Source organism: Stenotrophomonas sp. Iso1, from assembly GCF_027497995.1.
GTDB lineage: Bacteria > Pseudomonadota > Gammaproteobacteria > Xanthomonadales > Xanthomonadaceae > Stenotrophomonas.
In genome coordinates, this window is the sequence record NZ_JAODBT010000001.1 from 862,803 (window position 1) to 1,763,681 (window position 900,879).

Consider the following 900,879-nt stretch of genomic DNA (forward strand, 5'->3'; position numbering starts at 1 on the left):
GCATGAGCAATCTGACCAAGAACGCTGCGCCGCGCCCGGTGATGATCATGGCCGGCGGTACCGGTGGCCATATCTTCCCGGGTCTGGCAGTGGCCAAGGTGTTGCGTGAGCGCGGTGTACCGGTGGTGTGGCTGGGCGCCGACGGCGCCATGGAAACCCGTTTGGTACCGCAGCATGGAATTCAGATCGACACGCTGGCCATTTCCGGCCTGCGTGGCAAGGGCAAGCTGGCGTTGCTGGGCGCACCGGTGCGTGTGCTGCGCGCCATTCGTGACGCTGGCTACGTGCTGCGTGATCGCAATCCGCGCGCGGTGGTGGCTTTCGGTGGCTTTGCCTCCGGGCCGGGTGGAATGGCGGCGCGACTGCATGGTTTGCCGTTGCTGGTGCACGAACAGAACCGTGCGCCGGGCTTGACCAATCGCATCCTGTCGCGCTTCGCACGTCGCCTGCTGACCGGCTTCCCAGGCAGTTTTTCCGGTAACAAGGAAGAAGTGGTGGGCAATCCGGTGCGTGCCGAGATTGCCGCCTTGCCGACGCCGGAACAACGTCTCGTCGGCCGCGCTGGCCCCATGCGCCTGCTGGTGCTGGGTGGTAGCCAGGGCGCGCGTGCATTGAACAATGCCGTGCCCAAGGCGCTGGCCGCACTGGGCGACAGTGTTTCCATCGACGTCTGGCACCAGTGCGGTGAGAAGCTGCACGAAGAAGCCTTGCAGGCTTATCGCGATGCCGGTGTATCCGGTCGTGTTGATGCCTTCATTGGTGACATGGCCGCTGCCTATGACTGGGCAGACGTGGTGGTATGCCGCGCAGGCGCATCCACGCTGGCTGAGTTGTGCGCAGTGGGCATTGGCAGCGTGCTGGTGCCGTTTGCCGCTGCGGTCGATGACCACCAGACCCGCAATGCCGAATATCTGGTCGAGCGCGGTGCCGCTGAACTGCTCAAGCAGGACGACGCACTGGCAGCCAATCTGGAAGGCGTGCTGCGCACGCTCGTCAACAATCCCGCTGGTCGCATGCAGATGGCGCATGCCGCGCGTGCACTGGCCAAGGTCGATGCGGCCGAACGCATCGCAGACATCATTCTTGAGGAAGCAGCATGAATACGGCATCGCGCACTCGCGCCCGCCACATGGGAGGCGCGCAATGACCCGCCGCCTCCACGACACCACCGACCTGGTTCGCGCCTTCCCGCGCGTGCATTTTGTTGGCATCGGCGGCACCGGCATGAGCGGCATCGCCGAAGTGATGCTGACGCTGGGCTACGAAGTGTCCGGCTCGGACAACTCCGATAACGCGGCCACGCGTCGTCTGTCGCGTCTGGGTGCGCGAGTGATGCGCGGCCACTCTGCGGCCAATGTGCTGGGCACTGATTGTGTGGTGGTCTCCAGTGCCATCCGCGATGACAACCCTGAGCTGATGGAAGCGCGCAGCCAGCGCATTCCGATCATGCCGCGTGCGGCGATGCTGGCCGAGTTGATGCGCTTCCGTCGCGGCATTGCCGTCGCCGGCACGCACGGCAAGACCACCACTACCTCGCTGACCGCAGCGGTGCTGAGCGAAGGTGGGCTGGACCCGACCTTCGTCATCGGCGGCCAGCTGTTGGCGGCCGGTGCCAACGCCAAACTCGGCGGTGGCCAGTGGCTGGTGGCCGAGGCCGATGAGAGCGATGGCAGCTTCCTGCGCCTGAATCCTTTGGTGGCAGTGATCACCAACATCGACTCTGACCATCTCGAGAACTACGGCAACGACTTCGCCCGCGTGCAGGAAGCCTTTGCTGAATTCCTGCAGCGCCTGCCGTTCTATGGCCTGGCCGTGTTGTGCATCGATGACCCGGAAGTGGCTGCACTTGCCGCCAAGACGCCGCGTCATGTGATGAGTTACGGCATGAGCAGCAATGCCGACGTGCGCGCCGAAGACGTAGTGCAGGACGGTCCGCGCATGCGTTTCACCCTGCGTTTGCCGGAAGGCAGCAGCGTGCCGGTGACGTTGGCATTGCCGGGCAAGCACAACGTGCTCAATGCGCTGGCTGCGGCCGCAGTTGCCTGGCAGCTGGGCGTAGCCCCGGAAGCCATCGCGTCGGCGCTGGAGAAGTTTGAAGGCGTTGGTCGCCGCTTCAACGATCTGGGCGTGGTCACCACGCACAAGGGCGCCAAGGTCCGCGTTATCGACGACTACGGTCATCATCCGCGCGAACTGGAAGCCGTGTTCGCAGCTGCGCGTGGCGGTTGGCCGTCGCAGCGTCTGGTGGTGGCTTTCCAGCCGCACCGCTACAGCCGTACGCGCGATCAGTTTGATGCGTTCGCAGCAGTGTTGTCGGAAGTCGACGCATTGGTGCTGAGCGAGGTCTACCCGGCCGGCGAAGCGCCGATTCCGGGTGCCGATTCCAAGTCGCTGGCGCGTGCCATTCGTGCGCGCGGTCGCAGTGAGCCGGTGGTGGTGGGCAATGCCGCCGACCTGGTGTCGGTGCTGCCCGACGTGCTGCAGGACGGTGATCTGCTGCTGATGATGGGCGCGGGCGACATCGGTCACGTGGCTCAGATCGTGGCAACCGAAGGCTTCAAGGAGTCCGTGGGCGAATGAACCATCACGCATTCCCGTCGTTGCATGCCGGCACCACCGCTCTGCGGTTGGTGCGTCGTGCGTGCGCGTGGAATGCAGGGGAGGGCGCGCGATGAACGCCATGCTGCGCATCCTCGCCTGGTTGTTGGCTATCGCGTTGGTGGCGCTGCCGGTCGTGGCCGTGCTTAACGGTTGGGTGGGCGCCGAACGTTGGCCGCTGGCCAAGCTGCGTGTGCACGGTGAGTTCGAGCGCGTGCCGGCGGAAGATCTGCAGAAGGCATTGCTGCCGTACGCGCAGGCGGGCTACTTCGCGGTGAAGCTGCAGGACGCGCAGCACGCAGTGGAAAAACTGCCCTGGGTGGAAAGCGCACGCGTGCGCAAGCAATGGCCGGACGTGCTGGAAGTTTCCATCGTCGAGCACAAGCCGTTCGCACGCTGGGGCAAGGATCGACTGCTGTCCGAGCAGGGCCGTTTGTTTGCTGTGCCGCATGGCCTTGAAAACGCGCCGCTGCCGCAGCTGGACGGCCCGGATGCCAAGACTGCGGAAGTGGTCGAGCTGTACAACGATTCCCGTGCACTATTCGCGCCCGCTGGCGTGGACGTGCGCCAGGTTGCCATGGACGCGCGCGGCAGCTGGTCGCTGGCGTTGAACAACGGCACCGAGATCATCGTCGGCCGCAATGACGCGCGTTCGCGCCTGTCGCGTTTTGTACGGGTGCTTCCTCAGCTCCTCCGCACGCAGGTGCCGATCGAGCACGCCGACCTCCGCTATACCAACGGTTTCACGCTGAGCTGGGGAACCCCACCGCCGGCAACAAAGCAGACGCAGGACAGAACATGAATCGCAAGGGTGATAAATCGCTGATCGTCGGACTCGATATCGGTACTTCCAAGGTGGTGGCACTGGTGGGTGAGTATTCGCCCGGCAGCCCCATCGAGGTCATCGGTATCGGTTCGCATGAATCGCGCGGTCTCAAGCGCGGTGTGGTGGTGGACATCGAATCGACGGTGCAGTCCATCCAGCGCGCCATCGAAGAGGCCGAGTTGATGGCCGGTTGCGAGATCCGTTCGGTCTACGCTTCCATCTCCGGCAACCACGTGCAATGCCGCAACTCGCAGGGCATCACTCCGATTCGCGAAGGTGAAGTCAGCTGGGGTGATCTGGACCGCGTGCTCGAAGCTGCCAAGGCCGTGGCTATTCCCGCCGACCAGAAGATCCTGCATGCGATTCCGCGCGAGTACGTGCTGGACGATTCGCAGGAAGGTATCCGCAATCCGGTCGGCATGACCGGTGTGCGTCTGGAAGTGCACGCGCACTTGGTGGTGTGCGCGCAGTCGGCTGCGGCCAATATCAGCAAGTGCGTTCAGCGCTGCGGCCTGCAGGTGGACGATCTGGTGCTGTCTTCACTGGCCTCCAGCGTGGCCGTGCTGACCGCCGACGAGCGTGAGCTGGGTGTGGTGATGGTGGATATCGGAGCTGGCACCACCGATATCGCAGTGTTCGTGCAGGGCGCGATCTGTCACACCGCCTCGTTGCCGATTGCCGGCGACCACGTCACCAATGACATCGCGCACATGCTGCGCACGCCAACCCCGGAAGCCGAGCAGATCAAGGTGCGTTACGCCTGTGCATTGGCGCAGTTGGCTACGGCCGAGGAAAGCATCCAGGTGCCGTCGGTCGGCGACCGCCCGCCGCGTCGCATGCCACGCCATTCGCTGGCGCAGGCCGTGCAGGGCCGCTACGAAGAAATCTTTGAAATGGTGCAGGCCGAACTGCGTCGCTCCGGTTTCGAGGAAATGGTGCGTGCCGGCATGGTGCTCACCGGTGGCGCGTCGAAGATGGAAGGCGTGGTTGAACTGGCCGAAGAAATGCTGCAGATGCCGGTGCGCGTGGGCATTCCGCAGCACGTCACCGGGCTGGGTGAAGTGGTTGGCAACCCGGTGCACGCCACCGGCGTGGGCCTGCTGCTGATGGGCAGCCAGATCGAACATCCCCGTCGTCCGTCGCTGCCCACCGGGCGCGCCGGCAGCATGTTCAACAAGTTGAAAAACTGGTTCCGCGGCGAGTTCTGAGCGCGGTGCCGGGTAGTAGGCAGTGAAGCAGGCAGTAAGGCAAGGCGAAGTGCAGTAACGCAGTCATTGATACAGGCAACAACCACCGCGACGGGGCAACCCCAAGTGGTAAACCAACAACAACTCGCCGGTGCGGGCGGGCGCAGAAGGAGAAGGATTCTTCCCGGATGCTCGACCCAATCACGGCAATAGAGAGGACATGGACATGGCGCATTTCGAACTGATTGAAAAGATGGCACCGAACGCGGTGATCAAGGTGGTGGGTGTTGGCGGTGGCGGCGGCAATGCCGTGGCACACATGGTCAACAGCGCCGTCGATGGCGTGGAATTCATCACGGCCAATACCGATTCGCAGGCCATCAAGAACTGCGGCGCCAAGCTGCAGCTGCAGCTGGGTACCAACGTAACCAAGGGTCTTGGCGCTGGCGCCAACCCGGAAGTCGGCCGTCAGGCCGCACTGGAAGACCGCGAACGCATCATGGACGCGCTGCAGGGTGCGGACATGGTGTTCATCACTGCCGGCATGGGCGGTGGCACCGGTACCGGCGCTGCGCCGGTAGTGGCACAACTGGCCAAGGAAATGGGCATCCTGACCGTGGCCGTGGTCACCAAGCCGTTCCCGTTTGAAGGCCGTCGCCGCATGCAGGTTGCGCTGAAGGGTATCGAGGAGCTGAGCCAGCACGTCGATTCGCTGATCACCATCCCGAACGAAAAGCTGATCACCGTGCTCGGCCGCAATGCCACCATGGTGCAGGCGTTCCGTGCCGCCAACGACGTGCTGCAGGGCGCCGTGCAGGGCATCGCCGATCTGATCGTGCGCCCGGGCCTGATCAACGTCGATTTCGCCGACGTGCGCACCGTGATGTCGGAAATGGGCCTGGCCATGATGGGTACCGGCACCGCACGTGGCGATGACCGCGCTCAGGCTGCTGCCGAAGCCGCCATCCAGAACCCGCTGCTGGACGATGTGAACCTGGCCGGTGCCAACGGCATCCTGGTCAACATCACTGCCGGACCGGACTTCACCATGAGCGAGTTCGATGAAATCGGCCGCACCATTGAAGGCTTCTCCTCGGAAGACGCCACGGTCGTGGTCGGCACCGTGCTGGACCCGGACATGCAGGACGAAGTGCGCGTGACCGTCGTGGCCACCGGCCTGAACCGTGCAACCGCCAAGAATGCACAGCGTCCTGGCGAGCGTGCACCGATCAAGCTGGTGCGCAACGCCACCACCGGTCAGCCGGAGTTCGGCGAGTACGAAAGCCCGGCCGATGCCGTGGCCAAGGCCGTGGGCAACTCCTTGGGCATGGGCCTGCGTCGTCCGAGCGCCGATACCGCGGCAGCGTCTTCCGCTTCGGTGTCTTCGCCGGCCGCAGCGGAGCTGCCGAACGACTACCTGGATATTCCGGCGTTCCTGCGCCGCCAGGCAGACTGATCGGAGGCTGATCTGGCGCCACTGAGTGGACCGGGTCGGGTCACGCGCCTGTCGGCAATGGCAGCGCGGGTCGGGCCGGTTCGCCCCGGTGGGGCGGAGTAGCCGTCGCAGTACTACACGTCAGGGCTGTCCACCCTGGCGGGCAATACCATGTCCTTTGTCGCCGGGCCAGGATCGGCCCGGTGGCATTTTCGGTCCCTCCCCACACGCGCTGCCGTTGTCAGGCGTTTCTGGGGTGGTTGTGAACGCGTGTTATTCTTGTTTGTCCCCCAGCCGCGCATGCGCGGCTTATCCGGTTCCGCATCCATGATCCAGCAACGCACACTCAAGAATACGATCCGCGCCACCGGCGTCGGCCTGCACAGTGGTGACAAGGTCTATATGACGTTGCGCCCTGCGCCGGTGAACCATGGCGTCGTGTTCCGTCGCGTCGATCTGGACCCCGTGGTGGTGGTGCCGGCTCGCGCCGACCTGGTCACCGAAGTCACCCTGTGCACCGGGCTCACCAGCGAAGGCGCCAAGATCCAGACCGTCGAACACCTCATGTCCGCTCTGGCCGGTCTTGGTGTGGACAACGTAATCGTGGAATTGTCTTCGGCCGAGCTGCCGATCATGGACGGCTCCTCCGGTCCGTTCGTGTTCCTGCTGCAATCGGCAGGCGTTGTCGAACAAGACGCGCCCAAGCGTTTCCTGCGCATCCTCAAGACGGTTGAAGTGCGTGATGGCGACAAGGTCGCCCGCTTCGATCCCTACGAGGGTTACAAGCTGGGCTTCACCATCCAGTTTGACCACCCAATGATTCCGGCCAAGCAGTCGCGCGCGGAGATCGAGTTCTCCACCGCTGCTTACGTCAAGGAAATCTCCCGCGCCCGCACGTTTGGCTTCATGCGCGACTTGGAGTACATGCGTGAGCGCAATCTTGGTCTGGGCGGTTCGATGGACAACGCCATCGTGCTGGACGAGTTCCGCGTATTGAACGAAGACGGACTGCGTTACGTCGACGAGTTCGTGCGCCACAAAATCCTCGACGCCATCGGCGACCTCTACCTGGCCGGCGGGCAGGTGCTGGGTTCCTACGATGGCTTCAAATCCGGCCACGCGCTCAACAACAAGCTGGTGCGCGCTTTGTTGGCCGATGAAACCGCCTGGGAATGGGCCAGCTACGACTCACCGGTCGCTGCCGATCCGGTGGTCTACGGGCTGCCTGCCTACGCCTGAGGCGAGGCCATCAAACTGCTGAAACGGCCGGTTCAACCGGCCGTTCTGCTGTCTGGCTGCCGGGCACGTTGAGTGGCAATGTCAGCTAAACAGGCAGAGCGAGCGTCGACCCACACCTGGGGTGGAGCGCAGCCATGCTCGGCCTGAAAACTGCCGTGCAGGCGTGGCTCGGCACGATGGGCCGAGTTGTTGAAAAGCCGCTTGGCTGGTTGCCGAGGCTCCTTCCCGAACTTCTCATCTGGGCCGGGCGGACGGCAGGCGACTTTTGCGCAGGAACGCTGGCAAATTCCTAGGACAGAAAGTAGCCATGTCATGGATTTGTGAACCCAGTAAGGGTTCGAGCCTGAATTTAGCGAAAAATTAACAAAAGACTAACTCCCGGGGGCCGATCCACCGCTAGGATTCCTCCGGCTTCCTGCTTCGACCCTCTGGGTGAGCGGCGGGAGCCGGGGGCCGGTAGGGCTCCCGGATTTCAGGATCGCGAGGATTTCACATCCTGGAGGGCAGCAAGGGCGTCACGCAGACCTTTATGCGTGGCTTCCGATACTGCGTTACTGCGCTGGTCATTACGCACTGGGGAGTGCGGGGGCGCAGTGGCAGTCTTGACGGTCACTCGCGTGGCCTTCAGCCCGATGGATCGGGCCGCGTCGATCAGCTGGTCCTCGGCAAGCCGTACCTTGGCATGCCACACCGGCGATTCGACGAGAAAAATGAGGTGTTCGCCGTCCACATTGGCCAACCGGCAACGGTTTGCCAGCGCCGGCGGCAAATGGGGGCGCAATTGCCGGTCCAACGCATCGAGCCACAGAGCTCGTCGCAACGGGTTTCCAGCTTTGTCCGCCATCGCCGCTTCCAGCGCCTGTTTGGGCGCGGAACGGGAACGAACGCTGGATTTCGGCTCAGACATAAGAATTCTTCAATGACATTTAAAAAGATCGTAATCAAAACGCGTGAACGGCAGGCCAAGACGTCGCTCGCACGTATGCAGATATATTTCGAGGATCGCCCCAAGGCGTTGCTGGGCAGCGTACTCGGGTTGGGTTGCCTGATGGGTCTGGCGTTGAGCCTGACACTCGGCATGGTGGGGGATTCGGCCCTGCAGACCAAGGTCGACCGGCAGGAGCAGGAACTGGTCAAGGTGCGCGCCGACGCGCAGACGCAGGTCAATGCACTTGCGGCCCGCTTGGGCGAGCTACAGGCCCAGGCCACGCGCCTCAACGCGCTGGGCGAGCGCTTGACCCAGATGGGCAAGCTGCAGGACGGCGAGTTCGACTTCAATGAAACGCCCGGTATGGGTGAAGGTGATCCGGGCCCGACCCAGGACATCCCGGCCAACGCCGTTGTCACCGACTTACAGGTGCTGGAGCAGCGTTTCGCTGCTTCAGGCAAACAGTTATCGGTACTGGAATCGCTGCTGTTCGACCACCAGCTCGAGCAGAACGCGGTGCCGTCGCGCATGCCGATCAGCAATACCTACATCACCTCCAGCTTCGGTACCCGCGCTGACCCGTTTGGTCGTGGTGCTGGCAACCACAAGGGCATGGACTTCCACGCGCGCGTTGGTGACCCGGTGATGGCCGTGGCCGACGGTGTGGTCAGCTATTCCGGGGTCAAGGGCGGCTACGGCAATGTGGTCGAGATCGACCATGGCAATGGCTACAAGACCCTGTACGCGCACAACTCGCGCCTCACCGTGCGTGAGGGCAGCTTGGTCCGTGTCGGGCAGGAAGTGGCCAAGGCCGGTTCCACGGGCCGTTCCACCGGTGCCCACGTGCATTTCGAGGTCTGGCAGAACGGCCAGGTGATGAACCCACGCAAGTTCCTGGGCGAAGGTGGCAATACGCCTGTGGGGCGTCTCAGCCGCGGCTGACAAAAGCGGGGGTGGGAGCTTGAATCGCCAAGCCCCCGCCCCAAGCTACAATAGGCGTTGCCATCGACAGGGCGCATTGCGCCCTGTTTCGTTTGTGAGGGCGGTCCCAGGGGGCCTGCCTGTCATACGGCATTTCATTCAAACCGGTTCCTTCAATGATCAACAGCCTGCTTACCCGCGTTTTTGGCAGTCGTAATGAACGCCAGTTGCGTCAGCTCAACCGTATCGTCGCCAAGATCAATGCCTTGGAGCCGGAGATCCAGAAGCTCTCCGATGACCAGTTGAAGGCCAAGACGCCCGAGTTCCGGGAGCGCATCGCCGCTGGCGAGGCACTGGACAAGGTCTTGCCGGAGGCCTTCGCGGTCTGCCGTGAAGCGTCCCAGCGCGTACTGGGCATGCGCCATTACGACGTGCAGCTGATCGGCGGCATGGTGTTGCACCTGGGCAAGATTGCTGAAATGCGCACCGGTGAAGGCAAGACGCTGGTGGCAACGCTGCCGGTCTACCTCAATGCGTTGGAAGGCAAGGGCGTCCACGTGGTCACGGTCAATGACTACCTGGCTCGACGCGACGCCGCGCAGATGGGCAAGCTGTACAACTGGCTGGGCCTGAGCGTGGGCGTGGTCTACCCCGGCATGCCGCACGGTGACAAGCGCGAGGCCTATGGCAGCGACATCACCTACGGCACCAACAACGAATTCGGTTTCGATTACCTGCGCGACAACATGGCGCTGACCAAAGCCGACCGTTACCAGCGTGGTCTGCATTACGCCATCGTCGATGAAGTCGACTCGATCCTGATCGATGAAGCGCGTACCCCGCTGATCATTTCCGGCCCGGCCGATGATTCCCCGGAGCTGTACATCCGCGTCAACCGCATCGTTCCGCACCTGATCAAGCAGGAGCTGGAAGACGGCGAGGGCGATTTCTGGGTAGATGAAAAGGGCAAGCAGGTGCACCTGTCCGAAGCGGGCATGGAGCACGCCGAAGAGCTGTTGCGCGAAGCCGGCATCATCGGCCAAGACAACGACAACGGCCTGTACGCCGCGCAGAACCTGACCGTCGTCCACCATCTGAACGCAGCACTGCGCGCGCACGCCATTTATCAGCGTGACGTGGACTACATCGTGCGCGATGGCGAAGTGGTGATCGTCGATGAATTCACCGGCCGTACGCTGGCCGGCCGTCGCTGGTCCGATGGCCTGCACCAGGCGGTGGAAGCGAAGGAAGGCGTGCCGGTACAGCGTGAGAACCAGACGCTGGCCAGCATCACGTTCCAGAACCTGTTCCGCATGTACAAGAAGCTGTCCGGCATGACCGGTACGGCCGATACGGAAGCCTTCGAGTTCCAGAGCATCTACGGCCTGGAAGTGGTGGTGATTCCGACCAACAAGCCGACCGTGCGCAAGGACTACCCGGACCAGGTGTTCCTCAACCGTCAGGGCAAGTTCAACGCGGTGCTGGCTGATATCGAGGAATGTGCCAAGCGCGGTCAGCCGGTGCTGGTGGGTACCACCTCGATTGAAACCTCGGAAATGCTGTCCGAGCACCTGCGCAAGGCCGGCGTGCAGCACGAAGTGCTCAACGCCAAGCAGCATGATCGCGAAGCGACCATCGTCGCCAACGCCGGTCGTCCGGGCTCGGTGACTATCGCCACCAACATGGCTGGCCGCGGTACCGACATCGTGCTCGGCGGCTCGCTGGAAACCGAGCTGCACGAGCTGGGCGAAGACATCAGCGACGAGCAGAAGGCTGCGGTGAAGGCTGCCTGGCAGGAACGCCATGAAGCAGTGAAGGCGGCTGGCGGCCTGCATATCGTGGGTACCGAGCGCCATGAATCGCGCCGTATCGACAACCAGCTGCGTGGCCGTTCCGGCCGTCAGGGTGACCCGGGTTCGTCCCGCTTCTACCTGTCGCTGGAAGACAACCTGATGCGCATCTTTGCCTCTGACTGGGTGCAGAAGGCGATGCGCATGATGGGTATGAAGGAAGACGACGTCATCGAAGACCGCATGGTCAGCCGTCAGATCGAGAAGGCGCAGCGTAAGGTTGAGGCGCACAACTTCGACATCCGTAAAAACCTGCTGGACTTCGACGACGTCAACAACGACCAGCGCAAGGTGATTTATTCCCAGCGCGATGAGCTGCTGGACGCCGACTCGGTGAAGGAAAACATCGACGGTATCCGTGGCGATGTGATCTACGATCTGGTTGCCCGTTTCGTGCCGCCGAACTCGGTGGACGAGCAGTGGGACCTGCCGGGCCTGCAGGCCACGTTGGACACCGAGCTGGGTGTGCAGATGGACGTGGTGGGCCTGGTCCACCAGCACGAAGAACTGGACGCCGATGCCATCGCGCAGAAGGTGGTTGACCGGATGGAAGAGCACTTCGCACAGAAGGAAGCTTCCGTCGGTGGTGACACCATGCGCGCGCTGGAGAAGCACGTGATGCTGACGGTGCTCGACCAGAGCTGGAAGGAGCATCTGGCGCGCATGGATTACCTGCGCCAGGGCATCTACCTGCGTGGTTACGCGCAGAAGCAGCCGAAGCAGGAGTACAAGAAGGAAGCCTTCGAGCTGTTCTCGCAGATGCTGGAAGACGTCAAGAGCGAAGTGATCAACCTGCTGTCGCGCGTGCGCGTGCGCAGCGAGGAAGAAGTCGCCGCGATGGAAGCCATGGAACGCCAGCAGGCCGAAGCACGGCTGCAGATGTCGCAGTTCCAGCACCAGGACAACGGCAGCTACAGCGCAGACGAAGAGGCCGCGCAGGTGGAGGCCGGTGTCGCACAGGTCACCCGCGAAGAGCCCAAGGTCGGCCGCAACGATCCGTGCCCTTGCGGTAGCGGCAAGAAGTTCAAACACTGCCATGGGCAGCTGAGCTGATTGATGAAAAGCCCCGCGAAAGCGGGGTTTTTCGTATGCAAGCCTGTCTGGCTTAGGGGCGCTATAGCGCGCAGTCGTGCGCCGTTGGCGCCATGCCGCGAGATCCCGGCCGAGCCTGGCCCGGCCCTACCTTTTTGTTCTGACCGCACATGCCCGTTGCGTGTCCGGCCGGGTTTTCGGCATTCTCAGCCAATGAATTCACCCCTGCGCTCGATCCATGTCGTGGCCGCCGTCATCACTGACGCGCGCGGCCGCATCCTGCTCAACCGCCGCACCGGCAACAGCGACATGGCGGGGCTGTGGGAATTCCCTGGCGGAAAGCGCGAGCCCGGCGAAACCTCAGAACAGGCGCTGGTGCGTGAGCTGCACGAAGAACTCGGCATCGACGCACAGATCGGCGAATGGCTGATGGAAGTGCCGCAGCTCTACCCGGACAAGCGCCTGCGCCTGGAAGTGCGCATGGTGCGCGACTGGAAGGGCACGGCGCGTGGCCGGGAAGGCCAGGCGATCACCTGGGTGACGCCGGACAAACTGTCGCGCTACTCGATGCCGCCGGCCGATCTGCCGGTGGTGGCTGCCCTTCGCCAGCCCGACCGGTACCTGGTTACGCCCGAACCTCTGCAGGGAGCGGAAGCGTGGTTGGGCGGGATTGGCGCGGCCATTGAAGGCGGCATCCGCCGCATTCACCTGCGCACACCGCAGGCCGACGAGCGTGCGGCATTGGCGCGCCATGTCGCCGAGCGCTTCGCCTCGCAGGTGGATGTGCTGCTCAACCGCGACATCGCGCTGGCACGCGAGCTTGGCGTGGGCGTGCATCTGGGCGGCGAGCAGTTGCTGTCGCTGTCAGCGCGGCCGTTGCCGGAGTCGTTGCCGGTTGCCGCGTCCTGTCACGATCTGGCGCAGCTGCAGGCCGCACAGCGGCTGGGCTGCGACTTCGTGGTGCTGGGGCCAGTGCAGCCCACCGCGACGCATCCGGGCGCCGCTCCGTTGGGCTGGGAGGCCTTCGAGCAGTTGCGCGAGCAGGTGTCGTTGCCGATCTATGCGATCGGCGGCATGGCCGCGGCCGATATCGAGACCGCGCGCCGGCATGGTGCGCTGGGCGTGGCAGCGATCCGTTCGCTGTGGCCTGCGCCTACAGCGTGATCCAGAAGCAGTTGTACTGGCGTCGCAGCCGAAACACGGTGCGCGTCGGCGTGCTGCTGCGGGGCAGTGTCTGTTCCAGCCGCAGGGCAACCGGGCGGCGTGGCGGTACGGCGGCGTTACTGGTGACCGGGGCCGTCGCGGACTGCGCCGGATCTACCGGGGTGCCGTCGGTATAGGTGAAGGGTTCGGTAGGTGCCGGTTCGTAGGCGGGTGCTTCGGGAAACACCGGTGCGATGTCCAGCAGCGGACGCTGCACGATTTCATGCAGGCGATCCATAACCTGGGTGGCGGCGGCAGTGGACAGCCCGTTCCACAGATAGATGCTGGACAGGCGGTTGGCGTCCTGGGCCTGCGCGGCGGATTGAATCTGCCCTACCAATTCACTGAGACGACGTGCGCAGCTGTCGCGATAGAGCCCGCTGCTACCGGCTGGGCGTGGCTGCAGCAGCCGCGCGCGGGCGCCCATGACCTCGCAGGGTTTGTCGCCGTAAACCGTCTGCCCCTGCGCGTTGGTGCAGCGATTGACCTGCTGTGCATGCGCGTTGAACGCCAACAGGGCAAGGCAGCAGGACAACAACAGCAGCAACGCGGTTCGCATCGCGCAAGCGTAGCGGCTGTGCCGGTTTGCAGGAAGTGACGGCGGTGGCGTTGTTGATCAGGCGCTGCGCAGACGTTGCAGTACTGCGTGGGTGGGCTTGGCCAGATTCAGCGTATAGAAGTGCAGCGACGGCGCGCCGCCACTGATCAGGCGCTCGCACAGCGTTGCGACTACGTCGGCGCCAAAGCTGCGTACGGATTCGGCGTCATCGCCAAAGGCCTGCATGCGCTTGCTGATCCAGCGGGGTATCTCGGCACCGCATTGTTCGGAGAAGCGCCGCAATTGGCTGAAATTGGAGATGGGCATCACGCCAGGAATGATGGGCACGTCTACCCCAATTTTGCGTGCCGCATCGACGAAGTGGAAGTACGCATCGGCGTTGTAGAAATACTGGGTGATGGCCGCATCGGCACCGGCGTCGATCTTGGTCTTGAAGTGGCGCAGATCGGCTAATGCATCGCTGGCCTGCGGGTGGGTCTCCGGGTAGGCCCCGACTTCGATGCGAAAGGCATCGCCATGCTCGGCACGGATGAAGGCGATCAGTTCAGAGGCATAGCGCAGGTCACCGGGAAACCCCATGCCTGAGGGCAGGTCACCACGCAGGGCGACCAGGCGCTTCACGCCGATGGCGCGGTACAGCTTGAGCAGCTCGCGGATCTCCTCGCGGGTGCCGCCCACGCAGGACAGATGTGGCGCTGCCTGCAGACCGTGGTGCTGGTTGAGGTGGCGCACGGTTTCGGAGGTATAGCTCAGGGTTGAACCGCCCGCGCCAAACGTGCAGGACACGTACTCGGGGGCATGCACCTTGAGCTTGGCGGCAGTGCGGTCCAGCTGGGCACGCTGGTCGTCGGTCTTGGGCGGGTAGAACTCGAAGCTGATCGCGGTCATGAGAATGGGCCGGGCATAGCAGGATGCTCGGCATTATATCTCTCCATCAAGATGGATGTGCAATGGTTTCAGGCGAGACCGCGATCCTGCAGCGCGTGGGCCTCAGTGCGCTCGCTCGGCTGGCCGTTGCGGCAACCATGCAACGCAAGCGGCAATGGCCAGCAGCAACACGCAGGTGCCGGCATAGCGGCTCATTGCCAGGCCGCCGTGGTTGATGGGTTTGTCGAGAAAGTCGCCGATCACGGCGCCAAGCGGCCGGGTAAGCACGAACGCTGACCAGAACAGCAGCGTGCGCGAAGTCCGGGTTGTGGCGTACACCAGCACGATAAGGGCGAGCAGGCTGGTAAATAGCGCGATGCCGCCGCGGTAGCCCAGCCCTTGTGTGTCAGCGGCCCAATCGCCCAGCGCGGTGCCCAGCGTCTGCGAGAACGTGATGGTCACCCAGTAGAAAACTTCGCTATGCGGCGTATTGATGCGGGAGACGGATACCGAGCCCGTCGCCTGCTTCCACAGCCACAACGAGACCAGCAACAGCGATAGCAGCAATGCGGTGCCGGCGCTGTAGCCAACGCCAAGCGAGCGGTTTACATAGTCGGCCAGAGTAGTGCCGACGGTGGTGCTGGCGATGATGGCGTACCAGTACAGCCAGGGTTGAAAGGCGCGCGCATGGATCTGCGCGGCAACCGCCATGGCAAACACCCCGGCAAACAACGCCGTGCTCAGAAGATAGCCAAGATTCATCGACATGCTCACGGCATCGCCACCGACTTCGCCCAGCGTCGTGGCCAGTATCTTGATGACCCAGAAGCCGAGGGTGATGGCTGGCATTTTGATTGCATCATGGGAATCAATGTGGCGCATGACACTGCTCCGTGGGGACAATGAGCACTGTCGGCGCAGGAACGTCGGTGCTTTGTCGTACTCGCGTGGCCACGGCACCAGCGCTCACCGGCTGTTCAATGCGTCGCTACTGCCATCGCGCGCGTCGATCACCGACAATGTGTGCAGCCTCCGAAAGACGTCGCCATGTCCATTCATCTCACTTCGTTTGCCCGCACTCGTTTGTTCCCGCGTACGCCGCGTCCCAATACCATCCAGAATTGCAGTGCCGACCAGTTCGAGCAGCACTTGAATGCGCATGCGCCGGACAAGGTGATTGATGGCTATGCGCCGTTCTGCAAGTTGTTTGTCTATCGCAACTGGACCAGCACCCGCTGTCTGACGGTTCCCATCACCGACGACAACCGCCATCTGCTGCGCTCGGCGTATGAGGCGCGCACGCGCGACGAGCTGCCGGTGCTGGTGCGGTGGTTTGAAGGTGTGGAGTCGCCGGTTGCCGACTATTTGGTGGTCATCATGTACAGCCGCGAGCAACTGGAAAAGGAGGGCTCGGTTATTGATGCGCAGTGGGGTGTGGTTGGGTGCCTCTACACCGCTGCTCCGGAAGAGATTCCGATGGCGCCGATCACCATGATGCGCAATGCACTCGGGGTGGAAGAAGGCGGCTCCGGCGTGCCAATGGATCGCGGGGCTTACCGCGATGCGGTGGCGTTCTGGGAAAACAACGCCAACTGGCGATGAGGTCGGACATGTCGGTTCTGCATCAACGGCTGTCGCTGCGTTTCAGTTGGCCGCACGCTGTGCTGGCGATGGTGGTGTTCGTGATGGAGGTGGCCATCGCCACACAGTTGCCGCACGTCTCGTGGATACGTGCGTATCTGGGCGACGTACTGGTGGTGGTATTGATCTACGCCGCTGCGAGAAGTGTGCTGCGGGTCAATGACCATATGCTGTTGCTTGCGGTATTCGTGTTCGCTTGCTGCATTGAATTCGCGCAGTACTTTCGGCTTGCGGAAATGTTGGGATTCGTGCGTGGCGACGTGATGTACACGGTGATCGGCAACACTTTCTCCTGGGGCGATATCGGCTGTTACGCGGTGGGGTGCGTGGCGACGGCGCTCGTTGTTTTTTACAGAAATACGCTTGTTTCAAGGCAATTCAAGCAAGCGCGTTGAATGCATTCGCACGCGCGGATGAATGCGTGCATGGCCTGATCTTTAGATTGTCTTAACACCTGCCCGCGTAAAGTAAGCGGGCTCGGTACCTCACGCGCTTCGCGCAGGGCATTCACGCCTGGGTATCTGGACAGCCGGCATTTGGCCTTTCCAGGCTTGTTCCTGGTCCTTTCTGTCCCCGACCGTTCCTGCAGCGTCGCTGCGGGTCATTCATTCGTGCGCATTACGGCCTGCGCTGGATTCATTGTGTCCAGGCCATTGCACGCATCCTACTCACTCATGGGAGGACTGGTCCTGCATGTCTACAGGTGAACCCGCTATTCGTAATGAACCGCTGCAGATCGACGACATCACCGTCATCGACAAGGGCAGAGTCAAAAAAGCCGTCACCGCCGCTGCGCTTGGCAACGCAATGGAATGGTTCGATTTCGGTGTCTACGGCTTTGTTGCCTATGCCCTTGGCAAAGTGTTCTTCCCCGATGCATCGCCCAGTGTTCAGACCATCGCCGCGCTGGGTACCTTCTCGGTGCCATTCCTGGTGCGTCCCTTGGGGGGCGTGTTCTTTGGCGTGATGGGCGACAAGTTCGGCAGGCAGAAAGTGTTGTCGGCCACCATCATCTTGATGGCGATCAGCACGTTCTGCATCGGCTTGATTCCGTCGTATGAAAGCATCGGCATCCTCGCACCGGTTCTGTTGCTGTTGTGCAAATTGGTGCAGGGTTTCTCGGTGGGTGGCGAGTACACCGGCGCGGCTGTGTTCGTGGCGGAGTTCGCGCCCGACCGAAAACGCGGTTTCCTGAGCAGCTGGCTGGATTTCGGCTCCATTGCCGGCTTTGTGCTCGGTGCCGGCGTGGTCGTGGTGCTGAGCAGCATCCTCGGTGAAGTGCGGTTTCTGGAGTGGGGCTGGCGCGTACCGTTCTTCCTGGCTGCACCTCTGGGTTTGATCGGCCTGTATCTACGCAATGCTGCAGAAGAAACACCGGCCTTCACCGAGCAGTTGGAACGCATGGAGAAGGAAGACCAGGATGCGGTGGGTAGCGCGCCGCGCATCTCTTTCCGGGAGATCACCACCAAGTATTGGCGCTCGTTGCTGGCCTGCGTGGGCATCGTGCTGGTCACCAACGTGACCTACTACATGCTGTTGACGTACATGCCGACGTATCTGTCACACAACCTGCATTACTCCGAAGACCACGGCGTGCTCATCATCATCGTGGTGATGATCGGCATGTTGTTCGTGCAGCCACTGGTGGGTTGGGCCAGCGATCGCATCGGTCGCAGGCCGTTCATTGCTGCCGGTAGCATCGGTTTGTTGTTTGCAGCAATTCCTGCATTTCACCTGATCAACAGCGGCAATATTGGCTGGATCTTTGTCGGCCTGCTGTCGTTGGCGGTGTTGTTGAACTGCCTGATCGGTGTGATGGCTTCAACGCTGCCGGCCATGTTCCCCACGCGTGTGCGTTACAGCGCGCTGGCTACGGCGTTCAATATTTCGGTGATTGTCTGCGGCCTGACGCCGACGGCCGCTGCATGGTTGGTGGAGGCGACGGGCGATCTGATGATGCCGGCGTACTACTTGATGGTGGTCGCCGTGGTGGGGTTGGCAACGGCCTTTTTGATGCGCGAAACCGCCAATCGTCCGCTGCATGGCGATACGCCCAATGCGTCCAGCAGACACGAGGCGCGCGAGTTGCTGCAGGAGGCCTACGACCACATCGAAGCGAGCGTGGATGATCTGGATGTACAGATCGACGGCTTGCAGACCCGAATCAGCGATCTGCAGCAACGCAAGCAGGCCTTGGTCGACCGGCATCCTGATCTGGTGTGAGGGGTTGAGCGCGGATGACAGCTTGTCTCCGCGCATTGCTGCGATACCTGCTTACCCGAGGCTAGGTCGGGGTAGTTGAAATACGTCGCGAATCAGGTCGCCGGCGACAATGCCGGCAGGTCGGCTGCAATCAACCCATCGAAGTAATCGCGGGTCAGCCGCAACTGTGCATCGGCGCTTTCAGCGGCGTTGACCACGGCACGGAAGGCGGCATTTTCGGGGCGATCCTTGGCGTACCAACCCAGGTGCTTGCGCGCGATGCGCACGCCTTGCGGTTCACCGTAAAAGGCATGCAGGTCGATGAGGTGGGCGATCAGGATGTCGCGGACTTCCTGCAGCGATGGCGGCGGCAGTTCTTCGCCGGTTGCCAGGTAGTGGCCGATCTCGCGGAAGATCCACGGCCGGCCTTGTGCGGCACGGCCAACCATCACCGCATCGGCACCGGTGTGCTTGAGCACCTGCTCGGCTTTCTGGGGGGAATCGATGTCACCGTTGGCGAGCACCGGGATGCGCAGCATCGCCTTGATACCGGCGATGGTGTCGTACTCGGCCACGCCGGTGTAGTGCTGGTCGCGGGTACGGCCATGCACGGCCAATGCGGCGATGCCGCTGTCTTCGGCGATGCGTGCAATGCGGGGTGCGTTGCGTACGTCGGCACACCAGCCGGTGCGGATCTTCAAGGTGACCGGCACCGGCACCGCATTGACCACCGCTTCAAGAATACGAGCCACCAGCGCTTCATCCCGCATCAACGCGGAGCCGGCCCAGGCATTGCACACCTTCTTCGCCGGGCAGCCCATGTTGATGTCGATGATCTGCGCACCGTGGTCAACGTTGTAGCGCGCCGCTTCGGCCAGCTGCTGAGGCTCGGTGCCGGCGATCTGCACACTGATCGGCGCCGGTTCACCGGCATGGTCCATACGGTGGATGGATTTGCGGGTATTCCAGAAGCGCGGATCGCTGATGGTCATTTCCGACGCAGCCAAGCCTGCGCCCAGCTGCTTGCACAGCTGCCGGAAGGGCTTGTCGGTGACGCCCGCCATGGGAGCGAGCACCACGTTCGGGGCGATGGTGTAGGGGCCGATCTGCATGCTGCGTATTGTAGTTGCCGGACGAGAGCGTGGGGCCTGAACGGCATGACGGCCCGTTTCCGGGCCGTCATGGAATCAAACGATGTAGATGGACTCAGGCGTCGGCCGGCGTCATCCGCGGCATCGACACCGCTGCGCCTTCCTGCTCGGTGGAGCGTGCGGCGTACTGATTGGCAAAGCGCACGTGCTTGATGAACGACGCTTCCGGTGCATATGCCAGCGAGGCGGCCAGCGCGCCGTTGAAAGCGTCGCCGGCGCCGGTGGTGTCCACCACCTGCACCGACTCGGCGGCCACGCGGTAGTACGGCTGGCTGTCGCCACGCAGCTTGTCTTCGTCATGGGAGACGAACACACCCACTGCGCCCAGCGTCACCACCACGGTGCTGCCCGACAACTTGCGGCACAGCGCGTGCAGGCTGGCACCGTCGAGCGCGGCAACGTCATCGGCTTCCAGGCGCTCGCCGACATGGCGGCCGAGCAGGGCGGCGAACTCGGTCTCGTTCGGGGTGAGCACATCGGCCAGCTTGAGCAGGCTGATGGTGGACGGAGCGTTGGCCGGTGCGGCATTGAGCATGGTCAGCACGCCGGCTTCACGGGCCAGGGCCAGCACCGCTTCGATGGTTTCCACTGGCGATTCCAGCTGCGCCAGCAGCACTTTGGCGTTGCCGATCAGGTCCGCGTTGGCGGCCATGAACTCCGTGCTCAGCGAGGCATTGGCGCCGGCGCCGATCACGATGGAGTTGCGACCACGGCCATCGACGTAGATACCGGCGGTGCCGGTCGGCTCGCTGCTGGCCTCGGCCACCAGGACGATGCCGTCAGCGGCTGCCAACTGGCGTGCCAGCGTGCCGCCCGCGTCGTCGCCCAGGGCGCAGACGAAGCTGGCCTCGGCGCCGGCACGGCGGGCCGCCACGGCCTGGTTGAAGCCCTTGCCGCCCGGGCCGGTGCTGTAGCGCCCGGCAATGGTCGCCCCTGGCGCGGGCAGGGCATCGCAGCGCCAGACATGGTCGACATTGAAAGAACCGGCAACGACAACAGAACTCATGGAATCTACGTCTCTAAGGTGGCTGATGAATCAGCCGAAATGGGTCAACACGCCGGCGATGGTGGCGGTCATCAAGGTGGCAACGGTGCCGCCTAGTACCGCACGCAGGCCGAACTTGGCCAGGTCCTGGCGACGATCCGGTGCCAGGCCGCCAATGCCACCAATCTGGATGGCGATGGAGCTGAAGTTGGCGAAACCACACAGTGCATACGTGGCGATCAGGCGGCCTTCTTCACTCAGGGTGACGCCCGGGACGTTGCCCTTGATGATTTCCGACAGGTCCATGTAAGCCACGAACTCGTTGATCACGACCTTCTGGCCGATCAGCGAGCCCACGGTGGTGGCATCGGCCCACGGTGTACCGATGACCCAGGCAATCGGGGCCAGCACATAGCCGAAGATGGTGGCCAGGTTGGTCGGCTTGCCAATGGCCTGGGACAGGCCGGTGATGTCACCGATCCAGGTCAGCGGTGCATTGAGCAGGGCGATCAGGGCGATGAAGGCCAGCAGCATCGCACCGATGTTCAGTGCCAGACGCAGGCCATCAGCGGCGCCGCCGGCAGCCGCGTCAATGATGTTGGAAGAGGTTCTCTCTACTTCCATCTTCACCGTGCCACGGGTCAGCGGGGTACCGGTTTCCGGTACCAGCAGCTTGGCGATCACCAGCGTGGCCGGCGCGGCCATGATTGAAGCGGCCAGCAGATGCTTGGCGTAGAACGCCTGTGCGGCGGGATCGCCGCCGCCCAGCATGCCCACGTAAGCAGCCAGAACGCCGCCAGCAATGTGCGCCATGCCGCCGATCATCATCGTGATCAGCTCGGACTGGGTCATTTTGGAAATGTACGGGCGCACGGTCAGCGGCGCCTCGGTCTGGCCGATGAAGACGCTGGCGCAGACGCTGGTGGTTTCAGCACCGGACACGCGCATCACCTTGGTGATGGCCGCCGCCATGACTCGCACGATGGCCTGCATCACGCCCAGGTGGTACATCACGCCCATCAGCGCCGAGAAGAAGATGATGGTCGGCAGTACCTGGAAGGCAAAGATGAAGCCGTACTTGGGGATGTCCATCAGGCTGCCGAAAATGAAGTTGGAACCTTCATTGACGAAGCTCAGGATCTTGACGAAGCCCTTGCCCAGCCAGTCGAACACGTCGCGGCCGCCGGGAACCAGCAGCACCAGCGCGGCAAAAGCGATCTGTAGCGTGATGCCGGTGGCAACCAGCTTCCAGTCCACTGCCTTCTTGTTGTTCGAGAACAGCCAGGTGATGCCAAGAAGCACCGCCAGGCCGAAGAGGCCGAAGCCGATCCTGCCCAAACCTTCGACCATGATGAATCCCCGGGCGAGCCCGCAAAAGACGCAAGCCTAGAGCAGCGGCTTATGCCCGGCAAGAATCTTCTGGGCATATGCAGTCAACTGCCCGGATTGCGCCGGTATCGGCAAGGTCTGAGGGCTGAACGGACGGGCCGGACAGTTACACTGGCGGCCCTTCCGCGCCGATGACGCGGTCTGAAATTCTGGAGTGAGCCATGCAATACCGTCGTCTCGGGTCGTCCGGCCTGCAGCTTTCCGCCCTGTCTTTTGGCGCTTGGGTGACCTTTGGCAGCCAGATCGGGCGCGATGAGTCCCGCAACCTGGTCGCTGCGGCCTGGGACAACGGGGTCAACTTCTTCGATAACGCCGAGGGCTATGCCAAGGGCCGCGCCGAGCAGGTGATGGGCGATGTGATCGCCGACCTGCGCCTGCCGCGCGACGGCTTTGTGGTGTCCAGCAAGGTGTTCTTTGGCTCGGCCGAAGACCCCGCACCCACCCAGCGCGGGCTGTCGCGCAAGCATGTCACCGACGCCTGCCACGCCGCGCTCAAGCGCCTGCGGGTGGACTATCTGGACCTGTACTACTGCCATCGCCCGGATCCGGAAACGCCGATCAGCGAGACCGTGCTGGCCATGGACACCCTGGTCCGCCAGGGCAAGGTGTTGTACTGGGGGACCTCGGAGTGGTCCGGCGCGCAGATCGCCGAAGCGGTGGCCTTTGCCCGTGCCAACCATCTATATGCGCCGACCATGGAGCAGCCGCAGTACAACCTGCTGCACCGCCAGCGCGTGGAGCAGGAGTACGCGCCGCTGTACGCCGATGCCGGGCTGGGCACCACCATCTGGTCGCCGCTCGCTTCGGGCCTGTTGACCGGCAAGTACAACGACGGCATCGCCGCCGATTCGCGGCTGGGCCAGCCCTCGTTGGAGTGGCTGCAGACCTCGGTGCTGGGCGAGCCGGCCGATGACCGTCTGGGCAAAGTGCGCAGGTTCAGCGCGCTGGCAGCGGAGTTGGGTGAATCGCCGGCGCAGTTGGCCATCGCCTGGTGCCTGCGCAACCCCAACGTGTCCAGCGTGATCCTGGGCGCCAGCCGCGTATCGCAGCTGGAGGAAAACCTGCGTGCGCTCGATGTACTGGAGCGCGTGGATGCGCAGGGTTGGCAGCGGATTGAAGCCATTTTTGGCTGATAGCTGCTGGCTCTGGCAGCGATGGCATGATCCAGAACGGCCCGGCCTCGCACCGGGCCGTTCTGCTGTGCGGGCCTCGGCGTACAAACATTGCCCCGGGTAAGTGCGGCGCAGCCGGGCGTTGTGCCGGAAGTGCAGTGATGCAATGGGACGGGCAGGAAACCTCGCGGAACGCTTGCTCAGCCAGCGAATAAGGCGCCTTCCGGGTGGGCTGCGTTTACCCGGCTGCAAAGAGGTGTTCACCGTGCACGGTTGCCGCCGATCCCCATTCCTGCCTCTCCACTGGCCTCGGCGGGTGCCAGGGCAACCTTGTTGACGATCAGGGTCAGATCTTTTTGCGAATGGGTCTTGCATTGGTATTGAGAATCATTATCATCAACTCCGTCCCCAGCACGGAATCACCTCGATGTCCGCTCAGCCCATCCTGCTTCGTCCTCGTACCCTCCACCTGCCGCAGCGCCCGGTCCAGTTGATGTCGGCTGACGGCGTTGTCGACAGCGGCGCCCTGCTCAAGGGGCAGCGTGAAATCGTCATCCAGCATGGCGACAAGTTCTATCGCTTGCGTCATACCAGCAACGACAAGTTGATCCTGACCAAGTAACTGCAGGCCGCATTCCCTGTGGGCCGGCGCCGCAGCGCGCTTTGCCCGTCTGATGCGCAGCTCTCTCCCCCCCTTGGCCGCGGCTGGGTTGTCCTCCAGGCAGCCCAGTCGCTCCGCCAAGGGTTCTGCATCCCAACGGATTCCAGACTTCCATGATTCGTCCAACTGTTCTGAGTGCCGCACTGTGGGCGGTGCTTTCTCCCGTGCATGCCGAAAACTCGGCATCGCCGGACACACGTGATTTTGATCGTGTGCAAGTCACCGCCACCCGTACCGAGCGTGCCGTCAGCGATGTCGCCGCAACGGTGGACGTCATCGACCGCGAGCAGTTGGACAACCAACTCGTGCACGACATCGCCGACCTGGTCCGCTACGAGCCGGGCATCTCTGTCACCCGGAACGCCACGCGCTTTGGCCTGGGGGGGTTCCGCATCCGTGGCTTGGACAGCAACCGGGTGTTGATCCAGACCGACGGCATTGCCATGCCGAAGAGTTTCGACATCGGCAGCTTCGCCAACGCCAACCGCAATTTCACTGATCTGGAAACGCTCAAGCGCGTGGAAATCGTGCGCGGCCCGGCCAGTTCGTTGTACGGCTCCGATGCGTTGGGTGGCGTGGTGGCTTTCGTCACCAAAGACCCGGCCGATTACCTGAAAGACGGCAAGGACAGCTATGTCGGCCTCAAATTTGGCTATGACGGTGACTGGCAGGGATTGCTGGGTAGCGTTACTACCGCATTTGGCGGCGAGCGTTGGAGCGGCATGGTCAACGTCAACCATCGCCAGGGCCAGGAAACCGGCAACAAGGGCGATGTCCGCAGCCACGACTACACCCGCACTGCGTCCAATCCACAGGAGCGCGACGGCCGCAGCGTGTTGTCCAAACTGGTTTATGCGCCGGACGAGAGCCAGCGTTTCCGTCTGACCGTGGAAGGCAACGAAGACATCACCGATACCGACGTGTATTCGTCAATCAACGACAAGCATCCGACGCCTTCCGCACGCACCACCACCGCTATGACCGCGCATGACAAGCAGACGCGCGCGCGCGTTTCGTTTGCGCATGAAATGGATGCGTTGAACGCGTCATTCGCCGACAGTCTGCGCTGGCAGGTGTACCGTCAGGACAGCGAGACCACGCAGGTCACCAACGAAGGCCGCACCAACGGCAGCCGCCGCCATCGCGAGTTCAACTTCGACCAGCGGGTGTATGGCGCGCAGGCGCAGTTCAACAAGGGCCTGCAGACCGGCAATGTCGAACATGCGCTGACCTGGGGCTTTGATGGCGCATGGACCGAAGTTCACCAGAAGCGTGATGGCTTCCAGGTGTTGGCCAACGGCACTACCAGCACCACCATCCTTCCTGATGCCTTCCCGGTGCGTGACTTCCCGATCAGCAAGACCACCGAGCTGGGCCTGTATGTGCAGGATGAAATGCGCATGGCCGGTGGCCGGTTGTCGTTGGTGCCGGGCCTGCGCGTGGATCACTACCGTCTCTCACCGGAACTGGACGGCATTTTTCGTGAGGACAATCCGGACATGCCAGTCGCTTCGCTGAGCAAGACCAGTGTGTCGCCGAAGCTGGGCATGGTGTGGCGTTTTGATGATGCGTGGTCGTTGTTTGCCGGTTATTCGCACGGCTTCCGCTCGCCGCCGTACAACGACGTGAACCTGGGCTTCACCAACGTCATGTTCGGTTACACCGCCATTCCCAATCCGGATTTGAAGCCGGAAACCAGCAATGGTGTTGAGCTGGGCATGCGCTATCTCACCCCGGCCGCTTACGTCAGCGTCAGCGGCTACTGGAACGACTACAAGGATTTCATCGAGTCGCAGCGCAACGTTGGTCGCAACGCGCAGGGCTTGTTGGTGTTCCAGTCGCAGAACATTTCCGAAGCCCGCATCTATGGCGCGGAATTGAAGGCGGGTGTGGATTTCGGCCAGCTCAACGCCGCGCTGGAAGGTTGGTCGTTGCGCAGCGCGCTGGCGTGGTCGCATGGCCAGAATCGCACCGAGGATGTGCCGCTGGATTCGGTGGACCCACTGCGTGGCACAGTCGGCCTGATGTATGACCGCGATGCGTGGGGCGTGGAACTGGCCGGCACCTTTGCCAAGCGCAAGACCCGCATCGCCGATGCGGACGCTTACCGCCCGGCGGGCTACGGCGTGCTCGACTTGATGGGCCATTGGGAGTTCGCGCCGGGTGCCAAGTTCAACGTCGGCGTGTTCAACCTGGCAGACCGCAACTACATCGACTGGTCGAGCATCACCTCGACGCTGGGCTCTGGCAGCACAGTCATCGACCGCTACAGCAATCCGGGGCGCACGGTGTCGGCCAGCGTCGCGGTGTCGTGGTAATCCAAAGCCTTCTCTCTCTGGTTCCGCAAGGGCCGGCTCCGAAGGATCTGCTGCGGCCACGGATGGCCATTCCCTCTTCGCAACGCACAAAGGAACGCTCAATGAAGCTCCCTCACGCCAGCCTGTTGTTGCTCGTCACCGCCTGCGGTGCCGCCAGTGCAGCACCTGCCAGCACCGCCCGTGATCACGATTCCATCCTCGCCATGCAGGGCGAGTACACCGTAGATTTCGCCTTTGACGAAACCGTCCTGCTCAAGCCCGGCTATGAGCGCGCGGCGGCCATGCGCAGCGGCGGTAATGAAGTGGTGATCGTGATCGAAGACACGCCACAGCGCATCGTGTTGCAGCATCTGCTGGTGGATGAGAAGAGCGGCCATGTCACCAAGCATTGGCGTCAGGACTGGGTATATGAAGCCCCCAACCGTTTCGAGTTCAGCGTCGAGCAGACGTGGCAGGTGCGGAGCATTCCCGCAGCGGTGAACCAGGGCGCCTGGACCCAATGCGTGTATGAAGTCAGTGATGCCCCACGATACTGTGGGACGGGTAAGTGGAGTTATGACAACAACGTGCCGACCTGGACCAGCGATCTCAGCTGGCGCCCGTTGCCGCGTCGCGAATACACCAAGCGCAGTGATTACAACGCGTTGTCGGTAGTGAATCGCCATACACTCACGCCCAATGGTTGGACGCACGAGCAGTTCAACACCAAGGTGCAGCGCAACGCCGACGGCAGCCAAGTGGAAATCGCCCGCGAGTTCGGTTTCAACGATTACCTCAAAACCACCGAGGTGGATTTCGCGCCAGCGTATTCCTACTGGAAAGGGACGTCCGGTTTCTGGGCGCAAGTGCGGCAGCGCTGGGAGGGCTTCCTCGGCAAGGCGCCGGGTGTGCACCTGAAGACCAAGCTGGACGGCATGGCGATGATCATTCCGCTGTTCGAGCAGGCCGAGGCCATCAAGGAGGGCGCGGCGGTGGATACCGCGAAGATTGATGCGGTGTTCACGCAATACGTTGAACCGGCGGAAATCCGATAAGCCAGAGGCCCCGCATTGCGGGGCCTCCTTGTTTGCGCGGCATGAGCGGGATGAAGCAGGCCGCAACCGTTTGCTACTCCCCTTATTCCTTGAACATCAGCAACGCCGCCACCACGATCAGCGCGAACGCGGCCCAATGGTTCCATTTCAAGGGTTGATCCAGATAGGTCGCAGAGAAGACCGCGAACACCAGCAAGGTGATCACTTCCTGCATGCCTTTGAGCTGTGGTGCCGAGTACACCGCGCTGCCCAAACGGTTGCCAGGTACCTGCAGGCAGTACTCGAAAAAGGCAATGCCCCAGCTGACCAGAATGACGGTCATCAGCGGCGCCGATTTGTACTTGAGGTGGCCATACCAGGCCACGGTCATGAATACGTTGCTGGCGATCAGCAGCAATACCGGATACAGGTAGGCGGTGAAGGGCGGGGCGGGCATGAGGGGTTCGCCGGGACGGGCCGATAGCATATGCCTGTGATGTCATGAGTTCTCAAACAGGGGCATGGGGGCTTGAGCTGCTGCCTTGCGGCGCGCAGGCTGGCCCGGGCCGGAATGCTTTCGGCGGCCCTCCTGTTGCTGCATTCGGTTACGTGCAAAACAAATTTCTAACGGAAGCCTTCACATGGCTTCTACTAGCCATCCGGCATCTTTCACAAAGCTGAAGACTGAGGAGGCTCCATGCGACAGACCAAGGAATCATCCGGGCTCGTGTTGGTTGTCGAAGACAACCGCAACATCTCCGAGATGATTGGCGAGTACCTGGAAGGCAAGGGCTTTGAAGTGGACTACGCAGTCGATGGCCTTGATGGCTACCGGCTGGCAGCCGAGAACAGTTACGACGTAGTGGTGCTGGACCTGATGTTGCCGCGCCTGGATGGCATCGAAGTCTGCCGCCGCCTGCGAAACGAGGCACGCAAGTCGACGCCGGTGCTGATGCTGACCGCGCGTGACACCCTCGACGACAAACTCACCGGCCTGGGTTACGGCGCCGATGACTACCTGACCAAACCATTCGCGATCCAGGAGCTGGAAGCGCGCCTGCGTGCCCTGATCCGCCGCGAGCGCAGGCAGGTGGGTGCCGAGGTGCTGAAGGTCGCTGACCTGGTGCTGGACCCGGTCAGCATGCGTGCCACCCGTGCCGGCAGCGAACTGCAACTCTCGCCGATTGGCCTGCGCCTGCTGACTATTTTGATGCGCGAATCACCCCGGGTGGTCACCCGCCAGGAGATCGAGCGGGAAATCTGGGGTAACGGTCTGCCCGACTCGGATACCCTGCGCAGCCACCTGTACAACCTGCGCAAAATCATCGACAAGCCGTTCGACCGCCCGTTGCTGCACACGGTGCAAAGCGCCGGCTACCGCATCGCCGATATCGGCCAGCCCATGGGCTGAGTCGCGGCGGGGCGCAACCGCCGCCGAGGGTGAGAGCGGCGGTTGCGTGGGTAGGGCGTCGGTGGCAGGCGGTCAGTCCCTATAATCACGGCGGTTCAGGGGGACTGACGCAATGCCGTATGGCTTGCCGCACAAGATCAGAGTTGCGTTCATTCTGCAGGCGCTGCTGGCAAGCCTGGGTGTGTTGCTGGGCGGCTATCTGGTGTCGCTGCTGATCCAGCACGGGCTGGTGAAAGTGGTGTTGAATGACGAGGCGCAGCACTACTGGTCATTGCACGCAAAGTCGGCGGACGCACCCTTGCCCAATACCCGCTACATCCGCGGCTACCTGTTGGCTGACGGCCAGCCTGCCGAGCCCGTTCCGGCAGATCTCCGTCCGCTGTCGCCCGGGTTTCATGAGTTGGAGGCAGCCAACCAGCTCGTGCTGGTGGATCAAAAGCCCGAAGGCCGGCTTTATCTGGTGTTCCCGCAATCACAGGCGCGTCGCGCCGTGTTCTGGCTGGGTGTGGTGCCGGTGACGTTGGTGCTGCTGGCGATCTACGCACTGTCATGGCTGACCTACCGGGCTTCATGGCGGGCGGTATCGCCCGTGAACTGGCTGGCGCGGCGGGTGGCGCGCTGGGATCCGCGTTACCCCGATGCCAGTGCGCTGGCGCCGGAACAGTTGCCGGCCGAAGTGCAGGGCGAGGCAAGGCAGCTGGCACTTGCGCTGCACGGTATGGCAGGCCGGGTCAGCGAGCACGTCGCGCGCGAGCGCAACTTCACCCGCGATGCCAGCCATGAGCTGCGGACGCCCTTGACGGTGATCCGCATGGCCAGCGACATGGCGCTGGCCGACCCCGGGCTTACCCCGCGCCTGCAGCGAAGCCTGCAGCGCATTCAGCGCTCAGGCCGTGACATGGAGGCCATCGTCGATGCGTTCCTGCTGCTTGCCCGCGAAGCGAATGTGGAACCATTGTCCGAGGCATTCGATGTGGGCGAGGTGGTGCGCCACGAAGTGGATGCGGTCGCCGAACTGCTGGTCGGCAAGCCGGTTGAGCTGCGCCTGCGGATTGAGGGCCCACAACCGATGGTGGCGCCCCCACGGGTGATGCATGTCGTGGTGGGAAATCTACTGCGCAATGCCTGCCAATACACCGATGCCGGCGAGATCGAGGTGCAGGTGGGCGAGGGCAGGGTTGTGGTGCGTGATACCGGCATTGGCATGAGCAGCGATGCGTTGTCGCGGGTGTTCGAGCCCTTTTTCAGGGCCGAGGAGGGCCGGCCGCAAGGGGCTGGGCTGGGTTTGCCCATCGTGCGTCGGCTGTGCGAGCGCTGTGGCTGGCGCATCACGCTGGAGAGCACCGAAGGCATGGGTACCACGGCCACCTTGTATTACCGCTGAGACGCGTTGGGAGCGGGCTTAGGGTGCGCTGCGGACAGATGTGGCAAAATTGCCGATTGTTTTCCACCCTCCCGGTATCTCCTGCATGGCAGCCATCCTGTTCCGGCAATTCTGTTGTGACCGTCACGTGGCTGCTGGACAGGTGTGCCGTGGCTGATCAAACCGGGCATATGCCACGCGGGCCGGCCCGCATCTTCAAGGCTGCGCTGTGGTCCTGGCAGGGCTTGAAGGCCGCTTGGCTGCATGAATCCTCGTTCCGGCTGGAGGTCTGCCTGTTCGTGGTGCTGGCCCCGCTGGCGCTGTGGCTTGGTCAGGGGCCTGTCGAACAAGTGCTGTTGATCGGCTCCATGCTGCTGGTGCTGGCGATGGAGCTTGCCAATTCGGCCATCGAGGCGGTTATCGAGCGCTATGGCCCGGAGTACCACGTACTGGCGGGACGCGCCAAGGACATGGGCTCGGCGGCGGTGTTCGTGCTGATGATGAATGTTCTGCTGTGCTGGGGCTTGATCCTGGCACCGCGGATTCTCTGAGAAACCACCTGCCGGGCGGCGGTGGTAGTGACGTTTTTGTTTAAGGATTGCCTGCATGTCTTTTGAGATTCTTGCCGACCCCAATGTGTGGTTGACCCTGTTCATGTTGAGCGCGCTGGAAATCGTGCTCGGTATCGACAACCTGGTGTTCATCTCCATCGCCGTGGGGCGTTTGCCGGCGCATCAGCGCCCGGTGGCACGCCGCGTCGGCATCGCGGTGGCATGCATCACCCGCATCCTGTTGCTGGTGTCGCTGGCTTACCTGGCGCACATGGAGAGCAACCTGTTCAATGTGTTCGGCATGGGTATCTCCATCCGCGACCTGGTACTGGTGCTGGGCGGTCTATTCCTGCTCTACAAGGGCATCAAGGAAATCCGGGAGCTGGTCAGCGGCGGCGAAGATGCCGACCCGACCACCACTAAGGCCACGGCATCGTTTGGCATGGTGATCGCGCAGATCGCCGTGATCGATATCGTGTTCTCGCTGGACTCGGTGATCACCGCCGTCGGCATCGCCGACCATGTGCCGGTGATGGTCTGCGCGGTGCTGTTGTCGGTGGCGGTGATGCTGCTGGCAGCCAATCCGCTGGGCCGTTTCATCGATGCCAACCCCACGGTGAAGTTGTTGGCGCTGGCCTTCATCCTGCTGGTCGGTGCGGTGCTGGTGCTCGATGGTCTGGACGTGCACGTGCCCAAGCCCTACATCTACGCCGCCATGGGCTTCTCGGTGATGGTGGAGTGGTTGAACCTGCTGATGCGTCGCAACGCCAAGGCCCATCACGTGCCGGGTGCGGACAACTGGTAAGTGCGTGATCTGGCCGGCCATCACGCCGGTCAGGTTCACCCCGCAACAACGGAAGGGCCGGCATTGCCGGCCCTTCTTGCATGCACACGCTGCACACGGGCCGTGGCATGCTCGGCGCTTCTGTCCCCAAGGGTCCGACCATGCGCCAGTTCCTCCGCCTGATGTTGCTTGTCGTCGCGGCAATCTCGATTTCCGGGTGTGGTTACAACGCCATCCAGCAGAAGGACGAAGCGGTCAAAGCCGGTTGGTCCGAGGTGCTGAACCAATACAAGCGCCGCGCCGATCTGATCCCCAACCTGGTCAATACCGTGCAGGGCTATGCCCAGCAGGAACGGCAGGTACTGACCGAGGTCACCAACGCCCGTGCCAAAGTCGGGCAGATCCAGGTCAATGCCGATGACGCGGCCTCGCTGCAGCAGTTCCAGCAGGCGCAGGGTGAACTGGGCAGTGCGCTGTCGCGGTTGCTGGTGGTCAGCGAGAACTACCCGACGCTGAAGTCGGACCAGAATTTCCGCGACCTGCAGGCGCAGCTGGAAGGTACCGAGAACCGCATCACCGTGGCGCGTGGCCGCTACATCCAGATGGTGCAGGACTACAACACCTACATCCGCTCGTTCCCGCAGGTAATCACCGCCAAGATGTTCGGCTATGCGGCCAAGCCCAATTTCACCGTCGAGAACGAGGCGCAGATTTCGCAGCCGCCGGAAGTGAAGTTCGGCAACCCGCAGCCGGCTGCGCAGCCGCAGCAGAGCCCGCCGCCCGCGCCGGCCCCGGCGCAGTGAGTCGGCATCGGTGAGGGGCCTATTGCCACGGCTGTGGTTGCTGGTCTGTCTGCTGGGTTGCGGATGGGCAGGTGTGGCCGGTGCGCAGCAGCTGGCACCGATTCCACCGTTGGATTCGCCGGTGGTCGACACCACCGGCACGCTGGATGCCGCGCAGAAGCAGGCGCTGGAACAGCAGGCGTTGGCATTGCAGCAGCGTAAGGGTAGCCAACTGCAGGTGTTGATCGTCCCCACTACCGAGCCGGAAGAGATTTCCCAGTACGCCACGCGGGTCATCGAACAGTGGGCCATCGGTCGCAAGGGTGTGGACGATGGTGTGTTGCTGGTGGTGGCCAAGAACGACCGGCGGGTGCGGATCGAACCGGGTTATGGGTTGGAAGGCGCCATTCCCGATGCCATCGCCAACCGGGTGATTCAGGAATACCTGGTGCCGCATTTCCGGCAAGACGACTACGCCGGTGGTATCACCGCCGCGACGGCGGTGCTGGTCAACCTGATTGACGGTGAAGAACTGCCGCCGCCGGTGAGCAGTAACCGCGAGCCGGGCGGTGGCGGTGAGTCGCCGTTCCTGTTTGCGATCGTCATCGGCGTGGTGGCCTCCACCTTCATGCGCGTGCTGCTGTCACGGCTGCCGCGCGTGGTGCGAGGGTTGGTGGCCGGCGTGGTCGCCGGTGGGGCCGGCCTGCTGCTGTTGTCGATGGTGGGCGGCGGTATCGCAGCGCTGGTGGCGTTCCTGCTCTCGTTCGGCAACGCCTCCCGCGGCGGTTTCGCGCGGGGTGGTGGTTGGGGTGGGGGTGGATTTGGTGGCGGTGGCTTCGGAGGGGGCGGCGGTTGGGGCGGCGGCGGTGGTCGTTCAGGAGGCGGTGGCGCCTCGGGGAGCTGGTGATGCGTTGGTGGCGACATCTGTTTGCACCTTCCGCGCAGGCGGCGTTTCCAGAGCCGAGCCTGGATCGCATCGCCCATGCGATTGCTGACGGTGAACGCATGCACGACGGGCAGGTGATGTTCGCGGTCGAGTCCGATCTGCCGCTGTCGGCGCTGTGGCAGGGCACCAGCCCACGACAACGCGCTGACCACGCCTTCGCGGTACTGCGCACCTGGGATACCCGCGCAAACAATGGCGTGTTGATCTATCTGCTGTTGGCCGACCACGCCATCGAGATCGTGGCCGACCGCGGCCTGCGCGAGGTGGTGGACGCGGCACGTTGGCAGCAAGTGTGCGACCACCTGCGTGAGCAACTGCAGCAGGGTGACCGGCAAGCGGCGGTGCTGGCGGCGGTTACCGAGGTCTCGGAGCTGCTGGCGTTGCACTTCCCTGCGGACCCTTCGCGCCCGTCAGACAACGAGTTGCCGGACCGACCCCACCTGTTGGGCTGAACCCGCAACGGATTGACCTGACGGCATGGGTTGAGCCCGGGGGAGGCTGCCCTGAGAATAGGCAATCGTTTCGCTGGATAGCACCTGCATGATCTATCTCCATGACATAGACCCCATTGCCTTCTCACTGGGGCCGATTCAGGTGCACTGGTACGGCGTCATGTATCTGTTGGGCTTTGCTGCTGCCTGGTGGCTGGGGCGCAAACGGATCGCCGCCGGGCGCTTGCCCGGGGTGGATGCCAATGGGTTCTCCGACCTGCTGTTCTACGCGATGCTCGGCGTGGTGCTGGGCGGACGCATCGGCTACATGTTGTTTTATGCCACCTCCGATTTCCTGCACAACCCGCTGATTCTGTTGCGGGTGTGGGAGGGCGGCATGAGTTTCCACGGTGGCCTGCTCGGTGTGATGGCGGCCGGTTGGTGGTGGACGCGCAAGCACAAGCTGCATTTCTTCGACACGATTGATTTCGTCGCACCGCTGGTGCCGCTAGGCCTGGGTTTCGGCCGCTTGGGTAACTTCATCGGCGGCGAGCTGTACGGCAAATTCACCAATGCCGGGTGGGGTGTGATCTTCCCGCACGCACCGTTGAAGGACATCCCAGCGGGTCTGCCGACCATGCAGCAGCTGATGTCGACTGCGCAGATCCAGCAGGACTATGCCGCTGGCGTGCTCAACCAGTTCGCACGTCATCCCTCGCAGTTGTATGAAGCACTGCTGGAAGGCCTGGTGATGTTTGTGGTGCTGTGGGCGTTCTCGATGAAGCCCCGCGCGCGTTATTCGGTGTCCGGCCTGTTCGCACTGATGTACGGCAGCTTCCGTTTCCTGGTCGAGTTTGTGCGCATGCCTGACAACGGCGTCTATGTTGCCTTTGATTGGTTGACCCGCGGGCAGATCCTGAGCCTGCCGTTGATCGCGCTGGGCGTGGTTCTGTTGCTGATGTCGCGCCGCGCACCGGTACTACAGCCCGTCGTGCCCACTGGAGAAAAGGCGTGAAGCAATATCTGGATCTGCTGCAGCACGTACTGGAGCATGGCAGTGAGAAGTCTGATCGCACCGGCACCGGCACGCGCAGCGTGTTCGGTTGGCAGATGCGCTTCGATCTCAACCAGGGTTTCCCGCTGGTCACCACCAAGAAACTGCACCTGCGCTCGATCATCCATGAGCTGCTGTGGTTCCTGAAGGGCGACACCAACATCGGCTATCTCAAGGACAACAAGGTCAACATCTGGGACGAATGGGCCGATGCCAACGGCGACCTCGGCCCGGTGTATGGCAAGCAATGGCGCAGCTGGGCCACTGCCGATGGCGGCAGCATCGATCAGATGCAGTGGCTGGTGGAGGAGATCAGGCGCAACCCGGATTCGCGCCGGCTGGTGGTCAGCGCCTGGAACGTGGGCGAGTTGTCGCAGATGGCGCTGATGCCGTGCCACAACCTGTTCCAGTTCTACGTGCTGGATGGAAAGCTCAGCTGCCAGTTGTACCAGCGCAGCGGCGACATCTTCCTCGGTGTGCCGTTCAACATCGCCAGCTACGCGCTGCTGACGCACATGGTGGCGCAGGCAACGGGCCTGGGTGTTGGCGATTTTGTGCACACGCTGGGCGACGCGCATCTGTACTCCAACCATTACGAACAGGCGCGTGAACAGTTGTCGCGCGAACCGCGCGCGCTGCCGAAACTGTGGTTGAACCCGGAAGTGATCGATCTGTTCGGTTTCAGCTTCGACGACATCCGCATCGATGGTTATGACCCGCATCCGGCGATCAAGGCGCCGGTGGCGATATGAGTCAAAAGCAGGGAGCCGGGAGTGAGGGTGTGGGAATGGCAGACGCCGAGATTTCAGCGCCGCGCCGCGCTCCGGTTTTGCGACTGTCATTGATTGCCGCATTGGATCGCAATCGCGGCATTGGCCGTGACAACACGATGCCATGGCATCTGCCGGATGACTTCAAACACTTCAAGGCGCTTACTCTCGGCAAGCCGATCCTGATGGGCCGCAAGACCGCCGAGTCACTGGGGCGTGCGCTGCCCGGCCGCACCAATCTGGTGTTGACCCGTAGCGGCCAGGTGCCATTTGCAGGCATGCGCGCAGTGGCATCACTGGAGCAGGCGCAGGCCATCGTGGCGGAAGAAGGTGCCAGCGAGTTGTGTGTGATCGGTGGTGGCGAAATTTACCGCCTCCTGCTGGAGCAGGCCACCGATCTCTACCTCACCTGGGTGGAAACGGAAGTGCAGGCGGATACGTATTTCCCGGAAGTCGATCTGGCGCATTGGCAGGAAGTGGATAGCCAGTCGCACGCGGCCGATGAGCGTCATGCGTTCGCGTTCCGCTTCGTGCATTACAGGCGGCGTTAGGAGCGGCCTGCGAGGAGTTGTTGCAGGGACCGGCCACTGAAGGTTCACTCCCCAATCCTCGCCTTGGCCTGGCAGTCGGATAGTTCAAGCGCTCCCCACTTTCGCCGCAGCTGAAGGGAAGGGCGTTTCCCGCGCAGCGTTCCAACAAACAACCGTCAGGCCGGCGGCCGGTAATGCCCGATGATCGTGTGGCGGAACAACAGATCTTCCTCCTGCGTGCCGCGGGCGATGTTGTGCAGGATCAGTGGCGTGCCGTCAGACAGACGCCGGTCGGAAACGATGCCGACGTGCAGCAGCCCATTGCCGTTAAGCTTCCACGCCACGATATCGCCGGGGTTGTAATCGACGGCTTGATCACTGCCTGGGTGTTCCCAGCCTTGCCGCTGAAACCAGCGCATCTGGTTGGGGACGCGGCGGTGGTCGATGTTCGGATCAGGCCGCGACAGGCCCCATAACGCGGGGTATTCGCGGAAGTGCGCACGCATGTCGTCATGGATGCGAGCCTGTAGATCAATGCCCTGTTCGCGCAGGGCGCGGATCACCACATCGGTGCAGACGCCGCGATCTGCTGGAACATCACCCTGCGGATAGGGCAGCGAAAAATAGGCGGGGTCGTAGAGGACGGTGACGCCGATCTGCGCGCGTGCCGCAGCAACCAACGGCGGTGATGGTGCGGCAGGTGCAAGGGCAGGTTGCGGTGACGTGCGCGCGCTGTTGTCTGTGTGATCCGGGTTTTGTCGACAGGCACCAAGCAACACGATGGCCATCAGCAGTAATGCTGCTGGCCAATACTTCATTCGGTTGGAGCCGGCTTGTTCTGATTGCTGCCCGGGGTGCCGTTCCCATTGCCGTTGCCGCGAGGGCGATGGCGACGCGGACGCCGACGTTGTTCGCCGCGTTCGTTGGTGCCGCCTTCAGTGCGCGGCTCGGCACGACGTTCTGGTTGTGGCTGTGCGTGCGGTTTGCGTGGTGGCTGTGCGCCCGGTACGGGTGCCGGCACATCGCGGCCGGGGACCTGCACTATGCGCAGGTCTTCACTATCGAGCTGCAGGGCGGTGAGCTTCCCCCCCCACACCGCGCCGGTATCGATGGCATGCACGCCCTGCGTGATGGTCAGGCCCAGGGCCGACCAATGGCCACAAACCATCTTCAACTCCCGTTCCACCCGGCCCGGTACTTCAAACCACGGGTACATGCCCTGTGCCTGGGTACCGGGGGTGCCCTTGTCGTCCATGCTGATGCGCCCGCTCGGGGTGCAATAACGCATGCGGGTGAACATGTTGATGATGGCGCGCGAACGGTCGTAACCACTCAGGGCCGGTGACCAGGCCGGCTTGTCGCCGTACATGTTGCGGAACAGTTTGCGATAGCCGTTGCCATGCAACTGCTGCTCGACTTCGCGCGCGTGCTTTTCGGCCAGGCTTACGGTCCATTTCGGCGCCAGGCCAGCATGGAACATCATCCAGCCCAGCTCGCGGTCCACATGCACCAGCTTCTGCAGGCGCAGCCAATCCAGCAGGACGTTGCGGTCCTCGGCCAGCACGATGCGCTGCAGGTCCTGATTGACCTTGCGTTGCTCCTCGTCGCTGCGCGCGCCGATAGCCAGCAGCGACAGGTCGTGATTGCCCAACACCACGACCGACTGGTCGCGCAGCGAATGCACCAGCCGCAACGTCTCCAGCGATTGTCCACCGCGGTTGACCAGGTCACCGCAGAACCAAAGCTTGTCGACGGCCGGGTCGAAGTTGATCTTTTCCAGCAGGCGCTGGGTAACGTCGTAGCAGCCTTGCAGGTCGCCGATTGCCCAGGTCGCCATCAGTGCAGCGTCCTGGGGATGGTCAGTACAAACGGTGCGATGGGCGCAGCGAACTCGGTGCCGTCATCGGCGACCATGTCGTAGTGGCCCTGCATGGTGCCGCGCTCGGTGCCGAGCATGACGCCGGAGGTGTAGCGGAACTCCTCGCCCGGGCGCAGCCGCGGTTGTTCGCCGACCACACCATCGCCGTCGACGTGCTCGACCCGGCCTTCGCCGTCGGTGATGCGCCAATGACGGCTGATCAGCCGTGCCGGCATGGTGCCGCTGTTGTGGATGCGGATCGTGTAGGCGAACGCAAAGCGCCCGTCTTCAGGGGCCGACTGTTCGTCGATGAAGCGAGGGGAGACCTCGATCTCGATCGCGTAGTGGCGGGAATCTTCCATGCGGGGAGTGTAAGCAAAAGCAGGTGATCGGAATGCGTAGCTGCTGCGTTCAAGCGTGCGGCAGATTGGCAAGGCGGATGAAATCGGCAACTTCCAGTTGTTCTGCACGCGCGTCACTGCGCACGTCGGCGGCCTCGAACTGGGCCGCATCGATCACGCCATTGAGCGCATTGCGCAGAGTTTTGCGGCGTTGGCCGAAGGCGGCCCGGACCACATCGGCAAAGCGCTTGCGGTCGTTGATACCCACGCTGGCGGGATCGCGCGGCACCATGCGTACAACGGCTGAATCCACTTTCGGCGGCGGCCGGAACGCACCCGGCGGCACCACGAACAGCGCCTCGACTTCGCACCAGGCCTGCAGCATCACGCTCAAACGCCCGTAGACCTTGCTGCCGGGGCCGGCAGCCATGCGGTCGACCACTTCCTTCTGCAGCATGAAGGTCATGTCCGAAATCGCGGCGGCGTGCTCCAGTGCGTGGAACAAAATCGGCGAGGAGATGTTGTAGGGCAGGTTGCCAACCAGACGGATCTGCCCGCCGGCGGCCAGCTCGGTGAAATTCACCTGCAGCACGTCACGGTGGACGATGGTCAGTTCACCCAGCGGCGCGGCTGCTTCGGTGAGTGGCGTGATCAGGTCGCGGTCGAACTCGATGACCGTCAACTTCGGGTGGCGACGCAGCAGCGGGAAGGTGATGGCGCCTTGGCCGGGGCCAATTTCGACCAGCCGGTCGTCGCCCTTCGGGTCAACCGCCATCACGATTTTTTCGACGTAGTACTTGTCAGCCAGGAAGTGCTGGCCCAACTGCTTCTTCGCCGGAGCGGTGAAGCCGCTGCCCGTGCGCGGGGAATGTGAGGAATTCATTGGGGGATTTTACGTTGTGCAGCCAGCCTGGCGCACAAAACGGTGGCAGCAAGCAGGCTGGAGGGGTTGGCAACGCCCTTTCCGGCCAGATCCAGCGCGGTGCCGTGGTCCACCGCCACGCGCGGGTAGGGCAGGCCGAGGGTGATGTTGGTGGCCTGTTCAAAGCCGCTGTACTTGAGTACTGGCAGGCCCTGGTCGTGGTACATGGCCAGCACGGTGTCGAAGCCGGTCAGCTTGGCCGGCAGGAACGCGGTGTCGGCCGGCAGCGGGCCAATAAGGTCCAGGCCTTCGCTGCGTAGTTGCTCCAGCAGCGGGATCATCACGTCCAGTTCCTCGCGCCCCAGATGTCCGTCTTCGCCGGCATGCGGGTTCAGGCCGAGTACGGCGATACGCGGTTGCTGCAGGCCGAAATCGCGGTGCAGTGCGGCATGCGTGGTGCAGATGACCTTGCGCAGACCAGCGGCAGTGATGGCATCGGCCACTTCCCGCAACGGCAAGTGCGTGGTGGCAAGGGCGACACGCACGATGTCGTTGGCCAGCATCATCACCACTTCCACGCCGGCCTGACTGGCCAGGAGTTCGGTGGTGCCGCTATAGGCGATACCACCATCGTTGATCACCGCCTTGTGCACCGGGCCGGTGATCACGCCGTCCAGGCTGCCGTCCAGGCAGGCCTGTCCGGCGCCGAGCAGGGCGTCGATCACCGCACGAGCGTTGCGCGGGTCAGGCGTGCCGAAACAACTAGGGACGGCATTGGGCACCGCGCGCAGTCGCAGATCGCCCGGCGCGCGCGCAGGCGCATCTTCGGGCAGCAATTGCAGCGGCAGGGCCAGCGCGGCGGCTGCCGCGCGCAGGGTATCGGGGTCCGCAAACGCCAACAGCCGGCAATCACTGCGCGGCTGTTGGGCAAGTCGGATACAGAGTTCCGGGCCAATCCCGGAAGGCTCGCCCGGGACCAGAGCGAGCTGGGGAATCATCGATCAGGGCTTGGCGGGTTCAGCCGTGCCTTCGGCACGGTCACCACTGCGGAAGCTGACGTAGGCTTCGCCACGCAGTTCCTGCAGGAAGCGGTTGTACTCGTCGTCCAGCTTGCGGCGACCGATCTGCTCACGCACCTGTGCACGCTTGTTGTCGTCGGTCACGTCGGTCTGACGCGTAGCCACGCGCTGGACGATATGCCAGCCGGCATCGGTGCGGAACGCGGGGGTCACGCCACCATCGCTCACGCCTTCCACCTGCTTGCCGAAGTCCGGGCCGAATGCATCGGCCGGGAACCAGCCCAGATCACCGCCCTGGCCGCGGCTGTTGGTATCGTCCGAGGATTCCTTGGCCACGGCCTGGAAGTCGGCCCCGCCAGCGATCTGCGCCCGAAGCGTTTCGATCTTGGCTTTGGCAGCAGCGTCGCTGACCTGGTCGGTTACGCGGATCAGGATGTGGCGGGCGTGGAACTCGGTGACCTTGCGGGCATCGCCGCTGGCACTGCCGTCACGCACTTCCACCAGCTTCAGCAGCTGGAAGCCGCTGGGGCCGCGGATCGGGCCAAGCACGTCGCCCGACTTCATGTTCTTGATCTGGTTGGAGAAGGCACTGGGAATTTCATCCAGGCTGCGCCAGCCCAGGTCACCACTTTCCAGAGCGTTGGGGCTGTCGGAATAACGCACAGCCGCTGCGGCGAAATCCAGTTCGCCCTTGTCCAGCAGGTTCTTGATGCCGTCGACCTTGCTCTGGCCGGTGGCGATCTGCTCGGCGTTGGCGCCTTCGGGCACTGCCACCAGGATGTGGGCGAGGTGGTACTGCGCACCACCCGCGTTCTGCTGGGCCAGGGCGGCATCAACCTCGCCCTCGCTCACGCTGATGCGGCTCTGCGCAAAACTCTGGCGCAAACGCTGAGTAATGATTTCCTCGCGCACCGAGTTGCGGAAATCGGAGAAACCGATGCCGTCCTGAGCCAGACGCTGACGCAGGCTGTCGACATCGCTGCCGTTCTGCTGGGCGATGCTGGCGACGGCCTGATTCAGTTCTTCATCGCTGACACGGATACCGCTGCCATCGGCACGCGCCACCTGCAGCTTGACCAGCACCAGGCGCTCCAGCACCTGTCGCTCCAGCACGCTGTCCGGCGGCAACTGCGCCTCACGGCCAGCGTATTGGCCCTTGATGTTGTTGACCGCGCGCTGCAATTCGCTCTGCAGAATCACGTTTTCGTCAACGATGGCGGCGATGCGATCCAGCGGCTGGTTCTGCTGCTGGGCGGCTGCCGGAGCAGTCACACCGGAAAACGCCAGCAAAGTGGCGAGGACTACGGGAAGGGTTTTGGTCATGGAATCAGATTCGGATCGTAGTCGTCCTCGATCGCCTGGATGTTGCTGGGCGGTACGAGGTACAGGTCGTCTCGGTTGTAGCCGAGAATAGCACGGCGCAAGGTGCGGTCCGTGTCTTGTCCAACCGAGCTCAGGCCCTTGAGCACGAACTCGATCTGGAAGGAGTTGTTGAGGTCGCCCTCGCGGTTCTTGACGTAGCGCCGCGCCAGCGCGCGCACGGCCAGGCAGCAGCTGTCCCACTGCACGCCGCCGATGATTTCCAGCGGTTTTTTGTCGGCTTCAAGCAGCGAGTAGTAGTAGCGGCCGACGATGCTCCAGCGCGGGTTGATCGGGTACAGGAAAGAGAAATCCACTTGCTTGAGCTGGTCACTGCCGTCGGCGGGGTTGCGGCGGTAGCGGTAGTTCAGGTTGACGATGCCGTCGTTCGGGAACAGGTAGCGGGCGCGCACGCTGGCCAAGTCTTCCTTACGGTACTTCGGGCTCCACTGGTAGGTGCTGCCCAGGGTCCACCGATCGGTGATCGCCCAGTTGACGTCAGCCACCCATGCGGACTTACCGTCGCGGTTCACCGGTTCGGCCGGATTGAGGGTGACTTCCGAGTCTTCAAAGTAGGTGATCTGGCCGATGCTGGCCGACAGCTTTTCGCGGCCATCTTCCTGTCGGATCAGGCGCGTGGTCAGTGCGGTGGTCAGCTGGTTCGCATCGTTCTGGCGATCGGCGCCGGTGAAGCGCGAGTCGCGGAACAACTGGCCCCAGCTGAAGGTGAAGGCGCGAGTGTCGAACAGCGGCATGTCGTTCTGGTCGCGGTACGGCGTGTTCAGGTAAAACAGCCGGGGCTCCAGGGTGTTGAGGTAGGACTTGCCCCCGATGCTGGTTTCCCGGTCGAAGAACAGGCCCATGTCGATGCTGCCGATCGGCACGCTGCGGCTGGGCGAGGTGTTGCCACGTAACTGCTCGGGCGTGGCCGTATTGGGATTGATCCCTGCGGCCTGCAGATTCTGCCGGCGGATATTGTCGGCCAGCCCACGCTCCAGGTCATAGGCGGTGTAGCGCCAGGCCAAGGTCGGGGTGATGTACCACGATGCGCCGGCCAGCGGCATCGAGATATAGGGTTTGATGTCCAAGCGAGAGCCGCCAGGGCGAGGGGTCACCGTGCCGGTCCGGACATACTCGCCGTCGGCATCGATCCTTTTCTGATGGATGTCGTCATGCGTGAAGCGCACCGCTTCTGCGTAAACCCCGGTTTCGAACCAGTTGCCGTAGCTCTCCTCCCAGGTGCCAAACAGGCGCGGCTGGCGGCTGTAGGGCAGCGACTGTTCGGTCAACGTGTAGTCGGTGAGCTGCCAATGGTCGGCCATCAAGCCGGCGGTCCAGCTCCGGCCTGAGCCATATAGGCCAGCAGTGCTCAGTAGGTTGGAGGCGGTCACGCCGAGCAGGCGATTGGCAAAATCTTCCATGTAGCGCTCATCGCTGACCCAGGCCATGTTGGCGCGGGCCTGCCAGTGGCTGTCGATGTTGTGATAGCCGCTGTACTGGACTTTGCCGCGATCCTTGTCGCGCAACGAATCGTTGGGTAGGTAAGCCGTGTCGAGCTGGCCCCTGCCGCCGGAATAGAGGTAGCGGAACTCGTTGTTCAGCATCAGCCCACGCTTGCTCATGTAGCGCGGGGTGAGGGTGTCGTCGTAGTTCGGTGCCAGGTTGAAATAGATTGGTTGCGCATAGTCGAAGCCATTTCGGCCGGACATGCTGAGTTTGGGGAACAACAGGCCGGTCTGGCGCCGGTCGTCGATCGGGAACTTGAACCAGGGCGCGTAAAACACCGGCACGTTGCCAATGCGCAGCACCGCGTTGCGGGCGGTACCGAAGCCGGCCTCGTTGTCCACTTCGATCTGCGGAGCGACCAGTTTCCACACCGGCTGCGAAGGATCGCAGGTGGTGTAGGTGGAATGGTGCATCTGTCCAACCGAGCCCTGCAGGTCGATTGATTCGGCGCCGCCATTGCCGCGCCGGGAGACCAGCTGGTACTGGATGTTGCTGATCTTGTGGCTGTCCGTTTCCTGATTACCCTCGGCGCGCTCGGCCATCATCCGGATCGAGCTGTCCGAGTAGCGGACATTGCCTTCTGCGATGTAGTTGCCGCTTTCGGTGTCCAGGCGCAGGTTGTCCGTGCCCATGAACTGGTCACCGCGCTTGAGCACCACGTTGCCCTGGTATTGGGGAATGGTGCTGGTGCCGCTCAGCTCGTTGCCTTCGATGTCGGTGGGCTGCTGCTCACGCGTGGCCGCAGCGGCCGGATCGGCCTTGGGCGCTTCGCTGAAGGCAGGCAGGACTTCCGTGGCTGGGCAAAGGCCCCAGTTCAGCGGTTTATCATCGGCCATCGCGGGCAGGCAGATGGCAATTCCCAAGGGTAACGGAAGCAGGCGGAAGGCTCGGCGCACGCGGTTCGGGTTCGGGGGAAAACGGCCGCTAGCTTGCCCCATCGCCTGCATGGGGGCAATGAAGGCCGCTGTAGGGAGCCGGTTCGGGTTCATTGACCTCGATAGCGGCGGCGCACGCGTTGCCCGGCGAAGACCGGTGCGCATGATTGAGGCGTGCCAGTCGAGCGTTCATTGGACGGTGAGGCGGTGTCAGGTGTCCAGCAGTGTCTGGACGTGCGCCACGCTGCATTCGCGCAAAGCCTGCAGGTCGTAGCCGCCTTCCAGCATCGACACCACCCGGCCGTTGCCGTGGCGATCAGCGATACCAGCCAGTTCGGCGGTCAACCAGGCGAAATCCTCGGTTTCCACCATCAAGTCGGCCTGTGGATCGCGCATATGTGCGTCGAAACCGGCAGAAATGAGCAATAGCTGCGGCCGGAACGCCTCGATCTGCGGCAGCATGTCGTCGGCCCAGGTATTGCGGAAACGGAAGCCGCCACTGCCCGGTGGCAACAGGATGTTGCAGACGTTGCCCACGCCACGCTCGCGCATGCTGCCCGAATAGGGGAACAGCCCGGACTGATGGGTGCTGTAGTAGGCGACCTTGGGGTCGGTCTCGAAGATCGCCTGGGTGCCGTTGCCGTGGTGTACGTCGAAATCGACGATGCCGATGCGCTCCAGCCCGTACTTGTCGCGTGCATAGGCAGCAGCGATGGCCACGTTGTTGAACAGGCAGAAGCCCATCGCGGTGTCGTCGGTGGCGTGGTGGCCGGGAGGGCGTACCGCGCAGAACGCGCGCCGGCCGCCATCGTCCAGCATCACCGCATCGATGGCTGCCACGCCGGCACCGGCAGCATGCAGGGCGGCACTGGCCGAGCCAGGCGAGGTGAAGGTGTCCAGGTCGATGCGCCGCAGCGGCTGGATCTGCGCCTGCAGAACATCGTCGATCAGCTCGCGGCAATGCACCCGTGCCAGTTCGCCCAGTTTGGCCGGCGGCGCTTCGCGCCATTGCAGTTGATCGGGAAATTCGCCACGCAACGCCGCAATCACCTCGCGCAGGCGTTCTGGGGATTCGGGATGGTCGGGGCCCGGGTCGTGGCCCAGGCAGGCAGGATGGGTGAATACGAGCATGGCCGAACTGTAACTGGCCGCGCAGGCCTTTGCGCGGCGGTTGCTACCAAAGCATCAGGTGTGGCCATCCGTGCTGGCGGCCTGCCGTGACGATCAGCCGCGGCGGCGTTCGTGATTCCACAGCACTTCGCCGTGACCATCGGCGCGGGCCAGTACACGGGCCAGTACGAACAGCAGGTCGGACAGGCGGTTGAGGTAACGCACCGCTTCGCCGCGAACCTCCTCCACACGTGCCAGCGCTACCGTTTCACGCTCGGCGCGACGGACGATGGTGCGGGCCAGGTGGCAGCGCGATGCCCCTTCACCGCCTGCGGGCAGGATGAAATCCTTCAGCGGCGGCAGGTCGTCGTTGTAACGGTCCAGGTGGCGTTCCAGTGCGTCGATGTCCTCGGCCTGGATCGCCGCGTGCCCGGGAATGCACAGTTCGCCGCCCAGATCGAACATCTGGTGCTGGACGGTGGTCAGCAGCGTGCGGACATCTTCCGGCAGGTTCACTGCCAGCAGGACGCCGATGGCCGAATTGGCTTCATCGACGGTGCCGTAAGCATTAACCCGGGCCGAATCCTTACCGGTACGGCTGCCATCACCGAGGCCGGTGCTGCCATCGTCACCGGTGCGGGTGTAGATCTTTGAAAGGCGGTTACCCATTGCGCAGCGCCGCCCTTAGTGAGCGATGCGGTCGGTGGTCGGCTGCTTGCCGGCCACTTCGACAACCACCTGCACCAGTGCAGCGGCGCTGGTGTACAGCGCTGCGGTGCGCAGGTACGGCAGCAGCCAATCCGCATAGTTCTTGGCCCAGCCGGCAAAGGTCGGCTCGGCGACCGACGCGCTGATCCAGTAGAAGCTGCCCTGGGCGATCAGGTGGCACAGCGCCACCGAGCCAATCAGGGTGCCTGCCAACAGGCCCAGCGACTGCCAGCTGGCGGCTTTGTAATGACGACGCAACAGCATGCCGCCGGCCCACATGGCGAAATACGCCGGAATCAGCATCCAGTAGGCGGCCGAGACGCAGTAATGCTGCCAGAAGCTCATGCCCTGGCTGCTGATCACCGCCCAATCCACGGCCACGGCCAGCGCCATCAGCAGCGGGAAGGCCCAGCGGGTCCAGTTGCGCAGGTAGAAGCCGCCGATGAAGAAGACCGCCCAGGACGCATCCGGAATGGGCGCGAAGTGGTTGATGCGGGTGCCAGCCATCAGCAGCACGAGCAGGGACAGGACGAAAGCACGTTGGGCGTTGGCGGTCATGACAGTGATCGGTTCGGCGGAATCAGGCGGCCATTCTAGCCGCAGTGGGAGTGAACCTGCGGTTGCAGCGCCGCATGAGCAGGGCCGACGCGGGCGGGCGAACCTTTATCATGCCCACATGAGTGCGAACCATGACGTAGTGATCGTAGGCGGCGGGCTGGTCGGAGCCAGTCTGGCCATTGCCCTGGACCGGATGGGGCTGGACGTGGGATTGGTGGAAGCCACCCCCGGCGGCGCGTTGCCGGCGGTGTTTGACCAGCGCAACCTCAGCTTCGCCGCTGCCACGGTCAACGCGCTGACCGCCTTGGGCGTGATGCAGCGCCTGACCAATCCCGGCGGCCCGATCCGCCGCATCCATGTCAGCCGCGCCGGTGATTTCGGCCGGGTGGTGATGCGGGCCGAGGATTACGGCCGTGATGCCTTCGGTCAGGTGGTGGTGGCGCGCGATTTTGGTGAGGCGCTCGAAGCCCGCCTGGGCGAACTGAAGCAGCTGACCCGCTACCGCCCGGCGAAGTTTGTGGCGCTGGGCGCGAGCACTGACGGTCGACGCGAAGTGGTCATCACTGGCGGGGCTGGCGAGCACCGTCTGCAGGCGCGCTTGGTGGTGGGCGCCGATGGCACACGCAGCGCCGTGCGGCAGGCATTGGGTATCGACGTGACCGAGCACGATTACCAGCAGACCTTGTTTGTGGCGCGGGTGCGTCCGGCAAAGGTGCCTGATGGCAGTGCTTACGAGCGTTTCACCGACACCGGCCCGACCGCGCTGCTGCCACGCGGCGACCGCCATTACGGCGTGGTGCATGGTGTCGCCCGTGATCAGGCGGACGCGGTGATGGCACTGGACGACACCGCCTGGTTGGCGCGACTGCAGCATGCAGTGGGCTGGCGCGCCGGGCGTCTGCTGGAAAGCGGCCCGCGCAGCGCCTATCCGCTGATCCAGGTGCTGGCGCAGAAACTGGTTGGCGAACGCGCGCTGCTGCTGGGCAATGCCGCGCAGACCATTCATCCGGTGGGTGCGCAGGGTTTCAATCTGGGCCTGCGGGATGCGCTGACCCTGGCCGAGTTGATTGGCGATGCGGCGATGGACCCGGGGTCCGATGACGTGTTGCAGGCCTACGTGCAGCGACGCGGTCCGGATCGCGAACAGACGTTGGCGTTCTCCGATGGCTTGGCGCGACTGACCAGCAATGTGTCACCGCTGATGCGGCCGCTGCGCAGTCTGGGGCTGGTTGCCGCCGCGCAGGCCACTCCGGTGCAGTCCTTCCTTGTGGGGGGGGCGATGGGTTTCCGTGGGCAGGTGCCCGAGCTGTGCAGGAGCGAAGTGCGATGAGCCGTCGCGGGCAATGGGATGCGGTGATTGTTGGCGGCGGCGTGGTCGGCGGTGCCTGTGCGTTGGCGTTGGCCAAAGAGGGTTTGCAGGTGGCCTTGGTAGAAGGCCGCGAGCCGCCGCAATGGTCGTCGCAACGGCCGGATCTGCGCGTGTTCGCTTTTGCCGCCGACAACGCGGGGCTGTTGGAATCGCTCGGTGTGTGGTCGCAGGTGGAACGCGGGCATGCACGTGCTTATCGACGGATGCGGGTGTGGGATGCCGCTGGCGGTGGCGACCTGACATTCGATGCCGACACACTGGGCCGGCGCGAACTGGGCTGGATCGTCGAGAACGGTTTGCTGGTGGATCGGCTCTGGGCGGCGTTGCCGGCGGCGGGCGTGCAGCTGTATTGCCCGGCGCGGGTTGAATCAATGGAACAGGATGCGCAGGGCGTGCGCCTGCGGCTGGATGATGGGCGTCGTGTGGAGGCGTCCATCGCCATCGCCGCTGATGGGGCCGAATCCACGCTGCGGACGCTGGCGGGGCTGGATGTGTCTTGGCATGACTACGGCCAGCGCGGTGTGGTTGCCTACGTCGATAGCGATCTGCCGAATGAAGACACCGCCTGGCAGCGCTTCCTCGATACCGGCCCGCTGGCGGTGCTGCCGTATGACAAACGCCGCAGCTCCATCGTATGGACATTGCCCGACGCCGAAGCCGAGCGCGTACTGGCGTTGGACGATGACCGTTTCAATCGCGAGCTGACCAACGCCTTTGCTGGCCGTCTGGGTCAAATGCGTGTGGTATCGCCGCGTGCGGCATTCCCGCTGCGCCGGCAGTTGGCAAAAAACTATGTTGCCGGCCGCGTAATAACCCTGGGGGATGCCGCGCATGTCGTGCATCCACTGGCAGGACAGGGCGTGAATCTGGGCTTGCGTGATGTGGCGGGTCTGCGCGACTTGGTGCGAACCGCCCTGCAACGGCGTCAGGACTGGAGTGCGCCGCACCGTCTGCAGCGCTGGGCGCGAACGCGCCGCAGTGAGAACACGGTTGCCGCTTACAGCTTCGATGCGATCAACAAAGTGTTCTCCAACGATGAGATGCACCTGACTTTGGCGCGCGGCGCATTGCTGGGATTGGCCGGGCGCATGCCGCCGTTGCTGTCGCTGTTCTGGAAGCGCGCGTCGGGGTTGTAACCGACGGTCTGCACCAGGTTGCTCCCGTAGAAGTGTCCTATGGGAGCAGCCAACCGGCCAGCTGCTCGCGTGCCAATTTGCCGCGACGTGGGGTGTCGAGGGCATTGAATTCGTCGGCCAGCGCGGGGTTGACCTGCGCTTCTTCGCGGCTGATGAAGCCGTCGCCGTTGACATCCAACGCGGCGAAATCGATGCGGTAGTTGCCGACCACATTGTCCGCCTGCACCGAGCGCACGGTCACCTGAGCCTGCCCGGGAGGCGATTGAATCTGCACCGAGTGAGTGACTTTGCCCGTGGACAATGGTTGCTCACGCACGCTGACCGGTGTGTCGAGCAATGGTGAACTGATTGCAGGGGTGGGACGTTGAATGCTCTGCGCTGTTGCCGCCGTAGGCAGCAGGGCGACGATGGCAAGCGGCAGGAAAAAGCGAAGTGCGGTGGCTGTCATGGTCGTTTCTATCAGGTCTCGGCTGGTGGCGCTTGACGGTGAACCGCGCGGCGCCTGGGAGCAGCCTGGATGGTAACCGGACGTGTATGAAGGCGCGGTTCTCAGCCGGGTATGAAGGGGAATACCAGCTTCAGCAGGCCTTTCAGGCCACCTTCGGCGGTCGAACTGATCGCCTTCGCGCCGAGGCTGTTTAACGCGCGCCGCAGATCATCCCAACGCAGCTGTTTGATGTCCTTCTTCAGCAGGTCGGCGACTTCTTCCGAGGCAGGTGCGAGCTTCCTGAGTGCGTCGAGCGTGGTCTGCGGATCCGGCTGCAGATAGTTCCAGCGTTCGGCGATGGCGAGCAGGGTGTCAAAGCGCACGGCCACGACCTCGCGGTTGCGCTCGTAGACCGGGATGGCGCCCACGTCGAGGATGGCCTGTTCGAAACGCTGTGCGTCGTCCGGGTGTTCGATGCGGATGGCAAGGAAGCCTTCCTTGCGGCTGCGTTCGGTGACGTGTTTGGTACCCGAGCGCAGGTTGGCATCGGTCAGCGCGGTGGCGACGATACGCTGCAGGGCGTTGTCGCCATCCTCCGGTACCAGGGCGCGCCAACGGGCATAACCATTGCGTCGCAGGCCTTTGACCTTGGCCGGCGTGACCCGCAGCTGCAATGCCACAGCTGCGTTGGAGGCGCCGCGGTCGATGGCGCCATCGCGCTCCAGCAGTATGAAAATCAGCAGTTCCAGGTCGCGCTTGGTCAGCGACTGGAAGCCTTGCAGCAGGGTCAGCCGCAGGAATTCATCGCCGAATGCGGCCGGGTCCTTCAGTTCGATTGCGTGCATCGTGTTCTCCCATGAATGCACAGGATGCCCGATCCCGGTGGCACGGATTGAGACGGGCGGCCAGCTCAGCGATGGCTGGCGTGCTGTAACCCGTATTCACGGCCGGGGCGGTCGGCCTGGAAGGTTTCCACCGCGCCACGGTCCTGCAGCGTCACGAAAACCTGCCTGCCGTCAGCGCCACCGAAGGCGACATTGGTCGGCTTGCGGCCTTTCAGCGGTACCTCGCGCAGCAGTTCACCCTGGGGGGAAACCACGGCCACTACGCCGGCGTCGTAACGGGCGATGTAGAGATTCCCGTCTGCGTCGCTGCGCATGCCGTCCATGCCGTGATCGTCGAAGCGAATCAGCAGGCGCTTGTTGGAAAGCGTTCCCTCCGCGTCGAGGTCATATGCCCACACGTTGCGCTGCACGCTTTCGTTGACATAAAGGTGGCGTCCATCGGGGCTGACTTCGATGCCGTTGGTGGTGCCCATGCCGCTTTCGAGCAGGTGCACGCTGCCATCGCGGTCAATACGCCAGAGCTGGCCGTTGTCGGGCTTGGCCCAATCCGGGTCGCTGGCGTAGAGCGTGCCATTGGGCGCCAAAGCGATGTCGTTGGGTTGGTGCGCACCGGGCAGGTGCGCGAACACGCTGACGACGCGGGTTACAGGATCAACTTTCAAAATGTTGTGGCGCGGGTAGTCGGCGATGAACATCGAGCCGTCCGCGCCGAAGCGGATGCCGTTGCCGATGCTGCCTTCGGGGAGGGTGAGGAACGTTTCTGCCTTGCCGCTGTTGTCGACGCGGCCGATGGTGCCGTCCTTGCCGAGATTGACGACATACAGCGCGCCGTCGGCACCGGTGGCTGGGCCTTCGATGCCTGTAGTGAACACGCCATCGTCGACATGGTCACGCGCTACGAAAGGTGTGGCTGCACAGGCGCTACCGGCAGCGCTCAGGCACAGGGCAACAATCGTTTGTTTCAACGAGACAGGGCAGGCAATCACGGCATTCTCCGCTTCAAGACCCGGGCGAGTGTGCCAGAGCCCTGCACCGAAGCGGGCAGTGGTTGCGAAGGCAACCGCGTGGGTTGATGCAGCGGCTCAGCGTTTGTCGCTGGGCAGTGTCTGCACCGGCAGGCGTCGAGAATCCGTCCCCTCCCGCTTGGCTGCGCATTGGCCTTCGACGCAGCTGCAGCCGCTGATTTCCGCAAAGCCGCAGACGCTCATCATGCCCTTGGCCTGGCAGCTGGCCTGCACGCCAGCGGGGTCGGTGCGGCTGGCGACATTGACGCAGGCCGGGTAGTAACCGCAGCAGTTGCCAACGTTTTTGACCGTGCAGTCGGCATCGGTACGGCAACGCTGGTCGACGACCACGGGCGTTGCGGCAGGCGGCGTCGGCGTGGTTTCCACGGCGGGCGGCGAGGTGGCTGCAGGAACGCTGCAGGCACTGGTGATCAGCAACAGCGTGAGCAACAGGAACGAGCGCAACATGGCGGCTTCCGGTTCGGGGCACGCTGCGATGGTGAACCCGGACGGGTGTAGATCATGTCGCGATGGAACGCGGGGCCGAAAAGGCCCCGCTGTCGTCAGCGGCGCGTCGGGGTGACGAAGACCGTGATTTCTTCGCGGTCGTGGTACAGCTGCTTGGCGCGGATGGTGAGTGATTTGTCGGCCTGGTCAGCGAACAGATCCAGGCACAGCTTGGTTTCATCCCAGCGCTTCTTCATCGGCAGCTTGAGGTTGAAAATAGCGTGCTTGCACCAGCCTTCGCGCAGCCAGGTGGCCATGCGTTCGGCCACGCGACGGGGCTGTTCGACCATGTCGCAGACCATCCAGTCCAGCGGTACTTCCGGCTGCCAATGGAAGCCATCGGCGCGCAGGTGTTCCACCAAGCCGGTGTCGATGACGTGCTGGCGCAACGGGCCGTTGTCGATGCTGCTGACGCGCAAGTGCTGGCGAGTCAGCACCCAGGTCCAGCCACCCGGTGCAGCGCCTAGATCCGCTGCGCGCATGCCGGGCACCATCAGTGCTTCGCGTTCTTCCGGTGTAAGCAGGGCCAGCAGCGCTTCTTCCAGCTTCAAGGCCGAACGCGACGGCGCGTCGGAGAGCAGTTTCAGGCGTGGGATGCCCAGCGGCCACGGCGCACTGTCGCGGGTATCGGCGACGCAAACGAAAGCATGGGTACCATCGATAAACACGATATGCAGACGCGGCAGCTTCGTATTGGCCTTGTCGGTGAGCAGGCCGGCCTTGCGCAGCGCGGGGCGCAAGGCATTGCCGAAACTGCGCGCCAGACCAGCCAGCGGCTTGCCGACATCCGAATCCGGATGCTCTACCCACAGGTCGCCAAAACGTTGCTGGCCTTCCAGCGCGGCGACGATCGGGGTGATGCGGTCGGTCGCATCCAACTGCGGCAGTTCGACCAGTACCTGCAGCTTCTGGCGAGCGAAAATCAGCTCGCGCCAGGGCAGGCGTTGATCCAGTGCAGCGGCTTCGTCGGTGACGAATACGACATAGCCGTCATTGCGCTGCGTGCGCGCATAACCGGCGATGCCGGCAGCGCCGGCACGTTCGTTGAGTTCGCCGGCCAGCTCCGGTTCAAAGCCTTGGCGGCAGTAGCACAACAGGCCAGTCATGGTGTTCCTTGGGTACGTGCAGGGGTTGCAGAAGCGAGGTGAATCGCGATGAGTTGATTGCGCGTCGCGACTCAAGCCGCTCCTGCAGGAGAGCGTGGATCAGTAGCGCGCGCCGTCGTTGCGGCCATAGTTGCCGAGCACGATGCGTGCTTCGTCACGCAGCAGGCCCTGCACGACTTCGATGCCACGCTTGTTCAGTTCGCCCACCCAGTCTGCCGGCAGCGGGCCTTCATCGAACGGGGTGAGTTCTTCCACGTCGGCGGAGTTGGCGCCGATCAGCAGACGGTCGATGCCGGCCCACACGGTGGCGCCATAGCACTGGCAGCACGGCTGCGACGAGGTGGCCAAGGTAATGGGCGAAAGCTCCGCGTTCAGGCGCGGCGTATTGAGCTTCTGCTGGGCCAGCATGTAGGCCATGTTTTCGGCATGGGCCAGCGAGGTGGCATGTGGCACGACACGGTTCACGGCGGCGGCAATGACCCGGTGATCCGGGCCGAACACCACCGCGCCGAACGGGCCGCCGGTGTCGTGTTCGACGTTCAGCCGCGACAGTTCAATCGCCAGAGCCACCTTTTCCGCATCGCTGGTATAGGCATGCTGGCTGTCGACCGCATCGTGGATCCAGACGGGGAGCGTGAGATGAACCTGCGCGTGAAGCATGACGATGACCGACCTTTGGACAAAAACGGCGGCCAGTGTATCGGACTGAGGCGGCAGCCTCACTGGAGGGGTGGGGTTTGTTCAGCTGTGGCGGTGATGGGAGAGGGGAATTCCTGCGGATGTGGGTCTCACGTCTCGTCAAAGGCGGCCTGGCCCCGATCCTCCTCCCATTTACGGGAGAAGGTGCCCCGAAGGGACGGATGAGGGCGCTGTTGCTGCTTTCTGGAATCACATCTACGTCGGCCCACCCTGCGCCCGATGTATTTAGCTCGATTTCGATTTCGATGTCCGATGACCCCAACCCCTCTCCCGCTCGCAGGAGAGGGGTTTCAAGCAGTTTCCAGTGATGCCTGTCCTCAGAACCCTGCGCTGAGGGTGATGAACGTCTGGCGTGGGGCGCTGGCGTGGATGGCGTAGCGGGTGCCGTTGGGATCGGCGGGGGCGAATGAGCTGAGCTGGCCGGCATAGCGCTTGTCGGTCAGGTTGGTGACGTTCATTGATACCTTCAGGTCCTGCAGGCCCAGACCGGGACCGAACGTGTAGCCGAAACCGGCGTCGAAGGTGGTCACACCCGGTACCGACTGGTCATTGGTGTAGGTGTAGTAACGCTTGCCGGTGTACTTGCCGCGCAGGCTGGCGAACCAACCCTCGTGGTTCCAGCTCAGTTCGCTGGAGGCCATGCGTTGCGGTGTATCCACGGTGATCTTGCCGGCCACCGGCACCAGCGCACCGCCGGAGAGGTAATCGTCTTCGTAGGTGGATTTGTTCCAGGACAGCGCGTTGTACCACTGCAGTCCCTGCATCGGCTTGAGGATGAAGGTGAGCTCGGCGCCACGGCTCTTCACCGAGCCGACGTTGATGAAGCGGGTGATGCATTCCGGACGCGTACCCACCTCGATGCTCGTGCAGGGATTGAGCGAGAGCAGGCGGTTGTCGAAGGTGACGTCATAGGCGGCGATGGAGGCCTGGTAATTCTTGCCGAAGGTACGGAAACCGGCTTCGAAGGTTTTCGACTTTTCTGGCTCCAGTCCGGCGCTGGCAGCGAATGATTCCGGTGTGACCTGCAACGGGCCGCCACTACCGCCACCGACGAAGGCAGCGATGTTTTCCGAGTAGGACGCAAACAGCTCGTTGTTGCCGTTGAGTTTGAAGCCGATGCTGGCCTGCGGCAGTACCGACTCCTTCGCGGTCAGTGTGCCGGACGCGTAGCTCGCCTCGGTGCCCGGTTTGGCATTGGCGCGCATGCGCGTGTTGGGGCTCTTGATGCCCACATCGACGGTCAGGCGGTCGTCCATGAAACGCATGCGGTCCTGCACGTAGAACTGACGCGTGCGGATGTCGAAGTCCTGGTCGAACAAGCGCCGGTCTGGCTGGCTGAGATAGGTGTCGTCCAGGAACGGGCCATCGATGTAGTAGAAATTGCGCTCGACGTGATGATCGTTCTGCTCCCACCACAGTCCCGCTTCCAGTTCGTGGATGCCAAGCGTCCATGACAGCGCGGCGGTCAGGCCCTGACGGTTGATGGTGTAGTTGCTGCTGCGGATGGAGATTGGCAGCATCTTGTCGGTGCCGGGGTATGACGGCTGGCCGGGCGCCCACCAGTGGCCCTGGCCACGGTTTTCATGGTGATACGCGAGCAGTTTCAAGCGGCCTTGTTCGCCCACGTGCAGGTCCGCGTCAAGCGCGTACAGGTTGTCGTCACGCAACGCACGGCTCTGGTAGTACGCATCGTCGATGCTGGTGACGCCGCCACTGAAGACGCAGCGTTCTGCGTTGTAGGTGGCGGGTGCGCAGTACGCGGCGGCGACAGCGCGGTCCCAGTCCGGCGCATAGATGTTCCAGTCCCAGCCCAGTCCGCGCTCCAGCATGCTCTTGGACAGATAGGCGTAGTTGGCCTGGCTGGTGCGCGAGGTAGCGACGAATGCGCCGAAGCGGTTGTCGCCAACGTTCCATACCGCTTTGGCATTGAACTGGCGGCTGGTCTGGTTCTGATACGGGGCGGCCCACATGTCCGCATCCTGGTGGACACCGGAGAGGTAGGCAGCAAAACCGTTGTGCTCGCCGGTATCCACGCGCAGGTAGCCGCGACGTTGGTTGTCATCGCCCATGGTGACGCTGGCGCGCCCACCGAACACGGAGGACGGATCGCTGGAGAAGTATTGAATGGTGCCGCCCAGGTTGCTGGTGGATGCCACACCCAATGAGCCGACGCCCTGCGCCAGTTCGGCGCCCGCCAGGTTCTCGGCGATGAGCGCGCGCGAAATGCTCAGGCCGTTGTAGTTGCCATAGCTGTTGTCACCCAGCGGAATGCCATCCAACGTGTAGCCCAGACGGCTTTTGTCGAAGCCGCGCAGGCTGATGGTCTGTGATTCCTCGTTGGCACCGAACGCATCGTTGGACTGAACCGATACACCGGGCAAGCGGTCGAGAATCTTCTGGCCACTGGTGCCGGGCGGCAGTACTTGCTTGTCGACTTCGCCGATGCGCTGCACCTGGCGGGTTTCGCCCTGGCCAATCACGGAGATTGTATCCAGCGTCTGTGCGCTGCTTGCAGTGAGTGCGGCCGTTGTGTCGATGTTCGCGTCGCCCTGCGCGGGTATGGCGGCATACAGCGGTGCGGAGGCGAGAGCGCTGAGTACGGCGAGGGTCAGAAGTCGGGGTTGCATGTTGATCCGGGGCATAAGGGGGAGACGCGTGAAACACGCGTGACTCCACTATGCGAAGCCAACATGAAAGACTTTTGACGGTGGCGAGACAGTCGCGCGCTGCTGTCGTGACCGGTAGCAATGCGCTGGCAAAAAAAAAGCCGCGATGCAGGACATCGCGGCGTCGCCTTGAGGAGGCGATGAAACCTGGGGTCAACCCATGTATAAGCCGCCGTTGACCGCATAGTCGGCGCCGGTGACGTAGGCGGCTTCGTCCGAAGCCATCCATGCGCACAACGCGGCCACTTCCTCCGGTGTGCCCAAGCGGCGGATCGGCACCGAGGCAGCCAGCCGATCCAACACATCCGGCGGAAAGCTGCTGATCGACTGGCTGGCGATGTAACCCGGCGAAATGGTGTTCACAGTGACGTTGCGCGCCGCCACCTCATTGGCCAATGCACGGCTGAAACCATGCATCGCCGCCTTGGCGGTGGCGTAGTTGACCTGGCCGATCTGGCCCTTGTGCGCGCTGACCGAGCCGATATTGATGACGCGGCCCCAGCCACGGCTGGCCATGCCATCCACCACTTGCTTGGTGAGGTTGAACAACGAGTTGAGGTTGGAGGCAATTACCGCGTTCCAGTCGTCAACGGTCATCTGCCGGAACAACATGTCGCGGCTGCCGCCGGAGTTGTTGACCAATACGTCGACCTCACCCACTTCAGCCCGCACCTTGGCGAAGGCGATGCTGGTCGAGTTCCAGTCGGTGGCATTGCCTTCGGAGGCAATGAAGTCGAAGCCGAGTTCGCGCTGCTCACGCAACCAGTTGGCCTTGCGTGGTGAGTTGGGTGCGCAGCCGGCAACTACGGTATGGCCGCTGCGGGACAGCGTCTGGCAGATGGCAGTACCCACGCTGCCCATGCCGCTGGTGACGTATGCGATGCGAAGAGTCATGTGAGGCTCCAGTTCGAGGCAGGGCCGCTCAGGCGGCCAGCGGGTACAAGGCACACAGCAGGCTGCCAGCCATCAGCAGCAGCGAAATCGCTACCGCCCACTTGAGGGTGAACTTCTGGTGATCGGCGAAATCGACCTTGGCCAAGCCGACCAACAGATAGGTGGAAGGAACCAATGGGCTGAGCAGATGCACTGGCTGTCCGGCGAGTGAGGCACGTGCCATTTCCACCGGAGTGATGCCGTAGTGACCGGCAGCCTCGGACAGGATCGGCAACACGCCGAAATAGAACGCATCGTTGGACATGAAGAAGGTGAACGGCATCGACGCCAGTGCGGTGATCACCGCCAGGTGCGGTCCCCATGCATCCGGAATCACCGCCAGGAAGCCGCGTGACATGGCATCGACCATGCCGGTGTTGGACAAGATGCCGGTGAAGATGCCCGCCGCGAAGATCAGCGACACCACCGACAACACATTGCCCGCATGGTTGACCACACGGCGGCGTTGCTCGGCCAGGTTCGGGTAGTTGATCACCAGCGCGACGGCGAAGCCGACCATGAACAGCACCGGCATCGGCAGCAGGCCAATCACCAACGCCGTCATCAGCGCCAGCGTCAATACCAGATTCACCCACAGCAGTTTGGGACGCTTGGTGTCTTCGGCATCTTCCACGGTGGGCAGCGCGTCGCCGTCATCGGAGACGCTGGCATCCATCCACGAGCCGCCTTGCGGCAAGGCGACCACGCCCAGACGACGACGCTCTTTCATGCCCAAGTACCAGGCCAGCAGCAGGATGCCAGCGCAGGCCAGCACCATGGCCGGGATCAACGGGATGAAGACGTCGGCCGGGTCCACATGCAGCGCGGTGGCAGCGCGTGCGGTTGGGCCGCCCCATGGCGTGAGGTTCATCACGCCGCCGGCGAGGATGGTCACGCAGGTCATGTTCAAGGCGTTCATGCCCAGCCGCCGGTACAGCGGCAACATCGCCGAGACGGTGATCATGTAGGTGGTCGAGCCATCGCCATCGAGCGAGATCAGCATCGCCAGCACCGCCGTGCCCATCACGATCTTGAGCGGATCGCCCTTGACGATGCGCAGGATGATGCGCACGAGGGGATCGAATAGTCCTGCGTCGATCATCACGCCGAAGTAGAGAATGGCGAACATCAACATCACGCCGGTGGGCGCGATCTTCTTGATGCCGTCGAGCATCATTTCGTCCAGGCCGGCGCCGAAGCCACCGAGCAGAGCAAAGATGATGGGTACAGTGATCAGGGCGACCAGCGGTGACAGGCGTTTGCTCATGATGAGATACATGAACGTCAGCACCATGCCGAAGCCGAGGATGGTCAGCATCATCTGCAGACTCCTTGTGGGAAGGGGGAGTGGGAGGGGCTTAGAAGTCGAACTGCAGGCGGCCGGTGACGGCGCGGGTGCGGTCGACGGTGACGTCGGCAAGACGGTCGCGGTTGCGGCTTTCAATCACGTTGAGCATGAAGCGCAGGTTGTCGCGCAGGTACCAATTGCCGCCCAGCGTCCATGCTTCGGTGCTGCCGCGACGCAGATCGGGCAAGCCATCGAGATGCTGCGCACCGCGCATCTGGTCGTAGCGCAGCGCCAGTTCAAAGGCGCCGGCTTTGTGGCGGATGTCCTTGATGCGGGCGAAGCGGCCGGTCTTGCGGTCGTAGCTGCGTGATTCGCCGGTGACAAACCAGCTGAGCATGCCGTAGCCGGCCATCACCTCGCCACGCTGCGCGCCGTCGTCGAAGGTGGCGCCGCTGAATTCGCCCTGCCAGGACAGTGGCCCGTGTACCTGCGCGTATTCCAGCGACCACTTGTTGACGTCGGTGTCGCGGCCGGCCGAAAAATCCACCAACGTCAGCCGGCTTTCATCGGAAAGGTGGCCCGCAGGACGCGGGCGGATGCGCAGCGCCGGCATGCCATTGGCGCCGGGGTTGTCATAGGACTCGCGCGCCAGTGACAGGCCCAGGTGCAGCACGTCCCCCGCACTCGGACGGGGTGCCCAGGTGACGCGGCCACCCGCCGCGCGGCCCTTTACCTGCCAGGCATCGATGCTCTCCAGGCTGTAGACGCTGGCCGCCCAGGTGAAGTCACCCGGATTGGCTTGCCATGAGGCACCTAGCCGGTACAGCGGTGCCAGCGTAGTGCCCGCATTGCCGCGCTCAAGGAAACTGCCGTAGTTGGAGCCGGTGCGGTCATCCAGCGAGAAGTACTGTTTGAACTGGCCGACCGTCAGCCGGCCAGCATCGCCGAAGCCCCGGCTGACGTAGACATCCTTGGCCTCGACGCGGTCACCGGAGAAATCGGCCTCCAGCTTGTAGTCCACCGCGAAGAACTTGCCGGACACATCCAGCCAGGCGCGGCGCACTTCGGTGTCGTCCTTGTTCGGCGTACCGCGCCCGTCGTTGTCAAACGTGGCGAAGTCCAGGTGCAGCCGGCCACCGACGGTCGCTGTGACGGGGCGCTCGTCATCGGCGGCGAGCGCCGGTACGGCCACTGCCATCAACGTCAGGGCAGCGCCGGTGCGCCAGCATGCAATGTGGTTGCTCATGAACCCTCCGTGGTGCGCATCGGGCGCTTGGGGCGAGGCACCGGGCGGTGCGTGGGCGCAGTCTGGAGGCGGCAAGCTGTCATCCGCCTGTCAGCGACTTGTGCGCTGCAGCGAAAGAGCCGCTGCCTCGGCGCTGGGGGCGCCAGCGCGTTAGCATTCGCCTCTCCCCACGCTCCCCTTGCCTCATGCGCTTGCTGCTGGTTGAAGACAACCCGGATCTGGCCGACGCGATCATCCGTCGCATGCGTCGTAGTGGCCATGCCGTGGATTGGCAGGCCGACGGCCTGGCGGCGGCGAGCGTGCTGCGGTATCAGAATTTCGATCTGGTCGTGCTGGACATCGGCCTGCCAAAACTCGACGGCCTGCGCGTGTTGGCTGGCATGCGCGAGCGCGGTGACAGCACGCCGGTATTGATGTTGACCGCGCGCGATGGCATCGAAGACCGCGTGCAGGCGCTGGATGTCGGTGCCGACGATTACCTCGGCAAGCCCTTTGATTTCCGCGAATTTGAAGCGCGCTGCCGCGTGCTGCTGCGGCGCACACGCGGGCAGGCAAGTGAAGTAGTGCAGGTAGGAGGTTTCCAGTTCGACAACGCCGCGCATCGGGTAAGCCTGGACGGCGAGCAGATCGAGTTGCCTAATCGTGAGTACCGCCTGCTGGAAATTTTGGTCGGCCGGCTGGGGCAGGTTGTTGGCAAGGATGAGATCGGCAACGGGCTGTTTGGTTTCGACGACGAAGCCGGACCCAATGCCATCGAGTTGTATGTCGGGCGTCTGCGTAAAAAACTTGCAGCCGCACCGTTGCGCATCACCACCGTGCGTGGCGTGGGCTACATGCTGGAACCCAGCGACGGTACCGCTGATGGAACGGCCTGAAGTGCGCGCGCCCGCATCACTGCGGCGCACGCTGATGCTGTATCTCGGTGCGCTGTTGGCGGTGTTCGCGGTGGCGTTGTTGTTCGCTGCGCGCGAGTACGGACAACGTGCAGCCAACCGTTCCTTCGATCACTTGCTGGTGTCCTCGGCGCTTTCCATTGCTGACTCGGTGGCGCTGGTGGAAGGGCAGTGGCAGGTGGATCTTCCCTACGCCGCGCTGGACCTGCTGTCGATGGCGGAAGAAGACCGGGTGTTCTACCGCGTGGCCGACAGCCAGGGGCGCTTGATCACCGGGTACGGCGATCTGCCTGCACCGCCACGTAAATCCGGTACGCGCCCGCAGTTGTTTGATGCGCAATACAGCGGAGAGACCGTGCGTTTTGTGGTGGCCACGCGCAGCTTTGCCGCCGCTTCGGCGCAGGGTGAGGTACAGGTGCAAGTGGGGCAAACCCGTCGCGCCCGCGAGGTGTTGGCGCAGGAAATGGTGAACCGCGCGTTGTTGGCCATCGGCGTGCTGTCGGGTCTTTTGCTGGCATTGGTCGCCTTTGCGGTGCACCAGGTTTTTCGGCCTTTGGTGCGGGTGGAGCGCGAGTTGTCGCGGCGCGAACCTTCTGATCTCAAACCGCTGGATGCGCGCGTGCCGCGTGAAATGGACCAGATGGTGGCAGCCTTGAATCGCTTCATGGAACGCCTGTCCAGCAGCAACGAAACCCTACGTGCATTCATGGCCGAGGCAGCACATCAGATGCGCACGCCATTGGCGGCATTGCGCGCGCAGGCACAGTTGGCGCTGGACGAAGACGATCCACGGGACATGCGCCACAGCCTGCAGGCCATTGAGCGCAACGCCACGCATATGAGCCGCCTGCTCAATCAATTGCTCAGCGATGCCAGCGTGATCCATCGCTCCAACCTGCAGCGCTTCCAACCGGTTGATCTGGCTGAGACCGTACACCAAGCCTTGCATGACGCCCTGCCGCAGGCAGGCCCGGCGCCGCGCGTGCAGCTGGCGATGACCAATGCGGTGGTGCAGGTCAATGGCGACGCGTTGTTGCTGCGCGAAGCGATCAAAAACCTGGTCGATAACGCACTCAAATATGGTGGCGAAGGCGCGTTGCAAATCGCGTTGACGGTAGATGAAACGCACGCGGTGCTGACCATTGCCGATCACGGTCCGGGCATCACCGCCGCCGATGCGGAGCGTGTGTTCGAGCGGTTTGGTCGGGGCGAAGATGCTCCTGCAGGTGGCGCCGGGCTGGGCCTGGCCATCGTCAAGCGTGTTGTCGACAGCCACGGCGGCAGCATTGACCTGGCCAATCGGCCACAAGGTGGCTTGGTGGCCACCATTCGTCTGCCCCGGAGTGCCGCATGAAACGTTTCTTGCTGGGAATCGTGTTGATGCTGTTCGCATCGCCAGTGTTTGCTGCGCCGGGTGATGTGCAGCGCTTCCCCGCACGTGGCATGTTCACCGAACAACTGCGCATCCACGGCACCACCGACAGCGAAGTATTTGCCGTGGTCATCGCCGACTATCAAAACCAGCACCCCGGTACCGAGGTGATCTACGAGGACATCGTTGCGCAGGATTTGTACACCCGTTATCTGCATGATCGGCAAGCGACGACATCGCCGGATCTGTTGATTTCCAGCGGCATGGATCTGCAGGCAAAGCTGGTCAATGACGGTCATGCGTTGCCGCATCGCTCGCCGCAGACTGAGGCGGTGCCAGCCTGGGCGAAATGGCGCGACGAGGCGTTCGGCATCAGCTACGAGCCGGTGACGGTTGTCTACAACACCCGCACGTTGCCGGCAGCAAAAGTGCCGCATACGCGGCGCCAGCTGTTGGATTTATTGCGAGCGGAGGGCGCACCGCTGCGCGGCAAGGTGGGCACGTATGACATTGAGCGCAGCAGCGTGGGGTATCTGTTGGCGACGCAGGACGCACAGCGCGGCAGCATTGCCGGTGCATTGTTGGGTGCATTGGGCGACAACGGCGTGGTACGCGAAGAACGCACCGGCGTGTTGCTGGACAAGGTAAGCAAGGGTGAGCTGTCGCTGGTCTACAACGTGCTGGGTTCGTATGCACAGGCGCGCATCGATGCCGGTGCGCCGCTGGGCATTATCGAACTGGAGGATTACACGCTGGTGGTATTGCGCACGGCGGTGATCCCGCGCACCAGTACGCATCCAGTCGAGGCCAAGCGCTTTTTGGATTACCTGTTGTCGCCGCGTGGGCAACAGGTGCTATCGCGCGAAGCGCGGTTGATGCCAATCATTCGGGGTGATGGCCGCGACAGCGATCCCGCGCGAAACCTGCGGCCGATCCAACTGGGCCCGGGCTTGCTGGTGTACCTGGATGCATTGAAGCGGAGGCAGTTCCTGGAGGTCTGGCGTAGCAGCGTGGTCGAGCCGGGGAAAAAATAGGCTCTCAGGCAAGGTGCGCAGGCTGCACCGTAGAGCGCAGCCATGCTGCGCTCGGAGCATTGCGGGGAAAGCCGTGGCCGAGCATGGCTCGGCTCTATACGGCCTGCTTTTACCTCAGGCAGTCCAGGTGTCGCGCAACGTCACGCTGCGGTTGAATACCGGCTTGGCAGCGCTGTGATCGCGGCGATCCGCAACGAAGTAGCCGGTGCGCTCGAACTGGAAGGACTGCTCGGGCGCGGCGATGGCGGCAGCCGGTTCGATGTAGCCGGTGACAACCTTGCGCGACGCCGGGTTCAGATAATCGCGATAGGTCTTGCCTTCGGATTCATCATCCGGGTTCTGCACCGAGAACAGGCGGTCGTAGAGGCGGACTTCCGCTTCCACTGCGTGCTGGGCGCTGACCCAATGAATGGTGCCCTTGACCTTGCGGTTGGCGCCTTCCATGCCCGGGCGCGATTCCGGATCCAGCCAGCCGCGCAGCTCGACGATCTGCCCGGCATCGTTCTTGATCACGTCATCGACGCGAGCAATGCCGGCACCGCGCAGGCGAACTTCGCCGCCTGGCACCAGACGCTTCCAGCCTTTCGGCGGTACTTCGGCAAAGTCTTCGCGCTCGATCCACAGCTCGCGTGCGAAGGGCACCTCGCGGGTACCGAAGCTTTCGTCCTTGGGGTGATTGCTGAAGGTCAAGGTTTCTTCGTGGCCTTCCGGCAGGTTGCTCAGCACCAGCTTGATCGGATCAATCACCGCCATGCGGCGTGCAGCGGCGCTGTCCAGATCTTCACGCAACGCGCCTTCCAACACGCTGAAATCGATCAGCGAGTTCTGCTTGGAGATGCCCACGCGCTCGGCGAACAGACGCATCGCTGCCGGGGTGTAACCCCGGCGACGCAGGCCCTGCAAGGTCGGCATGCGCGGGTCGTCCCAGCCGTCGACCAGCTGTTCGGTGACCAGCGCCATCAGCTTGCGCTTGCTCATCACCGTGTAGTTGATGTTCAAACGCGAGAATTCGATCTGACGCGGCTTGGCCGCTTCACGCGGCAGGCCCTTGTCGACCAGCGGCTGGGTCAGCTCCGGGCTGTGCGCGTAGTCGACGTTGTCCACGCACCAGTCGTACAACGGGCGGTGATCTTCGAACTCCAGCGTGCACAGCGAGTGGGTGATGCCTTCGATGGAATCGCCCAAGGCATGCGCGAAGTCGTACATCGGGTAGATTGGCCACGCGTTGCCGGTGTTCTGGTGCTCGACGTGCTTGATGCGATAGATCGCCGGGTCGCGCAGGTTGATGTTGCCGCTGGCCATGTCGATCTTGGCGCGCACGGTGCGGGCGCCATCGGGGAACTCACCGGCACGCATGCGGGTGAACAGGTCGAGGTTCTCCTCGACGCTGCGGTCGCGGTACGGCGACGGGCGGCCCGGTTCGGTCAGGGTGCCGCGATAGGCGCGCACTTCCTCGGCCGACAGGTCGCAGACATAGGCCTTGCCGTCGCGGATCAGCTTCTGTGCGGCCAGGTAATAAGCGTCGAAGTAATCCGAGGCGTGGCGCAGCTCGTTCCACTCAAAGCCCAGCCAGCGCACATCGTCCTGGATCGCGGTCACGTACTCCGGGTCTTCCTTGGCCGGGTTGGTGTCGTCGAAGCGCAGGTTGCACACGCCGCTGAACTCACCGGCGATGCCGAAGTTCAAACAGATCGACTTGGCGTGGCCAATGTGCAGGTAGCCGTTGGGCTCGGGCGGGAAGCGGGTCTTGATGGCCGTGTGCTTGCCGCTGGCCAGGTCCTCGCGGACGATCTGGCGGATGAAATCGCGCTTCTCGGCGGGGGTGTTCTCCGGGGAGGCGTCGGCGGCAGGCGTGTTCTCGGACATGGGGAGCGCGGCATTCGTTTCAGATAGTAGGGCGAAAGTTTAGCTGAGCCGGGCCCGACGTGCCTTGGATGGGCCTATGCTGGAAGGCCATCCAGCCCTCAGATGCCCATGAATCGGCCTGTTCTGGTAATCGGCAACAAGAATTACTCCTCCTGGTCGCTGCGGTCCTGGCTGCTTTTGCGGCACTTTGGCGTGGATTTCGATGAAGTGCGGTTGGCGCTGGATACCCCGGAATTCGTCGCCGAGATCGGCCGGTATTCCCCTAGCGGCAAGGTGCCGGCGCTGCACGACGGCGAGGTGCAGGTGTGGGATTCGCTGGCCATCTGCGAGTACGCCAATGAGCGCTGGCTCGACGGCCGTGGCTGGCCGCTGGACTCGCGACAGCGGGCGCTGGCCCGCGCGGCGGCGGCGGAGATGCATTCGGGCTTTGTCGCGCTGCGTTCGCAGTTGCCGATGAACAGCCGGCGCACGCCTGACGCCTACGACTGGGACGCGGCCGCGCAGCGCGATATCGACCGCATCCAGGCGTTGTGGCGTGAGCTGCGCCGGAGCGAAGGCGCAGGCGGGGAGTTCCTGTTCGGTGACTTCGGCATTGTTGATGCCATGTTCGCGCCGGTTGCGGTGCGCTTTGATGGCTACGGCGTGTCACTGGACGGCGAAGCCGGCGCGTATCAGCGGGCGTTGCTGGCCTTGCCAGCCATGCGTGAATGGCGGCAAGCGGGCGCGCAGGAAGTTGAGCGCGTGGCGGCAACCGACGGGCTGATCCGGCCGTTCTGAATTCGCCCAGGGAGATCCCGATGCAACTGGTTTACCAGACAAACAATCTGTTCGATGCGCACTTGGTCAAGCATGCGCTGGAGGACGCAGGCATCCCGGCGTTCGTGTTCGGCGAATCCCTGCTGGGCGCCGGCGGCGAACTGCCGTTGTTCGGCATGTTGCGTGTCTGCGTGCCCGACATGGCCAAGCCCGAAGCCGATGAAATCGTCGCCGAGCTGGCCTTGGACGCGGGGCCTGCTGACCCCATTTCAGATGACGATGAAGCGCCGGGTTTTCTGCCGGCCTGACCACGTGCTCTTGCCCTGTCACGGGTATGGGGTAGGGCGGCATCGCATATACGTTCTTTGAGGAGTTGATCATGTTGGGAATCAGCCAAGGGCTGTTGGGAATTGGTGCGTTCAAGCAGCGCCTGCCACGCCCGGAAGAAGCATTGCCGGGGCGCGATGCGCCATTGCCGCTGCACAACATGCATTTCGTCAACGGCCAGCCATTGCAAGGTGATTTCACCGGACTGCAGGTGCTGGACGTTGGCATGGGATGTTTCTGGGGGGCTGAGCGCAAGTTTTGGCAGCTGCCAGGCGTGGTGACCACGGCGGTGGGCTATCAGGGCGGCGTCACACCCAACCCGAGTTACGAGGAAGTCTGTTCCGGGCTTACCGGGCATACCGAAGTGGTGCGGGTGGTGTTCGACCCGGCACAGGTAACGCAGGAGACGGTGCTGCGGACTTTCTGGGAGAACCATGATCCCACCCAGGGCATGCGTCAGGGCAACGACACCGGCACCCAATACCGTTCGGCTGTTTATTGCCACACGCAGGCGCAGTGGGAAGCCGTGCTGGCCAGCCGCGATGCCTATCAACAGCAGCTGCATGCGGCCGGTTATGGGGACATCACCACGGAAATTGCATTCCCGGCACCGCCGTTCTACTACGCCGAGGATCAGCACCAGCAGTACTTGGCCAAGAATCCCAACGGCTATTGCGGCATGGGTGGCACCGGTGTGAGCTGCCCGATCGGCCTGGACGTTTGAGGTGATGGCTGCCGCACCACGCCGGTTGCTGGTGGTATGGCACAGTTTCACCGGCGCCACGCGCACGATGGCTGAAACACTGGCAGCGTCGGCCCGCGAGGTAGGCGGTGAGGCATTGCAGGTGAGCTTGCTGCATGCCGCCGATGCGGGCGCCGAAGACGTGCTGGCGGCTGATGCGGTGGTGTTTGCCACGCCTGAGACCTTGGCCTCGATCAGTGGCGCGATGAAGGACTTCTTCGACCGGAGCTACTACCCGCTATTGGGACGGTGCGACGGCAAGCCCTATGCGTTGGTGGTGTGTGCGGGTTCGGATGGTCACCCGACCATTGCGCAGTTGCAGCGCATCGCGACAGGGTTGCGTTTACGCGAAGTGGCCGAACCGGTATTGGTTTGCACGCATGCGCAGACGCCGGAGGCGATTGCAGCGGAGAAGCAGGTGCCGGAAGCAGAGTTGGAGCGCGCACGGGAACTGGGTGCATTGCTCGCAGCAGGGCTGGAGCTGGGGATTTTTTAGCTTTGCTTTGGCTCTGCTCAAAGCTTTTGCTCAAAGCTTTTGCTCAAAGCCTTTGCTCAAAGCCCCTCTCCTGTTTACGGGAGAGGGGTTGGGGTGAGGGCGCTCTAAAAGCGCGTAGAGCTAAAGAGCCCCCTCATCCGCCCCTTCAGGGCACCTGCATTCGGCACATCCCTGTGGCTCACCCTTCGGGCGGCTTTGCCGTGCAGTTCGGCTTCCTGCCGAACTGTCTCCCGCACGCGGGAGAAGGGAGTTGATCAGGCATTGCGCGTGCGGTTACTTGCTCAACTCATCCGCAATCCGCTGACGCAGGGTCTGCAGATCCTTGGCGAACGCATCAATGCCGGTGGCCAGCTTCTCGGTTGCCATCGGATCGGCAGCAAGGTCCGCTTCAAACTGGGCTTCATCAATGGCCACGACGTTCACCGCTTCTGCAGCGCCCGCCACCAGCGTGCGTGGCAGCTCACCGGTATCGGCATCCAGCTTTTCCAGCAGGTCCGGCGAGATGGTCAAACGGTCACAACCGGCCAGCGCTTCAATCTGCGCGGTCGAACGGAACGAGGCGCCCATCACCACGGTCGGCGAACCGCGACGCTTGAATTCGGCATACACGCCGCGCACGAACTGCACGCCCGGGTCTTCGTCGATGGTGGTCGGGGTCTGGCCGTTGGCCACGTACCAATCCAGAATGCGGCCGACGAACGGCGAGATCAGGAAGGCACCGGCTTCCGAACAGGCCAGGGCCTGGGTCGGGTTGAAGATCAGCGTCAGGTTGCAATCGATGCCTTCGGCCTGCAGCACGCGGGCGGCTTCGACACCCGCCCAGGTAGCGGCGATTTTGATCAGCACCTTGCTGCGTGGCACGCCGGCCGCTTCATACATGGCGATGAACTCGCGCGCTTTGGCGATGGTGGCGTCGGTGTTGTGCGCCTGGTCGGCGTCCACTTCGGTGGAGACGCGGCCGGGCACCAGCTCGGCCAACATGGTGCCCACGCCCACGGTCAGGCGATCCACCACGGCTTTCGCGATGTCCTGCGTTTCACCAGCCTGGGCACGGCCCCACTGCAACTCGCGCTCGATCAGACCGGCGTACACCGGCAGGTCGAGGGCTTTCTTCACCAACGTCGGGTTGGTGGTGCAATCCACCGGGCGCAGGCGCTTGATGGCGTCGTAGTCACCGGTGTCGGCGACGACGACGGACAGTTCGCGCAGCTGGGCGAGTTTGGAGGGGGCCTGGGTCATTGCGTGTTCCTGTGGAGCAGGGCCGGCGCGGTGCGCTCAGCGGTTGATATCGCCAGCGGCTTCGGGCTGGTAATGGACGGCGGTTACGCACAGGCGCAGCTGACGACCACCGGGGGCAGTCCAGTCGATGGTCTGGCCAACCGACAGGCCGAGCAGGGCGCTGCCAACGGGTGCCAGGATCGATACGTGGCCCTTGTCGAAATCCGCTTCGTGCGGATAGACGAGGGTCAGGGAATGCTTTTCGTCGTGCAGTTCGTCAATGCAATCCACACGCGAATGCATGGTGACGATGCCTGCGGGGATTTCTTCCGGCGGCAGCACTTGCGCGCGCTCCAGCTCCAGGGACAGGGCGACGGCGGCGGGGTGCCGGCTCAGGGCCGGGGAGTCGAGCATGGCTTCAAGGCGGGCCAGGTCGCGGCTGGAAACGATGATGGATGGCGGCAGACCGCTTTGGCTGGTCATTGGATGTTCCTTATCAGTAAAAAAATCTATTGAAAAAGCAAGCAAAAGGCGACGCCTTGACGGCGCCGCCTGATCACTATTGTGCTGGTAACACGGGCCGGTTGCGACCCTGTACCGATCATGGGGCCGGTCAGGGCCGGATGCAATGTGGAGGTAGGGGGTGTTCAGGTTTGTGGGTTCCCGAAAAACGCCCTTTCCCTTCCTTTTGGTGCATGACACTGGGGCGGTTTCGCAGGATTTGTCCGATTGCGGTAAAGCCCTGCTTCTGCTCCATCGGCAGAGTGAGACTCAGTCCGACGCCCGGACCGGCTCTTGGGAGAACTCAAGCAAGCCCGCGGGCAGTTGCCGGAACAACTGCGCCAGCTGTTCCAAAAATGCACCCATCGCCGAACTGCGGCGCCAGATCATGGCGATACGGCGATTGGGCACCGGTTGGCCCTTGAATGGAATCAGGTGGATGTTTTCCGAACGCGCCACCGGTGGTTTCACCGCCAGCATCGGCAGCAGGGTCACGCCGACGTTGGCTGCGACCATCTGACGCAGGGTCTCCAGGCTGGTGGCCTGGAATTCGGACTTCTCCAGCGCGCCAGCCAAGTGACAGACATCCAGTGCTTGGTCGCGCAGGCAGTGGCCGTCCTGCAGCAGCAACAGGCGCTGGTTGGACAGATCGTCCAGGCTCAGCGACGAATGCGCGGTCAACGGATGACCTTCTGGTGCGGCCAGTACGAAGGGTTCCTCGAACAGGGATTCGATGTGCAGTTGTTCGTCGTTGATCGGCAATGCCAATACCGCGGCGTCGAGTTGGCCGTTGCGTAATTGCGCCATCAGTACATCGCTCTTTTCCTCGACCAACAGCATTTCCAATTGCGGGAAGCGCTGGCGGATCGCCGGTACGACATGTGGCAACAGATAGGGGCCAAGCGTGGGGAAGATGCCCAGGCGCACGGTGCCAGCTTCCGGATCGCGGCTGCGGCGCGCGGCTTCCTTCATCTGCTCGACTTCGGCCACGATGTTGCGCGCGCGTGCGGCCGCTTCGCGCCCGGCAGGGGTCAGCATCACCTTGCGTGGCGCACGCTCGACCAGCGGCACGCCCAGCTCTTCCTCCAGCTTCTTGATCTGGGTGGAGAGCGTGGGCTGGCTGACAAAACAGGATGCAGCGGCGCGACCGAAGTGCTTGTGTTCGGCCAGCGCTACCAGGTATTTCAAGTCACGCAGGTTCATGTCGAACTCCGGTCATGTCGCAGGAACGGCGAAAAGAGTGAGAGGCCGCCGATGCTTCCTCTCACTCTTTGCTCCTCTTGACGGATGGTTGTGGATCAGGCCGTTTCGGCAACTGCCGCAACCGGTGCCGGTGCCGAACTGCGGATCAGATGATCGAACGCACTGAGTGCGGCGGTCGAGCCGGCGCCCATGGCGATGATGATCTGCTTGTACGGCACCGTGGTGCAGTCACCGGCAGCGAACACGCCCGGCACGTTGGTCTGGCCACGGTCGTCGATGATGATTTCGCCACGGCCGCTCAGCTCCACCGAGCCACGCAACCACTCGGTGTTCGGCAGCAAACCGATCTGCACGAAGATGCCTTCCAACTCCACGCGGTGCGAATCGCCACCGACGCGGTCGGTGTAGACCACACCGGTGACCTTCTGGCCGTCGCCCAGCACTTCGGTGGTCTGTGCGTTGAGCACCACCTTCACGTTGGGCAGGCTGTTGAGCTTGGCCTGCAACACCTGGTCGGCGCGCAGCTTGCTGTCGAACTCGAGCACGGTGACGTGGCTGACGATGCCGGCCAGGTCAATGGCGGCCTCGATGCCCGAGTTGCCACCACCCACCACCGCCACGCGCTTGCCCTTGAACAGCGGGCCGTCGCAGTGCGGGCAGTAAGCCACGCCCTTGTTGCGGTACTCGTTCTCGCCCGGCACATTCATCTGCCTCCAGCGTGCGCCGGTGGACAGGATCACGGTTTTGGACTTCAGCGAAGCGCCGTTTTCCAGCTGTATTTCGACCAGGCCATCGGCACCGGCCGGCACCAGCTTGGTGGCGTGCTGCAGGTTCATGATGTCCACCTCGTACTCACGTACATGGGCTTCCAGTGCACTGGCCAGCTTCGGGCCTTCGGTGTGCTGCACCGAGATGAAGTTCTCGATGGCCATGGTGTCCAGCACCTGGCCACCGAAACGCTCGGCGGCAACGCCGGTACGGATGCCCTTGCGTGCGGCGTAGATCGCCGCCGCTGCGCCGGCCGGGCCACCGCCCACCACCAGTACGTCGAATGTCTCCTTGGCCTTGATCTTTTCGGCTTCGCGGGCAATGGCGCCGGTGTCGAGCTTGGCCACGATCTGCTCCAGGCTCATGCGGCCGGAGTCGAACATTTCACCGCCCTGGAACACCATCGGCACGGCCATCACCTGGCGCTGCTCCACTTCCTGCTGGAAGGTGCCGCCCTCGATCACCGTGGTGCTGATCTTCGGATTCAAAATCGCCATCAGTGCCAGCGCCTGCACCACGTCCGGGCAGTTGTGGCAGGTCAGCGACATATAGACGTCGAAGGTGAACTCACCGTCGATGGCCTTGATGCTGTCGATCACGTCCTGCGCCACCTTCGGCGGATGGCCACCGGTCCACAGCAGGGCCAGCACCAGCGATTCAAACTCGTGGCCCAGGGGCAGGCCGGCGAAACGCACGCCGTGGCTCTGGCCTTCACGGGCGATAACGAACGAGGGCTTGCGTGCATCGTTGCCGGAGGCATCCAACGTGATCTTGCCGCCGCCGGCAGCGACGATGTCGTCAAGCAGGCCGCGCATGTCCTGGCTGGCGGCGCTGTCATCGAGAGAGGCAATCAGGCGCAGCGGTTGGCGCAACAGGCCCATGTACTGCTGCAACTGGGTCTTGAGGCTGTCGTCGAGCATGAGCAACTCCTTCGTTGAGGCAAAGCGGGGGTGTGACGCCGCTGCGGTAAGGCCGGGCGCCAATAGAAATAGGGGTGAACCGCAGCGCGCTGCTGAGCTTGCGGGCGTGGTGCTGGCTGGCATCAACACGCTGCGGTTCACCCCCACGCCCGCCGTGAGGGCGGGGTGGGAGTGCGGTACGACTTAGATCTTGCCGACCAGGTCCAGCGACGGGGTCAGGGTCTTTTCGCCTTCCTTCCACTTGGCCGGGCACACTTCGTTCGGGTGTGCGGCGGTGAACTGAGCGGCCTTCAGCTTGCGCAGGGTCTCGGACACGTCACGGGCGATCTCGTTGGAGTGGATCTCCGAGGTCTTGATCACGCCTTCCGGGTTGATCACGAAGGTGCCACGCAGCGCCAGGCCTTCTTCGGCAATGTGCACGCCGAACGCATTGGTCAGCTGATGGGTCGGGTCGCCGACCAGCGGGAACTTCGCCTTGCCCACGGCCGGCGAGGTTTCGTGCCACACCTTGTGCGAGAAGTGGGTGTCGGTGGTCACGATGTAGACCTCGGCACCGGCCTTCTGGAACTCGGCATAGTTGTCAGCGGCGTCTTCAATCTCGGTCGGGCAGTTGAAGGTGAATGCAGCCGGCATGAAGATCAGCACAGACCACTTGCCCTTCAGCGAGGCGTCGGTGACTTCAATGAACTTGCCGTTGTGGAACGCATTGACCTTGAACGGCTGAACCTGGGTGTTGATAAGGGACATGTTGCTTCCTCTTGGGTGAAGGGGCGGGGTGAATCGTTGGAGCAAAGACTAATAGGCTGTGCCTAATAAGACAAATGAATTGGATGCATCGAATCAATAGGTATTGACTATCAATAAGGGCGGTCAAAGCATCGTATTCCCCAATATCGGGGGCTTTGACGGGTTTCCAAGCCGTGTTGTCGCGAAGCTGAACGGTTTGGCATAGGCGGGATGTATCCGAACGCTGTCCGGGCGGTAGGCAGGGCGGGGCGCGGTGACTATCCTCGCCGTCCAGGAATTTCCCGCGAAGGGGTAGTGAAGTGTCCACGGTGAAGATTGCCGAGCTGTTGCGGGAAGCGGCTGCCCGTTTGCCGGGCGAAGATGCCCGTCACGAGGCCGAGCAGTTGCTGCTCCACACCCTGGGTGTCGAGCGCGCCTGGTTGTTCGCCCATGCCACCGATGAGGTGGCTCCAGCCGATCAAGAGCGCTTCGAGCTGCTGCTGCAGCGCCGTGTGGAAGGCCATCCGCTGGCCTATCTGGTCGGCCGCCGTGGGTTCTGGACGCTGGATCTCGAGGTCAATGTCGCGACCCTGATTCCCCGCCCGGAGACCGAATTGCTGGTCGAGCAGGCATTGGCGCGCCTGCCGGCCGACGACATGGTGCGGGTGGCCGACATGGGCACGGGCAGCGGTGCAATTGCGCTGTCCATCGCCAGCGAGCGCCCGTTGGCGACGGTGATGGCGACCGATGTGCTGGGGCCAACGCTCGCTGTGGCAGTGAAGAACGCACAGGCGCATGGACTGGAAAACGTCTGGTTCCGTCGTGGGCACTGGTACACGGCATTGGGCGCGGACCGTTTCGACATGATCGTCAGCAACCCGCCTTACATCGCGGCCGGCGACCCGCACCTGCAACAGGGTGATCTGCGCTTCGAACCGCCGCCGGCGCTGGCTTCCGGTGCTGACGGGCTGGATGCGATCCGCGAAATCATCAGCGGCGCGCATGAACACCTGGTCCCGGGCGGCTGGCTGCTGCTGGAGCACGGTTGGGATCAAGGCCCGGCGATCCGCGAGTTGTTGGAGCAGGCTGGCTTTGTAGGGGCGCAGACCGTGCAGGATATGGAGCAGCGAGATCGGGTCACACTGGGACGTCTGGCTGTCTGATTTCCTGTGGCACGACGTCATGCAATGGCGTGTCGCAGAGAGGGCGGCGCTTCCATGGAATGCCTGCGGACAGTGAGTGGCGAAGCAGTGCGCCAATGTGCAGGACATCGTAATTGAAGCCGATAAAAGCCTCTTTTTTGCCGTGACAGCGGGGCGGCGGCGCACCTAGGATCGGGACGCAAACTTCCACCCTGGATGCCCGATGAAACGATTGCCGCGTGTTGTTTCCCTGCTGGTGTTGTTGCTGGTCTGCCTGCCCGTTGTGACCTGCGCAGCCGATGCGCCGCTACATCCGTTGCGTGCGGCTATTGCTGAGCAGGATGACTTTGCCGACTTGGCACCGTTGGGCGAGGCCATTGGCGACAAGCGCATCGTGATGCTGGACGAACTCACCCATGGCGAAGGCAACATCTATGCCTACAAAGCCCGCGTGGTGCGTTACCTGCATGCACAAAAGGACTTTGATGTGCTGGTGCTGGAAAGTGGCCTGTTCGACGTAGCGCGCTTGTGGCAGTTGCGCCAGCCGGTGCGCCCGCTGGCACCGGGCAACATTTTCTACATGTATGCCAACAGCGCCGAAGTCTTGCCGTTGTTCGACTACCTGGATGCGCAACGCAGCAGCGCACGTCCGCTGGAACTGGCGGGTTTGGACGGACGCCTGAGCGGCGGTCTGTCGAAGACGGTGCTTGTGCCGCAGTTGCATGCGCATCTTTCGCGGCAACCGTTGGATGCTTCGCAGACGCTCCGGCTGGCGCGCCATCTGGAACAGCTGCAGCGTCTGCTCAATGGCCAGTTGGCCATGGCAGACGCGGCAACGCAGGTGCAGTTCCTGCAAGACGGGCAATGGCTGGACACCTTGCTGCCCGCGCCCGATAGCGACCACGGCACGGATGTATTCAACAGCGACGGCTTCTGGCGGCGTGTCAACGTCAGCCTGCAGCGCATGGCTGAAGTGGCATGGGAGCGCAGGCCGTTCGACGAACATGACCCGGTGATGGCCGGCAACCTGCAATGGCTAATGGAGCAGGCCTACCCGGGGCGCAAAATGGTGGTGTGGGGGCACTACGCGCATCTCAATCGCCTTGGCGGTTATCGCGAAGGACATGCTGGCGGATTGCCGCCGGTGGACAACGTTACCCGCGCGCTGTCTGCAGCGTTGCAGGCGCAGACATACGTGCTGCATTTTGCTGGTGCGCGGGGGCGCTATCTCGACTATGTCGATCAGCGTGTGATTGATGTGCCGATCAAGCCGGGTCTGCTGGAACCTGCATTGACTGCGGCATCACCGAGCGGTGCGCTGTTCGTCGATCTGCAGGCGGGCGCATTGCCGGGCGAGAGTGATCCGACGGCGCGGTTGTGGAGCATGGATTACCAGGAGACTTTGTCGTTGCCCGAAGCACGGAAACGGTTCGATGGCCTGCTGTTGCTGGACCGGATCACGCCGTCGACCTATCAGCCGCGTTGAATCGTGCAACGAAAGCCCTCCTCCCGCAGGAGAGGGGTTGGGGCAGGCCGCCAAGCTCAGCAACCCCGTACAAACACTTCGCAAACATCGCGAAAACAGGCCTGCGCTAAACTAGCGAATCCGTTTCCCGCGAGGTCGCCATGCGCACGCTCTACCCCGAAATCACCCCTTACGAAACCGGCACGCTGCAGGTCGATGGCCGCCACACGCTGTATTTCGAGCAGTGCGGCAACCCGGATGGCAAGCCGGTGGTGATGCTGCATGGTGGTCCCGGCGGCGGTTGCTCGGACAACATGCGTCGTTTCCACGATCCGGCCAAGTACCGCATCATCCTGTTCGACCAACGTGGCGCCGGCCGCTCCACCCCGCACGCTGATCTGGTGGACAACACCACCTGGGATCTTGTTGCCGATATCGAAAAGCTGCGCGAGAAGCTGGGCGTCACACAGTGGCAGGTGTTCGGCGGCAGCTGGGGTTCCACCCTGGCGCTGGCCTATGCCGAGACCCACCCGCAGCGCGTGACCGAACTCGTGCTGCGCGGCATCTTCATGCTGCGCCGCTGGGAACTGGAATGGTTCTATCAGGAAGGCGCCAATCGCTTGTTCCCGGATGCGTGGGAGCACTACCTCAAGCCGATCCCGGCGGTGGAACGTCACGACCTGATCTCCGCCTTCCATCGCCGCCTGACCAGCGACGACGAAGCCACGCGTCTGGCAGCGGCCAGGGCATGGAGTGTGTGGGAAGGCGCGACCAGTTTCCTGCATGTGGATGACGACTTCATCAACAGCCACGAAGACCCGCAGTTCGCGCTGGCGTTTGCGCGCATCGAGAACCACTACTTCGTCAACGGTGGCTTCTTTGAAGTGGAAGATCAGCTGCTGCGCGACGCGCACAAGATCGCGCATATCCCGGGCGTGATCGTGCACGGCCGCTACGACGTGGTATGCCCGCTGGCCAACGCCTGGGAACTGCACAAGGCTTGGCCGAAGGCGGAGCTGCAGATTTCACCGGCCTCGGGTCACTCGGCATTTGAGGCTGAGAACGTGGATGCGCTGGTGCGCGCTACCGATTCCTTCGCCGGCTAAAACGGAACAGGGCTCTGCCGGTTTTTCCGGGAGAGCCCCTGCGAAGTGGAGTTAGGTTCCGCTCAGGCCATTTCACGAGTGTTGGGAGTGCCTTTGCTGAGCGCGGCTCGGCACTACCGTTGCAGCAAGCTGGTCTGCAGAGTGCGGAAGAGGCGCTCCAGGCGTTCGGCCCAGGCCTGTTGCCCAGCAGCGTCGGCAATCAGGTCCTGGCGGATCTCCAGCTCCACGTGCACCAGGCCGCGTGCTTCGCCGTGGACCGGGACGGCGTAGTCGCTGTGGGTGTTCACCGAATACGGCTGGTTGTCGCCGACCACCAGATCGCCTTCGTCACGCAGTGCCTGCAGCAACGCATGGGCAAAGCGCGTGTCCTGGTGATAGAGCACCCCGGCATGCCACGGGCGCTGGAAGCCGTTCATTGCCGGTGTGAAGCTGTGCATCATCACCAACAACGTGGGAATACTCGCATCGCGGCGGCGATCCAGCTCGGCGTTGATATGGGCGTGGTACGGCGCGTGGATCGCAGCGATGCGTTGCTCGCGCTGCGCATCACTCAAGCCGATGTTGCCGGGAATGGCCGTGCCGTCGCTCACTTCGGGAATCAACGTCGGCGAAACCAGCGGCCGGTTGCAATCGATCAGCAGCCGCGAGTAGGTCTGTTCAATGGCCCAGGCGTCCAATCGCTGTGCCAACGCGCGGGTGGTGCCGGCAATGCCGATATCCCAGCCGATGTGACGATCCAGCTCGGTCTGCGCCAAGCCCAGTTCGTTCAGTGCCGCCGGCACGCGTTGGCCGGCATGGTCGGCCAACAGCACGAACGGTGAAGTGCCGTGCGGGTTGTGCACGGTGAACACCGCCGGGTCGTCAACGCCGAGTAGCGGCAGGGAGGTTTGCAGGCCGGAATCAGCCACGCGGCCTCCCATCGAGGTGGTGCTCGATCATCCACAGGCCGGCCCACAGCTTGGCGTCCAGTTCGTAACCTTCGCCCATTTTTTCCACCAACCACGCTGCGGCGCGGCTGCGCGCAATGGTGTGCACCGTGATGTCCTCGCTGGCATCGCCACCGCCGTTGCCAACCTTGCGCAGGCCAGTGGCACGTACGAAGGCGATCTTCTCGCTGCTGGCGCCGGACGAAGTGGGGCCGATCATCAGTACCTCGGCGTGGCTGGCGGTCCAGCCGGTTTCTTCTTCCAGCTCGCGTACGGCCGAATCCTCGATGGATTCGCCCGCGGTGATGTCACCCACCAGCCCGGCCGGCATTTCGATGGTGCGTGCCTGCAGCGGTACGCGGAACTGTTCGACGAACAGCACCTCGTCGTTCGGTGTCACCGCGATGATGATCGCGGCCAGCCCACCGGCGTGTGTGCGCTCGCTGTATTCCCAGGTGCCGCGCACGACCATGCGTTGATACTTGCCTTCGTAGACGACGCGGGGCGCTTCGGTTTTCTGGCTCATGCGAACTCGTTTGCGGGAGAAGAGGGGGATTCAATGCCCGCCGCTGCCAGTAGCCGGCGCCGGGTCAGCGGGCCAAAGCGCAGCGCTTCGCATAGACCGCCGAGCATGTCGGCATCGGCAGGGCTGCGCACGAACGCGGGCTGTGCATTGGCCAACGGTGCTTGGATGGCAATGGTGGTCAGCTGACGGAACAACAACACCTGCTCGCGTTGTTCGCGCAGGCGTACGGCCATGGTGGCGGCACCGCGCAGGCGCAGGAACGGCACTTCGTCGATGCGCTCCAACAGTGCGTCCAGGCTGCCGAAATGGGCCAGCAGTACCGCTGCCGATTTGGTGCCGATGCCGGACACGCCAGGGATGTTGTCCACCGCGTCGCCACACAGCGCCAGGTAGTCGGCCATCTGGTGTGCATGCACGCTGTGGCGCGCCTTCACACCGGCAGCGCCCCAGCGTTGGTTGCGGGCGTAGTCCCATTGTTCGTCGTGTTCGAGCAGCAGCTGCGACAGGTCTTTGTCGGCCGAGACGATCACGCCGCGCAGGGTGTGTTGGTGGCCGGCCTGCAGCGCGCTGCCAATCAGGTCGTCGGCCTCGTATTCGCGGTCGGCCAACACATCCAGGCCCAATGCCGCGCACAGCGCCTTGCAGTGAGCGAACTGGCGGCGCAGTTCATCCGGTGCCGGGTCGCGGTTGGCCTTGTAAGCCGGGTAAAGCGCGTGCCGGAAGCAGCTGTCCAGCGCTTCGTCGAAGGCCACGGCGATGTGGCGGGGACGCTCGCGCTCCAGCAGGTCCAGCAGGAAGCGTGCAAAGCCGTGCACGGCGTTGACCGGCCAGCCCTGGCTGTCCTGGAACTCATTGGGCATCGAGTGCCAAGCGCGGAAGACGTAGAGGCTGGCGTCGATCAGATAGAGCGGCTGCCGCGCTTGCACGGCACTCACGGCTGCCAGTCCTGCAGCAGCGTTGCCGGATCGGGGCGGTCGCGATCGGGGATGACCAGCTTTGGCGTGCCGATATGGATGAAACCGATGATGCGTTCGTTCTCGACCAGACCCAGATGACGGCTGACCTCAGCGTCGTAGGCCATCCATGCGGTCAGCCACTGTGCACCGAAGCCTGCGCCCTGTGCTGCCTGCAGCAGCGCAAAGCACACACAGCCGGCGGTCAACAGCTGTTCCTGCGCCGGCACCTTGTGCTCCGGCTGCAGGCGGGCGATGACCGTAACGATCAGCGGCGCATGCGAAAACCGCAGGCGGTCTTTTTCGACCACCGCCTCGGCAGCCTGCGGATCACGCTGGCGGCTGCGCTGGGCCAGAAATTCGCCCAGAGCGTGACGCGCATCGCCGCGCAATTGCAGGAAACGGTACGGCACCAGCTTGCCGTGGTCGGGTACGCGCACTGCGGACTGGAGCATGCGCAGTAGGGTGTCCGCGTCCGGGGCAGGCTCGCTCAGTTGCCTGGATGGGACCGAAAGGCGTTGGTCCAGCGCTTGCATGAAGCAGTTGTCGGGCATGACTCACCGGTGGGGAAACACGGCCATGGATTATAGACGGCGGTGCCATAACGGCCCGTTGGCGGTTGCGGCCGGCAATTCTGTGCACTCCGTCGGGCGGCTGAATACCGCAGGATTCGCCAATATCCCGCAGCACGCTTAGCATGTCGGCTTATGCCGGCACGCCGGCCATGAGGTATGAAGTGCGCACTGCATCACTGACCCTGTTCAGCTTCTCCGCCTACCATGCGCACGCGGGTTCAGGGGCCGCGTCTGCAATCAACCATCCGTTTTCCAGAATGCCAGCGCCTTACAGGGTGTGGAGCCTTTGCGCATGATCTCCAATCCGCATCCCGCCGGTCAGCCCGGCCGTAACCCGAACCTGCTGGTGCTTTCGCGCGAGGCGGCTTTGCCGATGCTGTCGCAAGCCTTCGGCAAGGTGCTGGCCGGCTTTGACGACGTATTGTTCGACCGCGCCGAAACTGCCGGTCCGTCGCAGCTGGCCTTCCTGGACGGCATGCGCGAGCTGCGCCGGCGCCGGGAAGAAATCGCCCAGCGTTTCGGTACCCATCTGCAGCAGGCCTGGTCGGCGCTCGAAGCTGGCACTCCGCTGTCGGCTGACAGCGTGTTGGCCGGGCAGAGCGACGGTGGCCTGAGCCTGGTGCCCGAGCACGTTCTTGAATCGCGTCTGGCGGTGCGTAATTTCGCCACCGTTCTGCTGCGCGACTGGAAGCAGGTGCTGGCGCGGCTGGATCACCGCCTGGCGTGGATCAGCGGCGTGCCTGCGCTGGACGCGGATACCAACCCCATCGGCCCCGAGCACATCGGTGTGGCCGTGCATGAAGCGTTCTATACCTGCGAACTGGCGCCGGAAGTGCGGCTGGTGCTGTTCAAACTGTGCGAACGCGAGTTCGCCGTGGGTATCGGCAAGCTGTACGAATCGGTGGACGAACGCCTGGCCCAGGCCGGCGCCGCGCCAGAAGTGCCGGCACCGCGCCGTGCCGCGCCTGCGCGCCCAGCGGCAGCGCAACCGCAGCAGGACGAAGATGACAGCCAGGACGCCGGTCATGCGCCCATGTGGGCGCAGCGTTTCTCCGAACGTTGGAGCCAGCGCCGTAGCAGCATGTCCGGCGCTGCCGGCCACGACGCTGGTGGCGCAGCGGCAGGCGGCGGTTTTGATGAGGACGGCGGCTTTGGCAACCACCAGAGTGTGGTGCTGGAGGCGCTGCATGAACTGTTGGCGCAGACCCGCCAGACCCGCGAGGGCGTGAGCGCCGCAGGCGCTGCGCTGAACAACGCCAACGCTCAGCAACGTTCACTCAACCAGCGCGAAATGATGTCGGTGCTGTCGCTGCTGCAAGCCACGCCCAGCGCCACGCTGCGCGCAGCGGTCGGCGAAGACGGCGAATCACTGGCGCAGCGGCTCAAGAGCGAAGTGCTGTCCGGTGCTACCCGTCTGGGTGTCGATCCGGCGCAGGCGCACTTGGACCCGCAGGACGAAGACGCCATCGACCTGGTGGGCATGCTGTTCGACGTGATGCTGGACGAGCGTGATCTGGAGGGCCGTTCGCGTGAGCTGATCGGCCGCCTGGTGGTGCCCTTCGTCAAGGTCGCCATGCTGGACCGGCGCATGTTCGTGCAGAAAACCCATCCCGCGCGCAAGTTGCTCAACTCGCTGGCAGAAGCCTGCGAAGGCAATGCCGGCGAAAGCCAGGCTGAGCGCGCGCTGATGGGCAAGGTCGAAGAAATCATTGAAAGGTTGACCGCCGAGTTCAACGAGAACCTGGCGATCTTCCTGACCCTGGAAGAAGAGTTCCGCGAGTTCCTCTCCCAGCACCGTCGCCGCATCGAGATTGCCGAGCGCCGCGCCGCTGAAACCCAGCGCGGCCAAGAGAAGCTGGAAATGGCGCGCAGCCGTGCCGGTACCGAACTGGACAAGCGTGTGGAAGGCACCGCGCTGCCGAAGGCGATCAACGACTTCCTGCGCCAGCCGTGGAGCCATCATTTGACGATGACGCTGCTGCGCGAAGGTGACGAGGGCGAGGGCGTGGCCGAGGCCTTGAAGCTGGCCGACGACATGCTGGAAGAGGTGGGGCAGGCGCGCCGGCACATTGTCGGCAAGCCGTGGCTGCAAGCCTGCCAGCCGGCCTTGCGCAAGGTATTTTCCAGCGTAGGCCTGCATGGTGACGGCGGCAGCAGTGCAATCGATGCCCTGCATGACACATTGCAAGCCATCGCCGAGGCCCGTCCCGAACTGGAACGCGCGCTGCCCGAGCTGCCGCAGGTGGCTTTGCCGAGCCCGCCGGTACAGGAAGCGCCTGCCATCGAGTTTGGCAACAGCGCCAAGGCCGAGGATTTCGATGACGCCGACGCCGAACGTTTCCGCCGCATGGAAATCGGCACCTGGCTGGACTTCATCGACAAGGACGGCAAGATGCAGGCCGGCAAGCTGTCCTGGGTGAGCCCGATCTCCTCGCGCCTGCTGTTCGTCAGCCGCCGTGGCATCCGTTTCTGCGTGGCCTCGCCCGAAGAACTGGCGGTGATGGTGCGGCTGGGCCGTTTGCGCCCGCATGTGGACGACGGTGCCTTCGACAGTGCCATGCAGGGCGTGCTCGACCGACTGGAGCCGCAGGCCACCCCGGCCAACTGACCCGCGTGCGGCAGGCAATCTGCCGCAGTGCTTCGGCTTTGCTACGATCCGGGTGTTTATCCACTGCGCATCGGGTACCGGAATGGCCGTTGATGTACGGGTGTTGAAGGAAGCTGCAAGCGGCGAGCGGCGCGTTGCCGCCACGCCGGAGACAGTGAAGAAGTTGCTGGCCGCTGGCGCACGGGTGCATGTGCAACCCGGCGCGGGCCAGTCCGCAGGTTTCACCGACCAGTCCTACCTGGACGCTGGGGCACAGATTGACGATGCACTGGAGCAGGGTGAACTGGTGCTGTGCGTACAGACGCCGCCGCCAACGGTGATCGCGCGCCTCAAACAAGGCGCCACGCTGGTCGGCATGCTGCATCCACAGGCCGACAGCGAACGCAGCAGCGCCCTGCAGTCACGCCAGCTGCAGACCTTCCCGTTGGAACGTCTACCGCGCACCACGCGCGCGCAGGCGATGGACGTACTCAGTTCGCAGGCCGGTATGGCTGGCTACAAAGCGACCTTGATCGCCGCGCAGCTCGCACCGCGGTTTTTCCCGATGCTGACCACGGCTGCCGGCACCATCCGCCCGTCCAAGGTATTGATCGTCGGTGCGGGTGTGGCCGGTTTGCAGGCCGTGGCCACGGCCAAGCGGTTGGGCGCGCAGGTGGAAGGTTTCGATGTCCGCCCGGAAACCCGCGAGCAGATTGAATCATTGGGTGGCAAGTTCCTGGACCTGGGCGTCAGTGCCGCAGGTGAGGGTGGTTATGCCCGCCAGCTGACCGACGACGAGCGTGCCGAGCAGCAGCGCCGTCTGGCCGAACACCTGAAAGGTGTGGACGTGGTGGTCTGCACCGCCGCGGTGCCGGGGCGTCCGGCACCGAAGATCATCACTGCGGCGATGGTGGACGGCATGCGCCCAGGCAGTGTGATTGTCGATCTGGCCGCGGAAACTGGTGGCAACTGCGAGGCAACCCGGCCAGGTGAAACCGTGGAGGTTGGCGGTGTGACCGTGTCAGGGCCACTGGACCTGGCCAGCATGGGCGCTGTGCATGCCAGCGAGATGTACGCGCGCAACGTCTACAACTTCGTCGCGCTGTTCCTGAAGGACGGCGCGTTGCAGTTCGATTGGAACGACGAGTTGCTGGCAAAGACGGTATGGCCCGCGCGGCCGGCCGGTGGAGAGATTCCGCCGGTTTGAGGCGGGCGCTGGTGGGGTGGGACAAGCGCGCCAGGGCAAGCGCCAAGAGCGCCCTCATCCGGTGCTTCGCACCCCCTTCTCCCGCAGGCGGGAGAAGGGATGTGGTTCCGCTTGAGGCGAAACGTTCGCAGCCCGGAACAGTCAGGTAACACCGAGCGACTCCGCTCTCTTCTCCCGCAAGCGGGAGAAGGGAGGGGGTTCTGCTTGAGGCGAAACGTTCGCAGCCCGGAACAGTCAGGTAACACCGAGCGACTCCGCTCTCTTCTCCCGCAAGCGGGAGAAGAGATGGGGTTCTGCTTGAGGCGAAACGTTCGCGGCCCAGAACAGTCAGGTAACACCGGGCGATGTGGCTCCCTTCTCCCGCTTGCGGGAGAAGGGGGTGCGAAGCACCGGATGAGGGGAGCCTTTGACGTTCCGCTTCCGCGTAGAAAATCGTCAAACCAGCGAAGGTTTCATCGCAGCTGACGGGCCCCTCTACGAGGGATTCCTTTCCTCAGCGCTGCGACCGCGCCGGTGGCGGATTTGCTTCCACCCACTGCCGGCGCTGCTCTGGCGTCATCTTCTGCCATTGGTCGTGCAGCTGCTGGCGTTGCTCTTTACCCATGCCACGCATTCTGGCGAACAACGCCTGCGCCTCACGGCGCTGCTGCGGTGCCATATGCTCGAAGCGATGCATGCCTCGACGGGCTTGTTCGCGTTGTTCCGGCGTCATCTGCTGCCAGCTGCGCGCATGGTCGTAAACGCGCTGGCGGCGCTCGGGCGACGCATTCCAGCGGTCGCGCATGGGGGCGACCAAGGTTTCGCGCTGGGCAGGACTGAGCTGGTCCCATTCCGGTAGCGGCTGCTGCGCCATGGCGGGCGCGCTGGCCAAGGCCATCAACAAGGGCAGAAGCAGACGGGATGTCAGGGTCTTCATGGTCTTCATTCCATTGCCAAGGCGCCGTCCGAGCCCAGCCAGAGGTACAGCTCCGGGCTTTCGTCGAATAGCAGGGTGTCATCGGAGGTGTCGTCGCTGGTTACCGCTGCGGTGCTGGCGGGCAGGACCGGCGGTGCGGTGTTGTTGAAGCGCGCCGCCACGGTTACGGCCAGTACCGCCGAGCAGGCGGTGGCCAGCCACCAGCCACGGCGGCGCCAGGGCGATGCGGCGGCATCGGCCGAGGTGGCGTGCTGACGTGCCTGCCGCAGCCGCGACAGCGTGACCGGCGAGAGTGCACCTTCAGCATGTTGCTGCAGCTGCCGCAGCGATTGGTCGAAATCGTCGTGCGGGGGTGTGGGCATGCGATTCACCGCGAGGCCTCCAGTTGTTTCTGCAAAGCGTCGCGCGCGCGCGACAGGTGGGTTTTGACCGAGCCTTCCGAACAGCCCATGGCTTTGGCCGTGGTGGCGACATCCAGCTCCTGCAGCACGCGTAGTCCGAAAGCTTCGCGCTGGCGTGCCGGTAGCTGGCGTAGTGCCTGCACCAGCCGCGCATAGTCCTGCTGCTGCTCGTGCTGTTGCGCCGGGCCGGCGGTTTCGTCTGCCCAGTCGATGGCGCTGTCCTGGTCCTGCTCTTCCTGCGGTGCCCAGAACTTCAGGCGGAAACTGCGGCGGCGCTGCAGGTCGATGATGCGGCGGCGCAGGATGCTCCAGAACAGCGGTGTCCATTCTTCGGACGGATGCTCGCGGTAACCGAGCATGCGCTCCATTGCGTCCTGCACCGCGTCTAGCGCATCGTCACGCTGGCGCAGTCCGGCCTCGGCGAAGCGGAACGCACGCGGGCCGATGCCCGCCAGGAAGGCATCCAGCGAGGCGGGCGGGGCGATGGACGTCAGGGGCGGGCTGGTCACCAGCACAGGGTAGCGTTCCGGTCGGTACTGGGGGTGTTAACGCCCGAGAGCCGGATTGGTTGACACCGCAACGGTCGCATCGCCTTGACCAGCATGGTTATGATGCCGGGCAGGCCGTTCCAGCCTCGGAGAGAGCAGCAATGAGCGATGGGTTCGTGGCGTTGTATATCTTCATGCTGGCAGCCATTGCCGGCCATGTGATCATTTCGCGGGTGCCGGTGATCCTGCATACCCCGTTGATGTCCGGTTCCAACTTCATCCACGGCATCGTGTTGATTGGCGCGATGGTGGTGCTGGGCCATGCCGACACCACGCTGGAGAAAGCCATCGGCTTCATTGCCGTGGCGCTGGGCGCAGGCAATGCCGCCGGTGGTTATGTGGTTACCGAGCGCATGCTGGAAATGTTCAAAAGCTCCAAGAAGCCGGACGGGAAGGGACAATGAGCGCGATGGCGTCTGCCCCGACCGCGCACCGCTGGGATGCGCGGCAGGTTTTCCAGTGGCTCAGTTATCTGCAGTACCCCGCATTGCTGGTGGCCCTGGCGTATGCGGCGCGGCCGCTCTTCAACGGCATGCAAGGCATGCTCGATGCCTACAACAGCGCCTTGCTGTATGCCGGCGTGGGCATTGGCATGGCGTCGCTGCAGGACCCCACCAAGACGCAGAACAAGGTTTCCCGGAAGGTATGGGAGGACCCGCGCAAGGGTCGCTTCATGCTCTGGCTGATCGCACTGCAGACGCTGGTGCCGACCGTGCTGGGCCTGCTGGGTGCGGCTTTGGCCGATTCCACGGCGTTGAGCCAGCTTTCGTTGGGTCTGGTGGCTTTCGGCCTGGGCATGATCGGCCTGCTGAAAACAGCCATCGAGATGCGTGAACACCATCGCCTGGACAAACAGGTTGGCAAGCAAGAACGCAGTATTTCGGAGGCGGGTGCATGAGCATGCAGGTGCTGGTAAATACGAGTTATCTGGTGGCCGCGACGTTGTTCCTGTTGGGCCTGCAGCGCATGGCATCGCCCAAAACCGCACGCAGCGGCATCCACTGGGCGGGGCTGGGCATGTTGATTGCCACCGTTGCCACGTTCTTCCTGCCGGGCCTGCAGAACATCGCGTTGATCATGGTGGCGTTGCTGCTGGGCACCGGGTTGGCGTGGGTGTCGGCCAAGAAGGTGGCCATCACCGACATGCCGCAGATGGTGGCGCTGTACAACGGCATGGGCGGTGGTTCGGCCGCGGCCATCGGTGCGGTGGAACTGCTGCGTTTTTCGGATGTGGCCAATCGCGATACCAGTCATTGGAGCGCGCAGGCCATCGCTGATCTGGCCGCACGACAACCGTCAGCCACGGTGCTCGCACTGGCGGTGATTGGCTCGGCGATTGGTGCGGTGTCGCTGTCCGGTTCGATCATCGCGTGGGCCAAGCTCGACGGTCGTTTGGATAAGCGCGTTACCTTCCCGGGGCAGCAGGTGTTCAATCTGCTGGTGGCCGTGGCGATGGTGGTGCTGGGCGTGTGGGCAGCGGTCAGCCTGCAGCCGGTAGCGATCATCAGCTTCTTCGTGGTGGCGCTTGCGTTGGGCGTGTTGATGACACTGCCTATTGGCGGTGCCGACATGCCGGTGGTGATTTCGCTGTACAACGCGTTCACCGGTCTGGCGGTGGCGTTTGAAGGTTATGTGCTCGGCAACGAGGCGTTGATCATCGCCGGCATGATGGTCGGTGCCGCCGGCATCTTGCTGACGCGATTGATGGCCAAGGCCATGAACCGGCCGATCAGCGGTGTGCTGTTTTCCAACTTCGGTGGAGGCGGCCAGGGCGCGGAAATCAGCGGTAGTCAGAAGCCGATTGAAGCAGCTGATGTGGCAGCGATGATGGCCTTTGCCGAGCGCGTGGTGATCGTGCCGGGTTACGGCATGGCGGTGGCCCAGGCACAGCACAAGATCTGGGAACTGGCGCAGCGTTTGATCGAGCGCGGGGTGAAGGTAAAGTTCGCCATCCACCCGGTGGCCGGGCGCATGCCCGGGCATATGAACGTGCTGCTGGCCGAGGCCGGTGTGCCGTACGACCTGATCACCGATATGGATGACATCAATCCCGAGTTCGCGGTCACCGATGTGTCGCTGGTGATCGGCGCCAACGACGTGGTCAACCCGGTCGCCAAGACGGACCCGACCAGCCCGATCTACGGCATGCCGATTCTTGACGTGGTCAATTCCAAGAACACCATCGTCATCAAGCGCGGCAAGGGGACGGGCTTTGCCGGCATCGAGAATGCGCTGTTCTACGCCGACAACACCCGCATGCTGTACGGCGACGGCGCAGAAGCGGCCAGTTCATTGGTCAGCGAATTGAAGGCGCTGGACGGCGGGCATTGAGCTCAGGCTCAGTGCGCCAGCGTCGCTTCGCCGGTGCGGAGTTGTAACGCATCGTCGGTGGTCAGGCCGAGGTGCCCGTGCACTGAAATCATTGCACGGGCGCCACGTCGCGCTTCGCTGGTGGTGCAGCCGAATGCATGTTTGAACGCACGGCAGAAGGCGCTTTCGCTTTCAAAGCCGAGTGCGTCGGCAATCTCGCAGACCGACATGTCGGTGGAACGCACCAACTCCCACGCGCGCTGATGGCGCAGGCGGGTGGCGTATTCGCAAGGTGTCTCACCGAATACTTCGCGGTACACGCGGATCAAATGGGTGGGGGAATAGTTCGCGATGGCGGCAAGCCGGGTCAGGTCGATGCGGTCATCGACATTGCAGCGGATCAGGTGCTGCACGCGGAGCAGGCGCAACAAGGTCTGGTGCCGGCGTAATGCGGTGCGTCCGCTGCAGCGATCCATCTGTTGGTGCTGCGCATCCTGGTGTTCGACGATGGCATCGCGCAGCCAGACCATGTTGTCGACCACTTCCCCCCCGTCGCTGTTTTTCTTGTACCAGTGCGTACGCGCGATATGTACCAAGGGCCGGGCAAGTTGCGTGGGGCAGTGGGTTTCCACGGGGATCAGGCTGGTATCGCAAGGAGTACTGTGCGGCAGTTCGCGCCACAGTTGCGCTGGTGCCGCCACGCACAGCCACCAGCAAGGCGTGCGGCTCACATGGCGCACGCCACCGTCCAACCATAACTGTTGATGGTGAGAGGTCAGTTGCCAAGGGGTATCACCATTGCTCAGTTCCAACACGCCGCGCAACACCAGAGTGATGCTGATCCACCCAGTCGGAATAGACAGGCGCGATCCGCGACCGTTGCCGACAATGGCATGCACCTTCGCATGTTGCTGCGCGTGCAGATCCAATGACTGGGCGCCGTGCAAAAGGTGATGCTCGATTCTCACAGTTTTTCCATGGCTGGCGTGGCGGGAAGCCGGCGGTGCGGTGGAATGGCGGGAAGGCGAAGCAGTGCGAATGCAGTCAGACGAGGGACAATAGGCGACCAATGCTTGGAGCAAGGCGCAGGCAAAATCACCGTACGCATGTTCGCGGAATCACATGTGAAAAAGTGATGAAAAAAAGAAGCCCGGACAGACCGGGCAGTTCCGGAATGTCCTTGCTTGCCCCGGTACGTTGAAGGGCTGAGAAAGGCCGCGCCTGGGAGAGAGTTGCCAGGTTTCCGGACAGCTCTATGCTGATCACACACGGGTGTGATGGACGTACCTGAACTTGCATTCCGATAGTCCGTTGTTGCGATTTCGCGGTGATTATTTCTTCTGTAACTGAAGAGGGCATGGCAGTGACTCAGGTTCAACTTGATCAGGCGCTGGAACTGCTCCAACGCGGGCAAGCCAAAGAAGCGGAAGCGTTGATCAAGCGTGTAATGGCGGTTACGCCAGATGACGTTGCAGCGATCCAGTTGTTGGCACTGGCCTTGGCGCAACAAGGAAAAACGGAACCGGCTCGCGCATTGTTCGACATCGCCGCGCAGCGGCAGCCGCAAGCTCCCGAGGCGTGGATCAATCTGGGCAATGCTTGTCTGGAGTGTGGCGATCCTGCCGGCGCCGACCACGCTTTTCAGCATGCACGCAGCTTGGCAGGTGAGGATGTTGCCGCGCTGCTGGGGCAGGGGCTTGCGTGGCTGGGACTGCGGCGTTTTGTGGATGCGCATACCGTGTTGGCGAAAGCATTCGCGCGCGAACCGGAAGCGGCTGATGTGCGACTGGCGTATGCGCAGTCGCTGTCGGAGTTGGAGCGGTTCGATGAATTGGCGCAGTGTCTTGTGGGCGTCGATGCGGCCGCTTTGAATATTGACCAGCAGCGCGCGTTGGCTTGGCTATGGGCACAGGCGGGCAGCGATGAGCATGCGCTTGTGCTCTATCAGCGGCTGCTGGCAGCGATGCCTGCGGACGATGAATCCCGCGTGCGTCTTGCATTGTTGCTTGAGCGGCTCAATCGCATCGATGACGCCGCCAACGTACTGCGCATGGTCACTTCCGATACGGGTGGCATGGGGGCGCTGGCCTCCGCGCGGGTGCTGCGTCGACAAGGACAGGTGGAGCAGGCACTGGCGCATCTGCTGCCGGCTTTATCACCGCCCATGCCATTGGCGATGCAGGCACAGCTGCGGTTCGAACAGGCCAAATGCCACGACGCATGTGGTGCAGCCGATGAGGCGATGGCGGCGTTGGCACTCGCGCATGGCGCATCAGGCAAGGCGTTCCTGGAGCGCATGCCCGACAACGAGCCACCCGCAGTCCTCGGTTGGTTGCAGCAACGCATGCAGGCCCGGGCACCCGAGGCATGGAACGTCCCAGTTGAGGATGTGCAGCCCGTAGATCCCATCTTTCTGGTGGGCTTTCCACGCTCAGGTACGACGCTGCTGGAACGCATGCTTGACGGTCATCGTCAGTTGGATGTGCTGGATGAACGGCCAGCGCTGGAAGTTGCCATCGAATTCCTGCGTGGCTTGCCCCGGTGGAACGACGGGGACTTGGACGAATCGCTGGCAATGCTGACGCCAGCGCAGATCACCCACGCTCGGGATGTTTATTGGCGACAGGTGCGGCGCTACCTGCAGCCGAACGGTCGCTTGGTCGACAAGTATCCGCTGACGATGACGCGGCTGCCTTACGTGGCGCGGCTGTTTCCGCAGGCGCAATGGGTACTGCTGCTGCGTCATCCCTGCGACTGCGTGTTGAGTTGCCATATGCAGGCGTTCGGCATGAATGGCGGCGCGCTCGCATTTGCATCACTGGACTCCACCGCCCATACCTACGCGGCGGTGATGTCCTGGTGGGACACGCAGCGCATGCATGTGCCAGCACGGGTGCATGTGCTGCGCTACGAGGATCTGGTGCAGGCGCCGGTAGCGGAGCTGGAAGCCCTGATGGCGTTTCTATCCTTGTCCGTGGAGCAGGCGCAGCTGGCGTCGCATCATGCTTCGGCGGCACGCATGCGGCGCATCAATACACCCAGTTACGCGCAGGTGATTCAACCGATCAATGCCGGCGCAGTTGATCGCTGGAAGCGCTATCGCGCGCACTTCAACGACGAAACGCTGGCCACGCTGGCACCGTGGCTGCAGCGCTACGGCTACGGAGTGGAGTGACGCTGAGGGAAGCGTAGATACGTGGACAGGATGTACTTGTCCTGGCGGGGCGATGGCTGTCCCTGGTGTGCGTACATCCAATACGGCGGAAACATCAGCAGTCGCCCGGCACGCGGCGCAACGCCGGTCTGCAAACCCGGAAACCAGGTTTGCCCGCCGTCATCGACATCGTTCAAGTACCAGAGAAACACCAGGTAACGATCACAGACTTCGTTGATCGCGTCGAAGTGCGTCTGGAATTTTTCCTCATCACCCGCGCGGTAGCGCTTGAGGATCAACGGACTCAGCAGCGGGCTGTCAGGTACCGCGATGGGCAGGCCGACATCGGTGTTGTAACGCTGCAGTGACTGGCTGATCAGCTGCCGGAAGAAAGCTAGAAAACCAGCGTCGGAGAGTTTGCTGACATCCAACTCGGTCCAGGCGCTGTCTTCCAGTCCGGCACGTACGCCGCGCCCATTGCGTTGCTGGAAGCGCTCAAGCGTATCGAAGGATCCGATCAGTTTGCTGCACAGGTCGGGTGGCAGGCTGTCGTCGTAGGTGCGGATGTAGTGGCGCAGGTCATTGCCCTGAACATCCGCCGCGGCAGGTGCCGCGACGGATGCAGTTGGTGCTGACTCAAGTTCAGAAGCGGGCAGTCCAGCGCATCCAGTAGTAACGGCCGATTGCATCGTAGGTCCGCATGTCCGTCGAGGCGTTGAAGCCAGAATAGATCAACGGCGGCTGGCGGTCAGTAAGGTTGCGCACGCCGATCTGGATGGAGCTGTTCTTCAGATCCTCGAAGCGGTAGCCGATCTGGAAATCGGTTTGGGTGAAGGAGGGCACCCGACGCTTGGCTACATAGCCCGGGTCGGTCACGTCGGCCACGTCCGGCGCTTCGTACACATGGTGCACGTAGCGCGTGGTCAGGCTGGCGCTGAGGTTGCCACGCGACCAGCTCAGGTCGTTGAGCGCACGCCAGCGGGCCATGTTGCCGAAGCCCGAAGAGGCATTGTCGACGAACGTGCCGGCCAGTCCGGTGCTCTCCGGTATGCCGGGGAACGCGCCGACATTGCTGCTGGGGTCGCCCGCCAGCAACTGCACGTCGTACTGCGCCAGGTAGGTGGTGTCCAGGTTCCAGCTGAACTTGCCCCATGCGTTTTCCGGGAACATGTAGCGGAAGCCCAGATCCATGCCGGAGGTTTCCAACGTGCCGAAGTTGCCGGTGATGTTGGTCATCTGTGCGACATCACCCGCGTCGTCACGAACAAAGGTGTCGCAGAAGCGGCCGAAGTTGAAGCACTGGTTGAGCAACACGTTCTCCGGCAGATTGGTGATGAACTTCTCCAGCTTCACGCGCCAATAGTCGGCGGTGACGCTGAAGCCTTCCAACCAGCTGGGGCTGTAGACGAAGCCGTAGGTCAGTACGTCACCCTCTTCTGGTACCAGTGCGGAATTGGCGACCTGGAACGACGTCACCTGGTTGTTGCTCTGGCGGAACGAGCCGTCGGTTGGTACGCCAGCGCAGGCGGTCGGATTGCCGCCGGTATAGCCATTGCAGGGATCGGTATAGGTGCTGGCACTGGGGACCGTGGGCGAGTACAAGTCGCCGATGGTCGGCGCGCGGAACACGTCGGCGTAGGTGGCGCGTACCAATAGGTCGGAGAATGGCTTCCATTCCACGCCGATCTTGGAATTGGTGGTACCACCGAAGTTGGAGTAGTCCGAATAACGCGTGCCCAGCGAAACGTTGAGTTTCTCGGCAAACGGCATGTCGGCCAACAAGGGGATCAATGCTTCGGCATAGATTTCATTGACGTCGAATTTGCCGGAGATATCACCGAACGTACAGGCTTCCTGGGTGATCAGGCAGACCGTTTCACCCGGCGGGATGATGGTCAGGAAATCACTGCTGGAGCTGGCTGATTCCACCCGGCGTTCCACGCCGACGGCCAACGAGACTGCGCCGGCCGGCAGGCTGAACAAGTCGCCGGTGACGTTGGCATTGAAGACCTTCAGGTCATTCTCGTTGCTGCTGTGAATGGTCGGGTTGATCAACTCCAGCGCGGCCAGCTGTGCCTGCCCGGCCGGGGTGCTTGCATCCGGCGCCGGCCCGAGGAAGTTGACCGGCAAGCAGCCGGCGATGGCGGTTGCCGCGTTGCCCGGGGTGCGTACGCAGATGGGGTTGCCGGTAGCCGGGTCGATCATTGACGGCCCGAGTGCATCGGTCAGGCCCGGGCTGTACAGGTACCCGCGGACTGCCGAGGACTGCGGCGTGCGGCCGTAGCCATACGAGGCGTCCCAACTCCAGCTGCTGTCACCGAACACACCGCGGAGCCCGCCGGTGATCTGGTAGGTCTCGGTTTCAAAGCGGGTGGTGCGGGTGGGGATGAAATCACGCAGACGCAAACGCGCGTCGGTGATGTCCACGCCGAACGGGTTGTAAATGCTGTCCTTGCTGATTGGCACGTTGTCCACCGCTGCGCGACCGTCGAACGGCAATGGCGCGATGAAGAACGAAGACTCAGTGCGCAGCCACGAACCGAGCATGAAGGCTTCGATGTTGTCGGTGAGCTGGTAATTGCCACTCAGGAACAACGCGGTGCGTTCCTGCGGCGTCAGGTTGAGGTTGCCGTCGGCCTGGAAGTTGTAGGTGTCGGTGTTTGCATTGAAACAACGGAAGTCGGATTGCGAGCTACCTGGACGGCCATCAATACGCGTGAGCGTTACATTCGCGCCGTTGCCGCAGTTGGGGTCGGTCAGGTCAACGCCGGTGGCTGATGCGCGCGGCACCACGTAGCGGCCGGTCAGGATGCGGCTGGTACCACCGATGCCGTGTTCGCCGGCATACAGCTGGTAGGGCTGGCTGGAATAGCTGCGATCAGCGGCGCTGACCGAATCTTCCTTGTCGTAGCTGGCGCCGAGCATCATCCGGCCGCGGTCACCGATCATGCCGAAAGTGGCATCAAAGCGTTGCGTGGATGCATCGCCGCGCGAGGAGGTGCCGTAGAAAGCACTGGCCTCAAGACCCTCGAAATCCTTGCGCAGGATGAAGTTGACCACGCCGCCGATGGCATCGGAGCCGTAGATGGCCGAAGCGCCGTCCTTCAGCACTTCAACACGTTCAATCAGCGCCATCGGGATGGAGTTCACGTCCACTGCACCGTTGGCGTTGGAGATGGTGCCGATCCAGCGCTTGCCATCCACCAGTACCAGCGAGCGGTTTACACCCAGGCCGCGCAGATCGACCGTGGCCGCGCCTGCGCCGCCGCCATTGTTGACCTGTGGGTTGGTGGCCGCACCGGCGATGGCCGGAGTGCGTTGCAGGAATTCGCCGACCGTGGCGGCACCGGAGCTTTCAATGTTCTGACGGTCGATGGTGAAAACCGGGCTGGAGGTTTCCAGGTCGGCGCGCTTGATGCGCGAACCGGTGACCTGAATGCGGTCCAGATTTGTGGCCTCTTCCTTGGGCGGGGTGTCCTGAGCGAGGACGCTGCCGGCCGCTCCCAGCGCCAGCGCGGCGGTGGACATGGGTAGCAGGGCGCGGCGAATTGCGTGACTCAGAGGCTGGATACTCACATTTGACTCCGCAGTGTTGGTGCAGGGGAGCCAAGAAATTACGAATATTTAACTCTATTGAATGTGCCGTTCCGACACAGAAAAGTGTGCCGAAAATGACATTTGGTTTCACATCAGTGAAATTTTGTGTAACCAAAATTACCCTGGATGGGTTTGAGTGACATTGAACGGCCACAGGGCCGGCCAGCGCGCTCCAATCCACCGCTCACCGTAAGCGCACGCACCTGGGGCCGTTGGTGGCTTGGGCTTGGGCGCATACGCCGTGTACCAGACGCGTTGCGCTTAACTGCGCTGAAGCTGGGAGGGGTTGTTTCAACAAATCTGCGACGGGGCGCGTACGGGCAATGCGCTCTCAGCGCGCTGCGCGCCAGGCCACCAGCAGGGCGATGACCAGCCAGATACCTTCGCCCAGACCGTTGGCCAGAGACAGCAATGTCCAGGCCAGATGCGGCCCCATACGAAACGCTGATTCCCACGGAGTGAGCCCCATCGGGCCACCGATATATGCCGCGGCGATTGCCCAGTTGGCGGCAAAGGCGATCAGCAGCGTTGCCACCATGGCGACCGCGACCCGTGCCGAGCCGGCGCGGAATGTGCCAAGACGCAACATCCATGCGGCTTCCAGCGCGGCCAGTACCGCCATCCAGCCAGCTTGTGTGCCGGTGGCGAGCGCGGCCAGCAGCCACGCGACGGTGATGGTGATACTCCCCAACAGCAACAGTAATGGCCAAAGCCAGTGATGGGTGGAGCGTGCCGACGAAGAAACAGAGGACATGGGTATTCCCAAACAGGTCACGCAGCATAGCGCCTTCAGCGGGAGAGGCGCCCAGTCGGATAAAATGACGCACCTTGCGGGCAGCCCCCGCGTCCCCATATCGATCTACATGTATTCGCGTAGCAGTGAACCCGTCCATTTTGAGCGTGATTGCCCGGCCGTGATGGTGCCGCAGGGCGATAGCGTGACCCTGCCCGCTGGCAGTTACGGCTACATCACCCAGGCATTGGGCGGCAGCTATACCGTGTTCGTCGAAGGCAACCTGTTCCGTATCGCCGGGAAGGATGGCGATGCCATCGGCAAGGAGCCGCCACCCGGGCTGGAACTGCCCGAGGGCGCGGCCGACGAGGATGTCGAGAAGCTGGTCTGGCAGCAGCTGCGGACGTGTTTCGACCCCGAAATCCCGTTCAACATCGTTGACCTGGGGCTGATCTACGAAGTGGACATCAAGCACCTGGACGATGGCCAGCGCGAAGTCGACGTCAAGATGACGCTGACCGCGCCCGGCTGCGGCATGGGCGAGATTCTGGTTGACGACGTGCGCAGCAAACTGGAAATGATTCCGACGGTGGCCCAGGCCGACGTCGACCTGGTGTTCGACCCGCCGTGGGGGCGTCACATGATGTCCGAAGCGGCACGCCTGGAAACTGGCATGCTGTAACGGTTGGCTCGCGCCTGCAGTGCCGGTGTTGACTGGAAAACTGCAGGGCGCTGAAGCCGGCTCGCAATCAACCGGTGGCTATTTCGGTACCGGTGCCCATCTCGCAATCTGGAAGGAAATATCCGGTGTCCCAGTCTTCCCTCAGCTTCGATGTCACCCGTTCGGCCAACCCGCGCAGCGCCGATGAGCGCGCCAAGATTCTGGAGAAGCCGGGCTTCGGCTTGCATTTCACCGACCACATGGTGGCCGTACGCTGGGACATGGACACCGGCTGGCACGATGCGGCGGTAACGCCGTACGGCCCGATTTCGCTGGACCCGGCCGCTGCTGTGCTGCACTACGGTCAGGAAATTTTTGAAGGCATCAAGGCGTACCGCCACGCTGACGGTTCGATCTGGACCTTCCGCCCGGAAGCCAATGCCGCGCGTCTGCAGCGCTCCGCGCGCCGACTGGTGCTGCCGGAACTGCCGGCCGAGATCTTTGTAGAGTCGCTCAAGCAACTGGTTGCACTGGACAAGGACTGGGTGTCCGATGCCGACGAAGCCAGCCTGTATTTCCGTCCCTTCATGATCGGTGATGAAGCCTTCCTCGGCGTGCGCGGCGCGCACAAGGCCACGTATTACGTGATCGCCAGCCCGGCCGGCCCGTACTTCGCCAAGGGCGTGGCACCGGTTGCGATCTGGTTGTCCACTGATTACGCGCGTGCTGCCAAGGGCGGCACCGGTGCGGCCAAGTGCGGCGGCAACTACGCTGCGTCGCTGCTGCCGCAGCAGCAGGCACAGGCGCAGGGGTGCTCGCAGGTGTTGTTCCTCGACCCGATCGAGGGCAAGTACCTGGAAGAACTGGGCGGCATGAACGTGTTCCTGGTCTACGGCAAGACCAATACGCTGGTTACCCCGGCGCTGTCGGGCAGCATTCTGGAAGGCATCACCCGTGAATCGCTGCTGCAGCTTGCACGCGACCGTGGCATGACCGTGGAAGAGCGTCAGGTGACCATCGACGAGTGGAAGCAGGGCGTGACCTCCGGCGAGATCACCGAAGTGTTCGCCTGCGGCACCGCTGCGGTCATCACTCCGATTGGCCAGCTGAAGGGCGAAGATTTCTCGGTGGGCGACCTGAGCGCGCCGGCCGGTGAAGTGACCATGTCGCTGCGCAAGGAGCTGACCGATATCCAGTACGGTCGTCAGCCGGATCGCCACGGTTGGCTGGTGCGCCTGGACGGTTAAGCCGGCGCAGACAACAAAGGTTCTCAAACCCATCCTGGCGGTATGCCCGGATGGGTTTTTTTATACCTGACGATTCGTGACGCTTATCGCATTTATGTTTTGAAACAGGCACTTATGGGGATTTGGCATGAGCGAAAGTTTCCTTTGAAACGCTCTTGGCAGGGGTTTATCCGGCATTTACTCTCCGACCACGGATCGGTAACAGGGGACTGGTTCGGGTAGTTCTGCCCGGGCAATACGTGTTGCGGCTCCCGATGAACGTCCGAAGCCCGGGTGGGACCCAATGCCGCGCAATGCGGCAATCCTCCTATGCAGAAGGGCTCACCAATGTCACGCAAATCGCACCGCAGGCTTGGCCGTAGGTTCGTAGTAGTGGTTGGCACCGCTTCGCTGTCTTCATTGCTCCTGTGTATGCCGGCCCTTGCCGGTCAAGTGCATCTGGCCGGTCTGGAGTCCGCGCCCACGCATCAACGCTTCATCGTCAAATATCGGCAGGACAGCCGCCAGCTGGCTGGCGAAACCGCCCTGAAACAGAGCCTGTCCGCAGCATCGCGGGTGCTGCCGGCGCGTGCTGGCAAAGCGCTCAATGTGCAGCGACTCCGGCGCCTGGCTGTCGGCCCGGATGTAGTGAGCGTTGATGCACCCTTGGATCGTGTGGAAGCCGAGACGCTGATGCGCAAGCTGGCGGCAGATCCGAATGTCGAGTACGTCGAAGTCGATCGCCTGAACACCATCAACCTCACACCCAATGACACCCGCTACAGCGAGCAATGGGGTTACTCGGGCACATACGGCATCAAGGCCAACCAGGCGTGGGATGTGACCAATGGTGCTGGGTCGGTGGTTGCGGTGCTGGATACCGGCATCACCAATCACAGTGATCTGAACGCCAACATCCTGCCTGGTTACGACTTCATTGCTGACACGACGGTGTCCAACGATGGCAATGGCCGCGACAACGACCCCAGCGATCCGGGCGACTGGGTGACGGCAAACCAATGCGGTGGCATCCATGCAGCGCAGAGTTCGAGTTGGCACGGCACCCACGTGGCGGGAACCATCGCGGCGGTGACCAACAATGCCAAGGGCGTTGCAGGCGTGGCCTACGGTGCCAAGATCGTGCCGGTACGCGTGCTGGGTACTTGCGGCGGTTATGACTCGGATATCGCCGATGCCATCGTCTGGGCATCCGGTGGCACCGTGTCGGGTGTACCGGCCAATGCCAATCCGGCTGAAGTGATCAACCTCAGCCTTGGCGGCTCCGGTGCATGTGGCGCGACCACACAGAGCGCGATCAACGGTGCGGTCAGTCGCGGAACCACCTTGGTCATCGCTGCCGGCAACGACAACACCAATGTCTCCAATGCCTCGCCGGCCAATTGCAGCAATGTGATTGCGGTGGCTTCAACCACCAGTACGGGCGCACGTTCGAGCTTCTCCAACTACGGTGCATTGATTGATATCGCCGCTCCGGGCTCCAGCATCCTGTCCACGCTCAATACCGGCACCACCACGCCGGGCACGGAGACCTACGCGTCCTACAACGGCACCTCGATGGCGACACCGCATGTTGCCGGCGTCGTGGCCTTGATTCAGGCGCAGGCAACGACACCGAAAACGCCGGCCCAGGTGGAGGCATTGATCAAGGCAAATGTGACTGCATTTCCGTCCACGCCTTCTCAGACCATCGGTCCGGGCATCCTCAATGCGAAAGCGGTCGTTGATGCGGTCAACGGCGGCACGCCGCCGGGCCCGGGCGGTGGTCTGAACAATGGCGTGCCGGTGACCGGATTGTCCGGTGCGACGGGTAGCACGCAGTTCTTCACCGTGCAGGTGCCTGCTGGCGCGACCAATCTGGTCATTGCCAGCTCCGGTGGTACCGGTGATGCGGATCTGTATGTGCGTGCCGGCAGCCAACCCACAACCTCCACCTATGATTGCCGGCCCTACAAGAGCGGCAACGCAGAGAGCTGCAGCTTCGCTACGCCGGTTGCGGGCACGTACCACGTGATGCTGTCGGCTTACTCGGCGTTTTCCGGGGTGAGCCTGCAGGCCAGTTGGGGAGCCGGTGGCGGCGGTGGTGGTTCACAGACCTACAGCAATGCCACGGGTGTGAATATCGTGGACAACGCCACGGTCGAAAGTGCCATCGCGGTCTCAGGGCGCAGCGGAAATGCCCCGGCATCCACGCCGGTGGCGGTGGATATCAGCCACACCTGGAAGGGAGATCTGAAGGTGGATCTGGTGGCGCCTGATGGCAGCGTGTACGTGCTGAGCAACTATGCCGGCGGCAGCGCTGACAACATCAAGCAGACCTTCAACGTGAACCTGTCCAGTGAGGCGCTCAACGGCAACTGGAAGTTGCGGGTCAATGACAAGGCCAGTGGGGATACCGGCCGTATCAACAGTTGGTCGGTAACGTTCTGACGCGGTAGCAACAGCGGCGTCGTTTCGGCGCCGCTGTTGTCTTGGGAAGCGCTATTCGCTCGCAGGCTTTCTTAATCCACGACCTGATTCCCAACTCAACCTTCAAGAATGTCCGCACACCGCGCCTGCAGGAAGTGCAACGCATCGGCGGGGGCGATATCCAGCAGCAGGCCACGTTGACCGGCGTTGATGTAGACCGAGGTATGCAGCTGCACGTCATCGGCGAACAGAATGGTGGCCGGGCGCTGCTGCGCGAACGGACTGATGCCGCCCACCTTGTAGCCGCTGCGACGCTCGGCTTCGGGTATTTCCATCATCTGTGCGTGCTTACCGCTGCAACTGGCGGCAAGCTTTTTCAGGGACAGGCGCTGGTCGCTGGGGATCACCGCGATCACCGGTTGCTTGTCCACCCACGCCATCAAGGTCTTGAACATCCGTGCGGGCGCGATGCCCAGTGCCTGCGCGGCGGCCACGCCTTTGCTGTCGACATCGGCGGAATAGTCGTAAGCGTGCAGCCCGTGGGCGATCCCGGCCTTGTCCAGCGCGGCGTTGGCGCGGGTGCCCTTGGCCACTCAGACTGCCTCGAAGCGATTGGCGTCCACGTTCTTGCGTACCTGGGTTGGGTCCCAGATGCGGCCGTTCATGGCGATGAAAACGCCTGGCGGCAGCGACTGCACTGCGCCGATGGCACAGCCGATGTTGAACTCCGCATCCGAGCCACGGAAGCGGGCCGGGCTGAGCGCGCCGGTCATCACGATGGTCTTGTCCGGGATGGTCTGCAGCACTTTGCCGGTGGCGACCATCGAATCGGTGCCGTGCGTCACCAGCACGTGGCGGGTGGGCTGGGCGGCAATGGTGGCGCGGATCAGCTCACGGTCGTCGTCGCTGATGTGCAGCGAATCCTTGCGCAGGATCGGGATCACGTTGAAGCGGAAGGTGACGCCCAGTTCGCGCAGGATCATGCCGATCTGCGGGTCGCCAATCTGGTAATCGGATTTGTCGTCGAAGTAGATCTTGTCGATCGTGCCGCCGGTGGTGACGACCAGGAGTTCTTCCATCATTGCGGTAAATCCTTGCGGTGACTGCGTGCGGCGCTGTGCCGCGATGCTGCGCATGATAAAGCGGGACAGCAGGCGTGAGTGAAGAGTCGCGGTAGAACCGAGCATGGCCCGGCTCTACCGGCCAGGTTCACGGACGACGCTTGTTCGCAAACCGTGCGCGCATGCCCGGCACACTGACCAGCGCCACGATCAGCAGCGCCAGGACGATCTCGATCCCCGCATACAGCAAAGTGTCGCGATGTACCCAAGCGCTCATCACGCCGTGGCTGAACCAGAACAGGGCCAATACGCCCGCCCAGAACCGGGCTGCCGCGCGCTGTAGCGCCACGCCGGCCAGCAGGAGCAATGGCGGTGCCACGAACACCAGCAGCACCGCGGGCAGGTGGCGGTCGCTACGGAACCACCACGCGTAAAGCGCGGCAAGCAGCAGCAAGGCAAGGCCGAGCACGACGTCCCGCGCACGCGACCTCATTGCGCCAGCCGCTTGGCGATATCGGCCACACGCCGGCCCAGCACGCGGGCCAGATGGGCTTCGTCGTCGCTGGGCTGTGGGTCATCCTGGGCACCGGCCACGTGGCTGGCGCCGTAGGGCGTACCCCCGGTGGTGGTGTGGCTGAGCGCCGGCTCGGTGAACGGGATACCGACGATCAGACAACCGTGGTGCAGCAGCGGGATCTGCATCGACAGCAGGGTGGATTCCTGGCCGCCGTGCATCGATGCGGTGGAGGTGAATACCGCCGCCGGCTTGCCAGCCAGCGTGCCATTCACCCATTCGGCGCCAAGCCCATCGAGGAAGTGTTTGACCGGCGCGGCCATGTTGCCGAAGCGGGTTGGGCTGCCAAGCACGATGCCGTCGCATTCGGCCAGGTCGCTGATTTCCACATAGGGGGCGCCATCGTCTGGGACCGGCGGGGCGCTGGTCTGGGTAACGGCGGCCACCGGCGGCACCGTGCGCAGCCGCGCGCTCATGCCGGGGACCTCGCCAATGCCCCGGGCGATCTGCCGGGCCAATCGTGCCACCGAACCGCCACGGCTGTAGTACAGCACCAGGATTTCCGCCATCACACCATCCAATCATCACGCAGGAGCCGGCAGTATCGGCGATGCGGGCCGCGCTTTGCATCGGGTACCCTTGCCGCATGGAACCATTGGACTCACTCAATCTATGGATGGAACGCGTGCGCGACCGGGCGCGGAACATCAGCTTCGCGCGTTTCCTGTGGTGCCGTTTTCTTGATGACCGCCTGTTTCAGGCGGCCGGCTCATTGGCCTACACCACCGTGTTTGCACTGGTGCCGCTGGCGATCGTGGTGTTTGGCGTGCTCTCCGCGTTCCCGATGTTCGACCGCTGGAGTGAAGCACTGAGTGACTACGTGTTCTCCAACTTCGTGCCCTCGGCGGCGCGTGCGGCCGAAGGCTATCTGCGCCAATTTTCGGCCAGCGCCGGGCAACTGACCGCCGCCGGCTTCATCGCTTTGGTGGTGTCGCTGCTGATCACCCTCAACAGCGTCGAGCAGACCTTCAACCGTATCTGGCGTGTGGCCTCCGCGCGGCCCAAGCTCACCCGCTTCCTGGTCTATTGGACGGTGCTGACACTGGGCGCGTTGCTGGCCGCTGCCTCGTTGGCCGTTTCGGCCAAGGTGCTGTCGCTGCCGTTGTTCGGCACCACGGAGGGGCGCTGGTTGGCCGATCTTGGCTTGCGCCTGGCACCGGTATTGATCGAAATCGCCTGCGTGATGCTGATTTACCGCGTGGTGCCGCACCACACCGTGAAGTGGCGTCATGCCGTTCCCGGCGCGATGCTGGCAGTGCTGATGCTGGAGCTGGTGAAGTGGGGCATGGGCCTGTATCTGGGTAGCTTCCAGTCCTATCAGAAGCTGTACGGCACGGTGGCCTTCGTGCCGATCCTGTTGCTGTGGATCTACCTGGGCTGGGTGTCGGTGCTGTTGGGCGCTTCGCTGGCCTCGTCCATTGCTGCATTCCGTTACCAACCGGTGGCATTCCGCTTGCCGCAGGGCGGTGAGCTGTACGGCTTGTTGCGTCTGCTGGGGCGTTTCCGCGAAGCACGCGAGCAGGGCAGGGGCCTGGACGAAGAACAGATATTGACGCTGGAACCGATGCTCACCGATTCGCTGCTGCAGCAGTTGCTTGAGCAGATGGAAAGCATCCACGTGCTGCGCCGTGACGAGCAGGGCCACTGGCTGTTGGCACGTGATCTGGATCGCATCACCCTGCATGAGTTGTACGAAAGCTCGCAGCTGCGCATTCCCGTGGCCGAGGAATACCTGCCTTTCCGCGACGACGACCTGGGTCAGGCGGCGTGCCGTGCGCTGGACGAACTACGCGTGCCGTTGCGCGAGCTGCTCAAGCGTCGCGTGGACGACATCTACACGAACACTGGAGATTCTCGATGACCCCCAAGCTGCTCCCTTTTGCGCTGCTGGCCCTGTTGTTGGCGGGCTGCAAACCCGGGCAACAAGATGCCGCGCCGCAGACAGCGCCCACCGCCCCAGCCGAAGCCGTTGCACCGACAGCACCGGCGCAACCCGGCATGGTGCAACAGACTGCCGACGTGCCGCAGCTGCAGGTACAGACGGTGGACGGCAAGGCCTACGATCTGGCCAGCCATCGCGGGCAGTGGGTGGTGGTCAACTTCTGGGCGACCTGGTGTGCGCCGTGCCTGCAGGAAATGCCAGAGCTGTCGGCCCTGCACGCCATGCGCAGCAACGTGGAAGTGATCGGGCTGGCCTACGAAGACATCGAGCTGGACGAAATGCAGGCTTTCCTCAAGGAACACCCGGTGGCCTATCCCATTGCCATCATTGACACCTACAACCCGCCCAAGGATTTCGCCACCCCGCGCGGCTTGCCGATGACTTACCTGATCGCCCCGGACGGCAAGGTCGCCAAGCAGTTCCTGGGGCCGGTCAACGCGCATGAGATCGAGCAGGCGATTACTGCTGCTGGTGGTAAGGCGGTGTAAGCGGATCGCGGAGAATGAAGCTTGCTAAGAACTCCTTTCCCTTCTCCCGTAAACGGGAGAAGGTGCCCCGCAGGGGCGGATGAGGGGGCTTTAAAGCTTCCAAAAAGCTCCCAGAAAGCTTCCAGAAAGCTTCCCCTCACCCCAACCCCTCTCCCGTATACGGGAGAGGGGCTTCAAACGACAGCTCTCCGCCCAAACATGAAAACGCCTACGGCGCATCCATGCTTAGCGCGACCGGAGGCAGCGGCTTCACCGCGCCAAATTTCTCGTGCTTCAGCTTGCCCTTGAGCGGCGGCAACTCCACCAGCGGCTCGTCGGTATGCGTGTCCGGCAGGCGGTCGAGCAGATCACGGATCAACGTCAGCCGGCCGCGTTTCTGGTCGTTGAAATCCACCAGTGTCCACGGCGCATGCTGGGTGTGCGTGGCTTGCAGCATGGCCTCGCGTGCCTGCGTGTACTCGTCATAGGCCTGGCGTGACTTCAAGTCCACCGGCGACAGCTTCCAGCCTTTGAGCGGATCTTCGCGGCGTTCGGCAAAGCGCTTTTCCTGCTGCGCCTGGTCAACGCACAGCCAGTACTTGAACAACAGGATGCCGTCATCCACCAGCATCTTTTCGAACACCGGCGCCTGCTTGAGAAAGGCCTGGTACTGCGCATCGGTGCAGTAGCCCATCACCTTTTCCACACCGGCGCGGTTGTACCAGCTGCGATCCATCAACACGATCTCGCCTGCGGCCGGCAGGTGCGCGATATGCCGTTGGAAATACCACTGCGTATCCTCGCGGTCGGTCGGCTTGGGTAGCGCGACCACGCGGCATTGGCGGGGGTTGAGGTGCTCGGCCAGGTCCTGGATGACGCCGCCCTTGCCGGCGGTGTCGCGGCCTTCAAACAGCGCCAACACCCGCTGCCCCCGGTGCTGGGCCCAACGCGCCATATTGGCCAGCTCCAGCTGCATGGGTTTCAGCAGCTGTTCGTACTCTTTGCGCTTGAGCTTGGCCATGGCTACTCCCGGTCTGGAGTGCCGAGCCTAGCGCAGCGATGTGTCAGCTGGCGTCAGGGCCCTGCCAGCCATGTGCGCGGGCGAGTGGTTGCAGCAGCGCCGAGAAGTCCGCCGCAAAACCTGTCATGTCGAACAGCCCGGCGCCGTCGCGCGCCGTGGCAAGCTGCTGACGTAGCGCCAGCCGTGCGTCCGGGTTGTTGCCCAGGGCGATGGCCGTTTCGACGAAAGCGCGATCATCTGCCACGTTCATGTCGCCCAGCCCCAAGTGGTGATTGAGGCTGCCTGCCACGCGTGCGGCGAACGTTTCACCGGGCGTCGTCAGCACCGGGCAGCCGGCCCACAAGGCATCGGAGGCCGTGGTGTGTGCGTTGTAAGGGTGCGTGTCCAGGAACAGATCAGCGTGGCGATAACGTGCCAGGTACTGCGGGTGCGGCAGCTTCTGCATGAAGACCAACCGCGAGGGTTCCACGCCGTTCTGTCGCGCGACTTCACGCAGTCGATCGTCGGCCTTGCCGGGCCCGGACAGCAGCCACAGCACGCTGTCCGGCACGCCCTTGAGTACCTCCAGCAAGCGGCCGACGCTGCGCGGATTGAGCTTGTAACTGTTGTTGAAGCAGCAGAACACCACGCCTTGATCCGGCAGCCCGCAATCATGCCGCGAAGGCGGCTCAGCGACGACGCGCGTATTGTCCGACGGCTGGAAGGCGCGCGGCAGGCGCAGCACCTTTTCACTAAAGGCGGGTTCGCGCTGCGGCGGCAGCACGAAATCATCGGCCAGCACGTAATCCACCCACGGCGCACCCGAGGTGCCGGGGTAGGCCAGCCAGTTGATCTGCACGGGCGCTGGGCGCATTGCCAGCACTTCCGGCGTACCGCCACCGCCCCAGCCACGCAGGTCGAACAACAGGTCGATGCCGGCATCACGGATGCGGCGTGCGATGGCGACATGCGGCTGCGCGCAAACATCGTGCAGCGTGTGCGCAGCGGCCTGCAGACGCTGGCGGATGCTGCTGCCGTCATCGGCGTTCAATGCGAACAAGTGCACCTGCAACTGCGGTTGGGTGCGGAGTTGTTCAAACAGCGCCACCGTGAGCAGGCCGGTTGGATGCGCACCAAAGCCGTTGGACAGGAATCCAATCCGCAGTGGGCCATGCCTGCGCACGTGAGCGACGGGTAAGCGAGGGATGGATTGCGCCAGAACCCGCGCGCGCTGCCGGGCACAGGCGAGCTGCTCGACAGCACTGGCATCTTCGCTGAGAAAGGCGAATGGCTCCACGGCCGGATTGCCCTGAGCGACAGCGGTACGCACCTGCTGCGACAAACCATCAAGCTCGCGCCAGTCGCACAGACGACGCTGCCAGTTCAGCCGCTGCGCCGCCATGTAGGCCTCCTCCGGTGCCAACTGATGCGCGCGACGGTAGGCGTCGGCGGCGGCTTCGGGTTGATTGGCATCTTCAAGAACATGGCCCAGCCACAGCGCCATGCCGGGATGTTGTGGCGCCAACTGGCAAGCGCGTTGTAGTAGCGCCGCGGCTTCGTCGTGGCGGCCCTGCATCCAGCGGGCGCGACCGAGGCGGGCGAGGGCTTCGGGATGGTCTGCGCGCAGTTGCAGTGCACGTTGCGCGGCGGTTTCACCGGCGGTTGTGTCGCCTGCGCTGAGTTCGGCGTCGGCCAACATGACCCAGGCGATGAAGTCGCTGGGTTGGCGCGTGACGGCTGCGCGCAATTGCTCGCGTTCGCTCAGTGGGTTGGGCATGGGAATGGCTGCATTGATGCTGTGCCGCGATTTTGCCTTGTTTTGCTTTTGTTCTCGCTGTTGCCGTCAGCGTCGCAGTTGCTCAGTGCTTTGCCTTGAGCAAAGTGCAGGAGCGTTGCTCAGGCGCCGGCCTCTTTCGCCGATGCGGTTTTTCACCGGCAACCACGGAAGCAACCACCCCCGCAGATCAGGTGCCTTCGGCCAACCGCGCCAGTTCATCCACCTGATGTTCGTGCTGCAGGCGGCTCACCAACGCGTCCAGCTCGCCTTCGATGATGTTGGGCAGGTCATACAACGTCAGGCCCTCCACCCGATGGTCGGTAATGCGCCCCTGCGGGAAGTTGTAGGTACGGATGCGTTGGCTGCGATCACCGCTGCCGACCTGCAATCGCCGCGACTCCGCTTGCGCTGCCGCCAGCTTGTTGCGCTCGGCATCCAGCAACTGTGCTTTCAGCCGCTTCATCGCCTTGTCGCGGTTGGCATGCTGGCTGCGCTCGGTCTGGCATTCCACCACCACGCCACTCGGCATGTGAGTAATGCGGATTGCCGATTCGGTCTTGTTGACGTGCTGGCCACCAGCGCCAGAGGAACGATAGGTATCCACCCGCAGATCGGCCGGGTTGATGACGATCTCTTCCACATCGTCAGCTTCAGGAATGATGGCCACCGTCGCAGCGGAGGTATGGATGCGGCCCTGCGATTCGGTGGCGGGCACGCGCTGGACGCGGTGGGTGCCGGATTCGAACTTCAGTCGCGAATACGCACCGCGCCCAACCACGCGCGCCACTACTTCTTTATAGCCGCCGTGCTCGCCCGGGTTGTCCGATTCGATTTCGACTTTCCAGCCCTGGCGCTCGGCATAACGGGCGTACATGCGGAACAGGTCGCCGGCGAAAATGGCCGCTTCATCGCCGCCCGTGCCGGCGCGTACTTCCAGGAACAGGTTGCCTTCGTCGCGTGGGTCGCGTGGCACCAGCAGCAGGGCCAGTTCTTCGTCCAGCGCCTGCAGGCGGGCCTGAGCGGCGGTGATTTCTTCTTCTGCCAATTCGCGTAGTTCAGGATCGGCACGCATTGCTTCAGCCGAGGCCAGATCAGCCTTGGCGCGTGTTTCGGCAGCCAGCGCGTTGGCGACTGGCTCCAACTGAGAAAACTCGCGGGAGAAGTTGCGGAAGCGCTCGTTGTCGGCGACCACGGCAGGATCGGAGAGCAGGCGTTCCAGTTCTTCACGGCGCTCGGCCAGTGCCAGCAACTTACGGCGCAGGGTCGGCGTCATCGGTCCTCACTACAGGGTGTTGATACCCGGGTGTGGCCGGGAACAGGCGCTCGGCGGCGCGGGTAAGGTCAGTATCGCCGTCCAGCGCGGCTTGGCGCAGGGCAGCGGTTGGCGGGTGCAGCAGGCGGTTGGTCAGGCCGTGAGCGAGTTGCTCCAGCACCTCGTCGGTGTCCTTGCCGGAGGCCAGCTGCTGACGTGCCTTGGCCAGCAGTTCCGCGCGGGACGCTTCACCAAAGGCGCGTAGCTGGCGGATCGGGGTCTGCAGCTGCGCGGCGCGCAGGTTGTCCTGGTAGCGGCCAACCTGCAGGTCGATGATGGCTTCGGCCTCGGCGGCGGCTTCGCGGCGGCTGCGGCGGTTTTCTTCCACGGCCCGTTCCATGTCATCAACGCTGTACAGGTAAGCGTCGGCCAGTTTGCCCACGCCGGCCTCGATATCGCGCGGCACCGCCAGGTCAAACAACAACATTGGCTTGTGCTTGCGCGAGCGCAAGGCGTTGGTGACGTGGCTTTCCAGGATCACCGGCTCGCGGGCGGCGGTAGCTGAGAACACCACATCCGCTTCACCCAGGTGCCGTTCCAGCTCGCTCAGGGGCAGGGCGACGCCACCATGACGGGTGGCCAGGTCCTGCGCATGGGCCAGGGTGCGGTTGGCAATCAGCAACCGCTTCACCTTGGCTTCGCTCAAGTGTTTGGCGGCCAGCTCGATGGTTTCGCCGGCACCGACCAGTAGCACGGTGGATTCGTCCATCCGCGCGAACGAATCCTGCGCCAGTCGCACGGCGGTGGAAGCCACCGACACCGGATTGGCGCCCACGCGGGTATCGGTGCGCGCGCGCTTGGCGACCGAGAAGGTTTGTTGGAACAGCCGGTCGAGCTGGTGGCCGATGACGCCGCTGTCATGCGCCCGCGCCCAGGCATCCTTCACTTGGCCCAGGATCTGCGGCTCGCCCAGCACCATTGAGTCCAGCCCGGTGGCCACGCGGAACAGGTGGCGCACCGCCTCGCCTTCACTGTGCTGGTACAGATAGCCCTGCAGGTTGCCGGCATGCTGTTCCAGCCAATGGGCCAACGCCTGACTGTCCTCGGCCACCGCGTACAGCTCGGTGCGGTTGCAGGTGGACAGCAGTACCGCTTCAGTCAGTTGCGCTGCCTCGCGCAATGAATCCATCGCGCGCGGCAAAGCGTCACCGCCAAAGGCAGCACGTTCGCGCAGTTCTACCGGCGCAGTCTGGTGATTCAGTCCGAGCACCCACAAGGTCATCTGTTCAGTTGCTTGCGATAAGCTGCTGGCTGTTGAAGGCCGCCATTTTACGGCCCGGTCGCGTCAGATGCCCGTATTCCATCGCATATGCAGCGTTCTGTTGTTTTCTCTGCCGGTTTTCCCGGTGCTGGCGGCCCCTGTACGGGCCACCCAGGCTCCCGTGGCGGCTGAAGCAGCAGACCCCATGACTCCGGTGCTGGCCGGCGAGTTTTCGTTGCAGGCCGGTAAGTTGGCCGACTCGGCGCGCTGGTATCTGCTGGCTGCGCAGGAGGCGAAAGGAGATGTTGGGTTGGCCGAACGGGCTACCCGCATCGCCATGCTGGCCGGCGACGATGCCGGCGCCAGTCAGGCGCTGGCGCTATGGGCGCAGCGCGATCCGAGCGCGGTAGCCGTGCGCGCGACCCGCGCGTCGCTGGCCATGCGCAAGGGCGACGCCCGCCTGGCTCGTAAAGAGCTGCTGGCGGTACTGCATTCCTCCGAACCCCGTGCCTGGCGCTACGCGCTGCTGGCGCTGGCAACCGGTGGCCGTGACCCAGCGGTGCCGGCGCAGGTGCTGGGCGAGTTGGTCGACGCCAATGCCATCCCCGAAGATCTGGAGGCTTGGCAGGAGTTCGGCCGTCTGGCACTGCGCATGGAGCGCCCTGAGCTGGCGCGCCGCATGGTGGGTGAAGTGGTCAAACGCTTCCCGGACGAGCCGCGCGTGGCCCTGCTGCATGCCACCCAGCTCAACCAGTCCGGCAAGAAGGACGAGGCGCTGGCCCTGCTCAAGAATGTGGAGCCCAAGGCCGCGCAGGATGAAGAACTGCGCAATGCGCTGGCCATCACCTATGACATGTTTGGTGAGCCCAAGGCGGCCGAGCACGTGCTGGCGGTCGGCGAGCAGAACCTGCAGACCTGGGGCATGCGTGCCTCGTTGCTGGCCAAACAGAAAGACGACGTGGCGCTGTTGGCGCTGTATCGGGACATCTCGGCCAAGGCCAGCAAGCCGGACCCGGATCAACGCTTATTGCTGGGCAAGATTGCCGAATACCTCAAGCGCTATCAGGAGGCCGTGGACTGGTACCACAGCGTGCCGGGTGGTCCGCTGCTTGGCGAGGCGCAGTTGCGCGCCGTCAATGCGCTGTACCTGATGGGCGAAAAGGTGCAGGCCACCACCGAAGTGCATGCCATCCAGGCCGATGCGGCGGTGGATGATGACCTGCGCCGCGATGCGTATCTGCTGGAAGCCGAGCTGCAGCAGCGCGAGAACAATGCCGATGCAGAGATGGATGTGCTGGCCCGTGGCCTGGCCGCGTATCCGGACGACAGCGCGTTGTTGTACGCCCGCGCGCTGTCCTGGGAGCGCAACGACAACGTGCCGCGTGCCGAGGCGGATCTGCGCAAGATATTGGTGGCCGAACCGGAAAACGTCGCCGCGCTCAATGCGCTGGGTTACACCCTGGCCGACCGCACGCAGCGTTATCAGGAAGCATTGGAGCTGATCGACCGCGCGCGCGTGGCCGAGCCGGACAACGCCGCCATCGTCGACAGCTACGGCTGGGTGCTCTATCGGCTGGGTCGCAACGAAGAGGCGCTGGTGCATCTGCGCCGCGCCTGGGGCCTGAACAAGGATCCGGAAATCGCCACACATGTCGGCGAAGTGCTGTGGGTGATGGGTAACAAGGAAGAAGCGCGACGCTTCTTCGACGAGGCCCGCAAACTGGATCCAGACAACCGCGCGCTGCAGCGTGCGATCGAGAAATTTGGCGTATGAACACAATAATGATGTGGCGAGCGCCACTGGTATTGCTGGTGGCGGGCGCGCTGGGCGCCTGTAGTTCGGTCTCCACGCGGCAGAAAGCACCGGTGGCAGCGGAGGTGGAGCGCGTCTCCGAACAGGCCATGGCTGCCGAGCAAGTGCGACAGGCAACGCTGCGCGCGCAACCGGAGTGGTCGTTCCAGGGGCGGGTGGCGATCAGCAAAGGCCGCAATGGTGGCAACGGCCGCATCGACTGGCAGCAACAGAATGAACGCTACCGGGTCAGTCTGTCGGCGCCGGTCACCCGGCAGAGCTGGCAATTGACCGGCGGTGCCGGCGAGCAAGCGCGACTGGAGGGACTAGAGGGTGGTCCGCGTGGCGGTGATGACGCCAGCCAGGTGCTGCTGCAGGCCACCGGCTGGGAGATACCGGTCGAGCAGCTGCCCGATTGGGTGCGAGGCCTGCCGGCGCAGATGGCCGGCGCGCCAGACCACCAGGGCTTCGATGCCGACGGTCGCCCGCGCGTTCTACGCCAGCAGGGTTGGCAAGTTGATTACCTGGATTGGTACCCGGCCGAAGCCGGTCGCCCGTCGCTGCCGCGTAGGATCGAGGCCGTCAATGGCGACGCCAAAGTGCGCCTGATCGTTGATGAATGGGGCGCTGGCGGGCAATGACGGCGGTCGAAGAGGCGGGTTGGTCATATTGGCCAGCACCGGCCAAGCTGAATTTGTTTTTGCATATCACTGGCCGTCGGCCAGATGGTTATCACGAGCTGCAGACTGTATTCCGCCTGTTGGATTGGGGGGATCGCATCGGCCTGCGCCTGCGTGAAGACGGCCGTATACACCGCGATGGCCCTTCGGTGCCGGGTGTGGCGGAGTCCGATGATCTGGTTGTTCGTGCGGCGATTGCCCTGCAAAATGCCTCCAATTGCAGGCAAGGTGCGGACATCCGGGTTGAAAAGCGAATCCCTGCAGGCGGCGGGTTCGGCGGCGGATCGTCCGATGCCGCCACTGTGCTGGTGGCGCTGAACGCCCTGTGGGGCACCGGTCTGAGTGAGGATGCGCTGGCGATCATTGGCCTGCAGTTGGGTGCTGACGTGCCGGTATTTGCGCGCGGACACAGTGCCTGGGCCGAAGGCGTGGGTGAAAAACTGCAAGCAATCAACTTGCCAAAGGCTTGGTATGTGCTGGTAGATCCGGGTGTTCACGTACCCACGGCTGAACTTTTTCACTCGCCGCATTTGACGCGGGATGCTGCGCCCGTGAAAATAGCGGACTTCGCTTCCGGGACCGTCCTCGGAAATGCGTTCGAGCCGGTACTGCGGCGTCAGGAACCCGCCATCGAGGCAGTGTTCCAGACCTTGTCAGGTATCGGTCGAGCACGGCTCACAGGGTCGGGAAGCGGTTGTTTCGTCGAGTTCACCACGCGCGTTGCTGCAGAGCAGGGCCTGGCGAAATTGCCGAAGGAACTGCGGGCATGGGTAGCTGCGGGCGTTGATCGCTCGCCACTGCTTGATGTACTGGATACGACGGGAATTGTTTGATGCAGGGGCGTCGCCAAGAGGCCCAAGGCACCAGGTTTTGATCCTGGCATTCGTAGGTTCGAATCCTACCGCCCCTGCCACTCCTTTCCCCAAGGTTGTAAGCACAATGGATGTGCGCGACCCGCAATACGCGCCATCACTGCTGTAATCCCGATCCTTCCGCTACTCGCCCCCGCCCGAGAGAGCTGTCATGCAAGATTCCCCGAACCTGCTGGTCTTTTCCGGCAACGCCAACAAACACCTTGCGCAGAGCATCTGCAAGGAACTGGGGGTGAGGCCGGGCAAGGCGCTGGTTTCCAAGTTCTCCGACGGCGAAGTACAGGTCGAGATCCAGGAAAACGTGCGTAAGCAGGATGTATTCGTGGTCCAGTCCACCGGCGCCCCGAGTGCGGAAAACCTGATGGAACTGCTGGTGATCATCGACGCGCTCAAGCGCGCGAGCGCCGCTTCCGTCACTGCGGTGGTGCCGTACTTCGGTTACGCCCGTCAGGACCGTCGCATGCGTTCCTCGCGTGTGCCGATCACGGCAAAGGTTGCTGCAAAGATGTTCTCGGCCGTGAACACCGACCAGATTCTCACGGTCGATCTTCACGCCGACCAGATCCAGGGCTTTTTCGACATGCCTGTGGACAATGTTTATGCCTCGCCGCTGCTGCTCGCCGACATCTGGCGCGCCTACGGCACGGACAATCTGATCGTGGTCAGCCCGGACGTTGGTGGCGTGGTACGCGCCCGCGCCGTGGCAAAGCGCCTGGATGATGCCGACTTGGCCATCATCGACAAGCGCCGCCCGCGAGCCAACGTCGCCACCGTGATGAACATCATCGGTGATGTTGAAGGCAAGACCTGCGTGATGGTCGACGACATCGTCGACACCGCCGGCACCCTGTGTGCTGCCGCTGCTGCCCTCAAGGCGCGTGGCGCGCTGAAGGTGGCTGCGTACTGCACCCACGCCGTGCTCTCGGGCCCGGCGGTGGACAACCTGAACAACTCCCAGCTCGACGAGCTGGTGGTGACCGACACTATTCCGCTTTCCGAAGTGGCTCGCGTCTGTCCCAAGATCCGCCAGATCAGCGTGGCCGAAATGCTGGCCGAGACGATGCGCCGCATCGCCTTCGGTGAGTCGGTCAGCTCGATGTACGTGGATTGATTTTCCGGTCCCCGGCTTCGGCGGGGGGCCGCACCGGGCTCTTCTGGTCGCGGAAGAGTCTTTACGCAGCGTCGCGAGGCGTTGCATCAACCTAGAGTAGTCAACATGGCAAAGTCCCACGAAATCAAAGTCGCCCGTCGTGACATGCAAGGTCAGGGTGCGAGCCGCCGCCTGCGTCACGCCGGTGTGGTTCCGGGTATCGTTTACGGCGGTGATCGTGAGCCGGTGATGGTTCAGTTCAACCACAACGAAATCTGGCTGGCCCAGTTCAACGATTGGTTCTATTCGTCGATCATCGACCTGAACCTCGACGGCACCAACCAGAAGGTGCTGCTGCGTGACATGCAGCGTCACCCGTACAAGCAGCTCGTCATGCACCTGGATTTCCAGCGCGTGAACGAAAACGAAGTGCTGCACGCTTCGGTGCCGCTGACCTTCATCAACGAAGACACCTCGCCGGCTGGCAAGGCTGCCGACGTGCTGGTCACCCACGAGCTGAAGGAAGTGGCAATCGCCTGCTTGCCGAAGGACCTGCCGGAGTCGATCGAAGTCGATCTGGGCGAGCTGAAGGCTGGCGACGTTATCTATCTGTCGGGCCTGAAGCTGCCGGCTGGCGTGGAAATTCCGGCGCTGAAGCTGGGCAAGGGCCACGACGACGCAGTCGTCATCGCCAAGATCGCTGACGCTGAAGAAGAAGAGGCATCGGCCGAGTAATCGGCATGTTGTGCCCGTCCCCCGGGGCGGGCACAACGGATGCATCTGACAGATGACTGGCTTGCGACTGATCGTCGGTTTGGGGAACCCTGGACCCGAACACGCCCGGACCCGGCACAATGCCGGGTTTCATTTCGTTGAGGCCCTGGCAGAGCGGCAGGGTGCCCGCTGGACGCTTGAAAGCAAGCTGTTCGGAGAAGTTGCCAAAGTCGATATCGACGGACAGCCGGTGTGGCTGCTCAAGCCGGCGACCTACATGAATCTTTCCGGTAAATCCGTGACCGCTGCGCAGCGGTTCTGGAAGATCGAGCCGGAAGAGACGTTGCTTGCACACGACGAACTGGACATGCCGCCCGGCGTGGCGCGGCTCAAGTTCGACGGTGGGCACGGTGGCCAGAACGGCCTGCGTGACACCATTCGCCTGCTTGGCCACGGCAAGTTCCACCGTTTGCGTCTGGGTATCGGCCATCCGGGTCACAAGGACCGTGTGGTGGGTTGGGTGTTGAACCGTCCCTCGCCGCAGGATGCGGTGCTGATGGAGCAGGCCATTGATGCGGCCATCGACGTGATGCCACTGGCAGTGGCAGGTGATTTCAATGAGGCCATGAAGCGGTTGCATACCGCCCGGCCATGATTGCGGCTTGCGGTTTCACGGGCGAAAGCCTGGTGGAGAGCGCAAGCCGGAATCTCGAATCGTGGAGTTAGCATGGGTATCAAATGCGGCATCGTCGGCCTGCCCAACGTAGGCAAGTCGACCCTGTTCAATGCACTGACCAAGGCGGGCATCGCTGCGGCCAATTTCCCGTTCTGCACGATCGAGCCGAATGTCGGCATCGTGCCGGTTCCGGACCCGCGTCTGAACCAGCTGGCTGAAATCATCAATCCGCAGAAGGTTGTGCCGACGGCGGTTGAGTTCGTAGATATCGCCGGTCTGGTGGCGGGTGCTGCCAGCGGCGAAGGCCTGGGCAACAAGTTCCTGGCACACATCCGCGAAGTCGACGCGATCACCCACGTGGTGCGTTGCTTCGACAACGACGACGTCATCCACGTCAACAACAAGGTGGATCCGTTGTCGGACATCGACACGATCGACACCGAGTTGGCACTGGCCGATCTGGACAGCGTTGAGAAGGCATTGAACCGCGCCGAGCGCGCTGCCAAGGGGGGCGACAAGGATGCAGCGGCACGCAAGCCGGTGCTCGCCAAGTTGCAGGCCGCGTTGTCTGACGGCAAGGCCGGTCGTGCAGCAGGCCTGGACGAAGAAGAGAAGGCGCTGGTCCGCGACCTGTTCCTGCTCACCCTCAAGCCGGTGATGTACATCGCCAACGTGCTGGAGGATGGCTTCGAGAACAATCCTCACCTGGACGCCGTGCGCGCCCGCGCCGCTACCGAGGGTGCTGAAGTAGTGCCGGTGTCGGCTGCGATTGAAGAAGAGCTGTCGCAGTTGGACGACGAAGACCGTGACACCTTCCTGGCGGATCTGGGCCTGGCCGAGCCGGGTTTGAATCGCGTCATCCGCGCTGCCTATAGCCTGCTGGGCTTACAGACATACTTCACCGCGGGTGTGAAGGAAGTACGTGCCTGGACCGTCCGCAAGGGCGCTACTGCGCCGCAGGCAGCGGCAGTCATTCACACCGATTTCGAGAAGGGCTTCATCCGCGCCGAGACGATTTCCTTCGAGGATTTCATGAAGTACCGCGGCGAAGCCGGTGCCAAGGAAGCAGGTCGCCTGCGTCTGGAAGGCAAGGAATACCGCGTGCAGGAAGGCGATATCCTGCATTTCCGCTTCAACGTCTGACCTATCGCACGTTGCAGCAGACAGCAAAGCCCCGCAATGCGGGGCTTTGTTGCATCTGGTCGAAGGCATTGTCAGTGATTGCCCCGGAGTTCGGCGGCGTCCAGCTCTTCGGAGGAGCGGCTTATGCGGCGAAGCAGAGAGCTATTCCGAAACAAAAATGCTCGCAGTGTGACTTCCTTGCCGCGTCCCGCGTCCCGCGTCCCGCGTTGCGCGCTTCGCAGCATCCAGAAACACTCCCTCATTCGTGGACCTCACAAGCGGAAGTCCCCGCATGCTGAGCCTCTAGCCCCGGAAAGCGCAGGGCATGGGTGGCCCGCGCTCGGCGCGAGGTGACCTGCGGATTGAGATATCGCTTGCCCATGCTGTCGCTTCGCCCGATTGAATCTCCGAGCAGCGCTGCATCTGCTCCGGCTGCGACGTCGGACGTGTGGGAGAACAAACAGGCCCCGCATTGCGGTGCTCTGTTGCGCACGGGCCGGAGATTGCTCCACCAAACCTGCAGTTGGACGCGATGGGCGCCAATACTAGTGGCGTTGCTGGTGAAAATTTAGCCATATATCGCAAGGCATTGCTGCAATGGAAGTTTTTCGTTTTATCCACATCTTCCTCGCATCGCATTCCACACCTGCTGTGGAGAAGTCGCCAGAGGACGATCGTCAGCAGCGCGGCGGGCTAGTCGTGCGGCTGGTGAAAAATTGACCAAGGTTTGAAAAGCACTGGTGTGGCTGGGTTATGCGCGGTTATCCACATCTTTCCCGCACTCCACTCCACATGGCGTGTGGAAAACGCGACGGATGCACCGCGATTTACCGAAAGCCACGCATTGGACGAATGGTTAAAAAATGAGCATCTCCTGCAGAGCCTTGCCAGGCAAGGGTCGGCAAGGCTTATCCACATGTTTCCCTCGACAGTCTCCACATGCGCTGTGGAGAACCGTACAGGGTGACGCGGCTCAACGGAAAAGGTCGGATTCCAGGCAGAGCGCGATGAGGTCCTGGTCGCTCTGCGTACCGAGTTTGCGCATGGCGTTGACCTTCTGCGTGCTGACGGTCTTGCTGCTGCGATTCAACTGCTTGGCGATTTGGCTCACACTTTTTCCGTTGATGAACAATCGCATGACTTCCAGCTCGCGAGGGGACAATGCGGCCGGACTCATGGTTTCCAGCGCCTGCAGACGCTCCTCGGGCGATTGTTTTGCACGATAGATGCGCCGTGACTGCAGTGTGGACAAGGCTACGCGCAGCTCCAGCAGGTCACCGCTTTTGCGCACGACGCCATTGGCACCCGCACGGTACATGGCTGCGACCATCGAGGGCGTGGAGATCATTGTCAGTACCAGCACTTTGCAGCTCGGAAAATGGCGCCGCAGGTAGGAGATCAGCTTGATGCCGTCCCCCAGCGGGCCGTTCCCCGGCATGTTGTAGTCGCATATCACCAGGTCGGGTGAAAGTGCTTGCATCATCTCCACCAGCGCTGTTGGTGAGAGTGCCTGGCCAATGATGTCCAGGCCAGCTTCATCCGCAATTACGTCGCGGACGCCGGCCAATACGATGGGGTGGTCATCGGCAATGATGATCTTCATGCTTGGTGCTCTTCAGACGCGCGGCAGCGGGAAATAGGCATCGGTACGTTGCCACTCATTGGGTTCCAGCCCTGACAGCGCTGAATCCAGCGCTGTCAGAAACCGGACCGTCAACGCCAGGCAATCCTCCGGTGCGGCACCTTTGGCGATGGCGTCCTCGATCAACCAAGCCGTGTCGGCAAGATGTTGTGCCGAGACAATCATCAGTGCCCCACGAATGCGGTGCAGCATCTGCTGCATCACGTCCAGGCGCTGGAACTGTACGGCGGCCTCCAGTCGCCGTTGATCGCTGCGCATCGCAGGCAGAAAGACTTCGCGTACCGCCTCCGGCACCACCATGTGATCGCCGGGCTTGTCGGTGAAGGTCAGGTTCAATGCGCGCGCCTCCGTGTCATGGGCAGCGAGTATGCGTAACAGCGGGATGAGCACGTGGTTGAAGGGCGCCTATTGACTCGGAAACCTTGATGTCGGAGTTGTTCTGCGGGCAACTGCAGGAGTGCGGTATGGACGTGGGGGGACGATGGCGGAGGTGGCGTGGCACGGAATACAGGGCTCATGCCGATGTGCCGTTTTGCGCGTTGCCTAGCGCCTGACGCAGTGCTTCGATGCTGATGGGCTTGAGCAGGTAGTCATCCATTCCTTCGCGAAGCGCGCGTGCACGGTCTTCATCGGAGGTATCGGCGCTGGCGCCAATGATGGGAATGGTGAAGCCGCGTGCGCGTAGCTTTCGGGTCAAGGTAAGGCCATCCATTGCGGGCATGTTGAGGTCTGTCAGCACAGCATCAAACTGCCCTGTCTCGCAGTAGGCCAACGCCTCACGCCCATCACAGGCAGTGACCACGCGGCACCCCAGAATTCCCAGTTGCTCTTTGAGCAGCAGCAGGTTGATGGGGTTGTCCTCGGCTACCAGCACGCGCAGTCCCAGCGCCCTGGCAGCCTGCGACGTCGCGGGAACGCTGGGCGTTGGATGCGTTTTGTCCTGCAGGTCGGCAACGGCTTGGGCGATTGCGCGGATGCTGAACAATGTCACCGTCAGTTGGTTCGGATGTGCTGCATCTCTGCTCGGTACGTCGCCAGCTTCCGGCAAGGCGACAACGCGCGGGCCGGGCCAACCGACGGTGAGGCTGTCGCGCGGGTCGCTGTCGACCAGAATCGCGTCATCGGTGGTTGGTGCGGTGCCGACGACATAGGGAAGCGCGGTGGCGCCCCAGCGTTGTAGCCAACGACAGGCGCTTTCCACCAATTCGGGGATGGAAGCGCGGACATAGACTGGTGGGTGGCTTTGCAAGCGTGGTGTGACGTCTTCCGGGGCTGCATCGCCGCTGTCGACCAGCGGCAACGGGAGAGTCACGCTGAAGCTGCTGCCCAGACCGAGATCGCTGACCAGGCGTAGTTCGCCCTTCATCAGTCGAACCAGGTGGTCGCTGATGGACAGGCCAAGGCCGCTGCCTTCCCCGCGAGCTTGACTGTCGAGTTGTCCAAACGGTTTGAACAAACGCGCCTGCTCTGACGTCGCGATGCCCGCGCCGGTATCGGTGACCTGCCAACTGATCGAAGCGATGCCGTCCTGGCATTTCAGCAGGCGGACCCGCAGAAAGATGCGTCCGCTGTCGGTGAACTTGATGGCATTGCTGAGCAGGTTGCCCAGCACCTGGCGGATACGGTCGGCATCGCCCATCACCTGCGAGGGTAGGCGTGGGTCGGTGCAGACCAGAATCTGCAATTGCTTGCGCATCGCTGAATCTGCATAGGAACGCAGCGTGCTTTCTGCCAGGTCCAACGGAGAGAACGCGGCAGCCGTAAGTACCAGCTGGCCGGACTCGATTCTGGAGACATCCAGCGTGTCCCGTATCAGTTGCTGTAATACCGATGACGACTGCTGGATAAGCTGCAGATACTGCGCTTGCTTGGCATCCAGCGGCGTGCGCGTCAGCAGCTCCAGCGTGCCCAGCATGCCGTAGAGCGGCGTGCGGATCTCATGGCTCAGCGTGGCAACGAAACTACTTTTTGCCTGGCTGGCCATGTCAGCGGCGCTGAGAGCGGCTTCCAGTGCTGAGCGCATCTGCTGGTGCTGGCTGACGTCATTGAAGACGCACAGCGACACAACTTCATCCTGGTAACGGGTAGCCGCAAACAGCACCTGCAGCTGTCGGCCGCAGTCTGTCGTGAAATCTATCGCGTTACCGGTATGCACTGCGGACCTGCTGTCGACATGCCGCCAGAGACCATTCCAGTCGCCTTTGCTGGTATCGCAGCCCAACCAATCGCGGGCGAGCTGGTTCTCAAGCACTACCTTGGCGTCGCTGCAACGCAGGACGCACATGCCGACGGGGGCCATGTCGATCAGCGTGGCACCGAAGTCGAAACTCTCCAGTAATTGACGGTGCTGTTGATGGGCCGGTTGGATCAGTTGCCGATCAATCCGGCGCATCACTACCCACAATGCGGCGGCTGCGAGCAGGCAGAGCAGCAGCGTGGCTGCGATGTGACTGCCGATATCCCGTAGCAGCTGCAACATTGGCAGGTGGTAGACCAGCCGCCAACCGTCCTGGCCGATGCCTTTGACCAGCGCCAGGCCTCTGGGCAGACCAAGTACCCACACGACAGAGAACGCGTCCTGGCGATGTGCATCCAACCAGTTGATTGGCAGCTGGGTATCGGCGGGGTTGGAAAGTATCTGACGGTCGTGGGGATTGAGCAGCGTGACACTACCGACACGTCTGGCCTCGATGGCCCGGTTGACGGAATTTGAATCCAATACCAGAACCAGCCAGTTATCCGAACCGATGCTGTCGCCAACGCTTCGGTAGAGATAAATCGCTGCATTCTCCTGCGGCGGTGCCAGCCAGAACACCCGCGACGTGTTGCGCGCCGATAGCGCATGTTGCTGCAGCAGCGAGGGGTCCAATGCAGGCAGCAGGGACGCAGTGTGCTGATGCGGGGTATGCAGCCAGCGCATCGGGGCATTTGGGTCGGAGCTGACATGCAGCAGTTGGGCGCCCAGCGCATCAAGGGTGCTCTCGGCCTTTGTCGACAGCAATAGCTGCAGTGGCAAGCCAGTGGGCGTAGTGCCCAGCGGTACGCAGCGCAGACCTTCCATGTTGCTCACAGAACACGCTGACGAGTGCCGGGCAGGGGACGCGATGACAGCGTCAGCGAGGTACTTCAGCAACGCCTCGCGTTCATCGAAATACAGTTGTGCGCGATACGCCGCAGCGTTCATGTCGCGACGATGCAGCGAAGTGGCCTCACCCAACTGCGCGGCGAGATAGAAGCCAGCAGTGCCTAGCAAGCAGAGCAAGACGCAGGCGGACAGCCAGCGCAGCAACACAGACGCCGCTACCAAGCGGGCGTCAATACTTGGGCGCCGGGGGAGGAAGCGATGCATCAGCGCATGCTATGGAGCACATGCTGATGCGCACATCAGTTAATTCCTAATTCTCTGGTGGAGAAAGTCTTGGAGAGAACGTCTGGCTTCTCTTAATAGACAAAGCCCGCCAGGTGGCGGGCTTTGTGGGTGGAGCAGGGTGGCGATGGCTTACAGCGCGCTGCCGCCCAGCTTCCAGGTCAGCTGCACGAAGTAGCTACGGCCGATGCTGTCGAACCACGAGGTGTCGTAGTACGGGTAGTTGGACCAGGTGGCGTCCTTCGGCGGCATCTTGTCGAACAGGTTGTTGACCGACACCGAGACGCGCAGATGGTCGTTGATGTCATACCGCCCACCGGCATTGAAGCGCCAGGTGGAATCGGTCCACGCATCGTTGTCGTAGTTGGCGACGCGGCCAAGGTAATTGCCGAAGAGGCTAGCGCCCCATGCGCCCTTGTCCCAGCTCACGCCCAGGTTGCCCTTGGTGCGCGGAAGGGTGGTGGCGCTGAAGCTGACATCGAGCATGTCTTCGGACGGATCCCCCGGGAACTGCTGGCGCGTGTGGCGGTGCGTCCAGTTGTAGTTGCCGCTGAAGCTGAAGTTGCCGGCACTGGCGGTCTGCAGGCGGTAATGCGCGGCAACATCGATGCCCGACGTCTCTTCGTTGGCGATGTTGATCGGACTGAAGTGGACGCTGGTGATGTTGCCATCCGTATCGCGGATGACGCGGGCCAGGGCGTCCACGCAGGTCGGTGAATTGATGTCCACCGAAGCGCCGCTATCGGTGGCGCCGAGGCGGCAGTTGGCTTCGTCGATACGCAGTTGTTCGCGATCCTGCGTCTGCACCTGGTTCTCGATGCGGATCTTGTAGTAGTCCACCGCCAGATCGAAGTTGGCGACCGGCGACCACACGAAACCGGCGGAGAACGACTTGCTGGTTTCCACGTCCAGCTGCATGTTGCCGCTGTAGACGTCGAAGGTGCTGACGTCGTAGTTGTCAAATTCGCGGTCGTAGCATTCGCCGTCAGTCGCACCGGTGTTTTCAGAACGGCAGGTTAAGTAGTCGGTGGCGGCGCGGGTACGGTAATAGTCATTGCCTGCGAACAGGTAATGCATGTCCGGTGCGCGGAAACCGGTGCCGTAGGAACTGCGGATCAGCAGCGTGTCCACGGGACGCCATTCAAGCCCGGCGCTGTAGGTGAACTTGCCCGGGTCCTTGTTGCCGTAGCTGTAGCGGTCGTAACGGCCGGCCACACTTGCATCCAACGTGGACAACAGCGGTATGCGCAGTTCGCCAGCGGCACTCCAGTGATCACGGTCGCCGCTGCCATCGCCGTAGCGGGGACCGTAATACGCGTCTTCCGTCAGCGCGAGCGGATCGGGATTGATGCGGTAGGACTGCTTGCCGTATTCCAAGGCACCGGCGAAACCGACGTCACCGGCGGGCATCGTGAACAGCGCGGAGTTGTCCACGGTGAAGCTGAGGTTGTCGTTCTTCGCCTTGGGGCGGAAGGTAGACATCGCGGCGATGGAGGCGAACTCGGCTGTCGTCAGCGGCGTGAAGAGGCGATCCGGATCGGGGTTGTAGATGGCATAACCATTGTCGTCGTAGCCCAGCCGTTCACCTAGGAACAGTCGGTTGGCAGCCTCGGCCTTGATGCGTGGCATCTCGACGTCGGCCTTGTACTCGGAGTGGTTGTAGGCCGCTTCCCAGTTCCATGCATCGGCGAAATACCCCTTCAGGCCGGTGGTGATGGCCATCGTCTTCTGGGTGGTGGTGTTCATGCGGTTCTTCAGACCGCCCACTTCTTCGGGCGTGAACTGGCGCGACCACAATTCAAGGCGGTCGGTGCCGGCGTTGTAGAAGACCTTGTTGCGATAGTTCTCGTTCGACGCCGGGTCGTGGAACTCCCAGCCCATGTGGTCGCTGGCCACGTCGTTGCCGTTGGTGCCGGTCAGCAGGCGGACCTTCTGATGGCCGAGCTGCACGTCGGCAAACCACGACAGGTTGTCGGAGAAGCGGTACTCGAACGAACCATAGGCATTGGCGCCCTTGCGCTCGTTTTCGATGGTGCGATACGCGATGGCGCGTTCGCTGCCGCAGTACGGGCCGTAGTCGTTTTCCGCCAGCACCGTGGTGCCTTCATTGAGCCCGGACATCGCTGCGCAATCGTCGGATGGCGCGATGTTTTCGTCGGTCTCCCAGTTCATCAGCTGGGCGGTGAGTCGGGGTAGGCGACGCTCGGCGGCGGGGGAGTCGAGCGTCGAATTCTGCACGCCGCGCTCGGTGCCCCACAGCGGGCGCTTGTTCAACAGTTCCACGCCGACAATGCCGCTGAAATTTCCGTGCTCGAAGCCGGTCGTCAGTGTCAACTTGTGCGATTCACCACCGCCACGGCTGGTGTCGCCATAGCGGTAATCGATGGTGGTGCCGTCGGTGGATTTCTTCAGGATGAAGTTGATGACGCCAGCCATCGCGTCGGAGCCGTACACGGCGGATGCGCTGCCGGTCAGTATTTCGACACGATCAATCATTCCCAGTGGAATGTTGCCCACGTCGGTGAAATTGCTGCGGCCATTGAGTGGCAATGGGAAGTCGGCAATGCGACGGCCGTTGACCAGCACCAGCGTGTGATTGGGGCCAAGGCCGCGCAGGTCGACCGCTTGCGCGCCTGGTGTGGATTGCGCACCGGTAGTGTTCTGTTGACCTTGGGTGCTGCCGCCGTTCTGGCTCAACGAGCGCAGCACGTCGGGGACGGAAGTGAAGCCTGCCGATTGAATCTGCTCGGCCGTCACCACCGTGATGGGTGCCGGTCCTTCCACCTGTGCGCGTGGAATGCGCGAACCGGTGACCTGCACGGTGTCCAGTTGTTGGGGCTGGCCTCCGGATGCGGTCTGGGCCAGGACGGGGGCAGACATGGCCAGCAAGGCCATCTGGATTGAACACACCATTGCGTGTTTACGCATGCAATCAGCTCTCTGATGAAAAGTGTTCTGGAAATTCCCGATCCAGCGCCTCAGGAGGTGCCGGTTGCCCCAGTCAGAAAATGTGAATGGGTTGCCGCATCTAACACCTTTTTTACAACCTTGACCACTGCCGAAAAGTCTGGCATTAGGGCTGTAAGCGATTACAGCTGCAGGTAAAAAAGCGCAATGAAACGTAAGAGTTCCTGGCTTGGCCGATGGTTTCTTTTGGCACTATTTGGTTGCGTGACTAGTGCTGCTGTTGCACAGGATGTGCACGGGTCTTCCTCGTCCGGCTATCGCTACTACGAGATTGGTGATCTCGCCGCGCCGCGTCCGGGCAAGACCGAGGCCGCAATGATGTTGATGGGCGGTGGCGACTTCCCGCCGGATGCTTTCCATTGGTGGGTCGAGCGGGCCGGTCACGGCCGCGTGGTGGTTCTGCGTGCCTCTGGCGCTGACGAGCTGCAGAACGAGATCTACAACGATATCGGTGGTGTTACCGCCGTGCAGACGCTGGTGTTCGACAGCCGCAAGGCCGCGGATGATCCGGCTGTGTTGCGCGTGGTGCGTGGTGCCGATGCGATCTTTATTGCTGGTGGCGACCAAGCGCGCTACATCCGCTTCTGGAAAGGCACGACACTCAATACGGCATTGAATGAGCACATCCGCGCCGGCAAGCCGATTGGCGGCACCAGTGCCGGTTTGGCTATCCTCGGCGGTTACGCCTATGGCGCATTGGATGGTGGGAGTGTCGATTCGCATACCGCCATGACCGACCCGAGGGGTAGCCAAGTGACCATGGACAAGGATTTCCTGACCATGCCGTTCCTATCCAACGTGGTCACCGATACACACTTCGCCAAGCGTGATCGCCTGGGGCGTCTGATCGTATTCGTGGCCCGTGCCGCGCAGGAAAAGGGCCAAAGCGACATCGTCGGTATCGGTGTCGATGAAGACACCGCGCTGTGCGTGGAGGCTGACGGTCGTGGTCGTGTTTATTCGTTGAACGACGGTTACGCGTGGCTGGTGATGCCGCGCCATACGGCCAACCGCTTGAGTAATGGTGAGCCGCTGAATTTTGGCGCTATCCCGGTAACCGGCGTGGGAGAGGGCAGTCGCCTGCACCTGGAAGGCTTCAAAGTCGACAATGCTGCCTTCACCGCGGTGGCCAGCGTGGTGGATGGCGAATTGCAGTTGCGGCCGCACTGAGTTGCCTGCAAACAGGCATGACGAGAGGGGGCTTCGGCCCCTTTTTCATGCGCGACTGTTCAGGTCATCGAAGGGACGCCTAGAATCGGGTTCCTTTCCGGAGTGAAGAAACATGAAGCTGACTTCTGCGGTACTGCTCGGCCTGGCGTCGTTGTCTTCGGGAGCGGCGGTGGCGGCGTCCTCGCCCTTGCTGGTCATCCACGGCGGTGCCGGCGTCGAGCGCAAGGATTTCAGTCCGGAGGAGGAGCGTGCGGCACGCGCTGCACTGACCGAAGCCCTACGCAAGGGGCATGAAGCATTGATGGCGGGCAAGCCGGCGATGGATGCGGTAACAGCCGCCATCACCGTGCTGGAAGACGACCCGACCTTCAATGCGGGGCGCGGCGCGGTGTTCACCCATGACGGCAAGAATGAGTTGGATGCCTCGTTGATGGATGGCGCCACCCTGCGTGCGGGCGCAGTGGCTGGTGTGCACACGGTACGAAATCCCATTCTGCTGGCGCGTGCGGTGATGGAGCATTCCCCGCACGTGATGATGGTGGGCGAGGGCGCGGAGATGTTCGCCACTGAGCAGAAGATCCCCTTGGTCGACCCGTCCTACTTCCGCACCGAGAAGCGCTGGCAGCAGCTGCAGCGTGCGCTCAAGGAAGAGGCGAGCGGTCAGGCGCATGCTGACCTTGAAACCGCAAAGCACTTTGGTACGGTCGGTGCCGTGGCACTGGATACGGAAGGCAAGCTGGCTGCAGGCACCTCGACCGGCGGCATGACCAACAAGCGCTATGGGCGAGTGGGTGATTCACCCATCATTGGCGCCGGCACTTATGCCAACACGCGCTGTGCGGTGTCTGGCACCGGCTGGGGCGAGTTCTACATCCGCTTGGCGGTCGCGCATGAAATCTGCGCCCGCATGCAATACCTCGGCGAAAGCCCGGCACAGGCCGGTGAGGAAGTCATTGGGAAACGCATACCGGAGCTTGGTGGTGATGGTGGTGCCATCGTGCTTTCCGCTGACGGTCGTGCATCCACGCCATTCAATACGGAAGGCATGTATCGCGGCTGGATCGGTGCAGATGGTGTGCCGCACATTGCGATTTTCGACAGCGAAAAGCTGAAGATGCCTGGCGATTGATGTGTGTGCTGCGCGTGGACAGAAATATTTCATCAGATGTGAAGATTTCTGTTGACAGTATCGGCCTTCATCACCAGAATAGCGCGCTCTCCCACCCCTGACCGTTTAGGCCAAGGTCCTCAAAAAAGGGGTGGAGCGGAGGGATACCCAAGCGGCCAACGGGGGCAGACTGTAAATCTGCTGGCTTACGCCTTCGGTGGTTCGAATCCACCTCCCTCCACCAGTTTCAATGTTGTGATGTGTGTTCCCGGTGCGGGAGTAGTTCAACGGTAGAACCTCAGCCTTCCAAGCTGATGGTGCGGGTTCGATTCCCGTCTCCCGCTCCATTGAACGATCCTGAAAACATGTCATAATAGAAAACTCGCTCACGTAGCTCAGTCGGTAGAGCACCTCCTTGGTAAGGAGGAGGTCGAAGGTTCGATTCCTTTCGTGAGCACCATCTTGCCGATAGCGCCATAACCAACCTGTTACCGAGAAGAAGCAGCCATGTCCAAGGGTAAGTTCGAACGTACCAAGCCGCACGTCAACGTCGGCACCATCGGCCACGTCGATCATGGCAAGACCACGCTGACTGCCGCGCTGACCAAGATCGGTGCAGAGCGCTTCGGTGGCGAATTCAAGGATTACTCGTCCATCGACGCCGCCCCGGAAGAGAAGGCTCGTGGTATCACGATCTCGACCGCGCACGTTGAGTACGAATCCGCGAACCGTCATTACGCCCACGTCGATTGCCCGGGCCATGCTGACTACGTCAAGAACATGATCACCGGTGCCGCCCAGATGGACGGCGCGATCCTGGTGTGCTCGGCCGCTGACGGCCCGATGCCGCAGACCCGCGAGCACATCCTGCTGTCGCGTCAGGTTGGCGTGCCGTACATCGTCGTGTTCCTGAACAAGGCCGACATGGTGGACGACGCCGAGCTGCTCGAGCTGGTGGAAATGGAAGTGCGTGAGCTGCTGAGCAAGTACGACTTCCCGGGCGACGACACCCCGATCATCTCGGGTTCGGCTCGTATGGCGCTGGAAGGCGACCAGAGCGAAATCGGCGTGCCGGCCATCCTGAAGCTGGTCGATGCACTGGACAGCTGGATCCCGACGCCGGAGCGCGACGTGGACAAGCCCTTCCTGATGCCGGTGGAAGACGTGTTCTCGATCTCGGGCCGCGGTACCGTGGTGACCGGTCGTATCGAGCGTGGCGTGATCAAGGTCGGCGAAGAAATCGAAATCGTCGGTATCCGTCCGGTCCAGAAGACCACCGTCACCGGTGTGGAAATGTTCCGCAAGCTGCTGGACCAGGGTCAGGCAGGCGACAACGCCGGTCTGCTGCTGCGCGGCACCAAGCGTGACGACGTCGAGCGTGGCCAGGTTCTGGCCAAGCCGGGTTCGATCAAGCCGCACACCCAGTTCGACGCCGAAGTGTACGTGCTGTCGAAGGACGAGGGCGGCCGTCACACCCCGTTCTTCAAGGGCTACCGTCCGCAGTTCTACTTCCGTACCACCGACATCACCGGCGCTTGCGAACTGCCGGAAGGTGTTGAGATGGTGATGCCGGGTGACAACGTCAAGATGACCGTCACCCTGATCAACCCGGTGGCAATGGACGAAGGTCTGCGCTTCGCCATTCGCGAAGGCGGTCGTACCGTCGGCGCCGGCGTGGTCGCAAAGATCATCGCTTAATTTGTAATACCGGCAGTTGCATTGCGCTGCCGGTCTTGCGAACGGCGGGCCGGGAAACTCGGTCCGCCTTCGCCGTCTAAGGGAAGGCAGGTTTTTTCAGTACGCCAGTAGCTCAATTGGCAGAGCAGCGGTCTCCAAAACCGCAGGTTGGGGGTTCGAGTCCCTCCTGGCGTGCCACTTGCAACTCTCTATCCAGTGACCTTGGTCGCACTAGCAACAAGAGTCGGATGAACAGCAAGATTGACCACTCCAAGTCCGCCGCGTCTGGTGGCGATATCGTCAAGTATGTAGGTGCCGCGTTGCTGGTACTTGCAGGCCTGTTTGTGTGGTTCTGGTTCTCCGATCCGGTGCGTGCTGCCCAGTTGGGTGCATGGTCTGGCCAGTTGCGAGCCTTGGCTGTCGTGGTGGGTCTGGTTGCTGGTGGCGGTGTGTTCATGCTGAGCACCAAGGGTCGCCAGACTCTCGAATTTCTTTCCGAATCCCGTTTTGAGCTGCGCAAGGTCGTTTGGCCGACCCGCCAGGAGGCCATCCGTATGACGTGGGTGGTTGTCGTGGTGGTGATCGTGTTGAGCCTGCTCTTGGGTGGTTTCGATTTCGTGATCCAGAAGCTGACCCAGTGGTTCTTGGGTCGTTGAGGAGATATCAGTGAAGCGTTGGTACGTCGTTCACGCCTATTCAGGTTTTGAGAAGTCGGTGGCGCAGGCATTGCGTGATCGAATCGTGCGTGACGAAATGCAAGAGCTTTTCGGCGACGTGCTGGTTCCCACGGAAGAAGTGATCGAAATGCGCTCCGGCCAGAAGCGCCGTTCCGAGCGCAAGTTCTTCCCGGGCTACGTGCTGGTTCAGATCGAGACCCACGAAGAAGCGGGTATTCCGCGCATCGATAACGAGAGTTGGCACCTGGTGAAGGAAACCCCGAAGGTCATGGGTTTCATCGGCGGTACTGCTGATCGCCCGTTGCCGATTCGTGACGAAGAGGCTGCTGCCATCCTGGATCGTGTTCAGGAAGGTGTTGAGAAGCCGCGTCCGAAGGTGCTCTTCGAGCCGGGTCAGATGGTCCGTGTCACCGAAGGTCCGTTCAACGATTTCAATGGCGTTGTGGAAGAGGTCAATTACGAGAAGAGCCGTGTGCGCGTCTCGGTGTTGATTTTCGGTCGCGCCACCCCGGTCGAGCTCGAGTTCGGACAGGTCGAAAAGGCAGTCTGATGCCCTTGGCGCCTGCCTGTTCAGGCGGGCGCAAAAAAAACTGATAGAATTGCCGGCTCCCTGTAGTGGGGGTTCAATCAAAGGCTGCCGCGAGGTGGCCTTTGGTGCGATTCAAGGATTTCAAAGCGCGATGCCGGGACGCGTGATTCTCGGTCCGATGGGGAGCCTGTTGTCGTAAGGCGCTAGCACCCGGAGAGTACTCAAATGGCAAAGAAAGTTGTCGGTTACATCAAGCTGCAGGTAAAGGCCGGTCAGGCCAATCCCTCGCCGCCGGTCGGTCCTGCGCTGGGTCAGCGCGGTCTGAACATCATGGAATTCTGCAAGGCGTTCAATGCCGCCACGCAGAAGCTGGAGCCGGGTCTGCCGGTGCCGGTGATCATCACGGCCTATTCGGACCGTACCTTCACCTTCATCACCAAGAGCACCCCGGCGACCACGCTGCTGAAGAAGGCCGCAGGCATCACCTCCGGTTCCAAGCGCCCGAACACCGATAAGGTAGGCAAGGTCACTCGCAAGCAGCTTGAAGAAATCTGCAAGGCGAAGGAGCCGGATCTGACGGCTGCTGACCTGGACGCCGCCGTGCGTACGATCGCGGGCTCTGCCCGTTCCATGGGCCTGGTGGTAGAGGGATAATCTGATGGCACAGACCAAGCGTGAGAAGGCCGCAAAGGCCGCCGTTGTCCCGGGTAAGGCATATGCCTTCGAAGAGGCTATCAACATCCTGAAGACTGTCAGCAAGGCAAAGTTCGTCGAGTCGATCGACGTGGCTGTGCGCCTGGGCGTGGACGCGAAGAAGTCGGATCAGCAGGTGCGCGGTTCGACCGTGCTGCCGGCCGGTACCGGTAAGTCGGTCCGCGTGGCAGTGTTCGCCCCGGCTGGCGCCAAGGCTGATGAAGCCCTGGCCGCTGGCGCTGAAGCCGTCGGTATGGACGATCTGGCCGAGAAGATGCAGGCCGGCGATCTGAACTATGACGTCGTCATTGCTACCCCGGACGCCATGCGCGTTGTCGGTAAGCTGGGCACCCTGCTGGGCCCGCGTGGCTTGATGCCGAACCCGAAGGTCGGCACCGTTGCCGCCAATCCGGGTGAAGCTGTCAAGAATGCCAAGTCGGGCCAGGTGCGTTACCGCACCGACAAGGCTGGCATCATCCACTGCACCATCGGCAAGGCCAGCTTCGAAAACGCTGCGCTGCAGTCGAACCTGCAGGCGCTGCTGCTGGACTTGATCAAGGCCAAGCCGGCCACCTCGAAGGGCACCTACCTGCAGAAGGTTTCGGTCAGCTCGACGATGGGCCCGGGCGTGACGGTTGATCAGTCCTCGCTGACCCTGAAGTAATTGTTTCAAGCGGCCTCGGTACCTTTGGTGTCGAGGCCGTCATTTTGAAGGCATCGTGCAGGCTTGCCCGCACGATAGCCGTCAAAGACCGCAGGCGCGGTCAGCGCATACCGGCGACGGGCACGGAAGCTCGATCTGGCAAGGAGTCGCCGCCGGCATAGCGGGATCGCTTAATCGATTCTTCACGGAATCAACCTGCGTAGATGGTGATGCCCTTCTGGAGTTTTCTGGTTTAACGCACGTCTGGGATTTCCCAGGTTGGCCCACTCCAGGTCTAGAACGGCCACCACCGGAGCATCACCCGATGTTCCCGGCGTCCAGGATGGATGCCGCCATGGACCGCAAGCGGCAAGGAGCCGTAAGCGGAGTTTGTTTGAAGCGAAGATCAGCAATTCGATATTGGAGATTGGCGAAAGCGGGAAAGCCGCTTGCGTGAATCCCAGATCCCGAATTTCCAATCGCCGCTTAAACGGAGGAGTGCAATGGCTCTCAATCTGTCCCAGAAGCAAGAAGTAGTCGCCGAGCTGGCGGACATCGCAGCCAAGGCTCACTCCTTGATCGCAGCCGAATACGCTGGCACCACGGTCGCTCAAATGACCGCGATGCGTAAGCAGGCCCGCGAAACCGGCGTTTTCTTGAAAGTTGTCAAGAACACGCTGGCCGCGCGCGCCGTTGAAGGCACCGAATTCGCCGTCGCAAAAGACCAGATGGTTGGTCCGCTGCTGTATGCGTTTTCGCTTGAGGAGCCCGGCGCAGCCGGTCGCCTGATCAAGGATGCAGCCAAGGGCAACGACAAGCTGAAGGCGAAGGTCGTGGCAATCGGTGGGGAACTGTTCCCGGCCAGCCACGTCGACGTGCTGGCATCGCTGCCGACCCGTGATCAGGCCCTGGCCATGCTGGCCCGCGTCCTGACCGAGCCGGTGACCATGTTCGCTCGCGCCATCAAGGCTATCGGTGAAAAGCAGGAAGGTGGTGCAGCTGCTGAAGCTGCCGAGCCGGCCGCTGAAACCGTCTGAGTTCGATGTCTTAGTGGTTCTGCAAAGAACCTCACCCCAGAATAATTTCAAAAGGTAATCAAAATGTCCCTTACCAACGAACAGATCGTCGAAGCTATCGCCGAGAAGTCCCTGATGGAAGTGATGGAGCTGGTCAAGGCCATCGAAGAGAAGTTCGGCGTCTCGGCTGCTGCCCCGGTTGCAGTTGCTGCTGCTGGCCCGGCTGCTGTTGTCGAAGAGCAGACCGAATTCAACGTCATCCTGAAGGAAGCCGGCGCCAAGAAGGTCGAAGTGATTAAGGCCGTTCGTGCCATCACCGGCCTGGGCCTGAAGGAAGCGAAGGATCTGGCTGAAGCCGGTGGCGTCGTGAAGGAAGGCGCTTCGAAGGAAGACGCTGATAAGTTCAAGAAGGAACTGGAAGCCGCCGGCGCCACCGTCGAGCTGAAGTAATCAGTTCCTTGCGTCGCCATCGATTCACGGCGATGCAGCCAGGGCTGGGGGTGTAAACCCCCGGCCTTTGGTCGTTTCAATCCGCAATTGGATTGCGGGTGGTTCAGTCCGGGTGGCAGCCGCTGTTGATGGCGCTGGCCGGGTAAAGCCCAACTCCGTGTCCTAACGAGTTGGCAGTTGGAAGTAGCGGGAGAAGGCGTGCTGGTGCCGGCAATACCAGCGACTTCCAACTGACAATTTCAAGTTCCCTTCCAGGCTGTGGGCGCACAACCTGAACAACAAGGTGGAAGACCTCATGACGTCCTATTCGTACACCGAAAAAAAGCGCATCCGCAAAGATTTCGGCAAGCAGCGCTCGATCCTCGAGGTGCCTTTCCTGCTCGCCATCCAGGTCGACTCCTATCGTGAGTTCCTGCAGGAAAACGTTGACCCGGCCAAGCGCTCGGACCATGGCCTGCATGCTGCGCTGAAGTCGGTGTTCCCGATTTCCAGCTACAGCGGCAATGCAGCACTGGAATATGTCGGTTACAAGCTGGGCGACCCGGTGTTCGACGAGCGTGAGTGCCGCCAGCGCGGCATGAGCTACGGCGCACCGCTGCGCGTGACGGTTCGTTTGGTCATCTATGACCGCGAGTCGTCGACCAAGGCAATCAAGTATGTGAAGGAGCAGGAGGTCTATCTGGGCGAAATCCCATTGATGACCGACAACGGCACCTTCATCGTCAACGGTACCGAGCGCGTCATCGTCTCGCAGCTGCACCGTTCGCCGGGTGTGTTCTTCGACCACGACCGTGGCAAGACCCACAGCTCGGGCAAGCTGCTGTACAGCGCTCGTATCATTCCTTACCGCGGTTCCTGGTTGGACTTCGAGTTCGACCCGAAGGACGCGCTGTTCACCCGTATCGACCGTCGCCGCAAACTGCCGGTGTCGATCCTGCTGCGTGCACTGGGTTACAACAACGAAGAGATGCTGGCCGAGTTCTTCGAGGTCAACACCTTCCACATCAACCCGGACGAAGGCGTCCAGCTGGAGCTGGTGCCGGAGCGTCTGCGTGGTGAAACCCTGGGCTTCGACCTGGCTGACGGTGACAAGGTCATCGTGGAAGCGGGCAAGCGCATCACCGCACGTCACATCAAGCAGCTGCAGGCTTCGGGTATTGCCGCGCTGGCCGTGCCGGACGACTACCTGGTCAGCCGCATCCTGTCGCACGACGTGGTGGATGCAAACACCGGTGAACTGCTGGCTCAGGCCAACGACGAGATCACCGACGAGCAGCTGCAGAACTTCCGCAAGGCGGGCGTTGATGCGGTCGGCACCCTGTGGGTGAACGACCTGGATCGCGGTGCTTACCTGTCCAACACCCTGCGCATCGATCCGACCAAGACCCAGCTTGAAGCGCTGGTCGAGATCTACCGCATGATGCGTCCGGGCGAGCCGCCGACCAAGGACGCTGCACAGAACCTGTTCCACAACCTGTTCTTCACCTTCGAGCGCTACGACCTGTCCACGGTTGGCCGCATGAAGTTCAACCGCCGTGTCGGCCGCAAGGAAGTCACCGGCGAAGCCGTGCTGTACGACCGCAAGTACTTCGGCGAGCGTAACGACGAGGAATCCAAGCGCCTGGTCGCCGCGCACGGCGAAGGTTCGGACATCCTGGACGTGATCAAGGTCCTGACCGAAATCCGCAACGGCCGTGGCGTGGTTGACGATATCGACCACCTGGGCAACCGTCGCGTGCGTTCGGTCGGCGAAATGGCCGAGAACGTGTTCCGCGTGGGCCTGGTCCGCGTCGAGCGTGCGGTCAAGGAGCGTCTGTCGATGGCCGAGTCGGAAGGCTTGACCCCGCAGGAGCTGATCAACGCCAAGCCGGTTGCTGCTGCGATCAAGGAATTCTTCGGCTCCTCGCAGCTGTCGCAGTTCATGGATCAGAACAACCCGCTGTCGGAAGTGACGCACAAGCGTCGTGTCTCGGCACTGGGCCCGGGCGGTCTGACCCGCGAACGTGCAGGCTTCGAAGTGCGCGACGTGCACCCGACCCATTACGGCCGCGTCTGCACCATCGAAACGCCGGAAGGCCCGAACATCGGCCTGATCAACTCGCTGGCCGTGTTCGCACGCACCAACAAGTACGGTTTCCTGGAAACCCCGTACCGCAAGGTGTACGACGGCAAGGTCTCCGATGAGATCGAGTTCCTGTCGGCCATCGAAGAAAACGAATACGTCATTGCCCAGGCCAATGCCCTGACCGACGCCAAGAACATGCTCACCGAGCAGTTCGTGCCGTGTCGTTTCCAGGGTGAGTCGCTGCTCAAGCCGCCGGCAGAAGTCCACTTCATGGACGTCTCGCCGATGCAGACCGTGTCGGTCGCTGCGGCACTGGTTCCGTTCCTGGAGCACGATGACGCCAACCGCGCACTGATGGGCGCCAACATGCAGCGTCAGGCCGTGCCGACCCTGCGTGCGCAGAAGCCGCTGGTGGGTACCGGTATTGAGCGCGCCGTTGCGCGTGACTCGGGTGTGACCGTGAACGCCCGTCGTGGCGGTGACATCGTGCAGATTGACGCTGGCCGCATCGTGGTCAAGGTCAACGAGAGCGAGATCACCGACGCCGCGGATGCCGGCGTGGATATCTACAACCTGATCAAGTACACCCGCTCGAACCAGAACACCTGTATCAACCAGCGCCCGCTGGTGAACGTGGGTGATGTGATCGCGCGCGGCGACGTGCTGGCCGATGGCCCGTCCACCGACATCGGTGAGCTGGCGCTGGGTCAGAACATGCTGATCGCGTTCATGCCGTGGAACGGCTACAACTTCGAAGACTCCATCCTGCTTTCCGAGCGTGTGGTGGAAGAGGATCGTTACACCACGATCCACATCGAAGAACTGACCTGCGTTGCACGTGACACCAAGTTGGGGCCGGAGGAAATTTCCGCCGACATCCCGAACGTGTCCGAGCAGGCGCTGAACCGTCTGGACGAATCCGGCGTGGTGTACATCGGTGCGGAAGTCCGCTCCGGCGACATCATGGTGGGCAAGGTGACGCCGAAGGGCGAAAGCCAGCTGACCCCGGAAGAGAAGCTGTTGCGTGCCATCTTCGGTGAGAAGGCGTCCGACGTTAAGGACAGCTCGTTGCGCGTTCCGCCGGGCATGGACGGCACCGTCATCGACGTGCAGGTCTTCACCCGCGACGGCATCGAGAAGGACAAGCGCGCGCGTCAGATCGAAGAAAGCGAAATCAAGCGCGTCAAGAAGGATTTCGACGACCAGTTCCGCATTCTGGAAGGTGCCATCTACGCACGTCTGCGTTCGCAGATCGTGGGCAAGGTGGTCAATGGTGGTCCGAACCTGAAGAAGGGCGACACCGTTACCGACGCAGTGCTGGACGGCCTGAAGCGTAGCGATTGGTTCACCCTGCGCATGAAGGACGACGACGCAGCCGAAGCCATCGAACGTGCCCAGATGCAGATCCAGGCGCATGAGAAGGAATTCGAACTTCGCTTTGCCGACAAGCGCGGCAAAATCACCCAGGGCGACGATCTGGCACCGGGCGTGCTGAAGATGGTCAAGGTGTTCCTGGCCGTGAAGCGTCGCATCCAGCCGGGCGACAAGATGGCAGGCCGCCACGGCAACAAGGGTGTGGTCTCCAACGTGGTGCCGGTCGAAGACATGCCGTACATGGCCGATGGCACCACGGTGGACATCTGCTTGAATCCGCTGGGCGTGCCGTCGCGTATGAACATCGGCCAGATTCTGGAAGTGCATCTGGGCTGGGCCGCAAAGGGCCTGGGTCAGCGCATCCAGCGCATGCTGGAACAGCAGCGCGCTGTCAGCGAGCTGCGTGAGTTCCTGGGCCAGATCTACAACCACGATACGGCGCTGTCTGGCGATCGTGTGGACCTGTCCAAGTTCAGCGATGAAGAGCTGATCAACCTGGCCAAGAACCTGACCGACGGCGTGCCGATGGCTACCCCGGTGTTCGACGGCGCCCTGGAAGACGAGATCCGCGTCATGCTGAATCTCGCCTACCCGGACGGTGCCCCGGAAACCGAGGTGCTGGGCTTCAATGCCACCAAGACGCAGATGCAGCTGTATGACGGCCGCACCGGTGAGGCATTTGATCGCCTGACCACCGTCGGTTACATGCACTACCTGAAGCTGAACCACTTGGTCGACGACAAGATGCACGCTCGTTCGACCGGTCCGTACTCGCTCGTTACCCAGCAGCCGCTGGGCGGCAAGGCGCAGTTCGGCGGCCAGCGCTTCGGTGAAATGGAAGTCTGGGCGCTGGAAGCCTACGGCGCGGCCTACACCCTGCAGGAAATGCTGACGGTGAAGTCCGATGACGTGCAGGGCCGTAACCAGATGTACAAGAACATCGTCGACGGTGAGCACGAGATGGTCGCGGGCATGCCGGAATCCTTCAACGTGTTGGTGAAGGAAATCCGCTCGCTGGCCATCAACATGGAACTGGAAGACAGCTGATCGTGCAGGCGCTGGTGCAGTGATGCACCAGCGCCGCCAGCAGTAACCGACAGCCCATCGACAAAGTATTCCTCCTTTCGGAGAACACCATGAAAGACCTGCTCAACCTCTTCAACCAGCCGCGTCAGACGCTGGACTTCGACGCGATCAAGATCGCGCTGGCCTCGCCGGACCTGATTCGTTCGTGGTCTTTCGGCGAAGTGAAGAAGCCGGAAACCATCAACTATCGTACCTTCAAGCCGGAGCGTGACGGCCTGTTCTGTGCCGCCATCTTCGGACCGGTCAAGGACTACGAGTGCCTGTGCGGCAAGTACAAGCGCATGAAGCACCGCGGCGTTGTCTGCGAAAAGTGCGGCACCGAAGTGACCCTGGCCAAGGTGCGTCGTGAGCGCATGGCCCACATCGACCTGGCATCGCCGGTCGCGCACATCTGGTTCCTCAAGTCGCTGCCTTCGCGTATCGGCCTGATGCTGGACATGACGCTGCGTGACATCGAGCGCGTGCTGTACTTCGAAGCCTACGTGGTGACCGAGCCGGGCCTGACCGCCCTGGAGCGCCGTCAGCTGCTGACCGAAGAACAGTACCTGCAGGCTCGCCAGGAACACGGCGATGACTTCGACGCCGCCATGGGCGCCGAGGCCGTGTACGAACTGCTGCGCACCATCGACCTTCAGGCCGAAATGGTGAAGCTGCGCGAGGAAATTGCCTCGACCGGTTCGGAAACCAAGCTCAAGCGTCTGACCAAGCGCATCAAGCTGGTCGAAGCCTTCCTGGAATCGGGCAACCGCCCGGAGTGGATGGTGATGACCGTGCTGCCGGTGCTGCCGCCGGATCTGCGCCCGCTGGTGCCGCTGGACGGTGGCCGCTTCGCGACCTCCGATCTGAACGACCTGTATCGCCGCGTCATCAACCGCAACAACCGTCTGCGCCGCCTGCTAGAGCTCAATGCTCCGGACATCATCGTGCGCAACGAAAAGCGCATGCTGCAGGAATCGGTTGACGCCCTGTTGGACAACGGCCGTCGCGGCCGTGCCATCACCGGCACCAACAAGCGCCCGCTCAAGTCGCTGGCCGACATGATCAAGGGTAAGCAGGGTCGCTTCCGTCAGAACTTGCTCGGTAAGCGCGTGGACTACTCGGGCCGTTCGGTCATCGTGGTGGGTCCGTACCTGAAGCTGCACCAGTGCGGCCTGCCGAAGAAGATGGCGCTTGAGCTGTTCAAGCCGTTCGTGTTCGCCAAGCTGCAGCGTCGTGGCCTGGCCACCACCATCAAAGCCGCCAAGAAGCTGGTTGAGCGCGAAGAAGGCGAAGTCTGGGACGTCCTGGAAGAAGTCATCCGCGAGCATCCGGTGCTGCTGAACCGTGCGCCGACCCTGCACCGTCTGGGCATCCAGGCGTTCGAACCGCTGCTGATCGAAGGCAAGGCCATCCAGCTGCATCCGCTGGTGTGTACTGCGTTCAACGCCGACTTCGACGGTGACCAGATGGCCGTCCACGTGCCGCTCTCGCTGGAAGCCCAGCTGGAAGCGCGTGCGCTGATGATGTCCACCAACAACATCCTGTCGCCGGCCAACGGCGAGCCGATCATCGTGCCGTCGCAGGACGTGGTGTTGGGCTTGTACTACATGAGCCGCTCGCTGGTGAACAAGAAGGGCGAGGGCATGGTCTTCGCCAACACCAACGAAGTGAAGCGCGCCTACGACAACCGTCTGGTCGAGCTGCACGCGCAGGTCAAGGTGCGTATCACCCAGGTTGAGCGCGACGAAGAAGGCAACAAGGTCACCAAGACCTCGATCCAGGACACGACCATCGGCCGTGCACTGCTGAGCGAGATCATGCCCGAAGGCCTGCCGTTCGAGCTGTGCAACACCGAGATGACCAAGAAGAACATCTCGCGCCTGATCAACCAGAGCTACCGTCTGCTTGGCCTGAAGGACACCGTGGTGTTCGCCGACAAGCTGATGTACACCGGCTATGCCTACGCAACCCGCGCGGGTGTGTCGATCGGCATCGACGACATGCTGATCCCGGACGAGAAGAAGGGCATCCTCGGCGAAGCCGAAGCCGAAGTGCTGGAAATCCAGGAGCAGTACCAGAGTGGTCTGGTCACCGCCGGCGAGCGCTACAACAAGGTGGTCGACATCTGGTCGCGCACCAATGAGCGCATCGCCAAGGCGATGATGGAAACCATCGGTACTGAAAAGGTCGAAGGTTCGGACGGCAAGTTGGTCGACCAGAAGTCGATGAACTCGCTGTACATCATGGCCGACTCCGGTGCCCGTGGTAGCCAGGCACAGATCCGTCAGCTGGCCGGTATGCGTGGCCTGATGGCGCGTCCGGATGGCTCGATCATCGAGACGCCCATCAAGGCGAACTTCCGTGAAGGCCTGAACGTGCAGGAGTACTTCAACTCCACCCACGGTGCCCGTAAGGGTCTGGCCGATACCGCGTTGAAGACGGCGAACTCGGGTTACCTGACCCGTCGTCTGGTCGACGTGGCACAGGACGTGGTGATCACCGAGGTCGACTGCGGCACCAGCGAAGGCCTGACCATGATTCCGATCGTGGAAGGCGGCGACGTTGTGGAGCCGTTGAAGGACCGCGTGCTGGGTCGCGTTGTGGCCGAGGACGTGTTCCTGCCGGGCAACGACGAAGATCCGATCGTCACCCGCAACACGCTGCTCGACGAGCAGTGGGTGAACAAGCTGGAAGAAGCTGGCGTGCAGACCATCAAGGTCCGTTCGACCATCACCTGCGCCTCCTCGTTCGGCGTCTGCGGTCGCTGCTACGGCCGCGATCTGGCACGTGGCCACATCGTCAACATCGGTGAAGCAGTGGGCGTCATCGCTGCTCAGTCGATCGGTGAGCCGGGTACCCAGCTGACCATGCGTACGTTCCACATCGGTGGTGCGGCATCGCGTGCGGCTGCGGTGGACAACATCACCATCAAGACCACGGGTTCGGTGAAGTTCTCCAACCTGAAGCACGTCGACCATGCCAACGGTTCGCTGGTGGCAGTGTCGCGTTCGGGCGAAGTCTCCGTCCTGGATCCGCATGGTCGCGAGCGTGAGCGCTACAAGCTGCCCTACGGCGCCACCATCAACGTCAAGGACGCTGCTGAGGTCAAGGCTGGCCAGGCCATTGCCAACTGGGATCCGCATAACCACCCGATCGTGTCGGAAGTGGCCGGTTTCGTGCGCTTCATCGACTTCGTTGACGGCATCACCGTCATCGAGAAGACCGACGAACTGACCGGTCTGGCGTCGCGTGAAATCACCGATCCGAAGCGTCGTGGCTCGCAGGCCAAGGATCTGCGTCCGCTGGTCCGCATCATCGATGGCAAGGGCAATGACCTGACCATCCCGGGCACCGACCTGCCGGCGCAGTACCTGCTGCCGCCGCGCTCGATCGTCAACCTGCAGGATGGTGCGCCGGTTGGCGTGGGCGACGTCGTCGCCAAGATCCCGCAGGAAGCCTCCAAGACCCGCGACATCACCGGTGGTCTGCCGCGCGTTGCCGACTTGTTCGAAGCCCGCAAGCCGAAGGATCCGGCGATCCTGGCCGAGCGTTCGGGTATCGTCAGCTTCGGCAAGGACACCAAGGGCAAGCAGCGTCTGATCATCAAGGACACCGATGGTTCGGAGCACGAAGAGCTGATTCCGAAGTACCGTCAGATCATCGTGTTCGAAGGCGAGCACGTGACCCGCGGCGAAACCGTGGTGGACGGCGAGCCGAGCCCGCAGGACATCCTGCGCCTGAAGGGCGTGGAAGAGCTGGCCCGTTATCTGGTCAAGGAAATCCAGGACGTGTACCGCCTGCAGGGCGTGAAGATCAACGACAAGCACATTGAAGTGATCTCGCGTCAGATGCTCCGCAAGGTGGAAATCACCGACCAGGGCAGCAGCAAGTTCCTTAATGGTGAGCAGGCCGAGCGCCAGCGCGTCATCGAAGAGAACGCAAAGTTGCTTGCACGCAACGAGCTGCCGGCGCGTTTCGATCCAGTGCTGTTGGGTATCACCAAGGCATCGCTGGCGACCGAATCGTTCATCTCGGCGGCTTCCTTCCAGGAAACCACCCGCGTGCTGACCGAAGCTGCCGTCCGCGGCACCTCGGACAACCTGCGCGGCCTGAAGGAAAACGTGATCGTCGGCCGTCTGATTCCGGCCGGTACCGGCTTGGCGTACCATGCCCAGCGCCGTCGTAATGCCTCGGGTCTGACCGACTCGGAGCTGCAGACCCTCTCGGGTTCGGCAGCGGTGGCGACGGAAGTCGTGGCACCTGAAGCTGAACAGGCTTCGGGTGGCGAAGAGTAAGAGTGAGAGCCGCCGGCCCCTTCAAGGGCCGGCAGTTTGACCTGAACGGGGTGCATGGAGGCTCCCCTGTAACAGCTCCGGATCAGGGCTGGCCTGAAGGCCGCGCGTTTGACTGCGCTTCTGACGGGTTGCTACAATCGTCTGTCTCAGCAGGCCAAAAATTTGGCCTGCTTTACATTTTCCGCATCCTTGGCCGTTGTAAACGGCCCCAATCAGAAGAACCTACTGATGGCGACGATCAACCAGCTGGTACGCAAGCCGCGGCAAGCGACCACCTACAAGAGTGCCTCGCCGGCACTCGACAAGTGCCCGCAGCGCCGTGGCGTCTGCACGCGCGTGTACACCACCACCCCGAAGAAGCCGAACTCGGCCCTGCGTAAGGTTGCCAAAGTGCGCCTGACGAACCAAGAAGAGGTCATCAGCTACATCGGTGGCGAAGGCCATAACCTGCAGGAGCACTCCGTGGTCCTGATCCGCGGCGGTCGCGTAAAGGATCTGCCGGGTGTGCGTTACCACACCGTCCGTGGCTCGCTCGACGCCGCCGGCGTTGCCAAGCGTCGCCAGGCGCGCTCCAAGTACGGCGCCAAGCGTCCGAAGGCCTGAGGAATAAGACATGTCACGTAAAGGTAATACTCCCCAGCGTTCGGTCCTGCCCGATCCCAAGCACGGAAGCGAAACCATCGCCCGTTTCATCAACATGGTGATGCTGAGCGGCAAGAAGTCCGTTGCTGAAAAGATCGTCTATGGCGCCATGGACGTGATCAGCGAAAAGAACCCGAACGCAGTTGAACTGGTGCAGAAGGCACTGGAAAACGTTGCTCCGGGCGTCGAAGTGAAGTCGCGCCGCGTCGGCGGTGCCACGTATCAGGTGCCGGTCGAAGTGCGCGCTTCGCGCAAGATGGCTCTGGCAATGCGTTGGCTGATCGACTCGGCTCGTAAGCGTGGTGAAAACACCATGCCGCGTAAGCTTGCTGCTGAACTGCTGGATGCCTCGGAAAACCGTGGTGGCGCCATCAAGAAGCGTGAAGAAACTCACCGTATGGCGGAAGCGAACAAGGCCTTCGCTCACTACCGCTGGTGATTTCAAGGGGGCCTTGGAAACAGGGCCCCTGGCACCCATTGAAGGTGCCACTGTGGCGCTTGGAGCGCCGCGTCAATCCGAAGGCCGCCGCAAGGCGGCGTTCGGCCATCCGAATTCCAAGAAATTGAGAGGCTCCCCGTGGCCCGTACCACTCCCATCGAGCGTTACCGTAACTTCGGCATCATGGCTCACATTGATGCCGGCAAGACCACCACGTCCGAGCGCATCCTGTTCTACACCGGTAAGAGCCACAAGCTCGGTGAAGTGCATGACGGCGCCGCTACCATGGACTGGATGGAGCAGGAGCAGGAACGTGGCATCACGATCCAGTCCGCTGCGACTACTGCGTTCTGGAAGGGCATGGACAAGTCCCTGCCGGAGCACCGTTTCAACATCATCGACACCCCCGGACACGTTGACTTCACCATCGAAGTTGAGCGCTCGCTGCGCGTGCTCGACGGTGCCGTGTTCGTGCTGTGCGCCGTTGGTGGCGTGCAGCCGCAGTCGGAAACCGTGTGGCGCCAGGCCAACCGTTACAAGGTTCCGCGTATTGCGTTCGTCAACAAGATGGACCGCACCGGTGCGAACTTCTTCAAGGTCCGTGACCAGCTGAAGTCCAAGCTCGGCGCCGTCGCTGTGCCGATGCAGCTGCCGATCGGCGCTGAAGAGGGCTTCAAGGGCGTGGTCGATCTGCTCAAGATGAAGGCCATCCATTGGGATGAGGCTTCGCAGGGCATGAAGTTCGAGTACGCCGAAATTCCGGCCGACCTGGTTGAGAAGGCTGTTGAAGCCCGCGCGTTCATGGTTGAGTCGGCTGCTGAAGCCAGCGAAGAACTGATGGAAAAGTACCTGGGCGGCGAAGAGCTGTCTGAGGTCGAGATCATCGAGGCGCTGCGTATCCGTACGCTGGCCGTGGAGATCGTGCCGATGTTCTGTGGCTCGGCGTTCAAGAACAAGGGCGTGCAGGCCATGCTCGACGGCGTGATCCAGTTGCTGCCGTCACCGGTCGATGTGCCTGACGTGAATGGCACGGACGTCGACGATGACACCATCGAGATGACCCGTAAGTCGGACGACAAGGCTCCGTTCTCGTCGCTGGCGTTCAAGATCATCACCGACCCGTTCGTCGGCGCGCTGACCTTCTTCCGTGTCTATTCGGGCACGCTGAATGGCGGCGACACCGTGCTGAACTCGGTGAAGAACAAGAAGGAGCGCATCGGCCGCATCCTGCAGATGCACTCCAACAACCGCGAAGAAATCAAGGAAGTGTTGGCCGGTGACATCGCTGCTGCCGTGGGCCTGAAGGACACGACGACTGGTGACACGCTGTGCTCGATCGATCAGCCGATCGTGCTTGAGCGCATGGTGTTCCCGGAGCCGGTGATCTCGATGGCTGTCGAGCCGAAGACCAAGTCGGACCAGGAAAAGATGGGTCTGGCACTGGGCCGTCTGGCACAGGAAGATCCGTCGTTCCGCGTCAAGACCGACGAAGAATCCGGCCAGACGATCATCTCGGGCATGGGCGAGCTGCACCTGGACATCATCGTTGACCGCATGAAGCGCGAGTTCAACGTTGAAGCCAACGTCGGCAAGCCGCAGGTGGCTTACCGCGAAACCATCCAGATGACTGACGTCAAGTCGGACTACAAGCACGCCAAGCAGTCCGGTGGTAAGGGTCAGTACGGTCACGTCGTGATCGAGCTGTCGCCGATCACCGCTGAAGATCGTGCCGATCCGAAGTTGTCGGCCGCCATCAAGGATGACTTCCTGTTCATCAATGACATCACCGGCGGCGTGATCCCGAAGGAATTCATTCCTTCCGTGGAAAAGGGCCTGCGCGAAACCATCACCAGCGGTCCGCTGGCTGGCTTCCCGGTGGTGGACGTCAAGGTCAAGCTGGTGTTTGGCTCGTACCACGACGTTGACTCGTCGGAAATGGCGTTCAAGCTCGCCTCGTCGATGGCCTTCAAGCAGGGCTTCGCCAAGGCCAAGCCGGTGCTGCTGGAGCCGATCATGAAGGTCGAGATCGTGACTCCGGAGGAATACCAGGGTGACGTGATGGGCGACGTAAGCCGTCGTCGTGGCGTCCTGCAGGGTTCGGGCACCACGGGTGACGGTTCGGCCAGCATCATCAATGCGATGATCCCGCTGGGCGAAATGTTTGGTTACGCCACCGCGCTGCGTTCGCAGACCCAGGGTCGCGCAACCTTCACGATGGAGTTCGACCACTACGAGCCGGCGCCGAACAACATCGCCGAAACCGTCATCAAGAAGGCCTGAGTCATCTGACTCAGGCTCTCCAATCAAATTTCAGCTAATCAAGGAACTAAAATGTCCAAGGGTAAGTTCGAGCGTACCAAGCCGCACGTCAACGTCGGCACCATCGGCCACGTCGATCACGGTAAGACCACGCTGACCGCAGCACTGACCAAGATCGGCGCCGAGCGTTTCGGTGGCGAATTCAAGGATTACTCGTCCATCGACGCCGCCCCGGAAGAGAAGGCTCGTGGTATCACGATCTCGACCGCGCACGTTGAGTACGAATCCGCGAACCGTCATTACGCCCACGTCGATTGCCCGGGCCATGCTGACTACGTCAAGAACATGATCACCGGTGCCGCCCAGATGGACGGCGCGATCCTGGTGTGCTCGGCCGCTGACGGCCCGATGCCGCAGACCCGCGAGCACATCCTGCTGTCGCGTCAGGTTGGCGTGCCGTACATCGTCGTGTTCCTGAACAAGGCCGACATGGTGGACGACGCCGAGCTGCTCGAGCTGGTGGAAATGGAAGTGCGTGAGCTGCTGAGCAAGTACGACTTCCCGGGCGACGACACCCCGATCATCTCGGGTTCGGCTCGTATGGCGCTGGAAGGCGACCAGAGCGAAATCGGCGTGCCGGCCATCCTGAAGCTGGTCGATGCACTGGACAGCTGGATCCCGACGCCGGAGCGCGACGTGGACAAGCCCTTCCTGATGCCGGTGGAAGACGTGTTCTCGATCTCGGGCCGCGGTACCGTGGTGACCGGTCGTATCGAGCGTGGCGTGATCAAGGTCGGCGAAGAAATCGAAATCGTCGGTATCCGTCCGGTCCAGAAGACCACCGTCACCGGTGTGGAAATGTTCCGCAAGCTGCTGGACCAGGGTCAGGCAGGCGACAACGCCGGTCTGCTGCTGCGCGGCACCAAGCGTGACGACGTCGAGCGTGGCCAGGTTCTGGCCAAGCCGGGTTCGATCAAGCCGCACACCCAGTTCGACGCCGAAGTGTACGTGCTGTCGAAGGACGAGGGCGGCCGTCACACCCCGTTCTTCAAGGGCTACCGTCCGCAGTTCTACTTCCGTACCACCGACATCACCGGCGCTTGCGAACTGCCGGAAGGTGTTGAGATGGTGATGCCGGGTGACAACGTCAAGATGACCGTCACCCTGATCAACCCGGTGGCAATGGACGAAGGTCTGCGCTTCGCCATTCGCGAAGGCGGTCGTACCGTCGGCGCCGGCGTGGTCGCAAAGATCATCGCGTAATAACGCCGCGCTTCCTTTGGGAGCAACGTGTTGAAAGAAGGGCGGCCCTCGGGTCGCCCTTTTTTTATGTATTGAATTCATTTGATGCTGAGTGGTACGGATGCTCTTGGGTCACGCGCCGATGGTGCGTTGGATCCGGCGGCGCGGGAGCAGGTCTCTGGCAAGCGACGTTGTCAGGCTATTGGCTTGGGTCAGTCGTCGTTACCGGGAGCTTGCCGGATCTGTCCATTCATCTTTTGCAGTAGCGGAAAAATCACCGTGGGCTATCTTGCTTGAATGGGTGTCGTGCGCTGAAGGAGCGATGCCTGGGTGACTCATATTCGGCCGCGGCGTGAAGGTGCCAGGCAAGCAAGGGAGCGGGGAATGATTGGATTGAAGGTGTTGCGGCATTGCGCCTGCGCGGTGTTGTTGATTGCGATCGGGGCGGGCTCGCTGCAGGCGGCGGTGCCGTCACCCAAGGCGCATTTTGGTTTCGATATTGGCGATGACTACATGCTCGCCAACTACACGCAGACCGAGGCGTATTTCCGTCAGATTGCGGCCACGTCGGACCGCTTCCAGCTGGTGGAACTGGGCAAGACTTCGGAAGGGCGCGCTCAGCTTATGTTGATTGCTTCCTCGCCCGCCAATCTGGCGCGATTGGAGCAATACCGCAGCATTTCCGAGCGTCTGGCGCGTGCCCGCGATGGCGATGCAGCCGCGCGCGCGTTGGCCGAGCAGGGCAAGGCGGTGGTGTGGATTGATGGCGGCCTGCATGCCAATGAAACCGTTGGTGCACATCAGCTGATCGAAACGGTGTGGCAGCTGGCCAGTCGCGATGATGCGGAAACACGGCGCATTCTCGACGACACCATCGTCTTGCTGGTGCACGCCAATCCCGACGGCCAGGAGTTGTACTCGGATTGGTACATGCGCGAGCCAGTCCCGGCCAAGCGCGTGCTCGACAAGCCGCCGCGTCTCTATCAAAAGTACGCCGGGCACGACAACAATCGTGACTTCTACATGGCGGCGTTACAGGAAACGCGGAATCTCAATCTCGCGATGTATACCCGTTGGTATCCGCAGATTGTCTACAACCATCACCAGACTTCGCCCAAGGGCACGGTGATCGTGATTCCGCCGTATCGCGATCCGTACAACTACAACATCGACGCGATGATTCCGGTGGGATTGGAAGCGCTGGGTGCGGCGATGAATCTGCGCTACCTGCAGGAGAGTAAGCCAGGGGCGGTATCCAAGGGCGGCAGCGTGTATTCCACATGGTGGAATGGTGGGCTTCGCACCATGCCGTACTTCCACAACATGCTGGGCGTACTGACCGAGATCACCGGCAATCCAACGCCGATGCAGATTCCATTCCTGCCGGAACGTCAGTTGCCGGACAGCAATCTGCCTTCGCCGGTGGCCGCGCAGACTTGGCATTTCCGCCAGTCCATCGATTACAGCCTCACTGCGAATTGGGCGCTGCTGGATTACGCCTCGCGCAACCGTGAGCAGCTGCTGTGGAATATCTATCGCATGGGGCGCAACTCCATTGAGCGCGGTAGTCGCGACAGTTGGACGGCAAGTCCGGCGGCGTTGAGTAAGGCTGCGGAGGAGGCAAAAGTGGCGTCCGCAGGCAAGTCCAGTGAGCTGACGCACGCGCAGGTAACGGCAATGCTGCAGCGTCCGGATCAACGTGATGCGCGCGGCTACATCATCCCTGCCAATCAGGCGGATCTGCCGACTGCGGTCGCCTTCATTAATGCGCTGCAACTGGCTGGTGTCGAAGTGATGCGTGCTCGCGCGGACTTCAAGGTGGGTGCCAAGGCCTATCCCGCAGGCTCGTTTGTGGTGCGTGCGGATCAGGCATTCCGGCCGCACGTGCGTGACATGTTCGAGCCGCAGGATCACCCGCAAGATTTCGAGTACCCGGGCGGCCCGCCGATCGCACCTTATGACTCCGCGGGCTGGACGCTGGCCTTGCAGATGGGGATTGTGTTTGACCGCGTGCTGCAAGGATTTGACGGGCCGTTCGAGCCTTTGGTGGTGGGTGCGTTGTCGGTGCCTGCTGCTGTTTCATTACCTGAATCCGGCACGGGTTGGGTGCTGGATTCGCGGGTCAACAATGCAGTCATAGCCGTCAATCGGCTACTGAAAGCGGGTGTGCCCGTGCAGCGCCTGCCGACGCAGGACGGGGCGTACTTCGTCCCGGCTGGCAATCGGGATGCGCTGGTTGCTTCGCTGCATGAAACCGGCGTGGCTGCTGTGGTGGCAGGGAGGGGCGCGTCGGCCGGTGGCGTGCCGGTGCGTGCGCCGCGCATTGCTTTGTGGGATCGCTACGGCGGTTCAATGGTGTCTGGATGGACGCGCTTGGTGCTGGAGAACTTCGGCTTCGATTACCAGGCTGTGTACCCGCAGCAGATTCTCGCCGGCAAGCTGCGCGAGCGTTTTGACGTGTTGTTACTGCCCAGTGGCGCATTGCCTTTGCCGGAGGCGCTGGCGATCGAGGGTAAGGCCGGGCGCACGCCAACGTCACCAGCGGCTGAGACTGTTCCGCCGGAGTTCCATGGCCTGTTGGGTGAGCTGGAGGGTGAGGCTGCTACGCAGGTGCTGCGTGAATTCCTCCAGCAGGGCGGGCACGTGGTGGCCACCGGTTCGTCCAGTGGCCTGGCGGTTGCGCTGGGGTTGCCATTGTCCAGCCATCTGCGCAAGGCCGGGGCTGATGGCCGCTCCGAGCCGTTGAGTCAGCGCGAGTACTACATTCCGGGTAGCGTGCTGCGTGTAGCGGTGGATAAGGGGCATTCGCTGAACTGGGGGCTTCCGCCGCAGTTGGACGTCTATTTCTCGGATGGCCGCTGGGACAATGCTCCCGTATTCGATCTGCCGGCGGGCCGGGCGGATATCCGCCCCTTGCTGCACTTTGAGTCGGCCACGCCGCTGCGCAGTGGCTGGGCCTGGGGTCAGGAGCACCTGCAGGGCGGGGTATTGGCGGCCGAGGCGGATATTGGTGCGGGACGGCTGACGTTCTTCGGCACGGATATCACCTTCCGCGCGCAGACTCATGCCTCGTTCAAGTTGCTGTTCAACAGCCTGCTGCAGGCGGATAAGGCTGAAACGGCCGTGCGGGAGTAGGTTGGGGTAGATGCGGCAAGCCTTTCAGGCTTGCCGCCAGCTGAAGCATGGGTGCCCCGATCAGGGGCCGACTTGCATGCGCCAGAAAATGCTGACAGAATGCACGACCACTCGCGAAGGTCACGTTCATCGTGTGCTTCGCAACCAGCGAAAGGAGGGGCAGGACGCGCCTCGTATTCGCCAGACAAGGACAGGTCGCGTGGGTCACTCCGGTAAGCTGGGGTGATTTCTGCGCGTTTGAATGTGTCTGGGGCGGGCCGGGAAACCGGGCCGCCTTGCTGTTTTGAAGGGATTCTCGTTGACGGGAGGTGCTCACGCGCCGACCGTCGTTTTCATGGGGTCTGGCACACACAGGGGCCAGACCTGTCGCTCTTTAGACCTATAGGAACACCGTCATGGCGGACCAAAAGATCCGGATTCGGTTGAAGGCGTTCGATCATCGATTGATCGACCGTTCGGCCAGCGAGATCGTTGAAACGGCCAAGCGGACCGGCGCGCAAGTGCGTGGCCCGATCCCGCTGCCAACCAAGATCGAGCGTTACACCATTCTCGTTTCCCCGCACGTCGACAAAGACGCGCGTGACCAGTACGAGACCCGCACGCATAAGCGCGTGCTCGATATCGTCGACCCCAACGACAAGACCGTGGACGCGCTGATGAAGCTCGAACTGGCTGCCGGCGTCGACGTTCAGATCAAGCTGACCTGAGGACTACGACCATGACGAAGAAATATTCGTTGGGCTTCGTGGGCCGCAAGGCTGGCATGAGCCGCGTTTTCACTGAAGATGGCCGTTCCATCCCAGTGACCCTGATTGAAGCAACCCCGAACCGCATCGCGCAGATCAAGACCGTTGAAGTTGACGGCTACAGCGCAGTGCAGGTGACCGTCGGCGCTCGTCGCGCTGCACTGGTCAACAAGCCGGAAGCCGGCCACTTCGCCAAGGCGAAGGTGGAAGCGGGCCGTGGCTTGTGGGAATTCCGCGTTGAAGACGCACAGGTCGGCGATTTCGCCGTCGGTGGCGAAATCAAGGCAGACATCTTTGAAGTCGGCCAGACGGTAGACGTCCAGGGCGTCACCAAGGGTAAGGGCTTCCAGGGCACCATCAAGCGCTACAACTTCCGTATGGGCGATGCAACCCACGGTAACTCGCTGTCGCATCGCGCGCCGGGTTCCTTGGGCCAGCGCCAGACCCCGGGTCGCGTTTTCCCGGGCAAGAAGATGTCCGGCCACATGGGTGCTGTGCAGCAAAGCACGCAGAACCTGGAAGTGGTCAAAGTCGACGTCGAGCGTGGTCTGATTGCCATCCGCGGCGCCGTGCCTGGCGCAGCTGGTGGTGACGTGATCGTGCGTCCGGCTAGCAAGGCATAAGGAGAGATGACGATGGAACTCGTTATCACGGGTAGCAACAACAAGGTCTCGGTCTCCGAAGCCGTGTTCGGCCGCGATTTCAGCGAAGATCTGGTTCACCAGGTCGTCGTTGCCTATCGCAACGCCGCTCGCGCCGGCACCAAGGCACAGAAGACACGTTCTGAAGTGGCTGGTACCACCAAGAAGTCGAAGAAGCAGAAGGGTGGTGGCGCTCGTCACGGTGCCCTGACCGCTCCGATCTTCGTCGGCGGTGGTGTCACCTTCGCGGCCAAGCCGCGTAGCTTCGACCAGAAGGTCAACCGCAAGCAGTATCGCGCCGCCATGTGCGCCATCCTGTCCGAGCTGAACCGTCAGGGCCGTATCACCATCGTTGAGTCGTTTGATGTCGAAGCGACCAGCACCAAGGCTCTGATCGCCAAGCTGGCTGGCCTGGAAGTGGGCAAGCGCCCGCTGATCGTCACCGAAGAGGCTTCCGAGCATCTGTACCTGTCGGCCCGCAATCTGCCTTATGTGCAGGTGCGTGACGTGCAGGGCCTGGATCCGGTGTCGCTGGTCGGTGCCGACACGGTCGTCATCACCGCTGATGCGGTCAAGAAGGTCGAGGAGTGGCTGGCATGAGCAGCAACGAAAAAATCTTCAGCGTGCTGCGCGCTCCGCGAGTCTCTGAAAAGACCGCGCGCCTGCAGGAAATCTCCAACCAATACGTCTTCGAAGTTTCGAACGAAGCCACCAAAGCCGATGTAAAGGCCGCGGTTGAGCAGCTGTTCGACGTCAAGGTCGAGTCGGTCAACGTGCTGAACGTCAAGGGCAAGAACAAGTCCTTCCGTAACCGCACCGGCCGTCGCGGCGATTGGCGCAAGGCGTATGTGCGTCTCGCCGATGGCCAGTCCATCGATGTAACGGCCAAGGCCTGAGGTACATCCCATGCCATTGATGAAATTCAAACCCACTTCCCCCGGCCGTCGTTCGGCCGTGCGTGTGGTCACCCCCGATCTGCACAAAGGCGCGCCGCACGCAGCGTTGCTGGAGCCGCAGAGCAAGTCCGGTGGTCGTAACCACCACGGTCGCATTACTACCCGTCACGTGGGTGGTGGTCACAAGCAGCACTATCGCTTGATCGACTTCAAGCGCAACAAGGAAGGTATTCCGGCGCGCGTGGAACGTATCGAATACGATCCGAACCGCACCGCTCATATCGCCCTGCTGTGCTACGTCGACGGCGAGCGCCGCTACATCATCGCCCCGAAGGGCCTGAAGGCGGGTGACCAGGTCATCTCCGGTGCTCACGCTCCGATCAAGACCGGCAACACCCTCCCGCTGCGCAACATCCCGGTCGGTACCACCGTCCACGGGATCGAGCTGAAGCCGGGTAAGGGCGCTCAGATCGCTCGTGCTGCTGGTGCAGCCGTGCAGCTGGTCGCTCGTGAAGGCATCTACGCCACCCTGCGTCTGCGCTCGGGTGAAATGCGTAAGGTGCCGGTCGAATGCCGCGCCACCATTGGTGAAGTTGGCAACGACGAGCACAACCTTGAGAAGCTCGGCAAGGCCGGTGCCAAGCGCTGGCGCGGCGTCAAGCCGACCGTCCGCGGTGCGGCAATGAACCCGGTTGACCATCCGCACGGCGGTGGTGAGGCCAAGGCCGGTCAGGGTAATCCGCATCCGGTCACCCCGTGGGGTGTTCCGACCAAGGGTTACAAGACGCGCCATAACAAGCGCACTCAGCAATTCATCGTCCGCGATCGTAGGGGCTAATCGACCATGGCACGTTCACTCAAGAAGGGCCCGTTCGTCGATCACCACCTCATCAAGAAGGTGGAGGCCGCTGCGGGTAGTAAAAGGCCGGTTAAGACCTGGTCGCGTCGTTCGATGATCCTGCCTGAAATGGTTGGCATCACCATTGCCGTGCATAACGGTAAGAACCACATCCCGGTTCTCGTCAACGAGAACATGGTCGGCCACAAGCTCGGCGAATTTGCTGTCACCCGGACCTTCAAGGGTCACGGTGGCGACAAGAAGTCGGGCAAGTAAGGAGAGATGACAATGGAAGCGAAAGCAATCCTGCGCTCCGCGCGCATCTCTGCGCAGAAAGCACGCCTGGTCGCTGACCAGGTGCGCGGCCTGCCGGCCGAGCGTGCGGTCAACCTGCTGAAGTTTTCGGATAAGAAAGCCGCACTCCTGATCAAAAAGGTCGTGGAGTCGGCAATCGCAAATGCCGAAAACAATCAGGGCGCTGACGTCGACGAGCTGAAGGTCAAGACCATCATGGTAGATGAAGGTCCGACCCTGAAGCGTTTCATGGCGCGGGCGAAAGGCCGCGGTACCCGCATTCTCAAGCGCACCAGCCACATCACTGTGGTTGTGGCCGCCGGCAAGTAAGCGGAAAGGAAAAGACCATGGGTCATAAAGTTCATCCGATTGGTATCCGCCTCGGTATTTCCAAGGACTGGAACTCCAAGTGGTACGCCAACAAGGCCGAGTTTGCTGGTTATCTGGCAGCCGACCTGAAAGTTCGCGAAATGCTGCGCAAGAAGCTTGCACAGGCCGGCATCAGCAAGATCCTGATCGAGCGTCCGGCTAAGACCGCACGCGTGACGATCCACACCGCCCGTCCGGGCGTGGTGATCGGCAAGCGTGGTGAGGACATCGAGAAGCTGCGTAAGGAAGTGAGCGAGATGATGGGCGTTCCGGCGCACATCAACGTCACTGAAGTGCGCAAGCCGGAGCTGGACGCACAGCTGGTTGCCGAGTCCATCGCGCAGCAGCTGGAGCGTCGCATCATGTTCCGCCGTGCAATGAAGCGCTCGGTCGGCAACGCGATGCGTCTGGGTGCCCTGGGCATCAAGGTCAACGTGGGTGGCCGCTTGAATGGTGCAGAAATTGCCCGTTCGGAGTGGTACCGCGAAGGCCGTGTGCCGTTGCACACCCTGCGCGCCGACATCGACTACGGTTTCGCTGAAGCCAGCACCACCTACGGCATCATCGGCATCAAGGTTTGGATCTACAAGGGCGAGATCTTCGATTTCTCCCAGGTTGGCCAGGAAAAGCAGGACGACAGCCCGCGCAACGATCGTAACGATCGCGGCGACCGTGGCGACCGTCCGTCGCGTCCGGCTCGTGAAGCGAGGTAACGGCAATGTTGCAACCCAAGCGAACCAAATACCGCAAGATGTTCAAGGGTCGTAACGACGGCCTGAGCTGGAGCGCAAATGCTGTCAGCTTTGGTGAGTACGGCTTGAAGGCAACCGCTCACGGCCAGCTGACCGCGCGTCAGATCGAAGCGGCTCGCCGCTCGATCAGCCGCTACGTCAAGCGCGGCGGCAAGATGTGGATCCGCGTGTTCCCCGACAAGCCCATCACCAAGAAGCCCATCGAAGTTCGAATGGGTGCTGGTAAGGGCGGCGTGGAGTACTGGGTCGCCCAGATCCAGCCTGGCCGCATGATTTATGAAGTCGAGGGCGTTACCGAGGAAGTGGCACGCGAGGCGTTCCGCCTGGCCGCTGCCAAGCTCTCGGTGACCACCACTTTCGTAACCCGGACGGTGCGCTGATGGACATCAAACAACTCCGCGAGAAGTCGGCTGACGATCTCAAGGTCCACTTGACCGACTTGCGTAAGGAGCAGTTCTCGCTCCGTATGCAGCAGGTCACCGGCCAGCTGCCGAAGACCCACGAAACCCGCCGGGTGCGCCGCGAGATTGCTCGCGTCAAGCACCTGATCGGCAGCACGAAGTAAGGATGGCTGCTATGAGCGAAAATACTGAAGTGAAAGCGCTGCGCACGGTCGAAGGCCGTGTCGTCAGCAACAAGATGGACAAGACGGTCACCGTGTTGGTGGAGCGCCAGGTCAAGCACCCGTTGTACGGTAAGTACATCAAGCGCTCGTCCAAGCTCCACGCACACGACGCCGACAACGCCTGTAAAGAAGGTGATGTCGTGCGTGTGACTGAGATTGCTCCGATGTCCAAGACCAAGAACTGGCGCGTGGTGGAAGTCATCACGCGTGCGGCTGAATAAGGAGATCTGACTCATGATCCAGATGCAGAGCTACCTCGATGCCGCCGACAATTCCGGTGCGAAGGAACTGATGTGCATCAAGGTGCTGGGTGGTTCCAAGCGCCGTTATGCCCACATCGGCGACATCATCAAGGTCACCGTCAAGGATGCAATTCCGCGCGGCAAGGTCAAGAAGGGTGAAGTGTATGACGCCGTCGTGGTGCGTACCCGTAAGGGTGTGCGTCGCGCCGATGGCTCGCTGATCCGTTTCGACGGCAACGCCGCGGTCCTGCTCAACAACAAGCAAGAGCCGATCGGCACCCGCATCTTTGGGCCGGTGACCCGTGAACTTCGTTCTGAGAAGTTCATGAAGATCGTCTCGCTCGCTCCCGAAGTTCTGTGAGCGCCAGGAGATAATCATGGCTAACCGTATCAAGAAGGGCGACCAAGTTGTCGTCAACGCCGGCAAGGACAAGGGCAAGCAGGGCGAAATCGTCCGCGTCGACGGCGACCGTGTGGTCGTCGCCAACGTGAACATCGTCAAGCGCCACACCAAGCCGAACCCGCAGGCAGGTGTTGCCGGCGGCGTGGTCGAGCGCGAAGCTTCGATCCATATCTCCAACGTGGCAGTCCTGAACCCGGCGACGGGCAAGGGTGAGCGCGTTGGCTTCAAGGTGCTGGAGGATGGACGCAAACTGCGTGTGTTCCGCTCCAGCGGTGAGGCGCTTGACGCCTGAGGAATGAATTGATGAATTCCCGTCTCGAAAAGTTCTACAAGGACGAAGTGGTGCCGGCGCTGACCAAGCAGTTCGGCTACACCAATCCGATGCAAGTGCCGCGTCTGGTCAAGGTCACCTTGAACATGGGCGTCGGTGAAGCTGCGACCAACAAGAAGGTGCTTGAAAACGCCGTCGCCGACATGACCAAGATCACCGGCCAGAAGCCGGTGGTCACCAAGTCGCGCGTCTCGGTGGCTTCGTTCAAGATCCGTGATGGTTGGCCGATCGGCTGCAAGGTCACGCTGCGTCGTGACAACATGTTTGAGTTCCTGGATCGCCTGATCAACATCTCGCTGCCGCGCGTGCGTGACTTCCGCGGCGTGTCGGGTCGTTCGTTCGACGGTCGTGGCAACTTCAACATGGGTGTGAAGGAACAGATCATCTTCCCGGAAATCGATTTCGACGCCGTCGATGCGATCCGCGGTATGGATATCGCCATCACCACCACCGCCAAGACCGATGCGGAAGCGAAGGCGCTGCTCGCAGCGTTCAAGTTCCCGTTCCGTAACTGATTCGTCGAGGAAACCGAAATGGCAAAGACCTCAATGGTCAACCGCGACATCAAGCGGAAGAAGCTGGCAGTGAAGTACGCCGATAAGCGTGCGGCTCTGAAGAAGATCGTGTCCTCCGTGGACGCGAGCTATGAAGAGAAGGCTGACGCCGTGATCAAGTTGTCGAAGCTGCCGCGCGATTCGTCGCCGAGCCGCCATCGCAACCGTTGCGAACTGTCGGGCCGTCCGCGTGGCGTGTACAGCAAGTTCGGCCTCGGCCGTAACAAGCTGCGCGAAGCCACCATGCGTGGCGACGTTCCGGGCCTGCGCAAGGCCAGCTGGTAATAACCAGCTTCCCGTCGGGTCGAAAGGCCCGGTTGGGACACCTGAAGGGCGACCTGAAGGTGAATTTCAAAGAGTCCGACGCAAGTCGGACTCTTTGTCGTATAATTCCGCTCCTTGCCTGCCCGAAACTGGCCGGTGGAGTAGGGGGCCTGGCCCATCCCAGGACAACACAAGATTTTCGCGAAAGCGGATATCGGTGCACTCAAAGGTACTTACATGAGCATGACTGATCCCATCGCCGACCTGCTGGTACGCATCAAAAATGCGGCCGCGGTTGGCAAGCAGACGGTGAAAGCCCCGTCGTCCAAGATCAAGGTGGCAATCGCCGAGGTTTTGAAGGCAGAGGGCTACATTGCTGATCTGCGCGTCACCAACATCGAAAACAACAAGGCCGAACTTGAAATCGTCCTGAAGTATTTCGAAGGCAAGCCGGTCATCGCGACCCTGAAGCGCTTCTCGCGTTCGGGTCTGCGCCAGTACCGTGGCAAGTCTGAACTGCCGAAGGTCCTCAACGGCCTGGGTATCGCCATCATTTCCACCTCCAAAGGCATCATGACTGATGCGCAGGCGCGCCAGTTGGGCGTCGGCGGCGAAGTCCTGTGCTTCGTGGCCTAAGGGAAGGAGTCCACTATGTCCCGTGTAGCCAAGAAGCCAGTCAACCTGCCCAAGGGCGTTGAACTGAACATCCAGCCGGAATCCGTGAGCGTCAAGGGCCCGAAGGGCTCGCTGTCGCTGAAGAAGGCCGCTGGCGTTGAAATCACTGTCGACAACGGCGTCGTCTCGCTGAATCCGAAGGATATTTCCTTCGACGCGCTGACCGGTACCGTCCGTTCGATCCTGGCCAACATGGTGCAGGGCGTGTCCGAAGGCTTCGAAAAGAAGCTGGAGCTGGTGGGCGTGGGTTACCGCGCTGCCATGCAGGGCAAGGACCTGAACCTGTCGCTGGGCTTCTCGCACCCTGTCGTGTTCGTGGCGCCGGAAGGCATCACGCTGTCGACCCCGACGCAGACGGAAATCGTCGTGCAGGGTTCGGACAAGCAGGTCGTGGGCGAAGTTGCCGCCAAAATCCGCGGTTTCCGTCCGCCGGAGCCCTATAAGGGCAAGGGTGTGAAGTACGCCGGTGAAGTCATCATTCGCAAGGAAGCCAAGAAGGCCTAATTCTTAGGTTTTCAGCTTTCGAGGATAAAGAACATGAACAAGAACATTGCACGTCTGCGTCGCGCCAAGTCGACCCGTTCGCACATCCGCACCCTGGGTGTTGCGCGTCTGTCGGTCCTGCGTACCGGGCAGCACCTGTATGCACAGGTCTTCACCGCCGATGGTTCCCAGGTGCTGGCTGCTGCCAACACCGGGCAGGCTGAAGTCAAGGAAGGCCTGAAGAGCGGTAAGAACTGCGAAGCCGCCGTCAAGGTTGGCAAGCTGATCGCTGAGCGCGCCAAGGCTGCGGGTATCGAGAAGGTCGCTTTTGACCGCTCGGGCTACCGCTACCACGGTCGCATCAAGGCGCTGGCTGATGCCGCCCGTGAGGGTGGTCTGCAGTTCTAAGTCAATAAAGGGCAGGGGCCTTGCGCCCCTGTCCGTCTGCCGGCACGGATGTGCCGGGCGGCCACGGTTCTTATGCAGCCGTGGCTGATTCAACGCTTCACTTCACAACCATAAGCGGCCCCGAGCCGTACATAACTCAATCAATCAAGGAATCAACATGGCAGAAGAACGTCAGTCGCGGGGTCGCGATCGCGACCGCAACCGCGAAGAGAAAGTCGACGACGGCATGATCGAGAAGCTGGTCGCGGTCAACCGCGTCAGCAAGACCGTCAAGGGCGGTCGCCAGTTCACCTTCACCGCTCTGACCGTGGTCGGCGATGGCGAAGGCAAGGTCGGTTTTGGTTACGGCAAGGCGCGTGAAGTGCCGGTCGCCATCCAGAAGTCGATGGAGCAGGCTCGCAAGAACCAGATCAGCGTTGACCTGAACAACGGCACCCTGTGGCACACCGTCAAGGATGGTCACGGCGCAGCTCGCGTGTTCATGCAGCCGGCTTCGGAAGGTACTGGCGTCATTGCCGGTGGTGCCATGCGCGCCGTCCTGGAAGCGGTTGGCGTGAAGAACGTGCTGGCCAAGGCAGTGGGTTCGCGTAACCCGATCAACCTGGTTCGCGCAACGCTGAAGGGTCTGGCTGGCGTGCAGTCGCCAGCTCGCATCGCTGCCAAGCGCGGCAAGAAGGTGGAGGATCTCAACCATGGCTGAGTCCAAGACCGTCAAGGTGCGCCTGGTGCGCGGCCTGCGTGGTACCCAGTCGCGTCACCGCCTGTCGGTGCGTGCCCTGGGCCTGAGCAAGATTAACGATGTGCGTGAACTGAAGGACAGCCCGCAGGTTCGCGGTCTGATCAATAAGGTTCACTACCTCGTCAAGGTTGAGGAGTAATCGATCATGACTTTGCGTCTCAATGAACTGAGCCCGGCACCGGGCGCCCGCACCGAGCGCACCCGCGTCGGTCGCGGTATCGGCTCCGGCCTGGGCAAGACCTGCGGCCGCGGCCACAAGGGTTCGTTCGCTCGTAAGGGCGGCGGCAAGATCAAGGCTGGCTTCGAAGGCGGCCAGACCCCGATGCAGCGTCGTCTGCCGAAGATCGGCTTCTTCTCGCACAAGGCCAAGGACACTGCAGAAGTGCTGTCCTACCACCTTGATCGTCTGGAAGCTGGTGAGATCGACGTGGCCGCACTGCGTGCTGCCAAGCTGATCCCGTCGACTGCCAAGAAGGCCAAGGTCGTCTTGAAGGGCGAGCTGAGCAAGGCGTTCACCCTGAAGGGTGTTACGGCAACCGCCGGCGCCAAGGCTGCGATCGAAGCTGCCGGCGGCAGCGTACAGGAGTAACTGGAACATGGCGCAAGCTGGCATCGGTAACCTCGCGGGCGGGATGGGCAAGTTCACAGAACTTCGCCAGCGTCTTCTGTTCGTACTCGGGGCATTGCTCGTCTATCGCATCGGCTGCTATGTGCCGGTGCCGGGCGTCAATCCCGATGCCATGCTTGCGCTGATGCAGGCGCAGGGCGGCGGAATCGTGGACATGTTCAATATGTTCTCGGGCGGCGCCCTGCACCGTTTCAGCATTTTCGCGTTGAACGTGATGCCGTACATCTCGGCGTCCATCGTGATGCAGCTGGCAGTCCATATCTTCCCCACGCTTAAGGCGATGCAGAAGGAAGGTGAGTCGGGCCGTCGCAAGATCACCCAGTATTCGCGCATCGGCGCGGTGCTTCTGGCGGTAGTGCAGGGCGGCAGTATCGCGCTTGCACTGCAGAACCAGGTGTCGCCGGGCGGTGCAGCCGTGGTCTACAACCCCGGTATGGCATTCGTGTTCACCGCCGTGGTCGCTCTGACCGCTGGCACCATCTTCCTGATGTGGGTGGGTGAGCAGGTCACCGAGCGTGGCATCGGTAACGGTGTTTCGCTGATTATTTTCGCCGGCATCGTTGCTGGCCTGCCGTCTGCGGTGATCCATACCGTAGAGGCTTACCGTGACGGCAACATGAGCTTCATCTCGTTGCTGATCATCGTCCTGGTGGTGCTGGCTTTCACCTACTTCGTAGTGTTTGTCGAGCGCGGCCAGCGTCGTATCACGGTCAATTACGCTCGCCGTCAGGGCGGTCGTAATGCCTACATGAATCAGACCTCGTTCCTGCCGCTGAAGCTGAACATGGCGGGCGTGATCCCGGCCATCTTTGCCTCCAGCATCCTGGCCTTCCCGGCCACCCTGGCAATGTGGTCCGGCCAGGCCAGCTCGGCTACCTGGCTGCAGAAGGTTGCCAATGCGCTGGGTCCGGGCGAGCCGCTGCACATGATTGTGTTCGCTGCGTTGATCTCCGGTTTTGCGTTCTTCTACACCGCGTTGGTGTTCAACTCGCAGGAAACTGCTGACAACCTGAAGAAGTCTGGCGCGCTGATTCCGGGCATCCGTCCGGGCAAAGCGACGGCCGAGTACGTCGACGCCGTGTTGACCCGTTTGACGGCTGCTGGCTCGCTGTACCTGGTCATCGTCTGCCTGCTGCCGGAAATCATGCGCACGCAGCTCAATGCCTCGTTCTACTTCGGTGGCACGTCGCTGCTGATCGTGGTGGTAGTGGTGATGGATTTCATTGCGCAGATCCAGGCGCATCTGATGTCGCACCAGTATGAGAGCCTGCTCAAGAAGGCCAACCTGAAGGGCGGCAACCGCGGTGGTTTTGCACGCGGCTGATTCACCCGCTATACTTGGCGCTTCATTGCGCGATATGACCGCCCCGGCACCCGGGGCAGGTCTCCAAAACAGAAGGGCGGCCCCCGCAGCGGTTTCGGGTGGGGGTGCGATGTGGTTGTTCCGCGCGGGAGTAGCGCGGGCGGCAAGAGAGTCCTCTCTCGAGCCAAGCACATCCGGCGCCGGAGCATGGGCACACTCCCCACGCCGGGTCCATGGAACCTCGTGTTCCAAGGGCTTCAAAGCAAACCGAGACCTTGTTTGTATCGCTAGTTAACATTTTTGATCCATCCTGCCGGATTGGCGCGCCTATAAGGTGCGTATTCGGCCATCACTCAGCTGGAGAACCGCGTCATGGCGCGTATTGCAGGCGTCAACCTGCCAGCCCAGAAGCATGTCTGGGTCGGGTTGCAAAGCATTTACGGCATCGGCCGTACCCGTTCGAAGAAGGTCTGCGAAGTCGCAGGCGTTGCTTCGACCACCAAGATCCGCGATTTGTCGGAGCCGGAAATCGAACGCCTGCGTTTGGAAGTCGGCAAGTACATTGTCGAAGGCGATCTGCGTCGTGAAATCGGCATCGCAATCAAGCGCCTGATGGACTTGGGTTGCTACCGCGGCCTGCGTCACCGTCGTGGCTTGCCGCTGCGTGGCCAGCGTACCCGTACCAACGCCCGCACCCGTAAGGGTCCGCGCAAGGCGATCAGGAAGTAAGGGACCTAAGAAATGGCTAAGCCCGCAGCAGCAAAAACCAAGAAGAAGATCAAGCGCGTCATCACTGATGGCGTTGCTCACGTCCACGCTTCGTTCAACAACACCATCGTGACCATCACCGACCGTCAGGGCAATGCATTGTCCTGGGCGACCTCCGGTGGCGCCGGTTTCCGTGGCTCGCGTAAGTCGACTCCGTTCGCCGCTCAGGTTGCCGCCGAAAAGGCTGGCAAGGCTGCGCTGGATTACGGACTGAAGTCGCTGGAAGTCCGCATCAAGGGTCCGGGTCCGGGCCGTGAGTCGGCCGTACGTTCGTTGAACAACGTCGGCTACAAGATCACCAACATCATCGACGTGACGCCAATCCCGCACAACGGGTGCCGTCCGCCGAAGAAGCGTCGCGTCTAAAGGAGCGATAAGAAATGGCTCGTTATATCGGTCCTACCTGTAAGCTCGCCCGTCGCGAAGGCGCCGACCTCTCTCTCAAGAGCCCGGCCCGTGCGCTGGACTCCAAGTGCAAGCTGGAGCAAAAGCCCGGCCAGCACGGCGCTACCGCCCGTAAGGGCAAGCTGTCCGACTACGCTACCCAGCTGCGTGAAAAGCAGAAGGTCAAGCGTATCTACGGTCTGCTGGAGCGTCAGTTCCGCAACTACTACAAGAAGGCCTCGACCAAGAAGGGCAACACCGGCGAGAACCTGCTGCAGTTGTTGGAAACCCGTCTGGACAACGTCGTCTACCGCATGGGCTTCGCAGTGACGCGTCCGGCTGCTCGTCAGCTGGTTTCGCACCGCGGTGTCACGGTCAACGGCAAGTCGGTGAACCTGGCTTCGTTCCAGGTCAAGGCTGGCGATGCGATCGCTCTGTCGGAAAAGGCTGCCAAGCAGCTGCGCGTCCAGGAAGCCCTGGTCGTTGCCGAGCAGCACGACCTCAGCCCGTCGTGGGTCGAAGTCGATTCGAAGAAGTTCAGCGGCGTCTTCAAGGCTGTGCCGGATCGTGCGGACCTGCCTGCGGATATCAACGAAGCGCTGATCGTCGAGTTGTATTCGAAGTAATTCACAATGGAGAACCTCCGGGTTGCACCGGAGGTTCGCAGGAGACCCCGCAACATGACGGTTACCGCAAACCAGGTTCTGCGTCCTCGCGGTCCGCAGATCGAACGCCTTACCGAGACCCGCGCCAAGGTCGTGATCGAACCGCTGGAGCGTGGTTACGGGCATACGTTGGGCAACGCCCTGCGTCGCGTGCTGCTGTCGTCCATCCCGGGCTTCGCCATTACCGAAGTCGAGATCGACGGCGTGCTTCACGAATACACCACGCTTGAAGGCCTGCAGGAGGACGTGCTGGATGTCCTGCTCAACCTGAAAGACGTGGCTATCCGTATGCACACCGGCGACAGCGCCACGCTCTCCCTGTCCAAGCAGGGCCCGGGCATCGTGACTGCTGCAGACATCAAGCTGGACCACAACGTCGAAGTGATCAACGGCGACCACGTGATCTGCCATCTGACCAAGGACGCATCGATCAACATGCGTCTGAAGATCGAGCGTGGCTTCGGCTACCAGCCGGCGGCCGCGCGTCGTCGTCCGGACGAAGAAACCCGTGCGATCGGTCGTCTGGTGCTGGATGCTTCGTTCTCGCCGGTTCGCCGCGTCGCCTATTCGGTGGAAGCGGCTCGCGTTGAACAGCGCACCGATCTGGACAAGCTGGTCATTGATATCGAAACCAACGGCACGATCGATGCCGAGGAAGCTGTCCGCACCGCGGCCGACATCCTCAGCGATCAGCTGTCCGTGTTCGGTGATTTCACCCACCGCGATCGCGGTGCGGCCAAGCCGGCCAACAACGGCGTGGATCCGGTGCTGTTGCGTCCGATCGACGATCTGGAGCTGACCGTGCGTTCGGCCAATTGCCTGAAGGCCGAGAGCATTTACTACATCGGTGATCTGATCCAGAAGACCGAAGTGGAACTGCTCAAGACCCCGAACCTCGGCAAGAAGTCGCTGACCGAGATCAAGGAAGTGCTGGCCCAGCGTGGCCTGTCACTTGGCATGAAGCTGGAGAACTGGCCGCCGGCCGGTGTCGCCGCTCACGGCATGCTTGGTTAAGCAACACCTGTTCCCCCGCATGGGAATCCATGCGGGGGAATGTTGTCGCAGTACCCGCGTTGACGGCTGACAAGCCGCGGCGCCGGCCGTCCAGGAGGGGCGGTCAGGACCACCCGCAGTCCGTGCAACAACGCCAGGATGGCGACAGAGAAATCCAACGTCCTACCATTCATTTCAAGGAATTAGTCCCATGCGTCATCAGAAATCGGGCCGCAAGTTCAACCGTACCAGCGCCCACCGCGAAGCAATGTTCAAGAACATGGCTGCGTCGCTGTTCAAGCACGAGCTGATCAAGACCACCCTGCCGAAAGCCAAGGAACTGCGCCGCGTTGCCGAGCCGCTGATTACCCTGGCCAAGGTTGATTCGGTCGCCAACCGTCGTCTGGCGTTCGCCCGTCTGCGTGACAAGGAAGCCGTAGGCAACCTGTTCACCATCCTGGGCCCGCGCTACGCCACCCGTCCGGGCGGCTACCTGCGTCTGCTGAAATGCGGCTTCCGCGCTGGCGATAACGCTCCGATGGCTTACGTCGAGCTGGTTGATCGTCCGGCTGCTGTTGCGGAAGAAGTCGCTGAGTAATCGCGTACTTCCATCCTTCAGCGGATGAAGCAAAAGCCCGGCCTAGGTCGGGCTTTTTGCTTATGCAAAGTCGCCATTGCAACCGCTGCTGCCAGTCACGGGATGGGCTGGTACTCTTGCCGCACTATTGAATCGGATTGATGTGATGAATCCTTTGCGTTGGAGTTTTCGCGCCCAGTTTCTGGCGGGCTTTCTGGTCTGCGCAGGGCTGCTGGCCTTTGCGATCTACACGCAGATCCAGATGGGTCTGGTGCCGTGCCCGCTGTGCATCTACCAGCGCATCGCCTTTGCGGCGTTGGGTGTTGGCTTCTTGTTGGGTGCGCTGCATGGGCCATCCCGTCGCGCTGGGCGCGTGGCGTACGGCGTACTGACGCTGGTGCTGGCCGGCATTGGTGCCGGCATTGCCGGGCGGCATGTGTATGTGCAGTTGTTGCCGAAGGATCTGGGTAGCAGCTGTGGCCCGCCGCTCAGCTTTCTGAGTGAAACCATGGGGCCATTTGAAGTGTTTCGCACGGTGCTGACCGGTACCGGTGATTGCGGCAACATTGATTGGACCTTCCTCGGCCTGAGTATGCCGATGTGGAGCCTGGTCTGGTTTGTGGTGCTGGGTCTGGGCGGGTTGTATGCCGGCCTGCGTGCGCGCAAGTCGCGCCGACTCTGATTTCCCTTTTCCCCTGTAAAACAACGGTACTTGTATGAACCTGTCATCCCCGCTGTCCACGGCCGCCACGGATTCCAATTGGGCGCCCGACAGCTGGCGCGGCAAGCAGGCGCTGCAGATGCCGACCTACCCGGACGCACAGGCACTGGATGGAGCGCTGGCGGAGTTGCGCCGGCTGCCGCCGCTGGTGACCTCGTGGGAGATCTTCGCGCTGAAGCAGCAGTTGGCTGAAGCGCAGGAGGGCAAGCGCTTCCTGCTGCAAGGTGGCGACTGCGCAGAGAACTTTGCCGATTGCGAATCCGGCATGATCTCCAACCGGCTCAAAGTGCTGTTGCAGATGAGCCTGGTGCTGGTGCACGGCCTGCGTATGCCGGTGGTGCGCGTGGGGCGTTTCGCCGGCCAGTATGCAAAGCCGCGTTCGGCCGATACCGAAACGCGTGGCGATGTGACGTTGCCGAGTTATCGCGGCGACGTGATCAATGCACCGGAGTTCACCGAGGCGGCACGTCTGCCTGACCCGCAGCGAATGATTGCCGCGCACTCGCGTTCTGCGCTGACCATGAATTTCGTGCGTGCGTTGATCGACGGTGGTTTTGCCGATCTGCACCATCCCGAATATTGGAATCTCAGCTGGATGGGTTATTCGCCGCTGGCCGCCGAGTACCAGAAGATGGTTGCCTCGATTGGTGATGCGGTGGACTTCATGGAAACCCTCTCCGGTTCGCAGGTGCATAACCTCAATCGGGTGGATTTCTACACGTCGCATGAGGCGTTGCTGCTGCATTACGAGCAGGCGTTGACACGGCAGGTGCCGCGTCAACATGGCTGGTTCAACCTGAGCACGCATTACCCGTGGATCGGCATGCGCACGGCGGCGCTGGATGGCGCGCACGTGGAATACCTGCGCGGCGTACGCAATCCGATTGCGATCAAAGTCGGGCCGTCGGTGCAGCCAGATCAGCTGTTGCGTTTGATGGACGTGCTCAACCCGGAGGACGAGCCCGGCCGCCTCAGTTTCATTCATCGCATGGGCGCATCGCAGATCGCTGAAAAGCTGCCGCCGCTGCTGGATGCAGTGAGGCGCGACGGTCGTCGTGTGCTTTGGGTATGCGATGCAATGCATGGCAATACCGAAAGCACCAGCAACGGCTACAAGACCCGTCGCTTCGACAACATCCGCAGCGAAGTGGAGATGTCATTCGACCTGCACGCTGCTGCGGGAACGCGCTTGGGTGGCGTGCACCTTGAGCTCACTGGCGAAGACGTTACCGAATGCACGGGTGGCGCACGTGAGTTGACTGAGCGCGATCTGGAGCGCGCCTACCGTTCCAGCGTAGACCCGCGTCTGAACTACGAGCAGTCATTGGAAATCGCAATGGCGATCGTGCGCAAGCAGAGCAGCAACATCGCAGGCTGATTGCCAGGTGATGTATGGCGGAGCCGCGCTCCGCTGAGGTAAGGCTGCGAAAGTGCGATGTCGAGCTTGGCTCGGCATTGCAGAAAGGGCTTCTATGCCCGTTTAGTGCTTGCGACGCTTGCCGATGTCGCGCGCCAATACCCACACGACCAATACATTCACCGCCAACAGCAGCCATGAGGCCCAGCCCGGGTGTTTGACGATGGCGTAGATGTCCAGCGGCAGATACAGCGCGGCGGAGATGCAGCCGAGCCATGAGGCCCAAGCCTTCGCGCGCCACAGCCCCCACGCTTCGAGCGTGCGCAGTAGGCCGTACGCAACCAATACAGCGGCGCCGAGGTGAACGGTATCGGGGGTGATCATGCCCAGTAGCGACGAGAACGCGCCGTTCTCGGGGTCACCACCCATGCGGTGGATCAGGACATTGATGATATTGCGAAGCGGAGCAGGCCCGGAAATTTCCAGGCCCGCCGCAGCGAGAAAGGCCGCGATGGCCTTTCCCGCTTCCAGCAGCGCGATGGCTGCCAGACCCGGATGCGCGTGCGGATCCGGGTTGTAGGGCGTGTTGCTGGTCAATCCAATCAGCCGCGCGAAGACTTCTTGCGCTCGCTTTCGGTCAGACCCTTCTTGCGCAGACGGATTTCCTTCGGGGTGATTTCGACCAGCTCGTCGTCCTCGATGAAGTCCAGTGCCTGTTCCAGCGAGTATTTGATCGCCGGGGTCAGCTGGATCGCGTCATCCTTACCCGAAGCGCGCATGTTGGTCAGCGGCTTGGTCTTGATGGCGTTGACGGTCAGGTCGTTGTCCTTGGAGTGGATGCCGACCAGCTGGCCTTCATACACGTTGTCACCTTCGGCGGCGAACAGCTTGCCGCGTTCCTGCAACGGCCCAAGCGAGTACGCCGGGGTGGCGCCCGGAGCATTGGCAATCATCACGCCGTTCTGGCGCTTGGCGATGGCGCCCTGTTCCTTCGGGCCGTAATGGTCGAACACGTGGAACAGCAGGCCAGAACCCTGGGTCAGGGTCTTGAACTCGTTCTGGAAGCCGATCAGGCCGCGGGCCGGGATCTGGTATTCCAAACGCACACGGCCCTTGCCGTCCGATTCCATGTTCTTCAGCTGGCCCTTACGGGAGCCCAGCTTTTCCATCACGCCGCCCTGATGAATTTCTTCAATGTCCACCACCAGCTGCTCGATCGGCTCCATGGCCTGGCCGTCGATCTGCTTGATGATCACTTCCGGGCGCGACACGGCCAGCTCGTAGCCTTCACGACGCATGGTTTCGATCAGCACCGACAGGTGCAGCTCACCACGGCCGGAGACCAGGAACTTGTCGGCGTCTTCCAGCTGCTCAACCTTCAGGGCCACGTTGTGGACCTGCTCGCGGTCCAAGCGGTCCTTGAGCTGGCGGCTGGTCAGGAACTTGCCACCGGACAGGTCTTTGCTGCCGGCGAACGGCGAGTTGTTGACCTGGAAGGTCATCGAGATGGTCGGTTCGTCGACGGTCAGTGCCGGCAATGCTTCCGGGGTTTCCGGGTGGCACAGCGTGTCGGAGATGGTCAGCTCGGCAATGCCGGAGATGGCAACGATGTCGCCGGCTTCTGCGCTGTCCTGCTCGATACGCTCCAGGCCCAGGAAGCCCAGTACCTGCCCGATCTTGCCGTTACGCTTCTTGCCTTCACGGTCGATTACCGCAACCTGCATGCCCTTCTTCAGGGTGCCGCGCTGAATGCGGCCGATGCCGATCACGCCCACGAAGTTGTTGTAGTCCAGCTGGCTGATGCGCATCTGGAACGGGCCTTCCGGGTCGACTTCCGGCATCGGCGCGTGCTGCATGATGGCTTCGTACAGCGGGGTCATGTCGCCGTCACGGACGGTGTCTTCCAAGCCGGCATAGCCGTTCAGGGCCGAGGCGTAGACGATCGGGAAGTCGAGCTGCTCATTGGTGGCGCCGAGCTTGTCGAACAGGTCGAACACCTGGTCGATCACCCACTCCGGGCGCGAGCCCGGGCGGTCAACCTTGTTGACCACGACGATCGGCTTGAAGCCCATCGCGAAGGCCTTCTGGGTGACGAAGCGGGTCTGCGGCATCGGGCCGTCCATCGCGTCGACCAGGATCAGCACGGTGTCGACCATCGACAGTACGCGCTCCACCTCGCCGCCGAAGTCGGCGTGTCCCGGGGTGTCGACAATGTTGATCCGGTTCTTGATGCCGGTCTTCTTGTCTTCCCAGGTGATGGCCGTGTTCTTGGCCAGGATGGTGATGCCGCGCTCTTTTTCCTGGTCATTGCTGTCCATCACGCGCTCGGCAAGCACCGTGCGCTCGGACAGGGTGCCAGACTGCTTCAGCAGCTGATCGACGAGGGTGGTTTTGCCGTGGTCGACGTGGGCGACGATGGCGATGTTGCGAAGATTTTCGATGGACATGCGAAAGACGGCCAGCCGGTGCCGTGAATGGGGAAAAGAAGTCCAACATTATACCGGTATGTTTTGCCAACAGGAAAATTCCTTGTCCCCTGTGGTCCGCAACCCGTTCAGCTGGACCCCGCCAGAGGTGGCAAAGGGAGGGGGATTCAGTCCGGCGAGGGCGGGTGTATCCTATGCGGCTAGCGCAAGATGTCTTCTCCTACAAGGATTCCCATGTCCCTGATTGCCAATTTCGACACCTCCCGCGGCCTGATCAAGGTCGAGCTGTTCGCCGACAAGGCACCGCTGACCGTGGCCAACTTCGTCAACCTGACCAAGCACGGTTTCTATGACGGGCTGGCTTTCCACCGCGTGATTGCGGACTTCATGGTCCAGGGCGGCTGCCCGGAAGGCTCCGGCCGCGGTGGCCCGGGCTACCGCTTTGAAGATGAGACCAAGAACGGCGTGCGCCACGAGCGCGGCGTGCTGTCCATGGCCAATGCCGGCCCGAACACCAACGGCAGCCAGTTCTTCATCACCCACATCAAGACGGATTGGCTGGATGGCAAGCACACCGTGTTTGGCAAGGTGCTTGAAGGTCTGGATGTGGTTGATGCGATCAAGCAGGGCGACGCCCTGAACGCGATCACCCTGGAAGGCGACACCGACGCCGTGCTGGCCGCCAAGGCCGACCGCGTCGCCGAGTGGAACAAGATCCTCGCCGCCTGATTGTTCTCGACGGCCACCTATTCATCAAGTGGCCGTTTCTGATTCTGGCCCTGGTGCCGCTCCCACGCGGTGGCAGGGTTTCACCCCCACGACACGCTTCTTAGCAGAGGAAACCCCCATGAAAGCACCCGTACGTGTTGCCGTGACCGGCGCTGCCGGCAATATCGGTTACGCCCTGCTGTTCCGCATCGCTTCTGGCGAAATGCTCGGCAAGGACCAGCCGGTCATCCTGCAGCTGCTCGAAATCGACAACGAAAAGGCCCAGGCCGCGCTGCAGGGCGTGGTCATGGAGCTGGAAGATTGTGCATTCCCGCTGCTGGCTGGCGTGGTGACCACCGCTGATCCGCTGGTGGCCTTCAAGGACGTCGACGTGGCCCTGCTGGTCGGCGCCCGTCCGCGCGGCCCGGGCATGGAGCGTAAGGACCTGCTGCTGGAAAACGCCAAGATCTTCACCGTGCAGGGCAAGGCCCTGAACGCCGTCGCCAAGCGCGATGTGAAGGTGCTGGTGGTTGGCAACCCGGCCAACACGAACGCTTACATCGCCATGAAATCCGCGCCGGACCTGAACCCGAAGAACTTCACCGCCATGCTGCGCTTGGACCATAACCGTGCGCTGAGCCAGTTGGCTGCCAAGACCGGCAAGGCCGTGGACAGCTTTGAGAAGTTCACCGTGTGGGGCAACCACAGCCCGACCATGTACCCGGACTACCGTTTCGCCACCAGCGGCGGCGCTTCGGTGGCCGAGCTGATCAACGACCAGGAATGGAACGCCAACACCTTCATCCCGACCGTCGGTAAGCGTGGCGCGGCGATCATTGCTGCCCGTGGCCTGTCCTCGGCTGCATCGGCGGCCAATGCTGCCATCGACCACATCCATGACTGGGTGCTGGGCAGCAACGGCAAGTGGGTGACGATGGGCGTGCCGTCCGACGGCTCCTACGGCATTCCGGAAGGCGTGGTGTTCGGTTTCCCGGTGACCACCGAGAACGGCCAGTACACCATCATCAAGGACCTGCCGATCGACGACTTCTCCAAGAAGTACATCGACATCACCCTGGGTGAGCTGGAAGAAGAGCGTGCTGGCGTTGCTGATCTGCTGTAACCGCAGCGTTCTGACGTGATGCAATGAACGGGGAGGCTTCGGCTTCCCCGTTTTTATTTGACTGTTTCAGGGCGGGGCAGGGTGCCGTGGCGCTTTGCAAACAACGCCTCTACCAGGCATTGCTCGGCACTGATAGGTACTGCTTTCCTGTGATTGGCATGGACAACGAAATCGCGCTGCATTACATCGACGATGCACTGCTGGTGGCTGAAAAGCCTGCCGGCTTGTTGTCCGTGCCGGGGCGTTTGCCGGAGAACCAGGATTGTCTGGTTTCGCGATTGCAGGCCTTGTATCCGGATGTGCTGACCGTGCATCGGTTGGATCAGGTGACCTCGGGATTGATGGTCTATGCGCGCGGCAAGGCGATGCAGTCGGCGTTATCCGGGCAATTCGAGAAGCGCCTGGTCAGCAAACGCTATGAGGCGTTGCTGGAAGGATTGCTGGACGGTGACGCGGGCGAGGTCGCGTTGCCGATGATGAGAGATTGGCCGAACCGGCCCAGACAGAAAGTGGATTTTGAGCTGGGCAAGCCGGCGCTCACGCGTTGGCGGTTGCTGGGGACGGATGCGGAGGCACGGCACTCGCGCGTGGAGCTTGAGCCGGTGACCGGTCGCACGCATCAATTGCGGCTGCATATGACCAGCATTGGGCATCCGATTGTTGGCGATCTGCTCTATGGCGCATCGCCGGCGCGGCGGGTGTGTCTGCATGCGAGTCGGTTGGTGTTTGTGCATCCGGTGACGGGTGAGGTGATGGAGTTTGTTTCTGGGTGTGCTTTTTGATTTGACGGTATGTAGGAGCAGGAGCTGCCCTCACCCCAACCCCTCTCCCGTACACGGGAGAGGGGCTTTTAAAAAGCAGCGATTGCACTCACTGCATCGTCTCGCGGTGCACTAGCCCCTCTCCCGTGTACGGGAGAGGGGGTGGGGTGAGGGCAGCTCTCATCCCCAATCTTTCGTCGTAAGACCATCGTCGCAGGGAGCTCGATGTGGTGTCAGGACTATGCTCGGCCTACAACGTAGGTTCCGGAGGATGTCATGCAGTACGAGCAGATCTACCGCCGTTCCATCGAAGCGCCTGAGGCGTTCTGGGCCGAAGAAGCCAAGGCGATTTACTGGCATCGCGCTCCGCAGCAGATCCTCGACTATTCGAATCCGCCATTCCGGCGTTGGTTCGTCGGTGGCGAAACCAACCTCTGCTACAACGCGGTTGATCGCCATCTTGCCGAACGTGCAGATCAACTCGCACTCGTGGCCATTTCCACTGAAACCAACACCACCCGCGAGATCACATATCGCGATTTGTATCGCGAGGTGAATGCTTTCGCCGCCGTGCTCCAGCGGCTCGATGTTGGCCGCGGTGATCGCGTTGTGATCTACATGCCCAACATGGCCGAAGCGGTGTTCGCGATGCTGGCCTGTGCGCGTATTGGTGCAGTGCATTCGGTGGTGTTCGGTGGCTTTGCTGCGCACAACCTCGCGCTGCGTATCGACGATGCACAACCCAAATTGTTGATTGCCGCGGATGCCGGCATGCGTGCTGGCAAGGTCATCCCGTACAAGGCGATGGTCGATGCCGCGTGCGCGGAAGCGCAGAGTCCGCCACCCAAAGTGTTGATTGTCTCGCGTGGGCTGGATGCGGCGGAACCGAAACTGGCGGGGCGCGATGAGGACTACGCCATGTTGCGCGCGCAGGTTGGCGATGTGGAAGTTCCCGTGGAATGGCTGGAGTCCAACGCGCCCAGCTATCTGTTGTACACCTCCGGCACCACCGGCAAACCCAAGGGCGTGCAGCGCGATGTGGGCGGCTATGCGGTGGCGATGGCGCAGTCGATGCGCACGGTGTTTGATTGCGCACCGGGGCAGGTGATGTTTTCCACCTCGGATGTCGGCTGGGCGGTGGGCCACTCGTACAACGTATATGGGCCGTTGATTGGTGGCTGCACGTCACTGTTGTATGAAGGGTTGCCGATCAACCCCGACGCCGGCATCTGGTGGGCGCTGTGCGAGCAATATGGCGTGCGCACGATGTTCTCTTCACCCACCGCGATCCGCGTGTTGAAGAAACACGATGTCGACTTCATTGATCGCCATGATCTGTCCGAGTTGAAGTATCTGTTCCTGGCAGGCGAGCCGCTGGATCAACCCACGGCGCAATGGATCAGTGGCGCCCTGCATAAGCCGGTGATCGACAACTATTGGCAGACCGAAACCGGTTGGCCAGCACTGACGCTGCTGCCGGGTCTGGACATGAAACCGGTGAAGTTCGGCTCGCCGGGATTCCCCAACCTCGGCTACAAGATGAAGATCATTGACGAGCAGAGCGGGGCGGAAGTGGCGCCCGGGCAGAAAGGCGTATTGGTGATCCAACCGCCCTTGCCGCCGGGTTGCATGAGCACGGTGTGGAACGACGACGAGCGCTTCCTCAAGAGCTATTTCAGCCACTTCAATGAACTGCTCTACAGCTCGCTGGACTGGGCCATCCGTGATGAAGAGGGCTACACCTTCATCCTCGGTCGCACCGACGATGTGATCAACGTCGCCGGGCATCGGCTCGGTACGCGCGAGATCGAAGAAGCCATCGCCAGCCACCCGCGAGTGGCCGAGGCAGCGGTGATCGGGGTGCACGACGAGCTCAAGGGCCAGGTGCCGCTGGTGTTCGTGACCCTCAAACAGGCGGCCGCCGATGAGGAGGTGCCAGTGCTTGCTGCGGAAATGATGCAGCGCGTCACCGGTTCGCTGGGGGCGGTGGCACGTCCGGCGCACGTGCATATCGTCAACGCGCTTCCCAAGACGCGTTCGGGTAAGCTGCTGCGGCGTTCGTTGCAGGCCTTGGCGGAGCAGCGCGACCCGGGGGATCTGTCCACATTGGACGACCCGGGCGCACTGGATGAAATCCGCCGCGCGCTGGGGAAATAGCGCAGGCCACAGGCGCAGCGATCGCAAGGGGGCGGTACGTGGACAGGTAATCAGAACCGGGGCGGGGGCTCCGGGTCGATGACGCGTGCCGTGATTGCGATGCACAACTGTGGGAGGGGGAATGGCATTGATCTATGCCAAGACGGCTGCTGGCCGTCGTGAAATGGAAGACCGCGCGTTGCGTTTGGCGCCGGCACTGCGTTCGGTGCTGCTGTTGGTGGACGGGCAGCGCGATGCGCGTGAGTTGCAGCAGATGGCGCAGGGGCTGCGCGCGCCGGAAGACGTCCTGGCGCAGCTGGTGTCGATGACGCTGATTGAAGCCATCGGTGGCAGCGTCGAACGTATCCCGGACGTGCCGGTTACGGTGCAACTGGGAGACGACCCGCTGCGCTACCAGCAGCTGCGTGACTGGATGGCCGAATCGGTACGCAAACACCTGGGCCTGAAGGGCTACCTGATCCAGCTGAAGATCGAGCGCAGTCGCACGGCAGTCGGGCTGGAGCAGTTGTGGCCGGAAGTCGCCACCGCGCTCGGCAAGGCCAAGAGTCCGGCCTTTGCCAGCCGTTGGTTGGATGAGACGCGCGCGTTGGTGATGGCCTGAACTGATGAGGCCGCTGGCTGTTGGAGAGCCACTCAGCCCGCCCGTTTCAACGTTGAACGCGTTCACCGCCGTCACGGGGTGAGCCGCGCCGGGTAGTGCTGCGGCACGCGTGTGGTCAGCGCGTGCTGCAGCATTCCTTGGCCAGGCTCACGTGCCGCTGTGGCGGCCACCCGCAGCTGCCAGTGAGAACACGAACAGCGCCCCTTCGCGGCTGTCGAGCAGGTGAATCTGGCGGTGATGCAGCTGAAGGATGCGGTGCACGATCAGCAGCCCCAGTCCGCCGCTGTCCGTGCGCTGGCTGCCCAGTGCTGGCGGCGTGATGAACAGGTTGGCGCGGCGCTCCGGGGCGATGCCCGGGCCGCTGTCCAGCACGCTGACCTGCACCTCATCGGCGGCAGCACGCAAGGTGACGGTGATATGGCCGCCTTCGGGCGTGTGGCGGATGGCGTTGTCGAGCAGGTTGGTCAGTACCCGTTCGATCAACCCCAGGTCGGCTTCCACTGCGGGCACGCCCGGCGGAATGTTGGCGGTCAAGGTCTGCTGGCGCGCCTGCGCGGACAACTCCAGTTTCTGGAAAACATCCTGCACCAGATCGGGCAGCGAGAAGGCCTGCAGCTCCAGCACCACGCCGCCGTGTTCGAGCCGTGCCAGTTCAAATAGGGCCTGTGCCAACTGCCCCACCTTGCGACTCTGCGACAGCGCGATCGACAGGTAGCGCTGACGCTCGTCGGCACTGAGTGAGGCGTCTTTCAATGACAGCGTTTCCAGATAGCCATGCAGCGAGGAAAGCGGCGTACGCAGGTCGTGCGAGATGTTGGCGACCAGTTCACGCCGTTGTAGATCCTGTTGCCGCAGCTGCTGCCATTGGTCGCCGATGCGTTGCGCCATCTGCCCGAAGCTGTGCTGCAGGATGGTGAGCTCGTCGCGTTCGCCGGGACGCAGTGGAGTGGGCGGCATCGGCAACGGCGGGTTGTCGGCATCGACGTCGAAAGATTGGATGCGGCGGGTCAACCGACGCAGTGGATGTGTCACCCAGCGAAAGGCGATTGCACCGGCCAGCACTCCAATCACCGTGACAATCACCAGCGACCACAGCGCCGTGCGCAGGCTGGCATTGGCGGCGATGTTGGCGGCCAACGCCTCGCGCTGTTCGCCCAGCAGGACCACGTAGATGTAGCCAGTCTGACGGCCTTGCACCCACAGCGGTGCGGCATTGAAAACCTTGCGCGCGGTGGTGCTGCGGGGATCGTCACCGAGAATCGGCAGCGGCTCGCCACGCAGCAACGCCTGCACGGGTGCCAGATCGACGTGGTCACGCTTGAGGTGGCCATTGGGAGCGTCATGGCCAAGGATGCGGCCCTGGTCATCAAGCAGGTACACCTCGACGCTGGGATTGACGGCCATCAACTTGCCGAACAATGCGCGCACTTCGCCATCGCGCATGCCGCGGGTGTCCATCAACTCGCCGCTGCGTGCGATGTGTTCGGCCAGACCTTGCGACAGACGTTGCACGGTTTCCAGCTCATGCATGCGAGTACTGCGCATCTGTATCCATGCGAGCGCGACACAGCACACCAGCAGCAAGCCGAAGAACACAACGGTTAAGCGTTGTGACAGCGTCAAGCGGATCATGGGTCGCCCTCGCCAGCATCGACCAGTTTGTAACCGCGCCCCCAAATCGTCTGGATCAACTGCGGATTGGCGGGATCATGCTCGATCTTGTTGCGCAGCCGGTTGATGTGGGTATTGACCGTGTGCTGGTAGCCCTCGTGTTGATAGCCCCAGACCTGGTCGAGCAGGTTCATGCGTGAGTAAACCTGGTCGGGATGACGCACAAAGAAGTGCAGCAGGTCGAACTCGCGCGGGGTAAGTTCCAGTGCACGGCCCTGCACCTGCGCGGTGCGTGCGACGGGGTCGATGCGGATGCCGGCCGCTTCGATTTCGCCAGCATCGATGCGTGCGTTCTGCGCCATCGCCTCGACCCTGCGCAACAATGCTTTGACGCGCGCGACCAGTTCCAGCATTGAGAACGGTTTGGCCAGGTAGTCATCGGCGCCCAGCTCCAGGCCGAGGATGCGATGCACTTCGCTGGCCCGCGCGCTGGTGATGATGATGGGCGTGTAACGCGCCATGGCCCGCGCCCGTTTACAGATTTCCAGGCCATCCACGCCCGGGAGCATCAGGTCCAGCACCAGTGCACTCCACGGACTGGCTTCGAGCAGTCGCAGGCCTTCGTCGCCGGTGGCAGCGTGGGTGACGTCGTAGCCTTCGTCGCGCAGATGCATGCGCAGCAGATTGGCGATATGGATGTCGTCTTCGACGATCAGGACACGTTTGGCGCTGCTCATCGATGCGCGCGACCGGCGGGGGAGGTGATGGCCATTGTCGGTGGAAGCGCGCCTGCAAGGTGTAACGGAAAATTTAACTCTACGTGAGGATTCGTTGATCGGGTTGGGCGCAGCATGGCCACATCCTTCCACGGCTGGAGAACGGCCATGTCTCTCACCCGTCGCACTGTGCTTGGTATCGGCTGCATGGCGGCAGCCGCCGGTTTGTTGGGTCTGACGACGGCCTGCAGTGGTGCGGCACCCGCCGCACCGGCCCGTACGCGGTTGTTTGAAGTCATGCGCAGCGATGCCCAATGGCGTGACCAACTCAGCCCCGCGCAGTTCGCGGTGCTGCGCGGCCAATCCACCGAGCGCGCGTTCAGCAGCCCGCTCAACAGTGAGCATCGGCGTGGCACGTTCGTGTGTGCCGGTTGCGCCTTGCCGCTGTTCTCCTCTGCGACCAAGTTCGACAGCGGCACCGGTTGGCCCAGCTTCTGGGCGCCGCTGCACGATGCGGTGGGCGAAGAGCGCGACACCACCTTCGGCATGCTGCGGGTGGAAGCGCATTGCCGGCGCTGCGGCGGCCATCTGGGCCATGTGTTCAATGACGGCCCGCGCCCCACAGGGCTGCGTTACTGCATGAATGGCGTGGCCATGAATTTCGTCGCGGCCTGAGCGCCGCAGTCTCCGACTTCCAACAAGGATTCCTCCATGCTCCTGCTTGTGCTGGCCTATCTCGGCGGTGTGCTTACCCTTCTCAGTCCGTGCATCCTGCCGGTGCTGCCGTTCGTGTTCGCTCGATCGGACCGGCCGTTCCTGCGCAGCGGTTTGCCGTTGCTGATCGGCATGGCATTGATGTTTGCGGTAGTGGCCAGCCTGGCGGCGGTAAGCAGCCAATGGGTAGCGCAGGCCAACCAGATCGGGCGCTGGATCGCGCTGGTGGTGATGGCGATGTTTGCGCTGGCGCTGCTGTGGCCTGCATTCGCGAACCGGTTGTTGTCGCCGTTGCAACGGCTTGGTGTCCGCCTGAGCGCATCGGCCGACGAAGGCCCTGCGGGCGTGGGCACTTCGTTGTTGATCGGCATTGCCACGGGCTTGCTGTGGGCGCCGTGCGCTGGGCCGATCCTGGGTTTGATACTCACCGGTGCCGCGTTGCAGGGGGCCAACGTCGGTACCAGCGGCCTGTTGTTGGCTTATGCGCTGGGGGCGGCCACGTCGCTGGCGCTGGCCATCTGGATCGGCGGTCGGGTATTTGCTGCCTTGAAGCGCCATCTCGGTGCAGGTGAATGGATACGCCGTGGCCTCGGCGTTGCCGCGTTGCTGGCCGTGGTCGCGATTGCGATGGGTTGGGATACCGGCGTGCTGACGCGCCTGTCGACCGTGAGCACGGCCAAGCTTGAGCAGGGCCTGCTCGATGCGCTGCCAGGGCAGGCGCCGACGGCGGGCAGCTCGATGATGATGGCTGCGAACGACTCGGCCCTGCCTGCATTGCCGGTCGAAGGCACGCTGCCATCCCTTACCGGCGTCACCGGATGGCTCAACAGTCCGCCATTGGATGCGCAGGCATTGCGCGGCAAGGTGGTGCTGGTCGATTTCTGGACCTACTCCTGCATCAACTGTCTGCGCGCCATGCCGCATGTGCGCGAGTGGGCCGAGCGCTACCGCGATCATGGCTTGGTGGTGATCGGTGTGCATGCCCCGGAGTTCGCATTCGAACGTGATGTGCGCAACGTGCAGCGCGCGGTCACCGACCTCAAGGTCACGTATCCGGTAGCCATCGACAATGACTTCGCGATCTGGCGTGGCTTCAACAATCGTTACTGGCCGGCGCATTACTTCATTGATGCGCAGGGCCGTATTCGTGCCCATCATTTTGGTGAAGGCAACTACGCGCAGTCCGAGCAGATCATCCGCCAGCTGCTGCGCGAAGCCGGCAACACCTTGCCGGGTGATGACGTACCGGCGATGACGATGGAAGCCGCGCGTGACGGCGTTGAGCGTGAGGCGGACATGAGTAACCTCAAATCGCCGGAAACCTACATCGGCCGTGCACGTGCGGAGAACTTTGCATCACCCGGTGGACTGTACGCGGGGCGTGCGGCTGACTACCGCGTGCCGGCCACCTTGAAGCTCAATCAATGGGCATTGGACGGGCGTTGGGTGGTGGGCGAAGAAGACGCGCAGTTGCAGCAGGCCGGTGGCCGTATCGCATTCCGCTTCCATGCGCGTGACCTGCATCTGGTGTTGGCGCCGCAGGACGCCAGCAAGCCGGTGCGTTTCAAGGTGCGTATTGATGGGCAAGTGCCCGGTGCATCGGCAGGCGGTGATGTATCAGCAGACGGTAGCGGCAAGGTGGACGGTAACCGGCTGTACCAGTTGATCCGTCAGAACGGCGCGGTGCAGGAACGCACCTTCGAAATCGAGTTCCTCGATCCAGGTGTCCACGCCTATGCCTTTACGTTCGGATGAGCCCCGGAGGCCAATGATGAAACTCACCATGGACAAACTGGCTGCCGGCAGCATTGCCGCGATGATCGCTGCGTTGCTGGTGATCGGCGTACTCAATCTTGATCGCCCCGTGCATGCGTCGTCGGCGACGGTCAGTGTTCCTGCGCCCAGTGGCGCTGCGGACTTGCGCCAGCCCGGCATCAAGCGCGCGCAGGTGGTATTTGCTGGCGGCTGTTTCTGGGGCGTGCAGGGCGTGTTCCAGCACATCAAGGGCGTGGACAGTGCGGTCTCCGGTTACATCGGTGGCAGCGAGGCCAACGCCAGCTATACCCGCGTGGGCGGCGGCAGTACCGGCCATGCCGAAGCGGTGCAGGTGACCTACGATCCGGCACAGGTCAGCTACGGGCAATTGATGCAGGTGTTTTTCTCGGTGGTGCACGACCCGACGCAACTCAATCGACAAGGTCCGGACCGTGGCACGCAGTATCGGTCGGCGGTGTACGCCAATGCAGCGGATCAACGCGACGCCACCCGCGCTTACATCGCGCAACTGCAAAGGAGTGGCGTGTTCAAGGCGCCAGTGGTGACGCAGGTAGACGGCGGCAAGCTGTTCTATGCGGCGGAGGGTTATCACCAGAACTACCTCACGCTGCATCCAGAATCTTTGTACATCCGGGTCAACGACCTGCCCAAAGTGGAGGCGCTGAAACACCATTACCCCGCGCTGTATCGCGACACACCGCGCTTGCTCACCACGTTTTCGGTGCGCTGATTCACCTGTGGAAGAATGCGATACACATCGCCCTCATGGTGCTGAAACAAAACGGGCCGCCAGCGTTTGCGCCGACGGCCCGTCAACAGCGCTTTACGCGCTTGCAGGTATTACGCCAGACCTTCGGTCTTCAGCGCAGCTTGCACGGCTGGGTCGGCCTGCATGCGTTGTTCAAAACGGTCCAGTGCATCCATGCCGGCCAGGTCGATAGTCAAACCACGCGCCCAACGCAGGGTCACGTAGGTGTACGCATCGGCGATGGACGGACGCGGCGTACCGCCCAGCCATTCGACCTGCGCCAGCCGGTCATTCAGACGCTGGTACAGCGCCTTGAGCTTCTCTCGCGCGTTCTGCTGGGTGCGTGCGATGACCGCATCGTCTTCCAGATACTTGGTCGAGCCGAAGATCGGGTGGAAGGTCGGATGCACGTCGGCATTGACGAAGGACAGCCAGCGATTCACTTCGGCGCGGGTGCGCGCATCGCTGCCGCCGTCCAGACCGGAAGCCGGTGCCTTGTCGCAGATGTAATGCAGGATGGCGGCGTTCTGGGTCAGCACCCAGCCATCATCCTCAAGCACCGGCACGGCGCCGGCCGGGTTCATGGCCAGGTATTCGGGCGACTTCATGGTCGCGTAGTCCACGACCTGCACCTCGAAGGGCAGGCCGGACCAGACCAGTGCGATGTGGTCTGCCAGCGAACAGGCGCCGGGCTTGGTGTAGAGCTTCATCAGATACCTCGGGAGTGGAGACACTCTCGCATTATCGCCACAAGCACGTTGCGTGGTGTGGCGACAGGTATCTCTGGCGCGCGGCTCAGGAAGCGCGCGGCTTCAGCGATTGCACCTTGAAGAAGGTATGACCACCGATGGTTGCTACCTGGTAGGCATTGCGCCAGCTGGGGCTTGCGATGGACAGCGCGGCGAAGTGGCTGGCACCCGGCACGATTTCCTTGCGCTGCTCGACCGGCAAGGCCCAGTTGCGCTCGGCGGCGAAAGCCACGTCCACGGCTTCTGCCCAGGCATCGTTGTTGCGCAGTTGGGTGCCCGGCGAGACCAGGGTGGGGGCGAACTGCTTGCGGGCAGTCACCACCTGGCACATCGAGTTGCCCCAGAGGCCGCTGTCCAGCCGCCGCAGGGCGACTTCGGCAACTGCCTGCTGACCGCGCAGGGTCTGGTCGCGGGCTTCCAGGTAAACGGTCGTGCTCAAACACAGTGAATCGGCGGCCGGCTGCGGCAACATCTGCGACAGCCAGAGAATCCAGGCCAGTTTCATAAATCTCCTTGCTCCGTGTGGGCCGCAGCTCGCCTGTTCCTGAAAAGCATGGAACCGGTCGACTGAGACTTGGCGTTATGGGGAGGCGGCCGTGGCATCGGGGCCGCCCCGTGGTCGGCCCTCAATGAGATTGGGGAGGGCCGCACCTTGCTCACCAGAACTGGGGGGTGAGCGGAAGAGCGCGCAAGTTAGGGGGCGAACCCCAAACCCATCCTGAATGGGGCTTGTTGACATTCAGGTTGTTTGCAACCGGCGCGGTGCGAAGAGTGAGTGAGAGGAAGTGAGGAATGAGTGAGGAAAAATGCTGGGCAAGATCCGCTTGCAACAGCATCGCTGGTCATTCTGTCGTTGCATTTTCGGGCAAGCGAAAGACGCCATTGGGCGCTTGGTTCCCTCCCTTTCGTGCCGTGAAAGGGAGCGCTGAGGAGGCGTGTTTTTCGCTTTTGCAGCCACGCCCCCTCATTTCTGCTTCAGAGCGCCGCCGCCAGACGGCTGCCCTGATCAATTGCGCGCTTGGCATCCAGCTCCGCCGCCACGTCGGCGCCACCAATGATGTGGACGCTGCGGCCGGCGGCGAGTAGCGCATCGGCCAGCTCACGTCGCGGCTCCTGTCCCGCACAGACGACCACGTTGCCGACGTCCAGCAACTGCTCCTGACCATCGATGCGGATACGCAGTCCGGTGTCGTCCACGCCCAGGTACTCCACGCCGCCGAGCATCGTCACTGCCTTGGCCTTGAGCGTGGCGCGGTGGATCCAGCCAGTGGTCTTGCCCAAGCGAGCGCCGGGCTTGCCGGGGCTGCGTTGCAGCAGCCATACCTTGCGCGCGGGCGCTTCGGGTTGCGGTTTCACCAGCGCGCCGCGTTTTTCGAAACTCGGGTCCACACCCCATTCGGCCATCCAGCGTGCCGGGTCCAGCGCGGGCGAGGGGCCTTCATGCACCAGGAACTCGCCAACATCGAAACCAATGCCGCCAGCACCGATAACAGCAACCTTGTCAGCGGCCTTCACCCGGCCCAACAGCACGTCCAGATAATTCACCACCATCGGGTGATCGGCGCCGGGGAAGTCGACCTTGCGCGGCAGGATGCCGGTGGCGACCACTACTTCGTCGTAGCCGGCCAGGCTTGCCGCTTCGGCGCGCGTGTCCAGCCGCACATCCACGCCGGTATCAACGAGACGGTGCCGGAAGTAGCGCAGCGTTTCATGGAACTCTTCTTTGCCGGGGATGCGCTTGGCCACATTGAACTGGCCGCCGATCTCACTGGCCGCATCAAACAGCGTGACGTGGTGGCCGCGCTCGGCCGCCACCGTGGCGCAGGCCAAACCCGCCGGGCCGGCACCCACCACGGCCACGCGCTTGGGCGCGGTGGTTGGGCGGTAGACCAGTTCGGTTTCATGCGCAGCGCGCGGGTTGACCAGGCAGGTGGCGCGTTTGTTGACAAAGATGTGATCCAGGCAGGCTTGGTTGCAGGCGATGCAGGTGTTGATGGTTTCCGGCCTGCCGGCGCGTGCCTTCGCAGGCCATTGCGGATCGGCCAGCAGCGGGCGCGCCAGCGACACCATGTCGGCATGACCATCGGCCAGTACGCGCTCGGCCACCTCGGGCATGTTGATACGGTTCACCGCGATCACGGGCACATTCACGTGTGGGCGCAGTTTGGCGGTGACGCCGGTAAAGGCGGCACGCGGCACTGAAGTGGCAATGGTCGGCACACGCGCCTCATGCCAGCCGATGCCAGAGTTGATCAAGGTGGCGCCGGCCGCTTCGATGGCCTTGGCCTGTAGCAGCACTTCTTCCCAGTTGCTGCCGTCCTCCACCAGGTCAAGCAGTGACAGCCGGTAAATGATGATGAAGTCCGGGCCGCAGGCTTCGCGGATGCGGCGCACGATCTCCACCGCAAAACGCATGCGCTTGGCCGCGTCACCGCCCCAGGCGTCATCGCGCTTGTTGGTGCGCGGGGCGATGAATTCGTTGATCAGATAGCCTTCCGAACCCATTACTTCCACACCGTCATAGCCGGCATCACGTGCCAGCCTGGCCGCGCGGGCGTAGTCGCGGATATGTCGATCAACGCCGCGTGTCGAGAGCGCGCGCGGAGTGAACGGATTGATCGGCGCCTTCAACTTCGACGGCGCTACCTGCAACGGGTGGTAGGCATAGCGCCCGGCGTGCAGCAGCTGCATGCAGATTTTGGCGCCATGACTGTGCACGGCAGTGGTCACCTGGCGGTGACGGCCCACTTCCCATGGCCAGGACAACTTGCTGCCAAACGGCGCCAACCAACCCACCACGTTCGGGGAGAAGCCGCCGGTGACCAGCAACGCAGCGCCGCCTTCGGCGCGCTCGGCAAAGTAGGCGGCCAGTTTCGGGAAATCGCGGACGTGGTCTTCCAGCCCGGTATGCATCGACCCCATCAGGATGCGGTTGCGCAGCTGGGTGAAGCCCAGGTCCAGGGGCGCGAACAGATTCGGGAAAGCGTTGGCTGGCGTCATGGTAGATACGCTTGCGTATGGAATAGGCCCATTCTGAGGGGCAATGAGGGGATTTCTCAATCCTCAGCTTGGCGGGTGCGGTAAAGACGGGATGTGACCAGCCGATTACAATTCGCGCCGTCGCCGATCGGCGGTCTGTTGTTTTCAGGGGCGTTGTAAATGAATACTGCGATTTCGCCGGCTTATACCCAGCGAGTGTTCCCACGGCTGTGGATGCTGGTAGCGGGCATCGTGGCACTGGGGGTGGTGGCTCGCTTGTGCATGTGGGCCACCTACGCCGGCGCTTCGCGCGGCACCGAGTTGCTGTGGCCGGTGCTACTGCAGGGAGCCCGTTACGACCTGGTGGCCGGCGCGGTCTGTGCGCTGCTGGTCGGGGTGGTGGCCGTCCCGGTCTGGCTGAGCGGGCGTCGTGAGCACGCGGTGCGTGCGGTGCAGTGGTTGCTGGTGGCGCTACTGCTGCTGTTCGCACTGTTGTCGGTATGCGAACACTTCTATTACGGGTTCTACAAAACGCGTTTCGATCCCATCGTGTTCGGTATGTTCGAGGACGACACGGGCGCGATCCTGGAAACGGTATGGGACGACTACCCTGTGATTCCGGGGCTGTTGGGGCTGGCATTGGGCGGCATACTCCTCGGCTGGGGGGTGCCGCGTGTGGGCCGCTGGCTGTGCGCGCGCTGGCCGAAGGGCTCGGCACGATGGGCGCAGGTGCTGCTGCTGGTCGTGCAATGCCTGTTGCTGCTGTTGCTGGCGCGCGGCACGGTGGGAACATTCCCGCTGGTGCGGCGTGATGTGACGGTCTCTGCCGATCCGTTCGTCAATGCGCTGGTGCTCAATGCACCGTTGACGCTGTACCGCGCTGCCCGTATCCGCGCCAAGGAAACCGACATCGCCACCGATCCGCTGGTTGGCGTGCACCGTTTGGGGTTTGGCAGTTTGGCGCAGGCAGCAACGGCTGCCGGCCTGCCTTCCGGCGATCCTGGCCAGATCCGTTCGGCGCTATTCCCGGTTGCGCCGGGGCAACCGCGGACACTGGCCCAATCGCCACACGTGGTGGTGGGCCTGCTGGAATCGTTTGGCCAGGACCTGCTGTACACGGATAGCCCAGGCAATGATCTGCTGGGCCGGCTGCGCGGTGAATTGGCGCACGGTTATCAGTTCGACAACTTCATCTCCGGGCAGAACGGAACCCACCCGACACTGGAGTACCTGCTGCTCGGCACCCCGATCACGCCACTGGCCAATGGTCGCAACGCCCGCGTGGCCTTCGATACATCGGCCGCCTTGCCGTTCAAGCGGGCCGGTTATCGCACGGCCTTTCTGTATGGCGGCGGCAGCGATTGGCGCGAGCTGGGCACTGCGTTGCCGCAGCAGGGTTTCGACTACGTGTATGACGCCCGCGACATCCGCAAGCGCTTCCCCGCAGCGCATGGCACCGACTGGGGCTTGTATGACGCCTATCTGTTCCGCTTCGCCCAGGAGCTGCTGACGCAGGCTGATGCGCGTGGCGAGCGTTTGTTCCTGGTGCTGTTGACCACCACCAACCACCCGCCATTCAAGCTGGATACCCCGCATCCGGACTTGCCGCTCGATCCGAACGGGCTGGGGCCACGCGCGCTGGACGACAAGGCCGAGCTGCGCAAGATGCTGGCGACCTATCAATACCAGGCAGATGAGTTCGGCGGCTTCCTGCGACAGCTGCGGCAAGGCCCGCTGGGTGAACGCACCCTCGTTGCTGCCGCCGGTGACCACAACCTGCGCTCGCATTACCGCTATGACCTGCCTGCCGAGCAGGTGGATGTGGACCGCGTGTTTGCCTACCTTCGGGTGCCTTCCGCGTATGCCCCACCAGGCGAGGGGCCGGATGTCCGCGCCTTTGCAGGCCACGGCGACCTGATTCCGACACTGGTGTCGCTGGCCCTGCCAGGTGAACGCTACTTCGCGACCGGCAGAAATCTGTGGGAGCGGCCGCAAGATGGCGGCCAGGCGTTGGCTCAGTTCGAGCGCGTGTATACGCCGGAAGGTATGTTGTCTCCGCTGGTTGGGCCAAAACTGCATGCCTGGCGTGATCCCCGCCACATCGCAGTGGAAGGACGGGTGCCGGACGCCGCATCCGCTGCACGGGTACAGCACATTGCCGCGGGTGTCGCGCTACGTGATTGGTACATCCGCGAACAGGTACTGCGACAGCGGCGCTAGTTCTCAGCGCGCCGTTGCGATGGCGACGGCACGCCGGTCGAACAGGGGCAGGGTGATTCCGCAGAGCGGCCCGATCAATACGGCAAAGGCCAGCGTGCCGATGCCGACGTTGCCGCCGAGCCACCAGCCGATGGCCAGCGCGGTGGCTTCAATCAGCGTGCGCACCTTCCATATGGCCCAGCCGGTGCGTGCGTGCAGGCCGGTCATCAGCCCATCGCGGGGCCCCGGGCCGAAGTTCGCGCCAATGTAGAGGCCGGTGGCGATGGCCAGCAACAGCAAGCCGGTGATGAACACCAGTACCTGCCACAGCAGGCCGCTCACCGATGGCAGCATCCACAGGCCGAGCTGCGCGCTAGGGCCAATCAACAGCACATTGAGCACCGTGCCGAGCCCGGGTTTCTGCCGCAGCGGCAGCCACATCAGCAGTACCGCCACGCCGACCAGATTGGTGATGAGCCCAAAGCTCCAGCCGCTGCGCAGCGAAATGCCTTGGCTCAGCACATCCCAGGGAGCAATGCCGATACCGGCACGGATCATCAATGACGATGCGATGCCGAACAGAAATAGCCCCAGCAGCAGTTGCAGCAGGCGGGTGAGGAAAGCGGGTGTGAACATGGTGGGCACGCGAGGGCAGGGCGACGCAGGAGCGCGAGTGGACGATGAACAGCAACGCACGCGGTCATGCCGCGCGCGTTGTGTTTGCCTTGGCTGAGGAAATGCGGAGCCTCAGCCCCAGCCTTCCAACGCCAGCTTGCCGATGGTGCGGCCGGATTCCACTTGCTGGTGGGCCAGGCGCAGATTGGCGGCGGTGATCGGGCCCAATCGCTGGGTCAGCGTGGTTTGCAGCTCGCCGGCATCAATCAGGCTCGCAGTACGGGTCAAGATGCGGTGCTGCTCGATCATGTCCGTCGTGCGAAAACGCGCCCGCGCGAACATGAATTCCCAGTGGATGCCGATGCACTTGGATTTGTACGGATCGCCAATGCGCAGCTCACCAGCCGGCTCCACGATCAAGCCAACATGGCCCTGTGGTGCCAGCAACTCGCCCAACTGCTGCCAGTACAGGTCGGTATTGGCCAGGTTGAGTGCGGCATCCACCTGGTCGATGCCCACTGCCTGCAGTTGCGGAGCCAGCGGTTGGCGGTGATCGATGACATGGTCCGCGCCCAGTTGCTTGCACCACGCCACGGTTTCGGGGCGCGAAGCGGTGGCCACGACGGTGAAGCCGGCATGGCGGCCCAACTGGATGGCGATGGAGCCCACGCCGCCGGCTCCGCCGATCACCAGCAGCACCTTGCCGAGGTTGCGCTTGCCGTCCAACTGATAAGGCATGCGCTGGAACAGGAGCTCCCAAGCGGTGAGCGTTGTCAGTGGCAGTGCGGCGGCCTCGGCAAAATCCAGTGTGTTGGGCTTGCGCCCGACCAGGCGCTCGTCCACCAAATGCTGCTGGGCGTTGCAGCCGGGGCGGGTGACGTCGCCGGCGTAATACACCGCATCACCCACTTCAAAGGCGGTCACGTCCGGGCCGACGGCCAATACTGTGCCGGCTGCGTCAAAACCCAGCACCCGGGGAGGATTTTCCTGACCGGTTTTGGGGCCGCGCAGTTTGGTATCGACGGGATTGACCGAGATCGCCTGCACCTGGACAAGCAGATCCTGACCTTGCGGAGAGGTGGGAGCCGGTAGCTCGACATCCAGCAGGGAATCGGGGTCGCTGATGGGTAGGTAATGCGTCAGGCCTATCGCTTTCATGCGGAAAAGTTCCGTTTGCGGGGGAGCAGAATCATCATACTCAGCAAACGGTTCAGCTGGCGGTAACGGCGGCGGGTTGGCTGAGTTTCCCGGGGTTTTCGGACGAAACCAACCGCAATGCAGCAAATACGCTGGAAAGCCTGCCACAGCACGCTCTTGCACCCGTTGATGAAGCTGTATACGGTTCGCCCAGCCGGACAAGTAGAGGTCTGGTGGTTGCGCCATTTGTTATATGGTCGTTAACATCGTCTTCACGGGCCAGCGCATACTGTGCACCCCGATGGCGTGCGGAAACGGCCGTCTCTGAACGCGACGAACGAATATCGCTGTGCTGGACCATGCCTCTACCGGTTTCATACCCCCGAAACAAGGAGCTGTATTTCATGAACAAGAAGATCCTTACCGCCGCGCTGCTGGGTGGTCTGGCTTTTGCCCAGGCCGCTTCGGCACAGGAATTCGATGACCGCTGGTACCTGACCGGTTCGGCCGGCTTCAACTTCCAGGACGGTGATCGTGGCACCAACGATGCTCCGTTCGCCACGCTGGGTCTGGGCAAGTTCATCAGCCCGAACTGGTCGCTGGACGGTGAGCTGAACTATCAGAACCCGAACTTCGACGCCAACCAGGATCAGAACTGGTCGCAGTACGGCGTTTCGCTGGACCTGCGTCGCCACTTCATCCAGGAAGGCCGCGGCTGGAACCCCTACCTGCTGGCAGGCCTGGGTTACCAGAAGGCTGAAGAGGAATATCACCTGACCAATGGTGACCTGGCTGACCGTAAGGACGGCAACCTGGCTGCCAAGGTCGGCGTCGGTCTGCAGACCACGTTCGAAAAGCGCATTGCCGTTCGTGCTGAACTGGCCTACCGCGCTGACTTCGACGACCAGAGCGTCCGTGAGTACAGCAACGACTCCAAGAAGCAGGATTGGTTTGGCGACGTGCTGGCTTCGGTCGGCGTCGTGATTCCGCTTGGCCCGGCCCCGGTCGCTGCTGTGGCGGCTCCGGCTCCGGTTGCCCCGAGCTGCGCCGACCTGGATGACGACGGTGACGGCGTCAACAATTGCGACGACAAGTGCCCGAGCTCGCAGCCTGGCCAGACCATTGGTCCGGACGGTTGCCCGGTGCCGGTCTCGATCGATCTGAAGGGCGTGAACTTCGACTTCGACAAGGCGACCCTGCGTTCGGACGCCGTCTCGATCCTGAGCGAAGCCAGCGAGATCCTGAAGCGTTACCCGGATCTGCGCGTTGAAGTTGCCGGTCACACCGATTCGAAGGGTACCGACGCTTACAACCAGAAGCTGTCTGAGCGTCGCGCCAAGGCTGTGTACGACTACCTGACCACCAACGGTGTGTCGGCTGCTCGTCTGCAGGGCCCGATCGGCTACGGCGAGAGCCGTCCGATTGCTCCGAACACCAACGCTGATGGTTCGGACAACCCGGAAGGTCGTGCAAAGAACCGTCGCACCGAGCTGAACGTCCAGAACTAATCGGACGTTTCGGTTGCGATACAGCAAGGCCCGGCATCTGCCGGGCCTTGTTTTTTTGTGCCCGTGCGCATGGATCGCCATTGCGCGGCACGTAACGGTTGAAAGCGGTGCGAGCGCTGCCTACACTCGCCGCGTTCTCCTGTCTTAATGGAAATTCAATGCTGCGTATCGTTCTGGCTGGTCTTGTCGTGCTGGCTGCCATGCCTGCCGCCCATGCAGCAGTGGATTGTTCGGCCAGTGCCGTCCCGCCGGCTGCGCCGTTGCCGGCCACGGTGATCGCACCGGTGGCTTCTGAGTTGTATGTGCGTCCGGGTCAGCTGGGCATGCCGTCGGGCGTGTTGAGCTCCAGCCTCAGCGAGGACCAGTCACTGGACCGCGTGCTGATGCGCCTGCGCGTGGAAAGCTGCAACAACGTGGCCAGTGCAATTCCGGCTCGTGGTGCGATCAATGCCAACGATCCGGCGGCCTACAAGCCGCAGACGGAGTTCGACAACACGCCGTGGCGTTTTGACATGAGCCAGAACGGCAAGCGCATGACCGCTGAAGAGTTCGACGCCTGGATGAAGGCGCGCGGTGTGCGTGTGGTCAAGGCGCGTCCGGTTCCGGCCGAAGCGGCAGCGCCAGCGGCGCAGCCGGCTGCTGAGGTCAAATAAGGCGGCTGAGCCGCTTCAGTACGAATGGCCCTTCGCAAGCCCCCGCATCGTTCAAGCGCCCGCCCGGCCAAACCTGGCGGGCGTTTGCTTTCCCGTGCCGCCGCTGGCGATGCGCAGGTGCGTCATGGCCTGGCGCGGGTGCTGTCCAAGGCCGGTGTCTGCTCGCGCAGCGAGGCAGCGCGGCGAGTGCTGGAGGGGCGCGTCAGCGTCGATGGACGGGTGATCCGTGATCCGGAGTTCCCGATCCTGGCAGGGCGCCACAAGGTGCTGCTGGATGGACAGCCGTTGGCGGCGGCAAGGCGGCTTTATATCGCCTTGAACAAGCCGCGCGGGTTGGTGACCACGGTGCAGGACGAGCAGGGCCGCGACACGGTCTATCACTGTTTTGAGGGTGCCGGGCTGCCGTGGCTGGCGCCGGTCGGGCGATTGGACAAGGCCAGCGAAGGCTTGTTGTTTTTCAGCAACGACCCGGAATGGGCCGCGCGGCTGACCGATCCGGCCACCGGGCCACTGAAAACCTACCGCGTGCAGGTGGATGCGGTACCCGATGCTGCGCAGCTGGCGCGCATGCAGGAAGGCGTTGATGATGCGGGTGAGCATCTGGCAGCGCATTCGGTGGAAGTCCTACGCCACGGCGAGCGCACCGCTTGGTTGGAGGTGGTACTGGATGAAGGCCGCAACCGCCATATTCGCCGGCTCCTGAAAGTGCTTGGATTCGACGTGCTGCGCTTGATGCGGGTAGCGATCGGGCCGGTGCAGCTGGGCGAGCTCGGAAAGGGGCAATGGCGTGAGCTTGATAGGGCAGAGTTGGATGCTTTGGCGGGTGATGAGTAATTGGCTGAATACGCTAATTAGTTCAATTAATTCAGTGGAATAGCTGTACTTGTTCGAGTGATTGTTTAGACTGGCTCCCTGTCTTAAACGGGATCGCAGCCATGCAAGCTCTTATTCGTGTGTCAGGCATTACGCTGGTGACGCTGTCAGTTGTGGCCTTGGCGGGCTGCGCTTCATCGGGCAAGCACGCGAGCAAGGTGGACGACAAGCCTGTCACGGTCACCGTGGAAAGGCCGGTTGCCGAAAAGGACGCGCTGGGCAATTACCGCTTCCTGATGCAGCAGGGCGAGAGCCGGATGAGCGCTGACCAGTTTGATGCGTGGATGAAGGCCAACGGTATTCGTGTCGCCAAGGGCGCGCCGGTACCGGCGGCTGCACCGGCCGCCAGGGCCGCCAAGAACTGATTGCCTACAATGTCGAGCGATGCTCGGCAGTGGGCTGACCGACAAGGCTTCCTACTTTGGCGGTGTTGAAACGAAACAGGCGCCTTGTGGGCGCCTGTTTCGTTTTCTGCTCGGGCAGTGATCAGCCCTTGATCACGCCCAGCTCTTTACCGATGCGGATGAAGGCATCGATGGCGCGGTCCAGATGTGCGCGGCTGTGCGCGGCGCTGATCTGGGTGCGGATGCGGGCCTGGCCCTTGGGTACTACCGGGAAGAAGAAGCCGATCGCATAGATGCCTTCTTCCAGCAGGCGCTCGGCGAACTTCTGCGCCAGCGGTGCGTCGTACAGCATCACCGGGCTGATCGGATGCACGCCCGGCTTCACGTCGAAACCGGCGGCGGTCATCTTCTCGCGGAAGTAGGCGGTGTTCTCGGCCAGGGTGGCGCGCAGGTCGTCGGCGGCGGCGAGCATCTCGAACGCCTTGATGCCGGCGGCGACCACATGGGGCGGCAGCGAGTTGGAGAACAGGTACGGGCGCGAACGCTGACGCAGCAGTTCGATCACTTCGGCACTGGCGCAGGTGAAGCCGCCCAGTGCGCCGCCCATGGCCTTGCCCAGGGTGCCGGTGATGATGTCGATCTTCTCCAGCACGCCCTTCACTTCGGCCGAGCCACGGCCGGTCGCGCCGAGGAAGCCGGTAGCGTGGCATTCGTCGATGTGCACCAGTGCGTTGTACTTCTTCGCCAGCGCGGTGATCTCATCCAGCGGGGCGATGAAGCCGTCCATCGAGAACACACCATCGGTGGTGATCAGCTTGGTCTTGCAGCCGGCGGCGTCGGCGGCCTGCAACTGGGCTTCCAGATCGGCCATGTCGCAGTTGGCGTAGCGGAAGCGCTTGGCCTTGCACAGGCGCACGCCGTCGATGATCGAGGCGTGGTTGAGCGCGTCGGAAATGATGGCGTCGTTCTCGCCCAGCAGCGGCTCGAACAAACCGCCGTTGGCGTCGAAGCAGGCCGCGTAGAGGATGGTGTCGTCCTTGCCGAAGAACTCGGCGATCTGCTTCTCCAGCTGCTTGTGCAGGTCCTGGGTGCCGCAGATGAAACGCACCGACGCCATGCCGAAGCCATGGCTGTCCAGCGCGTCCTTGGCGGCCTGGATCAGATCCGGGTGGTCGGCCAGGCCCAGGTAGTTGTTGGCACAGAAATTCAGCACCGTGCGGCCGTCGTCCAGGGTGATTTCGGCCGACTGCGGGCTGGTGATGATGCGTTCGGACTTGAACAGCCCCTGCGCGCGGATGGCGTCCAGTTCCTCGGCGTAGTGCCGGGTGAGCGGGGAGGTGTTCGCATTGGCGGTCATGGCAGGGTCTTGCGGACAGAAAGGAACCCCGATTTTAGCCGTCCCCTGCACTTGGCGCTGGCGTCATGCGCGATGGCTATAAGCGACGCGCCCGAAGTCATTTCTCCGCCCGGGTGTGCGCCCGCAGCATCGACGCTCCACCCCGCCTTCACAGGAGCCACCGATGACCGCCAAACGTCCCCCGTTCACCCTGCCGACCAGGAAGCTGTTGTCCCTCAGCCTGGCCGGGCTGGTGTGTGGGGCGTGGTCGCCGGCACAGGCCCAGCAACTCAGCGTTGAACAGCTGCAGCAGCGTCTGGAGCGCCTGGAACGGCTTGCCGGTGTCTCTGATGGCGCGCCGATTGAAGGTGCCGGCCTGGCCGATCTGGACCAGCGTCTGCGCATCCTTGAGCGCCGCTTGGAGTTGCAGGAAGAAGAGCGTGTCGCCAGCGCCAAAGCCGCGCCCAAGATCACCGTCGACCAGAAGGGTGCCTCGTTCAAATCCGGCGACGGCAACTACGAGCTGAAACTGCGCGGTTTGTTGCAGGGCGATGCACGCGTGTTCATCGGCAACAGCAGCCAAAACGACACCTTCCTGCTGCGTACCGCACGGCCGACGCTGGAAGGCTCGCTGGGCAAGCTGGTGGCCTACCGCTTCACGCCGGAATTTGCCGGTGACAGCGCCAGCATCGTCGACGCGTACGCCGACCTGCGCTTCAACCCGGCGTATACGGTGCGCGTGGGTAAGTTCACTTCGCCAGTAGGGCTGGAGCGTTTGCAGTCGTCCGCCGCGCTGGTGGATGTGGAACGCGCGCTGGCCAGCGAACTGGCGCCCAACCGGGACCTCGGCGTGCAGCTGCAGGGTGAAGTGGCCAAGGGCAAATTCAGTTATGCACTGGGCGTGTTCAACGGTACGGTCGATGGTCGCGATGCGGTGACCAGCAATCCGGACGATGACTTCGAGTACGCCGGCCGCGTGTTCTTCGAGCCCTTCAAGGGCAAGGAAAGTGTATGGGCCGGGTTGGGTTTCGGCCTGGGTGCAAGCGCGGGTGAAAAGCACGGCAGTGGCAGCAATTTCCTGCCGCGCTACCGCACGCCGGGGCAGGCGACGTTCTTCAGTTACCGCAGCGCGGTACTCGCCGATGGCGACACGCTGCGTTGGTCACCGCAGGGTTGGTTCTACCGCAATGGCTTCGGCCTGCAGGCTGAGTACATCGTCTCGCAACAGGAAGTTGCACGTGATGCGCGTCGCAAGGAGCTGGAACACCGTGCCTGGCAGACAACGGCCAGTTATGTACTGACCGGTGAAGATGCCAGCTATCGCGGGGTGACGCCGTCACGCCCGTTCGGCATCAACGGTGGCTTGGGTGCGTTTGAACTCACCGCACGGTATGGCGAGTTGGATATCGACGATGCCGCGTTCCCGCTTTACGCCGATCCGGCGACGTCCGCCTCGCATGTTCGCTCGTGGACAGTGGGCGCGAATTGGTACCTGACGGCCAACCTCAGGCTGGCGACCAATTACCTGCAAAGCAGCTTCGATGCTGCCGCCGGTGGCGCCAGGCTGCCGGATGAAAAAGCTGTTTTCTCACGCCTGCAAGTTTCCTTCTGACGGAGAGTCTTCGTGAAACATTCCCTGATTTCCCGTACCGGCATTGCCGCGCTCGCCTTCCTGCTGACGGTGACCGCAGGCGCTGCCTTCGCGCGTGACATTCAACTGCTCAATGTGTCCTACGACCCAACCCGCGAGTTGTATCGCGACTTCAATGCCGCCTTCGCCAAGCACTGGAAGGAAACCAAGGGCGACAACGTCACCATTGAGACTTCCCACGGTGGCTCGGGCAAGCAAGCGCGCGCGGTGATTGATGGCATTGAGGCCGATGTGGTGACGCTGGCGCTGGCCTACGACGTGGACGCTATCGCCGAAAAAGCCAAGTTGCTGCCTGACAATTGGGAAAGCCGTCTGCCGGACAACAGCGCGCCGTACACCTCGACCATTGTGTTCCTGGTGCGCAAGGGCAACCCGAAGGGCATCCGTGACTGGCCGGATCTGCTACGCAGTGGCGTGTCGGTGGTGACGCCCAACCCCAAAACCTCCGGCGGTGCGCGCTGGAATTACCTCGCGGCCTGGGCCTACGCCGACCACATCTTCAAGGGTGATCGCGACAAGGTGCTGAATTACATGCGCGCGCTGTTCCGCAATGTGCCGGTGCTGGATACCGGTGCGCGTGGCGCGACGACCACCTTCGTGCAGCGTGGCATCGGTGACGTGCTGTTGGCCTGGGAGAACGAGGCGTTCCTGGCGCAGGAAGAACTGGGCCCTGACAAGTTCGAGATCGTGGTGCCGCGCCAGTCGATTCTGGCCGAGCCGTCGGTGGCCCTGGTGGATCGCAACGTGGACCGACACGGTACCCGCGAAGTCGCGCAGGCCTATCTGCAGTATCTGTATTCGCCGGAAGGGCAGCGCATCGCCGCGCGTCACTACTACCGCCCACGCAGCCCCGAATATGCCGATCGCGCCGACATCGCGCGCTTCCCGCAGATACCGCTGGTGACCATTCGCCAGGCGTTCGGCTCGTGGGAGAAAGCACAGTCCGAGCATTTCGCCGACGGCGGCCTCTTCGATCAGATCCAGGCGAGCAAGTAAGCGGTGAGTACAAGCGCTGACGTAGTACTGCCGCGTAAGCGGCGCCAACGCCGGGTTCTGCCCGGCTTTGGTCTTGGCATGGGTATCACTCTGCTCTGGTTGGGGTTGATCGTCTTGATCCCGCTGGCTGGCGTGTTCCTTAAGGCGGCTGGATTGGGCATCGGCGGCATCTGGCAGATATGGACCGAGCCGCGTGTGCTCGCTGCATTGCGGCTGAGCTTCGGTACCGCATTTGCGGCGGCTGCATTCAATACGGTGATGGGCACCTGGGTGGCCTGGGTGTTCGTGCGCTATCGGTTTCCCGGTCGGCGCTTGTTCGACGCGATGATCGACCTGCCATTCGCCTTGCCGACCGCCGTGGCCGGCATCGCGCTGACGGCGCTGTACGGTGGTCAGGGTTGGGTAGGGCGCTGGTTGGAACCGTTGGGGTTGAAGATCGCCTACACCCCGTTGGGCATCGTTGTCGCGCTGGTATTTGTGGGCCTGCCGTTCGTGGTGCGCATCGTGCAGCCCGTATTGGCTGAGGCCGAGCGCGAGTGGGAAGAAGCCTCGGCAACGCTGGGCGCCAGCCGCCTGCAGACCATCGTTCGCGTGGTCGTGCCGACATTGTGGCCGGCGATGTTGACCGGCTTTGCGTTGGCCTTTGCGCGCGGCGTTGGCGAGTACGGCTCGGTCATTTTCATTGCAGGCAATCTGCCCAACGTCACCGAGATTGCGCCACTGCTGATCACCATTCGTTTGGAAGAATTTGATTACGCGGGTGCCACGGCCATCGCCGGCGCGATGCTGCTGCTGTCGTTCGTGGTGTTGCTGCTGGTCAACAGTTTGCAGGCATGGCTGCAGCGCCGGGGCGCGCGATGAACGAACACGTTTTGGAGCTGCCGGTGTTGCCAAAGAAGAACACGGCCGTGCGCGCGCGTCAGCGTGTGACCAGTGAGCCGGGTTGGGTGCAGGTGCTATTGATTCTCGGCGCGCTGGGTTTCTTGCTGTCGTTCCTGTTGTTGCCGTTGCTGCTGGTGTTTGTTGAAGCACTGCGTGGTGGCGTACACGCGTTCTGGGTGGCGATCAGCGAACCGGATGCATTGTCGGCGGTGAAGCTGACTTTGATCGTTACCGCTGTCGTGGTGCCGTTGAACCTGGTCTTCGGCGTGGCCGCAGCATGGGTTGTCAGCAAGCACACCTTTCCCGGAAAACGCTGGCTGGTGACCTTGATCGACCTGCCGTTCTCGGTGTCGCCGGTGGTCGCTGGCCTGGTGTTCATTCTGTTGTTCGGGCGCGACGGTTGGTTCTGGCCGTTCATCGAAGACGGCCTGCGCGTGCACCTGCCGGTGCTCGGTGAAACGCTGCTGCAGTTGCCACGCATTGTGTTCGCGATACCCGGCATCGTGCTGGCCACGGTGTTTGTCACGTTCCCGTTCATCGCGCGCGAACTGATGCCGCTGATGGAGCAGCAGGGCAGTGATGAGGAACTTGCCGCGCTCACACTGGGTGCCAATGCCTGGCAGATGTTCTGGAAAGTGACTTTGCCGAATATCCGCTGGGGACTGCTCTATGGCGTGCTGCTGTGCAGCGCGCGTGCGATGGGCGAATTCGGCGCGGTGTCGGTGGTGTCCGGGCATATCCGTGGGCGTACCAATACGCTGCCGCTGCACGTGGAAATTCTCTACAACGAGTACGCCTACAGCGCGGCGTTTGCGTGCGCATCACTGCTGGCCATCACCGCGTTGCTGACGCTGGTGGTCAAAACATTCCTGGAATGGCGCCACGGTCAATCGTTGGCCGCCGCGCATCGCCATTGAGGTGAAACGATGAACATCCGCATCCAACAACTGGGCAAGCGCTTTGGCGCATTCGCCGCACTTGATGGCGTCAGCCTGGATATCCGCAGCGGTGAACTGCTCGCATTGCTGGGGCCGTCCGGTTCGGGCAAGACCACGCTGCTGCGCGCCATCGCGGGGCTGGAACAGCCCGAGCAGGGCCGCATTCTGTTTGATGGTGAAGATGCCACCGGGCTGAGCGTGCAGGCGCGGCGTGCCGGTTTCGTGTTCCAGCACTACGCCTTGTTCAAGCATCTGGACGTGCGCAGCAACATCGCTTTTGGTCTGGAAGTGCGGCGTGGTGCTGCGCGCTGGCCGAAGGCGCGCATCGATGCGCGGGTCGAGGAACTGCTGTCGCTGGTGCAGCTGGACGGGTTGGGCGGGCGCTACCCGACGCAACTGTCCGGTGGCCAGCGTCAGCGGGTGGCATTGGCGCGTGCGCTGGCCATTGAGCCGCGCGTGTTGCTGCTGGACGAGCCATTCGGTGCGCTGGACGCGCAGGTGCGTCGCGATCTGCGTCGTTGGCTGCGGGAGTTGCACGACCGCACCGGCCTGACCACCGTGTTCGTCACGCACGATCAGGAAGAGGCGCTGGAGCTGGCCGACCGCGTGGCCATCCTCAATCGCGGCCGCATCGAACAGATCGGCACGCCAGGCGAGGTGTATGACCAGCCGGCATCGCCGTTTGTCTATGGTTTCGTGGGTGAGGCCAATCGCCTGCCGGCGCGACTGCAGGGCGAAGTACTGGAGGTGGCCGGCGCGCGCTGGTCTCGCAATGCGCAGGTCTTGCCGGATGCCGATGCGCTGGAAGTGTTCGTGCGCCCCGAAGACCTGGTTGTCGCGGCGGACGGTGATTGGCCCGCCACGGTCGGCTCGGTGCAGCGCAGTGGCTCACGCCAGCGCTTGCGGGCGCGGTTGGAGGGTGTAGCTGCGGATGTGGAAGTGGAATTGCCGGTCGGTAGCCCGGCCTACGCAGGCGGCGAATCCATCCGTCTGGCAGCGCGCCGCTACGGGGTTTTCCCCGTTGCGGAGAGCTGAATACGGGGTAGGGGAATCACGAACTTGTTGCATCGCAATATCATTGCGGTTAAAAATTCGTGAATCGCGGCTGGACTGGCCCCGATACCCCCCACTTCCTGGAGATCCGCATGATGCACAGCAAGCGTCTTGTCGCCGTTGCCTGCGCCGCCCTGTTGTCTGTTCCGTTTGCCGCCTGGGCCCAGGATGAGAGTGAGGAAGCATCCTCTCCGTTCAGCGCCACCTTCGCGGTGACCACCGATTACGTGTTCCGCGGCGTGTCGCAGACCGACAACGGCCCGGCCTTCCAGGCAGGCGCCACCTACACCGCACCGTTCGGCCTGTATGCCGGCGTGTGGGGCTCCAATGTCGATTTTGGCGAGGGCGGCCCGAACTTCGAGGTCGATTACAACATCGGCTGGAGCAAGGACCTGACCGACAGCTGGAACATCGATCTGGGTGTGAACCGCTATACCTACACCAACGCCTCGTCCGGCTACGGTGACATTGACTACAACGAATACCTGGCCAAAGTCACCTGGAGCGGCCCGGTCACCGTGAGTGGCCTGCTGGGCTACGCCAACGATTACAGCAACAGCGGCGCCAAGCAGACCTACAGCGCGCTGGAAGCCAGCTACGACATCGGCGACAGCGGTTTCTCCATCGGCGCGTCGGCTGGCTACACCACGATCAAGGAAGAGGCCAACGAATGGCCGCGTCGTGCGGATTACTACGACGGCTCGGTTTCGGTGTCCAAGGCCTTCGGCCCGGCGACCGCGACGTTGGGCTACTACGACACCTTCGGTTCGGATGCCTCGGTGCTGCGCCGCGAGTCCGATACCTACAAGCCTGGCGTCGTGTTCACCGTGTCGGTGGACGTGCCCTGATTCTTGTGTGATGCCGTGTGGAAAAGGCGCCGGAAGGCGCCTTTTTCATTTCCGTTTTTTGTAAGCGTGGCGTGCGCCGCGACGCCGATGATATTTCAGCTTGCAGCGTTGTGTGCCATGCACGGATGTGGGGGATCGTGGCTTGAACCTTCCTGCATGCACCCGTGGACACAGATGCACGAAAGGCGCCTTACGGCGCCTTTCGTATGTCACCTGCTGGCAATCAGTTCCAGCTCAGCACGACCTTGCCGGCCTTGCCCTGTTCCATCAGGTCGAAACCTTCCTGGAAACGGTCCACCGGCAGCTGGTGGGTCATCACCTTGCCCAGCGGGAAACCGGACAGCACCAGCTGGGTCATCTTGTACCAGGTCTCGTACATCTTGCGGCCGTAGATGCCCTGCACGGTCAGGCCCTTGAAGATGATCTTGTCCCAGTCGCAACCGGCGCCCTTGGGCATGATGCCGAGCATGGCGATCTTGCCGCCGTGGTACATGCAGTCGAGCATGTCGTTGAACGCACGCGGGTTGCCGCTCATTTCCAGGCCCACGTCGAAGCCCTCCATGTGCAGTTCCTTCATCACGTCCTTCAGCGATTGGTTGGCGACGTTGACCACGCGGGTGGCGCCCATGTCGGCGGCCAGCTTCAGGCGGAAATCATTGACGTCGGTGACCACCACGTTGCGTGCACCAATGTGCTTGCAGATGCCGGCGGCGATGATGCCGATCGGGCCGGCGCCGGTGATCAGCACGTCTTCGCCGATCACGTCGAACTCCAGCGCGCAATGCGCGGCGTTGCCATAGGGGTCGAAGAATGCGGCCAGCTCGGACGGGATCTGGTCGGGGATCGGCCACAGGTTGCTGGCCGGCATCACCATGTACTCGGCGAACGCGCCGTTGACGTTGACGCCGATACCCACGGTGTTGGGGCACAGGTGCGGGCGGCCGCCACGGCAGTTACGGCAATGGCCGCAGACGATATGGCCTTCAGCCGACACGCGTTGGCCGATGTCATAGCCGGTTACGCCCGGTCCGATCTCTGCGATACGGCCAACGAACTCGTGGCCGATGGTCAGGCCCGGCTTGATGGTGCGCTGGCTCCACTCGTCCCACAGGTAGATGTGCAGGTCGGTGCCGCAGATGGCGGTCTTCTCGAGCTTGATGAGCACTTCGTTGGGGCCGGGCGTCGGTACCGGCACCTCTTCCATCCAGATGCCCTTGGTCGCTTCGCGCTTCACCAGCGCCTTCATCGTCTGTGCCATTGCAAGAAAACCGCAGTGTGAAAAAGAGTGCCGATTATAGGCCTGCTGCCGTAACGGCCTTGCACTGACCGATGGCAGGGGAATGCATCGGTTGCAACCGCTACAATCGGCCGTTCCAAACTTTCGGAACTGCCTCATGCGCGTGAATTTGCTTGCGTTTTCCATTGTCGCCGGGCTGGGTCTGGCCCAGGCTGCCCAGGCTGCAGAAGGCATGTGGGTGCCGCAGCAGCTGCCGGAGATCGCCGGCCCGCTGAAGCAGGCAGGTCTGAAGCTGGATCCGCAGCAGCTGGCCAACCTGACCGGCGACCCGATGGGCGCCGTGGTTGCGCTGGGCGGCTGCACCGCCAGCTTCGTGTCGCCGCAGGGCCTGGTGGTCACCAACCACCACTGTGCCTACGGCTCCATTCAGCTCAACTCCACCGCTGAGAAGAACCTGATCAAGGACGGCTTCAACGCGCCGACCACCAAGGACGAGCTGAGCGCCGGCCCGAATGCCCGCATCTACGTGCTGGACGACATCACCGACGTGACCGCACAGGCCAAGGCCGCCATTGCTGGCGCCGGCAGCGATGCGCTCAAGCGCACCGAGGCGTTGGAATCGTTGGAAAAGAAGCTGATCGCCGAGTGCGAGGTTGACGACGCCTACAGCTGCACCCTGTACAGCTTCTCCGGCGGCAACACCTACCGCCTGTTCAAGAACATGGAAATCAAGGACGTGCGCCTGGCTTACGCGCCCCCGGGCAGCGTCGGCAAGTTCGGTGGCGACATCGACAACTGGATGTGGCCGCGCCACACCGGCGACTTCTCGTTCTACCGTGCCTACGTGGGCAAGGACGGCAAGCCGGCCGCATTCGCCGCCGACAACGTGCCGTACCAGCCCAAGCATTGGCTGAAGTTGGCCAACCAGCCGCTGGGCGAGGGGGATTTCGTGATGGTGGCCGGTTACCCGGGCCGCACCGACCGTTACGCGCTGGTCAGCGAGTTCGAGAACACCGCCAACTGGAGCTACCCGACCATTGCCAAGGCCTACAAGGACCAGATCGCGCTGGTCGAAGCCGCCAGCAAGGGCAACCAGGACATCGCGGTGAAGTACGCCGCCAGCATGGCCGGCTGGAACAACACCAGCAAGAACTACGACGGTCAGTTGGACGGCTTCAAACGCAACAACGTGTTGGCCCACAAGCAGCGCGAAGAAACCGCCGTGCTGGAATGGCTGCACGCACAGGGTGCCGCCGGCAAACCGGCGTTGGATGCGCATGCGCATCTGCAGGCTCTGGGCCAACAGGCACGTGCCAACCAGGCACGTGATCTGAATCTGGGCATGCTCAACCGCACCGGCACGCTCGGCACCGCTGTACGCCTGTACCGCCTGGCCATCGAAAAAGCCAAGCCGGACGCACAGCGCGAAGAGGGTTACCAGGAACGCGATCTGCCGGCCATCGAAGGCGGCCTGAAGCAGATGGATCGCCGCTACGTGGCGGCCATGGATCGCCAGTTCCAGCAGTACTGGCTGCAGCAGTACGCGGCGCTGCCGAGTGCACAGCACCTGCCAGCGTTCGACCGCTGGCTGGGTGGCAGCGACACCGCTGCGGTGAATGCGGCGGTATCGCGTCTGGACGGTTCCAAGCTGGGTGATCTGGCCGAACGCCAGAAGTGGTTCACCGCCGACAAGGCCGCATTCGAAGCCAGCTCCGACCCGGCCATCCAGTACGCGGTGGCAGTGATGCCGGCGCTGCTGGAGCTGGAACACCAGCGCAAGGTGCGTATGGGCGAGGAACTGGTGGCGCGTCCGCTGTTCCTGCAGGCCATCGCGGATTACAAGAAGACTCAGGGTGAGTTCGTTTATCCGGACGCCAACCTGTCGCTGCGCATCACCTTCGGCAATGTGAAGGGTTACACCGGCCTGGACGGCAAGGTGCAGCCGGCCTTCACCGATCTGGAAGGCATCGTGGCCAAGGAAACTGGCGCAGATCCGTTCGATTCGCCCAAGGCACTGATCGATGCGGTCAAGGCCAAGCGTTACGGCGGTCTGGAAGATTCGCGCATTGGCAGCGTGCCGGTGAATTTCCTGTCGGACCTGGACATCACGGGCGGCAACTCCGGCTCGCCGGTGCTGGACGCGCACGGCCGCCTGGTTGGCCTGGCGTTTGACGGCATCTGGGAATCGGTCGCCAGCAACTGGGTGTTCGACCCGGTGATGACCCGCATGATCTCGGTGGACGAGCGCTACATGCGTTGGGTCATGCAGGAAGTGGCGCCGGCGCCGCAGCTGTTGAAGGAAATGGACGCCGCATCGAAGTAAGCGCGAAGCGAGCGGTTCAATCAGAAGCCCGGGCGGGAAACTGCCCGGGCTTTTTGTTTGCTGACAATCACGTTTGTCTTTACGCGCACCTTTGGCTGTTTGCTGATCACTGTCACGGCGGCATAGGAGCGGCGTCAGCCGCGAAGCTGACGGTGACGGACCTGCCGGTCATTTCATGGGTGCGAGCTTCATGGCTGAAGCGGCTGCAGTGCGCAGTTCAGTGGGGCTCAGCGGTACGGGCCGGGGCCGCGCCAGAGCAGTTCGCCATACCGGTAGACGTACATCACGATGACGAACTGTCGCGCATCGCCCATGGCCTGTAGTTCGGGCGAGTCGGCCGGCAGCATGCGGCACTTGCTGGAGCCGCGCCTGAGGGCGACTTCGGCCGGGCAGACCATCACATAAGTGGTGCCTGGCAGGGGAATCAAGAGCTCCTTCATACCCTCTTCCATCCGGGCACGCAGCCTTGTCTCGCTCAGCAGGTCGTAGATGATCTGGTAGCCACCGACTTCCATGGCCGGTTGCCCGGCGCTCCTGTCGACGCGATTGCCTTCGGAACGGTCGCCTTGGCCAGCGGAACGCCCGTCGTCGTCCGAGGTGGTGGGTTTTTCCACCCAGCCCGGTGGGCGACCGGTCCAGGTCTGGGGACGGCGCGGCACCGTTTCCGATGGCGCGGCTGCCGCCGGTGAAGCGGCTTGGGCCGGTGCCTGTGCCGGTGTTGGGTTTTCTTCCTGGTCGGGTTCGCTGGGCGGCTCGATGTAACGGGCTTCCCGCACCGGTTTGCGGTTATCGCTACGGCGGTGCGTCAGCGGCTTGCGTTGGGAGCGGGGAGTGTCGCTGGGCTTTTGCTGGGGCGGCACTTGTTGGGGCTGTGGAGACGGTGGCGCGTTGCCGACGAAATCGACCTTCACCCGACCACCGCCGGACGAGCCCTGTGGCGAGGAAACCACCGGAGGATTGGAATGCAGCAGGAGCAGCAGCATCAGCAGATGCAGCAGTGCACTGAGCAACGTCGCGGCCCAGCCATCGCGGCGTTCGTTCCAGAGCTCGGGAGTGGAGTGCTTCGGGGAGGTGGAAGGGTTGCTCATACCGCGTCGAGGGCGAGGAGGTTACTGGCCCACATGCGGAAGTCACACCGTGTCACCGATAGGGGATTGGCATGGTAACGCCTGTGCCGGGCGCGCAACCGTGCCATCGGTGCGGTTATCGGCTGCGGGTTTGATCGTGGCGGCAGGGTGAAAGTGATGTCACGTTGGAATTGGCGACCAAGCGACTTCAGAAGCGTTGATCAGACGGGAAGCAGGGATTGAAAGTTCCCTCGCTCCGGATGGGTTGCCTTCCCGTTTGCGCCCGCTCAATCCGCGTTCCCGGTTTCAGCGATGAGCGTGGGAGCCGTTCAGCCAATGAGGCGTGGGCGCTGGGAACTGTATCCGTATCGACGGTAACCGTGGACGGCCTGGCAGCATGGTCGGGCTATGATGCGCCTCCCGCCGGACTCACTTGGCGGGGCCCCACACAACAATGGAATTGCTTCATGCGCATCCTGCTTGCCCGTCACGGCGAAACGCCGTGGAACGCCGAAGGCCGCTACCAGGGCCAGATCGACATTCCTCTTTCGCCGGTGGGCGAAGCTCAGGCCAAGGCCTTGGGTGAGCGGCTGGCAGACGTGCAGATCACTCGCGCCGTTGCCTCGCCGCTGAGCCGTGCGCAGAGCACCGCCAAGGCCGCATTGGGCAGCAATCGCGATGCCATGCTGCTGACCGAGCCGGACCTGCAGGAAATCGCCCACGGCGAGTGGGAGGGCCTGCTGGCCAGCGAGATCAACGACAAGGATCCGGCCCGTCTGCGCGCCTGGCGCGAAGAGCCGGACACCGTACTGATGCCCGGCGGCGAATCGCTGCGCCAGGTGCTGGACCGCAGCTGGCGTGGGCTGGCCAAGGCCGCTGAAGGCCTGGGTGAGGAAGACACCTTGTTGGTGGTCGCACACGACGCCGTCAATCGCGTGATCCTGTGCAAAATACTCGGCCTGCCGATCTCCAAGCTGTGGACCTTCCGTCAGGCACCGACCACGCTGAACCTGCTCGAAGGCCCGGACGTGGAGCATCTGGAAGTCGTGCGCCTGAACGACTGCGCGCACCACACCCCGTTCTTTGGCGAAGCCAAGCACCGCGCGCTGTAAGCGCCGATGCTCCCGGTGGCCCTGTAGAGCGGGGCGATGCCTGCAGGGCACGACCGGCAACGCCGCTTTTAGGAGCGGCGTAAGCCGCGAAACCCGAGCGTTGCCCGCGCGGCAGAGCTTGGGATCTATTGGCAACGCGCCTGCCGAGCATGTCGCAGCGCTACACGTGGGAAAGCTTGAGGGCCGCGTGCAGCGGCCGCTGTATCATGGCCGCCTTTCCCGCGCGCAACGCGCAGCCGGTTGTGTAGCCCGGCCCATGATCCAGAGAATCGCCAGCATGTCTTCCGTCCGTCCCGCCACACTCGAACAGTGGCTCGCCCATATCGAACAACAGCACCCGCAGGCCATCGCGATGGGGCTGGACCGCGTGCGTGAAGTCGCGGCGCGCATGCAACTGGGGCGGCCGGGCGAGTACAACATCGTGGTTGGTGGCACCAACGGCAAGGGCTCGACGGTTGCCTTCATCGAATCCATCGCCCGCACTGCCGGTTGGAAGGTGGGCGCCTATACCTCGCCGCATCTGCTGGCGTACAACGAGCGCGTGCGTATCAATGGCGTCGACGCCGATGACGCCACCCTGGTAGCCGGTTTCAATGCCGTCGAAGAGGCGCGTGGCGACACGCCACTGACCTATTTTGAGTACGGCACGCTGTGCGCGCTTTGGGTGTTCCAGCAAGCAAATCTTGATCTGGCCGTGCTCGAAGTCGGGCTGGGCGGTCGCCTGGACGCGGTGAACATCATCGACGCGGATGTGTCGGTCATCACCACCGTCGACATTGACCATGCGGACTGGTTGGGTGACGACCGCGAAGCCATCGGCGCGGAGAAGGCCGGCATCATCCGCGGTTGGAAGCCGGTGATTCTGGGCGAGACCGATCCGCCGTCGAGCGTGCTGCGCCGTGCCTACGTATTGGGCGCCAACGCGATTCGTGGCGGCAGCGACTTCTTTGCCGAGTCCATCGACGCTGAGCATTGGGCCTGGCGGGACGTGTCCTACCGTATCGAACTGCTGCAGCCTGCATTGTGGGCGCCGATCCAGCGCACCAACGCCGCCACTGCCATCGCCGCCTTGCGCGCGCTGGACAAGCCGGTACCGGACGCCGCGTGGGCACAGGGCGTGGCCGAGGCACGGGTGACCGGCCGGTTGCAGTCGTTCCTGCGAGATGGTGTCGAAGTGCTGCTCGATGTCGGCCACAACCCGCAGGCTGCCGGTGCGCTGGCGACGGCGTTGAAAGCGCGTCCGGTCACGGGCCGCACGCTGGCGGTATACGCAGCACTGGCCGACAAGGACGCCCCCGGCGTGGTGCAGGCGCTGCAATCGGAGGTGGATGCCTGGTACCTGGCCGGGCTGGACGGCGCACGCGGGCAAAGCGCTCAGCAGTTGCGCGACCGTCTGCAGGACAGCGACGCCGCCAAGGCCACGCTTGCCGATACCGTCGCCGCCGCCTTGAATGCGGTGCTGGCACAGGCCATCGAGGGCGACCGGGTGTTGGTATTCGGCTCGTTCCACACCGTGGCAGAAGCATTGCCGATGCTTCGTTCAGCTGACTGAGAACGCACACCGGACGCCACGCATATAATCGCGAAGGCATTCCGCCACGCCGCTCGTACGCCATCTGTGGATACTTCTCTGAAACAGCGACTGATTGGTGCCATCGTTCTGGTGGCGCTTGCCGTGATTTTCCTTCCCATGCTGGTCAAGGGGCCTGCGCCGGACAGTGGCACGCAAGACGTGCCGTTGACTGCACCTGCCGCCCCTGGCGATGCCCAGTTTGCAACCCGCGAACTGCCGCTGGTCGCACCGTCGGCCTCCGCCGCAGGCGCGCTGGGCATGCCTGCAGCGCAGCCGGATGCACCGGCCACGGCCCCCGCGCAGTCGGGTAGCGCCTTGCCGCCAACGGCGGCTGCAGGTAACTACGCCGTCAACTTTGGCGCTTATGGCAGCGAGGCCGACGCCGATGCAGTGATCGCGCATCTGAAAAAATCCAACCTGCCGGGCTTCCGCCAGGCCGACACCATCAATGGCCGCCCGGCGTGGCGCGTGCGCATTGGCCCTTACGGGGACCGTGCGCAGGCCGAGCTGGTGCGCCTGGAAGCAGGCAAGGTACGCAACGACGTGAATGCGCAGGTGGTGGTGCTCGACGCCAGCGCCGAAACCCCGGCTGCCGCACCGACAGCGCCGGCCGCAAGCACCGCCAGTGCCGCGCCGACCACCGCGCCGGTACGCACTGAAGCATTGCCGCCGGAACCGGCCAAGCCAGTCGCAGCGGCACCCAGGCCCGAAGCGCCCAAGCCGGCACCGAAGCCCGAGGCACCCAAGCCGGTCGCCGCCACCCCGGCCAAGCCGGAAGTGCGTACGCCGGCTGCTCCGGCCGCCAGCAACGTCGGCTTTGCCGTGCAGTTGGGCGCGTTTGGCCAAGCGGCCGATGCGAACGCCTTGCGTGACCGCGCCCGGGCCGCAGGCTTCAGTGCCTTCGTCGAGCAGGTGCGTACCGACAACGGCACGCTCAACCGTGTGCGCGTCGGGCCGGTGGCCAACCGTGCCGAGGCGGAGCAGCTCAAGGCCCAGGTCGCGGCCAAGGTCGGCATCGCCGGCATGGTTCGCCCGCATCCCTGATGCAGCCTGAAACCGTGGGTGTGAATGGCATCGTGCCGGCATGCCCGCTCGGGGCGTGCCGTGGTTGATCTGGTACTGCTGGCGATCATTGGCCTGTCGGCGGTGTTTGGCCTGATCCGTGGCCTGCTGGCAACGGTGCTGGGCGTCGCCTCCTGGCTGGTGGCTGGCTGGAGTGCGTTCCACTTTGGCGAGCAGGCGGCCGTGATGCTGTCTGCGGGCATGGCGCCTTCGCCCGGTGAATACATTGGCGGTTACCTGCTGGTGTTCATTGGCGCCTTGCTGGGCATGGCGATTGTCAGTTGGATGCTGCGCGGGGTCGTGAATTCGACGGTGCTGCTGAAAGGCCCTGACCGCCTGCTGGGGCTTGGTCTGGGCATGCTGCGCGGCGTATTGCTGGCAGTGTTGGCCGCATTGCTGATGGGCTTCACCTCAATGACTGAGGAGCCGTCCTGGCGCCAGTCGGTAGTGCTGCCCTGGCTGCAGCCGTCGGTCGAATGGCTGCGGGGCAAATTGCCGCAGGCGCCGGAGTTGCCCGAGTTGCCGGGAAAGGCGCTATTGGACTTGGGTAAGTCGGTGCTCACAGGCGATAATGCCGGACCGAACGAAGCAGACGCGGGCAATAGATGGCCGCTGACGGGTGTGGATGCCGGGCCAGCCAATGGTCCGCCAACATCTCCGGATGCAGGCCCATCAGCGGACCCGATGAGGGCGTTGCCCTCCAACATCGATCCGGCGCAGGTGCGCCCGGGTCAACCCGATCCCAACCGGGTCGAGGTACGCGGCCAGGCACGGCCACCTTCACGTTAACCGGGCGCCTGCGCCCAGCGGAGATCGCGCAACATGTGTGGCATCGTCGGAATCGTCGGCAACCAGAACGTCGCCGGGCAGCTTTATGACGGCCTGACCGTCCTCCAGCATCGCGGCCAGGATGCCGCGGGCATCGCCACCGTCAACGGCACGCGTCTGCGCGTGGAAAAGGCCAGTGGCTTGGTGCGGGATGTGTTTGATGAGCGCCGCATGGCGCTGCTGCAGGGACGCATCGGCATCGCCCATGTGCGCTATCCCACCGCAGGGTCGGAAGGCACCGATGAGGCGCAGCCGTTCTACGTCAACTCGCCCTACGGCATTGCGCTGGCGCACAACGGCAACCTGATCAATACCGAAGCGCTGCGTCGGCAGGTGTTCGAGGCGGACCGCCGCAACATCAATACCGATTCAGACAGCGAAGTGCTGTTGAACGTATTCGCTTTTGAACTCGACGCGCAGGGCATGCTCACCCCGGAAGCGGCCATCCGCGCCGTGGCCGGCGTGCACCGCCGTTGCAAGGGCAGCTATGCAGTGGTCAGCGTCGTGCTCGGCTTGGGTTTGGTGGCTTTCCGCGACCCGCACGGCATCCGTCCGTTGGTACTGGGCAAGCGCAAGCATGTGGAAGGCGACGAATACATCGTGGCGTCCGAGTCGGTGGCGCTGGACGTGCTCGGTTTCGAGCGTGTGCGTGACGTTGCCCCGGGCGAGGCGGTGGTGATCACCGAGCGTGGCGAGCTGTTCACCGAGGTATGCGCCTCCAACACCCAGCAGACGCCGTGCATTTTCGAGTACGTGTACTTCGCGCGCCCGGATTCGATGATCGACAACGTGTCGGTGCACAAGGCGCGCATGCGCATGGGCCAGAAGCTGGGCGAGAAGATCCTGCGCCTGCGTCCGGACCACGACATCGACACCATCATTCCGATCCCGGACACCTCGCGCGACGCCGCGCTGGAAATGTCCAACGTGCTGGGCGTGAAATACCGCGAAGGCTTCGTCAAGAATCGCTACGTCGGCCGTACCTTCATCATGCCGGGGCAGGGCGAGCGCCAGAAATCGGTGCGTCGCAAGCTCAACCCGATCCATCTGGAATTCCGCAATCGCGTGGTGCTGCTGGTCGATGACTCGATCGTGCGTGGCACTACCAGCCAGCAGATTGTGCAGATGGCGCGCGACGCCGGTGCGCGCAAGGTGTACCTGGCCAGCGCTGCGCCGCCGGTGCGTTATCCCAACATTTACGGTATCGACATGCCGGCGCCGGAAGAACTGGTCGCACACAACCGCAGCGTCGAAGAAATTGAAAAGCACCTGGGCTGCGATTGGTTGGTTTACCAGGATCTGGAAGACCTGGAAGTCGCCGTGCGCGAAGGCAACCAGGAGTTGAAGGAGTTTGATTCGTCCTGCTTCAACGGTAAGTACGTCACGGGTATTGAACCGGGTTACTTCGAGCGGATCCTGCAACTGCGCTCGGACGAAGCCAAGACGCTGCGCCGCGCCTGAGGCGCGAACAGATCCGTACCTCAGAACCCCTCTCCCGTAAGTGAGAGAGGGGTTGGCGTGAGGGGCGAACGAAGCCGTGATGCGTGAGTGCCAATGACAACACAACAAGCACAACCGCCCGGAAGCAACGACCAGCACGCTGCGCCGGCAACCGCCTCGCAGGTGATGCAGACGTCGCTTCCCCTACCGGAAGGCACGCATTTCTCGCTGTTCGACGCTGCCTGCCTCTGCATGGCAGCGACCAATCCGCTTGAGAAAGTCGCGCTGACCCAACACTTCGCTGCGCGTTACCGTGCCGGCACTTTGAAGGTGCCGATGCAGGCACCGGACCCCGAACCCATCTGCACGCCCGGCCGCCCACCGCAGCTCGTGCTGGTACATCCGCGTGATCTGGTGCGGCGTGGTTTCGGTTCGCCGGAAGGGCGTGCTGCTTTCATTCATGCCATCGCCCACATCGAAATCAACGCCATTGATCTAGCCTGGGATGCGGTGTATCGCTTCCGTGGTTTGCCGGGCAGTTTTTATGCCGATTGGGTGAGCTGTGCTGACGATGAGTCTCGGCACTTCATGCTGTTGCGCGAACGGTTGCTGGCGCATGGCCATGACTATGCCGATTTCCCCGCGCACAATGGCTTGTGGGAAATGTGCGAGAAGACCGCACATGATGGCCTGGCACGCATGGGGCTGGTGCCGCGTGTATTGGAGGCACGCGGGCTGGATGTCACCCCGGCGATGATCACCAAGCTGCGTTCACTCGGCGATGAAACCACCGCCGATGTGCTGGAAGTGATCCTGCGAGAGGAAGTGGCGCATGTCGCCGCCGGCTCGCGTTGGTACCGCTGGTATTGCGAGCGTGCTGGTGTCGAACCACGTACCCGCTTCAAGGAACTGCTGCACGAGTACGCGCACGGTTACCTGCGTGGGCCGTTCAATGTCGAAGCGCGGCTGCTGGCTGGCTTTGATGAGGACGAGCTGGCGGATCTGGTCGAGCAGGCTGGTTGAGCGATACCGCTCACACCCACGGCAAGGGCAGGGTTGAGTGCCCGCGGCGTCTCTTCTGAGTGTTGAACAATTCTGCAGACTTCGCCCCGGTCCGATTGACGTGCCCTGCAGGGCATCCCACCATCGGCCCGACCACTACGCTGTATGTCGATGGCTTCATCCGCGCCGGGGGGAGGATGTCACTGCGGCCTGTCGCATCGCGCGTGGCGCGCGCGAGCGTTACATCGTGGTGGAGATTGCCGACCCACGGCTGTAATCGATAAAGAGCATAGGTTCACCGGCTGCAAGCGCGCCGATGGGCATAATCCACAGCGAAGCAACAAGGAGAGTTTCATGAAGAAGATGTATTTCGGGCTGGCATTGGTGATCGCATTGGCTGGTTGCAAACAGCCGGCACCGGAGTCGACAACCTCGTCCGGCGTCGACGTGCCAACCGCCGTCGCGCCAGCTGAAGACTTCCCGGCGACATTGCAGGCCTCGGGCACCGAGCCGTTCTGGGGCGTGCGTGTGGAAGGCGAAAAACTTTCGTACACCACACCGGAGACCATGGACACGCCGCGCACATTTGAAGGCAAGCGCGAGCTGCACGACGGTGCATTGATCGTGCAGGGCGGCGAGGGCGATGCCGCGTTCAACCTGACCATCAAGCGCGGCGAATGCTCGGACGGCATGTCCGACCTGCGTCATCCGTACAGTGCCGAATTCGTACTGGGCAAGGACACCTTCAAGGGTTGTGCACGTGATCCGGCGGTGCCGGTGGAAGCCCCCTGATTGAAGCCTTCTTTCATCGGGAGACGTTGCCCGAAGGGTAGATGAAGCTGAAGCAGTAACGCAGAAGGCCGGGAGAGAGTCCCGGCCTTCTGCGTTTATTGGTTAGCGCCGGGTGCGCTGCGTTTCCCCGGGCGACAACACTCTCAGCCCTGCAGCGCTTCCAGGCGGAAACCATCGGCATCCACACGCAGCACCGAGCCCTGTTCGTACCAGTCACCCAGCACGATGCGGGTGTAGGTGCGGTCGCCGGTCTGCACGGTGTGGATTGCAGGGCGGTGGGTGTGACCGTGGATCATCGTTTCCACGCCGTAACGCTGGAACGTGGAAACCACTTCGTCCGGGGCTACGTCAGTGACGGTCTCGAACTGACCGCGATCGTCCTGTTTCATTTCTGACTGACGCGCCTGGCTGGCGGCGCGTGCCTTCTGCGCGAACGCGATACGTGCTTCCAGTGGCTGTGACAGGAATTGGGCAATGAAGCCCGGGTCGCGGGTTTGTGCACGGAACGCCTGATAAGCAACATCGTCGGTGCACAACAGATCGCCGTGCTGCAGCATCACCGGCTTGCCATACAGCTCGATCACCGCCGGGTCGGGCAGGATGCGCATGCCGGCTCGTGCGGCGTAATCGTTGCCCACCAGGAAGTCGCGGTTGCCGCGGATGAAGTACACCGGCACGCCGGCGTCGTGGACTTCACGAAGGGCGTTGGCGACCGCGTCGGCGGCGCTGGAGGGGGTGTCATCACCGATCCAGGCTTCAAATAGATCGCCCAGGATATACAGCGCCTCGGCCTGCCGCGCTTCGTCGCGCAGGAAGTGGAGGAACAACGCGGTGATGGCTGGACGGCTGGGGTCCAGATGTAGGTCGGAAATGAACAACGTGGTCATGCCACGCATTGTAGAGCCAGATCAGAGAGGCCACAGCTGCAGCGAAGCGGTACCCAGCAGCAGGCCGATGCCCGTGGCCGCCAGCACGTCGCTGGGGTAGTGCAGGCCCAGCACCACCCGCGACATCGCTACGCCGGCAGTAAACGGCACCAGTAGCGGCGCCAGCCACGGGTAGTACGCCAGCGCCACCACGGTGAAGGACACCGCGTGCAACGTGTGGCCGGAGGGAAAACTGTATTCATCCAGTGGCGCTACCCAGGCCCGGATACGCAGGTCGGCAGCGAAGGGGCGCGGCCGTCGGGTCCAGCGTTTGAGCGTCTTGTACAACGTCAGTGCGACCACGCCGGTGGCGGCCATGTGCACCGACGCCTGCAGGCCGTCGAGCCCGTCAGCGAGCACCAGCGCGCCCATCAGCATGTACCAGAACACGCCGTCGCCGAGCCGGCTCAGGCTTGAGAACACGATGCGGATGCCACGGCGGCGGCCGTAGCGGTTTGCACGTCGGCACCAGCGTGCCTCGCGGGCGGCGATGCTTTCAGGCGGCAGCAATGGCATGGGGGCGTCTCCGGGTAGCCAGTTCGTCCAGCAATGCCTCGAATTCGGCAACCACCTGCTCTGGATGCAATCGCTGCATGGCCCGGCTGGCGTTGGCGCCGAGGGTGGCGCGCATTTCATCGTCTCCCGCCAGCTGCACGGCAGCGGCGATGAAATTCTCGTTGTTTTCCACGGAAACTCCGTTGTGGCCGCTGCGCAGGTGTTCGCGTGCTGCACCGTAGTTGAAGGCCACGGTTGCCAGACCGCTGGCCATGGATTCCAGGGTGACGTTGCCAAAGGTTTCGCTAAGGCTGGGGAACAGGAACAGATCACCGCTGGCGAAATGGCGGGCGAGCGCTTCGCCGCGCTGGATGCCGCAGAAGATGAAGTCCGGGTTGTCGTAGGCAAGTTTTTCGCGGAGAGGGCCATCACCCACCCAGACGAAGCGGGCTTTGGGCCGTACCTGCTGAATGCGACGGAAAGCCTTCACCGCCAGGCCAAGATTCTTTTCTGCAGCGATGCGACCGACATGCATCACCACCAGTCCTGTGCCTTCGATGCCCCATTCCGCGCGCAGGGCTGCATCGCGCCGACAGGGATCGAACTGAGTGGCATCCACCGCACGCGCCAACTGACGCGCGCGGGAAAAGCCGTTGTCCTGCAGAAACTGCCGCAGCTCGTTGGTCGGTACCAAGGTGGCATCGGCCTGGTTGTGGAAGCGCCGCATCCAGCTCAGCGCGGCGGCGCGCAACCAGGCTGCGCCGTAGTCGGGCAGGTATTCGTCAAAGCGCGTATGCAGGCCGGAGGCCACGGGAATGCCAAGCCGGCGCGCGCTGCGCATCGCCGACCAACCCAGCGGGCCCTCAGTGGCGATGTAGATGGCATCGGGGCGGCGCTGCTGCCAATGGCGCGTGAGCAGCTGCGGCGCCGGCAGGCCGAAGCGCAGGCCGGGATAGCGGGGCAGGGCGGCACCGCGGACCAGTACCTCATGTGCGGCGGCGTTGTCCGGTACCTGGCGTGGCCGCACCAGATCCACCTCATGCCCGCGTCGGCGCAATCCTTGTTCCAGGTTCTGCACGGTCAAGGCGACGCCATTGACCTCCGGTGGATAGGTCTCGGTGACGATGGCGTAGCGCATGGCGGCCTCCCGGTTTTCCGGCAGGATGCGTGCGCGTCATGGCGGCAGTGTGTCGGGAATGTTCCGGTTGCATGACAGCCCGGAAAGCCGCCTACGCCTCGCGGCCGTTCAAACTCCGTCGCCCTGGCAAGTACCGCGCGCCAAGGGCATCCATGTTTCATGCACGCAGCGGATTTGCTGCCCGACCACTGCTCCCGCCAGGTGGCAGTGGCCGCCTGACGTCAGGCCACGAACGGCCGGAAGCTGATGCCCAGGTCGGTCATGTTTTCTGCTTCGCCAACCAGGTCGGCACGCAGCAATGGGCGGGCGTCGATGAAGTCTTTGGAGAGCACCAACGACAGCGTGTTGCCATCGACGGACAGCTCCAGCGTCGGGATGGGATCTGATTCGTGCGCGCGGTGCATCAGTACGGCCAGTCGCAACAAGACCGCAGTGCGCTTGGCCGGCAGCAGCAGGCGGTCCGGCAATGCCTCGAAGGCACTCTTGGGCACGCCGCGGCGATGCGTGCGGATCAACGCGGCCAGCATCTGCTGTTCCTGTCGCGAGAAGCCGGCGATATCCGAATGCTCGATCACATAGCTGCCGTGGGTGTGATAGCCGCTGTGGGCGATCATCAGGCCCAGTTCGTGCAGGCGGGCAGCCCAGCCGAGCATGCGTGCATCGTCCGAATCCAGTTTCCAGGTGTCGGCCACCTGCTCGAACAGGCGTTGTGCGGTGGCTTCCACGCGCTCGGCCTGGGCCGCATCGATGCCGTAGCGCAGGGTGAGTGCCGCGACCGATTCGTCACGCAGATCGTTGTCGCTGGCGCGGCCCATGATGTCGTAGAGGATGCCCTCACGCATCGCCGCTTTGCTGACCAGCAGCTTCTGCAGGCCCAACGCTTGAAATGCGGCCTCCAGCACCAGCACGCCACCGGCGATGATCGGGCGGCGGTCACTGGACAGCGTGGGCAAGGTGATGTCGTCGATGTGCTTGGCGCGCAGCAGTTCTTCACGCAGCTGCGGCAGTGCCTCGGCGGTGATCGCGCCCTTGCTCAGCTTCATCGCCGCACAGATTTCGCTGATGGCTTTGTGCGTGCCGGACGAGCCCAGTGCTTCCTGCCAACCCAGTGCCTTGTACTTGTTGGCGAAAGGCTGGAACTCAGCGCCGATCTCGGTCAGTGCTTCCTTCCAGCGCTTCTTGCTCAACTTGCCGCCGGGGAAAAACCGCCGCGTGCTGGCAATGCAGCCGGCCTGCAGGCTTTCGCGTTCCAGCGTCTGCATGCCCTGGCCGATGATGAATTCTGTGGAACCGCCGCCGATGTCGATCACCAGCCGGTGTTGGCCCGGCTTGGGTGGCTGCGCGTGGGCCACACCGAGATAGATCAGACGGGCTTCTTCGCGACCGCTGACCACTTCGATAGCGTGGCCCAAGGCGGTTTCGGCCGGCATCAGGAACGACAACGGCGAGCGTAGCTGGCGCACGGTGTTGGTGGCCAATGCGCGGACGCGATAGGGCGGAATGGTGCGGATGCGCTGTCCGAAACGGGCCAGGCATTCGAGCGCGCGCTGGCGGGCTTCCGGCGACAGACCGCCCTTGCCATCCAGGCCGTCGGCCATGCGCACGGTTTCGCGCAAGCGGTCGACCACACGTAGCTGACCGAGCAGGTAGCGCGCGATGACCATGTGGAAACTATTGGAACCCAGGTCGATGGCGGCCAGCAGGTCGCCGTCCTGCAAGGGCGGTGGGGTCATTGAGGACTGGGGCATGGCGGAATGGTACTGGCAGGAGTACGTGAAGGGACAGTAGCGAGTGATGGAGGCGGGGCGAGAGAGCAGTGACAATCGCCACGGCAACCACGCCGACCTTCGCGGTCCGCCGGGGCTTTCGGCACAGCCTTGGAGCGGCCAGTCTGTGGCGTGAAGACGTTTCGATCTTCTCCCTTTGCCGCACGGAAGAGAGGGAAGGTGTCTGCCGTTGCATGCTGCGCTTCTGCTTCAGCTCCGCATTCACGCAGTGAGGGGAGAGTCGGGAAGGAGCGGGGATGCCGTGGCGATTGCCCTTGCTCACCCCTCACTCCGCTTCACTCACGCCTACCTCTCCCTCACGCCAGCTGTCACAACCCTTCGAGCAGTGTTTGCTGGGCCGAGTGCGGGGGCTGCCCCGGTGCCGGCTCGCACTGGTGGTAGCGGCCGTCGGCCTGCAGTTCCCAGGCGTTGAGGTTGTCGTCCAGGTAGTTCTGCAGCACGTCGCGGTAGATGCGCCGGGCCAGGTCGTTGTCCAGGATCGGGAAGCAGGTTTCCACCCGGCGCAGCAGGTTGCGTTCCAGCCAATCGGCGCTGGCGCAATACAGTTCCGGCGCGCCGTTGTTGCCGAACCAATAGACGCGGCTGTGCTCCAGGAAGCGGCCGACAATGGAGCGGACGCGGATGTTGTCCGACACGCCTTCCACGCCCGGGCGCAGGGTGCAGGCGCCGCGCACGATCAGGTCGATCTGTACGCCGGCCTGCGAGGCCGCATATAGCGCGCGGATCACCTGCGCCTCATTGAGGGCGTTCATCTTGGCGATGATGCGGCCCGGTTTGCCGGCGAGTGCCAGTTTGGTCTCACGCTCGATACGGTTGATCAGGCCCGGATGCAGGGTGAAAGGTGACTGCAGCAGGCACTTGAGTTTCATCTTCGGCGCCAGCCCGGACAGCTGCTGGAACAGCAGGTGCACATCGTTGCCGATGTCGGCATCAGCGGTGATCAGGCTCAGATCGGTGTACGCGCGGGCGGTGCCGCTGTGGTAATTGCCGGTGCCCAGGTGTACATAGCGACGCAGCTTGCGGCCTTCGCGACGCACAATCAGCAGCATCTTGGCGTGGGTTTTGAAACCGACCACGCCATAGACCACCTGCACGCCAGCATCCTGCAGGCGGTCAGCCAAGCCGAGGTTGGCTTCTTCATCAAAACGCGCGCGTAGCTCGACTACCACGGTCACGTCCTTGCCGTTGCGCGCGGCCAGGATCAGCGCTTCCACGATTCCGGAATCTTTGCCGGTGCGGTACAGCGTCTGCTTGATTGCCAGCACGTTCGGGTCCACCGCCGCTTCTCGGATCAGCTCCAGCACAGTGCTGAACGAGTCGAAGGGATGGTGCATCAGGATGTCGTTGCGCGCGGCCATCGCGAAGATGCCCTCGGGCGTCTTGAGTACGCGCGGTACCATCGGCGGGTACTTCAGGTCTGCCCGTTGCAGCAGATCGTAGACCTGGATCACACGGTTGAGATTGACCGGGCCGTTGATGCGATACGCAGCGTTTTCCGGCAGGCCGAAGTTCTGCAGCAGCGTCTGCATGATGGGCTTGGGGCAGTCATGCGCGATTTCCAGCCGCACCGCCGGGCGATAACCGCGGTCAACCAGCTCATCGCGTAATGCCAGCGCCAGGTTCTCGACTTCTTCTTCGTCCACCACCAGTTCGGAGTTGCGGGTGACGCGGAACTGATAGGCGCCCTGGACTTCCATGCCTGGGAACAGCTCATCGACAAAGGTCGACAACACCGCCGACAGCAGCACGAAATTTTGCGGGCCGCCGAGTGATTCGGGCAGCTGAATGATGCGTGGCAACGAGCGCGGTGCACGCACCAGCGCCAGATGGCCGGTGCGACCAAAGGCATCGGTGCCCTTGAGCACGACGACGATGTTCAGTGATTTGTTGAGGATCTTGGGGAACGGATGAGACGGGTCCAGCCCCAGCGGCGACAGCACCGGCATGATGTCGTTGCGGAAATAGGCGCGCAGCCAGCGGCGCTGGCGCGGCGTCCATGACCGCTGCGCGAGGATGCCAACGCCGGCATCGGCCAGCGCCGGACGCAGCACTTCGTTCCAGCAGCTGTACTGCTGGTCCACCAGCTCGGCGGCGCGGTCATGGATGGCGTTGAGAATTGCCTGCGGGCTCATGCCATCCGGTGCCGGCGGCAGGCCGAACTCCTGCGCGTGGCGCACGGCAGCAGCGCGGATCTCGAAGAATTCATCCAGATTGGTGCAGGAAATACACAGGAAGCGCAGGCGCTCGAGCAGCGGTACCTGTTCGTCCATCGCCTGTGCCAGCACGCGGAAGTTGAAGTCGAGCTGAGACAGCTCCCGGTTGATGTACAGCGCCGGGTCACGCAGTGGATCGGAAGCGATGACAACGGGTGCAGGGGCGGGAGGGTTCATGCCGGGAAGTCTTCCGTGGGGGCGGTCGTGGAGGTGGAGCTGCGCGGGCGTACATGCTCGGCATCAAAGTGGCAGGCGAACGTGCTGCCTTTGCCTACCTCGCTGCGGATGTCCAGCCGGGCTTGGTGCAGGCCAAGGATGTGCTTGACGATGGACAGCCCCAACCCGGTGCCGCCGCTTTCACGCGAACGGCTGCTGGACACGCGGTAGAAGCGCTCGGTCAGGCGCGGCAGGTGATTGGCCGGGATGCCGTAACCGGTATCGGTCACCGACAGCACAGCGCCTTCGCCTTCGCGGGTGAAGCTGAGTGAGATACGGCCATCGGCCGGTGTGTAACGCACGGCGTTGGTGAGCAGGTTGGAGAACGCGCTGTGCAGTTCCTTGTTGGAACCAGCGAGGTCCACGCCCGCGGTATCTTCAACCGTGATGGTATGGCGGCCTTGGCTGTGGGCCTCGGCTTCGCGTCGCAGTGATGCGAGCATCGAAGTCATTGGCACCGTTTCCAGCTCGGTGTGCTGCTGTGATTCCAGACGCGACAAAGTGAGCAGGTCTTCGACCAGTTGCGCCATGCGCTGTGATTGCTTTCGCATCTCCGACAGCATCGGGCCGGTATCGGGGAAATCCTCCGGCTCCATCATGTCCAGATAACCGTGCACCACAGTCAACGGCGTGCGCAGTTCGTGCGAGACATTGGCAACAAAGTCGCGGCGCACTTGTTCCAGGTGCAGCAGCTTGGTGACATCACGTGCCACCAGCAGCCAATGGTGATCGGAGTACGGAATCAGCCGTAGATGCAGGCGGATGCCGGGGTCAACCGGCGAGTTTGCATCAAGGATGGGTTCGGCATTGCGGCCGCCGGCCAGCCAGTGCGCAAGCGGCAGCGGCTGCAGCCGTTCGACCAGCGCAGCTTCCATGTCGACGGGGTGCTGCAGGCCGAGCAGGCTGGTGGCGGCTTCGTTGAACCACTGCACACGCTGCGTGTTGCGATCTACCACCACCACCGCATCCGGCAGCGCGGCGGCAGCGGCGCGGTAGCTGCGCAGCATGTCGATCAGGCGCCGTTTGCGCGTGCGCATTTCCTGCTGATTGCGGTACAGCAGCCGGTCCAGTTCATTCCAGACGCCAGTGCCTTCGGAGGTTTCCCAGCGTTGGCGTGCGGTAAGCCGCGACAACACCTGCCGCAAGCGCCAGTAATGCCACGTCAATACCGCCAGCGCAGCCAACGCCACGGCCAGCGCCGGGTGTCCCATCAGCAATCCCAACAGTCCGGCCAACAGCAACAGCACGGCCACGGTGGCCAGTGTCTTCAACCAGGCGGATCTGAATTGACGGGGCATTGCGCTCTCGGGGTGTTGCAGTGGAACTGGCAGGAGGAACCCGGGTTATAGCATCAAGCAGGAAGCGGAACTGGCGGGCTAGGTGGAAGCGGAGAAGCGATAGCCGGCACCACGTACGGTTTGCACCATGTCTTCAGCAGCAAAGGGTTCCAACGTTTTGCGAAGGCGACGGATGTGTACGTCGATGGTGCGTTCTTCCACATAGACACTGCCGCCCCACACGTGGTCGAGCAACTGCGAACGTGTGTAGACGCGCTCGGGATGCGTCATGAAGAAATGCAGCAGGCGGTATTCGGTCGGCCCGATCGGCACCGGCACATCACCGGCAAACACGCGGTGCGCGGCGCCATCGATACGGATGCTGCCAACGGCAACGCTGCCGTCTTCGTCATCGTCGCGGGTGCGACGCATCACGGCCCGGATGCGCGCCAGCAGTTCGCGTGCTGAGAACGGCTTGACCACGTAATCGTCGACGCCTGCTTCCAGGCCACCGACGCGGTCGTTCTCTTCGCCACGGGCGGTGAGCATGATGATCGGCACATCGCGGGTCAGTGCCTCCTTGCGCCAGCGCCGGGCCAGTTCCAGCCCACTGGTGCCGGGTAGCATCCAGTCGAGCAGGATCATGTCCGGTACGCGGTCGGCAATGGCGGTCTGGGCCTCCAGTGCGTCGCCGGCATGCACCGGCTCGTACTCGCCCTTACGCAAGGCGAAAGCGACCATGTCACGGATCGCGGGTTCGTCATCGACAATCAGGATGCGTTTCTGCACGTCGTGGCTACCGTAGAGCCCATCAAGCGGGGGAGTGCGCTCAGTAGACTACGGTTTGATGACCGGTTTGTGACATCCGGTGAACGTAGCGGTTGCCAGCCATGCAGGATGCGGTCAGTCGCGTGACATATCCGGGTCACGCTGGCCCAGGCGACGCATTTCCAGCACGGAGGGCATGATCGATTCGATCCGTGCATCCACCCGCGCGCGGCTCACGTAATCCAGCGTCGGCTGCTTGAGCAATGCCTGGAACTGGATCAAGGCTTGTTCCGGCCGCCCGTTCAGATAGGCGGCCTCGGCATAAGCCTCGCTGGCCCGGGTGGGGTCGCGGGCCAGTTCGCTGGCGCGCCCGAAGCTGCTCTGCAGTACCGGGTCGTCACTGTTCCTGGCCAGTAGCGGCCGCAGCATCGCCTGGGCGCGTTTGCCAGCTTCTTGGCCGCCTTGCTCGTTGAGGACGTTTGCGTAGGTCAATGCCACCGGCCGGCTCTGCGGCAGGCGCTTGAGCAGGGCATCGAAGCGGCGGTTGGCCTCGGCATGCTGGCCGCTGCGGGATTCGGCTTCGCCCAGCGCCAGGGCGACCCAGAGGTTGTCCGGGTACTCGGACTGCAGCTGTCGCAGTTCCTGCAGAGCCTGTGCAGTGGCCACGCCGCCGTCGCGCAGGCGTGCGATCGCCACACCATAGCGTTGCGGATCGGTCAGACCATTCTTCTGGCTGCGCTTGAGATTTTCGTATTCGCGTACCAGGTCCGACGGTGTGGGGGCGCTGAGCACGCGTAGGCGTTCGCGGGCCCAGTCGAACAGTCCGGTCACGCCGCGTGGCAAGCCGGCATCGGGCAGGGTGAGTTGCAGTCCGGCTGGCAGCAGCGGGTTGCCCTGGTTGCCGAGCGGGTCGCGGCGGGTGTCGGGCTCGGAAGGGTTGACCCGCTCCTGGCGGACGCCCGTTGGGGTCTGCGTGGTCAGCAGCACCGTGTCCTTTTTCATCTGCTCGGCACGGGCTTTGGCTTCGCTGATGCGGGTGATGTTGACCGGGTGGGTACGCAGGAAATCCGGAGTCGAGTAACCGCCTTGGTTGCCGCGCATGGCTGCGGACATACGCTCGAAGAAGCCGGCCATCGCGTCCACGTCGTAGCCGCTGCGGGCCAATGTGCGGATGCCGAGGCGGTCGGCTTCGGATTCGTTGGAGCGGGTGTAGTTGATCTGGCGTTGCTGCATCAGTCCCATGCCGGAGGTGATGGCTGCCATCGTGGCATCGCCCGACGAGTTGCCACCGGCCTGTTGCGCGGCGACTACCGCTGCCAGCATGCCCAGCAGGATCGGAATCTGGTCGCGCTGCGCGCGCTCCACGCCGCGCAGCACATGCTGTTGGGTGACGTGGGCGATTTCGTGGGACAGCACGGCCGCCACTTCGTCCTCGCGCTCGGCGGTCAGCACCAGCCCGGCGTTCATGCCGATATAGCCGCCCAGCGTGGCGAAGGCGTTGATCTGCCGGTCCTTCATCATGAAAAAGGTGTACTTCTGCTGCGGTTGGGCGCTGTTGGAGCCCAGTCGCGTACCCATGGTCCCGAGCCAGTCATTCACCAGCGGGTCGTCCAGCAGGTAACCGTAGTTGCGCAGCTCGCGCAGCATCATGCCGCCGTACTCGGCTTGGCGCGCCGGGGTCAACAGCTCGCCGGCTGACGAACCGATGTCCGGCAGCTTGGTGTCGTCGGCGAAGGACGGCGGGATGGCCACGGCCAGAGTGACGGCGGTGGCAAGCAGAAGCATGCGCAAGTGATGGCTCCGGAAAAGGCTGGGCGGAGAATGACGGGGAAGACAGTAAGCGATGTGAAGCACAGGTTAATTCGCAGTGTTCTGTTGATAGCGTCGAAAAACCAGCCGACCGCTACCATATATAGACATTGTTTCCAGTCAGGAGTTTCCTTGTGAGCAACGAGACCAATCGCGGCACTGGCGTGCCGGAGATCACCATCTACTCCACCGCAGTGTGCCCGTACTGCGTGGCGGCCAAGAACTTTCTGAAGAGCAAGGGCCAGTCATGGACCGAGGTGCGCATCGACCTGGACCCGGTTGCGCGCGAAAAGATGATGGCCAGTACCCGTCGCACCAGCGTGCCGCAGATCTTCGTGGGCGACGTCCACGTGGGTGGCTATGACGACATGATGGCGCTGCACCGCGCCGGCAAGCTGGAGCCGTTGATGGCCGGGCAGGGCGCATGAGCAGCGAGCCGACCGACAAGGACCGCCTGGCCGAATTTACTGAATTCCGCCAGCGCATGAACCAGCGCATTCTGGCCGAGCCCAATCAAGTGGTCCGGCGCTTCTTTGCGCTGGACACCCAGACCTACCAGGCTGGCGCGCTGGACGTGAAGACCAAGGAACTGCTGGGCCTGGTCGCCTCGATGGTGCTGCGTTGTGACGATTGCATCAGCTACCACGTGGCCCAGTGCAAGGACGCCGGGGTCAGTCGGGAGGAGTTTTTCGAGACCTTCTCGGTGGGCCTGGTGGTCGGTGGTTCGATCGTCATTCCGCACCTGCGTAGGGCGGTGGACTTCCTGGATCAGCTCGAAACCGGCGCGGCCGAAGCGCCGGCGGGGCACGACCACGGCTGAACCCAGACCTTGGTCCAGTTGGGGGGAGGGGGCCGGATCAGGCATAATTGACAGTTGAAACTGTTTACAACGCGCCGGTATCCGGGCACCCAGCCGGACGGGCGCTTTCCCTCCTCCCTGTTCGGAATACCAAGAAAATGACGCAGACAATCACCGTCATCCGTGGCGATGGCATCGGCCCGGAAATCATGGACGCAACCCTGTTCGTGCTCGACAAGCTCGGCACCGGGCTGCAGTACGAATTCGCAGATGCGGGCCTGGTCGCGCTGGAAAAGCACGGTGAACTGATCCCGGCGACCACGCTGGAGTCGATCAAAAAGAACAAGATTGCCCTGAAGAGCCCGCTGACCACGCCGGTCGGTGGTGGTTTCAGCTCGATCAACGTGGCCCTGCGTCGCCAGTTCGACCTGTACGCCAACGTGCGCCCGGCTATCTCGTTCCCGAACACCAAGTCGCGTTACGAGAACATCGACATGATCACGGTGCGTGAGAACACCGAAGGCGCTTACCTTGCCGAGGGCCAGGAAGTGTCGGCCGACGGCGAGACCGCGTTCTCCGGCACTCGCATCACCCGCAAGGGCTCCGAGCGCATCGTGCGTTACGCCTTCGAACTGGCCAAGAGCACCGGCCGCAAGAAGGTCACCGCCGTTCATAAGGCGAACATCATCAAGTCGACCTCGGGCCTGTTCCTGGACGTTGCCCGCGAAGTCGCCGCGCGTTACCCGGAAATCGAATTCCAGGAAATGATCGTCGACAACGCCTGCATGCAGCTGGTGATGCGCCCGGAACAGTTCGACATCCTGGTCACCACCAATTTGTTTGGCGACATCATCTCCGACCTGTGTGCGGGTCTGGTCGGCGGCCTGGGCTTGGCCCCGGGTGCCAACATCGGCGCTGAAGCAGCCATCTTCGAAGCCGTGCACGGGACCGCGCCGGATATCGCCGGCCAGGGCAAGGCCAACCCGGTTGCGTTGATGCTGGCAGCGGCACAGATGCTGGATCACGTTGAGCAGCCGCAGAACGCTGAGCGCCTGCGCAAGGCCATCGTCGCCACGATGGAAGCCAAGGATTCGCTGACCGGCGACCTCGGCGGCACCGGCACCACCATGGGCTTCGCTCAGGCAATCGCCAGCCGCGTCTGATCGCATCGCTGTCACAGCCGGAAAGCACACGAAACGGAGCGCGCAAGCGCTCCGTTTTTGTTTCAGGTCAGGTCAGGTTCGACTCTCTTTTCGCCAGCGGCAAAGGAGAGGGTTGCGCAGTAATGATTGGAGTCGGTCGTTCAGAAGCACGGGCGGAGATGAAGCCCCGGTGGTGCATGCCTCAGTTCGTCCAGATACAGGGGGGTATTACGCCGCGCTCCCTCCAGTCCTGTAGCGAGTCCGCGCGCTGCCAACAAAAAGGGCGCCTCGCGGCGCCCTTCGTGTCTTGCGTGATGCCTCTAACTCAATTGCGCGATTGCAACTTCGACAGCAGCCGCAGGAACTCGATGTACAGCCACACCAGCGTGACCATCAGACCGAATGCGCCGTACCACTCCATGTACTTCGGTGCGCCAGCCTCCACGCCACTTTCGATGAAGTCAAAATCCAGCACCAGGTTCAGCGCCGCGATTACCACCACGAACAGGCTGAAGCCAATGCCGATCAGGCCTGATTCGTGGATGAAAGGAATCTGGATGTTGAACATGCCCAGCACGATGGTGGCCAGGTACACCAGTGCGATGCCGCCGGTTGCAGCGACAACGCCCAGCTTGAAGTTCTCGGTAGCCTTGATCAGCCCGCTGCGGTAAGCGAACAACAGCGCGAACAGGGTGCCGAAGGTCAAAATCACTGCCTGGAATACGATGCCGTTGAAGCGGGCCTCGTAGATGGCTGAGATCGAGCCAAGGAAAAAGCCTTCAGCCAGCGCGTACAGCGGTGCACTGACCGGTGCCCAGGTCTTCTTGAAGATCGTCACCAGTGACAGGATGAAGCCGACGATCATGCCGCCCCACAGATACAGGCGGCCGGCAGCGGCCAACTCGCCGGTGTCGGTGAGCGTGTTGTTCCAGGCGAAAGCGGCGGTCATCACGGCAAGCAGCAGCAGAATGCTGGTCTTGCTGACGGTGCCGTTGATCGTCATCGCATCGGCGCCGCGTGCGACCACGCTGCCGGTGCCAAGATCGAGGAAAGTTGATTCGGAAAGGGCTGGATTGCCGCTGCGCATGCCGTGCTCCATGGCGGGTTGTAAGGAGGTACAGCGCAAAAGCATACCCGCATCCATCGAAGTGAAAATTGTCGTTGACAGATTCGGCCGTAGTTCCGACAATAGTCGACTTCGCGGGGCAACCCGAGAGATTCACCGCCGGGGTATAGCGCAGTCTGGTAGCGCGCCTGCTTTGGGAGCAGGATGTCGGGGGTTCGAATCCCTCTACCCCGACCATCCGATGCACTCAATGCGCGTTGGATTGCGACAATCCGGTTCAGAGCGCCCGTAGCTCAACTGGATAGAGCACCGGCCTTCTAAGCCGGCGGTTACAGGTTCGATTCCTGTCGGGCGCACCAATTGGTGCAAGCGGTAGGTAGGTTGTTTTCAGTGGTGGCTGTAGCTCAGTCGGTTAGAGTACCGGATTGTGATTCCGGTGGTCGGGGGTTCGAATCCCCTCAGCCACCCCACTGAACAAAAAGAAACAACGGTGTGAAATCCGGGGTTTCAAAAAAAAGAAGGGTGCGGTAATATTCGTCCCCTGATTTTCAGGGCTGTTAGCTCAGTTGGTAGAGCAGTTGACTCTTAATCAATAGGTCCAAGGTTCGAATCCTTGACAGCCCACCAAATCAAAAAAGCCAGCAGGGGAACCTGCTGGCTTTTTCCTTTTTATGTAAGCCCGGTGTTTTGGGCTGGTGCGGAAATCACCTTACGGTGTAGAATCCGGACCCAGAGTTTCAGGGCTGTTAGCTCAGTTGGTAGAGCAGTTGACTCTTAATCAATAGGTCCAAGGTTCGAATCCTTGACAGCCCACCAATTTGAGGCCATCGGAGCGATCCGGTGGCTTTTCTTTATCCGTCGTGTAGTTGGCTTCCGCTTTGCGGACATGCCTGCAACAATGGCGATCTGAACCGGCTTTGCGAAAGTGGCGGAATTGGTAGACGCCCTGGATTTAGGTTCCAGTGCCGCAAGGCGTGGGGGTTCGAGTCCCCCCTTTCGCACCATTGCCCGGTCTGTCTGCCCGCCCAGGGCGCTCCCTGTTGTCACTGCATGCCAGCCACTGCTGGCGGTGACGGGCGATATCGGCCAAACTAAAGGGCTGCGGCGCAGACCCGCTACTCACAACCGTTTCAACCATCACATCGTGCCGGGGTAAATGCCTCCGGTGGCAGGAGTCCACATGCAAGCTTCGATCGAATCCACCGGCAACCTGGAACGCCGCCTGAGCTTCTCGCTGCCGGAAGACCGTCTGCAGAGCCACATCAATGGCCGTCTGGGCGAAATCTCGCGTACCGCACGGATCAAGGGCTTCCGCCCGGGCAAAGTGCCGGCCAAGGTGATCGAACAGCGTTTCGGGCCGCAGGTGCGTGCCGAGGCGATGGACGGCCTGCTGCGTGAAACTTTCGATACTGCCCTGCGCGAGCACGAACTGCGCATCGCCGGCAACCCGCGTATCGACAAGGCTGGCGAGGGCGAATTCGACTTCGTGGCCACGGTCGAGCTGATCCCGGACTTCGGTGACGTCGACGTCACCAAGCTGACCGTGGTGCGCCACACCGCTGAAATCAGCGATGCCGACATCGACCAGATGATCACCAACCTGCGCCAGCAGCGTCGGACCTGGAAGCCGGTCACCCGTGGTGCCCAGGAAGGCGACCTGGTCGGCCTGGAAACCTGGTCGCAGGCTGGCGATGAGCGTCTGCCGCCGGAAGGCAGCGAGAAGGGCACCATCATCATCGGCCAGGGCATGATGTTCGAGCAGATCGAGCAGGGCCTGGTCGGTTTGGCCAAGGGCGAAGAAAAGACCCTGGACGTCGAGTTCCCGGCTGACTGGCGCGTGCCGGCACTGGCCGGCAAGACGGTCCAGGTCACGGTCAAGGCCACCGAGGTTTCCGAAGAGGAAGTCCCGGAAGTGGACACCGCCTTCATCAAGAGCTTCGGCGTCAAAAATGGTGATGTTGAGCAGTTCCGCGCCGACATCCGTTCCAACCTGGAGCGCGAGCTCAAGGGCGCGCTGATGAACCGTCTGCGCCGCGAAGTCGGCGAACAGCTCATCGCTGCATACGCCTCGGTGGAGCTGCCGCCGCGTCTGGTTGAGAACGAAGCCCGTTCGATGCTGGCCCAGCAGGTAGAAGCCATCCGCCGTCAGGGCGGCAACCCGGGTCAGGTCCCGGCCGACGCGCATGAGGGCTTCAAGGATGCGGCTGCCAAGCGCGTGCTGGTCGGCCTGCTGGTCGGCGAAGTGGCCCGCAAGAACGAGCTGCGCCTGGATCCCAAGCGTCTGAACGAAACCATGCGCCTGATTGCTTCCACCTACGAAGAGCCGGATCAGGTCATTGAGATGTACCGCAATGATCCCCAGCTTATGGCTGGCCTGCAGAACCGTGTGATGGAAGAGCAGGTCATCGACTGGATTGCCGAGCGTGCCCAGCACACCGAGCAGGCGTTGTCGTTCCAGGAAGCCATCCGCCAGTAATCGGCGGGCGTTACGTCCCCGCGCTCCGGCGCGGGGTGTGTCCTCACAAGAATGGGTGCCTCACGAAATGGACAACCGAACCAAAGCATTGAACATGGTTCCGATGGTGGTCGAGCAGACCAGCCGCGGCGAGCGCGCCTATGACATCTATTCGCGCCTGTTGAAAGAGCGCCTGATTTTCCTCGTGGGCCCGATCGATGATCACGTGGCCAACGTGGTGCTGGCGCAGTTGCTGTTCCTGGAAGCGGACAACCCGGAAAAGGACATCAGCATCTACATCAACTCGCCCGGTGGCGTGGTCACCGCCGGCATGGCGATCTACGACACCATGCAATACATCAAGCCGGACGTGAGCACCATCTGCGTTGGTCAGGCCGCCTCGATGGGTGCGCTGCTGCTGTCGGCCGGTGCGGCCGGGAAGCGTTATGCGCTGCCCAATTCGCGAGTGATGATCCACCAGCCGCTGGGCGGCTTCCAGGGTCAGGCTACCGACATCGACATTCATGCCCGTGAGATTCTGACGCTGCGTTCGCGCCTGAACGAAGTGCTGGCCAAGCACACCGGCCAGTCGCTTGAGACCATCGCGCGCGATACGGAGCGTGACAACTTCAAGAGCGCGGCGGACGCCGTGGCGTATGGTTTGGTGGATCAGGTGCTGGAGCGCCGTTCGGAAGACTCGATCCAGCCGGCCTGACGATGCAAGTGGCCGAAAACACGGCATTTTTTGCAGGGTCGGAACGAGACTGATGTCTCTCCGGCCCTGTGCTATTCTCGAATTCGAACCCCCTGATCAGAGGGGGAGCAACTGGGTAAGCGAAGCATGAGCGAAGACCGGCAAGGTCGTTCCGGGGACAGCAGCGGCAAGATTCTGTACTGCTCGTTCTGCGGCAAGAGTCAGCATGAGGTACGCAAGCTGATCGCGGGCCCGAGCGTGTTCATCTGTGATGAATGCGTGGAGCTGTGCAACGACATCATCCGTGAGGAGCTTGAGGAAAAGGCGCAGTCGGCACGCAGTTCGCTGCCCAAGCCGCGCGAGATCCTGGAGGTCCTGGACCAGTATGTGATTGGCCAAAATCGCGCCAAACGCACCCTGGCGGTTGCTGTTTACAACCATTACAAGCGTATCGAGAGCCGTCAGAAGAGCGACGACGTCGAACTTTCCAAGTCAAACATCCTGCTGGTCGGGCCGACGGGCTCGGGCAAGACGCTGCTGGCCGAGACGCTGGCGCGCCTGCTCAATGTGCCGTTCACCATGGCCGATGCCACCACGTTGACCGAAGCCGGTTACGTCGGTGAGGACGTTGAAAACATCATCCAGAAGCTGCTGCAGAAGTGCGACTACGACGTCGAAAAGGCACAGCAGGGCATCGTCTATATCGATGAAATCGACAAAATTTCGCGCAAGAGCGAGAACCCGTCGATCACCCGTGACGTGTCCGGCGAAGGTGTGCAGCAGGCACTGCTGAAGCTGATCGAAGGCACTGTCGCCAGCGTGCCGCCGCAAGGCGGTCGCAAGCATCCGCAGCAGGAATTCCTGCAGGTGGACACCAAGAACATCCTGTTCATCTGTGGCGGCGCGTTCGCTGGTTTGGACAAGGTGATTCAGCAGCGCTCTTCGGATAGCAGCAGCATCGGTTTCGGTGCCAAGGTGAAGAGTGCTGAGCGCAAGCAGGAAATCGGCAAGGTACTGGCTGAAGTTGAGCCGGAAGATCTGATCAAGTTCGGTCTGATTCCGGAGTTCGTCGGCCGTTTGCCGGTGGTGGCGACGCTGGAGGAGCTGGATGAGCCTGCGTTGATCCAGATCCTGACCGAGCCCAAGAACGCCATTACTAAACAGTTCAAGAAGCTGTTCGAGATGGAGGGCGTTGAGCTGGAATTCCGTCCGGACGCGTTGTCGGCCATTGCCAAGAAGGCGCTCAAGCGCAAGACCGGCGCCCGTGGCCTGCGCACCATCGTTGAATCGGTGTTGCTGGACACGATGTACGAACTGCCGTCTCAGGAAAATGTGAGCAAGGTGGTGGTGGACGAGTCGGTCATCGAGAACAAATCCGAGCCGTACATCATCTACGAAACACCGCCGGCACCGGCCAAGGCCGCTTCCGGCGACTGAGCCTGCAGCAGCCGGGCATGAATTGGGCTATTGCCTGTTCACGTTCAGCTTCCGGCGCCTCTTGCAACACCTCGCCGATGGCCCCATAACGGGGCCATCGGCTTTTTTATTTGGCCTTTCCTGATATCTGCGGAGCCCGCCCCCATGGCCCAGTCCCAACTCGAAGTTCTCGACCTGCCGGTCCTGCCACTACGCGACGTGGTGGTGTTCCCGCACATGGTCATCCCCTTGTTCGTGGGACGTGACAAGTCCATGCAGGCGCTGGAGCGCGCCATGGAAGCGGACAAGCGCATCCTGCTGGTGGCTCAGAAGTCCGCTGAGACCGACGACCCGACCGCGGACGATCTGTACACGGTAGGCACGCTGGCGCAGGTGCTGCAGTTGCTGAAGCTGCCCGATGGCACCATCAAGGTGCTGGTTGAAGGCCTGTCGCGTGTGAGCGTGGACAAGGTCTATGAGCAGGACGGCGCGCTGCAGGGCCACGGCACCGAAATCGAAGCCAAAGAGGCGCGTGAGTCACGCGAAATCGAGGCGATCGCTCGCTCGCTGATGTCGCTGTTCGAGCAGTACGTCAAAACCAATCGCAAGCTGCCGCCGGAGTTGCTGCAGACCTTGGCCGGCATTGAAGAGCCAGCGCGTCTGGCTGACACCATCTCCGCACATATCGGTGTGCGTCTGGCCGACAAGCAGAAGCTGCTGGAAACCCTGTTGGTCGGTGACCGACTGGAAATGCTGGTCGGCCTGGTCGATGGCGAAATCGACGTGCAGCAGCTGGAAAAGCGCATCCGCGGCCGCGTCAAATCGCAGATGGAGAAGAGCCAGCGCGAGTACTACCTCAACGAGCAGATGAAGGCCATCCAGAAAGAGCTGGGTGACCTGGACGACGCACCCGGTGAGTTGGACGAACTGGCACGCAAGATTGCTGAAGCCGGCATGCCCAAGGCAGTGGAAACCAAGGCCAAGTCTGAACTCAACAAGCTCAAGCAGATGTCGCCGATGTCCGCCGAAGCGGCCGTGGTGCGCAACTATCTGGATTGGCTGCTGGGCGTGCCATGGAAAAAGCGCACCAAGGTTCGCAAGGATCTGAAGGCCGCGCAGGACACGTTGGACGCCGACCATTACGGTTTGGACAAGGTCAAGGATCGAATCCTTGAATACCTCGCGGTGCAGTCGCGGGTGAAGCAGATGAAGGGCCCGATTCTGTGCCTGGTAGGGCCGCCGGGCGTAGGCAAGACCTCGCTCGGTCAGTCCATCGCCAAGGCCACCAACCGCAAATTCGTGCGGATGTCGCTGGGCGGTGTGCGCGACGAGGCTGAGATCCGTGGCCATCGCCGTACCTATGTCGGTTCGATGCCGGGCCGTATCGTGCAGAACCTCAACAAGGTCGGCAGCAAGAACCCGCTGTTCGTACTCGATGAAATCGACAAGATGTCGATGGATTTCCGCGGCGATCCGTCTTCGGCGCTGCTGGAAGTGCTCGATCCCGAGCAGAACAACGCATTCAATGATCACTACCTGGAAGTGGACCTGGACCTGAGCGAAGTGATGTTCGTTGCGACATCTAACTCGCTGAACATTCCTGGTCCGCTGCTGGACCGCATGGAAGTGATCCGCATTCCGGGTTACACCGAAGACGAGAAGCTCAACATCGCCACGCGTTACCTGGCGGCCAAGCAGCTCAAGGCCAACGGTTTGAAGGCTGAAGAACTGGTCATCGAGGAAGATGCCATCCGCGACATCGTGCGCTATTACACGCGCGAATCCGGTGTGCGTAACCTTGAGCGCGAAGTGGCCAAGATCTGCCGTAAGGTGGTCAAGGAACTTGCCCTGGCTGGCCCGCAGCCTGTGAAAAAGGCGGTCAAGAAGGGCGCCAAAAAGCCCAAGGCGCTGGTGGTGGTTGATGCCAAGAACCTGGACAAGTACCTGGGCGTGCGTCGCTTCGACTTTGGCCGTGCCGAGGACGAGAACGAAATCGGCCTGGTGACCGGCCTGGCCTGGACCGAAGTGGGTGGCGAACTGCTGCAGGTCGAATCGACGTTGATCCCGGGCAAGGGTGCGGTGACGTTGACCGGCCAGCTGGGCAACGTGATGAAGGAGTCGGCGACCGCTGCGTTGTCGGTGGTGCGTGCCCGCGCCGAAGCCTTGGGCATCGATGTGGACTTCCTGCAGAAGCACGACGTGCATTTGCATGTGCCCGATGGCGCTACGCCGAAGGACGGCCCGAGTGCGGGTATCGCGATGGTGACCTCGCTGGTTTCCACCTTGACCAAGGTGCCGGTGAAGGCGGAAGTGGCGATGACCGGTGAAATCACCCTGCGTGGTCGCGTCACGGCCATCGGCGGGTTGAAGGAGAAGTTGCTGGCCGCGCTGCGTGGCGGCATCCGCACCGTCATCATTCCCGACGAGAATCGTAAGGATCTGGTCGACATCCCTGCCAACGTTACTCGCGACTTGAAGATTGTGCCGGTGAAATGGATCGACGAAGTGCTGGACATCGCACTGGAGTCGCCGCTGGCACCGAAGAAAGCACGTAAGAGTGCGCAGCGTGTCACGGTGCGAGGCAAGGCCAAGGCAGCTCCTACTACGCGCGTCAAGCATTGAAGTGTGAACGCAAAATGCCTTGAAACCCGCGTCATTGCTGGCTTTTCAGCTTGCACGGGTAGGGGGGCGCTGGTATAAAAGTGCCACTCACGTGCCTACTGATTCATGGGTGACGTGTTTGCATGATCTTCCGGTCATCGTTGTCTTTCGCAAGACGTGCGGTGACCATCCAAACTATTCCGCGGATGTACCGCATAGGGAGTTTTACAGAATGAACAAGACCGAATTGATCGACGGCGTTGCCGGCGCTGCTGACCTGTCCAAGGCTGAAGCTGGCCGTGCGGTTGACGCAGTCATCGCCGAGATCACCAAGGCCCTGAAGAAGGGTGAGACGGTGACTCTGGTTGGCTTCGGTACGTTCCAGGTTCGCGAGCGCGCAGAGCGCACCGGTCGCAACCCGAAGACCGGCGAAGAGATCAAGATTGCTGCTGCAAAAAATCCTGCGTTCAAGGCTGGTAAAGCCCTTAAGGACGCTGTAAACTAAGCGGCTCACCGGGGGTGCTTAGCTCAGCGGTAGAGCGTCTCCCTTACACGGAGAGGGTCGGGGGTTCGAAACCCTCAGCACCCACCAAAGCATCACGAGTAAAAGCGTTAGAAGTGGAGCGGTAGTTCAGTTGGTTAGAATGCTGGCCTGTCACGCCGGAGGTCGCGGGTTCGAGTCCCGTCCGCTCCGCCACTTCATACACGCCCCTGAGCAATCGGGGGCGTTGTTTTCTCAAGCCCTTGGGTGAGAGAAAACAAACCAGGTTAAATGCGGAGCGGTAGTTCAGTTGGTTAGAATGCTGGCCTGTCACGCCGGAGGTCGCGGGTTCGAGTCCCGTCCGCTCCGCCATTTATCCAGCCATTCCTCGGAATGCGCATCATCGGTTCGCCGGTGGTGGACGAGTCAAAACTCGGAGCGGTAGTTCAGTTGGTTAGAATGCTGGCCTGTCACGCCGGAGGTCGCGGGTTCGAGTCCCGTCCGCTCCGCCAGTTGTCTCAAAAGCCCTCGGCGTAAGCCGGGGGCTTTTTCTTTGGGCCGTACCCGGCTGTGGCCCAGTTGGGACTCAGGCGGGAAGCGGGTTACACTGCCCGGCTCGCCAATAGGCCCTGATTTTTCCCATGCTGCAGAAACTTCGCGACAAGACCTCAGGCTGGATCGTTACGGTGATCATGGGCCTGCTGATGATTCCGTTCCTGTTCGTGATCGACAACAGCTACCTCGGTGGTGTCGGTGCGCAGAACGTGGCCAAGGTTTCGGCACCGCCGTCATGGTGGCGCTCGGCACCGTCATGGTGGCCAATGTCCTTCCTGTGGAACCATCACGAAGTAAGCGTTGATGAATTCCGCACGCGTTTTGAACAGGCGCGCATGGATGCCCGTGAACAGCAGGGCGAAAATTTCGATCCGCGCGAGTTTGAAAGCACCGAGAACAAGCGCGTCGTGCTGGACCAGCTGATCGATGAGCAGGTGGTCCGCCTGGCCGCCGAAGAGGCGCACATCGTGATTGGTGATGCCGCTGTGCGTGAGTACATCGCGGGTATTCCTGCCTTCCAGCGCGACGGCAAGTTCGACCCGGATCAATACAAGATGGCGCTGGCGCAGAGCATGCCGCCGCGCACCCCGGCGATGTTCGAGCAGTTGGTGCGTACCAGCCTGCAGCAGTCGATCATTCCGACCGCGCTGGCACAGTCGGGTTTTACCACCAAGGGTGAGGCTGAGCGTCTGTTGAAGCTGCTGGGTGAAACGCGTGATGTCGAATTCGCGCTGCTTCCGGTGGCCGAAGCCGATACCGCAGCGGTCAGCGATGCGGATATCAAGCAGTGGTATGACGCGCACCCGAAGGACTTCCTGCAGCGCGAAGCGGTGACGATTGAATACGTCGAACTCAATGCCGCGAGTATGCCTGCAGTTGCTGCGGCCAACGAGGCCACGCTACGCAGCCGTTATGAAGAAGAGAAAGCACGCTTTGTCAGCGCCGACGAGCGCTTGGCTTCGCACATCCTGATCTCTGCCGGCAGCGATGAAGCATCGCAGAAGGCAGCGGAGGCCAAGGCCAACAAGCTGGCTGCCGATGCCAAGCTGCCGGGTGCCGATTTCGCCGCGTTGGCCAAGGCCAATTCGGATGACGCCGGTTCCAAGGCGGGTGGCGGCGATCTGGGTTGGGTGCAGAAAGGCGTGATGGTCAAGCCGTTCGAGGACGCGTTGTTTGCGATGAAGGCTGGCGAGATCGTTGGCCCGGTCAAGACCGAGTTCGGCTACCACGTGCTGCAGCTGCGCGAGATCAAGGGCGGCGAAGGCCGTTCGTTCGAGGAAGTGCGTGACCAGCTGGCAGCAGAGCAGCTGCAGGCGGACACCGAGCGTGCTTTCAATGACCTGAGCGGCCGTCTGGTCGACCTGGTCTACAAGAACCCGACCGCGCTGGAGCCGGCTGCCAAGGAAGTGGGCTTGCCTGTGCAGACGCTGGGGCCGTTCACCCACGCAACCGCCAATGGCATCGCCACCAATCCGGCCGTGCTGAAGGCTGCTTTCTCCGAAACGTTGGTGGAAGACGGCACGGTGAGCGATCCGATCGAGATCGCGCCGAACCACAGTGTGATGATCCGCGTCACCTCGCATACGCCGGAGCAGGCTACGCCGCTGGCTCAGGCGCGCGAGCAGGTGATTGCTGCCGTGCGTGCCAACCGCGCCAAGGAAGCCCAGAACAAAGCGGCTGACGCGCTGCTGGCCAAGTTGAAGGAAGGCCAGACCCTGCAGGCGCTGGCGCCGGCAGAGAAGCTGCAGCTGTTGCCGGTCCCGGGCTTGCCGCGCGGTGCACCGATGCCGACCGCTGCCGCCAACCAGGCAGTGTTTGCCGCTGCGCCACCGGCTGCTGCCGACAAGCCCACCTATGGCAAGGTCGCGATGGAAGACGGGCGTTATGCGGTGTTCGCCGTAACCAAGGTGACGCCGGGCAATATCGCCGAAGTCCCAGAGCCGCAGCAGGCCATGCTCAAGCAGCAGCTCAGCCAGATTGACGGTGCCGCAGCAGCCAAGGCTTACGTTGACGGCATGCGCAAGCACTTCAAGGTGCAGGTGCAGGAATCCCAGCTCTGATCTTTGGGAGCTGATTAGAACGAAAAGCCCGGCCATTGGCCGGGTTTTTTGTTGAGTGAATATTCTGCCGGGAGCGGATACGGAGCAGGCTTCGCTGGAATTCCATCACCGCACCATCCTGCGGTAGGAGTGACCTCGACCGTGAAGCGGACGAGGTCTATGACTGCTGGTGCCGTTGGCAACTGCACGATGTGGGCGGTTTGAATTTGCGGTTCTGCGATTTACGCCACTCCTGTGCAGGCGCGGCGACCTGACGGGCCAGAAAACAGAAAGCCCGGCGCATGGCCGGGCTTTTAACGGTGCTTGCAGGCGGTAGCTATCAGCGCACGTCTTCAAACCTCAATACCATGCCTGGGCGGAGTATCGCGCTGGCTTCAAGATCATTGAATGACAGCAATGTCTTGACCGAGATGCCATAGCGACGGGCAATGGTCCAGGCCGATTCGCCGTTGCGGACGGTGTGGCGGCGGGCATTGTTGGTCGATGCAACGGTACGTGCCCGAGCAGGTGTTGCGATGGTCGGGCGCGACGCAGGAGATGCGTTGCTTTCGGCCAGGGTGACCAATGGTTCGGCTGCAGGCTCACTGCCGTCACCGATCAAGGCGGGTGCCAGCACGCGACTGCCGCCACGTGGGCTGGTCAGTGCGGGATTGAGGCGTGCGATGCGGGACGGATCCAGTGCGTTCTGTGCCGACCAGCTTGCCAGCGACGTGTTGGCCGGCAGCGTGTGGCCCTTGAGGATCGGCACCGGGCGGTTGAGCGACGCCATCAGATCTGGCTCTTTCTCTGCCTGTTCCAGGACGCAGGCCAGGGCGTGCAGCTTTTCCACATACGCATAGGTGATTGGGGATAGGCCAGGCAGCTCGGCTGCGCTCGCGTTCTGTGCGTTCATGCCGCCGCGACGCAGCGCCTGCAGGATGCGGTATTCGCCCGCGTTATAAGCCATTACCGCCAATTGCCAGTCGCCAGCGAACATGCCGTGCAGGGTCTTGAGATAACGCACGGCTGCGCGGGTGGAATCCACGGCCGAGAGGCGGCCGTCATAGCCCTTTTCCATCGGCACGCGGTGGTTGCGTGCGGTAGTGGCGATGAACTGCCACAACCCAGCGGGACCGCTGGCATTTCGTGCACCCGGGCGATAGCCGCTTTCGACGAACGGAATCAGCGCGAATTCGGTGGGCAGGTTGGCAGCGCGCAGCTCGTCGACCACATAGCCGAACAGCGGTAAGGCATCGTCTTCGACATTGCCCAAGCGGGAGGGGGCGTGCGCGAACTGTTTGCGCCAGCGGGCGCTGGTGGCGTCGGCATCGCACTGCGGCGCGGCCAGGCCGTCACGGAAGTTGGCGAAGATCTCGCGGCCATTGCGGGTGGTGGCGGGCGGCAGCGAGGCAGGATCGATCGGCAAGGCGCCGAGCGCTGCGACGTTCTGGGACAGGCCGGCGCTGGCAGGCAGCGCCTGGGCACTGGATGCGCTACTGACGCCGAGCAACATGCCCAGCGCCAGGCAGAGATTGGCCCGCCTCACGCGCGGAAACCGTCTTTCCATCGCCGCAATTCGGCGAAGACTTCCACCTCGTCGGCGGGCGCATGCCCAAGCCGCGTGGCGACCGCGTCGCGGATATGAGCATCAGCGGTACGCAGGAATGGGTTGCATTGCAGTTCACTGGCCAATACAGCGGGAACAGTGGGACGAGAACGGCTGCGCATGTCCTGAACTTCCTTCTGGCGGCGTTGCAATGCCGCGTTGGTGGGATCGACATGCCGCGCGAACACGGCATTGGCCAGCGTGTATTCGTGCCCGCAGCAGACCAATGTCTGTGGGGGCAGAGCGGCCATTCGCTTGAGCGAAGCCAGCATCTGGGCGGGCGTACCTTCAAACATGCGTCCACAGCCCAGGCTGAACAGCATGTCGCCACAGAACAAATGGTCGTGGCCAAGGTAGGCAATGTGGCTCCGGGTGTGGCCGGGAACCGCCATCACTGAAAAGTCGAAGCCGGAGGATTGTACCCGGTCGCCATCGGACACCCGTTCACAATCCAAAGCGATCCGTTCATCCACCGGTGCGAACACCCGCAGCCGTGGCCAGCGCTGACGCAGCTCGGCCACGCCGCCAATGTGGTCGTCATGGTGGTGGGTGAGTAGCACGGCGGCGGGCTGCATGCCTTGGGCAGCGGCTTCCAATACCGGCCCGGCTTGGCCCGGATCGACGAATATCGTGCGCTCATCGGGCGTTTGCAGCGCCCAGATGTAATTGTCCTGGAATGCAGGCAGGGCGGTCAGTCGCATAGAATTGGAAAATGCCTGCCGCCCCGTCCCCCCGTCAAGCGTCAGTCTCTCCATGGTTTGAGATGGTTGCTGCGCGGGCGATCCGAGATTGGGAGCACCAGTACTTGCTGGGGCGATTGCGCAGCGTGCCTGCCCAGCCTTGGCTTTGGCTGGCACCCAGCGCGGGATGGTCACCCGAGGCGCCACCGGCGGGGCGTGGCATACGCCTGCACCGGAGCGTGCAGGGAAGTGGCTGGCAGGGCGAGTTGCGTTGCGGGCTGGCACTGCCGCTGCCGGCCGAGGCGGTCAACGCCATCGTCATTCAACATGCCGCGCCCGCTGATCTGGACACGTTGCTGGCCGAGTGCGCGCGTGTGCTGATGCCGGGAGGGCGTTTGTGGATGACCGTGCTCAACCGCTACAGCCCGTACCGGGCGCATTGGCAGTGGCAGGGTGCACAGCCGGCTTCGGTGGCGCGTACCCGCGTGCTGATGAAGCGGCAGGGGCTGCGTTGCCAGTCCATTGGCCACCACGGGCCGTTATGGAGCCAGACAAGTACGGCGGTGGGGACGAGCTTGCCGGCATTGCGCGCGTTATGCGTGCTGGAAGCAGAAAAGAGAACCGAGGCGCTCATCGGGCCGATGAAAGCCAGCCAAGTGGGCTGGCGCCGGCCGATGGCGACCTGAATCAGCAAACGGAACAGCATGAAGTCAATTGAAGTACATACCGACGGCGCCTGCCTCGGCAATCCGGGGCCTGGCGGCTGGGCAGCGTTGCTGCGCTACAAAGGGCACGAGCGCGAGGTCACCGGCGGTGAAGAGCACACCACCAACAACCGCATGGAGCTGATGGCGGCCATCGCGGGCCTGGAAACGCTCAGTGAGCCGTGCGACATCGTGCTATCCACCGATTCGCAATATGTGCGTCAGGGCATCACCGAATGGATGCCGGGCTGGGTGCGACGTAACTGGAAGACGTCTGGCGGTGACCCGGTCAAGAATCGTGACCTGTGGGAGCGCCTGCATGCGGCGACCCTGCGTCATACGATCGACTGGCGCTGGGTGAAGGGCCATGCCGGCAATCCGGACAACGAGCGGGTGGACCAATTGGCCCGTGATGCAGCAATCCGCGCGCGCGAAGGCGCCGCAAGCAACTGAGGTAAGCCATGCGCCAGATCGTCCTTGATACCGAAACCACCGGGCTGGAGTGGAAGAAGGGCAACCGCGTGGTCGAAATCGGCTGCGTTGAACTGCTTGAACGTCGCCCCAGTGGCAACAATTTTCACCGCTATCTCAAGCCGGATTGCGAGTTTGAACCCGGCGCGCAGGAAGTCACCGGGCTGACCCTGGATTTCCTCGCCGACAAGCCGCGCTTTGAAGAAGTGGTCGAAGAATTCCTGGCCTATGTGGACGGCGCCGAGCTGATCATCCACAACGCCTCGTTTGACATGGGCTTCCTCGAAAACGAGATGTCGCTGCTGGGCAGGAGCCGCTTGGCCGAGCGGGTGACAGTGACCGACACCCTGGCGATGGCGCGCGAGCGTTTCCCAAGCCAGCGCAATTCACTGGATGCGTTGTGCCGGCGTCTGGGCGTGGACAACTCGCATCGGCAACTGCATGGCGGCCTGCTCGATGCGCAGATTCTGGCCGACGTCTATATCGCCTTGACCTCCGGGCAGGAGGAGATCGGCTTTGGTCAGCCAGAGTCGAACTCGACCCATGCCGCCGGTAATGCACAGGCGTTTGATGCGTCGGTGCTGTTGCCGCGGCCGCGTGTGGTGGTTACCGCATCGGAGCAGGAAGCGCATGAGGCCCGATTGGCCAAGCTGCGCAAGAAGAGCGGTCACGCTTGGTGGGACGGCGAGCGCGCACCGGAGCCGTCCGAGACGGCGTGAATGATGTTCGGTGCGCCGGTTGGCGTTGGGGCGGGCTTGGCCACGAAGCTCGTGACGGTGGGCGTGTCAGTGTTTTCGCGCCCAACGGCGCTCCTGCAATCAACGGCCATCTGCAGTGCCGTCAGTGGCAGCGGACCAGCACCACGGTGACGTTGTCGGAACCGCCGCCATCGAGCGCGGCCGCCACCAGTGCATCCACGCACTCCTGCGCGCTGCAGTCGGCATGGGCCAGCGCCTCGGAAAGACTGCTGTCGTCAACTTCTTCGGTCAGGCCGTCACTGCACAACAACAGCTGCATGCCCGGGCGTAGTTCGCCGGTCATTGTGGCCACGTTGAGGTGCGCGGGGTCGGTGACGCCTAGCGCCTGGGTGACGACATTGCGGTGCGGATGGGCGCGAGCCTGCTCGGCGGTGAGGCTGCCTTGTGCGATCAGTTCCTGCACGTAGCTGTGGTCCTGGCTGAGCTGGGCCAGCTTGCCATCGCGCCACAGGTAAGCGCGACTATCGCCAACCCATGCCACTTCAAAACGGTTGCCCTGGACGCGTGCGGCGACCACGGTGGTGCCCATTGGCAGGCTGTCGTTACGCCGGCGCGAGGTGCGGATGATTTCTTCGTCGGCGATGCGGATAGCCTGCACCAGTGCGGTGCCGTTGCGGATCTCGCGGACGATGGTTTCCCGCGCCAATGCGCTAGCAACTTCGCCGCAGGCATGTCCGCCCATGCCGTCTGCAACCAACCACAAGCCCAACTCACCGTCACCGTAGTAGGTGTCTTCATTGAGCTGGCGACGCAGGCCGACGTGGCTGAGGTGTCCGAATTCGATCATGAATGCCCAGATGGGCCAGGGTTCGGCGGGATGGCAATGCATCATCGCGTTCATGGACGTGCACGGCAAGCGCTGCTCGGGCCGCACCTGCTTCTGGAAAGGATGCACGTCAGGGCGCCGGGGAGCGTGACGGTGAAAAAGCCCTTGTCGGCATTGCCAATGCCCCTTATCATTCGCACCCCGGTTCGCCGGGACCATCTGGAGAGGTGGCAGAGCGGTTGAATGTACCTGACTCGAAATCAGGCAGGCGTTTATAGCGCCTCGGGGGTTCGAATCCCCCCCTCTCCGCCAGATTATGAAAAAGGCCGCCTTCGGGCGGCCTTTTTCATTCTGCCGTTCCAGGTGCCGATTGCCGCTTTGGCGTTGCTGCGCGGCTTTCGTTCAGGCGCTTTGCGTCGTCCCCAGCGGCTAAACTGTGCGCCACGTTACTCAGGTGCGCCCCATGTCCGAAATTCTTGTCCCCGTTTCCTTTGGCGAGCTGCTCGACAAGATCTCGATCCTGCAGATCAAATCCGAGCGCATGAGCGATGCGGCCAAGCTGGCCAACGTGCGCAACGAGCTGTCGGCGCTGGATCGCACCTGGGCTGCGCACCCGGCCGCGTTGCAGGACATCAGCACGCTGCGTGATGACCTCAAGGCGGTCAACGAGCGGTTGTGGGACATCGAGGATGACATCCGTCTGAAGGAGAAGGCGCAGGCCTTCGACGACGCTTTTGTGCAGCTGGCGCGCAGCGTCTACATCCAGAATGATGAGCGCGCGCGCATCAAGAAGGCTATCAACCTGGCGCTGGGTTCCAGCTACGTGGAAGAGAAGTCCTATCAGGACTACCGCGCCGGCTGAGTCTGAGCATGCTGGCTACGCTGCAGAAAGGCCACCCGTTGGGTGGCCTTTTGCATTGAGCTGGATGTGACTCAGCGCGGGTGATCGGCGCGATAGCGCTCGAACGCAGCGATGCCGTCGTCCACCGTGATCAACGACATCACATCGTCGAACTCGATCTTGGTACCCCATTTCAGCTGGCTGGCTGGTTTGTTTAGATAGCGGCGTGCGGCGGCGTCGTAGCGGTCCACGCAGTAGCGGCGATCCGAATACGGGCCGCTGCGCTCCGGGTTGCTGGCCGCATGCAGGCCCAGCACCTTGGTGCCCACCGCGTTGGCGATATGCATCGGCCCGGAATCGGGAGTGACCAGCAAGGCGGCGCGGGCCAGCAACGCCGGCAACTGCTTGAGCGTGTCCTTGCCGACCAAGTCGAGCACCGGGTGCTGCATCGCGGCGATGATGGCGTCGCTGGTATTGCGCTCCAGCTCGCTGCGGCCACCACACAGCACCACCTGCCAGCCTTGCGCGGCGGCGTGGTCCGCCAATGCCGCATAGCGGTCGGCATACCAGTTGCGGCGTTGGTGACTGGAGCAGGGCGAGATCATCAACACGGGCCGACCGTCATCCTGCCATTGCGCAGCGGCCCAGTCGTGGGCTTCCGGCGGCGTGGCGAGGTTCCAGCGGACCTCGGTCTGTGTCATGCCCAGCGGCTCGCAGAAGCTGCCGATGGCATCAAGCACATGGATGCCGGGCCGGTCCGGGATGCGTTCATTGATGAAGAGGCCATGCAGATCCTTCGAGCGCGCCTTGTCGTAGCCAATGCGGCGGTGAGCCGGGATGAAGGCCGACAGCACATTGGCGCGGAAGGCCACCTGCATCTGCAGCAGTGCCTCAAACGGGGCAGAGGGCAATTCGCCGCGCAGCGCGCGCATGCCGGCCAACCCGGTCTTCTTGTCGTAGATATGGAAGGTGACGCAGGGCAGGCCGTCGAGCAGTTTGTGACCGGCCTTGTCGATCACCCAATGCAGCTCAAGCCCCGGCCGAGCGTGCTGCAGGGTGTGAACCAACGGTACGACGTGGGTCACATCCCCCAGCGCCGAGAGGCGCAGAAGGCACAGCGGGGAGGACGATGCAGGCATGTGTTGTTAGACTCGCTGAGAATGGTCGCATTCGACGCCAATGAAGCTCTGACACCGTGCCGCGAAGGTCGTGGATACGGTGCCATTCTGTTCGACCGCCAGCGCTTGCGGCAAGCCGACCCGGGTCTGTTCTCGCCCGCGCAGTGGGAAGGCAAGGCGCGCCCGGTGGGTGAGGGTGGCCGTGGTGGTGCCTGGTTCGTCGACGCGCCGTTTGGCCAATGTGTGCTGCGGCAGTATCTGCGCGGCGGCGTTGCGGCCAAGCTCAGTCGCGACCGCTACCTATGGCGTGGCCCTGATCGCGCGCGCAGCTTTGCCGAGTTCCGCCTCATGCGCAAACTCATCGAGCATAAGTTGCCGGTGCCGCGTCCGTTGGCAGCGTTCTACATGCGTGATGGCATGACGTACCGCGCTGCGATCCTGATGGAGCGCCTGGAGAACGTACGTTCGCTGGCCGATCGTGCGCTGGTGACGGGCCGAGGTGCGCCGTGGGAAGAAACCGGCCGGTTGATCGCCCGCTTCCATCGCGCCGGGCTGGATCACGCCGACCTCAATGCACACAACATCCTGTTTGACGCCACCGGCCATGGCTGGTTGATCGACTTCGATCGCGGCGTGATGCGCATTCCTGCCACCCGCTGGCGTGAGAGCAACCTCAAGCGCTTATTGCGCTCGCTGCTCAAGTTGCGTGGTGAACGCAGCCGCGAGGATGTGGAGAAAGATTTCGCACGGTTGCGCCGTGCCTACGACTTGGCTTGGAACCGGGGCACGTAATGAATTGGGCGTTGCGTTTTCTGGGCGTCGGCAATGCTTCGGCGGTCGAGTTGGGGTCGCCGATGTCGGTGATCGAGCGCGATGGCCGGCCGTGGTTGACGATCGACTGCGGCGGCGAAGGGTTGACTGCCTATAGCGCCCATTACGATGCGATGCCCGATGCGTTGTTCATCACGCATGTTCACCTGGATCACGTGGCCGGCTTCGAACGTTTGTTCGTTGATGCTTATTTCAACCGGCAGCGGCGCGGCAAGGTGCGGCTGTATGTGCCAGCGCCGGTGGTACCGCTGCTGCACCGCCGTGTTGCCGATTACCCGAACGTGCTGGCCGAAGGTGGCGCCAACTTCTGGGATGCCTTCCAGTTGATCGTCGTGGGCGATGCGTTCTGGCACGAGGGCGTACGCCTGGAAGTATTCCCGGTGCGCCACCACTGGCCCGAGACCGCCTATGGGTTGCGTCTGCAGGGCGCGCTGGTCTGGAGCGGCGATACCCGGCCCATCCCGGAAATGCTGGCGCTCCATGCCAATGACAACGAACTGATCGCCCACGATTGCGGCCTGCACGGCAATCCGTCGCATACCGGTGTGGATGACCTGGAACGTGAGTACGACGCCGCTACGCAAGCGCGGATGATGCTCTACCACTACGCCAGTGCTGCCGATGGCGAAGCGTTGCGCGCACGCGGCCATCGCGTGGCGATGCCAGGTGAATGCGTGGCATTGGCTGCCCCCACCGCCGCTCAGGTGGCGCTGGAAGATCTGCCCTGATGGCGTCTGGCCCGCCAACATCCGCAGCATTGGCCGCGGAGTTGGTGGCACTGGAGCGCATGCTGCATGCACCTTCGGTTCGCGGCGATGTGCAGCGCTTGGCGAACTTGCTGGATGAGGCATTCAGTGAAATTGGCTGTTCCGGGCGTTGCTACTCACGTGCGCAAATGTTGCGGCATCTGCCGGAGGATGCGACGGACGTCAATATTGAAGCTGAGTGTTTTGTAGTGACGTTGTTGGCGGCAGGCCTGGCGTAGGTGCGCTATCGCAGTCGTTACAGGGATGCGGGGCAGGCCGGCGACTGGGCTGAACGCAGTTCGCTGTGGCGGCAACAGGCAACGGGGTGGCGCATGCTGTTTCATCAGGCAACGCCTGCGCCGTAGCAGGGCGCATCGCCGAAAAGGCGGTGGCCCCGCCGGCTGACCTCGGCGCCCGCGTCGATCGATACCGTTGCTGCCTTCCGGCCCTGGCGGGATTTTCGACCTAGCGTCGCGAGGGGCCGACGGGGCCACCATAGAGACGGTTTGGCCGCGCAATGCGCGGCCATTCGCAATCTGGGGAATCTAGGGGCGATGGGGTCATCAGCCGCCGTGGATCACAGACCGGACACAAACTGGAGCAGATCCTGTCGTGTGCGGCGATTGTAGCGTATGCGCGCGCCGTACGACCAGATCCGTGGCTTGAACTGTATGTAACCCGGCAACGGCCGCGGCAGGCCATTGGCGGCTCTATTGGCTAGAATGCCGGCCCATCGGAGGACGACCTCCCCCAGCACGGGAACGTATCCAGGACGGCCTGGCCCCCTCAAGGAGGCTTTCATGGCTTGGATTTATCTTTTGGTTGCGGGTTTGCTGGAAATCGTCTGGGCATTGGCGATGAAGCAGTCCCACGGTTTCACTCGGCTGGTTCCCAGCATCGTCACCATCGTCGGCATGATCGCCAGTTTCTGGCTGCTGGCCTTGGCCATGCGCACCCTGCCGCTGGGCACCGCGTACACCATCTGGACCGGCATCGGCGCGGTGGGCGCGTTCCTGATCGGCATCTTCTTTCTGGGCGAGCATGTCAGCGCGATGCGTATCGGCGCTGCGGTGCTGATCGTTAGTGGGCTGGTGCTGATGAAGCTGTCGAGCAGCTGAGTGCGGCGCGGTTGTCGTCCACTGACAACCACATTTCCACCGCATCCAGACCCGGGCCGTGTCCATTGGGCACGACCCGGGCCACGGCAAACCCCAGGCCTTCGTAAAAGGCCCGGGTGTGCTGGCTGGTGCTCAGCGTGATGCGTTGGATGCCGGGATGTTGAAAGGCCAGTTGCAGGCGGGCGTTGGCAAGTTGCCGGCCCAGTCCCTGGCGATGATGACTGCGCAGCACCATTCCCCAACAAAATCCGGCCACGCCAGAGTCATCGATGGAAAGACCGCCGCAGGCCAGTATCTGTCCGTGCGCTTCGATGACCAGGTACGCGCATTGCATGGCTTGGTCGCCGAGGAACCGCTGGAAGTCCGCGCGCTCACTGTTCGCAAAGTAAGCCGGCACATTGCTGTCGAACACCGACAAGCAGCCAGCAGCATTCGCGGGGCGATAAGGGCGTGGCGTCATGCGCGTGAATGTAGCGCATGACGCGGGACGCACTGAAATGCGGTGTTATCGCGACATGGAATACGGCAGCTTCGCCGCATCCGTCGCCCATTCCCGGTTGGGTTGGGCCTGCATGGTGAACTGCAGTTCGCCGCCGGCAAGAATTTCTTCGTGCGTCAGGTAGGCGCGGTCCAGCGGCTTGCCGTTGAGGGTGACGCTGCCCACATAGGCATGCGTGTCATCCAGCCCGTTCGCGACGATGCTGAAGCGCTTGCCGTTGGGCAAGTTCAGCGTGGCACGCGGTAGGAATGGGCGGCCGATGATGTATTGGTTGCTGCCCGGTGTGACCGGGTAGAAGCCCAGTGCGGTGAATACATACCAGGCTGACATCTGCCCGAGGTCATCGTTGCCCGCCAAGCCGTCGATGCGCGCGGCGTACTGCGTGTCCATGATCTGCTTCAGCCGTGCCTGCGTGCGCCACGGTTGCCCGGCGTGTGCGTACAGATAGGCGACGTGATGGCTGGGTTCGTTGCCGTGCGCGTACCAACCGATCAGGCCGGTGATGTCTTCCATGTGCGCGAAGATCGACGGATCCACGTTGGCCTCGAACACCGCATCCAGCCGCGCCATCAGCTTGTCGTTGCCACCGTGCGCTGCGGCAAGACCGGCAACATCCTGCGGCACGTACCACGAGTACTGCCACGCATTGCCTTCGGTGTAGTCACTGCCGTAGCCGCTGGCGCTGGGGTCAAAAGGTTCGCGGAAACTGCCATCGCGCTTGCGTGCACGCATGAAGCCGGTGGCCGGGTCGAACGCATGTTTCCAGTTGCCCGCGCGTTTGGTGAATTCGGTGGCGATGTCGGTTTTGCCCATCGCCTGTGCCACCTGCGCGATGGTCCAGTCGTCATAGGCGTATTCGAGCGTCTTGCTCGCCGCTTCGCCTTCTTCGTCAATGGGTACATAACCCAGCTCGCGATACTGAGCGATGCCGTCATAGGGGCCGTAGTTGGCGCTGGCCACCATCGCCTGCAGGGCCTCGTCGGTGTCGTAACCGCGAATGCCCTTCATGTAGGCATCGGCGATTACCGGCACGGCGTGGTAGCCAATCATGCACCACGTTTCCAGGCCATGAAACGACCACACCGGCAGCACGCCATGCGCGCTTTCGCGACGTGATGCGAGCAGTGAATTGACGAAATCGTTGGTGCGTTGCGGCGGCTGCACCAGCGTCGCCAACGGATGCAGGGCGCGGTAGGTGTCCCACAGCGAGAAGGTGGAATAGTTGGTCCAACCCTTTGCTTGATGCACGGCGTTGTCCGGGCCGCGATAACGGCCATCGCTGTCCATGAACAAGGTCGGCCCCAGTAGCGTGTGATACAGCGCGGTGTAGAAACTGGTGCGTTGCGCCTCGTTGCCTTGAGCATCTACTGCGCCCAGCGCCTCACTCCACTGCTGTTTCGCGGCGCTGCGCATGCCATCGAAATCCCAGTCGGGTGCTTCCGCATCCAGGTTGGCGATGGCGTTGTCTTCGCTCACCGGCGAAATGGCGACTTTCACCAGCAGCGGCTTGCCGGCAACCGGCACCACGTCGAACGCGGCGACGAGCTGACGGCCTTCGATCTGCGCGCGCTGTTCCGGGTTCTTCTCGCCGGGTGGCGGGAAGCCTTTATAAGTGATGTCCTGCTCGGTGTTGTGCAGCTGATGGCCGCTGAGCGGCTGCGAAAAGCGCATGGCGAAATACAGCTGGCGGCCGGGCGCCCAGCCGCGCGTTTCGCGGAAACCAGTGACTGTGCCATCGGCGCGCACCCGCACGCGCGACCACAGAATTTTCCCCGGGTAGTCATACATGCTGGTGCGCAGGTCCAGCACCACATGCGCGGGCTTTCCAGCGGGGAACGTATAGCGGTGCATGCCAACACGCGCACTCGCGGTGAGTTCCGCGCGCACGTTGTAGTCATCCAGCGTGACGGCGTAATAGCTCGGCTGTGCGGTCTCGCTGGCGTGGCTGAAGCGAGAGGTGTAACCGCTCAATGGCTGGTCTGGATTGCCGCGCTCCAGCTTCAGTTCACCGGTGGTCGGCATCAGCAGCAGATCGCCCAGGTCCGAATGACCGGTGCCAGAGAAATGCGTATGCGAGAAACCCACGATGGTGCTGTCGTCATGCCGATAGCCCGCCGCCCAGCCATAGCCCTCTTTGCGTGATTGGATGCGGGTATCAGGCGACAGCTGGACCATGCCGTAAGGAACGGTAGCGCCGGGATACGTGTGGCCTTCTCCACCCGTGCCGATAAAGGGATTAACGGTGGAGTAGGCGGCTTCCTTGGCGGCGGGCGAGGCCGCCATCGCTGAAGGCGGCGCCAGGGTAGAGGTTGCTACGGTTGCTGCCAGTACCAACAGGGTCGCGCCAAGTTGCTTCATCCCGCACCTTTTAGATCGGTCTAATGCGGGAAAGCTAGCACGGAGAAACGGGTGAGGTCTGAGGCGGCGAGCCAGTTCTGGCGGAATCGAATCAGCGCAGACGCTTCAGTGTCGGCAGCCGCGCGCGCAGGCCGGTCAGTTGGAGGGAACCAACAGCATTTCAAGTGCAGGAGCTGATCAAGCGCATGGATGCCGCGACAGCAATTACTTCTTCTTTGAGGCCAAGGCGGCTTTCCGTGGTGTTTCGAGGCTCGCCTTTTTCTGGGCATGCTGCGCAGCTGCTTCATCGATATGAAGGGTCATCAGCGATTGCATCAGCTGGTCATCCGAGCTGGAGCACACCCCCAGCAGTAGAACCTCTTCGCAACCTTCTGCGGCGATGTAGGCATGTCCCATGTTGGAATCGATGTACACCGCTTGGCCGGCTTCCAGGATGATCGGGTCATAGAACTCGGTATGGATTTCCGCGCGGCCTTCGAGGACGTGGATGTATTCCTCGCCTGAGTGGTGGACCAGTTCGCCGAATTCCGCGATGGTTTTGGCGCGCACACGCGTAAGCACTGGAATCATGCGCTTGTGGCGCAACTCGTGACACAGATAGAAATAGTCGTAGTTGGGCGTATTGACGCGGATCGCGTCTTCAATGCGGCCGATGCTGCGTCGCGCAGTTACCGGGGGCTCGGATGTAGTGTCCTGCTCGGCAAACAGTTCTGACATGCGTATCTGCAGCCGCTGACTGAGCTGCAGCAGCTTGTCATAGGTGAGCGTCAGCCGGTCATGTTCCACCTTGGACAGCGTGGACAGCGGAATGCCTGAGTGTTCGCTCATCTGCTTGAGCGTCCAGCCCTTGCGGGCACGGAGCGAGCGCAGCAGTTCGCCGATGGTGGGTGGGGGCGATTTCATACCTGATTACTTTCCCAGTTAAATACGTGCATCAGCCGATGATGGTCCTGATCAGGATCACTATCATCGCCTTAGCAGGGCCTTAGGGAAATAGACGTTGTTGTGACGGGGGGAGTGAATTTTGGCATGTTGACAATTCTCTAATCAGGATCAGTATGGCGTCATTGGGATTGCGTTCACTCTTTCTGCTTGGGTTCGCCTGCAGCCGGTGCCGCCTTCCGCCTCAGAAGATCATGCGATGCGCCTTATTTCGTTTTCGTTATCAGGTAGTGCGTTGGCCGCAGGGGATTGGCCGTGAGCACGCTCGCGGAAAAGACGTGGTTTGGCCAGCCGCGCGGACTGACGATCCTGTTCCTGACCAATATGTGGGAGCTGTTTTCCTACTACGGCATGCGCACTCTGCTGGTCTATTACATGACCAAGCAGCTGCTGTTCGCACAGGAAAAAGCGTCTTTCGTCTACGGCGCTTACACCGCAATGGCCTACTTCACCCCCATCCTTGGGGGCGCCATTGCCGATCGCTGGCTGGGCAAGCGCAACGCGGTGATCATCGGCGGCAGCGTGATGGCGCTGGGCCATTTCCTGATGGCGTTCGAGCCGCTGTTCTTCGTTGCGCTGGGCACCATTGCCTTGGGCAATGGCCTGTTTCTGCCCAGTCTGCCCAGCCAGATCAACGACCTTTACCGGGCTGACGATCCTCGCCGCGGGCGCGCCTATAACGTCTATTACGTCGGCTTGAACATCGGCGGATTCATGGCGCCGCTGGTCTGCGGCACGCTCGGTGAACTCTATGGCTGGCATTACGGCTTCGGCGCAGCCGGCATTGGCATGTTCGCCGGGTTGGTCATCTACGTGCTGGGCAGGAACTATCTGCCGCCGGAGATCCGTGCAAGCCGGAGTGCCGTGCCCATTGCGGGAACGCGGGTAGATGACCAGAAAACGCTCTGGCTGCTGCTACTGGGCGTCGGCCTGGCCGTAACGGTTTTCCGTGGCGCCTATGAGCAGATCGGCAACACGTTGCCGCTGTGGATCGACGCAGGTGTGGACACGAGCTGGGGCAATGCCGTCATTCCGATGACTTGGTTCCAGTCGCTGAATCCACTGTTGGTCATCAGTATGACGCCGCTGCTGCTGTTGCATTGGCGTCGCCGCGCAGATGCCGGCAACGAGACGTCGCCGGCACGCAAGATGGCGATTGGCGCGGTAATTGTTGCATTGGCGTACCTGTTGCTTGCGACGTTGCAAGGCTGGGCCGGTGGCGACCGCCTTGCCTGGCCATGGCTGCTGCTGTTCTTCGGAATACTCACGTTGGGCGAGTTGTACATTCTGCCGACCGGCTTGGGCCTGTTCGCGCGTCTCGCACCGCCGCGATTGGGGGCTACAACCGTGGCGACGTGGTTCTTGGCAGTGTTCAGCGGCAGTCTGTTGGCCGGGGCGGTGGGCATGCTCTGGTCCTACATCAGCCATTCCGCATTCTTCCTGGTGTTGTCCGGGCTGGCGGCAATGGCCGGCGCTGTTTTGTGGATGCTGGATCGCCCCGTCCGCGGGGTGGAGGCGGGGCGCTTTGCTTCGCCTGTCTCGGCGTTAACGACGGCAGGCAAAGCGGAAACAACGTCGGCCCAGACGAATGGTGAAGCCGCTGCCGGAGTACCGGTAAGCGAGAGGGGCGAGGGCCAGCAGGCAGGACGGGTGGACCATCCCTGTTGACAATTCTCTAATTGGGATCAATAGTCCTAATCAGGATGTTTTTGCGGTCTGCATGACTGCATCAGCAGCCAGTTGGACTGCCGATTCCTCCGCGGCATGGCAGGTCCAGCGTCAACTTCCTTTGCACCCACCACTGCCCGGCAGCGGCCAAGTGCTCCACCATCCAGATGAAGAAACCGCATGCCGCAGACTCGCTTACCTATCCTCTCGACATTGAAGACGCTGCCGGAACCCTATCTGTTGTTCATGGGTGACATCACCGAGCCGGGCTACGGCAAGACGGCATTTGGGTTGCGCGACTGGGCACCTGAGCGTTGCATCGGCGAGTTCGCCTGCGATGGTGCGACGGTAAGCGCTGGGCTGCCGCGGATGACGCCTGCCGAAGCGGCGGCGCGAGGTGCGCGTTCGATGGTCATCGGCGTGGCCAACGCTGGTGGTGTCGTTTCGGACGCATGGATGGCCCCGCTACTGGAGGCGATGGAAGCCGGCCTGGACATCATCAGCGGCATGCATATGCGGCTGGGGGAGATTGAGCGCCTGCGTGAGACGGCTGCCACCCTCGGGCGCAGCCTCATCGATGTACGCGAGCCGCCGCGTGGGATTCCGTTGGCAACAGGCTTGCCCCGTAGTGGCAAGCGACTGTTGACGGTCGGCACGGACTGCGCACTCGGGAAAAAATATGCAGCCCTGGCGCTTGCCAAGGCGTTCACGCAGCGCGGTGTTGATGCGGATTTTCGCGCCAGCGGGCAGACCGGCATCTTGCTTGCCGGGCGAGGTGTCCCGATGGATGCGGTGGTTTCGGATTTTGCCGCCGGTGCCGCCGAACTGCTGTCACCCGCTGCCGCCGATGACCACTGGGATGTGATTGAAGGGCAGGGCTCGTTGTCCCATCCCGCCTATGCCGCTGTGTCGCTGGCGTTGCTGCATGGCAGCCAGCCCAACGTGATTGTGGTCTGCCATCAGCCGGGGCGCGAGAAGGTGCTCGGCCACCCGACGTTCGCGCTGCCCAGCGTCGAAGAAACCATCGAGTTGAATTTGCGGATGGGACGGCGCACCCAGCCGGCGATCCGCTGTGGCGGAATCTCGTTCAATACCTCTCATATGGAAGAGGCGCAGGCACATGCGCTGATGGCCGAGGAAAGCCTGCGGCTGGGTGTGCCGGTCGCCGATCCGATTCGTGGCGGTGACGCCTTCGCGCGCTTGGTCGACAGCTGTCTCGCATGAGGTTAGCGGTCGATCCGGCAACTGTGTCTTTCAGGGGAACATGAGATGGCAAAGGTCACCGGTTGGCGACGATTCTGGCGTTGGATGAAATGGCTCTTCCTGAGCCTGCTGGCGCTGTTGATTCTGATCATTTTCGTAGGCGTTATCTACGAGCAGCACGGGCGCCGTCACGCTAAAGCGAACTACCCGCCGCGCGGTGAACTGGTCGATGTCGGCGGCCGCAGGATGCATATTGATTGTCGCGGCACCGGGTCGCCGACAGTCATCTTCGAGTCCGGACTGGGTACAGGAGGGACGATCGATTGGACGCTGGTGCACGACAAGATCGCCGGCTTCACCCGCGCCTGTGCCTATGACCGTGCGGGCATCATGTGGAGCGATCCCAAGGACACACCGCAGCACGCGGCGACGGTGGCTGATGACCTGCATGCGTTGCTTAAAGGGGCGGGAATAACCGATCCGCTGGTGCTCGTCGGGCACTCCATCGGCGGGCCGTACACGCGGACGTATGTCGGGCGCTACGGCGATCAAGTTGCGGGGCTGGTCATGGTCGATGGTTCGCATCCCGACCAGGTTGCGCGGCTTGAGAAGGTGGTGAGCATCAAAGTTCACCCGCGACGGGCATCGTTGCTGATGCACACGGCGTCGGCGCTGTCGTGGACCGGCATTGTGCGATTCCTGGCGGCGAGGTCGAACGCCGGCGACGGAAAGCTGCCGAAGGAGTCGGTCGACCAACTGTCCGGTTACATCAATGCATCGATCAAGGGCGCGACATCCGAACTCGATGGCTTCGACGCCACAATGGCTGACGCGCGCGCGGTCCACAGTTTTGGAGACCGGCCACTGATCGTGCTGACGGCGTTGAAGCCCTTCAAGCCTGAGGAACTGGCGGCGCTTGAAATGAAGCCAGAGGACGGCGCGCGGTTCAAGCAGGAGTGGCGAACGCTTCATGCCGAGCAGACCGCTTTTTCGACGCGAGGTCGTCAGCAGATCGTGCCCGACGCCGGCCACTACATCCAGATCGACCGGCCCGATATCGTGATCGCTGCGGTCCACGAAGTGGTGAACGAAGTACGCGCCGACCAGGCCAAGTAACCGCAAACATCAAACATCAAACATCAAACGTCAACGGCGCCTCGGCGCCGGCAGGGAGAAGTAGTGATGAAACGCAAAATGCTCTTTGGTGTTGTGTCGATGTTGCTTGTCGCCAACGCGGCCGCGTCCGAATACGACATCGTGATCCGCGGCGGACGTGTGCTCGATGGCGCGGGCAATCCGTGGGTCGGCGCAGACGTGGGCGTCAAGGACGGCAGGGTGGCCAAGATCGGCCGGATTCCCGAGCGTGGCACCAAGGAGATTGATGCCAGCGGTCGCTATGTGTCACCCGGTTTCATCGACATGATGGATCAGTCGGGCCGCGTCCTGCTCCAGAACGGGCAGGCCGAGAACAAGATACGGATGGGCGTGACAACCCTTATCGGTGGCGAAGGTGGCCCGCCGGTGTCGGCAGCAGCGGAAATATCGGCGTATTTCGACAAGCTTGAGACGCAGGGAATTTCGGTCAACTTCGGCACCTACTATTCCTCGACCCAAGCCCGGGTGAAGGTGATGGGCGACGGCGCCGGGTCACCAACCGATGAGCAGCTCGAAGCCATGGGGCGTGAGGTCAAAACCGCGATGGAGGCCGGCGCGTTTGGTCTCTCCAGTGCCCTGATCTACGCACCGAGCAGTTTTCAGAGTACCTCCGACCTGATCTCGCTGGCGAAGGTGGCGGGGCAGTGCAACGGCTTCTACGCAACGCATATGCGGGACGAAAGCGAAGGCCTGGTCCAGGCGATAGAAGAAGCGATCGAGATCGGCGAGAAGGGCGGCGTCAAGGTGGAGATCTTCCATCTGAAGGCCGCGTTTGCTCCCCAGTGGGGCAAGTTGATGCCGAAGGCATTGGAGCTGATCAACGCCGCGCGTGCGCGCGGCGTCGATGTGGCCGCAGATCTGTATCCCTACACGGCGGGCGGAACCGGTTTGGAAATCATCGCGCCCAGTTGGGTGTGGGCCGATGGACTGCAGAAGGGAATTGAGCGAGTTCGTGATCCTGCGATTCGCGAGCGGATGAAAAAAGAAGTCGAAGCGGGTTCGATGCCGGGCTGGTCGAATCTGGTCCATGCATCGGGCGGCTTCCAGAATGTGCGCCTCGCCAACGGCTTCAGCGAGAAGTACAAGCAATATCACGGCAAGAGTCTGGCTGAGATCGGTGTCGCGCTGAATCGTCACCCGGCAGATGCCGCTTGGGACATCGCGCTTGAAGGGTTGCCCAACCGGTCTGTCGCGCTGTACTTCATGATCAGCGAAGAGGACATCGTCAGCGCGCTGCGGCAGCCGTGGGTGAGCATCGGCAGTGACGCGGCGGCTTCGGTAAAGCTGGGGGAATTTGATGCGCTTGGCTTGCCGCATCCGCGCGCTTACGGCACCTTCCCGCGCATCATCTCCGAGTATGTAAAGAAGCGTTCCGTCCTGTCGCTGGAGGATGCGGTGCGCAAGATGACGGGTTGGCCGGCACAGCGGATGGGGCTGACCGATCGCGGTCTGATTCGCGACGGGATGCGTGCCGACATTGTCATCTTCGATCTCGACACACTCGCCGATGGCGCCACGTGGGACGCACCGACCGCGTTGCCGACCGGCATCGAAACGGTGATCGTCAACGGCGTCGTCACGCTTGAGGGTGGCGCGCATACCGGTGCAAAGGCCGGCGCGGTGCTGCGCCATGAGTGCCCCAGCCAAGGCTGATTCCACGCAGTACTCCCGCAGCGCAGAGGCGTGCATCATGATCAAACGTAATTCCGGGCTTGGCTTTGTCGCCCTGGCACTTTCGGTATCGGTACCGGCATTTGCTGCCGCACCGCCGGTGGCGAATCTCGCCGACCTCGGCACTGCGGTGTCGGCGCAGATCGCGTGTGCGGGCATCTTCGTCGCCGATCGCAACGAGGCGGATGTGTTGCGCGACGATATCCATGCGCTGGCACCGTTCACTCAAAAGGTGACGCTGACGGTTGACCGCAAGGCGCGAACGGTCCTGGCATCCGCGCCCGATGCGACACCGCGCACCGCGCTGTATCGCCCGGTTGCCGGCTGTACGCTGCTGACCGGCGATGTCTCGACCGCCACGCTCGACGCACAGGTGGAAGGGCTTGCACCGTTGCCAGCTCAATCGGCAAGGGCCTGGCCGCTGGGTGACGCTGCCGTGCCTGCACTTCAGGCAGCAGCAGAAGCAAAGCTCGACCGGGCTGCGCTCGACAAGGCGGTAGCTGCCGCATTTGATGAGCAGAACAAGGACGGCTATCCCGATACGCGTGCGATTGTCGTCGTGCAGGGCGGTGCGATCGTTGCCGAGCGTTATGCGCCGGGTTTTGACCAGAACACCGAGCTGCTCGGCTGGTCCGCTACCAAAAGCATCATGGGCACGTTGGTCGGCATCCTGGTGGACGACGGTGTGCTTGCACTTGATGCGCCCGCACCGGTCCCGCAATGGCAGGGCAAGGGCGATCCACGTGCTGCCATCACACTGCGCCAGTTGTTGACGATGACGAGCGGCTTGGCGTTCGTTGAAAAATATGAGCCTGGCAATGACTCGATCAAGATGCTGTTCGAGTCCGGTGACATGGGCGCGATGGCCGCCGAACTTCCGCTTGAGCACGCGCCCGGGACGCACTGGAGCTATTCATCGGGCACCACCAACATCCTGTCGCGGATCGCGTTTCAAGCCACGGGCGGTACCTTGCAGAGCATGGTCCGCTTTGCGCAGGAGCGGTTGTTCGAGCCGGCTGGCATGACCAGTGCACTGATCGAGCCGGATGAGGCTGGCGTCATGATGGGCAGCTCCTATGCCTACGCGACTGCACGTGACTGGGCGCGTTATGGGGTGCTGCATCTCAACCACGGCAACGCGGGAGGCAGGCAAGTGCTATCGCAGAAATGGTTGGACTTCGCGCAGACGCCAACGCCGGTAGCGCCGCAGCCTTTCTATGGCGCGCAGCTGTGGCTGAATGTTGCCGAGGCCGACGGTGAGCGTAGGAAGCTGTTCGCGGATGTGCCGGCCGATGCCGTCATGGCACGGGGCCACAACTTCCAGATTGTCGCGTCGATCCCTTCGCAGGATGCGGTGATTGTTCGTCTGGGTTGGACGCCGGAGGGGCACAAGTTCGACTGGAATAAATATGTCTCGCAGATCGCCGCCGCGCTTGCGCCCGCCACACCCACGCGTTGACACCGTGGATGAAGGACAAACCTTGATGACTACGCACACGCCTCTCTCGCTCGATCTTGCAGTCGAGCACTTTCCACTGGCCAAACCTTTCCGCATTTCCGGGCATGTCTTCACCGAAGCCCAGGTGGTCGTGGTCACGTTATCGGACGGCCTGCATGTCGGGCGTGGTGAAGCGTCCGGCGTCTATTACCTGGGCGACGATGTTGCCGCGATGACGGCTGCGATTGAAGGTGTGCGTGCTGCGGTGACGGCGGGCATCACCCGCGAAAAATTGCGAAACGTGCTGCCGGCCGGTGGCGCCCGCAATGCGATCGATGCTGCGCTGTGGGAGCTCGAAGCGCGGAGCAGCGGCGTGTCCGTTCGGCAACTGGCCGGGCTTGCTGAAGTACGCCCGTTGCTGACGACCTTCACCCTCGGAGCCGATGATCCCCAGGTGATGGCGCAGGGCGCGCGTGACTATGCACAGGCGCGCGCGCTGAAGCTGAAGCTCACTGGTGATCTCGATCTGGATATCGCCCGTGTGCAGGCGGTGCGGAAAGCGCGGCCTGACTGCTGGATCGGGGTCGATGCCAACCAAGGGTTTGTGATCGGCGACCTCGACAGGCTGGTTGCCGCGCTCGTTGCGGCCGACGTCAAACTGCTTGAGCAGCCACTGGCACGCGGCCGTGAAGCCGACCTTGCCGGTTACCAGTGCCCGATTCCGTTGGCGGCCGATGAAAGCGTGCTGGTACTGGACGACATCGATGCGCTGGTCGGGCGGTTCAACGTGGTCAACATCAAGCTCGACAAATGCGGCGGGCTGACCGAAGGGCTGGCGATGACCAAGCGCGCGCGCGAACTCGGGCTCGGGGTGATGGTCGGCAATATGGTCGGTTCCAGTTTGGCGATGGCGCCTGCTTTCATCCTTGGTCAGCTCTGCGACATCGTCGATCTCGACGGACCGATATTCCTTGCTGCCGACCGCAGTCCGTCGATCGAGTATGCCGATGGCAATGCGTGGTGCGCCGAAGCGATCTGGGGCCGTCAAAGTGATTGATTGCGGCAACAGAATCGGGAGAAACGACATGAAGACGAAAGCACTGGCCGGTTTGGTTCTGATCGCCATGGCCCAGTCGGCGGTGGCGCTGGACGAACCGGTGCCGGCGGCCACCACCTATATCTACGCCGGGCGGCTATTGGCCGATCCGGCCAGCGGCAAGGTAGAAACAAACAAGACGATTGTCGTCGAGGCTGGGAAGATTGCCGCTATCCGCGACGGCTTTGTCGGCGTTGGCAACATCGTGGATCTCCGCGACAAGTTTGTCATGCCCGGCCTCATCGACAGCCACGTCCACCTGACGTTTGAATCCGGCCCGACCAATCGCCTTGATGCGGTGACCAAATCGGCTGTCGACCAGGCCTTCGATGGCGTGGTCTTTGCCAAGCGAACGGTGCGCGCCGGATTCACCACCGTGGTCGATCTGGGCTCCGAGCCGCAAGCGATCAATGCGCTGCGCGATGCGATTGCCACGGGCAAGGTGACGGGGCCGAGGATCATTGCGGCAGGTGCCGTTGCGGCGCACGGCGGTCATGGCGATATTCACGGCTATCGGCAGGAAATTCTCGACGTGTTTCGCGCGCCAACCCTGTGCTCGGGTGCCGATGATTGCGCGCGTGCGGTACGCGTAGCGGTGCAACAAGGCGCTGACGTCATCAAGACCGCCTCCACGGGCGGGGTGTTGTCCAACACTGCGGCTGGGCTGGGCCAGCAGATGAGCGATGCGGAGCTGGTCGCGATTGTCGAGACGGCACACCGGCTCGGACGGAAAGTGGCCTCGCACGCGCATGGGACCGATGGGGTCAATGCCGCGTTGCGTGCGGGCGTCGATTCGGTCGAACACGGTACGTATCTGGATGCGGAGTCGATCCGTTTGTTCAAGCTCAAAGGAAGCTATCTGGTGCCAACGCTGCTCGCCGGTGACACCGTCACGCGGCAGGCCGTGGATGCGGCGTGGATGCCTACAGCGGTTCGTGCCAAAGCACAGGCGCTGGGTCCGTTGATGATCGATGCGCTGCAGCGTGCGCACCGTGGCGGTGTGTCCATCGCGTTCGGCACCGATTCGGCGGTGTCTGCGCACGGTGAGAATGCACGCGAATTTGCCTTGATGGTGAAGGCAGGACTCACCCCATTGGAGGCGATCAAATCGGCGACTGTTTGGGGCGCTACGCATACGGGCCTTGATGGCGAGATCGGCAGCCTTGAAGCAGGTAAGTCGGCTGACATCGTCGCGGTCGATGGCGATCCGCTGACAGATGTACGTCGTCTTGAAACCGTGGCCTTCGTCATGGCACGCGGCGTCGTGGTGAGGGCGGCCGACGAGTAAGCATCCTCCGCGTAACGCTTGGATTTCTGTCTGGGGTTCTGTGGCTTCCAGATAGATCTCATATTCAAAAACTGAAATTCATCGAATGAGAAGCAGGGGAATCGAGATGTGGGCGAAGAAGCTGTTGTTGACGTTGCTGCCGTTGGTCCTGGCGATCGGGACTGCGGCATCCGAACCGGTTGCACCGCATGAACCTGTCGTCGCGCCCGGCCCGGTACCGGGAACACCACTGGCGGAGCCGCCAGCAGAATCATTGCCGTCGTTGACAGCGCATGACGTCGATAGTTGGCTCGACGGCTTCTTGCCCTATGCGCTCGGCAAGGGCGATCTCGTCGGCGCCGTCGTGGTGGTGGTCAAGGATGGCAAGGTGCTGACCCAACGCGGTTTTGGCTATGCCGATTACGCCGCGCGCAGGCCGGTTGATCCCGACAAAACTCTTTTCCGCCCCGGTTCGGTGTCGAAGCTGATCACCTGGACGGCGGTCATGCAGCAGGTGGAAGCCGGCAAGATCGATCTTGACGCGGATATCAATGCCTATCTCGATTTCAACGTCCCGCTGAAGGACGGCAAACCGGCCACGATGCGCCAGTTGATGACGCATACGTCGGGGTTCGAGGAGCATGGTCGGGCCATCATGTTCGAGGATCCGAAGTATCACGTTCCGCTGGGTGACTATCTGAAAAACGGGGTTCCGGCGCGCATCTACGCAGCGGGAACAACACCGTCCTATTCCAACTACGCCACCGCGTTGGCTGGCTACATCGTCGAACGCGTCTCAGGCATGTCGTTCGACGACTATGTTGAACAGCGCATCTTCCAGCCGCTCGGCATGACGAGCTCGACCTTCCGCCAGCCGCTGCCTGCTGCCTTCCAGGCGGATATCGCGACGGGCTATCGCACGCTTTCGGCGGGGCCCGCGAACTTTGAAATTGTCGGCCCATCGCCGGCTGGCGGACTCTCCTCGACGGGTGCGGACATGGCCAAGTTCATGATCGCTCACCTGAACCAGGGCGCCGGTGTGCTGAAGCCCGAAACCGCGCGGGTGATGCATGACACGCCACTCACCCTGCTGCCACCGCTCAACCGGATGGAGCTCGGTTTTTTTGAAACCAACATCAACGGCCGCCAAGTAATCGGGCATCTGGGCGACACGCAACTTTTCCACACGGCGCTGCATCTGTTCGTTGACGACAATGTTGGTCTCTACCTGTCGTTCAATGCGACGGGCGAGCAGGGCGCAGCTGGCCCCTTGCGCAAGGCCGTGTTCGAACAGTTTGCCGATCGCTACCTGCCGGGCAATGCAATGCCCGATACCCGTGTCGATGCCAAGACCGCTGCTGAGCATGCGCGGATGATGGCCGGCAGCTGGATCAACAGCCGTCGCGCCGAGACCAACTTCTTCTCGATCGTGGCGTTGCTGAAGCAGGTAAAGGTCAGCGCCAATGCAAAGGGCGAGCTTATCGTGCCGGTTGCGCGTGACTTGAACGGCAAGCCGATCAAATGGGTCGAGGTCGCACCCTTTGTCTGGCACAACGTCGATGGGCATGAACGACTCGCCGCGAAGGTGGAGGGCGGCAAGGTTGTGCGATGGAGCATGGACGGGATGTCTCCCTTCATGGTCTTCGACCGCGCACCTGCCGGGAAATCCTCCGCATGGATTGTTCCCGCGTTCTTCCTGAGCGTGGCGATCCTGCTGATCACGTTGCTGCAATGGCCGGTGTCGGCAGTGATACGCCGTTACTACAAGAAGCCGTTGACGCTTGAGCGTGGTGCCTTGCGCGCCTATCGCGGTGTGCGGGTGGGTGCCGGTCTGGTGCTGGGGTTGATAGTGGCTTGGCTGGTCAGCATCGCCAAGTTCAAACCCATTCCTTCCTACGACACATGGCTGTGGATGCTGCAGATTGGCGGCTTGATCATTCTGTTGGGCGGCGTTCTGCTCGCGGCGTGGAACCTTCGCATCGTGCTGCGTGACCGTCGCGGCGGGCTGCGGTCGATCTGGGCGCTGCTGATCCTGTTCGCGATGATCATGTCGTTGTATCTGGCGTGGGCCAGTGGCCTCATCTCCATGACGATGAACTACTGATGTCGCGCCTGAAGATGAAAGTGGCGGTCGAGACGCTTCGTCTCGCCGCACCGTTCCGGATTTCGGGCCATGTATTCGACTCCCGCGATGCGATTGTCGTCACCCTCGACGACGGTGCGCATGTCGGGCGCGGAGAGGCCACCGGCGTCTATTACATAGGCGATGATCTCGATCACATGCTCGCGGCGCTTGAGCTGGCCCGCGACGCGATCCAAGCCCATCCGTCCCGCGACGAGTTGCGATCCATCATGCCTCCGGGCGGCGCGCGCAATGCGGTGGATGCCGCCTTGTGGGAACTGGAATCGAAACAGTCGGGAAAGCCGGTCTGGGCGCTGGCCGGACTCGACCCGCTGCGGCCGTTGCGAACGACGTTCACGCTTGGCGCCGACGAGCCCGTAAAGATGGCGGAGCAGGCCGTGGCCTGGCGCCAGGCGCGCTCGATCAAGGTCAAGCTCACCGGCGATCTCGATCTTGATATCGCACGGGTGAATGCAATCCGTGCGGCACGCGGCGATGTGTGGCTGGGTGTCGATGCGAATCAGGGGTTTTCGATCGGGGATATGGACGCGCTCGTTGCGGCGATGGTTGCAGCCAATGTTTCGCTGATCGAGCAACCGCTGGCACGCGGACAGGAAGCCAATCTCGACGGTTATCGCTCGCCTATTCCTCTGGCCGCCGACGAAAGTGCGCTCACGCTGAGCGATGTCGCCGGACTGCGCGGCCGCTTCGATGTGGTCAACATCAAACTCGACAAGTGCGGTGGACTGACCGAGGCGCTGATGATCGCCGCTGCGGCGAGTGAGGCCGGGCTGGGTGTAATGGTTGGTTGCATGGTGTGCAGCAGCCTGGGTGCCGCGCCAGGCTTTGTGGTCGGCCAGCTGTGTGACCTGGTCGATCTCGACGGGCCGACCTTCCTGAAGCAGGACCGGACGCCGGGTGTCATCTATCGCGATGGCACGATCTGGTGTGACGAAGCGGTGTGGGGTGCTCGCCCCGGTTCCTTGTCTGACGCCTCCCATTGAAGCCTGTGAGCGCTCGCTTGAGCGCCCTTTTACTTGTAGGCCCCCTGCACTCCGGCAGGATTGACAATTCTCTGATTAGGATTAATGTGTCCTGAACTGGATTGTTTGTCACATTTGTCACTGTTCCATCGCCGCCGTTTTCTGCTCACCCGCAACGGCCGCGCAGCGCCCCCCCACTGTATTCGGCTCTATCTCCGCGGATTTCTTCCTCTGATACCGAGACGTAACCACAATGAACAACTGCTCGCCCCGAATGTCCGTTTTGTCGCAGGCCTGCATTGCAGGCGTGCTGGCTTTGGCCTGTAGCGCAACGGCACTGGCGCAGGATGCGGCCACCGAGACCAGCCGCGAGGCGGTGCATACGCTCGATGCGGTGACCGCGACCGCGCAGAAGCGCGTGGAGGTGGTGACCGAGGTCCCGATGGCGATCAGCGTCCTCGGTGAAGAGGAACTCGACCGTCTGCAGGTCAACAACATCAACAACCTTGCCGGCCTGATTCCCGGTCTGCAGGTGTCCAGCCTCGGCTCACCGGGCCGGTCGATGATTGCGATCCGCGGCATCATGCCGATGGGAAACACCGCCTCAACCTCGATCTATGTCGATGACGTGCCGCTGACTCCGAACGGTTCGCTATCCGGTGCGACCTCGGGCATGTTCGACCTGCTCCCTTACGACGTGCAATCCGTCGAAGTGCTGCGCGGTCCACAAGGAACGCTATACGGTGCCAGTGCGTTGGGCGGCGTGGTGAAGTACGTGACCAAGCGGCCGGACCTGGAGAACTTCGAGGGCCGGGTCGGCGGCACCATCAGCGTCATCGATGATGGTGGCGGTGTGGGGCACGCCGGTCGCGCCGCGATCAATGCACCGCTGGTGGAGGGTAAGCTGGGGCTGCGGATCAGCTATGCCGAGCAGACCACGCCGGGCTGGATTGACAACGCGGTGGTGGGTCGCCGCGATACCAACGACGTGCGTCAGAACGCCGGCCGTCTTGCGCTGGCGTGGAAGCCAAGCGATACGGTCGAGGTGCTGTTGACCGCGCTGAGCCAGAAGAACAAGGGCGACAACTTCGGTGCGGTCGCGTTGGACCCGGTCACCTTCAAGCCGAAGCTGCCGGGCTATGCCAACGAATTCTTTTTGCTGCAGCCGAGCAGCATCGATTACGACGTCTACGGGTTGAGTGTGGACTGGGATCTGGGCTGGGCCGATTTCAACTCGTCCAGCAGCTGGATGAAATCCAACGCCTGGCGTTTGACGGACCTGTCGGCCGAATACATTCCGCTACTGGGACAGAAGCCCGGTGTTGGCCCGGCGATGGCCTATGCCACGCTCGACACCGACATCGAGCTGACCAAGTGGACCCAGGAATTCCGCCTGACCTCCAAGGGCGAAGGGCGCCTGCAATGGCAGCTCGGCGGCTTCTATACCGATGAAGACTCCTCCTACGTCGAGGACGGCGCCGCGCTGAACCCGGCCGGCAAGCCCTTGATGAGCCTGTTCACCGCGTCGGTGCTGAGCACTTACAAAGAGAAGGCGCTGTTCGGTAACGCCACCTGGAAGTTCACGGATAAGTTCGACCTCTCGCTGGGTGTACGCCGCGCGGAGAACGACCAGGAGTTCAAGCAGACACTTGGCGGCCCGTTGGGTGGCGATGGTGTGCAAAGGACCACCCGGTCTTCGGAAGGCGTGACCACCTGGAGTGCCAGTCCGCGCCTGTTCTTCGGCAAGGACAGCATGGCCTACCTGCGCGTGGCGACCGGCTACCGCGCAGGCGGCCCCAATCCCGTCGTACTCGGCGCGCCCGAAGTGCCGTCGCAGGTGAACTCGGACACCCTGACCAACTACGAAATCGGCCTGAAGACCCATCTTTGGGACCGCCGAGCGCTGTTGGAAATGGCGGCATTCCGGATCGACTGGGAGGACATCCGCCTGAGCCTGGTGACCGCACAGGGCATTGCCTATGGCGTCAACGGCGGCACCGCGCGCAGCGAAGGCGTGGAATTCACCGGCACGGTGATGCCAGTCGACGGCCTGCGCCTGAGCGGGAGCATGACCTACACCGATGCCAAGCTGACCTCGCCATTCCCGGGCCAGGCCGCAGCCGGCGATCCGTTGCCTCAGGTGCCGGAATGGGCCGGCAGCCTGCAGGCCAATTACCAGTTCCCGATACGCGGTGGCTGGGGCTGGAGTGTGGGCGGCGCGCTGCGTTACTACGGTGAGCGCGAGGCATCGGTCGCACCTGCATTGTCGATCGAGCTGCCCGGCTACACCTCGCTGGACCTCAATGCGGAACTGAGCAACGAGAATACGACGTTCCGTTTCTTCGTCACCAACGCCACCAACGAAGCTGTCTACGTCGCTGCGGGCCGCACCATGTATGCCTCCGCGGTGCTGACCCGCTGGAACGGTGTGATGATGCAACCGCGTACAGTCGGTGTGTCGTTCGACTACCGGTTCTGATCGGCTTCCGATCACATGTCGTAGCGCTGTTGTGCACAGAACACAGGCGCCTGCTTCGGCAGGCGGCCTGTCCGGAGTGATGGCTCTCGAAGGATTCTGATATGAAGTTGATGTTGGCGTTGTCCCCATGCGTGGGCGCTGTAATCAACGTGTGCATGGGTGTGTCATGAGCACCGCGTCCTCATGGTTTCAGCGCTATCTGCTGCCGGGTTTCGTATTCCAGGCGGCAGTGATTGCCGGTGGCTATGCCACCGGGCGCGAGTTGGTGGAGTTCTTCATGCCGGCCGGTCCTTGGGGTGGCCTGCTGGCCATGCTGGTGAGCATGCTGGTGTGGAGCGCAGTGCTGATGGTCAGCTTCGAGTTGGCGCGGTCCGCACGCGCCTACGACTACCGATCATTCTTCAAGGTGCTTCTCGGCCGCGGCTGGTTCCTGTTCGAGATCGGCTATTTCCTGCTGATCATCATCATCATGGCGGTCATGGGCGCAGCGGCGGGGGAAATCGCCCATAGTCTGTTCGGACTGCCGAAACTGGTCGGTTCGCTGGGCATGATTGCGGCCACCGGTGCGATGTTGGTTTTCAGCAGTACGGTGATCGAGAAGTTCCTCACCCTGTCGGTGGGCTACCTGTATCTGGTCTACGTCATATTCGTGGTGTGGAGCGTGATCGCGTTCGGCGACCGCATCGAGGCCAACTTCGCGACGGCGACGGGCGACGGCAGCTGGTTCAAAGCCGGCGTCAGCTATGCCGGGTACAACGTCGCCACGATCCCTGCAGTGCTGTTCTGCATCCGCCATTTAACCCAGCGTCGCGAGGCACTTGTGGCCGGGGCGCTTGCCGGTCCGTTGGGCATGTTGCCGGGCGTGGTGTTCTACATCGCGATGATGGGCTACTACCATGAGATCGGTGCCGAGGCGCTGCCTTCCGCTTTCCTGCTGGCCAAGCTGCATGCACCCTGGTTCGAATGGGCATTCCAGATTGCGGTGATGCTGACCCTGGTGGATACCGGTGTGGCGCTGCTGCACGCAATCAATGAGCGGGTGGCGAAATCCTACGAGGAGCGTCAACAGCCAATGCCGCAGGCATTGCGCCCGGCGATTGCGATAACCGTGATGCTGCTCGCGGTGTACGCCGCCACCGCCGTCGGTCTGATCGAGCTGATCGAAAAAGGGTATGGCACGCTGACTTGGTTCTTCCTGGCGATCTACGTGCTGCCGTTACTGACCTGGGGCGTCTGGCTGCTGTGGCGGCGCCGTCAGTACGTCAGCGCGGGTTCGGCGAGCGGCGCATGAGGCAGGGGCATCTTTGTGCCCTTGCTGGCAATGGTCGACGTTTGCATGGTTGGGGCGTAGATCCAGGTATCGAGGCAGGCTGACGTTCGACGTTGATCTGGAGCGAGCAAGGCTTGCCCTGCGGTGGGTCGGGCAGGAAACAAAGGGGCCGCCTCCCAGGGTGACCTCTTTGCCTGCATAGCCTGGTACATCCGGCGTAGCAGGTCTTTTCGGGAGGCTGCGCCGTCCCACCAGCTTTGCCGGCGGTCGAACCCGTTGGGGCTCTCGTCGCCCATGCTGTCCCCCGAATAAAAGAAAAGGCCACCCGATGGGCGGCCTTTTCTTTTTTATCTGGCGGAGAGAGGGGGATTCGAACCCCCGAAGCGCGGTTTAGACGCTTACACACTTTCCAGGCGTGCTCCTTCAACCACTCGGACACCTCTCCGGATCCTGCCGCTGTAACACCTCAGCAGGGGCGCAGATTCTATCGGGCTTGGTGCAATGCCACAAGCACCTCCTGCATGGGTGCTGGCGGACGGGTGGGGCATGGCACAATGGGGACTCAGATGAAGACGGTTGCCTGATGTCCTATCTCGTCCTTGCCCGCAAGTGGCGTCCGAAGCGTTTTGCCGAGCTGGTGGGCCAGGAGCACGTGGTCCGCGCGCTGAGCAATGCGCTGGACAGTGGCCGCGTCCACCATGCCTTCCTGTTTACCGGTACTCGCGGGGTCGGCAAAACCACCATTGCCCGCATCTTCGCCAAATCGCTGAACTGCGAGCAGGGCACCAGTGCCGACCCGTGCGGCCAGTGCCGGGCCTGCCTGGATATCGATGCCGGCCGCTATATCGACCTGCTGGAAATCGACGCCGCGTCCAATACCGGTGTGGATGACGTGCGCGAGGTGATCGAGAACGCCCAGTACATGCCCTCTCGCGGCAAGTACAAGGTCTACCTGATCGACGAAGTGCACATGCTCTCCAAGGCGGCGTTCAATGCGCTGCTCAAGACGCTGGAAGAACCGCCGGAGCATGTGAAGTTCCTGCTGGCCACCACTGATCCGCAGAAACTGCCGGTCACGGTGCTCAGCCGCTGCCTGCAGTTCAACCTCAAGCGGTTGGACGAGGAGCAGATCCAGGGGCAGATGAAGCGGATCATGACCGCCGAGGAAATCGAGTTCGACGACAGCGCCATCGTGCAGTTGGCACACGCGGCCGATGGCTCGCTGCGTGACGGCCTGTCGCTGCTGGACCAGTCCATCGCCTATGCCGGCGGCGCGCTGCGCGACGACGTGGTGCGCGCCATGCTGGGCACCGTGGACCGCACGCAAGTGTCGGCCATGCTCGATGCGCTGACCGATGGCGATGGCAGCCGCCTGTTGCAGGTGGTGGCGACGCTGGCCGAATTCTCACCGGATTGGAGTGGCGTGCTGGACGCGCTGGCCGAAGGCCTGCATCGCATTCAGGTGCAGCAACTGGTGCCGGGCGCCGTGGTACCGGGTGAAGGTATCGACTCGGTCGCCTTCGCACAGCGTTTGCGCCCAGAAGTGGTGCAGCTCTGGTACCAGATGGCGCTGAGTGGTCGTCGCGACCTGCACCTTGCGCCCAGCCCGCGTGCCGGTTTTGAAATGGCCGTGCTGCGCATGCTGGCGTTCCGCCCGTCCGGCGCTGTGCCTGCGGTGCCGGAAGGTTCGGGTCAGGGTGCTGGCGCCGGTGGTGTTGCGCCGGTTGCTACCGGAACAGGTGTTGCCGCCTCGGCCGCAGCCAGCCCCGCCCCGGTCACCAAGGCAATTGAACCTGCGCCCCAGCCGGTGGCTGTCGCACCCATAGTGCCTCCCGTTGAAGTGGCTGCGCCGGTGCCCGAGGTTGTGCAGAAATCGCCGACACCGACACCGACACCGACACCAGCTCCCGCCGCATCTGCCGAGAAGCCGCGTGCTGCTGCGGACGATCTGCCGCCTTGGGAGACGGACGCTGCCCAAGCCAATGCGCGGGACGAAGCCATGGCCATGGAAATGGCCGGGTCTGAAGAAGTTGAGCCTGAGCCGCTCAAGGCCGCGCCGGTACGCCCGGCGCCACCGGTCGCAACAGCGCCGGCACCTGCAGCTGCCCCTGCGCGACCGACTGGCATCGCGATCGAGCCGAGCACGCCGGTTGCTGGCCGTGCGCTGGAAAGCGCCGAGCAGTGGTTGGATCTGGTGGATGACAGTGGTCTGTCAGGTCCGTCGCGCGAGCTGGCGGCCAATTGCGCATTCGTCAATTTCCAGCACGGCGTGCTGCGTCTGGGGCTGATGCCGGGCTTTGAATATCTGCAGTCCGAACGTGCGCTGACCGCGTTGGCGCAGGCGCTCTCGCAGGCATTGGGTAGCACACCTAAAATCGTGATTGAAACCGGCAACGTCCAGGCCGAGACGTTGCATGAGCGCGCTGACCGTCAGCGCGGTGAACAACAAGTTGCGGCCGAAGCCGTTTTCATGGCCGACCCGCAGGTGCAGCAGCTGATCCAGCAGGGCGCCCGGGTTGTGGCCGATTCCATCCGTCCATTCAAAGAGTAAGCAACCATGCGCGGCAATATCGCCCAGATGATGCAGCAGGCCCAGAAAATGCAGGAAAACCTGCAAAAGGCCCAGGAAGAAATCGCCAAGTTGGAAGTCACCGGCAGCGCCGGTGGTGGCATGGTCACGGTGACCCTGAGCGGCACGAAAGAGTGCCGCAAGGTGCGTATCGATCCGTCGGTGCTGTCCGACCAGGAAATGGTGGAAGACCTGATCGCGGCCGCCTTCAATGACGCTGCCAACAAGATCGACACCGAATCGCAGAGCCGCATGGGTTCGGCTACGGCGGGCATGAAGTTGCCGCCGGGCATGAAGCTGCCATTCTGATGCAGCCGGCGCCGGCCTTGTCCGGTGTCTGTGCTACCCGCGACGCGAAGCCTTTGGGCTTCGCGCGCTTGTTTTTGATGAAGAGCCTGACGCGATGAGCCTGCCGCTGCTGGAACAACTGATCGAAGCGTTCCGTGTATTGCCGGGCGTCGGCCAGAAGACGGCGCAGCGCATGGCTTATCACGTGCTGGAACGCGCCCGCGAAGGCGGCCAGCGTTTATCCGAGGTGCTGGCCGAGGCCATTGAGAAGGTCGGCCATTGCGTGCAATGCCGGGATTTCAGCGAGACCGAGGTGTGTCCGGTGTGCGCCAGCGCGAGCCGCGAGCGGCAGATGCTGTGCGTGATTGAATCGCCGGCCGACCGCCTGGCCATTGAACATGCCACCAGCTATCGCGGCGTGTACTACGTGCTGCAGGGGCGTTTGTCGCCGCTGGACGGCATCGGCCCGCGTGAGCTTGGCTTGGACAAGCTGGAGGCGCGTTTGGCGCAGGGTGAAGTCAACGAGCTGATCATCGCCACCAATTCCACCGTTGAAGGTGAGGCCACCGCGCATTACCTGGCGCAACTGGCACGTCGCAACAAAGTGCGTCCCAGCCGCTTGGCGCAGGGGCTGCCGTTGGGTGGCGAGTTGGAATACGTGGATCGCGGCACCTTGTCGCATGCTTTTGGCAGCCGCAGCGAAATCAGCGAATAGTCGATGCGGTGGCGGTAAGCTGTAGGCCGTTTTCCCAGTGAGCCGTCGCATGACCGACACTATTTTCGGCAAGATCATCCGCCGCGAGATTCCCGCCAACATCGTCTACGAAGACGAGGACGTGTTGGGTTTCCAGGACATCGCTCCGCAGGCGCCGGTGCATGTGCTTTTCATACCGAAGAATGAAGTCATCCCCACCCTGGATGATCTGCAGCCGTCGCAGGCGCATTTGATCGGCAAGCTGGCGTTGGCTGCGGCCGAATACGCGCGACAGCAGGGGCTGGCGCAGAACGGTTACCGCATCGTCATGAACTGCCGCGAGGATGCCGGGCAGACGGTGTTCCATATCCACCTGCACCTGTTGGCCGGTGCACCGCTGGGGCATTTCGGCGCAGCGTGAGTGATTGGATGTGCAGGACAGAACGCCACCTTCGGGTGGTGTTTTTATTTGCAGGAGCGGTGTCTGCCAGTGGTGCTGGGGCCGCGTCCGTGTGGGAAATTCCCACAATCACATCGCGAGTTGCCTCGCGTGCGCCGCGTCTAGCCGTATGTCGTGGCTTCGGAAACAGACGGCTGTCACGTGCCGGGGAGACCGCATGGTTTCTGCGGCTGAAGCCATTGCCGTGATGCCGCGGGTCTTGTGCCGGCAATGAAAAACGCCGCCCGAGGGGCGGCGCTTCGTCATGCGTGTGCTGGCTTACCACCAGCCGCCGCGCCAGCCCCAACCCCAGCCCGGGCCGGGGCCCCATGCCGGGCCCCACGGGCCGTAGGGGTAGGCCGGGACTACGTCCACTTCGCGCTGCACCGGCCACAGGTAGACCACGTCGGCGGCGACCTTGGGCAGCGGGTAGTCGTATTCGCCGATCTTGGTGGTCTGGTAGCCGTCGATGCGGCCGATGAAGGTCACGTCGCGGCCGGGCTCGAACACGGCCGGGTCGTAGAAGCCGGCACGGCAGGCGATGAAGCGGCCGTCGCTGGCGTCGGAAGAGGTGCTGCTCGGGCGGCCGCTACCGTTGAGCGGGCGGGCGATCATCTGGAAGCAGGTTTCGCCCTGTGCGGGCAACGTTTCAATGATGCGGCCGCCCCAGCGTACCGGCGTGCCGGTCTGCTTCTGCGCGACCGAGTCGCGCGGCGACACCGGGCTGAACTGCCCCTGCAGCGGTTTGGGGGCGGTGGCACAGGCAGCCAGGGTCAAGGTGGCGGCAAGGGTAATGAGAATGCGGGTGTTCATGGTCGTGCTCCGGGTCTCGGGCGATGCCTGTGCAGGTCAGCCAATAATGAAACGGGGTCGAACTGAGCGCCAGCGTATCGTGCATCGGTGAAACGCTGGCTGAGTGTCAGCAGACCGCTGCCTGGGTGGCTAAGTTCCACACGTCGGGCCCAATCATTGGCCGATTCGTAGGGTTCGCGGCCCAGCCCGAGGCGGGCGTAGCGGCGATCCAGCCGGTGCCAGGCGCGCAGCAGTGGGTCGCGTTGACGCTCGCCACGTGCCAGCAGCCAGGCCATCAAGCCCAGTGCCAGCACGGCAAAGCCAGCGAACAGTGCGATCAACTGTGACGGCGTCAGTCGCTCGATGCCGAAGGGACGGAGCAACTGCTGCTGGCGGTTGGCATCGAAGGACAGGAAGGCGGTGTTCCAGCCGCGCCGCATCCAGTCGCCGAACTGCTTGAAGCTGTCCCAACGGCCGGCGAGGTCAAACCCGCCGGCATTGCCTTGGCCGAGGCGATCTTCCAGTGTGTCGTAGATGCGCTCGGGGGCCACGGCGGCGGTGGGGTCCACGCGCACCCAGCCGCGTCCGGCCAGCCAGACTTCAGCCCAGGCATGGGCGTCCATCTTGCGTACCACCCAATAGTCGCCATAGCGGTTACGCACGCCGCCGGCATAGCCGGTGACCACGCGCGCGGGGATGCCGGCGCCGCGCATGAGCACCACGAACGCGGAGCTGAAGTGTTCGCAGAACCCGGCCTTCTGGTCGAACAGGAATTCGTCGGCACCGTGGCGGCCGGCCAGTGGCGTGGACAGGGTGTAGGCGAACTCGCGATGGATCCATTCCAGGCTGCGCTGCACGATGGCGGCATCGTTCGGACCGGCTTCCGCGCGCCATTGCTTGGCCAATGCCAGCGTGCGCGGGTTGAAGCCGTCGGGGAGCTGCAGTGCCTGCTGGCGCAGCCGTTCCGGCAATTGTGATTGGAAGCGGCGTGGCGGCGCGGACTGCATCCGCCAACGGGTCAGTGCGGTCAGCGTGCGATTACTGCTGAGGCTGTAGTCGGCGTCCAGTTGGCTGTCAGCGGGTGCAGCAAGTGGCAGATCCAGTGCGACCAGTTGCCGGTTGTCGCTGGCCTCGTACTCGATCAGGTAATCCCAGCGCACGTCGGCTGCTTCGAACGCGGCCGGTGCGATGCGTTGCTGGCGGTTGGAGCGCGTCCAACTGCGGCCATCGAAGCGGGTCAGCACCGGGCCGCGCCAATAGCGTTGGTCGGCCGGGGGCACCGGGCCGAAGAACTGCGCGCGCAGGGCCGGGCTGTCATCGGCCATCAGGTCGATCCACGCGCCGGGCTCCATGCTGTCGGACAGGCCGGGGCGGCTGACCACGCGGTCGGGAATGCCCCAGAGCGGGCTGCCCAGGCGCGGCACCAGCCAGAATGCGGACAAGGCCAATGGCAGTGCCAGCAGCATCAGCTTGCCTATCGTTCGCAGCTGAGCGACGGGCGGCAAGGCGATCACGCCGGCATCGTCATCGGCCAGCCGCTGCAGTGCCAGCAATGCGCAGATGACCGCTGCCGTAGCGAGCAGTAGCGTGGTGGGGCCCTGATCCAGCAGAAAGGCGGCGAACGGCGAAAACAGGGCGAAGCCGAGCAGGCTGCGCGCGTCACGCAGGGTGCGTAGCTCGCTGGATTTGATCGCCAGCATGGCCGCCAGCAAGGCGCAGCCGGTATCGCGGCCGAGGTTGGCGCCCATCTGCCAATAGATCGTGACCAACATCGTGGCGATCAGCAGCAAGCGGAGCAGTAAAGGCACCTGGCGCCGCCATGACACGCCGGCCACGATCACGGCCGTTGCGCCGAGCACAGCGGCCAGCACACCGGGCAATTGCAGCAACAATGGCAGCAATGACAGTGCGGTAGTCAACAGCACCCAGCCGCGTGCGTGCGGGCCTAGGGGGAGCGAGGGCGAGGTGCTCATGCGGGCGGCAACAAGGCGAGTGCGCGCAGGCACAGGTGGCGATGGGCATCGCCGACGGCCGGGCCGATGGCGGGGTTGCCGGGCAGGCGCAGTTGATAGCGGCGGCCCTCGCGCTCGGCGTCGTCCACCCAGCGTGCAAGGCGGGCGATGCGGCGTTCGTAGGGCAGGGCATGCAGTTGCTGCCAGTCCAGCACAAGCTCCGAACCCACTGGGCGTTCGTACTCGCGTACCAGCAAGCCATCGCGGCGCGCGGAATGCTTCCAGGCAATCGTGCGCAACGCATCACCTTTGCGGTAGGCGCGCAGTTGCTGCAGCTCATCCCCCATCGGATGCACGCGCGTGCGCGTTGAGGTGGTGCCGGTATCGGGTAACGGTGGCGCGTTGGTTTCCGGCGCCGGGTAGACCAGCAGCGGTGCGTCCGGCCAGAACCATGACCACGCGCGCACCAGCCCCAGCGGTTGCGTGGTGGTGATGCGGATACGTGAGATATCCAGCCAGCCGCGCGAGGTGGTGGGTAAGGCGAGGTCGGCCTCGACCTGGCTGTCAGTGCTGAGATTCACCGTTGCCCGAACGTCTTCATGACTGACCTGCAGCGCACGACGCGGGCGGGTGCCGGTGCGTGCCAGAGCCAGCCGCAGCTGGATCGGTGCACCGGCGGGCACCGGCTCGGCCGAGAGTGCTTCAAGGCGAATGCCGGACAGCTGCAGGTGTGCATATACCGCACTGGCCAGCGCGGTGGCGGCCAGCGTCAGTGCCAGCAGCAGCGCTGGGTTGTTGTTGTAGTTCAGGGCGCCCAGCAACATCGTCGCCAGCAGTCCGGCGAGGAACAGCCCAAAGCCGGTCGGCAGTACGTAGATGCGGTGGCGATCCAGTTGTACCGGCAATGCTTCGGGCTGACGTGGGCGCGCCAGCCACTGCAGGGCCTGCAACCGTTGTCGTGCTCGGCCGATCACTCAATCAACCCGCACGCTGTGCAGGATGGCGCGTGCCAGCACCGGGCCGGAAGACGACTCGGCCTCGGCCATCAGGCGGTGTCCGGCCACGGCAATAAACAAGGCCTGCACGTCCTCGGGGGTGACGTGTTTTCTGCCGAGCAACAGCGCATGGGCCTTGGCCGCGCGCACCAGCGCGATGCCGGCGCGCGGCGATAAACCGACCTTCACTCCTGGGTGCTGGCGGCTGCGGATGAGCAGCGCCTGCACGTAGTCGATCAGGGCGTCGCTGGCGTGTACCTGTTCGACTGCGTCACGCAGCGCCACGAGGTCCTGGTCGGACAGGCACGGCATGGCACGGGCGATCAAATCACGACGACTGCCTCCGCTGAGCAACGCGCGCTCGGCCTCGGCATTGGGATAACCCAGCGTGAGGCGAAGCAGGAAGCGGTCCAGCTGCGAATCCGGCAGTGGGAACGTGCCGGACATATCCACCGGGTTCTGCGTGGCGATGACGAAGAACGGATCCGGCAGCGCATGCGTCACGCCGTCGAGCGTGACCTGTTGCTCGGCCATCGCTTCCAGCAGCGCGCTCTGCGTGCGCGGCGGCGCGCGGTTGATTTCATCGGCCAGCAGCACATTGCAGAACACCGGCCCCGGGTGGAACTGGAAGCTGCGGCTGTGTGCTTCATAGATCGAAATGCCCAGCACATCGGCCGGCAGCAGATCGGAGGTGAACTGCACGCGCTGGAACTGCAGGCCCAGGCTGGAAGCCATGGCGTGCGCCAGCGTGGTCTTGCCCAGGCCGGGCAGATCCTCGATCAGCAGATGTCCGCCGGACAGCAATGCGACAAACGCCAGCCGCACCTCCTGCGCCTTACCCAGCAGCAGGGAATTGACCTGTTCCTGCGCCCTCTGCAAAGACTGCAACGTGACATCGGTTAGCATTCCGGCAGGCACCACGGTCATGGTCGTCTCGTATTCCAAAGTTGAGGGGGAAGTGTAAGTGGCAATCCGGGGGGAGCAACGCGCCTACATTACGTTCCTTGTGCTGTGGGCGTTGGTTACGACGGTCAAGGTGCTGGTTGCTTCACAGTTGCCGCTGTTCGTTGACGAATCGTTCTACTGGCAGGAAGGGCAGCACCTGGCTGCTGCGTACTCCGATCTCCCGGGGTTGACGGCGTGGTTGACCCGCCTGGGCGTGGAGTTGGCCGGCGATAATCGTCTCGGTGTGCGCCTGCCGTTCCTGTTGATGGGGGCACTGTTGCCATGGCTGGTGGCGGGCATCACCGCACGCTGGTTTGGTGGCCGGGTAGGTTGGCAGGCGGGCGCGCTCACGTTGCTGATGCCGCTGTCGGCCACCTTGGGAATCCTCGCCGTGCCGGATGTACCGATGGCGCTTGCGGCGGTGCTGTGTCTGGATGCCGGTGCACGCCTGCTGCGCAGTGTGGATGCCGGTGGTGCGTTGATGCTGGCGCTGGGTTTGGCGATTGGCGCGCTCAGCCATTACCGCTTCATTGGCGTCATCGGCATGGGCTTCATTGCCTTGATGTTGTTGCCCGAAGGTCGCCGGGTATTGCGCGATCCGCGTGTGTGGATGGCGCTGGCGGTCGGTATCTTTGCCTGGTTGCCGCTGCTTGCCTGGAACCTGGACAACCAGGATGCGGGCCTGAAATTCCAGGTGATGGAACGCCATCCATGGATGTTCCATGGCGAAGGCCTGCGCTTCCTGTTGATCCAGCCGCTGATGGTCACGCCGGTATTGTTCGTGGCAATGGTGGCCGTTGCCGTCAGTGGTCTGCGCCAGGCGCGGGGTGGTTTCCATCATGTGCAGTGGCGTTACTTTGCCTTGGTGGGCGCGACGTCGACGTTGCTGATCTTCGCGTTGGGATTCTTCACCGATGTGGAGCGCATCAGCTTCCATTGGCCGCTGCCGGGCTATCTGGCGTTGCTGATCGGCGTGCCGCTGCTGCTCAATCGCTGGCCGCGCTTCTGGCGGCGTTGTGTCTGGGTGACCGTCGCCATCGGCCTGGTGTGTGCGATGGGCTACTACGTGGTGGTGTCGGTGCCGACGCTGCGCGAGCAGATGGCCGGCAGCAAGTACTATCCGCGCAACTTCGCCGGCTGGCAGCCACTTGCCGAAGCCGTGCGCGAAGAACTGGCGGATATGCCGGCCGACACCACGGTGTTGGCGGACAGTTTCAAGGTGGGCGCGGAGCTGGGTTTCCGTCTGGATGATCCATCGATCAAGGTGCTGCCGCACGCGCTCAACGATCGACACGGGCGCACCGCGCAATTGGCGTTGTGGGGGATGCTCAGCAAGGGCGAGCGCCCCGGCCCGCAATTGCTGGTGCTGGCGCCAAGCGACCCGCGTTATCGCGATCTGCTCGCGCGGTATCACCAGGTCTGCGAACTGGTCGGGCCATTGCCGCCGCCGCGTGTGGTGTCACTGGATCATGGTTTCCAGCGTTTCCTGTTGTTCCGTTTGCCCGCGCAGAAACAGTCCGGTCCATGCGTCACCCCGGCGATGGCCTGGGTGGATGTGCCGGTGGCCGGTGCGGTCGTCGCCGACAAACTGGACGTGACCGGCTGGGCCTTCAAGGACGGCGTAGGGCTTTCGCGCGTGGAACTGCTGTTGGACGGGCGCAGCGTGGGCGATGCGGTTTACGGCCGTGACTTTGATATTCGTGCTGCATGGCCGGGCACCAACGATCCCCGCCATCCGCACGTGGGATTTGATGGACAAGTGGATGTCAGCCAGGTCGCGCCGGGCAAACACTGGCTCGGGCTGCGCCTGTATGGCGCAGATGGCAGCGTTGAACAGTGGGCCGAGCAGCCGTTCATGGTTGAGCGTTAAAGCGGTTCGCGTCGTGTTTCCTGCGCGCGGTGTTGTTGAATGCGCAGGTAGTCTCGCTTCAAGGCAGCTGATAGCCCGCCTGTCGCAGTAGCACCGACAACTGGATCAACGGCAAGCCCACCAGTGCTGTTGGGTCGCTGCTGTGGATCGCCTCAAACAGGCTGATGCCCAGGCCTTCACATTTGAAGCTGCCGGCGCAGTCCAGTGGCTGCTCGGCCTCCACGTAGCGGGTGATTTCGGCGGCATCCAGCGTTCGAAATTGAACGCGAGTCAGGTCACAGGCCTGCAAGTGTCTGCTGCCATTGCTCAGGCAGATGGCCGTATGGAAGTGGATTTCCTGCCCGGACATCGCTGCCAGCTGGGCACGGGCGGCCTCGGCGGTACCGGGTTTACCCAGTGGTGCGCCGAGCACCTCAGCCACTTGGTCAGAGCCGATCACCCAGCTGCCGGGCATCTGACAGGCAACGGCCTGCGCTTTGGCCTTGGCCAGGCGCTGGGCCAAGGCGGCCGGGGTTTCGGCGGGAAGTGGGGTTTCGTCCACCAATGGCGCCACTGAACTGAACGGCAGCCGTAGCCGGGACAACATTTCAGCCCGATAACGGGAGGTGGAGGCGAGGATCAGGTCTGTCATGTGGGAAAATGCAGCGTCCGGGCGCAGCAGTCTGCTGCCGTCCGCCTCCCGAGACAACGTGGTTGGCCCATTGGGTTTGACAGCGGCGGGGGTACTCCTTAACATTCTGCAGCTTATGTCCGCGAACGTGCCCGAATTGCTGGATGCTTGGCGGATGGTCGCAGCACGCAGGTGCTTCGACGGCCAGGTGCCTTTGTCCGAATTGACCCGCCTGCAAGGCCTTGTCGCCGATACCGAAGGGCAGTGCACTTATGCGCTGGAATTCGGTCGCGACGACATCCTGCAAGTGGCCTATGTCGAATTGACCATCGAAACGGCATTGCCGTTGATCTGCCAACGCAGCATGCAGCGCTTTTTGCTGCCGGTGTCGATGAAGCAGCGGTTGGGGTTGATCCGCGACGAAGACGAGGAATCGGCGCTCCCGCCCGATTACGAAGCGCTGCTGGTGCCCGAAGACGGCAACCTGCATCCGCTGGAAATGGTCGAGGACGAATTGGTGTTGGCCGTGCCGGTAGTGGCGCTGGCACCGGGAAGCGAGGCAGTCGAACGCGACTGGCCCGCAACCGAAGAGGAACAAAGCAAAGCTAATCCGTTCGCGGCATTGGCGGCGCTGAAGAAACAATAGCGGCCGGTTATCGTCGGCGGTCGCGGCGAAAGCGAGAGTAGTGCTGGACGCTGGCGTCCCGTGCAATTAAACGACGAAGCAAACGAACCGAGTTTGGAGCAATCCCATGGCTGTGCAGAAATCCCGTGTTACCCCGTCCCGCCGCGGCATGCGCCGTGCGCACGACGCCCTGAGCGCAAAGCAGCTGTCCACTGATCCGACCACCGGTGAAGTGCATCTGCGTCACCACATCACTGCTGACGGTTTCTACCGCGGCAAGAAGGTGATCACGACCAAGTCGTCCTCGACCGTCGAAGAAGATTGATTCGTAGCGGCCGTCACGTTCGCGTGGCGGCCGCTGCACCGATTCTTCCGGGGCCGCCTTAGGGCGGCTTCGCGCAACAGGAAACAGCATGAGCAAGCGGATCTACTCGAGGATCGCGGGCACTGGTAGTTACTTGCCCGAGAAAGTGTTGACCAATGACGATCTGACCAAGATTGTCGACACGACCGATGAGTGGATTCAGTCGCGAACGGGTATCCGTGAGCGGCACATCGCTGCTGATGAACAAACCACCAGCGACCTTGGCTACCACGCTGCGGTTCGTGCGCTGGAAGCGGCTGGCATCGAGGCTTCGCAGCTGGACATGATCATCGTGGGTACCACCACGCCGGATCTGATTTTTCCGTCTACCGCCTGTTTGATCCAGGCACGCCTTGGCGTGGCCGGTTCGGCGGCGTTTGACGTCAATGCGGCATGTTCGGGCTTTATCTTTGCCCTGAGTGTGGCCGACAAATTCATCCGCAGCGGCGACGCCAAGCATGTGCTGGTGATCGGTGCGGAAACCCTGACCCGTATCGTCGATTGGACTGACCGCACCACCTGCGTGCTGTTCGGCGATGGCGCGGGCGCCGTCGTGCTCAAGGCCGACGAAGACACCGGCATCCTCAGTACTCACCTGCATGCCGATGGCAGCAAGAAGGAGTTGTTGTGGGATCCGGTCGGCGTGTCGGTGGGTTTCGACAAGCCCGGCAAGATCAACATGAAGGGCAACGACGTGTTCAAGTACGCCGTCAAGGCGCTGGACTCGGTCGTCGACGAAACCCTGCAGGCCAACGGCCTGGACAAGTCCGATCTGAATTGGCTGATTCCACATCAGGCCAATCTGCGCATCATCGAAGCGACGGCCAAGCGCCTGAACATGTCGATGGAGCAGGTGGTCGTGACGGTCGACAAGCACGGCAATACCTCGTCAGGCTCGGTGCCGCTGGCACTGGATGCGGCGATCCGCTCTGGTCGTGTCGAACGCGGTCAGTTGTTGTTGCTGGAAGCTTTCGGTGGGGGTTTCACCTGGGGCTCGGCGCTGCTGCGCTACTGAGTTCGCGGCACATACGAACACAACGCTCGGGCAGCCATTGGCTGCCCGATGTCGTTTCAGGCTCGCAGGTGCGCTGACTGGCAGGCGCGTCCGTGGGCGCGAAGCGGGTGCGCTGAACGGCGAGATGTCCTTCAAATAAGCACTGCCGCCTCTGGTTTCAGAGGCGACCGTGGCTTCACGGCTGAAACCGCTCCTGCCACGGCGCCGGTTGTCGTAAGAGCGCCCTTGAGCGGCGATGCTGGCGAGGCCGCCTGCTGTGGCGGCGTATTGCTCCGGAGCAGCGGGCCTTTCGGCCGGGTCGCGGCTGGCTGCATACGCGCCAGTACAGACGAGCGGGCGCTTTCGCGCTTATCATGCCCCGCTTCGATTCGTGCAGCAGATAACCGCGTGACTGATCCCCGACTCGCTTTTGTATTCCCCGGCCAAGGTTCCCAATCTCTGGGGATGCTGGCTGAGCTGTCCGAGCTGCATCCGCAGGTCCGTGAGACCTTCGCTGAGGCGTCGGAAGGCGCTGGCGTGGATCTCTGGGCGTTGTCGCAAGGCGGGCCGGAAGAGCAGCTCAACCGCACCGAGTTCACCCAGCCGGCTTTGCTGGCGGCGAGCATCGCGGTGTGGCGCCTGTGGAATGCACAAGGTGGCGCCAAGCCGGCCGTGCTGGCGGGCCACAGTCTTGGTGAATACACCGCGCTGGTTGCGGCCGGTGCGCTGACCCTGCGTGACGGTGCCCATCTGGTGCGCCTGCGTGGCCAATTGATGCAGGACGCAGCTCCGGCTGGCATCGGCGCGATGGCGGCGGTGCTGGGGGCGGAAGATGCGCTGGTGCTGGAAATCTGCGCCGAAGCGGCAGGCAGCCAGGTGGTGGTGCCGGCCAATTTCAATTCACCCGGTCAGATCGTCATCGGTGGCGACGCTGCTGCGGTTGACCGCGCGCTGGCGCTGCTGGCTGAGAAGGGCGTGCGCAAGGCGGTGAAACTGGCCGTCAGTGTGCCGTCGCATACGCCGCTGATGCGTGAAGCCGCCAATCGTCTGGCCGAAGTCATGGCTGGCTTGGATTGGCGCGCACCGCAATTGCCGGTGGTGCAGAACGTCGATGCCAAGGTGCACGACGGCGTGGATGCCATTCGCCAGGCGCTGGTACAGCAGCTTTACCTGCCGGTGCAGTGGACCGGCTGCGTGCAGGCGCTGGCCGAAAAGGGCGTCACCCGTGTGGCCGAGTGCGGCCCGGGCAAGGTGCTGACCGGCCTGATCAAGCGCATCGACAAGAACATTGAAGGGCGTCCGCTCGCCACCCCGGCTGATTTTGCCGGTGCACTGGAAGAGTGGGCCAAGTAATTCAACCGGCAGTGGGTGCGTTCTGTGCCCTGCCATGATCGACAGCCGCCGCATCGGCGGCCTCGCAGCACTAAGGAAACCGCATGAGCAAGCCATTGCAGGGTGAAATCGCGCTTGTCACCGGCGCCAGTCGTGGCATCGGTGCCGCCATTGCCGACGAATTGGCCGCCCAGGGCGCCACCGTCATCGGTACGGCGACCACTGAATCCGGCGCCGCGGCCATTGGCCAGCGTCTGGCCGCGCAGGGCGGCCACGGCCGCGCGCTGAACGTGACCGAGCCGGGCGCGGTGGAGGCGTTGATTGAGGCGGTGAGCAAGGAATTCGGCGCGATCAGCATTCTGGTCAACAACGCCGGCATCACCCGCGACAACCTGCTGATGCGTATGAAGGATGAGGATTGGCAGGCCATCCTCGACACCAACCTGACCAGCGTCTACCGCACCTCCAAGGCGGTGATGCGCGGCATGATGAAGGCACGCAAGGGCCGCATCATCAATATCGCTTCGGTGATCGGCGTGACCGGCAACGCCGGGCAGGCCAATTACGCCGCCGCCAAGGCTGGCATCATTGCCTTCTCCAAGTCGCTGGCCAAGGAAATCGGCAGCCGCGGTGTGACCGTGAACGTGGTCGCCCCGGGCTTCATCGACACCGACATGACCAAGGATCTGCCCGAAGACGCCAAGGCGGCGATGCTCGGCCAGGTCGCGCTGGGCCGCCTCGGCGAACCAGTGGACATCGCCCGCGCGGTGGGGTTCCTGGCCAGCCCGTTGGCCAGCTACATCACCGGCGAAACCCTTCACGTGAACGGCGGTTTGTACATGCCGTAAGCGTGTGGCGCAGGGACTGCGCCCAAGTGATTGATCGCGGTGGTTTTTTGCCAGAATGCAAGGGCGCTGCGGTTTCCACTACACTATCCCACGGCCATCACCACGTGATGGCGTCTTTTGAACCACTACTCCATCTGGAGCGATATCCAATGAGCACCATCGAAGAACGCGTCAAGAAGATTGTTGTCGAGCAGCTTGGCGTCAAGGAAGAGGAAGTCACCATCAGCGCATCGTTCGTCGATGACCTGGGTGCCGACTCGCTGGACACCGTCGAGCTGGTGATGGCGCTGGAAGAAGAGTTCGAGTGCGAAATCCCGGACGAAGAGGCCGAGAAAATTGGCACCGTCCAGGCTGCCATCGACTACGTCAAGGCACACGTCAAGGCGTAATTGCGCCTGACAGGACGCGGCCGGCGTAAACCACCAGCCGCGTTGCAAATCCATGGGGCCGCAAATGCGGCCCTGTGCTTTTCACCGCTTCAATCCCCGTGAACGGGGCCAGGAGAATCCGCAATGAGTCGTCGCGTCGTCGTTACCGGCATGGGCATGGTGTCGCCGCTGGGCAATGATCTGGCCAGCAGCTGGGAAGGCATCATCAATGGCCGCTCGGGCATTGGCCCGCTGACGAGCGTTGCAGAGAATTATCTGGAACGTTTCACCACCAAAATCGCAGGTGAGGTCAAGGATTTCGACATCACCGCCGACAACCCGTTGTTCGGCAAGTTCAGGGTCAGTGGCAAGGATGCCAAGAAGATGGACCCGTTCATTCATTACGGCCTGGGCGCCGCCTTCATGGCGTTGCACGACTCGGGCCTGGAAATCACCGAGGCCAACGCCGAGCGCATTGGCGCCATCGTTGGCGCCGGTATTGGTGGCCTGCTGGGCATCGAGGAACAGACCATCGATTTCCATGAGGGCAAGAAGATCTCGCCCTTCTACGTGCCCAAGACCATCATCAACATGCTGCCGGGCCAACTGAGCATCATTGCCGGGCTGAAGGGGCCGTCGTTCTCGGCGGTATCGGCCTGTGCCACGTCCAACCATTCCATCGGTACGGCGATGCGCATGATCCAGTACGGCGATGCCGACGTGATGGTTGCCGGTGGCGCCGAGCGCGGCTCCTCACCGACAGCGCTGGGCGGCTTCTGCGCGATGAAGGCCATGTCCACCCGCAACGACGACCCGACCAAGGCGTCGCGTCCGTGGGACAAGGGCCGTGATGGCTTCGTGCTGGGCGACGGTGCCGGCATCCTGATTCTGGAAGAGTACGAGCACGCCAAGGCACGCGGTGCGCATATCTACTGCGAGCTGGCCGGCTTTGGCGCAAGCTCCGACGCGTACCACATGACCGCCCCGAGCGAGAATGGCGAAGGCGCCGCGCGCTGCATGGTTGCAGCGATGAAGGACGCCGGCGTCACCCCGGATCAGATTGGTTACCTCAACGCACACGGCACCTCCACGCCGCTGGGCGACCTGGGCGAGACCATGGCGATGAAGACCGCTTTCGGTGATCACGCTTACAAGCTGCTGGTCAGCTCCACCAAGTCGATGACCGGCCACCTGCTCGGCGCTGCCGGCGGCGTGGAGGCAATCTTCTCGGTCAAGGCATTGGAGACGGGCATCATTCCGCCGACGATCAACCTGGAAGATCCCAGCGAAGGCTGCGACCTGGATTACGTGCCCAACGTTGCCCGCAAGGCGCAGGTGGACGTGGTGATGTCCAATGGCTTCGGCTTCGGCGGCACCAACGGCACGCTGGTGTTCAAGCGCATCTAAGTTTTGAGTCCCTCTCCCGCGTGCGGGAGAGGGGTTGGGGTGAGGGCAGAGCGAAGCGGCTTCGTCGAACCGTCCGGTTGGTGGCAACGGTTGTTCGCCAAACTGGCGCGTGACGATGCGTTCTCCAGCCTACGCCTCTGGTTGTATTGAGGCGCCCCCTCATCTGCCCCTTCGGGGCACCGCGCCCCGGCCACGCACAGCGTGCGTGGCGTTCAGCCATGCACGAGCCAGTGGCTCGTAAGCCGCATGCCTTCACCCCGCTCGCGGGAGAAGGGATGTTTGCAGCACTCCCAACTTCCTTCAGGCCGACGATGCACCTTCTCCCCCTGCACGCCGACACCGACCTGCTGGCGCTGCACCGGCTCGCGCCGCATCGCTATTCCGTTCTGCTCGAATCCACCGCTGCCGGCAAGCAAGGCCAATGGGACATGTTGTTGATGGCCGATGGTGGTCAGCTGCAGCTGGGTGCCGGCGGTACGTTGCAGCGCGAAGATGGCTCGGCGGTCGATGGCGATTTTCTTGTGGCGCTGGATCGTGACTGGCAGGCGTTGCGCTTGCCACGCAATCCTGCCGAATCCGAAATCCCGTTTCGTGGTGGCTGGGCGTTGCTGCTCGACTACGAACTGGCGGGACAGATCGAACCGATATTGAATCTGCCGCAGCGCACTGATGGCCTGCCGTCGGCCATCGCGTTGCGGTGCCCGGCAGCGGTGCTGCGTGAGCGCGACAGCGGCCGCTGTATTGCGGTCGCAGAGGATGATCACGCCGGTCTGCTCGCGCAGCTTCAGCATGATCTGAACGAAGTAGCGGCGCTGCCCGCGTTGCCGCACTGGCAGGCGCCTCGTGCGATAGACGAAGACGATGGCCAGCGCTTTACCGATGGCGTGCAGCAGGTGGTGGACTACCTGTGTGCGGGTGACGTGTTCCAGGTGAATCTGTCCCGTCGCTGGCAGGCGCAGTTCGATGCGCCGCTGGCGCCGGAAGCGCTGTATGCGCGCCTGCGTAGAGCCAATCCAGCGCCGTTTGCCGGGCTGTTCACTGCGGCGGGGCGGGCGGTGGTCAGTTCCTCGCCGGAGCGTCTGGTGTCGGTAAGCGGCGACGTGGTGCAGACCCGGCCCATCGCCGGGACGCGCCCGCGCTTTGCCGGCGACGACGATGCCGCGCGCATCCGGGAACTGGTCGGTCACCCGAAGGAGCGTGCCGAGCACGTCATGTTGATCGACCTGGAGCGCAATGACCTGGGCCGCATCGCCGCGCCGGGCAGCGTTGAGGTCGATGAGTTGATGACGGTGGAAAGCTATGCCCATGTGCACCACATCGTCAGCAACGTGCGTGCGCGTCTGCGTGCTGGCGTGACGCCCGGCGAGGTGATCGCCGCCACGTTCCCGGGCGGCACCATCACCGGTTGCCCGAAAGTACGCTGCATGGAAATCATCGCCGAGCTGGAGCAGACCGCTCGCGGCGCCTACACCGGCGCATTCGGCTGGCTGAACCGTGATGGCGACATGGACCTGAATATCCTGATCCGCACTGCCGAAGTGCAGGGCGCGACTGCGATCTTCCGTACCGGCGCTGGCATCGTGGTGGACTCCGACCCGGTCAAGGAGCTGGACGAAACCCGGGCCAAGGCGCGTGGCCTGTTGCGTGCGCTGGAGCCACAACAATGAACGGTCAGCTTGGCCTGCACTGCGGCCGGCGCGGTATCCTGCGCACCGGTTTGATCTGAACGGGGTGACCATGGCGGGTGCCAAGCGTGGATGTCTGGTGGTGCTGGCGATCCTGGTATTGCTGGTAGCGCTGGCGGGTGCAGGTGCGGCGTTGCTGTGGCAGCGGCAGAGTAGCTTTGCCGTCACGCCGGTCACGCCTACCCAGTCCAGTGTCACCGTGGTTTCGGGCGATTCTTTCACCACCGTGCTGGGCAAGCTGCGTGCGGTCGGCATCGATGAAGGCCAGGACCTGCAATGGCAGATGCTGGCAAGACAACTGGACGCGGCCGGCAAGCTGAAAGTCGGCGAGTACGCGCTGGAACCGGCACCGACACCGCGTGAGCTGCTGCGCAACATGCGCCAGGGCAAGGTGCTGCAGTACCGCGTGACCATCGTCGAAGGCTGGAATACCCGCCAACTGCGCGCCGCGCTCAATCGTGCGCAGCCGCTGCAGCACACCACCAACGACATGAGCGACACCGAGCTGATGGCGGCGCTGGGCTTTGCTGAGCAGCACCCGGAAGGGCGGTTCCTGCCGGAAACCTACATCTACCAACGTGGCGACAATGACCTTGACGTGCTCAAGCGCGCCCACGCCGCAATGGAAAAAGAACTGGCCGCTGCTTGGGCATCACGCGCGGATGATCTGCCGCTGACCTCGCCGTATGAACTGCTGATTCTTGCCTCGATCATCGAGAAGGAAACCGGCCTGGCCAGCGAGCGTCCGCAGATTGCCGGGGTGTTCATGCGTCGGCTGAAGATGGGCATGCGGCTGCAGACCGATCCCACCGTGATCTACGGCATCGGCAGCGCCTACGACGGCAACATCCGCAAGAGCCACCTCACCACCGACACGCCGTACAACACGTACACGCGCGCCGGTCTGACGCCGACACCGATCGCCATGCCCGGGCGCGATGCGCTGCAGGCGGCGGCACATCCGGCAAAGGGCGATACGCTGTATTTCGTCGCCGTCGGGGATGGTAGCGGCGCGCATGTTTTTTCGGCTTCCTACAGCGAGCACAACGCAGCCGTTGCACGTTACCTGCAGCGGCTGCGTGAGAAGAGAAGCGAGGCGGCACCGAAATGATCTATGGGATGCTTGAAACGCGCAGGATGTCGGCATGAGTGAAGCTTTCGCTCCCTGGCAGCAACGGGCCTATGACCAGACCGTGGCCGCACTTGATGCAGGCAGGTTGGGGCACGGCCTGTTGATCTGCGGGCCGGCCGGCATGGGCAAGCGTGCGGTGGCACTGAAACTGGCCGCGCATGTGCTCAATCATGGTGTGGAAGCGGCGGGGCGGCAACGCAACGCACAGTTGATCGCCGCCGGCACCCATCCCGACCTGCAGCTGACTTCGTTCATCCCCAACAAAACCGGCGACAAGCTGCGCACCGAGATCGTCATCGAGCAGGTGCGCGAGATTTCGCAGAAGCTGGCGCTCACCCCGCAGTACGGCGTGGCCCAGGTGGTGATTGTTGATCCGGCCGATGCCATCAATCGCTCCGCCTGCAACGCCTTGCTCAAGACGCTGGAAGAGCCGTCACCCGGCCGCTACCTGTGGCTGCTCAGCGCCGATCCGGCGCGGTTGCCGCAGACCATCCGTAGCCGTTGCCAGCGTCTGGAATTCCGCCTGCCGCCACGCGATGAAGCAATGGCCTGGCTGCAGACGCGTGGCTACACCGAAGGCGTGGCACGCGAGGCGCTTGACGCCGCACGCGGGCACCCGGCGCTGGCCGACAAGTGGCTGCAAGGCGACGGCATGGCGCTGCGGCGTCAGGTGGCCAGCGAGCTGGAGCAACTGGTGGCCGGCAAGCTGGGCAGCGTCGAACTGGCGCAGCGCTGGACCGGCGACGAACACGCCGACCTGCGCCTACGCCATGCCGCCGACCTGGCATTGAAGAAAGCCGCCGACGGCTTGACCGATCCGGCGCGATTGAACAAGCTGGCCGCCTGGTTTGACGCCGCCAATCGCACCCGCGATCTACTGCGCACCACCGTGCGTGCCGACCTTGCCGTGGTGGAGCTGCTACTGGCCTGGAACGCGGCCAATCCAGTGCAATCCAAGGGGACAATTCGATGAGTGCGATGAACGCCCGCCAAGGCATCCTGTCATTGGCGGTCAAGGACAAGGCAGCGCTGTTCAGCGCCTACATGCCGTTCGTGAAGAACGGTGGCGTTTTCGTGCCCACGCCCAAGCGTTATTTTCTCGGCGACGAGGTGTTCCTGCTGCTGACCTTGCCCGACTCCAGCGAGCGCCTGCCGGTGGCCGGCAAAGTGGTCTGGGTGACGCCGCTGGGCGCACAGGGCAACCGCCAGGCCGGCATCGGCGTGCAGCTTGCCGACGGTGTCGATGGCGAGGCTGTCCGCAACAAAATCGAGACCTTGTTGGCCGGCACTGCCGGCTCGGACAAGCCCACCCAGACGATGTGAAGATTTTGCGCAGAACCCGTTGACGTGCTCGCCAAGGCCCCTATAATGAGCGGCTCGCAACACGGGCGGTTAGCTCAGCGGTAGAGCATTGCCTTCACACGGCAAGGGTCGCAGGTTCGAACCCTGCACCGCCCACCATATAAATCAAAGTGTTGCAGAAAAACCGGCGAAAGCCGGTTTTTTCGTATGTGCGTTGCAGGTTGTCCTGGCGAGCGCTAGTGCCGATGTAGGAATCGAACGCACGCTCACCGCGTCCGCTTAACCCAAGCACGAATCACCAGCGCCACGAGTGCGCTGAACACCAGCCACGAGATCACATCGAAAACGCCGTCACCGATCAATGCGCTGACCAGGCCTAGCAGGCTGGCGGCGGCGATCCATGCCGGGGCGATGAAGGGGTTGCGTGGCGCGGGAGCGGGTTTATTCATGCGCTGGCTCCTGTCTGCGCGGCGCGCTCCAGTTCGGTGATGCGTGCTTCGGTGCTACCGCGTTTTACCCACAGATACAGGCCGCTGATCAGCACAGTGATGGTGAGTAGATCAAGCAGTGCCCACAGAATTTTCAGCGGCAGGTGTCCGTAGTCGCCGAAGTGCAGCGGTTGGCTGAGCAGCAGCACGCTCATGTACACGGGCAGCTGCGGTTGCGCGGTGAGGGCGCCGGTCTGTGCGTCGATCAACACCGGGCGGTACAGGCGTTCGGTGAGCGGGGTGTTGCCCTGCATGAACACGCCGTAGTGATGGTCGCCGCTGTAGCCGGTGCCGGGGAAGCTGACGAAGGCCGGGCGCATGTCCGGTGCCGCGGCGCGTGCGGTGTCCACGGCGGCCTGCAGTGAGGCGAGTTGCGTTGGGCGGGGTTGGCCGGCGTAGCGTGCGGCGAACTCGCCGAGCTGCTCGGTCTGCCAGGCCTGTTCGAGCGGCTTGGCGATGGTGTTGATGGCGCCGGTGATGCCGACCACCAAGGCCCAGCCGAGGGTGACGATGCCGAGCACGTTGTGCAGGTCCAGCCACGCCAAGCGGCGACTGCGACCGGTGCGCAGCGTGCCGAATTTCTGGCGACGCATGAAGGGCCCGTACAACACCAGCCCAGAGATGATCGCCACGGCAAACAGCAGACCCATCACGCCCATGAACAGCATGCCGGGCAGGTCCAGGAACAGGTCGGTGTGCAGGCGGTAGAGGAAATACATCACGCCTTCGTTGAACTGCGCGGCCGGCAGCACGTCACCGCTGATCGCATGCAGCAGTGCGGTGTGCATCTGTGGCGGTGGCGTATCCGGTCGCGCGCCGGTGTTGACGTACACCGTGGGTGCATCCGGATCCCAGCCAACGAACAGCGGCACGTCGCCGGGATATTCGGCCAGTGCGCTGCGTACCTGCGCGTCCAGATCGCGCGGCGTGGCATCGGGCGCAACGGCGGCGACTTCCGGCTCGCTGAGGTGGGCGATTTCTTCGCCGAACACCAGCGGCAGCCCGGTCAGACATAGCAGCAACAGGAACAAGGTGCAGACCAGGCTGGCCCACTTGTGCACGAGGAACCAGGCTTTGAGGGTCGAGCGTTGCATGAGGTTCTCTGGCGATGGCTTGAGACGATGCGATGACCGGCCCGGTCAGCGTGATGCCGACCGAGCCGGATGAAACATCAGAACCGGTAGCTGATCGTGCCGGTGACGGTGCGCGGGTTGCCGCTGAAGCAGTCGCCGAAGTTGCGGCACGGTGCGAAGTACTGCTTGTTGGACAGGTTGGTGATGTTCAACGCCATCGTCCAATCGGTGACCTGCACTTCCATCAACGCATCGACCAGCGTGTAGCTCGGTGTGCGGATGAAACCGCCGTAACCCAGCGATTGGGTGTTGCCGACATAGCGGCCACCCACGCCCAGGCGCAGGCGCGCATCGTCGTCGAGCTGGAAGCCCTTGGCGACCCACAGCGAGGACAGCTCTTGCGGCGTGTCGTTGAGGCGCTGGTTCACTTCCATGGCGAAGTTGCTCTTGGTCACTTCAGCCTTGTTGCGGGCGTACGCGGCGGTCACGGTCAGGTCGTTGGCGAAGGAAAACTGGCCTTCCAGCTCCACGCCCTTGGACTGGATTTCACCGGTCTGCACCACGTTGAGCACGTTGTCCGGATCGTTGGTCTGGCGGTTGGTTTCGGTGATGCGATAGACCGACGCGGTGACAAGCATGTTGCGCGCCGGTTGCCACTTCACGCCGCCTTCGGCCTGACGGCCCTGCATCGGCTTGAACGCGCGACCGTACAGGTCCTGGCCGGTGACCGGCAGGAACGATTCGCTGTAGCTGATGTACGGCGAGAGGCCTGCGCCGATGTCACCGATCAAACCGGCGCGATAGGTGGTGGCGTTGTCGGTCTGGCTGGGCAGGCCTTCGGTCTTGCTGCGTGCGTGGTCGCGGCGTGCGCCGAGTACCAGCGACACGCGGTCGGCCCAGCGGATTTGGTCCTGCACGTACACGCCGATCTGCGTGTTGCGCTGCGTGGGCAGGCGGTTCCAGCCATTGACGGTAACGCGGCCGGAGTCCGGCGCGTAGATGTCGATCGGCGTGGCGGTGGCATCCACGCTGGCCGATTCTTCGCGGTAGTCGTTGTAGTCCACGCCGGCCAGCAGCAGGTGCTGGAACGCGCCGGTGGCGAAGTCGAACTGCAGTGCGGTGTCGCTGGTCAGCACGCGCACGTCGGGCTTGATGCCGTAGGCATTGCGGTTGAGGACGCGGCCATCGGCATCGATGAAGGGATGGGTTGGATTGCTGTAGCTGTCCGGGAACAGTTCCTGGAAGGTGGTTTTACCATCCAGATAGCGAACCGATGCACGCAGGGAAATGCTGTCGTTGAAGGCGTGATCGAACAGTGCCGAAACGCTGTAGACGCGCGAATCGAGCTTGTCGAAATCCGGGTCGCCGAGGAAGGTTGAAGGGTCCAGGCGCGGACGCCCGGCCTGCGCGTTCAACGTGGCGGCAACCGGCAGGAACTGCTGGCTGGAGGCGGTCTGGTCGCGCTGGTAGCTGGCCAGCACGGTGAGGTTGCTGCGCTCGCCGCGCCAGCTGATCGACGGCGCGATATAGACGCGGTCATCGTCGACGGAATCGGTCTGCATGCCGGCGTTGCGGACCACGCCGACCACGCGCCCGGCAATAGTGCCGGCGTCGTTGAGGGCGCCGCCAATATCCCCCTGGAACTGCTTGCGGTCGAAGTTGCCAAGCTGCACGCCAACCTCACCACCGATGTCACCGAACGTGGGGCGCTTGGTCATCGCATTGATGATGCCGCCGGTGGCGCCGGCGCCGTACAGCACCGAGGACGGGCCGCGCAGCACTTCCACGCGCTCAAGGCCATAGACCTCGGTGCGTGCCATCGGGCTGAAACCGTAGCTGCGGCGCATGCCGTCCAGATACTGCACCGGGTCCAGGCCGCGCACGGTGCTGGCATCGCTGCGCGTGTCCAGGCCCCAGGCATCGGCGGTGACACCGGCGCTGTAGCGCAGGGTTTCCTGCAGGTTGTGCGCGCCGCGGTCGGTGAACAGGCTGTTGGTGACCACGCTGATCGCCTGCGGGGTCTGGGTCAGCGGGGTGTCGGTCTTGGTCGCGGTGCTGGCGCGCTCGGCGACGACACTGACGGCGTCCAGCGTGCGGGCTTCAGAGGCGTCTTGTGCCTGGGCGAGCGGGGCGGCCAGCGAGGTCGCAATGGCAAGAGCGAGCAGCAGCGGGCGACGGGGCGGCATTGAAACGGGCATCGGGTGGTCCAGCTTTGACAATGGCGATGGATTATCCGGATGCAGGAATACGAATACAAATGATTCTCAACTATGAATGAGGGCGTGGCGTTGTCGTGCTTTTGTGGACGAAACGGTAGGTAGCCCGTGCCCCATGCCGCAGGGACACCGCTCAATCGCGCGGTGGTTTGCACCGATGTCCGGATGAATGGCGTGCGCGGGCGGCGAAAAGACGCCGCTCAGCCCTGAACCTGGCTTCTTAAAGCAGGCCTTCGGTCACGCAGCAGATGCTCAACCAGGCACCGCCGCTGGGGGCATTTCCGGTCCGTATCCGGAACCCGTGCAGGCCTGCGATCGCTGCGACGATTGGCAAGCCCAGCCCAAAGCCCTCATCACGCCCGCGATGGTTGTTGCCGCGGAAGAAACGCTGATAGACCAACGAGCGGTCCTGTGGCGCGATGCCCGGCCCGTCATCGATGACATCAATCCGCAAGCTGCCGTTGTCATCCACCGCCCGCAGCAGAATCCGCCCTTGCTCAGGGGTGAAGCGCAATGCGTTGGACAGCAGGTTGGCCAATGCCTCGAACATCAGCTCGCGGTCACCACGCAGCATGGCAACTTGCGGTGCGATATGCAGTTCCAGTCGCTGTTGGTTTTCTTCGGCCAGAGGCAGGTAGAACGCATGAAGCTCATGCAGCAGCTCGGTGACATTGATCTCGACAAAGGCCGAGCGACGTTGCTGGTTTCCCAGCTCAGCCACCCGCAACAGCGCAGTAAAGCGCGTCATCAACGTGTCCGTCTGGGCCAGTGCCTTGTCGATCTGGATTCCGTGAATGTCGCCTTCGTGCAGGCTGGTGCGGGCTCGGTACAAATGCGTGCGCAGTCGCGTCAGCGGCGTGCGCAGATCGTGGGCGATGCTGTCGCATACGCCTTTTACCTCGCCCATCAGCTGTTCGATGCGTTCCAGCATGCCGTTGACGATGCTGGACAGCTGGTCAATCTCATCGGTGCGAGCAGAGACCGGAAGCCGTTGCCCGAGGTCGCCGGCGACGATCCGGTGGGTGGCGGCCTCGATCTCATGAATACGTTTCATGTGCCGCCGACGGAGAAAGAACCAGCCGGCCAGGCCCGGAACGATGGTCAGCCAGATACCCCAATAAATGGCATCAAGGATGATGCATTTGACCGTGACCAGCTGCCCGCGCTGACGTGCGATGACCAATATCCGATCTTTGTGGGTTTTTACTCCCACAGCGCCAAAGGAGTGCTGGAGTTTGCCTTCCACCAATGCCAAGCCCGATATCGTGCGCGGGATGCCATCAATGGGCAGGTTGTGGGGAATGGCCGTCAGTGGCCCACGAATAGGTTGCCCGGTGGGTGAGAAAAGGCCATAGACGTACGATTCATACTTGTCGTACCGGATGCTGTCTCTCAGAGCTTTGTCCAACGCCGCTCCTTCGAATCGTTCGACCAGTTGGGCGTAATCGGCCAGCCCTGCCTGGGCCATATAGTCGATGTATTGCGCGACGCGCCAGTACGCGACCCCCAGCAACGCAGTCGAGCAGGTGACAAAAAGGATGCAGTACATACCCAGCAGGCGGCTGCTGGAGGAACGCCATTCGTCAGTTGAGCGCATCAAGGACATACCCGGTTCCACGTACGGTTTTGATCGGCTGCTTGCGGCCGGGTTGTTCGATCCGTTTCCTCAGCCGTCCGATGTGGACATCGATGAGGTTTGTCCCTGGGTCGAAGTGATATCCCCAGACCTCCTGGAACAACATGCTCCGAGTGACCACCTGTCCCGCATTGCGCATCAAAAATTCCAGCAGTTTGAATTCGGTGGGTAGCAGCGGGATATCAAGCCCGGCCCGGCGTGCCGAGCGCGCCATCAGGTCGAGTTCCAGATCGCCGCCGTGCAGGACGTTGTCGACGATGCCGGCCCGGCCGTGACGACGGTGTAGGACTTCAACCCGTGCAGCCATTTCGTCCGAGGAAAATGGCTTGGTCAGGTAATCATTGCCGCCGGCACGCAGGCCGCGTACCCGCTCGTCGACATCGGACAGGGCGCTGATCATCAGCACCGGCGTGGTGATGCCCTGGCGGCGGAGGGCGGTCATCAGTGACAGCCCATCCATGCCAGGCAGCATCCGGTCCAGCGTGATCACGTCGTAACCGCCCTCCAAAGCCAACGCGAGTCCCTGGTTGCCATCGTCGGCCAGATCCACATGGAACCCACGGCTGTTCAGCTCGGTGGCGATTTCCTGGGCGGTGACGAGGTCGTCCTCGATGGTCAAGACGCGGGGCATGGCGACAAACCATCAGGAGAACTGTAACCATCGTTGCACGGGGGGGATTTCTGAGGGTGAAGGCTGTTTCATGCGGAAGTAGCGGGGGCGAACTGCCCTGTTCGGCATTGTCGGGGCGCTGCTGCCACCGCCAGCGGTCGGTTCCACATACTGTCCCCGCGCTTCATCCCCGTGCTTCGAATTCTTGTGGGGCGAGGCGTGGGGTTGCCGCCCATGGCCGGTGGCAATGACGCGCCAGGCCCAGGCTGAACACGCAGCCATGTTCGCCGCGCCGCTGTTATGGCTAACTAGCGCCCCGAACCAACGACGGAACGACGTGTGAAGAAGGCAGGACGATGGGGGCTGGCGCTGTTGATGCTCGCCGCAGCGCTGTGGGTCACCGGCATGTTGGCCTACCAGTTACCCGGGCCGGCATGGCTGAGCTGGGTCGCGATCACGGTGTGGGCCGGGTTTGCGCTGACCACGGCAGTGGCGGTGGGGCGTGCACGTGCGGGGCGTTGGCCGGGTGTGCTGTACGTGGTCGCGTTGGTTGCCACGGGAGTCTGGTGGCTGCTGTTGAGCCCCCGCCAGGACCGGGCCTGGGCCGACGATGTGGCGCAACGGCTGAAGGTGGTCGAGGTCGATGGCTCGCATGTGGTGCTGGACAACGTCCGCAACTTCAATTGGCGCACCGACAAAGACTATGACGCGCGCTGGGAGCGGCGCGAGTACGACCTGGACCAATTACGTTCGGCTGACCTGATCCTGTCCTACTGGATGGGCCCGATGATCGCGCACACGCTGATCTCGTTCGGATTCGAGGACGGCCGCCAGCTGGTGTTCTCGCTGGAAATCCGTAAAGAACGCGGCGAATCGTTCTCGGCGCTGGGGGGCTTCTTCCGCAAGTTTGAAGTGACCCTGGTGGCATCGGAGGAAACCGACATCGTGCGCGTGCGCAGCAATGTGCGCGGCGAGGACGTTTATCTGTACCGGCTCGACATGACCCGTGAGCAGCTCAAGGGATTGTTCCTTTCCTACCTGGGCGAAGCGCGCAAGCTGGATGCGCAGCCTGCGTTCTACAACACGCTGACCAGCAACTGCACCACCATTGTTTACGACCTGGCCAAGCAGATTGCACCGGGCCTGCCGCTGGATTATCGATTGCTGGTGTCCGGCTATTTCGCGGAGTACGCGCACGACCTGGGCGTACTGGCTCCGGGCGTGGATTTTGCCACGCTCAAGAAGCAAGGCCGCATTACCGAACGCGCGCGCGCTGCCGGTGAAGATCCCGCATTCTCCCGACTGATCCGCCGTGGCGTACCCGGTACCGAGCAAGGAAATCAGCAATGACGTTGTCCTTGAAAAATCTTTCGCGCCGCACGTTGCCAGTGCTTGCAATGGTGCTGTTGCTGCTGTCCAGCGGCTGCGCGATGGTGAAGATGAAGCAGGTCACCACCACCGACCATGTGATGCTCAAGCGTGGTGACATCCTCAACAGCGGCAAGTTGAGTGCGCTGTCGCAGGAGTCTTTGTCGGTGATTGGTTTGACTGCATCGGCCTGCAGTAAAGATTTGCCCGCCTGTCGCACTACCGTGGCGACGGTAGAGGGTCTGCAGAGCGAGCAGCGGCTCTCCACTCTGGCCGAGTTGTGGATGGAAGAAGCCTTGGCGCTCACGCCGAAGGCGAAGCTGGGACAGGCGACCGAATTGCCTGCACCCGCACTGGATGCGTGGTTGGAAACCGCACGCTATTCGTATGCCTACCTGTTCTTCAGTGGTCGCACGCCCGCACAGCGGGCGTTGGAAGACCGGCTGACGCAGGTGCGTGACTACTACAACTATGCCGCCGAGCAGACCGCATCGGTGGTGTTTCAACGCACCCGTGCACTGGCGATTGAAGGCCAGGATTTCACCCGGCCGATACAGGTAGACCGTTGGACGATCAGCACCAACTTCGAGCAGTTGCCGCTGGCCAGCATTCCCCAGCAATTGGTGTCGGCCTCGTCGGTAAGTTTTGCCGGGCTGCGCAGTTCCTACCGGCGAGATGGCTTTGGTGCCGAACTGGTCGTGGTGTTGGAAAAGGCAGCACTGACGGCCCCGTTGGAAGGGGCTGCCACCGGTACTGCGCCGGAATTACCAGCGTTCAGTGAGATGCCGGCGATCAACGCGACGGTGCTGCTGCATTTCAGTGGAGACACGCTGGAAGAAGTGCTGGCAACACGCGAAATACGCCTGGAGTCTTATTCGCCGGACAACACCAGCGCGGTCGTGTTGCGTGGGCAGGAGGTGCCACTGGCGGCCAACTTCACTGCAGCATATGGCGTGTGGTTGGCGCAGTCGGGCTTTGCCAGTGAGTCGTTGCGCACCTTGTTTGGCCGTGGCGAAGGCATCCGCGAGCCGCACATTTACCTCATGCAGCCATACGACCCGAACCGCCGCATCATCTTCATGCTGCATGGTTTGGCCAGCAGCCCGGAGGCATGGGTGAACCTGGCCAACGAGATCATGGGCGACCCGGAAATGCGCAAGCATTACCAGGTGTGGTCCGTGTACTACCCAACCAATGCACCGATCGCGCTGAACCGTTACACGGTAAGCAACGCCTTCAACAGCACGTTGAAGCACTTTGATCCGAGTGGTACTGCGCGGGCCACGCATGACATGGTGTTCATTGGCCACAGCATGGGGGGCGTGATCGCCCGGCTGATGCTCAGCAGTTCCGGTGAAGTGTTGTGGGACGATGCGTTGACGCGCTTCAAACTGCAGGGCGAACGCTTGAAGCGGGTGGAAACGCGATTGGGGCCCCTGCTGCATTTCACGCCGCAACCCAATGTGGAGCGCGCCATCTTCATTGCTTCGCCACACAAAGGCACCGATGCGGCGGGCAATCGCCTGGGCCGCATGATCGGCAAACTGGTGCGCTTGCCACTGACCATTCTCGGCAAGTTTGGGGATGTGTTCCTGGCCTTGCAGAATCCTGATGAAGCCGGCGACAAGCCCAAGGAGCCGCGCATCACCACCAGCATCGACAACCTGAAAGCCAGCGATCCCTTCATTGAAAAATCCGCGACGTTGCCGCTGGCACCAGGACTGAAATACCACTCAATCATCGCCAACCGAAAGGCCGATGTGCCGACGGCTGACTCCGACGATGGGCTGGTGCCTTATTGGAGTTCGCACCTGGATGGCGCGTTGTCGGAGAAGGTGGTCATCTCGGGACACAGCGTGCAGGAAACGCCGGAGGCCGTGCTCGAAGTGCGCCGGATTCTCCGCGAAGATCTGCGTGAAGTGGATGGCGTGGATTGATCCGTCGCCGCCTTCCTGCAATGCGGGAAGGCGGTATTCCACCGCGACGGCAACTGCCGGCGTATACGGGAAGGCCACCTTGCGGTGGCCTTCGTCGTTTCAGAGGGCTGCTTCGATGGCGGGCATCGCCATGCGCGAACGCGTGAGCGCCATGCCGAGGTTGGCGGTGCGACGGCAGACGAACACCATCACATAGTCCGGGTACAACTTGCCGCGCATGAAGATGTGGATCAGGTTCTCACTGTTGACGATGATTTCCTGGAAATAGTGCGCGCCTTCCTGCTCCTGCAGGCCACGCGCGCGACGGAACATCTGCTCGATGCTGCGGATGTTGGGCCCTTGGTACAGGTCGGCGGTGGCAGCGGCGACCAGATCCAGGACTTCGCGCGGATGCGAGTCCACGGTACGGACCGACAACAACATGCCGGAGCTGATGTCGACGTAGCCGGCGGCCACACATTCGGGAACGGAAGCGACTGATTGCTGCAAAGTACTGTCTAGAGACATGGGGGATCCTTGGGGGAGGCGCAAAGGCGCGCCCGCGTGGCGGGCACGGTGTGATGAAACGGGAGGAGTCAGCGGATCAGCAGGCGCGGATCAGCAGGTTTTCTTCCAACGCATGCAGCAGGGTTTCCTGCTCCTGTGATTGGACGAATCCGGGCTCGATGGTGCGCAACCGGCGCAGTGCTTCGTCGGCGCTCAGGCCTTCGCGGATCAGCCACGCGGCCAGCACCATGCCGGTGCGGCCGAGACCGGCCAGGCAATGCACAGCGACGACGTCGCCGTCGCGCAGCATCACTTCGATCTTGGCCAGCAGCAGCTTGGCCCACAGCAGTGGCGGTGCACCGCGGTCTGGAATGCCCAGGTGATAGCTGCGCAGGCCATGACGCCCCAGTAGTTCGGCGGACATGGCGGTTTCGGTGAGGTTGACCAGCACGGTGACGCCCATGCCGCGCAGCAGCGCCAGGTCATGGTCGGCGGCATACACGACACCGGGCATCGGGCAGCCGGCCAATCTGCCGGGCTGCAGCCAATGAAAGCCGTTGGGGCCACGCCGCGATGGGGTCGCGGGCAGTGCAATGTGTGACGACAGCGCCCGTGCAGGTGCAGGGGCCACCACCGTTACAGAACGTATCGTCGGAATGCTTGCGACCGGTGCGGGCGGGACGATGTTGTCAGCGAGTTCTTCGGTGCGCGCATCGGGTGCGGGCACATGGCAGCTGCCGGTGCGCAGGAACTGCGCCAACACAGGGTGCTGCATACGGTTGGCGAAGAACGCATCGGCTGGTGCGTCCACCTGCACGTAGCCACCGGCAAGCAGGATCGCCCGCGATGCGATGCGGCGCGCTTGGCCTTGGTGATGCAGGGTGACCAGGCAGGCGCGCGTGGTCGCCAGCCGTTCGATCAATGCCAGTACGGCCTCTGCGTCGTCTGGGCTCAGCTCGCTGGTGGGTTCGTCGATCAGCAGCAAGGGACTAGCACTGAACGCTGCGCGCACGATGGCCAATTGCCGTGCCAGGCCGCGTGGAAGATCGATCACCCGCTGCTGCAGCTGTGCCAGCAACGCATCAGCGCCCAGTTCGCCCAGGCGCACGCTGATCTCCTCACGGAGTTCCTGCGGGGTGCTGCTCTGGCGCTGGCGCAATGCTGCACTCAGGTTTTCCTGCACGCTGAAGCCGAGTTCGCGCGGCCGTTGATGCACCAATACCGGCGGCTGTGTAGCCACCTGCAATGGCTGGCCCTGAAAAAACATCTGGCCCCACCGCTCGCCATGCGCATTGTGTTGTCCCGACAGCGCATGCAGCAGTGAGGATTTACCGGTGCCGCCCGGGCCCATCAATACGGTGATGCCGGGGCCATCAAGGGTCAGGTCAATCGAGGCCAGGATCGTGTGACGGCCGCGGCGCATGCCCCAGTTTTCGATCTTCAGTAGTGGGAAATCATGGGAATGCGGGAGTGCTGAAGAGAACGGCATGATCTGGTTCGGCGGCTGCGGGGTGAATGCAGGGGCCTGAAATCTTTCGACGCAAGTTGGGCTGACAATTTTATCCGGTATCGGTGTCCGACCGGACATTGGTTGTCCTTTCAGTGACTGCCAGCGCACTGTTTTACGCGTGTGGCACCGCTTTCGTTGTGGGAGATGCATCGGTTGGCAATCCGAACCGATGCATCCCGCATCTGCCAAGCGGGTCAGGCACCAATGCGGCGAGTGACAACGCAGCCCAGCAAGGCCAGCAACAGCGCAATGAAGAAATTGATCAGATAGCCCGCCTGCACCGAATGGTCGAGCAACGCCGCAAACAGCGAGCCTCCCACCGCCAGCGTGGTGGCTACGGCAATGGCTTCACTCAACTGCAGTGCCGAGCTGTTGGCGCCTTGCCGCTCAGGGGGCGACAGCGACAAGGTGAGTACCGACAGGCTTGGGTAGGTCAGGCCCATGCCAAGCCCCGTGATGGTCCAACCGATCAGCACGATCCAGAGCGGCGCAGCAACCGCTACCAGAGTGGTCAAGGCCACGCCGCTGGCAATCATGATCGTACCGAGCTGCAGAATGCGTTGACGACTGATGCCTTGGCGTTGATGGCCCTGGAACCATGAGCCCGCACTCCAGCCCAACGCGCCCAGGCTCAGGATGATGCCGGCCATGAACGGCGACAGTCCGCGTTCGCGCGACAACAACAGCGGTAGGAATGCTTCGCAGCCGAAGAACGCTGCGCCAATCATGCCGCGCAGCGCGATCACGCTGGGCAGGCCACGCCGCAGGCGCAAGGTGCCGGCCGGCAACAGCTTCCAACTGCACAGAACGAGCAGTGCGATCGCTGGCAACAGCAGCGCCAGCGCCTTGATGTCGTGGTATTGGCCGCCGACGTACAACAACAGGGCGCCACTGGCCGCACCGATTGCCCACGGCACCGGGGACGCCTCCGCAATAGCGGCGTTGGCCGGTTCGATAGCGGGTGGCTTGGCAGTCGCAATACGGCGTAGGGCCGGGCGCAGCACCAAGGCGGCAGGAACGGCAAGCAGTGGCACGCCGAGAAACACCCAGCGCCAACCCATGTGTTGCACGATCAAGCCGCTCAGGGCGGGGCCGACCAGTGAAGGCACCACCCAGCCGGCGGAGAACGCCGCAAACACTTTTGGCCGCAGTGCATCGGGAAACACCCGGCCTGCCATGACATAGAGCGCGACGATCAACGCGCCCGCACCCAGGCCTTGCAAGAGCCTGCCGGCCACCAACATCGGCATGTTGATGGCAAAGCCGGCCACCAACAGGCCGATCAGAAAGCACCCCAGCCCACTCCACAGCGGCCCGGCCGGCCCGCTTCGGTCGCTCCAGCGGCCGGACAGCGGCATGCCGATCACGCTGGTGGCCAGGGTTCCGCCAAACGCCAGCGCATAGAGTTTCAGGCCATCGAGTTCTCTGGCGACGGTGGGCATTGCCGTTGCCACTGCAAGGGCCTCGAAGGCGAACAGCGCAACCAGCGCCACCATTCCCAGCGTCGTGGCGCGGTACTGCGGCGAGAGGATGGAGACGGTGCTGGGATCGATTGGGCCTGCCGTCGTAGGGGACGGGGCGGTGGAATGGGACGACATGGGACTTCCGATACAGGTGGGGTGCCGGTTGTAGTTGTTCCGGCGAAGCGGGGTAGCATGCAACCTCAACATTGGTTGAGGTCAAGTAGATGATTGCGCGTGAACTGACAGTGGGCGAGGTGGCGCAGCGTAGCGGCCTCAGTGTATCGGCGCTGCATTTCTACGAACGCAAAGGGTTGATCCACAGCCTGCGGACGCCGGGCAACCAGCGCCGTTATCACCGCGACGTGCTGCGGCGGTTGGCGGCCATCCGCATCGCGCAACGGGTGGGGATTCCCTTGGAGGCAGTGGCGACCGCGTTTTCCACGCTGCCCGATTCGCGTACGCCAACCCGCGCGGACTGGGCGCGGTTGTCGGCGTCCTGGCGTGATGAGCTTGAGCAACGGATTGTGCAGCTGCAGCGGTTGAAGGAAGCGTTCACCGACTGTATTGGCTGCGGTTGTCTATCGCTGCGACGCTGCCGCTTGAGCAACCCCGATGATGCGCTGGGCCTGCGCGGTGACGGGCCGCAACGCTGGGGCAGTGCTGGTGCCGAGTAGAACGGGTGCGCGGGACAGTGACCGTTGGCAGCTCAGAAGCCGCGTTCAAACCGCAGCGTGCCGTTGTCACCGGCTGCCGCGACCTGCACCGCAAAACGCAACATGTCGTGGTCGCTGATCTGGACGCTGCCGACGTGGTCGGTATAGGTGCCGGTTTTCACCGTGCGTAGAACGATCTGCTGCTGGCGGCCGGAAAGATCCGTCGCCATCGCGGTCACCGTGCCCTCGACGGGCTGGTCTTCGGTGTTGTTGCGCTGGCGCAGGGCAACCACCAACAAGGCGTGGTCCGCACTGCGCTGCACGCCATAGCTGCGCGCGACACTTTCGTTCATCGCCAGTGTCGGCAGCAGGTTGTAGTACACCCGCAACGTGCCGAAATCGGCCTGGCTGGCATGGCCCTGCGACGGGGTCGCCGCCCGTGGTGCCTGCTCACCGGAACACGCGCTCAATGACATCAGTACAGCGGTTAGCAACAACGGTGCGGCACGCAGCATGGGGATCTCCCGGTCAGTCGTTGGCGGCGGACAGTTCCTTGCCACGGCGCGCGGCAGCGTCGATGGCCTTGGCGGTCAGTGCTTCAAAGCCACCGGCCTGAAAGGTTTCAATTGCCGCCTGCGTGGTGCCGCCGGGCGAGGTGACGCGGCGTCGCAGCTCGGCTGGGGCTTCGCCGGTTTCAGTAAGCATGCGTGCGGCACCGAGGACAGTGTCCAGCACCAGGGTGCGCGCGGCTTCGGCGGGCAGGCCTTGTTCAAGTGCGGCCGCTTCCATCGCTTCGGCCAGCAGGAAAACATAGGCTGGGCCGCTACCGGAGACGGCGGTCACCGCGTCCATGCGCGCTTCCTCGGCAATCCACACGGTGCGGCCGGCACTGGCAAGCACCTGCTCGGCCTGAGCGCGCTGCGTTGCCGACACCTGCGCGTTGGCGAACAGGCCGGTGACACCGGCGCCGAGCAACGCCGGCGTATTGGGCATGGCACGGACAATGCTTTGGTTGCCACCCAGCCAGCGGTCCAACTGCGTGGCAGTGATGCCGGCGGCAATGGAGACCACGACGGGCTGCTGTTGCGCGGCGACTGCGGCCAACGCCGCGCAAACCTCACGCATCACCTGCGGTTTGACCGCCATCAACCACAGCCCGGCACGACCGACCGCATCGGCCGCATCGTTATGCGTCTGCACGCCGAAATCCTGCGCCAGTGCCTCACGCAGCGCCAACACCGGCTCAGCCACATGGATGCGGGACGCCGGCATGCCGCGTCGAACCAGGCCGGCGATAAGGCTGCGGGCCATGTTGCCGCCGCCAACGAAGGCGATATCGGTATCGGGAAGCGCAGTAGGAGCGGAAGCGGTCATTGATCGAACCTCGACAATCAGGGAGTAGGGCGTTGGCCGAACAGGGCAGTGCCGACACGCACCATGGTTGAACCGGCGGCAATGGCGTCGGCATAGTCGCCACTCATGCCCATGGACAGAGTATCCACGTGCGGATGGTGCGCGGTCAGGGTGGTGAACAGTTCATGCATGCGCGTGAAGGCAGTGAGCCGTTTTCCCGCCTCGGGGAACGGCGCCGGAATGGCCATCAGACCGCGCAGCCGCAGCCGTTCCTGGCCAGCAATAGCCGCGGCCAAGGTGGCGACCTCGGCCGGTTGGCAGCCGTGCTTGCTGCCTTCGTCGTCGATGTTGACCTGGATCAATACATTGAGCGGCGGCAATTCTGCAGGGCGATGGCGGGCCAAAGCGGTGACCAGCTTGTCGCGGTCCACGGTCTGCACCCAGTCGAAGATGCGCGCGGCGATATCGGCCTTGTTCGACTGCAGGTGGCCGATGAGGTGCCACTCCAGGCCGAGCGCTGCCAGCGTCTGGACCTTCTCGGCGGCTTCCTGCACATAGTTTTCACCGAATGCGCGCTGTCCTTGTGCGGCCAGCGTGGCAATGGCCGAGGCCGGTTGCAGCTTGGAGACCGCCAGCAGGCGGACCGCCCGGCCTGGGCCGGAAGCGGCGGCGATCTGGTTCTGGAGTGTGGCCAAAGACACGGTTTGCAACGGAGAAAACCTCTATGTGACATGCGTGCAGCCCGCCCCGGACAGGGCCGGCCAGCCGGGGCTGGAACGGTGGGCCACGTGCGCAAGTTCTTACGTGGGAGGGATATACTGCCCTGTAGGGGAAACACCTTCCAGATACTCGCAACAGGGGATACGCGGCGTATGGATATCGCTGAACTTTTGGCGTTCTCGGTCAAGAACAAGGCCTCGGACCTTCACCTTTCGGCCGGCTTGCCGCCGATGATCCGTGTTGACGGCGACGTCCGCCGCATCAACATTCCGGCCTTGGACCACAAACAAGTGCACGCGCTGGTGTACGACATCATGTCGGACAAGCAGCGGCGCGACTATGAAGAATTTCTCGAGGTCGATTTCTCTTTCGAGATTCCTTCGCTGGCGCGCTTTCGTGTCAATGCCTTCAATCAGAACCGGGGCGCCGGCGCGGTGTTCCGTACCATTCCCTCGGAAGTGCTGACGCTGGAAGACCTTGGCTGCCCGCCGATCTTCCGCCAGCTGATCGAGCAGCCACAGGGCCTGATTCTGGTGACCGGCCCGACCGGTTCGGGCAAGTCGACCACGCTTGCGGCGATGATCGACCACATCAACAAGAGCGAATACGGCCATATCCTCACTGTCGAGGATCCGATCGAATTCGTGCACACCTCGCAGAAGTGTCTGATCAACCAGCGCGAAGTGCATCGCGACACGCACGGCTTCAACGAGGCGTTGCGTTCGGCACTGCGTGAAGATCCGGACATCATCCTAGTCGGCGAATTGCGTGACCTTGAAACCATCCGTCTGGCGCTGACCGCTGCCGAAACCGGTCACTTGGTGTTTGGCACGCTGCACACCAGCTCGGCCGCCAAGACCATCGACCGAATCATCGACGTGTTCCCCGCCGGCGAAAAGCCGATGGTGCGCTCGATGTTGTCCGAGTCGCTGCGTGCGGTGATCTCGCAGGCGCTGCTGAAGAAAGTGGGCGGCGGCCGTATCGCCTCGCACGAAATCATGGTGGCCACCCCGGCCATCCGCAACCTGATCCGCGAGGACAAGGTGGCGCAGATGTACTCCTCGATTCAGACCGGCCAGCAAGTGGGTATGCAGACCCTGGACCAGAATCTGCAGGACCTGGTAAAGCGCAGCCTGATCACGCGCAACCAGGCCAAGGAATACGCCAAGGACAAGAAGCAGTTCGAATAAGCAGGGAAGGGGAAGCATCGCATCGGGGCGGCAAGGCCGGCCCCGGGCCTGTTTTCCAGCTCGCTTTCAACGACGTCCTGTTTTTCGCTTTCCTATTTCCTGGTTTCGAAGGAGCATTCCATGAGCAGCATCGATTTCACCTCCTTCCTCAAGTTGATGGCGCACCAGAAGGCGTCGGATCTTTTCATCACCGCCGGCATGGCGCCGTCGATGAAGGTCAACGGCAAAATTTCGCCGATCACGCAGACACCTTTGACGCCGCAACAGTCGCGCGACATGGTGCTCAACGTGATGACGCCATCGCAGCGTGAGGAATTTGAAAAAACCCACGAGTGCAACTTCGCCATCGGCCTGTCCGGCGTTGGTCGCTTCCGTGTGAGCTGTTTCTACCAGCGCAACCAGGTGGGTATGGTGCTGCGTCGCATCGAGACGCGCATTCCTACCGTGGAAGAGCTGAGCTTGCCGCCGGTGATCAAGACGCTGGCCATGACCAAGCGCGGCATCATCCTGTTTGTCGGCGCCACCGGTACCGGTAAGTCCACCTCGCTGGCAGCGATGATCGGCTATCGCAACCAGAACTCGACCGGCCACATCATCACCATCGAAGACCCGATCGAATTCGTGCACAAGCACGAAGGCTGCATCATCACCCAGCGCGAAGTGGGCATTGATACCGACAGCTGGGAAGCAGCACTGAAGAACACCCTGCGTCAGGCGCCGGACGTGATCATGATCGGCGAAATCCGTACCCGCGAAGGTATGGATCACGCGATTGCCTTCGCCGAAACCGGCCACTTGGTGCTGGCCACGCTGCACGCCAACAACGCCAACCAAGCGATGGACCGCATCATCAACTTCTTCCCGGAAGACCGTCGCGGGCAGCTGTTGATGGATCTGTCGCTGAACCTCAAGGGCGTGGTGGCGCAGCAGCTGGTGCCGGCCCCGGACGGCAAGAGCCGCCGCGCAGCGATGGAAATAATGCTGGGCACGCCGCTGATCCAGGATTACATCCGCGAAGGCGAAATCCACAAGCTCAAGGAAGTCATGAAGGATTCCGTGCAGCTGGGCATGAAAACCTTCGACCAGAGCCTGTTCGAGTTGTACCAGGCCGGCGAGATCAGCTACGACGATGCACTGCGTTACGCCGACTCGCAGAACGAAGTGCGCCTGCGCATCAAGCTCGCACAAGGTGGCGACGCCAAGACCCTGTCGCAGGGCCTGGATGGCGTGGAGATTGCAGAGGTTCGCTGACCGCGGTTTTCAACCAACATCGATGAAAGGGGCAGTTGCATATGGAAGTGCAGAATCCTTATCTCCCCCCAGTGACTCCGCCGGAGATCACGGCCGCATCTACTCGTGCTCCGGCGCCGGTCGAGCACGAGGAGGTGTATCCAGAGTTGTTTGCGCCTTCAACGGGCAAGCTGATCCTCATGAGCCTGACCACGTTCGGGCTGTACACGCTGTACTGGTTCTATCGCAATTGGCGCGCCATCGCCGAGCATGAAGGCGAGAGTCTCTGGCCGTTCTGGCGCGCGGTGTTCGCGCCTTTGTGGGTATTCAGCGGTTTCTCCCGGCTCAACGGCTATGCCTCAAGCCGGCGCCGGCAGCTGGCGTTTCCGCCGGTGATGCTGGCGCTGATTTACTTTCTGATCAATTTCGCGGGCAACCTGTCGGTGTTTTTCCCCCGCGTCGTTGGCCGGAACAGTTGGGTGATTTCGTTGCTGGTATTCCTGCCGCTGCTGCCGGTGAACTCACTGATGCGTCGTTACCGGCAGTCATTGCGCATGGGCACGGCCTATCAGGACCGGCTGACGGTCTGGCACGTGCTGGTCATCGTGTTCGGCGGGCTGCTGCTGTTGATGGCATTGGCCGGGATGTTTCTGCGCGGCTGACGGCGGGCCGCGTTCACTTCATCCATGCGGGGCCGATTTTGGCGATGCGTGCATGCACCGGGCAGCTTTCTTGGTGTGCACCGGGCAGGTAGCCCAGGCTCATCAGAAATTCGCCGGTGATCTCGCCGCCGGTGAAGCGGAAGGTCTTCTTGAACAGCTTCACCCACTCGGGTTTGCTCAGCGGATGCTGGGCATCCAGCCACGCTACGAAGCTGCCATGTGAATTGCGCAACCGCTGGATCACCTGGGCGTTGTGAATGGCGGCCAGCACCTTGAGCCGATTGCGGATGATGCTTGCATCGGCCATCAATCGGGCGATGTCGGCATCGCCATACGCAGCAACCGTATCCACGTCGAAAGCGTTGTAGGCGTTACGAAAGCCTTCACGCTTGCGCAGAATGGTCTCCCAGCTGAGCCCGGCCTGGTTGATCTCCAGCAACAGACGCTCGAACAACTCGCGCTCGTCCCGCTGCGGGAAACCGTACTCGTTGGCGTGGTAGTCGGCGTGAACGGGGTGGCCGGGAGCGATATCGCAGTAGGTGGGCATCAGAGGCGTTCGGCAGGTGGTCAGGTGTGGATTATCGCTGTCCACGACCCGGCGGCGGGTAACCGTTAGAATATGCACATGTCCGCACTTTCACCGCCTCTCGCCAATCACCTGCTGGTCGCCTTGCCGTCGCTGGCCGATTCCCTGTTCGCGCGCAGCGTTGCGCTGATCTGCCAGCACGACGACGACGGCGCCATGGGCGTGGTCGTCAACCAGGTCTCGGATTTCACGCTGGGCGATGTGTTCGAGCAGATGGAAATCGACTGCGACAACGCGGATCTGCGTGCGGTGCCGGTGCTCAATGGTGGCCCGGTACACACCGGTCGCGGCTTTGTGATCCATGACGACGCCCGCGCCTGGGATTCCAGCTTGGCGGTTGCCGAGGGTTTGTTCCTGACTACCTCACGCGACATCCTCGAAGCCATGGCCCGTGGCCAAGGCCCACGCAATGTCCTGGTCACGCTCGGTTGCGCGGGCTGGGGCGCGGGGCAACTGGAGCGGGAACTGGGCGAGGACAGCTGGTTGACCGTTCCGGCCGATGCAGCGTTGTTGTTCGCCACGCCGTTGGACGAGCGCTGGCAGCTGGCCGCCGCGCGTATCGGTGTGGATCTGTTCCGCCTGGCGGGATACAGCGGTCATGCCTGAACAGGCCCCACTTTCCACTGACAGCACCGTACTTGGCTTCGATGTCGGCTCGCGCCGCATCGGCGTGGCCATCGGTAGTTCCTTTGGCGTGGGCGCTCGCGCCATTGCCGTCATCGACGTACATGCCAACGGACCCGACTGGGCCGCGCTGGATCGCCTGCATAAAGAATGGCGGCCGCAGGGCATGATCGTCGGCGATCCGCTCACCCTCGAAGGCGACGACCAGCCCAACCGCAAGCGCGCGCATGCCTTCGCCCGGCAGTTGCAGCAGCGCTACAAGGTGCCGGTGTTGCTGGTCGATGAGCGCTCCAGCTCGGTGGAGGCCGCGCGTCGTTTTGCGGTTGAGCGTGCCGAAGGCCGCAAGCGCCGCCGTGATGCTGCCAACCTCGACGCAGTCGCCGCCGCCGTCATCATCGAGCGTTGGCTGTCCGCGCCGCACGACGCCACTCCTATTTCCTGACTCATAAAGACCCTGCCATGACTGCTTCGCAACTCGATGACCAAGGACGCCTGCGCCACCTGCTGACTCTGGAAGGGTTGCCCCGTGAAACGCTGCTGCAGTTGCTTGATCGCGCAGGGCAGATCCGCGACGCCGCCGTCGGGCGCATCAACAACAAGCGCGCCGTGCTGGCCGGTGCAGCGGTATGCACGCTGTTCTTCGAACCCTCCACCCGTACCCGCAGTTCGTTCCAGTTGGCGGCACAGCGCTTGGGTGCGGATGTACTGAACTTTGATGCCTCCACGTCTTCCGCCCGCAAAGGTGAGACCGCCTGCGATACGCTGCGCAATCTCGAAGCGATGGGCGTTCGCGGTTTTGTGGTGCGCCATCCAGACGATGGTGCGGTGGCCGCACTGGCCGCTTCCGCCGGTGAAGGCACCGCGTTGATCAATGCCGGTGACGGCCGCAGTGCGCACCCGACGCAGGGCTTGCTCGACATGCTGACCTTGCGCCAGGCCAAGGGCAGCGATTTTTCCAAGCTGAAGGTGGTGATCGTCGGCGACGTGAAGCATTCGCGTGTGGCCCGCACCGACCTGTACGCCATGCGCACGCTGGGCGTGGGTGAGATCCGCATCTGCGGCCCGCAATCGCTGCTGCCGGACGATGACATCGTCGATGGCTGCGTGGTCGGCGAGGATTTCGACGCCATGCTCGAAGGTGTCGATGCGCTGATGATGTTGCGTCTGCAGCGCGAGCGCATGGAAGAAGGCTTGGTGCCGTCGCTGGAGCAGTATCACGCGCAGTACGGTCTCACTAGCGAGCGCCTCAAGCGTGCCGGCAAGGATGCAGCGGTCCTGCACCCGGGCCCGATCAACCGCGGTGTGGAAGTCACGGACGAAGTGGCGGATGGCCCGCAATCATGGGTGCTGCGTCAGGTGGCCAACGGTGTAGCTGTACGCATGGCCGTGCTGGAAACCCTGTTGGGCTGACGGCCGCGAAGCTGGCGACTTTCACAGTCGCATCAAGCTGCTTTTGTCGCCCGGGTTGGCGCAACGCACCCAGGCATTGCACTAAATCAAATGCCGGGACGAATTCCCGGCATTTGGGAATGACTCAACCGCGTGGGGCCATCGCCAGGATCGCCAGCTGCTGTTGAGCCTCTTCATTGCCGGCTTCGGCTGCCGCTTTCATCTGTTCAAGATTGGGGTGCTGCACCACCAGCAAGGGGAACTCGCATTGCGGGCAGCTGTATTCGGTCTGCTCATCGTGCAGTTCCATCTCCATCTGCCGCGAGTTGCCTTTCCATTCGCAGGCGGGGCAGGGATGGATCTGTTCGCGCCAACCGGGTTGGTAATAGTCGTGGACGGTGGTGGTCATGGCTGTGGCACATAGAGCGGGGTAGCGGAGTGTATACGCCGCCAAGGCACCTTGCCGTGCCGGCTCAGCCTTCGCGGCCATCCTGGCGTGGCAGCAGATAGATGCGGCCAATTCGCGCGACCCACGGCGACAATGCCAACAGCCATGCGATGGCACTCACTGCCTGCCATGCACCTGCATCGGGTGCAATTTCAGCCATCACCCGCATGATCGCTACCGCCTGGATGGCGACGAAGGCGAACCAGGCAACGGCGTTCATCTGCAATGGCCGGCCGGAATGGCCTTGGGTCACGCGGGTGACCATGGCCACCAGCAGGCTGCCGAACAGGCCAATGAACAAGGCATGCGCCGGACCACGGCCGAGGATCATCTGGCCGCCCAGCAGCTCGGTCAGGCTCTGCGCCACATACAGCGCCAAACTCACCGGCAACCATGCCAGACCGATGAACAACGCACGCAGCAGGCCGGGCATCGCGCCGCGTGGCCACCAGCGCCACAAGGCCAGGCAGCTGAGCAGCAATAGCGGCAGGTCGGCCAGCCAGAGCCATGCCGATTGTTGATTCAGTTCCAACAACAGATGCAACGCAATGCAGCCCCAGAACGCTGCCAACCACCACAACGGCCGCCACGGCGTATAGCCCGCCACCGCGTTGCCGGCAAAGAAGGGAAACATGCGGTGCGCGACGGTGACGTAAATCGGCAACAACAGGCCGAACCCGCCCAGCTTGATACCGAGCAGTGCCCAAGCCGGATCGGCGCCGGCAATGAAAGCGGTGAAGGCACAAAGGCCTGCATAGCCGAACAGCAGCGCAGCCATGCAGGAGCGCGCATGCCAGGTGCGGCCGCGTTCGGCCAGCAGCAGGCGCAACAGCCGCCATAGGCCAATGCTCCAGCCCATCAGCGACAGCGCCATGCCGATTGGAATGCCGAATGGCAGGCCGGCAGCGCCGAGCAGCAGCATCAGCTGCCCACCGATCAGGCCGATGCCTACCGGCAGATAGTGGCGGCGGGAAAGTTCAGGCAGTCCCATCCAGCGTGGGAACACAGTGAGTAGAAAGCCGAAGATGAAACTCGGCAGCACCAGGTACTGCATGACAACGGCGTGCAACCAGCCGGCATAGACCGAGGTCGTCGGCATCGTCAGCAGCCCCCAGCGTGCGCTCAGCAACCACAGCGCCCACCAGGCCATTGCCAGCAACAGGTTGCTGGCACCAATGAAGAACATCAGTCGGTGCGGTGCGCGGGCAAGGTTGCCAAGCGCGGGGCCGGGGCGGGCGGTGGGTGATTGCATGGCGTGATGGTGCGTGTACGGCGCGCAATCCGCCTTGACATCCATCACGCGCCAGCGGATTCCCGCAGGGGCGGCGTGGGCTTAGTGCATCAGCACCAGCGTGGCCAGACCGAGGAAGGTGAAGAAGCCCATCGAGTCGGTCACCGCGGTCAGGAAGATGCCGCTGGCGAGCGCCGGGTCGAAGCCCAACCGTTTGAGCGTCAGCGGCACCAATACGCCGGCGGTGGCAGCCAGCAATAGGTTCATGGTCAACGCGCAGGCGATAACCAGGGACAGCGCAGGTGTCTTGAACCACATCAACACAATCAGGCCGAGTACCGTGCCCAGTACCAGGCCGTTGAGCAGGGCCACGCGCAGTTCCTTCCACAGCAAGGTGCGCGCGTTGGACGCACCCACCTGGCCCAGGGCGAGGCCGCGTACCATCAGCGCCAGCACCTGAGTGCCAGCATTACCGCCCAGGCCCGCGACGATGGGCATCAGCACCGCCAGCGCCACGAGCTTGTCGATGGTGGCCTCGAAGTGGCCCACCACACTGGAGGCCAGGAAGGCCGTGCCGAGATTGACCGACAGCCACATCAGGCGGCGGCGCATCGCGCGCCACACCGGGCTGAACAGATCTTCGTCTTCGTCCAGACCCGCCGCGCCCAGCGCCTGGTGCTCGGCCTGGCCACGGATGATGTCGACCACGTCATCGATGGTGATGCGGCCGATCAGGATGTTGTTGTCATCCACCACTGGTGCCGACACCCAGTCGTGATCGGAGAACTGACGTGCCACTTCGTCGGCGCTCTCGCCTACGTCGATGGCGGGCTGCTCATCGTCGATCAGGCGGTTGATCGGTGTGGTGTCTTCGTGGGTCACCAGTGAGGCCAGCGACAACCGGCCCAGGTACTGATGGCGACGGCTGACCACGAACAGGTGATCGGTGTGATCGGGCAGTTCGCCGCGCAGACGCAGGTAACGCAGCACCACATCGACGTTGACGTCGGCGCGCACGGTGACCACATCCGGGTTCATCAAGCGGCCGGCGGTGTCCTCCGGGTACGACAACACCTGCTCAAGCCGCTCGCGATTCTCGCGGTCCATCGACTTGAGCACTTCGTCGATGACGGTGTCTGGCAGGTCCTCGACCAGGTCGGCAAGGTCATCGATGTCCAGGTCTTCGACCGCGGCGATGATTTCGTCCGGGTCCATGTCCGCCAGCAGGCTTTCGCGCACGTCGTCGCCGACATGCACCAGCACCTCGCCGTCGTCCTCGGCATCCACCAGCCCCCACACCACTTCGCGCTTGCCCGGTGGCAGCGACTCAAGCAGATTGCCGATTTCCGCCGGCGAGAGCGTATTGACCAGGCGGCGGACCGGCCCAAGCCGGCCACTGTCGAGCGCGTCGGAAAGCAGACGCAGCTGTCGTGCCGTCTTGTCGTGGCGTACCGCTTCGGCCATGCAGAGCTCCCGGGAGTCAAAAGGCCGCTATCCGGGACAAGGATGCAGCATCGGCGGTGTTCAGCCCGTCATTATCACGTGCAATAGAGGGTGTTGCACTGGCTTTGCGACGAAAAACTCAGTCGCGGGCGGTGCTGGCGATCCAGCGTTCGATGCCGCGACGGTCACGCGCGGCCAATAGTTGCGGTGCTTGTGCCCGCAATGCAGCCAGGTCCACGTCGCGGATGGCGCGGCGCACTTCCAGCAATGTTGCCGGGTGCAAGCTGAACTCAGTCAACCCCAGTGCCAGCAACAGCGGCGTCATGCTTGCATCGCCGGCGATCTCGCCACAAACCGCAACCGGTGTTGCATGACGCTGCGCGGTTTCCATCACCTGCCACAGCAGGCGCAGCACCGCCGGATGCAATGCCGAATACAGCTCAGCCACGGCATCGTTGTTGCGGTCAGCGGCGAGCAGGTACTGCACCAGATCGTTGGTGCCGATGGAAAGGAAGTCGACTTGGTCGATGAAACATTCCAGCGCGATGGCTGCGGCCGGCACTTCGATCATCGCGCCGATCGGGATGTTCTCGGCAACTTCATGGCCATCGTTGCGCAGAATCGCAGCCAGCCGTGACAAGCGCCGCCTGACCGCGAGGATCTCTTCGCGCATGCTCACCATCGGGATCAGGATGCGCACCGGCCCGTAACCGGACGCGCGCAGGATGGCCCGCAGCTGCGTATCAGAAACCTTGGGGTGGGCCAGCGACAGACGTACGCCGCGCAGGCCCAGCGCCGGGTTCTCCTCGCTGCCAACCACCAGTCCGGTACGGTCGGCTTTGTCTGCACCCAGATCCAGCGTGCGGATGGTGACCGGCAGACCGCTCATGCCCAGCACTGTGTCGCGATAAACCCGGAACTGTTCTTCTTCGTCCGGCAGGCGATTGCCCTGCAGGAACAGGAATTCGGTGCGATACAAGCCCAGACCGCGTGCGCCCAGCGCATGTGCCTGAGCCACGTCTTCCTGTGATTCGGCATTGGCCAGCAGGATGATTTCCGCGCCATCCAGGGTGCGCGTAGGTTTGCTGCGCAGCCGTCCGAGCTGACGTTGCTCGCGTGCAAGTTCACGCTGACGGGCACGGTATTGGCGCAGGTCGGCAGGCGCAGGATCAACGACGATCTCCCCGCTACTGCCATCCAGAATCAGTACATCGCCGTCACTGACCTTGTTGAGGATGGTGCTGGCGCCGACCACCAGTGGCATATGCAGGCTGCGGGCGAGGATGGCGCTATGCGACAACACGCTGCCAGCACTGCTGATGATGCCGACCACACCCTGCGATTGCAGCTGAGCCAGTTCGGAAGGTGCAACGTTTTCGCAGACCAGGATTTCCCCAGCCATGCCTTTGGCACTTGCCGGGCGCTTGTGCAGGAACGATTGGATGCGGCCGATGACGTGATCCAGATCATCCAGGCGGCTCTTCAGATAGGCATCTTCCATGCCCTCGAACACCTGGGCCAGCCGATCGCGCTGTTTGCGCAGCGCGTACCCCGCGCTGTAACGCTTGCTGCGAACCAGCTCGTCCAGGGCAGTGAGCAGCTCCGGGTCGTCCAACAGCATCGCGTGCAGATCCAGGAATTCGCCCACCTCGGCGGGCAGCGCACCTTGCAGACGCGTGCGCAGCTCACGCATTTCCGCGCGCGCTGCATCGGTGGCTCGGTGCAGGCGTTGCAGTTCCTGGTCAACGGCTGCAGCGGCAATGCGCTTTTCACCGATGTCCTGAACATGCGGCCGGCGCACACGCGCACGGCCCAGCGCGGACCCACGTGAAGCCGCCAGCCCCTGCAACCGGGTCACGGTTGCAGACGCCTGACAGTCGTTCTACGTGGGTGCGCGCCCCGCGCCATCAGTTGTCCTCGTCGAAGCGACGTTCGAACAGCTCGGTGACGGCTTCCAGCGCGGCAGCCTCGTCCTCGCCATCCACACGGACGGTGACCGGCGTGCCTTGTGCGGCCGCCAGCAGCATCACGCCCATGATGCTCTTGGCATTGACTTCGCGGCCCTTGGCCACCAGCGTGGCATTGGCACGGAAACCGGACAGCACCTGCACCAGTTTTGCAGTGGCGCGGGCATGCAGGCCCAGTCGGTTGGAAACGGTAAGTTCTCGTTCAAGCATCGTCGATGATGACTCCATTGCGTGCGCCCGCCGCCGCAGTGGCGGGCAGTTGGTCCAATCCCTGTTCCGGGTAATTCATGACCCGCAGCAACATCGGCAGACTCAGTCCTGACACGCGCCTGGCCGGTGTCCCCAGCTTTGCCAACTGGTTGGCAAGGTTGCTGGGACTGGCGCCATACAGGTCGGTCAGGACCAATACGCCGTCCTCACCCTCCACCCGCCGCATGGCCGCGGATGCTTCAGGCAGCAATGTGTCGAAGTCAGCGTCGAACGGTACTTCAAAGGCCTCGGTCTTGAGAGGCAGTTGGCGCAGGAGCGTAGTCGCCACTTCCAGCAAGGAAGTGCCGACGCCGGGATGGGTCACAAGAAGAATGCCGCAAGTCATGCTTGAACGTTAACAGGTCAGGCTGAGTCCGCGATAGCGCCGAAATCATGTCTTCTGTGTGCCATCCGGGCGCCCCTTGAATTTCGGGGTGAATCTGGTTCCCTGCGCGGCTTATTCCTGCTCGCGATGGAAGGTGGCGACGTCCTGCCAGCCTTTTTCACGTGCGTGGCGGGCAAGACGTTCGGCCAGATACACCGAGCGATGTTTGCCGCCGGTGCAGCCGAAAGCCACGGTTACATAACTGCGGGTCTCGCTGCCGAGTTTGGGCAGCCAGGTGTCGAGCAGGTCCTGCAACTGGGAGACGTAGCGCACCACGTCCGGCTGCGCGTCCAGGTATTCACGCACTTCGCGGTCGCGGCCGGTCAGCGAGCGCAGCTCCGGGTCCCAATGGGGATTGGGCAGCACCCGGGCGTCGAACACGAAATCCGCTTCGGCCGGCACGCCGCGCTTGTAGGCGAAGGATTCGAACAGCAACGATAGATTGCTTTCCTGGCTCAGCGCGAACTCGGTGATGACCCGCCGCCGCAGCTGATGCACGTTGAGCTTGGTGGTGTCGATGACGGCATTGGCTTCGCGGCGCAGCGGTGCGGTGAGTTCGCGTTCGCGGGCGATGGCTTCGGGCAGCGACAGGCCCAGGTGGCTCAGCGGGTGGCGTCGGCGGGTGTCGGCGTAGCGGGCCAGCAGGGTGTCGTCGTCAGCTTCAAAGAACAACAGACGGGCATCAATGCTGTGGTCCAGCGCGGTTTTGCGCCAAAGCGCCAGCTGGCTGAGGTCGCTGCGGCCACGCACGTCAATGCCGACGGCCAGCCGTTTTGGCCGGTTTTCCGTGGGGCCGCCGAGGACATCACGCACGAACTCCGGCAGCAGGTTCACCGGGATGTTGTCCGAGCAGTAGTAGTCCAGATCCTCGAAGGTCTTCAACGCGACCGATTTGCCCGAGCCGGACAGGCCGCTGACGATCACCAACAGCGGGGACGGCGCGGCGTTCATGGCGTGCGTTGCTCCAGCAGGTTGCTATGGCGGGCGATGAACATCGCCGCCGGGTCGATGCCCTTGGTGCGCAGGATGTGCAGGCGCGTGGCTGCTTCGGTAAGCACGGCCAGATTGCGGCCGGGCATCACCGGCAGGGTGATCAATGGCACGTCCAGGTCCAGCACGTGACGCTTGCCGGAATCGCCGGTGAGGCGCTCATAACCGTAGGAGCTGGGCTCGGTCATCGGTTTGGTCAGGTGGACGATGAGGCGAAGGTACTTGTTCTTCTTTACAGCGGTGTCACCAAACATCTGGCGCACGTTGAGTACGCCCAGCCCGCGTACCTCCAGCAGGTCCTGCAGCAGTTCCGGGCAGGTGCCGTCGAGGACATCGGGGGCGATCTGGGTGAATTCGGGGGCATCGTCTGCCACCAGCCGGTGTCCGCGCGAGAGCAGTTCCAGCGCCAGCTCGCTCTTGCCCGAGCCTGCCTCGCCGGTGACAAGCACGCCAATGGAGTAAATCTCCATGAATACGCCGTGCAGGGTGACGCGGGGGGCGAGTGTGCGAGCCAGGTGATAACTGAGGTGGTTGAGTAGCTCGTGGCCACGCTTGGGTGAAATCCACAGTGGCGTCTGTGATTCGTCAGCGGCCGCGCGCAGGTCTTCCGGGCAACCGTGGCTCTTGGTGATGACCAGTGCCAGCGGCCGTGCCTGGATGATGCGCTCGATGACTTCCCAGCGCTGGCGCGAGTCCAATGAATCCAGCCAGGTCAGTTCCTCGGTACCGAGGATCTGCACCTTGTTGGGGTAGATGGTGTTCAGGTAGCCGGCCAGCGAAGGGCGCCGGGACACGGTGTTACCGGCTTCCAACTCGCGCTGCGCCCCTTGGCGGCCTGCGACCCAGCGCAGTTCCAGCTTTTCGCGCTGCTGGTCGAACAATTCCTGTGCCGTGATGCTGGTATTCATCCGCGGGATGCCTGCTGCGGGTCATTGATGATGTGTTGGAGCGCCTGCGCATCGGGCGCATCGCGCAGTGCCTGCCGGATGTCGGGATCGGAAAACATCTCCGCCAACTCGGACAGCAGCATCAGGTGTTGATGGGTGTAGTGCTCGGGGACCGCCATGGCGAAGACCAGATCAACGGGTTCGTCGCCGCCGAAATCCACCGGTGTGCGCAGCCTTAGCAGTGCGCCACGCGGTTGTTGCAGGGTTGGCGAGCGGCCGTGCGGGATGGCGATGCCATGGCCGATGGCAGTGCTGCCCACGCGCTCACGTTCGCGCAGGCTGAGGAATAGGCTGTCAGCCCCCGCTTCACGACAGGCGAGCAGTCGCGAAGCGGCGAGCAGGGTGGTGTCACGGTCGGCGGCCGCAAGTACCTGGGTACTCACGGCCGCCATAAGGTCGGTCAACGGCATGGTTGCTGCAGGTGATGGCGTCTAGGCGTCATTGTCGCGCAGTGCATGCGATGCGTGGGGAAGATGCTTTTCCTTGTGCTTGATGACCAGACGGTCAAGCTTGTCGGCCAGAATGTCGATGGCCGCGTACATGGTTGACGCTGCGGCGTCGGCATGGAGCGTACGCCCGGGTAGATTCACCGTGGCAACAACGAGGAAGTCAGGCTTGCGAGTGGACAGCTGCACTCGGATTTCGCAGTGCTGGTCGACATGTCGTCCTACCCGCTCCAGCTTTGTTTCCACGTACTCCTTCAGGGCAGGCGTTACTTCGATCTGCTGGCCATACGTCTCGATACGCATCGGATTCCTCCTGTGGTTCGGGGTTGCCTAATGAACCCTGTGCCAAGCCAACGAATACATCAGATGATGCGGACGCGTTCGTGGGAGGCACAGATGTTCATGGCCTCACGATACTTCGCCACGGTGCGTCGCGCCACCGGTATTCCACTGGTTTTGAGCAGCTCAGCCAGCTTGGCGTCAGAAAGCGGTTTGCGCGGGTTTTCCGCATCGATCAGGTTGCGGATCATTGACTGTATGGCGGTGCTGGAGGCCTCGCCGCCGCCGTCGGTGTCGATGCCCGAGGCAAAGAACGCGCGCAATGGCAACGTGCCACGTGGCGTGCGCACGTACTTGCGGCCGATGGCGCGCGAGATGGTGGATTCGTGAAGATCGAGTTCACCTGCGATTTCACGCAACGTCAACGGACGCAGCGCTTGTTCGCCGAATTCGAGGAAGCCGGCCTGGTGCTTCAACAGACTGTTGACCACGCGCAGCAGCGTCTCGCCGCGTGCTTCCAGGCTCTTGAGCAGCCAGCGCGCTTCCTGCAGGTGGCCACGCAGATAGCTGGCATCGGCGCCGCCGCAGCTGCGTATCAACTGCTCGTAGCCGCGATGGATGACCACCTTGGGCCCGGCATGACCCGCGAGCGCGCAGCGCCAGATACCGCGTTGGCGCCAGATCACGCAATCCGGCACGACGTAGGTGTCGGTGGCCATTTCGCCGAGTTGTTTGCCCGGCCGTGGGTCGAGGGTGCGTAGCAGCTGCACGGCTTCTTCGACATCAGCCACCGGCTGCTTCAGTTCCTGGGCGATACCGGGGATGCCTGCGCGTGGCAGACGCTCCAGTGGGCCTTGGGCGATGCTGCGAGCCAGGCTGAGGCCAGGTGTGCAGGAGGGAAGCGTGTCCAGCTGTAGCGACAGACATTCGCCCAACGAGCGCGCGCCGATACCGGCGGGGTCAAAACGCTGGATCTGTCGCAGGACGGCGAGAATCTCGTCGTCTTCGGCGATGACTTCCGGCCGCAGGGTTTCGGCGATGGACGACAACGGCTCGCGGAGATAACCGTCTTCGTCCAGTGCGTCGATCAGTGCCACGCCGATGGCGCGGTCGCGCTTGCTCAGGTGGGAAAGGTGCAACTGCCAGAGCAGGTGGTCGGCCAGCGTTTCCGGATCCGCCGCTTGTTCGCGTTCGCCGTCCTCGCCATCGTCATCAAACGAGCCGCTGCGGCCGCTGCTCCACTCCGCGTCGTCGGGTTCCCAGTCGGCGCTCTCACTGTTGATGTCGCCTTGTGCGGGATCGACCGGGCTGTCGTCGCTGCTGCTGGTGGTAGCGGGAGGGCCTTCGTCATCGCCGCTGCCATCGGTGTTGTCGGCCCATTCCAGCAGCGGATTGGTTTCCACGGCTTCGACCAGTTCAAGTTCCAGCTCGGTGCTGGACATCTGCAACAGCCGGATGGCCTGACGCAACTGCGGCGTCATGACCAAACTCTGTCCCATCGATGTTTGCAGCCGAGCTTTCATGCCTGTTTCCGTGCGTGGAAGGGCCTGACGCTGTGCCGCGACTTCAGAGGGTGAAGGCGTCTCCGAGGTAGACGCGGCGAACGTCAGTGTTGGCTAGCAGTGCTTCTGGTGCCCCCTGCGCCAGAACGCTGCCTTCGGCGAGGATATACGCCCGGTCGCAGATTCCCAAGGTCTCGCGCACGTTGTGGTCGGTGATAAGCACACCAATACCGCGTTGCTTGAGGTGGGTGACGATACGCTGGATTTCACCGACTGAAATCGGATCGACACCGGCGAACGGTTCGTCCAGCAGGATCAGGCGCGGCTTGGCTGCCAGCGCACGGGCGATTTCGCAGCGACGGCGTTCGCCACCGGAGAGGCTTGCGCCCAGCTGCTCGGCGACGTGGCCGATCTGCAGTTCGTCCAGCAACGAAGACAGCTCGCGCTCGCGACCGGCGGCATCCAGGTCGTCGCGCAGTTCCAGCACCAGACGGATGTTGTCGGCCACGCTGAGTTTGCGGAATACCGATGGCTCCTGCGGCAGGTAGCCCACGCCGAGCTTGGCGCGTGAGTACATCGGATCGGCAGTGATGTCCTGACCGTCGAGCACGATGCTGCCGGCATCGGCGGCGACCAGGCCGACGATCATGTAGAAACAGGTGGTCTTGCCGGCGCCGTTGGGGCCGAGCAGGCCAACGACTTCACCCGCATCCAGAGTGAGCCCGAAATCCTTGACGACTTCGCGGTTCTTGTAGCGCTTGCGCAGGCCTTGAGCGACGAGCATTACTTTTTGTCTCCCGCGGCGGCCGGTGCCTTGGCCTTGGGCTGGATGACGGTGCGCACGCGGGTGCCATCACCGCCGCTCTGCATGTTGCCGGTGCGGGTGTTGTAGACCATGCGCTGGCCGGCATTGGTGCCGCGCTCGGATTCAACGTTGTAGTTGCCGGTGAGGATGATCACTTCACTGTTGATGTTGTAGTCCATGTTGTCGGCACGGGCGTTCATCCAGGTGTTGTCGTCCATCTGCTGCTTCAGGCGGGCCTGCTTGCCGGTGAGCACCACGCGTTCGGTTTCGCCGTTCTTGCGAATCACATCGGCGGTGTCGGCGTGGATTTCCATCGTGCCCTGGGTGATGACCACGTTGCCACTGAACTGGCATTTGCCGTCATCGCTGAAATTGCAGTCATTGTTGTTGGAATCGATGGTCATCGGCTGGTTGCGATCCGATGCCTTCGACCACGCCAGACCGGGTGCGAGCAGGGCGGCGAGCAGCGTGATCGACGCGAGCTTAGCGGGCAGCATTGGGTTCATAGCGGGTCTTGACCTGGGAAAGGAGTGAGTACTGTTTGGTTTTCAGGTTGGTCTGGAAGCCGACGCCGCTCTGGGTGAGCCCGGGGCGGGTCACGGTGACGCGGCTGTCGGTGCGCGCGATGCTCTGGTTGGTGAGTACGTCCAGTGCATCGGTGCGGAAAGTGGTGAGCGGGGTCTTGCCGTCTTTCGGGCTGTCGCCGGCGACGTTGCCGCGCAGGCGCAGTTCTTCGCCCTTGGCGCTGATCCAGCCGGTATCGGCGCGCAGCTGCCAATGTTGGCCAGCAGCATCGGGCAACAGGAACAACGGGGTAACGATGTTGGATGTCTGGTCGAGGCGGTTGCGCTCCATCGACGGCGCGCGCAACGTCACCGACTCCTTTCCGTCCTTGTCCAGGGAGGTGATCTCGAAGTCCTTCAGGACGAAATCAGTGCTGCCTTCGTCGATTGTCTGCGGCGTTTTGCTGGCACGGTGATTCCACGCGGACCAGCCGCTGAGCAGCGCGCCGGCTAGTAGGCCAATGCCGAGTATCGAGCGCCAGCTCATGCCGAGAACCTCGCCAGTACCGCGTCGATCTTGCCCTGCGCGGCAAGCAATGCATCGCACAGCTCGCGCGCTGCGCCACGACCGCCTTGGGCGCGGGTCTGCCAATGCACGCGCTCGGCGATCCATGGATGGGCATCAGCCGGTGCGACCGCCAGACCAACGGCACACAAAGGCGCAAGATCCGGCAGGTCATCGCCCATGAAGGCGACCTGGTCCAGGCCGATGCCGTGTTGTTCGCACAACACGCGCACGCTTGCCAGCTTGTCGCCGACCGCGATTTGCGTGTCGATGCCCAGGTCCGCGCCGCGTTTCTGCGCCGACAGGCTGTTGCGGGCGGTGATCAGCACCGGGTGTATGCCGTGCTGCTGCAGCAACTTCAGGCCCAGCCCGTCCTGCACGAAGTACGCCTTGCTCTCGTTGCCGGCGTGGTCATAGAACAGGCGCCCGTCGGTCAGCGTGCCGTCCACGTCGAAGCAGGCCAGCCGGATGTTGGCGGCAACGGCATGCAGCGTGGCGGGGAAGAGGTCGAGCGGTGAATAGGGCATCTGCGGGCAGTATCCGTTGCGGCCGGGTGGGGGGCGAAAGAGTGATTGTGCGGGCTTTAGACCACTTTTGCCCGCAACAGGTCATGAATGTTCAGGGCGCCGACGGGGCGGTTGTCGCCATCGACCACGATCAGGCCGTTGATATGGTGTTTCTCCAGCAACCGTGCCGCCTCCACTGCCAATTGGTCGGCGCCGATGGTGCGCGGGTTGTGGGTCATGACTTCAGCGATACCGGCGGTGCGGACGTCCAGGTCGGTGTCGAGGGCACGGCGAAGGTCGCCATCGGTGAATAGCCCGACCAGGCGACCGTCGGCATCCACCACCGACGTCATGCCCAGCCGCTTGCGGCTCATTTCCATCAGTGCCTGGCTGAGGCTGGCATCTTCGCCCACGGTGGGCAGGTCGTCGCCGCCATGCATCACGTCGGTGATGTGCAGCAGCAAGCGGCGGCCAAGGCTGCCGGCCGGATGTGAACGGGCAAAGTCGTCGGCGGTGAAACCGCGCGCATCGAGCAAGGCCACGGCCAGCGCGTCGCCCATCGCCAGCGAGGCGGTGGTGCTGGAGGTGGGAGCCAGTGCCAGCGGGCAGGCTTCGTGGTCGACGTTCACGTCCAGGTGCACGTCGGCGGCCTTGGCCAGGCTGGATTCCGGCTTGCCGGTCATCGAGATCAGCAGGTTGCCCTGGCGCTTGAACACCGGCAGCAGCATCAGAACCTCGTCGGACTCGCCGGAATAGGACAGCGCCAAAACCACGTCGTCCTCGGTGATCATGCCCAGGTCGCCATGGCCGGCTTCACCCGGGTGCACATAGAACGACGGGGTCCCGGTGGACGCCAGGGTCGCGGCGATCTTGCGCGCCACATGGCCGGATTTGCCCATGCCGGTGGTCACCACGCGGCCGCGTGAAGCCAGCACCAGGCGGCAGGCGGCAGCGAACTCGGCGCCGATGCGGTTGCCCACCCGGTCCAGCTCGGTGGACTCGATCTGGAACACGCGACGGCCACTGGATACCAGCTCGGCATCACGCAGCGTATCCAGGGAAAGCGAAGAAGCAGCCATGCGGGCGCCACTCGGAATAGTAGAATGGGCGTTCATTTTATTAGGAAAGCGCTTTGGACGCCGAAACCATTCGAAATCTGATCGAAACCGGCCTGCCCGGTGCCCGCGCCGACGTGCAGGGTGAAGACGGTGTGCATTTCGAGGCGACGGTCGTTTGCGATGCGTTTGCCGGCAAGATGCCGTTGGCTCGCCACCGTATGGTCTATGCGACGCTGGGCGACCTGATGGGCGGCGCGATCCACGCGCTGGCGCTGAAAACCGTTACTCCGGGTGAAGCTGGCTGAGCCGGCGCACCTCATTTTCCCTTATATCCGGCCTTCATCCATGGCAAAAATTGTAGTCACCGGCGGCAAAACGCTGAACGGTGAGGTGTATATCTCCGGCGCCAAGAACGCCGTCCTGCCGATCCTGTGCGCCACCTTGCTGGCCGATGCGCCGGTGGAAATCACCAACGTGCCGCACCTGCACGACGTGATCACCACCGTGAAGCTGCTCGGTGAGCTGGGCGCCAAGGTCACCATCGACCAGGGCACCTTGTCCCGTGGCAGCGCCATCGTGGTGGACCCGCGCAGCGTCAACCAGCATGTTGCGCCGTACGAGCTGGTCAGGACCATGCGCGCTTCGATCCTGGTGCTGGGCCCGTTGCTGGCCAAGTACGGTCAGGCCGAAGTGTCGCTGCCCGGCGGTTGCGCGATCGGATCGCGCCCGGTGGACCAGCACATCAAGGGCCTGCAGGCGTTGGGTGCGCACATCAACGTCGAAAACGGCTTCATCAAGGCGCATGTCGACGGTCGTCTGAAGGGCGGTCATTTCACCTTTGACATGGTGAGCGTCACCGGCACCGAGAACGTGCTGATGGCGGCTGTATTGGCTGACGGCACCACCATCCTCGACAACGCCGCGATGGAGCCGGAAGTTTCGGACCTGGCGCATTGCCTGATCGCGCTCGGCGCCAAGATTGAAGGCATCGGTACTGCGCGTCTGGTGATCGAGGGCGTCGAGCGCTTGAGCGGTGGCCGCCACGCGGTGCTGGCTGATCGCATCGAAACCGGCACCTTCCTGGTGGCAGCGGCGATGACCGGCGGTCGCGTCGTGGCACGCAACGCACGTCCGGACACGATGGATGCGGTGCTGGCCAAGCTGGCTGAAGCCGGTGCGCTGGTTGAAACCACCGAAGACACCATCACCGTGGACATGCAGGGCAAGCGGCCCAAGGCGGTCAATCTGACCACCGCGCCATACCCGGCATTCCCCACCGACATGCAGGCGCAGTTCATGGCGTTGAATTGTGTGGCTGACGGCGTGGGCGTGATCAACGAGACCATCTTCGAGAACCGCTTCATGCATGTGCAGGAGCTGCAGCGCCTGGGCGCGGACGTGCAGATCGAAGGCCGCACGGCGATCTGCCGTGGCAGCGACCGCCTGACCGGTGCACCGGTGATGGCCACAGACCTGCGCGCTTCGGCGTCGCTGATCCTGGCCGGGCTGGTGGCTGAAGGCGACACCATCATCGACCGCATCTATCACCTTGACCGTGGCTACGAGAACATTGAAGAGAAGCTCAGTGCGCTCGGTGCCAGCATCCGGCGCGAAGCATGATTCTCAAGGGCCGTTTCACCCCGCGTCGTAAAGCGCTGCTGGTGCTGGTGTTGCTGGCCTTGGCCTGGTTGGGCTGGGGCTGGTACAGCGGCGTGGCGATCACTCACGGCGTGGAAAAAGAGCAGATGGACTGGGATGGTGACGGCCAGGTCAGTCGCGAAGAACTGTTCCAGGCGTTTTATGCGGTAAAGGTGAAGGATATCGAAGAAGGCAACCGTCAGTGCCGCAGCTTCGTCTGGCGCAGCAGCGGTGAAGAATTCCGACGCGACTGCAAGACCGTGTTCAAGAAAGAGGCCGAGGCGAAGTAATCCTTCGCTCCGAGCCCAACAAAAAGCCCGGCGATTGCCGGGCTTTTTGTTGCTGCAGAGGTTGCTTTGTAATGCTGAGCCACGCTCGGCAGGGGCTTCATCGGTAATGCATCGGCAACGCTCCAGCGCAGCATGACTGCGTTCTACAGCGTGCGCCTATTAGTTGAGCGACTTCAGGGTCAGGTCCAACGCGTCCTGGCCATTTTCACGCTGCAGCAGGCGGGCCGGAACCGGCATGCCGGGCACGATCCAGGCGATCTGTTCCTTGCTGCCGTCAACACGCGAAACCTTGGTGGCCTCTTCAGTCTTGCCGGCAACGGTGACGTTCTCTTTGCCGATTACGCGGTAGGTCATCGGCTTGATGCGGCCGTCGTCGACCATGCGATACGTCAGTGGCTTGCCAGCGGTAACGTCGCGGGCGATGGCGAGGTTAAGCAGCAGGGCATCCAGATCGCCGCTGCGCAGGCGGATCGGGCCACTGCGGTCGGCTTTTACATCGCCGGTCCAGGTGGCCTGGTTGCTGGTCCAGTCATAACGCGCGTCCACCTGCTTGCGCTTGATCAGCAGCACGGAGCGGTCATGGCTGCTGAGCGGGCGCAGCAGGCCTTCGTGCTCGTCGAACACCGTGCTCTGGCTCAGGTCAGCCATCGGGTTCTTGATCTGCATGCTATAGCGCCAACGGTCATTGCCTTCGCTGGCCAGCGTCATCACGCCATTGGCCTGCATGCCCATGTAGCTGGCCTGGTAGTTGGCGGTGAACGGTTGCAGCGCCAGTGCCGGCAGACTGGCCAGGGCCAATGCGGCGGCGGTGAAAAGGCGAAGGGGGGAGAAGAAATGTTTCATGCTCAGGCTCCTTGGTATTCCATCAGACGCAGGTCGATTTCGTCCTCGCCATCTTTGCGTTGCAGGATGCGCACCGGCGTGGGTACACCGTTTGCGATCCACAGGATCGTTTCGTCATTGCCGCCATTGACCCGGTGCACGCGCAGGGCGTTGTAACTGATATCGCCGACCTGGACGTTTTCGGTGGCATCGGCGGCGCGGTATTCGTACTGACGTACGCGGCCCACGTCCACATAACGGTAGGTCATGGACTGGCCGGGGCGGGCGTCGCGCATCAGCGACAGGTTAAGCAGCAGGGCGCTCTGGTCGCCGCGCTGCAGCGGGATGGGCTGCCGTCGTTCTTTCTTCAGGTCGCCCTGCCATTGGGCGGTGCCGGCCTGCCAGTTGTAGGTGCCGGTAACCTTCTTGCCCATGAACAGGGCTTTTTTGACCGTGCTCTGGCTCAGCGGCGTGTAAACGTTGCCTTCGTTGTTGAACACCGTGCTTTGCTCGATGTTCAGCCCCAGCACGCTGGCAAAGCCATGCTTGCCACGCACCGCCATATCCACCCGCCATTGCATCCCGTCGTTGTGGACCACGCGCATGGTGGCATCGCCGGCCAGCTTGCCCTTGTAGGAGGCCTCATAGGTGGCGACGAAGGGCTCCAGGGCGGGCGGGGTCCATTCCATTGCCGGCAAAGGAATGGGGGGCGTGGGCGCCGGTGCGACGGTTTCCTGTGCATGGGTGCCTGCCGTTGTCAGCAGGGTGGTCAGCACCAGCAATTTGAAAGGCGCGTAAGTCATGCGTGAGGGTGACTGAAGGGAAGGGGGATCATGCCAGCACGCAGGTTAGCGGCGGATGTTGGTCAGCCGCTCAGCGTTCCGGCGGAATCTAGGCGCAGCGGGCTGAGCAGGGACTGACCATCCAGCCGGATCGTGCCCTCCTGTTCAGCTACGCGCCCCGAAACCAGCAACTGCACGCTCGCCAGCAGTAACGGGTGTTCGATGCCCAGCACGCGCTGCGCCAGTGTTTCGGCGGTATCGCTTGGCAGCACGGGCACACGCGCCTGGGCGATGACCGCGCCGGCATCCAGCTCGGGCACCACGAAGTGCACGCTGGCGCCGTGTTCGGCATGGCCGGCTTCAAGGGCGCGCGCATGCGTGTGCAGGCCCTTGTGCAGCGGTAGCAGCGAGGGATGGATGTTGACCAGACGGCCGCTGAAGCGTTGGACGAAGCCGGTACCGAGGATGCGCATGTAGCCGGCGCAGATGATCCAGTCCGGCGTGCAGGCGGCCACTGCCTCGGCCAATGCCGCGTCAAAGGCATCGCGGCTGTCGAAGTCCTTGGGTGAACGTGCCCAACGCAGTGCTGTCGGTACTTTGTCCAATGCGGCTGCAGCGGGCTTGTCCGAAAACACGCCGACGATGTCGGCGTTGAGCTGGCCGCTAGTGATGCCATCCAGCAGGCATTGCAGGTTGCTGCCGCGCCCGGAGGCCAGTACCGCTATGCGTGCAGGGGCGGTCATCGTGTGGCGACCCTGCGTGCCAGTGGCCACACCAACAGGCTGCCCAGCGTGGCCAGCAGCATGTCGGCATGCGCATCCCACATATCACCCTGCTGCCCGTTGTAGGCTTCGGCCGCATCCGGCGAGAGCAGTAGCGCGATGCCCCACTCGAACCATTCGTAAACCAGGCTGGAACACATGATCACCATCACCGCCAGGATGAAGGCGTGGCCGATGCGCAGCGCCGGCCAAGTGTGTCGCGTCAGCTGGGTGAGCGCAGGGGTGAAGCAGGCGCCGTACAGGAGGTGGATCAACCGATCGAAGTGGTTGCGCTCCCAGCCGAAGGCCGCATCCGGCGACCAGCCGACGGTGGCTTGTAGCCAAGCGTCATAGGGAACATTGGAATATAGCCAGCGCGCCGCGATGCAGTGGATGGCGATAAAGCCGCAGATGGCGGCAAAGGCGCCGTTACCCAGCCGCCAGCGACGGTCCACCCACCACAGTGCGGCCAGGCCGATTACAGTCAGCGAGCTGTGCAGCGATTGTTCAAGCGGCCACAGGGGTTTGATCCATGTGGCCAGGAACACGGCAAGCACGCCGATGAAGGCGGCCTTCTTCACGGTCGACATGGGTCGGGAGCACTCAGCCGATGTGGACGCGTTCGTCACCCGCAGCCGGCACCACTTCACCGATCTGCCAATGCGCCAGCTGCAGGGCATCCAGCGCGGTGTTGATGGTGGCGACCTGGTCGGCCGGTACCAGCAGCACAAAGCCAATGCCGCAGTTGAAGGTGCGCCACATTTCGCTGTCGGCAACGCTGCCTTCGCGTTGCAACCACTGGAACACCAGCGGCAGCGTCCAGCTCTTGGCGTCGATGTTTAGACCCAGGCCGTCGGGCACCACGCGGATGATGTTCTCGGTCAAGCCACCGCCGGTGATATGGGCCATGCCGTGCACAGAGGCACCGTGTGACTTGAGCAGCGACAGGATCGGCTTGACGTACAGTCGGGTCGGCGCCATCAGCGCGTCCACCAGCTTCACGCCGTCTTCCAGCACCAGATCGACCGGGCTACCGGCGCGCTCATAGATGCGACGCACCAGCGAATAACCATTGGAATGCGGGCCGGAGGAGGCGATGCCGATCAGTACGTCGCCCTGTTGCACGGCGGAACCGTCCTTCAGCTCGCTCTTTTCCACGCCGGCAACGGTAAAGCCAGCCAGGTCGTATTCGCCCGGGGCATACATGTCGGGCATTTCGGCGGTTTCACCACCGATCAGCGCGCAACCGGCCTCGGTGCAGCCGTTGGCAATGCCACCGACCACGGCCGCAGCGGTGTCGATGTCGAGCTTGCCAGTGGCGAAATAATCCAGGAAGAACAGTGGCTCGGCGCCCTGCACCAGGACGTCGTTGACGCACATGGCGACCAGATCGATGCCGATGGTGTCGTGGCGGCCCAGCTGTTGTGCAAGCTTCAGTTTGGTGCCCACGCCATCGGTGCCAGACACCAGGACCGGCTCGCGGTACTTGTTGGAGAGGTCGAACAAAGCGCCGAAGCCACCCAGCCCGCCCATGACTTCAGGACGGAAGCTGCGCTTTACCAGCGGCTTGATACGCTCGACCAGTTCGTTGCCCGCGTCGATGTCGACACCGGCGTCACGATAGGTCAGGGGAGAGTTCGCAGAGGTCGGGGAGCTGGTCACGGGCGGCTGCACTGGCGGGGTGAACGCGGCATTTTAACAGGCCACGTTGGCGCGAAGGCCCCATTCGGGCAACAATTCCCTCTGGAACCACCGAGTAATGGAATTTTCAATGCGTCGCAGCCTGGCCACAATCCTGTTTTTGGCGCTCTGCATGCCTGTTTCTCTGGCACAGGCGCAGTCCGGCGTGCGCACCGAAGGCGATGTCGCCAGCGCCAGTGGTACCTACGAGGCGGAAGTGCCCGTCAACAGCCAGAGCGATGCCGATCGCCCCGGCGCCCTGGCGCGCGCGCTGGGTACGGTGCTGGGCAAGCTGTCCGGCGACCGCAGCGCGGTGGGCCGTCCCGGCGTGGCGCAGGCACTGCGCGGGGCCAAGGACATGGTGGCCGGCTATGACTACCGCCAGGACCAGAGCGTGGCCGCCAGTGGCGCGCCGAGCTACCGGACCGTGCTGGTCGCGCGCTTCCGCCAGGACGATGTGGATGGCCTGGCCGCCGCGCTGGGCCTGCCGGTCTGGCCGCAGCCGCGGCCCAAGCCGGTGGTGTGGTTGGCCATCGACGATGGCAGCGGCCCGCGTCTGGTCAGCGTGCAACAGTCCAATGCCGCGCGCCCCTTGCTGGACCGGGCCATCGAGCGCGGTTTCCGCCTGGGCCTGCCTTCTGGCGGTGCTGCCGAGCAGGCGATGGCCGGCGCAATCTGGCGTCTGGACACCGCCGCCGTCGCCCGCACCTCGGCCCGTTATTCGCCGCCGATGCAACTGGTCGGCAAGCTCTACCGCGGCAAGGCCGGTGGCTGGCAGGCGGATTGGGTGTTTGTCGATAATGGCCGCGAGCTGTCCAAGTGGACCACCCAGGATGGTGACGCACGCCGTGCGATGGCGGCCGGTGCCGATGGGGCTGCCGATGCGCTGGTGCGCCGTTACGCCAAGGTGCCAGTCAGCGGCGCGGCTGGCACGTATCGCATTGTGGTGAGCGGCATCAACAGTGCCGACGACTATCTGCGCCTGGCCTCGGCCCTGCAGAGCAACCCGGTGGTGAAGTCGATGGTGCCGGTGCAGGCCACGGCGGATCGCCTGGAGCTGGACGTGGAATTGATGAGCGGCCTGCCGGGCCTGAACCGCATGCTCGGCCAGAACAGCGCGCTGCAGCCGGTCGGGGCGGTCGAAGGTGACGCCACTACCGAAATAGTTGAGAGCAAGCGCGCCGAGTACCGCATCCGATGAGCGGCGTGGCTGCGGAGACGGAAATTACCCTGTTCCTGCGCCGCCTGAAATGGGTGGTGGCGGCGGCATTTGGTATGTGGGTCACATGGCTGCTGGCGCCGATCCTGACGCCGTTCGTGGTGGCGTTGATGCTGGCGTGGCTGGGCGATCCGGTGGTGGATTGGCTGGAAGCACGTGGCCGTTCGCGCAATACGGCCGTGGTGCTGGTATTTGTACTGATGTCGCTGCTGCTGACGCTGGCGCTGTTGATTCTGGTGCCGATGATCGAGCGCCAGATCACCACGCTGGTGGCCGCGCTGCCGCAGGCGCAGCAGTGGCTGCTGGACACGGCGATTCCGTGGATCGAACAGAAAAGCGGGTTTGAGTTGATGAGCTGGCTGGAGCCGGAGCGCCTGATCGATTGGGTGCGTAGCCATTGGCAGCAGGCTGGCGGCGTGGCCACCACGTTCTTCGGTTACGTGTCGCGCTCGGGCTTTGCGATGGTCGGCTGGGTGGTCAACCTGGCGCTGTTGCCGATCCTGGCGTACTACTTCCTGCGCGACTGGGACAAGCTGGTTGAGCGTGTGGCAGCGATGATTCCGCGCAACCACATCACCACCGTGTCGCGGCTGGCGCGTGAATCCAACGATGTACTCGGCGCCTTCATTCGCGGCCAGATCGTGGTGATGATCGCGCTGGGCATGGTCTACGCCGCAGGCCTGACGATGGTGGGCCTCAACCTGGGCTTGTTGATCGGTTTGATTGCCGGCCTGATCAGCTTCATTCCGTACCTGGGCGCAACTACCGGTGTGGTGTTGGCGGTGTTGGCGGCGCTGGTGCAGTCACAGGGTTTCGATCTGAAATTGCTGGTACTGGTTGGCGTGGTGTTCACCGTGGGACAGTTGCTGGAGAGCTACGTGCTCACCCCACGCATCGTCGGTGACAAAATCGGGCTGCACCCGGTAGCGGTGATCTTTGCGGTGATGGCGGGCGGCCAGTTGTTTGGTTTTCTGGGAATGTTGCTGGCATTGCCGGCAGCAGCGGTGATCAACGTGCTGCTGCGTTATGCGCACGAGCGTTATCGCCAGAGTGAGTTGTATGCGGGCCATGGGCCGACGATCGTGCTGGATGCGCGAAGCGAGCCACCCGCAAACATGGCGATTGTATTGAAGGACGTTGAACCGAAGTGAGTGTGCCGCAGTTGCCCTTGGCCTTGCGTTATCCGCCAGACCAACGATTTGAAACCTTCATCGGCGCGCCGGACGGCGCGCTGGCCCAGTTGCGCGCGCTCGCTGTTGGTAGCAGCCATGATTGGATATTCCTTGCCGGTGCTGGCGGCACCGGCAAAACACACTTGTCGCTTGCCACCTGTGCGGCTGCGTTGCAGGCCGGTCGCAGGCCGGCGTATCTGCCGCTGCAGGCCGCTGGCGCGCGTCTGAGCGAAGCGCTCGAAGCGCTGGAAGGCCATGACATGGTCGCGCTGGACGGGCTGGAATACGTCGCCGGGCGCCGCGAGCAGGAAGTCACACTGTTTGAATTCCACAACCGCGCGCGAGCGGCCGATGTGACCTTGCTTTACACCGCGCGCTGCACACCCGACGCACTCGGTCTGGTGCTGCCGGACCTGCGTTCGCGGCTATCGCAATGCGGCCGGATCATGCTGGATCCGCTCGACGATGAAGGCCGTGGCGCGGTATTGCGCGAACGCGCCGTGCGTCGTGGGCTGGTGATGGACGAGGTGACGCTGGATTGGTTGCTGACCCGTACCGGGCGCGATCTAAGTGGATTGGTAGCGTTGCTGGAACGGTTGGACCGCGAATCGCTGGCCGCCAAGCGGCGCATCACGGTGCCGTTCCTCAAGCGCGTGCTGGAAAGCGGCGAACTCGGCGGCTGAGCTACCGCGGGAGCTGCGGGTTTTTCCAGGCTGGTTCTTAAGCTGCGTGGTGGACGTGGGTCGGTATGACATCGCAGTTGCGATGAATTTCTGTGGCTGGCAATACCGGAATTGCGTTTTGCTGCCTCCCAGCCTGCGAGTACCGATCAGCTTCCCATTTCACGCAGTTGCGCATCCAACTGCTGCAACCGCTGCGGTGTGCCTACATCCGTCCAGCGCCCGGCGTGATGCTGGGCACTGACCGCATTACGCGTCATTGCTGCGCGCAGCAGCGGCGCCAGCTTGAAGCGCGGCGGCGTCTGCGCGCTGCCGTCGGCCTCGCCGATCACGGCTTGCCAGCCCTGTAACAACGCAGGGTGATAAACGCCGATGCCGGAGAACGTCAGGCGTGGGGCATCGCCGTCGTCGTGCAGCTGGCCATCACGGTCAAGAATGAAGTCGCCACGCGGATGATGTTCCGGGTTGTTCACCATCACCAGGTGCGCTTGGCCAGTAGGCAGAGCGGGGAGCTGGGCAAAATCGAAATCGCTCCAGATGTCGCCATTGACTGCGATGAATGGTGCATCGCCCAGCAGCGATAGCGCATTGAACATGCCGCCGCCAGTTTCCAGTGGTACCGGCCCTTCGTGGATGAAGTGCAGGCGCACCCCCCATCGGCTGCCATCGCTCAATTGCTGCGGAAACTGCTCGGCCAGCCAGCTGGTGTTGATCACCACCTCGCGGACGCCGTGCGCAGCCAGACGCTGCAGGTGCCATTCGATCAACGGCTTGCCTGCAACGGGCAGCAGCGGCTTGGGCGTGTGATCGGTAAGCGGCCGCATGCGCTCGCCCAGGCCTGCTGCGAAGATCAATGCTTTCATGCGGCGGCCTTCGTCGCCATCGCCGGTTTGATGCGGTGTTCAAGCAACTCAAGTAGCGGCGCCAGCTCGGGATGACGCGGCAGTACTTCATCCAGGTAGCGAATGAAGCGCGGCGCATCCGCGAAATAATGGCCCTTGCCATCGCGATCACGCAGCCGCACGAAGATGCCCAAAATCTTGAGGTGACGCTGTACGCCCATCCAGTCGGCATCGCGCAGGAACTGTGACCACGGCCGTACCGGCAAGCCAGCGGCGAGTGCCTGAGCGTGATAGCGCGCAAGCCATGCATCCACGCGTTCCAGTGGCCAACTCAGGAATGCATCCTTGAACAGGCTCACCGGGTCGTAGGCAATCGGGCCGCGCACCAGATCCTGGAAATCCAGAACGGCCGGGCCACCTTCAACCGGCATCAGATTGCGCGGCATGAAATCGCGGTGGGTGAGTACTTGCGGTTGATTGAGTGCGTTGTCCATCAGCCGCCGCTGCACCAGCTGCAAGCCTTCGACTTCGTCGCAATCCAGCGTCAAGCCAAGGTGATGCTGCAGGAACCATTCGTCGAACAAACCCGCATCGCGTTGAAGCAGTGCCTCACCAAACGCACCCATGCCCTCGGGAATTGGAATTGACTGCAGTTGGATGAGCTGCGCGAACGCTGCGTCGAACCAATCATCGGCGTTGTCATCGTTGATATGACGGGCCAGGGTAGGGCCGCCGAGGTCTTCCAACAGCAGAAACCCATTGTCGAGATCGCGCGCCAGCACCTGCGGTACGCGTACGCCATTGGGTTCAAGCAGGTCGTGCATGCGCAGCCACGGCGCCACATCCTCGAGCCCGGGCGGGGAGTCCATGACGATGTGGCTGCCGCGCGTGCTGGTGGTACGCCAGTAACTGCGGAATCCTGCGTCAATGGACGCACGATCCAGCTGGGCGGCGGCATCGCCAAGCGCGTTGCAAGCCCATTGACGGCGTTGTTCGGCGCGTAGCGGATCGGAAGCAGGATCATTCATGGACGGGTACGTCAAAACCGCGCCGCAAGGCGCACAGAAAAAAGAAGGAAGGGCTCAGCGCTTGCCGCCGCTGACCAGTCGCAGCAGGCCGAGGATGACGACCGCTCCGACGATGGAGCCAATGAAGCCTGCCGGTTCGCCTGCCGAATACCAGCCCATCTCACGCCCGAACCAGCCCGCGAACACTGCGCCGGCAACACCCAGCACGATGGTCAACAGGCAGCCCATGCGGTTGTTGCCGGGCATGAAAAACCGGCCCAGCAGGCCGACGAAGAAACCGATCAGGATGATGTACAGCCAGCTGTCGCTGCCAAACAGTCCGCTCATGTGTCCGTCCACCATAAAGAAAGACGCAGCCTAGCAAGGCCAGGCTGCGTCCGTCATCAAAGGCGCATGATCGTTGGATCGCGGTCCGCCGCAGATGGCGGCGGAATCGCGGGCCGGGCGATCAGCAGCAGCCGTGGTCACCGTGGCGGGTGCCACTGTCAGCGGCCACCGGCGAGCCGCTGGTCTCGCCGCGCAGGCTGGCGGCGTGATGGTCGAACAGCACCTTGGACACGCAAGCGGTAACGCGCTTGCCCATCGGGATGTGCAGGAACTCGTTCGGACCGTGCGCATTGGAGTGCGGGCCGAGCACGCCGGTGATCATGAACTGCGCACCCGGGAACTTCTCGCCGAGCATGCCCATGAACGGGATCGAGCCGCCTTCGCCCATGTACATGGCCGGCTTGCCGAAGAACGCCTGGCTGGCATCGTCGATGGACTGTTCCAGCCACGACGCCATGGCCGGCGCGTTCCAGCCCGTGGAAGCCTTTTCCAGATCCAGGCTGACGTGGGCGCCGTTCGGCGGATCACGCAGCAGCGCCTCTTTGAGCAGCTCGCCGCAGGCCTTGCCATTGGCGGTGGGCGGCAGGCGCAGCGATAGCTTTACTGAGGTTTCCGGGCGCAGCACATTGCCGGCCGATTCCAGCGTCGGCATGCCACCGATTCCGGTCACTGACAGCGCCGGTCGCCACGTGCGGTTGAGCACCAGTTCGGTCAGGTCTTCGTTCATCGGCTGCAGGCCGTCCACCAGCGGGAACTTGTCGAAGATGGCGGTATCGACCACTTCGGCAGCACGCTTGGCCTGGTCCAGGCGCTCGGCCGGGATTTCCACGTTCATGCCGTCGATCAGAATGCGGCCGGTGTCCTGGTCCTCGATGCGCGACAGCAGCTGGCGCAGCAAGCGGAAGCTGGACGGCACCACGCCGGAGGCATCACCGGAGTGCACGCCTTCGTTGAGCACCTTGACGGTGAAGTTGCCGCCGGTCAGGCCGCGCAGCGAGGTGGTGCACCACAGCTGGTCGTAGTTGGCGCAGCCCGAATCCAGGCACACCACCAGCGATGGCTTGCCGATGCGGTCGGCCAGGTGGTCAACGTAGGCAGGCAGATCGTAGGAGCCGGATTCTTCGCAGGCTTCGATCAGGATGACGCAGCGGGCGTGGGGCAGGCCTTGTTCCTGCAGTGCCAGCACCGCAGCCAGCGAGCCGAAGATCGCATAGCCGTCATCGGCGCCACCGCGGCCGTACAGCTTCTCGTCGCGCAGCACCGGAATCCACGGACCCAGGTCGTCGTCCCAGCCGGTCATTTCTGGTTGTTTGTCCAAGTGACCGTAGAGCAGCACGGTGTCGGAGCCGGTTTCCGGGCCGGTAGCCGGGATTTCCAGAAAAATCAGCGGAGTGCGGCCTTCCAAGCGGACCACATCAACCAGCAGGCCGGGGATGTTCTGCGCCTTAGCCCAGTTTTCCATCAGGCTGACGGCCTGATCCATATAGCCGTTTGCGACCCAGTTGGCGTCGAACATCGGCGATTTGTTGGGGATACGGATGTAATCGACCAGTTGCGGAACGATGTCCTTGTCCCACTTGTCGCTGAGAAATTGGCCGATCTTGGCGCTGTCCATCTGGATCTCCGGTAGCAATGTCAGGTGCAGCCATTCTACGCCGCTCCCCTCGGAAACGATCCTTGTAGGGATTTCCCTACAAAGGGTAGGGGTGTTTGCTGGCTGTGTGAGCGATGTGTGACGGATAGTCTGGATTCATGTGGCGCGGAACACTGGTTTGGCCAGCGAGGAAGCTGGCTCAACACAGTCCAAGTCACAAGGAAGCTAGATGAAGTTTTTCACCGTGACGCTGAAGTCATTGGTTCTGGCGTTGGTGTTGACCGTTTCGGCGTATGCCACGGACAAGGTCGATATCAACACCGCCTCTGCGGCGGATCTGGATCGGGTGATGGTGAATGTCGGACCCTCGAAGGCACAAGCAATCGTTGATCACCGACAAGCAAACGGGCCATTCAAGAGTGTCGAGGAACTGGCACTGGTGAAAGGAATCGGATTGAACACGGTCGAACGGAATCGAGACCATATCGAAGTGAGGGCAGGATCAGCCCCCGCCAAGAGCGCCGCCGGGACGGTGGCGGCCAAGCCGATCGAAAGGCGCTGAGCGGAAGGAATCGAGAATTGTGCGGCGCCAGGATGGCAGAGCACACAAGGAACCCAACAAGAGCAGGATGCTGGGGGACAGGCAGGATGCCAACAAGGAGGTACGGTCACCCGCCCGCACATTGATGTGCTGGCGGGTGATTTTTTGTCTCCCATGTGTGGGGACAGCAAAAGGCCCGGGGAAACCCGGGCCTTTTTGCGTCTGGGGCCGGCGTGGGCTTCAAGATGCAAATCTGGGAGCGGGAGCTGGATACGGATCGCGTTATGAGGGGCTCTGTCTGCGGCTGCCTTCCGTTGTATTGGCCTGAGCTGCCAAGTGACCAGGCTGGTGATAAGCCTGGGGTCAGAACACATCAGATCAGATCAGGTTGCGGTCAGATCAAGGCAGGCCAGATCAAGGCAGATCATGGGCAATGCGGGGCAATGCAGGACGGAAGCAGTCCTGACCAGCCTCGGTCCGACCAAGCCGACTTTGATCAGCCCTGATCCGCCTCAATCAGACCGGGTCAGATACGAGCCGGTCCGGCTTGGCCAGGGATCACACCAGGCCGGTTGCGTAGTACACGCCAATGATTGCGAATACTGCCAGGGTCTTGATGATGGTGATTGCGAAAATGTCCTTGTAGGACTGGCGATGGGTGAGGCCGGTGACGGCCAACACGGTAATCACCGCGCCGTTGTGCGGCAGCGTGTCCATTCCGCCTGAGGCCATCGCTGCTACGCGATGCAGCACTTCCATCGGAATACCTGCAGCCTGCGCGTTGGCGATGAAGCTGTCGGCCATCGCGGCCAGCGCGATGCTCATGCCGCCGGAAGCGGAGCCCGTGATGCCGGCCATTGCCGTGACCGATACGGCTTCGTTGACCAGCGGATTGGGGATTGAGCCCAGCGCATTGGCCACAACCAGGAAGCCGGGCAGGGCGGCGATGACCGCGCCGAAGCCGTACTCCGAAGCCGTGTTCATCGAAGCCAGCATCGCGCCGCCGATGGCCGACTTGGTGCCTTCAGCGAAAGCGCTGACCACGGGCTTCCAGGCAAACGCAATGACGCTGAGGATGCCGAGCAACAGCGCGCCCTGCACAGCCCAGATCGCGGCCATCTTGGAGACTTCCTGCACAACGGGCGCCGGGTTGCCGATGACGGCGGGTACGAAGGATTGGGTTTCCCCATAAAAACCGGGAATCCAGCGGGTCAGGAAGAAATTGGCGACGCCTACGAGCAGCAGTGGCAGGATCGCCACCAGCGGGTGGGCCAGCTTGTCGCCGTGGAAAACTTCAGGTTCGTTGCGCAGTTCCTCGCCGATACCGGCATAGCCCTCGCCCTTGGCGGCGGCCGCGCGGCGGCGCCATTCCAGATAGCTCATGCCCAGCACCAGGATCACCACCGTGCCGATCACGCCCAGCCACGGCGCAGCCCAGCCGGTGGTGCCGAAGAACGAGGACGGGATGATGTTCTGAATCTGCGGCGTGCCCGGCAGTGCGTCCATGGTGAAGGTGAAGGCGCCCAGTGCGATGGTGCCGGGAATCAGCCGCTTGGGAATGTTGCTTTGACGGAACAGCTCGGCCGCGAAGGGATAGACCGCAAACACCACCACGAACAGCGACACGCCGCCGTAGGTGAGTAGCGCGCAGACCAACACAATCGACAACATCGCGCGCTTGGCGCCGACCAGCTTGATGGTGGCGCTGACGATGGATTTTGAAAAACCCGAAATCTCGATCAGCTTGCCGAATACCGCGCCGAGCACGAACACCGGGAAATACAGCTTCAGGAAGCCGACCATCTTGTCCATGAACAAGCCGGTGAACATCGGCTGCACCAAGGTCGGGTCGGTCAACAGCACTGCGCCCAGCGCCGCTACCGGGGCGAACAGAATCACGCTGTAGCCGCGATAGGCCACGAACATCAGGAAGCACAGGGCCGCCAGCACGATCAGAAACGACATCCACGACTCCCGGCCAATACGATGCGGCGAGTATCGGGATGTTGGAGTGGATGGCCCACTGTACGAAGGGACGATACGCAGCCGGCTAACGCCTCGTTAACTTGCGCAGCATGGGCGGCATCCTTTTGCCGTCGCGTCATACCCGGGAGGAGGGAGACCAATGAAGCGCAAATATCTGAGCATGGCCATCGGTGGCATTTTGCTGGCACCGGCCGCATTCGTGCAGGCCCAGGAGCAGCAGGCAGTGCCGGCAGGCACCCAGGCCACGCAGCTGGACGAAGTCACCGTTACCGCACGCCGCCGCACTGAATCCATCATGGATGTGCCGGTGGCGGTGAGTGCCTTCGGCGAGGAGCAGATCAAGGATCTGCAGGCGTCGACCGTAGAAGGGCTGCAGGGCGCAGTGCCGAACATGAACATCGCGCAGGGCCGTGGTTCGGCCAATAGCGTCAATGTGTTCATCCGTGGCATTGGCCAGCCCGATGCATTGCAGACGTTCGACCCGGGCGTGGGTATGTACGTCGATGACGTGTACTACTCACGCATCAATGGCGCGCTGTTCTCGCTGTTCGACATTCAGCAGCTGGAAGTACTGCGCGGCCCGCAGGGCACGCTGTACGGCAAGAACTCCACTGGCGGTGCGATCAAGCTGACCACCAAGAATCCGTTCGACAACGACGGCGGCGCAGTGGAAGTCACCGCGGGCGACTACGGCCGTCTGGAAGGTCGTTTCTATGTGTCGGGCCAGTTGAGTGACACCGTTGCCGGCAGCATCGCCGGTGCGAAGATCACCAACGATGGCTACGTGAAAGACGCCGACACCGGCAAGCGTTACAACGATGACGACACCGAGGCGCTGCGTCTGAAGCTGGCGTTCAAGCCCACTGACAATTTCAGTGCGGTGTTGTCGCTCGATACCACCAAGCAGGATGCTGCTTTGACGCTTGGCCGCCCGATGGCGGATCTGCAGCAGCGTGAGTTGAACACCAATACTGTAGTTTCCATCCTTGAGCCGGGTGGAAAGGGAGAGTGGAACCGCCGCGCCCGCACGTCGTTCGACGGTGGCCAGGGCCAGTATCTGAAGCACTCCGGTGCGTCGCTGGCGATGGATTGGGACATCAATGCGCAGTGGACGCTGAAGAGCATCAGTTCCTATCGCAAGCTCAAGACCGAGTCGTACATCGATATCGATGCATCCGAGTACGAGCTGGGCGACGTGCTGGTTGCGATTGACCAGAACCAGAAGAGCCAGGAATTCCAGCTGCATTATGACAACGGCAGTAATCTGCATCTGACTTTCGGCGCGTACTACATGAGGGAGCATGTCCCCTCGTATCAGGAAGCCTATGGCGACGATATCTACCTCATCAGTGGCAAGCCAGCTGGCTTCCTGCGCACCATCGCCGACGACCTGACCACAACCAGTAAGGCCGCATTCGCGCATGCGAACTGGGAGTTTGTACCCAGCTGGACGCTGGCTGCAGGCGTACGCTGGACCAAGGATGAGAAAGACTACGAGCGCACCACCAGCACGTTCTGGACTTCCGAAGGCCTGTTCCTTGGGTTCCTTCCGGCATCGGCACTCAATAGCACGGTCCCGTTCCCGCAGACTTCCGCCTCGTGGACGGCGGTAACGCCGTCGGTCAGTGTGCAGAAGGCTTTCAGCGACAATCTGATGGCGTATGTTTCGGCCAACCGTGGTTTCAAATCCGGTGGTTTCAATGGTCGCGCTAATTCCGCTTTTGACGTGGCGAACGCCAAGTTCGATCCGGAATATGTGTGGACTTACGAGCTGGGCTTGAAGGGCAGCTCGGCCGATCGACGTTTCCGTGGCAGCGCGGCGGCGTTCTACAGCAACTACAGCGATTTCCAGGCGCGCGTGTCCCAGGACGTGGGCACCTTCCCGGTGTTGAACGCGGCCGAGTTGAACATCAAGGGCATCGAACTGGAAGGCAGTGCGATGCTGGGCGAGGCCACTACGCTGAGCGCACAGCTGGGTTGGATGGACGCCAAGTACGACAAGTTCGAGGACTTCCGTCTTGACCCGTCGTACCCGGGCTTCGACCCGAACGTGAATCACAATCACGTGCCGTTCTCGCCGGACTGGACTGCACGTGTCGCTCTGCAGCATGTGTTATCGCTCGGTGACAAGGGCAACCTGACGTTCGGTGGTGATGTTTCCTATCGTGGTGACACCTGGTTGTCGGTGGACAACCGTGACGTGCTGAGCCAGGACGCTTACACGCTGTTGGGTGCCTACGGCGTGTGGGATTCGCCGCAGCTGGTGTGGCAGGCGCGCGCGGGTGTGCGCAACCTGACCGACAAGCAGTACAAGACCGAAGGCCAGGAGTTCGCGAGTGTGGGCAACATCCAGACCGCTTACTACGGCCTGCCGCGTAACTGGTACGTGTCGCTGCGTTACAACTTCTGATCCGTGGGTTGGGGGCTGGTGACAGCCTCCGACAGCAGAACGTTGATGGAAGCCCTTTCTGCGTGATGCGGGGAGGGCTTTCTTTGTTTTGGAGCTGCCCTCACCCCAGCCCCTCTCCCGCACCCGGGAGAGGGGTTCACTGCGCTACGAGCCGACGTATTGCTAGCCCCCCTCCCGTGTACGGGAGAGGGGTTGGGGTGAGGGCAGTCCGTTGCACCAGACAGCGCTTCATCGCGCTGCACTTACTCCGTATCCTGCGGGGTAGCCCTTGGGGAACGTAACTGCATGTTGAGTCTGGTGACCGTGGCGCTGGCCGGCTTGGCCTGGTTGGCCTTGATGTTCGGTGCGGCGCTGTACGGCGAGCGCCGTCCGACGGCATTCGCACGGCATTGGCGACATGTGTACGCCCTGTCGCTGGCAGTGCACTGCACGTCGTGGACGTTCTACGGCACCGTCACTCAGGCGGCGCGCTACGGTTGGCCGCTGCCGCCGACCTTTGTCGGCGCGATCCTGTTCTACGCGCTGGCCATGGGCGTGATGGTGCGATTGGTGCGGCTGGCTCGCGAAACAAACGCGACGTCGCTGGCCGACTTGATCGCCGCTCGTCTGGGGCGCGATGCGTGGCTGGCAGCGACGGTCACATTGGTTGCTGCCTTGGGTCTGATTCCGTACATCGCGTTGCAGCTTAAAGCGGTGGCGATGAGTTTCAGCATGATCACTTCACGTGCGGTGGATGTCGGACAAGGTGGCTCGCCCTGGCACGACAGCGCGTTGTATGTGGCGCTGGCGATGGCGCTGTTTGCAATGCTGTTTGGCGCGCGTCGCGCAGATGTATCCGAACACAATCGTGGCTTGGTGTTGGCGATGGCGGTGGAGTCGGTATTCAAGCTGTGCGCGATGTTGGTACTGGGCCTGTTTGTATGGTTTGGGTTGGATGGCCTGCCTGCTGCACCTCCTGCGCCGCTGGTAGATGCACCGGCAGGTGGCTTCGTGCCGTTGGTGCTGTTGGGTGGGTTGGCGATGTTTCTGCTGCCGCACCAGTTTCACGTCGGCGTAGTGGAGTGCCGCGATCCGGCCGACGTGCGCACCGCGCGCTGGTTGTTCCCGCTGTATCTGGTGCTCATAGCGTTGCCGATCCTGCCGTTGGCGCGCGCGGGCACAGCGTTGCTCGGCAATAGCGTTCCTTCGGACATGTACACGCTGGCGTTGCCTTTTTCTGCCGGCCATGAGGGCATCGCACTGTTTGCGTTCCTCGGCGGGCTCAGTGCCGCTACCGGCATGGTGGTGGTCAGCACGCTGACTTTGAGTTTGATGATCGGCAACCATTGGTTCGCGCCGGGCCTGCTGCGCGGTGCGTGGGCGCGTGCGGGTGGCGGTGACCACCGTCGCGAACTGGTGTGGCTGCGTCGCGTAGGCATCTGCGTGATCATGCTGCTGGCGTGGGGATACAGCCGTTTGATCGGCGGTGGCAACGTGCTGGCGGATATCGGTGGCGTGTCGTTCTCGGCGCTGGCGACATTGGTGCCGGTGCTGGCGTTCGCGATATGGCGGCCGCAGACACCGCCGCGCGCGGCCATTGCCGGTGTGTTGGCCGGCTTTCTCACGTGGGCATGGGTGCTGTTGTTGCCATCGCTGCTGGAGGGCGATGGAAGTACTGCTGCATGGTTGGTGGATGGCCCGTTTGGTTGGCAGTGGCTGGCCCCGGAGGGCTTGTTTGGATTGACCGGATGGACGCCCCTTGGGCGCGCAGTGGGCGCCAGTCTGTTCGTGGGCACGGCGATGACGTTGTTGGCGATGGCGTGGCGTCGCGATACGCCCGACCGGACCAGCCGTAACCTGGACGCTGAAACACTGCGTGATGCCGGCCGTCGTTTTTTGCCGGCGGAGAAAGTGCAGCGTGTGCTGGCCGATGCGCCGCGTCACGGGCCGGTGCCGGCGTTGATCGAGGCACAGTTGGAGCGTGAGTTATCCGCCGTGTTGGGTGCGGCATCGGCACGATTGCTGTTGGATGCAGCCAGGCGCGAAGGCAGCGAACTGGCGACCGTTGCGGCAATCGTCAGTGAGGCGTCGCAGGACCTGCGCTTCAGTCAGCAGGTGCTGCAGGCGGCATTGCAGAACATGAGCCAGGGCATCAGCGTGATCGACCGCGATCAGCGTCTGGTGGCATGGAATCGCCCCTATGCGCGCATGTTTGGTTTCCCGGATGACTTGTTGCAGGTCGGTCGGCCGATCATGGACCTGACACGCTGGGCGCTGGAGGCAATGCCGCAACGTGGCGGCGGTGAGCGCGCGGTGGATCGGCGCCTGGCATTCATGCGTGCAGGGACACCGCATCTGACCGAGCGCGTATTCCCGGATGGCAGCATCGTGGAGATTCGCGGCAACCCGATGCCCGGCGGTGGTTTCGTGGCGACCTTTACCAATGTCACCGAGTTCCGTCGCAGCGAGCGCGAACTCAAACGCAGCAACGAGACGCTGGAACAGCGTGTGGGCGAGCGTACCGCGCTGTTGGAGTCGGCCAAGCGCGAGGCCGAACGGGCCAACGATGCCAAGAGCCGATTCCTTGCCGCCGTGGGGCACGATCTGTTACAGCCGCTGCACGCGGCGCACTTGTTCACCGACACACTGGCGCAGCAGGTGGAATCCACGCAGCAACAACAGTCCATCGTGCAGATACGCGGCGCGTTGGATTCAACCACCGATCTGCTGACCGGCCTGTTCGATATGTCGCGGCTGGAAGCGGGGGGCTTGGTACCGCAACTGCGCGACCTGCCACTGGCCGAAGTGCTGGATCCGCTGGCGTCAGAGTTTCGTGCATTGGCAGCGGCACGGGGGCTGGATTTTCACTACGTGCCGACCCGCATGTGGGTGAATAGTGATCCGCAGCTGTTGCGTCGCGTGCTGCAGAACTTCCTTGCCAACGCAGTGCGTTACACGGCGCGCGGTGGTGTGTTGTTCGGCGTGCGACGCGATGGCAGCAGCGTACGTATTGAGGTGCACGATACCGGTCCGGGTATCGCCAAGAGCGAGCAACGCCGGATCTTCGAGGAGTTCCGCCGTGGTGAGGACACCAGCGGTCAGGGGCTGGGTTTGGGGTTGGCCATTGCCGACCGCATCGCTGGTTTACTGCACGCGCCATTGGGGCTGCGCAGCGACAAGGGCAGGGGCACGGTGTTTTCAGTGACGGTGGCATCGGCGGTTGTGTCGGTGCCGCCGGCCGCATCTGCGATCAATGCGCCGGCCGGCACATCCGGCAACGCGGTGCCGGTGTTGGTGGTGGACAACGATCCGGCAGCATTGACTGCATTGGCTGGCTTGTTGCGGGGTTGGGGCTATGCAGTGGCGGAAGCCTCGGGTGATGCCGAGGCATTCGACGCGATGGAACGACAGCCGGCGATGCTGTGGTTGTTTGACTACAACCTTGACGAGGGCGATACCGGTACCGCGTTGCAGCTACGGTTAGGTGCGCGTTTTGGTGCGCGACCGACGTTGATTCTGAGTGCGGATGACAGCCTTGCCACGCGTCGTGAAGTGCTGGAACAGGGGCTGACCCTGTTGCAAAAACCGGTCCGGCCGTTGGCCTTGAAGTCAATCCTGGATCGTTTGCTGGCAGCGCGAACCGTGGCGCAGAAAATACAATTTTGAGCGTGCGGTTTTTGTCGCGTTGTTTGACTGGAATACAGCGCCGGGTTTGCGAGGGCCGCGGTGTCGTGATTGCAGCATTGCCTAAGGCTTGGCTTTGCTGCGCTTTGGTTTTTTCTTGCCACAATACGCGGCGTGAAGCGCATGCATCACGCCCAATGCGGGGCTGTCGGCCAGTGCGTAGAAAATGGTCTGCCCTTCACGACGGGTGCTGACCAATGCTGCTTCGCGCATCACGGCAAGGTGCTGCGACAGTGCCGACATCGACAATCCCACCTGCGCCTGCAATTCAGTTACCGAGGCTTCGCCATCCACCAGCTGGCACAACACGCGCAGGCGTGCTGGATGGGCAAGGGATTTGAGCAGCTGCGCGGCTTGTTCGGCATGGGCCTGCATCTGCGCGATATCACGAGTAGTCGCATTCATGTGCGGGCGTTGATTGGGGCTTGTGATTTGCAGGCGGTCACTATAATTTAGAAATATCTAAATTACAAAAGCGGGCCTTTTCATGAGCCAGACTTCGCTCCCCACACCACGGGTTGAGGCGTTCTTCGACAAGGACACCGGCACATTCACCTATGTGGTGTACGACCGCGTGGATGGCTCGGCAGCGATCATCGACCCCGTGCTGGACTACGAAGCGGCCGGCGCTTGCATCGCTACGACCTCTGCCGATGCAGTGCTGACCTTTGTGCGCGAGCGGCGGCTGAAAGTGGAATGGATTCTCGAAACCCACGCGCATGCCGATCACCTCAGTGCGGCCGGTTATCTGGCCGATACCCTGCATGCACCCGTGGCGATCGGGCGCGGCATCATCGAGGTGCAGCAGCGCTTCAAGGCGCTGTTTGGCCTGGGTGATGATTTCATTGCCGACGGCCGCCAGTTTGACCGTCTGTTCGTTGACGGTGACAGCTTCAACATTGGCGCGTTGCAGGCGCGGGTGATCGCGACTCCGGGGCATACCGATGACAGCCTGACGTATGTGATCGGCGATGCTGCTTTCATCGGCGATACGGTGTTCGCCGTCGATACCGGCACCGCGCGTACCGACTTCCCCGGTGGCGATGCGCATTGCCTGTATGCCTCGATCCAGAAGATTCTCGCGTTACCCGAAAGCACGCGCATTTTCCTGTGCCATGACTATCCCGGTGGCAAGCGTGAAGCACAGCCGCAGACAAGCATTGGTGAGCAGAAATTGGACAACGTGCATTTGAAGGGCGGCACCGACGAAGCCGCCTTTGTACAGATGCGCCTGCAGCGTGATGCAACGTTGCCGGTGCCACGACTGATCCTGCCGGCCCTGCAGGTCAACATCCGTGGTGGTCGTTTGCCGGAGCCGGATGCCAATGGCATCCGTTATTTCCGTTTGCCACTGGATCAGATGGGGCAGGGGCAATGAGTGGCTGGATGAGCGCGCTGGCAGGAGGTGTACTGATCGGCATGGCCGCAACGTTGTTGCTATGGCTGACCGGCCGCATCGCTGGCATCAGCGGCATTCTGGCTGGTGTGGTGATGCCGCGCAGTGGCGAGGTGGCCTGGCGCGTGGCGTTCTTGCTCGGTCTGGTCGGCGCTGGCGCAGCGTGGATGTGGTGGGTACCGGGTGCGTATGCGCCTCGGCAAGGCTTTCCGCCGTTGCTACTGGTGATTGCCGGCTTGCTCGTTGGTTTTGGTACACGCATGGGTAATGGGTGCACCAGTGGTCATGGCGTGTGCGGCCTGGGCCGGTTATCGCCGCGTTCGTTGGTAGCGGTGTTGACCTTCATGGTCACCGCCATCGTGACGACCTATCTCGTGAGGCATGTGGCATGAGCAGCGCACGCATCACACTGGCAGCAGTGTTGTCCGGTGCATTGTTCGGGCTTGGACTGGCAGTGTCGGGGATGACCAATCCGCTGCGCATCCTCGGCTTTCTTGATGTTTTTGGTGACTTTGACCCAGCGTTGTTGTTCGTACTGGGCGGTGCAGTGTTGACCACGATGGTGTTGTTCCGCTTTGTACTGCGGCGACCGACGCCCGTGTTTGCGGCGCGGTTTCAGATTTCAGATATCCGCACCATCGACCGGCCATTGCTGCTGGGCGCAGCACTGTTTGGAATTGGTTGGGGACTGGCGGGTTATTGCCCCGGCCCGGTGTTGGTCGGGCTGGGCGTGTTGTCACCCGAAACGCTGTGGTTTGTACCGGCGATGATCGGCGGCATATTGCTGCACCGGTTGTTGCGTGGGCGCTGAGTGGTGGAGCGCAGCGATGCTGCGCTGACACCTTGCCGGCAATGCCTGGCCAAGTATGGCTCGGCCTTCCATGAAACGGCTTCGGCACTTCCGGTTGTATCGCCTGGCCATCGATGGATAGCCAGGCGCGTTCTTACTTGGCGTTGAACTTGACGATGGTACTGATTGCCGTTTCGTTGGGAATGGTCTTGGTGTCAGCCCAATCGCCGCCACCCACGCCGAAATCCAAACGCTTCACCGTTGCCTTGCCGGTCAGTACCGGTTGCGCGCCCGGTGCCCAGGTGAACGTGAAGCTGACCGGCTTGCTGACACCATGCAATTCCAACGTGCCATCTGCAGCGAACTGATTGTTGCCCAGTGCACGGAAGCCACTGGCGGTGTAGCGCGCTTGTGCGAAGGAGGCGACGTTGAAGAAGTCAGCGCCCTGCAGGGTGGAATCGCGGTCGCTGTTGCCGCTCTTGGCGCCGGCCAGCGGAATGGTGACATCGAGCTTGGCCGCAGCCGGGTCAGCCGGGTCGAAGCTCAACTGGGTTTGGAAGCCAGGGAACGTGCCGGTGAATACTTCGCCGTCGTATTTGGTGGCAAACACCAGAATCGAACCGGTGCCCGGTGCCTGCACGTAGTCGGCGGCCAGCACCGGCGCGGTAGCCAGCATGCCGGCGAGCGCTGCGGCGACGGCGGCGGGGGAAGAGAGCTTGATGTTCATGCGGATTCCTTCTGGGGGGTGCTGAGCCAACCCTGCGGCAGCATGCGGGTAAGGGTGGCATCACGTTGGTGAATGTGGTGATAGAACGCCGCGCCGGCATGCGCCAGCACCATCAGGATCAGCGCCCAGAAGCCCCACTCGTGGATGGCGTGGGAGACCTGGCTGATCTGGTCGCTGGGCGCAACCAGCTTGGGCATGTCGAACAGGCCAAACAGTTTGAACGGGCGCAGGCCACTGGCCGAGTCGTACAACCAGCCGGACAGCGGGATGGCAAACATCATCACGTACAGCAGCCAGTGCGTGGCCGAGGCGATGCGCTCCTGCCAACTGGGCGTGCCCGGCACGGCGTCTGGTGCACCGGCATACAGGCGCCACAGCAAGCGTGTGACCACCAGCACCAGCACGGTAATGCCGATGGACTTGTGCATGGTGTAGACCCAGAAATACTTGGGTGTCTTGGGGAACTCACCCATGATCAGGCCGACGATGCCCAGTGCCAGGATCAGCAGGGCGATAAGCCAATGGAGTGATTTACTGACGCTGCCCCACCGCTCGTGCGTGTTCTTCAGGGTCATGGCTGATGTCCTTGTTCAAGTTTCAGGGCGGAATCGGCCGCGTCCTGGAGTGTGTCGTCAGTTGGCGCGGGAGCAGCATCGGAAGGCGTGTCAGGAGCTTCGGCGTTGCCATCGCGTACGGCTTCAGCCTCGATGCGCAGCTCGACGCGGTCACCGATGACCGACTTCCATGCGTCGATGCCGAAGTCGGCCCGGCTCAAGGTGGTGGTGGCAGAGAATCCTGCCGTGCGCCGGAACGGCGGTAGCGGGTGGCGCTTGATCGCATTGAGGGTGACGTCGAGCACCACGTCGCGAGTGACACCACGCAAGTTCAGTTGACCAAAGACGCGCGCATGTTGCGCATCAATCGGCTCGACACGGTGGGAGACAAAACGCGCCTGCGGGAAGCGGTCGCCATCGAGTAGATTGCGCGCCAGCGTGGCCTGGTTCCATTTGTCGTCACCCAGATCCAGCCGGCTGATGGGCACCACCACCTCCAGCTGTGCACTGCTCCAATCGTCCGGGTCGAACTGCAGTACGCCTTCGCTGCCCGATACGGTACCCAGTGCCTGCGAGAAGCCTGCATGTTCGATGGCAAACAGCACGCGCGTGTGCACCGGATCCAGCCGGTAGCGGTCCGGGGCAGCACTGGCCGCCAAGGGCAGCAGGCTGAAGGTCAACAGCAGGAGGAGTCGCAGCAAGGTCCGGCTCCGGTAGGGAATGAAGGGGATTCTAGGCGGATGTGGCCGTTGGTTTGTGGTGGTATTGCGCAACGGTTTGTTACGTGGTCGCTCTGCGATCGCTGGGAACTTCTTTGCCCCGCCTTGCTGTGGACGCTAAAGTCGGCCCCTTGCGAGGGGTTGCAGCGTTTTGCGCGCCGGCTCTGGTAGACCAAACGGCAGCGCAGGGAGTGCCGGACGTTGATGAAATGGATGTTGGACTGTACCCGTCTGGGTGTTGTGCTGCTGCTGGCCCTATGGCCTTGCTGGAGCATGGCCTCTGATTTGGCCGAGACGCCCCGGTTGCGCCGACTGGGGGTAGCCGAAGGCTTGCCGTCGCGGATGGTGCTGGCGTTGGCGCAGGATCGCCAGGGGTATGTCTGGGCGGCCACCGACGATGGCCTGGCACGCTATGACGGCAAGGAGCTGCGGGTATGGCGGCATGATCCACAGCGTCCGGGCTCGCTGCCTGGCAATGCGCTGGAAATCATGGTCATTGATGCCCAGGACCGCATCTGGGTGGGCGGTAATGGCGCTGGCCTGGCCATGCTGGATACCGACCGGCAGCAGTTTCAACGCTTCCCCCGCCTTGAGGAAACCTGCTCGCAACAGGTCTGGGCACTGGCAAACAGCGGAACGGATCTGCTGGTTGGCACCAGTGGCACCGGTATCTGCCGGCTGCGTGCCGATGGCAGCGTCGGCCATTACCAACATCAAGCGGATGATCCCCACAGTCTGCCTGACGACACCATTTACTCGCTGCTGGCTGGCAATGGCGGCAAGGTGGTGTGGGTGGGAACGGCATCCGGGCTGGCGCGCTGGGACGCGGCCGACGACCGCTTCACCCGGATTGCCTCCCCATTGCTGGAGGGCAAGGACGTCATCCGCCTTAGCGGCGACCGCAATGGTGGCATCTGGGCAGGCACGAACGAGGGGCTATACCGGGTAATGGACGACGGTTCGGTGCTGCCAGCGCCTTGGCCGGAAGCCGCACAGACACGCGCAGCGGTGGTGCTGCATGACCGCGATGGTGGCTATTGGATGGGCACTGCCAACGGCATGTATCGCGGCGATGCCAAAACGCTGCGGTTGCTGGACGGTGACCTGGGCAGCGGCTTCCTCACCGCGCGCAGTGGCGTACTGGATCTGCTGCAGGATCACGAGGGCGGCGTCTGGATGGCGATGCTGACCCAGGGGCTGGCCTATCTACGGCCGGACTGGACGCGCTTCTCCACCCATTACCAGCTCGACGGGCAATCGCTGGAAAGCCTGTATCTGCTCAACGCCGCCGTGGATGGTGATGGCTTCCTGATTGCCGGGGCACATGGCGTGCACCAGCTTGACCGTGATGGCCGATTGTCATTGCTGGCCGGCGAGGCGCAGTTGGGCAAAGGTAGCAACTGGTCGGTATTGCGCGGGCGAGACGGCGTGGTGTGGACCGGGCGTGCCGGCAGTGTCGGGTTGTATCGGCCTGCCGATGGGCACTTTTCGCGGGTGGACCTGGGCGTGGGCGATGACCCGCAACGCCGTGCTGACCTGATGCGGTTGGCGCCGGATGGCAGCGTGTGGCTGTCGATCATCAACCATGGTCTGCAGCATCGTGCGGCGGACGGCCACCTGCTGGCCGACTACCCGGCCGGCGTGGTACCGGGCTTGCCGGAAAAACTGGTCGAGCAGGTGCGCGTGGATGCATCCGGTCGCTTGTGGATCGCGGGCGGTGCAGGCGTGCTGCGGTTCGAGGACGGCCGCTTCGTGCCGGTGCCGGGGATTGCAGCCGGCATGGTGTACGACTTCGCTTTTGCCGCGGATGGTGGCCTGTGGGTGGGCCGTGAAGGCCTGCTGGAGTTCTACCAGCCACAGGGCAGCGGCTTCAGTCTGAAGCGCAGCTTGGGCGCTGCTGATGGCGTGCCGGCGGTATCGATGGGTGGGTTGGTGCTGGGTTGTTCGGGCCAATTGTGGGCGACCACCCCGCGCGGCCTGGTGTGGTGGCAGCCGCAGGGCGAGCGCCTGCAGGTGCTCGATGAGAGTGACGGGCTGCCGGATGTGGAGTTCACCAGTCGTCCACCGGCACACGCCGGTTGCGGCAATGCCTTGGCTGTCTCAGCCACCGGGCTGGTGGGGTTCAATCCGGATGCGGTGGTTGCTGCCAACGCGATGTCGCAATTGGTGATCGACGCGGTGCACGTGCGGCGCAATGACGCCGCGCAGGAACAGAGCCTTGCGGGTGATGTGATTCAGTTGGGGCCGGATGATCGCGACCTGCGCGTCACCGCACGGTTGCTGTCCTATGCCGAACCCAAGCGCCATCGTTTCCGCTTCCGTATCGAGGGCTACGACCAGAACTGGGTTGATCTGGGCAGCGAAGGCGAGCGCATCCTCTCGCGCCTGCCGTCGGGCAGCCATCTACTGGAAGTACAGGGGGCTGTGGCCGATGGCGCATGGACGCCGTCGCAGACGCTGACCATCGACGTAGCGCCACCTTGGTGGCGCAGCGCCTGGGCCATCGCCGCGTATGTGCTGTTGGCGCTGCTGCTGACGACGGCAGCCGTGCTCGCCTACCGCCGTCGTGTGCAGCGTCGCAGTGAATGGCAGTTGGCCATCCACAAGCACGAATTGGCCGAACAGGCATCGTTGGCCAAGACCCGCTTCCTGGCCACCTTGGGGCACGAAGTGCGCACCCCGATGACCGGCGTGCTGGGCATGAGCGAGCTGTTGCTGGATACCGAACTTGACCCACGTCAGCAGCGCTATGCCAGCGCCATTCAACAGGCGGGTACGCACCTTCTGCGGTTGGTCAACGACGCGCTGGATCTGGCCCGCATCGAGTCGGGGAAGCTCGAACTGGAGAACCACCCCTTCGATCTGGGCCGTGTGCTTGAAGATGTGATCTCGCTGATGGCGCCCATGGCCGAACGCAGGGGCCTGGTATTCGAGCGTGGCGAGCCGTTCGCAACACCGGTGCGTGTGCGCGGTGATGCGATGCGGCTGCGGCAGATCGTGATGAACCTGCTGGGCAACGCCATCAAGTTCACCGAGCAGGGCAAGGTGGGTTTGTCGGTCACGCTGCGGCCCGACAACACAGGCATCGAGCTGGTGGTGAGTGATACCGGGCCGGGCATCAACGAGGAGCAGCAGACGCGCTTGTTCCACCGTTTTGAACAGGCCGAAGGGCCGCGCACAGCATCACGCTACGGCGGCAGCGGTCTGGGTCTGGCCATCTGCCAGGAGCTGGCGATTGCGATGGGCGGTGGCATTACCCTGGAAAGTCGGCTGGGCGCGGGTGCCCGCTTCGTGGTCGCGCTGCCGTTGCCCTGGGAAAAGATTGCCGAGCAGGATGCATCGACCGAAGGTGTCGAGCCGGCGATAGGCCACGCATTGAACGTATTGCTGGTCGAAGACGATGCCACCGTAGCGCAGGTCATCAGTGGCTTGCTCAGCGTGCGCGGCCACAATGTGGTGCATGCACCGCACGGGCTGGCGGCCCTGACCGAAGTGGCGGTGCATGAATTCGATGTCGGCCTGCTCGACCTGGACCTGCCCGCGCTCGATGGCCTGGCGTTGGCCCGGCAGCTGCGCAGCCAGGGCCATGAATTCCCGTTGATTGCGGTGACAGCGCGTTCGGACGCCGAAGCCGAGCGGCTGGCGCTGGAAGCGGGCATGGATGGTTTCCTGCGCAAACCGTTGACCGGGTTGCTGTTGATGAATGCCATTGCCCACATACTTGCGCGCAATCGCAATGCCCAGACTCGGGCGGCTGCGTCCAATACCAGCGTGCACGGGAGTGAAGTTTGATCAAAGGGATTGTCGGCAGCGCATTGGCCTGCCTGCTGTTGTTTGCGCAGGGTGCCGGGGCGGAAGTGCCGGCGACACCGCAGCCGCGTCAGCTCACCGTGGCTGACGGCCTGCCGTCGAGCAACATCAATGCTTTTGCCGAAGATCACACCGGCTACCTGTGGCTGGGCAGCCGGGACGGCCTGGCACGTTATGACGGCCGTAATTTCCGCATCTGGCGTGCCGAGGATGGTCTGCGTGACAACCAGGTCTGGAGCCTGCATGTGGATGCGGCCAACCGCCTGTGGATAGGCACACAAAGCGCCGGGCTGGTGATGCTGAGCGCCGACCGTCGCAATTTCCGCTTCTACGACAAGCAGCATTTCCCGCAGATCAACAGCAATACGGTCTGGGCAATCACGTCCACACCCGATGGCAGCGTGTGGTTTGGCACCTCTACCGCTGGCCTGTATCGGCTGGACGCAGACGGGGCCATCCAACACTTCATGCCGGTTCAGGACGATCCCAACAGCCTGCCCGCCGTAGCCGTGACCTACCTGGTGACGATGGCCGATGGCAGTTTGTGGGTGGGTACCAAGGGTGGGTTGGCGCGCTGGACCGGCAACGGCTTCGAGCGCATCGGTGCGGGCGTGTTGCCCTCGGACCGCATCAACGGATTGAAGGTCGATCGCCAGGAACGATTGTGGATAGCCACCAACGCCGGGCTGGTGGTGCGCCAGCCCGATGGACGTTTCGAACGTGCGTCCTGGTCCGGTGCCGGTGCGCAGGACGTGTTCAACATGCTGGAGTTCTCGGCCGACGGCAGCTACTGGCTGGATACCGTGGACGGGCTGGGCCGTATCCGCAGCGGTGCCGTGCGCAACGTGCCGCTGTACAGCATGCAGGAGCGTGGGCTGGTCAAACCGAACTGGACCAGCGCTTACGAAGACCGCGAAGGCGGGCTGTGGTTTGCCAGTACCAATGCCGGGCTCTGGCATCTGCCGCCCAGTTGGCGCCAGTTCTCGGTGTTGTCACGGCATCAGGACGACCCCGCCTCGTTGCGTAATCCCTACGCCATGGCGCTGGCAGCATCGGCCTCCGGCGGCATCTGGGTGGTGGGTACGCGTGGCGCGCTGGATTGGTTTGATCCGGCAAACGGCGACGTGCGGCATCACCTGGAAAGGGTGAACGGCAGCAACTGGCCGCAATCCCTGGCCGAAGATCCACAGGGGCAGGTGTGGGTCGGCAGTCTGGACGAACTGGTGCGTTACAACCCGCGCGACCAGAGCGTGCGTCGTTGGCGCAGTGATGGCTCACACGATGCGGCAATGCTGGGCGATGCCGACATCATCCGCAGTTGCAACGGTGGCCACATCTGGGTGTATTCGGAAGATGGTGGCATGCAGCAGCGCGATGCCGATGGGCAGGTGCTGCTGCACGTACTGCAAGGGCAGTCGGGCTTGCCAGCCGCGCCGGTCGAGGAGATGCAGTGTGGCCCACACGACAACCTGTGGCTGGCCACCGGCTCGGGGCTGTTGGCGTGGCACCCTGAACAAGCGCGCTTTGTGCAGGTGCCGGGCGCACCGACCGGGCGGGTGTCCACCTTCAGCGTTACCGACAGCGGTGTGGCCTGGGTCGGCACGCTGGGGCGGATGGAAAGCTATCTGTGGGATGGGCAGCGCATGGTGTTGTTGGACACCGTGGGTGCCGACCGTGGCTTCCCGATGCTGGCACCCAGCGGCCTGGTGGTGGATGCGCAGGGCGTGGCCTGGGCGATCAGCCCGCGTGGCCTGATCCGTATCGACCCGGCCAGCCGTTCGGTACGTCTCTATGGTGTGCATGACGGCCTGCCCGGGCAGGAATTCCGTCGGCGCTCACTGGTGCAGGCGCGCAGCGGTCAATTGGCTGGCGGTACGCCCGACGGCGTGGTGTTGTTCGACCCGGCCTTGGTCAAGCCGTCCACCCGGCAGCCGCCTCTGGTGATCGAGCGGGTGAGCGTGCGTCGTGGCGACGGCGAGCAGGACCTCACGCATGAGCCCATGTTGCTGATCCACGAAGGCGACCGCGACCTGCGTATCGTCGCGCGGCTGCTGTCCTTTGCCGACTCGGCGACCAATACCTACCGTTTCCGTCTGACCGGTTATGACACGGACTGGGTGGAAGTAGGAGCGGCCGGCGAGCGCGTGTTTTCGCGACTGGCGCCGGGGCGTTATCAGCTGGAAGTCCAGGCGGCGACATCGGACAACGTCTGGTCGAATGCCAAGATCCTGAGCTTCCGCGTGCAGCCGCCATGGTGGCGCAGCGCGGGCGGTCTGGTGGTTTTCATCGTGTTGGGTGTGGCGCTGTTGTTGTGGGGCGCCTGGCTGTACCGGCGTCGTCTGCGTCGTCGCAGCGAATGGCAGTTGGCGCGTCACAAACACGAACTTGCCGAGCAGGCATCGCTGGCCAAAACCCGCTTCCTGGCCACGCTCGGCCATGAGGTGCGCACCCCGATGACCGGCGTGCTGGGCATGAGCGAATTGCTGCTGTCCTCAAACCTGGACGAACGCCAGCGCAGTTACACACAGGCGATCCGCCGTGCTGGCGAGCATCTGTTGCGATTGGTGAACGACGCGCTGGATCTGGCGCGTATCGAAGCGGGGCGCCTGGAGCTGCAGGTGCAGCCGTTCGACCTGCAGCAACTGCTGGACGATGTACGCGGCTTGATGGAACCGTTGGCGCAACGTCGTGGCTTGCAATTCAATCTGGAAAACACAGCGCCGCCGCGCACGCGCGTCAATGGCGATGTGCTGCGATTGCGGCAGATTCTGCTCAATCTGGTAGGCAACGCCATCAAGTTCACCAGCGAAGGCGCGGTGGGCTTGCGCGTGTTCGCTGACGAGGACGGCAATCGCATCGGCTTCGATGTCTGTGACACCGGGCCGGGCATCAGCGAGGAGCAGCGCAAACGTTTGTTCCGTCGCTTTGAACAAGCCGATGGCGCACGCACTGCGGCGCGTTACGGCGGTAGCGGGTTGGGCTTGGCTATCTGCCATGAACTGGCGGTGGCAATGGGCGGCGTTATCGACCTGGACAGCACGCCGGGCAAGGGCAGCTGCTTCAACGTCAAGCTGCCGCTGACCTGGGATGTGGCGCCGGAGTCGGGTGCCGATGGTGGTGGCGCAAATGCATGGGGCACGCTGCCGCCACAACGGGTCTTGCTGGTGGAAGACGATGCCACCATCGCTGCGGTGATCCGCGGCCTGCTCGAAGTGCATGGTCACTCGGTGGTACATGCCGCACATGGTCTGGCAGCGTTGGCCGAGGTGTCGAGCATGCCCTTCGACGTCGCGTTGTTGGACCTGGATCTGCCGGGAATCGATGGTTTCGGCGTGGCACTGCAGCTGCGCACGATGGGCTATGAGATGCCCCTGATTGCGGTGACCGCACGCTCGGACAGTGAAGCCGAGCCGCAGGCCCGCAAAGCCGGTTTCGATGATTTCCTGCGCAAGCCCGTTACCGCGCAGATGTTGCTGGAGGCCATCGCGGGCGTGCTCGATGCCCAGCGTAGGCGCCAACAAGGCCTGCCGCCGCGCACATGATTTGCCGGCGTCCCGGGCGCAGCGGGCCGAGGGGTGAGATGGTGCTGCGCCTGAAATGCGGCGTGGCTATTCCGCCACTTGTTCCACCGCGCGCGGGTGCGGGCGGCTCTCCGGCAACTGCCAGAACACCAGCGTCGAACTCAATGTGATTGCACCCACGCAGATGAAGGTCGCATGCAATGCTGCCGTCGCGCCGTGGCCCACGATATGTGTGCCGAACGTCGCCAACAGGCTGCCAGCAGTGGCGGCGCCAAAGCCGGTGGCCAACATCATCACCATGGACAACAGGCTGTTGCCGCTGCTGGCTTGTTCCATGTCCAGATCGCGCAGGGTCACGGTGTTCATCACGGTGAACTGCATGGAGTTCACTGCGCCAAAAATGGCCAGCTGCACCAACTGCAACCACAACGGGTGATGCGCGTTGATCAGCGCGAAACTGGCCATCGCCAAGCCCACGCAGACCGTGTTGATCATCAGGATGCGGCGGTATCCAAAGCGCATGACCAGCGTCACTGCGGCACGCTTGGCGGCCATGCCAGCCAGTGCTACCGGAATCATCATCATGCCGGCAGTCATCGGGCTCATGCCCATACCCACCTGCAGCAGCAGGGGAATCAACAACGGCATCGCACCGCTGCCGATGCGCGAGAACAAGTTGCCAAGAATGCCGATGCGGAAGCTGGCAATGTGGAACAGTGTCAGCGAAAACAGCGGCTCGCGGCTGTTGGCCGCATGCAGCCAATAGCCGACCAGCGCAGCGATGCCAATCACCGCGAGCAGGATCACCAATGCCTGTGCCGAACCAACGGCCGACACACCGTCCAGCGCCAGCGACAGCGCCACCATGCCGAACGCCAGCATCAGGTAGCCGGCCAGATCGAAGCGGTGTTTTCGCTGGGCGTAGTGGTCGGGCATGATCCGTAGCGCCGCGATCAGGCCGATCACACCAATGGGCAGGTTGATCAGGAAGATCCAATGCCATGACGCCACTTCCACCAACCAACCGCCGAGCGTCGGCCCCAGCAATGGGCCGATCAAAGCGGGGATTGCGATGAAACTCATCGCCGCCAGGAACTGATCGCGCGGCACCGTGCGCATCACGGCCAGGCGCCCGACCGGCAGCAGCATCGCGCCGCCAATACCCTGCAGCACACGCGACGCCACCAGCCATTGCAGCGTCGGCGACAAGGCGCAGGCCAGCGACCCAAGGGTGAACAGAATGATGGCCGCAAAGAACGTGCGGCGCGTGCCGAAGCGGTCGGCGATCCAGCCCGAGGCGGGAATGAACGTTGCCACGGCCAGTGCGTAGCTGAACACCACCGACTGCATCTGCAGCGGGCTTTCACCGAGGCTGCGCGCCATCGCGGGCAAGGCGGTATTGACGATGGTCGAATCCAGCATCTGCATGAAGATGGCCAGTGACACCAGCCATAACAGCGGCTTGTGGGTATTGCTGGCGGGCAGGGGGCTGGAAACGGAGGGGGGCATCAGGGCAGGTCACAGGATTGCAGGCCGCTATTGTCCGCCCCGCCGTGTGCAGATGTTGCGTAGATCAGTCGCCGCCACTGACCTCGTACATTGAACGTGCTGGGGAGTCCGGGTCTGCGCGCAGCCAAACGGTGTGGTTGAGCTCGCCGACGATCATCGACCAGGCTTCACCGTCGTAGGCCATGGTGCAAGTCCGCACAGCCATCGGGTTGAGCTGCAGCATGGGCTGGCAATCGCGCTCGATCACGGGCCGCAAAACGTTGAGCAACTGGGTGATGGGGGCATCCACCACAAGGCTCTGGCGGATGTGCCTTTCGCCCATGCCTTCGTGATAACCAATCACCGGTAGGCCTTGCAGCGTGGTCGCAGCGGGTTTGAACGTGGCCTGGGCTTCGTAGGACAGGTAGGTTTCGCCGTCGTCGAAGGTGGTGACCTCACAGGACTTCAACGTGAGCCGATCAATTACCGGCTGCCAACGGGGTGACAGCTCAGCCAGTTTCACCATGCGCAACTGTTCGCAGCGTTGGGGGAAATCTTCAACGTCAGGGTTGAAGATCACCAGACGCTGGATCTGTTCGTTCGTCGCCAGGGTGGGGAAATCGTTGCGCTGCAATGGCAGCGGTTTGGTCGCTGCATCGCCGGCCTGTGCCGGGGCGGCGACGGTGATCAATGCCACCAGTGATGACCGCAGGACGGTATGGATGAGCGGCATGGCTTCCCTCCTTGGAACTGCCAAAACCGGGCGAGAGTGCAGCCCTCACCCGGTAATGGGGATTCAACGGCGGCTGAGGCGGTGCACCGCGTCAACCAGCACCGCGACGTGGTCGGGGTTCATGTCTGGCGACATGCCGTGGCCCAGGTTGAATACATGGCCTTCGCGCGAGCCGCCATTGCCGGCCGCGTAGCTTTCCAGAACCTTGCCGACTTCGCGGGTGATCGCTTCGGGCGAGCCGTATAGCGTGGTCGGGTCCAGGTTGCCCTGCAGTGCGACCTTGCCCGCAGCGGCGCGGGCGGCGTCTTCCAGGCTGATGGTCCAGTCCACGCCGATGCCTTCAGCACCACTGGCGGCAAGCTCGGACACGTATTGCCCCGTACCCTTGCCGAACAGGATCAACGGCGTGCGCTCGGCACCTTCGCCACGCTTCAGTTCGGCGGCGATGCGGTTGAGATAACGCAGCGAGAATTCGCGGTACATGGCCGGGCCGAGCACGCCGCCCCAGGTGTCGAACACCTGCAGCGCCTGTGCGCCGGCCGCGCGCTGCGCGGACAAGTAAGCGATGACCGCATCGGTCACCACGCCCAGCAACTTGTGCAGGGCTTTGGGCTCGTTCAGCGCCATGGCCTTGATGCGCGCGAAGTCCTTGCTGCCGCCGCCTTCGATCATGTAGCAGGCCAGCGTCCACGGGCTGCCGGAGAAACCGATCAGCGGTACCTTGCCGTCCAGCTCGCGGCGGATCAGGCGCACGGCGTCCATCACGTAGCCCAGTTCGGTTTCCATGTCGGGCACGGCCAGCTTGTCGACGGCGGCGACGTCACGGATCGGGTGCTTGAACTTGGGGCCTTCGCCATCGACGAAGTACAGGCCCAGGCCCATCGCGTCCGGCACGGTGAGGATGTCCGAGAACAGGATGGCCGCATCCAGATCGAAGCGCTCCAGCGGCTGCAAGGTCACTTCACAGGCGACTTCCGGGTTTTTGGCCATGCCCAGAAAGCTGCCGGCACGGGCGCGAGTGGCGCGGTACTCCGGCAGATAACGGCCGGCTTGGCGCATCAGCCAGACGGGGGTGCAGTCCACGGGCTCGCGGCGCAGGGCGCGCAGGAAGCGGTCGTTGCGAAGTGGGCTGGTCACGAAAAACTCCTGGATAGGGAACGGCGCCGGCCGCGTCGTGCGGCCAGGGGAGGTGCCGATCAGGGTTGTTGCAGGCCGCTGGTGAACATCACCTGGAAGCCGCGTTTGATCTGTGCGTCCCGGCCTTTCTCGAAGGCCTGCTGAGCTTCCTGCTGCTGCAGGAACAGCTCCCGGCGCAATTGCACACGGCCGCCGATCTGCCCGCTTTCACGTTGCAGCTCCCAGCCGCCGAGCAGATCCGGCACCAGGGTGAGCTGTACATAGCGGGGGGCTTCGTTGCCGCTGGGCGGCTGTTGCAGTAGGACGCGCATGGTGGAGATTGTAGCCGTTGCGGGCAATTTGGGCCGCTTTTGGCCCGGAGCATGCAAGGCTTGCTCCTGCTTGGCCGCCCTCTGCGCCCGTGGCGGAGGGGAGGGGCGAAATGTGCCATGGCGCGGCTTTGACGCGTTTGTGCCGCCGGCGAAGACGTGGGGCGGATATGCGCTGGCTCTGCTTTAGGCTTTGCGTGTCCCTTGCTTGCGCTGCAGGCGCAGGGGAGATTTGGGACGGGGTCGTCCCTGCCATTTCACCCTAAACGCAGTACTTCCAGCACCGCGGCCTCATCCACATCCGGCACCACTTCGGCCTTGCCAATGCCGCGCCACAGGACCAGTCGCAAGCGGCCGGCGATGTTTTTCTTGTCCAGGCGCATGTGCGCTAGCAGGGCTTCCGGTTCCAGCCCCACCGGAATGGCCACCGGCAGGCCGTAGCTCAACAGCAGGTCGCGCAGCGTTTCGGTATCGGCCGCTGCGGCCATACCGAGCGCCGCCGACAACCGGGCTGCCAACACCATGCCCACCGCCACGGCCTCGCCATGGTTGAGGTTGTCGTTACCCGGCGCGCCGTAGCCCTGCGCGGTCTCGATGGCGTGGCCGAAAGTGTGGCCCAGGTTGAGCAGGGCGCGTTCGCCCTTTTCCAGTGGATCGCGTTCGACGATCTCAGCCTTGTGCTCGCAGCTGCGTGCGATGGCCTGGGCCAGGGCGGTGTCGTCACCGGCCAGCAATGTTTCGCGCTCGGCCTGCAGCCACTGGAAGAACAATGGGTCGCGGATGGCGCCGTACTTGATCACTTCGGCCAGGCCGGCGCGTAGTTCGCGGACCGGCAAGGTGCGCAACGCGCCGGTATCGGCAATCACCGCGCGCGGCGGATGGAAAGCGCCGACCAGGTTTTTGCCCTGCGGGATATCCACCGCCGTCTTGCCGCCGACTGAGGAATCGACCATCGCCAACAAGGTGGTGGGGAGCTGCACGCAGTCCACGCCGCGCATCCAGCAGGCCGCGGCAAAGCCGGCCAGGTCGCCGACCACCCCGCCGCCCAGCGCCAGCACGCAGGCATCGCGGGTAGCGCCCAGCGAGGCCAGCGCGTTGATGGCACCGCTGAAGTTGTCCAGCGTCTTGGAGGCTTCGCCGGCGGGGATGATGTACTGGCCGATCTTCAGATCCGGGCGCGCGGCCTGCAGCGCCTCACGCACGCGCGCCAGGTACAACGGCGCGACGGTGTCATCGCTGGCCAGCAGGACATGGCGGCCACGGATGGCGCGAGCCAGCAGCTCGGCTTCGGCCAGCAGGCCCGGGCCGATATGAATCTGGTAGGGGAGTTCGCCGCCAACGGCGACGGTGCGGGGGGAAGCGGTCATGCAGGGGGATTCCGAAATCTGCCATTGCGCGGCAAGCCGTACCACCAACTGGGCGGTGGCATCGGCGGGGGAGTAAAGGTCGGTGTCGATGGTCAGGTCGGCCACTTCGCGGTACAGCGGGTCACGTAGCTCGGCCATGGCGTGAAGCACCTGCTCGCGGTCCTCGCGCAGCAGCAGCGGCCGGGTCTTGTCGCGGTGCAGGCGTTGCAGCTGTGACTGCACGCTGACCCGCAGGTAGACAACAAAGCCGCGCTCGCCCAGACGCTGGCGGTTGTCAGCATCCAGTACCGAGCCACCACCAGTGGAGATCAGCTGGCCCCGTTTTGCCAGCAGCCCGGCCAGTACCCGCTTTTCATGGGCCCGGAAACCGGGCTCGCCGACGTTCTCGAAAATGGTGGGAATGCTGGAGCCGACGTCATCGACGATGGCCTGATCGGCATCAACGAAAGCCAGACTGAAGCGTTCGGCCAGGCGGCGGCCGATGCAGGTTTTGCCGGCCCCCATGGGGCCTACCAGGATGAGATTGGGGGCGGGATTCATCGTCGGATGATGCTAGCACTCGTGTCAGTGCCTTAACACGGTAGCAGCCAAGCTTGGATGCTCCACGAATGGTTCGTGGTGCAACCAAGGAGTCGGACATGTCAGTGGCTAAAATCATTGAAGTCAGCGCGTCGTCAAAGACCAGCATTGAAGATGCGGTGCGTTCCGGGATCAAAAAGGTGGGCGAAACCGTCAAGGGCATCCAGGGCGCGTGGGTCAATGAAACCAAGGCAGTCACCGACAGTGAGGGCAATGTTGTCGAGTGGCGAGTCAACCTGCGGATAACGTTCCTGGTGCAGTAACAGCACAGGCGCGCTGTAGGAGGGGCGTAAGCCGCGATGCTGCCGAAGGCAGGATGCAAGCCTGTATTTCGCAGAGGTGCGGCGGGACCGTGTCCTTCTGTGGCTTCGGGCGCGTGGATGACTTCGCCGCTTGTGCCGCTCCTACAGCGGTTTCATGCTTTGTCCAGCGGCCGCCGTTGCGCGTCCAGTGCGATGGTGCGGTCGGCGATGTCCGGCAGCGTGCGTAGCGCCTGCCGGCTGATGCGTTCGTAGAACTGCACGAAGCGCTCCACCTGTGGCCGGCTCATGCTGGTGCGCGCGGGCGACGCCTGCTGCAGTGCTTGCTCCTGCTGCCAACGCCAATGCGGTACCACCGCGAAGCCGGGCGGTTGCAGGAACCAGAGTCGGTCGAAGCGCTGCCACAGCGCCGGATAGTCATCGGCCAACGCCTGATTGCACCATCGCCGCCACGTACCTTCGGCATCGGCTTCGCGTTCCAGCGCGTTCAACGGCACCTGTAATGCGGCGTCGGATTCGGCGGGCGTGCCCAGGAACCAGCCTTCAAATACCAGCAGGTCCAGAGGGCGGTCGATCTGGCTCCATTGCAGCTCCGGCACGCGTTCGTCGGCGAGCTTGTCGAAGCGGGGAAGTGCGAAGGATTCCCCGGCCTTGGCGGCATCCAGCGTGGACAGCGCCAACGGCATGTCGTGCGTGCCCGGCGGGCCGCGCGTGGCCAGCAACGGATGGATGCGATCAGCAAGACGCTGGCGCTGTGCGCGGGTGAGGTAGGTGTCGTCGATGGACAATGCGGCGGCACAAAGGCCGCGCGAACGTGCCAACTCAACCACTTGCGCGGCCAATGTGGATTTGCCGCTGCCCTGCACGCCACTGATCGCCAATACCGGTGTGGGCGCGCTGCTTGCCAGCGCATCATCCAGCGCCTGGGTTACCAGTGCCTGCGAAAAACGGCGGGGGGAAAAACTGTGCGGAACGGGGGACATGGCGCCACAATAGCCCAATCCCATGCCGTCCGAACTGGAACCATGACCGATCTTTACGCAGAAGCGCTTTCGACTTTCGCCTCATTGTTTGAAGAGGCAAAGGCCGGTAGCGAAATCGACGCTACCGCAATGACGGTGGCTACCGTTGACCTCGATGGGCGGCCTTCGGCACGTACGGTGTTGCTCAAGGCGTTCGACGAGCGCGGTTTCGTGTTTTACACGCACCTGGACAGCCGTAAGGGCCGTGAGCTGCATGCGAACCGTCAGGTCGCGCTGTTGTTCCTGTGGCGCAGCCTGCGCGAAGCCGGCATCCAGGTGCGGGTGGAAGGTGAGGCGCAACTGGTCTCTGCAGCGGAAGCCGATGCGTACTTCGCCTCGCGTCCGCGCATGAGCCAGGTAGGCGCGTGGGCATCTGCGCAGTCGCAGCCGCTGGCATCGCGTGAAGAGTTTGCGCAGCGCCTGGCCAGTTTTGAAGCACGCTTTGAAGGCCGTGATGTGCCGCGTCCAGAAGGCTGGAGTGGCGTGCGTGTGGTGCCCCGACGCATCGAGTTCTGGTACGGCGCCAATTTCCGCCTGCACGAACGCTGGAGCTACGAGGCTGATGCCGCAGGCAGCTGGAGCAAGCAGCTGTTGTATCCATGAGTCGCCACGGTTTCTTCTTGCCGTTGGCCCGTGAGGTGCAGTGATGAAGCTGCACCCGGTCTATCGCATTACCGTGTTCGTGCCGCCGTTGCATCTGGAGGTACTCAAGCACGGCATTCTTGCGGTCGATGACCTGGCCGCCGGTGGTTACAGCCACGGCATGTGGGAGTCAGCGCCGGGGTATGAGCAGTTTCAGGTGCAGGCCGGCACGGCAAGTGTGGGCGGAACTGCAGGGGAATTGGTGTGTGAGCCCAGTGTTCGCCTGGAGTTCTGTATTCCGCGCGACCCTGTGCGGTTGCAGCGTCTGCTGGAGCAGGGCATCGCTGCCCATCACCCCTGGAATACGCCAGCGGTGTTCGTTGATAGCACGGAGTTTGCCGCACCATGATTGGCCCGCGTCGCATTGTCTGCTTGACCGAAGAACCTACCGAAACGTTGTACGCGCTGGGCGAGCAGGATCGCATCGTCGGCATCAGCGGTTTCACTGTGCGGCCGCCGCAGGCGCGACGTGACAAACCCAAGGTCAGCGCGTTCACCAGCGCCAAGGTGGGCGAGATTTTGAAATTGAAGCCGGATATTGCAATTGGCTTCTCCGATATCCAGGCCGACATCGCGGCGGAGTTGATCCGCAACGGTGTGGAAGTGTGGATCGCCAACCATCGCAGCGTGGCCGGCATTCTTGATTACATCCGCCGTTTGGGGGGCCTGGTAGGCGTGGCCGAACGTGCCAACGCCTATGCCGACGAGTTGCAGCGGGGATTGGATGCCATCGCTGCGCAGGCGGCGTTGTTGCCGCAACGGCCGCGTGTCTATGTGGAAGAGTGGGACGACCCGATCATCACCGGTATCCAGTGGGGTGCCGAGTTGGTGACGATTGCCGGCGGCGATGATGTGTTCCCCGAGCTGTCATGCGAGCCCTTGGCCAAGGCGCGCATCCTTGCCAATGGCGATCCGGTGATCGCGCGCAATCCGGACATCATCATTGGCTCGTGGTGCGGCAAGAAGTTCCGTCCCGAGCGTGTTGCTGCGCGTCCCGGTTGGGGAGCCATCAACGCGGTGCGTGATGGCGAACTGCATGAGATCAAGTCACCGCTGATCCTGCAGCCCGGTCCGGCGGCGCTGACCGATGGCGTGCAGGCGATTGCGGCGATCATCCAGGCCTGGAGCCGAAAGCAGCGGTAGAGCGCCGGCTCCTAGAGGGGCTTGCCGGGCACCACGCCGGTGTACCGCGCGCGGGGACGGATCAGCGTGCCCAGTGCTTGCTGCTCCAGTGCATGCGCCAGCCAGCCGGCGAGGCGGGCAGTGGCGAACATCACCAGTGCATGTGCGGCCGGCAGGTCGTACACGTAGCAGATGGCTGCGAGCAAGCCATCGATATTCGGATGCTGGCCGCTGTTCTCGACGGTTGCCGCAATCACCGTTTCGACGTGTTGCATACGCTCGCTATCGCCGCGTAGTTCTCGCAGCAGACGCAGCACTTCGGCACCGCGTGGATCGCCATCGGGATAGAGCAGGTGATTGAAGCCTGGCAGTTCGTCGCCGCGCCGCCAGCGTTCGGTAATGAACGCGGCTGTCGCACCGCTGGCCTGCGCATCCAGCAGCAATGCGTGTGCACGCGCGGTCGCGCCGCCGTGGCGCGGGCCAGACAACGCGGCCAGACCGGCGCTTACCGTAGCGTGCAGATGCGCGCCCGTGGAGGCGACCACACGCGCTGCAAATGCTGAGACGTTCAATTCATGATCGGCACACAGCACCAGCGCCGAGCGCACCACTTCCGAGAAACCGGCATCGCCGGGGCGCCAGGCATCAGCAAGCAGGCAATGCACCGGGCGAGCGTCTGGCTGGATGCCGACCAACAGGGCGGCGTTCTGCCGCAGCAAGGTGGCTGCGACTTCGCGGCGGACCGGTGCGGCGGCATTGAGCGATTGGCGTTGTTCCAGCGCCAGCAGCGGAATGCAGGCCATGGTGCGTTCCACCGGCGGCAGTGACATATCCAGCGCCAGCGTTGCAATGCGTTGGGGCCAGTGCGGCGGCGCCGACGCTGCGAACGGATTCTGTTCCTCGCACTCCCACAACAGGCGCGCGATGTCCTCCAGCGTGGCGCCTGCCTGCGCCGCCGCGACTGCCGAACGGCCCCGGTAGTAGGGCGCGTCGGGGCGGATCAGCGAGATGCGCGTTTCCAGCACCGGCAAACCGCGATCGAGACTTTGTGCCGCGCCACGGGCGGCGCCGCGACCGGCCTGCTTGCGCTGCGCCAGTCGCTCGACCTCGGCACGCAAGTACACCCGGCTGCGCGAATCGGCGCCGGGCCGAGAGCTCAGCTGCCCCCGGCTGACATAGGCGTACAGCGTGGCGGTGCTGATACCGAGCAGGGCACAGGCTTCGCTGGCGGGGATCAGCTCTGGATCGGGGTGATCGGACATGGCGCTCAATAGGTTGATTGGTTGAATCAAGATTGATCAATGCGTGCGATGGTGCCAGATTGTCGGCCATCGCGGAATGGCACCACCGCCGCCGCCAAGACAGGAGCCCCCTATGAGTCTCTCTTCCGCAGGTGCCGCATTCCGCGCCGCGCTGGCTGCCGAGTCGCCGCTGCAGGTGATCGGTGCGATCAATGCCAACCACGCCCTGCTGGCCAAGCGCGCCGGTTACCGTGCCATTTACCTGTCCGGCGGTGGCGTCGCGGCAGGTTCGCTGGGCTTGCCGGACCTGGGCATCAACACGTTGGAAGATGTATTGATCGACGTGCGCCGCATTTCGGACGTCTGCGATCTGCCGTTGATGGTGGACATCGACACCGGCTTCGGCCCCAGCGCATTCAACATTGCCCGCACCGTGAAGTCGCTGATCAAGGCGGGTGCCGGTGCCTGCCATATCGAAGACCAGGTCGGTGCCAAGCGTTGCGGCCACCGCCCGGGCAAGGAAATCGTGACTCAAGGCGAGATGGTTGACCGCGTGAAAGCCGCCGCCGATGCCAAGACCGATCCGGATTTTTTCCTGATCGCACGCACCGACGCCATCCAGATGGAAGGCGTGGATGCTGCCATCGAGCGCGCCATCGCCTGTGTAGAAGCTGGCGCGGACGGCATCTTCGCCGAGGCGGCTTACGACCTTGAAACCTACAAGCGCTTCGCCGATGCGGTGAAGGTGCCGTTGCTGGCCAATATCACGGAGTTCGGCGCGACGCCGCTGTTCAGCCGCGATGAACTGGCCTCGGCCGGCGTGGCGATGCAGCTGTTCCCGTTGTCGGCATTCCGAGCGGCCAACAAGGCGGCTGAAAACGTATACGAAGCCATTCGCCGTGACGGCCACCAGCGTAATGTGGTGGACACCATGCAGACCCGCGAGGAGCTGTATGACCGGATCGGTTACCACGCGTTCGAGCGCAGCCTGGACAAGACGTTTGCTGCAAAGAAGTGACCGGTCTGCGAGCGCCGGCCCTCACCCCCAACCCCTCTCCCGCAGGCGGGAAAGGGGAGTCAAATCCCGTACTGATCGAGGTTCACACCATGTCTGAATCCACCGCCGCACCGGCGTTCAAACCGAAGAAGTCCGTCGCCCTGTCCGGCACTGCCGCAGGTAATACCGCGCTATGCACTGTCGGCCGTAGCGGCAATGATCTGCACTACCGCGGTTACGACATCCTGGATCTGGCCAACACCAGCGAGTTCGAAGAAATCGCTCACCTGCTGGTACACGGCAAGCTGCCCAACAAGGCGGAGCTGCGGGCGTACAAGGCCAAGCTGAAATCGCTGCGTGGCATTCCGGCCGCAGTGAAGGCTGCGTTGGAAGAACTGCCGCCGTCGGCGCACCCGATGGACGTGATGCGTACCGGTGTGTCGGTGATGGGGTGCGTGTCGCCAGAGAAGGACGATCACAACCATCCGGGCGCGCGCGATATCGCCGACAAGCTGATGGCCTGCCTCGGTTCGATGCTGCTGTATTGGTATCACTGGAGCCACAACGGCAAGGTCATCGACGTGGAAACCGACGACGACTCCATCGGTGGCCACTTCCTGCACCTGCTGCACGGCGAGCAGCCGCGTGAGTCGTGGGTCAAGGCGATGCACACCAGCCTGATTCTGTACGCCGAGCATGAGTTCAACGCGTCGACCTTTGCCTGCCGCGTGATCGCCGGTACCGGTAGCGATATGTACAGCGCCATCACCGGCGGCATCGGTGCGTTGCGTGGCCCGAAGCATGGCGGCGCCAACGAAGTCGCCTTCGAAGTACAGAAGCGTTACGAAACGTCGGATGAAGCCGAGGCCGATATCAAGGCACGCGTGGAGCGAAAGGAAGTGGTGATCGGCTTTGGTCACCCGGTCTACACCGTGTCCGACCCACGCAACAAGGTGATCAAGGACGTCTCGCGCGAGCTGTCGGCCGAGCAGGAAAACATGAAGATGTACGACATCGCCGAGCGTCTTGAATCGGTGATGTGGGACATCAAGAAAATGTTCCCGAACCTGGATTGGTTCAGCGCCGTCAGCTATCACATGATGGGTGTGCCGACCGCCATGTTCACTCCGTTGTTCGTGATTGCCCGTACCGCCGGCTGGAGCGCGCACATCATCGAGCAGCGCATCGACGGCAAGATCATTCGCCCGAGCGCGAACTACACCGGCCCGGAAGATCAGACGTTTGTGCCGTTGGACAAGCGCGCTTAAGGCGCTAAAGCCATCTCCACCGTAAGTGAGATAAAGCCCCTCTCCCGCGTGCGGGAGAGGGGATGGGGTGAGGGGACGCTTCTGGCGCATGAAGCCGGAGTCAAAAAGCTCCCCCTATTCGCCCTTCGGGCACCTTCCCCCGCCGGCGGGAGAAGGGACTTCCCAGATTTCATGCAGCGCTGCAGCGGGCTTCGTACCCAGCATTCAGCGTTGCAATCGCAGGCTCTCCGAAGAGACCGCCTGCCCAGCAAGCCCAGACCCTTACAGGCCAGCCATGAACACCGATTACCGCAAGCATCTCCCCGGCAGCAATCTGGACTACTTCGACGCGCAGGCTGCCGTCGAAGCCATCCAGCCTGGCGCTTACGCCACGCTGCCGTACACCTCGCGCGTGCTGGCCGAAAACCTGGTGCGCCGGTGTTCACCGTCCACGCTGACCGATTCGCTCACGCAGTTGATCGAACGCAAGCGCGACCTCGATTTCCCGTGGTTCCCGGCACGTGTGGTCTGCCACGACATTCTCGGCCAGACCGCACTGGTGGATTTGGCCGGCTTGCGTGATGCCATCGCCGAAAAGGGCGGTGATCCGGCTAAGGTCAATCCGGTGGTGCCGGTGCAGTTGATCGTCGACCACTCGCTGGCCGTTGAATGCGGTGGCTATGATCCGGATGCGTTCACCAAGAACCGCGCCATCGAAGACCGCCGCAACGAAGACCGCTTCCACTTCATCGACTGGACCAAGCTGGCCTTCGAGAATGTGGATGTGATCCCGCCGGGCAACGGCATCATGCATCAGATCAATCTGGAGAAGATGTCGCCGGTGATCTATGTGCAGGACGGTGTTGCCTTCCCCGACACCTGCGTTGGCACCGACAGTCACACCCCGCATGTGGATGCACTCGGCGTCATCGCCGTGGGTGTCGGCGGGTTGGAAGCAGAAAACGTAATGCTGGGCCGCGCCTCGTGGATGCGCCTGCCCGACATCACCGGCGTCAAGCTCAGCGGCAGGCCGCAGCCGAATATCACCGCCACCGACGTGGTGCTGGCGCTCACCGAATTCCTGCGCAAGGAACGTGTGGTTGGCGCCTATCTGGAATTCTTCGGTGAAGGTGCGTCGGCACTGACCATCGGCGACCGCGCCACCATCTCCAACATGTGCCCGGAGTACGGCGCGACAGCGGCGATGTTCTACATCGACGAACAGACCATCGATTATCTGCGCCTCACCGGCCGTGAAGAATCGCAGTTGGCACTGGTCGAAAATTACGCACGCACCACCGGCCTGTGGGCCGATGCATTGGTCACCGCGCAGTACGAGCGCGTGCTGGAGTTCGATCTTTCCAACGTGGTCCGCAACATGGCCGGCCCCAGCAATCCGCACAAGCGCCTGCCGGTGTCGGATCTGGTGGAGCGGGGCATTGCCGACGAAGCCAAGCTGGAGTCGGGCCGGGCTGAAGAAGCGAAGGGCCTGATGCCCGATGGCGCGGTGATCATTGCCGCCATCACCAGCTGCACCAATACGTCCAATCCGCGTAACGTGATTGCCGCTGGCCTGCTGGCGCGCAATGCCAATGCACGCGGTTTGATCCGCAAACCGTGGGTGAAGACCTCGCTGGCACCGGGTTCCAAGGCGGTGCAGTTGTATCTGGAAGAAGCCGGCCTGCTGCCGGAGCTGGAGAAGCTGGGCTTCGGCATCGTTGGGTTTGCGTGCACCACCTGCAATGGCATGAGCGGTGCGTTGGATCCGGCGATCCAGCAGGAGATCATCGATCGCGATCTGTATTCGACCGCCGTGTTGTCGGGCAACCGCAACTTCGATGGCCGCATCCATCCGTATGCGAAGCAGGCATTCCTTGCATCGCCACCGTTGGTGATCGCTTACGCCATCGCCGGCACCATGCGCTTTGATATCGAAAAAGACGTGTTGGGCGTGGATGCCGATGGCAATGACGTGCGCCTGAAGGACATCTGGCCGAGCGACGCCGAGATCGATGAGGTGGTGAAGGCCTCGGTGAAGCCGGAGCAGTTCCGCAGCGTTTACAACCCGATGTTCAACGTACGCGTGGAGCACGGCGCGCCGGTAAGCCCGCTGTACGACTGGCGCCCGCAGAGCACCTATATCCGCCGCCCCCCGTATTGGGAGGGTGCATTGGCCGGCGAGCGCGCGCTCAAGGGTATGCGCCCGTTGGCGGTGCTGCCGGACAACATCACCACGGACCACTTGTCGCCGTCCAACGCGATCCTGCTGTCCAGTGCGGCTGGTGAGTATCTGGCGAAGATGGGCCTGCCGGAAGAAGACTTCAATTCCTATGCCACCCATCGCGGCGATCACCTCACCGCGCAGCGCGCCACGTTTGCCAACCCGAAGTTGTTCAACGAAATGGTGCGCAACGAAGATGGCAGCGTGAAGCAGGGTTCGCTGGCGCGTGTGGAGCCGGAAGGCAAGGTCATGCGCATGTGGGAGGCGATTGAAACCTACATGGAGCGCAAGCAGCCGTTGATCATCATCGCCGGTGCCGATTACGGCCAGGGTAGCTCGCGTGACTGGGCGGCCAAGGGCGTGCGTCTGGCTGGTGTGGAGGCGATTGCGGCGGAAGGCTTCGAACGTATCCACCGCACCAACCTGATCGGCATGGGCGTGCTGCCGCTGGAGTTCAAGCCGGGCACGGATCGCAACACGCTGGGCATTGATGGCACCGAAACCTTCGACGTGCAGGGCCTGCGCACGCCGCGCGCGGAGCTGTCGCTGGTGGTTAATCGCCGCGACGGCACGGTGCTGAAAGTACCGGTGACCTGCCGCCTGGACTCGGATGAAGAAGTGGCAATCTACGAAGCCGGCGGCGTGCTGCAGCGGTTTGCGCAGGATTTTCTTGATGGCTCAGTTGCCTAAGAGGCATCGTAGCGGCTCGGCTCCCACCGCGCTTGGCGCGGCGGGAGTCGAAAGGTGGCGTCATCTGGTCTGGATCCGGATATTGCCTGCAGTGCGACACATGTAACTGAGGCATAGATCCTTGGGAAGGCAGAATGAGTTTTTACGCCGTTGCCGGTGCGATCAATACAGGGTTCATCTTGCTCAGTCTGATGGGCGTAGCGGCGCAGTTGCGTCTTGTACAGCGCAGACGCCAGCGTGAAGCCGCATCCGATGCCGCAACTGCGGTGTTGTCGCTCAACCAGTTCACGGTCAGCTTTCTGGCCTATCTTTCGTTCTTCGTTTACGGGTACAGCATCACCCCGTTCAATCATTTCATCGTCTGGCCGCGACTGCTGGCGTCTGCGCTGGTGTTGATGATATTGATCGAGATATGGCGTGACCGACGCAGCAGTGCCGCTGCTGGCAGTCTGGTGGTGGCGACGGTCATGCTGGTCTGCGCGTTGGCCGGATTGTTATGGGGCGGGCGTTACGTGGACCAAGGCCGGATATTCGCCAGTGCCATGATCGTTGTGATCACCCTGTTGCTCGCACAGGGGTACACACACCAGATACTACTCATCTGGCGCATCGGGCATACCGGGGCGGTCTCGCTGCGCATGAGTCAGCTGATCCTGCTTATGGATCTGTCCACCATTGTCTTCGCGTTCGCCATGGGTCTGCGGCTGGGCTGGCCATTGTTGTTGCTGGCCATTGTCAGCGGCGCCACCAAGTTGGCCATTATCTGGCTGTTCCGTTGGCAGCATGGGGCCAAGGCCGGAGAACGCCGGCAGCGGTCCGCCATGTCGAGCTGATTTCTTTCCTCCCACATTATCGAGAACTCCACATGAGCGTTTCCCCGCAGATTCGCATCCCCGCCACCTACCTGCGTGGCGGCACTTCCAAGGGCGTGTTCTTCCGCCTGGAAGATCTACCGGCCAGCGCACAGCAGCCCGGCGTGGCGCGTGACCGCCTGTTGCAGCGGGTGATCGGTTCGCCCGATCCCTACGCCAAGCACACCGACGGCATGGGCGGTGCCACGTCCAGCACGAGCAAGTGCGTGATCATTTCGCCGAGCAGCAAGCCCGGTCACGACGTGGACTATCTCTACGGCCAGGTGTCCATCGACACCGATTTCGTGGACTGGTCCGGTAACTGCGGCAATCTGTCCACCGGCGCCGGTGCGTTCGCGCTGCATGCCGGTTATGTCGATGCTTCGCGCGTGCCGGAGAACGGCATCTGCGTGGTGCGTATTTGGCAGGCCAACATCAACAAGACCATCATCGCGCACGTGCCGGTCAGCAATGGCCAAGTGCAGGAGACCGGTGACTTCGCGCTGGATGGGGTGACCTTCCCGGCGGCCGAGATCGTGTTGGAGTTCATTGATCCAGCCGATGAGGGCGAAGGTGAGGGCGGCGGTGCGATGTTTCCCACCGGCAACCTGGTCGATGAACTGAATGTACCGGGCGTCGGTACGTTGAAGGCGACCATGATCACTGCCGGCATTCCCACCGTGTTCGTCAACGCGGCCGATATCGGCTACACCGGCACCGAGTTGCAGCCGTCCATCAACGAAGACCACGCCGCACTGCTGAAGCTCGAAGCCATCCGCGTGGCCGGTGCTTTGCGCATGGGCCTGATCAAGACGCCGGATGAAGCACTCAAGCGTCAGCACACACCGAAGGTGGTGTTCGTAGCGCCACCGCAGGAGTACGTATCCAGCGGCAACAAACAGATTGCAGCCGCAGATATCGACCTCAATGCGCGTGCCATGTCCATGGGCAAGCTGCACCACGCGATGATGGGTACCGCGTCGGTGGCGATTGCCACGGCAGCTGCGGTACCCGGCACGCTGGTGAATATCGCGGCCGGTGGCGGCCAGCGTGACGCGGTGCGTTTCGGTCATCCGTCGGGCACCTTGCGTGTGGGCGCGGCGGTGACGCTGGTCGAGGGTCAATGGACCGTGACCAAGGCGGTGATGAGCCGCAGTGCACGTATCCTGATGGAAGGCTGGGTACGCGTGCCGGGTGATGCGTTCTGAGCAATTGATGTGGCTGCTGCCGGGCCACACCCGGCAGGTGTTTCATCAATAACTCCTAAGCGTAGCGCGGCTCCGCGCTATGCCATGCAATTCAACGCGGGCGCAGCGTCAGCGTGTGCTTCGCGGTGCCGGGCAGGAAGGGGGTGGGCCTGCCTTGTGCCCAATCGTCGTGGCCCGCGCCCCAGAACGGCGATAACGGATGGCCGCTCTGGCCGCCCGGCATATGCACGATGCCGTCGGCTTCATGGCCGGGCGACACCACCATGCGCTCGGACGCACCGAATGACGGCCCCTGTACGCGCGGCACGTTGTTGTCACCGGGCAGCGGTTCGCGTGGCATGCACAGCCAGCGCTTGAACAATGCAGGCAACGCGCGCGAAACCGGATGGCAGATGGCGGCGGTATTGCGTTCGCCCCAGGTGCGTTGGCTCAGGTCCGGTTCTTGTGCGGCGAGGTCGCGTTCCAGCTGCTGCGCGCTGTCCACCAGCAAAGCGTCCCAGCTTTTGAACTGCGGCGGCAGCAGATGTGCGGGACGCTCGCTCAGCAGCGGCCATACCACGCCTTCCAGCTGCGGCAGATTCGGCGCGACATAACCTTCGCCCAGCGCCTCCTTTGCCGGCGCCAGCAGCGCGCCCTGCAATGTGTCCAACGTGATTCCACGGAAACCACGCGCCATGCGATAGCTCACCGAATCGATGCTGGCACGGCCCTGCCATTCGCGGCTGACGGCTTCCAGTCGTTTCAGTGCGGGGTCGTCACTGTGTTCCAACGTTTGCCGCATCAGCTTCCACCAACGTTCCATCAGCAATGCGCGGTCGTCGAGTTGGATCGCCAACAGGTCACGTTCGGTGAAGCGCTCACGAGCGAACAGGCCATCGCGGATCTGCTTTGCACGCGCGCCGAAGTCATAGCCGCCGTCGCCGGCAAGGGCCAGCGCTTCGCCATCGAGCACGCGGCCGTTTGCGGTCCACAGCCGGTGATCGGCGGGGTCGATCAAAGACGGTGCGTGATCGGTACGCAATGTCCATGGTGGGCAGGCGGCACTGGCGCCTTCCAACGTCGGGGCGTCAGGTGCATTGGCAATGCCGCCGACGTTGCAGTTGCCGCCGCGATCCGGGCGGGCGCCAATCAGCCGCCAGGCAATACGGCCTTTGCGGTCACCGACCAACAGGTTCTGCGCCGGAATGCCGGAGCGATCGGCAACCGCCAGCGCCGCGTCGAGGTCGGCCGCCTTGGCCATGTCGGCGAACTCCAGCTTCACCGCGCCCTGTAGTTGGCCGGCCCAGCGCAACGCGAGCAGGCTGCCGTCTGCGTTCTCGCTCGTTACCGGGCCCCAGCTGCTTTCGCGCACCACCAGGGTTTCCGGTGATTTGCCGGCCACGGCGATGGTTTCGTTGTGGCTGCTCAGCGAGGTGCCGGCAGGTAACCAAGCGTAATCGGCGGTGTCGATGTAGCTGTTGGTGAACGCCCAGGCCACGCGTGTATTGCTGCCAACGATCACCGCAGGCAGGCCGGGGAGGGTGAAGCCGGTCACGTCCACCTTGCCTTCCGGCGCGGTGGGCTCGGTGTAACGCAGGCGTGCCCGGAACCAGATATTGGGCGCGCGCAGGTTCAAGTGCATGTCGTCGGCGATGATCGCGCGGCCGTCGGCAGTGAGTGCGCCCGCCACCGCAAAGTTGTTGCTGCCCGGAAAATACTCGGCCGCCAGTGGTGGCACACCGAAGCCTCTCTCCTGCGCGGCGGGAGAGAGGGGGACCCTATGCGGCGCAGAGGGTGGAGTGAGAGCAGCAGACGTCCCATCGCTTTTCGCCTGCGCACCTTCCAGCGCCCGCAGATCCAATGTCGCAGCATCCGGTAACGTGGCATTGCCGCGCGGTTGCCCAAACAAAGGCGCATCCCACTCACTGCCGTCGTGTGCCAGCAACGCATACAGCGCAGGGGGAACCACCTCGCGGACACGCGCCAGGGCCAGTTCGCGTGTGTTGGTCGGGTCCTGTAGATCGGCATACATCGCCAGGCCGGTCAGCACGGAATCCTCCAGTTCCCACGGGCGTGGTTGCTGGCGCAGCAGCAGGTAAGGCCACGGACGGACCGGCAATGCTGCCAGCCCGGCGTTGACGCCGTCGCGATAGGCCTGCACGGCCGCACGCTTGCTGCCCAGCGCGGTGTCCAGGTTCTCGACAGTGCGCGCCCGCAGCCGGTGCAGGCGCATCCTGCGATCCAGTGGCAGGGCATCGGCGCCGAATAGTTCGGACAGCTCGCCTGCGGCCGAGCGCCGCATCAGGTCCATCTCGAAGAAGCGTTCCTGCGCGTGGACATAGCCCAGTGCGCGCGCCATGTCGGCTTCGTTGGCGGCCTCGACGGTGAGCATGCCATTGGCATCGCGATCAATGCTGACCGGCGCCGACAAGCCCGGTAATACCAACTCCCCATCCAATTGGGCCAGGCTGCCACGCAGCAGCATCCAGACGATGAGCAGCAACAACAGCAGCAGTCCCAGCAAGATCCCCAGCACACGCAGCAGCCAACGCAGCACAGGCCTACCCCCGGTAGCAGTCACTGCGGCCGATTGTAGACAGGTTGTGAAGGCGGAATGTGGCACCCGGCCGATTGGCGGGGATTGCCGCCAAGGCTGTCCCCGGCGGGAGGGCGGAAAGCGAGGGGGCCCGTTGGTGAATCTGGTATCGCAACTGAAAGTGATTCCGATTAGATCATTGCCGCGCCGGATGGGGCACCCTATGTCCATTCGAACCATCAGGAGCACCCCCATGCAGGGCAAACCCGAAGTCATTGAATGCCTGAAGGAGCTGCTGCGCGGCGAACTGGCTGCGCGTGACCAGTACTTCATCCATTCCCGTCGTTACGAAGATCAGGGCCTGCTAGCGCTGTACGAGCGCATTGGCCACGAAATGGAAGAGGAGACCGAGCACGCCGACGCGCTGCTGCGTCGCATCCTGTTCCTGGGTGGCAATCCAGACATGCGTCCGCACGGTTTCGAGCCGGGCGTGACGGTGATGGAGATGTTGGAGAAGGATCTTCAGGTGGAGTACCAGGTGCGCGCCAATCTGGCCGCTGGTGTGAAGCTGTGCGAAGCGCAGGGTGACTATGTCAGCCGCGACATCCTGATCGCGCAGCTACGTGACACCGAAGAAGACCACGCCTGGTGGCTGGAGCAGCAGCTGAGTCTGATCAAGCGCATCGGCCTTGAGCTTTACCAGGTGAGCAAGATGGACGCCAAAGGGACTGCGGCACATTGATTGAACGAAAGGGCGGCGTAAGCCGCCCTTTTTCGTTGAAGGGGTGGTCCTTCCCCAAAGCGAAGGCAGCCCTCACTCCAGCCCCTCTCCGGCAAGCGGGAGAGGGGGGGCGGCAGGCTCTTGGCACGGCGCTGTTCTCAACCGCGTCGCAATTGATACACCGAAGTCCATAACGCGCTAACACCCTGCGCGCGGAAGTCCGGTTGCTGATCGAGGATGTCGCGTCGCTCCAGTAGACCTACCTGCCACGGTGCGGCGAACAGCGCCTCTACTTCGGGTTGCTCGACCGAGAACGGCGGACCCTGTTTTTCGTCCTGCGGGTATTCCAGGGTGATCAGCACGCCTTGGCAACCCTGTGGCAGACGCGCGTACACGGTGTCGCGGTAATGCTGGCGCAGTTGCGGCGGCAGTGCGATCAACGCTGCACGGTCATAGACACCAACTACATCAGCCAGCAGTTCAGCATCCAATGCAAAGGCATCGCCGCAGATGATCTCGATGGGGCCGGCAATGTAGTGCTCGCCAAAGGCGCTGCGATGGCGCTGCGGTGTGAGGCCGGCTTCGCTGAAGAACTGTTCCACCGCCAACGACGAAAGCTCCACGCCCAGCACTCGGTGGCCCTGTGCGGCCAGCCAATGCATGTCCAGCGTTTTGCCACACAGCGGCACGAGCACGCGGCTGCCGGCAGGAAGTTCAAGCGATGGCCAGTGCTTCTGCAGCAGCGGCATCACGTCGGCTTGATGGAAGCCGATCTGGCCGTCTTGCCAGCGTTGCAACCAGAACTCGGGATGCATGGTGGTTCTCCTTCGGTAGGCGTGGCGATAGTGGGAGGGCAAAGCCGTTTGGATAGGAAAAGGCCGGGTTTGCACCCGGCCTTTTCTTCATTGCTGACGGGACTTCAAGACCTTTTCAGCCTTCGGCCGCGTCACGCACACACCCGGCAGTTGTTTTGCCAGCAGTGCCGTTGCGCGCCAGCAAGGTGAACTACTGGACTTCAAGGCCTTCCACCTTCTGCCAGCCGCGCGGCAACAAATGCCCGCGCGTGGCCCGCGTTCCCAGATACGTTTCCAGATCCTTGAACGACAGGTTCATGGTGCGTTGGCCGCTGCGCACCAGCAGGGTGTTGCCCGGGCTTACCGCGACCACTGCAACCACGCGCTCGGTGGAGAGCTTGGCCTTGGGGATTTCGATGATCTTGTTGCCCTTGCCCTTGTCCAGCTCGGGAAGATCGCTGGCCGGGATGGCAAGCATGTTGCCGGCGCTGGTGACGGCAACGATGCGGTCGGTTTCCACATTGGCAACCGTGGCCGGCGACAGAACCGCTGAACCGGTGGACAGGTTGAGCATGGCCTTGCCGGCCTTGTTGCGGCCCACCAGATTCTCGAAGCGGGTGACGAAACCGTAGCCGTGCGAAGAAGCGAGCACGAAGCGGGTGGTGTTGTCGCCGCTGGCGATGGTGACGAAAGACGTCCCCGGTGCCGGCGAGAAGCGCCCGGTCAGGGGTTCGCCATTGCCACGCGCCGAGGGCAGGGTATGCACCGGCGTGGAGTAGGCACGGCCTTCGCTGTCGAGGAAAGCAACCTGCTGCGTGCTGCGTGTGCGGGTGACCGCAAGCATGCTGTCGCCGTCGCGGTAGGAGAGGGTGGCACCGTCTACGTCGTGACCCTTGGCTGCACGTACCCAGCCCTTCTCCGACAACACCACGGTCATCGGCTCGCTGGCGACCAGCTCGGTTTCGTCGATGGCCTGTGCGGCACCACGCTGCACCAGCGGCGAGCGACGCTCGTCGCCGAACTTCTTGGCGTCGGCCTGCAGTTCGTCCCGGACCAGCTTTTTCAGCTTGGCGTTGCTCTGCAGGATGGACAGAATCTTGTCGCGCTCCTTGGCCAGCTCGTCCTGCTCGCCACGGATTTTCATCTCCTCCAGGCGGGCCAACTGCTTCAGCTTGGTCTCAAGGATGTACTCGGCCTGGTCTTCGCTCAATTCGAAGCGTGCGATCAACGCAGCCTTGGCATCGTCCTCGGTGCGGATGATGTGGATCACTTCATCCAGGTTGAGGAATGCGACCAGCAAACCTTCCAACAGGTGCAGGCGGCGCTCGACCTTCTGCAGGCGGTGGTTGAGGCGACGGGTGACCGTGTCCTGGCGGAAGCGCAGCCACTCGCTGAGCAGCATCTTCAGGTTCTTGACCTGCGGGCGCCCGTCCAGACCAATAACGTTGAGATTGACGCGGAAGCTGCGCTCCAGGTCGGTGATGGCGAACAGGTGGCCCATCAGCTGGTCCGCATCAACGCGGTTGGAGCGCGGCATCAGCACTACGCGCACCGGATTGGCGTGGTCGGACTCGTCGCGGATGTCTTCCAGCCACGGCAGCTTCTTGGCGCGCATCTGCGCGGCGATCTGCTCGATTACCTTGGACGGCGACACCTGGTGCGGCAGCGCGGTGATCACGATGTTGCTGCCTTCCTTGAGGAAGGTGGCGCGTGCGCGCACGCTGCCGTAGCCGGTCTCGTAGATGTTTCGCAGATCCGCCGCCGGGGTGATGATCTCGGCGGTGGTCGGGTAGTCGGGGCCCTTCACGTGCTCGCACAGCTCGGCGATGGTGGCGTCCGGGTCGTCGATCAGGTGCAGCAGCGCGCTGACGATCTCATTGAGGTTGTGCGGCGGGACGTCGGTGGCCATGCCCACGGCGATGCCGGTGGTGCCATTGAGCAACAGGTGCGGCAGGCGAGCCGGCAACCAGCTGGGCTCTTCCATCGTGCCGTCGAAATTGGGCGTCCAGTCCACGGTGCCCTGGCCCAGCTCGCCCAGCAGCACTTCGGCGATCGGGGTGAGCTTGGATTCGGTGTAACGCATGGCCGCGAACGACTTGGGGTCGTCGGTGGAGCCGAAGTTGCCCTGGCCCTCGATCAGCGGATAGCGGTAGGAGAACGGCTGGGCCATCAGCACCAGCGCCTCGTAGCAGGCGCTGTCACCGTGCGGGTGGTACTTGCCGATCACGTCACCGACGGTGCGTGCGGACTTCTTGGGCTTGGAGGTGGAGCTCAGGCCCAGCTCGCTCATGGAATAGATGATGCGGCGTTGCACCGGCTTGAGCCCGTCGCCGAGGAACGGCAGGGCGCGGTCCAACACCACATACATGGAATAGTCGAGATAGGCGCGTTCAGCGTACTCGCGCAGCGGCTGCTGTTCGAAGCCGTGGAAGGCTGGGCGTGCGAGGTCGGTCATTACGAGGGGTGCTACCTGTAAACGTGAAGCCGCGGCGTGGCTGCCGGCTTCCAGCCTGCCGATTATCCGGATGGCGGCGGGGATGCCAAGCCGGAGGCGAGCTGCGGATGCCGGCGGGGAGCGATTGTGTCCAGATGTGTAACACTGAATTCAGTTCTTGTTGGAAATATTTCACGGAGAATATTTCCAGTTGGAAATAAAATGACGCCCCATGAATGATCCCTTTCCCATGCCGCCGAGCTTCGGCCTGTTGCTCAGGCAGGTCCGTGATGGCCTTGTCCGGCAATTGGACATCGCCATGCGCGAGGAAGGCCTGGGTATTGGCTTCACCCACTACCTGGGCCTCAAAGCGCTGTCCTGCCGGGCGCCCTGCACCGCGGCGGAGCTGGGCAATGCCATCGACCAAGTGCCCAGTGCTGTGACCCGCCTGTTGGACCGGCTGGAAGAACTGGGTTGCGTGCGTCGCCAGCCGCACGCCCAGGACCGCCGCGCCCTGCAGATTGTGTTGACCGATGAAGGCCGAGCGCTGTGGCTACGGCTCAAGGCGCGTGGTGACCAGGTGATCGACCTGGCCATGCACGACCTGGACCGCGCCGAGCGCGACCAGTTGTTCTCCCTGCTTACCCGCGTACGCGACTCACTCTCTCCCCCATGAAAACTTCCCCCATACGTTTGTCCCGCCCGCTGCTGGTGGGTGCTTTGGCGTTGGCGCTCGCCGCCTGCGCCAGCAGCCGTGGGCTGCAACCGCAAGGACGTCTACTGGATGCAGACAGCCTGCATGCCGGCCAGACACTGGCAGGCAGCGGGCTCAGTGCCTCTGGATTCCCTGCTGCCGATTGGTGGCGCGCGCTGGGGGATGCCCAGCTCGATGCCTTGGTTGACGAAGGGCTGCGTAACAGCCCGTCGCTGGACATCGCCGACGCGCGCCTGCGGCAAGCACAGGCGCAGGTCGCCGGTGCGCACGCCGACCGCCTGCCGAGCCTGTCCGTATCGCCGGGCTACACCGGCATGCGTCTGCCGGAGTCCATGCTCGGCGACGAAGCCGGCGGCCATTACGCCGGCAGCGTGCAGACGGTGTTGAACTTCAGCTACGGCGTGGACCTGTGGGGCGGCAAACGCGCTACCTGGGAAGCCGCGGTGGACAGCAACCATGCCGCCACGGTCGATGCACAGGCCGCGCGCCTGGACCTGTCGGCCGGCATCGTCCAGGCCTATCTGGAGTTGGCTCACGCCTGGGAGCTGCAGCAGGTGGCCAATGACGAACTGGCCCGCGCCGACAAAACCCTGTCCTTGACCCGCCAGCGCCGCAGCGCCGGTATCGATAGCGAGCTGCAGGTGCGTCAGGCCGAAGCGCGTCTGCCGCTGGCCAAGCAACAGCAACTGGCTGCACAGCAGCAGATCGATGCCGCTCGCAATGCGTTGGCGGCACTGGTTGGGCAGGGCCCGGATCGCGGCCTGCAGATCACGCAGCCGCAGCCGTTGAATCCGCTGGCGCTGCAGTTGCCGGGTGTATTGCCCAGCGAACTGCTGGGGCGACGCCCTGACATCGTTGCCGCGCGGTGGCGCGTGGAGGCAGCAGGGCGCCAGATTGATGCAGCCAAGGCGCGCTTCTATCCCAGCCTCAACCTGACTGCATTGGGCGGTGTGGTGTCCAAGGATTTGGGCAGCCTGCTTGAGAGCGGCTCCACGTTCGGGATCCTGGCGCCGGCATTGAGCCTGCCAATCTTCGATGGCGGCCGCCTGCGCGCCGGTCTGGCCGGGCGCGATGCCGATTACGACCTGGCCGTCGCCAGCTACAACCACGCCGTGGTGGATGCACTGCGCGAGGTGGCCGACCAGGTCAACGCGGTGCGTTCGCTCGCCACGCAGGTGGAAGCACAGCAGCAGGCGATGGGCATCGCGCAGGCCGCATACGCGTTGGCGTCGCAGCGCTACCACGCCGGCATCGGCAACTACCTGGACGTGCTCAGCACCCAGGACGTGCTGCTGCAGGCCCAGCAACGTTTGAGCAACCTGCAGTCGCAGCGGCTGCTGTCCAGCGTGCGCCTGAGCGCGGCGCTGGGCGGTGGTTTCCAGCCTGCCGACAACGCGCTGCCGGTCGCCGTTGAATCCGATAACAAGAATTCCTGAGAACCCTCATGAGCCAGACTTCCTCTCCCGAAGCGGCCGCCGCCGCGCCCAGCCGTCGTGGCAAATTGCTGCGTGGCCTGCTGCTGATTGTGGTGATCCTTCTCGCCGCATTTGTGGCTTGGTATTACCTGCTCGGCCGTTGGGCCGAAGAAACCGATGACGCCTATGTGGTCGGCAACCAGGTGCAGATCACCCCATTGATCGCCGGTACCGTGGTCGCCATTGCTGCAGACGACGGCATGAAGGTCGAGCAGGGCCAGTTGCTGGTGCAGCTGGACCCAGCCGATACCGAAGTGGCGATGCAGCAAGCGCAGGCCAACCTGGCCGGCACCGTGCGCCAGGTGCGCGGCCTGTATCGCAGCGTTGAAGGTGCGCAGGCTGAACTGAGCGCACGTCAGATCGCCCTCAAGCGGGCCCGCGACGACTTCGCACGACGCAAGGACCTGGCCGTTACCGGTGCCATTTCTAACGAAGAACTGGCGCACGCGCGTGATGAACTTGCCGCCGCCGAAGCGGCCGTGGCCGGTTCACGCGAAACGGTGGAACGCAGCCGCGCGCTGGTCGATGACACCATCATCGCGACCCAGCCGGACGTACAAGCCGCCGCCGCGCAACTGCGCCAGGCGTACTTGAACCATGCACGCGCAGGCATTGTCGCGCCGGTGACCGGCTATGTCGCACGCCGTTCGGTGCAACTGGGTCAGCGCGTGCAGCCAGGCGCTGCCTTGATGGCGGTAGTGCCAACCGAGCAGATGTGGGTGGAAGCCAACTTCAAGGAAACCCAGCTGCGTCATATGCGCCTGGGCCAGGAAGTGGAGCTGCGTTCGGACCTGTACGGCAGCGACGTTACTTACAAAGGCCAGATCACCAGCCTCGGCCTGGGCACCGGTTCGGCGTTCTCGCTGTTGCCGGCGCAGAACGCCAGCGGCAACTGGATCAAGATCGTGCAGCGCGTGCCGGTGCGCATCGCTATCGATGCGAAGCAACTGGCCGAGCATCCGCTGCGCATTGGCCTGTCGATGAAGGCCGACGTGAATCTGCATGACCAGAAGGGCAGGGTGCTGCCGGTCGATGTGGCCAAGGGCACGGTGTACGGCACCCAGGTCTATGCCAGGCAGTTGCAGGATGCCGACGCGCTGATACACACCATCATCCAGGGCAACCTGCCGTCGTCGGCACGCGCCAGCTGAGGTCACCATGTCTGCTCAAGCTCCCGCCGCTCCCGCCGCTCCTTCGGTGGGTGCTGGGCCGGCCAATGTAGCCCTGTGCACGGCCGGCCTGGCGCTGGCCTCCTTCATGCAGGTGCTCGACACCACCATCGCCAATGTGTCGCTGCCAACCATCGCCGGCAACCTCGGTGCCAGTTCGCAGCAGGCGACGTGGGTCATCACGTCCTTCGCGGTGAGCACCGCCATCGCGCTGCCGCTGACGGGTTGGCTCAGCCGTCGCTTCGGCGAGGTCAAGTTGTTCATCTGGGCGACGATCGCTTTCTCCATCGCCTCGCTGCTGTGCGGCATAGCGCAGAGCATGGGCATGCTGGTGGTATCGCGCGCGCTGCAGGGTTTTGTTGCCGGACCGATGTACCCGATCACCCAATCGCTGCTGGTGTCGATCTACCCGCGTGAGAAACGGGGGCAGGCGCTGGCACTGCTGGCGATGATCACGGTGGTTGCACCGATCGCCGGGCCCATCCTTGGTGGCTGGATCACCGACAACTACAGCTGGGAATGGATCTTCCTGATCAACGTGCCGCTGGGCGTGATTGCTGCGGTAATCGTCGGCGGCCAGTTGCGGCACCGGGTGGAGCAGGTCGAAAAGCCGAAGATGGATTACGTCGGCCTGGTCACCCTGGTGATCGGCGTTGGCTGCCTGCAGTTGCTGTTGGATCTGGGCAATGAGGAGGACTGGTTCGCCTCGACCAAGATCGTGGTGCTGGCCTGCGTTGCGGCCGTGGCGCTGGCGGTATTCCTGATATGGGAACTGACCGACAAGGACCCCATCGTCGACCTGCGCCTGCTGCGCCATCGCAACTTCCGCGCCGGCACGCTGGCGATGATTGTTGGCTACGCCGCGTTCTTTTCGGTGGCGCTGATGATCCCGCAATGGCTGCAGCGCGACATGGGTTACACCGCAATCTGGGCGGGGTTGGCGACCGCGCCGTTGGGCTTCTTGCCGATCCTGTTGGCGCCCATGTTGGGCAAGTTCGGGCACAAGTTCGACATGCGCATGCTGGCCACCATCGCCTTCTTCGTGCTGTCGATGACCAGCTTCATGCGTTCGGGCTTCAACCTGCAGGTGAACTTCGCGCATGTGGCCGGTGTGCAGTTGCTGATGGGCATGGGCCTGGCGTTGTTCTTCATGCCGGTGCTGCAGATTCTGTTGTCGGATCTGGATGGGCGCGAAGTGGCTGCCGGCTCCGGTCTGGCCACCTTCCTGCGGACCCTCGGCGGCAGTTTTGCCGCATCGCTGACCACCTGGTTGTGGGCACGGCGGACCCAGCAGCACCACGCGGGGCTGACCGAGCACATCTCGCTCTATGACCCGGGCATGCACGCGCAGGTCACCGCGATGGGGCAGGGCGACCTGCAACGCGGTGCTGCGGTGTTGGACAACATGATCCTGCACCAGTCCTCGCAGATGGGCTTCAACGACATCTTCCTGCTGCTGGGTTGGGTGTTTCTGGCAATCATCGTGTTTGTCTGGATGGCCAAGCCGCCGTTTGGTGCAGGCGGCGGTGCGGCGGCAGGCGGCGGGCATTAAGCGGCAGGCCTAGTCGCATTGGTAGAGCGGAGCCATGCTCCGCTGCAGCCTTATTCAGTGAAGCCCCTGCCGAGCATGGCTCGGCACTACGTGGCGCGTGCATTGTGTAGAGCACAGCCACGCTGCGCTGGGGCATTACCGGTGAAGCCCCTGCCGAGCGCGGCTCGGCACTACCGAAGTGCACGTATTGCGTCGCCAATCTCCAAATCGCAGACATGAAAAAACCCGCTTTCGCGGGTTTTTTTATTCTTGAGTCATGGTGCCCAGAAGAGGACTCGAACCTCCACGAAGTTGCCCCCGCTAGCACCTGAAGCTAGTGCGTCTACCAATTCCGCCATCTGGGCGACTCAGGGGGCGAATTCTGTGTGAGAACGCGGAATGTGTCAACAGGTTTTCAGCGACAAATGCGTTGGTACGGGCAGCCGCTTCAATGCGGCGCCACCGCGCCCAGATGCAGCAGCAGGCTGCGCATCGCCGAGGACAGGGTTTTCCATTGTGCAAAACACAGGCAGAGATGGCGCCGCGCCCAGTCGTCGCGCAACGCCACCACCTGGTAGCCATGCGTGCGCCGGAAGCGCCGCGCTTGCGCCTGCGGCACCACCGCAATCCCGACGCCGTGACCCACCATCGCGCACACGCCCTCAAAGGTTTTCATGTGGACGCGCGCGGCCAATGCCCGGCCCGCATCCTGTGCCTGCAGGTTGATGTGCTCCTGCAGGGCGTTGCCGTCGGCCAGAGCAATGAAGGCTTCGCCGAGTACGTCGGCAAATACAACGGATGTGTGGCGCGCCAGGCGGTGTTTCGGCGGGACGATCAGCACCAGGTGATCCTTCGCCACCGGTTGCAGGTGCAGACCGTCGGCCGCCACCGCATCGCTGACGATGCCGGCTTCGGCCAGACCGGCGCTCACCGCGCGGACGATCTCGATGCTGGTGCGTTCCTTCAAATCCACCCGCAGCTTTGGCCGCTCGGCCAGCCACGGGGCAAGTGGCGGAGGCAGGAAGTCGGTCAGCGCGGCGGTATTGGCATACAGGTGCAGCGTGCCGCGCGCGCCTTGGGCGAAATCCTGCAGCTCATCACGCAGGCGCGAACGCTGTTGCAGGATCAATCGCGCGTGGTGGGCGAGGGCATCGCCAGCCTCGGTCGGCGTCACGCCGCGCGGGTGACGTAGCAGCAGTTCCACGCCGGCATCGGTTTCGATGGCGCGCAGCCGTTCGCTGGCCGAGGCCAGGGCTAGATTGGCGCGCGCAGCGCCTGCGGTGATGCTGCCGGCGTCCACCACACACAGGAACAGACGCAGGTCGGCAAGATCCATTCGCACGGGCATTCTCCTGTCCAGCCTTCGGATGCGCCGAAGGGTAGCGCGGAACATCCGCATTGTGGCCAGGTCCGGGCGCCGCTCCAATGCGGGCATGTCTGATTCCCTTGTTTTGACGCTACTGCTGGTCGCCACCTTCACCCTTGCCGGAACGGTGAAAGGCGTGACCGGAATGGGCCTGCCCACCGTCGCCATGGCACTGCTGGGTACATTGATGTCGCCCAGCGTCGCGGCGGCGTTGCTGGTGATCCCGTCGCTGGTGACCAATATCTGGCAGCTGTTGCATGGGCCGCATCTGCACACGGTGGTGCAACGGCTGTGGCCGATGATGTTGGCGATCATGGTCAGCACCCTGGCGGGAGCGGCATTGCTGACGAAAGTGGATGCGCGCTGGTCGGGCTTCGCACTCGGCGGCGTGTTGGTGGCCTACGTGCTGCACGGCTTGCTGGCGCCGGCATTGCAGGTGCCGGTCTGGGTGGAAAAGCGATTTTCGCCAGCGGTTGGCGTGGTGACCGGCATCGTTACCGGCGCCACCGGCGTGTCGGTGATACCGGTCGTACCGTGGCTGCAGTCGCTGGATATGGAGCGCGATGTGCTGGTGCAGGCATTCGGCTTGTCGTTCACCGTTTCCACGTTCGCGTTGGCCATGGGTTTATGGATGCAGGGCGCGTTCGCTCTGAGCACGTTGGGTTGGTCGGCGCTGTCGGTGCTCCCCGCACTTGCCGGCATGTGGCTGGGGCAGAAGATCCGCGCGCGGATCAGCCCGCGCCGCTTCCGCCAATGCCTGCTGATGTTCTTGTTGCTGCTGGGGCTGCAGTTGTTGCTGCAGCCGCTTATGTCGCCGTGAGACTGACCGAGGGGTGTTATCTGCACACGTAGGCCGGGATGAAATCCCAGCGGTTGGCGGCGCGTCGAGGGTGCTGGGATTTCATCCTCGCCTACGATGCTGCAATGGCAATGCTCAAATCGCAGGCATGAAAAAACCCGCTTTCGCGGGTTGTTTCATTCTTGAGTCATGGTGCCCAGAAGAGGACTCGAACCTCCACGAAGTTGCCCCCGCTAGCACCTGAAGCTAGTGCGTCTACCAATTCCGCCATCTGGGCGACTCAGGAGCGGGATTATGCATGGCGATCCTTGGTGCGTCAACACTTTCGTACGGATCCGGTTGCAAGGGCTGGAGTGCAGCCTCGCCGAGCCTCCCCTTACCGGCGACCAAGGACCCGTCGCTTGGCCCAGTCCGCCCCTCGGGAGGTCGAAAGAATCCATCGATCCCCACCCTGAAAGCCTTGGCGAAAATGGCGCCTCGACTCAGAACAGGTAGCTTGCCCCGACGAAGTATTCGGTCTCGTGCTTGCCGCTGACTACATCAGCAGTCACGCCCCAATGGTGGTTGAACTCGTACAGAAGTCCTGCACGTAAAAACGTCTGGTCATGAAAATGTTCGTCTTGCCAGCTGGACTGGCCGGCCATCAACCACGCTTCCAGCTGAGGTGTGAATTTCCCTTTGACTCCGGCTTCGGCTTGCATGCCGTATGACGTGTGGCCTTCGTCAATGTGTTGGGCAGCACCTCGGATCAAGAAATCCCAGCTGTCGTTCAGGGGAGTGTGGAAGCCGAGGCCACCTCGCAGGGAATTCGCGTCACCTGCCCCATGCTCCAGATCGATGAAGCTGCCGGCGCCGTACAAAAACACATGGTCTGAAACCGAAAACGATATGTTCGCCGCGAAGCCGTCGCCATTGTGCCCAGCATGCAGCCAAGACCAGCCAGCTTCGATGAAATCATAGCCCGGGCCGTGGCCTTCGCTGGCAAGACACATGGCAGGAAACCCAGCGAGCGCGATTGATGCAGCAACTAAATACTGTTTCCTCATGGGATGCCTCCATAGGGTGGCAAGTATCCGGGCACGCGATCAGGTGGTGATCGCGTGCCCCCATTGTGTTTAGAGTGCGGTGTAAATGGTCTTGCCATCCTTGATCGTTTCAACAACCTTGATGTCCTTGATTGCGTCTGGATCCACTTTCATCGGATTGTTGTCCAGGATAACCAGATCAGCTCGTTTGCCAGGCTCAAGGGAACCCTTGCTGGCTTCCTCGAAATACTCGTATGCCGCGTTGATAGTGATGGCCTTGATCGCATCAAGTGGGCTGATTCTTTCTTCCGGCCCCAGCACTTCCCCGCTGCGGAGCTTCCGATTCACGGCAGTCCACACGACCATCATCTGGTTGATCGGAACCACGCTGAAGTCAGTGTGGTTTGTCGGCTTGAGGCCCATCGTAATGGCGGTATTCATCGGGCTGATGAAGGACGCTTGTTGCATCCCTCTGTTCTTGACGTGGGCTTCGCCGAAGAAGAACGTGTGCTCGGTGTAAAACGAAGGGATCATTTTGTAGTCCAGATATTTCTGGAGTTGATCCTTGCGGACGAATTGCGAGTGAATTATCACCGTGCGACGGTCCTTCTCGGCAGCGCCCGCGATTCCGAATTCGTGGCCCTCCAGCACCGCATCGATACCCGCGTCACCGTTTGCGTGAGCGATCACCTGCAAGCCATTGTCATAGCAGGTCTTGAACATGCCATTGAGCACGTCCTGCGGGAAGGTGGGCTCACCTCTCCAGTCCTTTTCGCCGCCCGGTCCGCCGGTCAGATATGGCGTGGTGAAGAACGCAGTTTTTCCTTGGGGCGACCCGTCGGCGAGAATCTTGCATCCGCCCAGCTTGAGGTGATTGCTGTAGCTGCCAAATGTATTTGCTGGGTGAACCTGCAGGACCTTTTCGAGATCGCCGATGAACGGGTAGGAGATCACGTCGATAAAGAGCTCGCCACGTTCGGCAGCACGCTTGAGCACCTCGACTTGAGGAGCCATGGAGGCACCATCTTGCGCGGTGGTCACGCCAGCGGCGGCATACAAGTCCTGGGCGTATTTAATCTGGCCCGGCTCTTGTTCCTGAGAGGACGCCGGGAGTTGTTCGTGCAAAGGAATCCAAGCGGTTTCCATCAGAAGGCCGGTAGGTTCCTGGGTGCCGGGTTTGCGCGCGATAACGCCGCCCGCAGGTGTCTTGGTCTCCGCCGATATGCCGAACTTCTTCAGCGCAGCAGAGTTGAGAACCGCGCCATGCGTCGATACGTGCAGGACAATCACCGGGTTGTCAGGAAAAGCAGGGTCGAGATCGTCGCGAGTCAGTGGATGGTCGCCGGGCAGCATGTTGTCGTCGTACCCATAACCCAGAATGATGTCGCCGGGCTTTTTGGACTTTGCTTTCGCAAAGCGCTGCAGCTCGGTAACGATCTCCGCAGCGGTGCTGGCGGGGCCTACGGGGGGCGCGGTAACGTTTGCCTGATCCTCCATTGCCATGCCGTTGATGAAGTGGCTATGAGGATCTATGAAGCCCGGCAGCAAGGTCTTTCCTTTCAGATCGACCATTTTGGTGCTGGCACCTTTGCTGCTCGTTGTGATGTCACTCAAGCTGCCGAGGGCTACTATCTTTCCGTCCTTGATTGCGAGCGCTTCCACCGTGGGTTGAGCGTCGTTGACGGTGACAATGTCGCCACCGTAGTAGATGGAATCGGCAACGATCTGGCCGGCTGAATCGCTTGCGGGTGCACGTGCCGCGTCATCATGTCCCGCGGAGCAACCGGTTAAAGCCAAGGCGACGAAACATAATCCGACGGCGAGATGTTTCATGGTTATCTCCATGCTGGATTGAATGCGGTCAGCTACAACCCTGTCTCAGTCGGCGTATACGAACCCCGAGACCAATCCGCCATCGGAAATCTGTTGTTACAGACGCTCAGATTCTTCCGCTGCGAATAGCCGATTGCGCTGCGATGAACTTCGTCCTGCGGACACTCGCTTGATCCCCATGCGAACGTGCCCGTGGCGAGATTACTGCCTGAACATGCAAAGCGCTATCGCGCAAAGGCAGATCGGAAGTGCATCACCGGGCTGGGTGGCGGGCGGGTCTCAAGTACGCAGCGCGCCTATTTCACAGAAGGGCGCCGGCAGAGGCCGTTACGGGGGCCGAAAAACAAGAAACCCCTGATTTCTCAGGGGTTTCTTTTAAATTGGTGCCCAGAAGAGGACTCGAACCTCCACGGAGTTGCCCCCGCTAGCACCTGAAGCTAGTGCGTCTACCAATTCCGCCACCTGGGCACTTCAGGCCGGCGAGTTTGGCTAGCGCGCTGGCGTTTGTCAACGGTTTTTCACATTGACGCGGCGTGCTGGCATGCGCACTGCGTACACGGTTCAGCAGGTACCATGGCGGTCGATGAACAACAAAAAGACCAATGGGGCCGGAAAGGCCCGCAAGTCCGCCGCCGGCGCCAAGCCGGACCAGGCCCCGGGCAAAGCCCGCAAATCCGCAAAACTGCCGCCGTGGATGCCGGAGAGCCTGTCGGCTCCCGCTAAACCCGGCCGCGGCAAACCCAAAGACACCGCTTCTTCTGCACCGCAGAGCTTCGTGCGTGGCCGTCGCAAGCCCGCAGCAGGGCCGGCGGTAGCGGTTGAAGACCCCTATGCCTCCCGCGAAGCAGAACGCTACGCGCAGCCCATTGCCAGCCGTGAAGCCATCCTGCAACTGCTGGAGCGCTGCGAGGGCCCGCAGAACCTTGAGGAAATTGGCCGTCAACTTGGCCTGACCGAGCCCGACCGCGCCGATGCCCTGTCCAAGCGCCTGGGTGCAATGGTGCGCGATGGTCAGCTGGTGCAGAACCGCCGTGGTGGTTTCGCGCCGGTGCTGGCATTGAGCCTCATCCCCGGCGTGGTGATTGCCAATCCGGAAGGTTTTGGTTTCCTGCGCCCGGACGAAGGCGGCGATGACCTGTTCCTGTCGCCGTATGAAATGCGCAAGGTGATGCACGGTGACCGTGCGTTGGCCAACGTCACCGGCATTGACCGCCGAGGCCGCCGCGAAGGCAGCATCGCGCGCGTGCTGGAGCGGGGCGTCAACCGGCTGATCGGCCATTTCAGCGTGGAATTCGGCATCAATTATGTGGTGCCCGATGACAAGCGCATCCAGCGCAACATCCAGATCCCCGGTGAAGCTACCGGCGGTGCGAAGGATGGCCAACTGGTGGTGTGCGAGCTGACCCACGCGCCGGATTCGCGACGCCCTCCGATCGGCAAGATCATCGCCGTGTTGGGCGACAAGCTGACCCCGTCGCTGGTGGTGGAAACCGCGATTCACGGCCACGAGCTGCCGTATGAGTTCCCGCCGGAAGTGCTGGACGAAGCCACCGCCATCCCGATGACGGTGAAGCCGTCGATGATCGGCAAGCGCGTGGACCTGCGTTCGATGCCGCTGGTGACCATCGATGGCGAGGACGCCAAGGACTTCGACGACGCGGTGTATTGCGAAGCCAACCACGATGGCTTCCGCCTGGTGGTCGCCATTGCCGACGTGTCCAACTATGTGCGTCCCGGTACGCCGCTGGATGATGAAGCGCAGAAGCGCGCGACGTCGGTGTACTTCCCCGGTTTCGTAGTGCCGATGCTGCCGGAGACGCTGTCCAACGGCATCTGCTCGCTGCGGCCGAAGGAAGACCGCATGTGCTTCGTCTGCGACATGCAGGTGGGCCGCGATGGGCAGGTCAGCGGTTCTAAGTTCTACGAAGCGGTGATGAACTCGCACGCGCGCCTGACCTACACGCAGGTATGGAATGCGGTGGGCGAGGACGATGCAGACGCCAAGGCGTTCATCGGCCCGTTGCTGCCGCAGATCCAGAGCCTGCACCAGCTGTACCGCATTCTGGCCAAGGCACGCGACCGCCGTGGCGCCATCGAGTTTGAAACCTCGGAAGTGCGTTTCGTGCTCGACAACCGGGGCGAAGTCACCCAAGCCGGCATGATGGTGCGCAACGACGCGCACAAGCTGATCGAAGAATGCATGATCGCGGCTAACGTTGAAGCCGCGCGTTATCTGCTGTCCATGCATATCCCGGCGCCATTCCGCGTGCACGAGCGGCCGCCGGAGTCCAAGTTCGCCGACCTGCTGGAGTTCCTCAAGGAATTCAAGCTGAGCCTGCCGGCATGGAACAAGGTGCAGCCGGGCGATTACACCAAGCTGCTGAAGAAGGTGCGTGAGCGTCCGGATTCGGCCCTGCTGGAATCGGTGTTGCTGCGCAGCCAGTCGCTGGCGGTGTATTCGCCGGACAACAACGGCCACTTCGGTCTGGCGCTGGAGGCGTACGCGCACTTCACCTCGCCGATCCGTCGTTATCCAGACTTGTTGGTGCACCGTGCCATCAAGTACGCGCTGACCGGCGGGCCGAGCGAGAAATACATCTACACCCCGCGCGAGGTTGCGGCGCTGTCGTTGCAATGCTCCGAGCGTGCGCGCCGTGCCGATGAGGCCGAGCGCGAAGTTGACGAGCGTTTCCGCGCGGCCTGGATGGAAAAACACGTTGGCGGCCAGTTCGATGGCGTGATCAGTGGTGTGACCAGCTTCGGCCTGTTTGTGGAACTGGACGAGTCCAAGGTCAACGGTCTGGTCCACGTCACCCAGCTGCCGCACGACTATTACCAGTTTGATCCGATTCGCAAAACGCTCAGCGGCGACCGCCGTGGCAGTGAGTTCCGTCTCGGCGACCGGGTGCGCGTTTTGGTGCTCAAGGCCAGCATGGAAGAGCGCAAGATCGACTTCCGCTTGGTCCAGAAGGACGGCGAGGCCAGTGACGCGGCACCACTGCCCGAGCGCGGCAAGCCGGCCAAGCGCGTCAAAAAGAAGTACTGAAGGCCCGGTGTGATGAGTGGCCGAGGTGAGTGAAAAGGAGTGAGAAACGGCAGCAGCAATGGCCTGCTGCGTTTCTCCTTCAGCTTCGTCAGGGGGCGACCGGCGCGGGAAACCGAGCGGTTGCCCTTGCGCTTACTTGCCCCTCACTCCTCTTCGCGCGTTCCTCAGTAGTACCATTGCCCCCCAAATTTCCCCCCATGTGACGCCAATGAGCAAGCAGAACCAGTGGATCGTCGGCGTCAATGCCGTGGCTTCTTCGATTGAGAAGGACCCGGAGAACGTTCGTGAAGTCCTGATCGAGGCCGGTGCCAAAAACCCGCGTCTGGTCGAAATTGAAGAAGAAGCCCTGCGCAAGGGCATCGATGTGCGCAAGGTCAATGCGCAGGCGCTGGGCGGCGTGGCCGGGCAGGTCCGCCATCAGGGTGTGGTTGCGCGGTATGCCGCGCCCAAACTGTGGGACGAGAACGAACTGCAGGGCCTGATCGAAGCCGCCGAAGGCAAAGCCTTGGTGCTGGTGCTGGACGAAGTGCAGGATCCGCACAATCTGGGCGCCTGCCTGCGCAGTGCCGCTGCCGCTGGCGTTACCGCCGTGGTGATCCCCAAGGACAAGAGCGCGCCGGTCAATGCCACCGTGCGCAAGGTCAGCGCCGGCGCCGCTGACAGCATTCCCGTGGTGTCGGTGACCAACCTGGTCCGTTGCATCAAGGACATGCAGAAGCTGGGCGTGTGGGTCTACGGGTTGGCCGGTGAATCGGACACGACCATCCACAAGCTCGACCTGCGCGGCAACGTGGCGCTGGTGATGGGCGGTGAAGCCGATGGCATGCGCCGCCTCACCCGCGAAACCTGCGACCAGTTGGTGCGCATCCCGATGCCGGGTGATATCGAAAGCCTGAATGTTTCCGTCGCCACCGGCGTGGCCCTGTTCGAAGCCGTCCGCCAACGTCTGTAAAGGAATCTGCATGCTCCACGCGCCGCACCGTCTGTTTCTTCCACTGACTGCGGCGTTACTGGGGCTATGCGCCTTTGCGGCCGTCGCAAAGGAAGCCCCCCGTGCCCATGCGCGTGATCTGGGCGTCGCGCCGGGCATCTTCGCTCCTGGCAAGTACAACGCCATCACTGACGTCGCGGGCGTGCGTGTGGGCCAGGTAACCCTGGCGGAGGGCGACACGGTGCGCACCGGCATCACCGCGATCCTGCCGCATGCCGGCAATGTTTATCGCTCCCGTGTGCCAGCAGCGGTGCATGTGGGCAATGGTTTCGGCAAGTTCGTCGGCAGCACCCAGGTCAACGAACTGGGCGAGTTGGAAACCCCGATCTTGCTGACCTGCACGCTATGCGTGTGGAAGGCAGCCGATGCCATGGCTGAGTGGATGCTGGCCAAACCCGATATGCAGCAGGTGCGTTCGCTGAATGTCGTGGTCGGCGAGACCAACGACGGCGGTTTGAATGACATCCGTGCGCGGCCAATCACCGCCGATGCCGTACGTCGCGCACTGGAAACCGCGCAGAGCGGGCCGGTGCAGGAAGGCAGCGTGGGCGCTGGTACGGGCACGGTCGCATTTGGTTGGAAGGGGGGTATCGGCACCTCGTCGCGCAAGCTGCCTGACAGCCTTGGTGGCTGGACGGTGGGCGTGTTGGTGCAGGCCAATTTCGGCGGTGTGCTGCAGGTAGAGGGCGCGCCGGTCGGTCGTGAACTGGATCGCTACGCGTTCCAGAACGCGGTTGCCCAGCAGGAGAACGCGCGTGGGTTGGCGGATGATCGCGGCGATGGCTCGGTGATCATCGTCATCGCCACGGATGCGCCGCTGTCGGATCGCAACCTGCGGCGTCTGGCATCGCGCGGGATGATGGGATTGGGCCGCACCGGCAGTTCCGCGTCCAACGGCAGTGGCGATTACGTGCTGGCGTTTTCTACCGCCGAGTCGGTGCGTCGCGCCTTCGATGCGCAGCAACTGCAGACCACCGAGTTGGCCAATGAAGCGATGAGCGCGGTGTTTCAGGCCGGCGTGGATACGGTGGAAGAGTCGGTTTACAACGCTTTGTTCATGGCAACCACGACAAGCGGAAATGGCCAGACGGTGGAAGCGATTCCGTTGGATCGGGTGCGAGAGATCCTACGTGCACATGGAATAGCATCGCCGAAACCGTAAACGTAGCGGGGGTCTGGCAGGCTGCAGGAATGCGGGAGGCACTCCCTTCTTCCGCTTGCGGGATAAGGGGATGCAAAGCACCGGAAGAGTGACCTTCCGCTCTGCTTTCTTTAAGAGCCGCCCTTACGCCAACAGCCAATCCGCGTCCCGGCCCATGCGCTGGCGCAAGGGCACTCAACGGATCGCGAACTGACGGTTTGCAAGCAATCCTCTTCGCCCCGCGAGCGGGGGAGGGGCTTTGCATCGCTTGGGCTTTGTGGGGCTACTGCGCTGTTACCGCCCCACCGCCCAACGCCTTGTACAGCGTCACATCGTTGACCAGCTGGCTGCGTTTGACCTGTGCCAGCGACAACTCCGCGTTGCGGCGCGTCTGCTCTGCTTCCAGCCATGTGCGCAGGTCAGTGGCACCGGCGCGGTAACGCACTTCGTACAGGCGTGCGATCTCCACCGCCTCGTCATACGAGGCCTGCGCCGCCGCAACCTGCTCGGTCAATCGCGTGCGTGCCGACAATGCGTTGTCCACTTCCGACAGTGCGGTGTACAGCGTCTTGCGGAAATCATTGGCGGCGATTTGATACGACAGATCCGCCGAATCGATATCCAACTGCATCTGCCTGAACTTCAGAAACGGCAGGCTTAATCCGGCGCCCAGCGTTGCCACCGGATTGGTCAGTACATCGCCCAGGGAAGAACTGGAGCTGCCCACTGAACCACTCAAACTCAGGCTCGGGTAATAGCTGGTAGCGGTGACCTTGATGCTGGCCAGAGACTGGCGCAGGCGCAGTTCGGCGGCACGCAGATCCGGGCGGCGTGCCAACAGTTCGGCGGGCAGGCCTTCGGTGATCACCGGGCTATGGGCGACGTCGAGATTCTGCGGTTCATCCGCTTGCGGCCATGGCTGGCCATCCAGCAGTACGGTCAGCGCGTTGCGGGTCTCCACGCGCTGTTGTTCCAACTGCGCCTGTGTCGCGCGCTGGCTTTCGATGTTCTGGCGGGCCTGACGTACTTCCAGCCGCGACACCGCACCGGCATCGAACTGGGTATGCACCAATGAGGCGGTACGTTCGAGGCGATCCAGATTGGCCTGGCCGGTGGCGATGGATTGGTTGAGGTAGCCCAGCTGCCAATACAGCTCGCAGCTCTGGCCGATCAGACTGAGTACCGTGCTCTGCAGGTCCTGTGCGGTGGCCTGCGCTTCCCAACCGGCGATGTCGCGCTGACCACGCAGCTTGCCCCACAGGTCCAGCTCCCAACCCAGCGACACACTGGCGCTGTTGCCGCGCGACCAGTCGTCGCCGCTGTCGATGCGGCGGCTGCCATTGGCGCTCACCGAACCTGCGGCCTGCGGCCAAAGATCGGTACTGGCCAGACCGGCCTGCACGCGCGCACGTTCCAGCTTCAAGCCGGCCGAGGCCATGTCGGTGTTGCTGTCGAGCACGCGTTCGATTAGTCGATTCAGGCGCGGATCGGCGAAGCCCTGCCACCACGCATCGGCGCGTGTGTCTGTCGCTGGTGCGGTGACGTTGCGATCAATCGATTGCGCGGGCGTATTGGCGAGCGCGTCGCCACGGCCGTACTGCGCGGCAACCCGAATATCTGCGGCGGGATCGGCGCTGGGTGTCGTGGCGCAGCCGGCCAGCAACGCGGCAACTGCGGCGGAAAGCAGCAGCGGGCGATACGTCTTTTTTGCGGAATGGATCATGGTCTTCTTCATTCGCGGGCCAACGCCTCCACGGGGTCGAGCTGGGCGGCATTGCGGGCCGGCAGGAAGCCAAACGCCACGCCGATCAAGGTCGAGCAGGCGAAGGCGGCAATAATCGAGCCGGTGGAGAACAACAAGGTGAAGCTGGCGCCGAAGGTCTTGAACGCCCAGCCGATGGACAGTGCCAGCACGATGCCGAGGATGCCGCCGAGCAGACACACCAGCACCGCTTCAATCAGGAACTGCTGGCGGATATCACTTTGCCGCGCCCCCACCGCCATACGCACGCCGATCTCTCGGGTACGTTCGGTGACCGACACCAGCATGATGTTCATCACGCCGATACCGCCGACCACCAGTGCGATGGCAGCAATCGCGCCGATCAGCAAGGTCATGGTCTTGGTGGTGGACTCGATGGTCTCGCGGATTTCGGCGGTGTTGCTGAGAAAGAAATCCTCGGTGCCGTGGCGCAGCGTCAGCAGCTTGGTGATGGCCGATTGCGCCGCGTCCATCGGCGTGTCGTCCTTGACCCGCACGGTGATGCCGTTGATGTAGCTCTGCCCGAGCATGCGCGACATCACCGTGGTGTACGGCGCCCACACGCTCAGGTTGGTGCTGCCACCGAAGCCCATCGACTGGCGCTTGGCGATGCCGATAACCCGCGCCGGCACGTTGCCCAGCAGCACCACCTGGCCGAGCGGATCGTCGCTGCCGAACAACTGGGTGCGGGTGTTTTCGTCGATCACCACCACTTGTGCCAAACCTTTCACTTCGCTTTCGTCAAAGTAACGGCCCGACACCAAGGTCATGCCCTTGACCCGGAAGTACTGCTCACCGATGCCGCTGACTTGTGCGGATGCCGCCTTATTGCCCACACGTGCAGTGACCGAGCTGGACACACTGGGCGTGGCGCTATCGATGTAGCTTTGCGTGGAAAGCGCATCGGCATCGCTGCCCTTGAGCGTCTGCACGCGGCCTGAGCGCATGTCGCCAAAGCCCCGGCCCGGATACACATCGATGGTGTTGGTGCCGAGCGAGGAAATATTCTTCAGGATCTCCTGTTGCGAACCGTTGCCCATCGCTACCACCGACACCACCGAGGCAATGCCGATGATGATGCCCAGCATGGTCAGGAAGGTGCGCAGGCGGTGCGCGTTCATGGCGAGCAACGCCATCCGGAAGGCTTCAAAGAAGCGGTCACGCGCTGCCTGGAATGCACTGCCGCCGATCTTCGGTGGGGCGGGGCGATCCTGCTGGGTCAATGGCGGGACTTTGTCATTGCGACGATCCGCGATTATCTCGCCATCATGAATTTCGATGATGCGTTGCGCGTGTTCGGCCACATGCATGTCGTGGGTGACGATGATGATGGTGTGGCCTTCGCCATGCAGTTCGCCAAGGATCTTCATGACGTCCTCGCCGGAAGCACTGTCCAGCGCACCGGTGGGTTCGTCGGCGAGGATCACCTCACCGCCGTTCATCAGCGCCCGCGCGATGGATACGCGTTGTTGCTGACCACCGGACAACTGGCCGGGCGTGTGGCCCATGCGATCCGACAAACCCAGCCGCGCCAACAGTGCTTCAGCGCGAGTACGGCGCGCTTCCAAAGGCGTGCCGGCATAGATGGCCGGCACTTCCACATTGCCGCGCGCATCCAGATCACCAAGCAGGTGATACCGCTGGAAAATGAAGCCGAAATGTTCGCGGCGCAGTTCGGCCAGTTCGTCGGGTTCCATGCGACCGGTTTGGCGACCGGCCACTTTGTAAGAGCCGACCGTCGGGCGATCCAGACAGCCCAGGATGTTCATCAACGTCGACTTGCCCGAGCCGGACTGGCCGACGATGGCCACCATTTCACCGGCATGGATATCGAGATTGATGTCCTTCAGTACGGCAATGGTGTCTTCGCCGGCCGGGAACTCGCGACGTAGTTCGCGTAGTTGCAGCAACGGTTGGCTCATCGGCGTGGCCCACCCATCATCGGTGCCATCGGACTGCGCTGATTGCCGCGCGCATTGGCCTTGTCGGCCGCACTGGCCTCACCGACGACGACCTGTTCGCCTTCGCTCAGACCTTCCAGCACCTCAACGTTGGAGCCGTTGTTCAAGCCGACTTTGATGCGACGCGGCTCCGGTTGTCCCTCCTTGCCGACTACACGCACCATGTAGCTGTTGCTCTTTGCCAAGGCGGCGGCATCGGGCTGACGGCGCTGTGGGCGCTGCCCTTCCGGTCTGCTGCGTGTGGCGCGCGGTTCGCCATTGGCGCTGCCTGCGCCTGTGCGGTGGCCACCGCCTTCAGGCACCTTCGGGCCGAGTGCGACGGTGGGAATCAGCAGTGCATTCTTGGCTTGGGCCAGCATTACTGAAACCTGCGCGGTCATATCGATGCGCAGCGTGCCGTCCGGGTTTTCGACATCGAACAGCGCGTTGTAATACACCGCCGAACTGGAGCTGGACGAAGACGAACTGCTGGAACTGGCGGTGTCAGTGCTGATCGAAGCCGGCGCCGGGTTGACCGTGCGCAGCTTGGCTTCGTACCGGTGGTCGGGGTTGCCAAGGATGGTGAAGTACACCGGCATACCGGGTTTGATCTTGACCACGTCGGCTTCGGAGATTTCTGCATTTACCGTGACCAGATCCAGCCGTGCGAGCTTGACGATGGTCGGTGCGGATTGATTTGCGTTGACGGTGCGGCCTTCTTCGGCCACTACCGCCACCACCGTGCCATCAATGGGTGCGGTGATGCGGGTGTAGCCGAGGTTGGCCTGGGCGGTGCCAAGTTCGGTTTCACGCTGGCGGATCTGAGCCTCGAGGGCGCGGATCTGTGCGCGGGTGCTGGCCAGGTTGGCTTCGGCCGATTCGTACTCCGAGCGTGAGGTGGCTTCGGCGGCCAGCATTTCCTTTTGACGGGCGAAGGCCAGCTCCGACTCTTTCAACGAGGCGGTCTGTACCGCACGTTGGGCGCGGATGTTTTCGAGGGCGGCCTGCGCGTTCTTGAGGCTGTTCTCCTGGGTGACCGAATCGATCTCAGCAATCAGGTCGCCCTGTTTGACCACATCGCCCAGCTGCACCGTGAGTAGCTTGATCTGGCCCGATGCCTGCGCACCTACGCTGACAAGCTTGTAGGCATCGATCACGCCGGTGGCATCAACGGTTTGTTCCAGGTCCCCACGGGTGACCGGCGAGGTGGCCATTGAAGGTGCTGCGGGCGTGCGCATGGCCCAGGCAGTACCTCCCGCGATCAACACGACAATGGCGGTGGCAAGCAGGATGCGGTTGCGGCGGGAGGAGGGCAGCAGCTTCACGATGGTCAGGCACTCATGGCGGGCCGCAGGCCGCGGCGTCGATGCCAGTGTGGACAGCCGTGGAGGGCGGCTCAACGCTCGGCGTGTGTCGCTTTGTGTCCGGCCATCGACGAGGTGTATCGCCATGTATCACGCGTGAGGCGCGATACACAGCGATACATGCGCGATCACACATGTTCATCCGCTAGCATGGATCATTGCACCATGACGGAAGCACACACCATGCATCGCCTGTTGGTGGTAGACGACGACAGCGACATCCGCAGCCTGCTGGCCGAACAGCTAGGGCGGGCCGGCTATGCCGTGAGCACCGCCGGTGACGGCAGCCAGATGCGGCAGGTGTTGGCGCGCGAGCACATCGACCTGATCGTGCTCGACCTCAACCTGCCGCGCGAGGATGGGCTGTTGCTGTGCCGCGAAATCCGCGCGCATTCCAGCACGCCGGTGATCATGCTCACCGCACGCAGCGAACCCATCGACCGCGTGCTCGGTCTGGAAATGGGTGCCGATGACTACCTCGCCAAGCCGTTCGAGCCACGCGAACTGCTGGCGCGCATCCGCAACGTGCTGCGGCGGACTGAGGCCTTGCCGGCCAATCTGGAGCCGCTGGCGATGCGTCGTGCGGCGTTCTCCAATTGGGTATTCGATCTGGAGCACCGTCACTTGGTTGATCCGGCCGGACGCGTGGTGATGCTCTCCGGTGCCGAGTTCCGGCTGCTGCGCGTGTTCGTTGCACATGCGAACAAAGTGTTGTCGCGCGAGCAGTTGGTGGCGCTGAGCAGCGGCCGCAGTTACGAAGTGCAGGATCGCGCGATTGATCTGCAAGTGAGTCGGCTGCGACAGAAACTCAGCGATGCCGGCAGCAGCGATAGCCCAATCAAAACCGTGCGCAATGAAGGCTATGTATTCGCAAGTGCGGTGACACTGGAATGAAACGGTTGCGCCAGTTCCTGTCGTCGATGGCAGGGCGGCTGTTCGTCATCCTTCTGGTTGGCATGATGGTGGCTGCGGTAGGTGCAACGGTATTGGCCGAGTCACGCAGGCAGCAGGAATTCGAACGTCAGAACCTTGCGCGTATCGCCGACCGTTTGCAGGGCTTCGTCAACCTGATCGACGGTAATCCGGAACTGCGTACGCGTCTGCTCGCGGTGGGCGGCCCCAGCGTGCGTGAGGTCAAGGGCGAATTTCGCGTCGGCGACACCGACGAGGCCTTGATGGAAGTGTTGGCTGCGCGCGATGGCGCGGTGGCCAATGCACGGGTACGCGCGAGCAGTTTTCGCGCTTGCCTACCACCCTTGCCAGAGTTCCTGCCGCCGCGAGAGAGAGGCCCGCGTACGCGCCATGTGCGTGAACGCGATCCCTCTTTCACGCCGCCGCGTTGTCGGCTGGTGGAGTTGAATCTGAGCGACGGCACGCCATTGCGTCTGGCGCTGGAATACCCGGCAATGATGCGGCGCACGGCCTCGGCGTTCGACCCGTGGTTTCTGTCGCTGTTGGTGCTGGCAATCGGTGTGCTGGCCTATGTGGTGGCACGCATCGCGAGTTCGCCGTTGCAGCGGCTGGCCACCCACGCAACCCAGCTGGGCCAGGATCTGCAGCGCGAGCCGCTGCCAGTGACCGGCCCATTGGAAGTGCAAAGGGCAGCGCAGGCGTTCAACGCCATGCAGCAGCGCTTGCAGCGGCACTTGGGTGAACGCACGCAGATGCTTGCGGCCATCACCCATGACCTGCAGACGCCGCTCACGCGGCTGCGGTTGCGCTTGGAAAACGTGGCAGACGAGCAGCTGCGCGAGCGTTTGATCGGCGACCTGGCGGCGATGCAAGCGCTGATCCGCGAAGGGCTGGAGCTTGCCCGTAGTGCGGAGAGCGCCGAGCAACGGGCGGCGTTGGATCTGGATTCGCTGCTGGAAAGCGTGGTCGAGGACGCGGCGGAGTCCGGCCACGACGCGGTGCTGGAACAAGGCTGTGGGGCGGTGATGATGCTGCGGCCGTTGGCGATGCGTCGCTTGTTCTCCAACCTGGTCGACAATGCGGTGAAGTACGGCCGCAGTGCCCAGGTACAGGCGGTTCAACAGGGCGATGCAGTTGAGGTGGTTGTGCGTGATGCTGGGCCTGGCTTGGCCAGCGACGAACTGGAAGCGGTGTTCACCCCGTTCCTGCGGCTGGAGACATCACGTTCGCGCGAAACCGGCGGTGCCGGCCTGGGCCTGACCATCGCCCGCGCGCTGGCAGAAAAGGACGGCGCCACGCTGGTGCTGCGCAACCACCCGGATGGTGGACTGGAGGCGGTGGTGCGCTGGGATAACCCGCAATGGGCAGCCGGGCACCGCGATCGGCCTGCCTGAAACGCACAGGGAAAAACCTTTGCTAGTATCGGCGCACTTCAGGGGGCGCTGAACGATGGCAACGAGTGCGATTCCGGTATCGCGAACCGGCTTGGCTGTGACTGACGGAATGGGTTTGACGAAGGCGTGGATAGGCGCTTTATGTAGCCTGTTTTCCGCTCCGGCAATAGCCTCGCATGCGGCTTTCCCCGCGTTGATGCGTGCTCCTGGGATGCTCGGCACGCTGTGCGGAGCGATGCTGATTTTCTTGGCGGTCTGCGGTTATCAACTGCAGCGGCAGCGCCTTCGGCTGCGCACATTGCAGCGGCAGGTACAGCAGGCGGGATACAGCGCGCTGCAGCTGCAAGCGATCGAGCAGGAAAAAGCTGCACTGGAGCAACGCCTACGCGAACAGGCCGACGCCTTTGCAGAGTTGGCGCATGAAGACGAGCTCAGTGGCTTGCCCAATCGCCGTGCATTCGATGAAGCGCTGGTGCGCGAAATGGCATCGGCGCGGCGCGAGGGACGGCAGCTGAGTCTGGTGGTGATGAGCATTGATCAACTGGAACAGATCAACGACACGTGGTCGCAAGCAGTGGGTGATCTGGTGTTGTGCGAAGTGGCCGAATTGCTGCGGCGCAGCCTGCGGGCATCGGACATGGCCGCGCGCCTGGGCAAGAAGGAATTCGCAGTGCTGTTTACCAGCACCCCGCTGACCGAAGCCGAGCGTGTCTGTCAGCGTCTCCAGCGTTTGTTTGGCCAGTACGGCGAATGGGGTGGTCGCAGTGAAGGTGACATCGCGGTCACCTTCAGTGCTGGGGCGGTACAGTTGGGCGGCGACCAGGCGCCGGTGCTGTATCAGCGCGCCAAGCGGGCGCTGGCGCAGGCCAAGCAGGAAGGGCGTGCCCGTACCTGCGTGGCGTGAGCATCAAGCAAGTGGCGAAGACGGCCAAGCATTGACGATCTTGCAGAACAGGCGCGCGGTTTGTTCGGTGTCATACACCGCGCTGTGCGCCTCGCTGGCATCCCACGGGAAGCCGGCGGCCTGCACCGCCCGCGCCAGCACCGTTTGGCCGTAGGCCACACCGGCCAGCGTGACCGTATCGAACACGCTGAAAGGATGGAACGGATTGCGCTTGTGACCGCTGCGGTTCACGGTGGCGTTGACGAAATTCAGATCGAAATGCGCGTTGTGCCCCACCAGGATGGCGCGCTGGCAGTTGTACTTCTTCATTGCCGCGCGCACGGGTGCGAACACATGTTCCAGCGCCTCGCGCTCGGGTTTGGCCAGGCGGAAGGGGTGGTCCAGCACGATGCCGGTGACTTCCAGCGACTTGGGGTCGATTTCCGTGCCGTCAGCAGGGATGACATGTGCACTGGCGGTCTGGCCGGGGTAGAGCAGGCCGTTTTCGTCCATCTCCACCGGTACGGCGGCGATTTCCAGCAGCGCGTGGCGGTTGCAGTCAAAGCCACCGGTTTCCACGTCCACCACCACCGGCAAAAAGCCGCGAAAACGTTGCGCCATGGGCGTGAAAGCGGGGCGCGGGACAGGTGATTCGACGTGTTCGTTCATCGCAATAGGGTAGCAGAGCGGGTCAAGGGGCCGCGTTGGGGGGAGGGCCGGGCGAGGCTGGCAGGTTCTTTCGCCCGCTTGTAGGGGAAGTGGCTCGAAGGAGCGCATGCAGAGAGGCGAAGCCTGCGGCGTTGTTGTCGGCAGTTCGGCCTGGTTCGCTGCCCCGGCTCACCCCATGTTCCGGACCCAGGCCCTTCGGGCGGTCGCCAGGGCGTTCGAGGAGCCGCAATACGGAGGAGGTACGCAGCCTGCTTATTCAATCCGGCAGGAGCTAGGGGGCCACTTGCCCGAGACTAGTTCGCTCCCAGCAAACAGCCGCGCGCGTGCAGCTGATGCAGCATGGCCACGCCGCTTGCAATGAAATTTTCATCGGCAGCAACACCGGCTTCGGTTGCCAACGCCAGCAACTGCTGGTGTCCACTGAGTTCGGGCTCTTGCTCCAGCCGTTCCAGCAGCCGATACAGCAGCGGTGATAATTCGGAGAAGGCGATGTTGCCGTCGGTCTGTCGTCGTGCCAGCAACAGGGTGGGCTGCGCTGGCAACTGCGTCGGCTGATGCTCCGGACCGATGCGGTGCACCGGCCATTGATAGGCCAAGGCGCGGCACCATGGTGAACACACCGGTACGCCCTCAAGCAGATCGCCGCTCGGGTTATGGGTTGGCAGCGGCTCGTCGCTGACCTGTAGCGCGAGCTCGATCCATTCGTAGTGGGCCAGTTCCAGCAACCACGGCGCGCAGGCGTTGGCCGGTGCTGCGTCGAGGAAGTGGATGAACTCCTGGCCGATCTCGGTGAACAGGGGCGTATGCGCGCGGTGATCGCGACAGAACGCGCGAACGTACTCCCGCCAGTGCGTGTCGCCGAGCGTGCGTTTGATCACCGGGAAGTTGGCGGCCAACAAGCTCTGGATGTTGTTGAAGTACAACTCGCGGTAGACCTGCATTCGCGCGTCTGGGATATGCCCAGGTGCGGCGTTGTGCTGCGGGTCGCGCAGGTGTGCGGCGAAGCGTGTCTGTAACTGCTGCAGCGTTTCAGCCATGTGTGGCAACCAAGGGGGCATCGACCCTGTGCTGCCGTTGCCGGATCTCTGTGAGCTCTTCCAGCAATTCGGCCAGCGGTGGGAAGTTGAAGTCGCGCTCCAACAGGGTGGGCCGCACGCCGTGCAGCGTGTACGCGGCAGACAGTAGCGACCACACGTCGTCTTTGACCGGCATGCCATGGGTGTCGATCTTCAGGTCGTCGGCTTCATCGTGATGGCCGGCGATGTGATAGCTGGCAATGCGCGCCGATGGCAGCATCGACAGGAATTCGCGAGCGTCATAGTCGTGATTGATGGCGTTGACGTAGACGTTGTTGACGTCCAGCAGCAGGTCGCAATCGGCTTCGGCCAACACTGCGTTGATGAAGCTGGCCTCGTCCATGTCGGCGGCGGGCACGGCGTAGTAGGAGGCGTTTTCCACAGCGATGCGGCGGCCGAGGATGTCCTGCGTCTGGCGGATGCGTGCAGCGACGTAATGCACGGTTTCTTCGGTGAACGGCAATGGCAGCAGTTCGTACAGATGGCCGTCGTCGCTGCACCAGCTGAGGTGCTCGCTGTACAGGGCGACGCGGTGCTGGTCGAGGAAGTGGCGCGTGCGCTGGAGGAAACCCACATCCAGCGGTGCGGGGCCGCCCAATGAGAGCGACAGGCCGTGGCAGGTCAGTGGGTGCCGACGCGAGAGTTCGCCGAGGGCTTCGCCCAGCCTGCCGCCGACACCGAGCCAGTTGTCCGGGGCGCATTCGAGGAAATCGAATGCGCCGTCGGGCGCGGACTGCAGTGCATCCAACAACGAGCGGCGCAGACCGAGGCCTGCGCTTGCCGGTGCAGGCAGGCGCAGGTGGTTGCAGAGGAGGTCAGTGGTTGCCGCCACACTTGCCCTCGCCACACTTGCCTTCGGCACTGGATTTGGCTGCTCCGGCTGCTTCGTCGGCCGCCTTTGATGCGTCGGCTTTTGCGGGCTCGTTCTTGTGGTCGCTGCCACATTTGCCTTCGCCACATTTGCCCTCGGCCTTCTGCTTGGCATCGGCGTCGGTGGTCTGGGTGGTTTCGGTGGTGGCTTGTGCTTCAGCGGTGGTCGGCGGCGGGGTCTGGGTGCTGGCGCCCAGTGCATACCCCTGGGCAAGGTCGGTCATTGCGAAGGCCGGTGCGGCCATGCCTCCAATGAGGGCGGCGCCAATGGCAAAGGAAACGGACTTGCGGGTGCAAATGGTCATTGTGTATCTCCGGAACAGTAAGGGGCCGGGGGGAGGCTGGAGCTTAGCAAGCGAGGGTGCCGGAAAATGTATCTGCGGCAACTGGTGCTGCCGGAGTGGGTGAATGGGGATGAGAGGTGAGTGACGGCAAGGGCAGGGCTACCCAGGGTCTCGTGTGCTCGGTTTACGGGCGGCGGAAGCGAACGAAGCCACAAGCCGCCGTTCCCTTGTGGACTGCGTGGGGGCACTTTCAGCTCCACCAAAACGAAAACAGGCCCTCGCGGGCCTGTTTTTTTGCCAACTCCCGGCATGCCGGGATGTGCTGTTGCGATGAACAGGATCAGGCGTGATCCAGGCTGCTGGTTTCATCGCGTTTTTCACGCGGCGGCAGCGGCTCTTCACCCTTGACCAGGAACCACACGTTTTCGGCAATGTTGGTGGCGTGGTCGCCGATGCGTTCCAGGTTCTTGGCCATGAACAGCAGGTGCGTGCACGGGGTGATGTTGCGCGGGTCTTCCATCATGTAGGTGAGCAGCTCGCGGAACAGCGCGGTGTACTGCGCGTCCAGACGGGCGTCGTCCTGGCGCAGTTTGAGCGCGGCTTCGACGTTGTTGTCGCGATAAGCCTCCATCGCGCCACGGACCTGGATGGCTGCCAACCGGCCCAGTGCGCGTAGGCCCTGGATCTGCGGCAGCGGCGGCACCGACACCAGCGCGATGGAACGTTTGGCGACATTGGCCGCGTAGTCACCAATGCGCTCGATGTCGGAGGGGATGCGCAGGCCGGCAAGGATCTCGCGCAGGTCGCGTGCCATGGGCCCGCGCAGCGCCAGGCGCATCACGTCATGGCTGATCTGCTGTTCGAGCTGGTCGATGGCGTCGTCGTTGGCGACGATACGTTGGGCGGCCTTTTCGTCGCGGCGTTCGATCACATCCAGTGCCGCTTCCAGCTGGGCGACGGACATCTCGCCCATGCGCAGGATTTCGGCCACCAGACGCTGCTGCTCTTCGTCATAGCTCTTGACGATGTGGTCGTTGGGGAGATTCATGGAATGCTCACTGGCAGGTGTAAGGGGGACAGGGTTTGAAACAGAGCCCGAACGCGCAGCATGCGTTTGCCGCTGCGCGGCTGCACATCAACCGAAGCGACCGGTGATGTAGTCCTCGGTCTGCTGCTTGGAGGGGTTGGAGAAGATCACTTCGGTGCGGTCGTGTTCGATCAGGTCGCCCAGGTACATGAAGGCGGTGTAGTCGGACACGCGCGCCGCCTGCTGCATGTTGTGGGTGACGATGGCGATGGTGTAATCGTTCTTCAGCTCTTCGATAAGCTGCTCGATGCGGCTGGTAGAAATGGGGTCCAGCGCCGAGGTCGGTTCGTCCAGCAACAACACATCCGGGCGCAATGCCACGGCACGGGCAATACACAGGCGCTGCTGCTGGCCACCGGACAAACCCAGCGCGCTCTGGTTGAGCTTGTCCTTCACCTCGTCCCACAGTGCGCCCTGCCGCAACGCTTGTTCAACGCGGTCACGCATGTCGGCCTTGGACAACTTCTCGTGGTGACGAATGCCGTAGGCCACGTTCTCGAAAATAGTCATCGGGAACGGCACTGGCTTCTGGAACACCATGCCGACCTTGGAGCGCAGGCGGTTCATCGGATACTTCGGCGAGAGGATGTTCTCGCCATCAAGCAGTACCTCACCACGCGCTTCCAGCTTCGGGTACAGCGCGTAGATGCGGTTGAAGATGCGCAGCAGGGTGGACTTGCCGCAACCGGATGGGCCGATCAACGCGGTGACGCGCTTCTCAGGGATTTCCAGATTGATGCTCTTCAGCGCGTGGTACTTGTCGTAGTAGAAATCCAGCCCGCGTGCGGCGAGCTTGACCGGTGCCGGCGTCAGCAGTTCCCGCGCGGAAGAGGGCAGATTGATGCGCTGCATCGGCACGGCGTTGGTGAGGTCGTTCATGGCAAGGTCCATGGGATCAATCGTTTGAGATTCGGTTGCGCAGCAGCAGGCCGCGCGCGGAGAGGCTTACCAGCAGCACGAACACGGTCAGCACGAGTGCACCGGCCCAAGCCAGTACCTGCCACGATTCGTAAGGGCTGCCGGCGTACTGGTTCATCACCACCGGCACTGAGGCCATGGGCTGGAAGACGTTGCTGTTCCAGTACTGGTTGCCGAATGCGGTGAACAGCAGCGGTGCGGTCTCGCCAGAGATACGGGCCAGGGCGAGCAGGATGCCGGTGACAATGCCGGCCATCGCGCTGCGATAGAGCACCTGCATGATCACTTTCCATTGCGGCACACCCAGCGCCAGCGCCGCTTCGCGCATCTGCACCGGTACCAGCCGGAGCATTTCGTCGGTGGTGCGGATCACCACCGGCAACACGATGAAGGCCAGCGACAACGCACCAGCGAATGCGGAGAACTGGCCGCCGGTCTGCATCACATACAACGTGTAGACGAACAGGCCCAGCACGATCGACGGCGCTGACAGCAGGATGTCATTGACGAAGCGCACCACCGTACCGGCCTTGCGGGCATTGCCGTACTCGGCCAGCCAGGTGCCAGCTGCCACGCCCAGCGGCGTACCGATGCCGATCGCCAGTGCACACATCACCGCGCTGCCGAAGAACGCGTTGAGCAGGCCGCCTTCCTGCATCGGTGGCGGCGTCATCTTGGTAAACAGGTTGATGTTGATGCCCGGCAGGCCCTTGGACAGCAGCGTCCAGAGGATCCAACCAAGGAAGAACAGGCCAAACAAGGCGGTGGCGCAGGACAGGACCAGTGCCACCACGTTGCCGATGCGACGGCGCAGGTACAGCGAATCAGATGCGGTGGACATCAGTTGCCCTCCTTGCGGGATAGACGCATCAACATCAGGCGGGCGATGGCCAGCACCACGAAGGTGACGATGAACAACACGAAGCCGAGCAACAACAACGCCGAGCGGTAGGTTTCAGTGGCTTCGCCGAAGTCGTTGGCGATCAACGCGGCGATGGTGGTGCCCGGTTCCAGCAGCGATGGCGACAGGCGCACGCTGTTGCCAATCACGAAGGCGACCGCCATCGTCTCGCCCAGCGCACGGCCCAGCCCCAGAAATATGCCGCCGATGACGGCCGAGCGGGTGTAAGGCAGCACGATGTCCCAGCTCACTTCCCATTTTGTGGAGCCCAGCGCATAGGCCGACTCCTTCAGGCGCGTGGGCACGGTGAGGAACACTTCGCGCATCACCGAAGAAATGAACGGGATGACCATGATGGCCAGTACGAAACCAGCTGTGAGCATGCCGATGCCCAGCGGTGGGCCCTGGAAGAAAATACCGATCACCGGCCATTGACCGAGTGTTTCGTTGAGGAACGGTGTGACGTATTCCGTCATTACCGGCACCAATACGAACAGACCCCACATGCCGTAGATGATCGAAGGAATGCCCGCCAGCAGTTCGATGGCGGTACCCACCGGGCCACGCAGCCAACGCGGTGCAACCTCAGTGAGGAAAAAGGCGATGCCGAAACTGACCGGAACGGCGATCAGCATGGCAATGAGAGCGGTGACGATGGTGCCGTAGATCGGTGCCAGCGCACCGAACTTGTTCTCCACTGGATTCCAGTCGGAGGAGTAGAAGAAGCTCAGCCCCTGTTCTTGCAGGGCATGGCGTCCACCCCACAGCATGGATAGCGCAGCACTGGCCAAGGCGACCAGCACGAAGATCACGGTTGCGATCAGCAACCAGCGGAACAGCCGGTCGTTGCGGGCGTCGCGCAGATCACGCGAGGAGGGCGTAGAGAGAGGCGGTGCGATGGCATTCATGGCAGCGGCGTGGGCCCAAGGGGGAAGCGGTTTTTTCAGACCCAGGGCAGGCGCCTTGGGAGGAATCGACATCCCCGCGAAGGCGGGGACTTCAACCGACGAATGTCGGTCCATCGCTCTTGCTGTTGCTTGTGGCTTCAACGTCAACAGCAGGAACAAGAGAAACCGGGGAAGCAAGCCTGGTCCCCGCTTGTGCGGGGATCAGGTGGTGGCAAACGCGGGTACGCCAGCGACGCACCCGCGCCGTTGCATCACTTGAACTCAGCAGCCCAGTAGCTTTCGATCTGCGCCACCAACTCGGCCGGCAGCGGCACGTAATGCAGTTCGTTGGCCTGCGTCTGGCCGTTCTCGAAGGCCCACTTGAAGAAAGCGCGGGTGTCGGCGCTGCGCTTGGCATCCTTCGGCTGCTTGTGCATCAGCATGAAGTTGGTGGCGGTGATCGGCCACGCGTTGGCGCCCGGGGCGTTGGTGATGACGAGATTGAAGTCGCGGGCGTTTGCCCAGTCAGCGCTGGCAGCAGCGGCGGCGAACGTCTCGGCAGTCGGCTGTACCCAGGTGCCGGCGGCGTTCTGCATCGAGGCATACGGCATGTTGTTCTGCAGGGCGTAGGCCAACTCGACGTAGCCGATCGAACCCTTGATCTGCTGCACGTACGAGGCCACGCCTTCGTTGCCCTTGCCGCCCACGCCGTCCGGCCACTGCACCGAAGTGCCTTCGCCAACCTTGTCCTTCCACTCGCTGCTCACCTTGGACAGGTAATTGGAGAAGTTGAATGTGGTACCCGAACCATCAGAGCGATGCACCAGGGTGATCTTGGTGTCGGGCAGGGTCACGCCCGGGTTGGCGTCGGCGATCGCCTTGTCATTCCACAGTTTGATTTTGCCCAGGAAGATGTCTGCCAGCAGGGCGCCACTCAGGCGCAGCTGACCTGGCTGCAGGCCCTCCAGGTTCACCACGGGCACCACACCGCCGATGGCCGACGGGAACTGGCCCAGGCCAGCCTGAGCCAGCTCTTCGGAGGAAAGCGGCTTGTCCGAGGAACCGAAGTCCACGGTGCCGGCCTTGATCTGGGCGATGCCGCCACCCGAACCGATGGACTGATAGTTGATCTTGGCGCCGGTGGCGGCGTTGTAGTCAGCCGACCACTTGGACACCAGCGGGAAGATGAAGGAAGCGCCGGCCCCGGAGATTTCGGCAGTCAGCTTGTCACCGGCAGCCGGTGCGCCAGCGGCGGCATTTTCCGGGGTGGAAGCAGCTTGGTTGCCAGTGCCGCCGCAGGCCGACAGGCCCAGGGCAATGGCCAGGGAAAGGGCGGCAAGACCGGTCGTGTGCAACTTCATGGGTCACTCCATAGCGGGGAAAATGCCAGCAGGGCTAGCGGATGAGGCTATGAAATGATGTTTTTGTTACAGCCTGATTACATCGTTAAAAGAATCTGAAAAGGCTAGCAAAATCAATGGCAAAGCGGTGGCGGCAGTAATGCCGAGGTGTGCCACGTCAGGCGTTTTCCCGTAACGCTTCAGCGGATTTTGGTGCCGCTCAAAAAAATGGCGCGGATCACGTGATCCGCGCCTGAGGCGACGAGGGAGAGGGACTCGGCGTCTCTACACTCAATAAGCCAGGTTCTGCTGCCAGTAGGTTTCGATCTGGCGGACCAGCGGATCGGGCAGCGGCACGTAGTCCAGCTGACGGGCCTGTGCGTCGCCGTTGGCGTAGATCCAGCGGAAGTACTCGACTGCTGCCTTGGCGCCTTCTGCCGTCTTGGGCTGCTTGCGCATCAGGATGAAATTGGTGGCGGTGATCGGCCAGGACTGTTCGCCCGGGGCGTTGGTCATCACCAGGTAGAAGTCGCGAGCGTTGGCCCAGTCGGCACTGGCGGCAGCGGCCGAGAAGCTCTCGTCACGCGGCTGCACGAAGTTGCCGGCGGCGTTCTTCATGCGCGAGAAGGTCAGGCGGTTCTGAAGTGCATAGGAGAACTCGACGTAGCCGATCGACCCCTTGATCTGCTTGACGTAAGCGGCGACGCCTTCGTTACCCTTGCCGCCGATGCCCACCGGCCACTGGACGCTGGTGCCTTCGCCCACGCTGGTCTTCCAGTCGTTGTTGACCTTGGAGAGGTAGTTGACGAAGTTGAAGGTGGTGCCCGAACCGTCGGAGCGGTGCACGACGGTGATCTTGGTATCCGGCAGCGCCAGGCCTGCGTTGAGCGCGACGATGGCCGGGTCATTCCACTGGGTGATCTTGCCCAGGAAGATGTTGGCCAGGGTCGGGCCATCCAGCTTCATCGCACCGGCTTCGACGCCGGCAACGTTGAGCACCGGTACCACGCCGCCGATCACCGACGGGAACTGCACCAGGCCAGCAGAGGCCAGTTCTTCCGGGCGCAGCGGCGCGTCGGACGAGCCGAAGTCCACGGTGTTGGCCTTGATCTGGGCGATACCACCACCTGAACCAATGGACTGATAGTTCACTTTCTTGCCGGTAGCGGTGCTGTAGTCGGCCGACCACTTGGACATGACCGGGTAGATGAAGGACGCGCCGGCGCCAGTAACGTCATTGGCGTTGACGGCGAACACGGACGACGCAGCGAGGATGGCAACGACGGCGCGCGACTTGATGGCGTGGATCACGAAAGGCTCCTGGGAGTAGAGGTGCGGTGGTTCCGCCCAGCGCCTATTGCATAACGATTTGATGACAGCGCAGCGTCTGTCATATGACGTTGTGGTGACAGCTGCAATCCACTCAGAAGGTGGCTTCGATTGTCTTCGGTAGTGGGTAATGGCGGCCCTGCGGGCGCAGGAGGTAACGCTGCTCAGGCAGATTACGGCGGGTCTCAACGCACTCGCCGGCGGCATCCTCGCGATTTTGGATGGCGGCGCTGCGTTCCCGCACCTGCAGCTGAGCGAAGCCTTGTGCAGGGATGGGGCCGACCTCCACGGTGCGGCTTAGCTCATGGAACTCGCCTGTACAACGGGTATTCCATTCGCCGCCAAAACTTGCGACCACGATCTGCCCGGTGACCGGTTCTATCCTTTCCTCGTCCAGTACGAACAACTGCAGGCGCGTGTCGTTGAATGGGTTGGGCTGTGACGAGCCGCTACGGCCGATGCGCACGCCAAACGCGCGAACGTCGGCCGAAAGCCGGTAGCGTGCGGTGTCCAGACTCACGCTCTCGCTACGGATTGCGTCGCTGCTCATCATGCCGGGCAGGCGCAGGGTGGCACGCGGACGCAGCGTGGTGGTATCCACCACCAACAGATCCAGATCACCATCCTGGTAGGCGCCATTTTCCTCCTCAGGGCCAAGCACGGGTACGGCCATCAACGTCAATGTCGTATCCGCCGGCCATACACGGCAGGTGCCCCGCTCGGCATTGAGGCGTGTACCTGAGTGGAGGGGGAGTGCGCCCGCAGGCCGTTGCGCATAGGCCTTGCGAATGCGTTCGGCGCTATCGGCGCCGCAATCCTGAGCCAAGCTGGTGACAGGAAGGGCCAGCAACATCAACAGGGCCAGACGCATGGATCAATCCTTTGAAAAGAGGGAGATGAGGATAGCCCGCCGCTCGATCCTTCGGCTTGCATGACAAACAAAGAACGCCCCTTGCGGGGCGTTCGTGCTGTTGCATGCAGCCATTGGTTACCAGAAGAACTGCAGGCGCGCTTCCAGGATGTTCGGCTTGTCGCTGACAAAGCCGCGTGCGCTCGAGCTGTACTTCTCGCTGTCCACCATCACGTAGTTCATCGACGCCTTGAAGTTCGAACGCCAGTACCAGTTGGCGCCGACGGTCCAGATGTCCATCTTGCCGCCCAACACGCCATCAACCAGCGGCGCGCCGCCGACCACCGCCGGTGCGCGCAAGCCGCCGTCGTTCAGATCGATGTGATCAAAACGCGCAGCCAACTGCCACATGCCACGACCCGGCTCGTCCGGCAAACCCAGGCTCGGGGTACCACCCTTGTAGCCCCAGGTCTCGCCGGTGACATTCCACACGCCGCTGACGTAGAAACCATCGGTGGTGTAGTTGCTGTGGTCATAACGCTTGGCATTGGAGTTGTAGTACTCACCCTGGGCCTTGAATGGGCCGCGCACATACATGGCTTCAACGCCTACGGTGCTGAGGCGGTCGGTGTCCTTCAGGTCGCCGCTGTCGACCAGGCGCACGGTGGCCAGATCGGCGTTGGGACGTGCACGCAGGCGCAGCAGGTCGGCGTCGGTGTCATAGGCGGCGTAGCTCAGGCCGAGGTGCAGGATGTTGCCCTTCTCATTGATCGGGGCAAACGTGCCGCGCACGCCGTAGCCGCTGCCGTGGGCCAGGTCGCGGGTCAGCTCGCGGCCGAAGGCCGAGGCATTGACCGACCAGTTGCTGTCGCCGATGCCGTAGCCCACACCGAGGCGACGGGCCACCGCGTAGGTGTTGGTGACCGTGGCCTTGGAAATGAAGTCGTTGTTCTTGGTGCTGGACAGTTCTTCCAGGCTGTTGGGCTGCTTGTACTGGCCCGCCTGGAGGAAGTGGTTGGCGTTGCCACCCAGCTTGTACTTGACGTTGGTGTCCAGGAACTTGTCGGCCTTGGCGTCATAACCGACCACCCATTCCACGTTGCCCGGGCCTTTGCCCTTGAGTACCAGCTCGGCGCGGCGCAGCTCGAATTCGCTGTCCTTGCCATTTTTGCCGACGCCGTTGAGGTCGGCCTTGTCGTTGTCGAACCAGTTGCCGTCAGCCTGCACCAGGCCTTCGAAGGTGATTTCGGAACCGCCGATGACGTCGATGGCGACTTCAGCGTGGGCGGCCGGCACAAACAGCGCCGCCGCAACGGCTGCAGTAAGAAGTTGGCGATGCAGTTTCATGGGTGGATGGCCTTGCAGGCAGGTTGAGGATGCTGCGAAGGCTAGGGCGTAAAGATTGCGTAAATGTGACAGTCCGGCGACTAACTTTTTCCCGCGCCCGGCTCATGCCACTGTATTTGACAGACGGGCTGTTACCGGCAGGTGTCGCGCAGATGGCAGTTGGCGACGCTTAGGCGTCCGCCGTTTTGTCCTTGAAGTGGCACAGATCGCGGATCACGCATTGCGGGCAGTCGGGCTTGCGGGCCTTGCACACATAGCGGCCGTGCAGGATCAACCAGTGATGCGCGTCGAGCAGGAATTCCTCGGGGATGGCCTTGAGCAGGCCATCCTCAACCGCGCGTACATCCTTGCCCGGCGCCAGCCCAGTGCGGTTGCCGACGCGGAAGATATGCGTGTCCACGGCCATCGTTGGCTGGCCGAAGGCGGTGTTGAGCACGACGTTGGCGGTCTTGCGGCCGACACCGGGCAGGGCCTCCAGCGCCGCGCGCTCGGCGGGGACTTCGCCACCGTATTTTTCAACCAGGATTGCGCAGGCGGCGATCACGTTCTTGGCTTTGGCGTTGAACAAGCCAATGGTAGCGATGTAACGCTTCAGTCCTTCTTCGCCCAGGTCAAGGATGGCCTGTGCGGTATTGGCCACTGGGAACAACTTGCGGGTGGCTTTGTTGACGCCTACATCGGTTGCCTGTGCCGACAGCGCGACCGCAACCAGCAGCTCGAACGGAGAGCTGTATTCCAACTCGGTCTTGGGATGCGGGTTGAGCTCACGCAGCCGCGTGAACATCTCGCGCACTTCTTCACGGCTCATGCGCTTGCTGCTGCGCGGCGTCGCCGGCTTTTTCACGGCAGCGACGGCTTTATTTGCACTGTTTTTTTTCACTGCGACTTTCTTTGCCGCAGTTTTCTTGATGGCGGCGGCACTCATGATGACGGCTTCTCCGCGGCGCGCGCCTTGGCGCGGGCGAGGATGGCGGCCGCTGCCGAGGGCAGGGCCGGTTTGCTGTCGGCCACCGGCGGCGGTGCACGGCGTGCTTCGCGTTCGGCAGCGCGCCGCGCCAGCCGTGCATCGCGTGCGCGGTGGCGCTCGCGTGCGGCCCAGGCGGTACGCAGACGTTGTTGAACATCGAGCAACTGTTGCGACTGTTCCGGCAACAGTTCGGTTTCACCCAGCGACTCGGTGTACTCCATCAACCCGGCGCGCACGGCGGCGTCCAGGTCGTCATCAATAACGAACTGCAACAACTGTTGCGGTGAAGCGGAAACGGCGGACATCGGTCGTGGCTCAGCGGTTCTTGAATTCCGGCTTACGGCGTTCGATGAACGCATTGGTGCCTTCACGCATGTCGTCGGTGGAGAACGCCAGACCGAACTGTGCGCTTTCGTATTCCAGGCCTTCTTCAATGCCGCACTCGCCGCCGACGTTGATCGCGTCGAGGATGGCACGCAGTGCCAGCGGCGCGGCGTTGGCCAGTTGGGTGGCGACCTTGAGGGTTTCAGCTTCCAGCTCGGCGGCCGGTACGACGCGGTTGACCAGGCCCAACTGCTGGGCGCGGGTTGCGTCAATCGGTGTACCCAACAAACACAGCTCCAGAGCGGCCGCACGGCCGGCCAGACGCAGCAGACGCTGGGTACCCCCGAAGCCCGGCAGCAGGCCCAGATTGATCTCCGGCTGGCCGACTTTGGCGCTGTCAGCGGCGATGCGCAGGTGGCAGGCCATGGCCAGTTCCATGCCCCCGCCGAGCGCAAAACCATTGACCATGGCGATCACCGGCTTGTTCAGGCGCTCGATCCGGCGCATCAGGCGCTGGCCGATCAGCGAAAAGTCACGCCCCTGAACCGGGGTCAATCCGTTCATTTCGGCAATGTCGGCGCCGGCCACGAAGGCTTTGGGGCCGGCACCGGTCAGTACCACCACCCGCACGTCATCGGATCGGGCGGCGTCGGCAAAGGCTGCATCCAGCGACTCCAAAGTGTGTCGATTCAAGGCGTTGAGCTTTTCCGGGCGCTGCACCGTAAGTGTGCGAATGCCATCACGGGTGCTGATTGAAACCGGTGCCTCGGACATGCAGTGGAACTCCTGAAAAAGTTAAAAAAAAGTGATGCTGGAACTATTGCCCGGCGAACTGTGTCTGAGCTTGCGTCGTCAGTGGCGGACAGCCTTTGTGACGGCTATCCTAACCCGTCGCCTCATGCGGCATGGTTGCCCCTGAGACACCCTTCCTGGAGAACTGTTTGATGAAGTTGCGTTCTATCGCGGTCGCCGTGGCCGCTCTGGCCCTGACCGGCACCGCATTCGCCCAGGACATCTCGTCCGAGAAGGGCAAGCTGAGTTATTACTTTGGCTACGACTACGGCAACAACCTCGCCGAGCTCACCGGTCGTGGCGAACAGTTGGATATTGCTTCGGTGGTGAAGGGCCTGCAGGATGCCTACGCCAAGAAGCAGCCGGCCATCACCGCCGACCAGCTCAAGCCCGCCGTCGAAGCTTTCCAGCGCCGTGAGCAGGGCCGTGCCCAGGCTGCCAAGGCCGAGTACGACAAGGCTGCTGCTGACAACAAAACCCGTAGCGACCAGTTCCTGGCCGCCAACAAGGCCAAGCCGGGCGTGCAGAGCCTCGCCGGTGGTGTGCAGTACCGCGTGATCGAAGCCGGCAGCGGCGCCAAGCCGACTCAGGCCAGCAACGTTGCTCTGGAAGTTGCCGGTCCGTTCCCGTTCGGCCAGCGTCCGGCCGAAGCGCGTCCGGCCCAGTCGATTCCGTCGATCAAGCTCAGCGAAGTCGAAATGGCTGCCATGCGCGAAACCCTGCTGCAGATGCCGGCTGGCGCCAAGTGGGAAGTCACCCTGCCGCCGGACAAGGCCTACGGTGCCGACCCGCGTACCCCGTTCCCGCCGAACGTGGCTGTGCAGTTCGAGATCAAGCTGGTCAGCGTCAAGTAATTCACGCGCGCCAGTTGAGTTGAAGGAAAACGCCGGTGCATGCACCGGCGTTTTTTTGTGCCTCGCTTCCGAATGAAGAGCGCGGGGTGGGGCGCCGTGCCAGGCCAGATTCCGGCGGCGGGTTTCAAGCGCTGGCTCGAAAGCCGGTTCGCCACGGCAGCCACACGGTTGGTTTGCGTGCGCAAAGAATTGCCTCGAATGTTGACGCGTACGCAAGGTGTTTACTGATGGCTGGGTATACTCCGCGCCATCTGCTGGAGGACACCATGGAATACAGGAAGTCGGTGCGTATGCGGTGGGCGGCGGTCGCTTTTGCGGCGTTGGCCTTGATTGCAGGATGCAAACGGAATGAAACCGGACAGCTGCCCGGCGCCACGGGTGAGGCCATCGTGGCCAAGCAGGAAGAGGTCAAAGGCTTTGCCCTGCTGCGCGCCTGGCCAGACCAGCAGCGCGGTGATGGCTTGGCATTGGCCGTCGAATTCTCGCGGCCGCTGGTAGGCACGCAGGATTTCGACAAGCTGCTGCGCTTCGAGGAAAAGGTCGGCACCGATCAAAGCAGTTGGTCACTGTCCGACGACGGCAAAACCCTGCGCTATCCCTATGTGGAGGCGGCCAAGGAATACACGTTGATCATCTCGCCAGACCTGCTTGCCGCTGACGGCAACCGGCTGGGCACTGAGGTGCGGCAGAAGGTATTCACCGGTGAGTTGGATCCTGCGGTGGGCTTTGCCTCGCAGGGCAGCGTGCTGCCGTCCAAGGACAGCCGCGGCTTACCCGTGGTGTCGGTGAACGTACCGGAGGTGGACGTCGAGTTCCTGCGCGTGCGCGAGAAAGACCTGCCCGCGTTCTTCAGCCAGTACCAGCGCGGCGGCCGTCGTGGCAGTTGGGAGCTGGACAGCGAGTACAGCGACCGCACGCCGTTGTCCAAGCTGGCCGAGCCGGTGTACGTGAACCGCTTTGTGCTGGGTGGAAAGCAGAACGAACGTGTGCTGACCTACCTGCCGATCCAGGAAGTGAAGGAACTGCAGCAGCCTGGCCTGTATTTCGCGGTGATGAAGCGTACTGGCAGCTTTGAAGGCGAATTCGACACCGCCTTCTTCACCGTCAGTGACATCGGCCTGCACACGCGCGCCTACAAGGACACGCTGTTCGTGCACACCGCTTCGCTGGCCAATGGCGCGCCTGCGAAGAAGGTGGAGCTGAAGGTCATCGATGGCAAAGGCGAAGTGGTGCTGCGTGGGCAGACCGATGCCAATGGCAACGCACTGCTGAACTACACGCTTGATGCCGCGCATGTGCTGGTGGCGTCCAGTGGCAACGACACCACGATGCTGGCGTTCAACCAGCCGGCTCTGGACCTGAGTGAATTTGCTGTGGCCGGGCGCCAGAACGCCGGTTTCGATGTGTTCGCCTGGTCTGGTCGTGACTTGTACCGCCCGGGCGAAACCGTGCGGGTGTCAGCCGTGCTGCGCGACAACGACGGCAAGAAACTCCCCGGCCCGGCGACGGGCGGGCAGCCGGTCTTCCTGCGGCTCAAGCAGCCCGACGGCAAGACCTTCCGCGAAACGCGGTTGCAGCCGGGCGAACAGGGGTATTTCTCGTTCGAGCAGACTATTCCGGTGGAAGCACCGACCGGCCGTTGGCAGGTGGAATTCCGCACCGATCCGGGCAGCAAGGAGGCCGTGCAGGGCATGACCCTGCGCATCGAGGAGTTCCTGCCCGAACGCATGAAGCTGGACCTGGACAGCGCGCAGAAGACGATCAAGCCGGGCGAGCCGCTCAAGCTGCAGGCGGATGCGGCGTACCTGTACGGCGCGCCAGCAGACGGCAACCGCTTCACTGCGCGCTTGGCGTTGACGGTGGAACAACACCCGGTGGAATCGATGCCAGGTTGGTTCTTCGGTGACCCGACGGTGCAGCTGCCGCGCGAAGCCAATGACGTGATCGATACCAAGTTCCCAGCCGACGGAAAACTGCGTGAGGATGTTGCATTGCCGGCCGACACGGGCAAGGGCACGACGGTGTCGGCGCTGGTGTCCGGCAGCGTGTATGAAACCGGTGGGCGAACCGTCACCCGCACGCTCAAGCGCGTGGTGTGGCCGGCGCAGGCACTGGTGGCCGTACGCCCGTTGTTCAGTGATGCCGACGGTGCCGATGCCAACGCCAACGCGCGTTTTGAGCTGATGCGAGTGGATGCCGAGGGCAAGCCACAGCCGGCCAAGGGATTGAAGATCACCTTGGTACGCGAGCTGCGTGATTACCACTGGACCTACACCGATAACAGCTGGGACTACAACTTCACCCGTCGTTTCGAGAACAAGGACACCCGCACGCTCGACGCTGGCACCAGCTCGGCCAAGTTTGATTTCCCGGTCGAGTGGGGCGAGTACCGAGTGGATGTGTTCGACCCGGGCACCGGGCTGACCACGCGTTATCCGTTCCGCGCTGGTTGGAGCTGGGACGACGACAACCGTGGTCTCGATGCACGCCCGGACAAGGTCAAGGTAGCGCTGGACAAGACGGCTTACCGTGCTGGCGACACGCTCAAGGTGACGGTGACGCCGCCGCATGCCGGCCGTGGCCTGCTGATGGTGGAAAGCGACCGCATGCTCTACGTGCAGGACATCGACGCCAAACCGGGCAGCACGTTTGAAATCCCGGTCACCGCCGATTGGGAGCGGCATGACGTCTATGTCACCGCGCTGGTGTTCCGTGGCGGCAGTGCGCCGAGCAAGATCACCCCGGCACGCGCGGTAGGCGTGGTGCATGTGCCGATGGACCGCAGTGATCGTCGCATCGCGGTGGGGCTGATCGCACCCAAACAGATGCGCCCAGAGCAGCCGATGGCGGTGACGGTCAGCGCACCGGAACTGGCGGGCAAGCAGGCGCATGTCACGGTGTCAGCGGTGGACGTGGGCATCCTCAACATCACCCGTTTCGCGGTGCCGGATGCACCGGCGCACTTCTTCGCCCAGCGCCGTCTGGGAGTGGATGCGTATGACATCTATGGCCGAGTGATCGAGAGCTTCGAAGGTAACAGCGGCAAGCTGAAGTTCGGCGGCGACATGGCATTGGCGGCGCTGCCGCAGGCCAAACGTCCGACCGCGCGGGTGCAGACCGTTGACCTGTTCTCCGGGCCGGTGGCGCTGGATGCCAAGGGCAATGCGCGGGTCAATCTGCAGGTGCCTGACTTCAACGGCACGCTGCGCGTATCGGCGATGGTTTACACCGACGAGCGTTACGGTAACCGCGACGTTGAAACGCTGGTGCGCGCGCCGATCCTGGCCGAGGCCAGCATGCCGCGGGTGATGGCGCCGGGTGACCGCAGCACCGTCACCCTGGACGTTCAGAACTTCACCGGCAAACCGGGTGAGTTCACGGTACGGGTGGACGGCGAAGGCCCGCTGGGTATCGCCGAATCCGCACGCAGGGTGCAGTTGGCCGCCGATGCCAAGAGCACCTTGAGCTTTCCGCTGAGCGCGCAGGAAGGCTACAGCGTGGCCAAGGTGCGGGTGCGGGTAGACGGCAATGGCTTCAAGGTGGACCGCCGGTATGACCTGCCGGTACGTGCGGCGTGGCCGCAGGTGCTGCGTGCACAGACGCGCACGCTGGACCCGTTGGCACCGGTCACGCTGGACAGCGATTTCGCCAGTGGCTTGATGGCCGGCTCGGTCAATGCACGCATGCTGGTCAGTGCCTTGCCGCCGATTCCCTTCGCCTCGGCGCTGCAGGGTGCACTGAACTATCCCTATGGCTGCGCGGAGCAGACCACCAGCAAGGGCTATGCGGCGCTGATGCTGGACCAGGCCACCTCGACCATGCTCGGCGCTGACGGGCTGGATGCCAAGGCACGCAATGAACGCATGGAAGGCGCGTTCGGGCGACTGGCATCGATGCAGGTAGCCAACGGCAACTTCTCGATGTGGGGGGACGACGACTACATCAATCCGGCGCTGACCCCGTACATCGCCGAGTTCCTGCTGGATGCCAAGGATGCCGGCTTCGCTGTGCCGGACAACCTGCTGCAGAAGGCGTTGAATCGCATCAGCGAAGACCTGCTCAGCGGTGGTAACCAGTTCTACGGGCAGGACCGTCGTGATTCGCTGAAGTTCGCCAATCAGGCGTATTCGGGCTACGTGCTGGCGCGGGTCAACCGGGCACCGTTGGGTACGCTGCGCACGTTGTGGGACAACGAACGCAGCAAGGCGGCGACGGGCTTGTCGCTGGTGCATCTGGGCGTGGCGTTGTCGCTGCAGGGCGACAGCAAGCGTGGCCAGGCGGCAATTGCGGCCGGCTTTGCCAAGTCCGCGACGGACCGTCCCGCCTATTTCGGCGATTACGGCAGTCCGCTGCGCGACGATGCATTGATGATTGCGCTGCTGCACGAGCGTGGCCTGGCCAAGCCGGAGTACGACGCACGCGTGGTGAGCCTGGGGCGCGAAATGGATGCGCGTCGCAACAGCGGCTGGCTGTGGTTGAGCACGCAGGAGCAGGTGGCGCTGGCACGTCTGGGCAAGGCGTTGATGGCCAACCAGAAGAAGCTGGTGTCCGGCGAGTTGGCAATCGGTGAGAAGACCGAGACCATCGAGGCACGCAAGGTGTTTGCGCGTGTGTTCGATACGGCACAGCTGGCGCAGGGCGTACGTTTCTCGCCGCAGGGCGAGGCGCCGATGTTCGCCAGCCTGGAAGTGGCGGGTATTCCGCGCCAGGCGCCGGCACCGGACAACACCCACATCGGCATCGAACGCAGCTGGTATGGCACCGATGGCAAGCCGTGGTCGCCGCGCCCGTTGAAGGAGGGCGAGGCGCTGATCGTGCGCCTGAGCATCACGGCCGGTACCTCGATGCCTGATGCATTGGTCACCGACCTGCTGCCCGCCGGCCTGGAGATTGAGAACTTCAATCTGGGCGATGCCAAACAGTGGGCCGACGTGGTCGTGGATGGCGTGGAAATCAGCGACCGCTCACGCGCAGCCGACGTCAAGCATGAAGAGTTCCGTGACGACCGCTACGTGGCGGCATTGAATCTGTCGCGCGGCAACAAGGCACATGTGTTCTACCTGGTGCGCGCGGTAACGCCGGGTACCTACACCGTGCCGCCGCCGTTGGCTGAGGACATGTATCGCCCGGACCTGCGTGGCGTGGGGCGTTCCAATCCGACCACCATCACGGTGGTGCAGCCCTAATCGGCATGCGCGTCTCTGTGCGCTCTCCCTTACGTCGAAGACGTAGGGGAGGGTCGGCGATGCTGCGTAGAAGTGCCATCGGCCGCGAAGCTGACCGTGCTTCGGCAACGCGAATGCACGCATGCGTGCATCGTCGTAGCGGTGACCTCTGCCGAATTTACGACCAAGGTCGCTCCACAACCTCTGCAGATGACGATTGAAGAGCAAGCCCGAGTGAACACGCGCATCCAATGGCTGAGGAATGTTGGCATCCGCCTGCGCGCCGCTTTCACGCTTCGCTACATGCGCTGGGGAGCTGCAGTACTTCTCTCGCTGTTGCTTGTCCTTGATCTGGCTTTCCCGCCGCCACTGCCGAAGTCGCGCGATACCAGCACGTTGGTGGTGGCCAGTGATGGCACGCCGCTGCGCGCCTTCGCCGATGCCGAAGGTGTGTGGCGTTATCCGGCCGATGCCAAAACGGTGTCGCCGTTGTATTTGCAGGCGCTGCTTACCTACGAAGACCGTTGGTTCTGGCGGCATCCGGGCGTCAACCCGTGGGCGTTGCTGCGCGCGGGCAAGCAGTGGCTGCTGGAGCGGCGCATTGTCTCCGGCGGCTCCACGCTCACCATGCAGGTGGCGCGCATCCTTGATCCACACACGCGCACGCCGTGGGGAAAGCTCAAGCAGCTGTTACGTGCGGTGCAATTGGAAGTGCATCTGAGCAAGGGCGAGATTCTGGATCTGTATCTGGAACGCGCGCCCTATGGCGGCACCATCGAAGGCGTGGAAGCGGCCAGCTGGGCGTATCTGGGTAAATCCGCTGCACGTCTGTCGCAGGCGGAAGCGGCATTGCTGGCGGTACTGCCGCAGTCGCCGAGCCGCTTGCGCCCGGATCGTCATCCGGAAGCGGCGCAACGCGCCCGCGACAAAGTGCTGGTACGCATGGCTGAGCTGGGCGTGTGGTCGGCCGATGATGTCGCCGATGCGCGCATTGAACCGGTGGTGGCGCGCTCACTGAAACAGCCGCTGTACGCCGCGCTGCTGGCGCAGCGGTTGCGCAGCCAGCAACCCCGCGTGGCGCATATCCAGACCACCATCGACAGTGGCCTGCAGCGCATGCTGGAAGAGCGCGTTTCTTCATATTTTTCACAACTGCCTGAGCGTACGTCGGCCGCGCTCCTGGTGATGGACAACGCCACGCTGGAAGCGCGCGCCTACGTTGGCTCGGTCGCCTTCGGCGACAAGGCACGGCTGGGCCATGTCGACATGGTGCAGGCATGGCGGTCACCCGGTTCCACCCTCAAGCCGTTTCTGTATGGCATGGCGCTGGATGATGGACTGATTCATTCGGAAAGCCTGTTGATGGATGCGCCGCAGAGCTTCGGTGGCTATCGCCCGGGCAATTTCGACGCGGCGTTCAACGGGCCGGTGGGTGCGGCCAGTGCGCTGCGTTTGTCGTTGAACGTGCCGGTGGTGGATCTGCTGGACCGCGTCGGGCCGTCGCGCTTCACTGCGCGCCTGGCCAATGCCGGCGTCACTTTGAAATTTCCCCACGGTGCGCAACCCAATCTGGCAGTGATCCTCGGCGGCACCGGTGCGCGGCTTGAAGGGCTGGTTGGCGCGTTCGCTTCACTCAACCGTGGCGGTATCGCCGGCCGCGTGCGTTACACGCCGCAGGACCCGCGCATTGAGCGGCGCATGATGTCCGATGGCGCGGCGTGGATCGTGCGGGACATCCTGCAGTCCAATCCACGTCCCGGTTATGGCGTAGGTACGTTCGACACCGGTAGTCGTCCCCGCGTGGCCTGGAAAACCGGCACCAGCTACGGTTACCGCGATGCTTGGGCGATTGGTAGCACGCAGCACTACACGGTGGGTGTGTGGGTGGGGCGGCCGGATGGCACGCCGTTGCCGGGCCAGTACGGCGCGGTGACCGCATTGCCGTTGATGTTCGAGGTGATCGACAGCCTACCGCGACAGGGCGGCGACAACGCTGCACACGCGGTGCCGGCCAGCGTCAGCGAGGTGGATATCTGTTGGCCGCTGGGGATTGCTGCCGAGCAGACACCACCGGGCATGTGCCAGCGTCGGTTCCCGGCGATGGTGCTTGATGGTGTGATACCGCCGACCTTCCCAGAACGCGACGCGCGCCTGTGGCAGGCGGGCAGGGTGCGTTTTCAGGTCGATACAAAGAGCGGTCAGCGGATTTCGGCCAGCTGTGAAGGGCACGAGCAACGCGAAGATCGCGAGATTGCACGGTGGCCGGCGCTGGCTTCACCGTGGCTGTCGGTTGCACAACGGCAGGCGCAGCAGCTGCCCCCGTTGGCGCAGGATTGCCTGGATGATGGGCGGCAGTCCGATGGTGTGCTGCATATCGAAGGACTCAACGACAAAGCGATTCTGGCGCGCCCGCCCGGTGCAACGCACGGGCCGCGACTGCAGCTGCGCGCGCTGGGCAGTGAGGCGTCGATCGAATGGTTGCTGGACGGGCGCTGGATAGCGCAGACGCGTGGAACGCGCGTGTTCACGCGTGACTTTGAGGAAGCCGGCGAACACACACTCACCGCGCTTGCCGAAGACGGCGCATGGACACGCGTTCGCTTCCGGGTGGTGCAGTAGCAGGCGTCAGCCGGTCCCTGTCAGTGCCGGTGCGTAGCAGAGGGTGCGCGCGCGGTGGCGCGGGTGGCGCGTTCAGGCGACGTGGCAACCTGCGCGCAGCAGGCCAGGTGTTTCATTGAACAAGCGCAGGTCGATCAAACACCCGCATAGCGTGTCGAGGATGTCGAACGTGGCTTCATCCTCGATCGCAAAATCCGCGAAGGCTGCTTACCGGATGTTTCCCGGAACAGTCGCCAGCAATGCCTGTTCTTCCTGCCGCAACGTCAAGACCCGCACCCCGTCTTCGGTCACTTCCACCGTGTGCTCGCATTGCGCGGACAGCTTTCCATCGCGGGTGGTCACCGTCCAGCCGTCGTCGCTGCTGTCGATGGCCGCGCGGCCCTGATTGATCATCGGTTCGATGGTGAACGTCATGCCCGCCTGCAGCACCAGGCCTGCACCTCGCCGGCCGTAGTGCAACACCTGGGGGTCTTCGTGCATCTCGCGACCGATGCCGTGCCCACAGTATTCCTTGACCACGGAGTAGCCGCAGTCTTTTGCGTGGCGCTGGATGGCGAAACCGATGTCGCCGAGCGTTGCTCCCGGCCGTACCGTCGCGATGCCTTTCCACATGGCGTCGCGGGTGCTGTTCACCAGACGCCTGGCTTGATGGCTGACCTCGCCGATCAGGTACATCTTGCTGGAGTCGGCGATGTAGCCGTTCTTCTCCAGGGTGATGTCCAGGTTGACGATGCTGCCATTGCGCAGGATGTCCGACGCGGACGGCACGCCGTGGCAGACGACGTTGTCGATGGAGCTGTTGAGCACATATGCGAACCCGTATTGTCCCTTGCTGGCAGGGCGGGCCTTCAGCTCATGCACGATGAAGCGCTCGACCCAGTCGTTGACCTGCAGCGTGGTCATGCCTTCCAGGGACAGTTGATCCAGCGCCTCGAACACCAGGGCGAGCAAGCGACCAGATTCGGCCATGAATGCCAGTTCGTGCGGCTGTTTGATCATGATTCGGCGGCCGTCAATGCTGCCGGGCGCACGCCTGCAGCGGTGAGTTCGCGGACAACGATCTCGTGGAAGCTAAGTTGCGGATTCAGCTCGCACAGCATGCCGATCTTGATCCAGAAGCCGGCCTGGGCATTGATGGAGCGGCCAGAAACCGAGCTGGCCTTGCGGATGTTGTCGTGCAGCTCGTCGTCGATGTTTACGATGCCCATGGCTGGCCCAGATCATTGAATATACGAATCATATATCAATCGTATATTCGTCGTTGGGGGCAGGCGCTCAGGCGGGAAGTTTCCGCAACCGCTGACAACCTCAGGCGGCCCCGCCGCCTGCATGCAGCAGACCCAGGAATTCATCGAACAGACGCGGGTCGATCAAGCGCCCGCGCTGCTTGTCGAGGATGTCGAGTGTGAGGTCGCTCGACATCGGCTCGCGGTAGGGACGCAGCGAGGTCATCGCGTCGTAGCCGTCGACGATGGTGAGGATGCGTGACTCCATCGGGATCTCTTCACCCTGCAGACCATGCGGATACCCACTGCCATCCCAGGCTTCGTGATGATGGCGGATCAGCGTGGCCACCTGCTGCGCGTCCTCCCGGCCGGTGGCGCTGAACAAGGCCGCGCCGCGATCCGGGTGGGTGCGCATGATCGAGCGTTTGTCCTCATCCAGCTTTCCCGGATACAGCAGCACGTCATCGCGGATGCCGATTTTGCCGACGTCGTGAAAGCGCGCGGCAAGCACCAGATGGCCCAGGCGCGCGTCCGACAAACCACAGTGCTGGCCCATCGCGTGGGCCAACTGCGAAACGCGGTCGCAGTGGTGGTCGGTGTAGCTGTCGCGCTGGTCGAGTGCGGCGGCCAATACCGTGATGGCGCACGAGTCGTCCTGGGGAGGAATGGACAGCCCTGCGTGTACGGAGATGGATGACATGAAATGCAAAGCCTTGAAGAGGCTGGCCGATGATAGGCGAGGGCGCGCATTCTCGGCGTGCCCTCGTCTTCACGCAAACCTGCCCGGAATTCCCGTTCAGGAACTCACGGGTGCAAGGTGGTCAGGAGCGCGCGCGCTGCATTGAAACGGTCCGCGCTTTCCGGCAACGGATGCTTGATGCGCAGCTTGTCCGGGCCGTCCATCTGGTAAAGCTTGGGCTGCTTCTGGATCAACTGGATCACCGCCATCGGGTCGATGTTGGGTTTGCTCTCGAACACGATGCGGCCCCCGTTCTCGCCCAGCTCCAATTTGCGGATGCCCAGCTCGTTGGCCTGCAGCTTGAGTTCGGCGATGGCGAACAGGTGCTTCACCGGGTCCGGCAACAGGCCGAAGCGGTCGATCATTTCCACCTGCAACTCACGCAGCGCGATGTTGTCGCGGGCGCTGGAAATGCGCTTGTACAACGTCAGTCGCGTGTGCACATCAGGCAGGTAGTCGTTCGGAATCAACGCCGGCACATGCAGTTCGACTTCGGCACCGCGTGCTTCTTCGCCTGCATCCAGATCCGGCAGCCTGCCAGCCTTGATCGAACGTACCGCGCGTTCCAGCAACTCGGTGTACAGGCTGAAACCGACCTCGGCCATCTGGCCGCTTTGATCTTCGCCCAGCAGTTCGCCTGCACCACGGATTTCCAGATCATGCGTGGCCAGGGTGAAGCCGGCGCCCAGCTCGTCCATCGAAGCGATGGCCTCCAGACGTTTGTGCGCATCGGCGCTGATCGAGCGCTTGTCCGGCGGCACCACGAGGTAGGCGTAGGCACGATGGTGCGAACGACCCACGCGGCCACGCAGCTGATGCAACTGGGCCAGGCCGAACTTGTCGGCGCGGTTGATGATGATGGTGTTGGCGTTGGGAATGTCGATGCCGGATTCGATGATCGTACTGGCCAGCAGCACGTTGAAACGCTGCTTCTGGAAATCCAGCATCACCTTTTCCAGTTCACGCTCGGGCATCTGCCCGTGTGCCACGCCGATGCGTGCCTCGGGCACCAACTCGGACAGCTCGCGCTGCATGCGGCCCATGCTTTCCACATCGTTGTGCAGGAAGTACAGCTGACCACCGCGCGACAACTCGCGCTGGAACGCTTCCCGCAACTGCGCGTTGTCCCAGGCGGTGATGAAGGTTTTGACCGCCAGCCGGTTCGGTGGCGGTGTAGCGATGATCGACAGATCGCGCAGCCCGGCCATGGCCATGTTGAGCGTGCGGGGAATGGGCGTGGCGGTGAGCGTAAGCAGGTGCACATTGGCACGCATCGCTTTCAACGCTTCCTTCTGGCGCACGCCGAAACGTTGTTCTTCATCGACGATGACCAGGCCCAGATCTCGGAACTTCACGTCTGGCTGCAACAAGCGGTGCGTGCCGATGATCACGTCGATGGTGCCTTCGGCCACTTTTTCCAGTTCGGCCTTGATTTCCTTGGTGCTCTTGAAGCGCGACAGCACTTCCACCCTGAGCGGGTAATCGGCGAAACGGTCACGGAAGTTGCGGTAATGCTGTTCGGCCAACAGCGTGGTCGGTACCAGCACGGCCACCTGCTTGCCGCCGCTGGCAGCGGCGAAGGCTGCACGCACGGCGACTTCAGTTTTGCCGAAGCCAACGTCGCCGCAGACCACGCGGTCCATCGGCTGGCTGGATTGCAGGTCACGCAATGTTGCTTCGATGGCGGCCAACTGGTCGGTGGTCTCCTCGAACGGGAAACCCGCCGCAAAGGGTTCGTACATGGAGCGGTCGATATCCAGTGCCAGACCGGCGCGGGCCTGACGGCGCGCCTGGATTTCCAGCAACTCGGCCGCAACGTCGCGCACCTTTTCAGCGGCTTTGCGCTTGGCCTTGGTCCACTGCTCGCCACCCAGCGAATGCAACGGTGCAGTTTCAGGCGACGCGCCGGAGTAACGGCTGATCAGGTGGAGCTGCGCGACCGGCACATACAGGCGATCGCCCTTGGCGTATTCGATCTCAAGGAATTCGCCGGGCATGCCGCCGACGTCCATCGCGATCAGGCCACGGTAGCGGCCAACGCCGTGATCTTCGTGGACGATGGGCGCGCCTTCGGTCAGCTCGCCCAGGTCACGGATGATGGCTTCCGGCTCGCGCCCGGCCCGGCGCGTGCGCCGCGCGTGGCCGGCACGCTCAGGGAACAACTGGCGCTCGGTCAGCACCGCCATTGGCGGCTGGGTGATGGCAAAACCATCATCCAGCGGCGCAACGGTGATGGCGAATTTCTCGGCGGCATCTGCCAGGAAAGCCGGCAGGCCGGACACCACCGGTGGACGCAATTCGGCAGCCTGCAGTACTTCCAGCAGTGCCTCGCGACGGCCCGGTGAATCGGCCGCGATCAGCACCCGACCTGGGTAATGCTCCAGGAAGGATTTCAGTGCTTGCCCGGCAGGCGCGTCTTTGGCTGCGACCGGCAACGGTGGCAGCGGCTGGTCGCCCAGCGGCTGCGCTTCGTCGATGCGCGGATGATCGGCCGGCCACACTTCCACGCGCGGCTGCTTGTTGAACTGCTCGCGCAGGCTGTCCGGCGATTGGTAGATCTCATCGGGCGGCAACAGCGGCCGCTCGATGTCGTGGCGGCGTTGTTCGTAGCGGCTCGTGGTCTGCTGCCAGAACGCATCGGACGCCTCGCCCACACCGGTGCCCACCACGGTGAGGAAACCTTCAGGCAGGTAGTCGAACAGCGTGGCAGTTCGGTCGAAAAACAGCGGCAGGAAGTACTCGATGCCCGAAGGCAGTACACCGGCTTTCAGGTCCTGATAGAGCGGGCTGCGGCGCGTGTCCACATCAAACCGTTCGCGCAGCGTGGTCAATACCTTGGCCAGGCTGACCTCATCCGCCGGCACTTCGCGGCCCGGCAGCATCTTCACCGCCGACACTTTGTCCAGCGAACGCTGCGATTCGGGGTCGAACGCGCGGATGGAGTCGATATCCTCATCCAGCAACTCGATGCGCAATGGCGCGTCGGCGCCCATTGGGTAGACGTCGAGCAGGCCACCGCGCACGGCGAAGTCACCCGGGTCCAACACCTGCGCCACATTGCGGTAGCCGGCGCTTTCCAACCGCCGCTTCTCCGCGTCCATGTCCAGGCGCTGGCCGACCTTCAGATCGAAGCTGCCACCGACGATGTAACTCAGCGGCGCCAACCGCTGCAGCAGCGTTTGCACCGGCACCACCACGATGCCGCGCGTCAGCGTGGGCAGGTGGTGCAGGGCAGCCAGACGCTGCGAAATGATGTCCGGGTGCGGGCTGAATTGGTCGTAGGGCAGTGTTTCCCAATCCGGGAACGGCACCACCGGCAGCGCATTAGTGCTGGTGCCCAGCAGTGTCTGCAGATCGGCGACGGTCTGGTGCGCGCTCTGGTTATCGCGCGTGACCAACAACAGCGGCTTGCCGTGTGCCTGCGCGGCTTGCGCCACATGCCAGGCCAGCGCAGTCGTGGAAGCCGGGGCGCGCCACCAGGCGCGGAGCTGGCCCGAACGGGGCAGCGGCGGAGAGGGGTATTGGTTGGCAGACATGAGCCGCGAATTTTACCAGATGTGGCTTTTCGGGCAGGGCTGGGGGAGACGCGAGCGGACAGGAGTGAGGCGTGAGAGACGACAAGAGCAAGGGCGGGCCGCGTCCTTTCGTCATGGTGTCCGTGTCGGAGCGGGGAGCGATGGATGCGCGGAACAGCGCCGGACTCAGCGCATTCGCTCACTCATTTCCTTTCACATCTGCGCCACGGTAGGGTGCAAACGACAAGAGCAGAGGCAGGCGGCCCTGCTTCTGCTCTTGGCTGCGGCTCGTGTTTTGGAGTGGGGCAGTGACACGTGCCGGGAGCAGCGTCCAAACCGACGCTTCCTCATCACTTCTCACGCCTGCATCAGGAAGCCAGTTCCAGCACCATCCGCACCAATCCCGGCGTGCCGCTGGGATGAGGTACCTGCTTGAAGCCCAGCGAGGCAGCCAGCTGCAGCATCGGCTCGTTCTGCTCGGCAATGTCGCCGTACAGACGGTCCAGGTACTTGCCGCGCGCCCATTTCACCAGTTTGCGCATCAGTTGCCGGCCCAGGCCCTGCCCCGCAAGGAAGCGGCTGACCAGGATGGCGTATTCAGCGTCGCGGGTGCCCGGGATGATGGAGGCGCGGGCGACCGCGCCGACCACGGCTTCACCCGGCGGCAGCGGCTCGGCGGCCACCAGGGCGATCTCGGTCTTGGGATTGGGGTGGGTGAGCCGCTGTGCGGTCTCATCAGACAGTGCTTCCACCGACTGCAGGAACTTGTCACGCACCTCTTCCGGCCCGAACAGGGCGAACGCGCCCTGCAGGGGGGCGCCGTCTTCCGGGCGGATGGGGCGGATAAGCAGTTCGCGGCCGCTGGGTGCCTTGAAATGTTCATGCCAGGGCGGCATGCGATTACGGGTAGCCATGACTACGGTTCCTCCAAAGTCCCCGGATTCTGTCATCCGCCCGCCTAAATACTGTGAACGTTCTTCAACGCAGAGTCGTGGCCGCAGACAGCGGGCATTACTCGGGCATCTTCAGCCATTCCAGACGGGTGGAAGCGCCTGCTTCGCCCAGATGCTTCTTCAGGGTGGGCAGCGCCGGGGACAGAATTTTGTCGAATTGCCAGGGGGTGTTGACCAATAGCATGCCGCTGCCATTCAGGCGCAGGGGCGAGTCGTCGGGCCTGACCAGCAGTTCAGCTACCAGTACGGATTTGGCCGGCAGATGGGTGGCCTTGCGGAAGAACTGCTGCAGGCTGCGGCGCTGCTTGATCGGGTACCACACTGCGCATTGGGCCTGCGGCATGCGGGTGAGGATTTCACGCAGGGTGGAGATGATCTGCGGGTACTCGGCGTCCTGCGCCTCGTAGGGCGGGTCGATCAGCACCAGTGCCCGGCCGATCTTGTCGTTGCCGGACTTGGGCGGGAGCAGGGCACGGATGCTGTCGTAGCCATTGCCGGCAAAGACCTGCACGCGGCGGTCATGGGCGAACAGCTCCTTGAGCGCGGCCGCTTCGTCCTTCTGCAGCTCGCAGGCGGCCATGCGGTCCTGCTCGCGCAGGGCACGGGCGGCCAGCAGCGGTGAGCCGGGGTAGGACACCAGGGCGCCGACCGGATTGTCGGCCTGCACGGCACGCAGGTAGCGCTCGACCACCTCGGGCAGTGCGGGCGTGGTCATCAGCTGCAGGATGCCCAGGTTGGCCTCGGCGGTCTTGCGGCTTTCCTCGGCCGAGAGCTGGTAACGTCCGCGCCCGGCATGGGTGTCCAGGACGAAGAAGGGGGATTCTTTTTGCTTGAGCGCGTCGATCATGGCCAGCATGACGACATGCTTGAGCACGTCGGCGTGGTTGCCGGCGTGGAAGGCGTGGCGATAGTTCATCGGCGAAGTGTACGGGGGTGCCCGGGCGGCGGCTATGCTGGCGGCATGTCAGACCAGCCAGCCCGGGTACTCGTCGTCGAAGACGAGGCCGCCATTGCCGATACCCTTCTGTATGCCCTGCGCAGCGAAGGCTATGCCGCCAGCCACTGCGCACTGGGCCGCCAAGCCCTGGAGCGCCTGCGCGACGAGGGCGCCGACGTGGTGGTGCTGGATGTGGGCCTGCCCGACCTGGGCGGGTTCGAGGTGTGTAGACAACTGCGCACTTTCAGCCAGGTGCCGGTGATCTTCCTGACTGCCCGCAATGACGAGTTCGACCGGGTACTGGGGCTGGAACTGGGCGCCGACGACTATGTGACCAAGCCGTTCTCGCCGCGTGAAATGGTGGCGCGGGTACGGGCCCGGCTGCGCCGTGGGGCGGGTACGGCCGCTTCGCTGCTGGCGGCGACCGTGGCGGGCTGGCGCCAATGCGGCCGCTTCGCCATTGATGAAGACGGCAAGCGCATCCGTTACCAGGACGCGCTGCTGGACCTCACCCGTTACGAGTACGCCCTGCTGGCCGCGTTGCTGCAACGGCCCGGTGCGATCCTGAGCCGGGCGCAGCTGATGGAGCGAGGCTGGGACCACGCCAGCGACAGCACGGACCGCACCGTCGATACCCACGTCAAAACGCTGCGGGCCAAGCTGCGTGCGGCCGGTGCGCAGGATGATCCCATTCGCACCCATCGCGGCGTGGGTTACGCGCTGGAGCTGTAATGCGGCTGGGGCTGAAAATCTTCCTGGGCTTCTTCCTGATCGTCGGCATCGCCGCGTTCTTCGTGATGCGCGTGTTCGTCAACGAGGTGAAGCCCGGCGTGCGTCAGGCCATGGAATCCACCTTGGTGGATGCGGCCAACGTGCTGGCGGTGATCGCTGCACCGGATTTGAAGGCCGGGCAGATCGCCGAAGGTACCTTCGCCGCCCAGATGGCCACCGCGCAGCGGCGTGATCCCAAGGCGATGGTGTGGCGCTTCCCCAAGCGCAGCGTCGAGTATCGGGTGACCATCACCGACGCCAAGGGCATCGTGATCTACGACTCGCGTGGGCAGGACGTTGGCCGTGACAACTCGCGCTGGAACGATGTGTACAAGACCTTGCGTGGCGAGTACGGCGCACGGTCCAGTGCGGAAAAGCCCGGCGATGAAACCTCCACCGTGATGCACGTCGCCGCGCCGATCTACGACCCGGCCGACGGCCGTACCTTGATCGGCGTGCTGACCCTGTCGCAGCCCAACGACACCATTGATCCATTCATCACTGCCAGTCAGCGCGCCATCATCGCGCGCGGTGCATGGCTGATCGGTCTGTCGGCATTGATCGGATTGTTGATGACGTGGTGGTTGTCGCGCGGTATCGGCAGCCTGAGTCGCTATGCCAAGGCGGTGAGTGCGGGTGAACCCGTGCCGCCACCGCCGCGTCGCCGCGATGAAATCGGTGACCTCGGCCAGGCGCTTGAAATCATGCGTCGCAAGCTAGAAGGCAAGGCCTACGTTGAGCAGTACGTGCAGTCACTCACGCACGAAATGAAGAGCCCGCTGGCCGCGATCCGTGGGGCCGCCGAGCTGTTGCAGGAACCGCTGCCTGAGGCCGAGCGGCAACGCTTCGCCGGCAACATCGTGCAGCAGGAGCGGCGCCTGACGGAAACCATCGACCAGCTGCTGCGGCTGGCCGAAGTGGAGCAACACGGTTGGTTGCAGAAGCGTGGCGAGGTGGATCTCGTTGCGTTGTGCCGCGCGCTGGCCGATGACGCTGGCCCCAGCCTGCAGGCTGCGCAGCTGCAGTTGGATTGTCAGATGCCCGAGCGTGCATTGCTGCAGGGCGATGCGTTCCTGCTGCGGCAGGCGTTGTCGAACCTGCTGGACAACGCCATCGCGTTTTCGCCAGAAGGGGGGCGTGTCGCGTTGAACGTGCAAAAGAGCGAGGAAGGCTGGACGGCAAGTCTGCGTGATGCAGGCCCTGGTGTGCCGGAGTACGCGCAGGAGCGGGTGTTCGAGCGTTTTTATTCGTTGGCGAGGCCACGTAGCGGGCAGCGCAGCAGCGGTCTGGGCTTGCCGTTTGTGGCGGAAGTCGCGCGACTGCACGGCGGCCGCGCGCAGTTGCGCAACCACCCTGGCGGCGGCGCCGAGGCAAGCCTGGTACTGCCGCTGGTCTGACTTCACATTCGCTTCAAATTCGCCACAAACCCTGCTCACCGGGCGGGGGGAAGCTGTGCCTCGGTTACCACACGAGGACGGGACATGACTTCCCTGAAACTGCTGTTGCGCTTCGCCATTGTCGGCGGGCTGGCGTTGTTGTTGTTGATTCCCCTGCTGCTGATCCGCGGCACCATCAATGAGCGCGAGAGCTATCGCGACCAGGCCATCGAGCGGGTGGCGCAGAGCCGGGCAGGTGAGCAGACGCTGATCGGCCCGGTGCGCGTGCTGCCGTGGACGCAGAAGCGCGAGGTGGAAGTGGAAGTGGAGGGCAGCGCCCAACGCAAGACGGAACTGCGCACCGAGCACGGCTATGACCTGCAGATGCCGACGCGCTTGAACGTGCAAGGCAAGATGCGCCCGGACGAACGCCGCGTCGGCTTGTTCAAGGTGCCGGTCTACAGCTGGCAGGCCAAGTTGCAGGCAGAGTTCGCTCCGGTCAATTACACAGCGGTCGCGGGCCGTACCTACGAGCGCCCGTACCTGGCGTTGGGCGTTGCCGACGTGCGTGGTCTGGTTGGTACGCCCAACCTGCGCGTTGATGGCCGCGCGGTTCCGCTGCAGTCCGGTTCCGGCGTGCTGGAAGAAACCTCAAAGGGCCTGCATGCGCCGCTGACGGAGTTGATGGACATCACTCAGGGCGTGTTGCGTGAGGGCAGCAAGGTCGAGCTGGAGTTCGTGCTCGATGGCACCCGTTCGCTGTCGGTGGTGCCGGTGGGCGACGACACCCGCGTGTCGCTGGATTCCCCTTGGCCGCACCCCTTGTTCGGCGGCAGCTTCCTGCCCAATGAACGCACCATCGACGACAGCGGTTTCAAGGCCCAATGGGCAGTGTCCTCATTGGCCTCGGCAGCCCAGGCACAGCTGCTCAAGAACATTCGTGGTGTTGGCGGCAGTGTGGAGTCGTTGAATGTCGCGCTGGTGGATCCGGTGGACGTTTACACGCAGGCCGACCGCGCTACCAAGTACGGCATCCTGTTCGTGTTGCTGACCTTTGTCGGCTTTGCGCTGTTCGAGCTGATCAAGCAACTCAAGATTCACCCGCTGCAGTACCTGCTGGTGGGTTTGGCGCTGGCCATCTTCTTCCTGCTGCTGGTGAGCTTGTCCGAGCAGATCGCGTTCTGGCAGGCGTATCTGATATCGGCGGCGGCGTGTATTGGCCTGCAGGGCTTCTACCTGAGCGGGGTGTTGCGCAGCTGGAAGTACGGCTTGGGCTTCTCAACCATGCTGACCCTGCTGTACGGCGTGCTGTACATGCTGCTGGCTTCAGAGAACAACGCATTGCTGATGGGCTCGCTACTGCTGTTCGGCATTCTGGCCGTGATCATGTGGATCACCCGCAAGGTGGATTGGTACGAGCTGAGCAGCCGCTCTGCGGCCAAGCCGACCACACCTCCGACCTTGCTGTAATCGACGCGGGGTGGCGCAGGCCACCCCGCTGTTTCGGGAGGAACAGGTTATGAACCGGGCTTTGATCCATCGTCGCGCACAGCGCGCCTTACCTGACAGCATTGAAACCAGTGGCCTGCTGCATTTCGGTACCTCGCCAGGGCAGGTGGAAGGAGTGTTGCTGGGCAGCGTGTTCGACTGCGGCGCGCAGGGCGTAGTGGTGTTGCGATTGGCAGGGCAGACGGCCGTTGCGATCCAGCGGCAGGGATTGGCGTTCTTTGAGCAGGCCCATGTGGCGCGTGCGGGATTGCAGCAGGCTGTGCCCGCGCATTATGGGCAGTGGCAGCGGATGCTGTTGGGCGCTAAGGAAGGCATTTCGGCGGAAGCCGCGTTTTCCAGCGAGGTGATTGCAGATTGGAACGGGGCAGCCTATTTCGCGGGTTCGCTCGATAGACGCGCGTGGTTGGCGGTGCTACCGGTGGAGCGGTTGGTGGTTTACGGGTGGTTGAATTGAGACCCACTTTTCCCATTCCCAACTCTTCTCCTCCACAAACGCGGCCTGATTCACCTCAACCATGACCATTGGCCGACTCGGACAACAGCCCCCGCTGGCTAGACTCGGGCCTTTGTCGTAGTTGGCCGAGTGCCCGGGGGAATACTGGTGATCAAGCGTGGTTTGTTGGCGTTGTGCATGGGATTGGCCGTGGGCGCTCCGGCGTATGCCGCCGAGCAGGTTGATCTGGACATGGTGGGCAAGATTCGTCAGGAGGCCTTCCACCGTTCACAGGTGATGGCCACCTTCAGCCACCTCACCGAGAACATCGGCCCGCGTCTGACCAATTCCCCGGCCATGACGGAAGCTAATCGCTGGAGCCGTCAGAAGTTCAACGACTGGGGCCTGGTGAACGTGCATGACGAAGCGTTCGAGGATTTCGGCCGTGGCTGGGAATTCTCTTCGTCCAGTGTCGAAATGCTGTCCGAGCGCGTCCAACCGCTGCATGCACTGCCCAAGGCGTGGACGCCCGGTACCAACGGCCCGGTCGAAGGCGAACTGATCCAGGTCCAGATCAAGAAGCTGGCCGATATGGAACAGTACAAAGGCAAGCTGCGCGGCAAGATCCTGCTGCTGGGTGATGCGCGTGAGTACAAGCGCGGTACCGAGGCGGATTCGCACCGCCACGACGCCACCTCGCTGGAAGGCCTGCAGGAATTCACCATTCCCAAGACGGCCGCCGAGGACCGCGCAAAGCGGCTCAAGGAATTCAACGAACGCCAGGAGCTGGTCCGCGCCACCAATGCCTTCTTCATCGAGGAAGGTGCCTTGGCTGCGATCAGCATCAGTGGCTGGGACAACGGCATCATCCGCGTCGCCGGCGGTGGCTCGCGCAAGGCGGGTGAATCGGTCGGTATTCCGGAGCTGGCAATGATTGCCGAGCACTTCAACCCGCTGGTACGCGCGCTGAAGGACAAGCAGACCGTGCGCCTGCGCGTGAACGTGGATGCACGTTTTACCGACGACACCAACCAACCAGGCCACAACACGCTGGCCGAGATCCGTGGCAGCAGCAAGGCCGACGAAATCGTGATGCTGGGCGCACACATGGACTCCTGGCACACCGGTACCGGTGCGGCGGACAACGCCGCTGGTGTGGCGGTGATGATGGAAGCCATGCGCATCCTCAAGGCCGTGGGCGCCAAGCCCAAGCGCACCATCCGCGTGGCACTGTGGAGCGGCGAAGAGCAGGGCCTGATCGGCTCGCAGGCGTATGTCGCCCAGCATTTCGCCCGTTATCCGGAGCCGACCGACGCCGCCCAGAAGGCGTTGCCGGCCTCGCTGCGTGACCCGACCGGCCCGCTGCAGAAGCTGCGTGATTACGACAAGTTCCAGGTGTACTTCAACATGGACAACGGCTCGGGCCGCTTCCGTGGCATCTATGCGCAGGAAAACATGGCAGCGATGCCGATCTTCGAGGCATGGTTGAAGCCGTTCAACGACGTGGGCGCCACCACCGTGGCTACCCGTAATACCGGCAGCACCGACCACATCAGCTACGACCGTGCTGGACTGCCGGGCTTTCAGTTCATCCAGGACCGCTTGGACTATTTCAGCAACGTTCACCACAGCCACCTGGACACCTGGGACCACGCCGAGCCGGAAGACCTGAAGCAGGCAGCGGCCATCGTGGCTTCGTTCGTGTACAACGCAGCGATGCGTGAAGAGCGCTTCCCGCGCAAGCCGCTGCTGGAGAATTGAGCGGGCGTTGGGTGTGAAGGACTGAAAAGGAAGGGCCGCTTTGCGGCCCTTCTGCTTTTGGACAACGCTGCGAGGATGTGTGATATCTCGCTTCTCCCGCGTGTGAGGCGACAAAGCGGCAGCGTTGTCGAGATTGCCTGGCGCAGCCTTTCAAAGGGGGAGGCACACAGGTATGCCGAATGCAGGTGCCCGAAGGGCGGGTGAGCGGGCTTTTGCGGCTGGAACTGCGCAAAGCAGCCTTATCCCAACCCGCCCGCCGCTGATGGGGGCAGGGTTTGAAGCGGCCCAAAAGCGGTCAGCAGGGCGAAGGGGTAAAATGTCGCGATCCCCACTTCTGCGCCTGTCATGACCGTTCGCACTCGTTTTGCCCCCAGTCCCACCGGCTATCTGCACATTGGTGGTGCCCGCACCGCGCTGTATTGCTGGCTGGAGGCCCGTCACCGTGGCGGCGAGTTCGTGCTGCGAATCGAAGACACCGACCGCGAGCGCAGCACCCAGGCAGCCATCGATGCCATTCTCGAGGCGATGGAGTGGCTGGGCCTGGGCTACGACGAAGGCCCGATCTACCAGACTCACCGCGTCGCCCGTTACAAGGAAGTGGCCGAGCAGCTGATCGCCGACGGCAAGGCTTACTACGCCTACGAGACCAAGGAAGAGCTGGACGCGATGCGTGAAGCAGCCATGGCCAAGCAGGAAAAGCCGCGCTACAACGGCGCTGCCCGCGAGCTGAAGCTGGCCTACAAGGACGACCCGAACCGCGTCATTCGCTTCAAGAATCCGCTCGACGGCACGGTGGTGTTTGATGACCTGATCAAGGGCAACATCGAAATCGCCAACAGCGAGCTGGATGACATGGTCATCTTCCGTCCGGACGGCTTCCCCACCTACAACTTTGCGGTGGTGGTGGACGACTGGGATATGAAGATCAACGAGGTCATCCGTGGTGATGACCACATCAACAACACCCCGCGTCAGATCAATCTGTACGAAGCTATCGGCGCCCCGGTGCCGAAGTTCGGCCATATGCCGATGATTCTGGACGAGCAGGGCGCCAAGCTGTCCAAGCGCACCGGCGCGGCTGATGTCATGCAGTACAAGGACGCCGGCTACCTGCCCGAAGCGTTGTTGAGCTATCTGGCCCGTCTGGGCTGGTCGCACGGTGACCAGGAAATCTTTACCCGGCAGGAGCTGATCGACCTGTTCGACGTGACCAATTGCAACTCCAAGGCCGCGCGCCTGGACATGGCCAAGCTGGGCTGGGTGAACCAGCACTTCCTGAAGAGCGAAGACCCGGCCGCCATCGCTCCGCAGCTGGTCTACCAGCTGGAGAAGCTGGGCCTGGACGTGGCGGCGGGTCCGGCGCCCGTCGACGTGGTCATCGCCCTGCGCGAGCGCGTGCAGACGCTGAAGGAAATGGCCGAGAAGGCAGTGGTCTGGTACACCGCGCTGACCGAATACGACGAAGCAGCCGTGGCCAAGCACTTCAAGCCCGGCGCTGATGCACCGCTGGCCAAGGCCCGCGAGCTGCTGGCCGGGCTGTCGCAATGGAATGCGGAAAGCGTGTCGTCAGCGTTGCACGACGTTGCCGCGCAGCTGGAAATGGGCATGGGCAAGGTGGCGCAGCCGCTGCGGGTGGCCATCACCGGTACGCAGGTCAGCCCTGACATTTCCCATACCATCTATCTGGCGGGTCGCGACGAGGCCTTGAAACGCATTGACGCTGCACTCATCAAGGTTCCCAAGGCCTGAAACAGACGAGATAGAACATGACCGAATCGCACTCCTGTACCGCTCCACACCACCACGTCGACGACGCGGCGGGTTTCGTTGCGGTGGTCGAACGGGTGTGCCGTGAGCGCGGATTGCGGCTGACGCCGATCCGCGCGAACGTGCTGCGCCTCATCGCAGAGGCGGGCAAACCGGTCAAAGCCTACGAGCTGCTGGAGTGGGTGCGCGAAGGCAAGGGTGTGGGTGCCGATGCGCCACCCACGGTGTACCGCGCGCTGGATTTTTTGATGGCCAATGGCTTCGTGCACAAGCTGTCTTCGGTCAACTCGTTCGTGGCCTGTCACCATCCCAGTAGCAACCAGCATTCGGTGCCGTTCCTGATCTGCGACCGCTGCCACAGTGCAGTGGAGCTGGAAGACCGCGACATCGTCCGCCAGCTGGAAACCCGCGCCAAGGAACTGGGTTTCAAGCCGCAGGCGCAGACGCTGGAAGTGCACGGCTTGTGCGCGAGCTGCGCGGGTTGAGTGTTTGAACCGGTGCTATGAGAAGGCCGCGCATTGCGCGGCCTTTTTTGTGCTGAAGCCGGAACACGCTCCGGCCGAGCCGGGAGCCATGGCTGCCTCTGAAATCCCTCTCCCTTTATGGGGGAGGGTAGCGACGGCTGCCCACTCCCAATCCAACCGCTATCGGCCTTGCCGCGCAGCACCTTCCGCGCGATACACCACCTCGCCATCCTTGATGGTCTGCAGCACCTTGATGGTGTGCAGCTGCGGATGGGCAATGGTCAATGGGTTGTCCGACAGCACCACCAGGTCCGCACGCTTGCCCACTTCGATGGATCCCTTGTGGGCCTGTTCCGAATACTGCTCGGCCGCCCACAAGGTGATCGACTTCAATGCCTGTTCCGGTGTGACCCGCTGATCCGGGCCCAGCACGTAACCACTGCGCGTGGTGCGGTTGACGGTGGCATCCAGCACGCGCATCGCATCGGGGAACACCACCGGCGCATCGTGATGCGAGGTGAACTTCATGCCGGCATCCAGCACCCAGCGCGTGGGCGAAATATTCTCGGCGCGTTCCGGGCCCAGCACCGATTCGCGGTGCCAGTCGCCCCAGTAATACGTATGCATCGGGAACAGCGACGGGAAGATGCCGAGTTTGCGGATCTCATCTACCTGGTCCTTGCGCAAGGTTTGCCCATGAATCAACACCGGCATCAGGTGCTTGTCAGGATGCGCAGCTTCGGCAGCGGTGACCGCGCGAATGAGCTGATCGATGGCTGCATCGCCGTTGGCGTGCGCAAGCACTTGCCAACCGTTGCTCCATGCCTTGTCGATCAACGCGTTGACCTGCGCATCGGGGAAGGCCGGGTAGCCCGCATAGTCGGGTTTTTCGCCTTCGGGCACTTTGTAGTAAGGCTGGCTCAGCCAGGCGGTCTTGCCCTGTGGTGAGCCGTCCAGGCTGATCTTCACGCCGCCGATGCGGAAGTGATCGGTGTAGTTCAGGCTGTAATACGGGCCGTGCATCGCAGGATCTTTCACTGCGACCTCGATGTCCGGGTAGGCGACCACATCGATCTTCAACTTGCCGGCCTTGCCCGCCATGGGAAGCATGGCCAGCGTACCGGCGTCGGTCTTGCCATCCTGCGCCGTGGTGTAGCCGAACTTCATGTACAGCGCTTGCCCGGCTTCAAGCATCGCCATGGCTTGTTGCAGATCCAGCGGCGGCATCAGTTTGGCCAAGGCAAGGTTGTGCGCGCTTTCTTCCAGAACCCCGTCGGGAATGGCGGTGCCGGGCTCGCGACGGATCACGCCGCCTTCCGGATTGGGCGTGTCGGCGGTGATACCGGCCAGTTCCAGCGCTTTGCTGTTGTAGCTGCCCAGATGACCGGATTGATGCATCAGGATGATGGGGATGTCAGTGGCGATTGCATCCAGCTCGGTGCGTGTGGGATGACGTTTTTCCACCAACTGCGAGTCGTCGTAGCCAAAGCCGATCAACACCTTGTAGCCGCCGGGTACGGTCGAGGTGGCGCGGAACTCGCGCATGATCTTCTGCAACGCGGGGATGGAGTTACCTTCGCCGTCCGGTGCCGGCAGTAGATTGGCCGACAGCGCCTGCAGGCCCACGCCAGAGACATGCCCGTGTGCATCAATGAAGCCGGGAGTCAGCGTGTGTCCCTGCAAGTCCACTTGCTGGGCGTCGGGGCTGAAGCGCCGTGCAGCCCTTTGGCTGCCGACGAAGGCGATGGCACCGTCGCGAACCACGACGGCCTCGGCCTGTGGCTGCTTGTCGTTCATGGTGATGATGGGGCCACCGGAATACAGCGTATCGGCGTGCGCGGCTGCGTTGACCATCAGTGCGGCCAGGACCGAAACGGTCAGCTGCAGTCTCATCGGGGGTTCTCCGGAACCATAAACAGGCCGGAAGCGTAGCCTAATCGCCGCGAAGCGGACGTGGACACATCATCGCAGTCCGCCGCGTCTGCACTGGCCACCGCACAGGTAAGCGCTGCGCGCCCGGGAGCCATTGCGACGAGTAGATGGACGGCTACAACCATTCGCCACAACTGCGGTGGCGAGGTGCCCTCTTTCAGATTCCGAAGGAAGCCCCGAGTGCGCTGCGCAGACCCGGGTTCCCCAATGTCCACCGATGCAGGATCAGTTTGTGGCGGTTGGTCGTGGTTCGGCTGCGGTATCCACTTTCACCACCACCGACATGCCGGGGCGCAGACGTGCAGCCAGCGGTTGGTCCGGGTCAATGGCGATGCGGATCGGCAGGCGCTGCACCACCTTGGTGAAGTTGCCGCTGGCATTGTCGGGCCTGAGCACGGAAAACTCCGAGCCGGTGGCCGGGGCAATCTGCTGGATGTGGCCGTGCAGTTTTTTGCCCTTGAAGGCATCAACGGAGAAGGTTGCCGGTTGGCCGACGGCCATGTTCCAGGTCTGGCCTTCCTTGAAGTTGGCCACGATCCACAAGTTGTCCGGCACCAGGAACAGCAACTGGCTGCCGGCGGTGACGTATTGCCCCAGCCGTACTGACGCCTCGGAAACCTGCCCATCGCGTGGCGCCTTGATCACCGTGTTGTCCAGGTCGATCTGGGCCAGCTTCAATGCAGCCTCTGCGTTGGCGACTTTGGCTTCCAGCCCGCGTCGTGACACCTGGGTAGCGGTGAGGTTTTCCTCTGCAATTCGGATGGATGCCTGCGACTGCGCAACACTGGCATTGGACGACTGCACGCTGGCGCGCAGCTTGTCGCGATCGCTGTTGGACACCAACTGCTGTGCAGCCAGTTGTTCGTAACGACGCAGTTCGGTCTGGGTCTGTTGCTGCTGCGCACGGCCGGCGGAGAGATTGGCCTGTGCCGAGGCAATCTGCGCACGATTTTGTGCCTGGCTCTGGTCGGAATTGGCCAGTTGCGCCTGTGCATCCGCCAGCGTTGCCTCGGCCTGCTGCACACGCTGCCGGTAGATTCGCTCATCAATGTGCAGCAACGGCTGGCCTTGTTTGACGAAGTCGAAATCCTTGACGAGCACCTCGGTGACATAGCCGTTGACCTGTGGCGCCAGCACGGTGACCTGGCCGCGCACGTAGGCGTTGTCGGTGTGCATGGTGCTGCTGTTGAATGGCCACAACTGCCAGGCGCGCAGGATCAAGGCCAGCCCGATCAGCGCGATGATGATCATCACCACCACGGCAACGCGGCTAGGCCGGTTGTACTTGGACACCGGTTCCGGTGTTGTGGTGGAAGGGGTGTCGGTGCTGTTGCTCATGGGGAACCCCGGTTCGAGGATGTAGCGGCCTTCTTGCGTCGGATCACGTGTTGCACTCGCGGATCGCGCAGTGTCACTTCCAGCAGCAACCAGCTGAGGAAGGCGATGGCGATCCAACCGCTGAGTGCAAATACGTCATTGAATGCGCGGACGTTGGCCTCACGCTTGGCCACTGCGGCCAGCGCGGCGTTGCCCTGTGCCCTGAGCTGTACCGGATCGGTAATCAGGCGTGCATAGCTTTGTTGCTGTTGTTGCAGGCGTTGTGCGACCTGTGGGTCGGCTGCGTTGATATGGCTGACCAGCTCGGTCGAGTACACATGCTCACGGTGTAACTGGTAGCTGCCCAGCAGGGCGGAACCGGCGAGGCTGGCGAAGTTCTGGGTGAGGGAAAGGATCACCACGAACGACACGATGTGGTCCAGCCCACGCGCCAATGCCCGCTGTATGCCGATCAACATCAGCGGCCCCATGAACATGCCGCTGCCAACCGCTGCCAGGAATTGGCTCAGGGCGAAATCCATCGGCCTGTCCATGCTGGTGCGGTGCTGATCCAGGAACGCAGCGCTGCCAAGCAGAATGATCGACGCTGACAGCTGCGGGATCAGCGCCTTTGGCCCGAATGTCAGCGCACTGATGGCGATGCCGACCAGCACGCCGCACAGGATCACCCCAAACAACGGCGCCATCTGGTCCGGCCCCATGCCCAGCGTGCGCATCATCGTGACCATGCCGTAGTTCTGTTCATTGGTCAGGAAGCGGATCAGGAACGCGCCGATAATGAAGCGCAGCATTGTCGGCCCCAACAGCCAACGGACTTGCACCAGCGGATTGCGACGTTGTTGTTCGATGCACAACCCGGCAGCCAGCAACACCACCGCGCAAGCCAGTACCCAGCCCAGCCAGGGCGTATCAAACCACCACCGCAGAAAGCCCTGGTTGAGGACAACCACAATGAGCGCCAGGCCCGGCGCGAGCAGGGCGAAAGTGAGGAAGTCGGTGCGCTCGAACGCCTTGATCTGGACACCCGGGGGCAGTTTCAACAGCACCACGGCGGCAAATGCACAGAGCGCCAGGCCCGCCTCGAACATATACAGGTTCTGCCATTCGCCACGGTCAAGCAGGCCGGAGGAAATCAGCCAGGCGACCGGGGTGGCAAGCATCGATAGGCTCATGCCCACCACCAGCATCTGGCCTACGTATTTACGCGGCAGCGCCTGCAGCATGTACAGCACACCCAACGTGGTACACGCGGCACCGGCGAAACCACTGCCTGCCCGCACCAGCAACGTGGTGGTGAGGCTGCCGACGAACAGGTGCAGCACGGCCAGCGCCGCGTACACGCCTAATCCGATTTCAGCGAATAGCAGCAGGCCGTACTCCTGGCGGAATTTGAACACCAGCAGGTTGGCGCTGACGTTGACCATCAGATACGCCGCCACGAGCCAGCTGGCCTCGGTGGCCTGCAACCCCATTTGCCCGGTGATCAATGGCAGGTTGGCGCTGATGAGCGCATTTCCCAATCCACCGGTGAGCGCCACCAACACTGCGATCGCCGCATAGGCAGCACGCCGATGCGGTGGATGCCACGGCATGGATGCGCCGCCGGGAAGGGTGGGCTTTTCGCTGTCGTCCCAATCCGGGATGGGCTTGAGGGGTTTCATGGCCATTCCTGGGCGGCCGACTCGGCCAGCCCCGGGCGCAGCAGTTGCAATGCCCGGCGGGCGAGAACTGCACGATCGGCGCGGGTGCGCCCCCGCAATGCCGCCCCCAACATGCTGGAAATCAACGAGACATCGGCCAGCTGCATGTCCTGACGACACATGCCGGCCGCCTTGGCGCGCAACAGCGCCGGCTCCATCAGCCGGAGGATGTGCTGACGCGCGGCGCTGATGGCTGAACTGTCCTGATCCACCGCGCGCCAGTAGTCGGCCAGGGCAGGGGATTCGACGATACGCATGGCCATGCCTTCGATCACCTCAAAAAAAGCATCGTCGCGATCACCCAATTCGACCAGATGCTCCTCCAGCCGCTTGACGGTGCGCTCCAGCATGGCGCCGATCAGCGAAGCGCGATCCGGGAAATTGCGGTACAGCGTGGCGCGGCCAACACCGGCACGTTCGACCACCAGATCCAGTGGTGCGGTGATGCCGTGTTCGCCAAACACGGCATCGGCCGCGTCCAGTATCAGGGCACGGCGCGCAGCGACATCTGAGCGGATTGCGGTCATGGCGGGATAATCCGGACAAAAATGTCCGAATTCAACTGGCGCGCTATGAAACAGCCGCCGAAACTTCTGTACGGTTCAGTTGGCGAGGGCTACCGCACGCGTCACAGGTGCTTCGCGGATGGGCAGATTGACCAGTGCCGCAACAACTGCCAGCACCATGTCGCCGTACCACATCCAGCTGTAGTCGCCGCCATACTCCAGCGCCACGCCGCCCAGCCACGCACCGAAGAAACCACCGATCTGGTGCGATAGCAGGGTCAGGCCGAACAGCGTGCCCATGTGGCGAGGCCCGAACAATTTGCCGACCAGGCCAGCGGTAGGCGGTACTGTCGCCAGCCAGGTGAAACCCAGGGCCGCAGCAAATACGTAGAAGGTGGTCGGTGTTGGCGGCGAAACCAGGTGCACCGCGATCAGCACCGCGCGGCTCAGGTACATCCAGAACAGCAACCACTTCATGCGGAAGCGTTCGCCCAATGCACCGATGATCAGACTGCCGGCAACGTTGAACAGGCCAATCAACGCGATGGAAATCGAAGACACCGTCGGCGACAGACCGCACATGGCGATCTCGCTGGGCAGGTGCGTCACCAGAAAAGCGATATGCACACCGCAGGTGAAAAACCCCAGATGCAGACACCAGTAGCTGCGATCACGCAATGCCTTGCGCAATTGCAGCCCAAGGCTTTCGTCATCCACGCCGCTCTCGGCGCGCGGGGCGCGCTTGCGGAGTGGCCACGCCAGCGGCAACGACAGCAGTACGATCACCGCCAGCGCGTAGAGCGTGCGCACCCAGCCAAATGCGGTAAGCAGCAGCTGCACCAGCGGCGCGAACAGGAACTGCCCGAGCGATCCTCCGGCGTTGATGATGCCGGCTGCCATCGAACGCTTGTGCGCAGGAATGCGCCAGCTGCTGGCACCGATCAACACCGAGAAACTGCCGGCGCCGGCACCGGCAGCCATCAACAGACCGAAGCTGAGATTCAGACCCCAGGTGCTCGGCATCATCGTTGCGGCGACAAGGCCGATAACCAACAGCACGCCACCACTTACCAGGACCGGCAATGGCCCGCGTTGATCGGCCATTGCACCGAATAGAGGCTGCACGGCGCCCCACACGAACTGGCCAATCGCCAGGGAAAAACTGATCTGCGCGATGCTCAATCCGGTGGCGGAATTGATGGGGTCGATCAACAGGCCACTGGTCTGGCGCACGCCCATCGTCACCATCAGGATGGCTGACGCAGCCAGCAGCAAGCCCCACGGTGTGCGTGCCAAGGGTGTCGCGCTCATGCGCGGCCCTCCGCTTCCAGCGCGACGCTCAGTGCTTCGAGTTGCTGGTTAAGCGCTGCGACGTGTGAGCTGCCAAAGATCGCCTCGATCTCATCCTGTGCCTGTTGCCAAAGCGGTTGCGCCTTCTGTAGGCGACGCTTCCCCGTGGCGGTGATCTGCACTTGGCGCTGGCGCGGATCCTCGCCGGGCCGTGATGACAACAGGCCAGCAGCAATCAGCGGTTTCAGGTTGCGACTGAGCGTGGTGCGGTCCATGCCAAGCGCATCGGCCAGCGTACCCAGGGGGCGTGGCTCACGCGCGCGGCGCAGGATCGAATAAGCGTTGAGGCTGAGATCAGCGGCAGCCAGGTGGTGGTCATAGACCTGAGACGCCCGGCGGGAAGCGCGGCGCAACTGGAAGCAGGTGCAGGGGCTGGAGGTGTCCATCACGGCGTCCAGGAAATGGTGCCGTTGAGTTTATGTGTATATGCACGTATGTGGCGTGCTACGAATGGAACGCTCGCTGGCCATGCAAGCGTGGAATAACCAAGCCATCAAAAACAAAACCCCACCCCCGCAAGCGGGAGTGGGGTTGAGGGAGGGGGAGGGTGTCACTCAACCCACGCTAAACCCATCAGAACCAGGCACGAATACCAAACGCCACGCCGCGACCCGGCAGCGGCGAGAAATCGCGCAGCAGCGAGGTATGCGGGCGCGCCTCGCGGTTGGTCAGGTTGTTGCCGTCCAGGAACACTTCGTAGCTGTTGCTGCCACTGCGATCCCAGCGATAGGCCATGTGCGCGTCCACCAAGGTGTAGCCATCGCTGGGCGCTTCGTTCTGCGCGACATCCTTCTGGCTGCTGTAGCGCACCGCACCCACCGACGCGCGCCAGCCATCACGCGACCAGCGCAGATCCGCACCGACACGGGCCGGTGAGATACGCGGCAAGTAGCCGCCGTTGGCCAGCTCCACCGTGTAGTTGTGGTTGTGATCACCATGCGGCACCGCGATGTTGGCAGTGCGGCTGCCGCTGCCATCCAGTTCGGCCTTCACGTAGTCACCAAACACGCGCAGATCCCAGTCACCGGCAGCACCTTCAAACATGTGCACGGTGGCCTCGGCTTCGGCGCCCTTGAAGGTGGCGTCCTGCTGCGTCCACAGGCGCACCGGCAGCGACTCGACCACGCCCGTGTCCGCCAGGTAGATGAAGTCCTTGAACTTGGTCTGGTAGATCGCCGCGGTGAAGTCCAAACGGTCGCTGTGGGCGTGGATGCCCAGTTCCGCACGTTGGCCGCGCTCGGTCTTCAACCTGGAATCGCCGATCTCCAATGAGCGGGTGGCGATATGCGCACCGGCGGCGTACAGCTCTTCGTTGGTCGGTGCGCGCTCGGAGCTGTCCACGCCGAAGCGCAGGTCAATCGACTCATTGAGCTTCCAGATACCGGCGGCCGACAGGTTGGTTGCATCGAACGTGCGGCGCTGGTAGTCGCCCACCGGATCCAGCTTGATCTGCTCGTGGCGTGCGCCCAACTCCAGCTTGAGCGGTCCGAACTGCTTTTCCTGCAGCACGAACAGGCCGGCACTGCGGGTGCCGGTGTCGGGCACGAAAGCCTCTTCACCCTTTGCGCCGAAGTCGCCGTTGCTCACCTGCAGGCCGAACGCGCCATCCCAGCCGCCAATCTGCTGCTGCACTGCTTCCAGGCGGGTTTCAATGCCGCGATTGGTGAAGCGCGTGGACGGCGTGCCGCCTTCCAGTTCGGTGTGTTCGTAATCGGTGTAACCCGCGCGCAGGTTGATGTTCTTCAGGAATGAAGTCGGGTTATAGATGCCGGCCTTCATGTCGAAGCGGTTCTGCACCATGTCGATGCGGACATCGTGCTCGCCTTCTTCTTCCTCGTCGCCGTGCTCGTGATCGTGGTCATGACCATGGTCGTCATCGGCATGCACGTGGGCGCCATTTGGGATGCCGTAGTTGGTGCGATAGGTGCTGGCCGATACACCGAAATAGCCACCTTCGCCCAGCCAGGTTGCACCCAGGCCACCTGCGCGAGTGCGCACGGAGCTGTTGTCCAGTCGACCGCGACGCGGCTCGTCGGCATCAGCGTGGTCATGATCGTCATGTTCTTCCAGACCATCGATCACCGCGTAGCCGGGAATGCGGTAGTCATCGCCATTACGCACCAGGCCATCCACATGCAGCACCCAGTTTCCGTTAACGCCATCCAGGCGAAACATTCCGCTGCGCTCGTCGTTGACCGAGTTGCCGCGCAGTTCGGCGCGGCCGCTGAGCGGGCGGTCCGGTATCTCGCTGGCAATGCGGCCATCGACCACGTTCACCGCGCCGCCAATGGCGCCGCTGCCAAACAGCAGCGTTGCTGGACCCTTCAGTACTTCGATCTGGTCAGCCAGGAACGGCTCGATGCTGGTGGCGTGGTCGGCGCTGACGGTGGAGGCGTCCATGTTGCCGACGCCGTTGGACAGCACCTGAACGCGCGGGCCTTCCTGGCCTCGGATGATCGGGCGGCCGACGCCGGGACCGAAGAAGGTGCTCTGCACGCCGGGCAACTTGGCAACGGTGTCGCCGAGCGTGCCGGACTTCTGTTCGTCCAGACGCTCACCGGCCAACACATCCACCGGGCGAGCCAATGATTCGGCGGGGCCCTGTAGTGGCGAGGCGGTGACCTTGACCGCCGAGAGTTCGGTCAGATGGTGGCTCTGTCCAGCGTCATCGTTGTCCGCGGCCATGGCAATGCCGGGCAGGGCGGCGGTCAGCGCGACGAAAAGGAGATGGCGATTGAAGCGGCGGCGGTGTGCATGCATTGCGAAGTGTCCTCGTTGTTACTGTGTATCACTTGGTGGGCGTGCTGAACCAAAGGCGACGTGGGGGAGGCGGTAGTTGGTTCGGCTCGGATCGGTGATTATGTTATATTATTCCATAACGATTCGCCGACCCTGCTGAAAGTCATGCCCTTGCCGATCTCGCTACGCCAGTTCCTCGACCGCTTCGGAGCCACGGGCTCTCTGTTGTGTGCCGTGCATTGCGCGGTATTGCCGGCGTTGCTTGCCATTGCGCCGTCGCTGGGTTTGTCGTTCTGGCTGAGCGATAGCGTCGAGGCGGGTGTGGTGATCTTTGTGACATTGCTCGGTCTGGCGAGCCTGATCTGGGGTTATTACCGCCACCGCGCGCTGCTGGCGCTGGCCCTGCTGGTGCCGGGCCTGGTGCTGCTGTGGGCTGGGTTGTTGCATGCCGAGTTGCACCATTCACAGGTGCCGCACGCGGTGGTGATGACCCTGGGCGGCGTGCTGGTTGGGCTCGCGCATGTGCTGAATCTGCGTCTGAATCACCGTCACGTTCACGACGCCAGCTGCGCACATTGAGGGCACATGCTAGGCTGTACCACTTCACGCGCGGGGGCGCTCATCGCGGCCTCGCCAAACCCGTGTCAGCACGGGGCAATCTGATTTCAAACTAAGGAGTTGACGACATGGGTAAGGGTGACCGTAAGACCGCCAAGGGCAAGCGTTACAACGCCAGCTATGGCAATTCGCGTTCGCATACGGTGAGCAAGGTGGCCGTGGGCGCAGCTGCGCCGGTCGCCAAGAAGACTGTCGCCAAGGCGCCGGCCAAGAAGGCTGTAGCGAAGAAGGCAGTTGCCAAGGCCGGCTGATTCCAGCCAGGCGTGGTACGAAAAAAGCGGCGCTTGCGCCGCTTTTTTTGTGGCTGTCGTTTACGCCGGGTGGTGTTGCCCAGCCTTAACGCAGCAGTTGGATCAGGCGGCGGGCGGTGCTTCGGCGCTGAATACCTGCGCGATGACTTCGGACAGATCATCCTCGGTGAAGGGCTTGGTGATGTAGGCCTTGGCGCCTTGGCGCATGCCCCACAGACGATCGGTGTCCTGATCCTTGGTGGTCACCAGAATCACCGGGATGTGCTGCGTTGTGGCCTCGCGCTTGAGCGTGCGCGTGGCCTGAAACCCATTGAGATTGGGCATCACCACATCCATCAGGATCAGATCCGGCAGCACCGACTTGGCAGCCTCTACCCCAGAGGCGCCATCGGTGGCGGTAAATGTTTCGTGCCCCAGCTTCTCAACGATGCGAAGGATGCCCATCAATTGCGAGGGCGAGTCGTCGACGATCAGGATGCGTGCCATTTTGTTTCCCCAATATCCTGCTTTCCCCAAGATGCTGGCGAGTGTAGTGCCCGCTCGCCATGGACGTGAAGCGTTGTGCGTCACGTCCATGGCGCGACATGCGCGCCCTCAATCAACTCTTACGACGGTGCGGCCAAAGGATTTGCCGTCGAGCATGGTCTCAAACACCCCAGGCAGCTCGTCCAGGCCGACCTCACGGGTGCAGATGGTGTCCAGGTGGCGTGGCTTCCAGTCGTTGCCCAGTAGCTGCCAGACCTGTTCCCGCACATCGCGTGCAGTGCCCGCCGAGGCCACACCCAGCAGCGACACGCCGCGGATGATGAAGGGCATGACGGTCATGTCCAGTTCGGCGGTGGCGGCAAGGCCGGCTGATGCGACGTTGCCGTAAGGCGTTGTCTGCGCCAGCAGGCTGGTCAGCATCGGCCCGCCGACGTTGTCCAGCCCGCCGCCAAAACGGGCCGATTCCATCGGCCTGGTCGTGCCCAACGCATCGCGGCCCAGCACTTGGCTGGCTCCGATGGTGGTCAGGTAGTCTGCTGCCTCGGCTTTGCCGCTGATGGCGTGCACTTCAAAACCGGCGCGGCTGAAGATGTCCACCGCCAGGGAGCCGACGCCACCGGTGGCACCGGTCACCGCGAGAGGGCCGTGTGCGGGCGACTGGCGGTTCTCCTTCATACGGAACAGGGCCAGCGCGGCGGTGAAGCCGGCAGTGCCCAGGATCATGGCTTCGCGCAGGGACAGGCCGGCGGGCAGGGGGATGAGCCATTTCGATTCCAGTCGGACGTACTGGCTGTAGCCGCCGTCTCGGGTTTCACTCAGGCCGCAGCCGGTGGTCAGCACTTTGTCCCCCTCCCGGAAGGCCGGGTCGGTGGAGGCGACAACTTCACCGGCCACATCGATGCCGCCCACCAAGGGGAAGCGGCGCAGAATTTTTCCCTTGCCGGTGCCCGCCAGTGCGTCCTTGTAGTTGACCGAGGACCAGTTGGCGCGGATCACCACTTCGCCGGGGCTGAGCTGGTCGAGTGCCACCTGCTCCAGGCCGCTACGGTAGCCAGCGTCGTCACTGTGGATGCGGAAAGCGGAAAATGAGGGGGAGACGGACATGCGGTAGCCTGCATTGGAACGGGGATATCCAACGATAGCGGTTGGGAAACGACAGGTCTGCCCCTATTACTGGTATAGACAGGGCCATGATGGGCTTGTCGGGATACCGCTGGCCTGGCGCGCACCAGGCCTGCTTCCGTGGATCACACGCAGGCTTAACCGATCAGCGGGAAACTCGCCCGGATTGCGGAACCTCTGAACTTGTTCAGAGACTCCCTTGTTAGAATCGGGATTCGATTGATGGCCGGGCAGGGCGGGGAGCGACCCGCACACCGGCCCTTACAGATGGAGCATGCATGGCCTGGAATACACCCGGCGGCAATAGTGGGGACGACAATCGTGCGCCCCGCAAGCCACGCGGCGGCAATGGTGGTGGTTGGGGCGGTGGTCTGCCCGGGCCGTTGCGCGACCTGTTTGATGGCGGTATCTGGCGCTGGGTGCTGGGTGCACTGGCCCTGTTGGTGTTGTTCTCCAGCTTCCAGCTGATCGGCGAACAGCAGCGTGGCGTGGTGCTGCGCTTCGGCGAGTACTCGCGGATCCTGCAGCCGGGCCCGAACTTCAAGCTGCCATGGCCGCTGGAATCGGTGATCAAGGTCAACGCCACCCAGATCAAGACCTTCAGCAGCAACGTGCCGGTGCTGACGCGTGACGAGAACATCGTCAACGTCGCGCTCAACGTGCAGTACCGCGTGGATGATCCGCGCCTGTATCTGTTCGGTACGGTCGATGGTGACCAGATGCTGGAGCAGTCCGCGCAGAGTGCCGTGCGTGAGCAGGTGGGCCGTGCCGACCTGAATGCCGTGCTCAACAACCGTGGTCCGCTGGCCGTGGTTGCCGAGCAGCGTTTGCAGGCCTCGCTGAAGGCCTACAACACCGGCCTGAGTGTGACCGGCCTGACCCTGCCTGACGCGCGTCCGCCGGAAGAAGTGAAGCCGGCCTTCGACGAGGTCAACGGTGCCCAGCAGGTCAAGGAACGTTTGATCAACGAAGCTCAGGCATACGCTGCCAAGGTTGTGCCAGAAGCGCGCGGCCAGGCCTCGCGTGCTCGTACTACTGCTGAAGGCTACAAGCAGGCCATCGTTGCTCGTTCCGAGGGTGATGCGCGTCGCTTCAGCCTGTTGCAAGCCGAGTACAAGAACTCGCCGGAAGTCACCCGTAAGCGCCTGTGGCTGGAAACCGTGCAGCAGGTGCTGTCGGAGAACCGCAAGGTCATCGGTGGTGATGGTCGCCAGTTGATTTACGTGCCGATGCCGGCCGATGCAAAGTCCACGGGCAACGCCCCGCAGCTGACCCCGGACATGGTGGTGCCGGCATTGCCTGCAACCACGGACAGCATTCGCAACCCGGACCGTTCGGTCTCGCGTTCGGCAAATCGTGAGGAGGCGGGCCGATGAAAAATTCTCTTGGAATCGGCCTGCTGGTCGTTGTGCTGCTGGGCCTGTTGGGCTCGGTCTACATAGTGCGTGAAGACCAGACGGCGATGGTGCTGAACCTGGGCAAGGTGGTGCGCGCGGATATCAAGCCAGGCCTGCACTTCAAGGTGCCGCTGGTGGAATCGGTGCGTGTGTTCGACCGCCGTCTGCAGGTGCTGGACACTGCTCCGGCGCGTTACTTCACCGCCGAGCAGAAGGACGTCAGCGTTGACTTCTTCGCCATCGGTTATATCTCCGATGTGCGTGCATACTACCGTGCAACCGGTGGTGACAGCACGGTGGTCAATGCCCGCCTGGCGCCGATCATCACCGACTCGCTGCGTAACCAGATCAACTCGCGCACTTTGCAGGCGCTGGTGTCCGGTGACCGTGGCGAGCTGATTGCCGGGCAGCTGAAGAGCATCAACGAGGCCATCCAGACGCTGGGCATGCAGATCGTCGACCTGCGCATCAAGCAGATCGACCTGCCGACCGACAGCCAGGTGATCACCGACGTTTACGAGCGCATGCGCGCCCAGCGTAAGCAGGAGGCCGCCAAGCTGCGCGCCGAAGGCGAAGAGCAGTCGTTGACCATCCGCGCCCAGGCCGACCGCGAAAGCACCGTCATCGTCGCTGAGGCTGAGCGTGACGCCCAGCAGCTGCGTGGTGAAGGTGATGCACAGGCTGCAGCAATCTATGGCAAGGCCGGTTCGGCCGATCCGGCGTTCTACGCGTTCTACCGCAGCCTGGAGGCGTACCGAGTCTCGATGACCGACGGCAACGGCGTGATCGTGCTCGACAAGAACGACCCGTTCCTGCAGTACATGAAGAGCGATCGTTGATCGTCTGATCGTCTGATCGTCTGATCGTCAGTAGGCATTTGCTCAAAGCCCCTCTCCCGCGTGCGGGAGAGGGGTTGGGGTGAGGGGCGGTAGAGCCTTCAAGAGCACCCCCCATCCGCCCTACGGGCACCTTCCCCCGCAAGCGGGAGAAGGGATAGTCAAAAGCTAGGGCCAAAGCCCAAAGCCAAAGCTAAAGCCAAAGCCCAAAGCCCGAGGCCGAGGCCGAAGCCGAAGCCGAAGCCTCCCGCTCCAAAGCCTTACGCCATCCAATGAAAGATCTCCTCTCCGCACTCTGCCTCGTGGCTGTTCTCGAAGGCCTGTTTCTGTTTGCCACGCCACTGGCCTGGAAACGGATGGCTTCGCAGATGCTGGAACTTCCCACATCGTCGCTGCGCAAGATGGGGGCGCTGGTACTGATCGCAGGGCTGGTAGTGCTGTGGTGGTCACGCCACTGAACGCGCGGCGACCGGCTCCGACGAGCTGAACCCGAAGGGGTGGTAGCCGTCAGGCAAAACCCGGATAATCCACAAAAGCCGGTCGGGCCAGCTCCTAACAGAGCGTCCCGTTCGGCTTTTTCCGTGTATGGCCCTGGCGTTTGCCGGATGCTCCCCGATGGGGCTTCCGTGAAGGCGGACCAGGGGCAGCGCACGGTCCCGTCCGCGGCCCCGATGGCCGCAGCAAAATTCAGGAGTTACCCGTCATGGGTCAATCAGTTGTTGTTCTCGGCGCCCAGTGGGGCGATGAAGGCAAGGGCAAGATCGTCGATCTGCTGACCGAAGAAATCGGTGCAGTGGTCCGTTTCCAGGGTGGCCACAATGCGGGCCATACGCTGGTCATCAACGGCAAGAAGACCGTCCTGCACCTGATTCCGTCCGGCATTCTGCGCGATGACGCGCTGTGTCTGATCGGCAATGGCGTGGTGATTTCCCCGGCCGCCCTGTGCAAGGAAATCGAAGAGCTGGAAACGGCCGGCGTTGAAGTGCGTTCGCGCCTGAAGATCTCCCCGGCAGCGCCGCTGATCATGCCGTACCACATCGCGTTGGATCAGGCCCGTGAGAAGGCTGCCGGCGGCAAGGCCATCGGCACCACCGGCCGCGGTATTGGCCCGGCGTATGAAGACAAGGTGGCGCGTCGCGGCATCCGCGTGGCCGACCTGCATTACCCGGAACAGCTGGCTGAAAAGCTGCGCGCGGCGCTGGATTATCACAACTTCGTGCTGACCAAGTATCTGGGCGTGGAAGCGGTGGATTTCGACGCCGTTTACAAGGAAGCGCTGGCCTTCGGCGAATACGTCGAGCCGATGAAGTCCGACGTTGCCGGCATCTGCCACGACCTGCGCAAGCAGGGCAAGCGCGTGCTGTTTGAAGGTGCGCAGGGCGCGCTGCTGGACATCGACCACGGTACCTATCCTTACGTCACCAGCTCCAACACCACTGTCGGTGGTGCACTGGCCGGTGCTGGCGTTGGCGCCGATGCGATCGACTACGTGCTGGGCATCGCCAAGGCCTATGCCACCCGCGTTGGCGGTGGTCCGTTCCCGACCGAGCTGGACGACGAAGTCGGCCAGGGTATCCGTGACCGTGGCGCTGAGTACGGTGCCTCGACCGGCCGCCCGCGTCGCTGCGGCTGGATGGACATCGTCGCGCTCAAGCGTGCTGTCGCCATCAACGGTATTTCCGGTCTGTGCATCACCAAGCTCGACGTGCTCGATGGCATGGAGAAGCTCAAGATCTGCATCGCCTACGAATACCGTGGCAAGCGTACCGAGTACGCACCGCTGGATGCGCAGGGCTGGGAAGAATGCACTCCCGTCTACCTGGAGTTCCCGGGCTGGAGCGAGAACACCCACGGCGTCACCGAGTGGGACAAGCTGCCGCCGGCTGCCCGTGCTTATCTGCGCGCGCTGGAAGAACTGGCAGGTTGCCCGATCTCGATCGTGTCGACCGGTCCGGACCGCGACCACACCATGGTCCTGCAGGATCCGTGGGGCTGATCGTAGCCATCGTGACATTCTGTGATTGAAACAAAGCCCCGCTTCGGCGGGGCTTTGTTTTGGCTGGTCGACTGGCGCGCTGCAGAGTGCCAGTCACGGCCAGGGGAGAGTCCGTTGCTCGGGTTGCGCCGTGCTTGCCCGGGCTACCGATTCCGCGCGTGATTCAAGGCTGGTCGAGCGGGGTGTCGTTCAAGCGACGTTCGACGATTTCCAGAATGGTTGGCGTACTGACGCCGAACGAGCCCGCAGTGCCCTCGTCGAAGGCCTGGCGCCATTGTGCATAGCCCTTCTGGTAAGCCGGATTGGGTTCGCGCAGGCCGATGAAACGCAGCTCGCTGCGCTGCAGGGTCTGGTCGGTGACCGGGGCGTGCTCAAGATCGGTCATATAGCCGCCGGGCAAGCCAGGGTGACGGATCTTCAGCGCATCGAGGGTGACGTGGTAGATGTTGCCGCCGCCGAGCGGATGCTGGTCGATGCGATTGATCAGCAGCGTCGGTTGTTCATCGGCATGGCGGCCCTTGCAGGCCCATAGCTGGCCGACGGCGTAATGATTCGGGATAGTCATGAGCGGCTTCCGCGCGTAGTTGTTGCCGATGATGCCGACAACACCGGCGGTCGACTTGTCATGATCTGGCGGGAGCTGCCGCAGGCCCAAGACCAATGGCCGGGGCGGAGGCAACCCAGGGCTGGCTAGAATGGTCCGGCGTTTCATCCTGCCGCCAGCCTGATTGATCTGATGCGAATCGACCCTGCCGAAATCGAAGCCCTGTTCAATGCCATTCCCAGCGTGCTGTTTTTCGCCAAGGACATGCAGGGGCGCTATACGCACGTCAACCTGACGATGATGCACCGGCTGGGCGTGAAGTCGCGCGGCGAGGTCATTGGCAAGCGCGCAGATGAGTTGTACCCGGCCGGCATGAGCGAGGCTTATGTCGAGCAGGATGCGCGGGTGTTGGCAGGTGAGGTAGTCGAGAATGTCATGGAGCTGCAGCTGCTGGCCAATCAGCAGCCCGGTTGGTGCCTGACCTGCAAGCGCCCGATCATCGAGGACGGCAGCGTGGTCGGCTTGATCGGTATTTCCCGTGACCTAGGTCAGCGCGGCGGGTTGGAATCGCAGTACGAACCGTTGCGGCTGGCGCTGGACTACCTCAACACGCATTACGCCGAAAACGTGCGCATGCAGACCTTGCTGGATATCACCGGATTCTCGCTGTCCAAGCTGGAGCGTTCGTTCCGCAAGGTATTCCAGATGACGCCGCAGCAAGTGCTTACCCGGCTGCGCATCCAGATCGCATTGCACCTGCTGCATGGCGATGAAAGCGTGGCGAGCATTGGCCAGGCGTGTGGCTTCAGTGACCAGAGTGCATTCACCCGTAAGTTCAAGGCTGAAGTGGGCATGGCGCCGCGCCAGTACCGGGCGATGATCGCCGCGCGCGCCGCGCAGGGCTGAGTCTCGGGCGAGCGGTCGCAGCCGTTGCGACCGGCCTCGGCTATCCTGCGGTTCCCCGCAGACAGGAACCTCCATGGCCAAGACTCGCAGTAGCGCTTACGTCTGCACGGAATGCGGTGCCGAATACAGTAAGTGGCAGGGCCAGTGCACCGAGTGTGGCGCCTGGAACGTGCTCAGTGAAATCGTGTTGGAAAGCGCTGCCGCCGCGAAGTCGCCAGCCTCGCGTCGCAGCGGTTGGGCCGGCAAGGTCGACGCACCCAAGATCACTGCGTTGAAGGACGTGCAGCAGACCGACCACCTGCGCGTGTCTACCGGCATCGGCGAGTTCGACCGTGTGCTGGGCGGCGGCCTGGTCGAAGGCGCGGTGATCCTGGTCGGCGGCGATCCGGGCATCGGCAAGTCCACCTTGCTGCTGCAGGCGGTGGCGAAGATGGCCAGCACCTTGCCGGTGTTGTACGTGACCGGCGAAGAATCGCTGGCGCAGATCGCCGGTCGCGCGGTGCGCCTTGGCTTGCCGTTGGAAGGCATCAATGGCCTGGCCGAAACCGGCGTTGAAAACATCCTGCAGCATGCCGCCAACGCGCGCCCGAAGTTGATCGTGGCTGATTCGGTGCAGACGCTGTGGACCGAATCCGTCACCGCCGCGCCGGGCTCGGTGAGCCAGGTGCGTGAGAGCGCCGCGCGATTGGTGCGCTTCGCCAAGGAGACAGGCACCGCAGTGTTCCTGGTGGGTCACGTCACCAAGGAGGGCGGCATTGCCGGCCCGCGCGTGCTGGAACATATGGTCGATGCGGTGCTGTACTTCGAGGGCGAGAGCGGCAGCCGTTTCCGCGTGCTACGTGCATTCAAGAATCGCTTTGGTGCGGTCAACGAGCTGGGTGTATTCGCCATGGGTGAGAAGGGCCTGAAAGAAGTGCCCAACCCATCGGCGATCTTTCTGTCCGGCGGTAGCACCCGTCAGCCCGGCAGTTGCGTGATGGTCACCCGTGAAGGCACCCGCCCGCTGTTGGTGGAAGTGCAGGCGCTGGTGGATTCATCACCGTTGTCCAACCCGCGCCGTGTTGCAGTGGGCTTGGAGCAGAACCGTCTGGCGATGTTGTTGGCGGTACTGCACCGTCATGGCGGCGTGGTGGTTGGGGACCAGGACGTGTTCGTCAATGTGGTCGGCGGCATTCGTGTGCAGGAGACGGCGGTGGATCTGCCGGTGCTGCTGGCAGTGCTGTCTTCATTGCAGGACCGGCCACTGGCCGAGAAGACCATTGCCTTCGGTGAAGTGGGTTTGTCCGGTGAAATCCGTCCGGTGCCCAATGGCGAGGATCGCCTGCGCGAGGCGGCCACCCACGGTTTCAAGCGCGCCATCGTGCCCAAGGCCAACGCGCCAAAAAACGGCTCGGTTAAGGGGATGGAAGTGATCGCGGTGGAGCGGTTGTCCGAGGCGCTGGAAGCAGCTGCGGAGTAGGGCGGGAACCGCTCCCTCCCACTGTGCAGAAGGGAGGGGGTGGGCCGCGCGAACATTTCGAATTGCAAGGACTGCTTCGTCCCTTCCCTTTGTCGCAAGTAAGCAGAGGGGCTTCCCCAAGCCTCAGGCGTGGCCCAGCACCAGTTCAATCACAAACTGGCTGCCGAAGAACGCCAGCAACAACAGCGCCATTGCGCTCAGGGTCCAGTGCACCGCTTTGCTGCCACGCCAGCCATAACGGCGGCGGCCGATCAGCAGCGTGCCGAACACGATCCACGACAGCACGCTGAGTACGGTCTTGTGCACCAGCTTCTGCGCCAGCAGGTCATCGACGAACAACACGCCGGTCACCAGGGTCAGTGTCAACAGGCTGAAGCCAACGGCGATAGTGCGGAACAACAGCGTTTCCAGATCTGCCAGCGGCGGTAATGCGCGCAGCCATGGTCGGAAATCGCGGCGGCGCAATGCGCGCTCCTGTAGCCACAGCATGATCGCCAGCAATGCGGCGATGCTCAGCGTGGCGTAGGCCAGCAGTGCCAGCCAGGCGTGGGTGGCCAGCCGCCAGCCCAGCAATTTGCTCGGTTCATGGCCGTAGCCGTGATATGCCAACAGCAGGATGGCGGCCATCGGGAACACCACGACGCCCAGTGCCGCCATGCGCCCGCGCGCGCCCACCAATGCGGTCAACGCGCTCATGCCCAGGCCGACCAATGACAGCGCGGCGAAGAAGTGCATGTCCGGGCCGCCGGCGGTCTGCATCGCCACCATCAGGTGGTAGCCGCCATGCAATACCGTCGCAGTCACTGCTGGCAACAACCAGGTGCGCGGTGGCGGCGAACGGTCTGCCGTCAGGGCGCGCACCAGCAGAGCGGTGGCCAACAGATAAAGGAATGCGGCGATGAGAACGATTGTCATCGCGTGAGTTTCGCACACGGGCCAGCCGCTGGCGATGTGAACCGGCGGGCAGCAGGGCTGCCCGTTATACTTACCGTCTCTGTTTCCACGATTTCCGCAGGTCCCATCGCATGTTTGAGTCACTGACCCAGCGCCTTTCCGGCACCATCGAGCGTCTGCGTGGGCGCGGCCGCCTGACCGAGGAAAACATTCGCGAGGCCACCCGCGAAGTCCGCATCGCACTACTTGAGGCCGACGTGGCCCTGCCGGTGGTGCAGGCGCTGGTGGAGAAGATCAAGATCCGTGCTGTCGGCCAGGAAGTGCTCAAGTCGCTGACCCCGGGCCAGGCGCTGATCAAGGTCGTGCGCGATGAGCTGACTGCGGTGATGGGCGCGCAGGCCACCGACCTGAACCTCAATGTGCCGGCCCCGGCCATCATCCTGATGGCGGGCCTGCAGGGCGCGGGCAAGACGACGACCGTCGGCAAGCTGGCCAAGCACCTGAAGGAAAAGCGCAAGAAGAAAGTGATGGTGGTGTCGGCTGACGTCTACCGCCCTGCCGCCATCGAGCAGCTGAAAACGTTGGCTGATCAGGTCGGCGTGCTGTTCTTCCCGTCGACTGCCGAGCAGAAGCCGGTGGATATCGTCCGCGCCGCCATTGATGACGCGCGCAAGTCGTTCGTCGACGTGCTGCTGGTGGATACCGCAGGCCGTCTGGCCATCGACGAAGCGATGATGGCCGAGATCAAGGCCCTGCATGCAGCGGTCAACCCGGCTGAAACGCTGTTCGTGGTCGATGCGATGACCGGCCAGGATGCTGCCAACACCGCCAAGGCCTTCGGCGAAGCACTGCCGCTGACCGGCGTGGTGTTGACCAAAACCGACGGTGACGCCCGGGGCGGTGCCGCGCTGAGCGTGCGTTACATCACCGGCAAGCCGATCAAGTTCACTGGTACCGGTGAGAAGGTCGATGGGCTGGATGTGTTCCATCCCGAGCGCGTGGCCAGCCGCATCCTCGACATGGGTGACGTGCTGTCGCTGGTGGAGCAGGTTGAGCAGCAGGTCGACAAGGACAAGGCGCAGAAGCTGGCCGAGAAGGTCGCCAAGGGCAAGAAGTTCGACTTGAACGACATGCGCGACCAGCTTGAGCAGATGCAGAACATGGGCGGCATCGGTGGCCTGATGGACAAGCTGCCAGGCATGGGCCAGATCCCCGAGCATCTCAAGCAGCAGGCGTCGCAGAGCAAGGAAGTGCCGCGCATGATTGCCATCATCGGCTCGATGACCAAGAAAGAGCGCCGCAACCCGGGCCTGCTCAATGGCTCGCGTCGCGCTCGCATCGCACGCGGCTCCGGTACGCAGCCGGCTGACGTCAACAAGCTGATGAAGCAGTACATGCAGATGGAAAAGATGATGAGCAAGCTTGCCGGCGGCGGCATGAAGGGCATGATGCGCAACATGAAGGGCATGCTCGGCGCCATGGGTGGCAAGGGCGGCTTGCCGTTCCGTTGATAAGCAGGTGTTGTCAGGCGCCGCGCTCGTAATTGCGGGAGCGGCGTTGTGGTTGGAGAACACCTCCGGAGGGCGGAAAATGCGCTACGAAGCATGCTTCCAAAATCGGAGTTGGTTCTGTCCATGAATCCAATCATCAAGCAACGCGTCGACGCCTTCTGCCAACGCTTCGGCGTTGGCCTTCCGATTTTGTTGTCGCCTATGGCGGGCGCCTGCCCGGTGTCATTGTCGGCGGTGCTCGCCAATGCGGGTGGCATGGGTGCGATGGGAGCGGTGCTGTCCATGCCGGCACAGATCGGGCAGTGGATGGATGATTTCAGGGCGCAGTCGCAAGGCCCTGCACAGATCAATCTGTGGGTGCCGGATCCGGCGCCCCAGCGCGATGCGGCCGCTGAGGTGGCTACCCGCGACTTCCTGGAACAATGGGGGCCGCAGGTGCTGGCGACTGCCGGTGATGCGGAGCCTGCCGATTTCGATGCACAGTTCGATGCGTTGATCCAGGCCCGGCCCGCTGTGGCTTCGACCATCATGGGCGTGCTTTCCGAAGTGCAGGTGCGGCGATTGAAAGCCGCAGGCATTGCCTGGTTCGCCTGTGCAACCACGCTGGACGAAGCCCTGCAGGCACAAGCTGCAGGTGCCGATGCGGTGATCGCGCAGGGCATGGAGGCTGGGGGGCATCGCGGTGCGTTCGATGCGGCCAGTGCCGAGTTGCAGATGAGTGGATTGTTCGCCTTGGTGCCGCGGTTGGCCGATACGTTGCACGTGCCCGTGATCGCAGCCGGCGGCATTGCCGATGGTCGTGGCGTCGCTGCTGCGCTGTTGCTCGGGGCCAGCGCCGTGCAGGTGGGAACCGCATTTCTTGCCGCTGACGAATCCGATATTCCACAAGCGTGGCGGCAGGCATTGGCCGCTACCGAACCAGAAGGAACGCGCGCCACACGTGCTTTCAGTGGTCGTCTGGGGCGGGCGTTGAGTACCGCGTACGTGCGAGCGGCCGACGCCGCCGATGCGCCGCAACCGCAGCCTTACCCGGTGCAGCGAGGGCTTACCGCCGGCATGCGCCGCGAAGCAAATGCTGCAAATCAACTCGATGCGATGCAGGCGTGGGCGGGACAATCGGCATGGTTGGCGCGTCGCGCACCTGCCGCTGAAATACTGCAGACGATGTGGGCGCAGGCACAGGCACTGTCATGAGCCGATTGTTCTGCAACGGGCAACCGGCTGATGCCACCTTGTTGGGTGCGGTGTTGGTCAATTACGGGCATTTCACTTCCTTGCAGGTGCGCAATGGCGCGGTGCAGGGATGGTCGTTGCACCTGCGACGTTTGCAGCAGGCCACGCATGAATTGTTCGACACCCCATTGGATGTCGCGCAGCTATGCGTATGGCTGGAGGATGCGCTGGCGCAATGCGGTATGCGCGATGCCTCGGTGCGCATTACGGTTTTTTCGCGTGAGTTTGATTTCCGCCAACCGTTGCGTGTGGTGCCGGTCGATGTGTTGGTCGGCATTACCGCGCCCGTCACTATGCCCACGACTGCGCGCGCGGTGATGTCGCTGCGCTATCAGCGTGAACTGCCGCATATCAAACATGTAGGCACATTCCCGTTGTTTCATCACCGTCGCCATGCCATGCGCGAGGGGTTCGATGATGTGGTGTTCGTGGATGAGGCTGGCAAAGTGAGTGAGGGCAGCACCTGGAACCTGGCGTTCTGGGATGGCGCACAGGTGGTGTGGCCGCAGGCGGCTGCGCTGCGAGGTGTTACCGAGCAACTGCTGATGGCCGGTCTGGATCGGCTGGGGCAGAGGCAGGCCCAGCGCGCGTTGGAGCTAACGGCGCTGACCGGATTTGCCGGTGCAGTGGCCTGCAATGCCAGTGGTCTGTGGCCACTTGCGCAAATTGACGGTGTGTCGTTTGCACAGTCGGATTTGCTGCTGCAGTTATTGCGTCGGGCGTTGGGTGAGGCGCCTTGGGAGCGGCTTCAGATAGGGAGTTAGGCGCGGATTGCAGAAACAGCGTCAGCGACTGGCTCTCCCCTTACCTGTGGCAAAGCAAGGCGGCCAGTCACGCAATCTGTGGGGGTTGCAGGGGATTGCCATAACCCACTCCCGTCGTCGCAAGGGAGGCAGCGGCGCTTTGCGGGAGGCCCAAAGCCACAGCCTGCGTTCAGCTTGGCGGGCAGGGGCGGGGTTGGAATGGGCCGTTGGCGTCGCTATAATCGCCGGCTTACCGCGCCATCCTGGCGACTGGGCAATAAGGAAAAACCACCATGGTCAAGATTCGACTGACCCGCGGCGGCGCCAAGAAGCGTCCGTTCTACCACATCATCGTGACCGACGTCCGTAGCGCCCGTGACGGCCGCAACATCGAGCGCGTCGGCTACTACAACCCGGTTGCCCAGGGCGCCGAGCAGCGCATCGTGCTGGACATCGCCGCTGTCGACAAGTGGGTTGCCAACGGCGCCCAGCTGACCGACAAGGTTCGCAACCTGTACAAGGAAGCGACCAAGGCCCAGGCCGTCGCGGCCTGATCCTGACGGGCCGCGTGCAAGCGCGGCCCGACGGTTTCTGACATGAAGAAAGATTCCGAGCGCCGGATCCTGCTTGGCAGGGTTGCCGGCGCTTTTGGTGTGCGCGGCGAACTTAAGCTCGAGTCCTGGACCGAGCCGCGTTCTGCCATTTTCAAATATCAACCTTGGATTCTGCGCACTTCCGCAGGGCAGGAATCCGAGCTGTCCGGTGTGCGTGGGCGTGATTCGGGCAAGCATCTGGTGGCTACGTTCCCGGACGTGACCGACCGTGATGTGGTCGAGTCCATGCGCGACACCGAGATCTACATCGCCCGCAGCGCGCTGCCGCCGCCCAGTCCCGATGAGTATTACTGGGTTGATCTGGAAGGCCTGGACGTACAGACCGTGGACGGCGTGAAACTGGGGCAGGCCTCGCACCTGTTCAGTACCGGCTCCAACGATGTACTGGTGGTGCGTGGTGACCGTGAGCGCATGGTGCCGTTCGTGATGGGCGACTACGTCAAGTCAGTTGATTTCGACACCAACGTGATCGTGGTCGACTGGGACCCGGAGTTTTAAGTCCGGTGCGCGTCGACGTCATCAGCCTGTTTCCGGAATTCCTCGCCCAGTCCGCTGCACTGGGCGTGGTCGGCCGCGCGCAAGAGCGTGGTCTGCTGGAGCTGCATGGCTGGAACCCGCGTGACTTTGCCGCAGGCAACTACCGGCGAGTGGACGACCGTCCGTTCGGTGGTGGTCCCGGCATGGTGATGCTGATCGAGCCGCTGCGTGCTGCGCTGGCCGCTGCACGTGCAGCCGATCCGCAGCCGGCGCCGCTGATTTACCTCAGCCCGCAAGGGCGGCCGCTGACCCAGGCCAAGGTCCGGGAACTGGCTGCGTTGCCGCGGATGATCCTGCTGTGCGGTCGCTATGAGGGCGTGGACGAGCGTTTTCTGGCGTCGGAAGTGGACGAAGAGATTTCTCTCGGTGATTACGTGTTGTCCGGCGGTGAGCTGGGCGCGGCGGTGATCATCGATGCGGTTACCCGCTTGCAGGAAGGTGCCCTGAACGATGCTGAATCGGCGGTTCAGGACAGCTTTGAGGGCGATGGCCTGCTGGATTGCCCGCATTACAGCCAGCCGTCCAGCCACGAGCTGGGGGACGTGCCGGACGTGCTGCGTTCGGGGAACCACGCCGCCATCGCGCGCTGGCGCCGCCAGCAATCGTTGCTGCGCACGGCGCAGCGGCGGCCTGACTTGCTGGACGAGGCGGGGCTGGGCAAGGCCGACCGCAAGCTGCTGATGGAGGCCCGTGAGGCTCTGACGGCGGCTGATCAAGCACCTACTGGCGCCAAGGGCTAACAATAGGCTAGAATTGCGAGTTCCCGTCAGCCCTTTGTGGTTGGCGTTGGAAACAAAACAATAAACGTGCAGCGCAATTCGGTGACTGCATAAGAATCCGCTGTCGAATGACACGCCCACCCGAACAATCGGTGTAATCCAATGAGCAAGCTGAACAAGTCCATCGTCGCGGAGTTTGAATCCGCCCAGGTCACCCGCGAACTGCCGAAGTTCAGCCAGGGCGACATCATCGTGGTGAATGTGAAGGTGAAGGAAGGCACCCGCGAGCGTCTGCAGGCATATGAAGGCGTCGTGATCGGCACCAAGAATGCCGGCCTGAACTCCGCTTTCACCGTGCGCAAGATCTCGCACGGCTACGGCGTTGAGCGCGTTTTCCAGACCCACAGCGCCGTGATCGACTCGGTTGAAGTGAAGCGCCGCGGTAAGGTTCGCGCCGGTAAGCTGTACTACCTGCGTGGCCTGGAAGGCAAGGCTGCTCGCATCAAGGAAGATCTGGCCGCTGCTCAGCAGGCCAAGGCCGCTCGTCTGGCTGCCAAGGCCGCTGCGACTGCAGCAGCTGCTGCCGCCGCCGAGTAAGCCCGCCGACAGGCCTCTGCCTGTTTGCAAAGAACGGCCGCCTTCGGGCGGCCGTTTGCGTTTGGGCGATGGGAGGCTCTGGGAATTTGAGAGCTTGAAAGGCTGTCTCTGTTGGTACTTCACCGTCCTCCGTCCCGTGGGTGCACCTTCTCCCGTAAACGGGAGAAGGGATGCGAAAGCGGCTGGCTACCCGCGGAAAGATTCCTGCGCCGGGCCGCGTCATGTGTGCGGAGATGCCTGACGACTCCCTTCACCCACACGTCAGGTGAGGGCATGTGGCCTGCGAGCCACTGGTTTCTGCTTGGCTAAACGCCACGCACATTGTGCGTGGCCGGGGCGCGGAGCGAGTTGCTCCAGCAGAGCGGATAAAGGCGTGCTTCTGCCGCTTAGCGGAAATGCGCTTCAATCTGTTCCAGCGTCTTGCCCTTGGTTTCCGGCATCCAGAAGGCGGCGACCAGGAAGAACACGAAGGTACAGCCGGCCCAGAACAGGAACATGCTGGCGTAGCCGTAATGGCCAACGGTGGGCAGGAACACGGCAGCGATGGTGGTAGAGACGAACTGGTTGATCAGCAGCGCGATGCTCATGCCGTTTGAGCGGATGCGGTTGGGCATCAGCTCGGACAGGGCCAACCAGACACATACACCCGGGCCGACCGCGAAGAATGCGACGAACACCAGAATGCACGCTGCAACCGCCCAGCCATGTGCGGGCGTCGGGACCGGGCCAATCCAGGCCTGTTCGATTTTCAGTGGCGCGTTTGCTGCCACGGCTGGATCCGGGAAGGGATTCAAGTGCAGGCGGCGGAAAAAGCTACCGATGACGCTGTCGGCGCGCACGGTCGTGCCGCGTTGAATGTTCAACTGATGGTCGCTGGCGTTGTCGCTGCGCAATGAACGCACATCGCTGAAGCCACCGTAGGAATAGGAAAGTGTCAGTTGCAGCGGCTGTTGGCCGTGCATGCGTGCGCCGCCCAACTGCCGCCATTGCGCGGCGTCCAGATCCAGCTGCAGGCGGTCATCGAGCACGGCGTGTTGCAGCAGCGGCTGCACATCCGCGCGCCCTTGTTCGGCTTTGAAGAACAACATTGCCGAGGCGAGCAAGGCCAGACAGATGCCGCCGCTGCCGAGCATCAGCAGGAATTTGCGGCCCTTACGGTCCACCAGCAGTAGCGCGGCGACAGTCATCAGTGCGTTGAGCAGCTTGATGGCGACATCGGCACTGTTGGCGGCCGAGCCGGGCAGACCGGCTTGGTTGAGGATGTTGACCGCGTAAGCCAGGATCGAATTGATGCCCGTGGCCTGGGTGCAAGCCAGGATCACGCAGGCCAACAGGAACGGCACCATGTAGCGACGACTGAACAAGCGGTCACGCTTGCCATCGGCCTGCGCAACGACCGGCGCCTGGATCTGCTGCAACGTGCTTTCCACTTGCGTTGCCGGCAGCGTGCGTTGCAGGCTTTGTCGGGCGGCATCGATGCGCCCGCGCTGCACCAGCCAGCGCGGTGATTCGGACAGCCACAACACGCCCACGCAGAACATTACGCCCGGCAGCAGGCAGCTCCAGAAGATGGTGCGCCATGCGTGGTCTTTGACTGGGAACAATTCCTGCGCCTGCTGCACCAGCGGCATGTTGCGCACGGTGTCGGCGGCGGCATCCACCACATGGGCGTGGTACAGGCCGATCAGTGCGGCCAACACCAGGCCAATGGTCAGCAGCAGTTGGAACATGGCCGCGCCGCGACCACGGCGTTCGGGTGCGAGCACTTCGGCCAGATACAACGGCACCACAACGCCGATCAGGCCGCCGCTGATGCCCTGCAGCAAGCGCCCGAGCAACAGCGGCGTGTAACCGGATGCCAGCGCCATGACCGGGATGCTGGCGGTGAACAGCACGCCGGCCAGCAGCATCGCGCCACGGCGGCCGATAAGGTCGGCGATCAGGCCCGCGAACAACGACGACAACACGCTGCCCAGCAAGACCGCTGCGACCACGAAGCCGAGTTGTTGACTGCTCAACTGCCAGGCATGGCTGGCGGTGGCTTCAAGGTAGGGCAGGGCGCCGGCGATGATGCCGATATCGATGCCGTACAGCAGGCCGCCGAGGCCAGCGATGAAAAGCAGGTAGCGGACCGGCCAGCGGGGCGTGGCATCGGTGGCGGACGTGGCGAAGGCTGAGTCGGTCATCGGCTCGTTCCAGAGGGAAGCGCGGGTGCAGCGGGAAGGCGCGCGGGTGGAGCGCCGGTGTGATTAACGGTGCAGATCGACCGGGTGGCCGTTGACCCACACCTGCTGCAATTGCAGATCGGGGCTCAACACCACCATGTCCGCGCGCAGGCCGGGTGCAATGCGGCCGCGGTCTTCCAGCGCGAGGTAGTCGGCGGGGAAGGTGGAGACGCGCTGCGAGGCGTCTGCCAGCTCCAGACCGACCTCAACCAGATTGCGCAGCGCCTGGTCCATGGTCAGCGCGCTGCCGGCCAGCGAGCCGCTGGACAGGCGCACGCAGCCCAGGCATTTGTGCACGCGCTGTTCGCCCAGCGCGTACTCGCCGTCGGGCATGCCGGTGGCGGCGGTGGCATCGGTGACGGCGTAAAGACGCGGAATGGCGCGCACTGCCATCCGGATCACACCGGGGTGGACGTGTTGCAGGTCGGGAATCAGTTCGGCGTATTGCGCATGCGCCAGCGCGGCGGCCGCGATACCGGGATTGCGGTGATCAACGCCAGTCATGCCATTGAACAGATGGGTGAAGCCGGTGGCGCCAGCCTGCAGTGCGGCCACGCCGTCCTCGTAGGTGCCGGCACTGTGGCCGACCTGCACGCGGATACCCATCGCTGCCAGTGCGGGAATCAACACGGCATGCTGGCCGATTTCTGGGGCGATGGTCAGCACTTTGATCGGTGCCAGGGCGTGCAGGTGCTGTACTGATTCCAGTGTCGCTTCGAGCGTGCGTGGCGGTTGCGCGCCGAGCCGCTGCGGGCTGATGAAGGGGCCTTCCAGATGTACGCCAATGATTTGCGCAGCGTCTGCATCCGGCGTGGCGATCACCTGGGCCAGGCCGCGCAATGCGTTTTCGATGTCCTCGAACGCGGCGGTCATGGTGGTGCCGAGCAACGTGGTGGTGCCGTGGCGGGCATGGGTGCGCGCGATGGTACGGGCGACATCGCCACCCTGCATCAGATCGACGCCGGCGCCGCCGTGCACATGCAGGTCGATGAAGCCGGGCAGGATCACCGGCAGTTGCGTGGCATCGCCGGCGTGGTCTTCGATGTCCAGCGATTGAATGTGCTGGCCGAAGTGAACGTGGCCACGTCGCCATCCCAGCGGGGTGAGGATGCGGCCGTACAGGGAGCGGGTGTCGGTCATGGCGGTGGAGGCTCGGCGATGATCACCTCGATCCCCTGCTGCTGCAGTCCCTCGCGGGTGGCATCGTCGATGCCGGGGTCGGTGATGATGGCTTGGATCTGGTCCAGGCGGGCGATGCGATGCAGGCTGACGCGGCCAAATTTGGAGGCGTCGGTCAGCACCACGATGCGCCGTGCGCGCTCGACCATGCGGTGGTTGAGGCGGGCTTCGCCTTCATCGTGGGTGGTGAGGCCGAACTGAAGGTCCAAACCGTCCACGCCCAGGAACAAGGTGTCGAAGCTGTAAGAAGTGAGGCTGGCTTCGGCCTGGCTGCCCTGCAGCGACAGCGACTGCTTGCGCAGCATGCCACCGGTCAGCAGCACGTTTACGCCGGGCGCGTTGGCCAGCTCCCAGGCGATGTTGAGGCCGTTGGTCATCACCGTGACATCGCGGTGCCCGTGCAGATGACGGGCCAGGGTCATGGTGGTGGAACCGGAGTCGATGATGATGTTTTCGCCCGCATGCACCTGCAGCGCGGCACGCATGCCAATGGACTCCTTCAACGACAGATTCAGCGCATCCTTTTCATGGATGTCCTGCTCCAGCGGTGGCATCCGGACCAGGGTCGCACCGCCGTGGGTGCGAGTGGCAAGCCCCTGGATTTCAATCTGGCCCAGATCGGTGCGGATGGTCACCGCCGACACACCAAACCGTTCAACCAGCTCTGCGACCTGCACGCTGCCCTGTTCGATCAGGAGCTGCAGGATCTGCTGGCGGCGGGAGCGTGTATTGCGCATGGCCATCTGTTCTCTCTGTCTGGAATGAAAGAGGGAGATTAACCGTTCGCAAGAACGGAAGCTTGCGAGCTTTCGTTTTGTTTGCGGGCGCCGGCGAGGTTGGCGCTACAGGCCCGCGCGTACTCGCCCAGACACAGGCCAATATGGTGCTGCACCAGCGCGGCGGGCGTGTTGAGCAATTGGCCGGCGCGCACCGCGCGGAACTGCTCGGGCAGGTACTGGCTGAGCAGCACCAACGGCGGTGCGTGCTGTTCAAGATTGGCGAACAAGGTTTGCACGGCCTGCAGCAGCGCTGGCTCGCCCCAGTAGTAACGGCAGCGGTCGCTGAAGGCGTAAGCGCGCAGCAGACGCAGCGTGGCTTCGTCGCCGTGATAGTGCGCCTGCCAATATTTCGGCTGTGCGGTCATCACCTGTTCCAGTACGCGTGGCAACTGCGAGCACTGCGCGGCCGGCAACAGTTCGGCTTCAATTGAGGCCAGGGCGAACAGCGCTTCGCGGTAAGCGAAGGTCGCGGCCGGACCGACCTTGAGGATGGCGAAGTGATCGCGTACCAGTGCATGCAGGCCGGATTCGCGCTGGTAATCCGTGGAGTGCGCTTCAAACACAATGTGCGGTTGCTGCTCCAGGAAATCGGCCAGTGTGGAAGCGGCGGCGGCATCGTAGTCGTGCACGCTGCTGTGGTCGAAATCGACGCCGGGCTGCACCACCATGGCAATCACGCGCTGCCACGCATCGCGCAGTTCCGGCGTGTCGAAGGCCTGTTGATGGATGGCCAGCGTCTGCGCGGCGGCGGCCGGGGTGGTGACGGCCAGGCCGCCTTCGAGTGAGGCTTCGCCACCGGGAATCGGGACTTCGGTGCCGATCACATACAGCGGGAGCGGAAGATGGTGGGCTGCGGCCGTGCGTTCGGCGATGACGGCCAACTCGGCCGAGCGTGCGGCGACGATGGCGTCGGGCAACGGCGTGGGATCGTCGGCGCAGGACATGCTGCAGTCCAGGTGAATCTTGTTGAAGCCGGCAGCGACATAGGCTTCGATCAACACGCGTGCATTGGCCATCGCTTCGGCGGCCGGTTGCTTCTGCCAAGCATTCGGGCCGAGATGATCGCCGCCAAGGATCAGGCGTTCGTGCGGGAAGCCTTCTTCGTCGGCGAGCGCCTGCACATAGTCGCGATACTGCGGTGGGGTCATGCCGGTGTAGCCACCGAACTGATCCACCTGGTTGGAGGTAGCCTCGATCAGCAGCACCGTGCCGTAACGCGCGGCCACTTGCATGGCGGCGCGCAGCACCTGCTCATTGCTGCAGCAGACGCTGTACAGGCCGACATTCTGGCCCTGGCGATGGGCGGTGAGCAGGGTTTGCAGCGAGGACATGACGGACTCCCGGGGGGTCAGGAAAAAGCAGGTTGGCAGGCGAGCAGGGCGGCACCGCGTGCACCACCGGCATCACCGAAACGCGGTGGCACGATGGGCGGCACTTCCACGCCTGCAAAAAGATGGGCGGCGATGGCCGCCGGCAACTGTTCGTACAGCGGTGCGTATTGCGACAAACCGCCGCCGAGCACGATCACATGCGGGTCCAGTGCCAGGATCAACGCAGCGAAGCTGTGGCCGAGCAGGTCGCGGTGGATATCCAACGCCTGCTGCGCACGTGCATCGCCGGCTTCGGCCAAAGCGATGACATCGCTGGCATTGTGGGCGCCTCCGCCGAGGTGGCGTTCGATCATCGACACGCCGCTGCCAGAGACATAACGCTCCACGCAACCACGCAGGCCGCAGCCGCAGTCGAGCAGCGGCAGGCCGTGGCGTTGCAGCAGATTGGCCGGCACGCTCCAGTGGCCCCATTCGCCAGCCAAGCCGTTGAAGCCGCTGATCAGCCGGCCTTGCACGCAGTAGCCGCCGCCTGCGCCGGTGCCAAGGATGGCGCCGAACATGCTGGCGTAGCCATCGGCCGCACCGCCGTGTGCTTCGGACAAGGCAAAGCACTGCAGATCGTTGCCGAAGCGTAGTGGACGTTGCAGGCGCGCCTGCAGATCCTGCGCCACGCACTGGCCGGTGAGTGCAGGCACGTTGGCACTGAGCTGACGGCCACTGCGACGGTCGCGCACACCGGGCAGGGCGATGCCGATGGAGGCGACAGCGTTGCCCCGTTCGGCGTCGGCGCTTTCAACCAGTTCCTGCACTGCCTGCAGAAACGCGACGTAGTCGCCCTGCGGTGTGGCGATGCGCTTGCGCCACGTCACCTGCAATGCGGCATCGCAGGCCACCAGTTCAATCTTGGTGCCGCCGATGTCGATGCCGTAACAGGCGTGTGGCGTGGGCTCAGTCATGGTGGATGGTCACGCCTTTGACGACGCGGTTGACGGTGCCGTCGGGGAACGGGTTGTCAGGCGTCAGGCCCATCGAGGCCGAACGCTGCAATGCATACAGCTGCGCAAACGTCAGCCACACCGGTGCAAGCCAGCTGTCTTGGACGGCCGGCACCGGCAGCGTGTAGTCGTCATCGGCGCCAATGTCGGACTGCGGGCCAATCGACAACACGTTGCCTGCCACACCATCGCTGCGCAGTTCTTCCAACAGATCCTGTTCGTAGCGACGGGCCAGTGGCAGCGCGCTGCGGAACACGACGACCAGGGTCTGGCTGTTGAGCGTGGACTTGGGCCCGTGGCGGAAACCCAGCGGCGTGTTGGCGATGGCCAGTACGCGTCCGGCGGTGAGCTCCAGCACCTTCAGCGCGGCTTCGCGTGCGAGTGCTTCATGCGGGCCGCTGCCCAGGTAGATCACGCGGCTGAAAGGTTCGCGCGCCAGCGCCGCCACGGCGGCGTCCCACTGGTGGATACCGGCGCGCGCCAGTGCTGCAACCTGCTGCAGGCGTGCAATGCGTTCGTCCCACGGCGCGCGGTCGAACACGGCCAGTGCGGACAGCAGCATGCAGGTGAGGCTGCTGGTCATGGCGAAGGCACGGTCGCAGCTGGCCGCCGGCATCAACAGCGTGCAGGTGTCTTCGCGGCCGGCGCCACGGCGTGCAAGCTCGCCGTCGGCATTGCAGGTGATGTCGAGGAAGCGCGCGTCATCCACGTCGGCACGCACGCGCTCTACCGCTGCCACGCTTTCCGGGCTGGAGCCGCTGCGGCCAAACGACACCAGCAGGGTCGGGCGATCGCGTTGCAGGTAGAGCGCTGGATGTGTGAGCAGGCTGGTGGTGTGCACGACGCGCACCTCGGCCGGCCACTGCGCATTGATCGTGTCGGCCACCATCTCGGCGATGAAGCCGGAGCTGCCAGCACCGGTGAACAACACGCATTGCTGCGGGTCATTCAGGCGCTCGCCAAGGAAAGCCTGCACGCGTGCGCAGTCGTCGGCGAGGTTGCTGGCCAGGGTTTCCCAGAGCAGTGGCTGCTGGGCGATTTCGGTAGCGGTATCGGTGCCGCCCAGCTGCTGCCAGGTGGACAGGTCGGAAAGCAGGGTGAGATCCATTCTTGGTTCCTGTTGTGCCAGCGAACCATCTTCGTTTTCTTTCGGAATGTCAAATATCGAAAGCAAAAGAAAAGAAATAAGAGCGGGTCACTTTCACGCTGCGAACCCCGTCACGAACGAAAGGTTTCTCGTAAAACCCTTTCGTAGCAGGTGAATAGCCATATTTCGGGGTAATGGAAAGTGGTGCTCTGCAGCATCTTTCGATTGCAAGAAATTCAACTTACTTTTTACTTTCATTTTGTTGACATCTTTCGATTTGCTGCCCTAGAGTCGGCCGCAACCGCTTTCGAAATGTCCGATGAACGGGCCAGGGGACAAGGTGCATATCCATAATCGTCGCTCACCGCTGCTGCTGGCCCTGCTTTCCGCGCTGCTGCTGCCGGCCCTGCCTGCGCATGCCGAGCCGGTAGGCAATCTCCGTTCAGTGGCTGCCAGTGATGGCAAGGATGGCGTGCGCGGTTGGGAGCTGCGCACTGATGCCGGCAGCACGCTGCGCATCGACGTGCTGGCCAACGACATCGTGCATGTGCAGGCCGGCCGCAAAGGCAAGCTCACTGGCCCCGGCAACAAGGCCGCACCCATCGTGCTGCCGCAGCCGGTGCAGTCGGTGCAGGCGCAGATGGAAGAGGACGCCACCGAAATTCGCGTACGCACCCCGTCGCTGGTGCTGCATGTGCAACGGCAGCCGTTGCAGTTGCGCCTGGAGCGCTTGGACGGCGCGCAAAGTGTGCCGCTGTGGCAGGAGTTGCAGCCGTTGGATCTGGCTGCCGAACAAAGCGTGCAGGTGCTGTCTTCGCAGGCCGATGAAGCGTTTTACGGCGGTGGACAGCAGAACGGTCGCTTCCAGTTCAAGGGCCGCGAACTGGAAGTGTCCTATTCCGGTGGTTGGGAAGAAGGTGACCGCCCGAGCCCGGCGCCGATGCTGCTCAGCTCGCGCGGTTGGGGCATGTTGCGCAATACCTGGAGCGACGGCAGCTACGATCTGCGCCAGCCGGACCAGGCCACGTTGCTGCATCGCGAAGATCGCTTCGATGGCTACTATTTCGTCGGTGCCGATCTGCAGCGCTTGCTGGAGCGCTATACGCAGCTGACCGGTCGCCCGAACATGGTCGCGCGCTGGGCGCTGTCCTACGGCGATGCCGATTGCTACAACGACGGCGACAACATCAAAAAGCCCGGCACCGTGCCGGAAGGCTGGAGCGATGGCCCCACCGGCACCACGCCGGATGTGGTCAACAGTGTTGCCGCCAAGTACCGCGAGCACGATATGCCGGGCGGCTGGATCCTGCCCAACGACGGCTACGGCTGCGGCTACAAGCAGCTGCCGGAAACCGCGCAGGGTTTGGCCAAGTACGGCTTCAAGACCGGCCTGTGGACTGAGAACGGCGTCGACAAGATCGCCTGGGAAGTCGGCAAGGCCGGCAGCCGTGTGCAGAAGCTGGACGTGGCCTGGACCGGGCAGGGCTATCAGTTCGCGATGGACGCCAATCAACAGGCGTTCAACGGCATCCTCGACAACTCCGACTCGCGTCCGTTTCTGTGGACGGTGATGGGCTGGGCCGGCATCCAGCGCTATGCCGTGGCGTGGACCGGCGACCAGAGCAGCAGTTGGGATTACATCCGCTGGCACGTGCCGACCCTGGTGGGTTCCGGCCTGTCCGGCATGGCGTATGCCAGCGGCGACGTGGATGCGATCTTCGGCGGCAGCGCGGAAACCTTCACCCGCGACCTGCAGTGGAAAACGTTCACGCCGGTGCTGATGGGCATGTCCGGCTGGTCGTCGAATGCGCGCAAGCACCCGTGGTGGTTCGACGAACCCTACCGTTCGATCAACCGCGATTACCTCAAGTTGAAAATGCGCCTGACGCCGTACATGTACGGCTTGGTGCATGACGCTGCACAGAGCGGCGCGCCGCCCGTGCGCGGGCTGATGTGGGATTACCCGCAGGATCCGCATGCGCAGGATGAAACCTACAAGTACCAGTTCCTGCTTGGCCGCGACCTGCTCGTTGCGCCGGTCTACCGCAGCCAGGCGGCAAGCCGTGGCTGGCGTCGTGATATCCATCTGCCGGCCGGCGGTTGGTTCGACTATTGGGATGGCCGCCAGGTGCAGGCCCCGGCGCAGGGCCGCCAGTTGGACCGCAAGGTGGAGCTGGCCACGCTGCCGGTCTTCGTGCGTGCTGGCGCAATCGTGCCGATGTATCCGGGCATGTTGTTCGACGGCGAAAAGCCGCTGGACGAAGTGACGTTCGACCTTTATCCGCAGGGCGAATCCCGCTACACGCTGTACGAAGATGACGGCAATACGCGCCGGTATCAGCAGGGTGAATCAAGCACGCAGCAGATCCGCGTGCAGGCCCCGGCACAGGGCAGTGGTGAGGTGCAGGTGCACATTGAAGCAGTGCAGGGCCGGTACCAGGGGCAGCTGCCGCAGCGCCGCTATGGCCTGCGGGTGCTTAGCCGGCAGGCGCCACGTGCGGTGCAGGTGGACGGGCGTGCCCTGACGCAACTGGCCGACGCTGCCGCCTTGCAGGGCGCGGCGGAAGGCTGGTACTTCGATGCGAAGGAGCGTCAGGGCACGCTGCATGTGCGCACTGCCACGCAGGACATCCGCCAGCCGCTGCAATTGCAGTTGGACTTCCCGGTAGCTGCGGCACTGGCCGATGACGCGTTCCCGGCCGCACCGGAACTGGGCCGCGCGTTGCCTTCGGACAGCCTGTTGGTGGTCAACCGCCCGGCGGAAGAATCAGGCCATCCCTTGGAAAATGCGTTCGACGACGACCCGGCAACGTGGTTCCGCAGCGTGCGCAATCAAGCCATCCGCACCGGTGCCCACGAATGGGTGGTCGGTTTTGGCGAGCGCAAGCTGATCGACGGCATCGAACTGGTACCGCGCAACGACAAGAACTGGAAGCACGGCCAGGTTCGCGACTACGAAATCTACATGGGTGACAGCAATGGCGAGTGGGGCGAGCCGATTGCGCGTGGTCATCTGCAGCTGAAGGAAGGACTGCAGCGCATCGACTTCCCGGCACACGCGGGCCGCCTGCTGCGCTTCCGCGTACTCAGCGTGCAGAACCCGGACGGCGACGGCGCTGGCGCCAACGACCCGATGGTGACCGCAGCGCAGGGCAACGCCGCACGTGCGGTGGATGCATTGCAGCCGCGCGATGTCGGTCCGATTGCACTGTCCACCTTCCACATTCTTGAGCAGCAAGCGGCCGAGCGGCCGGCCCAGCAGCAGTTTCTCTCCCAACTGCCGCTACCGGCCGCGCTGGCCGTATCGGTCCACGCAGATCGTGCGTTCAGTGCCGATGTGCCGATGCGCATGAACGGCCTGCAGTTCCGTCGCGGACTGGGTGTTGGTGCGAGCAGTCGCATTGATCTGGCCATGAAGGGGAATTGGAAACTGCTGCGCGCCGATCTCGGCATCGATGACCAATGCCGTCAGGCCGGTGGCATGCAGTTCCAGGTGTGGGGCGACGACCGCCTGCTCTACGACAGTGGCCTGGTGAAAGCGCCCGGCGTGGTCAAACCGGAGCTGGATGTCCGCGGCCTCACCCATCTGAGCCTGCGCACGTTGGGTGCGCAGGGCAAGCAACCCTCCCAGGTTTGTGGCAACTGGGCCAACGCCGTGCTGATCGGCGAGGAGGGCGACAGCGCCGAAATCGTCGCCCCATGACCGCCACTTCGTAACACCGCTGCTCCCCCGCAACACACCGACTGCGCTCTCAGGGGGCGCGGGCCGGGACCGCTTTGCCCCGCCAACTGCTGTTTTTTGCGTGACCTTGCCAGGAGAGAACCCGATGTTGCCCGCCAATCGCAGTGCCAAACGCTGTTTGCCAGCCCCGCTATCGTTGGCTGTCGCCAGCGTGTTGTTCGCCGTCGCCGCACCTGCTTTCGCTCAGGACAGCAGTGAAAAGGAAAAAGACAAGGCCACCGAGCTGGCCCGCATCGAGGTCACCGGTTCCAACATCCGCCGCACCGATGTGGAAACCGCGTCGCCGGTGCAGGTCATCAGCAAGCAGGACATCGAGAACATGGGCGCGCGCACGCTGTTGCAGGTGCTCGACAACCTGCCGGCCGCGCGACCGGGGCAGGTGGATTCCAAATCGCTGTTCACCGGTTCGGACGGCGCCTCGCAGGCCAATCTGCGTGGCCTCGGCGCGCAGGGAACGCTGGTGCTGTTGAATGGTCGCCGCCTGTCTTACTACGGTGCGCCGGCGGGTTTCCAGACCCAGTTCGTCAATATTGACGCGATTCCCGCTGCCGTCATCGAGCGCATGGAAGTACTGACCGACGGTGCGTCTGCCGTGTACGGCACCGACGCGGTGGCTGGCGTCATCAACGTCATCACCAAGAGCAGCTATCAGGGGCTGGAAGTCAGCGGCACCTGGGACACTGCATCACGTTTCGATTCCTTTGGTGAGAAGCAGGCCAGCGTTACCGGCGGCTTTGGTGACATGTCCGAGGATGGTTACAACGTCTATGCCAGCGTCAACCTCTATGAGCGCGACGGCATCCCGGACCGCGAGTGGTACGACAAGAACCCTGCACAGTTCTACGTCAACAATCCGGACTACATCAAAAACATGCGGCTGGACTCCGGCAGCGCGCCGGGCGTGTTCAACCCCGGCTACTACTACGCCATCGATCCGGTGACCAAGGCGCGCGTGGATGAAGCTGCGCCGGGCTGCAACAACGTGCTGCAGGTGGCCAGCGGCACGCGTTGCGTCTGGCAGAACTGGTTGAATGGTCAGGTAAATGGCGGTGCTGACTCCAAGCGCATGACTGCTTACGTCAATGGCCATTTTCAGGTGAGCGATACCACCGAGGCATTCGCCGAACTGACCTATACCGACATCGACCTGCGCGCCAACGGCGGTACGCCGCGTGCCTACGGCACGACCACCGGCAACCCGCAGAGCTGGTTCTCGCGCAATACCGGCAACACGGTCAATCAGTTCCTGACCCCGTGGCTTGGCCCGAACAACGTGTACAACCACGCAAGCCCGGAGATGAAGGCGGTGATGGGTGGCGTGGTCGGCCTCAGCTACCTGCTGCAGGACGTGGGAGGCGGTCATTTCGGCCAGCGCAATACCGACAAGAGCTACCGCGCGGTCACCGGCCTGCGTGGCAGCGTGGGGGACTGGAACTGGGAAACCGCATTCGCCACTGCCGGCTCGCACTCGATTACCTACCAGACCACCAACGTCAACCTGAAGGGCTTCGAGAAGGCCTTTGGCCCGTACACCACCGATCCAGGTACCGGCCGCGTCATTATTTCCGACAACCCGGCCTACAAGTTCGGCGAGATCAGTGAAGCCAATGCCGCCTTGATCCGCGAGGCGTTCCCGACCTTCGACATCCAGTCGTGGACGCGCCTGCACACCTTGGACGGCAAGGTGGAAGGCCCGCTGTTCAACCTGCCGGCCGGTGAAGTGCGTGCGGCATTCGGCTTCAATGCCACCCGCGAAACCTTCTACACGCCGGGCAACCCGGACGCTGCCAACGGCCTGATCACCCAGCAGGGTGGCTCGTGGTTCGACGGTGCGCGCAACACCTACGCGCTGTTCTCCGAAGCCGTCGTCCCACTCACTGAAAAGCTGGAAATGGATGTCGCACTGCGCGTGGACAAGTACCCCAACTTCAGCGCCAACCTGGCGCCGAAGCTCGGACTCAAGTACCAGGCGTTGCCGCAGCTGATGCTGCGCGGTACCTATTCGGAGGGTTTCCGCGCACCGAGCCTGGCTGAGTCCGGTACCGGTGGCGTGTATGCGCAGATTGGTGGCTACCGCGACGAAGTACGCTGTGCCGAGACCAATGCGATCGCTGGCCTGCTGCGGCAGTCCAACCGTGGCGTCGACAAGGACCTGGGCAATGCGTTGTGGAACAGCGACTGCAGCCGCAACGTGGCGCGCATGACCCAGCCCAATCAGGACCTGAAGCCCGAGAAGGCGAAGATCGCCACCCTCGGTGTCGTGCTGGAACCGACCGATTGGCTGTCGGTGTCGGCCGACTATTGGTTCGTGTACCGCCGCAATGAGATCGTCGCGCCGGACTACAGCAAGCCGGAAGAAATCAGCGACATGTCGCGCTTCCCAATCACCGAAAGCGATCTGGCCAATCAGGCGGCACTGGCCGCCATGTGCAGCGATCCCGCCAGCGGCGTGACCTGTCCGGGCACCCTGCCGGTATACAGCACCGGTAACGTGGCCAGCGTCATCGGCCAGTACCGCAACCGTGGCCGTACGCTCATCGACGGTCTGGACGTGGACGCGCGTGGTCGTTTCGATCTCGGTGAATGGGGCCGGTTGAACGTCGGCATCGCCGCGACCATCGCCAACCGCAACATGTACAACTCTGATGACGCTGATGGCTGGTACTACGGCAATCTCGTGGGCTACTACAACAACCCGAAAGTGCGCGCGACCTTCAACACCAACTGGACCTACGGCAACTGGGATACCGGCTTCTACGTGAACTATGTCGGCGGCACCAAGTGGGCGTATGACCGCATCGATGCGGCCGACAACAACGCGCAGACCTGCACCGGCAGCTTCCTGAACCTGGCGCCCGGCCACTGCGGTGGCGCACCGGCCTGGTGGACGGCCAATCTCAGTGTGAACTGGCGTCCCATGGAGAACCTGAGCGTCGGTGTGACCGTGAAGAACCTGTTCAACCGTCTGCCGTTCTACGATCCGAACGACTGGATGAACTTCGCCGGGTACGCGAACAACTTCGGTCGCATCTACAGCGTGACCGCGACCTACAAGTTCTAAGGACGCCGGTGCACCGCTTCCCCGTTATGCATTGCATGACGGGGAAGACGGTGACACCGTCAGCACGGTCGTGGCATGCATGCCATCACCGGCACGATTTCATGAAAGAGGAGTTGCAATGAAACGTAGGGAATTCATCATGGCCAGCGCCGCCATTGGCGCCAGCGCGCTGTTGCCGTCCACTCCGCTTTGGGCACGTGGCCGAAAGGTGCGTCTGGGCGTGATTGGTACCGGTATGCGTGGTCTGGTGCTGTTGAAGGAACTGGTGCGCCGCGATGACGTGGAAGTAGTGGCGCTGTGCGACATCGAGCCGATCATGCTCAAGCGCGCTACCGACATGGTCAGCAAGGCCGGCAAGCCGGCACCTACGGTGTATGGCGATGACCGTGATGCGAATGCATGGAAGCGCCTGATCGAACAACGCGGCCTGGATGGCGTGATCATCGCCACGCCGTGGGAGTTGCACGCGCCGATGGCGATCGCTGCGATGCAGGCCAAGGTCGCCGTGGGTTGCGAGGTGGTGGCCGGCATCACCTTGCAAGACCATTGGGACGTGCTCAACACCCAGCTCAGCACCGGTACTCCGTACATGCTGCTGGAAAACGTGTGCTATCGCCGCGACGTGATGGCCGCGCTGCAGATGGTGCGTGAAGGTCTGTTCGGCGAGTTGGTGCATCTGCAGGGCGGCTACCAGCACGACCTGCGCGGCGTGAAGTTCAACGACGGCACGCCGGAGCATCCCTATGACAGCGGGGTCGAGTTCGGTGCCAAAGGCTGGTCTGAAGCGCGTTGGCGCACCGAGCATTCCGTGCAGCGCAACGGCGAGCTGTACCCCAGCCACGGTATCGGCCCGTGCGCGATGTATACCGGCATCAACCGCGGCAACCGTTTTACCCATATCAATGCATTCGCCAGCAAGGCGCGCGGCCTGCACGAGTACACCGTCGCCAAGAGCGGCGGCACCACGCACCCGAGCACCCAGGTGCAGTTCAAGCTGGGTGACATCGTCACCACCACGCTGGCCTGTGCCAACGGCGAGACCATCCTGCTACAGCACGACACTTCGCTGCCGCGCCCGTACTCGATGGGCTTCCGCGTGCAGGGCACCAAGGGCCTGTGGATGGACGTCAACCATGGCATTCATATCGAAGGCCGCAGCCCGCCGCACCAGTGGGAAGAGTTCAAGACCTACCAGGACCAATACGAGCATCCGCTGTGGAAGCAGCATGCCGACACCGCCGCCAGTGCAGGCCACGGCGGCATGGATTGGTTCGTGATTCATGCCTTTGTCGAAGCGCTGAAGGCCAAGGCGCCGATGCCCATCGACATCTACGACGCAGTGACCTGGAGTGCGATCACCCCGTTGTCCGAGCAGTCGATCAGCAACAGCTTCCAGACCCTGGAGTTCCCGGACTTCACCAAGGGCCTGTGGCAACAGCGCAAGCCGATTTTTGCGTTCGACGGAAAGTACTGAGGCTTGTCTCCCTCCCTTTGCAATGGCAGGGGGAGGGGTAAGGCGCCCGCTAACGGACTGCGGGCGTTTCAACCACGGTATCGGTATCAGCTTCCACTTCCAGGTTGGCATCAGCCACCGGCGACGGCGGCGTGGAGGGCACTTCCGCAGGCGTGGCCAGTTTGTCGGTCTCGTGCTTCTCCAGCATTTTGGCCTTGCGCCAATTGCCCCAGCGGTAATAGGCCATGACCATCAGCATCGAGCAGAACGCGCTCACCGGGAAACTCCACCAGATCGCGTCCACGCCAAACTCCGGTTGCAGCAGCTTGGCGAACGGCACACGGATGCCCCACATCGCCACGGCCAGGATCAACAGCGGCGGTACTACCGCGCCGGTCGAGCGCACCACACCGGACACCACGAAGGTCACGCCAAAGAACAGGAACGACCACACCGAGATGTGGTTGAGGTGGCGGCCGATTTCCAGCGCCGGGCTGTCGCCCGGCAGGAACAGCGCCAGCGTGCTGCGATCAAACAAAATGATCGGCGCGATCAACGCACCGGTCAGCAGAAAGTTGAACAGCACGCCGGTGCGCGCAGTGGCATGCACGCGATCCCAGCGGCCGGCACCCACGTTCTGCGCTGCCATCGATGAGCAGGCCGCGCCAATGGCCATCGCTGGCATCTGCACGTAGGTCCACAACTGCATGGCGGCACCATAGGCCGAGGCGGTCGCCACGCCGTAGCCGTTGACCATGGAGATCATCATGATCATCGCCAGCGAGATCACCACCATCTGCAGGCCCATTGGCACGCCTTTGATCACCAGTGCCTTGAGGATCACCGGGTCGATCTTCAGCAATGCGGCGTCCTTGCGCCCCAGCCATAGCATGTGGCGCTTGTTTCGCAGGTACAGCAGCATCGCCGCCAGCGCCAAACCCTGTGCGAAGAATGTCGCCCACGCCGCACCTGCCACACCCAGTTCCGGGAACGGGCCCAGCCCGAATATCAGCAAGGGATTGATGCAGATATCCAACAGCACCGACAGCAGCAGAAACCGGAACGGCGTGCGTGCATCGCCCGCGCCGCGCAATGCCGCGGTGAAGAAGGCAAACGCGTAGATCAGCGGCATGCCGAGGAAGATCACCTTCAGGTAGGCGTCGGCCATTGCCAGGGATTCGGCCGGCGTGCCCATCGCCAGCAGCAGCCGGTGCGACAGGAACCAGCCAGCCACCGCGATTACCGCCGACAGGCCAATGAAGAACGTCGCACTGGTGCCCATCACGCGGCGCGCCTGCGGCAGGTCCTTGGCGCCGATGGACTGGCCGATCAGGATGGTAGCGGCCATGCCGATGCCGAATACCGAGCCGATCAGGAAAAACATGATGTTGTTGGCGTTGGCCGTGGCGGTCAGTGCCGCCTCGCCGAGAAACTTGCCCACCCATATCGCGTTGACCGACCCATTCAGCGACTGCGCTATGTTGCCGGCGAGAATAGGCAGCGAGAACAGCAGCAGGCTGCGCCCGATTGGGCCTTCGGTGAGTGAGCGGGCTGGGCTGGCTTTCGACATTGGATGCCGCTGTTTGAAACGTGGCAGGCACACTAGCATCTTGCCAGTGACGATGCCGACCATTGGTATGCATCAAGCCGGGCCTGAGCACCCGGCGTTTTGAACGCAGACAACAGGAATACGATGAGCCAAGACGCCGTACCCGTCCCCAGCATCCGCCTCGATGTGTGGCTGTGGGCCGCACGTTTCTTCAAGACCCGTAGCCTGGCAAAACAGGCGGTGGACACCGGCAAGGTGGAAGTCGAAGGGCAGCGCCCCAAATCCTCGCGTGCCATCCGCATCGGCGATGCGATGCGCGTGCAGCGTGGCGAAGAAGTGTTTGAGCTGCGCGTCAGCGGTCTGAGCGAATTACGCGGCTCGGCACCGGCCGCGCAGGCGCTGTACGACGAAAGCGAAGCGTCGAAGAAGGCGCGAGAGGAAGTGAGACTGCGCCGTGCCGCCGAACGCACGGGTTACCGTGCTCCGGCTCACAAGCCCGACAAACGCGCGCGTCGCCTGATTCGCGCATTGGGTGATCTGGACGCGTTGTGAGGGGAGGGGTAAAAGGCGTTGAGCGTCCCTGGTGTTTGGAGCCATCAAAAGAAAACGCCACCGTAGAGGTGGCGTTTTTGTCAGGTTTGAACCCGGTAGTGCGGGAACTCAGCGCTTGCCGCTGCCCAGCAGGCCGCTGCCGAGCTTGATCAGGTCGCCGACACCGAACTGGCCGTCACCATCCTGATCCAGCACGCTGCCCAGCAGGCCGCCACCGATGCCGCCGGCCTGGGTTACCTGCTGCTTTTCCTGGCCGAGCAACTGGGCGAGGCCGCCGGCATCCGTCTGGCTGCCACCGCTGGCCATGCGCTGTGCCAGGAAGGCCATCACGATCGGGGCCAGGATCTTCAGCAGTTGACCCGAACTGCTCGGGCTCAGACCGGTGGCCTGGGCCAATCCGGTTTCAGCGCGGGTTTCATTGCCGCCAAAGATGTGGCCAAGAATGCCGGCACCGTTGGCAGCCGGGTTGCCACCGCCGCCGCCCAGTACCGAGCCCAGCACGTTGCCGATATCCAGGCCGCTGTGATTGGTCTGCAACGCACCCAGCAGGGCCTGTGCGCCCTGCGGTTGGGCTGCGTTGTTGCCCAGTGCGCCCATCAGCAAGGGCAGGGCAGCACTGATCGCGCCGGACGCCTGCTGGGGGTCGATGCCCAGTTGCTGGGAAACCTGTTGCAGGGGCGCACCTTGCAGCTGGGAGAGGAGGTCGTCGGTCAGGCTCATGTCGTAGATTCCTTGCAATGGGTTGCAGAGCGGGATGTTAACCCTGGGAAGGGGCAGTTGCGTGGGGCCTGACATCAACGCCCGGGATGCATCGCGTGCACCCCGGGCGTTGTGGGAACCAACAAGCCCCGCCTTGCGGGCAGGGCCGGTGAATCAGAGTTCGATATCCTCGGCGCCGGGCGTGGCGCTGGGGAAATCGCTACCCGGGTGCGGCGGTGGCGCGAAAGGATCGGCTGGTGCCGGCGCGGCAGCCAGCTTCTGCAGTGCGGCGGCGACGCCTGCACCATAAGCCGGATCGGCCTTGTTGCAGTTGTCCATGTGACGTTGCTTGATGAAGTCCGGCGCATCACCCAGTGCACGCGCAGTGTTGTCGAACAAACGCTGCTTCTGTTCGGCGTTGTAGCTGCGGAACAGCGCGCCCGGCTGGCTGAAATAGTCGTTGTCGTCTTCGCGGAAATTCCAGAAGTCGGCATCGCCACGGATCTTCAACGCGGGCTCGCGGAACGCCGGCTGCTCCTGCCACTGGCCGTAACTGTTGGGCTCGTAATGCGGCAGGCCGCCGTAGTTGCCGTCCACACGCATGGCGCCATCGCGGTGGTTGCTGTGTACCGGACAACGCGCCGCATTGACCGGAATTTGGTGGTGATTGACGCCCAGGCGGTAACGCTGCGCATCGGTGTAGGCGAACAGGCGCGCCTGCAGCATCTTGTCCGGCGACGGGCCGATGCCCGGCACCAGATTGCTCGGCGCGAATGCCGATTGCTCCACGTCCTGGTACCAATTGACCGGGTTGCGATTGAGCGCGAACTCGCCCACTTCGATCAGCGGGTAATCACTCTTCGGCCACACCTTGGTCAGGTCGAACGGATGGATGCGATAGGTCTCGGCGTCCAGCTCCGGCATGATCTGTACGAACAGCTTCCATTTCGGGAAATCGCCACGCTCGATGGCCTTGAACAGGTCGCGGCCATGGCTCTCGCGGTCCTTGCCAACCAGTACTTCGGCTTGTGCATCGGTCAGCGCTTCGATGCCCTGCTGGCTGTGGAAATGGAACTTCACCCAGAAGCGCTCACCGTCATGGTTGGTGAAGCTGTAAGTGTGCGAGCCGAAACCGTGCATGTGGCGGAAGCTGCGCGGAATGCCGCGGTCGCTCATCACCACGGTCACCTGCATCAGTGCTTCGGGCAGCAGCGTCCAGAAATCCCAGTTGTTGCGCGCGCTGCGCAGGTTGGTGTGCGGATCGCGCTTGACCGCCTTGTTGAGGTCACCGAACTTGCGCGGGTCACGCAGAAAGAACACCGGGGTGTTGTTGCCCACCAGGTCCCAGTTGCCTTCTTCGGTGTAGAACTTCAGCGCGAAGCCACGGATGTCGCGCTCGGCATCGGCAGCGCCACGTTCGCCGGCCACGGTGGTGAAGCGCGCAAACATCTCGGTCTGTTTGCCTACCGCCGAGAACATCTTGGCGCGGGTGTACTTGCTGATGTCGTGGGTGACGGTGAAGGTGCCGAACGCGCCGGAGCCCTTTGCGTGCATGCGACGCTCGGGAATGATCTCGCGGTTGAGGTTGGCCAGCTTCTCCAGCAGCCACACGTCTTCCATCAACAGCGGCCCGCGCGGGCCGGCGGTCTTGCTGTTCTGGTTGTCCACCACCGGCGCGCCAAAGGCGGTGGTCATCGGCGTCACCGGTGCATCGCCCTGCTTCTGCTTCGGCGTGGTGCTGGTGTCGCGTTGTGATTGGGCGGCCTGCTCGGGCGAGGGTGCGGCGTGATACGGGCAGGTAGGCTTGTCGTTGCTGCTCATGGCTGGCTCCAGCTGGCTCAGGGATCTATCTTGAACCGACTGTAGGCATGAATAGGTGAAATGCCTAATCAAATGATCTGCTCGCATCAATAGGATTTGTCTATCGACTTGCCTGGGATGAATCAGCAATGTTGCTTGTTGCGACAGCCTTGCTGTCATAAGGGCCAAACGGTGGATCCTGCGGCTTGGCCGTTATGCTGCGAGCCCCCGATCTGCGGTTCCTCAATGACACAACGTGCCACCCGCTTGCTGCATCTGCTTGATGAGCTGCGCCGCCGTCGCAAGCCGGTGCGCGGTGCACAACTGGGGGTAAGCCTGCGCACGTTGTACCGCGACATCGACGCATTGCGCGGGCAGGGTGCAGACATCGCAGGCGACCCGGGTGTCGGTTATCAACTGCGTGCGGGTTTCCTGTTGCCGCAGATGATGTTCTCGGCCGAGGAGTTGGAAGCGATCGTGCTGGGCACGCGTTGGGTGGCCTCACATGCCGACCCCGAATTAGCGGCCGCTGCCAATGCCGCACTGGAGCGCGTGACGGGCGTGCTGCCGGAGGTTCTGCGGTTACAGGTGGAAACCAGCGCATTGTTCGCGCCGAAATGGCATACGGTCGCCCCCGAACCGTGGCTGCCGGCGCTGCGCCGCGCAATCCGCGCGGGCAACACCGTGCGCATTCAGTACCGCGATGCCGCAGGACAAAGCAGCGAGCGGGTGATCTGGCCGTTCGCGATGGCATTCCTGAGCGAGGTTCGGCTGTTGGCGGCGTGGTGCGAGATGCGTGGTGACTTCCGTCACTTCCGCGCCGACCGGGTGGTGTCACTGGAAGATACCGGCACACGTTACCCAGAACAGCGACACAGCCTGCTCAAGCGTTGGAGCCGTGAGCGATTGCAGCGGCAGATTGGCTGACTGCTGACAGTGGCTGTCAGCAGCCCCTGCGCACACTGGGGGCTCACAACACCGCAGGCAATGCCATGACCGCCAAGCTGACCTTCTATACCCATCCTTATTCCCGCGCCCGTGTCGCGCGCTGGATGCTGGAGGAGACCGGGCTGCCGTACGAGGACGTGCTCCTCCACTTCGACACCACGATGAAGTCGCCGGACTATCTGGCCCTCAATCCGATGGGCAAGGTGCCGGCGCTTCGCCATGGCGAAACGGTAATCACCGAGAACGCCGCCATCTGCTTGCATCTGGCTGATCTGGTGCCGGAGAAAGCGTTGCTGCCGGCCATTGGCACGCCGGCGCGTGGTGCCTGCTACCGTTGGGTGCTGCTGGCAGCCGGCCCGCTGGAAGGCTTCATCACTGCCCGCCGCCATGGCGCCTTGGCGCCTGCACGGGAGGCGGGCTACGGCAATCCAGCCGACCTGATGCGCACACTGGAAGGTGCCGTGGCAGGAAAGAAATACCTGGTCGGTGGCACCTTCACCGTTGCTGATCTCTATCTCGCGGCGGTACTGAGTTACTACATCCAGGTGGGCGAACTGGAAGCCAGCGCCGTATTCGAGGATTACTTCACCCCGCACCTGCAACGCCCCGCGGCGGTGCGTGGCAATGCAATTGATGATGCGTTGGTGACCGCTGGCGCAGCCTGAGTCGCATCCGTCGCAGCCTTGTTCGCGAAGCGGGTGTTCTACAAGTGTGTCGTCGAATCTGCGATTGCAGGTTGTCCGAGCGCTGATTTCAGCAGTGACGGAGGCATCTTCCGCTTCGGGGCTGAAACCGCTTCTGTACGTACCGCTGGTATCTGCGGAGCAATCGCTTCGGCCGCGTAGCTGATGCGGATATGTCGAGGGCCGCTTTCGCGGCCCTCGGTATTTCGTTACAGCAGCGACTTCACCCGATACAACGCTTCCAGTGCCTGCTTCGGTGTCAGCTCATCCGGATCAATTGCCTGCAGCGCGTCCAATGCAGCCGAGCTGGGCGCGGCAAACAAACCAAACTGCTGTGGTGCATCCAGTGCCTGCGGTGCCATCAACGCGGCCTGCGTTTCACCGCCACGCTGTTCCAGCTCAGCCAGACGCCGACGTGCCTGCGCCACGGTGGAGCGCGGCAAGCCCGCCAGGGCGGCCACCTGCAAGCCGAAGCTGCGGTTGGCCGGGCCGTCCTTCACGGCATGCATGAACACCAGGCTGTCGCCATGTTCCACCGCATCCAGATGCACGTTGGCAATACCACTGGCACCGCCTTCATGGCTTTCATCGGCCAGTGCGGTCAGTTCGAAATAGTGCGTGGCAAACAGCGTGTAGCAGCGGTTCTGATATGCCAGATGGCGCGCTACCGCATCGGCCAAGGCCAGGCCGTCATAAGTGGACGTGCCGCGCCCAATCTCATCCATCAACACCAGCGAGTGCGCGGTGGCGTGGTGCAGGATGTAGCTGGTTTCGGCCATTTCCACCATGAAGGTGGATTGGCCCTTGGCGAGATCGTCACCGGCGCCAATGCGGGTCAGGATGCGATCGATCGGGCCGATCACCGCGCGGCTGGCCGGCACAAAGCTGCCGATATGCGCCAGCAGCACGATCAGTGCGTTCTGGCGCATATAGGTGGATTTACCACCCATGTTCGGGCCGGTGATGACCAGCATGCGGCGGTCTGGATGCAGGTCGATATCGTTCGGCTCGAACGGCGCATCGCGGACGGCTTCCACCACCGGATGACGGCCGCGTTCGATGCGCAGGCAGGGTTCTTCCTGCAGCTCCGGTTGTGACCAGTCCAGCGCCTGCGCGCGTTCGGCAAAGGCGGCCAATACGTCGAGTTCACTGAGGCCCGCCGCACAACGCTTGAGCGGCTCCAGGTGCTCGGCAATGATGTCGAGCAGGCCTTCGTACAAGAGTTTTTCACGGCTCAACGAACGCTCGCGCGCAGACAGCACCTTGTCCTCGAAGCTCTTCAACTCCTCGGTGATGTAGCGCTCCGCATTGGTCAACGTCTGTCGGCGGGTGTAATGCACCGGCGCCTTGTCGGCCTGGCCCTTGCTGATCTCAATGTAGTAACCGTGCACGCGGTTGTAGCCGACCTTCAGCGTCGCGATGCCGCTGGCTTCGCGCTCGCGCTGTTCCAGGTCGATCAGGAACTGGTCGGCATGCGTGGACAGCCGACGCAGTTCGTCCAGCTCGGCATCGTAGCCTTCGGCGATCACGCCGCCGTCGGACAACTTCAGGGGCGGCTGTTCGGCAATGGCGCTGGCAAGCAGATGTGCGCTGACGTCATGCGAGCCCAGTTCGGCGCGTAGCTGCTGCAGGCGCGGAGAATCCAGCGGCTGCAGCTGTTGGGTGATCGCCGGCAACAACGCCAGGCCATCACGCAGGGTGGAGAAGTCACGCGGGCGCGCCGAGCGCAACGCCATGCGGGTGAGAATGCGTTCGATATCGCCGAGCGCACGGAAGCTCTCGCGCAGATCTGCATCCGTGCCGCGATCAATCAGCGTGGCAACCGCATGGTGACGCTGCTGCAGCACATTGCGCAGGCGCAGCGGACGGTGCAGCCAGCGCCGCAGCAGGCGCCCGCCCATCGGCGAAACGGTGCTGTCGAGCACGCCGAGCAGCGTATTGCGGGTGTCGCCGTCAACGCGGGTGTCCAGCTCAAGGTGGCGTCGCGTGGCCGCATTCATCGCGATCGCCTCACCGGCGTTTTCCATCGCGATGGAGGTCAGGTGCGGCAGGCGCTGCTTCTGGGTTTCCTCGACATAGCCGAGCAGGGCGCCGGCAGCAGCCGTCGCACGCGGCTTATCGTCGAGACCAAAGCCGCTGAGGTCGTGCAGCTTGAAAAAGTTCAGCAGTTGGCGACGGCCGCTGTCGGCGTCAAACAGCCACGGCGCGCGGCGGCGTACGCCAACGCGCTGACGCAGAAATTCAGGCCATTCTTCTTCGTCGGGCATCAGCAGTTCGGCCGGTTCCAGACGGGCCAGCTCGGCTTCCAGCGCGTCATCGGTATCGACTTCGTTGACCAGGAAGCGACCACCGGCCAGATCGGCCCATGCCAGGCCATAACCGTTCTTGCTACGCGACAGGGCCATCAACAAGGTGTCGCGGCGCTCGTCCAGCAACGCCTCGTCGGTGACGGTGCCGGGTGTGACAATGCGCACCACCTTGCGTTCGACCAGGCCCTTGGCGAGCGCCGGGTCGCCGATCTGCTCGCAGATCGCCACCGATTCACCCAGCGCCACCAACCGGGCCAGATAGCCTTCATACGCGTGCACCGGCACGCCAGCCATCGGGATGGGCGCGCCACCAGAGCTGCCACGCTGGGTCAGGGTGATATCCAGCAGGCGCGCGGCCTTGCGCGCATCGTCATAAAACAGTTCGTAGAAATCGCCCATCCGGAAGAGCAGCAGCAGGTCGGGATAATCGGCCTTGGCTGCGAAAAACTGCTTCATCAACGGGGTGTGTTCGGGCTTTTTCTCGGTCACGCGGTTTCCACTTCGATTGCCGGGCAGGAGCGCTGCCGTAAAGGCGACATTGTAGGGGCTGGATGAAGGCTGGGCGACGGGCGCGCAGGCGGGGTTCAGGGCTGTGCGCTGGCAGGTGCGGCGCGTAGTACGGTTTGTATCTGTGCCTGGGGATGCAGTGGGTCTTCCCGTAGTGGCAGGTCCGGTGTCAGCCAGTACGGGGCAGTTGCACCGGACGGGCGTTGCAGCAAAAAACGTGGTGCCCACAGTGCAAGGCCAGTGTTGGGGAGGCTGATGCGTTGGATGCCGCCACTCTGGGTGCTGCGTACGCTGGCACCTTGGCCTGCAATGCGGCCGATGCCGAAGTCCTGCACTGTGTTTGCGAAAAGCACGGCCGATGAGTAGGTGGTCGGGCCGACGATTACCCAGGTCTGGCCATGGAAATGCAAGGGATCATTGCTGGCAGGTTGGCGCCAGCTGTCGATGGTTCCATGCAATACCTGGCCGCGATGCTCGCCTTGCTCTGGGTTATCGCGCAGCACCTTTTTTTCGTAGGCCGACGCCCAGCGGAAAGGCCGATCAGCCAGCCAGGGCAGCAGGTGATCCAGCCACATCGCGTCGTCGCCACCGCCGTTGTCACGGATATCGATCACAAGTGTGCGAGTGCCGGCGGTATGCATGCGGCGAAAGGCATCTTGGGTAAATGCACGGAAGCGACCATCGTCAGGCCAAGAGAACGTCCTTACTGTCATCAGGGCGGCGCCATCGGGCAACAGCGTGAACTGAAATTGCTGTTCGAAGACATCCTCACCGGCAATCATCGCTGGCAGGAATCGGCTTCCCGGTACCTCCCGTAGCGGCTGCGCGTTGCCTTCCAGCTGGAGGAAAAACTGTTCCGGTGCCCCAAGGACTTTCCAGTACAGGTACCACCAACGACGGGCGAGTAGCGCATCGCGAAAACGCGGGCTATCACCGTGGGTTCGTGCCCGCAGTTCGCTCAGTATCTGGTTGATCTCTTTCCCGTTGATACTCAGCAATCGTGTGCCAGCCAAGGGTGTTGGCTGGCCGTCGAGGGTACGCACGATGCGGAGTTGATCAGCGTCATCCAAGGCGACCTCGAAAGGAAAAAGCTGGCCGCCATCGCGTAGATGACGGCGGGTATCGGCACGCATGTCGGGATGGGCCACGAACAGATGACCATCGGCCAGCAATGGGTTCAGCGTGGCCAGTACGCGCCAGGCTTGGTCGCGGTCCATGTCGTGGTCTAACTGACCTGACAGCGTATCCAGTGCACCGGTCAGCTCGCGTGGGTCCACTGAATGGGAAAGGCGAGGATGCGTCGCCAGCAGTCCAGCCCGCAGTGTTTCAAGGTCTTCGCGGAGCTGTGCGGGAGTGAACTGGGTGGCTGGTTCCCGGGCGCTGACTGGGCTGGACAGTAGAAGGGCAAGCACGAGCAGATAGGTCAGGCGCATGAAGAGTTGCCTTCTAGGTTGTTGAAAAAATATGGCACAATTTCAACAAATGGCAAGCCCGGACGAAGTGCTGATGAAACCTACGTTGATTGATGATCCGCAGCAGATTGCGTTGCTTGCTTCCCCATTACGGCAGGAACTGGTGGATACCTTGGCGGCTTTGGGTGGTCAGGCGTCGGTGGCCACGCTGGCCGAGCAATTGGGGCGGCCGGCAGATGGCCTGTACTACCACCTGCAATTGCTGGCTGAAGGCGGGCTCGTGCAAGAGGTCGTGGGTGCGGCAGGCGAACGCAGATTTTCCCTGGTAGGCGGCCCGGGGCCGCGACGCCTGGGTTACTCGATGGAAACCCAGGCCGCAAGGGATGCGTTGCGGGTCTACGCCAAAGGTTTGCTGCAGGTGGCTGGGCAGGACTTCCAGGCCGCGTTGAATTCTGACGTCGTGGTGTCTGGAGAGCGGCGCACGTTATGGGCGGCGCGCAACAAGGGCTGGCTGAGTGCGGGCGAGTTGGTCGAAGTGAATGCGCTTTTGGAGCGGCTGTGCGAACTGACCAGTCAACCGCGCGGTGAGGAGCGCGAGCATCTGGTCAGTCTGGCGTTCGTGCTGGCGCCAACGACGCCAAAGGGCAAGCGCCGGTCCAAGCGCAGTGTCTGAGTTGGCGGGCGATTCCGTTGAGAAGAAAATTCATCGCCGGATGCTCGCCTTCAACGTTTCCCGAAGCGCTATTTATGTTCAATCGAACCATTGAGAGGTTGTCGCGGTTCCCGAAGAAGGCTGGCCACTCAGTCGTCCGCCTCGACCACACCCTCCGCCAATGGCACCCGCGAGCCATCCAGCAGGCCGCGGCTGAGCTTGCCGTCCTCGATGAACAACAACTCGCCGTTCTCACCGTTCTTGATGCTGCTGTCGATGGCGATGACGCGGTCGCCATGGAAGCTGCTCACGTGCTTCATCGAGGTATGGCCAACGACGATGCGCTGCAGGCCCAGTTGGTCCAGCACTGACTGCACGCCCGCTGTGTCCAGGCGGCCATCGAAGTAGCCGCGATACCAGATCGGGCTGGTCTTGCCGTCATACAGCGGCGCGGTGTTGGGGTCTGCTTTGACTTCGGCTTTGGGGATACCAAGTGAGGCCTGATAGGCCGCGTTGGTGGATGCAGGGTCGAGCGCCAGCTGCACCGCTTCCGGTGAAATGCCGCCATGCAGGAACAATGTATCGCCAATGCGCAACAGTACCGGGCGGGTGCGCAGCCACTGGCCGATCACCGAGTCGGCGCCGTACAACTGCGGGTAGCTGCGTCCGAGCAGCTGTGCACTGCGTAGATACTTGGGATTGACGTAGCGCAGGTCGTCGTACAGCACCATCGTCTCGTGATTGCCCAGGACGAAGTGCACGGCGCCGCCGGCTTCAGCCGCTTGTTGCTGCAGGCTGTACAGCAGCCAGAATGCCTCGGTGACCTGCGGGCCACGGTCGAACACATCGCCTGCGATCACCAGCGTGTCGCTGCCTAGCGTCCATTGGTCCTGCGCGTCGATCACCTTGTTGGCACGCAATAGGTTTCGCAGCAGCTGGTATTGGCCATGAATGTCGGACACCGCAACGATGCGTGGCACCGCCGGCAGGGTGGACACCGACACAGCGGCGGGCGGCTGCAATGCCAGAGCATGCGGGTAGCCGCATTCGGGCGGGAGCGTGGTGGGCGTGTCGAGCAGCTTGCGCGCGTAGACCTTGTCATCGCAGATCCACCGCGCCAGCAATGTATCGCCGTTGCGGAACACGTAAGGGCCATCGGCATCGACATGCTCGGCAGGTGCCGGTACTTCCTTGGTGAAAGCAGCCAGTGGCAGCAGGGCAAGCAGGAACAGAGAATGTCGAAGAGAGCGCATCAGGCAAGGGCTTCACGAAACGATGCGATATGCATCCACCTGTGCAGCCTACGCCGCCCTCATTGGGGCGGCATGTGCTATCGGTTTGCTTCTAGGTGCTTTGGTCTGCTTCAGCTGCGTTGCAGCGCTGCTCGTCCCGGAGGGCTTGGCATGGCATCAGTGCCCAGGACTACGCGGTTGCGGCCCTGCTTCTTGGCCCGGTACATGGCCGCGTCGGCACGTGCCATTACCCGCTCGTAGTCGGGATGGCCGTCGTACAGCGCCACGCCAATGCTTGCGGTGATATCCAGGCGCTGATCATCGGAGAGCAACACCGGCGTGTCATGGATACGCCGGCACAGGCCTTCGGCGATGACCCGTGCCTGCTGCTCTTGCACCGCTACCAGCACCACCACAAATTCCTCTCCACCGTAGCGAAATACATAGTCGCTACCGCGCGTGAACTGGTTGAGGATGCTGGCGACATGCTGCAGCGCACGGTCGCCGGCTTCGTGGCCGTGCGCGTCATTGATGGCCTTGAAGTGATCCAGATCCAGCAGCAGCACCGCGAAGCTGCCGTTGGATTTGTGGGCAAGCTCAATCTCACGACGGAGCACCGTTGGCAGAAAGCGGCGATTGAGCAGGTTGGTAAGTGCATCGCAGCCCGCATCCAGCTCGCCGATGCGTTCAAACAGCATGCCCAGCAGGTTGCGGATCTGGCTTACTTTCATGCGCACGTCCTGCAGTTGCAGGGCGCGACTGCTGGGTTCGCTGTCTTGTTGCAGCGTGTGCTGCAGTAGCTGATCGACGCTGTTGATCAGGGCATTGATCTGGTTGGTTTCGGGGCTTTCGCCAAAGCTGGGGATGCCTTTGTGGGTAAACCACAAGCCGAATTCGGATTGCGCCAATGGCTCGAAGGCGGCCACTTCGCCCTGGCTGGCCAGGGCGTATAGCAAAGTGTTTTCCCAATCCAGCAGCAAAGCGCGTTGGCGCTCGCGCTCGGTACTCACGTTCTGCACCAACGAGAACAGCCGGTAAGCCGCATCGGTGCGCGAGGAGCGTTCGCGTGCATTGGAGTAGGCAAGCGTCATGCCTTCCAGTGCGATATCAAACGAGGCGGTCAGGCTAGCGATGGCCGCATGCGCCGCTTCGCCGTGCCCGGCGCTTTCGGCGATCAAGGTAAACATGCGTTGCTTCAGCACACGGGTGCCACGGGTGACCAGGTCAACGGGAATACCAACGCGCGCATGCACGTCGCCCACCACGCGCTGCGCCGCGATCAAGCTTTCCACGTTGTCAGGGTTTGCGTGCAACAAGTTACTTACCCAGCGCTGCATGGCCGGTTGCAGGCGTTCGCGCACTTGATCGAGTGACAGCGAACGTGAGGCCCGCACGTCATTCATCATGACTTTGTAAAAGTGCGCTGCCAGCTCGGCGGCATGATGGTCGCCCAGATCCGCCAGTAGTTGTTTGGCCTGCGGGCCTGCAGCGGCAAGGCTGTTCTTCCAGTCGATGACGAGCGCAGCGGTTTCTGCGTCGGTGTTGTGGGAGGTTACGTTGTTCATGCGTAGGATTAGCCGGCTGCCAACGGGCAGAGGGTGATTATCGGCAAGTATCGCCGTTGTTTGAGGAGAAACCGTGCGGAACATTGTGTTGTCTGTCCCCCTGATTGCTTGCAGGGTGGTTTGTGTGGGGTGGTGGCGATGATCAGCGCTGGCCCGTTTCCGTTGATGGCCTTGGTGGCATTGCTTGCGTTGGGGCTGGGCTGGGCCTTTGCACGCGCGCTCACTCCCGCCGCTGACGGCCTGCGCAGTCGCGCCGGTGCAGTGGTGCTGGATGCCTTCCTGCTCGGCCTGCTGGGTGCGCGTTTGGCACATGTCGCGCTGCATGCGCGTGACTATCTGGCGCAGCCGTTGTCGATCATTCGCCTGGGTGATGGTGGTTATTCGATCTGGGCGGGCCTGCTGGTGGCCGCCGGCTACGCATTGTGGAAAACCCGTAAGCACGTGCCGCGCAAGCCGGTGTTGCTCGGCCTTGTCGCGGGTGCCGCGCTGTGGGCTGTGGGCGGCATGGTGTTGTTCGCGGTGCAGCGTTCCGCGATTCCGTTGCCTGATGCGGTGCTGGTGGACATGCAGGGCCAGCCGGCGCCGCTGACCGGTTTCTTGGGCAAACCGGTGGTGATCAACCTGTGGGCTACCTGGTGCGGCCCGTGTCGGCGCGAAATGCCGGTGCTGGCTGCCGCCCAGCAATCACACCCGCAAGTGCAGTTCGTGTTTGCCAATCAAGGCGAAACGCGCGAAGAAGTCGCTGCCTATCTGGCATCCGAGCAGATGCTGCTGGATAACGTATTACTGGATGACACCTCCACGGTGATGCACCAAACCGGCGCGCGAGCGCTGCCGACCACGTTGTTCTTCGGTGCCGATGGCCGTTTGCGCAACGTGCACATGGGTGAACTTTCACGCGCGACGCTGGAAACGCGTTTGCGCGAGCTGCAGTGACTCGCTTTTTCTGAAGAGGTAAACAATGATTCGATCGCATTCAATGCTGCTCCTGTTGGCGACTGTCGTACTGGCACCGACCGCCTGTGCCCGCGATGGCGAGCAGGCCAAACCGGCACCCGCTGCTGCCACAGCGGCAGCGCCCGCCGCCAAGCCCGCTGACCCCAACGAGCCGGCCGTGGTGAAGACCTTGCGGTCGCAGGGCGTGGAATTCATGGGCACTTTTGAAACGCCGGTTGGCCTGACCGGCTATGCCGGCGTGGCCGGGCAGCGACCGTTGGCGGTGTATGTCTCCAAGGACGGCCAGTACGCCGTGGTCGGCACGCTGGTCAACGCCAAGGGTGAAGACGCCAGCGCGGACAAGCTCAAAGAGCTGGTATCTGGCCCGATGGGCGCGCAGGCGTGGACCAAGGTGGAAGCCAGCCACTGGGTAGCTGACGGCAAGGCAGATGCGCCGCGCATCATCTATGCCTTCAGCGATCCGAACTGCCCGTACTGCAACCATTTCTGGGAAGCGGCACGGCCGTGGGTGGAATCGGGCAAGGTGCAGATCCGCGAAATCCTGGTGGGTGTGATCCGCGAGGACAGCGCCAACAAGGCTGCCGCGATCCTGGGCGCTGCCTCGCCGGAAGCTGCGTTGCTGGAGAACGAGCGCAACTTCGCAAAGGGCGGCATCAAGCCGCTGGCGACGGTGCCGGCCGATGTCCAGGCCAAACTGCGCAGCAACGAAATGCTGATGCTGGAGCTGGGCTTCCAGGGCACGCCAGGCATCCTGTTCAAGGACGCCGACGGCACCGTGCAGATGCGCTCAGGCATGCCCCAGGGCAACGACCTGCAGACCGTGTTGGGGCCGCGCTGAACCTAGGTCGGGCGCGTGCGGCGATGTAATAGTCTCCGCCGCACGCGCCTGACTAAGCTGGCCCCGTTTTCCGGAGCCAGACCATGAGCCACGACCACAACCATCTACCCACCGAAATCCGCCACGAGAAGCCCCTTTGGTGGGCACTGGGGCTGACCACTTCCTACCTGGTAGTGGAGGTAATCGGCGCGTTCTGGACCAACAGCCTGGCGCTGTTGTCCGATGCCGCACACATGGCTACCGACGCACTGGGCTTGATGATCGCGCTGACCGCGGTGCGTCTGAGCCGACGACCGCCCGACGCGCGTCGTACCTACGGCTACGCGCGGCTGGAAGCCTTGGGCGCAGTGACGAACGGGCTGTTGTTGTTCGGCGTTGGTATTTACATCTTGTGGGAGGCGGCGGAGCGTTTCCGCGAACCGCAGGCCATCGCTTCCACCGGCATGATGTGGGTGGCCGCATTCGGCCTCGTGGTCAACCTGATCGCCATGCGCCTGCTCAGTGCCGGCAGTGGCGAGAGCTTGAACGTCAAGGGCGCCTACCTGGAAGTGTGGAGCGACATGCTCGGCTCGGTTGCAGTGATCGTTGGCGGTTTGATCATCTACCTCACCGGTTGGACGCTGGTGGATCCGATCCTCGCGGTGCTGATCGGCCTGTGGGTGCTGCCACGCACTTGGGTGCTGCTGCGCGAGGCCATCAACGTATTGCTGGAAGGCGTGCCCAAGGGCGTGGTGCTGGCCGATATCGAGCAGGCGCTGCGGGGCCATGTCGGTGTTGCAGGCATCCATGACCTGCATGTGTGGGCACTGGCATCCAGCACGCCGGCACTGACGGTGCATGTCGTGATGAATGACGGACACGCGCCGGATGCGTTACGCCGAGAACTGGCCGACATGCTGCATGAGCGATTTGAGATAGACCATGTGACGCTGCAGGTGGAAACGGACCACTGCGGTGATGACTGCGCGAATGTGAAGTCGCACGCAGACCACGATCACGAAGGGCATTCGCACGATTCGGATCGGCAGGGACATCACGGGCATGTGCATCGCTGAGTGATGTGCTTCGTCGGCTGTCCCTCTCCCTGAATTAGAGGGTTGGGTAGGGGGAAGCGCGATGCGCTGTCCCGATCGTCATGCATCACGAATCGCACAAGGTGCAACGCGAACCCGCACCGTAAATGAGGCACAACAACCCTGTGTCTCAATGCGATGGGGCCCGCCAGGCTTCATTGCGGCCAAAAGAAAAACGGAGCCCTCAAGGCTCCGTTTTTTTTCATCAATCACTCAGTCGCTCACGCTACCGGTTCACGCAGGATCGCCATGTCCCAGCCTTGGCGAGGAGCGAAGCGATCGCCATGCCGCGCCTGCAGCGTCTTCAGCTTCTCCACCAGTGAATCAGCGCCGGTAGCGCGGATGTGCTGGATCGGGCCGCCACGGAACGGGGCAAAGCCCGTGCCGAAGATGACGCCGGCATCCAGCAGATCAGCATCGGTGACCACGCCATCGTGCAGGCAGGCCACAGCTTCGTTGAGCAGCGGCAGGATGAGGCGGTCCTCAAGGTCCGACGGCGCCTGATAATCCTTGGCAACTTCCGGCTTCACTGCGCGGCCGTTCTCCCATTTGTAGATGCCCTGGCCGTCCTTCTTGCCGCGCTTGCCCTGTTCAACGCTGGCCAGTGCGGCCGGAATCTGCAGGCCCAGGAACGGCGCAAGCTCTTTGCCCACGCCAGCCGCGACATCCAGGCCCACGGTATCGAGCAGCTCGATCGGGCCCATCGGCATACCGAACTTCACCGCGGCCCTGTCGATCACCGGGCCGGGGACGCCCTCGGCATATGCCGTTGCCGCTTCCAGCATGTACGGGAACAGTACGCGGTTGACCAGGAAGCCGGGCGTGCCGGCAACCGGCACCGGGAACTTGCCCAGGGCCTTGCAGAATGCGGCCAGACGCTTTTCGGTCTCGGGCGCCATGCCGTCGTGATGGATGATTTCCACCAGCGGCATCTGAGCTACCGGATTGAAGTAATGCAGCCCGGCAAACTGTGCCGGGCGCTGGATGTGGTCGCGCAACTCCACCAACGGAATCGATGAAGTGTTGGTGGTCAACAATGCATCGGCCTTCATCCTCGGCTCCAGCGTCTGGTACAGCGCGCGCTTGGCTTCTGGGTTCTCGATGATGGCTTCGATCACCAGATCCGCCACGGCCACGCCATCGCCGGCCAGGTCGGCCTTCAAGCGTGCAGCCACCTCGGGGCGCTTGGACGGGTCCTTCACCTTCTTGTCGAACAGTGCCTGCGCGCGGGTCATGGCCGGGTCGATGAAACGCTGCTCACGGTCCTGCAGGGTCACGTTGAAGCCCTTGTAGGCCGCCCATGCCGCGATATCACCCCCCATCACCCCGGCACCGACTACATGCACGTGCTGAATACCTGACTCCTTGCCGCCCAGGCCCTTGAGCCGCTCGGTCAGGAAGAAGATGCGGATCAGGTTGCGAGCGGTCGGGCTGCTGGCCAGTTTGACGACGGCGCGACGCTCGGCGTCCAGGCGCTTCTGGATGGGGCTGCCACCGGTGCGTTCCCAAGTGCTGATCAGCGCGTAGGGCGCCGGGTACTGATCCTTCTTGGCCTTGCGGGCCACCTGCTTGGCCATCTGCGGCGCCAGAATCTTGCGGGCCAGCCAGGTGTTGGTCGCCCACGCCGTGGCGCGCTGCTTGAATGGTCGGGTCACGCCTGACTGCAACAAAGACACCGCAGCATCCACCAGCACCGCCGGTGCGGCGACCTTGTCCACCAGCCCAATGCTGCGCGCGGCCGAGGCCGACAGGGTGCGGCCGGTCAACATCATGTCCATGGCCGCGGGGGCGCCCACCAGCTGCGGCAGTCGCGAACTGCCGCCCCAGCCCGGGAAGATACCCAACTGGGTTTCCGGCAGGCCGATGCGGGTGGAAGCGTCGTTGGATGCCACGCGGTAGCGGCAGGCCAGCGCCAGCTCGGTGCCGCCGCCGAGGCAGTGACCGTGGATGGCGGCAACGGTCGGGCAGGGCAGTTCAGCCAGCTTCTGGTAAACGTTCTGGCCACGGCGGATGGCGTCATTGACGGTGCCGCGGCGGTCGAACTCCTGAAATTCCTTCAGGTCCGCGCCCGCGATGAAGCCGGCCGGCTTGGTCGAGCACACCACCACACCCTTGGGCGGGTCGATGGCCAAGCGCTCGACGATGTCGCCCAGTTCCAGCAGCACGTCCTGCGACATCGCATTGACGGGGCTGTCCTTGCGGTCGAGGCTGAGCACGGCAATGCCGTCCTCGCGCAGTTCGGTGTGCCAATGATTGAAGCGGAGCCCGTCGAAGCCTGAGAGCATGGGACGTTCCATCCGGTTGTGTATGGAGAAGATCGCTATGATCCAGAGGTTGTTTCCCCGGCGTCAAATCCCAATGCTTTGGAATGTGATGCGTTCGCGCCGGCAATTGCTTCCTGACAGCCTAGCCGAACAGGAGTTAAAAGCCGGTGCGCCCCCCTCCGGCGAGGGGACTGAACTTTTTCCGCGAGCAGCGGTCTCATTGCCCGACGTCGGTTGGGCTGACAGGAGTGCGGCCCGTTATGGCCGAGGTTGAAACACCACAGGAGCTGGACCTGGAACTGGTCCGGCGAGTGCAGCACGGCGAGAGCGCAGCGTTCGATGTCCTGGTCCGCAAGTACCAGCACCGTGTCGTTGCCCTCATCGGGCGCTACATCGCCGACTGGAGTGAATGTCAGGACGTGGCCCAGGACACTTTCATCCGCGCTTACCGCGCGATTGGGAACTTCCGTGGCGACGCCCAGTTCTATACCTGGTTGCATCGGATCGCAGTGAACACCGCAAAGAATTATCTGGCTGCACACAACCGGCGCCCGCCGACCGACGATATCGACATCGGTGATGCCGAGCAGTTCGACAGCGGTACCCGGTTGCGCGACACCGACACGCCTGAGCGTGAGTTGATGCGCCAGGAACTGGAGCAAACCGTAATGAAGGCGGTCGATGCGTTACCCGAAGAGTTGCGTTCGGCCATCACGTTGCGAGAGGTGGAAGGCATGAGTTACGAGGAAATCGCACAAAAAATGGGTTGCCCGATCGGCACGGTACGTTCTCGGATATTCCGTGCACGCGAAGCCATCGACGTTCAACTGCGGCCCTTGTTGGATACCGCCAGTGCAACCCGTGAACGGAGCCGCACATGAACAGCACAGGTCCTACCCCGGAGATCATGAAAACCACCGCCGACAAATTTGAAGCGCACTACCGGCAGCAGTTGTCGGCGTTGGTGGATGGTGAACTGGCCGCCGACGAGGCACGCTTCATGCTGCGCCGTATCGAGCACGATGCGGATTTGTCGGCCTGCCAGGAACGCTGGCAGATGCTGGGCGATACGCTGCGCGGGCAGGCCTGCGCGCCAGCGCCCATGGATTTCACTGAAAAGGTACGAGCGGCCATCGCGGCCGACATACAGCAGAACGGCCCGGCGCAAGTAGCGCCGCAGCGCCCGACGCGTCGCGGTTGGATGCGCTGGAGTGGCGGTGCGGCGTTGGCTGCTTCGGTCGCCGCCGTCGCCTTGTTCATGGCTCGCGAACAGCTGCCGGGTGAGGTATTGCCCGATCCGGTGATCGCCACCACCGCGCAGGTTTCCGCCGCGCCCGTGCAACCCGCGCCCGGTCCGGTAGTCAGCGATGCCGCCGCGTTGGTCGCAGCAGCCCCGGCTGTTGCCGTTGCCGTGGCCCGTCGTCAGGACGCAGCGCAGCGTCGCGGCAGTGCCACCCGCACCCAGCAGGCCGCGCGTGCTTCTTCGGTTGCCCGTGTCACCGAGCCGCAACGCGCTTTGGCTGCCGCGCCCGCCTTGCCTGTCGGGCCAAGTCTGCAGCGTGATCCGTTCGCTGCCGCCGGCACCCTGCAGGCCCGGCCGTGGCCGCGTTCGACGCTGTCGCCAGCGCTTTCCCAAGGGGGCGCATTGAATGCCAGCTTCCCGGTGCGGGAGCAGGGCGGGGCGACGTTCTACCCATTCGAGCCGCGCTTGCCGGCCCATGAGGCTGATGCGGCTGATGCGGCTGATGCGGCTGATGCGGCTGAACTGCCCCGGCTGACCCCACGTCACTGAATTCTCGGTGCCGGTCGGGGGCTACTCGCCGGCATCTCCCGCTGATCCTGCCAACCCGCCATTGCCTGGCGTGGCCGCGCAGAACTTCCTTTCCGTATCCCGATTAACCGGAGGCTCGCTGCCGATGACGCACCGTATCCATTCCAAGATTTTTGGCCTGATGGCAATGACTCTGCCACTGGCGGCCTGTGCCCAGACCACGGCGCCCACGGCGCCGGCCGAGCAGGCTGCCGTTGCACGGCCTGCTGCGCCCGCGCCACAGTTGGTCAGTGGTTTGCCTGATTTCACCCAGCTCGTCGACCAGGTCGGCCCGGGCGTGGTGAACGTGGAAACCATCATCGGTGCGCGCCGTGATCCACGCATGGCCAGCAATCCGGACATGGACCAGATGCCGGAGTTCTTCCGCCGCTTCTTCGGCCCGGATTTCCCCGGGCCGGGGCAGCAGGGGCCAGGCCCGCGTGGTCAGGACAACGGTCCGCGCGGTCGTGGCATGGGCTCGGGCTTCATCATTTCCAATGACGGTTATGTGTTGACCAACCACCACGTCGTCGATGGGGCCGAGTCGGTCAAGGTCAAGCTCAGTGACCGTCGCGAGTTCACCGCCAAAGTGGTTGGTAGCGATGCTCAGTACGACGTGGCGCTGCTGAAGATCGACGGCAAGAACCTGCCGACCGTGCGCGTGGGTGACTCCAATACGCTCAAGCCGGGCCAGTGGGTGTTGGCGATCGGTTCGCCATTTGGTCTGGACCACTCGGTCACTGCCGGCATCGTCAGCGCCACGGGTCGCAGCAACCCCTATGCCGATCAGCGCTATGTGCCGTTCATCCAGACCGACGTGGCGATCAATCAGGGCAACTCCGGTGGCCCGCTCTTGAACACCCGAGGTGAGGTGGTCGGCATCAATTCGCAGATCTTCTCCGCCTCGGGCGGCTACATGGGCATCAGCTTTGCCATTCCGATCGATCTGGCGATGAATGCCGTGGAGCAGATCAAGAAGACTGGCAAGGTCAGTCGTGGACAGTTGGGTGTGATGGTCGGCGCGATCACCGCTGATGCAGCAGAGGGGCTGAAGCTACCCGACGGCCGTGGTGCGCTGGTCAACCAGATGGTTCCGGACAGTTCGGCTGCCAAGGCCGGTATCGAAGTGGGTGACGTGATCCGCTCGGTCAATGGCACCGAGATCAACTCCTCCAGCGAATTGCCGCCGCTGATCGGCGCCATGCCGCCGGGCAGCAAGGTTCGTCTTGGTATCGTGCGTGACGGAAGGGCGCGCGACATCAATGTGACCCTGAGCGAGCTGGCCGAAGATGCGCAGCGTGCAGGCAATGCCGGCGAGAGCGCCGACGAAGGCAAGCCGCAGACCGGTGCCAATGCCTTGTTGGGCCTGGAGTTGACCGACCTGACCGCTGCCGAGCGCCGTCAGCTGGGCCTCGGGGCGGGCGAGGGCGTACGTATCACTGGTGTGAACAGTCAGGCCGCACGCGAGGCACGGCTGTCGCCGGGCGTGGTGGTGATGCAGGTGGGCCGCACCCCGGTGGGCAGTGTTGCCGCGCTGAACCGCGAATTGGCCGGCGTCAAGAAGGGCGATGTGGTGATGCTGCTGGTCCGCAGCGGCGCCAACAGTGCTTTCGTGGCGCTCCGGGCGGGCGATTGATCCACTGAGAGCCAGTTGTAGCAACGGGAGCCGCCTTCGGGCGGCTCCTTTCGTTCAGCTCCGCACAACGCTTGTGCGGGCCCGTGTCCGGGCATGCGATAATGCCCCGTTATCCTGTCGACGCCGCGCCGCCGCTGCCCACCTATGCCCCACGATTCAATGCGGATGATCCGCAACTTCTCCATCATCGCCCACGTCGACCACGGCAAGTCCACACTTGCCGACCGCATCATCCAGTTATGCGGCGGTTTGAGCGCGCGCGAAATGGAAGCGCAGGTGCTCGACAACAATCCCATCGAGCGCGAACGTGGCATCACGATCAAGTCGCAGTCGGTGTCGGTGCCTTATACGGCCCGCAACGGCGAGACCTACTTCCTGAACTTCATCGACACCCCCGGGCACGTCGACTTCTCCTATGAAGTCAGCCGCTCGCTGGCGGCCTGCGAAGGTGCGTTGCTGGTGGTCGATGCTGCCCAGGGCGTAGAAGCGCAGTCGGTCGCCAACTGCTACACGGCTATCGAGCAGGGCCTTGAAGTGGTGCCGGTGCTGAACAAAATCGACCTGCCAACTGCCGATATCGACCGTGCCAAGGCCGAGATCGAAGCGGTGATCGGCATCGATGCTTCCGACGCGGTAGCGGTCAGTGCCAAGACCGGCCTGAACATGGAAGAAGTGCTGGAAGCTATCGTGCACCGCATCCCGGCGCCGGTTGACCGCGGCAGCGACAAGCTGCAGGCACTGATCATCGATTCGTGGTTCGACAACTACCTGGGCGTGGTCTCGCTGGTGCGCGTGATGCAGGGTGAGATCAAGCCCGGCGACAAGATTCAGGTCATGTCCACCGGCCGTTGGCATCTGGTCGACAAGGTCGGTGTGTTCACGCCCAAGCGCAAAGATATGCCTGCGCTGCGTGCTGGTGAAGTGGGCTGGATCAACGCCAGCATCAAGGACGTTCATGGCGCACCGGTCGGCGATACGCTGACCCTGCTGGCCGACCCGGCATCCGAGCCACTGCCGGGCTTCCAGGAAATGCAGCCGCGCGTGTTCGCCGGCCTGTTCCCGGTCGACGCCGAGGATTACCCGGATCTGCGTGAGGCGCTGGACAAGCTGCGCCTGAACGACGCGGCGCTGCGTTTCGAGCCGGAAAGCTCTGAAGCGATGGGCTTTGGTTTCCGCTGCGGCTTCCTTGGCATGTTGCACATGGAGATCGTGCAGGAGCGTCTGGAGCGTGAGTACAACCTTGACCTGATCAGCACTGCACCGACGGTGATCTACGAGGTGCTCAAGAGCGACGGCACCATCGTGATGATGGACAACCCGGCCAAGCTGCCGGCTATCAATACCATCGAAGAAATTCGTGAGCCGATCATCCGCGCCAACATCCTCACCCCCGAGGAATATATCGGCAGCATCATCAAGCTGTGCGAAGAGAAGCGTGGCAGCCAGATCGGTATCAACTACATGGGTAGCCAGGTGCAGATCAGCTATGAGCTGCCGATGGCCGAAGTGGTGTTGGATTTCTTTGACAAGCTCAAGTCGGTCAGCCGTGGCTATGCCTCGCTGGAATATCACTTCGTGCGTTTCGATGCCGGTCCGTTTGCACGTCTGGATGTGCTGATCAATGGCGACAAGGTCGATGCACTGTCCTTGATTGTCCACCGCAGCCACGCCGACCGACGTGGTCGCGAGCTGTGCGAAAAGATGAAAGAGCTGATCCCGCGACAGATGTTCGACGTGGCCATCCAGGCCGCCGTCGGAGCGCAGATCATCGCCCGGACCACGGTCAAAGCCATGCGCAAGAACGTGTTGGCCAAGTGCTATGGTGGCGACATTTCGCGCAAGAAAAAGCTGTTGGAAAAGCAGAAAGAAGGCAAGAAGCGCATGAAGCAGGTGGGCCGGGTGGAAATCCCGCAGGAAGCCTTCCTCGCCGTGCTGCAGATGGATAAATAACGGTGAGTCGGGATTCGGGATCGTGGATCCGGACGAGCTCGCTTGGGCTCCCGTCTCCTCGCCCTTGTTTCCCATTCCCATTCCAAAGGAACACGAATGAAATGGTTTGAAATCGCCCTGGTGGTACTGACGCTGGGCTCAGGTCTGGTGCTGTTGTTGGACAAGCTGTTCCTGGCCAAGCGCCGGGCCGCCAAGGCCAGCCTGCTGGACAGCGAAGAGCCGGTGATCGTGGATTACTCCCGCGCCTTCTTCCCGGTGCTGGCAGTGGTGTTGATCCTGCGCAGCTTCATCGCCGAGCCGTACAAGATTCCGTCCAGCTCGATGATGCCCAATCTGCTGATCGGCGATTTCATCCTGGTCAACAAGTTCTCTTACGGCTTCCGTCTGCCGGTCACCAATACCAAGGTGATTCCGGTGTCCGAGCCGGAACGTGGCGACGTGGTGGTGTTCCAGTTCCCGGGCCATCCGGGTCAGTCGGAAGACCCGCAGATTGGTGAGAACTTCATCAAGCGCGTGATCGGCCTGCCGGGTGACCACATCAGCTTCCATGGTGACGCGGTGTCCATCAACGGCCAGCCGGTGTCCTATGAAGTGAAGGGCGAGTATCTGTTCGATGGCAAGCAGACCGGGCAAACCTTGCTGACCGAAAACCTGCCGGGCCGTACCCACACGGTGCTGGAGCAGCTGGGCGTGGCTGACCCGCGCGGCCAGGGCGAGTGGCAAGTGCCGCAGGGCCACTATCTGGTCATGGGCGACAACCGCGACAACAGCGACGACGGCCGTTTCTGGGGCGTGCTTCCGGAGCAGAATCTGCGCGGCAAGGCCTTCCTGATCTGGCTGAACTGCAGCGGCTGGTTCTGCAAGAACAGCTTTGAGCCGTCCCGTATCGGGACGCGCATTCAGTAATCGGTATGCAGCCTGCCCAATGCCCGCGTATCAGCGGAGGGAAGCGGCGTGGAGGTTTTCGCGTCGCTACCTGCGTGCCCGGGCAGGTTTGGATCAAGCGCATGATCAGCCCGCAGGTTGACGGAATGGCGTTCGATGGTAATGCCCTGTCCATCAACGATGCACCATTGCACTACGACGATCACCGCCAGACGGCGCCCTGTCCAGGCGCCGACCAGTTGACCGAGCGACTGCCGGAGCGTACCCATACGCTGACGGAGTGCGGGGTTCGGCCGGCGCCAGCGGCCCGCAGGAACGGGGCCGCGCCGGTGGGCTGGTGCTTCGTGATGGGTGACAATCGCAGTAATGCCGAGGATTGGCGCTTCAGGTTGTCGGGCAGTTTTCTGCTCCATGAAAACCTGCAGGGCAGGGCGTTCAGGGCGCGGGGGTGTTGCTGCCGCAGCACAATGACAATACTCGAGCCGACCTTTTGGGGAGAGCAATCAATGATCAACAACGTGTATCTGGGGAGATCGCAATGAAGCACAAGCAAAATGGCATGACCTTGACCTCGTTCGTGGCCGTGCTGGCCGTGGTTGGGTTTGCGCTCTACATCGGCATGAAGCTGTTCCCGATGTACCAGGAGTTCTTTGCGGTTAAGTCATCGATGAAGGCGTTGGCCAACGAATCTGGCAGTGCTGACATGGCTCCGGCCAAGGCGCAGGAGTTGTTCTTCAAGCGTATGGACATGAATTATTCCGATAGCGTCAAGCGTGACGACATCAAGTTCGAACGCATCGATGGCGGTTGGCGCATGAACGTCAATTACGAAGTCCGTCGCCCGCTGGTCGGCAATCTCGACATCGTCGGCCGTTTTGAAAACTCCCAGGATCTGACTTCGCGCAGTGTTGAATAAGACGTTCCAACGGGGTGACCTGATAGGTCACCCATTCAAGGATCAGGATCTGCTCAAGCAGGCCCTGACCCATCGCAGTGCTGGCGCTCCGCACAACGAGCGCCTGGAATTTCTGGGCGACAGCATCGTCAACATGCTCATCGCCGAGGCGTTGTTCAGGCGCTGGCCCAAGGCCGACGAGGGCGCGTTGACCCGCGCCCGCGCCATGCTGGTTTGCGAAGGGGCGCTGGCGGTCATCGCGCGTACCCTGCAGCTGGGCGAACGGCTGACGCTGGGCCCAGGTGAAATGAAATCCGGCGGTCACCGCCGTGATTCGATCCTGGCCGACACCGTGGAAGCGGTGGTTGCAGCCATCTACTTGGACGTCGGCTTTGATGCTTGCCGCGCGGTGGTGCTGCCCTGGTTCGAGGAATCACTGGCCGCCGTGCCGGTGGGCAAGCCCGAAAAAGACCCCAAAACACGCCTGCAGGAGTGGTTGCAGGCCCGGCAGAAGGGGCTGCCGGTGTACGAGCTGGTATCGGAAACCGGCGACGATCACGCCAAGCACTTCCAAGTGTGTTGTCGTGTGGCAGACCCTGCCGTGGCTACCGAAGGCGAAGGCACTTCGCGCCGGTTGGCTGAACAACAAGCGGCTGCTGCCGCAATTGCGCTATTGGAAACCAAGTGAACGACACCTCCCCCCATCGTTGTGGCAGCGTCGCTGTCATCGGCCGCCCGAATGTCGGCAAATCGACACTGACCAATGCGTTGGTTGGTGCCAAGGTCAGCATCGTCTCCAACCGTCCGCAGACCACGCGTCACCGTCTGCTGGGCATCGCCACCTATCCGGAAGGCCAGCTGGTGCTGGTTGACACCCCCGGCCTGCATCGCCAGCAGAAAGGGGCGATGAACCGGGTGATGAACCGGGCCGCACGTGGCTCGCTGGAAGGCGTCGATGCCGGCCTGCTGGTGATTGAAGCCGGCCGCTGGGACGAAGAAGACACGCTCGCCTTCAATGTGCTGCGCGATGCCAATGTTCCGGTCGTACTGGTGGTCAACAAGATTGACCGGCTCAAGGACAAGGGTGCATTGCTGCCATTCCTGCAGGAAATCACCGCCGGCCGTGAATTCGCCGCCGTGCACCCGGTTTCTGCTCTCAAGCGCAATGGCCTGGAATCGCTGGTGCGTGACCTGATTGGTCTGGTGCCGGAAGCGCCGGCGATGTTCGGCGAAGACGAAATCACCGACCGCAGCCAACGCTTCCTCGCCGGTGAGCTGGTACGCGAGCAGTTGATGCGTCAGCTGGGTGAAGAACTCCCCTATGCCACCACCGTGGAAATCGAGCGCTTTGCCGAGGACGGCAACCTGCTGCGCATCGGCGCGGTGATCTGGGTCGAGCGCGAAGGCCAGAAGGCCATCGTGATCGGCAAGGGGGGCGCCCGTTTGAAAGACATCGGTGCCAAGGCGCGCATGCAGATGGAGCGGTTGTTTGGCGCCAAAGTCTTCCTGGAAACCTGGGTGCGGGTGCGCGAGGGTTGGTCCGACGACGAAGCCGCGCTGAAGGCGTTCGGTTACGGCGAGTAAGAGCAGGCAGCCCGCGGCGTCCGGAAGAAGGTCGTGAGAGCAGGCAGGCGTGGCCCCTTGGGTTCCGCTGTCCTGCTCCGTTTCTTGAGCGCTCGCGAAGCTTTGATACGCCTGCTCGTTCCTCCGTCCCACTGAAGAGCCATGCGCTTAGACGACCAGCCCGCCTACGTCCTGCATGCACGTCCGTGGCGTGAGACCAGCTTGCTGGTCGAAGTGATGACGCTGGAGCACGGTCGCGTTGGGTTGTTGGCGCGCGGCGTGCAGGGGCCCAAAAAGCAGGCGTTGCGTGCGGCGTTGCAGCCGCTGCAGTCCATCCATTTCGATGCGGTGATGGGCGGTGAACTGGCGCAGCTGCGGCGCGCCGAAAGCCAGGATGTTGCGCCGCGCCTGCACGGCAACGCGATGCTGGCCGGGTTCTACATGAATGAGCTGGTGATGCGGCTCGCACCCCGTAATGATCCGTCTCCGGAGCTGTTCGTCGCCTACGGCGTGTTGCGCAGCCGGCTTGAATTACCGGAGGTACTGGCGTGGTCGCTGCGCTGTTTCGAGCGCGACCTGCTTGAAGCCTTAGGCGTGGGTTTCGATTGGGCGTGTGCGGCTGATGGCGAAGCCATTGATCCTGCCGCGCGCTATCAACTGGACCCGACGCAAGGGCCGCTACGCCAGCTCAGCGAACGAAGCAGCGCTGAGCGTCGCGGACTGGCTACTGGCGCCGCCTTGTTGGCGCTGGCTGAAGACCGGCTCCCGGCTGCGTCCGATCTAGCCAGCCTGCGGCTGCAGATGCGCGCGGTGCTGCTGCACCACCTGGGCGGGCGTGGATTGAAATCCTGGGAAATGCTGGGCGACCTGAGCCGCCCGGCAGAGTGAAGCGTTGCTCAGCCGAGCAGGGCGCTTACGGCGGTGTCGAAGTGCTGCCGGGCGGTGGTTGAGCTGGGGTTGTTGTGCAGCTGACGGACCGACCGTGCCAGCTTCAATGCGCCGACAAAGCCGCAGCTGGCCTGCAACCGGTGTAGTTGGTTGCGCAGCTCGGGCTCGTCATGTCGATCCAGCGCACGGCCCACCGCATCGCGCGCGACGGGGAGTTCCGCCAGGAACAGTTCGCGTAGCGCGCGCAGATGGGCCTGTTGCCCATTCAGTGCGGTGAGCGCGACCGCCTCATCCCAATGGGGAACCTCGGTTTCATCGCGACTGTCGCTGGCTGCGGCCGATTTGGCCAAGGTGCGACGGATCGCCTTGAGCAAGGTGTCGCGGGTCATCGGCTTGATGAGCGTTTCGCTGAAGCCGGCCTGCTGCAGTGCCTGTTGGATCTCGGTGCTGGCATCGGCGGTATGCGCCAGTGCTGACACGCGCGGGTACTTGGCCCGCAGTCGTTGCAGCAGGGTGGGGCCGTCGCCGTCAGGCAGGTTCACATCGATCAACCAGAGGTCGTAATGCGACGATTCGGCGCGCTGCAGCGCACTGGCGAACGAGTCGGCGATATCCACCGTCGCTGGCAGTGATTCCAGTGCGAACTGGAAGAAACCCTGGCTGGTCATGTCGTCCTCGACCAGTAACAGGTGTGGAACGGATCCCTGTACGTGCGTATTCATCTGCTGCCTCCATGCCAGCGCGTTTTATGCATATTAGCGAGGGGGCCAGCATCTGCAAGCGGTGGGAGAGGTTCTGTCGCGCATCTGCGACAATACGCCCCCTTTTTGCCCGCAGCCTGTTGCCACGTGGCCCGAACCCGAACCCCCCGCATAGACAAGACTCCGTTCCAGACCGACATCCTCGACCTGAGCCACGATGGCCGCGGCGTTGCGCGCCGTGAAGGCGAGGGTGGCAAGGTCACTTTCATCAGTGGCGCGTTGCCGCAGGAAACGGTGATGGCCGAGCAGACCGCCAAGAGCCGCCATTTCGATCAGGCCCGCACGGTTGAAGTGGTGAAGGCATCGCCGCATCGTGTGGAAGCGCGTTGCCCGCACTTCGGCGTGTGTGCCGGCTGCGTGCTGCAGCACCTTGAGGAGTCCCAGCAGATCATCGCCAAGCAGCGCGTGCTGATGGACAACCTGGAGCGTATCGGTCATGTGAAGCCAGGCGTCGTGTTGCCGCCGCTGGCTGGCGACAGTTGGGGTTACCGTCGCAAGGGGCGTTTCTCGGTGCGTCGCGTCGAGAAGAAGGACAAAACGCTGGTCGGTTTCCGTGAGCTTGATCCGCGCTTCGTTGCGGATCTTTCGCAGTGCCTGACGGTGATTCCGGAGATCGGTACCAAGGTATCGGTGCTGTCCACGTTCATCGAATCGCTGGAAGGCAAGCGCGACATTCCGCAGATTGAATTCATTGCCGGCGACGCCGCCATCGCGCTCACCGTGCGTCACATGCAGCCGCTTTCTGCTGCCGACACGCAGGCTTGGAAGGCGTTCGGCGAGGAGCAGGGTTTCGCCATCTACCTGCAATCCGGCGGTCTGGAAACCGTGCAGCCGCTGTGGCCGGCTGAAGGCGTGGCGCTGTCGTTCGCGTTGCCGCAGTGGAACGTGGAACTGGCGTTCCGTCCGCTGGATTTCATCCAGGTCAACGCCAAGCTCAACGAGCAGATGATCGCGCACGCGCTCACGTTGCTGGATGCGCAGCCCGACGAGCGCGTGCTCGACCTGTTCTGCGGCCTGGGCAACTTCACTCTGCCGCTGGCACGCACCGTGCGCGAAGTGGTGGGTGTGGAAGGTGAGGCCGGCCTGGTTGCGCGCGCCAAGGAAAACGCCGAGCGCAATGGCTTGGACAACGCGCAGTTCTTCGCCGCCGATCTCACCCAGGATCAGCGCCATACGGCGTGGATGAAGCAGGGCTTCGACAAGCTGTTGCTGGATCCGCCGCGTTCGGGCGCCATCGATGTGCTGCAACAACTGCCGTTGAAGCAGTTCAAACGCATCGTCTATGTCAGCTGTCACCCGGGCTCGCTGGCACGTGATGCCGGTTACCTGGTCAACGAGCAGGGCTTCACCTTGGTGTCGGCCGGTGCGATGGATATGTTCCCGCACACCGCGCACGTCGAAAGCATTGCCGTGTTCGAGAAGAAGTAAGCCATGGGCATCGAGATCGAACGCAAATTTCTGGTCACCAATGACGCGTGGCGCGCTGCGGCGCATGCCGTTGTCCCGATGGCGCAGGGCTACATCAATGACATGGCGGCGATGGACAGCGGCACGCAGAAGGCCTCGGTGCGCGTGCGCATCCAAGGCCAGGACGCGTACTTGAACATCAAGTCGCGGGAACTGGGCCATACCCGTCAGGAGTTTGATTACCCGGTGCCGGTGAGCGAGGCGCGCGAGCTGCTGGCGCTGTGTGTGGGCGGCCTGATCGACAAGCGTCGGCATATGGTCAGCCACGGCGGCTTGCTGTGGGAAGTCGATGAGTTCCTCGGCGACAACGCGGGTCTTGTGGTGGCTGAGGTTGAACTGGAAAGCGCCGAGCAGCGCTTCGACACACCCGACTGGGCCGGTGCTGAAGTCACCGATGAACTGCGTTACTACAACCTGGCGCTGGCCTCGCGTCCGTACAGCACGTGGAGCGCCGAAGAGCGCGATAAGGGCAGCGACTGAGCTGGGCGAGGTTGGGATGAACTTCCAGCGCCGCTTCGGCCTGCCAGCGCGATGAATTGATAGCCCGAATAAGCAATGCGTACCGGGGTTTTACGTGTCAGTTTCCAAGCGAATCGGCACGAGACACCGCTTCGCGATTTGCCTGGGTAACCCCGCAGTGCGCTGCGCTTATCTGGGCTGCTGAGGAGCTGCTGATCGCGGCGTGGCCGCAACTCGCAAGCGCTTTCTGGAGGCGTTTCAGGCGCTGCGCGCGACAGAGTGTTCGCCGAAGGCGCTCCGTGAATGGGTCAGTTCCGAAATACACTGCGGCTCCGTTGCTGCGGACTGTCGGCTTCGCATCTGATGCGTGAGTTGGCCGCAGCGCCCCATACGAAAAAGGAGCCGTTCATGCGTATCGATATCTGGTCTGACGTGGTCTGCCCTTGGTGCTGGATTGGCAAGCACCGTTTTCAGCGTGCGCTGGAGCTGATGGGCGACAAGGCGCCCGATATGGACGTGCATTGGCACCCATTCCTGCTGGCCCCCGAGGCCGACGCCACACCGGTGCCGTTGCGTGAGGCGTACGCGGCCAAGTTTGGGGGTGTCGAGCGCACCAACCAGATGCTCGCGCAGACGCAGGCAACCGCTCAGGCCGAAGGCCTTCCGATGGATTTCGACCGGGGGCAAGTGAAGGTCACCACGTTGCCGGCGCACCGGCTGATGTGGCTGGCCGGCAGCCAAGGCGTGCAGGAACCTGTGGCTGAGGCGTTGTTCCGGGCGCATTTCGAGCACGGTCGCAATCTGGCTGACCCGCAGGTGCTGATCGAAGCGGCTGCTGCCGGCGGTATTCCCGCCGAACGCGTCACTGCGATGCTCGGTTCCGAGGAGGGTCTGGCCGAGGTTCGCGCTGGGCTGGGCCAAGCGCAGGCATTGGGAATTCAGTCGGTGCCCACCTTTGTCATCAATGGCCAGTACGCAGTGCAGGGCGCACAGCCGCCGGAAGTGATCGCCCAGGTGTTGGAAAAAGTGGCTGCTGAAGGGACGCCTGCGGCGCCTTCAAACGATGAACACGGTTGCGGCCCGGACGGCTGCAGCGTCTGACGACAAAGGCGTCATCTGCGACAATGCGGGGCTAGACCGCAGCCTGCGGTGACCTGGAGTCCATGCATGCTTTTGATCGGCGTTGCCGGCACCGAACTGACTGCCCAGGAGCAAGACTGGCTGCAGCACGATGCGGTCGCGGGCGTGGTGCTGTTCAAACGTAATTTCGCCTCCCGCGAGCAGGTGGTCGAGTTGACCTCGGCCATCCGTGCCGCCACGGCGCGGCCATTGCTGCTGGCCGTGGACCAGGAAGGCGGGCGCGTGCAACGCTTCCGTGAGGGCTATACCGAGCTGCCGCCGCTGGACGGCTTGGGCAAGCTGTATGGGACTGACCCGGACGCCGCACTGGCGCTGGCCGAACAGCACGCTTGGCTCATGGCCAGTGAAGTCCGCGCCAGTGGCCTGGACCTGAGCTTTGCCCCGGTGGTGGATGTGGGCCACGGCAACCTGGCCATCGGCAACCGCGCTTTCGGCGAAGACCCGCAGACCGTGGCCGCGCTTACCGCCGCCTATGTGCGCGGCATGCATTCGGTGGGCATGGCAGCAACGCTGAAGCATTTCCCTGGCCACGGCACCGTGCGTGAAGACACCCATGTCGACACCGCCATTGATCCGCGCTCGTTGCAGGAAATGGAAAGCCTTGATCTGGTACCGTTTCGCGCAGGCATCGCCGCTGGCGCCGATGCGGTGATGATGGCTCACGTCATCTACCCGCAGGTCGCGCCGGAGCCGGCCGGTTACTCGCCGCGCTGGATCAACCAGATCCTGCGTCAAGACATGGGCTTTCGCGGCGTGGTGTTCTCCGACGACATTGGCATGGCGGCTTCGTTCGCCGCTGGTGGCGTCAAGGCCCGGGTTGATGCTCACCTGGATGCCGGCTGCGACGTGGTGTTGGTCTGCCACCCGGAGCTGGTCGAAGAATCGCTGCAGGCTGTTGCTGGCCGCAGTCTCAATACCGCTGCGCTGCTGGGCTTGATTACCCGTGGCGCGATGGCCTGGGGCGGCCTGCTGGCCGACAGCCGTCATGGCGATACCCGCAACCGTTTGCTTGAAAACCTTGGAAGAACCGTCTGATGCCCAACCTCACTATCGAACAGGCCCTGTCCCAGGCCGACCTGCTGGTCGACCGCCCCACCATCGACAAGGCCATTGCCGGCATCGCCGACGCGATTGCACGCGATTACAAGGGTGAAGTCCCGGTCTATTTGTCGATCATGCATGGCGCGCTGCCGTTCGCTGGCCAGTTGGCGCTGGAACTGGGCGCACGCGGCCAGGACCTGCAGTTCGACTACCTGCATGCCACCCGTTACCACGGCGAGACCGGCGGCGAGCTGGTGTGGAAGCACCGCCCGGCCACCGCGCTGTTCGGCCGCCGCGTGCTGTTGGTCGATGACATCCTCGACGAAGGCTTCACCCTGCAGGGCGTGCGCCAGTGGTGCATGGAACAGGGCGCCACGGATGTACGCATTGCCGCGATGACGGTGAAGAAGCACGACCGTGCACTGCCGGACGTCAAGGCGGATTACCTCGGCGTCGAGCTGCCGGACCGTTTCGTGTTCGGCTTCGGCATGGACGTCAACGAATCGCTGCGCACGCTGCCTGCCATCTACGCGATGAAGGAATAAGCCCATGGCCAGCCGGCGATCCGTTGCAGGCTGGCTGACGGTTGTCTTCATTTTGGGCCAGTTGGCCATCCTCGGGATCAAGGAGCTGCGCGAGCAGGGCAGTCCCTTGGCGCAGCAGTACGCCTTCTTTGGCTATGCCCCCAATCTTGTGGCGGCGGCAACGCTGCCCTGGCTGGTATTGGCAGTGGCATTGAAGCGGGGCGGTCCGCTGGATGGCCCTTATGCCTGGCGGGACCTGTGGCATGAGGGGCGTGCGCTGTGTGCAGGATTGCTGTTGAGCACCGGCGGGTTGCTGGCCTGGGAGTTCATCCAGCGGTCCCGGCCCAACCGGACCTTCGACTGGCAGGACATATGGGCCACGATGGGCGGAACCGGCCTATGCATGGCTGTGATCGTATCTGCCCGCCTGTTCACCATGTGCCGGGCCAACTCCTCTTCCTCTACACGAGCATGACAAATCCATGAGTTCCATTGCCCTGGCCGTGATCGGCGGCACCGGCGTCTACACGTTGGCCGCGCTGGACGATGTCCATACCCACGAAGTGGAAACCATTTACGGCGCGCCCTCAGGCCCGGTCCGTGTCGGCCTGTTGAACGGCCAGCGCGTGGCGTTCCTGGCCCGCCACGGTGAGGGTCATTCGATTCCGCCGCACAAGATCAACTACCGCGCCAATCTGGCCGCGCTCAAGCAACTGGGCGCGACCCGGGTGCTGGCGCTGAATACCGTGGGCGGCATCACCGACAACTTCGGCCCGCGCGTGCTGGCCTGCCCGGATCAGCTGATCGACTACACCTGGGGCCGCATCTCCACGCTCAGCGAGGAAGCCGGCAGCGAGGTGCTGCACGTCGATTTTGGCCACCCTTACACGCCATCTTTCCGCGCCAAGGTGCTGGCCGCGGCCAACGCCCAAGGCGTGGTGATGCAGGACGGCGGCTGTTACGGCGCTACCCAGGGCCCGCGCCTGGAAACCAATGCCGAAATCGCGCGGATGCGCCGGGATGGCTGCGATCTGGTCGGTATGACCGGCATGCCGGAAGCCGGCTTGGCGCGCGAGCTGGGGCTGGAGTATGCCTGCCTGGCCATCGTCGCCAATTGGGCGGCTGGCTGCGGTGACGCGGGGGAGATCACCATGGCCGAGGTGCTGGCAAATGTGGAGGCGGCTTCGGCGGGTTTGCCGACTTTGGTGGGTGAACTGGCGAAGGGGTGATTGTCATCCCGGCTTAAGGTTTGCATACTCCGCCAGTGCGCTTCATTCAGCGTGCATCAATCCATTCATCGAACAAGGTCTCGCATCACCATGCCGAACGGTACCGTCAAGTGGTTCAACGACGCCAAGGGATTTGGCTTCATCTCACCGGAGGACGGCAGCGCCGATGTCTTCGCGCACTTCTCCGCGATCAACTCCAAGGGCTTCCGCAGCCTGCAGGAAGGCCAGCGCGTCAGCTATGACGTGACCGATGGCCCGAAGGGTGCGCAGGCTTCGAATATCACGCCGGCCGAGTGATTCACCCGGTTGTGCCGAAAAACCCCGCTTCGGCGGGGTTTTTTTTGGGTTGGATGATGGCTGGACGGCACAGGCTGCATTCACCCCAACCCCCTCTTTCCTGCGCGCGGGAGAAGGGTTGAGTTGCAGGTAAGAAGGAACGTAATGAGCAAACCATTGGATATCGCCATCGTTGGCTATGGCACTGCAGGGCAGGCCCTGGCGGTGCTGCTGTCGCGTGATGGCCACCGGGTGCAGGTGTTTGAACAGGCGGCTACGCCGGGGCCGGTGGGCGCAGGATTCTTGTTGCAGCCCAGCGGCCTGCAGGTGCTGTGGCAGATGCAGCTGTTGCCGCAGGTGCTGGAACACGGCGCGGTAGTGCGCCGGTTGTACGGGGAAACCCCGTGCGGGCGCGCGGTGATGGATATGCATTACGCCGGGCTGGATGCTCGCTTGTACGGCGTAGGCATGCAGCGGGGCGCTTTGTTTTCGTTGTTGGACACGGCATGGGAAGGCGCTGGCACGCTGCATGTGGACAGTCGCATCACGGCCATCGACGACAGCCTACAGCGTGTGCAGGACTGCCACGGCCGCTGGCATGGGCCGTTTGACCTGGTGATCGCTACCGACGGCTCGGCTTCAGGCCTGCGTGCCCAGGTGCAGGGCACCCAACTGGACCGGATTTACCCATGGGGCGCGCTTTGGTGCCTGTTGCCACGCGGCGATTGGGCGTTCGGTGATGAGTTGCGCCAGCGCTATGTTGCGGCGCGCAAGATGATCGGCCTGCTTCCCGTAGGCACCCGGCCCGGTGATGACGAACCACGCCTGAGTTTTTTCTGGAGCCTGCCGCGGGATGGTTTTGCGGCCTGGGAACAGAACGGGTTGCCGGCCTGGCTGGACGAGATCGAATCGTTGTGGCCCGAAGCGCGGCAGCGGCTGGAGAGTGTCGGCGTGCAGACCCAGTTGGCCCGCGCCAGTTATCGCGATGCAGTGATGGAGCACTGGTATCGCGGTCGCTTGGTATTGGCCGGTGATGCGGCGCATTCGATGAGCCCGCAGCTGGGGCAGGGCGTGAACATGGCGCTGCAGGATGCGCTGGCGCTGCGCGATGCCTTGCGTGCAGAAGGTCAGATTGACGCCGCATTGGCCCGCTACCAGGCCCAGCGCAAGGCGCATGTTTGGCTGTACCAGTTCTGGAGCCGCTGGCTGACGCCGGTGTTCCAGTCCGACCGTGATTGGGTAGCAGGCGCCCGCGACATGCTGTTCAAGCCGATGGGGCGCATGCCGGGTGGGCGTGGGCACATGTTGCGCATACTCAGTGGCACCCAGCACGGGCTGTTCGGCAAGCTGGCGTTGGAGGATGCCTTCATCGCCGCGCTGCAGGAGGAGCTGCCCAGCGGGCGATGACGGGCGCGCAACAGGGGCATGCGGCAGAATCAGCCGTGCCATCGAGGAGCCGCTGCCATGTCGCTGCAACTGCCCGCGTTTGAAACCCATGTCGTCGACAACCAGCCGCCGCCGTTTGGCGGCCGAAACCTGTGGCGCGATGACCGCGCGCTGCAGGAAGCGATAGCACGCGAGGGCGGCAAGGCGTTCGTGGCAGCGTTGTCGCATTACGGCGAGTTGGCCGGTGGTGATCTGTACCGCGCCGGCTTTGATGCCAACCGTCAGCGGCCACTGCTGCGCACGCATGATGCGCAGGGCCATCGCATCGACACCGTGGATTTCCACCCGGCGTATCACCAGCTGATGTCGACCGCCAAGACGCATGGCGTCGGCGGGCTTTCCTGGCATGCGCTGCAGCCCGGTGCGCATGTCGCGCGTGCGGCGCTGAGCTACCTGCATCATCAAGCTGAAGCAGGCACCAGTTGCCCACTGACCATGACCCACGCGGCGGTGCCGGTGTTGCGGCAGGAGCCGGCGTTGGCCGAATGGGCCAGCAAGGCGGCCATGCCGTTTTACGATCCGCGTGACCTGCCGATTGGTGACAAAGCCGGGATCACCCTGGGCATGGGCATGACGGAGAAGCAGGGTGGCTCGGATGTCCGTGCCAACACCACCACCGCAACACCGCTGGCGACGGCGGGTGAATACAGCCTGGTGGGGCATAAATGGTTTTTCTCCGCCCCCATGTCCGATGGCTGGCTGGTATTGGCCCAAGCGCCTGGTGGGTTGACGTGTCTATTGATGCCGCGTCGTCTGCCTTGTGGACGACGCAATGCATTTCACCTGATGCGGCTGAAAGACAAGCTGGGCGATTGGGCGAACGCCTCCAGCGAGGTCGAGTTCTGCGGTGCGTGGTCGCGCCGTATCGGCGAAGAAGGGCGCGGCGTGGCGACCATCATCGAGATGGTGATGCTGACGCGCTTGGACTGCATGCTCGGTGCTGCTGCGGAAATGCGCATGGCGCTGGCGCAGGCGCTCCATCACGCGCGACACCGACGCAGCTTCGGAAAATGTCTGGTTGAGCATGCGTTGATGGCCAACGTGTTGGCGGATCTGGCTATCGAATCGGAAGCCGCCACCACGTTGTCGATACGGGTCGCGCGGGCGGTGGATGCAGCGCCGCAGGAGCCGCGCGAAGCCGCATTCGCGCGTATTGCGACTGCCATTGGCAAGTTCTGGATATGCAAACGCGCGCCGGCGTTCGTCAACGAGGCACAGGAATGCCTCGGCGGTGCAGGTTATGTCGAGGAGTCGATGCTGCCACGGCTGTACCGGCAGGCGCCGCTCAATTCGATCTGGGAAGGCAGCGGCAACGTGCAATGCCTGGATGTACTGCGTGCACTGGCGCGCGAGCCTCAGGCACGCACAGCGCTGTTGGACGAGCTGCAGCAGCCCGGAGGCCGGGCGGATCTTTACGATCGCGCGCTTGCCGTCGTATCACCAGCGTTGTCGGGCGCCGTGATCGCCGAGGCCGATGCACGTACCGTGGTTTCGCGCCTGGCCGTGCTGTTGCAGGCGGCCACGTTGTTGCGAGTGGGTAGTCCGCTTGCGGCCACCTTCGTGCAGTCGCGGCTTGGTGACGCGGGCCATGTTTACGGTGTGCTGGATGCTACGACGCCTTTCACCGACATTCTGGCGCGCGCGTTGCCGGCTGATTGATCAACCGGCGCCGTCGAGGTTGGCGTCGAACGGCAGCACGCGGTTACGGCCGCTGCGTTTGGCGCGGTACAGCGCGGCATCGGCTTTGCGCAGCAAGGTGATGCCGGCCACGCCATCAATCGGGTAAGTCGCCACACCCAGCGACACCGTGATCGGGGGCAGCGTCTTGCCTGAGAACGGCACGCTCATCTGCGATAGCGCGATGCGTAGTTCCTCGGCATAGCGCAGTGCCGATGCACGATCAGATTCGGGCAGGATCACTGTGAATTCTTCGCCGCCATATCGACAGGCAATGTCTTCACCGCGCAACCGCGAGGACAGCAACTGGCCGACCGCTGCCAGCAGCGCATCGCCGCCGCCATGGCCGTGGGTATCGTTGAATTGCTTGAAATGGTCCACGTCCAGCATCAACACCGACAACGGAAAGTCCCGGCGTCCGCAGCGGGCAATCTCGCGCGCCAGCGATTCTTCCAGATAGCGGCGGTTGTACAGGCCGGTGAGCGGATCGCGGATGGATTGCAGACGCAGTGATTCGCGCAGGCGCAGGTTGCTCAGTGCCAACGACAACTGTTCGACGGCCGACTCGGCCACGGTGAGGCGCGGCAGCGGGCCGGGGCCGGCAGCGCAGAGAAACAGGAAGCCGATCTGCACGCCCTGTGCTGACATCGGAATGCAGGCTGTTGTAACGCTGAGCCCTTCCTCCGGGCTTGCGATATGCGGGCAGCCCGCATCACGGTGCAGGTCGTCGATCAGGTGCGGTTGACCACGGCGGATGGCCCAGCAGTCACTGGGTACCAGGAACGCGCTGGTTTCCACCAACGGTGTACCCCAGTTGACGATGTTCTCAGCGCGGTCGTTGGAGGCGCGCAACAGGTAAACCGAACCGGCGGCTTCGGGCAGCAGCGCCTTGAGCGTGCGCGCGGTGATGTCCAGCGCTTCTTCGGGATTGGCGCAACTCTGCAGCAGGCCGGTGTAACGACCCAGTGTCTGCAGGTCGGCACTGGAACGCTCAAGCTGCTCCAGGTTGGTGACCAGCTGCTGGCCGGCACTGGCCGCACGTTTTTCGGCCCGCGAACGTCGGCGCAATTCCGACAACAGAATGCCGTACACCGAAGCCACCACCGCCAGTCCGAACGGAATGCCCGCGAAGGCCAGGCCCAGCAGCAGGTCGGCACTGCGGCGCGAGCTGGCCGCGCGCTCTACCAGCAATGCATGTTCGGCCTGGACCATCAGCCGCACCTGTTCGCGGATGGCGCTGGTGGTGCGGAAAGCATTCTGGTTGATGGCCGCGCGTGCTGCGTCCAGACCCTGACTGTCGTAGATGCCTACAACGTGCTGGATCTGCCCCAAACGGCGGCCGACCAGTTCTTCAAGCTTGCGCGTGTTCTGGGACTGCTCGGGGTTGTCGGTAATGGAGCGGGAAAGCGTTGCCAGCACCAGCGGAAGGCGCTCCAGGCTCATCTGGTAATCGACCAGATATGCCTGGCTGCCCGTGAGTAGATAGCCGCGTTCGGCGGATTCGGCATCAAGCACCATCGACTGGATTTCATCGATACGGCCGATGACCTCATGGGTGTGCGCTACCAGACGGGCGTCGGCAATGAACCAGCGGGCGCCGACAAACACGCCAATACCGATAGCAATGAAGACCAGTGCGGAGAAGGTCAGCGCGATTTTGATGCGGGTGCGTTGTTGCATCGCCACCTTGCGTGCGTGATGGAAGAAGCGGGTGCAGTCCCGCGCCAGCCTTTCTGGCCAATCAAATTGATTTGTGGGGGCCCTTTCCCCCACGGCAACGCGCAAGCGCTGCGAGATGCACAGTCACCGCGTGTGCGGTGACTGTGCGGCAAAGTCTATCAATGCTTGGCTTGGTCCGCCTTGTCGCGCGCATCTTTGGCAACGTCATGCGCATGGTCAGCCACCTTCTGCGCGGCATCAGCGCTGGCGGCACTGGCGTCGGCGGCAGCCTGTTTGGCAGAGACCGATGCATCCTTGGCGGCTTCGCTGGTGGCGTCTACTGCCTTGTCCAGCGCCTGTTGTGACTCAGCCGCCGCATTGCGCGTGGCTTCGGCGGCCTGGCTGGCGGCGTCACGGGTGGCATCAGCAGCGGAATGGGCTGCATCCTTGGCGGCTTCGGCGGCGGTAGCGGCGTCGCGCTTGGCTTGTTCGGCAGCGTGGTCGTTGCAGCCAGCCATCGCCAAGACCAAGCTTCCTGCGAGTAGGGGTACAAACAGCTTCATTGCGCTTCTCCTTGATGGGAACCCACCCACGCAGCCTAGAGGCTGGCGTATTCACGCCGCGTCAAAGGAGCGCGCCAGCGTTGTGTTGCGTCGATGCAGACGCAGATGCTGTGGCGGGAGATAGGCAACAGGCAGGCAATAAAAAAAGCCGCTGGCGAACCAGCGGCTTTCGAGACTTGCGTCGAAGAAGAAGTTATTACTTCTTGGCTTCTTCAGCAGCGTCCTTGGCTTCGGTTGCGACGTCCTTAGCGGCTTCGGCAACGTCAGCAGCGGCGCCAGCAGCGGCGTCGGTAGCAGCGCCGGCGGTAGCAGCAGCGGCTTCGCCAGCAGCGTCAGCAGCGGTGGCGGCGGTGTCAGCAGCAGCCTGGGCAGCGTCAGCGGTAGCAGCGCCAGCGGTGGCAGCAGCGTCAGCAGCGCCCTGGGCTTCGGTAGCGGCGGCGTCGGCGGTAGCGGCGGCGTCAGCAGCCTGCTCCTGCTTGGAGCAGGCGGTCAGGGCCAGGCCCAGGGCCATCGCGATCAGCAGCTTGTTGATGCTCATTGTGTAATCCTCGTCGTGGAAATTTGGCAACGCGCCATTGCGCGCCGGGAACATGATGACAAGCCCATTTCGACTGTCAAGCGATCCCGCATTCATATTTCGAAATTTCTTAAATTTCCAAATTAAATCAATTCGATGGCGATAGCAGTTGCTTCGCCGCCACCGATACAGAGTGACGCAACACCACGCTTGAGGCCGCGTGTGCGCAATGCATTTACCAGCGTAACCACCAGTCGCGCACCCGAAGCACCGATCGGATGGCCCAGTGCGCAGGCGCCACCATTCACGTTGATTTTTTCGTGCGGGATGCCCAGTTCGCGGATCGGAGCCATCGCCACAACGGCGAATGCTTCGTTGATTTCGAACAGGTCAACGTCTTCGATTTTCCAGCCGGCCTTGTCCAACACTTTCTTCATAGCGCCGATCGGGGCCGTGGTGAACCACTCCGGTTCCTGCGAGAAGGTGGCATGGCCGGCGATACGGGCCAGCGGCTTCACACCGCGGCGTGCAGCTTCGTCGGCCGAGAGCAGCACCACCGCAGCGGCGCCGTCGGAAATACTGGAGGAACTGGCAGCAGTGACACTGCCATCCTTCTTGAATGCCGGGCGCAAGGTCGGGATCTTGGCGATGTCCGACTTGCCCGGTTGCTCGTCCTGGTTGAACTCCACTTCACCCTTGCGGGTAGCAACCTTGACCGCAACGATCTCGTCATTGAACGCACCATTGGCCTGTGCGGCCTGTGCGCGGGTGACCGACTCGATGGCGTAGGCGTCCTGTTCTTCGCGGGTGAAGCCGTACTTGGCGACGGTGCCTTCAGCGAACACACCCATCGCCTGGCCGTCGTACGGATTGGTCAGGCCGTCCCACGCCATGTGGTCCACTGCCTGAAAGTTGCCGTAGCGGTTGCCGGTGCGCGAGTTCGGGAGCATGTGCGGGGCATTGGACATGGATTCCATGCCGCCGGCGACCACGATGCTGGCCGAGCCGGCCTTGATCAGGTCATGGCCCAACATGATGGCCTTCATGCCCGAGCCACACACTTTGTTGAGCGTGGTGGCGCCGGTGCTGGTCGGCAAGCCAGCAGCCAACGACGCTTGACGCGCCGGTGCCTGGCCCAGGTTGGCCGGCAGAACGCAGCCCATGATTACTTCGGAGACGTCGGCGGCGGGAATGCCGGACTGCTCCATGGCCGCGCTGATGGCAGCTGCGCCCAAGGTCGGGGTGGGTACACCGTTGAACTGACCCAGAAAGGAGCCAATGGCGGTACGTTTGGCGGCGGCGATGACGATGTCGGACATGAGCAATCTCGGTTATACCTTGCGGCAATTATCGAACGTCGCCGGCGCGTGGCCCATTGGACCAACGGCACATCCGGCGGACTGTGGATTGTCGCTGCAGTATAGAAGGTCGGTGCCATGGAGCTGGACACCGGTAATACCTGAATTGGCAGCAGTACCTAACTAAGGAACGGAGAACGGTATGGGCAGGAACATATATGCGCATGGTGTGCTGGCCAGTTCGCTGGCGTTGGTGTTGAGCGCGTGTGGTGGTGGCGGCGGATCAAAGTCCAGCCCACCAGTGTCGCCGCCGCCCACTGCGCCGCCCGTCATACCCCCCGTCATACCACCACCCATCACGCCGCCGCCGATTCCGCAGCCGGCCTTCGACGCGCACCTGGCGCTGACCAACGCCAAGGCGGCGCAGGCGATGGGCTTGACCGGTGCTGGTTACCGCATTGGTGTGGTCGACTCGGGTGTGATGCGCAATCACCCCGCCCTGGCGGGGCGCGTGGTGGCCAATTACTTCTATCTGGATCCTGCCAGAAACAACGTCAACGTCGATGATGTGGTCGGTCACGGCACGGCGGTGGCTGAGCTGGCAGCCGGTGCGGCGGTCGGTTCGTGGCCGGGGGGTATCGCGCCGGGGGCGCAGATCGTCTCGGCACGCATCATCAGCGACACGCGGCCCACCGACGACGGTTCCGGGCAAGGCAATGAAGTAGATGGTGCGCTGGGTTTCGCGTCGATCCACGATGACCTGATCCGTGCCGGCGTGCGCATCATGAACAACTCCTGGGGCGGCCTGTATTGGAGTAAGCCCACGGCCACCGCACCCATTGCTGCCGAGTACCGCCCCTTCATCATCAACAACGATGGCCTGGTGGTGTTCGCCACCGGCAATGAATCGCGCGCCAATCCGTCGAGCATGGCGGCGCTGCCGAGCCAGCCCGGCCCCAATGGCACCATGCCAGCGGCGGATCTGGAGCGTGGCTGGCTGGCGGTAGCCGCATTGGATACTGCCAACCCCACACAGTTGGCGTCCTACTCCAATGCCTGTGGCGTGGCGAAGAACTACTGCCTGGTTGCCCCGGGCACGGCCGCTTATGTCAGCGCTCAAAGCACTGCCGGCAACCTGAGTTATCAGTACAACAGCGGCACTTCGTTCTCTGCGCCGTTGGTGTCTGGTGCTGCGGCGCTGGTGTGGCAGGCGTTCCCGTATTTCAACAATGATCTGGTGCGGCAGACGCTGCTCGGTACCGCCACGGATCTGGGTACACCGGGGCCGGATGCGCAGTTCGGCTATGGCTTGCTCAACGTCGGCAAGGCGGTGAAGGGGCCGGCGAAGTTCGACTGGGGCGATACGGTGGTCAACGTCAATCAGCTCGGGCTGGGCTCGGTGTGGAGCAATGACATCAGTGGCAGTGGTGGGCTGGTGAAACAAGGTGAAGGTGCACTGAGTCTGTCGGGGAGCAACACCTACAGCGGCGCCACCCGCATCGAGCGCGGCACCTTGGCACTGCGAGATGGCAGTTCGATCCGCTCCAACGTCACCATCACCCCGCAGTCCAATCCAACAATGGCAGCGCTGCAGTTTCTCAACGGCGATACCCGCGTGGTGGGCAATGTCGACAACGGCGGCAGTGTATTGCTGCTGGGTGCGGACAGTAGTGGAACCATCGAGGGCAATTACGTGCAGCGTGCCGGTGGGCAGCTGATGATTGCGTTGGGGGCAAAAGCGCTACAAGTAAGTGGAACAGCGACATTGGACGGCGGCGTGGTGATCAATGGCATCGTGAATGGCTACGTCCCACAGGACGGCAGGCGTCAGGATCTGATCCGTGCCGGCAGCGGTGTGAGCGGTCAATTCGCCACGCCCGCCACCGTGACCCAGAACACCGGCCTGAGCCTGCTGCAGAGCCACTACGGCTATGACCCCAACAATGCATGGTTGATGCTGGACCAGGTGAGCGTGACCAGCGCAGCGCGTTCGGCGGGGGTGGGCATCCAGGCGATGTCGGTGGCGCAGCGGGTGGAGCAGGCATTTGAGCTGCTGGACGGCGATATCGCATTGCAGGGAAGTGCGTTCGGTGCCGCAGCAGCGGCCGTGCAGCAGAGCGGGGGCGGTTTCAGTGGTTTGAGCAGCAGCCTTGAAAGCCTGTCAGGCAAGGCGCATGCAGCGGCGACGGCAATGACCTTCGACAGCGTCGACATGAACCGTCGCGCGCTTTCGACACAGTTTGCTGATGCGTCGGCCGGGCCGCTTCAGTGGCGCAGCTGGACGCGCGCGCTGGGCGGAGGGGGGCAGGGCGGCTATCTCGGCAGCGACTACAACGTGGGCGGCTGGATGATGGGCGGGGAAGCGCCCATCGCAGGCAATGGCGTGCTCGGGTTTGCGTTCGGCGAAACCCGTGCCAATGCCACGGCCGGAGTGGCGCAGGATCGTAGCCGCGACCGGCAGACGCAGTCCCAGCTGTACGCTGGTTGGCGCATGGGCGATGCCTATGTGTTGGGACAGGCGGGCTTTGGCCAATACCAACGCGAGCTGGACCGCGGCCTGCTGCTTGGCAATGAACGCGCGGGCGTGCACTCGCGTTATAGCGGCAACTTCCTGTCCGGCAGCCTGGAAAGCGGCTATCGCCTGGGGCAGGGTGCCGCCACGCTCACGCCTTACCTGGGCGCGGAGTACACCCGTATTGATAACGACGCCTTCCGCGAACAGGGCGGCTACGGTTTCGGCTTGCGTGCGGATGACTGGAGCAGCAGTCGCACGCAGGCTTTGGCTGGTCTGCGTGGTCAGTACCTGTGGAAGCGCTTTGCATTCAATGGTTATGCCGAGTGGCAGCAGACGCTGGATGGCAGTGGCCTGACCTTGGACGCTGGTTTTGTTGGCGTGGATGCGTGGGCACCGCTGTCAGGGTTGCAGCCGTCGCGGTCGGGCGGCCTGCTCGGAATGTCGGCAGACGCATGGTTGTCGCGCAAGACGCGGCTGTCGTTGGGCTACGACCAGCGTTTCGGCCCACGCGGCGATAACCGGCAGGTGTCGCTACGGTTCCAGCGGGAGCTTTGATGCGGGAGTGAGTAAACAGGAGTGAGAGAAGGGCGGTAGTGGCCTTTTCTCATTCCTGCGTGTGCTCGTTTGCTCTGCAGGCGTGAGAAACGAAAAAGTGAGGAACAAGAGAGGGCGGTTTAGCCTTTCTTTCACTCCTCACTTCTGCTTATTCGCCGCGCAGGCGATTCATGCGCGGGGTGGAACGGCCCATTGGCAATTTCAACTTGCCGATGGCTTCCAGGCGGACTTCGGCGATCCGGTCTGCCGCGCGCTGCGGGGAGATGTCATCACGCTCGGATTGATCGAAGATCTTGCCGAGGTTGTGGTAAATGCTGCGAATCAAGCGCATCGCGCGTTCGCGGTTATAGCCGTCGATTTCCAGCGACACGTTCATTACGCCGCCGGCATTGACCGCGTAATCCGGTGCCCACAGTACGCCGCGCTTGTACAGCTCATCGCCCACGGCGTGGCTGGCCAGCTGGTTGTTGGCGGTGCCGCAGATAACCTTGGCTTTGAGGCGGTCAAGCGTATCCATGCCGATGCCGCCTTCCATCGCGCAGGGCGCGAATACATCGGCAGCTACATCGTAAATTGCATCGGGCTTGACGGCTTCGCAGCCGTATTCGGTAACCGCACGTTGCACCAGCACCGGATCCAGGTCGGTCACATAGAGTTTGGCGCCGCGCTCGCGCAACAGCTTCACCAGCTCCATGCCGATGTGGCCCAGGCCTTGTACAGCGATGCTGACCTTGCCCACTTCCTCATGGCCGAATTTGCGTTTGATGGAGGCCATCAAGGCCTGCAGTGCGCCGTAGGCGGTGAACGGTGCCGGGTCGCCGGAGCCACCATGCACCTGGTGCACGCCGGTGACGTAGCCGGTTTCCAGGTAAATGTTTTCCATGTCGTTGACGTCGGTACCCACGTCTTCGGCAGTGAAATAGCGACCGCCCAGAGCCTCGACCTGACGGCCGAAGGCGCGGAACAAGACTTCGCTTTTTTCGGTTTTGGGGTCGCCGATGATGACGGCTTTGCCGCCGCCTACGTTCAGCCCTGCCAGGGCGTTCTTGTAGGTCATGGTCCGGCTCAAGCGCAGGACATCGCGCAACGCGTCATCGGTATTGGCGTAGGGGCGCATGCGCACGCCGCCCAAGGCAGGGCCCAGGGTGGTGTTGTGGATGGCGATGATCGCCTTCAGGCCTGCTTCGCGGTTCTGACAGAACACGACCTGTTCATGGCCGGAAGTCTCGAGGGTTTCGAAAAGCATGGAAGCTCCCATAGCGGCTTTTGCCACAACGTCAGTGATCTTGCTGCCAAATGGCGGCCCATAAAACAAAAATGCGACTTCGTCGTTGGGGTGACGGGTCGCGAGGGCGCCATTCTAATCCATTCCCGGTACGGGAAGTGTTCAGGCAAGCATGCCTGATACGGCTCTTCGTCAACCCTCACGGGCCTTCACGTCCATTGCCGATAGCGCAAACCCTGAAAAGGTCACGCTGCGCTGCAACCTGACCTACCGCGCGCGCGGTTCTATGATCGGTTGCAACAGAAACCGGATGTTGCACGGCCCATGAGTACCCCCGCCTCCCAGCTCCCGCAGACGCAGCCAGAAAACACTCCGCTGCGTTTTGTCACCGCCGCCAGCTTGTTTGACGGTCACGATGCGGCCATCAACATCATGCGCCGCCTGATCCAGGCGCAGGGCGCGGAGGTGATCCATCTGGGCCACAACCGCAGCGTCGAGGACGTGGTGCGGGCGGCGCTGCAGGAAGATGCTGACGCCATTGCCTTGTCGTCGTACCAGGGCGGTCATGTCGAGTACTTCAAGTACATGGTGGATATGCTGCGGGAACGCGGCGCTGGCCACATCAAGGTATTCGGCGGTGGTGGCGGCACCATCACGCCAGAGGAAATACGCGAGCTGCAGGCCTATGGCGTGGAGCGCATCTACCACCCCAATGACGGCATGAAGATGGGGCTGGTGGAGATGATCGAGGATGTGGTCCAGCGTGCTGATGGCGCGCGGGAGCAGGGAGTCGGAAATCTGGAAGGCGAGGCGTCGGGCGCGCCGGACATCAATGATGAAATCGGCATTGGTCGCGTACTGAGTGCGCTCGAAGACGGTCGCTTTACCGACACCGAACTTGAGAAGCTGCGCAAGCAATGGGCAAAGGCTGACGGACAATCCCCGTTCCCCGCTGCCCAATCCCCGCTGACTCCGGTCATCGGCATTACCGGTACCGGTGGCGCCGGCAAGTCGTCGGTGACCGACGAACTGCTTAATCGCTTCCTGGCCAATTTCCCGCAGATGCGCATCGCGGTAATTTCAGTGGACCCCACCCGCCGCCGTACCGGTGGCGCGCTGCTGGGTGACCGCATCCGCATGAACTCGTTGCGTTCCAAGCGCGTGTACATGCGCTCGATGGCGACCCGTCGCCAGCACGCGGCGATCAATACGGTGCTGCGCGATTGCATCGGCTTCCTGAAGTCGTTGCATTTCGATCTGGTGATCGTGGAGACCGCAGGTATCGGTCAAAGTGATTCGGAGATTGTCGACCTGGTCGATTTCCCGATGTACGTGATGACCAGTGATTTCGGTGCGCCGAGCCAGTTGGAAAAAATCGACATGCTCGATTACGCCGAGCTGGTGGTGCTGAACAAGTTCGACAAGCGCGGTGCCGAAGACGCGCTGCGTGATGTGCGCAAACAGTGGAAGCGCAACCGCGTTGCTTTCACGATGAAGGATGAGGATGTACCGGTTTACCCGACCATCGCCAGCCAGTTCAATGATCCCGGCATCAGCTGGATGTTCGCGAATCTGTGCCGCTTGTTGCGTGAGAAGCGGGGCACGGGGAAGGGCGAGCTGGGAGTTGAAAGTTCCGGCTGCACGCTCGTCCCGCAGATCGACACGACGTTGAAAGAGCCGCGTGCCACGGTGCTGATCCCGGGCAGTCGCGTGCGTTACCTTGCCGAGATTGCCGAGCAGGGCCGCGGCATCAATGCGCGTATTGAATCGCAGGCTGAAGTTGCCGAGCGCGCGCAGAGCGTGTGGCAGGCATTGAAGGAGCTGGGTGATGTGGCGCTGCCGGGCGCGTTGGACCTGTATGCAGCAGATGCACTGACCGGCAGTGACGTCGACAACAGCGTTCGCACCCTGCGCCAGCGATACAACGATGCGGTGCAGACCCTGGATTCCGATGCACTGCGCCTGCTGCGCGAGTGGCCGGCACGCTTGAAGTCGATCACTGATCCGGTCAACGAATATCACGTGCGTGGCAAGACCATTGCGGTGGAGAACTACCGCGAATCGCTCAGCCACCAGCAGATTCCCAAGATTGCTGCTCCCACCTATCGCAGTTGGGGTGAGTTGCTGGTGTTCCTGCAGAAAGAGAACCTGCCCGGTTCCTATCCGTATACCGGTGGTGTGTATCCGTACCGCCGTACCGGCGAAGATCCGATCCGCATGTTCGCGGGCGAGGGCACGCCGGAGCGCACCAATCGTCGCTTCCATTACCTGAGTGTTGGCCAGCCAGCCGCGCGTCTTTCTACCGCATTCGACAGCGTCACGCTGTATGGCGAAGACCCCGCGCCGCGCCCGGATATCTACGGCAAGATCGGCAACTCCGGCGTCAACATCCCTACGCTGGATGACATGAAGAAGCTGTATTCCGGCTTCGACCTGTGTGCGCCGACTACGTCGGTGTCGATGACCATCAATGGGCCTGCGCCGATGATCCTGGCGATGTTCATGAACACCGCCGTTGATCAACAGGTTGAAAAATACCTGAAGGAGGATCCCGCGCGCTGGGCCGATGCCGAGGCAAAGATTGCGAAGATCTTTGAAGGCCGGAGCCGGCCGCAGTATCACGGCGATTTGCCACCGACCAATGATGGCCTTGGTCTTGCGTTGCTGGGCGTCACCGGCGACCAGCTGGTGGACGCCGATACCTATGCGCGCATCAAGACGGAAACACTGTCCACGGTGCGCGGCACGGTGCAGGCAGACATCCTGAAGGAAGACCAGGCGCAGAACACCTGCATCTTCTCCACCGAATTCGCGTTGCGGATGATGGGGGATATTCAGCAGTACTTTGTCGACAACAAGGTGCGCAACTTCTATTCGGTGTCGATCTCCGGTTATCACATCGCAGAAGCCGGCGCGAACCCCGTCAGCCAGTTGGCTTTCACGCTGTCCAACGGCTTCACCATCGTCGAGTACTACCTGGCGCGTGGCATGAAGATCGATGACTTCGCGCCGAACCTGTCGTTCTTCTTCTCCAACGGCATGGACCCGGAGTACACGGTGATTGGCCGCGTCGCGCGACGCATCTGGGCGCGTGCCATGCGCGAGCGCTATGGCGCCAACGAGCGCAGCCAGATGATGAAGTACCACATTCAGACATCAGGCCGCTCACTGCACGCGCAGGAAATCCAGTTCAACGATATCCGCACCACGCTGCAGGCGTTGTATGCGTTGTTCGATAACTGCAACAGCCTGCATACCAATGCTTACGACGAAGCGATCACCACGCCCACTGAGGAAAGCGTGCGTCGTGCGGTGGCGATCCAGATGATCATCAACAAGGAGTTGGGGCTGAATTTCTGCGAGAACCCGTGGCAGGGCAGCTTCATTGTCGACAAGCTCACCGATATTGTTGAAGAAGCCGTGTACAAGGAGTTTGAGGCGATCAGCGAACGTGGTGGCGTGCTTGGCGCGATGGACACCATGTACCAGCGCGGCAAGATCCAGGAAGAGTCGCTGTACTACGAGCACAAGAAGCACGACGGCAGTCTGCCGCTGGTGGGCGTCAACATGTTTCTGCCGAAGGAACATGCCGGTGAAGTGGCGACCGAGATCGAATTGATCCGTTCCACGGAAGAAGAGAAGGGCCAACAGATCGAGAACGTGCACACCTGGCAGCGCAATCGCAATGCGTTGGCGCCGGCTGGCGAAACCTCGCATGCGCATGAGGTTGGAGATGGTGCTGCCAATGAAAGCGATGTGCACGACGGCCATGGCCTGGCCTATCTGCAGAAGACTGCACGTGATCGACGCAATGTATTTGAAGCATTGATCGAAGCGGTCAAGACCCACAGCCTGGGTCAGATCAGCCACGCGCTGTACGACGTGGGTGGCGAGTACCGACGCAACATGTAAGCCACTACGCTGGATTGTCCGGTCATGGAGTGGGTTGCTACTCTGGGCCGGACACTCAACAGCGGGCGGCACTATGGATAGGCGGCGTTTCATTGGCGGTACGGCATTGACGGCGGCGCTGCTGCCCGTACTGGGTATGCAAGGCGCTTTGGCGGCGCCGCGCGGACGGCTCTTGCCGGCTGCGTTGAACAAGGGCGACACCGTCGGCTTGGTCAGCCCGTCTTCGGCCAGCAGTGATCGCCTGAGCCTGCAGCTGGCGCGCGAAGCAATGGAGGCCCTGGGCCTGGTCGTGAAGACCGGCGAGCACTATGACGCTCGCTATGGTCATCTGGCCGGTACCGATGCTGAGCGCGCCGGTGACCTGAACGCGATGTTCGCCGACAAACAGGTCAAGGGCATCGTCTGCGTGCGCGGTGGGTCGGGTGCTGCACGCTTGTTGCCGCTGCTGGATTACGACCGCATTCGCGCCAATCCCAAGGTGCTGCTGGGGTACTCGGATATCACCGCGCTGCACAGCGCAATCCAAGCCAGGACGGGGTTGGTGACATTCCACGGCCAGATCGGTTCCGGCAGTTGGAATCGCTTCAATGCCGATCAGTTCGAGCGGGTGTTCTTCAAGCGCGAGCTGATGCATTACCAAAATGTGGTGGTGGATGGCGACGACGAACTGGTGCCGCGGAAGAACCGCACGCTCACCCTGCGCGGCGGCATTGCCCGTGGTGAGTTGATTGGCGGCAATCTGACCGTGCTGACGGCGCTGGCTGGCTCGCCGTATCTGCCCGATTTCACCGGCAAGATTCTGTTCCTGGAAGACGTGGAAGAGGCGCCGTACCGCATCGATCGGATGTTCACCACGTTGAAGCTGATGGGCGCGTTGGACAAGATCGCGGGTTTCATCTTCGGTGAGTGCACCGACTGCAAGCCGGGCGATGGCTACGGCTCGCTGACGTTGGACCAGATATTCGACGACTACATCCTGCCACTGAAGATTCCCGCCTATCGTGGCGCGATGATCGGCCACATCCGCGAGCAATTCATCGTGCCGGTCGGTGGCAGGGTGGAGATGGATGCCGACGCCGGCAGCTTCCGGATGTTGGAGCCGGTATTTACCGGCGCATGATCAATGCCGCAGCGTGGCCGTGATTGCCACGCTGCAGGTCATTCTTCCTCATCGCTCGAAGCTTCGTCATCGGCTTCGTCATTGATGGACATCCACCACGTGTTGCCCGCTTCGCAGGCGGGTGGTGCGCATTCGCGGGTTTCGATGGCATCGATGTGGCGGTCGGCATGCCTGCTGGCCCAGTTCTTGAGCAGCGTCTCCACCGATTTGCGACTCTGTGCGGCGATGCCGAGATTGCGCTCTGACTGCCATTCGGCGGATTCGTCCTGTTCTTCATGATGGTGCGGCGCGCCGTAGCTGCAACGTAAGCAGACGTAACGAATGCTGTCAGTCCAGTCTTCGCTCAGGCCGATGCCCGGCGCGGTGGCGTGTAGCAAGGCGTTGAGGTCGGCGCTGCTTTGGCAACGGATGAAGCATACGAAGGTCTGGAACTCCGATGCCTGTAGGCGCGCCATGGCGTTGAACACCGGTACGGCACGTTCGCCCAACATCCGTTCGCCGGTCGGCGCGCCGTCGTGCAGCACGATGTCGCCGAAGCGGTGGCCGCTTTCCGGCAGTGGCACATTGAGCAGACGTGCACGCACCGGATCGATGCGGCGCATGAACACTGTTTCCCCGCTGTGCCACGGATTCAACCGCACCACCGACATGCCGAAATCCGCTTCAATAGCGGCGCTACCTTCCGGGACGTTGATGCCGCAGGCAGACCACAGGGCGCGTACGGTGTCCCATTCGCTGAGTGCAGTAGCGGCGATAGCCGCATTCCAATGCTGGGCCTGGCTGAACTCTTCGGCCAGTTCGATGGCCTGCAGGTTGTGACGCAGCGAGGTGGGCCAGTCCAGCAGGTATTTGTGCACCAATCCCTGCATGTAGTGGTAGTACGGGTTTTCCGGCGTGTGTTGCAGCAGCGCAGCGAAGTCGCGCGCAGCGTCGGCCAGTTCGCCTTCGTCCACGGCCGCATAGGCACGTTCGTGCAGGTGTTGAAGATCTTCCGGTTGATCGGTCATTGCGGTGGCCGGCGGCAAGGGAGCGGAATCATGGCATGTCGGCTCAATGACGCGGTTCAGTGGATGGGGATGTACAGCTCCATCTGCGATGCATGGTCGAACGGATCGTCGAAACGCGCGTCGTAGCGTTCAAGATCAATGCCGTCGTTGGGTTGCAGTCCGTGCGCGCCGAGGAGGTGGTCGTGGATTGCCTGGAAGCTCGCGCCGATCTGGGCGGCGTTGCCGGTGTGGGTGAACACGGCGTAGCGCTGCGCTGGCACCTGAAAGCGGACCATGCCCTCGGGAATCACCGCGTCTTCGCCCACCTGGAAGCCGGTGATGTACTGGAGATCTCCATCAATACGCGGTACGCAGATGCCGTAGCTGACGCCAGGCTCGACCTTGCCGGTGACCTCATCCTCGCGCGGGATGAAGCGCTGCCAGAGGTCGCCGAAACCTTCGTCACCTTCGCGGAAGACAGCCTCCATGCCGATGACGACAAAGGCGGAGCGTTCGACGATATGAAGTTGCATGGCGTTGCTATCTCCAAAGAGGACAGGCACCGGAAACGCTCTGCCGGCGGCGGAAATGCCTTCAGCACTGGTGTCTGCTGGTTGGCGTATCAAGTGCCGTTCTGCGCCCGGTGGTGCGCGACCAAGGCGTTGGCATGACCGTGGCCAAGTTTGTGCTGGTCTTTGAGGAACGCCACCTGCTCCATGTGCTTCTTGTCCTTGACTGTGTCGAGCAGTTTCAGCCAATGGGTGACGGGCTTGCCGTAGGTCTTTTCGATGGACGGAAAGTACGACGCGGGGCCTTGGACTTTTTCGCTGCTGGTCATGGGTATGTCCTGAAAAGGGAGATGCCGGATCATGATGTGGAGAACAGTGTGCGATGGCGATTCAACTGTTTTCGGGTGGGAGGATTTCAGAAATACGCGCCTTCGCAAAGTGAATGAAGGCGGCCATCTGTGCAGCAGGCCAGCGTGCGGCACTATCGCTCTGGCCGAGATACACCTCGCGTGCACTGGCGACGACGGTGTGATGCTCGTCGGGCAGTCGCTGCAGCAGCCAATCGGCGGCGACATCCTTGGGGGCAATGCGGCCGGTCTGCGCGCTGTACCAGATGCGTGACAGGGTGAGTACGATGTTCGCTTCTTCGTCGCGCCAGTCGTCCGGGCCATTCCACAACGTCAGGGTGTCGGCCAGCGCCTGCAGGAAATTGCGTTGAGGCACAGGTTGCAGTAGTTCGCTTAGGGCAGGGCCGTGCAACGCGATGCTGTGTTGATGCGCCTTGGTCAACAGGATGGCGATATCCGGATCATGCGTGGGCGGCTCCAGAATTTCGGCGAGGATGTCCTGCCGTAGCCACTCGCCGAACTGCCATTCACGCCGTGCCGGGTGGCGCCAGGGAACGACGTCGCCACGCACGATGAGGGTGGCTTCCAGTGCGCGCAGCGTCCGGTGCTGGCCGGGTGGGGCGGAGATAGCCAGCAGCGTCCGCTGCAGATGACGCAACGTGGCTTGATCGGGACGTTCGGCAGCGATGACCAGCAGGTCGATATCGCTGCGGGGCTTCAGGCCGCCGTCGAGTGCGGAGCCATAGAGGTGGATGGCGAGCAGGTTCGCTGCCAGCTGCCGTCCGATCACATCGCAGGCAAGGCGGAGCTGTTCGGCAATGGCATCGGGGATGTGCGACGTCATTAGGGCTGGCATCAGTTGCGGAGGGGTGATTGTGCCGCAAACAAAACGGGCGCCTTGCGGCGCCCGTTTTGGTTTGAAAATTCCGCTGCCCTTCTCCCTCACGAGGGACAAGGTGCCCCGAAGGGGCGGATGAGGGCGCTTCCAAAGCCATAAATCTGCTTGCCAGAAGCTTCCCCTCACCCCGACCCCTCTGCCGCATGGCGGGGGAGGGGCTTGAGCAAAAGCAGATGCTTTGCCGATCAGTAGCGGTAATGTTCCGGCTTGAACGGGCCGTCCACCGGCACGCCGATGTAATCGGCCTGGTCCTTGGTCAGGGTGGTCAGCTTCACGCCGATCTTTTCCAGGTGCAGACGCGCCACTTCTTCGTCCAGCTTCTTCGGCAGCAAGTACACCTTGTTCTCGTAGCTGTCCTTGTTGGCCCACAGGTCGATCTGCGCGAGCGTCTGGTTGGCGAACGAGTTGGACATCACGAAGCTCGGGTGGCCGGTGGCGCAGCCCAGGTTGACCAGGCGGCCCTCGGCCAGCAGGAAGATCGCGTTGCCGTTCGGGAAGATGTACTTGTCCACCTGCGGCTTGATGTTGACGTGCTGCACGCCCGGGAAGCCCACCAGTGCATCGACCTGGATCTCGTTGTCGAAGTGGCCGATGTTGCAGACGATGGCCTGGTCCTTCATCGCGCTCAGGTGCTCGATGCGGATGATGTCCTTGTTGCCGGTGGTGGTGACGTACAGGTCGGCACGGCCCAGGGTGGATTCGAGGGTGTTGACCTCGAAGCCTTCCATCGCAGCCTGCAGGGCGCAGATCGGGTCGATCTCGGTGACCACGACGCGGGCGCCGTAGGCACGCAGCGACGCGGCGCAGCCCTTGCCCACGTCACCGTAGCCGCAGACCACGGCAACCTTGCCGGCCAGCATCACGTCCATCGCGCGCTTCAGGCCGTCGGCCAGCGACTCGCGGCAGCCGTACAGGTTGTCGAACTTGCTCTTGGTGACCGAGTCGTTGACGTTGATTGCCGGGATCAACAGGGTGCCGGCCTGGGCCAACTGGTACAGGCGGTGCACGCCGGTGGTGGTCTCTTCGGAGACACCCTTCCAGTCCTTGACCACGCGCGCCCAATAACCCGGACGCTCGGTGGCAACGCGCTTGAGCAGGTTCTTGATGACCTGTTCTTCGTGCGAGGCAGCCGGTTCGTTGACCCAGTTGCTGCCGTTCTCGAGCTCGTAGCCCTTGTGGATCAGCAGGGTGACGTCGCCACCGTCGTCAACCACCAGCTCCGGGCCGGTCAGGGTGCCGTCGGCCAGGGTGAAGGTCAGCGCGTCGAGCGTGCAGTCCCAATATTCTTCCAGCGACTCGCCCTTCCAGGCGAACACCGGCGTGCCGGAGGCGGCGATCGCAGCGGCGGCGTGGTCCTGGGTCGAGAAGATGTTGCACGAGGCCCAGCGCACGTCGGCGCCGATGTCCTTCAGGGTCTCGATCAGCACGGCGGTCTGGATGGTCATGTGCAGCGAGCCGGTCACGCGCACGCCCTTCAGCGGCAGGGTGGCAGCATGCTTGCGACGGATCGACATCAGGCCCGGCATCTCGTGCTCGGCGATGTCCAGTTCCTTGCGGCCCCAATCGGCCAGCGAGATATCAGCAACCTTGTAATCGCCTTCCTGCGAGAAGGTCTTGGCAGCAACGTTCATTTATAGCTCCGGTGTGGTGCGAGCAGGCTCGCGTTCGCCGGGCGCCGTTGTTGCATGAAAGCCGTCCGAGCCTGGCCGGTGTGGAGGTCCACCCAACGGTCGCAGCGCCCCTCGGAACGGGCCGGTGATTATATCGCGGCGGCAGTGCAACGCCCGCTGCCCAACCAACGGCAGGGGAGATTAGCGACAGAGATTGTTAAGTTGGTCGATTGCCCCGTTGTTGAGGATTGCCATGAACAAGTTCCCCGTCCGTCGTGCCAAGCGGGCTTCGGCCGTATTGGTGTTGTGCGCCGGCCTGCTGCTGGCGGTGCCGCCGGTGCTTGCGCTGAGCCCGGTAGCGACGCAGAAGGCGGCCCAGGGCGAAGGCTATCAGCTGCCGTCGGCAGCCTTACAGGCCGTGGTGGACGCCCCGCGCGCGCCGAGCCTGTACCTGTCCCCCAAGCGAGACCTGACAGCGCTGTTGCAGACCCCGCCGCTGCCGTCCATCGCCCAGGTGGCGGCACCGGAGCTGAAGCTCGCGGGCCTGCGCATCAACCCCAAGACCGTGTCCGACAGCCGCTTCTCGTTCGGCAACAAGCTGTGGCTGGTGTCCAACAGCGACGGCGCCGAGCGCCAGATCAGCGGTCTGCCGCAGCCGCTGTCGGTGGCATCGTTGGCGTGGTCGCCCGACCAGAAATACCTCGCGTTCAACCAGCTGAACCCGGCAACCGGCGCCAATGAGCTGTGGCTGGTGGATGTCGAATCGGGCAGCGCCCGCCGCGTGGCTGAAAACCTGAACAGCATCGTCGGCAATGGTTATGCCTGGCTGCCGGGTGGCGACGCGCTGCTGGTGCTGCAGCGTCCGGCCGGGCAGGGCGAGCCGCCGAAGGGCGACGGCATTCCGACCGGCCCAGCCGTGCAAGAAACCATCGCCGGCCAGGGCGTGCGCACGGTGCGTACCTACCAGGACCTGCTGAAAAACGAAGATGACGCGCGCCTGTTCGAGTATTACCTGAAGGCGCAGCCGGTCCGCGTTGCAATCAATGGCCAAGCCACGCCGGTTGGCGCGCCGGGTCTGTACCTGGGCCTGTCGTCCTCGCCGGACGGCAATTACCTGCTCAGCCAGCGCGTGGAGCGGCCGTTCTCCTACGCGGTGCCGGTGAGCCGCTTCCCACGTCATATCGACGTGCTGGATGCGCAAGGCAAGTTCGTGCACACGGTCGCCAAGCTGCCACTGGTGGATGGCCTGCCGACCGGCAACGACGCGGTACCCACCGGCGTGCGTTCGATTGCCTGGCGTGCTGATGCACCGGCCACATTGGTGTGGGCGGAAGCGCAGGATGGGGGCGATCCTTCCCGTGAGGCGGCCATCCGTGACGCCGTACTGCTGCAGGCAGCGCCGTTTGAGAAGCCGCCGGTCACGCTGGCGCAGTTGGGGTCGCGCTATGCCGGCATCACCTGGAGCAGCGGCGATGTCGCACTGCTGGACGAATATTGGTGGAAGACCCGCCAGGTGAAGCAGTGGAAGATCAGCCCGGACAATCTGCAGCAGGCCCCGACGCTGCTGTCCGAACGTTCCGAGGACGACCGTTACAGCGATCCGGGTGAACCGCTGTTGCAGACCGATGATGCAGGCCGCGTACGCCTGCAGCTCAGCGCCGATGGCAGCAGTTTCTATCGCATCGGCGATGGCGCGTCGGCGGAAGGTGATCGTCCATTCCTGGATCGCATCAACCTGGTCAGCGGCAAGAGTGAGCGCCTGTTCCATTCGCAGGCGCCTTACTACGAAATGCCATTGACCATCATTGAAGGTGACAACGCGCGGATCCTCACTTATCGCGAATCCAACGATGTACCGGCCAACCTGTTCGCACGCGGCCTGGCTGCCGATGCCACGCCGGTGGAGCTGACGCATTTCGCGCATCCGTTGCCGCAGCTGCGCGGAGTGAAGAAGGAGCAGGTCCGCTACAAGCGCAACGATGGCGTGGAACTCACCGCCGACCTCCTGCTGCCGCCCGGTTACGACCCGAAGAAGGACGGTCCGCGCCCGGTGCTGATGTGGGCTTACCCGGCCGAGTTCAAATCTGCCGAGGACGCCAGCCAGGTCACCGGTTCCAAGTACCGCTTCAACGCGGTCAGCTACTGGGGCCCGCAGGCGTTTCTGGCCAAGGGGTACGTGGTGCTCAACAATCCGACCATGCCGATCATCGGTGAAGGCGATGCCGAGCCGAACGACACGTATGTCCAGCAGCTGGTTGCCAGCGCAGAGGCGGCGGTGGATGAGGTGGTCAAGCGTGGTGTGGGTGACCGCGAACGCATCGCCGTGGGTGGACATTCCTACGGTGCCTTCATGACCGCCAACCTGCTCGCACACACACGCCTGTTCAAGGCGGGCATCGCGCGTTCGGGGGCGTACAACCGCACGCTCACGCCGTTCGGTTTCCAGGCTGAAGAGCGCAATTACTGGCAGGCGCAGGACGTGTATTTGAAGATGTCTCCGTTCAACTACGCAGACAAGATCAAGGATCCGATCCTGTTCATTCATGGCCAGGATGACAACAACTCCGGTACGTTCCCGGTCCAGAGCGAGCGCATGTTCGCCGCGGTGAAGGGCCTGGGTGGAACCTCGCGTCTGGTCATGTTGCCCAACGAATCGCATGGCTACCGCGCACGCGAATCGATCATGACCATGCTGGCGGAGAGTGAGTCGTGGTTGGACAAGTGGCTGGCTGCACCGAAGCCGGGTGATGCGAAGAAGCGTTGATTGAATCGGCCCCCTTTCGTGCCACGAAAGGGGGGCAGGGGCGGGGTGTTCCTCCGTTCTCGTAGACTCAATCCACGACAATGCGTGTCCACAACGGGGCGGCTTCGCCCCGTTGTGCTGTCTGCACGGACAAGCGTCGGACAATATGCAAATGCAACTATCTGCAGGTTTGATGCACTGCAAAAACCAACTGTTTTTTCGGGTAGGCTTGACGCGTTTCCGCTCTCAAGGCTTGTACGTCGTAGATGAACGAGTACCGTAGCAGCGTAGTCTTTGCCACCCCCGACCTGCCGTTGCGCGACGATGTGCGCCGCCTCGGTACTTTGGTCGGCGACCTTCTTTCCGAACAAGTTTCGCCCAGCTTCCTCGATGAAGTGGAAGACGTGCGCACCGCCGCCATTGCACGCCGCGAAAGCAATACGCCGCTGGCCACGTTGATCACGCAACTGGGCGGCCGTTCGCCGCGCGAAGCCGAAGCATTGGTGCGTGCATTCAGTACCTATTTCCAGGTAGTGAACATCGCCGAGCGCGTGCACCGCATTCGACGCCGCCGCGACTATCAACGTGCAGGCACAAAACGCCCGCAACCGGATGGCCTGCACGACGCCTTGCTCGCCCTCAAGGCGCAGGGCGTGTCGCTTGAAGAATTGGCGCAATGGTTGCCGCGCATCGACATCGAGCCGGTGTTCACCGCGCACCCCACCGAAGCCGTGCGTCGTGCATTGCTGGAAAAAGAACAGTTGATGGTGGCCTCGCTGGTCGACAACCTCGACGGCCAGCGCACGCCAGGCGAGCAGGCTACCGATGCCGCCCGTTTCCGCATGGCGCTCACTGCGTCCTGGCAGACCGCTGATTCCTCGCCGGTACGTCCCACCGTTGATGACGAACGCGAGCATGTGGGTTTCTATCTCACGCGCGTGTTGTACCGGGTGATCCCGGTGTTCTATGAATCGCTGGAGCAGGCGCTGCGCGATACGTGGGGCCGCACTCTACCGTTGCCGCGATTGGTGCGTTTCGGCACGTGGGTAGGCGGTGACATGGACGGCAATCCCAATGTGGATGCCAGCACCATCACCGCGACGTTGAACGCACAACGTGCAGCAGTGTTGGAGCTGTACATCAAAGACATGCTCGGGCTGGCCAGCCTGCTCAGCCAATCCACCGAGTTGGTGGGTGTCAGCGATGCGGTCGTGGCGCGGGTGGCCGAGTACCGTCAGCTGCTGCCGGATGTGGAATCGCGTCCGCGTCATGCCGACATGCCGTATCGGTTGCTCAATGACCGCATGCGTGCGCGCCTGCAAGCCACCTTGGCCGATGCGCCGGCGGCGTACGCGTCGCCGGAGGAATTCATTGGCGATATCCAGCTGATTCTCGACAGCCTGGAAGCAAACAAGGGCAAGCATGCCGGTTGGTTCTCCGTGCGCCGCCTGTTGTGGCGCGTGCGTACCTTCGGGTTTCATCTGGCGCGATTGGATGTACGTCAGGAGTCCAGCGTGCATTCGCGTGCGTTGGCTGAAGTGCTGGGCGGGCAGGAAGCATTCGAGGCATTGGACGATACAACGCGTGCGCAGACGCTTTCGCCGTATGCATCGGGTGAGTCATCGCTGGCACACGGGGCCGATGAAGCAGGTCAACGTCTGGATAAAGTGTTCGGTGCAATGGCCGATGCACGCCACCGTCATGGCGCCGATGCTTTGGGCAGTTACATCATTTCGATGGCGCATGATCGTGGCGACGTACTTGCCGTGTTGGCGCTGGCGCGACGTGGCGGCTTGTTGGACGCGGGCAATGCGGTACCGCTGGACATCGCGCCCCTGTTTGAAACGGTGGACGACTTGCGGCGCGGCACCGTCACGCTGCGCGACCTGCTGGCCGATCCTGTCTATCGTGCACACCTGGCCGCACGCGATGACGTGCAGATGGTGATGCTGGGTTACTCGGACAGCGGCAAGGACGGTGGTATTGCCGCATCACGCTGGGGGCTGCAGCAGGCCCAGGTGGAATTACTGGAAGTGGCCAGCGAGTTTGGTGTGCACCTGACCTTCTTCCACGGGCGGGGCGGGTCGATCAGCCGGGGCGGCACCAAGACCACCCTCGCAGTGAACGCATCGCCGCGCGGCAGCATTGACGGCCGTCTGCGCGTGACGGAGCAGGGCGAGGTGATCCACCGCAAGTACGGCATCCGTGCGTTGGCGCTGCGCTCGCTGGAGCAGTCCGCCGGCGCCGTGCTGCGCGCCAGCCTGCGCCCGCGTGAGGCTGAGCCGCGCGAGGAACAGTGGAAGCCGGTGATGGGTGTGGTGGCCGAGCAGAGTTCACGTGCGTATCGCGCGTTTGTTGGCGATGCAGAGTTCATGAGCTATTTCCGCCAGGCGACGCCGATTGATGTGATCGAGCGCATGACATTGGGCTCGCGCCCATCGCGTCGACTCGGTGAGGACGCGGCGCTGACCAACCTGCGCGCCATTCCATGGGTGTTTGCCTGGAGCCAGGCGCGTGCGGTGATCCCCGGTTGGTTCGGCGTGGGCAGTGGCCTGCAGGCGGCGGCCGATGCCGGCCATGAAGAGTTACTGCGGGAAATGGCGCACGACTGGCCGTTCTTCGAAACCTTCCTCGATGACATGTCGATGGTGCTGAGCAAGGGCGACATCCATATCGCCGAGCAGTTCTCGCGCTTGGCGGGGCCGCTGCATGAGCGGTTCTTCCCGGTAATCCGCGAAGAACTGGCGCTGACCGCGCATTGGGTGAAGCGCTTGAGTGGCCAGCAGGAGTTGCTGGAACACGACCCGCGACTGGCGCTTTCCATTCGCCTGCGCAACCCTTACATCGACCCGATCAGCACGTTGCAGGTGGATCTGCTGCAGCGCTGGCGCGCAAGTGGGCGTGAGGATGAATCGCTGCTGCGCGCGCTGGTGGCTTGCGTCAACGGCGTCTCGCAGGGCGTGCAGAACACCGGTTGATCACAGTAACCACATGAACTGCGAACGCACGCAACCCGGGTGCGCAAAACGCACCTGGGAAGTGCGTGATTCAGTCGTGTCAGCAACGTTTGTTTGGCTCGCGGATCTGGAGCCTCTCGAACGCGCCGTTATCTCCTGTACCCGGGCGTGCCGTGTTTACCCGGGTTGCAGGACTGCCGCATGCGGGTCTCAAACTTCCTGTCTTGCGCCGAAGGCGATGGGACCGCTAGGCAGGAGAGGTTTGCTGCCTCCTCGGTGTCAGCAGCTTCGCGGCTTATGCCGCATCTACGGGGAAGTCAGCCTCGCCGGACGGATTGCTCTTGAGCAGTTCCAGATGACGTTGCTCCATCTCCTGCCGCAGCTGGCGGCGTATCTGCGCGGCGGCGAAGCGGCGTTTCTCATCGCTGGTTTCCGGCAGCAACGGCGGCACCGGCGTTGGCTTGCCGTGATCATCCACCGCCACCATGGTGAAAAAGCAGCTGTTGGCGTGGCGCACGCTGGCTTTGCGGATGTCCTCGGCCACGACCTTGATGCCTACTTCCAGTGAGGAGGTGCCGGTGTAGTTCACCGAGGCCAGAAAGGTGACCAGCTCACCGACGGCGATGGGCTGGCGGAACATCACCTGGTCCACCGACAGCGTGACGACATAGTTGCCGGCGTAGCGGCTGGCGCAGGCATAGGCCACTTGGTCGAGCAGGCGCAGCACCGAGCCGCCGTGCACTTTTCCAGAGAAATTTGCCATCTCCGGCGTCATCAAAACAGTCATCGACAACTGGTGGGATTTGGATTCGGACATGATGGGCAACACCACGACAGCAGGAGCCGCAGGCTACTCCAGCGCGGGTGGTGGCGATAGTCCGATCGCAGGAATGATGCGTTCCCCTTCTCCCGTTAAGGGGCGAAGCCAGGCGGCTTGCTGGTGCATGACGGAACACCCTGCGCGCTGCGTGGTGTTCAGATGCAGATGATGGTGCGCTTGTGCAGTGGAACTCTGGGCCCGGGGAACTTCTCAGTGGGGCAGGGGATTGCCTTCACTCCAACCCCACGCCCGTGTCCGGGAAAAGGGCTTTGAGCGATTACTGGAAGTTGTAGCGCACTACATGGAAGAACACCGGCGCGGAGAACACGACCGAATCCAACCGGTCGAGAATGCCACCATGGCCTTCGATCATCTCGCCCCAATCCTTGGCGCCGAGGCTGCGCTTCACTGCAGACAGCGCCAACCCGCCGAGGAAGCCGCAGATCACGATCAGCAGTGACAACGCGGCCGACTGCAGGGGAGTGAACGGAGTGATCCAATACAGTGCAGCACCGACGCCCGTAGCGGCCAGCCCGCCGCCGACCAAGCCTTCGACCGTCTTGGAAGGGCTTACCAGTGGTGCGAGCAGATGCTTGCCGAACAATTTGCCGAACACGTACTGCAGCACGTCACTCAGCTGCACGACCAGCAGCAGGTAGAACAACAGCATCAGGTTCTGGCCTTCGTAGCCGGGAATGCGCAGCAGCATCAACGCTGGCGCGTGGCTCAAGCAGAACACGGTGAGCATTACGCCCCACTGGATCTTGGTATTTCGCTCCAGGAAATTCTCGGTGTCGCCGGACAGTGCGGAAATTGCCGGTAACGCCAGAAAGCCGTAGACCGGAATGCACATGACGAACAGGCCGTACCAATCGATGCCGATCAGCCAGTACTGCAGCGGAATGGCGACATAGAAGCACAGGCACAGCGCCAGGTGGTCGCCGCGCCGCGTTGGCGTAAGCGAAATGAACTCGCGCAGCGCGAAGAATGAAAGCAGGCCGAAGAAAACCAGCGTGGCGATCTTGCCCATCAGGAAGCAGACCAGCAGCACGCCGGCCATCACCCACCACGCGCGGATGCGGGCGTTGAGGTTGTCGACCACCGAGCCGGGTTTGATACGGCCCAGAATGAAGCCGATCACACTGGCCAGCACCAGCACGCCGATCACACCGCCGATCATCCACCAGAACTTCGGCGGCGCACGGTCAATGGCCTGGTGCAGAAAGCTGCCGAGCGGCAGATGTTGGAACACGTTGTTCATGCCAGATCCACCACGGCTTGCCGGGCGCGTTCAAGGAACTGCACCTTGTCTTCGTCGACGATGCGATTGAGCGGGGCGCCGAAACGCACCGTGCATACCAGTGGCACCGGCACCATGCTGCCCTTGGGCAGCGCGCGGCGCGCGTTGTCCAGATGTACCGCCACCAGTTCCACATGCGGGTACCGCTGCGCCAGATGGAACAAACCGGCCTTGAAGGGCAGCAGCAGTTCTTCGTGGTTGCGCGTGCCTTCGGGGAACAGGATCAGCGAATCACCGGCATCCAGTGCGTCGTACAAGGGTTGCAGAGGGTCGCCTTCGCACTTGTTGCGATCACGTTCGATCAGCACCGCATTGAAGCCCTTGTTGGCGATGACCTTGCGGATGCCCTTGCTCCAATAGTCGCGTGCAGCTACTGGACGGGTGTGCTCGCGCAGCGCAGGCGGCAATGCTGACCACAGAGCCACTGTGTCCAGATGGCTGGAATGATTGGCGAAATAGATACGTTGGATATCCGTGGGGCGGCTGCCGATCCAGCGCGGATAAGCGCCGATGAAGATCTTGACCGTCGCAACCAGCAGGCGCGACAGCATCACGAGCGCACATTGAGTTGCACGGCGATAGCGCGCATGCGGGTGATGCAGGTCAGCAGCGATCCTGCTGCGATAACGACGGCAGCCGTCGGCAGTACGTAAGCGGTGTGCGTGACCAGCACTTCGATCAAGGCCAGCAGGCAGGCTGCGGTGAGCACGGCCATTCGGTGCTGCTTGGCCATCGGCCCACGAAAATCCTGGGGCAAGCCGAGACTGGCGCCGGACAGACGCACGTAGGCGGTCAGCGCGGCGAGCAGGGCACCCAGCCAGCCCACCCATGGCAGGCCGGCGGCGTAACCCAGGGCGACGATCAACAGTGAGTCGGCGATGCGGTCGGGGTATTCGTTGTAGAGCGCGCCAGTCGGGGTTTGCTTGCCACCTTCCATCGCGACCATGCCGTCGAGCAGGTTGCAGATCAGGCGCAGCTGTATGCAGACGGCGCAGGTGATCAGGCCCGCAATGCCGGGCCAATGGAGCAGGGCAGCTGCGCCAATGGCGGCGAAGAAGATGCTCAGTACCGAGATCTGGTTCGGTGTGATGGAGGAACGCACCAGCGCGGCACTCAGGGCGCGGGCCCAGCCGGTGGAACGGGCGGCAATCGGTCTACGGTCATCCTTTCCCATGTCGGCGATGGTAGTGCATCGTCATGCTCAATGGGCGTAATCAGGAATTGGCTCAGAGTGCCTGCAGGCGTGCACGCATGCCGGCATCGGGGAAGCCGAGCGTGAGGTAGCGTGGTGGATGGATGTGCCGGGCGTCTTTCTGCAACAGGTGGCCGAGAATGGGTTGGGCTTTTTCCCAATCGACGATCAGGGTGTCCGCGTCGTCATCATGGGTGGGTATGACCAGCACGATGCGATCAGTACGCGGCAGGGAGCTGGCCACGCCTTCGGTCCAGGCGCATAAGGAATGCTGTTCTTCGTTGTGGACCATGAAGTTGGCGACGAAAACATCTTCCTCGTGCGCCTGGCACACACGGTCCAGCAGTTGCTTCTGCATCGCATAGGCACCTGCGTCCAGCTCCAGCCGTAGCTGCCGCTGCTTTTCGCGCAACGCTGCATCGGCCAGAACGTGCGCGTGCAACTGCCCTTCGTCGTAGCGCAGCACCTCCCAGGAGATGACGCGGCCGTCGGCAAAGGCCTCGCCTGCCATTTCCAACATATGGGCCTGCGCCTGCAGGTCGCGCTCACCGGTGACCAGCAGCATGTCGCGGGTGGCCAGCATGAACACCGGGAGGCCAGCAACCGGGACCCGATGCAGCAGATCCGGCAGCAGGACGCGGCTGCTGTCGTAGGCATCACCCCACGCGGCCTGGTAGACGCCCGGCGCCACTTCCACGAACGGCTCGTCCGGGCTTTGGCGCAGATTGGCACGGGCAATGGCTAGTGCCTGGTCGAAGCTGATGCCCCATTCCTCCAGCGGGCCCCGGGTGAGGGTGGCGGTGTGATCCGGGTGATCCACGGCCAGCAACTCCACGCACTCCTCGCTCAGGCGGCGGTACTGCAGTTGTTGAGGCGGCGCGCTCCAGCCGACCTGCTCGGCGTGGTGGAGGTTGATCTCCTCAAGCTGGGTGATGCTGCGGATCAGCGGGCGCAGCAGAGGCCGTGCCTGTTCCAGCGTCATCGCCTCGTCGTTGTCATGGATGCCCAGCAACTGACTGAAGGACTCCAAGGCCTTGCGTTGCTGCGCGCGAGGCGCGCCCAGATAGGCCTGGTAGGCGTTGTGCAGGTTGAAGTAGGAGCCGTTGGCGTGGCGGATACGGAAGGTGTCGGCGTCGTATTCCAGCGCGTGCGGGTAGCCCTTGGCACGCACCGCCTCCATGAACTTTTGGGCAAAGCGGTCCGGGTCGGGTTTGTCCTTGAACAGCTTGCCGATCAATGCGGAAAACATGCCAACGCTCCTTGTGTATGCACGGGCATCGTGTGCGGGCAGGGTGATGCTTGGCAAGCGCGCAGATGCAAATGAAGACGGGCCGCTTGCGCGGCCCGTCAGGGTATTGCTGGCGATGCTGGCCGAACTTACTTCAGCTTTGCAGCCTTGCGCAGGGCCTCGGCGCGGTCGGTCTTCTCCCAGGAGAAGGCGGTCGCGTTCTGGGTCTTGCCGTCGCCGTCAACGTACGAGAATTCCTTCGGCTTGCGGCCGAAGTGGCCGTAAGCAGCGGTCTGCTGGTACATCGGGTGGATCAGGTCGAGCATCTTGATGATGCCGTACGGGCGCAGGTCGAAGTGCGCGCGGATCAGCTTTTCAATCTGTGCGTCCGGGATCTTGCCGGTGCCGAAGGTGGTCACCGAGATGGAGGTCGGCTCGGCCACGCCGATGGCGTAGGAAACCTGCACTTCGCACTTGTCGGCCAAGCCGGCGGCAACCACGTTCTTGGCGACGTAACGGGCAGCGTAAGCGGCCGAGCGGTCAACCTTGGACGGATCCTTGCCCGAGAACGCACCGCCACCGTGACGGGCCATGCCGCCGTAGGTGTCGACGATGATCTTGCGACCGGTCAGGCCGCAATCGCCCACCGGGCCGCCGATCACGAAGATACCGGTCGGGTTGATGTGCACCTTGTTCTTGGACAGCTTGTCCAGCCATGCCTTCGGCAGCACCGGCTTGAGGATGTGCTCGCGCACGGCCTCGATCAGGTCTTTCTGCTTCACGCCCGGGTCGTGCTGGGTCGACAGAACCACGGCATCCAGGCCTTCGATCTTGCCGTCCTGGCCGTAGCGCAGGGTGACCTGGCTCTTGGCATCCGGACGCAGCCACGGCAGCGGCGAGTTCTTCTTCTTGCGGACCTTGGCCTGCTGCTCGACCAGACGGTGCGAGTAGTACAGCGGCGCCGGCATGAACTCCGGGGCTTCGTTGCAGGCGTAGCCGAACATCAGGCCCTGGTCGCCAGCGCCCTGTTCTTCCAGCTTCTTGGTCTTCTTGCCGCTGCCATCAACGCCGGCGGCGATGTCCACGGACTGCTTGCCGAGCATGTTGATGATGGCGCAGGTGTGGCCGTCAAAACCGACGTCGGAGTTGTCGTAGCCGATCGAATTGATGACGTTGCGGGTCAGGTCTTCGATGTCGACCCACGCCGAGGTGGTGACTTCGCCGGCCACGATGGCCGCACCGGTCTTGACCAGGGTTTCGCAGGCCACGCGGGCGCGTTTGTCCTGGGTCAGGATTGCGTCCAGCACCGCGTCGGAGATCTGGTCGGCAATCTTGTCCGGATGGCCTTCGGAGACCGATTCGGAGGTGAACAGGTAGCTGGACATCGAGGCAATATCCTTTAATTCGGATGGAAAGATGGGTGCGCATGATACACGTCATGCCCCAAGGGTGCATTGTGCGCCGAGGCATGTTGCCGCTCGTTAAGCAGAGGGTCGCCGGAGCAGGGGGCGGTGTGACTGGCTGCTAGGATCCGCGCATGGATTCCCTCAGCCAAATCGTTCTTGGTGGCGCCATTGCCGCCGCCATCGCCCCCGCTGGGCATCGCCGCGCCGCGCTGTTGGCAGGCGCCGCGTTGGGCACCGTGCCCGATCTCGATGGTTTGTTCATCGCAGCCTTCACCGACAACCCGGTGAGCCTGATGACGGTGCACCGCAGTTTCAGCCATTCGCTGTTCGTGCTGCCGCTGCTCGGTACGCTGATCTGGTGGCTGTATCGGGGCTTTGGCCATGGCCGGGTCGCCGAGGCGCCGGGCCGCTGGTGGTGGGCAATGGTGCTGGCGTTGGTTACCCATCCGTTGCTGGACGCCTTCACCGTTTATGGCACCCAACTGTGGTGGCCGCTGACGCCGCCGCCGACCATGTGGTCCAGCGTGTTCATCATCGACCCGCTGTACACGGTGTGGCTGCTGATCGGCTGTCTGGTGGCGTGGTGGGCGCGGGCACGTCCGCTCGCGCAACGGGCGTTGGTGCTTGGGTTGGTCCTCAGTACGGGCTACCTGGGCTGGTCGTTGCTGGCCAAGGCGCAGGTTGACCGTGCCGCCGACCAGGCGTTGGCCAGCATGGGCTTGGCCGATGCGCCACGCTTCTCGGTGCCGATGCCTTTCAACACCTTGTTGTGGCGCGTGGTGGCGATGACGCCACAGGGCTATGTAGTTGGTGACCGTTCGTTGTGGGCGGACCATGGGCCGATGCAGTTCCAAGGATATCCATCGAATGTGCAGGCGCTGCGCCAGGCCGGTGAGATCCCGGCCGTGCGACGCCTGCAGTGGTTCAATCACGGTTTCATGCGGGCCCAGGCGAAGGACGGCGAGCTGGTGCTCAGCGATCTGCGCATGGGGCTGGAGCCGGACTACAACTTCAACTTCGCGGTGGCGGTCGAGCACGATGGCCGGTGGGAAGCCACTGCGCCGCGACAGCAGCGGCCGTCGTATCGCGAGGCGGGCAACCAAGGCGTTCTCAAGCAGCGTCTGGCGCAGATGTGGCAGCGGATCTGGCAGGCGCCTGAGCCCACCGCCGCCGCTGCCAATACTCAGTAGACCGTGGCACTGGCCTGCACGAAGGAATAGAAGAACACCGCATTGGGGTCGTTCTGTACCTGATTGAACTCGCGGCGCATTCCCTCGACTGTGGCCGTATCCACCTTGCCGGCTTCCAGCAACTGGTCGGCGGCTGACAGCAGCAGTTCTTCCCACAGCGCGAACATCACTTTGCGCCGTGCCGGCTCGCGGTTATCCAGGTGCACGGTCTTGGTCTGTGTCTGCACGTCGCGGAAGCCGCCGGCCAGCAGCAGGTTGCCCAGCTTGGCGCCGACGAACGGGTCGCCACCGCTGTCGATCTGGAAATCGTTGAACGCCATCCAGTAGCGCCAGAGGTTGGGCGAGTACGGATCAAGCAGGAAGGAGGCATTCATCACCTCGGTCACGAACACCGGCGAGCCCGGGCTCAACACACGGCGGACCTCGGCCAGGGCGCGGGCGGGCGAGGGCACGTGTTCCAGTACCCAGCACAGAAAGGCGCCGTCGAAACTGCGCGGCTCGAACGGCAGATCGGTGGCGTCGGCGCGCTGGAATTCGCAGCGCTCACGCAACCACGGCGTCTGAGCCATGTGCTCGTTGGCGGCGGCCAGCTGCCGTTCGTTGAGGTCCACACCGGTGATGCGCAGGTCGGGAAAGCGGCGCAGCAGAATTTCGGTCTGCGCGCCCACACCGCTGCCTACTTCCAGTACGTGGCGGGCGTTGCAGAAGTCGATGTCGTGAAAGACGGCCGGTTCAAACAGGCGCGCCTGTTTGCGCAGCCGGGTCTGCTCGTTGGCGGAGAAGCCATGCAGGTAGGGGAAGTCATTGAGCGTCATGGATACGGCGTCTTGCAGGAATCCCGCAAGTATCACCAGCGTCCGTTACTGCTGCGCATGCAATGCGGGAACCCAGCATTGCAGTGTGGGTGGCAATCCTTGTGGGGCGGGGCTTTGCACCCACTGGGGACTGATAACCATCGGTTGTTTGCTTGGGACGGAAAGGAATCAGTAGCGATTGAGATTCACGGCCGCCGGGTCATACGCCGGCTGCTGTTGCGGAACTCGGCCGTTTTCGTAGCAATTCCTGACAGCACGAGGAGCGGGGTGTTTCGGGTCTCGCGGTTGAAACTGCGCTTGCAGCAGGCCCGGCGCGTTTGGTCTTGCGATTTGTTCTAAAAATGAAACTATTCATTGGAATTTGAGTAATTGTTCTAATTTTGCAAGCAAATAGAATGGCGGCCAACAAGACAGATCGGCGCTGTTGCCGGTCTACCTTCCCCAAAGGAAATGATCATGAGCAGCCAAGCCATCTCCCTGTACAAGAAGCGTCGTTCCCAGTACGCGCTCGGCAAGAACCTGCCGATCAGCCAGAACGACACCACCCACCTGATCAAGCAGGCCGTGCGCGAAGCGCCGTCGGCCTTCAACGCGCAGTCCTCGCGTGCGGTGATCCTGTTCGGCGCCGAGAACCAGAAGTTCTGGACCCGCGCCAAGGACGAACTGCGCAAGATCGTGCCGGCCGAAGCATTCGCCGGCACCGAGAAGAAGATCGACAGCTTCGCCGCCGGCGCAGGGACGGTGCTGTTCTTCATCGATACCGACGTAGTGAAGGGCCTGCAGGATCAGTTCGCCCTGTACGCCGACAATTTCCCGGTTTGGGCTGAGCAGTCCAACGGCATGGCGCAGTTTGCGGTGTGGACCGCACTGGCCGACGCGGACATCGGCGCCAGCCTGCAGCACTACAACCCGCTGGTGGACGACACCGTACGCGAAGCCTGGGGCGTGCCGGCGAGCTGGACCCTGCGTGCACAGATGCCGTTCGGTTCCAACGAAGCAGGCTTTGGTGAAAAGGCCTACGTGGAAGACGAGGCCCGTTTCAAGGTGTTTGGCTGATCGTGTCTGATTGACATGTGTCGGCGCGGTTCTCTCTCCCCCGCGCGCCGACACCAGCCACACCCGCCCGCCGGTAATGCCGGCGGGCTTTTTTATGTAGGGCGGCGCTGGTTGGGGTGCGCATGCGGAGAGCGCGCCACTCAGCCGGTAGGCAGCCGACGGAAGTACACGCGGCCGCCATCACGCTGCACCAGTAGTGCATGTACTTTGCCGCGGGTATCGCGCAGGAATTCGTAGCGGGGTTGTGAAGCATCTGCCGCGGGATTGATGAAGCGGTTTGGGGTCAATGGTTGCAGCTGACGCGTTACGTCCGCGCTGGCAAGCGCAAGGCCGGACGGGCCCAGGGTGACGCTCAGATGGTCGTGCTCGAAGTAGCCGATCATGTTGCCGCCCACTTCCCTGGGCAGGTCGGTCTGCAGCACATATTCCCCCGCGAAGTCGGCTAGGGCGGTCTCCGGCAGCGTGATGGTCCGCAGCACGGTGTTGCCACCATGGCCCAGGGCATCGGAAAGCCCGTTGCGGATCTCAGCGGCGAGGCGGCCCCCATTCGCGCCATTGGTCAGAATGACGAAGCCATCGCCGTGAGCGGGATATCCCTCAATCCACGCGCGGTAACTGTCGTTGCTGCCGCCGTGATGAAAGATGCGCGTGCTGCCTTCTCCCTCCAGTCGCGGCCCCAGCCCGTGTTGGCTGGGCGCTACTTCGCTCATCATCGCTACTGCGATGGGCTGCGGTAGAAAGTCGCTGTTGCCGGCATAGGTACTCAGCAGGGTTGCCACGAACGCACCCAGCTCATTGGCGTTGGTCCACAAGCCCGAGGCGGCCTGTTCGGGAAAGGTCTCCCAGCCGGTTGGCAGCGCCACGGCGTTGCCATTGTTGTCGTGAGCATGGGCGACATTGGTTGTCGTGGCGGGCAAGGGATTGGTGAATGTACTGCGATGCATGCCGATGGGTGCGAACACGGATTCGCGGGCGATTTTTTCAAACGACTTCCCGGCGGTGTCCTGCAAGACAAGCTGCTCTACCATCACGCCGCCACCGGAATACCGCATGCGCATGCCCGGCGCGAAATCGATGCGCACCGGTTCATTCCGTGCGGGTTTGATGCCGTCCAGCGTCTGCAGAAGCGTGGGCAGGGCTTCGCCGGGTTGGAAATCATCGAAGCCCCAGACGGTCAGCCCTGCGGTATGCGACATCAACATGCGCAGGGTGATGGTGTCCGGGTTATAGGTGCCGCTGGCCGGGATCTTCCATGACCTCAGATAGGCGTTGACGCTGTGGTCCAGCGCCAGCCTGCCAGCCGCAACTTCCCGCAGCGTAGCGGCAGCCGTCACCACCTTGCTCACCGAACCGACCGAGAAAAGTGTGTCGGCGTCGACCGCTTCGCTGCCATTGGCCTGGCGCAGGCCGTAGCCGCAGGCATAGGCCACCTTGCCATCTCGAATCACGGCGATGGCCGCGCCCGGAACCTTGTGTTCGGCCATGCGTTGCTGGATTGACCAGTATGGCAACGGGGCATTCATCGGCAGCGCCGACGGGCGCAGGGTGTTGCTCACTACGGTGTTGCACTGCACGTCGGGCGTTGCTGTCACAGGTTGTGCCGCCACACCGCCAGTGAGCAGCACGGCCAAGCCGATACAGGCGGGCAAGCGCCACCGGGGCACCAAGGTGACTAAAAGAGGAGCCGTGTTGCTCGATCGCATCTGTAACCCTGCCTGCAACGGGATTTTCGCGAGTGTATGGCAGGGAGCAGGCGTCCGCGCGCGGGCATCAAGCCTGCGGGGTGCGCCGCAGCAGCGGGGTTTTCCCCTGGGCAGGGCTGCCGCCAAGAGTGAGATGGAGTGGGAGCAACTGCTGCATCAAGTGATCAAATGCGACCAAGGTTGATGGGGCGTCATACGGGATGTCACAACCGTTGCAGAATCGGTGCAGGCATGACTTCCGGGGCTGTCGGCATGGTGATGGGGATGGGGATGATCCGAGGCTCGCGGATTGCATAACCCATCCATCTCCTCAGGAGTAACCTGATGCGTCGTTCCCTGGTAACTGCCATTGCGTTGGCATTGGCAAGCAGTGCTGTTTCGGTCCACGCACAGGTAAAGGCGGTGGTAGCACCGGCTGCAACCGAAGTGACCACGCAATTGCCGCGTACCGCGCGGCCGCTGCACTACCGCGTGGAAGTCACGCCGCATGCCGAACGGATGACGTTCGACGGCAAAGCCAGCATTGAACTGGACGTATTGTCGGCCTCCGACAGCATTGTCTTGCAGGCCGCAGCGCTGCGTTTTTCCAACAGCCAGCTGGTGACGGAGAAGGGCGCTGTGCTGCCGGCCAAGGTCAGCGTCGATGAAGCCAACCAGACGGCAACGTTCGCGTTCGACAAACCGTTGTTGCCCGGCCGCTACACGCTGAGCACCGACTACAGCGGCATTATCAATACTCAGGCCAATGGCTTGTTTGCCTTGGATTACACAACCGAAAGCGGCAAGAAGCGCGCGCTGTTCACTCAGTTCGAAAACTCCGATGCACGGCGTTTCATGCCGTCTTGGGATGAGCCTGGTTACAAAGCGACCTTTGATCTCACCCTCAATGTGCCGGCGGCGCAGATGGCAGTCAGCAACATGCCCGATGCCAGCAGCAAGGCGCTGGGCAATGGGCTCAAGCAGGTGGTGTTCCAGACCACGCCGAAGATGTCGACGTATCTGCTGTTCATGTCGGCCGGTGAGTTCGAGCGGGCGACGGTGAAGGCCGACAACGGTACCGAGATTGGTGTGATCGCGCAGACCGGCAAGGTTGAACAGGCGCGCTTCGCGCTGGAGGCCAGTCGCGATGTGATCCATGAGTACAACGATTACTTCGGCGTTGCCTATCCGCTGCCCAAGCTCGACAACGTCGCCGCGCCGGGCAGCAGCCAGTTCTTCAGTGCAATGGAAAACTGGGGCGCGATCTTTACCTTCGAGTACTCACTGTTGGTCGACCCCGCGGTATCCAGCGTGTCGGACAAGCAGGGCGTTTTCAGCATTGCCGCACATGAAATCGCGCACCAGTGGTTTGGCAATCTTGTGACGATGGCCTGGTGGGACGATCTGTGGCTCAACGAAGGCTTCGCCACCTGGATGGCAGGCCGCACTACCCAGAAGCTGCATCCGGAGTGGGACCTCAACGGCGTCAGGGCGGCGCGTGTCAGCCGTGGCGCGATGGGGCAGGACGCCTATGTCACCACCCATCCCATCGTGCAGCACGTGGCGACGGTGGAGCAGGCCAGCCAGGCATTCGACGGCATCACCTACGGCAAGGGCGCTGCGGTGATCGGCATGCTGGAGGACTACGTCGGTGCGGATGCATGGCGCAACGGCGTGCGCAGCTACATCAGCGCTCACGCTTATGGCAATGCGGTCACCGACGACCTGTGGCGCGAGATGGACAAGGCTGCCCCGGGCAAGCAGTTTCTGAACGTGGCGCATGACTTCACCCTGCAGCCGGGCATTCCGCTGATCCGTGCCGCCAGCACCTGCGTTGATGGCAAGACCCAGGTGACCCTGCAACAGGGCGAGTACACCATCGATCGCAAGGACAAGGTTCCGCTGCGTTGGCGTGTGCCGGTGACGCTGCGTGGAGCAGACGGCGGGGAGGTGCGCACACTGGTGGATGGCAGCAGCAACGTGCAGTTGCCGGGCTGCACCGGGCCGGTGCTGGTCAATGCCGGGCAGAAAGGTTACTACCGCACGTTGTATGCCCCGGAGCAGTTCAAGGCATTGAGCGGTGGCTTTGATCGCCTGCCGGTGGTCGACCAGTTGGGCGTGATGATGGATGCAAGTGCATTGGCTGCAGTCGGTCTGCAGCCGGAAGCGGACATGCTGGACCTGACCGCAAAGGTAGCCGCAGATGCACCCGCAGACCTGTGGCAGATGGTGGCGCGCACGCTGGGCGGTATCGACAGCATGTTCGATGGAGATGTGCCGCGCCAGACAGCGCTGCGAAAGTACGCACATTCGCGCTTGGCACCGGCATTGGCTTCACTGGGATGGGATGGGCGCGAGGACGAATCGGCACAGACCCGCCAGCTGCGCAGTAGTTTGATCGGCACCTTGGGTGGAATGAATGACGCGCAGGTCATCGCAGAGGCGCGTCGCCGGTTCGATACCTTCCTTGCCAATCCGGAATCGCTGTCGCCGGAGCTGCGCCGCACCGTGTTGGGCGTAGTGGCAAGCAATGCCGACGCCGCCACCTGGGGAAAGCTGCACACGCTGGCCAAGAACGAAACCTCGTCAATGGTGCGTGACCAGTACTACAGCCTGCTGGCCATGCCGAAGGACAAGGCGCTCGCACAGCGTGCATTGGAGATGGCGCTGACCGACGAACCGGGCGCCACCAATGGTGCCGGCATGATCGGTGAGGTATCGGATGAGCACGCGGACATGGCGTTTGATTTCGCGCTGGCCCATCGCGAGAAGGTGGACACGCTGGTCGATGGCAGTTCGCGTGCGGGTTATTACCCGGGGTTGGGTGCCAATGCTGACAACCTGCAGATGGTTGACAAGATCAAGGTGTATGCCGACAAGTACATCGCACCTACTTCGCGTCGTGATGCTGAAACGGTGATCGCCAACATCCAGACGCGACTGAAACTGCGTGGCGAGCGCAAGCCGCAGATTGACGCATGGTTGAAGCAGAACGGGTATTGATACGAATCCGCGAAGCCGCACTGCACTGAAAGCCCTTCTCTCGCAGGTGCAGCCTGGCATTCGCTCTGCGCTTAATGCCCCTCTCCCGCAGGCGGGAGAGGGGGTGAGGGGAGGCTTCTAGCGCGACACAAAAAGCGGCCAACCCAATGCTCCCCTTGGCTTCGCCAAAGGGAGGGGCAATAAAAAACCAGCCGGTTTTCACCGGCTGGTTTTTTTTACATCACATCACTTCACTGCAAAGGCCGATCAGGCCTCCACATCTTCCTTGTATGCATCCACCGGGATGCAGGCGCACATGATGTTCTTGTCGCCGTAGACGTTGTCCACGCGCGCCACCGGCGGCCAATACTTCTGCAGCTTCAGTGAGGGCAGCGGGAAGGCGGCCAGTTCACGCGGATACGCGTGGGCCCACTCGCTGGCAGACACTGCACCGGCCGTATGCGGGGCGTGCTTGAGCGGGTTGTCCTCGCGGTCCAGGCGACCATCTTCGATGGCCTGGATTTCTTCGCGGATCTGGATCATGGCGTCGATGAAGCGGTCCAGCTCGTGCTGCGATTCGCTTTCGGTCGGTTCCACCATCAGCGTGCCGGCGACCGGGAAGCTCAGGGTCGGGGCATGGAAACCGAAGTCGATCAGACGCTTGGCCACGTCCTCGGCGCCGATGCCAGAGGTCTTCTCCAGCGGACGCACGTCGAGGATGCACTCGTGTGCCACCAGGCCGTTGCGGCCGGTGTACAGCGTTTTGTAGTGCGGGGCCAGACGCTTGGCGACGTAGTTGGCGTTGAGCAGGGCAACCTGGGTGGCCTTGCGCAGGCCGGCGGTGCCCATCAGCGTGATGTACATCCAGCTGATCGGCAGGATCGATGCGCTGCCGAAGCTTGCTGCGCTGACCATGCCCACCGGGCCGTTGTCACCCAGCTTGCCCGGCAGGAACGGTGCCAGGTGCGACTTCACCGCGCACGGGCCAACGCCCGGGCCGCCGCCGCCGTGCGGGATGCAGAAGGTCTTGTGCAGGTTGAGGTGCGACACGTCAGAGCCCCACTTGCCGGGTTTGGCCACGCCGACAAGGGCGTTCATGTTGGCGCCGTCGGTGTACACCTGGCCGCCGTGCTGGTGGATGATTTCGCAAATCTCGACGACCTCTTCCTCGAACACGCCGTGCGTGGACGGGTAGGTCATCATGATGGCGGCCAAGCGGTTGCTGTACTTCTCGGCGTTGAGGCGGATGTCATCCACATCGACGTTGCCGTTGGCATCGGTCTTGGTGACGACGACGGTCATGCCGCACATCTGTGCCGAGGCCGGGTTGGTGCCATGCGCCGAATCGGGAATCAGGCAGATGTCGCGATGGGCTTCGCCGCGCGACTGGTGATACGCACGGATGGCCAGCAGGCCGGCGTACTCGCCCTGCGCGCCGGAGTTCGGCTGCAGGCTTACCGCGTCATAGCCGGTGCATTCGACCAGCATGGCTTCCAGGCCGTCGATCAGTTCCTTGTAGCCGGTAGCCTGGTCGGCCGGGGCCAGCGGATGGATGTTGGCGAACTCCGGCCAGGTGACCGGAATCATTTCGGCCGTGGCGTTGAGCTTCATGGTGCAACTGCCCAGCGGGATCATGGTGCGATCCATCGCCAGATCCTTGTCGGCCAGCGAACGCAGGTAGCGCAGCATTTCGTGCTCGCTGTGATGCGTGTTGAACACCGGGTGGCTCAGGAACTCGCTGGTACGCAGCAGGTTCTGCGGCAGTGCATTGGCGGTGGTCGCGTCCAGCGCTTCCACATCGACCGTAGCGCCGAACAGCTGGCCGAGCGCGACGATGTCGGCGCGGGTAGCGGTTTCGTCCAGGCTGATACCCACCGAGCCGGCGTCGATCACGCGCACGTTGTAGCCAGCGGCCACGGCCTTGGCCTGCACAGCGGTAGCATCAATGCTGGTGATGTGCAGGGTGTCGAAGAAATCATTGCCAACGCTGACACCGGCGCTGCGCAGCGCGCTGGCCAGAATGACGGCCAGGCGGTGGGTGCGGCGGGCGATGCGCTGCAAGCCCTGCGGGCCGTGGTAAACGGCGTACATCGAGGCCATCACCGCCAGCAGCACCTGCGCGGTACAGATGTTGGACGTGGCCTTCTCGCGGCGGATGTGCTGCTCGCGGGTCTGCAGGGTGAGGCGGTAGGCCGGCTTGCCTTCGGCATCAACCGACACGCCGATCAAGCGGCCCGGCATCGAACGCTTGTACGCATCACGGCAGGCCATGAATGCGGCATGCGGGCCGCCGAAGCCGAACGGCACGCCGAAACGCTGGCTGTTGCCGACCACGATGTCCGCGCCCCATTCGCCGGGTGCGGCGATCAGGGTCAATGCCAGCAGGTCGGTGGCGACCGCGACCAGGCCCTGACGGGCATGGATGGCGTCGGCCAGTGCCTTGTGGTCAGCGATATGGCCGGTAGTGTCCGGGTACTGCAACAGCACGCCGAAGACATCGGCGGTCATGGCTTCAGCCGGGGTGCCGATCTGCAGCTCGATGCCCATCGGCTCGGCGCGGGTGCGCAGCAGTTCCAGCGTCTGCGGGTGCACGGTGTTGTGCACGAAGAACACCTTGGACTTGGACTTGGCCGAGCGCTTGGCCAGGGTCATGGCTTCGGCGGCGGCGGTGGCTTCGTCCAGCAGCGAGGCGTTGGCGATTTCCATGCCGGTCAGGTCGGCGCACAGGGTCTGGAAGTTGATCAGCGCTTCCATGCGGCCCTGCGAGATCTCCGCCTGATACGGCGTGTAGGCCGTGTACCAAGCCGGGTTTTCCAGGATGTTGCGCAGGATGACGTTCGGCGTGTGGGTACCGTAGTAGCCCTGGCCGATGAAGCTGCGCAGCACTTTGTTCTTGTTGGCGATGGCGCGGATCTTGGCCAGCGCCTCCACTTCGGTAAGCGATTCAGGCAGTGCCAGCGGCGCCGGCGACTTGATCGAGCCCGGCACGATCGCGTCGGTCATCGCTTCAAGCGAATCATGTCCAACGGTGCGCAGCATCTGCGCGATTTCGGCATCGTTGGGGCCGATGTGGCGGTCAACGAACGCGGTGGAGTGTTCCAATTCGCGCAACGAAGGGGTGTTCTGGGTCATGGCTGACGTCCGGAGAAGGCGTGCGGGGCGGGTGAGCCAGGTCAGCCCCGTTGCCGTCAGGGTGCCGCGCGCACGCGACACCACAGCCGGCAAACCGGAGGCTTACCTCGCGCCCCTCTGTCCTTTTGCCTGAGAGTTTGGAAGCGACGCGACGAGGATCGTGCGCTTCGTGCACCTTCGGCGCCGGAGTAAACCGGTCTCTCCAGAGTTTTGTTACAGGTGGTATCGGGCCTGAGCGATTCACGGGCGTTTGCGCCTTCGGCAGCGGGGTGAACCGCTTCTCCCACCGTGTTGCGTACAGCGCGGCGATTATAGCCCGGGGCAGACCTGCGCACCGGCTTGGATTACCATCTGTGTCCCGGTTTGAGTGCCGCGCGTTGCACGTGGCTGGCCGGGGCGCCGGAACCGCTGGCTGAAGCGGGTGAATGTCCGGACAAATTGTCGCATCATGGCCCCGCGCCGCCGCATGTGCCCGGCCCTGTTCATTTTTGTCATTCCCCCCCGCACTGGCTTTGACGCTGGTGCTGTTGCACGTTGTTTCACAGGAACTCATGGAAGCTAACAAACAGGTTTCGCTGCGCCGCATCGCCGTGCTGGTGGGTGGATTGTCGATGTTCGGCCCCTTCGCGATTGACGCGGTGTTCCCGGCATTCCCGCAGATTGGCGCCGATATGGGCGCCGACAAGCTGGCCATGCAGCAGGTCATCAGTGTGTATCTGCTGGGCTATGCGCTGATGAGCCTGGTGCACGGTGCGCTGTCCGACGCTTTGGGCCGCAAACGGGTGATCCTTGCCGGGCTGGCGGTGTTCATCGCCGCCTCGGTTGGCTGCGCGTTGGCCACCGACATGGCGACGCTGCTGTTCTTCCGCGCGTTGCAAGGCCTGTCGGCCGGCGTGGGTTACATCATTGGCCGCGCGGTCATCCGCGACTTGTACGATGGTGACGATGCACAGCGATTGATGAGCCAGGTGTCGATGATCTTCTCCATCGCCCCGGCCATCGCACCCATCATCGGCGGCTGGTTGCTGGGCTGGAGCAACTGGCAGGGCATTTTCTGGTTCCTGATCGCCTTTTCGACCGCCTTGCTGCTGATCACCATGCTGTGGCTGCCCGAAACCCACCCGCCGCATGCGCGCTTGTCGCTGCACCCGGCGCGCCTGCTGCGGGATTACGTCAGCATCGGCAGCAATCCGCGCTTCCTGCGTCTGGCGGCGGCCGGTTCGTTCGGTTTCGGTGGCTTATTCCTCTATATTGCCTCGGCACCGGCGTTCATTCTGGACCTGCTGCATTTGAATGAGCGTCAGTTTGCGTGGCTGTTCATTCCCACCATCGGTGGCATGGCGCTGGGCGCTTACGCCTCGGGCCGTGCGGCCGGACGCATCAACGGTGCACGTGCGGTGCGTATCGGCTACGCCTGCATTGCCGTGGCCACGCTCTACAACATTGGCTACAACGCGCTGGTGCCACAAATGAGCGTGCCGTGGGCGGTGCTATCGCTGCCACTGGCCTCGTTTGGCGTGGCGTTGATCTTCCCGATCCTGAGCCTGGACATCCTCGACATGTACCCGCGGCAACGTGGCACCGCATCGTCGATGCAGGCATTCAGCACGCTGCTGACCAACTCCATCATCGCCGGCGTGCTGTCGCCGCTACTGAGCCGTAGTGGACTGTGGTTGGCAATTGGCGCCGGGCTGTTTGCCGTCGCCAGCGGCGTGGCATGGAAGTGGGAGCGCCATAGCCAGCGCTCCAAGCGCGCCGCAGCACAACCCTGAACCCACTACCGCGTCATCACCCGGATTAGTGACAATACGCAGGCCGCCATCAGCGGCGACGGTAAAAGAGCCCCCAACGATGTCGATCCAATCCAAAGGCCGCCGCGAGGCGAAGAAGAAGCTGGCCGAGCGCGAGCGCAACCAGGCCGAAGCCAATCCAGAACCGAAGGCGAAAGTGGAGCCGCATGCGGAACTGCGCGACCAGGACCGTACCTTGCTGGCTGGCATCGTCCGCCGCGAGGGTGAGTGGGTGTTGGGCATGAACGGCAAGATCGCCGGTGAAACCACCAGCGCCGCTCGCGTACTGGCGCTGATCATGCGCGCTGCCGAATTACACGAGCGCAACAACACCCCTGTGCGGCTGATGTATTCGGACGCACTCAAGGACGCTGCCCACGCCGAAGTGGCAGAGCAGGGCATCGATTTCGATACCTACAAGCGCAACCTGGCCGCAGAGCTCGGCGCCGGCGCCCGGAACACCGCCGCCACGCATTGAAGCCCGTGTGCTGGCAGTGAATGGACAAGGGCGCCGAAAGGCGCCCTTGTCGTTTGTGTTGGTGAAGTCGCCATCGCTGATGCGGCATAGCCCGTGAGAGCAGTTGAGCGGTTTTGTCCTCGTAACCCGGGTAAGCGAAGCGCACCCGGGGAACGGCTTTCCCGCGCTTATCGCCCGCGACACCAATGCGCGATGGCCGCTTCGTTCTGTCGTTCGCGAGCGAGCGTGCAGTTCTCTTTGATGGCTTTCGCATCTGCATCGTGCGGTGCCGCAGTCGGGGCATGCGGCATGGAGCTGCATGCACTCAACGCAAGCAGTCCGCACAACACCGTTGCAGCCATCGCTGCAGATTTCACCATCACGCTGCAGACCCCCCGTAGTTCCACAGTGGGCGGAACGCCGCGCGATGCAGCCAGGCCAAGGCGGCGAGATAGCAGAAGTGGAACGTTCCCCAAGGCCATTGCTGATTGAGGAACAGGTGAAAGATGAAAATGCCGGTGACCAATGGCGCCAGAATCGCGATGCCCAAGGGCGCGGTTCGACGGAAGAACAATAGGCCGCCACCGACAAGACAGACGGCTGCGATGAGCGGTTCAACGATGCCGCTTGTCGTCAATGCAGTGGTGAGTGCCTTTGCCGCCGGCGCCTCTTCATGATCGGGCCAGGAGGTGGCGAACAGTTTGTGGGAGAACCACGATGCGCCGGCATAGGCATAGAACAGCGCGTACAACCAACGAGCGACAGCGATGATCTTGTTCATGCGATCTACTCCAGTTGTTGCTGGTAAACGCAGGGATCAAGCCGAACCGCGATGCAACTATGGCTTGAGAGTGGTGTTCGGTAAAAACACTGCAGACATCGTCCCGCCAATCGTTGCGTGCAACGCAAGCTGCCTCAAGTAGCCGCCGGAAACGCTGAAGGCGATATGCGGAAGGTGCTTGATGATGCGCTTTCCCCAGCGTCGATACAGGTGCCGGGCATAGGGAAGAATCATGCTGCCGAATACAACGCTCAGCTGAGCGGAGACAAGGTAGACCAGTACATCCAGCCCCAGCGCATCCAGTACGGGGACGAACGTTGCAAGTTCAGGGTTGGAAGCAATGCAAAGAATGATGATGGCGGTAAGTACGGCGAATGCCTTGCTTCGGCCGGTTCCAGATTTGATCTTCAAGAGGTTCATGGATTCTATTGAACGTCAGGGCTGAGACTACTCGCGAAGTACTCTCGGTTTAAGTGGTTGTCGGGTTATGCCCAGCGACCCTGCAGGATAGCGAGGCACGGATACAACATCACTGTCCTGCCTCCGGGTTTCCGGTTGGCGTGCCCGGCACGCTTCTCTGCCGCGATGGCGCGTTCAAATTGTCCATGTCCGAGACTATCTGCCAAGGCCCATCGGGCGTGCGACGCAGGGTGAGCGTGAATTTCCCTGCGTCGCGGGATGTGGTGCCGAAGCTGTAGCCACCGATGATGTAGCCGGTCGTGTCTGCAGCGGCAAAGGCGAGTGCGCGCAGCCGCAATGGGCTGCCCGCACCTTGACCTTCGTAGGCCGCCTGGATCGCCGGGCGGCCACGGACTGGCGGACGATTGCTTTGCAGCACGAATCCATCCGCTGCAAAAAAAGAGGCGAGGGCTGCAGCATCACCGGCCTGCCATGCGCGCTCATAGTCGCGGAGGACACGATCCAACTCAGGCGGCAATTCAACATCGGGAAGCTCAGTGCTAGCCACTGGTGCTGCGATGTTTTGCGCAGGAAGTGAGCTCGTCATCAGCATGAAGCCAAGGGCGATGGCAGGAGTGATGAAATGACGCATACGTCCCCATCCTGTTTTCTCAAGGCGGAAAGATGGCGGTCTTAAATCCCACCGCCTTGCGGCTTCAACGTGGATGAAGGGTCGGCCCCCGTCTGCGGCTGCCCAGACATTACGCTCTCAATCCATCCGATGTAATGGCTCAAGCGGACATTGCAGGTGACCTGCCCATAGCGCCCGGGTCGGGCGGTCAGGACGTTGCCCTGGACGACTTTCCAGGAGCCCAGCCCGGCCAACGACCATTGATCATTGGTCTGGATCAGCAAAGGGCCGCCGCTGTCACCGTTCCCCAATACGCCTTCCAGCGGAAGGGCCGATGCTGGCTCGTCGAACACGTAGCAAAGCCAGCGGTCGTAGGCGCTGGTGACCTTATTGAACGCGCGGCGGAGTTCGGTCCGATTGGGGCCTCGTGGATCGTGCCCCGTGTCGCCTGTACCCGTAGCGCCTTTCCCGATGATCTTGATGATCTGGCCCGGTTCGTCGCTGCGCTCGTAGATGGTGGCAGGAGCGACATCCGTCACCGGCTGGGCCAACTTGATCAGTGCGATGTCGTCAGAAGAGGCAAGAACGACCACGATCAACATTGCTTCGCCACTGGCCGTCGCCTGATCGATCAACTCCTGCGGCAACGTCTTGTACCCGGAATGCACGACGACGCGCTCAACGTCCCTGGATACCCCGTTGATCGTCACGTGCTTGAGTTCGGCGTGCGCCGGGAGCGTATGCGCGGCAGTAATGGCCCATTGCGGAGCAATCAATACACCGTGCCCCTCACCGGGCATGTCGACGAGAGCAGGAAACTCAGAGGTGGGGATCCGATACTTCGAGTCATCAACGTCATGCCGGATGACGATGGCACTGGCCGTGGATGACATCGCGAAGAGTAGGGTGAGCAGCAGGAAGCGGGTCATGTGATGCCCTGAGGGAACGGGTGTCGGGGGCGGGTGGAGTCGCGAAACGATATCGGATTGAAGGCATCGTGTGGACTCAAGAACGAATGAGAGCGCCATGTCTCAGGTAAAGCATGCGGAACAAGCCGCCAAGCACTAACCATCCGACGTCCCCCCAAGATTGAGTAGCACATCGGTTTGGAGTCCAATCCTCAATGACAAGGAGATTGGACGTGAAGAAGCGCTTTACCGAAGAACAGATCATTGGCTTCCTGCGTGAGGCTGAAGCAGGCATGCCCATCAAGGATCTTTGCCGCCGGCACGGCTTCAGCGAGGCCTCGTACTACCTGTGGCGCAGCAAGTTCGGCGGTATGAGCGTGCCCGAAGCCAAGCGGCTGAAGGACCTGGAATCGGAGAACACGCGCCTGAAGAAGCTACTGGCTGAGCAGGTATTCGAGAACGACGTGATCAAGGACGCATTGCGAAAAAGTGGTAACCGCACCAGCGCGCAGGCTGCTGGTGCGGAGCATGGTTGAGAAGGGGTTGAGCGAGCGGCGAGCGCTGGCGGTAGCGCGCATGAGCGCCAGCGCGTTGCGATATGTGCCCAGACCCGACAACAACGCCGAGCTTCGTGAGCAGATTGCCGCTTTGGCACACCGGCACAAACGCTACGGCGTGGGCATGATCCATCTGAAGCTGCGGCAGCAAGGGCTTGTTGTGAACTACAAGCGGGTGGAGCGCCTGTACCAAGAAGCCGGTCTACAAGTCCGTCGCAGGAAGCGCAAAAAGGTGCCAGTGGGCGAGCGCCAGCCGCTGATACGGCCGTCCGCTGCAAATGAAGTGTGGTCGATGGACTTCGTATTTGATCGAACTGCTGAGGGTCGGGTGATCAAGTGTCTGACCATCGTCGATGATGCGACCCATGAGGCAGTTGCCATCGAAGTGGAGCGAGCCATATCGGGCCAAGGGGTATCCAGAGTGCTGGACAGGCTGTCAGTTCAGCGCGGTCTGCCGCGAGTCATCAGGACGGACAATGGAAAGGAATTCTGCGGAAAAGCCATGGTGACCTGGGCTCACGACAAGGAAATCGCCCTGCGCTTGATCGAGCCAGGGAAACCGAATCAGAACGCTTATGTTGAGTCGTTCAACGGCCGGCTACGCGATGAATGCCTCAACGAACACTGGTTCCCAACATTGTTCCATGCCCTTACCGGTATCGAAAGCTGGCGACGTGACTACAACGAAGAAAGGCCCAAAAGAGCACTCTATGGGGTGACACCTGCCCAGTACGCCGCGCAGTTGGCGGCGAAGACAGATAAGATCAAAACCGGACTCTAAACCCGACCATTACTCAGGTCGGGGGGACGTCGGGAAAGCAGGAGTCAGAGTCGGGTTCTTCAATAACTCAACTCTGCCCCCTGTTTTGCTCGGTTCTATAACCGAGCCCGACTCCATTCAGCCCTCGGCTACGCCACGCCTTTACAGATCGAGCAGCAATATCACCAGGTCGGGAGTGTCCCCTGACTACCTTATCCATGGAATCCGGGGTAGTTCACTCTGCCCCCTGTTTTGCCGCATGCTGGGTTGGCTCTATCAAGCTAGTATCGAAAAACAAGGAAAAATTGGGGCGTCGCCGGGCTGATGGGAAATGTGTTTAGAGATCTAGGTCTTAGGGGGTGCGTAGCAACTTCCAATTACTGTCAAAGCTTTCTTTATTGGGGGTGTCAAAGTCGATTGAGTTTCCTGACCTGATTTGTTGATAGTACCGGTTTGCAATCGACGCCCCTTCAGAATCTGAGATCGGACGCATGCCCCAAAACTGAGTTTCGAAGTAGCGAGTGTGCGATTCTCCAAATTTGTCCGCATAGCTGATGCGTGAAAATATCTTTATATCAGACGTAATTGACCGTCGTTCAGTGGTTATTGATTCTTCAAATTCCCTGGTGGCTAGATTCCATTGTGTGTGAGGCTTTCCTTGGATAATGCGTAATTGGCCTCGTGATTCAGAATTTGCTTGAATGACTGAGGAGAAGAGGTTGCGAATGGGGATGAGTGCGGATTTGAGTTGCAAAGGAGGGTTTCTGCTTTCTCCTGTGCGAATAACTTCAAGTTCCCGTGGGTGCCAGAATGGAAAAATCTCAACTTCTAAAGAAAAAAGGTCAGATCCTTCGTTTGAAATAATGAGATCATCAAATCGCGGGCCTTCTAGGTTTCTTAATGAATAACGCAATTGTATGTTTGGAAGGTGTGTTTCTATCTGTGCTAGCGCCTGGGTTCGTTGAACTTCTAGTGCGGACTTTTGAATTTCACTCTGTGTCTTGGCTATTCCTACAGCAAAGTAAGCAATGGTTCCTGTAAATAAAGCGAACACAATCTTTGAGAAAAAATCGAAGATGGGGCCGTTTTCTTTACACCATTCGCGGAAGATGCTGAGTCCTTTCATAAATGCTCCAGTTTATTCGGGTGCTTAGGCACAGTGTTTGGTGGACTATCCCGTTTTTCGCCGGGCATGTGGATTCCCATGCTTGTTTTAAAATAATAACTTGCGCCAACTCTTTGCTTGATGAAGTGTCGCCTCCCCGCATTCCGGTGGTGCTATCGGTTGCGCCTGAAAGTTTCGTGGGCTGGGTTGGTTCTATCAACCCAGCATTGTAAAAAACAAAGGCGCTGGGTTGGTGTGGCTAACCCAGCCTACGGTCCTGAGCCCTGTTTTGTCATTTGATATTGGAAGCGATAATGGGCAGTTAGCTAGATTGCTTCGTTGCAGCAACCACAGATCTCGATGCGAGTTCTATGACAGAGCGCGGCGACGAGTTGTCCCCTTCACCTCCTTGTTGCGTGTAGCCAGTTGGTTGAGGGGAAAAGACGCAGCTCGCGGCGTGAACCATGACGGCATCGCGTGCTCCGCTGTCGGTTGCGCCCTCGACGAGTGCTCGGTGCGTCATTAGCGCGTTTTGCCTGTGCTTGTTAACGACGGAGTTGTGCTTGTGACTCATGAAATTGCGCGCTGACAGGATCAGCATATATGTGATGACAAAGAACACTAGAGCTTTGCTGATCGCAAGCTGGATAGTGTCGTAAATGGTTTCTGGGCGCAGGACTGGAATGCGATGGATAAACAACGAAGCCGCGGCAAAGGCGCCGAGGAACCATGCGATGCGCACAGTGCGCTTCCTCCACTCTTCGGCCTTGTTTTCATGAGTTTCACTTTCCGCTCGAAAGTGAGCCGCTTGCTGAGTGACGCCCTCTTCTGCCGCAACCTTACGGATCTCGTCGAGAACCCGACGGGCTTCCGCTTCGTGCTCCGCCATTGTTTTTGAGAATGATGTTGACCTATCCTCAACTGACTGGAGTGTTGCTCGAGCCGTCGCATCAAGACGCTGAAAATCAGCTGCCCGATGGAGTGAGTATGAAATGTAAGGGTGAAGTCCTTGGAATATGCTTGGATAGGTGGCTATCAGAGTGTCAATGATCTGCTGGCGTTGTTGCTTAGGGTTGCCACTTTCGGGGCTGAATTCTTCAATCTGCTTGAATAGATTAAAGACGTTGTTCGCATGACTCTTGATGCTTTCGAGAACTGGATCAGGGAAGTCCTGGAGTGCTTCGACTGAAAGTCTCCGAAAAATATCAACGAGCCTCTGTGCAGGCTCAACTGCATCTCCAAAATGTAGCTGAGCGCCGAGGTCTTCAGTTCGCCTCAGTGTCTCGGATTGAAACGACTGAATGCGCTCGAGAGACTCTTTGGTTTCTTCGTATTTTTCTTTTGATCCAATAAACATCGGGGAGTCTCCTGGATTAATTTGCAGCAATGGGGTTGGGCTGAATTTCGTGAGGTGTGAAAGTGAGCCTGACCCCGTTGTTCGAACCATTCTCGGCGAGGGTGGTAAGTGAGTCTGGAGCTGTTATTTAAAGCGCATCTGCGAGTTGCCACCCGGCATGTGTAAGCTCGAACATCTCTCCTTTGTTCCCAACTGTAGACACAAGGCCGCTGGACACTAGGTCGCTCAACGCAGAATCGTACTTTGCGAAATCTCGACTACTTCCTTCCCCGAAGGTCAGGCGGCCTGCCTGAATGGTGCGTCCGCCGATGTAGCTCATCCTCATGATGCTTCCTGATTTGTCCTGCGCAGCAGCTTTCAAGATCTCTCGCCCTTGCGCCGACACGCGAGCACCATTTTCGCGATCAGTGAGGGCAACTGACATCTCTTCTCTTTCGCGACGAAGCGCATCAATTTCTTTCTTCAATTTTTCCTTGAGCTTCTCGTCCTCAATTTCAAGAACTTCCTCATCCCTTTTCGCGCGCTCGATCAATTCGGACTCTTTGCTCGCGAAGAATGCAGATCTGGATTGTTCGAGCTGAGTCTTCCTTAGTGTCTTTTTATGCTCTGAATCGAGATGAAGGTTGTCTATATACTCGAATGGGCGCCTTGATAGAAGGCCGAATCCTAGCCGAACCCAAGGGGATACAAGTGTTATAAGTCCGCCAGCAAGTAGTGGAATTGCTATTAAGCTCCATGCGCTCGTTTGTGCATCAAATGCAGCTAAGCGCTCTTGCGGACTTCCATTCGTCACCGAGAGTAGGAAGATGCCTCTCCAGTTGAGTCCTATAAACGCCAGTAGCGCGTAGCCAAAGTATGGCGCCTTGATACGGGCACTGATCGCGTCAAGTACGTCTTGCATTGTCTTCCCCCATATATCGAATACGCGCTAAATATTATTGGACCGCCCAATTGCGGCATGGCGCCGATCATGGCCGACTTTCATGGTGCTGGCAATGCAAGGGGTTTTTGTTGCTTTTCAGCTATTTGATGGGCTGCCCGGGTGTTATGCCGCAAAAGTAGGAGATAACGGTTGTGCTGCCGCTCGCTGATGCAATGAGGGTGCCACGTATATAACGCATTTGAAAAATTCAGATGAAATCACCAGAAAAAAGAAGGGCGCCATAAAGGCGCCCTTTGTCTTCAATTCACACGCAAGGTTTATTTCGCAGCGGTGGCCGGGGTTGCCGGTGCATTGGCCGCCGGCGCCTGCGCCGTCCACCCACACATCTGCCCTTCGTTTTGCTGCTTCAGCCATTCCTGCAGTGGGGCGAAGTATTCCAGCATCGGGCCGGCGTCGAGTTTCTCTTCGCCGGTCAGTTCTTTCAGCGTGGCCTGCCATGGCTGGCTGGCGCCCTTGCTCAGCATTGCCCAGAACTTCTGGCCGGCTTCCTTGTTGCCGTAGAAGCTGCACTCGTTGAGCGGGCCGGTGTAACCGGACGCGTCGCACAGGCCCTTGTAGAACTGGTACTGCAGGATGCGCGCCAGGAAGTAACGCAGGTACGGGGTGTTGCCTGGCACGTGGTACTTGGCACCAGCGTCGAAGAACTCTTCACCGCGTGCGCCGGCCGGGGCCACGCCCTGGTACTGCGCCTTCAGTTCCCACCACTTCTGGTTGTACTGGTCCGGCTTGATCGAGCCGTCGAACACGCCCCAGCGCCAGCGGTCGATCATCAGACCGAACGGCAGGAACGACACGCCCGACATCGCCATGCGCATCTGCGCGTTGATGGTGGCTTCGCGGCTTTCCTGCTGTGCGTCGACCAGGCCGATCGAGTTGAGGTACTTCGGTGTCATCGCCAGCACGATGGTGTCGCCGATGGCTTCGTGGAAGCCGTCGTTGGCACCGCCCTGGAACAACGGCGGCAGCGGGTTGTAGGCCAGGTCGTAATAGATGTGGCCCAGCTCGTGGTAGATGGTGGTGAAGTTTTCTTCGTTCGGGGTGATGCACATCTTGGTGCGCACGTCGGCGCCGATGTCCTTGCCGTCGCCGCCCATGTTCATGTCCCAGGCGCTGGCGTGGCAGACCACGTTGCGGTCCAGCGGCTTGATGAACTGGGTGTTCTGCCAGTAGCTCTCCGGCAGCTTGGGCATGCCCAGTGACACGTAGAAATCCTGCGCGCGTTCGGTCATCTGCTTGGCGGTGGCCAGTTCGGCGTCACGCTGCGCCTTGAAGCGGGCAGACACGTCGGCATTGCCGTCGATCTTGCGCAGCGAGGCGCTGAGGTTGGTCTGGTACTGCTTTTCCAGCGCGGCGGTGATGTCCAGGCTGCCTGCGTTCGGGTACGGCGCGGTCATGTCCCACAGGTTGCTCCAGTCCTGCTGCCACATGTTGCCGGTGAGATGGGCGGCGATCATGCCACCAGCCACTTCGGCCTTGTCCTTGCCGTATTCCTTGTCGAGTTTGGCGCGGGTGTAGCAATGCAGCTGTTCGTACAACGGCTTGACCTGGTCCCACAGACGATCGGTTTCCGGGCCAACCTGCTCGGCCGGCATGTCGTAGCCGCTGCGCCACATCTGGCCGGCGTCGCTGTAGCCCAGCTCGCGGGCGCCTTCGTTCACCAGCTCGACAAAGCGCTGGTAGTTGGCGCGCGATGGCACGGCGGTGGAATGCCAACCCTGCCAGGCGTCGAGCTGCTTGTTGTAGTCGCGCGAGCTGGCCAGCACGCTTTCGAGGTCGCCGAGCTGGCGGCAGTTCTGCTTGTCGCCTTCGCCCACGCAGTAGGTGCCGGCGCCGTAGTCGCCTTCCATCTTGGTGGCGATGCCGGCCAGTTCAGCCAGCTTCTGCGGGTCGCGCGGGGCGGGCATGGAGGTCATCAGTTTGAGCAGGCTGATGGCGCGCGTGGTGTCGGCGCTCATCGGCTGGCCGTCGTACTTGTTGGCCTGCTCGATCCAGCCATTGAGAACGGTCAGCCAGCGCTCGTTGGCCTTGGCGGCCACGCGTGCGGAATCGTCATTGATGTAGGTGGACGACAGCCACTGCGCCGAGGTCATTTCCGGGTACATGGCCTTGTATTCGGCATTGACGCGGGCAATGAACTGGTCGGCGCTTTCCGCCGGTGTGGCAGCGGTGGTGGCCGGCGTGCCGGCGTCCGGTGTGGCGTCCTTTTTACAGGCAGCCAGCGAAAGTACGGCCACGCCTATGGCGGCGGCCAGCAACAGATGACGATTCTTCACGTAAATCCCCGGTAATGGTTACAAGTACCGGCGAAGGCTAGAGGGGCGGCGCGGGGGCCGCAAGTGGACCAAGGCAGGGCAAGTGGCTGCAGGCCCGGAATTGAGATGATTCCGAGGCTTGGCCTACCCGCAGGAGCGGTGTGCACTGCAAAGCAGTGATGCGTTGCCGCAACCGCGCATCCCGGATGCGCGCGGCGCACCCGGGTTTACTTGCGCAGGGTGATATCGGCTGTGCGGCTGATCCTGCTCTGCCTACGTCTTGCTTCCGGGTTCACAGCCGGCGAACACATCGCGGCTGCGGTCGTAGACCGAGGTGCTTACCTGCATCAGGCCGAGTACCGACGGGAACAGGTTGTCATGGTCGGCGCGCTGCCCGGCGCGTTGACGCAGGCACTGCAGGTTCAAACCGCGGTCGCTGGCGAAGCCCGGCGAAAACCACATCACCATCGGTACGCGGGTCTGTTCTTCCGGCGCGATGGCATAGGGCATGCCGTGCAGATACAGGCCCTTTTCGCCGAGTGACTCGCCGTGGTCGGAGAGGTAGATCATTGCCGTGTCGTAATCGTCCATGCCGCGCAATGCAGCGATGGTGCGGCTGAGGAAATGGTCGGTATAGCGAATGGCGTTGTCGTAGCTGTTGACGATGTCATCGCGGCTGCATTTGCCCAGGTCCGCTGTTTCACAGGTGGGGGTGAACTGGCGGAACTGCGCCGGGTAACGCTGGAAGTAGCTGGGGCCGTGGTTGCCCAGCTGATGCAGTACCACTACGCGGTCACCGGGCTTGGCACGCACTTGTGTGGCCAGGTCGTTGAGCAGGATCTCGTCCATGCAGCGACCGTCGGCGCAGAGGCCGGGCAGCGTGGCATCGTCCAGGCGTTCGATCTGCAGGTCATCGCACACGCCCTTGCAGCCGGACTGGTTGTCGCGCCACAACGTGCTGATGCCGGCGCGTTCCAGAACGTGCAGCAGCGATTGATGGCCGCGGATTTTCTTTTCGTCATAGTCGTGGCGACCGAACGGCGAGAACATGCAGGGCAGCGAGACTTCAGTGCTGGTGCCGCACGAATGCATATCGGGGAAATTGACCGCACCGGTCTGCGACAGTTCTGGTGTGGTCTGGCGTGCATAGCCATTCAACCCCCAGTTCTGCGCGCGCACGGTTTCACCCACCACCAGTACCAACAGGCGCGGCTTGCTGTTGGCGGCGCGCGGCATTGCTTTGGCATCGGTGCCGATGGCCTGTTTGGGCTGCTTGCGAATGGGGCTGGCGCTGCTCATGTTCTGCCGCAACGCGATGAGGTAGTTGACCGGCGTTGCCAGGTAGCGCACTTCGCGGTGATTGCGCATCAATGCGGAGATGTCCTGGAACGACGCCATCGCACCCGCGCCACCCACGATCACCACGCCCAGCAGGAAGGCAATACGCCATAGCAGCGTGCGCCCTACGCTGCGCTTGCGGATGCGCACGCGCCACAGCAACAGCGTGGGCAGCACGGCGTAGCCGAACAGCGGCAAGAGCAGGGCAGGTGTCATCAACTCGCTGGATTCCTTGCGGTCGGTGGCCAGCACGTTGCGCAGCATGTCTGCATCCAGGTAGACGTTGTAGCTGTTCATGTAATGCACGGCAAAGGCCGTGGTGATGAACAACACGGTCAGCAGCACCTTGGCATTCCAGCGCCACAGCAGCAGGCCGAACAGCAGTGCGTGCACGCTCAACAGCAGGGCGAACAACGAGGTGGCAAACAGTACGCTGCCCGGATGCGTGGCCATCGCGCTGCGCCAGAACAGCGCGTTGCACGCCAAAGCAAAAAATGTACTGGCCAGCAGGATCAGCGTCTCGCTGCTGATCTCCGGACGCCAATCGCGCAGCTTGCTCCACGACATTTCCTGCAGACGAAAGCGGGGGGCGACGACGCTCATGCGGCTTCTCCCTTGTTGAGCAGGCGGGTGTATGCCTGCGGCGCCGGAGCGGTGACCGGGCCGAACATCCAGAGGGACAGCAGCGCGGCAACCGCCCAGCTGATTGCCAGCGACCACAGGTCATGCGAAAGGAAATGCGCGCCGCGCAATTGCTGCGCGATACCGAAGGCAGCGCCGACTGCCAGGGCGGCGGCCAACGCCGGCCAACGCCACTGCGGGCGTATCTGCAGCATGAAGAAGTACAGCGCCACCCAGGCATAACCGGCGCTGGCGTGGCCGGCCGGGAAGCAGGCCGCGTGGCCCAGTGATATCGGGCGCGCCTGCAACAAACCGATGAACGGACGCAGGCCGCCGTAGCGTTCCAGGTCCCACGGGCAATCCATTTGGGTCCAGCTTTTCAGCAGCGATACCACGCCGGTGGAAAGCGCCACAGCCAGCAATAAGTAGAGCAATGGTTTGCGCAGCGGGCGCCAGCGGGCATCGAAACGGGTGCGGACCAACCCCAGAATCACCAGCAATGCGGCGAAGGTACTGAGGTTCCTGCCGCCCTTGTGCAGCAGATGGCTGGTCCACCAGGCATCGCGCAGTACCCATTGGTTGCCCTGCCAACGATAGAGCTGGTCAGCAAGCCACTGGTCGCCACCACCGGCCATCAACAGCAGGCTGGCAACGCCAAGGATGGCGGCGGGGATCAGCAGCGTCCGGCTGATGAACTCCAAACGCGTGCTTGGCAAGGATGCGACGAAGAGGCGAACGGGCGTGGACTGGGGCATGGAACAGGCGTGCCATCAAGGTTGATGGCGGAATGCTGTTCCCGCATCTGTCGGAGTGCGGTCGGAGTTGTGTCGGATTTATGTTGGAGCGGGTGCTGCGGTTCAAGTCAGTGCGCGTGATGTCGATTGCCCCTCCGTTGCCTGCCGGGCAATCGACGTCCAGCGCGGCTTAGTCGTTGTTGTCCTCAACAGCGGCATTGCCACTAGGAACCACGCCGTGGGTGCGTGCGATGCAGGCCGCATCCAATGCAGTGCCCGGTAGGAGCTGCCAGTTGTTGCGGTTGGCACTGCCGATGTCGATAACCTGTGCTTTATCGACACAGGGCGACATTGCCGCGTCCAGTACGAACAACCAGCGTCGCGTCGGCGCCTGGGTAACCCAGCGGGCGGCGTCCTCCCATTGCTCACCCACCGGCCGTTTGAAGCCGAAATCCGTGGCTTGGGGATCGGTTTGCAGCAGGTTCTGTTCGCGCCAGGCCACCATGCCCAACTCCGCATCCGGACCAATGCGCGCGCGCACCTTGTCCATCACCAGCGAGGCTGAGCTGTAGGGGTCCAGCGCCGGCATGGCACCCAGCCCATACATCGACCACAGCAGCACCGTGGTCAGCACCACGGCCAAACCGACACGACGCAGCCGCAGCACGATAGCCAGTACCAGCGTTGCCGCACCAAAGCCGAGCAGCCACCAGCCCACGCGCGGCAGTACCCACAGGTCGATGGCCCGTTTGACCGCATTGCGTTGCGCCCAGCCGTCGCCGTGCACTGCGCCATAGCCGACCACCAGCGTCGCTATCGCCAGCACCAGTACGTACAGCAGCAGCACCCAGCGCACGCCGGTGCGCCGCAGCAGGCCCGGCAGCAACGGTGCAGCGGCAATGGCCAACGCGGGCAGCATCGGCAGGATGTAGACCTCGCGTTTGCCGGGGCTGGCGCTGAAGAACAGCAGCACCAGCAGCGCCCAGCCCAGCAACAGGAGGTAACGCGGGTCGGCACGGCGGCAGCGGCGCCACCACGCCGGCAGCAGCCAGGGCAGCAGCAGGCTGCCCGGCAGCCACAGGGTGACCATCACCTGCAGGTAGTACCAGGCGGGCTGCGTGTGATGCCAGGCGTTGGCGTAGCGGGTGCCGGTCTGCTTGAATAGCAGCTCATGCGCATAGGCCTGCAGCCCGGGGTCCGGATTCTTCAGCAGGGCGATGGCCAGTGGCCCCAGCCACACCGCCGTGCCGGCAATGAAGGCAGGCAAGAGTAGCCACCACGCCCAGCTGCGGCCTGGGCCCGGCGCCCGAGGATGACGCCAGCGCCAGGCAAGCCAAGGCAGCAGGATCAGCAGCGGCAGGAAGCCTACGCCCTTGGTCACGGTGCCCACGCCGGCAGCGAACGCTGCCAGTGCCAACGCGCCCCAATTTGGACCTAGCAGCAGATGGCGCAGCAAGCCCCATAGGGCCAGCGTGGTCATGCCCATCAGCACCATGTCGATCTGCGCCCGCTTGGCCATCAGCCCGAACTGGATACAGACAAACAGCCCCAGGACCGCGTAGCGCGCCACCTGCCGGTTCCACAGGCGGCGTGACATATCCCAGGTCAGCCATAGCGTCAGCAGTGCCGCCAGCAATGACGGCACCAGGAAAGATAGGTTCCAGCTGCCCAGCAGCTTGTAGGTGCCGGCTTGTATCCACATGAAGGTCGGCGGCTTTTCGGCATACAGCTCGCTGCCGCGGTGGGGCAGCAGCCATTGCCCGGTTTCGACCATGTGCCGGGCGGCCAGCACGAAGCGGGGTTCATCCGGCGGCTGCGGTGAGCGCATGCCGAGCCCAGCCAGCAGGCTGGCGATGACCAGCGCGATGACGATGGCAAACCACAGGGAGGTCGAATGGGGGCGGGGATTGGACGGGCGCACTGGGGGCTCGTTGGGTTGGACGGCGGGATGATGACGCGTCAGGCGTTGGAAGCGCGTCAGAATCGCCATCCGCCGTTTCGACGGCATTCCGACGACCCCGGCGCTAGGATGTGCAGGTTCGCCCCCAAAGTGCGGGGCTTTGAAGGTTCTGCCTGCATGCGGCTGCTGGTCATTGAAGACAATCGCAATCTGATTGCCAACCTGTTCGACTACTTCGAAGCGCGCGGTCATGTGCTCGACGTGGCCCCGGATGGTGTCACCGGCCTGCATCTGGCCGGCACTCAGAGTTACGACGCGATCCTGCTCGACTGGATGCTGCCGCGCATGGAAGGCCCGGAAGTCCTGCGCCTTCTGCGTGAAGAGCACCGTTCCGAGGTGCCCGTCATCATGCTGACCGCTCGTGATGAGTTGCCGGACAAGATCACTGGCTTTCGCGCCGGTGCCGACGACTACCTGACCAAGCCGTTCGACCTGCCCGAGCTGGAAGTCCGCCTTGAGGCAGTCATGGCCCGCATCAAGGGCCGCAATCCGCGCAAGGTGCTGGAAGTGCACGACCTCACCCTGGACATGGGCACGCTGGAAGCGCAGCGCGCTGGCCAGGTACTGCATCTTTATCCAGCCTGCCGCAAGCTGCTGGAGTTGTTGATGCGTGCCAGCCCGGCTGCAGTTACCCGCGACCAGCTCGAATTCGCGCTTTGGGGCGACGAGCCACCGGACGGCGACATGCTTCGCTCGCATATCTATGAGTTGCGCCGCGCCGTTGATGGCCCGTTCGAGCAGAAGTTGCTGCATACGTTGCCGCGTGTGGGTTACCGGTTGTCGGTACCAAGCGGGACGGACAAGGCGCCATGAAGCGGCCCACTTTGCGGCGCAAGTTGCTCGGGTGGCTGGGGGCGTATCTAGCCCTGATCACGCTGGCGGTGTTTGGTGCGGCCAACTATGTGCATGAGCACGCCGAGCACGCGGTCTGGCGTTCGTTGTTGAACACCGAGCTGGACAGCATTCTGGCGCACATGCGCGTAGATGCTGACTACCATTGGCAGGATTCGGACACGCTGTTTTTCTTCGGTGGCAACCCGTCGCAACCCTTGCCCGATTCGTTGGCTGAGTTGAGGCCCGGCCTGCACGACGGAGCACTGCTGGAAGGCCGAAAAAGTGCGGCGATGGTGCGCGACACCTCCGACTTCGGCCGCGTGGTGCTGGTGTTGGACATCACCGACTTCGCCGAGCTGGAGCATTTCGCCACCCGTTGGGCAATGCTTGCCGGTGTCGCCTTGGTGCTGGTCACGCTGTTGATGGCGTGGGTCGGCATGAATCGTTTGGTGCGGCCATTGTCGACGCTGGCGCAGGATATCGGCGCGTTGCGGCCGGAGCTGCGCGGGCAGAAGGTGGTAGTGCGTTCGGGCGGCAGTGCGGAGCTGGAGGTCATCGCCGGCGCATTGAATGATTACCTGCAGCGCAATGAGCACTTCGTCGAACGCGAGCGGGTGTTCATCAGTACCGCGAGCCATGAACTGCGCACGCCGATTGCAGTGATTGGCGGCGCGACCGAGTTGGCGCTGGAGCAACCTGAGTTGCCGGTGAAAGCACGACAGCAATTGCAGCGGATTCGCAATACCACGGCTGGCGTCGAACAGCTGATCCAACTGCTGTTGGTGTTGGTGCGCGACCCGGCCAAGCTGGCAGCGATGAGCGAGCTGGTGGCGTTGGATCAACTGTTGCCGGAGATCGTCGAGGACCATCGTCACCTGGCCAGCGGCAAAGAGTTGGACCTGGCGTTGCAGCAGCTCGACGAATGCCGCGTGTTGGCGCCGCTCGGCGTGGTGCAGGCTGCCATTGGCAACCTGTTGCGCAACGCTATCGAGAGCAGTGACCGTGGCGTGATTCGCCTGACGGTATCGCCGCAGGCCGTGGTCACCATCGAAGATCCCGGTCATGGCATGAGCCCGGAAGAAGTGGCGCAGGTGTATGCACGCATGGCCAAGGGCGAACGCAATATGCGGTTGGGAATCGGTCTGGATTTGATCGCGCGGCTATGCGATCACCTGGGCTGGAAGCTGGACATTCAATCGCAGCCCGAACGCGGCACTCGGGTCACCCTCGACATGAGTAGTTCGCTGCCGGCATGACGTATGCCTGGATGAGCCGCTGAGGCAGGTGCTCGCCAATCTGACCCGTCGCCGGAAACATCCCTGCTTCTACCGTTAAGGCAAGGGAGGGTCGGGGAGGGCTGGCTCTTGCTCGGGACAGCCAGTCCAGTAGCTCACTTTGCTCTTACGAAACCGGCAACAACTCGCGCTCGATCAACCACTGGCGTGCATCGTCAGCATCCTGCTCAAACCATGCCTGTGTTGAACCCAGACGGTAGGTGTAACCCCACGCATCCATGTCTGTCATCAGGCGCGCGCTGCCGACGCCGGGCAACTGCCCCGCCAGCACAATCTGCAGATAGCAGGTGGCGTCTTCCTCGGGTACCGAATCGGTAGCGTCGGTATGTACCTGCGCACGCCGTTCAGGCGGCAACACGATGAGATGGCAGGACTCGTGCAGCATCGAATGCACCGGCGTGTCGTCGCGCACATAGACATCGCAGGCGATGATGCCGGCCTCGGGTTCGCCCCAGTAACTGCCGGGGATTTTTTCACCGGCCGCAACGTGATTGAGGCGCAGGCCGTGGCGGCCGAGCAGGGCGGCAGCGTCGTCCCAGTGGATATCACCCACACACAGGATGTCGGCGGTGGCGTCGGGGGTGGTCAGGTCGGGCATGGGCTTCAAAACCACCGGGGCCGCTGGATTCAGCGGCCCCGGAAGGGTATTGCGGTAATCAGGCCTGGGGGCCTTCCGGTAGGGCCACGGAGATATCGAGCACGTCGTGCTCGCCATCCTTGACCAGATCCACCTTCACCGCGTCAGCATCGATGTTGACGTACTTCTTGATCACTTCCAGCAGCTCGCGCTGCAGTAGCGGCAAGTAATCGGGACCGCCGCGATGGCTGCGCTCCTGCGCAATGATGATCTGCAGGCGGTTCTTGGCGGTTTCTGCGGTGGTCTTCTTGGCCTTGAGGAAATCAAAAAGTCCCATCTTCACCCTCCGAACAGCTTGCTGAAGAAGCCCTTTTTCTCAACCGTGATGAAGCGCATCGGGCGCTCATCACCGAGAATGCGTGCGACGGCATCGTCGTAGGCTTGGCCGGCTGGCGATTCGCTGTCCAGGATCACCGGTTCGCCCTTGTTGGAGGCGTTGAGCACGTCACCGGATTCGGGCACGACACCGATGGCCTTCAGGCCCAGCACTTCTTCCACGTCGGTGATGCTCAGCATCTCACCGGTCTCAACGCGCGACGGGCTGTAGCGGGTGAGCAGCAGGTAGGCGGGTACGCTCTTGCCGGCTTCGGCATTGGCGGTCTTGGAATCGAGCAGGCCAATGATGCGGTCCGAGTCGCGTACCGAAGACACTTCCGGGTTCACCACGACAACGGCGCGATCAGCGAAGTACATCGCCAGGAACGCGCCCTTCTCGATACCCGCCGGTGAGTCGCAGATGATGAAGTCGAAGCCATCGGCGGCCAGGTCCTTGAGGACCTTCTCCACGCCTTCCTTGTTCAACGCGTCCTTGTCGCGGGTCTGCGAAGCAGCCAGCACGAACAGGTTGTCAAAACGCTTGTCCTTGATCAGCGCCTGCTTCAGCGTGGCTTCGCCATGGACGACGTTGACGAAGTCATACACCACCCGGCGCTCGCAGCCCATGATCAGGTCAAGGTTGCGCAGGCCGACGTCAAAGTCGATGACGGCAACTTTTTTGCCGCGACGAGCAAGCCCGCACGCGATGCTGGCGCTGGACGTCGTCTTGCCAACGCCACCTTTGCCGGAAGTGACTACGATGATTTCAGCCAAAGGATCTCTCCTGAATGTTTCTAGTGAGCTGCGTCAATCCAGCGCAGCGATCATGATCTGGTCCTGTTCCAGCCAGACCTGCACGGCTTTGCCGCGCAGATTGTCGGGAATATCGTCCAGTACCTTGTAACGTCCTGCAATGGCGACCAGTTCAGCGTGGAAGTCGCGGCAGAAAATCCGCGCGCCCTCATTGCCTTGTGCGCCTGCCAGTGCACGGCCCCGCAGCGTACCGTAGATGTGGATGCTGCCGTCGGCGATCACCTCGGCGCCGGCACCCACTGTTGCAAGTACGGTCAGGTCGCAGTTCTCGGCATAGAGTTGCTGACCGGAGCGGACAGTTGTGCGCTGCATGCGCCCGGGTTGCGGTGCGGCTGCTGAAGCGGCTGCCGGTGCGGGCTTGGATTTGGGTTCTGCCACACGCGGTGGCGGGGCGGTTGCCGGTGTCGGTGCCGGTTCACCTGCCGTGCGCTCGTACTGGGCGCGGAACTTGGCCAGAAGTGGCAGGCCAAGTTGTTCGGACAATTGTTCGGTTTCCTGTGTGCCGTAGGCCAGCGCCACCGGCAGTACGCCGGCCTGGCGCAGGCCGTTGAGCAAGTCCTGGGCGGTTGCCAGATCTGGGAGTTGGCTCAACCCGCCGAAGTCCAGAATCACTGCCGCCCGCCCGAACAGCTTCGGTGCGCGGGACACGCGCTCGTGCATTTCCTGAACCAGACGCGCCACATCAAGGGTGCGGATACGCAGGTTGGCAATGCCGACCTGCCCGATTTTCAGCTCACCAGCTTGTTCGTAATCCAAATTCACTGCCATCTCAGGTTCCCGTCGACCGGTGTTGCAGCGGCCGACGTGTGTTGCCCACCCAGGGAACGTCGGGAAGGTTGTCGCCGTAGGTCTCTTTCACCCATTCATAACTGCACAGTTCCTTGAGCAGCATGCTGGCGCGGACATCCACCGATGGCATGGTGTTCTGGCCCACTTCGCGGAAACCGAAGCTGCCATGGAACAGCAGTGCGGCGTCGGCGCCGTGGTCAAGGAACACTTCACAGGCCATCTGCGGGTAACGCAGCTCGGCATAACTCTGGGCATCGGCATAGAACGCACGGCCGACACCACCACCACGGCGCCGGCTGGCCACCACGATGCGGTCGATATAGAAGAAGCTGGGGTAGCGCTGCTGGAACCAGGCGAAGTTGCAGCTGTCGTGGGGGCTGTGGCTGCCGTAACCCACCAGGAACCCGGCCATGTTGCCGTCACGCTCGGCGACCCGGAAATACTCTGCGGTCTCGTAGAAGCGCCGGACTTTGGCGGCGTCGAGCGGCAGGATGGCAAGGCCCGCGTTGTTGTTCAGTGCCAGGACGGAATCGAGCTCATGCTCGCGCACGTCGCGGATGACAATCGACATTGTGACTCCGTGGGGTAAAACGGTGGACCCTGAGGCTTTGCGGGTGATTATCGCATGGGGGGGGCGAGGCGGGCGAGCGTCGGCCATGCCGGTGGGATGCATGACTTCCGTGGGAGGGCGCAAAGCCTCCGTGTTCCTTAACATGGGCGCATGTTGGGACATCTCAGTCACACCCGCGTTCTCCGCCTGGCCGGCCTGTTCACCTGGGCCTTGGTCAGCTTGCCATTGGTCTACACCCAATACGCTCCCGAAGAGGGCATGATCCAGCCCGGTGCGGGCGAGGCGACTTGGTTGTTCGCCGCATACCTGGCTTTCGGTGGCTGCTACTTCTGGCTGACCCGGGGGCTTAGCGCGGCCGGCCATACCGGTTGGTATGACCGATTGGCCTTGCTGGTGCTGACCATTTCGGCGCTGGCGGTGAGTTACATCTCCGGTACCGGCCTGGGCAGCATCCTGATGATGGTGGCGGCCGGGGTGATCCCGTGGCTGCTGAGCAAGCGGGTCGGGGTGATCTGGCTGGTGGTGAGCCAGCTGGCGGTGCTGCCGGTCTACAGCCTGATCATGGGGCTGCCGCTGTTTGAAGCACTGCTGCAGTCGCTGTTGTACGGCGGATTCTCGATGTTTGTGTTCGTGACCAGCTTGGTGGCACGCCAGCAGACTCAAGCCCGGGAAGAGCAGCGCCGGCTCAATGCCGAGTTGCGGGCAACCCGCCTGCTGCTGGCCGAAAGCGCCCGGGTAAACGAGCGCACCCGCATCTCCCGTGAGCTGCATGACCTGCTGGGTCATCACCTGACCGCGCTCAGCCTGAATCTGGAAGTTGCCGGGCATATCACCGAAGGCCAGGCCCAGGAGCATGTGCGCCAGGCCCACACGCTGGCCAAGCTACTCCTTACCGACGTGCGTGAAGCGGTCAGTCAACTGCGTGAAAGCGGCGCTATCGACCTGGTCGCCGCGTTGCGGCCCCTGACTGAACGGGTGCCGTCGCTGGATATCCACCTGCAAGTGGACGAACCGCTAAACGTCGATGACCCCGAGCGGGCTCACGTTCTGCTGCGCTGCACCCAGGAGATCATCACCAACGCAGTGCGCCATGCCGGCGCTCACAATCTGTGGATACGGGTAGAAAAAGAAGGTGACAACATCGTCATCGATGCGCGTGATGACGGCATCGGCGGCGAAGTGGATGAGATCCTGCCGGGAAATGGCCTGCGCGGCATGCGTGAACGGCTGGCCGAGTACGGCGGTGGCTTTGATGTGTCCGCGCGTCGGGGTGAGGGTTTCCGCCTTCGCGCCAGTCTGCCGGTGGCAACCAATATGATGTTGGCCTCAGGGCCCCAAGGAGTGAGTTGATGATCCGTGTCTGCCTGGTCGACGACCAAACTCTGGTACGGCAGGGCATCCGCTCCTTGCTGGCGCTGGATGACAGCATTGAAGTAGTTGCCGAGGCGACCGACGGCCGCCATGCGGTGGAAGTGATTCCTGTCGTCAAGCCGGATGTCGTGCTGATGGACATGCGCATGCCGATGATGTCCGGCCTCGAAGCGTTGCAGACCTTGAGTCGCCTGGGCCAGCTACCGCCTTCGATCATCCTGACCACCTTCGACGACGACCAGCTCGTGCTGGCTGGACTCAAGGCGGGCGCCAAGGGCTACCTGCTTAAGGACGTGACGCTGGAACAGCTGGTGGGGGCAATCCGCACGGTGGCAGGCGGTGGCTCGTTGGTTCAGCCGGCGGTGACCCAGCGGCTGTTGTCGGGCTTGGAGCACATGCGCAACGAGTTCGTCAGCCTGGATCGGCCTGACCCGCTCACCGACCGGGAGACCGAAATTCTGAGGCTGATGGCCAGCGGCTTCTCCAACAAGGAAATCGCCAATTCACTTGGGGTGGCGGAGGGCACCATCAAAAATCACGTCTCCAACATTCTTTCCAAGCTTGGCGTGCGTGACCGCACCCGGGCCGTGCTCAAGGCCTTTGAGCTGCAGTTGGTCTGAGTGACGGGATGGTTGGCCCGCTGCCAATGCGCGGCGGGCGTTCGAGCGGCGGAGGCGGCTCGGTTGGGTCGATACGAATGTGTGTCGCCATCCTTCAGTTGAGCCGGATTCTGCCGATGAGGGCTTCCACTGACACATGGCAACGGCTTGTCTTTAAAAAAACATGCATAAATGCTGGTGCTCGCCTGCGGACTGAGGTGAAAATGGACAGCAGGGGCCGCCCAACGGCCCGTGCTATCGCCAGAAGGCGCGTATCGTTGGTAATGGATGCGTTACCTTGCGCCCGAGCGATGGGATGCCGTAATCGGGCAAGGAAACCGGTACGCCATTTGTAATCAACAACGTGCGAAAAGCCTGCTAGGATGGGGGCTTCGCTTCAATCAACCCGGCCGTGGGATCGGCCACGGAGACTCTTGAATGACCCGTATTATCGAGTTCCTGATTGCCTTGGGGATCGTGGCTGGCCTGTTCGTCATCATTGGCGTGTGCTTGCCGGGCGAGCGCCATATTTCTGAAAGCATCGAAACCAACCGCAAGATGACGATCGTGTATGACACGGTCAACAGCCTGCGCCGATTCAAGGACTGGAACCCGCTGGTGCTGCGCGATAAGGGCGTGGAACTGAAGTTCAGCGGTCCGGACGCCGGCAAGGGCGCCCGCATGGATTACAGCTCCAAGGACAGCACGCTGGGCCAGGGTAGCTGGGAGATCACCGAAAGCGAGAAGAACAAGCGCGTCGTGATTGCCATCGATGACCAGACCCGTGGTCACGACAAGGTCACTGCCTTCACTCTTGAGCCGACCGGTAAGAACGACCGCAACGTCAAGATCACGCAGGAGTACAGCGTCAAGTACGGCTTCGACCTGTTCGGTCGCTATGCTGGCCTGTACGTGAGCCGCCATATTGGTGATGACGTCAAGCTGGGCCTGGGGCGTATGGCCAACATGCTGGCCTCGGTGCCGAACGTGGATTACCGCGCTCCCGATGCCCCGCTGACCGACCTGAAGGTTGTGGACGTGCCGGCAGAAGATCTGCTGGTGGTCAACGCCGGCAACATCGATCGCAACAACGACAGCATCCGCCAGTCCATCGAGGACAACCAGGAATGGATCAAGCGCACGATGGAGGCCAATGGTCTTGAAGCCGCCGGTCCGGTGCGCATCGTGACCACCGATTTCGGTGCCGAGAAGTATGCGTTCGACGTGGTGCAGCCGGTGCGCAAGCGCAGTGGTGCTGCTCCGGCCGCTGACAAGAAGGAAGGCGAGGCTGACAAGGCCGCTGCCGCTCCGGTTGCCGTGGCTGCTGTCGATGGTCAGTTGAATGTCAAGGTCCCGGCGGGCAACCCGGTCAAGTATGTGCATGCAGATGCCCGTCGCGCCGCTTTTGCTTCCTACACCGGCCACATGGCAGGTCTGGATATCGCTCGTAACGCACTGCGTGCATGGGCGACGACCACCGGTAGCGAAGTGATCGATCGTCCGTACGAGTCCTGGAAGGGTGGCGTGGCCAAGGGCTTCACCACGGAAGGCAGCTACGACATCTACTGGGCAGTCAAGTAATCGCCCGGTTGTTGACGATGAGATGATTGTCAGAAAACGCGCCGCTTCCTGCGGCGCGTTTTTTTTATGGCCATCTAAACTGGCTATCGGATGAGGGGAGTACGACATGTTTCTGCAGGAGCGGCGTAAAAATAAGCCTTCTTTCCTGGCGTTTTGTGGGGGGCTGTTGGCAGCGGCGGCGGTGGGGCTTTCAGCTTATGCCTCGCATGGCGTGACCGAGCCTTTGGCGCAGTCGCATCTGAACACTGCAGCGCTGTATGCGTTTGGGCATGGCGTGGCATTGGCGGCGCTAGGAGCGAAGTCACAGCATCCGCTCGGGCGCATTGCCCTTTGCGTGCTGCTATTGGGGACGCTGCTGTTCTCAGGCAGTCTGGCCGGCAACGTGCTGATGAAATGGCCCACCACGCTCGCGCCGTTCGGTGGCATGACTTTGATGGGCGGCTGGGTGTTGCTGGCTTTCAGTGCGTTGAAGCGCTGACGTCATGCCTCGTTATGCGCGTGGCTTTGATGTCGAGCAGGCACTGGAGCACTTGCAGCGTAAGGATAGGCGGCTGGCGACATGGATTCGCCGGCTCGGTCCGCTGCCAGCGCCCGATGGCTGGCGTAAATCGTTTGATCCGGTGGATGCGCTGGCGCGCGCCATTTTATTCCAGCAGCTCAGCGGCAAGGCGGCATCGACCATCGTCGGCCGGGTGGAGGCGGCCATCGGCAGCAAGCGTCTGCATGCCGGTACGCTGGGTGTGATCGATGACGCGGCGCTGCGCGCCTGTGGTGTCTCCGGTAACAAGGCATTGGCGCTGCGAGACCTCGCGCGTCGTGAAGCGGCGGGCGAACTGCCTTCATTGCGACAGATGGCGGTGATGGGCCATGAGGACATCATCAATGCGCTGGTGCCGGTGCGTGGCATCGGCCGTTGGACGGTGGAGATGATGCTGATGTTCCGCCTTGGCCGGCCGGACATCCTGCCCATTGATGACCTGGGCATCCGCAAAGGTGCGCAGCGTGTGGATGGCGCCGAGGCGATGCTGACGCCCAAGGCGTTGGCCGAGCGTGGTGAACGCTGGGGGCCGTACCGTACCTATGCCAGCCTTTATCTCTGGCGTATTGCTGACTTCACTGCAGACCCCAAACTCAAGACCAATCGTTCGCAGGACTGAGCACCTTGCCGTCTTCAATCAAAAGCGGTGGCTGCGGAATACCGCCTGGGTGCCGATGACCAGAAGCAACAAAAGCGCCAGTGGGGCCAGCAAGGCATAGGCAGGTAGTGGCGAAAACAGCCAGACAATGAGCAGGGCATGCAGCTCGGAATACAACAGCAGCAGGCATGCACAGATGCGGCTGCGACGGTACGTGCCATAGGCCAGTACGAAGTACGGCAGGCTGTTGCCCAGCATGATCCAGAGCGTCACGTTCTGCGAGACCGCCTCAATTCGCCATGCCCATACCGTCATGATCAATTGGGTGATGCCCAGTAGTGCGCCTGTAGTTGCCATCAAGACGATGGCTTTTGCCAGTGGTCCACGTGCTGCGACCTCGATGCTGACCGCGCTGCTGCGATAGGGGCTGTCGTCCATGACGCGTTATTCCGGTGGTAACGATGGGGCGGGTGTCGCGTCAGGATGCGCCTGCATCCGGACCACTACGGTTGAATGCGGGACTGTCTGCGAGTGATTTGCGCGGTGCAGGCGGATTGCGCTGCCACTCTTTGAGGAGCCGATGATAGCGATAGGTGGCGGTCATCGCGCGGAAATAAAACGTCGCAAACACCAGACCGAGGATCAGCCCTGTGGGGAGGCCGGTGTCGAGCATGATGAGAATTTTGGACAGCACGAAGTACACGAACATGATGGTTGCTGCGGTTCGGCTGCGTTTGTAGATGCCGAAGGCAAGCGCGGCAATCAGCGCCACGTCGACGAAATTCCACGCGCTGAACACCGGCTCACTGCTGTCGGAAACAGAGGTCATGGAAACCACCGTCAGGATCAGCGTCAATGCGCATGACACACAGGCTGTGATCCATCCATTGCGGATGGGCGAGGTGATGGTGTCGGGAATATCGGCCTCGAGCCGCTTGTGCACCTGCATCACCGGTGCAGTGGAGCTTTGATAAGGGTTGTGTCCGTCCATGGGCGCTCTCTCTTTGAAAGTCGAGTGAGGGTGATTCAGTGCGATTGAGGCCGCCGCACTTCCGTAGGAATACAGCGGTTTCAGGCAATGCCCATCCAACACCAATGCCATGGCTCGTAAATGATGCCGTGCGGGTTGTCGCGCGGGTAGCTCATATGGAAACCGTAATCAGCGGCATGCTGTTGCAGCCAGGCGAAGGCATCGCTGTGTTCGAAGGATTCTTCGGCTGGGGGTTCACCGGGCGCGCCGATGTCCAGCGCGTTGCCGCCGTGGTGCTCACTGAAGCCCGGTGCTGCGTTGACAGTGAGGATGTCGGACACACTCAACCCGCGCGCGAGTTTTCGTTCAAAGATGCCCAGCTGATAGTCATGGCTGCGATAGCCGGAAATCGCGTCCATCGCGATGCCGCTGGCGGCAGCGGCGTCATGCATGCGCTGCCAGCTGCGTGCTGCGGGGCGGGTCAGCCACAACGGGCGGCGATAACGGTCGAAGCCTGCCAGTACCAGATGCGCCGGTTCGGCGATCAGCCACAACCCGGTTTCTGCAGCGTAGTCATCGCTGTCCAGGCCCAACTGGTCAAGGCGGTGCTGGAGTTGATGCAGCGGCAGTTCGCCTTGCGGCGGCGGGATGCGTGCGGGTAGCGACAGATGCGCGTCCAGTAGTGACAGCGCGTGGTCAATGCCGGGTACTTCCGGCAGCCGGGTGATCAACGGCATCAGGCCACGCGGCAGTTGCACCGCAAGATAGCGGCCATCACATTTACGGCGCAGCACATGGCTGGCCCGCGCCAGCAGACGCGCATCGTGGTTGCTGCGCGCGCGCAGTAGGCCGCCGGGCCAGATTTCGATGTCCGGCGTGTTGAGCAGGAGATGGGGAGCGTTGCGCATGTGGCCAGCTTAGGCCCGGTTGCGACTGTCGGCCAGTTGCTTGAGTTCTTCGAGCAGAGCGCGTGGCTGCTCGGGGCTGATCAGCACACTGTTGCCATCGCGCAGGGGGATTACCAGCACGCGACTGTCATCGGTGATCAGGCAAAAGCCCTTGCCACCATCCTTCATATGAAAGTGGCCGGCACGGAACCCCGGGAACTGAAAGCCGTTGGATTTCATGCCCGGTTTGAAGTCGGGGTTTTCGGCGAAGTTGACGACGCGGGCGCGGTCCAGCCGCATCGAGCTCAGTGGCACCCGCCGGGTATACAGCGTGGCGGCAATGGTCAGTTGCTGGGGCTCCAGGCGCAGTTCACGACGAAGGTAGGCCAGAGTCAACGCGCCTCCCACCAGTGGCAGTACCAGCCAGCCGCCCCACGAGTTGATGGAGGCATCGAATGGCGGTTTGCCGGCGAACAGTTGGATCAACGGGTCGATGCTGAGCACCAGCAGCAGGGGTGCCCACAACCAGAACAGCAGCGAGCTGGTCGGGGCGGCGACCTTGAGGGGGCTCGAGGCGGTTGAGGTGTGGCGGCTGCTCATGGGCGTGCCTTGATCCACTGGGCGATGTCATCGATCAGGCCTGTATCGACATGGCCGGGTTGTTCGTACTCCGCCATCCCGCCTTTGCCATTGCTGGTGATGCCCAGATGGTTAAGGGCGGGGTAGTGATGGAAGCGATAGCGTTCGCCCTGCAGGCCCTTCTTCCACAGCTGCCATTCGGCGTCGACTACCTGAAAGTCGCGGCCGCCTTGCAGCAGTAAGACGGGCAGGCCGCTGCCGCGCACATCGGCTACTGGATCCACCTGCTCAAGCTGCTGCCAGAAGCGACCGGGCAGATTCATCAATGTCGCGTCCGGGTCGCGTCGTACCTTGGCAATGGCCGCATTCAATGCGTCGAGGTGAGCGTGCTCCTCGGCGCTGATGCTCCCGTCGAGGCTGACCAGATAGCGGTTCTGCTCGGCAAGGATGTCGAGAATGGGGCGCACCGGTGCAGCCAGCAGCACCAGGCCGGCAAGCTTGCCGTCACTGGCCTTGGCGATGCGGCCGGCCAGCATGCCGCCCTGGCTATGGCCGAGCACGTAGATGTGTTTGGCGTCGATGCCTGCCGTCGCGGTGAGCGCGGCAAGAGCGGCGACGGCATCGTCGGTGGTTTCATCATCAATGCTGAAGGCACCGCTGAAATCCTGTGGGCGCGCATGCGTGCGTTTTTCGTAGCGCAGCACGGCAATACCCTGCGCGGCGAGGCCTCGTGCGATGTCCAGGAACGGGCGGTTCGGACCGATGGTTTCATCACGGTCCTGCGGACCGGAGCCGTGCACCAGTACCACCGCCGGGAACGGCCCATTGCCCTTGGGCAGCGCCAGTGTGCCGGGCAGGCCGTTCTTTCCTTCCGGCCCAATCGGCACGATGAAAGGCTGTTCGATGAAGGCGGCATCTACCGCAGGTGCAGTGGCTGGCGGCGGTGCGGCCGGTTGCACCAGGAAGCCGACAACCTTGTCGTCCTTGTCCAGCACGATGCGTGCCTGCAACCGCCCCTTGGCGTATTCCAGTGGAATGACGACGATACGGAAGCCTTCCGCCTCACTGGTTTGCGCATCACCGCGCTTGCCGGCAGCGCCCATCTGCGCAGGCAACGATTCCCACACCGCCTGGAGTTTGTCGGCCGGCACGGCGGCCTTCATCTCCGCTGAAAACATCGCTTCAGCTGCGCTGTACTGCGCAGCATCGAGTTGATCGAGCAGCCGTGTGGCCAGTGTGGCCGGTGCGTCGGCGGCAAAACTGGTGGCCGATGTCATGAGCAGCATGGCCGAGATCCATCCGCTGAGACGCTTCATTACTGCTCCTTTTTGAAGATCAGTAGCCCGGGCGAGAGCTGACCGTAATGCACCATGTTGACCAGTTCCCAGCCCAGGTTGCCCTGTTTGGTGAGTTCGGCCTGCACCTTTTCCGGGTGTGGACCACCTTTCATCATTGAAGGAGGCATTTCGATGGTGAGGTACTGCCAGCGCTTGCTCATTGATCTTCCTCGGTATCTGACTTGGGTTGTGGAAGTCGCCCGGCCTTGCGCAGGGCGTCGCGTATCACGTACTCGATCTGCGCGTTGAGGCTGCGCAGTTCGTCGTCGGCCCAGCGCTGGGTCGCCGCCAGTACTTCAGCGTTGATTCGCAGCGGGTAGGCCTTTTTTTCGTTCACTTCCTGGGTGCCCCGTTGTTGTCGCGGCGCAGGTGCAGCACCAGCGACACTCCCAGCGCGTTGACCGCCACTACCAGTGCGATCACAACGCCGTAAGCGATGTTGCGGTTGTCGCCGGCCAAGTACACGCCAATGGCGCCGATGAAAAGACATAGCGCGATCAGCGCCCAGCGCAGGCCCATGCCGCGTGCATGCGCGGTGCCGGGGCGACCGCTCCAGGTAGCAAAGCACAGTGCGGGGATGCCAGTGGCGGCGATGATCAGGGGGGCGATTGCATTCACTTCCATTACCTCATTACGTAATCAGTACAGCGAGCCGGCATTGATGACCGGCTGGGTGCCGCGATCGGAGCACAACACCGTGAGCAGATTGCTGACCATCTGTGCCTTGCGCTCTTCGTCCAGGTGAACCACGGCGTTCTTCTGTAGTTCCAGCAGGGCCATTTCGACCATGCCCACCGCGCCGGCGACGATCTGTGTGCGCGCCGCGATCACCGCGCTGGCCTGCTGGCGCTGCAGCATGGCCTGGGCGATTTCTGGTGCGTAGGCGAGGTGGCTGATGCGTGCGTCGATCACCTGCACGCCGGCATCGGCGAGGCGTTCGGCCAGTTCGTCTTTCAGGTGCTGGGAGATTTCGGCCGCGTGGCTGCGCAGTGCCAGCTGACCATCGGTGTGCTGGTCGTACGGATAGCTGGTGGCCATTGCACGCAGTGCGGACTCGGACTGGATGTGCACGAAGCTCTCATAGTCGTCCACGTTGTAGACGGCCTCGGACGCATCAACCACCTGCCAGACGATGACGGCAGCGATTTCGATGGGCGAACCGCCCAACTCGTTGACCTTGAGCTTGCCACTTTCAAAATTGCGCACGCGCTGGCTGACTTTGCGCTTGCTGAAAAAAGGGTTGTTCCAGCGCAGGCCGTTGTCCTTGACGGTGCCAACGTACTTGCCGAACAGGCTCAGCACTGCCACTTGGTTGGGCTGAACCATGTACAGACCGCAGCTGAGGAAGATGCCGACGGTCACCAGCACGATGCCGCTGAGAACCAGCCAGCCGCCGCCGCTGACGCCATTCGTATTGAGCATCGCGGCTAGGATGATGGCGCCGGCGCCGGCCAGCATCAGGACAAGCATGCCGAGCAGGGTGGGGATGCCGGACAGGGAGCTGATGGACTTCTCTTTCATGGCGGATCTTCCGTGGTGGTTGGGTTGAAAGATATCAAATTGATATCAACTCGCAAGTGCCGGGCGGTGAGGTGAGGGGTGCCTTTCCCGAGCGGCCGGAGATCGCTCCAGTCCTTGGCCGCCGCCCTGTGCTGAGCGGCGGGAACCCAGGCCGGGTAAGCGCATCGGGTGGGGCGGGATTGGAGGGGGAATGAGCCACTCCCTCAATGGGGCGTGCTTAGGGCTGGCGACGGGCCAGCTGGGTGCCCGGCTGTAATCGCCCGAGACATCCGCCGAGTGCACGGCAGCGCAGGGCACGTCCTAGAATGTGCATCCTCTTTAGCGCCTGCCCGGAACTGCCTGATGATCACCCTCGGTACCCCGCTGTCCCTGTCCGCCACCCGCGTTCTGCTCCTCGGCTCCGGCGAACTGGGCAAGGAAGTGGCCATCGAGCTGCAGCGTTTTGGCGTGGAGGTGATCGCCGCCGACCGTTACGCCAATGCCCCGGCCATGCAGGTCGCCCACCGCAGCCATGTGCTCGACATGCTCGATCCCGCCGCATTGAAGGCGCTGATCGAGCAGGAGAAGCCGCATCTGGTGGTACCTGAAATCGAGGCCATCCATACCGAAACCCTGGTGCAGTTGGAAGCCGAACACGGCCTGCGGGTGATCCCGACCGCACGCGCGGCGCGCCTGACCATGGATCGCGAAGGCATCCGCCGTCTGGCCGCCGAAACCCTGGGCCTGCCAACCTCGGCATATCGTTTTGTCGATACCGAAGCCGAATACCGCGAGGCGGTCGCCGCTATCGGCCTGCCGTGCGTGGTCAAGCCGGTGATGTCGTCTTCCGGCAAGGGGCAAAGCACGCTTCGCAGCGATGCCGATATCGGCCCGGCGTGGGATTACGCCCAGACCGGCGGCCGTGCCGGTGCGGGCCGTTGCATCGTCGAAGGTTTCATCGACTTTGATTACGAAATCACCCTGCTGACCGTGCGCCATGCCGGCGGTACAGCGTTCTGCGATCCGGTGGGCCACCTGCAGAAGGACGGCGATTACCGCGAAAGCTGGCAGCCGCAGGCGATGTCGGCCAAGGCGCTGGAACGCGCCCAGGACGTCGCGCGCGCCATCACCGATGACCTCGGTGGCTGGGGCCTGTTTGGTGTGGAGTTGTTCGTGAAGGGCGACGAGGTGTGGTTCAGTGAAGTGTCGCCACGCCCCCATGACACCGGTCTGGTAACGCTGGTGTCGCAGGAACTGAGCGAATTCGCACTGCATGCGCGCGCCATCCTTGGCTTGCCGGTTCCGACCATCCGCCACAACGGCGCATCGGCTTCCTGCGCGATGTTGGCGCAGGGCAACGGCGTGCCGTTCTTCAGCAATGTGGCCGAAGCACTGGTGCACCCGGATTCGGCACTGCGCCTGTTCGGCAAGCCGATGGTGCAGGGCCAGCGCCGCGTGGGTGTCACCCTCGCACGCGCGGCGGATGTGGATCAGGCACGTGCGATCGCGCGTGATGCGGCGTCAGCCATTGGTATCGAGCTGCGCGCATAACCCGCAACCCCGGGCTTGGATTTGCAGATACAAAAACGCCGGCTTTCGCCGGCGTTTTCTGTGTGCAGACGGAGCCGCTTAGCGAACGTCCACCCAGACCAGATGATGGTCGCTGCCATCGGCGATCTTTGCTTCCGGGCTTTCATTCGCTGGCCAGAACACGCCGCTGCCGATGTAGCTCAAGCCGGTTGATGGCAGCACATAGTCCAGCCGCATCGTGCCCGAACGAGGGCCGAAATCGCCGGTGGCGTGCTGCGGGGCGCCGCGACGGGTGATGCCCTTTTCGGCGTAGGCCAAGCTGGTTTCCTCGGCACCTTTACTGGATGGCGTGGGGTAGCGCAGCACGCGCGGGTGTTCGAGCAGTTCCAGGATGGCATCGTGACGGCCGTCGCCATCTGCCGGGTCGTTATTGAGGTCACCAACGATCACGAAACGCGCATCCGCGGCCAAACCGCCGCAACGGCCCTGGTCATCGCACAGCCAGGGCTTGTCGCCACCGTCCAGATAGTCCTTCCACAGACGCAGTTCGTCGTGGTTGCGTGCGGCGTTGCGCTTTTCCTTGCCATCGAACACCGGCGGCGTTGGATGCGAGGCGAGTACATGCACCGTGCCAAGCGGCGTGTTTACCGGAACATCCCAATGCGACTTGGATGACAGCCGAAGCTGCGACCACACCGCATCCGGCCAGAATGATTTGCCCGTGTTCGGGTCAATTGGGCGCAGCGCGCCGGGCAGGGCGCTCCACTTCAACAACTGGAAGCTGCGCACTGCTTTTTCATCGATGGGGAACTTGGACAGCACAAGCATGCCGTACTGGCCCGGGTGCAGGCCGTAGCCCCATGCATCGTTGCCGCGCTCGCGGCCCTTGCCGCCGACAGTGCCGTTGTTGTCCAGGTCCAGGCCGCTCGGCACGCCGGTGTTGACCGGGGCCAGATAGCGGTAGGCATAGTGCAGTGCCTCGCCGCCGCCGGGCTGGGCGACTTCCAGGTAACGCTGTTGGAACAGATCCGCCGCGCGGTGGGCGTCGTCGAAGTCAAATTCGTTGAGCAGGACCAGATCAGGGCGCGTCTGCTGCAGCACGGCAGCGATCTTGCGGGCATGGGCGCTGTCGCCCTGCAGCTCGCGGATCAGGCCGCCTTCGTCATCGGAGTACAGCGATGTGTTGTAGGTGGCCAGTCGCAACTGGGCGGTGGAGGGCGTGTTGTCGGCTGCGTTCGTGGTGGTGCAGGCGGCCAGCAACAGGGTCATCGGGAGCAGGAGAGTTGGGATGCGCATGGACGCATTTTCTCATGCCTGCATGACGAGGACGAGAAACAACAACGCCCCGCAGGAGCGGGGCGTCGAGGTGGTGCAGGAGACACGTATTAGAACGTGCAGCCCATTGCGCCGAAGCTGGTCTTGGCCTGCTCCATTGCGGTCTTGCACTGCGCAGCCAGCGCGGTCTTGTCGGCGATGCCGTTCCAGGCGGACTTCGACTGCTCGATGCCCTGCTTCATCATGTCGCGCTGGGCTTCAGGCACCTTGTCGCTGATGCAGGCGTACACCTTCTCCAGGTACTGGTCGCACTCAGCAACACCGGTACCGGCTTGCACGGTGTCGGTGCTGGGGGCCGGGGTGACTTCTGCGGCCGGGGTGGCTGCGGCGGCGTCAACAGCCGGGGTTTCTGCCTTCTTGCAAGCGGCCAGTGACAGGAGGGTGATTGCAGCAACCGTCAGGATTTTAATTTTCACGTGAGATTCCAAATTGTTTGAGGGTACTTCCCTGTGCCGCCGCAGCATGCGCGACGACGGCGCGAGTCTGGGGACTCCCCATTCAAAGTGCAAGTGACGCATTGGCGGGGTCGGCCAGCAGCCAGCGCCGTCCGTCGTAATATTCCAGCGGCTGGTAGCGGCGCTTGTAGCCCATCTTGCGATGGCCGTGGATCCAGTAGCCCAGGTAAAGGTGTGGCAAACCGACGCGCTGCGCCCAGGCAATCTGCTGCAGGATGCCGAACGTACCCAGCCCGCGCTTCTCTTCCTCCGGGTCGAAGAAGGTATAGACCGCTGACAAACCCTGCTCGGTGATGTCGGTGACAGCGACGGCCAACAGGCGCCCGCCGTCCGTTGCCGGCATGCGGATTTCCATGAAGCGCCCGTGCGCCCAGCTGCCGATCAGGAACTGGTCGAATTCATGCGTGCCGTGTTCGTCCATGCCGCCTTTAGCGTGGCGGTGCTGTAGATAGCGTTGGTAAAGCGCGAACTGCTCGTCGGTGCGCTCGGCCGGCAGGATGCGGCATTCCAGATCGGTGTTGCGCGCCAGGCAGCGGCGCTGGCTGCGGTCAGGCGCAAACCGCTTCACCGGGATACGTACCGGCACGCAGGCGCGGCAGCCTTGGCAGTGCGGGCGATACACCAGGTCGCCGGAGCGGCGGAACCCCCAGCTCAGCGCCATGGGATACAGGCTGGCCAGGCGATCGTCTTGCGGGTCGAGCACGAGGTCGCGCGCCTGTCGGTCGGGCCAGTAGCCGCAGGGGTGTTCGCCAGTTTGGAACAGGCGCAGTTCTTGGTCAGGGTCGCGATGTAAAGCCATGGTCAGAGCATAGCCGCCGTGGGTCTCAAAACATGCGCCTGTCTGCGTGATGAATACGGCAGGTGGTGCGGTCAACCGTCGCACTTGCCGGGCGTTGACCGTAGTGAGGACGCAATGCTGCGTCTGTTCTTCTACCCACGGAGCCGCACAATGACCCGACGTAAACCTCTTCTTCTGCTGGCCATGCTGCTGGCGACCTCGGCGACCGGTCTGGCGATTGCTGCCGCCCCCGCCGGCCCCACACCGGCCCCGGTCCGTATGGACAGCAACGGTGATGGTGTGATCGACCGTCAGGAAGCGGCCGCACATCCACGTCTGGCCCAGCGTTTCGACGAACTGGACAAGAATAAGGATGGCAAGCTGGCGCGCGATGAAATGCCGGCGCCGCGTCATGGGATGCGCCACGACCGTCACCACGGTGGGATGCGCGGCGGTCGCGACGGTGGCTTCATGACGCGTGGCATGGATGCGGACAACGACGGGCGTATCAGTGCCGCTGAGTACCGCGCCCAATTCGATCGTCTGGACGTGAACAAAGACGGCTACATTGATCGAGCGGACCGTCAGGCCCGCGCCGAACAACGTCGTGCCGAGTGGTTTGCCAAGGCCGACACAGACAAGGACGGCAAGTTGAGCCAAGCCGAGTTGGAAGCGGCCCGCAGCAAGAATGGCCCGCGCGGTTCACATGGCCCGCGCACGCCGATGGTGCCGCTGACTCCGGCAGCGAAGTAACACCCGGAGAGGCGCCGATCGACAACAGCCCCGCTGCATGCAGTGGGGCTGTTTTGTTTTCGCATTTGCAGAGAGAGGTTGAGTAGCAGTCGGCCGGTTGTTATTCGAGCTTTCCGGATGCGCTATGGGGGCGCCGTGGCCCGCTGATGGCTGTCGTGCTACGAGAGCGGTCCTGCGGTTACCTGACCAGCATCGTGTAAAGCACCATCGCCACGGTGAATACAGTGGCGGTGACCATCGCGGCGCGCCCGAACATGCTGCGGTAGACCCAACTGGGGCCGTTGCGACCGTGCCGCGCGGCGTCGCGCGCCAGCATCGGTGCCATCACCCGCGGCAGGGTGATCAGGTACTGGTAGTTCAACACGATCATGCCGATGGCCAACACGGTCAGCCCGGTTACCACACTCAGCTTCAACGCCACCACGCCAAACATGGAGCTGCAGAACAGCACGGTGGTCACATTGTGCAGACGCAGGAATTTGCGCACCTGTACCTGCTCAACGGATGTTTCCGCATAACGCAGCAGATAGAGGCTGGCGAACCACGCCGCCAGCATGCCGATGCTGATGCCGCCGAAGATCAACCACAGGTCCGGCGGGTTGGGCATCAGCCCGTTGGCGACCGCGCCCACCGCGCCACCGGCAGCGCCACCGCCGACGGTATTTGCACCCACGCCACCAGCGCCGACTTTTCCGGCGCCGGCCATGCCAATGGCAATCGCGCTGGCAGTGCTGGGTGCGGCCAACATGACGGCAGAGCTGACCACGGCGGCAAAGGCCGACCCGGGTGCGGTACTGCGGGCAAATTCGCCAAAGCGTTTGAGCATTTCGTCGCGCACAGTGGCGCGGGCACGTGACAAGCGCTTGCGTACCGCGGCGTCACTCAGGCCGAGCAGCGTGGCCACTTGCTGCGAACTCTGGCCTTCGCGATAGAACAGCAGTAGCGCCTCACGGCTGTCCTCGGGCAGGGCGGAAATGATTTCTTCGGCAGCCAGTTCTTCCTCAACCCGCACCATTGCATCGGCGCCATCGGGTGCGGGATCAGCAGCCATACCGATTGCGATCTCCGCAGCTTCACCGCTGAGTGGCCTTTGGTGATTGGCGCGCAGCCAATCGCGGGCCAGGTTGCGGGTGATCTGCCGCAGCCACGGCAGGAAACTGACGTTGTTGTTGAGCTGGGTGAGTTGCTGCCAGGCCTTGATGAAGGCTTCCTGGGCGATGTCTTCGCTGGCCTGCACGTCGCGGGTGATGGCCAGGGCAATGGATGTCACCGTGTTCTGGCAGGCCAGCACGATGCGCCCGTATGACCGGGTGCAGCCCTTGCGGGCAGCGGGCAGTTCGTTCTGCAGCATCGATTCCAGCATCGCGCTCGTCATGGGCAGTTCCCGTAGGATATGCAGGACATGACGCGCGCGCGGGCCAAATGTGACCGGACTTACTTGGCCGGGGCCGGCGGCGCGCTGGGCTCAATGCGCACGCGGACTTCCTCGGGCTGCTCCGGCGCGGGCGCCGGTTGCACCTGTTGCGCTGGTGCGGCCACAGGTGGGGTTGGCGCACTGCGGTGACGCAGCATGATGACCAGTGCCACGCCGGCAATGACTACCAACAAGGCAATACGGATGCGCCATGCCCAGCTGCGACCACCGGCCTGCGCCGGGACATCGTCGCGGAAGGCGTACTCGGCGGTGGGGTGGTCGCGGCGGGTGGTGTCCAGCAGACGGGCATCGCGCAGGATTTCACGCGCGCGTGGCTGGTCATTGGCATGTACCACCCAGACTGCCGGTTGGTTGCCGCCGCCGCTCTTGTCCAGGTAGCTGAACTGGCCACGGCGTTTGCTCTGGTACGACCGGCCATTGGTGACGCGGACTTCGATGCCGGCGTCGCGCAGCATCTGCGCCACGCCTTCGGCATTTTCGACACGTTGGCTGCTGAAAATCTTGCGCATGGTTCAGCCCTTGCTCGTGTCGGTATCGCCCGGCGTTACCCGGATCAAGCCTTCCTGCGCGGTGCTGGCGACCAGCACGCCCTCGCGGGTGAAGAACTGGCCGCGCGCCAGCCCGCGCGAATCCTGCGCGCTTGGGCTGTCCAGCGAGTACAGCAACCAATCGTCCATGCGGAACGGGCGGTGAAACCAGATGGCGTGGTCGAGCGAAGCCATCTGTACATGCGGCTGGTAATAGCTGATGCCGTGCGGGAACGTGGCCGTGCCCAGCAGGTGGAAGTCGGAGGCATAGGCCAACAGCGCCTGATGCAGTTCGGGGGCATCACCGACCTTTTCGTTCAAACGCAGCCATACCTGGTGATAGGGCGGGCGCTTGGGCGGGTCGAGTTCGTCGCGCGGATAGACGTGGCGGAACTCAAACGGACCGCCACGCGAGAGCCAGCGTTGCACCTTTACCGGCAGGCGTTCGAGCACATCTGGTGGGAGCGGGCGGTTGGGTTCGATGTCTTCCGGCTGCGGCACTTCCGGCATCTTGAGCTGATGTTCGGCGCCGCGTTCAGCCTGCTGGAAGGAAGCTGCACAGAAAAAAATCACCTTGCCATGCTGGATAGCGGTGACCCGGCGCACGGAAAAACTGCCGCCATCGCGGGTGCGGTCAACGTCGTAGACGATCGGATGGTCGATATTGCCGGCGCGCAGGAAGTAGGCGTGCAATGAATGCACATGGCGCCCGTTCTCGACCGTGGCCTGGGCAGCGGCCAGCGCCTGGCCCAGCACCTGCCCGCCAAACACGTATTTGGTGCCGATATCGCGGCTCTGGCCACGGAACAGGTTGTCCTCCAGCCGTTCCAACGACAGCAGGTCAATCAGCTCGGGTACCACGGGTTCAGCATTGGCAGACAAGACGGCGGCCTTCGGTTCGACAGGCGGCAATTATAGGGGGCAGGAGCTTGGGAGCAGGAGCGTGGCGAACAGGAGTGTGTGAAGCGCAGAGGAGTGAGAAAGGGCGGGGAGACGTTAGCTTTGCTACCACGTGCGCCGGCCCTTGCTCGCCCCTCACTCCTGTGCGCTGTTTTTAGCTTTTGCCCAAGCGTGCGGCGAGGGCCTGCAGTGCGGTCTGCGCGTCGGTCGAGTACCAGGCGTCAACGAAGCGGTCGAGCTGAATGTGCTCCGGCTGCATGGCTTCGTGAAGATCGGCGCGGGCGATGGCGCGGGTCTGCAGCATCGGTTGCTGCGGCAGCTTGAGCTGGGCTTGCAGCCAGGTGATGGCGGTCTCCACAACAAGGGCTGCGCCATCGGCCAGTTCATCGACCAAGCCAATCTCCAGGGCGCGTTCGGCGCTGACCAGTTGGCCACCGGCCAGCAGCACACCGGCGCGGTGCGTGCCGACCACGCGACGCATCAGGCGCTGGATGCCTTCTGGTGCCACCAGCCCCACCTGCACTTCGTTCAGGCCGATCACATACGGCTTGGCTGGATCGGCGCTACGCGCCATCACCCGGTAATCGCAACACAGCGCCAGCACGCAACCACCTGCCGGGGAATGACCGGTGAGCGCAGCGACCACCGGGACGCGGCTTTCTGCCAGCGCACGGGCGGCACCGAAAAACGCCTGCCAACTGTCCAGCAGCTTGTGCTTGTCCTCGCCGTGGCGCAGCAGATATGGCACGTCCATGCCGCCGGTGAAGATGCGCTCACTGCCGGACAGCACGATGCCCCGCACGTCTTCGGTCATGGCGTGGGTCAATGCGGTGATCAAGGCACGGCACAGTTCGGTATCCAGTGCATTGACCGGCGGCCGCGCCAGGCGCAGCTCGCGGATGGGACCATGGTTGATCACTTCAATAAGCGTGGTCATGCTGCGGTTTCTCATGCGGCAGGGAGTCGTGGTTTCGATGATAACCAAACCATTCATGTGCGTAGTGTTGTGGGTGCTCTCGGCGTCTGCGTGGGCGGCTTCCCCCAGCTGTGTGGCATTGCAGAACGGTTGGATCCGGTTGCCGCCGATGGCGGCCATGCCGATGGCAGCAGGTTTCGGTGTTCTGCATAACCACTGCGCGGCGCCGATGGCGGTCGTGGCCGTCCATAGCGATCAGGTGCGCGATATCTCGCTGCACGAAACCACGTTGGTGGACGGGGTCAGCCGCATGCGCGAAGTGGAGCGTTTACCGATTGCTGCGGGTAAGACGGCAGAGCTCAAGCCCGGTGGCTTGCACTTGATGTTGATGGGCGCGTTGCAGCCGCTGCAGGAAGGCCAGCGCGTGCCGGTGACGTTCGTGTTGGCCGATGGCAGTGAGGTGCCGGCCGAGTTGGTGGTGAAGAGGCCGGGCAACTAAAGCCTCTCGTCCAAGACAGAATCAAAGCCCCTCTCCCGCGTGCAGGAGAGGGGTGGGCATCTCAGGTCGACGCGTTCCGCACGGCATCCGGCAGCGGTGCGCTCTTGCCCGTCTGCGTATCCATCCACACCACGACCACGTTGCCGTCGGAGTACAGCTTGCCGCTGTCCTTCTGGTCGACGATACGGTGGCCGATGGTCACGCTGCTGTTGCCAAGGCGCTCAACGAACAGCTCCACCACGATGTCGTTGGGCCACACAATCGGCAGGCGGTAGTTGATGTTGGTGTTGGCTACCACTGGCGCGATGCGGTCACTCATTGACACGCCTTCCACGCCCAGCATCCAACGCACGCGCGCTTCTTCCAGATAGGAGACGTACTTGGCGTTGTTGACGTGGCCCATGGAGTCCATGTCGCGCCAACGTACGCTGATCGGTACCTGCGCCAGCTGCTTGTGGTCGTTGCTCATTCGGAAGCCTTCTTCTTGCGGGTGGTGGCGGCCTTCTTGGTGGCCGTCTTCTTGGCGGGCTTTTCCTTGCGCGGCGGGCGGGCGTCGGGCTTGTTGGCCACGGCTGCCGGGCGCTCCGGGCGCGCGGTGGTGGACGGCAGCATCTTTGCCAGGAATTGGCCGGTGTACGACGCCGCGTGCGCGGCTACATCTTCGGGTGTGCCGGTCACCAGGATGGTGCCGCCGCGATGACCGCCTTCCGGACCGAGGTCGACAACCCAGTCGGCGGTTTTGATCACATCCAGGTTGTGTTCGATCACCACCACCGTATTGCCCTCGTCACGCAGCTTGTGCAGCACGCCGAGCAGCGCTTCGATGTCGTGGAAATGCAGGCCGGTGGTTGGCTCATCCAAGATGTACAACGTGCGGCCGGTATCGCGGCGCGACAGCTCTTTGGACAACTTCACACGCTGTGCTTCACCGCCAGACAGCGTGGTCGCGCTCTGGCCGAGCTTGATGTAGCTCAGGCCCACGTCGACCAGCGTTTCCAGCTTGCGTGCGATGGACGGTACCGGCTCAAACAGGCGCAACGCATCTTCGACCGTCATCTGCAGCACGTCGTTGATGTTGTAGCCCTTGTAGAGAATCTCCAGCGTCTCGCGGTTGTAGCGCTTGCCGTGACACACGTCGCAAGGCACATACACGTCCGGCAGGAAGTGCATTTCCACCTTGATCAGGCCATCGCCCTGACAGGCTTCGCAGCGGCCGCCGCGCACGTTGAAGCTGAAACGTCCCGGCGAATAACCGCGCGCCCGCGATTCCGGCACCTGCGCATACAGCTCGCGCAGCGGCGTGAACAAACCGGTATACGTGGCGGGATTTGAACGTGGCGTACGGCCAATCGGTGACTGGTCGATGTCCACCACCTTGTCGAACAGGTCCAGCCCTTCGACGGTTTTGTAGGGCGCAATTGGATGCGAGGCGCCATTGATCTCGTTGGCTGCCAGCGAGAACAACGTGTCGTTGATCAGCGTGGATTTGCCCGAGCCGGACACGCCGGTGACGCAGGTCAACAGGCCCGCCGGGATATCGAGGTCCACGCCCTTGAGGTTGTTGCCGCTGGCGCCGCGCAGGTGCAGCGTCATCTTTGGGTTGGCCTTGTGGCGGCGCGCCGGAATCTCGATGGCACGCTTGCCCGACAGGTACTGGCCGGTCAGGGAGCGCGGTGCATCCAGGATGTCCTGCAGTGTGCCTTGGCCGACGATCTCGCCGCCGTGCACACCGGCACCGGGGCCGATATCCAGCACGTAATCGGCCAGGCGGATCGCGTCTTCGTCATGCTCGACCACGATCACCGTATTGCCGAGATCGCGCAGGCGGGTGAGGGTGCCGAGCAGGCGCTCGTTGTCGCGTTGATGCAGGCCGATGGACGGCTCGTCAAGTACATACATCACCCCGACCAGGCCGGCGCCGATCTGCGAGGCCAGGCGGATGCGTTGCGCCTCGCCGCCGGACAAGGTGTCGGCCTTGCGCTCCAGCGTGAGGTAATCCAGACCGACATCCACCAGAAAGCCCAGGCGCTCGCCGATTTCCTTGACGATCTTGGTGGCGATCTCGCCACGCCAACCCGGCAGCGACAGCTCGCTGAAGAAACGCTTGGCTTCATCAATCGGCAGTACCGCAATCTCCGGCAGTGGCCGGTCGGCGACGAACACGTTGCGCGCAGCTTTATTCAGGCGCGCACCCTTGCACTCCGGACAGGGCCGCGAGCTGATGTACTTGGCCAGTTCTTCGCGCACGGCCGATGATTCGGTCTCGCGATAGCGGCGTTCAAGGTTCGGAATGATGCCCTCGAAGCGGTGCTTGCGCTGGTTGCGGCCACCGGCCTCGGTGAAATAGGTGAAGGTCACCTGGTCTTCGCCACTGCCGTACAGCACCGCCTTCTGCACATGCTCGGGTAGCGTCTGCCACGCCGCATCCACGTCGAACTTGTAGTGCTTGGCCAGCGAGGCAATCAGTTGGAAGTAGTACGCATTGCGGCGGTCCCAGCCGCGCACGGCACCGGCGGCCAGAGACAGCTCCGGATGCACCACCACGCGCGAAGGATCAAAGAATTCGGCCACGCCCAGGCCATCGCAACCCGGGCAAGCGCCCACCGGCGAATTGAACGAAAACAGGCGCGGTTCCAGCTCGGGCAGTGCGTAATCACACACCGGGCAGGAGTACTTGGAAGAGAACAGGTGCGGCTCTGCCTTGGGATCATCCAGCGGCATCACCGAGGCCATGCCATCGCCCAGTTTGAGCGCGGTTTCAAAGCTTTCGGCCAAGCGCTGCTTGATGTCGTCACGTGGGCGGAAGCGGTCGATCACCGCCTCGATGGTGTGCTTCTGGCGCAGGGTCAGCGCCGGCACCGCATCAATTTCGTACAGCTCGCCGTCCACACGCACACGCACAAAGCCCTGTGCGCGCAGTTGGTCGAACACCTGCACATGCTCGCCCTTGCGTTCGCGGATCACCGGGGCCAGCAGCATGTAGCGCTGGTCTGGATCCAGCGTCAGCACATGGTCCACCATCTGGCTGACGATCTGCGCTTCCAGCGGATAGCCATGGTCCGGGCAGCGTGGGCTGCCGACGCGGGCATACAGCAGGCGCAGGTAGTCGTAGATTTCAGTGATGGTGCCCACGGTCGAGCGTGGGTTGTGCGAGGTGGACTTCTGTTCGATCGAGATGGCCGGTGACAGGCCTTCGATGTGGTCCAGGTCCGGCTTCTCCATCACGCTCAGGAACTGCCGCGCGTAAGCCGACAGCGACTCGACGTAGCGGCGCTGGCCCTCCGCGTAAATGGTGTCGAACGCCAGCGAGGACTTGCCCGAGCCGGACAGGCCGGTGATCACGATCAATTTGTCGCGGGGCAGGTCGAGGTCGATGTTCTTGAGGTTGTGCGTCCGCGCACCGCGGATGCGGATGAAATCCATCGCCATGGGAAATCCGGTTTTGAACGCCGCCGGCGAGCCGGGGCAGATGTGGGGGGCGTAGCTGACGGCAATCAATCAGCCTAGCGGCCTTGTGATTTGGGGGCAATTGCTGCATTTGCCAGTCCGGAGGCCCCGCGCCGCCCTGTAGGCAGGTCATTGTTCAGGCTCGGGTTTTATGGCTGGGGGTGGCTTGACCCGACCTTTGGTCTGCCGTTAAAATCCCGCTCCTGTCCGCCCTCGATGGCGGCACGGCGACCACAATAACTACAGAGGAAGTCTGGTCATGTACGCAGTACTGGTAACTGGCGGTAAGCAATACCGCGTCGCGCAGGGTGAAACCCTTCGCGTTGAAAAGCTCGAAGTCGAAGCCGGCAGCGAGATTAAGTTTGACAACATCCTGATGCTCGGCGATGCCGACGGCATCAAGTTGGGTGATGCGCTGAAGGGCGCTTCGGTGACCGCTACGGTTGTGGCCCATGGCCGCGCTGACAAGGTCCGGATCATCAAGTTCCGTCGCCGTAAGCACCACATGAAGCGTCAGGGTCACCGTCAGTACTACACCGAAATTCAAATCACCGGCATTGCCGGCTAAGCACAGGAGAATCCGTCATGGCACATAAAAAGGGCGTAGGCTCCTCGCGCAACGGTCGCGATTCCAACCCGAAGTACTTGGGCGTCAAGATCTTCGGTGGCCAGGCCATCGAAGCTGGCAACATCATCGTGCGCCAGCGCGGCACCCAGTTCCACCCGGGCGCAGGCGTTGGCCTCGGCCGCGATCACACCCTGTTCGCGCTGCTCGATGGCAAGGTTGAGTTCTCGGTCAAGGGCGCCAACAAGCGTCGTACCGTGAGCGTTGTTACGGAAGCCTGATTCCGGACACGCAGGTGCCCACGCCCAGCGTGGGTAGCTGACGAAAACCCCGCTTAGGCGGGGTTTTTCGTTGGCGACAGAATCAAATCGACGGTTTTTCGTCGTCGTTTTCCCTGGCACTCCCGGGGCAGTTAGACTTTGCGGTCGGGCAGTTCGCCTGCCGCCATCAGTGGGCAACCAGAATCATGAAACTTGTAGACGAAGCGGAGATCCAGGTCACCGCTGGCAACGGCGGTAACGGCTGCATCGGCTTTCGCCGAGAGAAGTTCATCCCGCTGGGTGGCCCGGACGGCGGCGATGGCGGCGACGGCGGCAGCGTGTGGATCCGCGCCGACGCGAACCTGAATACGCTGGTCGACTTCCGCCATGACCGTATTTTCAATGCGCAGCGCGGCGAGAACGGTATGGGTCGCCAAGCCTATGGCAAGGGCGGCGAAGACCTGATCATCACTGTGCCGGTCGGCACCGTGGTGGTCAATGTCGCCACCGATGAAGTCATTGGCGACATGACGGTTCATGGCGATCGCCTGTTGGTGGCCAAGGGCGGCAAGGGCGGCCTGGGCAACATGCACTTCAAAAGCTCCACCAACCGCGCACCGCGTCAGGCGCTGCCGGGCGAGGAGGGCGAGGAGCGCTTGCTCAAGCTGGAGCTGAAGTTGCTGGCCGACGTGGGCCTGCTGGGCTTCCCGAACGCTGGCAAGAGCACCTTGATCCGCGCTGTCTCGGCGGCGACGCCGAAGGTGGCTGACTACCCGTTCACCACGTTGTACCCGAACCTGGGTGTGGTGAAGGTCGAGAATTACCGCAGCTTCGTGATCGCCGACATTCCGGGCTTGATCGAAGGTGCGGCTGACGGTGCTGGCCTGGGTGCGCAGTTCCTGCGTCACTTGCAGCGCACCCGTCTGTTGCTGCACCTCGTGGACATCTCCCCGATGGAGGGTGGCGTTGAGGGCATTTCGCCGATTGAGCAGGTGCGCGCCATCGAGCGCGAGCTGGGTAAGCATGATCCGGAGCTGCTGCAGAAGCCGCGCTGGCTGGTGCTCAACAAGGCTGACCTGATGTTCGAGGACGAGGCCAAGATTGCGGCCGAGCAGATCGTCAAGGAGCTGGGCTGGAAAGAGCCGTGGTATCTGGTGTCGGCGCTGGGTCGCGAAGGCACCTGGCCGATCATGAAGGACATCATGGCCTTCTTCGATCATCAGAAGGTGCTGGAAGCCGAAGAGCGCGAAGCACAGGGCGGCTGAGTCCATCGACAGCAGCTCGGTGATGGATAGCGAAAGCCCGGCGAAAGCCGGGTTTTCTGCTTCTGCTTCACTTAAGGTCCCTGTCTTGCAGGGCGGATAGCGGTTTGGAGTGGAGGCGCTTTTGCTTCGAGGTAATCGGCCGAAGCTGGCGGCCCGAGCTCTCTCGTCCTGCCTTCGGGCGCTTTCCCTGGCATGCAGGGAGGCAGTTGGTCTGGTGGATGGTTTTATCCGGCCCAACAAAAAACCCGACACAAGGCCGGGCTTTTTATGCCGGGAGCCTTGCGGCTCCTGGTGATCGCGCGAATCAGGCGGCCTTGATGGCCTTGATGCGAGCGGTCAGGCGGCTCTTGTGACGCGCAGCCTTGTTCTTGTGAATCAGGCCACGGGCGCTGAAACGATCGAGAATCGGCTGGGCGACGGCGAAGGCTGCCTCGGCGCCAGCGGCGTCGTTGGCATCCAGAGCCTTGATCACCTTCTTGACGGCGGTGCGCAGCATCGAACGCTGAGCCGTGTTGCGCGCGTTGCGCACAACGGTCTGCTTGGCGCGCTTCTTGGCGGACTTGATATTGGCCACAGTGGTGGTTTCCTGAAAATCGGTGTGGTGGGAACAGCAAGCACGCAAGTATGATGGCAGACCAAATGAACGTCAAGTCGAGTTGTCAAGGGGGCTGTAAGTGAGTTCACCGCGCATGCTGCGGGGGCTGCTGTCGTTTAGCAGTATGACAATGATTTCCCGGGTGTTGGGTCTGGTCCGTGACCAGGTCATCACCACCACTTTCGGCAGCAATGCGACCACGGATGCGTTCTGGGTGGCATTCCGTGTCCCCAACTTCCTGCGCCGCCTGTTCGCGGAAGGCTCGTTCGCCACCGCCTTCGTGCCGGTGTTCACGGAGGTGAAGGAGACCCGCCCGCACGCGGATCTGCGCGAGTTGATGGCGCGGATCTCCGGCACGCTGGGCGGCGTGCTGCTGCTGGTGACGGCGCTGGCGTTGATCTTTGCGCCGCAACTAGCGTCGTTGTTTGCCAGTGCGCCTGCAGCGGATCCCGCCAAGCAGGGGTTGTTGATTGATCTGTTCAGATTGACGTTCCCCTTCCTGCTGTTCGTATCGCTGACTGCACTGGCTGGCGGTGCGCTGAACAGCTTCCAGAAATTTGCCATGCCCGCGCTGACGCCGGTGATCCTCAATCTCTGCATGATTGCTGGCGCGCTGTGGCTGGCTCCGCGCCTTGGTGGGACGCCAGAGAAGCAGATCCTGGCGTTGGGCTGGGCGGTGCTGGCTGCCGGCCTCCTGCAGTTGCTGTTCCAGTTACCCGCCCTGAAGGGCATCAACCTGTTGACGCTGCCGCGCTGGGGCTGGAATCACCCGGATGTGCGCAAGGTGCTGACCTTGATGGTGCCGACCCTGTTCGGCTCATCGGTGGCGCAGATCAACTTGTTGCTGGATACGGTGATTGCCGCGCATCTCACCGATGGCTCGCAGTCCTGGTTGTCGCTGGCCGATCGGTTCCTGGAGCTGCCGCTCGGCGTGTTCGGCGTGGCGCTGGGGACGGTGATTCTGCCGGCGCTGGCGCGGCATCACGTCAAGACCGATGGCGAGGGGTTTTCAAATGCGCTGGACTGGGGGCTGCGCACGACGTTGTTGATCGCGGTGCCCGCCATGCTGGGCTTGCTGCTGTTGGCTGAGCCGTTGATCGCTACGCTGTTCCAGTACAAGAGGTTCACAGCGTTCGATACCCAGATGACCGCGCTGGCGGTCTATGGCCTGAGTTTCGGTCTCCCGGCGTTTGCGTTGTTGAAGGTGCTGTTGCCGGCGTTCTACTCGCGCCAGGACACGCGGACGCCGGTGCGTGCCGGCCTGGTCGCGCTGGTGGCCAACATGGTCTTCAACTTCGCCTTGCTAGCGGTGCTGTACCACGCGATGGTGCCGGAGACGCTCAAGGCGCAGGGTGTGATGGTGGCGCTGTCCAAGCAGCCGGGCCTGCATCTGGCGCTGGGTATTGCCAGCGCCCTTTCCAGTTATCTGAACCTGGGCTTGCTCTGGTACTGGCTGGGCAAGACCGGTGTCTACCAGCGACGACCGGGCTGGGGCGCCTATATGGTGCGGTTGATGCTGGCCTGCGTGGCGATGGTAGCCGTGCTGGCAGCGCTGCTGTATTGGCTGCCTGGCTTTACCGGCATGGACAAGTGGCACCGGATCGGCAGTCTGGCGCTGTTGGTTGGCAGTGGTGGCCTGACCTATCTGCTGGCGATGGTGGCCATGGGTTTCCGCCCGCGCGAACTGCGCGGGCACTGAGGCGGCCGTTATACTGCCCGGCTATACACGACAGAACCGGCCCGTATGGGCCGCATCCGGATGGAATGAGCAGGCTTTTTAGAGACGTCGAAGGCGGGGTGTTGTTCCCGCAAGGAAGCGTGGTCTGCATCGGTGCTTTCGACGGCCTGCACCTGGGCCACCGGGCGCTGGTGCGCCACGCGGTTGATCGCGCCCGTGCGCTTGGGGTTCCGGTCGTGGCGTTGGCGTTTGAGCCGCTGCCGCGTGAATTCTTCGCCAAGGACAACCCGCCGCCGCGGTTGATGCTGGCGCGCGACAAGGTTGCCGCCTTGCGTGAGCTGGGCGTGGACAGCGTCGGCCTGCTGCGTTTCGACGCCAAGATGGCAGCCACCACCGCCGAGGATTTCGTGCGCGACATGCTGGTCCGCCGGCTCGGTGCGCGTGAAGTCTGGATCGGCCCCAAGTTTCATTTCGGCAATCGCCGTGGTGGCGACATCGCGCTGCTGCGGGCGATGGGTGCCGAGTTGGGCTTTGTCGCCGGCGAGATCGAGCCGGTGCACCTGAACGGCGAGCGCATTTCCAGCACCCGCATCCGTGAATTGCTGCTGGAAGGCGACTTCGCCCATGCCGGTAGCCTGCTGGGGCGTCCGTACACCATCGGCGGCCGGGTAGTGCGCGGTCAGCAGTTGGGTCGCACCCTGGGTTTCCCGACCGCCAACTTGCGATTCCCGAAAACACCCGCACTTTCTGGTATCTACGCAACGTGGGTGCATGGTGTTTTCGAGCAGCCATGGCCTTCGGTATCGAGCTTCGGCACGCGACCGACGGTGCAGGGCGTGGAGCCATTGCTGGAGGCGCACCTGTTTGATTTCCAGGGCGACCTTTACGGCCGCCACATCGAAGTGGAATTCGTCGCCAAGTTGCGCGATGAAGAAAAGTTCAACGATCTGCCGGCACTGACCGAGCAGATGCACCGCGACGCCGAACAGGCGCGTCGCATCCTTTCCGAACACAGATTGCGAGCTACCGCGTGAGCCAGGATTACAAAGCCACCCTCCATCTGCCTGCAACGGAATTCCCGATGCGCGGCGACCTGCCCAAGCGTGAGCCGGGCATCCTGGCGCATTGGGAAGAGCAGGGCATTTACGCGCGGCTTCGCGAGAACGCGAAAGGCCGCCCGCTGTTCGTGCTGCACGATGGCCCACCGTATGCCAATGGCCAGATCCACCTGGGTCATGCGGTCAACAAGATCCTCAAGGACATCATCGTCAAGTCGCGCTACATCGACGGCTTCGATGCGCCCTACGTGCCGGGCTGGGATTGCCACGGCCTGCCGATCGAAATCGCGGTCGAAAAGAAGTGGGGCAAGGTTGGCGTCAAGCTGGATGCCGAACAGTTCCGCCAGAAGTGCCGCGAGTACGCTGAAGAGCAGATCGAGCTGCAGCGCCGCGACTTCAAGCGCCTTGGTGTAATCGGCGACTGGGACAACCCGTACAAGACGTTGAGCTTCGATTTCGAAGCCAATGAAATCCGCGCGTTGTCCAAGATCTTTGCCAACGGTCACATCGTGCGCGGCGCCAAGCCAGTGCATTGGTGCTTCGATTGCGGTTCGGCGCTGGCCGAGGCCGAGATCGAGTACCAGGACAAGACGTCGCCGGCCATCGACGTGGCTTACGCTGCGCGCGATTCCAAGGCGCTGGCTGCCAGCTTCGGCGTCGACCTGCCGGCCGGCGTGGAAGTGGCGGTGCCGATCTGGACCACCACGCCATGGACGCTGCCGGCTTCGCTGGCCGTGTCGCTGGGTGCGGATATCGAATACGTGCTGGCCGAAGGCCCGGCCCACAACGGCCAGCCGCGCTGGCTGGTGCTGGCTTCGTCGCTGGCCGAGCGTTCGCTGTCGCGCTATGGCGTGAGCGAGGTGGTCGTACATGGCCATGCCAAGGGTTCGGCGCTGGAGAATCAGCTGTTGGCGCACCCGTTTTACGCCAACCGCGACATCCCGCTGCTCAACGGCGACCACGTCTCTGACGAGGACGGTACCGGTGCGGTGCATACCGCGCCCGGCCACGGTCAGGAAGATTTCGTGGTCAGCCAGCAGTACGGGTTGATGGACCAGTACAACGCTGGCCAGATCAATCCGGTCGATGGCCGTGGCGTGTATCTGCCGTCGACACCGGCTGCGGGTGAGGCCGAACTGGCGGGCGTGCACCTGTGGAAGGCGCAGCCGCTGATCGTTGATGTACTGCGTGCCTCCGGTGCGCTGCTGGCGTTCGTCGAGATCCAGCACAGCTACCCGCATTGCTGGCGCCACAAGACGCCGGTGGTGTTCCGCGCCACGCCGCAGTGGTTCATGTCGATGGAAAAGGCCAACCTGCGCAGCGATGCGATGGCCGCGATCGACAGCGTGGGCTGGTTCCCGAGCTGGGGCAAAGCGCGTATCGGCAGCATGGTCGACGGTCGTCCGGACTGGTGCATCAGCCGCCAGCGCACCTGGGGCGTGCCGATCGCACTGTTCACCCATCGCGAAACCGGCGAGCCGCATCCGCGTACCGTTGAGTTGATGCAGCAGGTGGCTGACCGCGTGCAGGCCGGTGGCATCGACGTCTGGTATTCGCTGGATACGGCAGAATTGCTGGGCGATGAAGCGCCGCAGTACGAAAAGGTCACCGACATCCTGGATGTCTGGTTCGACTCGGGCGTTACGCACGAAGGCGTGTTGCTGGAGCGTGGTTTCGGCAAGCCGGCAGATCTGTATCTGGAAGGTTCGGATCAGCATCGTGGCTGGTTCCAGTCCTCATTGCTGACCGGCGTGGCGATCGACAAACACGCACCGTACAAGCAGTGCCTCACCCACGGTTTCACCGTCGATGAGCACGGCCGCAAGATGTCCAAGTCGCTGGGCAACGGCATCGAGCCGCAGGACATCATGAACAAACTGGGCGCGGATATTCTGCGCCTGTGGATCGCCTCGGCTGACTACAGCAACGAAATGTCGCTGTCGCAGGAAATCCTCAAGCGCAATGCCGACGCCTACCGCCGGCTGCGCAACACCGCGCGCTTCCTGCTGGGCAACCTGGATGGTTTCGATCCAGCCCAGCACCTGTTGCCGCTGCAGGACATGGTGGCGTTGGATGCCTGGATCGTGCATCGCGCGTTCGAACTGCAGGAAAAAATCAAGGCTGCATACGCCAACTACAACATGGCTGAGATCGTGCAGCTGCTGTTGAACTTCTGCAGCGTCGACTTGGGCTCGCTGTACCTGGACGTGACCAAGGATCGTCTGTACACGATGCGCGAAGATTCGCGCGGTCGTCGTTCGGCGCAGAGTGCGATGTTCCATATCGCCGAAGCGTTCGTGCGCTGGGTGGCGCCGATTCTGACCTTCACTGCTGAAGAGTTGTGGGGTTATCTGCCGGGCAAGCGTGCCGACAACGTGCTGTTCACCACCTGGTACGACGGCCTGGCACCGCTTCCTGCGAATGCACAGTTGACGGCGGCTGATTTCGACCAGCTGCTGGCACTGCGTGAGCAGGTGTCCAAGGTGTTGGAGCCGATGCGTGCCAATGGCGCCATTGGTGCCGCGCTGGAAGCGGAGATCACCGTCGCCGCAAGCGAAGAACAGGCCGCACGTTGGCAGCCGCTGGCGGAGGAAATGCGCTTCCTGTTCATCAGTGGCGACGTAAGTGTGCGACCGGCGACCACCGATGAGGTGTTTGTCAGCGCGCAGCCGACCGAGAAGGCCAAGTGCGTGCGCTGCTGGCATTACCGCGCCGATGTGGGCACGGTGGCAACGCATCCTGAGCTGTGCGGTCGCTGCGTGATCAACATCGAAGGTGCTGGCGAAGAGCGTCGCTGGTTCTGACGGCAGCAGTGAATGGAGAGGAGTGAGAAATGAGCAAGGGCAACCACTTCGTTCTCACTTCTCCATGGCAATTTCGCACAGGCGCATTACATGCAAGCAAAAGTAGCTAAACCCAATGCACTGATCTGGCTGTTGCTTTCGGCAGTCGTGATCGGGCTGGACCAGTGGAGCAAGGCGTGGGTGCTGTCGAGCCTGCCCGAGTTCACGCCGGTGCCGGTCATCGATGGCTTCTGGAACTGGTACCGCACCTACAACACTGGCGCGGCGTTCAGTTTTCTCAGTGATGCCGGCGGTTGGCAGTTGTGGTTCTTCACGGCGCTGGCGGTGGCCATCAGTGGCCTGATGGCCTATTGGTTGTCGCAGACGCAGCGTGCCAACTGGCGTGCCGCGTTGCCGTACGCGCTGGTGATCGGCGGGGCCATCGGCAACGTCATTGACCGGCAGATGCACGGTCACGTGGTGGACTTCATCCAGTGGTACGTGGGTGACCATTACTGGCCCTCGTTCAATCTGGCGGATTCGGCGATTGTCGTGGGTGCCATTGGCATCGCGGTGTTCGGTCTGTTCGACGGCAAGTCCGGCAAAAAGGCCGGATAATCCCTTTACCTGTTTTCTGCATGACCGGTTGCGGCCGGCTGGACTACCTGACTGATGGACGTACTGCTCGCCAATCCCCGTGGTTTCTGCGCCGGTGTCGACCGCGCGATCGAGATCGTCAAGCGCGCGATCGAGACGCTGGGCGCGCCGATCTATGTGCGTCACGAGGTGGTGCACAACCGTTTTGTGGTCGATGACCTGAAAGCGCGCGGCGCCATCTTCGTGGAGGAACTGGACGAAGTGCCGGACGGCAATACGGTTATTTTCAGTGCGCATGGTGTCTCGCAGGCAGTGCGTGTAGAGGCGGACCGTCGCGGGCTGAAAGTGTTCGACGCGACCTGCCCGCTGGTGACCAAGGTGCATCTGGAAGTGGCGCGCCATTGCCGTGCGGGGCGCGACGTGGTGCTGATCGGCCACGAAGGGCATCCGGAAGTAGAAGGCACCATGGGCCAGTGGAACCGCGAGCGTGGTACCGGCCAGATCTACCTGGTTGAAGATGTGGACGACGTGGCAACGCTGGTCATCGACCAGCCGGAGAACTTCGCTTACACCACCCAGACCACGCTGTCAGTGGACGACACGCGCAGCATCATCGAAGCCTTGCGTGCGCGCTTCCCGGCAATGCAGGGCCCGAAGAACGATGACATCTGCTACGCCACGCAGAACCGTCAGGACGCCGTGCGTGACCTGGCCAAACAATGCGATCTGGTGCTGGTGGTCGGTTCGCCGAACAGCTCCAATTCCAATCGGCTGGCCGAACTGGCGCGCCGCGAAGGCGTGGAGTCTTACCTGATTGATGGTGCGCACGAGATCGACCCGCAATGGGTGATTGGCAAGCAGCATATCGGCCTGACGGCGGGCGCATCCGCACCGCAGGTGCTGGTGGATGGCGTCATCGCGCGCCTGCGTGAACTGGGCGCGGAGGGCCTTTCGGAATTGGAAGGTGAGCCCGAATCGATGGTGTTCGCGCTGCCCAAGGAGCTGCGTCTCAGGCTTGTGGACTAAACCAGTTGATGGCTTTGAGCCAGCTGCGCTGGCCGGGGCCTGCAGTACCAGCTAGAAATCCGGGTATAGCTGCGCGCAGATACGCGCGGCGATGAAGTCGATGAACACTCGGGTGCGCGGAACCTGGCCGAACATCTGCGGCCAAACCAGCGAGATGCTGCCACGCTCCACAGCATGGCTTTCCAGCACCCGCTGCAGGCTGCCCGCTGCGATTTCGTCCTTGACCAGATAGTCGGGCGCTTGTGCAATTCCCAGCTCGGCGAGCGCGGCAACGGCGATGGCTTCTTCGTCGTTAAGAATGGTGGCCGGCAACAGTGACCTGAAAGGTGCGGCCCCCTTGAACAACCATGCGTCCACGCGACGCGTGAATGACGGCCGGTAATGGATGCAACGGTGCCTGCTGAGGTCGGTGGGTATGACGGGTAAGCCATGTTTGAGCAGGTAGTTGGGCGCAGCAAACGTGGCAAGCCGTAGCGGGCCCAGCCGCCGCGCCTGCAGGCTGGAGTCTTCCAGTTCGCCTAGCCACAGTGCGACGTCATATCCCTCTTCGACCAGATCCAGTCGACGGTCCTCCAGGTTGAGGCTGACCACCACCTCGGGAAACCGCTGCTGGAAATCGATCATGGCCGGCAATACGATCCGGCGGCCTATCACCGTAGGTAGGCTGATCTTCAATGGCCCGCGCGGCGTGCGTTCCAGTAGATGCAATTCCTGCTCTGCATCGTGCAGGTTCTCGACGATGTTCACCACATGTCGATAGAGCACTTCGCCTTCGCCGGTCAGTGATAACGCGTGCGTGGTGCGGTTGAGCAGGCGCGTTCCCAGCCGCAGTTCCAGTCGTTCTATTGCTTTGCCAACTGCCGATGCAGACAGTCCCAACTTTCTGCTTGCTGCCGAAAAACTGCGTGCTTCTACTGCAGTGGCGAATGCAACAAGCCCAGTGAGTGATTCGATGGATGTCAGGTGCTTGGACATTCTGTCGGCAATGTTGAGACTGCCAGGCGTCTTCCGTCAAACGCGCAAGTGATCAAGCATTGATCGTGGGCTTCGGACGGGTGTGTACCCGTATATCGACAAAACAGTGCGAGGCGAAAGCGGCGCATCAATGGAGGGTCGACAGATGAGTGGTCAGCAAGAATCAGGACGGTCGCGACAAATTCAGGCTTTGAAATTTGATTGCATCGTGGTTGGCGCGGGCTCTGCGGGTGCGGTGATGGCTGCGCGCTTGAGTGAAGATCTGTATCGAAGGGTGTTGCTGCTGGAGGCGGGCCCTTCCTACGCACCGGATGCTTACCCGGATGCAGTGCGCCTGCAGCACGTCATTGGCGGTGATGCCGCGCACGATTGGGGCTATGCCTCGGAGTCAAGCTGGAGCGATGTGCGCTTGGCGGTGCCACGAGGCAAGGTGCTTGGTGGTTCGTCAGCAGTCAATGCCGGCGTGTCGATGCGAGCACCGGCCGGCGATTTCGCACGGTGGACCGACGCAGGGCTTGAGCATTGGACGGCCGCCGAAGTACTGCCGTTCTTCCAGAAGAGCGAGCGTACCGTGCATGGCGATGATGCAGTCCATGGTCGTGATGGTCCTTGGCCGATTCACTATCTGCAGGATGATGAAGTCTCCGATATGCAGCGTGCCTTCATCGCTTCGGCCGTGCAGGAAGGCTTTGCGCATGTGCAGGACTTCAATGGTGCGCAGCCGTTTGGCGTGGGTGCGTATCCGATGAACAACCGCATGGGCCAGCGGCTCAATACCGGCATGACCTATCTTTCGCAGGAAGTTCGTGAGCGCCCGAATCTGACCATCCGGGCGCAGCAGTTGGTGGATCGCATCGAGATCGATCAGGGCCGGGCAGTAGCGGTGCTGCTCAGTGACGGTCAACGCATTGATGCCAAGGAGATCGTGCTGTGCGCGGGTGCGTATGGCACCCCCGCCATTCTGTTGCGTTCGGGTGTCGGCCCGGCGGAAGATCTTCGGGAACTCGGTGTGGATGTGCAGGCGGATCTGCCGGTAGGGAAGCGCCTGCAGGAGCATCCCTTCTTCTACACGACGTGGTCGGCGCGACCGACAAAGATTGGTCTGCCCTTGCCGCCTGTGGGTGCAATTTTGTGGACGCAATCCTCGCAGGCGACGCTGGGCGTGGGGGATTTTCATGTCTCGGCAGTGCACTACGGGGACCCGGCCAGTTCGCCTACCGGTGCCATTTTTACGTTGGCGCTTGCATTGACGCGGCCGCATTCGTTGGGCTCGGTAACACTGCGTTCGCGTGACCCGACCGTTGCGCCGCGTATTGCGCTGAATCTGCTTGAGGATGTGCGCGACCGCCGATTGATGGTGGAAGGGATCGAGTTGATCCGACGCATTACCCGACGTGGACCGCTGGCCGAAATCATCGTTGACGAGCTGACACCTGGCGCGTTGTCTGCCAGCTATGAAGCACTGGAAGCGGCTCTGCCGCTGGCGCTGGATGTCTACCACCACCCCACCTCCACTGCGCCGATGGGGGGAGCGGATGATCGGCATGCAGTCACTGACTATCAAGGCCGTGTGCGAGGCATCGATGGTCTGCGTGTTGCCGATGCTTCTTCCTTCCCCGATGTGCCCTGCGTGGCGACCAATCCCACGGTGATCATGTTGGCCGAGCGCATCAGCCAATGGATGCGGGGCGACTGAGATGACGTTGCTCGCGGTGCTGGGCGAGCGACTCAAGCGCACGGCGCTGGTTTGGTTGGCGGTGTATCCGAGTGCGCTGCTGGTGCTGAGTTTGGTGGGTGAGCGCTTCAGGCATTGGCCGTTGCCGATGCGGGTGCTGGCTTCGACGTTGATCATCGTGCCGGTGGTGGCAAACATCAGTTTGCCGCTGGTGCAGACAGTAGTGGCAGCGTTGGGCAGGGCGTCGCGACGGATCGACCGGCACGACGACAACCAATGATTACGGAGTTTCCATGGCTAATACTTCAACATCGTCAACCCCGCTGCCGTGTGCCTCCAATTGGATCAACGGCGTTGAACGCTTCGATGGCGTGTTCAAAGAGTCAATCAATCCAGCGACCTATGAGGTGATTGGCCGCTATCCCGATAATGGTCTTGCTGTGGCGATGGAGGCCGTTTCGGCTGCGTCGATGGCGTTCCAGCAACCGGGTTGGGCGCATGACCATGAACTGCGCGCACGCGTGCTGGAAAAATTGGCGGCGGCTTTTGAACGCAACCGCGACAGGTTGCTACAGATGCTGGCGCTGGAGAACGGCAAAGTAATGCGCGAAGCGGCGTTTGAGCTGGACATGGTGCCGAGCAAACTGCGTTACGCGGCAGCCTGCGCAATGCTTGAGGCTGGGCGCGCGCTACGTCCCAAGCCAGGCCGTATTTCGATGGTGCTGCGCCAGCCCATGGGCGTGGTAGCGGTGATTGCACCGTGGAATTCGCCGGTGGTTCTGACCATTCGTTCGTTGGCGCCGGCATTGGCCGCAGGTTGCACGGTGGTGATCAAGCTGCCGGCGCAAGTGGCGCAGATCGCCAGTCTGATGGCGCGGATCATGGCCGAAGTGGATGAGCTCCCGCGCGGGGTGATCAACCTGTTCTTCGAGACTGGCTCAGAGGGCGCAGCCTATCTGGTGGAGACACCCCGAGTGCCGGTGATCAGCTTTACCGGATCTTCCCGCACCGGCCGCGCGATTTCGGGCGTGGGTGCGCGCCACCTGAAACGTTTTGGCATGGAACTGGGCGGCAAGACGCCGATGATCGTGTTCGATGATGCCGATCTGGATACCGCCTTGCCGGTGCTGGAAAAGGCGTTGACCGTATTCGGCGGACAGTTCTGCATGACGGGCTCGCGACTGCTGGTGCAGCGGGGCATTTATGACGCGGTGCGTGAGCGCATGGCAGCACGGCTGCGCGCGGTCACGATAGGGCCGGCCGACGACCCGAACAGTGACATGGGGCCATTGATCGACCGGGCCAATGTCGAGCGGGTGGAGCAGGTGGTGGAAGCGGCGCTTGCTGCTGGTGCGCGGGCAGTGGAGCGGGGCGGGGCAGTTCGCAATGGTGTACTGGCGCGGGGTGCGTTTTTCCGACCGGCGTTGCTGGAGGTATTCGACAACACCTTGGACATCATCCAGGAAGAAACCTTTGGCCCGGTACTGACGTTGCAATCTTTCACGGATGAAGCCGAGGCGCTGCAGTTGGCGAACGACAACCCGTATGGGCTGGCGGCCAGTGTGTGGACGCGGGATCTGGATCGGGGCCTGCGTATGGCAGAGGCCATCGATGCCGGGTCGGTCTGGATCAACGATTGGGCGCAGGTATTTGATGGCACCGAAGAAGGTGGATTCAAACAATCCGGGTTGGGGCGCTTGAACGGCCTTGCCGCACTTGAAGATTTTGTGGAATACAAACACATCGCCCTGCGGCCCGGCCTTGCCTGGCACTGACGTCGGCCGTCGTTGATCGTTTGTTTGCCTTGCAGGTGGTAGCGCGGGAGCGCGCAGCTATGAATACGGATATGGCCAGCGCACTGTTCGATGCTTTGCGCGCGCTTGCGCGCGTGGGCGGTGGAGTGCGAGTCAACCATGCGCGCGGCATCTTGGTCGAAGGGCACTTTCGTGCCACCCGCACCGCCATGCGGTTTTGCCTGGCAGGAATATTTGATGGCGCCGAGCAGCGCGTGTCGGCGCGCTTCTCCAGCTCCGGCGCGGATCCGCACATCGATCAGCGCAGCCCGCTCGCCGAGCCGCGTGGTTTGGCGCTGCGGATCGGCAACAACGCGGCGCTGACGCTGGTCGGCCACTCAATCGAGGGTTTTCCAGCAGCTGATCCGGAGCGGTTTCTGGCGATGTTGATCGCGATGAATGCGAACCGGCCTGTCAACGTAGGTGCAACGACGGGGCGGGATGATTGTCCAATATCGGCACGGTTCGAGGCTTTGCGACAGCAGCCCGCAAGCAGCTTCACCACATTGGATTACCACATGCTGCATCCGTATCGATTGATTGCTGCCGATGGACATGTGCGCGTCGGCCGGCTGAGCATACGTGCGCCTCGGTCGGAAGCCGGTACAACCACTCGGGACGGCCCTGACTGCCTGGACAAGCGCCTGCGCAGCGAACTGTCCAAAGGCCCGGTGGTGCTGGCATTGCAGTTCACTCCCGTCACCGGGGGGGTGGATCCTACGGATCTGAGCGTGGCCTGGGATCCTTTACTGCCCTCTGTGACGCTGGGCCATTTGTGGCTGGAGCGCGTGGCTTTGCGACAGGGCGTACAGCGCCGGCTGGTGTTCGACCCGGCATTGCTGCCAGAGGGTATTGCCTTTGCGGGCGACCCGATGCTGTATGTGCGTCTGCGGGCTTATCGGCTGGCGGCATTGCAGCGGCGGCGGTAGCCATCCGCACCCGGGAGTGCCACCCCGGTGGCCAAAGAGGGCAGGCACGGTCAGCTGGCGGCATGGATTGACCACAGCGTTGACGTTCGCATACAATTCGCGGCTCGCCGGAATAGCTCAGTTGGTAGAGCGGCGCATTCGTAATGCGTAGGTCGTAGGTTCGATTCCTATTTCCGGCACCAGTAACAGAAAGCCGACTGCCCGCAGTCGGCTTTCTGCTTTTACGGGTGCGTCAAATGCGCGCAGGTGCGACAACGTGTCGCACGCCGAAGCCGCTGTTTACTGCGTGAAATCATTGTCAATGTCTATCTTAAGTGTTGCGTGAAGGCCTAAAATTGCGCTGCTGAGATCTGGCACTCCCCTGCACGTGTTCCCCCGGTGGCAATCTCCGGGCGGGCGTTCGCGTTAGCGCGCATGGGTTGCCGGATCAGGTACCCCCTCGCAATTGGATCGACCGATGATTCCGTTGAAAACCCTTGGGCGCATGCTGCGCCCGGGCCTCATTGTTGCTATGGCCGTCATGATGACGGGCTGCGACTGGGCCTTGTTTGATCCCAAAGGCCAGATTGCCCGGGACGAACTCACGCTGCTGATCACCTGTACGGTGCTGATGTTGCTGGTCGTCATCCCGGTGATCGTGATGACACTGGTGTTCGCGTGGAAATACCGCGCATCCAACACCAAGGCCCGTTATGAACCCAACTGGTCGCACTCCACCGCCATCGAAGTGGTGGTCTGGTCGATCCCGTGCATGATCATCCTGGTGCTGGCAGTGCTGACCTGGCGCTCCTCGCACGCGCTTGATCCGTACAAGCCGTTGGAGTCGGACACCAAGCCGGTGCTGATCGAAGCGATCTCGCTGGATTGGAAGTGGCTGTTCGTATACCCGGAAGAGAACATTGCCGTGGTCAACGAGCTGACCTTCCCGGTCAATACGCCGCTGAACTTCAAGATCACGGCCGATTCGGTGATGAATGCGTTTTTCATTCCGCATCTGGGCAGCATGATCTACTCGATGGCCGGCATGGAAACCAAGCTGCACTTGATTGCCGATGAGGCGGGCAGCTACGAAGGTCGTTCCTCGCATTACAGCGGTGCCGGCTTCAGCAAGATGCACTTCATGGCCCACGCAGTGAGCAATGAGGAATATCAGACCTGGTTGGCGAAGGTACGTGGCGACGCCAAGGTGATGGACCAGAAGTCCTTTACCGAGCTGGCCGCCGAGAAGAACCATGACTACTACCCGGTGACCTACTACGGCAGCACCGAGGCAGGTCTGTTTGGCGCGATCATGGCCAAGCACATGGGCGAGAGCCACCACTTCGGCATGAAGCATGACGGCAAGGCGATGTCGCACGAGGCCATGGGCCACGAAGCAATGCGCCATGAGTCGATGGATCACGAAGCCATGGGCCATGAGGCAATGAACCACGAGGCCATGGGCCACGAAGGTCATGACGCCGCCGCTCCTGCCGCCGCCGAGGCCGCAGGCCACGCCGGTCACAATGCAAACGAGTCCACCGAAGCCGCACCTGCCGGCAACGGTCCCTCGGGAGAATGACGATGCTTGGAAAACTCTCTCTTGATTCACTGCCGCACGATCCCATCGTGCTCACCACGCTGATCGGCGCGATGCTCGGTGGTCTGGCCGTTGTTGCGGCCATCACCAAGTTCAAACTGTGGGGCTACCTGTGGAAAGAGTGGTTCACCTCGGTGGACCACAAGAAGATCGGCGCGATGTACCTGATCGTGGCGTTCGTGATGCTGCTGCGCGGCTTCTCCGACGCGATCATGATGCGTGCCCAGCAGGCGATGGCCGCTGGCGGTGCTGAAGGCTATCTGCCGCCACACCACTACGATCAGATCTTCACCGCGCACGGCGTGATCATGATCTTCTTCGTGGCCATGCCGCTGATTACCGGTTTGATGAACCTGGTGGTGCCGCTGCAGATCGGTGCACGTGACGTTGCCTATCCGTTCCTGAACTCACTGAGCTTCTGGCTGTTCGTCGCAGGCACCGCCCTGATGATGATCTCGCTGTGGATTGGTGAATTCGCCGCGACCGGCTGGCTGGCGTTCCCGCCGTTGTCGGGGTTGGAGTACAGCCCAAGCGTCGGTATGGATTACTACATCTGGGCGCTGCAGGTTGCAGGTCTGGGTACCACGCTGAGCGGTATCAACTTCTTCATCACCATCCTCAAGATGCGTACCCCGGGTATGCCGCTGATGAAGATGCCGGTGTTCAGCTGGACCGCACTGGTCACCAACCTGTTGATCATCGCCGCCTTCCCGGTGCTGACGATCACGCTGGTGCTGCTGACCCTGGACCGTTACCTGGGCACGCATTTCTTCACCAACGATGGCGGCGGCAACGCCATGCTGTACATCAACCTGATCTGGATCTGGGGTCACCCGGAAGTCTATATCCTGGTGTTGCCGGCATTTGGCGTGTTCTCTGAAGTCATTGCCACGTTCTCGCGCAAGACGCTGTTCGGCTACAAGGGCATGGTCTATGCGACCTGTGCCATTGGTGTGTTGTCGTTCCTGGTGTGGCTGCACCACTTCTTCACCATGGGTTCGGGTGCCAACGTCAATGCCTTCTTTGGCATCACGACGATGATCATCTCCATCCCCACTGGCGTGAAGATCTTCAACTGGCTGTTCACGATGTACCGCGGTCGCGTGCACTTCACCTCCCCGGTGTTGTGGACGATTGGCTTCATGGTCACCTTCACCATCGGCGGCATGACCGGCGTGATGCTGGCGATTCCGGCCATTGACTTCGTGCTGCACAACTCGCTGTTCCTGATTGCCCACTTCCACAACGTCATCATTGGCGGCGTGGTGTTCGGCATGTTCGCGGGTATCACCTACTGGTGGCCGAAGATGTTCGGCTTCAAGCTGGATGAAACCTGGGGCAAGCGTGCGTTCTGGGGCTGGTTCATCGGCTTCTATGTGGCCTTCATGCCGCTGTACGCACTGGGCTTCATGGGCGCCACCCGTCGCCTGCAGAGCTACCCGAACATGGAGTACCAGCCGTTCTTCATCGTTGCCGCTGTCGGCGCCGCGATCATTGCCTTCGGCATCCTGTGCCAGGTGATCCAGATCGCTGTGTCCATCCGCGACCGCAAGAAGAATGCTGACCTGACCGGCGATCCGTGGGATGCCCGTACGCTGGAGTGGGAAACCGCTTCTCCGGTGCAGTTCTACAACTTCGCTGTCCTGCCGAAGGGCGAGGAACTGGACGATTTCTGGCAGCGCAAGCAGCGTGGTGAAGCCTGGGTCAAACCGGCCAAGTACAGCGACATCCACATGCCCAAGAACACCGGTACCGGTGTGGTCATCGGTGCCTTCAGCCTGGTGCTGGGCTTTGCGATGGTGTGGCACATGTGGGTGTTCGCCATCATTGGCCTGGTCGGCATGATCGGCACCTTCATCTACCGCACCTTCGACAAGGACGTGGATTACTGGGTGCCGGCCGCTGAAGTCGAACGTATCGAGAATGAACACCGCAAGCACCTGGTTGCCCAGGGCCTGGTGAAGACCGAGGTGAAGGCATGAGCCACAACGCCCACACGATGACCCACGGCTCGGCCCACGCGGCCGACCATGGGCATGACCACGAGCATCACGACGCCGGCGAGAACACCGTCTTCGGTTTCTGGGTGTACCTGATGAGCGATCTGCTCATCTTCGCCACACTGTTCGTCACCTACGTGGTGTTGTCCGGTGGCACCAACGGTGGCCCGGCCGCGAAGGACTTGTTCGACCTGTCCTTCGTCGCATGGGAAACCGCACTGCTGCTGGTTTCCTCGCTGACCTTCGGCTTGGGCATGATTGCTCTGCATCAGTCCAAGAAGGGCTTGATGTTCTTCTGGCTGGCCGTTACCTGGCTGCTGGGTGCCGGCTTCATGGGCATGGAAATCTGGGAGTTCAACCATCTGATCCATCAGGGTCACGGCCCGGACAAGAGTGCCTTCCTGTCGGCATTCTTTGCTCTGGTCGGTACCCATGGTCTGCACGTCAGTGCCGGCATGTTGTGGCTGCTGGTGATGCTGATCCAGCTCAAGAACGACGGCCTGACCCCGCGCAACAAGACCCGCATGGCGTGCCTGAGCCTGTTCTGGCACTTCCTGGATCTGGTCTGGATCGGCGTGTTCTCTGTCGTCTACCTGTCGGGAGCTATGTAATGTCCGCACATGACAATCATGCACACGGTGCCGGTGGCGAGAGCCACGGCAGCGTCAAGTCCTACCTGGTTGGCTTCCTGCTGGCAGCGGTGCTCACCATCATCCCGTTCTGGGTGGTGATGAGTGGCGGCCTGTCCTCAAGCTTTGCCACAGGTGCGGTGATCGTAGTCGCTGGCATCCTGCAGCTGCTGGTGCACCTGGTGTTCTTCCTGCACCTGGATCGCTCCTCGGCACAGCGTTGGAACGTCAGCGCTGGCCTGTTCACTCTCGTGGTGATCGGCATCATCGTGCTGGGCACGCTGTGGGTCATGTGGAACATGAACTACCACATGATGGGCTGAGCAATCAGTTCGTTCCTGCAGTAGAAAAAGGCCACCGCGAGGTGGCCTTTTTCGTGGGCGCGGGAAAACGGGGGCGCGAGAGGGGCGGGCGGAACGGCCAAGCACAACCGCCGGGTCAGCTGGCTCTCCCGCGTAAGGAGCAGCACGCGGTCAGCAAGCCGGGGCTGCTTCCGTCTTTACACACTTCTCAGGCCGCTTCACTCTCTCCCGCTCTTTGCTACCCTGTCCCTCTTTCGGACTAGTCCCCGGTATTTCTATGGTGTGGTTGCGTGTCGCTCTGGTTCTTCCGCTGGTTGCCATCAACACGGTGGTGCATTGCCTGCCGTTGTTCGTTGTCGCGCTGGTGAAGGCAGCGCTGCCGTTTCAGGCAGTGCGCCGGGCCTGCAATCCGCTGCTGACCGGTTTGGCGGAAAGCTGGATCGGCGTGAACAGCGCCTTGATCCAGTTGTTCACCCGCACGCGTTTTGAGGTCAGCGGGCTGGCCGACCTTGATCGCGATGGCCACTACCTGGTGCTGGCCAACCACCAGAGCTGGGTGGACATCCTGGTGCTGCAGAAGGTGTTCAACCGGCGCATCCCGCTGCTGCGGTTTTTCCTGAAGCGTTCGCTGTTTTGGGTGCCGATGCTGGGTCTGGCATGGTGGGCGCTGGATTTCCCGTTCATGGGTCGCTACACGCGCAAGCAGATCGTCAAGAACCCGGAACTGGGGCGCCGCGATATGGAAGTCACCCGCAAGGCCTGCGAAAAATTCAACAGCATCCCGGTGGCGGTGATGAATTTTGTCGAAGGCACGCGCTTCACCCAGGAAAAGCATGACGGGCAGGGCTCGCCCTTCAAATACCTGCTCAAGCCCAAGTCGGGTGGTGTGGCGTTTGTGCTTGATGCGATGGGCAAGGGCCTGCACGCGCTGTTGGATGTGACCATCGTTTATCCGAAGGGCATTCCGTCGATGATCGACCTGATGGCCAACCGCCTGCCCGAAGTCAGGGTGCTGGTGCGCAAGCTGCCGATCCCCGCTGAACTGGTAGGCGGCAACTACCAGGACGACCGCACCTATCGTGCGCAGTTCCAGCAATGGATGAACAGTCTGTGGGTGCAGAAGGACGCTGAGATCGCAGCGATGTTGGAGGGCAAGTCCTGACGCTTGCCGCTCGCGTAGAACGACAAAGGCCCCGACGGGGCCTTTGTGCTTTAAACGTGCGGGGGTTCAGCGGTAAACGCGCTCACAGCGTGTCTCGATGACACGCTGGCCGTTGCGCTCCTGGTTGCGGCCCTGGACGTTGCGGCCCACCAAGCCACCTGCCACCGCGCCCGCCGCAGTGGCAACCTTGCGGCCGTTGCCCTTGCCGACCTGATTGCCGAGCAGGCCGCCGACCACCGCACCGGTGGCGGTGCCGGCGACACGGTTCTGGTCGCGGGCATTGTTGGCCACTTCAACCTTGCGGCACTCCACCCGACTGCCGTCGTTGAAGCGGCGGCCTTCATCACGCGGGCCGTAGGTTTGAGCCTGGGCACTGGCGGCGAACAGCATTCCCAATCCGACAAAAGTAGTCGCAAGTTTGCTGTGGAAAGTGCGCATGATCTGCTCCTTGTGCGTGTTGGTAACGGGGACGAGTAGTCCCGTGTGTCAACCCTGCGCGCATGTGGGCGAACCGGAAGTGAAAGCCCGGCTCCCAGGTTGAAGTGGGGTTCATTCTGCATGGCTTTCGGCAACTGAACGCGGCGCGGCTTGGGTGTAGAGTTCGCGCCTGACCGCCATTTTCAACGAGGTTCCGCATGAATACTGTTACCGCTTTCTATCCCGTGGGTACGCCCGGCCAGCCTTGGGGTGCGTCGGAACGTGCGCAGTGGTTGCAACGCCAAGTGGTGCAGCGTAGCCATGCAGATGAAGTCGTGGCGAAGATCGATGCACTGCGTGAGCGTTTTGACGTGACGCAGTACGGCGAGCTGGATTACCCCAGTGGCCGCTATCCATTGTTGGCAGTGCGCAGTCGTAACTGGAACGATGCTTTGCCGGTGATGCTGGTCACTGGCGGCGTGCACGGCTATGAAACCAGCGGCGTGCAGGGCGCGCTGCAGTTCATTGATCAACATGCGGCGGACTATGCCGACAGGTGCAATCTGCTGGTCGTGCCGTGCGTTAGCCCGTGGGGCTATGAGCGTGTGCAGCGTTGGAACGCATTGGCGTTGGACCCGAACCGTTCGTTTGTGCAGAACAGCCCTGCACCGGAGTCGGCCGCGTTGATGGCACTGGTGGCGCCGTTGAAGGGCCAGATCGTGATGCATATCGATCTGCACGAAACCACCGACACCGACGAAAGCGAATTCCGCCCGGCATTGGCCGCGCGCGATGGCAAGCCGTTTGAACCGGGCGAAATTCCCGATGGTTTCTATCTGGTGGACGACAGCGAAAACCGCCAGCCGGTGTTTCAGCAGGCAGTGAATGCCGAGGTGGTCAAGGTCACCCATCTTGCGCCTGCTGATGCGCGCGGGGAAATCATTGGTTCGCCGGTTGTCGCGCTGGGGGTGATCGAGTATCCGCTCAAGGCATTGGGGCTGTGCGCCAGCGTCAGCGGCGCGCGCTACACCACCACCACCGAGGTGTATCCGGACAGCCCTAAAGCTACCCCGCAGCAGTGCAATGACGCGCAGGTGGCCGCGGTGATTGGTGCGCTGGAGTTTGCTTTGAGCAACGGTTGAGGGTGATTGTTGTTTGGTTAGGTATTGCAGAAGCGGAACGGCGGCCCTCATCCGCCCTTCGGGCACCTTCTCCCGCCAAGCGGGAGAAGGGATAGGGCAGGGCAATTGTCACAGCAAAGCCACAGCCACAGCCACAGCAAAGCCACAGCAAAGCCAAAGTTGGCCAGCGTATAGCGAGGGCTTGTACGCGAACTTTCATCGTTCGATAAAGCCAATCGCAGAGAACAGAATTGAGTACTCCCTCCTCCCGCAAGCGGAAGAAGGTGCCCGAAGGGCGGATGAGGGCATGCTTCTTCTTTTCATGAGCAACCCGAGATGGGACAACAACCCTCCCCCAACTTCACACAACCACCGCGCACCCGCATGTGAGCATCAGTACATGAGACGACGATTGATGATGTTCACGATCCTGGCCTCGGCCAGCATGAGTGCATGGGCAGGCGACGCCCCCGAGTACGACCGCCCCGGCATTGGCTTTTCCACGAGCACCGTGGGCAAGGGCGTCTTCGTCTGGGAACAGGGGTTGCCTGATGGCAGCCGCGACCGCCGCGATGGAATCACCACGACGGCCTGGACAGCTGACACCTTGCTACGGCTGGGTTTATCCGCAACCACGGAGCTACAGCTGGGTGCCGACACCTGGGGCGGCCTGCGCGTGCGTGGCGCGGGCATTCGCGAGAGCGACACCGGCGGCGGGGATGGCAGCATCGCGCTGAAATGGGCGCCGGCACTGCGCAGCGAGCAGTTCTCGCTGGCTGTCAAAGGCGGCGCGACGCTGCCGTGGGACCGCGCACCGTTGGGTGATGGCGGCCACGATTATGACCTTGGTGTCACCTTGGCTTGGGCACTGCCGGCCGATACCAGCCTGGCGTTCTATGCAGACCGGCAATGGGGTGACAACGGCGGCGGGTGGTTGTTCTCCCCAAGCTATGGCTTTCCATTGGGAGAAGACGTTTCAGGCTATGTGGAAGGGGGCTACGGCACTGGCGTGCAATACATGCGCGCGGCCGGCGCAGGCGTGACCTGGATGGCCACGCCGCGCCTGCAATTGGACGCCTCGTTTCTGCGCGGACTGGATGCTGAAACCACCGATTGGCAGGGCGGGGTGGGGCTGGCCTTGTACTTCGATTGATTCCGTTGCTCAGCGATTGACTGCAGGGCCGTACACGCCGCTGTAGCCGGCGGCACAGTTGTTGGTGCAGTCGCTGGTGAGCATGTTGCGGACGATGATGCCGCTGTTGTTCTTCGAGCGGAAATGGCCGACGCCATTGCTGGTATCGCCGCCACCAAAGTTATAAGGGCTGCCGTCGCTCCAATCCCAATCGAAGCTGTAGGCACTGCTGCCTGCACCCACATCCACCTGTGCGTAAACATTGGTGGCGCTGTTGAACAATGCTCCGTCGCCGCAGCCAGCGCTGTAGCTGGTGGTGAAGCAATGCACCTGGTCGCGGAGGCCGGCGGTGATCGTATAGAAGCGGATACCGGTATAGGTGGCCGGGAACGTACGCAGACTGCCCGAGCCGCTACCGGTCCAGCGGTTGTAGCCGTAGAAGGTCACGCCGGTACTCGGGTACAGGCCAAACGTGTAGTAGTTGTACGGGTAGACATAGGCCTCGGCGTTGCAGGTGGGTGCCAATGCCGATTGATAGCCGGTGCTGCGGCAAGTCTGCAGCCCGCGTAGGCCGCCGGCGATGTTGATGAAACGCCGGACGCTGCTTTGGTTGCCGTGGTACTTGATCGTCGCCAGCGCCATCGTCGACCCCAACGAATGAGTCACCAGATCCACTTGGCTCTTACCGGTATAGGCCTTCACCTTGTCGATGAAGGTCTTGATGACCTGGTAAGTAGCCGGCGAGTGGTAGTTGTTCTGCGGCGCGGCGCGCTCGCTGGCGCTCAGGTAAGTGATACCGAAAAGTTCGCAGTCGTTGTAACCGGCCGCCTTGAGTTCGGCATAGGTGGAGCGAGGGGGCGTGCTGTAGCCGCTGACTGCACTGGCGGGCATGTCGAAGCTGATGGCGCTGTCGCCGTTGCCTGGAATGAACACCACCGGGGTCTTGGTTGCAGTGCAATTGCCACCGCCGAAACCGCCCTGGCCGACGCCGGGATTGAAACCACCTGCGTATTGGCTAGCGGCGCCCGTGCAGGTGTAGCCGTTGTTGCTGCCGCAATCCAACGCGGCGGCATCCGTGGGAAGCAAAAGCGCGAGCGCGCCTGCAACTGGAACAGCAACGGTACCGAGAAACCATGAAGCAACAACGGGGACGGATCGGATGATCGACATGCGGCAGCTCCGGGCAGGTGAGTCCTGATGGTCCTGCCAGCATCCGGCCACGGGCGGCGGCGCGGCACTGTCCAATGGGGAAACTTGCAGTGCAGCATCGCCGTTGCATCACTTGCGGGTGCGCACCAGCATGGTTGAGGCCTGCAGGATGGCGCGGGTCAGCAGCGCCATGGTTTTCACTTCCCCCTTCCAGTGCTGCCAGTACAGCGGCACGTCTTCCCAGGCGCGGGCTTTCACGTAGACCAAGCGACCGCTTTCAAGATGGCGGCGCACCAGCGGCAACGGGTTCATGGTCCAGCCCAGGCCGCCGAGATTGGCGTGGACAAAGGCGCGGGTGGAGGGAATCCACCAGGTGGGCGCGTTCAATGGCTGGTCGATGCCGGCGATACGTCGTGCATAGCGGGCCTGCAGGTCATCCTTGCGGTTGAACACCAGTACCGGCGCCAGGGTCAACGCTTGGGCGTTCACGCCCTTGGCGAAATAGCGTGCGTGAAATTCCGGGGTGCAGGTGGCGGCGTAGCGGATGCTGCCCAGCGCGTGGATCTGGCAACCCTGTACCGGTTCGGAAAGGGTGGTGACCGCCCCCAGTACGGCGCCTTGCCGCAACAGGGCGACGGTGTGGTCCTGGTCTTCGGTATGCAGGTCCAGCGTGGTGCTGGTGGATTGCGAGAAGGTCTGCACTGCCTCGGGAAACCAGGTTTCCATGCTGTCGTGGTTGACCGCCACCGCAATGCTGGCGCGCGGCAGCTCAGCGTCGGAAATACCGATGCGCTCGAACGCATCACGCTCCAGCAGGGCGGTCTGCTCCGCCAACTGCACCAGCACCTGGCCTTCCAGTGTGGCCTCGGTGGGGATGCTGCGTTTGACCAGCAGTTTGCCGACCCGGTCCTCCAGCGCCTTGATCCTCTGGGAGATGGCCGAGGCGGTGACGTTCAGCGACAGCGCGGCGCGCTCGAAGCTGCCTTCGCGGATCACTGCCGCCAGTGCCCGTAGTTGCGAGTGGTCAATGCGCATGAATTAAGTTTTGCTAATGATGGTTAACAAAGTTTAGCTCTACTTTTCAATGTTGCGCTGCGACAATTGCCGCATCCGGTCGCTGCGGTGCTTTCTCCCGCAGGCCTTCCCCTCAAGTAAAGGCAGTTCCCCCATGTTTTCCGTTGTTTCCGCGCAGGCTGCAGGTAGTGCCTGGCTCAGTGGTGCCGGTATCGGTATTGGTCTGTTTGCCATCGTTGGCGCGCAGAGTGCGTTCATCCTGCGCCAAGGCATCATGCGCCAGCACGTGATCCCGATCATCGCCACCTGTTTTGCCATCGACGCGGTCTTCATCCTGGCCAGCGTGACTGGGTTGCGCACGCTCACCGAGCAGGTGCCGTGGCTGACCACGGTGCTGCTGTGGGGTGGCGTGGCCTTCCTGAGTTGCTATGCCGTGCTGTCGGCGCGGCGGGCGATGGTGGGCGGTGGTGGCATGCAGCTGGATGACAATGCCGAGCAATCACTGCGGACGGCATTGATGGCAGCAGCGGGCTTTTCGATCATCAACCCACATTTCTGGCTGGACATGATGGTGATCGGCTCCATCGCCGAGAATTTCGGTGAATCACGCATGGCGTTCGCGGCCGGTGTGATCACTGCCAGTGGCGTGTGGCTGACCGCGCAGGGGCTGGGCGCGCGCCTGCTGGCGCCGCTGTTCACCAAGCAGTCCACCTGGCGCGTGCTCGACGGCACCATCGCGGTGATCCTGAGTGTGCTGGCACTGACCCTGGCGCTGCGTGGGGTTGGCTGAGCGAAGCTGGCGGGCCGTTGTCGGGAAAAAGAGGGCGATCATGCAGACAGCGTGATCGCCCTTTTGCCATTCAGCGGTGCCCGTTGCAATTGAACAGGGGCCTTCAGCGGCGCCGCTGAGCGAACAGCCATTCCCAAACAGCGGGGTTGCGATAGGTCGGATCCCACGCGTTGTGCTGGGTGTCCGGGTACTCGGTATAGCGGAAGCCCGCCTGTAATTTCTGGCTGGACTGCGCGATGGCACGGTCATCGCGCGTGGGTACCAGCGTGTCGAGCGTGCCATGGAACATCCATACCGGCACGCCATGCAGGCGTGAGGCAACGGCGTCGTAGGGATCGGCGATGCCTGCCACGTGATCAACGATCAATCCCGAGCGGTCGGCGCGTGGGGCCAGCAGCGCGCCGCAGATTGGCATCACCGCGGCAAACTGCGTTGGTCGGGTCAATGCCAACTCCCAGGTGCCGTAGCCGCCCATGGAGATACCGCTGATGTAATTGCGTGCAGGGTCGGTGGAGAATTCGGCGTTCGCCGCGTCCAATGCTGCCAGCGCCATACGGGCGTTGCGGCCACGCCATTCTTCGTCATCGGGCACCTGCGGGAACACCACCAGCGCCGGGAAGCTGTCCATGTGCTGCTTGATCCACGGGCCGACGCCGGCTTGCGTGGGCTTGATGCCATCGTCGCCGCGTTCGCCCGAGCCATGCAGGAACAGCAGCACCGACAGTGGACGTGGCACATGCGTAGCGGGTACGAACACCTGGTAGCGGAACTGACGGCCTTCGACTGTCACTTCGCGTGCAACGAAATGGCCGCCCGGATCGCCGGTCATGGTGGAACTGCTGGCGCCGCCGGCCAGCACGGACAGAAGCAGCAACATCAGGGTGCGTCGCATAGCGGCCAGCCTTGGCAGGGAGGTGGCCGCAGCCTAACCCAATAGAAGCAGCGGGTAGATGGCGATATGCCAGAATTACCGGTCAACGCCTTCGCTGCCACAGCAGCACTTTCTGGAAGATGCCCGTATGAGGAAATTGCTGATCATCGCCCTGGTCATGCTGTTGGCTGCCTGCAGCCAAGGCCCGCGTGGCATTTACAGCGATTCGGCGCAGCTGCTGCGCTATACCTTCGAGGACGATGGCAAGGCTACCGTATCGGTGCTGGGCCAGACGCAGCAGGCCCAGTACGTGCGCGAAGGCGACACCGTAACGGTGCACGTACCGGGGTCGGAAGGCGTGCCGGTGGCCTTCACGGTCAATAAGGATGGCTCGCTGCAGGGGCCGATGGGCGTGCACCTGGAGCAGGTGAAGCCGTAATGCAGCGGGGGACGACCACATTGCGCCCGCCTCGGGTGGCTGAAGAACCGGCGGTGCGTGTCGATATGGAGTGCATGGGTTCGCATTGGCCTTTTCCACATTCGGCATGGTGATCTTTTCGGCAATCCTGGCGGCAGTCATCGTGGGCGGCATCGCCTGGTTCTGGCTGCGCAGTCATGTGCAGGCGCCCGCGCCGGCCAGCAGACTGCGCGAGGTGGCGCCGGTTGAAACCGATGTGCCGGTTGCCATCGCGCCGGTAGCGGCGGGGGACCTGCAGCGGCGTTTTCTTTTACATGCCCTGGCGGTTGCTGACGATGCACCTTTGCGTGTGCAGCGTGCAGTGGTCGATGACGTGGTCGCCACGCTGACGCGCGCCGATCTTTCCTCCCGCTACACGCCGCGCCGCCCGAACCTGTTGCCGCAGCTGATCCAGAGCGTCAACGACAGCGCGGCTTCTTCGCGTTCGATCGCGCGCATCATCGGCAGCGACCCTGTGCTTGCCGCGACCTTGCTGCGCATTGCCAACAGCCCGCTGTACCGGCTGCAGCGGCAGGATGTGCAGCGCATCGAGCGGGCGGTGACCTTGATCGGCAACGACGGCATCCGGCAGATCATCTCGGCTGCGTTGGTGCAGCCGGTAATGCAGGCTGCCAGTGGCGAGGATGCTTTGTTCGCGCGCCAGCTATGGGATTACACGCTGGTCCTGTCACTGGCCGCTGCTGACCATGCGCGCAGCATGGAACAGGAAGATGGCTTTGCTGCCCAGTTGGCCGGCCTGTTGCTGGGGCTGAGTGGCGCAATGGTGATGCAGGCTTGCGCCGATGTATTGGCAAGGTCGCCGCTGCGTGCGCGCGAGCCGGGTACCTTGCTGGAGGCACTGGAGCGTTGCACTGCACCCACCGCCGTGCGTATTGCCGAGCACTGGAAACTCGCTCCGTCGATCATGCAGGCACTGCGTGATGTTGATGCACAAGCGCCTGCAGGGTTGGCGCATTCACTGCAGGTGGGCCGTTTGGCGGCCAGTGCGGCCATGCTGCATGCCGGCGGGAAAATGCAGGAAGAGCAGGCGTTGGCCGCGTTGTCGAGCCAGTTGCCGCCGCATGTTGCGGTGTGGCTGTGGAAGCGGGTGAACCGACAGGCACCGGACGACCACCGCTAAGCGACGATCACGCCGCTACAGCTGCGACTCCAGCGGCAACCAGCTGATCACGCGGGTGGTAGCCCGTTGCAGCACAGTGGTGTCCGGCTCGATGCGGTAGGTGACGGGCGGCGTCGCGCTGCGGTCCAGCCAGCGCAGGTCCGAGCCCTTGCTCAGATACACCCAGTAGCTCTGTTCGGCATCTGACAGACGCAGATATTCGGTGCGCAACCGTGCGGCCAGCACCGGATCGTCGAACAGCACGCCCATCTCCGTGTTGAGGTAGGCCGAACGTGGATCCAGGTTGAACGAACCGACAAAGCCGCGGCGGTCATCCACCACGAATGCTTTGGTATGCAAGCTGGCACCGCTGCTGCCGAAGGTGGATGCGCGCTCGCCGTGGCCATGCGATTTGAGTTCGTACAACTGCACGCCACCGGCCAGCAGCGGCCTGCGGTAGTGCATGTAGCCGCTGTGCACGGCGGCCACGTCGTTGGCCGCCAGCGAGTTGGTGATGATGCCGACCTGCACGCCGCTTTTGACCTGCCCGATCAGGGCCTTGGTGCCTGCTGCACCGGGCACGAAGTACGGCGAGATCAGCAGGGATTTGTGCCGGGCGCTGCCCAGTTCCTGCGCCAGGTGCGAGACCAGCCAGTCGCTGGGGTCGGCGTCCTTGCGCTTGCTGGGTGGGTCGGAGCGGATATGTATCTGCGAGGTCCAATGCAGTGCCAGCTGGTTGCTCAGGTAGGCGTCGTCCATGCGCGCGCGCACCCGTTGCAGATAGGGTGCGGCTTCCTGCTCACGGGCCTCGACCGTGGCTTGGTCGATGAAGTTCTGCATCTGCTGCGCGGTGTTGTACTGCAGTGCGCCGATGGGCACGACCTCCTGGCTGTTCCAGAATGTGTCGAATATCCGGCTGGCATCAGCGGCCACTGGGCCGGCCAGCAGCAGGTCCAGGTCGCGGAAATTCACGTCTGGGCGTGCGTCGAAATACTCTTCGCCGATGTTGCGGCCACCAACGATGGCCACCCGGCCATCGGCGATCCACGCCTTGTTGTGCATGCGGTAGTTGATGCTGAAGGCCCGTTGCACCATTTCCAACAAACGCCACAGGCCTTCGCGATTGCGGAACGGGTTGTACAGGCGGATCTCGATATTGGGATGGGTATCCAGCGCCATCATCTGTGCATCGAGCCCGGCGGCATTCATGTCGTCCAGCAGTAGACGCACCCGCACGCCGCGTTCGGCGGCCTGGTAGACGTCGTTGGCGAGCAGGTGGCCGACCATGTCGTCGTGCCACATGTAGTACTGCAGGTCCAGGCTGCGCCCGGCCTGGCGGGTAACGATCGAGCGCGCGGCATAGGCCTCCAGCCCTTCGGACAGGTAGAACGCGCCACTTTCGCCCGGATGCGCTGCCAGCATCGGTGCCAGTGATCGATCAATCAGGGTTTGATCGGGCTGCACCGGCAAGGCATGCGATGGAGTGCCCAGCGCCTTGGGAGTGAGGTGGTCGCCCAACATCAGGCCGCTGGCGACCAGCAACAGCAGCGCGACGATGACGTAACCGAACAGACGCAGCAGCTTGTGGCCACGGGAGCGGGTGGTTTCCATGCGCGCATCCTAGCGATGTTCTGGGTTGCGGGTCAGGGTATCTGGCCGACCGTGACGTTCCGGAGGTGTCAGCGGGGGGAGAGCTGGGGGAGAATCGGGGTTTGCGTTCCCTGGGCCTTGCCAATGACCGACCGTTCAACCTCCTTCCGCGCACCGAGCCTTGTGGTGCAGATTGTCATTGGCCTGGTTGCAGGCATTGTGCTGGCGATGGCCTGGCCACAGGGGGCGACGGCGGTGGGGCTGCTCGGCACGGTGTTCATTTCCGCGCTCAAGGCAGTGGCGCCCATTTTGGTGCTGGTGCTGGTCACCGCCTCCATCGCCAACCACAAGCATGGGCAGAAGACCAATATCCGCTTCATTCTGGCGCTGTATGTCATCGGCACCCTGACTGCCGCGTTGGTGGGTGTGGCCGCCAGCTTCTTGTTCCCCAGCATGTTGAACCTGAAAGTCGCAGCCGAGGCGGGCATGACTGCGCCAGGCGGCATCGGCGAAGTACTCAAGACGCTGCTGATGCAAGTCGTCGACAACCCGGTGCATGCGCTGCTCAACGCCAACTACATCGGCCTGCTGGCCTGGGCCGTGGGTCTGGGCATGGCGTTGCGCCATGCCAGCGCCGGCACCCGCGTGCTGGTGAGTGATCTGTCCGACGCCATCACGTGGGTGGTGCGTGCGGTGATCAAGCTGGCACCGTTGGGCGTGTTCGGTATCGTTGCCTCGCTGCTGGCTGAATCGGGCCTGGGAGCGCTGAAGGGCTATCTACAGCTGTTGTACGTGCTGATCGGCGCGATGCTGTTCATGGCGTTCGTCGGCAATCCGCTGATCGTGGCGCTGGTGACGCGTCGCAATCCCTATCCGCTGGTGCTGCGTTGTCTGCGTGAAAGTGGCATCACCGCGTTCTTTACGCGTTCTTCGGCGGCCAACATTCCGGTCAATATGGAGTTGTGCCGCAAGTTGGGCCTGCATGAGGAAACCTACTCGGTAGCGATCCCGTTGGGTGCCACCATCAACATGGCCGGCGCAGCAATCACCATTTCGGTGCTGACATTGGCTGCGGTCAACACGTTGGGCATCGCCGTGGACCTGCCGACTGCGCTGCTGTTGAGCGTGCTGGCGGCGGTCGGTGCCTGCGGTGCTTCTGGTGTGCCGGGTGGTTCGTTGCTGTTGATTCCACTGGCCTGCGGTTTGTTTGGTATTTCCAATGACGTGGCGATGCAGGTGGTAGCGGTGGGCTTCATTGTGGGTGTGGTGCAGGACTCGGCCGAAACCGCGTTGAATTCCTCCACCGACGTGGTGTTTGTTGCTGCCGCCGAACAGGCGCGCGGGCGGGACTGATGCGCATGCGCGAGCGGCTCACACCCGCGGTACGCATTGGCCTGTCGATTGCGCTGGCCACCGGCTTGTATGGCATTTCCTTCGGCGCGCTGGCAGTGGCGTCGGGGTTCAGCGTCGCGCAGACGGCGGTGCTGAGTTTGTTGATGTTCACCGGTGGCTCGCAGTTCGCCTTCATCGGGGTGATTGCTGCCGGTGGTGCAGGCGGTGCGGCATTTACAGCGGCCACGCTGCTGGGTATCCGCAATGCGGTGTACGGCGCACAGATCAACCGCATGTTGGTGCCGCGCGGTTGGCTGCGGCCGCTGGCCGCGCAGATCACCATCGACGAATCCGCCGCCACCGCCGCCAGTCAGCGCGAGCCGGCCGAGCAACGGCGGGGTTTCTGGGTGGCAGGCATCGGCGTGTACCTGTTCTGGAATTTCTTCACCTTGGTGGGCGCCTTGCTGGGCGACGCCTTGGGCGACCCGCGCCGCTGGGGACTGGATGGCGCAGCGGTGGCGGCCTTTCTGGCGTTGCTGTGGCCGCGCCTGCGCTCGCGTGAGCCGGTGGCCATCGCCATTGTCTGCGCGCTGGTGACTCTGCTGGCGCTGCCGTGGTTACCGCCCGGTGTGCCGATCCTGTTGGCAGCGACGGTGGCGGCGGTCTGGGGGTGGTTCGGGCAGGGCCCCGCCGACGAAGGGCTTGAGCCGGATGTAGCGCCACCCGCCATCAAGGAGGGTTCGCGATGACGCTCTGGGGTTGGATTCTGCTGGCCTGCGTGGCCGCCTGGGGGCTCAAGTTCGTCGGCTATCTGGTGCCGCTGCGGTGGATGGAATCACCGCGCATGAGCCGTGTGGCGGGTACCTTGACCATTGGCTTGCTGGCATCGCTGACGGCAATGAATGCGTTTTCCGCCGGGCAGGGGCTGGCATTTGATGCGCGCATTGGTGCGTTACTGGTAGCAGCAGTGGCGCTGGCGTTGCGGGCACCCTTCCTGCTGGTTGTGGTGCTGGGGGCGGTGGCTGCGGCGTTGATCCGCTTGCTGTAACGCCGATCAGGCGGGGATGCGGTGCACTCCCTGCGTTTGCATCCACAGGTTGCCGACGGTGCCGCGATGCTCTGCCTGACCACGCGGGTAATACGTTTCCGCGTAGCTCAGAACTTCTGGCTGGGCATCAAAAAGCGCCACTGGCCTTCGGGCATTTTGCTCAGGCCAATGCGGCCGATACGCAGCCGGCGGATAGCCGTGGCTTGCAGGCCGACTTCCTTGCACATGAACTGCAACTGGCCTGGGCGTACATCCTTGATGGCAAAACGCAGGCGTTGCTCGCTCTGCCAGCTGACCTTGCAGCTTTGCAGACTGCGGCCTTCGTAAATCAAGCCCTGGGTCAGGCGCGACATCGCCCACGGACTGGGTTCGCCTTCCACGTCCACCATGAACTCCTGTTCCAGTGACGGGCCGGTTTCGATCAGGTGGCGGCGCACGCGCCAGTCCTGGGTCAGTACCACCAGCCCGTTTGCCGCTTCGTCCAGTGGCATGGGCACTTCCAGGCGCTGGAAATGGCGGCGCAGCAGGTGCTGCTGGCTGGAGGCATAGTCGGTGAAGTGGCTGGCTTCTTCGATCAACGCCAGCAGCCCTCCTGGGCCGACTCCGGCGGGCTTGTTCAGCAGGAACGTCGCCGGCTCGGCGCCTTCGGTATTGGCGTTGTCAGCCAAGGTCACCACTTCCTCGGTGACCATGGTCTGCGGGGTTTCCACCACCACGCCATCCACGCTCACCCAGCCGCCTTCAATGTACTGCTGGGCCTGGGCACGCGAGCATTGCAGCTGCGCGGACAGGCGCTTGTCGAGACGGATGGGCGTGGTCATGGATACGGTGTTCTACGGCGGGCGGGGAGTGTAGCGCCGATGCGTCGCGGTCGCGAACGCAGGCTCAGCGCGGTTCGTGTTCCAGCGCGGTCAAATACAGGCGCATATCGAACTCCAGTTGGTGGTAGTCCGGCTCCATGTGCAGGCACAGCTGGTAGAAGGCCTTGTTGTGGTCGGCCTCTTTGATGTGGGCCAGTTCGTGCACCACGATCATCCGCAGGAACTCGGCCGGGGCCTCGCGGAACACGCTGGCGATACGGATTTCACGGCTGGCCTTGAGTTTGCCGCCATGGTTGCGTGAGATGGCCGTATGTGTGCCCAACGCATGCTTCACCACCTGCAGCTTGCCGTCGTAGAGCACCTTGCCCAAAGGCTGTGACTGGCGCAGATGGCGGTCTTTCAGCGCCTGCACGTAGTCATAAAGCTGGCGGTCGTTGCGCACTGCGTGTGGCTGCGCATAGCGGCGGCGTACCGCTTCGCCGAGCTTGCCTTCCGCCAGCAGCTCACGGGCGCGCTGCTGCAGGGGTTCGGGATATCCGTTCAGGTACTTCAGGGTCTGCATCGTGGCTGTGCGGATTTGCGGGCGAGGTAGGGGGCCGATGGGTATCATGGCAGCCATCGGCAACAGAACACGAATACGACGATGGCAAAGGCAAATCCGCTGCAGGAACAGTTGCTCAAGGCTGGGCTGGTGAAGAAATCCCAGGTATCCCAGGTGGCCCGTGAGCAGGTCAAGGCACGCCATGGCAAGGGCCCGGCGGCGCCCACCGAAAGCCAGCGTGAGGCCGAACGTGTGCGCGCCGAGAAGGCCGACAAGGACCGCGAGCTGGCCGCCGAGCGCAATGCGCAACGCCGCGCCGAAGAACTGCGCGCGCAGGCGCGGCAGATCATCAGCGACCGCAAACTGCCACGTGGCGGCGAGCTGGAATACCGCTTCAATGATGGCGAAATCATTCGCACGCTGCTGGTCACCGAGGCGCTGCGCAAGCAGTTGGCGAACGGTGCGCTGGTGGTGGTGCGCCACGGCGACAGTTTCGAGTTGCTGGCACGGGTGGCCGCCGAGCAGGTGCGTTCGCGTGCCGCCGAGCTGATCGTGCTCGACCACGGCCAGAGCGAGGATGCCCCCGTGTCCACCGGCAACGCCGAGGATGATGCTTACTACGCCCAGTTCCAGGTGCCTGACGATCTGATGTGGTAACCCGCCGTTTCGGTAATGTTGACCTGCCACTCAGGCAACTGCGCTAGGCTGGATGCCGGTTACTACGGAGCATTCAGCCATGGCCACCGGTTGGGCAGGCGACACCGCTGTTCAGGATCAGATTGATGCCACGGTCGGGGACGCGATCAAGCGTGCGCGTAGCCGCATGCCCAGCGGTCCCAGCCTGGAACATTGCGAGGAATGTGACGCGCCCATCCCCGAGGCACGACGCAAGGCAGTGCCGGGTGTGCGCCTGTGCGTTGTCTGCCAGGAGGCGCACGATGCCGAAGATGCCAGCGCCAGCGGTTACAACCGGCGTGGCAGCAAGGACAGCCAGTTGCGTTAGTGCTTGCCGGTCTGCGGCAATAGTTCGTTGAGGTACTGCTTCTGGATTGCCGGCCGCAACAGACGCGGCCGTTCCATCAACACAAAGCGCACGCCCTTTACCGTCTGCGGCGCTGCTTTGGCAACGAAGCCGAATTTCTCGTACACCGGCACTGCCACTTCCGAGGAGTTGACCGTGTAGTCGCGGCGACCGTGGACGTGCAATGCGTGCTCCCACAGCCGGCGGGCGATGCCCTGATGCCGCGTGTTGCGGCTCACGAACAGATGGTGGATATGGCTGCCGTCACGCAGGGCGATCATGCCGCACAGCTGGCTATCGTCCTGGACGAGGTAATGCACAAACTGTGGTGATGCCAAGCGCTGGGCAAAACTGTCCGGCGTAAGTGTGGCAAGGAAGGCGTGGGCACTGGCGCCGGTAGCGGCGTCGAGCAGGTGCCGGGCCAGCGGTGTGACCAACGCGCTGAGCGCGTCAGCGTCAGCAGTGGTCGCATCGCGAAGTGTGCTGTTTGAGTCCATTGGCCGCCCCGTTGCCCTGTTCTGCGTGGAGCATAACGGGAGTGGCGGCTGCCGGGTGCGAAGGCTGCCGGGCGTCAGTGCCGCGCGGCCGATAGCTGGAAACTACCGCTCCAGCGCAGCAGCGCGAAGGTGCACCACAGCCAGCCGGCCGTAGCGATCAGCCCGCCGACCAAGCCAATGTGCTGCATGCCCAGATGCAGGCTGACCTGGCTGCCGATCAACGCACCGGCGCCGATGCCGATGTTGAAAATGCCGGAGAACAGCGCCATCGCCACGTCGGTGGCGTCGGAGGCCAGGCTGAGCACCTTGGACTGCATCGACAGTGCGAAGGAGATCATCGCCACGCCCCATACGGACACCAGCACATAGAGCATCCACGCGTTGCCCAGGCCGGTGCGCAGCAACAACAGGCAGGCGGCGAGGGTGCCGATGGCGGTCAACAGGAAGCCGCGCGGCCAGCGCAGTCCGTAACGTGAAAACAGCACGCTGCCGATGAAGCCCATGCCGCCGAACAGCAGCAGCACCAGCGTAGTGACGTGGGCATCGAAGCCGCCGATCTTCTGCACGAACGGTTCGATATAGCTGTAGCCGGTGAACTGCGCCGAGATCACCACCGCCACCAGCACATACAACGCCATCAGCGCGGGGCGTCGCAGCAGCACGGGAATGCTGCTGGCCGAGCCGCTGTTCTGGCTGGGAAGGGCCGGCAGCAGGCGTGCCAATACCAATGACACCAGCAGCGCGACGCCGCCGATGGCCATGAAGGTGACGCGCCAACCCAGCCACTCACCGACGATGCGGCCCAGCGGAATGCCCAGCACCATTGCCACCGAGGTGCCGGTAGCCAACAAACCCAAGGCCTGCGGACGCTTGCCCTCGGGGGCCATGCGCACCGCAAGCGACGCGGTGATCGACCAGAACACCGCATGCGCAAGCGCAATGCCGATGCGGCTGGCCATCAGGACCGGGTAGCTCCATGCAACGCCGGACAGCACATGGCTGGCGATGAACAACGCAAATACGCCCAGCAGCAATTTACGCCGGTCGAAATTGCGGGTGAGCAGCATGCACGGCAGTGAGGTCAGTGCGACGACCCAGGCATAAATGGTCAACATCAGCCCGACGTGCTCGATGGGCATGCCAAACGCTCCGCCGATATCGCTCAGCAGCCCCACCGGCACGAACTCGCTGGTGTTGAACACGAAGGCGGCCAGGGCCAGCGCGATGACGCTGAACCAGCGCTGGCGGTCGCTGGGCTCGGCCGGGATAACGGCAACGGGCGATGTGGTGTCTGCCGGGCAGGCAGAGCAGGGGGCGTTGGCTGAGGAGGACATCGTTTACGAAGGGTGCGGTCAGAAAGACCGGGAAATCGGTGCCGATTTTCGCATGCGGCGGCGCAACATGAGTGAAATGCTGTGGTTCAAACGGTCGCTTCGGATGCTGGCCCAGCAGGGCACGACCCGCGTGGGACCACCGTAAGCCAGCAATCAAAACCCCTCATTCGGTTTACGGGAGAGGGGTTGGGGTGAGAGCAATCCGGATCTTCGGCGCCTGCTGTCAATTGAGGCGTCGAAAGCCAAACGCTCGCCTCATCCGCTCTTGCGGGGCACCTTCTCCCCCGTGCAGGAGAGCGGGGTGCATGCGGTGCTGCTGGTTGGGTTCCCCTCAACCATCGCCCTCAATCGCTCCGTGGGCCGTGTCGCCCCCACGCCAACGGCGCAGGCCGCGCTGGAAGAACAGGCTGTTGGGGATCTGCATCAACGTGCCTTCGGCCGGGCCACCGATCTCATGCAGAGTGGTGTAGATGAGGTTGATGTCTACCACGCTGCCTTTCAGTCCCGGCTTCTCGCCGTTCTCCAGCAGTTCGATCTGGTCGCCCAGGCGGAACGGGCGGGTGGTGAAGATCAAGAACGTGCAGAAAACGTTGGACAGCACACTCCATGCCGCAAAGAACGCCACCGCACCGACGGCGGCAAAACCGGTGAAGGCGGTCCAGAGCACCGACGGCTCCACGCCAATCCGGTCGAGCACTGCCAGCGCCGTGACTGTCCAGATGATGAAACTGGACAACCGGCGTATCGCCATCTCGATGGGTTGCGGCAAGGTGTAGTGCCGGCCCAGGCGCGACAGCAGGCGGCGGAACAGCAGGCGCAGCAGCAAGGCCACCAGCAGGATCACGACGATGTGCAGACCGGTGGTCAGCGGACCGATCCAGTCATGCATCGAGGGTGGCAGGTACTGCTTCATCGTCAATCTCCTTGCTGACTGCAGGTGTCTGCAGCGCGCCGGTCTGCCGGCATGGTGGTTGTGCCGACATGCCGTGGTTCAGCCGCGCCAGGAGGCGAGCAGGGACCAGTTACATGAATCAGCAACGGTGGGGGAGGCGATTGTCGGCCATGCGGGCATAGACCGACAACGCACCGGCGTTTAAACCTTTTGCCCGGTTGCTGCATCCAATGGATATGCTCAACGCCATTGTGACCACCGCCGCCCCTTTATCGCCCGCCGTGGACGACGCAGCGCTGGCTCGAGCCGCCGCTGCCGGCGATGTGCACGCCTACGAACGTATCTACCGCCGTCACGCGCCGAAGTTGAATGCGCTGTTGTGGCGGCTGTGCGGTGGCAACGCCAGTCGTGCAGAGGACGTGCTGCAGGAAACCTTCATCCAGGCCTGGCGCAAATTGCCGCAGTTCCGCTTCGAGAGCGCGCTGGGCACTTGGTTGCATCGGTTGGCGGTGAACACGGCGCTGATGGAACTGCGCGCCAGTGCCACCTTTGAATCGCTGGAGGTTGGCGAGGACGGCATGGAAATGTTGTCGGAAATGACCGCCCCCGCGCGCTGCAATGCCACCGGGATGGATCTGGAACGCGCGCTGCAGACATTGCCACCGCGGGCTCGCGCGGTACTGGTGCTGCATGACATTGAAGGCTGGAAACACCAGGAAATCGCCACGGAGCTGCGGATGGCCGTCGGTAGTTCCAAAGCGCAGTTACACCGTGCCCGTGGCTTGCTGCGGGTACGGCTTGGAGAAGCACGATGAATCAGAACGACAACGAGCACGACAACGACGACCTGGTCCGCCAGCTGCGCGAACTGCCTGCTGAGCGCGTCCCAGCAGCGGTGGTCTGGCAACGCATTGCTGCTGAATTGCAGCAGCCCCGGCAGCCTGTATCGGTTGTGGTGATGCCTTCGATGCTGCGCCCGGTGATGCACAAAGAGCCTAGTCATTGGCCGTGGTACGCCGGTGCGGCAGCGGCGGTGTTGGCGTTGGTTGGCGCGGTGGCATTGTGGCTGCCGCAGGAACGCCCGCTGCCGGCTTCGCCCTTGCAGGCGCAGGCCAAGGCCTTGACCCATGAATACCGGCTGGCCATTGCGACGATTCCGCAGGACAGCGTACCGGCGGAATTGATGCCCGCGCTGCAGGAACTCGATGCCAGCGCCGGCGACATCCGTCAGGCCATCGACCAAAGCCCGCAGGCAAGCTTCCTGCTCGGGCAACTGCAGCGCACCTACGCGCTGCGTCTTGAACTCACCCGGCAAGGCCTTGGCGGCGCCGGACTTTCCACCTGAAGGAGCAATCCATGAAAGCCTCTCTGAGGAATGTGCTGGCCGCCACCCTGCTGCTGGCGCCCCTGTCGTCGGCCTTGGCGCAAAGCACGGTCAACCAGCGCCTGCCGCTGTCCAGCGGCGGCCGGGTTGAACTGGGCAATATTGCTGGTTCGGTCACCGTGCGCGGTTGGGACCGCAATGAAGTACAGCTCACCGGCACGCTCGGCGACGGCCAGCGCCTGGATGTGGAAAACAGCGCCAACCGCGTGCAGTTCAAGGTGGTGTATCCACAGAACAGCCGCAGCAGCGGCGCGCGGTTGGAACTGCGAGTGCCGCGCGCGGCGCAGCTGCAGACCAGTACGGTGAGTGCTGGCGTGGATGTGGCCGACGTCGATTTGCGTCGCCTGCAGACAACGACAGTCAGCGGTGCCATCACTGCCAATGGTCAGGCCGAGGAAGCTGAACTCAGTACCGTGAGTGGTTCGATCCGCACGCAGCTGCGTACCTCGCGGCTGGAGTTGCGTACGGTGAGCGGTGGCATCAACAGCGGCGGCGGAAGTGGCGGTGAAGTGACGGCCAACTCGGTGTCCGGTGGTATTGCGTTGGATCTGTCGGGCGTGCAGCGGCTCAATGCTGAAACCGTGTCGGGCAACCTGGGCGTGCGTAGTTCCGGCCTGCAGCCGGGTGGGCGCATCAACCTGCAGACGGTGAGCGCACCGGTCACGTTGACACTGCCGTCGCGCACGTCAGCGCAGTTGAAAGCCAGCACCTTCAGTGGGGATATCCGGTCCGACGTTGGTCAGGTGGAGCGTCCCCGTTACGGCCCCGGCAGCAGCCTGGATGCGCGCATCGGCAGCGGTGATGGTGATATCTCCATCAACTCGCATTCGGGCGATGTGCGGGTGAGTTTGGGCGGTCGGTGATTCAGCGTTCGATGTAACTGAGCAGCGAGAAAAATTCGAACTCCCTCCCTTCTCCCGTTTACGGGACGACAACTCGGCAGGACTGCCGAGTTGCACGGCGAAGCCGCCCAGCGGGTGAGGCGCAAGGATGTGCCGAATGCAGGTACCCCGAAGGGGCGGATGAGGGGAGCTTTTTGGCTTTGGACGGCCTTGATTGAAAGCCAACGCCGGAGATCAAAAGCGCCCTCATCCCAACCCCCGCTCCGCGCCCCGGCCCTTGCACTGGCGCAAGGGCACTCATCAGATCGCGAACCAATGGTTCGCAAACGACCCTCTTCGTCCCGCTCGCGGGAGAGGGGCTATGTTTCGCTCCGCCCGGGTGTGAGCAGGGCTGCGCCTCAACCCTGCGCAGCCGCCAAAGCCAATCCCTGCACTACGCCGAATGACGGATCACCATGCACCAGTGTCGCGCTGGGGAACGCTGACGCAGCGGTGCGCTGCACATAGCCTGCGCGTGACATGCCGCCGGTGAGGAACACCGCTGCCGGATCGTGACCGATGTCCTCACGGACCTGCTGCAACAGGTTTTCCAGCTCACTCAAATAACTGCCTGCCGCTTTCGTCAGATGCGGCGCGTCGGTTTCCACGCTCAAGCCGGGCTCGATGAAATCCAGCGCGCTGGCATGGCGCTCATTGCTGCTCAGCGCAATCTTGCAGTGCTCCACGGCGCGGTACAGGCGCGCAGTATTGCCGGTGTCCTGCAACGCTTGCAGGCGCGGGCCATACGGCGCATCCACGGCCGCATAGTCATGCTGGCGGAAATCGCGCTGGCGCGGCATGTCCTGCACCATTGCGGCTTCCACATAGTGATGCGCTGGTACGCGGGTGATGCCGCGCCCGAACAGCGGCATATAGCCGGCCAGGCTCAGGGCAAGGTCGATATCGGTGCCGCCGCGCGCGATACCCCAGGCGCGATGAATCTGCGGTGCCTGGGTGCCGCCGACGCTGGCATGGGCGATGTCGGTGGTACCGCCGCCGACGTCCACGATCACCGCTTCATGACGGCTGTCGCTGACGGCGTGGTAGTGCATGGCGGCTGCGGCGGGCTCTTCCAGAAATTCGACCTCATCGAAGCCGGCCGCCAATGCGGCGCCACGCAGGATGTCCAGCGCCTGGGCGTTGCCGGCATCGCCGATGGAACTGCGGAATTGCACTGGGCGGCCGAGCAGCGCGCTGCGCACGTTCTGGCCCAACTGCTTGGAGGCGGTCAGGCGGATGTGTTCCAGGATATGCGTGGCGATGCCGGTGATGGTTTGCTTGGCGCGCGGATGCAGGTTGTAGCCCAGCATCGATTTGGGGCTCTGCACCAGGTTGCCTTCGTTCTCTTCGAAGTAGGCTTCCAGCGCGTCGTCACCGTAGACCGCGTTCTGCAGCAGGGTGGTGGAGCTTTGCGGTTCGCGGATGCGTTCTTCCATCCATTGCCGGCGCACCACGCGCATGGAATCACTGCGCAGCTGATCGTAGCTGCGGTTGGTGCCGGTAGCACGCGAGGCGCGACGGCCGTATTCGATCAACTCTTCCAGCTGCTGTTCCAGCGCAGGAGTCAGTTCGAAATCGTTGGGGTCGCGCATCACCTCGGGGAAATACACCGTGGTGCGGAACTGCAGCGCGTCGCCGAACTGAACCGGGACCACCTTGCCGTCAACGTGGGCGGCGGCGGCGGAGTTGCTGGTGCCGAAGTCAATGCCAAGTTTCATGGAGCGGGGGTTTCTACGGCTAAAACGGCCGCGCACTTTACTACGCGGCTGGCCCAGCGGCGTGAGAGCGAGCGTGAGCGGCTACAATCGGCGGCCCCTTTCATGTTCCGGGAGCTGTCATGTCCGTTTCTTCCTGCCCGCAGTGCTCGCTGCAGAACGTCTACCCCGATGGTGCGCTGTGGATCTGTGCCGATTGTGGCCATGAATGGACGCCCGGCGAAGCGGCGGCCAACGCCTTGGTCGTGCGCGACAGCAATGGCAACGTGCTGGTTGCCGGCGACACGGTCACGGTCATCAAGGACCTGAAGGTGAAGGGCTCTTCGATCCCGCTCAAGCAGGGCACGGTGATCCGCAACATTCGTCTGGTCGAGGATGACGCCGAGAACATCGAAGGCAACTCGGAGAAGATCAAGGGCTTGGTGCTGAAGACCTGCTTCCTGCGCAAAGCCTGAGGTACAGGACACCCGCAGTGGTGAGTGAGGAGGGAGAAACCCGCAAGGGGCCTCGCATCCACGCGTCCTCTAGCGGATTTTTCGCTTTTTGTTCTCCGCTCCCAGCGTCACCTCAGTGTGCGGCATGTCGCGCCTCCAGGCGCCGGATGCCATCCAGCTTGGTCTGATAGATGGCCCGCTGCTCGTCGCTGCCTCCCAGGGCGCGAGCGCGGGCCATTTCGCGTTCGGCCAGACGGTTGTTGCCGCTGAGAAAGTAGACCCGTGCCAGTCCGAAGTGGAACTGATGGGCGCGCCCATACAGCCGCACCGCCTTGCCGTAGTAATGCACCGCCAGTGGATAGTTCGTGGCGCGCTCGGCAATCACGCCCTGCATGAACTGATAGAACGGGTCATTGCTGCGTGAGCGGTCCAACCGCGTCTGCAACTGCGCGGCACGACGTGTATCGCCCATCTGCAGATACAACTTGGAGGCGTTGTGCAGGGACGGAGCGTGGTTCTTGTTGATCGACAGCGCGGTCTCGAAATCGTGGCTGGCGGCGGTCAGATCATTGACCCGTGATTCCAGCACGCCCAGGTTGCTCCAGGCCGGCACGAAGCGCGGTTCCATCTGCAGTGACAGGTCGAAGTAGCGACGGGCGGTGACGTAATCGTGCGCGGCCAGCTGGTCGGCACCCCGGTTGTTGTAGAAATGGGCCAGTGCGCGGCGGTCGGTTATCTGCCGCGGGCCACGGCTGTCGTAGAGCACGTTGCTGTCCAGATCCATGGTGGCGGGGCGGCCATTCACGCGCAGGCCGGCGTTGACGTGCCCGGCGTTGAAGATGAGCCCTTGCTCCTGGTACCAGGTGACTACCTGGCCGACCTCCTGCACGTGCGCCTCCAGCCCGACCTCACGGGCCAGGGCAACGAACAACAACGTGAAGGAGAGGCAGTTGGCCCGGCGCTGCTGCCAGGTCTCGGCGATGGTCAAAGTTGCCTCGGTGTCGTACCGCAGGCCGAGCCCGCTCGGCTCGAATATCAACTCGACCAACCGCTGCAGGCGCTTTTCCGGGGAATTGGTGGTGTCGGTCACCCGTTCGCGCAACAGCGCCTTTATCTCGGGCGGCACGACCATGATTTGTTCCGGTGCCGGGATGTCCACGGCGACCTGCGGCGCCGGCGTCGGCGCAGGAGAGAGCGCGGTGACGGCGAGCAGGGCAAAGGCGTTCCAACCGATCATGGCGACCACCTGGAGGTTGCTGCGGCAGCCCGAGTGTATGCCTGTGAAAAGCGGGCCGGTGTGAGTGTCAGATCACGCGATGCGGGGCAGGTGGGCGTCGTTTGGCAACGGCCCCGTTGGGTGTCCTTAGAGCGTGCCTTGCCTGCATCCATCGTGCCTCCCGCAGCGGTCCCGGCCCGACACGGGCAGGGAAAGCCCGCAATCCACAGGCGGTGTGGATCAGCCCTTGGCAAACATGTGGATAACCGTCGGCAGGCCCCGCAGCGCTTGGCTCGCCGAGTGCTGGCTATATTTTGTCCAGCAGGCATCCCGGTGAGGGGTGGGGTCTGCTAGTATCCGCGGCCCCAGTCAGTATCGGCGGCCGCTACATGCAGGCCAGCCGGTGGCTTTCGACGCGAAACCATGAACAAGTTCCTTCCTTCTGACCAGGCACAGCTCTCGCTGGGTATTGGCAGTGACATCCCCACCGAGCGCCTGTTCTTTGCGGTGCTGCCGGATCCGCACACCGCTGAGCGGGTTGCCGAACTGGCCGAAGGGCTGCGGGACGAGCATGGGCTGGAAGGGCATCCGCTGGCGTGCGAGCGCCTGCATATCACTCTGCACCACGTTGGCGACTACGCCGGCCTGCCACCAAGCTTGTTGGCCAAGATGCGCCAGGCCGCCAGCCGCGTACGGATGCCGGAGTTCGAAGTTTGTTTCGACCAAGTGGGAAGCTTTGCTGGCAACCGTCAGAACCCGTTCGTGCTGCGCAGCGAGTACGGCGCTGAACTGCTTACCGGTCTGCATGAAGAACTGGCGCGTTGCCTGCAGGGTGTGGGCGGCAAGACCGACCCGCGCTTCACTCCGCATATGACCCTGCTGTACGACAAGCGCCGCATGCCGATTCAGCCGGTACAGCCGCTGCGCTGGTTCGTGCGCGAATTCGTACTGATCCGCAGCTTCCTTGGCCAGAGCCGCTACCAGCTGGAAGGCCGCTGGCAACTGGGCTGAAGGGCCGTGGCGAATAACAAGGTGTGAGAGGTGGGAGACGGCAAACGGCGGGCTCTGCTTCTGCTTTCATTGGATCCTTGGGCCTCTTCACTCACTTCTGCCGCTCAGGCAGGATGCGTGCATGGACAATCTTTCGCTGCCGCTTTCCCTTCCGCCGCAACAGCTGGCCGAACTTGAAGCGGCCTATGCGCAACCGCCGCGGGCGTATCACAACGTCGGCCACATAGAGGCGGTGCTGCATCACTACCGCGATGTCGCCGCAGGCCCGGGCTGGAAGCAGCCGCGCGAAGTGGCGCTTGCGGTGCTGTACCACGATGCAATCTACGAAGCGGGACGCAGCGACAACGAGTTGCGCTCGGCGCAGTTGGCCGTTGCAGCAATCCAGCGCTGGTTGCCGGATGCGGGCGTGGACGCTGCCCGGGTGGCAGAGTTGATCGCGTTGACGGCCCGCCACGGGCAGCTGCAGGCGGAGGAACTGGACGTGGACGCGGCGTTGTTCCTGGACAGCGACATGGCCATCCTTGGTGCCCCGCCGGAGGTGTTCGATGCGTACGACCGCAGCATCACCCAGGAATACAGCGGCAAAGTGCCCGGCTTTTTGTTCCGCATCAACCGGCGCCGCTTCCTGAAAGGCGTGCTGGCGCAGCCGCGCATCTTCTTCAGCGATTTCTTCCATGAACGCTATGACACGGCGGCTCGTGCGAATTTACGCCGCGTCACCGGCTGAGTTGGCACCGATTGGCTAAAATGCGCCGTACTGTGCTGCCGAGCCGGCCCAAGTGGCCGTTGCGATGAACCCGAATCCCGCTGTCGATCCTGATCCCCGTCCGCTGCCGCCTGAAGCTCCCGGCCCCAATGAGTGCTGCGGCAGCGGTTGTCCGCTGTGCGTGCTGGACCTGTATTCCGATGAGCTGGGTCGGTACCGGGAGGCGTTGGCCGCGTGGAAGCTGCGTCACCCCGACGTGCTGGATTGAAACGCCCGTCCTGACATTTTTTCCGCGCCAGCAGGCGTAGGCTTCAACTCCCGATCCAGAGAGCGTCTCCATGGTGCGTGCGTTGTTGGGCATGTGGGTGGCATTGGCCGTGCACGCCGTACCGGCGCTGGCCGCCGAGCAGGTCAGCCACGGCCGTTTTGAAAACGTGCCCGTGCAGTTGCCCGCGGGCTCGCCGCAGCGGGTGGTGTTGTGGTTTGCCGGTGGTGACAAACCGGCACAACGGCAGGCGCGGTTGCAGGCGTTGCGCGACGACGGTGCGATGGTGGTGGACATCGACACCGCGCACCTGCAGCAAGTGCTGGCAAAGACAACGGGACACTGTGGTTTCTCTGCGGGCGATGTCGAGAATTTCTCGCGTTACGTGCAGGCCTATTACCGCGTGCCAACGTATCGCTTGCCGATTCTGGGCGGCGATGGCGAAGGTGCGGCGTTGGCCTATGCGGTAGCGACCCAGGCTGCACCGCAGGTGTTTGCCGGCCTGCTGACCGAGGACTTTTGCCCGCAATGGCATGCCGGGCAGATGGTCTGCGGTGGTGCGATCAGCGACCGCACGCTGCAGCCGCAGCCGTTGCATTTCCCTTGGTTGTCGGCGGCGGTGGGTGCGCATCACGCATGCCCGGCGGCGAGCGTGGATGCCTTCATGGCGGCCGTGCCGATGGCGCGCCAGTTTCAGCGCACACGCAGTGGCAATGCCTTGCCGGGTGAAGTGGCAGCGGCGCGCGTGCTCGGCGCGCAGCAGGGCGTCAGTCTGCCGCCGGTGCCGCAGGAGCTGGACGGCCTGCCGCTGGTGGAAGTACCCGCAGCCGGGCAGGGCGACACGTTCGCGATCTTCGTGTCCGGCGATGGCGGTTGGGCCGGCCTGGACAAGGAGGTGGCCGACGCGCTGGCGCAGGCGGGTGTTTCTGTCGTCGGCGTGGATTCGCTGCGCTATTTCTGGAGCGAACGTACGCCTGCGGGTTTTGCCGCAGACCTGGATCGCATCGCGCGTCATTACGCACGCCAGTGGCAGCGTCCAAAGTTGGTGCTGGTTGGGTTTTCGCAGGGGGCCGATGTGTTGCCTGCCGCCATCAACAAGCTGCCGGAAAGCACGTCGTCACGGTTGCGGATGACCGCGTTGATGTCGGCCGGCACCCATGCTGATTACGAATTTCACGTCAGCAACTGGATTGGTGGCGGTGGCGATGATGGCCTGCCCATCGCGCCGGAAGTGGCGAAGTTGCCGCCGCAAACCACGCTGTGCATCTACGGCGAGAACGACGATGGCGCCCTCTGCCCGCAGCTGCCAGCGGGCAGCGCGCAGGTAGTGAAGCTGCCGGGTGACCATCACTTCCAGGGCGACTACGCCGCGCTGGCGCGGGTGATCCTGCAGCAGCTGAAGGCACCTGCAAAACCGTAGGTGCCAATGCGATTCCTGCAAATCCCAATTCCCGCTGCGTCGCTTTGTGGCCTATCGCTGCGGATGCGGGTCCAGCGAGATCAGCCGGGTGACGTCGAGCAACGCCGCTGGAAGGTGCATGCCACCGGGCGCGGCGAGGTAGCGCGGGCGCCAGTCGGGTGAGAACTTCGACTTGAAACGACGCAGGCCTCCGAACCCATAGAAACGCTCGCCATGGCGTGCGACCAGGTTGGCGAAACGGTTCCAGCGGCCGGCGAGGCGGTGTTCGGCCAGCCCGGTGAGGGGGGCCATACCCAGCGAAAAACGGGTGTATCCGTTGGCCGCACCCCACAGAAACAGCTCGATGAACAGGAAGTCCATCGTGCCCTTTGGGGCGTCGGGGAGGTGGCGCATCAGGTCCACCGACAGCTCATGCCCGGCCGGTGCCTGCCAGACGTTGGCGAAGGCGACGATGCGGCCCTCGGCTTCGACCACTGCGATCGGGAAGCGGCACAAGTAGGCATCATCGAAGCTGCCCAGCGAGAAGCCTTTCTCCTCGCCTGATTTTTCCTCCAGCCAGCTGTCGGAGATGGTTTTCAACTCCGGCAGCAGCGGTTGCACATCGGCGGCGTCCACCAGTCGAAAGCTCAGCGCCGAGCGCTTGCCGCGATTCCAGGCTTGGCGCAGGTCGGCACGGGTGCTGCCGGTGAGGCTGAAATCCTGCAGGGGCACCATGGCTTCCTCGCCCAGCTTCACCAGCGTCAGTCCCAGATCCAGGTAGGTCTGCCAGTGCCGATCACTGGTCTGGTAGAACACCGGGCGCAGGCCGAGGCGGTCGGCTTCCTCGCGGAATTTCCAGATCAACTCACGCACCACTGCCGGTGGCCCGACCGGATCGCCCATCGACACCAGTGATCCGCCGTAGCGCTGCATCATCACGAAACCATCGCCGTGCTCGCTGCGCAGGATGGCCTTGTCGCCGATCATCGACAGGCAGGCCTGGGTGTCGTGCGCCTGTGCCAGCACCGGGCGCAGCTGTTCCAGCGTTTCGCTTGCCGGCGCAGGCAACGGGCTGCGGGTACTGTGCAGCAGGCGCGCAAGCCCGAATACGATCACCACCAGGCTGATCAACAGCAGCGCACGCAACGCGCGTGGCGCGTTGCCGGACGTGGCGAACTGCCACCACAGTTCGTTCTGGTATTCGACGTGGCTGTAGACGAAAAACAGCAGCCATACCGTCGCCACCAGCACCAACGCGACATTGCGCAGCCACGGCCATGACCAGGCTTCGTCGAGCAACGCGCCTTCGCGATAGAACTCGCGCCGCGCTGCCCACAAGGCGATGGCCACCAACGGTAACGTCAGTGCCACCAGCGCGTGTCCGCCACGTAGCCAGGCGGGTACCGGTAGCCCAACGCACAGCACCAGCGCGATCAGCCATGCCACATGACTGCGCCGTTGCAGGCCCTGGCCAAGCAACAACAGCGCGACGCCGCCAAGGCTGCCGAGCAGGTGCGAGGTTTCCACCAGCGGCAATGGCGCGGGCAGGATGCGGTGACGCGGCACCGGCAGGGTGCCGTCGATCACCAGCAAGGCGCCCACGGCGAACACGGCCAGCGCGATGATCTGCGGCAGCCATGGCCGCAGTGCACCCCATGCCGCCCCGGCACCACTGCTGATGGGACGACGCATGCTGGCCACGGCGGCGAGCAGGGCGGACAGCAGCAACGGCAGCAGGTAATAGGTGACGCGGTACGCCACTGCTGCGGCGAGGATGGCTGCCGGCGCGATCTGCGGCAGCAGCTTGAGCAGGCTCCACTCGAATACCCCCAGCCCGGCCGGCACGGTGGAAATCAGGCCGGCCACCACCGCCACCAGATACAAGCCGACAAACCCGATGAAGCCCACTTCCGCCTGTGCCGGCAGCAACACGTAGAACGCGGCCGATGCCAGGCTCAGTTCAACCACGCTCAGCGCGGTGACTTCCAGCACCGTGCGCCGGTTGGGAATCCATATCTGGTGCGTGCGCCAGCCGATGCTGCGTCCGTGGGTGCCCACCAAGGCCAGCATCGCCGCGAACAACAGCAGCAAGCTGATGCCCAGCGCACGCACGACGGGGACGGTGATCGGCAAGGCGCGCGCGGCAGCGCCAGGCTCCAGCCACAGCGCCAAGCCGAGCAGCAGCCACGCACCAAACACGAAGCCCAGCGTGGACATCAGCACCACTTGGCCGATCTCGGCCAGGCTGAGCCCGGCTCGACCATAGCTGCGCAGGCGGATGGCTCCGCCGGTCAATGCAGCAAAGCCCAGCGTCTGCCCGGCGGCGTGTGCCAGGAAAGCAGTGATGCCAATGCGGCTGGCGGGTAAGCGTTGCTGCGCACGGCGCAGCCCGATGGCGTCAAAGCCGATCAGGCAGAGGTAACTGGCCATGCCCAGTAGCGTCGCAACGATCAGTTGCGTCCACGACAGCCCTTTGAGCGCAGTGCGGATGAGGTGATAACCCTGATCGTCAAATTGCCCTGCCAGTGCATGCAGGGCCATCCCCATAATTGCCAGCGTGATGGCAATGGCCGCCAGCCGACGCCAGCCCGCGGTCCTTTGGTCCAGTACGACGGGTGCAGCACTCATGCGTGGCAGTGACAGAGATGCGCCGGACGGCGCGGGTCGCCAAGACTATCGCCAGTGCGTGACGCTCACGCAAAACCGACGCGGATGCATTGTTTGTCCCTTCAGCCAACACGGGCGGCGTTGGGGCCTAAACTCGCCCCATCCCATGCTGGGTTCCGGACATCCATGCAGGCCAATCCGCATCCCGCCAAGCAACGACAACAGGCTGGCCTCGCTCTGGTCATGGTGGCGCTGTTGGTGTTCATCCTCTGCACCACTTGGCTGCAGTTCGCGCGCGCGGATCTGGATTGGGCCTGGGCGACCCTGAGTTTGTACCTGCATGGCCCGTACGGGTTGCTGCTGCGGGTGGCGTACTGCCTGCTCGCATTGGCCATCGGGCTGTTGGCATGGTTGCTGCACCTCCAGGCGAAGGGCGCATCGCGTCGCGTGCTGCCGCCGGCACTGTTCACCGCCGCCGGGCTTGGCCTTGCCACCGTGGCGATTGGCGACAGCTGGCTACCGGAGCGCGCGCCCTTGCTGGCACCGCTGGTGCATGGCCTGTCGGCTCAGGCTGCCTTCCTGTGCGTGACCGTGGCGATGCTGCTGCAGGCTTGGTGCTTCGGTCGCGACCCGCGCTGGTCCTCCCTGCATCGCTGGAGTTGGTGGTGGGCGTGGCTGGCTTTCGCTGGCCTGTGGTTGCATGTGCTGTGGCGTGCGAGCCCGCGCGGGCTTGGCCAGAAGCTGGTGATCGCGCTGGTGGTGGGCTGGCTGCTGATGGTGGCGATTGCAGCATGGCGACGCCTGCACAAAGAGCCAGCTGAAACTTTCGGTTCGGGTCACAATGGCGGCCCCATCCAACCGAGGGAAACGACCCCATGATCGAACGTTTCGATACCGGCCCGCGCATGTCGGAAATGACCATCCACCACGGCGTGGCCTATCTGGCCGGCCAGGTGCCGGAAGACACCAGCGCCGACATCGTCGGCCAGACCGAACAGGTGCTGCAGGCCATTGACGACCTGCTGCGTCTGGCGCCGACCGACAAGACCAACATCCTGCGCGCCGAGATTTTCCTCGCCGACATGGCCGATTTCGCCGGCATGAACGAAGCCTGGGACAAATGGGTGGCCAAGGATGCAGGTCCGGCGCGTGCGACCGTGGAAGCCAAGCTGGCCAACCCGGCATGGAAGATCGAGATCGTGATCACCGCAGCGGTGCCGTAAGCCGCGTTTGTGATTCGCCCCGGATGCTGCAGTGTCCGGGGCAGCCCGGCAGTGATGCCTGCGCCAGGGTGGCAGGGAAGAGAATGAAACGTTGCCCGTTGTCTGCGGTGGCCTGTGCGCTGCTGGGAATTGGGGCTGCGCTGCATGCGGCGCCGGCACAGGAGGCGCCGCCGTCGAAGTTGATCTACGAACGCGCACCGCTGGCGCGTGTCGCGCCGCAGGATTACCCACAATTCAAGTTGATCGACGCCGAGCTGCGCAATATGGTGCGGCGCCACGGTGATCGCACCGTTCCCAATACGTTTTGTGCGGTGGCGTATCGCCTGGAGGGCGGGATGCTCGAAACGGTACTGGTCTGGGACAACGCACCGTGGTTGATCCGCTGGTGGGGCGGGGATGAGCTGGCCACGTCGGAAGAACGCTACGCCGTCTCCGCATCGTTTTCGCCGGTGACCGACCTGCAACGGGATCTGGTCGAAGACACGAAATTTCCTCTGGGCACGCGCGCTGTGGTGCGCGCTGATGCGGAAGCGCTGATCGCTGATTGCCGACAGCATGGCCGCCAGTACACGGTACCGCCGTTGCCTGCGAAGAGCGAAGACGACGAATTCTGACCGTGCAGCAGAGCACGTTGCGCGATAAGGCCGCAGTTGCGCCGGGGTGCGTTAAACGCTGCGAGCCGGGAGGTGCCAACCGCGCCGATTGTGCTGTTACTGCACAGACACGGGCGACGTAGGCTCGGGCGATCGTTGTGTTTCCGGTAAGGCCGCCGCTGGAATTACAGCAATTTCAGCTCGATACAATCCACCGGACAGGGGGGGATGCACAACTCGCAACCCGTGCACAGGTCGGCCAGCACGGTGTGCATGTATTTGGCGCCACCGACGATGGCATCCACCGGGCAGGCCTGGATGCACTTGGTGCAGCCGATGCAATCGGCTTCAACGATGACGGCGACCTGCGCCGGTTTGTGCTCGCCACGGCTGCGGTCGAACGGCATGGCCGCAACGCCCAGCACCTGTGCCAGGGCGCGTGCGCCGGCATCGCCGCCGGGCGGGCAGTGATCAACGCCGGCTTCGCCGCGTGCCATCGCCTCGGCATACGGACGGCAGCCGTCGAAACCGCATTGCCCGCATTGGGTTTGCGGCAGCAGGCGGTCCAGGCGTTCGACCAGATTGTTGGATGCTTCTTGCATGCGTGGCGTCGGGCTGCGCGAAAGGTGGATCAGGAAACCAGCTTGCCGCGGTACCAGCGCTCATGCGCCAGTGCCAGCATGGGCTTGTCTTCACGGCTGTCGCCATAGGCGTGGATGCGCTGGTACTGGCTCAGGTCGAACAACGTGCGGATGCGCGCCACTTTGCGCGGGCCGCAATCATCGTCGGCATAGCGGCCGGTGAGGCGGTTGTCCTGCACTTCCAGCGAGTTGCAGATCATCTGCAGGCCCTGCGCATCGCACCAGTGCTGCAGATACAGGTCGATGGATGCAGACACCACGGCGACGGCGTGGCCCTGCGCCTTGTGCCACTGAATCTGTTCCAGCATTTCAGGGCGAACCATTTCCGGTAGGTGCTCGCGGGCGTAGTCGTGTGCCATTTGGGTGATCTCACCGGCATGGCGGCCAGTGAATACCTGCGCAGTGACACGCCGCCGGATGCGTTCGGCCGAGATCAATTTCAACCGATACGCCAGCAGCCACGGCCCAATTCGCCACCACGCCTGCGCGCGCTGCTCCGGTGTGGCCACGCGTCGCAGAAACCGGCTGTAGGTGTCACAGACGGTGATGGTGTGGTCGAAGTCGAACAGGGCGAGTTGCATGGCGTGGGGAGGTCGTGAGCGGGGAATGAGGGAATGGGCAGTGAGAGGTTTGCGCGGGTTTGAATAGGGTTGGATGACGCGCTTTCAACAACCGCTCAGTGAACCCGCACCTGCGAAACAATCACCTTCCTCGTTCCCAGCTCCTCGATCCCTGCAGCATCAACGAACCGGCATGCCCGGCAGGGCGCCGCCGTCGGCATCCAGCAGCGCGAGCGCGCCACCGTCGAAACCGGCCGACAGGATCATGCCTTCGCTCAGGCCGAAGCGCATCTTGCGCGGGGCCAGGTTGGCGATGAACACCACGTTGCGGCCGACCAGCGTTTCCGGTTCGGCGTAGCTGCCGCGAATGCCCGAGAAAATCTGGCGCTGGCCGAGGTCGCCGGCATCCAGCAGGAAGCGCAGCAGCTTGTCCGAGCCTTCCACGAAACCGCATTCCAGCACCTTGCCGATACGCAGGTCGAGCTTGGCGAAATCGTCGATGCCGATGTACGCGGCGGCTTCACCTTCGGCCTTGGTGTCCGGCTTGGCTTCTACCTTCGCAGGCTTTTCGGCCTTGGCAGGCTTGGCCTCGGCGGCAGGCTGGGCGGTGAGGGTGTCCTTGGAAGCGTCAGTCATGGCGTCAATCATTTTCGGGTCGATACGGGTGAACAGCGGCACGTACGTGGCGATGGTGTGGGCGGCGAGCGGCTTGGCGATATCACCCCAGCCGGTCATCGGTGCATTGAGGAACGCTTCGGCCTGCAGGGCGGTGGCCGGCAATACCGGCTTGAGCGCCGCCACCAGCACACGGAACAGATTCAGGCCCTGGGTGCAGACCGCCTGCAGTTCGGCATCGGCGCCTTCCTGCTTGGCGATCACCCACGGCTTGGTGTCGTCGATGTACTTGTTGGCTTCGTCAGCCAGCGCCATGGTCAGGCGGATGGCGGCGGCCGGGTCGTTGCGTTCGTATGCCTCACGCACGGGTGCCAATGCCGCCACGAAGCGGTCGTACTGGGCCGGGTCCGGCAGTACATCGGCCAGCTTGCCGTCGAAGCGTTTGGCGATGAAGCCGGCGCAACGGCTGGCGAGGTTGACGAACTTGCCGACCAGATCGGCATTCACGCGTGCGGTGAAGTCGGTCAGGTTCAGGTCAAGGTCGTCCACGCCGCCGGAGGACTTGGCCGCGAAGTAGTAGCGCAGCGCTTCCGGAGCCAAGCCTGCATCCAGATAGGTACGGGCCATGACGAAGGTGCCGCGCGACTTGCTCATCTTGGCGCCGTCCACGGTCAGGTAGCCGTTGACGTGCAGCTTGGTCGGCGCGCGCAGGCCAGTGCCGTGCAGCACCGCTGGCCAGAACAGGCCGTGGAAATTGACGATGTCCTTGCCGAGGAAGTGGTGCAGCTCCGTGTTGCTGTCGGCAGCCAGCACGGCCTCGAAATCGTCGCCGGTCTTGGCGCACAGGTTCTTGAAGCTGGACAGGTAGCCGATCGGCGCGTCCAGCCACACGTAGAAATACTTGCCCGGGGCACCGGGGATCTCGAAACCGAAGTAGGGCGCGTCACGTGAAATGTCCCACGCGCGCAGGCCGCCGTCGGCGTCGAGCCATTCAGCCAATTTGGCCTTCACACCGGGCAGGGCCACATCGCCGGCCAGCCATTCGCGCAGGAAGCCCTGGAAGCGGCCAACTTCGAAGAAATAGTGTTCTGAATCGCGGATTTCCGGGGTGGCTCCGGAGACCACCGACTTCGGGTCGATCAAGTCGGTCGGGCCATAGGTGGCTCCGCAGACTTCGCAGTTGTCGCCGTACTGGTCGGGCGACTTGCACTTGGGGCAGGTGCCCTTGATGTAGCGATCCGGCAGGAACATGCCCTTGGCCGGGTCGTAGAACTGCGCCACCGAGCGGCGGCTGATGTGGCCGGCGGCATCGAGCTTGTTGTACAGCGCCTCGGTCAGCTCGCGGTTGGCGGCCGAGTTGGTCGAGTCGTAGTGGTCGAAATCCACGCCGAACGCAGCAAAGTCGCGCTCGTGACCGGCCTGGATGTTGGCGATGAAGGTTTCCGGCGACACGCCAGCCTTTTCGGCGGCCAACATGATCGGCGTGCCATGGGTGTCATCAGCGCAGACGTACCAGACCTTCTCGCCCATCAACCTGCGCGCGCGCACCCAGATATCGGCTTGGATGTAGCCAACCAGGTGACCCAGGTGGAGCGGGCCGTTGGCATAGGGCAGGGCGTTGGTGACGAGCGCGTTACGGGTCATGGCCATCGTTTGGAGCAAGGGAACGCGGGATTATCGCATGACCGAAAACAAGCAGCCCCGGGAGGCCCGGGGCTGGATGGGGAACGAAGGGCCACTGTGCGCGGCTCCCTTCTCCCGCTTGCGGGAGAAGGTGCCCCGAAGGGGCGGATGAGAGGGCTCCCAATGCTCTGCTTGCTAGAAGCTTCCCCTCACCCCAACCCCCTCTCCCGCTTGCGGGAGAGGGGCTCAAGCGGAGCCCGCGTCTTTGTTATTGGTCGCGCAGCCAGGTCTGCGTGCGGCAAATGAAGGCGATGCAGCCAGAGACTTCCAGCTTGTTGCCGTTCTCGACCAGGGCGATCTTGGAGCTGTAGGTCTTGCCTTTTGCCGGATCCAGGATGGTGCCGTTGGCCCACTTGTTGGTGCCGTCCGGGCGCAGGTTCCAGAGGATGGTCATGCCCTCGATGGGCTTGCCCTTGTTGGCGCCGTCGCACTTGTCGCAGACCGGGTGCGGGCCCTGGGCCGACTGCAGCACCTGCAGGACCTTGCCGCTCAGGTTGCCGTTGGCGGCTTGGGCGATTTCGACGATGGACTTCACCCGCCCGGTTTCGTCATCAATGGTTTTCCAGCGGCCAGCGGCACTGTCCGAGGCGCTGGCGGAGAAGCCGGCAGCCATCAGCGGCAGGGCCAGCAACAGGGTTTTGATCGTGGTGCGCATGAATCCCCTCCCAGGGTGTGTTTTAGCAATCGGCGGCGCCGGTACGGTGCCGAATGTAACCCCATTCGACGCCGTACGGAATCCGCGGTGCAGCAGATTGAAGCGATCCTGATCTGGAGAGTGCGGCCATCCCCGAGTGCTCCCTGCTGGCATGGGCAAGAGAAGGTGCCCCGAAGGGGCGGATGAGGGAGCTTTGGGTGCTGCATCTTTGTCGCGGTCGCTGGGAAAACAGTCGCTGGAAAAACAGAAGTGCGATACAGAGCGGCCCTCACCCCAACCCCTCTCCCGCCTGCGGGAGAGGGGCTTTGAGCAAGCGCTTTCAGTAGCTTATTTGAGCAAGCGCTTTCATCCATTGCTTTGAGCAAGCGCTTCGACGGGGCTTACTGCAGCGTCACGCGCTTGCGGTTGTCAGCAGATACCCGGTCGATCAACTTGTTGTACGGGTCGAAACCCGCCTCGCTGGGAATCTGGTCGACGGTCACCGTGATGGTCGGCGAGGTTCCCGTGATGTGGTGGCGCTGCAGGTACAGCACCTTTTCATCACGTTCCTTGCCCGACGCGCCGCTGGCGAACACGCCCACTTCGATCCAGTCGTCCAGCGTGCCGGGCGTTTCCTTGCCCACGCCGTCGGCATAACGCTTGTCGGCGTGCAGTTTCAGGGTGACGTCGTAGCGCCCATCGCTGCGCTTCTTGGCTGTCGCGTCGACCACGCGGTTGTCGTAGAAGCTGATCTTCTCGAACAGGTCGGTGATCAATGCCTGCTGCTCGGGCTTGGCTTCGGCGCGAATGAATTCCAGCAGCTCAGCCGACGTGGTGTATGGCGGTTGCTGGAACGCCTTTGCCTGGATGAAACGGCTCAATGCGCGGTTCAGTGCTTCCTCGCCCATTTCCTCGCGCAGGCGGTAGAACACCACCGAACCCTTGCGGTAATGGATGTACTGCTGATTTTCGACGCGGTACAGCGGTAGCTCTTCCACGTCTTCGCCGCCGCGCCCAGACAGATAGCTGTCGAGCTCGTCCTTGAGGAACTGCCGCATGTGCGTGCGGCCATATTCCTTCTCCATCACCATCAATGCCGAGTACTGCGACAGCGATTCGGACAGCACGGTTGCACCCTGCACGTTGGCGCCGATGACTTGATGCGCCCACCATTGGTGTGCAATTTCGTGTGCGGTGACATAGAACACGTAGTCGATGTCGTTCTTGTCACGCAAGTCAGCGATGAAGCCGATCGACTCCGAGTACGGGATCGTATTGGCAAAACTCTGTGCGAATGATTGATAGCCCGGGAACTCGATGATCCGCACCTGGCGATGCTGATACGGGCTGAAGTTGGCTTCGTAGTACGCCAATGATTTCTGTACACCTTCGATCATCCGGTCCACGTTGTACGGATGCTTGGGGTCGTAATAGATCTCGATCGGGATGTCTTTGTACATGGCCTTCTTCACCTCCCAACGTGCCGATAGGTAGGCGTAGAAGTTGAGCATCGGGCGGTCCATCGCGTAGCTGAAACAGCGGCGACCGTCACGTTCAAACTCCTTCTGCAGGTAACCCGGTGCCAAGGCGATCTGGTCCGGTGCGGTGCAGATGGTGGTGCGGAAATCCAACCAGTCCGAATCGTTGGAGATGTAGGTGTTGGCGCGTGCTGCTTCGTCCTCCAGCTTGGGCATGCGTGTGGGTTCGCCGAGGTCACGTTTGCGGCGCTCGTTGCGGTCGCTGATTTCCACGCCGGTGTCATAGCCGAACGCCGGTAGCAGGCGGCTGTTGAAGAAGCTGCCGTTGTCGACGATCTGGCTTTGCGCCTGGTCGGCGGTGATGCCGTTGGGATGAACGTCCACGGTGAAGGTGATGTCGCGTTCTTCGCCGGGCTGCAACGGCTTGTCCAGCGTGTAGATGCGGTAGCCCAGTTCTTCATCGTGCGTGGTCAGCTTGGCGCCGCCCATGTCGATGGCCGTCAGCGTGGGGTCGTCGCCCATCGCCACGTGGATGGTCGGGATCGCCGTTACGTGGGTATTGCGTACGCGGTAGCGGCCATCGACGCGCACCGACTGGGTGTCCGGATGCAGGTCGACGTTGTTGTCGATGGCGACGATGCGCGGCTGCGGGAGATCCTTGTACTTGCGGTACTCGCGCTCGTAGCGGGCTTGCCGGTCGAGCATCTGATCCGGCGAGACGAACTCGTTGCGGATGTTGGTGCTCCAGTACAACCAACCAGCGCAAGCCACGAAGGCAACCAGCGAGACCGCCAATGCGGCGCCGAGTTTGCCACTCAGCCGCTGACGGGCCAGCCGCAGCCGTTGACGCCAACCCGAATCCACACCGCGCACCCACAGGGCGGCGCAGAGCAGCAGCAACACCAGCAGGAACAGCGCCCAGTAGCCCTGGAAAGCGAGTTGGCCGCTCAGGAAATGGCCATAACCATTCATGTCCGAATACGGAGCGATCGGCCAGCTGCCGAAGTTGTACAGGTTCTGGGTGTAGTCGAGCATGCCCAGCACCGATTGCCCGATCAGCATCAGGATCAGCAGCGCGTAGCCGAGGAACTTGTTGTTGCTCAGCACCTGCAGCACCAGCGCCATGCCGCCCATCAGGAGGTAGACCACCGAATCCAGTGACAGCGTTTTCAGGTACAGCAGTGGCTCGATCTGCGTATAGCCCTTGCTCAACTGGATGATGATGGCGGTTATCCCACCTACTGCCTGGAACGCACCGACCACGGCCACCAGGGTGAGGAACTTGCCTAGCAAGGGTACCCAGTTGGGTACTGGCATCGCATCACTGATGCCCGCAATGCGCGCTCCCCGTTCACGCCACACCAGCTCACCGGCGTAGAACAGCACGATGATGATCAGTAGGAAGCTGTAGCTGTTCTGCAGTGCTTCCAGCATCTGCGAGGTCACCGGCCAGCTGGGGGTGCCGTACATGGTCTTGCGGAACAGCGCACTTGGGATGAAGTTGGCCATGCCCAGCACCAACAGCACCAGGAACGGCGCACTGCGGAACACGCCCATCGCGTCGAAACCGACCTGGCGCAGCAGCTGCTTCCAGCCCGTGGCGATGTTGAAGACCGGCGTTACCTTGGGCGCTACAACGCTGGAGCGCTTGCCGTCGGTGGTGGCGACCGTGACAACCTTCTTGCCGCGCTTGCGGCCGGTGCCGCTGCGTTCGGTACGGAACAATGCGAAGGTGGCAGCGAACAATGCGCCGGTTATCGCCAGCCACAACACACGGTTTTCCAGCAGATAGCCGGTGAAGGCGGGCAGGCCCGTATTGCGTTCCTCGGCCGACCAATAACGCATCGCCTGCGACATCGCACGCATGCCGAGTGGATCCAGCAGCGAGGAAAGACGCAGATTGTCGATGTCGGCCAGGATCGCGCGGCTGACCCCATACAACACGAAGAACACGATGACGCCGATGTACACCCACAGGATGCTGCGGGTGGTCACCGCCAGCACCGCCAACAATGCGGTGGTGAACAGCACGTTCGGCAGCACCATGAACACGAATGACCACAGATACGGCTGCAGCGACACCGGGCCGAGGCGGGCGGCATCGATCCACGGCATGAACTGGGCGATGAACAGGCCGGTCGCGATGATCACGTACATCAGCAGGCTGGCGAGCAGCGCTGCACCGAGGCGGCCCAACAGATAGTCGCGGCGTTTGATCGGGCTGGAGAACACCAGCTCGGCCGTGCCCAATTCGAAATCTCGCAGCAACGCATTGCTGACGAACAGCGTCACCACCAACAGCCCGAGCAGGGTGAAGGAGGTCATGAAGGTGGCAACCACCGACGGTGCATTGCGATGCACATTGCCGATGCTGCCACCGATCTGGACGGCATCACTGGAGGCCGCACCGAAGGCGAGCAGGGCGAACAGCACCGCCAGCAGCCACAGCAGGGGAGAACGGAGCTGCTCGCGCAGCTCGAAGCGCAGGAAGGCGAAGGTCATGGGTTGTCTCCGTCAGGCCGCTTGCGCTTGCAGGCGCAGGCGCTGGAAGTAGACATCTTCCAGGCCCGGTTCCACCGGCTCGAAGCCTTGTTCCGGACACGACTGGCTGAAGACATGGATCACCGGGTGCCCGCCCATCAGGCGCGTGGACAATACGGTGAAGCGCGATTCGTATTCTGGCAGCGCGGCCTTGGTGACCTGCTTGCGCCAGACCTGGGCTTGCAATGCGGCGATGGCATCGGCCGGGCGGCCGGTCAGCAGCACCTGCCCCTTGTTCATGATGGCCATGCTTGGGCACAGGTCAGTCACGTCCTCGACGATGTGCGTGGACAGGATCACCGCCACGTTCTCACCGATTTCGGCCAGGAGGTTGAGGAAGCGGTTGCGCTCTTCCGGATCGAGGCCGGCGGTGGGTTCGTCCACGATCACCAGCTGCGGGTTGCCGAGCAGCGCCTGGGCAATGCCGAAACGCTGGCGCATGCCACCGGAATAGGTGCCGAGCTTGCGCTTGCGCGCGTCCCACAGATTCACCTGTTGCAGCAGGCCTTCGACGACTTCCTTGCGCTGCTTGCGCGCGGTCAGGCCCTTGAGCACGGCAAAATGGTCCAGCAGGTCCAGCGCGCTCACCTTCGGGTACACACCAAAATCCTGCGGTAGGTAGCCCAGCTTGCGACGCAGCGCGTCCTTGTCGCGGAGGATGTCGATGCTGGCGCCATCGGCAGTGGTCAGCACCGCACTGCCGGAATCGGCTTCCTGCAGTGTGGCCAGCGTGCGCATCAGCGATGATTTGCCGGCGCCGTTGGGGCCGAGCAGGCCAAACATGCCGCGAGGGATGTCCAGATCGACATTCTTCAGTGCGTGCACGCCATTGGCGTAGGTTTTCGACAAACCACGGATCTGCAGCATGGACAAAAATCCCCTTGGATGATGGAAGCATCATTCAGGCCGAGCCCGGGACGGGCAATGCGCCGGAAGTCACTAGGTCATAGGACGTGCGGGTGGGGAATATGTGACGGGTAGTGGGGCGGTGATTGGCTGGTACGAGGAGTACGAGGGCGGCCAAGCGCACGTGGACCAACGTACTCTCTTCTCCCGCACGGGGTGAGGGCATGCGGTTTACGAGCCACTGGCTCGTGCATGGCCGAACGCCTCGCACGCTGTGCGAGGCCGGGGCGCGGAGCGAGGTGCCCGAAGGGCGGATGAGGGGACTGTTGCTGCTTTAGCGGTTGTCTGTTGAAGAAAAAGCAGAAGCCAGTGCCAAAAGCTAAGGCTGCCCTCACCCCAACCCCTCTCCCGCAGGCGGGAGAGGGGCTAAATCAAAAGCCAAAGACCAAAGCCAAAGCCAAAGCCCAAAGCCCAAAGACCAAAGACCAAAGACCAAAGACCAAAGCCAAAGCCAAAGCCAAAGCTTCAATCGCCCTCGTACAACTCCAGCGGCAGGTCATCCGGGTCGGCGAAGAAGGTGAAACGTCGGTCCGTAAATTCATCCAAGCGAATCGGCTCGCAGTCCACGCCTTCGCGCTGCAGGTGGGCAACGACTGCGTCCAGTGAGTCCACGCGGAACGCCAGATGGCGCAGCCCGCAGGCTTCGGGTCGGCTTGGGCGCAATGGTGGGTTGGGGAAGGAAAATATTTCCAGCTGGCTGCCATCGGGCAGGCGCAGGTCCAGCTTCCACGAGTTGCGTTCGGTGCGGAAGTTCTCCGCAATCACATCCAACCCCAGGATGCGCGTATAGAAATCACGCGAGCGCGGGTAGTCAGAGACGATCACCGCGACATGATGGATGCCTGCCAACAGCTTCATTGCGCCGCGTCCAACCAGCGACGGGCGATGTCGATTGCCAGTGAATACGGTTCCGGCGCATTGCGATTGGTCAGCACGATCACCGTCAGCTTCTGCTTGGGATAACGCACGATCACGTTGCGGAAGCCAATGCTCTCCCCGCTGTGCCACAGCGCATCACCGTTGATGCGCCAACCGAAGCCGTAATGCGGCACATCCGGCTCGTTGGTTTTGGTCGCCGGGCTGAAGGCCAGTTGCAGCGAACGACGGCTCAGCAGACGTTCGTCGTATAACGCTGCATCCCACTTGGCGAGGTCGTCAATGGAGGAATAAATGCCGCCATCGCCAAGTACCGCGCTCGTGGTGCTCTGGTCGGTGCGCTGCCAGCGGCCATCGATTTCGCTGTAGCCGTAGGCACGGTTGGGCACGTCATCGATACCCTCCTGGTGCGCGTAGCTGTTGGTCATGCCCAGCGGCAGGAAGATGCGCTGGCGCAGAAAACTGGCGAAATCGCTGCCGGACGCCTTGCCCACTACCAAGGCCAGCAGCGCGTAACCGCCATTGCTGTAGCGGTAATCGCTGCCGGGAGTGAAGTAAGTGCGGTTCTCTTTTTCCAGCAGCTGCAATACGTCGATGTCATGCACCTGCCGAGTGTCGGCCGGGTTCATCAGGTCTTCGTAATCGATCAGGCCGCTGGTGTGGCTGAGCAATTGCCGCAGGGTCATGCTGTCGGCCACGGCGGGCAGGCTGGGCAGCCACTTTTTCAGTGGATCGTCGATGGAGAGTTTGCCGTCCTCGGCCAGCAGCAGAATCGCGGCGGCAGTGAACTGCTTGCTCACCGAGGCGAGCCGGAAGTTGCTGGCCGGCGTGACGGCGGTGCGGTCTTCGAATACCGCCAGCCCATAGCTGCGACGGAACGCGGGTTGACCGTCCTTGAGCACCAGCACCGAAGCGCCTGGCACTTGGCCGTCATAGCGCTGCATCAGCGCATCAATGCCCGGGTCGGGTGGCGTCACGACGGGGGCCGCCATGGCAGTGGAGAACGCGAACAGGCACAGCGGGGCGAGTCGGTACATCCACCGGTACATGGCAGCTCCAGGGTTGGTTGTCAGGATTGTTTGCTGGCGATCCAGCGGTCGATCTTGGTTTCCAGAATATCCAGCGGCATCGAGCCATCCTTCAATATCTCGTGGTGGAACTCACGCACGTCGAAGCGCTCGCCCAGTGCGGCTTTGGCCTTGTCACGCAACATCTGGATCTTGATTTCGCCGACGCGCAGGGCCAGCGTCTGACCCGGCAGCGCCATGAAACGCTCCACTTCGGAGGCGGCATCGGCGGCAGAGATGTCGGCGTTGTCGACCATGTAGTCGATGGCCTGTTGGCGGTTCCAGCCGGCGGCATTCAAGCCGGTGTCGGCGACCAGCCGCACGGTGCGCAGCAACGTGGTCTGCAGGTAGCCCAGGTGGTCGTAGGGGTCGTTGTAGAGGCCGAGTTCTTCGCCGAGTGATTCGGCATACAGGCCCCAGCCTTCGACATAGGCGACATCGCCACCGAGACGGCGGAAACGTGGCAAGCCGGCCAGTTCCTGCTGTGCGCCCAGTTGGAAGTGATGGCCGGGGATGCCTTCATGCAGGTACTGCAGCGTTACCGACCAGCGTTTGCGCGAGGGCAGGTCGCCGGTGTTGACGTACAGCACGCCCGGTTGCTGGCCGTCGCCACTGCCGGGCTGGTAGCTGGCAGCGCTGGCGGTGAGTGCGCGCTCCGGTTCCACCGGTTTGATTTCCAATGCGGCCTTCGGCCGTTGGTTGAACATGCGCGGCAATACGGCTTCCACGCGCTGGCCGGTTTCGCTGTAGCGGGCCAGCAATGCATTGGCGTCCTTGAACACGAACTGGCGATCGCTGCGCATCGCGTTGAAATTCTTCTGCATCGAGCCGCGGATCTTGGCGTCTTTCATCACGGTGGTGATGCGCGCCTGCAGGTCCTTTACCTCCTGCTCGCCGAGGGCATGGATCTCCGCCGGCGTGCGTGCCGGGGTGGTGCTGCTGGCCACGTTGTAGGCATACCAAGCCTGGCCATTGGGCAGTGCGCCCATGCCATCGGTGCGGCGTGTGGCCGGCATGTATTCGGTGGCGATGAAGCCCCGCAGCGAACGGTAGGCCGGCATGATCCGGTATTCGATCATGCGCTTGTATTCGGCGGTCAGCCGCGCCTTGTCTTCGGCGGAGAAGTCTTCGGGCAGATTGCGGATGGGGCCCCAGAACAGGCTTTCCTCGGCGGTCGGTTTGATCACCGCATCCAGCTGCGGCAGCACCTTTTCCATCAGCGTGCGCGGCTGCACTACGCCAGCGGTCATGCCTTCGCGCATGTTGACGATGGCCTGGTCGAACAGGCTCGGGATGCCAAGCGAACGCCGCGACCAGTTTTCGTAGTCCTTGACCGTGCGAAACGGCTGCGCACCCGCACCGGAGCCCAACACCGCGATGATGCTGGACAGGTTGTAGTACTGGTTGATCGGCATCATCCAGGTCGGGTATTGCTCGCCGGCCAGTGACACATGCGCATCGCGCAGGAAGATTTCGTAGCTGAGGAGGTCCTGGCCCTGCAGGCCGTCAGCGCCGAGCTTTTCCACCTTGCCCAGCCACTCCACCATGAAGTCGTGGGACTGCTGGCGCGAGGCCGGCGACAGGAAGTTCGGAAGTTGGTCATTGAAACGGGTGTCGCCCTGGAACGTGGCCTGCAGCGGGTTCAACCGCATTGAGGCATCCCAGTATTCATCGTAGATGCGGTTCAGCTGGCTGGCCTTGTCCTGACGGACCGGCAGCGGTGCCGGCGTCGCGCGGCGGGGCGCCGGGCGCGGTGCGGTGCGTGGCCTGGGTTTGGCGGCGCGGCTCTGCGACGCAGTCGGGCGCTGGCTCTTTTTCTTGGCAGCCTCGGCAGGAGCCGTGGCGGACAGAGTCATGATTGAAGCGATTGCGAGCGCAAGAAAGCGAAGCGGGCTGGAAGGCATCGGTTGTTCCGAAAACACACTGGCCCGGGAGCTTGCCCGATATCGACGGCTACGGCTATACGGCGGGAGTGAGTGAATGGGAGTGAGAGGTGCGATCGAGCGAGGCTGTTGGTTCCCCGTTTATATGCGGCAAGCCGATGTTGCCGCCTCGCATTTCTCACTCCCATTCACTCACTCGTGTCCTCAACGGTCTCCGGCGCGGGTGAACGGCACTGTTTCCGGGGCGACCGCGCCGCCGGAGATGATGAAGCTCATCGCCTGATCTACCGTCCAGTCGGTGGGGGTCAGCAGTTCCACCGGCACGATCTCCAGGTAACCGGAGGTGGGGTTGGGCGTGGTCGGCACATAGACGGCGGCCAGCTCGCGGCCAGTGCCGGTTTCGCGGATGACGCGGGTGACCAGGCCTACCGACTTCATGTCGCGGTGCGGGAAGTCAATCAGTACGACACGTTGGGTGCTGCCGGGCTGGGTCTGCAGGATGTCCAGCAGCTTCTTGGCGCTGTCGTAGATGATGCTGGCCAATGGGATGCGGCGGATTACCGCACCAAACCAGCGCAACAGACGCTGGCCGATCACCCGACGGCTGAGGATGCCAACGACCAGGATCACCAGCACGGTAGCCAGCAAGCCGGTGAGGTCCTGCATCCATTCCACCTTGATCCAGCCCAGGTAGTGCGGGAACGAGGCAGCAATGCGCTCGGACAGCGGGACCACAAGCGGGCTGCTGATGCCCGAGAGCAGTACGAACACGAATTTGACGACCACCCAGGTCAGCCAGATCGGCAGCAGCGTGAGCAGGCCGGTCAGGAAAAGACGTTGCAGGGAGGGGCGGGGGGAGGGGGGCACGGCATCGGGTGACATGCGCTGATTGTAACGGTACGGCACCGGCCGATAAGCTCGGCTCGGTTCAGGGATGAGTGCAAGGGGAGAACATTGTGTTGAACGTACTGCGCTGGAGCGTTCGGGTCTTGGCGGCGGTGGGGCTGGTGGTGGTCGGGGTTTGGCTGGTGTCGCGGCTGATGCCGATGCCCAAGGCGCAACGGGACGCCTTGGCGCTGCTGCGGCCAGTGCCTGCCGGGTTACCGTCGGGTGGCAACGCGTTCGACGGTATCTGGCTGCTCGGGTTTGACGGTGTGCCCGACGCCGAGCGCGAGGGGATCGTTGCTGAAGACGGCACGCGAATGCAGCGTCTGGCTGAACGGCCTGACGATGCGCCGATGACGCCGGTAGATATCGCCAGCGTTGCGCAGGGTCGTTACCCACAGGTGGCTGAGGTGACCTTGCCCTGCCGCTGGCGGGAGGCTGGTTGCCTGGCCCAGGTGCGCGTCGATCCTGATGCAGTAGAAGCGGCACTTGTAGCGCAACGCGGCTTGCTGAAACGGATCGACGCATTGTCTGGTGACAGCCATTACCGCAATCGTTTCAGTGCCGATGCGCGCCTGCCTATTCCGAGCTTCAATCTGCTGCAGCGCTCGCTATCGGCCCATGCGCTTGCCCATGTACAGGGTCGCAGCGATGAGGCGCTGGCAGGCATCTGCAGCGATGTACGCACCGCGAAAGTACTGATGTCGCACAGCGACGGATTGGTGCCGGCCAACATCGGTGCGGCCATGATCGGCGGGAATGTCCGCTTGCTGGCGTCAGTGCTGGCCGAATTGCCGGTGGAGCATCCGCTGCCGGCAACATGCGACGGCGTGTTCGTTGCGCCGGTACCGCAGGCACTGAGCCTGTGCCCGGCGATGCAGGGTGAGTTTGCGATGGTCAGTGGCAGCATTGAGACCACGCCGAGTGGGTTTGCCTGGCTGGCGCTGGACAAGCAGAAAACCGAAGGCCTGCTTGCACTATCGATGGCCGGCGCCTGCAGCCAGCGCACGATGGAAGCTTTGGCGGCGGATATCCCGGCGCAATGGCCGGTTGCATCAAGCAGCCCTCGGCGCTTGGAGTGTGCCGCCAATGCGCTGGGCTGCATCGTCGCACGCATCTCCGGGCCGGCATTCGATAAGCATGGTTTGTCCTTGCAGGACGCTGGCGCGCGCCTGCGACTGGCCGAAGCGTTGTTATGGTTGCGCGCGAACCCGCAGGCCGATGCAAAAGCCGGGTTGGCGCAGATGCCGGCGCGGTTGCGTGAGGGAGCGCGGCCGCTGCTGCTGAGCAGTGATGGCACCAGCCTGGAAGTCACCTCGTATTACGGCAAGGACAACGGTGTTGCCTTTGCGGTGCCTTTGCCGGGCACCGCGACCATGCATTGATCAGCCCGGGCTGCGGGCGTCGGGCTTGAGCCGCACGTACACCTGCTTGCGTACCCGTGCGACCACTTCACCTTGTGCATCGATGATGTCGTTGTCGAACCAGTGCAGGTATTTTTCGCCGCTGGCGGTGGCGGCTTTGACCTCGTCCAGGATGGCGTCGTCGAGCTTGAACTCGGTCCAGACCACGCCCCGGCCGGGCTTGAGAAATTCAATCGCGCCGGCGCGGTCCCACACGAAGTAACGGCTGCCCATGTTCTGCAGCAGGCACAGCATCCAGAACGGGTCGGTCATCGCGAACAGGCTGCCGCCAAAGTGGGTGCCCACGTAGTTCACGTTCCACGGCCGCTGGCGCAGCTCGACCCGTACATGGCGGTAATCGGCGCTGATCTGGGTGACATGGATGCCGGCGAACAGAAATGGCGGCCACAGGTTGATGCCGAAACGAAACAGGCTGGCTTTCATCGCAGGATGGGGTGGACTGAGGGTGGCCAGTCTAGCATTCGCATGCGTATGGTTTGTCGGATTCAGGCTATAGGGGGGTCGGCGCTGTAGGTGTCACGGCCAGCTTCCTTGGCGCGATACAGCGCGGCGTCGGCTGCCTCGAACAAGTGCGCGGGTGTGTTCTGCGCGGTCGGCACCACCGTATAGACACCAATGGTCAGGCTGACCTGCGCCAACTGGCCCTTGTCTACGGTGATGCCCTGCTGGCGTGTGCGTGCAAGCAGGGTTTCGATCAGCTGCACCGCACCGGCTTGCGGGGTGTCGGGCAGGATCACTGCGAATTCATCGCCGCCGAAACGTGCGGCAAGGTCGCGTGGGCGGCGAGCGAGGTCGTCGATGGTGTCGGCGACTTGCCGCAGAACGCGGTCGCCCACGTAGTGGCCGTAGGTGTCGTTGTAGGACTTGAAGTAGTCCACATCGACCAGCAGCAAGCTCAACGGACGGCCACTGCGGCGCGCGGCATCGGTTTCCAGCTGCAGTGTTTCTTCAAAACGCATGCGGTTGGCAAGGCCAGTCAGAGGGTCGCGGTTGGCTTGGTGGCGCCAATAGCGGATACGCCATAGGCCCCAGGCCAGGAGCAGAGCAATGCTGCAGGCCACCGCCGCCACGGGTGCGAACCACAGGTTGAAGGCGCGCAACAGGATGAAACTGAGCAACACCGGTGCCGGTATTGCCACTACGGCCACCAGCCACGGCGGTAGCGAACTGTTGGTGGCCAAGGCGCACAGCATCACCAGCAGGGCCACAAAGAATATCTGCGCCGGCGGCATCAACGGCAGGATGGCGTGGTGCGCGAGCAGCATGGAGGCGACATTGGCTTGGTACTCGCTGCCGCTCATCCATCGCTCATGCGAGGTAGGTGTGAGCAGGCGGGGGGCCACGCCGCTGGCGGTCATGCCCACGATCACCCGCCGCCCATGCAGCAGGCCAGGCGCGATGCGTCCTTCCAGCACATCACTGTAGGACACTTGCGGAAATGTGCCCGGTGGGCCGGCGTAACGCAGGCGAACGTAGTGGTCGCGGTGCCACTGGTAGGGCGAGAGGGCCATGTCCTGTGGGCTGGGCAACCCCGGCACCGGATCAACGTGACCGGCCAAGGCCATGCCGAGTGCTGGCCAATAGGCCGAGCCGATGCCGGCCTTGAGGTACAGGCCACGTGCGACGCCGTCGCCTTCGATCTCGATGTCGGTGTGCGCCAGCAGTGCGGCGGCTGAAGCGATCACCGGGACTGGCATCAGCTCTTCGGGAACTGCCTCGTCGCTGGGCGCGACGGCCAACACCGGCAGCAGCACGTTGCCGCTGCGCTTGATCGCGTCGGCCAGCAGCGTGTCTTGTTCGCGGTCCTTGCGGTCGGGCTCGATGAACAACAAATCCAGTGCGATACGCTCGGCGCCAGCTTGCTGCAGGCGGTCGAGCAGGCGTGCATGCGTGCTGCGCGGCCAAGGCCATTGCCCGAGTTGCTGCAGGCTGTGGTCATCAATGGCGACGATCAACAGGCTTGGATCGGCCTCGTAGTTCCAGTTGCTGACCAGGTGGTCGTAGGCAACTTCATCCTGCTGCCAGAACACGTTGGTGTGACTGATCCAGCCGGCCAACGCACCCATCAAAGCCACCAGCAGCAGTTGTTGATGCCAGCGGAGCCGCAACGTTCTCATAGGGCAAGCAACAGCAGCAAAGCACCGGCGCCTGCGCCGTAGCAGAGCTTGCACGGCAGGTGGATCTGTTGCGCCGGTGAGAACGGGCCCGCGTAGCCATCGTCATCAAGGGTTTGCACCCGCACGTACAGGTTGCCGCCACGCCAGGGTTGTTTCAGTGAGACCTCGGGGCTCTCCACTTCGCGGTCGAGCAGCGGCCGGGAGAAATCCGGGTGGCGGTCGATCTGCACGCGGTAGCGCTGGCCCTCTTGCCCCGCTTGCCAGCGAAGGGTGAATTGACCCTTCTGGCTCTTGTCCGACTGCAGCTGCGGGTCTTGTGGGGCATCGCTGATCTGCAGTGGCAGCGCTTGTCCGTAACGACCGCGCTGGCCTTGTGCATCCAGCGAGGCAACTCGCCAAAAGTAGTCGCCCGGCTCAAGCGCGGACGGCGCGCGAACGCGGTTGCCGCGCGTTTCTTGTTCCAGCACCGGCTGCAGGAACAGCGGCTCGCGGGCGATCTGCAATGAAGTGCTGGTTGCACCGGGCACCACCGCCCATTCAAAACGGGGCTGCGGCTGGTGCACGGTCTGGCCATGCAGCGGCGCTAGTGTCAGCGGCGCTGGCAGACCATCGGGGACGGTAAAGGCGTGTCCGGCGTCGAGACCTTCTACTCCCTCGGCGCTGACTGCACGCACCAGTAGCCGCAGCTGGCCTGGGGGCAGGTTGTCGATCTGCACTCTGGGTTCGGCAAGGTCGCGGGCGAACAGGAGCACTTCGGGTGCATCGGCCTGTACTACCTCGACGCGATAGCCGACGGCGCCGGCCACGGGTTGCCAGGCTGCCAGCAATGGCAGGGGCGCCAGCCGCAGCTGGGACGGCTCGATGTGCGGGGCGGGCAGCATCGCGTGTACAGGTGCCGGGGCAGCACTGCTCGAAGCGCTGATGGCGGCGTAACCAGGTTCAACCAGCCGTTGGCCTAGGTGGTTGCTCACTTGCACGCGGCCTTCCACCACCTCAGTAGAGGCCGCGGCGCCCGCGTCGCCAGCACTCACCCGGAATACCGTGCCGCGCACGCTGCTGGTCGCGGTAGGGGCCGTGATCATGTAACGCGAGGCCGGACCGCGTGCCGGCGTTACCCGGCTGCTGCTGCGCCCGCGTTGCAGCCGGATGCGCGTATCGACCATGCCGGTGCTGCCGTAACTGCTGAGCTGGTCCAGTTGGAGTTGCGCGTTTTCGCGCAGCAGCAAGTGCGAGTCATCGGCAAATTTCAGCGTGAGGCTGGCGTCGGCGCCAGTCTGTACTTCACTGCCGATGGGCAGCAGCATGCCTTCGCGAACGGGTTGTGAGCCGATCCCCGCACCGGTCACCTGCACGGGGCCGCGCACTGCCACGACGCGTGCTGGAGCCGGTTCAACCCGCAACCACGCAATCGGAAAACGCAGCGTTTGGCCGGGCGGCAGACGATAAGGATCGGAGACGGCGTTGTGCTGTTTCAGCTGTTGCCAAGGCACAGTGGGCTTGAGATAGCGGGCGCCCAAGTCCCACAGGTTGTCGCCGGGACGGATGCGATAGCTCCAGTCCTGCGCACCGACGGACGGGGCGTTGAACAGCAAAAGGCTGGCAAGCAGCACCTTGAAAAAATGGTGCAGGAATTGCGGATTCTGCAAGGTCACGGAAATCTCGTCCTCAGGTACGGGCCCCCGGAGCCCGGTTTCCAAGCCGTGCATCTCCATCCCCCCGGATACCGCAATACCGCTGCGGCGCGATCAAAACTGATCCAGCGCTGCATTATCAGGCAGGCGGAGTTTCGCCTGCCTGAACGCGTGCGGCTCAGAACAGTAGCGAGGACATCCGACGACGGTAGCGGCCGACCAGATCTTCATCCTCGATGACTCGGAATGCGTCGATCAGCGCCTTCTTGGGCAGGTTGTCGCGGAAAGTGCGGTCGATACGCAGCATTTCGATGAATTGCTCCAGTGCAGCCTCGTCCTCGCCCCCGAGCAGGTGATGAATGCCGAGCTGATAACGGGCTTCCAGGTCGTTGCCGTCGGCCTGAATGCGATTGACCAGTACATCGGTGGCCGGTGCACCCTTCAGTGCGTTGCTGAAATCCAGGCGGGCACGCGCGCGTATGGCGCGATCATCAGTGGCCAGGTTGGCGGGCAGGGCGTCGAGCAGCGGGTCAGCTTCTTCGGCAGCGCCAATCTTGAGCAGGGCCAGCACGAGGTCGAGCTTGAGTTCGTCTTTGTCGGGGTCGGCAATGATGGCCTCACGCAACGCGGCGACCTCGGCGTGAGGGTCAAGCGGCAGCGCCTCGGGCTCCGCGGTGGCGGGGGCAGCCTCCAGCGGCAGCACGCCGTGCTGGGTGAGGAATTCGCGCAGTTGGCCTTCGGGCATGGCGCCGGGGAAGCCATCAACGATCTGCCCGTCCTTGATCAGGAACACCGTGGGCACCGAGCGGATCTGGAAGGCCGCAGCGACCTGCTGCTCCTTGTCCACGTCCACCTTGGCCAATTCGAAGGCGCCGTTGTACTCACCGGCCAGCTTCTCCAGAAGCGGCCCCAGACTCTTGCATGGCCCACACCAGGTGGCCCAGAAGTCGACCAGCACCGGTGTCTGCATGGATTTCTGCAGAACCTCGGCCTCGAAGGTCTCGGTGGTGGCTTCGAAAACGTGGGGGAGTTCGCTCATAACGGGATTCTGGCTGGCAGGGATTTTCTTTATGGTGACGATTGCGCGGGTTCTCAACCACTCCGGCGGTGGCGTTTTGCAGGGCGATGCAATTCTTGAAACGCATTGTGCAGCCGCTGTAGGTGATGCCGTAGTGCAGGTCTGTGGGGTGATTGAATCTGTGGTTCGCTTCGTCGCCTACATTGCCTTGCTTCAGTTGGCTGAACTAAATCCGGCTAAACACGCCGCGTGCAAATGGCGCGTGGGCGGCCGGGAAACCAAGAGAGAAATAAAAAAGCCCCACTCGATACGCTCAATGAGTTCGAGTGAGGCTCTTCTGTGCACGTGGACAGCGTGTGCCAAGGGCGGGCTGTTCGTATGCACTGCAACGGGACTCAGTGCTGTGCGGGCAGCTCCACGACGGGTGTTACCGCAGCTGCCGGGGCAACCGCAGGTGCGGGCGGCAGCGACAATTCCGGGTTGATCTGCTGGGCCTGTAGTGCCTTGATCTGCTTGTCCAGCGTTTCGAGCTGGGAGTTGGTGGCGCGCAGGTCCGAGCTCAATGCCACCGCCTGTTGCTTGCGCTCCTGCAGCGCGTTGCTGACCTGCATCGACTGCTGGCGCTGCTGCTCCACTTCCTGCTGCAGGCCGCGCAGGCGACGTTCGTTCAACGCCACCAGCTTTTCGCTGTAGGCCTTGCCGGCCTGCAGTCGAACCGTGTCCAGGTAAACCTGGGCCAGCTGTTTGGTCTGGTCGGCGAAGGTGACATACAGCGTCTCCGCGTTCTCTACCGAGTCGGTGCGGATGACCCGCCAGAACTCTTTTTCGTGGAACAGCGCCACGTAGTAGTTCATCGAGTCGGCATGAAACAACAGGCTTGCGCCGTAGTTGCCGTTGTAGGTGGTACGCAGTTCGGTCAACTCGCGGTTGTTCATCAGCCGCTGCAGCTCGGCAACCGTGTTGCCAACGGCGGTGTCCTCGCTGTTGGCAGGTGCGGCGGGCGGCTCGGCTTCACCGCGCTGCCAACGCCCAGCCAACGCATGAGGGGCGGCCACGAGGCCAACAACCAGCAATGCCCAAGCCAATCGGGCCGGCAATCTCTCGATCCTTCTCATAGATCCTCGTAATTCCCCCGAATTGCGATGGCCGTCGCAGATGCTGATTGCGTACGGGTCGGCGCCGAGCATAGCACGCGTGTCAGTGGTGAAAAGCGCTGTGCCGCAACGATTCGCCGGGCCGTTGACGGGTTCATTCCACCAACTGGCTGCGGCCACATTGGATCGACTGCATGTGCACATCGCTGCGGCCCAGTTGCAGGCCCAGCACGTCGGACAGAATCACCGACAGCAACCTGCCCACGCCATCCAGCAGCGGCCGCAAGGTGTTGTCGATGACAGGTTTGAGTAGCAGACACAGTACGCTGGAACAGCTGCCGCCGCCGGTGACCGGGTTGTAGCCGCCGGTGCCGCTCAGGCCGCCGGGTTTGGTCTGCAGATACTTGGCCAAGGCGTTCTCCACGCAGCTGTTGTAGGCCAGCAGCCCGGCCAGCAGGCCTTTGCATGAAGTGATGCCGAGCACATCGAGCAGGCCGCCAATGATGCTGGGGTCGCTGACGTTGGTTTCGTAGAGAAAGCCCGCCCACACATTGCCGTCCACCTTCTTTGGCGTGCAGCCGAGCAGCCAGTAGTCGCAAGTGGGAATCTGCGTGTTCCAGTTACCCAGCGCGGGCAGCGTGGCGCTGCCGTCGCGCAATGCCGTCACCACCGCGTCGGGCTGATAAAAGCCGTTGACCTTGGTGCTTTCCAGATACTGACGCGCGAGGTCTTTGGCCGCATCGGTGCTGCTGCCTTGCGGTGCAAACAGCGATTGCAGCGTGCCCAGCAGTGCGCTGACCAAGTCGGATACCAGCTTGCCTACCTGCAGGTCGTTGGGTTTGACGGTGCCGGTCTGGCCTTCGCTGAGTACCAGTTGGTCGTGGTTGGGCAGCGCGGGCAGGGCGATCTTGTGGGTGAGCACATTGCGGCCGAGCAGGGTGATCAGTTGCTCGTTGCCCAGACCGGTACTGCACAGTTCGCGGGTGGAATCCCACGGCGTGGTCGCCTTGCCGATACAGACATTGGCGATGGGGCTTTCCACGTCGACCGTGGCAGTGGCCGGTTGCGCGCTGCAATTGATGGCCGACAGCCGGCCAAAGCCGTCGATCACATCGATGTAGGTGGGCAGCTTGATGCGTGTACCGAGGAAATTCAGTGCCTGGCCCAGTCCCAGTGGCAGGTAATGCGAATCGATGTCGAGGAACAACCGCACCTGGCTGTTGTAGGCCGTGGTGCCCACGGGGCCTATGGCGATGGAGGCGGGCTCGACGATGCTGGCTTTGGCCCGCAGCAGCGGCAGATCCAGTTGTGGAATGGCAAAAGCGTGTTTGGAGTTGGCGATGGAAATGCTAGTGCCGAGCAGGTCCAGCGCGTTGAGGTCCACGTCCAGCGCGCCGCTGGCCGCATTGGCGCCCCCCGCAATGGTTGCGAACAAGCCGCTGCTGGTGGCAGTGGAGCCCAGTTGCACCAATACATCGCTCAAGCCCACACCCAACAACTTCTGTTGCAGCAGCCCCAGGTTGATGTTTGCCACGCCTTGTTGGTCAGCGAGGTCGGCCATGACATCCAGCAACTTGGCGACGCTGATCTGTTTGGTTGCCAGCAGGCTGTTGAGCTCGCCGGCACTGATGTCCACCGCTACCGGGATGCCCAATGCTTCCAGCAGGCCGCGCGGGGTGATCTTGACGTTTGCCAGCCCTTGATAACTGCCGATCTGGGTTTGGGTGAGGTCAACGCCGACCAGCCGCAGCAAGCCCTGCAGCGGGGCGCTGCTGTTGACGTTGAGTAATCGCGAGCCAACGCTGAAGGCGGCCTGTGGTTCGGTGCGGCGGGCTACCGCAGTGGCGCTGATGACCGGCATGGCACCCAACTGGCCAAAAAACGGAACGGACTGACGCGATGCGGTGACACGCACTGCGTTCAATGGGCGCGTGGCGGTGATGGCGACAAAGCGCGCGTTACTGGGCAGCTCCGCACCCCAGTAGCCGCAGTGGATTTCGAGTGTGCCGGCAAAGGCGTTGTCGCCTACCGCGTTTTTGCGTGCGGCGAGGTTGTCTGCGTAGTCGGTGGTGCACAGTTCCAGGCGTTGGGCGCCGGCCAGCGCGGCCAGGTCGGCGGTCTTCTGTACGTCGCGCTTGGCCCAGTAGAGATAACCCACTTCCACCAGGCCAAGGATGACCACCAGACCGAGCAGCAACAGCATCATCATCACCGCCATGCCACCGCGCTGACGCGCAGCCGTGCTTCGCGGAAAGGGGTATCGCTGGCTGTTGCCGGACTGCAGGGACTGGCGTTTCATGGCGTGCCTCAGCGGCTGCTGCCGCCTTGCTTGGAATTGGGCAGGGCGCCCTCGAAGTACTCGGGGATCGGGTGATCGAAACTGTTGAGGTAACGCTGGTAGCTGCGGGTGGCGGTTTCGCCGAGCATCGGCAGTGCATTGCCGGCATTGCTGCCATCGGCCTGCATACGCAATAAGGCGCGCGTGGTATCGCCGATCTGCGGGCGATATGGCGCGCTTGTCAGTGGAGCGGTGTTGGCGGCGGGTGCAAACACTGCATCCGTGGGTGTCGCAGGTGGCGTGGGCGAGGAGGTTGCTGACGCATCGGCCATGCGCTCGATCAGCGGTGTGTGCTGGGCATTGGCGGTAGCGGTGGCAAGTAACCCGGCCAGCAGCAGGGAAGCGATCATGGGACGCTTGCTCATTGCACTGTCTCCTGCGGTTGGGCGGTGGTGGGGGTGAAACGGTCCAGCATTGATCGCGGCGGCAATGGTTGCAGCGCGGGTGCTTGCGAACCTTGTTGTGCTGCGAGCGCGGCAGGTACGTTGTTGGCCTCGCCCCCCATTGCCATGGGCCTGCGCAGTGCTGATGCCAAACGCAGGATTTCCTGACGCGTGGCCTGCGGCAAATTGGCGCGCTGGATCATGGCCTCGGCCATCTCGGGCCGACCGTCGAGCAAGGCCCACAGGGCCAGATTGGACACCGCGCGCGCATTGCCGGGGGCCAGCTCGGCGGCCTTGGCCAGTGGTGCGCGGGCCTTGCCGACATCGCCCGATTGCAGCAACGCAAAACCCAGGTCGCCCAGGTAGGCAACGTTGAGGGGATCAATCTGTACGGCGTTCTGCAATGCGAGCTGCGCGCCGGCTGCATCGTTGGAGGCGGCGGCGATGAGTCCAAGCCCGTGCCAAGCCTGTGCGGCTTGGGGGCCCTTGGTCAGCGTGCGGTATTGCTGAGTGGCGGCGCTGCGCTCGCCGGTTTCGCGCAGGGCATCGGCTTGCAGGATGCGTAGCTCCGGTATATCGCCAAAGCGCTGCCGGAAGGCATCGATATGTGCCAGCGAGGCAAAGTAGGCCCCCTGGGTTTGCATCTGTTTGATCAGGTCCAGGTACATGCCGCGATCGTTCTGCGGTGTTTCCACCAAGGCCGGTTCGACCGGCGGGATTTTGTAGGCGGCGCGGTTGTTGCCGCAGCCGACAATCAGTACTGGCAGCAGCAGGACTGACACGTACGTGGTTATGCGCATCACATTCCCCTGACTGCGTTGACCAGCGAAATGATCGCCGGACCGCCGAGTACCAGCATCAATGCCGGCAGCAGCGTGATCATCATCACCACGGTCATTTTCACCGAGAGCTTCCCCACCTTTTCTTTCATCTTCATTCGCCGTTGTTCGCGCAAGCGCATGCCGAACTGCTTGAGGGGCTCTTGTACGGCGCCACCGTGTTGATGCACCTGCAGGATCATCTGCATCAGGCTGCGCAGGTCGTCGTTGCCGAATGATTCGGACAGCCTCCGCAGTGATTGTTCGCGGCTGCGTCCACGCGTGTAGGCCGCGTTTGCCTGTTGTAATTCCTTGCCCAGCACCGGAACGGCAATATGCAGTTTTTCGCCCATCATCTGCAGGCTTTGGTCGATGCTGAAACCGACGCCCTGCAGCAACCGCAGCAGGTCGATGAGCAGCGGCAGTTCGTCGTCTACTTTCTTGCGCAAGCGTCCTGCCCACGTGCGCAACACCAGTTTTGGCAGCAGGATGCCGAGAGCGAAGCCGACCAGCAGTACGATCAATGCCTGTCCACCTTGCGGGCGTAACAGCACCAAGCCCAGTACTGGCAGGGCCAGCGCAAGAATGATCCGCAAAGCCAGGAACACGGCGGTGCCGGTGGTGTGGTTCCAGCCCACTTGTTCCAGCAACAGACGGTCCTCCGGTGCCAGCAATGCCTTCTGTACGCGGCTGCCGTCGAAGTGCTGACCGATGGCGGACAGATCTGCCAGCCGTTGCTGCCACCAGGTGCGTGGTGCCGTGGTCTCCGGTGCAATGTGTTTGACGCTGTCCAGTGCGGTCTGCAGCGTGGCACTGGCCTGTTGTGAGCGCCGACCGTGGTACAGCAGGCCGGCCACGGCCAATAGCAACGCCAACACTACCAGCATCAAGGACAGCGACAACAGCAGGTTCATGGTGTGCTCCCGGATGCAGCGGAAGGCAGGGTGGAAGGGCTCATAGCGACTTGGCCAAGCGATACAGCAGGAACGCGCCGGCCGCTTCCAGCGCCACTGCCATCAGCAGGACCTTTTTGCCCAGCGGGTCGTGCAACATGGGTTGGAAGAAATCCGGACTGAGCAAAGCCATCATCATGGCCGCCACTATCGGCAGCAGACCCAATACCCAGGCCGACATGCGGGTCTCGGAGGTGGTGGCCTGCAGCTCGCGTTGCACCTCTTCCAGGTCGCGCATGAAGTCGCTCATGCGCTGCAGAATCTGGTCGCTGCGCCCGCCAATGCGGATACTGGTGCCGAGGATCACCGACAGCATTTCCAGAGGGCGTAACCGGTAGGCCTGCGCGGCATGTTGCAGGGCGCGGTCCAGATCCATGCCCGCGCGGGTGTTGCTGAGCGCCGAATCGAGGATGGGACGCAGCGGGGGATCCACATTCTGCGTCGCACTCTGGAACGCCATCGACAGGCTGTTGCCAATGCCTGCCATGCGCACCATGTTTTCGAGGAAATCCGGCATCTGCGCCACCAGCCGTTGCTGGATTTTTTCGATGCGACGAAACAGCCATAACCACAAGCAAAGCAGGTACAAGGCGAGCACAAAGACGCCGAAGCCCACCGAGTTCATGCGCATGCCGGCACCCACACCCGCGAGCACTCCCGGGATGAGCAGTAATACGAGCGTGCGCGGCGATTCCGGCAGGCCAGCGCGGCGCAACAACTCGGCCCAGCGTCGCGTGGGCTTGCGTTGCACGGCGGGATTGTCCGCGTTGCGTTGCGCGTCGGGGTGGGACAGACGGGTTTCTGCATGCTCGGCGGCCGCGCGCTGTTGCACGCGCGTGGCAAGCCCCCACCACAGGCCCATCGCCACGGCGATGAGCAGGAGTGCGGTACTGCCGAGTAGCAGGGGAAGCATCATGCAAAGTTGCCCATGTTGGCTTCACGCAGTTCCTGACGAAACGGTTCGAGCTTGTAGCAATGGGGGTGAAAACCGAGCCCGATCCAACGGTCGCGCTCACGGCTGTCCTGGTCGACCCACGGCTCGTGCTTGAACAACTCCTGGCTGGTGATGATGTTGTCGCTGACGCCGGTGATCTCGGTGATGGAGGTGATGACCCGGCGGCCGCTGCCCAGGCGCGATATCTGCACGATGAAGTTGATGGCGCTGGCGATCTGCCGGCGCAAGCTTTCCTCGCTGCCATTGAAGCCGGCAAAGCCGGCCAGCATTTCCAGGCGGTAGAGACAGTCGCGCGGCGAGTTGGCGTGAATGGTGGCCATGGAGCCGTCATGGCCCGTGTTCATGGCCTGCAGCATCTCCAGCACCTCGGCGCCACGCACTTCGCCGACCACGATGCGGTCCGGCCGCATGCGCAGGCTGTTGCGAACCAGGTCGCGGATACTGACGGCGCCGGCGCCATCGAAGCCACCCAGGCGGCTTTCCAGGCGCACGACGTGTGGATGGTTGAGGGCCAGTTCGGCGGTGTCCTCAACGGTGATCACGCGCTCGTTGTGCGGCACAAACGTGGCCAGCGCATTCAGCAACGAAGTCTTGCCAGAGCTGGTGCCGCCGGAGATGAGGACGTTGCAACGGCCACGCACCAGCGCATGGAGCAGGGCGTACATCGGTTTGTCGAAGGCGCCGCGTGCGAGTAGCTCATCGGGCGTGAACGGATCTTTGCGGAACTTGCGGATCGACACCATCGGGCCATCAACCGCCAGCGGCGAGATGATGGCATTGAGCCGGCCACCGTTGGGCAGGCGCGCATCAACCATCGGATTGGAGTCGTCCAGGCGTCGCCCGAGCGGGGCGATGATGCGGCGCAGGATGCGCAGCAGGTGGCGATCGTCGCTGAAGCGCTGCGTGGCCCGGCGGAGCTGTCCGCCCCTGGAGATGTGCACGTCCTTGTAGCCGTTGATGAGGATGTCCTCGATCTCCGGGTCATGCAGCAGGTCATCCAGTGGGCCGAAGCCGGTCAGCTCCTTGTGCAACGCGTTGGATACGGCTTCCATCTCCTGCGCGTTGACTGGAATCTTCCATTCCTTGACGAACGCAGCGGTCTGGCTTTGGACATATTTTCCGGTGGTCTCGGGCGACCACGCGTCGATGTCGACACGCTGGTCCTCAACGTGATTGAGCAGGTACTCATGCGCTGCGGACAGCACGCTTTGGAACTGTTCGGTCTGCTCGAACGGCACGCTGACGGTCGTTTCGGCTGGTAGCGGCGGGACCATCGGTCGGGCAGGTAGGGGAGTGACTTTGTCTTCCATTGTCATTTGCCCAACAGGTTGGCGAGACGGGTGAGAGGTGAACTGGATGCATGCGTGGCGACATGCTTGCTGTCCAGTGCCTGCAATAGCGGCAGCAGGGCTTTGAGGTAGGGATCGCGCGGTGCGGATTCGGTGAGCAGATGGCCAAGGCCTGCATTCGAGCGGAGTACTCGGGCGCGGTCGGGCAGGGTGGCCAATAGCGGCAGGTTGAAGCGTTGTGCGATCTGCATGTCGCTCAGTCCGCCGTTGGCGTCGAAGCGATTGACGATGAGCTTCAGGCGCGCATCGCGCTGGCCGCGTTGTTCCAACTCACGCATGGTCTGGTCCAGCGACACCAACGAACCGATGGCCTGGTCGGCGACCAGCCAGATATCAGTGGCGTTGTGCAGCAGGCTGGTCGGCAGCAATTGGATGGGCAACCCGCCGGCATCACACAGCGTGGTCGGGAACACACTGCGCAGTCGCTCCAGCAACGCATTGGGCTCATGCTTTTTCAGCAAGGTACCGCTGGCGTTGCCCAGCAGCGACAAGCCGCTGGAATGGTGTGCGAAGGCGGTAGCAGCGAAGGTGCGATCCAGCCGTTCGACATTGCTCAGCGCTTCTTCGTAGCTGAAGTGGCATTCCATGCCCAGGTACAACGCGGCATCGGCTGACGGTTGACCAAGATCGAGCAACAACAATTGACTGGGGTGTTGACCGTGATTGCTGGCAGCGGGCTCCTGCCCGGCCAGCAGAGCACCCAGGTGTGTTGCCAGGGTGCTGGTGCCAATGCCGGCGCGCACGCCCAGCAACAACACCAGGCGCCCGCTGGGTTTGACGTCGGCAGCCGGTGCGGCGACCGGTTTGGCCGTCGACGGCGCGCTGCCAACGCGCTCGAACACTTCCAACATCTGCGCGGTTGTGTTGTCGATGTCGATGAAGTCGCGCACGCCCGAGCGCACTGCCGCCAACAGATGCGTGGCCTGCTCCGGGCCGGTGGTGCCGATGCCGATCAACGACCGGTAGGCCTGCTGCGCATTCAATTGACGTGCAATGTCGGTGGAGTAGGCCGCGTTGCCGCCGCAGTAGTCGAGCAGGATCACAGCCGACTCTGCTGCGCCCTCCAGCATCTGCCGGGGCGCGACTTCGCGGCTGTCTACCCAGCGCAGTTCCACATGCCCGGCCAGCACGCTGCCCAGGCGCGCGATGTGCCGGTTGTCCGGCGCATACAGCACCAACTGCAGGGTGGTCGCGCTTTGGTTCAGGGGCAAGGGCATCACCGAGGACATAAGTTGGGTTTCAGCGTGAGAAGCCGGGCAGTTGATCCGGGCTTGCAGGGTGCAGCAGCCAGGAACCCCATACCGGCAGGTTGGGTTGAGCTTCGCGTTGGCCAGGCAGCGGAATATCGCTGCCGCGTGCCAGCGGCCGTACCAGTCGTGGCGTCACCACGATTACCAGCTCCTTGTCCTCGCGTTGGTAGGAAAGGTTGCGGAAGAACGAACCGATGATCGGCAGATCGCCGAGCAAGGGAATCTTGTTGACCACCGATGACAACTGGCTGCTGACCAGTCCGCCAATGACGAAGCTCTCGCCATCGCCCAGTTCAACCGTGGTATCGGCACGGCGGGTGGAAATTGCAGGGATTTGTGTGCCGTCCAAGCTGATGCCGCGGGTGTAATCCAGGTCGCTGGCTTCCGGCGCCACCTTCAATGAGATGCGGTCGGAGGAAAGTACGGTCGGCGTCACGGTCAAGCCGATGCCGAAGGGCTTGAAGGTCACCGTGGTGGTGCCCAGGCCTTGGGGTTCGAGGATGGGCAGCTCGCCACCGGCCAGGAAGCTGGCGCTCTGGCCTGACAGGGCCACCAGTGTGGGTTCGGCCAGTACGCGCGCCATGCCGTTGCTTTGCAGGATGTCGATGTTGGCATCCCACTTGCCTGGAATGGACTCGGCAATCAATTTGAACGCCGAAGACAGCGCACCGCCATTGCTGCTGCCAGACGGCGCGGTCATGCCATAAGTGAAGCCGCCATTGGTGTTGCTGAAGTTGATGCCGATCTGCCGCAACACCTTTTTGTTGAACTCCACCACTTTCACTTCCACCTGCACCACGCCGCCGTTGTTGATGGTGGCCACATCGTTGATCGCGGCTTTCTCACCCACCGCAGATGCTGCCGCCTTGCGGCTGGCTTCGTGCTCCAGCAGCGAGGCGGAGTTGCCCGAAAGCAGCGCCTGGCCGGCCTGCACCGTCACCGTGCTGCCACCGCCATCGAGCAGACCGCCCTGGATCGCGTTGCGCACTTCCACGCGGATGCGAGTTGGCGTGGCTTGTTTGGTCAACCACAGCAGCAATGTGGTGCTGCCCGGCGATTTGCCGACCAGCAATGCCTCGTTGTTGCGACCAATGCGGGTGATGTCGGCGATGGATGGATCGGCGATGGCGATGCGCTCCACGCCTGTCGGCAGGTTCCAGGGGCGCTGTTCGTTGAGTTCCAGAAGCACCGTGTTGGCGGGCGCTTCGGCATGCGCCAGTGGCGCGACGAACATCGGCATCACGCCCGCACCGAAAAACGCCAGCGCGGTGATGAGGGGAGTGGCTTTGAGTGGACGTAGCAGCAAGTGATGGCCCCCGGTCATGGCGAAGACAGGCGATTGGATGGCGTTGTTCCTCGGATGATTTCGATGCCTTGACGGCTGGCGGCGCGCGGCGTGCGTGGGCGTACCGGTGTCGCTATGGCGGGCGCTGTTGGCCGCGCTGTTCTGCCTTCGGACTCACCGGCCAATGCGGCCAGACTGATGCCGGCATAGGCTTGGTTTTCCGGGCGCGCGGCGGCTTCGGCATCCATGGCGTCCAGATCACGCCGCAGCGGCAGCACCGGCGCTGGCGCAACGAAGATGGAGGCGTCAGCCAGCGCGGTGTCGCCAGGGTTGCGCAGGGCCAGGAACAACTTGCCGCTGTGGGCAGCCAGCAGCAGGCGACCGGCATCCTGCACCGGCACCGCCAGGATGGCGCTACGTGGCGGTGCGGCGTTGCCGTTGGTGCCGCCTGAAGCGCTGCTGTTGTTGCTACGTGAGGCGATGGTTTCTGCTCGGCTTCCAGGTTCCGGTTGGCCCGCTGCGGTCTCGCTTTCCGCTTGCGCGGCAGCCTGTTGCGTGCCGACATCCTCCGCGCCGTAGCCCAATACCCGCAGCCGTGACAACAGCAGCCGCGCCTGTGGGTTGTCGCGTTGTGCTCCGGCGTCGGATGGTGCTTGCAGGCTCATGAAAACATCGACGAAATCGCCGGGGGCGATGCGGTTGCTGACGCCGGCCAGTTCATCAACCGGAATTGCGACAGCGCGCTCGCCGGGTTTGATACCGGCAGCGATGCCTTGCAGCAGCTGCGCACGCGCGACCATGCCGCCTGCGGCGATATCGCTGCTGGGAACACGGCCGACGACATCGGCAATGGACGGGAAGCCTTCGCTGGGTGCCACCTGGAGCTCGGTGGTCGACAGATCGGCTGCTGTGATCGGTTGACCGGCTGGCAGGGCCTTGGTGGTCACTACGACCACGCGTTTGGGCAGCCCCGCTGCAGGCTCGGCCTTGACCGTGACCTCCGGTGAGGACGTGGTTCTTCGGCCGATGCCGAAGGCCAGTATTGCCAGTAGCACGGCAAGCACCAGCAACAGGATGGCGGCGATGCGGATTGCCTTTGGCATGGTGAGACTCCTCCTCCTTGGAGAATGCAGCGGTCAGCGATTACCCAGATCCAACTGCACAACGGCGGTACTGCTGAGTGAATTGCCCATGCTCCAGCTCAGCAGGCGTCCGGTGCCGGGCAAGAAGGGATGGGCGTTGTGGTCGTAGGACGCAATGACGCGGATGCACTGCACGCTGCCATCGGAACTGCAGGCATACGGCTGTGAGACGTTGATGGGCGGCGCATTGGCCGCACTGCAGCTGGGCGTGGACTTGGAAAAGTTCAGCAGCCACTGCATCGAGCGCGCTGCCGCCATGCAGGCATTGGCGCGGCGTTCGGGGATGTCGCCGTAGCGCAACGCCGCGCGCGCGCCTTCACCGGCAGCCAGCGCCAGCGATTGCTGAGCGGCAAACACCATCACGCCTGTGAAGGTAACCAGCAGCAGCGGCAGTACGCCGAACATCATCAAAAAAGCGAATTCCAGGGTGATCACGCCGCGTGTGTTGCGACGTTGCGGCAGTCTGCGCTTAGACATACCCACCTCCGTGCAGCACGTAGCCGATCATTGCGATGCCCAGATAGGCCGCGTAGGGAATGCCTGCGCGTCCCTGTCGTGCGGCGCGTAGGTTCAATTGCCAATCCTGCAGCCAGCCGTTGCCCTGATAGGCCACGTTGGCCTTGTGCAAGGAAGCTGGCACATAGCGCACCGCCAAGGGCCACGTGACGACGAGGAGCGCGTGACCCCCGGCGGCCAGACTGGCGCAGACCCAGATGGGCAGCAGCGCCTTGGCACCGAGCAGAAAACCGATGGTCGAAAACAATTTGACGTCACCTGCGCCCATCCAGCCGATGAGATGGAATGGGAGCAGTACCGCCAACCCGATGACACCACCCAGCAGACAATCAGCAACGGACGGCGTTGCGCCACCGACGGCCTGTGCAAACACGGCCATCCCCAGCACCGCCAACAACGCGCGGTTGCTCACGCGCCGTGCCGTCAGGTCGCTGATGGCGACCTGCAGGCCCAGCAGGAGTGCGGTGAGGGCGATGAGCGTCATGTCAGTGGCCGTCTGTTGTCAGGCGGCAGGCGTGTCGCTGCCGGCGATGGCAGCCTCGAGCTTGGTCAGAATAGACTGGAAAACAGCGGTTAAGCCGTCACGAGCGAAGAAGAGAATGATGCCGGCGACCACGGCTGCCAACAGCCCGTACTCAAGTGCGGTGACACCATCCTCTTCCTTGAAGAACTTCCGGATCTGAGCGTTCATAGCGTTCTCCCTGATGACCCGGTGTCGGTGATGCTCCGACCGACAGCCGGGCAAAACTGGGCATTCCTGCCCGAAGTGGTCTTTGGGATTGCTTGATACCGACCGGTGTGTCGATAGCGGTTCGGGTGACCGTGCGTAGTACGGCTTCCCCGGCCGTTGCTTCCGTCTTGCCCCTGTCGGCACGCATGGCATGCCCGAGAGCATCATTGCAATGTGTGTGTGAAGAGAGATGCGCGAATTCGGCAAAAAACAACTCTTTTTCATATCTGTGACAGAGATCGCTGTTTTGATGGCGCGCTCTTACGAGGCGCTCATTGTTTCTTTGTCAGTATCAGTACCAAGCAAATAGACATGGTCACTCGCCCACTGCTTTTTGTAGGAAATTTCGGGATGTGCGTCGGGGATTGCAGGCTGCAGTTCCAGCCTGCAATGGATAGTCGCTTCTAAGGCGCGTTCCTTCGGGGATCGCAAAGGCGTTCACATGGATGCGGTTGCTGACGGTCGGGGTTTGCGGTCGTTCGATCTGGCTGCGCTTGGGAGTACCTTGCGCGTCTGCCATGTCGAGTTGGTCCTGCTTGACGATCAGCCGCCGGCAGCCGCTATTTCGTCTTTTGTCCATGACCAGGCACTGCTTTGCACTTTTCAGATTGGTGCGCGTGCGCGCGGCCGTTTCGTGCTGCCGGTGGACTGGTGCCTGCTCGGCTGGTTGCAGGCGGTAGATGCCGAGACCAGTTGGTGCCACGGCGTGCCACTGACCTCAGGCAACATTATTTCGGTGATGCCCGAGGGCGTTACCGAATTCGCGTTGGGCGCGGGCAGTCGCGTCACGTTTGTACTGGTGCCGCTCAAGCGTTTCCAAGAAAGGGCTGCCGCGCAGCGCCTGGGTGGACTGGGTGAGGAGCCAGCGGGCGTGCCGTTGGTCAGTGGGCGCCCGCATATTCCCTTGCAGGCTTACTACCAGGGGCTGCATGAGCGCATCGCGCAGGGCGAAGTCACCAGCGGCGAAATCGAAGCGATGCTCGATGCTCATGTAAAGGAACTGGTCGCCAATGGTCCGGTCGAGCGGATGAACTGCAATCGCAGCCGCCGCGTGCGTTACCTGATCTTCCGTCGCGCCGAAGACTTGATGTATGCCAATTTGCGCCGGCATATCTATATGCAGGAGCTGTGCGATGCGGCTGGCGTAAGCGAGCGTGCATTGCGCTATGCGTTTGAAGAGCTGGTGGGCATTTCGCCAGTGCGTTACCTGTCGATGCTGCGGTTGTGTGAAGCCTGCCGCAGCCTTTCCAGTGCCGATGCCGGCCGCAAGTCGGTCAAATCCATCGCGCTGAGCTGTGGGTTGTGGGACTTGTCGCGTTTTGCCGACAACTATCGCCGGGTGTTTGGTGAACTCCCCAGCGAAACCCTGATGCGCGGGACCTATACGCCCGCCTGAGCGCTGCGTTTCTGCCCCTGCGTGACGCGCATCAGCCAATAACCTCGATTGCCGAATACGTGCATCGGCTTGCCGGTAACGGGCAACGCTTTGCCAGATCACCCCATAGGTGTGCCGGATGTGGGCAATTTATCGCCCTTGTAAAAGGTGTACTGGCCTCACGAACCAAGACCCGTCCGCGCCCGGATGGATCGAACTGGAGGCTTCACATGAACCGCATCTATCGACTGGTCTGGAACCGCACACTCAACGCATTCGTCGTCGGCTCGGAGCTGGCCAGCGCGCAAGGCAAACGCTCGGGTCCGTCGAAGCTGGCGCCGGCAGGCAGCTGGACGCTGGCAGGATTGGGCAGTGCGATTGCGCTGGCCATGGCCGGGCCAGCCGCTGCCACTGACGCCAAGCTGGCCGACCTGCAGGATCTGGTCGCCAAGTACAGCAATACCGACGCGCAGCAGATAGTGTCCACCGCGCTGCCACCCATCAATGCACGGGTGTCGCTCGATGCCTCCGTGAAGCTGCCGGCCTTGGTGCAGGTAGATGCATCGGTTGCGTTGGCGGCGAAGACCCGTGCTACGACGGCGGCGCCGGCGGTGCGCGCGCAGCTGGGTGTGCGTGCGGCACTGCCGCAACTGCGGCCACACACCTCGACGGCAACACCGGCAGCGGCGCTGTCGGTGGTGGCTGATGCCGCGCTCGCAGTGAAGCCGGTGGCGGCTTCAGCCAATGCCAATGTGACAGCGACAGTTGGTCCGTTGACGCAACGCGGTTCGGGCTTGCTGGGTTTAGGCAACGTGCTGTTGCCGGGCAAGGAGGAAGGCGGAAGCCCGCTGCACGGCACGCTGGCATCCACGACCGGTGCGGTTAAGGAGCTGACCGGCGAAGTGCTTGGCGGCAAGCCAGTGGCTGCGGTTGAGACGCTGACCTCACACGCCACCACGACGGTGACCTCGATCACTCAACAGTTGGGTGGCGGTGTCGCTGGCTTGGGTAACGTGCTGCTGCCAGGCAAGGAGCAGGGCGGCAACCCGGTGCGCGATACCGTGACCGAAACGGTGGGCGCGGTGGAAGCGCTGACCGGTGGTGTTGCCAAGGGCACGGGGCTGGGCGGGTTGGTGAATGGTCTGGTCAATGGCATCGCGCCGGTACTGGACGGCGTTGGCGATCTTCTTGGTGCGACGGTGGGTGGTGTGACCGGCTCCAGCACGCTGGGTAACGGGCTTTCCAACACGGTGGGCGCCTTGACCGGCGGCGTGAAAGACACCACCGGCGCGCTCGCCAATGGCGACGTCACCGGCACGGTGCAGAACCTGCTGGGTACCGTGGATGACACCGCCTCAACGCTGCTGGGGGCTACCGGCAGCACGCTGGGAGGCATCACTGGCTCCGGCTCCGGTGTGACCGGGGTGACCAATACGCTCAGTGGCGTCGTCGGTGGGCTGACCGGTGGTTTGTCGAATGTGGTCGGCGGATTGACCGGCAACCCGGTCGTGCCGAACGCTGCCCCGGCGGCGGTGACGTCAGGTCCCTCCGGCCTGATCGTCGGCAACGGTGGCCTGGTGGGCTCGGTGAATCAGTTGGTGGAGTCGCCGCTGGATTCCATTCTGGGTGGCGATGGCTACATCCAGAGCGGCAGTTTGAAGGTCAACAGTACCAACGTGATGCAGACCTACTCATCGCTGGAACTGCTGGGCGTGCCGCTGGTGAACCTGAGCCCGGTGGGCGAAGTTCTGGACGGCTTGGGTGGCCTGACCACGGGCGGCAACTCGCACCTGACCCTGATCGGTGGCGTCACCTCCGACAGCTACATCACCAACATCAACAACGGCGATCCGGGCGGCTTGCTGGGCCTGGTGTTGCCCGATGGTGCACCGGGCTGGGCTTCGGACTGTCTGGACCTGCTGGGCGTAGCGCAGATCAAATGCTGGGCCGTGCCTGCCGCTCAGGACTACCAGGTGCTGATCGGCGATGGCGCCTTTGCCAACGGCTCCAAGGAAGTGGTGATCGGCAGCAATGCCGAGCACCGTCTGGCCGCACAGACCGCCGACCAAGTATTCGTTGACGCCAACGGTGTCATGACTGGCGTTCCCACCGCTGACTACGACGCACGACAAGGCCATTCGGTGGTGGTGGGCGACAGCGCCAAGGGCACTGCCAATGCACAGACCCTGCTCGGTGCCGGAGCGACCTCGGACAAGGCCAACAGTGTCGCACTGGGCTTCAAGTCCGACGCCGCACGTGGCGGGCAGGACAATTACGCCGCATTCGGCTTGACCGCCGCACAGACCTCCATCGGTGAAGTGGCGGTCGGCTCGGTGGGTCGTGAGCGGCAGATCACCCACGTTGCCGCCGGCAGCCAGGACACCGATGCGGTGAACGTCATGCAGCTGCGTGGCGCGCTGGATCAGATTGACGATCTCGGCTTGGCAGCGGTGGTTTATGACGAGGACGTCAATGGTGTCGTCAACTACGGCAAGGTAACGCTGGGGGGTGGGCAGGCTGCGAACGGTACGGTATTGACCAATCTGGCGGCAGGCGCGGTGGCTTCGGGAAGCATGGAGGCGGTCAACGGTGGGCAACTGTTCGGCATGGGCAGCGCGCTGGCGACCTACTTGGGAGGCGGCGCAACGTTCAGCGGTGGTACGTTCGGTGCACCCAGCTACCAGATCAACAGCATCAATGCGCAGGGCCAGGCCTCTGTGCTGAGCTTCGGAGATGTCGGCGGGGCCTTCAGCTCCATCAGCGACTCGCTGTTCAACCTGAGCAAGTTGCCGCGCAGCGGCCCGGGCGGCAGTGACCCGCTGGCGGTGCTGTACTCGGCCGATGGCACCGGGAATGCCACCAACGAAGTACGCCTGGCAGGTGATGGCACCGGTGCGGCGGTTTCCTTGCTTAATGTGGCCGATGGCAGTGTCACCACCGGCAGCCTGGATGCGATCAACGGCGGCCAGTTGGCAACCACCAATGATGCGGTTGCTTCGGCGATTGGCGGCACCATGCAGTTCAACAGCAGCACAGGGCAATGGTCCGCGGCGAGCTTCAATGTCACGTCGATCAACACTGCCGGTGCCAGCACCCAGCAGACCTTCGGCAATGTCACCGACGCACTGGAGGCGATGGATGGTTCCATCGTCAACGTCAATAAACGTATCGACAACATCCAGAACGGCGGTGCTGGTAATGCGTACTTCGCGGTGAACTCGACCAAGGCTGCCGCCTCGGCGACGGGCCAGGACAGCGTGGCCGCTGGCCCGGCAGCCACGGCAAGCGGCACGCAGGCGGTCGCCATCGGTGATGGTGCCAACGCGTCGGCCGCCGGCAGCGTGGCGCTGGGCGCTGGCTCGGTTGCCAATCGAGCCAACACCGTGTCCGTCGGCGCCGCTGGCGCGGAGCGCCAGGTCACCAACGTGGCCGACGGCGCCGAGGCCACCGATGCAGTGAACGTGCGCCAGCTGGAGGCTTCGCAGCAAGGCACCGTGCGCTACGACGAAAACACCGACGGCAGCACCAACTACGGCAGCGTGACGATGGGGCGTGCGGGTACCAGCACTGTGATCCACAACGTGGGGACCGGTGTGGCGCCGACCGACGCGGTCAACGTTGCTCAACTCAACAAGGGCATGGGGGATGTCATGGACTGGTCGAAGAACTACACCGATCAACGCTTCAACGATGTCAGTCGTGACATGAAGCGCATCGACGACCGCGCCTCGGCCGGCGTCGCCTCGGCGATGGCGATGGCAGGCCTGCCGCAACCAACCGAGGCGGGCAAGCGCATGGCTTCGATGGCTGCCAGTACCTTCCATGGTGAGTCGAGCATGGCGGTGGGTGTGTCTGGGGTCACCGATGGCGGCCGCTGGATCTACAAGCTCAGCGGTTCGGCCAATACGCGTGGCGACGGCGGCGTGACCGTTGGCGCCGGCTTCCAGTGGTAATGACAGACAACGTGCCGGCACCCATGTGTGCCGGTACCCGACAGCTGCGCTCACGCGCACGGGGGATCTTATGAACACGAAATGGTCTGTACTTGCATTGGTAGTGACATTGGCGGCCTGCAGTAGCAAAGGGCAGGTGCGTGATGACAGCTTTCCCGATCCCGCACGCGCTTACCCGGCCGGCGGCACCTACGTGAACCTGGACAACCTGCGCCAGTACGCACCGGGCATGAGCAAGCCGCAACTGCAGTCACTGCTCGGCACGCCGCATTTCAACGAAGGTCTGTGGGGCGTGCATGAATGGAATTACCTGTTCAACTTCCGGGGCTCGGTGGGTGCAACGCCCATCCAATGCCAGTTCCAGGTGCGGTTCGGCGATGGCGGTGTCAGCACCGGGCAATCCTGGAAGCCGGAAAGTTGTGCCGCCTTGCTGCAGCCGGCGCCCGCACCCGCGCCACCACCACCTCCGCCACCGGTTGCTGAAACACCGCTGCGTATTTCAGCCGATGCATTGTTCGCTTTTGACAGCGCCACTCTTGCTGATGCTGGCAAGGCGCGTTTGGCCGAGGTGGTGCGCAGCCTCGGGCCGCGCGTGAATGAGGTCAACCTGGTGGTCGTTGGTTACACCGACCGGATTGGCAGTGACGCTTACAACCTCGGCTTGTCGCAACGCCGTGCAGCAACCGTGCGTGAGTACCTCGTGCAGCAAGGTGTTCCTGCGGGTTCCATCCGCGCCGAAGGGCGGGGCAGTACCGAACCGCTGGTCGAATGTGATGGCTCAAACGGAACTGCGCTGGTGACATGCCTGGCACCCAACCGGCGCGTGGAGATTTCCGGCATCGGCGGTTGATGAAAAATGCGGGCGTCCCGGCGGCATTCCCTCCCCAATCCGCCGTCGGGACGGCTGCGCACTCGACGTATTCGCTGGATGGCGGCGTCAGGCGGAATGTGCAGTGCGAATGGGGGAATAGAACGTTCCATCGCCTGATTCGTGGCGAAAGGAAGGGAGCAGAGTGGCGCGGCAGCCGGCGTTCCGTATCTCCCCGCTGGCTGATGCTTTGCTCCTTTCCTTTCTCGACGGATTTGGCAGGGTGCGTGTTGGCTAGCTATCGAAAGCGTGCTGGGCATTTTTCTTTCAGATGGCGTTGTTGATCATGACTTGCGGGATGGCGTCGGGGAGGTACCACTTCCCAAATCGCGCCGCCGCTTTTTCGGACATCTCCTGATGGATGTCGAGGCCACCTACGCATGCCGACGCACATAGGGAACTAGGGAGATAGGCGTCAGGATCAAGGTCTTGATCACGCTCAACGGCAAGGATGGTTCCGTCGATGTCTGTCGTCATCGCTGTAGCCACGGTGTTGGTTGCTGCATGAGCAACGAACATGGCCGGGATCAGGTACTGCACGTATTCGCGGCCCTCAACACTATCGACGTAAATTCTGTCCCGCGCTCTCTGTGCTTCGTCGATAAAAACGTCGCTGGCTGCCAGCTAAGAGGCAATGGATAGCATCCGCTGAAAGGTGGTCAGGGCATCGGCCATTGGCCTTATTGAGCCTCCCGGCCAAGTCCCGAGGCGCCAGCACAACATCAAACGCAATCGTGCAGCCGCATCCGGCTGCCCTCACAATGCAGCCGCTAGCCGGTGCGCCTGTGTCCCGGCCGCAAACGAGCAGGGTAGTGGCGTGTCGAAACTGAGAATGTTGGCCTGGGCAGGGCCGGTGGCAGCGGTAGTGTGGGTTGCTGCGGTGGTGATGTTCGGCGCTCGCTTGGAGGGCTTCGACCAATTGCGCCATCCAATTTCCTTACTGGGCGCGCGTGGCGTGCCGGGCGGGGAGTTGTTCAGTGTGCTGGGTTTCGTAGTGCCGGGCCTGCTGTCTGCGCTGGCCATGTTCGGCTTGGTGTTGCGCATGCCGGCCAATGCGCCGCGCACCTTGCGGGTGGGCGGGCAAATGCTGCTGCTGGCGTGCGTTGCCTTCACCGCGATGGGGCTGCTGCCGCTGGACGTGGACGATATCGAGAACCGCGCCAGTCAGTTCCACGCCAGTGCCTGGTTGCTGTGGTTGGTCGCGTTCTGCGCCGGTGCGATTGCATTGCGGCTGGGGGCGGGCAAGGCCAGTCCCTGGCGTTCACTGGCGACATTGGCCGTGGTCTGTGCGATCTGGAGTGCCTGCAGTGCCTTCTTGTTCCAGGCGGCCATGCCAGTGGCCATGGCGCAGCGGCTGGCTTTCCTGGGCTGGCTCGTCTGGCTGCTCGGTGCCTGGCGGTTGGCCCCGGCACGCTGAAGCGCGCTTTGTTGCCGCTGTCCGTAATTTGACGTGGCCATGAAACCCTTCAGATATCAATGACCTGGGGTTTCCCGACGCAGACAGGTAGGCGCCGGATTGGAGTGCCATGATGCACTGCGGTACCCTTTGCGGCTTTGCCGTTGCCTAGCGTTGCCATGTCCAGCGTCGAACCCAATATCTACGATCCCCAGCAGGTTGAATCCGCCGCCCAGAAATTCTGGGAGGCCACGCGCGCTTTCGAGGTGACTGAAACCTCGGACAAGCCCAAGTACTACTGCCTGTCAATGTTGCCGTACCCGTCCGGTGCGCTGCACATGGGCCATGTGCGCAACTACACCATTGGCGATGTCATCAGCCGCTATAAGCGCATGACCGGCCACAACGTGCTGCAGCCGATGGGCTGGGATGCTTTCGGCCTACCGGCCGAGAACGCGGCGATCAAGAACAAGACCGCGCCGGCCAAGTGGACCTACGCCAACATCGATCACATGCGTGGCCAGTTCAAGGCCATGGGCTATGCGATTGACTGGTCACGCGAGTTCGCCACCTGCACGCCCGAGTATTACGTGCATGAACAGCGCATGTTCACCCGGCTGATGCGCAAGGGTTTGGCTTACCGCCGCAACTCGGTGGTGAATTGGGATCCGGTGGACAACACCGTGCTGGCCAACGAGCAGGTCATCGACGGCCGCGGCTGGCGCTCCGGCGCATTGGTTGAAAAGCGCGAGATCCCGCAGTGGTTCCTGCGCATCACCGATTACGCCCAGGAACTGCTGGATGGCCTGGATGAACTGCCGGGCTGGCCGGATTCGGTCAAGACCATGCAGCGCAACTGGATCGGCCGCTCTGAAGGCTTGGAAATCCAGTTCGACGTGCGCGACGTGGATGGCGCCGCGCTGGATCCGCTGCGCGTGTTCACCACCCGCCCGGACACGGTGATGGGCGTGAGCTTTGTTTCCATCGCCGGCGAACATCCGCTGGCCCTGCACGCGGCCAAGAACAACCCGCAGCTGGCCACCATGCTGGCCGAAATGAAGCAGGGCGGCGTTTCTGAAGCCGAGCTGGAAACCCAGGAAAAGCGCGGCATGGATACTGGCCTGCGCGCCATCCATCCGGTCAGCGGCGAGCAGGTGCAGATATGGGTCGCCAACTTCGTGCTGATGGGCTACGGCACTGGCGCGGTGATGGCCGTTCCCGGTCACGATCAGCGTGATTTCGAATTCGCAACCAAGTACGGCCTGCCGAAGTTGCAGGTCATCGCGCTGAAGTCGCCGAAGAATGACGACGAGCGTAGCTACGACGCGACCCGTTGGCAGGATTGGTACGGCGACAAGAGTCGCGAAACCGAGCTGGTCAATTCGGCCGAGTTCGATGGTCTGGATTTCCAGGGTGCCTTCGAGGCACTGGCCGAGCGCTTCGAGCGCAAGGGTCAGGGCCAGCGCCGCGTCAATTACCGCCTGCGCGACTGGGGCGTGAGCCGCCAGCGTTACTGGGGCTGCCCGATTCCGGTGATTTACTGCGACAAGTGCGGTGCAGTGCCGGTGCCGGAAGACCAGCTGCCGGTGATCCTGCCGGAGAACGTGGAGCTCAACGGCACCGGTTCGCCGCTCAAATCTGACCTGGAATGGCGCAAGACCACCTGCCCGGATTGCGGTGGCGCGGCTGAGCGCGAGACCGACACCTTCGACACCTTCATGGAGTCGAGCTGGTACTACGCTCGCTACACCTCGCCGGGTGCACGCGATGCGGTGGACAAGCGCGGCAATTATTGGCTGCCGGTGGACCAGTACATTGGTGGCATCGAGCACGCCATCCTGCACCTGATGTACTTCCGCTTCTTCCACAAGCTGCTGCGTGATGCGCGCATGGTGGAGAGCAACGAGCCGGCGCAGAACCTGCTGTGCCAGGGCATGGTCATCGCCGAAACCTTCTACCGCCAGAACAGCGACGGTTCCAAGGATTGGTTCAACCCGGCGGATGTGGACACCGTGCGTGATGAGCGTGGCCGCATCGTCGGTGCCACGCTGCGCACCGACGGCCAGCCGGTAGTGATCGGCGGCACGGAGAAGATGTCCAAGTCCAAGAACAACGGTGTTGATCCGCAGGCGATGGTGGCCAAGTACGGTGCCGATACCGTGCGCCTGTTTTCGATGTTCGCTGCCCCGCCGGAACAGTCGCTGGAGTGGAATGAGGCTGGCGTCGATGGCATGGCGCGGTTCCTGCGCCGTTTGTGGACGATGGTGCACAAGCACACTGCTGACGGCAGCGCTCCGGCGTTGGACGTGACGGCACTGACGGCTGAGCAGAAGGCTGTCCGTCGCAAGACCCACGAGACCATCGGCAAGGTCAGCGATGACTACGGCCGCCGCCATGCCTTCAACACCGCCATCGCGGCGGTGATGGAACTGCTGAACGCGCTGAGCAAGTTTGATGATGCCAGCGTGCAGGGCCGCGCCGTGCGTCAGGAGGCATTGCAGGCCACGGTGCTGCTGCTGAACCCGATCACCCCGCATGCCTGCCATGCCATGTGGCAGCTGCTGGGCAATGGCGAGACATTGCTGGAAGACCAGACGTTCCCGCAGGCCGACGCAGCTGCTTTGGTGAAGGACGCGCTGACCCTGGCGGTACAGGTCAACGGCAAGCTGCGCGGCACCATCGACGTGGCAGCTGACGCTTCACGGGAGCTGATCGAAGCCGCTGCCAAGGACGAGCCGAACACGGCCAAGTTCCTGGACGGCTTGACCATTCGCAAGGTCATCATCGTCCCGGGCAAGATCGTCAATATCGTCGCGGCGTAAAGCCACCAGGTTGCACAGCCTCCGTCGGTCGACGGCGGAGGCTTTTGTTCCCTTTTCCTGCAAACGGGGGCAGCCCAGCGGGAATAGGGACGCACGACGAAGCCGCTTTCGTGGTGAGGTGCAGGGGTGTGCCGAGTACAGATGCCGCAAGGCGGATGAGCGGGGCTTTCACTTTGCTCCGGCAACCCGTTCAAGCAAGCCGCCAGAAGCGTGTTCAATTCGGCCCCGGAATCTATCGGCAACGCGCGATTTCATCCCCGCTCACCTCCAATGCGCGATGATCCCGGGCTGTTTTCTATTGCCGCTCCCGGCTGGCTCCTACAGACTGTGTCCATGACTCGATATCTGATCGCCCTGATCCTTGCCACGACGACCCTGACCGGCTGCGGTTTCCACCTGCGCAACCGGCTGACCCTTCCGGCAGACATGCCGTCAGTCAAAGTGGAGTCCCAGACCCGCTACAGCGAGCTGGTCAAGTTGATCAATCGCGGACTTCGCGCCTCTGGCGTCACGGTTGTCGGCGAGGATGGGACGCCGGGGCAGGGTAAGGATGATCCGGGCCTCGCCCGTCTGCAGATCCGCTCCGAGCGCTGGGGTGACCTCCCCATCGCCATCGATTCCCAGGGCCGTGCCCAGGAATACAGCCTGCGCTACGCCGTGGTGTTCTCCTTCCTGAAGCCCGATGGCAGTGCGCTGGTGCCGGAACAGGCGGTAGAGCTGTCGCGCGACTATGTCTCGCCGCCGCTGGATGCCACTGGTACCACTACTGAGCGCGAAATCCTGGCCGACGAACTGCGCCGGGAAATGTCCGCCTCCATCCTGCGCCGCATCGATAGCGTGATCCGCGCCGACGTGGAAAAGCAGAAGAATGCGCCGCCTGTCGTCGAAGGTGCCAAAGGCGAGGGTGATGCCCACTGAGGCATCCCCGGTGTTCCTGATGTCACAGCGGCAGGAGTAGGCAATGGAACTGCGTCCAGAACAGTTGGTGACTCAGGCTGCGTCCTCGGCCTTGGCGCCCGTCTATTTGATTGCTGGTCCTGAATTGCTGCGGGTCATCGAAGCGGCCGATGCGGTGCGTGCCAAGGCCCGCGCCGAGGGCATTGGTGAGCGCGAGGTGTTCGACGCCGATGGCCGCGACTTTGACTGGAGCCAGTTGTCGTCAAGTTTCAATGCGCCCAGTTTGTTCAGTGCGCGTCGTCTGGTGGAGGTGCGCCTGCCTAGCGGCAAGCCCGGCAAGGAGGGGGCGGAAGTCATTAGTGATTTCTGCGCACGTCCGCCACCGGATGTGGTGCTGCTGATCACTGCGGGCGAGTGGAGCAAGGCCCATCAAGGCAAATGGGCCGAGGCCGTTTCCAAGGCCGGTGTGCTGTCGGTGGCTTGGGCCATCAAGCCGCACGAGCTGGGTGACTGGATCGAGCGGCGTCTGCGGGCCAAGGGCCTGCGTGCCGATCCGGCTGCCGTGCAGCGGTTGAGCGAGCGGGTGGAAGGCAATCTGCTGGCCGCTGCGCAGGAAATCGACAAGCTGGCGTTGTTGGCCGATGGCCAGCCGCTTGATGTGGCAAAAATGGAATCGTTGGTAGCCGATGCGGCTCGTTACGACGTGTTCCGCCTCAACGAGGCCGCATTCTCCGGTCAGCCGCAGGCAGTGCTGCGCATGCTCGCTGGCCTGCGTGGCGAAGGCGAGGCCGTGGCGGCGTTGATGCCCATGGTGATCCGCGAACTGCTGCTCACCGCTGGGCTGGCCCGGGTGCAGGCCACCGGGGGCAACCTGGGCAGTGAGATGAAGGCCAAGGGCATTTGGGAATCGCGCCAGGCGCCGTTCAAGCGAGCACTACAACGGCATCCGGATCCGCGCCGGTGGGAGCGTTTTGTGGCCGAAGCCTCGCTGGTGGACCGCATGGCAAAGGGGCGCGCCGACGGCGATCCCTGGTTGGCACTGGAGCGCCTGCTGATCGCCCTGGCTGAGGCGCGTGCGGTGCGATTGCTGGCGCGCGGAGTGCGTTGACGTGCAGCAACCGTCTGCATCACCCGCCGAGCTGGCCGCGGCCGGGATGTTGATGTTCTACGGCGGCACTTTCGACCCGGTTCATAACGGTCACCTGGCCATTGCCCGCTGTGCGGCGCAGGAGTTGCAGGTGCCGGTCCGGCTGATGCCGGCTGCCGATCCCCCGCACCGCGCGCTGCCTGGGGCAGATGCCCGGCAACGCGCGCACATGCTGGAGCTGGCGGCAGCGGACGAGCCAGATTTGATCGTGGATCTGCGTGAATTGCAGCGTGCTGCACGGCGGCCCGGGGTGCCCTCGTGGACGACGGATACCCTGCGCGATATCCGCGCTGAATTCGGGTTGTCGCGCCCGGTGGCCCTGTTGATGGGTGCCGATAGCCTGTTGGGATTGACCACGTGGCATGAGTGGGAGCATTTGCTCGGCTTGGCTCATATCGTGGTGGCCGAGCGGCCAGGCAGTGTGTTGGATGGCACCTTGCCGCCGTTGCTGGCGGCCCACCTGCGGGATGCCTGGGCGCCGTCGATCAGGGCGCTTTCCAGTGCTGCCGGGCGGGTCTGGCGGCTGCATCAACCATTGCATGCTGAATCGGCGACGGCTGTGCGGGAGCTGATCGCCAGCGGCGGCCAGTGGCGGTCCCTGGTTCCGGCGAAAGTGGCTGACTACATTCAGACTGAGGGCCTGTATGGCTGCCATGCATCGTCGTGAATGCCTGTTTCGGCTGGGTTCTCTATAATCGACCCCTTATTCATCGAGTTCTGCTGCTTTGACCATCGAAGCCCAAGTCATCAAGACCCAATTGCCCAGCCCGCCGCCGTCCGTTCCGGCCCTGCTGGCATCCGTTCATGCCGCGCTGGAAGAACTCAAGGCCCGGGACGCGGTCGAGATCGACGTGCGCGGCAAATCCAGCGTCGCCGACTATATGGTTGTCGTCTCCGGCACCTCCACCCGTCACGTCAAGTCGATTGGTGACGAGGTCGTGCGTTTCGCCAAGAACCTTGGCGTCATGCCGTTGGGCGTGGAAGGCGAGCGTGAGGCCGAGTGGGTGCTGGTGGACCTGGGCGACGTGATCGTCCATGTGATGCTGCCGCGCGTACGTGAGCTCTATGCGCTGGAGCGCCTGTGGACGGTGGGTGACCAGCCGCCGTCGGCCTACGAGGATGAGGACGAGCAGAACGATCGCTGATCGCTCTGTGCTTCATGCTTCGCGACGGCGCCGCAGGGCGCCGTCTTCGTTTCAACGCCACCCCGAGGTCGCACCATGAAAGCCAGATTGATCGCCACCGGTGAGCGGGCACCGTCCTGGGTGGCGCAGGGGTTTGCCGAGTATCAGAAGCGGTTGTCGCATTGGCTCCCGTTGGAACTGGTGGAAATCGAGCCGGGCCTGCGTGGCAAAGGTCGCGACCCGAAGCGCGCCATCGAGGACGAAGGTAAGCGTGTGCTGGCCGCGTTGCCGAAGAATGCGTATGTCGTCGCGCTGGATGTACCGGGCCGCCAGCTCAGTTCCGAACAATTGGCGCAGCGTCTGGAGCATTGGCGTTCGCAAGGCCGCGATCTGGCGTTCCTGATCGGTGGCCCGGAAGGCCATGCGGCTGAAGTGTCAGCAATGGCCGATGAAAAGTGGTCGATTGGCCCGCTGACCTTGCCGCATATGTTGGTTCGGCTGGTTGTCGCCGAGCAGTTGTATCGCGCAGCGGCAATGTTGGCCAATCACCCCTACCATCGCGCGTAACATGCGTATAGAATGCGCGTCCCCGCCCGAATAGCTCAGCCGGTTAGAGCACTTGACTGTTAATCAGGGGGTCGTTGGTTCGAGTCCAACTTCGGGCGCCAAATACTGAAAAAGCCGCGAGAAATCGCGGCTTTTTCTTTGCCTGTTCACCAGCCGGTTCGAGCATGCGATACAGCACTGCATCCCATGCATCCGTGCTGCAGATATCGCGCTTAGGTGGGGATGGAATTCCGGCATTCGTGGCAGCCGCGGCCGAAATGCTGACGAAGGTCGCGCGTCCTGGAGAGTCGCGGATTGAAGCACCGGGATTTCATTCTGATCTACGGTTGGCTGTACCGCTTCATGGGTGGCGGGCAGCTTTTCGCAGAATCGGCTTAAGTCGCGAACGAGCAGGGCGTGAGTGATGTCAACGTGTCGCCGGCCACACGCATCAAGCAACAAAAAAAGCCTGCGATTGCTCGCAGGCTTTTTTATTTAATCTGGCGCCCGAAGTTGGACTCGAACCAACGACCCCCTGATTAACAGTCAAGTGCTCTAACCGGCTGAGCTATTCGGGCGGGGAGGCGCATTCTAATCGCCCTGAGCGGGGCGTGCAACCATTCATCTAACGCTGTTTGCTTATTCAACGCAGGATTGCGGTGTCTTGGGTCGCTGACTGCGTGGCCGCCCGGCGTTGTTGACGATGACCTGCGCGAGTATCGTGCCCTCCTTGCTGCAGATGGAAATGGTCAGGTTGGAACCGGCGCTGCGCCCGTCCGGTTGGTAGCGGATGTTGGATCTGCCGCGTGTGCTGACGAGCCTGAGTGTTGATGAGGTGGGATGGATGTCGTTGCGGACGATATCGGCGGGATCTTCGGGCGTGCGCTTGCCGGCGCGGTCAACAAACACCAGCCAGCCGATGCTCCAGTCGTTCCCGCCGCTACAGCTGCGGCCATCGAGCGACGGGCACAGCACTGCCGGCTTCCGGTGGGTTACGGCGGTCATCCGCGCCAGCTGCAGGTGATGGATCAGGGCGTGCTCGGCGGCAATGGCGCGGTGCCGCTCCAGCAGAGCCGACAGGGGCGGCGCGGCGATGGCGGCCAGCAATGCGAACACCGCCAGGCAGACCACCAGCTCGATCAAGGTGAAACCATGCGGCAAGGGAGTGGGCCGTTGCCGCACGGAGTTGGGAGGGCTGGGCATGCGCGGCCTTGCCGGATGGGGTCGGCTAGGGTTGCTGGCCGGAGAAGGGCCGGCAGTCAGCCGATGGCGTGGCTGAACGTGGGGCAGATCCATGGCGGGTCGTCATCCCCCTGCTGGCTATACTGGGCAGTCCACGCAGGCCAGTGCTCCTTATGTCCGATCGCTTTCAGCTTGTATCGCCGTATTCCCCGGCCGGTGACCAGCCCGCTGCCATCGAGAAACTGGTCGCCAACTTCGAGGCCGGTATTGCCAAGCAGACGCTCCTCGGCGTCACCGGCTCGGGCAAGACCTACACCATTGCCAATGTCGTGCAGCAGGTGCAGCGCCCCACGTTGGTGATGGCGCCGAACAAGACGCTGGCCGCGCAGTTGTATGGTGAATTCAAGGCGTTCTTCCCGCACAACGCGGTGGAGTACTTCGTCAGTTATTACGACTACTACCAACCCGAGGCGTATGTGCCGTCGTCGGACACCTTCATCGAGAAGGACAGTTCGATCAATGAGCATATTGAGCAGATGCGTCTGGCCGCGACCAAGACCTTGTTGTCGCGTCCGGATGCGATTGTGGTGGCGACGGTGTCGGCGATCTACGGCCTCGGCGCGCCCGAGGACTACCTGTCGCTGCGGTTGATCCTGTCAACGGGCGAGCGTATCGACCAGCGTGATTTGATCAAACACCTCACCCAGCTGCAGTACTCGCGTAACGAATACGAACTGCAGCGCGGCACGTTCCGCGTACGTGGTGAAGTCATTGATGTGTTCCCCGCCGAACTGGACAACGAGGCGGTGCGCATTGAGTTGTTTGATGGCGAAATCGAGCAGCTGAGCATGTTTGACCCGCTCACTGGCGAAAGCCTGCGCAAGATGCAGCGCTACACCATTTACCCGAAGACCCACTACGCCACCACGCGCGAGCGGGTGTTGGCCGCTGTGGAGACCATCAAGGTAGAGCTGAAGGAGCGGTTGGAGCAGTTGTACGCACAGAACAAGCTGGTGGAAGCGCAGCGCCTGGCGCAGCGCACCCAGTTCGATCTGGAAATGATGGCCGAGGTGGGTTACTGCAACGGTATCGAAAACTACTCGCGGCATCTCACCGGCAAGGCGCCCGGCGAGCCACCGCCGACACTGTTCGACTACCTGCCGGCCGATGCGTTGCTGGTGATCGATGAATCACACGTCACCATTCCGCAGATTGGCGCCATGTACAAAGGCGACCGTTCGCGCAAAGAGACGCTGGTGGAGTTCGGTTTCCGTATGCCGTCGGCGTTGGACAACCGCCCGCTGCGTTTTGAGGAATGGGAGGCACGTTCGCCACGCAGTATTTATGTGTCGGCTACTCCGGGTCCGTATGAGTTGCGTGAATCCGGTGATGACATCACCGAGTTGGTGGTACGCCCCACTGGCCTGATCGATCCACAGATCGAGATCCGCCCGGTCGGCACACAGGTGGATGACCTGATGTCCGAATGCAATGCGCGCATCAAGATGGGCGACCGCGTGTTGGTGACGACGTTGACCAAACGCATGGCGGAGAACCTCACCGAGTACCTGAGTGAGCACGGCATTCGCGTGCGTTACCTGCACTCGGACATCGACACGGTCGAGCGCGTGGAAATCATTCGCGATCTGCGTCTTGGCAAATTCGATGTGCTGGTCGGCATCAATCTGCTGCGCGAGGGCTTGGATATGCCGGAGGTGTCGCTGGTCGCCATCCTCGATGCGGACAAGGAGGGCTTCCTGCGTTCAAGTGGCTCGCTGATCCAGACCATCGGCCGCGCTGCGCGAAACCTGCGCGGCAAAGCGATTCTCTACGCCGACAAAATGACCCGCTCGATGCGGGTGGCCATCGAAGAGACGGACCGCCGCAGGCAGAAACAGGTGGAGTACAACGAAGCTCACGGCATCGTTCCCAAATCGGTCGCTCGGCCGATTGTCGACATTCTGGAAGGTGCACACGACGAGGGCTCCGCCAAGTCGTCTGCCAAGGGCAAGGGCCGTCGCGTGGCTGAGCCCGAGGCGGACTACCTGCCGATGGAGCCGGCCCGTCTGGTGGCCCGGATCAAGGAGCTGGAACAGAAGATGTACCAGCACGCGCGTGACTTGGAGTTCGAGGACGCAGCCCGCGTGCGCGACCAGATTCACCGCCTGAAGGAGGCGAATCTGGGTTGAGGAAGGCAATGTGAAGATTTTTGCAGAAATCTATTGTCCTTCCCTGTTCCGTTGGTTAAGATACGCGCCCTCGCAGCGAAGAAATTGTTGCTGAGAAGGGCGGTTAGCTCAGCGGTAGAGCACTACCTTGACATGGTAGGGGTCACAGGTTCGAACCCTGTACCGCCCACCACTTTAAGCCTAGATGTAGCAGCGCTTTCAGTGGATGAATTGATGGGGTCCGCGGGTCAACTGACCCCACATCGACCCCAGTCAACTCCGGTAGTCCCGGAATATTTTTCGCCAGATCGGCGAGCATCTCAATTATTGCTTTTCGCGCCACTTCACTCGGCGATGTCACGCTGTGGTCGCCCGCGAAGTCATTGGTCAGTTGCTTGCGTCAGTTGCTTGAGCACGCCAAGAGGGCCGTGCTCAAGCGCAGTCAGTAGGCCGTTCAACGTGTTGCGAGAGGCCGGGCTTGCGGGTTTTGCCCACTCGATGAATCAGTAGCGGTGTGGTGCCGGCTGTCACTATCGCCCTCGCGAGGCGAGCATATGCGTGTCGTGCGATATGACGACCAACGTCGCTGCGCGCCATCGACAAGCCAACTAGAGCGACTTCGCGCAGATTCAGATGTTGCGGCAGTTCTTCGGCATGGCAATTTATCTCTCTTGGTTCACGCGCTGGCTGGCAGCAGGGTTTGCATGAAGGGATAGTCCGTGTAGCCGTGTGCGTCGCCGCCGTAGAAGGTGGCCGGGTCTGCTTCGTTGAGCGCGGCACCACTGCGAAGGCGCGCAACCAAATCTGGGTTGGCCAATGCCCAGCGTCCCACTGAAGCCATGTCGGCCAGGCCGGTATCGATATCCGCTGCCAAGGCCTGCAAGGGGCGATCAATCCGATTGAGAATCAGGGTGCCCGGCCAACGGCGGCGAAGTTCAGTCAGCAACGTGTCGTCACCGCTATGTGCCAAATGCAGGTAAGCCAGTGGGTGTTTGGCCAGTTCCGAGACAAGGTGGTGGTAGAGCGGATCGCGCTCGGCACCTTCATCAATGTTTCCAAACCGCGACCCTGGCGACAGCCGGATGCCAGTGCGGTCGGCACCGATAGCGGCGCTGACGGCTTCCACCACTTCCAGTGCGAAGCGTGCCCGTTGGGCTATACCGCCGCCATAGCCGTCCTGTCGTTGGTTGGCATTGACCGAGAGAAATTGTTGGATGAGGTAGCCGTTGGCTGCGTGAATCTCTACGCCATCTGCGCCGGCCTCGATGGCCAATGTCGCCGCGCGCGCATGATCGTCCACGGTGTCCTGAATCTGCGCACGTGACAACGCTCTGGGTGAGGGGATGTCCTTCAGCCCACCTTGCGTGAACATCTTCTCTGCAGGCGCGATGGCAGACGGCGCCACCGGCTGGCGGTGGTGCGGGGTGTTGTCCGGGTGCGCTATGCGGCCGGCATGCATCAACTGAATGAAGATATGGCCGCCTGCGTCGTGTACTGCGTGCGTCACTGCTGACCAGCCGGCAACATGTTCGGCGGTGTGGAGGCCGGGCGAGCCGTGATAACCCTGCCCGTCAGCGGAAGGCTGTGTGCCTTCGGCCACGATCAGACCAAAGCTGGCGCGTTGGGCGTAGTACTCAGCGGCCAACGTTCCGGGCGTGCCATCAGCGTGTGCACGTGAGCGTGTGAGTGGTGCCATGGCCAATCGATTGGAAAGGCGAACTCGGCCCAACTCAATGGGGTTCCATAAGCGGTTCATGCGGGATCTCGAAATAGTCGCCCAAGGCGGGATCGCCAGCTTGCTCGTGTCGAAATTGAGCTGATAGCTATAGCCGCTGGACGCTACGTCCTAAAAATGAGCCGTGGATATTCCCGCACGGCTTGTTTTCATCGACGCAGGTAATTTCTCAGTTGCGCTAAGCGCGACATGGGTAGGCCCAAAGTGTCGCTGTCGCGGTGGGTACGGGCATTGAGTTGTCACTTTTCTGCACACTCTTGAGCATGGTGGTTACTCCTGTGCCTGACTGAGGCGGCATGTTTGAACGCGCCCTCAGAGTGATATGGAATCGAGGAAATCAGGCGGGAGAGGAGGTTGGGCAACACCGTTCCATCGCTGTTGCTACTGTTTATGGGTACAGATGGTGGTCTGGTATGCATCGCGACGTCGTCATGGCAAAGGCAAGGGTTGGCGCAGTCAGCCCGCTGCCAAGTGCAGCGGTAAGGCCGCATTGAAATGCATAACCAAATGCTGCCAAGGCATGACCGTTCGAGACTGATTGATGCGCACCAAAAAAAAACCGCCGAGCGTAAAGGCCTGGCGGGTTTTGTTCTTCGTTGGAGCTTGCGGTCCGTCTCAGGGGCAGTGCTTGACCGGAGCAAGGCTGCCGTAGTGTCGGTCCAGTGTGCGTGGCCTGGGCGACATTGAGTTGAGCAGGTTGCGAACAGCGGCGGTAGAGATCACTTGCCTGCTTTTGTTTCTGATTTCCGCAGCGTGTTTCGACGACCGTTGGTTGTGTTGGAGCAGGGCCGCGTCGGGCGGTTCTCATCCATCACCTCAGTGTGGACATCAGCTGGGTAGCGTCATGCTTGATGTCAGTTCCTCTGAGCTGATGTTTCAGTCGTCACGTTCGACGCTTTTGTCGCTGCACGCGGACCGCATGCATGCGGCATCGCGTGCGCGGCTTCAATGCGGTGCCCCGGCAGTCACAATCATCAGCACCAGCGCTACCAGCATCAATGCGCCGAACAACAGTGGCTTCACGCGCAGCCCTGAAGTGGCTTCTTCACGTGTGGGTGGCATGCGCTGGATCAGGCCTTCGGGGAAATAGTGGTTGGCCATGCTCTGATCGCATGCATCTTCACAAGCGCCGCATTCGATGCAACTGCTGGAATGCCCGTTGCGGATATCCAGACCTATCGGACAGACGCTGAGACAGGCGCCGCAGTCGGTGCAATCCCCCAGGTGTGCGGGATTGAACTTGGGCAAAGCGCCGGCGATGGCAGGGTGGGCCGCACGGAAGACGTAATCGCTTGCGGTTACCGGATCCAGCAGTCCGCGCGTGCGATGCAGCGCGCTGATGCTGCCGGGTTCGCGCGGACCACGGGGTTCGCCGCGTCGGGCGTTGTACTGAACCGTGGGCGTGCGCGCATCCGCAATGAGGTGTTGTACGCGGCTGTAAGGACAGAGGTGAGTGCAGACCTGTTCGTGCAGGTAGAGCACGTTGGCCCAGGTGATCAATGCGTAGAAAACGATCCAGAAGCATTCCCACGGTCCCAGCGACAGTTGCAGCAGATCCCGGAGGATTTCACCGATGGGGCTGAAGTAGCCGATGAAGCTGATGCCGGTCCATAGCGCGATGGCAACCCACATCGCGTGCCGCAGGATGGGGCCACATCGCTTGGCGGGCCCATCGAACGTGGTCAGTCGATCAAGCCCGCGAAAGACGCGGGTCAGCACGGTCTGCGGGCAGACGTGGCTGCACCACAGTCGCCCGAACACCACCGTGACCAGGCACAGTGCTGCGATTGCTGCCGCCACCAGCCACAGCAAGGGCAGGGCGTTCTCCGGTTGCAGGGTGAAGCCAAGCAGGTGGAACTGGCGGGCGGAAAGGTCCAGCAGCAACGCCGGCTGCCCGTTCACCCGCAGCCATGGCAGCAGATAGAACGCACACAGCAGCGCCACTGCTACGGCTGTCCGCAGCGCGGTGCGCGCCCGTTTACGCTCGGAGACACTCATTCGAAGTCACGTCCGGCGTTGTCGTCGTTGCGGGGGCGCAGCAGTAGGGCAGTAAAGGCGCTGGCAGAGGCCGTGGCCAGCCACAGCAGCAGAAAGCCGAGCGTGTAGCCGAACTCGCGGCTGATGGCATGCCCGGGCAGGCTGATGGCCGCCAGTTTCAGTGGATCGACCAGCGAAAAAAATAGCGCAGCGGCCACCGCAGCAGCGAAGAAACTGGGCCAAAGGACCGTGCCCAATTGCTGAAGGGTGGAGCGGGGCGGTGACGTGGCCGGGTCGAGTTCGTTCATGGGTCCGGGTTTGCGCAAGCGGGCCTGGCCGGGGGAAGCGCTGGCGCCGAAGCAACAGCAAGTCCGCAGGCGGAATGGTGAGGAGCTCAGCCTAGGGAGCGAAGTGCTGAATGGCCTTGATCTGAATCAAGCTGACAGGACTTCCAATTGATCTTGCTCAAGGCGGTGCAAGCCAGGCTGGCTGATGCTACGTGCCATGGACACGAAACCTGCACTGCTGAATCCATTGGGTTGGACCTTTGACCCGGAGCTGTTGCGTCGGCACGACCGGCCGGGCCCGCGTTACACCTCCTATCCCACCGCGCCGCATTTCCATGACGGCTATGGAGAGGCGCAGTTCAAGGCGGCCATCGCTCGCAGCAATGATGCGGGGCGGCCGGTTTCGTTGTATGTGCATGTGCCGTACTGCACCAGCCCGTGCTTCTACTGCGGCTGCAACCGGATCATCAGTCGTGATCGCAGCAAGGGCGAACATTACGTCGACCAGGTGCTGTTGGAGGCCGATCGCGCGGCGCCCTTGTTGAGTGACGATCGTGAGGTGATCCAGCTGCATTTCGGTGGTGGTACGCCGAACTTCTTGGAGCCGGCGCAGCTGCGGCGGCTGGTGGAAGGCTTAGGGAAGCGCTTCAATTTCAGCGAAAGCACCGCGCGCGATTTCTCCATCGAGCTGGATCCGCGCTCGGTCAGCGTGGACGACATCGCGGTGCTGGCCGAACTGGGCTTCAATCGCGCCAGCCTCGGCGTGCAGGATTTCGACCCGATGGTGCAGCGTGCAATCAATCGCATTCAGGGCGTTGAGGACACGATGGCCATCATCCAGGCCTGTCGCGACAACGGCATGCGCTCGGTCAACGTTGACTTGATCTATGGCCTGCCGCTGCAGACGTTGGAAGGCTTTGGCCGCACGCTGGACACCGTGATGGCCGCACGGCCGGATCGGCTGGCTATCTACGGCTACGCGCACCTGCCGCACATGTTCAAGGCGCAGCGGCAGATTCCGGATGCCGACCTGCCCAGCCCTGAGCAGAAGCTGGCGCTGTTGGGCCTGGCGGTGGAGCGCTTGTCGGCGGCGGGTTATCAGTACATCGGCATGGATCACTTCGCTCTGCCGGAAGAGGATCTGTCGCGTGCACAACGCGCCGGCAGTCTGCACCGCAACTTCATGGGCTACACCACCCATGCTGATACCGACCTGCTGGGCCTGGGCGTCAGCGCCATCAGCCGCATCGACAACAGCTATAGTCAGAATCCGCGCGACCTCAAGGATTGGGAGGCCCGTCTGGACGCCGGTGGCCTGCCCGTATGGCGTGGCCTGGAGCTGGATCAGGACGACGTGCTGCGTGCGGAGTTGATCCAGGAGCTGATGTGTCACGGCAGGGTGGATGGCTACGCACTTGGCAAACGCCATGGCATCGATTTCGACAGTTATTTCGCCGAAGAGCTGGATGCATTCCAGCAACTGCAACACGACGGTCTGGCCGTCTGCAGTGACGGGCATCTGGCCGCTACCCGGCAAGGTCGGCCGCTGTTGCGGCTGATCGCGATGTGTTTTGACCGCTACCTGAGGGCGCCGCAGCAGCCTGCTCGCTACTCCCGGGCCATCTAAAGCCGCTTCCCTGCACAGAATCGCAGTTCGCGATTCACAATCGCGGCCCGATCAGGCACGCTATTGCGACGCCCGGGTGGCGAAACTGGTAGACGCAAGGGACTTAAAATCCCTCAGCTGCAAGGCTATGCGGGTTCGATCCCCGCCCCGGGCACAACTTCGCACAGTCGGGAATGGCATGAGTGCTCAGATCACCGCTGCGGCCGCGCCGCGGATCGCCATCATTGGTCTGGGCTATGTCGGCCTGCCGTTGGCCGTCGAATTCGGCAAGACACTGGACACGCTGGGCTATGACATCAATGTCGCCCGTGTGGCCGAACTGCAGAGTGGCCATGATCACACGCTGGAACTGGATGACGCCGAGCTGGTCAGCGGTGTCCACGCACGCTACACCGCCCATCCGGATGAACTTGCTTCGCGCAACGTCTTCATCGTCACCGTGCCCACGCCCATTGATGCGTATGAGCAACCGGATCTTGAGCCGCTGCGCCAGGCAAGCAACCTGATCGCTGGGGTGCTCAAGCGCGGTGATCTGGTGATCTACGAATCCACCGTGTATCCGGGCACCACCGAGGAAGTCTGTGTGCCGTTGCTGGAGCAGGGCTCGGGCTTGCGCTTCAACACCGATTTTTATTGTGGTTATAGCCCAGAGCGGATTAGTCCTGGTGATCGCCAGCGGCGTCTTCCTGACATCCGCAAGATCACTTCAGGTTCCACGCCGGAAGCGGCGGCCGTGGTGGATGGGCTGTACCAACGCATCATCACCGCGGGTACCTGGCCGGCATCGTCCATCCGTGTCGCTGAGGCCGCCAAGGTGGTGGAGAACATCCAGCGTGACGTGAATATCGCCCTGGTCAACGAACTTGCCCTGATTTTCGATCGGCTCGATATCGACACGCTCGATGTCCTTGAGGCGGCTGGGACCAAGTGGAATTTCCTGCCGTTTCGGCCGGGCATGGTGGGCGGGCATTGCATTGGCGTTGATCCGTACTACCTGCTGCACAAATCCGAAAGCGTGGGTTACCACCCGGATCTCATCCACACCGCGCGACAGGTCAACAACCGGGTGGTTGCGCATGTGGTGTCACGCGTGCGTCTGCTGCTGGAAGGCAGGCGCAAGCCGCTGCAGGGCGCGCGCGTGCTGGTGCTGGGCGTCACCTTCAAGGAGGACTGCCCGGATCTGCGCAATAGTCGCGCGCTGGACCTGGTACAGATGCTGTCCGCTGCCGGCGCGCAGGTGGATGCATTTGACCCGTGGGCTCCCCCGGAGGGGGCGCGTGACATGGGTGGTGTAGAACGTGTGAAAGCCCCGGCCCAAGGCGCTTACGACGCCGTGGTGCTGGCGGTGGCGCACCACCAATTCCGTGATTTCGATGTCGCCACCATTCGTGCGCTGGGTGTGCCGGACGTGGTGGTCTACGACGTTAAATCGGTCTGGCCCCGGCAGGCAGTGGACGACCGGTTGTAGAATCCGCCATCCCTGAAGTCGAGGAAGGCAATGCATCGCTACCTGGTTTATGTGCTGGCACTGGTTCTGCTGCCGGTAACGCTCGCTCTGGCGACCCATTGGCCCGCCTGGTACTGGGGTGTTGCCCTGTTCGGCATCATGTCGGTGCTCGGTACCTGGGATGTGCTGCAGCGGCGCAGCGTGCTGCGTCGCAATTACCCGGTGCTAGCGCACTTCCGATACGGCTTTGAATCCATTGGCCCGGAAATCCGACAGTACTTCGTGCAGAGCGATCTGGAGGACGTGCCGTTCTCGCGCCAGCAGCGGCAGCTGATCTACCAGCGCTCACGCAATGAAATGGACGTGGTGCCGTTTGGCACGCTGCGCAGCACTTACGCGGTGGACTACGAGTGGCTCAACCATTCGATGGCGCCGACCAGCATTCCGCACCATGACTTCCGCGTGGTGATCGGTAGCGAATGCGCCAAGCCGTATTCGGCCAGTGTGTTCAACATCTCGGCGATGAGCTTTGGTTCGTTGTCGGCCAATGCCATCCGTGCTTTGAACAAGGGCGCAAAGCTCGGCAGCTTCTATCACGACACCGGCGAAGGTTCGATATCGCCGTATCACCGCGAAAATGGCGGGGATCTGGTGTGGGAAATTGGCTCGGGCTACTTCGGTTGCCGTGACGAGAATGGCCGCTTCAGTGAGGAGCGCTTTGCCGAAAATGCCAGCAGTGATCAGGTCAAGATGATCGAGATCAAGCTGTCGCAGGGTGCCAAGCCCGGCCATGGTGGCGTGCTTCCGGCCGCCAAGGTCAGTGCGGAAATCTCCATCACCCGCGGTGTGCCGCTGGGCGTGGACTGCGTGTCGCCCTCCAAGCATTCGGCGTTTTCCACGCCGGTAGAGCTGCTGCAGTTCGTCGCACGCCTGCGTGAGTTGTCTGGTGGCAAGCCGGTTGGCTTCAAGTTGGCGCTCGGCCATCCGTGGGAATGGTTTGGCATTGCCAAGGCAATGCTGGAAACCGGGCTGTTGCCGGACTACATCGTGGTCGATGGCGCCGAAGGCGGCACCGGTGCATCACCGGCCGAATTCATCGACCACGTTGGCGTGCCGATGAACGAAGCGCTGATTTTGGTGCACAACACCTTGGTCGGTCTGGACCTGCGTGACCGCATCCGTCTGGGTGCGGCCGGCAAGGTGACCAGCGCGTTCGATATCGCCCGCACCATCGCGCTCGGTGCGGACTGGTGCAACGCCGGGCGTGGTTTCATGTTCGCGCTGGGCTGCATCCAGTCGCTGAGTTGCCACAACGACAAGTGCCCGACCGGTATCGCCACCCAGGATCCAAGCCGTTGGCGCCACCTGGAGCCGATGGATAAGGCGCAGCGGGTGTTCAATTACCACGAGAATACGCTGCGCGCGCTGCGCGATTTGTTGGGCGCCGCCGGCTTGAATGACCCTTCCGAACTGGGGCCGGAGCACATTCTGCGGCGGGTCTCGCCGGTGGAAATCCGTTCGCTGGCTGCCCTGTATCGGTATCTTGCGCCGGGCGAACTGCTCAATAAGGTGCCGGAGCATGTGGTGTTCCGCGAGTACTGGGCCGATGCGCGCAGTGACTCGTTCATCCCGCCCGCACGGATTACCGCACTGCGTTCAAGCAAGTTGCGCTGAAGTCTCGCGTCACGGAGAGCGGAGCCATGCTCCGCCAAGGTTTTACCGGCAAAGCGCCGGCCGGGCATGACTCGGCCGGCGTTTGATTGTGGCGGGGCTTAGTTGCCCAGCCAGCGAATCACGCCCTTTGCTGCACACAGCCCGCTGGCGTAGCACGCGGTAAGTAGATAGCCGCCGGTCGGCGCTTCCCAATCCAGCATCTCGCCTGCGCAGAACACGCCCGGAAGGGCGGTCAGCATCAGTTCGTCGTTCATCGCTTCCAGTCGCACGCCACCGGCGGTGCTGATGGTTTCAGCCATCGGACGCGGGCGTAGCACTTGCAGCGGCAGGCGTTTGAGCGTGCGCACAACGGCAACGATATCGTTGCCTGCATCTTTGCCCAGCACTTCAAACAACAAGCCAGCCTTTACCGCATCCAGCCCTGCAGCACGGCGCAGGTGTTCGCCGAAACTGCGGCCCTTGCGCGGGCGGCTGAGGTCGGTGAGCAGGCGCGCGTCATCGCGGCCAGGCACAAGATCCAGTTCAAGACGTGCTTGTCCATCGCGATTGAGTGTTTCGCGCAGGTCGGCCGAAAGCGCATAAATCAGGCTGCCTTCGATGCCGTACTCGCTCACCACGCATTCGCCCTGCAACTGGTGCGGCTGTCCCTGCAGATCGTGCCAATGGGCGACAACCGGTTTCAGCGGTGCGCCGGCATGGCGTTGGCTGAAATGCGGTGTCCAGTCGATATCGAAGCCACAGTTGGCCGATTGCAGTGGCGCGGTATCCACTTCGTGCTGTTGCAGGATCGGCATCCAGCTGCCGTCAGAGCCCAGCTGCGGCCAGCTGCCACCGCCCAACGAAAGTACGGTGGCGTCGGAGTGCACGGTGACCTCGCCATTCTCGGTGGCCATGCGCAGGCTGCCGTCCGCATTCCAGCCCAACCAGCGGTGTTGGACGTTGAAGCGTACGCCGCGCTCTTTCAGTCGGCGCACCCAGCCGCGCAACAATGGCGCGGCCTTGCGATCCACCGGGAAAACGCGCCCGGAACTGCCGACATAGGTTTCCACGCCAAAGCCCGCCGCCCAATCCCGCAGCGCTTGCGCATCAAAGCCATTGAGCCAACGGCTGATTTCAGTCTGTCGTTCGCGGTAGCGCGAGTCGAACAGCGGCCGTGGATCGGAATGGGTGAGGTTGAGCCCACCTTTGCCGGCGATCAGGAACTTGCGCCCGGGCGAACCCTTGGCTTCATACAGATCCACCTGCAATCCGGCCGCGCACAGGTGTTCGGCAGCGAACAGCCCTGCAGGGCCGCCGCCGATCACGGCAACGCGCTTGCCGGCGAGGCCGGTATCAGCGGGGCTGGACATCAAGCAGTTCAACGTCGAATACCAACGAAGAGCCGGCCGGAATTGGGCCGGTGCTGCGATTGCCGTAGCCGTATTCGGCCGGAATCATCAGCGTGCGCTTGCCGCCAATCTTCATGCCCGTAAAGCCTTCATCCCAGCCACGGATGACCTGCTTTTCGCCCAGGTTGAAGGTGAACGGCTCGCCGCGATCCACCGAGCTGTCGAACTTCTTGCCGTGCTTGTCGGCGGTGCGTTCGTCATACAGCCAGCCGGTGTAGTGCACGGTGATCTTGCTGCCAGCGACGGCCTCGGCGCCGGTGCCCAGCTGGGTGTCGATACGCTCGAACGTGGCGATGCTGCCACCCGGCGGCGGGCCCGGCGGGGTGCAGCCAACGACGAGTAGGGACAGCAGAAGCGGGATGAACAGACGGCGCATGAACGGCTCCGACGAAAAGGGCGTGCAAGGGTAGCGCATCGCTGGCGGGTATCATTGCGCGATGGCCAAGCTGCTCCTCAATCTGCGCAATGTCGGTGACGACGAAAGTCACGAAGTCGGCGAACTGCTCGACCTCAATCGCATCCCCTGGTATCGCACCGAGCCCAGTCCGTGGGGCATTTCCAACGGCGGCATCTGGTTGCGCGATAACGAAGACCATCCGCGCGCCAAGGTATTGATGGCGACCTACCAGGCCGAGCGCACGCAACGTATGCGTGCCGAGCGTGAGGCCAGTTTGCGGGATGGCAGCGCGCAGACGTTCAGCAGTTTGTTCAGGCAACGCCCGCTTTACGTGATTGCGGTGCTGCTGGGCATGCTGGCCGCTGCGGCGCTGGTGCTGTTGCCGTTCGTGCTGCTACGCGGCTGAAGCGGCCAATAGTACGGCTGGCCGTTACAATACGGCCCATGATCGTCAATACCGCCGCCTACCATTTCGTCCCTCTTCCCGATGCTGACGCGCTCAATGCGGTGTTGCTGGAGCGTGCCAAGGCGCAGGAGCTGCGCGGCACCATCCTGGTGGCGGGTGAGGGTATCAATCTGTTCCTGGCTGGCAGCCGTGAAGGTGTTGATGCCTTTTACGCGGCGCTGAAGGCTGACGCGCGCTTTGCCGACATGCGTGTCAAATACAGCTATAGCCAGATGCAGCCATTCGCGCGGCTCAAGGCCAAGGTCAAGACAGAGATCATCAGTTTCCGCCGTGATGATGGCCAGCCGCTCGATTACCCGCGTGCGCCCAGTGTCGCTCCGACCACCGTGCAGCGTTGGTTGCAGCAGGGCCATGACGACGGCGGTAAGCGCGTGGTGATGCTCGACACGCGCAACGAGCAGGAGTTCGCGCACGGTACCTTTACCGGCGCATTGACCCTGCCAATCGCTAAATTCACCGACCTGCCGGCCGCACTTGAGCCGCACCGTGAGGACCTGGCTGACGCCACCGTGGTGAGTTTCTGCACCGGCGGCATCCGTTGTGAAAAGGCCGCGTTGTGGATGCAGAACGGCGGCATGCATAACGTGTTGCAGCTGGAAGGCGGCATTCTGGGTTACTTCGAGGAAGTGGGCGGCGAAGGCTATGACGGCCGTTGCTTCGTCTTTGACGAGCGCGTGGCGCTGGACGCGCAGCTGCAGCCGTTGGTGGATCGCGACGAAAGCCAAGCGGCCTGAGGTCGGACAAGGCCAATAGGCCGGAGAGAGTGGGCGGCCGCAGCCCGTTCTCAGGGCGACAGGTAGTCTCATTGCGGAAAACAGCGTTCAGGCTACAGCGGTTCCTTTACGATCCAGCGGCCCCATGTCGTTTCCATCATCTCTGGAAGCCGCCGCATGATTCCTCTTTCCGTTCTCGATCTGGCCCCCGTCTGTGAAGGCTCCAGCCCACGGCAGGCCTTTGGCAACATGCTTGATCTGGCCCAGCACGCTGAACGCTGGGGCTACCGCCGTTTTTGGCTGGCTGAGCATCACAACATGCCGGGTATCGCCAGCGCCGCTACCTCGGTGCTGATCGGCCATGTGGCGGGTGGCACGTCGACCATCCGTGTCGGCGCCGGCGGCATCATGTTGCCCAATCACTCGCCACTCCAAGTGGCCGAACAGTTCGGCACGTTGGCCTCGCTTTATCCGGGGCGCATTGATCTGGGCCTCGGCCGCGCGCCGGGTACCGATCACGCCACCGCGCGCGCGTTGCGTCGCTATTTCGACAGCGCCGACCAGTTCCCGCAGGACGTGACCGAGCTGTTGCATTACTTCGCGCCGGCGCAGCCGGGGCAGAGCGTGCAGGCCGTGCCGGGCGCGGGCGTGGATGTGCCGGTGTGGTTGCTGGGCTCCAGCCTGTTCAGTGCGCGGCTGTCGGCAGCGATGGGTTTGTCGTTTGCCTTCGCCTCGCACTTCGCGCCGGATTCCATGGATGAAGCACTGGCGCTGTATCGCCGCGACTTCAAGCCGTCTGAGCACCTGCGTGAGCCTTACGCGATCTTGGCGTTGAATGTCGTTGCCAGCGAGTCAGAGGCCGAGTCGCGGCGTCTGTTCACCACGCAGCAGCAGAGCTTTGTGAATCTGCGTCGTGGGCGCCCCGGGCAGATTCCGCCGCCGGTGGAAGACATCGAGGCGTTCTGGGAGCCGCATGAAAAGAGCGGCGTGGAGCGGGCATTGGCGTGCACGGTGCTGGGCGATCCTGCTCAGGTGGCCGAGGGGCTGCAGGCATTCGCGCAGCGTCATCGTCCGGACGAAATGCTGCTGACTGCCAACATCTTCGACCATGCCGCGCGGCTGCGTTCGTTTGAGCTGGCCATGCAGGCATGGCAAGCATCACACGCGTAAAAGCAGCGCCCTTGTAGCAACGGCTTGGGCCGCGAAACCAGACGCCTGCGGCATCACGGAAGCCTGCACTCTGCAGGCTTCTGTCCTGATCAGTCAGCGTGGTGGTGGATGCCCGCTCCTGGAGCGGCTGCCGTTTGTATAACGGCAGCGGCGTCAGCCACCGGTCCAGCGCTGTACCAAGTCGATCACGCCAGTCACCAACTGGCCCGAGCTCAGGCCGAAGAACAGCACTGCCGCGACGGCCGCCGCCCAGTTGACCAGCATCAATGCACCGTCGCGTTCAATCAGTGCCAGCGCGAACAGCAACAGCTGGAAGCCGAACAGATAGTTGGTGAACGGGATCGGCAGCGACAGCAGCAGGCCGACCAGAAGCAGCAGGACGCCGGTAAACATCCGCGCGGGGAGCGGGCTGATCAGCAGCGGCAAGCGCGGCTTGAGCATGCGGTCCAGCCGTCGCAACGGGCGGCCGATCTTGCCGAGGAATGTATGCATGGTGCCGCGCTTGGGGCCGCGTCTGGCAATGAAACCGGGTAGCCATGGCCGCGACAAGCCACACAGCAGTTGCATGCCAATCAGCAACACCAGTGGCCCACTGATGGCACCGCCAATGCCCGGAATCGGAATGAATGCCGGCAGGATCGCGATGAACAGAAACATGCCAAAAGCGCTCTGTTCCAGTCCCTGCAATATCTGCCCCAGGCTCAGCTGCTCGGCCGGATCGCCGCGCTCGAACATTCCCAGCAGCGTGCGGATGCCCTCGTTCTGATAGGCATCGTCTTGCACGGTGTCGTCGGGCCGATCAACCGGTGGTGTCATCAGCATCTTCTTCTGGCAGCTTGTGCATCAGCAGCTTGTCGATACGTGCGCCATCCAGGTCGACGATCTCGACCCGCCAACCTGCCCAGTCGAAATACTCGCCCGCATGCGGTATGCGCCCGAACTGGTGCATGCACATGCCCGCCAGCGTGTAGTAATCGCCTTCCTCGGCGTCCGGCAGCTCGGCGCCTTCCATCAGTTCGCGCAGGTCGTCTATCGGCAGTGACCCGTCCACCAGCAGGGAGCCATCGGCGCGGGTCACGACCAATGCGTCTTCGTCGGAGTTTTCAGTGGCCTGCAGGCGGCCAACCACCGCGCCCATCAGGTCGGAGATGGTCACCAAGCCCTGGATTTCGCCGTACTCGTCCACCACCAATGCCATCGATTGGTGTTCTTCGCGGAAGATTTCCAGCAGTTTCATCGCATGGGTGGATTCGGAGACATACAGCGTCTCGCGCAGATTCTCGAACAGCGAACCGTGGGCGCCTTCTAGGCGTGTCACCAACGTCTTCACTTCAAGAATGCCAGCGATGTCCTGGTCATTGCCGCGATACACCGGATAGCGCGAGAACGCATGGTCGCGCATGGTGTGGAGGTTCTTGGCCGGGTCGGCGGTGGTGTCCAGCCAGGCAATGCGGTTGCGCGGGGTCATCAGGCTGTCGGCGGTGCGGTCGCCCAGGCGCATGACGCGATTCATCATGTCGCGCTCATGGGAGTCGATGACGCCGGCCTCATGGCTTTCGGCCACCAGCATGCGGATCTCTTCTTCAGTGACCGATGCCGACTCAGTCTTGCCCAGGCCGATGATGCGCAGCACCAGCTGGGTGGAGCGTGACAACAGCCAGACGCCAGGTGCGGCAATGCGGGCCAGCCAGCTCATCGGCACCGAGACGAAACCGGCAATATCTTCAGAACGGGTCAATGCGAGGCGTTTTGGCACCAGTTCGCCGAAGATCAGCGTCAGGTAGGTGATCAGCGCAACAGCCAGCACCTTGCCGATGAAACTCGAATACGGCTGCGGTTCGCCGACCAGCGAGAAGGTGGCCGATAGCGACGGGAAGGCCGCTTGCAGCTGCTGGGCAATCGCGCCGCCAATGGCGTCGCCACCGTAGACGCCAGTGAGGATGCCAATCAAGGTGATGCCGATCTGTACGGTGGACAGAAAATTCTCTGGTTTTTCAGAGAGTTCCAGTGCCCGTGCGGCGCGCTTGCTCGAGCCGGCCATCTGTTTGAGGCGGCTTTTGCGCGATGTCATGACCGACATTTCGGACATGGCAAAGAAGCCGTTGAGCAGAATCAGCGCGAGTACGATAAAAAATTCAAACACGGGTCTCTCCCCGGGTTGGTGGCGGGGAGGGCGGGTGTTTGCGATGGCCACAGGCGCTCAGGAGCGGAGTCCAGCGCGGCGGCGGGGGATAAGGGTCGTCGTCCATAGGGTGCGCCACGAAGGCGCCGGGGGATATTAGCAAACCCGGGGGGATGAGCGGCAACGATGCGTTCACAGGACAGGGCCAGCAAGGTGCAGGAATACCCGAGATGCCATCTAACCGTCATAATCCGCCCCGGTGCCGTCCCTCCCGCGACGGCGTATAGGTTTCTCATGTTCTCTCTGCAGACCATTTTCGGTTCCGGCAAACAGTTCTATACCCTGCTGGACGAGGCTGCCCAAGCCGCCCAGGACAGTGCCAAAGCGCTGCACTCGATGCTGCGCGAAGCAGATCGTCAGCCGGCCCTGGACGCCTTCAAGCTGGCCCGCCTGCGCGAACGCGCCGCCTCTGACAAGATCAGCCAGGCGTTGGTGGACAGCTTCATGACGCCCATCGAGCGCGAAGACATCGAAGCGCTGGGTTCGGCGCTGTACAAGATTCCCAAGCAGATTGAAAAGTTCGCAGATCGCTACTCACTTGCGACCACGCACCTGGAGCACATCGACTTCGCCCCGCGCGCAGCGATGCTCGAACAGGCTGCCAGCGTTGTGGTGGACATGGTCAATGACCTGCGCCACATGAATCTGGACCGGATGACCGCACTCAACGAGAAGCTGCGCTCGCTGGAGAACGAAGCGGACCGATTGATGCTTGAGCTGTATCGCGACATCTACTCCGGGCGCTTGGACAACCTGCAGATGTTCCTGCTCAAGGAATTCTTCGAGATCCTGGAAAAAGCCATCGACCGCTGCCGTGAAGCGGGCGTTGTGGCTTACCAGATCGTCCTGAAAAACAGCTGACGGACGCCCGCATGCTCACCTTAGTTCTGGTGGTGATCCTGGCCGCGCTCGTCTTCGAGTTCATCAACGGCTTCCACGACACGGCCAACTCCATCGCCACCGTTGTAGCGACCAAAGTGCTCTCGCCCGGCTGGGCAGTGATGCTGGCCGCGTTCATGAACCTCATCGGCGCGCTAACCGGCACCGCCGTGGCGCTGACCATCGCTTCAGGCCTGCTCAACACCAATGTGATTGACGTTACTCCGCAGGTGATTCTGTGCGCGCTGTTGGGCGGCATCATCTGGAACCTGATCACCTGGTGGAAGGGTCTTCCGTCCTCGTCCTCGCATGCCCTGATTGGCGGCTTGTGTGGCGCGGGTCTGGCCGCAGCTCACAACAACTGGGATGTACTGATCTGGTCCGAACGCCTTGGCACCTGGGCCCAGAACAAGGGCCTGTTGTGGAAGGTGTTTCTGCCAATGATCACCTCGCCGATCGCCGGCTTCTTGCTCGGTATCGTGGTGATGTGCCTGTTGTGGGCAATCATCGCGGCGATGGCCAAGGTCGGTGGCTGGATCGGCCGTCTGGCGCGTCCGCGCATCGTCAATATGTTCTTTGGCAAGGCGCAGATCGTATCGGCGGCCTACATGGGTTTCGCTCACGGCCATAACGACGCGCAGAAGACCATGGGCATCATTGCCATGACCCTGGTTGGTGCCGAAGCGACGGGTGCATTGAACGATCTGCCATCGTGGCTGGCTTTCATGCATCCCGACGCAAGTACCGGCAACGGTATTGCGATGTGGATCGTGCTGACCTGTGCCGTGGTGATGGCTGCTGGTACCGCATCGGGTGGCTGGAAGATCATCAAGACCTTGGGCCACAAGATGGTCAAGCTGCACCCCATCCATGGTTTCGCTGCGGAAACCAGCTCGGCCACCATCCTGACCCTTGCTGCGCACTTCGGCATGCCGGTTTCGACCACGCACAGCATCTCCACCGCGATCATGGGTGTAGGTTTTGCCAAGAACCCGCGTTCGCTGCGCTTGGGTGTGATTGAACGCATCGTCTGGGCGTGGATTCTGACGATTCCGGCTGCAGGTGGCTGCGCCTACCTGATCCTGAAGGGATTCGAGATGGTCGGCTGGCACTGACTGGTGCTATAAGTGCAAAGAAAAAGCCCGCCTTTCGGTGGGCTTTTTTGTGCGCGGAGAAAGGGAAGCTTTGAAGCCGGGTAGATGCAGCGCGCCAGCTGAGCTGACCACCTGGCGCGCGTGCTTTGAAGGCCGCGCCTCTCCGTGGCTTTGGCTTCCTGTCTACGCCGCGCTTGGTCGGGGGTGCTGGGCTTGGATTTGCTCCTGACGAGCAATTGGCGAAATCAATAAAAAAGCCCGCCGATAAAGGCGGGCTTTTAAGCGGGAATGAACCCCGGCGTCGTGATGTTCGCCTGCCATTGAATGCCGGGATGGGGCTTTCGCTACGTCCCGGCCTGCGGCGAGCCCTGACTCAGGCTTCCAGCGAAGCCAGGTCGCCCTTGCTCTCCAGCCAGCCCTTGCGATCTGCCGCACGCTTCTTGGCCAGCAGCATGTCCATCAGCGAGTGGGTCATCTCGCCATCGTCTACGGTCAGCTGTACCAGGCGGCGTGTATCCGGGTGGATGGTGGATTCACGTAGCTGCGGCGGGTTCATTTCGCCCAAGCCCTTGAAGCGGGTCACGCTGATCTGGCCACGGATCTTCTCGCGCTCGATCTTGTCCAGCATCGAGCGTTTTTCCTCTTCGTCCAGCGCGTAGAACACCTGCTTGCCCACGTCGATACGGAACAACGGCGGCATTGCCACGAATACATGGCCGGCATCCACCAGCGACGGGAAGTGACGCAGGAACAGCGCAGCGAGCAGGGTGGCGATATGCAGGCCATCCGAGTCGGCGTCGGCCAGGATCACCACCTTGCCGTAACGCAGGCCGGACAGGTCGTCCTTGCCGGGGTCGCAGCCGATCGCGATGGCCAGGTTGTGGACTTCTTCGGAGGCCAGCACGCTGCCCGAAGCCACTTCCCAGGTATTCAGGATCTTGCCGCGCAGCGGCAGGATGGCCTGGAAATCCTTATCGCGGGCTTGCTTGGCGCTGCCGCCTGCCGAGTCACCTTCCACCAGGAACAGCTCGGTGCGCGACAGATCCTGGCTGATGCAATCGGCCAGCTTGCCGGGCAGGGCGGGGCCCTGGGTGACCTTCTTGCGGGTGACCAGTTTTTCGGTTTTCAGGCGCGCGCTGGCGCGTTCAATGGCGATCTGCGCGATTTTCTCGCCCAGCTCCACGTTCTGGTTGAGCAGCAGGCTGAAGGCGTCATGTGCGGCGCCTTCGACGAAGCCGGCCGCCTGGCGCGAGGACAGGCGCTCCTTCGTCTGGCCGCTGAACTGCGGGTCGGTCATCTTCAGCGACAGCACGAACGACACGCGGTCCCACACGTCTTCCGGCGCCAGCTTGACGCCACGCGGCAGCAGGTTGCGGAAGTCGCAGAACTCGCGCAATGCCTCGGTCAGGCCGGTGCGCAGGCCGTTGGCGTGAGTGCCGTGCTGAGCGGTCGGGATCAGGTTGACGTAGCTTTCCTGGACCAGCTCGCCTTCCGGTAGCCAGGCCACCGCCCAGTCAACGATCTCGGTTTCTTTCTTGAGACTGCCGGCGAACAGGTCGGCCGGCAGCATTTCGCGCTCGCCCAGCTCGGTCTTCAGGTAGTCGCGCAGGCCATCTTCGTAATACCAGGTGTCGACTTCGCCAGTGGCTTCTTCGGTCAGCTTGACGGTCAGGCCCGGGCACAGCACGGCCTTGGCGCGCAGCAGGTGGCGCAGCGCACGGACGTTGAATTTATTGGTGTCGAAATACTTCGGGTCTGGCCAGAAGCGCAGACGGGTGCCGGTGTTCTTCTTGCCAACGCTGCCCACCACTTCCAGCGGGCTGGCGCGGTCGCCATCGCGGAAGGTGATGCGGTGCTCGCTGCCATCGCGGCGGATGTGGATTTCCACCAGGTTGGAGAGCGCATTGACGACCGATACGCCCACGCCGTGCAGGCCGCCGGAGAAGGTGTAGTTGCGATTATTGAACTTGCCGCCCGCGTGCAGCCGGGTAAGGATCAGTTCGACGCCGGGGATCTTTTCTTCCGGGTGGATGTCCACGGGCATGCCGCGGCCATCGTCGCTGACCTCGCAGCTGCCGTCCTTGAACAGCACCACTTCCACCGTCCGGGCATGGCCTGCCAGGGCCTCATCGACCGAGTTGTCGATGACTTCCTGCGCCAGATGGTTCGGGCGCGCAGTGTCGGTGTACATGCCAGGGCGGCGTTTGACCGGGTCCAGGCCGGAAAGGACTTCGATGTCGGCGGCGTTGTAACGGGCGTTCATGTATCTCGAATTAAGGCGCAAAGCGACGGGGGAGTTTGCGGTCTGTCGGCGATTTTTGCACGCGGGGCATTCAGGGCGCGGCGAGGCGGGGCGAGGTATCCTGTGTGCGGTTTGATGAGCTTCGCCCTTCCCGGCGGGCATATTGAGGAGTAAACGGATGAAATCGTCGAAATTACTGGTTCTGGCAGCGGTTGCCGCCGCGGTAGTAGCGGTTCCCTTCGTGATGGCGCAGACCGCCGACAGGGCCAAGACGGGTGAAACCGCCCAGGCGGCCCCGGTAGACAGGGCGCAGAGCGAGGCTGAGCAGAAGGCCAAGCGCCGTGCCGCCGCCGCCGCGCAGGAAAAGGCGCAGGGCGATCAGCAGGCCGCACCGCGTGAAGAAGAGGAAGAGGAAGCCCGCCGTCGTCGCTGACGCGGTTTTCCCTGCATGACAGACGCCCCGGCTCAGGCTGGGGCGTCTTTTTTTTGAGGTCGCCTCATCCTGTGCTTGGGTGTTTAGGCGACAACCTTTAAACTAGGGCTTTCCGGGAGGCAGTGAGCCATGACCCCCCTTATTTTTGTTACCGGTGGTGTGGTGTCCTCGCTTGGCAAGGGCATTGCAGCCGCGTCTTTGGCCTCGATTCTCGAGGCGCGTGGCCTGAAGGTCACGATGATGAAGCTGGATCCGTACATCAATGTCGATCCAGGCACGATGAGTCCTTTCCAGCATGGTGAGGTCTATGTCACCGATGACGGTGCCGAGACCGATCTGGACCTGGGCCATTACGAGCGTTTCGTGCATACCCGCTTGAGCCGAAAGAATTCGGTCACTACCGGGCGCATCTACGAGAACGTGATCCGCAAGGAGCGCCGGGGCGACTACCTGGGCGCTACCGTGCAGGTCATTCCGCATATCACCGATGAAATCCGCCGCTGCATCGACGAGGCCACGGAAGGTTTCGACGTAGCGTTGGTGGAAATCGGCGGTACCGTCGGCGATATCGAGTCGCTTCCGTTCCTGGAGGCGATCCGTCAGGTGCGCACCGAGCGCGGTCCGGAGAAGGCGCTGTTCATGCACCTCACGCTGGTGCCGTTCATTGCGGCGGCTGGTGAGTTGAAGACCAAGCCGACCCAGCATTCGGTCAAGGAGCTGCGTTCGATCGGCATCCAGCCGGACGTTCTGCTGTGCCGTTCCGAGCAGGCAATTCCGGATTCGGAGCGCCGCAAGATTTCGCTGTTCACCAACGTCTCCGAGCGTGCCGTGATCAGCGTGCCAGACGTGGAAGTGCTGTACCGCGTGCCGATGGGCCTGCATGCGCAGGGCCTGGATGAGATCGTGGTCAACCAGCTCAAGCTCGCTGACAAGGCCGGTCCTGCCGACCTATCTGAGTGGGAGGCGGTGCTGGATGCAGCGCTGCACCCGTTGGACGAGGTGACCATTGCTGTCGTTGGTAAGTACGTCGATCACCAGGACGCTTACAAATCGGTGGGTGAGGCGCTCAAGCACGGCGGCCTGCGCCAGCGCACCCGGGTCAACCTGAAGTGGCTGGAAGCGCAGGAGCTGGAAGAATCCGGTTTGGCGGGGCTGGACGGCGTGGACGGCATTTTGGTGCCGGGTGGCTTTGGTGACCGCGGCTTTGAAGGCAAGGTGCTGACTTCGCAGTACGCCCGTGAACACCGCGTGCCGTACTTCGGTATCTGCTATGGCATGCAGGCGGCGGTGGTTGATTTCGCCCGCCATGTGGCCGGTCTGGAAGGCGCCAACAGCACCGAAAACGACCGCCAATCACCAAACCCGGTGATCGGCCTGATCACCGAGTGGCGTACCGCCAGCGGTGATGTCGAGAAGCGCGATGAGAAGTCCGATCTGGGCGGCACCATGCGTCTGGGGTTGCAGGAACAGCGTTTGAAGCCAGGCACCCTGGCGCACGAGCTGTATGGCAAGGACGTGGTGGCCGAGCGTCACCGTCACCGTTACGAGTTCAACAACCGCTACCGCACCCAGCTGGAAGACGCTGGCTTGGTGATCGCCGGCAAGTCGATGGATGACACGCTGGTGGAGGTGGTTGAACTGCCGCGTGACAAACACCCGTGGTTCCTGGCTTGCCAGGCGCACCCGGAATTCTTGTCCACGCCGCGTGGCGGGCACCCGCTGTTCATCGGCTTCATCCGCGCCGCACGCGAGAAGAAGGCCGGTGGCAAGCTGCTGAAGGAAGCACGCGCCTGAGGCGCAGGCTTTCCCGGTAGGTGAGAGAAGGCAATGGCCCGCCGCGTGCGGGCCATTGCCGTTCAGGTCGGGGTGTTTATGGGTTCGGGCCGCTTTCAGGCGAAAGCAACGCGCCGCGCCGGCCTGCGCTTCGTTTAAACTTCCCGACGGTTTTTGTGTTTCCCGTCGATTGCAGACTCACCCAAACGAGCCTATTCCCCAGACCATGACCAACATCGCCAAGATCCACGCCCGTGAAATCCTCGACAGCCGTGGCAACCCCACGCTGGAAGCCGAAGTCACCCTGGCCGACGGCTCCTTCGGCCGCGCCGCAGTGCCCTCGGGGGCTTCCACCGGCACCAAGGAAGCGGTGGAACTGCGCGATGGCGACAAGACCCGTTACCTGGGCAAGGGCGTGCGCAATGCGGTGGGCAACATCAACGGTGCCATCGCCACCGCGCTGGCTGGCTTCGATGCCGATGACCAGCAGGGCCTGGACCGTCGCCTGATCGACCTGGACGGCACCGAGAACAAGGGCCGCCTGGGCGCCAACGCGCTGCTGGGTGTTTCGATGGCTGCCGCGCATGCCGCTGCTGCTTCCAAGAAGCAGGCGCTGTGGCAATACCTGGCCAGCAAGACCGGCGCCACGCCGTCGCTGCCGGTGCCGATGATGAACATCATCAACGGTGGTGCGCATGCCGATAACAACGTGGACTTCCAGGAGTTCATGGTGCTGCCGGTTGGCTTTAGCTCGTTCAGCGAATCGCTGCGCGCCGGTACCGAAATTTTCCATGCGCTCAAGTCTGTGCTGAAGGGCCATGGCCTGAGCACGGCGGTGGGCGATGAAGGCGGCTTCGCGCCGGATTTCCGCAGCAACGTCGAGGCGCTGGACACCATTCTGGAAGCCATCGGCAAGGCCGGCTACACGGCCGGCGAAGACATTCTGCTCGGCTTGGACGTCGCTTCCAGTGAGTTCTACGAGAACGGCAAGTACAACCTGGTCGGCGAGAACAAGCGCCTGACCTCTGAGCAATTCGTCGAGTTTTTGGCTGACTGGACCACCCAGTACCCGATCATCACCATCGAAGACGGCCTGGCCGAAAACGATTGGGCTGGCTGGAAGCTGCTGACCGACCGCATCGGCAAGAAGGTGCAGTTGGTGGGTGACGACCTGTTCGTCACCAATCCGAAGATCTTTGCCGAAGGCATTGAGTCCGGTACTGCCAACGCCATCCTGATCAAGGTCAACCAGATCGGCACCCTGACCGAGACCCTCGAAGCTATCGCCATGGCTGACAAGGCCGGCTATGCGGCCATCGTCTCGCACCGCTCGGGCGAAACCGAAGACACCACCATTGCCGATATCGCCGTGGCTACCACCGCCACCCAGATCAAGACCGGTTCGCTGTGCCGCAGCGATCGCGTGGCCAAGTACAACCAGCTGCTGCGCATCGAGGAAGCCCTCGGCAGCGGCGCGCGTTACGCCGGTCGTGATGCGTTCGTGTCACTGAAGCGCTGACGCTGATGCGCAACTGGCGCTGGCTGCTGCTGGTGCTCGCGGTACTGCTGGCTTGGCTGCAGTACCGCTTTTGGTTCGGTCCGGGCAATTCGGGTGAAGTGATGATGCTCGAAGCCCAGGTCGCCAACCAGAAGCGGGACAACGATGGCCTGCAGCAGCGTAATGATGCATTGGCCGCCGAGGTCAAAGACCTGAAGGAAGGCGAAGCTGCCATCGAAGAGCGCGCGCGTAGTGAGCTGGGCATGATCAAGCCCGGCGAGAAGTTCTATCGCGTGGTCGAAGACGCGCCGGTGTCTGCACCGCGTGCGCCGGCGGCTGGCCCCGTCGAACACAGTGACCCAGCGCAATTGGAGACGGTCCCGTGATCACTCAGGTATGGGCGGTGGTTCCCGCCGCTGGCCGTGGCACCCGCTTCGGTAGCCCGGTGCCCAAGCAGTATCTGCTGGCCGATGGCGAGCCGTTGCTGGCGCATGCCCTGCAGGCGCTGTTGTCGCATCCCGGCGTGGCCGGGGTGATGGTGGCCATTGCCGAAAACGATGCCGACTGGCCCGGCTGGACCTCGTTCGCCGACAAGCCGGTACTCACCTGCGTGGGCGGCGAAACCCGCGCCGCATCGGTGCTGGCGGGCTTGCAGGCATTGCCGGACAGCGTGCGCGCCGACGACTTCGTGCTAGTGCACGACGCCGCGCGTCCCAATCTGGCCGCGGTGGACCTGGGGCGATTGCTGGAAGTGGGGCGTGCCGATCCGGTCGGGGCCATTCTTGCTGCACCGGTGCGCGATACCCTAAAGCGTGCCGGCGATGACGGCGGCATTGATCGCACCGAACCGCGCGAGCGCCTGTGGCGCGCCCTGACACCGCAGTTGTTCCGTCGTCACCAGTTGACCCGCGCCTTGCTCGACGCCGGCAGTGCCGGTGTGGACGTGACCGACGAGGCGATGGCGATGGAGCGCCTGGGCGTTCGGCCGCTATTGGTAGAAGGTGCCGAGAGCAACTTCAAGGTCACCACGCCGGCCGATCTGGCCCGTTTTGAATTCGAGTTGTCGCGACGCGGCAGCTGACCCCTGTCGGCGCTTGCCGCCGACGCAGCCAAGACCAACTGTATTGCCATGAATTCTTCTGCTCATTTCCCACCCCTCCGCATCGGCCAGGGCTATGACGTGCATGCCTTCGGCGAAGGCGATCACATCATGCTCGGTGGCACGCGCGTGCCGCACCGTTGTGGCGTGCTTGCACATAGTGATGGAGATGTAGCGCTGCATGCACTGTGCGATGCCATGCTGGGCGCGCTTGCGCTGGGTGATATCGGCGTGCATTTCCCGCCATCGGATGATCGCTGGAAGGGCGCGGACAGCAGCTGTTTCGTCAGTCATTGCAATGAATTGCTGCGCGAGCGCGGTTGGCAGGTCGGCAATGCCGATATCACGGTGATTTGTGAGCGGCCGAAGGTTGGTCCGCATGCGCTGGCCATGCGCGAAAAAGTGGCGCAGCTCCTCGGTATCGGACTGGATCGAGTGAGCATCAAGGCCACGACCAGCGAGAAGCTGGGCTTCACCGGTCGTGAAGAAGGCATAGCCGCGCAAGCCGTCGTGTTGCTGGTGGCCGCATGAAGGCGCTGCCGTTGGCGTTCGGTGCGCCGCTGCTGACCGCCGCGATTCGTAGCGTGCCTGAAGATTTCCAGGTTGATGAACTGCCGGCTTTTGAGGCGACAGGCGAGGGCGAACATCTGCTGCTGGATATCCGCAAGCGCGGCGCCAACACGGTGGCCATCGCCAAGCGCCTGGCCCAATGGGCCGGCGTGCCGGAAATGGGCGTGAGCTACGCCGGGCAGAAAGATCGCCACGCCGTAACCACGCAGCGCTTCAGTGTGCACCTGCCCAAGCGAGTGGCACCGGATCTGGCGGCGCTGGAGTCGGAAGAAATGCAGGTGCTGGCATCGACCTGGCACAACCGCAAGCTGCAACGCGGTGCCCTGGCCGGCAATCGGTTCAAGCTGGTGCTGCGCGATGTTCAGGGCGATCAAGAGGCCATTGCCGAGCGTTTGCAGATCATCGCCGCACGCGGCCTGCCCAACTGGTTTGGCGAACAGCGTTTTGGTCGCGATGGCGGGAACGTACCCGCCGCGTTGCAGATGTTTGCCGGTCGCCGTGTGCGTAAGGATCAGCGTTCGATGCTGCTATCGGCTGCCCGTTCGGCGTTGTTCAACCGGGTGCTGGCTGCGCGCGTGGAGCAGGGGAATTGGGACACGCCGTTGGATGGGGAAGTGTGGATGTTGGACGGCAGTCGTTCGGTGTTTGGCCCTGAGCCGATGAGCGACGTACTGGCCGAGCGTCTGGCGCGCTTCGATATTCACCCCAGCGCGCCACTGTGGGGCGTGGGTGAGCTGCGCTCGACCGGCGCCGCGCGCGCCTTGGAAGATCAGGCCCTGTCCGACGAGCAGGCCATCGCTCTGCGCGCTGGACTGGAACAGGCTGAACTCAAGCAGGAGCGGCGCTCGCTGCGCCTGCGCCCCGCACTGATGCAACACGCCTGGCTGGATGCACAAACGCTGGAGATCTCATTTGCGCTGCCGTCAGGTTGCTACGCAACGGCGGTGCTGCATGAACTGGGCGAAGTGGTTGACGCCAGTCGTGGCGAAATCGATGCCAGTCGCGGCGAAGCATCCGCCGCCGAGTAAGTCGCCGTCTCAGCGATTGGCCAGCAGCACCAGCACTGCGCCGGTGCCGCCTTGCGTCAAGGGCGCGGAATGAAACGCCAGCACATCGTTGCGCTGGCGCAACATCCGATCCACCAGATTCTTCAAGACCGGCGCACCGCCATCGGACTGCAGGCCCTTGCCGTGGATGATGCGTACACAGCCGTGTTCGTGTGCGTGGGCTTCCAGCAGGAACTCGCGCAGCATCATTTCGGCCTGCGCGGCGGTGGCACCGTGCAAGTCCAATTCATCCTGCACTGAATACTGGCCGCGCTTCAGCCGCTGGAACATCCGTGCAGGCAGGTTCTCGCGCCGATAGCTGGCCACGTCGCCAGCATCCAGTGGCGTGCTGGAACGCAACAGCCGGGCAAACTCGCCCAGCGCCTGGGTTTCATCCTGCTCAGCCATGCGTGCGCGCGGCTTGGGGCGGGGTTTGCCCATGGCCGCGGTCTCCACTGGGCGCATCGGCGTCACTTCGCCAATGGCTGAGCGGAACAGGGCGGCATCATCTTCATCATCGGGGTACGGCATGCGCACAGCGTAACGTGCGCTCGGTCGCAGGCAAGTCCTGGTTGAGGGGGAAGTGCCGCGACGCATTCCGGTATCATGGCCCTTCATGTCGGTTCGACCGGTGGTCACCCAGCCGGAAGTGCCGATGACTGCGGCGGCGGGACAGGGGCGCCGCGTGTTGATCCAGTGATTCAGGCCTTTAATGCGCGTACTTGTATCAAACGACGATGGTGTGGACGCTCCGGGCATCAAAGTGCTCGCCGAGGAGCTCCGCAATGCCGGACATGAAGTCACCGTGGTGGCGCCCGACCGTGACCGCTCCGGCGCGTCCAACTCTTTGACCCTCGATCTACCGGTGCGTCTGCGCCGCATCGACCACTACACCTTTGCGGTGTCGGGTACGCCAACCGACTGCGTGCACCTGGCGCTGACCGGCATGCTGGATTACGAGCCGGATATCGTGGTGTCAGGCATCAACAATGCGGCCAACCTCGGCGATGACGTGATCTATTCGGGCACGGTTTCGGCAGCGATGGAAGGCCGTTTCCTTGGCCTGCCATCGGTGGCGGTGTCGTTGGTCACGCACAAGCATGAAGCCAAGCATTTCCGCACGGCTGCCAAGGCTGCGGTGGAAATCGTGGCGCGGCTCATCGCCGATCCGCTGCCGGCCGACACGATTCTCAACGTCAACGTGCCGGATATGGCATGGGAAGACGTTCGCGGCTTTGAGGTTACCCGCCTGGGTAATCGGCATCGCGCCGAGGCCTGCATTCCGGCGACCGACCCGCGTGGCAATACCGTTTACTGGATCGGCCCGGCCGGCAGTGAGCAGGACGCCGGCCCGGGCACCGATTTCCACGCGGTGCGCACCGGTCATATTTCGATCACTCCGATCCAGGTGGATCTGACCCGCTACGAGGCGCTTGAGAAAGTCGCTGGCTGGGTGGGCGGGCTTACCGGCGCATTGGGGAAGGCGGAATGACGCCGCGCCTGCGCCTACAGCCCGAAGCGGTGGGCATCGGTATGACTTCACAACGCGTGCGCGATCGCTTGGTCGACCGCCTGCGCGAGGCCGGCATCGTCAACGAAGCCACCCTCAATGCAGTACGTGTCGTACCTCGCCACCTGTTCATCGACGAGGCTTTGGCTTCCCGGGCCTATGAAGACACGGCTCTGCCGATAGGCCACGGCCAGACCATCTCCCAGCCGTGGGTGGTGGCGCGCATGACTGAGGCGGTCCTGTCGGTTGAACCCAAAACGGTGCTGGAAGTGGGCACCGGCTCCGGTTACCAGGCCGCGATCCTGGCCGCGCTTGGGCTGGAGGTGTTCACTGTCGAGCGCATCGGCGATTTGTTGCGGCAGGCGCGCAAGCGCTTCCGCCATCTGGGGATGAACATCCGCAGCAAACATGACGACGGCCGTATCGGCTGGCCCGAGCATGGTCCGTATGATGCGATCGTGGTGACCGCCGCCGCACCTGCGCTGGTGGATGCATTGATCGAGCAACTCGCCATTGGCGGGCGTTTGGTGGCGCCAGTAGGTGGGCCGGGTGGACAGGTGCTGTTGCAACTGACACGGCAGGCCGATGGCACCATTACCAAGGAAGAACTGGCGCCGGTGAGCTTCGTGCCCCTGCTGTCGGGCATGTTGGACTAAGACAGGATCACCAATCGCAATGAAGATTTTCGGGCCGTTGTACGACCGTGCCATGCGCTGGGCCAGCCACGAGCGTGCGCCCACCTATCTGACGATCCTGAGCTTCATCGAAGCGATCATCTTCCCGGTCATGCCGGAAGTGATGTTGATGCCGATGTGTGTGGCCCAGCCGCGCAAGGGCTGGCGTTTTGCGACGTTGAGCCTGGCGGGCTCGATGGTGGGTGCGCTGGTCGGCTATGCGCTCGGTCATTACGCATTCGAGGCGCTGAAGCCTGTGTTCGCTGCGATGGGCATGCTGCCGGCCATTGAGGCTGGCATTGCCACCTTGCAACAGAAAATGGCCGAATCGCCGTGGGCGGTGGTCACGTTCCTGATATTGGGCGGCTTCATGCCCATCCCGATGAAGGTTTTCACCTGGGCCTCGGGTATCGTCGGCGTACCGTTGCCGCAGTACTTGATCAGCATGTTGGTCGGGCGCGGCAAGCGGGTGTATGTATTGGCAGCGGTGATCCGCTTTGGTGGCGCGCGCGCGGCCGAGGCGCTGCGCCGCTGGATTGAACCGTTGGGCTGGATTGCCACGGTAATCGTGGCCGGCTTGGTCGGTTGGTTGGTCTGGAGGGCGAAATTCGCATGAATGCAAAGCTGTTGGGCAAAGGAATCCGCAATGCGGTGGCACTGCTGGCGATAGCCGCACTGGCCGGTTGCGGCACGGCCACAGTGGTGAAGCCGTCTGGCGGTGGTGCTACGTCGACCACGCCGCGCGCGTCCGTGGCCAAGCCGGGTCAGAGCGTGGTGGTGCGTCGCGGAGACACGCTTTACGGGCTTGCCCGGATCCACAACATCACCCCGCGTGACCTCGGTAACTGGAACGGGCTGGCTGAGCCGTACACGATCTATCCGGGACAGACGCTGCGGCTCTATCCCGGTGGCAGTACCGCAGCAACGCGCCCGGCAACCGGCGGCAGCACCGCGACGCGCCCAACTACCACTACTCCAGCGGCCACTCCGGCACCGGTGAGCAGCGGCATCGGCTGGCGTTGGCCGGCTGAAGGTGCGCTGGTCGGTCGCTTCGTTGCGGGTGAGGCGACCAAGCAGGGCGTCGATATCGCCGGCAGCAGTGGGCAGGCCGTGCGTGCGGCAGGTCCCGGTGTGGTGGTGTATTCGGGCGCCGGTCTGGTGGGTTACGGCGAGTTGATCATCATCAAGCACAACGATCAGTGGCTGTCGGCGTATGGCCACAACCGTAAACGTCTGGTCAATGAAGGTCAGAGCGTCAAGGCGGGTGATCAGATCGCTGAAATGGGCCGCACGGGGACCTCGCGCGACATGCTGCACTTCGAGATCCGCTACAACGGCAAGCCGGTCGATCCGTTGATCTATCTACCGAAGAAGTAAGTTGCCGCGCCCACCCCCTAATGGGCGCGGGCCGGCCTCCGAATGGAACGTCGCTCATTCTTGTGGGGCTTGGGATGATGGCGTGCGCGGTGCGGATCACCGCGGCTGATTTCATCTTGATATGACAGGGGGTCTTCATGCAGAAACCGGACTACTGGTTTCCCGCCAAAACGCAGGGATGGGGGTGGGGATTGCCGATCACCTGGCAGGGCTGGCTCATCTATGCGATTGCCTTCGTGCTGTTGGTTGCTGGCTTTTTCATCTTCCCGCCGGCCACCAGTTATGTGCGCTTCCTGATCTACAACTGGAGCGTTGTTCTGTTGGTGCTGGTGGTGTGCTGGATCAAGGGCGAGCCGTTGCGTCTGCGCTAGGAAACGGTTCAGGCGATTTGATGCCGCTAAATAAAAAGCCCGGCTTCAGGCCGGGCTTTTGCTGTTGGATAGTACGGGCAGCGGGTTCAGTCCGCGCGTTCGACAATGAAAGCCGCCACGACGCGGCGATTCTCGCCAGCCAGTACATTGAAGGTGCGGGCGGCGGAGGCATTGTTCATGACTTCGATGCCAATGCCTTGGGTCAGGCATGCAGCCATTACGGCTGCCGATGGAAATACCTGCTTCTCACCGGTGCCGAGAATCACCACCGCGGGGTTTTGTTCCAGCGCCGGGGCCAAGTGCTCGATGGTTAGATCAGCCACCGCCTGTACCGGCCAATCTTCCAGTAGCGTGTTTGGCGCCAGCACGAAGCTTCGGGTCAGGATGCGGTCATTGACCTTGGCCTGATGGCCGTCGGCCGAGCGCAGGGAATAGCTGTAATCAGGAAGTTCGCGGCTCAACAGCATGGCGGTTTCTCGGCTCTCAGCCGCGGGGTAGCACGATCTGACGGTGTTCCTTGGCCGGGCGATAGAGCACGGCGACGTGGCCGATGCGCTGCACGAGCGCGCTACCACTGGCTTTGGCCAACTCGTCGATAAGGGCATCACGGGTTTCGCGGTCTTCAGCGCCGACCTTCACCTTGATTAGTTCGTGGCGCTCCAGCACTTCGTCCAATTCAGCCAGGAAGGCAGGCGTGACCCCCTTGCCACCGATCTGCAGCAGTGCTTTCAGATCGTGCGCGATGCCGCGCAGGAATCGGTTCTGGGCCGAGGTCAGGACAATAGACATGCAGGAATACGGGTTATCAAGGGGGTTCAGGGTATCATGACCACCCCTGTGAGCCCTATTGCCAATGCCCTCCCGTAGTAAGAGCAGCCAGCGCTGGTTGAAAGAACACTTCTCCGATCCTTTTGTGAAAAAGGCCCAGAAGGAGGGCATGCGCTCGCGTGCAGCCTATAAGTTGGAAGAGCTGTTGGAGCGTGACCGGCTGCTGAAGCCGCACATGGTGGTGGTCGACCTGGGCGCTGCGCCCGGTGGCTGGTCGCAACAGGTGCGTAGGCAGATGGGCGACACTGGCCGGGTGCTGGCGTTGGATATTCTGGAAATGCCGCCTTTAGCAGGCGTGGAGTTCCTTCACGGCGACTTCAGGGAGCAGGACGTTCTATCTCAGTTTGAAGCCATGGTCGGCGATCAGCCGGTGGACCTTGTGCTGTCGGATATGGCCCCCAATAAAAGCGGTATGGATGCCGTCGACCAGCCGCGGATGATGCACTTGGCGGAGTTGGCGTTGGATTTTGCCGACAACCACCTCAAGCCCGGTGGCGCGTTCCTGATTAAGTTGTTCCAGGGCGTTGGCTTTGATGATTACGTACGCGAGATGCGTCGTCGTTATGAAAAAGTCGCCATTCGCAAGCCGGACGCTTCACGCAAGCGTTCATCTGAGGTTTATGCCTTGGGTCAAGGCAAGCGTGCGCAGATCAAGTAATCTCAATCACATAAATTGCGTCAGAAATTAGAGGAACGCCGGAGCCGATGAGGATGAACGACTTGACCAAGAACCTCCTGCTATGGGTGGTTGTCGCCGTCGTGCTGATGGTGGTGTTCCAGAGCTTTGCGCCCCGTGGCGCAGCTGTGACTGCCGGTGATGCACGCAACTACACCCAGTTCCTGCAGGAAGTGGACTCGGGCCGGATTAAATCGGTCGAGTACACCGACAAAACCACGTTGACCACCAACCACCTGCGCTTCAAGCGTTCGGATGGCTCGGAAGGCGCGCTGTTCGCTCCGGCCGATTCCAAGTTGCTGGATCAGCTGTATTCCAAGAACGTTGAAGTAGCGCGTCAGGAGCCTGCTACCGGCCCGGGTTTCTGGGGCCTGGTGCTGCAGTTCTTGCCAGTATTGCTGCTGATCGGCTTCTGGATTTTCATGATGCGCCAGATGCAGGGCGGTGGCGGTGGTGCCAAGGGCGCGATGTCCTTCGGCAAATCACGCGCCAAGCTGCAGGGCGAGGATCAGATCAAGGTCACCTTCGCTGACGTCGCAGGTTGCGATGAAGCCAAGGAGGAAGTGGGCGAACTGGTCGAGTTCCTGCGTGATCCGACCAAGTTCACCAAGCTCGGCGGCAAGATTCCGCGCGGCGTCCTGATGGTGGGTCCGCCGGGTACCGGCAAGACGCTGCTGGCCCGGGCCATTGCTGGCGAGGCCAAGGTGCCTTTCTTTGCGATCTCCGGCTCGGACTTCGTTGAAATGTTTGTCGGCGTCGGCGCCAGCCGTGTGCGCGACATGTTCGAGCAGGCCAAGAAGCACGCGCCGTGCATCATCTTCATCGACGAAATCGATGCCGTGGGTCGTCATCGCGGCTCGGGCATGGGTGGTGGTCATGATGAGCGCGAGCAGACTCTGAACCAGATGCTGGTCGAAATGGACGGCTTTGAGGGCGGCGAAGGGGTGATCGTTATCGCCGCCACCAACCGCCCTGACGTCTTGGACAAGGCGCTGCTGCGTCCGGGCCGTTTCGACCGTCAGGTCATGGTTGGTTTGCCCGACATCAAGGGCCGCGAGCAGATTCTGCGCGTGCACTTGCGCAAGGTGCCGGCTGCGGATGACGTCAAGCCGGAAGTGCTGGCACGTGGTACCCCGGGTTTCTCCGGTGCCGATCTGGCCAACCTGATCAATGAAGGCGCCCTGTTTGCGGCTCGTCGCAACAAGCAGGAAGTCGACATGAAGGACTTCGAAGACGCAAAGGACAAGATTTACATGGGTCCCGAGCGTCGCAGCATGGTCATGCGTGAGGACGAGCGCCGCAACACCGCGTATCACGAGTCCGGCCATGCGGTGGTGGCGATGTCGCTGCCCAAGGCCGACCCGGTGCACAAGGTGACGATCATGCCGCGTGGCTGGGCATTGGGCGTGACCTGGCAGTTGCCGGAGCACGACCACATCAGCAAGTACAAGGACCGCATGCTGGAAGAGCTGGCGATCCTGTTCGGTGGCCGCATCGCCGAGGAAATCTTCGTCGGTCAGATGTCGACCGGTGCTTCCAACGACTTCGAACGCGCCACCAAGTTGGCCCGTGGCATGGTGACCAAGTACGGCATGTCCGACGTGATGGGCACCATGGTCTATGCCGATGAAGAAGCCAGCTACGGCATGCACAGCAAGACCATTTCCGAGGCCACTCAGCAGAAGGTGGACGCGGAAATCCGTCGCCTTCTGGACGAGCAGTACGACGTTGCCAAGAAGATCCTGGAAGAAAAGCGTGAAATCGTCGAAGCGATGACCGCCGCGTTGCTGGAGTGGGAGACCATTGATGCCGACCAGGTCAAGGCGATCATGGAAGGCCGCGTGCCTTCGCCGCCGGCAGGCTGGGTAGCCAAGGTCGTCAACAATGACCGTACCGATGACGGCAAGGGTGGCGATGACCAGCGCCCGGTGACGCCGATCACCGATCCGGCCGGTCAGCACTGATCTTCGTGCGATAGCTGCAGAAAACGGGCCGGTTTACCGGCCCGTTTTTGTATGCGCCCACCGCAGCGGTGGGCGAGAATAGACCCTGTCTTCTGCCTCTCCGGTCCCGCCATGAACGACCCAAAGCCGCCACAGCCACCGCCGCTCTACATGCCGGAAATGATCATCGCCACTGTTGCCGGTGTCGCTTTTGGCCTGAAGTACAACAATTTCCTGGCCGGCATTTTTATTGGTGTGGTGCTGGGCGTGGTGATGAGCCTGATCGGCCACAAGATCCGTTCAAGGAATAAACGCTGATGTTCGACACAGCACCGACACTGGATTGCGCTGGCCGCCTGTTGCGGCTGGACCGGCCGCAGGTGATGGGCATCGTCAACGTCACCCCGGATTCCTTCTCCGATGGTGGACAGCATTTCAGCGTCGATGCGGCCATCGCACATGCATTATCGCTGGTTGAGCAGGGTGCCGATCTGCTGGACGTGGGCGGTGAGTCCACCCGGCCCGGCGCTACGCCGGTATCGGTACAGGAAGAGATCGATCGTGTGATGCCGGTGATCGAAGCACTTGTCGCCCGTATTGGTGTGCCCGTGAGCGTGGATACGTTCAAGCCCGAGGTGATGCGCGCTGCATTGGCGGTCGGCGCTGGCATGGTCAATGACGTGCAGGCGCTGCGGCAACCGGGGGCGTTGGAGGTTGTCGCCGGCTCCGATGCGGCGGTAGTGCTCATGCATGCAGTGGGCGGCCCTTACGATGCAGGTGCTGCGCAGGCGTATGGTGACATTGCGGCAGAGGTGCAGCGCTTCCTGACCGAGCGCGTGTTTGCGGCTGAGATGGCGGGCATCGGCCGCAAGCGACTGGCAATTGATCCCGGTTACGGCTTCAACAAGGATGTCGCACAGAACTTCGCACTCCTCGCCGGACAGGAACGGCTTCTGACGCTGGGCGTGCCGGTGCTGGCGGGTCTGTCGCGCAAGCGCTGTATCGGCGATATCACGGGCCGTGCCGTTGCGGCGGACCGTGTTGCGGGTTCGGTGGCCGCACATCTGTTGGCGGTACAGCGCGGCGCGATGATCGTGCGCGTGCACGATGTCGCAGCGACAGTCGACGCGCTGAAGGTGCTGGCTGCCATGGATGCCGTGCCCGCGCCGCGCAATGACAAACCGACGATGCCGCGCTGGCCGGACGAGGATTGATGGCTGGGGATCAACGCCCGCTGGCCATTGCCCTGATGGGGCCGACCGCTTCGGGCAAGACGGCGGCGGCGATTGCGCTGGCCAAGGCTTATGACGGGGAGATCATCAGCGTTGATTCGGCGCTGGTGTATCGCGGTTTGAATATTGGCGCGGCCAAGCCGGATGCCGAAGAACAGGCTGGCATCCGGCATCACTTGCTGGACCTGCGTGACCCGTGGCAGACCTACTCGGCCGCCGAGTTCGCTGCCGCTGCCGCTGCTGCGGTGCGCGACATCGTGACGCGCGGCAAGTTGCCGATTCTAGCCGGCGGCACGGGCCTGTACTTTCGCGCGTTGTTACAGGGCCTGTCGCCGATGCCGGAGGCTGATCCAGCCTTGCGCGTGCAGATCACTGTCGAAGCCGAAACGCTGGGCTGGCCGGCAATGCATGCGCAGTTGGCGCAGGTGGACACTGCTGCCGCCAAGCGCATCCATGCCACTGACCCGCAGCGTATCCAGCGAGCGCTAGAGGTGTACCGGCTGACGGGCAAGCCGATCAGCTATTGGCAGGCGCAACCTGGCATCGCTCGTCTGCCGGCCCGAGTGCTCAAGCTGGTACTGGCGCCAACGGACCGCGCGGTGTTGCATCAGCGCATCGCCAAACGCTTCGACCAGATGCTGGCCAATGGCTTTCTCGACGAAGTACGGCAACTGCGTGCCTTGCCACAGATGACGAAAGTGGAGAATCCGCTGGACCTTCCTGCAGTGCGGGCGGTGGGCTATCGGCAGGCGTGGCAGTTCCTGGACGGGGAGGGCACCGCCGCTGAATTGCGTGACAAAGGAATATTCGCGACCCGCCAGCTGGCCAAGCGCCAGCTGACCTGGTTGCGTGGCGAGCTGGATGCCCGCTGGCTGGATCCCACCAGCGACATGCAACGCCTGCAGAACGCCGTTTCGCTGTTTCTGGGAAGGTGAGAGGCTGCCCAGCGGTGTAACATCGCTATTCCGGATCGGCGCATGGGGAGTCGCTGAATCCGGCCCATAAGAACAATAACGAGGAGTAGACGATGTCCAAGGGGCAGTCTTTGCAGGATCCGTTTCTGAACGCGTTGCGTCGCGAGCGCGTGCCAGTGTCGGTGTACCTGGTCAATGGCATCAAATTGCAGGGCACGATCGAGTCGTTCGATCAGTTTGTGGTGCTCCTGCGCAATACCGTCAGTCAGATGGTCTACAAGCACGCCATTTCCACCGTGGTGCCGGCGCGCAACGTCAAGGTTGGCCCGGGCGGTGGTTACGTGCAGTCGTCCGATTCTGATAGCAGCCAGGCAGTCGATGAAGACAACGATAGCGACAACGAATAAGCAGGTAACGGCGCATGTTTGACCGCTCAAAGAAGGGCGAGCATGCGCTGTTGATCCAGCCGCACGTTGGGCGGGTGGAAGAGGATGTGCTGGAAGAGTTCACCGATCTGGCCCGCTCCGCCGGCGCCAGCATCGCCGCGACGCTCACCGCGCGCATGGATCGCCCCAATCCGTCCACATTGATCGGCAGCGGCAAGCTGGATGAAGTCAAAGCTGCCGCTGACGCCACCGGCGCCGATCTAGTGCTGGTCAACCACCAACTCTCGCCCGTGCAGGAGCGCAACCTGGAGCGCTTCCTGGAGCGGCGCGTGATTGACCGTACCGGTCTGATCCTGGATATCTTCGCCCAGCGTGCACATAGCCACGAAGGCAAGTTGCAGGTCGAGTTGGCGCAGCTGCGGCACATGGCGACGCGTCTGGTGCGAGGTTGGACTCACCTTGAACGTCAGCGCGGTGGTGCCATCGGCCTGCGTGGTCCGGGTGAAACCCAGCTTGAAACCGACCGCCGCCTGCTGCAGAAGCGGGTAGAACAGCTGCAGAAGCGGCTGGAAAAAGTGGAAGTGCAGCGCACCCAGATGCGCCGCGCGCGCGTACGCAGTGAAATGCCGCGCGTTGCCCTGGTGGGCTATACCAACGCCGGCAAATCCACGTTGTTCAATGCCTTGACGGGTGCTGATGCCTACGCCGCCGACCAGCTGTTTGCCACGCTGGATCCGACAGTACGGCGCATCATGCTGCCGGGCGGCAATGCAATGCTGGCCGACACGGTCGGCTTCGTGCGCAATCTGCCACATGATCTGGTGGCGGCATTCCGTTCGACGCTCTCCGAGGCCCGTGAAGCCGACTTCCTGCTGCATCTGGTCGATGCAGCCGATCCACTACGTGAAGAGCGCATCGCGCAGGTCGATGAAGTGTTGGAGGCTGTGGGTGCGGGTGGTTTGCCGCAACTGCTGGTATTCAACAAGATTGATCGCATCGAAGGGGCCGAGGTGCGGCATGACGCGCAGGATGGCGTTCCGGACGAGGCGCGGCGCGAGCGGGTCTGGGTTTCCGCACGCGATGGGCGTGGCCTGGAGTTGCTGCAGTCGGTACTGGGCAAGCGGCTGGGGCTGCAGCACGTCACTGGCACAGTGCGCCTGCCGCCGAGCGCGGGTCGCCTGCGTTCGCGTCTACACCAGCTTGAGGTCGTCCGCAGCGAGCAGGCTGACGAAGAAGGCTGGTTGATCGAAGTGGATCTTCCCATCGCCGAGGCCGAAAAGCTGGCCGCCAGCGCAGAGGGTGCGGTCATTCGTGCGCTGTTGCCGGAGCCGGAGCCGGAATGGTGAGCCGCGGCTTTCATTGAAGAAACACCACAAAGGGTCGCTGAGCGGCCCTTTGCTTTTATAGGGCTTAAGACGGTGAGCCGAGCAGGCGCCGGCAAAGTGCGATACAACGCTGGCGATCCCCACGGAAACCGCCATGACGTCCCCCACCGACATTGAACTTGACCAGTTGGCTGCCCGGCTCGGGGAGCGCCTCCGAGCAGCCCGCGACAGTGTGGTTACCGCCGAGAGCTGTACGGGCGGTTGGATTGCCAAGGCAATGACCGGCGTGGCCGGTTCGTCCGACTGGTTCGACAGCGGCATGGTCGCTTACAGCTACGAGGCCAAGCAGGCATTGCTCGGCGTTCGCCCGCAGACGCTGGAAAGCCAAGGTGCGGTCAGCCGCGAAACCGTGATTGAAATGGTGTCGGGCGCGCTGGTGCATTCCGGCGCCAGCGTTTCTGTAGCGGTTACCGGCATTGCTGGTCCCGGCGGCGGTAGCGATGACAAACCGGTCGGCACGGTGTGGATAGGCTGGAAACGTCGCGGTGGGTACACCCGTGCCGAGCTGTTCCACTTCGATGGCGACCGTGATGCCGTACGTAGGCAGACCGTGGCGGCCGCATTACGGGGTCTGGAAGCGCTGTAGCTCAAATGGCTTGACGCTGCATTTGTTAGTAGTAATACTACTAACCATGAATCTGACTGACACCCAGCAAGCCATCCTCGATCTGATTGCCGAGCGCATCGAAGCGGAGGGAGTGCCGCCATCGCAGACCGAGATCGCCCGCGCCTTTGGCTTCAAAGGTGTGCGCTCGGCCCAATATCACCTGGATGCCCTGGAGGCCGCTGGCGCCATCGAGCGCGTGCCTGGTCGTGCTCGCGGCATTCGCTTGGTTCGGCCACCGGTGGGCCCGGACGTGACGGCTACAGCGATGGCTGCGGCCAACGACCAGGTGCTGCGCCTGCCGATCCTCGGTCGCGTTGCTGCCGGGTTACCGATCGGTGCCGATATCGGTTCGGACGATTACGTGGTGCTGGACAAGGTGTTTTTCTCACCCGCACCGGATTACCTGCTGAAAGTGCAGGGCGACTCAATGATCGACGAAGGCATCTTCAATGGCGACTTGATCGGCGTACATCGCACCCGCGACGCGCGTTCGGGGCAGATCGTGGTGGCGCGCATCGATGACGAGATCACTGTCAAGTTGCTGAAGATCGCCAAGGATCGCATCCGGCTGTTGCCGCGCAATCCCGACTACGCGCCCATCGAAGTGTTGCCTGATCAGGATTTCTCAATAGAAGGGCTTTATTGCGGCCTGCTCCGGCCAAACCGGTGAAGTTCGCACGCTCCTTAGTCACAGCACCTTGTTTTTCCTATGTCGGGCAGGTGGGTGTGCTGCTGCCGGTATCCTTGCAGACCCAATAATTTTGTTGTCTCGCCACAGTCTCAGCCTTTGCGATACGACGCCCTTACAGTGGACCCCATGACGAAATCAACGAAAGCAAACCCGAGGACGAATCCGATGGATGAGAACAAGAAGCGCGCGCTTGCTGCCGCACTGGGCCAGATCGAAAAGCAGTTCGGCAAGGGTTCGGTGATGCGCATGGGCGACCGTGTTGTTGAGCCCGTCGAGATCATTCCGACCGGTTCGTTGATGCTGGATATCGCGTTGGGTATCGGTGGCCTGCCGAAGGGCCGTGTGGTCGAGATCTACGGCCCGGAATCCTCGGGCAAGACCACGCTGACGCTGCAAGCCATCGCCGAATGCCAGAAACTGGGGGGCACCGCAGCCTTCATCGACGCTGAGCACGCGCTGGATCCGATCTACGCCGGCAAGTTGGGTGTGAATGTTGATGATCTGCTGCTGTCGCAGCCGGATACCGGCGAACAGGCGCTGGAAATCGCCGACATGCTGGTGCGCTCAGGTTCGGTGGACATTGTGGTGATCGATTCGGTCGCCGCGCTGACGCCCAAGGCCGAAATCGAAGGCGAAATGGGTGATCAGCTGCCGGGTCTGCAGGCCCGCTTGATGAGCCAGGCGCTGCGTAAGCTGACCGGTAACATCAAGCGCTCCAATACACTGGTGGTGTTCATCAACCAGCTGCGCCACAAGATCGGCGTGATGATGCCCGGCCAGAGCCCGGAAGTGACCACTGGCGGTAATGCACTGAAGTTCTATGCCTCGGTGCGCCTGGATATCCGCCGTATTGGTGCGATCAAGAAGGGCGACGAGATCATTGGCAACCAGACCAAGATCAAGGTGGTCAAGAACAAACTGGCCCCGCCCTTCAAGCAGGTCATCACTGAAATCCTTTACGGCGAAGGCATTTCCCGCGAGGGTGAGCTGATCGACATGGGTGTGGAGGCCAAGCTCGTTGAGAAGGCTGGCGCTTGGTACAGCTACGGCGACGAGCGGATCGGCCAGGGCAAAGACAATTCCCGTGGCTACCTGCGTGACAACCCGCAGGTGGCGGCCAAGCTCGAAGCTGAACTACGTGAGCGGTTCCAGCCTGCCGAAGCTGCGCGTGAGGAAGGCGACAGCGAGCCGGGTGACGAGTGAGTTTCCCGTGGGGGCGGGCGGCGCATCGTCAGTGACGCTGTCCCGCCCCCACGGCATTGAATCCAGGAGGATAGGTGCCACGGAAGGCGCAATCCTGATTGGGCGATAGCGTAATGAATGATTTTGATGAGCCATCGGCTGGTAAGCGCAAGCGCCGCGTCGAGCAGACGCCGTTGCAGCGGGCCTTGGGCTTGCTGGTCCGGCGGGAGCATTCGCGCAAAGAGTTGGGGCGCAAACTGAAGGCGCGCGGCATCGAGGCGGAAGCTGCGAATGCAGCGATAGCGCGTCTGGCGGACGAGGGCTGGCAGGATGACACCCGGTTTGCCGAGATGCTGGTGCGCAGTCGCGTAAATGGAGGCTATGGCCCACTGCATATCCGGGCCGAGTTAGGTACTCATGGGCTGGACAGCGCGCAGATCGAGGCCGCCATGGCGACCTTTGAGGGCGACTGGGTCGAGAACGCGCGGGACTTGATATGCCGCCGTTTTGGCGAGGGTGGCCCGCAGGAACTGTCGCAGCGGCGCAAGGCCGCGGACTTGTTGGCACGGCGAGGGTTTGATGGCAGCTGTATCCGCAGCGCCACCCGGTACGATCCTGAGGACTGACCGGGCTGGGCCTGATACCCTTTCAGGGTTTCGGTTGTCCCGAATTCCCGCGCCCTCTGGGCTGCTGGGACCCGTTTGCCAGCTTATAGCCAGTCCCCATGAATACACCTGCCAAATTCACTACCTCCCAGATCCGCAGCGATTTCCTCGATTTCTTCAAGAGTAAGGGCCACACCATCGTGCCATCGGCACCGCTGGTGCCGGGAAACGACCCGACCTTGTTGTTCACCAATTCCGGCATGGTGCAGTTCAAGGATGTGTTCCTGGGCGCGGAGAAGCGCAGCTATGTGCGCGCTGCCGACGTCCAGCGCTGCCTGCGTGCAGGCGGCAAGCACAACGACCTTGACCAGGTCGGTTACACCGCTCGCCACCACACCTTCTTTGAAATGCTGGGCAACTGGTCATTCGGCGATTACTTCAAGAAAGACGCCATTGCCTGGGCATGGGAGCTGCTGACTCAGGTTTGGAAGCTGCCGGCAGAGCGCCTACTGGTCACCGTGTATCACAACGATGACGAAGCCTTCGCGCTTTGGCGCGACATGGTGGGCATCCCAGAAAGCCGAATCGTGCGTATCGGCGACAACAAGGGCGCGCCGTACGCCTCGGATAATTTCTGGCAGATGGCCGACACCGGCCCTTGCGGCCCCTGCACCGAGATCTTTTTCGACCACGGTGACCACATTGCAGGTGGCCCTCCGGGTTCTCCGGATGAAGATGGTGACCGCTTCATCGAAATCTGGAACCTGGTGTTCATGCAGTTCGACCGGCAGCCCGATGGCACGCTGGTGCCGCTGCCGGCACCGTGCGTGGATACCGGTATGGGTCTGGAGCGCTTGGCTGCGATCCTGCAGCACGTGCATACCAACTATGAAATCGACCTGTTCCAAGCACTTATCCGCAAGGCTTCCGAGCTGACCGGCACCGCCGACCTTGAGAACAAATCGCTGCGCGTGATCGCTGATCACATCCGTGCCTGCTCGTTCCTGATCGTCGATGGCGTGCTGCCGTCGAATGAAGGTCGTGGCTATGTGCTCCGTCGGATCATTCGCCGCGCTCTGCGTCATGGTTGGATGCTGGGTGTGCGTCAGCCCTTCTTCAACAAGCTGGTGCCGACCCTGGTCGAGCAGATGGGTGAAGCCTATCTGGAGCTGCCGGCACAGGCGGATACCGTGGTGCGTGCATTGTTGGCCGAAGAAGAGCGTTTCGCTGAGACGCTGGACGCTGGCATGAAGATTTTTGATGACGTAGCGGCCAAGGTCAGCGACGGCGTGATCCCGGGCGCTGATGCATTCCGTCTGTACGACACGTATGGCTTCCCGGTCGACCTGACTGCCGACATCGCGCGTGAGCGGGGCATGACGGTGGACATGGTCGCCTTTGACGCCTCGATGGAGCAACAGCGCGAAATGGCGCGAGCCGCCGGCAAGTTTGGTGGTGGCGTGCAATTGCCGGCGGATCTGGTAGCAACGTTGTCGCCGACCGTGTTCCAGGGTTACGACAAGCTGCAGGGCGATGGTCTGAAAGTGGTCGCGCTGATCAAGGATGGCCGACCGGTGGATGCGGTGCAGGCGGGTGACGAGGTCATCTTGTTCACCGCACAGACGCCGTTCTATGCCGAGTCCGGTGGTCAGGTGGGCGACACCGGCGTGCTGTCGGGTGCGGGCGTCACTGTTGAAGTGACCGACACTCAGAAGTTCGCCGGTCAATTCCATGGTCACGTTGGCCGTGTTGGGCAGGGTAGCCTCAAGATTGGCGATACGCTGTCTGGCAGCGTTGATGCCGCGCGCCGTAGCGCCACAATCCTCAACCATTCGGCAACCCACTTGTTGCACGCCGCGCTGCGCGAAGTGTTGGGCACGCATGTGCAGCAGAAGGGCTCGCTGGTGGCGCCGGATCGTCTCCGCTTCGACTTTGCCCACTTCCAGCCGATCAGTGCGGAGGAGCTGGCGCTGGTCGAGCGCAAGGTTAACGAGCAGGTGCGCGCCAACAATGCTGCCGAAGTGCACAACATGGGCATGCAGGAAGCGCTCGACTTCGGTGCCATGGCGCTGTTTGGCGAGAAGTACGGCGAGAACGTCCGTGTGCTGAAGATGGGTGAGTATTCGACCGAGCTGTGCGGTGGCACCCACGTTTCACGTACCGGTGATATCGGTTTGTTCAAGATCACCTCCGAAGGTGGTGTCTCGTCCGGCGTCCGCCGTATTGAGGCGGTGACCGGGCAGGGCGCGCTGGACTACGTTGCTGATGAAGAGCAACGTCTGCATGAGGCTGCGCAATTGCTGGGTGGCAGTGCGGGCGACGTGGTGGACAAGATCCGCCAGCTGGGCGAGCGACAGAAGAAGCTGGAGCGCGAGCTGGAGGCCCTCAAGGCCAAGGTGGCGTCCGGTGCGACAGCTGATCTGGCTGGATCGGCGGTGGATGTGGCGGGCGTGAAGGTGCTCGCTGTGCGTCTGGAGGGCTTTGACGCCAAGGCGCTGCGTGAGGCGGTGGATCGCCTGCGTCAGCAGCTGGGTGACGCGGTGATCCTGCTGGCAGGCGTGCAGGACGGCAAGGCGGCATTGGTGGCGGGTGTGAACGGTTCGGCAATGGGTAAGGTCAAAGCCGGGGAACTGCTCGCTCATGTAGCCGGTCAAATTGGCGGTAAGGGCGGTGGTCGTCCGGATATGGCGCAGGGTGGTGGTGAGGACGGCCCGAAGCTGTTGGCTGCGCTTGAGGGTGTGGTCGCTTGGGTCCAGCCACATCTCGCCTGAATGTGAACAATCCGGTGCCTTGAAGGTGCCAACACCCTACCGGTAACATTGGGAGTCTTTTCCCTTGTCGTGGGGCGCAGTCTTAGGACGCGCGCCAATGCCGGTGGGGAATCCATCCGGTTCCATGGAGATTTGCAAAATGTTGATCCTGACTCGCCGAGTAGGCGAAACCTTGATGATCGGAGACTCGGTCAGCGTGACCGTGCTCGGCGTCAAGGGCAACCAGGTACGTATTGGTATCACTGCTCCGAAGGATGTGGCGGTGCATCGCGAGGAAATTTTTCAGCGTATCCAGCGCGGTGATGAGCCGGTTGCACCCGGAAGTGAAGAAACTTCCGAATAAGGGTTTACCTTTCACCCCGTTAAACGTTATTCTTCGCGCCCCGCTACGGAATACGCAGCGGGCAAGAGAAACGGAGTGATGCCCGAGTGGCTGAAGGGGCTCCCCTGCTAAGGGAGTATAGGGTTAAAAGCTCTATCGAGGGTTCGAATCCCTCTCACTCCGCCAGTTCAAAAAAGCCCCTTTTTGGGGCTTTTTTGTTGTCTGAAATTTAGCGCGTGTAACGGCAATTTTTGTGGACTGAAGATGTTGTGAGGTGGATGACGTTGCCGTGTGTGACAAGGGTGCTGCCCGTGTGGGGAGGTCGCGCTGGTGGGCTGCTCTGAGCTCGTGTGCGGCGCCGGAGGCTGATGGTGGTGCACGGCGCTGCCGTGGGGCTCGCGAGGTGCGGAGCTCTGCGGCAATCGTTGAGGGGCTAGCTAGCGCGCCGTGCTGCATGTGAGGGTGTTTGTATGACGTTGATGCATGCATGCGAGCGTGCAGGAGATGGTGCTGCTTGCCGCTCATCAAAAGGCGCGCATAAAAAAACAGCAGGCAATGCCTGCTGTTTTTTTGAAATGGTGCGCCCGGAGAGATTCGAACTCCCGACCGCCTGGTTCGTAGCCAGGTACTCTATCCAACTGAGCTACGGGCGCGCATTTTCATTTTTGTTTGAAGCTTGCAGAATCAAGTTCTGCATTCTGACGTGGTGCGCCCGGAGAGATTCGAACTCCCGACCGCCTGGTTCGTAGCCAGGTACTCTATCCAACTGAGCTACGGGCGCGTCGTCAGGAGCGAGATTATGCGGATATGCTGCGTTTGCGTCAATGTTTTTTGTGAAATTTTCTTAATCTTCGTGATGAATCAATGCAGCAACGACAGCTTGCGGTGCTTTCATCCAGCGGAAGTGGTCGGCGGCAGTGCCCAGCTCACCGGATGACATCGCGCGCAGCGTGTGGGTGGCGTTGGGCATCTTCTGCAGCAGGGAGCGCATCGAACTGACGGGGGCCAGCCAATCGTCATCGAATACCAGTGCCGTCACCGGGGCGTTGAGCGTGTGCATGCCCGCTTCCAGGTCGACAGACATTCCGTCGGCGGCGTAATGATTGCTCAGGCCTACACGCGCCCAGTCGCGGATCAGGCTGCGCGCCTCGGTGCCACCGAAGCCGACACGTCGGCCGGGCAAGGCGCCGCGCTTGCGGGCCAGCCATGGCAGAAAGCGATAGGCCAGCGGCAGCAGGTAGCGACGCGGCACTGGAAAACTACGCCACCACGGTGTGCCGCTCGCCACCAGCCAGAGGGCTTGCAGATCCGCGTTGCGTAAGCCGGCGTAACAGCAGCTCAACTGGCCGCCCAGGCTGTGGCCGCCCAGGCGCAGTGGCAGGCCGGGGAGCGTGTGTTGCACGACGGCTTCGGCGGCGGGCAGGTCGTAGTGCAGCAGTTCGCGATAGCCCCAGTCATGGTGGTGATCCGGACGCAGACTGCTGCTGCCGTTTCCGCGCCATTCGTGCAGGAATACGGCGATGCCTTCGGCGGCCAGTGCTTCGGCGAACGCTTGATAGTTGCGCGCCGACACGCCCAATGCGGGCAACCAGAGCAGGCTGGCTATTGGTTGCTCCGGCATGTAGGCAAGCAGTTCGAAACGATGGCCATCGGCGCTGATGACTTGCAGGCATGCAGGAGTCTTCATGCTTTGGGCGCTGCGCCGAAGTGGTCGAGTACCATCACTTCGCTGCGGCCCGGTTGGTAGCCGACTTGCAGGCCGCGTGCAATGTAGTCGATGGCCGCTTCGCAGGCATTGGGTAGCGACAGCCCACGGCATAGCTGCGCGGCAATGGCAGAGGCAAGTGTGCAGCCGGTGCCGTGTGCATCTACGGGCAGTCGTACGTGACTGAATTCTTCACGGGCAACACCGTCGAAGTAGCGGTCAATGACACGGTTGCCTTCATGTAGATGGCCGCCTTTGAGCAGTACAGCACGTGTGCCCATATCGAGTAATGCTGCCGCCGCATCTTCGGCTTCATCGGCATTGGTGATGCTGCGGCCGAGCAGCAGTTCGGCTTCCGGTGTGTTGGGTGTGAGCAGCGTGGCCAGTGGCAGCAGGCGCTCGCGCATGGCGCGCAGTGCGCTGTCTTCCAGGAGTTTTGCGCCGCTTGTGGCGACCATTACCGGGTCGAGTACGACATGCGGCGGACGATGTTTCTCCAGCGCATCGGCGACGAGGTGGATCACCTCGGCATTGGCGAGCATGCCAAGTTTCACTGCGTGGATATCGAAGTCGTCGAAGCAGGCGTCGATCTGTGCTTGCAGGAACGACATCGGCGGTATGTGAGCGGCCGTGACGCCGCGTGTGTTCTGCGCAGTGAGGGCGGCGATGGCGGACAGGCCGTGCACGCGATGCGCAGCGAATGCTTTGAGATCCGCCTGGATGCCGGCGCCGCCGCCGGAGTCAGAGCCGGCGATAGTGAGGGCGGAAACTGGGGTGGAAGGGGTCATGCGGGGATTGTGCAATGTTTGTCGATGGCTTTGCTCACCGTTGCCGCAGGAGCACATATTGCCGGTAGATCACATAGCCAAGCCCGACCAAGCCGGTGAGCAGTGCCGGTACGAGTAGCGCGTCGTATTGCCAGCGCACGAACAACCAGGCTCCCATTACGCCACCTGCCAGGAAGCCGCTGATGATCAGGCCGCTTAGCGTCAGCCGACGAACTGGCAGGGGCAGGCCACGTAGCAGGTGTCCCAGGCCAATGCCGAGATCAGTGAACATACCGCTGAGGTGGGTGGTGCGCACCACTGCACCGCTGAAGGTGGTGGCCATGGCGTTCTGCAGTCCGCAGGCCATCGCAGCTGACATTGCACCCCAAACCTGCTGATGTTTGAACAGCGGAATGGCGAGGAATAGCAGTGCCGATTCCAGAGCCAGCGCGATGCCGTAACGCCGCCCGAGCTGCAGTGTGCTGTCCTGGATGATCAGCCCACTGAGCGTCGCCCCCAGCGAGAAGGCGATCAGTAGCCCCCACAAATGCCCGATGGCGCGCCAATCGCCTTGCATCAGCGCCATGCCCAGCTGACTGGTGCTGCCGGTAAGGTGGCTGACCGCCTGGTGCTCAAAGCCGAGAAAACCGACCACATTGACCATGCCGGCGACGCAGGACAGTGTGATCGCTCCGATCCAGACCCAGGTGGGCAGCCGAATTCCCATGCCGACGCTCCCGTTATTGCGTGGGTGGCGGGCCGTTGAACTGGACGTCGGAGAAGGTGCTGGTTTGTGGGTCGTACACCGCACCCCAGAACTGCTTGCCGCCATCGCAGACGCGGATGGCTTCGCGTGCTGGATTGATCTCGCTGTGGTCCGGCAACGGGAAGGCGTTGATGTAGATCAAGCGCTTGCCGCTGGACTCAAAACCGACGTACTGGCGATTGCTCAGGCTGGGCTCGGTAACGCGGGAGGCCAGCTGGGGCAGCTGGCTCTCCAGTGCTTCAATATCAGTGCGAGCAGGCGCCCAATAGCCGGTTACCGTGCCGGCGTGGCGAGCAGGGCTGTCGCGCGAGCAGGTGTCGAGCACCTGCGCGGCGACGATCGGGCGTGTGACCACCCACGACTGGCCAGCCTTGATTGCAGTCGGCACGCTGGTGCCGGGTTTGATATTGGAAGGTGTGCAGGCGGCCAGCGCGAGCGACGCGCTGGCCAGCAGCAGGACGTGCAGGTGTTTCACAGAACCTCCGAGGCGTAATCGGCCAGGCGCGAACGCTCGCCCCGGCGCAATGTGATGTGCGCACTGTGCGGCCAATTCTTGAAGCGGTCCACCGCATAGGTGAGGCCGGATGTGGTTTCGGTCAGATAGGGCGTGTCAATCTGTTCAACATTGCCCAGACAGACGATCTTGGTGCCGGGGCCGGCACGGGTGATCAGGGTCTTCATCTGCTTCGGGGTGAGGTTCTGGGCTTCGTCCAGGATCAGGTAGCGCGACAGGAAGGTGCGCCCACGCATGAAGTTGAGTGAGCGGATCTTGATGCGGCTGGCCAGCAGGTCGTTGGTGGCCGCGCGGCCCCAGGTGCCGCCTTCCTGGTTGTGGGTGAGCACTTCGAGGTTGTCGGTGAGCGCGCCCATCCACGGCGTCATCTTTTCTTCTTCGGTACCGGGCAGAAAGCCAATGTCCTCGCCCACGCTGACGGTGGCGCGGGTCATGATGATCTCGCGGTAGCGTTGGCTGTCCATCGTCTGCGCCAGCCCAGCGGCGAGCGCGAGCAGCGTCTTGCCGGTGCCGGCGGTGCCGAGCAGGGTGACGAAGTCGATCTCCGGGTCCATCAGGGCGTTGAGTGCGAAATTCTGCTCGCGGTTACGTGCGGCGATACCCCACACCGCATGCGAGCTGTGGCGGAAGTCGTTGACCAGGGACAGGGTGACGCGACCATCGCCCTCGACCTTGGTGACCTTCAGCTCGACTTCGTCCTCACCCGGCAGGTAGGCGTATTGATTGGGGTGCCAATCTTCGTCATCGGCGGCGAGGATTTCGTAGCTGGTACGGCCCTTGTCGCTCCAACTGCGCAGGTTGTCGGTGTGCTTCTTCCAGAAGTCCTCCGGCAACTGCGTGGCGCCGGTATAGAGCAGGCTGAAATCATCCAGCGCACGGTCGTTTTCGTAGTCCTCCGAATCAATGCCGGCGATGGCCGCCTTGATGCGCAGATTGATGTCCTTGGAAATGAACACCACCGGCACATCCGGCGACTGCTCCTTCAGTACCAGAATGGCGCCCAGGATGGCGTTGTCCGGGATGACCTTGCCAAAGCTCTTGCCGGCATCGAAGTGGCTGGTCTGGAAATACAGGCGGCCGGCGCTCTGCGCGCCACGCAGTTGGAGGCCCTGTGGGCGCGCCAACGGCACGCCCTTCTGCACGCTGCTGATGCCCGACGCTTCGATCAATTCATCCAGAAAGCGACTCACCTGGCGCGCGTTGCGGCTTGCTTCGGTGGTTCCTTTCTTGCCGTTGTCCAACTCCTCGATTACCTGCATTGGCAGGTAGACATCGTGCTCCTCGAATTTGAACAGCGCGGTCGGGTCGTGCATCAGCACGTTGGTATCCAGTACGTAGATGCGCTTGCCTCGGGTCATCGTCGATTCCTGGTGGCGGGACAGGGTCACGCCATCGCACCTGCGCAGCAGGGCGATGACGAGGGTGGGGACGGGAGTTGGGTCACTTGGTTTGGGTGGCCTTCAAGGCTTCAAGTACGGCTTCTGCATGACCGGCGACTTTTACTTTGCGCCATTCCTGCACGAGCGTTCCATCGGGCGAAATCAGGAAGGTGCTGCGCTCGATGCCACGTACCTGCTTGCCGTACATGTTCTTCATCTTGATCACGTCGAAGGCGTTGCATAGGGCCTCGTCGGTGTCGCTGATCAGGGGGAACTTGAATCCCTGCTTGCCGCAGAAGTTGTCGTGCGATTTCACTGAATCGCGCGAAACGCCGAACACCTGCGCGCCGGCACGTTTGAATTTGGGGAGCAGGGCATTGAAGTCCAGCCCCTCGGTGGTGCATCCGGGTGTGCTGTCCTTCGGGTAGAAATACAGCACCAACCAGTGACCGGCCTGTTCGGCAAGGGTGGTGGTAGCGCCGCCGGACAAGGCCAGCGGGAGGTCGAGAGTAGTGCGGTCCAGGGTGTCGCCGATGTTCATCAGATCCTTTCCGGAGCCTGGGGTAGTTCGATTGCAATTACATGAAACGCCGCGCGCCTGTGATGGGCGCGCGAATGTTCAGAACTTCATCGGGTCCATGATTGCGTCCAGGTTGAGGTGGTCGCAGAATTCGAGAAAATCGTCGCGCAATGCGGCGATATGCATGTTGGAGGGTACGCCGATGGTGATCTGGGCCGAAAACATTTCCGCGCCGGTCTGCATTGCCTGGTAACGCGTGCTCTGCAGGTTCTCGATGGTGATGCCCTGGCGGTCGAAGAAGTCGGCCAACTGGAACAGGATGCCCGGCTTGTCGGCGGCAACCACTTCCACGATGTAGGGCAGCAGGTTGGACTGCACTTGCTTGGCGGCAGTGCGGTACCACACCAGTTTCAGGTTTTCTTCGCGTTCGAGGCGCGTGAGCATTGCCTCGAGCTTGGCTACTGCATCCCACGAGCCGGTTGCCAGGGTGGTGACCGAAACGTCGCGGCCTACCGTGGAAAGACGGGCATCGACCAGATTGCAGCCGCTGTCAGCAATACGGCGGGTGACGGACAGCAGGGGAGACTCCGGATGCGTCGTATAGGCGTTGATCAGGAGATGGTTTTCTGTCGGCAGCTGCCGCGGCGTGGTGTCGGTCAAGATGGTTCCGGAAATGCTTGAGAGTCTGAACGGCGCCGGGGACGGGCCGAACACTGGTGCCCAGCATACTTGCCCGTGCTTTCGACCGGCAAGTAACATGCCTTCGGTTACGAACCCGCCGGCTGGCGGGCTTCTTTACCCCCATGAAGAGCGACGATCCCCTTGTCCATTTCCGGCCTTATCACCGCGTTGGCGACCCCTTTCCAGGCAGACGGCGCACTCGATTCCGATGCTTGGCAGCATTTGTTGGCTTTGCAGCTCAAAGCGGGCGTGCAGGGCGTTGTGGTAGCCGGCTCGACCGGTGAAGCGTCCACGCTGACCGATGAAGAATACGACGGCCTGCTGCGCAGCGCTGTGTCTGTGCTGGGCGGAAGAATGCCGGTGCTTGCCGGTACCGGCTTGTCGGGGACGGCCCGAACCATTGCCCTGACCCGGCGCGCGGCGGCGAATGGCGCCACCCATGCGCTGGTCGTGGCGCCGCCATATGTGCGGCCCACCCAGGAAGGCCTGCGCCTGCACTATCTGGCGGTGGCTGAGCAGGGTGGCCTGCCGGTGGTGCTGTACAACGTACCCGGTCGTACGGGTTGCGACCTGCTGCCGGAAACCGTAGCCGAACTGATATCGCACCCGAACATCGTCGGCATCAAGGAGGCCGTGGGCGATACCTCCCGGCTGAAAGCGCTGCTGGCCTTGCGTAGCAGCAGCTTTAGCCTGCTCAGTGGTGATGACGGCACCGCCGCACGTTCCATGCTGGCCGGGGCCGATGGCCTGATTTCGGTTGGCTCTAACGCGTTGCCGGGCGCATACCGCACTTTGTGTGACCTGGCGCGTGCCGGTGAGCACGAGGCGGCCGAAGCCTGGGATGCCCGCCTGCAGCCGTACCACGATTTCTGTGGCGTCGAGTCCAACCCCATTCCGGTAAAGGCGCTGCTGCAGCGTCTTGGTATCGGGCACGGGTTGCGCCTGCCGCTGCTTCCGCTTTCTGCGCAGTACCATGCTGCCGCCGACCATCTGGCGGCGGACGTGGAAGCGTTGGAAGAACTATCCAGCCACTGATCAGTGGCCTGAACCCTGGAGATTCACCCATGCGTCAAACCTCTACCGTTCGCGTGCTGTCGTTGGCGCTGCTGGCCGTTGCAACCATTGCCGCCACTGGCTGTCACCGTGGGGCGCGCGGCGACTACGCGCTCGCACCGGAGGTGCGTCCGCTGGAAGTGCCGCCGGACCTGAATGTGCCCAACACCTCCGGTGCCACGGCGATCCCGGCGCTGGCCTCGGCAACCAAATCGGCTGCCGGCACGCAGGCGGCCCCGGCGGCTTCGCAAAGCGGCTTCACCATCGCAGGCAACCGTGAAGACGTGTTCGCCAAGGTTGGCGATGCGCTGGCCACCATTGAAGGCGTGAACATCGCCAGCCGCGCGCAGTTGCTGGGCTCCTACGACGTTGGCTATGAAGGCAGCAACTTCCTGGTGCGCGTGGTGGCCGTGGATTCCGGTGTTTATGTGTCGGCGGTTGATCCGCGTGGCCTGCCGGCAGTTGATGCCGCTGCAGTGAAGCTGATTTCGTCGCTGAAGGCCAAGCTGGCGGGCTGAGGCTGCTCGGTTCAGTCAGATAAAACAAAACGGGCGCCATCGGCGCCCGTTTTCGTTCCAGCGTGGCTATGTCGCTCAGCGCTCAAGCAAGGTGAGCTTGTCCGGCTTGCCATCCCATTCGGCGGCATCGGCCGGGGGGTCTTTGCGCACCGTTAGCACCGGCCACTCTTTTGCCAGCTCGGCGTTGAGGCCGACAAACTTTTCCTGGCCGGCAGGCACGTCGTCCTCCGGGAAAATAGCGTTGACCGGGCATTCCGGCTCGCACAGCGTGCAGTCAATGCATTCGTCCGGGTCGATCACCAGAAAGTTGGGGCCTTCGTGGAAGCAGTCCACGGGGCAGACTTCGACGCAATCGGTGTGTTTGCACTTGATGCAGTTTTCGGTAACGACAAAAGGCATGACGGGGTCCGGCTTTGATCCCAGCAATTCTAGAGCACGATGCCGGGGGTGTGCGGTTGGGTTCTCAATCCGGTGGCTGGCTGCCGATGCGGGCGGGCCGGCTGAGGGTGTAAAACAAAAAACCCCGCATGGCGGGGCTTTTTGGTTTCGCAGACTTGATTTGGTGCTCCCTAGGGGACTCGAACCCCTGTTTTAGCCTTGAGAGGGCCACGTCCTAACCTCTAGACGAAGGGAGCGTTTGGTCGCGTCTGGCGAGCGCGCTAGTATATGCATCTGGTTGCCGCTCGGCAATCCCGCAACCCCAATTGGAATCGCCACCATCAATTCCACAGTTACAACACCGTTCACCCTGCACGTCATCCCGCGTGACCAGCACACCATTTCGCGCAAAGACATCAGTCCCAATGCGCTACGCGTGCTGTATCGCCTGCGTGAGGCCGGATTTGGGGCCTATCTTGTAGGAGGCGCCGTGCGCGACCTTCTGGTCGATGGGCGCCCCAAAGATTTCGACGTAGCCACGGATGCCACGCCCGAACAGGTCAAGCAGTTGTTCCGCAACTGCCGGCTCATCGGCAGGCGCTTCCGTCTGGCACATGTGGTGTTCGGCCGCGAGATCATCGAGGTGGCCACATTCCGCGCCAACAGCGATGACGGCAGCGGCGACCGAGAGGTCGAGAACGGCATGCTGGTGCGTGACAACGTCTACGGCAGCATCGAGGACGACGCAGTCCGTCGCGACTTCACCTGCAACGCCTTGTACTACGCCATCGAGGATTTCTCGGTGCGTGACTACACCGGTGGCTTCGAGGACGTGATGGCCCGGCGCATGCGCTTGATCGGCGATCCCGAGCAGCGCTACCGCGAAGATCCCGTGCGCATGCTGCGGGCCGTGCGGCTGGCGGCCAAGCTCAACTTCCAGATCGACGGCCCCACCGCCGAGCCGCTGCCACGCTTGGCCAACCTGTTGAGCGAGGCCGCCCCGGCGCGTTTGTTTGAAGAAGTGCTCAAGCTGTTCCTTTCCGGGCATGGCGTTGCCAGCTTTGAAGGGCTTGAGCGTTACGGCCTGCTGGCGGTGATGTTCCCCGAGAGCGCGGCGGCATTGAAGAGCAACCGCACCGGCGCCCTGCGCCGCATCCTGATCGAAGGCTTGCGCAACACCGATGACCGCGTGGCCAACGAGGAGCCGGTATCACCGGCCTTCCTGTTCGCGTTGCTGCTGTGGCCGGCATTCTGTCGCGCACTGATTGGCCTGCAGAAGCAGGGCATGGCGCCGGAAGAGGCGCAGCGTCGTGCGGCCGACCGGGTGACGCTGCACCAGCTGACCACGATTGCCCTGCCGCGCCGCTTCTCGCTGCCAATGCAGGAAATCTGGCTGCTGCAGTCGCGCTTTGGGTCGCGCCAGCGCAAGCGCGTGCTTCGCACATTGAGCCATCCGCGTTTCCGCGCGGCGTTCGATTTCCTGCTGCTGCGTCAGGCCGCTTCGTCGGAGCATCAGGACGACATCGCGTTCTGGCGCGAAGCGCAGCTACAGAGCGGGCATGAGATCGAGTCCGCGCCGGATTCGGTACAGGCTGAGGAAGGGCAGGAAGGTGATGTGCCGCGCCGTCGGCGTCGTCGCCGTCGTGGCGGCAGCAGCACAGCCACCAATACGACGGGCGAGTAATCGCCCGATGGTAGTTGCCTATATCGGGTTGGGAGCCAACCTGGGAGACGCACAGGCCACGGTGCGTGCAGCGGTCCAGGCACTGGCTCGCTTGCCGCAGACGCATTTATTGGCTGCTTCCCGGCTGTTTCGCACGCCGGCCTGGGGTAACGAGGCGCAACCGGACTTCATCAATGCCGCTGCGGCGGTAGAGACGGCGTTGGCCGCGCCGGAGTTGCTGGAACACCTGCTCGCCATCGAGCAGGCCTTTGGCCGGGTACGGCACCCCGAGCAGCACTGGGGGCCGCGCACGCTGGACCTCGATATGCTTCTTTATGGTGAGCAGACCATCGCGCTGCCGCAGTTGAAGGTGCCGCATCCCTTCCTGCATGAGCGGGCCTTCGCCCTGCTGCCATTGGCGGACGTAGCGCCGGGGGCATTGATTCCCGGGCATGGAACAGTGCATGGCGTGTTGGCTGACATGAAAACCTGCGATATCGAGCCGATAGGCGGATAATGGTCGGCTCATTACCAATCGTTATCCCCACATGAGCACACACGCAGACAGCAAGCCCTGGACGGTTCCGGCCCTGGCCGAAGCCAAGCGCAATGGCCAGAAGTTGGTGATGTTGACCGCTTACGACGCCGGTTTCGCCCGTGCATTTGACGCCAATGGCGTCGACTTGATCCTGGTCGGCGATTCGCTGGGCATGGTGGTGCAGGGGCACGATTCCACGCTGCCGGTCAGTGTGGCCGACATCGTTTATCACACCACTGTCGTGGCACGTGTGGTGCAGCGTTCGCTGCTGGTGGCCGACCTGCCGTTCGGCGCCGATGCCACACCCGAGCGCGCACTCGATGCTTCGTTGAAGCTGCTGCAGGCCGGCGCGGAGATGGTCAAGCTCGAAGGTGCTGGCTTCAAGCTGGACATCATTCGTCACTTGGTCGAGCGCGAAATTCCTGTCTGTTCGCATCTGGGCCTGACCCCGCAGTCGGTGTTGCGTCTGGGTGGTTACCGGGTACAGGGCCGTGGCGACGCCGCTCAGCAATTGGTTGACGACGCCAAGGCCGTGGCCGATGCCGGCGCCAGCCTGCTGGTGCTGGAATGCGTACCGACGCCGCTCGCAGGCCGCGTCACCGCAGCGATTTCCATCCCGACCATTGGTATTGGCGCTGGCCCTGAGTGTGACGGGCAGGTGTTGGTGCTGCATGACTTCCTTGGTCTGGACAGCGGTCACCGCAGGCCCAAGTTCGTCAAGGATTTCCTTGCCGAAGGCGGCTCCGTGGCTGGCGCTGTACGTGCCTTCGCCGACGCCGTGCGCGATGGCACCTTCCCCGACGCGGAGCATGCGTACGCATCATGATCGAGACTGTCACCGAACTCAGTCGGCTGCGCGCCATCGTTGCCGGCTGGAAGCGCGAGGGGCTACGCGTTGGTTTCGTACCCACCATGGGCAATCTGCATGCGGGCCATTACTCGCTGGTGAATCTGGTGCGGCAGCACGCCGACCGGGTGGTTTCCAGTGTGTTTGTCAATCCGACCCAGTTCGGCCCGAACGAGGATTTCACCCGCTACCCGCGTACGCCGGAAGCCGACACCAGTGGGCTGGAAAAGGCCGGTTGTGACGTGCTTTGGCTGCCGACAGTCGAATCCATGTACCCGTTTGGCGTGGAATTGGCTGCCAAGGTGCATGTGCCGGGCGTGAGCAGCCTGCTGGAAGGCGCACACCGCCCAGGTCATTTCGATGGCGTATGTACGGTGGTCAGCCGCCTGTTCAACCAGGTGTCGCCGGACGTGGCCGCATTTGGTCGCAAGGATTACCAGCAGCTGGCGGTGATCCGGCAGATGGTGACCGACCTGGCATTCCCGATCGAAGTCCTGGGTGGCGAGATCGTGCGCGAGGAGGACGGGTTGGCAATGAGCTCCCGCAACCAATACCTGACCGGTGACGTGCGCCCACATGCCACCGTCATCCGTAGCGTGCTGTTGTCGATGCGTGATGCCAGTCTGGCCGGTGTGGCGCGCGACAAGGTGGAAGCTGACAGCGTCGCGCAACTGCAGGCGGCCGGTTTCCAGGTGGATTACGCGGTGGTGCGTCTGCCGAGTCTGAGTGAGCCCGGCATGGATCATCAGGGCGCGCGGGTGGCGCTGGTGGCGGCCAAGCTGGGTAACACCCGCCTGATCGACAATATTGAGTTCTGAATAGGGCTTGGACAGGACTTTTCCTGTCCATTGCGGGCCCGAGAACTGACTTCCGATGGCGCCCTGGTGGCGCCATCGGCGTGTCTATAGCACCGTCGGCGCAAAGGTATGTTGCAGTGCGGGCGGGCGCTCGTGCCGGTGCTAGACTGCGCTCTTTCTCACGCAGTTTCGGCATTGCCATGCAACTCACCCTGCTCAAGACCAAAATCCACCGCGCCACCGTCACCCATTCCGAGCTGAACTACGAAGGCTCCATCGCCATCGACAGCAACCTGCTGGAAGCTACCGGCATCCGCGAGTTCGAGCAGGTGCATATCTGGGATGTAACCAACGGTGCGCGTTTCAATACCTATGCGCTTCGCGCCGAAGCCGGCAGCGGCATCATTTCGCTCAACGGCGGCGCCGCGCGCCACGTGCAAGTAGGCGACATCATCATCATCGCCGCCTTCGCCGGCATGAGCGAAGCCGAGGCCGACACCTTCCAGCCCAAGCTGGTTTACGTGGACGGCAACAACCGTATCACCCACACCAACAATTCAATTCCCACACAGGCCGCATGACCAAGTACAACGGATTCGACGTATTGCACGCTCACGCCCAGCGACTGCAGGGCACGAGTATCCCCACGCTGATGGCCACCGAGCCGGACCGGGTAAAAAACCTGGCGCTCAATGTCGGTCCGTTGTATGTCAATTTCGCGCGGCAGAAGTACGACCGCGCGGCATTGCAGTCACTGTTGGAGCTGGCCGCCGCGCGCGATGTCGCCGGCGGTTTCCAGCGTCTGTTCGGTGGGCAAAAGATCAACGTCACTGAAGACCGCGCCGTGCTGCATAGCGCGTTGCGCGGTGACGCCGGTCGCACGCCGGAAGCGGTGGCTGCACATGCTGAAGCTGCCGCCGTGCAGCAGCGCATGGGTACGCTGATCCAGCAACTGGAAGCCAGTAATGTCACTGACATCGTCAGTGTTGGTATCGGCGGGTCGGACCTGGGCCCGCGCTTGGTTGCCGATGCATTGCGTCCGGCGAGCGGTGCACGTTTCCGCGTGCATTTCGTCTCCAACGTGGATGGCGCAGCGATGCAGCGCACGTTGGCCACGCTGGATCCGGCCACCACTGCCGGCATCCTGATTTCAAAAACCTTCGGCACACAGGAAACGCTGCTCAACGGCAGCATCTTGCGCGACTGGCTGGGTGGCAGTGAGCGGTTGTACGCGGTCAGTGCCAATCCGGAACGCGCGGCCAAGGCGTTCGACATTGCCGGCGAGCGCGTTCTGCCGATGTGGGACTGGGTGGGCGGCCGTTACTCGTTGTGGTCGGCGGTGGGCTTCCCGATTGCGCTGGCGATTGGCTTTGAAGGCTTCGGCCAGTTACTGGCCGGCGCTGCGCAGATGGATGCGCATGCGGCAAGCGCGCCGCTGGAGCAGAACCTGCCGGTGTTGCATGCACTGACCGATATCTGGAACCGCAACGTGCTGGGCTATGCCACGCACGCGGTGATGACTTACGACCAGCGTTTGGCGCTGCTGCCGGCGTACTTGCAGCAGTTGGTGATGGAAAGCCTGGGCAAGCGCGTGAAGCTGGACGGCAGTCCGGTTGATGCCGACACCGTGCCGGTCTGGTGGGGTGGGGCAGGCACCGACGTACAGCACAGCTTCTTCCAGGCCTTGCACCAAGGCACCAGCATCGTGCCAGCCGATTTTATCGGCTGCGTGCAGGCCGATGACCCGTACACGGTCAATCACCAGGCACTGTTGGCCAACCTGCTGGCACAGACCGAGGCATTGGCCAATGGTCAGGACAGCGAAGACCCCCACCGCCAGTACCCAGGCGGCCGCCCGAGCACCTTGATCCTGATTGACGCGCTGACGCCGCAGGCATTGGGTGCGCTGATCGCCATGTACGAACACGCGGTATACGTGCAATCGCTGGTATGGGGCATCAATGCGTTCGACCAGTTCGGCGTTGAGCTGGGCAAGCAGTTGGCCAATCAGCTGTTGCCGGCGCTGCAGGGTGAGGCAGTTGAAATTGCCGATCCGATGACCCGGGAAATTTTGGCGCGTCTGCGCTGAATCGAGCGGGTTTTCGATAGATGAAACACCAACGCCGCGCAGAGATGCGCGGCGTTGGTGTTTGTGGGAACAGATTGGCTTGAGATACACCTTCTTCCACGTGCGGGAGAAGGTGCCCCGAAGGGTCGGATGGGGGGCTCTTTGGGTTCTGGAATGCAGTTGGTTATTCAGTGGTTCGCAGCCAGATTCTCTCGCGGGAGAGGGGCTAAATCAGCTTGCTTGTTATCGGTTTGGATCCCGCTCCGGACTTGGGCGCTTGGTCAGCTTGCGCTGCAGTGAGCGCCGATGCATGCCCAGTAGGCGCGCTGCGGCAGAGACATTGCCGCCGGTTTCATGCATCGCCTGTTGAATGTGCTCCCACTGCAATCGACTGATCGGCGTCATCGAATCCGGTGGTTCGATTTCCTCCGGATCTTCGCCTCCCTCATCTTCTTCGCCCAACGCGCGCATGATCATCTGCACTGTCGCCGGCTTGGGTAGGTAGTCATCGGCGCCCTGTTTTATGGCTTCCACCGCGGTGGCGATGGATGCATAACCGGTGACCAGCAGGATTCGCATGTCCTGGCGCAGTTCGCGCAGCGGTTGGATCAGGCTGAGGCCGGATTCGCTGCCCAGCTTGAGGTCAATCAGCGCGAACGCTGGAGGTGACCGCGTAGCCAGCTGCAGTGCGCCCGCGATATCTGCAGCGGTGACCGCGTCTATGCCGCGACGCGCCAACGTGCGTTGCAGCGTGCGCAGGTACAAGGGGTCGTCGTCGACCAGCAGCCCGTGTGTGGCGGGAGCATTCATGCGTTTACCTCGGTGTTGTCCAACGGCAGGCGAAAGCCGACGCGCGCTCCGGGACCTTCGGCCGGACGCATCCACAATTCGCCATGCAGGCGTTCAATGGTGGCATGGGACAGGGCCAGGCCAACACCCATACCATCGGTTTTTCCGCTGTTGAACAGCGTGCCGGGCAGGGCAGCGTCGTTGGCATTGAAGCCAGGGCCGTAGTCGCGCACCTCGCCGTACAGTTGGCCATCGCGAACGCGGATGTCCAAGTCGATCTGCGGTCGCCCGCTGAACTCGCCAGCGTCGGCAGCATTGTTGAGCAGTACCTGCAGCAAATGGCCAACGCCCGGGTCCAATGTCAGCTGCAGTGGAGCATTGGCGTTGCGTCGCAGTTGGATGGTGGGGCGCACCAGGCGCCATTGTTCGAGCACGCTCCCGATGGAAACCGCCGTACGACTCGCGCCTTCGGCCGGGGCCGCCAAGGCCAATACGCGCTCCCGGCACTGCACCAGCAGCTCGCGCAGGGTTTCCAGGTCGTCGCGCATTTCCGGGTTGTCGGCGCACTGTTCGGCAATGTCGTCGGTGAGCAGCGTCATGGTCGCCAGCGGTGTGTTGAGTTCATGCGCTACCGAAGCGGCATGGGTGGCAAGCGCGACGATGCCTTCATTGCGCACGAAACGCTCTCGCAGCAATGCGAGCTGGTTTTCGCGCTCACGCAAAGCCGCCGCCAGCCGCGTAGAGAACACCAACACCACGACGCTGGACAGCAGGAAATTCGCCGCCGCACCCCACAGGTGCAGATTCATTGAATCGAAATAGCCGCCCTGCAGGGGCAGCCCGAACACCGCGCTCAAGGCGTATCCGCCGACGCAGGCCGCTGCAACGGCGTGTGTCCAGCGCAGCGGCAAGGCCAGCGCTGCCAGCGCGATCAGGATCAGAAACAGTGAGCCGAACGGATTGGAGATGCCACCACTCCAGCCAACCATCCAGGTCAGCACCGTGACATCGACCAGGATGTGGCCGAACGCGGTGACCGGTGCGGGGTTGCTGCCGTGTACCCGCAGCTGTGCGTACAGGTTGAACAGGGCCAGCACGAAGACGCCGCTCCATAACGGAATTTGCGGCAATTCGAGCCCAAGCAAGCCAGTGGCGACGAGGATGGTGGCAGCCTGGCCTGCGGTGGCCAGCCAGCGCAGGCTGCACAGGGTGCGGAGAAAGGAGGTGTCCGAGGAATTCATGGGCACCATCGTATTCTGTCAGGCCCGCTGACACACAACAGAAGGTTCATCCCGATGTGGCGGCAGGCGCGGTAAAATGCGGACCATGTACGACGCCGTTACCCGACCGACCCCACCCACCGACGCCACTGCCTGGCCTCGCCGTATCACCCAAGCCGTGAGCATCGGCGGCGTAATGGTGGGCGGAGGCCATCCCGTGGTCGTCCAGTCGATGACCAATACCGATACCGCCGACGTGGCGGGCAGCGTGAAGCAGGTCGCAGAACTCTGGCGCGCCGGCTCGGAAATGGTGCGGCTGACCGTCAATAACCCCGAGTCGGCAGCGGCGATCCCGCGCATTGTCGAGAAGCTGCAGATGATGGGCATCGATGTTCCCCTGATCGGTGACTTCCACTACAACGGCCATCAGTTGCTGACCCAGGAGCCGGCGTGTGCGCAAGCACTGGCCAAGTACCGCATCAACCCAGGCAATGTCGGTTTCGGCAAGAAGAAGGACACGCAGTTCGCGCAGCTGATCGAGTTCGCCATCAAGTACGACAAGCCCGTGCGCATTGGCGCCAACTGGGGCTCGTTGGACCAGGCACTTGCGGCCAAATTGATGGACGAGAACAGCCAGCGGGCACAACCCTGGGACGCCGGCCGCGTGTTGCGCGAAGCCCTGATCCGTTCGGCGCTGGACTCGGCTGCAACCGCTGTCGAGCTGGGTCTGCCGCATGACCGCATCGTGCTCTCGGCCAAAGTCAGCGGCGTGCAGGAGTTGATCGCGGTGTATCGCGACCTGGCGCAGCGCTCGGACTTCGCGCTGCACCTGGGCCTGACCGAAGCCGGCATCGGCAGCAAGGGTATCGTCGCCTCGTCGGCGGCGCTGGCAGTGCTGCTGCAGGAAGGCATCGGCGACACCATTCGCATCTCGCTGACGCCCGAGCCCGGTCAGTCGCGCACGCAGGAAGTCATCGTTGCGCAGGAGTTGCTGCAGACCACTGGTCAGCGCGCTTTCACGCCGATGGTGACAGCGTGCCCGGGCTGCGGCCGCACCACCTCCGAGTTCTTCCAGGAGCTGGCCAAGGTAGTTCAGAACCATGTGCGCGAAAAGATGCCGGTTTGGCGTATCAGCCACCCAGGCGCGGAGAACATGACGCTGGCGGTGATGGGGTGCATCGTCAACGGTCCAGGTGAGTCACGCCACGCCAATATCGGTATCTCGCTGCCGGGCACTGGCGAAACACCTGCTGCACCAGTGTTCGTGGATGGCGAAAAGAAAGTGACTCTGCGCGGCGACAACATTGCTCAGGAGTTCGTCGCATTGATCGATGACTACGTTGAGAACCGGTATGCGCGAAGCTCCGGTTGATTCCCGGAGCGAGGCCGCAGGCCTGCGGCGGTGGCTGGCCCACAACGCGTGGCGGCTGCTGTGGCTGTTCGTCGGCGTATTGCTGCCGTTGGCGGGGTTTGTTTCGCTGGCCGACGAAATCCACGAAGCCGAAGCTTTTCATTTCGACGACGCACTCCTCTGGAAGATGCATGCCTTGGCTTCGCCAGGCTTGAACAGCTTCTTCGTGCTGATGTCCAAACTGGGCTATCAGTGGGGCGTGATTCCCGTTGACGTGCTTATTGTCGGCATTCTGTTGTTCATACGTCGCTGGCGTAAAGCCACATTCGCGATTACTGCGTTTGTGGGTTCGGCACTACTCAATCTCGGCAGCAAGCAGGTTTTCCAGCGCGAACGCCCGAGCCTTTGGGAGTCTGTGGCACCAGAGAGCACGTTTAGTTTCCCCAGCGGTCACGCGATGGGGTCGATGACCTTGGCGCTGACGGTTGTGCTGTTGCTCTGGAATACCCGTTGGCGCTGGCTTGCGCTGTGCGCGGCAGTCGCCTTCGTCGTGCTGGTAGGCTTGGCACGGGTGTACCTTGGCGTGCATTACCCCTCGGACATCCTTGGTGGCTGGTGTGCTGCCCTGGTATGGGTACTGGGCGTATATATGGTGATGTTTCGCCGTCGTTGGTCGCTGCCGGTACCCTAGGTTTGTCACTCCGAATTGCCAGTGATTTTGGCTCGGAAAAATCCTATTTGTATCGAAGAAATGGACTGATAGAAGCGTCTTTGCTCCTGCTACATAGTGGCTACGGCAACGACGGAACAAGTTTCGCCGTTGTTCTGACGCCGAGGGGATGGCCAATCTGATGGTTTTCAGTCAACGAGTAAGGTTGGGGTTGGTCACTTCTGGTCGATAATACGTACGGTCTGTGCCATGGGATGACGGAGGAGGCCGTTATCCTGAATTTCCGGCTTCCGGGGAATGGCCAAGGCTTCAATTGACACCTCTCCGAGAGGAATGCGCCATGACCATTAAGGTTTTTCTCATCGATGACCACGCACTTGTGCGCACGGGCATCAGGATGATTCTTTCGGGACAAACCGAAATCGAGGTTGTGGGGGAAGCGGACAGCGGTGAAGTGGCACTGCCACAGATTCGCCGTCTCAAGCCGGATGTGGTGTTGTGCGACCTGCATCTTCCGGGATTGAGCGGGTTGGAGATCACTGAGCGCATCGTCAAGGGCGACCACGGCACGCGCGTGATCATCGTGTCGGTGCTTGAGGACGGACCAATGCCCAAGCGTCTGTTGGAAGCCGGTGCATCGGGCTACGTGGGTAAGGCGGGGGATTCGCGTGAGTTGATCCGCGCTATCCATGACGTCGCGTTGGGCAAACGCTACTTGGCCAATAGCATCGCGCAGAACTTGGCCTTGTCGAACCTTGAAGGCGATGACTCGCCGTTCGACGCGCTGTCACCGCGCGAGCTGGAGGTGGCCTTGCTGCTGATTCAGGGGCATCGCCAAGAAGAGATTGCCCGGCGCTTGTGCCTCAGTGCCAAGACAGTCAACACGCACAAGGCGCGCTTGTTCCAGAAGGCGGGTGTGCAGGACAACATCGCACTTGCAAGGCTGGCCAGCCAATATGGAATCGGTGATCCCGCACGGGCCATCTAAGGTTTGAATGGCTTCGCCGCTTGGTGACAGCGATGCATGTATAAAAAAGGGGCGGCCGTTGGTCGCTCCTTTTTTATGCGTTCACGCCAACAGTTTTATGGGGCGGAGTCATGCTCCGCTGAGGCTTTTGCCGATAGCGTCGATCAAGCCAATGGCAATCAACCTATCGCCACATGGTTGAAGTACCTCCGCATCGGATGCGTGTTTGTGCGGGGTGTCGCGGCATTCCCGAGATGCTGCGGCTGCGCACTGCAATGGCAATCGCATGAGCCGTCGGACTCTGTGTGAGCCTTGGGTGCACCCAAGCGTGAGGAATTCCGTCAACGGCATCAATTTAATTGAGGAACAAAAAAGCGGCCGTTTCCGGCCGCTTTTCCGTTATTGCTGTGGTCGTGGATCAGACGTTGCGTGGCTGATCTTCTTCCACTTCCTTTTCGACTGTTTCTGCGACCTTGACAGGTTCAGTAGCGGCGGTAGGAACAACGTCGTCCTGCGGCTTGGCTTGCTGCGGGGCACTTTCAGTCGATGCCTCACGGGCAAACAGCTGGCCGTTCTCCGGCGCCACCGGTACCGGGATTTCCTGCAGGGTTGCGACAGGAGTGGCCGGTTCCGGGGTCACTTCAACCGTGGCCGGAGCGGAAGCTTCAACCACAGCCGGGGCCGACACGGCCTCGATAACGGCCGATTCCTGCTTCGGGGCTTCAGTTGCCACTGGCGCTGCGACGACCGGCGTCGTGATGACCGCGGGCTTGACTTCAGCAACCGGCGCTTCAACAACAGCCGGTGCTTCGATCACTGCCGGAGCTGGTTGGGCGGCGACCGGGGCGGGAGCTGCTGGGGATTCCTGGACCGGCGCGCCATTTGCAACTGGAGCCGCTGGGATTTCGGTGGCCGGCATCGATGCGACGACGGGCTCCGACGGGACCTCGACAACTTTGGTTTCGATAGCAGCTGCCACAGCAATCGGGGCGATGACAGCAGGAGTCGCACTGGCTACGACAGCAGGCCGTGCCTGCACGGCCTTTGTTGGCGCCGGGGCACTGTTGGGCTCGTCTTCAAAGTCGAACTCAGGCTGGCTGCTGGCCGGGGTTGCCGATGCTTCGGCCACTTCGCCATCCTCGAACTCTTCGATGCCGTCTTCATCATTGCCCAGCGTCTCGCCTGCAGCAGCACCTTCGGCATTGCCACGACGACGACGACGACCGCCGCGACGACCGCGACGACGACGGCTGCCAGCTTCACCACTGCCTTCCTCGCCTGTAACGGCAGGGGAGGTTTCGTCGGTGATGGCGACTGCCGTGACCTTCTCATCGGACTCGGCAATCATCGGCGGCTTGGCGGCTTCAGCGGCCACCGGTGCTGCGCTGACCGGCGTTACCGGCAGATTTACGATTTCAGCTGCAACAGCCGCACTTGCAGCAACGGCATTGGCCGTCGACTGAACTTCGGTCTGCTGACGCGCCGGCTTCTCATTCAGCGGCTGCTGCTGAGAGGTCTTCTCGGCATCTTGCGGCCTTGGCTGCTTCGGTTGCTTCGGCTGCTTGGGCTGTTGCTGCTGCTCGTTGCGCGGCTTGCCCTGCTGGCCTTGCTCATTGCGCGGCGCCTTGCCCTGCGGGGCTTGTTCGCCACGCTGCTTCTGCGGCTGACCGTTGTTCTGTTCCTGGGTCTGCGGCTGGGCGGTGTTGGTGCCCTGACGACGGTCTTCACGACGCTCTTCGCGACGATTGCCGTTTGCATTGGCGTTGCCGCCATTGCGCGCCTGTGGACCATTGTTGCCACTACGACCGTCGCGACGCTGGTTGCGATCATTACGGTTGTTGCGGCCGCCGTCCTGACGCTGCTGCTGAGCAGGCGCTGTTGCCGGGGCAGCTTCGCCGCCGAACACGCGCTTGAGCCAGCCCATCACGCCGCCCGCTGCCGGAGTAGCAGGTGCAGCCACGACAGCAGCTACTGGAGCTGCTTCTTCGGCGATTTCGCGCAGCGGAGCTGGCTGGCTGTGCTTGACGTGTGTGACTGCCGGTGCCGGCGGAATATTCAGCTGGGCCTTGGTCAGTGCATGTACCGGCAGCTTGCGCGGGGTGCCGCGCTGGTAGCTCGGCTTGCCGGACTCTTCGCCCATTTCGTTATCGCGCAGACGCGTGACTTCGTAGTGCGGCGTGTGAAGCTGCTCATCGGCGACGATGATGATCGGCGCGTCGTGGCGAGTTTCGATCTCGCGCAGGGCGCTGCGCTTTTCGTTGAGCAGGTAGTTGGCGATCTCCACCGGGGCCTGTACCAGCACCTGCCCGGTGTTCTCCTTCATTGCGTGCTCTTCGGCGACGCGGATGATGGACAGCGACAGCGACTCGATGCTGCGCATGCGGCCCTGGCCGTCACAGCGCGGGCAGACGATCTGGCTGGACTCACCCAGGCTCGGACGCAGGCGCTGGCGGCTCATTTCCATCAGGCCGAAGCGCGAGATGCGGCCCAGCTGAACGCGGGCGCGGTCGTACTTCAGTGCGTTCTGCAGGCGGTTCTCGACCTCGCGCTGGTGCTTGCTCGAAGACATGTCGATGAAGTCGATGACCACCAAACCGCCCAGGTCGCGCAGACGCAGCTGGCGGGCCACTTCTTCGGCGGCCTCCAGGTTGGTCTGGAACGCGGTGTCCTCGATGTCGGTGCCCTTGGTGGCACGGGCCGAGTTCACGTCGACGGCGGTCAACGCTTCGGTCTGGTCAACCACGATCGAGCCGCCCGAGGGCAGGCGCACGTTGCGCTCGTAGATCGCCTCGATCTGCGATTCAATCTGGAAGCGGTTGAACAGCGGGATGTCGTCTTTGTAATGCTTGAGCTTGCGCAGGGTCTGCGGCATTACCTGTTGCATGAACTCGCGTGCGGTTTCATACAGTTCTTCAGTGTCGACGAGGATCTCGCCGATGTCCGAACGCAGGTAGTCACGCAGGGCGCGCACGATCAGGCGCGATTCCTGGTAGATCAGGAAGGGTGCGGGCTTGGTCAGGGCGGCTTCGGCGATCGAGCGCCAGACCTGGAGTAGATAGTCCAGATCCCACTGCAGCTCCTCAGCATCGCGGCCGACGCCAGCGGTGCGGATGATCACACCCATGTCGTCAGGGATGTCGAGCTTGTCCAGCGCTTCTTTCAGAGCTGCTCGGTCTTCACCCTCGATGCGACGCGAAACGCCACCAGCGGACGGCGAGTTCGGCATCAGCACCATGTAGCGGCCGGCCAGCGAGATGAAGGTGGTCAGGGCGGCGCCCTTGTTCCCGCGCTCGTCCTTGTCCACCTGGACAACGATTTCCTGACCTTCGCGCAGGAGTTCCTTGATGCTGGCCTTGTTGTGGTCAACACCAGCCTGGAAGTAGTCGCGGGAGATTTCCTTCAGTGGCAAAAAGCCGTGGCGTTCACCGCCGTACTCAACAAAGGCGGCCTCGAGCGATGGCTCCAGGCGGGTGATGCGGCCCTTGTAGATGTTGGACTTTTTCTGTTCCTTCGACGGCTGTTCGATGTCGATGTCGTACAGGTTCTGCCCGTCGACGATGGCCACGCGCAGTTCTTCAGCCTGCGTGGCATTGATCAGCATTCGCTTCATTGTGCGTTCCTCGCGCGCTGCTACCGCGCGGAACGCCATGGGGTTTCGCCTCTGGACACGGGTCGCTGTCCAATCGCGCAGGCGCGGGTAGGGCAGCTTGGGTTTCCAGCGCTACGACACCACGGCAGGCCGCGGGAGCGCTTCTATTCTTGTTTTATAGGTGTTTCAGGGCCGGCGACCGCATCCGGCATTGGCCGGGGGCGTCGCACGGGACATATGATTCGTCCAGCACAGATGCCTTTTTGGCACCCGACGATGGCCGGGAACGCCGACGAGCCGCTAACATGGCCGCCCCGGGGGCGGTGGCCGCGCACTGTGCCGGATTCGTAGGGAGCGGGGCTTCTGGCCCTGACCAACTTCCAACGAAATCAAACCCTTATATCGCGGCCCGAGTGTAGCAGAATAAATAGGCTGATGACTGACTCCGACCAACGCAACACCCCGCCCGCCGCCAAGACCAGCGTGCGCATGATCAAGGTTCCCGAAGACAGGGCGGGACAGCGCTTGGACAACTTCCTGCTAGGCCAACTCAAGGGTGCGCCGCGCAGCCTGGTCTACAAACTGGTGCGAAGTGGCCAGGTGCGGGTGAATGGCGGTCGCGCCAAGGCCGACCGCAAGCTTGAAGGGGGCGAAGAGGTTCGTATTCCCCCCGTCAATCTCAATGAGGTGGGAGAAAATGCGCCGCCTCCCGCCAGCTTCCTGGAGCGGATGGAGCAGGCCATTGTCTTTGAAGATGCCAAATTGCTTGTAATCAACAAGCCTTCCGGTGTGGCCAGCCATGGTGGTAGTGGCATCAGTCACGGCGCCATCGAAACGATGCGGGCGCTGCGCCCGAATCAAAATCTGGAACTGGTACACCGGCTGGATCGCGATACTTCCGGGCTGTTGATCCTTGCCAAGAAGCGTTCGGCACTGACTGAATTGCAGGCGTTGATGCGTGAAGACCGCGGTGGCATCCAGAAGCGCTATCTGACCTTGCTGGTTGGTCGGATGCCGGACGGGGTGATGAGCGTGGATGCGCCGTTGCATGTCGGTTTGAGACAGGGCGGGGAGCGCCATGTTCAGGTCAATCCGGCCGGCAAAGCGTCGTTGAGCCATTTCCGCGTACTGGAACGGCGCGGTGGACATTCTTATTGTGAGGTGCGGATTGAAACCGGCCGCACCCATCAGATTCGCGTACATGCCCAGCATATCGGGCATGCGGTGGCTGCAGACGATAAATACGGCGATCCTGCAGTCAACAAGCGGCTTCGTGAGCAGATTGGCCTGAAGCGCCTGTTCCTGCACGCGGCATCGCTGGAGTTTGCGCTTGACGCCGGCAAGACGCCGTATGTGCTCAATGCACCGCTGGCGCCGGAGCTGGTTGAAGCGTTGGATCGTTTGGCCTAATCAAGGCGGCTTCGGTGGGATGTAAATCCCCGCGGCTAATGCGGTGAATGGGGGCGAGATGATGCCCCCCATTCATCGAAGGGAGGAAGGCTGCAGGCTGACTTCCCTTCCTTGTTTCCGATTCGCCGCTGCTTGCTTCATCACCACTTGAACAGCACCAAGCTGATGGCGATGGTAGCCATGCCGATGACCAGGCCGTAGACGGTCTCGTGGCCCTTTGCATAACGCTTGGCTGCTGGCAGCAGCTCGTCCAAGGCCAGGAACACCATGATGCCGGCGATCAGGCCGAACACGGCGCCGAAGGTGGCATGCGACAGCGAGCCCGCCAAGGCGAAGTAGCCGATGGCCGCACCCACTGGTTCAGCCAAGCCTGATAGCAGGCTGGCGCCGAAGGCATAGGATTTGCGGCCGGTGGCGAAATACACCGGCACTGCGATGGCGATGCCTTCGGGGATGTTGTGGATGGCGATGGCGAAAGCCAGCGGCAAGCCGACAGACGGGCTTTCCAGGGTCGCGAAGAAGGTCGCCAAGCCTTCTGGGAAGTTGTGCGCGGTAATGGCGACAGCACTGAGCAGGCCGACCCGGCGAATGCTGCTGCGGTTCTTTTCCTTGAACGCCGGGTCCTGCTTGTCCAGGGTTTCGTGCGGATTTGGCACCAGGTGGTCGATCAGCACCACCAGCAGCACGCCGCCCAAAAACCACAGAGTGCCGTAGGTGAAGCCGAGCCGGTCGCCGTAGCTCAGGGCAAACGAGGCGATGGACTTGTTCAGGATCTCCGATAGCGACACGTAAACCATGGCGCCGCCGGCGAACGCCAGGCCGAAGGCCAGCAGGCGAGGATTTGGGCGTTTGGAGAACAGCACCATCAGGCTGCCGATGGCCGTGGCCAAGCCAGCGGCGAAGGTCAGCCCGAACGCCATCCATAGATTGTCAGTAGAGATTCCGTGCATGTGTCGGCCGGGCGATCAACCGCCGCGGCGTGCCTGCTCTTCAATGGCAAAGCATTCGTTGGGCTTGGGGTCCGGCGGGTTGAAGCTGACCGGCACCTGGATGGTGGTTGGTACGGGCTGGCCGTTGCGTGTGGCGGCATTGAACTTCCATTCGCGCACGCGAGCGATGGCCGAGTCGTCCAGCTGGCTGTTGCCACTGCTGGTGATCAGCGCCACTTCGGTCGGTGTGCCCTGCGGGCCGACCACGACCTTGAGCACGCTCTTGCCGCCCACGCCGGTGCAGGCCAGTTCAGCGGGGTAGTCCGGCGGCGGGGTCTGCACGGCGGCAACTTCGGTCGGGGCGATGACAGGGGCGGCCGGTTGATCGGAAGACGTGCAGGCGCCCAGAGAGGCGGCGGCAGCGAGGGAGCCCAACAGCAGGCGCAGTTTCATGTCATTGCTCCGTTAGTGCGGATGCCTTGGCGGCACAGATGAAGTCGTTCTCGCTCAGGCCGCCCACATCGTGGGTGGAGAAGCGCACCACGGCGCGGTCGTAGTGCACGCCCAGATCCGGGTGGTGGTCTTCGGCATGTGCGACCCAGGCCAGCGCGTTCACGAAGGCCATGGTGCCGTAGTAGTTGTCAAAGCGGAATGTGCGCACCAGCGCCATGCCGTTTTCGGCCAGCTCCCAGCCGGGCACTTGTGCCAGTAGTTCTGCCAGGCGGGCCTGGCCGAGCCGGTGCTCGCTGCCTTTGCGTGGGATGCAGTGGGCTTGCGCCAGGGGAATCAGGTCAGGGGCCACGGGAACCTCCATCAAACGGGTGACTGAACAGTGCCGCCGCTGGAATCAGTGTCCCATCAGCGTCAACCAAGACACGGCTAGAATACCCGCATGATCCAGATATCAGATACCGCTCAAAGCTATTTCCGCAAGCTCATTGAACGTGAGGCCGTGCCCGGCATGGGTGTGCGCCTGAGCGCCATAGAGCCCGGCACGCCGCGCGCTGATGCGCGCTTGGAGTTTGCCGACCCCAGTGAACTGCTCGGTGACGAGTGGGCGGTGGATTGCGATGGTTTCACCTTATATGTAGCCGCGACCAGTGTGGGCTGGCTGGATGGCGCCGAAATCGACTTCGTCACGCAGGCCGCCGGTACCCAGCAGCTCACCATCAAGGCGCCGAAGATCAAGGGTGAAGCACCCGGTGATGCGGCCTCGATGGTTGAGCGCGTGCATTGGGTGGTCGAAAACGAGATCAATCCGCAGCTGGCGTCCCATGGTGGCCGGGTGGCGGTGCAGGAAGTGTCCGCCGATGGCGTGGTGTTGTTGCGCTTCGGCGGTGGCTGCCACGGTTGCGGCATGGCCGATGTGACCTTGAAGCAGGGGATCGAGAAGACGTTGATGGGACGGGTGCCCGGCGTGACCGCCGTGCGCGATGCCACTGACCATGACACCGGTCAGGCCCCGTATATCCCACGCGCGGGCTGAGGCGATAGCCGCCGCATGCCGGTGACGTCAGTTACCGACTTTATTGACCTGCTGGCCGCGCGCCGGCAGGCCAGCATCTTGCACGACCGTCGCACCGGCATGCCATACAGCTGGAGCCACTGGGTGCGCACGCGCGTGTCCAAGGCAATGTCGGCATTTGCCGAAGCTGACGTGGCTGGCGTGATCGCGGCAAAGCCCGGGCGGTCGCGTGAACGCGTGTCAACGCCACGCCCCTTCTTGCTGACAATGCTGTTGCTGCTTTGGCAGGGGGGCGATCCGCCGCCGCGCGACCAGCGCGTGATGCGTTGGTTTGCGGCCTTCTTCAGTGCTGCGCTGCATTTGCTGTTCGCCCTGCTGCTGGTCTGGGTGGCGCTGATACGCAGCCCGGCGCCGGAGCAAAGCGCAGAAGAAGGCGAGCGGGTACAGATTGAGTACATCGGTCGTGGCACGCCGGACGAAGAGGGAGGCGGTGCGCCGCAAGCGCAGGGAGAACCGCAGGCGGATGCATCGGCGTCGGCATCAGCTTCATCGGCTGCGGCAGGGGCGAATGCAGGTGCTTCGTCGTCGGCAGCGGTGGCGACCCCAGTCGAACCGACTGCGACGGCTGCAGTCACTCCCGCCGACGTGTCCAATGACGAGCAGCCATTGGTGCCGATAGATGCATCAAAACCTTCACCTGAAATGCCGGCCGCGCAGCCGCTGCAGGTAACCCAGACGCAGCAGCCGACCACTGATTTCGTGTTGCCTGCACCAACCTTGCGGCCACCCACCATGACCGCGCCGAGTGTCAGCGTGCCTGAGGTGCGGGTACGCGAACGGGTGGTGGAAACGGCGGCTGATCGTCCGCAAATCACGCAGTCCGCACGCGTTCTGCCCAATGCGCAACCGCAGTTGAGAACGCCTGAGGTCCAGGTGCGTGAGCGACAGATCGAGACGATGCCGCAGCAGCAGGTCGAGATGGCGCAGTTGCGTCAACGCGTAACGGATGTGCAAATGGCCGGCCCGGAAATGGCGGTGCGTGAGCGGCAGGTGGATGCGGCGCCGACACAGCCGGTGACGATGGCGCAGGTGCGTTCCAGCCAAACCAACGATGTGCAGCTCAAGACGCCGATGGTCGACGTGCGTGAGCGGCATCTTCCAGGAGCCCCCGATGTTTCGGCGTCGTCCGCAGCACCAGCGGGTGCTGCCGCCAAGCCTGCCAGCGCGAGCGGATCCGGTTCGGCAACATCGGCACAATCAAGCAATGTTGCTCAAGGCAGCACGGCGCAGGGCAGTAGTGCCGCCGCCAACCCTTCGCCACGGCCAGGTACCAGTGCGGGCGCGGGGCCGAAGCCGCAGGACCGCAGCGGTGGCTGGGATTCTCCGATGCGTTCGGACGATTGGGGCGCATCGCAACGGCAAGTGGCCGGCAGCGCAGGCGGACAGTCGGACAAAGGCCGCGGCCTGTTTGATGCAGACGGTGGCGTGCGCCTTGCTGATGATGGAGCGGGTAAAGACAGCAAGCGCGGTGCACCCGGTGGCGATGCTGACTCCTGGACGCGCGACCGCATCGCTGACTCGGGCACTTGGCTCAAGCGGCCGCCTTACGACTACACGCCAACCTCGTTCGATAAGTATTGGGTGCCCAACGAATCGTTGTTGGCCGAGTGGGTGCGCAAGGGCATCAAGAGTGTGGAGATTCCGATCCCCGGCACGAGCAGCAAGATTTCCTGCGTGGTATCGATGCTGCAGTTCGGCGGCGGTTGTGGGCTGACCAATCCCAACATGCAGGAGCAACCGGCGGTGGCGCGACCGCCGCCGGATATTCCGTTCAAGAAAGAACTGCAGGAAGACAACGGCAGCCGTTGAGTTGCCGTTGTAAGGCAGTGCACGCGGTGCAACAGGTGGAGATGTGGCTCCTACGAAAGAACGCCGCCCACAAAGAAAGCCGCCCACTGGGCGGCTTTCTTTTGTGTCGGATTGGGGGTTCAGTTCACGCCGTGCAGATCGCGTAGCTGGCTCGGTCGCGAACCGAAGTAGGCAGCGAGGTCGGCGATGTCCTGGTCGCTGAGGCTGGCCGCTTGCGGGGTCATCAGCATGTGGTCCCGGTTGCCACTGCGGTAGGCCTGCAGCGCGTGGGCGAGGTAGTCGCCGTACTGACCACCCAGGCGCGGGTAGGTCGGATCGATGGGCTGGTTGCCGTCTGCGCCGTGGCAGTCAATGCAGCTTTGACCGGTGGCCTTGCCCTTGGCGTTGGCCAAGTGCTCGCCAGCAGCGATGCGGCCTTGCGGCAGCCCGGCTGAAGAGCTGGCGCTGTGTTCGCCGCTGGCATGGCCGGGATCGGCGGCGGATTTATCAGCGGATTCCACCTGTGACTGCGAACATGCGGCCAATGCGAAGGCGGCCAGCAGGACGACGGACAAGCGCGTTGCGTGCGTTGCTTTCGACATGGGCAAGCCTATTTGACGGTGGACAGGTAGGCGGCGAGATCAGCGATTTCCTGTGTGCTGAAACTCATGGATTGCGCCTGCATGGTCGGATGCTTGCGCTTGCCTTCGCGATACTCGGTGAGCGCCTGGGTCAGGTACTCGGCCGATTGGCCACCAATCTTGGGGACGCGGTAACTGGGATAGGCATTCTTGTAGCCGGTGATGCCGTGGCAGCCCTGGCAGGTATAGGCCAGGGTTCGTCCGGTGTCGGGCTTGCCGACCAGTGGAGTGGCCGGCGCAGGCGATGCGGCGGAGTCAGACTGCGGAACAGCGTTGGCGGCCCCAATGGGTAGGGCGAGAGCCAGAGCGAAACAAGCGGCGAGCGGCTGCGAGCGCATGGTTTCCTTGTCCGGTATGCGGGTCTGGGGTTCCGCCGTGGGGACACGGAACGGACCGAGTATAGCCCGCGTATTTACCTGTTCGGAACCGGTTGCGGATGCTGCGGTGCGTCACTTTTTTGCTGGAGTGATAGCCGGGTAGGTTGCACCCATGACCTTTGGCGCATGGTGTCCAAGTGAAGTGGTGCAATACTTTGCTACAACACCCCGCCAATGCATCCCCAGGGACCTGACGATGTCGCGATTCTTCTCTCAGCACGGCCGCACCGGAAGCTGCGCTGCTGCTCTCCTCATTTCCACGTCGCTTCTGCTGGGCGGCTGCAAGGCCGGCGGCGAGGAGGCCCAGGCCAAGACCCCCGACGAGCAGAAAGCCGTGGACGCGGTGCCGGTAGAGGTTGCCAAGGCTACCCATCGTGCCATCGCCGCCAGCTATACCGGCACTGCAGCGCTGGAACCGCGCGCCGAGTCGCAGGTGGTGGCCAAGACGTCTGGCGTAGCGCTGGCCGTTCTGGTGGAAGAAGGCCAGGTCGTACGCGCCGGGCAAGCGCTGGTGCGATTGGATCCGGACCGCGCCCGCTTGAGCGTCGCGCAGGGCGAAGCGCAGATGCGCAAGCTGGAGAACAGCTATCACCGTGCGCAGAAACTGGTTGAGCAACAACTGGTGAGCGCCGCTGACGTCGATCAGCTGCGTTTCGATCTTGAAAACGCCCGTGCGCAGTACCGCATGGCGACGTTGGAACTGTCTTACACCACGGTGGTTGCGCCGATTTCAGGCGTGGTTGCATCACGCGACATCAAGCCGGGCAACTTCGTGCAGATCAACTCGCCGATCATCCGCATCGTCGATGCCAGCCGCCTGGAAGCCACGTTGAATGTGCCCGAGCGGGAAATCGCCAAGCTCAAGCCTGGACAGGCGGTGGGCATGATTGCTGACGCGCTGCCGGGCCGGCAATTCACCGGCACGGTGGACCGTGTGGCGCCAGTGGTCGACAACGGCACCGGTACCTTCCGTGTGGTGACGGCATTCTCTGGAGAAAGCGATCTGCAGCCGGGCATGTTTGGCCGCCTGAGCATCAACTACGACCAGCGTGCCGACGCGCTGGTGGTGCCGCGCAATGCGCTGCTGGAAGACGGCGGTCAGCCTGCGGTGTTCGTGATCCGCGACGGCAAGGCACAGCGCGCCACGCTGAAGCTGGGTTACGACGATGCTGGCTGGATTGAAGTGCGCGAAGGCCTGAAGGCCGGCGACGAAGTGGTGATTGCCGGTAAGGCGGCGTTGCGCGAGGGCAGCGCGGTGCAGGTGATCGGTCAAGAGAAGAAGGTGGTCACGGCGGCCAAGGCACCGGCCGCAGAGGCGACCAAACAATGAGTGCACGCGAACCATCGGCTTCTGGCGGTGGCTTCGACCTGATCGAATTCGCCACGCGCCGCCGCGTCACCATCGCGATGATGACGCTCACCCTGGTGTTGTTCGGCTTGATCTCGCTGTCGAGTCTGAAGGTCGAACTGCTGCCGGACCTGAGTTACCCCACGCTGACCGTGCGCACCGATCTGGAAGGCGCGGCGCCGGCAGAAGTGGAGACACTGATCTCGCAGCCTGCCGAAGAAGCGCTGGGCATCGTCAAGGGCCTGCGCAAGCTCAAATCTATCTCGCGCACCGGCCAGAGCGATGTAGTACTGGAGTTCGCCTGGGGCACGGACATGCAGCAGGCCGGGCTGGACGTGCGCGACAAGATGGAGACGCTGCAGTTACCGCTGGAGGCAAAGCCGCCCGTGCTGCTGCGTTTCAATCCGTCGACGCAGCCGATCATGCGCCTGGCGCTGTCGTCCAAGCAGGACGCCAGCAATGAAACCGACGCCATACGCAGCTTGATGGAGTTGCGTCGTTACGCCGACGAAGATCTCAAGCGCAAGCTCGAGCCAGTGAGTGGCGTGGCTGCGGTGAAAGTCGGCGGTGGCCTGGAAGATGAAATCCAGGTGGACATCGACCAGCGCAAGCTGTCGCAGCTGGGCCTGTCGCTGGACACCGTGATCCAGCGCCTGCAGCAGGAAAACGTCAATCTGTCCGGCGGCCGTCTGGAAGAAGGCTCGCAGCGTTATCTCGTGCGTACCGTCAACCAGTTCACCACGGTCGAGCAGATGCGCGAAATGCTGTTGACCACGGCGGCCGGTTCCGGCGCCTCAGCAGCCAGCGAAAACCGCCAGTTGATGACCGCCATCCTCGGCAGCCGCGACCCCAACGTCATCGCCGCGATGCGCAATGATGGTTCCGGCGGTAGCGTTGCAACAGTGCGTCTGAAAGACGTGGCCGATGTGCGCCAGGGCTACAAAGAGCGCGAAGCGGTGATCCGCAGCGCCGGCCATGAAGCAGTGGAGTTGGCCATCTACAAGGAAGGCGACGCCAATACGGTTTCCACTGCTGATGCGCTGGAAACGCGGCTGGAGTTGATCCGCAAGCAGATGCCCAAGGACATCGAGATGACGATGGTCGAAGACCAGTCGGTCTTCATCCGCCACGCCATCAAGGACGTCAAGATCGATGCGGTGATCGGTGGTTTGTTGTCGATCCTGATCATCTTCCTGTTCCTGCGCGATGGCTGGAGCACGTTTGTGATCTCGCTGTCGCTGCCGATCTCGATCATCGCCACGTTCTTCTTCATGGGCCAGCTGGGTCTGAGCTTGAACGTGATGTCACTCGGTGGTCTGGCGTTGGCGACCGGTCTGGTGGTGGATGATTCCATCGTCGTACTTGAATCCATCGCCAAGGCGCGCGAGCGCGGTATGGGTGTGCTGGAAGCTGCGATCAAGGGAACGCGTGAAGTATTCATGGCGGTGGTTGCTTCTACGCTGACCACCATCGCGGTGTTCCTGCCGCTGGTGTTCGTGGAAGGTATCGCCGGGCAGTTGTTCCGCGACCAGGCGCTGACCGTGTCGATTGCGATTGCGGTGTCACTGGTGGTGTCGATGACGCTGATCCCGATGCTGAGCGCTTTGAAGGGTCGCCCGCCGCTGGAGTTTCCTGCAGAAGATCCGCGTCAGCCGTGGCAGCCGGAAAGCCGCTGGAAGAAACCGGCCGCTTATGCAGGCCGTGGCATCGGTGCGATGTTCCGCTATGGCTTCTTCGCCGTGGTGTGGGCAGTGGTGAAGGTGTTCCGGGGCATTGCAGCGGTGGTTGGGCCGGTGATGCGCAAGGCCAGTGACCTGGCGATGGCGCCATACAACCGTGCCGAGGCAGGCTATCTGCGGATGCTGCCTGCTGCGTTGAAACGGCCGTGGCCGATTCTTGGCGGCGCTACGTTGGCGTTCGCGCTCACCTTGGCGGTGTTGCCGTTGTTGGGCGTGGATCTGATTCCGCAGCTCGCCCAGGACCGCTTCGAGATGACTGCCAAGCTGCCGCCCGGGACGCCACTGGCGCAGACCGATGCGCTGGTACGTGAAGTGCAGCGCACGCATGCCAATGAAGAAGGCGTGCGCCTGTTGTACGGCGTCTCCGGTACAGGCACGCGGCTGGACGCCAGCCCGACCGAGAGCGGCGAAAACATCGGCAAGTTGTCGGTGGTGATGAGCGACACCAAGCGCGAGCCGGAGTTGACCGAGAAGCTGCGCAAGACGGTGCAGCAGTGGCCTGAAGCGCAGGTGGATTTTGCGCGTCCGGAACTGTTCGCGCTGTCGCCGCCGCTGGAAATCGAGATTGAAGGCAACAACCTGGAGTCGATCCGCGTTGCCGGCAATCGTCTGGCGGGCATGCTGCGCGAGAACCCACACTACGCCGACGTCAAGTCGACGGTGGAGCAGGGTTTCCCGGAAATCCAGATCCTGTTCGACCAGGACCGCGCTGCGGCACTGGGCCTGACCACACGGCAGATCGCTGATGCGGTAGTCAACAAGGTGCGCGGTAACGTCGCCACCCGTTACAGCTTCCGTGATCGCAAGATCGATGTGCTGGTGCGGGTGCAGGAATCCGAGCGTGCGTCGGTGAACGATATCCGTCGTTTGATCGTCAACCCGACCGGCAACAAGCCGGTGGAGCTGGGCGCGGTCGCCGATGTGGTGGCGACTACCGGTCCGAGCGAGATTCACCGCGCCGACCAGCGTCGCGTGGCCATCGTCTCGGCGAACCTGCGCGACATCGACCTGGCCACGGCCGTTACCGAAGTGCAGAGCATGGTTGCCAAAAATCCACTGGGTACCGATGTCGGTATGCGCATCGGTGGGCAGGGCGAAGAACTGGGTGAATCAATCCGTTCATTGTTGTTTGCATTTGGCCTGGCGATTTTCCTGGTCTACCTGGTGATGGCATCGCAGTTCGAATCGCTGCTGCATCCGTTTGTCATCCTGTTCACCATCCCGCTGGCGTTGGTGGGTGCGGTAGCTGCATTGATGGTGTCGCGTTCGCCGATATCGGTGGTGGTGTTCATCGGGTTGATTCTGTTGGTGGGATTGGTAGTGAAGAACGCCATCATCCTGATCGACAAGGTCAACCAGTTGCGCGAGGACGGCGTGGCCAAGCGCATCGCGTTGGTCGAAGGCGCACGTTCGCGTCTGCGCCCGATCATGATGACCACGTTGTGCGCGGTGTTCGGCTTTCTACCGCTGGCATTGGCCTTTGGCGAAGGTGCCGAAGTGCGCTCGCCGATGGCGATTACCGTGATCGGCGGCTTGCTGGTATCGACGCTGCTGACGCTGCTGGTGATTCCGGTGGTGTACGACCTGCTCGACCGCAAGCCGGATGAGTTCTATGCCGAACGGGGTCGCCGTGCACGTCGTGAGGCCGCTGCGGCTGAACAGGTGCTGGCGCATGAGCAGGACATGATCGGCGGCGCGAAGGACTGACACGGATGAACATCACTGAGCTGTCCATCCGTCGCCCGGTCACCACCATCATGTTGTTCGTGTCGATGGTGGTGATCGGCCTGATCGCCTCGTTCCGGCTGCCGCTGGAAGCCGAGCCGGAAGCCACCATCCCGTTCTTCTTTGTATCGCTGCCGTACCCCGGCTCGACCCCGGAAGAGGTGGAGCGCAATCTGCTGCGTCCAGTGGAAGAAGCCATCGCCACGATGCCCGGCATCAAGATGATGAATTCGCGTGCCAACGCCGAAGGCGGCCAGATCCAGGTCGAATTCAGCGATTGGAGTCGCGACATCGCCATGGCCGCGTCTGAAGCGCGCGAGCGCATCGATGCGGTACGCGACCAGCTGCCAGATGATTTCCGTCGCTATTACGTGCAGCGCTGGAGTACCAGCGACCAGGAAGCGATCAGTCTGCGCCTCAACAGCAAGGAAGACCTGACCGCGCGCGCTGACATGATCGAGCGCAGCATCAAGCAGCGGTTGGAGCGTCTGCCTGGTGTCGCGCGTGTGGAAGTAGAGGGCGTCGCCAAACAGGAAGTGTTGGTTGCGCTCGATAAGGACCGGGTCAGCGCACACGGCGTGGCCTTGAACGAACTGGTACAGAAGCTGCAGGCGGCCAATTTCTCGGTTTCGGCAGGGCAGATCACCGAGAACGGACGACGGCTGCGCGTGCAGCCGCGCGGCGAACTGTTGGAGCTTCAGGCGCTACGTGACCTGCCCATCAACAACAGTGGCACGCGTCTGTCCGACATTGCCGAGGTCAGTCTGCAGCCGCAGCGCATGAACTATGTGCGGCAGATGGAAGGCAAGCCCAGCGTTGGCGTGGACATCTACAAAGAGCGCTCGGCGAACCTGGTGGAGCTGTCGCGCGCGGTGGGTGACGAGATCAAGCTGTTGGAAGATGACCCGGCCATGCGTGGGGTGGACATCGAAGTTGCCTACGACTCTGGCAAGGCGGTGACCAGCTCATTGCTGGCACTCGCTGAAGCCGGCGCGATCGGCCTCTTGCTGTCGGTGATCGTGCTTTACGCGTTCCTGCGGCATTGGCCCTCGACGTTGATGGTGTCGCTGGCGATTCCCATCTGTTTCATCATGACGCTGGGCTTCATGTACTTCACCGGCATCAGTCTGAACATCATCTCGATGATGGGCTTGTTGCTGGCGGTGGGAATGTTGGTGGACAACGCCGTGGTGGTGGTGGAGAGCATCTACCAGGAGCGCGAAAAATATCCCGGTCAGCCGGCGATGGCGTCGATCATCGGTACGCGGCATGTGGCCATTGCCTTGTCCGCCGGCACCTTGTGCCACTGCGTGGTGTTCCTGCCGATGATGTTCGGCGACATGAACATCATCACCATCTACCTGTCGCAGCTGGCGGTGACGATTTCGTTCTCGCTGCTGGCGTCGTGGCTGGTGGCGGTGAGCCTGATTCCGATGCTGTCAGCGCGCATGAAGACGCCGCCGGCAATCAAGTCGCCCTTGATCACCGGGCTGCAGAATCGTTACGCCAAACTATTGCGTTGGACGCTTGCCCATCGCGGCTGGAGTGTGGCGGGCATCCTGGCGGTGTCCATCATCAGCGTGTACCCGATGACGCATATCCAGGGAGGCGGTGACGACAACGATCCGGATGAGATCAATATTTTCTATCAGTGGCGCGGTGCCTATTCCAAGGAGGAGATGGGCAAGGAAGTGGCGCGGGTGGAAGAGTTCGTCAATGCCCACCGCAAGGATTTCCATATCGAGCGCGTGTACAGCCGCTATAGCGAACAGGGCTGGGCGCAGACGCGACTGTACCTGTCCATCGATGACCGCGAACAGAGCAAGAAGATTGAGGAGGAGGTCCGCAAGGGCTTGCCGCAATCGGCACGCGCGAAGATCGGTATTGGCTGGCCGGGTGGCATGGGCAGTGAAGGGCAGGGCGTGCGCTTCAGTCTGGTGGGTGATTCCACCCAGACCTTGCGCGAACTGGCTGATGACATCGTGCCGATTCTGTCGCGTGATCCCAAGTTGCGCGACGTGCGGGTGGATACCGGCGATGCCAACACCGAGCTTGCGGTGCAGGTGAACCGTGAGCGCGCAGCGTCTTATGGCTTCAGCGCACAACAAGTGGCGCAGTTCGTCGGCATGGCATTGCGTGGCTCCTCGCTGCGCGATTTCCATCGCGATGATGTCGAGATTCCAGTCAACGTGCGTTTTGCGGGTTCCGAGGATTACGGGATCGAGGATCTGTCCTCGTTCATGGTGCGCAACGCCAGTGGCAAGGAAATTCCGCTGCTGGCGATGGTGGACGTCAACGTCAATCCGGCGGCCAACTCCATCCAGCGCCTGAACCGGCAGACCATGCTGCGCATCGAAGCGGGCCTGGCCAAGGATGTGCCGATGGATCAGGCACGCAAATCCATCGAAACCACACTGGAAGGGGTGCAGTTCCCACCGGGCTATGGCTACACGTTCAATGGCGCGGGCTTCAACATCAACTTCGATGGCATGGACCAGATGAAGAGCGCCATCGTGATCGCGCTGGTATTGATGCTGGTGATCATGGCGGCGGTGTTCGAGTCGCTGCTGTTCCCGGTGGCAATCATGTCCTGCGTGTTGTTCTCGATCTTCGGCGTCTACTGGCTGTTCTGGCTGACCGGTACCGAGATGAACATCATGGCGGTGATTGGCATCCTGGTGCTGATGGGTGTGGTGGTGAACAACGGCATCGTGATGATCGAACACATCAACAATCTGCGACGACGGGGCGTTCCGCGTACCGAGGCGTTGATTGAAGGCAGCCGCGAGCGTCTGCGCCCGATCATGATGACGATGGGCACTGCGATCCTGGCGATGATTCCGATTGCGTTGAACACGCAGACGGCCGATGGCATGCCGCCGTACTACCCGATGGCACGCGCAATTGCCGGCGGCTTGGCGTTCTCGACGGTGGTCAGCTTGCTGTTTCTGCCAACCATCTACGCGATCCTGGATGACCTGCGCAGCGGCACGGCACGGCTGGTACGTCGTGCACGCGGCCTACCGGCGGAACAACCGGTGGCGATGGAAAGCTGAGCCTGACTATTGCAAGGAAATGAAAAGGCCCGCAGTGATGCGGGCCTTTTCTTTGGGGATGCTGCTGGTGTGATTCTGGAGCGAAAGCTTGCACTCACCCAACGCCTTTCCCGCTCGCGGGAGAGGGGCTCAGTGCATCGCCGATTGACGTGCTCCCGGTAACTGCAGGTTCAAAGCCCCTCTCCCGCAAGCGGGAAAGGGGTTGGGATGAGGGCAGATCTTCTTCAAGCAAGAACCCAAACCCAACTCAACCGGCCAACTTCCCATAAACAATGAAACCGGTCAGCCACAACCCCAGCATGCTGCCCAGGTTGGTCAACACGAAGGTCAGCACGATGCGGGTGACGCGATTGCGATACCAGCCCTTCACAGTCTGCGCATCGTCACGCAGCTGCAGGAAATCCTGGTAGGTCGGCTTGCGCAGGCGTGTTTCCACCAACGCAGAGAAAGCGCCGGTGGGAATGCTCAAGCGGAACGGCTTGAACGGCGCCACTACGATGGCAGTGAGGATGCTCAACGGATGGCTGGCAGCCAACAACGCACCCAAGCCGGCCAAGCCGCCGGTATACATCGCCCAGGTCGCGAGCATTTGTGTGCCCATGTCCAGGCCGCCACGCCAGAAGCCGATGCCGATGCCGGTCAGTACCACCGCAAGGATGAGCAGGGTGATCCACGGAATGTTGCGCTTCTTCGGCACCGATTCCAGCTGTTCAAGCAGTGGGCCGGGGGCTTCGGTGTCGCTTTCCAGGTAACGCGCAAGGCCTGCCAGATGGCCCGCGCCGACTACTGCCAGCACATTGCGCTGTTCGCTGTTGTGCTCCTGGCGCAGGCGGGTGGCCATGTAGCGGTCGCGCTCGCCGATGATGGCTTCGTATAGCGCTGGGCTTTCGTTGGCGAACTCACCAAAGCTCGATTCAAGCATGTCGCCCTGCTTGAGCTTTTCGATCTCGTCCTCACCCACGTCCTCCGAGGAGAACAGGCCTGCCCCGAGCCCGGCGACCAGCTTCAACTTGCCGAAGAAGCCCAGCTGCTGAGACGCGCGACGGAACGTCAGGCCGACATCGCGGTCGATCAGATGCACGGGCAGATTCTGCTCGTTGGCCAACGTGACCGCACGCTTGAGTTCGGCTCCCGGCTCGATGCCCAGTTGTTCGGCAAGGCGGCGCTGGTAGGCGGCCAATGCAAGGTTGGCGGCAAACAAGGCGACGCGGCCTTTGCGAATCACGTCAACCAGGTCCAGCTGTGCGAGTGCGTTCGGGTTGGTCAACGCCTGCAGACGCTGCGGATCGAGTTCGACCGCGACCGCATCAAACTGTCCGCTGCCGATGGCATGTTCCACTGCCTGCACGCTGGCCTGAGACACATGTGCGGTGCCAAGCAGGGTATAGCGCACACCATCGCGTTCGACGATGCGCACTGGCTGGCCGGCCAGCAGATCGCTGCCGGCCTCATTGGGAGTTTCAGTCATGGGGTCATTCATTCGTTGGGGCGCTGTCGGAACCGTCGCCGAGCGCGCGTTGCATCTGCACCGTATCCAGCCAGCGCCCGTGCTTGCGGCCGAGGCCTCGGAAGATGCCGACCAGCTGGAAGCCGAAGCGTTCGTGCAGCTTGATCGACGCAGTATTGGTGGGTTCGCCGATCACCGCGATCATCTGCCGGAATCCGCGCGCGGTGCACTCATCGATCAACGCCTGCATCAAAGCACTGCCTACGCCATGGCCCTGGAACCGGCCATCAACGTACACAGAGTTCTCCACCGTCCATTGATAGGCGATGCGGCCGCGATACGTATTTGCGTAGGCATAGCCGGCCAGCTCACCATCGAGCGTGGCGACCAGGTATGGAAAGCCACGCGAGATGATGTCGTTCATGCGTTGCGCCATTTCGCCTTCGGCCGGCACCTCGTACTCGTAGGTGTTGACCAGTTCGCGCACCTCCACCGCATAAATGGCGGTGATGGCGGGAATATCGGCCGCGGTGGCGGGGCGCAGCAGCAGGTTCACGGCGAGCCTTGTATCAGTCGATGTAGCGCTTGAGCAGATCGCCGTAGGCATCGATGCGACGATCGCGCAGGAATGGCCAGATGCGGCGCACGTGTTCGCTGCGCTGCAGGTCGATCTCGCAGATCAGCAAGGTTGCGTCCGTACCGGCTTCGGCCAGGAACTCGCCCTGTGGGCCCAGTACGTGGCTGTTGCCCCAGAAGTCGATGCCAGAAGCGCCCAGTGGCGAGGCTTCATGGCCAACACGGTTGCAGCTGAGTACCGGTACACCATTGGCGACAGCGTGGCCGCGATGACTCAGTACCCAGGCATCGCGCTGGCGGTTCTTTTCGTCCTGCACGTCTTCCGGATCCCAGCCGATGGCGGTCGGATAGAGCAGTAGTTCTGCGCCGGCCAGCGCCATCAGGCGTGCAGCTTCTGGATACCATTGGTCCCAGCACACCAGCACGCCAAGGCGGCCCACGGAGGTGTCGATCGGCTTGAAGCCGATATCGCCCGGCGTGAAGTAGAACTTCTCATAGAAACCCGGGTCGTCCGGAATGTGCATCTTGCGGTACTTGCCCAGCAAGGTGCCGTCTTTCTCGAAGACGACGGCGGTGTTGTGGTACAGGCCAGCGGCGCGGCGCTCGAACAGCGAACCGACAATCACCACGCCGTGCTTTTTGGCCAGCGCGCCCAGACGCTCGGTGCTCGGGCCGGGAATCGGCTCAGCGAGATCGAACTCGTCCACCGACTCGTGCTGGCAGAAATACGGACCGTTATGCAGCTCCTGCAGCAGCACCAGTTTCGCGCCTTGGGCGGCCGCCTCGGCCACGCGGGCTTCGATGACTTCCAGATTGGCAGCGGCATCGCCGTGGTTGCGTTCCTGGACAAGGGCGACGGTTAGGGTGTGGCGGGAGCTCATCCGGTTACAGATCCTGCATGGGAAGGGCGCATGGTAGCGCGGAAGCCGCAGCGGAATGTCCGCTGCGGCTGAACGTAAGTGCCCGCTGGCTGCGTCGCCAGCGGGGCATGGTCAGGGCGCGATCCGGGTGGGCAACAGGCCGGCCGGCAGCTGCATGGTGATGCAGTGCAGGCTGCCGTTCTGCCAGATCAGCGAGCGGCAGGGAACCTGCACGATTTCGCGGTCCGGGAATGCCTGTGCGAGTACATCACGCGCCGCATCGTCGGCCACATCGCCATATGCTGGCATCAGCACCGCGCCATTGACGATCAGGAAGTTGGCGTACGACGCGGCCAGGCGTCGGCCCTCGTCGATCACCGGCTGCGGCCACGGCAGCGGGAACAGGCGGTAAGGCTGGCCGTCGGCAGTGCGCATTGCCGCCAGCTCCGCGCCCATCGCCCTGAGTTCGGCGTGATGCGAATCCTGTGCGTCGTCGCAGTCCTGGTAAACGATGCTGTCCGCCGATGCGAAGCGGGCGAGGGTGTCAACGTGAGCGTCAGTGTCGTCGCCTTCCAGGTAGCCGTGGTCCAGCCACAGCACGCGGTCCTGGTGCATCCACTGCGCCATGTCTGCGCTGAGCGATTCGCGGTCGCGATCGGGGTGGCGTTCGTGCAGGCACTGCCATGTGGTCAGCAGGGTACCGGCACCATCGGTATCGACCGCGCCGCCTTCCAGTGCGAACGGGATGCTGCGCACGTCGGCATTGGCGTTGAATACGCCAGCGCTGTGAAGCGCGCCAACCAGTTGGTCGTCGAGACTTGCCTCAAATTTTCCGCCCCAGCCGGTGAAACGGAAATCCAGCAGCTGGAAGCTGCCGTCGGCGCGCTTGAGGGTGATCGGGCCGGAGTCACGCAACCAGGTGTCGTCATATTGCGCGGTGATGAAATGCACGCGCTCCATGTCGATGCGGTTCGAGCGCAGGCGCATCTCGGCATAGGTTTCGATGTCGTCATCGCCCACGCAGATCAGTACCGGCTGGAAGCGGGTGATGGCGGCGACCAGTGCGATATAGGTTTCTTCGACGTCGGCCAGGCGGTCGGCCCAGTCGGTATCGGCGTGTGGCCAGGCAATCAGTACGCCGGACTGAGATTCCCATTCGGCAGGAAAGCGGAGCGTGTCGTTCATTTCTTCTTGCTTGTAGAGCCCGGCGCGATGGCGCTGGGACGGAAGTGGTGACTGGCGTCACTGCCGGCCACCACGGGCCAAGTCAGCGGATCGGCGGCTTCGGGCCGATTTCGTTGGGAGCTGCCTGGTTGGCAACTACATCAATCACGCGCTGCTTCTCGAAATAGACAGTGAATGCTGGGTAGACCCAGCGGTTGATCGTTGGCCACTGGCGCTTTTGGCCGCCGCGCGGGTCCAGCCGTTCCTGCGGTGCGCCAAAACGAGCTTCGACCTGGCTGGCGGTTTCGCCGCGAGCTGGCAGTGCGCCGGCAGGTTTTTCCTGCGCACGCTCAATCAACAGCGTGTCGGCGGTTGCCGCGGACGCCGCGACAAGTGCGGTGATCAGGGTCAGTGTTTTCAACATTTGCTTCATGGTCGCTTCTCCCCAGAGGACAGGTGACGATTACAGCAAAAAACCGGCAACAAAAAACCGCCCGGAGGCGGCTTTTTGTGAAAAGCCGAAACCCTTTCGGATTCCGGTGTCGGCTTGCGCCGACCGGCTCAGCGCTGGCGAGCCTTGAAGCGCGGGTTCGACTTGCAGATCACGAAGATCTTGCCGCGACGGCGAACAACCTTGCAATCACGGTGACGGGTCTTCGCCGACTTCAGGGAGGACAGGACTTTCATTGCATACCTCGGCGGATAACTGTTGGAATTTTCAAGAGCGCGGCCGCGGATATGCAGGATGACGCTCGTTCAAGCCCGCCATTCTACCGGGTAATTCCATGCGCGTTCAAGTGGTTGCATTGAACGGGGCGCCGGAGCGGCTGTGCGGGGCGCTAGAATAGCCTGATTCGAGTCCAAATCAGGCAGCCAGATGAGCCAGCTTTCCCCCGTTCTTACCATTGATGGCCCGTCCGGGGCAGGCAAGGGCACCGTCAGTCGAATCGTTGCCCGGCAGCTGGGCTGGCAATACCTGGATTCAGGTGCGCTTTATCGTGCGGTGGGTGTGGCGGCCAGCTGGGCGGACATCGACACCTCCGATGCGTCGGCGTTGGTGCGGTGCACATTCGACACCAAAGTTCAGTTTGCTGAACAAGGTGAGAGCCTGCGCGTATTTGTCAATGGCACCGATGCCACCGACGAGCTCCGGCTGGAAACCACGGGGGCTTTGGCCTCGGCCATTGCGGCCATCCCCGAGGTCCGGGCCGCGCTGAAGGAGCGCCAGCGCGCATTCAGAATTTTGCCGGGCTTGGTGGCCGATGGCCGTGACATGGGAACTGTCATCTTCCCGGATGCCCCATTCAAGGTATTCCTGACTGCGAGCGCCGAAGAACGGGCGCAGCGGCGGCATAAGCAGTTGAAAGAAAAAGGGGTTTCGGTTAACTTTGACGATCTCCTGCGCGAGATCATGGCCCGCGACGCCCGTGATGCACAGCGCGCAGTGGCGCCCCTGAGGCCGGCCGAAGACGCCGTTCTCATCGACACCAGCGGTATTGGCATCGACGACGTCGTTGCCAAGGTGCTGGGTCTGGTTTCCAACAAGGAAGCCTGATCCAATGCAGCGTTGAGTGTGGCCAGTCCATCGGCTGCAGTCGCAGATAGAGAAGTTGCAACAACCCCGCTGCGCAATGGTGCGTGGTGGGCTTTTTCATTCACATGCGGCTGCTTTCATGGGGTCGTCCAACAGGCTGGGCAGTACGGATTTCCGCAACAGATCCGCTGTCCATTTGTTCAATTGAGTAAATCTAATGACCGAATCATTTGCAGAACTGTTTGAAGCCAGCCAGGCCAATCTGGCCAAGCTGAAGCCCGGTTCCATCGTTATCGGTACCGTCGTGGAAGTTCGCGGCGACGTGGTGGTGATCAACGCCGGCCTGAAGTCTGAAGGCATTGTGCCGATCGAACAGTTCCGTAACGACGCTGGCGAGATCGATGTCGCTGAAGGCGACCAGGTCAAGGTCGCCCTCGACTCGATCGAGAACGGCTTCGGCGAAACCGTGTTGTCGCGCGAGAAAGCCAAGCGCGCCATGGTGTGGGACGAGCTGGAAGAAGCGCTGGAAAAGAACGAAACCATCACCGGCCGCATCAGCGGCAAGGTCAAGGGTGGTTTCACCGTGGACATCAAGGATGTCCGCGCGTTCCTGCCTGGTTCGCTGGTGGATGTGCGCCCGGTGCGCGACCCGGCCTACCTGGAAGGCAAGGAGCTGGAGTTCAAGCTCATCAAGCTCGACCGCAAGCGTAACAACGTGGTCGTTTCGCGTCGTGCAGTTGTCGAGAGCGAGCACTCGGAAGAGCGCGAGCAGCTGATGGACAAGTTGCAGGAAGGCGCGATTCTGAAGGGTGTCGTCAAGAACCTGACCGATTACGGCGCATTCGTGGACCTGGGCGGTATCGACGGCCTGCTGCACATCACCGACATGGCATGGAAGCGCGTGCGCCATCCGTCCGAAGTCGTGAACGTCGGCGACGAGCTGGACGTGCGCGTGCTGAAGTTCGACCGCGAGCGCAACCGCGTTTCGCTGGGTCTGAAGCAGCTGGGCGAAGATCCGTGGGACAACATCGCCCGTCGTTACCCGGCCAACAGCCGCGTGTTCGGCAAGGTCTCCAACGTCACCGATTACGGCGCATTCGTCGAGATCGAGCCGGGCGTCGAAGGCTTGGTGCACGTTTCGGAGATGGATTGGACCAACAAGAACGTCAACCCGTCCAAGGTTGTGCAGGTCGGTGACGAAGTTGAAGTCATGGTCCTGGACGTCGACGAGGAGCGTCGCCGCATCTCGCTGGGCATGAAGCAGGTTGCCGCCAATCCGTGGGAAACCTTCGCTGCCATCTTCAAGAAGGGCGACAAGGTTGAAGGCCAGATCAAGTCGATCACCGACTTCGGCATCTTCATCGGCCTGGACGGCGGTATCGATGGCCTGGTGCACCTGTCGGACATCAGCTGGAACACCACCGGCGAAGACGTGGTCCGCAACTACAAGAAGGGCGACACCCTGGAAGCCGTTGTTCTGGCGGTCGATCCGGAGCGCGAGCGCATCTCGCTGGGCGTCAAGCAGCTTGAGCAGGATCCGTTCGGCCAGTTCATGGCGATCAATCCGAAGGGCTCGAAGGTCGAAGGCGTGGTCAAGGAAGTTGACGCCAAGGGCGCCATCATCGAACTGGCTGACGGCATCGAAGGCTACGTTGCTGCACGCGACATCAGTGTCGATCGTGTGGACGACGCTACCCAGCACCTGAAGGTTGGCGACAAGGTCGAAGCCAAGTTTGTGGGCATGGACCGCAAGGGCCGCACCCTGCAGCTGTCGATCAAGGCCAAGGACGATGCTGAAATGCGCGAAACGCTGGAGGACTACCAGTCCGCTTCCGGCGGCACCACCCAGCTGGGTGCGCTGCTTCGTGCACAGTTGAACAGCAACAAGTCCGAGTAATTCGGGCATCCTGTTGCAGATGTGACCTGGGCGGCCCGGATATCAATCCGGGCCGCTTCAGGGTTGAAACCCTGCCATTGGCGAGTACGCAATGACTAAATCCGAATTGATCGAAATCCTCGCGCGCCACCAGGCGCACCTGAAGGCCGATGATGTCGATCTGGCGGTGAAGTCGTTGTTGGAAATGATGGGTGGGTCGTTGTCCTCCGGGGATCGCATCGAGATTCGCGGTTTTGGTAGTTTTTCACTGCATTACCGCCCGCCACGCTTGGGCCGCAACCCGAAGACGGGTGAGTCGGTAGCGTTGCCGGGTAAGCATGTGCCGCATTTCAAGCCGGGCAAGGAGCTGCGCGAACGCGTCAGCTCGGTGGTGCCGCTGGAAAGCGATCCAGCCTGAAACGGCTGCCATGCTTCGCTGCGCATTCATGCGCTGATTCGGTAAGCTACGGTCTCTTGTTATTGGAGCAGCTGCCGCATGAAGATCGTCCGTTTATTGATCCTGCTGGCAGTTCTTGTCGGCGGCCTGGTGATTGGCTCGCTCAACTCCCAGCCAATTGAGATCAGCCTGGCATTCTGGGTGCTCAAGACCACCTCTGGTATCGCGATCATTGCATCGCTGCTGGTAGGTGCGCTGGTAGGCGGTGGCATGGTGCTGGCCGGTCTGGTCGTGCCCATGTATGCCAAGTTGCGGCGTGCCAACAAGGCTGTTTCCACCGCGGTTCCCGAGCCTGCGGCTACGGTGCAATCTCCTTCTCCTTTCGACGGGCGCTGATCGAAGATGGCCTTTATCAGTGAGTGGTTCTGGTTTTTCCTGTGCTTGCCGATCGCAGCGGTTGGCGGCTGGGTGGTGGGCCGCCGAGGTGGCCAGCGCCACAGCGAGAATCAGGTCAGTCGCCTGTCCAGCACGTATTTTCGCGGCCTGAACTATCTGCTCAACGAGCAGCCGGACAAGGCCATCGAACTGTTCCTGCATATCGCGGAACTGGACAAGGAGACGTTCGAAACGCAGGTGGCGCTAGGGCATTTGTTCCGTCGCCGTGGCGAAGTGGATCGTGCCATCCGTCTGCATCAGGGCTTGGTCAATCGTGGCGATCTGAGTGATGCGCAGCGCGTCCAGGCACTGCTGGCGCTGGGCGAGGACTATATGAAGTCCGGTCTGCTCGACCGCGCCGAGACAGTTTTTACCGAGTTGGCGCAGCTTGATCAGCGCGCACCGCAGGCACTCAAACACTTGATCAGCATCTATCAGGCCGAGCGCGATTGGGAAAAGGCGATCGAGAACGCTACCCGCTATGAGCAGGTCACCGATGAGCCGATGGGTAAGCTGATTGGGCAGTTCGAGTGCGAACTGGCCGAGCGCTATCGTGCTGCGGGTCGCCTGGATGACGCGCGTGCCGCGATCAATCGTGCCAATGCTGCCGACGCGATGAGCGTGCGCGCGGGCATCATTGAGGGCCGTCTGGAGAGTGATTTTGGCAACGACGAGGCAGCAGTGCGTGCATTCGAGCGCGCTGCACGCAACGACCCGGACTACTTGCCCGAAATCCTGCCGCAGCTGGTCAAGAACTATCGCAATGTCGGTGATATCGCCGGCGCGAGGGCGTTCCTTGCGGAGATGACCGAACACTACCGGGGCATCGCGCCGGTACTGGCGTTGACGCATTTGATGGAAGAGCAGGAGGGTGCCGCCCCGGCGCGTGCTTATCTGGGGCGCCAGTTGAAGGACCGGCCATCGGTGCGCGGCGAGTCGGCGTTGATTGATCTGACGCTGGCCGAAGGGGCTGACCCGATTGCCACGCTGCACGATCTAAAGCACATCACTGATCAGTTGTTGGTTCGCAACCCTGCCTACCGCTGTACCCGTTGTGGCTTTGGTGCACGTACCCACCATTGGCAATGTCCCAGTTGCAAGGAGTGGGGGACGGTCAAGCCGCTGCTGAACTACGCGGTGCTCTAAGGCGTGTCCCTGCATCATCTTTGGCTCCCGTTGGTCACCTTCGGCGTGGCCGTGGCGGCGACCTGGCTGGCCATTCGCTATGCGGTCAAGCGCCAGCTGGTAGATATGCCGGGTGAGCGACGTAGTCACACCGTCTCCACGCCGCGCGGGGGCGGCGTCGGCATCGTGGTTTCAGTGCTGGCGGCTTGTTTCGCAGCGGCACTGCTGTATCCGGCTGCCGCTGTGCCTGTTGGCGTGTTCGCTCTTGGCTTGATGATGGTGGCGGGGATAGGTTGGTGGGACGACCATCGTTCACTGCCTGCGCTTCCTCGGCTGGGAGTGCATCTGCTGGCGGCGATTCTGTTAGGGCTGCTGGTTTGGACGGGCAGTGGCAGCATGATCAAGGCGTTGTTCTGCGCGCTGCTTGCCGTCTCGTTGATCAACATCTGGAATTTCATGGATGGGATCAACGGCCTGGCGGTCACTCAGGCGATTCTGGTGGCCATTGGCACCGCCTTTCTACTTCCATTTCCGTATGCATTGGTTGGTCTGGTGGTGGCAGCCGCGTGCTTGGGCTTTCTCCCGTTCAATTTCCCCAAGGCCCGGGTATTCATGGGGGATGTGGGAAGCGGGGCGCTGGGCTACTTGATGGCGGGGTTGTTGGCGCTCGGCCTGAGTGTGACCGAGTTGGCCATGCCGCTATGGTTGATGCTGCCAGCCGCGTTCTTCGTTGATGCCGGCTTCACATTGCTGACGCGGATGTCCAAAGGCGAGCGCTGGATGCAGCCACATACCCAACATTTGTACCAACGTTTCGTAAAGCGTGAATGGAGTCACTCCCTTGTTACGGGAGGCTATTCGCTCTTTACCCTTTGCGGAACTACACTTGCAGCGTTGTTTTCAAGGCTTTCCCAAGGTTGGGGATGGGCAGGGGGCGTGATATGGGTGACTGCGACAGCAGTGGCCTGGTTTTTCCTGCGCAGGCGATTTTTCATTAAGGACGAGAGCTGATGGCATCCTGGCAAAAGCGTTTCTTTGCAGACGGTGGCTTGCGTTATGCGGTGATGCTGCACGACTTGGCCATGGTCTGGCTGTGTTGGCAGCTGCTGTTTGCCGCTCGCTACGCCATGCTGGAAAACGCACCGGCATTGCCCCTGTTCTCACCGGATGTGCTGGTAGTGGTCGCCCTGCAGGCGGTCGCCTTCTGGAAGGTAGGGTTGTATCGCGGCCTCTGGCGCTTTGCCAGCGTCGCCGACCTGATCAACATCTTCAAGGCGAGCTTTGTCGGCCTGTTGGCCGTCGTTGTGGTGTTTTCGTACCGCCGGCTGGAGGGCATCCCAATATCTGTCTTGGTGGTGTATCCATTCGCTCTCTCAGCGCTTTTGGGTACTCCACGCTTGCTGTATCGGGCATGGAAGGACTATCAGAACGTCCAATCCGACGCGCGGGCACGTCGGGTGTTGGTGCTTGGTGCTGGCCGGGCCGCCGAATCGCTGATCAAGGATCTGCGTCGTTCTGGCGATTACGAGCCTGTCGGCGCGCTGGATGATTCGACGCATCTGCGGGGAGCAAACCTGCACGGCATTCCGATTCTAGGTGGACTGGATGACGTGGCCTCGGTGGCCAACGAAACCGATGCGAAGCTGCTGGTGATCGCCATCCCCACGCTGGACGCGGCAGGCATGCAGCGGGTGGTGGGATTGTGTGAAAGCACAGGTCTGCCGTTCCGAACCGTGCCGAAGTTGGCGGACATTCTCGAGGGCAGCTCGTTGCCCGGCCAGCTGAAGGAAGTGGCGATCGAGGACTTGCTGGGGCGCAAGCCAATTCTTCCTGACTGGGAATTGATTCGCGGCTGGTTGCGCGGTCGCACGGTGCTCGTTACCGGTGGTGGTGGCTCGATCGGCTCCGAGCTTTGCCGTCAGGTAGCACGCCATGGCGCCACGCGCATTGTTGTGCTGGAAATCAGCGAGCTGCTGATGATCAACATCCAGGCCGAGCTGCGCCGCAGTTTTCCAGACTTGCAGGTGCATGGAGTGCTGGGCGATTGCGGCGACCCTGCAGTGGTCCGGCACGCCTTGAGCAGCTTCAAGCCTGACACCGTGTTTCATGCCGCCGCTTACAAGCAGGTGCCATTGTTGGAAGAGCAGTTGCGCGAAGCGGTGCGTAACAACACGCTGGCGACCGAATGTGTGGCCACTGCCTGTGTCGAGAGCGGAGTGGAGAACTTTGTCTTCATCTCGACTGACAAGGCGGTGGACCCGGCCAACGCACTGGGTGCGAGCAAACGCTACGCCGAAATGATCTGTCAGAGTTTGAACAAGCGCTCCCCTTCAACGCGTTTCGTCACGGTGCGTTTTGGCAACGTGCTGGGATCGGTGGGCAGCGTGGTTCCGATGTTCCGGGAGCAGATTCGCACCGGTGGGCCGATAACGGTGACGCATCCGGATGTCAGTCGCTACTTCATGACGATTCCGGAGGCGTGTCTGCTGATTCTGCAGGCTGCAGCCTCTTCGTCGCGTGGCGCCATCTACATGCTGGACATGGGCGAACCCGTATTTATCCGGCACTTGGCTGAGCAGATGATCCGGCTGGCGGGGAAGGTGCCCGGCATGGATATTTCCATCGTCTATACCGGGCTTCGTGCGGGCGAGAAGCTGCACGAAAGCTTGTTCTACGACGATGAGAACTGCCAGCCAACCGCACACCCGAAGGTGTTTGAAGCCGGTGTGCGGGAATTTTCGCCAGAGTTGGTGCTTAACAACGTGGCGGTGCTGCGACGTGCGATTGCTGCCTATGACATAGACGTGATGCGCAATATTCTGTCCGCCACGATTCCCGAATTTCAGCCCGTTGTAGAACATGCCGTGCGTAGTGCGACGGCAAAGATTGTGCAGTTCCCCACCAAGGAAGCAGGAAGGAATCACTGATGAGCGGTCGTATTAAAAAGGCGGTATTTCCAGTTGCAGGGCTCGGCACGCGGTTTTTGCCCGCGACCAAGACCGTTCCCAAGGAGATGCTGCCGATCATCGACCGGCCGTTGATCCAGTACGCGGTGGATGAGGCCATTGAGGCGGGTTGCGACACGCTGGTGTTCATCACCAACCGCTACAAGCACGCGGTGGCTGATTATTTTGACAAAGCCTACGAGTTGGAACAGAAGCTCGAGCGGGCTGGCAAGCTGGAGCAGTTGGAACTGATCCGGCACGTACTGCCCAAAGGCGTGCGTGCGGTGTTCGTTACCCAGACCGAGGCCTTGGGCTTGGGCCATGCGGTGCTGTGTGCCAAGGCCATCATCGGTGATGAGCCGTTTGCCGTGTTGCTGCCAGACGATCTGATCTGGAACCGTGGCGCCGGCGCACTCAAGCAAATGGCCGACCTCAATCAGGCGACCGGCGCCAGCGTGATCGCCGTTGAAGACGTGCCGCATGACAAGACCGGCAGTTATGGCATCGTCGCTACTGAGACATTCGATGGCCGCCATGGTCGGATTTCACAGATTGTCGAAAAGCCAAAGCCGGAGGACGCGCCCAGTGACCTGGCGGTGGTGGGGCGCTATGTGCTCAGCCCGAAGATTTTCGAGCTGCTGGAGCACACTGAGACCGGCGCCGGTGGCGAGATCCAGCTGACCGATGCCATCGCCCAATTGCTCAAGAGCGAGCCGGTGAACGCGTATCGTTTTGAGGGTAAGCGCTTTGACTGCGGCACCCATCTGGGGCTGGTCGAGGCCACCATTCGTTTCGCGCTGGAGAACGAAAAGCTGGCTGATCCGGCGCGCGAAATAATGAAGAAGATGTTGGCCGAATGAGTTGCTCGGGCCGCTGAAGTTCAGCCGAGACGCGCTTCTGGTCGATGCATCAAAAGAGCCTGGACGTCCTGATTGCAGGGCTTCCGGGCTTTTTCTTGGGTTTTTCGCTGGCTGCGTCGGGACAGCTTCTGCCGAGCAGGGTTTAGCACGGAAGTTCGGCACGACAACTTGGTCGTGCCGACGGGCTGCAGCCGATCAGGCTTCCGGCAGCAGTGGGCGCAGGATGGGCTCCAGTTGTTGCTGGCGCCAGCCTGCCAGGGCATTGGGCCATTGCCCGCTTTCCAGCAGTGATTCCAGGTGCTTGCGCGAGGCGAGCAGGCCGTCCGGAAGGCCGAGTTCGGTGGTGAGCTTGGCAACGGCATCCTGCAGGCGCTTGAACGCGGCTTTATTGCCCTCGGTCGCCTGCAGCGCCATCGGCGCCTCGGCTTCATCAGGCAACGGTGTGGTCAGCGCCTCCCACAGCGATTGCGCCAGCTTGCGCGGTGCCTTGGGGAAGCGGCCAAACACCTTGAGCATCGCCTCGTAGTCGGCCGGTGGCGTGCGTGCGAGCAGGTTGGCCAGCTCGTTGTCCAGGATCCAACTGCGCGGCTTGTCGCTTAGCCGGGCCTGGTGCTCTCGCCAGCGCAATAGACGCAGCAGACGCAGCTGTGCTTCGGGCTCGAGGAACTGTGAAGCGCGCATCGACAGATGCGGCCAGTGCTCGCCTTCATCGCGCGCGACGCTGGCAATCATGCGTTCGCCATCATCCATCAGCCATTGCATACGATCTTTTGCCTGCAGGTGTTCGCTGAGGGTGTCGTGTAGCGCGAACAAATATTCGACATCGTCGGCGGCGTATTCGAGCTGGGCGTCGCTGAGCGGACGTTTGAGCCAATCCGAGCGTGTTTCACCCTTTGGCAGGGTGACGCCGGTGATCTCGGCCACCAGCTTCTGATAACCCATGCCGCCGCCAATGCCGGCCAATGCAGCGGCGATCTGGGTGTCGAACAGCGGGCGCGGCAGAGCGTCACAGGCGGACTTGAAGGCGACCAGGTCTTCGCTGGCGCTGTGCATCACCTTGGTAATCGACGTGTCGGTCAGCCAGGGCTTCAAGGCATCGCACATGCCCGGTATCAGAGGGTCGATCAGCAGGATTTCGTTGCCGACCGCCATCTGCACCAGGGCCAATTGCGGCCAGTAGGTGCGTTCGCGGATGAATTCGGTGTCCAGTCCAATGCGGTCGGGGCGCTGCTGATAGCGCTCTTCCAGTTCCGATGGGTGTTTGATCCAGTAAGCCACGTGGGTTCCGTCGACGGCAGGGTTTGCTCAGGCAGGCGAGAATAGCCTAACGTCGGGCCGTGCCCGTCGAAGCAGACGGGCAAGTGGAGGCTTTTTTGCGTAGAACCGGCCAATTGAAGGGTGTAACGCTGTTGTTGTCGTTGTTGCTTGCCGGTTGCGGACAACCGCCGGGCGGCGCGCCGCAGGCACAGCCGCGCAAGGAAGGAGCGCCATCGCGCAAACAGGCACCTCAGCCGGAGAGCATCGCGATCCCCAAAGCAGCCCGGGTTGTGCCTGATCCCGCCCCCCAGGTGGAATTGACCGCCCTGCCGGTCTGGACCGTGCCTGAGGTGAACTTGCAGCCGGAACAACTGCCTGAAGCGCGCAAGGCCGCCGACAAGGCGCTGGCCGAAGGTCACCTCTACCGGGAGGCCGACGACGCAATTCCGCTCTATCTGGCGATCTTGGCCCAACAACCGCAGGACCGCGCCGCTAAACGAGGGCTGGACAAGGCTCGCCAGCAGTTGCGAACGCAGGCCACAGCTTTGCTTGCGCAACCGGAGAACCAGCGACAGGCGTTGGAGCAGGCGGCCGAACGCGTGGGCGTCGCCGTGGCGCTGGCGCCAGAGGGCAAGGCCGAGCGCGAGTTGGAGCAGCGCATTGCCACCGCCCGACGCTTGTTGGCCCTGAATCGCGCTGGCGAACAGGCGTTGCGCGAGCACCGGTTCGGTGAGGATGGCGGCGGTGCGCAGGCGGCGTTTCGCGAAGTGCTGGCTGCTGATCCGGGCAACAGCCGCGCGCGTCAGGGGTTGGCGGCCATCGAGAGTGGCCTGATCCGACGTGCGGAGCACGCGGCGGCGGTTGAATCCGATTTCCAGGCCGCGGCAGCGTGGCTGGGCAAGGCCAGCACTATTCGCGGCGAAAGCCCGACGTTGGCCGATGCGCGTCTGCGTATCGAAGCTATCCGCACTGCGCAGTTGGATGCCTTGCGCGAAGGCGGTCTGCGCGATCTCACCTCGTCCAAGGGACTGAAGGATGCGAGGCAGAAGCTGGAACAGGCCCAGCACATCGCTTTGGCCGGAGATCGCACGGTCGCGCTGCTGGCTGAGCGCATCGAACTGGTGACCCGCTATGGCAGCTTCCGTCCCCGGCAGGTGTTCTCCGATGCGCTGCAGGATGGCAGCCGTGGTCCGCGAATGGTGGTGGTGCCGTATGGCACGTTCCAGATGGGGGCCGAAGCGGAGGAGATCGGCGCCAATGACGCTGAGCGTCCGCAGCATGCGGTGCGCTTCGATCGCGGCTTCGCCATGACCATCACCGAAGTGACGGTGGCGGATTTTCGCCGTTTCGTGGAGACCGCCAAGTCCCGCCCGCGCGCGACCCGACGCGGTCACTCCATCGTCTATGACGAGCGTAGCGGCAACTTCATCCGCCGCAGTGGCGTGGATTGGCAGTCGGACTACAACGGCCTCAAGGCGGCGCCCAACAGCCCGGTGATGCACGTCAGCGTGCGTGATGCCGAGGCTTACGCGGCTTGGTTGTCCGAGCAGACGGGACGGCACTATCGCCTACCCAGCGAATCCGAATTTGAGTACGCCCTGCGTGCAGGCAGCCAGGGGCGCTATCCGTGGGGCCGCGCGTCGGTGCCGCCGGAGAACACCGGCAACTTCACCGGTAGCCTGGATGTCTCGCCCAGTGGCCGCCACTGGAACAATGCTTTCATCGGTTACGGCGATGGTTTCTGGGGCACCGCGCCGGTAGGCATCTTCAATGCCAACCCCTGGGGCCTGCATGACATGGCCGGCAATCTCAGCGAATGGGTGGCCGACTGTTGGCACGCCAGCTACCGGCGTGCACCGGCCGATGGCGCGGCTTGGTACAACCCGGGGTGCCGGCAACGGGTGATCCGGGGCGGCAACTGGGCCAATGCGCCGGAGCAGACCCGGGCAGCCTGGCGGCAGTCACAGGATTCAGATGTGACCTCGGCCCGCATTGGTTTCCGCCTGGTGCGCGGTATTTGACATTGCCATCGGGGCGGGGCGCGCTAACATCGCCAGCGAACTACCCCGACCCAACTCGAACCCGGCGGAGCCAACATGCGACAAGATCCTTTCGGCAACCAACGCGCGGGTGGACAGCGTCGTGGTGGTGGCCTGTTCGGCAATGTGCGTTGGATCATTCTGCTCGGCTTCGCCGCTTATGGCGGCTGCTATTACTTCGGCAACCGCACGGTGGATCCCTACACCGGCGAGAAAGTGCTGATCGACAGCGCACTGGATGCCAAGGAAGAGAAAGCGCTCGGTCTACAGGCTTACCAGGAGATTCTGTCGCAGGAACGGCCGGTGGATCCCAACAGCGAGATCGCGCGACAGGTGCGTGAAATAGCCAGCCGTCTGATCGCCAAGGTCGATGTTGTGGAAACCGCGCTGGCGCAGGAGCACGGCATGCAGCCGCAGAATTTCTCGCGCGATTTTGATTGGGAAGTGAATGTGTTGCAGTCCGACCAGGCCAATGCGTTCTGTCTGCCGGGCGGCAAGATGGCGGTGTACACCGGGCTCATTCCGATAGCTAAGAACGCGGATGCGGTGGCGGTTGTGATGGGGCATGAAATCGCCCATGCGCTGCTGCGGCACGGTGCGCAGCGCATGGCACAGCAGAAGCTGACGCAGATCGGGCAGATGGCGGGCGCAGCCAGTGGTATGGATGCGCAGCAACAGCAAATGATGATGTCGGCGATGGGCTACGGCTACTTGCTGCCGTACGCGCGCTCGCATGAAACTCAGGCCGACGAGGTCGGCTTGATGCTGGCTGCAGCGGCCTGTTTCAACCCGGAAGAGGCAGTGCCGTTGTGGCAGCGCATGGGCGAGGCCAGTGGTGGTCAGGCGCCGCCAGAATTCTCATCTACGCATCCCAATCCCGGCACCCGCATCCAGAACCTGCAGGCATTGATGCCCAAGGCAATGCAGTACCGTGAACGCTTCTGTACCAGCGGTGCCAGCGCAAGCCGCTAAACCGCCCAATTGCACGACCCCATAACGAACGCCGGCAGATGCTTGCCGGCGTTCGGCGTATGCCCGGAGGCAATGCAATGTGGTTCGGTTGGCGGGTGATGTGGGTGGCAGCGCTGGTCGCGCTGTTGGCAAGTGGGTGTGCATGGGCGCTGAAGCGCCAACAAGTGCCAGGTGGTCGGTACGGCGACGTGCAAGTGCTCAAGCCCAGCGGCGGGACGCGCGCGTTGGTGATTCTCTTTCCTGGTCAGGGGCAATCACCGGCATCACGTCAGCAGCTGGCGCTTGCCTTGGCCGGTGATGGTGCGTGGGTGGCAGTGGTGGACAGTAGTCACTACCGGAGCAAGTTCCGGGGCGGCATGCCGTGCCGGGCGTTGGCTGATGACGCATTGCTGCTTGCCAAGGCCCTACTCAAACAGAAGTTGTCCAAGGACTACTTTCCGCCGTTGTTGGTCGGGCAGGGCGATGGTGCGGATCTGGCGCGTGCGGCTCTGGCCGGTGCTTCCCCAGGTGATATGGCAGGCGCTGTGGTGACATCCGATGCAGGCAACGGTGCGCCCGGATGTATCGCGCCGATCAACGCCGTGCCCGTCACGGTAGTGCCTGAGCAGGTATTGGTGTCCACCGCCAAGGCACATTTTCCAAAGACTTCCTCGGCGGGCCCCAGCGTGCTGCCATTGGTGGAAATGCCGGTGGCGGGTAGTCGCCGTTTGGTGGTGGTGATGTCCGGCGATGGTGGCTGGGCGGATCTGGACAAAGGCATCGCGGAGGAGTTGAACCGGCGCGGTATTTCCGTGGTTGGCTGGAACAGCTTGCGTTACTTCTGGAAACAGAAAACACCGGAGCAGGTGGGCGCCGATCTCAGTCGCGTGCTGGAAAGCTATGGCCGTCGCTGGCAGGCCGATGACATCGCGCTGGTCGGTTACTCGTTTGGTGCCGATGTGTTGCCGTTTGCGTATCCATTGCTACCGCAAGCGCAGCAGCGGCAGGTTCATTTCATATCCTTGCTTGGCATGTCGCACGGCGCAGATTTCAAGGTGCGTGTGGGCGGCTGGCTGGGGCTGGGCAAGCAACGGGAGACACCGGTATTGCCGGCTTTGATGCGTGTGCACGGCGTGGCAGTGCAGTGCATTCACGGCGCCGACGAGAAGGACAGTCTGTGCCGGGACCTGCAGGGCGGGCGCGTGGTGCAGGTGGTCGAGCGCCCGGGTGGGCATCATTTCGACCGGGATCCGGTGAAGCTGACGCAGATTATTCTGGACGGCTGGAGCGCCGCCCGCATCACTCACGACTGAGCATCACCGGATCCACTGCGTTCAACGCGCAATTGCAGCGTGCCTTCAGCCAGACGTGCCTGCAGCTCGTCGCCTGGTTGTACTTGGCCGGAGCTGCGCACCAGTGCGCCGTCATCGCTGCGGGTAAGAATTGAATACCCGCGTGCCACGGTAGCCAGCGGGCTTACCGCTTCCAGCGAACGGGCGATGCCTCGCAGGTGTAGCGCGTCACGTTGTAGATGTCGTGCCATGGCAGCCTGGGCGCGCGGTGCAAGTGCGCCCAATCGCTCGCGCAGTGCGCCCAGCTGACGCTGCGGCTGCGCTCCGCGCAGCACAGCAGCACCGTGTGCAAGACGAGCGCCGCGACGTTGCTGCTGTTGGCGCCAGTTCGCTTGCAGGCGTGCGAAGGCGGCTATCTGGCGATGCCGCAGCAATGCAAGCCGTGACTGTGGGCTGTGTGCCTGCAGGCGCAATGCAGCGCGGTCTGCACGCTGCATTGCTTGATTCAGCATGTGCGCCTGCAGTTGCACTAGACGTTGTTGCAGGCGGCGCAGGCGCAGTGCCAGGTCACGTTGATCGGGAACCAGCAGTTCCGCTGCAACGGAAGGTGTCGGCGCGCGCAGGTCGGCGGCGAAATCGGAGAGGCTGAAGTCGGTTTCATGGCCGACCGCCGAGACGACCGGTGTATTGCTGGCGGCAATGGCGCGTGCCAGCTGCTCATCGTTGAACGCCCACAGGTCTTCCAGCGAGCCGCCGCCCCGGGTGAGCAGGATCACGTCGTAGCGGCCGCTGGCATCGGCCTGACGCAGCAATGAGGTGATCTGCGGTGCTGCGGTTTCACCCTGTACCAGGGACGGCAGCAGCTCCACTTCGAGCAATGGATAGCGTCGTGCCAGAACGCTCAGTACGTCGCGCACTGCGGCACCACTGGGCGATGTGATTACTGCCAGGCGGCGCACATGGGTGGGCAACGGCCGCTTGCGCGCCGGATCGAACAAGCCCTCGGCTTCCAGTCGCGCCTTGAGCTCTTCAAAGGCACGCCGCAACGCGCCTTCGCCGGCCTCTTCCATGTGGTCGAGGATGAGCTGGTAATCGCCCCGTGCTTCGTACAGCGTGAGGCGGCCGCGCACGAGTACGCGCAGGCCTTCGCGTGGCACGAATTTCAACCATTGGCTCTTGGGTTTGAACATTGCCGCACGCACCTGTGCGCGCGCGTCCTTCAGGGTGAAGTACAGATGCCCGGACGCGGGACGGCTGACATTACCCAGCTCGCCTTCCACCCACACCAGCGGAAACGTGCTTTCAAGCAGGTCGCGCGCCAGCGTGTTGAGCTGGCCGGGGGTGAGGATATCGAGACTGCGTTCCATGGATCGGGCAATGCGGCAGTGAAGCGGGCGGTCATGGTCGCATGGATTGGCCGGAGCGCTTATTGCTCGCGGATGTCCGGCGCGTCGGCGTGGCGCTGGAGCGCCCATTGCACATGCTCGCGAACGACGTGGGAAGGGTGTTCAAGACGCTGCACCAGTGCTTCGTTGGCACTGGCAGATGGCGCTGCGTTGCCCAGTGCGACGGCGATGTTGCGCAGCCAGCGCTCGTGGCCACTGCGACGGATCGGGCTGCCCTCGGTGCGACGCAAAAACTCGTCTTCCTCCCATGCAAACAGATCCGGCAACGTCGCGGTGTCGAGGTTGTTACGCACGCGGAAGTCGGGTTCATCGGTGCGATGGGCAAATTTGTTCCAAGGGCAAACCAGTTGGCAGTCATCGCATCCGTAGATGCGGTTGCCCATCAACGGGCGCATTTCCAGCGGAATGGCGCCCTCGTGTTCGATGGTCAGGTAAGAAATGCAACGGCGCGCGTCCAGTCGATATGGCGCGATGATGGCGGCAGTGGGGCAGACATCGATGCAGCGCGTACACGTGCCGCAATGCGCCGTGGCTGGGGTGTCCACCGGCAACGGCAGGTCGAGGTAGATCTCGCCGAGAAAGAACCAAGAGCCGCCGTTACGGTCGATCAGGCAGGTGTGCTTGCCGATCCAGCCCAGCCCCGCGTTGCGTGCCAAGGCACGTTCCAGTACCGGCGCCGAATCGACGAATACCCGGTAACCGAATGGGCCGATTTCACCGGCGATGCGTTCGGCCAGCTTCTGCAGGCGGTTGCGCATGAGCTTGTGGTAATCGCGGCCCAACGCGTAGCGGGCGACGTAGGCGCGCTCGGCATCGTTCAGTGTGGCCCAGGCCTCGGTGTCGTCCTTGTGGCCATAGTCCATGCCTACCGACAGCACTCGCACCGTGCCTGGCAGCAGCTCCTGTGGCCGTGCCCGCAGGCTGCCGTGGCGCGCCATCCATTCCATCGTTCCGTACAGGCCCTTGCCTAGCCAGTCGGCGAGATGGGCTTCGTCGTCGCCCAGTTCGACGCCGCTGATACCGCAACGCTGGAAGCCGGCCTCGCGCGCAAGGTGACGGATGCGCAGCGACAGCTGCGCCGGATTGGCGATAGAAACGGCTTCAGACATGGCGCAAGTATAGAATTGCCAGCATGTCAGAGCCCGTCGCCCTGTTCACGACCGAAGCCGCCCGCCGCATCGATGCGCAGGCCACCGCCCAATTGGGTGGCGATGGTTACGTGTTGATGCAACGTGCGGGGCAGGCCGGCTGGCAGAGCGTGCTGCAGTATTGGCCGCAGGCTCGCCGGATCGTGGTGGTGTGCGGCCCCGGCAACAACGGTGGTGACGGCTATGTGCTGGCCCGTTACGCGCGGCAGTCCGGACGTGAAGTCTGCGTGCTGCATCTGCCGGAAGCGGCCCCGCGCACGCCTATGTCGCAGCAGGCATGTACCGATTATCTGGCCATCGGCGGGCGGGTTGAAATAACGCTGGATTGCCTGCGACAGGCGGATCTCATCATCGATGCGTTGTACGGCCTCGGCTTGGCGCGCGCGCCTGAAGCGGCCGACATTGCCTTGATCAATGCGGTGAATGCTGCCGCTGCGCCGGTATTGGCGCTGGACGTGCCCAGCGGCGTGAATGCCTTCAGTGGTGACGTCCCCGGTGCAGCGATCCGCGCCGAGCGCGTGCTGCAGTTCATCGTGCCGCACCAAGGCCTGCATACCGGCGCTGCACTGGAGTATGGCGGGCAGCGGCTGCTGGCCGAACTGGATGTCCCCGCCGTGGCCTTCGAGGGCGTGACCGCCAGCAGCTTGCGCTGGGCCAGGCCGGTATTGGCGCGGCAGCTTCCCAAGCGCCGGCTCAATACGCACAAGGGCGAGTCCGGCCATGTGCTGTGCGTGGGCGGCAATCACGGTAGCGGCGGGGCGGTGATGCTCAGCGCTGAAGCCGCGTTGCGGAGTGGCGCAGGCCTGGTCAGTGTGGCGACGCGCGCGCTGCATGTGGCTCCGTTATTGGCGCGCTGTCCGGAGGCGATGGCGCATGCGGTTGAGCAGGCTAGTGCGTTGCTGCCACTGTTGGAGCGCGCCAATGTGTTGGCACTCGGGCCGGGCCTGGGTCAAGACGAATGGGCGCAAGCGTTGTGGTTGCTGGCGTTGAACAGTGGCAAGCCGCTGGTGATGGATGCCGATGCCCTGAATCTGCTGGCCACGTCACCGCAGCCACTGCAGCAAGCCATCCTCACACCACATCCGGGTGAAGCGGCGCGCCTGCTTGGTACCGATACCGTCGCAATCCAGCGTGATCGCTTTGCTGCTGTGCAGGCATTGGCTGAGCGCTATGCGTCTGTCGTGGTACTCAAGGGCGCTGGTACGCTGATCGCTGCGCCGGGTCAGGTGACGCGCGTGATCGCAGCGGGCAATCCCGGCATGGCGGTGGGCGGCATGGGCGACCTGCTCACCGGCACCATCGCGGCATTGTGCGCGCAAGGTTTGACGGTATTCGACGCGGCCAGCACCGGCGCGTTGCTGCACAGTCTGGCCGGCGATGCGGCGGCAGCCGAGGGCGAGCGCGGGCTGTTGCCGCGTGATCTGCTGCTGCACCTGCGGGCGCTGGCCAATCCATAATGGCGTCCATGATCGAATTGTTTCTTCCCGAGTCCGAAAGCACCGACCAACTCGGTCAGGCGCTGGCTCTAACCCGTCCCGCGCAGGCGGTGGTGCATCTGCAGGGCGACCTGGGCGCCGGTAAATCCACGCTGGCCCGCGCGCTGCTGCGCGCACTGGGTGTGCAGGGTTCCATCCGCAGCCCCACTTACACCTTGATCGAGCGCTACCCGCTGGAGACCGGCGAGGCGTGGCATCTGGACCTGTACCGCATCGGCAATGCCGGCGAATTGGATTTCCTCGGTCTGGATGAGGGCGCGGCCGACCTGTGGCTGGTCGAATGGCCTGAGCGCGGCACGGGCGGCTTGCCGCCGGTGGATCTGGTCGTAGCGCTGGAAATAGACGGACATGGCCGGCGCGGTCGTCTCCATGCACACAGCGAGGAAGGTCACGCCTGGCTGGAGCGCCTGCGCCAATCCCCTCACTTGCAAGGGGTTTTTGCCCCCTGACAACAGGAAGGTGTGGCAGGTTGCGGATTATTAAGGGAAAAGGTGTTGCAATTGCCGGATTCCGATGATTGAATCCGCCCATGACTACGGGAAACCGCCTGTTCGTACTGTCAGTTGCCGTCGCTGGACTCTGTCTGGCTGCCAGCGCATCCGCGTGGGCGGGCGAGATCCGAGGGGTAAATCTGCACACCGGCAGCACCGGCACCCGCGCTGAAATCCAGCTCGCGGGCGGTGGCAGCTACAAGACCCTGAGCCTGGCCGGCCCGAACCGGCTGGTTGTCGACTTCCCCGATTCCTCGGCGCTGCGCAACCTCAAGTTGCCGGCAGCCATCGGCGTGGTGACGGCCGTACGTACCGGCACCCCGACCCCCGGCACGTTCCGGGTGGTGTTCGACCTTGCTGAAACCGTGGCCGCGTTCAAACCGCAGATCCAAGGGCAGGGCGCTGAAACCAAGCTGGTGATCGAGTGGCCGGGTGAAAGCGCTGGCCGTGCACCGGTTGCGGTGGCCACTGCGTCTGTTCCGGCTCAAGCTGCCACCCCGGCACCGGCGCCTGTTCAAACCCCGGCCCAGTCCAGTGCACAGGCCCGCGTCGAGGCCGCTCGCGCGACTGCAGCGCTGACCGCTGCAGTAAGTCGTCAGGCCGCAACGCCGCCTCCAGCCCCTGCGCCTGTTGCCGCTTCCGTGCCCGTAGCGACGAATGTGATCGCAGCCAGGGACGCGGTGGGTCAGCCATCGCCAGCGGCAATCCTCAATGGGCAGGCGGCTGTCGCCTCCACGCAGGTAACAGGCAACAAGCCGGTAGCCACTGTGGTGCAAACGAGTGTCGTGCCCGCAGCAGTTATCCCGGCGCCGGCAGCGGTCGCGCCTGAAGCGCCGCGCCCGGCAATGCCAAGCGATGCTTCGCGCATCCGCATGCAAGCGGGGATGCGTACCCTTGTGGTGGCCATCGATCCCGGCCACGGCGGCCAGGATCCGGGTGCCATCGGCCCCACTGGCAAGCGTGAGAAGGACGTGACCTTGGCGGTTGCGCGTGAGCTGGCGCGGCAGGTCAATGCCACGCCGGGTCTGCGTGCCTACCTGACCCGCGACACTGATGTGTTCATCCCGCTGCCGATGCGTGCGCAGCGTGCGCGTGCGGCCAAGGCGGACATCTTCATTTCGATCCATGCCGATGCGGCAGAAAACCGCTCGGCTACCGGTTCATCGGTGTATGTGCTGTCCACGAAGGGCGCTTCTTCACAGCGTGCGCGCTGGCTGGCCGACAAGGAAAACGCGGCCGACCTGATTGGCGGTGTCAGCCTCAGTCGCACCGAGGGCACCTTGGCCAATGTGCTGCTGGATCTGGCGCAGAGCGGCAACATGAAGGCCTCTGAAGACGCGGCCGGGCATGTGCTGGGTGGGCTCAAGCGCATCGGCAATAACCACAAGCCGAATCTGGAGCGCGCCAACTTCGCGGTGCTGCGCACCTCGGACATGCCAGCGATGCTGGTGGAAACCGCATTCATCTCAAACGCGGACGAAGAGCGCCGGCTCGTCGACCCGGCTTACCAGCGTCGCATCGCCGGTGCCGTGCTCGATGGCGTGCATACCTTCTTCAGCCGTCAACCGCCGCCGGGCACGTTGTTCGCCGCCCGCGCCCAGGCGGAAATGGATGCCTCGGCCGGCACGGTAGCTGGCGGCAGCAAGTAAACACCGCGCCGGGGTCGTCTCGGCTGAGCGGGATGCCGCTGGAGCATGATTTCAAACGACGTGTTTTGCCTGCCCGGTACGGTGATGCGACCGGGCTCGGCTATCATCGTGGCCATGCATGATGTCAACCTGATACCCCTCCATTCGTCCTTGTCCCATCGCTTCCGGATGTCGGTTTCCGTAGGGGGTGCACGATGAATGCGATTCGTCCGCTGCCGGAAATCCTGATCAACCAGATCGCCGCCGGCGAGGTGGTCGAACGCCCCGCGTCCGTCGTCAAGGAACTGGTCGAAAACGCCCTCGACGCCGGTGCCACACGCGTGGATATAGACTTGGAAGAAGGCGGCGTGCGCCTGATCCGTATCCGCGACAACGGCGGTGGCATTGCGCCGGAACAGTTGGCGCTGGCGGTGTCGCGCCACGCCACCAGCAAGATTGCAAGCCTGGATGATCTTGAGTCGGTGGCGACCCTGGGTTTTCGTGGGGAAGCGCTGCCGTCCATCGCCTCGGTGAGCCGTTTCACCCTGGCCTCGCGCCGTGCCGATGACGAGCATGGCGCTGCATTGCAGATCGAGGGCGGCAAGCTGGGGGAAGTCGCGCCACGCGCGCATGCTCCCGGCACCACCGTGGAAGTGCGCGAGTTGTTCTACAACGTGCCGGCGCGGCGCAAGTTCCTGCGTGCCGAACGTACCGAGTTGGGCCATATCGAAGAGTGGCTGCGTTCGCTGGCGCTGGCACGTCCGGATGTTGAGCTTCGCGTTTCGCACAATGGCAAGCCGTCACGGCGCTACAAACCGGGTGATTTGTATTCGGATACGCGCCTGAGTGAAACCTTGGGCGACGATTTTGCGCGCCAGGCATTGCGTGTGGACCACAGTGCCGCCGGTCTGCGCCTGCATGGCTGGATCGCCCAGCCGCAGTATTCGCGGGCCAGTTCCGATCAGCAGTATCTGTACGTCAATGGCCGCTCGGTACGCGATCGCAGCGTCAGTCATGCGGTGAAGATGGCCTACGGTGATGTGCTGTATCACGGCCGTCAGCCGGCCTATGTATTGTTCCTTGAGCTCGACCCAACGCGCGTCGATGTAAACGTGCATCCGGCCAAGCACGAAGTGCGTTTCCGCGATTCGCGGCTGATCCACGATTTTGTTTACCGCACCCTCAAGGATGCGTTGGCTGAAACGCGCGCCGGCACGGACCCTTCAGCAATGGGCCAGCTGCAACATCCGGCGGATGCCGCGTCGCAAGTGTTGCCATCGGCAGGTTACGGCGGCGGCTATGTGCTCGGGCGCCCGGCCGGCAGCGCGGGCAGTAATGGCGACTGGCAGGCGCGGCAATCGCCGTTGGGCCTGCAGGTGGCTGAGGCGCCGTCCGCGTATGCAGCGCTGTACTCGACGCCGGCCGCAGGCACCGTGCAGTCCTTTGCAGAGGGTGGCCCGGCATTGCCGCCGACTTCCGGTGACAGCGGCGTACCGCCGTTGGGGTATGCCGTTGCCCAGTTGCACGGTATCTACATCCTTGCCGAGAACGCGGAAGGGCTGATCGTGGTGGACATGCACGCCGCGCACGAGCGCATCGGCTACGAGCGGTTGAAGAATGCCCATGACGGTATCGGCCTGCATGCGCAGCCCTTGTTGGTGCCGATGACGCTTGCCGTGGGCGAGCGCGATGCGGATACCGCCGAACGTGAAGCGGAAACGCTGGCTGCACTGGGCTTCGAGATCACTCGCTCCGGCCCGGGTTCGCTGCATGTACGCAGCATCCCGGCGTTGCTTGCCAATGCCGAGCCGGAAGGATTGTTGCGCGACGTGCTAACGGACCTGCGCGAACATGGCCAGAGCCGGCGTATTGCGACCGCGCGGGACGAGCTGCTGTCGACGATGGCCTGCCACGGCGCAGTGCGGGCCAACCGGCGCCTGACGCTTCCCGAGATGAACGCCCTGCTGCGCGACATGGAAATCACCGAGCGCTCGGGGCAGTGCAACCACGGCCGCCCAACCTGGGCGCGCTTTTCTCTGGCGGAAATTGACCGCTGGTTCCTGCGGGGGCGTTGATGAAGAAACGATGGGGGGGCGTGGCGCTGCTCGCTGCGATGCTGTTGGGAGGGTGCGGCGACAAGAACGCCGATACTGGCAAGCCGACGCCGGCTGATCCTGCGTTTACGCAGGAGAACGAACGGTGGCGCGAGCGCCGTTTGACCGAGCTGACGACGCCGGATGGCTGGGCCAGTTTGGTGGGCCTGCATTGGCTGGAGCTCAAGGCACATTTCATCGGCAGCGGCAGCACCAGTGGTATCCGTCTGGCGATGGGCCCGCCGCGCATGGGCATGGTGACGCGCGACGGCAACAAGGTTTGGTTCACCCCGGAGCCCGGTGTGGTGCTGCAGGCAGGCGGCCAGACGGTGAAGGGGCGCATTCCATTCCGCAGTGATGATGATGCCGAACCGACCGTGATCTCCTTCGACGACGGCAAAGGTCTGCTGACTTTGATCCATCGCGGCCCACGGTATGCACTGCGTCTGAAGCATGCCGACGCACCGGCAAGGCTGAACTTCGGTCATCTGGCCTACTGGCCGGCCGATCCGTCCTGGCGGGTGACGGCGCGCTTTGTGCCGCATGACGTGAACAAAACCCTCCCCATCGTCGACATCACCGGTCTTGCCAGCGATGTGCCCAATGCTGGAGCGGTGGAGTTTGAACGTGACGGCCGCACTTGGCGGCTGGAAGCACTCGGCGAGCCAGGGCGTCCACTGCAGCTGATCTTCGCCGACCGCACCAACGGCCGCGGCAGCTATTCGGCCGGTCGCTATATCGATGTGGACGTGCCGGATGCCAAAAGTGAAGTGGTGGTGGATTTCAACCGTGCCTACAACCCGCCGTGCGCGTTCACGCCGTTTGCGACCTGCCCATTGCCGCCGCCGGAAAATCGAATGGACATGCCGGTTGAGGCCGGCGAAAAAGCCTATGTGAAGCCCAAGCCGGAGGGAACCGTATGAAGTGGAGGTCGCGCGCGACAAGCTTGGTGCTGGGTATGGTGATGCTGGTGGGAGCATCGGCCGCCGTCTCAGCTCGTCCGGCTGAGCCGGCCGCCAGCACCGCGCCACCGGTGCCACTGTTGTGGAAGGTCAGTGGTCCGCAGGGCGCCCAGCTTTACCTGCTGGGGTCGTTCCATCTGCTCAAACCCGACGACTATCCGTTGTCGCCCGATGTGGACAAGGCATTCGAGGCATCTGGCCGTTTGTTGTTCGAACTGCCGCCGGAAGACATGAACTCGCCGGCACTGGCCACGCAGATGTTGCAGGTGGCAACGCGCCGCGACGGCCGTCAGCTGAAGGATGAACTGGATGCCGCCACCTGGAAGCGGTTGGAAGACTATGCAGCCGCCAACAACATGCCGCTCGAACGTCTGGTTGGCCTCAAGCCATGGTTCATTGGCCTGACCATCAGCATCAGCCAGATGACGCGCCAAGGACTGGATGCGGAAGCGGGATTGGATCGTCACCTGATGACGCGTGCCGCTCAGGCGGGCAAGCCCGCGGCGGGACTGGAGACGGCTTCCTCGCAGATCAACATGCTCGATGGCATGAGTGTGGAGGAGCAACGTCAGTTACTTCGCGAGGCGCTGGAGCAGGTAGAGAAGGGCGATGAAGAGAGTCGGCAACTGCACGCGGCCTGGCGTCGTGGTGACGACGTGGTGCTTTGGCGCGATATGGCCACGCAGATGAAGCGTGAATACCCCGGGCTGTATCACCGCATCAATGTGGAGCGCAACGACGCCTGGCTGGCCCCGCTGCAGCAACGGTTGCAGGCGGGGCAGGGCAGTACGCTGGTTGTCGTTGGTGCGTTGCACCTGCTGGGCAGCGATGGTGTGGTTGAAAAGCTGCGCGCGCGCGGTTACAAGGTGGAGCGCATCTGTTCTGCCTGCAAACCAGAGAAGCGCTGAGGCCTTGAGTGGGAGCGGCGCAAGCCGCGAAATCACTGACGCTGGCGCAATAATTTTCGGAACCGCGCCGGGCATGTCATGGCTTTGACGGCCCCAGTGTCGGGACTTGCATCGCCCCGCAGCACAGCCACAAAAAAGGCCGACGTTTGCGTCGGCCTTTTTGTTCAGCGCGGGCTGCGGGTCTTGCTGCCAGTGCTGGCAGCTGGCGGCGGATCGGCTGGCTTGGTGCCCGACGCTGGCGGGCGGCCGAAGCCGGTGCCCATGTTGCGTTGGAATTCCTGCCACAACTCCATGTTGCGCTCGGTGAGCTGGTTCATCATCGCCCACGGCGTCTGGCCAAGGAGGTTGCCCATCTGCTGGCGGAACTGCTGCTGCTGGTCGAGGAACACCTGCATGCTGCGCTCCAGGTAATTGCCCATGAAGCCCTGCAGCGAATCGCCGTAAAAACGAATCAACTGGCTCAGTAACTGGGTGGAGAGCATCGGCTCACCGTCCTGTTCCTTATCGGCGATGATCTGCAGCAGGACCGAGCGGGTCAGGTCCTCGCCACTTTTGGCATCGCGCACCTCAAAGGTCTCGCCGTCGAGGATCAACTGGCGGACATCTTCAATGGTGATGTAACTGGAAATCTCGGTGTCGTAGAGCCGGCGATTGGGATACTTCTTGATGATGCGGGTCGCAGCCATTAAGCCATCACTCGTCAACGGTAGGCGTGCAGCATGGCGCAGTGCAACAGGCCTTGCAACAGCCAAAAGTACAGGTTGCAAGGCGCACAAATGCAATTTCCTGCTGCGCAGCATGAATCCCCGTGTTGCGCAACATGACTGCGATGCGCATCACCAGCCCATGTGGTGGCCGCCGTTGATGTCCAGGTTGGAGCCGGTGATCCACGATGCTTCTTCGGCAACCAGGAAGGCCACCGCATAGGCGATTTCCTCTGGCTTGCCCAGCCGACCGGTCGGGATGTCGGCGATGATCTTGGCCCGCACTTCCTCCGGTACGGCCATCACCATGTCGGTGGCAACGTAACCCGGCGAAATGGTGTTGACGGTGATGCCGAAGCCGGCATTTTCGCGGGCCAGCGAGATGGTGAAGCCGTGCATGCCCGCCTTGGCCGCCGCATAGTTGGCTTGGCCGTATTGGCCCTTCAAGCCGTTGATCGAACTGATCTGGATAACCCGGCCCCAGCCGCGCTTGCGCATGCCTTCAATCACCGGGCGGGTGACATTGAACACCGAGTTGAGATTGGTGTTGATCACCTCATGCCACTGCTCGGCACTCATACGGTGGAAGGTGGTGTCGCGGGTGATACCGGCGTTGTTGACCAGGATTTCCACCGGGCCCAGTGCGGCTTCGACCGATTCGATCAGGGCGCGGCCACTGACCGGGTCAGCGACATCGCCGGGGAACATCGCAATGTCATAGCCCTTCGCCTGCATCTTCTGCTGCCAGTCCTGGGCTTTCTCGGCATTGCGGAAGTTGGTGGCGACACGATGGCCCTGGTCGGCCAAACGTTGGCAGATGGCGGTACCAATGCCGCCGGTACCACCGGTGACCAGTGCGACGCGGGGTGTCATGGGCAGTTGCTCCAGGGCGATTGCGCGGGGGAGCCACCGATTCTAATGAAACTGCGGTCAGCCCGGGGGCGATCCGGCGAGGGATCGTGATTCTTTTTGCAGGCGGCCTGGGTCGAAACCGGCCACGGCATGCTGCAGTAGTTCGGCAACGGAGACTGCCGCATCCAGAGGCGCAGGCGGCTGACCCAGCGCGGCCCATAGCCAACGCAGTACCGGCAGTGGTGCGTCGGTATCCACTGGCATTGCGGCCAGCGACTTGGATAGCTTTTGGCCGTCGGCACCCAGCAGCAGGGGCAGGTGCAGGTAATGCGGCGTCGGCACGCCCAGTGCTCGCTGCAGCAGAATCTGTCGCGGTGTGGAATCGACCAGGTCGGCGCCGCGCACCACATGGCTGATGCGTTGCTCGGCATCGTCCACGACCACCGCCAGTTGATAAGCCCAATAGCCATCAGCTCGCAGAAGGACGAAATCGCCCACGTCACGGTCCACGTCCTGCGCGATTGGGCCCTGCAGAGCGTCATCGAAAGTCACATGGCTGCCTTCAGGCACGCGTAGGCGGATGGCCGGCTGTGCGCGCTTCTGGCTGGACACGCAGTGCCGATGGATGCCGTGTTGACCGGCCAGATCGGCGCGGCTGCAGTGGCAGTGAAATGCCTTGTCCTGGGCCAGCAACCGCTCACTCGCAGCTCGGTAAGGCGCGTGACGGTGGCTCTGGTACTGCACTGGCTCGTCGGAATGCAGGCCAAAAGCAGCGAGCGTCGCCAGTTGTTGCTCTGCCGCTGCGGGGACTTCGCGAGGCGGGTCCACGTCCTCGATTCGGATCAGCCACTGGCCGCAGGCATGGCGAGCCAACAGCCAACTGCCGAAGGCAGCCAGCATCGAACCCAGGTGCAAGGGGCCGGTCGGAGAGGGAGCGAAACGGCCGCGATAAGGAGATGGAGGCATTGAAGCTGAATCGTCGGTCAGATATGTGCTTGAATTCAAGCTGCGCGAGCCGCAGATCTATCCAACTTTTCCACCTTCATGGAACTCTTTCCCATGTTTACCCGTATCGGGCTGTTTCTTCTGACCAACCTTGCGGTGCTTGCTCTGGCAAGTGTCGTGATGTCCCTATTAGGCACTGATCCTTCGCGGATGAGTGGTCTGCTGGTCATGGCTGCCATCTTCGGCTTTGGTGGTTCCATCATTTCGCTGCTGCTGTCCAAGTTCATGGCCAAGCGCGGTACCGGCGCGGTGGTCATCACCGAGCCGCGCAACCAGACCGAACGGTGGTTGCTGGATACGGTGGCACGCCAGGCAAAGGCTGCCGGCATCGGCATGCCGGAAGTAGCGGTGTACGACGCGCCGGAGATCAACGCGTTTGCTACCGGCGCCAACCGCAACAATGCGCTGGTGGCGGTGTCCACGGGCCTGCTGCATAACATGAGTGAAGACGAGGCCGAGGCAGTGCTGGGCCACGAGATCGCCCACGTTGCCAATGGCGACATGATCACCATGGCGTTGCTGCAGGGTGTGTTGAACACCTTCGTGATCGTGCTGGCCCGCGTGGTCGGTGGTGTGATCGACAGTGTGCTGTCGGGCAACCGTGAAGGCGGTGGCCGTGGTTTTGCTTACTACATCATCGTGTTCGTGCTGGAGATGGTGTTCGGCGTGTTTGCGACGATGATCGCGATGTGGTTCTCGCGTCGCCGCGAATTTCGCGCTGACCATGGCGGAGCGACCTTGGCCGGTCGCCAGAAGATGATTGCTGCGCTGGAGCGCCTGAAGCTCAATCATGGCCAGAGCACGTTGCCGACGCAGATTGCCGCGTTTGGTATCGCCGGCTCGACCGCCAAGAAGCTGTTCCTGAGCCATCCGCCGCTGGAAGAGCGTATCGCTGCTCTGCGTTCGTCGACGGTGGTCTGATCGGCTTCAGCGGATGGTTGTGATCAAAACGCCCGGCCACGTGCCGGGCGTTTTGTTTTGGGGGTAAGTGCGGCGTGTTTCTATGTGCCGTTGCTGTTGCTGTTGCTGTGGCCGTTGCCGTTGCTGTGGTTGTTGCTGTTGCTGTGGCTGTGGCTATCCCCTCTCCCGTTTGCGGGAGAGGGGTAGGGGTGAGGGTGCTTCTGCTTCAGTGGTTGCTGTTGTCGTTGCTGTCGCTGTGGAAGGAGGTCCGATGCATCAACGATAAAAGCCAATACCAAATCTCCAGAGCAAGAGCTGCCCTCACCCCAACCCCTCTCCCGCAAACGGGAGAGGGGATAGCCACAGCCACAGCAACAGCAACAGCAGCAGCAACAGCAGCAGCAACAGCAACAGCAGCAGCAACAGTCGACGTGCCCGCACAAACAAAAACGGCACCTTCTCAGGCGCCGTTCTTGGGGGCGAAGCTCTCAGTCAATCAGAACTTCGGATCAAACTCAGCGGCATAACCGGTGTTGACGAGCACCTTCTGCAGCGCCTCGCACACCTTCAGGTTGCCGGCCACAATCTGCTGCGTCTCCGGGCCCCTGTCGTCCATGCGGGCTGGGGTGGCGCCACGATAGTTGCAGACCTTGCCGCCTGCCTCACGGACCAGCAGCACGCCAGCTGCGATGTCCCATGCCTTCACGCCAGCTTCGAAGTAGGCATCGGCGCGGCCACAGGCCACATAGGCCAGGTCCAGCGCGGCCGAGCCGGTGCGGCGCACGTCTTCAGCCTGCACCAACAAGGTGTCCAGCGCTTTGAGCTGGCTGCCGGCACGGGCGCGTTCGCGCGGGGCAAAGCCGGTGTGGATCATCGTGCCTTCCAGATCTTTGCGGTCGGTTACGCGGATGCGGCGGTCGTTGAGTACCGCGCCATTGCCACGGCTGGCGGTGAACAATTCGTTGCGCAGCGGGTCGAAGATCACTGCGTCAGTCGGCTCGCCATTTTCAACAAGGGCAATGGATACGCAGTAATGCGGGAAGCCGCGCAGGTAGTTGCTGGTGCCGTCGAGGGGGTCGATCACCCACATCTGGCGCTTGCTGCCCTGGACGCCGCCTTCTTCACCGAAAATGCCATATTCGGGATAGGCGCGCTTGAGCTCCTTGACGATTACTTTCTCCGCATCGCCATCAACTTCGCTGGCGTAATCCATCCGACCCTTCTGCACTACATTGAGTGTTTCGAGCTTGTTGATGTTGCGGAGCAGGACGTTGCCGGCGAGGCGGGCGGCCTTGACCATGACGGTTACGGCGGGTTTCTGCATGGCGAAAGGCTCCCGTGAAGGCTGAGATCGGATTGGCGGGGGAAAAGAGCGGGTCCGGCGCACAGGCCGGCCGCGCAGTTTACCATCTGCAGCTGTCTCGCTCCTGATTTTTTGCCATCCATGTCTGTTCCTGCCCATATCCGTTTCGTTCTTGTTGGTACTCAGCACCCTGGAAACATCGGGGCGGCCGCCCGTGCGATGAAGACCATGGGGCTGGCTCGGCTTGTGTTGGTTGCCCCTGAGAAGGCGCTGGACGACGTGGCGCTGCGCCGTTCGGCCGGTGCCGAGGATGTGCTGGGCGATGCGCCGGTGGTGGCGACACTGGCCGAGGCCGTGGCCGACTGCCAGCTGGTGCTGGGGTGTACCGCGCGTTCTCGCCGGGTGCAGCTGGAGGAGTTGCTGCCGGAGCTGGCCGGTCAGCGCGCGGTGACCAAGGCCGGCGAGGGCGCCGAGGTGGCCTTCGTGTTCGGGCGTGAACGTACCGGTCTGACCAATGAGGAGTTGCAGCTGTGCCATGTGGCCGTGCATATCCCGTCCAATCCGGAATTCAGCTCGCTGAATCTGGCAGCGGCCGTGCAGGTGCTGGCCTACGAAGTGCGCATGGCGCAGCTTGAGGGGCAGGTGCAACCGGCGCGTGAGCAGGGCTTTGGGGATGCGCCTGCCAGCCATGCGCAGCTGGAGGGGATGTTCAGCCAGTTCGGTGAGGCCCTGGACCAAATCGATTTCCACAAGGGCCGCGCGCCGGAATCGGCCATGCGCAAGCTGCGCCGGTTGTTCATGAAGGCTGACCTGTCCGAGCAGGAGGTCCGCTTGCTTCGCGGCATTCTGGCTGATACGCAGCGGATGGCACGTTTGGCCGGCACCCGCCCGGACTGAGTACCTCATCACGGCGCAGGATTTCCGGTAGGCTTGCTTGATCGTTTGGGGAGCTGCCGTTTTGCGCGTGTTTCGATGGCTTTGGGGAGCCGCATTGGGACTGGCTGCGCTACAGCCGGTTGCGTGCGGGGCGGTCGAGCGTTCGGTGTTGGTGCTGGGTCGGATCAGCGATGATCCGAAGTCGCACTATGACCAGCTCAAACCGTTGCTGGACTACGTGGTGCCACGGATGCGGGAGGTCGGGATCGTCGAAGGGCGCATCCTGATGGCCAAGGATGCCCAGCAGATGGGCAGCTACCTGCGTCGTGGGCGCGTGGATTGGGTGACTGAAACCGCCGGCACGGCCATGGCCCTGCAGCAGCGGGCGGGTGCGCGCCCGTTGCTGCTGACCGAGCGCAGTGGCGTCGGGGCTTACGAGAGTGTGTTTTTTGTGCGCCGCGACAGCCCGGTGGGCAGCCTGGAAGACCTGAAGGGCCGTACCGTGGCGCTGCAGAGCGCGCTCTCCACCAGTGCCTATCTGGTGCCGGCCATGGAGTTGCTTGAGCACGGCGTGAAGCCGGAGATTCTGCTGACCCCCAGCGACGTACCCGCCGCCGATACGGTGGGTTATGTGTTTGCGCGGACAGAATTGAACATCTCCACCTACGTGCATAAACGGGTGGTGGATGCCGGAGTGATCAGCAACCTGGATTGGATGGACGACCGCAGCATGCCGTCGGCTTTCCGTAACGACATGCGGGTGATATTCCGCAGTGAGCCGATGCCGCGTGCGTTGGAAATGGTGCGCGGTGATCTGGATCCTGCAGTGCGTGAGCGGCTGCAGCGGGTGTTGCTGGAGGCAAGCCGTGATCCCGTGGCCGGGCCGGCGTTGGCCAAATTCTTCGGCACCACCGGTTTTCACCCGGTGGACGCTGAAAGCCAACGGGTCCTGGAGCGCCTGCGTCGTGGCTTGGCCCGCATCCGCCTGGAGGTGGAATGAACCGGTTTCGCTTTGGTCTTCAGGCCCGTTTCCTGCTTGCCGCAGGTGCGGCGTTGCTGGTGGTGACGGCCATCGTCGCGCTGATGTTGGCGCGTCAGGCGGCGGCTCAGCAGGAAGTATTGCGAAACAGTATCGAGGTGGTCAGCCAGGTGCTCGATGAGAGCATCAAGGAGCGCGGCACCGCGCTGGCGCAGGGCCTGGCCGACAGTCTGGTCAACCCGCTCTACTACGAAGATCTGGCCGCGATTGGCGCGCTGGTGCGCAACACCACCGCACAGACATCGGTGAGTTATGTGCTGGTGCACGACGCCGAAGGGAAGCTGATCCACGACGGCTCCATTGACGTAGCAGGTTATGGCCAGCCGATGGGGGATCCGTTGGCACATATGGCGGTGCGCGCGCAGAAAATGCTGCTGCAGCATTCGCCTTCGGTGCTGGAGGTCGACCTGCCCATCCACATCGGCGACCAGCGTATCGGCGGGCTACGGGTCGGTATGGACCTGAAACCGGTGCTGGCGCAGGAGGCGGCCGCCATGCGCACGTTGTCGCAGCGGCTGGACGAAAGCCGGCGTCGGCAATGGTTTTGGCTGACGGCCCTGATGGCTGCGTTGGTGGCTTTTGTCAGTGCCACAGCGCTTTATATCCAGCGCACGATGGTGCGGCCGATCCGCTGGCTGAGCAGTGCGGCACAACGCATTGAACGCGGTGACTACCAGATTGAAGAACAGTCGACCCGGCGCGGTGATGAAATCAGCGAGCTGCTGCGCACCTTCAACCGGATGAGCCAGAGCATCGCCCGGCATGACCGCGAAGTGCGGCAGATGGCCTACACCGATGCCCTGACCGGGTTGACCAACCGCTTGGCGTTCCGCGAGGCGCTGGATGGCCGGCTGCACGAGGCACGTTTGGCCGGGCGGTCTCTGGCGCTGTTGTTCATCGACATTGACGAATTCAAGCGGGTCAACGACACGCTTGGCCATGAGGCCGGTGATGACGCCTTGCTGCAGTTTGCGCAGCGCATCGCCAATTCGGTGGACCAGGTTGGCGGCAGCGAAGCCTTGTTATCGCGCTTTGGTGGCGATGAATTCGTCATCCTGGTTGGCGATGGCGAGCGTGGGGCGGCGGAAGTGGCCGCGAAACTGGCCGAACGTTTGGTGGTGGAGCTGGGGCAGCCCTTGCAGGTGCAGCAGCGCGAGATATTCCTGGGCAGCTCTATCGGGATCACCCTGTTCCCTGAAGACGCGAACGGGGCGACGGTGCTGTTGAAGAACGGCGACATTGCGATGTATCAGGCCAAGTTGGCCGGCAAGAACTGTTTCCGTTACTACAACCGGGCCATGGATCATGCCGTGGAGCGGCGCCTGTATCTGGAGCAGGAGTTGCGTGGGGCGTGGGATCGTGACGAACTGCGGCTGGTTTACCAGCCCATTTTCCGCACTCGTGACCACATGCTGGTGGGCGCGGAAGTACTGCTGCGCTGGAATCACCCGACGCTGGGCTCGATCCCGCCGTCGGTGTTCATTGATGTGGCCGAACAGAGCGGCCTGATCCAGGCACTCGGTCCGAAGGTGCTGCATGCGGCCTGCGAACAGGCTATGCAGTGGCCGCGTAACGCGGCGGGCGAGGAAGTGTTCATTTCGGTCAACGTCTCACCGCGTCAGCTGCGCAACGGTGACCTGATTGGCGAGGTTGAAACCAGCCTGCATACCTCGGGGCTGGCAGCTTCACGACTGCACCTGGAGTTAACCGAAACAGCGGTCATCGGCGACGAAATCCTGGCCGTGACGCTGCTGGAGAAGTTGCACCGTGCCGGTGTGCGGGTATGGCTGGATGACTTCGGTACCGGTTTCTCGGGCCTCAGCCATCTGCGTCAGGTGCCGGTAGACGGGGTCAAGATTGACCGCAGTTTCGTGGCTGACATGGAGCGCGATCCGGACGACCTGGCGCTGACCACCGCCATCATCGCCATGGCGCATGCACTGGGCATCACGGTGGTGGCAGAGGGCGTGGAGCAGCGGGCGCAGTTCGAGCTGCTCGCCCAGCGCGGTTGCGATCTGGTGCAGGGCTACTGGCTGGGGCGGCCGCTCAATGCTGATGCTTTGGTGCAGCTGTTGGAGCACGACACGGCGGGCGTGCCGGGCATATTGGCCTGAGCGGAGGCGTCTGCGTCAGGCGCTGGCCAGTTCGTAACCCGGGCCCTGCATGGGCCGCTTGCTGGTGTCGCCGGCGATCTCGCGGACCAGCTTGGGCACCAAATAGCCGGACAGCCGGGCCATCAGCCCGGCATGCAATGAGAGCGCCTGCTCATCGCTGATCTCGAAATGCGCCACGCCCTGCACGCGATCCAGCTGATGCAGGTAGTAGGGCAGCACCCCGGCGGCAAAGCTGCGTTCGCTCAATTCGGCCAGTGTCGCCAGGTCGTCATTCACGCCACGCAGCAGGACCGCCTGGTTGAGCAACTGCGCGCCGGTGCCGCGCAGGCGCGCCATGGCGTCGTCGACGCTGGCATCGAATTCGTTGGCGTGGTTGGCGTGAATCACGAACGCTACCGGCCAGGGCAGGGCGGCCAGCCAGTGCAGCAGGGCTTCGTCCACCCGTTCGGGCAGTACCACTGGCAGGCGGCTGTGAATGCGCAGGCGTTTGATGTGGCTGATCGCGGCCAGCGCGTCGGTCAGTTCGGCCAGCTTGGAGGTTGCCAGCGACAGTGGGTCGCCGCCGCTGAGGATGACCTCGTCGATGTCTGGGTCGGCGGCAATGGCGGCCACGGCTTCCTGCCAGCCGCCCTTGGCGGCGTTCTCCTCGGCGTAATCAAAATGCCGGCGGAAGCAGTAGCGGCAATGGATGGCGCAGCTGCCAGTGGCGACCAGCAAGGCGCGACCACGGTATTTCTGGATGACGCCCGTTGCCTTCTTGGCCTGGTTGTCACCAACGGCGTCGAAGCTGAACCCGGGTACGACCTGCATCTCATCGCTGATGGGCAGTACCTGCCGCAACAGCGGATCGGCCGGGTCACCATGGCGCATGCGCGCGACGAAACCGCGCGGTACCCGTAGCGGGAACTGTGCCAGTGCCTCGGCCGAAACCCCCATGTCCTCTGGCGCCAGCCCCAGCTCGGCCAGCAGCTGCGACGGGTCGCGGATGGCCTGCCGCCAATGCGCCTGCCAGCGATCAGCGGGTAGGGTGAGGACGGCTTTTTCTGGAGTGCGGGCGGGGGCTGCGGTTATCATTGGCGGTCAGAAAAACAGTTGCCCCGCCTGATGGCGGGCGTTCCATTCTAATCCGGCCGGTCGCCATAAGCGCCGGTTTTGCCACCTCAGGAGCTTCAGCATGGCCAGTTACGGCATGAACGACGTCAAGAACGGGATGAAGATCCTGGTCAACAACCAACCGGCCGTCATCATCGACACCGAGTACGTCAAGCCGGGCAAGGGCCAGGCCTTCACTCGCGTCAAGTACCGCCTGATCAAGGATGGCCGGACGCAGGAATCCACCATGAAGTCGACCGACACCATGGAAGCTGCTGACGTGGTCGATACCGACATGAACTTCATGTACAGCGACGGCGAGCATTGGCACTTCATGGACCCGGAGACCTTCGAGCAGGTGCAGGCTGACAAGGCCGGCATGAACGGCGCCGAGAAGTGGCTCAAGGGCGAAGAGTCCTGCGTGGTCACGCTGTGGAATGGTGCTCCGATCGACGTCACCCCGCCGAACTTCGTTGAACTGAAGATCACCGAGACCGACCCGGGCGTGCGCGGCGATACCTCGGGCGGCGGCGGCAAGCCGGCCACCCTGGAGACCGGCGCCGTGGTTCGCGTGCCGCTGTTCGTCAACCAGGAAGAAGTGATCCGCGTTGATACCCGCTCCGGCGAATACTCCGCGCGCGTCAAGTAAGCAGCACGATGCAGGCGCCGCCACCCTTCACCACACAGCCAGCGGCTGCGGGTGCAGGGGATGCGGCGCTTGTTCGCATCCGGCGCCAGCGCTGGAATGTCATGGCAGAAGATGGTGAGTCCAGTGAGTGAAGTACATCCCGAACAGTGTGACCTTCTGATCGAAGCCGGCTATGTGGTTCCGGTCGAGCCGCATGCGGTGGTGCTGGAAGACCATGCCATCGCTGTGCGTGATGGTGTGATTGTCGCGGTACTGCCGCGGGCCGCTGCGCGTGAACGTTTTACCGCCCGGGAGGTGGTTTCGCGCCCGGAAGCGGCGCTGATTCCTGGCTTGGTCAACGCGCATACCCACAATCCGATGACGCTGTTGCGCGGTATCGCCGACGACCTGCCGCTGATGACCTGGCTGCGTGAGCACATCTGGCCGGTGGAAGCGGCGGTGATCGGCCCGGAGTTCGTGGCTGATGGCACCACCCTTGCAATCGCCGAGATGCTGCGCGGCGGCACCACCTGCGCCAACGAAAATTATTTCTTCGCCGACGTGCAGGCCGCTGTCTACAAGAAACACGGTTTCCGCGCGCTGGTGGGCTCGGTAATCATCGATTTCCCGAGCGCCTGGGCCAAGACTGACGACGAATACTTCGCCCGCGCCACCGAGCTGCATGACCAGTGGCGCGACGACGCGCTGATCGGCACCGCGTTCGCGCCGCATGCGCCGTACACGGTTAACGATGCCAATTTTGAGCGGGTGCGGATGCTGTCCGACCAGCTCGACATCCCGGTACACCTGCACACGCATGAGACCGCGCAGGAAATCGCCGACTCCATCGCGCAGTACGGCCAGCGCCCGCTGGCGCGTCTGGACCGGCTGGGGCTGGTCAACGACCGCCTGATTGCGGTGCACATGACCCAGCTCACCGATGCTGAAATTCATTTGTGCGCCGAGCGTGGCGTCAGCGTGGTGCATTGCCCCGAATCGAATCTGAAGTTGGCTTCCGGTTTTTGCCCAGCCTGTGCGTTGGTGCGTGCCGGTGTGAATCTGGCGATCGGCACCGATGGCTGCGCCAGCAACAACGACCTGGACATGTTCAGCGAGAACCGCACTGCGGCGATCCTGGCCAAGGCAGTCGCCAATGACGCCACCGCGCTGGACGCGGCCACCACCTTGCGGGCATCTACGCTGGGCGGCGCACGCGCGCTGGGCTTCGGTGACCGCATTGGTTCGATCGAGGTCGGCAAGCAGGCCGATCTGGCCTGCGTGGATCTGTCTGCGCTGGAGACCCAGCCGCTACATCATGTGTTGTCGCAGTTGGTCTACGCCGCCGGCCGTCACCAGGTCAGCGACGTGTGGATCGCCGGCAAACCCAAGCTGGTACAGCGCGAGCTGGTCGGCATGGACGTCGAAGCGATTACCGCCAACGCACGCCAGTGGCGCAACCGTATCCGCAACATCCGCGCCTGATGGCGCAATGGGCTGCAATTGCAGCCCTACGAGGAAACTGACATGAGTGCATCTTCGACCTCCACCAACTTCGATCAGGCTGAGCTGGACAAGTTTGCCGCGCTGGCGACCCGCTGGTGGGACGCGGATGGTCCGCAGAAGCCGCTGCACGCACTCAACCCGGTGCGTCTGAAGTACGTGGCCGACCGCGCCCCGCTGCGTGGCGCCAAGGTGCTGGACATTGGTTGCGGTGGCGGCCTGCTCAGCGAAGCATTGGCCAAGGAAGGGGCACAGGTAACGGCGATTGATCTGGCGCCGGAACTGGTCAAGGTCGCGCGTCTGCATGGTCTGGAATCGGGCGTGCAGGTGGATTACCGCGTGCAGGCTGCCGAGGACCTGGCCGCCGAGCAGCCGGGCGCGTTCGACGTGGTTACCTGCATGGAAATGCTGGAGCACGTGCCGGACCCGGGCGCGATCATCGTGGCTTGCCAGCGCTTGCTGCGCCCGGGCGGCAAATTGTTCCTGTCCACGATCAACCGCACCCCGGCAGCGTTCGCGGTGGCGGTGGTTGGCGCCGAGTACATCGCGCGCCTGCTGCCCAAGGGCACGCACCACTACCAGGAATTCATCAAGCCGGCCGAACTCGGTGCGTGGCTGCGTGAGGCCGAGCTGCAGCTGCAGGACGTCAGCGGCATGGCCTACGAGCCGTGGCGTAACCGTGCCCGCCTGAGTAGCCGCACCGAAATCAATTACCTGGCCTACGCGGTCAAGCCGGATCAGGCATGACTGCCGCGTCGTTTCCGGCGGCGGTGCTGTTTGATCTGGATGGCACGCTGCTGGACAGCGCGCCGGACTTTATTGCCACCGCCAACCGCATGCGCGAAGCGCGCGGTATGCAGGCGTTGCTGCTGGAGCAGTTGCGCCCGGTAGTTTCCAAGGGTTCGCGGGCGATGCTGGCATTGGCGTTTCCGCAGATGGCTGAGAGTGAGCGCCACGCGCTGGTGCCAGAATTTCTGGACATCTACGAAGCCCTGATCGGCCAGTACGCGCGTTTGTTCGACGGCATCGAAACGATGTTGGAAAAATTGGAGCAGGCCGGTACCACCTGGGGCATCGTCACCAACAAACCCGAGTACCTGGCGCGGTTGATCCTGCCGCAATTGGGTTGGGAGCAGCGCTGTGCGGTGTTGATCGGCGGCGACACACTGGCCGAGCGGAAACCACATCCACTGCCGCTGGAAGTGGCCGCACAACGCATCAACGTTGCGCCTAGCGCCTGTGTGTATGTGGGTGACGACGAGCGTGACATCGTGGCAGCCCGCGCCGCCGGCATGCCCTCGATCGCGGTGCTGTGGGGCTATCGCCTCGCCGGCGACGACCCGCTGGCGTGGCAGGCTGATCATCTATGCGAGCTGCCGCAGCAGCTCTGGCAAGCGGCTGCATGGCCAGCTGCCAAGCGGGCTTCGGCCTGATTCAACGAAACAGAGGTAATGACGTGAGCAGTGCGCTGGATAGCTTCCTGGACAAATGGCGAGACCGTTGGCCTGAATGGACCTTCGTGGAGCGCTTCGTCGCAGAGGGAGATCGTGCCCGGGTTGTGGCGTGGTTTGCGCTGCTGCAGGAGTTCGACAACATCTTGAATGCCACCGGCGACACCACGCCGCAGGATGCCAAGCTGGCATGGTGGGGCGAAGAGCTGCGCAGTTGGGCGGCGCAGCGGTCGCGGCATCCGTTGGGGCGGGTGTTGGAGCCGGTACGTGCGCCGTGGGATCAACTGGCCGATGCGCTGCCAAGCCTGATCGACGCCCGCGAACAGCCGGCCGATGTAGTGCAGGCGCGCAATGCGCTTGGCACTTATGCCAGCGCGGTCGCCAACGTGGAAGCGGCGGTTTTCGATGAAACCCAGGCCTCCCGCGCTGCCGATGCCGTGCTGACGCAGATGCTTGCTCAGCGTGTGCAGGACTTGGGCGCAGCTGCGGTGCCGCGCGTTCCGGGCGATGAAACGCAGTGGGAGAAGCAACTGCTGGCCGCATGGCCATCGCGTGTCGACGGTCCACGTCCGCGACGGCTGTACGCATCGCTGGCGCGCGCGCGCCTGCAGGCGCGCATGAAGGGAGGCGAGTATCAGCCCCGCCCGGTCGCATTGCTGTGGCGCAGTTGGTGGGCTGCCCGCGGCTGATGTGCCGCCTGGCGTCGCAAACATAGGGAAGGGGCTTCTTTGTCCTTCCCTATCGTTCGTTGGGCAGGATTCCTGGCGCGTCGCCGGTTTTCACTTCCCGCGTTCAAGCACCAGCAGCGGATCAATTCGCGTATCGAACCACACCAAGTCAAATTTTCAGATGTGCCAATGTCGGAGCGCGCCGCCGCGCGCCCTTGACGGCGAACCGGCGGCTTTTACTTCCCGCGTTCAAGCACCAGCAGCGGATCAATCCGCGTATCGAACCACACCAAGTCAAATTTTCAGATGTGCCAATGTCGGAGCGCGCCGCCGCGCGCCCTTGACGGCGAACCGGCGGCTTTCACTTCCCGCGTTCAAGCACCAGCAGCGGATCAATTCGCGTATCGAACCGCGCCAAGTCAAATTTTCAGATGTGCCAATGTCGGAGCGCGCCGCCGCGCGCCCTTGACGGTGAACCGGCGGCTTTTACTTTCCGCGTTCAAGCACCAGCAGCGGATCAATCCGCGGATCAATCCGCGTATCGAACCGCGCCAAGTCAAATTTTCAGATGTGCCAATGTCGGAGCGCGCCGCCGCGCGCCCTTGACGGTGAACCGGCGGCTTTTACTTTCCGCGTTCAAGCACCAGCAGCGGATCAATCCGCGTATCGAACCAGTTCATCCCCCAATGGAGATGCGGCCCGGTTGCACGCCCCGTTGCACCGACGGCGGCAATGGTCTGCCCCTGCTCGATGCGATCTCCCACCTTCACATCGATGCGCGATAGATGCAGGAAATTGGAGCTGATGCCGTAGCCGTGATCGAGCACCAAGGTGCCGCCGGTCAGGTATAGATCCGGCCCAGCGAAGGTGACGATGCCGGCAGCCGGTGCCTTCACCGGTGTGCCGGTGGGCACGGCGATGTCCATGCCGGAGTGACCGCTGCCCGGCTGCCCGTTGTAGACACGCGCGTTGCCGAAGCGGCCACTGATGCGTCCCTGCACGGGCCAGAGGAAGGTCTGGCTGAAATCGGTACGGTTGTCGTCGCGTTTGCGTGACTCGGTGACCTGCGCCTGCTCACGTGCGATCCGCTCGGCAATGGCGGGGGGCGGGTTCACCGTCTTCGGCGGGACGCCGTTGACACGCTCGGTCGGCCAGTCGCGTGGCGACACCGCGATCGACGCGGTTTCGCTGCTGCCGTCCGGGCGGTGCACCTGGACCTGCAGGGGGCCTTTCTCATCGCGGCCGACACCGAACACCACGCTGCCGTAGCCGCTCACGCGCAGTTCGCGTCCGCCATAACGGACGTTGCTGCCGGCCGGCACTTTGCCGATCACCATCGCGCCTTGGGAGACGCTGGTGGGGAACACGATGCGGTTGTCGACCAGATCGCCAATGCCGTCCTGCGCTTGCGCAGACGGTGCGGGGAGGAGTGGCGCTGCCAGCAGCAGCGCCCCAAACATCAAGACCGTACGCATCAGCGGTCGTAGGTCATGCGCTGGCCGGCGGGTGCGCCCACCAGCTTGTTGCCGTCCCACACCTGCTGGCCGTTGACCCAGGTGGAGGCGATGCGCGAACGGAAGGTGGTGCCTTCAAACGGGGACCAGCCGCACTTGGACAGCACGTCCTCGCGCTTGACCGTGAATGGCACGTCTTCGACCAGCACCAGATCAGCGAAATAACCTTCGCGCAGGAAACCGCGCTCCTCCACGTCGAACAGTTGCGCCGGCGCGTGGGCGAACTTCTGCACCACCTGTTCGCGGGTCAGCTTGCCTTCGTGCACGCGCTCCAATGCAGCGACCAGTGCGTACTGAACCAGCGGCAGACCGGACGGCGCCTGCGCATAAGGCTTCTGCTTCTCTTCCCAGGTATGCGGGGCGTGGTCGGTGGCCAGTACGTCGAGCACGTCGTTGGCGAGCGCGGCGATGATCGCCTCGCGGTCGGCCACGTCCTTGATCGCCGGGTTGCACTTGATCAGGTTGCCCTTGGTTGCGTAGTCCGGGCGGGCGAAATGCAGGAAATGCACGCAGGTTTCAGCGGTGATCTGCTTGCGGCTGCCGTCGGCGCGGATCAGCGGGCCTTTCTCGAACAGTTCCAGCTCGTCGGCGGTCGAAATATGCAGCACATGCAGGCGGGTGCCGTGCTTGCGGGCCAGCGACAATGCCAGCAGGGTGGACTTCTTGCAGGCTTCGCGCGAACGGATGTCCGGGTGCATTTCCGGGGTGAGCGCATCGCCGTATTTTTCCTGGAACGCTTTGAGATTGGCGTCGATCATCGGCGTGTCTTCGCAGTGCGTGATGATCGGCGTGGGGCATTCGCGGAAGATCGCGTCCAGCGTTTCCGGGTTGTCCACCAGCATGTTGCCGGTGGAGGCGCCCATGAATACTTTCACGCCCGGTGCCTTTTTCGGGTCCAGTGCGCGGATGGCGTCAAGGTTGTCGTTGCTGGCGCCGTGGTAGAAGCCGTAGTTGGCCCAGGCGCGGCCTTTGGCCAGCTCGTACTTGGCTTCGAGGATGGTCGAGTCGAGTGTCGGCGGGTTGGTGTTGGGCATGTCCATGAAGCTGGTCAGGCCACCGGCCACGGCAGCGGCCGATTCACTGGCGATGTCGCCCTTGTGGGTCAGGCCCGGTTCGCGGAAGTGCACCTGGTCATCAATCATGCCGGGCAGCAACCAGCGTCCGGCGGCATCCACCACCTCGTCGCCGTCGCGCGGCGTCAATCCGGTGCCGATCTGCGCGATGCGGCCGTTCTCGATGCGCAGGTCGCCGTCGAAGGTGCGGCCTTCATTGACCATGCGGGCATTGGTGATGAGCGTGGGGGACATGTCAGTGTTTTCCTGTACAGCGGCAAGAAGAAGCGTCTGGGCGCTCGGGCACCGGGTCGAAACCACCGGGGTGGAACGGTTGGCAACGGCCCAGCCGCAGCAGCGTAAGCCAGCAGCCGCGCAACGGGCCGTGTACGCGGATGGCTTCCATCCCGTATTCGGAGCAGCTGGGAACAAAACGGCAGCGCGGCCCGAGCAGGGGGCTGATGAAGCGCTTGTAGAAGCGCAGTACGGCAATGAGTAGGCGGCCGATCACGCAAGAATGATAAGCCACTTGGCATTGCCATTGGATTTGTCGCACGATGCGGGACGGTGCCGGTAAAGCTTTTGGGCTTTCCCGCTGCCGGCCAGGTGCGGATGCCGTGCTTGGTTACGTTCCGAACTGCGTACAACGGTCCGGTGACGCCACCGGACCCTCGCAGCGCGGGTCGGGCATCCGTTCAGGCAACGGGGTCCGGCGCGGTTGCTGCTGCTGGTCGGGTAGGCTATAAAGGCCCGCTTTCCCGGGCCCCGGGGGAAACAAGGAAGAGCGTTTCGTGGCTGCTAAAAAACCTGCAAAGAAGGCCGTCAAGGTCGCCAAGAAGACCGCCAAGCCCGTTGTCAAGAAGGCGGTGTCCAAGCCGGCTGTGAGCAAGCCCGTTGCCAAGGCTGTAAAGCCGGCAACCAAGGCCCCTGCCAAAAAGGTGGTTGCCAAGAAGGCAGCGACCAAGCCGGCCGTCGTCAAGAAGGTTGCTGCCAAGCCGGCGGCTCCGGTGGCCAAAAAATCTCCTGTCAGCAAAGTGACCAAGCCGGTTGCTGCGCCTGCCAAGAAAACTGCACCCGTGGCCAAGGCCGTCAAGCCTGCAGCCAAGCCGGTGGTGAAGAAGGTCGCGGAGAAATCCGTTGCCAAAGTCGTCAAGACGCCCGCCACCCCTTCCGTGGTCAAGTCCGTACCGAAGCCGGCCGTCAAGCCGGTGACGGCCAAGCCTGTCCCGGCTGAAGTCGCCAAGAAGGTTCCAGCTCCGGCCGTCAAGCCGGTCGCTGCCAAACCGACACCGGCGGCCAAGGCCCCGCAATCCAAGAAGCCCGTGCCTGTTTCGAAATCCCCCGCAAAAACACCCGTCAAATCCACCGCTCCGGTTGCTGTTCGCCCGGTTGGCAAGGTGGCCGTCGCCGTAACCGCTCGTTCGTCCGCTCCGGCGCCGCGCAGCAAGTACAAGGTGGTTGAATACAAGACCGACGAGGCCTCCGGCCGCCCGATCCTGCCTGCCGGCTACAAGCCGACGGCGGATGAGGAATACATGAGCACGCTGCAGCAGGAGTACTTCCGTCAGCGCCTGCTGCAATGGCGTGGTGATCTGGTCGAGGAATCGAAGCAGACCATCGAGAACCTGCGTGAGGAAGTGCGTGATATCGGTGATGAAGCCGAGCGTGCAACCCGCGAGACCGAAAACTCGCTGGAACTGCGTACCCGCGACCGTTATCGCAAGCTGATCGGCAAGATCGACAGCACGCTCAAGCGTGTGGAAGCAGGCGACTATGGTTTCTGCGTCGATACCGGCGAAGAAATCGGCCTGGATCGCCTGGAAGCCCGTCTCACCGCCGAGCGCACCATCGATGCGCAAGAGCGTTGGGAGCACCTGCAGAAGCAGCAGGGCGACTGATCGTCCGGTTCTACCGAGCAATGCAAAACCCCGCCTTGGCGGGGTTTTGTTTTTCTAGGGATTCCGAAGGAATTTTCTGGTTGGGTACTAGCCCGTCATCGCGCTTCGGGCACGTGCTCTGGTCTACGGAAGAGGAGGGCATTCCTGCGTCCCTTGGACTGCACTGCTGTCTGTCAGATGCCACGGTGTCCGTCTTTCCCTTCTCCCGCTGGCGGGAGAAGGTGCCCCGCAGGGGCGGATGAGGGGTAAGCCTCTACTGCAGGTCGCGCAGATTCAACCGCCGTAGCTGCGGCGCCTTCCATGCGGTGACACCCGCCACGCCCAGCACGGCACAGCCGCCGATCACCACCGCCGGCACCAGTCCCAGCAGCCGTGCCATTGTTCCGGCATAGAACGCGCCCAGTTCGTTGGACGAACTGATGAAAATGCCGTTGATCGAGGACACTCGTCCGCGCATTTCATCCGGGGTCGCCAGTTGCAGGATGGTCGAACGCACCACCACGGACACGCCATCACAGGCGCCATAGAACAACAGGATCGCCGCCGACAGCCAGAAGCTGTGCGACAGGCCGAAGGCGATCACGCACAGGCCAAAGCCGGCCACCGCGAACAACAGCACACGGCCGGCATTGCGCTGCAACGGGCGTCGCGCCAGCCACACGCCAACGCAGATCGACCCCAGCGCGGGTGCCGCGCGCAGGATGCCCAAGCCTTCCGGACCGTAATGCAGGATGTCCTGGATGAAGGCTGGCAGCATTGCCACCACGCCACCGAGCAGTACCGAAAACATATCCAGGGCCATCGCGCCGAGCATGATCTGGTTCGACAATACGAAGCGTGCGCCCTCGGCAATGCTGGCGAAGATTGGCGCGCGGGTCTGCGGTGGCGGCGGTTCGCTCACCTTGAGCCAGGCCAGTGCCGCCAGCGCCAGTGTCGCCATGACGGCGGCCACGCCATATGAAAGCCCTTTGCCGCCCCAGGCAACCAGCACGCCGCCCAGTGCCGGGCCAATGACCATGCCGGCCTGGAACACCACGCTGCCGAAGCCGGCACCGCGCGCGAACTGCTCGCGGGCCAGGACGCGTGCGAACAAGGCGTTGTAGATCGGCGACAGGAACGCGCGGACCATCCCGGTCAGCGCAATGGCTACATAGATCGGCCAGACGCCTTTGATCGGCAACCAGCCCATCGCCACGGTAACCAGCACCAGAGCGGTGGCAATCAGCCCCAAGGTGGCGGCCATGCCCAGCTTGCGGCGTGGCAGGTGGTCGACCAGATAGCCGGCAAACGGCGCCACGCAGAAGAACGGCAGCACCTCGGCCAAGCCGATCAGGCCAAGCGAGAACGGATTGCGGGTGATTTCATAGATATGCCAGCCAACCGTGACCGCGACGATCTGATAAGACAGCATCGCCGCAATTCGGTACATCAGCAGCTGGGCAAAACCGGGTTGCCGCAGCAGCGCTGCGGCGCTGGAACTGTCTTTCGTTACGCTCACTGCTGGTGTGCTTTGGCGGTTTCGCGAATGAAGGCCAGCATTGCGGCCAGGCCATTGCTGCGGGTGGGTGACAGGTGCTTGGCCAGACCGATGGCGGACACATAGTCCGGCTCGGTGGCCAGGATGTCAGCGGCGGAGCGCCCGGAATACACACGCAGTGCCAAGTAGATCAGGCCCGAGACGATGGCCGAGTCACTGATGGCGTGGAAGACCAGCTTGTCGGCATTGCCCTCGGGCACGATCCAGACCATCGACTGGCAGCCGAGCAGGCGGTGTTCCTCGCTTTTCCATTCTTCCGGAAAGGTGGGCAGCTTGCGGCCGAGGTCAATCAGGTACTGGTAGCGCTCGGACCAATCACCAAAGAAGGAGAACTCCTCGGCAATGGTGGCCTGTGCTTCGGCGGGGGTGGGTTCGAGCGGGAAAATGGTGTCGGTCATTGTGGGTTCCTGTTTGGCGCCGCTCCACCGGCGAAGGTTGGGAGGGGCTTTGTGGGGTGGGGGCTTTCTCCCTCTCCCCAGCCCCTTTCCCGTGAAGGGGAGGGGCTTCATGCAGTGTGAGTTGAAGCCGCGCTGCGCAATCGCGGCTTTCAAGCTGCTCTCTCCCTCACGGCGAAAGCAAGAGAGAGGGCAAGGGTTTTATCCCCGCTTCCAGCGCACGCCCTGCGCGGTGTCTTCCAGCACAATATTCTCAGCGGCCAACTGGTCGCGGATAGCATCGGCGCGAACGAAGTCACGGGCTTGCTTGGCGGCAAGGCGTTCGTCGATCAGGGCTTGAATACGTGCATCGTCGCCAGCCTCAGCGCCACGGCTGAACCATGCGGCCGGCGCCTGCTGCAGCAGGCCCAGTGCCAGGCCGGCACCGAGCAGTTCGCGCTTGAGGCGGACCTTGTCTTCGATGCCCTCAGCCTTGCGGGCATCGCTGGCGATGCGGGCCACTTCGGCCAGCGCCAGTGGCGTATTGAGGTCGTCGTCCAGTGCCGCTTCCACTGCCGCCGGGATTTCCGCCGTGGCGTCGATATCCACCAGGTCACGCAAGGTGCCGTACAGGCGGTCCAGGGTGCGGATGGACTGCTCGATCAGGTTGTCTGACCACTCCAGCGGCTGCCGGTAGTGGGCCGACAGCAGCGCATAGCGCAGGGCTTCGGGCGGGTGCTGGCGGACCAGGTCGTGCACGCGCTGGATGTTCCCGATCGACTTGCTCATCTTGCCGCCGTCGAAGTTGAGCATGCCGTTGTGCAGCCAGAAGCGGGCGAAGGTCTGCCCACCGTGAGCGCATTCGCTCTGCGCGATCTCGTTCTCGTGGTGCGGGAACTGCAGGTCGACGCCGCCGGCATGGATGTCGATGGTCGGCCCAAGGTGCGCGGCCGCCATCGCTGAGCACTCGATATGCCAGCCCGGGCGGCCCACGCCCCAGGGCGAGTCCCAGCCGGGGAGGTCATCGGTGGAGGGCTTCCACAGCACGAAGTCGCCGGCGTCGCGCTTGTAGGGCGCCACTTCGACGCGGGCGCCGGCCAGCATTTCTTCCGGATCGCGGCGCGAAAGCTTGCCGTAGCCCTTGAAGCTGCTCACCGAGAACAGCACGTGGCCCTCGGCGGCATAGGCATGGCCGCTGGCGATCAGGTCTTCAATCATCGCGATGATGTGGGGAATGTGCGCAGTGGCTTCCGGCTCGATATCCGGCGGGACTACGCCCAGCGCGGCCATGTCTTCCCGGTAGGCGGCGGCAAAACGGCCGGTGATGGCTGAGATAGGCACCCCCTGTTCCTTGGCCGCCGCATTGATCTTGTCGTCAACGTCGGTGATGTTGCGCGCGTAGCGCAGCGCGCCGTAGCGCCGCCGCAGCAGGTTGGCCAGCACCCCGAACACCACGGGGCCACGGGCGTTGCCGATATGGACGTAGTTGTAGACCGTGGGGCCGCACACATACATGGTTGGGGCGGAGGCATCGAGCGGAGCGAACGGCTCCAGCTGCCGCGTCAGGTTGTTGTGCAGGCGCAGGGTCATGGGTATCTGTTTGGGGGTGAGGCGAACTCCGCAATTCTAGCGGGCCGGGGCGGACGGGGCACTCTTGGGCTGTGCAGGATGCGGATGGACGGGTAAGGTTCAGCCCCAAGGCCGTGGCGCTGCCTACACTATTGGCTACCATTCGCTCCCGCATCGTACTGTTGACCTTGATGAATCCAATTCCGCTGCTGTTGACGCTTTGCCTGTGTACCGTCGCCCCCGGGGTTGTGGTTGCGCAGGAGAGTGATCTGCGCAATCGGGTGGTTATCGTGGAAAACGTCCGCTACGACTATGCGCAGGTGCTCAATGTCGAGCCAGTGTTCCAGACACTGCGCGCCACGCGTACCGAGGAACATTGCGAGCCGGTCTCCACGCGCACGTTGGCGCCGGTGCAGGTCAAGGGCGAGAACGGCGAGGATCGCGGCGGCATGCGCCGCTTCTGGGACTCGGTGAAAGGCATTTTCGGCGGCGGGAAAGAAGAAGCGGACGAAGTCGTCAGTGGTGAAGATGCGCAGCCCCGACATGCCGCTGGCGGCTCGGGGATGTTGACCCCCGAGTGCAAGGTGGTGGAAGTGGGGCGTGAGTTCCGCCGGCCTATCGCCTATGACGTGGACTACGTCTACAAGGGCATCAAGTTCCGTTCGCGACTGCCGGAAGATCCGGGCAACCGTCTGAAGCTGCGGGTGTCGATCACCCCGGATATCGGCCAATCGTTCGACGCCGCGTCGGCCACTCCGTGATGTTGCGCTGCGACACTTGCGCACCGGCAGGGTGCGTGCGAGTATGCGCGACGATGAAAGCCAACAGCTTCCAGCACGCAACCAGCACCGCCCGGATGGCCTCCGGCATGACGTCGCGTGCCCGCCGACCGGAATCCCACATATTCGCTGGGTGACCGGGGCTTCGTGCTGTCTGTTCAGAAAACCCAGCCCAGGCTGGGTTTTTTCGTTTTTGGTTTCTGAAAGTTTCAAACGCAATGAGTCGCGCCTTGGCGCATCCAACCGCCGGTAACGGCGACATTCCGCAGCAAAGGATGGATTGATGTCTCTGAAGCATTTCTTGAACACCCAGGACTGGAGCCGCGAGGACCTCGACGCGCTGCTCACGCAGGCGACGCTGTTTAAGCAAAACAAGCTGGGCGATGACCTCAAGGGCAAGTCGATCGCCCTGGTGTTCTTCAACCCCTCCATGCGTACCCGCACCAGCTTCGAGCTGGGTGCGTTCCAGTTGGGCGGCCATGCGGTAGTGCTGCAGCCGGGCAAGGATGCGTGGCCGATCGAGTTCAACCTCGGCACGGTGATGGATGGCGACACCGAAGAGCACATCGCTGAAGTGGCCAAGGTGCTCGGCCGTTATGTCGACCTGATCGGCGTGCGCGCGTTCCCGAAGTTTGTCGACTGGCAGTACGACCGCCAGGACATCGTGCTCAAGAGCTTTGCCAAGTATTCGCCGGTGCCGGTCATCAACATGGAGACCATCACCCATCCCTGCCAGGAGCTGGCGCATATCCTGGCGCTGCAGGAGCATTTCGGCACCACGGACCTGCGCGGCAAGAAGTACGTGCTGACCTGGACCTACCACCCCAAGCCGCTGAACACCGCCGTGGCCAACTCGGCGCTGACCATCGCCACGCGCATGGGCATGGATGTGACCCTGCTGTGCCCGACGCCGGACTACATCCTTGACGAGCGTTACATGGGCTGGGCCGAGCAGAACGTAGCCGAGAGCGGTGGTTCGCTGCAGGTCAGTCATGACATTGCCAGCGCCTATGCCGGCGCTGACGTGGTCTACGCCAAGAGCTGGGGCGCGCTGCCGTTCTTCGGTAACTGGGAGCCGGAAAAGCCGATTCGCGACCAGTACCAGCACTTCATCGTTGACGAGGCCAAGATGGCGCTGACCAACAATGGCGTGTTCAGCCACTGCCTGCCGCTGCGTCGCAACGTGAAGGCTACCGACGGCGTGATGGATTCGCCGCAGTGCATTGCCATCAATGAGGCGGAGAATCGCCTGCACGTACAGAAGGCGATCATGGCCGCGCTGGCTGGCAAGTAAGCATTCAAATCCCTCTCCCGCTGGCGGGCGAGGGCTGGGGTGAGGAAGAGCTCCTCGTCCCATGCATCACTCAACGTATTACCCCCTCCCCAATCCCTCCGCAGGAGGGAGAGGGGCTCAAAGATCAAGAGCAGAGAGTTCTTTCCCATGAGCAAAGACATCGTCCTCGCCTTCTCCGGCGGCCTCGACACCAGCTTCTGTGTGCCATACCTGCAGGAGCGTGGTTACAACGTGCACACCGTGTTCGCCGACACTGGCGGCGTGGATGCCGATGAGCGTGATTTCATCGAGAAGCGTGCTGCCGAATTGGGTGTTACCAGCCACGTCACGGTCGATGGCGGCCCGGCAATCTGGGAAGGCTTCGTCAAGCCGTTCGTATGGGCGGGCGAGGGTTACCAGGGCCAGTACCCGCTGCTGGTATCCGACCGTTACCTGATCGTGGATGCCGCACTCAAGCGCGCCGCCGAACTGGGCACCAACATCATCGCCCACGGCTGCACCGGCATGGGCAACGACCAGGTGCGTTTCGATCTGGCCGTGAAGGCGCAGGGCGACTACGTGATCGTCGCGCCGATCCGCGAAATCCAGAAAGAACACACGCAGACCCGCGCTTACGAGCAGAAGTACCTCGAAGCACGTGGCTTCGGCGTGCGTGCCAAGCAGCAGGCTTACACCATCAATGAGAACCTGCTGGGCCTGACCATGTCCGGCGGTGAGATCGACAAGTGGGAGGCCCCGGGCGAAGGTGCACGTGGCTGGTGCGCTCCTCGCAGTGCATGGCCGGTCGAGCCGCTGACCGTCACCTTGAAGTTCGTCGAGGGCGTGGCTGTCGAGCTGGACGGCAAGGCGCTGCCGGGTGAACAGATACTGGCCAAGCTCAACAAGCTGTTCGCGCAGTACGGCGTGGGCCGCGGTGTTTATACCGGCGACACCGTGATCGGCCTGAAGGGACGCATCGTATTTGAAGCGCCGGGCCTGGTTTCACTGCTGGCCGCGCATCGCGCGCTGGAAGACACCGTGCTGACCAAGCAGCAGAATCGCTTCAAGCCGGAAGTCGCGCGCAAGTGGGTAGAGCTGGTGTACGAAGGCTTCTACCACGACCCGCTCAAGACCGACATCGAAGCCTTCCTGAAGGCCTCGCAGGCCAAGGTGACCGGCGAAGTGGTGCTGGAAACCCGTGGTGGCCGCGTGGATGCGGTGGCCGTGCGGTCGCCGCACATCCTCAATGCCAAGGGCGCAACTTACGCGCAGTCGGCGGACTGGGGCGTGGAAGAAGCGGAAGGCTTCATCAAGCTGTTCGGTATGAGCTCGACGCTGTACGCGCAGGTCAATCGCTGAGCGAGAACGGTCCGCACCTGCGGGCTGCTTAAAGCCCCTCTCCCGCGTGCGGAAGAGGGGTTGGGGTGAGGGGAGCTTTTCGCTGATACAGCCGGAAGCTCTCCCATCCGCCCTCTGGACACCTTCCCTCGCTCGCGGAGGAAGGGAATCTGTTCACCACTGCTGCCAGTCGAAACCATGTCCAATTTGCTCGAATCCACCCTGCAGCACCTTGAAGCCCTGGTGTCCTTCGATACCCGTAATCCACCGCGTGCGATCACCACCGGTGGCATCTTCGATTACCTGCGCGACAACTTGCCGGGCTTCAACGTCGAGGTGATCGACCACGGCGCCGGTGCGGTCAGTTTCTACGCGGTGCGCGGTACGCCGAAATACCTGTTCAACGTGCACCTGGATACCGTGCCGGATTCCCCGCACTGGTCGGCCAATCCGCATGTGATGCGTCGCTTGGACGACCGCGTGGTCGGCCTGGGCGTCTGCGACATCAAGGGCGCAGCTGCTGCACTGGTGGCCGCTGCCAATGTCACCGACGGCGACGCGGCGTTTCTGTTTTCCAGTGATGAAGAAGCCAATGATCCGCGTTGCATCGCGGCGTTCCTTGCCCGTGGCATTCCGTATGAAGCGGTGATCGTGGCCGAGCCCACCATGAGCGAGGCGGTGCTCGCGCATCGCGGCATCAGCTCGGTGCTGATGAAATTTCAGGGGCGTGCCGGGCATGCCTCCGGCAAGCAGGATCCTTCCGCCAGTGCGTTGCATCAGGCGATGCGCTGGGGGGGCAAGGCGCTGGATCATGTCGAGTCGCTTGCGCATGCGCGCTTTGGCGGGTTGACCGGCCTACGCTTCAACATCGGCCGCGTCGAAGGTGGCATCAAGGCCAACATGATTGCACCGGAAGCAGAACTGCGTTTTGGCTTCCGTCCGCTGCCGTCGATGGATATCGATGCGCTGCTTGGCACCTTTGCGGGGTTCGCCGAGCCGCAGGCTGCGCATTTCGAAGAAACCTTCCGTGGCCCGAGCCTGCCGTCGGGTGATATCGCGCGCGCTGAAGAGCGCCGTTTGGCGGCACGCGACGTTGCCGACGAACTGGGCCTGCCCATCGGTAACGCTGTCGATTTCTGGACCGAGGCATCGCTGTTCTCGGCCGGTGGTTACACCACGATGGTGTACGGCCCGGGCGATATCGCCCAGGCGCACACCGCTGATGAGTTCGTCACGCTGGAGCAACTGCAGCGTTACGTTGAGTCGGTGCACAGCATCCTGCAACGCGGCGCCTGAGCCGCAGTGGCCCGGCGGTTCACCGCCGGCTTCTCCCCCGCGACCGTTGTGGTCGCTTTGTAGACGCAAGCAATGTCCCCAGCCATGCAACCCCATCGCCAGACCCGCCAGACCATTGTCCGCCTGCTTTCAAGCATGGCCAGTGCGAAGGAAATCAGTCAGTACCTCAAGCGTTTTTCGCAGCTTGATGCCAAGCGCTTCGCCGTGGTCAAAGTCGGCGGCGCGGTGTTGCGTGACGATCTGGAAGCACTGACCTCGTCGCTGTCGTTTCTGCAGGAAGTGGGCCTGACCCCGATCGTGCTGCATGGTGCCGGCCCGCAACTGGATGCTGAACTGTCGGCGGCGGGTATCGAGAAGCAGACCATCAACGGCCTGCGGGTGACCACGCCCGAGGCATTGGCCATCGTGCGCAAGGTGTTCCAGCAGTCCAACCTCAAGCTGGTCGAGGTACTGCAGCAGAACGGTGCGCGTGCCACGTCCATCACGGGTGGCGTGTTCGAGGCGGAGTACATGGACCAGAACATTTATGGTCTGGTGGGCGAAGTGAAAAAGGTGAATCTCGCGCCTATTGAAGCCAGCCTTCGTGCGGGTTCGATTCCGGTGATCACCAGCCTGGGCGAGACGGCGAGCGGGCAGATCCTCAACGTCAATGCTGACTTCGCTGCCAATGAGCTGGTGCAGGAATTGCAGCCCTACAAGATCATCTTCCTGACCGGCACCGGTGGTTTGTTGGACGAGGAGGGCGCGCTGATTTCTTCGATCAACCTGTCTACCGAGTACGACCAGCTGATGGCGCAGCCGTGGATCCACGGCGGCATGCGGGTGAAGATCGAGCAGATCAAGGATCTGCTGGACCGGCTACCTGAAGAGTCCTCGGTGTCGATCACCCGCCCGGCCGATCTGGCGAAAGAGCTGTTCACGCACAAGGGCTCCGGCACGCTGGTGCGTCGCGGTGAGAAGGTGATCAAGGCGACGTCGTGGGACGAACTGGATACGGCGCGTCTGAAGACGCTGATCGAGTCCAGCTTCGGCCGCACGTTGGTGCCGGATTACTTTGAAAAGACCAAACTGCTGCGCGCCTACGTCAGCGAGAACTATCGCACTGCGGTGATTCTCACCGACGAAGTGGAGGGCGTGTATCTCGATAAGTTCGCGGTGCTCGACGATGCGCAGGGCGAAGGCCTGGGCCGCGCGGTGTGGAACGTGATGCTGGAGGAAACCCCACAGCTGTTCTGGCGTTCGCGCAATGGCAATCCGGTCAATCATTTTTACTACGCTGAATCCGATGGCTGCTACAAGCAGGGTCACTGGAAAGTGTTCTGGTTCGGCGCCGATGGCTTCGAGCGAATCCGTACTTACGTCGAACACTGCGCAGCGCGCAGCCCGAGCCTGGAGGGCTGAACCATGAATCATGCTGATTGGACCAAAGTACCCACGCTGTCAGGTTCGCATGCACGGCTGGAGCCGTTGCAAATGGCTCACATCGATGGCCTGCGCGGTGCGCTCGGTGATGGTGCGCTGTCGGCACTCTGGTACACGCAGGTACCCAGTGCAAAAACCATGACTGCCTATGTCCAGGGCGCGCTGCAGGCGCAGGCCGAAGGGAAGGTGTTGCCGTTCGTGGTGCTCAATGCAGCCGATGAAGTTGTCGGTACCACCCGCTACTACGGGCTTGAAGCGGACGTGCCCAGGCTCAGCATCGGCTACACCTGGTATGGCGAAGCGGCGCAGCGTACCGGTATCAACACCGAAGCCAAGTTGATGTTGCTCACCCATGCTTTTGAAAGGCTGCAGTGTTTGAGCGTGGTGTTTGAGACCAGTTGGTTCAACCTCAACTCACGTACCGCAATCGCGCGCTTGGGCGCCAAGCAGGACGGCGTGCTGCGCAATCACAAACGGCACCCCGACGGCACGCCACGCGACACCGTCATCTTCTCCATCATCGACGCGGAGTGGCAGGGCGTGAAGCGCCATCTGCAGCATCGCTTGGACGCACACGCATGAGCACTTCCCCGTCCGCCACCGTTGGCATTGTGGGCGCCCGTGGTTACACCGGTACCGAGTTGATCCGGCTGCTGGCTGCGCATCCGCATATCGAGCTGGCGTTTGTGTCATCGCGTGAGCTGGCGGGCCAGCGCGTTGCCGATCACAACGACGCCTATAGCGGCGAGTTGCGTTACGAAAGCCTGGATGCCGACGCGGTGGCCGGCAAAGGCGTGGATGCGGTGGTGCTTGCATTGCCAAATGGCAAGGCGGAGCCCTTCGTGGCAGCGTTGGATGCAGCGAAGCCGGACACGCTGATCGTTGACCTGTCGGCGGATTACCGTTTCGACAACAGCTGGTACTACGGCTTGCCGGAGTTGACCCGTCATCGGTATGCCGGGCAGAAGCGCATCAGCAATCCCGGCTGCTATGCCACTGCAATGCAGCTGGCCATCGCGCCGCTGTTGTCACAATTGGCTGGACCGCCGACCTGCTTTGGTGTTTCCGGTTGGTCCGGTGCTGGTACCACGCCGTCGGACAAGAACAATGCTGAGCTGCTGCGCGACAACCTGATGCCGTACGCGCTCACCAATCATGTGCACGAACGTGAAGTGACCACCCAGCTCGGCGTGCCGGTGGAGTTCATGCCGCATGTGGCGCCGCACTTCCGTGGCATCACCATGACCGTCAACCTGTGGCTGCAGCAGCCGCTCAAGCGCGAAGAGGTAATGGCGCTGTATCAACAGCGTTATGCAGGCGAACCGTTGGTGGAAGTCGTGGACGAAGCGCCGTGGGTCAGTCGCATCGCGGGCAGCCACGGCGTGCAGGTGGGTGGTTTCACCATGGCACCAGGCAACAAGCGCGTCGTAGTAGTGGCGACCATCGACAACCTGCTCAAGGGCGCGGCCACGCAAGCGCTGCAGAACCTCAACCGTGCGCTGGGTCTGGACGAGCTGACCGCCATTCCCCACTAATTGCTTTTGTAGGAGCGACCTAGTGCGCTCCTGCGGCACCTTTGAATTCAGAGACCTTTCACCATGACCAACCTGCTCTGGCAGAAACCCGGCGTCGCGGTTGACGCGAAGATCCAGACCTTCCTGGCTGGCGATGACGTCATCCTCGACCGTGAGTTCTTTCTGCACGACATCCAGGCCAGCACGGCGCATGCCGAAGGCCTGCAGCACATCGGCATTCTGTCGGCGGATGAACTGGTGGCACTCAAGCGTGAACTGGCGACGCTGGCGGATGACTTCCGCAGTGGCGCCTTCGTGCTGGACGAGCAGTACGAGGATTGTCATTCGGCGATCGAGGCGCGTCTGACCGAGCGTCTGGGTGATGCAGGCCGAAAGATCCACACCGGCCGTAGCCGCAACGACCAGATTCTGGTGGCCACGCGTTTGTGGCTGAAGGAAAAACTGGAGCGCGTGGCGCAGATCAGTACGGAAGTTGCCAAGGTCGCGCTGGATCGTGCGCAGGCCGAACAGTTGCAGCCGCTGCCCGGTTACACCCATATCCAGCGTGCCGTAGTGTCATCGGCAGGCATGTGGTGGGCTGGCTGGGCCGAAGCGTTCATCGACAACGCCATCCGTGCGCGCGATACGCGGGCGCTGGTCGATACGAACCCGCTGGGCACCGCTGCCGGCTACGGCGTCAACCTGCCGCTGGATCGCGAGCACACGACCGCCGCGCTGGGTTTTTCCAGGATGCAGGTCAACCCGATCTACGCGCAGCTTTCACGTGGCAAGTTCGAACTGGCCGCCTTGGAAGCCTTGGGCGGCGCAACGCTGGACCTGCGCCGGATTGCGTGGGATCTGTCGTTGTTCACCACCGGGGAGTTCGCTTTCGTATCGTTGCCGGCCCAGTACACGACAGGCAGCTCCATCATGCCGAACAAGCGTAATCCGGATGTGATTGAACTGATGCGCGCCACCCATGCCAGCGTTGCGGCAGCGCGCACCGAGATCGAGCAGCTGCTGTCGCTGCCGTCGGGTTATCAGCGCGACCTGCAGAACTCCAAGGGTGCGATCGTGCACGGCTTTGGTCGCGGGCTGGCAGCGCTGGAGTTGCTGCCGGCATTGCTGTCCAACCTGGACTGGCGTGATGACAACATTCGCCGCGCGATTGATTCGGGTATGTATGCGACCGATGTTGCGGTGGAGGCTGCCGTCGCCGGTGTACCTTTCCGCGATGCCTACAAGGCTGCAGCTGAAGCTGCTGACACTGCGGGACAGGGGCGGACGCCGGAAGGCAGTCTGGCCGCGCGCGTGTCGCCCGGCGCAGCGGCGGATCTTCGGCTGGATGAACTCAATGCACGCTGGAAAGCGGTGCAGGGCTGATGGATTGAACGCGGGCGCCGAAGGGCGCCCGTGTTGGTTTTGTGGGTAGATTTGGTGTGGTGTTTGCTTGGGCGGGTGCTTGTCGCTTCCTGCTCTTTGCGTACCCCTTCTCCCGCGTGCGGGGTGAAGACATGCGGCTTACGGGCCACCAGCTCGCGCATGGCCGAACGCCTCGCATGCTATGCAAGACCGGGGCGTGCAGCGAGGTGCCCGAAGGGCGGATGAGGGGAGTTTTTGCTTGTGCTTGCTCTAGGAGCGCCCTCACCCCAACCCCTCTCCCATAAATGGGAGAGGGGCTTAAGCAGAAGAGCCCAGCAGTTCCAAGCGAAAACAAATGCGACGGCGGCCTGTCCGGCGTGCTGTCATACGCGACAAAGGAGAATGCAATGAAGCTGTACCTGGTATTGGCGATGCGCAAGCCGTCGTTCGACGATGCGGTGATTGCCCCGCACAAAGCGTTCCTTGATGTGCTCAGCGCCGAGAACCGTCTGCACCTGACTGGCGGCTTCAGCGATGGCAGTGGTGGTGCCTATGTGTTGAAGAACATCACGAGTGTCGAAGAAGCCAAAGCCATTGTCGCCACCGATCCTTTGGCCATCCACGGCAGTTCCGAGCTGACCGTCCACGAGTGGAATACGCGCTGACCCCATGATCCAGACCTCACTTTCGCCGTTCACCGAACAAGCACTGCCACCGTGGCGTCGCGCCGTACTCAAGGTTGGCAGCAGCCTGTTGGCAGCAGATGGTGGTGGCCTGACGCCACGCTTCGCACTGGGGCTGGCGCAGTTCGTCTCGGCCAATGTGCAGGCAGGGCGTGAAGTAGTGATCGTCTCCTCCGGTGCGGTCGCTGCGGGACGCGCCATCCTGCCCAAGGCCGCCGAAGCGGGAGCCGCGATGGCCGCACGACAGGCACTGGCCGCACTGGGGCAGGCGCAGCTGATCACGCTGTGGCAGCGCTTCTTCGAGCGGCCGGTAGCGCAGGTGTTGCTGACCCATGACGACCTGCGCAACCGTCGCCGCTATCTCAATGCCAGGGCTACGCTCAACGAGCTGCTGGCGTTGGGTGCGTTGCCGGTGATCAACGAGAACGACACAGTCTCGGTGGATGAGCTGAAACTCGGCGACAACGACAACCTTGCCGCCATCGTCGCGGCCTTGGTTGATGCCGATGCGTTGTTCATTGCGACCGATATTGATGGGCTGTACACCGCTGACCCACGCAGCAACCCGTTGGCGCAGCCGATCAACGCAGTCACTGAACTGACGCCGGAAGTGCTGGCGATGGCCGGTGGCAGCGGTAGTACGGTGGGCACCGGTGGCATGCATACCAAGCTGCAGGCAGCGGCCAAGGCCGGTGCAGCGGGTATCGATACCTTCCTTTTCAACGGCCGGGATGGCGATGTGGTGCGCGGGCTTGCGCAAGGCAGGCTGCGTGGCACGCGTTTACATGCCGGGCAGTCACGCATTGCCGCACGCAAGTATTGGCTGCGGCATGCGCCAGTGGAGCCGGGTGCGATTCTGGTCGATGCCGGCGCTGCGCGTGCGTTGCGTGAGAAAGGTGCGTCGCTGCTGCCGGGTGGTGTGGTTGGCGCCGAAGGCGAGTTTCGACGCGGCGACATGGTCGAAGTGCGGTTGTTTGATCCGCAGGGCCAACAGCGCATTGCACGCGGCGTCAGCCAGTACTCGGCCACCGATATCCGCCGCATCAGCCAGCACCACACGCGCGAAATCGAGACTATCCTCGGCTACAACTACGGCGACAACGTGGTCCATCGTGACGACTTGGTACTGCTGTGATGAAGCGCTTCAATGATGACCAAAGGTGCCGCCATGAGTGATATCCGCACGCTGGCATTGCAATGCCGCCAGGCCGCGCAGACCTTGGGCCTGCTTTCCACGCAGGCACGCAGTGAGCTGCTGCGGTCGATGGCCGACGCGCTCGACGCCGATGCCGACACGATTCTGGCCGCCAACGGGCGCGACCTGCAGGCCGCCAGCGACAAGGGCGTGGGCGCAGCGATGCTCGACCGTCTGGCGTTGAATCCCAAACGTCTGGCAGACGTGGCGAATGCCCTGCGCGAAGTGGCTGCACTGCCGGATCCGGTAGGCGAAGTCACCCGCGAGTACGTGCGCCCCAATGGCATCCGCGTGCAGAAGGTGCGGGTACCGCTGGGCGTGATTGCGATGATCTACGAGGCGCGGCCGAACGTGACCGCCGATGCCGCCGCGTTGTGTATCAAGGCTGGCAACGGTGTGATCCTGCGCGGTGGCTCGGAAGCCATTCATTCCAACACCGCTATTGCCGCCAGCCTCAAGCGTGCCCTGCGCGAAGCCGGTTTGCCGGAAGCCGCACTGACGCTGGTCGAAGACCTGCGTCGCGAAACCATGTTGGAACTGCTGCAACTCAACGACATCATTGATCTGGCCATCCCGCGCGGTGGCGAAGGCCTGATCCGCTTCGTTGCCGAACACGCACGCGTGCCCGTGATCAAACACTACAAGGGCGTGTGCCATCTGTTCGTGGATGACAGCGCGGATATTGGGTTGGCGGTGAACCTGCTGGTAGATGGCAAAGTGTCGCGCCCGTCTGCCTGCAATTCGCTTGAAACACTCCTGGTGCACCAGGCCATCGCTCCGACATTCCTGCCGCTTGCCGCTGCCGCACTGCGCGAGCGCGGTGTGGAACTGCGCGGCGATGCGACAACGCAGGCGTTACTGCCGGGTGTGCTGCCGGCAACCGAAGATGATTACGCTGCGGAGTATCTGGATCTGATTCTTGCGATTCGCGTGGTGCCGGATATCGGTGCGGCCATTGCACATATCCAGCAGTACACCTCTGATCACACCGAAGTGATCGCCACCGGTAATCCAGCACAGGGTGAAGCCTTCGTGCATGCACTGCGCTCGGCGGTGGTCATGGTCAATGCATCATCACGCTTCTCCGATGGCGGGGAATTGGGGCTCGGTGCGGAAATAGGCATCTCCACCACGCGCCTGCATTCCTATGGCCCGATGGGTCTGGAAGCGCTCACGGTGGAGCGCTTCGTGGTGCGCGGGGAAGGGCAGGTACGGCAGTGACCCGGCGGGGAGCGGAGAGCCGCTGGGAAATCAGGTCCTCTTCAAACGCGTAATCCCTATCGTGGGTAGCGATAGCGCATTTTGAGAGCGCAGAGCCCGATGCGCTGCACAACCCGGGCGAGTTGCACCGCCCGGGTTGTGCAGCGATCCAAGCGTTTACCTAGAGCAACACGTCATCAGTAGTGTCGTGGTGTTCAACTACCTTCAATCGGTTCCGCGCGACATCCTCTTTCGGCATCGACTGTTGCCGGGTGAAGCCCACCGGGCGCGCCTGCTCGTCCATGTGCAAGACCACCGATTTGCTGCCTGCCAAGCCTTTGGCCAGGGCGTCACTTGCGCCAAGGTCACGGGCAATCTGCTGGATGTCGATGGGGGCGATGGCGCTACGGCGCTCACTCCCGCTGAAACGCAAACGGTTGTATTCCGCCCAGCCGATCAATCCCAAAGCACAGCACAGCAGGATTACCGGCGCCGCCATCAGCAGGAACGGATCGACCTGGTCCTGGTACTCATACAGTTGTCGCCAGGCCAGACGGATGCCGAACAGCCAGGACAGCAGGGTCAACAACGGTATGCACAGCGCCATCAGGAATGCCCAGAAAGCGACATTCACCGCACCCCAAAGCGTGCGGTGCAGCCGAGGCTGCTGACGTGGCTTGCGGATCAGGCTGGAGTCAAAGCGGGCGTTGGCATTGGAGCTGGGCTTACTTTTGGTCTTGGTATTCATCGTATTCCCCGATCCGGGCTGACCCAGGTAGCGCGCTTGCCGCGCTTTTTGAGCAGGGTCTTGGGCAGTGCCACTACCGTGGTGCATAGGCTGATCAGCCAGTACGCCATCGGATACCAGATCACCCAGAAGTAATTGCGGCCAACATGGGTTTCATAGCGCCGGTCGATGATCAGGCTGCTGGCGAACTGTGCCAGACAGACCAATGCGAGTATCACGCCATGCCATTGCGGCAGTACGGTGGCGATGTACAGCTCCGGCGGCAGTGGAATGAATTTGCCGAGCGCCCACAGCACCAGAATGGCGAGCATGGTGTAGGCCCAGAGCACGCTCAACAGGTACTCAAGCAGGACTCCCCACATGCGCCGCTTGCGCCAACTGAACAATGCAAGTGCATGGCGCAGCATGACTTCCACGCCGCCCTGGGCCCAGCGCAGGCGCTGCTTCCACAAGCCGCGCAGGGTTTCGGGCATCAGGATGAAGCACAGCGCGTTGGGTTCGTAACGGATATCCCAATGATCCAGCTGCAGACGCCAACTGATGTCGATGTCCTCGGTGATCATGTCATCGGCCCAGTAGCCGATGCGATGCAGTGCGGTGCGCCGGAAACCGGCGATCACACCGGAGATGGTGAAGATGCGGCCATACACACGTTGGGTGCGTTTGATCATGCCGATGATCGAGGAGAACTCGGCCACCTGCAGCCTGCCCAGCAAAGTGGAGCGATTGCGGATGCGTGGATTGCCGGTAACCGCGCCCACGCGGGGGCCGGCAGTCAGGTGCCACACCATCCAATGCATGGCGTATTCCTCCAGCATCGCATCGCCGTCGATGCACACCAGGTACTCAGAACGGGCCGCCAATGCGCCCATTCGCAACGCATTGGCCTTGCCGAGGTTGCGGTCCAGGTGGATCACACGCAGGCGCGGATGCACACGCGCCAACGCGTCCAGACGCGCGCCGGTGTCATCGCTGCTGCCATCGTTGATGGCGATTACTTCGTAGTCGGGATAGTTCTGCGACAGCGCTGCACCCAGGGTGTCTTCCAGGTTGTCCGCTTCGTTGTGACAGGGAATCAGGATGCTGGCGAATGGGTATTCCACCATCGGTGGTGGGTCGCTGCGGTCTCGGGCCTTGCGCTCTCGGCGGAAAAAGTAATACAGCCCGCCACACATCCACATGAAGGCCATCACCAGTGGATAGAAGAAGGCGAACTGCAGCAGTCCGTAAAGGATCGGGTGCATGTTCACGTTACTTCTCCACGTACGGGAAATTGCGTACAGACATGGCCGCGCGGGCATCCTTCAGCGCCGGGCGATCGGCAATGAAGTCATCCGGGTACCAACCCATATGCTTGACGCCCCGTGCCTGGAGGCGACGCACGAGGGCACGCAGCTGTTCGCCGGGAATTGGCTTGCCGGTGCGCCAGTCGAGTGTCTGAAGTTCAAACAGCGTGCTGTTGAAGTTGGGATCCTGCACACGCACCGCGTCGACCAAGCGGTCGAGCCAGCGTTCCGGATGGCGGCTTCCTTCCATCCACGGCATCGCCATCAACGCGGTGTGGGTGTAGGCGTGATTGAACAGGTCCAGACGCTGTGCGAACCAGGCCGAGCTCTGCGGCTCCAGTACGGGCTGCGCATAGAGATTCCGCACCGTGGCCAGCTTGGGGCGCCAACGTTGGGCAGCGTCACGCAGCTCCAACGTGAAATCGATCAGGGCGCGAGTGCGCGCACCGTCCTCGCCCTCAGCCGGTAGCTGGGTCAGTTCGGTGTCGCGCAGATAGGCATCGTCATGGAATAGCAGGCCTTCAAAGTAGGAATTGATGGCCAGGTCTGCGTAGATGTCCTTGATGATCTGCCGCGCTTCCGGTCGTGTGAAATCCAGGCGGAAGATGCCATCCGATTCTGGGCTCTGAATTTTCAGAGCCTCGCGGATCGCGGGATCCTTCAACTCATAGCCAAGCACCGGCAGCCACGCATAGACCTTTACGTCGGCACGGGTCTTGAGCTGCCATGCCACGCGGTTGAACAGGTCCGCACGCATGGGCAGATGGCGGTTGGGGAAATACAGGGCATCGGCCGACCCGTTGCCATCGGGGTCAGCGAAGGCCTGCAGATAGACGTGACTGGGACCTACCTGTTTGACCCGCTCGATGAGTGCATCCAGGTTGCGCGCCTGCTGCTGCGGGTCGTCGTCATACACCATGTCCAAGTCGATCTGCAGCGCACGCACGTTCTGCAATTCGATATCGCGGCGCAGCTCGCGTGCGAGGCTGACGACGGTGGGGTTGTCTACCATCAACAGCCGTGCAAGCCCGCCCAGATTGGAGGTTACCGGTGTGCTGCGCCCCTCCAGGTCGAAGGACACGTCCATGCCAAGCTGCGCGGCAAGCTCGTTGGTGAAGGAGTTGTAGGCAGCATATGGCCAGACGATGGCGCGCGGCTTTGTGCCTGTGTTGTCGGTGATGCGTTGCACGCTGCGCGCAAGATCATCACGGATACGCTGTTCATAGGCCTGCGGTGTTTCGTAGGCGGCTGCGGCCGGGTCGTAGATGCGGGTGATGACGGCTGGCGTGGAGTTTCCTTGCGGATTGGATTGCACGCCGTGGTGGAGATTGTCGGTATGGCTGGCGACTTCGATCAATCCGCTGGCCTGCATTTCACGGATCTGCGGCCAGGTCAGAAAATCATCTGAGGCGAACGGGCGGTAGCCATAGTCAATGCTGCGGCCGGGCGCCATCTCCACGTAATCAGTGATCACGGCGATCAACGCCGGATAGTTGTAGGCACGTAGCAGCGGGAACACTTTGGTATAGACGCTGCGCAGACCATCGTCGAAGGTCAGCAGCACCGGCTGTGGCGGCAGCGGCTTGCCGCCGCGTGAGGCCTCGATCAGCTGCGAGAGCGATACCGGGTGATAGCCATGGGTAGACAACCAGTCCAGATGTGCGGCGAAGTTCTGGGTGCTGACCGCATACAGGTCGGGATCGCCATGACGGACGACATCATCGCGGATGTCGTGGTAACTGATGACCAGCAGGCCATTGTCGGCGGAGTCCAGATTGATATCGGTGCCAGTCGACGCTTGTGCATGCGCGTTCGTGGCAAGACAGAACAGTGCCAGCAGCCAGCCGGCAAACAGTGTGTGGATGTTGCGCATTTCATTGCCCCCAGTGGATCGCGGCATCCATGCCGATATGTCGTTCACGTCGTCCGTCATAAACCGGGCGCGACCAGCTCACGCCATATTCGATGACCTTGCCAATGCCCAACTGCCACTCATGGCGATAGCTCACCGTGGGTACCAGGGCATTCCCGTAGTCGCGCTGCCAGTAGTTGCCCACTGACACTTCCAATTGCTGATTGAAGTGACGTTCGTAACGTTGCCAAGTCTGGTGATCCAGACGCAGCCCCAGTTCGAGTTGGCCATCACGCTCGGGATTGAAATACGGCACGTCGTGGCGACTGCTGCGGCCGAGGTAGGCATTGCCCAATGCGGTGACCTGAAGTTTCGGTTGGGTCAGCACGCGTTGTTCGATGCCGCTGCTCAGCAGGTCGCGGTTGTTGCCATCGGCGTAATGAAAACGACTGGCCCCGGCAGTCCAGCGGGTGCGCTCGCTGTGGCGGTACTCCAGCGCCAGCGCCATGCTGTCGGCATCGATGTCGGCGGCCCGCGCCTGCATTGACGCTTCTTCATCGTTACGCGCAGCGGTGAGGCCGATGTGCCAATGATCATTGAACTGCCAGCCCATGCCGGCTCGGATACCAACACCGCCAATGTCGTCGCTGGTGTTATTGAGCAGCAGTTGCCCGTCGAGCTGGTCGTAGCGGTATTGCACGCCACCGCCGACACGCAGCGGGCGCAGTTGTCGTTCCGGATAATCGACGCTGCGGCGATCGGCGAATGCCAGCAGGCGCCAGCGATCATCGAGGATGGGTGACAGCAGTTCCACGCCATAACGGCGGTCATCGTTGCCCAGCGGGGAAACCCCGCTGCCGGAGCTGTGGCCTCCCTGGGCATAGGCATGGGCTTGCCAGCCGCGATGCCAGTTCCAGCTGCGTTGCATGCGTTGCACCACTGGCTGGGTGGGATACCGACGCAACAGGTCTTCATACAACGGCCGCGCAAGGTCGTCGCGCTGTAGATCCACATAGGCCTCGAACTGGCCCACGCGCGGCTGCACCTCGCGCGGGTCCTGGGTGTAGGCCATCTGCTGGCGTTCCAGGGCACGGCGTGGCCAGCCACGCATCTGGTAGATCATGCCCAGCGAGGAATGCAAACCCCCATTGCCAGGCGCCGCATCGGCAAGATCTTCCAGCGCACGCTGGGCGGTAGGAAGGTCGCCGCTGTAGGCCCGGATCATTGCTAGATTCAGATCGGCTTCGTAGTGCGCCCAGTTCTGGTACGACTGCTTGGCACCGGCTTGGCGCCGGAACGGGGGTTCTTCTTCGCGCCATTGCTTCAGGAAGTCGATGGCCTGTCGTGGCTGGCCACTTTCCAGGTAGGCATAGGCCAGTTCGGTACGCACGTCGTCGCGTTCGGGTTCGCTGCGCGAGGCGGCCTGCAGCAAGGGAATCGCTTCTTCGGGGTGCTGGGTTGCCATCAGCGAATCGCCGACAGCGGGCAACACGTAATCGGGCAGGGCATGGCCTTGCTGTGTCAGTGCACGGTATTCATCGCGCACCTGTACATGCCGGGCGAGCCGATTGAGCAGTACAAGGCGGTCAAAGCGCACCCGCAACGGGGCGTTGTCGATCGATAGACCGTCCTGCTCCAGCAGTGCGTGCATCTGCGCCAGCGCGGCTTCGGCTTCATCCAGACGCGTGTCTTCGCTCTTGCCATAGGCCAGGCTCCAGCCCACCCGCTTGGAGAGGTAATTGGTTTCAAGATGGCGGCGCTGTTCGGCATCGAACAATTGCGGGCGAGCTTGATACAGCTGCCATGCACGCCCAGCGTTGCCAATGTCCGACAACGTCAGGACATGTAGCTGATAGAGGAAATCGTCCTGCGGAAACTGCTCTTGCAGACGTTCGATTTCAGTCAGTGCATCCAGCCACTGGCCGTGATCGCGATGCTGGGCAATTCGTGCCATGGCATCGTCTTTGTTCGAAGCAGCGGCAACACCGCTATTGCTGAGTCCGTATAGCGAACACGCCAAGGCCACGCTCAGGGTGAGCGGCTTCCACACACGCATTGAATCCCCCCGGTACCATCACACAATCCATTAATTGTGACATGAGTCACAAATAAGTGTCTGTGAAAATTAGGGGTACAGGGTTGACATTTAACTATTTGTTAATAATCTGGTCAGAAATGGCCGCACATCCCCGACTTCGCCCGGATGACGCGTTTACCAATGATCTTCAAGATGTTGCGGGCGACAGGCGAACCAAGCGGCGGTGAGCAGCACGATTGCGCAGACGGTCAGGAAGGCAAACGGCAGCATCCAGTCGCCGGTGCGGCCATGCAGCCACCCGAACAGCAGGGGCCCCAGGCAGGCGAAGCTGTAGCCAACGCCCTGCATGAAACCCGATAGGGCGGCCGAACCTGCGGGTGTGCGAGTGCGCAGGTTGATCAGGGTCAGGGCCAGCGGGAACGTGGATGGCCCCAAGCCCAGCAGTGTGGCCCACAGCAACGGCGCGCTCATCGGTGCCCATAGCAGGCCAGCGAAAGCGGTGAGGTTGATCGTGAAAGCCAGGGCGACGATGGGGAAAGGATTGCGCAGGCGCACAGCGAGTGCCGGCATCAACAGCGACGGCACCAAACCCAGCGCCGAGAACACCGCCACGGTCACGCCACCGAAGGCAGGGGACGCCCCCGCTTCGATCATCATCTTCGGCAGCCAGGTGAACATCGAATAGGTGATCAGCGAGGTCATGCCGAACATCAGCGCCAAGCCCCAGCCCAGCGATGTGCGCCAGACTTTGCCCGGTGCATGGACCGGTGCGTTGTGTGCTTCAGGCGCGCGCGTGCTCCGTGCCAGCATCAACCACGGCAGCATCGCCGCCAATGAAAGCAACGCCCACATACCCAGTGAGATGCGCCAGTCGTAGGTCTCGGCCATCGGCACGGCGAGCAATGCCGGGATCATCGTGCCTGCTTGCAGTACGGTGATGTAAAGCGTGCTCATGGTGCCAACACGGTCAGCGAAGTAGCGCTTCACTAGCGGCGGCACCACCACGTTGCCGATGCCCATGCCGGCCAGAGCGACGCCAGAGCCCAGCAGCAGCATGCCGACATTACCGGCGCCTGCGCGAATCAACAGGCCAATGGTGGCCAGCGCCATGGCCAGCAGAGCCGTGCGCTCCAAGCCGATACGGCGGGTCAGGGCAGGCGTAGACAGGCCAAACAACGCGAATGCAGCGGTCGGCATCATGCCAAGCACGCCGGTCATGGTGCTGCCGAAATTGAACACCTTCTCCAGCAGGTCCAGTAGCGGCGTCAGCGAAGTGACTGCTGTACGCAGATTGATCGCGGCCAGCACGATGGCGGCAAATGCCAAGGCGCGCCCGCGCAGGAGAGGCGAGGAGTGGGGTGCGGTGTCCGTCATGAAATGCTCTTCACGGGTAGTGCCCAGGCCGGGCCGATAAATGGCGCGCACTGCAGGGGCAGGATACGGCCTGCAGGCGCGGGCCGAGGGGCGGGCGCCTGAAGACTGCGGTGGGGGCGGTGATTGTACGCGGGCGTTCGTGAACGCCGATGGCAACGGGCCGTTCCGCAGGGATGCTAAGTGCTGCGGGGCGCAACGCCGGACTTGGAAAACACTCCCGGCGGCTTCCCGTACTCAACGGATAGGCAGGGCCTTCGCGCTGCTTGGTTCACAGGTGCGACGTCTTTCCTTGGATGCCGCATCCTTGCGTGGTCAGCGACCTGCTTGCCGGAGTTCTATCCGTCCAAAGCAGGCCGCTGTCTTGTTACTTCACCGCAACCAGCCTTTGCGCTTGATGTAGATCAGCGGCAGAAGCGCAGCGATCAACGTCAACATGATCGACATGGTGAAGCCGTGTTTCCAGCTCAGTTCTGGCATCACCGAGAAGTTCATGCCATAGAACGTGGCAACGAGGGTTGGCGGCAGAAAAACAGCAGTAATGATGGTGAACACTTTGACGATCTGGTTCTGCTTGATGTTGAGCAGGCCAACCACCGAGTTCTGCAGATAGCGCACCTTGTCATGCTCGAATGCGGCATGTTCTTTGACGCCGTTAACATCGGCGATCAGTTCTTGCACCAGTGTTTGGAGTTCCTGTTCGCGTTGGTTGTTTACCTCGCCGTTGAGATAGCGCACCACGCGCGCCAACGCCAGTTGGCTTTCCAGACAGTTGGAAATCAATTCCTCGCTGTCATTCAGGCCTAGCAGCGTTTCGGTGAGATCGCTGACGCCCAGTTCGCGGCCTTCACCCGTACTCTGGCCGGAGATCTGGGCGATGGTGGCGGCGGTTTTCTCCAGGTCCAATGCAATGGATTCGATCACTTGGCTGGTGCTGTCGTTGATGCCGGCCAGGATCATCCGCATCAACGACTTGGCATCCGTTGCTTGCTGCGGGCGTCGTGCCAGGCGCTGCATGGCACGATTGAGTGGGGTGAAATCAGCCGTGTCGTGCAGCGTTACCAGCAATCTGTCGCCCAGCACGAAGATCACTTTGTGGAACTCCGGCTCGCGCTGCTCGTTTATCGCAACCAGCTCAGCGAGCAGGTAGACGTACTCTTCGTCTTCGTAAACGCTGGTGTTGCTGAGCTGCGGATCGACGTTGTAGCGGTTGCGTAGTTCGGTCTGTGCGGCCGGGTCGGATTGGCCGACATCAATCCAGAGAAAGCCTTCGGTAGGCAGGTCGGCGATGCCCTGAACGGTCTGGATGCGGTCTTCGTGACGATAGATGGAACGGATCATGAGGGGTTCCTCGAAAGCGTTGATTTGTGGGGGTCAGCGGGACGGTGCCGATGGCGTCTTGTTGGTGGCCGCTGGCGTGACGGCTTCGGAGGTGTCGGTGGTGCTTATCTCGCCGTGCGCAGGCGAGGTTGATGAGGTTTTGGTCTCTATCCCTTCAGGCTGGAGATGGTGGATTGCCAGCATTACTGCTGACAGCAGGAAGTACAGAGCGACCACGGCCAGAATGACCTCGTTCTCCAGCCGCGATTTTTTGATGGGCGGGCGTTCGTGTTTGATGTTCATAGGCAATCTCCAGGATCGGGTCAGTTGGGGAGCAGGATGTTCAAGCCGACGGTGAGCCAGGGCGCCTGCTGCTGGTCGTCCTGGTGCCCGACGAGCAGGTCAAGGGTTGTCGTTTGGCCTATCGCGCGACGTACGCCGAATTGGCTGCTGGTGCTGCCGCGGTGGTCGCAGTAGATCTCGCCCAGCAGGGTCCAGCTTTCGGTCAGTACCTGCTCCAGTCCAATGCCCGCAGTGATCGAGCCGGAGCCGTCGCGGCTGTCGGACCAGCCCAGGTTTGCGTGCAGAACGGTGTGGCGCTGGTCGTCAATGGCAAAGCTGGCGGGGAGGTTGAGGTTCCAGCCGTCCAGGCGATTGTTGGCCCCGTTCCACGTGGCCCCGAACGAAGCGCCAACGCCCCATGCATGCTGGTCGAAATCCCGGAACAGACGCTTCAGTCCCAGGGTGGCGAGCGGCCCATGTGAGGAGTGGGTGTCATGGCTTAGACCAAGGCCTACCTCGGTGTTGGCCCAGTTGCAGGCGGGCACGGCAGTGAGCTCCTGGCCTGGCGCGTAAACGCGCGCCCACGTTTCAGCCTGGCAGTGGCCGTGTGGAGTGATGGTTGCGTCATCTATCAGCAGGCTGGCGCCCGCCCATGCTGTAGCGGATTGGATGAAAAGCGAGGCCGCCACAGCGGCAGAAAGTACGCATTGCAAGGACATTGGCAATCTCCAGAAACGGAAACGCCAAAGACCTCCCTCTCGGGGTCTACGTTTGGTCGAAGGGTAATTACGAAGCAGAGTGCGAGAAGGGGTTCGCGCACTACGGTTCCGTCCTGAGCGGACGGAACCAAACCATGAAAAGGTCAGGCGTTCCGTCGGCTCAAGAGCCGCATCGAGATCGACTATGACTGTCCAAGGTGGGGGTCTCTGGCCGCTGGGGGGGTGAAGTGGCGCGAACTTTATTTGCCATGCCGGGGGGTGTCAACCCCGTTGTTGCCTCGCTTTTTGCGGCATGGATGTAGGGTTGTTCCGATTGTGAACATGTCTTTTGAATGTCAGAAAGACGGGCGATGTCGGAACAATAAATGCGTGTGCAGGCAGAATCCGGGACACAAAAAAGCCCGGAAAACAGTGCTGTTTTCCAGGCTTCAATGTGACCTGTTTGGTCGGGGAGACAGGATTCGAACCTGCGACCTCTACGTCCCGAACGTAGCGCTCTACCAGACTGAGCTACACCCCGTAAGGAGCCGCCAATGATAGCGGTGATTCCGCTGCCTTGCAAGTGTTTCCCCGGTGGCCAACCCCGCGGACGGGTGGGTGCCGGTGCGCCCAGGAGGGCGGCTTCGTTGAACAAAAAAACCTGAAAAACGTCGCCGTTTTCCAGGCTTCCTTGTGACCTTCTTGGTCGGGGAGACAGGATTCGAACCTGCGACCTCTACGTCCCGAACGTAGCGCTCTACCAGACTGAGCTACACCCCGCGAAGGGAGCCGGAAAGATACGCTCAGTCCGGGCTCCTGACAATACCTAGAGGGGTTTTTTTAGTGTTTTGCGTCGTTCCTACGCGCTTCGCGGGCTTCAAACCACATGCCGTTGAGAATGGCCACTGTGCAAGCGAGGCCGGCGCCGAGAATCCAAGCGAAATACCACATGAGATGACTCCTTTACGTATGTCGTGGGTGCAAGTCAGTAGGCGTTCGGGTTTTCACCCATTTCCGCCAGCGTGGTCTTACCTTTGAGCACGCGGTACACCCAGGTGGTGTAGGCGATGATGATCGGCAGGAACAACACCGTGGCCAGCAGCATGATCCACAGCGTCAGGTGGCTGGAGGATGCATCCCACAGCGTCAGGCTGGAGCCGGGCTGGCTGGAGGACGGCAGCAGGAACGGGAACACGGCAAAGCCAACGGTGAAAATAATGCCGGCAATCGATGCGCCCGATGCGATGAACGCCAGGCCGCCGCGACGCTTGCGCAGTAGTACTGCACTGGCCAGCGCCCCAAGCAGGCCCACTACCGGCGCCAGGATCGTGGCCGGCATCGCGGTGTAGTTGTGCATCCAGCCACCGGCTGCAGTGATCTCGACCGTCTTCAGTAGCGGGTTGCTGGGGCCATCAGTCACGATCGCGGAGGTGAAACCATAACCCGGCAGGCCCAGCGCCACCCAGACGCCACCCAGCGCGAACAGCAGGAAGGTCAATAGTGCGGCGATGCTGCCGAAGCGGGCCGAACGATCCGCCACCGGTCCTTCGGTCTTGATCACCAGCATGGCGGCGCCGTGCGAGACCACCATGGCCACGCTGAGCAGGCCGGCAAGCAGTGCAAACGGGGTCAGCAGGCCGAAGAACGTGCCCGTGTAGAAGATGCGCTGGGTGTCATCGAAGTGGAACGGAACGCCCAACAGCACGTTGCCAACCGCCACGCCCATGATCAGTGCCGGGATGAAGCCGCCGACAAACAGCGCCCAGTCCCAATTGTTGCGCCAGCGTGCGGTGGGCATCTTGCTGCGGTACTTGAAGCCGACCGGCCGCAGGATCAGCGCAAACAGGATGACAAACATCGCAAGGTAGAAGCCGGAGAAGCTCACCGCATACAGCGGTGGCCAGGCCGCGAAGATTGCGCCGCCACCCAGCACCAACCACACCTGGTTGCCTTCCCATACCGGGCCGACGGTATTGATCACCAACCGGCGCTCTTCGTCGGTCTTGGCCACGAACGGCAGCAGTGCGCCGACGCCCAGGTCGAAACCATCCATCACCGCGAAACCGATCAGCAGCACGCCCAGCAGCAGCCACCAGATCACGCGCAGTGTCGTGTAGTCCAGAAGAATGAATTCCATGAGTGTTCTCCTTCCTTATGCGCGGCGCGAGGCCGTTGCGTGGTGGGAAGCGCCGCCCTGCAGCGAGGGCAGGATGTCGTCCGGGCCCTTGCGGATGGCTTTCAGCATCAGCTTGACCTCGATGATGATCAGCACGGTGTACAGCGCGGTGAAGCCTGCCAACGTCATGACGATCTCATGCAGGGCCAGGCCCGAAGCGGCATAGAAGGTTGGCAACACACCTTCAACAGCCCACGGCTGACGGCCGTACTCGGCGATGAACCAGCCACATTCGATGGCAATCCACGGTGCTGGCAGCGACCACAGTGCAATCTTCAAGAATGTGCGCTTGCTTTCGAAGTTGTTGCGGCACGAGTAGTAGAACGCCACGCTGAAGAATGCGATGAGGTAGAAGCCCAGGCCCGCCATGATGCGGAACGTCCAGAACAGCGGGGCCACACGTGGCACCGTATCCATCGCTGCCTGCGAGATTTCCTGCGGGCTGGCATTGAGGATGTCCTCGCGGTAGCGCTTCAGCAGCAGGCCGTGGCCCAGATCCTGCCAGTGGCGGTCGAACATTTCGCGTGCTTCGAGGTCGTTCTTGTCGGCGCGGATGCGTTCCAGCGCACCGTAAGCCAACTGGCCCCCACGGATGCGGTGCTCGGCGCGTTCAACCAACTCCAGGATGCCCGGGATTGGCTGGTTCAACGAACGGGTGGCAATCAGGCCCATCAGGTACGGGATCTTGATTTCGTAGTCGTTCTGGTGGGTCTTCTGGTTCGGGATGCCGAAGGCGGTGAAGTCGGCCGGAGCACGCTCGGTCTCCCACATCGCTTCAATAGCGGCCAGCTTCATTTTCTGGTGCTCGTTGGCGGCATACCCGCTCTCGTCACCCAGCACCACCACCGACAGCGAGGACAGCAGGCCGAACGCAGCAGCCACCGCGAACGAGCGGCGAGCGACTTCGTGGTGCTTGTTGCGCAGCAGGAACAGGGCGCTGATCGACATCACGAACATCGCACCGGTGACATAACCGGCCGATACCGTGTGCACGAACTTGGCCTGCGCCACCGGGTTGAACAACACGGCCATGAAGTCGACGACTTCCATGCGCATTGTTTCCGGGTTGAAGACTGCGCCCACCGGGTTCTGCATCCAGCCGTTGGCGATCAGGATCCAGAGTGCCGACAGGTTGGTGCCCAATGCCATCAGCCAGGTCACCGTAAGATGCTGCACCTTGGACAGGCGGCCCCAGCCGAAGAAGAACAGGCCGATGAAGGTGGCTTCCAGGAAGAATGCCATCAGGCCTTCGATGGCCAGCGGCGCGCCGAAGATGTCTCCGACGTAATGACTGTAGTAAGACCAGTTCATGCCGAACTGGAATTCCATGACGATGCCCGTACTGACGCCCAGGGCAAAGTTGATGCCGAACAGCACGCCCCAGAACAGGGTCATACGACGCCAGACGTCTTTGCCGGTCATGACATAGACGCTCTCCATGATTGCAATCATGAAGGAGAGGCCCAGCGTGAGCGGGACGAAAAGGAAGTGGTACATCGCGGTCAGTGCAAACTGCAGCCGCGACAGCTCTACGACTGTTGAGTCGATCATGGCCAGGCTACCTCGTTGGTGTTGGGCATCTTTGGGTGGCAGAAGTGGGGTTAATGACGTGGATGCTCCCTGTTCATGCTTGCTCTCGCCTTGATCTGGATCAATGAGGCCAAGGCGTGTGACTGTGATCGTGCAGGGGGCCGGCGGGCAGGGTGCAGCTTGCTTACAATCGGGCGGATTCCTTTCAGCTGAGTTGCCAGTCTTGAGCGATGTTCCACATTCCCGCGATACGTTGCTTCAACAGCGTCGTCAACAACAGCAGTGGCTTGCGTCTCTGGCCGCTGGCGCACGTTCGCGGCAGCGTTTGGCAGCCTTGGCGGTGTGCAGCTCAGGCGCGCTTCTGATCGTACAGGCCGCTGCCATTGCCTGGTTGATCCAGAGCATAGTCGTCGAGCGTGTAGCTATCGTGCAGGCCGGCCCAGCTTTTGGGCTGCTGGCGCTGACCCTGCTGTTGCGCAGTCTGCTGGGCGGGCTGGCGCAATCGGCGGCCGGTGATGTGGCAGATTGCGCCAAGCTGACGTTGCGGGGGCAGATTTACCAGCGGCTGATGGCGCGTGGCCCGCTGTGGCTGCGGCGGCAGCGCACCGGCGAACTGGGCGAACTGCTGCTGGCTCATGGCGATGCCATTGAGGGCTATTACGCGGGTTTCCAGCCTGTGCGGGTGGAAGTGGTGGTGGTGCCGCTGTTGATTCTCGCGGCTGTGGCCTATGTGGATTGGGTGGTGGCGCTGATCTTCCTGTTCACTGCGCCGCTGGTGCCGTTCTTCATGATGTTGGTGGGCTGGGGCGCCGAAGCGGCCGGGCGTGAGCAGTTGGGTGAACTGGCGCGGATGAGCGGGCACTTCGCCGATCGCATCAAAGGCTTGGGGTTGCTGCGCCTTTATGGGCGAGGCGAGGCCGAGCTGGGCGGTATCGAGCAGGCGGCAGAGGGGGTGCGCGTTCGCACCATGAAGGTGCTGCGCATTGCCTTTCTGTCTTCCACAGTGCTGGAGTTCTTTGCTTCGGTGAGCGTGGCGATGGTGGCCTTGTACTTGGGCCTGAGCTATCTGGGGATGATGTCGCTGCATGCGGCCGTGCCGACGCTGGGGACAGGTATGTTCTGTCTGCTGCTTGCACCGGAGTTTTACGCGCCGTTGCGGCGGCTGGCGGCCCACTATCACGACCGCGCCAATGCGCTGGCTGCCGCATCTGAGGTGGAGCGGCTGCTGGCCGATGATGCGCCGCCTGCGCTGACAAATGAGGTTGTCAGTGCGCCGGTCAGTGTGGAACCGGCGCAGCTACATGCGCCGCTGGTGTGCGTGCAGGCCGTTACCTTGCGTCCGCAAGGGGCGGGTCACGACGTGCTGACGGACTTTTCGCTGGATATTTCTGCGGGCCAGCGTCTGGCGCTGGTTGGCCCCAGCGGCAGCGGCAAGAGTACGGTGCTGGAAGCGTTGGCGGGGTGGCTACCGGCGCGCGAAGGCCGGATAGTCTTGCGGGAGGGGATTCGCATCGGCTACGCCGGGCAGCGGCCTTATCTGTTCCACGGCAGCATTGCCGACAACCTGAGGCTGGCGGATCCGGCGGTCAGTAATGCGCGCCTGCAGGCGGTGGCCGAGGTCGCGCAGGTGATGCGCTTTGCTCAGCATCTGCCGCAGGGCCTGGATACGGTGATCGGCGAGCGCGGTTTTGGTTTGTCTGGCGGTGAGGCCCGGCGAATTGGTCTGGCGCGCTTGCTGTTGCGGGATCCAGACCTGTTTCTGCTCGACGAACCTACCGCGTTCCTCGATCCGCAGACCGAGCGGGATCTGCTGCAGGCGCTGGCCACGCATACGCGAGGCCGCACGGTGCTGATGGCCACCCACAGCGAGGTGGCCATGCGTTGGGCTGACAAGGTCATCACGCTGCCGGCCAATGTGCATGCATACGAAGGGGAGGGCGCATGAAGCCTGACGACACCAAGCGTGGTGACATCACGCGTGACGACATGCGCGGCGTATTCATGCGTCATCGTGGCTGGTTGCTGCTGACCACCGTGCTTTTGTTCACCACCATGCTGGCCGGGGTGGGCCTGCTGGGATTGTCTGGCGGATTCCTCACTGGCGCTGCATTGGCCGGCGCCCTGGGTGCCGGCGCGACGTTCAACTTCTTTTCCCCATCGGCCGGCATCCGTGGCCTGACCATGATGCGGATCCTGTCGCGCTACCTTGAAAAACTGGTCGGGCACGACGCTACCCTGCGGATCGCGCGTGACTTGCGGGTGTGGTTCTTCCGGCGCGCTTTGCCCTTGGCACCGGCACGCTTGGGTAGCAGCCGCACCGGCGAACTACTGGCGCGGTTGATCTCCGATATCAGTGATGTCGATGGCGCGGTGGTGCGCGCGATAGGCCCGTTGCTGGCGTTGCTGGGTATTGCGTCCACCGCGGTTCTTGCAGCGGCATTGATCTACTGGCCAGCCGCGTTGTTGTTGGCGGTGTTGGGGTTGTTGGTTGGGTTGGGTGTACCGGTATTGGCGGTGCGCCGTGGTGATGCCAATGAAGCCCAGCGTGCGCAGCACCGCGCCGCTCTGCGCACACTGGCGTATGAGGGGTTGGAAGGTGTTGCTGACCTCACGGCGCTGCATGCGCGTGATGCATGGGCGCAGCGCGTGGAGGCCGCCGCTGGTCAGCTGGCGGATGCTGACCGGCGTCGCAGACGGCGCTTGATCGGCGGCAACCTGTTGCATTCGATGCTGTCCGGGCTCGGCCTGCTGGGAATGCTTTGGCTGGCGTTGTCGGCGTTTGAAGCCGGAAAGGTGGAAGCGCCGATGGCTGCAGGCTTGATCTTCTTGACGGTCGCGCTGCTGGAAGTGGCCGCAGGCAGCAGTCTTGCCTGGCAGGCGTTGCAGTCAGCGCGGGTCGCGGTAGGGCGGTTGCAGCAGATTGTGGATCAACCACCCGCGGTGCTCGATCCTCCACAACCCGTTGTAGTGCCGGCGCCACCGGCCGTGTTGTCGTTTGAAAAGATTGTGTTCGCCTGGCCGGGTGAAGTGCGCAGATTGCTTGACGGTGTTGACCTGCAGTTGGCACCGGGCGAGCGCATCGCCATTCGAGGTGATAGCGGTTGCGGTAAGACCACCTTGTCGGCCTTGATGCTGCGCTTGTGGGACCCGGAGCAGGGTGCGATCCGTTATGGCGGCACTGATCTGCGTGCCTTCCTGCAGGATGACTGGCATCGCCAGATTGCCTGGTTGCCGCAGGGCGCGCCGGTATTTGCAGGCAGCATTGCCGACAACCTGCGCCTCGGCGGGCCGAATGCCGGGGACGAAGCGATGTGGTCCGTGTTGAAGCAGGTGCGGTTGCACGAATGGGCGCAGCAGCAAGGCGGCCTGTTGGCTTGGGTAGGGGAGAACGGTGCCACGATGTCTGCGGGTCAGGCGCGGCGCTTGGCCCTTGCCCGTGCGCTGCTGCGCAACGCACCGCTGATGGTGCTGGACGAACCGACTGAAGGTTTGGACGTGGATACCGCCCATGCCTTGCTGAAGGATCTGGCCGCAGCGCTGGGCAATCGCAGTCTATTGATGATCACCCACGGCGAACTGCCCGATGGCGTCGTGCAGCGTGAATACCGCTTGCACCATGGGCAGTTGCTGCGGGTGGAGTGACGGACGTCGGTGCGCAGCGGTAGCCGTTGCTAATGGTTGCTGCCGCCAACATAGGGGCGGGATTGCAGGATGACGATGTCATCACCTACCACGGCCCATTCGATGTCCTGTTCCGCACCACCCAGCGCCTGCCGGGTGCTGCGGCCCACTGCCGCAAGACGCGTGATCAATGCATCGGTGAGTACCTGGCGCGAGCCGGTAAGGGCTACTTCACGCACGCCGCCATTGACGTCCGCGACCAACTGCGTGTCTTCGGCCGAACGGCTGAGTACCTGGACTGCTTTGGACCAGTTGGAATACATCACCTGTTCGGCCTGGCGCTTGCCTTCCACCACACGGATGCCAAGCCCGCGCTTGGCTGATATGTAGGTGATGTGGCGCCGGCCGGCGTCGAAAGGATCGCGGGTGATCATCACCCCCGAACTGTCCGAGGGTGCAGCCAGTTGCACCAGCACGGCCATCGCTACCGCGTCCTGACCAAGGCCTGCTGCGCTGCGTGCCTCGTAGGCTTCAAAGTTGTAAACCGATGCCCACACTGCCTGGATTGCACGTACCAATGCATCGCCCCGGGTGACGTTGGGCACGGTGGTGTAAAGGCCCGCGCCGCTGAAACCGGGTAGATCCTCGGAGTTGGACGAACTGCGTACGAACACACCGCGTCCCTGGAGTTGTTTCTGCCACTGTGCTTGCAGCAAATGCGACAGAGCGGGATCAGGCGCGGCGTTGCTTATTTCGGCGCGCAAGGTGGTTAATGCATTGCGGCGCACGGCCGCATCCGTCGCAAAGCCGGGGCGTTGTTGCAGCGTCGCCAGGCGTTGCGGAATCTGCAGCCGCAGCATTGCCGCTTGGTATTGCGAGAAGGGAACGCAAAAGCCATCCGGTACGCGTGCCGCCGGAGGTAGCGCGGATTTCAGTGTGCCCAGATTCGCCGCCTTGACGCCGCAGTGACGGCTGTCGCGTGCCCGCAGCGCCGACAACGGTTGGAGAGCGGTGACAGACAGGTCAGGCCTGGGTAGGTTGCGTGCTGGTGTTGGCGTTGCGATGGCCGGTGTTCTGGCTGGCCGTGCAATCTTGCGCACCCGATAGTTGTTGGGAGTGACTTCCAGTTCCACCCACTGCCCGTCGTATTGACGCAGCGCGGCTTGCGCGTTGTGCACATATGCATTCGGTATGCGCCAACCCTTGGCTAACAGGTTCACATGCGACAGCAAGGTCGACGGGCGTTGCGTTACCAGGCCGGCGATGGGCGGCAATGCTATCGGCACTTCGTCCAGAACCACGATGTCGTGTGGTGACAGGTCGCTCACCCGTTCGGTGGAGCTGACAATACGCAGTCTGCCCTGCGCGCGACCAGTGTTAAGCGGTAGAAAGCGCTGTTCACGCAGCAGTGCTTCCTGGGTGACAAAAGGCAGCGCGGCGGAACGAGCGGTCTGCTCATGCAGCGTGGAGTTGGTCTTGAAGCGGATGGCGTCGTAGAAGCTTGCGTGAATGAGCTGGTCGGTCTGCGTGAGCAAGGCCGGCGTAAGTTGATCGCCTTCCCAGAACTCGTAGGTATAGCCGGGCAGGTCGCGCTGCCAACTCAGGGTGCCAAACAGGAACCGTCTCTGAGGGTCTTTGTACTGCGCATTGAGCGTGGCTTTGTTCAACTGCATCAGGCCCTCACGGCGCACGAAATGTTCGTGCAGCTCGTAGCGGGGCGTATTGATGTAGTAGATGCGGCTCGGCTCAGCTCGGTCGATGGTGAAGATCAGGTGCGGGATCTCCAGCGGCGTGCCGGCATTGTAAATTCGCGCAAGGCGCATGAAATCATCGCTGCTGCGGATACGCGCCAAGTACGCCGGTGCCTGCGCATCATTTACGGACGGTGAAGGCTGGGCTGCCGTGCCTTGTCGGTATTCGTAGGGCGATGGCTTGCGAGCGGTTTGCGCTGACAGCTCCGGAAGGTTGATCAGTGAGAGTGCGCTCAGTCCGAGGAGCGCAAGAATGCGAGGGAGAACAGGTTGCTTACGGGCGCGATCCATGTGGCCGTCTGGGTGGTTGGATAGGGAATCATAATGGAGCCGCAGTGTTTGAACTGCAGCGAGGACGCCGAGGTCCGCCTTGCAGCGACATCGATCTTCCGTGGAAAGCCGCTGTCACTACGCGGCGCAGTCTCACAATGCGGTGGAGAACACGGTATCGGTCAAGGTGAACAGGGCGATGACGCCCAGAATGTTGACTGCCACCGTCAGCCAGAACACGCGCTGGAAACTGCGTTTGCGGCTTTTGTGATTGAACAACCCCTGCGCCAATAGCGCGCCCGGCCAGCCGCCGAGTAACGCGATCATATGAAGCGTGCTTTCGGGGGTTCGCCAGCGGTTGCGTTGAGCGGCGGCCTTGTCGCTGACGTAGAAGATCAGTGCGAGCAGGCTCATGCCGCTGATGGTGAGCATCGCCCAGTCTGGAACGAATTTCGCCAGCCATGCCAGCGTTGCAGCAAACAGTGCCAGAAGCCCCAGTGTTGCACGCGGCAAGCGAGGTGCTGGCCCTGGAGGCTTTTCTGCAGCCTGGACTCTGCTTGTCGAGGCAAAGCGAATGGCGGTTGCATTAAGTCGCCCGCGCGCATCCTTATGTTGCTCATAGCTGACCAGCAGACCATTGGCTGGCCGCTGCGGTATGCGCTCAAAGGCTTTGATGTGGACAAAGGCCCGCTCGCCGCCGCCATTGGGGACGACAAAGCCGAAGCCCTTGTTGTCATTCCACTCTTGAAGTCGTCCCTGGTAACGCATGCTTCCCCCTGTCCTGTCTGCTGCACATTGAAACCCGCAGATGCGGGTGTTGTGAAGTGGCTGCGTCAAGCTAGCGTGCGGTAGCCAAAGAACAGCAGCAGCGCCGCAGTGCTCCAGAACAACAGGCCGACAACCGTCAGGGTAATGCCTTCAAAATGACGGCCCGGGGAGAGCAGTCGCGTGATCACGCGACCGGTTTCGTGAAACAGAAACTCCACGAATACTTCAAACAACAGGCGCCCGATGAAACGGAACACGCCGCTCTGCAGGTTGCCTGCACTATCGTCAAGGGCATGCGGATGACGGCTGGGATAGTTCTATCGGGCCTGTTGCATTGCTCGGCTTTCAAGCAGGTTGTCGCGCAGTGCCAGCTGCTTTCCCAGCAGGTAGCCGGATGTGGCGGTCAACATGGTCGCGCCAATCACGAGAGAGGAAAGTGCGACTGCGAACTTCCGCCCGCGTCGCAGCGTGATCGCGCCGGTGGCCATCAAGGTCAACGGAAGCAGGGACCAGTGGATGACAGCAGAGAACAATAGGCCAAGTGCAAATGCCGTGCTGGCCTTGGCCTCAAATTGAGCTTTGGTGGAGAACATGAGGTTTCCTCTCCATGGAATATCTGGCCGACAGAGGGCTGCGCGATTGCTGACGGTAGCGCCCATTGGCGGGGCTTTCAACGCGGGCATCAATGCTGTGAAGCGGGGAGGTTGCCTCGGCCCTGCGGCTAAGGGATTGGGGACGTAGATGTGGCCTCTTCCCGCACCCGCAGGAAGCGCGCGAAGCGCGGCAGGCCATGTACGGTGAGGCCGTTGTAGCGATAGGTGACGAGGCTGCCAATCGCGGGCGGATTGGCGCGCTGCGCATCGCTCAAACCACTGCCGATACGGAAGCGCCTACCGTCATCTGCCTGCATCTGCAGCGCGCCGACCATGCCCTCGTATTTGCCTTTGCCAGTCACATAGCCGACGACGCGTGCTTCGGTGTCTTCAAAAGGTTTGAGTTTCAACAGGCCTTCGCTGCGGCCGGGCAGGTATCGGTTGTCTTGGTGATGCAGCATCAGCCCCTCGCCACCGGCTGCCACCACCTGACGCAGCTGTGCGTGCAGTGATGCGGTATCGACGACACGTTGTTGGGCGATGACGGCCAGATGGGAATTGCCCGTGCCGTGAACCACGCCGCGCATGGTAGCGAGCCGTTGCTCGAACGTTCCGGGGTGTGCAGGTAGGTCGAATGCCATGAAGCGTAGCGTGCGCCATTGCTCGTCATCTGCCGGTGTTCGGCGGATGGTGGCGCTGATGGCGTCGAAGTTGCTACGGCTGGACCACAGCTCGCCGTCGAGAGGTTGCTGCGGCCATTGCTGGGTAAACCAGACCGGTGCGGGAATGACGTGGCCCGCACGGCTTATCAATTTGCTGCCGTCCCAGCGGGCGCGGACACCGTCGAGCTTTTTCGCTGACCAGGTAGCGGGAGACATCCGGGCCGTCCTGCCATTTGCTGGCCAGCATCAACGGCGGTGGCGATGCGCTGCTGGGGGCGGGCATGCAGCACAGCAAAAACAAACAGATGACGATCAGACGCAGCATCGCGAACCCTTGCATGGTGTGGGTTGCTAGCGTGAGGCGGCGGAATGGTCGCCACTATCGGTGGCCGCAGGCCTGCGAGGTAGGAAGGCAGGCGATCGTACAGAGCAGATGAAACCGCTTACTTCCTTCGACGACGGTCAAAAAGGAGAGGGAGGCGTGGGCTTCTTCCGTAGCCAGAGAGGGACGATGAAGTCCCAGCCTGTACCCGGCCGCAAACCTGCATTCACACAGATGCCGCAGATGGACGCATCACCGACTCCCTGCATATGGCGCTCCTGCTGGGGAACGTGGGTTACGACAGCGATTGCAGGAACTGTTGTACAGCGGGGCCAAACCGGTCGTAATCCACCAGGAAGGCATCGTGGCCCTGTGGCGAATCCATGCCGATGAACTGCGTTTCGGCACCGCCTGCGCGCAAACCGTCGGCGATCTGCTGCTGTTGCTCCACCGGGAACAAAATGTCGGTGTTTGCACCGATGGCCAGTGCGCGCTGGATATGGATCTTCGCAAGGCCGGCCATCACATCGCCATCGGCATATTCGGCCAGGTCGAACCAATCCATCGATCGGCCGAGATAGAGGTAACAGTTGGGGTCGAAACGGCGCACGAAGCGCCGGGCGTGGCCCTCCAGGTAGCTCTCTACCTGGAACTCCAGCCCGAACGGGCCTTCGTCGGTCAGCTCGGAATCCAGCCGCACGCGGCCGAAGCGGCCATCCCACTCCAGTGCGGAACGGTAGGTGATGACGCCCAGCTTGCGCGCCATGCGCATACCGGATTCGGGGTAGCTGTTCTCGTCGTACTCGCCATTGTTCCAGGCTGGATCCAGGCGAATGGCTTCGCGCTGCAACGAGCGGATGGCGATGGAGAATGGCAGGGCCTGTGCGCTGCCGGAAATGTTGATGTGAGTGCGGGCAATGCCAGGGTGCTGCAGCAACACCGCCAGCGCAGTCATGCCGCCCATCGAATTGCCAATCAGACAGGCCAGCTGTGAAATGCCCTGCGCCTTGACCACTTCGGCAGCAGCATTGGCGACGTCCTCGATGGACAACTCGGGGAAGGCCAAGCGATACGGTTTACCGCTGGCAGGATCGAGGGTTGCCGGGCCGGTGGAGCCTTTGCAACTGCCCAGCGAGTTCACGCAGATGACGAACCAGCGATCGGTATCAATCGGTTTGCCGGGGCCGAGCATCGGCTCCCACCAACCGGGTGTGGGATTGGCGGCATTGCTGGCTGCGTGTGCATCTGGCGACAGGCCGGTGACGATCAGGACGGCGTTGCCCGCGTCGGCGGCCAGCGTGCCCCAGGTTTCGTAGGCAACGTGTGCACCCAGCAGGGCGCCGCCGCGCTTCATCGGAAACGGGGACGAGAGTGCGTGAAAGCGGCTGCCTTCGGGGATGAATTCAGTCATCGGCCAATTTTAACGGCTGGGAAGGGCGGGCTTTGCATGCACTGATAGCCGGACGTTATTTGAATATGTCCGGCTCAGGGTTGTCCGAGCGTGATTTCCAGTGGCTTGTCAGCGGGCAGGATGACGCGGACCGGCGTGGACTCGACATCACCGTCCTGGCGCATCGCGGTGCCGCTGGCCGAGAGGCGCGCGAATACTTCCACTTCCTTCAGGGCAGACAGCTTTTGCGTGGGCATGGGGCTGTCGCCATCGTCCAGCGTGACGGTCAGTGGTGTGCTTTGCGCGTTGTGGCGCTCCACCGCCACCGGCATCGGTGGGCCACCGGGGACGCGGGCGATGACGAAGATGGTGTCCTTTCCGGAAGCCATGCGCGCCGCCAATGACGGCGCAACGGTGACCGTCACCGTGATGGCATTGGCTGAAGCAACGGCGGTGGTCACGGGGGTTGCAGAAGCGGGTTCGGCGGCTACTTTGCCACGCGCGATGTCTATCTGTTCCTGCAGCGCAGCGGCGGCTGCCGGCTCCAGTTTCGGCAGCAAGGCGGTCCATGTGCGGACAGCGTCCTCGTTCTGGCCGCGCTGGCGTTGCACGATGCCGATCAGCCAGATGGCGCGCTCGTTGTCAGGTGCAAGTTCGCGTGCGTGTTGCAGCCATTGCACGGCAATGTCGTCGAACAGGAAATCGGGCGCGGCCTGGGCGCGGGTCTGCGCGGCTTCCACCAACAGGCCAGGTTCATCCGGGGCGAGCTGCACGGCGCGTTGATACGACGCAGCGGCATCAGCGACCTTGCCGACTTCCAGCTGCGATCGCGCCAGCAGCACCCAGCCATCCATGCGTTCGGGGTTCTGCTGCAGTACTGATTGCAGCTGGGTGATGCCTTCTTCGATGGTCTGGGGTGCTGCCGCGCTGGCTTGCGGCTGGAGGGCAGCCGGTGTGCCGAGCCATTGGTAGAGGCCGAGCGTAGCCACCACCAGTGCACCTACCAGGGTGCCCCAGATGCGGCGCTTGCCGCTGCGCCACAACGGCCACAACGTGAGCCCGGTGGCGACGGCAGCGAGCAGTGCTGCGCCAGCAAGGAAAGCAGTGTTCACCATTCGCGATCTTCCTGTGCGTGCTCGTCGGCGGCTGCTGCTGGCAGGCCGCGTGCACGTTTGCGTACCTGCATTACCAACACCACCGCGCCAGCAAGCAAGAGCAGGCCAGGGCCGAACCACAGCAGGGCGGTGCCGGGCTCCATCGCTGGGCGGTACAGCACGAACTCGCCGTAGCGTTCGACCAGGAACTGCTTGATCTGTGCATCGCTACGGCCTTCGTGCATCAGCTTGAGCACCTCACGACGCAGGTCGTGGGCGATCTGTGCATTGGAATCGGCCAGTGACTGGTTCTGGCATTGCACGCAGCGAAGTTCGGCAGTGAGTGCATGGAAACGCGCTTCTTCCGCGCGATCGCGGTACTGCAGCGGAGCGGGGTCGCCGGCGGGTTGTGCGCATGCAGCGAGTGTCATGCCCAGCCACAGCAGCACGCCGACCATCCATTTCATCGTGCCGCGCCCATGTCGGAGGCGTGTTTGCCGCCGGCTTCGGCTTCAACCTTCTCCAGCGCAGGGATGAGCTGCTGGTCAAGGACGTCCTGGGTGATGGCGCCGCTGTACTTCCAGCGGACAATGCCGCTGCCATCGACCAGGAAGGTTTCCGGTGCGGCGACGATGCCCCAGTCCAGTGCCGTACGACCTTCTTCGTCGGCCAACACCACCATGTAGGGATTGCCCAGCTGCTCCAGCCAGCGCAGTGCATCGACGCGTGCGTCTTTCCAGTTGTAGCCGACCACGCGCACGCGCTTGGTTTCGGCGAAACGGGTGAGGATGGGGTGTTCATCACGGCAGGCCGGGCACCAGCTGCCCCAGACATTCAGCAGGTAAGGCGCGCCGCGAAGTTGCGTGTCGCTGACCTGCACGCTTGGATCGTGAAGTACCGGCAGTGAGAACGATGGAGCCGGCTTGCCGATCAGCGCCGAAGGCAGCGTGTCGCGGTCGGGCCGGTCTGACCTGCTCACGCCGTACAACATCAGCCCCAGCAGGCCGAGGAAGAACAGTGCGCCAATGACGATGGCGACCAGCGGCAAGCGATGCGGCTTGTTGGGTTCGGGAGATGTTGAGACGGTCATTTATTTTTTACCAGGCAGTCGGCGGAAGCGACGGTCAACGGCGGTGATGAAGCCGCCCAGGGCCATCAACGCTGCGCCCAGCCATATCCAGCGGACAAAGGGTTTGATCTGCACACGCACGGCCCAGGAGCCATCGCCCAGCGATTCTCCCAGTGCAACGTAGATATCACCACCCAGTGCGGGGTGAATGCCGGCTTCGGTCATTGGTTGGCCACCGCTGGCATACATGCGTTTTTCCGGGTGGAGCCGGGTAATCAGCGTGTCGTTGCGGAGCAACTTCAGGTGACCGCGATCGGAGTGGTAGTTGGGGCCCTCGCTGGCATCCACGCCTTCAAACACCAGCGTGTAGCCGCCCGCGTCCACGGACTGGCCAGGAGCCAAAGCCACTTCGTGCTGCACGTTGAGTGCCTCCACCAGCAGTGCACCGACCAGAAACACCGCAATGCCCAGGTGCCCCACCAGCATGCCAGTCATCTCGGCATTCAAACGGCCGTTGCTGCGCAGGCGGGTCCACAAGTAGTACAGCGTGCCACCGGCAACCCATGCGGCACCGGCAATGCCTGCGGCGGCCTTGAGTTTGCCTTGGGGTGCCATGAACCAACCGATCACTCCCAGTACCACTGCCAATACGGCCCACGGCGCCAGCAAGGCGAGGGGACGCAGGCCTTGTTCGCGTTGCCAGCGGGTCAGTGGGCCGAATGGCAACAACAACACCAGCGGCGCCATCAACACCACGAACAGCGTGCCGAAGTAAGGCGGCCCCACCGACACCTTGCCCAGGTCCAGTGCGTCGGCCAACAACGGGTAGAGCGTACCCAGCAGCACCATCGCGCAGGCGCTGGTAAGCAGCAGGTTGTTCGCAAGTAGCAGGGTTTCGCGTGAGTTGAGTGCGAAGGCGCGGTTGGCCTCGCGCGCATTGCCACCAACCGTCGGTACGCGCAGCACATACAGCAGCAGCGAGCTGCCGACCACCAGCGCAAGGAATATCAGAATGAACAAACCGCGCGCGGGGTCGGCGGCGAAAGAGTGCACGCTGGTCAACACACCCGAGCGCACCAGGAATGTCCCCAGCAGCGACAGCGCAAAGGCTGCGATGGCAAGCAGCAGCGTCCAGCCGATGAAAACGCCGCGCTTCTCGGTAGCGGCCTGCGAATGCAGCAGTGCAGCGCCTACCAACCACGGCATGAAGCTGGCGTTTTCCACGGGATCCCAGAACCACCAGCCACCCCAGCCCAATTCGTAATAGGCCCACCAGCTGCCCAATGCGATGCCCAGGGTAAGGAAGCCCCAGGCTGCGTTGGTCCATGGCCGCGTCCAGCGCAGCCAGCGCACGTCGATATGACCGTCGAGCAGGGCGGCGATGGCGAAGGCGAACGGTACGACAAAGCCAACGTAGCCGATGTAGAGCAGCGGCGGATGGATGATCAGCCCGGGGTCCTGCAGCAACGGGTTGAGGTCATGGCCGTCGGCCGGCGACGGCAAGAGTCGCGCGAAAGGATTGGACGTGAACAACAGGAAGGCCAGGAAGCCAACGCTGATCATGCCCATCACGGCCAGCACGCGCGCTACTACCGGTTCGGGCAACTGTCGCGAAAATTCGCTTACGGCCGCGCTCCACAAGGCGAGTACCAACGTCCACAACAGCAACGAACCTTCGTGCGCGCCCCATACCGCCGAATAGCGGTAAATCATTGGCAGCAGTGAGTTGGAGTTTTCGGCAACGTAGCGCAGCGAGAAATCCTGGCGCACGAAAGCGATGGTCAGCACCACGAAGGCACCCAGCACCATGGCCAACTGCAGCATGGCAGCGGGACGTGCGATAGCCATCAGTGTTGGCAGTTGGCGCTGCGCGCCGACCAGGGGAAGCACGCTTTGCAGAAGCGCCGCCAGCAGTGCGAGGATCAGTAATACCTGTCCGATTTCAGCGAGCACTCAGGGCGTTTCCATTGCAGGGGTGGTGGCTGGGACCTGATGCTTGGTGTGCGCCTGGCCCATCTTGTCGGCCAGTTCCTTGGGCATGTAGGTTTCGTCATGTTTGGCCAACACGTCTTCGGCCACGAACACGCCATCGACCATGCGGCCGGTGGCAACCACGGCCTGACCTTCGCGAAACAGGTCGGGCAGGATGCGGTCGTAGCTCACGGGAAGCACCGCATCGCCGTCAGTTACCTCGAAACGCGCCAGCAATGCGCCGGGTTCGCGTTTGAATGAGCCCTTGCTGACCATCCCGCCTAGGCGGAACCGTGCTTCCGCTGGCACCTCGCCGGCGTGTACTTCGGCCGGCGTATAGAGATAGGCGATGTTGCGCTGCAGGGCAGTTGTTACCAGGGCAACGGCGATCCCGGCGACGGCCAGTACCACTACCACCAGCAACAAACGACGACGTTGGGTAGGGCTCATCGGCTCAATTCCTCGTCTACCGACACAGTGGCCGTGCGCTTGGCGCGCGCCACACGGTTGCGGGCTTCACGCAATTGTTGACGGATCTGCAGGCGCGGCACGATGAAATCCCAAGCCAGCACGATGAAGAACACCGCATACGCCATGGCCACGTACTTGAAGTAGGTCATGACGATTTCTCCACACGCTCACGCAACCAGGTTTTGCCGGCTTCCCGCCGCAGGTTGTCTGCGCGCGCGCGTGACAGCAGCGAACCCACAAACCAGAACTTGGTGGCCAGCACCATGATCCATAGTGGCAGCACCATGCTGCTGTCCATGCTGGATTCGCCGAATACACGGATGGTTTGCCCCTGGTGCAGGGAGTTCCACCACAGCACCGAGTAACGGATGACTGGCAGCAGCGCCACACCGACGATGGACAGCAGGCCAGCAGCGCGCGCAGCGGCGCGACGGTCGTCGATGGCGCCGTACAGGCCCATCACGCCCAGGTAGAGGAACAGCAGGATCAGCTCGGTGGTCAGGCGCGGGTCCCAATCCCACCAGGTTCCCCACATCGGCTTGCCCCAGATGCTGCCGGTGAGCAACGTGATCAGGGTGAATGCGGCGCCGATCGGTGCGCAGGCCATGGCCAGGATTTCGCACAGTTTGATGCGCCAGACCAGTGCGATGGCGCTGTAGAAGGCCATCAGCCCGAACACGAACAGGCTCATCCACGCTGCAGGCACGTGGATATAGAGGATGCGGAAGCTGTCGCCCTGCTGGTAGTCGGCGGGGACTACCGCCAGCGCCTGCCACAGGCCATAGGCGAACAACGGCAGCGAAGCGAGGTAGCACCACGTTGACCAGCGGGCGGCGAAGGTGTCGAAGTAGGGCGGTGAGCCCAGCTTGTGAAACCAACCTACTAAACCTTTGAACATCCGCTCGCTCGTTGAGAAAGACCAAGGCCAGGTCGCGTGGAGCACCCTGGCCGGCTGGGTACCGCGCAGGTGCGGCGCCGTTGCTGTTTCAGACCAGGCTCAAGATACCTGAAATCTGCCGAATGGTCGGGCAGTGTGAGGTCTACGGTGCGGCGTGCGACCAACAGTCGCAGGTGGGTATGGTCAGCGGAGTCACGCTGCGCTGCGGCATAAAGCCGGCCTTAGGTACGCGGCAGTACGCCGGACAGGAACAGACGCACCGCCAGCCGCGCTTGTTCCTTGGCATGCGGAATATCGTCCGGGCTCATGCGGCCGTTAACGGAGCGCAGAACCAGACCGCCGATCACCATCATGTAAAACAAGTGGGCGCTGCGGTAAGGGTCTTCCACAAACAGGCGGCCAGCTTGGGTCTCACGCTGGAAGTACTCGTTCAACAGCGTTTCCATGGGTTCCACGCCATGGGCATGGAACCAGTCGCGCAGCTCTGGCAGGCGCATGCCTTCGGAGATAACCACGCGGTGACAGGCGATACGGGAAGGCGTGAGTATCTCTTCGACCATGCGGTACGCAGCTTGCTCAAGCGCTTCGTCCGGCGGTAGCGGGGACTGCATCAACTCATCCAGGCTTTGCCCGAAGCTGTCGATGCTGCGCTCCATCAGCGCATGTACCAGCCCGGTCTTGTCGCCGAATGCGCGGTACAGGGTTGCCATGGAGCCGCCGGCGCGTTTGACGATGTCGGACAGGCGCGCGGCCTGGTAGCCCTTTTCGTTGAACACTTCGGTCGCTGCTTCGAGGAACTTCTCCACGCGCAGTTCGCCACGGCGCTGCAGTTCGACCGCAGGGCGGGGCGGCAGTGTGGGTTTCCCCGTTTCCGAGGGGTTCGGGCGGTGCCGATTGGGCATGGTGGGCAACAGGGCGTGAAGCAGGCTGAAAGAATACCGTTGTTTGCGCGGTATACGAATTACGAATTGGCGATGCGGATGGCAGCCGCTGCGGTTAGGGGGGCCAGCAGGGTGCAGACCACCAGCCCGGCGGCCAGCATGAGCAGGGGGCCGCTGGGGTCCAGGCCTTGGGCTGCCACGGCCACGGCACCGGCACCGAAGACCAGCACTGGCACATACAGCGGCAGCACCAGCAATGCGAGCAGAATGCCCGCGCGGCGCATTCCCACAGTCAAGGCCGCGACCACGGCGCCCAACAGACTCAACAGGGGGGTACCCAAAGCCAGGGCGGCAACCAGCACGGGCAGCTGCTCGCGCGGTAGATGCATCAGCTCGGCCAGCAACGGGCTGACCAGCACCAGCGGGAAGGCGGTGGTCAGCCAGTGCGAAAACACCCGCACCGCGACCAACCATGCCAGCGGAATGGGCGACAGCAGCCACTGCTCCAACGAGCCATCTTCGGCATCGCCACGGAACAGGGTGTCCAGCGACAACAGGCCGGCCAGAAGGATCGACAGCCACAACACGGCTGATGCCACGCTCTGAAGCAGTTTCGGCTCCCCGCCCAACGCCAGCGCAAACAGCGCAACCACCAGCAATGCGAACAAGATGGGCTGAGCCGCGTCGCCGCGTCGCCGCCATAGCAGGCGCAGGTCGCGTGCGAGCAGGGCTTTGGCGGCAGTGAACAAGGTGGGCTGCGGACCGGGCAGGCTCATGCTGCGTGCTCCTGCGATTGGGCGCTGGCAAGAACAAGGGTGCGATTGCGCACCGGTGGTGCCGCGTAGGCGCCGTGGGTGGTGACCAGCGCGGCGCCACCACTGCGCAGGTGTGCGGAGATCATGCGGTTGACCAGGTTGATGCCATCCAGGTCGAGGTTGGCGTAGGGCTCGTCGAGCAACCACAGTGGCGCAGGTGACAACCACACCCGCGCCAGCGAGAGGCGCTTTTTCTGCCCTGCCGAGAGCTGCCGCACCAAGGTGTCTTCATAGCCCGCCAAGCCGACGATGGCCAGCGCATTGCCTGGCATCTGTCGGGTGCGACGTCCTTGCAGGCCACACATCAGATGAAGGTTTTCCAGCGTGCCCAGGTCCTGCTTGAGCGCGGTGAGATGGCTCAGGTAAGCCATGTAGCGGGAGCGTTCATGGCTGTTGGCCGGGCGGCCGTCGATATGGATCTGACCCTCGTCTGGACGCAACAACCCGGCCAGCACGCGCAACAGCGTGGTCTTTCCGGCGCCATTACCTCCCTGTACCAGTAGCGCTTCGCCGGCATCCACATGCAGGTCCAGCGGGCCGAACACCGGGTCATCATTGCGGGTGAAGCGCAGGCCGCGTGCGGCAAGCAGCGGCAGGGTGTTCGGGGAATCAATCATCGGATCGGCGCTTCCGTCCTTGAGGTGGCAGCGCAGGCAGGCTGGCGCATGGGGCGGCGGCATTATAGACCCGGCCTGACGGGTGACATGAGGTAGAGCGGCGCGCAGCCGGTGCGCTGCCCCCTGGCTGCTGGCTTTGCGTACACTCGCTGGTCTCTTCCCCCGCGTGTACGTACCGATGCAGCCGCAGACCAAGTTGCCCAAGGTGGGCACCACTATTTTCACCGTGATGTCGCAGATGGCCGCCGAGCATGGCGCCGTGAATCTGGGGCAGGGGTTCCCTGACTTCCCTGCGCCGCAGCGTCTGGTCGACGAAACCACCAAGGCCATGCGCGAGGGCTTCAATCAATACGCGCCGATGACCGGGGTGGCGCCGCTACGCCAGGCCATCGCGCAGAAGGCGCTGGATTGCTACGGCGCGCAGGTTGATCCGGACAGCGAGATCACTGTTACCTCCGGCGGCACCGAAGCCATCTTCAATGCGATCCACGCCGTGGTGCGCGCGGGCGATGAAGTGATCGTGCTCGACCCGGCCTACGACTGCTACGAGCCGGCCATCGATCTTGCTGGCGCGCGTGCCGTGCATGTGGCGCTGGACCCGCAGACCTTCGCCGTGGATTGGGACCGCGTGCGCGCGGCGATCACGCCCAAGACCCGCATGTTGATGGTCAACACCCCGCACAACCCGTCTGGTGCAATGCTGTCGGCCGCAGATATGCAGGCACTGGCCGACGTGCTGCGCGGTACCGACATCTACCTGATTTCCGATGAGGTGTACGAGCACATCATCTATGACGGCGTGCGCCACGAATCGGCATTGCGCTACCCGGAACTGCGCGAGCGCGCGTTCGTTATTTCAAGTTTCGGCAAGACGTATCACTGCACCGGTTGGAAGATCGGCTACGCGATTGCGCCGCCGGCAATGACCGCTGAGTTCCGCAAGGTGCATCAGTACAACACCTTCACCACCTACAGTCCGGCGCAATATGGTTTTGCTGCGATGATCCGCGACGAGCCCGAGCATCACCTGGAGCTGGGTGCGTTCTACCAGGCCAAGCGCGACCGGTTCCGCGAGCAGTTGCTGACCACGCGCTTGAAGCCGTTGCCGGTCCCCGGTGGTTACTTCCAACTGGTGGATTATTCGGCCATCAGCGACCTGCCGGATCATGAGTTCGTGAAGTGGCTGACCATCGAGAAGGGCGTTACCGCCATCCCGCTGTCGCCGTTCTATGAAACGCCGCCGGCTGGGCAGCGCCTGGTTCGTCTGTGTTTCGCCAAGAACGACGCGACGTTGGATGCGGCGATCGAGCGACTGCAGAAGCTTTGAGGAAGTGGGAAACAGGGAAGGAACGCTCGCCTGTTTCTGATGTACTCCATCTTTGCTTGTGCACTTTCATTCCCTGTTCTCTTTTCCCAATTCCCGGCCTCCCACCATGAACGACCTCCGCATTTCCCTGGTACAGGGCGACACCCGCTGGCATGACCCCGAGGTCAACCGTGCGTATTACGGCGCCTTGCTGGCACCGCTGGCAGGCACGACGGATCTGGTAATCCTGCCGGAGACGTTCACCAGTGGCTTTTCCAACGATGCCGTCGACAAGGCCGAGGACATGGATGGCCCCACCGTTGCATGGATCCTCGGGCAAGCGCGCGCGCTGGGTGCGGTCGTCACTGGCAGCGTGCAGCTGCGCGTGGGCGAGGGCGTATACAACCGCCTGCTCTGGGCCACGCCGGACGGTGATCTTCAGTACTACGACAAGCGGCATCTGTTCCGCTTCGGCGGTGAGCACAAGCGTTATGCGGCCGGCGACGCGCGCCTGTGCGTGGAATTGAAAGGTTGGCGGATCAATCCGCAGGTCTGCTACGACCTGCGCTTCCCGGTGTTCTGCCGCAATCGGTTTGATGTCGAGCGGCCGGGGCAGATGGATTTCGATCTGCAGATTTTTGTCGCGAATTGGCCATCGGCACGCGCCTATGCGTGGCAGACGCTGGCACGCGCCCGCGCGATCGAAAACCTGTGCTACGTGGCCATCGTCAACCGTGTTGGCGTGGATGGAAATGGGCTGCATTATTCTGGCGACAGCGCGGTGATCGACTTCCTCGGCCAGCCGCAGGTGGAAATCCGCGAGCGCGAGCAGGTAGTCACCACCACCATTTCAGCGGCGGCATTGGCGGCGCATCGCGAACGCTTTCCCGCGATGTTGGACGCCGATGCTTTCACGCTTTCCGGTCCGGTGGCGGCTCGCTGAACCTCAACCCGATGTGGCGCCGGTTGCCATGCTGCAAGGCCGGGCAGGGCTGGTAGGCTCGGCATCGGTTTCAACACGCAGGAGGCTGTAACCATGAAATTCACGATGGCAGTGTTGGTGTTGTTGACGGCTGCGGGTATGGCGCCGGCCGCGCAGGCAGCCGGCAACATCGATTGCGAACTGAGCTACACGTTGTCCGGTTGGTCGCTGTTCTACAAAACCGCCTCGGGCACGGGCACGATCACCTGCGACAACGGGACGAGCATCCCGGTCAAAATCAGCGCCAAGGGCGGTGGTTTGACGGCGGGGCGCACCACCATCACTGATGGCCGAGGCAGGTTCAGCGGCGCGTATTCCACCAATGATCTGCTCGGCACCTATGCCGCTGCCGAGGCCCATGCCAGCGCCTCGCGCGCCAGCGGCGCGCAGGCGATGACCAAGGGTGATGTGTCGCTGGCGCTTGCGGGCACCGGCCATGGCTGGAGTCTGGGCGTAGGCTTCGGCAAATTCGTAATCGAGCGGCGCTGAGCCAAGATCTGAGATTGAAAGCCCCTCTCACGCCTGCGAGAGAGGGGTTGGGGTGAGGGCGGCTTTAAGACAAGCAAAAGCCAAAACCAAAACGCCCCTCATCCGCCCTTCGGGCACCTTCTCCCGCGAGCGGGAGAAGGGATGAAAGCAACAGCGAGAGCCACGGCAAGAGCAACGGCAAGAGCAACGGCCTAAAGCCCAAAGCCCAAAGCCCAAAGCCCAAAGCCTCTACTCCTCTAAAGCCACCGGAAACGCCTTCAGCGCTGCCCACACAATTGGCTTTGCCCATTCCGGCACCTGCGCAAATTCCTCCTGCGCTGCCGGGCACAGAATGCGTCCTCGCTCGAGCTCCAGCACAAGCAGCGGCTCTACTTGGCCATCGGCATTCGCTGAGCGGCTGTTGTCGTAGACGTGCAGTGTCGTCAGGTGGGGTAGCAGTTCGATCAGGTTGAGCCGCGAACTGTCGAAGCGCTGGCGGATTTTGGCCTCGGGAATGTCATGGCCACCGGCAGCGACGCGCTCGGCAACACGCTGTAAATGCAGCTCGACGTTTTCCAGCCCGCAGAACCAGATGCTGACTTCATGCTGCTCGCAGGCGTCATGCAGCAAGGCAGGAATCGTGTTTGCGCCCAACGTGGTTTCGAAGGCGTAGTCGCTGTTATCGGCGATCGCCTCACGCAGACGGCGCGTTCCTTCCAGCCAAGCGGTGGCGTTGGCTTCTTCCAGTGGCCAGCCGCGTTCGACCAGTTGCCGGGTAAACGCATCGGGGTTGAACCAGCTGGCGCCATCCTCGCGCAGCATCATGCCCAGCAGCGAACTCTTGCCAGCGCCGTTGACGCCGGCCAACACCAGAATGCTGGCCACCGCTTAGAGTGACTTGCCGAGGCTGATCTTGCCGCCACGACGCGCAGGGCGGTTGAGGGCCTTGGACAAGCCGTCGGTCTTCATTGAGGCAAGGTGGATGTCGAATTCGGCCTGCAGTGTCTTCAGCGACTGCGCACGCTCGGCCGCCGTGGACGTGCTGTTGGCCTGGGCAACCAGCCGCTGGTATTCCTCAGCTGAGACCACGACCGCTTGCGGATGGTTGTGGTTGGTCACCACGATAGCGCCGCTCTTGGCCACCTTGCGCATCAATTCGGGCCAGCCCTTGGCTTTGACGTCGCTGGCGGGCGTCTTTTCCAGATTGAGCAGGTTCAGTGAGAAGTCCATGGCAGGGTTCCGTCGGTGGGGCTGATTTGGAAGTTACGCCAAAATTACCAATTTGGGAAATTTGTCCATTATTGCCATTAAGGCGAGGCTTTGCTTGCGAACCGGCTCCAACGCCATAAAACAAAACGCCCAGTGCTATGCACCGGGCGTTTTTTTTCAGCTTGCTCGCAGGCTGATATCAGCTGCCACGCGGGCCGCGGTTACCACCACCGCCGGGACGACCGCCGCCACCGGGGCGGCCACCGCCGCCCGGACGAGCTGCGCCACCCGGGCGATTGCCGCCGGGACGCGGGCCGCCGGAAGGACGACCGCCGGGGCCACTTGGACCACCCGGGCCACGATTGCCGCCACTCGGGCGGGCACTCGCCGGACGTGCGCCATACGGGCTGTAGCTCGGGGTAGCGTGGTCGGACGGGAAGCTCGGAGCATTGCCCGGATGACCGTAAGGCTTGCGCTGGCCCTGGCCAGCACCTGCGCCGCCAGCACCCTGCGGACGGCCTTGACCGCCTGCACCGGCGTAACCACCACCGCCCTGCGGACGACCCTGACCCGGACCGCCACGACCAGGGCCTGCACCCGGCGCGCCGCCCGGACGCGGCTTGCCATACGGGCGCGCCTGACCTTCACCGGCTGGGCCGCGACCCGGACCACGGTTACCACCCGGGCCGGCGTTGCGGTGGCCGCTCGGGCCGGTGCTCACGCCATCGGGCACATACCAGGTGCGGAATGCAGCGGGATTGCCGTCGGGCAGGCTGCGGTCGCCTGCGGGCTTGCGCTGCTTGAACGGACGCTGCGACTGCTTGGCTGCGGCATCGCCGCTGACCGTCAGGCCGCCCTTGTAGCCGCCGCCGGGCTTGCCGCCACGGCCACGGCCACGGTCTTCACGCACGGAGTCGAAGCGACGCAGTTCGCGGCCTTCGTCGGCGGTGCTGTGGCCATTGACGTAGGCATTGCCACGGCCGCCGTCGCGCGAGACACGCACGGTGGTCTTGGCAGCCCTGCGTTGGCCGATTACCGGCTGCAGGGTCAGAGCAGACGGGGTGCCTTCTTCCAACTTCAGCTGGGCGCGGAGCGCCTCAACCTGCGGGCTGGTCAGTTCCACCGACTTGCCGCGCATCAGTTCGCGCGGCAGCTCGATCTTGCCGTAACGGGTGCGCTTGAGGCGGCTGACCTGGCAACCCTGCGATTCCCACAGGCGGCGCACTTCGCGGTTGCGGCCTTCCTTGACGACCACGCGGAACCAGTCGTGCGAGTCGGTGCCGCCGATGCGCTCGACTTCGTCGAACTTGGCGCCGCCGTCTTCCAGCAACACGCCGCGGCCGAGGCGCTCGATGATGGCGTCCGACACCTTCTCTTCGCCTTCGGGGGCGCGCACGCGTACGACGTACTCGCGCTCGACTTCGAAGGACGGGTGCATCATGGCGTTGGCCAGCTCACCGTCGGTGGTTGCCAGCAACAGGCCGGTGGTGTTGATGTCCAGGCGACCGATGGCGATCCAGCGCGCGCCCTTGAGTGGCGGCAGCGCTTCGAAAACGGTCGGGCGGCCTTCGGGATCGTCACGCGTGGTGACTTCGCCTTCGGGCTTGTTGTAGATCAGTACGCGCGAGGGATCGGTCAGGGCGCTGGCAACGAAGCTGCGGCCATCCAGGTCGATCTTGTCGCCGCTCTTGACGGACATGCCGATCTGCGCGGTTTCACCGTTGACCTTGACCAGGCCATCAGCGATGCGCTGCTCCAGCGCGCGGCGCGAGCCCAGTCCGGCCTGGGCCAGGACCTTGTGCAGGCGCTCTTCGAGCTTGGGCTGTTCAGTGCCGGCTTCGCGCTTGAGCGAAAGCTTGTTCAACGTTGGTTTACGGGGGGTGTCACTCATCTGTTTTGCTCCGGCCGGCGTTTTCCGCGTCGGCCTCATGGTCGGAATCGGCTACGTCAACAGCCACGGTCGTCGTCGCGACGGCGTTGTTTTCAGTTTGTTCCACTTCCGCCGCGCGCTCTCCCGGCGCGGCGTCGGGTTCGCCCGTGAGGGCGGTGTCGGATGCGGCTGCTTCCAAATCCGGGGATTCGTCGTCAGCTGCGGTATCTGTGTTGTCTGATTCGCGTGGCTCGGCACCGTCATCGGGTGCGGCAGCGCCGGCGGTCAGTGGTGCTGCCGGTTGGCCGTCGCCATCCAGCGGGAGTTGCGGTTCCAGTTCGCCGATGTCGCGCAGTTCCGACAGCGGGGGTAATTCGTCCAGGCGCTTGAGCCCGAAGTAATCCAGGAAGCCCTTGGTGGTGCCGAACAAGGCCGGCTTGCCAGGGACGTCGCGGTGGCCGATGACCCGGATCCACTCGCGCTCTTCCAGCGCCTGGATGATGTTGCTGCTCACTGCCACGCCGCGCACCTGTTCGATCTCGCCACGGGTGATGGGCTGGCGGTAGGCGATCAATGCCAGTGTTTCCAACGTGGCACGGGTATAGCGGGTCTTGCGTTCGGTCCAGAGCCTGGAAACCCAGCCATGCACTTCGCTGGTGATCTGGTAGCGGAAGCCAGAAGCCACTTCCACCAGCTCCACGCCACGCTCGGTACAGGCGTCGCGCAGCAGTTCCAGTGCGCGCTCAACGCTGCCCGGAGGCGCGGGTGCGTCTTCCGGAAACAGGCCCTGCAACTGCGACAGTGTCAGCGGCTGGCTGGACGCCAGCAGGGCACCTTCGACAATGCGGTTGATCAGCGGTTGATCCATGCGTTGGTCTGGTTGGTCAGGCGGGATCGGAGGCGTCGGCGTCATCGAACTCGCTGGAGAAGGCCAGCGGTGCGTTGGTGTTGCCGGAAGCCAGGGACTTCACATAGATAGTAGCGAGCGAGGTTTCCTGCACGATGTCCAGCAGTTGCTCCTTGGCCAGTTCCAGCATGGCCAGGAAGGTCACCAGAACGCCGAGCTTGCCTTCCTCTGCGGTGAACAAGGTTTCAAAGCGGTAGAACTTGCCATCTTCCAACTGGCTGAGGATGTCGCCCATACGTTGGCGCACACTCAGCGCCTCACGTTTGATGGCGTGCCCACTGAACAGCTCAGCGCGCTTGAGCACGTCATGCAGCGCCAGCAGCATTTCCTTCAAATCCACCGGTGGCGGCAGCTTCACGGCAATGCGTTCCGGCACGAAGGCCGTTGCCACGCTGGTGTCGCGGTCTTGCCGGGGCAGGGTGTCGATGTCCTCGGCAGCCTGTTTGAAGCGTTCGTATTCCTGCAGACGACGTACCAGCTCCGCACGAGGATCGGCTTCATCGCCTTCCACGCTTGGCGGCCGTGGCAGCAGCATGCGCGATTTGATCTCGGCAAGCATGGCGGCCATGACCAGGTATTCGGCTGCCAACTCGAAGCGCAGCTCCTGCATCACATTGATGTATTCAACGTATTGCTTAGTGATCTCGGCGACCGGGATATCCAGGATGTCCAGGTTCTGCCGGCGGATCAGGTACAGCAGCAAGTCCAGCGGGCCTTCAAATGCATCCAGAATTACTTCCAGCGCGTCCGGCGGAATGTACAGATCCTGTGGGATCTGCAGTACCGGCTGGCCATGCACCATCGCCAGCGGCATTTCCTGCTGCTGCGGTATGTGGGGCGGCGCTGGCGGGTTCGCGTCGTGCGCGAGTTCGGAAGTCATCAGGTCGACATCGGGTGTTGCGAGCCGTACGCATCCCGGATTTCCGCCCGGTAGGGTTCAGCGCTGGTATTGCGAGCCATGCACGCTTGTCTGGCGCGCTTCTTCCATACATGAACAACAAGGCGCACCGCGAGGGGCGGTAACGTCATTACGAGGAGGTCGTCTACGCGATCCGGGAAGAGATCTGCTTCGGTCAATCGGCGGGACTGGGGCCAGCCACCGAACCGAGCCGCTACAGGCCGGCTGCGTGCAATAGCGCAAAGAGTAATCGCCAGAACCGGCCGGTGTCCAGCCTTGTGGGGCTAGACTTGTCTCCGATCCATTCAGCGGACAAGGAGATAGATGCCCGTGTGGTACGTGATTGAAGGCTATGACGGCCAGCAGGTGCTGGCTGCGCGCATGCAGGCCAGGGCCGCCCATTTGGACCGGTTGAAGGCATTGCTTGACCAGGGAAGACTACTTTTGGCTGGGCCTTGTCCTGCCATTGACGCCGAAGACCCGGGCGAAGCCGGCTTCAGCGGCAGCGTGGTGATTGCTGAATTTGACGATCTCCAAGCCGCCAGAGCCTGGGCCGATGCCGATCCTTATGTCGCGGCCGGCGTTTATGTGAGGGTGGATGTACGCCCGTTCCGCAAGGTGTTGCCATGAATCGGGTGGAACAGATCCGCGCCGCGCTGCTGGCAGCCCTTGCCCCCAAGCTGCTGGAGGTGGAAGACGACAGCCATCGCCACGCTGGCCATGCCGGGGCCCGTGACGGGCGCGGCCACTTCAATGTGGTCGTGGTGAGCGAGGTCTTTGCCGGCAAGGCGCCGTTGGCGCGACATCGCGCGGTTTATGCGGCGCTGGGGACGATGATGGAGACAGATATTCATGCGCTGTCGATCAAAGCGCTGACGCCGGGGGAGCATGCAGGCGGCGCGTAAGCCCGCTTGTCCCGCGATCCGCGCGGACAGGGAATGTCCTGTCATGGCCCAGTGCAGCATGACAAACGGTTTACAGATGCAATTGAAAACGTTTACATTCCGCGCAACCGTGCTGCGGAGGGCATGACGGTGGCAAAAACGGCGATCACCATCAAGGATGTTGCCCGCGAGGCGAACGTCTCCGTTGCTACCGTGTCCCGTGCCCTCAATGGGCATGACAATGTCGCGCAGGCCGTGCGCACACGGGTGCTGGAAGTCGCCAACCGGCTGCGCTACACGCCGCATGCCGCCGCCCGCAGCCTGAGCAGCCGCAGCACCCAGACCGTCGGCGTGGTGCTGCCGGATCTGCATGGCGAGTTCTTTTCCGAATTGATGCGCGGTATCGACGATGTGGCCAGTGCCCACCGCCGGCACCTGCTGGTGTCCAGTTATCACGGTGACCCGCAACAACAGCGCACGGTGCTGCAGACGATGCGTGGTCGCGTGGACGGCCTGCTGCTGCTCTCGCCTTATGCCGGTGATACCAGCTTCCTGTTGGAAAGCTTGCCTACGGGCATTCCGACGGTGTTGATCAACACGCCTTTGGCTGACAGCCAGTACGCGGTGTTCAGCATTGATGACCATGCGGGCGCTGTGGCGATGACCGAGCATCTGCTGGCTCAAGGCCATCGCCGCATCGCGTTCATCGGCGGCCCGGCGCAGAACCACGACGCACAGGAGCGCCTGCGTGGCTTCCGCGACGCCATGGCGGCACAGGCCGGCGGCAGCGAGGCAATTGAACTGTCCGGCAACTTTGACGAGGCCAGCGGACACCGCGCTGGCATGGCCTTGCTGAAGCGCGAAACCCTGCCCGACGCGGTGTTTGCCGCCAACGACATGATGGCGCTGGGATGCCTGTATGCGTTCGCCCATGCCGGCGTGCGCGTGCCGGAACAAGTGGCGTTGGCCGGCTTCGATGACATCCCGCTCGCACGCTTTGTTCACCCTTCCTTGACGACGATGCAGGTGAGCATCGCTGAGCTGGGAGAAAAAGCGATGCGGCAATTGATACAACAGATAGACGATGAAGACGCCAGCGAAATGCATGGCGTCACCCTGACTCCCAGCCTGGTCGTGCGTGATTCGACCGCAGCCCGTGGCCCCTCCTGACCCCGTGAGCGCACCGGGACATCCCCCTTTAAATCCGATTTCCTGGCAGTGCCGACGCTGCCACCGAGGAGAGAGTTGAATCATGAGAACTGACCCATTGAAGAACGCCCCGCAGCGCAAGTTGCTCTGCTGCGCATTGGCTGGCTGCCTGTTGTTGGGCGCCGCCCCCGCATTTGCTCAGAGCACTGGCGCCACCATCCGTGGTCAGGTGACGACGGATTCAACGCCGGCCGCGCAAGCGCAGATAACCGCCACCAATACCGCCACCGGCCTGAGCCGCAGCGTACAGAGCACTGCCAGTGGCGGTTATTCGCTGGCCGGCCTGCCGCCAGGCACCTACCGGGTTGATGTCAATGCTGGGGGCAAAACCAGTACCCAGAACATCACTGTGCAGGTGGGCCAAACCGCCACCGTAAACCTGGGTGTGGGCGGCGTGAGCGAAACCGCACAGGGTGGGGCGGCGACCACGTTGGATGCGGTGCAGGTAACCGCGCAGGCGCCGATCGAGACCAAAACCTCGGAAATCGCTACCTACATCACGCCGCAGCAGATCCAGGCATTGCCGCAGGGCACGCGCAACTTCCTGGCCTTTGCCGACACCGTGCCGGGCATGGCCTTCGAGCAGAACCCGTCCAATGGTTCGACCAAGCTGCGTGGCGGCGTGCAGAGCGCCAACAACGTCAACGTCTACATCGACGGCGTCGGCCAAAAGAACTATGTCACCCAGGGCGGCATCACCGGCCAGGACGCGAGCCGCGGCAACCCGTTCCCGCAGCTGGCCATTGGTGAGTACAAGGTCATCACCTCCAACTACAAGGCCGAGTACGACCAGATCAGCTCAGCGGCGGTGACGGCGGTGACCAAATCCGGCACCAATGAGTTCAAGGGTTCGTTTTTCTGGGACTACACCAACCAGGATTGGCGTGAACCGCGCGAGAGCGAGAAGAATGGCGTCGGCAAAACCCGTTCCGGCGAGAAACAGTACGGCGCTTCTTTTGGTGGCCCGATCATCCAGGACAAAGCGCACTTCTTCGTTACCTACGAGGGCAAGGAATACAACGCGCCGCAGGATCTGAAACCGGGCGAAGGCCGCTTGCCAGGTGACCTGCCGCAGGCGTGGCGCGACCAACTGGGCGCGACCGCAACGCCGTTCAAGGAAGACCTGTACTTCGGCAAGCTGGATTGGTCGATCAACGACGAGAACCTGGTCGAGTTGACCTACAAGCGCCGTGAGGAAAGCGAGATCGGCAACGTCGGCGGGCAGAGTGCACGTAGTTACGGCACTGATACCGGTGTTGAGGAAGATCGCTACGACCTGCGCTGGCAGTATTCCAGCGCCAACTGGCTCAACGATGCTCACCTGACCTATGAGAAGGCGTTCTGGACCAAGGCGCCGATTAATTTCGGCAACGGCCGGGTGCTCACCGATGGCAGTGGCGACGATGGCAAGCAGATCTACCGCATCGGCGGCGGTGAAGGTGGCCTGCAGGACAAGGGGCAGAAGGGCTGGTCGTTCCAGAACGACACCACCTTCTTCGGCTGGGAAGGCCACACGATCAAGTTTGGTGTGAAGTACAAGCAGGTCGACCTGGATACCACCGAGCAACAGCCCTATAACCCGCAGTTTTACTACGACATCCACCAGGGCGGCGACGTGCCGTACTTCGTGCGCTTCGGCAGCCCGGCCGTGGGTACTGGTGGCGGTGCGGTCACGTCCAAGAACAAGCAGTTCGGGCTCTATATCCAGGATGACTGGGAAGTCACCGATCGTTTGACGCTGAATCTGGGCTTGCGCTGGGACTACGAAAAGACGCCGTCCTACCTGGACTACACCACCGCACCAGATGTGCTGGCATCACTGGCGACCGTTGACACCAATGCCGGCGCCGCGCCGGGACAAACCTACGCGCAGACGCTGGCGCGGGGTGGCATCGACATCAATCGCTACATCAGCACCGGCAACAATCGCAAAGCCTTCAAGGATGCGATCCAGCCGCGTGTGGGCTTCTCCTTTGACCTGACCGGTGACGAGCGGCATGTGGTGTTCGGCGGCATTGGCCGTTCCTACGACCGCAACCTGTTCGATTACGTGCAGCTGGAACGCAGCAAGGCCTCGTTCCCGACCCGCCGCTTCAAGATCAACTCGCCGGGTCATGCCTGTGCCGTGGGGAATGATTGCTTGGATTGGAATCCGCAACTGCTGGATCGCGATTACCTGACGTCGCTGGTCAACGCGACCGAGGCGGGCCGTGAAGTGTGGATGTTCGACAACGCGTTGAAGACGCCGTATTCGGATCAGATCAGCTTGGGCATCCGCAACAGCTTCAACCTGGGCGGGCTGGATTGGAACAGCTCGACCACGCTGCAGCACACCCGCTACAAGGACGGCCTGCTGATCTCGCGCGGCAATCGCTACGGCGATGGTGGGGCGTATGCGCCCAATGGCAGTCCGTGGCCCGCACCGGGCCTACCGGGGCTGGGCAGCCTGATTGTGGCCACCAATGGTTTTGAGTCGAAGAGCACCGCGTTGCTGCTGAGCCTGGACAAGCCATACACGGCCGAGAGTCCGTGGAACTTCAACGTGGCTTACACGCTCACCGATGCCAAGCAGAACATCCATGAGAAGGACCCGGTGTATGGCTGGTACTTCCAGGGTGGTGGCTGGTATGACGGCGCATGGACGCCGCGTCATCGTCTGGTGGTCAGTGGCTTCACTGACCTGCCGTGGGGCATGAGCGTGTCAGGCAAGTTGACCTTGGCCAGCAAGATCAAGCGTTGGGATATCGATGGCACCGCAGCCTTCGGTGGCTATGAGCGCCCGCATAGCTGGGAGCCGGATGGTTCGTTGGGCTTCAAGCAATTCGACATGTCGCTGACCAAGACCTGGGACACCGGCACCGACCTGAAACTGAAGGTGCGCGCCGACATTCTCAATGCCTTCAACTGGACCAACTGGGGCGGTTACGGCATCAACTGGGATACCAATGTGGTGAGCAGTTGGGATCAGTTCCAGACCCGCACCTTCAAGCTGTCGTTCGGCCTGGATTGGTGAGTGATTTGCCCCGGCCGCCACTTTCGCGGCCGGGGCATGGTTGTTCTGCAGTGTTCCTTGTCACCTGAGGGTGGCAACCTGATTTCTTATTCATGGATGTCGTCTTGAGCATGTCGCGTACCACCCAGTTGTTGGCCTGTGTCGTTGCCGGTTTCGGGCTGGCGCTGTTGGCGGGGTGCGGCAAGGCGCCAGAGCCGCCGATGCCCAAGGTGCTGCCGCAGGTGATTCTGATCGAAGCCGATTTGCCGCCTCGGCCGATGAAGCCGGAGCTGCCGCCACTGTTCGACGATATCGAACGGCGCACATTCCAGTTCTTCTGGGACACCACCAACGAACAGAACGGACTGACGCCAGACCGCTATCCGTCGCGGCCGTTCGCCAGCATCGCGTCGGTGGGTTTCGCGTTGACGGCCTATCCCATCGGCATTGAGAACGGCTGGGTAAGCCGTAACCAGGCGGTGGAACGCACCCTGACCACACTGCGCTTTTTCCGTGACCTGCCAACCGGCCCGCAACGCACCGGCAAGGCGGGCTACAAGGGTTTCTACTATCACTTCCTGGACATGCAGGAAGGGCGTCGATACGACAGCTGGGTTGAACTTTCCAGTGTCGATACCGCGTTGTTGTTGATGGGCGTGCTGTTCGCACAGTCGTATTACGACCGTGACGATGCACGCGAAAAGGAAATCCGCCAGATCGCCGACAGCCTTTACAAGCGCGTGGACTGGCAGTGGCTGCAGCGCAACAAGCCCTTGGTGTCGATGGGCTGGTTCCCGGAGAGCGGTTTCATCCAACACGACTGGATGGGCTACAACGAGGCGATGATGCTGTACATCCTCGCCCTCGGTTCGCCGACGCATCCGGTGGAGCCGGACGCGTGGACGGTATGGACGCGTACCTACGACAACGATTGGGGCGTGTACGAAGGGCAGGAGTATCTGGCGTTTGGCCCCCTGTTTGGGCACCAGTACAGCCATGTCTGGATTGATTTCCGCGATATCCAGGACGCCTACATGCGTGAGCGGGGTATCGACTATTTTCTCAACAGCCGCCGTGCCACGCTGGCCCAGCGGGAGTACGCCATCGAGAACCCGATGCAATGGCGCGAGTACAGCGCCAACGTCTGGGGCCTGACGGCAGGTGACGGCCCGCAGAACACCACGCAGGAATACCGTGGCGAGCAGCGTCAGTTCCGCCATTACTCGGCGCGTGGAGCAGGCCTGCGCGAAAACTTCGATGACGGCACCATCGTGCCGTCGGCAGCGGTGTCGTCGCTGCCGTTCGCACCGGAAGTGGTGATCCCGGCCACCGTGGAGATGCACCAGCGCTTTGGTGACTACCTGTACTCCAGCTACGGTTTCCTGGATTCGTTCAATCCCAGCTTCAACTACGACATCCCGCTCAAGACCGGGCGCCTGATTCCCGACCGTGGCTGGGTGGCCAGCGACTACATCGCCATCGACCAGGGCCCAATCCTCACCGGCATTGCCAACTACCGCAATGAATTCGTGTGGGATGTAATGAAGAAGAATCCGTACATCCGCAAGGGGCTGGAGCGGGCCGGTTTCACGGGTGGCTGGTTGGCACCGGAAGACAATTTCCAGCCGTTGCAGAAGGACGAGAAGGCCGCTTCGGCACGTGCCTCCGGCATTGCCGAGTCGCGCGCTGCGGCAGCTGCCGAACAGAAGGCGGCTACCGTGGCGCCGCCTGCTTCCAAGCCGAAGCAGCAGTGAGCCGCCGATGATCCGCGTATTGGCCACGATGCTGTTGATGCTGGTGTTGGCCGGTTGCGCGAAGCCGCACGAGGGCACCACGTTGCGGTTCTGGGCGATGGGCCGTGAGGCTGAAGTGGTCGGCGAGCTGATCCGGGAATTCGAGGCCGAGAACCCGGGCATCCGGGTCGAGATACAGAACATCCCGTGGACCGCCGCCCACGAAAAACTGCTAACGGCCTATGCCGCTGACGGGCTGCCCGATGTCTGCCAGTTGGGCAATACATGGATCGCCGAGTTCGCTACGTTGCAGGCGCTCACCCCATTGCAGCCGTATGTGGATGCGTCATCGGTGGTGAAACCGCTGGATTACTTTCCCGGCATCTGGGACACCAACGTCGTGGACGGGGAGCTGGTCGGCGTGCCGTGGTATGTGGACACGCGTCTGTTGTTCTATCGCAAGGATCTGCTGCGCCAAGCCGGCTTTGATCACCCGCCACGCACCTGGGCTGAGTGGGATCAGATGAACGCTGCGCTGAAAAAGCTGATGGGCCCAAAGCGTTATCCGGTATTGATGCCACTCAACGAATTCGAGCCGCAGCTGTCCTTCGCCCTGCAGCAGAGCGACCCCTTGCTGCGTGAGCAGGACACGCTGGGCAATTTCCGCAGCCCCGGTTTTCGGCGAACGCTGGCTTTCTACGACAACATGTTCCAGCAGGGCTGGGCGCCGAAGATGTCGGAGACGCAGATATCCAACGTGTGGGATGAATTTTTCCGAGGGTTCACCGCGTTCTACCTGTCCGGGCCCTGGAATATCCGCGAGTTCCGCCAGCGTCAGCCTGCTGGTCTGGAGGGCGAGTGGGGTACCACCGCCTTGCCGGGCCCCACGGGTCCGGGTGCCGGCATTGCCGGAGGTACCAGCCTGGTGGTGATGCGTTCTTCGCAGAAGAAAGACGCTGCATGGAAGTTGATTGAATTCCTGTCTCGGCCGGCCATCCAGCAGCGTTTCTACAAAATCATTGGTGATCTACCGCCGCGTCGCAGCGCCTGGAATTCACCGGAGCTGACCAACGATCCTCTGACGGCTGCGTTCGCTGACCAGTTGGAGCGGGTCAAGCCAACGCCCAAAGTGCTGGAGTGGGAGCGCATCGCCCAGCAGATGCGCATCGTCACCGAACAGGTGGTGCGTGGTGGTCTGCCCCAGGACGAAGCGGTGGAGCAGTTGGACCAGCAGGTAGATGACATTCTCACCAAACGCCGCTGGTTGGTGGAGCAACGCACCGGAGCAGCAACAGCGGAGAGCGCGCGATGAAGCAGCGTTCGCTCGCCGGTTGGCTGTTCGCGGCGCCGGCCTTGATTGTGATCGGTGTGTTTTTCGGCTTGCCGGTTTTGTCCGCGCTGGCGCTGAGCCTGACCGACTTCGACCTGTATGCGCTGGCTGAGCCGCGCAACCTGCGGTTCGCTGGCCTGGGCAACTATATCGATCTGCTGCAGACCCCGATGTTCTGGAAGGCGCTGGGTAACACTGCGTACTTCGTGGTGGTGGGTGTGCCACTTTCCATCGGATTGTCGCTGGGCGCAGCGATGCTGCTCAATGCACCGGCAGCGCGCTTCAAGGCCCTGTTCCGCACCGCGTTGTTTGCGCCGGTGGTGACCACGTTGGTCGCGGTAGCAGTGATCTGGCGCTACCTGTTCCACACCCGCTATGGGCTGGTGAACTGGGGGCTGGGCGAGATAGGCATCAATCCGGTGGACTGGCTGGGCGACCCGCGCTGGGCAATGCCAACCATCATTGGCTTCGCGGTGTGGAAGAACTTTGGCTACAACATGGTGATCTTCCTGGCCGGGCTGCAGGCTATCCCCAAGGACTTGTATGAAGCTGCGCGCATCGATGGTGCTTCGCGCTGGCAACAGTTCTTGCATATCACCTTGCCGATGCTGGGGCCGGTGTTGCTGGTGGTGGGCGTGATCACCGTGTCCGGCTACTTCCAGTTGTTTGCCGAGCCTTACGTGATGACTCGCGGTGATCCGCTGCAGAGCACGGTGAGCGTGTTGTATTTCATGTTCGAGGAAGGTTTCAAGTGGTGGAACCTGGGGCGCGCTTCGGCGGTTGCGTTCCTGTTGTTCTTGATCATTCTGACGGTGACCACGCTGATGTTGCGCTTCGGCAAGCGCAAGGAGCTGGTATGACCCGCGAGATCGGGCAATCGCGCTGGCATGCGTGGTGGGTCAATGGTGGGTTGGCCTTGTTGGCGGTGGTCAGCCTGGCGCCGCTGCTGTGGATGGTGTCGGTGTCGTTCATGCCTAGCGGGCAGGCCTCGCAGTTCCCGCCGCCGCTGTTGCCGACGCACACGACGCTGGCCAATTACCAGGCCCTGTTCGCACGCACCGGCATGGGCAACAACTTCATCAATAGCCTGTTGGTGTCGGTGGGTATCACGCTGGGCTCGCTGTTGTTCAACACGCTGGCCGGTTATGCCTTCGCCAAACTGCGCTTTGCTGGCCGTGAGCGGATCTTCCAGATGTTGTTGGCAGCGCTGGTGATTCCGGCGCAGGTGGCGATGCTGCCGTTGTTCCTGTTGATGAAGCAGATGGGCTTGGTGAACACGTTTGGTGGCGTGGTGATCCCGGCGCTGGCCAGTGTGTTCGGTATCTTCCTGGTGCGGCAGTACGCACGTTCGATCCCTGATGAACTGCTGGAAGCGGCGCGCATCGATGGTGCCAGCGAAGCACGCATCTTCTTCCAGATCGTATTGCCGATGCTCAAGCCTGTATTGGTGACGCTGGCCATCTTCACATTCATGGGCGCATGGAATGACTTCATGTGGCCGCTGATCGTGCTCACCGACCAGGAGCACTACACGCTGCCGGTGGCACTGGCCAGTTTGTCGCGCGAGCACATCATGGACGTGGAAATGATGATGGCCGGGGCGGTTGTAACGGTGTTGCCCGTGCTGTTGTTGTTCCTGTTGTTGCAGCGTTACTACATCCAGGGTCTGCTGTTGGGTAGCGTCAAGGGGTGAGCCTGTCGTTGCGCTTGGATACGCGGTCACACTTCGCTGTTTGCCGATGAAACAACTGTCACGCAGGACGTCGTTCTCTGCGAAAATCCGGCCCGGATTGTTGGGCACGAATCGAGATGCTGGTGATGAGTAAGCGCGCCGTCTGTCTGCTGTTTGCCGTGTTGCTGGGCACGAGCCTGCCGGCTGCGGCTGCGGTTCTGTCGAAGTTTGATGATGTCAACGCTTGGCAGTTGATCACCTCGCCGCAGGTCAGCGGTTCGTTGCGGCCGGTAAGCGGAAACAACGGCCGCGCGCTGTGCCTGGATTACGATTTCCACGAAGTCTCCGGTTATGCCGGCATCCGTCGGGAGTTGGATGTCACCTGGCCGGAGAACTACCAGGTCTCCTTCGAGCTGCGCGGTGATTCGCCGGCCAACGACCTCCAGTTCAAGCTCATCGATGCCAGCGGCGACAACGTGTGGTGGGTCAACCGTACCGGCTATCAGTTCCCCAAACGTTGGACGCGGGTGGAATACCGCAAACGTCATATCGAAAAAGCCTGGGGGCCGGGCGAAGACAAGACGTTGCGGCGTAGCGCGGCGGTGGAATTCACCATCTACAGCAAGGTCGGTGGCCGTGGCACGGTGTGCTTTGACCAGCTGACGCTACAGCCGCTGCCGAAGGAAGACACTTCTGCCCTGACCACGACCGTCATCGCCGACACCGCCACCGCGTTGCAGCAACGCATCGCCGATGGCAAGCCGGACACGATGTGGATCAGCGGCGGCGTGAAGCAGCAGACCATCAGCCTGGATCTTGGCAAGGTGCGTGAGTTTGGCGGCGCGGTGGTGCAGTGGGTGCCGGGTCTGGAAGCCACGCACTACGTGGTGCAGGCATCGAGCGATGGCCGCGACTGGCACAAGCTGCGTGAAGTCACCACCGGTGGTGGGGGCCGCGATTGGCTGGCGTTGCCGGAAACCGAAGCGCGTTACCTGCGCTTTGACCTGGAGGACGGCCCCAGTTGGCGTTACGGCATCCGTGACATCAGTCTCAAGCCGTTGTCCTTCGCCAACACAACCAATGACTTCATCCGCTCGGTGGGCACTGATCTACCACGCGGGTCGCTGCCACGCGGCTTCAGTGGCGAGCAGCCGTACTGGACGCTGCTAGGCCTGGACGGCGGCCGCGAGCAGGCGCTGATGAGCGAGGACGGTGCGCTGGAAGCGGCCAAGTCCGGTTTCAGCATCGAGCCGTTTGTGGTGCTGGATGGCAAGGTGCTGGGCTGGGCCGATGTCAGTGCCAGTCAGTCGTTGCAGGACGGCTATCTGCCGGTGCCCTCGGTGGAGTGGAAGCATGATCACTTCGGCCTGCGTGTCACCGGTTTTGTGCAGGGGCGGCCGGATCAGGCGCAACTGGTGGCGCGCTATCGTCTGAGCAACACCGACAAGGTGGCGCACGAATACAGGTTGGCTCTCGCGGTGCGTCCGTTCCAGGTCAATCCGCCCAGCCAGTTCCTCAATACCGTGGGCGGCGTCAGTCGCATCGAACGGTTGGCCATGCAGGACGGGCAGGTATCTGTGAACGGGCAGCCGCGCGCGTTCGCGGTCACCAAGCCGGATGAAACCTTCGCCAGCACCTTCGATGGCAAGCTGGATGTCACCCATCTTGCCGACAAGCAGCTGCCTGGCTCGCATGAAGTAAGCGACCCTGCGGGGCTGGCATCCGGCGCGATGGTGTACACGCTGAAACTCGATCCAGGACAGAGCAGGGAAGTCGCTTTGGTACTGCCGCAGACGGGGCAGTGGCGCATGCCTGCCGCGTTTGACGCGGACAAGGCGCAGCAGCAGGTCGCCGCGATGTGGCGGCAGAAACTCGATCAGGTGCAGCTGCAGCTGCCAGACGCCGGTAAACCGCTGGCCGACACATTGCGCACGGCGTTGGCGCACATGTTGATCTCGCGTGTCGGCCCCAGCCTGCAGCCCGGAACGCGGTCCTATGCACGCAGCTGGATACGCGACGGCGCGATGATCTCCGAAGGCCTGCTGCGGATGGGGCGTGATGATGCCGTGCGCCAATACGTCGATTGGTACGCGCCGTACCAGTTCGAGAGCGGCATGGTGCCGTGCTGCGTGGATGCGCGTGGCAGCGACCCGGTGCCGGAAAACGACAGCCATGGCGAGCTGATCTACACCATTGCCGAATACTGGCGACACACCGGCGATCTCGCCTTCCTGCAACGCATGTGGCCGCACGTGCAGGGCGCGTGGAATTACATGGAAACACTGCGCCTGAGTGAGCGCACCGAAGAAAACCGGGCGCGTCATCCGGGCTTTTACGGGATGATGCCCGCCTCGATCAGCCACGAAGGCTATTCGGCCAAGCCGGTGCATTCGTACTGGGACGATTTCTGGGCATTGCGTGGCTACAAGGACGCCGCTGACATGGCGGCAGCGCTGGGCCTTGAAGAAGCGTCGCTGACGATGGCGGCCTCGCGCGATCAGTTCCGTCAGGATCTGAACGACTCACTGCTGGCGACCATGCAATCGCACAAGATCGACTTCCTGCCTGGCTCGGTGGAGCTGGGTGACTTTGACGCCACTTCCACCACCATCGCATTGGCGCCGGGCGGTGAGCAGGGGCGCTTGCCGCAGCCTGCGTTGAACAACACTTTTGAACGCTATTGGGCGCACTTTGTTGAGCGTCGTGATGGCAAGCGCCAATGGAAGGACTACACGCCTTACGAATGGCGCAACGTCGCTGCGTTCGTGCGGCTGGGTTGGCGTGCACGTGCTACCGAGGCCAGTGATTACTTCTTCAAGGATCGCGCACCGCAAGGCTGGAACCAGTGGGCGGAAGTGGTGTCTTCAACGCCGCGCAAGCCGTTCTTCGTTGGCGATCTGCCGCACGCCTGGGTGGCATCGGATTTCGTCCGTTCCGTGCTGGACATGTTTGCCTATGAGCGTGAAGTGGATAGCGCCATCGTGCTGGCAGCCGGCGTACCAGCGGCATGGTTGGGCGGAAAAGGGATCGCCATCGACGGATTGCATACTGCGCACGGCACCGTGAAGTACAGCCTCGTCCGCAGTGACAAACAACTGACATTGCAGGTGCCGGAAGGCCTGCAGCTGCAGGCCGGCGGCTTGGTGTTGCCGTGGCCGTATCAAGGCACGCCGGGCGCAGCAACCGTCAACGGCGAGCCAGTGGAATGGATGGCCAACGAGCTGCGCATCACCACCTTGCCGGCCAAAGTCGAAATCGAAATTCCCGCCGAACTACGCCGCAGCGAGCGCAGCCGGCGTTGACGCAAAGCGGATGCGACCGCCTTCTCCCGTATACGGGAGAAGGTGCCCGAAGGGCGGGTGAGGGGCCGTTCAATCAAGTGGCGCCATGCAACAACGCAGGCAGCGACGTTGTCACGCGGCGCTGCATTCATGGGTACCCATAAACAAAAACTGCGCCTCGAAATGCGAGGCGCAGGTCAGTAGACGGTGGGAGAGGGAGAGCTGCCGTCGTACCTGGAAAAGTCAGATCGCGCGTGCGCGCTTCACGATGTCTGCCGCCGCTGCGGCCGACTGCTTCACCGCGTCCCAGTTGCCTTCGCGGATCCAGCTGTCCTGCACCATCCACGAGCCGCCGATACACACCACATTCTTCTGCGACAGGTAGTCACCTGCTGTCGTTTCGGTGATGCCGCCGGTGGGGCATAGCTTGAGTTCTGGAATCGGCCCGGCAACGCCCTTGATCATCGCCAGCCCGCCCACGGCTGTGGCCGGGAACAGTTTGCAGATGCGGAAACCACGAGCGACCAGGGCCAGCAACTCGGTCGGTGATGCCGCACCTGGTACCACCGGTAGCGATGCTTCGGCCAAGGCGTCGGCCATGTGCGATGGCGTGCCCGGTGTTACCAGGAAATCCGCGCCAGCATCAATGGCACGCTGCATCTGATCGACAGTCAGGACGGTGCCTGCACCCACCACAACATCGGGCAGCTCGCGCTTGAGCATGGCCAGCGCTTCCATCGCCACCGGCGTGCGCAGAGTCAGTTCGATAGCGGGCAGGCCGCCTTCCAGTAGCGCAGCGCTGACCGCACGCGCCTGGTCGAGCGTATGGACGGTGACCACGGGCAGGATGCCGGCCGCGGTAAGGAGCTGCTCGGCGCGATCCTGGTGTTGGGCAATGCTCATCGTGTTCCTCTACTGATACGGGGAGCGCGCCGCGTCGTGGCGGCGCGTGGGGATCATGCGTCCTTGGCTTCGTGCGGAGCGCCGGCAGCGGCCGCATCGTGGCCGAGTTCGTACTCGGCGTCGTATTCCCACACGCTGCCATCCGGGCGCGCCGGGCCGCAGGAAATCGACACCGCGCCCTGGTCGGCCGGGCCCACCATGCGGCGGTTCATCGCGAACAGATTGCGGCCCATGTCGTTGCCAGCGGGTGCGGTGTTGGCGGCGATGCCACGCGACGCCCATTCGGCAGCGTCCACCAGCACTTCCAGCGTGCCGGCCTCACCGTCAAGACGGATGATGTCGCCTTCGCGCACGCGGGCGATGGAGCCGCCACGCGCTGCTTCCGGAGTAACGTGGATGGCGGCCGGGATTTTGCCCGACGCGCCGGACAAGCGACCGTCGGTGACCAGCGCCACGCGCCGGCCCTGGTTCTGCAGCAGTCCAAGCAGCGGTGCCAGTGAATGCAGTTCCGGCATGCCGTTGGCACGCGGCCCCTGATAACGCACCACTGCCACGAAATCATGCGGCAATGCGCCGGCCGCATGCAGCTTGTTCAATACCTGAGGGGCATCCACCACCACGGCCGGGGCTTCGATGGTGCGGTATTGCGGCTTCACCGCCGACAGCTTGATCAGCGAGCTGCCGATGTTGCCCTTGAGCAGACGCAGCCCGCCTTGTGCCTCGAATGGATTGGACGCTGGGCGTACCACTTCGTCGTCGGCGCTTTCGGCCACAGCAGGCACGTAGCTCACCTTGCCGTCGATCAAACGGGGTTCCTGCGCGAACGCACGCATGCCGCCATCCGCGATGGTGATCAGGTCGTCATGCATCAAGCCGGCATCCATCAGTTCGCGGAACACGAAGCCTGGGCCGCCGGCCGCCGCAAACCGGTTCACGTCGGCGTCGCCATTCGGATAGACGCGGGCCAGCAGTGGCACGATTTGCGACAGCTCGTCCATGTCGTCCCAGGTCAACACGATGCCGGCTGCACGTGCTACGGCAATCCAGTGGATGGTGTGGTTGGTGGAGCCACCGGTGGCCATCAGTGCGACGACGGCGTTGACGATGGCGCGCTCGTCGATCAGGTGGCCCAGCGGACGGAAGTCGTCGCCAAGTGCGCAGATTTCCAGCGCACGCACGGTGGCGGCGCGGGTTAGTGCGTCACGCAGTGGCAGTTCTGGATTGACGAACGAAGCGCCTGGCAACTGCACACCCATCGCTTCCAGCAACACCTGGTTGGAGTTGGCGGTGCCATAGAAGGTGCAGGTGCCTGGGCCGTGATAGGACGCCGATTCGGCTTCCAGCAGCTCTTCGCGGGTGGCTTCGCCAGCGGCGTAACGCTCGCGTACTTCGGCCTTTTTCTTGTTGGGAATACCGGGCGTCATCGGGCCGGCTGGCACGAACACCGCCGGCAGGTGACCGAACGCCAGCGCGCCAATCAGCAGGCCGGGCACGATCTTGTCGCACACACCCAGATAAACGGTGGCGTCGAACATGTCATGGCTCAGGCCGATGGCGGTGGCCTGGGCAATGATGTCGCGCGAGAACAGCGACAGCTCCATGCCGCCACGGCCCTGGGTGACGCCGTCGCACATCGCTGGTACGGCGCCGGCCACCTGCGCGGTGGCACCGATTTCGCGTGCGGCTTCACGCATCAATTCCGGGTAGTGCTCGAACGGCTGGTGTGCCGACAGCATGTCGTTATAGGCGGTGATGATGCCCAGGTTGGGTGTCACGCCACCGCGCAGCCGCCCCTTGTCGGTCGGCCCGCAGGCAGCAAAAGCATGCGCCAGGTTGCCGCAGCTCAGGCGCGAACGGAATGGACCTTCGCGCAGGGCGGCATCGATGCCCGCCAGATAAGCCGCGCGCGATGGAGCGCTGCGCTGGCGGATGCGTTCGGTGATGGCATGGATTTTCGGATGCAGGCTCATTGGCTTTTAGGCTGGAAATGGGGATTGGGGAGCAGGGAGTGGCAGGGCCAGATGCGCTGCTTGCGGAGGTCAACTTCAAAGCGCCGTCTTATCGGAACGATCCAAATCACTCATTGCCGATGCGTGCGTCCCTGTTCTCTGCTTTTACGCGCACCAATGTACGCGCAGCTTGCTCCCGGGCGCGTTGACCGCAGCCAGCACCGGGTAGGTATGCACGTCGCCGGATTCAATCGCGGCGTTGAGTACTTCCAGTTTCTGCTTGCCACGCAGCAACAGCAGGCGGTTGCTGATGGGGGCGAGCCCGTGCGGCGTCAAGGTGATGCGCAGGTGCCAGTCCTTGGCAACCGGGCAGCCACTGGCATCGAGCGAGGCGTAGGTCTGGTTGCTCTGCAATGCGCGGTCCAGGTCACGCGAGCCGGGAAACAACGACGCGGTGTGGCCGTCATTGCCCATGCCAAGCACCACCAGACAGGCCGGCTGTGAGTGTGCGGCCAGCAGATTGGCGCTGTGCACGCATTCGGCGATGGGCAGGCCCACGCGCACCAGTGGATCGAAGTGCGCGCCTTCAGCCAGATTCATGAAGCTGTTGCGCACCAGCCACGCATTGCTGTCGTGATCCTGCGGTGACAGCCAGCGCTCATCGGCCAGGCCCACCTCGATGCGCGCCCATTCCAGCGGCTGCTCGGCGAGTAGTTCATAAATCGGTGCCGGTGTGGTGCCGCCGGAGAGCAGCATGCGGGCGCGGCCGCGCTGCTGGATTTCCTGGGTCAGGATCGTCTCCATCTCCTTGGCCACGTCTTCGATCCATTCGTCCTCGTTGGCGTGACGAATGAGCGTGATGCGGTCGGATACGGCGGCGGTCATGCGGTTACTCCAGAAGCAGCCCGCTGCATGTCCACCGCGTAAGCGGCGGCACCCAGCAGGCCGGGGCAGGGATGAATAATGGCCATGGACGGAATCTGCGACATGGTTGCCGAGAAACGCCCTTTGCTCTCGAAACGCTGGCGGAAGCC

At 62.8% G+C, this 900,879-nt stretch carries 821 protein-coding genes, 32 tRNA genes, 1 other RNA gene, 3 pseudogenes and 2 riboswitches (2 of these 859 running past the window's edge); of the genes and pseudogenes, 468 read left to right on the forward strand and 389 right to left on the reverse strand.

Going from position 1 to position 900,879, the window contains the following annotated elements:
• From ftsW to lpxC, 7 genes are all read left to right on the forward strand, one after another.
• Positions 1 to 6, forward strand: partial view of a putative lipid II flippase FtsW gene (ftsW, locus tag PAN08_RS03470; protein ID WP_269790151.1) — the 3' end only. 1,296 nt of this gene lie to the left of the window's left edge; 6 of the gene's 1,302 nt are visible here — the last part of the coding sequence; its start codon lies off the left edge, out of view; its stop codon occupies positions 4 to 6.
• The gene (gene murG / locus PAN08_RS03475; protein ID WP_269790152.1) at positions 3 to 1,100 is read left to right on the forward strand and encodes an undecaprenyldiphospho-muramoylpentapeptide beta-N-acetylglucosaminyltransferase; all 1,098 of its coding nucleotides are present in this window, start codon (positions 3 to 5) and stop codon (positions 1,098 to 1,100) included. Before ftsW ends, murG begins: the two co-directional genes overlap by 4 nt.
• Before the next feature lie 43 nt (positions 1,101 to 1,143).
• Positions 1,144 to 2,580: a UDP-N-acetylmuramate--L-alanine ligase gene (gene murC / locus PAN08_RS03480; protein WP_269790153.1), complete on the forward strand. Its 1,437-nt coding sequence runs from the start codon at positions 1,144 to 1,146 to the stop codon at positions 2,578 to 2,580.
• Between the two features lie 91 nt (positions 2,581 to 2,671).
• Positions 2,672 to 3,400 (forward strand): cell division protein FtsQ/DivIB, encoded by a 729-nt coding sequence (locus PAN08_RS03485; RefSeq protein WP_269790154.1) that lies wholly within the window; start codon positions 2,672 to 2,674, stop codon positions 3,398 to 3,400.
• Positions 3,397 to 4,632 carry a cell division protein FtsA gene (gene ftsA / locus PAN08_RS03490; protein ID WP_057633401.1) on the forward strand — a complete coding sequence of 412 codons (1,236 nt, stop codon included), beginning with the start codon at positions 3,397 to 3,399 and terminating at the stop codon, positions 4,630 to 4,632. Before PAN08_RS03485 ends, ftsA begins: the two co-directional genes overlap by 4 nt.
• A gap of 205 nt (positions 4,633 to 4,837) precedes the next feature.
• Positions 4,838 to 6,067, forward strand: a complete 1,230-nt coding sequence (ftsZ, locus tag PAN08_RS03495) for a cell division protein FtsZ (protein ID WP_269790155.1) — start codon at positions 4,838 to 4,840, stop codon at positions 6,065 to 6,067.
• 306 nt (positions 6,068 to 6,373) lie between these two features.
• Positions 6,374 to 7,285, forward strand: a complete 912-nt coding sequence (gene lpxC / locus PAN08_RS03500) for a UDP-3-O-acyl-N-acetylglucosamine deacetylase (protein WP_269790156.1) — start codon at positions 6,374 to 6,376, stop codon at positions 7,283 to 7,285.
• 472 nt (positions 7,286 to 7,757) lie between these two features.
• On the opposite strand, the gene PAN08_RS03505 is transcribed toward lpxC, so the two are convergent.
• Positions 7,758 to 8,192, reverse strand: a complete 435-nt coding sequence (locus PAN08_RS03505; protein WP_269790157.1) for a DciA family protein — start codon at positions 8,190 to 8,192, stop codon at positions 7,758 to 7,760.
• Between the two features lie 12 nt (positions 8,193 to 8,204).
• Between PAN08_RS03505 and PAN08_RS03510 the strand changes: the two genes are divergently transcribed.
• From PAN08_RS03510 to PAN08_RS03520, 3 genes are all read left to right on the forward strand, one after another.
• Positions 8,205 to 9,155, forward strand: coding sequence for a peptidoglycan DD-metalloendopeptidase family protein (locus PAN08_RS03510; protein ID WP_269790158.1), 951 nt, complete (start codon positions 8,205 to 8,207; stop codon positions 9,153 to 9,155).
• 155 nt (positions 9,156 to 9,310) lie between these two features.
• Positions 9,311 to 12,037, forward strand: coding sequence for a preprotein translocase subunit SecA (gene secA / locus PAN08_RS03515; RefSeq protein ID WP_269790159.1), 2,727 nt, complete (start codon positions 9,311 to 9,313; stop codon positions 12,035 to 12,037).
• A 192-nt stretch (positions 12,038 to 12,229) separates the two neighbouring features.
• Entirely contained in the window at positions 12,230 to 13,180 is a 951-nt protein-coding gene (locus tag PAN08_RS03520; protein WP_269790160.1) for a Nudix family hydrolase, read from the forward strand.
• Here PAN08_RS03520 and PAN08_RS03525 read toward each other — a convergent pair.
• The 3 genes from PAN08_RS03525 to PAN08_RS03535 all read right to left on the reverse strand — a co-directional run bounded on the left by PAN08_RS03525 (position 13,170) and on the right by PAN08_RS03535 (position 15,527).
• Positions 13,170 to 13,778 carry a DUF4124 domain-containing protein gene (locus PAN08_RS03525; protein WP_269790161.1) on the reverse strand — a complete coding sequence of 203 codons (609 nt, stop codon included), beginning with the start codon at positions 13,776 to 13,778 and terminating at the stop codon, positions 13,170 to 13,172. The genes PAN08_RS03520 and PAN08_RS03525 overlap by 11 nt on opposite strands.
• 57 nt (positions 13,779 to 13,835) lie before the next feature.
• On the reverse strand, positions 13,836 to 14,666 hold the full coding sequence (gene metF, locus PAN08_RS03530) for a methylenetetrahydrofolate reductase [NAD(P)H] (protein WP_269790162.1): 831 nt from the start codon (positions 14,664 to 14,666) through the stop codon (positions 13,836 to 13,838).
• Positions 14,667 to 14,768: 102 nt separating this feature from the next.
• Positions 14,769 to 15,527: a hypothetical protein gene (locus tag PAN08_RS03535; RefSeq protein ID WP_269790163.1), complete on the reverse strand. Its 759-nt coding sequence runs from the start codon at positions 15,525 to 15,527 to the stop codon at positions 14,769 to 14,771.
• Positions 15,528 to 15,692: 165 nt separating this feature from the next.
• Between PAN08_RS03535 and PAN08_RS03540 the strand changes: the two genes are divergently transcribed.
• The 3 genes from PAN08_RS03540 to proP all read left to right on the forward strand — a co-directional run bounded on the left by PAN08_RS03540 (position 15,693) and on the right by proP (position 18,509).
• Positions 15,693 to 16,247, forward strand: coding sequence for a DUF3228 family protein (locus PAN08_RS03540; RefSeq protein ID WP_269790164.1), 555 nt, complete (start codon positions 15,693 to 15,695; stop codon positions 16,245 to 16,247).
• An 8-nt stretch (positions 16,248 to 16,255) separates the two neighbouring features.
• A complete protein-coding gene (locus PAN08_RS03545; RefSeq protein WP_269790165.1) occupies positions 16,256 to 16,681 on the forward strand; it encodes a DUF2809 domain-containing protein in 426 nt (141 codons plus the stop codon).
• A 298-nt stretch (positions 16,682 to 16,979) separates the two neighbouring features.
• On the forward strand, positions 16,980 to 18,509 hold the full coding sequence (proP, locus tag PAN08_RS03550; RefSeq protein WP_269790166.1) for a glycine betaine/L-proline transporter ProP: 1,530 nt from the start codon (positions 16,980 to 16,982) through the stop codon (positions 18,507 to 18,509).
• Positions 18,510 to 18,601: 92 nt separating this feature from the next.
• Here proP and dusB read toward each other — a convergent pair whose 3' ends face one another.
• From dusB to PAN08_RS03565, 3 genes are all read right to left on the reverse strand, one after another.
• Positions 18,602 to 19,600: a tRNA dihydrouridine synthase DusB gene (gene dusB / locus PAN08_RS03555; protein ID WP_269790167.1), complete on the reverse strand. Its 999-nt coding sequence runs from the start codon at positions 19,598 to 19,600 to the stop codon at positions 18,602 to 18,604.
• A gap of 94 nt (positions 19,601 to 19,694) precedes the next feature.
• On the reverse strand, positions 19,695 to 20,645 hold the full coding sequence (locus tag PAN08_RS03560; protein ID WP_269790168.1) for a ribokinase: 951 nt from the start codon (positions 20,643 to 20,645) through the stop codon (positions 19,695 to 19,697).
• Between the two features lie 30 nt (positions 20,646 to 20,675).
• On the reverse strand, positions 20,676 to 21,974 hold the full coding sequence (locus PAN08_RS03565; protein WP_269790169.1) for a nucleoside transporter C-terminal domain-containing protein: 1,299 nt from the start codon (positions 21,972 to 21,974) through the stop codon (positions 20,676 to 20,678).
• 200 nt (positions 21,975 to 22,174) lie between these two features.
• Here PAN08_RS03565 and PAN08_RS03570 point away from each other — a divergent pair, with 200 nt between their 5' ends.
• The 4 genes from PAN08_RS03570 (at position 22,175) to PAN08_RS03585 (ending at position 27,138) form a co-directional block, all read left to right on the forward strand.
• Entirely contained in the window at positions 22,175 to 23,146 is a 972-nt protein-coding gene (locus tag PAN08_RS03570; protein ID WP_269790170.1) for an aldo/keto reductase, read from the forward strand.
• A gap of 406 nt (positions 23,147 to 23,552) precedes the next feature.
• Positions 23,553 to 23,747 (forward strand): hemin uptake protein HemP, encoded by a 195-nt coding sequence (locus tag PAN08_RS03575; protein ID WP_057633428.1) that lies wholly within the window; start codon positions 23,553 to 23,555, stop codon positions 23,745 to 23,747.
• A 152-nt stretch (positions 23,748 to 23,899) separates the two neighbouring features.
• A complete protein-coding gene (locus PAN08_RS03580; RefSeq protein ID WP_269790171.1) occupies positions 23,900 to 26,104 on the forward strand; it encodes a TonB-dependent hemoglobin/transferrin/lactoferrin family receptor in 2,205 nt (734 codons plus the stop codon).
• Between the two features lie 101 nt (positions 26,105 to 26,205).
• A complete protein-coding gene (locus PAN08_RS03585; RefSeq protein WP_269790172.1) occupies positions 26,206 to 27,138 on the forward strand; it encodes a DUF6607 family protein in 933 nt (310 codons plus the stop codon).
• Between the two features lie 82 nt (positions 27,139 to 27,220).
• On the opposite strand, the gene PAN08_RS03590 is transcribed toward PAN08_RS03585, so the two are convergent.
• Positions 27,221 to 27,574, reverse strand: a complete 354-nt coding sequence (locus PAN08_RS03590; RefSeq protein WP_057633454.1) for a DMT family protein — start codon at positions 27,572 to 27,574, stop codon at positions 27,221 to 27,223.
• Between the two features lie 240 nt (positions 27,575 to 27,814).
• Between PAN08_RS03590 and PAN08_RS03595 the strand changes: the two genes are divergently transcribed.
• The 10 genes from PAN08_RS03595 to PAN08_RS03640 all read left to right on the forward strand — a co-directional run bounded on the left by PAN08_RS03595 (position 27,815) and on the right by PAN08_RS03640 (position 35,760).
• The gene (locus PAN08_RS03595; RefSeq protein ID WP_057633435.1) at positions 27,815 to 28,528 is read left to right on the forward strand and encodes a response regulator transcription factor; all 714 of its coding nucleotides are present in this window, start codon (positions 27,815 to 27,817) and stop codon (positions 28,526 to 28,528) included.
• Between the two features lie 112 nt (positions 28,529 to 28,640).
• A complete protein-coding gene (locus PAN08_RS03600; protein ID WP_269790173.1) occupies positions 28,641 to 29,912 on the forward strand; it encodes a HAMP domain-containing sensor histidine kinase in 1,272 nt (423 codons plus the stop codon).
• A 149-nt stretch (positions 29,913 to 30,061) separates the two neighbouring features.
• Positions 30,062 to 30,442 carry a diacylglycerol kinase gene (locus PAN08_RS03605; protein ID WP_269790174.1) on the forward strand — a complete coding sequence of 127 codons (381 nt, stop codon included), beginning with the start codon at positions 30,062 to 30,064 and terminating at the stop codon, positions 30,440 to 30,442.
• A gap of 55 nt (positions 30,443 to 30,497) precedes the next feature.
• The gene (locus tag PAN08_RS03610; RefSeq protein WP_269790175.1) at positions 30,498 to 31,247 is read left to right on the forward strand and encodes a TerC family protein; all 750 of its coding nucleotides are present in this window, start codon (positions 30,498 to 30,500) and stop codon (positions 31,245 to 31,247) included.
• A 140-nt stretch (positions 31,248 to 31,387) separates the two neighbouring features.
• The gene (locus tag PAN08_RS03615; protein ID WP_269790176.1) at positions 31,388 to 32,029 is read left to right on the forward strand and encodes a LemA family protein; all 642 of its coding nucleotides are present in this window, start codon (positions 31,388 to 31,390) and stop codon (positions 32,027 to 32,029) included.
• A 40-nt stretch (positions 32,030 to 32,069) separates the two neighbouring features.
• Positions 32,070 to 32,915: a TPM domain-containing protein gene (locus PAN08_RS03620; RefSeq protein ID WP_269791154.1), complete on the forward strand. Its 846-nt coding sequence runs from the start codon at positions 32,070 to 32,072 to the stop codon at positions 32,913 to 32,915.
• Positions 32,915 to 33,406, forward strand: a complete 492-nt coding sequence (locus PAN08_RS03625) for a TPM domain-containing protein (protein WP_269790177.1) — start codon at positions 32,915 to 32,917, stop codon at positions 33,404 to 33,406. Before PAN08_RS03620 ends, PAN08_RS03625 begins: the two co-directional genes overlap by 1 nt.
• Before the next feature lie 88 nt (positions 33,407 to 33,494).
• Positions 33,495 to 34,400 carry a prolipoprotein diacylglyceryl transferase gene (gene lgt / locus PAN08_RS03630; RefSeq protein ID WP_269790178.1) on the forward strand — a complete coding sequence of 302 codons (906 nt, stop codon included), beginning with the start codon at positions 33,495 to 33,497 and terminating at the stop codon, positions 34,398 to 34,400.
• Entirely contained in the window at positions 34,397 to 35,191 is a 795-nt protein-coding gene (locus tag PAN08_RS03635; protein WP_269790179.1) for a thymidylate synthase, read from the forward strand. The genes lgt and PAN08_RS03635 overlap by 4 nt, the downstream gene beginning before the upstream one ends.
• Positions 35,192 to 35,268: 77 nt before the next feature.
• Positions 35,269 to 35,760: a dihydrofolate reductase gene (locus PAN08_RS03640; protein WP_269791155.1), complete on the forward strand. Its 492-nt coding sequence runs from the start codon at positions 35,269 to 35,271 to the stop codon at positions 35,758 to 35,760.
• Positions 35,761 to 35,915: 155 nt separating this feature from the next.
• Here the strand turns inward: PAN08_RS03640 and PAN08_RS03645 are convergent, their stop codons facing one another.
• From PAN08_RS03645 to PAN08_RS03690, 10 genes are all read right to left on the reverse strand, one after another.
• Positions 35,916 to 36,557, reverse strand: coding sequence for a DUF1287 domain-containing protein (locus tag PAN08_RS03645; protein ID WP_269790180.1), 642 nt, complete (start codon positions 36,555 to 36,557; stop codon positions 35,916 to 35,918).
• Complete coding sequence (locus PAN08_RS03650; RefSeq protein ID WP_269790181.1) at positions 36,554 to 37,576, reverse strand: symmetrical bis(5'-nucleosyl)-tetraphosphatase; 1,023 nt, start codon at positions 37,574 to 37,576, stop codon at positions 36,554 to 36,556. Before PAN08_RS03650 ends, PAN08_RS03645 begins: the two co-directional genes overlap by 4 nt.
• Complete coding sequence (apaG, locus tag PAN08_RS03655; protein ID WP_269790182.1) at positions 37,576 to 37,959, reverse strand: Co2+/Mg2+ efflux protein ApaG; 384 nt, start codon at positions 37,957 to 37,959, stop codon at positions 37,576 to 37,578. The genes PAN08_RS03650 and apaG overlap by 1 nt, the downstream gene beginning before the upstream one ends.
• 49 nt (positions 37,960 to 38,008) lie before the next feature.
• Positions 38,009 to 38,821: a 16S rRNA (adenine(1518)-N(6)/adenine(1519)-N(6))-dimethyltransferase RsmA gene (gene rsmA, locus PAN08_RS03660; protein WP_269790183.1), complete on the reverse strand. Its 813-nt coding sequence runs from the start codon at positions 38,819 to 38,821 to the stop codon at positions 38,009 to 38,011.
• Positions 38,818 to 39,798: a 4-hydroxythreonine-4-phosphate dehydrogenase PdxA gene (gene pdxA / locus PAN08_RS03665; RefSeq protein ID WP_269790184.1), complete on the reverse strand. Its 981-nt coding sequence runs from the start codon at positions 39,796 to 39,798 to the stop codon at positions 38,818 to 38,820. The genes rsmA and pdxA overlap by 4 nt, the downstream gene beginning before the upstream one ends.
• A 3-nt stretch (positions 39,799 to 39,801) precedes the next feature.
• Positions 39,802 to 41,142 carry a peptidylprolyl isomerase gene (locus tag PAN08_RS03670; protein ID WP_269790185.1) on the reverse strand — a complete coding sequence of 447 codons (1,341 nt, stop codon included), beginning with the start codon at positions 41,140 to 41,142 and terminating at the stop codon, positions 39,802 to 39,804.
• A complete protein-coding gene (lptD, locus tag PAN08_RS03675; protein WP_269791156.1) occupies positions 41,139 to 43,622 on the reverse strand; it encodes an LPS-assembly protein LptD in 2,484 nt (827 codons plus the stop codon). The genes PAN08_RS03670 and lptD overlap by 4 nt, the downstream gene beginning before the upstream one ends.
• A gap of 147 nt (positions 43,623 to 43,769) precedes the next feature.
• Positions 43,770 to 44,690, reverse strand: coding sequence for a histone deacetylase family protein (locus tag PAN08_RS03680; RefSeq protein ID WP_269790186.1), 921 nt, complete (start codon positions 44,688 to 44,690; stop codon positions 43,770 to 43,772).
• A 93-nt stretch (positions 44,691 to 44,783) separates the two neighbouring features.
• A complete protein-coding gene (locus PAN08_RS03685; RefSeq protein WP_269790187.1) occupies positions 44,784 to 45,338 on the reverse strand; it encodes a cob(I)yrinic acid a,c-diamide adenosyltransferase in 555 nt (184 codons plus the stop codon).
• A gap of 15 nt (positions 45,339 to 45,353) precedes the next feature.
• Positions 45,354 to 45,935: a hypothetical protein gene (locus PAN08_RS03690; protein WP_269790188.1), complete on the reverse strand. Its 582-nt coding sequence runs from the start codon at positions 45,933 to 45,935 to the stop codon at positions 45,354 to 45,356.
• Positions 45,936 to 46,053: 118 nt separating this feature from the next.
• On the opposite strand from PAN08_RS03690, the gene ubiH reads away from it, so the two are divergent.
• The gene (gene ubiH / locus PAN08_RS03695; RefSeq protein ID WP_269790189.1) at positions 46,054 to 47,265 is read left to right on the forward strand and encodes a 2-octaprenyl-6-methoxyphenyl hydroxylase; all 1,212 of its coding nucleotides are present in this window, start codon (positions 46,054 to 46,056) and stop codon (positions 47,263 to 47,265) included.
• The gene (locus PAN08_RS03700) at positions 47,262 to 48,440 is read left to right on the forward strand and encodes a UbiH/UbiF family hydroxylase (RefSeq protein ID WP_269790190.1); all 1,179 of its coding nucleotides are present in this window, start codon (positions 47,262 to 47,264) and stop codon (positions 48,438 to 48,440) included. Before ubiH ends, PAN08_RS03700 begins: the two co-directional genes overlap by 4 nt.
• A gap of 37 nt (positions 48,441 to 48,477) precedes the next feature.
• On the opposite strand, the gene PAN08_RS03705 is transcribed toward PAN08_RS03700, so the two are convergent.
• From PAN08_RS03705 to PAN08_RS03750, 10 genes are all read right to left on the reverse strand, one after another.
• Positions 48,478 to 48,888, reverse strand: coding sequence for an EF-hand domain-containing protein (locus PAN08_RS03705; protein WP_269790191.1), 411 nt, complete (start codon positions 48,886 to 48,888; stop codon positions 48,478 to 48,480).
• 101 nt (positions 48,889 to 48,989) lie between these two features.
• Positions 48,990 to 49,712 carry a hypothetical protein gene (locus PAN08_RS03710; protein WP_269790192.1) on the reverse strand — a complete coding sequence of 241 codons (723 nt, stop codon included), beginning with the start codon at positions 49,710 to 49,712 and terminating at the stop codon, positions 48,990 to 48,992.
• A 65-nt stretch (positions 49,713 to 49,777) separates the two neighbouring features.
• Positions 49,778 to 50,695: an SMP-30/gluconolactonase/LRE family protein gene (locus tag PAN08_RS03715; RefSeq protein WP_269791157.1), complete on the reverse strand. Its 918-nt coding sequence runs from the start codon at positions 50,693 to 50,695 to the stop codon at positions 49,778 to 49,780.
• A 99-nt stretch (positions 50,696 to 50,794) separates the two neighbouring features.
• Entirely contained in the window at positions 50,795 to 51,184 is a 390-nt protein-coding gene (locus PAN08_RS03720; protein ID WP_269790193.1) for a hypothetical protein, read from the reverse strand.
• A 95-nt stretch (positions 51,185 to 51,279) separates the two neighbouring features.
• Positions 51,280 to 52,329: a 23S rRNA (cytidine(2498)-2'-O)-methyltransferase RlmM gene (gene rlmM, locus PAN08_RS03725; protein WP_269790194.1), complete on the reverse strand. Its 1,050-nt coding sequence runs from the start codon at positions 52,327 to 52,329 to the stop codon at positions 51,280 to 51,282.
• Between the two features lie 99 nt (positions 52,330 to 52,428).
• Positions 52,429 to 52,989: a nucleoside deaminase gene (locus PAN08_RS03730; protein WP_269790195.1), complete on the reverse strand. Its 561-nt coding sequence runs from the start codon at positions 52,987 to 52,989 to the stop codon at positions 52,429 to 52,431.
• Positions 52,990 to 53,345: 356 nt separating this feature from the next.
• On the reverse strand, positions 53,346 to 55,655 hold the full coding sequence (locus PAN08_RS03735) for a TonB-dependent receptor (RefSeq protein WP_269790196.1): 2,310 nt from the start codon (positions 55,653 to 55,655) through the stop codon (positions 53,346 to 53,348).
• 192 nt (positions 55,656 to 55,847) lie between these two features.
• Entirely contained in the window at positions 55,848 to 56,588 is a 741-nt protein-coding gene (gene phbB / locus PAN08_RS03740) for an acetoacetyl-CoA reductase (RefSeq protein WP_269790197.1), read from the reverse strand.
• A gap of 28 nt (positions 56,589 to 56,616) precedes the next feature.
• Positions 56,617 to 57,945, reverse strand: coding sequence for a CitMHS family transporter (locus PAN08_RS03745; RefSeq protein WP_269791158.1), 1,329 nt, complete (start codon positions 57,943 to 57,945; stop codon positions 56,617 to 56,619).
• 40 nt (positions 57,946 to 57,985) lie between these two features.
• Complete coding sequence (locus PAN08_RS03750) at positions 57,986 to 59,161, reverse strand: porin (protein WP_269790198.1); 1,176 nt, start codon at positions 59,159 to 59,161, stop codon at positions 57,986 to 57,988.
• 185 nt (positions 59,162 to 59,346) lie between these two features.
• Here PAN08_RS03750 and PAN08_RS03755 point away from each other — a divergent pair, with 185 nt between their 5' ends.
• The 3 genes from PAN08_RS03755 to PAN08_RS03765 are packed head-to-tail and all read left to right on the forward strand — an operon-like array spanning position 59,347 to position 62,460.
• Positions 59,347 to 60,036, forward strand: coding sequence for a response regulator transcription factor (locus PAN08_RS03755; RefSeq protein ID WP_269790199.1), 690 nt, complete (start codon positions 59,347 to 59,349; stop codon positions 60,034 to 60,036).
• Positions 60,023 to 61,408, forward strand: a complete 1,386-nt coding sequence (locus PAN08_RS03760) for a sensor histidine kinase (protein ID WP_269790200.1) — start codon at positions 60,023 to 60,025, stop codon at positions 61,406 to 61,408. Before PAN08_RS03755 ends, PAN08_RS03760 begins: the two co-directional genes overlap by 14 nt.
• Positions 61,405 to 62,460, forward strand: a complete 1,056-nt coding sequence (locus tag PAN08_RS03765; RefSeq protein WP_269790201.1) for an ABC transporter substrate-binding protein — start codon at positions 61,405 to 61,407, stop codon at positions 62,458 to 62,460. The genes PAN08_RS03760 and PAN08_RS03765 overlap by 4 nt, the downstream gene beginning before the upstream one ends.
• A 114-nt stretch (positions 62,461 to 62,574) precedes the next feature.
• Here the strand turns inward: PAN08_RS03765 and PAN08_RS03770 are convergent, their stop codons facing one another.
• Positions 62,575 to 64,326, reverse strand: coding sequence for a glutamine--tRNA ligase/YqeY domain fusion protein (locus PAN08_RS03770; protein WP_269790202.1), 1,752 nt, complete (start codon positions 64,324 to 64,326; stop codon positions 62,575 to 62,577).
• 102 nt (positions 64,327 to 64,428) lie between these two features.
• Between PAN08_RS03770 and PAN08_RS03775 the strand changes: the two genes are divergently transcribed.
• From PAN08_RS03775 to PAN08_RS03790, 4 genes are all read left to right on the forward strand, one after another.
• Entirely contained in the window at positions 64,429 to 65,103 is a 675-nt protein-coding gene (locus PAN08_RS03775; RefSeq protein ID WP_269790203.1) for a glutathione S-transferase family protein, read from the forward strand.
• Positions 65,104 to 65,123: 20 nt separating this feature from the next.
• Complete coding sequence (locus tag PAN08_RS03780) at positions 65,124 to 65,390, forward strand: DUF2007 domain-containing protein (protein ID WP_269790204.1); 267 nt, start codon at positions 65,124 to 65,126, stop codon at positions 65,388 to 65,390.
• 92 nt (positions 65,391 to 65,482) lie between these two features.
• On the forward strand, positions 65,483 to 66,133 hold the full coding sequence (gene msrA / locus PAN08_RS03785; RefSeq protein ID WP_269791159.1) for a peptide-methionine (S)-S-oxide reductase MsrA: 651 nt from the start codon (positions 65,483 to 65,485) through the stop codon (positions 66,131 to 66,133).
• 4 nt (positions 66,134 to 66,137) lie between these two features.
• The gene (locus tag PAN08_RS03790; protein WP_269790205.1) at positions 66,138 to 66,647 is read left to right on the forward strand and encodes an NAD(P)H-dependent oxidoreductase; all 510 of its coding nucleotides are present in this window, start codon (positions 66,138 to 66,140) and stop codon (positions 66,645 to 66,647) included.
• 273 nt (positions 66,648 to 66,920) lie between these two features.
• Here PAN08_RS03790 and PAN08_RS03795 read toward each other — a convergent pair whose 3' ends face one another.
• The 5 genes from PAN08_RS03795 to ahpC form a co-directional block, all read right to left on the reverse strand.
• The gene (locus tag PAN08_RS03795) at positions 66,921 to 67,886 is read right to left on the reverse strand and encodes a transaldolase (RefSeq protein ID WP_269790206.1); all 966 of its coding nucleotides are present in this window, start codon (positions 67,884 to 67,886) and stop codon (positions 66,921 to 66,923) included.
• Between the two features lie 36 nt (positions 67,887 to 67,922).
• Entirely contained in the window at positions 67,923 to 68,348 is a 426-nt protein-coding gene (rnk, locus tag PAN08_RS03800) for a nucleoside diphosphate kinase regulator (protein ID WP_269790207.1), read from the reverse strand.
• A gap of 288 nt (positions 68,349 to 68,636) precedes the next feature.
• Positions 68,637 to 69,569 (reverse strand): DNA-binding transcriptional regulator OxyR, encoded by a 933-nt coding sequence (gene oxyR / locus PAN08_RS03805; protein WP_269790208.1) that lies wholly within the window; start codon positions 69,567 to 69,569, stop codon positions 68,637 to 68,639.
• Between the two features lie 95 nt (positions 69,570 to 69,664).
• Positions 69,665 to 71,257 carry an alkyl hydroperoxide reductase subunit F gene (ahpF, locus tag PAN08_RS03810; RefSeq protein WP_269790209.1) on the reverse strand — a complete coding sequence of 531 codons (1,593 nt, stop codon included), beginning with the start codon at positions 71,255 to 71,257 and terminating at the stop codon, positions 69,665 to 69,667.
• Positions 71,258 to 71,440: 183 nt separating this feature from the next.
• Positions 71,441 to 72,004 (reverse strand): alkyl hydroperoxide reductase subunit C, encoded by a 564-nt coding sequence (gene ahpC, locus PAN08_RS03815; protein WP_057633045.1) that lies wholly within the window; start codon positions 72,002 to 72,004, stop codon positions 71,441 to 71,443.
• 299 nt (positions 72,005 to 72,303) lie between these two features.
• Here ahpC and prmC point away from each other — a divergent pair, with 299 nt between their 5' ends.
• From prmC to pip, 3 genes are all read left to right on the forward strand, one after another.
• A complete protein-coding gene (gene prmC, locus PAN08_RS03820; RefSeq protein WP_269790210.1) occupies positions 72,304 to 73,146 on the forward strand; it encodes a peptide chain release factor N(5)-glutamine methyltransferase in 843 nt (280 codons plus the stop codon).
• Between the two features lie 202 nt (positions 73,147 to 73,348).
• Positions 73,349 to 74,611 carry an erythromycin esterase family protein gene (locus tag PAN08_RS03825; protein ID WP_269790211.1) on the forward strand — a complete coding sequence of 421 codons (1,263 nt, stop codon included), beginning with the start codon at positions 73,349 to 73,351 and terminating at the stop codon, positions 74,609 to 74,611.
• A gap of 140 nt (positions 74,612 to 74,751) precedes the next feature.
• Positions 74,752 to 75,696, forward strand: a complete 945-nt coding sequence (gene pip / locus PAN08_RS03830; RefSeq protein ID WP_269790212.1) for a prolyl aminopeptidase — start codon at positions 74,752 to 74,754, stop codon at positions 75,694 to 75,696.
• Between the two features lie 113 nt (positions 75,697 to 75,809).
• On the opposite strand, the gene PAN08_RS03835 is transcribed toward pip, so the two are convergent.
• Genes PAN08_RS03835 through PAN08_RS03850 form a run of 4 tightly spaced genes read right to left on the reverse strand, consistent with a single transcriptional unit; the run spans position 75,810 to position 78,655 of the window.
• Positions 75,810 to 76,616, reverse strand: a complete 807-nt coding sequence (locus tag PAN08_RS03835) for an N-formylglutamate amidohydrolase (RefSeq protein WP_269790213.1) — start codon at positions 76,614 to 76,616, stop codon at positions 75,810 to 75,812.
• Complete coding sequence (locus PAN08_RS03840) at positions 76,597 to 77,148, reverse strand: NUDIX hydrolase (RefSeq protein WP_269790214.1); 552 nt, start codon at positions 77,146 to 77,148, stop codon at positions 76,597 to 76,599. Before PAN08_RS03840 ends, PAN08_RS03835 begins: the two co-directional genes overlap by 20 nt.
• Complete coding sequence (locus tag PAN08_RS03845) at positions 77,145 to 78,092, reverse strand: 5'-3' exonuclease H3TH domain-containing protein (RefSeq protein WP_269791160.1); 948 nt, start codon at positions 78,090 to 78,092, stop codon at positions 77,145 to 77,147. Before PAN08_RS03845 ends, PAN08_RS03840 begins: the two co-directional genes overlap by 4 nt.
• Positions 78,080 to 78,655 carry a nitroreductase gene (locus tag PAN08_RS03850; protein WP_269790215.1) on the reverse strand — a complete coding sequence of 192 codons (576 nt, stop codon included), beginning with the start codon at positions 78,653 to 78,655 and terminating at the stop codon, positions 78,080 to 78,082. Before PAN08_RS03850 ends, PAN08_RS03845 begins: the two co-directional genes overlap by 13 nt.
• A gap of 313 nt (positions 78,656 to 78,968) precedes the next feature.
• Here PAN08_RS03850 and PAN08_RS03855 point away from each other — a divergent pair, with 313 nt between their 5' ends.
• Positions 78,969 to 81,284: a DUF1631 domain-containing protein gene (locus PAN08_RS03855; RefSeq protein ID WP_269790216.1), complete on the forward strand. Its 2,316-nt coding sequence runs from the start codon at positions 78,969 to 78,971 to the stop codon at positions 81,282 to 81,284.
• Between the two features lie 82 nt (positions 81,285 to 81,366).
• Positions 81,367 to 82,470 (forward strand): NAD(P) transhydrogenase subunit alpha, encoded by a 1,104-nt coding sequence (locus PAN08_RS03860; RefSeq protein WP_269790217.1) that lies wholly within the window; start codon positions 81,367 to 81,369, stop codon positions 82,468 to 82,470.
• A gap of 493 nt (positions 82,471 to 82,963) precedes the next feature.
• Here the strand turns inward: PAN08_RS03860 and PAN08_RS03865 are convergent, their stop codons facing one another.
• From PAN08_RS03865 to PAN08_RS03875, 3 genes are read right to left on the reverse strand one after another with little or no spacing between them, the layout of a single operon-like run.
• Entirely contained in the window at positions 82,964 to 83,395 is a 432-nt protein-coding gene (locus PAN08_RS03865; RefSeq protein WP_269790218.1) for a DUF3106 domain-containing protein, read from the reverse strand.
• Complete coding sequence (locus tag PAN08_RS03870; protein WP_269790219.1) at positions 83,392 to 83,748, reverse strand: hypothetical protein; 357 nt, start codon at positions 83,746 to 83,748, stop codon at positions 83,392 to 83,394. The genes PAN08_RS03865 and PAN08_RS03870 overlap by 4 nt, the downstream gene beginning before the upstream one ends.
• A gap of 5 nt (positions 83,749 to 83,753) precedes the next feature.
• Entirely contained in the window at positions 83,754 to 84,302 is a 549-nt protein-coding gene (locus tag PAN08_RS03875) for an RNA polymerase sigma factor (protein ID WP_332840087.1), read from the reverse strand.
• Between the two features lie 134 nt (positions 84,303 to 84,436).
• Here PAN08_RS03875 and PAN08_RS03880 point away from each other — a divergent pair, with 134 nt between their 5' ends.
• Genes PAN08_RS03880 through PAN08_RS03890 form a run of 3 tightly spaced genes read left to right on the forward strand, consistent with a single transcriptional unit; the run spans position 84,437 to position 86,666 of the window.
• Positions 84,437 to 84,739: an NAD(P) transhydrogenase subunit alpha gene (locus PAN08_RS03880; RefSeq protein WP_057633060.1), complete on the forward strand. Its 303-nt coding sequence runs from the start codon at positions 84,437 to 84,439 to the stop codon at positions 84,737 to 84,739.
• On the forward strand, positions 84,736 to 85,233 hold the full coding sequence (locus tag PAN08_RS03885) for a hypothetical protein (RefSeq protein WP_269790221.1): 498 nt from the start codon (positions 84,736 to 84,738) through the stop codon (positions 85,231 to 85,233). The genes PAN08_RS03880 and PAN08_RS03885 overlap by 4 nt, the downstream gene beginning before the upstream one ends.
• Entirely contained in the window at positions 85,230 to 86,666 is a 1,437-nt protein-coding gene (locus PAN08_RS03890; RefSeq protein ID WP_269790222.1) for an NAD(P)(+) transhydrogenase (Re/Si-specific) subunit beta, read from the forward strand. Before PAN08_RS03885 ends, PAN08_RS03890 begins: the two co-directional genes overlap by 4 nt.
• 8 nt (positions 86,667 to 86,674) lie before the next feature.
• Here PAN08_RS03890 and PAN08_RS03895 read toward each other — a convergent pair whose 3' ends face one another.
• Entirely contained in the window at positions 86,675 to 87,613 is a 939-nt protein-coding gene (locus PAN08_RS03895; protein ID WP_269790223.1) for an AraC family transcriptional regulator, read from the reverse strand.
• Positions 87,614 to 88,002: 389 nt separating this feature from the next.
• Between PAN08_RS03895 and PAN08_RS03900 the strand changes: the two genes are divergently transcribed.
• Positions 88,003 to 89,820 carry a tetratricopeptide repeat-containing sulfotransferase family protein gene (locus PAN08_RS03900; protein WP_269790224.1) on the forward strand — a complete coding sequence of 606 codons (1,818 nt, stop codon included), beginning with the start codon at positions 88,003 to 88,005 and terminating at the stop codon, positions 89,818 to 89,820.
• Here PAN08_RS03900 and PAN08_RS03905 read toward each other — a convergent pair.
• The 3 genes from PAN08_RS03905 to PAN08_RS03915 all read right to left on the reverse strand — a co-directional run bounded on the left by PAN08_RS03905 (position 89,805) and on the right by PAN08_RS03915 (position 94,150).
• Entirely contained in the window at positions 89,805 to 90,488 is a 684-nt protein-coding gene (locus tag PAN08_RS03905; protein ID WP_269790225.1) for a 2OG-Fe(II) oxygenase, read from the reverse strand. The two genes, PAN08_RS03900 and PAN08_RS03905, sit on opposite strands and share 16 nt — an antisense overlap.
• A complete protein-coding gene (locus PAN08_RS03910; RefSeq protein WP_269790226.1) occupies positions 90,442 to 93,375 on the reverse strand; it encodes a TonB-dependent receptor in 2,934 nt (977 codons plus the stop codon). Before PAN08_RS03910 ends, PAN08_RS03905 begins: the two co-directional genes overlap by 47 nt.
• 352 nt (positions 93,376 to 93,727) lie before the next feature.
• Positions 93,728 to 94,150 carry a hypothetical protein gene (locus PAN08_RS03915; RefSeq protein ID WP_269790227.1) on the reverse strand — a complete coding sequence of 141 codons (423 nt, stop codon included), beginning with the start codon at positions 94,148 to 94,150 and terminating at the stop codon, positions 93,728 to 93,730.
• A 109-nt stretch (positions 94,151 to 94,259) separates the two neighbouring features.
• Between PAN08_RS03915 and sufT the strand changes: the two genes are divergently transcribed.
• The 4 genes and pseudogenes from sufT to PAN08_RS03935 form a co-directional block, all read left to right on the forward strand.
• Positions 94,260 to 94,811, forward strand: a complete 552-nt coding sequence (gene sufT, locus PAN08_RS03920) for a putative Fe-S cluster assembly protein SufT (protein ID WP_269790228.1) — start codon at positions 94,260 to 94,262, stop codon at positions 94,809 to 94,811.
• 125 nt (positions 94,812 to 94,936) lie between these two features.
• Positions 94,937 to 96,037 (forward strand): branched-chain amino acid aminotransferase, encoded by a 1,101-nt coding sequence (locus PAN08_RS03925; RefSeq protein WP_269790229.1) that lies wholly within the window; start codon positions 94,937 to 94,939, stop codon positions 96,035 to 96,037.
• A gap of 327 nt (positions 96,038 to 96,364) precedes the next feature.
• Positions 96,365 to 98,098: pseudogene (locus PAN08_RS03930) on the forward strand (S8 family peptidase); the annotation flags it as partial.
• A gap of 144 nt (positions 98,099 to 98,242) precedes the next feature.
• Positions 98,243 to 98,464: pseudogene (locus tag PAN08_RS03935) on the forward strand (proprotein convertase P-domain-containing protein); the annotation flags it as partial.
• 95 nt (positions 98,465 to 98,559) lie between these two features.
• Here PAN08_RS03935 and PAN08_RS03940 read toward each other — a convergent pair.
• The 4 genes from PAN08_RS03940 to wrbA all read right to left on the reverse strand — a co-directional run bounded on the left by PAN08_RS03940 (position 98,560) and on the right by wrbA (position 100,587).
• Complete coding sequence (locus PAN08_RS03940) at positions 98,560 to 99,036, reverse strand: aminoacyl-tRNA deacylase (RefSeq protein WP_269790230.1); 477 nt, start codon at positions 99,034 to 99,036, stop codon at positions 98,560 to 98,562.
• On the reverse strand, positions 99,037 to 99,522 hold the full coding sequence (locus PAN08_RS03945) for an asparaginase domain-containing protein (protein ID WP_269791162.1): 486 nt from the start codon (positions 99,520 to 99,522) through the stop codon (positions 99,037 to 99,039). It abuts the gene before it with no gap.
• 130 nt (positions 99,523 to 99,652) lie between these two features.
• On the reverse strand, positions 99,653 to 99,997 hold the full coding sequence (locus PAN08_RS03950) for a DUF2069 domain-containing protein (RefSeq protein WP_269790231.1): 345 nt from the start codon (positions 99,995 to 99,997) through the stop codon (positions 99,653 to 99,655).
• Positions 99,994 to 100,587, reverse strand: coding sequence for an NAD(P)H:quinone oxidoreductase (gene wrbA, locus PAN08_RS03955; RefSeq protein ID WP_057633191.1), 594 nt, complete (start codon positions 100,585 to 100,587; stop codon positions 99,994 to 99,996). The genes PAN08_RS03950 and wrbA overlap by 4 nt, the downstream gene beginning before the upstream one ends.
• A gap of 77 nt (positions 100,588 to 100,664) precedes the next feature.
• Between wrbA and PAN08_RS03960 the strand changes: the two genes are divergently transcribed.
• On the forward strand, positions 100,665 to 101,939 hold the full coding sequence (locus tag PAN08_RS03960; RefSeq protein WP_269790232.1) for a YihY family inner membrane protein: 1,275 nt from the start codon (positions 100,665 to 100,667) through the stop codon (positions 101,937 to 101,939).
• A complete protein-coding gene (locus tag PAN08_RS03965) occupies positions 101,936 to 102,508 on the forward strand; it encodes a TlpA disulfide reductase family protein (RefSeq protein ID WP_269790233.1) in 573 nt (190 codons plus the stop codon). The genes PAN08_RS03960 and PAN08_RS03965 overlap by 4 nt, the downstream gene beginning before the upstream one ends.
• Before the next feature lie 208 nt (positions 102,509 to 102,716).
• On the opposite strand, the gene ppk2 is transcribed toward PAN08_RS03965, so the two are convergent.
• From ppk2 to hemA, 4 genes are all read right to left on the reverse strand, one after another.
• Entirely contained in the window at positions 102,717 to 103,508 is a 792-nt protein-coding gene (ppk2, locus tag PAN08_RS03970; protein WP_269790234.1) for a polyphosphate kinase 2, read from the reverse strand.
• 43 nt (positions 103,509 to 103,551) lie between these two features.
• A complete protein-coding gene (locus tag PAN08_RS03975) occupies positions 103,552 to 105,264 on the reverse strand; it encodes a tetratricopeptide repeat protein (protein WP_269790235.1) in 1,713 nt (570 codons plus the stop codon).
• A gap of 187 nt (positions 105,265 to 105,451) precedes the next feature.
• Positions 105,452 to 106,537, reverse strand: coding sequence for a peptide chain release factor 1 (prfA, locus tag PAN08_RS03980; RefSeq protein WP_269790236.1), 1,086 nt, complete (start codon positions 106,535 to 106,537; stop codon positions 105,452 to 105,454).
• Positions 106,515 to 107,798, reverse strand: a complete 1,284-nt coding sequence (hemA, locus tag PAN08_RS03985) for a glutamyl-tRNA reductase (protein ID WP_269790237.1) — start codon at positions 107,796 to 107,798, stop codon at positions 106,515 to 106,517. Before hemA ends, prfA begins: the two co-directional genes overlap by 23 nt.
• A gap of 67 nt (positions 107,799 to 107,865) precedes the next feature.
• On the opposite strand from hemA, the gene PAN08_RS03990 reads away from it, so the two are divergent.
• From PAN08_RS03990 to PAN08_RS04030, 9 genes are all read left to right on the forward strand, one after another.
• Positions 107,866 to 109,551 (forward strand): tetratricopeptide repeat protein, encoded by a 1,686-nt coding sequence (locus PAN08_RS03990; protein WP_269790238.1) that lies wholly within the window; start codon positions 107,866 to 107,868, stop codon positions 109,549 to 109,551.
• Positions 109,548 to 110,210 carry a lipoprotein insertase outer membrane protein LolB gene (lolB, locus tag PAN08_RS03995; protein WP_269790239.1) on the forward strand — a complete coding sequence of 221 codons (663 nt, stop codon included), beginning with the start codon at positions 109,548 to 109,550 and terminating at the stop codon, positions 110,208 to 110,210. The genes PAN08_RS03990 and lolB overlap by 4 nt, the downstream gene beginning before the upstream one ends.
• The gene (gene ispE, locus PAN08_RS04000) at positions 110,207 to 111,082 is read left to right on the forward strand and encodes a 4-(cytidine 5'-diphospho)-2-C-methyl-D-erythritol kinase (RefSeq protein ID WP_269791163.1); all 876 of its coding nucleotides are present in this window, start codon (positions 110,207 to 110,209) and stop codon (positions 111,080 to 111,082) included. The genes lolB and ispE overlap by 4 nt, the downstream gene beginning before the upstream one ends.
• Before the next feature lie 3 nt (positions 111,083 to 111,085).
• Positions 111,086 to 111,162: transfer RNA gene (locus PAN08_RS04005), tRNA-Gln, on the forward strand.
• A 110-nt stretch (positions 111,163 to 111,272) separates the two neighbouring features.
• Positions 111,273 to 112,232 carry a ribose-phosphate diphosphokinase gene (locus PAN08_RS04010; RefSeq protein WP_057633081.1) on the forward strand — a complete coding sequence of 320 codons (960 nt, stop codon included), beginning with the start codon at positions 111,273 to 111,275 and terminating at the stop codon, positions 112,230 to 112,232.
• A 105-nt stretch (positions 112,233 to 112,337) separates the two neighbouring features.
• Positions 112,338 to 112,946: a 50S ribosomal protein L25/general stress protein Ctc gene (locus PAN08_RS04015; protein ID WP_269790240.1), complete on the forward strand. Its 609-nt coding sequence runs from the start codon at positions 112,338 to 112,340 to the stop codon at positions 112,944 to 112,946.
• A 52-nt stretch (positions 112,947 to 112,998) separates the two neighbouring features.
• The gene (pth, locus tag PAN08_RS04020) at positions 112,999 to 113,580 is read left to right on the forward strand and encodes an aminoacyl-tRNA hydrolase (protein WP_269790241.1); all 582 of its coding nucleotides are present in this window, start codon (positions 112,999 to 113,001) and stop codon (positions 113,578 to 113,580) included.
• A gap of 72 nt (positions 113,581 to 113,652) precedes the next feature.
• A complete protein-coding gene (gene ychF / locus PAN08_RS04025) occupies positions 113,653 to 114,744 on the forward strand; it encodes a redox-regulated ATPase YchF (RefSeq protein ID WP_269790242.1) in 1,092 nt (363 codons plus the stop codon).
• A 576-nt stretch (positions 114,745 to 115,320) separates the two neighbouring features.
• Positions 115,321 to 115,443, forward strand: a complete 123-nt coding sequence (locus PAN08_RS04030; RefSeq protein WP_269790243.1) for a hypothetical protein — start codon at positions 115,321 to 115,323, stop codon at positions 115,441 to 115,443.
• A 253-nt stretch (positions 115,444 to 115,696) separates the two neighbouring features.
• On the opposite strand, the gene PAN08_RS04035 is transcribed toward PAN08_RS04030, so the two are convergent.
• From PAN08_RS04035 to PAN08_RS04050, 4 genes are all read right to left on the reverse strand, one after another.
• Positions 115,697 to 116,326 (reverse strand): response regulator transcription factor, encoded by a 630-nt coding sequence (locus PAN08_RS04035; RefSeq protein ID WP_269790244.1) that lies wholly within the window; start codon positions 116,324 to 116,326, stop codon positions 115,697 to 115,699.
• Positions 116,327 to 116,338: 12 nt separating this feature from the next.
• Positions 116,339 to 116,701, reverse strand: a complete 363-nt coding sequence (locus tag PAN08_RS04040; protein WP_269790245.1) for an Hpt domain-containing protein — start codon at positions 116,699 to 116,701, stop codon at positions 116,339 to 116,341.
• Between the two features lie 178 nt (positions 116,702 to 116,879).
• Complete coding sequence (locus PAN08_RS04045) at positions 116,880 to 119,714, reverse strand: response regulator (RefSeq protein WP_269790246.1); 2,835 nt, start codon at positions 119,712 to 119,714, stop codon at positions 116,880 to 116,882.
• Between the two features lie 150 nt (positions 119,715 to 119,864).
• On the reverse strand, positions 119,865 to 122,660 hold the full coding sequence (locus PAN08_RS04050; protein WP_269790247.1) for a TonB-dependent receptor: 2,796 nt from the start codon (positions 122,658 to 122,660) through the stop codon (positions 119,865 to 119,867).
• 243 nt (positions 122,661 to 122,903) lie between these two features.
• Between PAN08_RS04050 and PAN08_RS04055 the strand changes: the two genes are divergently transcribed.
• The 49 genes from PAN08_RS04055 to PAN08_RS04295 all read left to right on the forward strand — a co-directional run bounded on the left by PAN08_RS04055 (position 122,904) and on the right by PAN08_RS04295 (position 163,855).
• Entirely contained in the window at positions 122,904 to 123,869 is a 966-nt protein-coding gene (locus PAN08_RS04055; protein WP_269790248.1) for a cyanophycinase, read from the forward strand.
• A gap of 112 nt (positions 123,870 to 123,981) precedes the next feature.
• Positions 123,982 to 124,998, forward strand: a complete 1,017-nt coding sequence (locus PAN08_RS04060) for an isoaspartyl peptidase/L-asparaginase (RefSeq protein ID WP_269790249.1) — start codon at positions 123,982 to 123,984, stop codon at positions 124,996 to 124,998.
• A gap of 137 nt (positions 124,999 to 125,135) precedes the next feature.
• A tRNA-Tyr gene (locus tag PAN08_RS04065) sits at positions 125,136 to 125,221 on the forward strand.
• 29 nt (positions 125,222 to 125,250) lie between these two features.
• A tRNA-Gly gene (locus tag PAN08_RS04070) sits at positions 125,251 to 125,324 on the forward strand.
• Positions 125,325 to 125,361: 37 nt separating this feature from the next.
• Positions 125,362 to 125,437: transfer RNA gene (locus PAN08_RS04075), tRNA-Thr, on the forward strand.
• Positions 125,438 to 125,484: 47 nt separating this feature from the next.
• Complete coding sequence (gene tuf, locus PAN08_RS04080) at positions 125,485 to 126,675, forward strand: elongation factor Tu (RefSeq protein ID WP_269790250.1); 1,191 nt, start codon at positions 125,485 to 125,487, stop codon at positions 126,673 to 126,675.
• Between the two features lie 101 nt (positions 126,676 to 126,776).
• A tRNA-Trp gene (locus tag PAN08_RS04085) sits at positions 126,777 to 126,852 on the forward strand.
• Between the two features lie 50 nt (positions 126,853 to 126,902).
• The gene (gene secE, locus PAN08_RS04090; RefSeq protein WP_057636142.1) at positions 126,903 to 127,310 is read left to right on the forward strand and encodes a preprotein translocase subunit SecE; all 408 of its coding nucleotides are present in this window, start codon (positions 126,903 to 126,905) and stop codon (positions 127,308 to 127,310) included.
• A 10-nt stretch (positions 127,311 to 127,320) separates the two neighbouring features.
• Complete coding sequence (gene nusG / locus PAN08_RS04095; RefSeq protein WP_269790251.1) at positions 127,321 to 127,881, forward strand: transcription termination/antitermination protein NusG; 561 nt, start codon at positions 127,321 to 127,323, stop codon at positions 127,879 to 127,881.
• 204 nt (positions 127,882 to 128,085) lie between these two features.
• Positions 128,086 to 128,514: a 50S ribosomal protein L11 gene (gene rplK, locus PAN08_RS04100; protein WP_057636147.1), complete on the forward strand. Its 429-nt coding sequence runs from the start codon at positions 128,086 to 128,088 to the stop codon at positions 128,512 to 128,514.
• Positions 128,515 to 128,518: 4 nt separating this feature from the next.
• A complete protein-coding gene (gene rplA, locus PAN08_RS04105) occupies positions 128,519 to 129,217 on the forward strand; it encodes a 50S ribosomal protein L1 (protein WP_269790252.1) in 699 nt (232 codons plus the stop codon).
• A gap of 482 nt (positions 129,218 to 129,699) precedes the next feature.
• The gene (gene rplJ, locus PAN08_RS04110; RefSeq protein ID WP_269791164.1) at positions 129,700 to 130,233 is read left to right on the forward strand and encodes a 50S ribosomal protein L10; all 534 of its coding nucleotides are present in this window, start codon (positions 129,700 to 129,702) and stop codon (positions 130,231 to 130,233) included.
• Between the two features lie 63 nt (positions 130,234 to 130,296).
• Positions 130,297 to 130,662: a 50S ribosomal protein L7/L12 gene (gene rplL, locus PAN08_RS04115; protein WP_269790253.1), complete on the forward strand. Its 366-nt coding sequence runs from the start codon at positions 130,297 to 130,299 to the stop codon at positions 130,660 to 130,662.
• A 295-nt stretch (positions 130,663 to 130,957) separates the two neighbouring features.
• Positions 130,958 to 135,148: a DNA-directed RNA polymerase subunit beta gene (gene rpoB, locus PAN08_RS04120; protein ID WP_269790254.1), complete on the forward strand. Its 4,191-nt coding sequence runs from the start codon at positions 130,958 to 130,960 to the stop codon at positions 135,146 to 135,148.
• An 89-nt stretch (positions 135,149 to 135,237) separates the two neighbouring features.
• Complete coding sequence (gene rpoC / locus PAN08_RS04125; RefSeq protein WP_269790255.1) at positions 135,238 to 139,461, forward strand: DNA-directed RNA polymerase subunit beta'; 4,224 nt, start codon at positions 135,238 to 135,240, stop codon at positions 139,459 to 139,461.
• A gap of 228 nt (positions 139,462 to 139,689) precedes the next feature.
• The gene (gene rpsL, locus PAN08_RS04130; RefSeq protein WP_004145320.1) at positions 139,690 to 140,064 is read left to right on the forward strand and encodes a 30S ribosomal protein S12; all 375 of its coding nucleotides are present in this window, start codon (positions 139,690 to 139,692) and stop codon (positions 140,062 to 140,064) included.
• Positions 140,065 to 140,074: 10 nt separating this feature from the next.
• The gene (gene rpsG, locus PAN08_RS04135; protein ID WP_269790256.1) at positions 140,075 to 140,542 is read left to right on the forward strand and encodes a 30S ribosomal protein S7; all 468 of its coding nucleotides are present in this window, start codon (positions 140,075 to 140,077) and stop codon (positions 140,540 to 140,542) included.
• A gap of 138 nt (positions 140,543 to 140,680) precedes the next feature.
• Complete coding sequence (gene fusA, locus PAN08_RS04140) at positions 140,681 to 142,822, forward strand: elongation factor G (protein ID WP_269790257.1); 2,142 nt, start codon at positions 140,681 to 140,683, stop codon at positions 142,820 to 142,822.
• A gap of 51 nt (positions 142,823 to 142,873) precedes the next feature.
• Positions 142,874 to 144,064 carry an elongation factor Tu gene (tuf, locus tag PAN08_RS04145; RefSeq protein ID WP_269790250.1) on the forward strand — a complete coding sequence of 397 codons (1,191 nt, stop codon included), beginning with the start codon at positions 142,874 to 142,876 and terminating at the stop codon, positions 144,062 to 144,064.
• A gap of 363 nt (positions 144,065 to 144,427) precedes the next feature.
• Positions 144,428 to 147,178 (forward strand): M14 metallopeptidase family protein, encoded by a 2,751-nt coding sequence (locus PAN08_RS04150; protein ID WP_269790258.1) that lies wholly within the window; start codon positions 144,428 to 144,430, stop codon positions 147,176 to 147,178.
• A 395-nt stretch (positions 147,179 to 147,573) separates the two neighbouring features.
• Entirely contained in the window at positions 147,574 to 147,885 is a 312-nt protein-coding gene (rpsJ, locus tag PAN08_RS04155; protein ID WP_010341589.1) for a 30S ribosomal protein S10, read from the forward strand.
• Between the two features lie 11 nt (positions 147,886 to 147,896).
• Entirely contained in the window at positions 147,897 to 148,547 is a 651-nt protein-coding gene (gene rplC / locus PAN08_RS04160; RefSeq protein ID WP_269790259.1) for a 50S ribosomal protein L3, read from the forward strand.
• Positions 148,548 to 148,559: 12 nt separating this feature from the next.
• Positions 148,560 to 149,165 (forward strand): 50S ribosomal protein L4, encoded by a 606-nt coding sequence (rplD, locus tag PAN08_RS04165; protein ID WP_057633192.1) that lies wholly within the window; start codon positions 148,560 to 148,562, stop codon positions 149,163 to 149,165.
• Positions 149,162 to 149,461, forward strand: coding sequence for a 50S ribosomal protein L23 (rplW, locus tag PAN08_RS04170; protein ID WP_057633095.1), 300 nt, complete (start codon positions 149,162 to 149,164; stop codon positions 149,459 to 149,461). The genes rplD and rplW overlap by 4 nt, the downstream gene beginning before the upstream one ends.
• 10 nt (positions 149,462 to 149,471) lie before the next feature.
• Positions 149,472 to 150,299: a 50S ribosomal protein L2 gene (gene rplB, locus PAN08_RS04175; RefSeq protein ID WP_057633096.1), complete on the forward strand. Its 828-nt coding sequence runs from the start codon at positions 149,472 to 149,474 to the stop codon at positions 150,297 to 150,299.
• A gap of 6 nt (positions 150,300 to 150,305) precedes the next feature.
• Complete coding sequence (gene rpsS, locus PAN08_RS04180; RefSeq protein WP_269790260.1) at positions 150,306 to 150,575, forward strand: 30S ribosomal protein S19; 270 nt, start codon at positions 150,306 to 150,308, stop codon at positions 150,573 to 150,575.
• 12 nt (positions 150,576 to 150,587) lie between these two features.
• Positions 150,588 to 150,923 carry a 50S ribosomal protein L22 gene (rplV, locus tag PAN08_RS04185; protein WP_269790261.1) on the forward strand — a complete coding sequence of 112 codons (336 nt, stop codon included), beginning with the start codon at positions 150,588 to 150,590 and terminating at the stop codon, positions 150,921 to 150,923.
• Positions 150,924 to 150,940: 17 nt separating this feature from the next.
• Positions 150,941 to 151,675 (forward strand): 30S ribosomal protein S3, encoded by a 735-nt coding sequence (gene rpsC / locus PAN08_RS04190; RefSeq protein WP_057633099.1) that lies wholly within the window; start codon positions 150,941 to 150,943, stop codon positions 151,673 to 151,675.
• A gap of 5 nt (positions 151,676 to 151,680) precedes the next feature.
• Positions 151,681 to 152,094 carry a 50S ribosomal protein L16 gene (rplP, locus tag PAN08_RS04195; RefSeq protein WP_057629593.1) on the forward strand — a complete coding sequence of 138 codons (414 nt, stop codon included), beginning with the start codon at positions 151,681 to 151,683 and terminating at the stop codon, positions 152,092 to 152,094.
• Positions 152,094 to 152,279, forward strand: coding sequence for a 50S ribosomal protein L29 (gene rpmC, locus PAN08_RS04200; protein WP_269790262.1), 186 nt, complete (start codon positions 152,094 to 152,096; stop codon positions 152,277 to 152,279). Before rplP ends, rpmC begins: the two co-directional genes overlap by 1 nt.
• Positions 152,280 to 152,290: 11 nt before the next feature.
• Positions 152,291 to 152,560 carry a 30S ribosomal protein S17 gene (gene rpsQ, locus PAN08_RS04205; protein ID WP_269790263.1) on the forward strand — a complete coding sequence of 90 codons (270 nt, stop codon included), beginning with the start codon at positions 152,291 to 152,293 and terminating at the stop codon, positions 152,558 to 152,560.
• Positions 152,561 to 152,573: 13 nt separating this feature from the next.
• On the forward strand, positions 152,574 to 152,942 hold the full coding sequence (gene rplN, locus PAN08_RS04210; RefSeq protein ID WP_019186153.1) for a 50S ribosomal protein L14: 369 nt from the start codon (positions 152,574 to 152,576) through the stop codon (positions 152,940 to 152,942).
• Positions 152,943 to 152,958: 16 nt separating this feature from the next.
• The gene (gene rplX, locus PAN08_RS04215; protein WP_057633101.1) at positions 152,959 to 153,276 is read left to right on the forward strand and encodes a 50S ribosomal protein L24; all 318 of its coding nucleotides are present in this window, start codon (positions 152,959 to 152,961) and stop codon (positions 153,274 to 153,276) included.
• Positions 153,277 to 153,287: 11 nt separating this feature from the next.
• Positions 153,288 to 153,830: a 50S ribosomal protein L5 gene (rplE, locus tag PAN08_RS04220; RefSeq protein WP_269790264.1), complete on the forward strand. Its 543-nt coding sequence runs from the start codon at positions 153,288 to 153,290 to the stop codon at positions 153,828 to 153,830.
• Between the two features lie 18 nt (positions 153,831 to 153,848).
• Positions 153,849 to 154,154 carry a 30S ribosomal protein S14 gene (rpsN, locus tag PAN08_RS04225; protein ID WP_269790265.1) on the forward strand — a complete coding sequence of 102 codons (306 nt, stop codon included), beginning with the start codon at positions 153,849 to 153,851 and terminating at the stop codon, positions 154,152 to 154,154.
• A 216-nt stretch (positions 154,155 to 154,370) separates the two neighbouring features.
• A complete protein-coding gene (rpsH, locus tag PAN08_RS04230; protein WP_269790266.1) occupies positions 154,371 to 154,769 on the forward strand; it encodes a 30S ribosomal protein S8 in 399 nt (132 codons plus the stop codon).
• A gap of 15 nt (positions 154,770 to 154,784) precedes the next feature.
• Complete coding sequence (gene rplF / locus PAN08_RS04235; RefSeq protein WP_269790267.1) at positions 154,785 to 155,312, forward strand: 50S ribosomal protein L6; 528 nt, start codon at positions 154,785 to 154,787, stop codon at positions 155,310 to 155,312.
• Between the two features lie 33 nt (positions 155,313 to 155,345).
• A complete protein-coding gene (rplR, locus tag PAN08_RS04240) occupies positions 155,346 to 155,699 on the forward strand; it encodes a 50S ribosomal protein L18 (RefSeq protein WP_269790268.1) in 354 nt (117 codons plus the stop codon).
• Between the two features lie 157 nt (positions 155,700 to 155,856).
• On the forward strand, positions 155,857 to 156,399 hold the full coding sequence (rpsE, locus tag PAN08_RS04245; RefSeq protein WP_057633107.1) for a 30S ribosomal protein S5: 543 nt from the start codon (positions 155,857 to 155,859) through the stop codon (positions 156,397 to 156,399).
• Positions 156,392 to 156,577 carry a 50S ribosomal protein L30 gene (gene rpmD, locus PAN08_RS04250; protein WP_269790269.1) on the forward strand — a complete coding sequence of 62 codons (186 nt, stop codon included), beginning with the start codon at positions 156,392 to 156,394 and terminating at the stop codon, positions 156,575 to 156,577. The genes rpsE and rpmD overlap by 8 nt, the downstream gene beginning before the upstream one ends.
• A 6-nt stretch (positions 156,578 to 156,583) precedes the next feature.
• Positions 156,584 to 157,027 carry a 50S ribosomal protein L15 gene (gene rplO, locus PAN08_RS04255; protein WP_269790270.1) on the forward strand — a complete coding sequence of 148 codons (444 nt, stop codon included), beginning with the start codon at positions 156,584 to 156,586 and terminating at the stop codon, positions 157,025 to 157,027.
• A gap of 7 nt (positions 157,028 to 157,034) precedes the next feature.
• On the forward strand, positions 157,035 to 158,390 hold the full coding sequence (secY, locus tag PAN08_RS04260; protein WP_269790271.1) for a preprotein translocase subunit SecY: 1,356 nt from the start codon (positions 157,035 to 157,037) through the stop codon (positions 158,388 to 158,390).
• A 351-nt stretch (positions 158,391 to 158,741) separates the two neighbouring features.
• Positions 158,742 to 159,098, forward strand: a complete 357-nt coding sequence (gene rpsM, locus PAN08_RS04265) for a 30S ribosomal protein S13 (RefSeq protein ID WP_057633111.1) — start codon at positions 158,742 to 158,744, stop codon at positions 159,096 to 159,098.
• Positions 159,099 to 159,110: 12 nt separating this feature from the next.
• Positions 159,111 to 159,503 (forward strand): 30S ribosomal protein S11, encoded by a 393-nt coding sequence (rpsK, locus tag PAN08_RS04270; protein ID WP_057629606.1) that lies wholly within the window; start codon positions 159,111 to 159,113, stop codon positions 159,501 to 159,503.
• 14 nt (positions 159,504 to 159,517) lie between these two features.
• The gene (gene rpsD / locus PAN08_RS04275; RefSeq protein WP_269790272.1) at positions 159,518 to 160,147 is read left to right on the forward strand and encodes a 30S ribosomal protein S4; all 630 of its coding nucleotides are present in this window, start codon (positions 159,518 to 159,520) and stop codon (positions 160,145 to 160,147) included.
• A gap of 54 nt (positions 160,148 to 160,201) precedes the next feature.
• Positions 160,202 to 161,200 carry a DNA-directed RNA polymerase subunit alpha gene (gene rpoA, locus PAN08_RS04280; RefSeq protein ID WP_269790273.1) on the forward strand — a complete coding sequence of 333 codons (999 nt, stop codon included), beginning with the start codon at positions 160,202 to 160,204 and terminating at the stop codon, positions 161,198 to 161,200.
• A gap of 190 nt (positions 161,201 to 161,390) precedes the next feature.
• On the forward strand, positions 161,391 to 161,777 hold the full coding sequence (gene rplQ, locus PAN08_RS04285) for a 50S ribosomal protein L17 (RefSeq protein WP_055767523.1): 387 nt from the start codon (positions 161,391 to 161,393) through the stop codon (positions 161,775 to 161,777).
• Between the two features lie 145 nt (positions 161,778 to 161,922).
• Positions 161,923 to 162,438, forward strand: a complete 516-nt coding sequence (locus tag PAN08_RS04290) for a disulfide bond formation protein B (RefSeq protein ID WP_269790274.1) — start codon at positions 161,923 to 161,925, stop codon at positions 162,436 to 162,438.
• Between the two features lie 34 nt (positions 162,439 to 162,472).
• Positions 162,473 to 163,855, forward strand: coding sequence for a 3-deoxy-7-phosphoheptulonate synthase class II (locus tag PAN08_RS04295; RefSeq protein WP_269790275.1), 1,383 nt, complete (start codon positions 162,473 to 162,475; stop codon positions 163,853 to 163,855).
• Positions 163,856 to 163,957: 102 nt separating this feature from the next.
• On the opposite strand, the gene PAN08_RS04300 is transcribed toward PAN08_RS04295, so the two are convergent.
• Together PAN08_RS04300 and typA are read right to left on the reverse strand one after the other, a co-directional pair.
• Entirely contained in the window at positions 163,958 to 164,431 is a 474-nt protein-coding gene (locus PAN08_RS04300; protein WP_269790276.1) for a DUF2127 domain-containing protein, read from the reverse strand.
• 5 nt (positions 164,432 to 164,436) lie between these two features.
• Positions 164,437 to 166,281, reverse strand: a complete 1,845-nt coding sequence (gene typA / locus PAN08_RS04305; RefSeq protein WP_269790277.1) for a translational GTPase TypA — start codon at positions 166,279 to 166,281, stop codon at positions 164,437 to 164,439.
• Between the two features lie 213 nt (positions 166,282 to 166,494).
• Here typA and PAN08_RS04310 point away from each other — a divergent pair, with 213 nt between their 5' ends.
• The 5 genes from PAN08_RS04310 (at position 166,495) to PAN08_RS04330 (ending at position 171,610) form a co-directional block, all read left to right on the forward strand.
• Positions 166,495 to 166,989, forward strand: coding sequence for a peptidylprolyl isomerase (locus tag PAN08_RS04310; protein WP_269790278.1), 495 nt, complete (start codon positions 166,495 to 166,497; stop codon positions 166,987 to 166,989).
• A 118-nt stretch (positions 166,990 to 167,107) separates the two neighbouring features.
• The gene (locus PAN08_RS04315; RefSeq protein WP_269790279.1) at positions 167,108 to 168,091 is read left to right on the forward strand and encodes a malate dehydrogenase; all 984 of its coding nucleotides are present in this window, start codon (positions 167,108 to 167,110) and stop codon (positions 168,089 to 168,091) included.
• Positions 168,092 to 168,249: 158 nt separating this feature from the next.
• The gene (locus PAN08_RS04320) at positions 168,250 to 168,873 is read left to right on the forward strand and encodes an RluA family pseudouridine synthase (protein WP_269790280.1); all 624 of its coding nucleotides are present in this window, start codon (positions 168,250 to 168,252) and stop codon (positions 168,871 to 168,873) included.
• 255 nt (positions 168,874 to 169,128) lie between these two features.
• Positions 169,129 to 171,009, forward strand: coding sequence for a propionate--CoA ligase (prpE, locus tag PAN08_RS04325; RefSeq protein WP_269790281.1), 1,881 nt, complete (start codon positions 169,129 to 169,131; stop codon positions 171,007 to 171,009).
• Between the two features lie 121 nt (positions 171,010 to 171,130).
• Positions 171,131 to 171,610 (forward strand): hypothetical protein, encoded by a 480-nt coding sequence (locus PAN08_RS04330; RefSeq protein ID WP_269790282.1) that lies wholly within the window; start codon positions 171,131 to 171,133, stop codon positions 171,608 to 171,610.
• 147 nt (positions 171,611 to 171,757) lie between these two features.
• Here PAN08_RS04330 and PAN08_RS04335 read toward each other — a convergent pair whose 3' ends face one another.
• Both PAN08_RS04335 and PAN08_RS04340 read right to left on the reverse strand, forming a co-directional pair.
• Positions 171,758 to 173,242, reverse strand: coding sequence for a HAMP domain-containing sensor histidine kinase (locus PAN08_RS04335; RefSeq protein WP_269790283.1), 1,485 nt, complete (start codon positions 173,240 to 173,242; stop codon positions 171,758 to 171,760).
• Positions 173,239 to 173,958, reverse strand: coding sequence for a response regulator transcription factor (locus tag PAN08_RS04340; RefSeq protein ID WP_269790284.1), 720 nt, complete (start codon positions 173,956 to 173,958; stop codon positions 173,239 to 173,241). The genes PAN08_RS04335 and PAN08_RS04340 overlap by 4 nt, the downstream gene beginning before the upstream one ends.
• Positions 173,959 to 174,105: 147 nt before the next feature.
• Here PAN08_RS04340 and msrB point away from each other — a divergent pair, with 147 nt between their 5' ends.
• From msrB to msrA (PAN08_RS04355), 3 genes are read left to right on the forward strand one after another with little or no spacing between them, the layout of a single operon-like run.
• Positions 174,106 to 174,612: a peptide-methionine (R)-S-oxide reductase MsrB gene (msrB, locus tag PAN08_RS04345; protein WP_269790285.1), complete on the forward strand. Its 507-nt coding sequence runs from the start codon at positions 174,106 to 174,108 to the stop codon at positions 174,610 to 174,612.
• 36 nt (positions 174,613 to 174,648) lie between these two features.
• Positions 174,649 to 176,406: a cytochrome c biogenesis protein DipZ gene (locus PAN08_RS04350; RefSeq protein ID WP_269790286.1), complete on the forward strand. Its 1,758-nt coding sequence runs from the start codon at positions 174,649 to 174,651 to the stop codon at positions 176,404 to 176,406.
• Between the two features lie 16 nt (positions 176,407 to 176,422).
• Positions 176,423 to 177,157 carry a peptide-methionine (S)-S-oxide reductase MsrA gene (msrA, locus tag PAN08_RS04355; RefSeq protein WP_269790287.1) on the forward strand — a complete coding sequence of 245 codons (735 nt, stop codon included), beginning with the start codon at positions 176,423 to 176,425 and terminating at the stop codon, positions 177,155 to 177,157.
• Positions 177,158 to 177,267: 110 nt separating this feature from the next.
• On the opposite strand, the gene PAN08_RS04360 is transcribed toward msrA (PAN08_RS04355), so the two are convergent.
• From PAN08_RS04360 to PAN08_RS04370, 3 genes are all read right to left on the reverse strand, one after another.
• On the reverse strand, positions 177,268 to 177,885 hold the full coding sequence (locus tag PAN08_RS04360; RefSeq protein WP_269790288.1) for a glutathione S-transferase N-terminal domain-containing protein: 618 nt from the start codon (positions 177,883 to 177,885) through the stop codon (positions 177,268 to 177,270).
• 85 nt (positions 177,886 to 177,970) lie between these two features.
• Positions 177,971 to 178,429 (reverse strand): cell wall hydrolase, encoded by a 459-nt coding sequence (locus tag PAN08_RS04365; protein ID WP_057633130.1) that lies wholly within the window; start codon positions 178,427 to 178,429, stop codon positions 177,971 to 177,973.
• 470 nt (positions 178,430 to 178,899) lie between these two features.
• On the reverse strand, positions 178,900 to 180,924 hold the full coding sequence (locus tag PAN08_RS04370; RefSeq protein WP_269790289.1) for an NADPH-dependent 2,4-dienoyl-CoA reductase: 2,025 nt from the start codon (positions 180,922 to 180,924) through the stop codon (positions 178,900 to 178,902).
• A 159-nt stretch (positions 180,925 to 181,083) separates the two neighbouring features.
• Here PAN08_RS04370 and PAN08_RS04375 point away from each other — a divergent pair, with 159 nt between their 5' ends.
• On the forward strand, positions 181,084 to 183,123 hold the full coding sequence (locus PAN08_RS04375) for an LTA synthase family protein (RefSeq protein ID WP_269790290.1): 2,040 nt from the start codon (positions 181,084 to 181,086) through the stop codon (positions 183,121 to 183,123).
• A gap of 3 nt (positions 183,124 to 183,126) precedes the next feature.
• On the opposite strand, the gene PAN08_RS04380 is transcribed toward PAN08_RS04375, so the two are convergent.
• Positions 183,127 to 183,738, reverse strand: a complete 612-nt coding sequence (locus PAN08_RS04380; RefSeq protein ID WP_269790291.1) for a hypothetical protein — start codon at positions 183,736 to 183,738, stop codon at positions 183,127 to 183,129.
• Positions 183,739 to 183,849: 111 nt separating this feature from the next.
• The gene (locus tag PAN08_RS04385; RefSeq protein ID WP_269790292.1) at positions 183,850 to 184,875 is read right to left on the reverse strand and encodes a zinc-binding alcohol dehydrogenase family protein; all 1,026 of its coding nucleotides are present in this window, start codon (positions 184,873 to 184,875) and stop codon (positions 183,850 to 183,852) included.
• A 383-nt stretch (positions 184,876 to 185,258) separates the two neighbouring features.
• Between PAN08_RS04385 and PAN08_RS04390 the strand changes: the two genes are divergently transcribed.
• The 4 genes from PAN08_RS04390 (at position 185,259) to PAN08_RS04405 (ending at position 188,253) form a co-directional block, all read left to right on the forward strand.
• The gene (locus tag PAN08_RS04390) at positions 185,259 to 186,362 is read left to right on the forward strand and encodes an OmpA family protein (RefSeq protein WP_269790293.1); all 1,104 of its coding nucleotides are present in this window, start codon (positions 185,259 to 185,261) and stop codon (positions 186,360 to 186,362) included.
• A gap of 158 nt (positions 186,363 to 186,520) precedes the next feature.
• The gene (locus PAN08_RS04395) at positions 186,521 to 187,015 is read left to right on the forward strand and encodes a hypothetical protein (RefSeq protein WP_269790294.1); all 495 of its coding nucleotides are present in this window, start codon (positions 186,521 to 186,523) and stop codon (positions 187,013 to 187,015) included.
• Between the two features lie 24 nt (positions 187,016 to 187,039).
• Positions 187,040 to 187,849 (forward strand): pseudouridine synthase, encoded by an 810-nt coding sequence (locus tag PAN08_RS04400; RefSeq protein ID WP_269790295.1) that lies wholly within the window; start codon positions 187,040 to 187,042, stop codon positions 187,847 to 187,849.
• Positions 187,850 to 187,950: 101 nt separating this feature from the next.
• Entirely contained in the window at positions 187,951 to 188,253 is a 303-nt protein-coding gene (locus PAN08_RS04405; RefSeq protein ID WP_269790296.1) for a hypothetical protein, read from the forward strand.
• Positions 188,254 to 188,374: 121 nt separating this feature from the next.
• On the opposite strand, the gene kbl is transcribed toward PAN08_RS04405, so the two are convergent.
• Positions 188,375 to 189,589, reverse strand: a complete 1,215-nt coding sequence (gene kbl, locus PAN08_RS04410; RefSeq protein WP_269790297.1) for a glycine C-acetyltransferase — start codon at positions 189,587 to 189,589, stop codon at positions 188,375 to 188,377.
• A 163-nt stretch (positions 189,590 to 189,752) separates the two neighbouring features.
• Between kbl and PAN08_RS04415 the strand changes: the two genes are divergently transcribed.
• The 6 genes from PAN08_RS04415 (at position 189,753) to PAN08_RS04440 (ending at position 195,936) form a co-directional block, all read left to right on the forward strand.
• On the forward strand, positions 189,753 to 191,180 hold the full coding sequence (locus PAN08_RS04415) for a porin (RefSeq protein WP_269790298.1): 1,428 nt from the start codon (positions 189,753 to 189,755) through the stop codon (positions 191,178 to 191,180).
• Positions 191,181 to 191,204: 24 nt separating this feature from the next.
• Positions 191,205 to 192,215 (forward strand): sulfate ABC transporter substrate-binding protein, encoded by a 1,011-nt coding sequence (locus PAN08_RS04420; RefSeq protein ID WP_269791165.1) that lies wholly within the window; start codon positions 191,205 to 191,207, stop codon positions 192,213 to 192,215.
• A gap of 27 nt (positions 192,216 to 192,242) precedes the next feature.
• Positions 192,243 to 193,076 carry a sulfate ABC transporter permease subunit CysT gene (cysT, locus tag PAN08_RS04425; RefSeq protein ID WP_269791166.1) on the forward strand — a complete coding sequence of 278 codons (834 nt, stop codon included), beginning with the start codon at positions 192,243 to 192,245 and terminating at the stop codon, positions 193,074 to 193,076.
• Positions 193,073 to 194,014 (forward strand): sulfate ABC transporter permease subunit CysW, encoded by a 942-nt coding sequence (cysW, locus tag PAN08_RS04430; protein WP_269790299.1) that lies wholly within the window; start codon positions 193,073 to 193,075, stop codon positions 194,012 to 194,014. Before cysT ends, cysW begins: the two co-directional genes overlap by 4 nt.
• A 9-nt stretch (positions 194,015 to 194,023) precedes the next feature.
• The gene (locus PAN08_RS04435; RefSeq protein ID WP_269790300.1) at positions 194,024 to 195,070 is read left to right on the forward strand and encodes a sulfate/molybdate ABC transporter ATP-binding protein; all 1,047 of its coding nucleotides are present in this window, start codon (positions 194,024 to 194,026) and stop codon (positions 195,068 to 195,070) included.
• 110 nt (positions 195,071 to 195,180) lie between these two features.
• Entirely contained in the window at positions 195,181 to 195,936 is a 756-nt protein-coding gene (locus PAN08_RS04440) for a TorF family putative porin (RefSeq protein ID WP_269790301.1), read from the forward strand.
• A gap of 223 nt (positions 195,937 to 196,159) precedes the next feature.
• Here the strand turns inward: PAN08_RS04440 and tdh are convergent, their stop codons facing one another.
• Positions 196,160 to 197,194, reverse strand: coding sequence for an L-threonine 3-dehydrogenase (tdh, locus tag PAN08_RS04445; protein WP_269790302.1), 1,035 nt, complete (start codon positions 197,192 to 197,194; stop codon positions 196,160 to 196,162).
• A 136-nt stretch (positions 197,195 to 197,330) separates the two neighbouring features.
• Here tdh and PAN08_RS04450 point away from each other — a divergent pair, with 136 nt between their 5' ends.
• A complete protein-coding gene (locus tag PAN08_RS04450; protein ID WP_269790303.1) occupies positions 197,331 to 199,496 on the forward strand; it encodes a S46 family peptidase in 2,166 nt (721 codons plus the stop codon).
• A 227-nt stretch (positions 199,497 to 199,723) separates the two neighbouring features.
• Here PAN08_RS04450 and PAN08_RS04455 read toward each other — a convergent pair whose 3' ends face one another.
• The gene (locus PAN08_RS04455; RefSeq protein WP_269790304.1) at positions 199,724 to 200,584 is read right to left on the reverse strand and encodes a type II toxin-antitoxin system RelE/ParE family toxin; all 861 of its coding nucleotides are present in this window, start codon (positions 200,582 to 200,584) and stop codon (positions 199,724 to 199,726) included.
• A gap of 446 nt (positions 200,585 to 201,030) precedes the next feature.
• On the opposite strand from PAN08_RS04455, the gene PAN08_RS04460 reads away from it, so the two are divergent.
• The 7 genes from PAN08_RS04460 to PAN08_RS04490 all read left to right on the forward strand — a co-directional run bounded on the left by PAN08_RS04460 (position 201,031) and on the right by PAN08_RS04490 (position 208,372).
• A complete protein-coding gene (locus PAN08_RS04460) occupies positions 201,031 to 201,675 on the forward strand; it encodes a histidine phosphatase family protein (RefSeq protein ID WP_269790305.1) in 645 nt (214 codons plus the stop codon).
• 277 nt (positions 201,676 to 201,952) lie between these two features.
• The gene (gene folC / locus PAN08_RS04465; RefSeq protein ID WP_269790306.1) at positions 201,953 to 203,227 is read left to right on the forward strand and encodes a bifunctional tetrahydrofolate synthase/dihydrofolate synthase; all 1,275 of its coding nucleotides are present in this window, start codon (positions 201,953 to 201,955) and stop codon (positions 203,225 to 203,227) included.
• A 66-nt stretch (positions 203,228 to 203,293) separates the two neighbouring features.
• The gene (locus PAN08_RS04470; RefSeq protein ID WP_269790307.1) at positions 203,294 to 204,292 is read left to right on the forward strand and encodes an SPOR domain-containing protein; all 999 of its coding nucleotides are present in this window, start codon (positions 203,294 to 203,296) and stop codon (positions 204,290 to 204,292) included.
• A 24-nt stretch (positions 204,293 to 204,316) separates the two neighbouring features.
• Positions 204,317 to 205,099: a CvpA family protein gene (locus tag PAN08_RS04475; RefSeq protein WP_269790308.1), complete on the forward strand. Its 783-nt coding sequence runs from the start codon at positions 204,317 to 204,319 to the stop codon at positions 205,097 to 205,099.
• A gap of 33 nt (positions 205,100 to 205,132) precedes the next feature.
• The gene (gene purF / locus PAN08_RS04480) at positions 205,133 to 206,599 is read left to right on the forward strand and encodes an amidophosphoribosyltransferase (RefSeq protein WP_269790309.1); all 1,467 of its coding nucleotides are present in this window, start codon (positions 205,133 to 205,135) and stop codon (positions 206,597 to 206,599) included.
• A gap of 165 nt (positions 206,600 to 206,764) precedes the next feature.
• Complete coding sequence (locus tag PAN08_RS04485) at positions 206,765 to 207,601, forward strand: ferritin-like domain-containing protein (protein ID WP_269791167.1); 837 nt, start codon at positions 206,765 to 206,767, stop codon at positions 207,599 to 207,601.
• A 333-nt stretch (positions 207,602 to 207,934) separates the two neighbouring features.
• Positions 207,935 to 208,372, forward strand: coding sequence for a hypothetical protein (locus tag PAN08_RS04490; protein ID WP_269790310.1), 438 nt, complete (start codon positions 207,935 to 207,937; stop codon positions 208,370 to 208,372).
• A gap of 143 nt (positions 208,373 to 208,515) precedes the next feature.
• Here the strand turns inward: PAN08_RS04490 and lpxH are convergent, their stop codons facing one another.
• The 8 genes from lpxH to PAN08_RS04530 form a co-directional block, all read right to left on the reverse strand.
• Positions 208,516 to 209,259 (reverse strand): UDP-2,3-diacylglucosamine diphosphatase, encoded by a 744-nt coding sequence (gene lpxH, locus PAN08_RS04495; RefSeq protein WP_269790311.1) that lies wholly within the window; start codon positions 209,257 to 209,259, stop codon positions 208,516 to 208,518.
• Between the two features lie 21 nt (positions 209,260 to 209,280).
• Entirely contained in the window at positions 209,281 to 209,814 is a 534-nt protein-coding gene (locus PAN08_RS04500) for a phosphatase PAP2 family protein (protein WP_269790312.1), read from the reverse strand.
• The gene (locus PAN08_RS04505; RefSeq protein ID WP_269790313.1) at positions 209,795 to 210,931 is read right to left on the reverse strand and encodes a glycosyltransferase family 1 protein; all 1,137 of its coding nucleotides are present in this window, start codon (positions 210,929 to 210,931) and stop codon (positions 209,795 to 209,797) included. The genes PAN08_RS04500 and PAN08_RS04505 overlap by 20 nt, the downstream gene beginning before the upstream one ends.
• Positions 210,932 to 211,152: 221 nt before the next feature.
• A complete protein-coding gene (ppx, locus tag PAN08_RS04510; protein WP_269790314.1) occupies positions 211,153 to 212,679 on the reverse strand; it encodes an exopolyphosphatase in 1,527 nt (508 codons plus the stop codon).
• Between the two features lie 347 nt (positions 212,680 to 213,026).
• A complete protein-coding gene (gene ppk1, locus PAN08_RS04515; RefSeq protein ID WP_269790315.1) occupies positions 213,027 to 215,108 on the reverse strand; it encodes a polyphosphate kinase 1 in 2,082 nt (693 codons plus the stop codon).
• Positions 215,105 to 216,445 (reverse strand): phosphate regulon sensor histidine kinase PhoR, encoded by a 1,341-nt coding sequence (phoR, locus tag PAN08_RS04520; protein ID WP_269790316.1) that lies wholly within the window; start codon positions 216,443 to 216,445, stop codon positions 215,105 to 215,107. The genes ppk1 and phoR overlap by 4 nt, the downstream gene beginning before the upstream one ends.
• A 78-nt stretch (positions 216,446 to 216,523) precedes the next feature.
• Entirely contained in the window at positions 216,524 to 217,213 is a 690-nt protein-coding gene (phoB, locus tag PAN08_RS04525; RefSeq protein ID WP_057633157.1) for a phosphate regulon transcriptional regulator PhoB, read from the reverse strand.
• A gap of 114 nt (positions 217,214 to 217,327) precedes the next feature.
• The gene (locus PAN08_RS04530; RefSeq protein ID WP_269790317.1) at positions 217,328 to 219,046 is read right to left on the reverse strand and encodes a M48 family metalloprotease; all 1,719 of its coding nucleotides are present in this window, start codon (positions 219,044 to 219,046) and stop codon (positions 217,328 to 217,330) included.
• Between the two features lie 89 nt (positions 219,047 to 219,135).
• Between PAN08_RS04530 and grxC the strand changes: the two genes are divergently transcribed.
• From grxC to PAN08_RS04545, 3 genes are all read left to right on the forward strand, one after another.
• A complete protein-coding gene (grxC, locus tag PAN08_RS04535) occupies positions 219,136 to 219,429 on the forward strand; it encodes a glutaredoxin 3 (RefSeq protein WP_269790318.1) in 294 nt (97 codons plus the stop codon).
• Complete coding sequence (locus PAN08_RS04540) at positions 219,426 to 219,821, forward strand: carboxymuconolactone decarboxylase family protein (protein ID WP_269790319.1); 396 nt, start codon at positions 219,426 to 219,428, stop codon at positions 219,819 to 219,821. Before grxC ends, PAN08_RS04540 begins: the two co-directional genes overlap by 4 nt.
• A gap of 137 nt (positions 219,822 to 219,958) precedes the next feature.
• The gene (locus tag PAN08_RS04545) at positions 219,959 to 220,963 is read left to right on the forward strand and encodes an isocitrate dehydrogenase (protein ID WP_269790320.1); all 1,005 of its coding nucleotides are present in this window, start codon (positions 219,959 to 219,961) and stop codon (positions 220,961 to 220,963) included.
• Positions 220,964 to 221,267: 304 nt separating this feature from the next.
• Here PAN08_RS04545 and PAN08_RS04550 read toward each other — a convergent pair whose 3' ends face one another.
• Positions 221,268 to 222,029, reverse strand: a complete 762-nt coding sequence (locus PAN08_RS04550; RefSeq protein WP_269790321.1) for a Bax inhibitor-1/YccA family protein — start codon at positions 222,027 to 222,029, stop codon at positions 221,268 to 221,270.
• A gap of 139 nt (positions 222,030 to 222,168) precedes the next feature.
• Here PAN08_RS04550 and PAN08_RS04555 point away from each other — a divergent pair.
• From PAN08_RS04555 to PAN08_RS04630, 16 genes are all read left to right on the forward strand, one after another.
• Positions 222,169 to 222,245 (forward strand) — tRNA-Pro (locus PAN08_RS04555).
• A gap of 45 nt (positions 222,246 to 222,290) precedes the next feature.
• Positions 222,291 to 222,367 (forward strand) — tRNA-Arg (locus tag PAN08_RS04560).
• Positions 222,368 to 222,401: 34 nt separating this feature from the next.
• Positions 222,402 to 222,478, forward strand: a tRNA-His gene (locus tag PAN08_RS04565).
• A gap of 81 nt (positions 222,479 to 222,559) precedes the next feature.
• A tRNA-Lys gene (locus tag PAN08_RS04570) sits at positions 222,560 to 222,635 on the forward strand.
• A gap of 113 nt (positions 222,636 to 222,748) precedes the next feature.
• A tRNA-Lys gene (locus PAN08_RS04575) sits at positions 222,749 to 222,824 on the forward strand.
• Positions 222,825 to 222,927: 103 nt separating this feature from the next.
• A tRNA-Leu gene (locus PAN08_RS04580) sits at positions 222,928 to 223,012 on the forward strand.
• 176 nt (positions 223,013 to 223,188) lie between these two features.
• Positions 223,189 to 224,484, forward strand: coding sequence for a trigger factor (gene tig, locus PAN08_RS04585; protein ID WP_269790322.1), 1,296 nt, complete (start codon positions 223,189 to 223,191; stop codon positions 224,482 to 224,484).
• A 67-nt stretch (positions 224,485 to 224,551) separates the two neighbouring features.
• The gene (clpP, locus tag PAN08_RS04590) at positions 224,552 to 225,178 is read left to right on the forward strand and encodes an ATP-dependent Clp endopeptidase proteolytic subunit ClpP (protein ID WP_269790323.1); all 627 of its coding nucleotides are present in this window, start codon (positions 224,552 to 224,554) and stop codon (positions 225,176 to 225,178) included.
• Between the two features lie 126 nt (positions 225,179 to 225,304).
• Entirely contained in the window at positions 225,305 to 226,594 is a 1,290-nt protein-coding gene (gene clpX / locus PAN08_RS04595; protein ID WP_269790324.1) for an ATP-dependent Clp protease ATP-binding subunit ClpX, read from the forward strand.
• A 144-nt stretch (positions 226,595 to 226,738) separates the two neighbouring features.
• On the forward strand, positions 226,739 to 229,195 hold the full coding sequence (lon, locus tag PAN08_RS04600; RefSeq protein ID WP_269790325.1) for an endopeptidase La: 2,457 nt from the start codon (positions 226,739 to 226,741) through the stop codon (positions 229,193 to 229,195).
• 211 nt (positions 229,196 to 229,406) lie between these two features.
• The gene (locus PAN08_RS04605) at positions 229,407 to 229,679 is read left to right on the forward strand and encodes an HU family DNA-binding protein (RefSeq protein ID WP_057633166.1); all 273 of its coding nucleotides are present in this window, start codon (positions 229,407 to 229,409) and stop codon (positions 229,677 to 229,679) included.
• Positions 229,680 to 229,691: 12 nt separating this feature from the next.
• A tRNA-Val gene (locus PAN08_RS04610) sits at positions 229,692 to 229,766 on the forward strand.
• Between the two features lie 28 nt (positions 229,767 to 229,794).
• Positions 229,795 to 229,871, forward strand: a tRNA-Asp gene (locus PAN08_RS04615).
• Between the two features lie 79 nt (positions 229,872 to 229,950).
• Positions 229,951 to 230,027, forward strand: a tRNA-Asp gene (locus PAN08_RS04620).
• A 63-nt stretch (positions 230,028 to 230,090) separates the two neighbouring features.
• Positions 230,091 to 230,167: transfer RNA gene (locus PAN08_RS04625), tRNA-Asp, on the forward strand.
• A gap of 129 nt (positions 230,168 to 230,296) precedes the next feature.
• A complete protein-coding gene (locus PAN08_RS04630) occupies positions 230,297 to 232,270 on the forward strand; it encodes a peptidyl-prolyl cis-trans isomerase (RefSeq protein WP_269790326.1) in 1,974 nt (657 codons plus the stop codon).
• Between the two features lie 319 nt (positions 232,271 to 232,589).
• On the opposite strand, the gene PAN08_RS04635 is transcribed toward PAN08_RS04630, so the two are convergent.
• Together PAN08_RS04635 and gloB are read right to left on the reverse strand one after the other, a co-directional pair.
• A complete protein-coding gene (locus PAN08_RS04635; protein WP_269791168.1) occupies positions 232,590 to 233,762 on the reverse strand; it encodes a lytic transglycosylase domain-containing protein in 1,173 nt (390 codons plus the stop codon).
• Between the two features lie 29 nt (positions 233,763 to 233,791).
• A complete protein-coding gene (gene gloB / locus PAN08_RS04640; RefSeq protein WP_269790327.1) occupies positions 233,792 to 234,556 on the reverse strand; it encodes a hydroxyacylglutathione hydrolase in 765 nt (254 codons plus the stop codon).
• A 104-nt stretch (positions 234,557 to 234,660) separates the two neighbouring features.
• Between gloB and PAN08_RS04645 the strand changes: the two genes are divergently transcribed.
• The 3 genes from PAN08_RS04645 to dnaQ are packed head-to-tail and all read left to right on the forward strand — an operon-like array spanning position 234,661 to position 236,429.
• Positions 234,661 to 235,221 carry a class I SAM-dependent methyltransferase gene (locus PAN08_RS04645; RefSeq protein ID WP_269790328.1) on the forward strand — a complete coding sequence of 187 codons (561 nt, stop codon included), beginning with the start codon at positions 234,661 to 234,663 and terminating at the stop codon, positions 235,219 to 235,221.
• 18 nt (positions 235,222 to 235,239) lie between these two features.
• The gene (gene rnhA / locus PAN08_RS04650; RefSeq protein ID WP_269790329.1) at positions 235,240 to 235,692 is read left to right on the forward strand and encodes a ribonuclease HI; all 453 of its coding nucleotides are present in this window, start codon (positions 235,240 to 235,242) and stop codon (positions 235,690 to 235,692) included.
• An 8-nt stretch (positions 235,693 to 235,700) separates the two neighbouring features.
• Entirely contained in the window at positions 235,701 to 236,429 is a 729-nt protein-coding gene (gene dnaQ, locus PAN08_RS04655; protein ID WP_269790330.1) for a DNA polymerase III subunit epsilon, read from the forward strand.
• Positions 236,430 to 236,550: 121 nt separating this feature from the next.
• Here dnaQ and PAN08_RS04660 read toward each other — a convergent pair whose 3' ends face one another.
• Positions 236,551 to 237,255, reverse strand: a complete 705-nt coding sequence (locus PAN08_RS04660; RefSeq protein ID WP_269790331.1) for a PP2C family serine/threonine-protein phosphatase — start codon at positions 237,253 to 237,255, stop codon at positions 236,551 to 236,553.
• A 200-nt stretch (positions 237,256 to 237,455) separates the two neighbouring features.
• Here PAN08_RS04660 and PAN08_RS04665 point away from each other — a divergent pair.
• Positions 237,456 to 237,546, forward strand: a tRNA-Ser gene (locus PAN08_RS04665).
• A gap of 151 nt (positions 237,547 to 237,697) precedes the next feature.
• On the forward strand, positions 237,698 to 238,096 hold the full coding sequence (locus tag PAN08_RS04670) for a DUF6165 family protein (protein WP_269790332.1): 399 nt from the start codon (positions 237,698 to 237,700) through the stop codon (positions 238,094 to 238,096).
• Between the two features lie 71 nt (positions 238,097 to 238,167).
• On the opposite strand, the gene PAN08_RS04675 is transcribed toward PAN08_RS04670, so the two are convergent.
• Positions 238,168 to 239,214 (reverse strand): glycosyltransferase family 9 protein, encoded by a 1,047-nt coding sequence (locus PAN08_RS04675; RefSeq protein WP_269790333.1) that lies wholly within the window; start codon positions 239,212 to 239,214, stop codon positions 238,168 to 238,170.
• A 21-nt stretch (positions 239,215 to 239,235) separates the two neighbouring features.
• Between PAN08_RS04675 and PAN08_RS04680 the strand changes: the two genes are divergently transcribed.
• From PAN08_RS04680 to PAN08_RS04690, 3 genes are read left to right on the forward strand one after another with little or no spacing between them, the layout of a single operon-like run.
• Positions 239,236 to 239,985, forward strand: a complete 750-nt coding sequence (locus PAN08_RS04680) for a 3-deoxy-D-manno-octulosonic acid kinase (protein WP_269790334.1) — start codon at positions 239,236 to 239,238, stop codon at positions 239,983 to 239,985.
• A complete protein-coding gene (locus PAN08_RS04685; RefSeq protein ID WP_269790335.1) occupies positions 239,985 to 240,752 on the forward strand; it encodes an MBL fold metallo-hydrolase in 768 nt (255 codons plus the stop codon). The genes PAN08_RS04680 and PAN08_RS04685 overlap by 1 nt, the downstream gene beginning before the upstream one ends.
• Positions 240,752 to 241,009, forward strand: a complete 258-nt coding sequence (locus tag PAN08_RS04690) for a DUF4440 domain-containing protein (protein ID WP_332840088.1) — start codon at positions 240,752 to 240,754, stop codon at positions 241,007 to 241,009. The genes PAN08_RS04685 and PAN08_RS04690 overlap by 1 nt, the downstream gene beginning before the upstream one ends.
• 152 nt (positions 241,010 to 241,161) lie before the next feature.
• On the opposite strand, the gene ffs is transcribed toward PAN08_RS04690, so the two are convergent.
• An RNA gene (ffs, locus tag PAN08_RS04695) (signal recognition particle sRNA small type) lies at positions 241,162 to 241,258 on the reverse strand.
• Between the two features lie 312 nt (positions 241,259 to 241,570).
• Here ffs and sugE point away from each other — a divergent pair.
• Entirely contained in the window at positions 241,571 to 241,888 is a 318-nt protein-coding gene (gene sugE / locus PAN08_RS04700) for a quaternary ammonium compound efflux SMR transporter SugE (protein ID WP_269790336.1), read from the forward strand.
• Here the strand turns inward: sugE and PAN08_RS04705 are convergent.
• From PAN08_RS04705 to PAN08_RS04715, 3 genes are all read right to left on the reverse strand, one after another.
• Positions 241,851 to 242,348 (reverse strand): GNAT family N-acetyltransferase, encoded by a 498-nt coding sequence (locus PAN08_RS04705; protein WP_269790337.1) that lies wholly within the window; start codon positions 242,346 to 242,348, stop codon positions 241,851 to 241,853. The two genes, sugE and PAN08_RS04705, sit on opposite strands and share 38 nt — an antisense overlap.
• A gap of 45 nt (positions 242,349 to 242,393) precedes the next feature.
• Positions 242,394 to 244,745, reverse strand: coding sequence for a GH92 family glycosyl hydrolase (locus tag PAN08_RS04710; protein WP_269790338.1), 2,352 nt, complete (start codon positions 244,743 to 244,745; stop codon positions 242,394 to 242,396).
• Between the two features lie 204 nt (positions 244,746 to 244,949).
• On the reverse strand, positions 244,950 to 245,648 hold the full coding sequence (locus PAN08_RS04715) for an XRE family transcriptional regulator (RefSeq protein ID WP_269790339.1): 699 nt from the start codon (positions 245,646 to 245,648) through the stop codon (positions 244,950 to 244,952).
• A 294-nt stretch (positions 245,649 to 245,942) separates the two neighbouring features.
• Here PAN08_RS04715 and PAN08_RS04720 point away from each other — a divergent pair, with 294 nt between their 5' ends.
• The 11 genes from PAN08_RS04720 to PAN08_RS04770 all read left to right on the forward strand — a co-directional run bounded on the left by PAN08_RS04720 (position 245,943) and on the right by PAN08_RS04770 (position 262,060).
• The gene (locus tag PAN08_RS04720; protein WP_269790340.1) at positions 245,943 to 247,355 is read left to right on the forward strand and encodes a peptide MFS transporter; all 1,413 of its coding nucleotides are present in this window, start codon (positions 245,943 to 245,945) and stop codon (positions 247,353 to 247,355) included.
• A 180-nt stretch (positions 247,356 to 247,535) separates the two neighbouring features.
• On the forward strand, positions 247,536 to 248,579 hold the full coding sequence (locus PAN08_RS04725) for a DUF1611 domain-containing protein (RefSeq protein ID WP_269790341.1): 1,044 nt from the start codon (positions 247,536 to 247,538) through the stop codon (positions 248,577 to 248,579).
• Positions 248,580 to 248,624: 45 nt separating this feature from the next.
• Positions 248,625 to 249,674, forward strand: coding sequence for an alpha/beta hydrolase (locus PAN08_RS04730; protein ID WP_269790342.1), 1,050 nt, complete (start codon positions 248,625 to 248,627; stop codon positions 249,672 to 249,674).
• Between the two features lie 66 nt (positions 249,675 to 249,740).
• Complete coding sequence (locus tag PAN08_RS04735) at positions 249,741 to 251,366, forward strand: D-aminoacylase (RefSeq protein ID WP_269790343.1); 1,626 nt, start codon at positions 249,741 to 249,743, stop codon at positions 251,364 to 251,366.
• Positions 251,367 to 251,403: 37 nt separating this feature from the next.
• Positions 251,404 to 252,843: a serine hydrolase gene (locus PAN08_RS04740; RefSeq protein ID WP_269790344.1), complete on the forward strand. Its 1,440-nt coding sequence runs from the start codon at positions 251,404 to 251,406 to the stop codon at positions 252,841 to 252,843.
• Positions 252,844 to 252,868: 25 nt separating this feature from the next.
• Positions 252,869 to 253,879 (forward strand): dipeptide epimerase, encoded by a 1,011-nt coding sequence (locus PAN08_RS04745; protein WP_269790345.1) that lies wholly within the window; start codon positions 252,869 to 252,871, stop codon positions 253,877 to 253,879.
• Between the two features lie 28 nt (positions 253,880 to 253,907).
• Positions 253,908 to 255,206 carry an amidohydrolase family protein gene (locus PAN08_RS04750; protein WP_269790346.1) on the forward strand — a complete coding sequence of 433 codons (1,299 nt, stop codon included), beginning with the start codon at positions 253,908 to 253,910 and terminating at the stop codon, positions 255,204 to 255,206.
• Positions 255,207 to 255,312: 106 nt separating this feature from the next.
• Positions 255,313 to 257,289: a serine hydrolase domain-containing protein gene (locus PAN08_RS04755; RefSeq protein ID WP_269790347.1), complete on the forward strand. Its 1,977-nt coding sequence runs from the start codon at positions 255,313 to 255,315 to the stop codon at positions 257,287 to 257,289.
• A complete protein-coding gene (locus PAN08_RS04760) occupies positions 257,289 to 258,311 on the forward strand; it encodes a dipeptide epimerase (protein WP_269790348.1) in 1,023 nt (340 codons plus the stop codon). The genes PAN08_RS04755 and PAN08_RS04760 overlap by 1 nt, the downstream gene beginning before the upstream one ends.
• A gap of 253 nt (positions 258,312 to 258,564) precedes the next feature.
• Complete coding sequence (locus PAN08_RS04765) at positions 258,565 to 260,769, forward strand: TonB-dependent receptor (protein WP_269790349.1); 2,205 nt, start codon at positions 258,565 to 258,567, stop codon at positions 260,767 to 260,769.
• Positions 260,770 to 260,935: 166 nt separating this feature from the next.
• The gene (locus PAN08_RS04770) at positions 260,936 to 262,060 is read left to right on the forward strand and encodes a hypothetical protein (RefSeq protein ID WP_269790350.1); all 1,125 of its coding nucleotides are present in this window, start codon (positions 260,936 to 260,938) and stop codon (positions 262,058 to 262,060) included.
• Between the two features lie 331 nt (positions 262,061 to 262,391).
• On the opposite strand, the gene PAN08_RS04775 is transcribed toward PAN08_RS04770, so the two are convergent.
• Positions 262,392 to 262,484 (reverse strand) — tRNA-Ser (locus PAN08_RS04775).
• A 138-nt stretch (positions 262,485 to 262,622) separates the two neighbouring features.
• Between PAN08_RS04775 and dnaX the strand changes: the two genes are divergently transcribed.
• The 4 genes from dnaX (at position 262,623) to PAN08_RS04795 (ending at position 266,011) form a co-directional block, all read left to right on the forward strand.
• Complete coding sequence (dnaX, locus tag PAN08_RS04780) at positions 262,623 to 264,590, forward strand: DNA polymerase III subunit gamma/tau (RefSeq protein ID WP_269790351.1); 1,968 nt, start codon at positions 262,623 to 262,625, stop codon at positions 264,588 to 264,590.
• 6 nt (positions 264,591 to 264,596) lie between these two features.
• Entirely contained in the window at positions 264,597 to 264,917 is a 321-nt protein-coding gene (locus PAN08_RS04785) for a YbaB/EbfC family nucleoid-associated protein (RefSeq protein WP_057632248.1), read from the forward strand.
• Between the two features lie 94 nt (positions 264,918 to 265,011).
• Entirely contained in the window at positions 265,012 to 265,611 is a 600-nt protein-coding gene (gene recR, locus PAN08_RS04790; protein ID WP_269790352.1) for a recombination mediator RecR, read from the forward strand.
• 49 nt (positions 265,612 to 265,660) lie between these two features.
• The gene (locus tag PAN08_RS04795) at positions 265,661 to 266,011 is read left to right on the forward strand and encodes a histidine triad nucleotide-binding protein (protein ID WP_269790353.1); all 351 of its coding nucleotides are present in this window, start codon (positions 265,661 to 265,663) and stop codon (positions 266,009 to 266,011) included.
• A gap of 297 nt (positions 266,012 to 266,308) precedes the next feature.
• Here PAN08_RS04795 and PAN08_RS04800 read toward each other — a convergent pair whose 3' ends face one another.
• Genes PAN08_RS04800 through PAN08_RS04815 form a run of 4 tightly spaced genes read right to left on the reverse strand, consistent with a single transcriptional unit; the run spans position 266,309 to position 270,674 of the window.
• On the reverse strand, positions 266,309 to 266,842 hold the full coding sequence (locus tag PAN08_RS04800) for a Slp family lipoprotein (protein ID WP_269790354.1): 534 nt from the start codon (positions 266,840 to 266,842) through the stop codon (positions 266,309 to 266,311).
• On the reverse strand, positions 266,839 to 268,794 hold the full coding sequence (locus tag PAN08_RS04805) for a DUF3488 and transglutaminase-like domain-containing protein (protein ID WP_269790355.1): 1,956 nt from the start codon (positions 268,792 to 268,794) through the stop codon (positions 266,839 to 266,841). The genes PAN08_RS04800 and PAN08_RS04805 overlap by 4 nt, the downstream gene beginning before the upstream one ends.
• Positions 268,791 to 269,747: a DUF58 domain-containing protein gene (locus PAN08_RS04810; RefSeq protein WP_269790356.1), complete on the reverse strand. Its 957-nt coding sequence runs from the start codon at positions 269,745 to 269,747 to the stop codon at positions 268,791 to 268,793. The genes PAN08_RS04805 and PAN08_RS04810 overlap by 4 nt, the downstream gene beginning before the upstream one ends.
• Positions 269,748 to 270,674 (reverse strand): MoxR family ATPase, encoded by a 927-nt coding sequence (locus tag PAN08_RS04815; protein ID WP_269790357.1) that lies wholly within the window; start codon positions 270,672 to 270,674, stop codon positions 269,748 to 269,750.
• Between the two features lie 64 nt (positions 270,675 to 270,738).
• Here PAN08_RS04815 and PAN08_RS04820 point away from each other — a divergent pair, with 64 nt between their 5' ends.
• Positions 270,739 to 272,583 (forward strand): glycosyltransferase family 39 protein, encoded by a 1,845-nt coding sequence (locus PAN08_RS04820; RefSeq protein ID WP_269791169.1) that lies wholly within the window; start codon positions 270,739 to 270,741, stop codon positions 272,581 to 272,583.
• Between the two features lie 58 nt (positions 272,584 to 272,641).
• Here the strand turns inward: PAN08_RS04820 and PAN08_RS04825 are convergent, their stop codons facing one another.
• Positions 272,642 to 273,214 carry a Maf family nucleotide pyrophosphatase gene (locus PAN08_RS04825; RefSeq protein ID WP_269790358.1) on the reverse strand — a complete coding sequence of 191 codons (573 nt, stop codon included), beginning with the start codon at positions 273,212 to 273,214 and terminating at the stop codon, positions 272,642 to 272,644.
• Positions 273,215 to 273,329: 115 nt separating this feature from the next.
• Here PAN08_RS04825 and PAN08_RS04830 point away from each other — a divergent pair, with 115 nt between their 5' ends.
• The 12 genes from PAN08_RS04830 to PAN08_RS04885 all read left to right on the forward strand — a co-directional run bounded on the left by PAN08_RS04830 (position 273,330) and on the right by PAN08_RS04885 (position 283,409).
• Positions 273,330 to 273,839: a YceD family protein gene (locus PAN08_RS04830; RefSeq protein ID WP_269790359.1), complete on the forward strand. Its 510-nt coding sequence runs from the start codon at positions 273,330 to 273,332 to the stop codon at positions 273,837 to 273,839.
• Between the two features lie 106 nt (positions 273,840 to 273,945).
• Positions 273,946 to 274,143, forward strand: coding sequence for a 50S ribosomal protein L32 (gene rpmF, locus PAN08_RS04835; RefSeq protein WP_269790360.1), 198 nt, complete (start codon positions 273,946 to 273,948; stop codon positions 274,141 to 274,143).
• A gap of 88 nt (positions 274,144 to 274,231) precedes the next feature.
• Complete coding sequence (locus PAN08_RS04840; protein WP_269790361.1) at positions 274,232 to 275,197, forward strand: beta-ketoacyl-ACP synthase III; 966 nt, start codon at positions 274,232 to 274,234, stop codon at positions 275,195 to 275,197.
• Between the two features lie 387 nt (positions 275,198 to 275,584).
• The gene (gene fabD / locus PAN08_RS04845; protein ID WP_269790362.1) at positions 275,585 to 276,529 is read left to right on the forward strand and encodes an ACP S-malonyltransferase; all 945 of its coding nucleotides are present in this window, start codon (positions 275,585 to 275,587) and stop codon (positions 276,527 to 276,529) included.
• A gap of 83 nt (positions 276,530 to 276,612) precedes the next feature.
• On the forward strand, positions 276,613 to 277,356 hold the full coding sequence (gene fabG, locus PAN08_RS04850) for a 3-oxoacyl-ACP reductase FabG (RefSeq protein ID WP_269790363.1): 744 nt from the start codon (positions 276,613 to 276,615) through the stop codon (positions 277,354 to 277,356).
• A gap of 149 nt (positions 277,357 to 277,505) precedes the next feature.
• Positions 277,506 to 277,745: an acyl carrier protein gene (acpP, locus tag PAN08_RS04855; RefSeq protein WP_057632261.1), complete on the forward strand. Its 240-nt coding sequence runs from the start codon at positions 277,506 to 277,508 to the stop codon at positions 277,743 to 277,745.
• Positions 277,746 to 277,868: 123 nt separating this feature from the next.
• Positions 277,869 to 279,131, forward strand: coding sequence for a beta-ketoacyl-ACP synthase II (gene fabF / locus PAN08_RS04860; RefSeq protein ID WP_269790364.1), 1,263 nt, complete (start codon positions 277,869 to 277,871; stop codon positions 279,129 to 279,131).
• A 311-nt stretch (positions 279,132 to 279,442) separates the two neighbouring features.
• Positions 279,443 to 280,798, forward strand: a complete 1,356-nt coding sequence (locus PAN08_RS04865; protein ID WP_269790365.1) for an aminodeoxychorismate synthase component I — start codon at positions 279,443 to 279,445, stop codon at positions 280,796 to 280,798.
• Positions 280,799 to 280,868: 70 nt separating this feature from the next.
• On the forward strand, positions 280,869 to 281,927 hold the full coding sequence (gene mltG / locus PAN08_RS04870; RefSeq protein ID WP_269790366.1) for an endolytic transglycosylase MltG: 1,059 nt from the start codon (positions 280,869 to 280,871) through the stop codon (positions 281,925 to 281,927).
• A gap of 34 nt (positions 281,928 to 281,961) precedes the next feature.
• Positions 281,962 to 282,921, forward strand: a complete 960-nt coding sequence (locus PAN08_RS04875; RefSeq protein ID WP_269790367.1) for a DNA polymerase III subunit delta' — start codon at positions 281,962 to 281,964, stop codon at positions 282,919 to 282,921.
• On the forward strand, positions 282,918 to 283,271 hold the full coding sequence (locus PAN08_RS04880) for a PilZ domain-containing protein (RefSeq protein WP_269790368.1): 354 nt from the start codon (positions 282,918 to 282,920) through the stop codon (positions 283,269 to 283,271). The genes PAN08_RS04875 and PAN08_RS04880 overlap by 4 nt, the downstream gene beginning before the upstream one ends.
• Positions 283,272 to 283,334: 63 nt before the next feature.
• Positions 283,335 to 283,409: transfer RNA gene (locus PAN08_RS04885), tRNA-Val, on the forward strand.
• Positions 283,410 to 283,516: 107 nt separating this feature from the next.
• Here the strand turns inward: PAN08_RS04885 and PAN08_RS04890 are convergent.
• The 5 genes from PAN08_RS04890 to PAN08_RS04910 form a co-directional block, all read right to left on the reverse strand.
• On the reverse strand, positions 283,517 to 283,699 hold the full coding sequence (locus PAN08_RS04890) for a hypothetical protein (protein ID WP_269790369.1): 183 nt from the start codon (positions 283,697 to 283,699) through the stop codon (positions 283,517 to 283,519).
• Entirely contained in the window at positions 283,696 to 284,832 is a 1,137-nt protein-coding gene (locus PAN08_RS04895; RefSeq protein ID WP_269790370.1) for a PepSY-associated TM helix domain-containing protein, read from the reverse strand. Before PAN08_RS04895 ends, PAN08_RS04890 begins: the two co-directional genes overlap by 4 nt.
• 77 nt (positions 284,833 to 284,909) lie before the next feature.
• Positions 284,910 to 287,009, reverse strand: coding sequence for a TonB-dependent siderophore receptor (locus tag PAN08_RS04900; RefSeq protein ID WP_269790371.1), 2,100 nt, complete (start codon positions 287,007 to 287,009; stop codon positions 284,910 to 284,912).
• Between the two features lie 238 nt (positions 287,010 to 287,247).
• Entirely contained in the window at positions 287,248 to 288,633 is a 1,386-nt protein-coding gene (locus PAN08_RS04905) for an ATP-binding protein (RefSeq protein ID WP_269790372.1), read from the reverse strand.
• A complete protein-coding gene (locus PAN08_RS04910; RefSeq protein ID WP_269790373.1) occupies positions 288,611 to 289,294 on the reverse strand; it encodes a response regulator transcription factor in 684 nt (227 codons plus the stop codon). Before PAN08_RS04910 ends, PAN08_RS04905 begins: the two co-directional genes overlap by 23 nt.
• Before the next feature lie 354 nt (positions 289,295 to 289,648).
• Between PAN08_RS04910 and PAN08_RS04915 the strand changes: the two genes are divergently transcribed.
• On the forward strand, positions 289,649 to 290,623 hold the full coding sequence (locus PAN08_RS04915; protein ID WP_269791170.1) for a DUF4105 domain-containing protein: 975 nt from the start codon (positions 289,649 to 289,651) through the stop codon (positions 290,621 to 290,623).
• Positions 290,620 to 292,578 carry an alpha/beta fold hydrolase gene (locus PAN08_RS04920; RefSeq protein ID WP_269790374.1) on the forward strand — a complete coding sequence of 653 codons (1,959 nt, stop codon included), beginning with the start codon at positions 290,620 to 290,622 and terminating at the stop codon, positions 292,576 to 292,578. The genes PAN08_RS04915 and PAN08_RS04920 overlap by 4 nt, the downstream gene beginning before the upstream one ends.
• A gap of 99 nt (positions 292,579 to 292,677) precedes the next feature.
• Here PAN08_RS04920 and PAN08_RS04925 read toward each other — a convergent pair whose 3' ends face one another.
• The 3 genes from PAN08_RS04925 to PAN08_RS04935 form a co-directional block, all read right to left on the reverse strand.
• Positions 292,678 to 293,085: a hypothetical protein gene (locus PAN08_RS04925; RefSeq protein WP_269790375.1), complete on the reverse strand. Its 408-nt coding sequence runs from the start codon at positions 293,083 to 293,085 to the stop codon at positions 292,678 to 292,680.
• 76 nt (positions 293,086 to 293,161) lie between these two features.
• Entirely contained in the window at positions 293,162 to 294,553 is a 1,392-nt protein-coding gene (locus tag PAN08_RS04930) for an ATP-binding cassette domain-containing protein (protein WP_269790376.1), read from the reverse strand.
• A 215-nt stretch (positions 294,554 to 294,768) separates the two neighbouring features.
• Positions 294,769 to 296,172 carry an MFS transporter gene (locus tag PAN08_RS04935; protein WP_269790377.1) on the reverse strand — a complete coding sequence of 468 codons (1,404 nt, stop codon included), beginning with the start codon at positions 296,170 to 296,172 and terminating at the stop codon, positions 294,769 to 294,771.
• A gap of 92 nt (positions 296,173 to 296,264) precedes the next feature.
• Here PAN08_RS04935 and soxR point away from each other — a divergent pair, with 92 nt between their 5' ends.
• Positions 296,265 to 296,711: a redox-sensitive transcriptional activator SoxR gene (gene soxR / locus PAN08_RS04940; protein ID WP_269791171.1), complete on the forward strand. Its 447-nt coding sequence runs from the start codon at positions 296,265 to 296,267 to the stop codon at positions 296,709 to 296,711.
• Positions 296,712 to 296,743: 32 nt separating this feature from the next.
• On the opposite strand, the gene PAN08_RS04945 is transcribed toward soxR, so the two are convergent.
• Genes PAN08_RS04945 through PAN08_RS04955 form a run of 3 tightly spaced genes read right to left on the reverse strand, consistent with a single transcriptional unit; the run spans position 296,744 to position 298,744 of the window.
• Positions 296,744 to 297,205 (reverse strand): DUF4426 domain-containing protein, encoded by a 462-nt coding sequence (locus tag PAN08_RS04945; RefSeq protein ID WP_269790378.1) that lies wholly within the window; start codon positions 297,203 to 297,205, stop codon positions 296,744 to 296,746.
• Positions 297,206 to 297,218: 13 nt separating this feature from the next.
• On the reverse strand, positions 297,219 to 298,064 hold the full coding sequence (gene proC, locus PAN08_RS04950) for a pyrroline-5-carboxylate reductase (RefSeq protein WP_269790379.1): 846 nt from the start codon (positions 298,062 to 298,064) through the stop codon (positions 297,219 to 297,221).
• Between the two features lie 17 nt (positions 298,065 to 298,081).
• Positions 298,082 to 298,744 carry a YggS family pyridoxal phosphate-dependent enzyme gene (locus tag PAN08_RS04955; RefSeq protein WP_269791172.1) on the reverse strand — a complete coding sequence of 221 codons (663 nt, stop codon included), beginning with the start codon at positions 298,742 to 298,744 and terminating at the stop codon, positions 298,082 to 298,084.
• Positions 298,745 to 298,915: 171 nt separating this feature from the next.
• Between PAN08_RS04955 and PAN08_RS04960 the strand changes: the two genes are divergently transcribed.
• The 3 genes from PAN08_RS04960 (at position 298,916) to PAN08_RS04970 (ending at position 301,845) form a co-directional block, all read left to right on the forward strand.
• Positions 298,916 to 299,953 carry a type IV pilus twitching motility protein PilT gene (locus tag PAN08_RS04960; protein ID WP_269790380.1) on the forward strand — a complete coding sequence of 346 codons (1,038 nt, stop codon included), beginning with the start codon at positions 298,916 to 298,918 and terminating at the stop codon, positions 299,951 to 299,953.
• Positions 299,954 to 300,073: 120 nt separating this feature from the next.
• A complete protein-coding gene (locus tag PAN08_RS04965; protein ID WP_269790381.1) occupies positions 300,074 to 301,204 on the forward strand; it encodes a PilT/PilU family type 4a pilus ATPase in 1,131 nt (376 codons plus the stop codon).
• Between the two features lie 41 nt (positions 301,205 to 301,245).
• Entirely contained in the window at positions 301,246 to 301,845 is a 600-nt protein-coding gene (locus tag PAN08_RS04970; protein WP_269790382.1) for a hypothetical protein, read from the forward strand.
• Between the two features lie 13 nt (positions 301,846 to 301,858).
• Here the strand turns inward: PAN08_RS04970 and PAN08_RS04975 are convergent, their stop codons facing one another.
• Positions 301,859 to 302,392 carry a DNA-3-methyladenine glycosylase I gene (locus PAN08_RS04975; protein WP_269790383.1) on the reverse strand — a complete coding sequence of 178 codons (534 nt, stop codon included), beginning with the start codon at positions 302,390 to 302,392 and terminating at the stop codon, positions 301,859 to 301,861.
• Between the two features lie 78 nt (positions 302,393 to 302,470).
• Between PAN08_RS04975 and PAN08_RS04980 the strand changes: the two genes are divergently transcribed.
• From PAN08_RS04980 to PAN08_RS04990, 3 genes are read left to right on the forward strand one after another with little or no spacing between them, the layout of a single operon-like run.
• Positions 302,471 to 303,037, forward strand: a complete 567-nt coding sequence (locus PAN08_RS04980) for a YqgE/AlgH family protein (protein ID WP_269790384.1) — start codon at positions 302,471 to 302,473, stop codon at positions 303,035 to 303,037.
• Positions 303,030 to 303,497, forward strand: a complete 468-nt coding sequence (ruvX, locus tag PAN08_RS04985) for a Holliday junction resolvase RuvX (RefSeq protein WP_269790385.1) — start codon at positions 303,030 to 303,032, stop codon at positions 303,495 to 303,497. The genes PAN08_RS04980 and ruvX overlap by 8 nt, the downstream gene beginning before the upstream one ends.
• A gap of 17 nt (positions 303,498 to 303,514) precedes the next feature.
• On the forward strand, positions 303,515 to 304,465 hold the full coding sequence (locus PAN08_RS04990; RefSeq protein ID WP_269790386.1) for an aspartate carbamoyltransferase catalytic subunit: 951 nt from the start codon (positions 303,515 to 303,517) through the stop codon (positions 304,463 to 304,465).
• Positions 304,466 to 304,589: 124 nt separating this feature from the next.
• Here PAN08_RS04990 and PAN08_RS04995 read toward each other — a convergent pair whose 3' ends face one another.
• The 16 genes from PAN08_RS04995 to PAN08_RS05070 all read right to left on the reverse strand — a co-directional run bounded on the left by PAN08_RS04995 (position 304,590) and on the right by PAN08_RS05070 (position 317,789).
• Positions 304,590 to 304,853, reverse strand: coding sequence for a hypothetical protein (locus PAN08_RS04995; protein ID WP_269790387.1), 264 nt, complete (start codon positions 304,851 to 304,853; stop codon positions 304,590 to 304,592).
• Positions 304,854 to 304,917: 64 nt separating this feature from the next.
• A complete protein-coding gene (locus PAN08_RS05000; RefSeq protein ID WP_269790388.1) occupies positions 304,918 to 306,144 on the reverse strand; it encodes an NnrS family protein in 1,227 nt (408 codons plus the stop codon).
• A gap of 81 nt (positions 306,145 to 306,225) precedes the next feature.
• A complete protein-coding gene (gene mgtE / locus PAN08_RS05005) occupies positions 306,226 to 307,587 on the reverse strand; it encodes a magnesium transporter (RefSeq protein ID WP_269790389.1) in 1,362 nt (453 codons plus the stop codon).
• A 118-nt stretch (positions 307,588 to 307,705) separates the two neighbouring features.
• Positions 307,706 to 309,424: a phosphoenolpyruvate--protein phosphotransferase gene (ptsP, locus tag PAN08_RS05010; protein WP_269790390.1), complete on the reverse strand. Its 1,719-nt coding sequence runs from the start codon at positions 309,422 to 309,424 to the stop codon at positions 307,706 to 307,708.
• A 49-nt stretch (positions 309,425 to 309,473) separates the two neighbouring features.
• Complete coding sequence (locus tag PAN08_RS05015; protein WP_269790391.1) at positions 309,474 to 309,743, reverse strand: HPr family phosphocarrier protein; 270 nt, start codon at positions 309,741 to 309,743, stop codon at positions 309,474 to 309,476.
• Positions 309,736 to 310,128 carry a PTS fructose IIA subunit family protein gene (locus PAN08_RS05020; protein ID WP_269790392.1) on the reverse strand — a complete coding sequence of 131 codons (393 nt, stop codon included), beginning with the start codon at positions 310,126 to 310,128 and terminating at the stop codon, positions 309,736 to 309,738. The genes PAN08_RS05015 and PAN08_RS05020 overlap by 8 nt, the downstream gene beginning before the upstream one ends.
• A gap of 111 nt (positions 310,129 to 310,239) precedes the next feature.
• A complete protein-coding gene (rapZ, locus tag PAN08_RS05025) occupies positions 310,240 to 311,118 on the reverse strand; it encodes an RNase adapter RapZ (protein WP_269790393.1) in 879 nt (292 codons plus the stop codon).
• Positions 311,115 to 312,065 (reverse strand): HPr(Ser) kinase/phosphatase, encoded by a 951-nt coding sequence (gene hprK / locus PAN08_RS05030; RefSeq protein WP_269790394.1) that lies wholly within the window; start codon positions 312,063 to 312,065, stop codon positions 311,115 to 311,117. Before hprK ends, rapZ begins: the two co-directional genes overlap by 4 nt.
• Positions 312,062 to 312,514: a PTS sugar transporter subunit IIA gene (locus PAN08_RS05035; protein ID WP_269790395.1), complete on the reverse strand. Its 453-nt coding sequence runs from the start codon at positions 312,512 to 312,514 to the stop codon at positions 312,062 to 312,064. Before PAN08_RS05035 ends, hprK begins: the two co-directional genes overlap by 4 nt.
• 21 nt (positions 312,515 to 312,535) lie before the next feature.
• On the reverse strand, positions 312,536 to 312,853 hold the full coding sequence (gene raiA, locus PAN08_RS05040; protein WP_057632331.1) for a ribosome-associated translation inhibitor RaiA: 318 nt from the start codon (positions 312,851 to 312,853) through the stop codon (positions 312,536 to 312,538).
• Positions 312,854 to 312,912: 59 nt separating this feature from the next.
• Positions 312,913 to 314,352, reverse strand: coding sequence for an RNA polymerase factor sigma-54 (locus PAN08_RS05045; protein WP_269790396.1), 1,440 nt, complete (start codon positions 314,350 to 314,352; stop codon positions 312,913 to 312,915).
• 43 nt (positions 314,353 to 314,395) lie between these two features.
• Complete coding sequence (gene lptB / locus PAN08_RS05050) at positions 314,396 to 315,115, reverse strand: LPS export ABC transporter ATP-binding protein (RefSeq protein ID WP_269790397.1); 720 nt, start codon at positions 315,113 to 315,115, stop codon at positions 314,396 to 314,398.
• Positions 315,115 to 315,642 (reverse strand): lipopolysaccharide transport periplasmic protein LptA, encoded by a 528-nt coding sequence (lptA, locus tag PAN08_RS05055; protein WP_269790398.1) that lies wholly within the window; start codon positions 315,640 to 315,642, stop codon positions 315,115 to 315,117. The genes lptB and lptA overlap by 1 nt, the downstream gene beginning before the upstream one ends.
• Positions 315,620 to 316,186 (reverse strand): LPS export ABC transporter periplasmic protein LptC, encoded by a 567-nt coding sequence (lptC, locus tag PAN08_RS05060; RefSeq protein WP_269790399.1) that lies wholly within the window; start codon positions 316,184 to 316,186, stop codon positions 315,620 to 315,622. Before lptC ends, lptA begins: the two co-directional genes overlap by 23 nt.
• Positions 316,183 to 316,731, reverse strand: a complete 549-nt coding sequence (locus PAN08_RS05065) for an HAD hydrolase family protein (RefSeq protein WP_269790400.1) — start codon at positions 316,729 to 316,731, stop codon at positions 316,183 to 316,185. Before PAN08_RS05065 ends, lptC begins: the two co-directional genes overlap by 4 nt.
• Before the next feature lie 56 nt (positions 316,732 to 316,787).
• Complete coding sequence (locus PAN08_RS05070) at positions 316,788 to 317,789, reverse strand: KpsF/GutQ family sugar-phosphate isomerase (RefSeq protein WP_269790401.1); 1,002 nt, start codon at positions 317,787 to 317,789, stop codon at positions 316,788 to 316,790.
• 53 nt (positions 317,790 to 317,842) lie between these two features.
• On the opposite strand from PAN08_RS05070, the gene PAN08_RS05075 reads away from it, so the two are divergent.
• Genes PAN08_RS05075 through PAN08_RS05085 form a run of 3 tightly spaced genes read left to right on the forward strand, consistent with a single transcriptional unit; the run spans position 317,843 to position 319,696 of the window.
• A complete protein-coding gene (locus PAN08_RS05075; RefSeq protein WP_269790402.1) occupies positions 317,843 to 318,073 on the forward strand; it encodes a BolA family protein in 231 nt (76 codons plus the stop codon).
• A gap of 40 nt (positions 318,074 to 318,113) precedes the next feature.
• The gene (gene murA, locus PAN08_RS05080) at positions 318,114 to 319,388 is read left to right on the forward strand and encodes a UDP-N-acetylglucosamine 1-carboxyvinyltransferase (protein WP_269790403.1); all 1,275 of its coding nucleotides are present in this window, start codon (positions 318,114 to 318,116) and stop codon (positions 319,386 to 319,388) included.
• On the forward strand, positions 319,385 to 319,696 hold the full coding sequence (locus tag PAN08_RS05085) for an EF-hand domain-containing protein (RefSeq protein WP_269790404.1): 312 nt from the start codon (positions 319,385 to 319,387) through the stop codon (positions 319,694 to 319,696). The genes murA and PAN08_RS05085 overlap by 4 nt, the downstream gene beginning before the upstream one ends.
• 159 nt (positions 319,697 to 319,855) lie before the next feature.
• Here the strand turns inward: PAN08_RS05085 and PAN08_RS05090 are convergent, their stop codons facing one another.
• From PAN08_RS05090 to purM, 5 genes are all read right to left on the reverse strand, one after another.
• Entirely contained in the window at positions 319,856 to 320,539 is a 684-nt protein-coding gene (locus tag PAN08_RS05090) for a DUF3108 domain-containing protein (RefSeq protein ID WP_269790405.1), read from the reverse strand.
• Positions 320,540 to 320,541: 2 nt separating this feature from the next.
• Complete coding sequence (locus PAN08_RS05095) at positions 320,542 to 321,321, reverse strand: DUF3108 domain-containing protein (protein WP_269790406.1); 780 nt, start codon at positions 321,319 to 321,321, stop codon at positions 320,542 to 320,544.
• 62 nt (positions 321,322 to 321,383) lie between these two features.
• Complete coding sequence (purN, locus tag PAN08_RS05100) at positions 321,384 to 322,043, reverse strand: phosphoribosylglycinamide formyltransferase (protein WP_269790407.1); 660 nt, start codon at positions 322,041 to 322,043, stop codon at positions 321,384 to 321,386.
• The gene (locus PAN08_RS05105; protein WP_269790408.1) at positions 322,040 to 322,651 is read right to left on the reverse strand and encodes a DUF2238 domain-containing protein; all 612 of its coding nucleotides are present in this window, start codon (positions 322,649 to 322,651) and stop codon (positions 322,040 to 322,042) included. The genes purN and PAN08_RS05105 overlap by 4 nt, the downstream gene beginning before the upstream one ends.
• 13 nt (positions 322,652 to 322,664) lie before the next feature.
• Complete coding sequence (gene purM / locus PAN08_RS05110) at positions 322,665 to 323,723, reverse strand: phosphoribosylformylglycinamidine cyclo-ligase (RefSeq protein ID WP_269790409.1); 1,059 nt, start codon at positions 323,721 to 323,723, stop codon at positions 322,665 to 322,667.
• A gap of 97 nt (positions 323,724 to 323,820) precedes the next feature.
• Between purM and PAN08_RS05115 the strand changes: the two genes are divergently transcribed.
• The 3 genes from PAN08_RS05115 to hda are packed head-to-tail and all read left to right on the forward strand — an operon-like array spanning position 323,821 to position 326,815.
• Positions 323,821 to 324,942: a DUF2066 domain-containing protein gene (locus PAN08_RS05115; protein WP_269790410.1), complete on the forward strand. Its 1,122-nt coding sequence runs from the start codon at positions 323,821 to 323,823 to the stop codon at positions 324,940 to 324,942.
• Complete coding sequence (locus PAN08_RS05120; RefSeq protein ID WP_269790411.1) at positions 324,939 to 326,111, forward strand: AI-2E family transporter; 1,173 nt, start codon at positions 324,939 to 324,941, stop codon at positions 326,109 to 326,111. The genes PAN08_RS05115 and PAN08_RS05120 overlap by 4 nt, the downstream gene beginning before the upstream one ends.
• Entirely contained in the window at positions 326,108 to 326,815 is a 708-nt protein-coding gene (gene hda / locus PAN08_RS05125; RefSeq protein ID WP_269790412.1) for a DnaA regulatory inactivator Hda, read from the forward strand. Before PAN08_RS05120 ends, hda begins: the two co-directional genes overlap by 4 nt.
• A gap of 146 nt (positions 326,816 to 326,961) precedes the next feature.
• Here hda and murU read toward each other — a convergent pair whose 3' ends face one another.
• From murU to PAN08_RS05145, 4 genes are all read right to left on the reverse strand, one after another.
• On the reverse strand, positions 326,962 to 327,675 hold the full coding sequence (murU, locus tag PAN08_RS05130) for an N-acetylmuramate alpha-1-phosphate uridylyltransferase MurU (RefSeq protein ID WP_269790413.1): 714 nt from the start codon (positions 327,673 to 327,675) through the stop codon (positions 326,962 to 326,964).
• A complete protein-coding gene (locus tag PAN08_RS05135; protein ID WP_269790414.1) occupies positions 327,672 to 328,682 on the reverse strand; it encodes a phosphotransferase in 1,011 nt (336 codons plus the stop codon). The genes murU and PAN08_RS05135 overlap by 4 nt, the downstream gene beginning before the upstream one ends.
• A 54-nt stretch (positions 328,683 to 328,736) precedes the next feature.
• The gene (locus PAN08_RS05140) at positions 328,737 to 329,009 is read right to left on the reverse strand and encodes a GlsB/YeaQ/YmgE family stress response membrane protein (RefSeq protein WP_269790415.1); all 273 of its coding nucleotides are present in this window, start codon (positions 329,007 to 329,009) and stop codon (positions 328,737 to 328,739) included.
• A gap of 121 nt (positions 329,010 to 329,130) precedes the next feature.
• Positions 329,131 to 330,624 carry a M20 family metallopeptidase gene (locus tag PAN08_RS05145; protein WP_269790416.1) on the reverse strand — a complete coding sequence of 498 codons (1,494 nt, stop codon included), beginning with the start codon at positions 330,622 to 330,624 and terminating at the stop codon, positions 329,131 to 329,133.
• 208 nt (positions 330,625 to 330,832) lie between these two features.
• Between PAN08_RS05145 and PAN08_RS05150 the strand changes: the two genes are divergently transcribed.
• Positions 330,833 to 331,165: a helix-hairpin-helix domain-containing protein gene (locus PAN08_RS05150; RefSeq protein WP_269790417.1), complete on the forward strand. Its 333-nt coding sequence runs from the start codon at positions 330,833 to 330,835 to the stop codon at positions 331,163 to 331,165.
• A 537-nt stretch (positions 331,166 to 331,702) separates the two neighbouring features.
• Here the strand turns inward: PAN08_RS05150 and PAN08_RS05155 are convergent.
• The gene (locus PAN08_RS05155; protein ID WP_269790418.1) at positions 331,703 to 333,109 is read right to left on the reverse strand and encodes a GntP family permease; all 1,407 of its coding nucleotides are present in this window, start codon (positions 333,107 to 333,109) and stop codon (positions 331,703 to 331,705) included.
• A 160-nt stretch (positions 333,110 to 333,269) separates the two neighbouring features.
• Here PAN08_RS05155 and PAN08_RS05160 point away from each other — a divergent pair, with 160 nt between their 5' ends.
• Together PAN08_RS05160 and PAN08_RS05165 are read left to right on the forward strand one after the other, a co-directional pair.
• Complete coding sequence (locus PAN08_RS05160) at positions 333,270 to 335,540, forward strand: TonB-dependent receptor (RefSeq protein WP_269790419.1); 2,271 nt, start codon at positions 333,270 to 333,272, stop codon at positions 335,538 to 335,540.
• A gap of 285 nt (positions 335,541 to 335,825) precedes the next feature.
• A complete protein-coding gene (locus tag PAN08_RS05165; protein ID WP_269790420.1) occupies positions 335,826 to 339,185 on the forward strand; it encodes a PAS-domain containing protein in 3,360 nt (1,119 codons plus the stop codon).
• Positions 339,186 to 339,266: 81 nt separating this feature from the next.
• On the opposite strand, the gene PAN08_RS05170 is transcribed toward PAN08_RS05165, so the two are convergent.
• Positions 339,267 to 339,608, reverse strand: a complete 342-nt coding sequence (locus PAN08_RS05170) for a metalloregulator ArsR/SmtB family transcription factor (RefSeq protein ID WP_269790421.1) — start codon at positions 339,606 to 339,608, stop codon at positions 339,267 to 339,269.
• An 82-nt stretch (positions 339,609 to 339,690) separates the two neighbouring features.
• Here PAN08_RS05170 and PAN08_RS05175 point away from each other — a divergent pair, with 82 nt between their 5' ends.
• From PAN08_RS05175 to PAN08_RS05185, 3 genes are read left to right on the forward strand one after another with little or no spacing between them, the layout of a single operon-like run.
• Positions 339,691 to 340,581 (forward strand): MBL fold metallo-hydrolase, encoded by an 891-nt coding sequence (locus tag PAN08_RS05175; RefSeq protein WP_269790422.1) that lies wholly within the window; start codon positions 339,691 to 339,693, stop codon positions 340,579 to 340,581.
• Positions 340,578 to 340,991, forward strand: a complete 414-nt coding sequence (locus PAN08_RS05180) for a YeeE/YedE family protein (RefSeq protein WP_269790423.1) — start codon at positions 340,578 to 340,580, stop codon at positions 340,989 to 340,991. The genes PAN08_RS05175 and PAN08_RS05180 overlap by 4 nt, the downstream gene beginning before the upstream one ends.
• Positions 340,988 to 341,410, forward strand: a complete 423-nt coding sequence (locus tag PAN08_RS05185) for a DUF6691 family protein (RefSeq protein WP_269790424.1) — start codon at positions 340,988 to 340,990, stop codon at positions 341,408 to 341,410. The genes PAN08_RS05180 and PAN08_RS05185 overlap by 4 nt, the downstream gene beginning before the upstream one ends.
• A 133-nt stretch (positions 341,411 to 341,543) precedes the next feature.
• Here PAN08_RS05185 and PAN08_RS05190 read toward each other — a convergent pair whose 3' ends face one another.
• From PAN08_RS05190 to PAN08_RS05200, 3 genes are read right to left on the reverse strand one after another with little or no spacing between them, the layout of a single operon-like run.
• Positions 341,544 to 342,116: a YceI family protein gene (locus PAN08_RS05190; protein ID WP_269790425.1), complete on the reverse strand. Its 573-nt coding sequence runs from the start codon at positions 342,114 to 342,116 to the stop codon at positions 341,544 to 341,546.
• On the reverse strand, positions 342,113 to 342,691 hold the full coding sequence (locus tag PAN08_RS05195; RefSeq protein WP_269790426.1) for a cytochrome b: 579 nt from the start codon (positions 342,689 to 342,691) through the stop codon (positions 342,113 to 342,115). The genes PAN08_RS05190 and PAN08_RS05195 overlap by 4 nt, the downstream gene beginning before the upstream one ends.
• Positions 342,688 to 343,371 (reverse strand): YceI family protein, encoded by a 684-nt coding sequence (locus tag PAN08_RS05200; RefSeq protein ID WP_269790427.1) that lies wholly within the window; start codon positions 343,369 to 343,371, stop codon positions 342,688 to 342,690. Before PAN08_RS05200 ends, PAN08_RS05195 begins: the two co-directional genes overlap by 4 nt.
• Before the next feature lie 222 nt (positions 343,372 to 343,593).
• On the opposite strand from PAN08_RS05200, the gene PAN08_RS05205 reads away from it, so the two are divergent.
• A complete protein-coding gene (locus tag PAN08_RS05205; protein ID WP_269790428.1) occupies positions 343,594 to 347,181 on the forward strand; it encodes an ATP-binding protein in 3,588 nt (1,195 codons plus the stop codon).
• Positions 347,178 to 350,741 (forward strand): two-component regulator propeller domain-containing protein, encoded by a 3,564-nt coding sequence (locus tag PAN08_RS05210; RefSeq protein WP_269790429.1) that lies wholly within the window; start codon positions 347,178 to 347,180, stop codon positions 350,739 to 350,741. Before PAN08_RS05205 ends, PAN08_RS05210 begins: the two co-directional genes overlap by 4 nt.
• 66 nt (positions 350,742 to 350,807) lie before the next feature.
• Here PAN08_RS05210 and mdtD read toward each other — a convergent pair whose 3' ends face one another.
• From mdtD to PAN08_RS05240, 6 genes and pseudogenes are all read right to left on the reverse strand, one after another.
• Positions 350,808 to 352,229: a multidrug transporter subunit MdtD gene (gene mdtD, locus PAN08_RS05215; RefSeq protein ID WP_269790430.1), complete on the reverse strand. Its 1,422-nt coding sequence runs from the start codon at positions 352,227 to 352,229 to the stop codon at positions 350,808 to 350,810.
• Positions 352,230 to 352,293: 64 nt separating this feature from the next.
• On the reverse strand, positions 352,294 to 352,941 hold the full coding sequence (locus PAN08_RS05220) for a hypothetical protein (protein WP_269790431.1): 648 nt from the start codon (positions 352,939 to 352,941) through the stop codon (positions 352,294 to 352,296).
• 63 nt (positions 352,942 to 353,004) lie between these two features.
• Complete coding sequence (hemE, locus tag PAN08_RS05225) at positions 353,005 to 354,078, reverse strand: uroporphyrinogen decarboxylase (RefSeq protein ID WP_269790432.1); 1,074 nt, start codon at positions 354,076 to 354,078, stop codon at positions 353,005 to 353,007.
• Positions 354,079 to 354,137: 59 nt separating this feature from the next.
• A complete protein-coding gene (locus PAN08_RS05230) occupies positions 354,138 to 354,389 on the reverse strand; it encodes a hypothetical protein (RefSeq protein WP_057632297.1) in 252 nt (83 codons plus the stop codon).
• A 254-nt stretch (positions 354,390 to 354,643) separates the two neighbouring features.
• Positions 354,644 to 355,753, reverse strand: a complete 1,110-nt coding sequence (gene aroB / locus PAN08_RS05235) for a 3-dehydroquinate synthase (RefSeq protein ID WP_269791173.1) — start codon at positions 355,751 to 355,753, stop codon at positions 354,644 to 354,646.
• A 3-nt stretch (positions 355,754 to 355,756) separates the two neighbouring features.
• Positions 355,757 to 356,293: pseudogene (locus tag PAN08_RS05240) on the reverse strand (shikimate kinase); the annotation flags it as partial.
• Positions 356,294 to 356,391: 98 nt separating this feature from the next.
• Between PAN08_RS05240 and PAN08_RS05245 the strand changes: the two are divergent.
• Positions 356,392 to 356,595 carry a dodecin family protein gene (locus tag PAN08_RS05245; RefSeq protein WP_269790433.1) on the forward strand — a complete coding sequence of 68 codons (204 nt, stop codon included), beginning with the start codon at positions 356,392 to 356,394 and terminating at the stop codon, positions 356,593 to 356,595.
• Positions 356,596 to 356,747: 152 nt separating this feature from the next.
• Here the strand turns inward: PAN08_RS05245 and PAN08_RS05250 are convergent, their stop codons facing one another.
• Positions 356,748 to 357,575 carry a kinase gene (locus PAN08_RS05250; protein ID WP_269790434.1) on the reverse strand — a complete coding sequence of 276 codons (828 nt, stop codon included), beginning with the start codon at positions 357,573 to 357,575 and terminating at the stop codon, positions 356,748 to 356,750.
• Between the two features lie 42 nt (positions 357,576 to 357,617).
• On the opposite strand from PAN08_RS05250, the gene pdxH reads away from it, so the two are divergent.
• Genes pdxH through PAN08_RS05265 form a run of 3 tightly spaced genes read left to right on the forward strand, consistent with a single transcriptional unit; the run spans position 357,618 to position 359,399 of the window.
• Positions 357,618 to 358,217 (forward strand): pyridoxamine 5'-phosphate oxidase, encoded by a 600-nt coding sequence (gene pdxH / locus PAN08_RS05255; RefSeq protein ID WP_269790435.1) that lies wholly within the window; start codon positions 357,618 to 357,620, stop codon positions 358,215 to 358,217.
• A gap of 43 nt (positions 358,218 to 358,260) precedes the next feature.
• On the forward strand, positions 358,261 to 358,605 hold the full coding sequence (locus PAN08_RS05260) for a hypothetical protein (RefSeq protein WP_269790436.1): 345 nt from the start codon (positions 358,261 to 358,263) through the stop codon (positions 358,603 to 358,605).
• Positions 358,605 to 359,399 (forward strand): ABC transporter substrate-binding protein, encoded by a 795-nt coding sequence (locus PAN08_RS05265; protein WP_269791174.1) that lies wholly within the window; start codon positions 358,605 to 358,607, stop codon positions 359,397 to 359,399. Before PAN08_RS05260 ends, PAN08_RS05265 begins: the two co-directional genes overlap by 1 nt.
• 11 nt (positions 359,400 to 359,410) lie before the next feature.
• Here PAN08_RS05265 and PAN08_RS05270 read toward each other — a convergent pair whose 3' ends face one another.
• A complete protein-coding gene (locus tag PAN08_RS05270; protein ID WP_269790437.1) occupies positions 359,411 to 360,640 on the reverse strand; it encodes a citrate synthase family protein in 1,230 nt (409 codons plus the stop codon).
• 112 nt (positions 360,641 to 360,752) lie between these two features.
• On the opposite strand from PAN08_RS05270, the gene prpB reads away from it, so the two are divergent.
• From prpB to prpF, 5 genes are all read left to right on the forward strand, one after another.
• Positions 360,753 to 361,637, forward strand: a complete 885-nt coding sequence (gene prpB, locus PAN08_RS05275) for a methylisocitrate lyase (RefSeq protein WP_269790438.1) — start codon at positions 360,753 to 360,755, stop codon at positions 361,635 to 361,637.
• 89 nt (positions 361,638 to 361,726) lie between these two features.
• A complete protein-coding gene (gene prpC, locus PAN08_RS05280) occupies positions 361,727 to 362,884 on the forward strand; it encodes a 2-methylcitrate synthase (RefSeq protein ID WP_269790439.1) in 1,158 nt (385 codons plus the stop codon).
• Between the two features lie 274 nt (positions 362,885 to 363,158).
• Positions 363,159 to 365,774: a Fe/S-dependent 2-methylisocitrate dehydratase AcnD gene (gene acnD, locus PAN08_RS05285; protein WP_269790440.1), complete on the forward strand. Its 2,616-nt coding sequence runs from the start codon at positions 363,159 to 363,161 to the stop codon at positions 365,772 to 365,774.
• 134 nt (positions 365,775 to 365,908) lie between these two features.
• A complete protein-coding gene (locus PAN08_RS05290) occupies positions 365,909 to 366,607 on the forward strand; it encodes a hypothetical protein (protein ID WP_269790441.1) in 699 nt (232 codons plus the stop codon).
• Positions 366,608 to 366,639: 32 nt separating this feature from the next.
• Positions 366,640 to 367,833 carry a 2-methylaconitate cis-trans isomerase PrpF gene (gene prpF, locus PAN08_RS05295; RefSeq protein ID WP_269790442.1) on the forward strand — a complete coding sequence of 398 codons (1,194 nt, stop codon included), beginning with the start codon at positions 366,640 to 366,642 and terminating at the stop codon, positions 367,831 to 367,833.
• 91 nt (positions 367,834 to 367,924) lie between these two features.
• Here prpF and PAN08_RS05300 read toward each other — a convergent pair whose 3' ends face one another.
• On the reverse strand, positions 367,925 to 370,369 hold the full coding sequence (locus tag PAN08_RS05300) for a penicillin acylase family protein (protein ID WP_269790443.1): 2,445 nt from the start codon (positions 370,367 to 370,369) through the stop codon (positions 367,925 to 367,927).
• A gap of 232 nt (positions 370,370 to 370,601) precedes the next feature.
• Between PAN08_RS05300 and bfr the strand changes: the two genes are divergently transcribed.
• The gene (gene bfr, locus PAN08_RS05305; protein ID WP_269790444.1) at positions 370,602 to 371,090 is read left to right on the forward strand and encodes a bacterioferritin; all 489 of its coding nucleotides are present in this window, start codon (positions 370,602 to 370,604) and stop codon (positions 371,088 to 371,090) included.
• 137 nt (positions 371,091 to 371,227) lie between these two features.
• Here the strand turns inward: bfr and PAN08_RS05310 are convergent, their stop codons facing one another.
• On the reverse strand, positions 371,228 to 371,884 hold the full coding sequence (locus PAN08_RS05310; protein ID WP_269790445.1) for a thiopurine S-methyltransferase: 657 nt from the start codon (positions 371,882 to 371,884) through the stop codon (positions 371,228 to 371,230).
• Between the two features lie 190 nt (positions 371,885 to 372,074).
• Positions 372,075 to 374,318 carry a DNA topoisomerase IV subunit A gene (gene parC, locus PAN08_RS05315; protein WP_269790446.1) on the reverse strand — a complete coding sequence of 748 codons (2,244 nt, stop codon included), beginning with the start codon at positions 374,316 to 374,318 and terminating at the stop codon, positions 372,075 to 372,077.
• Between the two features lie 211 nt (positions 374,319 to 374,529).
• On the opposite strand from parC, the gene PAN08_RS05320 reads away from it, so the two are divergent.
• From PAN08_RS05320 to PAN08_RS05335, 4 genes are read left to right on the forward strand one after another with little or no spacing between them, the layout of a single operon-like run.
• Positions 374,530 to 374,973: a MarR family transcriptional regulator gene (locus tag PAN08_RS05320; protein WP_269790447.1), complete on the forward strand. Its 444-nt coding sequence runs from the start codon at positions 374,530 to 374,532 to the stop codon at positions 374,971 to 374,973.
• Positions 374,970 to 376,448, forward strand: a complete 1,479-nt coding sequence (locus PAN08_RS05325; protein WP_269790448.1) for an efflux transporter outer membrane subunit — start codon at positions 374,970 to 374,972, stop codon at positions 376,446 to 376,448. Before PAN08_RS05320 ends, PAN08_RS05325 begins: the two co-directional genes overlap by 4 nt.
• 8 nt (positions 376,449 to 376,456) lie before the next feature.
• On the forward strand, positions 376,457 to 377,638 hold the full coding sequence (locus tag PAN08_RS05330) for an HlyD family efflux transporter periplasmic adaptor subunit (protein WP_269790449.1): 1,182 nt from the start codon (positions 376,457 to 376,459) through the stop codon (positions 377,636 to 377,638).
• Positions 377,639 to 377,645: 7 nt separating this feature from the next.
• Positions 377,646 to 379,208, forward strand: coding sequence for a DHA2 family efflux MFS transporter permease subunit (locus tag PAN08_RS05335; protein WP_269790450.1), 1,563 nt, complete (start codon positions 377,646 to 377,648; stop codon positions 379,206 to 379,208).
• 257 nt (positions 379,209 to 379,465) lie between these two features.
• Here the strand turns inward: PAN08_RS05335 and PAN08_RS05340 are convergent.
• A tRNA-Leu gene (locus PAN08_RS05340) sits at positions 379,466 to 379,552 on the reverse strand.
• A gap of 83 nt (positions 379,553 to 379,635) precedes the next feature.
• Positions 379,636 to 380,529: a LysR family transcriptional regulator gene (locus tag PAN08_RS05345; protein ID WP_269790451.1), complete on the reverse strand. Its 894-nt coding sequence runs from the start codon at positions 380,527 to 380,529 to the stop codon at positions 379,636 to 379,638.
• Between the two features lie 91 nt (positions 380,530 to 380,620).
• Here PAN08_RS05345 and PAN08_RS05350 point away from each other — a divergent pair, with 91 nt between their 5' ends.
• Positions 380,621 to 381,373: a sulfite exporter TauE/SafE family protein gene (locus PAN08_RS05350; protein WP_269790452.1), complete on the forward strand. Its 753-nt coding sequence runs from the start codon at positions 380,621 to 380,623 to the stop codon at positions 381,371 to 381,373.
• A 169-nt stretch (positions 381,374 to 381,542) separates the two neighbouring features.
• Here PAN08_RS05350 and PAN08_RS05355 read toward each other — a convergent pair.
• The 4 genes from PAN08_RS05355 to PAN08_RS05370 all read right to left on the reverse strand — a co-directional run bounded on the left by PAN08_RS05355 (position 381,543) and on the right by PAN08_RS05370 (position 384,678).
• A tRNA-Leu gene (locus PAN08_RS05355) sits at positions 381,543 to 381,629 on the reverse strand.
• A gap of 205 nt (positions 381,630 to 381,834) precedes the next feature.
• Complete coding sequence (locus PAN08_RS05360) at positions 381,835 to 382,398, reverse strand: hypothetical protein (RefSeq protein ID WP_269790453.1); 564 nt, start codon at positions 382,396 to 382,398, stop codon at positions 381,835 to 381,837.
• A gap of 69 nt (positions 382,399 to 382,467) precedes the next feature.
• Positions 382,468 to 384,210 (reverse strand): amidohydrolase, encoded by a 1,743-nt coding sequence (locus PAN08_RS05365; protein ID WP_269790454.1) that lies wholly within the window; start codon positions 384,208 to 384,210, stop codon positions 382,468 to 382,470.
• Between the two features lie 381 nt (positions 384,211 to 384,591).
• A tRNA-Leu gene (locus PAN08_RS05370) sits at positions 384,592 to 384,678 on the reverse strand.
• Positions 384,679 to 384,793: 115 nt separating this feature from the next.
• Here PAN08_RS05370 and rnr point away from each other — a divergent pair.
• The 3 genes from rnr (at position 384,794) to PAN08_RS05385 (ending at position 389,409) form a co-directional block, all read left to right on the forward strand.
• On the forward strand, positions 384,794 to 387,256 hold the full coding sequence (gene rnr / locus PAN08_RS05375; RefSeq protein ID WP_269790455.1) for a ribonuclease R: 2,463 nt from the start codon (positions 384,794 to 384,796) through the stop codon (positions 387,254 to 387,256).
• A gap of 208 nt (positions 387,257 to 387,464) precedes the next feature.
• A complete protein-coding gene (rlmB, locus tag PAN08_RS05380) occupies positions 387,465 to 388,208 on the forward strand; it encodes a 23S rRNA (guanosine(2251)-2'-O)-methyltransferase RlmB (RefSeq protein ID WP_057632277.1) in 744 nt (247 codons plus the stop codon).
• Positions 388,209 to 388,218: 10 nt separating this feature from the next.
• Entirely contained in the window at positions 388,219 to 389,409 is a 1,191-nt protein-coding gene (locus tag PAN08_RS05385) for a P1 family peptidase (RefSeq protein ID WP_269790456.1), read from the forward strand.
• A gap of 262 nt (positions 389,410 to 389,671) precedes the next feature.
• Here PAN08_RS05385 and PAN08_RS05390 read toward each other — a convergent pair whose 3' ends face one another.
• The 3 genes from PAN08_RS05390 to PAN08_RS05400 are packed head-to-tail and all read right to left on the reverse strand — an operon-like array spanning position 389,672 to position 394,418.
• Positions 389,672 to 391,111: a TolC family protein gene (locus tag PAN08_RS05390; RefSeq protein WP_269790457.1), complete on the reverse strand. Its 1,440-nt coding sequence runs from the start codon at positions 391,109 to 391,111 to the stop codon at positions 389,672 to 389,674.
• A gap of 8 nt (positions 391,112 to 391,119) precedes the next feature.
• The gene (locus tag PAN08_RS05395; RefSeq protein ID WP_269790458.1) at positions 391,120 to 393,072 is read right to left on the reverse strand and encodes a MacB family efflux pump subunit; all 1,953 of its coding nucleotides are present in this window, start codon (positions 393,070 to 393,072) and stop codon (positions 391,120 to 391,122) included.
• The gene (locus PAN08_RS05400) at positions 393,069 to 394,418 is read right to left on the reverse strand and encodes an efflux RND transporter periplasmic adaptor subunit (RefSeq protein WP_269791175.1); all 1,350 of its coding nucleotides are present in this window, start codon (positions 394,416 to 394,418) and stop codon (positions 393,069 to 393,071) included. The genes PAN08_RS05395 and PAN08_RS05400 overlap by 4 nt, the downstream gene beginning before the upstream one ends.
• Before the next feature lie 219 nt (positions 394,419 to 394,637).
• On the opposite strand from PAN08_RS05400, the gene PAN08_RS05405 reads away from it, so the two are divergent.
• The 3 genes from PAN08_RS05405 (at position 394,638) to PAN08_RS05415 (ending at position 397,664) form a co-directional block, all read left to right on the forward strand.
• Positions 394,638 to 395,348, forward strand: a complete 711-nt coding sequence (locus PAN08_RS05405) for a response regulator (RefSeq protein WP_269791176.1) — start codon at positions 394,638 to 394,640, stop codon at positions 395,346 to 395,348.
• Positions 395,345 to 396,760: an ATP-binding protein gene (locus tag PAN08_RS05410; RefSeq protein WP_269790459.1), complete on the forward strand. Its 1,416-nt coding sequence runs from the start codon at positions 395,345 to 395,347 to the stop codon at positions 396,758 to 396,760. Before PAN08_RS05405 ends, PAN08_RS05410 begins: the two co-directional genes overlap by 4 nt.
• A 235-nt stretch (positions 396,761 to 396,995) precedes the next feature.
• Positions 396,996 to 397,664, forward strand: coding sequence for a GGDEF domain-containing protein (locus PAN08_RS05415; RefSeq protein ID WP_269790460.1), 669 nt, complete (start codon positions 396,996 to 396,998; stop codon positions 397,662 to 397,664).
• A 3-nt stretch (positions 397,665 to 397,667) separates the two neighbouring features.
• Here PAN08_RS05415 and rnt read toward each other — a convergent pair whose 3' ends face one another.
• The 15 genes from rnt to PAN08_RS05490 all read right to left on the reverse strand — a co-directional run bounded on the left by rnt (position 397,668) and on the right by PAN08_RS05490 (position 411,266).
• The gene (rnt, locus tag PAN08_RS05420) at positions 397,668 to 398,312 is read right to left on the reverse strand and encodes a ribonuclease T (RefSeq protein ID WP_269790461.1); all 645 of its coding nucleotides are present in this window, start codon (positions 398,310 to 398,312) and stop codon (positions 397,668 to 397,670) included.
• A gap of 293 nt (positions 398,313 to 398,605) precedes the next feature.
• A complete protein-coding gene (locus PAN08_RS05425) occupies positions 398,606 to 399,349 on the reverse strand; it encodes a putative DNA-binding domain-containing protein (protein ID WP_269790462.1) in 744 nt (247 codons plus the stop codon).
• Positions 399,342 to 400,187 (reverse strand): DUF692 domain-containing protein, encoded by an 846-nt coding sequence (locus PAN08_RS05430; protein ID WP_269791177.1) that lies wholly within the window; start codon positions 400,185 to 400,187, stop codon positions 399,342 to 399,344. Before PAN08_RS05430 ends, PAN08_RS05425 begins: the two co-directional genes overlap by 8 nt.
• Before the next feature lie 16 nt (positions 400,188 to 400,203).
• Positions 400,204 to 400,563: a hypothetical protein gene (locus PAN08_RS05435; RefSeq protein ID WP_269790463.1), complete on the reverse strand. Its 360-nt coding sequence runs from the start codon at positions 400,561 to 400,563 to the stop codon at positions 400,204 to 400,206.
• A gap of 319 nt (positions 400,564 to 400,882) precedes the next feature.
• Entirely contained in the window at positions 400,883 to 401,590 is a 708-nt protein-coding gene (gene phoU / locus PAN08_RS05440) for a phosphate signaling complex protein PhoU (protein WP_269790464.1), read from the reverse strand.
• 87 nt (positions 401,591 to 401,677) lie between these two features.
• Positions 401,678 to 402,508 carry a phosphate ABC transporter ATP-binding protein PstB gene (pstB, locus tag PAN08_RS05445; protein ID WP_269790465.1) on the reverse strand — a complete coding sequence of 277 codons (831 nt, stop codon included), beginning with the start codon at positions 402,506 to 402,508 and terminating at the stop codon, positions 401,678 to 401,680.
• 16 nt (positions 402,509 to 402,524) lie between these two features.
• Positions 402,525 to 403,388, reverse strand: coding sequence for a phosphate ABC transporter permease PstA (gene pstA / locus PAN08_RS05450; RefSeq protein WP_269790466.1), 864 nt, complete (start codon positions 403,386 to 403,388; stop codon positions 402,525 to 402,527).
• Positions 403,388 to 404,356: a phosphate ABC transporter permease subunit PstC gene (gene pstC, locus PAN08_RS05455; protein WP_269790467.1), complete on the reverse strand. Its 969-nt coding sequence runs from the start codon at positions 404,354 to 404,356 to the stop codon at positions 403,388 to 403,390. Before pstC ends, pstA begins: the two co-directional genes overlap by 1 nt.
• A 251-nt stretch (positions 404,357 to 404,607) precedes the next feature.
• On the reverse strand, positions 404,608 to 405,696 hold the full coding sequence (gene pstS / locus PAN08_RS05460; protein ID WP_269790468.1) for a phosphate ABC transporter substrate-binding protein PstS: 1,089 nt from the start codon (positions 405,694 to 405,696) through the stop codon (positions 404,608 to 404,610).
• A 270-nt stretch (positions 405,697 to 405,966) separates the two neighbouring features.
• On the reverse strand, positions 405,967 to 406,986 hold the full coding sequence (gene pstS / locus PAN08_RS05465) for a phosphate ABC transporter substrate-binding protein PstS (protein WP_269790469.1): 1,020 nt from the start codon (positions 406,984 to 406,986) through the stop codon (positions 405,967 to 405,969).
• 112 nt (positions 406,987 to 407,098) lie between these two features.
• Positions 407,099 to 407,875: a hypothetical protein gene (locus PAN08_RS05470; RefSeq protein WP_269790470.1), complete on the reverse strand. Its 777-nt coding sequence runs from the start codon at positions 407,873 to 407,875 to the stop codon at positions 407,099 to 407,101.
• Positions 407,876 to 407,992: 117 nt separating this feature from the next.
• On the reverse strand, positions 407,993 to 409,201 hold the full coding sequence (locus PAN08_RS05475; protein ID WP_269790471.1) for an OprO/OprP family phosphate-selective porin: 1,209 nt from the start codon (positions 409,199 to 409,201) through the stop codon (positions 407,993 to 407,995).
• A gap of 169 nt (positions 409,202 to 409,370) precedes the next feature.
• The gene (gene nth / locus PAN08_RS05480; RefSeq protein WP_269790472.1) at positions 409,371 to 410,009 is read right to left on the reverse strand and encodes an endonuclease III; all 639 of its coding nucleotides are present in this window, start codon (positions 410,007 to 410,009) and stop codon (positions 409,371 to 409,373) included.
• Positions 410,010 to 410,122: 113 nt separating this feature from the next.
• Positions 410,123 to 410,473, reverse strand: coding sequence for a hypothetical protein (locus PAN08_RS05485; RefSeq protein ID WP_269790473.1), 351 nt, complete (start codon positions 410,471 to 410,473; stop codon positions 410,123 to 410,125).
• A gap of 10 nt (positions 410,474 to 410,483) precedes the next feature.
• On the reverse strand, positions 410,484 to 411,266 hold the full coding sequence (locus PAN08_RS05490; protein ID WP_269790474.1) for an enoyl-CoA hydratase-related protein: 783 nt from the start codon (positions 411,264 to 411,266) through the stop codon (positions 410,484 to 410,486).
• 170 nt (positions 411,267 to 411,436) lie between these two features.
• On the opposite strand from PAN08_RS05490, the gene PAN08_RS05495 reads away from it, so the two are divergent.
• From PAN08_RS05495 to pbpC, 3 genes are all read left to right on the forward strand, one after another.
• Positions 411,437 to 412,138, forward strand: coding sequence for an FKBP-type peptidyl-prolyl cis-trans isomerase (locus PAN08_RS05495; protein WP_269790475.1), 702 nt, complete (start codon positions 411,437 to 411,439; stop codon positions 412,136 to 412,138).
• Between the two features lie 290 nt (positions 412,139 to 412,428).
• Entirely contained in the window at positions 412,429 to 417,324 is a 4,896-nt protein-coding gene (locus tag PAN08_RS05500) for an alpha-2-macroglobulin (protein WP_269791178.1), read from the forward strand.
• A 225-nt stretch (positions 417,325 to 417,549) separates the two neighbouring features.
• Positions 417,550 to 419,922 (forward strand): penicillin-binding protein 1C, encoded by a 2,373-nt coding sequence (gene pbpC / locus PAN08_RS05505; RefSeq protein ID WP_332840096.1) that lies wholly within the window; start codon positions 417,550 to 417,552, stop codon positions 419,920 to 419,922.
• Between the two features lie 207 nt (positions 419,923 to 420,129).
• On the opposite strand, the gene map is transcribed toward pbpC, so the two are convergent.
• The 6 genes from map to rlmJ all read right to left on the reverse strand — a co-directional run bounded on the left by map (position 420,130) and on the right by rlmJ (position 427,271).
• Positions 420,130 to 420,921 (reverse strand): type I methionyl aminopeptidase, encoded by a 792-nt coding sequence (gene map / locus PAN08_RS05510; RefSeq protein ID WP_269790476.1) that lies wholly within the window; start codon positions 420,919 to 420,921, stop codon positions 420,130 to 420,132.
• A complete protein-coding gene (locus tag PAN08_RS05515; protein WP_269790477.1) occupies positions 420,918 to 421,130 on the reverse strand; it encodes a ParD-like family protein in 213 nt (70 codons plus the stop codon). Before PAN08_RS05515 ends, map begins: the two co-directional genes overlap by 4 nt.
• Positions 421,131 to 421,230: 100 nt before the next feature.
• Positions 421,231 to 421,848, reverse strand: a complete 618-nt coding sequence (locus PAN08_RS05520; protein ID WP_269790478.1) for an HD domain-containing phosphohydrolase — start codon at positions 421,846 to 421,848, stop codon at positions 421,231 to 421,233.
• Positions 421,849 to 421,952: 104 nt separating this feature from the next.
• Complete coding sequence (gene mfd / locus PAN08_RS05525) at positions 421,953 to 425,423, reverse strand: transcription-repair coupling factor (RefSeq protein WP_269790479.1); 3,471 nt, start codon at positions 425,421 to 425,423, stop codon at positions 421,953 to 421,955.
• Positions 425,424 to 425,770: 347 nt separating this feature from the next.
• Positions 425,771 to 426,316, reverse strand: a complete 546-nt coding sequence (locus tag PAN08_RS05530; protein ID WP_269790480.1) for a GNAT family N-acetyltransferase — start codon at positions 426,314 to 426,316, stop codon at positions 425,771 to 425,773.
• A 97-nt stretch (positions 426,317 to 426,413) separates the two neighbouring features.
• Positions 426,414 to 427,271, reverse strand: coding sequence for a 23S rRNA (adenine(2030)-N(6))-methyltransferase RlmJ (gene rlmJ, locus PAN08_RS05535; protein ID WP_269790481.1), 858 nt, complete (start codon positions 427,269 to 427,271; stop codon positions 426,414 to 426,416).
• A 45-nt stretch (positions 427,272 to 427,316) separates the two neighbouring features.
• Here rlmJ and creB point away from each other — a divergent pair, with 45 nt between their 5' ends.
• From creB to PAN08_RS05570, 7 genes are all read left to right on the forward strand, one after another.
• The gene (creB, locus tag PAN08_RS05540) at positions 427,317 to 428,024 is read left to right on the forward strand and encodes a two-component system response regulator CreB (RefSeq protein ID WP_269790482.1); all 708 of its coding nucleotides are present in this window, start codon (positions 427,317 to 427,319) and stop codon (positions 428,022 to 428,024) included.
• Positions 428,024 to 429,460, forward strand: a complete 1,437-nt coding sequence (creC, locus tag PAN08_RS05545) for a two-component system sensor histidine kinase CreC (RefSeq protein WP_269790483.1) — start codon at positions 428,024 to 428,026, stop codon at positions 429,458 to 429,460. The genes creB and creC overlap by 1 nt, the downstream gene beginning before the upstream one ends.
• Before the next feature lie 84 nt (positions 429,461 to 429,544).
• Positions 429,545 to 430,909 (forward strand): cell envelope integrity protein CreD, encoded by a 1,365-nt coding sequence (gene creD, locus PAN08_RS05550; protein ID WP_269790484.1) that lies wholly within the window; start codon positions 429,545 to 429,547, stop codon positions 430,907 to 430,909.
• A gap of 49 nt (positions 430,910 to 430,958) precedes the next feature.
• Positions 430,959 to 431,402, forward strand: a complete 444-nt coding sequence (locus PAN08_RS05555) for a hypothetical protein (protein ID WP_269790485.1) — start codon at positions 430,959 to 430,961, stop codon at positions 431,400 to 431,402.
• Between the two features lie 147 nt (positions 431,403 to 431,549).
• The gene (locus PAN08_RS05560) at positions 431,550 to 433,142 is read left to right on the forward strand and encodes a M20/M25/M40 family metallo-hydrolase (RefSeq protein ID WP_269790486.1); all 1,593 of its coding nucleotides are present in this window, start codon (positions 431,550 to 431,552) and stop codon (positions 433,140 to 433,142) included.
• 345 nt (positions 433,143 to 433,487) lie between these two features.
• A complete protein-coding gene (gltX, locus tag PAN08_RS05565; protein WP_269790487.1) occupies positions 433,488 to 434,891 on the forward strand; it encodes a glutamate--tRNA ligase in 1,404 nt (467 codons plus the stop codon).
• Positions 434,892 to 434,908: 17 nt separating this feature from the next.
• A complete protein-coding gene (locus PAN08_RS05570; RefSeq protein ID WP_269790488.1) occupies positions 434,909 to 435,394 on the forward strand; it encodes a transcriptional repressor in 486 nt (161 codons plus the stop codon).
• A 159-nt stretch (positions 435,395 to 435,553) separates the two neighbouring features.
• Here PAN08_RS05570 and PAN08_RS05575 read toward each other — a convergent pair whose 3' ends face one another.
• The 7 genes from PAN08_RS05575 to PAN08_RS05605 all read right to left on the reverse strand — a co-directional run bounded on the left by PAN08_RS05575 (position 435,554) and on the right by PAN08_RS05605 (position 444,959).
• The gene (locus tag PAN08_RS05575; RefSeq protein WP_269790489.1) at positions 435,554 to 437,266 is read right to left on the reverse strand and encodes an amidohydrolase; all 1,713 of its coding nucleotides are present in this window, start codon (positions 437,264 to 437,266) and stop codon (positions 435,554 to 435,556) included.
• A 264-nt stretch (positions 437,267 to 437,530) separates the two neighbouring features.
• Positions 437,531 to 438,643: an HlyD family secretion protein gene (locus tag PAN08_RS05580; protein ID WP_269790490.1), complete on the reverse strand. Its 1,113-nt coding sequence runs from the start codon at positions 438,641 to 438,643 to the stop codon at positions 437,531 to 437,533.
• Complete coding sequence (locus PAN08_RS05585) at positions 438,640 to 440,304, reverse strand: MFS transporter (protein WP_269790491.1); 1,665 nt, start codon at positions 440,302 to 440,304, stop codon at positions 438,640 to 438,642. Before PAN08_RS05585 ends, PAN08_RS05580 begins: the two co-directional genes overlap by 4 nt.
• Positions 440,301 to 440,870, reverse strand: coding sequence for a TetR/AcrR family transcriptional regulator (locus tag PAN08_RS05590; RefSeq protein ID WP_269790492.1), 570 nt, complete (start codon positions 440,868 to 440,870; stop codon positions 440,301 to 440,303). The genes PAN08_RS05585 and PAN08_RS05590 overlap by 4 nt, the downstream gene beginning before the upstream one ends.
• A 75-nt stretch (positions 440,871 to 440,945) precedes the next feature.
• Entirely contained in the window at positions 440,946 to 442,160 is a 1,215-nt protein-coding gene (locus PAN08_RS05595) for an MFS transporter (RefSeq protein WP_269790493.1), read from the reverse strand.
• Positions 442,157 to 442,585 (reverse strand): MarR family winged helix-turn-helix transcriptional regulator, encoded by a 429-nt coding sequence (locus PAN08_RS05600; protein WP_269790494.1) that lies wholly within the window; start codon positions 442,583 to 442,585, stop codon positions 442,157 to 442,159. The genes PAN08_RS05595 and PAN08_RS05600 overlap by 4 nt, the downstream gene beginning before the upstream one ends.
• 187 nt (positions 442,586 to 442,772) lie before the next feature.
• Positions 442,773 to 444,959: a TonB-dependent receptor gene (locus tag PAN08_RS05605; RefSeq protein WP_269790495.1), complete on the reverse strand. Its 2,187-nt coding sequence runs from the start codon at positions 444,957 to 444,959 to the stop codon at positions 442,773 to 442,775.
• Between the two features lie 144 nt (positions 444,960 to 445,103).
• Between PAN08_RS05605 and PAN08_RS05610 the strand changes: the two genes are divergently transcribed.
• Both PAN08_RS05610 and PAN08_RS05615 read left to right on the forward strand, forming a co-directional pair.
• Positions 445,104 to 445,517, forward strand: coding sequence for a MerC domain-containing protein (locus PAN08_RS05610; protein WP_269790496.1), 414 nt, complete (start codon positions 445,104 to 445,106; stop codon positions 445,515 to 445,517).
• Positions 445,518 to 445,624: 107 nt separating this feature from the next.
• Complete coding sequence (locus PAN08_RS05615) at positions 445,625 to 445,807, forward strand: 30S ribosomal protein THX (RefSeq protein WP_057635755.1); 183 nt, start codon at positions 445,625 to 445,627, stop codon at positions 445,805 to 445,807.
• Positions 445,808 to 445,909: 102 nt separating this feature from the next.
• On the opposite strand, the gene pilH is transcribed toward PAN08_RS05615, so the two are convergent.
• Both pilH and PAN08_RS05625 read right to left on the reverse strand, forming a co-directional pair.
• Positions 445,910 to 446,293, reverse strand: a complete 384-nt coding sequence (pilH, locus tag PAN08_RS05620) for a twitching motility response regulator PilH (protein ID WP_057635756.1) — start codon at positions 446,291 to 446,293, stop codon at positions 445,910 to 445,912.
• A gap of 108 nt (positions 446,294 to 446,401) precedes the next feature.
• Positions 446,402 to 447,397, reverse strand: a complete 996-nt coding sequence (locus tag PAN08_RS05625; protein ID WP_269790497.1) for a YhdH/YhfP family quinone oxidoreductase — start codon at positions 447,395 to 447,397, stop codon at positions 446,402 to 446,404.
• A 296-nt stretch (positions 447,398 to 447,693) separates the two neighbouring features.
• Here PAN08_RS05625 and hflK point away from each other — a divergent pair, with 296 nt between their 5' ends.
• From hflK to PAN08_RS05645, 4 genes are all read left to right on the forward strand, one after another.
• Positions 447,694 to 448,791 carry an FtsH protease activity modulator HflK gene (gene hflK, locus PAN08_RS05630; protein ID WP_269790498.1) on the forward strand — a complete coding sequence of 366 codons (1,098 nt, stop codon included), beginning with the start codon at positions 447,694 to 447,696 and terminating at the stop codon, positions 448,789 to 448,791.
• Complete coding sequence (locus tag PAN08_RS05635; protein WP_269790499.1) at positions 448,788 to 449,651, forward strand: protease modulator HflC; 864 nt, start codon at positions 448,788 to 448,790, stop codon at positions 449,649 to 449,651. Before hflK ends, PAN08_RS05635 begins: the two co-directional genes overlap by 4 nt.
• Positions 449,652 to 449,920: 269 nt before the next feature.
• The gene (locus tag PAN08_RS05640) at positions 449,921 to 450,106 is read left to right on the forward strand and encodes a DUF2065 family protein (RefSeq protein ID WP_269790500.1); all 186 of its coding nucleotides are present in this window, start codon (positions 449,921 to 449,923) and stop codon (positions 450,104 to 450,106) included.
• Positions 450,107 to 450,351: 245 nt separating this feature from the next.
• Positions 450,352 to 451,644 (forward strand): adenylosuccinate synthase, encoded by a 1,293-nt coding sequence (locus PAN08_RS05645; protein WP_269790501.1) that lies wholly within the window; start codon positions 450,352 to 450,354, stop codon positions 451,642 to 451,644.
• Between the two features lie 163 nt (positions 451,645 to 451,807).
• On the opposite strand, the gene PAN08_RS05650 is transcribed toward PAN08_RS05645, so the two are convergent.
• Positions 451,808 to 452,209 (reverse strand): hypothetical protein, encoded by a 402-nt coding sequence (locus PAN08_RS05650; protein WP_269790502.1) that lies wholly within the window; start codon positions 452,207 to 452,209, stop codon positions 451,808 to 451,810.
• A gap of 171 nt (positions 452,210 to 452,380) precedes the next feature.
• Here PAN08_RS05650 and PAN08_RS05655 point away from each other — a divergent pair, with 171 nt between their 5' ends.
• Positions 452,381 to 453,094 carry an AraC family transcriptional regulator gene (locus PAN08_RS05655; RefSeq protein ID WP_269790503.1) on the forward strand — a complete coding sequence of 238 codons (714 nt, stop codon included), beginning with the start codon at positions 452,381 to 452,383 and terminating at the stop codon, positions 453,092 to 453,094.
• Positions 453,095 to 453,167: 73 nt separating this feature from the next.
• Positions 453,168 to 454,553: a DNA repair protein RadA gene (gene radA / locus PAN08_RS05660; RefSeq protein ID WP_269790504.1), complete on the forward strand. Its 1,386-nt coding sequence runs from the start codon at positions 453,168 to 453,170 to the stop codon at positions 454,551 to 454,553.
• A 123-nt stretch (positions 454,554 to 454,676) separates the two neighbouring features.
• Here radA and ccsA read toward each other — a convergent pair whose 3' ends face one another.
• Entirely contained in the window at positions 454,677 to 455,468 is a 792-nt protein-coding gene (gene ccsA / locus PAN08_RS05665; RefSeq protein ID WP_269790505.1) for a cytochrome c biogenesis protein CcsA, read from the reverse strand.
• A 110-nt stretch (positions 455,469 to 455,578) separates the two neighbouring features.
• Between ccsA and ffh the strand changes: the two genes are divergently transcribed.
• The 7 genes from ffh (at position 455,579) to rplS (ending at position 461,401) form a co-directional block, all read left to right on the forward strand.
• Complete coding sequence (gene ffh, locus PAN08_RS05670) at positions 455,579 to 456,958, forward strand: signal recognition particle protein (RefSeq protein ID WP_269790506.1); 1,380 nt, start codon at positions 455,579 to 455,581, stop codon at positions 456,956 to 456,958.
• 117 nt (positions 456,959 to 457,075) lie between these two features.
• The gene (locus PAN08_RS05675; RefSeq protein WP_269791180.1) at positions 457,076 to 458,152 is read left to right on the forward strand and encodes a nitronate monooxygenase; all 1,077 of its coding nucleotides are present in this window, start codon (positions 457,076 to 457,078) and stop codon (positions 458,150 to 458,152) included.
• Positions 458,149 to 458,955 (forward strand): aminotransferase class IV family protein, encoded by an 807-nt coding sequence (locus PAN08_RS05680; RefSeq protein WP_269790507.1) that lies wholly within the window; start codon positions 458,149 to 458,151, stop codon positions 458,953 to 458,955. Before PAN08_RS05675 ends, PAN08_RS05680 begins: the two co-directional genes overlap by 4 nt.
• 272 nt (positions 458,956 to 459,227) lie before the next feature.
• Positions 459,228 to 459,488, forward strand: coding sequence for a 30S ribosomal protein S16 (gene rpsP, locus PAN08_RS05685; protein ID WP_057635769.1), 261 nt, complete (start codon positions 459,228 to 459,230; stop codon positions 459,486 to 459,488).
• Between the two features lie 42 nt (positions 459,489 to 459,530).
• Positions 459,531 to 460,046, forward strand: a complete 516-nt coding sequence (rimM, locus tag PAN08_RS05690) for a ribosome maturation factor RimM (protein ID WP_269790508.1) — start codon at positions 459,531 to 459,533, stop codon at positions 460,044 to 460,046.
• Between the two features lie 5 nt (positions 460,047 to 460,051).
• Positions 460,052 to 460,825 carry a tRNA (guanosine(37)-N1)-methyltransferase TrmD gene (gene trmD, locus PAN08_RS05695; protein WP_269790509.1) on the forward strand — a complete coding sequence of 258 codons (774 nt, stop codon included), beginning with the start codon at positions 460,052 to 460,054 and terminating at the stop codon, positions 460,823 to 460,825.
• 141 nt (positions 460,826 to 460,966) lie between these two features.
• Positions 460,967 to 461,401, forward strand: a complete 435-nt coding sequence (gene rplS, locus PAN08_RS05700) for a 50S ribosomal protein L19 (RefSeq protein ID WP_269790510.1) — start codon at positions 460,967 to 460,969, stop codon at positions 461,399 to 461,401.
• A 386-nt stretch (positions 461,402 to 461,787) separates the two neighbouring features.
• Here the strand turns inward: rplS and PAN08_RS05705 are convergent, their stop codons facing one another.
• The 6 genes from PAN08_RS05705 to PAN08_RS05730 all read right to left on the reverse strand — a co-directional run bounded on the left by PAN08_RS05705 (position 461,788) and on the right by PAN08_RS05730 (position 469,018).
• Positions 461,788 to 463,587: an MFS transporter gene (locus PAN08_RS05705; RefSeq protein WP_269790511.1), complete on the reverse strand. Its 1,800-nt coding sequence runs from the start codon at positions 463,585 to 463,587 to the stop codon at positions 461,788 to 461,790.
• A 63-nt stretch (positions 463,588 to 463,650) separates the two neighbouring features.
• A complete protein-coding gene (nagA, locus tag PAN08_RS05710; RefSeq protein ID WP_269790512.1) occupies positions 463,651 to 464,766 on the reverse strand; it encodes an N-acetylglucosamine-6-phosphate deacetylase in 1,116 nt (371 codons plus the stop codon).
• The gene (locus PAN08_RS05715; RefSeq protein ID WP_269790513.1) at positions 464,763 to 465,542 is read right to left on the reverse strand and encodes a DeoR family transcriptional regulator; all 780 of its coding nucleotides are present in this window, start codon (positions 465,540 to 465,542) and stop codon (positions 464,763 to 464,765) included. The genes nagA and PAN08_RS05715 overlap by 4 nt, the downstream gene beginning before the upstream one ends.
• Before the next feature lie 38 nt (positions 465,543 to 465,580).
• Positions 465,581 to 466,915 (reverse strand): D-tagatose-bisphosphate aldolase, class II, non-catalytic subunit, encoded by a 1,335-nt coding sequence (locus PAN08_RS05720; protein WP_269790514.1) that lies wholly within the window; start codon positions 466,913 to 466,915, stop codon positions 465,581 to 465,583.
• A gap of 17 nt (positions 466,916 to 466,932) precedes the next feature.
• Entirely contained in the window at positions 466,933 to 467,871 is a 939-nt protein-coding gene (locus PAN08_RS05725; protein ID WP_269790515.1) for an ROK family protein, read from the reverse strand.
• Positions 467,864 to 469,018 carry an SIS domain-containing protein gene (locus PAN08_RS05730; protein WP_269790516.1) on the reverse strand — a complete coding sequence of 385 codons (1,155 nt, stop codon included), beginning with the start codon at positions 469,016 to 469,018 and terminating at the stop codon, positions 467,864 to 467,866. Before PAN08_RS05730 ends, PAN08_RS05725 begins: the two co-directional genes overlap by 8 nt.
• Before the next feature lie 298 nt (positions 469,019 to 469,316).
• Here PAN08_RS05730 and PAN08_RS05735 point away from each other — a divergent pair, with 298 nt between their 5' ends.
• The 3 genes from PAN08_RS05735 (at position 469,317) to PAN08_RS05745 (ending at position 477,274) form a co-directional block, all read left to right on the forward strand.
• Positions 469,317 to 472,700 (forward strand): TIM-barrel domain-containing protein, encoded by a 3,384-nt coding sequence (locus tag PAN08_RS05735; protein ID WP_269790517.1) that lies wholly within the window; start codon positions 469,317 to 469,319, stop codon positions 472,698 to 472,700.
• A 124-nt stretch (positions 472,701 to 472,824) separates the two neighbouring features.
• Positions 472,825 to 475,800 carry a TonB-dependent receptor gene (locus tag PAN08_RS05740; RefSeq protein WP_269790518.1) on the forward strand — a complete coding sequence of 992 codons (2,976 nt, stop codon included), beginning with the start codon at positions 472,825 to 472,827 and terminating at the stop codon, positions 475,798 to 475,800.
• Between the two features lie 118 nt (positions 475,801 to 475,918).
• The gene (locus PAN08_RS05745) at positions 475,919 to 477,274 is read left to right on the forward strand and encodes a Gfo/Idh/MocA family oxidoreductase (RefSeq protein WP_269790519.1); all 1,356 of its coding nucleotides are present in this window, start codon (positions 475,919 to 475,921) and stop codon (positions 477,272 to 477,274) included.
• Between the two features lie 49 nt (positions 477,275 to 477,323).
• Here the strand turns inward: PAN08_RS05745 and PAN08_RS05750 are convergent, their stop codons facing one another.
• The gene (locus tag PAN08_RS05750; protein WP_269790520.1) at positions 477,324 to 478,823 is read right to left on the reverse strand and encodes an MATE family efflux transporter; all 1,500 of its coding nucleotides are present in this window, start codon (positions 478,821 to 478,823) and stop codon (positions 477,324 to 477,326) included.
• Between the two features lie 123 nt (positions 478,824 to 478,946).
• On the opposite strand from PAN08_RS05750, the gene PAN08_RS05755 reads away from it, so the two are divergent.
• Entirely contained in the window at positions 478,947 to 479,354 is a 408-nt protein-coding gene (locus tag PAN08_RS05755) for a S4 domain-containing protein (RefSeq protein ID WP_269790521.1), read from the forward strand.
• 108 nt (positions 479,355 to 479,462) lie between these two features.
• Here PAN08_RS05755 and PAN08_RS05760 read toward each other — a convergent pair whose 3' ends face one another.
• Positions 479,463 to 480,074 carry a DUF937 domain-containing protein gene (locus tag PAN08_RS05760; protein ID WP_269790522.1) on the reverse strand — a complete coding sequence of 204 codons (612 nt, stop codon included), beginning with the start codon at positions 480,072 to 480,074 and terminating at the stop codon, positions 479,463 to 479,465.
• 153 nt (positions 480,075 to 480,227) lie between these two features.
• Entirely contained in the window at positions 480,228 to 481,748 is a 1,521-nt protein-coding gene (locus PAN08_RS05765) for a catalase (protein WP_269791181.1), read from the reverse strand.
• Positions 481,749 to 482,099: 351 nt separating this feature from the next.
• Between PAN08_RS05765 and PAN08_RS05770 the strand changes: the two genes are divergently transcribed.
• Together PAN08_RS05770 and PAN08_RS05775 are read left to right on the forward strand one after the other, a co-directional pair.
• Positions 482,100 to 482,780 carry a YafY family protein gene (locus tag PAN08_RS05770; protein ID WP_269790523.1) on the forward strand — a complete coding sequence of 227 codons (681 nt, stop codon included), beginning with the start codon at positions 482,100 to 482,102 and terminating at the stop codon, positions 482,778 to 482,780.
• Between the two features lie 65 nt (positions 482,781 to 482,845).
• On the forward strand, positions 482,846 to 483,466 hold the full coding sequence (locus PAN08_RS05775) for a glutathione S-transferase family protein (RefSeq protein ID WP_269790524.1): 621 nt from the start codon (positions 482,846 to 482,848) through the stop codon (positions 483,464 to 483,466).
• Between the two features lie 227 nt (positions 483,467 to 483,693).
• Here PAN08_RS05775 and mutS read toward each other — a convergent pair whose 3' ends face one another.
• On the reverse strand, positions 483,694 to 486,249 hold the full coding sequence (mutS, locus tag PAN08_RS05780; protein WP_269791182.1) for a DNA mismatch repair protein MutS: 2,556 nt from the start codon (positions 486,247 to 486,249) through the stop codon (positions 483,694 to 483,696).
• Between the two features lie 128 nt (positions 486,250 to 486,377).
• Entirely contained in the window at positions 486,378 to 487,733 is a 1,356-nt protein-coding gene (locus tag PAN08_RS05785; RefSeq protein WP_269790525.1) for a S41 family peptidase, read from the reverse strand.
• Between the two features lie 73 nt (positions 487,734 to 487,806).
• Between PAN08_RS05785 and PAN08_RS05790 the strand changes: the two genes are divergently transcribed.
• The gene (locus PAN08_RS05790) at positions 487,807 to 488,385 is read left to right on the forward strand and encodes a helix-turn-helix domain-containing protein (RefSeq protein WP_269790526.1); all 579 of its coding nucleotides are present in this window, start codon (positions 487,807 to 487,809) and stop codon (positions 488,383 to 488,385) included.
• A 128-nt stretch (positions 488,386 to 488,513) separates the two neighbouring features.
• Here PAN08_RS05790 and PAN08_RS05795 read toward each other — a convergent pair whose 3' ends face one another.
• Together PAN08_RS05795 and PAN08_RS05800 are read right to left on the reverse strand one after the other, a co-directional pair.
• The gene (locus PAN08_RS05795; protein WP_269790527.1) at positions 488,514 to 489,617 is read right to left on the reverse strand and encodes a metallophosphoesterase; all 1,104 of its coding nucleotides are present in this window, start codon (positions 489,615 to 489,617) and stop codon (positions 488,514 to 488,516) included.
• A 110-nt stretch (positions 489,618 to 489,727) separates the two neighbouring features.
• Complete coding sequence (locus PAN08_RS05800; protein ID WP_269790528.1) at positions 489,728 to 491,161, reverse strand: GGDEF domain-containing protein; 1,434 nt, start codon at positions 491,159 to 491,161, stop codon at positions 489,728 to 489,730.
• Between the two features lie 138 nt (positions 491,162 to 491,299).
• Here PAN08_RS05800 and PAN08_RS05805 point away from each other — a divergent pair, with 138 nt between their 5' ends.
• The 3 genes from PAN08_RS05805 to PAN08_RS05815 all read left to right on the forward strand — a co-directional run bounded on the left by PAN08_RS05805 (position 491,300) and on the right by PAN08_RS05815 (position 494,011).
• A complete protein-coding gene (locus tag PAN08_RS05805) occupies positions 491,300 to 492,097 on the forward strand; it encodes a TlpA disulfide reductase family protein (RefSeq protein WP_269790529.1) in 798 nt (265 codons plus the stop codon).
• A 25-nt stretch (positions 492,098 to 492,122) separates the two neighbouring features.
• The gene (gene dsbG, locus PAN08_RS05810) at positions 492,123 to 492,956 is read left to right on the forward strand and encodes a thiol:disulfide interchange protein DsbG (RefSeq protein ID WP_269790530.1); all 834 of its coding nucleotides are present in this window, start codon (positions 492,123 to 492,125) and stop codon (positions 492,954 to 492,956) included.
• Positions 492,957 to 493,039: 83 nt separating this feature from the next.
• Entirely contained in the window at positions 493,040 to 494,011 is a 972-nt protein-coding gene (locus PAN08_RS05815) for a cation diffusion facilitator family transporter (protein ID WP_269790531.1), read from the forward strand.
• Positions 494,012 to 494,250: 239 nt separating this feature from the next.
• Here PAN08_RS05815 and PAN08_RS05820 read toward each other — a convergent pair whose 3' ends face one another.
• On the reverse strand, positions 494,251 to 496,314 hold the full coding sequence (locus tag PAN08_RS05820; protein ID WP_269790532.1) for a 3-hydroxyacyl-CoA dehydrogenase NAD-binding domain-containing protein: 2,064 nt from the start codon (positions 496,312 to 496,314) through the stop codon (positions 494,251 to 494,253).
• Positions 496,315 to 496,553: 239 nt separating this feature from the next.
• On the opposite strand from PAN08_RS05820, the gene rpoE reads away from it, so the two are divergent.
• The 5 genes from rpoE to lepB all read left to right on the forward strand — a co-directional run bounded on the left by rpoE (position 496,554) and on the right by lepB (position 502,595).
• Complete coding sequence (gene rpoE / locus PAN08_RS05825; protein ID WP_269790533.1) at positions 496,554 to 497,174, forward strand: RNA polymerase sigma factor RpoE; 621 nt, start codon at positions 496,554 to 496,556, stop codon at positions 497,172 to 497,174.
• A gap of 26 nt (positions 497,175 to 497,200) precedes the next feature.
• Complete coding sequence (locus tag PAN08_RS05830; protein ID WP_269791183.1) at positions 497,201 to 498,085, forward strand: sigma-E factor negative regulatory protein; 885 nt, start codon at positions 497,201 to 497,203, stop codon at positions 498,083 to 498,085.
• A 124-nt stretch (positions 498,086 to 498,209) separates the two neighbouring features.
• Entirely contained in the window at positions 498,210 to 499,739 is a 1,530-nt protein-coding gene (locus tag PAN08_RS05835; RefSeq protein WP_269790534.1) for a DegQ family serine endoprotease, read from the forward strand.
• Positions 499,740 to 499,898: 159 nt separating this feature from the next.
• Positions 499,899 to 501,689 (forward strand): translation elongation factor 4, encoded by a 1,791-nt coding sequence (gene lepA, locus PAN08_RS05840; protein ID WP_269791184.1) that lies wholly within the window; start codon positions 499,899 to 499,901, stop codon positions 501,687 to 501,689.
• A 96-nt stretch (positions 501,690 to 501,785) separates the two neighbouring features.
• Positions 501,786 to 502,595 carry a signal peptidase I gene (gene lepB / locus PAN08_RS05845; protein ID WP_269790535.1) on the forward strand — a complete coding sequence of 270 codons (810 nt, stop codon included), beginning with the start codon at positions 501,786 to 501,788 and terminating at the stop codon, positions 502,593 to 502,595.
• On the opposite strand, the gene PAN08_RS05850 is transcribed toward lepB, so the two are convergent.
• A complete protein-coding gene (locus tag PAN08_RS05850; RefSeq protein WP_269790536.1) occupies positions 502,589 to 502,987 on the reverse strand; it encodes a hypothetical protein in 399 nt (132 codons plus the stop codon). The genes lepB and PAN08_RS05850 overlap by 7 nt on opposite strands.
• A 125-nt stretch (positions 502,988 to 503,112) precedes the next feature.
• Here PAN08_RS05850 and PAN08_RS05855 point away from each other — a divergent pair, with 125 nt between their 5' ends.
• From PAN08_RS05855 to recO, 4 genes are all read left to right on the forward strand, one after another.
• Complete coding sequence (locus PAN08_RS05855; protein WP_269790537.1) at positions 503,113 to 503,490, forward strand: DUF4845 domain-containing protein; 378 nt, start codon at positions 503,113 to 503,115, stop codon at positions 503,488 to 503,490.
• On the forward strand, positions 503,480 to 504,157 hold the full coding sequence (rnc, locus tag PAN08_RS05860; RefSeq protein WP_269790538.1) for a ribonuclease III: 678 nt from the start codon (positions 503,480 to 503,482) through the stop codon (positions 504,155 to 504,157). Before PAN08_RS05855 ends, rnc begins: the two co-directional genes overlap by 11 nt.
• Entirely contained in the window at positions 504,154 to 505,053 is a 900-nt protein-coding gene (era, locus tag PAN08_RS05865; RefSeq protein WP_269790539.1) for a GTPase Era, read from the forward strand. The genes rnc and era overlap by 4 nt, the downstream gene beginning before the upstream one ends.
• A gap of 141 nt (positions 505,054 to 505,194) precedes the next feature.
• Positions 505,195 to 505,920: a DNA repair protein RecO gene (recO, locus tag PAN08_RS05870; protein ID WP_269790540.1), complete on the forward strand. Its 726-nt coding sequence runs from the start codon at positions 505,195 to 505,197 to the stop codon at positions 505,918 to 505,920.
• An 8-nt stretch (positions 505,921 to 505,928) separates the two neighbouring features.
• On the opposite strand, the gene PAN08_RS05875 is transcribed toward recO, so the two are convergent.
• Positions 505,929 to 506,642, reverse strand: coding sequence for a hybrid sensor histidine kinase/response regulator (locus PAN08_RS05875; protein ID WP_269790541.1), 714 nt, complete (start codon positions 506,640 to 506,642; stop codon positions 505,929 to 505,931).
• Positions 506,643 to 506,768: 126 nt separating this feature from the next.
• Between PAN08_RS05875 and rlmD the strand changes: the two genes are divergently transcribed.
• The 10 genes from rlmD to PAN08_RS05925 all read left to right on the forward strand — a co-directional run bounded on the left by rlmD (position 506,769) and on the right by PAN08_RS05925 (position 515,922).
• Complete coding sequence (gene rlmD, locus PAN08_RS05880) at positions 506,769 to 508,109, forward strand: 23S rRNA (uracil(1939)-C(5))-methyltransferase RlmD (protein ID WP_269790542.1); 1,341 nt, start codon at positions 506,769 to 506,771, stop codon at positions 508,107 to 508,109.
• A gap of 3 nt (positions 508,110 to 508,112) precedes the next feature.
• Positions 508,113 to 508,628, forward strand: coding sequence for a CYTH domain-containing protein (locus PAN08_RS05885; protein WP_269790543.1), 516 nt, complete (start codon positions 508,113 to 508,115; stop codon positions 508,626 to 508,628).
• A gap of 387 nt (positions 508,629 to 509,015) precedes the next feature.
• Positions 509,016 to 509,708, forward strand: coding sequence for a DsbA family oxidoreductase (locus PAN08_RS05890; protein WP_269790544.1), 693 nt, complete (start codon positions 509,016 to 509,018; stop codon positions 509,706 to 509,708).
• Positions 509,709 to 509,774: 66 nt separating this feature from the next.
• Positions 509,775 to 510,782, forward strand: coding sequence for a beta-N-acetylhexosaminidase (gene nagZ / locus PAN08_RS05895; protein ID WP_269790545.1), 1,008 nt, complete (start codon positions 509,775 to 509,777; stop codon positions 510,780 to 510,782).
• Positions 510,782 to 511,333, forward strand: a complete 552-nt coding sequence (locus PAN08_RS05900; protein ID WP_269790546.1) for a hypoxanthine-guanine phosphoribosyltransferase — start codon at positions 510,782 to 510,784, stop codon at positions 511,331 to 511,333. The genes nagZ and PAN08_RS05900 overlap by 1 nt, the downstream gene beginning before the upstream one ends.
• Positions 511,334 to 511,337: 4 nt before the next feature.
• Positions 511,338 to 511,787 carry a hypothetical protein gene (locus PAN08_RS05905; protein WP_269790547.1) on the forward strand — a complete coding sequence of 150 codons (450 nt, stop codon included), beginning with the start codon at positions 511,338 to 511,340 and terminating at the stop codon, positions 511,785 to 511,787.
• A 7-nt stretch (positions 511,788 to 511,794) separates the two neighbouring features.
• Positions 511,795 to 512,541 carry an S-methyl-5'-thioinosine phosphorylase gene (locus PAN08_RS05910; RefSeq protein WP_269790548.1) on the forward strand — a complete coding sequence of 249 codons (747 nt, stop codon included), beginning with the start codon at positions 511,795 to 511,797 and terminating at the stop codon, positions 512,539 to 512,541.
• Positions 512,542 to 512,631: 90 nt separating this feature from the next.
• Positions 512,632 to 512,838 (forward strand): cold-shock protein, encoded by a 207-nt coding sequence (locus PAN08_RS05915; protein ID WP_057636079.1) that lies wholly within the window; start codon positions 512,632 to 512,634, stop codon positions 512,836 to 512,838.
• A 144-nt stretch (positions 512,839 to 512,982) separates the two neighbouring features.
• On the forward strand, positions 512,983 to 514,224 hold the full coding sequence (locus PAN08_RS05920; protein ID WP_269790549.1) for an NAD(P)/FAD-dependent oxidoreductase: 1,242 nt from the start codon (positions 512,983 to 512,985) through the stop codon (positions 514,222 to 514,224).
• Positions 514,225 to 514,281: 57 nt separating this feature from the next.
• Positions 514,282 to 515,922, forward strand: coding sequence for an acyl-CoA dehydrogenase family protein (locus PAN08_RS05925; RefSeq protein ID WP_269790550.1), 1,641 nt, complete (start codon positions 514,282 to 514,284; stop codon positions 515,920 to 515,922).
• Here the strand turns inward: PAN08_RS05925 and PAN08_RS05930 are convergent, their stop codons facing one another.
• From PAN08_RS05930 to PAN08_RS05945, 4 genes are all read right to left on the reverse strand, one after another.
• On the reverse strand, positions 515,923 to 517,620 hold the full coding sequence (locus tag PAN08_RS05930; protein ID WP_269790551.1) for a diguanylate cyclase: 1,698 nt from the start codon (positions 517,618 to 517,620) through the stop codon (positions 515,923 to 515,925).
• Positions 517,621 to 517,778: 158 nt separating this feature from the next.
• On the reverse strand, positions 517,779 to 518,162 hold the full coding sequence (locus tag PAN08_RS05935) for a hypothetical protein (RefSeq protein WP_269790552.1): 384 nt from the start codon (positions 518,160 to 518,162) through the stop codon (positions 517,779 to 517,781).
• 196 nt (positions 518,163 to 518,358) lie between these two features.
• Positions 518,359 to 518,700 carry a hypothetical protein gene (locus PAN08_RS05940; protein WP_057636100.1) on the reverse strand — a complete coding sequence of 114 codons (342 nt, stop codon included), beginning with the start codon at positions 518,698 to 518,700 and terminating at the stop codon, positions 518,359 to 518,361.
• Positions 518,701 to 518,822: 122 nt separating this feature from the next.
• A complete protein-coding gene (locus PAN08_RS05945) occupies positions 518,823 to 519,998 on the reverse strand; it encodes a thiolase family protein (RefSeq protein WP_269790553.1) in 1,176 nt (391 codons plus the stop codon).
• Between the two features lie 181 nt (positions 519,999 to 520,179).
• Between PAN08_RS05945 and PAN08_RS05950 the strand changes: the two genes are divergently transcribed.
• Positions 520,180 to 523,047, forward strand: coding sequence for an autotransporter serine protease (locus PAN08_RS05950; protein ID WP_269790554.1), 2,868 nt, complete (start codon positions 520,180 to 520,182; stop codon positions 523,045 to 523,047).
• Between the two features lie 148 nt (positions 523,048 to 523,195).
• On the opposite strand, the gene PAN08_RS05955 is transcribed toward PAN08_RS05950, so the two are convergent.
• Positions 523,196 to 524,293, reverse strand: coding sequence for a Glu/Leu/Phe/Val dehydrogenase dimerization domain-containing protein (locus PAN08_RS05955; RefSeq protein WP_269790555.1), 1,098 nt, complete (start codon positions 524,291 to 524,293; stop codon positions 523,196 to 523,198).
• 303 nt (positions 524,294 to 524,596) lie between these two features.
• Between PAN08_RS05955 and PAN08_RS05960 the strand changes: the two genes are divergently transcribed.
• On the forward strand, positions 524,597 to 528,184 hold the full coding sequence (locus PAN08_RS05960; RefSeq protein ID WP_269790556.1) for a methylmalonyl-CoA mutase family protein: 3,588 nt from the start codon (positions 524,597 to 524,599) through the stop codon (positions 528,182 to 528,184).
• Positions 528,185 to 528,257: 73 nt separating this feature from the next.
• On the forward strand, positions 528,258 to 529,304 hold the full coding sequence (locus PAN08_RS05965) for an LD-carboxypeptidase (protein WP_269790557.1): 1,047 nt from the start codon (positions 528,258 to 528,260) through the stop codon (positions 529,302 to 529,304).
• A 38-nt stretch (positions 529,305 to 529,342) separates the two neighbouring features.
• On the opposite strand, the gene PAN08_RS05970 is transcribed toward PAN08_RS05965, so the two are convergent.
• The 5 genes from PAN08_RS05970 to ahcY form a co-directional block, all read right to left on the reverse strand.
• Complete coding sequence (locus PAN08_RS05970) at positions 529,343 to 530,311, reverse strand: hypothetical protein (protein ID WP_269790558.1); 969 nt, start codon at positions 530,309 to 530,311, stop codon at positions 529,343 to 529,345.
• 56 nt (positions 530,312 to 530,367) lie between these two features.
• Positions 530,368 to 530,823 (reverse strand): GyrI-like domain-containing protein, encoded by a 456-nt coding sequence (locus PAN08_RS05975; RefSeq protein ID WP_269790559.1) that lies wholly within the window; start codon positions 530,821 to 530,823, stop codon positions 530,368 to 530,370.
• A gap of 89 nt (positions 530,824 to 530,912) precedes the next feature.
• Positions 530,913 to 531,128, reverse strand: coding sequence for a DUF4287 domain-containing protein (locus PAN08_RS05980; protein ID WP_269790560.1), 216 nt, complete (start codon positions 531,126 to 531,128; stop codon positions 530,913 to 530,915).
• Between the two features lie 61 nt (positions 531,129 to 531,189).
• The gene (locus PAN08_RS05985) at positions 531,190 to 531,990 is read right to left on the reverse strand and encodes an aminoglycoside adenylyltransferase family protein (protein WP_269790561.1); all 801 of its coding nucleotides are present in this window, start codon (positions 531,988 to 531,990) and stop codon (positions 531,190 to 531,192) included.
• A 239-nt stretch (positions 531,991 to 532,229) separates the two neighbouring features.
• Complete coding sequence (ahcY, locus tag PAN08_RS05990) at positions 532,230 to 533,675, reverse strand: adenosylhomocysteinase (protein WP_269790562.1); 1,446 nt, start codon at positions 533,673 to 533,675, stop codon at positions 532,230 to 532,232.
• A 32-nt stretch (positions 533,676 to 533,707) separates the two neighbouring features.
• Positions 533,708 to 533,794: riboswitch (S-adenosyl-L-homocysteine riboswitch) on the reverse strand.
• 113 nt (positions 533,795 to 533,907) lie between these two features.
• Between ahcY and PAN08_RS05995 the strand changes: the two genes are divergently transcribed.
• Complete coding sequence (locus PAN08_RS05995; RefSeq protein WP_269790563.1) at positions 533,908 to 536,418, forward strand: prolyl oligopeptidase family serine peptidase; 2,511 nt, start codon at positions 533,908 to 533,910, stop codon at positions 536,416 to 536,418.
• A gap of 245 nt (positions 536,419 to 536,663) precedes the next feature.
• Entirely contained in the window at positions 536,664 to 539,375 is a 2,712-nt protein-coding gene (ppc, locus tag PAN08_RS06000) for a phosphoenolpyruvate carboxylase (protein WP_269790564.1), read from the forward strand.
• A gap of 274 nt (positions 539,376 to 539,649) precedes the next feature.
• Here ppc and PAN08_RS06005 read toward each other — a convergent pair whose 3' ends face one another.
• The 6 genes from PAN08_RS06005 to metK all read right to left on the reverse strand — a co-directional run bounded on the left by PAN08_RS06005 (position 539,650) and on the right by metK (position 545,279).
• Positions 539,650 to 540,171 carry an acyl-CoA thioesterase gene (locus tag PAN08_RS06005; protein ID WP_332840089.1) on the reverse strand — a complete coding sequence of 174 codons (522 nt, stop codon included), beginning with the start codon at positions 540,169 to 540,171 and terminating at the stop codon, positions 539,650 to 539,652.
• A gap of 280 nt (positions 540,172 to 540,451) precedes the next feature.
• On the reverse strand, positions 540,452 to 541,354 hold the full coding sequence (locus tag PAN08_RS06010) for a phosphatidate cytidylyltransferase (RefSeq protein WP_269791186.1): 903 nt from the start codon (positions 541,352 to 541,354) through the stop codon (positions 540,452 to 540,454).
• Between the two features lie 77 nt (positions 541,355 to 541,431).
• Entirely contained in the window at positions 541,432 to 542,025 is a 594-nt protein-coding gene (locus PAN08_RS06015) for a lysophospholipid acyltransferase family protein (protein ID WP_269790565.1), read from the reverse strand.
• Complete coding sequence (locus tag PAN08_RS06020; protein WP_269790566.1) at positions 542,025 to 542,648, reverse strand: CDP-alcohol phosphatidyltransferase family protein; 624 nt, start codon at positions 542,646 to 542,648, stop codon at positions 542,025 to 542,027. The genes PAN08_RS06015 and PAN08_RS06020 overlap by 1 nt, the downstream gene beginning before the upstream one ends.
• 52 nt (positions 542,649 to 542,700) lie before the next feature.
• Positions 542,701 to 543,915, reverse strand: coding sequence for a hypothetical protein (locus PAN08_RS06025; protein ID WP_269790567.1), 1,215 nt, complete (start codon positions 543,913 to 543,915; stop codon positions 542,701 to 542,703).
• Between the two features lie 128 nt (positions 543,916 to 544,043).
• Complete coding sequence (metK, locus tag PAN08_RS06030) at positions 544,044 to 545,279, reverse strand: methionine adenosyltransferase (RefSeq protein WP_269790568.1); 1,236 nt, start codon at positions 545,277 to 545,279, stop codon at positions 544,044 to 544,046.
• Positions 545,280 to 545,431: 152 nt separating this feature from the next.
• Between metK and PAN08_RS06035 the strand changes: the two genes are divergently transcribed.
• Positions 545,432 to 546,490 (forward strand): metal-dependent hydrolase, encoded by a 1,059-nt coding sequence (locus PAN08_RS06035; protein WP_269790569.1) that lies wholly within the window; start codon positions 545,432 to 545,434, stop codon positions 546,488 to 546,490.
• Here PAN08_RS06035 and PAN08_RS06040 read toward each other — a convergent pair.
• Positions 546,484 to 547,305 carry a methyltransferase domain-containing protein gene (locus tag PAN08_RS06040; protein WP_269790570.1) on the reverse strand — a complete coding sequence of 274 codons (822 nt, stop codon included), beginning with the start codon at positions 547,303 to 547,305 and terminating at the stop codon, positions 546,484 to 546,486. The genes PAN08_RS06035 and PAN08_RS06040 overlap by 7 nt on opposite strands.
• A gap of 456 nt (positions 547,306 to 547,761) precedes the next feature.
• Between PAN08_RS06040 and PAN08_RS06045 the strand changes: the two genes are divergently transcribed.
• Positions 547,762 to 548,361, forward strand: a complete 600-nt coding sequence (locus PAN08_RS06045; RefSeq protein ID WP_269790571.1) for a nitroreductase family protein — start codon at positions 547,762 to 547,764, stop codon at positions 548,359 to 548,361.
• Between the two features lie 140 nt (positions 548,362 to 548,501).
• Here PAN08_RS06045 and PAN08_RS06050 read toward each other — a convergent pair whose 3' ends face one another.
• A complete protein-coding gene (locus tag PAN08_RS06050) occupies positions 548,502 to 550,010 on the reverse strand; it encodes a serine hydrolase domain-containing protein (RefSeq protein ID WP_269790572.1) in 1,509 nt (502 codons plus the stop codon).
• 378 nt (positions 550,011 to 550,388) lie between these two features.
• Between PAN08_RS06050 and PAN08_RS06055 the strand changes: the two genes are divergently transcribed.
• Complete coding sequence (locus PAN08_RS06055) at positions 550,389 to 553,046, forward strand: M1 family metallopeptidase (protein WP_269790573.1); 2,658 nt, start codon at positions 550,389 to 550,391, stop codon at positions 553,044 to 553,046.
• A 246-nt stretch (positions 553,047 to 553,292) separates the two neighbouring features.
• Here the strand turns inward: PAN08_RS06055 and gcvP are convergent, their stop codons facing one another.
• Positions 553,293 to 556,157, reverse strand: coding sequence for an aminomethyl-transferring glycine dehydrogenase (gene gcvP / locus PAN08_RS06060; protein WP_269790574.1), 2,865 nt, complete (start codon positions 556,155 to 556,157; stop codon positions 553,293 to 553,295).
• Positions 556,158 to 556,264: 107 nt separating this feature from the next.
• Positions 556,265 to 556,373: riboswitch (glycine riboswitch) on the reverse strand.
• A 335-nt stretch (positions 556,374 to 556,708) separates the two neighbouring features.
• Between gcvP and PAN08_RS06065 the strand changes: the two genes are divergently transcribed.
• Together PAN08_RS06065 and PAN08_RS06070 are read left to right on the forward strand one after the other, a co-directional pair.
• On the forward strand, positions 556,709 to 557,929 hold the full coding sequence (locus PAN08_RS06065) for a multidrug effflux MFS transporter (protein ID WP_269790575.1): 1,221 nt from the start codon (positions 556,709 to 556,711) through the stop codon (positions 557,927 to 557,929).
• Positions 557,930 to 558,008: 79 nt separating this feature from the next.
• A complete protein-coding gene (locus PAN08_RS06070; RefSeq protein ID WP_269790576.1) occupies positions 558,009 to 558,425 on the forward strand; it encodes a hypothetical protein in 417 nt (138 codons plus the stop codon).
• Between the two features lie 358 nt (positions 558,426 to 558,783).
• On the opposite strand, the gene PAN08_RS06075 is transcribed toward PAN08_RS06070, so the two are convergent.
• The 4 genes from PAN08_RS06075 to PAN08_RS06090 form a co-directional block, all read right to left on the reverse strand.
• Positions 558,784 to 559,185 carry a hypothetical protein gene (locus tag PAN08_RS06075; RefSeq protein ID WP_269790577.1) on the reverse strand — a complete coding sequence of 134 codons (402 nt, stop codon included), beginning with the start codon at positions 559,183 to 559,185 and terminating at the stop codon, positions 558,784 to 558,786.
• Between the two features lie 57 nt (positions 559,186 to 559,242).
• Positions 559,243 to 559,605: a hypothetical protein gene (locus PAN08_RS06080; protein WP_269790578.1), complete on the reverse strand. Its 363-nt coding sequence runs from the start codon at positions 559,603 to 559,605 to the stop codon at positions 559,243 to 559,245.
• Between the two features lie 109 nt (positions 559,606 to 559,714).
• A complete protein-coding gene (locus PAN08_RS06085) occupies positions 559,715 to 560,191 on the reverse strand; it encodes a DUF4440 domain-containing protein (RefSeq protein WP_269791187.1) in 477 nt (158 codons plus the stop codon).
• Between the two features lie 86 nt (positions 560,192 to 560,277).
• Positions 560,278 to 561,144: a trypsin-like serine protease gene (locus tag PAN08_RS06090; RefSeq protein WP_269790579.1), complete on the reverse strand. Its 867-nt coding sequence runs from the start codon at positions 561,142 to 561,144 to the stop codon at positions 560,278 to 560,280.
• Positions 561,145 to 561,338: 194 nt separating this feature from the next.
• On the opposite strand from PAN08_RS06090, the gene PAN08_RS06095 reads away from it, so the two are divergent.
• A protein-coding gene (locus tag PAN08_RS06095; RefSeq protein ID WP_269790580.1) for an IS3 family transposase occupies positions 561,339 to 562,461 on the forward strand; the annotation gives its coding sequence in 2 pieces (ribosomal slippage) (positions 561,339 to 561,610 and positions 561,609 to 562,461; 1,125 coding nt in all).
• Between the two features lie 331 nt (positions 562,462 to 562,792).
• Here the strand turns inward: PAN08_RS06095 and PAN08_RS06100 are convergent.
• The 7 genes from PAN08_RS06100 to PAN08_RS06130 all read right to left on the reverse strand — a co-directional run bounded on the left by PAN08_RS06100 (position 562,793) and on the right by PAN08_RS06130 (position 572,618).
• Positions 562,793 to 563,566, reverse strand: coding sequence for a hypothetical protein (locus tag PAN08_RS06100; RefSeq protein ID WP_269790581.1), 774 nt, complete (start codon positions 563,564 to 563,566; stop codon positions 562,793 to 562,795).
• A 301-nt stretch (positions 563,567 to 563,867) separates the two neighbouring features.
• Positions 563,868 to 564,902 carry a hypothetical protein gene (locus PAN08_RS06105; RefSeq protein WP_269790582.1) on the reverse strand — a complete coding sequence of 345 codons (1,035 nt, stop codon included), beginning with the start codon at positions 564,900 to 564,902 and terminating at the stop codon, positions 563,868 to 563,870.
• 127 nt (positions 564,903 to 565,029) lie between these two features.
• On the reverse strand, positions 565,030 to 565,803 hold the full coding sequence (locus PAN08_RS06110) for a hypothetical protein (protein ID WP_269790583.1): 774 nt from the start codon (positions 565,801 to 565,803) through the stop codon (positions 565,030 to 565,032).
• Positions 565,804 to 566,102: 299 nt separating this feature from the next.
• Positions 566,103 to 568,118, reverse strand: coding sequence for a M2 family metallopeptidase (locus tag PAN08_RS06115; RefSeq protein ID WP_269790584.1), 2,016 nt, complete (start codon positions 568,116 to 568,118; stop codon positions 566,103 to 566,105).
• A 252-nt stretch (positions 568,119 to 568,370) separates the two neighbouring features.
• Positions 568,371 to 570,038 (reverse strand): phosphoethanolamine--lipid A transferase, encoded by a 1,668-nt coding sequence (locus tag PAN08_RS06120; RefSeq protein WP_269790585.1) that lies wholly within the window; start codon positions 570,036 to 570,038, stop codon positions 568,371 to 568,373.
• The gene (locus tag PAN08_RS06125; RefSeq protein ID WP_269790586.1) at positions 570,035 to 570,811 is read right to left on the reverse strand and encodes a phosphatase PAP2 family protein; all 777 of its coding nucleotides are present in this window, start codon (positions 570,809 to 570,811) and stop codon (positions 570,035 to 570,037) included. Before PAN08_RS06125 ends, PAN08_RS06120 begins: the two co-directional genes overlap by 4 nt.
• A 169-nt stretch (positions 570,812 to 570,980) precedes the next feature.
• Complete coding sequence (locus tag PAN08_RS06130) at positions 570,981 to 572,618, reverse strand: glycosyltransferase family 39 protein (protein WP_269791188.1); 1,638 nt, start codon at positions 572,616 to 572,618, stop codon at positions 570,981 to 570,983.
• Positions 572,619 to 572,867: 249 nt separating this feature from the next.
• Between PAN08_RS06130 and PAN08_RS06135 the strand changes: the two genes are divergently transcribed.
• Both PAN08_RS06135 and PAN08_RS06140 read left to right on the forward strand, forming a co-directional pair.
• Positions 572,868 to 573,563 (forward strand): response regulator transcription factor, encoded by a 696-nt coding sequence (locus PAN08_RS06135; RefSeq protein ID WP_269790587.1) that lies wholly within the window; start codon positions 572,868 to 572,870, stop codon positions 573,561 to 573,563.
• Positions 573,560 to 574,840 carry a HAMP domain-containing sensor histidine kinase gene (locus PAN08_RS06140; protein WP_269790588.1) on the forward strand — a complete coding sequence of 427 codons (1,281 nt, stop codon included), beginning with the start codon at positions 573,560 to 573,562 and terminating at the stop codon, positions 574,838 to 574,840. The genes PAN08_RS06135 and PAN08_RS06140 overlap by 4 nt, the downstream gene beginning before the upstream one ends.
• Positions 574,841 to 574,985: 145 nt before the next feature.
• Here PAN08_RS06140 and PAN08_RS06145 read toward each other — a convergent pair whose 3' ends face one another.
• The 5 genes from PAN08_RS06145 to PAN08_RS06165 are packed head-to-tail and all read right to left on the reverse strand — an operon-like array spanning position 574,986 to position 578,004.
• On the reverse strand, positions 574,986 to 575,477 hold the full coding sequence (locus PAN08_RS06145) for a hypothetical protein (RefSeq protein WP_269790589.1): 492 nt from the start codon (positions 575,475 to 575,477) through the stop codon (positions 574,986 to 574,988).
• Positions 575,478 to 575,535: 58 nt separating this feature from the next.
• On the reverse strand, positions 575,536 to 575,793 hold the full coding sequence (gene minE, locus PAN08_RS06150; protein WP_057634586.1) for a cell division topological specificity factor MinE: 258 nt from the start codon (positions 575,791 to 575,793) through the stop codon (positions 575,536 to 575,538).
• Between the two features lie 2 nt (positions 575,794 to 575,795).
• Positions 575,796 to 576,605, reverse strand: a complete 810-nt coding sequence (minD, locus tag PAN08_RS06155; RefSeq protein ID WP_269790590.1) for a septum site-determining protein MinD — start codon at positions 576,603 to 576,605, stop codon at positions 575,796 to 575,798.
• 33 nt (positions 576,606 to 576,638) lie between these two features.
• On the reverse strand, positions 576,639 to 577,412 hold the full coding sequence (minC, locus tag PAN08_RS06160) for a septum site-determining protein MinC (protein WP_269790591.1): 774 nt from the start codon (positions 577,410 to 577,412) through the stop codon (positions 576,639 to 576,641).
• A 1-nt stretch (position 577,413) separates the two neighbouring features.
• Positions 577,414 to 578,004: a GNAT family N-acetyltransferase gene (locus PAN08_RS06165; RefSeq protein WP_269790592.1), complete on the reverse strand. Its 591-nt coding sequence runs from the start codon at positions 578,002 to 578,004 to the stop codon at positions 577,414 to 577,416.
• 150 nt (positions 578,005 to 578,154) lie between these two features.
• On the opposite strand from PAN08_RS06165, the gene PAN08_RS06170 reads away from it, so the two are divergent.
• The 5 genes from PAN08_RS06170 to PAN08_RS06190 all read left to right on the forward strand — a co-directional run bounded on the left by PAN08_RS06170 (position 578,155) and on the right by PAN08_RS06190 (position 582,712).
• The gene (locus PAN08_RS06170; protein ID WP_269790593.1) at positions 578,155 to 579,354 is read left to right on the forward strand and encodes a sensor histidine kinase; all 1,200 of its coding nucleotides are present in this window, start codon (positions 578,155 to 578,157) and stop codon (positions 579,352 to 579,354) included.
• Positions 579,354 to 579,995 carry a response regulator transcription factor gene (locus tag PAN08_RS06175; protein ID WP_057634576.1) on the forward strand — a complete coding sequence of 214 codons (642 nt, stop codon included), beginning with the start codon at positions 579,354 to 579,356 and terminating at the stop codon, positions 579,993 to 579,995. Before PAN08_RS06170 ends, PAN08_RS06175 begins: the two co-directional genes overlap by 1 nt.
• Before the next feature lie 417 nt (positions 579,996 to 580,412).
• Positions 580,413 to 581,555: an SRPBCC family protein gene (locus tag PAN08_RS06180; protein WP_269790594.1), complete on the forward strand. Its 1,143-nt coding sequence runs from the start codon at positions 580,413 to 580,415 to the stop codon at positions 581,553 to 581,555.
• Positions 581,556 to 581,661: 106 nt separating this feature from the next.
• Positions 581,662 to 582,033, forward strand: a complete 372-nt coding sequence (locus PAN08_RS06185; RefSeq protein WP_269790595.1) for a DUF423 domain-containing protein — start codon at positions 581,662 to 581,664, stop codon at positions 582,031 to 582,033.
• 4 nt (positions 582,034 to 582,037) lie between these two features.
• Positions 582,038 to 582,712, forward strand: a complete 675-nt coding sequence (locus tag PAN08_RS06190; protein WP_269790596.1) for a DNA-3-methyladenine glycosylase — start codon at positions 582,038 to 582,040, stop codon at positions 582,710 to 582,712.
• Between the two features lie 18 nt (positions 582,713 to 582,730).
• Here the strand turns inward: PAN08_RS06190 and PAN08_RS06195 are convergent, their stop codons facing one another.
• From PAN08_RS06195 to PAN08_RS06235, 9 genes are all read right to left on the reverse strand, one after another.
• Positions 582,731 to 583,129: a hypothetical protein gene (locus tag PAN08_RS06195; RefSeq protein ID WP_269790597.1), complete on the reverse strand. Its 399-nt coding sequence runs from the start codon at positions 583,127 to 583,129 to the stop codon at positions 582,731 to 582,733.
• A 40-nt stretch (positions 583,130 to 583,169) separates the two neighbouring features.
• On the reverse strand, positions 583,170 to 583,682 hold the full coding sequence (locus PAN08_RS06200; protein ID WP_269790598.1) for a hypothetical protein: 513 nt from the start codon (positions 583,680 to 583,682) through the stop codon (positions 583,170 to 583,172).
• A gap of 80 nt (positions 583,683 to 583,762) precedes the next feature.
• On the reverse strand, positions 583,763 to 584,569 hold the full coding sequence (locus tag PAN08_RS06205; protein ID WP_269790599.1) for a M15 family metallopeptidase: 807 nt from the start codon (positions 584,567 to 584,569) through the stop codon (positions 583,763 to 583,765).
• A gap of 9 nt (positions 584,570 to 584,578) precedes the next feature.
• Positions 584,579 to 585,148 carry a PH domain-containing protein gene (locus PAN08_RS06210; protein ID WP_269790600.1) on the reverse strand — a complete coding sequence of 190 codons (570 nt, stop codon included), beginning with the start codon at positions 585,146 to 585,148 and terminating at the stop codon, positions 584,579 to 584,581.
• Positions 585,145 to 586,443: an alpha/beta fold hydrolase gene (locus PAN08_RS06215; RefSeq protein WP_269790601.1), complete on the reverse strand. Its 1,299-nt coding sequence runs from the start codon at positions 586,441 to 586,443 to the stop codon at positions 585,145 to 585,147. Before PAN08_RS06215 ends, PAN08_RS06210 begins: the two co-directional genes overlap by 4 nt.
• Entirely contained in the window at positions 586,443 to 586,625 is a 183-nt protein-coding gene (locus PAN08_RS06220; RefSeq protein ID WP_269790602.1) for a DUF4177 domain-containing protein, read from the reverse strand. The genes PAN08_RS06215 and PAN08_RS06220 overlap by 1 nt, the downstream gene beginning before the upstream one ends.
• Entirely contained in the window at positions 586,622 to 586,801 is a 180-nt protein-coding gene (locus PAN08_RS06225; protein WP_269790603.1) for an Arc family DNA binding domain-containing protein, read from the reverse strand. The genes PAN08_RS06220 and PAN08_RS06225 overlap by 4 nt, the downstream gene beginning before the upstream one ends.
• A complete protein-coding gene (locus tag PAN08_RS06230; RefSeq protein ID WP_269791189.1) occupies positions 586,798 to 587,082 on the reverse strand; it encodes a hypothetical protein in 285 nt (94 codons plus the stop codon). The genes PAN08_RS06225 and PAN08_RS06230 overlap by 4 nt, the downstream gene beginning before the upstream one ends.
• 21 nt (positions 587,083 to 587,103) lie before the next feature.
• The gene (locus tag PAN08_RS06235; protein ID WP_269790604.1) at positions 587,104 to 587,985 is read right to left on the reverse strand and encodes an SPFH domain-containing protein; all 882 of its coding nucleotides are present in this window, start codon (positions 587,983 to 587,985) and stop codon (positions 587,104 to 587,106) included.
• Positions 587,986 to 588,327: 342 nt separating this feature from the next.
• Between PAN08_RS06235 and purT the strand changes: the two genes are divergently transcribed.
• Positions 588,328 to 589,515 (forward strand): formate-dependent phosphoribosylglycinamide formyltransferase, encoded by a 1,188-nt coding sequence (purT, locus tag PAN08_RS06240; RefSeq protein WP_269790605.1) that lies wholly within the window; start codon positions 588,328 to 588,330, stop codon positions 589,513 to 589,515.
• Between the two features lie 78 nt (positions 589,516 to 589,593).
• Here the strand turns inward: purT and PAN08_RS06245 are convergent, their stop codons facing one another.
• From PAN08_RS06245 to PAN08_RS06255, 3 genes are all read right to left on the reverse strand, one after another.
• The gene (locus PAN08_RS06245) at positions 589,594 to 590,763 is read right to left on the reverse strand and encodes an endonuclease/exonuclease/phosphatase family protein (RefSeq protein ID WP_269791190.1); all 1,170 of its coding nucleotides are present in this window, start codon (positions 590,761 to 590,763) and stop codon (positions 589,594 to 589,596) included.
• Positions 590,764 to 590,879: 116 nt separating this feature from the next.
• Positions 590,880 to 591,245 (reverse strand): hypothetical protein, encoded by a 366-nt coding sequence (locus PAN08_RS06250; protein WP_269790606.1) that lies wholly within the window; start codon positions 591,243 to 591,245, stop codon positions 590,880 to 590,882.
• A gap of 82 nt (positions 591,246 to 591,327) precedes the next feature.
• The gene (locus PAN08_RS06255; protein ID WP_269790607.1) at positions 591,328 to 592,083 is read right to left on the reverse strand and encodes an arginyltransferase; all 756 of its coding nucleotides are present in this window, start codon (positions 592,081 to 592,083) and stop codon (positions 591,328 to 591,330) included.
• A gap of 150 nt (positions 592,084 to 592,233) precedes the next feature.
• On the opposite strand from PAN08_RS06255, the gene PAN08_RS06260 reads away from it, so the two are divergent.
• Entirely contained in the window at positions 592,234 to 592,815 is a 582-nt protein-coding gene (locus PAN08_RS06260) for an EF-hand domain-containing protein (protein ID WP_269790608.1), read from the forward strand.
• A 178-nt stretch (positions 592,816 to 592,993) separates the two neighbouring features.
• Here the strand turns inward: PAN08_RS06260 and PAN08_RS06265 are convergent, their stop codons facing one another.
• The 4 genes from PAN08_RS06265 to PAN08_RS06280 form a co-directional block, all read right to left on the reverse strand.
• On the reverse strand, positions 592,994 to 594,190 hold the full coding sequence (locus PAN08_RS06265) for an RNA polymerase sigma factor (protein ID WP_269790609.1): 1,197 nt from the start codon (positions 594,188 to 594,190) through the stop codon (positions 592,994 to 592,996).
• Between the two features lie 59 nt (positions 594,191 to 594,249).
• A complete protein-coding gene (locus PAN08_RS06270; protein WP_269790610.1) occupies positions 594,250 to 594,759 on the reverse strand; it encodes a pathogenicity-like protein in 510 nt (169 codons plus the stop codon).
• Positions 594,760 to 594,762: 3 nt separating this feature from the next.
• A complete protein-coding gene (gene tesB / locus PAN08_RS06275) occupies positions 594,763 to 595,659 on the reverse strand; it encodes an acyl-CoA thioesterase II (protein WP_269790611.1) in 897 nt (298 codons plus the stop codon).
• Positions 595,660 to 595,831: 172 nt separating this feature from the next.
• The gene (locus tag PAN08_RS06280; protein ID WP_269790612.1) at positions 595,832 to 596,614 is read right to left on the reverse strand and encodes an enoyl-CoA hydratase/isomerase family protein; all 783 of its coding nucleotides are present in this window, start codon (positions 596,612 to 596,614) and stop codon (positions 595,832 to 595,834) included.
• A 37-nt stretch (positions 596,615 to 596,651) separates the two neighbouring features.
• On the opposite strand from PAN08_RS06280, the gene PAN08_RS06285 reads away from it, so the two are divergent.
• On the forward strand, positions 596,652 to 597,092 hold the full coding sequence (locus PAN08_RS06285; RefSeq protein ID WP_269790613.1) for a copper chaperone PCu(A)C: 441 nt from the start codon (positions 596,652 to 596,654) through the stop codon (positions 597,090 to 597,092).
• A 61-nt stretch (positions 597,093 to 597,153) separates the two neighbouring features.
• Here PAN08_RS06285 and PAN08_RS06290 read toward each other — a convergent pair whose 3' ends face one another.
• Both PAN08_RS06290 and uvrA read right to left on the reverse strand, forming a co-directional pair.
• Positions 597,154 to 597,561 (reverse strand): thioesterase family protein, encoded by a 408-nt coding sequence (locus tag PAN08_RS06290; RefSeq protein WP_269790614.1) that lies wholly within the window; start codon positions 597,559 to 597,561, stop codon positions 597,154 to 597,156.
• The gene (gene uvrA, locus PAN08_RS06295) at positions 597,558 to 600,521 is read right to left on the reverse strand and encodes an excinuclease ABC subunit UvrA (protein WP_269790615.1); all 2,964 of its coding nucleotides are present in this window, start codon (positions 600,519 to 600,521) and stop codon (positions 597,558 to 597,560) included. Before uvrA ends, PAN08_RS06290 begins: the two co-directional genes overlap by 4 nt.
• Before the next feature lie 277 nt (positions 600,522 to 600,798).
• On the opposite strand from uvrA, the gene rplU reads away from it, so the two are divergent.
• The 3 genes from rplU to obgE all read left to right on the forward strand — a co-directional run bounded on the left by rplU (position 600,799) and on the right by obgE (position 602,629).
• Positions 600,799 to 601,107 carry a 50S ribosomal protein L21 gene (gene rplU, locus PAN08_RS06300; protein WP_057634525.1) on the forward strand — a complete coding sequence of 103 codons (309 nt, stop codon included), beginning with the start codon at positions 600,799 to 600,801 and terminating at the stop codon, positions 601,105 to 601,107.
• 17 nt (positions 601,108 to 601,124) lie between these two features.
• A complete protein-coding gene (rpmA, locus tag PAN08_RS06305; protein ID WP_057634523.1) occupies positions 601,125 to 601,385 on the forward strand; it encodes a 50S ribosomal protein L27 in 261 nt (86 codons plus the stop codon).
• Between the two features lie 185 nt (positions 601,386 to 601,570).
• On the forward strand, positions 601,571 to 602,629 hold the full coding sequence (gene obgE, locus PAN08_RS06310) for a GTPase ObgE (protein WP_269790616.1): 1,059 nt from the start codon (positions 601,571 to 601,573) through the stop codon (positions 602,627 to 602,629).
• 304 nt (positions 602,630 to 602,933) lie between these two features.
• Here the strand turns inward: obgE and rpsT are convergent, their stop codons facing one another.
• Positions 602,934 to 603,203, reverse strand: coding sequence for a 30S ribosomal protein S20 (gene rpsT, locus PAN08_RS06315; protein ID WP_057629708.1), 270 nt, complete (start codon positions 603,201 to 603,203; stop codon positions 602,934 to 602,936).
• A 115-nt stretch (positions 603,204 to 603,318) separates the two neighbouring features.
• On the opposite strand from rpsT, the gene murJ reads away from it, so the two are divergent.
• The 5 genes from murJ (at position 603,319) to ispH (ending at position 610,366) form a co-directional block, all read left to right on the forward strand.
• A complete protein-coding gene (gene murJ / locus PAN08_RS06320) occupies positions 603,319 to 604,923 on the forward strand; it encodes a murein biosynthesis integral membrane protein MurJ (protein WP_269791191.1) in 1,605 nt (534 codons plus the stop codon).
• 65 nt (positions 604,924 to 604,988) lie between these two features.
• Positions 604,989 to 605,936 carry a bifunctional riboflavin kinase/FAD synthetase gene (locus PAN08_RS06325; RefSeq protein ID WP_269790617.1) on the forward strand — a complete coding sequence of 316 codons (948 nt, stop codon included), beginning with the start codon at positions 604,989 to 604,991 and terminating at the stop codon, positions 605,934 to 605,936.
• A complete protein-coding gene (gene ileS, locus PAN08_RS06330; RefSeq protein WP_269790618.1) occupies positions 605,933 to 608,764 on the forward strand; it encodes an isoleucine--tRNA ligase in 2,832 nt (943 codons plus the stop codon). The genes PAN08_RS06325 and ileS overlap by 4 nt, the downstream gene beginning before the upstream one ends.
• A gap of 90 nt (positions 608,765 to 608,854) precedes the next feature.
• Positions 608,855 to 609,361 (forward strand): signal peptidase II, encoded by a 507-nt coding sequence (lspA, locus tag PAN08_RS06335; protein WP_269790619.1) that lies wholly within the window; start codon positions 608,855 to 608,857, stop codon positions 609,359 to 609,361.
• Positions 609,362 to 609,415: 54 nt separating this feature from the next.
• Positions 609,416 to 610,366, forward strand: a complete 951-nt coding sequence (ispH, locus tag PAN08_RS06340; RefSeq protein WP_269790620.1) for a 4-hydroxy-3-methylbut-2-enyl diphosphate reductase — start codon at positions 609,416 to 609,418, stop codon at positions 610,364 to 610,366.
• 51 nt (positions 610,367 to 610,417) lie between these two features.
• On the opposite strand, the gene PAN08_RS06345 is transcribed toward ispH, so the two are convergent.
• Complete coding sequence (locus PAN08_RS06345) at positions 610,418 to 611,341, reverse strand: LysR family transcriptional regulator (RefSeq protein WP_269790621.1); 924 nt, start codon at positions 611,339 to 611,341, stop codon at positions 610,418 to 610,420.
• A gap of 145 nt (positions 611,342 to 611,486) precedes the next feature.
• Here PAN08_RS06345 and PAN08_RS06350 point away from each other — a divergent pair, with 145 nt between their 5' ends.
• The 10 genes from PAN08_RS06350 (at position 611,487) to PAN08_RS06395 (ending at position 621,410) form a co-directional block, all read left to right on the forward strand.
• Complete coding sequence (locus PAN08_RS06350) at positions 611,487 to 613,037, forward strand: GMC family oxidoreductase N-terminal domain-containing protein (RefSeq protein ID WP_269790622.1); 1,551 nt, start codon at positions 611,487 to 611,489, stop codon at positions 613,035 to 613,037.
• A gap of 1 nt (position 613,038) precedes the next feature.
• Complete coding sequence (locus PAN08_RS06355) at positions 613,039 to 613,296, forward strand: hypothetical protein (protein ID WP_269790623.1); 258 nt, start codon at positions 613,039 to 613,041, stop codon at positions 613,294 to 613,296.
• A 13-nt stretch (positions 613,297 to 613,309) separates the two neighbouring features.
• The gene (locus PAN08_RS06360) at positions 613,310 to 614,791 is read left to right on the forward strand and encodes an aldehyde dehydrogenase family protein (RefSeq protein ID WP_269790624.1); all 1,482 of its coding nucleotides are present in this window, start codon (positions 613,310 to 613,312) and stop codon (positions 614,789 to 614,791) included.
• A 59-nt stretch (positions 614,792 to 614,850) separates the two neighbouring features.
• Complete coding sequence (locus PAN08_RS06365) at positions 614,851 to 615,738, forward strand: catalase (RefSeq protein ID WP_269790625.1); 888 nt, start codon at positions 614,851 to 614,853, stop codon at positions 615,736 to 615,738.
• 106 nt (positions 615,739 to 615,844) lie between these two features.
• Positions 615,845 to 615,920, forward strand: a tRNA-Thr gene (locus PAN08_RS06370).
• A 275-nt stretch (positions 615,921 to 616,195) separates the two neighbouring features.
• Complete coding sequence (cyoA, locus tag PAN08_RS06375) at positions 616,196 to 617,299, forward strand: ubiquinol oxidase subunit II (protein WP_269790626.1); 1,104 nt, start codon at positions 616,196 to 616,198, stop codon at positions 617,297 to 617,299.
• A gap of 2 nt (positions 617,300 to 617,301) precedes the next feature.
• Positions 617,302 to 619,299 carry a cytochrome o ubiquinol oxidase subunit I gene (gene cyoB / locus PAN08_RS06380; RefSeq protein ID WP_269790627.1) on the forward strand — a complete coding sequence of 666 codons (1,998 nt, stop codon included), beginning with the start codon at positions 617,302 to 617,304 and terminating at the stop codon, positions 619,297 to 619,299.
• The gene (gene cyoC / locus PAN08_RS06385) at positions 619,296 to 619,928 is read left to right on the forward strand and encodes a cytochrome o ubiquinol oxidase subunit III (RefSeq protein WP_269790628.1); all 633 of its coding nucleotides are present in this window, start codon (positions 619,296 to 619,298) and stop codon (positions 619,926 to 619,928) included. Before cyoB ends, cyoC begins: the two co-directional genes overlap by 4 nt.
• Complete coding sequence (cyoD, locus tag PAN08_RS06390; RefSeq protein ID WP_057634501.1) at positions 619,928 to 620,269, forward strand: cytochrome o ubiquinol oxidase subunit IV; 342 nt, start codon at positions 619,928 to 619,930, stop codon at positions 620,267 to 620,269. Before cyoC ends, cyoD begins: the two co-directional genes overlap by 1 nt.
• Positions 620,270 to 620,525: 256 nt before the next feature.
• Positions 620,526 to 621,410 carry an acyltransferase gene (locus tag PAN08_RS06395; RefSeq protein ID WP_269790629.1) on the forward strand — a complete coding sequence of 295 codons (885 nt, stop codon included), beginning with the start codon at positions 620,526 to 620,528 and terminating at the stop codon, positions 621,408 to 621,410.
• A 66-nt stretch (positions 621,411 to 621,476) separates the two neighbouring features.
• Here PAN08_RS06395 and PAN08_RS06400 read toward each other — a convergent pair whose 3' ends face one another.
• A complete protein-coding gene (locus tag PAN08_RS06400; RefSeq protein WP_269790630.1) occupies positions 621,477 to 621,848 on the reverse strand; it encodes a glycine zipper 2TM domain-containing protein in 372 nt (123 codons plus the stop codon).
• A 197-nt stretch (positions 621,849 to 622,045) separates the two neighbouring features.
• On the opposite strand from PAN08_RS06400, the gene PAN08_RS06405 reads away from it, so the two are divergent.
• Complete coding sequence (locus PAN08_RS06405) at positions 622,046 to 622,969, forward strand: M14 family metallocarboxypeptidase (protein ID WP_269790631.1); 924 nt, start codon at positions 622,046 to 622,048, stop codon at positions 622,967 to 622,969.
• A 379-nt stretch (positions 622,970 to 623,348) separates the two neighbouring features.
• Positions 623,349 to 624,101 carry a transporter gene (locus PAN08_RS06410; protein WP_269790632.1) on the forward strand — a complete coding sequence of 251 codons (753 nt, stop codon included), beginning with the start codon at positions 623,349 to 623,351 and terminating at the stop codon, positions 624,099 to 624,101.
• A gap of 9 nt (positions 624,102 to 624,110) precedes the next feature.
• Here the strand turns inward: PAN08_RS06410 and PAN08_RS06415 are convergent, their stop codons facing one another.
• Together PAN08_RS06415 and PAN08_RS06420 are read right to left on the reverse strand one after the other, a co-directional pair.
• Positions 624,111 to 625,250: a hypothetical protein gene (locus PAN08_RS06415; protein ID WP_269790633.1), complete on the reverse strand. Its 1,140-nt coding sequence runs from the start codon at positions 625,248 to 625,250 to the stop codon at positions 624,111 to 624,113.
• A 108-nt stretch (positions 625,251 to 625,358) separates the two neighbouring features.
• Positions 625,359 to 626,264, reverse strand: coding sequence for a LysR family transcriptional regulator ArgP (locus PAN08_RS06420; RefSeq protein WP_269790634.1), 906 nt, complete (start codon positions 626,262 to 626,264; stop codon positions 625,359 to 625,361).
• Positions 626,265 to 626,397: 133 nt separating this feature from the next.
• Between PAN08_RS06420 and PAN08_RS06425 the strand changes: the two genes are divergently transcribed.
• Positions 626,398 to 627,033: a LysE family transporter gene (locus PAN08_RS06425; protein ID WP_269790635.1), complete on the forward strand. Its 636-nt coding sequence runs from the start codon at positions 626,398 to 626,400 to the stop codon at positions 627,031 to 627,033.
• A 103-nt stretch (positions 627,034 to 627,136) separates the two neighbouring features.
• On the opposite strand, the gene PAN08_RS06430 is transcribed toward PAN08_RS06425, so the two are convergent.
• On the reverse strand, positions 627,137 to 627,925 hold the full coding sequence (locus PAN08_RS06430) for an alpha/beta hydrolase-fold protein (RefSeq protein WP_269790636.1): 789 nt from the start codon (positions 627,923 to 627,925) through the stop codon (positions 627,137 to 627,139).
• 127 nt (positions 627,926 to 628,052) lie between these two features.
• Here PAN08_RS06430 and PAN08_RS06435 point away from each other — a divergent pair, with 127 nt between their 5' ends.
• Complete coding sequence (locus PAN08_RS06435; protein WP_269790637.1) at positions 628,053 to 628,343, forward strand: hypothetical protein; 291 nt, start codon at positions 628,053 to 628,055, stop codon at positions 628,341 to 628,343.
• 85 nt (positions 628,344 to 628,428) lie between these two features.
• Positions 628,429 to 629,502, forward strand: coding sequence for an HDOD domain-containing protein (locus tag PAN08_RS06440; RefSeq protein WP_269790638.1), 1,074 nt, complete (start codon positions 628,429 to 628,431; stop codon positions 629,500 to 629,502).
• A 15-nt stretch (positions 629,503 to 629,517) separates the two neighbouring features.
• Here the strand turns inward: PAN08_RS06440 and PAN08_RS06445 are convergent, their stop codons facing one another.
• Positions 629,518 to 631,092, reverse strand: coding sequence for a phospholipase D family protein (locus PAN08_RS06445; protein WP_269790639.1), 1,575 nt, complete (start codon positions 631,090 to 631,092; stop codon positions 629,518 to 629,520).
• A gap of 123 nt (positions 631,093 to 631,215) precedes the next feature.
• Between PAN08_RS06445 and sstT the strand changes: the two genes are divergently transcribed.
• Genes sstT through PAN08_RS06460 form a run of 3 tightly spaced genes read left to right on the forward strand, consistent with a single transcriptional unit; the run spans position 631,216 to position 633,451 of the window.
• Positions 631,216 to 632,424, forward strand: coding sequence for a serine/threonine transporter SstT (gene sstT / locus PAN08_RS06450; protein ID WP_269790640.1), 1,209 nt, complete (start codon positions 631,216 to 631,218; stop codon positions 632,422 to 632,424).
• 5 nt (positions 632,425 to 632,429) lie between these two features.
• Entirely contained in the window at positions 632,430 to 633,152 is a 723-nt protein-coding gene (locus PAN08_RS06455; protein WP_269790641.1) for an AzlC family ABC transporter permease, read from the forward strand.
• Positions 633,149 to 633,451, forward strand: coding sequence for an AzlD domain-containing protein (locus PAN08_RS06460; RefSeq protein WP_269790642.1), 303 nt, complete (start codon positions 633,149 to 633,151; stop codon positions 633,449 to 633,451). Before PAN08_RS06455 ends, PAN08_RS06460 begins: the two co-directional genes overlap by 4 nt.
• Positions 633,452 to 633,558: 107 nt before the next feature.
• On the opposite strand, the gene PAN08_RS06465 is transcribed toward PAN08_RS06460, so the two are convergent.
• Together PAN08_RS06465 and PAN08_RS06470 are read right to left on the reverse strand one after the other, a co-directional pair.
• The gene (locus PAN08_RS06465) at positions 633,559 to 634,272 is read right to left on the reverse strand and encodes an RNA pseudouridine synthase (RefSeq protein ID WP_269790643.1); all 714 of its coding nucleotides are present in this window, start codon (positions 634,270 to 634,272) and stop codon (positions 633,559 to 633,561) included.
• A gap of 64 nt (positions 634,273 to 634,336) precedes the next feature.
• On the reverse strand, positions 634,337 to 634,834 hold the full coding sequence (locus PAN08_RS06470; RefSeq protein WP_269790644.1) for a YgjP-like metallopeptidase domain-containing protein: 498 nt from the start codon (positions 634,832 to 634,834) through the stop codon (positions 634,337 to 634,339).
• Between the two features lie 81 nt (positions 634,835 to 634,915).
• Between PAN08_RS06470 and PAN08_RS06475 the strand changes: the two genes are divergently transcribed.
• Together PAN08_RS06475 and PAN08_RS06480 are read left to right on the forward strand one after the other, a co-directional pair.
• The gene (locus PAN08_RS06475) at positions 634,916 to 635,470 is read left to right on the forward strand and encodes a DUF2058 domain-containing protein (protein WP_269790645.1); all 555 of its coding nucleotides are present in this window, start codon (positions 634,916 to 634,918) and stop codon (positions 635,468 to 635,470) included.
• A 79-nt stretch (positions 635,471 to 635,549) separates the two neighbouring features.
• Entirely contained in the window at positions 635,550 to 635,816 is a 267-nt protein-coding gene (locus PAN08_RS06480; protein WP_269790646.1) for a DksA/TraR family C4-type zinc finger protein, read from the forward strand.
• Here PAN08_RS06480 and PAN08_RS06485 read toward each other — a convergent pair.
• The 3 genes from PAN08_RS06485 to PAN08_RS06495 all read right to left on the reverse strand — a co-directional run bounded on the left by PAN08_RS06485 (position 635,813) and on the right by PAN08_RS06495 (position 638,554).
• Complete coding sequence (locus tag PAN08_RS06485) at positions 635,813 to 636,331, reverse strand: GNAT family N-acetyltransferase (RefSeq protein WP_269790647.1); 519 nt, start codon at positions 636,329 to 636,331, stop codon at positions 635,813 to 635,815. The two genes, PAN08_RS06480 and PAN08_RS06485, sit on opposite strands and share 4 nt — an antisense overlap.
• A 74-nt stretch (positions 636,332 to 636,405) precedes the next feature.
• Entirely contained in the window at positions 636,406 to 637,665 is a 1,260-nt protein-coding gene (locus tag PAN08_RS06490) for a sugar transporter (protein ID WP_269790648.1), read from the reverse strand.
• A 331-nt stretch (positions 637,666 to 637,996) separates the two neighbouring features.
• Entirely contained in the window at positions 637,997 to 638,554 is a 558-nt protein-coding gene (locus PAN08_RS06495) for a mechanosensitive ion channel family protein (protein ID WP_269791192.1), read from the reverse strand.
• A gap of 239 nt (positions 638,555 to 638,793) precedes the next feature.
• On the opposite strand from PAN08_RS06495, the gene PAN08_RS06500 reads away from it, so the two are divergent.
• The 3 genes from PAN08_RS06500 to PAN08_RS06510 are packed head-to-tail and all read left to right on the forward strand — an operon-like array spanning position 638,794 to position 640,804.
• Positions 638,794 to 639,372: a sigma-70 family RNA polymerase sigma factor gene (locus PAN08_RS06500; protein ID WP_269790649.1), complete on the forward strand. Its 579-nt coding sequence runs from the start codon at positions 638,794 to 638,796 to the stop codon at positions 639,370 to 639,372.
• Positions 639,369 to 639,902 carry a hypothetical protein gene (locus PAN08_RS06505; protein ID WP_269790650.1) on the forward strand — a complete coding sequence of 178 codons (534 nt, stop codon included), beginning with the start codon at positions 639,369 to 639,371 and terminating at the stop codon, positions 639,900 to 639,902. Before PAN08_RS06500 ends, PAN08_RS06505 begins: the two co-directional genes overlap by 4 nt.
• An 11-nt stretch (positions 639,903 to 639,913) precedes the next feature.
• Positions 639,914 to 640,804: a DUF4097 family beta strand repeat-containing protein gene (locus tag PAN08_RS06510; RefSeq protein WP_269790651.1), complete on the forward strand. Its 891-nt coding sequence runs from the start codon at positions 639,914 to 639,916 to the stop codon at positions 640,802 to 640,804.
• Positions 640,805 to 641,181: 377 nt separating this feature from the next.
• On the opposite strand, the gene PAN08_RS06515 is transcribed toward PAN08_RS06510, so the two are convergent.
• Positions 641,182 to 642,540: an Hsp70 family protein gene (locus PAN08_RS06515; protein WP_269790652.1), complete on the reverse strand. Its 1,359-nt coding sequence runs from the start codon at positions 642,538 to 642,540 to the stop codon at positions 641,182 to 641,184.
• A 119-nt stretch (positions 642,541 to 642,659) separates the two neighbouring features.
• Between PAN08_RS06515 and PAN08_RS06520 the strand changes: the two genes are divergently transcribed.
• On the forward strand, positions 642,660 to 642,992 hold the full coding sequence (locus PAN08_RS06520; protein ID WP_269790653.1) for a zinc ribbon domain-containing protein YjdM: 333 nt from the start codon (positions 642,660 to 642,662) through the stop codon (positions 642,990 to 642,992).
• A gap of 112 nt (positions 642,993 to 643,104) precedes the next feature.
• Here PAN08_RS06520 and PAN08_RS06525 read toward each other — a convergent pair whose 3' ends face one another.
• A complete protein-coding gene (locus tag PAN08_RS06525; RefSeq protein WP_269790654.1) occupies positions 643,105 to 644,208 on the reverse strand; it encodes a transglutaminase domain-containing protein in 1,104 nt (367 codons plus the stop codon).
• A gap of 402 nt (positions 644,209 to 644,610) precedes the next feature.
• On the opposite strand from PAN08_RS06525, the gene thpR reads away from it, so the two are divergent.
• The 4 genes from thpR to PAN08_RS06545 all read left to right on the forward strand — a co-directional run bounded on the left by thpR (position 644,611) and on the right by PAN08_RS06545 (position 647,589).
• The gene (gene thpR, locus PAN08_RS06530; RefSeq protein WP_269790655.1) at positions 644,611 to 645,198 is read left to right on the forward strand and encodes an RNA 2',3'-cyclic phosphodiesterase; all 588 of its coding nucleotides are present in this window, start codon (positions 644,611 to 644,613) and stop codon (positions 645,196 to 645,198) included.
• A gap of 121 nt (positions 645,199 to 645,319) precedes the next feature.
• A complete protein-coding gene (locus PAN08_RS06535) occupies positions 645,320 to 645,925 on the forward strand; it encodes a hypothetical protein (RefSeq protein ID WP_269790656.1) in 606 nt (201 codons plus the stop codon).
• A 64-nt stretch (positions 645,926 to 645,989) separates the two neighbouring features.
• Positions 645,990 to 646,172, forward strand: a complete 183-nt coding sequence (locus PAN08_RS06540; RefSeq protein WP_269790657.1) for an oxidoreductase-like domain-containing protein — start codon at positions 645,990 to 645,992, stop codon at positions 646,170 to 646,172.
• Between the two features lie 70 nt (positions 646,173 to 646,242).
• Positions 646,243 to 647,589, forward strand: a complete 1,347-nt coding sequence (locus PAN08_RS06545; protein ID WP_269790658.1) for an AcvB/VirJ family lysyl-phosphatidylglycerol hydrolase — start codon at positions 646,243 to 646,245, stop codon at positions 647,587 to 647,589.
• Between the two features lie 51 nt (positions 647,590 to 647,640).
• On the opposite strand, the gene mprF is transcribed toward PAN08_RS06545, so the two are convergent.
• Complete coding sequence (gene mprF, locus PAN08_RS06550) at positions 647,641 to 650,196, reverse strand: bifunctional lysylphosphatidylglycerol flippase/synthetase MprF (RefSeq protein ID WP_269790659.1); 2,556 nt, start codon at positions 650,194 to 650,196, stop codon at positions 647,641 to 647,643.
• A gap of 165 nt (positions 650,197 to 650,361) precedes the next feature.
• On the opposite strand from mprF, the gene PAN08_RS06555 reads away from it, so the two are divergent.
• The 3 genes from PAN08_RS06555 (at position 650,362) to PAN08_RS06565 (ending at position 652,012) form a co-directional block, all read left to right on the forward strand.
• On the forward strand, positions 650,362 to 651,054 hold the full coding sequence (locus PAN08_RS06555) for a DUF998 domain-containing protein (protein WP_269790660.1): 693 nt from the start codon (positions 650,362 to 650,364) through the stop codon (positions 651,052 to 651,054).
• Positions 651,051 to 651,398 (forward strand): RidA family protein, encoded by a 348-nt coding sequence (locus PAN08_RS06560; protein ID WP_269790661.1) that lies wholly within the window; start codon positions 651,051 to 651,053, stop codon positions 651,396 to 651,398. Before PAN08_RS06555 ends, PAN08_RS06560 begins: the two co-directional genes overlap by 4 nt.
• Positions 651,399 to 651,481: 83 nt before the next feature.
• Entirely contained in the window at positions 651,482 to 652,012 is a 531-nt protein-coding gene (locus PAN08_RS06565) for a hypothetical protein (RefSeq protein ID WP_269790662.1), read from the forward strand.
• A gap of 164 nt (positions 652,013 to 652,176) precedes the next feature.
• On the opposite strand, the gene rnfB is transcribed toward PAN08_RS06565, so the two are convergent.
• From rnfB to PAN08_RS06615, 10 genes are all read right to left on the reverse strand, one after another.
• On the reverse strand, positions 652,177 to 652,593 hold the full coding sequence (gene rnfB, locus PAN08_RS06570) for an Rnf electron transport complex subunit RnfB (protein ID WP_269790663.1): 417 nt from the start codon (positions 652,591 to 652,593) through the stop codon (positions 652,177 to 652,179).
• Positions 652,594 to 652,622: 29 nt separating this feature from the next.
• A complete protein-coding gene (locus PAN08_RS06575) occupies positions 652,623 to 653,213 on the reverse strand; it encodes an HAD family hydrolase (protein WP_269790664.1) in 591 nt (196 codons plus the stop codon).
• Between the two features lie 159 nt (positions 653,214 to 653,372).
• Complete coding sequence (metG, locus tag PAN08_RS06580) at positions 653,373 to 655,451, reverse strand: methionine--tRNA ligase (protein WP_269790665.1); 2,079 nt, start codon at positions 655,449 to 655,451, stop codon at positions 653,373 to 653,375.
• 247 nt (positions 655,452 to 655,698) lie between these two features.
• Positions 655,699 to 656,145, reverse strand: coding sequence for a DUF2147 domain-containing protein (locus PAN08_RS06585; RefSeq protein ID WP_269790666.1), 447 nt, complete (start codon positions 656,143 to 656,145; stop codon positions 655,699 to 655,701).
• A 380-nt stretch (positions 656,146 to 656,525) separates the two neighbouring features.
• On the reverse strand, positions 656,526 to 660,104 hold the full coding sequence (locus tag PAN08_RS06590) for a M1 family aminopeptidase (RefSeq protein WP_269790667.1): 3,579 nt from the start codon (positions 660,102 to 660,104) through the stop codon (positions 656,526 to 656,528).
• A gap of 12 nt (positions 660,105 to 660,116) precedes the next feature.
• The gene (locus PAN08_RS06595; protein WP_269790668.1) at positions 660,117 to 661,010 is read right to left on the reverse strand and encodes an ABC transporter ATP-binding protein; all 894 of its coding nucleotides are present in this window, start codon (positions 661,008 to 661,010) and stop codon (positions 660,117 to 660,119) included.
• A 504-nt stretch (positions 661,011 to 661,514) separates the two neighbouring features.
• Entirely contained in the window at positions 661,515 to 661,907 is a 393-nt protein-coding gene (locus tag PAN08_RS06600) for a VOC family protein (RefSeq protein WP_269790669.1), read from the reverse strand.
• The gene (locus PAN08_RS06605; protein ID WP_269790670.1) at positions 661,904 to 662,962 is read right to left on the reverse strand and encodes a serine hydrolase domain-containing protein; all 1,059 of its coding nucleotides are present in this window, start codon (positions 662,960 to 662,962) and stop codon (positions 661,904 to 661,906) included. Before PAN08_RS06605 ends, PAN08_RS06600 begins: the two co-directional genes overlap by 4 nt.
• Before the next feature lie 32 nt (positions 662,963 to 662,994).
• Entirely contained in the window at positions 662,995 to 664,896 is a 1,902-nt protein-coding gene (locus PAN08_RS06610) for a DUF885 family protein (RefSeq protein WP_269790671.1), read from the reverse strand.
• Between the two features lie 183 nt (positions 664,897 to 665,079).
• Positions 665,080 to 665,757: a DUF502 domain-containing protein gene (locus PAN08_RS06615; RefSeq protein ID WP_269790672.1), complete on the reverse strand. Its 678-nt coding sequence runs from the start codon at positions 665,755 to 665,757 to the stop codon at positions 665,080 to 665,082.
• A gap of 77 nt (positions 665,758 to 665,834) precedes the next feature.
• Here PAN08_RS06615 and PAN08_RS06620 point away from each other — a divergent pair, with 77 nt between their 5' ends.
• Positions 665,835 to 667,145 carry a hypothetical protein gene (locus tag PAN08_RS06620; RefSeq protein WP_269790673.1) on the forward strand — a complete coding sequence of 437 codons (1,311 nt, stop codon included), beginning with the start codon at positions 665,835 to 665,837 and terminating at the stop codon, positions 667,143 to 667,145.
• Here PAN08_RS06620 and PAN08_RS06625 read toward each other — a convergent pair whose 3' ends face one another.
• The 17 genes from PAN08_RS06625 to PAN08_RS06705 form a co-directional block, all read right to left on the reverse strand.
• A complete protein-coding gene (locus PAN08_RS06625) occupies positions 667,146 to 667,607 on the reverse strand; it encodes a DUF4442 domain-containing protein (protein WP_269790674.1) in 462 nt (153 codons plus the stop codon).
• 62 nt (positions 667,608 to 667,669) lie between these two features.
• Complete coding sequence (locus tag PAN08_RS06630; protein ID WP_269790675.1) at positions 667,670 to 669,301, reverse strand: CHASE2 domain-containing protein; 1,632 nt, start codon at positions 669,299 to 669,301, stop codon at positions 667,670 to 667,672.
• Complete coding sequence (locus PAN08_RS06635; RefSeq protein ID WP_269790676.1) at positions 669,298 to 670,953, reverse strand: FecR domain-containing protein; 1,656 nt, start codon at positions 670,951 to 670,953, stop codon at positions 669,298 to 669,300. Before PAN08_RS06635 ends, PAN08_RS06630 begins: the two co-directional genes overlap by 4 nt.
• Positions 670,954 to 671,110: 157 nt before the next feature.
• Positions 671,111 to 671,971 carry a thioredoxin gene (trxA, locus tag PAN08_RS06640; RefSeq protein WP_269790677.1) on the reverse strand — a complete coding sequence of 287 codons (861 nt, stop codon included), beginning with the start codon at positions 671,969 to 671,971 and terminating at the stop codon, positions 671,111 to 671,113.
• Positions 671,972 to 672,345: 374 nt separating this feature from the next.
• Entirely contained in the window at positions 672,346 to 673,047 is a 702-nt protein-coding gene (locus tag PAN08_RS06645; RefSeq protein WP_269790678.1) for a DUF2968 domain-containing protein, read from the reverse strand.
• Between the two features lie 151 nt (positions 673,048 to 673,198).
• Positions 673,199 to 675,343 carry a TadG family pilus assembly protein gene (locus PAN08_RS06650; protein ID WP_269790679.1) on the reverse strand — a complete coding sequence of 715 codons (2,145 nt, stop codon included), beginning with the start codon at positions 675,341 to 675,343 and terminating at the stop codon, positions 673,199 to 673,201.
• Between the two features lie 8 nt (positions 675,344 to 675,351).
• A complete protein-coding gene (locus PAN08_RS06655; protein ID WP_269790680.1) occupies positions 675,352 to 675,747 on the reverse strand; it encodes a DUF3613 domain-containing protein in 396 nt (131 codons plus the stop codon).
• Positions 675,744 to 676,565, reverse strand: a complete 822-nt coding sequence (locus tag PAN08_RS06660; RefSeq protein WP_269790681.1) for a Flp pilus assembly protein TadD — start codon at positions 676,563 to 676,565, stop codon at positions 675,744 to 675,746. The genes PAN08_RS06655 and PAN08_RS06660 overlap by 4 nt, the downstream gene beginning before the upstream one ends.
• Complete coding sequence (locus PAN08_RS06665) at positions 676,565 to 677,497, reverse strand: type II secretion system F family protein (protein ID WP_269790682.1); 933 nt, start codon at positions 677,495 to 677,497, stop codon at positions 676,565 to 676,567. The genes PAN08_RS06660 and PAN08_RS06665 overlap by 1 nt, the downstream gene beginning before the upstream one ends.
• A gap of 40 nt (positions 677,498 to 677,537) precedes the next feature.
• Positions 677,538 to 678,452, reverse strand: a complete 915-nt coding sequence (locus tag PAN08_RS06670; protein WP_269790683.1) for a type II secretion system F family protein — start codon at positions 678,450 to 678,452, stop codon at positions 677,538 to 677,540.
• Positions 678,449 to 679,801 carry a CpaF family protein gene (locus PAN08_RS06675; RefSeq protein ID WP_269790684.1) on the reverse strand — a complete coding sequence of 451 codons (1,353 nt, stop codon included), beginning with the start codon at positions 679,799 to 679,801 and terminating at the stop codon, positions 678,449 to 678,451. The genes PAN08_RS06670 and PAN08_RS06675 overlap by 4 nt, the downstream gene beginning before the upstream one ends.
• Before the next feature lie 2 nt (positions 679,802 to 679,803).
• A complete protein-coding gene (locus PAN08_RS06680) occupies positions 679,804 to 681,051 on the reverse strand; it encodes a fimbrial protein (protein WP_269790685.1) in 1,248 nt (415 codons plus the stop codon).
• Between the two features lie 28 nt (positions 681,052 to 681,079).
• Positions 681,080 to 682,330, reverse strand: a complete 1,251-nt coding sequence (locus PAN08_RS06685; RefSeq protein WP_269791193.1) for a type II and III secretion system protein family protein — start codon at positions 682,328 to 682,330, stop codon at positions 681,080 to 681,082.
• 80 nt (positions 682,331 to 682,410) lie between these two features.
• Entirely contained in the window at positions 682,411 to 683,478 is a 1,068-nt protein-coding gene (gene cpaB / locus PAN08_RS06690; protein WP_269790686.1) for a Flp pilus assembly protein CpaB, read from the reverse strand.
• 33 nt (positions 683,479 to 683,511) lie between these two features.
• On the reverse strand, positions 683,512 to 683,994 hold the full coding sequence (locus tag PAN08_RS06695; protein WP_269790687.1) for a pilus assembly protein: 483 nt from the start codon (positions 683,992 to 683,994) through the stop codon (positions 683,512 to 683,514).
• Positions 683,987 to 684,517, reverse strand: coding sequence for a prepilin peptidase (locus tag PAN08_RS06700; RefSeq protein ID WP_269790688.1), 531 nt, complete (start codon positions 684,515 to 684,517; stop codon positions 683,987 to 683,989). Before PAN08_RS06700 ends, PAN08_RS06695 begins: the two co-directional genes overlap by 8 nt.
• Before the next feature lie 18 nt (positions 684,518 to 684,535).
• Positions 684,536 to 684,724: a Flp family type IVb pilin gene (locus tag PAN08_RS06705; protein WP_269790689.1), complete on the reverse strand. Its 189-nt coding sequence runs from the start codon at positions 684,722 to 684,724 to the stop codon at positions 684,536 to 684,538.
• A gap of 481 nt (positions 684,725 to 685,205) precedes the next feature.
• Between PAN08_RS06705 and PAN08_RS06710 the strand changes: the two genes are divergently transcribed.
• The 3 genes from PAN08_RS06710 (at position 685,206) to PAN08_RS06720 (ending at position 690,941) form a co-directional block, all read left to right on the forward strand.
• Entirely contained in the window at positions 685,206 to 686,159 is a 954-nt protein-coding gene (locus tag PAN08_RS06710; RefSeq protein WP_269790690.1) for a helix-turn-helix domain-containing protein, read from the forward strand.
• Positions 686,160 to 686,368: 209 nt separating this feature from the next.
• Entirely contained in the window at positions 686,369 to 690,091 is a 3,723-nt protein-coding gene (locus PAN08_RS06715; protein WP_269790691.1) for an ESPR-type extended signal peptide-containing protein, read from the forward strand.
• A gap of 70 nt (positions 690,092 to 690,161) precedes the next feature.
• Positions 690,162 to 690,941, forward strand: a complete 780-nt coding sequence (locus PAN08_RS06720) for an OmpA family protein (protein WP_269790692.1) — start codon at positions 690,162 to 690,164, stop codon at positions 690,939 to 690,941.
• Positions 690,942 to 691,226: 285 nt separating this feature from the next.
• Here the strand turns inward: PAN08_RS06720 and PAN08_RS06725 are convergent, their stop codons facing one another.
• Positions 691,227 to 691,583: an Imm5 family immunity protein gene (locus PAN08_RS06725; protein WP_332840097.1), complete on the reverse strand. Its 357-nt coding sequence runs from the start codon at positions 691,581 to 691,583 to the stop codon at positions 691,227 to 691,229.
• Between the two features lie 193 nt (positions 691,584 to 691,776).
• Here PAN08_RS06725 and PAN08_RS06730 point away from each other — a divergent pair, with 193 nt between their 5' ends.
• The 8 genes from PAN08_RS06730 to PAN08_RS06765 all read left to right on the forward strand — a co-directional run bounded on the left by PAN08_RS06730 (position 691,777) and on the right by PAN08_RS06765 (position 699,013).
• Positions 691,777 to 692,376 (forward strand): DUF998 domain-containing protein, encoded by a 600-nt coding sequence (locus PAN08_RS06730; protein WP_269790693.1) that lies wholly within the window; start codon positions 691,777 to 691,779, stop codon positions 692,374 to 692,376.
• A gap of 158 nt (positions 692,377 to 692,534) precedes the next feature.
• A complete protein-coding gene (gene leuS / locus PAN08_RS06735; RefSeq protein WP_269790694.1) occupies positions 692,535 to 695,177 on the forward strand; it encodes a leucine--tRNA ligase in 2,643 nt (880 codons plus the stop codon).
• Between the two features lie 333 nt (positions 695,178 to 695,510).
• Entirely contained in the window at positions 695,511 to 696,095 is a 585-nt protein-coding gene (lptE, locus tag PAN08_RS06740) for an LPS assembly lipoprotein LptE (protein WP_269790695.1), read from the forward strand.
• Between the two features lie 43 nt (positions 696,096 to 696,138).
• On the forward strand, positions 696,139 to 697,182 hold the full coding sequence (holA, locus tag PAN08_RS06745; RefSeq protein WP_269790696.1) for a DNA polymerase III subunit delta: 1,044 nt from the start codon (positions 696,139 to 696,141) through the stop codon (positions 697,180 to 697,182).
• Positions 697,183 to 697,228: 46 nt separating this feature from the next.
• Positions 697,229 to 697,888: a nicotinate-nucleotide adenylyltransferase gene (gene nadD / locus PAN08_RS06750; protein WP_269791195.1), complete on the forward strand. Its 660-nt coding sequence runs from the start codon at positions 697,229 to 697,231 to the stop codon at positions 697,886 to 697,888.
• Positions 697,889 to 697,946: 58 nt separating this feature from the next.
• Positions 697,947 to 698,366 carry a ribosome silencing factor gene (gene rsfS / locus PAN08_RS06755; RefSeq protein WP_269790697.1) on the forward strand — a complete coding sequence of 140 codons (420 nt, stop codon included), beginning with the start codon at positions 697,947 to 697,949 and terminating at the stop codon, positions 698,364 to 698,366.
• A gap of 75 nt (positions 698,367 to 698,441) precedes the next feature.
• Positions 698,442 to 698,912, forward strand: a complete 471-nt coding sequence (gene rlmH / locus PAN08_RS06760) for a 23S rRNA (pseudouridine(1915)-N(3))-methyltransferase RlmH (protein WP_057632616.1) — start codon at positions 698,442 to 698,444, stop codon at positions 698,910 to 698,912.
• A 24-nt stretch (positions 698,913 to 698,936) separates the two neighbouring features.
• Positions 698,937 to 699,013, forward strand: a tRNA-Asn gene (locus tag PAN08_RS06765).
• 379 nt (positions 699,014 to 699,392) lie between these two features.
• Here the strand turns inward: PAN08_RS06765 and PAN08_RS06770 are convergent.
• Positions 699,393 to 699,469 (reverse strand) — tRNA-Asn (locus tag PAN08_RS06770).
• Between the two features lie 61 nt (positions 699,470 to 699,530).
• A complete protein-coding gene (locus tag PAN08_RS06775) occupies positions 699,531 to 700,094 on the reverse strand; it encodes a GspH/FimT family pseudopilin (protein ID WP_269790698.1) in 564 nt (187 codons plus the stop codon).
• 152 nt (positions 700,095 to 700,246) lie between these two features.
• On the opposite strand from PAN08_RS06775, the gene uvrB reads away from it, so the two are divergent.
• Both uvrB and PAN08_RS06785 read left to right on the forward strand, forming a co-directional pair.
• Entirely contained in the window at positions 700,247 to 702,262 is a 2,016-nt protein-coding gene (gene uvrB / locus PAN08_RS06780) for an excinuclease ABC subunit UvrB (protein WP_269790699.1), read from the forward strand.
• 97 nt (positions 702,263 to 702,359) lie between these two features.
• Positions 702,360 to 702,434, forward strand: a tRNA-Val gene (locus PAN08_RS06785).
• Between the two features lie 483 nt (positions 702,435 to 702,917).
• Here PAN08_RS06785 and PAN08_RS06790 read toward each other — a convergent pair.
• The 3 genes from PAN08_RS06790 to PAN08_RS06800 form a co-directional block, all read right to left on the reverse strand.
• Positions 702,918 to 703,997: an alkene reductase gene (locus tag PAN08_RS06790; protein ID WP_269790700.1), complete on the reverse strand. Its 1,080-nt coding sequence runs from the start codon at positions 703,995 to 703,997 to the stop codon at positions 702,918 to 702,920.
• Positions 703,998 to 704,921: 924 nt separating this feature from the next.
• The gene (locus PAN08_RS06795) at positions 704,922 to 705,974 is read right to left on the reverse strand and encodes a 4Fe-4S dicluster domain-containing protein (RefSeq protein WP_269790701.1); all 1,053 of its coding nucleotides are present in this window, start codon (positions 705,972 to 705,974) and stop codon (positions 704,922 to 704,924) included.
• Entirely contained in the window at positions 705,971 to 706,261 is a 291-nt protein-coding gene (locus PAN08_RS06800; RefSeq protein WP_269790702.1) for a hypothetical protein, read from the reverse strand. The genes PAN08_RS06795 and PAN08_RS06800 overlap by 4 nt, the downstream gene beginning before the upstream one ends.
• A 196-nt stretch (positions 706,262 to 706,457) precedes the next feature.
• Between PAN08_RS06800 and hemN the strand changes: the two genes are divergently transcribed.
• The 4 genes from hemN (at position 706,458) to PAN08_RS06820 (ending at position 710,988) form a co-directional block, all read left to right on the forward strand.
• The gene (gene hemN / locus PAN08_RS06805) at positions 706,458 to 707,867 is read left to right on the forward strand and encodes an oxygen-independent coproporphyrinogen III oxidase (protein WP_269790703.1); all 1,410 of its coding nucleotides are present in this window, start codon (positions 706,458 to 706,460) and stop codon (positions 707,865 to 707,867) included.
• 70 nt (positions 707,868 to 707,937) lie between these two features.
• A tRNA-Leu gene (locus tag PAN08_RS06810) sits at positions 707,938 to 708,021 on the forward strand.
• 24 nt (positions 708,022 to 708,045) lie between these two features.
• Complete coding sequence (locus tag PAN08_RS06815) at positions 708,046 to 709,335, forward strand: nucleotide sugar dehydrogenase (protein WP_269790704.1); 1,290 nt, start codon at positions 708,046 to 708,048, stop codon at positions 709,333 to 709,335.
• A 30-nt stretch (positions 709,336 to 709,365) separates the two neighbouring features.
• Positions 709,366 to 710,988, forward strand: coding sequence for an FMN-binding glutamate synthase family protein (locus tag PAN08_RS06820; protein WP_269790705.1), 1,623 nt, complete (start codon positions 709,366 to 709,368; stop codon positions 710,986 to 710,988).
• 98 nt (positions 710,989 to 711,086) lie between these two features.
• Here the strand turns inward: PAN08_RS06820 and PAN08_RS06825 are convergent, their stop codons facing one another.
• Both PAN08_RS06825 and PAN08_RS06830 read right to left on the reverse strand, forming a co-directional pair.
• Entirely contained in the window at positions 711,087 to 712,337 is a 1,251-nt protein-coding gene (locus tag PAN08_RS06825) for a TIGR03862 family flavoprotein (RefSeq protein WP_269790706.1), read from the reverse strand.
• Positions 712,321 to 712,752 carry an FKBP-type peptidyl-prolyl cis-trans isomerase gene (locus tag PAN08_RS06830; RefSeq protein WP_269790707.1) on the reverse strand — a complete coding sequence of 144 codons (432 nt, stop codon included), beginning with the start codon at positions 712,750 to 712,752 and terminating at the stop codon, positions 712,321 to 712,323. Before PAN08_RS06830 ends, PAN08_RS06825 begins: the two co-directional genes overlap by 17 nt.
• Positions 712,753 to 712,813: 61 nt before the next feature.
• On the opposite strand from PAN08_RS06830, the gene PAN08_RS06835 reads away from it, so the two are divergent.
• From PAN08_RS06835 to PAN08_RS06845, 3 genes are all read left to right on the forward strand, one after another.
• Positions 712,814 to 713,179 (forward strand): DUF6164 family protein, encoded by a 366-nt coding sequence (locus PAN08_RS06835; RefSeq protein WP_269790708.1) that lies wholly within the window; start codon positions 712,814 to 712,816, stop codon positions 713,177 to 713,179.
• 38 nt (positions 713,180 to 713,217) lie between these two features.
• Entirely contained in the window at positions 713,218 to 713,973 is a 756-nt protein-coding gene (locus tag PAN08_RS06840; RefSeq protein ID WP_269790709.1) for a sulfurtransferase, read from the forward strand.
• A gap of 156 nt (positions 713,974 to 714,129) precedes the next feature.
• Entirely contained in the window at positions 714,130 to 715,122 is a 993-nt protein-coding gene (locus tag PAN08_RS06845) for an LLM class flavin-dependent oxidoreductase (protein ID WP_269790710.1), read from the forward strand.
• A 153-nt stretch (positions 715,123 to 715,275) separates the two neighbouring features.
• Here PAN08_RS06845 and PAN08_RS06850 read toward each other — a convergent pair whose 3' ends face one another.
• Positions 715,276 to 715,938 (reverse strand): exopolysaccharide biosynthesis protein, encoded by a 663-nt coding sequence (locus PAN08_RS06850; RefSeq protein WP_269790711.1) that lies wholly within the window; start codon positions 715,936 to 715,938, stop codon positions 715,276 to 715,278.
• Complete coding sequence (locus PAN08_RS06855) at positions 715,922 to 717,265, reverse strand: hemolysin family protein (RefSeq protein WP_269790712.1); 1,344 nt, start codon at positions 717,263 to 717,265, stop codon at positions 715,922 to 715,924. Before PAN08_RS06855 ends, PAN08_RS06850 begins: the two co-directional genes overlap by 17 nt.
• 273 nt (positions 717,266 to 717,538) lie before the next feature.
• Between PAN08_RS06855 and PAN08_RS06860 the strand changes: the two genes are divergently transcribed.
• Together PAN08_RS06860 and PAN08_RS06865 are read left to right on the forward strand one after the other, a co-directional pair.
• Positions 717,539 to 718,165 (forward strand): DUF47 family protein, encoded by a 627-nt coding sequence (locus PAN08_RS06860; protein WP_057632489.1) that lies wholly within the window; start codon positions 717,539 to 717,541, stop codon positions 718,163 to 718,165.
• An 11-nt stretch (positions 718,166 to 718,176) separates the two neighbouring features.
• A complete protein-coding gene (locus tag PAN08_RS06865) occupies positions 718,177 to 719,298 on the forward strand; it encodes an inorganic phosphate transporter (protein WP_269790713.1) in 1,122 nt (373 codons plus the stop codon).
• A 352-nt stretch (positions 719,299 to 719,650) separates the two neighbouring features.
• On the opposite strand, the gene parE is transcribed toward PAN08_RS06865, so the two are convergent.
• Positions 719,651 to 721,540, reverse strand: a complete 1,890-nt coding sequence (parE, locus tag PAN08_RS06870) for a DNA topoisomerase IV subunit B (RefSeq protein ID WP_269790714.1) — start codon at positions 721,538 to 721,540, stop codon at positions 719,651 to 719,653.
• Between the two features lie 157 nt (positions 721,541 to 721,697).
• Between parE and PAN08_RS06875 the strand changes: the two genes are divergently transcribed.
• The 7 genes from PAN08_RS06875 (at position 721,698) to truD (ending at position 727,920) form a co-directional block, all read left to right on the forward strand.
• A complete protein-coding gene (locus PAN08_RS06875; protein WP_269790715.1) occupies positions 721,698 to 721,952 on the forward strand; it encodes a hypothetical protein in 255 nt (84 codons plus the stop codon).
• 129 nt (positions 721,953 to 722,081) lie between these two features.
• Positions 722,082 to 723,746 (forward strand): CTP synthase, encoded by a 1,665-nt coding sequence (locus PAN08_RS06880; RefSeq protein ID WP_269790716.1) that lies wholly within the window; start codon positions 722,082 to 722,084, stop codon positions 723,744 to 723,746.
• 205 nt (positions 723,747 to 723,951) lie between these two features.
• Positions 723,952 to 725,244: a phosphopyruvate hydratase gene (eno, locus tag PAN08_RS06885; RefSeq protein WP_269790717.1), complete on the forward strand. Its 1,293-nt coding sequence runs from the start codon at positions 723,952 to 723,954 to the stop codon at positions 725,242 to 725,244.
• Positions 725,245 to 725,249: 5 nt separating this feature from the next.
• On the forward strand, positions 725,250 to 725,609 hold the full coding sequence (gene ftsB, locus PAN08_RS06890; protein ID WP_269790718.1) for a cell division protein FtsB: 360 nt from the start codon (positions 725,250 to 725,252) through the stop codon (positions 725,607 to 725,609).
• The gene (gene ispD / locus PAN08_RS06895) at positions 725,606 to 726,304 is read left to right on the forward strand and encodes a 2-C-methyl-D-erythritol 4-phosphate cytidylyltransferase (RefSeq protein WP_269790719.1); all 699 of its coding nucleotides are present in this window, start codon (positions 725,606 to 725,608) and stop codon (positions 726,302 to 726,304) included. Before ftsB ends, ispD begins: the two co-directional genes overlap by 4 nt.
• Positions 726,305 to 726,352: 48 nt before the next feature.
• Entirely contained in the window at positions 726,353 to 726,853 is a 501-nt protein-coding gene (gene ispF / locus PAN08_RS06900; RefSeq protein ID WP_269790720.1) for a 2-C-methyl-D-erythritol 2,4-cyclodiphosphate synthase, read from the forward strand.
• The gene (gene truD, locus PAN08_RS06905) at positions 726,850 to 727,920 is read left to right on the forward strand and encodes a tRNA pseudouridine(13) synthase TruD (RefSeq protein WP_269790721.1); all 1,071 of its coding nucleotides are present in this window, start codon (positions 726,850 to 726,852) and stop codon (positions 727,918 to 727,920) included. Before ispF ends, truD begins: the two co-directional genes overlap by 4 nt.
• A gap of 9 nt (positions 727,921 to 727,929) precedes the next feature.
• Here truD and PAN08_RS06910 read toward each other — a convergent pair whose 3' ends face one another.
• Positions 727,930 to 728,469 (reverse strand): Smr/MutS family protein, encoded by a 540-nt coding sequence (locus PAN08_RS06910; RefSeq protein WP_269790722.1) that lies wholly within the window; start codon positions 728,467 to 728,469, stop codon positions 727,930 to 727,932.
• Between the two features lie 181 nt (positions 728,470 to 728,650).
• Here PAN08_RS06910 and surE point away from each other — a divergent pair, with 181 nt between their 5' ends.
• From surE to PAN08_RS06935, 5 genes are all read left to right on the forward strand, one after another.
• Positions 728,651 to 729,430: a 5'/3'-nucleotidase SurE gene (surE, locus tag PAN08_RS06915; RefSeq protein WP_269790723.1), complete on the forward strand. Its 780-nt coding sequence runs from the start codon at positions 728,651 to 728,653 to the stop codon at positions 729,428 to 729,430.
• Entirely contained in the window at positions 729,427 to 730,104 is a 678-nt protein-coding gene (locus PAN08_RS06920; protein WP_057632464.1) for a protein-L-isoaspartate(D-aspartate) O-methyltransferase, read from the forward strand. Before surE ends, PAN08_RS06920 begins: the two co-directional genes overlap by 4 nt.
• A gap of 19 nt (positions 730,105 to 730,123) precedes the next feature.
• Positions 730,124 to 730,738 carry a YqaA family protein gene (locus PAN08_RS06925; protein WP_269790724.1) on the forward strand — a complete coding sequence of 205 codons (615 nt, stop codon included), beginning with the start codon at positions 730,124 to 730,126 and terminating at the stop codon, positions 730,736 to 730,738.
• The gene (locus PAN08_RS06930; RefSeq protein ID WP_269790725.1) at positions 730,735 to 731,499 is read left to right on the forward strand and encodes a peptidoglycan DD-metalloendopeptidase family protein; all 765 of its coding nucleotides are present in this window, start codon (positions 730,735 to 730,737) and stop codon (positions 731,497 to 731,499) included. The genes PAN08_RS06925 and PAN08_RS06930 overlap by 4 nt, the downstream gene beginning before the upstream one ends.
• Before the next feature lie 137 nt (positions 731,500 to 731,636).
• Complete coding sequence (locus tag PAN08_RS06935) at positions 731,637 to 731,870, forward strand: hypothetical protein (protein WP_269790726.1); 234 nt, start codon at positions 731,637 to 731,639, stop codon at positions 731,868 to 731,870.
• 86 nt (positions 731,871 to 731,956) lie between these two features.
• Here PAN08_RS06935 and PAN08_RS06940 read toward each other — a convergent pair whose 3' ends face one another.
• Both PAN08_RS06940 and yhbY read right to left on the reverse strand, forming a co-directional pair.
• Positions 731,957 to 732,337 (reverse strand): Mth938-like domain-containing protein, encoded by a 381-nt coding sequence (locus PAN08_RS06940; protein ID WP_269790727.1) that lies wholly within the window; start codon positions 732,335 to 732,337, stop codon positions 731,957 to 731,959.
• A 16-nt stretch (positions 732,338 to 732,353) separates the two neighbouring features.
• Positions 732,354 to 732,659, reverse strand: coding sequence for a ribosome assembly RNA-binding protein YhbY (yhbY, locus tag PAN08_RS06945; RefSeq protein WP_269790728.1), 306 nt, complete (start codon positions 732,657 to 732,659; stop codon positions 732,354 to 732,356).
• A gap of 64 nt (positions 732,660 to 732,723) precedes the next feature.
• Between yhbY and rlmE the strand changes: the two genes are divergently transcribed.
• From rlmE to PAN08_RS07015, 14 genes are all read left to right on the forward strand, one after another.
• Entirely contained in the window at positions 732,724 to 733,356 is a 633-nt protein-coding gene (rlmE, locus tag PAN08_RS06950; RefSeq protein ID WP_269791196.1) for a 23S rRNA (uridine(2552)-2'-O)-methyltransferase RlmE, read from the forward strand.
• Positions 733,357 to 733,409: 53 nt separating this feature from the next.
• A complete protein-coding gene (gene ftsH, locus PAN08_RS06955) occupies positions 733,410 to 735,338 on the forward strand; it encodes an ATP-dependent zinc metalloprotease FtsH (protein ID WP_269790729.1) in 1,929 nt (642 codons plus the stop codon).
• A gap of 111 nt (positions 735,339 to 735,449) precedes the next feature.
• Complete coding sequence (locus tag PAN08_RS06960; RefSeq protein WP_269790730.1) at positions 735,450 to 735,635, forward strand: hypothetical protein; 186 nt, start codon at positions 735,450 to 735,452, stop codon at positions 735,633 to 735,635.
• Positions 735,635 to 736,531, forward strand: coding sequence for a dihydropteroate synthase (folP, locus tag PAN08_RS06965; RefSeq protein ID WP_269790731.1), 897 nt, complete (start codon positions 735,635 to 735,637; stop codon positions 736,529 to 736,531). Before PAN08_RS06960 ends, folP begins: the two co-directional genes overlap by 1 nt.
• Positions 736,531 to 737,484, forward strand: a complete 954-nt coding sequence (gene miaA / locus PAN08_RS06970; RefSeq protein ID WP_269790732.1) for a tRNA (adenosine(37)-N6)-dimethylallyltransferase MiaA — start codon at positions 736,531 to 736,533, stop codon at positions 737,482 to 737,484. Before folP ends, miaA begins: the two co-directional genes overlap by 1 nt.
• Positions 737,485 to 737,576: 92 nt before the next feature.
• On the forward strand, positions 737,577 to 737,870 hold the full coding sequence (gene hfq / locus PAN08_RS06975) for an RNA chaperone Hfq (protein WP_269790733.1): 294 nt from the start codon (positions 737,577 to 737,579) through the stop codon (positions 737,868 to 737,870).
• 14 nt (positions 737,871 to 737,884) lie between these two features.
• Entirely contained in the window at positions 737,885 to 739,195 is a 1,311-nt protein-coding gene (gene hflX / locus PAN08_RS06980; RefSeq protein ID WP_269790734.1) for a ribosome rescue GTPase HflX, read from the forward strand.
• Between the two features lie 133 nt (positions 739,196 to 739,328).
• Positions 739,329 to 739,820 carry a CinA family protein gene (locus PAN08_RS06985; protein ID WP_269790735.1) on the forward strand — a complete coding sequence of 164 codons (492 nt, stop codon included), beginning with the start codon at positions 739,329 to 739,331 and terminating at the stop codon, positions 739,818 to 739,820.
• Positions 739,821 to 739,866: 46 nt separating this feature from the next.
• Entirely contained in the window at positions 739,867 to 740,511 is a 645-nt protein-coding gene (gene lexA / locus PAN08_RS06990; RefSeq protein WP_269790736.1) for a transcriptional repressor LexA, read from the forward strand.
• Positions 740,512 to 740,697: 186 nt separating this feature from the next.
• Positions 740,698 to 741,735, forward strand: a complete 1,038-nt coding sequence (gene recA, locus PAN08_RS06995; protein WP_269790737.1) for a recombinase RecA — start codon at positions 740,698 to 740,700, stop codon at positions 741,733 to 741,735.
• Between the two features lie 113 nt (positions 741,736 to 741,848).
• Positions 741,849 to 742,340, forward strand: a complete 492-nt coding sequence (recX, locus tag PAN08_RS07000) for a recombination regulator RecX (protein ID WP_269790738.1) — start codon at positions 741,849 to 741,851, stop codon at positions 742,338 to 742,340.
• Positions 742,341 to 742,438: 98 nt separating this feature from the next.
• Complete coding sequence (gene alaS / locus PAN08_RS07005) at positions 742,439 to 745,090, forward strand: alanine--tRNA ligase (protein ID WP_269790739.1); 2,652 nt, start codon at positions 742,439 to 742,441, stop codon at positions 745,088 to 745,090.
• A 139-nt stretch (positions 745,091 to 745,229) separates the two neighbouring features.
• Positions 745,230 to 745,433: a carbon storage regulator CsrA gene (gene csrA, locus PAN08_RS07010; RefSeq protein ID WP_057632432.1), complete on the forward strand. Its 204-nt coding sequence runs from the start codon at positions 745,230 to 745,232 to the stop codon at positions 745,431 to 745,433.
• A 72-nt stretch (positions 745,434 to 745,505) separates the two neighbouring features.
• Positions 745,506 to 745,598 (forward strand) — tRNA-Ser (locus tag PAN08_RS07015).
• Between the two features lie 390 nt (positions 745,599 to 745,988).
• On the opposite strand, the gene PAN08_RS07020 is transcribed toward PAN08_RS07015, so the two are convergent.
• From PAN08_RS07020 to PAN08_RS07060, 9 genes are all read right to left on the reverse strand, one after another.
• Positions 745,989 to 746,065: transfer RNA gene (locus tag PAN08_RS07020), tRNA-Arg, on the reverse strand.
• Between the two features lie 51 nt (positions 746,066 to 746,116).
• Positions 746,117 to 746,193 (reverse strand) — tRNA-Arg (locus PAN08_RS07025).
• Positions 746,194 to 746,256: 63 nt separating this feature from the next.
• The gene (locus PAN08_RS07030; RefSeq protein WP_269790740.1) at positions 746,257 to 747,099 is read right to left on the reverse strand and encodes an alpha/beta fold hydrolase; all 843 of its coding nucleotides are present in this window, start codon (positions 747,097 to 747,099) and stop codon (positions 746,257 to 746,259) included.
• Positions 747,096 to 747,905: a bifunctional hydroxymethylpyrimidine kinase/phosphomethylpyrimidine kinase gene (thiD, locus tag PAN08_RS07035; RefSeq protein WP_269790741.1), complete on the reverse strand. Its 810-nt coding sequence runs from the start codon at positions 747,903 to 747,905 to the stop codon at positions 747,096 to 747,098. Before thiD ends, PAN08_RS07030 begins: the two co-directional genes overlap by 4 nt.
• 34 nt (positions 747,906 to 747,939) lie before the next feature.
• On the reverse strand, positions 747,940 to 748,611 hold the full coding sequence (locus PAN08_RS07040; RefSeq protein ID WP_269790742.1) for a YoaK family protein: 672 nt from the start codon (positions 748,609 to 748,611) through the stop codon (positions 747,940 to 747,942).
• Positions 748,612 to 748,624: 13 nt separating this feature from the next.
• The gene (locus PAN08_RS07045) at positions 748,625 to 749,116 is read right to left on the reverse strand and encodes a hypothetical protein (protein ID WP_269791197.1); all 492 of its coding nucleotides are present in this window, start codon (positions 749,114 to 749,116) and stop codon (positions 748,625 to 748,627) included.
• Positions 749,117 to 749,121: 5 nt separating this feature from the next.
• Positions 749,122 to 750,522 (reverse strand): PhoH family protein, encoded by a 1,401-nt coding sequence (locus PAN08_RS07050; RefSeq protein ID WP_269790743.1) that lies wholly within the window; start codon positions 750,520 to 750,522, stop codon positions 749,122 to 749,124.
• Positions 750,523 to 750,604: 82 nt separating this feature from the next.
• Positions 750,605 to 751,084, reverse strand: coding sequence for a peroxiredoxin (locus PAN08_RS07055; protein WP_269790744.1), 480 nt, complete (start codon positions 751,082 to 751,084; stop codon positions 750,605 to 750,607).
• A gap of 78 nt (positions 751,085 to 751,162) precedes the next feature.
• Positions 751,163 to 751,723, reverse strand: a complete 561-nt coding sequence (locus tag PAN08_RS07060) for a glycine cleavage system protein R (RefSeq protein WP_057632420.1) — start codon at positions 751,721 to 751,723, stop codon at positions 751,163 to 751,165.
• A 162-nt stretch (positions 751,724 to 751,885) separates the two neighbouring features.
• Between PAN08_RS07060 and dapA the strand changes: the two genes are divergently transcribed.
• Both dapA and PAN08_RS07070 read left to right on the forward strand, forming a co-directional pair.
• Complete coding sequence (gene dapA / locus PAN08_RS07065; protein WP_269790745.1) at positions 751,886 to 752,779, forward strand: 4-hydroxy-tetrahydrodipicolinate synthase; 894 nt, start codon at positions 751,886 to 751,888, stop codon at positions 752,777 to 752,779.
• A 29-nt stretch (positions 752,780 to 752,808) separates the two neighbouring features.
• A complete protein-coding gene (locus PAN08_RS07070; RefSeq protein WP_269790746.1) occupies positions 752,809 to 753,315 on the forward strand; it encodes a hypothetical protein in 507 nt (168 codons plus the stop codon).
• A gap of 75 nt (positions 753,316 to 753,390) precedes the next feature.
• Here PAN08_RS07070 and fdxA read toward each other — a convergent pair whose 3' ends face one another.
• The gene (gene fdxA / locus PAN08_RS07075) at positions 753,391 to 753,714 is read right to left on the reverse strand and encodes a ferredoxin FdxA (protein WP_269790747.1); all 324 of its coding nucleotides are present in this window, start codon (positions 753,712 to 753,714) and stop codon (positions 753,391 to 753,393) included.
• Positions 753,715 to 753,875: 161 nt separating this feature from the next.
• Positions 753,876 to 753,950: transfer RNA gene (locus PAN08_RS07080), tRNA-Glu, on the reverse strand.
• 41 nt (positions 753,951 to 753,991) lie between these two features.
• Between PAN08_RS07080 and pcnB the strand changes: the two genes are divergently transcribed.
• From pcnB to pgi, 6 genes are all read left to right on the forward strand, one after another.
• Entirely contained in the window at positions 753,992 to 755,377 is a 1,386-nt protein-coding gene (pcnB, locus tag PAN08_RS07085; protein ID WP_269790748.1) for a polynucleotide adenylyltransferase PcnB, read from the forward strand.
• Between the two features lie 7 nt (positions 755,378 to 755,384).
• Complete coding sequence (gene folK / locus PAN08_RS07090) at positions 755,385 to 755,873, forward strand: 2-amino-4-hydroxy-6-hydroxymethyldihydropteridine diphosphokinase (RefSeq protein WP_269790749.1); 489 nt, start codon at positions 755,385 to 755,387, stop codon at positions 755,871 to 755,873.
• 31 nt (positions 755,874 to 755,904) lie between these two features.
• The gene (gene panB, locus PAN08_RS07095) at positions 755,905 to 756,720 is read left to right on the forward strand and encodes a 3-methyl-2-oxobutanoate hydroxymethyltransferase (RefSeq protein ID WP_269790750.1); all 816 of its coding nucleotides are present in this window, start codon (positions 755,905 to 755,907) and stop codon (positions 756,718 to 756,720) included.
• Positions 756,717 to 757,559: a pantoate--beta-alanine ligase gene (panC, locus tag PAN08_RS07100; RefSeq protein ID WP_269790751.1), complete on the forward strand. Its 843-nt coding sequence runs from the start codon at positions 756,717 to 756,719 to the stop codon at positions 757,557 to 757,559. Before panB ends, panC begins: the two co-directional genes overlap by 4 nt.
• 179 nt (positions 757,560 to 757,738) lie before the next feature.
• The gene (gene panD, locus PAN08_RS07105; protein WP_057632410.1) at positions 757,739 to 758,119 is read left to right on the forward strand and encodes an aspartate 1-decarboxylase; all 381 of its coding nucleotides are present in this window, start codon (positions 757,739 to 757,741) and stop codon (positions 758,117 to 758,119) included.
• Positions 758,116 to 759,627 (forward strand): glucose-6-phosphate isomerase, encoded by a 1,512-nt coding sequence (pgi, locus tag PAN08_RS07110; RefSeq protein ID WP_269790752.1) that lies wholly within the window; start codon positions 758,116 to 758,118, stop codon positions 759,625 to 759,627. The genes panD and pgi overlap by 4 nt, the downstream gene beginning before the upstream one ends.
• A gap of 222 nt (positions 759,628 to 759,849) precedes the next feature.
• Here pgi and PAN08_RS07115 read toward each other — a convergent pair whose 3' ends face one another.
• Both PAN08_RS07115 and PAN08_RS07120 read right to left on the reverse strand, forming a co-directional pair.
• The gene (locus PAN08_RS07115) at positions 759,850 to 760,416 is read right to left on the reverse strand and encodes a response regulator transcription factor (RefSeq protein WP_269790753.1); all 567 of its coding nucleotides are present in this window, start codon (positions 760,414 to 760,416) and stop codon (positions 759,850 to 759,852) included.
• Complete coding sequence (locus PAN08_RS07120) at positions 760,413 to 761,636, reverse strand: ATP-binding protein (protein ID WP_269790754.1); 1,224 nt, start codon at positions 761,634 to 761,636, stop codon at positions 760,413 to 760,415. The genes PAN08_RS07115 and PAN08_RS07120 overlap by 4 nt, the downstream gene beginning before the upstream one ends.
• Positions 761,637 to 761,721: 85 nt before the next feature.
• On the opposite strand from PAN08_RS07120, the gene ispG reads away from it, so the two are divergent.
• The 3 genes from ispG to PAN08_RS07135 all read left to right on the forward strand — a co-directional run bounded on the left by ispG (position 761,722) and on the right by PAN08_RS07135 (position 764,624).
• Entirely contained in the window at positions 761,722 to 762,987 is a 1,266-nt protein-coding gene (gene ispG / locus PAN08_RS07125) for a flavodoxin-dependent (E)-4-hydroxy-3-methylbut-2-enyl-diphosphate synthase (protein ID WP_269791198.1), read from the forward strand.
• Positions 762,968 to 763,657, forward strand: coding sequence for a phosphatase PAP2 family protein (locus PAN08_RS07130; RefSeq protein WP_269790755.1), 690 nt, complete (start codon positions 762,968 to 762,970; stop codon positions 763,655 to 763,657). The genes ispG and PAN08_RS07130 overlap by 20 nt, the downstream gene beginning before the upstream one ends.
• Positions 763,658 to 763,976: 319 nt before the next feature.
• Positions 763,977 to 764,624 carry a response regulator gene (locus PAN08_RS07135; RefSeq protein WP_057632405.1) on the forward strand — a complete coding sequence of 216 codons (648 nt, stop codon included), beginning with the start codon at positions 763,977 to 763,979 and terminating at the stop codon, positions 764,622 to 764,624.
• 397 nt (positions 764,625 to 765,021) lie between these two features.
• Here PAN08_RS07135 and rne read toward each other — a convergent pair whose 3' ends face one another.
• A complete protein-coding gene (gene rne, locus PAN08_RS07140) occupies positions 765,022 to 768,213 on the reverse strand; it encodes a ribonuclease E (RefSeq protein WP_269790756.1) in 3,192 nt (1,063 codons plus the stop codon).
• A 414-nt stretch (positions 768,214 to 768,627) separates the two neighbouring features.
• Between rne and PAN08_RS07145 the strand changes: the two genes are divergently transcribed.
• Entirely contained in the window at positions 768,628 to 769,602 is a 975-nt protein-coding gene (locus tag PAN08_RS07145) for an RluA family pseudouridine synthase (RefSeq protein ID WP_269790757.1), read from the forward strand.
• A 140-nt stretch (positions 769,603 to 769,742) separates the two neighbouring features.
• On the opposite strand, the gene zupT is transcribed toward PAN08_RS07145, so the two are convergent.
• Genes zupT through PAN08_RS07160 form a run of 3 tightly spaced genes read right to left on the reverse strand, consistent with a single transcriptional unit; the run spans position 769,743 to position 771,333 of the window.
• On the reverse strand, positions 769,743 to 770,552 hold the full coding sequence (zupT, locus tag PAN08_RS07150) for a zinc transporter ZupT (protein WP_057632403.1): 810 nt from the start codon (positions 770,550 to 770,552) through the stop codon (positions 769,743 to 769,745).
• A 15-nt stretch (positions 770,553 to 770,567) separates the two neighbouring features.
• The gene (locus tag PAN08_RS07155; RefSeq protein ID WP_269790758.1) at positions 770,568 to 770,984 is read right to left on the reverse strand and encodes an energy transducer TonB; all 417 of its coding nucleotides are present in this window, start codon (positions 770,982 to 770,984) and stop codon (positions 770,568 to 770,570) included.
• Between the two features lies 1 nt (position 770,985).
• Positions 770,986 to 771,333: a 4a-hydroxytetrahydrobiopterin dehydratase gene (locus PAN08_RS07160; protein ID WP_269790759.1), complete on the reverse strand. Its 348-nt coding sequence runs from the start codon at positions 771,331 to 771,333 to the stop codon at positions 770,986 to 770,988.
• A gap of 90 nt (positions 771,334 to 771,423) precedes the next feature.
• On the opposite strand from PAN08_RS07160, the gene PAN08_RS07165 reads away from it, so the two are divergent.
• Together PAN08_RS07165 and PAN08_RS07170 are read left to right on the forward strand one after the other, a co-directional pair.
• The gene (locus PAN08_RS07165; RefSeq protein ID WP_269790760.1) at positions 771,424 to 772,017 is read left to right on the forward strand and encodes an NfuA family Fe-S biogenesis protein; all 594 of its coding nucleotides are present in this window, start codon (positions 771,424 to 771,426) and stop codon (positions 772,015 to 772,017) included.
• Between the two features lie 15 nt (positions 772,018 to 772,032).
• Complete coding sequence (locus PAN08_RS07170; RefSeq protein ID WP_269790761.1) at positions 772,033 to 773,865, forward strand: hypothetical protein; 1,833 nt, start codon at positions 772,033 to 772,035, stop codon at positions 773,863 to 773,865.
• Positions 773,866 to 773,984: 119 nt separating this feature from the next.
• Here PAN08_RS07170 and PAN08_RS07175 read toward each other — a convergent pair whose 3' ends face one another.
• Together PAN08_RS07175 and PAN08_RS07180 are read right to left on the reverse strand one after the other, a co-directional pair.
• Entirely contained in the window at positions 773,985 to 774,446 is a 462-nt protein-coding gene (locus PAN08_RS07175) for a cytochrome c (RefSeq protein ID WP_269790762.1), read from the reverse strand.
• 8 nt (positions 774,447 to 774,454) lie between these two features.
• Positions 774,455 to 774,823: a c-type cytochrome gene (locus PAN08_RS07180; protein ID WP_057632398.1), complete on the reverse strand. Its 369-nt coding sequence runs from the start codon at positions 774,821 to 774,823 to the stop codon at positions 774,455 to 774,457.
• A 235-nt stretch (positions 774,824 to 775,058) separates the two neighbouring features.
• Here PAN08_RS07180 and PAN08_RS07185 point away from each other — a divergent pair, with 235 nt between their 5' ends.
• From PAN08_RS07185 to PAN08_RS07195, 3 genes are read left to right on the forward strand one after another with little or no spacing between them, the layout of a single operon-like run.
• Positions 775,059 to 776,192: an efflux RND transporter periplasmic adaptor subunit gene (locus PAN08_RS07185; RefSeq protein ID WP_269790763.1), complete on the forward strand. Its 1,134-nt coding sequence runs from the start codon at positions 775,059 to 775,061 to the stop codon at positions 776,190 to 776,192.
• Complete coding sequence (locus tag PAN08_RS07190; protein WP_269790764.1) at positions 776,189 to 779,656, forward strand: efflux RND transporter permease subunit; 3,468 nt, start codon at positions 776,189 to 776,191, stop codon at positions 779,654 to 779,656. The genes PAN08_RS07185 and PAN08_RS07190 overlap by 4 nt, the downstream gene beginning before the upstream one ends.
• A gap of 5 nt (positions 779,657 to 779,661) precedes the next feature.
• Positions 779,662 to 782,730: an efflux RND transporter permease subunit gene (locus PAN08_RS07195; RefSeq protein ID WP_269790765.1), complete on the forward strand. Its 3,069-nt coding sequence runs from the start codon at positions 779,662 to 779,664 to the stop codon at positions 782,728 to 782,730.
• Positions 782,731 to 782,977: 247 nt separating this feature from the next.
• Here the strand turns inward: PAN08_RS07195 and PAN08_RS07200 are convergent, their stop codons facing one another.
• The 6 genes from PAN08_RS07200 to ykgO form a co-directional block, all read right to left on the reverse strand.
• Positions 782,978 to 784,198 carry a TraB/GumN family protein gene (locus tag PAN08_RS07200; protein ID WP_269790766.1) on the reverse strand — a complete coding sequence of 407 codons (1,221 nt, stop codon included), beginning with the start codon at positions 784,196 to 784,198 and terminating at the stop codon, positions 782,978 to 782,980.
• Between the two features lie 4 nt (positions 784,199 to 784,202).
• On the reverse strand, positions 784,203 to 784,733 hold the full coding sequence (locus tag PAN08_RS07205; protein ID WP_269790767.1) for a GNAT family N-acetyltransferase: 531 nt from the start codon (positions 784,731 to 784,733) through the stop codon (positions 784,203 to 784,205).
• 13 nt (positions 784,734 to 784,746) lie between these two features.
• Positions 784,747 to 785,634 (reverse strand): carbon-nitrogen hydrolase, encoded by an 888-nt coding sequence (locus PAN08_RS07210; RefSeq protein ID WP_269790768.1) that lies wholly within the window; start codon positions 785,632 to 785,634, stop codon positions 784,747 to 784,749.
• 111 nt (positions 785,635 to 785,745) lie between these two features.
• Positions 785,746 to 786,798, reverse strand: coding sequence for an agmatine deiminase family protein (locus PAN08_RS07215; RefSeq protein ID WP_269790769.1), 1,053 nt, complete (start codon positions 786,796 to 786,798; stop codon positions 785,746 to 785,748).
• 82 nt (positions 786,799 to 786,880) lie between these two features.
• Entirely contained in the window at positions 786,881 to 787,210 is a 330-nt protein-coding gene (locus PAN08_RS07220; RefSeq protein ID WP_269790770.1) for a hypothetical protein, read from the reverse strand.
• A 128-nt stretch (positions 787,211 to 787,338) separates the two neighbouring features.
• Positions 787,339 to 787,464: a type B 50S ribosomal protein L36 gene (gene ykgO / locus PAN08_RS07225; RefSeq protein WP_057628212.1), complete on the reverse strand. Its 126-nt coding sequence runs from the start codon at positions 787,462 to 787,464 to the stop codon at positions 787,339 to 787,341.
• A gap of 190 nt (positions 787,465 to 787,654) precedes the next feature.
• Here ykgO and cmk point away from each other — a divergent pair, with 190 nt between their 5' ends.
• The 8 genes from cmk (at position 787,655) to galU (ending at position 795,949) form a co-directional block, all read left to right on the forward strand.
• Positions 787,655 to 788,332, forward strand: coding sequence for a (d)CMP kinase (cmk, locus tag PAN08_RS07230; RefSeq protein ID WP_269790771.1), 678 nt, complete (start codon positions 787,655 to 787,657; stop codon positions 788,330 to 788,332).
• 196 nt (positions 788,333 to 788,528) lie between these two features.
• On the forward strand, positions 788,529 to 790,208 hold the full coding sequence (gene rpsA / locus PAN08_RS07235; protein ID WP_269790772.1) for a 30S ribosomal protein S1: 1,680 nt from the start codon (positions 788,529 to 788,531) through the stop codon (positions 790,206 to 790,208).
• 91 nt (positions 790,209 to 790,299) lie between these two features.
• Positions 790,300 to 790,605, forward strand: coding sequence for an integration host factor subunit beta (locus PAN08_RS07240; protein WP_057632387.1), 306 nt, complete (start codon positions 790,300 to 790,302; stop codon positions 790,603 to 790,605).
• Between the two features lie 78 nt (positions 790,606 to 790,683).
• Positions 790,684 to 790,980 (forward strand): LapA family protein, encoded by a 297-nt coding sequence (locus PAN08_RS07245; protein ID WP_269790773.1) that lies wholly within the window; start codon positions 790,684 to 790,686, stop codon positions 790,978 to 790,980.
• Positions 790,981 to 790,986: 6 nt separating this feature from the next.
• Entirely contained in the window at positions 790,987 to 792,165 is a 1,179-nt protein-coding gene (gene lapB, locus PAN08_RS07250; RefSeq protein WP_269790774.1) for a lipopolysaccharide assembly protein LapB, read from the forward strand.
• A gap of 3 nt (positions 792,166 to 792,168) precedes the next feature.
• Positions 792,169 to 793,155, forward strand: a complete 987-nt coding sequence (locus PAN08_RS07255) for a lipopolysaccharide biosynthesis protein (RefSeq protein WP_269790775.1) — start codon at positions 792,169 to 792,171, stop codon at positions 793,153 to 793,155.
• Positions 793,155 to 795,071: a nucleoside-diphosphate sugar epimerase/dehydratase gene (locus PAN08_RS07260; RefSeq protein WP_269790776.1), complete on the forward strand. Its 1,917-nt coding sequence runs from the start codon at positions 793,155 to 793,157 to the stop codon at positions 795,069 to 795,071. Before PAN08_RS07255 ends, PAN08_RS07260 begins: the two co-directional genes overlap by 1 nt.
• The gene (galU, locus tag PAN08_RS07265) at positions 795,071 to 795,949 is read left to right on the forward strand and encodes a UTP--glucose-1-phosphate uridylyltransferase GalU (RefSeq protein ID WP_269790777.1); all 879 of its coding nucleotides are present in this window, start codon (positions 795,071 to 795,073) and stop codon (positions 795,947 to 795,949) included. The genes PAN08_RS07260 and galU overlap by 1 nt, the downstream gene beginning before the upstream one ends.
• A 195-nt stretch (positions 795,950 to 796,144) precedes the next feature.
• On the opposite strand, the gene rnd is transcribed toward galU, so the two are convergent.
• Positions 796,145 to 797,227, reverse strand: coding sequence for a ribonuclease D (gene rnd, locus PAN08_RS07270; protein WP_269790778.1), 1,083 nt, complete (start codon positions 797,225 to 797,227; stop codon positions 796,145 to 796,147).
• A 290-nt stretch (positions 797,228 to 797,517) separates the two neighbouring features.
• Here rnd and PAN08_RS07275 point away from each other — a divergent pair, with 290 nt between their 5' ends.
• From PAN08_RS07275 to PAN08_RS07285, 3 genes are all read left to right on the forward strand, one after another.
• The gene (locus tag PAN08_RS07275; protein ID WP_269791199.1) at positions 797,518 to 799,227 is read left to right on the forward strand and encodes an SUMF1/EgtB/PvdO family nonheme iron enzyme; all 1,710 of its coding nucleotides are present in this window, start codon (positions 797,518 to 797,520) and stop codon (positions 799,225 to 799,227) included.
• 75 nt (positions 799,228 to 799,302) lie between these two features.
• Entirely contained in the window at positions 799,303 to 800,217 is a 915-nt protein-coding gene (locus tag PAN08_RS07280) for a M48 family metallopeptidase (protein WP_269790779.1), read from the forward strand.
• A 77-nt stretch (positions 800,218 to 800,294) separates the two neighbouring features.
• Entirely contained in the window at positions 800,295 to 801,509 is a 1,215-nt protein-coding gene (locus PAN08_RS07285; protein WP_332840098.1) for an AcvB/VirJ family lysyl-phosphatidylglycerol hydrolase, read from the forward strand.
• On the opposite strand, the gene xseA is transcribed toward PAN08_RS07285, so the two are convergent.
• Positions 801,500 to 802,855 (reverse strand): exodeoxyribonuclease VII large subunit, encoded by a 1,356-nt coding sequence (xseA, locus tag PAN08_RS07290; RefSeq protein WP_269790781.1) that lies wholly within the window; start codon positions 802,853 to 802,855, stop codon positions 801,500 to 801,502. The genes PAN08_RS07285 and xseA overlap by 10 nt on opposite strands.
• A 59-nt stretch (positions 802,856 to 802,914) precedes the next feature.
• Positions 802,915 to 804,003: a tRNA epoxyqueuosine(34) reductase QueG gene (queG, locus tag PAN08_RS07295; protein WP_269790782.1), complete on the reverse strand. Its 1,089-nt coding sequence runs from the start codon at positions 804,001 to 804,003 to the stop codon at positions 802,915 to 802,917.
• 23 nt (positions 804,004 to 804,026) lie between these two features.
• On the opposite strand from queG, the gene PAN08_RS07300 reads away from it, so the two are divergent.
• From PAN08_RS07300 to PAN08_RS07325, 6 genes are all read left to right on the forward strand, one after another.
• Positions 804,027 to 805,499: an NAD(P)H-hydrate dehydratase gene (locus PAN08_RS07300; protein ID WP_269790783.1), complete on the forward strand. Its 1,473-nt coding sequence runs from the start codon at positions 804,027 to 804,029 to the stop codon at positions 805,497 to 805,499.
• Positions 805,500 to 805,507: 8 nt separating this feature from the next.
• A complete protein-coding gene (gene tsaE / locus PAN08_RS07305; protein WP_269790784.1) occupies positions 805,508 to 805,987 on the forward strand; it encodes a tRNA (adenosine(37)-N6)-threonylcarbamoyltransferase complex ATPase subunit type 1 TsaE in 480 nt (159 codons plus the stop codon).
• An 80-nt stretch (positions 805,988 to 806,067) separates the two neighbouring features.
• Positions 806,068 to 807,678: an N-acetylmuramoyl-L-alanine amidase gene (locus tag PAN08_RS07310; RefSeq protein WP_269790785.1), complete on the forward strand. Its 1,611-nt coding sequence runs from the start codon at positions 806,068 to 806,070 to the stop codon at positions 807,676 to 807,678.
• 194 nt (positions 807,679 to 807,872) lie between these two features.
• Positions 807,873 to 809,732 (forward strand): DNA mismatch repair endonuclease MutL, encoded by a 1,860-nt coding sequence (gene mutL / locus PAN08_RS07315; protein ID WP_269790786.1) that lies wholly within the window; start codon positions 807,873 to 807,875, stop codon positions 809,730 to 809,732.
• Positions 809,732 to 810,673, forward strand: a complete 942-nt coding sequence (locus tag PAN08_RS07320) for a DUF1684 domain-containing protein (RefSeq protein ID WP_269790787.1) — start codon at positions 809,732 to 809,734, stop codon at positions 810,671 to 810,673. The genes mutL and PAN08_RS07320 overlap by 1 nt, the downstream gene beginning before the upstream one ends.
• A 35-nt stretch (positions 810,674 to 810,708) precedes the next feature.
• On the forward strand, positions 810,709 to 811,620 hold the full coding sequence (locus PAN08_RS07325; RefSeq protein ID WP_269791200.1) for a TraB/GumN family protein: 912 nt from the start codon (positions 810,709 to 810,711) through the stop codon (positions 811,618 to 811,620).
• Positions 811,621 to 811,784: 164 nt separating this feature from the next.
• Here the strand turns inward: PAN08_RS07325 and phaR are convergent, their stop codons facing one another.
• The 3 genes from phaR to gluQRS form a co-directional block, all read right to left on the reverse strand.
• A complete protein-coding gene (gene phaR / locus PAN08_RS07330) occupies positions 811,785 to 812,372 on the reverse strand; it encodes a polyhydroxyalkanoate synthesis repressor PhaR (RefSeq protein WP_269791201.1) in 588 nt (195 codons plus the stop codon).
• A gap of 84 nt (positions 812,373 to 812,456) precedes the next feature.
• Positions 812,457 to 813,197 carry a beta-ketoacyl-ACP reductase gene (locus PAN08_RS07335; RefSeq protein ID WP_269790788.1) on the reverse strand — a complete coding sequence of 247 codons (741 nt, stop codon included), beginning with the start codon at positions 813,195 to 813,197 and terminating at the stop codon, positions 812,457 to 812,459.
• A gap of 57 nt (positions 813,198 to 813,254) precedes the next feature.
• A complete protein-coding gene (gene gluQRS / locus PAN08_RS07340; protein WP_269790789.1) occupies positions 813,255 to 814,142 on the reverse strand; it encodes a tRNA glutamyl-Q(34) synthetase GluQRS in 888 nt (295 codons plus the stop codon).
• Positions 814,143 to 814,235: 93 nt separating this feature from the next.
• On the opposite strand from gluQRS, the gene htpX reads away from it, so the two are divergent.
• On the forward strand, positions 814,236 to 815,102 hold the full coding sequence (gene htpX, locus PAN08_RS07345) for a protease HtpX (protein WP_269790790.1): 867 nt from the start codon (positions 814,236 to 814,238) through the stop codon (positions 815,100 to 815,102).
• Between the two features lie 300 nt (positions 815,103 to 815,402).
• Here htpX and PAN08_RS07350 read toward each other — a convergent pair whose 3' ends face one another.
• Complete coding sequence (locus PAN08_RS07350) at positions 815,403 to 815,537, reverse strand: hypothetical protein (protein WP_269790791.1); 135 nt, start codon at positions 815,535 to 815,537, stop codon at positions 815,403 to 815,405.
• Between the two features lie 40 nt (positions 815,538 to 815,577).
• Positions 815,578 to 816,405: an inositol monophosphatase family protein gene (locus tag PAN08_RS07355; RefSeq protein ID WP_269790792.1), complete on the reverse strand. Its 828-nt coding sequence runs from the start codon at positions 816,403 to 816,405 to the stop codon at positions 815,578 to 815,580.
• Between the two features lie 120 nt (positions 816,406 to 816,525).
• On the opposite strand from PAN08_RS07355, the gene PAN08_RS07360 reads away from it, so the two are divergent.
• From PAN08_RS07360 to PAN08_RS07370, 3 genes are all read left to right on the forward strand, one after another.
• Positions 816,526 to 817,281: an RNA methyltransferase gene (locus tag PAN08_RS07360; RefSeq protein ID WP_269790793.1), complete on the forward strand. Its 756-nt coding sequence runs from the start codon at positions 816,526 to 816,528 to the stop codon at positions 817,279 to 817,281.
• A gap of 94 nt (positions 817,282 to 817,375) precedes the next feature.
• Positions 817,376 to 818,260: a phosphate/phosphite/phosphonate ABC transporter substrate-binding protein gene (locus PAN08_RS07365; protein WP_269791202.1), complete on the forward strand. Its 885-nt coding sequence runs from the start codon at positions 817,376 to 817,378 to the stop codon at positions 818,258 to 818,260.
• On the forward strand, positions 818,257 to 820,413 hold the full coding sequence (locus tag PAN08_RS07370) for an EAL domain-containing protein (protein ID WP_269790794.1): 2,157 nt from the start codon (positions 818,257 to 818,259) through the stop codon (positions 820,411 to 820,413). Before PAN08_RS07365 ends, PAN08_RS07370 begins: the two co-directional genes overlap by 4 nt.
• Positions 820,414 to 820,428: 15 nt before the next feature.
• Here PAN08_RS07370 and epmB read toward each other — a convergent pair whose 3' ends face one another.
• Entirely contained in the window at positions 820,429 to 821,487 is a 1,059-nt protein-coding gene (gene epmB / locus PAN08_RS07375) for an EF-P beta-lysylation protein EpmB (protein ID WP_269790795.1), read from the reverse strand.
• A 100-nt stretch (positions 821,488 to 821,587) separates the two neighbouring features.
• On the opposite strand from epmB, the gene efp reads away from it, so the two are divergent.
• The 5 genes from efp to PAN08_RS07400 all read left to right on the forward strand — a co-directional run bounded on the left by efp (position 821,588) and on the right by PAN08_RS07400 (position 825,773).
• Positions 821,588 to 822,154: an elongation factor P gene (gene efp, locus PAN08_RS07380; protein ID WP_269790796.1), complete on the forward strand. Its 567-nt coding sequence runs from the start codon at positions 821,588 to 821,590 to the stop codon at positions 822,152 to 822,154.
• Positions 822,155 to 822,265: 111 nt separating this feature from the next.
• Positions 822,266 to 823,615 (forward strand): TRZ/ATZ family hydrolase, encoded by a 1,350-nt coding sequence (locus tag PAN08_RS07385; protein WP_269791203.1) that lies wholly within the window; start codon positions 822,266 to 822,268, stop codon positions 823,613 to 823,615.
• A 42-nt stretch (positions 823,616 to 823,657) separates the two neighbouring features.
• Complete coding sequence (gene ubiG, locus PAN08_RS07390) at positions 823,658 to 824,380, forward strand: bifunctional 2-polyprenyl-6-hydroxyphenol methylase/3-demethylubiquinol 3-O-methyltransferase UbiG (protein WP_269790797.1); 723 nt, start codon at positions 823,658 to 823,660, stop codon at positions 824,378 to 824,380.
• Positions 824,377 to 825,066 (forward strand): phosphoglycolate phosphatase, encoded by a 690-nt coding sequence (locus PAN08_RS07395; protein ID WP_269790798.1) that lies wholly within the window; start codon positions 824,377 to 824,379, stop codon positions 825,064 to 825,066. Before ubiG ends, PAN08_RS07395 begins: the two co-directional genes overlap by 4 nt.
• A gap of 23 nt (positions 825,067 to 825,089) precedes the next feature.
• Positions 825,090 to 825,773 (forward strand): squalene/phytoene synthase family protein, encoded by a 684-nt coding sequence (locus PAN08_RS07400; RefSeq protein ID WP_269790799.1) that lies wholly within the window; start codon positions 825,090 to 825,092, stop codon positions 825,771 to 825,773.
• Between the two features lie 602 nt (positions 825,774 to 826,375).
• On the opposite strand, the gene PAN08_RS07405 is transcribed toward PAN08_RS07400, so the two are convergent.
• From PAN08_RS07405 to yidD, 3 genes are read right to left on the reverse strand one after another with little or no spacing between them, the layout of a single operon-like run.
• Positions 826,376 to 827,227: a M23 family metallopeptidase gene (locus PAN08_RS07405; protein WP_269790800.1), complete on the reverse strand. Its 852-nt coding sequence runs from the start codon at positions 827,225 to 827,227 to the stop codon at positions 826,376 to 826,378.
• Entirely contained in the window at positions 827,227 to 828,573 is a 1,347-nt protein-coding gene (locus tag PAN08_RS07410) for a dihydroorotase (protein WP_269790801.1), read from the reverse strand. The genes PAN08_RS07405 and PAN08_RS07410 overlap by 1 nt, the downstream gene beginning before the upstream one ends.
• A gap of 1 nt (position 828,574) precedes the next feature.
• Positions 828,575 to 828,847 carry a membrane protein insertion efficiency factor YidD gene (gene yidD, locus PAN08_RS07415; RefSeq protein ID WP_269790802.1) on the reverse strand — a complete coding sequence of 91 codons (273 nt, stop codon included), beginning with the start codon at positions 828,845 to 828,847 and terminating at the stop codon, positions 828,575 to 828,577.
• A gap of 262 nt (positions 828,848 to 829,109) precedes the next feature.
• On the opposite strand from yidD, the gene dksA reads away from it, so the two are divergent.
• Positions 829,110 to 830,216, forward strand: a complete 1,107-nt coding sequence (dksA, locus tag PAN08_RS07420) for an RNA polymerase-binding protein DksA (RefSeq protein WP_269790803.1) — start codon at positions 829,110 to 829,112, stop codon at positions 830,214 to 830,216.
• A 253-nt stretch (positions 830,217 to 830,469) separates the two neighbouring features.
• Here dksA and PAN08_RS07425 read toward each other — a convergent pair whose 3' ends face one another.
• From PAN08_RS07425 to cysS, 3 genes are all read right to left on the reverse strand, one after another.
• On the reverse strand, positions 830,470 to 831,714 hold the full coding sequence (locus PAN08_RS07425; protein ID WP_269790804.1) for an MFS transporter: 1,245 nt from the start codon (positions 831,712 to 831,714) through the stop codon (positions 830,470 to 830,472).
• Positions 831,711 to 832,151, reverse strand: coding sequence for a SufE family protein (locus tag PAN08_RS07430; protein WP_269790805.1), 441 nt, complete (start codon positions 832,149 to 832,151; stop codon positions 831,711 to 831,713). Before PAN08_RS07430 ends, PAN08_RS07425 begins: the two co-directional genes overlap by 4 nt.
• A 198-nt stretch (positions 832,152 to 832,349) precedes the next feature.
• Positions 832,350 to 833,717, reverse strand: coding sequence for a cysteine--tRNA ligase (gene cysS / locus PAN08_RS07435; RefSeq protein ID WP_269790806.1), 1,368 nt, complete (start codon positions 833,715 to 833,717; stop codon positions 832,350 to 832,352).
• 170 nt (positions 833,718 to 833,887) lie between these two features.
• Here cysS and PAN08_RS07440 point away from each other — a divergent pair, with 170 nt between their 5' ends.
• From PAN08_RS07440 to PAN08_RS07490, 11 genes are all read left to right on the forward strand, one after another.
• Positions 833,888 to 834,457 (forward strand): hypothetical protein, encoded by a 570-nt coding sequence (locus PAN08_RS07440; RefSeq protein ID WP_269790807.1) that lies wholly within the window; start codon positions 833,888 to 833,890, stop codon positions 834,455 to 834,457.
• Positions 834,458 to 834,758: 301 nt separating this feature from the next.
• Positions 834,759 to 835,769, forward strand: a complete 1,011-nt coding sequence (locus PAN08_RS07445; RefSeq protein ID WP_269790808.1) for an N-acetylornithine carbamoyltransferase — start codon at positions 834,759 to 834,761, stop codon at positions 835,767 to 835,769.
• A 147-nt stretch (positions 835,770 to 835,916) separates the two neighbouring features.
• Positions 835,917 to 837,107 carry an argininosuccinate synthase gene (locus tag PAN08_RS07450; RefSeq protein ID WP_269790809.1) on the forward strand — a complete coding sequence of 397 codons (1,191 nt, stop codon included), beginning with the start codon at positions 835,917 to 835,919 and terminating at the stop codon, positions 837,105 to 837,107.
• Between the two features lie 177 nt (positions 837,108 to 837,284).
• Positions 837,285 to 838,382: an acetylornithine deacetylase gene (locus PAN08_RS07455; RefSeq protein WP_269790810.1), complete on the forward strand. Its 1,098-nt coding sequence runs from the start codon at positions 837,285 to 837,287 to the stop codon at positions 838,380 to 838,382.
• A 72-nt stretch (positions 838,383 to 838,454) separates the two neighbouring features.
• Positions 838,455 to 839,783, forward strand: coding sequence for an acetylglutamate kinase (locus PAN08_RS07460; RefSeq protein ID WP_269790811.1), 1,329 nt, complete (start codon positions 838,455 to 838,457; stop codon positions 839,781 to 839,783).
• Positions 839,784 to 839,786: 3 nt separating this feature from the next.
• Entirely contained in the window at positions 839,787 to 840,386 is a 600-nt protein-coding gene (locus PAN08_RS07465; RefSeq protein ID WP_269790812.1) for a GNAT family N-acetyltransferase, read from the forward strand.
• Positions 840,383 to 841,339, forward strand: a complete 957-nt coding sequence (gene argC / locus PAN08_RS07470) for an N-acetyl-gamma-glutamyl-phosphate reductase (RefSeq protein WP_269790813.1) — start codon at positions 840,383 to 840,385, stop codon at positions 841,337 to 841,339. The genes PAN08_RS07465 and argC overlap by 4 nt, the downstream gene beginning before the upstream one ends.
• A 63-nt stretch (positions 841,340 to 841,402) precedes the next feature.
• Positions 841,403 to 842,701, forward strand: coding sequence for an argininosuccinate lyase (argH, locus tag PAN08_RS07475; RefSeq protein ID WP_269790814.1), 1,299 nt, complete (start codon positions 841,403 to 841,405; stop codon positions 842,699 to 842,701).
• A 386-nt stretch (positions 842,702 to 843,087) separates the two neighbouring features.
• Positions 843,088 to 843,345 (forward strand): YciI family protein, encoded by a 258-nt coding sequence (locus PAN08_RS07480; protein WP_269790815.1) that lies wholly within the window; start codon positions 843,088 to 843,090, stop codon positions 843,343 to 843,345.
• A 4-nt stretch (positions 843,346 to 843,349) separates the two neighbouring features.
• Complete coding sequence (gene proB, locus PAN08_RS07485; protein WP_269790816.1) at positions 843,350 to 844,498, forward strand: glutamate 5-kinase; 1,149 nt, start codon at positions 843,350 to 843,352, stop codon at positions 844,496 to 844,498.
• A gap of 33 nt (positions 844,499 to 844,531) precedes the next feature.
• Entirely contained in the window at positions 844,532 to 845,779 is a 1,248-nt protein-coding gene (locus tag PAN08_RS07490) for a glutamate-5-semialdehyde dehydrogenase (RefSeq protein WP_269791204.1), read from the forward strand.
• 160 nt (positions 845,780 to 845,939) lie between these two features.
• Here the strand turns inward: PAN08_RS07490 and pgaD are convergent, their stop codons facing one another.
• The 13 genes from pgaD to PAN08_RS07555 form a co-directional block, all read right to left on the reverse strand.
• The gene (gene pgaD, locus PAN08_RS07495) at positions 845,940 to 846,506 is read right to left on the reverse strand and encodes a poly-beta-1,6-N-acetyl-D-glucosamine biosynthesis protein PgaD (protein WP_269790817.1); all 567 of its coding nucleotides are present in this window, start codon (positions 846,504 to 846,506) and stop codon (positions 845,940 to 845,942) included.
• Positions 846,503 to 847,750 (reverse strand): poly-beta-1,6-N-acetyl-D-glucosamine synthase, encoded by a 1,248-nt coding sequence (pgaC, locus tag PAN08_RS07500; RefSeq protein ID WP_269791205.1) that lies wholly within the window; start codon positions 847,748 to 847,750, stop codon positions 846,503 to 846,505. Before pgaC ends, pgaD begins: the two co-directional genes overlap by 4 nt.
• Positions 847,751 to 847,757: 7 nt before the next feature.
• Entirely contained in the window at positions 847,758 to 849,665 is a 1,908-nt protein-coding gene (pgaB, locus tag PAN08_RS07505) for a poly-beta-1,6-N-acetyl-D-glucosamine N-deacetylase PgaB (protein ID WP_269790818.1), read from the reverse strand.
• Position 849,666: 1 nt separating this feature from the next.
• On the reverse strand, positions 849,667 to 851,700 hold the full coding sequence (gene pgaA, locus PAN08_RS07510) for a poly-beta-1,6 N-acetyl-D-glucosamine export porin PgaA (protein WP_332840090.1): 2,034 nt from the start codon (positions 851,698 to 851,700) through the stop codon (positions 849,667 to 849,669).
• Positions 851,701 to 851,856: 156 nt separating this feature from the next.
• Entirely contained in the window at positions 851,857 to 853,056 is a 1,200-nt protein-coding gene (locus tag PAN08_RS07515) for an MFS transporter (protein ID WP_269790820.1), read from the reverse strand.
• 369 nt (positions 853,057 to 853,425) lie between these two features.
• Positions 853,426 to 854,394, reverse strand: a complete 969-nt coding sequence (locus PAN08_RS07520; RefSeq protein ID WP_269790821.1) for a CorA family divalent cation transporter — start codon at positions 854,392 to 854,394, stop codon at positions 853,426 to 853,428.
• Between the two features lie 33 nt (positions 854,395 to 854,427).
• Positions 854,428 to 854,676, reverse strand: a complete 249-nt coding sequence (locus PAN08_RS07525; RefSeq protein WP_269790822.1) for a hypothetical protein — start codon at positions 854,674 to 854,676, stop codon at positions 854,428 to 854,430.
• 20 nt (positions 854,677 to 854,696) lie between these two features.
• Complete coding sequence (locus PAN08_RS07530; protein ID WP_269790823.1) at positions 854,697 to 855,374, reverse strand: hypothetical protein; 678 nt, start codon at positions 855,372 to 855,374, stop codon at positions 854,697 to 854,699.
• 443 nt (positions 855,375 to 855,817) lie between these two features.
• Positions 855,818 to 855,894 (reverse strand) — tRNA-Pro (locus tag PAN08_RS07535).
• A gap of 162 nt (positions 855,895 to 856,056) precedes the next feature.
• A tRNA-Pro gene (locus tag PAN08_RS07540) sits at positions 856,057 to 856,133 on the reverse strand.
• Positions 856,134 to 856,193: 60 nt separating this feature from the next.
• On the reverse strand, positions 856,194 to 856,304 hold the full coding sequence (cydX, locus tag PAN08_RS07545) for a cytochrome bd-I oxidase subunit CydX (protein WP_269790824.1): 111 nt from the start codon (positions 856,302 to 856,304) through the stop codon (positions 856,194 to 856,196).
• A 34-nt stretch (positions 856,305 to 856,338) separates the two neighbouring features.
• Positions 856,339 to 857,490, reverse strand: a complete 1,152-nt coding sequence (gene cydB / locus PAN08_RS07550) for a cytochrome d ubiquinol oxidase subunit II (RefSeq protein WP_269790825.1) — start codon at positions 857,488 to 857,490, stop codon at positions 856,339 to 856,341.
• A 15-nt stretch (positions 857,491 to 857,505) separates the two neighbouring features.
• The gene (locus PAN08_RS07555; protein WP_269790826.1) at positions 857,506 to 859,080 is read right to left on the reverse strand and encodes a cytochrome ubiquinol oxidase subunit I; all 1,575 of its coding nucleotides are present in this window, start codon (positions 859,078 to 859,080) and stop codon (positions 857,506 to 857,508) included.
• A gap of 202 nt (positions 859,081 to 859,282) precedes the next feature.
• On the opposite strand from PAN08_RS07555, the gene cydD reads away from it, so the two are divergent.
• Both cydD and cydC read left to right on the forward strand, forming a co-directional pair.
• A complete protein-coding gene (gene cydD / locus PAN08_RS07560; protein WP_269790827.1) occupies positions 859,283 to 861,004 on the forward strand; it encodes a thiol reductant ABC exporter subunit CydD in 1,722 nt (573 codons plus the stop codon).
• Positions 861,001 to 862,701 carry a thiol reductant ABC exporter subunit CydC gene (gene cydC, locus PAN08_RS07565; protein WP_269790828.1) on the forward strand — a complete coding sequence of 567 codons (1,701 nt, stop codon included), beginning with the start codon at positions 861,001 to 861,003 and terminating at the stop codon, positions 862,699 to 862,701. The genes cydD and cydC overlap by 4 nt, the downstream gene beginning before the upstream one ends.
• Before the next feature lie 29 nt (positions 862,702 to 862,730).
• Here the strand turns inward: cydC and PAN08_RS07570 are convergent, their stop codons facing one another.
• The 16 genes from PAN08_RS07570 to ccmA form a co-directional block, all read right to left on the reverse strand.
• Positions 862,731 to 864,722 carry a PEP/pyruvate-binding domain-containing protein gene (locus tag PAN08_RS07570; RefSeq protein WP_269790829.1) on the reverse strand — a complete coding sequence of 664 codons (1,992 nt, stop codon included), beginning with the start codon at positions 864,720 to 864,722 and terminating at the stop codon, positions 862,731 to 862,733.
• Positions 864,723 to 864,854: 132 nt separating this feature from the next.
• A complete protein-coding gene (locus PAN08_RS07575; RefSeq protein ID WP_269790830.1) occupies positions 864,855 to 865,538 on the reverse strand; it encodes a cold shock and DUF1294 domain-containing protein in 684 nt (227 codons plus the stop codon).
• Positions 865,535 to 865,726: a hypothetical protein gene (locus PAN08_RS07580; protein WP_269790831.1), complete on the reverse strand. Its 192-nt coding sequence runs from the start codon at positions 865,724 to 865,726 to the stop codon at positions 865,535 to 865,537. The genes PAN08_RS07575 and PAN08_RS07580 overlap by 4 nt, the downstream gene beginning before the upstream one ends.
• Before the next feature lie 60 nt (positions 865,727 to 865,786).
• Entirely contained in the window at positions 865,787 to 866,062 is a 276-nt protein-coding gene (locus PAN08_RS07585; RefSeq protein WP_269790832.1) for a hypothetical protein, read from the reverse strand.
• 128 nt (positions 866,063 to 866,190) lie between these two features.
• Entirely contained in the window at positions 866,191 to 866,940 is a 750-nt protein-coding gene (locus PAN08_RS07590; RefSeq protein WP_269790833.1) for a DNA ligase, read from the reverse strand.
• Between the two features lie 401 nt (positions 866,941 to 867,341).
• Entirely contained in the window at positions 867,342 to 868,457 is a 1,116-nt protein-coding gene (locus tag PAN08_RS07595; protein ID WP_269790834.1) for a homoserine O-acetyltransferase, read from the reverse strand.
• A 74-nt stretch (positions 868,458 to 868,531) separates the two neighbouring features.
• Positions 868,532 to 869,551, reverse strand: a complete 1,020-nt coding sequence (locus tag PAN08_RS07600; protein ID WP_269790835.1) for a tetratricopeptide repeat protein — start codon at positions 869,549 to 869,551, stop codon at positions 868,532 to 868,534.
• The gene (locus PAN08_RS07605) at positions 869,545 to 869,997 is read right to left on the reverse strand and encodes a cytochrome c-type biogenesis protein (protein ID WP_269790836.1); all 453 of its coding nucleotides are present in this window, start codon (positions 869,995 to 869,997) and stop codon (positions 869,545 to 869,547) included. The genes PAN08_RS07600 and PAN08_RS07605 overlap by 7 nt, the downstream gene beginning before the upstream one ends.
• Positions 869,994 to 870,620: a DsbE family thiol:disulfide interchange protein gene (locus PAN08_RS07610; RefSeq protein WP_269790837.1), complete on the reverse strand. Its 627-nt coding sequence runs from the start codon at positions 870,618 to 870,620 to the stop codon at positions 869,994 to 869,996. The genes PAN08_RS07605 and PAN08_RS07610 overlap by 4 nt, the downstream gene beginning before the upstream one ends.
• On the reverse strand, positions 870,621 to 872,552 hold the full coding sequence (locus PAN08_RS07615) for a heme lyase CcmF/NrfE family subunit (protein ID WP_269790838.1): 1,932 nt from the start codon (positions 872,550 to 872,552) through the stop codon (positions 870,621 to 870,623). It lies immediately after the preceding gene.
• Positions 872,553 to 873,020, reverse strand: coding sequence for a cytochrome c maturation protein CcmE (gene ccmE / locus PAN08_RS07620; protein WP_269790839.1), 468 nt, complete (start codon positions 873,018 to 873,020; stop codon positions 872,553 to 872,555).
• Complete coding sequence (gene ccmD / locus PAN08_RS07625) at positions 873,017 to 873,190, reverse strand: heme exporter protein CcmD (protein WP_269790840.1); 174 nt, start codon at positions 873,188 to 873,190, stop codon at positions 873,017 to 873,019. The genes ccmE and ccmD overlap by 4 nt, the downstream gene beginning before the upstream one ends.
• The gene (gene ccmC / locus PAN08_RS07630) at positions 873,187 to 873,939 is read right to left on the reverse strand and encodes a heme ABC transporter permease CcmC (RefSeq protein WP_269790841.1); all 753 of its coding nucleotides are present in this window, start codon (positions 873,937 to 873,939) and stop codon (positions 873,187 to 873,189) included. The genes ccmD and ccmC overlap by 4 nt, the downstream gene beginning before the upstream one ends.
• A 221-nt stretch (positions 873,940 to 874,160) precedes the next feature.
• Positions 874,161 to 874,841: a TetR/AcrR family transcriptional regulator gene (locus tag PAN08_RS07635; RefSeq protein WP_269790842.1), complete on the reverse strand. Its 681-nt coding sequence runs from the start codon at positions 874,839 to 874,841 to the stop codon at positions 874,161 to 874,163.
• A gap of 59 nt (positions 874,842 to 874,900) precedes the next feature.
• A complete protein-coding gene (ccmB, locus tag PAN08_RS07640; protein WP_269790843.1) occupies positions 874,901 to 875,596 on the reverse strand; it encodes a heme exporter protein CcmB in 696 nt (231 codons plus the stop codon).
• Positions 875,593 to 876,252 (reverse strand): heme ABC exporter ATP-binding protein CcmA, encoded by a 660-nt coding sequence (gene ccmA / locus PAN08_RS07645; RefSeq protein ID WP_269790844.1) that lies wholly within the window; start codon positions 876,250 to 876,252, stop codon positions 875,593 to 875,595. Before ccmA ends, ccmB begins: the two co-directional genes overlap by 4 nt.
• A 178-nt stretch (positions 876,253 to 876,430) precedes the next feature.
• On the opposite strand from ccmA, the gene PAN08_RS07650 reads away from it, so the two are divergent.
• The 3 genes from PAN08_RS07650 (at position 876,431) to PAN08_RS07660 (ending at position 879,029) form a co-directional block, all read left to right on the forward strand.
• Complete coding sequence (locus tag PAN08_RS07650) at positions 876,431 to 877,579, forward strand: pyridoxal phosphate-dependent aminotransferase (protein ID WP_269790845.1); 1,149 nt, start codon at positions 876,431 to 876,433, stop codon at positions 877,577 to 877,579.
• A 106-nt stretch (positions 877,580 to 877,685) separates the two neighbouring features.
• Positions 877,686 to 878,501, forward strand: coding sequence for an amidohydrolase (locus tag PAN08_RS07655; protein ID WP_269790846.1), 816 nt, complete (start codon positions 877,686 to 877,688; stop codon positions 878,499 to 878,501).
• 93 nt (positions 878,502 to 878,594) lie between these two features.
• Positions 878,595 to 879,029, forward strand: coding sequence for a hypothetical protein (locus PAN08_RS07660; RefSeq protein ID WP_269790847.1), 435 nt, complete (start codon positions 878,595 to 878,597; stop codon positions 879,027 to 879,029).
• A gap of 228 nt (positions 879,030 to 879,257) precedes the next feature.
• Here PAN08_RS07660 and PAN08_RS07665 read toward each other — a convergent pair whose 3' ends face one another.
• The 5 genes from PAN08_RS07665 to PAN08_RS07685 form a co-directional block, all read right to left on the reverse strand.
• Entirely contained in the window at positions 879,258 to 879,893 is a 636-nt protein-coding gene (locus PAN08_RS07665; protein WP_269790848.1) for a hypothetical protein, read from the reverse strand.
• 3 nt (positions 879,894 to 879,896) lie between these two features.
• A complete protein-coding gene (locus PAN08_RS07670) occupies positions 879,897 to 880,238 on the reverse strand; it encodes a type II toxin-antitoxin system prevent-host-death family antitoxin (protein ID WP_269790849.1) in 342 nt (113 codons plus the stop codon).
• A 178-nt stretch (positions 880,239 to 880,416) separates the two neighbouring features.
• Positions 880,417 to 882,108 (reverse strand): pseudouridine synthase, encoded by a 1,692-nt coding sequence (locus tag PAN08_RS07675; protein WP_269790850.1) that lies wholly within the window; start codon positions 882,106 to 882,108, stop codon positions 880,417 to 880,419.
• Positions 882,101 to 882,955, reverse strand: a complete 855-nt coding sequence (scpB, locus tag PAN08_RS07680) for an SMC-Scp complex subunit ScpB (protein WP_269790851.1) — start codon at positions 882,953 to 882,955, stop codon at positions 882,101 to 882,103. Before scpB ends, PAN08_RS07675 begins: the two co-directional genes overlap by 8 nt.
• A 16-nt stretch (positions 882,956 to 882,971) precedes the next feature.
• Positions 882,972 to 883,874 carry a ScpA family protein gene (locus PAN08_RS07685; protein WP_269790852.1) on the reverse strand — a complete coding sequence of 301 codons (903 nt, stop codon included), beginning with the start codon at positions 883,872 to 883,874 and terminating at the stop codon, positions 882,972 to 882,974.
• Positions 883,875 to 884,222: 348 nt separating this feature from the next.
• Between PAN08_RS07685 and PAN08_RS07690 the strand changes: the two genes are divergently transcribed.
• From PAN08_RS07690 to PAN08_RS07730, 9 genes are all read left to right on the forward strand, one after another.
• On the forward strand, positions 884,223 to 884,522 hold the full coding sequence (locus PAN08_RS07690) for a YciI family protein (RefSeq protein WP_269791206.1): 300 nt from the start codon (positions 884,223 to 884,225) through the stop codon (positions 884,520 to 884,522).
• The gene (locus PAN08_RS07695) at positions 884,519 to 884,797 is read left to right on the forward strand and encodes a BolA family protein (RefSeq protein ID WP_269790853.1); all 279 of its coding nucleotides are present in this window, start codon (positions 884,519 to 884,521) and stop codon (positions 884,795 to 884,797) included. The genes PAN08_RS07690 and PAN08_RS07695 overlap by 4 nt, the downstream gene beginning before the upstream one ends.
• A 123-nt stretch (positions 884,798 to 884,920) precedes the next feature.
• The gene (locus PAN08_RS07700) at positions 884,921 to 885,946 is read left to right on the forward strand and encodes a LacI family DNA-binding transcriptional regulator (protein ID WP_269790854.1); all 1,026 of its coding nucleotides are present in this window, start codon (positions 884,921 to 884,923) and stop codon (positions 885,944 to 885,946) included.
• Positions 885,947 to 886,028: 82 nt separating this feature from the next.
• A complete protein-coding gene (locus PAN08_RS07705) occupies positions 886,029 to 888,998 on the forward strand; it encodes a TonB-dependent receptor (RefSeq protein WP_269790855.1) in 2,970 nt (989 codons plus the stop codon).
• 200 nt (positions 888,999 to 889,198) lie between these two features.
• Complete coding sequence (locus PAN08_RS07710) at positions 889,199 to 890,731, forward strand: glucoamylase family protein (RefSeq protein ID WP_269791207.1); 1,533 nt, start codon at positions 889,199 to 889,201, stop codon at positions 890,729 to 890,731.
• A 7-nt stretch (positions 890,732 to 890,738) separates the two neighbouring features.
• On the forward strand, positions 890,739 to 892,022 hold the full coding sequence (locus PAN08_RS07715) for a sugar ABC transporter substrate-binding protein (protein WP_269790856.1): 1,284 nt from the start codon (positions 890,739 to 890,741) through the stop codon (positions 892,020 to 892,022).
• Positions 892,019 to 892,900, forward strand: coding sequence for a sugar ABC transporter permease (locus PAN08_RS07720; protein WP_269790857.1), 882 nt, complete (start codon positions 892,019 to 892,021; stop codon positions 892,898 to 892,900). The genes PAN08_RS07715 and PAN08_RS07720 overlap by 4 nt, the downstream gene beginning before the upstream one ends.
• Complete coding sequence (locus PAN08_RS07725) at positions 892,897 to 893,733, forward strand: carbohydrate ABC transporter permease (RefSeq protein ID WP_269790858.1); 837 nt, start codon at positions 892,897 to 892,899, stop codon at positions 893,731 to 893,733. The genes PAN08_RS07720 and PAN08_RS07725 overlap by 4 nt, the downstream gene beginning before the upstream one ends.
• Positions 893,734 to 893,858: 125 nt before the next feature.
• Entirely contained in the window at positions 893,859 to 897,014 is a 3,156-nt protein-coding gene (locus PAN08_RS07730) for a discoidin domain-containing protein (protein ID WP_269790859.1), read from the forward strand.
• Positions 897,015 to 897,236: 222 nt separating this feature from the next.
• Here PAN08_RS07730 and eda read toward each other — a convergent pair whose 3' ends face one another.
• The 4 genes from eda to glk all read right to left on the reverse strand — a co-directional run.
• The gene (eda, locus tag PAN08_RS07735; protein ID WP_269790860.1) at positions 897,237 to 897,896 is read right to left on the reverse strand and encodes a bifunctional 4-hydroxy-2-oxoglutarate aldolase/2-dehydro-3-deoxy-phosphogluconate aldolase; all 660 of its coding nucleotides are present in this window, start codon (positions 897,894 to 897,896) and stop codon (positions 897,237 to 897,239) included.
• Positions 897,897 to 897,949: 53 nt separating this feature from the next.
• Complete coding sequence (gene edd, locus PAN08_RS07740) at positions 897,950 to 899,866, reverse strand: phosphogluconate dehydratase (protein WP_269790861.1); 1,917 nt, start codon at positions 899,864 to 899,866, stop codon at positions 897,950 to 897,952.
• 144 nt (positions 899,867 to 900,010) lie between these two features.
• Positions 900,011 to 900,730 carry a 6-phosphogluconolactonase gene (gene pgl / locus PAN08_RS07745; RefSeq protein ID WP_269790862.1) on the reverse strand — a complete coding sequence of 240 codons (720 nt, stop codon included), beginning with the start codon at positions 900,728 to 900,730 and terminating at the stop codon, positions 900,011 to 900,013.
• Positions 900,727 to 900,879, reverse strand: partial view of a glucokinase gene (gene glk, locus PAN08_RS07750; RefSeq protein WP_269790863.1) — the 3' portion only. It continues 855 nt past the right edge of the window; 153 of the gene's 1,008 nt are visible here — the last part of the coding sequence; the start codon falls outside the window, past its right edge; its stop codon occupies positions 900,727 to 900,729. The genes pgl and glk overlap by 4 nt, the downstream gene beginning before the upstream one ends.

What these genes read in the sequence shown, in the direction of transcription:
- murG (WP_269790152.1), top strand. Translation starts at nt 3, where the DNA reads ATGAGCAATCTGACCAAGAACGCTGCGCCGCGCCCGGTGATGATCATG.
- murC (WP_269790153.1), top strand. Translation starts at nt 1,144, where the DNA reads ATGACCCGCCGCCTCCACGACACCACCGACCTGGTTCGCGCCTTCCCG.
- PAN08_RS03485 (WP_269790154.1), top strand. Translation starts at nt 2,672, where the DNA reads ATGAACGCCATGCTGCGCATCCTCGCCTGGTTGTTGGCTATCGCGTTG.
- ftsA (WP_057633401.1), top strand. Translation starts at nt 3,397, where the DNA reads ATGAATCGCAAGGGTGATAAATCGCTGATCGTCGGACTCGATATCGGT.
- ftsZ (WP_269790155.1), top strand. Translation starts at nt 4,838, where the DNA reads ATGGCGCATTTCGAACTGATTGAAAAGATGGCACCGAACGCGGTGATC.
- lpxC (WP_269790156.1), top strand. Translation starts at nt 6,374, where the DNA reads ATGATCCAGCAACGCACACTCAAGAATACGATCCGCGCCACCGGCGTC.
- PAN08_RS03505 (WP_269790157.1), bottom strand. Translation starts at nt 8,192, where the DNA reads ATGTCTGAGCCGAAATCCAGCGTTCGTTCCCGTTCCGCGCCCAAACAG.
- PAN08_RS03510 (WP_269790158.1), top strand. Translation starts at nt 8,205, where the DNA reads ATGACATTTAAAAAGATCGTAATCAAAACGCGTGAACGGCAGGCCAAG.
- secA (WP_269790159.1), top strand. Translation starts at nt 9,311, where the DNA reads ATGATCAACAGCCTGCTTACCCGCGTTTTTGGCAGTCGTAATGAACGC.
- PAN08_RS03520 (WP_269790160.1), top strand. Translation starts at nt 12,230, where the DNA reads ATGAATTCACCCCTGCGCTCGATCCATGTCGTGGCCGCCGTCATCACT.
- PAN08_RS03525 (WP_269790161.1), bottom strand. Translation starts at nt 13,778, where the DNA reads ATGCGAACCGCGTTGCTGCTGTTGTTGTCCTGCTGCCTTGCCCTGTTG.
- metF (WP_269790162.1), bottom strand. Translation starts at nt 14,666, where the DNA reads ATGACCGCGATCAGCTTCGAGTTCTACCCGCCCAAGACCGACGACCAG.
- PAN08_RS03535 (WP_269790163.1), bottom strand. Translation starts at nt 15,527, where the DNA reads ATGCGCCACATTGATTCCCATGATGCAATCAAAATGCCAGCCATCACC.
- PAN08_RS03540 (WP_269790164.1), top strand. Translation starts at nt 15,693, where the DNA reads ATGTCCATTCATCTCACTTCGTTTGCCCGCACTCGTTTGTTCCCGCGT.
- PAN08_RS03545 (WP_269790165.1), top strand. Translation starts at nt 16,256, where the DNA reads ATGTCGGTTCTGCATCAACGGCTGTCGCTGCGTTTCAGTTGGCCGCAC.
- proP (WP_269790166.1), top strand. Translation starts at nt 16,980, where the DNA reads ATGTCTACAGGTGAACCCGCTATTCGTAATGAACCGCTGCAGATCGAC.
- dusB (WP_269790167.1), bottom strand. Translation starts at nt 19,600, where the DNA reads ATGCAGATCGGCCCCTACACCATCGCCCCGAACGTGGTGCTCGCTCCC.
- PAN08_RS03560 (WP_269790168.1), bottom strand. Translation starts at nt 20,645, where the DNA reads ATGAGTTCTGTTGTCGTTGCCGGTTCTTTCAATGTCGACCATGTCTGG.
- PAN08_RS03565 (WP_269790169.1), bottom strand. Translation starts at nt 21,974, where the DNA reads ATGGTCGAAGGTTTGGGCAGGATCGGCTTCGGCCTCTTCGGCCTGGCG.
- PAN08_RS03570 (WP_269790170.1), top strand. Translation starts at nt 22,175, where the DNA reads ATGCAATACCGTCGTCTCGGGTCGTCCGGCCTGCAGCTTTCCGCCCTG.
- PAN08_RS03575 (WP_057633428.1), top strand. Translation starts at nt 23,553, where the DNA reads ATGTCCGCTCAGCCCATCCTGCTTCGTCCTCGTACCCTCCACCTGCCG.
- PAN08_RS03580 (WP_269790171.1), top strand. Translation starts at nt 23,900, where the DNA reads ATGATTCGTCCAACTGTTCTGAGTGCCGCACTGTGGGCGGTGCTTTCT.
- PAN08_RS03585 (WP_269790172.1), top strand. Translation starts at nt 26,206, where the DNA reads ATGAAGCTCCCTCACGCCAGCCTGTTGTTGCTCGTCACCGCCTGCGGT.
- PAN08_RS03590 (WP_057633454.1), bottom strand. Translation starts at nt 27,574, where the DNA reads ATGCCCGCCCCGCCCTTCACCGCCTACCTGTATCCGGTATTGCTGCTG.
- PAN08_RS03595 (WP_057633435.1), top strand. Translation starts at nt 27,815, where the DNA reads ATGCGACAGACCAAGGAATCATCCGGGCTCGTGTTGGTTGTCGAAGAC.
- PAN08_RS03600 (WP_269790173.1), top strand. Translation starts at nt 28,641, where the DNA reads ATGCCGTATGGCTTGCCGCACAAGATCAGAGTTGCGTTCATTCTGCAG.
- PAN08_RS03610 (WP_269790175.1), top strand. Translation starts at nt 30,498, where the DNA reads ATGTCTTTTGAGATTCTTGCCGACCCCAATGTGTGGTTGACCCTGTTC.
- PAN08_RS03615 (WP_269790176.1), top strand. Translation starts at nt 31,388, where the DNA reads ATGCGCCAGTTCCTCCGCCTGATGTTGCTTGTCGTCGCGGCAATCTCG.
- PAN08_RS03625 (WP_269790177.1), top strand. Translation starts at nt 32,915, where the DNA reads ATGCGTTGGTGGCGACATCTGTTTGCACCTTCCGCGCAGGCGGCGTTT.
- lgt (WP_269790178.1), top strand. Translation starts at nt 33,495, where the DNA reads ATGATCTATCTCCATGACATAGACCCCATTGCCTTCTCACTGGGGCCG.
- PAN08_RS03645 (WP_269790180.1), bottom strand. Translation starts at nt 36,557, where the DNA reads ATGAAGTATTGGCCAGCAGCATTACTGCTGATGGCCATCGTGTTGCTT.
- PAN08_RS03650 (WP_269790181.1), bottom strand. Translation starts at nt 37,576, where the DNA reads ATGGCGACCTGGGCAATCGGCGACCTGCAAGGCTGCTACGACGTTACC.
- apaG (WP_269790182.1), bottom strand. Translation starts at nt 37,959, where the DNA reads ATGGAAGATTCCCGCCACTACGCGATCGAGATCGAGGTCTCCCCTCGC.
- rsmA (WP_269790183.1), bottom strand. Translation starts at nt 38,821, where the DNA reads ATGAATTCCTCACATTCCCCGCGCACGGGCAGCGGCTTCACCGCTCCG.
- pdxA (WP_269790184.1), bottom strand. Translation starts at nt 39,798, where the DNA reads ATGATTCCCCAGCTCGCTCTGGTCCCGGGCGAGCCTTCCGGGATTGGC.
- PAN08_RS03670 (WP_269790185.1), bottom strand. Translation starts at nt 41,142, where the DNA reads ATGACCAAAACCCTTCCCGTAGTCCTCGCCACTTTGCTGGCGTTTTCC.
- lptD (WP_269791156.1), bottom strand. Translation starts at nt 43,622, where the DNA reads ATGGGGCAAGCTAGCGGCCGTTTTCCCCCGAACCCGAACCGCGTGCGC.
- PAN08_RS03680 (WP_269790186.1), bottom strand. Translation starts at nt 44,690, where the DNA reads ATGCTCGTATTCACCCATCCTGCCTGCCTGGGCCACGACCCGGGCCCC.
- PAN08_RS03685 (WP_269790187.1), bottom strand. Translation starts at nt 45,338, where the DNA reads ATGGGTAACCGCCTTTCAAAGATCTACACCCGCACCGGTGACGATGGC.
- PAN08_RS03690 (WP_269790188.1), bottom strand. Translation starts at nt 45,935, where the DNA reads ATGACCGCCAACGCCCAACGTGCTTTCGTCCTGTCCCTGCTCGTGCTG.
- ubiH (WP_269790189.1), top strand. Translation starts at nt 46,054, where the DNA reads ATGAGTGCGAACCATGACGTAGTGATCGTAGGCGGCGGGCTGGTCGGA.
- PAN08_RS03700 (WP_269790190.1), top strand. Translation starts at nt 47,262, where the DNA reads ATGAGCCGTCGCGGGCAATGGGATGCGGTGATTGTTGGCGGCGGCGTG.
- PAN08_RS03705 (WP_269790191.1), bottom strand. Translation starts at nt 48,888, where the DNA reads ATGACAGCCACCGCACTTCGCTTTTTCCTGCCGCTTGCCATCGTCGCC.
- PAN08_RS03710 (WP_269790192.1), bottom strand. Translation starts at nt 49,712, where the DNA reads ATGCACGCAATCGAACTGAAGGACCCGGCCGCATTCGGCGATGAATTC.
- PAN08_RS03720 (WP_269790193.1), bottom strand. Translation starts at nt 51,184, where the DNA reads ATGTTGCGCTCGTTCCTGTTGCTCACGCTGTTGCTGATCACCAGTGCC.
- rlmM (WP_269790194.1), bottom strand. Translation starts at nt 52,329, where the DNA reads ATGACTGGCCTGTTGTGCTACTGCCGCCAAGGCTTTGAACCGGAGCTG.
- PAN08_RS03730 (WP_269790195.1), bottom strand. Translation starts at nt 52,989, where the DNA reads ATGCTTCACGCGCAGGTTCATCTCACGCTCCCCGTCTGGATCCACGAT.
- PAN08_RS03735 (WP_269790196.1), bottom strand. Translation starts at nt 55,655, where the DNA reads ATGCAACCCCGACTTCTGACCCTCGCCGTACTCAGCGCTCTCGCCTCC.
- phbB (WP_269790197.1), bottom strand. Translation starts at nt 56,588, where the DNA reads ATGACTCTTCGCATCGCATACGTCACCAGCGGCATGGGCAGCGTGGGT.
- PAN08_RS03745 (WP_269791158.1), bottom strand. Translation starts at nt 57,945, where the DNA reads ATGCTGACCATCCTCGGCTTCGGCATGGTGCTGACGTTCATGTATCTC.
- PAN08_RS03750 (WP_269790198.1), bottom strand. Translation starts at nt 59,161, where the DNA reads ATGAGCAACCACATTGCATGCTGGCGCACCGGCGCTGCCCTGACGTTG.
- PAN08_RS03755 (WP_269790199.1), top strand. Translation starts at nt 59,347, where the DNA reads ATGCGCTTGCTGCTGGTTGAAGACAACCCGGATCTGGCCGACGCGATC.
- PAN08_RS03760 (WP_269790200.1), top strand. Translation starts at nt 60,023, where the DNA reads ATGGAACGGCCTGAAGTGCGCGCGCCCGCATCACTGCGGCGCACGCTG.
- PAN08_RS03765 (WP_269790201.1), top strand. Translation starts at nt 61,405, where the DNA reads ATGAAACGTTTCTTGCTGGGAATCGTGTTGATGCTGTTCGCATCGCCA.
- PAN08_RS03770 (WP_269790202.1), bottom strand. Translation starts at nt 64,326, where the DNA reads ATGTCCGAGAACACGCCTGCCGCCGACGCCTCCCCGGAGAACACCCCC.
- PAN08_RS03775 (WP_269790203.1), top strand. Translation starts at nt 64,429, where the DNA reads ATGCCCATGAATCGGCCTGTTCTGGTAATCGGCAACAAGAATTACTCC.
- PAN08_RS03780 (WP_269790204.1), top strand. Translation starts at nt 65,124, where the DNA reads ATGCAACTGGTTTACCAGACAAACAATCTGTTCGATGCGCACTTGGTC.
- PAN08_RS03790 (WP_269790205.1), top strand. Translation starts at nt 66,138, where the DNA reads ATGGCTGCCGCACCACGCCGGTTGCTGGTGGTATGGCACAGTTTCACC.
- PAN08_RS03795 (WP_269790206.1), bottom strand. Translation starts at nt 67,886, where the DNA reads ATGACCCAGGCCCCCTCCAAACTCGCCCAGCTGCGCGAACTGTCCGTC.
- rnk (WP_269790207.1), bottom strand. Translation starts at nt 68,348, where the DNA reads ATGACCAGCCAAAGCGGTCTGCCGCCATCCATCATCGTTTCCAGCCGC.
- oxyR (WP_269790208.1), bottom strand. Translation starts at nt 69,569, where the DNA reads ATGAACCTGCGTGACTTGAAATACCTGGTAGCGCTGGCCGAACACAAG.
- ahpF (WP_269790209.1), bottom strand. Translation starts at nt 71,257, where the DNA reads ATGCTCGACGACAGCCTCAAGACCCAGTTGCAGCAGTACATGGGCCTG.
- ahpC (WP_057633045.1), bottom strand. Translation starts at nt 72,004, where the DNA reads ATGTCCCTTATCAACACCCAGGTTCAGCCGTTCAAGGTCAATGCGTTC.
- PAN08_RS03825 (WP_269790211.1), top strand. Translation starts at nt 73,349, where the DNA reads ATGAAACGATTGCCGCGTGTTGTTTCCCTGCTGGTGTTGTTGCTGGTC.
- pip (WP_269790212.1), top strand. Translation starts at nt 74,752, where the DNA reads ATGCGCACGCTCTACCCCGAAATCACCCCTTACGAAACCGGCACGCTG.
- PAN08_RS03835 (WP_269790213.1), bottom strand. Translation starts at nt 76,616, where the DNA reads ATGGGAGGCCGCGTGGCTGATTCCGGCCTGCAAACCTCCCTGCCGCTA.
- PAN08_RS03840 (WP_269790214.1), bottom strand. Translation starts at nt 77,148, where the DNA reads ATGAGCCAGAAAACCGAAGCGCCCCGCGTCGTCTACGAAGGCAAGTAT.
- PAN08_RS03850 (WP_269790215.1), bottom strand. Translation starts at nt 78,655, where the DNA reads ATGCCCGACAACTGCTTCATGCAAGCGCTGGACCAACGCCTTTCGGTC.
- PAN08_RS03855 (WP_269790216.1), top strand. Translation starts at nt 78,969, where the DNA reads ATGATCTCCAATCCGCATCCCGCCGGTCAGCCCGGCCGTAACCCGAAC.
- PAN08_RS03860 (WP_269790217.1), top strand. Translation starts at nt 81,367, where the DNA reads ATGGCCGTTGATGTACGGGTGTTGAAGGAAGCTGCAAGCGGCGAGCGG.
- PAN08_RS03865 (WP_269790218.1), bottom strand. Translation starts at nt 83,395, where the DNA reads ATGAAGACCATGAAGACCCTGACATCCCGTCTGCTTCTGCCCTTGTTG.
- PAN08_RS03870 (WP_269790219.1), bottom strand. Translation starts at nt 83,748, where the DNA reads ATGCCCACACCCCCGCACGACGATTTCGACCAATCGCTGCGGCAGCTG.
- PAN08_RS03880 (WP_057633060.1), top strand. Translation starts at nt 84,437, where the DNA reads ATGAGCGATGGGTTCGTGGCGTTGTATATCTTCATGCTGGCAGCCATT.
- PAN08_RS03885 (WP_269790221.1), top strand. Translation starts at nt 84,736, where the DNA reads ATGAGCGCGATGGCGTCTGCCCCGACCGCGCACCGCTGGGATGCGCGG.
- PAN08_RS03890 (WP_269790222.1), top strand. Translation starts at nt 85,230, where the DNA reads ATGAGCATGCAGGTGCTGGTAAATACGAGTTATCTGGTGGCCGCGACG.
- PAN08_RS03900 (WP_269790224.1), top strand. Translation starts at nt 88,003, where the DNA reads ATGGCAGTGACTCAGGTTCAACTTGATCAGGCGCTGGAACTGCTCCAA.
- PAN08_RS03905 (WP_269790225.1), bottom strand. Translation starts at nt 90,488, where the DNA reads ATGCAATCGGCCGTTACTACTGGATGCGCTGGACTGCCCGCTTCTGAA.
- PAN08_RS03915 (WP_269790227.1), bottom strand. Translation starts at nt 94,150, where the DNA reads ATGTCCTCTGTTTCTTCGTCGGCACGCTCCACCCATCACTGGCTTTGG.
- sufT (WP_269790228.1), top strand. Translation starts at nt 94,260, where the DNA reads ATGTATTCGCGTAGCAGTGAACCCGTCCATTTTGAGCGTGATTGCCCG.
- PAN08_RS03945 (WP_269791162.1), bottom strand. Translation starts at nt 99,522, where the DNA reads ATGGAAGAACTCCTGGTCGTCACCACCGGCGGCACGATCGACAAGATC.
- PAN08_RS03950 (WP_269790231.1), bottom strand. Translation starts at nt 99,997, where the DNA reads ATGAGGTCGCGTGCGCGGGACGTCGTGCTCGGCCTTGCCTTGCTGCTG.
- wrbA (WP_057633191.1), bottom strand. Translation starts at nt 100,587, where the DNA reads ATGGCGGAAATCCTGGTGCTGTACTACAGCCGTGGCGGTTCGGTGGCA.
- PAN08_RS03960 (WP_269790232.1), top strand. Translation starts at nt 100,665, where the DNA reads ATGGAACCATTGGACTCACTCAATCTATGGATGGAACGCGTGCGCGAC.
- PAN08_RS03965 (WP_269790233.1), top strand. Translation starts at nt 101,936, where the DNA reads ATGACCCCCAAGCTGCTCCCTTTTGCGCTGCTGGCCCTGTTGTTGGCG.
- ppk2 (WP_269790234.1), bottom strand. Translation starts at nt 103,508, where the DNA reads ATGGCCAAGCTCAAGCGCAAAGAGTACGAACAGCTGCTGAAACCCATG.
- PAN08_RS03975 (WP_269790235.1), bottom strand. Translation starts at nt 105,264, where the DNA reads ATGCCCAACCCACTGAGCGAACGCGAGCAATTGCGCGCAGCCGTCACG.
- prfA (WP_269790236.1), bottom strand. Translation starts at nt 106,537, where the DNA reads ATGACGCCGACCCTGCGCCGTAAGTTGCTGGCACTGGCCGAGCGCCGT.
- hemA (WP_269790237.1), bottom strand. Translation starts at nt 107,798, where the DNA reads ATGACCTTGTGGGTGCTCGGACTGAATCACCAGACTGCGCCGGTAGAA.
- PAN08_RS03990 (WP_269790238.1), top strand. Translation starts at nt 107,866, where the DNA reads ATGCCCGTATTCCATCGCATATGCAGCGTTCTGTTGTTTTCTCTGCCG.
- lolB (WP_269790239.1), top strand. Translation starts at nt 109,548, where the DNA reads ATGAACACAATAATGATGTGGCGAGCGCCACTGGTATTGCTGGTGGCG.
- ispE (WP_269791163.1), top strand. Translation starts at nt 110,207, where the DNA reads ATGACGGCGGTCGAAGAGGCGGGTTGGTCATATTGGCCAGCACCGGCC.
- PAN08_RS04010 (WP_057633081.1), top strand. Translation starts at nt 111,273, where the DNA reads ATGCAAGATTCCCCGAACCTGCTGGTCTTTTCCGGCAACGCCAACAAA.
- PAN08_RS04015 (WP_269790240.1), top strand. Translation starts at nt 112,338, where the DNA reads ATGGCAAAGTCCCACGAAATCAAAGTCGCCCGTCGTGACATGCAAGGT.
- pth (WP_269790241.1), top strand. Translation starts at nt 112,999, where the DNA reads ATGACTGGCTTGCGACTGATCGTCGGTTTGGGGAACCCTGGACCCGAA.
- ychF (WP_269790242.1), top strand. Translation starts at nt 113,653, where the DNA reads ATGGGTATCAAATGCGGCATCGTCGGCCTGCCCAACGTAGGCAAGTCG.
- PAN08_RS04030 (WP_269790243.1), top strand. Translation starts at nt 115,321, where the DNA reads ATGGAAGTTTTTCGTTTTATCCACATCTTCCTCGCATCGCATTCCACA.
- PAN08_RS04035 (WP_269790244.1), bottom strand. Translation starts at nt 116,326, where the DNA reads ATGAAGATCATCATTGCCGATGACCACCCCATCGTATTGGCCGGCGTC.
- PAN08_RS04045 (WP_269790246.1), bottom strand. Translation starts at nt 119,714, where the DNA reads ATGCATCGCTTCCTCCCCCGGCGCCCAAGTATTGACGCCCGCTTGGTA.
- PAN08_RS04050 (WP_269790247.1), bottom strand. Translation starts at nt 122,660, where the DNA reads ATGCGTAAACACGCAATGGTGTGTTCAATCCAGATGGCCTTGCTGGCC.
- PAN08_RS04060 (WP_269790249.1), top strand. Translation starts at nt 123,982, where the DNA reads ATGAAGCTGACTTCTGCGGTACTGCTCGGCCTGGCGTCGTTGTCTTCG.
- tuf (WP_269790250.1), top strand. Translation starts at nt 125,485, where the DNA reads ATGTCCAAGGGTAAGTTCGAACGTACCAAGCCGCACGTCAACGTCGGC.
- secE (WP_057636142.1), top strand. Translation starts at nt 126,903, where the DNA reads ATGAACAGCAAGATTGACCACTCCAAGTCCGCCGCGTCTGGTGGCGAT.
- rplK (WP_057636147.1), top strand. Translation starts at nt 128,086, where the DNA reads ATGGCAAAGAAAGTTGTCGGTTACATCAAGCTGCAGGTAAAGGCCGGT.
- rplA (WP_269790252.1), top strand. Translation starts at nt 128,519, where the DNA reads ATGGCACAGACCAAGCGTGAGAAGGCCGCAAAGGCCGCCGTTGTCCCG.
- rplJ (WP_269791164.1), top strand. Translation starts at nt 129,700, where the DNA reads ATGGCTCTCAATCTGTCCCAGAAGCAAGAAGTAGTCGCCGAGCTGGCG.
- rplL (WP_269790253.1), top strand. Translation starts at nt 130,297, where the DNA reads ATGTCCCTTACCAACGAACAGATCGTCGAAGCTATCGCCGAGAAGTCC.
- rpoB (WP_269790254.1), top strand. Translation starts at nt 130,958, where the DNA reads ATGACGTCCTATTCGTACACCGAAAAAAAGCGCATCCGCAAAGATTTC.
- rpoC (WP_269790255.1), top strand. Translation starts at nt 135,238, where the DNA reads ATGAAAGACCTGCTCAACCTCTTCAACCAGCCGCGTCAGACGCTGGAC.
- rpsL (WP_004145320.1), top strand. Translation starts at nt 139,690, where the DNA reads ATGGCGACGATCAACCAGCTGGTACGCAAGCCGCGGCAAGCGACCACC.
- rpsG (WP_269790256.1), top strand. Translation starts at nt 140,075, where the DNA reads ATGTCACGTAAAGGTAATACTCCCCAGCGTTCGGTCCTGCCCGATCCC.
- tuf (WP_269790250.1), top strand. Translation starts at nt 142,874, where the DNA reads ATGTCCAAGGGTAAGTTCGAGCGTACCAAGCCGCACGTCAACGTCGGC.
- PAN08_RS04150 (WP_269790258.1), top strand. Translation starts at nt 144,428, where the DNA reads ATGATTGGATTGAAGGTGTTGCGGCATTGCGCCTGCGCGGTGTTGTTG.
- rpsJ (WP_010341589.1), top strand. Translation starts at nt 147,574, where the DNA reads ATGGCGGACCAAAAGATCCGGATTCGGTTGAAGGCGTTCGATCATCGA.
- rplC (WP_269790259.1), top strand. Translation starts at nt 147,897, where the DNA reads ATGACGAAGAAATATTCGTTGGGCTTCGTGGGCCGCAAGGCTGGCATG.
- rplD (WP_057633192.1), top strand. Translation starts at nt 148,560, where the DNA reads ATGGAACTCGTTATCACGGGTAGCAACAACAAGGTCTCGGTCTCCGAA.
- rplW (WP_057633095.1), top strand. Translation starts at nt 149,162, where the DNA reads ATGAGCAGCAACGAAAAAATCTTCAGCGTGCTGCGCGCTCCGCGAGTC.
- rplB (WP_057633096.1), top strand. Translation starts at nt 149,472, where the DNA reads ATGCCATTGATGAAATTCAAACCCACTTCCCCCGGCCGTCGTTCGGCC.
- rpsS (WP_269790260.1), top strand. Translation starts at nt 150,306, where the DNA reads ATGGCACGTTCACTCAAGAAGGGCCCGTTCGTCGATCACCACCTCATC.
- rplV (WP_269790261.1), top strand. Translation starts at nt 150,588, where the DNA reads ATGGAAGCGAAAGCAATCCTGCGCTCCGCGCGCATCTCTGCGCAGAAA.
- rpsC (WP_057633099.1), top strand. Translation starts at nt 150,941, where the DNA reads ATGGGTCATAAAGTTCATCCGATTGGTATCCGCCTCGGTATTTCCAAG.
- rplP (WP_057629593.1), top strand. Translation starts at nt 151,681, where the DNA reads ATGTTGCAACCCAAGCGAACCAAATACCGCAAGATGTTCAAGGGTCGT.
- rpmC (WP_269790262.1), top strand. Translation starts at nt 152,094, where the DNA reads ATGGACATCAAACAACTCCGCGAGAAGTCGGCTGACGATCTCAAGGTC.
- rpsQ (WP_269790263.1), top strand. Translation starts at nt 152,291, where the DNA reads ATGAGCGAAAATACTGAAGTGAAAGCGCTGCGCACGGTCGAAGGCCGT.
- rplN (WP_019186153.1), top strand. Translation starts at nt 152,574, where the DNA reads ATGATCCAGATGCAGAGCTACCTCGATGCCGCCGACAATTCCGGTGCG.
- rplX (WP_057633101.1), top strand. Translation starts at nt 152,959, where the DNA reads ATGGCTAACCGTATCAAGAAGGGCGACCAAGTTGTCGTCAACGCCGGC.
- rplE (WP_269790264.1), top strand. Translation starts at nt 153,288, where the DNA reads ATGAATTCCCGTCTCGAAAAGTTCTACAAGGACGAAGTGGTGCCGGCG.
- rpsN (WP_269790265.1), top strand. Translation starts at nt 153,849, where the DNA reads ATGGCAAAGACCTCAATGGTCAACCGCGACATCAAGCGGAAGAAGCTG.
- rpsH (WP_269790266.1), top strand. Translation starts at nt 154,371, where the DNA reads ATGAGCATGACTGATCCCATCGCCGACCTGCTGGTACGCATCAAAAAT.
- rplF (WP_269790267.1), top strand. Translation starts at nt 154,785, where the DNA reads ATGTCCCGTGTAGCCAAGAAGCCAGTCAACCTGCCCAAGGGCGTTGAA.
- rplR (WP_269790268.1), top strand. Translation starts at nt 155,346, where the DNA reads ATGAACAAGAACATTGCACGTCTGCGTCGCGCCAAGTCGACCCGTTCG.
- rpsE (WP_057633107.1), top strand. Translation starts at nt 155,857, where the DNA reads ATGGCAGAAGAACGTCAGTCGCGGGGTCGCGATCGCGACCGCAACCGC.
- rpmD (WP_269790269.1), top strand. Translation starts at nt 156,392, where the DNA reads ATGGCTGAGTCCAAGACCGTCAAGGTGCGCCTGGTGCGCGGCCTGCGT.
- rplO (WP_269790270.1), top strand. Translation starts at nt 156,584, where the DNA reads ATGACTTTGCGTCTCAATGAACTGAGCCCGGCACCGGGCGCCCGCACC.
- secY (WP_269790271.1), top strand. Translation starts at nt 157,035, where the DNA reads ATGGCGCAAGCTGGCATCGGTAACCTCGCGGGCGGGATGGGCAAGTTC.
- rpsM (WP_057633111.1), top strand. Translation starts at nt 158,742, where the DNA reads ATGGCGCGTATTGCAGGCGTCAACCTGCCAGCCCAGAAGCATGTCTGG.
- rpsK (WP_057629606.1), top strand. Translation starts at nt 159,111, where the DNA reads ATGGCTAAGCCCGCAGCAGCAAAAACCAAGAAGAAGATCAAGCGCGTC.
- rpsD (WP_269790272.1), top strand. Translation starts at nt 159,518, where the DNA reads ATGGCTCGTTATATCGGTCCTACCTGTAAGCTCGCCCGTCGCGAAGGC.
- rpoA (WP_269790273.1), top strand. Translation starts at nt 160,202, where the DNA reads ATGACGGTTACCGCAAACCAGGTTCTGCGTCCTCGCGGTCCGCAGATC.
- rplQ (WP_055767523.1), top strand. Translation starts at nt 161,391, where the DNA reads ATGCGTCATCAGAAATCGGGCCGCAAGTTCAACCGTACCAGCGCCCAC.
- PAN08_RS04290 (WP_269790274.1), top strand. Translation starts at nt 161,923, where the DNA reads ATGAATCCTTTGCGTTGGAGTTTTCGCGCCCAGTTTCTGGCGGGCTTT.
- PAN08_RS04295 (WP_269790275.1), top strand. Translation starts at nt 162,473, where the DNA reads ATGAACCTGTCATCCCCGCTGTCCACGGCCGCCACGGATTCCAATTGG.
- typA (WP_269790277.1), bottom strand. Translation starts at nt 166,281, where the DNA reads ATGTCCATCGAAAATCTTCGCAACATCGCCATCGTCGCCCACGTCGAC.
- PAN08_RS04310 (WP_269790278.1), top strand. Translation starts at nt 166,495, where the DNA reads ATGTCCCTGATTGCCAATTTCGACACCTCCCGCGGCCTGATCAAGGTC.
- PAN08_RS04315 (WP_269790279.1), top strand. Translation starts at nt 167,108, where the DNA reads ATGAAAGCACCCGTACGTGTTGCCGTGACCGGCGCTGCCGGCAATATC.
- PAN08_RS04320 (WP_269790280.1), top strand. Translation starts at nt 168,250, where the DNA reads ATGGACAACGAAATCGCGCTGCATTACATCGACGATGCACTGCTGGTG.
- prpE (WP_269790281.1), top strand. Translation starts at nt 169,129, where the DNA reads ATGCAGTACGAGCAGATCTACCGCCGTTCCATCGAAGCGCCTGAGGCG.
- PAN08_RS04330 (WP_269790282.1), top strand. Translation starts at nt 171,131, where the DNA reads ATGGCATTGATCTATGCCAAGACGGCTGCTGGCCGTCGTGAAATGGAA.
- PAN08_RS04335 (WP_269790283.1), bottom strand. Translation starts at nt 173,242, where the DNA reads ATGATCCGCTTGACGCTGTCACAACGCTTAACCGTTGTGTTCTTCGGC.
- PAN08_RS04340 (WP_269790284.1), bottom strand. Translation starts at nt 173,958, where the DNA reads ATGAGCAGCGCCAAACGTGTCCTGATCGTCGAAGACGACATCCATATC.
- msrB (WP_269790285.1), top strand. Translation starts at nt 174,106, where the DNA reads ATGTCTCTCACCCGTCGCACTGTGCTTGGTATCGGCTGCATGGCGGCA.
- PAN08_RS04350 (WP_269790286.1), top strand. Translation starts at nt 174,649, where the DNA reads ATGCTCCTGCTTGTGCTGGCCTATCTCGGCGGTGTGCTTACCCTTCTC.
- msrA (WP_269790287.1), top strand. Translation starts at nt 176,423, where the DNA reads ATGAAACTCACCATGGACAAACTGGCTGCCGGCAGCATTGCCGCGATG.
- PAN08_RS04360 (WP_269790288.1), bottom strand. Translation starts at nt 177,885, where the DNA reads ATGAAGCTCTACACCAAGCCCGGCGCCTGTTCGCTGGCAGACCACATC.
- PAN08_RS04365 (WP_057633130.1), bottom strand. Translation starts at nt 178,429, where the DNA reads ATGAAACTGGCCTGGATTCTCTGGCTGTCGCAGATGTTGCCGCAGCCG.
- PAN08_RS04370 (WP_269790289.1), bottom strand. Translation starts at nt 180,924, where the DNA reads ATGACGCCAGCCAACGCTTTCCCGAATCTGTTCGCGCCCCTGGACCTG.
- PAN08_RS04375 (WP_269790290.1), top strand. Translation starts at nt 181,084, where the DNA reads ATGAATACTGCGATTTCGCCGGCTTATACCCAGCGAGTGTTCCCACGG.
- PAN08_RS04380 (WP_269790291.1), bottom strand. Translation starts at nt 183,738, where the DNA reads ATGTTCACACCCGCTTTCCTCACCCGCCTGCTGCAACTGCTGCTGGGG.
- PAN08_RS04385 (WP_269790292.1), bottom strand. Translation starts at nt 184,875, where the DNA reads ATGAAAGCGATAGGCCTGACGCATTACCTACCCATCAGCGACCCCGAT.
- PAN08_RS04390 (WP_269790293.1), top strand. Translation starts at nt 185,259, where the DNA reads ATGAACAAGAAGATCCTTACCGCCGCGCTGCTGGGTGGTCTGGCTTTT.
- PAN08_RS04395 (WP_269790294.1), top strand. Translation starts at nt 186,521, where the DNA reads ATGCTGCGTATCGTTCTGGCTGGTCTTGTCGTGCTGGCTGCCATGCCT.
- PAN08_RS04400 (WP_269790295.1), top strand. Translation starts at nt 187,040, where the DNA reads ATGGCCCTTCGCAAGCCCCCGCATCGTTCAAGCGCCCGCCCGGCCAAA.
- PAN08_RS04405 (WP_269790296.1), top strand. Translation starts at nt 187,951, where the DNA reads ATGCAAGCTCTTATTCGTGTGTCAGGCATTACGCTGGTGACGCTGTCA.
- kbl (WP_269790297.1), bottom strand. Translation starts at nt 189,589, where the DNA reads ATGACCGCCAATGCGAACACCTCCCCGCTCACCCGGCACTACGCCGAG.
- PAN08_RS04415 (WP_269790298.1), top strand. Translation starts at nt 189,753, where the DNA reads ATGACCGCCAAACGTCCCCCGTTCACCCTGCCGACCAGGAAGCTGTTG.
- cysW (WP_269790299.1), top strand. Translation starts at nt 193,073, where the DNA reads ATGAACGAACACGTTTTGGAGCTGCCGGTGTTGCCAAAGAAGAACACG.
- PAN08_RS04435 (WP_269790300.1), top strand. Translation starts at nt 194,024, where the DNA reads ATGAACATCCGCATCCAACAACTGGGCAAGCGCTTTGGCGCATTCGCC.
- PAN08_RS04440 (WP_269790301.1), top strand. Translation starts at nt 195,181, where the DNA reads ATGATGCACAGCAAGCGTCTTGTCGCCGTTGCCTGCGCCGCCCTGTTG.
- tdh (WP_269790302.1), bottom strand. Translation starts at nt 197,194, where the DNA reads ATGGCACAGACGATGAAGGCGCTGGTGAAGCGCGAAGCGACCAAGGGC.
- PAN08_RS04450 (WP_269790303.1), top strand. Translation starts at nt 197,331, where the DNA reads ATGCGCGTGAATTTGCTTGCGTTTTCCATTGTCGCCGGGCTGGGTCTG.
- PAN08_RS04455 (WP_269790304.1), bottom strand. Translation starts at nt 200,584, where the DNA reads ATGAGCAACCCTTCCACCTCCCCGAAGCACTCCACTCCCGAGCTCTGG.
- PAN08_RS04460 (WP_269790305.1), top strand. Translation starts at nt 201,031, where the DNA reads ATGCGCATCCTGCTTGCCCGTCACGGCGAAACGCCGTGGAACGCCGAA.
- folC (WP_269790306.1), top strand. Translation starts at nt 201,953, where the DNA reads ATGTCTTCCGTCCGTCCCGCCACACTCGAACAGTGGCTCGCCCATATC.
- PAN08_RS04475 (WP_269790308.1), top strand. Translation starts at nt 204,317, where the DNA reads ATGGCATCGTGCCGGCATGCCCGCTCGGGGCGTGCCGTGGTTGATCTG.
- purF (WP_269790309.1), top strand. Translation starts at nt 205,133, where the DNA reads ATGTGTGGCATCGTCGGAATCGTCGGCAACCAGAACGTCGCCGGGCAG.
- PAN08_RS04485 (WP_269791167.1), top strand. Translation starts at nt 206,765, where the DNA reads ATGCAGACGTCGCTTCCCCTACCGGAAGGCACGCATTTCTCGCTGTTC.
- PAN08_RS04490 (WP_269790310.1), top strand. Translation starts at nt 207,935, where the DNA reads ATGAAGAAGATGTATTTCGGGCTGGCATTGGTGATCGCATTGGCTGGT.
- lpxH (WP_269790311.1), bottom strand. Translation starts at nt 209,259, where the DNA reads ATGACCACGTTGTTCATTTCCGACCTACATCTGGACCCCAGCCGTCCA.
- PAN08_RS04500 (WP_269790312.1), bottom strand. Translation starts at nt 209,814, where the DNA reads ATGCCATTGCTGCCGCCTGAAAGCATCGCCGCCCGCGAGGCACGCTGG.
- PAN08_RS04505 (WP_269790313.1), bottom strand. Translation starts at nt 210,931, where the DNA reads ATGCGCTACGCCATCGTCACCGAGACCTATCCACCGGAGGTCAATGGC.
- ppx (WP_269790314.1), bottom strand. Translation starts at nt 212,679, where the DNA reads ATGCCCCAGTCCTCAATGACCCCACCGCCCTTGCAGGACGGCGACCTG.
- ppk1 (WP_269790315.1), bottom strand. Translation starts at nt 215,108, where the DNA reads ATGAACCCTCCCGCCCCTGCACCCGTTGTCATCGCTTCCGATCCACTG.
- phoR (WP_269790316.1), bottom strand. Translation starts at nt 216,445, where the DNA reads ATGCCCCGTCAATTCAGATCCGCCTGGTTGAAGACACTGGCCACCGTG.
- PAN08_RS04540 (WP_269790319.1), top strand. Translation starts at nt 219,426, where the DNA reads ATGAGCAGCGAGCCGACCGACAAGGACCGCCTGGCCGAATTTACTGAA.
- PAN08_RS04545 (WP_269790320.1), top strand. Translation starts at nt 219,959, where the DNA reads ATGACGCAGACAATCACCGTCATCCGTGGCGATGGCATCGGCCCGGAA.
- PAN08_RS04550 (WP_269790321.1), bottom strand. Translation starts at nt 222,029, where the DNA reads ATGCGCAGCGGCAATCCAGCCCTTTCCGAATCAACTTTCCTCGATCTT.
- tig (WP_269790322.1), top strand. Translation starts at nt 223,189, where the DNA reads ATGCAAGCTTCGATCGAATCCACCGGCAACCTGGAACGCCGCCTGAGC.
- clpP (WP_269790323.1), top strand. Translation starts at nt 224,552, where the DNA reads ATGGACAACCGAACCAAAGCATTGAACATGGTTCCGATGGTGGTCGAG.
- clpX (WP_269790324.1), top strand. Translation starts at nt 225,305, where the DNA reads ATGAGCGAAGACCGGCAAGGTCGTTCCGGGGACAGCAGCGGCAAGATT.
- lon (WP_269790325.1), top strand. Translation starts at nt 226,739, where the DNA reads ATGGCCCAGTCCCAACTCGAAGTTCTCGACCTGCCGGTCCTGCCACTA.
- PAN08_RS04605 (WP_057633166.1), top strand. Translation starts at nt 229,407, where the DNA reads ATGAACAAGACCGAATTGATCGACGGCGTTGCCGGCGCTGCTGACCTG.
- PAN08_RS04630 (WP_269790326.1), top strand. Translation starts at nt 230,297, where the DNA reads ATGCTGCAGAAACTTCGCGACAAGACCTCAGGCTGGATCGTTACGGTG.
- PAN08_RS04635 (WP_269791168.1), bottom strand. Translation starts at nt 233,762, where the DNA reads ATGTTGCTCGGCGTCAGTAGCGCATCCAGTGCCCAGGCGCTGCCTGCC.
- gloB (WP_269790327.1), bottom strand. Translation starts at nt 234,556, where the DNA reads ATGCGACTGACCGCCCTGCCTGCATTCCAGGACAATTACATCTGGGCG.
- rnhA (WP_269790329.1), top strand. Translation starts at nt 235,240, where the DNA reads ATGAAGTCAATTGAAGTACATACCGACGGCGCCTGCCTCGGCAATCCG.
- dnaQ (WP_269790330.1), top strand. Translation starts at nt 235,701, where the DNA reads ATGCGCCAGATCGTCCTTGATACCGAAACCACCGGGCTGGAGTGGAAG.
- PAN08_RS04660 (WP_269790331.1), bottom strand. Translation starts at nt 237,255, where the DNA reads ATGATCGAATTCGGACACCTCAGCCACGTCGGCCTGCGTCGCCAGCTC.
- PAN08_RS04670 (WP_269790332.1), top strand. Translation starts at nt 237,698, where the DNA reads ATGTCCGAAATTCTTGTCCCCGTTTCCTTTGGCGAGCTGCTCGACAAG.
- PAN08_RS04675 (WP_269790333.1), bottom strand. Translation starts at nt 239,214, where the DNA reads ATGCCTGCATCGTCCTCCCCGCTGTGCCTTCTGCGCCTCTCGGCGCTG.
- PAN08_RS04680 (WP_269790334.1), top strand. Translation starts at nt 239,236, where the DNA reads ATGGTCGCATTCGACGCCAATGAAGCTCTGACACCGTGCCGCGAAGGT.
- PAN08_RS04685 (WP_269790335.1), top strand. Translation starts at nt 239,985, where the DNA reads ATGAATTGGGCGTTGCGTTTTCTGGGCGTCGGCAATGCTTCGGCGGTC.
- PAN08_RS04690 (WP_332840088.1), top strand. Translation starts at nt 240,752, where the DNA reads ATGGCGTCTGGCCCGCCAACATCCGCAGCATTGGCCGCGGAGTTGGTG.
- sugE (WP_269790336.1), top strand. Translation starts at nt 241,571, where the DNA reads ATGGCTTGGATTTATCTTTTGGTTGCGGGTTTGCTGGAAATCGTCTGG.
- PAN08_RS04705 (WP_269790337.1), bottom strand. Translation starts at nt 242,348, where the DNA reads ATGACGCCACGCCCTTATCGCCCCGCGAATGCTGCTGGCTGCTTGTCG.
- PAN08_RS04710 (WP_269790338.1), bottom strand. Translation starts at nt 244,745, where the DNA reads ATGAAGCAACTTGGCGCGACCCTGTTGGTACTGGCAGCAACCGTAGCA.
- PAN08_RS04715 (WP_269790339.1), bottom strand. Translation starts at nt 245,648, where the DNA reads ATGAAATCGCCCCCACCCACCATCGGCGAACTGCTGCGCTCGCTCCGT.
- PAN08_RS04725 (WP_269790341.1), top strand. Translation starts at nt 247,536, where the DNA reads ATGCCGCAGACTCGCTTACCTATCCTCTCGACATTGAAGACGCTGCCG.
- PAN08_RS04730 (WP_269790342.1), top strand. Translation starts at nt 248,625, where the DNA reads ATGGCAAAGGTCACCGGTTGGCGACGATTCTGGCGTTGGATGAAATGG.
- PAN08_RS04735 (WP_269790343.1), top strand. Translation starts at nt 249,741, where the DNA reads ATGAAACGCAAAATGCTCTTTGGTGTTGTGTCGATGTTGCTTGTCGCC.
- PAN08_RS04740 (WP_269790344.1), top strand. Translation starts at nt 251,404, where the DNA reads ATGATCAAACGTAATTCCGGGCTTGGCTTTGTCGCCCTGGCACTTTCG.
- PAN08_RS04745 (WP_269790345.1), top strand. Translation starts at nt 252,869, where the DNA reads ATGACTACGCACACGCCTCTCTCGCTCGATCTTGCAGTCGAGCACTTT.
- PAN08_RS04750 (WP_269790346.1), top strand. Translation starts at nt 253,908, where the DNA reads ATGAAGACGAAAGCACTGGCCGGTTTGGTTCTGATCGCCATGGCCCAG.
- PAN08_RS04755 (WP_269790347.1), top strand. Translation starts at nt 255,313, where the DNA reads ATGTGGGCGAAGAAGCTGTTGTTGACGTTGCTGCCGTTGGTCCTGGCG.
- PAN08_RS04760 (WP_269790348.1), top strand. Translation starts at nt 257,289, where the DNA reads ATGTCGCGCCTGAAGATGAAAGTGGCGGTCGAGACGCTTCGTCTCGCC.
- PAN08_RS04765 (WP_269790349.1), top strand. Translation starts at nt 258,565, where the DNA reads ATGTCCGTTTTGTCGCAGGCCTGCATTGCAGGCGTGCTGGCTTTGGCC.
- PAN08_RS04770 (WP_269790350.1), top strand. Translation starts at nt 260,936, where the DNA reads ATGAGCACCGCGTCCTCATGGTTTCAGCGCTATCTGCTGCCGGGTTTC.
- dnaX (WP_269790351.1), top strand. Translation starts at nt 262,623, where the DNA reads ATGTCCTATCTCGTCCTTGCCCGCAAGTGGCGTCCGAAGCGTTTTGCC.
- PAN08_RS04785 (WP_057632248.1), top strand. Translation starts at nt 264,597, where the DNA reads ATGCGCGGCAATATCGCCCAGATGATGCAGCAGGCCCAGAAAATGCAG.
- recR (WP_269790352.1), top strand. Translation starts at nt 265,012, where the DNA reads ATGAGCCTGCCGCTGCTGGAACAACTGATCGAAGCGTTCCGTGTATTG.
- PAN08_RS04795 (WP_269790353.1), top strand. Translation starts at nt 265,661, where the DNA reads ATGACCGACACTATTTTCGGCAAGATCATCCGCCGCGAGATTCCCGCC.
- PAN08_RS04800 (WP_269790354.1), bottom strand. Translation starts at nt 266,842, where the DNA reads ATGAACACCCGCATTCTCATTACCCTTGCCGCCACCTTGACCCTGGCT.
- PAN08_RS04805 (WP_269790355.1), bottom strand. Translation starts at nt 268,794, where the DNA reads ATGAGCACCTCGCCCTCGCTCCCCCTAGGCCCGCACGCACGCGGCTGG.
- PAN08_RS04815 (WP_269790357.1), bottom strand. Translation starts at nt 270,674, where the DNA reads ATGCTAACCGATGTCACGTTGCAGTCTTTGCAGAGGGCGCAGGAACAG.
- PAN08_RS04825 (WP_269790358.1), bottom strand. Translation starts at nt 273,214, where the DNA reads ATGACAGACCTGATCCTCGCCTCCACCTCCCGTTATCGGGCTGAAATG.
- PAN08_RS04830 (WP_269790359.1), top strand. Translation starts at nt 273,330, where the DNA reads ATGTCCGCGAACGTGCCCGAATTGCTGGATGCTTGGCGGATGGTCGCA.
- rpmF (WP_269790360.1), top strand. Translation starts at nt 273,946, where the DNA reads ATGGCTGTGCAGAAATCCCGTGTTACCCCGTCCCGCCGCGGCATGCGC.
- PAN08_RS04840 (WP_269790361.1), top strand. Translation starts at nt 274,232, where the DNA reads ATGAGCAAGCGGATCTACTCGAGGATCGCGGGCACTGGTAGTTACTTG.
- fabG (WP_269790363.1), top strand. Translation starts at nt 276,613, where the DNA reads ATGAGCAAGCCATTGCAGGGTGAAATCGCGCTTGTCACCGGCGCCAGT.
- acpP (WP_057632261.1), top strand. Translation starts at nt 277,506, where the DNA reads ATGAGCACCATCGAAGAACGCGTCAAGAAGATTGTTGTCGAGCAGCTT.
- fabF (WP_269790364.1), top strand. Translation starts at nt 277,869, where the DNA reads ATGAGTCGTCGCGTCGTCGTTACCGGCATGGGCATGGTGTCGCCGCTG.
- PAN08_RS04865 (WP_269790365.1), top strand. Translation starts at nt 279,443, where the DNA reads ATGCACCTTCTCCCCCTGCACGCCGACACCGACCTGCTGGCGCTGCAC.
- mltG (WP_269790366.1), top strand. Translation starts at nt 280,869, where the DNA reads ATGGCGGGTGCCAAGCGTGGATGTCTGGTGGTGCTGGCGATCCTGGTA.
- PAN08_RS04875 (WP_269790367.1), top strand. Translation starts at nt 281,962, where the DNA reads ATGAGTGAAGCTTTCGCTCCCTGGCAGCAACGGGCCTATGACCAGACC.
- PAN08_RS04880 (WP_269790368.1), top strand. Translation starts at nt 282,918, where the DNA reads ATGAGTGCGATGAACGCCCGCCAAGGCATCCTGTCATTGGCGGTCAAG.
- PAN08_RS04890 (WP_269790369.1), bottom strand. Translation starts at nt 283,699, where the DNA reads ATGAATAAACCCGCTCCCGCGCCACGCAACCCCTTCATCGCCCCGGCA.
- PAN08_RS04895 (WP_269790370.1), bottom strand. Translation starts at nt 284,832, where the DNA reads ATGCAACGCTCGACCCTCAAAGCCTGGTTCCTCGTGCACAAGTGGGCC.
- PAN08_RS04900 (WP_269790371.1), bottom strand. Translation starts at nt 287,009, where the DNA reads ATGCCCGTTTCAATGCCGCCCCGTCGCCCGCTGCTGCTCGCTCTTGCC.
- PAN08_RS04905 (WP_269790372.1), bottom strand. Translation starts at nt 288,633, where the DNA reads ATGTCCTTGATGCGCTCAACTGACGAATGGCGTTCCTCCAGCAGCCGC.
- PAN08_RS04910 (WP_269790373.1), bottom strand. Translation starts at nt 289,294, where the DNA reads ATGCCCCGCGTCTTGACCATCGAGGACGACCTCGTCACCGCCCAGGAA.
- PAN08_RS04915 (WP_269791170.1), top strand. Translation starts at nt 289,649, where the DNA reads ATGCTCGCCGCAGCGCTGTGGGTCACCGGCATGTTGGCCTACCAGTTA.
- PAN08_RS04920 (WP_269790374.1), top strand. Translation starts at nt 290,620, where the DNA reads ATGACGTTGTCCTTGAAAAATCTTTCGCGCCGCACGTTGCCAGTGCTT.
- PAN08_RS04925 (WP_269790375.1), bottom strand. Translation starts at nt 293,085, where the DNA reads ATGTCTCTAGACAGTACTTTGCAGCAATCAGTCGCTTCCGTTCCCGAA.
- PAN08_RS04930 (WP_269790376.1), bottom strand. Translation starts at nt 294,553, where the DNA reads ATGCCGTTCTCTTCAGCACTCCCGCATTCCCATGATTTCCCACTACTG.
- PAN08_RS04935 (WP_269790377.1), bottom strand. Translation starts at nt 296,172, where the DNA reads ATGTCGTCCCATTCCACCGCCCCGTCCCCTACGACGGCAGGCCCAATC.
- PAN08_RS04945 (WP_269790378.1), bottom strand. Translation starts at nt 297,205, where the DNA reads ATGCTGCGTGCCGCACCGTTGTTGCTAACCGCTGTACTGATGTCATTG.
- proC (WP_269790379.1), bottom strand. Translation starts at nt 298,064, where the DNA reads ATGACCGCTTCCGCTCCTACTGCGCTTCCCGATACCGATATCGCCTTC.
- PAN08_RS04960 (WP_269790380.1), top strand. Translation starts at nt 298,916, where the DNA reads ATGGATATCGCTGAACTTTTGGCGTTCTCGGTCAAGAACAAGGCCTCG.
- PAN08_RS04965 (WP_269790381.1), top strand. Translation starts at nt 300,074, where the DNA reads ATGAGCAGCATCGATTTCACCTCCTTCCTCAAGTTGATGGCGCACCAG.
- PAN08_RS04970 (WP_269790382.1), top strand. Translation starts at nt 301,246, where the DNA reads ATGGAAGTGCAGAATCCTTATCTCCCCCCAGTGACTCCGCCGGAGATC.
- PAN08_RS04975 (WP_269790383.1), bottom strand. Translation starts at nt 302,392, where the DNA reads ATGCCCACCTACTGCGATATCGCTCCCGGCCACCCCGTTCACGCCGAC.
- PAN08_RS04980 (WP_269790384.1), top strand. Translation starts at nt 302,471, where the DNA reads ATGTCCGCACTTTCACCGCCTCTCGCCAATCACCTGCTGGTCGCCTTG.
- ruvX (WP_269790385.1), top strand. Translation starts at nt 303,030, where the DNA reads ATGCCTGAACAGGCCCCACTTTCCACTGACAGCACCGTACTTGGCTTC.
- PAN08_RS04990 (WP_269790386.1), top strand. Translation starts at nt 303,515, where the DNA reads ATGACTGCTTCGCAACTCGATGACCAAGGACGCCTGCGCCACCTGCTG.
- PAN08_RS04995 (WP_269790387.1), bottom strand. Translation starts at nt 304,853, where the DNA reads ATGACCACCACCGTCCACGACTATTACCAACCCGGTTGGCGCGAACAG.
- PAN08_RS05000 (WP_269790388.1), bottom strand. Translation starts at nt 306,144, where the DNA reads ATGCAATCACCCACCGCCCGCCCCGGCCCCGCGCTTGGCAACCTTGCC.
- mgtE (WP_269790389.1), bottom strand. Translation starts at nt 307,587, where the DNA reads ATGGCCGAAGCGGTACGCCACGACAAGACGGCACGACAGCTGCGTCTG.
- PAN08_RS05015 (WP_269790391.1), bottom strand. Translation starts at nt 309,743, where the DNA reads ATGCTTGAACGAGAACTTACCGTTTCCAACCGACTGGGCCTGCATGCC.
- PAN08_RS05020 (WP_269790392.1), bottom strand. Translation starts at nt 310,128, where the DNA reads ATGACTTGCGGCATTCTTCTTGTGACCCATCCCGGCGTCGGCACTTCC.
- rapZ (WP_269790393.1), bottom strand. Translation starts at nt 311,118, where the DNA reads ATGAACGCCGCGCCGTCCCCGCTGTTGGTGATCGTCAGCGGCCTGTCC.
- hprK (WP_269790394.1), bottom strand. Translation starts at nt 312,065, where the DNA reads ATGAATACCAGCATCACGGCACAGGAATTGTTCGACCAGCAGCGCGAA.
- PAN08_RS05035 (WP_269790395.1), bottom strand. Translation starts at nt 312,514, where the DNA reads ATGCCGTTGACCGACCTTATGGCGGCCGTGAGTACCCAGGTACTTGCG.
- raiA (WP_057632331.1), bottom strand. Translation starts at nt 312,853, where the DNA reads ATGCGTATCGAGACGTATGGCCAGCAGATCGAAGTAACGCCTGCCCTG.
- PAN08_RS05045 (WP_269790396.1), bottom strand. Translation starts at nt 314,352, where the DNA reads ATGAAAGCTCGGCTGCAAACATCGATGGGACAGAGTTTGGTCATGACG.
- lptB (WP_269790397.1), bottom strand. Translation starts at nt 315,115, where the DNA reads ATGCTCGTCGCTCAAGGCCTGCGCAAGCGCTACAAGAACCGCGAAGTC.
- lptA (WP_269790398.1), bottom strand. Translation starts at nt 315,642, where the DNA reads ATGAACCCAATGCTGCCCGCTAAGCTCGCGTCGATCACGCTGCTCGCC.
- lptC (WP_269790399.1), bottom strand. Translation starts at nt 316,186, where the DNA reads ATGAGCTGGCGCTCGATACTCGGCATTGGCCTACTAGCCGGCGCGCTG.
- PAN08_RS05065 (WP_269790400.1), bottom strand. Translation starts at nt 316,731, where the DNA reads ATGCCCTATTCACCGCTCGACCTCTTCCCCGCCACGCTGCATGCCGTT.
- PAN08_RS05070 (WP_269790401.1), bottom strand. Translation starts at nt 317,789, where the DNA reads ATGGCTGCTTCTTCGCTTTCCCTGGATACGCTGCGTGATGCCGAGCTG.
- murA (WP_269790403.1), top strand. Translation starts at nt 318,114, where the DNA reads ATGGCAAAAATTGTAGTCACCGGCGGCAAAACGCTGAACGGTGAGGTG.
- PAN08_RS05085 (WP_269790404.1), top strand. Translation starts at nt 319,385, where the DNA reads ATGATTCTCAAGGGCCGTTTCACCCCGCGTCGTAAAGCGCTGCTGGTG.
- PAN08_RS05090 (WP_269790405.1), bottom strand. Translation starts at nt 320,539, where the DNA reads ATGAAACATTTCTTCTCCCCCCTTCGCCTTTTCACCGCCGCCGCATTG.
- PAN08_RS05095 (WP_269790406.1), bottom strand. Translation starts at nt 321,321, where the DNA reads ATGACTTACGCGCCTTTCAAATTGCTGGTGCTGACCACCCTGCTGACA.
- purN (WP_269790407.1), bottom strand. Translation starts at nt 322,043, where the DNA reads ATGACCGCCCCTGCACGCATAGCGGTACTGGCCTCCGGGCGCGGCAGC.
- PAN08_RS05105 (WP_269790408.1), bottom strand. Translation starts at nt 322,651, where the DNA reads ATGTCGACCGTGAAGAAGGCCGCCTTCATCGGCGTGCTTGCCGTGTTC.
- PAN08_RS05115 (WP_269790410.1), top strand. Translation starts at nt 323,821, where the DNA reads ATGGAATTTTCAATGCGTCGCAGCCTGGCCACAATCCTGTTTTTGGCG.
- PAN08_RS05120 (WP_269790411.1), top strand. Translation starts at nt 324,939, where the DNA reads ATGAGCGGCGTGGCTGCGGAGACGGAAATTACCCTGTTCCTGCGCCGC.
- murU (WP_269790413.1), bottom strand. Translation starts at nt 327,675, where the DNA reads ATGAAAGCATTGATCTTCGCAGCAGGCCTGGGCGAGCGCATGCGGCCG.
- PAN08_RS05135 (WP_269790414.1), bottom strand. Translation starts at nt 328,682, where the DNA reads ATGAATGATCCTGCTTCCGATCCGCTACGCGCCGAACAACGCCGTCAA.
- PAN08_RS05140 (WP_269790415.1), bottom strand. Translation starts at nt 329,009, where the DNA reads ATGAGCGGACTGTTTGGCAGCGACAGCTGGCTGTACATCATCCTGATC.
- PAN08_RS05145 (WP_269790416.1), bottom strand. Translation starts at nt 330,624, where the DNA reads ATGGACAGCGCCAAGATCGGCCAATTTCTCAGCGACAAGTGGGACAAG.
- PAN08_RS05150 (WP_269790417.1), top strand. Translation starts at nt 330,833, where the DNA reads ATGAAGTTTTTCACCGTGACGCTGAAGTCATTGGTTCTGGCGTTGGTG.
- PAN08_RS05155 (WP_269790418.1), bottom strand. Translation starts at nt 333,109, where the DNA reads ATGTCGTTTCTGATCGTGCTGGCGGCCCTGTGCTTCCTGATGTTCGTG.
- PAN08_RS05160 (WP_269790419.1), top strand. Translation starts at nt 333,270, where the DNA reads ATGAAGCGCAAATATCTGAGCATGGCCATCGGTGGCATTTTGCTGGCA.
- PAN08_RS05165 (WP_269790420.1), top strand. Translation starts at nt 335,826, where the DNA reads ATGTTGAGTCTGGTGACCGTGGCGCTGGCCGGCTTGGCCTGGTTGGCC.
- PAN08_RS05170 (WP_269790421.1), bottom strand. Translation starts at nt 339,608, where the DNA reads ATGAATGCGACTACTCGTGATATCGCGCAGATGCAGGCCCATGCCGAA.
- PAN08_RS05175 (WP_269790422.1), top strand. Translation starts at nt 339,691, where the DNA reads ATGAGCCAGACTTCGCTCCCCACACCACGGGTTGAGGCGTTCTTCGAC.
- PAN08_RS05180 (WP_269790423.1), top strand. Translation starts at nt 340,578, where the DNA reads ATGAGTGGCTGGATGAGCGCGCTGGCAGGAGGTGTACTGATCGGCATG.
- PAN08_RS05185 (WP_269790424.1), top strand. Translation starts at nt 340,988, where the DNA reads ATGAGCAGCGCACGCATCACACTGGCAGCAGTGTTGTCCGGTGCATTG.
- PAN08_RS05190 (WP_269790425.1), bottom strand. Translation starts at nt 342,116, where the DNA reads ATGAACATCAAGCTCTCTTCCCCCGCCGCCGTCGCCGCAGCGCTCGCC.
- PAN08_RS05195 (WP_269790426.1), bottom strand. Translation starts at nt 342,691, where the DNA reads ATGACCCTGAAGAACACGCACGAGCGGTGGGGCAGCGTCAGTAAATCA.
- PAN08_RS05205 (WP_269790428.1), top strand. Translation starts at nt 343,594, where the DNA reads ATGAAATGGATGTTGGACTGTACCCGTCTGGGTGTTGTGCTGCTGCTG.
- mdtD (WP_269790430.1), bottom strand. Translation starts at nt 352,229, where the DNA reads ATGCCCCCCTCCGTTTCCAGCCCCCTGCCCGCCAGCAATACCCACAAG.
- PAN08_RS05220 (WP_269790431.1), bottom strand. Translation starts at nt 352,941, where the DNA reads ATGCCGCTCATCCATACCGTCCTGCGGTCATCACTGGTGGCATTGATC.
- PAN08_RS05230 (WP_057632297.1), bottom strand. Translation starts at nt 354,389, where the DNA reads ATGCGCGTCCTACTGCAACAGCCGCCCAGCGGCAACGAAGCCCCCCGC.
- aroB (WP_269791173.1), bottom strand. Translation starts at nt 355,753, where the DNA reads ATGACCGCTTCCCCCCGCACCGTCGCCGTTGGCGGCGAACTCCCCTAC.
- PAN08_RS05245 (WP_269790433.1), top strand. Translation starts at nt 356,392, where the DNA reads ATGTCAGTGGCTAAAATCATTGAAGTCAGCGCGTCGTCAAAGACCAGC.
- PAN08_RS05250 (WP_269790434.1), bottom strand. Translation starts at nt 357,575, where the DNA reads ATGTCCCCCGTTCCGCACAGTTTTTCCCCCCGCCGTTTTTCGCAGGCA.
- pdxH (WP_269790435.1), top strand. Translation starts at nt 357,618, where the DNA reads ATGACCGATCTTTACGCAGAAGCGCTTTCGACTTTCGCCTCATTGTTT.
- PAN08_RS05260 (WP_269790436.1), top strand. Translation starts at nt 358,261, where the DNA reads ATGAAGCTGCACCCGGTCTATCGCATTACCGTGTTCGTGCCGCCGTTG.
- PAN08_RS05270 (WP_269790437.1), bottom strand. Translation starts at nt 360,640, where the DNA reads ATGTCCGATCACCCCGATCCAGAGCTGATCCCCGCCAGCGAAGCCTGT.
- prpB (WP_269790438.1), top strand. Translation starts at nt 360,753, where the DNA reads ATGAGTCTCTCTTCCGCAGGTGCCGCATTCCGCGCCGCGCTGGCTGCC.
- prpC (WP_269790439.1), top strand. Translation starts at nt 361,727, where the DNA reads ATGTCTGAATCCACCGCCGCACCGGCGTTCAAACCGAAGAAGTCCGTC.
- acnD (WP_269790440.1), top strand. Translation starts at nt 363,159, where the DNA reads ATGAACACCGATTACCGCAAGCATCTCCCCGGCAGCAATCTGGACTAC.
- PAN08_RS05290 (WP_269790441.1), top strand. Translation starts at nt 365,909, where the DNA reads ATGAGTTTTTACGCCGTTGCCGGTGCGATCAATACAGGGTTCATCTTG.
- prpF (WP_269790442.1), top strand. Translation starts at nt 366,640, where the DNA reads ATGAGCGTTTCCCCGCAGATTCGCATCCCCGCCACCTACCTGCGTGGC.
- bfr (WP_269790444.1), top strand. Translation starts at nt 370,602, where the DNA reads ATGCAGGGCAAACCCGAAGTCATTGAATGCCTGAAGGAGCTGCTGCGC.
- PAN08_RS05310 (WP_269790445.1), bottom strand. Translation starts at nt 371,884, where the DNA reads ATGCATCCCGAGTTCTGGTTGCAACGCTGGCAAGACGGCCAGATCGGC.
- parC (WP_269790446.1), bottom strand. Translation starts at nt 374,318, where the DNA reads ATGACCGACCTCGCACGCCCAGCCTTCCACGGCTTCGAACAGCAGCCG.
- PAN08_RS05320 (WP_269790447.1), top strand. Translation starts at nt 374,530, where the DNA reads ATGAATGATCCCTTTCCCATGCCGCCGAGCTTCGGCCTGTTGCTCAGG.
- PAN08_RS05325 (WP_269790448.1), top strand. Translation starts at nt 374,970, where the DNA reads ATGAAAACTTCCCCCATACGTTTGTCCCGCCCGCTGCTGGTGGGTGCT.
- PAN08_RS05330 (WP_269790449.1), top strand. Translation starts at nt 376,457, where the DNA reads ATGAGCCAGACTTCCTCTCCCGAAGCGGCCGCCGCCGCGCCCAGCCGT.
- PAN08_RS05335 (WP_269790450.1), top strand. Translation starts at nt 377,646, where the DNA reads ATGTCTGCTCAAGCTCCCGCCGCTCCCGCCGCTCCTTCGGTGGGTGCT.
- PAN08_RS05350 (WP_269790452.1), top strand. Translation starts at nt 380,621, where the DNA reads ATGTCTGATTCCCTTGTTTTGACGCTACTGCTGGTCGCCACCTTCACC.
- PAN08_RS05360 (WP_269790453.1), bottom strand. Translation starts at nt 382,398, where the DNA reads ATGAGGAAACAGTATTTAGTTGCTGCATCAATCGCGCTCGCTGGGTTT.
- PAN08_RS05365 (WP_269790454.1), bottom strand. Translation starts at nt 384,210, where the DNA reads ATGAAACATCTCGCCGTCGGATTATGTTTCGTCGCCTTGGCTTTAACC.
- rnr (WP_269790455.1), top strand. Translation starts at nt 384,794, where the DNA reads ATGAACAACAAAAAGACCAATGGGGCCGGAAAGGCCCGCAAGTCCGCC.
- rlmB (WP_057632277.1), top strand. Translation starts at nt 387,465, where the DNA reads ATGAGCAAGCAGAACCAGTGGATCGTCGGCGTCAATGCCGTGGCTTCT.
- PAN08_RS05385 (WP_269790456.1), top strand. Translation starts at nt 388,219, where the DNA reads ATGCTCCACGCGCCGCACCGTCTGTTTCTTCCACTGACTGCGGCGTTA.
- PAN08_RS05390 (WP_269790457.1), bottom strand. Translation starts at nt 391,111, where the DNA reads ATGATCCATTCCGCAAAAAAGACGTATCGCCCGCTGCTGCTTTCCGCC.
- PAN08_RS05395 (WP_269790458.1), bottom strand. Translation starts at nt 393,072, where the DNA reads ATGAGCCAACCGTTGCTGCAACTACGCGAACTACGTCGCGAGTTCCCG.
- PAN08_RS05405 (WP_269791176.1), top strand. Translation starts at nt 394,638, where the DNA reads ATGCATCGCCTGTTGGTGGTAGACGACGACAGCGACATCCGCAGCCTG.
- PAN08_RS05410 (WP_269790459.1), top strand. Translation starts at nt 395,345, where the DNA reads ATGAAACGGTTGCGCCAGTTCCTGTCGTCGATGGCAGGGCGGCTGTTC.
- PAN08_RS05415 (WP_269790460.1), top strand. Translation starts at nt 396,996, where the DNA reads ATGCTGATTTTCTTGGCGGTCTGCGGTTATCAACTGCAGCGGCAGCGC.
- rnt (WP_269790461.1), bottom strand. Translation starts at nt 398,312, where the DNA reads ATGAACGAACACGTCGAATCACCTGTCCCGCGCCCCGCTTTCACGCCC.
- PAN08_RS05425 (WP_269790462.1), bottom strand. Translation starts at nt 399,349, where the DNA reads ATGGCTGAAACGCTGCAGCAGTTACAGACACGCTTCGCCGCACACCTG.
- PAN08_RS05435 (WP_269790463.1), bottom strand. Translation starts at nt 400,563, where the DNA reads ATGACCATTTGCACCCGCAAGTCCGTTTCCTTTGCCATTGGCGCCGCC.
- phoU (WP_269790464.1), bottom strand. Translation starts at nt 401,590, where the DNA reads ATGAATCTCCCCAACGACCACATCGTCAAGAGCTATGACGAAGAGCAG.
- pstB (WP_269790465.1), bottom strand. Translation starts at nt 402,508, where the DNA reads ATGAACGACCTCACCAACGCCGTGCCGATGCAGCGCATCAATCTGCCC.
- pstA (WP_269790466.1), bottom strand. Translation starts at nt 403,388, where the DNA reads ATGTCCACCGCATCTGATTCGCTGTACCTGCGCCGTCGCATCGGCAAC.
- pstC (WP_269790467.1), bottom strand. Translation starts at nt 404,356, where the DNA reads ATGAATGCCATCGCACCGCCTCTCTCTACGCCCTCCTCGCGTGATCTG.
- pstS (WP_269790468.1), bottom strand. Translation starts at nt 405,696, where the DNA reads ATGAAGTTGCACACGACCGGTCTTGCCGCCCTTTCCCTGGCCATTGCC.
- PAN08_RS05470 (WP_269790470.1), bottom strand. Translation starts at nt 407,875, where the DNA reads ATGCGTCTGGCCCTGTTGATGTTGCTGGCCCTTCCTGTCACCAGCTTG.
- PAN08_RS05475 (WP_269790471.1), bottom strand. Translation starts at nt 409,201, where the DNA reads ATGAAACTGCATCGCCAACTTCTTACTGCAGCCGTTGCGGCGGCGCTG.
- nth (WP_269790472.1), bottom strand. Translation starts at nt 410,009, where the DNA reads ATGAGCCGTGAAGAAGTGCGCGAGATGTTCACGCGGCTGCGTGAGCTC.
- PAN08_RS05485 (WP_269790473.1), bottom strand. Translation starts at nt 410,473, where the DNA reads ATGTCCGCCGTTTCCGCTTCACCGCAACAGTTGTTGCAGTTCGTTATT.
- PAN08_RS05490 (WP_269790474.1), bottom strand. Translation starts at nt 411,266, where the DNA reads ATGTCCGAGGCACCGGTTTCAATCAGCACCCGTGATGGCATTCGCACA.
- PAN08_RS05495 (WP_269790475.1), top strand. Translation starts at nt 411,437, where the DNA reads ATGAAGTTGCGTTCTATCGCGGTCGCCGTGGCCGCTCTGGCCCTGACC.
- PAN08_RS05500 (WP_269791178.1), top strand. Translation starts at nt 412,429, where the DNA reads ATGCGGTGGGCGGCGGTCGCTTTTGCGGCGTTGGCCTTGATTGCAGGA.
- map (WP_269790476.1), bottom strand. Translation starts at nt 420,921, where the DNA reads ATGATCAAACAGCCGCACGAACTGGCATTCATGGCCGAATCTGGTCGC.
- PAN08_RS05515 (WP_269790477.1), bottom strand. Translation starts at nt 421,130, where the DNA reads ATGGGCATCGTAAACATCGACGACGAGCTGCACGACAACATCCGCAAG.
- PAN08_RS05520 (WP_269790478.1), bottom strand. Translation starts at nt 421,848, where the DNA reads ATGTCATCCATCTCCGTACACGCAGGGCTGTCCATTCCTCCCCAGGAC.
- mfd (WP_269790479.1), bottom strand. Translation starts at nt 425,423, where the DNA reads ATGTCTGCCAACCAATACCCCTCTCCGCCGCTGCCCCGTTCGGGCCAG.
- PAN08_RS05530 (WP_269790480.1), bottom strand. Translation starts at nt 426,316, where the DNA reads ATGGCTACCCGTAATCGCATGCCGCCCTGGCATGAACATTTCAAGGCA.
- rlmJ (WP_269790481.1), bottom strand. Translation starts at nt 427,271, where the DNA reads ATGAACTATCGCCACGCCTTCCACGCCGGCAACCACGCCGACGTGCTC.
- creB (WP_269790482.1), top strand. Translation starts at nt 427,317, where the DNA reads ATGTCAGACCAGCCAGCCCGGGTACTCGTCGTCGAAGACGAGGCCGCC.
- creC (WP_269790483.1), top strand. Translation starts at nt 428,024, where the DNA reads ATGCGGCTGGGGCTGAAAATCTTCCTGGGCTTCTTCCTGATCGTCGGC.
- creD (WP_269790484.1), top strand. Translation starts at nt 429,545, where the DNA reads ATGACTTCCCTGAAACTGCTGTTGCGCTTCGCCATTGTCGGCGGGCTG.
- PAN08_RS05555 (WP_269790485.1), top strand. Translation starts at nt 430,959, where the DNA reads ATGAACCGGGCTTTGATCCATCGTCGCGCACAGCGCGCCTTACCTGAC.
- gltX (WP_269790487.1), top strand. Translation starts at nt 433,488, where the DNA reads ATGACCGTTCGCACTCGTTTTGCCCCCAGTCCCACCGGCTATCTGCAC.
- PAN08_RS05570 (WP_269790488.1), top strand. Translation starts at nt 434,909, where the DNA reads ATGACCGAATCGCACTCCTGTACCGCTCCACACCACCACGTCGACGAC.
- PAN08_RS05575 (WP_269790489.1), bottom strand. Translation starts at nt 437,266, where the DNA reads ATGAGACTGCAGCTGACCGTTTCGGTCCTGGCCGCACTGATGGTCAAC.
- PAN08_RS05580 (WP_269790490.1), bottom strand. Translation starts at nt 438,643, where the DNA reads ATGAGCAACAGCACCGACACCCCTTCCACCACAACACCGGAACCGGTG.
- PAN08_RS05585 (WP_269790491.1), bottom strand. Translation starts at nt 440,304, where the DNA reads ATGAAACCCCTCAAGCCCATCCCGGATTGGGACGACAGCGAAAAGCCC.
- PAN08_RS05590 (WP_269790492.1), bottom strand. Translation starts at nt 440,870, where the DNA reads ATGACCGCAATCCGCTCAGATGTCGCTGCGCGCCGTGCCCTGATACTG.
- PAN08_RS05595 (WP_269790493.1), bottom strand. Translation starts at nt 442,160, where the DNA reads ATGAGCGCGACACCCTTGGCACGCACACCGTGGGGCTTGCTGCTGGCT.
- PAN08_RS05600 (WP_269790494.1), bottom strand. Translation starts at nt 442,585, where the DNA reads ATGGACACCTCCAGCCCCTGCACCTGCTTCCAGTTGCGCCGCGCTTCC.
- PAN08_RS05605 (WP_269790495.1), bottom strand. Translation starts at nt 444,959, where the DNA reads ATGCATGCACACCGCCGCCGCTTCAATCGCCATCTCCTTTTCGTCGCG.
- PAN08_RS05610 (WP_269790496.1), top strand. Translation starts at nt 445,104, where the DNA reads ATGCCCTTGCCGATCTCGCTACGCCAGTTCCTCGACCGCTTCGGAGCC.
- PAN08_RS05615 (WP_057635755.1), top strand. Translation starts at nt 445,625, where the DNA reads ATGGGTAAGGGTGACCGTAAGACCGCCAAGGGCAAGCGTTACAACGCC.
- pilH (WP_057635756.1), bottom strand. Translation starts at nt 446,293, where the DNA reads ATGGCACGCATCCTGATCGTCGACGACTCGCCCTCGCAATTGATGGGC.
- PAN08_RS05625 (WP_269790497.1), bottom strand. Translation starts at nt 447,397, where the DNA reads ATGTCCGTCTCCCCCTCATTTTCCGCTTTCCGCATCCACAGTGACGAC.
- hflK (WP_269790498.1), top strand. Translation starts at nt 447,694, where the DNA reads ATGGCCTGGAATACACCCGGCGGCAATAGTGGGGACGACAATCGTGCG.
- PAN08_RS05635 (WP_269790499.1), top strand. Translation starts at nt 448,788, where the DNA reads ATGAAAAATTCTCTTGGAATCGGCCTGCTGGTCGTTGTGCTGCTGGGC.
- PAN08_RS05640 (WP_269790500.1), top strand. Translation starts at nt 449,921, where the DNA reads ATGAAAGATCTCCTCTCCGCACTCTGCCTCGTGGCTGTTCTCGAAGGC.
- PAN08_RS05645 (WP_269790501.1), top strand. Translation starts at nt 450,352, where the DNA reads ATGGGTCAATCAGTTGTTGTTCTCGGCGCCCAGTGGGGCGATGAAGGC.
- PAN08_RS05650 (WP_269790502.1), bottom strand. Translation starts at nt 452,209, where the DNA reads ATGACTATCCCGAATCATTACGCCGTCGGCCAGCTATGGGCCTGCAAG.
- PAN08_RS05655 (WP_269790503.1), top strand. Translation starts at nt 452,381, where the DNA reads ATGCGAATCGACCCTGCCGAAATCGAAGCCCTGTTCAATGCCATTCCC.
- radA (WP_269790504.1), top strand. Translation starts at nt 453,168, where the DNA reads ATGGCCAAGACTCGCAGTAGCGCTTACGTCTGCACGGAATGCGGTGCC.
- ccsA (WP_269790505.1), bottom strand. Translation starts at nt 455,468, where the DNA reads ATGACAATCGTTCTCATCGCCGCATTCCTTTATCTGTTGGCCACCGCT.
- ffh (WP_269790506.1), top strand. Translation starts at nt 455,579, where the DNA reads ATGTTTGAGTCACTGACCCAGCGCCTTTCCGGCACCATCGAGCGTCTG.
- PAN08_RS05680 (WP_269790507.1), top strand. Translation starts at nt 458,149, where the DNA reads ATGAGCCGATTGTTCTGCAACGGGCAACCGGCTGATGCCACCTTGTTG.
- rpsP (WP_057635769.1), top strand. Translation starts at nt 459,228, where the DNA reads ATGGTCAAGATTCGACTGACCCGCGGCGGCGCCAAGAAGCGTCCGTTC.
- rimM (WP_269790508.1), top strand. Translation starts at nt 459,531, where the DNA reads ATGAAGAAAGATTCCGAGCGCCGGATCCTGCTTGGCAGGGTTGCCGGC.
- rplS (WP_269790510.1), top strand. Translation starts at nt 460,967, where the DNA reads ATGAGCAAGCTGAACAAGTCCATCGTCGCGGAGTTTGAATCCGCCCAG.
- PAN08_RS05705 (WP_269790511.1), bottom strand. Translation starts at nt 463,587, where the DNA reads ATGACCGACTCAGCCTTCGCCACGTCCGCCACCGATGCCACGCCCCGC.
- nagA (WP_269790512.1), bottom strand. Translation starts at nt 464,766, where the DNA reads ATGACCGACACCCGCTCCCTGTACGGCCGCATCCTCACCCCGCTGGGA.
- PAN08_RS05715 (WP_269790513.1), bottom strand. Translation starts at nt 465,542, where the DNA reads ATGCGCAATACACGCTCCCGCCGCCAGCAGATCCTGCAGCTCCTGATC.
- PAN08_RS05720 (WP_269790514.1), bottom strand. Translation starts at nt 466,915, where the DNA reads ATGTCCTCGCTGCAAACCCTGCTCACCGCCCATCGCCAGGGCCAGAAT.
- PAN08_RS05725 (WP_269790515.1), bottom strand. Translation starts at nt 467,871, where the DNA reads ATGACTGAGCCCACGCCACACGCCTGTTACGGCATCGACATCGGCGGC.
- PAN08_RS05730 (WP_269790516.1), bottom strand. Translation starts at nt 469,018, where the DNA reads ATGGATCTCACCCTGCTTTCCGACCTGTCCACCTGGCAGCAGCTGGGC.
- PAN08_RS05735 (WP_269790517.1), top strand. Translation starts at nt 469,317, where the DNA reads ATGAACGGGCCAGGGGACAAGGTGCATATCCATAATCGTCGCTCACCG.
- PAN08_RS05740 (WP_269790518.1), top strand. Translation starts at nt 472,825, where the DNA reads ATGTTGCCCGCCAATCGCAGTGCCAAACGCTGTTTGCCAGCCCCGCTA.
- PAN08_RS05745 (WP_269790519.1), top strand. Translation starts at nt 475,919, where the DNA reads ATGAAACGTAGGGAATTCATCATGGCCAGCGCCGCCATTGGCGCCAGC.
- PAN08_RS05750 (WP_269790520.1), bottom strand. Translation starts at nt 478,823, where the DNA reads ATGTCGAAAGCCAGCCCAGCCCGCTCACTCACCGAAGGCCCAATCGGG.
- PAN08_RS05755 (WP_269790521.1), top strand. Translation starts at nt 478,947, where the DNA reads ATGAGCCAAGACGCCGTACCCGTCCCCAGCATCCGCCTCGATGTGTGG.
- PAN08_RS05760 (WP_269790522.1), bottom strand. Translation starts at nt 480,074, where the DNA reads ATGAGCCTGACCGACGACCTCCTCTCCCAGCTGCAAGGTGCGCCCCTG.
- PAN08_RS05765 (WP_269791181.1), bottom strand. Translation starts at nt 481,748, where the DNA reads ATGACCACCGCCTTTGGCGCGCCGGTGGTGGACAACCAGAACAGCAAG.
- PAN08_RS05770 (WP_269790523.1), top strand. Translation starts at nt 482,100, where the DNA reads ATGACACAACGTGCCACCCGCTTGCTGCATCTGCTTGATGAGCTGCGC.
- PAN08_RS05775 (WP_269790524.1), top strand. Translation starts at nt 482,846, where the DNA reads ATGACCGCCAAGCTGACCTTCTATACCCATCCTTATTCCCGCGCCCGT.
- mutS (WP_269791182.1), bottom strand. Translation starts at nt 486,249, where the DNA reads ATGAAGCAGTTTTTCGCAGCCAAGGCCGATTATCCCGACCTGCTGCTG.
- PAN08_RS05785 (WP_269790525.1), bottom strand. Translation starts at nt 487,733, where the DNA reads ATGCGCCTGACCTATCTGCTCGTGCTTGCCCTTCTACTGTCCAGCCCA.
- PAN08_RS05790 (WP_269790526.1), top strand. Translation starts at nt 487,807, where the DNA reads ATGAAACCTACGTTGATTGATGATCCGCAGCAGATTGCGTTGCTTGCT.
- PAN08_RS05795 (WP_269790527.1), bottom strand. Translation starts at nt 489,617, where the DNA reads ATGCGCTCTCTTCGACATTCTCTGTTCCTGCTTGCCCTGCTGCCACTG.
- PAN08_RS05800 (WP_269790528.1), bottom strand. Translation starts at nt 491,161, where the DNA reads ATGAACAACGTAACCTCCCACAACACCGACGCAGAAACCGCTGCGCTC.
- PAN08_RS05805 (WP_269790529.1), top strand. Translation starts at nt 491,300, where the DNA reads ATGATCAGCGCTGGCCCGTTTCCGTTGATGGCCTTGGTGGCATTGCTT.
- dsbG (WP_269790530.1), top strand. Translation starts at nt 492,123, where the DNA reads ATGATTCGATCGCATTCAATGCTGCTCCTGTTGGCGACTGTCGTACTG.
- PAN08_RS05815 (WP_269790531.1), top strand. Translation starts at nt 493,040, where the DNA reads ATGAGCCACGACCACAACCATCTACCCACCGAAATCCGCCACGAGAAG.
- PAN08_RS05820 (WP_269790532.1), bottom strand. Translation starts at nt 496,314, where the DNA reads ATGCTCTCAGGCTTCGACGGGCTCCGCTTCAATCATTGGCACACCGAA.
- rpoE (WP_269790533.1), top strand. Translation starts at nt 496,554, where the DNA reads ATGGCCGAGGTTGAAACACCACAGGAGCTGGACCTGGAACTGGTCCGG.
- PAN08_RS05830 (WP_269791183.1), top strand. Translation starts at nt 497,201, where the DNA reads ATGAAAACCACCGCCGACAAATTTGAAGCGCACTACCGGCAGCAGTTG.
- PAN08_RS05835 (WP_269790534.1), top strand. Translation starts at nt 498,210, where the DNA reads ATGACGCACCGTATCCATTCCAAGATTTTTGGCCTGATGGCAATGACT.
- lepA (WP_269791184.1), top strand. Translation starts at nt 499,899, where the DNA reads ATGCGGATGATCCGCAACTTCTCCATCATCGCCCACGTCGACCACGGC.
- lepB (WP_269790535.1), top strand. Translation starts at nt 501,786, where the DNA reads ATGAAATGGTTTGAAATCGCCCTGGTGGTACTGACGCTGGGCTCAGGT.
- PAN08_RS05850 (WP_269790536.1), bottom strand. Translation starts at nt 502,987, where the DNA reads ATGGAGCAGAAAACTGCCCGACAACCTGAAGCGCCAATCCTCGGCATT.
- PAN08_RS05855 (WP_269790537.1), top strand. Translation starts at nt 503,113, where the DNA reads ATGAAGCACAAGCAAAATGGCATGACCTTGACCTCGTTCGTGGCCGTG.
- recO (WP_269790540.1), top strand. Translation starts at nt 505,195, where the DNA reads ATGCGCTTAGACGACCAGCCCGCCTACGTCCTGCATGCACGTCCGTGG.
- PAN08_RS05875 (WP_269790541.1), bottom strand. Translation starts at nt 506,642, where the DNA reads ATGAATACGCACGTACAGGGATCCGTTCCACACCTGTTACTGGTCGAG.
- PAN08_RS05885 (WP_269790543.1), top strand. Translation starts at nt 508,113, where the DNA reads ATGGGCATCGAGATCGAACGCAAATTTCTGGTCACCAATGACGCGTGG.
- PAN08_RS05890 (WP_269790544.1), top strand. Translation starts at nt 509,016, where the DNA reads ATGCGTATCGATATCTGGTCTGACGTGGTCTGCCCTTGGTGCTGGATT.
- nagZ (WP_269790545.1), top strand. Translation starts at nt 509,775, where the DNA reads ATGCTTTTGATCGGCGTTGCCGGCACCGAACTGACTGCCCAGGAGCAA.
- PAN08_RS05900 (WP_269790546.1), top strand. Translation starts at nt 510,782, where the DNA reads ATGCCCAACCTCACTATCGAACAGGCCCTGTCCCAGGCCGACCTGCTG.
- PAN08_RS05905 (WP_269790547.1), top strand. Translation starts at nt 511,338, where the DNA reads ATGGCCAGCCGGCGATCCGTTGCAGGCTGGCTGACGGTTGTCTTCATT.
- PAN08_RS05910 (WP_269790548.1), top strand. Translation starts at nt 511,795, where the DNA reads ATGAGTTCCATTGCCCTGGCCGTGATCGGCGGCACCGGCGTCTACACG.
- PAN08_RS05915 (WP_057636079.1), top strand. Translation starts at nt 512,632, where the DNA reads ATGCCGAACGGTACCGTCAAGTGGTTCAACGACGCCAAGGGATTTGGC.
- PAN08_RS05920 (WP_269790549.1), top strand. Translation starts at nt 512,983, where the DNA reads ATGAGCAAACCATTGGATATCGCCATCGTTGGCTATGGCACTGCAGGG.
- PAN08_RS05925 (WP_269790550.1), top strand. Translation starts at nt 514,282, where the DNA reads ATGTCGCTGCAACTGCCCGCGTTTGAAACCCATGTCGTCGACAACCAG.
- PAN08_RS05930 (WP_269790551.1), bottom strand. Translation starts at nt 517,620, where the DNA reads ATGCAACAACGCACCCGCATCAAAATCGCGCTGACCTTCTCCGCACTG.
- PAN08_RS05935 (WP_269790552.1), bottom strand. Translation starts at nt 518,162, where the DNA reads ATGAAGCTGTTTGTACCCCTACTCGCAGGAAGCTTGGTCTTGGCGATG.
- PAN08_RS05940 (WP_057636100.1), bottom strand. Translation starts at nt 518,700, where the DNA reads ATGAGCATCAACAAGCTGCTGATCGCGATGGCCCTGGGCCTGGCCCTG.
- PAN08_RS05945 (WP_269790553.1), bottom strand. Translation starts at nt 519,998, where the DNA reads ATGTCCGACATCGTCATCGCCGCCGCCAAACGTACCGCCATTGGCTCC.
- PAN08_RS05950 (WP_269790554.1), top strand. Translation starts at nt 520,180, where the DNA reads ATGGGCAGGAACATATATGCGCATGGTGTGCTGGCCAGTTCGCTGGCG.
- PAN08_RS05955 (WP_269790555.1), bottom strand. Translation starts at nt 524,293, where the DNA reads ATGCTTTTCGAAACCCTCGAGACTTCCGGCCATGAACAGGTCGTGTTC.
- PAN08_RS05960 (WP_269790556.1), top strand. Translation starts at nt 524,597, where the DNA reads ATGAGTACCCCCGCCTCCCAGCTCCCGCAGACGCAGCCAGAAAACACT.
- PAN08_RS05965 (WP_269790557.1), top strand. Translation starts at nt 528,258, where the DNA reads ATGGATAGGCGGCGTTTCATTGGCGGTACGGCATTGACGGCGGCGCTG.
- PAN08_RS05970 (WP_269790558.1), bottom strand. Translation starts at nt 530,311, where the DNA reads ATGACCGATCAACCGGAAGATCTTCAACACCTGCACGAACGTGCCTAT.
- PAN08_RS05975 (WP_269790559.1), bottom strand. Translation starts at nt 530,823, where the DNA reads ATGCAACTTCATATCGTCGAACGCTCCGCCTTTGTCGTCATCGGCATG.
- PAN08_RS05980 (WP_269790560.1), bottom strand. Translation starts at nt 531,128, where the DNA reads ATGACCAGCAGCGAAAAAGTCCAAGGCCCCGCGTCGTACTTTCCGTCC.
- PAN08_RS05985 (WP_269790561.1), bottom strand. Translation starts at nt 531,990, where the DNA reads ATGACGTCGCACATCCCCGATGCCATTGCCGAACAGCTCCGCCTTGCC.
- ahcY (WP_269790562.1), bottom strand. Translation starts at nt 533,675, where the DNA reads ATGAACGTTGCTGCCAAGACCTTCTCGCAGGAAGGCGATTACAAGGTT.
- PAN08_RS05995 (WP_269790563.1), top strand. Translation starts at nt 533,908, where the DNA reads ATGAACAAGTTCCCCGTCCGTCGTGCCAAGCGGGCTTCGGCCGTATTG.
- ppc (WP_269790564.1), top strand. Translation starts at nt 536,664, where the DNA reads ATGAACGAGTACCGTAGCAGCGTAGTCTTTGCCACCCCCGACCTGCCG.
- PAN08_RS06005 (WP_332840089.1), bottom strand. Translation starts at nt 540,171, where the DNA reads ATGTCCGAATCCAAATCCCACCAGTTGTCGATGACTGTTTTGATGACG.
- PAN08_RS06010 (WP_269791186.1), bottom strand. Translation starts at nt 541,354, where the DNA reads ATGATCGGCGGTGTGATCGGCGTGCTGGTGCTGGCCAGTGTGATCGGC.
- PAN08_RS06015 (WP_269790565.1), bottom strand. Translation starts at nt 542,025, where the DNA reads ATGCTGTCGCGCCTGCTGGTTGCGACGGTCAAGATCTTCATCGGCGCT.
- PAN08_RS06020 (WP_269790566.1), bottom strand. Translation starts at nt 542,648, where the DNA reads ATGGGAAAGGATGACCGTAGACCGATTGCCGCCCGTTCCACCGGCTGG.
- PAN08_RS06025 (WP_269790567.1), bottom strand. Translation starts at nt 543,915, where the DNA reads ATGTTTTCCGCATTGATCGGCAAGCTGTTCAAGGACAAACCCGACCCG.
- metK (WP_269790568.1), bottom strand. Translation starts at nt 545,279, where the DNA reads ATGTCCAGCTACCTGTTCACCTCCGAATCGGTCTCCGAAGGCCATCCG.
- PAN08_RS06035 (WP_269790569.1), top strand. Translation starts at nt 545,432, where the DNA reads ATGGATTCCCTCAGCCAAATCGTTCTTGGTGGCGCCATTGCCGCCGCC.
- PAN08_RS06040 (WP_269790570.1), bottom strand. Translation starts at nt 547,305, where the DNA reads ATGACGCTCAATGACTTCCCCTACCTGCATGGCTTCTCCGCCAACGAG.
- PAN08_RS06045 (WP_269790571.1), top strand. Translation starts at nt 547,762, where the DNA reads ATGAGCAGCCAAGCCATCTCCCTGTACAAGAAGCGTCGTTCCCAGTAC.
- PAN08_RS06055 (WP_269790573.1), top strand. Translation starts at nt 550,389, where the DNA reads ATGCGTCGTTCCCTGGTAACTGCCATTGCGTTGGCATTGGCAAGCAGT.
- gcvP (WP_269790574.1), bottom strand. Translation starts at nt 556,157, where the DNA reads ATGACCCAGAACACCCCTTCGTTGCGCGAATTGGAACACTCCACCGCG.
- PAN08_RS06065 (WP_269790575.1), top strand. Translation starts at nt 556,709, where the DNA reads ATGGAAGCTAACAAACAGGTTTCGCTGCGCCGCATCGCCGTGCTGGTG.
- PAN08_RS06070 (WP_269790576.1), top strand. Translation starts at nt 558,009, where the DNA reads ATGTCGATCCAATCCAAAGGCCGCCGCGAGGCGAAGAAGAAGCTGGCC.
- PAN08_RS06075 (WP_269790577.1), bottom strand. Translation starts at nt 559,185, where the DNA reads ATGAACAAGATCATCGCTGTCGCTCGTTGGTTGTACGCGCTGTTCTAT.
- PAN08_RS06080 (WP_269790578.1), bottom strand. Translation starts at nt 559,605, where the DNA reads ATGAACCTCTTGAAGATCAAATCTGGAACCGGCCGAAGCAAGGCATTC.
- PAN08_RS06085 (WP_269791187.1), bottom strand. Translation starts at nt 560,191, where the DNA reads ATGACGAGCTCACTTCCTGCGCAAAACATCGCAGCACCAGTGGCTAGC.
- PAN08_RS06090 (WP_269790579.1), bottom strand. Translation starts at nt 561,144, where the DNA reads ATGACCCGCTTCCTGCTGCTCACCCTACTCTTCGCGATGTCATCCACG.
- PAN08_RS06100 (WP_269790581.1), bottom strand. Translation starts at nt 563,566, where the DNA reads ATGAAAGGACTCAGCATCTTCCGCGAATGGTGTAAAGAAAACGGCCCC.
- PAN08_RS06105 (WP_269790582.1), bottom strand. Translation starts at nt 564,902, where the DNA reads ATGTTTATTGGATCAAAAGAAAAATACGAAGAAACCAAAGAGTCTCTC.
- PAN08_RS06110 (WP_269790583.1), bottom strand. Translation starts at nt 565,803, where the DNA reads ATGCAAGACGTACTTGACGCGATCAGTGCCCGTATCAAGGCGCCATAC.
- PAN08_RS06120 (WP_269790585.1), bottom strand. Translation starts at nt 570,038, where the DNA reads ATGAGCGTCGTCGCCCCCCGCTTTCGTCTGCAGGAAATGTCGTGGAGC.
- PAN08_RS06125 (WP_269790586.1), bottom strand. Translation starts at nt 570,811, where the DNA reads ATGCCCCAGTCCACGCCCGTTCGCCTCTTCGTCGCATCCTTGCCAAGC.
- PAN08_RS06130 (WP_269791188.1), bottom strand. Translation starts at nt 572,618, where the DNA reads ATGCGCTCACCGCAGCCGCCGGATGAACCCCGCTTCGTGCTGGCCGCC.
- PAN08_RS06135 (WP_269790587.1), top strand. Translation starts at nt 572,868, where the DNA reads ATGCGGCTGCTGGTCATTGAAGACAATCGCAATCTGATTGCCAACCTG.
- PAN08_RS06140 (WP_269790588.1), top strand. Translation starts at nt 573,560, where the DNA reads ATGAAGCGGCCCACTTTGCGGCGCAAGTTGCTCGGGTGGCTGGGGGCG.
- PAN08_RS06145 (WP_269790589.1), bottom strand. Translation starts at nt 575,477, where the DNA reads ATGCCCGACCTGACCACCCCCGACGCCACCGCCGACATCCTGTGTGTG.
- minE (WP_057634586.1), bottom strand. Translation starts at nt 575,793, where the DNA reads ATGGGACTTTTTGATTTCCTCAAGGCCAAGAAGACCACCGCAGAAACC.
- minC (WP_269790591.1), bottom strand. Translation starts at nt 577,412, where the DNA reads ATGGCAGTGAATTTGGATTACGAACAAGCTGGTGAGCTGAAAATCGGG.
- PAN08_RS06165 (WP_269790592.1), bottom strand. Translation starts at nt 578,004, where the DNA reads ATGTCGATTGTCATCCGCGACGTGCGCGAGCATGAGCTCGATTCCGTC.
- PAN08_RS06170 (WP_269790593.1), top strand. Translation starts at nt 578,155, where the DNA reads ATGTTGGGACATCTCAGTCACACCCGCGTTCTCCGCCTGGCCGGCCTG.
- PAN08_RS06175 (WP_057634576.1), top strand. Translation starts at nt 579,354, where the DNA reads ATGATCCGTGTCTGCCTGGTCGACGACCAAACTCTGGTACGGCAGGGC.
- PAN08_RS06180 (WP_269790594.1), top strand. Translation starts at nt 580,413, where the DNA reads ATGACCCGTATTATCGAGTTCCTGATTGCCTTGGGGATCGTGGCTGGC.
- PAN08_RS06185 (WP_269790595.1), top strand. Translation starts at nt 581,662, where the DNA reads ATGTTTCTGCAGGAGCGGCGTAAAAATAAGCCTTCTTTCCTGGCGTTT.
- PAN08_RS06190 (WP_269790596.1), top strand. Translation starts at nt 582,038, where the DNA reads ATGCCTCGTTATGCGCGTGGCTTTGATGTCGAGCAGGCACTGGAGCAC.
- PAN08_RS06195 (WP_269790597.1), bottom strand. Translation starts at nt 583,129, where the DNA reads ATGGACGACAGCCCCTATCGCAGCAGCGCGGTCAGCATCGAGGTCGCA.
- PAN08_RS06200 (WP_269790598.1), bottom strand. Translation starts at nt 583,682, where the DNA reads ATGGACGGACACAACCCTTATCAAAGCTCCACTGCACCGGTGATGCAG.
- PAN08_RS06205 (WP_269790599.1), bottom strand. Translation starts at nt 584,569, where the DNA reads ATGCGCAACGCTCCCCATCTCCTGCTCAACACGCCGGACATCGAAATC.
- PAN08_RS06210 (WP_269790600.1), bottom strand. Translation starts at nt 585,148, where the DNA reads ATGAGCAGCCGCCACACCTCAACCGCCTCGAGCCCCCTCAAGGTCGCC.
- PAN08_RS06215 (WP_269790601.1), bottom strand. Translation starts at nt 586,443, where the DNA reads ATGAAGCGTCTCAGCGGATGGATCTCGGCCATGCTGCTCATGACATCG.
- PAN08_RS06220 (WP_269790602.1), bottom strand. Translation starts at nt 586,625, where the DNA reads ATGAGCAAGCGCTGGCAGTACCTCACCATCGAAATGCCTCCTTCAATG.
- PAN08_RS06235 (WP_269790604.1), bottom strand. Translation starts at nt 587,985, where the DNA reads ATGAAAGAGAAGTCCATCAGCTCCCTGTCCGGCATCCCCACCCTGCTC.
- purT (WP_269790605.1), top strand. Translation starts at nt 588,328, where the DNA reads ATGATCACCCTCGGTACCCCGCTGTCCCTGTCCGCCACCCGCGTTCTG.
- PAN08_RS06245 (WP_269791190.1), bottom strand. Translation starts at nt 590,763, where the DNA reads ATGACCCTGTTGCTGGCCGCCTGCACCACCACGAACGCAGCCGACAAC.
- PAN08_RS06255 (WP_269790607.1), bottom strand. Translation starts at nt 592,083, where the DNA reads ATGGCTTTACATCGCGACCCTGACCAAGAACTGCGCCTGTTCCAAACT.
- PAN08_RS06260 (WP_269790608.1), top strand. Translation starts at nt 592,234, where the DNA reads ATGACCCGACGTAAACCTCTTCTTCTGCTGGCCATGCTGCTGGCGACC.
- PAN08_RS06265 (WP_269790609.1), bottom strand. Translation starts at nt 594,190, where the DNA reads ATGACGAGCGCGATGCTGGAATCGATGCTGCAGAACGAACTGCCCGCT.
- PAN08_RS06270 (WP_269790610.1), bottom strand. Translation starts at nt 594,759, where the DNA reads ATGCGCAAGATTTTCAGCAGCCAACGTGTCGAAAATGCCGAAGGCGTG.
- PAN08_RS06280 (WP_269790612.1), bottom strand. Translation starts at nt 596,614, where the DNA reads ATGACCACGCTTATTGAAGTGATCAACCATGGTCCCATCCGCGAGCTG.
- PAN08_RS06285 (WP_269790613.1), top strand. Translation starts at nt 596,652, where the DNA reads ATGATAACCAAACCATTCATGTGCGTAGTGTTGTGGGTGCTCTCGGCG.
- PAN08_RS06290 (WP_269790614.1), bottom strand. Translation starts at nt 597,561, where the DNA reads ATGAGCAACGACCACAAGCAGCTGGCGCAGGTACCGATCAGCGTACGT.
- uvrA (WP_269790615.1), bottom strand. Translation starts at nt 600,521, where the DNA reads ATGGCGATGGATTTCATCCGCATCCGCGGTGCGCGGACGCACAACCTC.
- rplU (WP_057634525.1), top strand. Translation starts at nt 600,799, where the DNA reads ATGTACGCAGTACTGGTAACTGGCGGTAAGCAATACCGCGTCGCGCAG.
- rpmA (WP_057634523.1), top strand. Translation starts at nt 601,125, where the DNA reads ATGGCACATAAAAAGGGCGTAGGCTCCTCGCGCAACGGTCGCGATTCC.
- obgE (WP_269790616.1), top strand. Translation starts at nt 601,571, where the DNA reads ATGAAACTTGTAGACGAAGCGGAGATCCAGGTCACCGCTGGCAACGGC.
- murJ (WP_269791191.1), top strand. Translation starts at nt 603,319, where the DNA reads ATGCTGCGGGGGCTGCTGTCGTTTAGCAGTATGACAATGATTTCCCGG.
- PAN08_RS06325 (WP_269790617.1), top strand. Translation starts at nt 604,989, where the DNA reads ATGAGCAGGCTTTTTAGAGACGTCGAAGGCGGGGTGTTGTTCCCGCAA.
- lspA (WP_269790619.1), top strand. Translation starts at nt 608,855, where the DNA reads ATGCAAGCAAAAGTAGCTAAACCCAATGCACTGATCTGGCTGTTGCTT.
- ispH (WP_269790620.1), top strand. Translation starts at nt 609,416, where the DNA reads ATGGACGTACTGCTCGCCAATCCCCGTGGTTTCTGCGCCGGTGTCGAC.
- PAN08_RS06345 (WP_269790621.1), bottom strand. Translation starts at nt 611,341, where the DNA reads ATGTCCAAGCACCTGACATCCATCGAATCACTCACTGGGCTTGTTGCA.
- PAN08_RS06350 (WP_269790622.1), top strand. Translation starts at nt 611,487, where the DNA reads ATGAGTGGTCAGCAAGAATCAGGACGGTCGCGACAAATTCAGGCTTTG.
- PAN08_RS06355 (WP_269790623.1), top strand. Translation starts at nt 613,039, where the DNA reads ATGACGTTGCTCGCGGTGCTGGGCGAGCGACTCAAGCGCACGGCGCTG.
- PAN08_RS06360 (WP_269790624.1), top strand. Translation starts at nt 613,310, where the DNA reads ATGGCTAATACTTCAACATCGTCAACCCCGCTGCCGTGTGCCTCCAAT.
- PAN08_RS06365 (WP_269790625.1), top strand. Translation starts at nt 614,851, where the DNA reads ATGAATACGGATATGGCCAGCGCACTGTTCGATGCTTTGCGCGCGCTT.
- cyoA (WP_269790626.1), top strand. Translation starts at nt 616,196, where the DNA reads ATGATTCCGTTGAAAACCCTTGGGCGCATGCTGCGCCCGGGCCTCATT.
- cyoB (WP_269790627.1), top strand. Translation starts at nt 617,302, where the DNA reads ATGCTTGGAAAACTCTCTCTTGATTCACTGCCGCACGATCCCATCGTG.
- cyoC (WP_269790628.1), top strand. Translation starts at nt 619,296, where the DNA reads ATGAGCCACAACGCCCACACGATGACCCACGGCTCGGCCCACGCGGCC.
- cyoD (WP_057634501.1), top strand. Translation starts at nt 619,928, where the DNA reads ATGTCCGCACATGACAATCATGCACACGGTGCCGGTGGCGAGAGCCAC.
- PAN08_RS06395 (WP_269790629.1), top strand. Translation starts at nt 620,526, where the DNA reads ATGGTGTGGTTGCGTGTCGCTCTGGTTCTTCCGCTGGTTGCCATCAAC.
- PAN08_RS06400 (WP_269790630.1), bottom strand. Translation starts at nt 621,848, where the DNA reads ATGCGCACTTTCCACAGCAAACTTGCGACTACTTTTGTCGGATTGGGA.
- PAN08_RS06405 (WP_269790631.1), top strand. Translation starts at nt 622,046, where the DNA reads ATGAATACTGTTACCGCTTTCTATCCCGTGGGTACGCCCGGCCAGCCT.
- PAN08_RS06410 (WP_269790632.1), top strand. Translation starts at nt 623,349, where the DNA reads ATGAGACGACGATTGATGATGTTCACGATCCTGGCCTCGGCCAGCATG.
- PAN08_RS06415 (WP_269790633.1), bottom strand. Translation starts at nt 625,250, where the DNA reads ATGTCGATCATCCGATCCGTCCCCGTTGTTGCTTCATGGTTTCTCGGT.
- PAN08_RS06420 (WP_269790634.1), bottom strand. Translation starts at nt 626,264, where the DNA reads ATGCGCATTGACCACTCGCAACTACGGGCACTGGCGGCAGTGATCCGC.
- PAN08_RS06425 (WP_269790635.1), top strand. Translation starts at nt 626,398, where the DNA reads ATGTTTTCCGTTGTTTCCGCGCAGGCTGCAGGTAGTGCCTGGCTCAGT.
- PAN08_RS06430 (WP_269790636.1), bottom strand. Translation starts at nt 627,925, where the DNA reads ATGCGACGCACCCTGATGTTGCTGCTTCTGTCCGTGCTGGCCGGCGGC.
- PAN08_RS06435 (WP_269790637.1), top strand. Translation starts at nt 628,053, where the DNA reads ATGAGGAAATTGCTGATCATCGCCCTGGTCATGCTGTTGGCTGCCTGC.
- PAN08_RS06445 (WP_269790639.1), bottom strand. Translation starts at nt 631,092, where the DNA reads ATGGAAACCACCCGCTCCCGTGGCCACAAGCTGCTGCGTCTGTTCGGT.
- sstT (WP_269790640.1), top strand. Translation starts at nt 631,216, where the DNA reads ATGACCGACCGTTCAACCTCCTTCCGCGCACCGAGCCTTGTGGTGCAG.
- PAN08_RS06455 (WP_269790641.1), top strand. Translation starts at nt 632,430, where the DNA reads ATGCGCGAGCGGCTCACACCCGCGGTACGCATTGGCCTGTCGATTGCG.
- PAN08_RS06460 (WP_269790642.1), top strand. Translation starts at nt 633,149, where the DNA reads ATGACGCTCTGGGGTTGGATTCTGCTGGCCTGCGTGGCCGCCTGGGGG.
- PAN08_RS06465 (WP_269790643.1), bottom strand. Translation starts at nt 634,272, where the DNA reads ATGACCACGCCCATCCGTCTCGACAAGCGCCTGTCCGCGCAGCTGCAA.
- PAN08_RS06470 (WP_269790644.1), bottom strand. Translation starts at nt 634,834, where the DNA reads ATGCAGACCCTGAAGTACCTGAACGGATATCCCGAACCCCTGCAGCAG.
- PAN08_RS06475 (WP_269790645.1), top strand. Translation starts at nt 634,916, where the DNA reads ATGGCAAAGGCAAATCCGCTGCAGGAACAGTTGCTCAAGGCTGGGCTG.
- PAN08_RS06480 (WP_269790646.1), top strand. Translation starts at nt 635,550, where the DNA reads ATGGCCACCGGTTGGGCAGGCGACACCGCTGTTCAGGATCAGATTGAT.
- PAN08_RS06485 (WP_269790647.1), bottom strand. Translation starts at nt 636,331, where the DNA reads ATGGACTCAAACAGCACACTTCGCGATGCGACCACTGCTGACGCTGAC.
- PAN08_RS06490 (WP_269790648.1), bottom strand. Translation starts at nt 637,665, where the DNA reads ATGTCCTCCTCAGCCAACGCCCCCTGCTCTGCCTGCCCGGCAGACACC.
- PAN08_RS06495 (WP_269791192.1), bottom strand. Translation starts at nt 638,554, where the DNA reads ATGCATGACTGGATCGGTCCGCTGACCACCGGTCTGCACATCGTCGTG.
- PAN08_RS06500 (WP_269790649.1), top strand. Translation starts at nt 638,794, where the DNA reads ATGCTCAACGCCATTGTGACCACCGCCGCCCCTTTATCGCCCGCCGTG.
- PAN08_RS06505 (WP_269790650.1), top strand. Translation starts at nt 639,369, where the DNA reads ATGAATCAGAACGACAACGAGCACGACAACGACGACCTGGTCCGCCAG.
- PAN08_RS06510 (WP_269790651.1), top strand. Translation starts at nt 639,914, where the DNA reads ATGAAAGCCTCTCTGAGGAATGTGCTGGCCGCCACCCTGCTGCTGGCG.
- PAN08_RS06515 (WP_269790652.1), bottom strand. Translation starts at nt 642,540, where the DNA reads ATGAAACTTGGCATTGACTTCGGCACCAGCAACTCCGCCGCCGCCGCC.
- PAN08_RS06520 (WP_269790653.1), top strand. Translation starts at nt 642,660, where the DNA reads ATGTCCGTTTCTTCCTGCCCGCAGTGCTCGCTGCAGAACGTCTACCCC.
- PAN08_RS06525 (WP_269790654.1), bottom strand. Translation starts at nt 644,208, where the DNA reads ATGATCGGTTGGAACGCCTTTGCCCTGCTCGCCGTCACCGCGCTCTCT.
- thpR (WP_269790655.1), top strand. Translation starts at nt 644,611, where the DNA reads ATGAACAAGTTCCTTCCTTCTGACCAGGCACAGCTCTCGCTGGGTATT.
- PAN08_RS06535 (WP_269790656.1), top strand. Translation starts at nt 645,320, where the DNA reads ATGGACAATCTTTCGCTGCCGCTTTCCCTTCCGCCGCAACAGCTGGCC.
- PAN08_RS06540 (WP_269790657.1), top strand. Translation starts at nt 645,990, where the DNA reads ATGAACCCGAATCCCGCTGTCGATCCTGATCCCCGTCCGCTGCCGCCT.
- PAN08_RS06545 (WP_269790658.1), top strand. Translation starts at nt 646,243, where the DNA reads ATGGTGCGTGCGTTGTTGGGCATGTGGGTGGCATTGGCCGTGCACGCC.
- mprF (WP_269790659.1), bottom strand. Translation starts at nt 650,196, where the DNA reads ATGAGTGCTGCACCCGTCGTACTGGACCAAAGGACCGCGGGCTGGCGT.
- PAN08_RS06555 (WP_269790660.1), top strand. Translation starts at nt 650,362, where the DNA reads ATGCAGGCCAATCCGCATCCCGCCAAGCAACGACAACAGGCTGGCCTC.
- PAN08_RS06560 (WP_269790661.1), top strand. Translation starts at nt 651,051, where the DNA reads ATGATCGAACGTTTCGATACCGGCCCGCGCATGTCGGAAATGACCATC.
- PAN08_RS06565 (WP_269790662.1), top strand. Translation starts at nt 651,482, where the DNA reads ATGAAACGTTGCCCGTTGTCTGCGGTGGCCTGTGCGCTGCTGGGAATT.
- rnfB (WP_269790663.1), bottom strand. Translation starts at nt 652,593, where the DNA reads ATGCAAGAAGCATCCAACAATCTGGTCGAACGCCTGGACCGCCTGCTG.
- PAN08_RS06575 (WP_269790664.1), bottom strand. Translation starts at nt 653,213, where the DNA reads ATGCAACTCGCCCTGTTCGACTTCGACCACACCATCACCGTCTGTGAC.
- metG (WP_269790665.1), bottom strand. Translation starts at nt 655,451, where the DNA reads ATGACCCGTAACGCGCTCGTCACCAACGCCCTGCCCTATGCCAACGGC.
- PAN08_RS06585 (WP_269790666.1), bottom strand. Translation starts at nt 656,145, where the DNA reads ATGCGCACCACGATCAAAACCCTGTTGCTGGCCCTGCCGCTGATGGCT.
- PAN08_RS06590 (WP_269790667.1), bottom strand. Translation starts at nt 660,104, where the DNA reads ATGACCTTCGCCTTCCTGCGCTTCGAGCTGCGCGAGCAGCTCCGTTCT.
- PAN08_RS06595 (WP_269790668.1), bottom strand. Translation starts at nt 661,010, where the DNA reads ATGCTGCAGATCCGTGGTTTGTCGAAAACCTACGCCAATGGCGTGCAC.
- PAN08_RS06600 (WP_269790669.1), bottom strand. Translation starts at nt 661,907, where the DNA reads ATGAAGCTGTTGGCAGGCATCCATCATGTCGCGGTGATCGTCTCTGAC.
- PAN08_RS06605 (WP_269790670.1), bottom strand. Translation starts at nt 662,962, where the DNA reads ATGTACCGACTCGCCCCGCTGTGCCTGTTCGCGTTCTCCACTGCCATG.
- PAN08_RS06610 (WP_269790671.1), bottom strand. Translation starts at nt 664,896, where the DNA reads ATGCCTTCCAGCCCGCTTCGCTTTCTTGCGCTCGCAATCGCTTCAATC.
- PAN08_RS06615 (WP_269790672.1), bottom strand. Translation starts at nt 665,757, where the DNA reads ATGTCACCCGATGCCGTGCCCCCCTCCCCCCGCCCCTCCCTGCAACGT.
- PAN08_RS06625 (WP_269790674.1), bottom strand. Translation starts at nt 667,607, where the DNA reads ATGAAAGCCAGCCTGTTTCGTTTCGGCATCAACCTGTGGCCGCCATTT.
- PAN08_RS06630 (WP_269790675.1), bottom strand. Translation starts at nt 669,301, where the DNA reads ATGAGAACGTTGCGGCTCCGCTGGCATCAACAACTGCTGCTGGTGGCT.
- trxA (WP_269790677.1), bottom strand. Translation starts at nt 671,971, where the DNA reads ATGAGCGAACTCCCCCACGTTTTCGAAGCCACCACCGAGACCTTCGAG.
- PAN08_RS06650 (WP_269790679.1), bottom strand. Translation starts at nt 675,343, where the DNA reads ATGAAACGCCAGTCCCTGCAGTCCGGCAACAGCCAGCGATACCCCTTT.
- PAN08_RS06655 (WP_269790680.1), bottom strand. Translation starts at nt 675,747, where the DNA reads ATGAGCAAGCGTCCCATGATCGCTTCCCTGCTGCTGGCCGGGTTACTT.
- PAN08_RS06660 (WP_269790681.1), bottom strand. Translation starts at nt 676,565, where the DNA reads ATGCGCATAACCACGTACGTGTCAGTCCTGCTGCTGCCAGTACTGATT.
- PAN08_RS06665 (WP_269790682.1), bottom strand. Translation starts at nt 677,497, where the DNA reads ATGAACCTGCTGTTGTCGCTGTCCTTGATGCTGGTAGTGTTGGCGTTG.
- PAN08_RS06670 (WP_269790683.1), bottom strand. Translation starts at nt 678,452, where the DNA reads ATGATGCTTCCCCTGCTACTCGGCAGTACCGCACTCCTGCTCATCGCC.
- PAN08_RS06675 (WP_269790684.1), bottom strand. Translation starts at nt 679,801, where the DNA reads ATGGAAGACAAAGTCACTCCCCTACCTGCCCGACCGATGGTCCCGCCG.
- PAN08_RS06685 (WP_269791193.1), bottom strand. Translation starts at nt 682,330, where the DNA reads ATGCCGATGTTCGTCGCGCCACTGGCGCATGCCGAAGCGCCCGCCAAC.
- cpaB (WP_269790686.1), bottom strand. Translation starts at nt 683,478, where the DNA reads ATGCCAAAGGCAATCCGCATCGCCGCCATCCTGTTGCTGGTGCTTGCC.
- PAN08_RS06695 (WP_269790687.1), bottom strand. Translation starts at nt 683,994, where the DNA reads ATGTCTAAGCGCAGACTGCCGCAACGTCGCAACACACGCGGCGTGATC.
- PAN08_RS06700 (WP_269790688.1), bottom strand. Translation starts at nt 684,517, where the DNA reads ATGACGCTCATCGCCCTCACCGCACTCCTGCTGGGCCTGCAGGTCGCC.
- PAN08_RS06705 (WP_269790689.1), bottom strand. Translation starts at nt 684,724, where the DNA reads ATGAACGCTCAGATCCGGAAGTTCTTCAAGGAAGAGGATGGTGTCACC.
- PAN08_RS06710 (WP_269790690.1), top strand. Translation starts at nt 685,206, where the DNA reads ATGGATGCGGTTGCTGACGGTCGGGGTTTGCGGTCGTTCGATCTGGCT.
- PAN08_RS06715 (WP_269790691.1), top strand. Translation starts at nt 686,369, where the DNA reads ATGAACCGCATCTATCGACTGGTCTGGAACCGCACACTCAACGCATTC.
- PAN08_RS06720 (WP_269790692.1), top strand. Translation starts at nt 690,162, where the DNA reads ATGAACACGAAATGGTCTGTACTTGCATTGGTAGTGACATTGGCGGCC.
- leuS (WP_269790694.1), top strand. Translation starts at nt 692,535, where the DNA reads ATGTCCAGCGTCGAACCCAATATCTACGATCCCCAGCAGGTTGAATCC.
- lptE (WP_269790695.1), top strand. Translation starts at nt 695,511, where the DNA reads ATGACTCGATATCTGATCGCCCTGATCCTTGCCACGACGACCCTGACC.
- holA (WP_269790696.1), top strand. Translation starts at nt 696,139, where the DNA reads ATGGAACTGCGTCCAGAACAGTTGGTGACTCAGGCTGCGTCCTCGGCC.
- nadD (WP_269791195.1), top strand. Translation starts at nt 697,229, where the DNA reads ATGTTGATGTTCTACGGCGGCACTTTCGACCCGGTTCATAACGGTCAC.
- rlmH (WP_057632616.1), top strand. Translation starts at nt 698,442, where the DNA reads ATGAAAGCCAGATTGATCGCCACCGGTGAGCGGGCACCGTCCTGGGTG.
- PAN08_RS06775 (WP_269790698.1), bottom strand. Translation starts at nt 700,094, where the DNA reads ATGCCCAGCCCTCCCAACTCCGTGCGGCAACGGCCCACTCCCTTGCCG.
- uvrB (WP_269790699.1), top strand. Translation starts at nt 700,247, where the DNA reads ATGTCCGATCGCTTTCAGCTTGTATCGCCGTATTCCCCGGCCGGTGAC.
- PAN08_RS06790 (WP_269790700.1), bottom strand. Translation starts at nt 703,997, where the DNA reads ATGAACCGCTTATGGAACCCCATTGAGTTGGGCCGAGTTCGCCTTTCC.
- PAN08_RS06795 (WP_269790701.1), bottom strand. Translation starts at nt 705,974, where the DNA reads ATGAGTGTCTCCGAGCGTAAACGGGCGCGCACCGCGCTGCGGACAGCC.
- PAN08_RS06800 (WP_269790702.1), bottom strand. Translation starts at nt 706,261, where the DNA reads ATGAACGAACTCGACCCGGCCACGTCACCGCCCCGCTCCACCCTTCAG.
- hemN (WP_269790703.1), top strand. Translation starts at nt 706,458, where the DNA reads ATGGACACGAAACCTGCACTGCTGAATCCATTGGGTTGGACCTTTGAC.
- PAN08_RS06815 (WP_269790704.1), top strand. Translation starts at nt 708,046, where the DNA reads ATGAGTGCTCAGATCACCGCTGCGGCCGCGCCGCGGATCGCCATCATT.
- PAN08_RS06820 (WP_269790705.1), top strand. Translation starts at nt 709,366, where the DNA reads ATGCATCGCTACCTGGTTTATGTGCTGGCACTGGTTCTGCTGCCGGTA.
- PAN08_RS06825 (WP_269790706.1), bottom strand. Translation starts at nt 712,337, where the DNA reads ATGTCCAGCCCCGCTGATACCGGCCTCGCCGGCAAGCGCGTTGCCGTG.
- PAN08_RS06830 (WP_269790707.1), bottom strand. Translation starts at nt 712,752, where the DNA reads ATGCGCCGTCTGTTCATCCCGCTTCTGCTGTCCCTACTCGTCGTTGGC.
- PAN08_RS06835 (WP_269790708.1), top strand. Translation starts at nt 712,814, where the DNA reads ATGGCCAAGCTGCTCCTCAATCTGCGCAATGTCGGTGACGACGAAAGT.
- PAN08_RS06840 (WP_269790709.1), top strand. Translation starts at nt 713,218, where the DNA reads ATGATCGTCAATACCGCCGCCTACCATTTCGTCCCTCTTCCCGATGCT.
- PAN08_RS06845 (WP_269790710.1), top strand. Translation starts at nt 714,130, where the DNA reads ATGATTCCTCTTTCCGTTCTCGATCTGGCCCCCGTCTGTGAAGGCTCC.
- PAN08_RS06850 (WP_269790711.1), bottom strand. Translation starts at nt 715,938, where the DNA reads ATGACACCACCGGTTGATCGGCCCGACGACACCGTGCAAGACGATGCC.
- PAN08_RS06860 (WP_057632489.1), top strand. Translation starts at nt 717,539, where the DNA reads ATGTTCTCTCTGCAGACCATTTTCGGTTCCGGCAAACAGTTCTATACC.
- PAN08_RS06865 (WP_269790713.1), top strand. Translation starts at nt 718,177, where the DNA reads ATGCTCACCTTAGTTCTGGTGGTGATCCTGGCCGCGCTCGTCTTCGAG.
- parE (WP_269790714.1), bottom strand. Translation starts at nt 721,540, where the DNA reads ATGAACGCCCGTTACAACGCCGCCGACATCGAAGTCCTTTCCGGCCTG.
- PAN08_RS06875 (WP_269790715.1), top strand. Translation starts at nt 721,698, where the DNA reads ATGAAATCGTCGAAATTACTGGTTCTGGCAGCGGTTGCCGCCGCGGTA.
- PAN08_RS06880 (WP_269790716.1), top strand. Translation starts at nt 722,082, where the DNA reads ATGACCCCCCTTATTTTTGTTACCGGTGGTGTGGTGTCCTCGCTTGGC.
- eno (WP_269790717.1), top strand. Translation starts at nt 723,952, where the DNA reads ATGACCAACATCGCCAAGATCCACGCCCGTGAAATCCTCGACAGCCGT.
- ftsB (WP_269790718.1), top strand. Translation starts at nt 725,250, where the DNA reads ATGCGCAACTGGCGCTGGCTGCTGCTGGTGCTCGCGGTACTGCTGGCT.
- ispF (WP_269790720.1), top strand. Translation starts at nt 726,353, where the DNA reads ATGAATTCTTCTGCTCATTTCCCACCCCTCCGCATCGGCCAGGGCTAT.
- truD (WP_269790721.1), top strand. Translation starts at nt 726,850, where the DNA reads ATGAAGGCGCTGCCGTTGGCGTTCGGTGCGCCGCTGCTGACCGCCGCG.
- PAN08_RS06910 (WP_269790722.1), bottom strand. Translation starts at nt 728,469, where the DNA reads ATGCCGTACCCCGATGATGAAGATGATGCCGCCCTGTTCCGCTCAGCC.
- surE (WP_269790723.1), top strand. Translation starts at nt 728,651, where the DNA reads ATGCGCGTACTTGTATCAAACGACGATGGTGTGGACGCTCCGGGCATC.
- PAN08_RS06920 (WP_057632464.1), top strand. Translation starts at nt 729,427, where the DNA reads ATGACGCCGCGCCTGCGCCTACAGCCCGAAGCGGTGGGCATCGGTATG.
- PAN08_RS06925 (WP_269790724.1), top strand. Translation starts at nt 730,124, where the DNA reads ATGAAGATTTTCGGGCCGTTGTACGACCGTGCCATGCGCTGGGCCAGC.
- PAN08_RS06930 (WP_269790725.1), top strand. Translation starts at nt 730,735, where the DNA reads ATGAATGCAAAGCTGTTGGGCAAAGGAATCCGCAATGCGGTGGCACTG.
- PAN08_RS06935 (WP_269790726.1), top strand. Translation starts at nt 731,637, where the DNA reads ATGCAGAAACCGGACTACTGGTTTCCCGCCAAAACGCAGGGATGGGGG.
- PAN08_RS06940 (WP_269790727.1), bottom strand. Translation starts at nt 732,337, where the DNA reads ATGCTGTTGAGCCGCGAACTTCCTGATTACAGCTATTCCCTGCGCTCG.
- yhbY (WP_269790728.1), bottom strand. Translation starts at nt 732,659, where the DNA reads ATGTCTATTGTCCTGACCTCGGCCCAGAACCGATTCCTGCGCGGCATC.
- rlmE (WP_269791196.1), top strand. Translation starts at nt 732,724, where the DNA reads ATGCCCTCCCGTAGTAAGAGCAGCCAGCGCTGGTTGAAAGAACACTTC.
- ftsH (WP_269790729.1), top strand. Translation starts at nt 733,410, where the DNA reads ATGAACGACTTGACCAAGAACCTCCTGCTATGGGTGGTTGTCGCCGTC.
- PAN08_RS06960 (WP_269790730.1), top strand. Translation starts at nt 735,450, where the DNA reads ATGAACGACCCAAAGCCGCCACAGCCACCGCCGCTCTACATGCCGGAA.
- folP (WP_269790731.1), top strand. Translation starts at nt 735,635, where the DNA reads ATGTTCGACACAGCACCGACACTGGATTGCGCTGGCCGCCTGTTGCGG.
- miaA (WP_269790732.1), top strand. Translation starts at nt 736,531, where the DNA reads ATGGCTGGGGATCAACGCCCGCTGGCCATTGCCCTGATGGGGCCGACC.
- hfq (WP_269790733.1), top strand. Translation starts at nt 737,577, where the DNA reads ATGTCCAAGGGGCAGTCTTTGCAGGATCCGTTTCTGAACGCGTTGCGT.
- hflX (WP_269790734.1), top strand. Translation starts at nt 737,885, where the DNA reads ATGTTTGACCGCTCAAAGAAGGGCGAGCATGCGCTGTTGATCCAGCCG.
- PAN08_RS06985 (WP_269790735.1), top strand. Translation starts at nt 739,329, where the DNA reads ATGACGTCCCCCACCGACATTGAACTTGACCAGTTGGCTGCCCGGCTC.
- lexA (WP_269790736.1), top strand. Translation starts at nt 739,867, where the DNA reads ATGAATCTGACTGACACCCAGCAAGCCATCCTCGATCTGATTGCCGAG.
- recA (WP_269790737.1), top strand. Translation starts at nt 740,698, where the DNA reads ATGGATGAGAACAAGAAGCGCGCGCTTGCTGCCGCACTGGGCCAGATC.
- recX (WP_269790738.1), top strand. Translation starts at nt 741,849, where the DNA reads ATGAATGATTTTGATGAGCCATCGGCTGGTAAGCGCAAGCGCCGCGTC.
- alaS (WP_269790739.1), top strand. Translation starts at nt 742,439, where the DNA reads ATGAATACACCTGCCAAATTCACTACCTCCCAGATCCGCAGCGATTTC.
- csrA (WP_057632432.1), top strand. Translation starts at nt 745,230, where the DNA reads ATGTTGATCCTGACTCGCCGAGTAGGCGAAACCTTGATGATCGGAGAC.
- PAN08_RS07030 (WP_269790740.1), bottom strand. Translation starts at nt 747,099, where the DNA reads ATGAAGACTCCTGCATGCCTGCAAGTCATCAGCGCCGATGGCCATCGT.
- thiD (WP_269790741.1), bottom strand. Translation starts at nt 747,905, where the DNA reads ATGACCCCTTCCACCCCAGTTTCCGCCCTCACTATCGCCGGCTCTGAC.
- PAN08_RS07040 (WP_269790742.1), bottom strand. Translation starts at nt 748,611, where the DNA reads ATGGGAATTCGGCTGCCCACCTGGGTCTGGATCGGAGCGATCACACTG.
- PAN08_RS07050 (WP_269790743.1), bottom strand. Translation starts at nt 750,522, where the DNA reads ATGACCCGAGGCAAGCGCATCTACGTACTGGATACCAACGTGCTGATG.
- PAN08_RS07055 (WP_269790744.1), bottom strand. Translation starts at nt 751,084, where the DNA reads ATGAACATCGGCGACACCCTGGACCGCACTACTCTCGACCTCCCGCTG.
- PAN08_RS07070 (WP_269790746.1), top strand. Translation starts at nt 752,809, where the DNA reads ATGCGTCAAACCTCTACCGTTCGCGTGCTGTCGTTGGCGCTGCTGGCC.
- fdxA (WP_269790747.1), bottom strand. Translation starts at nt 753,714, where the DNA reads ATGCCTTTTGTCGTTACCGAAAACTGCATCAAGTGCAAACACACCGAT.
- folK (WP_269790749.1), top strand. Translation starts at nt 755,385, where the DNA reads ATGGTAGTTGCCTATATCGGGTTGGGAGCCAACCTGGGAGACGCACAG.
- panB (WP_269790750.1), top strand. Translation starts at nt 755,905, where the DNA reads ATGAGCACACACGCAGACAGCAAGCCCTGGACGGTTCCGGCCCTGGCC.
- panC (WP_269790751.1), top strand. Translation starts at nt 756,717, where the DNA reads ATGATCGAGACTGTCACCGAACTCAGTCGGCTGCGCGCCATCGTTGCC.
- panD (WP_057632410.1), top strand. Translation starts at nt 757,739, where the DNA reads ATGCAACTCACCCTGCTCAAGACCAAAATCCACCGCGCCACCGTCACC.
- pgi (WP_269790752.1), top strand. Translation starts at nt 758,116, where the DNA reads ATGACCAAGTACAACGGATTCGACGTATTGCACGCTCACGCCCAGCGA.
- PAN08_RS07115 (WP_269790753.1), bottom strand. Translation starts at nt 760,416, where the DNA reads ATGAATGCTCCCGCCACACACGGGCTGCTGGTCGACGACGACCCCTTG.
- PAN08_RS07120 (WP_269790754.1), bottom strand. Translation starts at nt 761,636, where the DNA reads ATGAATTCCTCGGACACCTCCTTTCTCCGCACCCTGTGCAGCCTGCGC.
- ispG (WP_269791198.1), top strand. Translation starts at nt 761,722, where the DNA reads ATGTACGACGCCGTTACCCGACCGACCCCACCCACCGACGCCACTGCC.
- PAN08_RS07130 (WP_269790755.1), top strand. Translation starts at nt 762,968, where the DNA reads ATGCGCGAAGCTCCGGTTGATTCCCGGAGCGAGGCCGCAGGCCTGCGG.
- PAN08_RS07135 (WP_057632405.1), top strand. Translation starts at nt 763,977, where the DNA reads ATGACCATTAAGGTTTTTCTCATCGATGACCACGCACTTGTGCGCACG.
- rne (WP_269790756.1), bottom strand. Translation starts at nt 768,213, where the DNA reads ATGAAGCGAATGCTGATCAATGCCACGCAGGCTGAAGAACTGCGCGTG.
- PAN08_RS07145 (WP_269790757.1), top strand. Translation starts at nt 768,628, where the DNA reads ATGACTGACTCCGACCAACGCAACACCCCGCCCGCCGCCAAGACCAGC.
- zupT (WP_057632403.1), bottom strand. Translation starts at nt 770,552, where the DNA reads ATGCACGGAATCTCTACTGACAATCTATGGATGGCGTTCGGGCTGACC.
- PAN08_RS07155 (WP_269790758.1), bottom strand. Translation starts at nt 770,984, where the DNA reads ATGAAACTGCGCCTGCTGTTGGGCTCCCTCGCTGCCGCCGCCTCTCTG.
- PAN08_RS07165 (WP_269790760.1), top strand. Translation starts at nt 771,424, where the DNA reads ATGATCCAGATATCAGATACCGCTCAAAGCTATTTCCGCAAGCTCATT.
- PAN08_RS07170 (WP_269790761.1), top strand. Translation starts at nt 772,033, where the DNA reads ATGCCGGTGACGTCAGTTACCGACTTTATTGACCTGCTGGCCGCGCGC.
- PAN08_RS07175 (WP_269790762.1), bottom strand. Translation starts at nt 774,446, where the DNA reads ATGTCGAAAGCAACGCACGCAACGCGCTTGTCCGTCGTCCTGCTGGCC.
- PAN08_RS07180 (WP_057632398.1), bottom strand. Translation starts at nt 774,823, where the DNA reads ATGCGCTCGCAGCCGCTCGCCGCTTGTTTCGCTCTGGCTCTCGCCCTA.
- PAN08_RS07185 (WP_269790763.1), top strand. Translation starts at nt 775,059, where the DNA reads ATGTCGCGATTCTTCTCTCAGCACGGCCGCACCGGAAGCTGCGCTGCT.
- PAN08_RS07190 (WP_269790764.1), top strand. Translation starts at nt 776,189, where the DNA reads ATGAGTGCACGCGAACCATCGGCTTCTGGCGGTGGCTTCGACCTGATC.
- PAN08_RS07195 (WP_269790765.1), top strand. Translation starts at nt 779,662, where the DNA reads ATGAACATCACTGAGCTGTCCATCCGTCGCCCGGTCACCACCATCATG.
- PAN08_RS07200 (WP_269790766.1), bottom strand. Translation starts at nt 784,198, where the DNA reads ATGACTGAAACTCCCAATGAGGCCGGCAGCGATCTGCTGGCCGGCCAG.
- PAN08_RS07210 (WP_269790768.1), bottom strand. Translation starts at nt 785,634, where the DNA reads ATGAGCTCCCGCCACACCCTAACCGTCGCCCTTGTCCAGGAACGCAAC.
- PAN08_RS07215 (WP_269790769.1), bottom strand. Translation starts at nt 786,798, where the DNA reads ATGAACGACACGCTCCGCTTTCCTGCCGAATGGGAATCTCAGTCCGGC.
- PAN08_RS07220 (WP_269790770.1), bottom strand. Translation starts at nt 787,210, where the DNA reads ATGAAGCAAATGTTGAAAACACTGACCCTGATCACCGCACTTGTCGCG.
- ykgO (WP_057628212.1), bottom strand. Translation starts at nt 787,464, where the DNA reads ATGAAAGTCCTGTCCTCCCTGAAGTCGGCGAAGACCCGTCACCGTGAT.
- cmk (WP_269790771.1), top strand. Translation starts at nt 787,655, where the DNA reads ATGAGCCAGCTTTCCCCCGTTCTTACCATTGATGGCCCGTCCGGGGCA.
- rpsA (WP_269790772.1), top strand. Translation starts at nt 788,529, where the DNA reads ATGACCGAATCATTTGCAGAACTGTTTGAAGCCAGCCAGGCCAATCTG.
- PAN08_RS07240 (WP_057632387.1), top strand. Translation starts at nt 790,300, where the DNA reads ATGACTAAATCCGAATTGATCGAAATCCTCGCGCGCCACCAGGCGCAC.
- PAN08_RS07245 (WP_269790773.1), top strand. Translation starts at nt 790,684, where the DNA reads ATGAAGATCGTCCGTTTATTGATCCTGCTGGCAGTTCTTGTCGGCGGC.
- lapB (WP_269790774.1), top strand. Translation starts at nt 790,987, where the DNA reads ATGGCCTTTATCAGTGAGTGGTTCTGGTTTTTCCTGTGCTTGCCGATC.
- PAN08_RS07260 (WP_269790776.1), top strand. Translation starts at nt 793,155, where the DNA reads ATGGCATCCTGGCAAAAGCGTTTCTTTGCAGACGGTGGCTTGCGTTAT.
- galU (WP_269790777.1), top strand. Translation starts at nt 795,071, where the DNA reads ATGAGCGGTCGTATTAAAAAGGCGGTATTTCCAGTTGCAGGGCTCGGC.
- PAN08_RS07280 (WP_269790779.1), top strand. Translation starts at nt 799,303, where the DNA reads ATGCGACAAGATCCTTTCGGCAACCAACGCGCGGGTGGACAGCGTCGT.
- PAN08_RS07285 (WP_332840098.1), top strand. Translation starts at nt 800,295, where the DNA reads ATGTGGTTCGGTTGGCGGGTGATGTGGGTGGCAGCGCTGGTCGCGCTG.
- xseA (WP_269790781.1), bottom strand. Translation starts at nt 802,855, where the DNA reads ATGGAACGCAGTCTCGATATCCTCACCCCCGGCCAGCTCAACACGCTG.
- queG (WP_269790782.1), bottom strand. Translation starts at nt 804,003, where the DNA reads ATGTCTGAAGCCGTTTCTATCGCCAATCCGGCGCAGCTGTCGCTGCGC.
- PAN08_RS07300 (WP_269790783.1), top strand. Translation starts at nt 804,027, where the DNA reads ATGTCAGAGCCCGTCGCCCTGTTCACGACCGAAGCCGCCCGCCGCATC.
- tsaE (WP_269790784.1), top strand. Translation starts at nt 805,508, where the DNA reads ATGATCGAATTGTTTCTTCCCGAGTCCGAAAGCACCGACCAACTCGGT.
- PAN08_RS07310 (WP_269790785.1), top strand. Translation starts at nt 806,068, where the DNA reads ATGACTACGGGAAACCGCCTGTTCGTACTGTCAGTTGCCGTCGCTGGA.
- mutL (WP_269790786.1), top strand. Translation starts at nt 807,873, where the DNA reads ATGAATGCGATTCGTCCGCTGCCGGAAATCCTGATCAACCAGATCGCC.
- PAN08_RS07320 (WP_269790787.1), top strand. Translation starts at nt 809,732, where the DNA reads ATGAAGAAACGATGGGGGGGCGTGGCGCTGCTCGCTGCGATGCTGTTG.
- PAN08_RS07325 (WP_269791200.1), top strand. Translation starts at nt 810,709, where the DNA reads ATGGTGATGCTGGTGGGAGCATCGGCCGCCGTCTCAGCTCGTCCGGCT.
- PAN08_RS07335 (WP_269790788.1), bottom strand. Translation starts at nt 813,197, where the DNA reads ATGACACCCCGCGTCGCACTGGTCACCGGTGGTACCGGCGGCATTGGT.
- gluQRS (WP_269790789.1), bottom strand. Translation starts at nt 814,142, where the DNA reads ATGCCTCCATCTCCTTATCGCGGCCGTTTCGCTCCCTCTCCGACCGGC.
- htpX (WP_269790790.1), top strand. Translation starts at nt 814,236, where the DNA reads ATGTTTACCCGTATCGGGCTGTTTCTTCTGACCAACCTTGCGGTGCTT.
- PAN08_RS07355 (WP_269790792.1), bottom strand. Translation starts at nt 816,405, where the DNA reads ATGCAGAAACCCGCCGTAACCGTCATGGTCAAGGCCGCCCGCCTCGCC.
- PAN08_RS07360 (WP_269790793.1), top strand. Translation starts at nt 816,526, where the DNA reads ATGTCTGTTCCTGCCCATATCCGTTTCGTTCTTGTTGGTACTCAGCAC.
- PAN08_RS07370 (WP_269790794.1), top strand. Translation starts at nt 818,257, where the DNA reads ATGAACCGGTTTCGCTTTGGTCTTCAGGCCCGTTTCCTGCTTGCCGCA.
- epmB (WP_269790795.1), bottom strand. Translation starts at nt 821,487, where the DNA reads ATGATAACCGCAGCCCCCGCCCGCACTCCAGAAAAAGCCGTCCTCACC.
- efp (WP_269790796.1), top strand. Translation starts at nt 821,588, where the DNA reads ATGGCCAGTTACGGCATGAACGACGTCAAGAACGGGATGAAGATCCTG.
- PAN08_RS07385 (WP_269791203.1), top strand. Translation starts at nt 822,266, where the DNA reads ATGGTGAGTCCAGTGAGTGAAGTACATCCCGAACAGTGTGACCTTCTG.
- ubiG (WP_269790797.1), top strand. Translation starts at nt 823,658, where the DNA reads ATGAGTGCATCTTCGACCTCCACCAACTTCGATCAGGCTGAGCTGGAC.
- PAN08_RS07395 (WP_269790798.1), top strand. Translation starts at nt 824,377, where the DNA reads ATGACTGCCGCGTCGTTTCCGGCGGCGGTGCTGTTTGATCTGGATGGC.
- PAN08_RS07405 (WP_269790800.1), bottom strand. Translation starts at nt 827,227, where the DNA reads ATGCGTACGGTCTTGATGTTTGGGGCGCTGCTGCTGGCAGCGCCACTC.
- PAN08_RS07410 (WP_269790801.1), bottom strand. Translation starts at nt 828,573, where the DNA reads ATGTCCCCCACGCTCATCACCAATGCCCGCATGGTCAATGAAGGCCGC.
- PAN08_RS07430 (WP_269790805.1), bottom strand. Translation starts at nt 832,151, where the DNA reads ATGACCGACACCATTTTCCCGCTCGAACCCACCCCCGCCGAAGCACAG.
- cysS (WP_269790806.1), bottom strand. Translation starts at nt 833,717, where the DNA reads ATGACCCTGCGCCTGCACAACAACCTGACGCGGCAGCTGGAGCCGTTC.
- PAN08_RS07440 (WP_269790807.1), top strand. Translation starts at nt 833,888, where the DNA reads ATGAATCCAATTCCGCTGCTGTTGACGCTTTGCCTGTGTACCGTCGCC.
- PAN08_RS07445 (WP_269790808.1), top strand. Translation starts at nt 834,759, where the DNA reads ATGTCTCTGAAGCATTTCTTGAACACCCAGGACTGGAGCCGCGAGGAC.
- PAN08_RS07450 (WP_269790809.1), top strand. Translation starts at nt 835,917, where the DNA reads ATGAGCAAAGACATCGTCCTCGCCTTCTCCGGCGGCCTCGACACCAGC.
- PAN08_RS07455 (WP_269790810.1), top strand. Translation starts at nt 837,285, where the DNA reads ATGTCCAATTTGCTCGAATCCACCCTGCAGCACCTTGAAGCCCTGGTG.
- PAN08_RS07460 (WP_269790811.1), top strand. Translation starts at nt 838,455, where the DNA reads ATGTCCCCAGCCATGCAACCCCATCGCCAGACCCGCCAGACCATTGTC.
- PAN08_RS07465 (WP_269790812.1), top strand. Translation starts at nt 839,787, where the DNA reads ATGAATCATGCTGATTGGACCAAAGTACCCACGCTGTCAGGTTCGCAT.
- argC (WP_269790813.1), top strand. Translation starts at nt 840,383, where the DNA reads ATGAGCACTTCCCCGTCCGCCACCGTTGGCATTGTGGGCGCCCGTGGT.
- argH (WP_269790814.1), top strand. Translation starts at nt 841,403, where the DNA reads ATGACCAACCTGCTCTGGCAGAAACCCGGCGTCGCGGTTGACGCGAAG.
- PAN08_RS07480 (WP_269790815.1), top strand. Translation starts at nt 843,088, where the DNA reads ATGAAGCTGTACCTGGTATTGGCGATGCGCAAGCCGTCGTTCGACGAT.
- proB (WP_269790816.1), top strand. Translation starts at nt 843,350, where the DNA reads ATGATCCAGACCTCACTTTCGCCGTTCACCGAACAAGCACTGCCACCG.
- PAN08_RS07490 (WP_269791204.1), top strand. Translation starts at nt 844,532, where the DNA reads ATGAGTGATATCCGCACGCTGGCATTGCAATGCCGCCAGGCCGCGCAG.
- pgaD (WP_269790817.1), bottom strand. Translation starts at nt 846,506, where the DNA reads ATGAATACCAAGACCAAAAGTAAGCCCAGCTCCAATGCCAACGCCCGC.
- pgaC (WP_269791205.1), bottom strand. Translation starts at nt 847,750, where the DNA reads ATGCACCCGATCCTTTACGGACTGCTGCAGTTCGCCTTCTTCTATCCA.
- pgaB (WP_269790818.1), bottom strand. Translation starts at nt 849,665, where the DNA reads ATGCGCAACATCCACACACTGTTTGCCGGCTGGCTGCTGGCACTGTTC.
- pgaA (WP_332840090.1), bottom strand. Translation starts at nt 851,700, where the DNA reads ATGCGTGTGTGGAAGCCGCTCACCCTGAGCGTGGCCTTGGCGTGTTCG.
- PAN08_RS07515 (WP_269790820.1), bottom strand. Translation starts at nt 853,056, where the DNA reads ATGACGGACACCGCACCCCACTCCTCGCCTCTCCTGCGCGGGCGCGCC.
- PAN08_RS07520 (WP_269790821.1), bottom strand. Translation starts at nt 854,394, where the DNA reads ATGATCCGTTCCATCTATCGTCACGAAGACCGCATCCAGACCGTTCAG.
- PAN08_RS07525 (WP_269790822.1), bottom strand. Translation starts at nt 854,676, where the DNA reads ATGAACATCAAACACGAACGCCCGCCCATCAAAAAATCGCGGCTGGAG.
- PAN08_RS07530 (WP_269790823.1), bottom strand. Translation starts at nt 855,374, where the DNA reads ATGTCCTTGCAATGCGTACTTTCTGCCGCTGTGGCGGCCTCGCTTTTC.
- cydX (WP_269790824.1), bottom strand. Translation starts at nt 856,304, where the DNA reads ATGTGGTATTTCGCTTGGATTCTCGGCGCCGGCCTCGCTTGCACAGTG.
- cydB (WP_269790825.1), bottom strand. Translation starts at nt 857,490, where the DNA reads ATGGAATTCATTCTTCTGGACTACACGACACTGCGCGTGATCTGGTGG.
- PAN08_RS07555 (WP_269790826.1), bottom strand. Translation starts at nt 859,080, where the DNA reads ATGATCGACTCAACAGTCGTAGAGCTGTCGCGGCTGCAGTTTGCACTG.
- cydC (WP_269790828.1), top strand. Translation starts at nt 861,001, where the DNA reads ATGAAGCCTGACGACACCAAGCGTGGTGACATCACGCGTGACGACATG.
- PAN08_RS07570 (WP_269790829.1), bottom strand. Translation starts at nt 864,722, where the DNA reads ATGGATCGCGCCCGTAAGCAACCTGTTCTCCCTCGCATTCTTGCGCTC.
- PAN08_RS07585 (WP_269790832.1), bottom strand. Translation starts at nt 866,062, where the DNA reads ATGTTCTCCACCAAAGCTCAATTTGAGGCCAAGGCCAGCACGGCATTT.
- PAN08_RS07590 (WP_269790833.1), bottom strand. Translation starts at nt 866,940, where the DNA reads ATGTCTCCCGCTACCTGGTCAGCGAAAAAGCTCGACGGTGTCCGCGCC.
- PAN08_RS07595 (WP_269790834.1), bottom strand. Translation starts at nt 868,457, where the DNA reads ATGACTGAATTCATCCCCGAAGGCAGCCGCTTTCACGCACTCTCGTCC.
- PAN08_RS07600 (WP_269790835.1), bottom strand. Translation starts at nt 869,551, where the DNA reads ATGGTGAACACTGCTTTCCTTGCTGGCGCAGCACTGCTCGCTGCCGTC.
- PAN08_RS07605 (WP_269790836.1), bottom strand. Translation starts at nt 869,997, where the DNA reads ATGAAATGGATGGTCGGCGTGCTGCTGTGGCTGGGCATGACACTCGCT.
- PAN08_RS07610 (WP_269790837.1), bottom strand. Translation starts at nt 870,620, where the DNA reads ATGACCGTCTCAACATCTCCCGAACCCAACAAGCCGCATCGCTTGCCG.
- ccmE (WP_269790839.1), bottom strand. Translation starts at nt 873,020, where the DNA reads ATGAGCCCTACCCAACGTCGTCGTTTGTTGCTGGTGGTAGTGGTACTG.
- ccmD (WP_269790840.1), bottom strand. Translation starts at nt 873,190, where the DNA reads ATGACCTACTTCAAGTACGTGGCCATGGCGTATGCGGTGTTCTTCATC.
- ccmC (WP_269790841.1), bottom strand. Translation starts at nt 873,939, where the DNA reads ATGTTCAAAGGTTTAGTAGGTTGGTTTCACAAGCTGGGCTCACCGCCC.
- PAN08_RS07635 (WP_269790842.1), bottom strand. Translation starts at nt 874,841, where the DNA reads ATGCCCAATCGGCACCGCCCGAACCCCTCGGAAACGGGGAAACCCACA.
- ccmB (WP_269790843.1), bottom strand. Translation starts at nt 875,596, where the DNA reads ATGAGCCTGCCCGGTCCGCAGCCCACCTTGTTCACTGCCGCCAAAGCC.
- ccmA (WP_269790844.1), bottom strand. Translation starts at nt 876,252, where the DNA reads ATGATTGATTCCCCGAACACCCTGCCGCTGCTTGCCGCACGCGGCCTG.
- PAN08_RS07650 (WP_269790845.1), top strand. Translation starts at nt 876,431, where the DNA reads ATGCAGCCGCAGACCAAGTTGCCCAAGGTGGGCACCACTATTTTCACC.
- PAN08_RS07655 (WP_269790846.1), top strand. Translation starts at nt 877,686, where the DNA reads ATGAACGACCTCCGCATTTCCCTGGTACAGGGCGACACCCGCTGGCAT.
- PAN08_RS07660 (WP_269790847.1), top strand. Translation starts at nt 878,595, where the DNA reads ATGAAATTCACGATGGCAGTGTTGGTGTTGTTGACGGCTGCGGGTATG.
- PAN08_RS07670 (WP_269790849.1), bottom strand. Translation starts at nt 880,238, where the DNA reads ATGGACTTCTCACTGAACCTGCTCAATCTGGAAAAGACGCCCGCCAGC.
- PAN08_RS07675 (WP_269790850.1), bottom strand. Translation starts at nt 882,108, where the DNA reads ATGAGTGACACCCCCCGTAAACCAACGTTGAACAAGCTTTCGCTCAAG.
- scpB (WP_269790851.1), bottom strand. Translation starts at nt 882,955, where the DNA reads ATGGATCAACCGCTGATCAACCGCATTGTCGAAGGTGCCCTGCTGGCG.
- PAN08_RS07685 (WP_269790852.1), bottom strand. Translation starts at nt 883,874, where the DNA reads ATGACTTCCGAACTCGCGCACGACGCGAACCCGCCAGCGCCGCCCCAC.
- PAN08_RS07695 (WP_269790853.1), top strand. Translation starts at nt 884,519, where the DNA reads ATGAATCGGGTGGAACAGATCCGCGCCGCGCTGCTGGCAGCCCTTGCC.
- PAN08_RS07700 (WP_269790854.1), top strand. Translation starts at nt 884,921, where the DNA reads ATGACGGTGGCAAAAACGGCGATCACCATCAAGGATGTTGCCCGCGAG.
- PAN08_RS07705 (WP_269790855.1), top strand. Translation starts at nt 886,029, where the DNA reads ATGAGAACTGACCCATTGAAGAACGCCCCGCAGCGCAAGTTGCTCTGC.
- PAN08_RS07710 (WP_269791207.1), top strand. Translation starts at nt 889,199, where the DNA reads ATGCCCAAGGTGCTGCCGCAGGTGATTCTGATCGAAGCCGATTTGCCG.
- PAN08_RS07715 (WP_269790856.1), top strand. Translation starts at nt 890,739, where the DNA reads ATGATCCGCGTATTGGCCACGATGCTGTTGATGCTGGTGTTGGCCGGT.
- PAN08_RS07720 (WP_269790857.1), top strand. Translation starts at nt 892,019, where the DNA reads ATGAAGCAGCGTTCGCTCGCCGGTTGGCTGTTCGCGGCGCCGGCCTTG.
- PAN08_RS07725 (WP_269790858.1), top strand. Translation starts at nt 892,897, where the DNA reads ATGACCCGCGAGATCGGGCAATCGCGCTGGCATGCGTGGTGGGTCAAT.
- PAN08_RS07730 (WP_269790859.1), top strand. Translation starts at nt 893,859, where the DNA reads ATGAGTAAGCGCGCCGTCTGTCTGCTGTTTGCCGTGTTGCTGGGCACG.
- eda (WP_269790860.1), bottom strand. Translation starts at nt 897,896, where the DNA reads ATGAGCATTGCCCAACACCAGGATCGCGCCGAGCAGCTCCTTACCGCG.
- edd (WP_269790861.1), bottom strand. Translation starts at nt 899,866, where the DNA reads ATGAGCCTGCATCCGAAAATCCATGCCATCACCGAACGCATCCGCCAG.
- pgl (WP_269790862.1), bottom strand. Translation starts at nt 900,730, where the DNA reads ATGACCGCCGCCGTATCCGACCGCATCACGCTCATTCGTCACGCCAAC.